The sequence below is a fragment of the Nonomuraea sp. KM88 genome, from assembly GCF_052245635.1.
GTDB lineage: Bacteria > Actinomycetota > Actinomycetes > Streptosporangiales > Streptosporangiaceae > Nonomuraea.
The window spans coordinates 1-849132 of record NZ_JBQQCC010000002.1 but is presented as its reverse complement, the minus strand read 5'-3'; the positions used below and the strand labels follow the sequence as shown (position 1 = coordinate 849132).

General features: G+C 71.2%; 782 protein-coding genes, 4 tRNA genes, 1 other RNA gene, 6 pseudogenes and 1 riboswitch. Of the genes and pseudogenes, 348 read left to right on the top strand and 445 right to left on the bottom strand.

The window, feature by feature from the left end; all coding sequences use genetic code 11:
- A pseudogene (locus tag ACTWPV_RS09670) lies at positions 1-108 on the top strand (IS5/IS1182 family transposase); the annotation flags it as partial.
- A 15-nt stretch (positions 109-123) separates the two neighbouring features.
- On the opposite strand, the gene ACTWPV_RS09665 reads toward ACTWPV_RS09670, so the two are convergent.
- Complete coding sequence (locus ACTWPV_RS09665; RefSeq protein ID WP_443151444.1) at positions 124-1890, bottom strand: thiamine pyrophosphate-dependent enzyme; 1767 nt, start codon at positions 1888-1890, stop codon at positions 124-126.
- An 87-nt stretch (positions 1891-1977) separates the two neighbouring features.
- On the opposite strand from ACTWPV_RS09665, the gene ACTWPV_RS09660 reads away from it, so the two are divergent.
- On the top strand, positions 1978-2871 hold the full coding sequence (locus tag ACTWPV_RS09660; RefSeq protein WP_443151443.1) for an SDR family oxidoreductase: 894 nt from the start codon (positions 1978-1980) through the stop codon (positions 2869-2871).
- Between the two features lie 71 nt (positions 2872-2942).
- Positions 2943-4361 (top strand): NAD(P)/FAD-dependent oxidoreductase, encoded by a 1419-nt coding sequence (locus ACTWPV_RS09655; protein ID WP_347644350.1) that lies wholly within the window; start codon positions 2943-2945, stop codon positions 4359-4361.
- Positions 4362-4382: 21 nt separating this feature from the next.
- Here the strand turns inward: ACTWPV_RS09655 and ligD (ACTWPV_RS09650) are convergent, their stop codons facing one another.
- The 3 genes from ligD (ACTWPV_RS09650) to ACTWPV_RS09640 all read right to left on the bottom strand — a co-directional run bounded on the left by ligD (ACTWPV_RS09650) (position 4383) and on the right by ACTWPV_RS09640 (position 7572).
- Positions 4383-5576: a non-homologous end-joining DNA ligase gene (gene ligD / locus ACTWPV_RS09650; RefSeq protein ID WP_443151442.1), complete on the bottom strand. Its 1194-nt coding sequence runs from the start codon at positions 5574-5576 to the stop codon at positions 4383-4385.
- A gap of 132 nt (positions 5577-5708) precedes the next feature.
- The gene (locus tag ACTWPV_RS09645; protein WP_443151441.1) at positions 5709-7007 is read right to left on the bottom strand and encodes a glycosyltransferase; all 1299 of its coding nucleotides are present in this window, start codon (positions 7005-7007) and stop codon (positions 5709-5711) included.
- A complete protein-coding gene (locus ACTWPV_RS09640; RefSeq protein ID WP_443151440.1) occupies positions 7000-7572 on the bottom strand; it encodes a TetR/AcrR family transcriptional regulator in 573 nt (190 codons plus the stop codon). The genes ACTWPV_RS09645 and ACTWPV_RS09640 overlap by 8 nt, the downstream gene beginning before the upstream one ends.
- Before the next feature lie 168 nt (positions 7573-7740).
- Between ACTWPV_RS09640 and ACTWPV_RS09635 the strand changes: the two genes are divergently transcribed.
- The gene (locus tag ACTWPV_RS09635) at positions 7741-8160 is read left to right on the top strand and encodes a RidA family protein (protein WP_443151439.1); all 420 of its coding nucleotides are present in this window, start codon (positions 7741-7743) and stop codon (positions 8158-8160) included.
- A 68-nt stretch (positions 8161-8228) separates the two neighbouring features.
- The gene (locus ACTWPV_RS09630) at positions 8229-8807 is read left to right on the top strand and encodes a TOPRIM nucleotidyl transferase/hydrolase domain-containing protein (RefSeq protein WP_443151438.1); all 579 of its coding nucleotides are present in this window, start codon (positions 8229-8231) and stop codon (positions 8805-8807) included.
- Between the two features lie 22 nt (positions 8808-8829).
- On the opposite strand, the gene ACTWPV_RS09625 is transcribed toward ACTWPV_RS09630, so the two are convergent.
- A complete protein-coding gene (locus ACTWPV_RS09625) occupies positions 8830-9579 on the bottom strand; it encodes a crotonase/enoyl-CoA hydratase family protein (RefSeq protein WP_443151437.1) in 750 nt (249 codons plus the stop codon).
- A 380-nt stretch (positions 9580-9959) separates the two neighbouring features.
- Here ACTWPV_RS09625 and ACTWPV_RS09620 point away from each other — a divergent pair, with 380 nt between their 5' ends.
- Positions 9960-10628 carry a hypothetical protein gene (locus ACTWPV_RS09620; RefSeq protein ID WP_443151436.1) on the top strand — a complete coding sequence of 223 codons (669 nt, stop codon included), beginning with the start codon at positions 9960-9962 and terminating at the stop codon, positions 10626-10628.
- An 85-nt stretch (positions 10629-10713) separates the two neighbouring features.
- On the opposite strand, the gene ACTWPV_RS09615 is transcribed toward ACTWPV_RS09620, so the two are convergent.
- A complete protein-coding gene (locus tag ACTWPV_RS09615) occupies positions 10714-11082 on the bottom strand; it encodes a TetR/AcrR family transcriptional regulator C-terminal domain-containing protein (RefSeq protein WP_443151435.1) in 369 nt (122 codons plus the stop codon).
- Here ACTWPV_RS09615 and ACTWPV_RS09610 point away from each other — a divergent pair.
- Complete coding sequence (locus ACTWPV_RS09610) at positions 11048-12574, top strand: AAA family ATPase (RefSeq protein ID WP_443151434.1); 1527 nt, start codon at positions 11048-11050, stop codon at positions 12572-12574. The two genes, ACTWPV_RS09615 and ACTWPV_RS09610, sit on opposite strands and share 35 nt — an antisense overlap.
- 27 nt (positions 12575-12601) lie before the next feature.
- Here ACTWPV_RS09610 and ACTWPV_RS09605 read toward each other — a convergent pair whose 3' ends face one another.
- Positions 12602-12973 carry a DUF5997 family protein gene (locus ACTWPV_RS09605; RefSeq protein WP_347644048.1) on the bottom strand — a complete coding sequence of 124 codons (372 nt, stop codon included), beginning with the start codon at positions 12971-12973 and terminating at the stop codon, positions 12602-12604.
- Positions 12974-13028: 55 nt separating this feature from the next.
- On the opposite strand from ACTWPV_RS09605, the gene ACTWPV_RS09600 reads away from it, so the two are divergent.
- A complete protein-coding gene (locus tag ACTWPV_RS09600) occupies positions 13029-13847 on the top strand; it encodes a LysR family substrate-binding domain-containing protein (protein ID WP_443151433.1) in 819 nt (272 codons plus the stop codon).
- A gap of 109 nt (positions 13848-13956) precedes the next feature.
- On the opposite strand, the gene ACTWPV_RS09595 is transcribed toward ACTWPV_RS09600, so the two are convergent.
- Positions 13957-14706 (bottom strand): SDR family NAD(P)-dependent oxidoreductase, encoded by a 750-nt coding sequence (locus ACTWPV_RS09595; RefSeq protein ID WP_443151432.1) that lies wholly within the window; start codon positions 14704-14706, stop codon positions 13957-13959.
- Positions 14707-14761: 55 nt separating this feature from the next.
- Between ACTWPV_RS09595 and ACTWPV_RS09590 the strand changes: the two genes are divergently transcribed.
- Both ACTWPV_RS09590 and ACTWPV_RS09585 read left to right on the top strand, forming a co-directional pair.
- Positions 14762-15388, top strand: coding sequence for a TetR/AcrR family transcriptional regulator (locus ACTWPV_RS09590; protein ID WP_347644051.1), 627 nt, complete (start codon positions 14762-14764; stop codon positions 15386-15388).
- A gap of 86 nt (positions 15389-15474) precedes the next feature.
- Entirely contained in the window at positions 15475-17073 is a 1599-nt protein-coding gene (locus tag ACTWPV_RS09585; RefSeq protein WP_443151431.1) for an ATP-binding protein, read from the top strand.
- A 75-nt stretch (positions 17074-17148) separates the two neighbouring features.
- On the opposite strand, the gene ACTWPV_RS09580 is transcribed toward ACTWPV_RS09585, so the two are convergent.
- The gene (locus ACTWPV_RS09580; protein WP_443151430.1) at positions 17149-18816 is read right to left on the bottom strand and encodes an acyl-CoA dehydrogenase family protein; all 1668 of its coding nucleotides are present in this window, start codon (positions 18814-18816) and stop codon (positions 17149-17151) included.
- 30 nt (positions 18817-18846) lie between these two features.
- On the opposite strand from ACTWPV_RS09580, the gene ACTWPV_RS09575 reads away from it, so the two are divergent.
- A complete protein-coding gene (locus ACTWPV_RS09575) occupies positions 18847-19566 on the top strand; it encodes a PaaX family transcriptional regulator C-terminal domain-containing protein (RefSeq protein ID WP_443151429.1) in 720 nt (239 codons plus the stop codon).
- 88 nt (positions 19567-19654) lie between these two features.
- On the opposite strand, the gene ACTWPV_RS09570 is transcribed toward ACTWPV_RS09575, so the two are convergent.
- Positions 19655-20155 carry a protein-tyrosine phosphatase family protein gene (locus tag ACTWPV_RS09570; protein ID WP_443151428.1) on the bottom strand — a complete coding sequence of 167 codons (501 nt, stop codon included), beginning with the start codon at positions 20153-20155 and terminating at the stop codon, positions 19655-19657.
- A 258-nt stretch (positions 20156-20413) separates the two neighbouring features.
- Between ACTWPV_RS09570 and ACTWPV_RS09565 the strand changes: the two genes are divergently transcribed.
- Positions 20414-22780 (top strand): M20/M25/M40 family metallo-hydrolase, encoded by a 2367-nt coding sequence (locus tag ACTWPV_RS09565; RefSeq protein WP_443151427.1) that lies wholly within the window; start codon positions 20414-20416, stop codon positions 22778-22780.
- A gap of 21 nt (positions 22781-22801) precedes the next feature.
- On the opposite strand, the gene ACTWPV_RS09560 is transcribed toward ACTWPV_RS09565, so the two are convergent.
- Complete coding sequence (locus tag ACTWPV_RS09560; RefSeq protein WP_443151426.1) at positions 22802-23815, bottom strand: hypothetical protein; 1014 nt, start codon at positions 23813-23815, stop codon at positions 22802-22804.
- A 77-nt stretch (positions 23816-23892) separates the two neighbouring features.
- Positions 23893-25290: a glutamate--cysteine ligase gene (locus tag ACTWPV_RS09555; RefSeq protein ID WP_443151425.1), complete on the bottom strand. Its 1398-nt coding sequence runs from the start codon at positions 25288-25290 to the stop codon at positions 23893-23895.
- Positions 25291-25313: 23 nt separating this feature from the next.
- Here ACTWPV_RS09555 and ACTWPV_RS09550 point away from each other — a divergent pair, with 23 nt between their 5' ends.
- The 7 genes from ACTWPV_RS09550 to ACTWPV_RS09520 all read left to right on the top strand — a co-directional run bounded on the left by ACTWPV_RS09550 (position 25314) and on the right by ACTWPV_RS09520 (position 31840).
- The gene (locus ACTWPV_RS09550; protein WP_443151424.1) at positions 25314-25895 is read left to right on the top strand and encodes an MmyB family transcriptional regulator; all 582 of its coding nucleotides are present in this window, start codon (positions 25314-25316) and stop codon (positions 25893-25895) included.
- Positions 25847-26026, top strand: a complete 180-nt coding sequence (locus ACTWPV_RS09545; RefSeq protein WP_443151465.1) for an MmyB family transcriptional regulator — start codon at positions 25847-25849, stop codon at positions 26024-26026. Before ACTWPV_RS09550 ends, ACTWPV_RS09545 begins: the two co-directional genes overlap by 49 nt.
- A gap of 1 nt (position 26027) precedes the next feature.
- Entirely contained in the window at positions 26028-27074 is a 1047-nt protein-coding gene (locus ACTWPV_RS09540; RefSeq protein WP_347644059.1) for a zinc-dependent alcohol dehydrogenase family protein, read from the top strand.
- Between the two features lie 28 nt (positions 27075-27102).
- Positions 27103-28071 carry an aldo/keto reductase gene (locus ACTWPV_RS09535; RefSeq protein WP_347644060.1) on the top strand — a complete coding sequence of 323 codons (969 nt, stop codon included), beginning with the start codon at positions 27103-27105 and terminating at the stop codon, positions 28069-28071.
- Between the two features lie 38 nt (positions 28072-28109).
- Positions 28110-29789, top strand: a complete 1680-nt coding sequence (gene polX, locus ACTWPV_RS09530) for a DNA polymerase/3'-5' exonuclease PolX (RefSeq protein ID WP_443151423.1) — start codon at positions 28110-28112, stop codon at positions 29787-29789.
- A gap of 112 nt (positions 29790-29901) precedes the next feature.
- On the top strand, positions 29902-30624 hold the full coding sequence (locus tag ACTWPV_RS09525; RefSeq protein WP_443151422.1) for a hypothetical protein: 723 nt from the start codon (positions 29902-29904) through the stop codon (positions 30622-30624).
- Between the two features lie 169 nt (positions 30625-30793).
- Positions 30794-31840 (top strand): sulfite oxidase, encoded by a 1047-nt coding sequence (locus ACTWPV_RS09520; RefSeq protein WP_443151421.1) that lies wholly within the window; start codon positions 30794-30796, stop codon positions 31838-31840.
- A 65-nt stretch (positions 31841-31905) separates the two neighbouring features.
- Here the strand turns inward: ACTWPV_RS09520 and ACTWPV_RS09515 are convergent, their stop codons facing one another.
- Complete coding sequence (locus ACTWPV_RS09515; protein WP_443151420.1) at positions 31906-32718, bottom strand: alpha/beta fold hydrolase; 813 nt, start codon at positions 32716-32718, stop codon at positions 31906-31908.
- 181 nt (positions 32719-32899) lie between these two features.
- Between ACTWPV_RS09515 and ACTWPV_RS09510 the strand changes: the two genes are divergently transcribed.
- Genes ACTWPV_RS09510 through ACTWPV_RS09500 form a run of 3 tightly spaced genes read left to right on the top strand, consistent with a single transcriptional unit; the run spans position 32900 to position 36293 of the window.
- The gene (locus ACTWPV_RS09510) at positions 32900-33508 is read left to right on the top strand and encodes a TetR/AcrR family transcriptional regulator (protein ID WP_443151419.1); all 609 of its coding nucleotides are present in this window, start codon (positions 32900-32902) and stop codon (positions 33506-33508) included.
- Positions 33505-35073: an MFS transporter gene (locus ACTWPV_RS09505; protein WP_443151418.1), complete on the top strand. Its 1569-nt coding sequence runs from the start codon at positions 33505-33507 to the stop codon at positions 35071-35073. The genes ACTWPV_RS09510 and ACTWPV_RS09505 overlap by 4 nt, the downstream gene beginning before the upstream one ends.
- A 56-nt stretch (positions 35074-35129) precedes the next feature.
- Positions 35130-36293 carry an FAD-dependent oxidoreductase gene (locus tag ACTWPV_RS09500; protein ID WP_443151417.1) on the top strand — a complete coding sequence of 388 codons (1164 nt, stop codon included), beginning with the start codon at positions 35130-35132 and terminating at the stop codon, positions 36291-36293.
- 181 nt (positions 36294-36474) lie between these two features.
- On the opposite strand, the gene ACTWPV_RS09495 is transcribed toward ACTWPV_RS09500, so the two are convergent.
- Positions 36475-36918 carry a helix-turn-helix domain-containing protein gene (locus tag ACTWPV_RS09495; protein ID WP_347644068.1) on the bottom strand — a complete coding sequence of 148 codons (444 nt, stop codon included), beginning with the start codon at positions 36916-36918 and terminating at the stop codon, positions 36475-36477.
- A gap of 142 nt (positions 36919-37060) precedes the next feature.
- Here ACTWPV_RS09495 and ACTWPV_RS09490 point away from each other — a divergent pair.
- Positions 37061-37393, top strand: a pseudogene (locus ACTWPV_RS09490) (STAS domain-containing protein); the annotation flags it as partial.
- Positions 37394-37635: 242 nt separating this feature from the next.
- On the opposite strand, the gene ACTWPV_RS09485 reads toward ACTWPV_RS09490, so the two are convergent.
- A complete protein-coding gene (locus ACTWPV_RS09485; RefSeq protein WP_443151416.1) occupies positions 37636-38565 on the bottom strand; it encodes an aldo/keto reductase in 930 nt (309 codons plus the stop codon).
- A 57-nt stretch (positions 38566-38622) separates the two neighbouring features.
- Positions 38623-39549, bottom strand: coding sequence for a polyprenyl synthetase family protein (locus tag ACTWPV_RS09480; RefSeq protein ID WP_443151415.1), 927 nt, complete (start codon positions 39547-39549; stop codon positions 38623-38625).
- A gap of 583 nt (positions 39550-40132) precedes the next feature.
- Here ACTWPV_RS09480 and ACTWPV_RS09475 point away from each other — a divergent pair.
- Together ACTWPV_RS09475 and ACTWPV_RS09470 are read left to right on the top strand one after the other, a co-directional pair.
- Complete coding sequence (locus ACTWPV_RS09475; protein WP_443151414.1) at positions 40133-41485, top strand: cytochrome P450; 1353 nt, start codon at positions 40133-40135, stop codon at positions 41483-41485.
- Positions 41482-43017 (top strand): prenyltransferase/squalene oxidase repeat-containing protein, encoded by a 1536-nt coding sequence (locus ACTWPV_RS09470; protein WP_443151413.1) that lies wholly within the window; start codon positions 41482-41484, stop codon positions 43015-43017. The genes ACTWPV_RS09475 and ACTWPV_RS09470 overlap by 4 nt, the downstream gene beginning before the upstream one ends.
- Positions 43018-43184: 167 nt before the next feature.
- Here ACTWPV_RS09470 and ACTWPV_RS09465 read toward each other — a convergent pair whose 3' ends face one another.
- Positions 43185-44066: a terpene synthase family protein gene (locus ACTWPV_RS09465; protein WP_443151412.1), complete on the bottom strand. Its 882-nt coding sequence runs from the start codon at positions 44064-44066 to the stop codon at positions 43185-43187.
- A gap of 542 nt (positions 44067-44608) precedes the next feature.
- On the opposite strand from ACTWPV_RS09465, the gene ACTWPV_RS09460 reads away from it, so the two are divergent.
- Genes ACTWPV_RS09460 through ACTWPV_RS09445 form a run of 4 tightly spaced genes read left to right on the top strand, consistent with a single transcriptional unit; the run spans position 44609 to position 48369 of the window.
- Positions 44609-46993, top strand: a complete 2385-nt coding sequence (locus tag ACTWPV_RS09460; RefSeq protein ID WP_443151411.1) for a sensor histidine kinase — start codon at positions 44609-44611, stop codon at positions 46991-46993.
- Positions 46990-47409, top strand: a complete 420-nt coding sequence (locus tag ACTWPV_RS09455; protein ID WP_347644075.1) for a roadblock/LC7 domain-containing protein — start codon at positions 46990-46992, stop codon at positions 47407-47409. The genes ACTWPV_RS09460 and ACTWPV_RS09455 overlap by 4 nt, the downstream gene beginning before the upstream one ends.
- A complete protein-coding gene (locus ACTWPV_RS09450; RefSeq protein WP_347644076.1) occupies positions 47406-47801 on the top strand; it encodes a DUF742 domain-containing protein in 396 nt (131 codons plus the stop codon). Before ACTWPV_RS09455 ends, ACTWPV_RS09450 begins: the two co-directional genes overlap by 4 nt.
- Positions 47782-48369 carry a GTP-binding protein gene (locus ACTWPV_RS09445; RefSeq protein ID WP_347644077.1) on the top strand — a complete coding sequence of 196 codons (588 nt, stop codon included), beginning with the start codon at positions 47782-47784 and terminating at the stop codon, positions 48367-48369. Before ACTWPV_RS09450 ends, ACTWPV_RS09445 begins: the two co-directional genes overlap by 20 nt.
- Before the next feature lie 42 nt (positions 48370-48411).
- Here ACTWPV_RS09445 and ACTWPV_RS09440 read toward each other — a convergent pair whose 3' ends face one another.
- The 6 genes from ACTWPV_RS09440 to ACTWPV_RS09415 all read right to left on the bottom strand — a co-directional run bounded on the left by ACTWPV_RS09440 (position 48412) and on the right by ACTWPV_RS09415 (position 53451).
- Complete coding sequence (locus ACTWPV_RS09440; protein ID WP_443151410.1) at positions 48412-49125, bottom strand: DUF6882 domain-containing protein; 714 nt, start codon at positions 49123-49125, stop codon at positions 48412-48414.
- Between the two features lie 10 nt (positions 49126-49135).
- Positions 49136-49336, bottom strand: coding sequence for an ATP-binding protein (locus tag ACTWPV_RS09435; protein ID WP_443151409.1), 201 nt, complete (start codon positions 49334-49336; stop codon positions 49136-49138).
- 199 nt (positions 49337-49535) lie between these two features.
- Positions 49536-49934 carry a tautomerase family protein gene (locus tag ACTWPV_RS09430; RefSeq protein WP_347644080.1) on the bottom strand — a complete coding sequence of 133 codons (399 nt, stop codon included), beginning with the start codon at positions 49932-49934 and terminating at the stop codon, positions 49536-49538.
- 49 nt (positions 49935-49983) lie between these two features.
- A complete protein-coding gene (locus ACTWPV_RS09425; RefSeq protein WP_443151408.1) occupies positions 49984-51333 on the bottom strand; it encodes an amidase in 1350 nt (449 codons plus the stop codon).
- Entirely contained in the window at positions 51330-52535 is a 1206-nt protein-coding gene (locus ACTWPV_RS09420) for a hypothetical protein (protein ID WP_443151407.1), read from the bottom strand. Before ACTWPV_RS09420 ends, ACTWPV_RS09425 begins: the two co-directional genes overlap by 4 nt.
- Positions 52536-52539: 4 nt before the next feature.
- Entirely contained in the window at positions 52540-53451 is a 912-nt protein-coding gene (locus ACTWPV_RS09415) for a nitrilase family protein (protein WP_443151406.1), read from the bottom strand.
- A gap of 190 nt (positions 53452-53641) precedes the next feature.
- Between ACTWPV_RS09415 and ACTWPV_RS09410 the strand changes: the two genes are divergently transcribed.
- Positions 53642-54028, top strand: a complete 387-nt coding sequence (locus tag ACTWPV_RS09410) for a winged helix-turn-helix transcriptional regulator (RefSeq protein ID WP_443151405.1) — start codon at positions 53642-53644, stop codon at positions 54026-54028.
- Between the two features lie 93 nt (positions 54029-54121).
- Here the strand turns inward: ACTWPV_RS09410 and ACTWPV_RS09405 are convergent, their stop codons facing one another.
- The 6 genes from ACTWPV_RS09405 to ACTWPV_RS09380 form a co-directional block, all read right to left on the bottom strand.
- On the bottom strand, positions 54122-56008 hold the full coding sequence (locus tag ACTWPV_RS09405) for a hypothetical protein (protein ID WP_443151404.1): 1887 nt from the start codon (positions 56006-56008) through the stop codon (positions 54122-54124).
- On the bottom strand, positions 56002-58626 hold the full coding sequence (locus ACTWPV_RS09400) for an alpha-mannosidase (protein ID WP_443151403.1): 2625 nt from the start codon (positions 58624-58626) through the stop codon (positions 56002-56004). Before ACTWPV_RS09400 ends, ACTWPV_RS09405 begins: the two co-directional genes overlap by 7 nt.
- A complete protein-coding gene (locus ACTWPV_RS09395; protein ID WP_443151402.1) occupies positions 58611-59357 on the bottom strand; it encodes a D-sedoheptulose-7-phosphate isomerase in 747 nt (248 codons plus the stop codon). Before ACTWPV_RS09395 ends, ACTWPV_RS09400 begins: the two co-directional genes overlap by 16 nt.
- Positions 59350-60318 (bottom strand): ROK family protein, encoded by a 969-nt coding sequence (locus tag ACTWPV_RS09390; RefSeq protein ID WP_347644088.1) that lies wholly within the window; start codon positions 60316-60318, stop codon positions 59350-59352. The genes ACTWPV_RS09395 and ACTWPV_RS09390 overlap by 8 nt, the downstream gene beginning before the upstream one ends.
- A gap of 107 nt (positions 60319-60425) precedes the next feature.
- On the bottom strand, positions 60426-61466 hold the full coding sequence (locus ACTWPV_RS09385; RefSeq protein ID WP_443151401.1) for a LacI family DNA-binding transcriptional regulator: 1041 nt from the start codon (positions 61464-61466) through the stop codon (positions 60426-60428).
- Positions 61466-63334: an MBL fold metallo-hydrolase gene (locus tag ACTWPV_RS09380; protein WP_443151400.1), complete on the bottom strand. Its 1869-nt coding sequence runs from the start codon at positions 63332-63334 to the stop codon at positions 61466-61468. Before ACTWPV_RS09380 ends, ACTWPV_RS09385 begins: the two co-directional genes overlap by 1 nt.
- 32 nt (positions 63335-63366) lie before the next feature.
- Between ACTWPV_RS09380 and ACTWPV_RS09375 the strand changes: the two genes are divergently transcribed.
- Complete coding sequence (locus ACTWPV_RS09375) at positions 63367-65046, top strand: beta-N-acetylglucosaminidase domain-containing protein (RefSeq protein ID WP_443151399.1); 1680 nt, start codon at positions 63367-63369, stop codon at positions 65044-65046.
- A 27-nt stretch (positions 65047-65073) separates the two neighbouring features.
- Here ACTWPV_RS09375 and ACTWPV_RS09370 read toward each other — a convergent pair whose 3' ends face one another.
- From ACTWPV_RS09370 to ACTWPV_RS09315, 12 genes are all read right to left on the bottom strand, one after another.
- On the bottom strand, positions 65074-66588 hold the full coding sequence (locus ACTWPV_RS09370; protein WP_443151398.1) for an FAD-dependent oxidoreductase: 1515 nt from the start codon (positions 66586-66588) through the stop codon (positions 65074-65076).
- On the bottom strand, positions 66585-68297 hold the full coding sequence (locus ACTWPV_RS09365; protein ID WP_443151397.1) for a hypothetical protein: 1713 nt from the start codon (positions 68295-68297) through the stop codon (positions 66585-66587). The genes ACTWPV_RS09370 and ACTWPV_RS09365 overlap by 4 nt, the downstream gene beginning before the upstream one ends.
- A gap of 3 nt (positions 68298-68300) precedes the next feature.
- Entirely contained in the window at positions 68301-69653 is a 1353-nt protein-coding gene (locus ACTWPV_RS09360; protein ID WP_443151396.1) for a GH1 family beta-glucosidase, read from the bottom strand.
- Entirely contained in the window at positions 69650-70477 is an 828-nt protein-coding gene (locus tag ACTWPV_RS09355; protein WP_443151395.1) for a carbohydrate ABC transporter permease, read from the bottom strand. Before ACTWPV_RS09355 ends, ACTWPV_RS09360 begins: the two co-directional genes overlap by 4 nt.
- Positions 70474-71367 carry a carbohydrate ABC transporter permease gene (locus ACTWPV_RS09350; RefSeq protein ID WP_347644096.1) on the bottom strand — a complete coding sequence of 298 codons (894 nt, stop codon included), beginning with the start codon at positions 71365-71367 and terminating at the stop codon, positions 70474-70476. The genes ACTWPV_RS09355 and ACTWPV_RS09350 overlap by 4 nt, the downstream gene beginning before the upstream one ends.
- Before the next feature lie 46 nt (positions 71368-71413).
- On the bottom strand, positions 71414-72805 hold the full coding sequence (locus ACTWPV_RS09345) for an ABC transporter substrate-binding protein (RefSeq protein ID WP_443151394.1): 1392 nt from the start codon (positions 72803-72805) through the stop codon (positions 71414-71416).
- A 272-nt stretch (positions 72806-73077) separates the two neighbouring features.
- On the bottom strand, positions 73078-74676 hold the full coding sequence (locus ACTWPV_RS09340) for a solute symporter family protein (protein WP_347644352.1): 1599 nt from the start codon (positions 74674-74676) through the stop codon (positions 73078-73080).
- A gap of 17 nt (positions 74677-74693) precedes the next feature.
- Complete coding sequence (locus tag ACTWPV_RS09335; RefSeq protein ID WP_443151393.1) at positions 74694-74984, bottom strand: DUF485 domain-containing protein; 291 nt, start codon at positions 74982-74984, stop codon at positions 74694-74696.
- 204 nt (positions 74985-75188) lie between these two features.
- The gene (locus tag ACTWPV_RS09330; RefSeq protein ID WP_443151392.1) at positions 75189-76121 is read right to left on the bottom strand and encodes a carbohydrate ABC transporter permease; all 933 of its coding nucleotides are present in this window, start codon (positions 76119-76121) and stop codon (positions 75189-75191) included.
- Positions 76118-77026 (bottom strand): carbohydrate ABC transporter permease, encoded by a 909-nt coding sequence (locus ACTWPV_RS09325; protein ID WP_443151391.1) that lies wholly within the window; start codon positions 77024-77026, stop codon positions 76118-76120. Before ACTWPV_RS09325 ends, ACTWPV_RS09330 begins: the two co-directional genes overlap by 4 nt.
- A complete protein-coding gene (locus tag ACTWPV_RS09320; RefSeq protein WP_443151390.1) occupies positions 77023-78276 on the bottom strand; it encodes an ABC transporter substrate-binding protein in 1254 nt (417 codons plus the stop codon). The genes ACTWPV_RS09325 and ACTWPV_RS09320 overlap by 4 nt, the downstream gene beginning before the upstream one ends.
- 113 nt (positions 78277-78389) lie before the next feature.
- Complete coding sequence (locus tag ACTWPV_RS09315; protein WP_443151389.1) at positions 78390-79547, bottom strand: trans-sulfuration enzyme family protein; 1158 nt, start codon at positions 79545-79547, stop codon at positions 78390-78392.
- A gap of 11 nt (positions 79548-79558) precedes the next feature.
- On the opposite strand from ACTWPV_RS09315, the gene ACTWPV_RS09310 reads away from it, so the two are divergent.
- The gene (locus ACTWPV_RS09310; RefSeq protein ID WP_347644103.1) at positions 79559-80590 is read left to right on the top strand and encodes a LacI family DNA-binding transcriptional regulator; all 1032 of its coding nucleotides are present in this window, start codon (positions 79559-79561) and stop codon (positions 80588-80590) included.
- Between the two features lie 9 nt (positions 80591-80599).
- Here the strand turns inward: ACTWPV_RS09310 and ACTWPV_RS09305 are convergent, their stop codons facing one another.
- The 6 genes from ACTWPV_RS09305 to ACTWPV_RS09280 are packed head-to-tail and all read right to left on the bottom strand — an operon-like array spanning position 80600 to position 85653.
- Entirely contained in the window at positions 80600-82087 is a 1488-nt protein-coding gene (locus tag ACTWPV_RS09305) for a sodium/solute symporter (protein WP_347644104.1), read from the bottom strand.
- 31 nt (positions 82088-82118) lie between these two features.
- A complete protein-coding gene (locus ACTWPV_RS09300) occupies positions 82119-82547 on the bottom strand; it encodes a hypothetical protein (protein ID WP_347778698.1) in 429 nt (142 codons plus the stop codon).
- Positions 82544-83293, bottom strand: a complete 750-nt coding sequence (locus ACTWPV_RS09295; RefSeq protein ID WP_132514953.1) for a LytR/AlgR family response regulator transcription factor — start codon at positions 83291-83293, stop codon at positions 82544-82546. The genes ACTWPV_RS09300 and ACTWPV_RS09295 overlap by 4 nt, the downstream gene beginning before the upstream one ends.
- Before the next feature lie 33 nt (positions 83294-83326).
- Positions 83327-84508 (bottom strand): sensor histidine kinase, encoded by a 1182-nt coding sequence (locus tag ACTWPV_RS09290; protein ID WP_347778700.1) that lies wholly within the window; start codon positions 84506-84508, stop codon positions 83327-83329.
- 15 nt (positions 84509-84523) lie between these two features.
- Positions 84524-84937: an HIT family protein gene (locus ACTWPV_RS09285; RefSeq protein ID WP_347644107.1), complete on the bottom strand. Its 414-nt coding sequence runs from the start codon at positions 84935-84937 to the stop codon at positions 84524-84526.
- Positions 84934-85653, bottom strand: coding sequence for a DUF1838 family protein (locus ACTWPV_RS09280; RefSeq protein WP_443151388.1), 720 nt, complete (start codon positions 85651-85653; stop codon positions 84934-84936). Before ACTWPV_RS09280 ends, ACTWPV_RS09285 begins: the two co-directional genes overlap by 4 nt.
- 54 nt (positions 85654-85707) lie before the next feature.
- On the opposite strand from ACTWPV_RS09280, the gene ACTWPV_RS09275 reads away from it, so the two are divergent.
- The gene (locus ACTWPV_RS09275) at positions 85708-87255 is read left to right on the top strand and encodes an MFS transporter (protein ID WP_443151387.1); all 1548 of its coding nucleotides are present in this window, start codon (positions 85708-85710) and stop codon (positions 87253-87255) included.
- A gap of 5 nt (positions 87256-87260) precedes the next feature.
- Positions 87261-87857, top strand: coding sequence for a TetR/AcrR family transcriptional regulator (locus ACTWPV_RS09270; protein WP_443151386.1), 597 nt, complete (start codon positions 87261-87263; stop codon positions 87855-87857).
- 3 nt (positions 87858-87860) lie between these two features.
- Here the strand turns inward: ACTWPV_RS09270 and ACTWPV_RS09265 are convergent, their stop codons facing one another.
- From ACTWPV_RS09265 to ACTWPV_RS09255, 3 genes are all read right to left on the bottom strand, one after another.
- Positions 87861-88703, bottom strand: a complete 843-nt coding sequence (locus ACTWPV_RS09265; RefSeq protein WP_443151385.1) for a DUF3618 domain-containing protein — start codon at positions 88701-88703, stop codon at positions 87861-87863.
- Positions 88700-89080 carry a phage holin family protein gene (locus tag ACTWPV_RS09260; RefSeq protein ID WP_347644112.1) on the bottom strand — a complete coding sequence of 127 codons (381 nt, stop codon included), beginning with the start codon at positions 89078-89080 and terminating at the stop codon, positions 88700-88702. The genes ACTWPV_RS09265 and ACTWPV_RS09260 overlap by 4 nt, the downstream gene beginning before the upstream one ends.
- Positions 89081-89156: 76 nt before the next feature.
- On the bottom strand, positions 89157-89324 hold the full coding sequence (locus ACTWPV_RS09255) for a hypothetical protein (protein ID WP_347644113.1): 168 nt from the start codon (positions 89322-89324) through the stop codon (positions 89157-89159).
- 155 nt (positions 89325-89479) lie between these two features.
- Between ACTWPV_RS09255 and ACTWPV_RS09250 the strand changes: the two genes are divergently transcribed.
- Positions 89480-92500 carry a DEAD/DEAH box helicase gene (locus tag ACTWPV_RS09250; RefSeq protein WP_443151384.1) on the top strand — a complete coding sequence of 1007 codons (3021 nt, stop codon included), beginning with the start codon at positions 89480-89482 and terminating at the stop codon, positions 92498-92500.
- A 2-nt stretch (positions 92501-92502) separates the two neighbouring features.
- On the top strand, positions 92503-93303 hold the full coding sequence (locus ACTWPV_RS09245) for an SWIM zinc finger family protein (RefSeq protein WP_443151383.1): 801 nt from the start codon (positions 92503-92505) through the stop codon (positions 93301-93303).
- A gap of 80 nt (positions 93304-93383) precedes the next feature.
- On the opposite strand, the gene ACTWPV_RS09240 is transcribed toward ACTWPV_RS09245, so the two are convergent.
- The 8 genes from ACTWPV_RS09240 to ctaD all read right to left on the bottom strand — a co-directional run bounded on the left by ACTWPV_RS09240 (position 93384) and on the right by ctaD (position 102613).
- Positions 93384-94322, bottom strand: a complete 939-nt coding sequence (locus tag ACTWPV_RS09240) for a diacylglycerol/lipid kinase family protein (protein WP_347644116.1) — start codon at positions 94320-94322, stop codon at positions 93384-93386.
- Positions 94323-94475: 153 nt separating this feature from the next.
- On the bottom strand, positions 94476-97130 hold the full coding sequence (locus ACTWPV_RS09235) for an immune inhibitor A domain-containing protein (protein WP_443151382.1): 2655 nt from the start codon (positions 97128-97130) through the stop codon (positions 94476-94478).
- Positions 97131-97341: 211 nt separating this feature from the next.
- A complete protein-coding gene (frdD, locus tag ACTWPV_RS09230; protein ID WP_347644118.1) occupies positions 97342-97683 on the bottom strand; it encodes a fumarate reductase subunit FrdD in 342 nt (113 codons plus the stop codon).
- The gene (locus tag ACTWPV_RS09225) at positions 97680-98108 is read right to left on the bottom strand and encodes a hypothetical protein (RefSeq protein ID WP_443151381.1); all 429 of its coding nucleotides are present in this window, start codon (positions 98106-98108) and stop codon (positions 97680-97682) included. The genes frdD and ACTWPV_RS09225 overlap by 4 nt, the downstream gene beginning before the upstream one ends.
- Positions 98105-98845 carry a succinate dehydrogenase iron-sulfur subunit gene (sdhB, locus tag ACTWPV_RS09220; protein ID WP_443151380.1) on the bottom strand — a complete coding sequence of 247 codons (741 nt, stop codon included), beginning with the start codon at positions 98843-98845 and terminating at the stop codon, positions 98105-98107. Before sdhB ends, ACTWPV_RS09225 begins: the two co-directional genes overlap by 4 nt.
- Positions 98846-98870: 25 nt before the next feature.
- A complete protein-coding gene (gene frdA, locus ACTWPV_RS09215) occupies positions 98871-100604 on the bottom strand; it encodes a fumarate reductase (quinol) flavoprotein subunit (RefSeq protein ID WP_347644121.1) in 1734 nt (577 codons plus the stop codon).
- Positions 100605-100609: 5 nt separating this feature from the next.
- Entirely contained in the window at positions 100610-100843 is a 234-nt protein-coding gene (locus tag ACTWPV_RS09210; protein WP_347644122.1) for a hypothetical protein, read from the bottom strand.
- Between the two features lie 66 nt (positions 100844-100909).
- Positions 100910-102613 (bottom strand): aa3-type cytochrome oxidase subunit I, encoded by a 1704-nt coding sequence (gene ctaD, locus ACTWPV_RS09205; RefSeq protein ID WP_443151379.1) that lies wholly within the window; start codon positions 102611-102613, stop codon positions 100910-100912.
- A gap of 203 nt (positions 102614-102816) precedes the next feature.
- On the opposite strand from ctaD, the gene ACTWPV_RS09200 reads away from it, so the two are divergent.
- Positions 102817-104022: an aminotransferase class I/II-fold pyridoxal phosphate-dependent enzyme gene (locus tag ACTWPV_RS09200; RefSeq protein ID WP_347644124.1), complete on the top strand. Its 1206-nt coding sequence runs from the start codon at positions 102817-102819 to the stop codon at positions 104020-104022.
- A 1-nt stretch (position 104023) separates the two neighbouring features.
- Here the strand turns inward: ACTWPV_RS09200 and ACTWPV_RS09195 are convergent, their stop codons facing one another.
- On the bottom strand, positions 104024-104575 hold the full coding sequence (locus tag ACTWPV_RS09195; protein WP_132602028.1) for a hypothetical protein: 552 nt from the start codon (positions 104573-104575) through the stop codon (positions 104024-104026).
- Positions 104576-104696: 121 nt separating this feature from the next.
- On the opposite strand from ACTWPV_RS09195, the gene ACTWPV_RS09190 reads away from it, so the two are divergent.
- The 7 genes from ACTWPV_RS09190 to ACTWPV_RS09160 all read left to right on the top strand — a co-directional run bounded on the left by ACTWPV_RS09190 (position 104697) and on the right by ACTWPV_RS09160 (position 115513).
- Positions 104697-106058, top strand: a complete 1362-nt coding sequence (locus ACTWPV_RS09190; RefSeq protein WP_443151378.1) for an FAD-binding oxidoreductase — start codon at positions 104697-104699, stop codon at positions 106056-106058.
- Between the two features lie 178 nt (positions 106059-106236).
- Positions 106237-108735 carry a protein kinase domain-containing protein gene (locus ACTWPV_RS09185; protein ID WP_443151377.1) on the top strand — a complete coding sequence of 833 codons (2499 nt, stop codon included), beginning with the start codon at positions 106237-106239 and terminating at the stop codon, positions 108733-108735.
- An 86-nt stretch (positions 108736-108821) separates the two neighbouring features.
- On the top strand, positions 108822-109463 hold the full coding sequence (locus ACTWPV_RS09180; RefSeq protein WP_443151376.1) for a TetR/AcrR family transcriptional regulator: 642 nt from the start codon (positions 108822-108824) through the stop codon (positions 109461-109463).
- Positions 109460-111049 carry an acyl-CoA carboxylase subunit beta gene (locus tag ACTWPV_RS09175; RefSeq protein ID WP_443151375.1) on the top strand — a complete coding sequence of 530 codons (1590 nt, stop codon included), beginning with the start codon at positions 109460-109462 and terminating at the stop codon, positions 111047-111049. Before ACTWPV_RS09180 ends, ACTWPV_RS09175 begins: the two co-directional genes overlap by 4 nt.
- Positions 111046-112944 (top strand): ATP-binding protein, encoded by a 1899-nt coding sequence (locus ACTWPV_RS09170; RefSeq protein WP_443151374.1) that lies wholly within the window; start codon positions 111046-111048, stop codon positions 112942-112944. The genes ACTWPV_RS09175 and ACTWPV_RS09170 overlap by 4 nt, the downstream gene beginning before the upstream one ends.
- A complete protein-coding gene (locus ACTWPV_RS09165) occupies positions 112941-113711 on the top strand; it encodes an enoyl-CoA hydratase-related protein (protein ID WP_443151373.1) in 771 nt (256 codons plus the stop codon). The genes ACTWPV_RS09170 and ACTWPV_RS09165 overlap by 4 nt, the downstream gene beginning before the upstream one ends.
- A complete protein-coding gene (locus tag ACTWPV_RS09160; protein WP_443151372.1) occupies positions 113708-115513 on the top strand; it encodes an acyclic terpene utilization AtuA family protein in 1806 nt (601 codons plus the stop codon). The genes ACTWPV_RS09165 and ACTWPV_RS09160 overlap by 4 nt, the downstream gene beginning before the upstream one ends.
- On the opposite strand, the gene ACTWPV_RS09155 is transcribed toward ACTWPV_RS09160, so the two are convergent.
- Entirely contained in the window at positions 115469-116458 is a 990-nt protein-coding gene (locus ACTWPV_RS09155; protein WP_443151371.1) for an ROK family protein, read from the bottom strand. The two genes, ACTWPV_RS09160 and ACTWPV_RS09155, sit on opposite strands and share 45 nt — an antisense overlap.
- A gap of 75 nt (positions 116459-116533) precedes the next feature.
- Between ACTWPV_RS09155 and ACTWPV_RS09150 the strand changes: the two genes are divergently transcribed.
- The 5 genes from ACTWPV_RS09150 (at position 116534) to ACTWPV_RS09130 (ending at position 119557) form a co-directional block, all read left to right on the top strand.
- Positions 116534-117334, top strand: coding sequence for a GNAT family N-acetyltransferase (locus ACTWPV_RS09150; protein ID WP_443151370.1), 801 nt, complete (start codon positions 116534-116536; stop codon positions 117332-117334).
- A gap of 480 nt (positions 117335-117814) precedes the next feature.
- On the top strand, positions 117815-117958 hold the full coding sequence (locus ACTWPV_RS09145) for a hypothetical protein (protein ID WP_443151369.1): 144 nt from the start codon (positions 117815-117817) through the stop codon (positions 117956-117958).
- A gap of 93 nt (positions 117959-118051) precedes the next feature.
- Positions 118052-118312: a hypothetical protein gene (locus ACTWPV_RS09140; protein WP_132598580.1), complete on the top strand. Its 261-nt coding sequence runs from the start codon at positions 118052-118054 to the stop codon at positions 118310-118312.
- A gap of 57 nt (positions 118313-118369) precedes the next feature.
- On the top strand, positions 118370-119221 hold the full coding sequence (locus ACTWPV_RS09135; RefSeq protein ID WP_347644135.1) for a helix-turn-helix domain-containing protein: 852 nt from the start codon (positions 118370-118372) through the stop codon (positions 119219-119221).
- A gap of 69 nt (positions 119222-119290) precedes the next feature.
- Complete coding sequence (locus ACTWPV_RS09130; RefSeq protein WP_347620896.1) at positions 119291-119557, top strand: hypothetical protein; 267 nt, start codon at positions 119291-119293, stop codon at positions 119555-119557.
- A gap of 43 nt (positions 119558-119600) precedes the next feature.
- Here the strand turns inward: ACTWPV_RS09130 and ACTWPV_RS09125 are convergent, their stop codons facing one another.
- From ACTWPV_RS09125 to ACTWPV_RS09095, 7 genes are all read right to left on the bottom strand, one after another.
- Entirely contained in the window at positions 119601-120563 is a 963-nt protein-coding gene (locus tag ACTWPV_RS09125) for an ABC transporter substrate-binding protein (RefSeq protein ID WP_443151368.1), read from the bottom strand.
- Positions 120564-120577: 14 nt separating this feature from the next.
- A complete protein-coding gene (locus ACTWPV_RS09120; protein ID WP_443151367.1) occupies positions 120578-121525 on the bottom strand; it encodes an ABC transporter permease in 948 nt (315 codons plus the stop codon).
- Positions 121522-122418: an ATP-binding cassette domain-containing protein gene (locus ACTWPV_RS09115; protein ID WP_443151366.1), complete on the bottom strand. Its 897-nt coding sequence runs from the start codon at positions 122416-122418 to the stop codon at positions 121522-121524. The genes ACTWPV_RS09120 and ACTWPV_RS09115 overlap by 4 nt, the downstream gene beginning before the upstream one ends.
- 216 nt (positions 122419-122634) lie before the next feature.
- Complete coding sequence (locus ACTWPV_RS09110; RefSeq protein ID WP_443151365.1) at positions 122635-123093, bottom strand: hypothetical protein; 459 nt, start codon at positions 123091-123093, stop codon at positions 122635-122637.
- Between the two features lie 170 nt (positions 123094-123263).
- Complete coding sequence (locus tag ACTWPV_RS09105) at positions 123264-124649, bottom strand: HAMP domain-containing sensor histidine kinase (RefSeq protein ID WP_443151364.1); 1386 nt, start codon at positions 124647-124649, stop codon at positions 123264-123266.
- Entirely contained in the window at positions 124646-125347 is a 702-nt protein-coding gene (locus ACTWPV_RS09100; protein ID WP_347644141.1) for a response regulator transcription factor, read from the bottom strand. Before ACTWPV_RS09100 ends, ACTWPV_RS09105 begins: the two co-directional genes overlap by 4 nt.
- 62 nt (positions 125348-125409) lie before the next feature.
- The gene (locus tag ACTWPV_RS09095; RefSeq protein ID WP_443151363.1) at positions 125410-126612 is read right to left on the bottom strand and encodes a cytochrome P450; all 1203 of its coding nucleotides are present in this window, start codon (positions 126610-126612) and stop codon (positions 125410-125412) included.
- A gap of 86 nt (positions 126613-126698) precedes the next feature.
- Between ACTWPV_RS09095 and ACTWPV_RS09090 the strand changes: the two genes are divergently transcribed.
- A complete protein-coding gene (locus ACTWPV_RS09090; RefSeq protein ID WP_443151362.1) occupies positions 126699-127259 on the top strand; it encodes a TetR/AcrR family transcriptional regulator in 561 nt (186 codons plus the stop codon).
- 6 nt (positions 127260-127265) lie between these two features.
- Here ACTWPV_RS09090 and ACTWPV_RS09085 read toward each other — a convergent pair whose 3' ends face one another.
- Positions 127266-128771 (bottom strand): phytoene desaturase family protein, encoded by a 1506-nt coding sequence (locus ACTWPV_RS09085; RefSeq protein ID WP_443151361.1) that lies wholly within the window; start codon positions 128769-128771, stop codon positions 127266-127268.
- Positions 128772-128820: 49 nt separating this feature from the next.
- A complete protein-coding gene (locus tag ACTWPV_RS09080) occupies positions 128821-129711 on the bottom strand; it encodes a LysR substrate-binding domain-containing protein (RefSeq protein ID WP_347644145.1) in 891 nt (296 codons plus the stop codon).
- Between the two features lie 70 nt (positions 129712-129781).
- Here ACTWPV_RS09080 and ACTWPV_RS09075 point away from each other — a divergent pair, with 70 nt between their 5' ends.
- The 4 genes from ACTWPV_RS09075 (at position 129782) to ACTWPV_RS09060 (ending at position 135561) form a co-directional block, all read left to right on the top strand.
- Positions 129782-130897: a YeiH family protein gene (locus tag ACTWPV_RS09075; protein ID WP_443151360.1), complete on the top strand. Its 1116-nt coding sequence runs from the start codon at positions 129782-129784 to the stop codon at positions 130895-130897.
- A gap of 107 nt (positions 130898-131004) precedes the next feature.
- A complete protein-coding gene (locus tag ACTWPV_RS09070; protein ID WP_443151359.1) occupies positions 131005-131931 on the top strand; it encodes a pseudouridine-5'-phosphate glycosidase in 927 nt (308 codons plus the stop codon).
- Positions 131916-132857 carry a carbohydrate kinase family protein gene (locus ACTWPV_RS09065; RefSeq protein WP_443151358.1) on the top strand — a complete coding sequence of 314 codons (942 nt, stop codon included), beginning with the start codon at positions 131916-131918 and terminating at the stop codon, positions 132855-132857. The genes ACTWPV_RS09070 and ACTWPV_RS09065 overlap by 16 nt, the downstream gene beginning before the upstream one ends.
- Positions 132858-132939: 82 nt before the next feature.
- Positions 132940-135561, top strand: a complete 2622-nt coding sequence (locus tag ACTWPV_RS09060; protein ID WP_443151357.1) for a hypothetical protein — start codon at positions 132940-132942, stop codon at positions 135559-135561.
- Positions 135562-135876: 315 nt separating this feature from the next.
- On the opposite strand, the gene ACTWPV_RS09055 is transcribed toward ACTWPV_RS09060, so the two are convergent.
- The 6 genes from ACTWPV_RS09055 to ACTWPV_RS09030 all read right to left on the bottom strand — a co-directional run bounded on the left by ACTWPV_RS09055 (position 135877) and on the right by ACTWPV_RS09030 (position 145379).
- Positions 135877-138975 carry a helix-turn-helix transcriptional regulator gene (locus ACTWPV_RS09055; protein WP_443151356.1) on the bottom strand — a complete coding sequence of 1033 codons (3099 nt, stop codon included), beginning with the start codon at positions 138973-138975 and terminating at the stop codon, positions 135877-135879.
- 126 nt (positions 138976-139101) lie between these two features.
- Entirely contained in the window at positions 139102-139536 is a 435-nt protein-coding gene (locus tag ACTWPV_RS09050; RefSeq protein ID WP_347618320.1) for a GNAT family N-acetyltransferase, read from the bottom strand.
- Positions 139537-139577: 41 nt separating this feature from the next.
- Positions 139578-140714 (bottom strand): acyl-CoA dehydrogenase family protein, encoded by a 1137-nt coding sequence (locus ACTWPV_RS09045; protein WP_347644151.1) that lies wholly within the window; start codon positions 140712-140714, stop codon positions 139578-139580.
- A 2-nt stretch (positions 140715-140716) separates the two neighbouring features.
- Positions 140717-141622 (bottom strand): hydroxymethylglutaryl-CoA lyase, encoded by a 906-nt coding sequence (locus ACTWPV_RS09040; protein WP_443151355.1) that lies wholly within the window; start codon positions 141620-141622, stop codon positions 140717-140719.
- Positions 141622-143748 (bottom strand): acetyl/propionyl/methylcrotonyl-CoA carboxylase subunit alpha, encoded by a 2127-nt coding sequence (locus ACTWPV_RS09035; protein ID WP_443151354.1) that lies wholly within the window; start codon positions 143746-143748, stop codon positions 141622-141624. The genes ACTWPV_RS09040 and ACTWPV_RS09035 overlap by 1 nt, the downstream gene beginning before the upstream one ends.
- Before the next feature lie 62 nt (positions 143749-143810).
- Positions 143811-145379 carry a carboxyl transferase domain-containing protein gene (locus ACTWPV_RS09030; RefSeq protein WP_443151353.1) on the bottom strand — a complete coding sequence of 523 codons (1569 nt, stop codon included), beginning with the start codon at positions 145377-145379 and terminating at the stop codon, positions 143811-143813.
- Between the two features lie 61 nt (positions 145380-145440).
- Here ACTWPV_RS09030 and ACTWPV_RS09025 point away from each other — a divergent pair, with 61 nt between their 5' ends.
- The 5 genes from ACTWPV_RS09025 (at position 145441) to ACTWPV_RS09005 (ending at position 149289) form a co-directional block, all read left to right on the top strand.
- Positions 145441-146037: an SACE_7040 family transcriptional regulator gene (locus tag ACTWPV_RS09025; protein WP_443151352.1), complete on the top strand. Its 597-nt coding sequence runs from the start codon at positions 145441-145443 to the stop codon at positions 146035-146037.
- 246 nt (positions 146038-146283) lie between these two features.
- Positions 146284-146718 carry a PadR family transcriptional regulator gene (locus tag ACTWPV_RS09020; protein ID WP_347644155.1) on the top strand — a complete coding sequence of 145 codons (435 nt, stop codon included), beginning with the start codon at positions 146284-146286 and terminating at the stop codon, positions 146716-146718.
- Positions 146719-147696: an ATP-binding cassette domain-containing protein gene (locus ACTWPV_RS09015; RefSeq protein ID WP_347644156.1), complete on the top strand. Its 978-nt coding sequence runs from the start codon at positions 146719-146721 to the stop codon at positions 147694-147696.
- A 2-nt stretch (positions 147697-147698) separates the two neighbouring features.
- Positions 147699-148553 (top strand): ABC transporter permease, encoded by an 855-nt coding sequence (locus tag ACTWPV_RS09010; protein WP_347644157.1) that lies wholly within the window; start codon positions 147699-147701, stop codon positions 148551-148553.
- Positions 148554-148653: 100 nt separating this feature from the next.
- A complete protein-coding gene (locus ACTWPV_RS09005; RefSeq protein WP_443151351.1) occupies positions 148654-149289 on the top strand; it encodes a hypothetical protein in 636 nt (211 codons plus the stop codon).
- Positions 149290-149340: 51 nt separating this feature from the next.
- Here ACTWPV_RS09005 and ACTWPV_RS09000 read toward each other — a convergent pair whose 3' ends face one another.
- A complete protein-coding gene (locus tag ACTWPV_RS09000; RefSeq protein ID WP_443151350.1) occupies positions 149341-149541 on the bottom strand; it encodes a hypothetical protein in 201 nt (66 codons plus the stop codon).
- 99 nt (positions 149542-149640) lie between these two features.
- Here ACTWPV_RS09000 and ACTWPV_RS08995 point away from each other — a divergent pair.
- The 3 genes and pseudogenes from ACTWPV_RS08995 to ACTWPV_RS08985 form a co-directional block, all read left to right on the top strand.
- A pseudogene (locus ACTWPV_RS08995) lies at positions 149641-150891 on the top strand (IS1380 family transposase); the annotation flags it as partial.
- 535 nt (positions 150892-151426) lie between these two features.
- Positions 151427-152650 (top strand): hypothetical protein, encoded by a 1224-nt coding sequence (locus ACTWPV_RS08990; RefSeq protein ID WP_443151349.1) that lies wholly within the window; start codon positions 151427-151429, stop codon positions 152648-152650.
- Positions 152651-153066: 416 nt separating this feature from the next.
- On the top strand, positions 153067-155286 hold the full coding sequence (locus ACTWPV_RS08985) for a thiamine pyrophosphate-dependent enzyme (protein WP_443151348.1): 2220 nt from the start codon (positions 153067-153069) through the stop codon (positions 155284-155286).
- Positions 155287-155379: 93 nt separating this feature from the next.
- Here the strand turns inward: ACTWPV_RS08985 and ACTWPV_RS08980 are convergent, their stop codons facing one another.
- On the bottom strand, positions 155380-156078 hold the full coding sequence (locus ACTWPV_RS08980) for a M50 family metallopeptidase (protein WP_347644162.1): 699 nt from the start codon (positions 156076-156078) through the stop codon (positions 155380-155382).
- 34 nt (positions 156079-156112) lie between these two features.
- Here ACTWPV_RS08980 and ACTWPV_RS08975 point away from each other — a divergent pair, with 34 nt between their 5' ends.
- The 3 genes from ACTWPV_RS08975 to ACTWPV_RS08965 are packed head-to-tail and all read left to right on the top strand — an operon-like array spanning position 156113 to position 158623.
- The gene (locus ACTWPV_RS08975; RefSeq protein ID WP_443151347.1) at positions 156113-156997 is read left to right on the top strand and encodes an amidohydrolase family protein; all 885 of its coding nucleotides are present in this window, start codon (positions 156113-156115) and stop codon (positions 156995-156997) included.
- A 7-nt stretch (positions 156998-157004) separates the two neighbouring features.
- A complete protein-coding gene (locus ACTWPV_RS08970; RefSeq protein WP_443151346.1) occupies positions 157005-157478 on the top strand; it encodes a nuclear transport factor 2 family protein in 474 nt (157 codons plus the stop codon).
- Between the two features lie 26 nt (positions 157479-157504).
- On the top strand, positions 157505-158623 hold the full coding sequence (locus tag ACTWPV_RS08965) for a magnesium and cobalt transport protein CorA (protein WP_443151345.1): 1119 nt from the start codon (positions 157505-157507) through the stop codon (positions 158621-158623).
- Between the two features lie 18 nt (positions 158624-158641).
- On the opposite strand, the gene ACTWPV_RS08960 is transcribed toward ACTWPV_RS08965, so the two are convergent.
- Positions 158642-158926: a hypothetical protein gene (locus ACTWPV_RS08960; protein ID WP_443151344.1), complete on the bottom strand. Its 285-nt coding sequence runs from the start codon at positions 158924-158926 to the stop codon at positions 158642-158644.
- Positions 158927-159027: 101 nt separating this feature from the next.
- On the opposite strand from ACTWPV_RS08960, the gene ACTWPV_RS08955 reads away from it, so the two are divergent.
- Positions 159028-159180 (top strand): hypothetical protein, encoded by a 153-nt coding sequence (locus tag ACTWPV_RS08955; protein ID WP_443151343.1) that lies wholly within the window; start codon positions 159028-159030, stop codon positions 159178-159180.
- Positions 159177-159428, top strand: coding sequence for a hypothetical protein (locus ACTWPV_RS08950; protein WP_443151342.1), 252 nt, complete (start codon positions 159177-159179; stop codon positions 159426-159428). Before ACTWPV_RS08955 ends, ACTWPV_RS08950 begins: the two co-directional genes overlap by 4 nt.
- Before the next feature lie 193 nt (positions 159429-159621).
- Here ACTWPV_RS08950 and ACTWPV_RS08945 read toward each other — a convergent pair whose 3' ends face one another.
- The 3 genes from ACTWPV_RS08945 to ACTWPV_RS08935 form a co-directional block, all read right to left on the bottom strand.
- Positions 159622-160416 carry a Clp protease N-terminal domain-containing protein gene (locus tag ACTWPV_RS08945; RefSeq protein ID WP_443151341.1) on the bottom strand — a complete coding sequence of 265 codons (795 nt, stop codon included), beginning with the start codon at positions 160414-160416 and terminating at the stop codon, positions 159622-159624.
- A gap of 493 nt (positions 160417-160909) precedes the next feature.
- Positions 160910-161362: a hypothetical protein gene (locus ACTWPV_RS08940; protein ID WP_443151340.1), complete on the bottom strand. Its 453-nt coding sequence runs from the start codon at positions 161360-161362 to the stop codon at positions 160910-160912.
- Positions 161359-161730 carry a hypothetical protein gene (locus ACTWPV_RS08935; RefSeq protein WP_443151339.1) on the bottom strand — a complete coding sequence of 124 codons (372 nt, stop codon included), beginning with the start codon at positions 161728-161730 and terminating at the stop codon, positions 161359-161361. The genes ACTWPV_RS08940 and ACTWPV_RS08935 overlap by 4 nt, the downstream gene beginning before the upstream one ends.
- A 49-nt stretch (positions 161731-161779) precedes the next feature.
- Between ACTWPV_RS08935 and ACTWPV_RS08930 the strand changes: the two genes are divergently transcribed.
- Positions 161780-161995: a hypothetical protein gene (locus ACTWPV_RS08930; protein ID WP_443151338.1), complete on the top strand. Its 216-nt coding sequence runs from the start codon at positions 161780-161782 to the stop codon at positions 161993-161995.
- A gap of 111 nt (positions 161996-162106) precedes the next feature.
- On the opposite strand, the gene ACTWPV_RS08925 is transcribed toward ACTWPV_RS08930, so the two are convergent.
- The 4 genes and pseudogenes from ACTWPV_RS08925 to ACTWPV_RS08910 all read right to left on the bottom strand — a co-directional run.
- Positions 162107-162757, bottom strand: coding sequence for a hypothetical protein (locus ACTWPV_RS08925; protein WP_443151337.1), 651 nt, complete (start codon positions 162755-162757; stop codon positions 162107-162109).
- Positions 162757-163101, bottom strand: coding sequence for a hypothetical protein (locus ACTWPV_RS08920; RefSeq protein WP_443151336.1), 345 nt, complete (start codon positions 163099-163101; stop codon positions 162757-162759). The genes ACTWPV_RS08925 and ACTWPV_RS08920 overlap by 1 nt, the downstream gene beginning before the upstream one ends.
- On the bottom strand, positions 163098-163559 hold the full coding sequence (locus ACTWPV_RS08915; RefSeq protein ID WP_443151466.1) for a TetR/AcrR family transcriptional regulator: 462 nt from the start codon (positions 163557-163559) through the stop codon (positions 163098-163100). Before ACTWPV_RS08915 ends, ACTWPV_RS08920 begins: the two co-directional genes overlap by 4 nt.
- Before the next feature lie 40 nt (positions 163560-163599).
- A pseudogene (locus tag ACTWPV_RS08910) lies at positions 163600-163734 on the bottom strand (hypothetical protein); the annotation flags it as partial.
- 1051 nt (positions 163735-164785) lie between these two features.
- On the opposite strand from ACTWPV_RS08910, the gene ACTWPV_RS08905 reads away from it, so the two are divergent.
- From ACTWPV_RS08905 to ACTWPV_RS08895, 3 genes are all read left to right on the top strand, one after another.
- Positions 164786-164947: a hypothetical protein gene (locus ACTWPV_RS08905; RefSeq protein ID WP_443151335.1), complete on the top strand. Its 162-nt coding sequence runs from the start codon at positions 164786-164788 to the stop codon at positions 164945-164947.
- An 82-nt stretch (positions 164948-165029) separates the two neighbouring features.
- Complete coding sequence (locus ACTWPV_RS08900; RefSeq protein WP_443151334.1) at positions 165030-165236, top strand: hypothetical protein; 207 nt, start codon at positions 165030-165032, stop codon at positions 165234-165236.
- Between the two features lie 201 nt (positions 165237-165437).
- Entirely contained in the window at positions 165438-165881 is a 444-nt protein-coding gene (locus tag ACTWPV_RS08895; protein WP_443151333.1) for a hypothetical protein, read from the top strand.
- A 46-nt stretch (positions 165882-165927) separates the two neighbouring features.
- Here ACTWPV_RS08895 and ACTWPV_RS08890 read toward each other — a convergent pair whose 3' ends face one another.
- The 5 genes from ACTWPV_RS08890 to ACTWPV_RS08870 all read right to left on the bottom strand — a co-directional run bounded on the left by ACTWPV_RS08890 (position 165928) and on the right by ACTWPV_RS08870 (position 170556).
- Positions 165928-166092, bottom strand: coding sequence for a hypothetical protein (locus ACTWPV_RS08890; protein ID WP_443151332.1), 165 nt, complete (start codon positions 166090-166092; stop codon positions 165928-165930).
- A gap of 200 nt (positions 166093-166292) precedes the next feature.
- Complete coding sequence (locus ACTWPV_RS08885; RefSeq protein WP_443151331.1) at positions 166293-167852, bottom strand: heparinase II/III domain-containing protein; 1560 nt, start codon at positions 167850-167852, stop codon at positions 166293-166295.
- Between the two features lie 66 nt (positions 167853-167918).
- Complete coding sequence (locus ACTWPV_RS08880) at positions 167919-168701, bottom strand: hypothetical protein (protein WP_443151330.1); 783 nt, start codon at positions 168699-168701, stop codon at positions 167919-167921.
- Positions 168694-169272, bottom strand: a complete 579-nt coding sequence (locus ACTWPV_RS08875; RefSeq protein ID WP_443151329.1) for an RNA polymerase sigma factor — start codon at positions 169270-169272, stop codon at positions 168694-168696. Before ACTWPV_RS08875 ends, ACTWPV_RS08880 begins: the two co-directional genes overlap by 8 nt.
- Positions 169273-169533: 261 nt before the next feature.
- Positions 169534-170556, bottom strand: a complete 1023-nt coding sequence (locus ACTWPV_RS08870) for an AAA family ATPase (RefSeq protein WP_443151328.1) — start codon at positions 170554-170556, stop codon at positions 169534-169536.
- Positions 170557-170897: 341 nt separating this feature from the next.
- Between ACTWPV_RS08870 and ACTWPV_RS08865 the strand changes: the two genes are divergently transcribed.
- The 3 genes from ACTWPV_RS08865 to ACTWPV_RS08855 are packed head-to-tail and all read left to right on the top strand — an operon-like array spanning position 170898 to position 176793.
- On the top strand, positions 170898-172097 hold the full coding sequence (locus ACTWPV_RS08865; protein ID WP_443151327.1) for a hypothetical protein: 1200 nt from the start codon (positions 170898-170900) through the stop codon (positions 172095-172097).
- A complete protein-coding gene (locus tag ACTWPV_RS08860; RefSeq protein WP_443151326.1) occupies positions 172094-173440 on the top strand; it encodes a hypothetical protein in 1347 nt (448 codons plus the stop codon). The genes ACTWPV_RS08865 and ACTWPV_RS08860 overlap by 4 nt, the downstream gene beginning before the upstream one ends.
- A gap of 2 nt (positions 173441-173442) precedes the next feature.
- Complete coding sequence (locus tag ACTWPV_RS08855; protein WP_443151325.1) at positions 173443-176793, top strand: chromosome partitioning protein ParA; 3351 nt, start codon at positions 173443-173445, stop codon at positions 176791-176793.
- A 20-nt stretch (positions 176794-176813) separates the two neighbouring features.
- Here ACTWPV_RS08855 and ACTWPV_RS08850 read toward each other — a convergent pair whose 3' ends face one another.
- Entirely contained in the window at positions 176814-177821 is a 1008-nt protein-coding gene (locus tag ACTWPV_RS08850; protein WP_443151324.1) for a hypothetical protein, read from the bottom strand.
- Between the two features lie 463 nt (positions 177822-178284).
- Here ACTWPV_RS08850 and ACTWPV_RS08845 point away from each other — a divergent pair, with 463 nt between their 5' ends.
- Positions 178285-178494 (top strand): hypothetical protein, encoded by a 210-nt coding sequence (locus tag ACTWPV_RS08845; protein ID WP_443151323.1) that lies wholly within the window; start codon positions 178285-178287, stop codon positions 178492-178494.
- A gap of 33 nt (positions 178495-178527) precedes the next feature.
- On the opposite strand, the gene ACTWPV_RS08840 is transcribed toward ACTWPV_RS08845, so the two are convergent.
- From ACTWPV_RS08840 to ACTWPV_RS08825, 4 genes are all read right to left on the bottom strand, one after another.
- Positions 178528-179592 carry a hypothetical protein gene (locus ACTWPV_RS08840; protein ID WP_443151322.1) on the bottom strand — a complete coding sequence of 355 codons (1065 nt, stop codon included), beginning with the start codon at positions 179590-179592 and terminating at the stop codon, positions 178528-178530.
- Complete coding sequence (locus ACTWPV_RS08835) at positions 179576-179893, bottom strand: hypothetical protein (RefSeq protein ID WP_443151321.1); 318 nt, start codon at positions 179891-179893, stop codon at positions 179576-179578. The genes ACTWPV_RS08840 and ACTWPV_RS08835 overlap by 17 nt, the downstream gene beginning before the upstream one ends.
- On the bottom strand, positions 179883-180260 hold the full coding sequence (locus ACTWPV_RS08830; RefSeq protein ID WP_443151320.1) for a hypothetical protein: 378 nt from the start codon (positions 180258-180260) through the stop codon (positions 179883-179885). Before ACTWPV_RS08830 ends, ACTWPV_RS08835 begins: the two co-directional genes overlap by 11 nt.
- A 91-nt stretch (positions 180261-180351) precedes the next feature.
- Positions 180352-181635 (bottom strand): citrate/2-methylcitrate synthase, encoded by a 1284-nt coding sequence (locus ACTWPV_RS08825; RefSeq protein WP_443151319.1) that lies wholly within the window; start codon positions 181633-181635, stop codon positions 180352-180354.
- 53 nt (positions 181636-181688) lie between these two features.
- Here ACTWPV_RS08825 and ACTWPV_RS08820 point away from each other — a divergent pair, with 53 nt between their 5' ends.
- The gene (locus ACTWPV_RS08820) at positions 181689-182909 is read left to right on the top strand and encodes a LeuA family protein (RefSeq protein WP_443151318.1); all 1221 of its coding nucleotides are present in this window, start codon (positions 181689-181691) and stop codon (positions 182907-182909) included.
- Between the two features lie 169 nt (positions 182910-183078).
- On the opposite strand, the gene ACTWPV_RS08815 is transcribed toward ACTWPV_RS08820, so the two are convergent.
- Positions 183079-184365 carry an MFS transporter gene (locus ACTWPV_RS08815; RefSeq protein ID WP_443151317.1) on the bottom strand — a complete coding sequence of 429 codons (1287 nt, stop codon included), beginning with the start codon at positions 184363-184365 and terminating at the stop codon, positions 183079-183081.
- Between the two features lie 114 nt (positions 184366-184479).
- Here ACTWPV_RS08815 and ACTWPV_RS08810 point away from each other — a divergent pair, with 114 nt between their 5' ends.
- Entirely contained in the window at positions 184480-185112 is a 633-nt protein-coding gene (locus ACTWPV_RS08810) for an HAD family hydrolase (RefSeq protein ID WP_347644186.1), read from the top strand.
- A 24-nt stretch (positions 185113-185136) separates the two neighbouring features.
- Here the strand turns inward: ACTWPV_RS08810 and ACTWPV_RS08805 are convergent, their stop codons facing one another.
- Positions 185137-185850, bottom strand: coding sequence for a GntR family transcriptional regulator (locus tag ACTWPV_RS08805; RefSeq protein WP_347644187.1), 714 nt, complete (start codon positions 185848-185850; stop codon positions 185137-185139).
- Between the two features lie 202 nt (positions 185851-186052).
- On the opposite strand from ACTWPV_RS08805, the gene ACTWPV_RS08800 reads away from it, so the two are divergent.
- The 6 genes from ACTWPV_RS08800 to ACTWPV_RS08775 are packed head-to-tail and all read left to right on the top strand — an operon-like array spanning position 186053 to position 192556.
- Positions 186053-187078 (top strand): autoinducer 2 ABC transporter substrate-binding protein, encoded by a 1026-nt coding sequence (locus ACTWPV_RS08800; protein ID WP_443151316.1) that lies wholly within the window; start codon positions 186053-186055, stop codon positions 187076-187078.
- A 7-nt stretch (positions 187079-187085) separates the two neighbouring features.
- Entirely contained in the window at positions 187086-188582 is a 1497-nt protein-coding gene (locus tag ACTWPV_RS08795; protein WP_443151315.1) for a sugar ABC transporter ATP-binding protein, read from the top strand.
- Positions 188579-189571 (top strand): ABC transporter permease, encoded by a 993-nt coding sequence (locus tag ACTWPV_RS08790; RefSeq protein WP_443151314.1) that lies wholly within the window; start codon positions 188579-188581, stop codon positions 189569-189571. The genes ACTWPV_RS08795 and ACTWPV_RS08790 overlap by 4 nt, the downstream gene beginning before the upstream one ends.
- 38 nt (positions 189572-189609) lie before the next feature.
- Positions 189610-190551 carry an ABC transporter permease gene (locus ACTWPV_RS08785; protein ID WP_443151313.1) on the top strand — a complete coding sequence of 314 codons (942 nt, stop codon included), beginning with the start codon at positions 189610-189612 and terminating at the stop codon, positions 190549-190551.
- Complete coding sequence (locus ACTWPV_RS08780; protein WP_443151312.1) at positions 190548-191510, top strand: carbohydrate kinase family protein; 963 nt, start codon at positions 190548-190550, stop codon at positions 191508-191510. The genes ACTWPV_RS08785 and ACTWPV_RS08780 overlap by 4 nt, the downstream gene beginning before the upstream one ends.
- A complete protein-coding gene (locus tag ACTWPV_RS08775; RefSeq protein WP_347644193.1) occupies positions 191507-192556 on the top strand; it encodes an ADP-ribosylglycohydrolase family protein in 1050 nt (349 codons plus the stop codon). Before ACTWPV_RS08780 ends, ACTWPV_RS08775 begins: the two co-directional genes overlap by 4 nt.
- A gap of 66 nt (positions 192557-192622) precedes the next feature.
- On the opposite strand, the gene ACTWPV_RS08770 is transcribed toward ACTWPV_RS08775, so the two are convergent.
- Together ACTWPV_RS08770 and ACTWPV_RS08765 are read right to left on the bottom strand one after the other, a co-directional pair.
- A complete protein-coding gene (locus ACTWPV_RS08770; RefSeq protein ID WP_443151311.1) occupies positions 192623-196525 on the bottom strand; it encodes an AAA family ATPase in 3903 nt (1300 codons plus the stop codon).
- Positions 196526-197635, bottom strand: a complete 1110-nt coding sequence (locus ACTWPV_RS08765) for an exonuclease SbcCD subunit D (protein ID WP_443151310.1) — start codon at positions 197633-197635, stop codon at positions 196526-196528.
- A gap of 107 nt (positions 197636-197742) precedes the next feature.
- On the opposite strand from ACTWPV_RS08765, the gene ACTWPV_RS08760 reads away from it, so the two are divergent.
- Positions 197743-199236, top strand: coding sequence for a prolyl oligopeptidase family serine peptidase (locus ACTWPV_RS08760; RefSeq protein WP_347644196.1), 1494 nt, complete (start codon positions 197743-197745; stop codon positions 199234-199236).
- On the opposite strand, the gene ACTWPV_RS08755 is transcribed toward ACTWPV_RS08760, so the two are convergent.
- A complete protein-coding gene (locus tag ACTWPV_RS08755) occupies positions 199209-200138 on the bottom strand; it encodes an alpha/beta hydrolase (protein ID WP_347644197.1) in 930 nt (309 codons plus the stop codon). The two genes, ACTWPV_RS08760 and ACTWPV_RS08755, sit on opposite strands and share 28 nt — an antisense overlap.
- Before the next feature lies 1 nt (position 200139).
- Positions 200140-201009: an enoyl-CoA hydratase-related protein gene (locus ACTWPV_RS08750; RefSeq protein ID WP_443151309.1), complete on the bottom strand. Its 870-nt coding sequence runs from the start codon at positions 201007-201009 to the stop codon at positions 200140-200142.
- Positions 201010-201247: 238 nt separating this feature from the next.
- On the opposite strand from ACTWPV_RS08750, the gene ACTWPV_RS08745 reads away from it, so the two are divergent.
- Positions 201248-202723, top strand: a complete 1476-nt coding sequence (locus tag ACTWPV_RS08745) for an LCP family protein (RefSeq protein ID WP_443151308.1) — start codon at positions 201248-201250, stop codon at positions 202721-202723.
- Positions 202724-202749: 26 nt separating this feature from the next.
- Here the strand turns inward: ACTWPV_RS08745 and ACTWPV_RS08740 are convergent, their stop codons facing one another.
- From ACTWPV_RS08740 to ACTWPV_RS08725, 4 genes are read right to left on the bottom strand one after another with little or no spacing between them, the layout of a single operon-like run.
- Positions 202750-203697 (bottom strand): asparaginase, encoded by a 948-nt coding sequence (locus tag ACTWPV_RS08740; protein ID WP_347644200.1) that lies wholly within the window; start codon positions 203695-203697, stop codon positions 202750-202752.
- Positions 203690-204511: an amino acid ABC transporter permease gene (locus tag ACTWPV_RS08735; RefSeq protein WP_347644201.1), complete on the bottom strand. Its 822-nt coding sequence runs from the start codon at positions 204509-204511 to the stop codon at positions 203690-203692. Before ACTWPV_RS08735 ends, ACTWPV_RS08740 begins: the two co-directional genes overlap by 8 nt.
- A 31-nt stretch (positions 204512-204542) precedes the next feature.
- Complete coding sequence (locus ACTWPV_RS08730) at positions 204543-205187, bottom strand: amino acid ABC transporter permease (RefSeq protein ID WP_347644202.1); 645 nt, start codon at positions 205185-205187, stop codon at positions 204543-204545.
- Entirely contained in the window at positions 205187-206095 is a 909-nt protein-coding gene (locus tag ACTWPV_RS08725; protein WP_347772836.1) for a glutamate ABC transporter substrate-binding protein, read from the bottom strand. Before ACTWPV_RS08725 ends, ACTWPV_RS08730 begins: the two co-directional genes overlap by 1 nt.
- A gap of 108 nt (positions 206096-206203) precedes the next feature.
- On the opposite strand from ACTWPV_RS08725, the gene ACTWPV_RS08720 reads away from it, so the two are divergent.
- Positions 206204-207340: an ROK family transcriptional regulator gene (locus ACTWPV_RS08720; RefSeq protein ID WP_347644204.1), complete on the top strand. Its 1137-nt coding sequence runs from the start codon at positions 206204-206206 to the stop codon at positions 207338-207340.
- Positions 207341-207355: 15 nt separating this feature from the next.
- Here the strand turns inward: ACTWPV_RS08720 and ACTWPV_RS08715 are convergent, their stop codons facing one another.
- The 9 genes from ACTWPV_RS08715 to ACTWPV_RS08675 form a co-directional block, all read right to left on the bottom strand.
- Positions 207356-209416 carry an ATP-binding protein gene (locus tag ACTWPV_RS08715; RefSeq protein ID WP_443151307.1) on the bottom strand — a complete coding sequence of 687 codons (2061 nt, stop codon included), beginning with the start codon at positions 209414-209416 and terminating at the stop codon, positions 207356-207358.
- Positions 209413-211737 carry an ATP-binding protein gene (locus ACTWPV_RS08710; RefSeq protein ID WP_347644206.1) on the bottom strand — a complete coding sequence of 775 codons (2325 nt, stop codon included), beginning with the start codon at positions 211735-211737 and terminating at the stop codon, positions 209413-209415. The genes ACTWPV_RS08715 and ACTWPV_RS08710 overlap by 4 nt, the downstream gene beginning before the upstream one ends.
- Before the next feature lie 166 nt (positions 211738-211903).
- Entirely contained in the window at positions 211904-212908 is a 1005-nt protein-coding gene (locus ACTWPV_RS08705; RefSeq protein ID WP_347644207.1) for an enolase C-terminal domain-like protein, read from the bottom strand.
- A 98-nt stretch (positions 212909-213006) separates the two neighbouring features.
- Positions 213007-214392: an MFS transporter gene (locus tag ACTWPV_RS08700; protein ID WP_347644208.1), complete on the bottom strand. Its 1386-nt coding sequence runs from the start codon at positions 214390-214392 to the stop codon at positions 213007-213009.
- A gap of 141 nt (positions 214393-214533) precedes the next feature.
- Complete coding sequence (locus ACTWPV_RS08695; protein WP_347644354.1) at positions 214534-215694, bottom strand: VWA domain-containing protein; 1161 nt, start codon at positions 215692-215694, stop codon at positions 214534-214536.
- Positions 215691-218039, bottom strand: coding sequence for a DUF5682 family protein (locus tag ACTWPV_RS08690; protein WP_443151306.1), 2349 nt, complete (start codon positions 218037-218039; stop codon positions 215691-215693). Before ACTWPV_RS08690 ends, ACTWPV_RS08695 begins: the two co-directional genes overlap by 4 nt.
- Entirely contained in the window at positions 218036-219100 is a 1065-nt protein-coding gene (locus ACTWPV_RS08685) for an ATP-binding protein (RefSeq protein ID WP_347644210.1), read from the bottom strand. The genes ACTWPV_RS08690 and ACTWPV_RS08685 overlap by 4 nt, the downstream gene beginning before the upstream one ends.
- Positions 219097-220470 carry a DUF5691 domain-containing protein gene (locus ACTWPV_RS08680; RefSeq protein ID WP_347644211.1) on the bottom strand — a complete coding sequence of 458 codons (1374 nt, stop codon included), beginning with the start codon at positions 220468-220470 and terminating at the stop codon, positions 219097-219099. The genes ACTWPV_RS08685 and ACTWPV_RS08680 overlap by 4 nt, the downstream gene beginning before the upstream one ends.
- Entirely contained in the window at positions 220467-221933 is a 1467-nt protein-coding gene (locus ACTWPV_RS08675; protein WP_443151305.1) for an SWIM zinc finger family protein, read from the bottom strand. The genes ACTWPV_RS08680 and ACTWPV_RS08675 overlap by 4 nt, the downstream gene beginning before the upstream one ends.
- 132 nt (positions 221934-222065) lie before the next feature.
- Between ACTWPV_RS08675 and ACTWPV_RS08670 the strand changes: the two genes are divergently transcribed.
- From ACTWPV_RS08670 to ACTWPV_RS08660, 3 genes are all read left to right on the top strand, one after another.
- Positions 222066-222611, top strand: a complete 546-nt coding sequence (locus ACTWPV_RS08670) for a cupin domain-containing protein (RefSeq protein ID WP_443151304.1) — start codon at positions 222066-222068, stop codon at positions 222609-222611.
- Between the two features lie 76 nt (positions 222612-222687).
- Positions 222688-223566 (top strand): aminoglycoside phosphotransferase family protein, encoded by an 879-nt coding sequence (locus ACTWPV_RS08665; RefSeq protein WP_443151303.1) that lies wholly within the window; start codon positions 222688-222690, stop codon positions 223564-223566.
- A 71-nt stretch (positions 223567-223637) separates the two neighbouring features.
- Positions 223638-225176 (top strand): aldehyde dehydrogenase family protein, encoded by a 1539-nt coding sequence (locus ACTWPV_RS08660; protein WP_347644216.1) that lies wholly within the window; start codon positions 223638-223640, stop codon positions 225174-225176.
- Between the two features lie 52 nt (positions 225177-225228).
- Here ACTWPV_RS08660 and glnII read toward each other — a convergent pair whose 3' ends face one another.
- Both glnII and ACTWPV_RS08650 read right to left on the bottom strand, forming a co-directional pair.
- Positions 225229-226248 (bottom strand): glutamine synthetase, encoded by a 1020-nt coding sequence (gene glnII / locus ACTWPV_RS08655; protein ID WP_347644217.1) that lies wholly within the window; start codon positions 226246-226248, stop codon positions 225229-225231.
- A gap of 121 nt (positions 226249-226369) precedes the next feature.
- Positions 226370-226846, bottom strand: a complete 477-nt coding sequence (locus ACTWPV_RS08650; protein WP_443151302.1) for a hypothetical protein — start codon at positions 226844-226846, stop codon at positions 226370-226372.
- Positions 226847-227013: 167 nt separating this feature from the next.
- Here ACTWPV_RS08650 and ACTWPV_RS08645 point away from each other — a divergent pair, with 167 nt between their 5' ends.
- Together ACTWPV_RS08645 and ACTWPV_RS08640 are read left to right on the top strand one after the other, a co-directional pair.
- The gene (locus tag ACTWPV_RS08645) at positions 227014-228186 is read left to right on the top strand and encodes a TerC family protein (RefSeq protein ID WP_443151301.1); all 1173 of its coding nucleotides are present in this window, start codon (positions 227014-227016) and stop codon (positions 228184-228186) included.
- 151 nt (positions 228187-228337) lie between these two features.
- A complete protein-coding gene (locus ACTWPV_RS08640; protein ID WP_347644220.1) occupies positions 228338-228673 on the top strand; it encodes a carboxymuconolactone decarboxylase family protein in 336 nt (111 codons plus the stop codon).
- Here ACTWPV_RS08640 and ACTWPV_RS08635 read toward each other — a convergent pair.
- Entirely contained in the window at positions 228633-229787 is a 1155-nt protein-coding gene (locus ACTWPV_RS08635) for a PQQ-dependent sugar dehydrogenase (protein WP_443151300.1), read from the bottom strand. The two genes, ACTWPV_RS08640 and ACTWPV_RS08635, sit on opposite strands and share 41 nt — an antisense overlap.
- 34 nt (positions 229788-229821) lie before the next feature.
- Here ACTWPV_RS08635 and ACTWPV_RS08630 point away from each other — a divergent pair, with 34 nt between their 5' ends.
- On the top strand, positions 229822-230571 hold the full coding sequence (locus tag ACTWPV_RS08630; protein ID WP_347644222.1) for an SDR family NAD(P)-dependent oxidoreductase: 750 nt from the start codon (positions 229822-229824) through the stop codon (positions 230569-230571).
- A 142-nt stretch (positions 230572-230713) separates the two neighbouring features.
- Here ACTWPV_RS08630 and ACTWPV_RS08625 read toward each other — a convergent pair whose 3' ends face one another.
- Positions 230714-231928, bottom strand: a complete 1215-nt coding sequence (locus ACTWPV_RS08625; protein WP_443151299.1) for an ABC transporter ATP-binding protein — start codon at positions 231926-231928, stop codon at positions 230714-230716.
- 179 nt (positions 231929-232107) lie between these two features.
- Between ACTWPV_RS08625 and ACTWPV_RS08620 the strand changes: the two genes are divergently transcribed.
- A complete protein-coding gene (locus tag ACTWPV_RS08620) occupies positions 232108-233166 on the top strand; it encodes a LacI family DNA-binding transcriptional regulator (protein WP_347644224.1) in 1059 nt (352 codons plus the stop codon).
- Positions 233167-233204: 38 nt separating this feature from the next.
- Here the strand turns inward: ACTWPV_RS08620 and ACTWPV_RS08615 are convergent, their stop codons facing one another.
- Both ACTWPV_RS08615 and ACTWPV_RS08610 read right to left on the bottom strand, forming a co-directional pair.
- On the bottom strand, positions 233205-234338 hold the full coding sequence (locus ACTWPV_RS08615; protein ID WP_443151298.1) for a hypothetical protein: 1134 nt from the start codon (positions 234336-234338) through the stop codon (positions 233205-233207).
- Between the two features lie 185 nt (positions 234339-234523).
- Entirely contained in the window at positions 234524-235009 is a 486-nt protein-coding gene (locus tag ACTWPV_RS08610) for a glutathione peroxidase (RefSeq protein WP_347644226.1), read from the bottom strand.
- Positions 235010-235480: 471 nt separating this feature from the next.
- On the opposite strand from ACTWPV_RS08610, the gene ACTWPV_RS08605 reads away from it, so the two are divergent.
- Positions 235481-236035 (top strand): transglycosylase SLT domain-containing protein, encoded by a 555-nt coding sequence (locus ACTWPV_RS08605; protein ID WP_443151297.1) that lies wholly within the window; start codon positions 235481-235483, stop codon positions 236033-236035.
- Positions 236036-236057: 22 nt separating this feature from the next.
- Here the strand turns inward: ACTWPV_RS08605 and ACTWPV_RS08600 are convergent, their stop codons facing one another.
- Entirely contained in the window at positions 236058-236471 is a 414-nt protein-coding gene (locus ACTWPV_RS08600) for a TetR/AcrR family transcriptional regulator C-terminal domain-containing protein (protein ID WP_443151296.1), read from the bottom strand.
- 307 nt (positions 236472-236778) lie between these two features.
- Positions 236779-237258, bottom strand: coding sequence for a nucleoside deaminase (locus ACTWPV_RS08595; RefSeq protein ID WP_347644229.1), 480 nt, complete (start codon positions 237256-237258; stop codon positions 236779-236781).
- A gap of 169 nt (positions 237259-237427) precedes the next feature.
- On the opposite strand from ACTWPV_RS08595, the gene ACTWPV_RS08590 reads away from it, so the two are divergent.
- The gene (locus ACTWPV_RS08590) at positions 237428-239212 is read left to right on the top strand and encodes an ABC transporter ATP-binding protein (RefSeq protein ID WP_443151295.1); all 1785 of its coding nucleotides are present in this window, start codon (positions 237428-237430) and stop codon (positions 239210-239212) included.
- Positions 239209-241068, top strand: a complete 1860-nt coding sequence (locus ACTWPV_RS08585; protein WP_443151294.1) for an ABC transporter ATP-binding protein — start codon at positions 239209-239211, stop codon at positions 241066-241068. Before ACTWPV_RS08590 ends, ACTWPV_RS08585 begins: the two co-directional genes overlap by 4 nt.
- Here the strand turns inward: ACTWPV_RS08585 and ACTWPV_RS08580 are convergent.
- From ACTWPV_RS08580 to ACTWPV_RS08555, 6 genes are all read right to left on the bottom strand, one after another.
- Positions 241065-241487, bottom strand: a complete 423-nt coding sequence (locus ACTWPV_RS08580; protein WP_347644232.1) for a hypothetical protein — start codon at positions 241485-241487, stop codon at positions 241065-241067. The two genes, ACTWPV_RS08585 and ACTWPV_RS08580, sit on opposite strands and share 4 nt — an antisense overlap.
- A gap of 112 nt (positions 241488-241599) precedes the next feature.
- On the bottom strand, positions 241600-241911 hold the full coding sequence (locus tag ACTWPV_RS08575; RefSeq protein ID WP_347644233.1) for a hypothetical protein: 312 nt from the start codon (positions 241909-241911) through the stop codon (positions 241600-241602).
- Positions 241912-241980: 69 nt separating this feature from the next.
- The gene (locus ACTWPV_RS08570; protein WP_347644234.1) at positions 241981-242331 is read right to left on the bottom strand and encodes a DUF202 domain-containing protein; all 351 of its coding nucleotides are present in this window, start codon (positions 242329-242331) and stop codon (positions 241981-241983) included.
- Positions 242332-242339: 8 nt separating this feature from the next.
- Positions 242340-242666: a YidH family protein gene (locus tag ACTWPV_RS08565; RefSeq protein ID WP_347644235.1), complete on the bottom strand. Its 327-nt coding sequence runs from the start codon at positions 242664-242666 to the stop codon at positions 242340-242342.
- 64 nt (positions 242667-242730) lie between these two features.
- Complete coding sequence (locus tag ACTWPV_RS08560; protein WP_347644236.1) at positions 242731-243120, bottom strand: hypothetical protein; 390 nt, start codon at positions 243118-243120, stop codon at positions 242731-242733.
- A gap of 160 nt (positions 243121-243280) precedes the next feature.
- Positions 243281-244273 carry an alpha/beta fold hydrolase gene (locus tag ACTWPV_RS08555; protein ID WP_443151293.1) on the bottom strand — a complete coding sequence of 331 codons (993 nt, stop codon included), beginning with the start codon at positions 244271-244273 and terminating at the stop codon, positions 243281-243283.
- 152 nt (positions 244274-244425) lie between these two features.
- On the opposite strand from ACTWPV_RS08555, the gene ACTWPV_RS08550 reads away from it, so the two are divergent.
- The 5 genes from ACTWPV_RS08550 (at position 244426) to ACTWPV_RS08530 (ending at position 249862) form a co-directional block, all read left to right on the top strand.
- Complete coding sequence (locus ACTWPV_RS08550; protein WP_443151292.1) at positions 244426-245013, top strand: ArsR/SmtB family transcription factor; 588 nt, start codon at positions 244426-244428, stop codon at positions 245011-245013.
- Positions 245014-245113: 100 nt separating this feature from the next.
- Positions 245114-246325, top strand: coding sequence for an MFS transporter (locus ACTWPV_RS08545; RefSeq protein ID WP_443151291.1), 1212 nt, complete (start codon positions 245114-245116; stop codon positions 246323-246325).
- A gap of 96 nt (positions 246326-246421) precedes the next feature.
- On the top strand, positions 246422-247330 hold the full coding sequence (gene bla / locus ACTWPV_RS08540) for a class A beta-lactamase (protein WP_443151290.1): 909 nt from the start codon (positions 246422-246424) through the stop codon (positions 247328-247330).
- On the top strand, positions 247330-249450 hold the full coding sequence (locus ACTWPV_RS08535; RefSeq protein ID WP_443151289.1) for a transglycosylase domain-containing protein: 2121 nt from the start codon (positions 247330-247332) through the stop codon (positions 249448-249450). The genes bla and ACTWPV_RS08535 overlap by 1 nt, the downstream gene beginning before the upstream one ends.
- 154 nt (positions 249451-249604) lie before the next feature.
- The gene (locus tag ACTWPV_RS08530) at positions 249605-249862 is read left to right on the top strand and encodes a UBP-type zinc finger domain-containing protein (RefSeq protein WP_347644242.1); all 258 of its coding nucleotides are present in this window, start codon (positions 249605-249607) and stop codon (positions 249860-249862) included.
- On the opposite strand, the gene ACTWPV_RS08525 is transcribed toward ACTWPV_RS08530, so the two are convergent.
- Together ACTWPV_RS08525 and ACTWPV_RS08520 are read right to left on the bottom strand one after the other, a co-directional pair.
- On the bottom strand, positions 249859-251436 hold the full coding sequence (locus ACTWPV_RS08525) for a Na+/H+ antiporter (RefSeq protein ID WP_443151288.1): 1578 nt from the start codon (positions 251434-251436) through the stop codon (positions 249859-249861). The two genes, ACTWPV_RS08530 and ACTWPV_RS08525, sit on opposite strands and share 4 nt — an antisense overlap.
- 195 nt (positions 251437-251631) lie before the next feature.
- Positions 251632-252777 (bottom strand): hypothetical protein, encoded by a 1146-nt coding sequence (locus ACTWPV_RS08520; RefSeq protein WP_443151287.1) that lies wholly within the window; start codon positions 252775-252777, stop codon positions 251632-251634.
- Between the two features lie 230 nt (positions 252778-253007).
- Here ACTWPV_RS08520 and ACTWPV_RS08515 point away from each other — a divergent pair, with 230 nt between their 5' ends.
- Entirely contained in the window at positions 253008-255020 is a 2013-nt protein-coding gene (locus tag ACTWPV_RS08515; RefSeq protein WP_443151286.1) for an ATP-dependent DNA helicase, read from the top strand.
- A 422-nt stretch (positions 255021-255442) separates the two neighbouring features.
- On the opposite strand, the gene ACTWPV_RS08510 is transcribed toward ACTWPV_RS08515, so the two are convergent.
- From ACTWPV_RS08510 to ACTWPV_RS08485, 6 genes are read right to left on the bottom strand one after another with little or no spacing between them, the layout of a single operon-like run.
- Positions 255443-256195: an SGNH/GDSL hydrolase family protein gene (locus ACTWPV_RS08510; protein WP_347644246.1), complete on the bottom strand. Its 753-nt coding sequence runs from the start codon at positions 256193-256195 to the stop codon at positions 255443-255445.
- Positions 256192-256626: a type II 3-dehydroquinate dehydratase gene (gene aroQ, locus ACTWPV_RS08505; RefSeq protein WP_347618235.1), complete on the bottom strand. Its 435-nt coding sequence runs from the start codon at positions 256624-256626 to the stop codon at positions 256192-256194. Before aroQ ends, ACTWPV_RS08510 begins: the two co-directional genes overlap by 4 nt.
- Positions 256623-257693, bottom strand: coding sequence for a 3-dehydroquinate synthase (aroB, locus tag ACTWPV_RS08500; protein ID WP_443151285.1), 1071 nt, complete (start codon positions 257691-257693; stop codon positions 256623-256625). The genes aroQ and aroB overlap by 4 nt, the downstream gene beginning before the upstream one ends.
- Positions 257690-258208 (bottom strand): shikimate kinase, encoded by a 519-nt coding sequence (locus tag ACTWPV_RS08495; RefSeq protein ID WP_443151284.1) that lies wholly within the window; start codon positions 258206-258208, stop codon positions 257690-257692. Before ACTWPV_RS08495 ends, aroB begins: the two co-directional genes overlap by 4 nt.
- A complete protein-coding gene (aroC, locus tag ACTWPV_RS08490; RefSeq protein WP_443151283.1) occupies positions 258205-259386 on the bottom strand; it encodes a chorismate synthase in 1182 nt (393 codons plus the stop codon). The genes ACTWPV_RS08495 and aroC overlap by 4 nt, the downstream gene beginning before the upstream one ends.
- A gap of 46 nt (positions 259387-259432) precedes the next feature.
- Positions 259433-260014, bottom strand: a complete 582-nt coding sequence (locus ACTWPV_RS08485; RefSeq protein ID WP_443151282.1) for a prepilin peptidase — start codon at positions 260012-260014, stop codon at positions 259433-259435.
- 226 nt (positions 260015-260240) lie between these two features.
- On the opposite strand from ACTWPV_RS08485, the gene ACTWPV_RS08480 reads away from it, so the two are divergent.
- Positions 260241-261230, top strand: coding sequence for a hypothetical protein (locus ACTWPV_RS08480; protein WP_443151281.1), 990 nt, complete (start codon positions 260241-260243; stop codon positions 261228-261230).
- A gap of 133 nt (positions 261231-261363) precedes the next feature.
- Here the strand turns inward: ACTWPV_RS08480 and ACTWPV_RS08475 are convergent, their stop codons facing one another.
- Both ACTWPV_RS08475 and ACTWPV_RS08470 read right to left on the bottom strand, forming a co-directional pair.
- Positions 261364-261906 (bottom strand): SseB family protein, encoded by a 543-nt coding sequence (locus tag ACTWPV_RS08475; protein WP_443151280.1) that lies wholly within the window; start codon positions 261904-261906, stop codon positions 261364-261366.
- A gap of 67 nt (positions 261907-261973) precedes the next feature.
- Positions 261974-262303: a PadR family transcriptional regulator gene (locus tag ACTWPV_RS08470; protein ID WP_443151279.1), complete on the bottom strand. Its 330-nt coding sequence runs from the start codon at positions 262301-262303 to the stop codon at positions 261974-261976.
- An 81-nt stretch (positions 262304-262384) separates the two neighbouring features.
- Between ACTWPV_RS08470 and ACTWPV_RS08465 the strand changes: the two genes are divergently transcribed.
- Entirely contained in the window at positions 262385-262975 is a 591-nt protein-coding gene (locus tag ACTWPV_RS08465; protein ID WP_347644252.1) for a nucleotidyltransferase family protein, read from the top strand.
- Positions 262976-263238: 263 nt separating this feature from the next.
- Here the strand turns inward: ACTWPV_RS08465 and ACTWPV_RS08460 are convergent, their stop codons facing one another.
- A complete protein-coding gene (locus ACTWPV_RS08460; protein WP_443151278.1) occupies positions 263239-264330 on the bottom strand; it encodes a ring-opening amidohydrolase in 1092 nt (363 codons plus the stop codon).
- 153 nt (positions 264331-264483) lie between these two features.
- Between ACTWPV_RS08460 and ACTWPV_RS08455 the strand changes: the two genes are divergently transcribed.
- Positions 264484-265182, top strand: coding sequence for an alpha/beta fold hydrolase (locus ACTWPV_RS08455; RefSeq protein ID WP_347644254.1), 699 nt, complete (start codon positions 264484-264486; stop codon positions 265180-265182).
- Between the two features lie 102 nt (positions 265183-265284).
- Positions 265285-266385, top strand: coding sequence for an FUSC family protein (locus tag ACTWPV_RS08450; protein ID WP_347644255.1), 1101 nt, complete (start codon positions 265285-265287; stop codon positions 266383-266385).
- 78 nt (positions 266386-266463) lie between these two features.
- Here ACTWPV_RS08450 and ACTWPV_RS08445 read toward each other — a convergent pair whose 3' ends face one another.
- Complete coding sequence (locus ACTWPV_RS08445; RefSeq protein ID WP_443151277.1) at positions 266464-267630, bottom strand: pyridoxal phosphate-dependent aminotransferase; 1167 nt, start codon at positions 267628-267630, stop codon at positions 266464-266466.
- 25 nt (positions 267631-267655) lie between these two features.
- Here ACTWPV_RS08445 and ACTWPV_RS08440 point away from each other — a divergent pair, with 25 nt between their 5' ends.
- From ACTWPV_RS08440 to ACTWPV_RS08420, 5 genes are read left to right on the top strand one after another with little or no spacing between them, the layout of a single operon-like run.
- Complete coding sequence (locus ACTWPV_RS08440) at positions 267656-269527, top strand: alpha/beta fold hydrolase (RefSeq protein WP_443151276.1); 1872 nt, start codon at positions 267656-267658, stop codon at positions 269525-269527.
- Complete coding sequence (locus ACTWPV_RS08435; protein ID WP_347644259.1) at positions 269524-270441, top strand: DUF418 domain-containing protein; 918 nt, start codon at positions 269524-269526, stop codon at positions 270439-270441. Before ACTWPV_RS08440 ends, ACTWPV_RS08435 begins: the two co-directional genes overlap by 4 nt.
- Positions 270401-271198 (top strand): carbon-nitrogen hydrolase family protein, encoded by a 798-nt coding sequence (locus ACTWPV_RS08430; RefSeq protein ID WP_347644260.1) that lies wholly within the window; start codon positions 270401-270403, stop codon positions 271196-271198. Before ACTWPV_RS08435 ends, ACTWPV_RS08430 begins: the two co-directional genes overlap by 41 nt.
- A 4-nt stretch (positions 271199-271202) precedes the next feature.
- Positions 271203-271649, top strand: coding sequence for a hypothetical protein (locus tag ACTWPV_RS08425; protein WP_347644261.1), 447 nt, complete (start codon positions 271203-271205; stop codon positions 271647-271649).
- Positions 271646-272041, top strand: coding sequence for a hypothetical protein (locus ACTWPV_RS08420; protein WP_347644262.1), 396 nt, complete (start codon positions 271646-271648; stop codon positions 272039-272041). The genes ACTWPV_RS08425 and ACTWPV_RS08420 overlap by 4 nt, the downstream gene beginning before the upstream one ends.
- Before the next feature lie 34 nt (positions 272042-272075).
- Here ACTWPV_RS08420 and ACTWPV_RS08415 read toward each other — a convergent pair whose 3' ends face one another.
- Together ACTWPV_RS08415 and ACTWPV_RS08410 are read right to left on the bottom strand one after the other, a co-directional pair.
- Positions 272076-273608, bottom strand: a complete 1533-nt coding sequence (locus ACTWPV_RS08415) for a carboxyl transferase domain-containing protein (RefSeq protein ID WP_443151275.1) — start codon at positions 273606-273608, stop codon at positions 272076-272078.
- 74 nt (positions 273609-273682) lie between these two features.
- Complete coding sequence (locus ACTWPV_RS08410) at positions 273683-274879, bottom strand: CaiB/BaiF CoA transferase family protein (protein ID WP_443151274.1); 1197 nt, start codon at positions 274877-274879, stop codon at positions 273683-273685.
- 39 nt (positions 274880-274918) lie between these two features.
- On the opposite strand from ACTWPV_RS08410, the gene ACTWPV_RS08405 reads away from it, so the two are divergent.
- Positions 274919-275449: a uridine kinase family protein gene (locus ACTWPV_RS08405; RefSeq protein WP_443151273.1), complete on the top strand. Its 531-nt coding sequence runs from the start codon at positions 274919-274921 to the stop codon at positions 275447-275449.
- Between the two features lie 51 nt (positions 275450-275500).
- Here ACTWPV_RS08405 and ACTWPV_RS08400 read toward each other — a convergent pair whose 3' ends face one another.
- On the bottom strand, positions 275501-276187 hold the full coding sequence (locus ACTWPV_RS08400; protein ID WP_443151272.1) for a histidine phosphatase family protein: 687 nt from the start codon (positions 276185-276187) through the stop codon (positions 275501-275503).
- Between the two features lie 64 nt (positions 276188-276251).
- On the opposite strand from ACTWPV_RS08400, the gene ACTWPV_RS08395 reads away from it, so the two are divergent.
- On the top strand, positions 276252-278210 hold the full coding sequence (locus tag ACTWPV_RS08395; protein ID WP_443151271.1) for a hypothetical protein: 1959 nt from the start codon (positions 276252-276254) through the stop codon (positions 278208-278210).
- Here the strand turns inward: ACTWPV_RS08395 and ACTWPV_RS08390 are convergent.
- From ACTWPV_RS08390 to ACTWPV_RS08375, 4 genes are all read right to left on the bottom strand, one after another.
- On the bottom strand, positions 278195-280195 hold the full coding sequence (locus ACTWPV_RS08390) for an outer membrane protein assembly factor BamB family protein (RefSeq protein ID WP_443151270.1): 2001 nt from the start codon (positions 280193-280195) through the stop codon (positions 278195-278197). The two genes, ACTWPV_RS08395 and ACTWPV_RS08390, sit on opposite strands and share 16 nt — an antisense overlap.
- 75 nt (positions 280196-280270) lie before the next feature.
- Positions 280271-281446 carry a DegT/DnrJ/EryC1/StrS family aminotransferase gene (locus tag ACTWPV_RS08385; RefSeq protein WP_443151269.1) on the bottom strand — a complete coding sequence of 392 codons (1176 nt, stop codon included), beginning with the start codon at positions 281444-281446 and terminating at the stop codon, positions 280271-280273.
- Positions 281443-282225, bottom strand: a complete 783-nt coding sequence (locus tag ACTWPV_RS08380) for an amidohydrolase family protein (protein ID WP_347644270.1) — start codon at positions 282223-282225, stop codon at positions 281443-281445. Before ACTWPV_RS08380 ends, ACTWPV_RS08385 begins: the two co-directional genes overlap by 4 nt.
- Positions 282222-282893, bottom strand: a complete 672-nt coding sequence (locus tag ACTWPV_RS08375) for an amidohydrolase family protein (protein ID WP_347644271.1) — start codon at positions 282891-282893, stop codon at positions 282222-282224. The genes ACTWPV_RS08380 and ACTWPV_RS08375 overlap by 4 nt, the downstream gene beginning before the upstream one ends.
- A gap of 152 nt (positions 282894-283045) precedes the next feature.
- On the opposite strand from ACTWPV_RS08375, the gene ACTWPV_RS08370 reads away from it, so the two are divergent.
- Both ACTWPV_RS08370 and ACTWPV_RS08365 read left to right on the top strand, forming a co-directional pair.
- Entirely contained in the window at positions 283046-283849 is an 804-nt protein-coding gene (locus ACTWPV_RS08370; RefSeq protein WP_443151268.1) for an amidohydrolase family protein, read from the top strand.
- Positions 283846-284562 (top strand): amidohydrolase family protein, encoded by a 717-nt coding sequence (locus ACTWPV_RS08365; RefSeq protein WP_347644273.1) that lies wholly within the window; start codon positions 283846-283848, stop codon positions 284560-284562. Before ACTWPV_RS08370 ends, ACTWPV_RS08365 begins: the two co-directional genes overlap by 4 nt.
- A gap of 28 nt (positions 284563-284590) precedes the next feature.
- On the opposite strand, the gene ACTWPV_RS08360 is transcribed toward ACTWPV_RS08365, so the two are convergent.
- The 6 genes from ACTWPV_RS08360 to ACTWPV_RS08335 all read right to left on the bottom strand — a co-directional run bounded on the left by ACTWPV_RS08360 (position 284591) and on the right by ACTWPV_RS08335 (position 290721).
- On the bottom strand, positions 284591-285520 hold the full coding sequence (locus ACTWPV_RS08360; protein WP_443151267.1) for a dihydrodipicolinate synthase family protein: 930 nt from the start codon (positions 285518-285520) through the stop codon (positions 284591-284593).
- A 31-nt stretch (positions 285521-285551) separates the two neighbouring features.
- On the bottom strand, positions 285552-286505 hold the full coding sequence (locus tag ACTWPV_RS08355; RefSeq protein WP_443151266.1) for a hydroxyacid dehydrogenase: 954 nt from the start codon (positions 286503-286505) through the stop codon (positions 285552-285554).
- A complete protein-coding gene (locus ACTWPV_RS08350; RefSeq protein ID WP_347644276.1) occupies positions 286502-287371 on the bottom strand; it encodes a carbohydrate ABC transporter permease in 870 nt (289 codons plus the stop codon). The genes ACTWPV_RS08355 and ACTWPV_RS08350 overlap by 4 nt, the downstream gene beginning before the upstream one ends.
- Positions 287368-288234: a carbohydrate ABC transporter permease gene (locus ACTWPV_RS08345; RefSeq protein WP_347644277.1), complete on the bottom strand. Its 867-nt coding sequence runs from the start codon at positions 288232-288234 to the stop codon at positions 287368-287370. Before ACTWPV_RS08345 ends, ACTWPV_RS08350 begins: the two co-directional genes overlap by 4 nt.
- Positions 288235-288252: 18 nt before the next feature.
- Complete coding sequence (locus ACTWPV_RS08340) at positions 288253-289497, bottom strand: ABC transporter substrate-binding protein (RefSeq protein ID WP_443151265.1); 1245 nt, start codon at positions 289495-289497, stop codon at positions 288253-288255.
- Positions 289498-289584: 87 nt separating this feature from the next.
- Entirely contained in the window at positions 289585-290721 is a 1137-nt protein-coding gene (locus ACTWPV_RS08335) for a DegT/DnrJ/EryC1/StrS family aminotransferase (RefSeq protein WP_443151264.1), read from the bottom strand.
- Positions 290722-290795: 74 nt separating this feature from the next.
- On the opposite strand from ACTWPV_RS08335, the gene ACTWPV_RS08330 reads away from it, so the two are divergent.
- Positions 290796-292001, top strand: a complete 1206-nt coding sequence (locus ACTWPV_RS08330) for a hypothetical protein (protein WP_347644280.1) — start codon at positions 290796-290798, stop codon at positions 291999-292001.
- An 87-nt stretch (positions 292002-292088) separates the two neighbouring features.
- On the opposite strand, the gene ACTWPV_RS08325 is transcribed toward ACTWPV_RS08330, so the two are convergent.
- The 9 genes from ACTWPV_RS08325 to ACTWPV_RS08285 all read right to left on the bottom strand — a co-directional run bounded on the left by ACTWPV_RS08325 (position 292089) and on the right by ACTWPV_RS08285 (position 302542).
- Complete coding sequence (locus ACTWPV_RS08325) at positions 292089-293144, bottom strand: dihydrodipicolinate synthase family protein (protein ID WP_347644281.1); 1056 nt, start codon at positions 293142-293144, stop codon at positions 292089-292091.
- Between the two features lie 43 nt (positions 293145-293187).
- Entirely contained in the window at positions 293188-294195 is a 1008-nt protein-coding gene (locus ACTWPV_RS08320; RefSeq protein ID WP_443151263.1) for an NAD-dependent epimerase/dehydratase family protein, read from the bottom strand.
- A 76-nt stretch (positions 294196-294271) separates the two neighbouring features.
- Positions 294272-295156, bottom strand: a complete 885-nt coding sequence (locus tag ACTWPV_RS08315) for a Gfo/Idh/MocA family protein (protein ID WP_443151262.1) — start codon at positions 295154-295156, stop codon at positions 294272-294274.
- Between the two features lie 43 nt (positions 295157-295199).
- Complete coding sequence (locus ACTWPV_RS08310; RefSeq protein WP_443151261.1) at positions 295200-296180, bottom strand: hypothetical protein; 981 nt, start codon at positions 296178-296180, stop codon at positions 295200-295202.
- A 411-nt stretch (positions 296181-296591) separates the two neighbouring features.
- The gene (locus ACTWPV_RS08305; protein WP_443151260.1) at positions 296592-296969 is read right to left on the bottom strand and encodes a peptidase inhibitor family I36 protein; all 378 of its coding nucleotides are present in this window, start codon (positions 296967-296969) and stop codon (positions 296592-296594) included.
- 584 nt (positions 296970-297553) lie between these two features.
- A complete protein-coding gene (locus ACTWPV_RS08300; RefSeq protein WP_443151259.1) occupies positions 297554-297832 on the bottom strand; it encodes a hypothetical protein in 279 nt (92 codons plus the stop codon).
- Positions 297833-297956: 124 nt separating this feature from the next.
- Positions 297957-300059 (bottom strand): hydantoinase B/oxoprolinase family protein, encoded by a 2103-nt coding sequence (locus ACTWPV_RS08295; RefSeq protein ID WP_443151258.1) that lies wholly within the window; start codon positions 300057-300059, stop codon positions 297957-297959.
- A 7-nt stretch (positions 300060-300066) separates the two neighbouring features.
- On the bottom strand, positions 300067-302079 hold the full coding sequence (locus ACTWPV_RS08290) for a hydantoinase/oxoprolinase family protein (protein WP_347644288.1): 2013 nt from the start codon (positions 302077-302079) through the stop codon (positions 300067-300069).
- 7 nt (positions 302080-302086) lie between these two features.
- Positions 302087-302542: a hypothetical protein gene (locus tag ACTWPV_RS08285; RefSeq protein ID WP_443151257.1), complete on the bottom strand. Its 456-nt coding sequence runs from the start codon at positions 302540-302542 to the stop codon at positions 302087-302089.
- Between the two features lie 126 nt (positions 302543-302668).
- Here ACTWPV_RS08285 and ACTWPV_RS08280 point away from each other — a divergent pair, with 126 nt between their 5' ends.
- The gene (locus ACTWPV_RS08280) at positions 302669-303286 is read left to right on the top strand and encodes a thymidine kinase (RefSeq protein ID WP_443151256.1); all 618 of its coding nucleotides are present in this window, start codon (positions 302669-302671) and stop codon (positions 303284-303286) included.
- Here ACTWPV_RS08280 and ACTWPV_RS08275 read toward each other — a convergent pair.
- The 3 genes from ACTWPV_RS08275 to ACTWPV_RS08265 form a co-directional block, all read right to left on the bottom strand.
- A complete protein-coding gene (locus ACTWPV_RS08275) occupies positions 303271-303942 on the bottom strand; it encodes a DsbA family oxidoreductase (RefSeq protein ID WP_443151255.1) in 672 nt (223 codons plus the stop codon). The genes ACTWPV_RS08280 and ACTWPV_RS08275 overlap by 16 nt on opposite strands.
- A 63-nt stretch (positions 303943-304005) precedes the next feature.
- The gene (locus ACTWPV_RS08270; RefSeq protein ID WP_443151254.1) at positions 304006-304902 is read right to left on the bottom strand and encodes a hypothetical protein; all 897 of its coding nucleotides are present in this window, start codon (positions 304900-304902) and stop codon (positions 304006-304008) included.
- A gap of 84 nt (positions 304903-304986) precedes the next feature.
- Positions 304987-305757 (bottom strand): SRPBCC family protein, encoded by a 771-nt coding sequence (locus tag ACTWPV_RS08265; protein WP_443151253.1) that lies wholly within the window; start codon positions 305755-305757, stop codon positions 304987-304989.
- Between the two features lie 161 nt (positions 305758-305918).
- Here ACTWPV_RS08265 and ACTWPV_RS08260 point away from each other — a divergent pair, with 161 nt between their 5' ends.
- Positions 305919-307265, top strand: coding sequence for a cytochrome ubiquinol oxidase subunit I (locus ACTWPV_RS08260; protein WP_443151252.1), 1347 nt, complete (start codon positions 305919-305921; stop codon positions 307263-307265).
- An 11-nt stretch (positions 307266-307276) separates the two neighbouring features.
- Positions 307277-308158: a cytochrome d ubiquinol oxidase subunit II gene (gene cydB / locus ACTWPV_RS08255; RefSeq protein ID WP_347644295.1), complete on the top strand. Its 882-nt coding sequence runs from the start codon at positions 307277-307279 to the stop codon at positions 308156-308158.
- Here the strand turns inward: cydB and ACTWPV_RS08250 are convergent.
- Genes ACTWPV_RS08250 through ACTWPV_RS08230 form a run of 5 tightly spaced genes read right to left on the bottom strand, consistent with a single transcriptional unit; the run spans position 308127 to position 312704 of the window.
- Positions 308127-308906: an ABC transporter ATP-binding protein gene (locus ACTWPV_RS08250; RefSeq protein ID WP_347644296.1), complete on the bottom strand. Its 780-nt coding sequence runs from the start codon at positions 308904-308906 to the stop codon at positions 308127-308129. The genes cydB and ACTWPV_RS08250 overlap by 32 nt on opposite strands.
- Positions 308899-309630, bottom strand: coding sequence for an ABC transporter ATP-binding protein (locus ACTWPV_RS08245; RefSeq protein ID WP_443151251.1), 732 nt, complete (start codon positions 309628-309630; stop codon positions 308899-308901). The genes ACTWPV_RS08250 and ACTWPV_RS08245 overlap by 8 nt, the downstream gene beginning before the upstream one ends.
- On the bottom strand, positions 309627-310616 hold the full coding sequence (locus ACTWPV_RS08240; protein ID WP_443151250.1) for a branched-chain amino acid ABC transporter permease: 990 nt from the start codon (positions 310614-310616) through the stop codon (positions 309627-309629). The genes ACTWPV_RS08245 and ACTWPV_RS08240 overlap by 4 nt, the downstream gene beginning before the upstream one ends.
- Positions 310600-311481 (bottom strand): branched-chain amino acid ABC transporter permease, encoded by an 882-nt coding sequence (locus ACTWPV_RS08235; RefSeq protein ID WP_443151249.1) that lies wholly within the window; start codon positions 311479-311481, stop codon positions 310600-310602. The genes ACTWPV_RS08240 and ACTWPV_RS08235 overlap by 17 nt, the downstream gene beginning before the upstream one ends.
- The gene (locus ACTWPV_RS08230) at positions 311475-312704 is read right to left on the bottom strand and encodes an amino acid ABC transporter substrate-binding protein (RefSeq protein ID WP_443151248.1); all 1230 of its coding nucleotides are present in this window, start codon (positions 312702-312704) and stop codon (positions 311475-311477) included. Before ACTWPV_RS08230 ends, ACTWPV_RS08235 begins: the two co-directional genes overlap by 7 nt.
- A gap of 128 nt (positions 312705-312832) precedes the next feature.
- Between ACTWPV_RS08230 and ACTWPV_RS08225 the strand changes: the two genes are divergently transcribed.
- On the top strand, positions 312833-312979 hold the full coding sequence (locus tag ACTWPV_RS08225) for a LacI family DNA-binding transcriptional regulator (RefSeq protein ID WP_443151247.1): 147 nt from the start codon (positions 312833-312835) through the stop codon (positions 312977-312979).
- Here the strand turns inward: ACTWPV_RS08225 and tnpA are convergent.
- Positions 312976-313431 (bottom strand): IS200/IS605 family transposase, encoded by a 456-nt coding sequence (tnpA, locus tag ACTWPV_RS08220; RefSeq protein ID WP_443151246.1) that lies wholly within the window; start codon positions 313429-313431, stop codon positions 312976-312978. The genes ACTWPV_RS08225 and tnpA overlap by 4 nt on opposite strands.
- Before the next feature lie 22 nt (positions 313432-313453).
- Here tnpA and ACTWPV_RS08215 point away from each other — a divergent pair, with 22 nt between their 5' ends.
- Positions 313454-314656 carry an RNA-guided endonuclease InsQ/TnpB family protein gene (locus ACTWPV_RS08215; protein WP_443151245.1) on the top strand — a complete coding sequence of 401 codons (1203 nt, stop codon included), beginning with the start codon at positions 313454-313456 and terminating at the stop codon, positions 314654-314656.
- 314 nt (positions 314657-314970) lie between these two features.
- Here the strand turns inward: ACTWPV_RS08215 and ACTWPV_RS08210 are convergent, their stop codons facing one another.
- From ACTWPV_RS08210 to ACTWPV_RS08170, 9 genes are all read right to left on the bottom strand, one after another.
- A complete protein-coding gene (locus ACTWPV_RS08210) occupies positions 314971-315411 on the bottom strand; it encodes a hypothetical protein (protein ID WP_443151244.1) in 441 nt (146 codons plus the stop codon).
- A 53-nt stretch (positions 315412-315464) separates the two neighbouring features.
- Positions 315465-315869 carry a hypothetical protein gene (locus ACTWPV_RS08205; RefSeq protein WP_347644305.1) on the bottom strand — a complete coding sequence of 135 codons (405 nt, stop codon included), beginning with the start codon at positions 315867-315869 and terminating at the stop codon, positions 315465-315467.
- Between the two features lie 50 nt (positions 315870-315919).
- Positions 315920-316936, bottom strand: a complete 1017-nt coding sequence (locus ACTWPV_RS08200; protein ID WP_347644306.1) for a leucine-rich repeat domain-containing protein — start codon at positions 316934-316936, stop codon at positions 315920-315922.
- Positions 316937-316945: 9 nt separating this feature from the next.
- Positions 316946-319303: an aerobic carbon-monoxide dehydrogenase large subunit gene (gene cutA, locus ACTWPV_RS08195; RefSeq protein ID WP_443151243.1), complete on the bottom strand. Its 2358-nt coding sequence runs from the start codon at positions 319301-319303 to the stop codon at positions 316946-316948.
- Complete coding sequence (locus ACTWPV_RS08190) at positions 319300-319842, bottom strand: (2Fe-2S)-binding protein (RefSeq protein ID WP_443151242.1); 543 nt, start codon at positions 319840-319842, stop codon at positions 319300-319302. The genes cutA and ACTWPV_RS08190 overlap by 4 nt, the downstream gene beginning before the upstream one ends.
- The gene (locus tag ACTWPV_RS08185) at positions 319832-320746 is read right to left on the bottom strand and encodes an FAD binding domain-containing protein (protein ID WP_443151241.1); all 915 of its coding nucleotides are present in this window, start codon (positions 320744-320746) and stop codon (positions 319832-319834) included. Before ACTWPV_RS08185 ends, ACTWPV_RS08190 begins: the two co-directional genes overlap by 11 nt.
- Positions 320743-322155, bottom strand: coding sequence for a uracil-xanthine permease family protein (locus tag ACTWPV_RS08180; protein ID WP_443151240.1), 1413 nt, complete (start codon positions 322153-322155; stop codon positions 320743-320745). Before ACTWPV_RS08180 ends, ACTWPV_RS08185 begins: the two co-directional genes overlap by 4 nt.
- A 227-nt stretch (positions 322156-322382) precedes the next feature.
- Positions 322383-322586 carry an RNA-binding S4 domain-containing protein gene (locus ACTWPV_RS08175; protein ID WP_220446781.1) on the bottom strand — a complete coding sequence of 68 codons (204 nt, stop codon included), beginning with the start codon at positions 322584-322586 and terminating at the stop codon, positions 322383-322385.
- 11 nt (positions 322587-322597) lie between these two features.
- A complete protein-coding gene (locus ACTWPV_RS08170) occupies positions 322598-324202 on the bottom strand; it encodes a PucR family transcriptional regulator ligand-binding domain-containing protein (RefSeq protein WP_443151239.1) in 1605 nt (534 codons plus the stop codon).
- Between the two features lie 131 nt (positions 324203-324333).
- On the opposite strand from ACTWPV_RS08170, the gene ACTWPV_RS08165 reads away from it, so the two are divergent.
- From ACTWPV_RS08165 to ACTWPV_RS08120, 10 genes are all read left to right on the top strand, one after another.
- Positions 324334-325197, top strand: a complete 864-nt coding sequence (locus ACTWPV_RS08165) for a DUF2877 domain-containing protein (RefSeq protein WP_347644313.1) — start codon at positions 324334-324336, stop codon at positions 325195-325197.
- A gap of 20 nt (positions 325198-325217) precedes the next feature.
- Entirely contained in the window at positions 325218-326573 is a 1356-nt protein-coding gene (locus tag ACTWPV_RS08160; RefSeq protein ID WP_443151238.1) for an FdrA family protein, read from the top strand.
- Between the two features lie 49 nt (positions 326574-326622).
- A complete protein-coding gene (locus ACTWPV_RS08155) occupies positions 326623-328014 on the top strand; it encodes a DUF1116 domain-containing protein (protein ID WP_443151237.1) in 1392 nt (463 codons plus the stop codon).
- Between the two features lie 220 nt (positions 328015-328234).
- The gene (locus tag ACTWPV_RS08150) at positions 328235-330592 is read left to right on the top strand and encodes a protein kinase domain-containing protein (RefSeq protein WP_443151236.1); all 2358 of its coding nucleotides are present in this window, start codon (positions 328235-328237) and stop codon (positions 330590-330592) included.
- A gap of 77 nt (positions 330593-330669) precedes the next feature.
- Positions 330670-331242, top strand: a complete 573-nt coding sequence (locus ACTWPV_RS08145; protein ID WP_443151235.1) for a TetR/AcrR family transcriptional regulator — start codon at positions 330670-330672, stop codon at positions 331240-331242.
- Positions 331243-331294: 52 nt separating this feature from the next.
- The gene (locus tag ACTWPV_RS08140) at positions 331295-332491 is read left to right on the top strand and encodes a Cmx/CmrA family chloramphenicol efflux MFS transporter (RefSeq protein ID WP_443151234.1); all 1197 of its coding nucleotides are present in this window, start codon (positions 331295-331297) and stop codon (positions 332489-332491) included.
- Positions 332488-333303 carry an MOSC domain-containing protein gene (locus ACTWPV_RS08135; RefSeq protein WP_443151233.1) on the top strand — a complete coding sequence of 272 codons (816 nt, stop codon included), beginning with the start codon at positions 332488-332490 and terminating at the stop codon, positions 333301-333303. The genes ACTWPV_RS08140 and ACTWPV_RS08135 overlap by 4 nt, the downstream gene beginning before the upstream one ends.
- Positions 333304-333369: 66 nt before the next feature.
- On the top strand, positions 333370-334647 hold the full coding sequence (locus ACTWPV_RS08130; RefSeq protein ID WP_443151232.1) for an MFS transporter: 1278 nt from the start codon (positions 333370-333372) through the stop codon (positions 334645-334647).
- Positions 334648-334715: 68 nt separating this feature from the next.
- On the top strand, positions 334716-335093 hold the full coding sequence (locus ACTWPV_RS08125) for a hypothetical protein (protein ID WP_443151231.1): 378 nt from the start codon (positions 334716-334718) through the stop codon (positions 335091-335093).
- On the top strand, positions 335090-335425 hold the full coding sequence (locus tag ACTWPV_RS08120; RefSeq protein WP_443151230.1) for a transcriptional regulator: 336 nt from the start codon (positions 335090-335092) through the stop codon (positions 335423-335425). The genes ACTWPV_RS08125 and ACTWPV_RS08120 overlap by 4 nt, the downstream gene beginning before the upstream one ends.
- Positions 335426-335498: 73 nt before the next feature.
- Here ACTWPV_RS08120 and ACTWPV_RS08115 read toward each other — a convergent pair whose 3' ends face one another.
- Positions 335499-337067 carry a bifunctional 3'-5' exonuclease/DNA polymerase gene (locus ACTWPV_RS08115; protein ID WP_443151229.1) on the bottom strand — a complete coding sequence of 523 codons (1569 nt, stop codon included), beginning with the start codon at positions 337065-337067 and terminating at the stop codon, positions 335499-335501.
- 54 nt (positions 337068-337121) lie between these two features.
- Positions 337122-338390: a metallophosphoesterase family protein gene (locus ACTWPV_RS08110; RefSeq protein WP_443151464.1), complete on the bottom strand. Its 1269-nt coding sequence runs from the start codon at positions 338388-338390 to the stop codon at positions 337122-337124.
- Between the two features lie 466 nt (positions 338391-338856).
- Between ACTWPV_RS08110 and ACTWPV_RS08105 the strand changes: the two genes are divergently transcribed.
- Complete coding sequence (locus tag ACTWPV_RS08105; RefSeq protein WP_347644326.1) at positions 338857-339147, top strand: tetratricopeptide repeat protein; 291 nt, start codon at positions 338857-338859, stop codon at positions 339145-339147.
- Between the two features lie 64 nt (positions 339148-339211).
- Here the strand turns inward: ACTWPV_RS08105 and ACTWPV_RS08100 are convergent, their stop codons facing one another.
- Positions 339212-340783: an FAD-binding oxidoreductase gene (locus ACTWPV_RS08100; protein ID WP_443151463.1), complete on the bottom strand. Its 1572-nt coding sequence runs from the start codon at positions 340781-340783 to the stop codon at positions 339212-339214.
- A gap of 31 nt (positions 340784-340814) precedes the next feature.
- On the opposite strand from ACTWPV_RS08100, the gene ACTWPV_RS08095 reads away from it, so the two are divergent.
- From ACTWPV_RS08095 to ACTWPV_RS08080, 4 genes are all read left to right on the top strand, one after another.
- Positions 340815-341357 (top strand): TetR/AcrR family transcriptional regulator, encoded by a 543-nt coding sequence (locus ACTWPV_RS08095; RefSeq protein WP_443151228.1) that lies wholly within the window; start codon positions 340815-340817, stop codon positions 341355-341357.
- A gap of 51 nt (positions 341358-341408) precedes the next feature.
- A complete protein-coding gene (locus ACTWPV_RS08090; protein ID WP_443151227.1) occupies positions 341409-342920 on the top strand; it encodes a glycerol-3-phosphate dehydrogenase/oxidase in 1512 nt (503 codons plus the stop codon).
- A 102-nt stretch (positions 342921-343022) separates the two neighbouring features.
- Entirely contained in the window at positions 343023-343892 is an 870-nt protein-coding gene (locus tag ACTWPV_RS08085) for a sucrase ferredoxin (protein WP_347644329.1), read from the top strand.
- Positions 343893-343991: 99 nt separating this feature from the next.
- The gene (locus ACTWPV_RS08080) at positions 343992-344303 is read left to right on the top strand and encodes a WhiB family transcriptional regulator (RefSeq protein ID WP_101784355.1); all 312 of its coding nucleotides are present in this window, start codon (positions 343992-343994) and stop codon (positions 344301-344303) included.
- A gap of 503 nt (positions 344304-344806) precedes the next feature.
- Here the strand turns inward: ACTWPV_RS08080 and ACTWPV_RS08075 are convergent.
- On the bottom strand, positions 344807-345040 hold the full coding sequence (locus ACTWPV_RS08075) for a DUF397 domain-containing protein (protein WP_443151226.1): 234 nt from the start codon (positions 345038-345040) through the stop codon (positions 344807-344809).
- Positions 345041-345175: 135 nt separating this feature from the next.
- A complete protein-coding gene (locus ACTWPV_RS08070) occupies positions 345176-346057 on the bottom strand; it encodes a helix-turn-helix domain-containing protein (RefSeq protein WP_347644331.1) in 882 nt (293 codons plus the stop codon).
- A 128-nt stretch (positions 346058-346185) separates the two neighbouring features.
- Here ACTWPV_RS08070 and ACTWPV_RS08065 point away from each other — a divergent pair, with 128 nt between their 5' ends.
- Positions 346186-346653: an ATP-binding protein gene (locus ACTWPV_RS08065; RefSeq protein WP_443151225.1), complete on the top strand. Its 468-nt coding sequence runs from the start codon at positions 346186-346188 to the stop codon at positions 346651-346653.
- Between the two features lie 63 nt (positions 346654-346716).
- Here ACTWPV_RS08065 and ACTWPV_RS08060 read toward each other — a convergent pair whose 3' ends face one another.
- Both ACTWPV_RS08060 and rsgA read right to left on the bottom strand, forming a co-directional pair.
- Positions 346717-347352: a phosphoribosyltransferase gene (locus ACTWPV_RS08060; RefSeq protein ID WP_347644333.1), complete on the bottom strand. Its 636-nt coding sequence runs from the start codon at positions 347350-347352 to the stop codon at positions 346717-346719.
- A 163-nt stretch (positions 347353-347515) separates the two neighbouring features.
- Positions 347516-348613 carry a ribosome small subunit-dependent GTPase A gene (rsgA, locus tag ACTWPV_RS08055; protein WP_347644334.1) on the bottom strand — a complete coding sequence of 366 codons (1098 nt, stop codon included), beginning with the start codon at positions 348611-348613 and terminating at the stop codon, positions 347516-347518.
- 283 nt (positions 348614-348896) lie between these two features.
- On the opposite strand from rsgA, the gene ACTWPV_RS08050 reads away from it, so the two are divergent.
- Positions 348897-349490: a sigma-70 family RNA polymerase sigma factor gene (locus ACTWPV_RS08050; RefSeq protein WP_443151224.1), complete on the top strand. Its 594-nt coding sequence runs from the start codon at positions 348897-348899 to the stop codon at positions 349488-349490.
- Positions 349487-350215, top strand: a complete 729-nt coding sequence (locus tag ACTWPV_RS08045; protein ID WP_443151223.1) for an anti-sigma factor family protein — start codon at positions 349487-349489, stop codon at positions 350213-350215. Before ACTWPV_RS08050 ends, ACTWPV_RS08045 begins: the two co-directional genes overlap by 4 nt.
- 87 nt (positions 350216-350302) lie before the next feature.
- Here the strand turns inward: ACTWPV_RS08045 and ACTWPV_RS08040 are convergent, their stop codons facing one another.
- From ACTWPV_RS08040 to ACTWPV_RS08010, 7 genes are read right to left on the bottom strand one after another with little or no spacing between them, the layout of a single operon-like run.
- Positions 350303-350575: an oligopeptide/dipeptide ABC transporter ATP-binding protein gene (locus tag ACTWPV_RS08040; RefSeq protein ID WP_443151462.1), complete on the bottom strand. Its 273-nt coding sequence runs from the start codon at positions 350573-350575 to the stop codon at positions 350303-350305.
- A gap of 3 nt (positions 350576-350578) precedes the next feature.
- Positions 350579-351277, bottom strand: a complete 699-nt coding sequence (locus ACTWPV_RS08035; protein WP_443151222.1) for an ATP-binding cassette domain-containing protein — start codon at positions 351275-351277, stop codon at positions 350579-350581.
- Entirely contained in the window at positions 351278-352249 is a 972-nt protein-coding gene (locus ACTWPV_RS08030) for an ABC transporter ATP-binding protein (protein ID WP_347644337.1), read from the bottom strand. It lies immediately after the preceding gene.
- Positions 352246-353493: a threonine synthase gene (locus ACTWPV_RS08025; protein ID WP_443151221.1), complete on the bottom strand. Its 1248-nt coding sequence runs from the start codon at positions 353491-353493 to the stop codon at positions 352246-352248. Before ACTWPV_RS08025 ends, ACTWPV_RS08030 begins: the two co-directional genes overlap by 4 nt.
- Positions 353490-354344: an ABC transporter permease gene (locus ACTWPV_RS08020; protein ID WP_347618152.1), complete on the bottom strand. Its 855-nt coding sequence runs from the start codon at positions 354342-354344 to the stop codon at positions 353490-353492. Before ACTWPV_RS08020 ends, ACTWPV_RS08025 begins: the two co-directional genes overlap by 4 nt.
- Complete coding sequence (locus tag ACTWPV_RS08015; RefSeq protein WP_347644339.1) at positions 354344-355261, bottom strand: ABC transporter permease; 918 nt, start codon at positions 355259-355261, stop codon at positions 354344-354346. Before ACTWPV_RS08015 ends, ACTWPV_RS08020 begins: the two co-directional genes overlap by 1 nt.
- Positions 355258-356811, bottom strand: a complete 1554-nt coding sequence (locus ACTWPV_RS08010) for an ABC transporter substrate-binding protein (protein ID WP_443151220.1) — start codon at positions 356809-356811, stop codon at positions 355258-355260. Before ACTWPV_RS08010 ends, ACTWPV_RS08015 begins: the two co-directional genes overlap by 4 nt.
- A 115-nt stretch (positions 356812-356926) precedes the next feature.
- On the opposite strand from ACTWPV_RS08010, the gene ACTWPV_RS08005 reads away from it, so the two are divergent.
- The 4 genes from ACTWPV_RS08005 (at position 356927) to ACTWPV_RS07990 (ending at position 360360) form a co-directional block, all read left to right on the top strand.
- On the top strand, positions 356927-357664 hold the full coding sequence (locus ACTWPV_RS08005) for an IclR family transcriptional regulator (RefSeq protein ID WP_443151219.1): 738 nt from the start codon (positions 356927-356929) through the stop codon (positions 357662-357664).
- Positions 357661-358674, top strand: a complete 1014-nt coding sequence (locus ACTWPV_RS08000; RefSeq protein WP_443151218.1) for a serine hydrolase domain-containing protein — start codon at positions 357661-357663, stop codon at positions 358672-358674. Before ACTWPV_RS08005 ends, ACTWPV_RS08000 begins: the two co-directional genes overlap by 4 nt.
- Positions 358671-359870, top strand: coding sequence for a hypothetical protein (locus ACTWPV_RS07995; RefSeq protein ID WP_443151217.1), 1200 nt, complete (start codon positions 358671-358673; stop codon positions 359868-359870). The genes ACTWPV_RS08000 and ACTWPV_RS07995 overlap by 4 nt, the downstream gene beginning before the upstream one ends.
- Positions 359871-359967: 97 nt before the next feature.
- Positions 359968-360360: a hypothetical protein gene (locus ACTWPV_RS07990; RefSeq protein ID WP_443151216.1), complete on the top strand. Its 393-nt coding sequence runs from the start codon at positions 359968-359970 to the stop codon at positions 360358-360360.
- Between the two features lie 222 nt (positions 360361-360582).
- Here ACTWPV_RS07990 and glyA read toward each other — a convergent pair whose 3' ends face one another.
- From glyA to ACTWPV_RS07970, 4 genes are all read right to left on the bottom strand, one after another.
- Positions 360583-361857 (bottom strand): serine hydroxymethyltransferase, encoded by a 1275-nt coding sequence (glyA, locus tag ACTWPV_RS07985; RefSeq protein ID WP_443151461.1) that lies wholly within the window; start codon positions 361855-361857, stop codon positions 360583-360585.
- 1 nt (position 361858) lies between these two features.
- Positions 361859-361941, bottom strand: a riboswitch (ZMP/ZTP riboswitch).
- Between the two features lie 175 nt (positions 361942-362116).
- Positions 362117-363055, bottom strand: coding sequence for a YihY/virulence factor BrkB family protein (locus tag ACTWPV_RS07980; RefSeq protein WP_347646736.1), 939 nt, complete (start codon positions 363053-363055; stop codon positions 362117-362119).
- 141 nt (positions 363056-363196) lie between these two features.
- Positions 363197-363571 carry a YccF domain-containing protein gene (locus ACTWPV_RS07975; RefSeq protein WP_443151215.1) on the bottom strand — a complete coding sequence of 125 codons (375 nt, stop codon included), beginning with the start codon at positions 363569-363571 and terminating at the stop codon, positions 363197-363199.
- Between the two features lie 55 nt (positions 363572-363626).
- Positions 363627-364403, bottom strand: a complete 777-nt coding sequence (locus ACTWPV_RS07970) for a TIGR03084 family metal-binding protein (RefSeq protein WP_443151460.1) — start codon at positions 364401-364403, stop codon at positions 363627-363629.
- Between the two features lie 55 nt (positions 364404-364458).
- Between ACTWPV_RS07970 and ACTWPV_RS07965 the strand changes: the two genes are divergently transcribed.
- From ACTWPV_RS07965 to ACTWPV_RS07940, 6 genes are all read left to right on the top strand, one after another.
- Positions 364459-364584 carry a hypothetical protein gene (locus ACTWPV_RS07965; protein ID WP_347646738.1) on the top strand — a complete coding sequence of 42 codons (126 nt, stop codon included), beginning with the start codon at positions 364459-364461 and terminating at the stop codon, positions 364582-364584.
- A gap of 60 nt (positions 364585-364644) precedes the next feature.
- Positions 364645-364728, top strand: coding sequence for a putative leader peptide (locus ACTWPV_RS07960; RefSeq protein WP_354532976.1), 84 nt, complete (start codon positions 364645-364647; stop codon positions 364726-364728).
- Between the two features lie 109 nt (positions 364729-364837).
- Positions 364838-366526, top strand: coding sequence for a nitrite/sulfite reductase (locus tag ACTWPV_RS07955; protein ID WP_443151214.1), 1689 nt, complete (start codon positions 364838-364840; stop codon positions 366524-366526).
- Entirely contained in the window at positions 366523-366693 is a 171-nt protein-coding gene (locus ACTWPV_RS07950; RefSeq protein ID WP_132595212.1) for an Insertion element protein, read from the top strand. The genes ACTWPV_RS07955 and ACTWPV_RS07950 overlap by 4 nt, the downstream gene beginning before the upstream one ends.
- A complete protein-coding gene (locus tag ACTWPV_RS07945) occupies positions 366690-367418 on the top strand; it encodes a phosphoadenylyl-sulfate reductase (protein ID WP_347646740.1) in 729 nt (242 codons plus the stop codon). The genes ACTWPV_RS07950 and ACTWPV_RS07945 overlap by 4 nt, the downstream gene beginning before the upstream one ends.
- Positions 367400-368191, top strand: coding sequence for a sirohydrochlorin chelatase (locus tag ACTWPV_RS07940; RefSeq protein WP_443151213.1), 792 nt, complete (start codon positions 367400-367402; stop codon positions 368189-368191). The genes ACTWPV_RS07945 and ACTWPV_RS07940 overlap by 19 nt, the downstream gene beginning before the upstream one ends.
- A gap of 34 nt (positions 368192-368225) precedes the next feature.
- Here the strand turns inward: ACTWPV_RS07940 and ACTWPV_RS07935 are convergent, their stop codons facing one another.
- The gene (locus ACTWPV_RS07935) at positions 368226-368945 is read right to left on the bottom strand and encodes a DUF1707 SHOCT-like domain-containing protein (protein WP_443151212.1); all 720 of its coding nucleotides are present in this window, start codon (positions 368943-368945) and stop codon (positions 368226-368228) included.
- A gap of 177 nt (positions 368946-369122) precedes the next feature.
- On the opposite strand from ACTWPV_RS07935, the gene ACTWPV_RS07930 reads away from it, so the two are divergent.
- The gene (locus tag ACTWPV_RS07930) at positions 369123-370472 is read left to right on the top strand and encodes an ankyrin repeat domain-containing protein (protein ID WP_443151211.1); all 1350 of its coding nucleotides are present in this window, start codon (positions 369123-369125) and stop codon (positions 370470-370472) included.
- A gap of 6 nt (positions 370473-370478) precedes the next feature.
- On the opposite strand, the gene ACTWPV_RS07925 is transcribed toward ACTWPV_RS07930, so the two are convergent.
- The 4 genes from ACTWPV_RS07925 to ACTWPV_RS07910 form a co-directional block, all read right to left on the bottom strand.
- The gene (locus ACTWPV_RS07925) at positions 370479-371066 is read right to left on the bottom strand and encodes an HD domain-containing protein (RefSeq protein ID WP_347618137.1); all 588 of its coding nucleotides are present in this window, start codon (positions 371064-371066) and stop codon (positions 370479-370481) included.
- Between the two features lie 247 nt (positions 371067-371313).
- Complete coding sequence (locus ACTWPV_RS07920) at positions 371314-371709, bottom strand: hypothetical protein (RefSeq protein ID WP_443151210.1); 396 nt, start codon at positions 371707-371709, stop codon at positions 371314-371316.
- Positions 371710-372011: 302 nt separating this feature from the next.
- Positions 372012-372905, bottom strand: a complete 894-nt coding sequence (locus ACTWPV_RS07915; protein ID WP_443151209.1) for a maleylpyruvate isomerase family mycothiol-dependent enzyme — start codon at positions 372903-372905, stop codon at positions 372012-372014.
- Positions 372905-373462: a sigma-70 family RNA polymerase sigma factor gene (locus ACTWPV_RS07910; protein ID WP_347646746.1), complete on the bottom strand. Its 558-nt coding sequence runs from the start codon at positions 373460-373462 to the stop codon at positions 372905-372907. Before ACTWPV_RS07910 ends, ACTWPV_RS07915 begins: the two co-directional genes overlap by 1 nt.
- 179 nt (positions 373463-373641) lie before the next feature.
- Here ACTWPV_RS07910 and ACTWPV_RS07905 point away from each other — a divergent pair, with 179 nt between their 5' ends.
- From ACTWPV_RS07905 to ACTWPV_RS07885, 5 genes are all read left to right on the top strand, one after another.
- Positions 373642-374067: an OsmC family peroxiredoxin gene (locus ACTWPV_RS07905; RefSeq protein WP_347646747.1), complete on the top strand. Its 426-nt coding sequence runs from the start codon at positions 373642-373644 to the stop codon at positions 374065-374067.
- Between the two features lie 111 nt (positions 374068-374178).
- Positions 374179-376299, top strand: a complete 2121-nt coding sequence (glgX, locus tag ACTWPV_RS07900) for a glycogen debranching protein GlgX (protein WP_443151208.1) — start codon at positions 374179-374181, stop codon at positions 376297-376299.
- Positions 376300-376354: 55 nt separating this feature from the next.
- On the top strand, positions 376355-377086 hold the full coding sequence (locus tag ACTWPV_RS07895; RefSeq protein WP_443151207.1) for a pyrimidine reductase family protein: 732 nt from the start codon (positions 376355-376357) through the stop codon (positions 377084-377086).
- Positions 377070-378278: an ATP-dependent DNA ligase gene (locus tag ACTWPV_RS07890; protein WP_443151206.1), complete on the top strand. Its 1209-nt coding sequence runs from the start codon at positions 377070-377072 to the stop codon at positions 378276-378278. Before ACTWPV_RS07895 ends, ACTWPV_RS07890 begins: the two co-directional genes overlap by 17 nt.
- Before the next feature lie 26 nt (positions 378279-378304).
- Entirely contained in the window at positions 378305-378652 is a 348-nt protein-coding gene (locus ACTWPV_RS07885; RefSeq protein ID WP_347646751.1) for a hypothetical protein, read from the top strand.
- Here the strand turns inward: ACTWPV_RS07885 and pgeF are convergent.
- Positions 378649-379356, bottom strand: a complete 708-nt coding sequence (gene pgeF / locus ACTWPV_RS07880) for a peptidoglycan editing factor PgeF (RefSeq protein WP_347646752.1) — start codon at positions 379354-379356, stop codon at positions 378649-378651. The genes ACTWPV_RS07885 and pgeF overlap by 4 nt on opposite strands.
- A 203-nt stretch (positions 379357-379559) precedes the next feature.
- Between pgeF and ACTWPV_RS07875 the strand changes: the two genes are divergently transcribed.
- Positions 379560-380489 carry a U32 family peptidase gene (locus tag ACTWPV_RS07875; protein WP_443151205.1) on the top strand — a complete coding sequence of 310 codons (930 nt, stop codon included), beginning with the start codon at positions 379560-379562 and terminating at the stop codon, positions 380487-380489.
- 47 nt (positions 380490-380536) lie between these two features.
- Here ACTWPV_RS07875 and ACTWPV_RS07870 read toward each other — a convergent pair whose 3' ends face one another.
- Positions 380537-381607 carry a class I SAM-dependent methyltransferase gene (locus ACTWPV_RS07870; RefSeq protein ID WP_443151204.1) on the bottom strand — a complete coding sequence of 357 codons (1071 nt, stop codon included), beginning with the start codon at positions 381605-381607 and terminating at the stop codon, positions 380537-380539.
- Between the two features lie 140 nt (positions 381608-381747).
- Here ACTWPV_RS07870 and ACTWPV_RS07865 point away from each other — a divergent pair, with 140 nt between their 5' ends.
- The gene (locus ACTWPV_RS07865; protein WP_443151203.1) at positions 381748-383181 is read left to right on the top strand and encodes an aldehyde dehydrogenase family protein; all 1434 of its coding nucleotides are present in this window, start codon (positions 381748-381750) and stop codon (positions 383179-383181) included.
- Positions 383182-383200: 19 nt separating this feature from the next.
- Positions 383201-384076, top strand: coding sequence for a tetratricopeptide repeat protein (locus tag ACTWPV_RS07860; protein ID WP_347646756.1), 876 nt, complete (start codon positions 383201-383203; stop codon positions 384074-384076).
- A 54-nt stretch (positions 384077-384130) separates the two neighbouring features.
- Here the strand turns inward: ACTWPV_RS07860 and ACTWPV_RS07855 are convergent, their stop codons facing one another.
- The 4 genes from ACTWPV_RS07855 to ACTWPV_RS07840 all read right to left on the bottom strand — a co-directional run bounded on the left by ACTWPV_RS07855 (position 384131) and on the right by ACTWPV_RS07840 (position 385754).
- Positions 384131-384529, bottom strand: a complete 399-nt coding sequence (locus tag ACTWPV_RS07855) for a VOC family protein (RefSeq protein ID WP_443151202.1) — start codon at positions 384527-384529, stop codon at positions 384131-384133.
- 78 nt (positions 384530-384607) lie between these two features.
- A complete protein-coding gene (locus ACTWPV_RS07850; RefSeq protein WP_443151201.1) occupies positions 384608-384916 on the bottom strand; it encodes an alpha/beta fold hydrolase in 309 nt (102 codons plus the stop codon).
- Between the two features lie 80 nt (positions 384917-384996).
- Positions 384997-385395 (bottom strand): RNHCP domain-containing protein, encoded by a 399-nt coding sequence (locus ACTWPV_RS07845; protein ID WP_347646759.1) that lies wholly within the window; start codon positions 385393-385395, stop codon positions 384997-384999.
- Entirely contained in the window at positions 385395-385754 is a 360-nt protein-coding gene (locus ACTWPV_RS07840) for an RNHCP domain-containing protein (protein ID WP_443151200.1), read from the bottom strand. Before ACTWPV_RS07840 ends, ACTWPV_RS07845 begins: the two co-directional genes overlap by 1 nt.
- A 292-nt stretch (positions 385755-386046) precedes the next feature.
- On the opposite strand from ACTWPV_RS07840, the gene ACTWPV_RS07835 reads away from it, so the two are divergent.
- Positions 386047-388512, top strand: a complete 2466-nt coding sequence (locus tag ACTWPV_RS07835) for an acyl-CoA dehydrogenase family protein (protein WP_443151199.1) — start codon at positions 386047-386049, stop codon at positions 388510-388512.
- Here the strand turns inward: ACTWPV_RS07835 and ACTWPV_RS07830 are convergent, their stop codons facing one another.
- Entirely contained in the window at positions 388513-389199 is a 687-nt protein-coding gene (locus ACTWPV_RS07830) for a class F sortase (RefSeq protein WP_443151198.1), read from the bottom strand.
- 1 nt (position 389200) lies between these two features.
- A complete protein-coding gene (locus ACTWPV_RS07825; protein WP_443151197.1) occupies positions 389201-389659 on the bottom strand; it encodes a hypothetical protein in 459 nt (152 codons plus the stop codon).
- Between the two features lie 179 nt (positions 389660-389838).
- Between ACTWPV_RS07825 and ACTWPV_RS07820 the strand changes: the two genes are divergently transcribed.
- Positions 389839-390648 (top strand): MBL fold metallo-hydrolase, encoded by an 810-nt coding sequence (locus ACTWPV_RS07820; protein WP_443151196.1) that lies wholly within the window; start codon positions 389839-389841, stop codon positions 390646-390648.
- Between the two features lie 81 nt (positions 390649-390729).
- Here the strand turns inward: ACTWPV_RS07820 and ligD (ACTWPV_RS07815) are convergent, their stop codons facing one another.
- Complete coding sequence (ligD, locus tag ACTWPV_RS07815; RefSeq protein WP_443151195.1) at positions 390730-391737, bottom strand: non-homologous end-joining DNA ligase; 1008 nt, start codon at positions 391735-391737, stop codon at positions 390730-390732.
- A 326-nt stretch (positions 391738-392063) separates the two neighbouring features.
- On the opposite strand from ligD (ACTWPV_RS07815), the gene msrB reads away from it, so the two are divergent.
- On the top strand, positions 392064-392465 hold the full coding sequence (gene msrB, locus ACTWPV_RS07810) for a peptide-methionine (R)-S-oxide reductase MsrB (RefSeq protein WP_443151194.1): 402 nt from the start codon (positions 392064-392066) through the stop codon (positions 392463-392465).
- Positions 392466-392647: 182 nt separating this feature from the next.
- Here msrB and ACTWPV_RS07805 read toward each other — a convergent pair whose 3' ends face one another.
- The 3 genes from ACTWPV_RS07805 to hemG all read right to left on the bottom strand — a co-directional run bounded on the left by ACTWPV_RS07805 (position 392648) and on the right by hemG (position 395805).
- Positions 392648-393589, bottom strand: coding sequence for a hypothetical protein (locus ACTWPV_RS07805; protein WP_443151193.1), 942 nt, complete (start codon positions 393587-393589; stop codon positions 392648-392650).
- 105 nt (positions 393590-393694) lie between these two features.
- The gene (gene hemQ, locus ACTWPV_RS07800; protein WP_443151192.1) at positions 393695-394405 is read right to left on the bottom strand and encodes a hydrogen peroxide-dependent heme synthase; all 711 of its coding nucleotides are present in this window, start codon (positions 394403-394405) and stop codon (positions 393695-393697) included.
- On the bottom strand, positions 394402-395805 hold the full coding sequence (gene hemG / locus ACTWPV_RS07795; RefSeq protein ID WP_443151191.1) for a protoporphyrinogen oxidase: 1404 nt from the start codon (positions 395803-395805) through the stop codon (positions 394402-394404). The genes hemQ and hemG overlap by 4 nt, the downstream gene beginning before the upstream one ends.
- Positions 395806-395956: 151 nt before the next feature.
- Here hemG and ACTWPV_RS07790 point away from each other — a divergent pair, with 151 nt between their 5' ends.
- The gene (locus ACTWPV_RS07790) at positions 395957-396931 is read left to right on the top strand and encodes a DUF4349 domain-containing protein (protein WP_443151190.1); all 975 of its coding nucleotides are present in this window, start codon (positions 395957-395959) and stop codon (positions 396929-396931) included.
- A gap of 32 nt (positions 396932-396963) precedes the next feature.
- Here the strand turns inward: ACTWPV_RS07790 and hemE are convergent, their stop codons facing one another.
- Positions 396964-397992 (bottom strand): uroporphyrinogen decarboxylase, encoded by a 1029-nt coding sequence (hemE, locus tag ACTWPV_RS07785; protein WP_443151189.1) that lies wholly within the window; start codon positions 397990-397992, stop codon positions 396964-396966.
- Positions 397993-398732: 740 nt separating this feature from the next.
- Between hemE and ACTWPV_RS07780 the strand changes: the two genes are divergently transcribed.
- The 5 genes from ACTWPV_RS07780 (at position 398733) to ACTWPV_RS07760 (ending at position 403994) form a co-directional block, all read left to right on the top strand.
- Positions 398733-399314, top strand: coding sequence for a DUF3000 domain-containing protein (locus ACTWPV_RS07780; protein WP_347646772.1), 582 nt, complete (start codon positions 398733-398735; stop codon positions 399312-399314).
- A gap of 111 nt (positions 399315-399425) precedes the next feature.
- Positions 399426-400646, top strand: a complete 1221-nt coding sequence (locus ACTWPV_RS07775) for an HRDC domain-containing protein (protein ID WP_347646773.1) — start codon at positions 399426-399428, stop codon at positions 400644-400646.
- 140 nt (positions 400647-400786) lie between these two features.
- On the top strand, positions 400787-401932 hold the full coding sequence (locus tag ACTWPV_RS07770) for a Gfo/Idh/MocA family protein (protein ID WP_443151188.1): 1146 nt from the start codon (positions 400787-400789) through the stop codon (positions 401930-401932).
- Positions 401929-403095 (top strand): dihydrodipicolinate synthase family protein, encoded by a 1167-nt coding sequence (locus tag ACTWPV_RS07765; protein ID WP_443151187.1) that lies wholly within the window; start codon positions 401929-401931, stop codon positions 403093-403095. Before ACTWPV_RS07770 ends, ACTWPV_RS07765 begins: the two co-directional genes overlap by 4 nt.
- Positions 403092-403994, top strand: coding sequence for a sugar phosphate isomerase/epimerase family protein (locus tag ACTWPV_RS07760; RefSeq protein WP_347646776.1), 903 nt, complete (start codon positions 403092-403094; stop codon positions 403992-403994). Before ACTWPV_RS07765 ends, ACTWPV_RS07760 begins: the two co-directional genes overlap by 4 nt.
- Positions 403995-404056: 62 nt before the next feature.
- Here ACTWPV_RS07760 and ACTWPV_RS07755 read toward each other — a convergent pair whose 3' ends face one another.
- The 6 genes from ACTWPV_RS07755 to ACTWPV_RS07730 form a co-directional block, all read right to left on the bottom strand.
- Positions 404057-406657, bottom strand: coding sequence for a PEP/pyruvate-binding domain-containing protein (locus ACTWPV_RS07755; RefSeq protein ID WP_443151186.1), 2601 nt, complete (start codon positions 406655-406657; stop codon positions 404057-404059).
- Positions 406658-406736: 79 nt separating this feature from the next.
- Positions 406737-407657: an alkaline phosphatase family protein gene (locus tag ACTWPV_RS07750; RefSeq protein WP_443151185.1), complete on the bottom strand. Its 921-nt coding sequence runs from the start codon at positions 407655-407657 to the stop codon at positions 406737-406739.
- A gap of 8 nt (positions 407658-407665) precedes the next feature.
- Complete coding sequence (locus ACTWPV_RS07745; RefSeq protein WP_443151184.1) at positions 407666-408439, bottom strand: sugar phosphate isomerase/epimerase family protein; 774 nt, start codon at positions 408437-408439, stop codon at positions 407666-407668.
- On the bottom strand, positions 408436-409428 hold the full coding sequence (locus ACTWPV_RS07740) for a LacI family DNA-binding transcriptional regulator (protein WP_443151183.1): 993 nt from the start codon (positions 409426-409428) through the stop codon (positions 408436-408438). The genes ACTWPV_RS07745 and ACTWPV_RS07740 overlap by 4 nt, the downstream gene beginning before the upstream one ends.
- A gap of 116 nt (positions 409429-409544) precedes the next feature.
- Positions 409545-410807: a hypothetical protein gene (locus tag ACTWPV_RS07735; protein WP_443151182.1), complete on the bottom strand. Its 1263-nt coding sequence runs from the start codon at positions 410805-410807 to the stop codon at positions 409545-409547.
- A 156-nt stretch (positions 410808-410963) separates the two neighbouring features.
- Positions 410964-411536 carry a TetR/AcrR family transcriptional regulator gene (locus ACTWPV_RS07730; RefSeq protein ID WP_443151181.1) on the bottom strand — a complete coding sequence of 191 codons (573 nt, stop codon included), beginning with the start codon at positions 411534-411536 and terminating at the stop codon, positions 410964-410966.
- A 75-nt stretch (positions 411537-411611) separates the two neighbouring features.
- Here ACTWPV_RS07730 and ACTWPV_RS07725 point away from each other — a divergent pair, with 75 nt between their 5' ends.
- The 5 genes from ACTWPV_RS07725 (at position 411612) to ACTWPV_RS07705 (ending at position 417047) form a co-directional block, all read left to right on the top strand.
- Positions 411612-412343: an SDR family NAD(P)-dependent oxidoreductase gene (locus ACTWPV_RS07725; RefSeq protein WP_443151180.1), complete on the top strand. Its 732-nt coding sequence runs from the start codon at positions 411612-411614 to the stop codon at positions 412341-412343.
- Positions 412344-412513: 170 nt separating this feature from the next.
- Positions 412514-413254 (top strand): hypothetical protein, encoded by a 741-nt coding sequence (locus tag ACTWPV_RS07720; RefSeq protein WP_443151179.1) that lies wholly within the window; start codon positions 412514-412516, stop codon positions 413252-413254.
- A 61-nt stretch (positions 413255-413315) separates the two neighbouring features.
- Positions 413316-414479: a thiolase family protein gene (locus tag ACTWPV_RS07715; protein ID WP_347646992.1), complete on the top strand. Its 1164-nt coding sequence runs from the start codon at positions 413316-413318 to the stop codon at positions 414477-414479.
- Entirely contained in the window at positions 414476-416563 is a 2088-nt protein-coding gene (locus ACTWPV_RS07710) for a 3-hydroxyacyl-CoA dehydrogenase NAD-binding domain-containing protein (protein WP_443151178.1), read from the top strand. Before ACTWPV_RS07715 ends, ACTWPV_RS07710 begins: the two co-directional genes overlap by 4 nt.
- Before the next feature lie 100 nt (positions 416564-416663).
- Positions 416664-417047 carry an SSI family serine proteinase inhibitor gene (locus ACTWPV_RS07705; protein WP_443151177.1) on the top strand — a complete coding sequence of 128 codons (384 nt, stop codon included), beginning with the start codon at positions 416664-416666 and terminating at the stop codon, positions 417045-417047.
- 36 nt (positions 417048-417083) lie between these two features.
- On the opposite strand, the gene ACTWPV_RS07700 is transcribed toward ACTWPV_RS07705, so the two are convergent.
- Both ACTWPV_RS07700 and dxs read right to left on the bottom strand, forming a co-directional pair.
- The gene (locus ACTWPV_RS07700) at positions 417084-418556 is read right to left on the bottom strand and encodes an amino acid permease (RefSeq protein ID WP_443151459.1); all 1473 of its coding nucleotides are present in this window, start codon (positions 418554-418556) and stop codon (positions 417084-417086) included.
- 61 nt (positions 418557-418617) lie between these two features.
- Positions 418618-420549 carry a 1-deoxy-D-xylulose-5-phosphate synthase gene (gene dxs, locus ACTWPV_RS07695; protein ID WP_443151176.1) on the bottom strand — a complete coding sequence of 644 codons (1932 nt, stop codon included), beginning with the start codon at positions 420547-420549 and terminating at the stop codon, positions 418618-418620.
- A 142-nt stretch (positions 420550-420691) separates the two neighbouring features.
- On the opposite strand from dxs, the gene ACTWPV_RS07690 reads away from it, so the two are divergent.
- Both ACTWPV_RS07690 and ACTWPV_RS07685 read left to right on the top strand, forming a co-directional pair.
- Entirely contained in the window at positions 420692-421543 is an 852-nt protein-coding gene (locus ACTWPV_RS07690; RefSeq protein WP_443151175.1) for a neutral zinc metallopeptidase, read from the top strand.
- A 133-nt stretch (positions 421544-421676) separates the two neighbouring features.
- A complete protein-coding gene (locus tag ACTWPV_RS07685) occupies positions 421677-422309 on the top strand; it encodes a neutral zinc metallopeptidase (protein WP_443151174.1) in 633 nt (210 codons plus the stop codon).
- Between the two features lie 21 nt (positions 422310-422330).
- On the opposite strand, the gene ACTWPV_RS07680 is transcribed toward ACTWPV_RS07685, so the two are convergent.
- The 4 genes from ACTWPV_RS07680 to ACTWPV_RS07665 are packed head-to-tail and all read right to left on the bottom strand — an operon-like array spanning position 422331 to position 426762.
- On the bottom strand, positions 422331-423533 hold the full coding sequence (locus ACTWPV_RS07680; protein WP_347646790.1) for an ROK family transcriptional regulator: 1203 nt from the start codon (positions 423531-423533) through the stop codon (positions 422331-422333).
- 35 nt (positions 423534-423568) lie between these two features.
- Positions 423569-424831, bottom strand: coding sequence for a sugar ABC transporter permease (locus tag ACTWPV_RS07675; RefSeq protein ID WP_347646791.1), 1263 nt, complete (start codon positions 424829-424831; stop codon positions 423569-423571).
- Positions 424828-425592 (bottom strand): ATP-binding cassette domain-containing protein, encoded by a 765-nt coding sequence (locus tag ACTWPV_RS07670; protein WP_443151173.1) that lies wholly within the window; start codon positions 425590-425592, stop codon positions 424828-424830. Before ACTWPV_RS07670 ends, ACTWPV_RS07675 begins: the two co-directional genes overlap by 4 nt.
- 57 nt (positions 425593-425649) lie before the next feature.
- Positions 425650-426762, bottom strand: a complete 1113-nt coding sequence (locus ACTWPV_RS07665; protein ID WP_443151172.1) for a sugar ABC transporter substrate-binding protein — start codon at positions 426760-426762, stop codon at positions 425650-425652.
- Between the two features lie 174 nt (positions 426763-426936).
- Here ACTWPV_RS07665 and ACTWPV_RS07660 point away from each other — a divergent pair, with 174 nt between their 5' ends.
- Entirely contained in the window at positions 426937-427482 is a 546-nt protein-coding gene (locus ACTWPV_RS07660) for a GrpB family protein (protein ID WP_443151171.1), read from the top strand.
- Positions 427483-427576: 94 nt separating this feature from the next.
- On the opposite strand, the gene ACTWPV_RS07655 is transcribed toward ACTWPV_RS07660, so the two are convergent.
- Positions 427577-428311: a sulfite exporter TauE/SafE family protein gene (locus tag ACTWPV_RS07655; protein ID WP_443151170.1), complete on the bottom strand. Its 735-nt coding sequence runs from the start codon at positions 428309-428311 to the stop codon at positions 427577-427579.
- Positions 428312-428502: 191 nt separating this feature from the next.
- On the opposite strand from ACTWPV_RS07655, the gene ACTWPV_RS07650 reads away from it, so the two are divergent.
- The 3 genes from ACTWPV_RS07650 to ACTWPV_RS07640 all read left to right on the top strand — a co-directional run bounded on the left by ACTWPV_RS07650 (position 428503) and on the right by ACTWPV_RS07640 (position 429900).
- A complete protein-coding gene (locus ACTWPV_RS07650; RefSeq protein WP_443151169.1) occupies positions 428503-428748 on the top strand; it encodes a hypothetical protein in 246 nt (81 codons plus the stop codon).
- Positions 428714-429043 (top strand): type II toxin-antitoxin system PemK/MazF family toxin, encoded by a 330-nt coding sequence (locus ACTWPV_RS07645; RefSeq protein ID WP_443151168.1) that lies wholly within the window; start codon positions 428714-428716, stop codon positions 429041-429043. The genes ACTWPV_RS07650 and ACTWPV_RS07645 overlap by 35 nt, the downstream gene beginning before the upstream one ends.
- 83 nt (positions 429044-429126) lie before the next feature.
- Complete coding sequence (locus tag ACTWPV_RS07640; protein ID WP_443151167.1) at positions 429127-429900, top strand: neutral zinc metallopeptidase; 774 nt, start codon at positions 429127-429129, stop codon at positions 429898-429900.
- Between the two features lie 308 nt (positions 429901-430208).
- Here the strand turns inward: ACTWPV_RS07640 and acnA are convergent, their stop codons facing one another.
- Together acnA and ACTWPV_RS07630 are read right to left on the bottom strand one after the other, a co-directional pair.
- Positions 430209-432950 carry an aconitate hydratase AcnA gene (acnA, locus tag ACTWPV_RS07635; protein WP_443151166.1) on the bottom strand — a complete coding sequence of 914 codons (2742 nt, stop codon included), beginning with the start codon at positions 432948-432950 and terminating at the stop codon, positions 430209-430211.
- A 320-nt stretch (positions 432951-433270) separates the two neighbouring features.
- On the bottom strand, positions 433271-433999 hold the full coding sequence (locus ACTWPV_RS07630; RefSeq protein WP_347646800.1) for a metal-dependent hydrolase: 729 nt from the start codon (positions 433997-433999) through the stop codon (positions 433271-433273).
- Positions 434000-434310: 311 nt separating this feature from the next.
- Between ACTWPV_RS07630 and ACTWPV_RS07625 the strand changes: the two genes are divergently transcribed.
- The 3 genes from ACTWPV_RS07625 (at position 434311) to ACTWPV_RS07615 (ending at position 436703) form a co-directional block, all read left to right on the top strand.
- Entirely contained in the window at positions 434311-435036 is a 726-nt protein-coding gene (locus ACTWPV_RS07625) for a PadR family transcriptional regulator (protein ID WP_347646801.1), read from the top strand.
- 56 nt (positions 435037-435092) lie between these two features.
- Positions 435093-435569, top strand: coding sequence for a DUF1707 SHOCT-like domain-containing protein (locus ACTWPV_RS07620; RefSeq protein WP_443151165.1), 477 nt, complete (start codon positions 435093-435095; stop codon positions 435567-435569).
- 192 nt (positions 435570-435761) lie between these two features.
- On the top strand, positions 435762-436703 hold the full coding sequence (locus ACTWPV_RS07615; RefSeq protein WP_443151164.1) for an NAD-dependent epimerase/dehydratase family protein: 942 nt from the start codon (positions 435762-435764) through the stop codon (positions 436701-436703).
- A gap of 22 nt (positions 436704-436725) precedes the next feature.
- Here the strand turns inward: ACTWPV_RS07615 and ACTWPV_RS07610 are convergent, their stop codons facing one another.
- The 5 genes from ACTWPV_RS07610 to ACTWPV_RS07590 form a co-directional block, all read right to left on the bottom strand.
- Positions 436726-437613, bottom strand: coding sequence for an ATP-binding cassette domain-containing protein (locus ACTWPV_RS07610; RefSeq protein ID WP_443151163.1), 888 nt, complete (start codon positions 437611-437613; stop codon positions 436726-436728).
- On the bottom strand, positions 437613-438554 hold the full coding sequence (locus ACTWPV_RS07605) for an ABC transporter ATP-binding protein (RefSeq protein ID WP_443151162.1): 942 nt from the start codon (positions 438552-438554) through the stop codon (positions 437613-437615). The genes ACTWPV_RS07610 and ACTWPV_RS07605 overlap by 1 nt, the downstream gene beginning before the upstream one ends.
- Positions 438551-439435 carry an ABC transporter permease gene (locus ACTWPV_RS07600; RefSeq protein ID WP_347646806.1) on the bottom strand — a complete coding sequence of 295 codons (885 nt, stop codon included), beginning with the start codon at positions 439433-439435 and terminating at the stop codon, positions 438551-438553. Before ACTWPV_RS07600 ends, ACTWPV_RS07605 begins: the two co-directional genes overlap by 4 nt.
- Positions 439432-440427 carry an ABC transporter permease gene (locus ACTWPV_RS07595; protein WP_347646807.1) on the bottom strand — a complete coding sequence of 332 codons (996 nt, stop codon included), beginning with the start codon at positions 440425-440427 and terminating at the stop codon, positions 439432-439434. Before ACTWPV_RS07595 ends, ACTWPV_RS07600 begins: the two co-directional genes overlap by 4 nt.
- A gap of 73 nt (positions 440428-440500) precedes the next feature.
- Positions 440501-442258 (bottom strand): ABC transporter substrate-binding protein, encoded by a 1758-nt coding sequence (locus ACTWPV_RS07590; RefSeq protein ID WP_443151161.1) that lies wholly within the window; start codon positions 442256-442258, stop codon positions 440501-440503.
- A gap of 509 nt (positions 442259-442767) precedes the next feature.
- Here ACTWPV_RS07590 and ACTWPV_RS07585 point away from each other — a divergent pair.
- Complete coding sequence (locus ACTWPV_RS07585) at positions 442768-443565, top strand: CAP domain-containing protein (RefSeq protein ID WP_443151160.1); 798 nt, start codon at positions 442768-442770, stop codon at positions 443563-443565.
- A 61-nt stretch (positions 443566-443626) separates the two neighbouring features.
- Here the strand turns inward: ACTWPV_RS07585 and ACTWPV_RS07580 are convergent, their stop codons facing one another.
- From ACTWPV_RS07580 to ACTWPV_RS07565, 4 genes are read right to left on the bottom strand one after another with little or no spacing between them, the layout of a single operon-like run.
- Positions 443627-445027, bottom strand: a complete 1401-nt coding sequence (locus tag ACTWPV_RS07580; RefSeq protein WP_443151159.1) for a sugar porter family MFS transporter — start codon at positions 445025-445027, stop codon at positions 443627-443629.
- Positions 445028-445081: 54 nt separating this feature from the next.
- Positions 445082-447556, bottom strand: a complete 2475-nt coding sequence (locus tag ACTWPV_RS07575; protein WP_443151158.1) for a polynucleotide kinase-phosphatase — start codon at positions 447554-447556, stop codon at positions 445082-445084.
- The gene (locus tag ACTWPV_RS07570) at positions 447540-449126 is read right to left on the bottom strand and encodes a 3' terminal RNA ribose 2'-O-methyltransferase Hen1 (protein ID WP_443151157.1); all 1587 of its coding nucleotides are present in this window, start codon (positions 449124-449126) and stop codon (positions 447540-447542) included. Before ACTWPV_RS07570 ends, ACTWPV_RS07575 begins: the two co-directional genes overlap by 17 nt.
- 42 nt (positions 449127-449168) lie before the next feature.
- Positions 449169-450086: an LLM class F420-dependent oxidoreductase gene (locus ACTWPV_RS07565; RefSeq protein WP_443151156.1), complete on the bottom strand. Its 918-nt coding sequence runs from the start codon at positions 450084-450086 to the stop codon at positions 449169-449171.
- 119 nt (positions 450087-450205) lie between these two features.
- Between ACTWPV_RS07565 and ACTWPV_RS07560 the strand changes: the two genes are divergently transcribed.
- From ACTWPV_RS07560 to ACTWPV_RS07545, 4 genes are read left to right on the top strand one after another with little or no spacing between them, the layout of a single operon-like run.
- Positions 450206-451195, top strand: a complete 990-nt coding sequence (locus ACTWPV_RS07560) for a hypothetical protein (RefSeq protein WP_443151155.1) — start codon at positions 450206-450208, stop codon at positions 451193-451195.
- 51 nt (positions 451196-451246) lie between these two features.
- A complete protein-coding gene (locus ACTWPV_RS07555; protein ID WP_443151154.1) occupies positions 451247-452362 on the top strand; it encodes a sensor histidine kinase in 1116 nt (371 codons plus the stop codon).
- Positions 452359-453465, top strand: a complete 1107-nt coding sequence (locus tag ACTWPV_RS07550; protein ID WP_443151153.1) for a sensor histidine kinase — start codon at positions 452359-452361, stop codon at positions 453463-453465. Before ACTWPV_RS07555 ends, ACTWPV_RS07550 begins: the two co-directional genes overlap by 4 nt.
- Positions 453462-454061: a response regulator transcription factor gene (locus ACTWPV_RS07545; RefSeq protein WP_443151152.1), complete on the top strand. Its 600-nt coding sequence runs from the start codon at positions 453462-453464 to the stop codon at positions 454059-454061. The genes ACTWPV_RS07550 and ACTWPV_RS07545 overlap by 4 nt, the downstream gene beginning before the upstream one ends.
- Before the next feature lie 64 nt (positions 454062-454125).
- Here ACTWPV_RS07545 and ACTWPV_RS07540 read toward each other — a convergent pair whose 3' ends face one another.
- On the bottom strand, positions 454126-455355 hold the full coding sequence (locus ACTWPV_RS07540; protein WP_443151458.1) for a class I SAM-dependent RNA methyltransferase: 1230 nt from the start codon (positions 455353-455355) through the stop codon (positions 454126-454128).
- Between the two features lie 109 nt (positions 455356-455464).
- On the opposite strand from ACTWPV_RS07540, the gene ACTWPV_RS07535 reads away from it, so the two are divergent.
- Positions 455465-457102 (top strand): alpha/beta hydrolase, encoded by a 1638-nt coding sequence (locus ACTWPV_RS07535; protein WP_443151151.1) that lies wholly within the window; start codon positions 455465-455467, stop codon positions 457100-457102.
- On the opposite strand, the gene ACTWPV_RS07530 is transcribed toward ACTWPV_RS07535, so the two are convergent.
- Complete coding sequence (locus tag ACTWPV_RS07530) at positions 457089-459131, bottom strand: APC family permease (RefSeq protein WP_443151150.1); 2043 nt, start codon at positions 459129-459131, stop codon at positions 457089-457091. The two genes, ACTWPV_RS07535 and ACTWPV_RS07530, sit on opposite strands and share 14 nt — an antisense overlap.
- A 102-nt stretch (positions 459132-459233) precedes the next feature.
- Between ACTWPV_RS07530 and ACTWPV_RS07525 the strand changes: the two genes are divergently transcribed.
- Together ACTWPV_RS07525 and ACTWPV_RS07520 are read left to right on the top strand one after the other, a co-directional pair.
- Entirely contained in the window at positions 459234-459899 is a 666-nt protein-coding gene (locus ACTWPV_RS07525) for a potassium channel family protein (protein WP_347646820.1), read from the top strand.
- Positions 459899-460558 (top strand): potassium channel family protein, encoded by a 660-nt coding sequence (locus ACTWPV_RS07520; protein WP_347646821.1) that lies wholly within the window; start codon positions 459899-459901, stop codon positions 460556-460558. Before ACTWPV_RS07525 ends, ACTWPV_RS07520 begins: the two co-directional genes overlap by 1 nt.
- A gap of 46 nt (positions 460559-460604) precedes the next feature.
- Here the strand turns inward: ACTWPV_RS07520 and ACTWPV_RS07515 are convergent, their stop codons facing one another.
- The gene (locus tag ACTWPV_RS07515; RefSeq protein WP_443151149.1) at positions 460605-460832 is read right to left on the bottom strand and encodes a hypothetical protein; all 228 of its coding nucleotides are present in this window, start codon (positions 460830-460832) and stop codon (positions 460605-460607) included.
- A 153-nt stretch (positions 460833-460985) separates the two neighbouring features.
- On the opposite strand from ACTWPV_RS07515, the gene ACTWPV_RS07510 reads away from it, so the two are divergent.
- Entirely contained in the window at positions 460986-462716 is a 1731-nt protein-coding gene (locus ACTWPV_RS07510) for an HAD-IIB family hydrolase (RefSeq protein WP_443151148.1), read from the top strand.
- A 54-nt stretch (positions 462717-462770) separates the two neighbouring features.
- Here ACTWPV_RS07510 and ACTWPV_RS07505 read toward each other — a convergent pair whose 3' ends face one another.
- The 7 genes from ACTWPV_RS07505 to valS all read right to left on the bottom strand — a co-directional run bounded on the left by ACTWPV_RS07505 (position 462771) and on the right by valS (position 469494).
- Positions 462771-463439, bottom strand: a complete 669-nt coding sequence (locus ACTWPV_RS07505) for a DUF3159 domain-containing protein (protein ID WP_347646824.1) — start codon at positions 463437-463439, stop codon at positions 462771-462773.
- A 4-nt stretch (positions 463440-463443) separates the two neighbouring features.
- Entirely contained in the window at positions 463444-463650 is a 207-nt protein-coding gene (locus tag ACTWPV_RS07500; RefSeq protein ID WP_443151147.1) for an OB-fold nucleic acid binding domain-containing protein, read from the bottom strand.
- A 209-nt stretch (positions 463651-463859) separates the two neighbouring features.
- Entirely contained in the window at positions 463860-464498 is a 639-nt protein-coding gene (locus ACTWPV_RS07495; protein WP_443151146.1) for a DUF3710 domain-containing protein, read from the bottom strand.
- Between the two features lie 74 nt (positions 464499-464572).
- On the bottom strand, positions 464573-465025 hold the full coding sequence (dut, locus tag ACTWPV_RS07490) for a dUTP diphosphatase (protein ID WP_347646827.1): 453 nt from the start codon (positions 465023-465025) through the stop codon (positions 464573-464575).
- Complete coding sequence (locus ACTWPV_RS07485) at positions 465022-465273, bottom strand: hypothetical protein (protein WP_347646828.1); 252 nt, start codon at positions 465271-465273, stop codon at positions 465022-465024. Before ACTWPV_RS07485 ends, dut begins: the two co-directional genes overlap by 4 nt.
- Before the next feature lie 216 nt (positions 465274-465489).
- Positions 465490-466803, bottom strand: a complete 1314-nt coding sequence (locus ACTWPV_RS07480) for an AI-2E family transporter (protein ID WP_443151145.1) — start codon at positions 466801-466803, stop codon at positions 465490-465492.
- Positions 466804-467013: 210 nt separating this feature from the next.
- Positions 467014-469494, bottom strand: coding sequence for a valine--tRNA ligase (gene valS / locus ACTWPV_RS07475; RefSeq protein ID WP_443151457.1), 2481 nt, complete (start codon positions 469492-469494; stop codon positions 467014-467016).
- Positions 469495-469601: 107 nt separating this feature from the next.
- On the opposite strand from valS, the gene ACTWPV_RS07470 reads away from it, so the two are divergent.
- Positions 469602-469886, top strand: coding sequence for a DUF4235 domain-containing protein (locus ACTWPV_RS07470; RefSeq protein WP_347618039.1), 285 nt, complete (start codon positions 469602-469604; stop codon positions 469884-469886).
- Here the strand turns inward: ACTWPV_RS07470 and ACTWPV_RS07465 are convergent.
- From ACTWPV_RS07465 to paaN, 6 genes are read right to left on the bottom strand one after another with little or no spacing between them, the layout of a single operon-like run.
- Positions 469819-471252 carry an alpha,alpha-trehalose-phosphate synthase (UDP-forming) gene (locus ACTWPV_RS07465; protein WP_347646830.1) on the bottom strand — a complete coding sequence of 478 codons (1434 nt, stop codon included), beginning with the start codon at positions 471250-471252 and terminating at the stop codon, positions 469819-469821. The genes ACTWPV_RS07470 and ACTWPV_RS07465 overlap by 68 nt on opposite strands.
- A gap of 18 nt (positions 471253-471270) precedes the next feature.
- Complete coding sequence (locus ACTWPV_RS07460) at positions 471271-472854, bottom strand: FAD-dependent oxidoreductase (protein ID WP_443151144.1); 1584 nt, start codon at positions 472852-472854, stop codon at positions 471271-471273.
- Positions 472855-472895: 41 nt separating this feature from the next.
- Entirely contained in the window at positions 472896-473843 is a 948-nt protein-coding gene (locus ACTWPV_RS07455; protein WP_443151143.1) for an MBL fold metallo-hydrolase, read from the bottom strand.
- A 30-nt stretch (positions 473844-473873) separates the two neighbouring features.
- Positions 473874-474686 (bottom strand): 3-hydroxyacyl-CoA dehydrogenase family protein, encoded by an 813-nt coding sequence (locus tag ACTWPV_RS07450; RefSeq protein WP_347646833.1) that lies wholly within the window; start codon positions 474684-474686, stop codon positions 473874-473876.
- Complete coding sequence (locus ACTWPV_RS07445) at positions 474683-475843, bottom strand: thiolase family protein (protein ID WP_443151142.1); 1161 nt, start codon at positions 475841-475843, stop codon at positions 474683-474685. Before ACTWPV_RS07445 ends, ACTWPV_RS07450 begins: the two co-directional genes overlap by 4 nt.
- A 21-nt stretch (positions 475844-475864) precedes the next feature.
- Positions 475865-477511, bottom strand: a complete 1647-nt coding sequence (gene paaN / locus ACTWPV_RS07440; protein ID WP_443151141.1) for a phenylacetic acid degradation protein PaaN — start codon at positions 477509-477511, stop codon at positions 475865-475867.
- A 99-nt stretch (positions 477512-477610) separates the two neighbouring features.
- Between paaN and paaI the strand changes: the two genes are divergently transcribed.
- The 3 genes from paaI to ACTWPV_RS07425 are packed head-to-tail and all read left to right on the top strand — an operon-like array spanning position 477611 to position 479881.
- Entirely contained in the window at positions 477611-477979 is a 369-nt protein-coding gene (gene paaI / locus ACTWPV_RS07435) for a hydroxyphenylacetyl-CoA thioesterase PaaI (protein ID WP_443151456.1), read from the top strand.
- Positions 477976-479280, top strand: a complete 1305-nt coding sequence (gene paaK / locus ACTWPV_RS07430; protein WP_347646836.1) for a phenylacetate--CoA ligase PaaK — start codon at positions 477976-477978, stop codon at positions 479278-479280. Before paaI ends, paaK begins: the two co-directional genes overlap by 4 nt.
- A 4-nt stretch (positions 479281-479284) precedes the next feature.
- The gene (locus tag ACTWPV_RS07425; RefSeq protein WP_443151140.1) at positions 479285-479881 is read left to right on the top strand and encodes a TetR/AcrR family transcriptional regulator; all 597 of its coding nucleotides are present in this window, start codon (positions 479285-479287) and stop codon (positions 479879-479881) included.
- Here the strand turns inward: ACTWPV_RS07425 and ACTWPV_RS07420 are convergent.
- From ACTWPV_RS07420 to ACTWPV_RS07405, 4 genes are all read right to left on the bottom strand, one after another.
- Positions 479870-480712, bottom strand: coding sequence for a hypothetical protein (locus ACTWPV_RS07420; RefSeq protein ID WP_443151139.1), 843 nt, complete (start codon positions 480710-480712; stop codon positions 479870-479872). The genes ACTWPV_RS07425 and ACTWPV_RS07420 overlap by 12 nt on opposite strands.
- Before the next feature lie 16 nt (positions 480713-480728).
- The gene (locus tag ACTWPV_RS07415) at positions 480729-481028 is read right to left on the bottom strand and encodes a DUF4193 domain-containing protein (RefSeq protein ID WP_090929286.1); all 300 of its coding nucleotides are present in this window, start codon (positions 481026-481028) and stop codon (positions 480729-480731) included.
- Between the two features lie 309 nt (positions 481029-481337).
- Complete coding sequence (locus tag ACTWPV_RS07410; RefSeq protein ID WP_443151455.1) at positions 481338-482603, bottom strand: sensor histidine kinase; 1266 nt, start codon at positions 482601-482603, stop codon at positions 481338-481340.
- A 38-nt stretch (positions 482604-482641) separates the two neighbouring features.
- Positions 482642-483295 (bottom strand): response regulator transcription factor, encoded by a 654-nt coding sequence (locus ACTWPV_RS07405; protein WP_347646840.1) that lies wholly within the window; start codon positions 483293-483295, stop codon positions 482642-482644.
- A 234-nt stretch (positions 483296-483529) separates the two neighbouring features.
- Here ACTWPV_RS07405 and ACTWPV_RS07400 point away from each other — a divergent pair, with 234 nt between their 5' ends.
- Complete coding sequence (locus tag ACTWPV_RS07400) at positions 483530-483694, top strand: hypothetical protein (RefSeq protein WP_165974805.1); 165 nt, start codon at positions 483530-483532, stop codon at positions 483692-483694.
- A gap of 72 nt (positions 483695-483766) precedes the next feature.
- Here ACTWPV_RS07400 and ACTWPV_RS07395 read toward each other — a convergent pair whose 3' ends face one another.
- Complete coding sequence (locus ACTWPV_RS07395) at positions 483767-484555, bottom strand: inositol monophosphatase family protein (RefSeq protein ID WP_347646841.1); 789 nt, start codon at positions 484553-484555, stop codon at positions 483767-483769.
- Complete coding sequence (locus tag ACTWPV_RS07390) at positions 484555-486507, bottom strand: prolyl oligopeptidase family serine peptidase (protein WP_443151138.1); 1953 nt, start codon at positions 486505-486507, stop codon at positions 484555-484557. The genes ACTWPV_RS07395 and ACTWPV_RS07390 overlap by 1 nt, the downstream gene beginning before the upstream one ends.
- 248 nt (positions 486508-486755) lie before the next feature.
- Here ACTWPV_RS07390 and ACTWPV_RS07385 point away from each other — a divergent pair, with 248 nt between their 5' ends.
- Entirely contained in the window at positions 486756-487715 is a 960-nt protein-coding gene (locus ACTWPV_RS07385; RefSeq protein ID WP_443151137.1) for a ferrochelatase, read from the top strand.
- On the opposite strand, the gene ACTWPV_RS07380 is transcribed toward ACTWPV_RS07385, so the two are convergent.
- A complete protein-coding gene (locus tag ACTWPV_RS07380; protein WP_443151136.1) occupies positions 487706-488905 on the bottom strand; it encodes a lytic transglycosylase domain-containing protein in 1200 nt (399 codons plus the stop codon). The genes ACTWPV_RS07385 and ACTWPV_RS07380 overlap by 10 nt on opposite strands.
- A gap of 93 nt (positions 488906-488998) precedes the next feature.
- Here ACTWPV_RS07380 and ACTWPV_RS07375 point away from each other — a divergent pair, with 93 nt between their 5' ends.
- From ACTWPV_RS07375 to ACTWPV_RS07365, 3 genes are read left to right on the top strand one after another with little or no spacing between them, the layout of a single operon-like run.
- Positions 488999-490201 (top strand): MFS transporter, encoded by a 1203-nt coding sequence (locus ACTWPV_RS07375; protein WP_347646845.1) that lies wholly within the window; start codon positions 488999-489001, stop codon positions 490199-490201.
- A 55-nt stretch (positions 490202-490256) separates the two neighbouring features.
- Complete coding sequence (locus ACTWPV_RS07370) at positions 490257-490985, top strand: polysaccharide deacetylase family protein (protein ID WP_443151135.1); 729 nt, start codon at positions 490257-490259, stop codon at positions 490983-490985.
- Positions 490986-491028: 43 nt separating this feature from the next.
- Entirely contained in the window at positions 491029-492306 is a 1278-nt protein-coding gene (locus ACTWPV_RS07365) for a D-arabinono-1,4-lactone oxidase (protein WP_443151134.1), read from the top strand.
- Here ACTWPV_RS07365 and ACTWPV_RS07360 read toward each other — a convergent pair.
- Positions 492282-493118, bottom strand: coding sequence for a hypothetical protein (locus ACTWPV_RS07360; protein ID WP_443151133.1), 837 nt, complete (start codon positions 493116-493118; stop codon positions 492282-492284). The genes ACTWPV_RS07365 and ACTWPV_RS07360 overlap by 25 nt on opposite strands.
- 90 nt (positions 493119-493208) lie before the next feature.
- Here ACTWPV_RS07360 and ACTWPV_RS07355 point away from each other — a divergent pair, with 90 nt between their 5' ends.
- Both ACTWPV_RS07355 and sepH read left to right on the top strand, forming a co-directional pair.
- Entirely contained in the window at positions 493209-494168 is a 960-nt protein-coding gene (locus tag ACTWPV_RS07355) for a protease inhibitor I9 family protein (RefSeq protein ID WP_443151132.1), read from the top strand.
- A 160-nt stretch (positions 494169-494328) separates the two neighbouring features.
- The gene (sepH, locus tag ACTWPV_RS07350) at positions 494329-497403 is read left to right on the top strand and encodes a septation protein SepH (RefSeq protein ID WP_443151131.1); all 3075 of its coding nucleotides are present in this window, start codon (positions 494329-494331) and stop codon (positions 497401-497403) included.
- A 49-nt stretch (positions 497404-497452) separates the two neighbouring features.
- Here sepH and ACTWPV_RS07345 read toward each other — a convergent pair whose 3' ends face one another.
- Together ACTWPV_RS07345 and ACTWPV_RS07340 are read right to left on the bottom strand one after the other, a co-directional pair.
- A complete protein-coding gene (locus ACTWPV_RS07345; protein ID WP_443151130.1) occupies positions 497453-499141 on the bottom strand; it encodes a PH domain-containing protein in 1689 nt (562 codons plus the stop codon).
- A gap of 28 nt (positions 499142-499169) precedes the next feature.
- Positions 499170-499691 carry a PH domain-containing protein gene (locus tag ACTWPV_RS07340; RefSeq protein WP_347772295.1) on the bottom strand — a complete coding sequence of 174 codons (522 nt, stop codon included), beginning with the start codon at positions 499689-499691 and terminating at the stop codon, positions 499170-499172.
- Positions 499692-500312: 621 nt separating this feature from the next.
- Between ACTWPV_RS07340 and ACTWPV_RS07335 the strand changes: the two genes are divergently transcribed.
- From ACTWPV_RS07335 to ACTWPV_RS07310, 6 genes are all read left to right on the top strand, one after another.
- Positions 500313-500840 (top strand): YbhB/YbcL family Raf kinase inhibitor-like protein, encoded by a 528-nt coding sequence (locus tag ACTWPV_RS07335; RefSeq protein ID WP_347646853.1) that lies wholly within the window; start codon positions 500313-500315, stop codon positions 500838-500840.
- A 184-nt stretch (positions 500841-501024) separates the two neighbouring features.
- A complete protein-coding gene (locus tag ACTWPV_RS07330) occupies positions 501025-502737 on the top strand; it encodes a hypothetical protein (RefSeq protein ID WP_443151129.1) in 1713 nt (570 codons plus the stop codon).
- A gap of 77 nt (positions 502738-502814) precedes the next feature.
- On the top strand, positions 502815-505055 hold the full coding sequence (locus ACTWPV_RS07325) for a SulP family inorganic anion transporter (RefSeq protein WP_443151128.1): 2241 nt from the start codon (positions 502815-502817) through the stop codon (positions 505053-505055).
- A gap of 4 nt (positions 505056-505059) precedes the next feature.
- Positions 505060-506073, top strand: a complete 1014-nt coding sequence (locus ACTWPV_RS07320; protein ID WP_443151127.1) for an NAD-dependent epimerase/dehydratase family protein — start codon at positions 505060-505062, stop codon at positions 506071-506073.
- 230 nt (positions 506074-506303) lie between these two features.
- Positions 506304-507281, top strand: coding sequence for a serine hydrolase (locus tag ACTWPV_RS07315; protein ID WP_443151126.1), 978 nt, complete (start codon positions 506304-506306; stop codon positions 507279-507281).
- A gap of 137 nt (positions 507282-507418) precedes the next feature.
- Positions 507419-507955 (top strand): nuclear transport factor 2 family protein, encoded by a 537-nt coding sequence (locus ACTWPV_RS07310; RefSeq protein ID WP_443151125.1) that lies wholly within the window; start codon positions 507419-507421, stop codon positions 507953-507955.
- Positions 507956-508041: 86 nt separating this feature from the next.
- Here ACTWPV_RS07310 and rnpB read toward each other — a convergent pair.
- From rnpB to ACTWPV_RS07290, 4 genes are all read right to left on the bottom strand, one after another.
- Positions 508042-508428: RNase P RNA component class A (gene rnpB, locus ACTWPV_RS07305), an RNA gene on the bottom strand.
- Between the two features lie 139 nt (positions 508429-508567).
- Entirely contained in the window at positions 508568-509863 is a 1296-nt protein-coding gene (locus ACTWPV_RS07300) for a bifunctional RNase H/acid phosphatase (protein ID WP_443151124.1), read from the bottom strand.
- A complete protein-coding gene (locus ACTWPV_RS07295) occupies positions 509860-510600 on the bottom strand; it encodes a zinc ribbon domain-containing protein (protein ID WP_443151123.1) in 741 nt (246 codons plus the stop codon). Before ACTWPV_RS07295 ends, ACTWPV_RS07300 begins: the two co-directional genes overlap by 4 nt.
- Before the next feature lie 2 nt (positions 510601-510602).
- A complete protein-coding gene (locus ACTWPV_RS07290; protein WP_347646861.1) occupies positions 510603-511403 on the bottom strand; it encodes a Nif3-like dinuclear metal center hexameric protein in 801 nt (266 codons plus the stop codon).
- A gap of 117 nt (positions 511404-511520) precedes the next feature.
- Between ACTWPV_RS07290 and ACTWPV_RS07285 the strand changes: the two genes are divergently transcribed.
- Positions 511521-512975 (top strand): flavin-containing monooxygenase, encoded by a 1455-nt coding sequence (locus ACTWPV_RS07285; RefSeq protein ID WP_443151122.1) that lies wholly within the window; start codon positions 511521-511523, stop codon positions 512973-512975.
- A 78-nt stretch (positions 512976-513053) separates the two neighbouring features.
- Here the strand turns inward: ACTWPV_RS07285 and ACTWPV_RS07280 are convergent, their stop codons facing one another.
- Positions 513054-513821, bottom strand: a complete 768-nt coding sequence (locus ACTWPV_RS07280; protein WP_443151121.1) for a MerR family transcriptional regulator — start codon at positions 513819-513821, stop codon at positions 513054-513056.
- A gap of 187 nt (positions 513822-514008) precedes the next feature.
- Here ACTWPV_RS07280 and ACTWPV_RS07275 point away from each other — a divergent pair, with 187 nt between their 5' ends.
- From ACTWPV_RS07275 to ACTWPV_RS07250, 6 genes are all read left to right on the top strand, one after another.
- Positions 514009-515037, top strand: a complete 1029-nt coding sequence (locus ACTWPV_RS07275) for a dipeptidase (protein WP_443151120.1) — start codon at positions 514009-514011, stop codon at positions 515035-515037.
- Positions 515034-516095 carry a M20 family metallopeptidase gene (locus tag ACTWPV_RS07270; protein ID WP_443151119.1) on the top strand — a complete coding sequence of 354 codons (1062 nt, stop codon included), beginning with the start codon at positions 515034-515036 and terminating at the stop codon, positions 516093-516095. The genes ACTWPV_RS07275 and ACTWPV_RS07270 overlap by 4 nt, the downstream gene beginning before the upstream one ends.
- Positions 516096-516218: 123 nt before the next feature.
- Entirely contained in the window at positions 516219-516992 is a 774-nt protein-coding gene (locus ACTWPV_RS07265) for a GNAT family N-acetyltransferase (RefSeq protein WP_443151118.1), read from the top strand.
- A 34-nt stretch (positions 516993-517026) separates the two neighbouring features.
- The gene (locus ACTWPV_RS07260) at positions 517027-518460 is read left to right on the top strand and encodes an Nramp family divalent metal transporter (protein ID WP_443151117.1); all 1434 of its coding nucleotides are present in this window, start codon (positions 517027-517029) and stop codon (positions 518458-518460) included.
- Between the two features lie 49 nt (positions 518461-518509).
- Positions 518510-519469 (top strand): helix-turn-helix transcriptional regulator, encoded by a 960-nt coding sequence (locus ACTWPV_RS07255; RefSeq protein ID WP_347646868.1) that lies wholly within the window; start codon positions 518510-518512, stop codon positions 519467-519469.
- 45 nt (positions 519470-519514) lie between these two features.
- Positions 519515-520633: a C45 family autoproteolytic acyltransferase/hydolase gene (locus ACTWPV_RS07250; protein WP_443151116.1), complete on the top strand. Its 1119-nt coding sequence runs from the start codon at positions 519515-519517 to the stop codon at positions 520631-520633.
- Here the strand turns inward: ACTWPV_RS07250 and ACTWPV_RS07245 are convergent.
- The 3 genes from ACTWPV_RS07245 to ACTWPV_RS07235 are packed head-to-tail and all read right to left on the bottom strand — an operon-like array spanning position 520594 to position 524314.
- A complete protein-coding gene (locus ACTWPV_RS07245; protein ID WP_443151115.1) occupies positions 520594-522102 on the bottom strand; it encodes an AMP-binding protein in 1509 nt (502 codons plus the stop codon). The two genes, ACTWPV_RS07250 and ACTWPV_RS07245, sit on opposite strands and share 40 nt — an antisense overlap.
- Complete coding sequence (locus ACTWPV_RS07240; protein ID WP_443151114.1) at positions 522102-523130, bottom strand: acyl-CoA dehydrogenase family protein; 1029 nt, start codon at positions 523128-523130, stop codon at positions 522102-522104. The genes ACTWPV_RS07245 and ACTWPV_RS07240 overlap by 1 nt, the downstream gene beginning before the upstream one ends.
- Entirely contained in the window at positions 523127-524314 is a 1188-nt protein-coding gene (locus ACTWPV_RS07235; protein WP_443151113.1) for an acyl-CoA dehydrogenase family protein, read from the bottom strand. Before ACTWPV_RS07235 ends, ACTWPV_RS07240 begins: the two co-directional genes overlap by 4 nt.
- Before the next feature lie 157 nt (positions 524315-524471).
- On the opposite strand from ACTWPV_RS07235, the gene ACTWPV_RS07230 reads away from it, so the two are divergent.
- The 3 genes from ACTWPV_RS07230 to ACTWPV_RS07220 all read left to right on the top strand — a co-directional run bounded on the left by ACTWPV_RS07230 (position 524472) and on the right by ACTWPV_RS07220 (position 527611).
- Positions 524472-525809: a sensor histidine kinase gene (locus tag ACTWPV_RS07230; protein ID WP_443151112.1), complete on the top strand. Its 1338-nt coding sequence runs from the start codon at positions 524472-524474 to the stop codon at positions 525807-525809.
- A gap of 146 nt (positions 525810-525955) precedes the next feature.
- Complete coding sequence (locus tag ACTWPV_RS07225) at positions 525956-526555, top strand: TetR/AcrR family transcriptional regulator (protein ID WP_443151111.1); 600 nt, start codon at positions 525956-525958, stop codon at positions 526553-526555.
- A 75-nt stretch (positions 526556-526630) separates the two neighbouring features.
- Entirely contained in the window at positions 526631-527611 is a 981-nt protein-coding gene (locus tag ACTWPV_RS07220) for an AurF N-oxygenase family protein (RefSeq protein ID WP_443151110.1), read from the top strand.
- On the opposite strand, the gene ACTWPV_RS07215 is transcribed toward ACTWPV_RS07220, so the two are convergent.
- Positions 527608-528372, bottom strand: a complete 765-nt coding sequence (locus ACTWPV_RS07215) for a class I SAM-dependent methyltransferase (RefSeq protein WP_443151109.1) — start codon at positions 528370-528372, stop codon at positions 527608-527610. The genes ACTWPV_RS07220 and ACTWPV_RS07215 overlap by 4 nt on opposite strands.
- A gap of 48 nt (positions 528373-528420) precedes the next feature.
- Between ACTWPV_RS07215 and ACTWPV_RS07210 the strand changes: the two genes are divergently transcribed.
- Together ACTWPV_RS07210 and ACTWPV_RS07205 are read left to right on the top strand one after the other, a co-directional pair.
- Positions 528421-529170 (top strand): copper resistance CopC family protein, encoded by a 750-nt coding sequence (locus ACTWPV_RS07210; RefSeq protein WP_443151108.1) that lies wholly within the window; start codon positions 528421-528423, stop codon positions 529168-529170.
- Positions 529167-530207, top strand: coding sequence for a copper resistance D family protein (locus ACTWPV_RS07205; protein WP_443151107.1), 1041 nt, complete (start codon positions 529167-529169; stop codon positions 530205-530207). The genes ACTWPV_RS07210 and ACTWPV_RS07205 overlap by 4 nt, the downstream gene beginning before the upstream one ends.
- Before the next feature lie 52 nt (positions 530208-530259).
- Here the strand turns inward: ACTWPV_RS07205 and ACTWPV_RS07200 are convergent, their stop codons facing one another.
- Both ACTWPV_RS07200 and ACTWPV_RS07195 read right to left on the bottom strand, forming a co-directional pair.
- Positions 530260-531444, bottom strand: a complete 1185-nt coding sequence (locus tag ACTWPV_RS07200; protein WP_347646879.1) for a hypothetical protein — start codon at positions 531442-531444, stop codon at positions 530260-530262.
- Between the two features lie 54 nt (positions 531445-531498).
- Entirely contained in the window at positions 531499-532293 is a 795-nt protein-coding gene (locus ACTWPV_RS07195) for a class I SAM-dependent methyltransferase (protein ID WP_443151106.1), read from the bottom strand.
- Positions 532294-532362: 69 nt separating this feature from the next.
- Between ACTWPV_RS07195 and ACTWPV_RS07190 the strand changes: the two genes are divergently transcribed.
- Both ACTWPV_RS07190 and ACTWPV_RS07185 read left to right on the top strand, forming a co-directional pair.
- A complete protein-coding gene (locus ACTWPV_RS07190; protein WP_443151105.1) occupies positions 532363-535026 on the top strand; it encodes a CocE/NonD family hydrolase in 2664 nt (887 codons plus the stop codon).
- Positions 535023-535868 (top strand): ABC transporter permease, encoded by an 846-nt coding sequence (locus ACTWPV_RS07185; protein ID WP_347646882.1) that lies wholly within the window; start codon positions 535023-535025, stop codon positions 535866-535868. Before ACTWPV_RS07190 ends, ACTWPV_RS07185 begins: the two co-directional genes overlap by 4 nt.
- A gap of 26 nt (positions 535869-535894) precedes the next feature.
- Here ACTWPV_RS07185 and glpK read toward each other — a convergent pair whose 3' ends face one another.
- The 3 genes from glpK to ACTWPV_RS07170 all read right to left on the bottom strand — a co-directional run bounded on the left by glpK (position 535895) and on the right by ACTWPV_RS07170 (position 538838).
- Positions 535895-537412 (bottom strand): glycerol kinase GlpK, encoded by a 1518-nt coding sequence (glpK, locus tag ACTWPV_RS07180; RefSeq protein ID WP_443151104.1) that lies wholly within the window; start codon positions 537410-537412, stop codon positions 535895-535897.
- Position 537413: 1 nt separating this feature from the next.
- Positions 537414-538241: an MIP/aquaporin family protein gene (locus ACTWPV_RS07175; RefSeq protein WP_347646884.1), complete on the bottom strand. Its 828-nt coding sequence runs from the start codon at positions 538239-538241 to the stop codon at positions 537414-537416.
- Positions 538242-538379: 138 nt separating this feature from the next.
- Positions 538380-538838 carry a GNAT family N-acetyltransferase gene (locus ACTWPV_RS07170; RefSeq protein WP_443151103.1) on the bottom strand — a complete coding sequence of 153 codons (459 nt, stop codon included), beginning with the start codon at positions 538836-538838 and terminating at the stop codon, positions 538380-538382.
- Between the two features lie 241 nt (positions 538839-539079).
- Here ACTWPV_RS07170 and ACTWPV_RS07165 point away from each other — a divergent pair, with 241 nt between their 5' ends.
- Positions 539080-541200, top strand: coding sequence for an ATP-binding protein (locus ACTWPV_RS07165; protein ID WP_443151102.1), 2121 nt, complete (start codon positions 539080-539082; stop codon positions 541198-541200).
- A 10-nt stretch (positions 541201-541210) separates the two neighbouring features.
- On the opposite strand, the gene ACTWPV_RS07160 is transcribed toward ACTWPV_RS07165, so the two are convergent.
- Positions 541211-542110: a terpene synthase family protein gene (locus tag ACTWPV_RS07160; protein ID WP_443151101.1), complete on the bottom strand. Its 900-nt coding sequence runs from the start codon at positions 542108-542110 to the stop codon at positions 541211-541213.
- Between the two features lie 664 nt (positions 542111-542774).
- Here ACTWPV_RS07160 and ACTWPV_RS07155 point away from each other — a divergent pair.
- Entirely contained in the window at positions 542775-543674 is a 900-nt protein-coding gene (locus ACTWPV_RS07155; protein ID WP_347646888.1) for a proteasome assembly chaperone family protein, read from the top strand.
- Positions 543675-543702: 28 nt separating this feature from the next.
- Positions 543703-544743, top strand: a complete 1041-nt coding sequence (locus ACTWPV_RS07150; RefSeq protein WP_443151100.1) for a Gfo/Idh/MocA family oxidoreductase — start codon at positions 543703-543705, stop codon at positions 544741-544743.
- Positions 544744-544817: 74 nt separating this feature from the next.
- On the opposite strand, the gene ACTWPV_RS07145 is transcribed toward ACTWPV_RS07150, so the two are convergent.
- Positions 544818-545600 (bottom strand): tyrosine-protein phosphatase, encoded by a 783-nt coding sequence (locus ACTWPV_RS07145; protein WP_347646890.1) that lies wholly within the window; start codon positions 545598-545600, stop codon positions 544818-544820.
- Between the two features lie 168 nt (positions 545601-545768).
- Here ACTWPV_RS07145 and ACTWPV_RS07140 point away from each other — a divergent pair, with 168 nt between their 5' ends.
- Positions 545769-546545: a hypothetical protein gene (locus ACTWPV_RS07140; RefSeq protein ID WP_443151099.1), complete on the top strand. Its 777-nt coding sequence runs from the start codon at positions 545769-545771 to the stop codon at positions 546543-546545.
- A gap of 96 nt (positions 546546-546641) precedes the next feature.
- On the opposite strand, the gene ACTWPV_RS07135 is transcribed toward ACTWPV_RS07140, so the two are convergent.
- Positions 546642-548747: a M6 family metalloprotease domain-containing protein gene (locus ACTWPV_RS07135; protein ID WP_443151098.1), complete on the bottom strand. Its 2106-nt coding sequence runs from the start codon at positions 548745-548747 to the stop codon at positions 546642-546644.
- Between the two features lie 158 nt (positions 548748-548905).
- On the opposite strand from ACTWPV_RS07135, the gene ACTWPV_RS07130 reads away from it, so the two are divergent.
- Positions 548906-549934 (top strand): amidohydrolase family protein, encoded by a 1029-nt coding sequence (locus ACTWPV_RS07130; RefSeq protein WP_443151097.1) that lies wholly within the window; start codon positions 548906-548908, stop codon positions 549932-549934.
- Between the two features lie 157 nt (positions 549935-550091).
- On the opposite strand, the gene ACTWPV_RS07125 is transcribed toward ACTWPV_RS07130, so the two are convergent.
- Complete coding sequence (locus ACTWPV_RS07125) at positions 550092-550217, bottom strand: hypothetical protein (RefSeq protein WP_443151096.1); 126 nt, start codon at positions 550215-550217, stop codon at positions 550092-550094.
- Between the two features lie 41 nt (positions 550218-550258).
- Between ACTWPV_RS07125 and ACTWPV_RS07120 the strand changes: the two genes are divergently transcribed.
- The 4 genes from ACTWPV_RS07120 (at position 550259) to ACTWPV_RS07105 (ending at position 552408) form a co-directional block, all read left to right on the top strand.
- Positions 550259-551110: an MFS transporter gene (locus tag ACTWPV_RS07120; protein WP_443151095.1), complete on the top strand. Its 852-nt coding sequence runs from the start codon at positions 550259-550261 to the stop codon at positions 551108-551110.
- Between the two features lie 102 nt (positions 551111-551212).
- Positions 551213-551644, top strand: coding sequence for an Hsp20/alpha crystallin family protein (locus ACTWPV_RS07115; protein WP_443151094.1), 432 nt, complete (start codon positions 551213-551215; stop codon positions 551642-551644).
- A gap of 53 nt (positions 551645-551697) precedes the next feature.
- Positions 551698-552015: a MerR family transcriptional regulator gene (locus tag ACTWPV_RS07110; RefSeq protein ID WP_347646896.1), complete on the top strand. Its 318-nt coding sequence runs from the start codon at positions 551698-551700 to the stop codon at positions 552013-552015.
- Between the two features lie 69 nt (positions 552016-552084).
- Positions 552085-552408 carry a DUF5709 domain-containing protein gene (locus ACTWPV_RS07105; RefSeq protein WP_443151093.1) on the top strand — a complete coding sequence of 108 codons (324 nt, stop codon included), beginning with the start codon at positions 552085-552087 and terminating at the stop codon, positions 552406-552408.
- Between the two features lie 49 nt (positions 552409-552457).
- On the opposite strand, the gene ACTWPV_RS07100 is transcribed toward ACTWPV_RS07105, so the two are convergent.
- The 3 genes from ACTWPV_RS07100 to ppgK form a co-directional block, all read right to left on the bottom strand.
- Positions 552458-553111, bottom strand: coding sequence for an HAD family hydrolase (locus tag ACTWPV_RS07100; protein WP_443151092.1), 654 nt, complete (start codon positions 553109-553111; stop codon positions 552458-552460).
- Entirely contained in the window at positions 553108-557016 is a 3909-nt protein-coding gene (gene hrpA, locus ACTWPV_RS07095; protein ID WP_443151091.1) for an ATP-dependent RNA helicase HrpA, read from the bottom strand. Before hrpA ends, ACTWPV_RS07100 begins: the two co-directional genes overlap by 4 nt.
- A gap of 115 nt (positions 557017-557131) precedes the next feature.
- Positions 557132-557851 carry a polyphosphate--glucose phosphotransferase gene (ppgK, locus tag ACTWPV_RS07090; protein WP_443151090.1) on the bottom strand — a complete coding sequence of 240 codons (720 nt, stop codon included), beginning with the start codon at positions 557849-557851 and terminating at the stop codon, positions 557132-557134.
- 119 nt (positions 557852-557970) lie between these two features.
- Between ppgK and ACTWPV_RS07085 the strand changes: the two genes are divergently transcribed.
- Positions 557971-559092 (top strand): TIGR03118 family protein, encoded by a 1122-nt coding sequence (locus ACTWPV_RS07085; protein WP_347646901.1) that lies wholly within the window; start codon positions 557971-557973, stop codon positions 559090-559092.
- A 67-nt stretch (positions 559093-559159) separates the two neighbouring features.
- On the opposite strand, the gene ACTWPV_RS07080 is transcribed toward ACTWPV_RS07085, so the two are convergent.
- Positions 559160-559738, bottom strand: a complete 579-nt coding sequence (locus ACTWPV_RS07080) for an HAD family hydrolase (protein ID WP_347646902.1) — start codon at positions 559736-559738, stop codon at positions 559160-559162.
- A gap of 128 nt (positions 559739-559866) precedes the next feature.
- On the opposite strand from ACTWPV_RS07080, the gene ACTWPV_RS07075 reads away from it, so the two are divergent.
- On the top strand, positions 559867-560685 hold the full coding sequence (locus tag ACTWPV_RS07075; protein WP_443151089.1) for a DUF4253 domain-containing protein: 819 nt from the start codon (positions 559867-559869) through the stop codon (positions 560683-560685).
- Between the two features lie 221 nt (positions 560686-560906).
- Here the strand turns inward: ACTWPV_RS07075 and ACTWPV_RS07070 are convergent, their stop codons facing one another.
- The gene (locus tag ACTWPV_RS07070; protein WP_132603089.1) at positions 560907-561740 is read right to left on the bottom strand and encodes an SAM-dependent methyltransferase; all 834 of its coding nucleotides are present in this window, start codon (positions 561738-561740) and stop codon (positions 560907-560909) included.
- Between the two features lie 166 nt (positions 561741-561906).
- Complete coding sequence (locus ACTWPV_RS07065) at positions 561907-563178, bottom strand: Scr1 family TA system antitoxin-like transcriptional regulator (protein WP_443151088.1); 1272 nt, start codon at positions 563176-563178, stop codon at positions 561907-561909.
- Between the two features lie 221 nt (positions 563179-563399).
- Here ACTWPV_RS07065 and ACTWPV_RS07060 point away from each other — a divergent pair, with 221 nt between their 5' ends.
- The 5 genes from ACTWPV_RS07060 (at position 563400) to ACTWPV_RS07040 (ending at position 568590) form a co-directional block, all read left to right on the top strand.
- On the top strand, positions 563400-564140 hold the full coding sequence (locus tag ACTWPV_RS07060; RefSeq protein ID WP_443151087.1) for a hypothetical protein: 741 nt from the start codon (positions 563400-563402) through the stop codon (positions 564138-564140).
- Positions 564141-564917: 777 nt separating this feature from the next.
- Positions 564918-565133: a hypothetical protein gene (locus tag ACTWPV_RS07055; protein ID WP_443151086.1), complete on the top strand. Its 216-nt coding sequence runs from the start codon at positions 564918-564920 to the stop codon at positions 565131-565133.
- Positions 565134-565212: 79 nt separating this feature from the next.
- Complete coding sequence (locus ACTWPV_RS07050) at positions 565213-566004, top strand: maleate cis-trans isomerase family protein (protein ID WP_443151085.1); 792 nt, start codon at positions 565213-565215, stop codon at positions 566002-566004.
- The gene (locus ACTWPV_RS07045; protein WP_443151084.1) at positions 566001-567176 is read left to right on the top strand and encodes an FAD-dependent oxidoreductase; all 1176 of its coding nucleotides are present in this window, start codon (positions 566001-566003) and stop codon (positions 567174-567176) included. Before ACTWPV_RS07050 ends, ACTWPV_RS07045 begins: the two co-directional genes overlap by 4 nt.
- A 55-nt stretch (positions 567177-567231) precedes the next feature.
- Entirely contained in the window at positions 567232-568590 is a 1359-nt protein-coding gene (locus ACTWPV_RS07040; protein WP_443151083.1) for an RNA polymerase sigma factor, read from the top strand.
- Between the two features lie 42 nt (positions 568591-568632).
- Here the strand turns inward: ACTWPV_RS07040 and ACTWPV_RS07035 are convergent, their stop codons facing one another.
- Positions 568633-570555 (bottom strand): Xaa-Pro dipeptidyl-peptidase, encoded by a 1923-nt coding sequence (locus ACTWPV_RS07035; RefSeq protein WP_443151082.1) that lies wholly within the window; start codon positions 570553-570555, stop codon positions 568633-568635.
- Between the two features lie 283 nt (positions 570556-570838).
- On the opposite strand from ACTWPV_RS07035, the gene ACTWPV_RS07030 reads away from it, so the two are divergent.
- A complete protein-coding gene (locus tag ACTWPV_RS07030; protein WP_347646911.1) occupies positions 570839-571498 on the top strand; it encodes a FadR/GntR family transcriptional regulator in 660 nt (219 codons plus the stop codon).
- Positions 571499-571517: 19 nt separating this feature from the next.
- Here the strand turns inward: ACTWPV_RS07030 and ACTWPV_RS07025 are convergent, their stop codons facing one another.
- Positions 571518-572162, bottom strand: a complete 645-nt coding sequence (locus tag ACTWPV_RS07025) for a class I SAM-dependent methyltransferase (protein ID WP_443151081.1) — start codon at positions 572160-572162, stop codon at positions 571518-571520.
- Between the two features lie 407 nt (positions 572163-572569).
- Positions 572570-573634, bottom strand: coding sequence for a hypothetical protein (locus ACTWPV_RS07020; protein ID WP_347646913.1), 1065 nt, complete (start codon positions 573632-573634; stop codon positions 572570-572572).
- An 87-nt stretch (positions 573635-573721) separates the two neighbouring features.
- On the opposite strand from ACTWPV_RS07020, the gene ACTWPV_RS07015 reads away from it, so the two are divergent.
- From ACTWPV_RS07015 to ACTWPV_RS07005, 3 genes are read left to right on the top strand one after another with little or no spacing between them, the layout of a single operon-like run.
- A complete protein-coding gene (locus ACTWPV_RS07015) occupies positions 573722-574777 on the top strand; it encodes a sensor histidine kinase (protein ID WP_443151080.1) in 1056 nt (351 codons plus the stop codon).
- Positions 574774-575472, top strand: a complete 699-nt coding sequence (locus ACTWPV_RS07010; RefSeq protein WP_443151079.1) for a response regulator transcription factor — start codon at positions 574774-574776, stop codon at positions 575470-575472. Before ACTWPV_RS07015 ends, ACTWPV_RS07010 begins: the two co-directional genes overlap by 4 nt.
- A 5-nt stretch (positions 575473-575477) precedes the next feature.
- Positions 575478-575693: a CDGSH iron-sulfur domain-containing protein gene (locus ACTWPV_RS07005; RefSeq protein ID WP_443151454.1), complete on the top strand. Its 216-nt coding sequence runs from the start codon at positions 575478-575480 to the stop codon at positions 575691-575693.
- A gap of 974 nt (positions 575694-576667) precedes the next feature.
- Here ACTWPV_RS07005 and ACTWPV_RS07000 read toward each other — a convergent pair.
- From ACTWPV_RS07000 to ACTWPV_RS06975, 6 genes are all read right to left on the bottom strand, one after another.
- The gene (locus ACTWPV_RS07000; RefSeq protein WP_443151078.1) at positions 576668-577657 is read right to left on the bottom strand and encodes an iron-containing redox enzyme family protein; all 990 of its coding nucleotides are present in this window, start codon (positions 577655-577657) and stop codon (positions 576668-576670) included.
- Positions 577658-577722: 65 nt separating this feature from the next.
- The gene (gene nirD, locus ACTWPV_RS06995) at positions 577723-578043 is read right to left on the bottom strand and encodes a nitrite reductase small subunit NirD (protein ID WP_347617946.1); all 321 of its coding nucleotides are present in this window, start codon (positions 578041-578043) and stop codon (positions 577723-577725) included.
- Positions 578040-580472, bottom strand: coding sequence for a nitrite reductase large subunit NirB (gene nirB, locus ACTWPV_RS06990; protein WP_443151077.1), 2433 nt, complete (start codon positions 580470-580472; stop codon positions 578040-578042). The genes nirD and nirB overlap by 4 nt, the downstream gene beginning before the upstream one ends.
- Positions 580469-581863, bottom strand: coding sequence for an FAD-dependent oxidoreductase (locus ACTWPV_RS06985; protein ID WP_443151076.1), 1395 nt, complete (start codon positions 581861-581863; stop codon positions 580469-580471). The genes nirB and ACTWPV_RS06985 overlap by 4 nt, the downstream gene beginning before the upstream one ends.
- The gene (locus tag ACTWPV_RS06980) at positions 581860-583884 is read right to left on the bottom strand and encodes a molybdopterin oxidoreductase family protein (protein ID WP_443151453.1); all 2025 of its coding nucleotides are present in this window, start codon (positions 583882-583884) and stop codon (positions 581860-581862) included. Before ACTWPV_RS06980 ends, ACTWPV_RS06985 begins: the two co-directional genes overlap by 4 nt.
- Before the next feature lies 1 nt (position 583885).
- Positions 583886-585196, bottom strand: a complete 1311-nt coding sequence (locus ACTWPV_RS06975; protein ID WP_443151075.1) for an MFS transporter — start codon at positions 585194-585196, stop codon at positions 583886-583888.
- A gap of 203 nt (positions 585197-585399) precedes the next feature.
- On the opposite strand from ACTWPV_RS06975, the gene ACTWPV_RS06970 reads away from it, so the two are divergent.
- Positions 585400-585687, top strand: coding sequence for a hypothetical protein (locus ACTWPV_RS06970; protein WP_347646923.1), 288 nt, complete (start codon positions 585400-585402; stop codon positions 585685-585687).
- A 148-nt stretch (positions 585688-585835) separates the two neighbouring features.
- Here ACTWPV_RS06970 and ACTWPV_RS06965 read toward each other — a convergent pair whose 3' ends face one another.
- Positions 585836-586312 carry a GNAT family N-acetyltransferase gene (locus tag ACTWPV_RS06965; protein WP_443151074.1) on the bottom strand — a complete coding sequence of 159 codons (477 nt, stop codon included), beginning with the start codon at positions 586310-586312 and terminating at the stop codon, positions 585836-585838.
- A gap of 96 nt (positions 586313-586408) precedes the next feature.
- On the opposite strand from ACTWPV_RS06965, the gene ACTWPV_RS06960 reads away from it, so the two are divergent.
- Entirely contained in the window at positions 586409-587386 is a 978-nt protein-coding gene (locus ACTWPV_RS06960; protein ID WP_443151073.1) for an aldo/keto reductase, read from the top strand.
- 75 nt (positions 587387-587461) lie between these two features.
- Positions 587462-587644 (top strand): hypothetical protein, encoded by a 183-nt coding sequence (locus ACTWPV_RS06955; protein ID WP_443151072.1) that lies wholly within the window; start codon positions 587462-587464, stop codon positions 587642-587644.
- Between the two features lie 152 nt (positions 587645-587796).
- On the opposite strand, the gene ACTWPV_RS06950 is transcribed toward ACTWPV_RS06955, so the two are convergent.
- Together ACTWPV_RS06950 and ACTWPV_RS06945 are read right to left on the bottom strand one after the other, a co-directional pair.
- The gene (locus ACTWPV_RS06950; RefSeq protein ID WP_443151071.1) at positions 587797-588399 is read right to left on the bottom strand and encodes a hypothetical protein; all 603 of its coding nucleotides are present in this window, start codon (positions 588397-588399) and stop codon (positions 587797-587799) included.
- Between the two features lie 242 nt (positions 588400-588641).
- Positions 588642-590873, bottom strand: a complete 2232-nt coding sequence (locus ACTWPV_RS06945; protein WP_443151070.1) for an ATP-binding cassette domain-containing protein — start codon at positions 590871-590873, stop codon at positions 588642-588644.
- 63 nt (positions 590874-590936) lie between these two features.
- On the opposite strand from ACTWPV_RS06945, the gene ACTWPV_RS06940 reads away from it, so the two are divergent.
- The 8 genes from ACTWPV_RS06940 to ACTWPV_RS06905 all read left to right on the top strand — a co-directional run bounded on the left by ACTWPV_RS06940 (position 590937) and on the right by ACTWPV_RS06905 (position 598438).
- Complete coding sequence (locus ACTWPV_RS06940; protein WP_443151069.1) at positions 590937-592034, top strand: helix-turn-helix transcriptional regulator; 1098 nt, start codon at positions 590937-590939, stop codon at positions 592032-592034.
- Positions 592035-592077: 43 nt separating this feature from the next.
- Positions 592078-592803, top strand: a complete 726-nt coding sequence (locus ACTWPV_RS06935; RefSeq protein WP_443151452.1) for an AAA family ATPase — start codon at positions 592078-592080, stop codon at positions 592801-592803.
- 428 nt (positions 592804-593231) lie between these two features.
- Positions 593232-594638: a glycoside hydrolase family 28 protein gene (locus tag ACTWPV_RS06930; RefSeq protein ID WP_443151068.1), complete on the top strand. Its 1407-nt coding sequence runs from the start codon at positions 593232-593234 to the stop codon at positions 594636-594638.
- Positions 594639-594821: 183 nt separating this feature from the next.
- A complete protein-coding gene (locus tag ACTWPV_RS06925; protein WP_443151067.1) occupies positions 594822-595160 on the top strand; it encodes a VOC family protein in 339 nt (112 codons plus the stop codon).
- A 192-nt stretch (positions 595161-595352) separates the two neighbouring features.
- Entirely contained in the window at positions 595353-595880 is a 528-nt protein-coding gene (locus ACTWPV_RS06920; protein ID WP_443151066.1) for a GNAT family N-acetyltransferase, read from the top strand.
- A gap of 109 nt (positions 595881-595989) precedes the next feature.
- Positions 595990-596358 (top strand): amidase domain-containing protein, encoded by a 369-nt coding sequence (locus ACTWPV_RS06915; protein WP_443151065.1) that lies wholly within the window; start codon positions 595990-595992, stop codon positions 596356-596358.
- A gap of 153 nt (positions 596359-596511) precedes the next feature.
- Entirely contained in the window at positions 596512-596958 is a 447-nt protein-coding gene (locus ACTWPV_RS06910) for a hypothetical protein (protein ID WP_443151064.1), read from the top strand.
- Between the two features lie 625 nt (positions 596959-597583).
- Positions 597584-598438: a hypothetical protein gene (locus ACTWPV_RS06905; protein ID WP_443151063.1), complete on the top strand. Its 855-nt coding sequence runs from the start codon at positions 597584-597586 to the stop codon at positions 598436-598438.
- Between the two features lie 340 nt (positions 598439-598778).
- On the opposite strand, the gene ACTWPV_RS06900 is transcribed toward ACTWPV_RS06905, so the two are convergent.
- Entirely contained in the window at positions 598779-599117 is a 339-nt protein-coding gene (locus ACTWPV_RS06900; RefSeq protein WP_443151062.1) for a hypothetical protein, read from the bottom strand.
- 435 nt (positions 599118-599552) lie between these two features.
- Between ACTWPV_RS06900 and ACTWPV_RS06895 the strand changes: the two genes are divergently transcribed.
- A complete protein-coding gene (locus ACTWPV_RS06895) occupies positions 599553-601061 on the top strand; it encodes an alpha/beta fold hydrolase (RefSeq protein WP_443151061.1) in 1509 nt (502 codons plus the stop codon).
- A gap of 129 nt (positions 601062-601190) precedes the next feature.
- On the top strand, positions 601191-601424 hold the full coding sequence (locus ACTWPV_RS06890; RefSeq protein WP_443151060.1) for a hypothetical protein: 234 nt from the start codon (positions 601191-601193) through the stop codon (positions 601422-601424).
- 20 nt (positions 601425-601444) lie between these two features.
- Here the strand turns inward: ACTWPV_RS06890 and ACTWPV_RS06885 are convergent, their stop codons facing one another.
- The 8 genes from ACTWPV_RS06885 to ACTWPV_RS06850 all read right to left on the bottom strand — a co-directional run bounded on the left by ACTWPV_RS06885 (position 601445) and on the right by ACTWPV_RS06850 (position 605280).
- Positions 601445-601753 (bottom strand): hypothetical protein, encoded by a 309-nt coding sequence (locus ACTWPV_RS06885; RefSeq protein WP_443151059.1) that lies wholly within the window; start codon positions 601751-601753, stop codon positions 601445-601447.
- A gap of 272 nt (positions 601754-602025) precedes the next feature.
- Positions 602026-602097 (bottom strand) — tRNA-Val (locus ACTWPV_RS06880).
- Positions 602098-602114: 17 nt separating this feature from the next.
- Positions 602115-603065, bottom strand: a complete 951-nt coding sequence (locus tag ACTWPV_RS06875; RefSeq protein ID WP_443151058.1) for an ROK family protein — start codon at positions 603063-603065, stop codon at positions 602115-602117.
- Positions 603066-603316: 251 nt separating this feature from the next.
- Positions 603317-603628 carry a hypothetical protein gene (locus tag ACTWPV_RS06870; RefSeq protein WP_347646943.1) on the bottom strand — a complete coding sequence of 104 codons (312 nt, stop codon included), beginning with the start codon at positions 603626-603628 and terminating at the stop codon, positions 603317-603319.
- Between the two features lie 14 nt (positions 603629-603642).
- Positions 603643-604098 carry a peroxiredoxin gene (locus tag ACTWPV_RS06865; protein WP_443151057.1) on the bottom strand — a complete coding sequence of 152 codons (456 nt, stop codon included), beginning with the start codon at positions 604096-604098 and terminating at the stop codon, positions 603643-603645.
- 36 nt (positions 604099-604134) lie between these two features.
- A complete protein-coding gene (locus tag ACTWPV_RS06860; RefSeq protein WP_347646945.1) occupies positions 604135-604563 on the bottom strand; it encodes a DUF3052 domain-containing protein in 429 nt (142 codons plus the stop codon).
- Positions 604564-604680: 117 nt separating this feature from the next.
- Positions 604681-605076, bottom strand: a complete 396-nt coding sequence (locus tag ACTWPV_RS06855) for a YjbQ family protein (protein ID WP_443151451.1) — start codon at positions 605074-605076, stop codon at positions 604681-604683.
- Positions 605077-605097: 21 nt separating this feature from the next.
- Positions 605098-605280 carry a DUF1918 domain-containing protein gene (locus ACTWPV_RS06850; protein ID WP_347646947.1) on the bottom strand — a complete coding sequence of 61 codons (183 nt, stop codon included), beginning with the start codon at positions 605278-605280 and terminating at the stop codon, positions 605098-605100.
- Between the two features lie 613 nt (positions 605281-605893).
- Between ACTWPV_RS06850 and aceE the strand changes: the two genes are divergently transcribed.
- From aceE to ACTWPV_RS06835, 3 genes are all read left to right on the top strand, one after another.
- The gene (aceE, locus tag ACTWPV_RS06845; protein ID WP_443151056.1) at positions 605894-608641 is read left to right on the top strand and encodes a pyruvate dehydrogenase (acetyl-transferring), homodimeric type; all 2748 of its coding nucleotides are present in this window, start codon (positions 605894-605896) and stop codon (positions 608639-608641) included.
- Between the two features lie 157 nt (positions 608642-608798).
- Positions 608799-610295 (top strand): alpha/beta hydrolase, encoded by a 1497-nt coding sequence (locus ACTWPV_RS06840; RefSeq protein WP_443151055.1) that lies wholly within the window; start codon positions 608799-608801, stop codon positions 610293-610295.
- A 10-nt stretch (positions 610296-610305) separates the two neighbouring features.
- Entirely contained in the window at positions 610306-611094 is a 789-nt protein-coding gene (locus tag ACTWPV_RS06835) for a maleylpyruvate isomerase family mycothiol-dependent enzyme (RefSeq protein WP_443151054.1), read from the top strand.
- Between the two features lie 135 nt (positions 611095-611229).
- Here ACTWPV_RS06835 and ACTWPV_RS06830 read toward each other — a convergent pair whose 3' ends face one another.
- From ACTWPV_RS06830 to ACTWPV_RS06820, 3 genes are all read right to left on the bottom strand, one after another.
- Positions 611230-611589, bottom strand: coding sequence for a VOC family protein (locus ACTWPV_RS06830; RefSeq protein ID WP_443151053.1), 360 nt, complete (start codon positions 611587-611589; stop codon positions 611230-611232).
- Positions 611590-611677: 88 nt separating this feature from the next.
- A complete protein-coding gene (locus ACTWPV_RS06825; protein WP_347646952.1) occupies positions 611678-612406 on the bottom strand; it encodes a helix-turn-helix transcriptional regulator in 729 nt (242 codons plus the stop codon).
- 115 nt (positions 612407-612521) lie between these two features.
- On the bottom strand, positions 612522-613544 hold the full coding sequence (locus ACTWPV_RS06820; protein ID WP_443151052.1) for a PHP domain-containing protein: 1023 nt from the start codon (positions 613542-613544) through the stop codon (positions 612522-612524).
- Positions 613545-613644: 100 nt separating this feature from the next.
- Here ACTWPV_RS06820 and ACTWPV_RS06815 point away from each other — a divergent pair, with 100 nt between their 5' ends.
- The 9 genes from ACTWPV_RS06815 (at position 613645) to ACTWPV_RS06775 (ending at position 621922) form a co-directional block, all read left to right on the top strand.
- The gene (locus ACTWPV_RS06815; protein WP_443151051.1) at positions 613645-614046 is read left to right on the top strand and encodes a hypothetical protein; all 402 of its coding nucleotides are present in this window, start codon (positions 613645-613647) and stop codon (positions 614044-614046) included.
- Between the two features lie 3 nt (positions 614047-614049).
- The gene (locus ACTWPV_RS06810) at positions 614050-615195 is read left to right on the top strand and encodes a glutathionylspermidine synthase family protein (RefSeq protein WP_443151050.1); all 1146 of its coding nucleotides are present in this window, start codon (positions 614050-614052) and stop codon (positions 615193-615195) included.
- A 73-nt stretch (positions 615196-615268) separates the two neighbouring features.
- Positions 615269-615700 (top strand): DUF350 domain-containing protein, encoded by a 432-nt coding sequence (locus tag ACTWPV_RS06805; RefSeq protein WP_443151049.1) that lies wholly within the window; start codon positions 615269-615271, stop codon positions 615698-615700.
- Positions 615701-615804: 104 nt separating this feature from the next.
- Positions 615805-616929, top strand: coding sequence for a PucR family transcriptional regulator (locus tag ACTWPV_RS06800; protein WP_347646998.1), 1125 nt, complete (start codon positions 615805-615807; stop codon positions 616927-616929).
- 103 nt (positions 616930-617032) lie between these two features.
- A complete protein-coding gene (locus tag ACTWPV_RS06795) occupies positions 617033-617929 on the top strand; it encodes an ACP S-malonyltransferase (RefSeq protein WP_443151048.1) in 897 nt (298 codons plus the stop codon).
- Entirely contained in the window at positions 617926-618882 is a 957-nt protein-coding gene (locus tag ACTWPV_RS06790; protein ID WP_443151047.1) for a beta-ketoacyl-ACP synthase III, read from the top strand. The genes ACTWPV_RS06795 and ACTWPV_RS06790 overlap by 4 nt, the downstream gene beginning before the upstream one ends.
- Before the next feature lie 92 nt (positions 618883-618974).
- Entirely contained in the window at positions 618975-619214 is a 240-nt protein-coding gene (locus tag ACTWPV_RS06785) for an acyl carrier protein (RefSeq protein WP_043614464.1), read from the top strand.
- A 49-nt stretch (positions 619215-619263) separates the two neighbouring features.
- Positions 619264-620496 carry a beta-ketoacyl-ACP synthase II gene (fabF, locus tag ACTWPV_RS06780; protein ID WP_347617907.1) on the top strand — a complete coding sequence of 411 codons (1233 nt, stop codon included), beginning with the start codon at positions 619264-619266 and terminating at the stop codon, positions 620494-620496.
- A gap of 1 nt (position 620497) precedes the next feature.
- A complete protein-coding gene (locus tag ACTWPV_RS06775; RefSeq protein ID WP_347646960.1) occupies positions 620498-621922 on the top strand; it encodes a carboxyl transferase domain-containing protein in 1425 nt (474 codons plus the stop codon).
- Between the two features lie 182 nt (positions 621923-622104).
- Here ACTWPV_RS06775 and ACTWPV_RS06770 read toward each other — a convergent pair whose 3' ends face one another.
- From ACTWPV_RS06770 to ACTWPV_RS06760, 3 genes and pseudogenes are all read right to left on the bottom strand, one after another.
- On the bottom strand, positions 622105-622599 hold the full coding sequence (locus ACTWPV_RS06770; protein ID WP_347646961.1) for a DUF3145 domain-containing protein: 495 nt from the start codon (positions 622597-622599) through the stop codon (positions 622105-622107).
- Positions 622600-622665: 66 nt separating this feature from the next.
- A pseudogene (locus ACTWPV_RS06765) lies at positions 622666-622923 on the bottom strand (hypothetical protein); the annotation flags it as partial.
- A 72-nt stretch (positions 622924-622995) separates the two neighbouring features.
- Positions 622996-623466, bottom strand: coding sequence for a hypothetical protein (locus tag ACTWPV_RS06760; protein ID WP_443151046.1), 471 nt, complete (start codon positions 623464-623466; stop codon positions 622996-622998).
- Between the two features lie 176 nt (positions 623467-623642).
- Here ACTWPV_RS06760 and ACTWPV_RS06755 point away from each other — a divergent pair, with 176 nt between their 5' ends.
- The 4 genes from ACTWPV_RS06755 (at position 623643) to ACTWPV_RS06740 (ending at position 628289) form a co-directional block, all read left to right on the top strand.
- Positions 623643-624656 (top strand): S8 family peptidase, encoded by a 1014-nt coding sequence (locus tag ACTWPV_RS06755; RefSeq protein WP_443151045.1) that lies wholly within the window; start codon positions 623643-623645, stop codon positions 624654-624656.
- Between the two features lie 72 nt (positions 624657-624728).
- Positions 624729-625283 carry an RNA polymerase sigma factor gene (locus ACTWPV_RS06750; RefSeq protein WP_443151044.1) on the top strand — a complete coding sequence of 185 codons (555 nt, stop codon included), beginning with the start codon at positions 624729-624731 and terminating at the stop codon, positions 625281-625283.
- Entirely contained in the window at positions 625280-625726 is a 447-nt protein-coding gene (locus tag ACTWPV_RS06745) for a hypothetical protein (RefSeq protein ID WP_443151043.1), read from the top strand. Before ACTWPV_RS06750 ends, ACTWPV_RS06745 begins: the two co-directional genes overlap by 4 nt.
- A gap of 61 nt (positions 625727-625787) precedes the next feature.
- On the top strand, positions 625788-628289 hold the full coding sequence (locus ACTWPV_RS06740; protein ID WP_443151042.1) for a CHAT domain-containing protein: 2502 nt from the start codon (positions 625788-625790) through the stop codon (positions 628287-628289).
- 198 nt (positions 628290-628487) lie between these two features.
- On the opposite strand, the gene ACTWPV_RS06735 is transcribed toward ACTWPV_RS06740, so the two are convergent.
- The 4 genes from ACTWPV_RS06735 to ACTWPV_RS06720 form a co-directional block, all read right to left on the bottom strand.
- Positions 628488-629309: a sulfurtransferase gene (locus tag ACTWPV_RS06735; RefSeq protein WP_347646967.1), complete on the bottom strand. Its 822-nt coding sequence runs from the start codon at positions 629307-629309 to the stop codon at positions 628488-628490.
- Entirely contained in the window at positions 629306-630412 is a 1107-nt protein-coding gene (locus ACTWPV_RS06730; protein ID WP_443151041.1) for an alkaline phosphatase family protein, read from the bottom strand. The genes ACTWPV_RS06735 and ACTWPV_RS06730 overlap by 4 nt, the downstream gene beginning before the upstream one ends.
- Positions 630413-630761: 349 nt before the next feature.
- Positions 630762-631352 carry a DUF5998 family protein gene (locus ACTWPV_RS06725; protein WP_347646969.1) on the bottom strand — a complete coding sequence of 197 codons (591 nt, stop codon included), beginning with the start codon at positions 631350-631352 and terminating at the stop codon, positions 630762-630764.
- 114 nt (positions 631353-631466) lie between these two features.
- Entirely contained in the window at positions 631467-634472 is a 3006-nt protein-coding gene (locus ACTWPV_RS06720) for a bifunctional acetate--CoA ligase family protein/GNAT family N-acetyltransferase (protein WP_443151040.1), read from the bottom strand.
- A 169-nt stretch (positions 634473-634641) separates the two neighbouring features.
- Between ACTWPV_RS06720 and ACTWPV_RS06715 the strand changes: the two genes are divergently transcribed.
- The gene (locus ACTWPV_RS06715; RefSeq protein WP_443151039.1) at positions 634642-635535 is read left to right on the top strand and encodes a carbohydrate kinase family protein; all 894 of its coding nucleotides are present in this window, start codon (positions 634642-634644) and stop codon (positions 635533-635535) included.
- A 130-nt stretch (positions 635536-635665) separates the two neighbouring features.
- The gene (locus ACTWPV_RS06710) at positions 635666-636106 is read left to right on the top strand and encodes a cytidine deaminase family protein (RefSeq protein WP_443151038.1); all 441 of its coding nucleotides are present in this window, start codon (positions 635666-635668) and stop codon (positions 636104-636106) included.
- A 142-nt stretch (positions 636107-636248) separates the two neighbouring features.
- Here the strand turns inward: ACTWPV_RS06710 and ACTWPV_RS06705 are convergent, their stop codons facing one another.
- Positions 636249-638366, bottom strand: a complete 2118-nt coding sequence (locus ACTWPV_RS06705; RefSeq protein WP_443151037.1) for a RecQ family ATP-dependent DNA helicase — start codon at positions 638364-638366, stop codon at positions 636249-636251.
- A 94-nt stretch (positions 638367-638460) separates the two neighbouring features.
- Positions 638461-639282 carry a TauD/TfdA dioxygenase family protein gene (locus tag ACTWPV_RS06700; RefSeq protein ID WP_347646973.1) on the bottom strand — a complete coding sequence of 274 codons (822 nt, stop codon included), beginning with the start codon at positions 639280-639282 and terminating at the stop codon, positions 638461-638463.
- Between the two features lie 494 nt (positions 639283-639776).
- Here ACTWPV_RS06700 and ACTWPV_RS06695 point away from each other — a divergent pair, with 494 nt between their 5' ends.
- Complete coding sequence (locus tag ACTWPV_RS06695; RefSeq protein ID WP_443151036.1) at positions 639777-642272, top strand: DNA gyrase/topoisomerase IV subunit A; 2496 nt, start codon at positions 639777-639779, stop codon at positions 642270-642272.
- Positions 642273-642718: 446 nt separating this feature from the next.
- Positions 642719-645772, top strand: a complete 3054-nt coding sequence (locus ACTWPV_RS06690; RefSeq protein ID WP_443151035.1) for a glycoside hydrolase family 3 N-terminal domain-containing protein — start codon at positions 642719-642721, stop codon at positions 645770-645772.
- Positions 645773-645935: 163 nt separating this feature from the next.
- On the opposite strand, the gene ACTWPV_RS06685 is transcribed toward ACTWPV_RS06690, so the two are convergent.
- Positions 645936-646307: a VOC family protein gene (locus tag ACTWPV_RS06685; protein ID WP_443151034.1), complete on the bottom strand. Its 372-nt coding sequence runs from the start codon at positions 646305-646307 to the stop codon at positions 645936-645938.
- A 54-nt stretch (positions 646308-646361) separates the two neighbouring features.
- Here ACTWPV_RS06685 and ACTWPV_RS06680 point away from each other — a divergent pair, with 54 nt between their 5' ends.
- Entirely contained in the window at positions 646362-646925 is a 564-nt protein-coding gene (locus ACTWPV_RS06680) for a thioredoxin family protein (RefSeq protein ID WP_443151033.1), read from the top strand.
- 16 nt (positions 646926-646941) lie between these two features.
- Here the strand turns inward: ACTWPV_RS06680 and ACTWPV_RS06675 are convergent, their stop codons facing one another.
- Entirely contained in the window at positions 646942-647193 is a 252-nt protein-coding gene (locus tag ACTWPV_RS06675) for a hypothetical protein (RefSeq protein ID WP_347646978.1), read from the bottom strand.
- A gap of 203 nt (positions 647194-647396) precedes the next feature.
- Between ACTWPV_RS06675 and ACTWPV_RS06670 the strand changes: the two genes are divergently transcribed.
- Positions 647397-647909, top strand: a complete 513-nt coding sequence (locus ACTWPV_RS06670; protein WP_347646979.1) for a beta-class carbonic anhydrase — start codon at positions 647397-647399, stop codon at positions 647907-647909.
- A gap of 733 nt (positions 647910-648642) precedes the next feature.
- On the opposite strand, the gene ACTWPV_RS06665 is transcribed toward ACTWPV_RS06670, so the two are convergent.
- A complete protein-coding gene (locus ACTWPV_RS06665) occupies positions 648643-650733 on the bottom strand; it encodes a DNA gyrase/topoisomerase IV subunit B (RefSeq protein ID WP_443151032.1) in 2091 nt (696 codons plus the stop codon).
- A gap of 224 nt (positions 650734-650957) precedes the next feature.
- Here ACTWPV_RS06665 and ACTWPV_RS06660 point away from each other — a divergent pair, with 224 nt between their 5' ends.
- Positions 650958-651188: a DUF7455 domain-containing protein gene (locus ACTWPV_RS06660; RefSeq protein WP_132342023.1), complete on the top strand. Its 231-nt coding sequence runs from the start codon at positions 650958-650960 to the stop codon at positions 651186-651188.
- Positions 651189-651268: 80 nt separating this feature from the next.
- Here ACTWPV_RS06660 and ACTWPV_RS06655 read toward each other — a convergent pair whose 3' ends face one another.
- A complete protein-coding gene (locus ACTWPV_RS06655; RefSeq protein ID WP_443151031.1) occupies positions 651269-652000 on the bottom strand; it encodes a GNAT family N-acetyltransferase in 732 nt (243 codons plus the stop codon).
- Positions 652001-652412: 412 nt separating this feature from the next.
- On the opposite strand from ACTWPV_RS06655, the gene ACTWPV_RS06650 reads away from it, so the two are divergent.
- Positions 652413-653150 (top strand): YaaA family protein, encoded by a 738-nt coding sequence (locus ACTWPV_RS06650; protein WP_443151030.1) that lies wholly within the window; start codon positions 652413-652415, stop codon positions 653148-653150.
- Between the two features lie 166 nt (positions 653151-653316).
- On the opposite strand, the gene ACTWPV_RS06645 is transcribed toward ACTWPV_RS06650, so the two are convergent.
- The 3 genes from ACTWPV_RS06645 to ACTWPV_RS06635 form a co-directional block, all read right to left on the bottom strand.
- The gene (locus tag ACTWPV_RS06645) at positions 653317-654969 is read right to left on the bottom strand and encodes an RNA polymerase sigma factor (RefSeq protein WP_347646983.1); all 1653 of its coding nucleotides are present in this window, start codon (positions 654967-654969) and stop codon (positions 653317-653319) included.
- Positions 654970-655211: 242 nt separating this feature from the next.
- Positions 655212-657305 carry a SpoIIE family protein phosphatase gene (locus ACTWPV_RS06640; RefSeq protein WP_347646984.1) on the bottom strand — a complete coding sequence of 698 codons (2094 nt, stop codon included), beginning with the start codon at positions 657303-657305 and terminating at the stop codon, positions 655212-655214.
- A 244-nt stretch (positions 657306-657549) separates the two neighbouring features.
- A complete protein-coding gene (locus tag ACTWPV_RS06635) occupies positions 657550-658119 on the bottom strand; it encodes an HhH-GPD-type base excision DNA repair protein (protein ID WP_443151029.1) in 570 nt (189 codons plus the stop codon).
- A 154-nt stretch (positions 658120-658273) separates the two neighbouring features.
- On the opposite strand from ACTWPV_RS06635, the gene ACTWPV_RS06630 reads away from it, so the two are divergent.
- The 6 genes from ACTWPV_RS06630 to ACTWPV_RS06605 all read left to right on the top strand — a co-directional run bounded on the left by ACTWPV_RS06630 (position 658274) and on the right by ACTWPV_RS06605 (position 663387).
- Positions 658274-658498 carry a hypothetical protein gene (locus ACTWPV_RS06630; RefSeq protein ID WP_132597337.1) on the top strand — a complete coding sequence of 75 codons (225 nt, stop codon included), beginning with the start codon at positions 658274-658276 and terminating at the stop codon, positions 658496-658498.
- A 197-nt stretch (positions 658499-658695) separates the two neighbouring features.
- On the top strand, positions 658696-660186 hold the full coding sequence (locus ACTWPV_RS06625; RefSeq protein ID WP_443151450.1) for a hypothetical protein: 1491 nt from the start codon (positions 658696-658698) through the stop codon (positions 660184-660186).
- Between the two features lie 21 nt (positions 660187-660207).
- Positions 660208-660984 (top strand): thioesterase family protein, encoded by a 777-nt coding sequence (locus ACTWPV_RS06620; RefSeq protein ID WP_347646986.1) that lies wholly within the window; start codon positions 660208-660210, stop codon positions 660982-660984.
- 17 nt (positions 660985-661001) lie between these two features.
- On the top strand, positions 661002-661757 hold the full coding sequence (locus ACTWPV_RS06615) for a LamB/YcsF family protein (RefSeq protein ID WP_443151028.1): 756 nt from the start codon (positions 661002-661004) through the stop codon (positions 661755-661757).
- Positions 661754-662383, top strand: a complete 630-nt coding sequence (locus ACTWPV_RS06610) for a 5-oxoprolinase subunit B family protein (RefSeq protein ID WP_347646988.1) — start codon at positions 661754-661756, stop codon at positions 662381-662383. Before ACTWPV_RS06615 ends, ACTWPV_RS06610 begins: the two co-directional genes overlap by 4 nt.
- 83 nt (positions 662384-662466) lie before the next feature.
- On the top strand, positions 662467-663387 hold the full coding sequence (locus tag ACTWPV_RS06605; RefSeq protein ID WP_443151449.1) for a biotin-dependent carboxyltransferase family protein: 921 nt from the start codon (positions 662467-662469) through the stop codon (positions 663385-663387).
- Here ACTWPV_RS06605 and ACTWPV_RS06600 read toward each other — a convergent pair.
- Positions 663365-664195: a PhzF family phenazine biosynthesis protein gene (locus ACTWPV_RS06600; protein WP_443151027.1), complete on the bottom strand. Its 831-nt coding sequence runs from the start codon at positions 664193-664195 to the stop codon at positions 663365-663367. The genes ACTWPV_RS06605 and ACTWPV_RS06600 overlap by 23 nt on opposite strands.
- Positions 664196-664256: 61 nt before the next feature.
- On the opposite strand from ACTWPV_RS06600, the gene sthA reads away from it, so the two are divergent.
- Complete coding sequence (sthA, locus tag ACTWPV_RS06595) at positions 664257-665666, top strand: Si-specific NAD(P)(+) transhydrogenase (RefSeq protein WP_347646990.1); 1410 nt, start codon at positions 664257-664259, stop codon at positions 665664-665666.
- A gap of 6 nt (positions 665667-665672) precedes the next feature.
- Here sthA and ACTWPV_RS06590 read toward each other — a convergent pair whose 3' ends face one another.
- The 7 genes from ACTWPV_RS06590 to ACTWPV_RS06560 all read right to left on the bottom strand — a co-directional run bounded on the left by ACTWPV_RS06590 (position 665673) and on the right by ACTWPV_RS06560 (position 672367).
- On the bottom strand, positions 665673-666200 hold the full coding sequence (locus ACTWPV_RS06590) for an OmpA family protein (RefSeq protein WP_443151026.1): 528 nt from the start codon (positions 666198-666200) through the stop codon (positions 665673-665675).
- Positions 666197-666568, bottom strand: coding sequence for a hypothetical protein (locus ACTWPV_RS06585; protein WP_443151025.1), 372 nt, complete (start codon positions 666566-666568; stop codon positions 666197-666199). Before ACTWPV_RS06585 ends, ACTWPV_RS06590 begins: the two co-directional genes overlap by 4 nt.
- 62 nt (positions 666569-666630) lie before the next feature.
- Complete coding sequence (locus ACTWPV_RS06580) at positions 666631-668214, bottom strand: Coagulation factor 5/8 type domain-containing protein (protein WP_443151024.1); 1584 nt, start codon at positions 668212-668214, stop codon at positions 666631-666633.
- Between the two features lie 84 nt (positions 668215-668298).
- On the bottom strand, positions 668299-669789 hold the full coding sequence (locus tag ACTWPV_RS06575; RefSeq protein ID WP_443151023.1) for a glycoside hydrolase family 76 protein: 1491 nt from the start codon (positions 669787-669789) through the stop codon (positions 668299-668301).
- Between the two features lie 10 nt (positions 669790-669799).
- Positions 669800-671077: an ABC transporter substrate-binding protein gene (locus ACTWPV_RS06570; RefSeq protein WP_443151022.1), complete on the bottom strand. Its 1278-nt coding sequence runs from the start codon at positions 671075-671077 to the stop codon at positions 669800-669802.
- Positions 671078-671114: 37 nt separating this feature from the next.
- Positions 671115-671996, bottom strand: a complete 882-nt coding sequence (locus ACTWPV_RS06565) for a carbohydrate ABC transporter permease (RefSeq protein WP_443151021.1) — start codon at positions 671994-671996, stop codon at positions 671115-671117.
- A gap of 5 nt (positions 671997-672001) precedes the next feature.
- On the bottom strand, positions 672002-672367 hold the full coding sequence (locus ACTWPV_RS06560) for a carbohydrate ABC transporter permease (RefSeq protein WP_443151020.1): 366 nt from the start codon (positions 672365-672367) through the stop codon (positions 672002-672004).
- A 339-nt stretch (positions 672368-672706) separates the two neighbouring features.
- On the opposite strand from ACTWPV_RS06560, the gene ACTWPV_RS06555 reads away from it, so the two are divergent.
- Positions 672707-673846, top strand: coding sequence for a GntR family transcriptional regulator (locus ACTWPV_RS06555; RefSeq protein WP_443151448.1), 1140 nt, complete (start codon positions 672707-672709; stop codon positions 673844-673846).
- Positions 673847-673898: 52 nt separating this feature from the next.
- Positions 673899-674960, top strand: a complete 1062-nt coding sequence (locus ACTWPV_RS06550) for a glycoside hydrolase family 76 protein (protein ID WP_443151019.1) — start codon at positions 673899-673901, stop codon at positions 674958-674960.
- A 52-nt stretch (positions 674961-675012) separates the two neighbouring features.
- Here the strand turns inward: ACTWPV_RS06550 and ACTWPV_RS06545 are convergent, their stop codons facing one another.
- Positions 675013-675687 (bottom strand): DoxX family protein, encoded by a 675-nt coding sequence (locus ACTWPV_RS06545; RefSeq protein WP_347650715.1) that lies wholly within the window; start codon positions 675685-675687, stop codon positions 675013-675015.
- 47 nt (positions 675688-675734) lie between these two features.
- On the bottom strand, positions 675735-677264 hold the full coding sequence (locus tag ACTWPV_RS06540; RefSeq protein WP_347650716.1) for an MFS transporter: 1530 nt from the start codon (positions 677262-677264) through the stop codon (positions 675735-675737).
- Positions 677265-677522: 258 nt separating this feature from the next.
- Between ACTWPV_RS06540 and ACTWPV_RS06535 the strand changes: the two genes are divergently transcribed.
- The 7 genes from ACTWPV_RS06535 (at position 677523) to ACTWPV_RS06505 (ending at position 688341) form a co-directional block, all read left to right on the top strand.
- The gene (locus ACTWPV_RS06535) at positions 677523-679262 is read left to right on the top strand and encodes a hypothetical protein (RefSeq protein WP_347650717.1); all 1740 of its coding nucleotides are present in this window, start codon (positions 677523-677525) and stop codon (positions 679260-679262) included.
- 72 nt (positions 679263-679334) lie between these two features.
- A complete protein-coding gene (locus ACTWPV_RS06530) occupies positions 679335-680231 on the top strand; it encodes a haloalkane dehalogenase (protein ID WP_443151018.1) in 897 nt (298 codons plus the stop codon).
- 64 nt (positions 680232-680295) lie between these two features.
- Entirely contained in the window at positions 680296-682647 is a 2352-nt protein-coding gene (locus tag ACTWPV_RS06525; protein ID WP_443151017.1) for an AAA family ATPase, read from the top strand.
- Between the two features lie 68 nt (positions 682648-682715).
- Complete coding sequence (locus ACTWPV_RS06520; protein WP_443151016.1) at positions 682716-683702, top strand: ABC transporter permease; 987 nt, start codon at positions 682716-682718, stop codon at positions 683700-683702.
- The gene (locus tag ACTWPV_RS06515) at positions 683699-684607 is read left to right on the top strand and encodes an ABC transporter permease (protein WP_443151015.1); all 909 of its coding nucleotides are present in this window, start codon (positions 683699-683701) and stop codon (positions 684605-684607) included. Before ACTWPV_RS06520 ends, ACTWPV_RS06515 begins: the two co-directional genes overlap by 4 nt.
- Positions 684604-686625 (top strand): dipeptide ABC transporter ATP-binding protein, encoded by a 2022-nt coding sequence (locus ACTWPV_RS06510; RefSeq protein WP_443151014.1) that lies wholly within the window; start codon positions 684604-684606, stop codon positions 686623-686625. The genes ACTWPV_RS06515 and ACTWPV_RS06510 overlap by 4 nt, the downstream gene beginning before the upstream one ends.
- A gap of 18 nt (positions 686626-686643) precedes the next feature.
- A complete protein-coding gene (locus ACTWPV_RS06505) occupies positions 686644-688341 on the top strand; it encodes an ABC transporter family substrate-binding protein (protein ID WP_443151013.1) in 1698 nt (565 codons plus the stop codon).
- Positions 688342-688402: 61 nt separating this feature from the next.
- Here ACTWPV_RS06505 and ACTWPV_RS06500 read toward each other — a convergent pair whose 3' ends face one another.
- Together ACTWPV_RS06500 and ACTWPV_RS06495 are read right to left on the bottom strand one after the other, a co-directional pair.
- Entirely contained in the window at positions 688403-688654 is a 252-nt protein-coding gene (locus tag ACTWPV_RS06500) for a hypothetical protein (protein WP_347650725.1), read from the bottom strand.
- A gap of 75 nt (positions 688655-688729) precedes the next feature.
- Positions 688730-689836: an MFS transporter gene (locus tag ACTWPV_RS06495; RefSeq protein WP_347650726.1), complete on the bottom strand. Its 1107-nt coding sequence runs from the start codon at positions 689834-689836 to the stop codon at positions 688730-688732.
- Between the two features lie 71 nt (positions 689837-689907).
- On the opposite strand from ACTWPV_RS06495, the gene ACTWPV_RS06490 reads away from it, so the two are divergent.
- The 3 genes from ACTWPV_RS06490 (at position 689908) to ACTWPV_RS06480 (ending at position 691155) form a co-directional block, all read left to right on the top strand.
- Positions 689908-690357, top strand: coding sequence for a hypothetical protein (locus ACTWPV_RS06490; RefSeq protein WP_443151012.1), 450 nt, complete (start codon positions 689908-689910; stop codon positions 690355-690357).
- A 72-nt stretch (positions 690358-690429) separates the two neighbouring features.
- Positions 690430-690687 carry a carboxymuconolactone decarboxylase family protein gene (locus ACTWPV_RS06485; protein WP_443151011.1) on the top strand — a complete coding sequence of 86 codons (258 nt, stop codon included), beginning with the start codon at positions 690430-690432 and terminating at the stop codon, positions 690685-690687.
- A gap of 300 nt (positions 690688-690987) precedes the next feature.
- Complete coding sequence (locus tag ACTWPV_RS06480; protein ID WP_347617856.1) at positions 690988-691155, top strand: hypothetical protein; 168 nt, start codon at positions 690988-690990, stop codon at positions 691153-691155.
- A gap of 22 nt (positions 691156-691177) precedes the next feature.
- Here ACTWPV_RS06480 and ACTWPV_RS06475 read toward each other — a convergent pair whose 3' ends face one another.
- The 3 genes from ACTWPV_RS06475 to ACTWPV_RS06465 all read right to left on the bottom strand — a co-directional run bounded on the left by ACTWPV_RS06475 (position 691178) and on the right by ACTWPV_RS06465 (position 694515).
- Entirely contained in the window at positions 691178-691798 is a 621-nt protein-coding gene (locus ACTWPV_RS06475) for a pyridoxamine 5'-phosphate oxidase family protein (RefSeq protein ID WP_443151010.1), read from the bottom strand.
- Between the two features lie 351 nt (positions 691799-692149).
- Entirely contained in the window at positions 692150-693244 is a 1095-nt protein-coding gene (locus tag ACTWPV_RS06470) for a PrsW family intramembrane metalloprotease (RefSeq protein WP_443151009.1), read from the bottom strand.
- Between the two features lie 59 nt (positions 693245-693303).
- Positions 693304-694515, bottom strand: coding sequence for an amidohydrolase (locus ACTWPV_RS06465; RefSeq protein WP_443151008.1), 1212 nt, complete (start codon positions 694513-694515; stop codon positions 693304-693306).
- A 37-nt stretch (positions 694516-694552) separates the two neighbouring features.
- On the opposite strand from ACTWPV_RS06465, the gene ACTWPV_RS06460 reads away from it, so the two are divergent.
- Positions 694553-694954, top strand: a complete 402-nt coding sequence (locus ACTWPV_RS06460) for an ester cyclase (RefSeq protein ID WP_347650732.1) — start codon at positions 694553-694555, stop codon at positions 694952-694954.
- Positions 694955-695012: 58 nt separating this feature from the next.
- Positions 695013-695483: a TIGR03618 family F420-dependent PPOX class oxidoreductase gene (locus ACTWPV_RS06455; RefSeq protein WP_347650733.1), complete on the top strand. Its 471-nt coding sequence runs from the start codon at positions 695013-695015 to the stop codon at positions 695481-695483.
- Here the strand turns inward: ACTWPV_RS06455 and ACTWPV_RS06450 are convergent.
- Positions 695434-696792, bottom strand: a complete 1359-nt coding sequence (locus ACTWPV_RS06450; RefSeq protein ID WP_443151007.1) for an MFS transporter — start codon at positions 696790-696792, stop codon at positions 695434-695436. The genes ACTWPV_RS06455 and ACTWPV_RS06450 overlap by 50 nt on opposite strands.
- Before the next feature lie 200 nt (positions 696793-696992).
- On the opposite strand from ACTWPV_RS06450, the gene ACTWPV_RS06445 reads away from it, so the two are divergent.
- Positions 696993-697874, top strand: coding sequence for a glycerophosphodiester phosphodiesterase (locus tag ACTWPV_RS06445; RefSeq protein WP_443151006.1), 882 nt, complete (start codon positions 696993-696995; stop codon positions 697872-697874).
- Positions 697875-697975: 101 nt separating this feature from the next.
- On the opposite strand, the gene ACTWPV_RS06440 is transcribed toward ACTWPV_RS06445, so the two are convergent.
- Complete coding sequence (locus ACTWPV_RS06440; RefSeq protein ID WP_443151005.1) at positions 697976-699043, bottom strand: MalY/PatB family protein; 1068 nt, start codon at positions 699041-699043, stop codon at positions 697976-697978.
- Positions 699044-699157: 114 nt separating this feature from the next.
- Here ACTWPV_RS06440 and ACTWPV_RS06435 point away from each other — a divergent pair, with 114 nt between their 5' ends.
- Positions 699158-700000 (top strand): nucleotidyltransferase domain-containing protein, encoded by an 843-nt coding sequence (locus ACTWPV_RS06435; RefSeq protein ID WP_347617847.1) that lies wholly within the window; start codon positions 699158-699160, stop codon positions 699998-700000.
- 342 nt (positions 700001-700342) lie between these two features.
- On the opposite strand, the gene lexA is transcribed toward ACTWPV_RS06435, so the two are convergent.
- Positions 700343-701053 (bottom strand): transcriptional repressor LexA, encoded by a 711-nt coding sequence (gene lexA / locus ACTWPV_RS06430; RefSeq protein ID WP_347650739.1) that lies wholly within the window; start codon positions 701051-701053, stop codon positions 700343-700345.
- A gap of 966 nt (positions 701054-702019) precedes the next feature.
- Here lexA and ACTWPV_RS06425 point away from each other — a divergent pair.
- From ACTWPV_RS06425 to ACTWPV_RS06415, 3 genes are all read left to right on the top strand, one after another.
- The gene (locus ACTWPV_RS06425) at positions 702020-702439 is read left to right on the top strand and encodes a LysM peptidoglycan-binding domain-containing protein (protein ID WP_443151004.1); all 420 of its coding nucleotides are present in this window, start codon (positions 702020-702022) and stop codon (positions 702437-702439) included.
- A 533-nt stretch (positions 702440-702972) separates the two neighbouring features.
- Complete coding sequence (gene nrdR, locus ACTWPV_RS06420) at positions 702973-703428, top strand: transcriptional regulator NrdR (RefSeq protein WP_347617844.1); 456 nt, start codon at positions 702973-702975, stop codon at positions 703426-703428.
- Positions 703425-706235 carry a vitamin B12-dependent ribonucleotide reductase gene (locus ACTWPV_RS06415; RefSeq protein WP_443151003.1) on the top strand — a complete coding sequence of 937 codons (2811 nt, stop codon included), beginning with the start codon at positions 703425-703427 and terminating at the stop codon, positions 706233-706235. The genes nrdR and ACTWPV_RS06415 overlap by 4 nt, the downstream gene beginning before the upstream one ends.
- A gap of 182 nt (positions 706236-706417) precedes the next feature.
- On the opposite strand, the gene ACTWPV_RS06410 is transcribed toward ACTWPV_RS06415, so the two are convergent.
- Positions 706418-709567 carry a S41 family peptidase gene (locus tag ACTWPV_RS06410; RefSeq protein ID WP_443151002.1) on the bottom strand — a complete coding sequence of 1050 codons (3150 nt, stop codon included), beginning with the start codon at positions 709565-709567 and terminating at the stop codon, positions 706418-706420.
- A gap of 147 nt (positions 709568-709714) precedes the next feature.
- Between ACTWPV_RS06410 and ACTWPV_RS06405 the strand changes: the two genes are divergently transcribed.
- On the top strand, positions 709715-710140 hold the full coding sequence (locus tag ACTWPV_RS06405; RefSeq protein ID WP_347650600.1) for a hypothetical protein: 426 nt from the start codon (positions 709715-709717) through the stop codon (positions 710138-710140).
- Positions 710141-710192: 52 nt separating this feature from the next.
- On the top strand, positions 710193-711161 hold the full coding sequence (locus tag ACTWPV_RS06400; RefSeq protein ID WP_347650599.1) for a TIGR03557 family F420-dependent LLM class oxidoreductase: 969 nt from the start codon (positions 710193-710195) through the stop codon (positions 711159-711161).
- On the opposite strand, the gene leuS is transcribed toward ACTWPV_RS06400, so the two are convergent.
- Positions 711158-713605: a leucine--tRNA ligase gene (gene leuS, locus ACTWPV_RS06395; protein ID WP_443151001.1), complete on the bottom strand. Its 2448-nt coding sequence runs from the start codon at positions 713603-713605 to the stop codon at positions 711158-711160. The genes ACTWPV_RS06400 and leuS overlap by 4 nt on opposite strands.
- Before the next feature lie 465 nt (positions 713606-714070).
- Between leuS and ACTWPV_RS06390 the strand changes: the two genes are divergently transcribed.
- Complete coding sequence (locus ACTWPV_RS06390) at positions 714071-715834, top strand: hypothetical protein (protein WP_443151000.1); 1764 nt, start codon at positions 714071-714073, stop codon at positions 715832-715834.
- Between the two features lie 16 nt (positions 715835-715850).
- Here ACTWPV_RS06390 and ACTWPV_RS06385 read toward each other — a convergent pair whose 3' ends face one another.
- Positions 715851-717092, bottom strand: coding sequence for a cytochrome P450 (locus ACTWPV_RS06385; RefSeq protein ID WP_443150999.1), 1242 nt, complete (start codon positions 717090-717092; stop codon positions 715851-715853).
- Between the two features lie 87 nt (positions 717093-717179).
- The gene (locus tag ACTWPV_RS06380) at positions 717180-718076 is read right to left on the bottom strand and encodes an alpha/beta fold hydrolase (protein WP_443150998.1); all 897 of its coding nucleotides are present in this window, start codon (positions 718074-718076) and stop codon (positions 717180-717182) included.
- Between the two features lie 180 nt (positions 718077-718256).
- On the opposite strand from ACTWPV_RS06380, the gene ACTWPV_RS06375 reads away from it, so the two are divergent.
- Positions 718257-719441, top strand: a complete 1185-nt coding sequence (locus ACTWPV_RS06375; RefSeq protein ID WP_443150997.1) for an RNA-guided endonuclease InsQ/TnpB family protein — start codon at positions 718257-718259, stop codon at positions 719439-719441.
- A 168-nt stretch (positions 719442-719609) separates the two neighbouring features.
- Here ACTWPV_RS06375 and ACTWPV_RS06370 read toward each other — a convergent pair whose 3' ends face one another.
- Positions 719610-721151, bottom strand: a complete 1542-nt coding sequence (locus tag ACTWPV_RS06370; protein ID WP_443150996.1) for a GMC family oxidoreductase — start codon at positions 721149-721151, stop codon at positions 719610-719612.
- Between the two features lie 196 nt (positions 721152-721347).
- Between ACTWPV_RS06370 and ACTWPV_RS06365 the strand changes: the two genes are divergently transcribed.
- The 6 genes from ACTWPV_RS06365 to ACTWPV_RS06340 all read left to right on the top strand — a co-directional run bounded on the left by ACTWPV_RS06365 (position 721348) and on the right by ACTWPV_RS06340 (position 727419).
- Positions 721348-722883, top strand: coding sequence for a long-chain-fatty-acid--CoA ligase (locus ACTWPV_RS06365; protein WP_443150995.1), 1536 nt, complete (start codon positions 721348-721350; stop codon positions 722881-722883).
- Positions 722884-722969: 86 nt separating this feature from the next.
- Positions 722970-723518, top strand: a complete 549-nt coding sequence (locus ACTWPV_RS06360) for an AAA family ATPase (RefSeq protein WP_443150994.1) — start codon at positions 722970-722972, stop codon at positions 723516-723518.
- 35 nt (positions 723519-723553) lie between these two features.
- Positions 723554-724219, top strand: a complete 666-nt coding sequence (locus ACTWPV_RS06355) for an HAD family hydrolase (RefSeq protein WP_443150993.1) — start codon at positions 723554-723556, stop codon at positions 724217-724219.
- 10 nt (positions 724220-724229) lie between these two features.
- Positions 724230-725180 (top strand): phosphotransferase family protein, encoded by a 951-nt coding sequence (locus ACTWPV_RS06350; RefSeq protein WP_443150992.1) that lies wholly within the window; start codon positions 724230-724232, stop codon positions 725178-725180.
- A 154-nt stretch (positions 725181-725334) separates the two neighbouring features.
- Positions 725335-726630 (top strand): extracellular catalytic domain type 1 short-chain-length polyhydroxyalkanoate depolymerase, encoded by a 1296-nt coding sequence (locus tag ACTWPV_RS06345; protein ID WP_347650588.1) that lies wholly within the window; start codon positions 725335-725337, stop codon positions 726628-726630.
- A gap of 147 nt (positions 726631-726777) precedes the next feature.
- Positions 726778-727419: a DUF6069 family protein gene (locus ACTWPV_RS06340; RefSeq protein ID WP_443150991.1), complete on the top strand. Its 642-nt coding sequence runs from the start codon at positions 726778-726780 to the stop codon at positions 727417-727419.
- A 47-nt stretch (positions 727420-727466) separates the two neighbouring features.
- On the opposite strand, the gene ACTWPV_RS06335 is transcribed toward ACTWPV_RS06340, so the two are convergent.
- The 4 genes from ACTWPV_RS06335 to ACTWPV_RS06320 all read right to left on the bottom strand — a co-directional run bounded on the left by ACTWPV_RS06335 (position 727467) and on the right by ACTWPV_RS06320 (position 732729).
- Positions 727467-728726, bottom strand: a complete 1260-nt coding sequence (locus ACTWPV_RS06335; protein ID WP_443150990.1) for a class I SAM-dependent methyltransferase — start codon at positions 728724-728726, stop codon at positions 727467-727469.
- Between the two features lie 7 nt (positions 728727-728733).
- Complete coding sequence (locus tag ACTWPV_RS06330) at positions 728734-730083, bottom strand: FAD-binding oxidoreductase (protein WP_347650611.1); 1350 nt, start codon at positions 730081-730083, stop codon at positions 728734-728736.
- 145 nt (positions 730084-730228) lie between these two features.
- Complete coding sequence (locus ACTWPV_RS06325; RefSeq protein WP_443150989.1) at positions 730229-731197, bottom strand: NAD(P)-dependent oxidoreductase; 969 nt, start codon at positions 731195-731197, stop codon at positions 730229-730231.
- Positions 731194-732729, bottom strand: coding sequence for a serine/threonine-protein kinase (locus ACTWPV_RS06320; protein ID WP_443150988.1), 1536 nt, complete (start codon positions 732727-732729; stop codon positions 731194-731196). The genes ACTWPV_RS06325 and ACTWPV_RS06320 overlap by 4 nt, the downstream gene beginning before the upstream one ends.
- A gap of 253 nt (positions 732730-732982) precedes the next feature.
- Between ACTWPV_RS06320 and ACTWPV_RS06315 the strand changes: the two genes are divergently transcribed.
- Positions 732983-734104 (top strand): CaiB/BaiF CoA transferase family protein, encoded by a 1122-nt coding sequence (locus ACTWPV_RS06315; RefSeq protein ID WP_443150987.1) that lies wholly within the window; start codon positions 732983-732985, stop codon positions 734102-734104.
- Here ACTWPV_RS06315 and ACTWPV_RS06310 read toward each other — a convergent pair.
- Positions 734101-735324 (bottom strand): FAD-dependent monooxygenase, encoded by a 1224-nt coding sequence (locus ACTWPV_RS06310; RefSeq protein WP_443150986.1) that lies wholly within the window; start codon positions 735322-735324, stop codon positions 734101-734103. The genes ACTWPV_RS06315 and ACTWPV_RS06310 overlap by 4 nt on opposite strands.
- An 83-nt stretch (positions 735325-735407) precedes the next feature.
- Here ACTWPV_RS06310 and ACTWPV_RS06305 point away from each other — a divergent pair, with 83 nt between their 5' ends.
- Complete coding sequence (locus ACTWPV_RS06305) at positions 735408-735926, top strand: TetR/AcrR family transcriptional regulator (protein ID WP_443150985.1); 519 nt, start codon at positions 735408-735410, stop codon at positions 735924-735926.
- Between the two features lie 21 nt (positions 735927-735947).
- Here ACTWPV_RS06305 and ACTWPV_RS06300 read toward each other — a convergent pair whose 3' ends face one another.
- Entirely contained in the window at positions 735948-736400 is a 453-nt protein-coding gene (locus ACTWPV_RS06300; RefSeq protein ID WP_347650580.1) for a GyrI-like domain-containing protein, read from the bottom strand.
- Positions 736401-736497: 97 nt separating this feature from the next.
- Here ACTWPV_RS06300 and ACTWPV_RS06295 point away from each other — a divergent pair, with 97 nt between their 5' ends.
- The 4 genes from ACTWPV_RS06295 (at position 736498) to ACTWPV_RS06280 (ending at position 741752) form a co-directional block, all read left to right on the top strand.
- On the top strand, positions 736498-737937 hold the full coding sequence (locus tag ACTWPV_RS06295) for a GuaB1 family IMP dehydrogenase-related protein (protein ID WP_443150984.1): 1440 nt from the start codon (positions 736498-736500) through the stop codon (positions 737935-737937).
- A gap of 119 nt (positions 737938-738056) precedes the next feature.
- Positions 738057-738431, top strand: a complete 375-nt coding sequence (locus ACTWPV_RS06290; protein ID WP_132516184.1) for an FKBP-type peptidyl-prolyl cis-trans isomerase — start codon at positions 738057-738059, stop codon at positions 738429-738431.
- Positions 738432-738700: 269 nt separating this feature from the next.
- Positions 738701-740224, top strand: a complete 1524-nt coding sequence (locus ACTWPV_RS06285; RefSeq protein WP_443150983.1) for an ATP-dependent DNA ligase — start codon at positions 738701-738703, stop codon at positions 740222-740224.
- A gap of 1285 nt (positions 740225-741509) precedes the next feature.
- Positions 741510-741752, top strand: coding sequence for a septal ring lytic transglycosylase RlpA family protein (locus ACTWPV_RS06280; protein WP_443150982.1), 243 nt, complete (start codon positions 741510-741512; stop codon positions 741750-741752).
- A 158-nt stretch (positions 741753-741910) separates the two neighbouring features.
- On the opposite strand, the gene ACTWPV_RS06275 is transcribed toward ACTWPV_RS06280, so the two are convergent.
- The gene (locus ACTWPV_RS06275) at positions 741911-742507 is read right to left on the bottom strand and encodes a DUF1707 and DUF4870 domain-containing protein (protein ID WP_443150981.1); all 597 of its coding nucleotides are present in this window, start codon (positions 742505-742507) and stop codon (positions 741911-741913) included.
- Between the two features lie 136 nt (positions 742508-742643).
- Between ACTWPV_RS06275 and ACTWPV_RS06270 the strand changes: the two genes are divergently transcribed.
- Positions 742644-742988 carry a hypothetical protein gene (locus ACTWPV_RS06270; RefSeq protein ID WP_132641993.1) on the top strand — a complete coding sequence of 115 codons (345 nt, stop codon included), beginning with the start codon at positions 742644-742646 and terminating at the stop codon, positions 742986-742988.
- Positions 742989-743096: 108 nt separating this feature from the next.
- Here the strand turns inward: ACTWPV_RS06270 and ACTWPV_RS06265 are convergent, their stop codons facing one another.
- From ACTWPV_RS06265 to ACTWPV_RS06235, 7 genes are all read right to left on the bottom strand, one after another.
- Positions 743097-744197: a DUF4192 domain-containing protein gene (locus tag ACTWPV_RS06265; protein WP_443150980.1), complete on the bottom strand. Its 1101-nt coding sequence runs from the start codon at positions 744195-744197 to the stop codon at positions 743097-743099.
- A 202-nt stretch (positions 744198-744399) separates the two neighbouring features.
- Positions 744400-744783, bottom strand: coding sequence for a DoxX family protein (locus ACTWPV_RS06260; protein WP_443150979.1), 384 nt, complete (start codon positions 744781-744783; stop codon positions 744400-744402).
- 263 nt (positions 744784-745046) lie between these two features.
- Positions 745047-745799, bottom strand: coding sequence for an EI24 domain-containing protein (locus ACTWPV_RS06255; RefSeq protein WP_443150978.1), 753 nt, complete (start codon positions 745797-745799; stop codon positions 745047-745049).
- 10 nt (positions 745800-745809) lie between these two features.
- Complete coding sequence (locus ACTWPV_RS06250) at positions 745810-746391, bottom strand: Maf family protein (RefSeq protein WP_347650572.1); 582 nt, start codon at positions 746389-746391, stop codon at positions 745810-745812.
- 16 nt (positions 746392-746407) lie between these two features.
- Positions 746408-747028, bottom strand: coding sequence for a DUF937 domain-containing protein (locus tag ACTWPV_RS06245; protein ID WP_443150977.1), 621 nt, complete (start codon positions 747026-747028; stop codon positions 746408-746410).
- Between the two features lie 66 nt (positions 747029-747094).
- On the bottom strand, positions 747095-749041 hold the full coding sequence (gene ftsH, locus ACTWPV_RS06240; protein WP_443150976.1) for an ATP-dependent zinc metalloprotease FtsH: 1947 nt from the start codon (positions 749039-749041) through the stop codon (positions 747095-747097).
- Positions 749042-749079: 38 nt separating this feature from the next.
- Complete coding sequence (locus ACTWPV_RS06235) at positions 749080-749841, bottom strand: hypothetical protein (protein WP_443150975.1); 762 nt, start codon at positions 749839-749841, stop codon at positions 749080-749082.
- 170 nt (positions 749842-750011) lie between these two features.
- On the opposite strand from ACTWPV_RS06235, the gene ACTWPV_RS06230 reads away from it, so the two are divergent.
- Positions 750012-750974, top strand: a complete 963-nt coding sequence (locus ACTWPV_RS06230) for a DUF3616 domain-containing protein (protein ID WP_443150974.1) — start codon at positions 750012-750014, stop codon at positions 750972-750974.
- On the opposite strand, the gene ACTWPV_RS06225 is transcribed toward ACTWPV_RS06230, so the two are convergent.
- Together ACTWPV_RS06225 and ACTWPV_RS06220 are read right to left on the bottom strand one after the other, a co-directional pair.
- Positions 750964-751623 (bottom strand): aminoacyl-tRNA hydrolase, encoded by a 660-nt coding sequence (locus tag ACTWPV_RS06225; RefSeq protein ID WP_443150973.1) that lies wholly within the window; start codon positions 751621-751623, stop codon positions 750964-750966. The two genes, ACTWPV_RS06230 and ACTWPV_RS06225, sit on opposite strands and share 11 nt — an antisense overlap.
- Positions 751624-751636: 13 nt before the next feature.
- The gene (locus ACTWPV_RS06220) at positions 751637-752917 is read right to left on the bottom strand and encodes an MFS transporter (protein WP_443150972.1); all 1281 of its coding nucleotides are present in this window, start codon (positions 752915-752917) and stop codon (positions 751637-751639) included.
- Between the two features lie 71 nt (positions 752918-752988).
- Here ACTWPV_RS06220 and ACTWPV_RS06215 point away from each other — a divergent pair, with 71 nt between their 5' ends.
- Both ACTWPV_RS06215 and ACTWPV_RS06210 read left to right on the top strand, forming a co-directional pair.
- Positions 752989-753951: a GlxA family transcriptional regulator gene (locus ACTWPV_RS06215; RefSeq protein WP_443150971.1), complete on the top strand. Its 963-nt coding sequence runs from the start codon at positions 752989-752991 to the stop codon at positions 753949-753951.
- A gap of 86 nt (positions 753952-754037) precedes the next feature.
- Positions 754038-754859, top strand: coding sequence for an SAM-dependent methyltransferase (locus ACTWPV_RS06210; RefSeq protein ID WP_443150970.1), 822 nt, complete (start codon positions 754038-754040; stop codon positions 754857-754859).
- Positions 754860-754869: 10 nt separating this feature from the next.
- Here ACTWPV_RS06210 and ACTWPV_RS06205 read toward each other — a convergent pair whose 3' ends face one another.
- On the bottom strand, positions 754870-755337 hold the full coding sequence (locus tag ACTWPV_RS06205; RefSeq protein WP_443150969.1) for a hypothetical protein: 468 nt from the start codon (positions 755335-755337) through the stop codon (positions 754870-754872).
- A gap of 38 nt (positions 755338-755375) precedes the next feature.
- Between ACTWPV_RS06205 and ACTWPV_RS06200 the strand changes: the two genes are divergently transcribed.
- On the top strand, positions 755376-755990 hold the full coding sequence (locus ACTWPV_RS06200) for a TetR/AcrR family transcriptional regulator (protein ID WP_443150968.1): 615 nt from the start codon (positions 755376-755378) through the stop codon (positions 755988-755990).
- Here the strand turns inward: ACTWPV_RS06200 and ACTWPV_RS06195 are convergent.
- The 3 genes from ACTWPV_RS06195 to ACTWPV_RS06185 form a co-directional block, all read right to left on the bottom strand.
- The gene (locus ACTWPV_RS06195) at positions 755949-757442 is read right to left on the bottom strand and encodes an FAD-dependent monooxygenase (RefSeq protein ID WP_443150967.1); all 1494 of its coding nucleotides are present in this window, start codon (positions 757440-757442) and stop codon (positions 755949-755951) included. The two genes, ACTWPV_RS06200 and ACTWPV_RS06195, sit on opposite strands and share 42 nt — an antisense overlap.
- A 12-nt stretch (positions 757443-757454) precedes the next feature.
- Positions 757455-758066 carry an acyl-CoA-like ligand-binding transcription factor gene (locus tag ACTWPV_RS06190; protein ID WP_443150966.1) on the bottom strand — a complete coding sequence of 204 codons (612 nt, stop codon included), beginning with the start codon at positions 758064-758066 and terminating at the stop codon, positions 757455-757457.
- Between the two features lie 71 nt (positions 758067-758137).
- A complete protein-coding gene (locus tag ACTWPV_RS06185) occupies positions 758138-758389 on the bottom strand; it encodes a hypothetical protein (protein WP_443150965.1) in 252 nt (83 codons plus the stop codon).
- A gap of 268 nt (positions 758390-758657) precedes the next feature.
- Here ACTWPV_RS06185 and ACTWPV_RS06180 point away from each other — a divergent pair, with 268 nt between their 5' ends.
- The 3 genes and pseudogenes from ACTWPV_RS06180 to ACTWPV_RS06170 form a co-directional block, all read left to right on the top strand.
- Positions 758658-759827: an NAD-dependent epimerase/dehydratase family protein gene (locus tag ACTWPV_RS06180; protein ID WP_347650310.1), complete on the top strand. Its 1170-nt coding sequence runs from the start codon at positions 758658-758660 to the stop codon at positions 759825-759827.
- Positions 759817-760566, top strand: a complete 750-nt coding sequence (locus ACTWPV_RS06175) for a class I SAM-dependent methyltransferase (RefSeq protein WP_443150964.1) — start codon at positions 759817-759819, stop codon at positions 760564-760566. The genes ACTWPV_RS06180 and ACTWPV_RS06175 overlap by 11 nt, the downstream gene beginning before the upstream one ends.
- Positions 760559-760930, top strand: a pseudogene (locus tag ACTWPV_RS06170) (GtrA family protein); the annotation flags it as partial. The gene ACTWPV_RS06175 and the pseudogene ACTWPV_RS06170, both read left to right, overlap by 8 nt.
- Positions 760931-760977: 47 nt before the next feature.
- Here ACTWPV_RS06170 and ACTWPV_RS06165 read toward each other — a convergent pair.
- Positions 760978-761853 carry a glycosyltransferase family 2 protein gene (locus tag ACTWPV_RS06165; RefSeq protein WP_443150963.1) on the bottom strand — a complete coding sequence of 292 codons (876 nt, stop codon included), beginning with the start codon at positions 761851-761853 and terminating at the stop codon, positions 760978-760980.
- Positions 761850-762776, bottom strand: coding sequence for an NAD-dependent epimerase/dehydratase family protein (locus ACTWPV_RS06160; RefSeq protein WP_443150962.1), 927 nt, complete (start codon positions 762774-762776; stop codon positions 761850-761852). The genes ACTWPV_RS06165 and ACTWPV_RS06160 overlap by 4 nt, the downstream gene beginning before the upstream one ends.
- 186 nt (positions 762777-762962) lie before the next feature.
- Between ACTWPV_RS06160 and ACTWPV_RS06155 the strand changes: the two genes are divergently transcribed.
- From ACTWPV_RS06155 to ACTWPV_RS06145, 3 genes are all read left to right on the top strand, one after another.
- Entirely contained in the window at positions 762963-764216 is a 1254-nt protein-coding gene (locus ACTWPV_RS06155; protein WP_443150961.1) for a hypothetical protein, read from the top strand.
- A gap of 127 nt (positions 764217-764343) precedes the next feature.
- The gene (locus tag ACTWPV_RS06150) at positions 764344-764979 is read left to right on the top strand and encodes a hypothetical protein (protein ID WP_443150960.1); all 636 of its coding nucleotides are present in this window, start codon (positions 764344-764346) and stop codon (positions 764977-764979) included.
- 7 nt (positions 764980-764986) lie between these two features.
- Positions 764987-765907, top strand: coding sequence for a substrate-binding periplasmic protein (locus ACTWPV_RS06145; protein WP_443150959.1), 921 nt, complete (start codon positions 764987-764989; stop codon positions 765905-765907).
- Positions 765908-765918: 11 nt separating this feature from the next.
- On the opposite strand, the gene ACTWPV_RS06140 is transcribed toward ACTWPV_RS06145, so the two are convergent.
- Positions 765919-765991, bottom strand: a tRNA-Ala gene (locus ACTWPV_RS06140).
- Positions 765992-766102: 111 nt separating this feature from the next.
- Positions 766103-767584, bottom strand: coding sequence for a YfbK domain-containing protein (locus ACTWPV_RS06135; protein WP_443150958.1), 1482 nt, complete (start codon positions 767582-767584; stop codon positions 766103-766105).
- A gap of 268 nt (positions 767585-767852) precedes the next feature.
- Here ACTWPV_RS06135 and ACTWPV_RS06130 point away from each other — a divergent pair, with 268 nt between their 5' ends.
- Entirely contained in the window at positions 767853-769481 is a 1629-nt protein-coding gene (locus tag ACTWPV_RS06130) for an asparagine synthase-related protein (RefSeq protein WP_443150957.1), read from the top strand.
- On the opposite strand, the gene ACTWPV_RS06125 is transcribed toward ACTWPV_RS06130, so the two are convergent.
- The 4 genes from ACTWPV_RS06125 to ACTWPV_RS06110 all read right to left on the bottom strand — a co-directional run bounded on the left by ACTWPV_RS06125 (position 769450) and on the right by ACTWPV_RS06110 (position 773040).
- Complete coding sequence (locus tag ACTWPV_RS06125; protein WP_443150956.1) at positions 769450-769992, bottom strand: TIGR03086 family metal-binding protein; 543 nt, start codon at positions 769990-769992, stop codon at positions 769450-769452. The genes ACTWPV_RS06130 and ACTWPV_RS06125 overlap by 32 nt on opposite strands.
- 193 nt (positions 769993-770185) lie before the next feature.
- The gene (locus ACTWPV_RS06120; RefSeq protein WP_347650300.1) at positions 770186-771241 is read right to left on the bottom strand and encodes a type III polyketide synthase; all 1056 of its coding nucleotides are present in this window, start codon (positions 771239-771241) and stop codon (positions 770186-770188) included.
- 24 nt (positions 771242-771265) lie between these two features.
- Positions 771266-772357 (bottom strand): 50S ribosomal protein L11 methyltransferase, encoded by a 1092-nt coding sequence (locus ACTWPV_RS06115; RefSeq protein WP_443150955.1) that lies wholly within the window; start codon positions 772355-772357, stop codon positions 771266-771268.
- Complete coding sequence (locus ACTWPV_RS06110; protein WP_443150954.1) at positions 772357-773040, bottom strand: TetR/AcrR family transcriptional regulator; 684 nt, start codon at positions 773038-773040, stop codon at positions 772357-772359. The genes ACTWPV_RS06115 and ACTWPV_RS06110 overlap by 1 nt, the downstream gene beginning before the upstream one ends.
- 22 nt (positions 773041-773062) lie before the next feature.
- Here ACTWPV_RS06110 and ACTWPV_RS06105 point away from each other — a divergent pair, with 22 nt between their 5' ends.
- From ACTWPV_RS06105 to ACTWPV_RS06095, 3 genes are read left to right on the top strand one after another with little or no spacing between them, the layout of a single operon-like run.
- Positions 773063-774388, top strand: coding sequence for an MFS transporter (locus ACTWPV_RS06105; RefSeq protein WP_443150953.1), 1326 nt, complete (start codon positions 773063-773065; stop codon positions 774386-774388).
- Positions 774385-774747: a hemerythrin domain-containing protein gene (locus tag ACTWPV_RS06100; RefSeq protein WP_443150952.1), complete on the top strand. Its 363-nt coding sequence runs from the start codon at positions 774385-774387 to the stop codon at positions 774745-774747. Before ACTWPV_RS06105 ends, ACTWPV_RS06100 begins: the two co-directional genes overlap by 4 nt.
- A 16-nt stretch (positions 774748-774763) precedes the next feature.
- On the top strand, positions 774764-775507 hold the full coding sequence (locus ACTWPV_RS06095; protein WP_443150951.1) for a DUF2071 domain-containing protein: 744 nt from the start codon (positions 774764-774766) through the stop codon (positions 775505-775507).
- Positions 775508-775609: 102 nt separating this feature from the next.
- On the opposite strand, the gene ACTWPV_RS06090 is transcribed toward ACTWPV_RS06095, so the two are convergent.
- From ACTWPV_RS06090 to ACTWPV_RS06025, 14 genes are all read right to left on the bottom strand, one after another.
- Complete coding sequence (locus tag ACTWPV_RS06090) at positions 775610-776002, bottom strand: DUF3224 domain-containing protein (protein ID WP_443150950.1); 393 nt, start codon at positions 776000-776002, stop codon at positions 775610-775612.
- 35 nt (positions 776003-776037) lie between these two features.
- On the bottom strand, positions 776038-776820 hold the full coding sequence (locus tag ACTWPV_RS06085; protein WP_443150949.1) for an LLM class flavin-dependent oxidoreductase: 783 nt from the start codon (positions 776818-776820) through the stop codon (positions 776038-776040).
- Between the two features lie 89 nt (positions 776821-776909).
- Positions 776910-778118, bottom strand: coding sequence for an FAD-binding protein (locus tag ACTWPV_RS06080; RefSeq protein WP_443150948.1), 1209 nt, complete (start codon positions 778116-778118; stop codon positions 776910-776912).
- Positions 778119-778216: 98 nt separating this feature from the next.
- Positions 778217-779671: an L-arabinose isomerase gene (araA, locus tag ACTWPV_RS06075; RefSeq protein WP_443150947.1), complete on the bottom strand. Its 1455-nt coding sequence runs from the start codon at positions 779669-779671 to the stop codon at positions 778217-778219.
- Complete coding sequence (locus tag ACTWPV_RS06070) at positions 779668-780315, bottom strand: L-ribulose-5-phosphate 4-epimerase (RefSeq protein WP_443150946.1); 648 nt, start codon at positions 780313-780315, stop codon at positions 779668-779670. Before ACTWPV_RS06070 ends, araA begins: the two co-directional genes overlap by 4 nt.
- A 320-nt stretch (positions 780316-780635) precedes the next feature.
- A complete protein-coding gene (araB, locus tag ACTWPV_RS06065; RefSeq protein ID WP_443151447.1) occupies positions 780636-782267 on the bottom strand; it encodes a ribulokinase in 1632 nt (543 codons plus the stop codon).
- A gap of 56 nt (positions 782268-782323) precedes the next feature.
- Entirely contained in the window at positions 782324-783373 is a 1050-nt protein-coding gene (locus ACTWPV_RS06060; RefSeq protein ID WP_347650292.1) for a LacI family DNA-binding transcriptional regulator, read from the bottom strand.
- 34 nt (positions 783374-783407) lie between these two features.
- A complete protein-coding gene (gene mmsB, locus ACTWPV_RS06055; protein WP_443150945.1) occupies positions 783408-784667 on the bottom strand; it encodes a multiple monosaccharide ABC transporter permease in 1260 nt (419 codons plus the stop codon).
- A complete protein-coding gene (mmsA, locus tag ACTWPV_RS06050) occupies positions 784664-786202 on the bottom strand; it encodes a multiple monosaccharide ABC transporter ATP-binding protein (protein WP_443150944.1) in 1539 nt (512 codons plus the stop codon). The genes mmsB and mmsA overlap by 4 nt, the downstream gene beginning before the upstream one ends.
- A gap of 61 nt (positions 786203-786263) precedes the next feature.
- Positions 786264-787382, bottom strand: coding sequence for a multiple monosaccharide ABC transporter substrate-binding protein (gene chvE / locus ACTWPV_RS06045; RefSeq protein WP_347650289.1), 1119 nt, complete (start codon positions 787380-787382; stop codon positions 786264-786266).
- 195 nt (positions 787383-787577) lie between these two features.
- Positions 787578-788615, bottom strand: coding sequence for a galactofuranose ABC transporter, permease protein YjfF (gene yjfF, locus ACTWPV_RS06040; protein ID WP_443150943.1), 1038 nt, complete (start codon positions 788613-788615; stop codon positions 787578-787580).
- Entirely contained in the window at positions 788612-789652 is a 1041-nt protein-coding gene (locus tag ACTWPV_RS06035; protein ID WP_443150942.1) for an ABC transporter permease, read from the bottom strand. Before ACTWPV_RS06035 ends, yjfF begins: the two co-directional genes overlap by 4 nt.
- Entirely contained in the window at positions 789649-791160 is a 1512-nt protein-coding gene (locus ACTWPV_RS06030) for a sugar ABC transporter ATP-binding protein (RefSeq protein ID WP_443150941.1), read from the bottom strand. The genes ACTWPV_RS06035 and ACTWPV_RS06030 overlap by 4 nt, the downstream gene beginning before the upstream one ends.
- 55 nt (positions 791161-791215) lie before the next feature.
- The gene (locus tag ACTWPV_RS06025) at positions 791216-792217 is read right to left on the bottom strand and encodes an ABC transporter substrate-binding protein (RefSeq protein ID WP_443150940.1); all 1002 of its coding nucleotides are present in this window, start codon (positions 792215-792217) and stop codon (positions 791216-791218) included.
- Between the two features lie 142 nt (positions 792218-792359).
- Here ACTWPV_RS06025 and ACTWPV_RS06020 point away from each other — a divergent pair, with 142 nt between their 5' ends.
- Positions 792360-792833, top strand: coding sequence for a hypothetical protein (locus ACTWPV_RS06020; RefSeq protein ID WP_443150939.1), 474 nt, complete (start codon positions 792360-792362; stop codon positions 792831-792833).
- A 57-nt stretch (positions 792834-792890) separates the two neighbouring features.
- Here the strand turns inward: ACTWPV_RS06020 and ACTWPV_RS06015 are convergent, their stop codons facing one another.
- Complete coding sequence (locus ACTWPV_RS06015) at positions 792891-793664, bottom strand: metallophosphoesterase (RefSeq protein ID WP_443150938.1); 774 nt, start codon at positions 793662-793664, stop codon at positions 792891-792893.
- A 98-nt stretch (positions 793665-793762) separates the two neighbouring features.
- On the opposite strand from ACTWPV_RS06015, the gene ACTWPV_RS06010 reads away from it, so the two are divergent.
- A complete protein-coding gene (locus ACTWPV_RS06010; protein WP_347650283.1) occupies positions 793763-793969 on the top strand; it encodes a DUF4236 domain-containing protein in 207 nt (68 codons plus the stop codon).
- 201 nt (positions 793970-794170) lie between these two features.
- Here the strand turns inward: ACTWPV_RS06010 and ACTWPV_RS06005 are convergent, their stop codons facing one another.
- From ACTWPV_RS06005 to ACTWPV_RS05990, 4 genes are all read right to left on the bottom strand, one after another.
- Entirely contained in the window at positions 794171-794320 is a 150-nt protein-coding gene (locus ACTWPV_RS06005) for a hypothetical protein (protein WP_443150937.1), read from the bottom strand.
- A gap of 257 nt (positions 794321-794577) precedes the next feature.
- Entirely contained in the window at positions 794578-795408 is an 831-nt protein-coding gene (locus ACTWPV_RS06000) for a maleylpyruvate isomerase family mycothiol-dependent enzyme (protein ID WP_443150936.1), read from the bottom strand.
- 29 nt (positions 795409-795437) lie between these two features.
- On the bottom strand, positions 795438-795872 hold the full coding sequence (locus tag ACTWPV_RS05995) for a GNAT family N-acetyltransferase (RefSeq protein ID WP_347650280.1): 435 nt from the start codon (positions 795870-795872) through the stop codon (positions 795438-795440).
- A gap of 222 nt (positions 795873-796094) precedes the next feature.
- Positions 796095-796167 (bottom strand) — tRNA-Ala (locus tag ACTWPV_RS05990).
- Positions 796168-796242: 75 nt separating this feature from the next.
- Between ACTWPV_RS05990 and ACTWPV_RS05985 the strand changes: the two genes are divergently transcribed.
- Positions 796243-797148 (top strand): RNA polymerase sigma-70 factor, encoded by a 906-nt coding sequence (locus ACTWPV_RS05985; RefSeq protein ID WP_443150935.1) that lies wholly within the window; start codon positions 796243-796245, stop codon positions 797146-797148.
- Between the two features lie 4 nt (positions 797149-797152).
- Here ACTWPV_RS05985 and ACTWPV_RS05980 read toward each other — a convergent pair whose 3' ends face one another.
- The 8 genes from ACTWPV_RS05980 to ACTWPV_RS05945 form a co-directional block, all read right to left on the bottom strand.
- Entirely contained in the window at positions 797153-797683 is a 531-nt protein-coding gene (locus ACTWPV_RS05980) for a Clp protease N-terminal domain-containing protein (protein ID WP_443150934.1), read from the bottom strand.
- Between the two features lie 3 nt (positions 797684-797686).
- On the bottom strand, positions 797687-797902 hold the full coding sequence (locus ACTWPV_RS05975) for a helix-turn-helix domain-containing protein (protein ID WP_347650277.1): 216 nt from the start codon (positions 797900-797902) through the stop codon (positions 797687-797689).
- 68 nt (positions 797903-797970) lie between these two features.
- Entirely contained in the window at positions 797971-798792 is an 822-nt protein-coding gene (locus tag ACTWPV_RS05970) for a metal-dependent hydrolase (RefSeq protein WP_443150933.1), read from the bottom strand.
- On the bottom strand, positions 798789-800021 hold the full coding sequence (locus ACTWPV_RS05965) for a CynX/NimT family MFS transporter (RefSeq protein WP_443150932.1): 1233 nt from the start codon (positions 800019-800021) through the stop codon (positions 798789-798791). Before ACTWPV_RS05965 ends, ACTWPV_RS05970 begins: the two co-directional genes overlap by 4 nt.
- Positions 800022-800160: 139 nt before the next feature.
- Positions 800161-800667 carry an SRPBCC family protein gene (locus tag ACTWPV_RS05960; protein WP_443150931.1) on the bottom strand — a complete coding sequence of 169 codons (507 nt, stop codon included), beginning with the start codon at positions 800665-800667 and terminating at the stop codon, positions 800161-800163.
- 30 nt (positions 800668-800697) lie between these two features.
- Complete coding sequence (locus tag ACTWPV_RS05955) at positions 800698-801075, bottom strand: hypothetical protein (protein WP_443150930.1); 378 nt, start codon at positions 801073-801075, stop codon at positions 800698-800700.
- On the bottom strand, positions 801072-801434 hold the full coding sequence (locus ACTWPV_RS05950) for a hypothetical protein (RefSeq protein ID WP_347650272.1): 363 nt from the start codon (positions 801432-801434) through the stop codon (positions 801072-801074). The genes ACTWPV_RS05955 and ACTWPV_RS05950 overlap by 4 nt, the downstream gene beginning before the upstream one ends.
- An 11-nt stretch (positions 801435-801445) precedes the next feature.
- Positions 801446-802135 (bottom strand): TetR/AcrR family transcriptional regulator C-terminal domain-containing protein, encoded by a 690-nt coding sequence (locus tag ACTWPV_RS05945; protein WP_443150929.1) that lies wholly within the window; start codon positions 802133-802135, stop codon positions 801446-801448.
- A 44-nt stretch (positions 802136-802179) separates the two neighbouring features.
- On the opposite strand from ACTWPV_RS05945, the gene ACTWPV_RS05940 reads away from it, so the two are divergent.
- Both ACTWPV_RS05940 and ACTWPV_RS05935 read left to right on the top strand, forming a co-directional pair.
- Positions 802180-803538, top strand: coding sequence for a DHA2 family efflux MFS transporter permease subunit (locus ACTWPV_RS05940; protein WP_443150928.1), 1359 nt, complete (start codon positions 802180-802182; stop codon positions 803536-803538).
- Entirely contained in the window at positions 803508-804002 is a 495-nt protein-coding gene (locus tag ACTWPV_RS05935) for a DUF523 domain-containing protein (RefSeq protein ID WP_443150927.1), read from the top strand. Before ACTWPV_RS05940 ends, ACTWPV_RS05935 begins: the two co-directional genes overlap by 31 nt.
- Here the strand turns inward: ACTWPV_RS05935 and ACTWPV_RS05930 are convergent.
- Positions 803978-804355, bottom strand: coding sequence for a hypothetical protein (locus ACTWPV_RS05930; protein WP_443150926.1), 378 nt, complete (start codon positions 804353-804355; stop codon positions 803978-803980). The two genes, ACTWPV_RS05935 and ACTWPV_RS05930, sit on opposite strands and share 25 nt — an antisense overlap.
- Positions 804356-804396: 41 nt before the next feature.
- A complete protein-coding gene (locus ACTWPV_RS05925; protein WP_443150925.1) occupies positions 804397-804993 on the bottom strand; it encodes a TetR/AcrR family transcriptional regulator in 597 nt (198 codons plus the stop codon).
- A gap of 136 nt (positions 804994-805129) precedes the next feature.
- Between ACTWPV_RS05925 and ACTWPV_RS05920 the strand changes: the two genes are divergently transcribed.
- The 4 genes from ACTWPV_RS05920 (at position 805130) to ACTWPV_RS05905 (ending at position 808700) form a co-directional block, all read left to right on the top strand.
- The gene (locus ACTWPV_RS05920) at positions 805130-805813 is read left to right on the top strand and encodes a GAP family protein (RefSeq protein WP_443150924.1); all 684 of its coding nucleotides are present in this window, start codon (positions 805130-805132) and stop codon (positions 805811-805813) included.
- Positions 805814-805977: 164 nt separating this feature from the next.
- Positions 805978-807813 carry a Na+/H+ antiporter NhaA gene (nhaA, locus tag ACTWPV_RS05915; RefSeq protein WP_443150923.1) on the top strand — a complete coding sequence of 612 codons (1836 nt, stop codon included), beginning with the start codon at positions 805978-805980 and terminating at the stop codon, positions 807811-807813.
- Complete coding sequence (locus tag ACTWPV_RS05910) at positions 807813-808262, top strand: hypothetical protein (RefSeq protein WP_443150922.1); 450 nt, start codon at positions 807813-807815, stop codon at positions 808260-808262. The genes nhaA and ACTWPV_RS05910 overlap by 1 nt, the downstream gene beginning before the upstream one ends.
- Before the next feature lie 105 nt (positions 808263-808367).
- Positions 808368-808700 carry a hypothetical protein gene (locus ACTWPV_RS05905; RefSeq protein WP_443150921.1) on the top strand — a complete coding sequence of 111 codons (333 nt, stop codon included), beginning with the start codon at positions 808368-808370 and terminating at the stop codon, positions 808698-808700.
- Between the two features lie 42 nt (positions 808701-808742).
- On the opposite strand, the gene ACTWPV_RS05900 is transcribed toward ACTWPV_RS05905, so the two are convergent.
- From ACTWPV_RS05900 to ACTWPV_RS05890, 3 genes are read right to left on the bottom strand one after another with little or no spacing between them, the layout of a single operon-like run.
- Positions 808743-809366 (bottom strand): sigma factor-like helix-turn-helix DNA-binding protein, encoded by a 624-nt coding sequence (locus tag ACTWPV_RS05900; RefSeq protein WP_443150920.1) that lies wholly within the window; start codon positions 809364-809366, stop codon positions 808743-808745.
- Positions 809367-809419: 53 nt separating this feature from the next.
- A complete protein-coding gene (locus ACTWPV_RS05895) occupies positions 809420-809560 on the bottom strand; it encodes a sigma factor (RefSeq protein ID WP_443150919.1) in 141 nt (46 codons plus the stop codon).
- Positions 809557-810468, bottom strand: a complete 912-nt coding sequence (locus tag ACTWPV_RS05890; RefSeq protein WP_443150918.1) for an NAD-dependent epimerase/dehydratase family protein — start codon at positions 810466-810468, stop codon at positions 809557-809559. The genes ACTWPV_RS05895 and ACTWPV_RS05890 overlap by 4 nt, the downstream gene beginning before the upstream one ends.
- A 219-nt stretch (positions 810469-810687) precedes the next feature.
- Here ACTWPV_RS05890 and ACTWPV_RS05885 point away from each other — a divergent pair, with 219 nt between their 5' ends.
- Positions 810688-811224 carry an SDR family NAD(P)-dependent oxidoreductase gene (locus tag ACTWPV_RS05885; RefSeq protein ID WP_443150917.1) on the top strand — a complete coding sequence of 179 codons (537 nt, stop codon included), beginning with the start codon at positions 810688-810690 and terminating at the stop codon, positions 811222-811224.
- Positions 811225-811245: 21 nt separating this feature from the next.
- Positions 811246-811446, top strand: coding sequence for a hypothetical protein (locus tag ACTWPV_RS05880; protein ID WP_443150916.1), 201 nt, complete (start codon positions 811246-811248; stop codon positions 811444-811446).
- A gap of 27 nt (positions 811447-811473) precedes the next feature.
- Here ACTWPV_RS05880 and ACTWPV_RS05875 read toward each other — a convergent pair whose 3' ends face one another.
- From ACTWPV_RS05875 to nadD, 12 genes are all read right to left on the bottom strand, one after another.
- The gene (locus tag ACTWPV_RS05875) at positions 811474-812469 is read right to left on the bottom strand and encodes an ABC transporter ATP-binding protein (protein WP_347650260.1); all 996 of its coding nucleotides are present in this window, start codon (positions 812467-812469) and stop codon (positions 811474-811476) included.
- Positions 812466-813467, bottom strand: a complete 1002-nt coding sequence (locus ACTWPV_RS05870; RefSeq protein WP_443150915.1) for an ABC transporter ATP-binding protein — start codon at positions 813465-813467, stop codon at positions 812466-812468. The genes ACTWPV_RS05875 and ACTWPV_RS05870 overlap by 4 nt, the downstream gene beginning before the upstream one ends.
- Entirely contained in the window at positions 813464-814297 is an 834-nt protein-coding gene (locus ACTWPV_RS05865) for an ABC transporter permease (protein ID WP_132606084.1), read from the bottom strand. Before ACTWPV_RS05865 ends, ACTWPV_RS05870 begins: the two co-directional genes overlap by 4 nt.
- Positions 814294-815274 carry an ABC transporter permease gene (locus ACTWPV_RS05860; protein WP_347650258.1) on the bottom strand — a complete coding sequence of 327 codons (981 nt, stop codon included), beginning with the start codon at positions 815272-815274 and terminating at the stop codon, positions 814294-814296. The genes ACTWPV_RS05865 and ACTWPV_RS05860 overlap by 4 nt, the downstream gene beginning before the upstream one ends.
- Positions 815271-816881, bottom strand: coding sequence for an ABC transporter substrate-binding protein (locus ACTWPV_RS05855; protein ID WP_347650257.1), 1611 nt, complete (start codon positions 816879-816881; stop codon positions 815271-815273). The genes ACTWPV_RS05860 and ACTWPV_RS05855 overlap by 4 nt, the downstream gene beginning before the upstream one ends.
- 11 nt (positions 816882-816892) lie before the next feature.
- The gene (locus ACTWPV_RS05850; protein WP_443150914.1) at positions 816893-817603 is read right to left on the bottom strand and encodes a PIG-L deacetylase family protein; all 711 of its coding nucleotides are present in this window, start codon (positions 817601-817603) and stop codon (positions 816893-816895) included.
- Entirely contained in the window at positions 817600-818535 is a 936-nt protein-coding gene (locus tag ACTWPV_RS05845) for a GNAT family N-acetyltransferase (RefSeq protein ID WP_347650255.1), read from the bottom strand. Before ACTWPV_RS05845 ends, ACTWPV_RS05850 begins: the two co-directional genes overlap by 4 nt.
- 387 nt (positions 818536-818922) lie before the next feature.
- Entirely contained in the window at positions 818923-820251 is a 1329-nt protein-coding gene (locus ACTWPV_RS05840) for a hypothetical protein (RefSeq protein WP_443150913.1), read from the bottom strand.
- A 605-nt stretch (positions 820252-820856) separates the two neighbouring features.
- Positions 820857-820929, bottom strand: a tRNA-Ala gene (locus ACTWPV_RS05835).
- A gap of 121 nt (positions 820930-821050) precedes the next feature.
- Positions 821051-821680, bottom strand: coding sequence for a histidine phosphatase family protein (locus tag ACTWPV_RS05830; protein ID WP_347650253.1), 630 nt, complete (start codon positions 821678-821680; stop codon positions 821051-821053).
- Positions 821677-822072 carry a ribosome silencing factor gene (rsfS, locus tag ACTWPV_RS05825; protein WP_443150912.1) on the bottom strand — a complete coding sequence of 132 codons (396 nt, stop codon included), beginning with the start codon at positions 822070-822072 and terminating at the stop codon, positions 821677-821679. Before rsfS ends, ACTWPV_RS05830 begins: the two co-directional genes overlap by 4 nt.
- Positions 822073-822162: 90 nt before the next feature.
- A complete protein-coding gene (nadD, locus tag ACTWPV_RS05820) occupies positions 822163-822780 on the bottom strand; it encodes a nicotinate-nucleotide adenylyltransferase (RefSeq protein ID WP_347650251.1) in 618 nt (205 codons plus the stop codon).
- An 87-nt stretch (positions 822781-822867) separates the two neighbouring features.
- Between nadD and ACTWPV_RS05815 the strand changes: the two genes are divergently transcribed.
- Positions 822868-823899 (top strand): M48 family metallopeptidase, encoded by a 1032-nt coding sequence (locus ACTWPV_RS05815; RefSeq protein WP_443150911.1) that lies wholly within the window; start codon positions 822868-822870, stop codon positions 823897-823899.
- A gap of 67 nt (positions 823900-823966) precedes the next feature.
- On the opposite strand, the gene ACTWPV_RS05810 is transcribed toward ACTWPV_RS05815, so the two are convergent.
- From ACTWPV_RS05810 to ACTWPV_RS05790, 5 genes are all read right to left on the bottom strand, one after another.
- Positions 823967-826039, bottom strand: coding sequence for a serine/threonine protein kinase (locus ACTWPV_RS05810; RefSeq protein WP_443150910.1), 2073 nt, complete (start codon positions 826037-826039; stop codon positions 823967-823969).
- An 81-nt stretch (positions 826040-826120) separates the two neighbouring features.
- Positions 826121-826309 (bottom strand): hypothetical protein, encoded by a 189-nt coding sequence (locus tag ACTWPV_RS05805; RefSeq protein ID WP_347650248.1) that lies wholly within the window; start codon positions 826307-826309, stop codon positions 826121-826123.
- A 49-nt stretch (positions 826310-826358) separates the two neighbouring features.
- On the bottom strand, positions 826359-827630 hold the full coding sequence (locus ACTWPV_RS05800; RefSeq protein ID WP_443150909.1) for a glutamate-5-semialdehyde dehydrogenase: 1272 nt from the start codon (positions 827628-827630) through the stop codon (positions 826359-826361).
- 84 nt (positions 827631-827714) lie between these two features.
- Positions 827715-828833: a glutamate 5-kinase gene (gene proB, locus ACTWPV_RS05795; protein ID WP_443150908.1), complete on the bottom strand. Its 1119-nt coding sequence runs from the start codon at positions 828831-828833 to the stop codon at positions 827715-827717.
- A 10-nt stretch (positions 828834-828843) separates the two neighbouring features.
- Positions 828844-829443 (bottom strand): TetR family transcriptional regulator, encoded by a 600-nt coding sequence (locus ACTWPV_RS05790; RefSeq protein ID WP_443150907.1) that lies wholly within the window; start codon positions 829441-829443, stop codon positions 828844-828846.
- Positions 829444-829497: 54 nt separating this feature from the next.
- On the opposite strand from ACTWPV_RS05790, the gene ACTWPV_RS05785 reads away from it, so the two are divergent.
- Entirely contained in the window at positions 829498-830268 is a 771-nt protein-coding gene (locus ACTWPV_RS05785) for an SDR family oxidoreductase (RefSeq protein ID WP_443150906.1), read from the top strand.
- Between the two features lie 279 nt (positions 830269-830547).
- Here the strand turns inward: ACTWPV_RS05785 and obgE are convergent, their stop codons facing one another.
- The 15 genes from obgE to ACTWPV_RS05710 form a co-directional block, all read right to left on the bottom strand.
- Positions 830548-831900 carry a GTPase ObgE gene (obgE, locus tag ACTWPV_RS05780; RefSeq protein ID WP_443150905.1) on the bottom strand — a complete coding sequence of 451 codons (1353 nt, stop codon included), beginning with the start codon at positions 831898-831900 and terminating at the stop codon, positions 830548-830550.
- Positions 831901-832083: 183 nt separating this feature from the next.
- Positions 832084-832341, bottom strand: a complete 258-nt coding sequence (rpmA, locus tag ACTWPV_RS05775) for a 50S ribosomal protein L27 (RefSeq protein ID WP_132516546.1) — start codon at positions 832339-832341, stop codon at positions 832084-832086.
- Positions 832342-832356: 15 nt separating this feature from the next.
- Complete coding sequence (gene rplU, locus ACTWPV_RS05770) at positions 832357-832659, bottom strand: 50S ribosomal protein L21 (protein WP_132638318.1); 303 nt, start codon at positions 832657-832659, stop codon at positions 832357-832359.
- 222 nt (positions 832660-832881) lie between these two features.
- The gene (locus tag ACTWPV_RS05765; RefSeq protein ID WP_443150904.1) at positions 832882-835977 is read right to left on the bottom strand and encodes an Rne/Rng family ribonuclease; all 3096 of its coding nucleotides are present in this window, start codon (positions 835975-835977) and stop codon (positions 832882-832884) included.
- A 318-nt stretch (positions 835978-836295) separates the two neighbouring features.
- Entirely contained in the window at positions 836296-837048 is a 753-nt protein-coding gene (locus ACTWPV_RS05760; RefSeq protein WP_347650242.1) for a TIGR03936 family radical SAM-associated protein, read from the bottom strand.
- A gap of 153 nt (positions 837049-837201) precedes the next feature.
- On the bottom strand, positions 837202-839112 hold the full coding sequence (locus ACTWPV_RS05755) for a TIGR03960 family B12-binding radical SAM protein (protein ID WP_347650241.1): 1911 nt from the start codon (positions 839110-839112) through the stop codon (positions 837202-837204).
- A 67-nt stretch (positions 839113-839179) separates the two neighbouring features.
- Complete coding sequence (gene rodA, locus ACTWPV_RS05750) at positions 839180-840346, bottom strand: rod shape-determining protein RodA (protein WP_347650240.1); 1167 nt, start codon at positions 840344-840346, stop codon at positions 839180-839182.
- Positions 840343-842388, bottom strand: coding sequence for a penicillin-binding protein 2 (gene mrdA / locus ACTWPV_RS05745; protein WP_443150903.1), 2046 nt, complete (start codon positions 842386-842388; stop codon positions 840343-840345). The genes rodA and mrdA overlap by 4 nt, the downstream gene beginning before the upstream one ends.
- Positions 842385-842849 (bottom strand): rod shape-determining protein MreD, encoded by a 465-nt coding sequence (mreD, locus tag ACTWPV_RS05740; protein WP_443150902.1) that lies wholly within the window; start codon positions 842847-842849, stop codon positions 842385-842387. Before mreD ends, mrdA begins: the two co-directional genes overlap by 4 nt.
- Positions 842850-842949: 100 nt before the next feature.
- Complete coding sequence (gene mreC, locus ACTWPV_RS05735; protein WP_347650237.1) at positions 842950-843828, bottom strand: rod shape-determining protein MreC; 879 nt, start codon at positions 843826-843828, stop codon at positions 842950-842952.
- Positions 843828-844859, bottom strand: a complete 1032-nt coding sequence (locus ACTWPV_RS05730; RefSeq protein ID WP_347650236.1) for a rod shape-determining protein — start codon at positions 844857-844859, stop codon at positions 843828-843830. Before ACTWPV_RS05730 ends, mreC begins: the two co-directional genes overlap by 1 nt.
- 318 nt (positions 844860-845177) lie before the next feature.
- On the bottom strand, positions 845178-845588 hold the full coding sequence (gene ndk, locus ACTWPV_RS05725) for a nucleoside-diphosphate kinase (RefSeq protein ID WP_020546379.1): 411 nt from the start codon (positions 845586-845588) through the stop codon (positions 845178-845180).
- Between the two features lie 138 nt (positions 845589-845726).
- Positions 845727-847301: a hypothetical protein gene (locus ACTWPV_RS05720; RefSeq protein ID WP_443150901.1), complete on the bottom strand. Its 1575-nt coding sequence runs from the start codon at positions 847299-847301 to the stop codon at positions 845727-845729.
- A gap of 11 nt (positions 847302-847312) precedes the next feature.
- On the bottom strand, positions 847313-847654 hold the full coding sequence (locus tag ACTWPV_RS05715; protein WP_443151446.1) for a DUF4233 domain-containing protein: 342 nt from the start codon (positions 847652-847654) through the stop codon (positions 847313-847315).
- The gene (locus ACTWPV_RS05710) at positions 847654-848943 is read right to left on the bottom strand and encodes a bifunctional folylpolyglutamate synthase/dihydrofolate synthase (RefSeq protein WP_443151445.1); all 1290 of its coding nucleotides are present in this window, start codon (positions 848941-848943) and stop codon (positions 847654-847656) included. The genes ACTWPV_RS05715 and ACTWPV_RS05710 overlap by 1 nt, the downstream gene beginning before the upstream one ends.
- Positions 848944-849132 lie beyond the last annotated feature (189 nt).

Sequence of the window (849132 nt, the reverse complement as noted above, 5' to 3'; positions counted from 1 at the left end):
AACCGGCTGAAGAACTTCCGGGCCGTGGCCACGCGATACGACAAGCGCGCCTACATCTTCCTCGGCACCGTCACCTTGGCCGCCCTCGTCATCTGGCTCCGAACCTGATCCGAGAAACAGCTCCTAGTCCATCAGCTTCTGGATGCGGTCCTTGAACAGGGTCGTGGCGATGGCGGCCTTGTGCGGCTGGCCCTTCAGGAACGCCTGCGCGAAGCTCTTGGCCTGGTCGTAGGAGACCTTGCCGGGCATCGGCGGCTCGTTCTGGTCGACGTCCACGTCCACCAGGGCCGGCCCGTCGTGGGCCAGCGCCTGGCTGACGGCCGACTCCACGTCCCCCGGCTTGGTGACCTTGGCCCCGAATCCGCCGCACGCCCTGGCCCAGGCCGCGAAGTCGGCCTCCGGCTGGTCGTAGCGCACGCCGTGCTCCGGGTAGCCGAGCACCATCTGCTCCCACAGGATCTGGCCGAGCGAGTTGTTGTTGTTGATGACGACCTTGACCGGCAGCCGCTGCTGGACCGCCGTCAGGAACTCGGCCATGAGCATCGAGAAACCCCCGTCGCCGACGTACGCGATGACCTGCCGGTCCGGGAACGCGTGCTGCATGGCGATGGCGTACGGGAGCCCCGGCGCCATGGTGGCCAGCGTGCCCGACAGGTAGAACTCGCGCTCGCCGCGGATCGTCCAGTGCCGGGCCGCCCAGGTGGCGATGGTGCCGCTGTCGCAGGTCAGGATGGCGTCGTCGGCCGCGAGCCGGTCGACGACGGACATCGCGTACTGCGGGGCGATGGGGTCGCGGTCGGGGCTCTGCAGGGCGTCCATGTCGGCCCGCCACTTCGCCATCTTCTTCTGATATTTCGCCAGATGGGCGTTGCCGTCCCGGCGAGACAGCAGCGGCAGCAGCGCCGCCAGCCCTTCCTTCGCGTCGCACACCACCGGCACGTCGGTCGCGATCCGCGCCCCCGCCCTGGTCGGTTCCGCCTCGAACTGCACCACCCGGGTCTTCCCCGGTTCCGGCAGGAACTTCGAGTAGGGGAAGTTCGTGCCCACCATGAACAGCACGTCGGCCTCGTCCATCAGCTCCTCGCTCGGCCGGGTGCCGAGCAGCCCGATCCCGCCCGTCGTGTACGGCGAGTCGTCGGGGATCACCGCCTTGCCGGGCAGCGTCTTGATCACGGGAGCGCCCAGGGCCTCGGCCACGGCCAGCACCTCGTGCCGGGCGTGCAGCGCGCCCTGGCCGACGAGGATGGCGGGCCGCTCGGCCCTGTTGAGCACCTCGGCGGCCCACTCGACGTCCTCCTGCCGCGGGATGCCGGGCGGCTGCAGGTAGACGGGCGAGGTCTGCGGCGTCCTGGCCGGCCCGAGCTGCTCGTACGGGTCCGCCCCCGCCTCCGCCACCTGGATGTCGTTGGGCAGCGTGAGGTGGGAGACCCCGCGCCGGGCGTACGACGTCCGGATCGCGAGGTCCACCAGCGAGGGCAGCTGCGCCGGGTTGGAGATCAACATGTTGTACTCGGCCACGTCCTCGAACAGCTTGTCCAGGTGGACCTCCTGCTGGTAGCCGGTGCCCAGCACGGAGGTCTCCTGCATGCCCGTGATGGCCAGCACGGGCACGTGGTCGAGCTTGGCGTCGTAGAGGCCGTTGAGCAGGTGGATGCCGCCGGGCCCCGACGTGGCCAGGCAGACGCCGATCCGCCCGGTGGCCTTGGCGTAGCCGGTGGCCATGAAGGCGGCGGCCTCCTCGTGGTGGACGAGGACGAAGCGCACCCTGTCGCGGTGGCGCCGCAGCCCTTCCATGATGCCGTTGATGCCGTCGCCGGGCAGGCCGAAGACGGTGTCGACGCCCCACTCCGCGAGCCGTTCGATCAGGGATTCCGCTGCGATTTGAGCCATGCGTCCGGCACTACCCCGCACTGCCGGGCACAGACGCCTTTACGTAGTTCGTTGTCATTTCCAGGCGTTCGCGGGTAGTGGAGCGACATGCGCATTCTGGTCACGGGAGCCACGGGAACGCTGGGCGGCGCGATGCTACCCGCGCTGGTCAGGGCGGGGCACCGGGTGCGGGCGCTGAGCCGGAAGGAGCGGGAGAGCTCCGGGCGCGTCGAGTGGTTCTGGGGCGACCTGGTCTCCGGCAAGGGCGTCGCGGACGCCGTGCACGGCGTGGACGCGATCGCGCACCTCGCCACCAGCGGGCCCAAGGGCCGAGGAGCCGTGGACGTCCCCGGCACCCGGCGGCTGCTCCTCGCCGCCCGCGAGGCGGGGGTGCAGCACCTGCTCTACACCTCGGTCGTCGGGGTGGACCGTGCCGCCATCGGCTTCCTCGGTCGCAAGCTGGAGGCCGAGCGCCTGATCGGGGAGAGCGGGATCGGCTGGACCGTCCTGCGCGCCACGCGGTACCAGCAGTCCCTCGACCAGCGGCTGCGGGCGTACTCGTCGTTTCCCGTGATGCTCGTGGACCGCTCGCTGCCCTGGCAGCCGGTGCACACGGGCGAGGTCGCCGCGCTGGCGGTGGCGCTGCTGGCGGGCGGGCCCGAGGGCAGGGAGTTCGAGTTCGGCGGACCGCAGGTGATGGACACCGAGGAACTGGTGCGCACCTGGCTGCAGGCCAGGAACGTGCACCGCCCGTGCCTGCCCGTGCGCTACCCGGGCAGGCTGTACGCGGCCCAGCGGGACGGCGAGCTCGTCACGGACGGCGACTCCCGGGGTGTCATCACCTGGCACGAGTTTCTCCACCCCGCACCGCCCGCGCTGTCGGACGACTTCGCCACCGAGCACACCACCTCCCCCACCAGCCCGGCGAACCAGCCGGAGAACGACCCTGACCTGCACGTATACGGCGGCGACGAGGGCTACGAGCGGCCGACACGAAGCTAGCCCATTGCCCCGTTCTGTTACACATCGTCCACTTGCTCCGCATATGCCGGTAATAGACAATGTGTTCGGTGATGACCGGCATCCCGCTGACCGAAGACTTCGCCAACGGCGGCGTCTCCTTCTGGTACCGGCAGATCGGCCTGCCCGCACGGCGGCCGGCGCTGCCGGGGCCCCGCGACTACGACGTCGCGATCGTGGGCGGTGGATACACCGGCCTGTGGACCGCGTACTACCTGAAGCAGGCCGACCCCGGCCTGCGCATCGCGATCCTGGAGAAGGAGTTCGCCGGATTCGGCGCGTCGGGACGCAACGGCGGGTGGTTGTCGGCCGAGTTCGCCGGATCCAGGAAGCGGCACGCCAAGGCGCGCGGCCGGCAGGCGATGATCGACCTGCAGCGCGCCATGTTCCGCTCCGTCGACGAGGTCATCGCGGTGGCCCGCGAGGAGGGCATCGACGCCGACATCCACAAGGGCGGGCTGCTCCACGTCGCGACCAACCCCGCCCAGCGGCGCCGGCTCCGCGCCGAGCTGGCCGAGCTGCGCGGATGGGGGTACGGCGAGGCCGACATGCGCCTGCTCGGCCGGGACGAGCAGGCCGAGCGGCTGCAGGCCGCGGGCACGCTGGAGGCCGCGTACTCGCCGCACTGCGCCCGCATCCAGCCCGCCAAGCTGGCCGTCGGCCTGGCCGCCGCGGTCGCCCGGCTCGGCGTGGACCTCTACGAGGACACCACCGTGACCGAGCTGCGGCCCCGGCACGGCGGGGGGAAGGCCACGGCCGTCACCACGCGCGGCGCCGTCACCGCCGACTACGTCATCCGGGCCACCGAGGGCTTCACCGCCGGGCTGGCCGGCCAGCGCCGGCAGTGGCTGCCGATGAACAGCTCCATGATCGTCACCGAGCCGCTGCCCGCCGAGGTGTGGAAGCACCTCGGCTGGGCGGGCAACGAGCTCGTCGGGGACGAGGCCCACGCCTACATCTACGCCCAGCGGACCGCCGACGACCGCATCGCCATCGGCGGCCGGGGCGTCCCCTACAGGTTCGGGTCGCGTACCGACGCCCGGGGCGCCACCCAGCCGCAGACCGTCGCGCTGCTGTGGCGCATGCTGATCAAACTCTTCCCCGCGGCCGCCGACGCGCGGGTCCAGCACGCCTGGTGCGGGGTGCTCGGCGTGCCGCGCGACTGGTGCTCGACGGTGCACCTGGACCACGCCAGCGGGCTCGGCTGGGCGGGCGGCTACGTCGGCAGCGGCGTCACCACGACCAACCTGGCCGGCCGCACCCTGCGCGACCTGGTGCTGCGGCGGGAGACGGAGCTGACGGGGCTGCCGTGGGTGGGACGCCAGGTGCGGCAGTGGGAGCCGGAGCCGCTGCGGTGGGCCGGCGTGCAGCTCATCTACGCCCTCTTCCGCGCCGCCGACCGCCGCGAGAACGAGCGCGGCACCACCACCTCGGTCTATGCCCGCCTCGCCAACCTCATCTCCGGCCGCTGAACCTCCCCACCCTCGCTTCGGTCACCCCGGGGCCGCGCGCCACGGATCGTAGTCGACCTCGAGCGGCTCCTGCCCGGGCCGCTCGCCCTCCGGCACGTGCTGCAGGTTGACCCGGATGCGATACCACACGCTGCTGCGCCCCCGCATGCCGTCGACCAGCACATCGGCGGGCTCCAGCCGGGCCGCGACCCGCGGATGGCGGGACTTCCACCGCTCCAGGCCCGCCAGCGCCTCGTCCTTGTGCTCGGCCCTCGCGATCTCGATGACCGGCTTCGTCTGCCGCCGGCGCCCGCTGCCCTTGGGCGGCTTGGGCGCGGGCCCGAGCTCCTCGGCCAGCTCCAGCAGCCCGTCGAGCGAGCCCGCGTGCAGATCCATGTCCTCCCACGGATCACCCCGCTCGGCCAGCCGCCGCGGCACGGTCTCGACGGTGAACGTCTCAGGACGGCAGCCGGGCACCTCGTCCCACGTCAGCGGCGTGGACACGCGGGCGTCGGGCACGGCGCGCACGGAGTAGGCGGAGGCCACGGTGCGGTCGTAGGCGTTCTGGTTGAAGTCGACGAACACCCCGTGCCGCTCCTCCTTCCACCACCGGCTGGTGGCCAGGTCGGGGGCCCGCCGCTCCACCTCGCGGGCGACCGTCTCCGCCGCCTTACGCACCTGGGCGAACGCCCAGCGCCGCTCGATCCGCGCGTACACGTGGAAGCCCCGCGACCCGGACGTCTTGGGCCATGCCGCCAGCCCGTGATCGGCCAGCACCTCGCGCGCCACCTGCGCGGTCGCCAGCACGTCGGCCCACTCCACCCCCGGCACGGGATCGAGGTCGATGCGCAGCTCGTCGGGCCTGGACAGGTCGTCGGAACGCACCGGATGCGGGTTGAGGTCGACGCACCCGAGATTGACCACCCACACCAGCTGGGCCAGGTCGGTGCACACGACTTCTTCCGCGCTCAGGCCCGAGCGGTATCTCAGCTCCGCCACCTCGATCCAGCCCGGCCGCTTCGCCGGGGCGCGCTTCTGGAAGAACGCCTCCTCCTCGATGCCGCGCACGAACCGCTTGAGCACCATCGGCCGCCCGTGCACGCCCCGCAGCGCCCCCTCGCCCACCGCCTGGTAGTAGCGGATCAGATCGAGCTTGGTGAGGCCGGACTGCGGGAAGACCACCTTGCCGGGGCTGGTGACGCGCACGTCGCGCCCGGCGACCTCGATGTCAGGCATACGGTCACGATACGTGCCGCCCCCGACGTTCCAGCGCCGCGTGGAGGCGCGGCGCATGCCGATGGGCCTGGCGGGATGCGGTCGCCGGTGCCCCGGAGCCGTCTCGGCGACGTCCGTGACGGCCCGGACGGCTCAACCGTGTCGTGCCTGAGGGGCGCCCTCGTCCCGGCCGGTCGCTCGTTCGGCGAGGGCTTCGAGTTCGGCGACCGCCCGGTCGGTGGCCGTCTCGGCGGCGATCTCGGCCGCCAGTCGCCCCGCTTCGCGGCGGTAGGACGGGTCGCGCAGGACGCGGTCGATCGCGCGGGCGATCGTACGAGGGGAGGCGTTCTTGCTCACGGTGACCCCGGCGCCGGCGCGTGCGACGTGCCGGGCCACCTCCGGCTGGTCGCGTCCTTGCGGGATGCAGACCATGGGCACGGCGGCCGCCAGGGACTTGACGGCCGTACCGTGCCCGGCGTGCGTGATCGTCACCGAGGCGTGGCGCAGCGCGACGTTGTGCGGTGCCGACGCGGTGACCAGGACGTTGCCGGGCGCGCGGACCGTCGCCGGGTCCATGGCCGGGCCGGTGGTCAGCAGACCGCGCACCGGCAGCGTGCCGAGGGCTTCGGCGATCCGCTCGAGTTGCGTGCGCTGGTTCATGAACGATGAGCTCAGGCTGGCCAGGACCAGCGGCGCGTCACCGTCCGGCAGCTCCAGTCCCCCGGCCCAGGCCGGGTCGTCGAGCCGTGGGCCGACGTGCCGGATGTGGGCGGGGAAGCGCCTGCCGGGGAAGTCCAGCGTACGCGGGGACAGCACGAGCAGCCGGTCGACCCGGTCGAACGCGTCGATCACCGAGTTCACCGGCGGTAGGCCGTGCGCGGCGCGAGCGGCGTTGAGCGCCGGAAGTCCCTTCGCCCACGGTTGGAGGACCAACCGGGTCAGCACCCGATCGCGTAGGCGTCCCAGCGCGCCCGTGGCGGGAGAGAGCCCCAGGCCGGGCGGCGGCGCCCCCGGAGTGGGAAACGTGTACAGGGTCGTCACCAGCGAGGCCACAGGCAGGCCGGCCGCTTCGCCGGCGATGAACGCGCCGAGCAGCATGTGCTCGGCGACCAGCACATCGGTCGGTCGGGCACGCAACTCGGCCAGCGTGTCCCGGCCGTAGTCGGCTGCGGGGCCGCAGACGATGCGATCTCTCAACCGCGCGAACGCGCCCACCGGGGTGCGGGCCTCGAAGTCCTTGATGACGTCCTTGGCCGGATCGGTGGCGTCACCTTGGGGCGCCGTGGTCCAGGCGATCGGCTCCAGGCCGCCGGCGGCGATCTCCTCGTGCAGCGAGCTGTCCGCCAGCACCCGGACATGGTGACCGCGATCTTGCACCGCGCGGGCGACCGACAGGACGGGCGGCACGGCTCCGCCGCCGGACCAGGTGGCGAACAGGAAGTTCTTACGCATCGTGTCTCTTTCGGGGGTCGATCGAGGTCAGCAGGTCACGCATGGAGCGTTCGGCGTCGTCGCGCGACAGGCCGAGGTCGCGCCGCCACAGCTTCCACAGGTAGACGTCCGTGGCGGCATAGTGCAGGTTCACCGCATGCTCACGGTCGGGTCCGCAGGAGGGCAAACGGTCGGCGAAGACCCGTTCCAGCCAGGCCCGGTGCTGGCGGCGGGCATGGGCGGCCGCCCGGGCGACGGCCGGGACACGGTCGACTTGAGCGGTCCACAGCACGCTGGCGTCGCCGTGGCGTTCGTAGTCGGCGAAGAGCACGGCCACGATCGCCTCGACGTCACCGACCGGCGCCTGACGGGTCAGCTCGGTTCGGGAGGCCATCTGATCGGCGAGGACGTCGGCGAGCCCTTCCTTGCCGCCGAAGCGGTTGACGATCGTCTGCACCGACACGCCCGCCTCGTCGGCGATGTCCTGCAGCGTGACGTCGTCGTACCACCGCTGCATCCACAGCGCGGCCGCCGCCTCCAGCACGCGCGTACGCGTGACCTCCATGGCCGCGGTACGGGAACCCATGCGGTACGGGCGCCTGCTTCCATTTCCCATGGACTCATCCCTATATTCAATTGAGTGATTAGTCAAGCAAAAATCGCCCCTCGCCGGCGAGCGCCTGCCGAGTCCGGGGCCAGCGCGCAACGCGCTAACGTGGGCGAACGTATGCGAACGGGACGGAAGGACGATGTCATGGTTCGGCGCTGGAGCCCGCCCGAGGTCGGGGCGCCGCTGGCGAAATACCACCATCTGGCCGCGGCACCCGCGGACTCGGAGCTGCTCTTCATCGCCGGCCAGGTCGGCACGGACGCGACCGGGACCCTCGTGGGGAGCGACGCGGCGACCCAGACCCGCCAGATCTTCGCCAACATCGAGGCGCTGCTCGCCTCCGCCGGGTCAGGGCCGCGGCACCTCCTCCGCCTGTTCACCATGGTTGCGGGCACGGAGCACCTGGCGGGCTTCCGCTCGACGCTCGACGAGGTGTACGCCGCCTGGTTCCCGGACGGGGACTGGCCCGCCAACTCGTTGATCGTGGCTGCCGCGCTCGCCGCGCCTGACATCGTGGTCGAGGTGGAGGCCGTGGCGGTGGTGCCCGAGCGCCCGGCCGGGTGAAGCCCTTTACACTGTAGATTCGCAATAAAGGGGTCGAACCTCGCCTCGTCCGGTGCCAGGCTGGGCTCGTGAGCGACACGCAGACGGTGGTCCTGGTCGAGGGCCTCAGCGACAAGTCGGCCGTCGAAACGCTGGCCGAGCGCCGGGGCCTGGATCTGGCGGCCGAAGGCATCTCCCTCGTGGCGATGGGCGGCGCCACGAACATCCGGACGTACGCCGGCAGGTTCGGCCCTTCCGGGAGCAACCTCCGGCTGGCCGGTTTGTGCGACGCCGGAGAGGAAGGCGACTACCGGAGGGGCCTTGAGCGCGCCGGCCTCGTCTCCGGCTCCAGCAGGAACGACCTGGAGGCGCTCGGGTTCTTCGTGTGCGTCGCCGACCTGGAGGACGAGCTGATCCGCACCCTCGGCACCGCAGCCGTCGAGCAGGTCGTCGACGCCGAGGGCGAGCTCGGCTCGTTCCGCACCTTGCAGAAGCAGCCCGCGTGGCGCGGCGGCAGCACCCATGACCAGTTGCGCCGCTTCATGGGGTCGGGCAGCGGCCGCAAGATCCGCTATTCCGGCCTCCTCGTCGAGGCCCTCGACCTCGATCGCGTTCCCCGGCCGCTGGACATGCTCCTGACCCACCTGGCGGGCAGCCGAAGTCGGTGATCGCTTGCCGGGTGCGGGCGGCTCAGGGTTCGCCGAAGGCGCCGTGCCGTCCCGCGCCGGCGGCGAAGCGGGCCGCGCCCGCAGCAGCGTCCGGCAGCGAGACCAGCCCGTGCCGCATCTCGTTCCGCATCGCCTCCTCCTCCCCCAGCCCTTCCTGCTCCAGAGCCGACAACCGGTCGCCGCGCAGGCACGCCTGCGGGAACCGGGCGATCTCACGGGCCAGCTCCTCCGCGTGCCGCCGAGCGGTGCCCTCCGGCACGAGCCGGTTGGCCAGCCCCCACGCGTACGCCTCCCGCGCCCCGACCGGCCGCCCGGTGAGAATCATGTCCATCGCCCGGGACGCCCCGACGAGCCGCGGCAACCGCACCGTGCCGCCGTCGACCAGCGGCACGCCCCACCGGCGGCAGAACACCCCGAACACCGCCCCCTCCTCCACCACCCGCAGGTCGCACCAGAGAGCCAGCTCCAGCCCTCCCGCCACCGCGTGCCCCGCGACGGCGGCGATGACCGGCTTCGTCAGCCGCATCCGCGTCGGCCCCATCGGCCCGTCGCCCTCCTCGCCCACCCGGTTGTCCAACGCCTTGAGATCCGCCCCGGCGCAGAACGTGCCGCCCTCCCCCCACAACACCGCCACCGCCGCGTCGGACTCCTCGAAATCACGGAACGCGCCGGCCAGCGCGCCGGCCGTCTCACAGTCGACCGCGTTACGCGCCTGCGGCCTGCTGAGCACCACGGTGGTGACCGATCCCTCACGCTCCACGCGCACCGTCATACGAGCCTCCTTCGCCGAACGCGCCGAGCGTACGCCCACACCGCGGCCTCGGACCAAAGCTGCCACCCGCCACGCGGACACGCTCGCGAAAACCGGACGATCTCCCGCGCCAGATCGTCCGCCTGCCGACCCATCACCCACCCCCTTACATGATTTATATGTACAGAAGGTGATTAATCAGGCTATATGGAGATGGCATCTCTTATAGCCAAATCAATTGAGCACTTGCCCAGTGAAGGCTCGAATGTTAATTTGACGGTCGAATTCCTTCTCAAGGATGGGACGGTGAAGTGCGATGTCCATGCCCTTCGAAAAGCTTATCCAGGACGCCGCCAGCGAGACCGAACTCGTCGAAGCGCTCGCCAGAGCCGGGAAGACCGATGCCTGGGAGATCATGGCAGCACTCACGGAAACGCAGTTCCCCGGACTCGGCATCCTCAACCGGATCCCGGACGCCGCCAAAGAGTTCGACGGCGTACCGGCCGTTCACAAAAGGGGTCTGGGCCCCATCCTCGCGTTGCCATGGACCATTCGTCACTACGCCCCGGCCCCCGAAGAACAGGCCCGGCGACAAGCCCGACTTCACCACCACACTCTCCGCTTTCAGCCTCGTCAGCAAGGGAATAACCCTGCAGCACACTAATCTCGCGGACTGGAAGAAGGTCGGCAACATCGGCTTCACCTTCTACATCATTTCGGTCGGCGGCGAGGTCCCCCATCGCAAATGGCTCGGCGACTGCGCGTGGTACGGCGAATGGAATATCGATGAAATCGACGAATGCTGGGTCTCAGGCGACCTGCTTGGCGGATTGAACACCGCGAACAGCACCGCCGACGCGAGCAAGGTGTTCGCCGACAGAAATACCCGCCACGGCATCTACCGCGGCTCGGGAACGGCCGTCAAGCAGGCCCTCGCCCTGCAACTGGCGCAGACGGCCTCCGGCAAGGACGCCAAGGGAATGGTTGACGCGCTCGACAGCGTGGTCGGTGACACCCTCGAACTCAAGGTCCCGCATTCCCTCGAAATAGCCGACTGGCTGCCAAAGTAGCGGCCGAACGTCCACGTCCACATCGGTGCTTCCCGCGCCCGGAGCACCGACGCTTGGTACACCCGGCGGCCACGACGACGGGCCGTCAACACAACCGGGCCGCCAGCCCGTCGAGAACGACACCGAGCTGCCGCTCGAACCTCTGATCCCCGTCGTCGCGCAGATGTCCGGCGGCCTTGACCAGATCGGCGCCTTCACCCAGCCACGCGTCGCGCTCGGCGAGTGAGTAGCGGTCCGGATCGTCGCCGGCCGGCCGGTTGCGCTCCTGCTCCTCGATCACGAAGCCGACCACGAACGCGGTGATCAGGTCGAGGGCATCGTCCGCCTCGGCCAGTGAGAACCCGGCCGCGGTCAAGCGCCCGAGCCAGGGCTCCTTCTCCTTCACCACCTCGGGCTCGGAGAAGCGGGTGCCGCTGAAGATGCGCGCTCCGTCCCGGTACGCGCGGGTGCTCATCGAGATGGACCGGTACTTCGTGCTGCATGCGCCCCGGCAGACCGGCAAGACCACCGCGCTGGATACCCTGGCGTCCGAGCTGACCGCCGAGGGCGACACCGCGGCCCTGCTGTTCTCCTGCGAGCGTGCCAAGACGGCCGGTGACGACGTCGCCTGGGCGGAGTCGCTGCTGCTGGATTCCCTCCGCGAGGCCGCCGAGCGGACGGGATGGCCGGAGAACCTGCTGCCGCCGGATCCCCGGCCGCAGGTCACGCCGGGCGCCCGGTTCGGCTCGGCCCTGAGCGAGTGGTGCCGCCGCTGCCCGCGCCGGGTGGTGTTGTTCCTCGACGAGATCGACGCCCTGCAGGGCAACAGCCTGGTCAGCATCCTCAGCCAGCTCCGCGACGGCCACAACGCGCGGCACAAGGGGCATCCGTTCCCCGCCTCCGTGGTGTTGTGCGGCCTGCGTGACCTGCGCGACTACAAGGTCGCCTCAGGTGGCGACGCCGGCCGGTCCAACCCGGCCAGCCCGTTCAACATCGTCGCCGAGTCTCTGCGCCTGAGCGACTTCACCGCTGACCAGATCGCCGAGCTCTACGGCCAGCACACCCAGGCCACCGGCCAGGAGTTCACCAAGGACGCGATCGACCGGGTCTTCGAGCTCGCCCAGGGACAACCATGGCTGGTCAACGCCCTCGCCCACGAGATCACCTTCAAGATGGGGGTGACCGGCGCCATCACCGCCGGGCAGGTGGAAGAAGCCAAGGAGCGGCTGATCAGAGCGCGAGCCACCCACCTGGACGCTCTCGTGGCGCGCCTGTACGAACCACGGGTGGAACGGGTGATCGAACCGATCGTGGCGGGAACGTGGCCGGGCACGGACACGTCTTTCGACGATGACGTCTCCTACGTTCACGATCTCGGCCTCATCCGGGGGACCAGGGACCTGGAGATCGCCAATCCGATCTACCGGGAGGTCCTGCTACGGGTCCTGGGTGACCGCACGGAGCGATTCGTCAAGGCCGACCCGCGCAGCTTCGTCCTGCCTGATGGCCGGTTCGACCTGCCGCGCCTGTTGCAGGAGTTCGTCCTGTTCTGGCGCGAGCACGGCGAGGTCCTCATCCAGCAGGAGGGCTATCACGAGGCCGCCTGCCAGATCATCCTCATGGCCTTCCTGCACCGCCTGGTCAACGGCGGAGGCCACCTCGACCGCGAATACGCCGCCGGCACCAAACGCCTCGACGTACTGATCCGCTGGCCCTACACCAGCCCCGAAGGCGAACGGCAGACGCAGCGGGAGGCGATGGAGCTGAAAGTCTGGCGCGCTGGCAAGGACGACCCGAAGCCCGACGGCCTCGCCCAACTCGACCGCTATCTCGACCGCCTCACCCTCACCACCGGCGTGCTGGTCATCTTCGACCGCCGCCCCGAAGCCCCGCCCTGGAAGGAACGAGGCACGTTCGAGCAGGCCATCACACCACCCGGCCGCCACGTCACCGTTCTACGCGCATGACCGGTTGTCCAGGATCCGAGTGGATGACTAGCTCTGTTTGAGGCGTTGCGCTTCTTTGCGGACCTCGGCCTGGACGGAGCGCTCGTGCTCCAGCCACGCGGGGTTCTCCGCCTTGATCGCGTCGATCTCGGCGGTGGTGAGCGGCTCGGTGATCCCGGCTCTGGCCAGGCCGGAGATGGAGACCCCGAGCTTCGCGGCGACGACCTGCTTGGGGTGCGGGCCGTTACGGCGCAGATCGGCCAGCCAGGCGGGCGGGGCCGCCTGCATCGCGTTCAGCTCGCTCCTGGAGACGACGCCTTCCTGGAAGTCGGCGGGTGTGGCCGAGAGGAGGATGCCCAGCTTCTTGGCCGCGGTCGCGGGCTTCATCGTCTGGGTCGTCTTGGGTCTGGGCGAGGTCATGGTGTCCAGGGTAGTCAGTGAACGTTGGTCCTCCTGACGTCGCTACCCTGGCGGAGTGACTCACGAGGAGAGCGGCGACGTCTTCCGGCTGGCGTACGCGCCCGGGGTGACGCCCGCGAAATGGGCCGGCATCTGGGCCGAGCGGATGCCCGGCGTGCCGCTCAGCCTGGTCTCGGTTCCCGCCGCCGACGTGGTGGAGCTGCTGCGCGGCGGAGGCGCCGACGCCGGGTTCGTCCGGCTGCCGGTCGAGCGGGACGGGCTCAGCGTGATTCCCCTCTACGTGGAAACCACGGTGGTTGTGGTGCCGAAAGACCACGCGGTGACCGCGGCCGACGAGGTGACCGTCGCCGATCTGGCGGACGATGAGGTGTTCCACCCGCTGGACGACGTCCTCGACTGGACGGCCCGCCCGGGACTGCCCGCGTTCGAACGCCCGCCCACGACGGCGGACACGATCCGGCTCGTCGCCGCCGGGACGGGGCTCGTCCTGGTCCCCCAGTCGCTGGCGCGACTGCACCACCGTAAGGACCTCACCTACCGGCCGGTGACGGACGCGCCGCAGTCGCAGGTGGCGCTGGCCTGGCCCACCGACCGGACGACCGAGCTGGTGGAGGACTTCATCGGCATCGTACGCGGCCGCACGCCGAACAGCTCGCGCGGCCGCGCCCCCGCGACACCATCGGAGAAGCCCGCCCAGAAGTCAGCCCAGAAGTCAGCCCAGAAGTCAGCGCAGCAGTCGTCGCAGCGACAGGCTCGCAAGCCCCAGGGCGGATCCGGCCGCAGGTCGGCGCCGTCCGCTCGCGGAAGGAGCGGCAAGGACGGCAAGGACGGCAAGGACGGCAAGGGCGGCAACCGGGGCCGCCGGTCCCGCTGACCTGGAGCGCCGAACCGCTGCGACAGACGGATCGACGTCACCGAACGCGCGGGGCCGTCCTGCGGTCGACCGCGCCCACCCGTCGGGCGTCGGAGACCGCGCCCCGCCGCTACCCGCCGCGCCGCGCGTGGTCCGTCATCGATCGGACGAGCTCCTCGAATCGCCGGGCTTCACCCGGATCGGCATCGAGCCTGACGGGCTTTCCCTTCTTGTACGCGGTGAGCCGTCCGGCGGGGGGATCGTCGATGAGCGCGGCGATCGGCGGCACGGCTTCGGCCGCGGGCTGGGCGAACAGCGTGGACGCCGCGCGGACGATGCCTCGTACCGGCTGCTTGAAGGGCCGGTGGAGGCCGGTCGCCACGAAGACCGGGTTGTAGAGCACGTACCGTGTCCGTTCCGAAGCGTAGGCGGCACCCAGGAGCGCGCTGGCTCGGGCGCCCTGGGTGATGGCGGCGAGAGGGCGGTACCTGGTGGTCAGCTGGAGATCGTCCCAGTGGATCCGCCCGGGGCCGGTCCCGCACAGGTTGACGATCACCGGCCTGCCGGCCCGTTCCAGCGAGGTGCGCAGGGCCACGGCCAGGAGCCGGCGGCTGAGCACGTAAAGGGCGAAGGTCGCCTCGAAACCCTCCTCGGTCTCGATCCTCCTCGGGTGGTACCTGAAGGCGCCGAGCACCAGAGCGTCGATCACCGGGTGTTCCGCGCTGACCCGTTCGGCCAGGTCACGGGTCTGCTCGAGCGAGCTGAGGTCGGCGTCGCGGCTGCCCACCGCGATCACCCGGTCGCCGCGCTCGTCGTAGTGGCGGGCGAGGGCCCGGCCGATGCCATGGGTTCCACCCGTGATCAGGATCGTTCGGGACATAAGTTGAGACTCTCCTCAAGTTGAATAGAGCCTCAACTTAGCTAGGCTGGCGGGCATGCGCAAGGACGCCGTACACAACCGCGAGCGACTCCTGGAGGCGGCCCGGCGGCTGTTCGCCGACCGAGGGCTAGACGTGCCGCTCGAAGAGATCGCCCGGACGGCAGGGGTGAGCATCGGAACGCTCTACAACCGCTTCGCCACCCGGGAGGACCTCGTGGAGGCGGTCTTCGAGGACCGGGCGGCCACGGTCGCCGCGATCGCCGAACAGGCCCTGACCGCGGACGACCCATGGGAGGGCTTCGTCGCGTTCCTCACCGGCGTCTGCGAGTTGCAGGCGGCCGACCTCGGCTACAACGACCTCGCCGCACGAGACGGCAAGGGAATCGAGCCGATGGTGCGCATCATCGAACGAGCCCAGGGATCCGGGGCTCTGCGCGGTGACGTGACGCTCGCCGACATGGCCTTCGTGATCTGGGGCGTGGCGGCGACCGTGCGGGCCACGTTCGGGACCGCGCCCGGGGCCTGGCGGCGGCACCTCGCCCTCACCCTCGACGGTCTGCGCTCGACCGCGGCCCACGGGCTACCCGTTCCCCCGATGTCGATCTCCCAGGCGCGGGCGGCGATGAACGAGTGCGGCCAGGCCAGGCTCACACCGCCAGCGAAAGGGACACCAGCTCCTTGAGCTCGAACGGGCGTGATCCGGGCAGGCGCCGACGGTCTCGACGCGGAACCTCACACCAGAACGGCGCATGATGACAGAATGTGAGCATGCGCCCACCCGGAGCGAGATACTTCAACACCACCGGTCCCTGCGGCCCACAGCACCACTACATGCTGTCCCCCGCTCAGCGGCTCCCTCAGGCGCGGGTTCTCATCGACATGGACCGCTACTTCGTGCTGCACGCGCCCCGGCAGACCGGCAAGACCACCACACTGGGCGCCCTGGCGTCCGAGCTGACCGCCGAGGGCGACACCGCGGCCCTGCTGTTCTCCTGCGAACGCGCCAAGGCGGCCGGCGACGACTACGCCGCCGCGGAGTCGCTGCTGCTGGATTCCCTCCGCGAGGCCGCCGAGCGGACGGGATGGCCGGAGGAGCTGCTGCCGCCGGAGCCTTGGCCGCAGGTCACGCCGGGCAGCCGCTTCGGTTCGGCGCTGAGCGAGTGGTGCCGCCGCTGCCCGCGCCGGGTGGTGTTGTGCCTCGACGAGATCGACGCCCTGCAGGGCAACAGCCTGGTCAGCATCCTCAGCCAGCTCCGCGACGGCCACAACGCGCGGCCGAAGGGCCGTCCGTTCCCCGCCTCCGTGGTGTTGTGCGGCCTGCGTGACCTGCGCGACTACAAGGTCGCCTCAGGTGTCGACCCCGAAAGGAGCAATCCGGCCAGCCCGTTCAACATCGTCGCCGAGTCTCTGCGCCTGAGCGACTTCACCACCGACGAGATCGCCGAGCTCTACGGCCAGCACACCCAGGCCACCGGCCAGGAGTTCACCAAGGACGCGATCGACCGGGTCTTCGAGCTCACCCAGGGACAACCATGGCTGGTCAACGCCCTCGCCTTCGACATCATCCTCCAGAGAGGGACGACCGGCGCCGTCACCGCCGAGGAGGTGGAAGAGGCCAAGGAGCGGCTGATCCGCAAGCGGGCCACCCACCTGGACGCCCTGGTGGCCCGGCTGCACGAGCCACGGGTCAAGCGGGTGATGGAGCCCATGGTGGCCGGGGTCCTGCCCGACATCGACTTCACCTTCTCCGACGATCTGTCCTACGTCCGCGACCTGGGCCTGATCAAGCAGAATCCTCCGCTGGAGGTGGCGAACCCGATCTACCGGGAGGTCGTCCTTCGGGTGCTGGGAGCCCCGTCGGAACAGTACGTGATGGCCGATCCGCGCAGCTTCGTCCTGCCGGACGGCCGGTTCGACCTGCCGCGCCTGCTGGAGGAGTTCGTCCTGTTCTGGCGCGAGCACGGCGAGGTCCTCATCCAGCAGGAGGGCTACCACGAAGCCGCCTGCCAGATCATCCTCATGGCCTTCCTGCACCGCCTGGTCAACGGCGGAGGCCACCTCGACCGCGAATACGCCGCCGGCACCAAACGCCTCGACGTACTGATCCGCTGGCCCTACACCAGCCCCGACGGCGAACGGCTCATGCAGCGCGAGGCGATGGAGCTGAAAGTCTGGCGCGCCGGCAAGGACGACCCGCTGCCCGACGGCCTCGCCCAACTCGACCGCTATCTCGACCGCCTCACCCTCACCACCGGCGTGCTGGTCATCTTCGACCGCCGACCCGAAGCCCCGCCATGGAACGAACGAGGCAGTCTCGAACAGGCGACCACACCAGCCGGCCGCCACATCACCCTGCTACGCGCGTGACGAAGGCTAACTCCATGGCGGACACGACACGCATCACCGTGGCTTCGACGCTCATCGGCACCTGACAGTCGAGATTCACCACGTGACGGTTCCCGCGACGAGCTCGCCGAAGTGGCCCGGGTTCGCGGCGGGGCGGTCGAGTCCGCGCAGAGGGCCGTGATCCACGAGGTGCGCCTCGGCGTACGAGCGTGCCACGAGCGCCTTGCGGCCGTCGTCGAGCCCCCAGCGGGCCTGGTCCTCCAGCAGCGCGGCGGCGTAGACGTCGGCCATGAACTGCGCGAGCGGGTAGAGCCGCTCCTCCGCCACCTCGCGGTCCAGTGTGTGCCACGTCTCGATGGCCTTGGCCAGGTCGTCGATGCGGGCCCCGACCAGGCCGGAGGTGGCCAGGGAGCGCAGCCGGTCGAGGAAGGGCAGGTGCGCCTGCTCCTTGAGCATGGCCCGCCGCACGTCGAGGCAGAGGATGTTGTCCCCGCCCTCCCAGATCGGGTTGACCTGCGCGTCGCGCAGCAGCCTGGCGACCGGCCACTGCTCGATGTAGCCGTTGCCGCCGTGCACCTCGATCGCGTCGCCGGCGGCGGTGACGCCGAGCCGGGCGGCGCGCAGCTTGGTGAGGGCGGGCGCGAGGCGCAGCCGGGGGCTGACGTGCGCGTCGAACACCATCGCCTGTGCCGCCTCGACCTCGACGATCAGCTCAGCCAGCTTGCGGCGCATCAGCGGCTGCTCGATGAGAGGGCGCCCGAACGCCTCGCGCGCCCTGGCGTAGCAGATCGACTCGACCAGCGCCCGCCTGGCCACGCCGAGGCCCATCATGGCCACGCCGAGCCTGGAGGCGTTGGTGAGCTTCATCATGGTGCCGAGCCCGGAGCCCGCGCCCGGATCCGATCCGGCCAGCAGGAACGCCTCCGCCGCGGTGAACTCGACCTCGGCCGAGGCTACCGATCTGGTGCCGAGCTTGTCCTTGAGCCGCCGGATCCGCACGCCGTTGCGCGTGCCGTCGCGCCGCTCCCACAACACCAGGAAGGGCGCCACGTCACCGTCGGGGAGCCGGGCGAGCACGACGAACGCGGAGCCGTTGGCGTTGGAGGCGAACCACTTGAGCCCGGACAGGCTCCACGCGTCGCCGGCGGGGAGGGCGGCGGTTTCCAGGGCGGCCAGGTCGGAGCCGCCCGTCCGTTCGGTGAACATCTGAGCGGCCTCGCCGGAGTAGAAGCCGTTGGCGAAGATCTCCCGCACCTTTTCGCGTACGTCCTCGGGCGCGTGCTTCTCGGCCAGGGAGACCACCATGTCGCCGCCCGTGCCAAGCGCGCAGCCCATCCCGATGTCGGCCTGGTCGAGTAGGTACGTCCACGCGGCGGCGAGCGCGGACGGATCGGCTCCATGCGCCCGCGCCTCCTCGGCGAACGACGGCGCGGTGAAGTTGTTCTCCATGAGCGCCTGCCTGGCGGTCAGGAACGACGGCGGCATGACGACCTCGCTGACGTCCCTGCCCCACTTGTCGTACTTCTCCAGCCGCGGCGGGTTGCGGTCGGTCTCCTCGGCGCATTCGGCGACGAGCCCGCCCATCAGCGCCCCGAGCCGGTCGAGGTGCGGCTCCGCCCAGGTGTAGCCGTCGCCCAGGTGCCGCCGCATGAGCAGGCGGAGCGTGGGGTCGCAGGCCCACCAGTTGCGCCCGGCGGCGCCCTGGTAGCGCTCGGTGGCGTAGCGGTCGCTGCCGTCGAACGGCTCGCTGAGATAGCGCCTCATATCCGGAGTGTTACATATACTCGACACGCGATGGAAGAGCGTAACACCCTGAGTGCCAGGTCGGCCGTGCTCAGCGCGCTGCTGGGCAGCCACCCGCCGCGCCTGCCGGCCCGTCACCTGGTGCGCATCGGCGGGCTGTTCGGCATCGCCGAGGGTACCGTGCGGGTGGCCCTGTCGCGCATGGTCGCGGCCGGTGACCTGGTTCAGGAGGACGGCTTCTACACGTTGTCGGAGCGGTTGGTCGAGCGCCAGACCAGGCAGGACGAGAGCCGCGATCCGCACACCAGGCCGTGGGACGGCACGTGGGAGGTGGCCGTCGTCACCGCCGAGCGGCGCGCGCCCGCCGACCGGGCCGCCCTGCGGCACACGATGACCGCGCTGCGACTGGCCGAATTGCGCGAGGGCGCCTGGCTACGGCCGGCCAACCTGGTGCGCGGCGCGTGGCCGGAGATCGTCACCGCGCAGTGCACGCTGATCGACGGCCGCCCGCACGACGACCCCACTCCCCTGCTGTGGGACCTGGACGGCTGGGCGGCCGAGGCCCGCCGGCTGGAGCGCGCGCTGGACCACGCGGACGGCCTGGCCGAGGGGTTCGTCGTGTCGGCCGCGGTGCTGCGCCACCTGATGGCCGATCCGCTGCTGCCGGACGAGCTGCTGCCGCCCGGCTGGCCGGGCGCGGAGCTGCGGGTCCGTTACGACGCCTTCGACCGCAGCTACCGAGAGGTGCTCAACCGGCATCTCAGCGGCTGACCCGCTCGAGGGGCGCCGACGCGGCCGGATCGCTCCACCCTCCTCTCGCCGTCGGCGGGCGACCTGATCCGCGGTGTGCCGAAGGAGGTCAACGGCTGTCGCGGGCCGGCGGGAAGCGCAGTACCCAGCGGCGCTGCCACGGGGTTTCGACGGCCCGGTGGTGGTGGTGCTCGCGCGTCCAGGCGACGGCGTCGGAGTGGTCCAGCCCGGCCAGGACGGCGAGGCAGGCGATGACCGTACCGGTGCGTCCGATGCCGCCTCCGCAGGCGACCTCCACCGCGGCGCCCGTGCGCGCTCGTTCGTGCAGCGCGCGGATCTGCTGTACGGCCAGATCGCGGTCGCGCGGCAGCAGGAAGTCGGGCCACAGGACCCACGCGTGCGGCCACCGCAGCCCGTCCTCGTGGCGCCGGCGGAGCCGGTCGGAGCCGAGGTAGAGGCCGAAATCGGGCACCGGCCCCTCCGGCAGCGGATGGCGCAGGCCACGGCCGCGGATCCAGGAGCCGTCCGGGAGACGGAGGGCGCCTACGAGCGACGGCCCGCCCGGCGTGCCGGCCTGGTCTGCCGCCGGGCTGTTCACAGGGTCTTCCACCTAGGTTCTCCTCATGCCTCTCGCTGGGGCGGCGACGTCCGGCCACCGCCGTGCACGATGGTTCGACGGACACCGCGCCGACCGCTCCTTGCGCGGCGCGCTCTCAGCCGGCCGACGTGTCATGCATCAGAGGGTACGAGTGGTGCGGCAGGCCTGGAATGAGGCACATCGCCGTCTCATAGCTGTGGAAAACCCCAGGTGCGCGCGGGCAGGCGCCTCATTCCGCAGGGCGAGTGACCCGGCTTAGCCTTCCTGGCCATGATCAGTAAGTTGTTCGACGTCCCGCGGCGGCTGCCGGCCGGGACGGCGGCCCTGCTCGCCCTGATGGTGGTGGTCATGGTGTCCGCCATGGCCGACAGCACCATGCAGCCCCTGCCGGCCACCGCCCCGGGCGAGCGGTTCAGCGCCGAGCGAGCGCTGGTTCACCTCAAGAAGTTCGCCGCTGAACCGCGCCCCATCGGCAGCCCGGCGAGCGGCCGCGCCCGGGACTACCTGGCCGGGCAACTGCGCGCGGCAGGGCTGCGGGTCGAGATCCAGCGTTCGGTCGGTGCCCGGACCGCCGCGGGGCTGGCGACGTTCGGCCAGGCCGACAACATCGTGGGCCGGCTCGCGGGAACGGGCTCGACCGGAACCGTGCTCATCGCCGCGCACTACGACTCGGCGGCCATGGGACCGGGCGCCTCCGACGACGGCGCCGCGGTGGCCGCGATGATCGAGACCGTCCGGGCGCTGCGCGACGGTCCCCGGCTGCGCAACGACATCGTGCTGCTCATGTCGGACGGCGAGGAGGACGGCGTGCTCGGCGCCGACGCCTTTGTCCGCGGCCACCCCCTGGGCAAGGCCGGCGGCGTGCTGCTGAACTGGGAGGCCCGCGGTGTCAGCGGCCCCTCGCTGATGTTCGAGACCTCGGCGAACAACGCCCGCCTGGTCGAGACCTTCGTCCGTGCGGTCCCCGCGCCGCGCGGTCACTCCGCCATGGTGGAGCTGTATCGGCTGCTGCCCAACAACACCGACTTCACCCCGCTGACCAAGGCCGGTTTCGCCGGTATGAACTTCGCCTACATCCAGCGTTCCTCGCTCTATCACACCGCGGGCGACTCCATCGCCAACCTCAACCGGGGCAGCCTGCAACATCACGGCACCAACATGCTGGCGCTGGCGCGCGCCCTCGGCGACGCGGACCTGCGGACGCTGGACTCCGACCATGACGTCACCTATTTCCGCGCGCTCGGCACCATGATCACCTATCCAGGTGAGCTCGTCTGGCCGCTGGCGGCGCTGGCCTTCACCGCGGTGGCGGGCCTGGCGCTGCTGGCCCGCGTCAGGCGGCTGCTGAGCCTGCCCCGGCTGATCGCGGCCACGGTCTCGGCCGTGGTGCCGCTGGTGCTGTCGGCCGCCTTGGCGCAGGGACTGTGGGAACTGCTGGTGGCCTGGCGGCCCGCCTACGACCTGATGGGCGGGCTGCTGCACCGTCCGGGGCCGTACCAGGCGGCGATCGCGGTCCTGTGCGCCCTGGCGGTCCTCGGCTGGTACCTGGTGCTGCGGCGCAGGTTCGGTCCGGCGGCGCCGGCGGTCGGGGCGCTGTTCTGGCTCGCCGGGCTGGGTGTGCTGTGCGCGTGGGTCGCTCCCGGGGCGTCCTTCCTGTTCGCCCTGCCGGCGCTGGCGGGCGCGCTCGGCTGGCTGGCCGCGGTACTGCTCCGCACGCCCGCCTGGGCGCGGACCGTCGCGGCGATGCTGGGCCCGATCACGGCCGCGATGTTGCTGCCGTCCCTGGCCGGGGACGTCTTCGACGGGATGGGGCTGGCACTCGGCGGGGCGAGCGCGCTGGTGCTGACGGTGTTCGGGCTGGTCCTGGTGCCGATCGCGGAACTGTTCCTGCCCGATCCCGCCACCCGGCGCGAACGGGCCGCCCTGCTCCTCGTGCCCATGACGGCGCTGCTCCTCACGGCGGGGCTGGTCGCCTCCGGGCTCGTGGTGGACGATTTCGACGCCGACCAGCCCCAGCGCACGCATCTGGCGTACGTCATGGACGCCGGCACCCGCACCGCCCACTGGGTCAGCGCCGACGCGGACCCGGCGCGGTGGACCAGGCGGTACGTGTCCGGCCACGACACCTCCAAGCTGCCCCCCGGATACGCACGAGGCACGCTGTGGACCGGGCGCGCGCCGGCGATCGCCGCCACAGGCCCGCGAGCCGCCGTCCTGGCCCACAGCGAGGACACGCTCAAACTGCACGTGAGAGCGGGGAAGGGCGCGCGCTCGGTGACGCTGCGGCTCGATCGGCCGATCACCCACGCCACCGCGTCAGCCGGCCGGTACGGGTCGGCGAGCGTGCCCGTCACCGGTACGCGAGCCGGAACCTGGCCCTCGGAGATCCGCTTCCGCGGCATCCCTGCCCAGGGAGTCCAGATCACCGTGCGCACACCGGAGGCGGACCGGATCCGCCTCACCGTCATCGGTGAGACCGACGGGTTGACCGCGGTGCCGGGCTTCGTCCCCAGGCCTCCTCACCTGGTCGCGGCCACCAGGGAGGACGGCGATCTCACCGCGGTCACCCGCGGCTACACCCTGACCAGGGACTCCGGGCCCGGGACGGCCCGGAGTCGCCCGGCGGACGAGCTCTGACAGGGGAGCCCGACCGGCATGTCAGAGGCCGACCCCGAAGATCACCCGCTTGTTCGTGTACTCGGTGACGCTCCACAGCCTGCCGTCCTGCACGGTCAGGTCCTCGGGCCCGATCGGGAAGGTTCTGGTCCGCGTCGTCTCGCCGACGTGGACGAGCAGCTTGCCGTTCGCGGTCGAGCCGGCCGACTGGCTCAGGTACCACGTGCCGCCGGACGACAGCGCCCCCTGGATCTTGGGGTGACCCAGCACGAACGCGTCCTGGGGCTCGCCGCCGGCCAGATCCAGGGTCCAGCGCGCGACCCAGCCGCCGGGGTCGTCCCCCCGGAACTCGCCCGTGATCAGCAGCGGGGTGGCCCCGCTGCGGTCGACCGACACGAACGAGAACCGCGGCCCCGCCGCGGCGACCTGCCACAGGTCGGTCTGCGGGATCACGTAGCGGTAGCCGAAGGCGTGGAACTTGCCGTCGTGCCGTCCCACCCGCCCGGGGTCGCCCAGGTCGTTCTGGGCGGTGCGCAGGTCGAGGAGGTTGCGCAGGTCGAAGACCCGCAGGCCCCTGACGGTGTCGGCCACGTAGAGCAGGTCGCCGTGGCAGGCGATGCCGCCCGCGTGGATGTCGATCGGCGCGTAGGAGCCGTCGGGCTCGGCCGTGACCAGCAGCGCGTGCCGGTACTTCAGCGTCTGCGGGCTCAGGAAGCTCACCCTGATGCCCCGCTCGCCGGCCTCCGGCCGGAAGTACCAGCTCACGATGAACACCGGCACGCCGATGGTGCCGGAGTCCGCCCCGCCGGTCAGGCCCTGCGGGTACCAGTCGGGGGTGCGCTGGTCGCCGTCGTCGAAGGCGTACCACTCGGCCGGTTCCGGCTGCATCGACCCCAACGCGCCCGCCGCGCCCTTGCGCACGGCGGTCCTGTTGGCCTGGGCCAGCACCGCCTCCACAGCGGTGGCGCCGATCTCTCCCGCCAGCTTGGCCGCCCCCTCGGGCAGGTCGCCGGTCGCGCGCGACAAGGCATAGGGGGCCTTATCGGTGGGAACCATCCCCTTTGCCGCCATATCTCCCTCACTTTCCCGTCCCTTGACTGGATTTGACGGAGCAGGAAGGGCAGAGGTTGCGCTCAATCCCACAAATGCACGGGCAATCCCGAAAGTGCCAGCTCACGGTAGCTGCGCACGAGCTGCTCCCGGTCGCCGCCGAATCGCGCGAGCGCCTCGCGCTGCCACACCGAGCCCGTACGCCGCAGCCGGGTCCGCTGCGCGATGACGCCCAGCGCCCGGTCGGCGTCGTGCGCCGCCACCCCGGCCGCGAGCAACCCCTCCCGCGCCTCGGGCAGCAGCGAGAGCACCAGCTCCCCCGCCTCGAACTCGGCGTCGCTGCCCGGCCACGAGAGCTTGGCGTCCAGCCCGTGCATGGCCGCGCGGTAGAAGTTCTGGTACGCCTGCGCGAAGCGGTAGCCGGTCAGGTCGCGCTCCGCCTGCGACAACGTCAGGCCCAGGAGGAAGGCCGTGTTCGCGGCCATGTCCGCGCAGGACGGCCCCGCGGGCAGCGCGCGCATCTCGATCCGCAGGTGGCCGCTGTCGGCCGGGTCGTAGACGGGCCGGTTCCACTGCCAGATCGTGCCCTGGTGCAGCCGCAGCTCGGGCACCTCGTGCGGGCGCGGATCCTCGGTGAGGTCGGGCACGATCGGCTCGTAGTCGCGTACGTACCGCTCGAACAGCTCGTGCGCGCCCTCATGCACCCAGTCCGAGCCGAACGTGACCCGCCCGTCCCTGCGCCCGAGCCGCGCCACGTCCCGGTCGTCGGCGGCCTCCTCCATCAGCGCGATGCGGGTCTCCTCCCACAGCTCGCGCCCCAGGAAGAACGGCGAGTTGCCGCAGACGGCCAGCACCGGGCCGATGGCGAGCTGGGCGGCGTTGAACAGCCGGGCGAACCGCTCCGGCGGCGTACGGATGTGCACCTGCCACGAGGTGTTGGCGGCCTCGAGGATCACGTCCTCCACCGACAGCTCCAGGTCCTCGATCTTGACCAGGAACGGTTCGAGCCGCAGCCGGCGAAAGCCCCTGCTCATGGCGCGGTAACGGTTCTGGTCGCTCATCGCGCCCACCGTGAAGTCGTCGGCGCTGAGGGTGGGGAGGATGCCGATGGGCAGGGCGCCACCACCCTCGACGGCGCCGTCCACCTTGCTGATCGTCTCCTGGACCTCGGCGCTCAGCGTCTCGAACGGCGTGCCCGCGAGCGGCGTGGGGGTGAGGTTCACCTCGAGGTTGAAGCGGCCGAGCTCCAGCACGACGCGCTCGTCGCCGAGCGCCTCCCGCACCTGGCTGTTGCGCGGCAGCGGCCTGCCCCGCTCGTCGATGAGGAACAGCTCGAGCTCCGCCCCGATCGTGGCGGGGCCCTGACCGAAGCCGGGGGTGGCCAGCAGCTCACGGAGCACGCCCACCTGCTCCTGGAGGCGTTCGCCGAAACGGACGTACTCCGCTTCGGTGAAGCGCTCCTTATCCAGATCTCGTCCCATCACCCCTAACTGTCCCCCTCGTCATGGTTGACACCTCACCGGGGAAGGAAGCCGTCGTCCTGCTGGTAGGAACCGGTAGGGCCGTCGGCGCCGAGGGTCGCGAGCCGTACGGCGATCACCGCCCCCTGCGCCGGGGTGCGGTAACCGGTGTGCTCGTCGAGGTCGGTGGCGCAGTAACCCGGGTTGGCGAGATTCACCTTGGTCGGCGTCTCCTTCAGCTCCTTGGCGCAGGTCAGGGTGATCAGGTTGAGGGCGCTCTTCGAGGAGTTGCAGGGCGGAAAGGTGTTGGCGTGGATCGGGCTGTCGGGGGTCGCTCGCCATGGACAACGAGCCGAGCTCGCTCGACGCGCAACGTGATCCGCTGGGTCTTCATGTCGCCCGACATCGCCGGGATCCTCGAATGCGAGGATCCCGGCGCCTTCGCCCGCTCCGCGGTCGCCGACCTGCGCGCCGCCGCGGGCCGCTACCCCGGTGACCGCAAACTGCGCGCTGATCACCGAGATGGTGGGCCTCAGTCCCGAGTTCGCCGCCCTGTGGGCTCGCCACGAGTGTCGGGATTCGCAGGGAGCAGCGCAAGCGCATCCACCACCCCCAGGTGGGCGTGATCGACGCGATCTGCCAGGTCATGCCGGTGCCCGACCGCGACGACCTCCGCCTGGTCCTCTACACGACCGCACCGGGCTCGCCCGCACACCGGGCCTTGCGCGAGCTGCGGGAGTTGACCCTAAGCTCGTGAGATGAGAGCGGTTGCCTTTGACCTCTTCGGTGGCGAACTCGACGTTCGCGAGCTGCCCGACCCGTCGCCCGCCCCGCACGGGGCGGTGATCAGGGTCGAGGCGACGGGGTTGTGCCGCTCCGACTGGCACGGCTGGCAGGGCCACGACCCCGACATCACCTCCCTTCCCCACGTGCCGGGCCACGAGCTGGCGGGCGTGGTGGAGGCGGTCGGCTCCGACGTGCGCGGCTGGCTGCCCGGCGCGCGGGTGACCCTGCCGTTCGTCTGCGCCTGCGGCTCGTGCTCGTCCTGTGTCACCGGCGACCAGCAGGTGTGCGAGCGGCAGACGCAGCCGGGCTTCACCCACTGGGGTTCGTACGCCGAGTTCGTGGCGGTCGAGCACGCCGACGTCAACCTCGTCGCGGTGCCCGAGGACATGGCCTACGTCACCGCCGCGGGGCTGGGCTGCCGCTTCGCCACCGCCTTCCGCGCCGTCTCGCAGGTCGGGGAGGTGCGTCCCGGCGAGTGGGTGGCGGTGCACGGCTGCGGCGGCGTGGGGTTGTCGGCCGTCATGATCGCGACGGCGGCCGGGGCGCGCGTGGTGGCCGTGGACATCAGCACCGACGCGCTGCACCTGGCCGAGCAGGCGGGTGCGACGCACTTCGTCAACGGCTCGGCCGGCGACGCGGCGGCCCAGGTCAGGGAGCTGACCAGAGGCGGCGCCCACCTGTCCGTCGACGCGCTGGGCAGCCCTCAGACGTGCCTGGCATCCGTCGAGAGCCTGCGCAGGCGGGGCAGGCACGTCCAGGTGGGGCTGCTGCCCGGAGGGCCGACGCCGGTGCCGATGGACCGTGTGATCGGCCACGAGCTGCGGCTGCTCGGCAGCCACGGCATGGCCGCGCACGCCTACCCGCCGATGCTGGAGATGATCAGGGCCGGCATCCTCCATCCCGACCAGCTGATCACCCGCACGATCGGGCTGGCCGACGCCGGCAAGGCACTGGTCTCGATCGGCTCGGTGCCGGGCGTCACGATGATCGTTCCCAGGGCTCCGCACGGAGCGCCCTGAGCGCCGGCCGGAGTCATAAAATCAGGCCATGGACTACAGACGACTTGGCAACACGGGCCTGAACGTGTCGCGGATCTGCCTCGGCATGATGAGCTACGGCGATCCGGCCCGGCAGAAGTGGGCGCTGCCGCAGCCCGAGGCCGAGCCGATGATCCGCAGGGCCGCCGACGCCGGGGTGAACTTCTTCGACACCGCCGACATCTACAGCCGGGGTGAGAGCGAGGTCGTGACCGGAAACGCGCTGCGCGCGATCTTCCCGCGGCGCGAGGACTATGTGCTGGCCACCAAGGTCTATTTCCCCATGGGCAAGGGGGTCAACGACGGCGGCCTGTCGCGCAAGCACATCCACGCCGCCATCGACGCCTCGCTCTCCCGGCTCGGCACCGACCACGTCGACCTTTACCAGATCCACCGGTGGGACGACGAGACGCCGATCGAGGAGACCATGGAGGCGCTGCACGACGTGGTCAAGGCGGGCAAGGCCCGCTACGTCGGCGCCTCGTCCATGTGGGCCTGGCAGTTCGCCAAGGCGCAGCACGTGGCGGAGGCCCACGGCTGGACGAAATTCGTCTCGATGCAGCCGCACTACAACCTCCTCTACCGCGAGGAGGAGCGCGAGATGGTGCCGCTCTGCGCCGACCAGGGCGTGGGCGTGATCCCGTGGAGCCCGCTCGCGCGCGGCGTGCTCGCCAGGGCGGGCTCCCACGCCACGACGGCCAGGACGGGGTCCGACGCGCGCATCGACCACCTGTACGACCCGGAGAACGACAAGGTCGTGATCGACCGGGTGGCGCAGGTGGCGAGCGACCGCGGCCTGCCGCCCGCCCAGGTGGCCCTGGCCTGGCTGCTGCACCAGCCTGCCGTGACCGCCCCGATCGTGGGCGCCACGAAGGACCGGCACGTCGACGACGCGGTGGCCGCCGTGTCGGTGACGTTGTCGGCCGACGAGCTCGACTTCCTCGCGGCCCCGTACCGGCCGCGTGAGGTGCGCTTCTGAGAGGCGAGATTGTCGGCCCCGGACCCTAGGGTGGTTCCATGCGGGCGAATGAGGATGCGGCGGCGGCGCTGCAGGAATACGCGGAGCTGTTCGCGCTCTGCGGCGGCGACGCCTTCCGGGTGCGGAGTTACCAGAAGGCGGCCAAGGCGATCGCCGGGTTCCCCGAGGACATCTCGGTCACCGACGTGCGCGCCGTTCCCGGGGTGGGCGAGGCGATCGCCAAGAAGATGGAGGAGTTCCTGCGGCGCGGGAGCTTCCGGCAGCTCGACGATCTGCGCGGCCGGGTGCCCGAGGGCGTGCGCAGGCTGACCCGGGTGCCGACGCTGGGGCCGAAGACGGCCATCATGCTGTTCGAGGACTTCGGCATCGACTCGCCCACGGCGCTGAGCGAGGCCATCACCGCCGGCCGGCTCGACGGGGTCAAGGGGCTGGGCCCCAAGACGCTGGCCAATCTCCGCAAGGGCGTCGAGCAGCTCGAGCAGTCGGGCCGCCGGGTGCACATCGGGATCGCCATGTCGCTGGCCGAGCAGGTGATGGCCTCGCTGGAGGCCGAGCGCATCGCCTACGCGGGCTCGCTGCGGCGGATGAAGGACACGATCGGCGACATCGACATCCTCGCCGTCGCGCCCGAGTCCGTCATGGCCGCCTTCCGCGCCCAGCCCTACGTCGCCGAGGTGATCGCGGCGGGCGACAAGAAGACCTCGGTCCGCACCACGTCCGGGGTCCAGGTCGACCTGCGGGTGGTGCCGGCCGGATCGTGGGGCGCGGCGATGCAATACTTCACCGGCTCCAAGGAGCACAACGTCGCCATCAGGGAGATGGCGGTGAAGAAGGGCTGGAAGCTGTCCGAATACGGGCTGTTCGAGGGCGACCGGGTGATCGCCGCCGCGTCCGAGGAGGACATCTACGACGCGCTCGGCATGCAGTTCGTGCCACCGCCGCTGCGGGAGGACGGCGGCGAGGTCAAGGCGGCGCTCCGCGGTGAGCTGCCCACCCTGATCCAGCTCACCGACCTCAAGGGCGACCTGCACACCCACACCGACCTGACCGACGGCATCGCCTCGCTGGACGACATGGTGGCGGCCGGCCGCGCCCGCGGCTACTCCTACTACGCGGTCACCGACCACGCTCCCGACCTGGCGATGCAGCGGATGACCCTGGACAAGGCGCTGGAGCAGCGGGGCCAGGTGGCCGAGTTGCAGCGCCGGCATCCCGGCATGCGGCTGCTGCACGGCACCGAGCTCAACATCGCGCCCGACGGATCGGTCGACTGGCCGGCGGAGGTCCTGCGCGGGTTCGACGTGTGCGTCGCCTCGGTGCACTCCCACTTCGGGATGCCGCGCGAGGAGATGACACGCCGCTTCATCACCGCCTGCGAGAATCCGTACGTCGACATCATCGGCCACCCGACGACCAGGAAGATCGGCAAGCGCCCGCCCGTCGACGCCGACTGGGACGCCGTCTTCCGGGCGGCCGCCCGCACCGGCACCGCCATGGAGATCGACTCCTACCCCGACCGGTCCGACCTGCCGGCCGACCTGGTGCGGCTGGCCAGGCACCATGGGGTCAAGTTCTCGATCGACAGCGACTCGCACGCGATCCCGCACCTCGCCAACCAGCGGTTCGGGGTGGGGATCGCGCAGCGGGCGTGGCTGACCACCGACGATGTCATCAACACCTGGCCCCTCGACCGCCTCCTGTCCTTCCTGGGGCGCTGACCTCCTCCATGGCCGGTCTCCGACCAGGGGTTGACCGACCCCGGGTGGATGTGCGGCGGCCGGGAATGCGGGAGAGTGTCCTCGCCGAGCCGGCCACCCCGAGGAGGACACGATGGGTTCCCCGACAAGGAAGGCGCGCAAGCTGGGGGCGCGCGTTCTCGCCGCTGTCGCCGCGCTGCTCATCGCGGCCGTCGCCGGTGTCGCGCTCGCCTATCCCTCCATGGCCGCGACGACGTGCCCGGGCTGTTACGGCCTGACCGAGGTGGAGGAGGGCATCTACACGGAGCCCGATCTTGAGGACGCCGAGCGGGCCCGGGTGAAGCAGGTGGCCGAGCAGGCACGCCGGCGGGTCAGCGCCTTCTACGGCGCTCCGGTCAGCGCCCCCGACCTGCTCGTCTGCCTGACGGAAGACTGCTATGCGCGCATCGGCGGGGGCAAGGAGCGCGGGGTGGCGGTGCTCAACCGGTCGGTGATGCTCTCGCCCCGCGGGGTGAACGCGGTGATCGCCTCCCACGAGATGGCCCACGTCGAGTTGCACGCCCGGCTCTCCTCCGGAGCCGACATGCCGCAGTGGTTCGACGAGGGCTTGGCCGTGGTGGTCTCCGGCGACGCCCGCTACCTGGTCCCCGCGTCCGCCGGGGACCGCTGCCTGGTCGAGCCCACCGGCGCTCTGCCTGTCACGCTGGAGGAGTGGCTGGCCGCCGCGAGCCGCGACGCCGGCACGTACGCGAAGTCCGCCTGCCAGGTGAGCCGCTGGTTGCGCGACCACGGCGGCCGGGCCGCGTTAGCGACCCTGATCGAGCGTCTCAACGCCGGTGAGCCGTTCCCTGGCTAGCGTGGCCGGGCATGTGCTCCTGCAGGTGGGGGCAGGGGTAACGGTGCTGCACAAGTGGAGCACGTTCCTAACCGGTCGGACACGGATTGCCGCGAGAAGCACCGTCAGGGCACGAGAGGAGATTAAATGGTTTCCAGGTAGGAAATACCGAGTGCTGGAGGTGACGTCCATGAAGCAGGCCACGGCGACGATCGTCAAGCCGCTGCCCGACCATCTGTTCAGGGTGCACGGTGAGAGCGCCGAGATGCGATGGGAAGCCATGTCCGGGGTGGGCTACCACACCCCCAACGACCGGTTCTTCGTGCGCAACCACACCTCCACACCGCTCATCGACGCGACGACCTGGCGCCTGCGCGTCCATGGCGCGGGGGTTCGATGTCCGCGCGAGTTCGGCTACGACGAGCTGCGGGGCATGCGGTCGCGGACGTTCGACGTGGCGATCGAGTGCGCGGGCAACGGCCGGCGGTTCTACGGCACGCAGCAGCACGACGCCGCTCCCGGCACCCAGTGGGGGCTGGGCGCGATCGGGGTCGCGCGCTGGCGGGGCGTGCTGCTGAAAGACCTGCTCAAGGAGGTGGGCGTGCGTCCCGGGGCGGTGGACGTGCTGCCCACCGGCCTCGACGCCCCCTTCGAGCGCTACGGGCACGTGCGCCGCCCGCTGCCGATCGACAAAGCCATGGACGACGTCCTCGTCGCCTACGAGATGAACGGCGTGCCGCTGCCCGCCGACCATGGATTCCCGGCGCGGCTGGTGGTGCCGGGATGGGTGGGCGTGGCGTCCATCAAGTGGCTCGGCGATATAGAGGTTTCGACGAGCGAGCTTCAGACGCCATGGAACACGGTCTTCTATGCCGATGTAACGACAAATCCGGTCAAGAGCGCTTTCGAGCTCGCCTGGAATGCCCGCCTGCCCGTCGGCGGGCCGCACATCCTGCACGGACGGTCATGGTCGGGGCGAGGCCGGATCGTCCGGGTGGAGGTCAGCTTCGACGGCGGAGCGAGCTGGCGCGAGGCCCAGCACCACGGCCGGCACCTGGTCAGCACCTGGCTGCCGTGGCACATCGCGTGGACTCCCCGGCGCACGGGAGCTCACGTGCTCATGGCGCGCGCGACCGACGCGAGCGGCGCCACCCAGCCCTTCGTCACGCCCCACCATCCTTTCGGATATCACTTCGACGCCGTCGTCCGCCATCCCCTTGACGTGGTCACCGGATAGAGGTACTGGATTAATTAACTGCGCCGAATCGCCCCTGAAAGGGCAGGCATGCCCGATATTTATTATTACTGGCCGATCACGCGATCGCGTGGATTTTCGTCCTTCCCCAGAAATCGGGAAACAGCCGCAAGCCATGCCTCCGGCTGGTCTATATGTGCCATATGGCCAGCCTCGTCCAGGACAATCGCATCCGTGCACGGCGTAAGTGCCACCAAAGAGGCGGGAAAGGTCATGTCATATCGTCCATGCAACAAGAACAGCGGGATTCCGGAAAGACGCTCGACCGCGTCAGGATGACGAGCGGAAGGACGGCGGCCCTCCCGCCAGGCCCGCAGATATGTGGCGGTGAACATCACCCGCTCCAGCCGCCTGCGATAGCCGGGTAACGACTGCTCCCGCCAGACGTTGAGCGGCGCGTTCCGGAACGCCTCAGCCCTGACAAGCTCCACGCCGTCCAGGGCCGGATCATCCCAAAGGGAGGGATGGGCAGCGGCGCGGCGCTCATATTCCTCCCATCCGTCGAAGGCGCCGGCGGGCACGGGCAGGACACTGCTTGAGGCGACAATCAGACGCCGGACCAGATGCGGCGCCTGAATGGCCAGGCGCTGGGCGATGAGGCCGCCGTACGAGAAACCGAGCACGTCCACAGCCGGCGATCCGATCAGCTCGATGAGATCGGCCACCATCGCATCAGGGGTGAGCGGCTCAGCGGCAGGAGAGCGACCGCATCCACGGAGGTCGGGAAAGAGCAGGCGCCGATCACCCGCCAGCTCGCGCAGCGGCTCGACCAGGTAGCTGTGGTCCCAGTCAGGCCCGCCATGAACCACCAGGAGCGTGCGATCGGCAGGGCCGTCACACTCTCGAACATGGAGGCGCATACGGGCATGCTAGTCCCCGCCCGGGCAGCCGATCACCCGCGCTTCCCGCGGCCAGGCGATCCGCGGCCGCGACCTTGAACGGCGGCGCCTTCCCCATCCGGGACGAGCGGTCCGGTCAAGGAGGTTCGTCCACCGCTCGCAGGGCGACACGAGCGACCCGAATGAGGCGATGATGTATCGTATGAGACATGAGCGTCTCACACGAGAGTACTGCGCGATGGCGATGAGCCGGGCGCAGATCATGAGTGCGGCGATCCGGCACCTCAACGAGAACCCGCTCGCCTCCATGGCGCAGCTCGCCGAGGCGGCCGGGATCAGCAGGGCCACGCTGCACCGGCAGTTCAGCAGCCGGGAGGAGTTGATGCTCGCCCTCGGCCATCGCGCGCACGAGCAGTGGGAACAGGTGCAGGAGCGCAGCGGCCTGGTCGACGCGACCGCCTCCGGGGATCGCGAGGTGATCGGCAAGGCGCTCGACGCCATGCTGGGCGGGCTGATCGCGGTTGCCGACGCCTACGGGTTCGGCCTGACCGACTACGCCATGCTGGTCGATCCCGAGCTGAAGCGCCGCTCCGACGAGCTGGAGGAGCGCGAGATCGCCTTCTACGCCGCGGCGCAGCGTGCGGGGCTGCTCCGCGCCGACCTGCCCGCCCGATGGATCAGCAGCACGGTGTACGGCCTGCTCGTGGCCGTGCGCGAGAGCCTGCGCCGCGGCGACGTCGCACGCCGGGACGTGCCCCGGCTGCTGCTCACCACGTTCGAGGACGGCGCGGCCCGGCGGGAGGAGCCATGACGGCGACCGCGTCGCCGGTCTCCGCCACGAGGCGCCGGCTGGGCCTGGCCGTGCTCTCCGCCAGCGTGCTGCTCGTGGTCATGGACATGACCGTGCTCAACGTCGCGCTCCCGGCCATGTCCGCGGACCTGCGGCCGGGCTCGATCGACCTGCTGTGGATGGTGGACGCGTACGCGCTGGTGCTCTCGGGGCTGCTGGTCACGGTGAGCGCGCTCGGCGACCGGTGGGGGCGCAAGCGCATGTTGCTGGCCGGGTTCGCGGTGTTCGGGCTGGCCTCGCTGGCGGTGCTGGCCGCGGGCAGCCCGCTGCAGGTGATCGCCGTACGGGCGCTGCTCGGGGTGGGCGGGGCGATGATCATGCCGTCGACGCTGTCGATGATCCGCAGCATGTTCACCGACCCCGCGGAGCGCGCCAGGGCGCTCGGCGTCTGGGCGGCGATGGCCGCGGTCGGGGCGGCGCTGGGGCCGATCCTGGCCGGGTTGTTGCTGGAGCACTTCAGCTGGCATTCGGCGTTCCTGGTGAACGTGCCCGTCATGGCGGTCGCGATCGCGGCCGGGCTGTTCCTGCTGCCGGAGTCCAGGAACCCGGCGCCCGGCCGGTGGGACGCGCTCGCCACGGTCCTGTCGATGGCGGGCATGGTGGCGCTGGTGTTCGCCGTGAAGGACTTCGGCAAGTACGGCCTGGGCTCCCCCGCCGCCCTGGCGGCGACCGCGGTGGCGGCGGTGACGCTGGGCTGGTTCGTGGCACGGTGCCTGCGCAGGCCGGATCCGCTGCTGGAGATCAGGTTGTTCCGCAGCGGCCCGTTCTCGGCCGGAGTGGTGACGGCGCTGACCACGTCGATCGCGATGGCGGCGGTGTTGCTGCTGCTGGCGCAGTGGATGCAGCTCGTCCAGGGCTATTCCCCGCTGGAGACGGGCGTGCGCCTGCTGCCCGCCGCGCTGGCCGCGATCGTCGCCTCGCCGCTGGCTCCCCGGGTGGCGGCCCTGGTCGGCGCGCGGGCGGTGCTGGCGGGCGGGCTGGGCCTCACCGGGCTGGGTTTCCTGCTGCTGTTCGCCGCCCCCGGGCCGCTGACCTACTGGCCGATCGCGGGCGCCCTGGTGCTCATCGGCGTCGGCAACGGCGCCCTCGCGACCGCGTCCTCGGTCATCATGTCGGGCACGCCGGCGGCCAAGGCGGGCAGCGCGGCGGCCATCGAGGAGACCAGTTACGAGGTCGGCGGGGCGCTCGGCGTGGCCGTCCTGGGCAGCGTCGCGGCCGCGGCCTACCGGAGCGGGCTGGCGTACGAGGGCCCCGGCGGGGAGGGCGTACGCGAGTCGCTGGGTGCGGCGCTCGCCGTGGCCCGGAGCCTCGGGGCGGAGGGCGGGCCCCTGGCGGAGCAGGCGCGGGCGGCGTTCACCGAGTCGCTCGTGCCGGCCGGCGGGGCGGGAGCGGTTCTGCTGCTGGCCGGCACGGTCGCGGTGTGGCTGCTCACGCCGGGCCGCCGTCGCCCTGTGGGCTCCTCCGCCGCGCACGATCTCGCGCCGCGCGCGGAAGAGGGGAGGCGCGGCAGCACGCCGAGCGGGTGATGTCACATCGGCGGCGCCTCGTTCCTTCTTATGGGGTGAGAAGGAAGGGGAAAGTGGTGACGAAGAAGATCGTGGTGGTCGGCGGCGGGCTGGCCGGCCTGGTGGCGGCCATCGTCTGCGCGGAGGCGGGTGCGGAGGTGACGCTGCACGAGGCGCACCAGCGGCTCGGCGGGCGGGGGCGGGCGACCGGCGGGCCCTATCTGGCGCATGAGGGTCCTCATGTCTTCTACGCCGACGGCCCGCACTGGACGTGGTTGCGGGAGCGGGGCCTGGTCGGGGCGCTGGGCCGGCCGGCGGTGCGTGATGCCAGGTTGGGGTTCGTACGCGACGGCCGGCTGCGGTCGCTGCCGCCGGCCGGGTTCCTCCGGATGCTGGCGACGGGCCCCCGCACGGCGCCGGTGGACGTGGACTTCCACACGTGGGCCTCCGCCCGGTACGGCGAGGACACGGCCAGGGCTGCCGCCAACGCGATCGGCGTGGTGACGTACGACGCCGACACGGGACGTCTGTCGGCCGCGTTCGTGTGGGAGCTGCTGCGCCGGGTGTTCGCCTTCCGCGTACCGACGGTCCGCTGGGTGGTCGGCGGCTGGCAGTCGGTGATGGACCGGCTCGCCGCCCGCGCCCGCGACCTCGGCGTACACGTCGAGCTCGGCTCCCGCGTGCACGACCTACCGGGGGAGCCCACCATCGTGGCGACGGAACTGTCCTCGGCCCGGAAACTGCTCGGCGACGACGGCCTGCACTGGCGGAGCGGCAACGTCGTGCTGCTCGACCTCGCCGTACGCTCGGCGCGCGGCGATCGCTTCATCTGCTTCGACCTCGACGGCGGCGGCTTCCACGAGAGCTATTCCATGCAAGATCCCACCGCCGCTCCCGGAGGGGAGACCCTGTTCCAGATCGACATGCCGGTCCGGCACGAGGAGACCAGGGCCGAGGCTGCCCGGCGGGTGCGGGCGCTGGCCGACCTGGCGGTGCCCGGCTGGCGCGAGCGCGTCACCTGGCAGCGCTCCGGGACGGCCAGGCACCGTACCGGAGCACTCGACCTGCCCGGTCAGACCTGGCGCGACCGTCCGGCGATCGACCGGGGCCACGGCGTGTTCCTGGCGGGCGACATGGTGGCCGCGCCCGGCATGCGCGGCGAGATCTCCATCAACAGCGCGATCATGGCCGCCGAGGGCGCCCTGCGCGCGCTGCGCGTCTCCGGCCACGCCGCCCGATGACCCGCGACCCTTTCCCCGCCCACCGCGACCTGCTGTTCAGCCTCGCCGACGACATCCCGGGCAGCGCCGGGGACGCCGTGCAGGAGACGTGGCCGCGCCGGCCCTGATCAACTGCCGGGCAGGCCGGGCGGCCATCACCCCGCCGGCCCCGGACAGCCGGCCGGGGCCGGCGGGGTGGGGGTCAGGGGCGGCGCGGCTCCGGGCCGGCTACCTGGTCGGCCACCTCGCCGATGCGCGCCAGGCGGACCAGGGCGGGACGGGAGAGCACCTCCCCGATGTCGTGCAGCGCGATGATCAGCTCCTCGACCCCGTCCAGGGGCGTGTTCCGCTCCCTGTTCAGCAGGATGCCGCGGTATTCCTCGGGAGAGACCGCCCCACCCGGCAGCTCGATCCGGTCGCCGTCGGCGCGGAACAGCGCCGGGACGGAAGTGTCGAGAGCCAGCGCGAGGGCGGTCAGCTCGGCGGCCGTGAACGCCCGCTGCCCGCGCTCGGCCTGGTGGACGGCCTGCCGGCTCCACGGCCTGTCCAGGTAGCGGCCCAGCGCCTCACCCAGCTCGGTCAGCGACATCCGCCGCTCTGCCCGCAGGTGTGCGATCTGCAACCCGATGGCCTCCTCGACGCGCATCCCATCCCCCACTCCTGTCATCGTGCACAATGACGCCGAAAGCTGTTTATTGACGCGGACGCCGCTCACCGCATAATGTCAACGTACAGTTTCCCCCGTCATCACCACGAATGACGCGACTGAGTGAGCTGAGGGGTTCCAGATGCGAGAGATCGAGTTAGAGGTCTTCGGGCCGACCGGCGACTGCGCCGCCGTCAAGGTCGTCGGAGAGATCGACGTCTTCACCGCGCCACGGCTGCGCGAGCAGGTGCTCGACCTCGTGGCCAAGGGGGTCGTCCACCTCGTGGTCGATCTGGGCGGCGTGGAGTTCCTCGACTCGACCGGCCTGGGGGTGCTCGTGGGCGCGCTCAAGCGGCTGCGCTCCCACGAGGGGTCACTCGCCCTCGTGATGGGCACTGACCGGATCGTCCGCATCTTCACGATCACCGGCCTCACCGCCGTGTTCCCGATCCACGACACCGTCCTTGACGCGATCGCGGCCGACGCCCACTGGATGCGCGCGGTGGAGCGCGGGGGCGAGAACGTCGAGGAGTGGTGCCGCCGGCACGGCCTGGCCTGAACACGGGCGCCGCCGTACGCCAGACGAGCGGCGGGCAGCGGGGCGCCCGGCGGGCGCGTGAGACGCGAAGCGTCCAGGCGGCGGGCGCGTGCGCCGTGGGCCGGCCAGGCGGCGGGCGGGCGAGGAGCGGGCGGTCCGGAGCGGATCGTGTTGCGGGGTCAGGGGCGGGAGGCCTCGTCGAGGAGGGCCAGCTCGCCGGCGCTGAGCGTGAGCGACGCGGCCTCCATCAGCGTCTCCAGTTGCCCGACGTCGCGCGCGCTCGCGATCGTCGCCGTGATCGTCGGCTGGGCGGCGACCCAGGCCAGGGCCACCGTGGCCGGCGCGACGTCCCGGTCGGCCGCCACCTTGCCCAGCGCCTCCAGCGTCCTCGGCCCGTGTGCCGTCGCCAGGTACGCGGAGGCCTTCCCCGCCCTGGGGCTGTCGACCTGGACCCCGGACGCGTACTTGCCGGTCAGGAAGCCGCGCGCCAGCCCGGAGTACGGTGTGGTGGCCAGGCCTTCCCTGGTCACCACGTCCCTCAGCTCGCCCTCGTAGGCGCGCTCGACCAGGTTGTACTGCTGTTGGAGGGCCGCGTACCTGGCCAGACCTTCGGCGTCGGAGATCGCGAGCGCCTCGGCGAGCCGGGCCGCCCCGTAGTTGGACGCCCCGACGTGGCGCACCTTGCCCTCCCGGACCAGGGCGTCGAACGCCGCCAGCGACTCCGCCAGCGGCGTGTCCTGGTCGTCCACGTGCGCCCAGTAGAGGTCGATGTAGTCGGTACGGAGCCGCCGCAGCGAGCCCTCGACCGCCGTGCGGATGGTGGCGGGGGCGAGCCCGCGCAGGCCTTCCAGCATGCCGACCTTGGTGGCGAGCACGATGGACTCGCGGTTGCCGCGGGCGGCCAGCCACTCACCGATGATCGTTTCCGAGGTGGACTCGCCAGTCTCCCAGGACGGGTAGACGTCGGCGGTGTCGATGAAGTTCCCGCCGCCCGCGACGTAGGCGTCCAGGATCGCGAACGAGGTCTCCTTGTCGGCCGTCCAGCCGAACACGTTGGCGCCGAGCGACAGCGGGAAAACGGACAGTCCGGTAGTGCCGAGCGATCTCATCCCGTCATTATCCGCACTCGCCCGAGACGGCTCGCCGCGACCCCTGGTCCTGGCCGTTCAGTGGACACGGTTGACCAGGGAGTCGCACACCGCGCGCAGTTCCTCGGCGTCCGGCAGGTGCCGGTCGACCACCTCCAGCGCGGACGACATGTAGCGGTCCGCCAGGGAGCGGGCGGCGTCGCGGCCGCCCGCCTCCTCCACGAGGTCGGCGGCGTGCCGCAGGGAGTCTTCGTCCATGCCTCCCGCCGACAGGAGCGCGGACAACTCGCGGGCGGCCGGGACGTCGGCGGCCAGGGCGGCAAGCACCGGAAACGTTTTCTTCGCACGCCGCAGGTCGCTGTGCACGGGTTTGCCCGTCACGTCAGGGTCACCCCAGATGCCGAGCATGTCGTCCACGATCTGGAACGCCACCCCGAGGTCGCGCCCCATGTCCCACAGGCGGTCCGCGAGCTCGGGCGCGCCACCCAGCGCCACGCCCGTGGCCGCGGCGGCGCCCAGCAGGCCGCCGGTCTTGCCCGCGGCCATGTCGGCGTACTCGGCGACCGTGACCTCGTCCGACCCTCGCCACGGACGGTCCTCGAAGGCCATGTCGGCCGTCTGCCCCTGGACGAGCTCGACCAGCGCCTTCGACAGGTAGGGGATCGCCTCGGACTGCGCGGCGAGCTGGCCGACGGCCAGCGCCAGGAGCGCGTCGCCGGCGAGCAGGGCGGGCCCCACGCCGTACGCCTTCCAGAGCGCCTCGCGGTGCCTGCGCCGCTCGTCGTGGTCGATGATGTCGTCGTGCACCAGCGAGAACGCGTGCACCAGCTCCACCGCCACGGCGCCCGGCAGCGCCGACTCCGCCGTGCCTCCTACGGCCTCGGCGCTGAGCATGGCGACGGCCGGCCGCACGGCCTTGCCACGCTCACCGTTGCCGGGCCTGCCGTCCGCGTCTGACCAGCCCAGAGCGAATCCGGCCATGCCGGCGCCCCACGGATGCAGCACCGAAACGGCCTCCCTGAGAGCCGGCTCGAGTAAGTCCCGGCAGCGGTCCATGGCGCCGCCGCCCAACGGATGGCTGAGATTCAACAGGTACTCCTACCCCGGTACGATCTTGAACCTACATGCATAAGCATGTGATACTCCACTCATCGGTTGACTTTTGTCAGGGAATGTCCATGCCATGAGATGGACACCGTAGGCGATGGAGGAATAACCCGTGGCGATCGACGCCGCCCCACCAGAACGCGTCCGTTCCTCCCACGCTCCTGGCTTCCTGGCTTCGTCCACACGGGCCGGGCAGACCGCCGGATCGCACCACGCGGCGCCGGACGGTCCGCGTGCCGCCACCGCGGGCACCCTTCGGCCCAGACCTCAGCCCGCAGCTCTCAACGCAGCGGGCGATCAACAGAGAACGGGGCGAGCCGTCCTCCTGCCGCGAAGTGACCCTCAAGCCCATGAGCGATAGCCGTCGCAAACGGACTTTCGTCCGAGAACAGCATAAGTCGCTAGATATCTTCACCTGACTCTACGTCCATCGCCATCCCGATCGGGGACCGCCACCATGCCACATGCCACTGGGACATCCGTGATCAGACCCCATGTCGTTCCCTTCTACCGGGCCATCCCCCGGCTAGTGAAAGACCCGATCACCGAGCTGGCCCGCATGGCCACCGACGCCGCCGGGCAGGTCGTCCGGCTCGACCTCGGCCCCTTCCGCCCCTACCTGATTTCGCATCCGGACCACGTCCAGCAAGTGCTCAAGACGGACTGGACCAACTTCGTGCGCGCGGGCATGTTCTGGCAGCCGCTGCAGCGTCTGATCGGTCAGAGCATCATGGGCGAGGGCGAGGCATGGGCATCCGCCCGGAAGATCCTCCAGCCGCTCTTCACCGCTCGCTACACGGCCGCACTCGCTGAGGACATGGCCGACATCATCGCCGAGCGCATCGTCGAGCTCGACGACTTCGCGCGGACGGGCCGCCCGATCGACGTCGAGCACCAGATGACCTCGATCGTCAACCAGGCCGTCATCCAACTGCTGTTCGGCGGCCGGATCACCCGTGACACCGCCGAACGGCTGGCGCCCGAGTTCGCCACGTGCGCCAGCTCGATCGGCTTCCGCATGCTCTTCCCCTCCGCGCCGTACTCGATCAGGGTCCCGGGCGACCGCGCCTTCCTGCGATCCACGAAGAAGATCCACGAGATCGTCGACCCCCTCATCGAGCGGGCGCGGCGCGAGAAAGCCGGGGGCAAGGACGTCGTCTCGGCGCTGCTCACGGCCAGGCTCGGGCAGGGGGGCGATGCCGACGTGCGGCAGATCCGCGACGACCTGGTGAACGTCTACGGCGCCGCTTCGGAGAACACGGCGATGTCGCTGATGTGGCTGTGGACCGTGCTACACGACCACCCGGAGGTGAACGCCCGGCTGCAGGAGGAGGTCGACCGTGTGGTGGGCGGGGGCCCGGTGCGGCCGTCGCACGTCGCCGAGATGCCGTATATCCGTATGGTCCTGCAGGAGGTCGTGCGGATCTATCCGAGCGCCTGGGTCGTCCCTCGCCAGACCGTGGCGGATACGGAGATCGGCGGCGTCCGGATCAAGGCCGGCTCGCAGGTGCTGATCAGCCCATACGCCACCCACCGGCTGGAGGAGTTCTGGCCCCGGCCGACGGAGTTCGATCCCGAGCGCTGGGCCAACGAGAAGACCGGAAGCCGGCACCGCTACTCGTTCATCCCCTTCGGCGCGGGCCCGCACGTCTGCCTCGGACAGCATCTGTTCTACATCGAGGCATCCCTGTTGATCGCCAACCTGTTCACCAGGTACCGGCCGGCGCTGCCCTACCCGCAGAAGCTGACGCCCGTGCTGGGGGCGGCCACCTTGCGGCCCAAGGAGAAGCTCTTCCTCCAGCTACACCCGATCGAACGGAATCTCGCGGCGTGAGCATCGGCGAAGCAGCGGACATCACCACGGAAGCGGGCGACCTCGTCTCGAGCCTCATGCTCAGGCCGTGGGGGCAGGTTTCCCCTTCGGTCTACGAGACCGGGCGGCTGGTCGCCCTCGCCCCCTGGCTGACCGGCCACCTGGAACGCATCGACTACCTGATCAGCACGCAGCGGCAGGACGGCGCCTGGGGCGCCCCCGACGGGTACGGCGTGGTGCCGACCCTGAGCGCCACCGAAGGGATCCTCTCCGCGCTGACGCGCGGGGACCGGCACACGGACCGCGAACGCCTCGCCGACGCGGCGGACCGCGGCCTGGGGGTGCTCGCCACCTGGCTGAGCAGCCCGCTCGAGCTCCCCGACATGCCGGCGATCGAGCACATCGTCCCCTCCCTCGTCGCCCGCATCAACCAGCACATCGAGGGCTTACCGGGCCGGGCGCCGATACCGTTGCCCGATGCCATGAGCTACGACACCCTCCACGCTGTCCGGTCGTGGGTCAGGTCCGGCGCGGAGGTGCCGGAGAAGCTGCTCCACGCCCTGGAGATCGCAGCCGAGGATGCCGCCGAAGCGCCCGGCATCCGGCCCACGCCCATCGGCGGCGTCGGCGCCTCACCCGCGGCGACCGCCGCCTGGTTGGGAGAGCACGGGGGACGCGACGCGCACGAGCCGACCCGCAGGCATCTGGAGGCGGTGGTCCGCTTGCACGGCGGGCCCGTACCCGTCGGATTCCCCATCACCGTGTTCGAACGAGGCTGGGTGCTGAGCTGGCTGCTCCGGGCGGGCGTGCCCGTCGACGTGCCGCCGGAGATGGTGACCGACATCAGGGCGGCCATAGGTCCTGCCGGCACGCCCGCGGGAGCCGGGCTGCCCGCCGACGCCGACACGACATCCGTGGCGCTGTACGCCCTGGCACTGCTCGGCGCGCCGCACGAACCGGACAGCCTGTGGGGGTTCCGCTCCGGCACCCACTTCTCCACCTGGCCCGGTGAGCAGGGCGTGTCGGTCAGCGTCAACGCGCACGTGCTGGACGCCTTCGGTGAGTACGTCCGCCGCCGGCCGGCCGCCACACCGCACTACGACGAGACCATCGCCGAACTCGCCGCCTGGATCCGCGATCGCCAGCAGCCGGACGGGAGCTGGACGGACCGGTGGCACGCGTCGCCGTACTATGCCACCGCAAGCTGCGCGCTGGCGCTCGATGACTTCGGCGGAGACGTCTCGCAGGAGGCGGTGCGCGCGGCGGCCGAGTGGACGCTGAGGACTCAGCGGCCGGACGGCTCCTGGGGCCGCTGGGAGGGCACAGCCGAGGAGACCGCGTACGCTGTGCAGATCCTGCTGCTACCCGGGGATCGTACGGATCCGCGGCGCATGCGTGCGGCGGATCGGGGTCACGAATACCTGGTTCGCTCGACCGGCGACGATCACCCTCCGCTCTGGCACGACAAGGACTTGTACGTTCCGCTCGCCGTGACCCGCGCTGCGATGATCGCCTCGTCGCACCTCATCCGGCAGGCCCGGTACAGCTCCTGATGAGCAGCGAGATCCCGGACGGTGTACGCGTGCGTGTCCCTGGCCGGCTACCGGCCGCCGCCGAAGGACACGCACCCGCGCTGCCGTCCACCACTGCACACGGTCGGCGGGCGGTGCCGCGATCGCGGTCGCGGAGCCGGCCCCTCCGGCCCCGCGACCGCTCGGGCTCAGACGGTCCAGAAATCACTGCCGTTGAAGTAGAAGCCCCAGGTGGCCATCATCTGGTGGCGAAGATCTCCGGCCACGCCGGGACAGGACTGCGCGAGCCGATCCAGCACCAGGTCACATGCCTTGCGCTCTTCGGTGGTCAGTTCCAGCAGAGCGTGCTCGTCGAGCCCCAGCATTCGTGCGTTCAGGTCCGTCCATTGGCGGTCGCGTTCGAAGGTGCGCAGGTCGTTGACCAGTCGCATGACCCGTTGCGTCGCATTGGCGGCGTCGATGATCGCCGGCAGGTGCTCGCGAGTGGCCTCCGGCTCGTCGGTGCTGATCAAACGGGCCACTCCGACACACGTGGAGCCGAAGTTCGCCGCATTACCCAGGTACTCCCCCAGGGTGGGCACGGCGGCGGTCTGCCGGGCCGCGGTCTTCCACTCCCACTCCCGCGCCATCGCATCGAGCATCGCGGCCAACTCGGTGCGCCATGCCGGTCCCAGACGACCGAACGCGGGCGCGTGAGCCAGGTCGTCGCGGATGTGAGCGAGTAGCCGGGCCAGGGGAGTATGCGGGTCGTCGCCGGCGATGACGTCCTTGCACTCCTCGACGATGGCGCGTACCTGGGATCGCTGGGTCGCATCACGGTCGACGGCAGCGTCGAGCGGGAAGATCCACAACGCCAGCCGGGAGGGGCTCCGCAACACGTCCGCACCATGGCGCGGGGTGCCATAGACCATCATGTTCGCTACGTGACCAGGGGTTTCGGCGAACTCACCGGTGTCGAAGAGCTCGGGGTAGCTCGCGGCGGTGTGGCGGAGGTCACGGGCACATCCCGCTGCGCGGGCGGACATCTCACCGGACGAAAGCTCGCCAGGGAGGGACGGCGAGGGGCTCATGACGGCTCCTAACAGGTACTCCCGGCCACAGGGGATACCGGGGGTTCAGCGCTGCGCGTTGTTCGGAATCAGCTCATGATCACACCGCGACCGAGATGACACAACGTGGGCGGCGCCCACGGTACACGCCGGTCCGGCGAGCGGCGGGCCGGGCCCGATCTCCATGGCCATCGTCTGGGGCGTCGATGAACTGGCGAACACGCCTGGTGTCCATGGCGTGCCCCCGCGCCGCCACGGCAGAGGCTGGCGTCGGTGGCGGGAAAGAGGGTTTCTCCGCCCCGCGCCCGGCGACCCGTGAAGGTCAGGCGACGGCTGAGCACTAAATATCTGGAGAGAGGATGGGCCGGTTGTGAAGGATTCCGATTTCTGACCTCTTTTGTTACAACCTTGACTATACATGGAGAAGTTCGGACATATGTGATTAATGTTGCTTGAGAGGTACTTTGCCAGTGCGCTAGAGTTACGCGACCGACACTGCATGCAACCTGCCGCACGCAAGGTGACCGACACAGAGATATGACATTCACAGGGTGGTTACGATAATGCGTTTCCGCAAGACGGGGCTGCGGACCAAGATCACGGCTCTGCTGCTCTCCTTGACGGCCCTGTGGGTCTTCGCTGCATGGGTCACCCTCCGTGAGGGAGTAAACCTCCTGTGGACCTCCCAACTCGACTCCGCGATAGCAGCCCCCAGCGATCCGGTGCTCTTCGGCCTGCAAAAAGAGCGTCGGCTTTCGGCCGTGCGGCTGGGCGAGAAGACCGCCCGGTCCCGCAAAGAGCTCGAAACACAGCGTAAGCAGAACGACCACATCATCGCCGCTTTCCGGGAGTCGGCCAGCGCCGGGCTGGTCAGCTGGGCACTGGACGATGAGGGCGAGAAGCGGCTCGCCCACCTGCTCGGGCAGCTCGACTCGGTCAAGAAGATACGCGAGGCCATCGACGCGGGCAATCTCGGCCGCGTGCAGGCGACGAACGCGTACAACGACGTCATCGACCCCGTCTACGACCTCTACGGCTCGATAGGGACGCTCGACGACAAGGAGATCGCCAAAGACGTCCGCACCCTCGTCGCTCTGAGCCGCGCCGGAGAGCTCCTCACCCGGGAGGACGCACTCCTTGCCGGCGCGCTCGCCGAGAGGCGGCTGACTACCGCCGACCAGGCGCAGTTCGGCCAAGCCGTGGGCGCCTGGCGCACCATCGCCGAACAGGCCGCGACCGACCTGCCCGACTCCGAAAGGGAGGCCTACGACAACCTGATCAAGGGCCGGTCGTTCGTCCAGCTCCAGAGCATGGAAGCACAGGTCATGGAGCATGACCCGACGGCTCTGGACGTACCGTTCACCGATGACCAGTGGAAGTCCGCAACCGAACGCTTCCTGGCCGACTTCAACACCATGGTGCTCAGCGCGGGCGACCGCGTGGTGGACAGGACCGTGCCCGTCGCCGTCAACGTGATCGTCCGCCTGGTCCTCGCCGGCGGTCTCGGACTCATCGCCGTCATCGCCTCGATCGTCCTGTCCATCACCACGGCACGTGACCTGCTTGCACAACTGCAGAAGCTGCGCGACGCCGCTCACGAGCTGTCGGACGACCGGCTGCCCGGCGTCGTCGAGCGCATCGGCCGCGGCGAGGAGGTCGACCTCGCCAAGGAGGTCCCGGCGCTCGACTTCGGTGACGACGAGATCGGCCAGGTGGGCCAGGCGTTCAACACCGTCCAGCGCACCGCGGTCAGCGTCGCCGCCGAGCAGGCGGAGCTGCGCCGCAGCATCCGTGACATCCTGCTCAGCCTGGCCCGCAGGACCCAGGGCCTGGTGCACCGGCAGCTCACCGTGCTCGACGTGATGGAGCGGCGCGAGACCGACCCCGAGGAGCTGAAGGAGCTCTTCCGGCTCGACCACCTCGCCATCCGCATGCGGCGCAACGCGGAAAACCTGATCGTGCTCTCCGGCTCGTCCCCCGCCCGAACGTGGCGGCGCTCCGTCCCGATGGTCGACGTGGTCCGCGGCGCGCTGGCGGAGGTCGAGGACTACACCCGCGTCACGCTCATGCCGATGGGCGACGTCGTGCTCATCGGCCGCGCCGTCGGTGACGTCATCCACCTGCTGGCCGAGGTGATCGAGAACGCCGTGTCGTTCTCGCCCCCCTACACCAGCGTGCAGGTCAGCGGCCAGCTCGTGGCCAACGGCTACGTGATCGAGATCGAGGACCGCGGGCTCGGCATGAAGCCGGAGGACCTGGAGTCCGCCAACGAGCGCATCGCCGACCCGCCCGAGTTCCGCATCACCGGCACCGCCCGGCTGGGCCTCTACGTGGTCAGCCAGCTCGCCAAGCGGCACGACATCCAGGTGGTGCTCAAGGCGTCACCGTACGGCGGGACGACGGTCGTGGTGCTGCTGCCGCAGGAGCTCGTGCAGCTCGACCCCACGCCCGAGCCCCAGCAGAACGGCGGCCGCGAGCGGCTGCCGCGCAGGGCGAGCGCCGTGGCCACCGCGACCAAGCCCGCCGTCGGCGAGAACGTACGCACGCTCAAGTCGGCGCGGCGTTCCTCCGACCAGGGGCCTCCCCTCGCCCCGACGCCGATCCCGACCAGGTCCCCCAACCCGGCTCCGGCCCCCACGCCCGTCCCGACCCCGGTCCCCGAACCGGCGAAGGAAGCGGAGCCACGATCCGAAGAAAAGCCAGCCGAACCGGAGCAGCAATCTGTGGCCGAGTTCACGCCGTCAGGGCTGCCGTTGCGCGTGCCACAGGCCAACCTGGCGCCAGCGCTGCGGGACGACACGCCCACGCAGCCCGACATCGAGGAGGACGATGACGAGCGCTCTCCGGAGGAGATCCGCGCGATGATGGGATCCTTCCAGTCCGGCACCCGTCTCGGCCGCACCGAAGCGGCCAAGATGATGGACGAACAGTCGGGAGGTGAGTCATGACCCCCACTTCGGGCACCGACCTCAACTGGTTGCTCGACGACCTCGTCGGCCGCATCCCTGAGGCCGAGCACGCGATCGTCCTGTCCTCCGACGGCCTGCTGATGGCGTCTTCCGCCGAGTTGCAACGGACCGACGGGGAGCACCTGTCCGCCGTCGCCTCCGGGCTGCAGAGCCTGGCCAAGGGCGTCTCCGACCACATTTCCGGTGGGGCGGTCCGGCAGACGGTCGTGGAGTGGAAGTCCCAGTTCCTCATCGTGACCACAGCCGGGGAGCGCGCCTGCCTGGCCGTGCTGTGCGCGCAGAACGCCGACATCGGTCTCATCGCGTACGAGATGGCGATGCTGGTGGCCCGGGTGGGCCAGTACCTCACCTCCGGCGCCCGCAATGCGGAGGCCATCGCCAGGAGTGACCGGTGAGTGGCCCCATGGGTGGGCCCAGCGCTGACGGGCCCACGGACGAGCACTGGGTGGATCCTGAGATCATCCGCCCGTACGTCGTGACCCGCGGCCGTACGCAGCCGGCGCACGGGAGGTTCGACCTGATCTCCATGGCGCTGGCCGTGGGGCCGACGCCGGGTCCCGACGCCGGGCTCGATCCAGAGCATCTGCGCATCCTGCAGCTCTGCCGTGAGCCCAAGTCCGTCGCCGAGATCGCCGCTTACCTCGATCTGCCGGCCGGCACGATCCGGGTGCTGCTCGGCGACCTGTTCGACCGCGAACTCGTCTCTGCCCAGGAACCACAATCCGAGGTGGACATGCACGACATAAAGATGTACAGGGCGGTGCTCGATGGCCTTCGATCGCTCTGAGCGTCCGCGCCTGCCGACGGCGATCAAGATCCTGGTCGCCGGCGGCTTCGGCGCGGGCAAGACGACGATGGTCGGCGCGGTCTCCGAGACCCGGCCGCTCCGCACCGAGGAGGTGCTGACAGACCGCGGGATCGGCGTCGACGACCTCACCTCCGTCGAGGCCAAACGCACCACCACCGTGGCCATGGACTTCGGCCGGATCACCCTCGGCAACGACTATGTCCTCTACCTGTTCGGGACGCCCGGGCAGGAACGCTTCTGGTTCGTGTGGGACGAACTGGCGGAGGGCTCGCTGGGCGCCGTCATCCTGGCGGACACCCGGCGGCTGGCCGACTGCTTCCCCTCGATCGACTATTTCGAGCGGCGCGGCACGCCCTTCGTGGTGGCGGTCAACTGCTTCGAGGGAGCGCAGAAGTTCGACCTGGACGAGGTGCGGCTGGCCCTCCAGCTCAACCCGTCGGTCCCCATCATCATGTGCGACGCCAGGAAGCGCGAGTCCAGCCGCGAGGTGCTCATCGCCCTGGTCAAGCACTCGGCCCGGCTCCGCGCGGAACCGGTCGGCAGCTAGGAAACCGCGGGCGGCGTCCGGCCGCCCGCGGCGCAGGACGGCTCAGCCGGGCCGGGACATCGTGGCCTTGAGTTCGGCGAGGCGGCCCTGCTCGTCGAAGGCGACCGTCGCCTCGAATCCCGGTCCGGTCAGCCGCGCCTGGCCGCCGGACCAGTCGACGCCCAGCCCTCGCCGCACCGCGTAGCCGTGCAGGGCGCGTCGGCGGTCGGTCAGGGGCAGGCCGGTGATCCCCTCCTGGAGGACCCGCATGACCCGGGCCGGCTCGGGCGGCGGGAGCCGGAACTCCGGGTGCTCGATGAGGAACGCCGCCCGGGTGCCGCCGCCGGCGTCGCCGTTGTAGGAGGTCCAGTGGCCGCTCACGGCCTTGGCGGCCTCCGTGAGGAGCGCTGCGGCGAAGGCCGGATCCTCCGCCGGACCCGGCAGCGCGTCGAACGGCACCTCCGCGGAGGCAAGCTCCGGGATGCCGTGCCGCCGGCCGAAGTCGCGCAGCGCCGCCGAGGACGCCGTCACCTCAGTCGGGTAACCCGACGGGTTGGCCCAGGCCCACAACCACGAGCGCGGGCCGGGGGCGGCGCTGCCGAGCAGGTGGAAGCGGGTGCAGGTGAGGGCGCGGGCACCGGTGAACCCGAAACGCGGCTGCTGCAGGTCGACGTTCCAGCTGTGCTCACCGAGGACTTCCTCCAGATGCAGCTGGTGTTCGAACGAGAACAGCGCGGCGTCGTCGAGGAGATTCGTGAAGGTAGGCGATTCAGACACGACGGGCACCCTAAGGTCTCCGCCGATCGGCGTCGAACCGGGCGGGTCCCCCCAGCCGGACGAACTCGTCGAAGACGTTCTCCCTGTCGGCCTGCGGAATGCCGGTTCCGTCGTCGGCGACCGTCAGTTCGACGGCGTCGCCGTCCCGCCGGATCGCCACCCGTACCGCGTGGCGGGCATGGCGTCGCGCGTTGTCGAGCACGTTGGCCACGTTGACATCGCAACGGGAGGCCCAGACCGTCACCTCGCCGTCGGACCGGAGGTCGATGTCGACGGTGCCGGGCCGCCAGGAGGGAGATCGGTCTGGCGTGGACGAGCTCGGTCTCCCGATCCCGGAGCTCCAGCCGAGGAGCACGACCGGCGACCCCCGCCGGCGTCGGCACGACCACCGTGCGCAAGGTCCTCTGACGTCACGGGCCCCGCTCGTCCCCGGTCCAGTCCGTGTTGAAGCCGGCAAGGTGGGGGTGGTACATCTCGTCGCCAGCGTGCTGGGTGAACTCGACCTTCACCCACAGCGCGTCCAGGTCGAACATCTCGGCGCACGCGTCGATCAGCGACTGCGCCAGCCGGGCACGGGTCTCCACCGGCCGGCCGCCGCGGATGTCGCACATGATGAGGGCCGAGGGCGTGGGCGGCGCGCTCTCGTGGCAGCGCCACACGCCGCCCTCCCCGACGTCGTGCACGGACACGGTCAGCAGGTCCTTGCCGACCTGCATGATCTCGCCGTAGATCTCGCCGAAGCGCTGCGCGAGCCGCTGCTTGGCCGCCGGCGAGGCGGTCAGGGGCAGGTCGATCTGGATGGATGGCATCGGGGTCTCCCTTCACCGGCGTCGCCGCCGCGATGAATCTGTCGGAGGTTCACCGTGGCGCAGCCGCTTCCAGCGCCCGCGCCGCGCAGAACAGAAGGTGCTCGTTCCCCGCGGCGGCGACGAGCTGCACGCCGACCGGGAGCCCGTCGCACCGGCCCGCCGGAATGCTGATCGCCGGTACGCCGGGCATGTTCCACGGGCTGGTGAGCGAGAGCAGCGCCGAGCGCACCTCGAGATCGACGCGGCCGACGCGCACGCTGCGATCGCCGAGAGGAGCGGCCACGATCGGAACCGTCGGAAGAGCGAGCACGTCATAGGTGCGCAGCAGCTCCGCCACGATCGCGCCCAGCTCCTCGCGCGCTCGGCCGGCCGCCTGGTAGCTCGCTTCCGAGACGTTGCCTCCCTTCTCGAGCCGCGCGAGGACCTCGGGATCGATCAGCTCCCGGTCCCGTTCCAGGTGGTGCTGATGCACCTCGTACGCCTCCCTGCCCTGGAGGGTCGAGAACACCTCGAAGAGCGTCTGGTCGCGGTCCCATCCCGGGAATCCGTGGACCGGGCCGGGCGCGAAGCCGGCCCGGATCACAAGATCGCGCGCCAGCTCTTCGACCCGCGGGTCGCACGTCGCGATGTCGCCGGCGCGGATCCAGCCGACCGTGACCGGCCGCGAGTCGCCGGGAAGAGGGGCCATGGGCCGGTCGGTGAGAGCCTGGTAGCCGAGCAGGGCGCCTTCGACGGAGCCGGTGAACAGGCCGACATGATCGAGCGTGGGCGCCAGGTCGTACACCCCCGCGCTGGAGATGGCGTCGTACGCCGGTTTGAACCCGACGATCCCGCACAGGGCGGCCGGCACCCGGACCGAGCCGGCGGTGTCGGTGCCCAGCGACAGGGGGACCATTCCGGCGGCCACCGCCACCGCGCTGCCCCCGCTGCTGCCGCCCGAGATCCGGCCGGGATCGTGCGGGTTCCGCGAGGGCCCGTGCAGCGAGCGGTCACCGGTCGCGCCGTAGGCGAACTCGTGCAGGGTGGTCTTGCCGACGATGACCGCGCCGCGGTCACGGAGCCGGGTGACGACGTCGGCGTCGCGTTCGGCGACGGATCCGAAGGAGGTCGCGGACCCGCAGGTGGTGAGGGTGCCGGCGATGTCGATGAGGTCCTTGACGGCGACGGGGATGCCGTGGAGCGGGCCGCGGTCGAGGCCCGCGGCCAGTTCCTCGTCCGCTCGTCGCGCCGCCTCGTACGCCCCGGTCTCGTCCACGAGGGTGAACGCGTTGAGGCTCGCGTTGTGGTCGTGGATGCCGCGCAGCGCGTTCTCGGCCAGGTGGACGGCTGTGATCTCCCCGCGGCGCAGGGCCAGGCCGAGATCGGTGATCGTGGATGTGGGTCCGGCGGTGTGAGTCATGAGGCGATTCCCGGTATGAAGTGGAGTAGGGGCACGAGCAGTGCGGTGCAGATGCTCATCGAGGCCACGTTCCCGACGAACGGATGGAAGCCCACCGGCAGGCGGCGCGAGATGGCGGCCGCGAGAGGAGGGCCGGCGAGCGCTCCGGCGAGCGCCCCCGCGATGACGGACTGGGGAGTGCCGCCGAAGGTCAGCACGACGGCCGGCGCGACCGACACCACGGGGACGAAGGTCGGGTAGAAACCCAGTTCCCGCCACTGACGCCGCCAGATCAGCACGCCGGCGAGCGCCGTGACGACCTGGCTGGCGAGCACGGCCAGGAACAGGCCGCTCCCGTGGACGAGGGCAGACGGGCTGACCACGTAGGCGATGACCGCGCCGCCGATCATCGCCGCGCTCGCCCATTCGTTGCCGAAGAACTGCGCCTCGCTGAAGTCGGCCAGCGCGCGGCGGAGCACCCACGCGGGGGACGTCACGGTCGTGCCGGTCCCGGCGGGCGGTGCGCTCGGGTGAGCGGCCCGCCAGGCGCCGGGCTCCGGCATCCAGGGCAGACGCCCGCAGATCAGGAAGGCCGCCGCGGCCCCGACCCACATTCCCGTCGTGGCGCCGACGACGGGCGGGAGATTCATGGGTGTGCAGACGAAGTCGATCGCGAGGATCGACCCGGGGGGTGTCAGCAGAGCTCCCGAGATGGCGGCCGTGAGCCAGACCCGGGGTGCGGGCCCGTACAGGACGACCATGGCGGGTGTTGTGGAGACGAGCGTCACGAAGAGGGGTTGCCACAGTCCGGGCTCCAGCGTCCATCCCCAGGCGAGGACGCCGAGGACCAGGCTGGCGAGCGCGCTGCTCACCACCGACGGCCAGATCCCGCTGCCACAGGCCTGGACGAAGCCGGCCCAGCGTCGCGAGCTCTTCTGTGCCACATGAGCGAGCAGACCGCCCAGGAGCAGGCCGGCACTGGCGGAGGCCGCCGCGTAGAACTGCGGCTCGCTCATGGAGGCGATCAGCCAGGAGGCCAGGCCGCGTGCGTCGGTGTAGTCGCCGTACCAGACCTCCCCTGGGGCCTTTCCTGGGGCGAGGCCGGTGCTCGCGGCGACCGTCAGTGCCACGAACGCCACGGCGGCGGCGCAGCCGGCCGCCGTGGCGAAACGCGTGGCCGTGCGCGTCGCGGGAACGCTCCCGCTGTCGTGGGGGGTGGCCATGACGTCACCGGGGCAGCGGAGCGCCGCCACGATAGCCGAGCATCTGGTCGTACAGGTCGGTGCGCCGATCGCGGTGCAGGTCGTTGAGCTGGTTCCAGATCGGGGCGGTCCGCGCCGCGGTGAGATCGACGTCGGCGTAGACGATGGTGTCCTCGTCCGGGCCGGCGATGCGGTCGATGGGCCAGCCGTTCGTGCCCGCGATGAGGGAGTTGCCCATGAATCCGGCTCCGCGCTCCTGGCCGGTCCGGTCGGCGGTCGCGATGAAGACGTTGTTCGCGTGCGCCGCCGTCATCGTCAGGTAGGCGGCCATGCAGACGCCGCTCTCGTCGTACAGCGGCGGCGGGGTCCAGACCCAGCCGGTGGGGACGCAGATGATGTCCGCTCCCATCTGCGACACGATGCGGGCCGTCTCGGGGAACCAGATGTCCCAGCACACCAGCAGCCCGATCCGGCCGATGCGGGTGTCGAACACCGAATATCCTTCGTCGCCGGGCGTGAACCACAACTTCTCGGTGTTCCACAGGTGCGTCTTGCGGTAGCGGCCGATGTACCCTTCGGGGCCGACGAGGACCGCGGTGTCGAACAGCCTGTCGCCGTCCTGCTCGGCGACGCAGGCCACGACGTACACCTCGCGCTCGGCCGCGAACCGGGCGAGCCCCTGCACGGTGGGACCGTCCGGGACCGCCTCGGCGTGCGCGAACGCCTCCTCGCGGGTCTCGAAGACGTAGCCCGTCGTGGCCAGCTCGGGCAGGACGATGAGGCCGGCGCCGGCCTCCGCCGCCGCCGTCAGCCGCTGCTCGACCGCCAATGCGTTGGCCTTCAGGTTCTGGACGCCCACGCGGGGCTCGAACTGCACCACCGCCACCCGGACCGGGCTGACCCTGGTGTCCTTACCGGCGTCCTGCTGTGCCGTCATGACCTCTCCTCGAACGGTGCTTCCAAAGCAGTTTCATTTTGAAACCACTCGTGGCGACCCTAAGGGAGAAAGGTTTAAACTTGCAACCACTTGGGTGAGCATTTTCGGACAGCCGACGGACAGAGGGACGATGCGAGGACGGGGTGTGAGTCATGAGCACGCGGAGTGTCCTGTCGCCAGAACGGTGGACGTGATCGGGGACCGATGGTCGCTGCTCATCATCCGGGACGCCTTCGACGGGATCCGCCGGTTCAGCGAGCTGCAGCGGAACCTGGGGCTGGCCAAGAACATCCTGGCCTCGCGCCTCCGCGAGCTCGTGGCCCAGGACATCTTGACGATGGTCCCGGCGACCGACGGGTCCGCCTACCAGGAATACGCGCTCACCGCGAAGGGCCGCGAGCTGTTCGCCGTCATCGTGGCCCTCAGAAAGTGGGGAGAGACGCACCTTTTCGAGGGGGATGAGCCCCGCTCGGCGCTGCTCGACGTCAAGAACGAGCTGCCCGTCCAGCTCCACGTCACCAACGCCATGGGCAGGCCCATCAGTCCTGACGACGCGTTCGTGCGCAAGGTGTCCTGAACGTCCCGGCCTCGACGAGCTCCGGCCGGTCGCGGGTCCGTTCCGGACGCCGCAGGTCGCCGGACCCCGCGGCCACGGCCGCGAGGTCCGGCGCTACCTGGAGGCGTGATCCGCCACCGGGCGGGCCCGGTCGCGGGCCAGCACCTGCTCGCAGGCCAGCAGCAGCACCCCGGCGCTCCAGGCGTGCGACAACGTCAGGTACATGCCCTTGGGCTGGAAGCAGTCGGTCTGGTAGTAGCGCTCGGTGATCATGCCGCGGTAGGCGTTCAGGTCGCCGTCGGCGGCGGGCAGCAGCTGGCGGAAGCAGGCCAGCGTCTCGTACGCCCGCTCGGCGTAGTAGGGGTCGCCGAGCGCCTCCGACAGGGCGATCAACTCGTCGGTGCACACCAGGCCGTAGGCGTGCAGGTGCTGGTTGGACGGTGAGGCCTGGTCGGCGCCGCGGGTGGCGAAGCCGTACACGCCCAGGGGGGTGCGGGGGCCGAAGCGCACGTTGTAGGAATAGCGGAAGGTGAACGTCCAGTCGGCGGCCCGGCGGGCCAGGTCGAGCCAGCGGGCGGCGCCCGTGGCGCGGTGCAGCGCCATGTACGCGATCACGGCCGCGTAGCCGTCCTCCGACGTCGGCGCCAGGTCGACGTCCTCGGGGGCGCCATAGATGAACTCGTCCTCGACGAAGGCCGCGTAGTAGCCGCCGGCCCGTTCCGCGGCCCGCAGGTACGTCTCGCCGCCCGCCTCGCACAGGGCCGCGATCCAGGTCAGCCCGGACGCGCCCGACCAGGACAGCACCTCGCCGGTGGCCGCGTGGTGCAGGGTGCCGAGGTTGCCGTCGGGCCGCTGGCGGGCCACCATCACGTCGAGGTTGGAGCGGGCCGCCGCCTGCCAGGCCGGGTCGGGCCGGTGGCGCAGCGCCCGCAGCAGGAACAGCGTCGCCTCCCCCAGCGTGCGGGCGTGCAGGGCGTCCTTGGTGTGGCTCCAGCTCTGCGACCAGCCCGAACGGCGGTACCACGTGCCCCAGAACGTGCCGGACGGCGACAGGTTGGCGCAGATGAAGTCGATCACCCGCGAGGCGGCGGCCACGTGCTCGGGCCGGTCGGTCCGCAGGCCGTGCTCCAGCAGCGCGGCCGCCCACGGGATGCCGCTCACCCAGCCGACGTGCATGGCCTGCCGGTCGACCCGCTCGCCGTCGGCGCCGCTGACCTCCCGGTCGAACCCGACCGTCTCCAGCAACACGCCGGGGTCGGGGTCGTAGTGCCAGCGGTGGAGGCCTTCGGCGGCGATGCCGGCCGCCTCCTCCACGTCCTGCCACGGCTCGACGGGCGCGGCGGGCAGGCGCAGCTCGCGGTCCTCGCGCAGCAGCGGCGCGTACGCGTGCCGGTCAGCCGGCAGCGGGCACGTCGCCACGGTCAGCTCGCGCGACTCGCCGGGCTGCCACACGTGCGTGGCGGCCTCGGCGGGCAGCGGCAGCGCCGAACCGTAGTAGGTGATCGGGAACTCCTGGTACGGGAAGAGCAGCGCGATCGTCGCCTCCCCCGCCGCGTGCTCGACGGCCAGGCCGGTGGTGCCGAGCGCCGACTCCTCGTCCGCGATCAGGCAGGCGCCCGCCTCGTCGCCCCACACCATGACGGCGGGGGTGGCCGCCCGGTCCGCGCGGAACCCCCACCGGGCCGAGACCATCTCGTCGGGCCGGTCCGCGCCCACCTCGAAGCGGGGGAACACCCGCCGGCACGCCGCCGGCCGGTTCTCGCCGTAGAACAGGCCGGGAATGAGCCACCACGGCTCGGCGGCGGGCACCCGCCTGCTGACGCGGACGGTGCCGGCGGAGGGCTCGGCACCGTCGTACCGGATGGTCAGGCGCAGCTCGCGGCGGCCGGACGCGCGCCGCTCGCCCCACCGCCCGCTCATGATGTACGGCCCCGCGCCCAGCACCTCGACGGCCACCTCGCCGCCGCCGGGGTCGGCCATCACCAGCGGACCGGTCACCATGACTCCACGGTGAACGCGCCCCTGCGGCTGCCGAGCTCCAGCAGGTCGGTCTCCACGGCGGAGTGCGGATCGTCGAGCGGGATCCTGAACGTACGGATCTGGCTCGGCCCGAAGTCGGCCGTGATCCTGACGCCGGCCAGCGGGATGTCGAGCGTGGCCGCGGCCGCCCGACCGGTGCTCTCCACGGCGCGTACCACCAGATCGCGCGGCGCGTCCTCGTGCAGCTTCACCGCGGTCACCATGACCTGGCCGCCGCCGTCGTCGAGGTAGCCGCGCGCCGGGGGAAGCGGGCCGTCGTGGAAGCTCTCCAGCATCGCCCGCACCGGGGAGCCGAGCACCGCCGCCCGGCGGGTCAGCCCGGCGGCGCGCCAGTCGCCCGCGTGCGGCACCAGCAGGTACGTGAACCGCTGCGTGCCCTGGTCCTGGTACGAGTAGTGGCCGTCGGGGTCGAGCAGCCGGGGGTCGTGCCAGGCGTAGACGGGGCTGCGCACGGCCGTGATGCCGATGCTGTGGTCGCGGCCGGCGCTCGGCGGGGCGACGTCGTAGCCGTGCTTGGCGTTGTTCACCACGGCCAGCCCGGCGCGCGCGCCGTCGACGGCGCCCGACAGGTCCACCCAGGACTGGGCGGGCTCCTCGGCCCCGTCGATCGGCCTGCCGAGATGCGCGAACGGGATCTCGTACGTGGCCGCGGGGCTCTCCAGCGCGACCGGGAAACGCAGCTTCATCAGGTGCGCCCGCTCGCGCCAGTCGAGCGTGACCCGCACCTCGACCGCGTCGTCGTCGCCCGCGCCCAGGGTGAACTCCTCGGTCATCGTCGAGCGGCCCCACGCCCGCTCGACCCGGATGCGGGCGCGCAGCGGGCCGCTCTCGCGCAGCACGATGCCGGTGGTCGCCATCGCCTCGCCAGGCCAGTCGTAGGACACGACGCGGTGTCCCCACGTGTCCGTCGGGTCCGCGCAGATCTGGGTGTGCTCGCCCGCCGCCCCGGCCACCAGGTCCACGCCGGTGCGCTTGTCGAGCAGGCTCGTCAGCCAGCCCGTGGCGGGGTCGAGCTCCAGGCGGAGCACGTCGTTCTCGAGGTGCAGCTCGGAGGCCGACAGCGTGCCGGCCGCGTGCATGCCGGGGCCCTGGCGCAACCGGTAGAGGCGGTAGCCCAGCGGCGGCAGCTCGGCCTGGAACACGGTGGCGCCGCGGCCCTTGTCGTCGGTGGTCGCCACCGACTGGGTGCGCTGGCACGGCACGTCGGCGCCGTCGGCGTCCACGACGTGCACGCCGTTGGGGGCGAGGCCGTACTGCATCTCGACCCGGGTGGTGACCGGCCACGGGTGCGGGTTGAAGACGATCACCGGCTGGGTGCCGGTCTCCTCGGGCACGCGGACGTCGCGGGCGATCACGTTGTGCGCCCTGGTGATGATCCGCTTGGAGATCGCCACGGCCTCGCCGAGCTGGTCGCGGGCGTCGTCGTAGGCGGGTTCGATGGCCGAGCCCGGCAGCACGTCGTGGAACTGGTTGAACAGCACCTGCTTCCACGCGCGTTCGAGGTCGGCGCGGGCGTCGTGGCCGGCGATCGCGGCCCACCGCTCGGCCGACAGCACGGCGGCCTGCGCCCTGCGCTGCCACGCCTTGACGCCGGAGTGGGCGGAGTAGCACCCGGCCGCGTGGTGCTGCAGGTCGTCGCGCCACACCGGCAGGTCGGCCAGGCCCTGCTCTCCGAGGCGCTTGGCCATCTCGTCGAAGTAGCGGCGCGGCGACGACATCGTCAGCTCGCCGAACGTGCCCATCCGGTCGTAGCGGTGGATGGACTCGATGTTGGCCTTGGTGGGCCCGCCGCCGTGGTTGCCGACGCCGTAGAAGATCATCAGGTCGCCGAGCGAGCGGTCGAGCTGGCCGAGCGCCTTCTCGGTCTGCCCCGCGACCTCGCCGGGCGGGCTGCAGTATTCGAACGGGATGCGGTACGCCAGCACGCGGTTGCCGTCGGGCGCCTCCCACCAGAACATCGTGCCGGGCAACTCGCTCTCGTGCGGCCCGGGGCGCAGGAAGCAGTAGGAGTCCATGCCCTGCCCGCGCAGGATGGCGGGCAGCATGGCGTTGTGGCCGAACGGGTCGACGTTCATGCCGACCGACGCGGTGACCCCGAACTTCTCCTTCAGGTAGCGCTGGCCGTACAGACCCTGGCGGACGAACGACTCCCCCGACGGCATGTTGCAGTCGGGCTCCACCCACCAGCCGCCGGTCATCACCCAGCGGCCCTCGGCGACCTTCTCCTGGATCCTGGCGAACAGCTCGGGGTCGGACTCCTCCACCCACGACAGCAGGACGACCTGGTCGCAGGTGAAGACGAAGTCGGGATATTCGTCCATGCGGTGGATCGCCGACCAGAACGTCGCCCGCGCCTCCTGGTAGCCCTCCTGCCACGGCCACAACCACACCGGGTCGAGGTGTGCGTTGCCGATCATGTGCAGGGTGCGGCCGGGGGTGGCGGCCGGTCGCGGCGCGCGGGGCAGGTCGGCGGGCTGCGCGCCCGAGGGGGCGTTCGCCATGGGGGCGGCGGGCGTGCGGTCGGAAGGCGTGGGGGCGGCGGGCGTGGGGTCGGAGGGCCTGGTCATGCGGCGGCCCATGCGTCGACCTTGTCGCTGATCATGTGCAGCATCAGTGTGTGGATCTCCTGGATGCGCGGGGTCTCGGACGAGGGGGCGAGAAGGAGGTGGTCGGCGTGCCTCGCGGCGGCTCCGCCGTCGCCGCCGCCGAAGAGTACCGTGACCGCTCCCCTGCTCTGTGCGGTCGCCAGGGCCTCGACCACGTTGGGCGAGTTTCCGCTGGTGGTGAACGCCGCCACGACGTCTCCGCGCCGGGCGAGGGCCTGGACCTGCCGGGCGAAGACCTCCTCGTAGGCGTAGTCGTTGGCGATGCACGTCATGACCGTGGCGTCGGTCGTGAGCGTCACCGCGGGCAGCGGGCGGCGGTCGCGCTTGTAGTGGCCGACCAGCTCGCCCGTGAGGTGCTGGGCGTCGGCCGCGCTGCCGCCGTTGCCCATCGTGTAGAGGGTGCCGCCGCCGGTGAAGGCCTCGATGAGCAGGTCCGCGACGGCCTCGACGGCCGGGACCAGCTCCGCCATGCGGCGGGCCGCGGCGAGATGGCCTTCGACGTGCCCGGCCAGCACGGGCGGCAGCCCGGCCGCCTCGGCTCCGCCCGTGTCGCGGGACGTCGGGGACGACTCGGGGAACGGTCCGGACGTCTCGGATGACGGTCCGAACGTTCCGGACGTCTCGCGGGACGCTCCGGACGTCTCGGCGGACGGGTCGTGCGGGGTCGGGGTGGAGGGTGCGGTCAGCGGGGGCAGGTCAGGCATCGGTCTTTCCTGTGACGAGGTCGTGTGCGACGGCTCCGGCGCCCACCACGCACACCCCCGCGCCGAGCTGGGCGAGCTCGATGCGGGCTGCGCGGGCCGCGGGAGGCATGGCGTCCCTGGCGACGGCGGCGGCGACGGGGTCGAGGAGCCGGGCGCCGGAACGGGTGACGCCGCCGCCGAGGACGACGAGTTCCGGCTCGAAGGCGTTCACCAGGTCGGTGATCGCGGTGCCGAGCGCCCCGGTGGTCTCGTCCCAGATCTCGTTCGCGAGCGCGTCGCCGGCGGCCGCCGCGAGGGAGACGTCCTCGGCCGTCGGGGACTCGATGGCGGACAGGGACGAGGCCCGCCCGGCGGCGACGGCCTCGCGGGCGCGCTCGGCGATGGAGGTGCCGGACGCGTACGCCTCCAGGCAGCCCAGCCGGCCGCACGAGCACGCGCGGCCGCCGGGCCTGACCATCACGTGGCCCAGCTCACCGCCGTTGCCGGCCGCGCCCCGGTGCAGGCGCCCGCCGATGACGGAGCCGCCGCCCACGCCGGTGGACACGGTGAGGTAGAGCATCGTGGACGTGCCCCGGCCCGCGCCATGACGGAATTCGCCCAGGGCGGCGGCCGTGGCATCGTTCTCAAGCGCGGACGGGACGCCGAACGCCTCCGCCGCCATCGCGCCGATCGGGATGTCGATCCACCCGGGCAGGTGCGGCGGGCACTCCAGCACCCCCGCCGCCGCGTCGAGCGGCCCGCCGCAGGAGATGCCGACGGCCGCCACGTGGGGCGCGCCCGCCTCGGCGATGGCCTTCCTGCCCAGGTCGAAGAGCCTGGACAACACGCGCCGCGGCCCCTCGTCCCTGAGGGTGGGGATGAGCTGCCAGCCGTGGATCCGGCCGTCGCCGGTGACGACGCCGGCGGCGAGCTTGGTGCCGCCGATGTCCAGCGACAGAACGGGGGGAAGATCGTGCTCCATTGGGCCTCCGACGGGAACGGGCGCCGCACACAGGACTGTGACATCGTTCCCACACGGGATCCTAGGGCGACCTTTCCCCACGGGTCAACGCGACATATGCCGAAATGTCAGATCTCGGGGGGTGGTGCGGTGGACTCGCGGCTGATCAGCCGCACGTTGAGCACCGTGGTGACCGAGTCGGCCTCGGGCATCTCGATCCGCTCCGACAACCGGCGTACGGCGGTCGCGCCCAGACCGTACGTGTTCTGCGAGACCGCGCTGACCGTGGGCGAGACCATGCTCATCCAGGGCGCGTCGTCGAAGGCCACGAGGCTGATGTCGCCGGGCACCCGCAGCCCCAGCTCGCCGATCGCCCGCCAGACGCCCTCGGCGAGCACGTTGTTGGCCGCGAAGACGGCCGTGGGCCGGTCGGGCCCGCGCAGCATGCCGAGCGCCCTGCGCCGGGAGTCGGCGACGTCCCAGCCCGACGAGACGACCAGCTCGGGCTCGACCTTGATGTCGCCCGCCGCGAGCGCTTCGAGATAGCCCTGGTAGCGCTCGTAGCCGGTCGTCCAGTCGGTCTCGTCGATGAACAGCGCGATCCTGCGGTGACCCAGCTCCACCAGGTGGGAGGTGGCCGTGCGGGCGCCGACGCGGTTGCCGACCACGACGCCGTCGGTCGAGCCCGCTGCGAACTGCCGGTCGACCTCGACGACCGGGATGCCGTGGGCGCCCAGGTAGGTGGAGACGGCCGAGGAGTTGGGCGTCACGACCACGCCGGCCACCCGGAGCGCCACGAGCGCCTCCGCGGCCTCGCTCTCCGCCTCGGCCGACAGGCTCGTGTCCGCCAGGACCATCGTGTAGCCGCGCTCGCGGGCCTCCCTGCTGGCGCCCGCGGCCAGCTCCGCGTAGAACGGGTTGCGCAGGTCGCTCACCAGGACGCCGACGGACCTGCTCACCTGCTGTTTGAGGGTGCGGGCCATCACGTCGGGCACGTAGCCGAGCTCGGCCGCCGCCCGGAGCACCCGCTCGCGCACGTCGCTGGCCGCGTAGCCGCGACCGGTCAGCGCCCGGGAGACGGTGGAGCGGGAGACGCCGGCGGCCTCCGCGACGTCCTTGATCGTGGGACGCCGGGAACGGCTGGGGGACGGGCGCCGCTCTACGGTCATCAATTCCCTTCCCCGACCACGTCGACCAGCGCCTCGGCGTGTTGCCCGAGGCGCAGATCGCCGATGGTCACATCGACGGCGAGGCGTACGCGGCGCCGCGGCACGGTGTCCGCGCCGAGACGGAAACGCACCTGATCCATACCCCCTCCGTCCAGCCTTAGCGTCGAAGGCCCCGGCTCGCGACGCCAGCCCGGCGGAACGACCGGCTCCACGGTGACCGTCGCCTTGCCCGGCCAGGGGTTGCGCACCGTGGCCGTCAGCGTGATCTCGCCCCCGGCGGGGACGCTCGAATAGTAAGGGGTCAGGCGGCACAGCACCGTGTCGGCACCCACATCGAGCCGGTCGAGCGGGAGCAGGTCGTGGTGGAGCGCGACGAGCTCCTCGCCGCGCTCGGTGAGCATGCGCAGGTAGTCGTCGTCCACCCAGCGGGGCCGCCAGTGGCCGCTGACCATGAGGTCGGGGCGGAGCCGCCGGTAGAGTGCGGCGCTCTTTCGGTAGTCCTCGATCCTGAACCTGTTCTTGTACTGGAAGTTCAGGATCTCCTGGCGTGCCGATTCCCCGGCCCCCGGGACGCCGTTCCCGTCCTGCTGGTCGCCGGTGACCAGCACCCGGTGCCCGTCGACCTCGAAGGCGTACGCCGCGGCGAACAGCGTGTGCCCCGGCAGGTCGTACACCGTGATCTCGTACTCGTGCCACCGCACCGTCTCCCCCAGCCCCAGCACCCGGTCGGCGGGGATCGGGTCGAACCACTGGCACGGCAGGTCGTGGTGGAGCGGCGTGGCCAGGATCGGGGCGATGTGGGACGGCGCCCAGATCTCGGTGCCCTCGACGTCGCGCAGCAGGGGCATGCCCGCCACGTGGTCGTCGTGGTAGTGGGTGGGCAGCGCCACCTCGACGTCGGTCACTCCGTGGAGCTCGCGCAGCGCGGGCAGCGACGCCAGCCACGGCCGGCGGGCCTCACGCGCGGTGCTGTGCACCAGGCCGGTGCACATGTCGTAGCCGAAGTCGAACACCATGGCCGCGCCCGTCTCCGACAGCAGGACGTAGCTGTAGGACTGGCTGCTCCTGTTCATCAGCAGGTGGGGGGTGACCTCGATGAACGGCTCGGCCAGCAGCCCGCGCACGTTCCAGGGGTGCGGGCGGCGGAAGTCGACGTAGCGCTGCATGGCCGTGGACAGCCGCGCGAGCGCGTCCGCGGGGTCGGTCATCGGCTCGCCGTGCGAGGGCAGCAGCACGTCGAGCTCCTCCCGCTGGAGCAGCTCGGAGCTCAGGACGACCATCGCGGGGCCTTCGTTCTCGGTGTAGGACCACTGGGTGGCGGCCAGCGACCAGACCTTTCCCGGCGCGTAGATCAGGTCGCCGGTGAAGGCCGCCTTCGTGCCGCCGGCCTCCACCAGGTAGCTGACGGAGCCCGGGGTGTGACCGGGGGTGGGCAGGACGCGGACGTCCACGCCGCCGTAGCGGGCCGTGCGGTATTCGGGCACCACGCCGTCGACCCGCACCGGCTCCAGCAGGGAGAAGCGGTCGTCGCGCAGGTCGTAGTCGTTGCTGATGCGCCGCCCCTGCCACATGTCGCCGACCTTCTCGAACAGGTCGCGCTCGACCGGCGGCACGTGCACGCCCACGCCCGCCTCCACCGCCCTGGCCAGGCCTTGTGCCTGGTCACGATGGTGGTGTGTCATGAGGACATCGGTGAGCCGGTCGAGGCCGAGCTCTTCCAGGAGGTCGAGCACACGGCCGGAGCCGAAGTCGATGGCGATCCCGGTGCGTTCCGCTCCCGGCTGAGCGGGAGCCGCGATGACATAGACGTGGCAGGTGTCCAAAATTCGGAACACCCCGGGCAAAACTTCGGTCACATCCTCGCTCACGAGGCGAGATTGTATCCGGTATCGTTCCCACAATGCATGCCCTGGACTGGATCGTCCCCCATCCGAAAACGATCAATGTCGGCCGGTCGCACGTGGACCTCAGCGGATGCCGCATCCAGCCCGGCCCCGCCACCGCCACCGCCGCCCTGCGCGCTCTCGGGTCCTCCAACGCACCCGAAGGGCGGGACGCCCCACCGGTGGAGGTGGAGGTGCGGGTGGACGCCGCGGCCGGGCTGCCGCCGGAGGGATACACGCTGAGCGCCGCCCGCGACCGCGTGCTGATCGTCGGCGCGGACCCCGCGGGCGCCTTCTACGGCGCGCAGACGCTGCTCGCCCTGACGGCGGCCCCGGGAGCCCACTGCTCCGAGCATCGGGTGTGCGTGCCGGAGGCCGAGATACGCGACTGGCCCGACCTGCCGCTCCGGGGCACCATCGAGGGTTTCTACGGCACTCCGTGGACCCACGACGCCCGCATGGAACACCTGCGCTTCTCCGGCAGGCACAAGCTCAACGCCTACGTCTACGCCCCCAAGGACGACCCGTTCCACCGGGAGCGGTGGCGGGAGCCGTACCCGGAGGAGGAGCTGGCGAGGCTGGCCGAGCTGGTGGCGGAGGCGGCGGCGCGGCACGTCAGGTTCGTGTTCGCGCTGAGCCCCGGCCTGTCGATGGTCTACAGCGACGCCGGGGAGCGGGCGGCGCTGCGGGCCAAGGCGGAGCAGGTGTGGGAGGTGGGCGTCAGGGAGTTCGCGCTGCTCTTCGACGACATCCCGCCCGAGCTGCGGCACGAGCCCGACAGGGAGGAGTTCGGCACGCGGGAGGGGGCGAGCGCGAGCGCCCACGCGGCCGTCTGCCGCGACTTCGCCACGGGGTTCCTGGCCACGCGCGGGGCCGACCGGCCGCTGACCATGGTGCCCACCGACTACGCCGGCACCGGCGCGACGGCCTACCGCGACCGGCTCGCCGCCGAGCTGCCGCCGGACGTGCTGGTCTGGTGGACCGGGTCCGACATCGTGGTGGGCGAGATCTCCGCGCGCGACATGACCGCCGCCGCGCTCTCCTACGGCCACCGCGTCGCCCTGTGGGACAACTTCCCGGTCAACGACTTCGACTTCGACCGGGTCTTCCTGGGTCCGCTGGTCGGGCGGGCGACGGAGCTGGACGGCGTACCGCTGGAGGGCATCACGGCCAACCCGATGGTGGAGGCGGCGGCGTCGCGGATCGCGCTCACGACCGTGGCCGACTACGCCTGGCATCCGGCGGCCTACGACCCGGCCCGCTCCCACGAGCGCGCGGTGCGGTTGCTGCCGGGCGTCACGGAGCTGCTGCCGCTGGTGGAGGCGTGCTCGTCCTGGCCTCCCGGCGCTGACCAGAGCCCGGTGCTCACGTCCCTGTGCGCGGACGCGCTGAAGGGCGAGCCGTCCGCACGGCTGCGCGCCGAGCTGACCCGGCTGGCCGAGCTGCCGCCGGACGTGCCGGGGCCGATCGCCGCGGAGCTGGCCCGCTGGGTGGCGGCCGCCAAGGACATGGCCGTGGCGGGCCTGACGGCCCTCGACCTGCTCGCCGCCGTCCCGGACGCCCGGCCCGCCCGGGCCGCCGCCGTGGCGCGGGCGCTGGCCAGGGCCGAGGAGCACAAGGCGAACGTCCTGCGCCGGGTCATCCCGCCGTTCGTCCGGGCCGCCCTGGAGCAGGCCGGCCACTCCGCCACGCCCTGACCGCGCCGGCCGCTCAGGGCGGCGCGGTCAGAGGGAGAGCACCTGGCCGGCGGCGGAGAGGTCGTCCTGAAGGGCGGTGACGTCGATGTCCTGCACCGCCTTGCCGCTCCCCGCCGCCTGCGCCGCGGCGAGCCCGGCGGCGTGACCGAGCATCTGGTACTGCACCTCCATCCGGATGGAGGAGAACGCCACGTGCGAAGCCGACAGGCACACCGGCACCACGAGGTTGCCGCATTCCGCGCGCCGGGGCACGATCGCCGCGTACGGGATCTGGTAGGGGGCGACCCCCACCGACAGGTAGCCCTCGGTGACGACCATCGGCACCGGGTCGGGATGCTCGTACACCTGCCGCCAGGTCCGCTGCACTTCGCGGATGTCGAGGTGGTACGAGCCCATCGCGACGGCGTCCGGCTGCGGGCGGCTCCGGACGAGGTCGTGTTCCGTCAGGTGCCTGTCCCCCAGCATCCGCCGCGCCTCCCGCACGTACAGCTGGTGCGGCAGGTGGCCGGTGTCGGCGAACTCGTCGGGCGGCAACCCCCAGCGCCCCAGCTCGGCCCGCACGCTCGCGGGCACCTCGGGGTCGTGGGAGAGGAAGTACAGCAGGTCCTGGGCGTGGTGCAGGTGGTGCAGCCGGATGCGCTCGCGCTCGCCGCGGCCCGCGTCGGGGTAGTCCCAGGCGGAGCGGTCGAGCACGCTGAGAGAGAACGGCCCGAGCGAGTTGCCGTCGCACTTGCCGTTCGGGAGGTTCGGCGCCAGGCCGACGAGGCGTCCGGCGCGGGGCTCGACGCCCTGCTCGCGCCAGTGGCGGAACAACCGCCGTCCGAGCTCCCAGTGCTCCTCGTCGTAGCCGGGCCGCCGCTCGATCGGTATGCGGTCGCCGGCGCTGGTCAGGCAGACGCGGTAGCCGTACGACATGACGCCGCCGTCGCCGGCGCCCACCTCGGCCATGGGCCCGTCGGCGACCTGCGGCAGCAGCGTGCCGTCGGCGCGGAACGGGGAGATCCACGGCGGGAAGTTGTGCATGCCGGGCACGACCTCGCGCCGCCCGGCGAGGGTCTCGCCGTGCAGCGTGCGGTCCTCCCTGCCCACCCGGTACGACACACCCGCGGCGGCCATCAGGTCGCCCTCGTAGCTCGCGTCCACGAAGGCGCCGGCGGTGTAGTCGCCCTGGCGGGTGACGGCGGAGAAGATGCGGTCCCCTGAGGTGACCACCGTGCGGAGCGGGGCGTCGTACACGACCTCCACGCCGGCGCGTTCCAGCCACGCCACGAAGATGCCCTCGGCGACGTGCGGCTCCGGCCCGGCGTAGTGGCCGGGAGCCACGCCGTAGGCGTCGGCGACCGCCTGGCGGAACTCGGCGGCCATCCCGCCGAGCACGCGCGAGTCGCCGATGTCGGTGTAGCCGAGCCCGCCGGAGGTCATGCCGCCGACGTGCCGGCCGGGTTCGAGCAGCACGGTGTCGAGGCCGCGGCGGGCGGCGGCGACGGCGGCGCACACGCCCGCCGACGTGGCGCCGTACACGACCACCTCGGCCTGCCTCATCGCCGCCACCACCGCGCCACCTGGCGCAGGTCGTCGCCGGTGATGGGTTCGCCGGTGTTGTCGATGGACTCCACGTAGTAGAGGGCGGGCACGCCGAGCGACGGTTGTTCCCGCGCGTAGGCGAGCCAGTCGGCCCGGCTCGGCATGGGCCACTGGTCGGTGTCGACGAGGTGCTCCGGCATGGCGTGGACGGCCACCGCGTGGCGGAAGCGGAGCTGGTCGACGGCGGGCACGGGCTCGCCGCGGGCGTCGAGCTCCAGCACGTCGTTGAGCCTGATCATGTCGCTGACGTCCGCGAACGCGGGGTGCGGGGTGTGGGTGATCATCAGGGCGTCGGGCTTGACGCGTTTGGCGGCGGCGTACATGGTGCCGAGCAGTTCGTGCAGGAGGGAGAGCCCCCACGTGGAGCCGTACGCCTTGAGGTGCGATCCGCTGGGGAACCACTGCGTGAAGTCGATCTTGAATCCGTCGGCGTCGAGGTCGCCGAGCAGCCGGCGCATGATCTCGCCGATCCTGCGCCGGTAGGCGGGGTTGGACGGGTCGGCGGCGACGGCGCGGCCCGCGGCGTCGGTCACGCACTCCTCGGCGGGCAGCCCGTCGGGCGACCACGCGCGCCACCACAGCAGCACCCGCTGCCCGCGCGCGTGCCGGTCGGCGATCCACTCGCGCAACCTGGGCCACTTGTCGGGGTCGGGTTCCTGGTTGCCGTAGGTGAGCTGCCACCGGTCGTCGATGACGACGGTGGCGGGCACGACGCCGTGCTCCTCCAGCCTGGCCAGCCACGTGTCGTAGAGGTCCTGCCGGGACAGCTCGACCGGGGAACGTCCGTCGGCCCGGGCGCACTGGGCGCCCCAGCCGCAGAAGATCGTCCCGCTCCACCAGTCGTGCCGCTCCGCGACCGGCCCCCGCGGGGCCAGGCCGTGCTCGACGAGGTCCTCCCGGTGGTGGGAGATGGCCTCCCAGGGGGACGACGCGGCGCGGAACACCACAGCAGGCGACGTCCACGCGCCGCTCACCGCCGTCTGGCACTCGTAGTCCAGCCGCAGCAGCGCGCCGCCGTCGAGCGGCTCGTACCTGAGCTCGGTGAAGGTCAGGTCCGCGATCCCGGCGCGCACCGACGCCCCCAGCCAGGGGCCTTCTGGTACGGAGGTCGCGCCGCCGTCGGGCTCCTCCTTGCTGAAGGCCAGGGCCAGCGGCGGCGGCGAGAAGACGGCGTGCAGGCGGCCCGGCGAGGCGTCGCCGATCACGGTGAGGGCGAGCGGCGCCGACACGGGACGCACCACGTGCACCGGGTGCGTGGGCGTGGGGTTGAAGACGCCGCGCGCGTGCACCGCCGAGCGGAACGTGCCGGCCGCGCGGGTGTTGAGCACGGCCCGCCCGCCGAGCAGCGTCACGTCGCCGATCACGCCGTCGCCCTCGACCCGCACCTCCAGCGCGATCGTCTCGGGGGTGCAGGTGAGGCGGACCGTCTTGGCCTCCCACGCGGTCGAGCGCTGCGGGAAGTCGAAGACCGCCACGTCGCCGCGCTCGGCGAGCACGGGCGGCGATGTCTCGTACGTCTCGTCGCGGTCGCTCCTGGTGGAGACGGAGGCGATGAGGCTGAGCGTCAGCCAGCCTTCCAGCTCGGCGCTGGGGTCGGTGCGCGAGACGGTCAGCCGGTAGTGCCCGCTGTCCAGGTGGTAGGCGGTGTCCGTGGTGGTGATCCGCATGGTCTAGCCGTAAGCCTCGATCCTGGGCAGGGCGGGGGCGGCGCCGCCCCCGGCGATGAGCCGGGCGTAGTAGCGCCCGGAGTCCTTGATCGTCCGGGCGCCGGTCGCGTAGTCGACGTGGACGAGCCCGAACCTGGGCCGGTAGCCCAGCGCCCACTCGAAGTTGTCCATGAGCGACCAGTGGAGGTAGCCGCGCACGTCGGCCCCCGCGTCGATGGCCTCGCCGACGGCCGCCACGTGGTCGCGCAGGAAAACGATCCTGCGGATGTCGTGGACCCGGCCGTCGTGTGCGGGCGTGTCGCCGAAGACGCCGCCGTTCTCGGTGACCATCAGCGGCGTGGCGGGGAAGCGGCGGCTCAGGCCGATCAGCAGGTCGCGCAGCGCCGCCGCGTTGATCTCCCATCCCTCGTCGGTCCTGGCCACGTCGCCGCCGGGCCCGACGACCCGCCAGGGGAACGGGCCGGGCGGCGCGGCGGCCATGACGCGCCTGGTGTAGTAGTTGACGCCGAGGAAGTCGCTGCGCCCGCCGATGGCGGCCTCGTCGTCGTCCTGGATGAAGTCCAGGCCGTGGCCGAGCGCCCGTTCCCAGTGCTCGCGCATGTCGGCGGGGTAGCCGCCGGCGAGCAGCGGGTCGAGGTACCACCGGTTGACGTAGCCGTCGGAGCCGGTGGCGGCGGCCCGGTCGGCCTCGCTGTCGGTGGCCGGGTCGCAGGGGAAGAGGCTGAGCGCCGCGCCGGCCAGCACGCCGGGGTGGGCGTGCAGCACGTCGGCCGCCGCGCCGTGGCCGAGCAGCACGTGGTGACCGGCTCTGACGGCCGTGCCCAGGTCGGCGACGCCGGGGGCGTGCAGGCCGAGCTGGTAGCCGAGCAGCTGGATGATCCACGGCTCGTTCTGGGTGATCCACCAGGTGACGCGGTCGGCCAGCCGCCCGGCGACCGCCTCGGTGTAGGCGGCGAAGGCGGCCACGGTGGCGCGCTCGGCCCAGCCGCCGGTCAGCGCGGCGGGCATGTCCCAGTGGTTGAGCGTGAGCACGGGCTCTGCCCCCGCTTCGAGCAGCGCGTCGGCGAAGCGCTCGTAGTGGTCGAGCGCCTTCGGGTCGGGGCGCACGCCGTCGGGCATGACCCGTGACCAGCCGGTGGAGAAGCGGTAGGCGCGCAGCCCGAGCTCCTTGACCAGCTCGACGTCCTCACGCCAGCGCACGAAAGAGTCGCACGCCCGGGAGCCGTCGCCGCCGCCCTCGACGGCGCCGGGCCGGCGGCAGAACACGTCCCACACCGACTCGCCCCTGCCGTGGTGGCCCTCGATCTGGTACGCGGACGTGCCCGCGCCCCAGAGGAACCCGCCGGGAAAGCTCATCCCTTGCTCCCCGTGGTCGCGATGCCCTTGACGAAGTGTTTCTGGCCGATGAAGAACAGGATGATCATCGGGATAGTGGTGATCACGCTGGCCGTCATGACGATCTCCCAGTGCCAGTCGCCGCCGAACCCGAACTGGTCGAGCAGCGCCTTCAGCCCGCGCGGCACGGTGAACGTGCTGGAGTCGCGCAGGTAGATGAGCGGCCGCATCAGGTCGGTCCAGGCCGCCTGGAACTCGAACAGCAGCGTCACCACGACCGCCGGCTTGCACAGCGGCAGGGCGATCCTGGTGAAGATCTGCCAGTTGTTCGCGCCGTCGATCTTCGCCGCCTCGAACGGCTCGCGCGGCAGCCCGAGGAAGAACTGGCGCAGCAGGAAGATGTAGAAGGCGCTGCCGAACAGGTTCTGGGCCCAGAGCGGCGTCAGCGTGCCGACCATGCCGAGCGAGTTCCAGATGAGGAACACCGGGATCATGGTGACCGCGCCCGGCAACATCATCGTGCCGAGCACGACGCCGAACAGCGCGCCCCTGCCGGGGAAGCGGAAGTAGGCGAAGCCCCACGCCACCATCGCGCTCGTGATCGTCACGGCGACCGCCGCCAGCACGGTCACGAAGAGCGTGTTCGCCATCCACAACGCCAGCGGCGCCTCCTGCCAGACCTGGAGGTAGTTGTCGAAGGTGAACGTCTCGGGGATCAGCCGGTTGTCGAACACCTCGCTGCGCGGCTTGAAGGAAGCGCTGAGCAGCCAGACGAACGGGTAGATGAACGCGATGGCGAACGCGCTCAGCGCGATCCACGTCAGGATCAACCGGGCGCGCCTCACGGGTTCCCCCCTTCGTAGTGGACGAACCGCCTGGTCACCAGGATCTGCACGGCCGTGATCGCCATGATCACGATGAACAGCAGCCAGGCCAGGGCGGAGGCGTAGCCCATGTGCAGGAACTCGAAGGCCTGCTGGAACAGGTAGATGGCGTAGAACAGCGCGGCGTCGTTGCTGTAGGTGGTGTTGCCCGAGCCGAAGAAGGCGGTGTACGCCTCCGTGAACGACTGCAGGGCGTTGATGCTGTCCACGATGAACAGGAAGAACAGGGTGGGACTGATCATCGGCACGGTGATGCGCAGCGTGCGCTTCCACCAGCCGGCCCCGTCGACGACGGCGGAGTCGTACAGCTCCTGGGGGACGCCGCGCAGCGCGGCCAGGATGATGACCACCGACGAGCCGACGGTCCACAGGCTCATCAGCACCAGGCCGGGCTTGACCCAGTCGGGGTCGGTGGTCCACGCGGGCCCGTCGATGCCGAAGATGCCGAGGAAGCCGTTGATCAGGCCGCTCTGCCCGTTGAACAGCATCAGCAGCAGGATGCCGACGGCGACCGGCGGCGTCATCTTGGGCAGGAAGAACGCCGTGCGGAAGAAGCCGGTGGCCTTGGTGGCGCTGTTGAGCAGCAGCGCCAGGCCCAGGGAGACGACCAGCTGGGCCGGGACCGACATCACCATGAAGATGAACGTGTTCCTGAGCGCCAGCCCGACCTTGGGATCCTCGAAGAGGGTCCGGTAGTTGTCGAGCCCGACGAACGACGGGTCGTTGATCACGTCGTAGTCGGTCAGCGACAGGTAGGCGCTGTTGATGACGGGCCACGCGGTGAAGATCAGGAAGCCGAGGATCCACGGGCTGATGAACAGCAGCGCCGCCCGGGTCTCGACGAACCGCATGGACGACCTGATCGAGGGCCGGGAGTGGGAGCGGGAGCGGGGCATCTCAGTTCGTACGCTTCGTCCAGCCGGCCCATGCCTCGTCGAGCGCCTTCTGAGCGTCCTGCTGGGCCTTGTCGAGCGCGGCCTTCGGCTCGTCCTGGCCGTTGAGCACGCGGTTCACGGCGCCCTGCCAGGCGTCCTTGAACTCCTTGTCGGCCGGGTTGGCGGGAAGGCTGAAGGTGTTCTCGTTGGCCTCGTAGACGGCCTTGACGCCCGCGTCCCAGGGCTCGCCGCCCGAGGTGAGCATCTTCTCGATCTCCGCGTCGGCCTTGACGTTGCCGGTGAGCACGCCGGTGAAGGGCTTGCCTTCGGCCTTGCGCTTGTCCAGGCGGGCCTGGGCGGCGGCCTTCCAGGTGTCCACGAGCGTCATGGTCTTGGCGAAGCGGCAGGCGGCGCCGGGGTTCTTGGAGCCCTTGGGGATGGCCCACGACGAGCCGGAGGAGTAGGCCAGGGGCTGGCCCTGCGGAGTGCGGAAGGTGTCGAAGACCAGGGACGCCTTGGGCGAGACGTCGTTGAGGACGTTGACGTACCACTGCTCCATCGCCATGGCGCCCAGCTCGTTCTTGGCGAACTGGTTGCCCTTGCCGAAGAAGTCGGCGGAGTCGCGCGCGGCCTTGACCTTGGCGAAGCCGCCCTGCGCGTCGTAGACGCCGACGGCGAACTCCAGCGCCTTGACCACGGCGGGGTTGTTGAGCTGGGCGGTCCTGCCGTCGGCCGACAGCAGGTCGGCGCCGTTGGCCTTGGCCCACAGCGGCAGGAACTCCGGCAGCTTGCTGTCGTAGCCGATCACCTTGAGCTTGCCGCCGGGTGTCTTGACCAGTTTCTCGGCCGCGGCGGTGATCTTGCTCCAGTCGGAGCCGTTGACGTCCTCGATCGTCAGCCCGGCCTCCTTGAGCAGGTCGCCGTTGGCCATGGTGATCTGGACCTGGTTGAACTCGGGAACGGCCCAGATCTGCTCGCCGAACGTCACCTGACCGAGCGCGTTCTCGTTGTACATCGAGGTGTCGATCGACTCGCCCTTGATGCACTCGGTCAGCGGCATGATCGCGCCGCGTGAGGCGAAGGTGCCGATCTGGTCGCGGTTGGCGTAGATGATGTCCGGCGGGTCGCCGGCGGCGACGGCGGACAGGAACTGCTGGATGTCGAGGTCACCCTCGATCAGCTTGATCTTCGCGCCGCCGAGGGCCTTCTCGGCCAGGTCGACGCGGGTCGTCCCGATCTCGTCGGTCGCGCCGAAGCCCATCACGGAGATGGAGCCGCTGAACGTGGCACCGGGGTTGAACTGGCCGGCCGACGGGGTCGGGGCGGCGCCGCCACCGGTGCCCTTGGCACACGAGGTGAGGGCCAGCGCCAGCGACACCGACACGACGGACCAGCGGACGAGGGGGGATCTCATGGGGTTTTCGCCTCCACACTGAGCAAGCGGGGCATCAGGCATGCTGATGACGGCCACGTGGCGCCAGGCCAGTGTGGCAACGTTCACACATCTGAGAACGTACCCATACCGCTGAAATCCCGTCAACCACTCACATCACTGCGTTTCTGTGTCGTTAGCGACAAGGGCGGGTGTGGGACGCCCGCCCAAATGCCCGCAAACCCCTACGAGACAGCCCGATACAGCACAAAGGGCCCGGCCTGGGGAGGCCGGGCCCGCGGAGGAGAAAGGTGTCAGTGGTCGGCGGCCTTCTCCGAGCCGACGCCGGTGAGGGAGCGGACCTCGATCTCGGCGTACTTGGCGGCGTTGTACTCCTTGCTCATGATCGTGCCCAGCCAGCCGCAGAGGAAGCCGAGCGGGATCGAGACGATGCCCGGGTTGCTCAGCGGGAACCAGGAGAAGTCGGCGTCCTTGAACAGCGCCGCAGGACCCCCGGAGACCACCGGCGAGAAGATCACCAGCACCAGGGCGGACAGCAGGCCGCCGTAGATGGCGCTGACCGCGCCGGAGGTGTTGAACCTCTTCCAGAACAGGCTGTAGAGGATCGCCGGCAGGTTGCCCGAGGCGGCGACGGCGAACGCCAGCGCCACCAGGAAGGCGACGTTCTGGCTCTGCGCCAGGATGCTCAGGCCGATGGCGATGGCGCCGATCACCAGGGCGGAGATCCTGGCCACCACGACCTCCTGCCGCTCGCTGGCCTGGCCGCGCCGGAAGACGTGCGCGTACAGGTCGTGGGCGAAGCTGGAGGAGGAGGCGAGCGTGAGCCCGGCCACCACCGCGAGGATCGTGGCGAAGGCGACGGCGCCGATGAAGGCCAGCAGGATCGTGCCGCCCACCGAGCCGAAGATCTCCTCACCGATCCGCAACGCGAGCAGCGGCGCCGCCGTGTTGCCTCCCGGGTCGCCGGCGACGATCTCCTCCCGGCCGACCAGGGCCGCCGCGCCGAAGCCGAGCACCAGCGTGAGCAGGTAGAACACGCCGATGATGCCGATGCCCCACAGCACGGACTTGCGGGCGTCCTTGGCGGTGGGGACGGTGTAGAAGCGGATGAGGATGTGCGGCAGGCCGGCCGTGCCGAGCACCAGGGCGAGACCGAGGCTGATCAGGTCGATCTTGCCCGCGAGGCCCTGCGCCTCGGTACCGTACTTCAGGCCAGGAACGAGGAAGCTGCCGGTGTTGCCCGACGGGCCGCTCGTCGTGGCCGCCTGGCTCAGCAGCGCCGACAGGTTGAAGCCGAACTTGCCCAGCACCAGCAGCGTCACCAGGGCGGCGCCGGTCATCAGCAGCACGGCCTTGACGATCTGCACCCAGGTGGTGCCCTTCATGCCGCCGAACACCACGTACACGATCATCAGCGCGCCGACGCCGACGATCGTCCAGAGCTTGCCCGCCTCCGACTCGATGCCGAGCAGCAGGCCGACCAGGGCGCCCGCGCCGACCATCTGGGCCAGCAGGTAGAAGATGCTGACGACGATCGTGGACACGCCAGCGGCGGTGCGCACCGGGCGCGGGCTCATCCGGAAGGCGAGCACGTCGGCCATGGTGAACTTGCCGGAGTTGCGCATCAGCTCGGCCACCAGCAGCAGCGCGACCAGCCACGCCACCAGGAACCCGATCGAGTACAGGAACCCGTCGTAGCCCGACAGGGCGATGATGCCGGCGATGCCGAGGAAGGAGGCGGCCGACATGTAGTCGCCGCCGATCGCCAGGCCGTTCTGCGCGCCGCTGAACGACCGGCCGCCCGCGTAGTAGTCGGCGGCCGTCTTGGTCTGCCGGCTCGCCCAGACGGTGATCCCCAGCGTGGCGGCGACGAACGTGAGGAAGAGGATCATCCCCAGGGTGGTCGAGCTCACTTCGACTTCTCCTCAACCTCGTGGCGGAGCTTGTCGGCGATCGGGTCGAGCGACTTCTCCGCGTGCCTGGAGTACGCCCACGCGATGAGGAAGGTGGAGACGAACTGCAGCAGGCCCAGGACGAGCCCCACGTTGATGTCGCCCCACAACTTGATCCCCATGAAGTCGCGCGCCCATCCCGACAGCACCACGTACAGCAGGTACCACGCGAGGAACGCGACGGTCATGGGAAAGGTCCAGCGGCGGAAGCGCCTCTTCAGGTCCTGGAACTCATCGCTCCCCTGCACTTGTTCATAAACCGATGCGTCATGTTCTTTGGTCGTCACGAGCCCTCCACTGTGATGCGGATCACGCCCAACGTAAGAGCGCAACCTACCGGTCGTGGAGATACATGGCCGAGTTGTTCGGCGAGCCGCCGCCGTCCGGCGCTTAGGTGGGAATGGCCTGCGGTGAAAGGTCTGTATGGCGCGGTGAGCGGTTGGCTTTCCCTTTCACCCCTTTACGGCCCCAGCGGTGAGCCCCTCGACGATGTACCGCCGGATCGCGGCGAAGAGCACCAGCGTCGGCAGCACGGAGATCACCGTGGCCGCCGCCATCGAGCCCCAGTCGATGTCGTACTGGGTGATGAAGGAGTTCATGGCGACCGGGATGGTCTTGGCGTCCTCGCTGTCGATGAAGGTGATCGCCAGGAACAGCTCGTTCCAGCACTGCACGAACGCGAAGATGAACGTGGCCGCGATGCCCGGCAGCATGACCGGGATCACCACCCGGACCATCGCCACCAGCCGCGAGGCGCCGTCCACCTGGGCGGCCTCCTCCAGCGCGACCGGCACCCGCTCGTAGAAGCCGCGCATGATGATCGTGGCGAACGGCACCAGCATCGCCACGTACACCAGCATCAGCCCGGACAGCCGGTTGAGCAGGTCGAGATCCGACATGAGCAGGTAGAGCGGCCCGAGCGCGATGAACAACGGGATCATCTGCGTGACGAGGAACGCCAGCATCACCGCTCCCCTGCCGGGAAAGGCGAAGCGGGCCAGCGTGTAGCCGCCCAGCACGCCGACGGCGGTCACCACCCCGGCCGAGACGAGCGAGACGATCAGGCTGTTCATCAGGTAGACGCCGAAGTCGGCGAAGGAGAACAGCTCCTCGTAGTGCTCGAACGTCACCTCGCCCGGCCAGTACTTCAGCGGCATCGAGAAGATCTCGGCCTTGGGCTTGAGCGAGGTGACGAGGATCCAGTAGAGCGGGAACAGGGTGATCAGCAACCAGGCGCCCAGCACGACGGCCTTCACCGCGGTCGCGAGGTGTCTCATCGTGCCGTTCACCGTGCCGTTCACCGTGCCGTTCACCGTGCCGTTCACCGTGCCGTTCACCGTGCCGTTCACCGGGCCGTTCACCGGGCCGTTCACCGGGCCGTTCACCGGGCCTTCTCGAATCGGGTGGCGTTGAGGTAGAAGACGCTGAAGGCGAGCAGCAGGCCGAGCACGAGCAGGCCGACCGCGCCTGCACGGCCGTAGTCGCCGCCGATGACCTGCTGGATGAGGAACGTCGTGATGATGTCGGTGCTGCCCGCGGGGCCGCCGCCGGTCATCGAGTAGATGAGGTCGGGGAAGTTCAGGATCCAGATGATCCGCAGCAGCACGATCAGGGCCAGAGTGGGCCGGATGTGCGGCAGCGTCACGTGCCAGAACTGCCGCAGGCGGGAGGCGCCGTCCACCGACGCCGCCTCGTAGAGCTCGCGGGGCACCGACTGCAGCGCGGCCATGATCATGATGGCGAAGAACGTGACGCCGTACCAGATGTTGGCCACGATCACCGAGGTCATCGCCCAGCCCGGGGTGGCGAGGAAGCCGATGCGCTCGTCGATGAGGCCCGCCTTGAGCAGCAGGTCGTTGATCACGCCGAACTGACCGTTGAACATCCACCGCCACAGCAGCCCGATGAGGAACCCCGACATGGCCCACGGGAAGAACACCCACGCCTGGTAGAGGCCGCGGCCGCGGAAGTGCCTGCGCAGCAGCAGCGCCAGCCCGAAGCCGAGGAAGAACTGGAAGAACAGCGACACGACCACCCACGTGCCGGTGTTGCGCAGCGCCGTCCAGAACCGGTCCTCGGCCAGCACGGCCCGGAAGTTCTCCAGGCCGGCGAACGGGGTCGAGGTCAGGTCGAACAGGTTGTAGCGCTGGAAGGCGATCACCGCGCCGCGGATCATCGGGTAGTACGTGAACAGCGCCACGAACACCACGCCGGGCAGCAGGCACAGCAGGATGAACCGTGCCCTGCGGATCGTGAAGGTGCGTCCCGCGGCGGTGCGTGCCGTGCTCAAGAGACCTTCTTCGCCTGGTCCGTCCAGAAGGCGTCCCACGACTTGAGCACCTCGGCGACCGTCTTCTTGCCGGTGATCAGCGCCTGGATGTCACGGTCGGAGTCGACGGTGAACTGGCTCCAGCCCGGATAGTCCACCGGCCGGATGGTGATGACCTGCTTGGGGTCCTGCTGCGCCTCCAGGTACGCCTTCCACGCGCCCTGCGAGAACTGCGGGTCGTTCTGGGCCTGCTTCGAGATCGGGATGAGCGAGTTGCCCTTGGCGAAGGCGATGCTCTGCTCGGACTCCGACAGGAACTGCACCAGCTTGACCGCCTCCTTCGGGTGCTCGCTGAAGGAGGTCGCGCCCCATCCCGCGTAGCCGACGGGCTGGAAGGCGTAGCCGGTGGGGCCCTTGGGGATGGGGGCGGTGGACCAGGCCGTGACGCCGCTCTCCTCCACCGACTTGATCACCTCCGGGTCCTGGATGAGCATGCCGGTGACGCCCGAGGTGAAGCCCTGCACCATCTCGGGGAAGCCCCACGACACCGAGTCGGGCGGTGAGGTCTCCTTGAAGATCTTGACGAAGAGCTCCAGGGCCTCGGCCGCCTCGGGCGTGGAGAAGATGGTGCTCTTGTCCTTCAGGAAGAAGGACTTCTCGGGGTCGAGCTTCTCGCCGTTGTACGCGCTGATCATCATGACCGCGTAGTCGGCGCCGCCCTTGCCGCCCCTGAACGAGTAGCCGAACCGGTCGCCCGTGGTCATCTTCCTGCCGGCCTCGTAGAGCTCCTGCCACGTGGCCGGCGGCCGGCTCATGCCCCAGTCCGTACGGTAGAACAGCGTGCGCTGGTAGAACCCGTACGGGATGAGGTAGGGCTTGCCGCCGACCTCGACCGCCTTCTTCTGGGCGAGCTCGGTCAGGTCGGACCAGCCGGACCACCCGGTGGTGGGCAGCTCGGCCAGCCAGCCGTTGTTGGAGAACGACTTGGCCGTGTGGTCGCGGACCTCCAGCACGTCCAGGTCCTTCTTGGTCTGGAGGATCTGCAGGATCTTCTGGTCGGCGCTGTCGAGCGGGGGCGAGATCAGCTCCACCTCGATGCCGGGGTTGGCCTCCTCGAAGTCGGCGATCAGCTTCTTGATCAGTTTCGTGCGGTCGGGGCTGGTCAGGCTCTCGATCATGCGCAGCCGTACCTCTCCCGAGGACGAGCCGGAGCCGCAGCCCGCGAGCACCAGCGTGACGGCGACCGCGGCCGCCAGGAGGGGGGTTTTCATGGCAGGTCTCCCGCGTGTTCTAGACAGCGCTGTCAGTCACGCTATGGTCAGCCGCGTTCAGCGGTCAATCGCCGGTGCCCATGTGCCGGCCCATGTGCCGGGCGGGTCCGCCTTCAGGCGAGGGAATCCTCCAGGGCCTGGCCGAGATCCTTGATCAGCTCGTCGGCGGGCTCCAGGCCGACCGAGAGCCGGACGAGCCCGACGGGGATGCCCATGGTGGCGCGTACGCTCTCCTCCGTGGAGAGCGCGGGTGCGTTCACCAGGCTCTCGAAGCCTCCCCACGACACGCCAATCCTGAAATATCGCAATCTATCGAGGAAACCAGCGACCTCCTGAGGCGAGTCCGTGTTCAGCACCAGGCTGAAGAGGCTGGAGAACCCCGACATCTGCCGCAGCGCGATCGCGTGGCCGGGATGCGACGGCAACCCCGGGTGGTTCACCTCCCGCACGGCCGGATGCTCCTCCAGGAAGGCCGCCACCGCCAGCCCTCGCTCCTGGTGCGCCGCCATCCGCACGGGCAGCGTCCGCAGCCCCTTGATCACCTTGGCCGCGTCGTGCGGCGACATGGCGGCGCCGTAAAGCTGGTACTCGGTCAGCGCCAGCGGCCGGATCAGGCGCGACGGCCCCACGACGACGCCGCCCACCAGGTCGCTGTGCCCGCCCGCGTACTTCGACAGCGAGTGCACCACCAGGTCGACGCCCATGGTCAGCGGCTTCTGGAAGATCGGCGTGGACCAGGTGTTGTCCATCACGCTCACCAGCCCCCGCTCCCGCGCCCACCCGGCCACCTCGGCGATGTCGACCACGGCGTAGGCCATGTACGACGGCGACTCGAAGTAGAGTAGGCGCGTGCTCGCCCTGATAGCGCTGTCACACCCCGCGAGGTCGTCCACGTGCGTATGCGTGACCCCGAATTTCTCCAGATAGCGCAGGAACTGAGTCGTCGGCCCGTAGACCGCGCCCAGCACCAGCACGTGGTCGCCCGCCGACACGAGCGACGAGATCGTCGCCGCGATGGCCCCCATGCCCGAGCCGAAACACTTGGCCCGCTCCCCCCGCTCGAGCGCGGCCAGCTTACGCTGAGCGAGATCGACCGTCGGGTTGGTCCCCCGCCAGTAGACGTAGCGCTCGTCCTCGTTCCTGACCGCCTCGCCGAGCTCCTCCGCCGTCGCGAACGCGAACAACGAGTTCTCGAACACCGGCGGGTTGACCGCGCCCAGCATCCACGGCTCGTCCTCACCCAACCGGCCACAGATCCATTCGTCATCCATGGGGGCACACTATGACAGCGAGGGAGCGGACTGAGGAGCCGAGCCCGCGAGCGAACCCGCGCAAGCCGACCATGGCCGACGTGGCCAGGCACGCGGGCGTCAGCCTCAAGACCGTTTCCCGGGTCGTCAACCAGGAGCCGCACGTCAGGGCGTCGCTGCGGCAGCGGGTGCAGACCTCCATCAGCACGCTCGGCTACCGCCGCAACGAGGCCGCCGCCCGCCTGGCCAGGGGCGCGACCATGCTGACGCTCGGGCTGGTGATGGAGAACATCTCCAACGAGTTCTACTCCCGCCTGGCCGCCGCGGTCGAGGCCGCCGCGGCGGAGCACGAGGCGCTGGTGGTGTTCGGCTCGTACGAGGAGAGCCCCGACAAGGAACGCATGCTGATCGAGTCCATGTACACGCGCGGCGTCGACTCCCTCATCGTCGTCCCGTCGGCGGCCGACCACGCCTGGCTGGCCGGGCACGCGAGCCTCACCACGGTCTTCGTCGACCGCGTGCCCTCAGGCCTGGAGGCGGCCGACGTCGTCATGCTCGACGACGTGCGCGGCGGCCGGGCGGCGACCGAGCACCTGCTCGCCGGCGGTCACCGCCGGATCGGCCTGATCTCCGACGACGACGGCCTCAGCTCCGTGCACGACCGCGCGACCGGCTACCGCCAGGCGCTGCGCGCCGCCGGGGTGCGGGCCGACGACGCGCTCGTGGTGCGGGGGGTGTTCGACCCGCGGCGGGTGTCGTACGAGGTCGGCAGGCTCCTCGACCTGGCCGACCCCCCGACGGCCCTGTTCGCCACCAACAACCGGGCCGCGATCGGCATCCTGCACGCGCTGCGCGAGCGGCCCGAGCGGCCCGCGTACGTGGGGTTCGACGACTTCGCGCTGGCCGGCGTCTTCAACCCCGGGGTGACGGTGGTCCGCTACGACGTCACCCGCCTGGCCCGCAGCGCCGTCGAGCTCCTGCTGCACCCGTCCCGGGAGCCCCGCAGGGTGAAGGTGCCGGTGGAACTGGTCGCCAGGGGCTCCGGCGAGCTGCCGCCCCCGTGACGGCCGCCTTCACGACGAGCGGGGCCGCCAGTCGCCGCGGTCGAGGTCGAGGTCCTCGGGCGTGTGCAGCCGGACCATCGTCCTGGCCACGCCGAGCGGCACCCGGTCGGGGGTCAGGAACGACACCGACACCATCACCGCGAACGCGATCGGCACCGTCCACGCCGCCGGCTGGGCCAGCAGCGCCCCCGCCGGCCCTTCGAACGGCCCGGCCGTGATCGTGACGAGCACCGCCGCGCAGGCCAGCCCGCCGCCCACGAACAGCCCGGCAAGCGCCCCCGTGGTGCTCAGCCGCCGCCACCAGATGCCCAGCACGAGCAGCGGGCAGAACGACGAGGCCGCCACCGCGAACGCCAGCCCCACCACGTCCGCCACGGGCAGCGCCCGCGCCCACAACGCCAGGGCCAGCGGCACCGCCACCGCCATCAGCGTGGCGATCCTGAACGAGCGCACCCCGCCCTTGAGCAGGTCCTGCGCGATCACGCCCGCCACGGACACGGTCAGCCCCGACGAGGTGGACAGGAACGCCGCGAACGCCCCCGCCGTGACGAGCGCCGTCAGCAGGTCGCCCAGCGAGCCGCCGATCATGCGGGAGGGCAGGGTGAGCACGACCGCGTCCGTACGCACCAGGTCGGGCGCGTAGATGCGGCCCAGCCACCCGTACACGGCGGGCAGCAGGTAGAACGCGCCCAGCAGCGTCAGCACCACCAGCGTCGTGCGGCGCGCGGCCCGCCCGTCGGGATTGGTGTAGAACCGCACGAGTACGTGCGGCAGCCCCATGGTGCCGAGGAAGGTGGCCAGGATCAGCGAGTACGTCGTGTACACCCCGTACTCCTTGCCGCCGCCCAGCGGCACCTGCCAGGTGGCCGCGTCCAGCGCGGTGACCCCGGGGGCGCCGTCGGCCTTCCACGCCATCAGCAGGAACACCAGCGGCACGGCCAGCGCGGTCAGCTTGAGCCAGTACTGGAACGCCTGCACGAACGTGATCGACCGCATGCCTCCCGACAGCACGTTCACCGCGACGACGCCCGCGACCAGCAGCCCGCCGGCCCACACGGGCGCGCCGGTGATGGTCCGCAACACCAGGCCCGCGCTCTGGAACTGCGGCATCAGGTAGAGCCCGCCGATCAGCACGACGAGCACGCTCGCGGTGCGGCGCACGGTCATCGACTCGAGCCTGGCCTCGGCGAAGTCCGGCAGCGTGTACGCCCCCGAACGCCGCAGCGGCGCCGACACCAGCACCAGCAGCACCAGGTAACCCCCGGTCCAGCCGACGGGCAGCCAGAGCATGTCCACGCCGAAGGACAGGATGAGCCCGGCGATCCCGAGGAAGGAGGCCGCCGACAGGTACTCGCCGCCGATGGCGGAGGCGTTCCAGAGCGGGCTGACCGTACGGGAGGCGACGTAGAAGTCGGAGGTGGTGCGCGAGACCCTGATCCCGAACGCTCCGATGAGGATGGCCGCGACCACGACCACCAGCACCGCCGTCAGGCTCATGGGCCCGGCTCCGTCCCGGGGGCGCCCCGGCTCATCGGCGTTCGACCAGTTCGGCGAAGTGGCGTTCGTTGCGCTCCGCCTGCCGCACGTACAACCAGGCGCCGATGACGAAGGCCGGGTAGATCAGGCCCGCCAGCACCGCCCACGCGAGCGGCACGCCCAGCAGGCGCACCTCGCTCAGGTCGGGGATCAGCAGGAACAGCAGCGGCAACCCGCCGATCACGCAGGCCAGCACCGTGCACACGAACAGCGCCAGCCTGAACTGGGTGCGCAACAGCGAGCGCATGTAGACCTCGCCGAGCCGGGTCTGCTCGTCGATCTCCAGGGTGGCCGGGTAGCGGGGCCGGCGGGCGGCGGCGGTGCGCGGGCTCGTCACGGTGACCCGCCGCGAGATGTTCTCCCGCGACAGGGGCGCCCTGCGGACCGGGCGGGATTCCTGGCGGCGGGGCTCCTGGCTCATTCGGGCCTGCCCTTCCTGGCCCGGCGCACCAGCAGGTCGCGCAGCTCGCGCGTGTGGCGGCGGCTGACCGGGATCTCGGTGTCGCCGACCCTGACCGTGCACTTGCCCGAGTCGATGTGCAGCTCCTCGATGTGCTTGACGGCCACCAGGTGGCTGCGGTGCACCCGCATGAACCCGGCCGAGGCCCACCGTTCCTCCAGGGTGGCCAGCGGGATGCGCACGAGGTGGCTGCCCCCGGCCGTGTGCAGCCGCGCGTAGTCGCCCTGCGCCTCCACGTAGATGACGTCGGCGCTGGACACGAACCGCGTGACCCCGCCCAGCTCGACCGGGATCGTGTCCGACTCGCCGCCCTCCACGGGCACGTCGGCCGAGACCGCCACGCGCCTGATCGCCTCGGCCAGCCGTTCCGGCCGGACGGGCTTGAGCAGGTAGTCCTCCGCCTTGATCTCGAACGCGTCCACCGCGTGCTCCTCGTACGCCGTCACGAACACCACGCGCGGCGGGTTCGCGAACTGCGACAACAACCGCCCGAGCACCACCCCGTCGAGCCCGCGCATCCGGATGTCGAGGAACACCGCGTCGATCGGCCTGCCGTCGGCGATGGCCCGGTCCAGCAGGCGCAGCGCCGCCGCACCGTCCCGCGCGGTCGCCACCTCGCCGATGCGGGGATCGGCGCGGAGGAGGTAGGACAGGTCTTCGAGGGCCGGCAGCTCGTCATCGACCGCGAGGACCCGTAGTTGTGCCATAGACAGTGATAAAACCGACAAGGAAGAGCGAGGTCAACGGGCAGAGACGCCTGGGTGATATTTCGGCAACCTGATGTTGACCTTGGTGCCCGCGCCGTTGCCGGTCTCGACGGCCAGGCCGTACTCGTCTCCGTACACGTGGCGCAGCCGCTCGTCCACGTTCGCCAGCCCGACGCCGCCCTTGGGAGCGATGTCACCTGCGAGGATGCGCCGCAGCCTGTCGGGGTCCATGCCGAGCCCGTCGTCCTCGACGCTGATGCGGCACTCGGCGCCGGCGTCCTCGGCGATGATCGTGATGCGGCCGACGCCGTTGCGGCTCTCCAGGCCGTGCCTGACGGCGTTCTCGACCAGCGGCTGCAGGCACAGGAACGGCACCGCGACCGGCAGCACCTCGGGGGCGATGCGGAGCGTGACCTGGAGCTGGTCACCGAACCTGGCCCGCTCCAGGATCAGGTAGCGGTCGATCGAGCGCAGCTCCTCCGCGAGCGTGGTGAACTCGCCGTGCCGGCGGAAGGAGTAGCGGGTGAAGTCGGCGAACTCCAGCAGCAGTTCCCTGGCCCGTTCGGGGTCGGTGCGGACGAAGGAGGCGATCGTGGTCAGGGAGTTGTAGATGAAGTGCGGGGAGATCTGCGCCCGCAGCGCCCGCACCTCGGCCTCCATGAGCAGCGTGCGCGAGCGGTCCAGCTCGGCCAGCTCCAGCTGCGAGTCGACCCAGCCGGCCACCTCCTGCGCGGCCCTGACCAGCCCGGCCGAGGCGCTCTGCCCGTAGGCGGCCAGCGTGCCGACCACGCGGTCGTCGGTCGTGAGCGGCACGACCACGGCCTGCCTGATCGGGCATTCGAGCAGGTCGCACTCGATGGTCAGCACCTGGGTGCGGCCGTCCTGGAGGGTCGCCGCCGCGTGCTCGAAGGCCGCGTCGGCGTGGTGGTCGTCGCCCGCGCCGTCGTAGACGAGCAGCCGCTCGCCGTCGGTGATCGCGACGGCGGCGGAGCCGAGCAGGGCGCGCAGGTGCCTGGAGGCGCGCTCGGCGCCGTCGGCGGTCAGACCGGCCCGCAGCGGCGGCCCGGCCAGGGAGGCGGTGTGCAGGGTCTCGAACGTGGCCCGCTCCGCAGGGCTGGTGCCCAGCTCTCTGCGGCCCCGCATGACCCGCCACAACACGATCGCGGGCACGCTGACGATCACGGCCACGACGGCGACCCCGACGAGGTATTCCACGCGGCCTGAGCTTACTCAGGCGCGCCGCAGGGCGGCGGCGATCGCGTCGGCGTAGGAGGCGGCCTCCTCCGCGGAGGCGTATTTCGTCCGCGGCCAGAAGAAGCCCCGCAGGCCGTCCTTCCGGTTGCGCGGCACCACGTGCACGTGCAGGTGGGCCACGCTCTGGCTGATGCGGTTGTTCATGGCGACGAACGTCCCGCCGGCCTGGAGCCCTTCCTCCACCGCCCCCGCCACGGCGCGCACCCGTTCGAAGAACGGGCCCACGTCGGCGAGGTCGGTGAGCGTCTCGACGTGGACCCTCGGCACGACCAGCACGTGACCCTTGAAGACGGGGCGCGCGTCGAGGAAGGAGACGGTCACGTCGTCGGAGTGCACGACGTGGGCCGGCCGCTCACCCGCGACGATCTCGCAGAACAGGTCGGCGCTCACCGGCCGGCCCGGTCCGCGAACGCCGTCCAGCTCGTCATGTTGCGGCCCGACCACTCCGCGGGCGCGTGCAGGAACCGCTCGCCCGCCCGCTCGCTCACCTGCTCGCTCAGCCGCCGCGGCGCCTCGGCCACCTTGGCGCCCCTGCAGTGGTAGACCAGCCCGCCTCCGCGCCGCCCCATCGCCATCCAGGGCAGCCACGGCGAGACCCGGCACCACGAGAACACGCACGGCACGCCGGGCGCGCCGGAGTCGAGGTCTTCCGCGGCGGCGAAGAACTGGAACAACTCCATCGCGCGGTACGTGTCGCTCGCGGAGTTGTCCGGATAGTCGGCGACCTTGAGCGGCGAGGGGTAGGCCAGCCGGATGTCGACGTTGTAGACCACCTGGTCGCCGAGGCGCGTCTCCGGCACCGGGTAGCCGCCGAGCCGCTGGTTGACCGGGTCGTTGAAGACGTGCTGCACCTCGACCGACCGCCCGGTCAGCGGGTTGTCCCAGGTGTCGAGCACCTGGCGGGTCTTCGGGTCGAGGTAGAGGGCGGCCTCCCTGGTCAGCAGCTGCCAGCCGCCGTCGGCCCGCACTGCCCTGGCCACGTTGAGCCCCTCGAACCCGAACAGGTGGTGGGGGCCGTCGTCGTCCTGCCACCCGTAGACGTCGCCGGTCCAGTAGGAGATCGTCTCCGCCCCGTCGGCGGACGCGCGCACCCGGATGAAGTCCATGATCTGGAGCCTAGCCCGTCCTTTTTCGCGACATGATGTTGCTATGTTGGGGACATGGTGTCGCTAACAGAGCGGACCCGGCAGAGCTGGCTCCCCCTCTTCGTGCTCGGCGTCGGCATGTCGATGATCATCATCGACGCGACGATCGTGAACGTGGCCGTTCCCGCGATCATGGCCGACGTCGGGCTCGCGGCCACCGACGTCGAGTGGGTGAACTCGATCTACTCGCTGTCGTTCGCCGCCCTGCTCATCCCGCTCAGCCGCATGGGCGACGCCCGCGGCAGGCGCAGGACGTTCGCCATCGGGCTGATCGTGTTCCTGGCCGCCAGCATGCTGGCCGCCGCGGCGGGCAGCGGCGCGCTCCTCATCGGAGCGCGGGTGCTCCAGGGCGTGGGCGCCTCCATGGTGGTGCCGATGACCCTCGCGATCATCAACGCGCTCTACACCGGCCCGCGCAGGACCGTCGCGTTCGCCGTGTGGGGCTCCATCATCGGCGGCATGGCCGCGCTCGGGCCGCTGCTCGGCGGCTGGGTCGTGACCGACTTCGGGTGGCGCTGGGCGTTCTGGGTGAACCTGCCGATCGGCCTGCTGGTCCTGCTCGGCACGGTCAAAGTGCCCGAGTCGAAGGACCCGGGCGCGGGCGGCGCCGACGTGCCAGGCGTGCTGCTGTCGGTGCTCGGCACGTCGGCCCTCGTGTTCGGGCTGATCGAGGGCCAGCGGTACGGCTGGTTCACGCCCACCGGCGATCCGGGCCCCGCCTGGCCGTTCGACGGCCTGTCGCCGATCCCGTTCGCGTTCGGGCTGGCCACGCTCTCCCTCGCCGCGTTCGTCCTGGTCGAGCGGGCCAGGGCCCGGGCCGGCCGCCCGGTCGTCCTGGACCTGTCGCTGTTCGCCATCCCCTCCTTCAGGTACGGCGGCGCGGCCGCGATGATCATCACGCTCGGCGAGTTCGGCCTCATCCTCGTGCTGCCGCTGTTCCTGCAGGCGGCCATCGGGTTCACCGCGTTCACAGCCGGCCTGATCATCGCCTCGCTGGCGGCCGGGACGTTCCTGGCCGGCGGCATCGTGCCGAAACTGCCGCTGACGCCCCGGCTCATCGTCCGGCTGGGGCTCACCCTCGAAGCGGCCGCCGCGATCGCGATCGGCCTGGCCGTCTCCCCTTCCCTCGGCCCGTGGACCCTGGCGCCCTGGCTTGTCACGTACGGCGTCGGCGTGGGGTTCGCCTCCGCGCAGCTGCCGAACGTGATGCTGGCCGACGTGCCCGCCCACCAGTCGGGCGTGGCCTCGGGGCTGCAGAGCACCATCCGCCAGCTCGGCGCCGCCATCGGCATCGCGGTGCTCGGCTCGGTGCTGGTCACCGGGCTCGGCGCGGCCATGGCCGACCGCCTGCCCGACGAGCCCGCGCTCGGGCAGGCCGTACGGGAGAGCGGCGGCGCGGCCATCGCGGGGATCAGGAACCCCGCGCAGCACGCCGCCGCCGTCGCGGCCGCCGCCGACGCCACCCGCCGGGTCACCGTCGTCACCGGGATCGTGCTGTTCGCGGGCGTCGGCGCCACCCTGCTGCTGCCCGATACTGGAGGCAGGCGTCGCAAGGAGGAGTGAGTCCGGTGCCGAGGATCAGCGCGGCGACGGTGGCCGACCATCGGGCGGGCCAGCGCGCGGCCCTGCTGGCGGCCGCCATGGAGATCCTGGTGGCCGAGGGCCCCGCGCGGCTCACCCCGGCGGCCGTCGGCGCGCGCGTTGGGCTGGCCCGCTCCAGCGTCTACCGCTATTTCTCCTCGACCTCCGACATCCTCGCCCAGCTCGTCGAGGACGCCATCCCGCGCTGGACCGCCAGGCTGGAGGACGCGGTCTCCCGGGCGAGCGGCCTGGAGGAGCAGGTGCGGGCGTTCGGGGAGGTGACGATGTCGTTCGTGACGAGCCCCGACTACGCGCTGCTGCGCGCGCTGGCCTCCGTCGACCTGCCGCCCGCGTGCCAGGAACGCCTCGACCGGCTCCACGAGACGATGATCGCGCCACTGCGGGGCGTCCTCGCCGAGGCCGGCCACGAGCAGCCCGACCTGGTCGCCCACCTCGGGTGGAGCATCCTCGGCGAAGCCCAGCGCCGGATCGCCGCGGGCGCCGACCCCCACGCCGACGCCGGCACGATCACCGCGACCACGCTCACCGTCCTGTGCCGGGCCCTGCTCCCTCCCGCACCCTGAACGTCACGCCTTCCTGCCCCACCGGGGCAGGGCCACGCGGTTCCGCGCACGCCGCTCCTTCATCGACCGGAGCCGGGCCGCTCCGTTCCGCGCGCGCCGCCTCATCAGCGCCCAGGGCCGGGCCGCCTGTCTCCGCGCGCGCCGCTTCATCATCATCCGGCGCCACAGGAAACCGATCACGGCGCCGATGGCGGCGACGAGCAGCGCGGGCCGCTTCCGCGCCTGCGTGGCGACGTCCCTGGCCTCAGGAGCGCTCTCGCGCACCTTGCCCGCCACGTCCGAAGCCTTGCCCCTGACCGTCGCGGCCGCACCGGCCGCCCGCCCCTTGGCCGTCTCCGCCGCGTGACCCACCTTGCCTTTGGCCGTCTCAGCCGCGTGACCGGCCCTGCCCCTGGCCGTCTCGGCCGCATGGCCCGCCTTGCCCTTGGCCGCCTGCGCGGCATGGCTCGCCCTGGACCTCACGTCGGCCTTGCCCGCCAGCGCGCTGACGGTTTCGCCCAGATCTCTCCGGGTCTTCTGGATGTCCTTACGCACGTCGTCCCCTTCCTCGTCCCCTTCCCCGTCCCCTTCCTCGGCGTCCGCCCCGCTCTCCCCCTTCAGCGACTCCTCCTCCGTCCGCCGGCTCTCCGTGGCCTCGGACCGCTCGTCGGCGATGGGGGCTTCGGGGATGAAGGTCTCGTGTTCCTCACGGGCGGCCTCGGCGTGCCTCGCGTTCTCCGCCGCGCCCGCCCTCGTCGGGGGGACGTTGATGGACTCGCGCTCCGTCGGCGTGCCCACGGTCGCTCTGCGCGCGCCGACGTCTCCTGCGTGTTGCTCCCCGGTGTATCCGGGATCGGTCTCGCTCATCGCCGAGCCTTCTCCTTGACCATGTCGATGTCGGCCCTGACACTCGCGAAGGTTTCCCCCGGGACCGGCGGGCCGGCTCGTTTCACCTGTTTCCTGCCGGTCAGGCCGAGTACGGCGGCGACGACGAACAGGACCACCGCGACGATCGCGGCGGCCACCCAGCCGGGCAGGACAAGGGCGAGCAGCATGATGACGGCGGCCACGAGGGCGCCGGCGCCGAACAGCGCGGTCACGCCCGCCGCGCCGAACAGCCCCGCGCCGAACCCCGCGTGCCTGCCCTTCTCCCGGAGCTCGATCCTGGCCAGGCGCAGTTCGTCCTTGACCAGCCGGGAGACCTGCTCGGAGAGGTCGTTGACCAGCTTGTGGGTGTCGTTCACGACGATCGCCTCCTCCGCTGCGGAAGGCGACTACCCAGACAACCGGCCTTCTATCACGCGCCGATGGCGCGCGGGACTAGCGCCTGGCGGCCTTGAGGACGAAGCGCAGGACGGACACCACGGGGTCGTTCTTGTCGGCCTCGCACCAGTTGCCCGGCTGCTTCGGCTTGCTCCACGGGGACGGGAGCTCGCACGAGGGAGCCTGCGGCTTGGGACGCTCGCACCACGATCCGGGAGGGTTCATACCTCCATGCTACGCGCGCCTGTCCGCGTCCACGCGGCCGAACCGACGCGTCATGCCGCGCGGGCGGGGCCGCGTACGCGATCCACGGGCGCGGCTCCGTGGCGGGTGCCGCGATGCGGGCGGGCGGCCCACGGCGGCGGCGGTAACCTGCCAGGGTGCGGGTACACGGAGTTTGGGCCGGCGACGGGCTCGCCTTCTGGGCCGAGACCACGACCCAGGACGAGCGCACGAGCCGGGGTGCGGAGCGGGGTGCGGGGCGGGGCGAGGGACGGGGTGCGGGGCGGGAGACGGCGCCGCGTGCGCATCCGCACGCCGCTTCCTGGGCCGTGGTCGCCGCCGCCCTCGGGCTCGACGACCCGCCGTCGCGGACGCTGGCGCTGCTCCTGCCCGGCTCGGCCAGAGAGCCCCTGCCCTCGCCGGAGACCGGGCGGCTGGCGGAGGTGACCCGGCCACGGCTGCGGCTCTGGCAGGTTCCCGCCGTGGTGCCACCCGCCGCCGTGGCCCTGCCGATGCTGGACGGGCACGCGGGCACCGCGACCCTGCGCCACTGGAGCGCCGTCGCCGCCTTCGCCCGCGACCTGGTACGCCGGGGCCGGGTCATCCCCAGGCTCATCCCCGCTCATGGCACGGCTCGGGCGGCGTGGTGGCCGGTGGTGACAGGGGTGGATGCCGGATATTTCCGGGAGCTGGCGCTGGCGATGCCGCCCGCCTGCCGCACCTCCCGTACCGAACGGCCCTCCGCGGACGTCCTGCGCGAGGCGCTCGAAACGTTCACCGACGCGCTGGTCAGACAGACGCTGGCCGAACCTCTCACCACAGTGCCCCTCACCACAGGGCCCCTCACCACAGGGCCGCGCGAGCGCTGGCTGGCCGCGCTGACCGGCGACGATCCGGCCTGTCCCGACGTGCCCGACCTGCGGCAAGAGCTGGAGAAGTGGCACGACGCGGTGACGACCGCCGAGGGCGCGGCGCGGGTGTGCTTCCGCCTCCTGGAGCCCGCCGGCACCCACGCCGGCACTGATGACAGGACCGCCGGAACTGACGGCGAGGCCGATGACAGGGCCGGCGGGTGGCGGGTCGAGCTGGCGTTGCAGGCCGCCGACGACCCCAGCCTGTACGTTCCCGCCGCCCAGGTGTGGCGCGAGGGCGGGCCGGCCGGGTTCCCGGGGAAACCGCAACGGGAGCTGCTGGCCGGGCTGGGGCGGGCGGTCAGGCTCTATCCCGAACTGGACCGAGCCCTGCGCGTCCCCCAGCCGAGGGAGCTGGCCCTGGACACCGCGGGCGCGTTCGCGTTCCTCAGGCAGGCGGCGCCGCTGTTGCAGGCGGCCGGGTTCGGCGTGCAGCTGCCGCGCTGGGCGGGCCGTACGAAGCTGGGGCTGAAGCTCACCACGAGGACGAAGGCGCAGAAGGCGGCCGCGGCCCAGGGGTTCGGGATGCGGGAGCTGGTCGACTTCCGCATCGACCTGGCGGTGGGCGACGAGTCGATCAGCGAGGCGGAGCTGGCCGAGCTGGCCCGGCTCAAGGTGCCGCTGGTCCGGGTGCGCGGCCAGTGGGTGGAGCTGGACGAGCGGCAGCTCAAGGCGGCGCTCAAGGCCGTCGAGGGCGCCCGTACGGGCGAGGCGAGCGCCGCCGACCTGCTGCGTCACGTCGTGCAGGCCGATGACGACGAGCTGCCGCTGCTGGAGGTCGACGCCGACGGCGTGCTCGGCGACCTGCTGTCCGGGCAGGCCGAGCGGCGGCTGACGCCGCTGGCCACGCCGGCGGGACTGGACGCCGCACTCAGGCCCTACCAGGAGCGGGGCCTGGCCTGGCTGAGCTTCCTGTCGGAGCTGGGCCTGGGCGGCGTGCTGGCTGACGACATGGGGCTGGGCAAGACGATCACCACGCTGGCGCTGCTCGTGCACGAGCGGGCCGCTGCCCCGACGCTGCTGGTGTGCCCGATGTCGCTGGTCGGCAACTGGCAGCGGGAGGCGGCCAGGTTCGCACCCGGGCTGCGCGTCCACGTGCACCACGGCAGCGGCCGAGACCCCGCGGAGATCGAGCACGCCGACCTGGTGATCACCACGTACGGCACCGCCCAGCGCGACCTGGAGACGCTCCGGCGCCACGAATGGCGCAGGGTCGTGTGCGACGAGGCGCAAGCGATCAAGAACAGCGGGACGTTGCAGGCCCAGGCCGTACGGTCGATCCCCACGGGCACCCGGCTGGCGCTGACGGGCACCCCGGTCGAGAACCATCTGGCCGAGCTCTGGTCGATCATGGAGTTCGCCAACCCGGGCCTGCTGGGGCCGCGCACACGGTTCAGGACGAGGTTCCAGGAGCCCATCGAGGCGCGGCAGGACGAGCAGGCGGCCAGGGCGCTCAAGCGGGCGACGGGCCCGTTCATCCTCCGCCGCCTCAAAACCGATAAGTCCATCATTTCCGATTTGCCGGAAAAGCTGGAGATCAAGGAGTGGTGCCCGCTCACCACGGAACAGGCCACGCTCTACCAGGCGGTCGTCGACGACATGCTGACCAGGATCGACGACAGTGAGGGCATCGAGCGGCGCGGCCTGGTGTTGTCGGCCATGGCCAGGCTCAAGCAGGTCTGCAACCATCCGGCCCACCTGCTCAAGGACGGCTCCCGCCTGTCGGGCAGGTCGGGCAAGCTGGCCCGGTTGGAGCAGCTGTCCGAAGAAATCCTGGCGGAAGGCGAAAAAGCACTGCTTTTCACGCAGTACGCGGAGTTCGGCACCATGCTCCAGCCGTACCTGGCCCAGCGGCTCGGCATGACCGTCCTCTGGCTGCACGGCGGGCTGCCGAAGAAGACCCGCGACCGCCTGGTCGACCGGTTCCAGAACGACGACGAGCCGATGTTGTTCGTGCTCTCGCTCAAGGCGGCCGGCGTCGGCCTCAACCTCACCGCCGCCAACCACGTCGTCCACGTCGACCGCTGGTGGAACCCGGCCGTCGAGGACCAGGCCACCGACCGCGCGTTCCGCATCGGGCAGCGCAAGAACGTGCAGGTGCGCAAGCTCATCTGCGCGGGCACCCTCGAAGAACGCGTCGACCAGATGATCGAGCGCAAGAAGGCCCTGGCCGAGCGGGTGGTCGGCGCAGGCGAGGACTGGCTCACCGACCTGTCCACCGACGAGCTGCGCGAGGTGTTCCGGCTGACGGCGGAGGGGGTGGGCTGAGCATGGTCACGTTCGAGGACTGGTACGACGGCGCCCAGCCGATCAGGGTCGAGGGCGGCATCAAGGCCCGCACGCGGCGGGGCAGCATCGGCTCCACGTGGTGGTCGCGGCGGTTCATCGACATCCTGGAGCGCGTCTGCGACAAGGGACGGCTCTCGCGCGGCCGCGCCTACGCCCGGCAGGGCCAGGTCCTGTCGATCGACCTGGCGGCCGGGGAGGTGCGGGCCGGCGTGCAGGGCTCGCGGCGCGACCCGTACGACGTCGTGATCAGGATCGAGGCGTACGGCGAGTCGCTCTGGGCCTCCGTCGAGGAGTCGATCGCGGCGCAGGCCGTGCACCGGGCCAAGCTGCTGGCCGGGGAGATGCCGGCCGAGATCGAGGAGGTGTTCGCCGCGCTCGGGATCGACCTGTTCCCGCGTGACCTCGACATGGACTGCTCGTGCCCCGACTGGGGTTTCCCGTGCAAGCACCTGTCGGCGGTGCTCTATCTGCTGGCCGAGTCGTTCGACGACGACCCGTTCCTGGTGCTGGCCTGGCGCGGGCGCACCCGCGAGCAGCTGCTCGGCTCGCTGGCGGACGACGCCGCGGACGCCACGGTGGTCGCCGGGGTGGACGCGCTGCGCGTGGACGACGTGCCGTTCGCCGACCGCCTGGCCGACTTCTACGCGCCCGGCGCGACGGCCCACCGCCCCGAGCGGCGCCCGTCCGCCGCCGCCCCCGACCTCCTCCTGCGCCTCTTCCCGCCACCCGCCGGCCTGGCGGACCCGCTGGAGCCCGCCTACCGGCGCCTGGGCGACGCCTGAAGCCGGGCCGGCGGGGTCAGCTGGCGCGGTCAGGTAGCGCGGCCAGGTAGCGGGGTCGGGTAGCGGGGTCGGGCGCCGGCTCAGTTGTCCTCGAACGAGGACGGCACCATGACGCGCACCCCGTTGGGGACCACCCGCAGCCTGATGGGCGTGCGCAGCCGCACCTCGCCGTCGACGTCGGCGGCCATCGGCGGATCGGTCTCCAGGAGCATCTCGCGGCCCGTCACGAACGGCCCCCCTGCGAGGCTGCGCCAGCGCCCGGTGGTCGCCCTGAGCAGGGTCTCGCCCAGCAGCCGCAGCTTCTTGCCCGACCCGAGCTGGTAGGCCACCAGCATGCCGTTGTCGATGCTGATGTCCCTGGCGACCTGCCAGCCGCCGTGGAAGCGGCCGTTGGCGATGTTGAGCTGGTGGGTGAGGAGCTCGTGCCGCTGCCCCTCGACGGTGATGAAGGCGCGGAACGGCGTGTGGCCCGGCAGGATCGTCAGCGCCGTCAGCGGATAGGCGGGACGCCCCACGATGCGCTTGAGCCACGGCTTGACCTTGCCCGCCACCTCGACCGACACCCCGAAGCTGGCCAGGTTGGCGAACGGCCGGTCGTCGGCCAGGCCGAGATCGATGTCGGCCACCTTGCCCGTGTCGAACACCTTGATCGCCCCGGCCAGGTCGAGGGGGAGGCCGAGGCTGCGGGCGAAGTTGTTGGTGGTGCCCAGCGGCAGCACGCCGAGCGCCACGTCGCGGTGGGCCACGTGCCGCACCGCCGAGGAGAGCGTGCCGTCGCCGCCGCCCACGATGAGCAGGTCAGGCTCGGTGGCCAGGGCGGTGTCGAGCAGCTCGCGCAGCCGCTTGGGGTTGTAGACCGACAGCTCCGCCAGCGGCTCGAACCCGAGGTTGTGGATCTGCTCGATCACCTCGAAATAGTGCCGCCGGCCGCGGCGCGAGCGAGTGTTCACCACGACCGCCACCCGGCGATCTCTCCGGATCGCCTCGGTGTGCTCGTCCTTGGTGCGCAGTTCGGTCATGGTCATCAATCGTAAGTGCACAACCCGCTACCTTCGGCCGCCCGCTGAACACGGGCCGGCCGGAGGGGAGGATCGCGGAAGCCGGCCGCTGGACGCGGCCGGCCGGTTGCGCAGGGCGTGGGGCCGGCCGCTGGGAACGGACGGCCCCGCAGGTCACTTCTTCGGCGGGACCACCCGGACGATGGCGCCCAGGTTGCCCGGCAGCGGGGTGAGCAGCTGGAACTGCACGCCCAGCGCCTTGCCCTCGTCACCGGGGTCGCCGGTGCCGAGCACCGAGCCCGCGGCCACCTGGCCGTACAGCTCGGTGGCGGGGGTGCCGTCCTGGTGCACCACGCGCGTGGTGTACGCCTGGTCGCCCTTCGACGGCACGACCGCTGAGGCGTCGAAGTCGCGGTAGTACAGCCCGTTGTCGATCAGCTCGATGCCCGGGTACCAGGTCTTCGCGTCGGTGAAGGTCTTGACGCCCTTCTGCGCCTTGAAGTCGGTGCAGTACTCGCTGAACGGCTCGTCCGCCGCCTCCAGGCACTCCTTGAACGGGTACGTCTTGCGGAACCCGAACGCGGCGTTCGAGGTCTGGGCGCGGCCCGGGAGGTTCTTGTTGAGTGTCGGGTCCTTCTCGGCCGCGGTGCCCGTGCGGCGCAGCGGCTCGTAGTGGGAGTCCACGACCAGCAGGCTGCCCTTCGGGCCGAGGCTCGGCGGGCCCGTGATGTCGGCGGTCACGTGGTTGTTGACGTACGTCGAGTCGCGGTACCAGACCAGCAGGCCGGGCGCGTTGTACTTGATCTTCTGCACCTTCCACGCCCCGTCACGGGAGTAGTCGGTGTCGTAGGTGTACTGCAGGCCCTTGTCGAACCCGTCGAAGTTGCGCCACTCCGCCAGGTAGAAGCGGGAGACCTCGCGCTCGCCGTTGTTGCGGGTCCAGCCCTGGCCGCTGGTGTTGGTGAACGTGCCACCGGTGGCGTGCCAGCCGTTGTCCCCGCCCTCGACGTCGTCGCTCCACACGGACGTGCCGTCGTTGGTGAGCTCGAAGTCGTCGGCGTGCCAGCCGCGCGGCATGAAGGCCGCGTCGGTGTTGTACGTCAGCCGCAGCTTGATCGTCTGCCCGGCGAACGGCGTCAGGTTGACGTAGTCGTGCCGCCAGCCGTCGGTGTTGCCGGTGATGCCGTACTTCTTGTTGCCGAACGTGGCGAGGTTCTTGTTCGGGTCCGGGTAGTCGTCGGGCGTGGTGATCTCGTTGCCGGCCTCGTCGAAGACCTTCTGCTGGGTCCACGTCGCGCCGCCGTCGGTGGAGACCTCGACGAAGCCGAAGTCCCAGTCGGACTCGATCTCGTAGTTGTTCCACATCCAGAACCGCACGTCGGAGCCCTCGGGGACGGGCACGTCGCGGGTGATGCCGATGTTGGCCCACTCCTGGTCCAGGCCGGTCCACCAGGCGTTCGACCCGCTGTGCGGCTCGATCATCTTCAACGGCGCGGAGGCGAGGTTGACCCGGATGCCGTCCTCGGTCAGCTTGGGCGTGCGGGAGGTCTGGCCGACGGTGACGAGCTTGGAGCGGTCACCGGGGTCGAACACCTTCGGGTTCGCCCAGCCGAGCACCCACTTGTCCCACAGGCCCATGTGGGTGGGCATCGACTGGAAGATCGGGCCGGAGTGGGAACCGCTGGACATCAGGTCCCAGAAGTCCACGGCCGAGCTGCCCGCTCCCGAGGTGTCGTACAGGTCGGGCAGGCCGAGGTCGTGGCCGTACTCGTGGGCGAAGACGCCGACGCCGGAGTCCTCGGGCTGCACGATGTAGTTGGAGATCTTCTTGTCGGTGCCGGGGACGGTGTAGCCGCCGGCGACCGCGCTGGAGTGGGCCCAGATGGCGTAGGTGCCCTCGGCGCCGCCGTCGGACGACTTGTCCTTGCCGGCGTGCACCAGCACCAGGTGGTCGATGACGCCGTCGGGCTCCTGGAAGTTGCCGTCGCCGTCGGCGTCGGAGACGTCCTCCACGTCGTAGTCGGCCCAGGGGAAGTCCGGCTGGGCCTGGACGAGCGCGTTCACCGAGTCGATCGGGAGCTGCTGGGCGCCGAGCTGGTTGTCGGGGTGGCCGGACATGTCCTGGGGAGCGCCGCCGCAGGCCGCGGCGCCGTACCAGGCCTCGGAGTGCGGAACCTTGACCCAGCCGACCGCCTCGCCGGTGACGGAGTAGGCGCCCTTCGACATCTCCTCGTACATCTTCTTCATGGTGAAGCCGGAGATGTCGATGCCGGGCCTGCCGTCGCGGGGGTCCTTCAGGTCGGGGCGCACCCGCTCGGTGATGCCCTTGTCCGTGTAGAGCATCTTGTTGAAGTGCTCGGTGCTGAAGTCCTTGACCCAGAAGGAGTTGTTGTCCTGGTGCGGCAGCGTCGCCGGGTCGGGGATGTTGTTGTGCAGGGGACCGTTCAGGAGCGTTCCCGGCGGCTCGACGACGCAGTCGTCGGGGGCGCTGCCGACCGAGCGCAGCCGGTTGAATCCGGAGAAGTCGTCGTTGGCCTGCTCGTTGAACTCGACGAGGAGCGTCAGGAGCTTGGCCGTACGGGTCTGCTTGGACTTCTTGAAGATCCATTCAGCGGGGTTTCGGCCGGTTCTCATGGCCTCCTTCTCGCGCGCGGCGAGAATGCGGCCGGCCGCGGGGTTACCGCTGCTGAACTTCCTGTCGAACTTCTGCGCCGGGGTGAGCGAGCGCGCCTTCGGATCTTCGAGCTTGGGCTCCTTCGGGTCTTCCGCGACCCTGGGCGGAGCGTAGTTGATGTAGAAGTCCGAGGCTGCGGGCTCGTAAACCGCCACCGACGACGCTTGTGCGGAGGGAGCGGTCAGGGCGGCACCGAGAAGGGCGACCGCGGGAAGCGTTGCTAACAGGCGCTTTGTACGTGGCACCAGGAACCCTTTCTGCCCGGGGTCGCCGGGCGCATGGCCATAGGGTGTGCAATGCCGGACGTTAGAGGGTGACTAAACGGGTCGTAAAGGGAATTGTTGAAACGTGATCAAACTACGACAATCAGGCCATCACCCAAACGGCCACGGCCACGCCCGCCAGCGCCGCCCCGTAGCAGATCACCGCCAGCGCCCGATCGAACCTCGCGATGCCGAACAGCTCTTCACTGGTGAAACGAATGCGGTGGGCCGCGTGAAAAAGACACAGCGTCACGACCACGAGCAGCGCGGCCCGTACGACCACGCCGTCCAGCAGCGCGCGCAGATGATCGACGGCGGGCCAGTCGACGACGCCGAGCGGCATGAGCACCCCGAACAGCAGCACCAGCACCGGCAGCACGAGCGCTGCCACCACGCCCCCGCCGCTGAACAACAACCACAGATACGGTTCGGGCGTGCGCTTCATGGCGACCTCAGGATGAAATAGGCGATCAGCGCGGAGACCAGCACCCAGGCCGAATGGTTGCCGCCCTGGATCATCCAGGCGGGCACCCGCCAGCCGTCCAGCCGGACGACGGTGGCCTTGGGCGCCAGGTTGAGGAACGTGACCGTGTGGAAGGCGGTCGCGGCCAGGGCGACGACGTTGAGCGCGATCATCCAGGGCCGGGAGGCCAGCGCGGCGAAGTCCCGCAACGACCCGCCGAGCACCGCGTCCACGAGCATCAGCGTGAAGACGATCGCCCACGCCACGAAGACGCTGGTCAGCTCCCGCAGCACGAAGAAGGTGTAGCGGCGGCTGCGGGCGAACCACAGCCGGTCGGTCCGCGGCCGGTAGGCGGCCGAGGTGGTGCGTACGGCGGCGCTCGGGGTCACCTTCTCCTTGGAGGTCATCGCCTGCTCCACGGCAGCACCGAGCGCAGGGCGGCGGTCAGCTTGTACCGCTGGATGGCCTCGGCCGGATCCACGTGCTTGGGGCAGACCTGGGTGCACTCGCCGACGAACGTGCAGCCCCACACGGCGTCCTCCAGGTTGAGCACGTCGAACCGGTCCCCCATGTCGCGCGAGTCGAGGTTGTAGCGCTGGGCGAGGGCGATGGCGGCCGGGCCGAGGAAGTCGGGTTCGAGCACGTAGACCGGGCAGGCCGAGTAGCACAGCAGGCAGTTGATGCACATGCTGTACTGCTTGTACGCCTCCAGCTGCTCGGGCGTCTGGGCGTACTCGGTGGTCAGCGGCAGGTCCTCGCCCTCCCTGACCAGCCAGGGCCGCACCGATGACAGCTTGGCCAGGAAGTCGTCGATGTCCACGACCAGGTCCCTGATGACGGGAAACCCCTTCAGCGGCTCGATCCGCACCGGGCCGTCGCCGTACTCGGTGAGGAAGGTGCCGCAGGTCAGCCGGGGCTCGCCGTTGACGGTCATGCCGCACGAGCCGCACACACCCATCCGGCACGACCAGCGGTAGGACAGGCTGCCGTCGAGCTGGTCCTTGATGTAGTTGAGCCCGTCGAGCACGGCCCAGTCGGGCATGAGCGGCACGTCGTATCCCTGGAGCACCGGCTCGTCGTCCTCCCCCGGCCGGTACCGGGACACCTCCATCCGCAGCGTCCTGGTCTGCTTGCCATCAGTCACGCCTGATTCAGACGCGCTCATCGGCTCAGTCACGGCCATACACCCTTTCTCCCGGGGGCCATCGGGTGATCGTCACGGGGAGCAGGCCGACGGACGGCGTGCCGTCGGGGGCGCGGTGCACCAGCGAGTGCGCCAGGAACGCCTCGTCGTCCCTGGCGGGGAAGTCGGTGCGCTGGTGCGCGCCGCGCGACTCCCTCCTGTTCAGCGCGCAGGCGACGATCGTCTGCGCGACCTCCAGCATGGCGTGCAGCTCCTGCAGGTTGATCAGCTCGGTGTTGAACGTCGTGCTCGTGTCGTCGATGCGGGCCTCCTCGGCGCGCTCGCGCAGCTCGGCCAGCGTGTCGGCGGCCTTGGCCAGCGCGTCGCCCGTGCGGTAGATGCCCGCCGCTCCTTCGAGCGTGTGCTGCATCTGCTCGCGCAGGTCGGCGATCCGCTCCCCGTGCCCGCTGCCCCCGCGCGCGCGTTCCAACCGCCGCCGTTCGTCCTCCCCCTGGGCGCGTACGCACGACGGCTCGCCGCTCCTGTGCGACCGGGCGAACCCGGCGGCGGCGACGCCCGCGCGCCGGCCGAAGACGAGGATCTCGGGCAGGGAGTTGGAGCCGAGCCGGTTGGCCCCGTTGATGCTGACGCACGCCGTCTCCCCGGCCGCGTACAGCCCGGCGACGGGGGTGGCGCCGTCGATGTCGGTGTGGACGCCGCCCATCATGTAGTGCACGACCGGGCGCACCGGGATCAGGTCGGTGGCCGGGTCGAGGTTCTGGTAGCTGCGGCACAGCTCGCGGACGAACGGGATGCGGTCGTCGATCTTGCCCGCCCCGAGGTGGCGCAGGTCCAGGTGGACGACCGGGCCGTACGGCGTGTCCACGGTGCGGCCCTTCTCCTGCTCGTGCACGAACGCCTGGGACAGCCGGTCGCGCGGGCCGAGCTCCATGCTGCGCAGCTTCGGCGTGGGCGTGGGGGTGCCGAGGTCGTAGTCCTGCAGGTAGCGGTAGCCGTCCTTGTTGATCAGCCAGCCGCCCTCCGCCCTGGCCGCCTCGGTGATGAGAATGCCGGTGAACGGCAGGCCGGTCGGGTGGTACTGGACGAACTCCATGTCCTTCAGCGGCGCTCCCGCCCGGTAGGCGAGGGTCATGCCGTCGCCGGTCTTGATGGCGGCGTTCGTGGTGAAGGGGAAGGCGCGGCCGCAGCCGCCGGTGGCCAGGATGACGGTCCTGGCGGGGATGGTCTCGATGCGGCCGGTTCTGATCTCGACGGCCACGACGCCGTGGACGCGGCCGTCGTCGACGACGAGCTTGGTGACGAACCACTCGTCGTACCTGATGATGTCCTGATATTTCAGCGTTGTCTGGAAGAGGGTGTGCAGGAGGTGGAAGCCGGTCTTGTCGGCGGCGTACCAGGTGCGCATCTTCTTCATCCCGCCGAACGGGCGCACCGCCACCCGCCCGTCCGGCTCGCGGCTCCACGGGCAGCCCCAGTGCTCCAGCTGCATCAGCTCGCGCGGCGCCTCGTCCACGAACGCCTCGACCGCGTCCTGGTCGGGCAGCCAGTCCCCGCCCGAGATCGTGTCGTAGCAGTGCTCGTCGAGGGTGTCGTCGAGGCCGATCACCCCGGCGGCGCCGCCCTCGGCGGAGACCGTGTGGCTGCGCATCGGATAGACCTTGGACGCGACCGCCACCTTGAGGGCGGGATCCACCTCGGCGACCGCGACCGCCGCCCGCAGGCCCGCTCCGCCTCCTCCGACGATGAGCACGTCGATCATGTACGTCACTTCCCGTGGTCGGGCTGGATCGGGTCCTTCACCCGCTTGCCGTCGTGGCGGATGGCGGACAGGTGGATGCTGCCGTCGTGGTACTCGTGCCGGATCATGCGGCAGCCGCAGTCGAAGAACTGGTCGCGGATCACCAGGCCGTACTCGTCGTCGTCGATGAGGCGTTCACCACCGGACTTCTTCCCGCAGGGAGCCGTCTCGGGGTCGAAGGGGATCTTCGTGCCGGTCATCGCCGATCTCCCTAGATAGGCGAAACGTCACCTCCACACAAGCACCACGTCACGGTTCGGGAAAGGTCAGTCGCTCGTACCCTCGCCGGGCCGGAGCTCGGGGTCCGCCCCGGGGTTCACCTCGGGCGGCACGTTCGTCCGTTCCCGCGGATAGTGCAGGTCGAATGCGGGCCTCTCGGAGCGGATCGGCGGCATGAACGTGAAGTTGTGCCGCGGCGGCGGGCAGCTCGTGGCCCACTCCAGCGAGTTGCCGTAGCCCCAGGGGTCGTCGAGCGTGACCTTGGGCGCGCTCCTCGCGGTCTTGAACACGTTGTAGAGGAACGGCAGCGTCGAGGCGCCGATCAGGAACGCGCCGACGGACGAGACCTCGTTGAGGAAGGTGAAGCCGTCCGCCGCGCTGTAGTCGGCGTACCTCCTGGGCATGCCGATCTGCCCCAGCCAGTGCTGCACGAGGAACGTCATGTGGAAGCCGATGAACAGGGTCCAGAAGTGCAGCTTGCCCAGCTTGTCGTCGAGCATCTTGCCAGTCATCTTCGGCCACCAGAAGTAGAACCCGGCGAACATGGCGAACACCACGGTGCCGAACACCACGTAGTGGAAGTGCGCGACGACGAAGTAGGTGTCGCTGATGTGGAAGTCGAGCGGCGGCGAGGCCAGGATGACCCCCGTCAGGCCGCCCAGGAGGAACGTCACCAGGAAGCCTACCGAGAACAACATCGGCGACTCGAAGCTCAGGTGCCCGCGCCACATCGTGCCGACCCAGTTGAAGAACTTCACGCCCGTCGGCACCGCGATGAGGAACGTCATGAACGAGAAGAACGGCAGCAGCACCTGCCCGGTCGCGAACATGTGGTGCGCCCAGACCGTCATCGACAACCCGGCGATGGCGATCGTGGCGCCGACCAGCCCCAGGTAGCCGAAGACGGGCTTGCGGCTGAAGACCGGGATGACCTCGGTGACGATGCCGAAGAACGGCAGCGCGATGATGTAGACCTCGGGATGGCCGAAGAACCAGAACAGGTGCTGCCAGAGCAGCGGCCCGCCGTTCTCGGCCAGGAAGACCTGCGTGCCCAGCTTGCGATCCGACTCGAGCACGAGCAGCGCGGCGGCCAGCACGGGGAACGCCAGCAGCACCATCATCGAGGTCAGCAGCACGTTCCAGCAGAAGATCGGCATCCGGAACATCGTCATGCCCGGCGCCCGCATGGCGATGATCGTGGTGATGAAGTTGACCGCGCCGAGGATCGTGCCGAGCCCCGACAGAGCCAGTCCCATGATCCACAGATCGCCGCCGACCTGCGGCGAGTAGACGGATGACGACAGCGGCGTGTACCCGAACCACCCGAAGTCGGCCGCCCCGCCGGGGGTGAAGAACCCGGCCAGCACCATCAGCCCGCCGAACAGGAACAACCAGTACGCCACCGCGTTCAGCCGGGGGAAGGCGACGTCGGGCGCGCCGATCTGCAACGGCATGATCACGTTGGTGAACCCGGCGAACAGCGGGGTGGCGAACAGCAGCAGCATGATCGTGCCGTGGATGGTGAACAGCTGGTTGTACTGGTGCTGGCTGACCAGCTGCAGTCCCGGCCCGGCGAGCTCGGCTCGGATGATCATGGCCATGACGCCCGCCACGAGGAAGAACCCGAACGACGTGATCAGGTAGAGGTAGCCGATGACCTTGTGGTCGGTCGTCGACAGCCAGGAGGCGATCACGGTCCCGGTGTGCCGGCGCCTGACCTGTTCGATCGAGGGTTCGCGAACGGTCGTCACGGCCGCTCCCTCCCGTGCGGAGTGCCAACTGCCCCGATCTACCCATTCCACGCCAATGACCGCCGCTCGGGAAGCCGTTCTTTACCCTTTGCGGCAAAGCTTGGACGTTCCGCGACGCGCGAGCGTCCATATCGCGGATCGGTGCCGGTCCACATGGCGGCGTCTTCTATCCTTCGTAACCGAACCGACATGGAGGAGATCTCGTGACCGCTCAGCGTGACTACGCCGCCCTCGTCCAGAGAGGGCTCAAGCTCGACCTCACCAGGGGCAAGCCGTCACCGCGCCAGCTCGATCTCTCCAACGACATGCTCGAACTGCCCACGTCCTACCGCGCGGCCGACGGCACCGACGGCCGCAACTACGGCAACCTGCAGGGCCTGCCCGAGCTGCGCGAGCTGTTCGCCCCGCTGGTGCAGGTGCCCGCCGGTCAGCTCGTCGTGGGCGGCAACGCCAGCCTGGCCCTGATGCACGACACGATCGTGCACGCGCTGCTGACGCCGCTGCCGGGCGCCGCGCGCCGGTGGGTGGAGGAGCCCAAGGTCACGTTCCTGTGCCCGGTGCCGGGATACGACCGGCATTTCACGATCTGTGAGCGGTTCGGGATCACGATGGTGCCCGTCCCGATGAACGCCGGCGGGCCCGACATGGACGTCGTGGAGCGCCTGGTCGCCTCCGACGCCAGCGTCAAGGGCATGTGGTGCGTGCCGAAGTACAGCAACCCGTCCGGCGTCGTCTACAGCGACGAGACCGTGCGCAGGCTGGCCGCCATGCCCGCGGCCGCCCCCGACTTCCGGATCTTCTGGGACAACGCCTACGCGGTGCACCACCTCACCGACACCCCGGCCGAGCTGGCCGACCTGCTCGCGCTCAGCGCCGAACAGGGCAACGCCGACCGCGTGTTCGTCTACGCCTCCACCTCGAAGGTGACGCTGGCGGGCGCGGGCGTGTCGTTCTTCGGCTCCTCACCGGCCAACGTCGAGTGGTTCCTGCACAACACCGCCAAGCAGTCCATCGGCCCCGACAAGCTCAACCAGCTGCGGCACGTGGAGTTCCTCCGCGACGGCGCCGGGGTCGCCGCCCACATGCGCCGCCACGCCGAGCTGATCGGGCCGAAGTTCGAGCTGGTCGACAAGGTGCTGACCGAGCAGCTCGGCGACCTGGCGACCTGGACGAGCCCCAAGGGCGGCTACTTCATCAGCCTGGAGGTTCCGCACGCCGCCGAGGTGGTGGCCAAGGCCAAGGCCGCGGGCATCGCGCTGACCCCCGCGGGCGCCACCCACCCCTACGGCGACGACCCCGGCGACCGCACCATCAGGATCGCGCCGACCTACCCAGAGCTCGACGAGCTGGAGCAGGCCATCAACGGCCTGGCCGTCTGCGTGCGCCTGGTGGCGGAGGAGCGGGGCTGAGTCAGCGGCCCGACCGGAAGCCGAAGATGTACTCGCGCGTCTCGCTCGGATGGAACGAGACGCCGACCCCCGGCTCGAACACGACGTTGTCGCGGGCGCAGTAGCACAGGCCCTCCCACACGGCCATGGCCTTCTCCCTGGCCGGGGCCTCGCTGTCGTCGCGCTTGCGTGCGCCGTACGAACCGAGCACGTTCAGCAGGCCGAGCCCCCAGAACAGGCCCGTCAGGCAGAACGGCGCGAGCAGCACCTCACCCCAGTTGGGGTCCTGGCCCATCGCGATGACCAGCGACATGACGAGGTGGGCCAGGGCTGCCAGGAGCAGCAGGATGTAGCCCTGGTTCCTGGCCCACGGCGTGTAGTGGCGGCTGGGGAACGACAACCAGACCGCGAGCTGCGTGCGGCTCATGACGTGCTTCGAGGCTCCCAGGGTCGCCGCCATCGGCAGATCGGCCACCTCGCGCGCCCCGGGTAACCGCACCCGCCCGATCTTGTACGTGGTCCCCGCGGCGACCGCTCCGGGGACCGCTACGACCTGGTCGGTCTCCGAACACACCGGGCACCTGACTTTCACTCGGGCAGTTTGGCCCTAAGCCACGGCCTGCGCAAACCGCCCGCCGAGCCACCCTCCAGGGCCCCTCTCCGGATAGTGGGGATTTGCCCATAAGGTGCATGGTGTGAGACCGATTGATGCGTTGGTGAGCTCTCTGCCCGAAGGCCGCGTCCTGACCGATCCGGACGTGATCGACTCCTATGCCCGCGACCGGACGTTCCTGGAGCCGGGCAAGCCGGCCGGGGCGGTGCTCGCCGCCTCCCGCGACGACGTGGTCACCACCATGAAGTGGGCCACCGAGCACCGGGTGCCGGTGGTGCCGCGCGGGGCGGGCACCGGCCTGGCGGGCGCCTCCGTGGCCGGCGACGGCTCGGTCATCCTCTCGCTGGCCAGGATGACCGGGATCCGGGAGCTCTCCCCCGCCGACGAGATCGCCGTCGTCGAGCCCGGCGTCATCACCGCCGACCTGGACAAGGCCGCCAGGGAGCACGGCCTGATGTACGCGCCCGACCCGTCGTCGTACGAGATCTCCACGATCGGCGGCAACCTGGCCACCAACGCCGGCGGGCTGCGCTGCGTCAAGTACGGCGTGACCAGGGACTCGGCGCTCGGGCTTGAGGTCGTGCTGGCCGACGGGCGGATCCTCGACACCGGCCGCCGCACGATGAAGGGCGTCACGGGCTACGACCTGACCGGCCTGTTCGTGGGCTCGGAGGGCACCCTGGGCGTGATCACGGCGGCCACGGTGCGGTTGCGCCGCGCTCCCGTCGCGCCACCGGCCACCTTCGCCGCGGAGTTCGGCTCGCTGCGCGACGCGGGCGCCGCCGTGTCGGCGATCATGGCGGCCGGCTGCCAGCCCTCCCTCATGGAGCTGCTCGACCGGGCCACGCTCGAAGCCATCGACGAGTGGCGCAACATCGGCCTCGAGGCGTCGACCCAGGCCATGCTGATCGGCCAGTCGGACGCGACGGACGGCCAGGCGATGGCCGCGCGCATGGAGGAGCTGTGCATGGAGAACGGCGCCTCGTTCGTGGCCGTCTCCTCCAGCCCGCAGGAGGCCGAGGAGCTGATCGGGCTGCGCAGGCTCGCCTACCAGGCCAAGGAGCGGCAGGGCGCGTGCCTGGTCGAGGACGTGTGCGTGCCGCGTTCGGTGTTGCCCGACATGATCACCGCGATCGAGGCCGCGGCGGCCCGGCACGGGGTGCGGATCGCCACGGTCGCGCACGCGGGGGACGGCAACCTGCATCCGGTCTTCATCTTCGAGCACGGCACCATCGAGCCGCCCCCGGAGGTCTGGGCCGCGGCGGACGAGGTGTTCACGCACGCGCTGGAGCTCGGCGGCACCCTGACCGGCGAGCACGGCGTCGGCCTGCTCAAGCAGCGCTGGCTGGCCCTCGAGGCGGGGCCGGTCGCCACGGAGGTGCAGCGGGGCATCAAGGCGGTCTTCGACCCGCTCGGTCTCCTCAACCCGGGCAAAGCCATTTGACAAAAGGTGACCTCGGCTTCACCAAGCCGTGACCTTGGGGTTCGCAGAGCACACTACCTGCGAAGTAACCCTGACTTACTACGTCAAAACGTGAAGGTTCTGCTAGGTCCGGCAGACGCCCCAATGGTCTCGCTGGTAGCGTTTTGCCTCATCTACTGGGTTGTGATGGGGGTCCGACGTGAATCAGTTCCAGCCGCTGGAGGCGGACGATCCGCGGCGGCTGGGGACGTATGACATCGTCGCCCGGCTCGGCGAGGGCGGCCAGGGGATCGTCTATCTTGGCGAGAGCGACTCGGGGGAACAGGTCGCCGTCAAGCTGCTGCACAACGCCCTGGTCGCCGACACGGACGCCAGGACGAGGTTCCTGCGCGAGGTCGCGGTGGCGCAGCGGGTGGCCAGGTTCTGCACCGCCCCCGTGCTCCACGCCGACCTGGAGGGCAGCCGCCCGTACATCGTGAGCGAGTTCGTCCCCGGGCCCTCGCTGCGCGAGCTGGTCATCAACGAGGGGCCGCGGCGGGGTGCGGCACTCGAACGGCTCGCGATCAGCACGGCCACCGCGCTCGCCGCCATCCACCGCGCCGGCATCCTGCACCGCGACTTCAAGCCCGCCAACGTGCTCATGGGCCCCGAGGGGCCCGTCGTGATCGACTTCGGCATCGCCCGCGCGCTCGACTCCCCCGGTGCGACGGCCACGGGCATGGCCATGGGGACACCGTCGTACCTGGCGCCCGAGCAGCTCACCGGCGCGGCCGTGTCGGAGGCCGCGGACGTGTTCGCCTGGGGCGTCACGATGGTGTTCGCGGCGACGGGCAAACCCGCGTTCGGCGCCGACTCCATCCCCGTGGTGATGAACCGCATCCTGAACGAGGAGCCGGAGCTCGGCAGGATGGAGGGCGTGCTCGCCGAGTTGGTGGCCGCCTGCCTGTCCAAGGACCCGGCGCAGCGGCCCTCCGCCGACGAGCTCATCGTCAACCTCACCGGCCAGCCGGCCCCGAAGACCGCCATCGAACCGGTGGGCCGGCAGTTCGGCGCCACCCAGTCCGCTGCGCCGGCGCAGCCGGAGGGCGGCGGTCCCGAAGCCGAGACCGGTCCGGGTGGCGAGGCGGCGCCCTCGGAGGACGTCTACCCCGGCCCCTGGACGCAGCCGACCGGCCCTCACCTCGTGGGCGGCCCGCTCCAGACCGGCCCGCAGCCCGTGGGACCCCCGCAGACCGGCCAGTACGTCACGCCCCCCGCGGCCGCCCAGCACGGCCAGGGCGGCTCCGTCCCGGGCGCCGGCCACAACCCCGGCCTCAGCGGGCCCATCCCGAACGTCCCCGGCCAGGGCAACCCCGGCCAGAGCGGCCCCATGCGCAACCCTGGCCAGAGCGGCCCTGTACCGGGCGCAGGCCACACCCCGGGGCTCGGCGGGACCGTCCCGAACATCCCGGGCCAGGGCAACCCCGGGCAGAGCGGCCCGGTCCCCGGGGCCGGCCACAACCCGGGGCTCAGCGGACCCGTCCCCCATGTCCCGGTCCAGGCGGGCCCCGTCCAGGCGGGTCTGGCGCACAACGCCCCGCACTCCGGCGGCGGTCCCGTTGGACCGCACCATCCGGCCGGATCCCCGGGAGGCCAGCAGCCGGCGATGCCCGGAACGGGAGCCCCTCAGAACGGCCCCCAAGGTCCTCAGGGCTCGCAACACCCGCAGGGTCCTCAAGGCCCGCACGGTACGCCCCAGGGACCGCACGGCTCCCCGTATCCGGGGGCGCCCCAGGGTGGCCCGCAGGGCGCCGGAGCCGGCATGCCGCCGCACGGCCCCGGCATGCCCCCGAGCGGCGGGTTCCAGCAGGGAGCTCCCGGCGGCTCGCCGAGGCCGGGTGACGGCCCGCCCGCCAAGCAGCGCCGCACGCTGACCCTCGCGCTGTCGGGCGCCGCCGCCGCGGCCCTGCTCGTGGTCGTCGGCGCCGTCGTGGTGCAGGCGAACAGCCAGGAAGTCCCGGTCGTGCCGGTGGGCAACCCCTCGACCAGCACCCCGGGTGACGGCTCGGGCGCCGGGCAGCCGGGCAAGCCGCCCGCCTCCGTCACCCCGATGGAGACGGTCCCCGTCCCCACCCTGGACATCGACCCGACGACCAAGAAGCCCAGGAAGCCCAAGAAGACCGTCACCCCGCGGCCGAACCGCTACACCCCGCCGCCGGTCCCGCAGACCCGCAGGCCGCAGCCGACGCCCACGCCGACCAAGAAAAAGAAGAAGACGATGGTCGAGCCCAACGCGGAGCCGACCGCGCGCCCGACCGCGGGCCCCACGCGGACCATCCCGGTCTACAAGCGGCCCAAGCAGGCCGCCGCCCCGAAGAGGGTCGCGCCCAAGAAGAACCCGTACAGCCCGACGAAGGTGTGCGGCTCCGGCTACAAGCTCATCGACTCGCACGACCTGGGCAGCAACGCCACGATCTACCTCGCCTACCACGCGAAGTCGGGCAAGAACTGCGTGGTCACGATGTCGCGCCTGGTCTGGAAGGGCAAGGTGTCGATGAACGCGCTGCTCCAGGTCAAGAAGGGCGGCAAGGCGAGCAACCCCGGCAAGTACACCGCGTACGCGGGCCCGGTCAGGCTGGCGGCGAAGAAGAAGTGCGTGATCTGGGGTGGTTCGTGGGGCTTGCAGAGCTGGAAGTCCGGCTGGAGCCACTGCAGCTGACCAGCGGCCGGCCTCGCTGCGTACGGGCTCACGCGAAGCCGCCGTGCCCGGTGACCTGAGCGCTCTCGTGCGCTAGCGTGGCTGACGTGATCGTCAAGTCTCCGGCGTCCACCTCCAGGGGGAGGCGCACGCGGGCCGCGTTGCTGCAGGCCGGGCGCGAGGCGTTCGAGGAGCACGGATACGACGCCGTGCGGGTCGACGACGTGTGCGTGCGGGCCGGGGTCTCCCACGGCACCTTCTACACGTACTTCGGCTCCAAGGAGGCCTTGTTCGGCGAGGTCGCCGAGGCGGTGGTCGGAGAGATGTTCGCGGCGAGCGTCGTGGGCACGGCCGCCTCCGCCGACCCCTACGCCCGCATCGAGGCGGCCAACCGGCTCTACCTGCGGGCCTGGGCCGCGAACTCGCGGCTGGTGCGGATGTTCGAGCAGGCGGCGACCGGCGACGACCGGTTCGGGCGCCTGCTGCTCGAACTACGCGAGGTGTTCGTGCGCCGGGGCGCCGACGGGCTGCGGCGGCTGCAGGAGCAGGGCCTGGCCGACCCGGCGCTCGACCCCCGGCTGACCGCGGTCATGCTGGGCGGGATGGTCGAGCACTTCGCCCACGTCTGGCTCGACCTGGGCGAGCAGGCCGCGGAGGAGACGGCCGTCGACCATCTGACGCGGTTGTGGGCGCGGGCGATCGGGTTGACGTACACGTCACCTTCGGCGCGCCCGGAGGAGGGCGCATGATCAGGAGCAGGCTCGACCCCGCGAGCGAGGAACATCAGCGGCGCCGCGCGTCGATGCTGGCCAAGCTGGCCGAGCTGGACGCCGAGCACGCCAGGGCGGTGGGCGGGGGCGGCGAGAAGTACGTCGAGCGGCACCGCGCGCGGGGCAAGCTGCTCGCGCGCGAACGCGTCGAGCTGCTGATCGACGCCGACTCCCCCTTCCTGGAGCTGTCGCCGCTGGCCGCGTGGGGCAGCGACTTCCCCGTCGGGGCGAGCATGGTCTCGGGGATCGGCGTGATCGAGGGCGTCGAGTGCGTGATCACGGCGAACGATCCCACCGTCCGCGGCGGCGCCTCCAACCCGTGGACGCTGAAGAAGTCCCTGCGCGCGGCGGACATCGCGCTGCGCAACCGCCTGCCGTACGTGAATCTGGTCGAGAGCGGCGGCGCGGACCTGCCGACGCAGAAGGAGATCTTCATCCCCGGCGGGCAGATCTTCCGTGACCTGACGCGGCTGTCGGCTGCGGGCGTCCCGACCGTCGCGCTCGTCTTCGGCAACTCCACCGCCGGCGGCGCCTACGTGCCCGGGATGAGCGACTACGTGGTGATGGTGCGGGAGCGGGCCAAGGTGTTCCTGGGCGGGCCGCCGCTGGTCAGGATGGCGACCGGCGAGGAGTCCGACGACGAGTCGCTGGGCGGGGCGGAGATGCACGCCAGGGTGAGCGGGCTCGCCGACCACCTGGCGGAGGACGAGCACGACGCGCTGCGCATCGGGCGCTCGATCGTGCGCTCGCTCGGCTGGCGCAAGCGGGGCGCCGTCCCGCTGCCCGCGCGGGAGCCGGCCTATCCGGCGGACGAGCTGCTCGGCATCGTCCCCGAGGACCTGAAGGTGCCGTTCGATCCCCGGGAGGTGATCGCGCGGGTGGTGGACGGCAGCGAGTTCGAGGAGTTCAAACCGGCGTACGGCGTCTCGCTGGTGACGGGCCGGGCGCGGATCCACGGCTATCCGGTCGGCGTGCTGGCCAACGCCCGGGGCGTGCTGTTCAGCGAGGAGTCGCAGAAGGCCACGCAGTTCATCCAGCTGGCCAACCAGGCGCGCACGCCGCTCGTCTTCCTGCAGAACACGACCGGCTACATGGTCGGCAAGGACTACGAGCAGGGCGGCATCATCAAGCACGGCGCGATGATGATCAACGCGGTGTCCAACTCGACCGTTCCCCATCTGACGATCGTCATGGGCGCGTCGTACGGCGCGGGCAACTACGGCATGTGCGGGCGGGCCTACGACCCCCGCTTCCTGTTCAGCTGGCCGAGCGCCAAGTCGGCGGTGATGGGGCCCGCGCAGCTCGCCGGCGTGTTGTCCATCGTGGGCCGGGCGTCGGCGCAGGCGAAGGGGCAGGTCTACGACGAGGAGGCCGACGCGGCGATGCGGGAGATGGTGGAGGCCCAGATCGAGGCCGAGTCGCTGGCGTTCTTCCTGTCGGGGCGCCTCTACGACGACGGGGTCATCGATCCGCGCGACACGCGTACCGTGCTGGGCATGTGCCTGTCGGCGATCAACAGCGCGCCGGTGCCCGAGCCGGCGGGATTCGGGGTGTTCCGCCCGTGATCAGCCGCCTGCTCGTCGCGAACCGGGGCGAGATCGCCCGCCGCGTCTTCCGCACCTGCCGCTCGCTCGGCATCGTCACGGTGGCGGTGCACTCCGACCCCGACGCGAGCGCGCCGCACGTGTCCGAGGCCGATCTCGCGGTACGCCTGCCGGGCGCGCATCCCTCGCAGACGTACCTGGACGCCGGGCTCATCCTGGCCGCGTGCCGCGCCGCCGGGGCGGACGCCGTGCACCCCGGGTACGGCTTCCTGTCGGAGAACGCCGAGTTCGCGCAGGCCGTGCTCGACGCCGGGCTGGTGTGGGTCGGCCCGCCGCCGGCGGCCATCGCGGCCATGGGGTCCAAGATCGCGGCCAAGCGGCTGATGGCGCAGGCCGGGGTGCCGGTGCTGCCGTCGCTCGACCCGGCCGCTCCTGGCGAGTTCCCGCTGCTGGTGAAGGCGTCCGCCGGTGGCGGCGGCCGGGGCATGCGCGTCGTGCGCGAGCCGGGCGAGCTCGCGCGGGAGATCGGGTCGGCGCAGCGGGAGGCGGCGGCGGCCTTCGGCGACGGCGCCGTGTTCGTGGAGCCGCTGCTGGAGGCGGCCCGGCACGTCGAGGTCCAGGTGCTGGCCGACCGGCACGGCACCGTGTGGGCGCTGGGCGAGCGCGAGTGCAGCGTGCAGCGGCGGCACCAGAAGGTCGTCGAGGAGTGCCCCTCGCCCGGGATCTCCGCCGGGCTGAGGGAACGCCTGTTCGAGGCCGCCGTCAGGGCCGCGCGGGCGGTCGGCCACGTCGGAGCCGGGACGGTGGAGTTCCTGGTCAAGGGCGACCGGGTGGCCTTCCTCGAGATGAACACCCGGCTCCAGGTCGAGCACCCCGTGACCGAGCTGGTCCACGGCGTCGATCTCGTCCGGCTCCAGCTGGAGATCGCCGAGGGGGTCGCGCTGCCGGCGAGCCCTCCCGGGCCCGCGGGGCACGCGGTCGAGGCGCGGCTGTACGCGGAGGACGACGCCTACCTCCCGCAGACGGGGGTGTTGCGGCGGTTCGAGGTGCCCGGGGACGTGCGCGTGGACGCGGGCGTCGAGTCGGGATCCGTGGTGTCGCCGCACTACGACGCGATGCTGGCCAAGGTGGTGGCGCACGGCTCGACGCGGGCGCAGGCGGTGCGGCGGCTGGCGACGGCGCTGCGGCGGGCGAAGCTCCACGGGGTCACCACTAATCGCGACTTGCTCGTACGAGTCCTGACAAATCCGGCTTTTCTGGCCGGTGAGACTCATACCGGATTCCTTGACCCAGACGGCCCCGTCCACGGCACCACCGCCCGCCCCCAGCCCGAACCGGCCGGCGAGGCTGCGGGCGAGTTGCCCGCGCTGGCCGCCGCCCTCGCCCTGGCCGCCGCCAACCGGCGCGACGCGCGCGTGCTGGCCGGGCTGCCGAGCGGCTGGCGCAACGTGCGCTCCCAGCCCCGCCGCGCCCGCTTCGCCGAGACCGAGACCGTGTACGACCCGCTCCCCGAGAACGTCACCGTGCTCGGCGCCGGACCGGACACCGTCGTCCTCGAACACGACGGCGTCCGCCACACCTTCGAGGTGGCCCGGTACGACGGCGACCCGAAGGTCTACGTCGACCACGCGGGCGGCTGCGCCGTGCTGACCCCGCTCCCCCGGCTGCCCGAGCCGGTCGAGCACGTCGCGCCGGGGTCCCTGCTGGCCCCCATGCCGGGTAGCGTGCTGCGCGTCGAGGTGGCGGCCGGCGACCGGGTCGCCAAGGGCCAGCCGGTGCTGGTGCTCGAGGCCATGAAGATGGAGCACCGGGTCGCCGCCCCCGTCGACGGCGTGGTGTCCGGCGTACACGTGGAGAAAGGCCGGCAGGTCGAGGCGGGAGCCGTGCTGGCGATCATTCAGGAGGAGAGCACATGACCCTGGTCCACCAGGACCTGGCCGCGGGCGTGGCGACCATCACGCTGGACTCGCCGCCCAACCGCAACGCCCTGTCCGTCCGCCTGCTCGGCGAGTTGAGGGAGCGGCTCGACCGGGCGCTGGCCGAGCCGGCGGCCAGGGTGATCGTGCTGACGGCCACGGGCAAGGTGTTCTGCTCGGGAGCCGACATCAAGGAGCAGCGCGCGGCCGACGGCAAGCCGGACGCGCCGGTGACGGCGTCGTTCCCGGAGATCCTCACCCTCATCTGGGAGAGCCCGAAGCCGGTGATCTGCCGGCTCAACGGCACCGCGCGGGCCGGCGGCCTCGGCCTGGTGGCGGCGTGCGACTTCGCGGTCGCGCCGGTGACGGCGTCGTTCGCGTTCACGGAGGTACGCCTCGGCGTGGTGCCCGCGATGATCTCGGTGCCGGTCCTGCGCAGGCTCGACCCAAGGGCCGCCGCCGAATACTTCCTTACCGGCGAGGTCTTCGACGCCGCCAGGGCCGCGGAGATCGGGCTGATCTCCAAGGCCGTGCCGGAGGAGGAGCTGGACGCGGCGGTCGCCCACTACGCCGACCTGCTGATCAAGGGCGCTCCCGAGGCGCTGGCCCTCACCAAGCAACTGGTCAGGCAGGTGCCGGCGATGTCGTTCCCTGAAGGGCTGCGGCAGATGACGACGCTGTCCGCCGAGCGTTTCACCTCGGAGGAGGGCCAGGAGGGCATCGCCGCCTACATGGAGAAGCGGCCGCCCACCTGGGCCACGCGATGACCCTGCGCATCGCCAACTGCAGCGGCTTCTACGGCGACCGGCTCTCCGCGGCCAGGGAGATGGTCGAGGGCGGGCCGATCGACGTGCTGACCGGCGACTGGCTCGCCGAGCTCACCATGCTGATCCTGGCCGGCAACCGGCTCAAGGGCCGCGCCGGCTACGCGCCGACGTTCCTGCGGCAGCTGGAGGACGTCCTCGGGCCCTGCCTCGACCGGGGCATCAAGATCGTGACGAACGCGGGCGGCCTCGACCCCGCCGGGTGCGCGGAGGCCGTGCACGAGCTGGCCGCCCGCCTCGGCCTGTCCCCCTCGGTCGCCCACGTCACCGGCGACGACCTCACCGGCAAGCCCCTCGACCTCGTCAACGCCGACACCGGCGAGCGCCTCGACGCCACCCCGCTGACGGCGAACGCCTACCTGGGCGGCCGCCCGATCGCCGCCGCCCTGTCGGCGGGCGCGGACGTGGTGGTGACCGGCCGCGTCACCGACGCCGCCCTGGTGACCGGGCCCGGCATCTGGCGGTACGGCTGGGGCCCCGCCGACCTCGACCCGCTGGCGGGATCGGTGGTCGCAGGGCACATCATCGAGTGCGGCTGCCAGGCCACGGGCGGCAACTACCCGTTCTTCCAGGACGTGCCTGATCTGGCCCATTGCGGCTTCCCGCTCGCGGAGCTCCGCCCGGACGGATCCGCCGTGATCACCAAGCATCCCGGCACGGGCGGCCTGGTCTCGGTCGGCACGGTCACCGCCCAGCTGGTGTACGAGGTGGGCGGCCCCCGCTACCTCGGCCCCGACGTGGTGGCCAGGTTCGACACGATCACGCTCGCCGGCGACGGGCCCGACCGGGTGCTGGTCTCCGGGGTCCGGGGCGAGCCGCCGCCCGGCACCCTCAAGGTCGCCGTCAACTACCTGGGCGGCTACCGGAACACCATGACCCTCGTCCTCACGGGGCTCGACATGGAGGCCAAGGCCCGGGTGGCGGAGGAGGCCGTCTGGGCGCGGATCCCGCGCGAGTCGTTCGACGCGGTGGACGTGACGCTCACGGAGTCCGGCCTGCTGCGGATCACGGTCATGGACGCAGACGAACGCACGGCGGGACGGGCCTTCTCCTCGGCCGTGGTCGAGACAGGGCTGGCCGGTTACCCGGGCTTCTACGGCCTCACCCCGCCCGGCAACGCCACGCCGTACGGGGTCTACTGGCCGGTCCTGGTCCCGGCCTCGGGCGTGCGCCCGCAGGTCTTCGTGAACGGCGCGGAGATACCCGTCCCCGCCGTCCCCGCCGGTCCTCGCCCTCCGTCCTCCCTCCCCGCCCCGGCAGCCCCACTCACGTCGGAGCCCTTCGACCCCGCCGCCCCTCAGCAGACCGCGGATCCCGCCTCCGTCCGGGCGCCCGGCGCGGCCCGCTCCGCCCCGGCAGGCGCCGCGCACGAGAAGGGCGCGCACGGCGCGGGCGGCGTCGCGGGTGAGGAGACCGTGTGGATGCCGCTGGGGCGCATCGTGGGGGCCCGTTCCGGCGACAAGGGCGGCAACGCCAACCTGGGAGTCTGGGCCGGGACACCGGACCGCTACGCGTGGCTGGCCGCCACCTTGACCCCTGACCGGCTCAAGCGCCTCCTGCCGCATCTGGCCGCGTACCGCGTCGACCGCTACGAGCTGCCGAACCTCAAGGCGCTCAACTTCGTCATCCACGGGCTCCTGGGCCGGGGTGTGGCGGCGAGCCCGCGCATGGACCCGCAGGCCAAGGCGCTGGGCGAGGAGCTACGCGCCCGGCCTCTGCGCATCCCCACGGCGCTCCTGGACTGAGCCGGCCATCCGCCACCCCAGCAGCCCCGCGCCCAGCATCCCCGCCCGCGCCCCGAGCGCCGACGCCCTGACCTCCGGCGCCCGCCGCTCCGGCACCCCCGGCGACGACCGCGCGTGTGCCGCCGCCTCCTGCGACGTTGACCGCCCGTCGGACGGCAGGGACGGGGACGGCGGACGAGGGGACAGGAGGGTTGACAGGCGGGCCCGGAGGGGGACGATCAGGGCGTCGCCCGCGTGGGAGACCCCGCCGCCGATGACGACGGCCGCCGGATCCAGCAGCCGCGTGTACGTGGCCAGGGCCAGGGCGAGCGCCTCCACGGCCGTGTCCCATACCCGCCCGGCCGCCGCGTCTCCCTCCGAGGCTCGCCGCACCACCTCCTCGGCCCCGCCGGCGCCGTACCGGGCCGCGACCGCGCCGCCCGACGCGTACGCCGCCAGGCAGCCCCGCTGCCCGCACCCGCAGGCCGCCCCGCCGGGCCGTACCGGGATGTGGCCGATCTGCCCGGCCCATCCGGCGGCGCCCCCGTACAGCGACCCGGACAGGACCACCGCGCCCGCGATGCCCGTGCCGATGGGCAGGTAGAGCACGTCGTCCCCGCCCGCCCCGTAGGCCGGCTCCGCCTCCCCGGCCGCGCGGACGTCGTGCCCGAGCGCCACCGGCAGGTCCACGTCCGTGAACGACGACGCGGGCACGTCCCGCCAGCCGAACGCGGCCGAGAAGACGGCCCGTTCCGCCGTGACGAGACCGGGCACCACCAGCCCCACCGCCAGCGGGCGTGTTCCGGGCCGGGGCCGGGCGAGGTCGGCGACGAAGGCGGAGACGGCCGCGATCACGCGCTCAGGGTCGCCGGCGCGCGGGGTGGGCCGCCGCTCGACATGCAGACATGTCCCGTCGCGGGTGACAAGTCCGCCTTTCATGGTGGTGCCGCCAACATCAACCGCCACAACGCACTCCATGCCTTCATCCTGCTGCAGAAACCTTTTGAGATCATGCCCGCCGATGCAGCAGGATGAGGTCTCATGCGCCGCCTCACCATCCATGACCTGGACGACTGCGTCCGCCTGGCCAAAGACCGCGACTGGCCGCCCGAGGAGCACAAGTGGCGCCTGCTGTTCGAGATCGGCGAGCCGTACGGCATCGACGCCCCTGACGGCGACGGCCTGGCCGCGTGCAACGTCCTGACCCCCTACGGCGACGGGCACGCCGTGATCAGCATGGTGCTCACCGCGTCCCGCTACGCCAGGCAGGGCCTCGGCCGCGCGCTCATGCGGCACGTGCTCGACCAGGCCGGCGACCGCACCGTCTTCCTCCACGCCACCGGGCAGGGCCGGCCGCTCTACGAGCAGCTCGGCTTCCGGACGGTCGGCCGGGCGGCCAAGCACACGGGCGTCTTCGCGGGCGAGCCCTCGGGCCTGACCCGTCCTGCCACAGCAGCCGACCTCGACGCCATCCTCGCGCTCGACGCCGAGGTGTTCGGCATGGACAGGTCGGCGGCGCTGCGGCGGATGTTCACGTTCGGCGAGCAGGTCAGGGTGGCGGCCGGCGGTTTCGGCCAGTGCTGGCGCAACGACGACAACACCGTGATCGGCCCGGTCGTGGCCGGCGACGAGGAGACGGCGCGCGCCCTGATCGGCGACCTGGCGCTCGACGCGGGCGGCGAGGTGCGGATGGACTTCGACCTCGCCCACGAGTCCATGATCCGGTGGGCGGGCGAGCACGGCATCGGCGAGCCGTGGGAGGTCGCGTTCATGGTGCGCGGCGACGACCTGCCCGGAGACCGGTCACGCCAGTTCCTCCCCTTCATGCAGGCGCTCGGTTGACCCGGTTCGCGGGGCCCGCATAGGGTCCCCCACCAGAACATCGTTCTGGCCGAAGGGGGCACATGACCTCCACCCACATCGACGCCGGCGCCATCGACCTCGACCGCGACGCTGCACGGCACGCCGGTGCCCGCCCCCGCGCTGGTGGCCGCGGGGACCGCGCGGGAGCCGGTGTTCTACCTCGTGACTCCTCCGCTTCCCGAAGGGAGCGTCCTCTCGCCCCGCTTGCGCGGGAGACGACGGCCAAGCCCTGACCGACGCCCGAAAGCACGAGCACGATCCTGTCCGGAGGTGGCGACAATGTCTGGGGTTCTGCCACTGCACGCTCGGGCTTGGCGGCCCTCTCGCTCCCGATCCCCGTCGCCCGAAGGCAACGCTCCCCCCAGGAGGCTCTGATGGAACCGGTCGACGGGTTCAACCCCTCGACCGGGCTGGCGGAGACGGCCGGCTGCCGGCGATGTGGCCGGCGGGCGACGACACGTGCCGGGACTGCCCGCGTCGCAGGAGATCATCGCCTCCTACGCGGCACTGTCCGAGCGCGACATGTCGGCCATCGACTGGTACGCGGTGACGCTCGGCCTGTTCGAGCGGGCCCAGGAGTTCATGGGCGCCACGCTCAACTGACCAAATATCACGATTTTCGGAGAAACGATCACACATAGACCCCCGAGCCATACAATTGCGCGCAATTGCATCTTTCATCGGGGAAGGATCGTCATGCGTATGCGGTTCCTCGGGTCCACCTCGGAGGCGGGCGCCTGTCCCACCCTGTACGAGACCGACCGCGGCACCATCGTCGTCCAGGGCCTCCAGGTCACCGACGCGGAGGCGCTCGCGGACCTTCGCGACGTGCTCGACGGCGAGGGCGCCGTCGAGGTGCCCCGCGAGCTCATCACCGAAATCGCCCGCCGGGTCCTGACCGACGGTTCGGCAACCGCTTTCCCCACCTGCGGAGGAACACCCACGGCTACCGGCTGATCACAATTGCGCACCCCACTGGCATGATCGACGCAAGCAGGGCTAGCCTCTTGCGGCGTGACGTCCTTTCAGCAGGCGCGGATCGACCTCGGCAGCCATTTACGCCAGCTGCGCGAGGCGGCCCGGCTGTCCGGCAAGGAGCTGGCCGAGCAGCTGCGCTGGCAACCGTCCAAGGTCTCGCGCCTGGAGAACGCCAGGCAGACCGCCACCGAGGACGACGTGGTCGTGTGGGCGCAGGCCGTACGCGCCTCGCCCGACACGACCGACGAGCTGATCCGGCAGGCGATCGCGCTGCTCGAACGGCACGACGACTGGAAGCAGCGCCACCGCAGCGGGCTGGCCGCCCTCCAGGAGGACGTCCGCGACCTGGAGGCGCGCACCAAGCTGTTCCGGGTGTTCGAGCCCGGCATCATCGTGGGCCTGCTGCAGACCTCCGAATACGCCAGGCACGTGTTCCGCAAGGTCAAGCGCCTCTACAGCGCCGCCGACCAGATCGACGCGGCGGTCCGGGTGCGCATGCAGCGCCAGGAGATCCTCTACGACCGCACGAGGACGTTCCGGTTCGTGGTGTCGGAGTCCACGCTCCGCACCCTCCTGGCGCCGCCCGAGGTCATGCGCGGCCAGCTCGACCGCCTGCTGGCCGTCAGCACGCTGCCGAACGTGGAGTTCGGCGTGATCCCCTTCGACGCCGAGTTCCCGTCCAACCCGGTCAACGGGTTCTGGATCTACAACGATTCCATGGTCGGCGTGGCCACCATGACGAAGGACCTCATCCTGCGCGACCCCGACGACATCGCCTTCTACGTCCGGGCGTTCGACGACTTCGCGAAGGTGGCCGAGTTCGAGGAGTCCGGGCGGGAGGTCATCATCAGGATCCTTCACGATTACCGGAAACAAACCGCACATTAACCGCAGCAATTGCTTGCCTCCCGCCCCAAGATCGTGCAATTCTGTCGCGAGACGTTGCGGAGGTGACGCATGATGCTTGATACCGCGCTCTGCCTCGAGCGGTTCGCCTGGCACGCGGGTCGTCACGCGGACCTGTCGGTCCAGAGCCTCGCCCTGTCCAGCGACCCTGCCTACGTGTCGGTCCGCAACCGTTTCTCCGCCACCCTCGCCGAGACCGTGACCTGCTCCGACGAGGGCGCGTTCATCACCTCCTGGGGCTACCGCCTGGGCACCTCGGAAGACGTCGAGTCCGCCGCCGCCCGGCTCGCCTTCCTCCTCGCCGCCCTGCCGGCCTAGGTCAGCCTCCGCTCCCGGCTCCCCTAGGTCCTGCCGGTCCGGGTCAGCACCCCGCCCGGTAGAGGATCTTCTGCACCTCCGGCTGGTCGACGTTCTCCTCCGTGACGATCGTGGCGTCCGTCGGGATCGACGCCGTGACCTGCTGCCCCTTGACCGCGGCGACCGCCTGCTCGACGCCTTTGGCGCCGATGTCGCCGGGCAACTGCGCGATCAGGGCCTGCACGACGCCGTCCTTGAGCTGCTTGACCTGCGCGGGCCCGGCGTCGAACCCCACCATCTTGACCTCGCCCAGCTTGCCCGCCTGCCGCAGCGCCGAGCCCGCACCGGTGGCCGAGTTGAGGTTCGCCGCGAACACCCCGGCCAGGTCGGGATCCTTCGCCAGCGCCGCGTTGACGATCCTGGACGCCTCGCCGACGTCGTTGTGCGAGTACTGCACCCCGAGATGGTCGACGTCCGGGTGGTTCGCCTTGATCTCCTGCTCGAAGCCCCTGATCCGCGCGTCCACGGTGCTGACGCCGGGGTCGGTGGAGATGACCAGCACCTTGCCCTTGCCGCCGATCTGCTCCGACAGCGCCTGGGCCGCCGCCGCGCCGCCCTTGACGTTGTCGGTGCTGATCCGCGACAGGCCGATGCTCTCGTCCTCGACCACCGTGTCCACCAGGATGATCTTGATGCCCTGCTGCTTGGCCTGGGTCAGCGGCGCGATCATCGCCTTGACGTCGGTCGGCGCGATCAGCATGGCGTCCGGCGCGCTCGCGGTCACGGAGTTGACGATCGGCGTCTGGAGCGTCGGATCGAACTTCTGCGGCCCCTGCACGTCGAGCGCTACGCCCAGTTCCTGGGCCTTGGCCTTCGCGCCGCAGGCCATCGTCTCGTAGAACTCCTCACCGGCCAGGCCCTGCACGAGCGTGACCCTGGTCTGGTCGTCGCCGCCCGCCTCGCTCCCCTGCCCGCCGCAGGCGGCGATCATCATCGTCGCCGCGAGCGCGGCCGTGATCTTGCGCATGCTGGTGCCTCCTCCTATCGGTCGCGGGCCCTGCGCCTCCACTGGTCGACGTAGACGGCGGCGACGAGCACCGCGCCCACCACCACCTGCTGCCAGAACGGCCGCACGCCGAGAATCTGGAAGCCGTTCTGCAGCACGACGGGGATGAAGACGCCGATGACCGTGCCGGCCACCGTGCCGACCCCGCCGAACAGGGACGTCCCGCCGATCACCACGGCCGCGATGGCCTGAAGGTTGTCGGTGGAGTGCGCGGACACGCCGGTGATGCCGTACTTGGCCAGCGACAGGCAGCCGGCCAGGCCCGCCAGCAGCCCCGCGAGCCCGTACACCTTGACCAGGTGCGCGCGCACGGCGACGCCGCCACGCCGGGCGGCCTCGACGTTGGAGCCGATCGCGTACGTGTGGCGGCCGAACCGGGTGCAGGCGAGCATGAGGGCCAGGGCCGCGGTGATGGCGGCGCAGATCCACACGATCACCGGCACGCCCAGCCAGCGGGCCAGGCCGAGCCCGAGGTTGAGCTCGGTGGGGGCGCGCAGGTCGACGCCGCCGGTGAGCAGCAGCGCGCCGCCGAGAGACATGCCGAGGGTGCCGAGCGTCACGATGAGCGCGGGGATGCGCCCCATGGCGATCAGCACGCCGTTCAGCACTCCCCAGGCCAGCCCGGCCACGAGGGCGGCCAGGCCGCCGAGCGCGAGCGACCCGGTGGCCTCCATGACCTTGGCCGCGGACACGGCCGAGAACACCAGCACCCCGCCCACCGACAGGTCGATGCCCGCCGTGATGATCACGTACGTCATGCCGGCGGCGAGCAGCAGCAGGATGGCCGCGTCGCTGACCAGGTTGAGCACGTTGAACGAGGTGGGGAACGTGCGCGGCGCGAGCACCGAGAACGTCACCACCAGCCCCGCCAGCACCAGGCCGATCCACACGACCTGCGGGGCACCGAACCGGAGGCGGCTCATCGGCCGTCTTCCTGTCCGTCCGCCCCCGCGCCGCCCCTCCCGGGCCCGTCCCCACCAGCGACGCCCCGCCCGGGCCCGTCCTCCGCTCCGTCCCCACCTGCGGCGTCCTGCCCGGCGTCGTCCGGCCGCCCGTCGGGACCGGCCTGTTCGAGTGCGCCGGTCATGGCGCCGACCAGCTCCTCCATCGAGACGCGCGCGGTGTCGAACCTGGCCACCCTGCGGCCCAGCCGCAACACCTCCACCCGGTCCGACACCGCCATGACGTCCTGCATGTTGTGGCTGATGAGCACGACCGCCACGCCCGCGTCGCGTACGCTCCTGATCAGGTCGAGCACCCGCCGCGTCTGCACCACGCCGAGCGCCGCGGTCGGCTCGTCCATGAACACCGCCCGCCGTGCCCATCCCACCGCCCTGGCCACCGCGACCCCCTGCCGCTGCCCGCCCGACAACGTCGAGACCGGCGCCGTCTCCGACTTCAGCCGTACGCCCAGCCGCTCGCACGCCTCCCGCGTCTCGCGCCGCATGGCGGCGTTGTCCAGCACGCCCAGCATTCCGAGCAGCCCCGGCCTGAGCCGTTCCCTGCCGAGGAAGTAGTTGGCGGACGGGCTGAGCTCCGCGCAGAGCGCGAGGTCCTGGTAGACGGTCTCGATGCCGGCGCCCCTGGCTTCGTCGGCCGATCCGAACGCCACCGGCCGGCCGTCGACCTCGATCGTGCCCGTGTCGGGCCGTTCGACGCCTGACAGGATCTTCGCCAGGGTGGACTTACCCGCGCCGTTGTCGCCGATCAGCGCGACCACCTCGCCCGGTCGCACCGCGAAGTCCGCGCCACGCAGCGCCTCCACGTGGCCGTAGCTCTTCACGATCCCGCGGGCGGCGATCAGCGGTGCGCCCATAGCACCATCAAGGATGCCTCTGACATCGTTGTCAAGACCGAAACCCGATCCTGCGCCAGACCACCCGTTCGCCGCTGAAGGTCACAAGGCCCGAAAATCCGCCGGGCAGGGGGCGCGCAGGGCGTCCGGCGGCCGGGTGCCCGGTCCGGGGGTCCCGCGCACGCGAAGGGCGGGTCCGCAGGGCGTGCGGGCCCGCCCTTCGGGAGGGGCTCGAATTCAGTTCACGTCGAGCTTGCGCCGGATCGCGACGAGGATGTCCATCATCTCGAGCTGCGTCCCCTGCAGCCCGTCGACCTTGCTCTCCAGACTGTCGACCTTGCCCTCCAGCTTGTCGAGCCTGCGGTCGGTCTCCGCGAACTTGGCGTCGACCTTGCTCTCCAGCTTGTCGAGCCTGCGGTCGGTCTCTGCGAACTTGGCGTCGACCTTGGCGTCCAGGGCGTCGACCTTGGTCTCGAGCGACCCCACCCTGCCGTCCAGGGCATCGATCTTGCTGTCCAAGGTGTCGACCTTCGCGTCGAGGGTGGTGACTTTCCCGTCGACGACCTTGACGCGGGAGCCCACGCTGTTGACGCGCTCGGTGAGCTGCTGTCCCAATTCCATGCGATCCGCCCGGATGTTGACGAACTCGGTGGCCAACTCGTTAGCGAGTTTGACAGCCGCGTCCTTGTAGCTCAACTCGATCTCCCCTACCTTTGAAGGTAGGGACCGGGGATGTAATGGCTCTCCGGTCCCGTTCGTTTGCCACGAGAATACCTTGCCGGGCGTCGGCCATGAAAGGGAACCGAAGAAAGTTTCCCCTGGTCAGCGGGCTATTGGCGGCATAAATTCGGACCTATCCGAATAAATTAGCCAGACGTATTCTCCGGGCCATCATTTCGCCCCTCATACGGCCTTGTTGTCGGCCGCGGATCGGGAGTTCCCGGCAGATCCATGGTTGCGATCGCTCCGCCGCCGCGCGCGTTCTCCAGGCGTACCGTTCCTGCTGCCTCCGCGACCGCCTGCGCCACGATCGCCAGGCCCAGCCCCGACCCGGGCAGCCCGCGCGCCGACGGCGAGCGCCAGAAGCGCTCGAACACGTACGGCAGGTCCTCCTCGGGCAGTCCCGGGCCGTGGTCCCGCACGGTCAGCCGGCCACCGCGCAGGCTCACCTCGACCTGGCCCTCCGGGCTGAACTTGGCGGCGTTGTCGATGAGGTTGAGCACGGCACGTTCCAAGGAGGCGGCGGCGCCGACGACGTACCACGGGCTCAGGTCGGTGACGACCTCGGCGCCGCGCAGCCGGGCGCGCTCCACGGCGGCGGTGACGACCTCGTGGAAGGCCAGCTCGACGTGCGGCTCGTGGTGGGCGTCGCCCCTGGCCAGCTGGAGCAGATCGCCCACGAGCGTGGACAGCTCGGCGAACTGCGCCTTCACGTTGACCAGCAGGCGCTCCTTCGCCCCGGGGTCGAGGCTGCGGCCGGTCTGCTCGCTGCGCAGCAGCAGGTCGATGTTGGTGCGCAGGGTGGTGAGAGGGGTGCGCAGCTCGTGGCCGGCGTCGGCGACGAGTTGCTGCTGGCGCTCGCGGGATCCGGCCAGCGCCGCGGTCATGGCGTTGAAGGACGAGCTCAGGCGGGCGATCTCGTCGTTGCCCTTGACGGGGATGCGGGTGCCGAGGTCCTCGGTCTGGGCGATGTGCTCGACCGCCTTGGTGAGGTCTCCGACCGGGCGGAGCCCGGCGCGCGAGATGGCCAGGCCCGCCCACGCGGCGCCGAACACGCCCAGGGCCGCGACGGCCGCCAGCGCGAACGCGGTGTTCCGCAGCGTGCGCCTGGTGTGGTAGAGCGGAGCCGCCTCCAGAACGGCGGTGCCAGGGGAGAAGTTCGAGATCACCACGCGGACCGGCTTGCCGTCGCGGGTCACGCCGTCACGGCAGATCGGCTCGCGGCGGTCGGCCGCCAGGGTCAGGTCCTCCTCCGTCCACAGGATGGGCGCGCCGAGCGAGCACGTGGTGCCGTCCGCGCGCAACAACATCGCCATGCCGGCGTACTCGTCGGACGAGCCCTCAGGAGTGCAGTGGTGGAGGAGGAAGTCCCTGTCCCCTGACTCCTCCGGGTCCATGATGGTCTGGTCGAGCTGCTTGATCAGCTGGTCCTGGACGATGAACCACGACATGCCCGCGCACACCGTGATGGCCAGCGCCACGGCCACCGTGACGAGGAGGGTGAGGCGGGACCTCAGGCTCCCTCGTCTCACGGCGCCGCTCTCAGGACGTATCCCACGCCGCGCACCGTGTGGATCACGCGCGGCTCTCCCCCGGCCTCGGTCTTGCGCCGCAGGTACATCACATAGACGTCGAGCGAGTTGGAGGTCGGCTCGAAGTCGAATCCCCACACCTCGCTCAGGATCTGGTCCCTGGTCAGCACCTGGCGCGGATGTGCGAGGAACAGCTCCATCAGCAGGTATTCGGTCCTGGTCAGGTCGAGCCTGCGCTCGCCGCGGGTGACCTCCCTGGTGGCGGGGTCCATGCGCAGGTCGTCGTACGTGAGCGCGTCGCCGTTCTCGGCCGGTCCGGCGCTGAGCGCGCCTCGCCGCAGCAGCGCGCGTACCCTGGCCAGCAGCTCGTCCAGCTCGAACGGCTTGACGAGGTAGTCGTCGGCGCCCGCGTCGAGCCCGGAGACCCGGTCGCCGACCGCGTCGCGGGCGGTCAGCATGAGGACGGGGATGTGGTTGCCGGACGCCCGCAGCCGGCGGCACGCGGTCAGCCCGTCGAGGCGCGGCATCATGACGTCGAGCAGCACCCCGTCGAACGAGTCGCTCGCCAGGGCCTCCAGCGCCGCGTGCCCGTCACCGGCCGTGACGACCTTGTAGCCCTCGAACTCGAGGCTCGACTGGAGCGCCTCGCGCAACGCGGGCTCGTCGTCCACCACCAGCAACCGTGCGGGCTCACTCATGCTGCAAACGCTAGAGGTTCATCATGAAAAGGTGATGAACGCCCTCGGTTCTTTTCCGTGGATCACCACGCGACGGGCAACGCCTTGAGCCCGAGGATGGGGCTCTCGTGCTTGACGGGCACGTCCTCGTCCGCCACCGTGACCCGCAGCCCGGGCAGCCGCTCGAACAACGTGCGCAGCGCGATCTCCAGCTCGGCCCTGGCCAGGTTCTGGCCGAGGCACTGGTGCACCCCGTAGCCGAAGGCCACGTGGTGCCGGGCGGAGCGGCCGATGTCGAACTCGTCCGGCCGCTCGAAGGCCCGCTCGTCCCGGTTGGCGCAGGCTCCGAGCACGAAGATGCCCTCGCCCTTCCTGACGAGCTGCCCGCCGATGTCCTGGTCCTCGATGGCCACGCGGTCGAACGCCACCCAGTCCACGACCGAGAGGTAACGCAGCAGTTCGTCGACGGCCGCGGGCCACAGGTCCGGGTCCGCGCGCAGCGCGGCGAGCTGGGCCGGGTGGCGCATGAGCGTGAGCGCGGCGAGCGGGATCATGTTGGCGGTGGTCTCGTGGCCGGCGACGAGCAGCAGGAACATCACGCCCACGATCTCGTCGCGGCTGAGCCGCCCGGTGCCGATCAGCCGGCCGAGCAGGTTGTCCTCCGGATCCGCCTCCGCCCTGGTGACCAGCGCGTCGAGGAAGCCCCTGATCTCCATCACCGCGGCGTGACGCGCCTCCTGGTCGACGCCGGCCGAGATCATCCTGCGGGTCCGTGACTGGAAGAACTCGCGGTCGGCGTACGGGACGCCGAGCAGCCGGCAGATGACCAGCGAGGGCAGCGCCAGCCCGAACGCCTCCACCAGCTCGGCCTCCGGCCCCTTGGCGATCATGTCGTCGACGAGTTCGTCGGCGATGTGCTGGATGCCGGGTCGCAGCTCTCTCATCCGCCTGACGGTGAACTCGGGGATGAGCAGCCGGCGGAACCTGCCGTGCTCGGGCGGGTCCAGGTCGATGAAGTGGCCGATGGCGAACTTCGCCATGGCCGCGTCCTGCTCGGGGGTCGACGGCTCCCTGCTCAGCGCGCCGCTCGGGTGGCCGGGGGTGGCGGGGTTGGTGCTGATGCCCGCGCCCGAGAGCACCTGCCGGGCCTCGGCGTGCCGCGTGATCAGCCACGCCTCACCGCGGGGCAGCCTGGCGCGGACGAGCGGGGCCTGCTCGCGCATGCGTTCGTACGCGGGTGGAGGTGCGAACGGGCAGGTGCGCGGGATGGGGAAGTTCTCGGACATAGTCTGCTCCCAACGAGTCCGGCATCATTCATTACTTACGCGAAAGTAAGCAATGAAGTGGCCGGCGGTCAAGTGATGGGAGCGGAATGGCTGGACGGCGGACGGATACGAGAGAGCGGATCCAGCAGGTGGCGCTGGAGCTGTTCGCCGAGCGGGGATACGACAAGACCACGCTCCAGGAGGTCGCCGAGCGGCTGCGGATCACCAGGCCCGCGCTCTACTACCACTTCCGCACCAAGGAGGCGATCCTCGCCGGCGTCGTCGACCGGCTGGTCGACTCGATCGACGAGCTGGTGACCTGGGCCAGGCAGCAGCCCATGACCGCCGAGTCGAAGCAGGAGATCCTGCGGCGGATCGCGGAGTTGCTGGCTGATCAGTGGCGGCCGTTGTTCCAGTTCGCTCAGGTGAACCAGGGGGTGATGCGCGAGCTGCCGGCCGGCGAGTGCATGCGCCAGAGCCTGATCAGCATGCTGTCCCTGCTGGCGCCCCCGGAGGCGAGCCCGGTGCGGCGGTTCGAGGCCAGGCTCGCGGTGATCGCGGTGATCCTGGGCAACGTGCCCTTCCTCGTCGACACGGACCTGTCGGAGGCGGAGCGGGTGGCGGTGGCGCTGGAGGTGGCCACCAAGCTGGTCTCCGAGGACGGTTAGCGGCGATCAGCGGCCGAGCAGGGCCATGGCGGCGTTGTGGCCGCCGATCCCGCTCACGCCGCCGCCCCTGCGGGCGCTCGCGCCGCACACGAGAACGCGCTCGTGCTCGGTCTCCACGCCCCAGCGGCCCTGCTCGGCGTACGGCCAGCTCAGGTCGGCGTGGAAGATGTGGCCGCCCGGAAGCCCCGCGTCCTTCTCGAGGTCGACGGGCGTCTTGGCCTCGACGCACGGGGTGCCGTCGGGGGCCTTGAGCAGGCAGTCCTCCAGGGGTTCTGCCAGGACGGCGTTGACGGACGCGAAGGTGGCCTCCAGCGCCTGCTTCCGGGCCTGATCCGGATTTTTCCGGAAAAGTCGGGCGGGCATGTGCAGCCCGAACAGCGTCATCGTCTCGGCCCTGCCCCTGAGCTCGGGGCCGAGGATGGACGGATCGGTCAGGGAATGGCAGTAGACCTCGGCGGGCGGCAGTTCCGGGATCTCCCCTCGGGCCGCCTCGGCGTAAGCCCCGGCGAGCTGGTCGCGTCCCTCGTTGATGTGGAACGTACCGCTGAAGGCGGCGCGCGGATCCACCTGCGCGTCCTTCAGCCGTGGCAACCGCGACAGCACCATGTTGACCTTCAGCTGCGCTCCCTCGGGCACCTCCGCCGGCCGGCCCATCAGCCGGTCGAGCACGGCGGGCGGCAGGTTGACCAGCACGTGCCCGCCGTTCACCGTGTGCTCGCCGTCCTCCGTCACGAACGCGACCTCCCCGGACGGCGAGATCCCGACGATCTCCGCGCCGGTCCTGATCTCGGCGCCGGCCCGCCTGGCCGCCGCCTCCAGCGCCCCTGAGACCGCGCCCATGCCGCCGACGGGGACGTTCCAGTCGCCGGTGCCGTCGCCGATCACGTGGTAGAGGAAGCACCGGTTGGCCGACAGGTCGGTGGCGGGGTCGGCGAACGTCCCGATGAGCGCGTCGGTGAGCACGACGCCGCGCACGGTGTCGTCGGCGAAACGTTCGTCCACGGTCTCGCCGATCGGCCTGGCGAACAGGTCCCGCCACGCCTGCGCGCCGACCAGCCGCTCGATCTCGGCCGGCGTGCGCAGGGGTTCGAGCAGGGTGGGAGCGAGGGCGCGGGCGACCCGCGCGGTCATGCCGTAGAAGTCCCGCCAGGCCCCGTGGTCGGCCTCCCCTCCGGTGACGGCGCGGAACGAGGCCGCCGTACGTGCTGCGTCCTCGTTGTCGACGAGCAGGCCCGTGCCGCCCCTGGGCGTGTAGGAGGCGTGGCGGCGGCGCCGCAGCTCCAGGTCGAGCCCCAGGTCGCGGACGATCTCGCGGGGCAGGAGGCTGACGAGGTAGGAGTAGCGCGACAGGCGCACGTCCACTCCGGGGAAGGCCCGGGTGGAGACCGCCAGGCCGCCCACGTGGCCGTACCGCTCCAGGACGAGCACCCGCCGTCCCGCCCGGGCCAGGTACGCCGCGGCGACCAGCCCGTTGTGCCCGCCGCCGGCCACGATCACGTCATAAGTGCCCATCCACGCACCATAAGGCGCAAACCACACCATCCGTCAACGCCCGAAACGGTCACGGACGGCTGGCGATGGCGAGCAGGATCGCGGCAGGGCCGGTGAGGGGACGGCCGCGGCGCCATACCGCCCGCAGGCTCCTGACCAGGTTCACCCCAGCCAGCGGCACCTCCACCAGCCGCCCGGTCGCCACGTCGGCCTCCACCGCGTACCCGCTGAGCACCGCGGGCGCCGCTCCCGCCTGCGCGGCTCCCTTGACCGCCGCGTTCGACCCCAGCTCCAGCCGCGGGCTGGCCTGGTGCAGGCCCTTGAACGCCACGTCCAGCGTCTCCCGCGTCCCCGACCCCGGCTCCCGCACCACCAGCGGCGTCGCGGCCAGCTCCACGCCCCGCAGCGCCGTGCGGCGCCGCGCCCACGGATGGCCGGGCGCCACCACGACCACCAGCCTGTCGGTGCCCACGACCCGGCTGTCCAGCCCCTCGGGCACGCTCGGCCCCTCGACGAACCCCAGCTCCACGTCCTCGGCCAGCACCCGCGCCGCGACGTCGGCGGAGTTGACCACGTCGAGCCCGACCGGCACGTCCGGCTCCCGGTTCTGCAGCTCACCGAGCCACCTCGGCACGAGATACTCGGCCACGGTCATGCTGGACGCCACCCGCAGATGCGCCGCCTCTCCGTGCCGTACGGCCTGCACGGCGCGCATCAACTCTTCGGCGGCGGCCAGCACCTGCGCGGCCCAGCCCGCCACCATCCTGCCCTCGGCGGTGAGCGTCGACCCGCGCGGTGTGCGCTCGACCAGCGGCAGGCCCAGGCGGCGTTCGAGGTGGGCGACGCGCTTGCTCGCCGACGGCTGGGCGATGCCCGCGGCCTTGGCCGCCTGCCCGAGGCTGCCCAGCACGCCGACGTCGACCAGCAGCTTCAAGGAGTCGAGATCGGGCAGTGCACTCATAGCCCCAGGCTATGGGCTCCCAGTCAGCTGGCGCCTACCGGCCGTGCCACCCGCTCAAAAGACTGGGATCATGTCCCTCACCGACGGCTCGCCCGCTGCCGCCCGCCACCCATCGGGGCCGCAGCCGCGGGCTCACGACACCGCCACAGCGGGGTCGCGGGCTCGCCGCTCCACCACGCCGGGATCCCGAACCCTCCGCCTCGCCCGGGCGCGGATGCGCCGTACCGGCTCCTTCCTCGCCGCGACCTGGCCGGGTGTCGCCGTGGCCGCGCTCGCGGTGGTGTTCGCGCTGGCCGCCAGCCGGTTCTTCCCGGCGCTCAGTCCCGCGGTGATCGCGGTGGCCTCCGGCGCGGCGCTGGCCAACGTGGCCGGGATCGGCGAACGGTTGAAGCCGGGGCTGGCCTTCGTCTCCAGGCGGGTGTTGCGGGTCGCGGTCGCCCTGCTCGGCCTGCAGATCGCGCTGCCTCAGGTGCTCGCGCTCGGCTGGCAGACGCTCGCCGTCGTGGTGGTGGCCACCGGGGTGACGTTCGCGGTGACGCCGCGGATCGGGCGCAGGCTCGGCCTCACGCCCGGCACGTCGCTCCTCGTCGCGACCGGCGTGTCCATCTGCGGCGCCGCCGCGATCGCCGCCATGCACGAGAGCTCGGACACCTCCGACGATGACGACGCCGCCGGCGCGCTCGGCGTCGTCGTCCTGTACGGCACCGCCGCCATCGCCGCGATCCCCCTCCTGGCCTCCCTCATGGGCCTGTCGCCCGCACAACTCGCGGTGTGGACGGGGGCGGCCGTGCACGAGGTCGCCCAGGTGGCCGCGATCGGCGCCGCCTCGGGAGTCCTGGCCACCGCCGTGACGGTCAAGCTGGGCCGCGTGCTCCTCCTCGCCCCCATGGTGGCCCTGTTCTCCGGCCGCACCGGGGACGCCTCGTCCCGGCCGCCGGTCGTGCCGCTGTTCGTGGTGGCGTTCCTGGCCATGGTCGCCCTGCGCAGCACCGGGCAGGTGCCGGCGGCGGTGACGGACCAGATCCCCCAGGTGACCGGCGTGCTGATGGCGGCCGCCCTGTTCGGCCTGGGCACCGGCATCGACCTGCGAAAACTGGTCAAAGGCGGACGAGTCATGCTGCTCGGAGGCATCGCCACGGCGGTCATCGCCGCCGTCTCACTGGCCGGAGTGGCGCTTCTCGTGTGATCCTCGGATGGACGGCCGCAGCGCCGTGCTCAGCTTGGAACAAATACCGTAAACTACCCAGTTCAGGGTATGCCGGTAAGGATCACTCAGGGAGCACGAAACTCACCATGCGCAGCGCCACCGACTCCGTTCTTCAGCCGTCCAGCGAGGTCGTCGAGGCCCTGGCCGGCGGCGCGCCCGTCGTGGCGCTGGAGTCCACGATCATCTCCCATGGGCTGCCGCAACCGCGCAACCTCGAGGTGGCGCGCGAACTGGAGGGGATCGTCCGCAACGCCGGCGCCGTGCCGGCCACGATCGCCGTGCTCGACGGCGTGCCGCGCATCGGGCTCGACGAGGTGGAGCTGGAGCGCGTCGCGACGGAGTCCGGCCTGCGCAAGCTGGGACAGCGGGATCTGCCCGTGGCGGCGGCGCTGAAGGCGAGCGGCGCGACCACCGTGTCGGCCACGTCGTTCCTCGCCGCCCGCGCCGGGATCCGGATCTTCGCCACCGGAGGCCTGGGCGGCGTGCACCGGGGCTGGACGGACGACCAGGACGAGTCCGCCGACCTCGACACCCTCGCCCGCACGCGCATCACCATCGTCTGCGCCGGCGTCAAGTCGATCCTCGACGTGCCCGCGACGCTCCAGCGCCTGGAGACCAGGGCCGTGACGGTGGCGGGCTACCGTACGGACACCTTCCCCGGCTTCTACCTGCACTCCTCCGGCCAGCCGATCGACTGGCGCATCGAGTCGCCCGCCCAGGCCGCGGCCATCATGCGCGGCCAGGACGCACTCGGCGGCCAGGAGAGCGCGCTGATCGTGGCCAACCCGGTGCCCGAGGACCGCCAGCTCGATCCCGAGCTGCACGACCGCGTGCTCGCCGAGGCGCTGGCCGCCGCCGAGCGCCAGGGGATCAAAGGGCAGGCCATCACCCCGTTCCTGCTCGGCTATCTCGTGGACGGCACCGGCGGCGCCTCCCTGGAGGCCAACCTGGCCGCCGTGCGCGGCAACACCGCACTCGCCGCCCAGATCGCCCTCGCATGGGCGAGACCGTGATGGACAACGCTCTCCTGATCATCGGCGACGTCGTCACCGATGTGGTGGCGTTGCATGGTTCACCGGTCATGACGGGCGCCGACACGGCCGCCGACATCGTGCTCCGTCCCGGAGGTTCGGGCGCGAACACCGCCGCCTGGGCCGCCTGCCTGGGCGCCGACGCGCGGCTGCTGGCCAAGCTGGGTTACGACAGCAGCGAGTGGCACACAACCGAGCTTCTCAAGACGGGCGTACGCCCGCACCTCTCCGTGGACTCCGACCATCCGACCGCGGTCGTGATCGCCATGGTGGACAAGAGCGGTGAGCGCTCGATGCTCACCAACCGCGGCGCCGGCGGCCTGATCTCGGACGCCGACTGGGATCCCGCCCTGCTCGACGGCGTCGGCCGGCTCCATCTGTCGGGATACATCCTCTTCGCGGAAGGCGGGCTGCGGCTGGCCCGACGCGCCATGGCGGAGGCGGCGGCCAGAGGCGTCGCGATCAGCATCGACCCGGCCTCCACGGGGCCGCTGCGCAACTTCGGCGTCGAACGGTTCATCCAGGAAACCGCCCCTGCCAGCCTGATCATCCCGAATCTTGACGAGGCCCTGATTCTCAGTGGTGCCCCAACGGCGGAGCGTGCCGCCGTACTCTTGAGTGAGACGTACGGTACAGCGGTCGTGAAGCTGGGAGCCGAGGGAGCGCTGGCCGCCGTGGACGGTGCAGTGGTCGTGACGGCGGCGGGCGTGCCCGCCGAGGTCGTCGACTCGACCGGGGCAGGTGACGCGTTCGCCGCGGGCTTCCTCGCGGCGGCTTTACATGGTGCCGGGGAAGGGGCCGCTCTGGAGGCCGGTTGCCGCGCGGGGGCCGAATGTGTGGCCCACGTGGGCGGCCGACCACGGTACGGTTTGGATCTGAACCGTCTTTACCCTATTCACACTGATTGATAGCTTGCCGCGTAGGCTGCACCATTAGCCACATCACTACGGGCAGCACCATGCGGCTCACTGGGGAGGATAAGGTCCGCCGATGGATGTCGAGTCATCGATCTGCCTGAGCGACCTAGTCCCTGCGCTGCGCTGGAGCCGTCCGCAGCAGGTGGCCGAGGCGCTCGGCGACCCGCGCCTGCCCGCCGGGTGGTGGTCCTCCATGGCGCTGTCGAAGGCGCTCGGCACGGCGGGCCTCGACTGGATCTGCGAGCGGCTGGCCCGGCTGGCGACCTCCCGCTGGGATCACCTGCCGCTGTGCGACCTGCTGCCCGCGCTGACGGTGCACCACATCGACCCGGCGCTGCCGGGCTGGCCCGAGGCCACCCGGACGGCGATCACCGGCCTCGGCGGCTGGCAGCGGCTGCGCCGGTTGTCCCCCAGCGACCTGAGCACCCCGTCGGCCACGCCTGAAGTGGTGGTCGGTTCGATCTTCCGCGAGATCCTCGGCCGCATCCCGGCCCAGCGCGAGCCGGTGCTCGCGGCACGGGCGAACCATCCGGAGGTGACCCGCCCGCTCCATGTCGGCGCGGCCGCCGGTCTCTCGTCCAGGAGCACCGGCTCCTTCCCCGCCCAGCCGGAGGGCGTACCGCAGCCCCAGGCCGCCGCCCAGCCCGGCACACCACAACCCGCGGGCACCCAGCCCGGAGCACCACAACCCGCGGGCACCCAGCCCGGAGCACCACAACCCGCGGCCGCGCAGTCCGGCGCACCCCAGCAGCCGGGGGCAGGCCCGTCCGGCCAGCCTCAGCCCGCGGGCTCCCAGCCTGCCGGCGCGCAACCCGGCCCGCAGGAGAGCGCCGCTCCCTCGGCGCCCCCTCAGACCGGGATGTTCGTCGCCCAGAGCGCCTCCCAACCCGGCGCCGGCGCGCAGCCGCCGTCCACAGGACCGTTCACCAGTCCGGCCGAGGGGCACTCCCAGCCGCAGACGGGCGCCTTCGCCGTCCAGCCACCGGATCGCAGGCCCGGCCCGCAGAGCGGTTCCTTCCCCGCACAGCAGGAAGGCCGCCAGACCGGCCCGCTTCCCGCACAGCAGGAAGGCCGCCAGACCGGCCCGCTTCCCGCACAGCAGGAAGGCCGCCAGACCGGCCCGCTTCCCGCGCAGCCGGAAGGCCGCCAGCCGGGTTCCACGCCCGCGCAAGGGGAAGGCCGCCAGACAGGGTCGTTCGCCGCGCAACCGGAGAGCGGCCGGCAGAGCCAGACGGGCTCCTTCCCCGCTCAGCCGTCCGACCGCCCGGCCGGCCGGCAGAGCGGCTCCTTCCCCGCGCAACCTGACGGCCGCCAGACGGGGTCGCTCCCGGCCCAGCCTCCGGGCGGCGGCCCGCACCAGGGCCCGGGGGTCGAGGGCCTTCCCCAGCGCCCGGCCCCCGGCGGCCCGTCCGAACGCCTTCCGCAGCGTCCCGGTGTCCTGGCGCCCGTCCGCCAGGACACCGGCTCGCTCCCCGGCATGCCCGGCTCCGGTCCCCAGACCGGCTCGATGCCCGCCGTTCCCGGAACAGGCCCGCACACCGGCTCGATGCCCGCCGTCCCCGGCCCTGACGGCGCCAAGGGCGCGCCCGCCTACGCGGCGCCTGTTCCCGGCGCGCCGCCGTCCGGCGCGGCGCCCACCGACAACGACCACGCGATGGTGCGGGTCGTGGACAGCCTGTTCCGCAGCCTGGACAAGATGGAGCTGGCGGTGGCCGTCCACCGGCTGTTCGCCGAGGACCCGGTCAGCCTGCGTACGCTCGCCCACAAGCTGCTGGTCGACAGGGACGCGCTCTCGCAGGCCCAGCGCACCGCGGAGGAGCGTGTCCTGCACTGGCTGCGCTCCTCCGAGTCCGCGCCCGTCACCGGCCACATGTTCCGGCTGACCGAGTGGCTCGGCGCGGCGGCCACCGAGGACCAGCTCATCGGCGCCGACCCGGCCCACCCGGTGACCGTCCCGTCGCTGCGCACCCCGCTCTGGCGTGTGCTGGTGACGCTGATGCCCGACCGCCGTCTCCAGGACGGCTGGCTGGTGGTGGGTGACATCCACGGTCTCCAGAGCCGTACGCGGCAGCTCCTGGCCTCCAGCCCGCCCGACGCCGACGTCGTGGAGCTGATGGCGGAGCTGGGCATCCGCGCCCACTCGGCCAAGGCCTGGCTAGACGCCCTCCCCGCCGAGACGGTCCCCGACCCGGCCGCGGCGCAGGCCCCCGCCCAGCCTCTGCCCCGCCGCACGCCCGGCGCCAACGGCCACCACCGGGGCGGCCAGCCCATCCCGACGGTGAACGCGAGCTCCATCGACCCTTCCGCCGCCCTGGCCACGTTGTCGGCCCTGTCGGGAAGCCGCTCAGGGAAGTTGCCCGGCGGCCTGGCAGGCGCCCCGTCCACGCCACCCCCGCCACTGCCGGGCCCGTCCTCCGACCCGCGCCGCTGGCAGCGCATCGAAGTCACTCCTGAACACCTCAGGGGCGGCCCGGTGCCGGTGCCTGAAGGGTACGCGGCCCAGCTCGGCATGCGCCCCGGCACGCTGCTGTCGGTGACGGGCCCCGGCGACAACGCCATCGTGCTGGTGTGGCAGGGCCACCAGCCGGTCTTCGACTCCCTGCAACCGGTGCTCATGCGCCTGAACGCCCGGCCCGGTGACCAGGTGTACGTCACCGTGGACGGCTACCGGCTCGAGGCCCAGCTGACCGGCTGACCACACCCCTGCCCGCCACCCGCGAACGCCCGTCACCCCTCGCCGACCGGTCAAGCGCCGTCGCCGAACCCGTGGCATCCACCCAACACCACTGCGGACCCGCCGCCAGGGGAAACTCCTTCGACCCACCCGCGACGACCCGCGAAACGCCTTCTTCGACCGTCGGTGCATGCTCGCAGGGCCGGGCGGTGGCCTGGAGACGCCGGCCGGCCGGTGCGTCCGCTCACTTGCCCGGCGTGGCGTGGCCGGTGGCGCGGAGCCGTGCGAGCCGGCGACGAGCCGTGGCGGGCTGGAGCATCCGGCCCACGGGACGACTCACGTCGGAATGTCGAAGAGGCGGAGGCGGTGGGCCGTGGCCGCGGCCTCGCCCCGCGTGGCGACGCCGAGCTTGGCCAGGATGTTGGAGACGTGCACGCTCACCGTCTTGACCGAGATGAACAGCGCCTGCGCGATCTCCCTGTTGCTGCGGCCGTTGGTCACCTCCTGGAGCACCTCCAGCTCGCGAGCCGTCAGCCCCATCGGGTTTCCCTCGCCCGCCGCGTCCGGCCCCGCGAGCCTGGATCTGCGGCCGAAGGCGTCGACCTGCTCCATCATCGGCCCGGCGCCGAGCCGCTCGGCCAGCTCCCGCGACCGTGCCAGCCGCGCCGCGGCCTCCTGCCGGTCGCCGCACGCGAGCGCGGCCTGGGCCGCGCTCATCAGACACCAGGCCTCGGCGTACGGCTGCCGCAGCCCGGCCCACGCCCGCACCGCCGCGTCCCATGCCTTGAGCTGCCAGGCGGCCGGGTCCTCGGCGACCTCGAGCGGCGTCGCCACGTCCGCCTCCGCCGCGTTCAGCACCGCCGCCTCGTCCGGCACCGTCCCCTTGCCGAGCGGCGCCCTGGACGTCGCCGCATCTCCGTCCGCCCCGGTGGGGAGCCGCTGTTCCCCGGCGAGCACCGCCGCAGCGGCGGGGAAGTGAGGGCCGGTCAGCGCGGCGAACGTGAGCCGGTGCGCCTGCTGGAGCGCCCCGTCGACCTCGAGCTCCTGCGCCAGCGCACGAAGCCGCGGCAGGAAGGGCGCCCCGGGCCGCGCCGGCGCGCCGGAACCTCCGGCGGGAACGGGCGCCGCGACGGAGGCGAAGAGCCGGGCGAAGGCCACCAGCACCGGCCACGAATATCGCGGGCTGGCCAGCAGGTCGCGCTCCTCCAGCGCTCGCCCCGCCGTCTCCACCGCCTCCTCGATCCGCCCGCGCGCCTCGAGCAGCCCTATCTCCCTGCGCAGATGAGGAAGCAGCACCTGGTCCCGGTGGACCCCGCGGGCCAGCACCCTCCGCACCGAGCCCAGCAGCGTCTCGGCCCGGTCGTGCTCGCCCCGCGCCAGCGCGATGTCGGCGGCGAAGCCCTGCAGGCTGGCGCGGTAGGGGGCGGGCGGCGAGAGATCGAGCGCGTGCTCGATCACTTGCAGCGCTTCGTCCCACTGCCCGAGCGACACCAGCGGCTCGGCCAGGTTGATCGACAGGAACGTGCCGGACGTGCGGGCCAGGCCGTAGTGGCCGGCTTCGGCCACGCCCTCGCGGGCGACCCGCGCGGCCCGCTCGTGCCGGCCCGCGCCCTCCAGCGCGTCGGACTCGGAGATCGCGCAGCGCATCAGCGCGTTGTACGCCCCTCCGCCCGACGCGATGGCGCGGGCCTCCCCAAAGGCCCCGAGCTGGTCCTCGATCTCGGAGTAGCCCCAGCGGCCCCAGGCGTAGTCGATCAGGGCGTGGGCCTCGACGTTGGCGTCGCCGACCTCGCGGCTGATCTGCCTGGCGAGCTGGGCGGTGGCCAGACGTTCCGGCAGGTCCTGGGGCCGGTGGAGCATGCGCGAAAGGCTCTCCAGGACCTGGGCGCGCACCTTGCTGGGCTCGTGCGAGGGGACCAGCGCGGCCGCCTGGCGGAGATCGTCGATGTAGCCGGGGCGGCCCAGGTCGTAGCGGGTCAGGCCGCGCTGGCGCAGCGCGTGCGCCGAGTCGATCGGGTCGGTGTCGTGGTCGAGCTCGGCCAGGGCGGCGCCGGCCAGGGCGATGCTGCGCTCGTATTCGCCGGCCAGGTGGGCGACCGTGGCCGTCTGCCGCAGCACGCGGACGCGGACGGCGCCGATGCGCTCGGCCGCGTCGGGCACCTGGTCCCACAGCTCGAGCACCCTGGACAACATCCTGAGCTGCTCGTCGTAGGCGGCGGACTTGCGGGCCGCGGCGGCCGCGTGCCAGGCGCTGACCAGCGCCCACGTGGAGTCGTGGGCGGAGTGCCAGTGGTGGGCCAGCTCGATCGCGCCGCGCGGTGCGGGCAGGATCGACAGGTCGCGCTCCAGTGCCTCGGCGTAGCGGGTGTGCAGGCGGGTGTGCTCGCCAGGGAGGAGGTCGTCGTGGAGCGCCTCGCGGATGAGGGCGTGCCGGAAGGAGTAGCCCTCGCCGTCGACGACCAGGACGTTGCCCGCCACCGCCGGCCGCAGCGCTCCGGAGAGCGCACTCTCGTCAAGCCCCGCGACGGCGCTCAGCAGGTCGTGCTCGATGCGCTGCCCGCCCGCGCTGGCCACCCGCAGCAGCTCCTGCGTCTCGTCGGGCAGCCGCTCGACGCCGGCCAGCAGCAGGTCGCGCAGCGACTCGGGCAGCGCGTGGCCGCCGCTCTCGTCGCTCAGCAGCGCCTCGACGAACAGCGGGTTTCCCTCGCTGCGCGCGTAGATCACGTCCATGTCGGCGGCGGACGGCGCGCGGTCGAGGATGCCGGCCGCCTGCTCGACGGCCTCCTTGCGGGTGAGCCTGCGCAGCTCGATCCGGCTGACCCACTCGACCCTGCTCAGCTCGGCGATGAGCGGGCGCAGCGGGTGGGTGCGGTGCAGCTCGTCGGCGCGGTAGGAGACGACGACGAGCAGCCGGGCCGCGGTGCGCTGGTAGCGGACGAGGAATGACAGCAGGTCGCGGGTGGAGCGGTCGGCCCAGTGCGCGTCCTCCACGACCAGCAGCACGGGACGCTCTTCCGCCAGCCGTTCGAGCAGGCCGAGCACCTGCTCGAACAGGCGCGCCCTGGCCTCCGGCCCGTCCCTGTCCGGCTCGCCGAACTCCGGCAGCAGCCGCGCCAGCCCGCGCGTGGTGCCGCCGGGGACGAGCGCCGCGACTCCGTCACGCCCCAGCTCGCGCACGAGCCCGCGCAGCACGGCGGTGAACGGCGCGAACGGCAGGCCCTCCGTGCCCAGCTCCAGGCACCCGCCGACGAGCACCATGGCGTCGCCGGCCCGGCCGGTGAACTCGTTGATCAGCCGCGTCTTGCCGACGCCGGCCTCGCCGCCGACGAGCACCGTGGCCGACGCCCCGGCCCGCGCCCTGACCAGCGCGTCGCCGAGAACGGCGAGCTCACGGGCACGCCCGACGAACAAGGGGCTCACGGCGTGGATGCTCACGTCCCAAGGATGCCATCCTGCGCCGACAGAACGCGCCCGCGGGTGGCGTGATCCCAGGCTCGGCGCGGGACCTCGCGGACGCGGCTCAGGACCTCGCGGAAGCCCGGGCCCAGCGCGGGACCGGGCTCAGCGCAGGACCTTGCGGAAGAAGGTGGCCGATGCCTCGTAGCCGAGCGCGTGGTAGAACTCCGGCGCCCGCCGGGTCGCCATGGCCACGTAGCCCGCCTCGCGCGAGCGGGCCCACTTCTCGAACTCCTCCAGCAGCGCCCGCCCGATGCCCTGCCGGCGCGAACCGGACCCGACCATGGCCTCCTCGACCCAGGCCACGGGCCCGTTGGCGAACAGCGTGAGGTGCACGAACCCCAGCAGGTAGCCCTGGACCCGCCCGTTCACGACGGCCGCGAGCAGCAGGGCGTCCTTGTTCGCCAGCAGCTCGGGCAGCGCGGAGTCGAAGGCCTCGCGCTCGGGCCTGAAGGTCAGGCCGAACTCACGCGCCAGCGCGAACACCGCGTCCGCGTCGGCCTTCTCCGCCCTCCTGATCAGAAGATCGTCAGCCGTCATGACTGACGACACTAGATCGTCGCACGTTCCTGATGCAAACCTCAGAGATCGCCCAGTCCCAGCCGGCGGGCGATCAGCATGCGCTGCACCTCGCTGGTGCCCTCCCCGATCTCCAGGATCTTGGCGTCGCGGTAGAAGCGCCCGACGGGGAACTCGTTCATGAACCCGTACCCGCCGAAGATCTGCGTCGCGTCGCGCGCGTTGTCCATGGCCGCGTTGGACGAGACCAGCTTGGCGATCGCGGCCTCCTTCTTGAACGGCTCACCGGCCAGCATCTTCTCGGCGGCGTGGTGATAGGCCAGGCGGGCGGTGTGCGCGCGGACCTCCATGTCGGCGATCTTGAACTGGATGGCCTGGTAGTGGCCGATCGGGTGGCCGAACGCCTTCCTGTCCCTGACGTACTTCAGGCACTCGTCGACGCACCCCTGCGCCAGCCCGACGCTGAGCGCGGCGATCGCGATGCGGCCCTCGTCGAGCGTCTGCAGGAACTGGGCGTAGCCACGGCCGCGCTCGCCGAGCAGGTTGGCGGCAGGCACGCGGCAGTCGGTGAACGACAACTCGCGCGTGTCGGAGGCGTTCCAGCCGACCTTGGAGTACTTCTTCGACACCGTGAACCCGGGCGTGCCGCTCGGCACCAGGATCGTGGAGATCTCCCGCTCGCCGGTGAGCGCGGCCACGCCGACGACGCCGGTGATGTCGGTGCCGGCGTTGGTGATGAACGCCTTCGTCCCGTTGATCACCCACGTGTCGCCGTCGAGCACGGCCGTGGTGCGCATGCCGCCGGGCACGTCGGTGCCGCCGCCGGGCTCGGTCAGGCCGAACGCTCCCAGCATCTCGCCGGCGGCCAGCCTGGGCAGCCAGGTCTCGCGCTGTTCCTCGGTGCCGAACCTGAAGATCGGCATGGCGCCCAGCGACACCGCGGCCTCCAGGGTGATGGCCACGCTGGAGTCGACGCGGGCCAGCTCCTCCAGTGCCACGCAGAGCGCGAAGTAGTCGCCGCCCATGCCGGCGTACTCCTCCGGGAACGGCAGTCCGAACAGCCCCATGGCGCCCATCTGCCGCACGATGTCGTACGGGAACTCCTCGCGCTCGTAGTAGTCGCCGATCACCGGCGCGACCACGTCGCGCGCGAACGCCTCGACGGTTTTGCGGAGCTCTTCGTACTCGTCCTTGAGCATGGTCACCCTTTCGAAAGCGCCTGTACGACGCGGGATGGGCTGGGCCGGCCGAGCAGCTCCGCCAGCCAGACGCTGGTGGACACGAGCTTGCCCAGGTCGAGCCCGGTCTCGATGCCGAGTCCCTGCAACATCCACACGAGGTCTTCGGTGGCGAGGTTGCCGGTGGCGGACTCGGCGTAGGGGCAGCCGCCGATGCCTCCGGTCGAGGCGTCGACGGTGGTCACGCCGGCTTCGAGCGCGGCGAGGGTGTTGCTGAGCGCCTGCCCGTACGTGTCGTGGAAGTGCACGGCGAGCCGCTCGGGCGTGCGGAAGGCGTTGATCAGGGCGGTGACGTGGCCGGGCGTGCCGACGCCGATGGTGTCGCCGAGCGACAGCTCGTGGCAGCCGAGCCCGAGCAGCCGCTCCCCGACCGCGACCACCTGCTTGACCGGCGTCGGCCCTTCCCAGGGGTCGCCGAAGCACATCGACACGTAGGCGCGCACCTTCAGCCCGTTGTCGAGCGCCCGGGCCACGACCGGCTCGAACATGTCGAACTGGCTCTCCAGGCTGCGGTTGAGGTTCTTCGCGGCGAACGTCTCGGTGGCGCTGGCGAAGACGGCGATCTCGTCGGCCTGGAGTTCGAGCGCCCGGTCGAGGCCGCGCATGTTGGGGATCAGCACGGGATAGCGCACTCCTGGCTTCCTGTGCAGCCTGCCGAGCAGCTCACCGGCGTCGGCCAGCTGCGGCACCCAGTCCGGGTGCACGAAGCTGGTCGCCTCGATCACCTTGTGCCCCGCGTCGGCGAGGCGGTGGATGAACTCGGCCTTGACCTCGACGGGCACGATGGCGGACTCGTTCTGCAACCCGTCGCGCGGGCCGACCTCGTAGATCGTGACCTGGTGCGGAAGACCTTCCATCGCGTACGGCATCACGCCTCCCTGTCCCCTCCGGACGACGGCGCTCCCTCACGGTCCATGACCTCACTCCGTTCGGCGGGTTCGCGGCGGACCACGGCCAGGACGGCGTCCATGTCGACCGGCTGGCCCGCCTGCACGGCCAGCTCGGACACGGTGCCGTCGTGCGGGGCGGTGACCGTGTGCTCCATCTTCATGGCCTCCACGATGAGCAGCGGCTGGCCCTCGCTGACCCGCTCGCCGGGCTGGGCCTTGACCACCAGCACGGTGCCGGGCATAGGGCTGCGCACCGCGCCGTCGCCGGCGGCCGTGGCGCCCGGCCGGTCTCCCGGGTCGCCGATGAGGTGCCGGGTGAGCGCCCACGAGGCTCCGTCCCTGCCGAGCCAGAGCGTGTCGACGTCGCGCGCGCAGAGATAACGCTCGGTACGGCCGCCGACGGTGACGTGCAGCAGCGCGCCGCCGCGAAGCCCGGAGAGCGCGCCGGCCGGCGTCTCGTCGGTCCGGATGCGCGCCGGCACCGCGTCGCCGTCGATCCGGACCTCGGCCGATTCGCGGGGCAGCCCGCGGACCTGGACCTCGTGCACGCCGTCCCGCGACTCCAGCCGCCAGGTGGTCCAGGCCGGTTCGCCGGTCCGCCATCCGTCCGTGATGTCCCACGGGTCGTCGCCCTGGGGCATGGCGTGGAAGACGAGACCGGCCGCGGCGAGCACCTCGTCGGGCACCTGCGTGGCGGGGACGAGGTCGGGGAGCACGCGCTCGACCAGGCCGGTGTCCAGTTCGCCGGCCGTGACGGCCGGGTGGGCGGCGAGCGCGCGCAGGAACGGGATGTTGGTGACCACGCCGAGCACGGCCGTCCTGGCGAGCGCCCGGTCGAGGACGGCCAGCGCCGTCGCGCGGTCGGGGGCCCAGGCGATGACCTTGGACAACATCGGGTCGAACGAGGTGCCCACGGCCGCTCCTTCGACCAGCCCCGAGTCGACCCGCACGACCGCCCCGCCGCGCGGCGACGCCGTCGCGGTCTCGCCGAGGGCCGGGTCGCCGGGTTCGCGGAGCGCCAGGACGCGGCCGCCGCTGGGCAGGAAGCCGCGGGCCGGGTCCTCGGCGTAGACGCGCGCCTCGACGGCGTGGCCGGTCAGCCGTACGTCGTCCTGCCCGAACGGCATGAGCTCGCCGGCCGCCACCCGCAGCTGCAACTCGACCAGGTCCAGCCCGGTGACCAGCTCGGTCACCGGGTGCTCGACCTGGAGACGGGTGTTCATCTCCATGAAGTGGTAGGCCCCGGTGGTGCCGTCCACGATGAACTCGACCGTGCCCGCCCCGACGTAGCCGACCGCGCGCGCGGCCTCCGCCGCGGCCGCTCCCATGCGGGCACGGGTCTCGGGGCTGACGAAGGGCGAGGGCGCCTCTTCGATGATCTTCTGGTGCCTGCGCTGGAGGCTGCACTCGCGCTCGCCCAGGTGCACGACGTTTCCGTGGGTGTCGGCCATGATCTGGATCTCGATGTGCCGCGGGTTCTCGACGTAGCGCTCGATCAGCAGCGTGCCGTCGCCGAAGGCCGCCAGTGCCGTGCGCCGGGCCGACGCGATCGCCTCGGGCAGCTCGGCCGCCGACCGTACGAGGACCATGCCCTTGCCGCCGCCGCCCGCGGACGGCTTGATCAGGGCGGGGAAGTCGTTCCAGTCCTCCAGGGAGGCGGGCTCGGCCCGGCCGGGCACCACGGGCACGCCCGCGGCCGCCACCGTGGCCTTGGCCCGGATCTTGTCGCCCATCGCGTCGACGGCGTCGGCGGGCGGCCCGACGAACACGAGCCCGGCCTCGGCGCAGCGCCGCGCGAACGCGGCGTTCTCCGCAAGAAATCCATAACCGGGATGTACGGCTTGCGCCCCCGAATCGCGAGCCGCCGCCACAATGGCCTCAATATCAAGATATGTCGGCACCTCAAGGGCGATGTCTGCTTCGAGGGTGTGCTTGGCCCCCGCGTCGGACGGCGCGTACACGGCCACCGACGTGATGCCGAGCCCGCGCAGCGTGCGGGCGATCCGCACGGCGATCTCGCCCCTGTTGGCGATCAGCACGCTCGTGAAGCCCTCCTGCGGGCGCTTCGCCCCCCGCACGCACCCCGGCGGCTCGGTGCTTCGCACGCCTTCTCCGCGCGGGGAACTCGCCTGCCGCCCGGTGCTTCGCACGGTTTCCTTCACCTCGCTCACATCCTGAAGACGCCGTAACCGGCGGGCTCGAGCGGCGCGTTGGCCGCCGCGGACAGCGCCAGGCCCAGGACCGTGCGCGTGTCGACCGGGTCGATCACGCCGTCGTCCCAGAGCCTGGCCGTGGAGTAGTACGGGTTGCCCTGGTGCTCGTACTGGGCCCTGATCGCGTCGGGGTCGGCGTCGCCCACGGTGGTGAGGACGTTCGCGGCCTGCTCGCCGCCCATGACCGAGATGCGGGCGTTCGGCCACATCCACAGGAACCTGGGTGAGTACGCCCGCCCGGCCATGGCGTAGTTGCCCGCCCCGAACGACCCGCCGATCACCACGGTGAACTTGGGCACCCGGGCGCACGAGACGGCCGTGACCATCTTGGCCCCGTGCTTGGCGATGCCGCCCGCTTCGTACGCCTTGCCGACCATGAAGCCGCTGATGTTCTGGAGGAAGACCAGGGGGATCCGCCGCTGGTCGCACAGCTCGATGAAGTGGGCGCCCTTCATGGCGGACTCGCCGAACAGGATGCCGTTGTTGGCCACGATGCCCACCGGATGCCCGTGGAGGTGGGCGAACCCGGTGACGAGGGTCGAGCCGTACTCGGCCTTGAACTCCAGGAAACGCGACCCGTCGACGATCCTGGCGATCACCTCGCGCACGTCGTAGGGCTGGCGGGTGTCGGCGGGCACGATGCCGTACAGGTCGCGCGGGTCGTACCGGGGTGGCTCCGGCTTCGTCGTCGTCCACGGCCGCTCGGCGCGTGGCGCCAGCGTGGAGACGATGTCGCGGACGATGGCCAGCGCGTGCGCGTCGTCCTCTGCGAGGTGGTCGGTGACGCCGCTGACGCGGGCGTGCAGGTCGCCTCCGCCGAGCTCCTCGGCCGTGACCTCCTCGCCGGTGGCGGCCTTCACCAGTGGCGGGCCGCCCAGGAAGATAGTGCCCTGGCCGCGGACGATCACCGCCTCGTCGCTCATCGCGGGCACGTAGGCGCCGCCGGCCGTGCACGAGCCGAGCACGGCGGCGATCTGCGGGATGCCGCGGGCGGACATCGTGGCCTGGTTGTAGAAGATGCGCCCGAAATGCTCGCGGTCGGGGAACACCTCGTCCTGCCGGGGCAGGAACGCCCCGCCTGAGTCGACCAGGTAGACGCAGGGCAGGCGGTTGTGCAGCGCCACCTCCTGCGCGCGCAGGTGCTTCTTGACGGTGACCGGATAGTAGGTGCCGCCCTTGACGGTGGCGTCGTTGGCGACGATCACGCACTCGCGCCCGGAGACCCTGCCGACGCCGGTGATGATGCCCGCCGCCGGCGCCTGGTCGTCGTAAAGGCCGTTCGCGGCCAGGGGCGACAGCTCCAGGAAGCGGGAGCCGGGGTCGAGCAGGCCGTCGACGCGGTCACGCGGCAGCAGCTTGCCCCGCTCGACGTGGCGCCGCCGCGACCGCTCGGGACCGCCGATGGCCGCCGCCGCGAGCCGTTCGAGCAGCTCGGCGGCGAGCCGCTCGTTGTGCTCGGCATGTCGTTTGTACGCCTCCGCGCCGGGCTCGGCCGCCGACTTCAGCACCGGCCACTCGTTCATGAGTCCCCTCCCATGGCTGGGATGTTAGTCATCATTAACCTAATCGTCTAGCATGTGAGACGTGAGCACCGTCTCTCCACCTACCCGCAATCGCGGCAACCGGCGCGCGGAGATCCTGGAGGCGGCGGCCCGGCTGTTCGCCGCTCGCGGCTTCCACGGGGTCTCGATCGAGGACATCGGGGGCGCGGTCGGCATCTCGGGGCCCGCTCTCTACCGGCACTTCAGCGGCAAGGACGCGCTGCTGTCGGAGATGCTGCTCGACGTCAGCTCGCGGCTGCGCGAGTCGGCCGTCGCGGTCGCCACCTCCTCCCCAGGCCCTGCGGAGACGCTGGACGCGCTGCTCAACGTGCAGATCACGTTCGCGATCGAGCAGCCGGCCCTGATCACCGTGCACGACAGGGAGCTGGGCAACGTGCCCGAGCCGGCGCGCCGGCAGATCAGGCGGCTGCAGCGCCTCTACGTCGAGGAGTGGGTGACCGCGCTGGCCGAGCTGCACCCCGCCTGCCCGGCCGCGCGCCTGCGCGCCGCGACGCACGCGGTCTTCGGCCTGCTCAACTCGACGCCGCACAGCGCCGGCGAGCTGCCCGCGCAGGAGATGCGGCCGCTGCTGCACGCGATGGCGAGGTCCGCGATCGAAGCCTCAGTTAGCGCTCGCTAACTTTCTCCGACTTACTGGACATACCCTTGCTCATGCCAACTATCTAGATATATCGTCACGCTATCTCGATAGGTTGGAGGCAGCATGCGCGAGAACGACTTCTGGAATACGCCGCCGCCCGTTCCCCCGCCAGGGGCGCCCGGGCCCGGGGCCTTCCCACCCGGCCCACCGCCACCATCCCCGTCACCGCCACAGCCACCGCCACCGTTCGGCGCGGGGCCTGGGTGGGAGACGCCCCCGCCGAGGGTGCGCAGGGGTGACGTCAGGGCGGCCCTGCTCGCCCTCCTCCACGAAGGGCCGCAGAACGGCTACCAGCTGATCCAGGACATCGAGGAGCGCAGCGGCGGCGTGTGGCGGCCCAGCCCTGGATCGGTCTACCCGGCGCTCCAGCAGCTCGAGGACGAAGGGCTGGTGGTGGCGGACGAAGCGGGCGGGAGCCGTACGTACCGGGTGAGCGAGCAGGGGCGCGCGCAGGCGGCCCGGCACGCCGGCGAGGCGCCGTGGGAGGAGGTCGCCCGCACCGTGCCGACCGGCCACCACGAGCTGCGCCTGCTCTGGGCCCAGCTCAGCGAGGCCTTCTCCCACCTGGCCAGGACGGGCAGCGACCGGCAGGTGGCGGAGGCCAAGAAGCTGATCAAGCAGACCCGCAGGTCCGTCTTCCAGATCCTCGCGGAGGGCTGAATGAACGAGAACGCGGCGGTGGCCGTGCAGGGGCTGCGCAAGTCGTACGGCAAGGTCGACGCCGTCAAAGGCGTGGACTTCGAGGTGCGTCCCGGCGAGGTGTTCGGCTTCCTCGGCCCCAACGGCGCCGGCAAGACCACCACCATCAGCATGCTCTGCACCCTGGTGAACCCGACCGGCGGCGCCGCCACCGTCGCGGGGCACGACGTGGTGCGGGAACGTGACGAGGTGCGCAGGAACATCGGCCTGGTCTTCCAGGACCCCACCCTCGACGGCTACCTGAGCGCCGAGCAGAACCTGCGATTCCACGCCGAACTGTACGGCGTGCCGAAGAGCCTGGTCGGCGACCGGATCCGGCAGGTGATGGAGATGGTCGCGCTGTGGGACCGCAAGGACGCCAAGGTGATGACGTTCTCCGGCGGCATGAAGCGGCGGCTGGAGATCGCCAGAGGGCTGCTGCACTCGCCGCGGGTCCTGTTCCTCGACGAGCCGACCGTCGGCCTCGACCCGCAGACCCGCTCGGCCATCTGGGGCTACATCAACCAGTTACGGCTCATGGAGGACATCACCATCTTCATGACCACGCACTACATGGACGAGGCCGAATACTGCGACAGGATCGCGATCATCGACCATGGCGAGATCGTCGTCATCGACTCGCCCGAGGCGCTCAAGGCCAGCGTCGGCAAGGACCGCGTGCAGATCCAGACCGCCGACGACACCGCAGCGATCGAGGCGCTGCGGGAGCGGTTCGGGCTGGAGGCGGCCGTGCGCGAGGGCGCGGTGACGTTCGCCGTGCCGTCGGGTGAGGAGTTCGTGCCCCGGCTGTTCGCCGAGCTCGGCATGCCGATCCGCTCGGTCAGCGTCTCCCGGCCGTCGCTCGACGACGTGTTCATGTCCTACACCGGCTCCACGATCCGCGACGCCGAGGCCGGCGGCGACACCATGGCGTGGATGCGTGCGATGGCGAGGCGGTAGTCATGGCGGCAGAGACCATCAGTGTCCGGGTGCCGGCCCGCAGCGCCGGTCACGACCTCCGGGCCATCAAGATCGTGCTCCATCGGGAGATGCTGCGCTTCGTCAACGACCGCACCCGCATGTTGTCGATGCTCATGCAGCCCGTGTTGTGGCTGTTCGTCATGGGCACGGGCCTGGGCTCGCTGGTGCAGGGTTCGATCCCCGGGATCGACTACCGCACGTTCATGTTCCCCGGCATGATCTCCATGACCGTGATCATGACGGGCATGTTCTCCGCCGGGTCCATCGTGTGGGACCGCGAGTTCGGGTTCCTCAGGGAGATGCTCGTCGCGCCCGTGTCGCGCGGCGCGATCGTGGTCGGCAAGTGCCTGGGCGGCGCCATCGTGGCCACCGGGCAGGGCGTCGTCATCCTCGCCATGGCGGGGCTGGTGGGCGTGCCCTACTCCCCCTCGCTGTTCCTCACGCTGCTGGCGGAGATGTTCCTGGCGGCGTTCACGATCACGGCCTTCGGGGTGATGCTGGCCGCCCGGATGAAGAACATGCAGTCCTTCTTCGGGCTGATGCAGATGGCGATCATGCCGATGATGTTCCTGTCGGGGGCGATGTTCCCGCTGGCCAACCTGCCTTCGTGGCTGCACGTGCTGACCGTGGTCAACCCGATGACGTACGCGGTGGATCCGATGCGGCAGGCGGTCTTCTCCCATCTGGACGTACCGGCCCAGGTGAACGCGGTGCTGAACCCGGGGGTGACGTGGTTCGGCCAGCAGGTGCCGGTGCTGCTGGAGCTGGGCGTCGTGGCCGCGCTCGGAGCGGCGCTGCTCGGTGTGGGCATCGCCCAGTTCAGGCGGGCCGAATAGGACTGATTTTCGTATCCGACTGCGGTCGATCGCTCACGGAGGGTAGCTTTCCCGATGCGCGCGCGCTTTCCAGCCCCTCCCCCCGAAAGGAGCCCATGCAATGCTGGATCTTTCCGAGCAGGTTCGTGACCTGCAGACCCGGGTCACGGCGCTCGAGCACGGTACATTCAGCGGCATGCCCGGCACCAGCGTCGCCGAACGCTTCAGCTCGCTGCACGACCGTGTGGACGTCGTGGGACAGAACGTCCTCAACAGGCTCGAGAAGTTCCGCGAGGAGGCGAACACCCGCTTCACCCATGTGGACGACCGCCTCAACGACCTCGACGACCAGATTCAGAACGTCAGGACGGAAATGGCGGACAACTTCGCCATCGTGAACTCCAAGGCCGCGCGGATGGAGCTGCAGATCGACAAGATCTACCAGCGGCTCGACTCGCACGAGGCCCGGTTCGACCGTCTCGAGGCGTTCATGGGCAAGCAGGCCCGTGAGATCGACGACCGGTTCAAGGCGGTGGACGAGCAGTTCAGGGCCATGGACGAGCGCTTCACAGCCGTGGACGAGCAGTTCAAGGCCATGGACGAGCGCTTCACAGCCGTGGACGACCGGTTCAAGGCCGTGGACGACCGGTTCGAGGCCGTGGACCGGCGATTCGACGCCGTCGACAGTGACATCGCGGACATCAAGTCCCTTCTTGTCCGCATCGACGCCAAGCTGCCCGGCCAGCAGCCCAACTAGGCCGAGACCGGTGCGGCCCCGGGGCGGTGTGCCCCGGGGCCGCACCCCAGCTCAGGCGGTCACCGTCACACCCGGTCGTAGTCCGAGGCCGCTGGTGTCGCCGTGGGCGTCGTCGTCACCGCGGAAGACGAACCTCCAGTGACCCGACCGCCAGGCTTTGGCCTTGGTGTAGAGGCGGCCGCTGTCGCTGGACCAGGTCGTCTTCACGTACTGCCACGTGCGCGAGCCCAGCGGCTTGAAGTACAGCGACACCCGGCCCTGGTACCCAGGAGCCCTCGTCGTCGATCTGCAGCAGACCCCTGATCACCGTGCACGACATGGACGACATGGACGACATGGACGACAGCTAACCAGGTGCTGTCCGATCTGAGTGTGATGATCGCCGATGGCGGGACGGCGATCCGGCACATCCGCAGCCTGCGGGATCAGGGCGAGTTATTCGGGCCGGTGGCCTCTGCGTCGACCGCGTGGCGGGCGTTGGAGGAGGTGACCGCCCGGCAGCAGGACAAGATTGCCGCTGCTCGGGCGAAGGCCCGGCGGCGGGTATGGGAACTGATCGAGGCACGGCACGGAGGCGTGCCGGCCTCGCGGACCTGCTACGGCGACCTCGGAGAATGGGTCGTGATCCGGCTGGACGCCACGATCCAGGTCTGTCACAGCGACAAGGAAGCGGCAGCCGGGACGTTCAAGGGCAGTTTCGGGCTGTTCCCGCTGACCGCGTGGTGCGGCAACACCGGCGAGTGCCTGGCCATCAAGCTGCGGCCGGGCAACGCGGGCGCCAACACCATCACCGATCACCTCGAGGTGCTGGCGGCCGCGATCGCGCAGATCCCGCCGAAGCATCGCAGGCGGATCCTCATCACCTGCGACGGAGCCGGGGCCACGATCGAGCTGCTGCAGGTCATCACCACGCTGAACACGCGCAGCCGGCAGGCCCACTACTCGGTCGGCTTCGACCTCGACCAGCGGGCCCGCGCCGCGATAGCCGCGCTGCCCGCCGATGCGTGGTCGTGCGTGCTGGATGACACAGGCCAGGCGCGCCCTCTGGACAAGGCGGGCACCGCGGAGCTGACCGGCCTGCTGCGGCACTCGGCCGGCGGTGACAAGCTGGCCACCTGGCCGGCGGGCATGCGGATCCTGGTCCGCCGGGAGAAGCCCGCCCCGGGCGCCCAGCTGACCGACTTCGAAAAGGCGCGCGGCTGGCGCTACCAGCTGATCGCCACCAACACGCCCGCCACGGCGCTGCCGCTGCAGCAGGGCGAGGCGCGCCACCGCGTCCACGCCCGGGTGGAGGACTTCATCCGGTGCGGCAAGAACACCGGGCTGGCCTCCCTGCCCTCCTGGTCACTGGCCATCAACCAGACCTGGTGCCTCGCCGCCGCGATCGGCTGCGACCTGCTCGCCTGGTTGCGCCTGCTGTGCTGCGAGGCCGAACTGGCGATCGCCGAACCCTCCACCCTGCGCTACACGCTGCTGCACACCAGCGCCCGCCTGGTCCGCGGCCAGCGCCGACGCACCATCAAGATCCCCCACACCTGGCCCTGGGCACAGCAGTTGCAACGCCTCATCGCATCCGTCCTGGCGCTGCCCGCTCCCACCTGAGCACCAAACCCGCCCCTGACAGCCCCGATCGGCAAGACCCACCGGTCTGTGGAATCCGGCATCACCGGCGTGACCGCCGGCGCAGCACCCTGCCCAGAAATCCAAACCGAAGATCAACGCATGACGCAGCCGTCACGCTGGGCGAAGCCACCCAACCCCGTGAATCATCGAGGCTAATGTCCGAAATAGTGGGCTTCTTGTCCTTGTGTCTGCGCAGACCGCCATTAGAGGGTTCGGAGGCGATGCAATCGCTGGCTGGTGTCGCCCCTAATCCTGCGGAACGCCACATCTGGGTGACGCGGCTCTGAAATTGCCCGCCTTTCTTCCGCGCGGCGGCGATGGAGGGGGAAGTTCACGGTAATATTCGGACCGCTTTCACCAGCAAGAGCCAGCGCATGACAGGTGATGGCTCCTGCGATCTCATTACCAGTCTCATTGAGGCGCTGCAGCTCGATGTTGTTCGTGTGACAACGCAGAAGTCCCCGACCTTCGAGCTGGAGGGCCGACCTTGCCGAACTCACAGGAGGATTCAACCATGGCAGAGAAATCCTACTCAGAATGGAGAGAGTGGTCCGGAGAGATCCAGCTTGCTCGCACCAGCGATTGGCCTTGGCCCTCGCGTGGCATCAATGTCAACCACTCCGAGCTCGCCGGACTGGCGGCCGACATGCAAAGGTCATCAGACTATTTTTACACCTCCGAGCCGACACCATGGAGCTACCAGACCAGCGTAAACCTCTGGAAAAGCGGCGATACCCCCGGACCGGACTTCGGACACAGCAGCACGTTTCAGTCTCAACTAGAGAATCTAGAATCCTCCCCCTTGGCCAAACAAGCTTATCAGGACTCCCTCTTGCCCGGTTCTTGGCGAACCATTTCAAGAATGCAGCTCGATCTGGCGAAGGTGATCGACGTACTAGCCGAGGCGGGACGGGAATTCCACTGGCAATACAGCAATATCGGCGGCATGCTTGCCACCACTTCAGCCAACTACACTGCCGCCGAAGAAGCATTTATGGAGAATAGAGATCTACTGCTGAACACGACCAGCGGGAGCGGCACCTATACATGCGAGGAAGTTCTGGTCGACCACATGGACGACAACGAGGACGTTTCGCCCAACGACTACTCGGTCATCAAGAAGTTTTTTGATCGGAGCGCTCCGGAAGACTTGATCTTCAATGCAGATGTGCTCCGTAAAGTCGCCAACCAGTTCGAGAAAAAAGTGGATCAGCTCGAGGGTTTCGCTCTCCGCGCGTCCAAGGCGTTGCCGGAGGAGATGGGTGAGCTCATCGGGGAATCCATGCGCAAGTTCCACGGATCCGCGCAAGCGCTGGCTTACGTCGCCGGTAAGACCAGCGACGTGTGCGATTCGTTCGGCATCAGTTTCAAGAATTACAAGCAGAGCTTCGAGAACGTCACGGAGAGCTATGACGTACGTTTCCGGCCGGACGAGCTGTGGGCCGACCTGGCGGGCGATGCCCACGACAAGGCCAGAGATCACCTACGCGAGTTCAACCGGATGGTGTTCTACGAACACGGACGACTGCCGGGCAAGCTGCACATCATCCTGCCACGGCTTCCGGGGATCTACGGAAATACGACGATCGATGCGCTCCGAGAAGGCTGGCTTGATTCGGGGAGGGACCCGATCGAACATTCCTATGAGGTGCTCCGAGATCATGATAGGCGTCCACCGTTCGCGGAGGGGCCTTATTACGAGAGCCCCTACATGTATTGGTCCGACGACGCGGAATGAGATCATCTGGGAGCTCGGCCGTTGTCGGCCCTTCCGGAAGCCCACCTCGCGATGCGTCACGAGCCTGTCGGCTTTTGTGGAGTCCACGGTCCTGGGCGGGCCGTCGCGTGTCGCCGCAGGGACGCCGGTTCCACCGGCCCGGAGCCGGGCTCGTTCCTGGTGTCGTTCGAGGTGAGGGGTCCGGCACTCGGGCGAGGCAGCCGGTCGGCGCGGGCGGGTGGTGGGACCGGCCGCCTCGGTGGCGAACCTGGTCCCGACCGCGGCTTTGGAGACGCCGATCAGGAGGCTGGAGGCGATGCTCACCCTGGCGATGACGGGGCTCGAGGCGCCGTCGATGTGCCGGCCGCCGAAACCGGTCCACGACATGTCGCCGGCGTCCAGCAGACGGCGGCGCCGAACAAAGACATAATCGAGTTGTGGCGCGCGACACAGTTGAGACTCATTTCACCCAGGCCGTGGCGATGCTTGAGGCGGGCCCCGCCCGAGATCCCGCACAGCCGGTCCGCGACGGCGTCGCCCTGACCGGCGAGCGGTGCCGCACCCTGTTCCACCGCCAGCTCGACAGCCGGCTGCTCGACGTCGCGGCCCGCTGGCTGCGCGCGCAGGACGAGGGCTACTACACGATCGGCTCCGCCGGTCACGAGGGCAACGCCGCCGTCGCCGCCGCCCTGCGGCCCGGCGACCCCGCCCTGCTCCACTACCGCTCCGGCGCCTTCTACCTCACCCGGTCGGAGCAGGCCGGGCGGCTGCCCGAGCAGGGCATCCGCGACGTGCTGATGGGCCTGACCGCAGCGGCCGACGAGCCGATCGCGGGCGGCCGGCACAAGGTGTTCGGCCATCCCGACCTGGCCGTCATCCCGCAGACCTCCACGATCGCCAGCCACCTGCCCAGAGCCGTCGGCGTGGCGTTCGCGATCGAGCGGGCGCGGGCCCTCGGCGTCAGGTCCGCATGGCCGGAGGACGCGGTCGCCGTCTGCAGCTTCGGCGACGCCTCGATCAACCACGCCAGCGCCCTGTCCGGCTTCAACACCGCCTCCTACGCGACCTACCAGGGGCAGTCGCTGCCCCTGCTGTTCGTGTGCGAGGACAACGGCATCGGCATCAGCGTCCGCACCCCCAAGGGATGGGTGGAGACGGCCGCGCGGCGCCCGGGCATCGCCTACTTCGCCGCCGACGGATGCGACCTGGCAGAGGCCTACGACGTGGCCGTCCGCGCCGCCGAGCACGTACGCGAGCACCGCTCCCCCGCGTTCCTGCACCTGTCGGCCGTGCGGCTCATGGGGCACGCCGGCTCCGACGTCGAGTCGGCCTACCGTACGCAGCGCGAGATCAAGGCCGACCTCGCGCGCGACCCGCTGCTGCGGACGGCGGCGCTGCTCGTCGAGGCCGGGCTGGAGACCCCTGAAGGGCTGCTCACCACGTACGAGTCCGCCCGCGAGCACGTGCTGCGGATGGCGATGGAGACGACGCGCAGCCCGCGCCTCGGCTCGGCCCGCGAGGTCATGGAGCCGATCGCGCCGCGCGACGCCGAACTGATCGCCAGGATCAGCCCGGTGGCGGCCACCGGCGAGGCCAGGGAGAAGGCGTTCGCCGGTTCGCTGCCGGAGAACGAGCAGCCGCTGACGCTCTGCCAGTCCATCAACCGCACGCTCGCCGACGCGCTGACCGTCTACCCGGAGATGACCGTGCTCGGCGAGGACGTCGCCAAGAAGGGCGGCGTCTACGGCGTGACCAGGGGGTTGCAGAAACGGTTCGGGGCAGGGCGGGTGTTCGACACGCTGCTCGACGAGCAGGCCATCCTGGGGCTGGCGCTCGGCTCCGGCGTGTCGGGGCTGCTGCCGGTGCCCGAGATCCAATACCTCGCCTACCTGCACAACGCGCTCGACCAGATCCGTGGGGAGGCGGCCACGCTGTCGTTCTTCTCGCGCGGCAACTACACCAACCCGATGGTGGTGCGGGTGGCCGGTTACGCCTACCAGAAGGGGTTCGGCGGCCACTTCCACAACGACAACGCGGTGGCCGCGCTGCGCGACATCCCAGGGCTGGTCATCGCCTCACCGTCGCGCCCCGACGACGCCTCGGCCATGCTGCGCACCTGCCTGGCGGCGGCCCGCACGTCCGGGTCGGTCTGCGTCTACCTCGAGCCCATCGCGCTCTACCACACGCGTGACCTGTTCGAGGCGGGCGACGGAGGCTGGCTGGCACCTTACGCGCCGCCCGGTCGCTGGGCCGAGACGCACGTCCCCGTCGGGCGTGCCCGCTCCTACGGCGACGGGCGCGACCTGACGATCGTGACGTTCGGCAACGGGGTGCGCATGAGCCTGCGCGCCGCGGTGCGGCTCACCCAGGAGGGCTACGGCTGCCGCGTGCTCGACCTGCGCTGGCTGGCGCCGCTGCCGATGGACGACCTGCTGCGGGCCGCGGAGCTGACCGGCAACGTGCTGATCGCCGACGAGACCCGCCACTCGGGAGGCGTGTCGGAGGGCGTCGTGGCCGAGCTGCTCGACGCCGGGTTCACCGGGTCGATCGCCCGGGTCACCTCATCCGACAGCTTCATCCCGCTGGGCGGGGCGGCCGACCACGTGCTGCTGTCGGAGGAGGAGATCGAGCAGGCGGCGCGCAAGCTACTCGGTTGAGCGCGCCACCGCGCCCCGCACGGGCTTCGACCAGGCAGCACGGCACTTCCCTGTCATGGAGCTCGCAAGGGAGCTCAGTGGGGATATGTCAGCCTAAAGGGGATTCATGAGGTAGGCGGCGAACGCCACGGACGCGAGTGACACCAGCAGGAAGAAGAACACGTAGAACCCGCCCGGCAGGATCGTCAGCCGGGCGAGCTGGTCGGCGTCGGAGTCACGGGCCTGGCGCCGGTGCCGCTTGCGCTGCAGCTCGATGATCGGGCGGATCCCGCCGAACAGCAGGAACCAGACCGCCACCAGGGCCACGACCTGCTGCACCTCGGCCGGCGCGTACATGATCAGGGCGAACACCGCGCCGCCGGTGGCCAGCAGGATCAGGGCGCCGTACAGGTTGCGGATGAGCAGCAGCATGCAGACCAGGAACAGCAGCACGACCCAGATCAGCAGCGTGATGCGGCCCTGCTCGGTCAGCCACGCCGCGGCCAGGCCCAGCAGCGAAGGCGCGAGATAGCCGGCCAGCGCGGTCAGCACCATGCCGGGACCGGTGGGCCTGCCCCTGGTCAGGGTGACGCCCGAGGTGTCGGAGTGCAGGCGGATGCCTTCGAGCTTGCGGCGGGTGGCCAGCGCCATCAGCGCGTGGCCGCCCTCGTGGGCGATCGTGATCAGGCCTCTGGACAGCTGCCAGGGCAGCCGGAAACCGACGAGCACGAGCGCGGCGAGAGCCGAGACCGCCACGACCCAGGGGTCGGGGTCGGGCTGAACCTCGATCAGGTGGGCCCAGAACTTGTCCATCGAGGGAAAACCCTATCCAGGTAAAGTCCTTCCCGTGGCCACGGAACGACATTCTGACGCGGAGGTGCCGGACTGGTGGCGGGGCCTCGGTTTGCCCGGCCTGATCGACCTGCACGTCCACTTCCTGCCCGACCGCATGCAGCGGCGGGTCTGGCACCACTTCCGCCACGGCGGCCCGCTGGTGGGCGACGGCTGGAAGATCGAGTACGAGTGGCCGGTGGAGGAGCGGCTGGCGCGGCTGAGGGAGATGAGTGTGCGCACGTTCCCCGCCCTGGCCTACGCCCACAAACCGGACATGGCCGCCGATCTCAACAGCTGGACCCTCGACTTCGCCCGCCGTACACCGGAATGTCTCCCGTCGGCGACCTTCTACCCCGAGCCTGGAGTCGTGGACTACGTGCGCCGGGCGCTCACGGACGGCGCCCGGATCTTCAAGGTGCACCTGCAGGTCGGCGGGTTCGACCCGCGGAGCGAGGACCTGGACGAGGTGTGGGGGCTGCTGGCGGAGGCCGGGGTGCCGGTGGTGACGCACGCCAGCTCGGTGCCCGTACCCGGAGGTCACGTCGGCGCCGAGCCGATCGGTCAGGTGCTGCGCCGCCATCCCGGGCTCCGGCTGGTGATCGCGCACCTGGGGATGCCGGAGTACGACCCGTTCTTCGAGCTGGCCGGACGTTACGCACGGGTCGCGCTGGACACCACGATGGCGTTCACCGACTTCGCCGAGCGCGGCATGCCGTTCCCCGCCCGGCTGCGGCCCGCGCTGCTTGATCTCGGGCTCGCGGGGAAGGTGGTGCTCGGCAGCGACTTCCCGACCATCCCGTACTCCTACGCGCACCAGCTCGACGCGCTCGCCCGGCTCGACCTCGGCGACGCCTGGCTCAGGGCCGTGTGCTGGGACAACGGCGCGGACATGATCTGATGGGAAAGTGAACGATCGGCACGTGGCGCTCATCAGCGCCTTCTACGACGCTCTGGGGCGGGCGGACTTCGCGTCCATGGAGAGCTGCTACCACCCCGAGGTCAGTTTCGGCGACCCCATCTTCCAGGAGGTGGAGGGGCGCGAAAGGGTCATGCGGATGTGGCGGCTGCAGCTCGGCGTCCGCGACGGGCTGAAGTCCGCCTATCGTGACGTGACGGCGGACGACCACAGCGGCGCCGCGCACTGGACGGCCCGCTACACCTTCTCGCGCACGGGACGCGAGGTCGTCAACGAGATCGACGCGCTGTTCAGGTTCGAGGACGGCCTGATCATCCGCCACCACGACGAGTTCGACTTCAGGCGCTGGTCGAAGATGGCGCTGGGCAGGCCGCACGGGCTGCTGTTCGGCTGGACGCCGATGTGGCGCAAGTCCATCAGGGACCGGGCGGTGCAGCAGCTCGACGAGTTCAGGCCCGCGTAACCGTCGGGAAGGCCGTTGGGAGGGGCATGGCCAGGGTCAGAGGCTTCAGGCGTGGCACGGACGCGCGCGAGGAGGCGCCCGAGCTCTCCATGGACCCGCGCGCTTCGGAGGAGCCGCCCGACCGGCCGACCGTCATCGACAACGCGATCTACCGCGACGGCGAGCGCGTCGACAATCCGGGCTCGCTCGCCGACGCCTTCGAACGCCTCAAGCAGGAGCCGGGCAGCATGGCCTGGATCGGCCTCTACCGGCCGAAGGAATGGGAGCTGGTCAAGCTCGGCGAGGAGTTCGAGCTGCACGAGCTGGCGCTGGAGGACGCCATCGTCGGCTCCCAGCGGCCCAAGGCCGACCGATACGGCGACACGCTGTTCGTGGTGCTGCGGGCCGCACGCTACCTCGACGACGTGGAGGAGGTCGCGTTCGGGGAGCTGCACTTCTTCGTCGGCCCCAACTTCGTGATCACCGTACGCCACGCGGAGGCCCCCGACCTGCACGGTGTGCGCCGGCGTATGGAGTCCGACCCCGACCTACTGCGGCAGGGCCCGCAGGCCGTGCTCTACGCCATCCTCGACACCATCGTCGACGGCTACGCGCCGGTGGTGGCCGGGCTGCAGAAGGACATCGAGGAGATCGAGGTCCAGGTCTTCGGCGGCGACCCCTCGGTCTCCCGCCGCGTCTACGAGCTGTCAGGCGAGGTGATCGAGTTCCAGCGGGCCACGGCGCCGCTGGTCGGGATGATCCACGGGTTCATCGCGGGAGCGGCGAAATACGGCGTGACCAGCGAGCTCGAGAGCTATCTGCGTGACGTGGCCGACCACGCGATCACGGTGGCGGAGCGCATCTCGTCCTTCCGGCAGACGTTGCAGAACATCCTCATCGTCAACTCGACGCTCGTCACGCAGGCGCAGAACGAGGAGATGGCGAGGATGACGGAGGCGAGCATCAGGCAGGGCGAGGAGGTCAAGAAGATCTCCGCCTGGGCCGCCATCCTCTTCGCGCCCACCCTGGTCGGCACCATTTACGGGATGAACTTCGACGTCATGCCCGAAACCCACTGGGCGTTCGGCTACCCGTTCGCCATCCTGCTCATGGCGGCGGTCTGCCTGGTGCTCTACACCGTCTTCAAACGCCGCGACTGGCTCTGACCGGCAGCTCGATCCCGTTCAGGCCGGGCAACTCCGGACGAGCCTGCGGCAGCGCAGGGTCTCGTCCAGCTGACGGACATGGGTGGTATCCGCCCACGGATTCGGCCGGGCTCGTGCTTGCCGGATCTCGTCGGTGAGCCGGATCGAACTGTGCTGCCCGGTGATGCCTGCGGCTTCCGTGAGCTTGGCCACCGCCTCGGGGACCTCCTTCGCCTGGGCCAAGGCGGAGACATATCGAGCGAGCACGAGCCCATGGCGTCTCTCGTACTTCGGGCCGATGCCCGCCAGAAGCTGCTCGGCCAAGCTGAGCGAGCTACCGCTTCCAGGCCCGGGCGCTGGGACCGGACGGCATCCCGGCCGTCACCGACCCCCGGCAAGCCGCCGATCACCTGGACCTGGCTGCCATGTCCGTCATGGTCCACGGCCTCAGCCGCAATGTCGTCGAGGCGTTCGCCACAGCGCTGGCCGACGCCCACAACGACCACGCTCCGAAGTATTATCAACACGCCTACAGCATGGCCGCGCCCGAGATCCGGCGCCTCATGGAGGAGACATGACGTCCACCGACTGGCCCGTCTACAGCCCCTTCGCCCGCGAGCACTACGGCCGCGGCCTCGCAGAAGGCAGGACCGAGTGCAAGGCGGAAGAAGCAGCCAAGTCGGTGTTGCTCGTGCTGACAGCCCGCAGCCTCGACATCTCAGAGGGCGCCCGCGTCCGGATCCGCTCCTGCACCGACCTGGCCCAGCTCGAAACCTGGGTCACTCGGGCGGCCACCGCCCAAACCCTTCAGGACCTGTTCACCTGAGCACGCCCCGCTTCTCATCTGCTCTGAGTGGAGGCCATCGGCATCCCGGCAGAGTTGTGAGAGTCGCCACCGAATCCCGGGGGGCGGCTCACCATGTTGCCGCGATCACGATGCCGACCACGACCACGGAGACGATGGCGACGCGCAGCGCGGCGAGCGTACGCCTCCGGCCGGTGGTGATCACTTGTGGTCCTCAGGCGTCCGGGCCGAGGCGCTCTTCCAGTCGTTCGAGGCGCTGGACGAACGGCTGGAGCTCCTGACGGATCGCAGCCGCCAGTCTCGCCTGCACGGCGGACTCGCCCGCCGCCTGCCCGGCCGGGGGCGCGGGGGCGTCCTGCTGGGCTTGGGCGCGCAGGTGGACGTATCCCGCGAGGGCCGCCACCACCGCGCGCCGGGTGAGCCGGGGCTCGGCGCCCAGCCCGCGCAAGACCTGGCCGGCGATCCCGTCGGGCTCGGTGACGAGGCCGAGCAGAAGATGCTCACAGCCGACGTAGTTGTGGCCGAGGGAGGTGGCCTCGGTGACGGTGAACTCCAGGGCGTTGGCGGCCTCCGTGCTCAGCGCCAGCGGCGCGGCGCCGTCCGTGGCCGTGGCGGCGCCCTCAGGCCGCCGGGCCGGTCGGTGGCGGGACAGGTCGCGCCCGACCTGCTCTGGGTCGATTTCCATGGCGCGAAGCACATGCAGCGCCAGGTTGGCGCCGTCGGCCAGCATGCCGGCGAGCAGGTGCTCGGTGCCGACGCTGGTGGCCCCGTCGGCTCTGGCCGCCTCCTGGGCCAGCTTGACCGCCACGACACGAGTCCTGGGAGTGAGGTGGGCCAGCGCTCCGGTCGGCTCGTCGAGGTCTTGGGGGACCAGGGCCATCTCCCTGATGGCGGTCACCCGGCGCACCGCCTGCTCCAGGGCGCGCTGGCAGATCGCCGACACCGGGACGCCGGCCTGCTTGACGGCCTCGGCGAGATCGTCAGGGAGGTACACATTGATCTTAGGCATACCCCCACCCTAACCCCAATGGGGTGCCATATGCCAACAGCATAGCCGTGCCCGATATCCGACACCTCATGGAGGAGATCATGACGTCCACCGACTGGCCCGTCTACAGCCCCTTCGCCCGCGAGCACTACGGCCGCGGCCTCGAAGAAGGCCGCATCAAAGCCAGGGCAGAAGGCAGGGCGGAGCAAGCCGCCACGTCAGTGTTGCTCGTACTGGAAGCCCGTGGTTCGACCTCCCGGAAGACGCCCGCGCCCGGATCATCTCCTGCACCGACCTGGCCCAGCTCGAGGTCTGGGTCGAACGCGCGGCCACCACGCAGACCCTTCAGGATCTGTTCACCTGAGCCCCTGTCCCTGAGGCGAAGACCAGTCGTCAGCAGTCCGGCGAACCGGCGTAAGCCGCCGCTCCTACCTGGGGCGGCGGCTTGTCACGTTTGCGATCACAAGAGCGATGACGGCCCGCGTGCCTTGGGGAAGGCGGGCTGGTCGGGGTGTTAGCAGTTGGGGTGGGAACGTGGCTGAGCGAACATTCCTGGCTCGGTCTCGACGAGAATGCCCTGGTTGACCAGGCGCTTGAGCTTGGCGCGGATGTTCTCGGTGTTCTTCTTCACGATGGGAAGGTCCAGCGCCTGGCAGAGGTCACGAGCTCGTAGTGGGCGGCCGAGGTCGGCGAAGGCGTCCAGGACCTGCGGGTAGGCGGGGTGGTCGGGGACCACGGGAGGCGGTGGGACCGGCTCAGGTCCTGGTTCGTCGGCGAGGGACAGCAGGGTCTTACGGGTGATCCGCAAGCGCTCGATCGCTTCGTGCAGTTCGCCGAGGTGCGCGACCATGGCGTCGATCTCCGCCTGGGCCTGCTCGATCTGGCCGGTCAGGGCCCGCTCGCGGGCGTCGACCTTGTTCAACAGCCACGTGCCGGGGTCCGGTTCCTGTGCATCTGGCCTGGTCATGTCGACCGCCACGACGGTGCGGGGGTGCGATTCAGCCGGCGGGACATCACGTCGGTCATCGCCCAGTACACCCGTGATTCGGAGCTGGCCGGCAGGTGTTCATAGTCGCGGACCAGGCGCCGGTGCAGCATCAAGGTGCCGTACGTCTGCTCGACGATCCATCGTTTCGGCTGGGGGACGAACCCGGTGTCGGCGGGGTTGCGTTCGACGATCTCCACGTCGATCCCGAGCCCGGCCCCATGGTCGACGACCGTGTTCTTGAACCCCTGATCGACCAAGGCTTTGGTCACCGTGCCGGAGGCCTGGGCTGCGACCCGGTCCAGCAGAGCGGTCCCGGCGGCGTTCTCGTGCGCGGAGGCGGCCAGCACGGGCGCCGGAGCCGTAGAAGAAGAACCCCAGCACGGCGCCGAACACCAGGTGGGCGAACAGCTCGAACGGCTGGTTGGCGTCGCCCTCGTTGCACCCGACAGCTTCGCCAACCTCACCATCCGCCAAACGCCTCGTAACCACCAAGCCGAGCAGCTTCGCCACGAGTTCGGCGTCATCGGGCACGGTCCCCACGGCGCACGCCTGGCCCAGCAACTACTCGAGCACGTACAGACCTGGGATCACGAATGGCGTTACCGCCGTTGATCTGCCGGCGAATGACCGGGCATCCGCCGGCCTCCTTCCTCCAGCCAATCCGGCTGAACGGGACCGGCATGCGCGACGTCAGCATCCGGGACTACGGAGTCCCCGGCGGCTCTATAGGCGGAGCAGCGTGACGCTCCAGGTGGCTATCCAGATTCCCCAGCCGAACGCGCCGATGAGGCCGGCCTGCCACAGCCGGTTGCCGCCGTCGACGTTGTACGGACTCGCCGAAGCGGCGATGAACAGCACGGCGGCGCTGATGTAGCCGAGCCAGGCGTGCCAGGTGGCGATGACCCCGGCACCGACGCCGGCTGTGGTGAATCCCAGGATCGCGAGCGCCAGGAACACCTGGTTGAACCCCACGAGCACATTGCTCAGGCCCCACAGCCCTCCCATCGCCGTTCGGCCATGCCGGGCGGCAGCGACCATTCCGAACCGGAGTGCCTCCGCACACATGAACACGGCGTTCTGCATGAGCACGCCGGCGAAACCTACGAGGGCCCATGCGGTCGTGCCGGTTCCGCCGCGCCACAGCGTCGAAAGCAGCCCGGCGGCGAAAATCGTGGTGGATACCCACGCGACCGGCACGATCACCGACATTCGCTTGAACGCGCTGCCGAGACGGGCGAAGGAGTCTGTGACCGCGTCCAAGTCCTTGTCCGATGTCGGGAACAGGACGCCGACCCGGACGTACATGTAGTTGAGGACGGCCAGCATTAGCACGAATGTCATGCCGCCCAGCCCCGCCAAGGTGGTAAAGCCCATCAGAGCTCCTCCAGTGTGACCTCATAGGTGATCGGTGTGTTCCGGTGGTCGATTCGGGCGAAAATCCAGAATCGGGTCCGGAACCCCTTGTCGGCCGAGTGGCCGGGCGGTCGAGCTCGACCTCGAACGGACGGACCGATGAGCTTGCCCGTCGGCGTCGAGGGTGCGAGTGCCGCCTCCGGGTCGCGTGCCAGCCGCTTGGCCTTCGCGGCCTTGGGCGGCGTCATGAAGTAGACCTTGCCGTCCTTGATTCGTAAGTTGACCGGCGTGCCCACTCCGCTGCCGTCGTCCCGGTACGTGGTGAGTCGGGCAACGCCGGATGTGTTCAACGATTCAACGCTCATTGCGGTCCTTCCGGGGTCAGCAGTTCCCGGCGGAGCGCCTCGACCCACCAGCGCTCGATGTCGCCGGGCGCCCAGCCGCGCTCGGTGAGCGTGGTGTAGACATCGATGTTGCACAGGGCGGCGTAGATGTCGACGGCGGTCGCCACCTCCAGGCCGGGCCGTAGGATGCCCTCCGGCCATGATGAGAACGCCTGGGTGCGGGTGTCGTCGGCCCGCCGGCGGCCCTGTTCGTAGAAGGTGGCGAGCTCAGGCTCGGTTCTGCCGGCCTCACGGAGGAGGGCGATCACGTCTCCGGCGCGTTCGAAGAGCCGGCGGTCATAGCCGGCCATCGTGGCCAGGTGCTGCCGCGGATCCGTGATGGAGGCGAGTTCGCCGACCATCTGAGGCAGGCCGGCGGAGAGGTCTACGACATCGACCAGGGCCTGGACCAGGCCCGTCTTGCTCCTGAAACGCGGCATAGACGGTTGGCGCCGAAACGCCCGTCTGGCGTGCCACGTCCCGGATGGTGGCCGCCGCCCACCCCCGCGCGAAGAACAGCCGGCGAGCGGAGTCAGCGATCTCGGCCCGGGTCTGCTCCGCTTGCGTCAGTCGCGTCGCCGAGTTGTAGCTCCGCCGTCTTGGCTCATCATCCATGACTTGCTCCTTTCCACTATGCCTATTCAATATAACAGGTGAAAAGTCATTTCGGGCAGGCGTGAGCTTCACTGTTCTGGCCGGCTTCGGGGTATCGCCCTCGTGGTGCCGCTCGGCCTCGCACTCGGCGAACGCTTCGGCCGGCTGCGCCGCCGCAGTGCCGTGCAGACGCAGCCCCCGCTGTGCTGCGGCACCATGCCTCGGCGCGCACCTGGGCATCGGCCAGATCGGCGAAGTCCTCACCGGGGAAGAGGTTCGCGCATGCGCGCCACCATCCGCTCCGCCCGAGGCTTCTCCCTGGGCGAGCGCTCCCGCGCCGGGTAGGTGGTGAAACCGGCAGGTTGGGCCGGACAGTGAGATTGACGCCTTCGGGGTCCACGACGGGAGGTCCCAGCGTGACGGCAACCGTCCTGATGGAGGCAACTCGGTGGGTAACCGCAGCGGTTATCGCGTCGAGCGTGTCCTTGCACCTCGTTGGCGAAGCGATGCCTTGCATCGTTCATGTGGAGCCATTCCAGAGGGATGGCGCCGAGCACGCCGGCGGCTTCGAGTTCGGGAGGCGTATTCGTGGATGGCCGGCTGGTCATCCACGAGGATGTGCCACGTGCAGAAGGAGCGAGCAGCGTGCCAGCCTGGTCGCCACCATCAGCGGTCACGGGTCTCATTCCCGTCCGCGGAATCTCCTTCGCTCTCGCGAAGTCGTCGCTCGGAAAGCGTCCGTCGATAATCTTGGCGCCCAGTACCACAGCGTTCCGGCATCTGCTCCCGCGCGAACAGGGTGTCGGCGCCTCGGGCGATGCAGGACACTCCCGTCATAGGTTCACCCTGCTGCGAGAGGTGGTCGCTGATCGCCGCAGAGATGGGCGAAACCGTCGCAGAGGACAGGTTCATACGGCCAGCTACTCCGATGTGAATCGTCAGCGCCTTCGTCAGTGTTGATCGTCAGCGTGCCGGTGCGAGGGGCCAGCGTCGGCACCAACGGCGGTCTGCCACGATCCGGGTCCAAGATGCGCACCCGCGAGGGCATGGCGCTGCGAAGAAGAACGGCAAGTTGACGGGCAAGCAGCCCAAACTCTCCGAGCCCGCCCGGCGCTCCATCCGCCGGCGATACGCCGAGGGCGAAGTATCCCTGGCCGACCTGGTTGCCGAGTACAGCGTCGGACGCTCCACCATCCACCGCATCATCCACGGCGGTCCAGAGACCTCCAGATAGAGCGATCACACGCCAAAGCCGGACTTCACACTTCACCCAAGATCATTCTCACCGCCTACGGCTGTTCGCCACCACGTTCGCCGTGGCCATGGTGAGCATGCTGTTCGGCTGGATCGGCCAGGAGCTGCGGCTCGACCGATGGATCGTCAACCTGTCGATCTTCGAGCACGTGCCGGAACTTCCCGGCGGGGACATGGCGATCACGCCGCTGATCGTCATGACCGTCGCCGCGGCGGGCCTCACCGCGGTCCGCCTTGCCGGCCTCGAACGACGTGACGTGCCCAGCTGAAACACGGCTCCACACAGTGATGCTGGAGGCGCGGCCCCGAGCGGACCGCTGCGCGACGACTCGGCCGCACTGAGGCGCAGGATGGGCTCGAGCAGGCCGGGGAAGCGCTAGCCGAGATCGTCGCCGCGCGGCCGGATCCGCCGGTGCCGGCCGTCGACCGTCATGCTGATCAGCCCGGCCTCGCGCAGCATCCTCCAGTGATTGGACCGCGTCGACATCGGCACGTCCAAACCGTCAGCGAGGAAGGTCGACGCCCGCGAGCAAGCCCTGACCGGCCAGATCGAGCAGGCCCAGGCGGAGATCGACGCCATGGTCGCGCACCTCGGCGAACTGCACGAAGCGATCGAGCACCTGCGGATCACCCGCAAGACCCTGCTGTCCCTCGCCGACGAACCAGGACCCGAGCCGGCCCCACCGCCTCCCGTGGTCCCCGACCACCCCGCCTACCCGCAGGTCCTGGACGCCTTCGCCGACCTCGGCCGCCCACTACGAACTCGTGACCTCTGCCAGGCGCTGGACCTTCCCATCGTGAAGAAGAACACCGAGAACATCCGCGCCAAGCTCAAGCGCCTGGTCAACCAGGGCATTCTCGTCGAAACCGAGCCAGGAATGTTCGCTCAGCCACGTTCCCACCCCAACTGCTAACACCCCGACCAGCCCGCCTTCCCCAAGGCAAAGGACGAGAGGGACATCAACTCGCGTAACGCCCTCTCAGGCTGTCGTAGCCGTACACGACGATGGAGTGACCGAGGCCCTTGCGCAGGTTTCTGCCCTTGTTCCATGGCAGTTCCGCCGCCCAGACGTCGAGGATCGGTGCCCGGCGCAGGACGCCGACGTCGTACGACACCCGGGACATGGGGTCAGCGGCCTGTTGACGACGTCCGTGACAAGGGAGCATTCATACCCGCGCGACTTCACGTAGGCGTTGAGCGCGGCCATCGAGTTCTTGAACTTCGTGCCGCCGCTCGCGGTCTTCATCCTCTTGGCCAGGGTGGCCTGGCCGACCTAATGCGCCACGCTTCGGCACACCCAGCCAGCCGGTGGGCTGGTGGAGGATCAGCCACGCTGGCTGTACGGCGGCTGGAGGGTGACGGGACCGCCGGGCGTGCGCACGGTCAGCGAGCCGTCGGAGCGCGACAGCGAGGGCTCGGCGACGCCGGGCACGATCACGGTCAGCACGCGGGCAGTCTCGGGAGACAGCACGGTGACGACCTCCGACGTGCGCAGGTAACCGGGCGAGATCAGGCCCGGGCGCACCGCCTGGCCGGCGCCGGGGAACTGCAGCAGCGTCACGTGGAAGTCCCCGTCACCGAGCACGATCGTCCCCTCGCGCCGGGACACGAGCCTGAGGGAGGGGTCGAAGTGCCACAGACTGCGCAGGACGCCCGAAGGCACGGAGTCGTGCACGGCCATCAGGTCCGGGCCGTGGCAGACGAGGACATGCCGGGTCCTGGGCACCCCGTAGGCGTCGTCGGCCAGCTCGAAGGACTGGCGCGACGGCCCGATCGCGGAGCTCACCAGGCGCGTGGCGGTGCCGGGGCGGAAGGTCCCGGAGACGACCGGCACGTTGTGCGCCTCCGGCGAGCGGGTCCACTGCGCGTACCCGGTGTGCTCGTAGGAGTGGAAGCCGGCCTCCACCAGGATCCGCCTGCCGTGGGCGCTGTAGGTGACCCCGAGATGGTCCTCGTGCCCGTGCAGCCGCCGCCCGGGACCGAACCTGATCGAGTAGTGGGCGGAGGCGGGGTCGTCCCACGCGGTCCTGCCGAAGACGTAACCGCCGTCGAACACCCGCACCACCGGCCCTTCGCGGGGGAAGCCGACCGCGCGCACGTCGGCGGGCCCGTCGCCGATCGGGACGAGGCGGCCGTCGGGCTGGGTGGCGTGCGCGACGTACGCCTCCAGCGCCGCCCGCCTGGCGACCAGCCGCGCGGGCGGTTCCGCGCCGCTCTCGCGGATCGCCCGCAGGGCCACGCCGAGCCTGCGGTGCACGTACAGGCCGTAGCGGGGGGCCTGCTCGTGCAGCACGCCCTGCGCGTCGATGGCCAGCTCGGCCGAGGCGGTCATCCTGCGCACGGCGAGGTCCCGCCACCGGGTACGCCCGAGCCGGCAGCCGACGGCCAGCAGCGCGATGTCCTGGTCCAGGCCGTGGTTGTGGCCCTCGCGGTAGAGCGCCGGGTCGGCCAGGAGTTCACCGTGCGCGGCCAGGGAGTCCCACAACCAGCGGGCGCGCACGTGCTCGCTGAGGCACACGAGCACGGGCGCGCGCAGCGCGACCGCGTGCTCGGCCCACGCCCACGGGCTGACGCCCTGGCCGCCGCGCGGGTTCGCGCCGGCCCAGTGGCCGGCCAGGGTGCGGGCGCGGTCGAGGTAGGCGGGCTCCCCCGTCCGCTCGTACTCGGCGACCAGGCGGCCCAGCCAGCGCAGCGTGTGCAGGTTCAGCGCCCACGAGCGGTTGCCGTGCGGGTTCGCGGCCCAGTCGACGTCCGTGCCGAGCTCGACGGCCGGCTGCCCGGCGAACCTGACCAGCCCGCGCATCACCTCCTTCACCTTGATCACGGGAAACGGGTCGCTCAGGCAGATGGCCCTGCCTGACGTGGTGCGGGCACGCCGGAACACGTCGTGGCTCCTGTGAGAGGACGCGCGAGACCCGCGCGCCGCGCCGATGGATGCGGGCGGGGAAGGCTAGGGGAGGTCCGGTCCCCGGTCGGTCCAGCCCGCCCCGAGCACGATCTCGGAGCGCCCGCCGTGGCCGCCGTCCTCGCAGGACAACACCTGCGAGGTGACCGGGTCGATGATCAGGGTCCGCTCGACGCCGGAGGGCAGGTCGAACGAGAACGCCTCGCCGGCGCGCCCCCGCGCGTCCTGCCGCGCGCCCAGGTAGCGGACCTCGGGCAGGTCGGCGAGCGCCCGGTAGGCGGCCGCGCGCACCCCCGGCGTGGACGGCTTGGTCCACAGCAGGCCGCTGAGCGCGTCGGCCAGCAGCCCCTCCGAACCGGCGGGCAGGATCGCGGCGACGCGCGCGCGCAGCGCCGCGGCGTCGGACGGCAGGGCCTGGATCTGCTGGTACGTCAGGTCGCGCCCGGCCATGCTGAACGGCGACCGGCCGGTGACGCGGGTGATCTCGCCCTGCTCGGCGATCCACGCCCGGCCCCGCCTGGTCACCCAGAGCTCGGTCACCCTGGTGCCGCCGTGCAGCTTGCTGACGTGCCAGTAGGTGCCTTCCGACCCGGTGGCCGCCGCCGTGGTGGCCGCCGACAACAGGACCGAGCGGCCGTCGATGTGGCGTTCCGGAAGCCCAGGTATGACGAAGGCGAGCGCGAGGGCCGTCGCGACGGCGGGGACCGCCAGCCATGGCAGCCGGCTGCGCCGCCGCCCCGCCTGCACCCGCCGCCACACCCTGGCCTGGTCGTGCGGCCCCGGACGCGGCTCACCGTACAGGTCGCGCACGCGTGCCAGCTCATCCATGGACGCGCACCTCCCCGAGCAGCGCCCGCAGCTTCTTCCTCGCCCGGTTCAGGCGGGAGCCGACGGTGCCGTACGGGATGCCGAGCGCGGAGGCGATCTCGTCGTGGCTCAGCCCGGCGAGCGCGACCAGCAGCAGCACGTCTCGGTCGCGCCGGTCGAGCTCGGCCAGGGCGGCGGCGAGCTCAGGCCGCAGGCTCTGGGCACTGACCCGGACGGCCACCGAGTCCTCGTGCCCGGGCGTGTCCATGTCGGGGCCGCAGCGGCCGAGGGCGCGCAGGGTGCGGGCCTCGAGGCGGCGGTGCTTGCCGATGAGGTTGGTGGCGATGCCGTACAGCCAGGCGCGCACGCCCGTTCTCGACGGATCGTAACGGTCGCGTTTGCGGAACGCCGTGAGGAACGTCTCGGCGACGATGTCGTCCGCGTGGTCGGCGCCGAGCCGCTGCGCGACGTAGGTGTGGATCTCCGCGAAGTGGGCGTCGAACACCGCCGCGAACGCCTCGGTGCCGTCCAGCACGCCTGGTGGATGTGCGGCCGCCCAGGGCACCGGCTTCACGATCGTCTCCCCCGTCATGTGCACCCTTCCGGTGTGTCAGTCGTCATCTGATATCACCCGACACGCCGTTCTGCTTTCACGGTGGCGCTGTACCGGGGGTCAGGAGGGGGTCAGCGCAGGAGGAGGCGGTCGCGCAGGCGGGTGGTGAGCGGGGTGCCGGCGCGGACGGCTCCGCGGATGGCGTCGCTGCGCTGCCAGGCCGCGGTGGCGGGGTCGGTGACGTCGCCGGGCGCGTACCGAACGCAGGCGGCCCGGCGGCGCGGCAGGCGCTCGCGGCACCTACGCCGCCTGCGGCACCGGCATCCCGGCGAGGATCTCGCCGAGCGCCGCCGCGGTGGTGACCTCGCGCAGCTCCGCCTCGGGCGTGAGGATCAGGCGGTGCGCGAGCACCGGTACGGCCAGTGCTTTGACGTCCTCGGGGACGACGTAGTGGCGTCCGGCGGCGGCGGCCTTGACCCTGGCCGCGCGCAGCAGCGCGAGGCTGCCCCGGGGGCTGGCGCCGAGCCGCAGGTGCGGGCTGGTCCGGGTGGCGGCGCACACCGCCACGATGTAGTCGTAGACGGGGTCGGCCACATGGATGTGCGAGGCGAAGTCGATCATCCCGGACACGTCCGACGCCCGCGCCACCACGGGCAGCCGCTCGACCTGCGGCCCGGTCGGCATGCCCTTGAGCACCTCGACCTCGGAGACGTGGTCGGGGTAGCCGACGGAGATCTTCATCAGGAACCGGTCGAGCTGGGCCTCGGGCAACGGGTACGTGCCGTCCATGTCGACGGGGTTCTGCGTGGCCACCACCAGGAACGGACGGGGCACCGGATGCGGTTCGGCGTCCACCGTGACCCTGCGCTCCTCCATGACCTCCAGCAGCGCGGCCTGGGTCTTCGGCGAGGCCCGGTTGATCTCGTCGGCGAGCACGATGTTCGCGAAGACGGGCCCGTGGTGGAACTCGAACTTCTGGTGCGCCTGGTTGTAGATCGACACACCGGTGATGTCGCTCGGCAGCAGGTCGGGGGTGAACTGGATGCGTCGCCACTCGGCGTCCACGCTGGCGGCGACGCACCGGGCGAGCGTGGTCTTGCCGGTGCCCGGCACGTCCTCGACGAGCAGGTGCCCCTCGGAGAACAGGCAGATCAGGGCCAGCTCGATGGCCTCGTGCTTGCCGCGGATGATGCGCTCGATGTTGGCGGCGAGCAGCTGGAAGCGCTGGGCGAACTGGCCGGCCAGCTGGGCCGGTTGCTGCGGCGGCTGCTGGTACGGCTGCACCGTCTGCCCGAACTGGTCCTGGTGGTTGTACTGGGTCAACTGAGTCCCCTTCTCAGCCGGTGCACTCGTAGAGCGGCGCGGCCGGGAACCCGCCGCGCGGTGTGGCCATCAGAGTCTCCCGAGAGGACCGTCGCCTTCGGGCACCGCGACCGGGCACGTGGCCACCACGGAGGCGATCATCGCCGTGCCCCGATCACCTCGGAGCATGCGCGTCCGCACCGCTAACTCCCCGTATGCACAGTTACAGAGCTTTTGCCCCCGCCTTACCGGGCATCACCTTAGCGCTCAGCCGTCGCTTGCGCGTATGTACTCGCTGGTACGGGCATGGGTTCGCCAGGAGACGGCGGAGAGTGTCGGTGCGAAGCCGTACCTTAGTCCCCGTGCCAGAACAGCCTCTGACCCTCGACGCCGTCCTCACCGACGAGGCGGTCCTGTCGACCTACCGCCGCATGTTCGCCGCGCTGGCCCGCGACAGCGGGGCGGTGGTCGACGATCCGGCCCTGGTCGACATCGCCGAGACGTTGTTCGCCGCGTTCGCCGAGGCGGGCGAGGAGTGGCTGACGCACGAGCAGATGCGCTTCGCCTGCCGGGCCCACCCCACCGACCAGTTCGACAACCGGCTGCGTGTGCTCAAGGGGCTCGGGGCGATCCGCGAGGTGTTTCCCAAGCCCAATCAGCTGCGTTACCGGGCGTCGTTCACCAGCGTGGTCGGGCTGATGTTCATCCGGCGGATGATGGACGACGGCGGCCAGTCGGAGATGCACCGGCTGCTCGCGCTCGAAGACCTCAACGTCGCCGACCCGCGCACCACGATGGAGGAGGCCGGGCAGAGCGCGGTCAACCTGACGCGGGCGTTCCGGCTGTGGGCGCTGGAGCTGATCACTCTCACCATGGGCACCATCGAGGAGCTGCGCGAGCAGGCGCCCAAGCTGTGGGGCACCGAGGAGATCGCGCGGCGCGCGCAGGGGCTGCACGGCACGATCCTGACCCGCTGGCCGCAGCTCGACCGGGTCTGCACCGACCTGCGCGCGGCGATCTACGCCTACAGCGACGCCTCGCGCCGGGCCGCCGGGCGGCTGGCCGACTCCGCGGGCACCACGCGCAACCTGACACTGCTGCCGACCGAGACGTGGCGCACGTTCGCGCAGACCGCCTCCAGGGAGCAGCTGGCGGCGGTGCTCGACGGGGTCGTCTTCGACGCGCCCGCGCCCTGGCACGATCCCGCCGCCATCGCCCGCGCCGTCGACGAGGCGCCGCGGCCCGCGCCCGCCCAGCCCACTCCCCCGCGTTCCAACCTGCCCGATCCGGGGCCCGGCGACGCGCTCGACACCTCGCCCGACGCGGCCACGGAGCGGCTGACGCAGGTCGCCGAGTCGCTGCTGGGCGACGCCTCCCGGGTGGTGCTGGCCGACGTGCTCGGCTCCGACTGGCCGTCGGCGCGCCGCGTGCTCGCCGACCTGACGACGCTCGACCTGCGGCCCGAGCTGCCCTACCGGCTGACGTGGGCCGACGGGCTCACGATCGCCCCGGAGCGCGAGCCCGCCTGGTTGTCCCACGGCTATCTGGAGCGCGCCCGATGACCGAAGACGCGGCGATGGCGCACGCGCGGGCACGGTCCACCGGGCCGCTGTGGCTGAGGGCAGGGGCCGTCCCGCCGCCGGGGATGGCGCGGCTGACGCGCCCCGACTCCACCGGGCAGGCGCTGCCGGTGTGGCCCGACGGGGTGACGCCGTCCCTGCTGGACGAGCACCAGGTCGCTCCCCTGCCCGTGGAGCGCTCCGGCGAGACCCGGCGGGTGCTCGCCGCCGTGCTCAAATGTTGCTGGACCGACCTGTCCGCCGACCCGTGGCCGGGCCGTCCCGCGCCGGTGGAGCTGGTGCTCGACACCTACCGCGCGCTGATCGGCCGCACCGACGACCTGATGCGCAACTGGGCGGTCGGCGCGCTGCGCCGCCTGCACGACTCGGCCTGGATCGTCATGGACGACGGCGTCGTCTGCCCGGGCCCGCGCTGTGCTCTCTGGCCGGTCGAGTCCCATGCCCAGCTGCAGGAGCTGGTCCGGCGGCTGCCCGAGCCCGAGCGCCCCGAGCTGACCGTGGTGGGCGATGCCGACATCGTGGCCGCCGCCTCGGAAAGCGCGCCGGAGCCGGCGGCGGAGCCAGGAGGCCGGGTCGAGGCAGGCGCGGCGGAGTTCGACGACCTGCTGAGCGGCTACGACGAGCGGCGTCGGGCGGAGCTGGTGGCGGCGTTCATGGTGGTGGAGCACGCGGCAGAGCCGGTGCAGGAGGCTCGCTTCGCCGCCCTGCGCGACCCGGCGCTGCGGCACACGCTGGGCGAGATGCTGGCCCGGCGCGGCCGTACACTCGTCCAGCACCGCGAACGCTGGATCTCCGGCTACGACGACGCCTGCGCCGCCGCCCTCACCGTGTCCACCCCGGGCATCGAAATCGGCGTCGGTGGTGCCGGAGCCGTCGAGGTGTCCGCCCACGCCGAGCCGGCGGACCGTGGCGAGGGCGCGCACGCCCGGGGAGACGCGCACCTCGCCGAGGCGGGGGCGCGGCTCGGGGTGAGCGAGCGGGCCGTGCTGACGCTCGTCCTGGTGCACTCCGTGGCGATCCCGAGGGCCGAGGGGCTGCTGCCCGAGGACAGCTGGCTGTCACCGCACCCCACGCCGGTCGACGAACTGCGCCGCCACACCCAGCTGCCGATCGGCGAGCTGGAGGCGGCGTTGCGGGCGCTGCGGCAGGCGGGGCTGCTGGGCCAGGTGAAGGCCGGTGAGGAGGCGGGCGGCTACGTGCCGGGGCCGCAGTTCCACCGGCTCACCCCGGCGGCTCGGCGCCGCCTGCAGGAGGAGCTGATCCTGGCCGCTGGGCCGAGCACCCCGCTCGCGGCGGCCGTACGCGCGCGCAGGTCAGCGCGGTGAAGATGACGGATGGAAGGGTAACGGGGGTACGAGTGTCGCAGGTGGAGAACGTCGTCGGAGACCGCGTACTGATCGCCGTGCAAGCGGTCAACATCTCGCGGCTCTCGACCCATCCGGTGCCCACCGTGCCCGGCACGCTCATCGTCGTGGCCGGCGCCGGGCCCAAAGACTCCAACGGCGCCGGCAAGTCATCGTTCATCGCCTCGATCACGGCGCTGCTCGGTGATGAGCAGTGGCGATTCGCGTCGGGCGCGAAGGCGGTGTCCGAGCTGCTGTTCAACGCCGAGCTGGCCAGCGGCGCCGGGTCCCGCCAGTGGGCGAGCGCCGACCACGGCTACATCGTGGGCGTGTTCGGGCCGCCCGGCATGGACGGCTTCGCACCGGCGGACCACGGCGCCGCTCCCACGGCCCACGCCCCGGAGACCGGGGCGGCGTCCGGCCCTCAGGACGACGCCGCATCCGGCGGCCCGGTCCCCCGCCGTGCCGCATCAGAAGGCCCGGCGTCCGACCTCTCCGTGACCGCGGACGCCGGGTCCGGCAGCTCCGCCTCCGGAGGGGAGGGGGCGTTCGTTCTCGGGGATCCCGGAGCGGGCGCGGAGTTGTTCGAGGTGCCCGATACCTCGGGCGGGGCGCTCACCGTGTGGCTCAAGGTCAACCAGGAGGCGCCGCACCTGGAGATCAGGTGGCGGGAGGGCGTGCACCTGGCGGCGTCCCCGTCGGAGGCCGAGCGGGTGGCCCGCGCCGACGAGATCTGGGCGTCGCTGCCGAAGTCGGCCGGGCGGCGCGACGTCGTGGCCCGCGACTTGACCAAGGTGCTCTACGGCGACCGGGTCAGGTGCGTGTCGTTCCTGTCCACGTCCGTGCGCAGCAAGGTCGCCACCAACCTGCTCTCCCAGCCGCTCAACGAGATCTCCCCCGAGCGCGTCTTCGAAGCCATCGCCGCGCTCACCGGCCTGGACGCCGAGCTGGAGCAGGAGCGGGAGGCCCGGCGCGACGAGCACGCCAGGCGGGTGCGCGCTGCGCGGGCCGCCGATCGGCTGGCCGAGTTCGAGTCGGAGTCGAAGGCGTTGCTGACCACGTTCGACCGGCGCGACCAGGCCAGGGTACGGCTGGCGGACGCGTTGCGGTGCTGGCGGGGCAGGCTGGCGCGCAAGCTGGCCGACGCCGCGGGCAAGGACGACGTCCTGGCCGCCGGCCTCCAGCGGCACGTCGCGGCGGAGGAGGCCGCGGCCGGGTCGATCGCCATGGTCAAGGCGGAGATCACGACCTTGCGGGAGGACACCCTCGACCGGCAGGTCTCCCAGGCGCGCAAGGAGCTGGCGGCGATGCAGGCGCGGGCCGCGAAGCTGGACGCCGACCGCGCGGTGGCGGAGAACTCCGCCGACGAGCTGCGCGGGCTGATCCCGGCGCTGGAGGAGAGCCGCAGGTTCGCGGACGGGCGTGACGTGCCCGCGGCCGAGCGGGAGCTGCGGGAGGCGCGGCTGCGGCTGAACGAGGCGCTCAAGGCGCTCGGGGTGGCCGACCAGGAGGTGTCGTCCGCTCAGGCGGCGCTCGACGATGCCGAGGGCGGACCGGCTGCGGCCCAGCTCAACGCGCTGACGGCGGCGGGGATCGGCGCGACGGGCCTCCTCGACGCCCTCGACGTGGCCGAACAGGCCCGCGACTCCGCGAGCCCCGCCCAGGAGCCCGTCCAGGAGCCCGTCCAGGAGCCCGTCCAGGAGTCCGCACGGCAGAAGGCGCCGGACGACGCCGGAGATCTGGGCGCCGCGCTCAAGGCGCGTTATGGCAAGGCCGGCGGGCAGCAGGACGGGCGGCCGGGGGCGGTCCCGCTGGGCGAGCTGCGGGGGTGGCCGAACGAGCATGCGGTGATCGTGGACGCGGCGCAGCTCGACGCCGCCGCCGCGGCCCTGGCGGAGCTGCCGGGTTCGGTGCTGGTGAGTGCCGCGGGGGTGAGCGTCGTCGGCGCGTTCGACGGGGTGGCGACGGGGCGTGAGGCCCGCATCAAGGCCGCCGAGCAGCGGCTCAACCGGGCGAAGGACGTCCAGGAGACGGCCGCGCAGGCCGTGCACGACGGGGAGGAGTCCGTCGCCGAGGCGCAACGCCGTCTGGAGGGGGCCAGGGCGGGGGTGCGCCTGGACGAGCTGGAGGCGAAGCTGGCCGAGCGCCGGGCCGGGCTCGGCGAGCTCAATTCCGCCATCGAGGAGCTCGCGCCGAAGGTCGCCGAGGCCGAACGCCAGGCGGGGGCGCTGGACTTCCGCGCCCGCACCCGGGACATGGAGATCGAACGCCTCGAGGGTCGGCGGCAGCGGCACGAGGCCGAGCGGGCGCAGGCCCGTGACCAGGCGGCGAAGGTCACCGCCGAACGCGAGTCGCTCAAGCTCGACGCGCTGGCCGCCGACTGGGGCGGCACGGTCGAGACGGCCCGCGAATGGCTGGCGGCGCTGCCGGAGGAGGAGCGGCCCCGTACGACCGAGGAGTGGTGGCGGATCGCCGAACGCCACCTCGACCAGGCGTTGCGCGACACCTTCCCCGAGGACGACGCGGAGGTCCCCGAAGAGCTGCGGTTCCTGCTGGAGGAGCGGGGCGGGAGCACGGCGCGGGAGCAGGCGACGTTCGCGGCGGTGTGCGGGTCGCTGGCCTCCTACCTTCGAGGTCAGGAGGAGTACGAACGCCACCAGCGCCGGCAGATCGAGGCCCAGCTGGTCTCCAGGCAGCGCGACCTGGCGGCGGCGGCCAGGGGCGCCGAGGAGGCGGCGCAGTCCACGGCCGTGCACCGGGCCGCGCTGACGGCCGCGATCAGGGCGCGGCTGACGCGGGTGGCCGAGGAGTTCGAGAAGCTCGACACCTCGTACGGCGGCTACGGCGCGACGCTCGAGTTCCCGGTGCCGCCCGCGCCCGCCGATCCCGAGCAGCGCTGGCAGTGGCGGGTGACGCCGAAGTGGCGGCGCGGCGAGGGGCAGGGGTTCGTGCCCTACAACCGGCGGGCCAACACCGCGCTCATGGACGAGAAGGCGGTCAAGCTGGTGTGCGCGGCGGCCATCGCCTCGTCCGGAGGCGGGCATCTGTGCCTGGTGCTCGACGAGCTGGGGCGCAACCTGGGCAAGGAGCACCGCAGGGAGGCGGTGGCGCTGTTCAGGAGGATCGGGGAGACGTACGGCATCACGGTGATCGGGGCGCTCCAAGACGACATGGAACCGTACGCGATCGACGCCTGCGGCCAGTACATCAAGTTGCGGCGCTCGTCCGACGCGATGCCGTACAACGAGCCGCCGGTGATCGTCGGGCACGACCAGCACGGCGAGCGCGTGCGGGCGCTCGCCGCGTACGTGGACCGCGGTGTCCCGCCGAAGTGAGCGCTGTGCCGACCGGACTGTCAGCCAAGTCGGGAGAACCGGCGCTTCAAGTCGCTCACCTCGCGGCGCAGATTCTGCAGGTCGGACGCGTCCAGCCCGTTCGCCCTGGCGATATCGTCCACCCGGCGGCCGGCGTCGTCCAGATGTCTGCCGCCCAGCCCGAGCTCTGATTCGATTTGTTGCCGCGACGCAGCCTGCTGCCGGAGGCGCTGCTTCATCCATTCGTCAAGATACGGATGGTCCACCAGCGGTTGCCTAGCGAGTTGCCTTCTCCTGTCTTCGCTGATCTCTCCGCGCCCTTGCGCGCCCCTCAGCCTGACATCGAGGGTCATCTTGGCGTCCTGCTCGTGCTTTTGTGCCTGTGCCAATCCTTTTTCGGCGCGGACGATGATGGACCTGGCTTGTCGGATGGACTCCCCGGCACGGGCCTGTGCCTGCATGGCCCTGGACTGCGCCGCCGTGACGGGATGTTGTCCCGTCCCCCGCTGCGTGGCGGACGCGGTCCGGGTGGCCGCCGGCTGCCCGGTGGCCGGCGGCTTGGCGGGCTTTCCCCTGAGCCGCTCGGCGAGCTTGGTGTAGATCCGTCCGATGAACCGGGTGGCGGTGAGCAGCCACTGCTGCATGCGCTGGGCGACCGGCCGCAGCAGCGGCCTGATCAGCGCCCGTCCCTGCGGCGTGAGAGCGGCCAGGCCCGCCATCCCGGCCAGCCCCACGAGGATCCGGCCGGCCCATTTGACCGCGTTCCACGCGACCTGCGCGGCGCCCGCTCCGAGCGAGGCGAGCTGCGCCTGGGCGGTGCTGCGCCGCAGCACGCCCGCCTGCCCCGTCACGTGCTCGGCCAGCGCGTCCGTGGCGGCGCCGGTGTTCGCACCCCCGAGCCGGAACGCGCGCGCGCCGTCGCCGGCGACCGACGCCTGCGCGCGGCCCAGCGACTCCAGAACGCCGGCCTGGCGTTCCAGCTCGGTGGTGTCCGGCGGGCGCGGAACACCCAGCAGGCCGAAACCGGCCTCTTCAAGCCCGGTGGCCATGGTCGGCGCTCACCTCGCCCATCGCCGCCGCCTCCGCCTGTGCGTTCGTCGCCGCCATCAGCACCTGGCCCTGTCCCGTCCCGCCCGCACGGCCGCGACGACGTGACCCGCCAGTTCGTGCGACCCGAGACGCTTCGCCCACGGATCCAGGCCTCAGCCTGGCCAGCACGCCGTCCCCTCCGACGATCGCCCCGACCAGACCAGCGGCGACCTCCCCGGTTCCGGTGTGCGGGTCGTCCTCAGGCACCGCACGCACGTCATCCCTCCAGCGTTGAACGGTTTGACACATCCGAGTCAACAAATTAAACCAGCCCCAAATGCGCATGACTACTCGGCAGCAGGAATATCTCCAGCCCTCACACGATGGCGGCCCCAGTGCCTGCGATCAGGGCGCAGAGCTGACCCAGCCGGTAGGAGACCTCAGAGACCACGGTGAGCGCCGCCATGAAACCCGACACCGATCATGGTGAACGCGAGCATCACGGTGATCGGGGCGCTGCAGGACGACATGGAGCCGTACGCGATCGACGCCTGCGGCCAGTACATCAAGTTGCGCCGCTCGTCCGACGCGATGCCGTACAACGAGCCGCAGGTGATCGTCGGGCACGACCAGCACGGCGAGCGCGTGCGGGCGCTCGCCGCGTACGTGGACCGCGGCGCCGCGGTGGGGTGAGCCCTCCCGTCGTGTGACCGGCGGGCCCGCCAATCACACGATCCGGTACATCTGCTGGATGTCGAACGGGCCGTTGATGTCCATGCGGGTGGTGAACGCGCGGTCGGCCAGCTCGGCGTGCCGGAAGGTCAGCTCGCTCACCTGCTGCCGCATGCCGTTCAGGTCTGAGGCGTCCAGCCGGTTTTTCTCGGCGATCTTGAACCCTTCGTTCACGCGCCGCCGGGCGTCGTCCAGGTGACCGGCGGTGTGCCTGCTGAGTTGCGTCTCGATCTGTTGCAGCCGTTCTCCCTGCTGCCGCAGGTTCCATCTGGACATCTCGTCGAGATACGGGTGGTTCGCCAGCCCTTGTGCGTCGAGCCGGGCCCTGGTGGCGGCGTCGGTCCCGTAGCGGGCGTACGCGGCCCTGAGCGTGTCTCTCGCGTCACGCACATGCCTTTCGACCTGGCTCAGCCGTTCGCCGGCCCGGTCCAGGCTCATGGTGGCCTGGTTCGCCGAGATCCTGGCGCGCGTGGCCTCGGACTGCGCCGCCGTGACGGGATGTTGTCCCGTCCCCCGCTGCGTGGCGGACGCGGTCCGGGTGGCCGCCGGCTGCCCGGTGGCCGGCGGCTTGGCGGGCTTTCCCCTGAGCCGCTCGGCGAGCTTGGTGTAGATCCGTCCGATGAACCGGGTGGCGGTGAGCAGCCACTGCTGCATGCGCTGGGCGACCGGCCGCAGCAGCGGCCTGATCAGCGCCCGTCCCTGCGGCGTGAGAGCGGCCAGGCCCGCCATCCCGGCCAGCCCCACGAGGATCCGGCCGGCCCATTTGACCGCGTTCCACGCGACCTGCGCGGCGCCCGCTCCGAGCGAGGCGAGCTGCGCCTGGGCGGTGCTGCGCCGCAGCACGCCCGCCTGCCCCGTCACGTGCTCGGCCAGCGCGTCCGTGGCGGCGCCGGTGTTCGCACCCCCGAGCCGGAACGCGCGCGCGCCGTCGCCGGCGACCGACGCCTGCGCGCGGCCCAGCGACTCCAGAACGCCGGCCTGGCGTTCCAGCTCGGTGGTGTCCGGCGGGCGCGGAACACCCAGCAGGCCGAAACCGGCCTCTTCAAGCCCGGTGGCCATGGTCGGCGCTCACCTCGCCCATCGCCGCCGCCTCCGCCTGCGCGTTCGTCGCCGCCATCAGCGCCTGGCCCTGTCCCGTCTCGCCCAGCCCGGCGGTCACCTCCGCGGAGCCGCCGAACAGCGCCACCAGGTAGTCCTGGTAGGGGCCGGCGAAGTCGGGGTAGGGCAACGGGCCCGTGCTGCCCGCCACCTGCCCCCGGTAGTCCTCGTGGACCTGCTGCTGCTCGTCCGTCAGCGTACGGAAGTGCCGGGCGGACGCTTCGCGGCCGGCGACGTCCCAGGTGATCTCTTCATCTGTCATCACGGTGCATCTTTCCTGAGGGCGGATCGTCCAGGCGGCGCAACATCTCTTCCAGACTGGACGTCAACCGGGCGAAATCGCTGGCCGCCTGGGCTTCCATGTCGTTGACGCGGCGGATGAACTCCTCCGTGTCCGGGCCGTCCTCCGCGGGCGTGGCGGGCTCGCCGACCCGCGCCAGCCGATCCTGCTGCGCCGCCCGCACGGCGGCGACGATGTGGCCGGCCAGTTCGTGCGACCCGAGGCGCATCGCCCGCGGGTCCAGCTTCAGCCTGGCCAGCAGGCCGTCCTCACCGACGGCCGCCCTGACCTGACCATCGGCCGCCTCCCCCGCTCCGGTGGGCGGATCGTCCTCAGGGGCCGCTCGCACGTCATCACTCCAGTCTCGTTGCTCACCTTTGACACATCTGGTTCATAGGCATTAAACCCGTCCTGATCGCTGCATGACCACCCGACCGACGTCAGGTGATCGGCGGGCCGGTGTAGGAGGCGCGCAGGCGGAGGAGGGTGCCGCGCTCGTACTCCTCAATGGCGTGCGCGAGCCAGCCCGCCGCCCTGGCGACCGCGAAGATCGCCTCGCCCGCGCCGCTCACCATGCCGCTGACGGCGGCCAGGATGGCGAGGGAGAAGTCGATGTTGCGCTCGGGCAGCCGCCTGCGGCGCATCTCGGCCAGCACGGCCTGTCCCGCGGCGATCCGCTCGTGCTCCGGCGCGGCCTCCTTGACCAGGTCCAGCAGGGCGCCGCCGCGGCCGTCGCCGTTGGTGTAGATGCTGTGACCGAAGCCGGGGACACGTTCGCCGCGGCGCAGGCGACCGGTGATCGCGCGCGCGGCCTGGCGTGGCTCGTCGACCTCGGCGAGCAGGCGCTCCGCGCCGTACGAGGCACCGCCGTGCAACGGGCCGCCCAGCACGCCGAGGCCGGTCAGGACCACGGCGTACGGGTCCGCCCGCGCGGAGGCGGCGACCCTGGCGGCCAGCGTGGAGGCGGCCAGTTCGTGGTCGGCGAGCAGCACCAGCGCCGCTTGGAGGGCGCGGAGCAGGCCGGGAGCGGGCGGCGCCGGGCACAGGCGGGACCACAGGCGCTGGGCGATCGACTCGCCCTGGGGCTCGCTGAGCCGCGGCATGGCGTCGACCAGGCCGGCGATCAGGCGGCGGCCCGTGTCGCTCACGGAGGCGGGATCGAGCTGGTGGCGGAGGGGGTCGGAGGCGCCCAGCACGGTGGCGATCACCTGGAGGCGATCGAGCGGCAGCAGGTCCTCCGGCAGCCCTTGCTGGGCGGCGACGGCGGCCCGCAGCGCCTGCGGATCGCACCGCCACACCGCGCCGCCGGAGGGCGCCGCAGGCTCCTCGCCGTGACCGCCGCTTCCCGCAGGGGAGCCGGCGGGTGCGGGCCGCTGGTGCGGGAGGGCGGGGCCGGCGGTCCAGAGCCATGCGGCGACCGTCTCGAAGCCGCTGGTCGCGGCGAGCTCCAGCACGTCGCGCCCCCGGTAGTAGGGCCGGTCGACGCCGAGGGCTGTGACGGCCGACTCGATCACGAGCTCGGGCGGCCGGTTGCGGGGGCGGCCGCGGCGGGCGAGGCGTTCGACCTCCTCGGCGGAGAAGAGGCTGCGCCGCCCGTCGTCGCCGTGCCGCCGGCGCAGCACTCCCCTGCTCACGTACGCGTACAGCGTGGCGGGTTTGACGCCGAGCCGTTCGGCGGCCGTGGCCGCGTCGATCCACTCCATCGCGGGGAAGCCCTCCGGCATGTTGACGAAAATCAATATTGATACACGTTGAGCAACCATGTCAACGTGAGGGCATGCCCAACGTTCATTTCCTTGATGTCACCAACCGGGACGGCGTGCAGACCGCACGCACCGGCCTGTCGAAGTTCGGCAAGACCATGGTCAACTTCTATCTGGCCAGGCTCGGCGTGGCTCAGTCCGAGATCGGTTTCCCGTTCCTCTTCCACGAGGTCCCGTACGTCAGGGCGCAGGTGGCGCTGGCCGAGGCCGGGGCGTTCGGTGAGCTGCGGCTGTCCGGCTGGTGCCGGGGCGTGCCGCAGGACGTGGAGAAGGCGGCGCCGCTCGGGCTGAAGCACTACAACCTGTCCATCTCGACGTCCGACTACATGATCCAGAACAAGTTCCGCGGCCGCCTGGACAGGGAGGCGATCCTCAGGGAGATGGCGGCCGCGGTCCGCGCGGCCAAGGCCGGAGGCGCGCTGACCGTGGGGGTGAACGCCGAGGACGGCTCGCGTACGGACGACGCCTTCCTGCTGGAGTTCGCCCTGGCGGCCAAGGAGGCGGGCGCCGACCGCGTGCGCTACTGCGACACGATCGGCGGTGACACGCCCGGCCGGATCCGCGAGCGCTTCGCCGAGCTGGCCGCGGCGACCGCGATGCCGGTCGAGACCCACTGCCACAACGACCTCGGCATGGCCGTGGCCAACTCGGTCTCGGGCGCTCTGGGCGATCTCGACGCGGGGCAGGACGCGTGGATCAACACGTGCGTGAACGGCGTCGGCGAGCGCTCGGGGAACGCCGACTTGCTCTCCACCATCCTGGCCTTCGAGCACGGCTTCGGGCTCGACGCCGAGATCGGCGACGCGCTCGACCTGTCGTGGGCCCGCAGGTTCGGGTTGTGGGCGAGCTACGCGCTGGGGCAGCCGCTGCCGTACAACCAGGTGGGGGTGGGGCGCAACGCGTTCGCGCACGAGTCGGGCATCCACGCCGACGGCGCGCTGAAGGACCACGGCAACTACGAGCTGTACGACGAGGCGACGCTGGGGCCGTTCCCCGAGGACTGGCACGCGAGGAGCGGGCGGGTGGTGCTGACCGGCGAGTACGGCGGCAAGGCCGGGTTCGGGCACGTCATGGACGGGCTGGGGATCGGGACGCCCGACGAGGAGCTGGCCTTCCGGCTGGTGCAGCTCTGCAACGCGATGACGGGCAGGCCGCTCACGGACGACGAGCTGCGCCTGATCGGGACGTACCCGCGGGAGCTGGCCCTGCTCTTCCCGGGTTACGAGAGCGGTTGAGGCGTTCCGGCCGCGCTGACTTCACGGGCCGGCTTGAAGGAGTCAGCCCGTGAAGTCAGCCCGTGAAGTCAGCCCGTGAAGTCAGCGCGGCCGTGGGCGCCACGGCTCTGTTCGACCGCCGTGTTGATGACCCTCATGTTACCGAGCCCGCCGCCGCGATTTGTTGGTTTCATAGGGATTCGTCGCCCGTCTCGGGCAGGGCGAGCAGGCAGAGCAGGCTCAGCAGCGCCATCGCCGACACGTAGCCGCCGACCGCCAGCGCTCCCATGCCGCCGGCCTGCATGCCGGTGGCGACCAGCGGCGGCACCGCGCCGCCGAGCACACCGCCGAGGCTGTAGGCGACGGACGCGCCGCTGTAGCGGTATTCGGTCCTGAACAGCTCGGGCAGGTACGCCCCCATCGGTCCGAAGATCAATCCCATCAGCGCCAGCGCCCCGGCCAGCGCAAGGCCGGTGAGGAAGACGGACCTGGTCTCCATCAGCGGGAACATCACCAGTCCCCACACGACGGCCACGCCGGTGCCCGCGATCAGGGTGCGGCGCCGGCCCAGCCGGTCGGAGACCATCGCCGAGACCACGGTGCCCGCCGCCATGAACACGACCCCGATCATGGTGAGCGCGAGCATCGTGGTCTTCGGGATCTCCAGCTCGCTGGTCCCGTACGCCAGGCAGTAGGTGGTGGCGGTGTAGAAGAGCGTGTACGCGATGGTCATGGCGCCGGCGCCGAGCAGCACCCGCCGCCACTGGTGCCGCATGAGCCCGGCGAACGGCACCTTGGCGATGCGCCGCTGGTCCATGGCCTTCTGGAAGACGGGCGTCTCGGAGATCTTCAGCCGTACGTAGAGACCGACGATCACGAGCAGCAGGCTCGCCACGAACGGCAGCCGCCACCCCCAGCTCCCGAACGCGTCGTCACTGAGCGTCTCGCCGAGCACGAGGAACAGCCCGTTGGCCACGATGAAGCCGACCGACGGGCCGAGCTGCGGGAACATCGCGTAGAGTCCGCGCTTGCCGGGCGGCGCGTGCTCGGTGGCCAGCAGCGCCGCACCACCCCACTCGCCGCCGAGGCCGATGCCCTGCGTGAACCGCAACAACACCAGCAGCACGGGCGCCATGACGCCGATCGCCGCGTATCCGGGCAGCAGCCCGATCGCCACCGTTGACAGGCCCATCACCAGCAGCGACACGACGAGCATGGACTTGCGGCCGATCCGGTCGCCCCAGTGCCCGAACACCGCCGAGCCGAGCGGGCGCGAGATGAAGGCGACGGCGAACGTCGAGAACGACGCCAGGGTGCCCGCCACCGGGTCGAGGTCGGGGAAGAAGGCGGCGTTCAGCACGAGGGCGGCGGCGGTGCCGTAGATGTAGAAGTCGTAGAACTCGATCGCGGTGCCGATGAGGCTGGCTGCCGCGACCCTTGACCTGCTGGGGGCCACGGTCTGGGGGGATGTCGTCATACGGGTCTCACTATGCGGACGGGCGTCTTGTGAAGCGATACGCGAACGCTATCACCTGGCGCTATGTCACATCAGATAGGTTCGTAGCCGGACCTCCCCGGGAAAGGAGCAGGCTTGGCCATCGACCTGGTCATCTTCGACTGCGACGGCGTGCTCGTGGACAGCGAGCCCATCGCCACGCGCGTGGGCACCGCCGCGCTGCGGCGTCTGGGCTGGACGATCGACGAGGCGGAGTACGCCGAGCGTTTCGTGGGCTGCACCAACGAATACTGGGCCGAGCAGGTCGGCGAGACGCCACCGGGCTGGCGCGAGCAGCTCAACGCCGAGCACAAGGCCGCGATGATGGCGGAGCTGCGGGCCATCGAGGGCATCGAGGCGGCGATCGACCAGCTCACGGTGCCGGCCTGCGTGGCCTCCAACGGCCGGCACACCACGATCCGCCGCAGCCTGGAGCTCACGGGGCTGGCCAAATGGTTCGACGGACGGGTGTTCAGCGCCGAGGACGTGGCGAGGGGCAAGCCGGCGCCCGACCTGTTCCTGCACGCGGCGGACACGATGGGGGTGCCGCCGGAGCGGTGCGTGGTGGTGGAGGACAGCCCGTTCGGGGTGACGGCGGCGATGAGCGCGGGCATGCGCTGCCTGGCCTACGCCGGCGGCTTCACCCCCGCCGGCCGCCTCGCGGGCCTGGGCGCCACGCTCTTCCACGACCCGGCCACCCTGCCGCGACTGATCACGTCGCTCGGCTGAGCAGACGTCACAGGCGCGCCGCCGTCAGGCGCGGAGCTTGACCACGTACCGGTAGCGGTCACCGCGGGCGGCCGACCGGGTGTATTCGACGGGCCTGCCCGCCCGGTCATAGGTCCACCGCCTGATGACGATGATCGGGCTGCCGACCGGGACGTCGAGGACACGGGCCTCGCGCTCGTCGGCGGCCTCGGCGTGGATGCTCTCCGTGGCCTCGGCGACCCTGATGTCGAGGTCTTCCGCGAGTGAGGCGTACAGGGACTGGCGGCGGGTCAGGGCCTCCGGGTCGATCCGCGAGCCGATGCGGTCGGGAAGCCACGAGTCGAGCAGGGCGAAGGGCGAGCCCGAGCCCGTCCGCACCCTGCGGACCAGCCAGGCGACCTCGGAGGGGAGGAACCCGAGGATCTCCAGGGGAGGGCTGGGGTCGAGGCGCACCTCGACCTCGGTGATGCCCGGCTGCAGGCCCAGGTCGCGCAGGAGCACGGTGAAGCTGCGCAGGTTGCCGAGGGAGTGGCTGATGCCGAGGTCGGCGTTGACATAGCTGCCGGATCCGCGGCGCCGGGTGATCAGGTTGGCCGCGGCGAGGTGGTTCAGCGCCACCCGCACGGTGTTGCGGCTGACGCCGTACTCGTCGGTGAGCGCCTCCTCGGACGGCAGGCGCTGCCCCGGTTTGTAGCGGCCTTCGAGGATGTGCGTGCGCAGCGAATCAGCCACGATCTCGTGCGCATGGCGCTTGGTCATGCGGGCCCATCTCCCCTCGCTCGCGAACCCGGCGCAGACCGAAGTACCAGTCAACTAGCTCCATGCACAACATATACCAACAACATCCAGATTTGTACCTACAACTCTTGACACTCGTTGGTACTAATTCTTACGGTGGCCGCGTCGGGCGAATAAGGGGGCGCGCCTACAGACCTGTCCGTTCGTCTCCTCGGGATGCGATATGCGAAACATCAGTGCCGGGCTCGTGGCCATCTGCACGGCCGTCGCCCTGGCGGCCTGTTCGACCGTGGGAGGGCCGGCCGGCCAGAGCGCCGCTCCCAGCACCGGTGACGGCGAGGGGCCCAAGGTGGCCTTCGTCTCCCAGGTGGAGGGCGTACCCTACTTCTCCGCCTTCAAGGAGGGCGCGGAGAAGACGGCGAAGTCGCTCGGCATGTCGTACACCCAGGCGGGGCCCTCCACCGCGGACGCGACCGAGCAGCTGCGCATCTTCAACAGCCTCGTCCAGCAGGGCTACGACGCGATCGCGGTGTCCCCGCTCGACCCCCGGTCGATGAACCCGGCGATCGCGGCCGCGCGGAAGAATGGCATCGTCGTGGTCACCTCCGACGCCGACGCGCCCGACAGCGAACGCCAGGTGTTCGTGCAGCAGGCCTCCGACGCCGCGCTCGGCGCGACCGTGATGGACGAGATCGCCAAGGCCATGGGCGGCACGGGCAAGTACGGCATCGTGTCGGGGGCGGCCGACACGCAGACGTTCAACAGCTGGGTGGCCGAGGCGCGCAAGCGGCAGGAGTCCACCTACTCCGCCATGGAACTGGTGGGCGGCGTGCGCTACACCACCGACACCGCGCAGGCGCTCAAAGAGGCGCAGGACCTGATGACCGCCTACCCCGATCTCAAGGCGATCATCGCGGTGCCGTCGACCGCGGTCCCCGGAGTGGCGCAGGCCGTCCAGAACGCCGGCAAGGCGGGAAAGGTGGCGGTCTCCGGTTTCGGTTCGCCGCGGACGGCGCGCCCGTACGTCGAGTCCGGGGTGATGAGCTCCACCGTGCTCTGGGACGTGCCGAACCTGGGCGTGCTGACCGTCTGGGCGATGAAGCAGCTCATGGACGGCAAGGAGTTCGCCCCGGAGAACACCGTGCCGGGGCTGAAGGACCCCGTCGAGTATTCCGCGGCGACCACGACGCTCGTCATGGGCCCGCCGATGGTCTTCACCAAGGCGAACATCGCCCAGTATGACTACTAGGAGCGACGTGCGGCCCATCCTCTCGGTGTCCGGCCTGTCCAAGAGCTTCGGAGCCACCACCGCACTCGACGACGTCAGCTTCACGCTGGGGGCCGGCGAGCGGCTCGCGGTGCTCGGCGAGAACGGCGCCGGCAAGTCCACCCTCATCAAGATCATCGCTGGCGTGTATCCGCCCGACGGCGGCGAGATGGTTCTCGACGGCGCACCGCACCGGCCAGCCTCCCCGGGGGCCGCGCTGGCCGGCGGCGTCAGCGTCGTCTACCAGGAGCCGTCGTTCTTCCCCCGGCTGTCGGTGCTGGAGAACCTCAACGTCGGCCGCGAGCCCCGCGACCGCGCGGGCCAGGTCGACTGGCGCCGGATGCGCGGGAGGGGCGAGGAGCTGTTCCGGCGGCTCGACGTCCCCGTGGAACTGCTGACCCGGCGCATGGACGCGCTCAGCCTGGCCGAACAGCAGCTGACGCTGATCGCCCGGGCGGTCGACGTCGAAGCCAAGGTGCTGATCCTGGACGAGCCCACCTCGATCCTGACCGACGCCGAGGTCCGCAGGTTGTTCCTCATCGTGCAGCGGCTCTCCGAGGCCGGGGTGGGCGTGTTGTACATCACCCACCGCTTCGAGGAGCTCGAGCACGTCGCGGACCGGTTCATCGTCCTGAAGGACGGCAGGCTCGCCGGCGACCTGCCCGCCTCGGAGGCCGACCACGACAGGATCCTGGAGATGATGTCCGGCCGGCCGGTCAACTCCGCCATCAGCCGCTCACCCGCCCGGCCCGGGCCGGTCATGCTGGAGACCTCGGGGCTCACCGTGCCGGGAGCCGTGTCGGACGTCGACCTGACCGTGCGCGGCGGCGAGGTGGTCGGCCTGTACGGACTCGTCGGAGCCGGGCGTACCGAGCTGGCGCTGACCGTCTTCGGCGTGCTGCGCCCCAGCGCGGGAACCATGCGGGTGGACGGCGAGCCGCACACGCCGCGCGGCCCGCGCGACGCCATGGCCCGCGGCATCGCCTACCTGCCGGAGGACCGCAAGACGCTCGGCATCTTCCCCGGCATGGACACCCTCAGCAACATCACGGCCGTCAAGCTGCCGGACCTGCTGGGCCGGCTCGGCGTCATCCGCCGCGCCGAGGAGCGCGAGCTCGCGACCTCGTGGATCGACCGGCTGCGCATCAAGGCCCCGTCACCCGCCTTCCCCGTCACCGGCCTGTCCGGCGGCCACCAGCAGAAGACGCTGTTCGCCCGGCAGCTCGCCACAGAACCCAAGATCCTCATCCTGGACGAGCCGACCCGGGGCATCGACGTGGCCACCAAGACCGACATCCAGCAGCGCCTCGTCGAGGTGGCCCGCGACGGCACCGCGGTGCTGGTCGTCTCCAGCGACCTGCCGGAGCTCCTCGCCGTCTCCGACCGCGTCTACGTCATGCGGGAGGGCCGCATGGCCGCCGAGCTGAGTAGCGACGACCTGACCGAGGACGCGGTGCTGCGCGCCACGATGGGGGTGAACCGGTGACCACGACCACCGTCCCCTCCGCGTTCGCACCCTCCGCGCGGATGCTGGTCCTCCTGCGCAACGCGCTGCTGCCGATCCTCCTGATCGCGGAAGTGATCTTCTTCACCGTGGCCGCCCCCGGCTTCCTGTCCGCGGCCAACCTCGCCAACGTGGTGATCAACTCGGCCGACCTGGCGCTGCTGGCCGCCGGCGTGACGCTGGTCGTCCTGCTGGCCGGGATCGACGTGTCCGTCGGGCCGATGCTCGGCGTGGTCGCGTGGGTCGGCGCCACGCTCTTCGTCGCCGGCATGCCGCCCCCGCTCGTCGTCGTGATCTCCGTGCTGCTCGGCGGCGCGCTCGGCGCGATCAACGGCGGCCTGGTCGTCGGCGGGCGGATCTCCCCCATCATCACCACGCTGGGCACCGCCGCCATCTTCAAGACCGTGCTGTTCGTCCTCTGGAACAGCACCGACGTCTTCGCCGGCCCCGTCGTGCCCGCGCTCGGCCCGGCCCGCGCCGGCGGAATCCCCCTGGTGGGCCTGGTCGTGCTGGCCGTGTTCGGCGTGCTGGCGTACGTGCTGCGGCACCGGGTGTTCGGCCGGCGGCTGTTCGCCATCGGCAACGACGCGGAGGGCGCGCGGCTGCTCGGCGTACCCGTCGGCCGGACGGCGTTCGCGGCGTACGTGCTCGTGGGCGTCCTCGTCGGCGTCGCGGCGCTCATCTACGTGGGCAGGGTGGGCGTCGTCCAGGCCACGGCCGGCAACGAGCTCACCCTCCCCGCGATCGCCGCCGTGGTCGTCGGCGGCACCAGCATCCTCGGCGGTGAGGGCGGCGTGCTGCGCACCCTCGGCGGCCTGGCCTTCATCGCGCTGCTGCAGAACGGCGTCGTCCTGATGGGCGTGCCGCCCTTGTGGAACGGCGTGCTGGTCGGGGCGGCCGTCGCCCTCGCGGTGGCCTTCGACGTGCTGACCCGGCGCACCCTCGACAAGCGGATCGGAGCGAAGAAATGACAACGGGAGCCCTGCCCCGGCGGTCGATGCGGGACCGCGTGAGCGATCGCAGGGTGTTCCTCGCCGTGCTCATCGTCGCCCTCGGCGCGCTGATGAGCCTGCTGTCGCCGTACTTCCTCGAGGTGGGCAACCTGCTGGCGATGACGCAGTACGGCGCGGTCATCGGCCTGCTGGCCCTCGGCGTGTCGCTGGTCATCCTCGGCGGCCGGGGCGGCATCGACCTGTCCGTCGGGTCCGCGCTGAGCCTGTCGGGCATCTTCATGGGCCTGCTCGCCCAGAACCTCGGGCTCAGCCCGTGGCTGGCCGCGCTGGTGACCGTCGCCTTCGGCGCGCTGCTCGGCTCCGTCAACGGCTTCATGGTCGCCCGGCTGGGCCTGCCCCCGCTGATCGTCACGCTGAGCACGCTCTTCCTGTACGGCGCGCTCGCCCAGGTGCTGACCCACGGAGGCCAGCTCGGCGGGTTCAACCGGGAGGGCTTCGCCGCCCTCGGGCAGACCGCGATCCTCGGCGTGCCCGCGCAGGTGCTCCTGGTGCTGGCGCCCGCGTTCGCCGTGGCCATCTGGGCGCAGAACCGCACCGCCTTCGGCCGGCGGCTGCACCAGATCGGCACCAGCGACCGGGCCGCGGCCCTGGCCGGGGTCGACGTGGACAAGCTCAGGTTCCGGCTGTACTGCCTGTCCGGCGCGCTGGCCGCGCTCGGCGCCGTGGTGACCAACGCGTGGCTGCTCACGGCCCGGCCCAGCGCCGGCCTCGGGATGGAGCTGCAGGCGATCACCATCGCCGTGCTGGGCGGCATCCACATCTTCGGCGGCCGCGGGCACCTCAGCGGCGTCCTGCTGGCGCTCGTCGTCGTGGTGGTGCTGTCCTGGGGGCTGCAGCTGGCCCAGGTCGGCAACTCCGTGCAGACCGGCATCCTCGGCCTGGTCCTGGTCGGCGCCGCCCTGCTGAACAACCTCCTCAGCCGGAGGGCTCCCGGATGACCGCCACGAACCCGCGGCCGCTGGACGTGCTGGCGGTCGGAGACGCCAGCGTCGACTACTTCGTCCGGGTGCCGCACATCGCCACCGCCGACGGCAAGGCGATCGGGCGGCTGCTGAGCATCCAGGGCGGGGGCATGAGCGCCAACCTGGCCGCCGCCGCGCGGTTCGCCGGAGCCCGCAGCGGCCTAGTCACCGCCGTGGGCTCCGACGAGCCCGGCCGCCAGGCGCTGGACCGGCTGGCCGCCCACGGCGTGGACGTCTCCGCGAGCGTCACCGTCGCCGGCGGGCACACCTGGTTCTGCGTGGTCCAGCTCGACGACACCGGCGAGAAGTCCCTCGTCGGAGCGGTGACCGAGGTCAAGATCCCGGCCACGGGACAGGTTTCCGACGACCTGCTCCGTACGGCGCGGGTCGTCGCCCCGCTGGCCGACGACCTGGACTGGGCGATCGACCTCGCCACCCGGGCCCGAGCGAACGGCGCGGCCGTGGCCGTCGACCTCGAACCCGACGCCGTCACCGGGCGCCTGGACAGGACGCTCGACCTCGCCCACGCCAGCGACCTCGTCTTCTGCAACCAGGGCGCGGTCGAGGTGCTGGCCGGCGGCGACCCCGGGCGCTGCGCCGAGCTGCTCATCTCCGCCGGCGCGTCCGTCGTCGTGGTGACCGGCGGGCGCAACGGCGCGGCCTGCCACAGCCGGGAGGAAAGCTGGCACGCGCGCGGGCCGGAGGCCGAGGTCGTCGACACGACCGGCGCCGGAGACGCCCTGGCCGGGGCGTTCACCGGGTCCTGGATCCTCGGGCGCTCCCTCGCCGGCAGCCTGCGCGCCGGCGTCGCCACCGCCTCCCTCTGCGTGGGCCGCCTCGGCTCGCGCGCCTACCTCGACGCCGGCACCGGCCTCGAGACGTCCCTGCGGAACGTCACCCTCGACGCCGCACCCCGTCCACAAGGAATCCGATGACCACACTTCTCGACCGCATCCACGGCAGCCTGGCCGCCGCCTGCATCGCCGACGCCCTCGGCGCGCCCACCGAGGAACGCTCCATCCCGGAGATCCGGGAACTGTTCGGCCGCAGGGTCGAGAGCTTCCACGCGCCGCTGCCCGACGCGCCGTACGCGGTCGGGCGCGGGCCGGCCCAGATCACCGACGACTCCAGCCAGATGTTGCTGCTCGCCGAGGCGTTCGCCGAGCACGACGGGGAGGTCACCCCCGAGGTCATGGCCCGCCTGCTCATCGGCTGGTCCGGCAACCCCTCCTACTATCCCCACTTCGCCGGCCCGACCACGCGCAAGGCCATCGAACGCCTCAAGGCCGGGGACGACCCCTGGGAGGTGGGCAAGGCGGGACGCGTCATGAGCGAGGGCGCCAGCAACGGCGGCGCCATGAGGGTCGCCCCCGCCGGCCTGGTGCACCCCGGTGACGTCGAGGGCGCCGTCCGCGCGGCACACCTGACGTGCGTGCCGAGTCACCACACGAACATCGGCGTCGCCGGAGCCGCGGCCATCGCCGCCGCGACCGCCGCCGCCTGCGTGGACGGCGCCGACCTGTTCCAGGTCGTACGGGCGGCGCGGCGCGGCGCCGAACTCGGCGAGGCCCTCGGCGGCGAGCAGGGCCGGCACGTCCCCGGCCCCTCCGTCGCCCAGCGCATCGACCTCGCCGTCACGCTCGCCGTGCAGTCCCGCGACCTGGACGACGCCATCGAGCGGATCGCCTCCGTCATCGGCACCGGCCTGCCCGCGGCCGAGGCCTGCCCGGCGGCCATCGGCCTGCTGGTGGCGGCCGGCGGCGACCCGTTCCGGACCGCGGTCGCCGCTGCCACCGCGGGCGGCGACTCCGACACGGTCGGCTGCATGGCCGCCGCGGTCGCGGGCGCGCTCAACGGCATCGCCGCGGTGCCCGCCGCGGCGGTCGCCCGGGTGGAGGAGGCCAACGGGCTCGACCTGTCCCGCGTGGCCGCCCGGCTGGCCGCCGTCGCCCGCCCGGTCCCCGTGGGCAGCGGGACATGAGCCCCCGGCGCCGGGCGGGACATCAGACCAGCCCGGCGCCGCCCGGCGCCGGGCTGGGGGACGGTCTCAGCCGGCGCGCACCGGGGCCAGGGTGGATCCGGTGCGGGTCTTGGTGACCTTGAGCTGGGCGGGGATCCGGGACCTGAGCTCGGCGACGTGGCTGACGATGCCCACCGCCCGCCCTCCGTCGCGCAGCCCGTCAAGAATGTCGAGGACGCTGTCGAGGGTGTCCTCGTCGAGGGTGCCGAAGCCCTCGTCCACGAAGAGTATGCCGAGCTCCGCGCCACCGGCCTCCGCCGTGACGACGTCGGCCAGGCCCAGCGCCAGGGCGAGCGAGGTGATGAAGCTCTCGCCCCCGGACAGCGTCGCCGGATCGCGGTCGACGCCGGTCCAGCCGTCGGCCACCCGCAGCCCCAGCCCGCCGCCGGAGCGCGCCCGCGACCCCGCCGTCTTCCGCAGGTCGTGGCGTAGCAGGTAGCGCCCGCCCGACATGTGGTCGAGGCGTTCGTTCGCGGCGTCCACGACCTGCCGCAGCCGCTCGCCCAGCACGAACGACGACAGGCTCATGCTCCACCGGTTGTCGCCGGACGTGCCGCCGGCCAGCGCCGCCAGCCGCTCCGCCAGGCGGTGCCGGTCGGCGGCCGGGCGCCAGCGTTCGAGCCGGCCGGCCAGCTCGCCGTACAGCTCCTCCAGCCGTGCCACCCTCGCCACAGCCCCGTCGCGAACGCTCGACAGCCGCGTGTGCGCCTCCTCCAGGGCGTCGCGCTCCGCCTCGATCGCGGCCAGGTCGGGCGCGGGTTGGGCCGCGGCGGCGACCAGCTCGGGGTCGGCCAGGGTGCTCATGACGGCGGCGTGCTCGTCGTCGAGGCGGCGCAGCAGCTCCGCCTTGCGCTCCCTCTCGGCCGGGCTCCTGGCCGCCGCCTCCGCTTCCGCGACGTCCGCGAACCCGGCCTCGGCCGCCGCCTCTTCCGCCGCCTGCCGGGCCCTGTTCAGCTCGTCATGGGCCGCTGCCGCCGCCTGCGTGGCCTCGCGGGCCTCCCGCAGCAGCTCGGCCTCGTCGCCGAGCCTGGCCAGGCGGGCGGTCAGGGTCGGGTCGCCGCCCCGCGCCGCGTCCAGGCGCGCCCCGAGCCTTCCGGCGTCACCGCTCAGCTCCTCGTGTCTCGTGCGGCAGGCCGCCAGCCTCGCGCCGACCCTGCGGCGCTCCTCCTCCTGGTCCTGCCGTTCACGATGGAGCCGCGCCGCCTCCCCGGCCAGCTCGTCCTCCCGCCCGGCCGACTCCCGCAACCTCCGCAGCTCCTTCTCGGCCTCGGCCAGCACGACCGCGCCATCGACCTCCTGCGCGCCGTGGGAACCCCCGTCGCCCGCCATCTCGCTCGAAGCGGTGTCCTGACCGGTAGGGCGTGGCCCCGCGCCACGGTCGCCTCCCTCGGCACCCGGACGCGCGAGACCACCGGCCGCCGCCGGCGCGGCGGGGCCGTTGTGCGCGGCGCCTGGACGCGGAAGGGCGCCGGCTTGCCCTGGCGGTCCGGCGGCGCCGGTCGTGGCGAGGCCGGACGTGGCGAGGCCGGTCCGGAGGCGGGCGCGTTCGGACCGGAGCTGGGTGAGGTGAGCGCGGTGCGCGGCGAGGGTCTCCGCGATCTCCATGGCCCGGTCCCCGACCTGCTCGCGTTCGGTCTCGACGCGGTCGAGCGCGTCCGCCAGGGCAGGCTCGCGGGCCGCCACCGCCTCCAGACGGGCGACCTCCTCCTCCGCCCGCAGCACCTGCTCCCCGGCCTCCGCCACATCAAGGCCTCCCGTGGCCTCGACCGCGTCGGCGTGCCTGGACTCCAGCGAGGCGAGCGCGCGTTCCGCCGCCTCGCGTTCGGCGAGTGCGGCCTCGTGCTCGGTCTCGGCCGCGTGCTCGTCGTCGGCCGAAGGGGCGCTCGGGGCGGGAGCGGCAGGATCGGGATGGTGGTCGGAGCCGCACACCGCGCACGGCTGCCCGTCGGCCAGGTCGCGGGCCAGCTCCGCCGCCATGCCGTCGATGCGGGCCTGGCGCAGGTCGAGCCACCGTTCGCGCAGCGACTGGGCCTGGTCGACCAGCACCTGATGGGCGGCGACGGCCGCGTCCAGCTCGGCGGCGAGGCTCTCCCGGCGGTGCGCGGCCTCCAGCGCGAGCCTGGCGGCGTCGAGGCTCGCGGCCGCCGCGGGGATGGCCGCCGCCTGCGCGCGTACGTCGGCCAGGGCCGCGTTCGCGTCGGCTATCCGGCCTGGGAGCTCGGCCTGGGCGGCGAACACCTCGGCCTCGCGCTCCGACAGCTCGACCAGCTCGGCCGCCAGCCTGGCCAGCTCGTCGTCGATCTCGATCAGGTGGGCGGCGGCGTCGCGCACGGCCTGCGCCGCCGGGATCCTGGCGGCGTCCGTACGCGCCTCGGCGAGCACGCGCTCGGCCCGCTCGACGAGGCCGGGCAGGACGGCCAGCCGCTCCGCGACGGCCTCGTCGGCCTCGACAAGAGCGGCCAGTTCCCCCTCCACGCGCAGAAGGTCACGCCTGACCACCGACAGCCTGGCCTCTTCCGTGAGCAGCTCCGACAGCCGCGCGATCTCGGCCTGCCGCTCGCGTTCGAGCACCGCCAGCTCGGCGGCCGAAGGGACCGTCGATCCCCCGTGACGCCCCGGGCCCGGGCGAGCGTCCCCACGCCCGTCGGGGGTCGCGACACCCTCGCGCGCCCCGGCCGACGGATCGCTCTCATGCCCTCCGGAAGGTGCGGCGCCGTCGCCCTGGTGCACCGGACGGCTTCCCCGCCCTCCGGAGACCGCGGCGCCGTCCCCTTGGAGTATGGGATCGGGCGGGTGGTTCGCGGGCCGCCCGGAGGAGTGAGCGCCGAGGGCCGGCCGTTCCGTGCCGGGGGCGGGTGGGGTGGTGGTCAGGAGGGGGCGTGCCCGGGCGAGGGCGTCGGCGGCCAGGGTGCGGGCCTTGGTGGCGGCCTCCGCGCGTTGCCTGGCGGCGGTGACGAGCGGGATGACGCGGTCGGCCCTGGCGGCGTCGTCGAGCATGGCCTGCAGGTCGGCTCTCTCGTCGGCGCGCTCGTCGAGGGTGCGGCGGAGGGTGAGCGCCTCGGCGTGGCGGCGCCGGCGGTCGGCCAGGGAGGCGGCCCGTTCGTGCCGGAGGCGGGCGGAGCGCAGCGCCTGGCCGGCTGCGGCCCGCTCCTCGGTGGCGCCGTGCACGACCGCCCGCGCGGCGTCGAGCAGAGCCCCGGCCCAGCGCAACGGGTCGGCCTCCGGCGTGAGCCGCTCCGCGTCCCCGGCTTGGTCGGCGGCGTCGCCGGCGGCCTCCTCGACGCGTTTGATCGCGAAGTCGACCTGCTGCCTCAGCTGCTGGGCCGCGCGCCAGGCCTGTTTGCGGTGCTCGGCCAGCCACGCCTCCGCCTGGGTGAAGATCTTGACGGTGAACAGCCGTTCGAGCAGCTTGGCGCGCTCGTCGCCGCCGGCCCGCAGGAACTTGGCGAACTCCCCCTGCGGCAACATCGCCACTTGGCAGAACTGGTCGGCGTTCATGCCGAGCAGCTCGCCCACCAGGTGCCCCGCCTCGTCGAGCCGGGTGGTCAGCCCCTGCCAGGACGACCCCCGCCGCTCGGAGACGACGACCTTGGCCTTCTCTTCCGTGAACCCGGTGCCGCGCAGCTTGGGCCGCTGCCAGGTGGGTGAGCGCTGGATGCGGAGTAAGCGGCCGCGGATCGTCACCTCGAGCGTGACCTCAGGCCCTGTCGTGCGCGGGGCGTGGTCGCAGCGCAGGCTGCGGGCGCTGTTGCGCTGGCCGGGGACCTGGCCGTAGAGGGCGAAGCAGAGCGCGTCGAGGATCGTGGTCTTGCCCGCCCCCGTGGGCCCGTGGACGAGGAAGAGGCCGGCCTCCGCAAGGGCGTCGAAGTCGACGGTCTCGGTGCCGGGAAAAGACCCGAAGGCCGTGAACGTGAGCCGGTGCGGCCGCATCTATGCCATCGTCTCCTTCACCCTCGATGCCTCGATGGCCTGTCTTAGCAGGGATTCCTCATCAGGCGCCGCAGGCTCGCCGCGCACCTCGCGGACGAAGTCGAGGGCGACCTCTGCCTCGGGCCGCCCGCTCAGGCGCGCGGGCCGGACGGCGGGGAGGGCGCCGTCGGGCTCGAAGGCCAGGGCGAGGGTGTGGGGGAACCGGGCGCGCAGCCGCTCCATCGCGGATTTGGGCCGGACGGCGTCGGTCAGGGTGACGTGGAGCCAGTGGTCCTCGAGACGGGCGTGCAGCGGAGAGGCGAGAATCTCGTCGAGGCGGCCCTTCAGGGTGCCGACGGGACGGGGCACGGGGGCGGCCACGAACTCCGTCTCCCCGCCCAGCGTGACCAGCCAGGAGCCCTTGACGTGGCCGGCCTCCGAGAAGGAGTAGGCCAGCGGCGAGCCCGAATAGCGCACGGTCTCGGACATGCGCTGTCGCCCGTGCAGGTGGCCGAGCGCGACGTAGTCGACCCCGTCGAAGACCGGCAGGGGCACGTGGGCCACCCCGCCCACGCTGATGTCGCGCTCGCTGTCGCTGGCCTGCCCGCCGGTGACGAAGCAGTGCGACAGGACCACGGAGGCGCGGTGGCGGGCGGCGTCGGCCCTGACGCGGGTCATCGCGTGGGTGAGCGCCGCGGTGTGGCTGCGGTCGGGCAACTCCCAGCCGGCCCGGACCAGCTCGGGCTCCAGGTAGGGGATGCCGTAGAAGGCGACGTCGCCGACCAGCACCGGCTCCCACGCCTGGTCGGGGCGCGTGCGCACGTGCACCCCCGCCGTCTCGAACAGCGCCGAGCCGAACCTGAGCCGCAGCGCCGAGTCGTGGTTGCCGCTGATCAGCACCACCCGCGCCCCTGCGGCGCGCAGCCGGGCGAGCACGTCGTCGAGCAGCGCGACCGCGTCGACCGGCGGCAGCGCCCGGTCGTAGACGTCTCCGGCGATCGCCACGACGTCGACCCGCTCGGCCCGCACCGTCTCCACCAGGTGGTCGGCGAACGCCACCTGCGCCGCGAGCAGGCTCTCGCGGTGGAGCGAACGCCCGAGATGCCAGTCGGACGTGTGCAGGATGCGCATGTCGCAGGAAGCTAACAGGTCTCACCGACAAATGCGGGCTCACCCGTCTCAGGAGCCGGGAGTACGCTGGACGATCGGCGGGCAAACCAACGCACATGGGGAGGCCGATGCGCACGGGCCGTGGCACCTTGAGCGTGGCCGCCGGTCTGGTGCTGGTGGCTCTCGCGACGGTCGGATACGTCCTGCCACCCGCATTCGACCCGCCGCCGCTCAAAGCCGATCCAGCTTTCCAGTCGATCCCGGCCCAGCCGGTGGCCGAGCTGGAACCTGTGGCGGCGACCGCCTCCGTCCGCAGGGAGCAGATCTCGGTCGCCGGCGAGGGGCAGCGCCTGGAGGGGACGCTCCGGGTGCCGCTGACGCCTGGGCGGCATCCGGCGATGGTGTTCGTCTCCGGCTCGGGGAACGGGTCGCGGACCGAGTTCACGCCGCAGGCCGAGTTCCTGGCCATGGCGGGCGTGGTGACGATCGCGTTCGACAAGCGCACGATCGGCTACAACTTCCGCGACCGCGACTTCGGGCTGCTCGCCGACGACGCGCTGCGCATGGTGGAGTATCTGCGCACCCTTCCCGAGGTGGATCCTTCGCGCATCGGGCTGTGGGGGGTCAGCGAGGGCGGCTGGGTGGTGCCCGTCGCGGCGGCGAAGAGCAGCGCGGTGAAGTTCCTGGTGATGGTGTCCTCGCCGAACGTCTCCCCGCTGCGCCAGGTCGCGTGGGCGCTGAACGAGCAGCTGCTCAGGCTGCACGCCCCGATCGGCGTACGCGACCTGCTGACCAGGGCGATGGGCGGGGTGGGCTTCGACTTCCTGCGCTACGACGCGATGCCGGCTTTAAGCCAGGTCAAGCAGCCGGTTCTGGCGTTCTACGGCACCACCGACCCCTCGATCCCCTTCGTCGAGTCCACCCAGGCGCTGATCACGGCGATGAAGAAGGCGGGCAACGACGACTACACGATCCGCTTCATGGCGCGCGGCGACCACGCCATGCGGGTCCACGGCGGTGACTTCACCCAGGGCTATCTGGAGACCCTCGCCAACTGGATCATCGGCCTGCCGGGCACCGCGGAGCCGTCGGTGCACATGGCGGGCGCCACCCCGGTCCAGCGGTTCGAGGCCAGCGACGTGCCCGCCGCCCCCTGGTACGCGGGCGGCACGATGCTGGGGCTGACGATCTGCCTGGCCGCCGTCGGCTACGTGGCGGGGCCGGTCGCCGCCATGGTCGTCCGCCTGCGCGGCCGCGCGGGCGTCACCGCCGAGGCCAACGCCCGCCTCTGGCCGCCGCTGCGGCGCAGGCTGAGCAGGATCGCGTGGACGAGCCTCGGCCTGCTGATGTCGGTCGTGGCGTTCATCACGCTGCTGGTGCTGTTCTCGGTGAACCAGGCGGGCGCCTGGCCCGCCGTGCTGGCCGGCTGGCTGGTCGTGCGGGTGCTGGCGGTGTGGATGCTGGTCCAGGAGGTCACGGCGGTGGCGGCGCTCGTGTCGGCGCTGCGCGAGGGCATGCGGCCGAGCCGCTGGCAGCACGTGGCGATCGCGGGCGTGCTGGGCGGCACCGGCCTGCTGATGGTGGCGGCGGCCTACTACGGGCTCTTCTCGTTCCCGTGGTAGACGAAGGCGTTCATCCAGCGGTCGAGCTCGCCGAACACCTGCTTGCGCACCGGTTCGGCCGACAGCACCAGGTCGTGCAGGCCGTCCGCGATGCGTACGCACGTGACGTGCGGCCCGACCGAGGTGGACCAGCGGGCCATGTGCCGGGGGTCGAGCACGATGTCGGCCGCCCGTGCCTCGGGAACGAAGTCGCGTACGCGCAGGCCTGTCGCCGAGGTGAGGACGAGCACCGGCACGTCCACCGACAGGCCGGCGTGCAGCCGCCGCTGGGCCCTGCGGATGGCGGCCAGCCACATGGCGTGCACCGAAAAGCCGCCCAGGGGCTTGAGCTCCAGGTCGTAGTCCCATTCGCCCTGCAGGCTGCGGTGCAGCGTCTGCCCGTAGACGGTGCTGGATCCCAGCGGGATGACCCGGCGGGTGTAGGACAGCGGCGTCTTGAGCAGGTCGGCGGCCAGGCGCAGCGGCGTGGGCACGTTGAGGTCGAAGAACGGGCTGTTGAGCACCAGCCCCTGCACCAGGCCGCGGCCTCGCACCCGGTCGGCCCACAGGGGCACGATCAGGCCTCCGGTGGAGTGGGCGTTGATCGTCAGCTCGTCGTGGTCCTGCCTGATGATGCGGACGGCCTCGTCGATCTCGGGGAAGTAGTCGGTGACGCTCCTGATCAGGCCCCTGGTCTGGTGGGGCAGCAGTGAGCGGCCGTACTTGCGCAGGTCGAGGGCGTAGAAGTCGATGCCGCGGCTCACGTAGTGCTCGGCCAGGTGGTCCTGGAAGAAGTAGTCGGTGAACCCGTGCAGGTAGAGCACGGCCCTGCGGGTGGGGGTCGTGGCTCTCCTGGCGACCAGCGTCGCGACGACCGCGCCCTCGAAGTCGTCGGGCAGGGGCAGCACGGTGATCTCGTACACGCTAGACACCATAGGGATCGTCGGGCCACGACGGCACGCCTGGCGGGAGATCCTGGCTGACCGTCATCGGGAATTCGGCGGGCCGTTTCTTTAGGAAGGCGGTCACCCCTTCGACCGCGTCGGGCGCGCCGCCGAGCTCGGTCATGAGCCGAGAGTCCGCCGCGTGCGCCTCCCACGGGGAGGCCGCCGACAGGCCGGACCACATCAGCCTGCGGACGGCGGCCACGGAGACGGCGGAGGTGTTCGCGGCGATCTCCCGAGCCAGCGCGTACGCCGCGGGCAGCAGCTCGTCCGCCGGGTACACCCGCGAGACCAGCCGCCCTTCGAGCGCCTCGGACGCGGGGAAGATCCGGCCGGTGGCCGCCCACTCCATGGCCTGGGCGATGCCGACGATCCTGGGCAGGAACCAGCTGGACGCGGCCTCGGTGACGATGCCGCGCCGCGCGAACACGAACCCGAACCTGGCCGTGTCCGCGGCGAGACGGACGTCCATGGGCAGCGTCATCGTGACCCCGACGCCCACGGCCGGGCCGTTGATCGCGCCGATGACGGGCTTGAGCGACCTGGCGATCCTGAGCGCGACCGTGCCGCCGCCGTCGCGGGGCGCGCCGTTCACGCGTTCCCGCTCGCCGGGCTCGCCGCGGCGTCCGAACGTGTCGCCGCCGCCGCTCAGGTCGGCTCCCGCACAGAACGCGCGGCCCTCCCCGGTCACCACCACGGCGCGTACGTCGTCGTCCGCGTCGGCCCTGTCGAACGCCTCGATCAGCTCCGCGCGCATGGTGAGGGTGAAGGCGTTGAGGCGTTCCGGGCGGCGCAGCGTCACGGTGGCGACACGATCGGCCACCTGGTATCCGATCTCGGTGAAGACCATGAGTAGAATCATATTCGGTTGCTGATGTTCATCCTCCGATAAGGACACATTTCGCATTCGCTGCGTAGGCTGCCGCCTCGATCAGACCTGAGACGGGCCACGTCAGCGGCCTGCCTCGGGCAGCGAGCTCCGCGTCTTCGGCGAGCCACACCGCCGGGTCCACCACAAGACGCGGCGATCGCGCCTATGGTGGACATCGCGGGGAAACGGGGAAGGCGTGCGGCAGGCGAAGGAACCGATGAACGCCGGAGCGGTCCTGGGCTGGCTGGTGCTGGGTGCGCTCGCACCCGGCGCCGCTCATCTGCGCGCCGGATGGCGCAAGACCGGCCTCGTGCTGCTCTCCTGCTACGCCGCGCTGCTGCTGGGCCTGCTCGCCCTGGGCCTGCTGACCGACAACCTGCTCGGCTCGCTGACCGAGAACTCCTGGCTGACGGCGATCCTCGTCGGCGCGTCCGCGCTGGGCGTGGGGTGGTTCGCCCTCATCGTGCACTCGTTCGTCGTGCTGCGGCCGGGGCGGCTGCCGCAGGCGGGGCAGATCGTCACCGGCACGCTCGCGGGGCTGCTCGCCGTCGTCGTCGTGGTGCCGTTCGGCGTGGTCGCGCAGTTCGTCTGGACCTCGCAGCAGACACTCGACGGCATCTTCCAGCAGCCCCCCGCCGACGACGGGGCCCCGGAAGCGGCCGAGCCGGAGCCGGAGAACCCGTGGGCGGGCCGGCGCCGGGTCAACATCCTGCTCCTCGGCGGCGACGCCGACGACAACCGGGTCGGCGTGCGCACCGACAGCATGAACCTGGCCAGCGTCGACGTGGAGACCGGCAACACCGTGCTGTTCAGCCTGCCGCGCAACCTGGAGGACGTACGCTTCCGTCCAGGCACGCCGATGGCCGAGCGTTTCCCCGGTGGCTTCCGCCTGCCCGCCGACCCGGGCGGCGGCCGGAGCGACCTGCTCAACAGCGTCTGGGAGTACGCCGACTCGCACCCGGAGATCTTCGGCGGCAAGGAGCACCAGGGCGCCCAGGTGCTGATGGACACGATCGGCTACACCCTGGGTGTCAAGGTCGACTGGTACGCCCTGGTCAACATGTGGGGGTTCGCCCGGCTCATCGACGCCATCGGCGGGGTCACGATCACCGTCGAGAAGGACGTCGTGTTCGGCAGGTACAACGAGGGCCTGGTCAAGGCCGGCACGCGCAAGCTCAAGGGCGCCGACGCGATGTGGTACGCCCGCTCGCGCACGTACAGCGACGACTACACGCGGATGCGCCGGCAGCGCTGCGTGCTCGGCGCCATCCTCGACCAGGCCGACCCGGCGACGGTGCTGACCAGGTTCAACAAGATCGCGCTGGCCACCAAAGAGCTGATCAGGACCGACATCCCCCGGCCGATGCTCAAGCACCTGGTCCCGCTCGCGCTGAAGGTCAAGAACGCGAAGGTGTCGAGCGTGCAGTTCGTGCCGCCGCTCATCAACACCGGCTACCCCGACTGGGACAAGATCCGCGACGTCGCCGACAAGGCCATCCGCGACTCGAAGAACACCAAGCCCGCGGTCGCCGCCTCGGCCACCCCGTCGCCGGAGCGGCCCGCGAGGACGGGGAAGGCGGACAAGCCGTCGAAGGTGACCACCGAGCCGCCGGCGAAGAAGACCGGCGACGACCCGGGCGACCCGGCCAAGGGCCTCACGGACGGCTGCGGCTCCTCACTGGCGAACAGCTGACCAGGCGCTCCCCCCGGGGGGCGCGGTCAGGACAGCCTGGTGACGATCCGGCCCACCGGCACGCCGCCGCCCAGCACGTCCACCCGCGCGAACGCGGCCGCCCCGCCGACGTCGCAGCCCATCAGGCGCAGCACCTCTATCGCGATGGCGGTCGTGGCGCGCGGGCTGCCGTCGACGACCTTCACCGCCACCGAGTGCCCCGACTCCAGCGCCACGACCAGCACGCCCTCCGCGCCGCCCTTGGCCAGGGCGCCGGGCAGCGCCCGCATCAGGCCGGTGTTCTGGTGGCCGGTGCCGCCGACGTACTCGGGGTGCTCGCGCATCGCGTCGGCGACCTGGCGCGGCCCGCTGCCCGGCGCGGCGGTCACCAGCCCCCGCACCGCCCGCGCGAGGCCGGTCAGCGTGAGCCCGTACAGCGGCGCCCCGCACCCGTCGATCGCGACGTGCGCGGCCTTCTCCCCCGCCAGTTCCTCGGTGACGGCGCGCACGTGCAGCTGCAGGGGATGCTCGGGAGCCAGGTAGCCGGGCACGTCCCAGCCGGCCGCCACGCAGGCGGCGAGCATGGCGGCGTGCTTGCCCGAGCAGTTCATGCGCTCGCGGGAGACGTCCTGGCCCTGCCTGACCAGCTCGCGCATGGTGGGCTGGTCCTCGGGCCACGACGGAGGGCAGGCCAGCGCCTCGGCGCCGAGGCCGTAGTCGTCGAGCAGCTCGCGGACGAGGCGTACGTGGAAGTCCTCGCCCGTGTGGCTGCCCGCCGCGATGGCGAGCCTCGGCCCCGCCAGGGCGGCGCCCGCCGTCAGGCAGGCCAGCGCCTGGAACGGCTTGGCCGAGGAGCGGGGCAGCACCGGCGCGTCGACCGGGCCGAACGCCACCTCCGTGCGCCCGGAAGGGCCGAGGCCGACGGCGCTGCCGTAGTGCACGCTCTCCACGAACCCCGACCGGATCACTTCGGCGAGCAGGGCGAGTTCAGGCACGTGCGGGTCTCCTTCTGAGCGGGGTGGGCCGGCGGGCCTCCAGCGTGCGGGCCAGCTTGGACAGCGAGGCGTTGACCACCAGGTAGATGAGCGCGACCACGAGGTACGTCTGGATGACCAGGTGGTTGTAGGCGGCCAGGACCTTGCCGCTGTAGAGCAGTTCGCCGTAGCTGACGATGAAGCCCAGCGAGGTGTCCTTGAGCAGGCCGACGGACTGGCTGACGATGGACGGCAGCACCCGCCGGGCGGCCTGGGGCAGCACGATCAGCCGCATCGTCTGGAAGCGGGTGAGCCCGACGGCCAGGCCCGCCTCGGTCTGGCCGCGCTCGATCGCGTTGATGCCGGCGCGGAAGATCTCGGCGAAGGCGGCCGCGTTCGAGACCGTCAGCGGCACGACCAGCTTCCAGAACAGCGGCAGGTCCATGCCGTAGCGCGGCAGGGCGAACAGCACGACGTACACCAGCAGCAGGGCCGGGATCGTCCTGACCACCTCGACGTATCCGGCGGCCGGGAGCCGCACCCACCGGCGCGGCGAGAGCCGGCCCAGCGCCAGCAGCAGGCCGAGCGCCATGGACAGCGCCGCCGAGACGACGGCCGCGAGGAAGGTGGACCACAGGCCGTCCAGGAGGTAACGCCACATGGGCCAGGTCGCGTACGGCTGCCAGCGCGCGGCGTCGAGCTGCCCGTTCGCGGCGAACTGCCGCACGGCCAGGGCGACGAGCGCGACGGCGGCGAGCGTGCCGAGCACGGTCGCGATCCGGATGCGCCTTCTGGCCCTGGGCCCCGGCTCGTCGAAGAGCGCGGTGCTCGTCATCGGAGTGCCCGCCTCGGGAGTGGGTGGAAAGTCATCGGAGGATCACCAGCCTCCGTTCGAGGCGCCCGGTGACGAACCCGGCCACGGCGGCGATCAGGGCGTAGGCCACGCCCGCGCCCACGAAGATGGGGATCGGCTGCGCCTCGACGAGATTGACCCGGTTGGCCGCCGCCGTCAGGTCGACGACGCCGACGGCCGCGGCGAGCGCGGTGTTCATGGTCGTCATGATGAAGATGTTGCCGAGCGGCTGGACGACCGTGCGCAGCGCCTGCGGCAGGATGACGTGCCGCAGCGACTGGCCGAACGTCAGGCCGATCGCCCTGGCCGCCTCGCCCTGGCCCTTCGACACCGAGTTCACCCCCGAGCGCAGGGCCTCGGCGACGTAGGCGCCCTCGTACACCGCGATGACCACGATGGCCGTCTCCAGCAGACCGGCCTGGATGCCGATCTCCGGCAGGCCGAAGAACGCGAGGACGAGCAGCACGAGCAGCGGCAGGTTCTGGAACGCCTCGACGTAGGCCGTGCCGAGGGCGCGCAGCACCCCGACCGGGCTGACGCGCAGGGCGCAGACCAGCACGCCCAGCACCGCCGCGCCCGCGAAGGACCCGGCGGTGAGCTGGAACGTCACGACCAGTCCCTGCCACAGCTCGGGCAGATGATCCAGCAGGACGGACATCAGGACCCCGGCACGGAGCCGATCCGCGGCGGCTGCGGAGCCTCGCCGGTCACGACGGTGCCGATGGACTTCTTCCAGATCTGCTGCCAGACCCCGGTGTCCTGCGTCTTCTTCAGCCAGTCGTTGAGGAACTTCTTGAACGTGTCGTCACCGTGCTTGAGCCCGATGCCGTAGGGGTCCTCGGTGAACGGCTTCGTGACGATCTCGATCGCCGGGTCGGCCTTGGCGTCGGCGATGAGGATCGTCTCGTCCTGCACGTACGCGACGCCGCGGTCCTGCTTGAGCGCCTGGACGCACTCGGGGTCGCTGCCGAACGTGATGATCTCCGCCTGCGGCGCCAGCTTCTTGATCGCGGGAATCGCCGGGGTGTTCGCGCCCGCCAGGACCTTCTTGCCGTTCAGGTCCTCCGGCTTGGCGATGCCCGTCGTGCCCTTCTTCACCGCGATCGTCAGACCGGAGGTGTAGTACGGGCCCGCGAACGAGACCTGCTTCGCGCGTTCCTCGGTGATCGTGTACGTCTGGAAGACGACGTCCACGGTGCCGTTGGCGAGCAGCGCCTCACGGGTCTCCGACGCCGAGTTGACGATCTTCACCTTGGGCTCGCCGAGGATGTAGGTGGCCAGCGCCTTGCCCATCTCCGCGTCGAACCCCTCGACCTCGCCGGTGACGGGGTTCTGCTGGGAGAGCAGGGGCGCGTCCAGCGAGCCGCCCACGAGGAGCTCGCCGCGCTTCTTGATCTTCTCCATGGTCGAGCCGGGCAGGATCTCGGCCGCCGTCGCGACGGGCGCCTTGGCCAGCACGTCGGGGCCGCTGCTCGGGGACTCGCCCGGCACGGCTGGGCTGCTCGACTCACCGCAGGCCGCCAGGGTTAACACCGCGAGGACGGCGGCGGCGACAAACCTCTTCATGAACAGCTCACTTCCTTCGATATCGAAGATAAGCCGGACCGTAGTGGGATATTTCGCACCAAGTCAATACGTTGTCGTCTGAAGTCAACGCATGGTAGGTATTTTCACATGAACCAGCGGCTGCCCGTGCAGGGGGCACAGGGTGACCTGCTGCGACTCGTCGCCACCGGCAAAGCCGAGTCACGCGCGGACCTGGCGCGTTTATCCGGCCTGGCCGCGTCCAGCGTGTCGCTGCGCGTCGAAGAGCTCCTCGACGCCGGCCTGCTGGCCGAGGAGGGCTCCGGCACGTCGCGCGGCGGGCGGCGGCCCCGGCTGCTGCGCCTGTCGGACACGGCCGGCGTGCTCGCGGTCGCCGATCTGGGCGCCCACCACGTGCGCCTCGGCCTGCTCGACCTCAGCGGCGCCCCGATCGTGATCGAGGAACGGCCCTGCGAGATCGCCGACGGTCCCCGGGCCACGCTCGACCGCATCGCCGACGCGTTCGACGCGCTGCTGGCCGAGCACGTGCCCGCGGCGGTGCCGCTGCGCGGGATCGGCACCGGCATCCCCGGCCCCGTGGACCCGCTCACCCTGCGGGTCGTGACGCCCTCGCGCATGCCCGGCTGGAACGACTTCCCCGTGGCCGAGCACCTGGCCACCCGCTACGACCTGCCGATCCTGGTCGAGAACGACGCCAACCTGATGGCCGCGGGCGAGACACGATGCTGGCCGGACCGCCGTAACCTCATGGTCGTCAAGGCAGGCACGGGCATCGGCTGCGGCGTCGTCGTGAACGGCCGCCTGCACAGGGGCCGGGGCGCCGCCGGCGACATCAGCCACGTCCGCGTCCGCTCGGACTCGTCCGTCATCTGCGCCTGCGGCCATCCCGACTGCCTGGAGGCCTACGCCAGCGGCGCCGCCCTGATGGCCGCCCTGTCGGAGGCCGGGATCCCGGTGACCCGCACCGGCGACATCGTGGGCCTGGTCAACGACGCGATCCCCGAGGCGACCAGCCTGGTGCGCAACGCCGGCCGGCGGATCGGCGAGGTCCTCACCGTGCTGGTGAACTTCTTCAACCCGGACGTGGTGGCGGTGGGCGGCAGCCTGTCGGCGGCCGAGCCGCTGATCACCTCGATCCGGGCCGCCGTCTGGGAACGCTGTCTCCCTCTGGCCACCAGGGACCTGGAGGTGGTGCCGGCGCGGGCCGGCCGCGACGCCGCGCTCCTGGGCGCCGGCGCCCTGCTCCTGGAGGCCGCGCTGACCTGACGTGCCACCTGGGCTTCAGCGCGCGACGGCGTAGGTCACGGCGCGGTCCTGGCCGAGCCGCGCCCCCTGGCGGAAGGCCGTCGCGAACGCCCTCCCGCCCAGCGCCCTGCGCGCCCGCTCCCTGCACTGCTCGTGCCATGCCGCGTGATACCACAGCCGTTCTGGCGAGGCTCCCATCGCCTGCCACAGCGCGTGGGCCGCGCCCATCAGCCCGGCGGCCCGCCCGTGCTCCTCGCGGGCGCCCGCGATCCACGCCAGCACCTCCAGGCACTGGGTGAGACACCAGCGGTCGTTGACCTCCCCGGCGAACAGGGCCGCCGACGTCACCAGCGCCTCGGCCCGGCGGCAGTCGCCCAGGTTCCAGCGGGCGACGCCGAGCGCCAGCTGGGCGTACGCGCGGGAGACCCGCGCATGGTGCTTCTCGCAGAGCGTGAGCAGTTCCTCGCCGAACTCGGCGGCGCGCTCGGGGTGGCCGACGGAGCCGTACGCGGAGGCGTAGTAGAGGTTGAGCATGACGCCGTCGAGGTTCTCGCCCGCGCGGTGCAGGGCCAGCGACTCCTGCAGCAGCGAGAGCCCGCGCTCGTGGTCTCCGCTGGAGAACGCCGCGACTCCGGCGGTCCTGATGGCGTACGGCAGGACGGCCTCGTTGCCGGGGCGGCGGGCCAGGTCGAGGCACTCCCCAAGCCTGGGCAGCGCCATCACGAGGTCGCCCTGGCGCAGGGCGAGCATGCTGTCCACCCAGAGCGCCGTCGCGCGGATCCTGCCGCACTCCCGCACCAGGTGCAGGCCGCGTTCGAGCCAGTATCTCCCCTCGATGAGCGATCCGGCCAGGAGCCAGTAGCACCACAACGCCGAGGCGGTGTCCAGCCCCACGCGCGTCAGCTCCGGCGTGCTCAGGCACGCTTCGAGGGCGACCCGCACGTTGGGCAGCTCGACCTGCAGCCGCCGGTAGCGTTCGAGCTGGTCGGGCACCATCCGGTCGATCTGGCTGTCCTCCACCAGCCGCCGGTGGTGATCGACGTAGCGCTCGCGCAGCCGGTCCTTCTCGGACGGCGTCAGCCGCTCGCAGCCGTACGCGCGCAGGCTCTCCAGCATGCGGTATCTGAGCCCGCTCTCCCTGCGCTCGCAGCACAGCACCGACTTGTCCACCAGCCCGGCCAGCAGGTCGAGCACGTCGCCGGCGTCGATCCCGTCGCCGGAGCACACCGACTCGGCGGTGTCCAGATCGGCCCCGGCGGGGAACATCGACAGCCGGGCCCACAGCCGCTGCTCGGCCGCCGAGCACAGCCCGAAGCTCCATTCCGTGGTCGCGCGCACCGAGTGGTGGCGCGGCAGCGTGGCGCAGGTGTCGGCCTCCAGCACGTCGATCGGCTTGTCCAGTTCGCGTATCAGCTGGTCGAGCGGCATCGTGCGGAGCCTGGCCACGGCCAGCTCGATCGCCAGCGGCACCCCCTCCAGGCGCTGGGCCAGCCGGGCCACGCGACACGCGTTGTCCGCGGCGAGGGAGAAGCCGGGCAGGACGTCCGCCATGCGGTCCTCGAGCAGGCGGACGGAGTCGTGGCGGGCGATCTCCCCGAGGGGCCGGCCCGGGTCGGGCACGGCCAGCGGCCGCACGGTCAGCACCTGCTCGCCGTAGACGCCCAGCGTCTGCCTGCTGGTCACGAGGATGCGCAGCCGGGGGGCGACCCGCAGCAGCCGGTCCACGAAGCGGGCGCAGATCGCCCTCAGATGCTCGCAGTTGTCCAGGACGAGCAACATCCGCTTGCCGGACATGCGGTCCACCAGCACGTTCATCGGGTCGGGGCCCGTGTCGCGCAACCCCAGCGCCGAGGCGACGGCCGGCTCCAGCAGCTCGCCGGTCTCCAGCGTGCCCAGCTCGACCACCCCGACGCCGTCGCGGTACGCCCCCTTGACGTGCTCGACGATCTGGAGGGCCAGGCGGGTCTTGCCGACCCCGCCCGCCCCCGTCAACGTGAGCAGCCGTCCGTGGATCAGCGCCTTCCTGGCCATGGCCAGCTCGCGTCTCCGGCCGACGAAGGAGGCTCCGCCGGTCAGCAGGCCGCCGTTGGACTTCATGAGGAACTCCCGGGGTCGCGGTGGTCCTGCTCGCCGACCCAGGCGGCGATCTGGGCCCGTGAGGTGAACCCGAGCTTGTTCAGGATGTGCTCGACATGTCCTTCCGCGGTCCGCTGGGCGATCACCAGCGAGGCGGCGATCGCCTTGTTGCTCATTCCCTGGGCGACGAGCCGGGCGATCTCCGTCTCTCTGCGGGTGAGCGGCGACGAATCGGCCGCCTGCCTGCCCGGCCGCGGGTCCTCATCCATGGCGTACGCGACCCCGGCGGTGGAGCCGAACTCGGTGCCCTTGCGGAAGGCGGTGTCGAAGCGCCGTGCGCCGAGGCGTTCCCGCGTGGACGCCTCGCAGGCGTCGTGGTAGTCGGACAGGTTGCCGAACAGCGGTCCGCCGAACGAGCGCCAGTTCTCCCGCGCGGCCCCGAGCAGGACGGCGGCGCGCTCGGGTTCGTCCTCGGCCGCCATCCACGCCAGGGCCTCGATGCACAGGGCGATGCCCAGGCGGTCGTCGAAGGGCTGCTTGAGCCGGATGGCCAGGCGCTCCATCCCGACCGCCTCCGCGGTGTCCCCCTGCCGCCACTTCTCGATCCCGAACACCCACAGCGTGTACGACCTGAACCAGTGCTCCTGGCGGGCCTCGCACATCTCCAGGCACTCCTTGAAGTGCGTGACGGCCTGTTCGGAATGGTCGAGGAGCGAGTGCGCGGTGGCGAGGTAGATCAGCGCGTTCACCACGCCCGTCTGGTCGTCCTCGTCGCGGCTGCGCTCCACCGCCTCGCCGAGCATCCTCAGGGCGCCGTCGAGGTCACGCTGGAGCAGGGCCGAGAAGCCGGCGACATAGGCGGACCTGGCCAGGATCGACTCCTCGCCGAGCCGCACGACCAGGCTGTGGCATTCGTCCAGCATGGCCGCCGCCACCGCGAAGTCGCTCTGCAGGACGGCCAGCCTGGCGTCGACGACGAGGGCACGGGCACGGGCCGCGCTCGGCTCGTGGTCCGCGGCGAGCAGGCGGTCGAGCCAGCTGCGCCCTTCGCGGAACGAGCCCGACGCGATCCAGTAGAAGCGCAGCGCCATGGCAATGTCCAGGCCGGGTTCCGTCTCGCCCGGCGTCGTGAGGCAGAAGTCCAGGGCCGCGCGGATGTTGCCGTGCTCGGCGCGCAGGCGGGCGAACCAGGTCAGCTGGTCGGGGCCGTACCAGCCCCGCTGCGCCCGGTCGACCAGTTCCCGGCACCAGTCGCGGTGCCGCAGCTTCAGTTCCTGCTCGCCGCCCGATTCCCGCAGCCGGTCGCGGCCGTACTGGCGGATGGTCTCCAGCAGCCGGTACCGCACCGACGAGCCGTGGTCCTCGCGGGCCAGCACCGACTTGCCGACGAGGCCGCTCACCAGGTCGACCATCTCGTCCGGCTCGATGCCGTCGCCGGAGCACACCTGCTCGGCCGCCTCCAGGTCGACGCCTCCCGAGAAGACGGAGAGCCGGGCCCAGAGCAGTTGTTCCTGCTCGGTGCAGAGCCCGTAGCTCCAGTCGATCAGCGCCCGCAGCGTGCGCTGGCGGGGCATGGCGGTCCGCGCGCCCTTGGTGAGCAGCCGGAAGCGGTCGTCCAGCCGGGCCAGCAACTGGTCGACGGAGATCGCCCTCAGCGACACGGCGGCCAGCTCGATCGCGAGCGGGATGCCGTCCAGCCGCCGGCAGATCCGCGCCACGCTGTCGCCGTTGGCGTCGGTGAGCTCGAAGCCGGGGAGCACGGCGTGGGCGCGGTCGACGAACAGCCGCACCGCGTCCGACTGCCGCAGCGACGCGGTGGACGGGCGATCGCTGTCCAGGCCCGGGACCACCAGCGGCGGCACCGGCATCGTCACCTCGCCCATGACACCGAGCGCCTGCCTGCTCGTCGCGAGGATGCTCAGGCGGGGCGCCGCGCGGATCAGCGTGGCCGCCAGGACCGCGCAGTCGTCCAGCAGGTGCTCGCAGTTGTCGAGGACCACGAGCAGGTGTCTGTCCCGCAGGTGGCCGGTGAGCACGTCGATCGGGGAGCGTACGGACCGGTCCTGGATGCCCAGGGCCTCGCTGACCGTCTGGGCGAGCAGCTCGGGGCTCTCCAGCGCGGCCAGCTCGACCAGCCACACACCGTCGGGGAAGGCACGCCGCACGTCGCACGCCACCCGCAGGGCCAGCCGGGACTTGCCGACTCCTCCCACGCCGACGAGCGTCACCAGCCTGGACTCGGACAGGAGCCGTTTCACCTCGGCCGCCTCATGCCGGCGGCCCACGAAGCTGTTCAGCTCCGCCGGCAGCCGGCAGTCGTTCGCGATGTTCGACTCAGCCATGGCCTTGATCACTCCAGCGGCCCAGCACGCGCTGAGCCGTCAGTGTCGGACCTCCCCTAACCCAGGTTAAGCCCTGGCCGTTACACGTGAGCGCGCCGGGCGGACGGGAAACCCCTGCTCAGGGTCGCCGAACGGCGTGCCCGCCGGGGTTCGCGCCGCGTCGCGGTCACGCGTGGAAGGAGTCCTTCGCCAGTTTGCGCAGGCGTGTCTCGTCGATGTCGTGGCCGAGACCCGACTGGGTGTACGGCACGGCGATCACGCCGGCGTTCGCGCCCACGATCGGGGTGACGATCTGGTTCTGCCGCGGCGGCTGCGTCACGTCGCACGGCAGCGTGCACCCGGGCAGGCTCGCCACCGCCACCGTCGCCGCCCTGGCCAGCCCCGCGCCCTGACCGCCCGCGCACTGGATGTCCCAGCCCGCCGCGGCGGCCCGGTCGTGCGCCCGCCTGGCCTCCGACAACGACGGGAACGCGGCGGGCCGCAGCAGCAGGACCCGCGCCGCGCGCAGCGTCAGGTAGTCGTCGAGACCCGCGATCGAGCCGACCTCGACGGCGACCGAGGCGGCCACCTGGTCCTGCAGCAGGGCGTGCGACTGGACGTCGCCGGCGTCGAAGGGCCGCTCGATGACCTCAAGGCCGTAGGAGTCGAGCGCGACGAGCTGGTCCAGGTCGGAGTAGGCGTTGCCGCAGTCGACGGCCAGGGTCAGCGCAGGGTACGCCTGCCGCACCGCGCGTACGGGCTCGACGTCCCATCCGGGCCTGATGTCCAGCGTGACGTGCCCGTAGCCGGCGCAGACCTGCTGGTTGACCCGGGACACGAGGCTCTCGACGGACAGGTCGGGGGCGATGCGCACGGTCGCCATGAGCGAGGTGCGGGTGCCGCCGATCGCCTCGGCGAGCGGCACGCCCCGCATCTTGGTCCACAGGTCCCAGCAGGCCATGTCGACCGCGGAGTCGCCGCTCGGCACGGTGTCGGGATGCTCCCAGTCCACGCCGATGAGCAGGGCCGCCAGCGACTCCTCCAGCCTCGACCAGGTCTTCGGCTGGGGTGAGGTCACCTCGCCCCAGCCGCTCATGCCGCCGTGGTCGGTGAGCTTCACGAGCAGGCTCTCCGACCTCTTGCCGAACGGCAGTGCCAGTCGGAAGACCTCAAGCTCCCGCACTCGCGGCATGTATCCCCCTCACCGGCGAGAGCCCCGCCCCTCCGGCCGCCGCCCCACGGTCGTGCCCGGTCAGCAGCGGGCGGCGGAAGGGGAGATTTCTCGTCGTTCTATGACGCGCTTCCCTCCATAGTGCCTGGTACCGCGGGCTTGGCAAAACGCGGGGCCAGCAGGAAGGCCAGCACCGCCAGCACGATGGTGAAGGTCAGACCGGCGAGATAGTTCTCGGCGGCGGCCGTGAACAGGGCGCCGCTGACCGCGACGGCCACCACGGTGAACACCGACTCGCCGACGCCGACGGCCGCGCTGTTCTGGCCCTCCTCCCCCTCCTCGGACATCTCCAGCACCAGGACGGACACCGTGGGGTGCAGGGCGCCGATGCCGAGGCCGGCGGTGGCCATGGCCACGTAGGCGACCGCGATCGGCACCGAGTCGATCAGCACGAGCGACACCAGGGAGATGCCCAGGGCGATCATGGCGGCGCCGCCGCGGATGGCGGTCATGTCGCTGATCGCGCCGCGGCCCTTGATCCACGAGCCGGCGGACCAGCCGAGCGCGCCGATGGTGAGCACGATGCCGGCCCCGGTCGGGGTCAGGCCGCGCTCGCTGATCAGCATGAGCGGGACGAGCACCTCGGCCGCGGTCAGCGCGCCGAAGGCCAGGCCGCGCAGCACGGGCGCGGTCGGCAGGCCGCGGGCGGCCTTGAGCGATCCGGGAAGCAGCAGCCTGGGCAGCGCCACGACCAGCAGCACGATCCCGATGAGCAGCAGGGGCAGGCCGGCGAGCTTGAGCGCGCTGCCGTACTGGATGAGGGCGGCGGAGACGGCGGTCAGCATGGCCCAGACGAGCTTGCGTCCCAGGCCGGGTGCGGGCCCGGCAACGCCGTCCCGCACCTGACGTCCCGCGGTGCCGCGCCAGAGCAGCAACGCCGCCGGGATGACGATCAGGGAGACGCCGAGGAAGATCCACCGCCAGTCGATGTTCTCGACCACGAACCCGGCGATCGCCGGGCCGACCATCGAGGGCACCACCCAGGCGGCGGAGAACAGGGCGAACACCTTGGGATGCATCGCGCTCGGATAGACCCTGGCAACCAGCACGTAAAGCGCGACTTGGATCAAACCCGCCCCAAGGCCCTGCACGAACCGGCCCGCGACGAACACCTCCATGGTCGGCGCGAACCCGGCCAGCAGCAGCCCGGCCACGAAACTCGTCACGCCGACGGCGATCGGCGGCAACGGCCCGCGCACGTCGCTCCACCGCCCGCCCAGCACCGTCGCGATCACGCTGGCCGCCAGCGTGGCGCTGAAGGCCAGGTTGTACAGGTGCATGCCGCCGAGGTCGCGGGCCACGACAGGCATCGCCGTGGCCACCGCCATCGCCTCGAAGGCCGTCAACATGATCAGCGCGACCAGGCCCACGCTGAGCGCTCGATAGGGCGGGGACACCACGCTCACCGGAGCGGCGGCCGCGGGCCCGTCAACAGTTGTCGTCATGGTGGCAAGCTATGGCGAACCCACAGGTCAGCACATCGGGCGCGGGCCCTAGGCCCTTGGACCTAAGGCACGGTCACGGCATGCGCCCCTCCATCCCGTCGAGCAGGAGATCGAGCCGGTGGCGCCCAAGGGCCGAGGCGCCTAGCCCCTGACCGCGGCGTGCCGCTCGGCCCACCGGGCGATGTCGCGCCGCTCGATCGCCGCCGCCATCAGGTCGGGGAACGCGTCAGGCGTGCACGCGAACGCGGGCACGCCCATCGCGGCCAGCGCGGCGGCGTTCTCGTGGTCGTAGAACGGCGCGCCCTCGTCCGACAGCGCGAGCAGCACGATCACCTGCACCCCGGCCTGCGTCATCGCCGCCACCCTGCGCAGCAGCTCCTGCCTGACGCCTCCCTCGTACAGGTCGCTGATCAGGATGACGATCGAGTCGGCCGGCCTGGTGATGAGGCCCTGGCAGTAGGCGACGGCCCTGTTGATGTCGGTGCCGCCGCCGAGCTGCGTGCCGAACAGCAGCTCCACCGGGTCGTGCAGCTGGTCGGTGAGATCCACCACCGCCGTGTCGAACACCACCAGCGACGTCCTCAACGACCGCATCGACGCCAGCACCGCCCCGAACACGCTCGAATAGACGACCGAGGCCGCCATCGAACCGCTCTGGTCGATGCACAACACCACCTCGCGCTGCACCGACCGCTGCCTGCGGGCATAACCCACCAGGCGTGACGGGACGACGGTGTTCCGCTCGGGCAGATAGTTCCTGAGGTTCGCCCTGATCGTACGGTTCCAGTCGATGTCGGCCACCCGCTTCGGGCGGTGGGTCCTGGCCGAACGGTCGAGGGCGCCCGTCACCGCGGCCCTGGTCTTCTGCGCGAGCCGGCGTTCGAGCTCCGCCACCACCCGGCGGACCAGCGCCCTGGCCGACTCGCGGGCCTGGTCGGGCATGACCTTGTTGAGCGCGAGCAGGGTGCCGACCAGGTGAACGTCGGGCTCCACCGCCTCGAGCATCTCGGGTTCGAGGAGCAGCCGGGTGAGGTCGTGCTTCTCGATCGCGTCCTTCTGCATGACCTGAACGACTGTCGAGGGGAAATAGGTGCGGATGTCGCCCAGCCAGCGGGCCACCCTCGGGGCCGACGCCCCCAGCCCGCCCGCGCGACCGCCCCTCTCGTGAACGGGCTCGTAGACGGCGGCCAGCGCCGCGTCCATCCCCGCGTCGGCGCCCTCCAGTGCGCACCCGGTCCCGTCGGCGTCGCCGCCGCCCAGCACCAGCCGCCACCGGCGCATCCGCTCGTCCGCCGCGCTCATCGCTCCGCCTTCCCACGCCATCGTCCCCAGGGTGCCCGGTCCGCCTGCCCAGGGGCGCTCACCGGCCCGCTGTGCCCGGGATGGGGAGCGCCGAGGATGGAGAGCACGGTCGCGACGGCGGGCGCGGCGCGGCGTTCGTCGACGGCCTGAGCACCCTCTCCCGCCTCACGACCGGCCGAGCGCAGCCGCTCGCCGACCGCCCGCCGCTCCGGCGCGGCGAACGTGCCGAATGTACGGCGCAGCAGCGGCAGCACGTCGGTGAACTGGTCGGGGGACAGCCCGGTGAGCCAGCCGTCCACCAGGCCGAGCAGCAGCGGATCGTGCACCAGCAGCAGCCCTCCCCCGGCCAGGAACCCCTCGACCCACGCCGCCGCCCGCGCCGGCGGCTGGCCCCGCGACATGGCCCTGGACATACGGTCGCCGGCGTCGTCGAGGCCTCCGCAGTCGAGCAGGATCCGGGTGAGCCGGCCCTCGATCAGCCCGTGCAGATCCTGCCTGTCGCTGATGCCCCGCAGTGTGCCCAGCCACTGCCCCCTCGGCATCACCTCCTCCTCGCCCCCATCGGTCACCGGCGCGGCGGGCGTGGCCGGGGTGGGACCGGCCGGCTCGTTGAGGAGGGCGACGGCCGAGTGAACGCCGTCCACGTGCTTGAGCAGCCCCGCCGCCGCCTCGTCGTCCAGCCCCGTGACCGCCACCGGCAACCCCACGCAGATCCGGTCCAGCATCGACCGTACGATCGCCGCCAGCCCCTCCGCCGGGGTGCCGCGCACGTCGCCGTACCGGTGGGCCCTGACCATCGCCGGCAGCGCCGCCATGAGATGCGTGACCTCGGTGTCCAGGGCCGCCTTGGCCGACAGCGCCGCCAGCACCTCGGGCAGCGCCTCCGGGAGTTCGGCCAGCAGGCACAGCTCGACCAGCGACGTCAGATCCGCCAGCGCCACCGGCTCCGCCGCCGCCAGGCCCCTGGCCCGCTGGGTGGCGGCGGTCTCGACGGTGGTGCCGAGGGCGGCGTGTTCGATGAGCGCCAGGTCGTGCTCCGGCCGCCACCGCAGCGTCCAGGTCTCCCTGAACGTGCCCTTCCCCCGCGCCTGCCCAGGCGTCCCCCAGCCGACGCCGAGGACGCGCAGGCGGTGCAGCAGGTGGCTGCGGTCGAGGTCGAGCGGCTTGCGCAGGTCGAGGTCGATCTCCCGGTCGAACGCCTCGGGTTTGAGCCTGAGCCGCCGCTGCTGCTCGCGCAGGTCGCGCTGGATCGGCACCATCGGCGTGCCGTCGCTGACGTGGCCGAGCCGGTCGCCGACGACCATGCGCCGCTGGATCAGCGCCACGGCCAGGTCGTCGCCCTCGCACAGCACGGCCCTGGCCGCCTCGGTGACCTCGCCGAGCCCGGCCAGCGGCCTGCCGCGCAGGGCCGCGAGACCGTGCGCGAGGCGTACGGACTCGATGACGTGCGCGGACGACACCGGCAGGCCCTCGTCGCGCAGCACCCCCGCCGCCCCGGCCAGCCACCGCTCCACGGGCCGGTCGGGCGCGTCGAACAGGTGGTGGTACCAGCCGGGCGACGAGATGCCCGCGCCGTAGCCGCTCCACGAGGCCAGCCGCCCGTACGTCCACGGCACCCACGCCAGCTCCGCCTTCACCTTCGGCAGGCCGCGCAGCAGCGCGTTGTCCGCGCCCGCCGGGGGCAGGGGCTCTGCCAGCGCGGGCACGTGCCAGGCGCCGCAGATCACCGCGATGCGCCCGTAGCCCTTCTTGATCGCCGCGCGGAGGGTTTTGCGCATGTACGCCTCGCGCCGGGCCTCCCGCTCATCCGGCTGGTGGCCCTCGCGCACCGCGGCCATGGCCTCGGCGATCACGGCGAAGGGCGTGTCACCGCGGTGCTCGACGACGTCCTCCCACCAGCGTTCCGGGTCGTCGTGTCCGGCGGCCGCGGCCAGTGCCCCGATGGGATCGGCCCGCAGGCCGGCCACCTGCTCGTCGCCGTCGCCTGCCAGCGAGTGGGCGGCGGGCAGATCGCAGAAGCGCACCGGGACGCCGGCGGACGTGCCGTACACGATGGCCTGCCATTCCGGGGAGAACACCGCGAACGGCCAGAACGCCGCACGGGACGGTTGTCCCGGCACGTGGGCGAGCAGCGCGACGGGCGGCTCCATGCCGGGGGCGAGCGAGACGATCGGGTCGGCCTCCGGCGGGCCCTCGATGAGGATCGCGTCGGGCCGCAGCCGCTCAAGCTCGTCGCGCACGGCCCGCGCCGACCCGGGCCCGTGGTGGCGTACGCCCAGCACGAAGACGTCCGCCCGCCCGGCCCTCGGCACACCCGCCGCGGCGGAGGGTGGGCGGGAGTTCACGAGACCTCGCGGCAGGCGCGGTAGAAGTCGCGCCAGTCCGGCCGCTCGCGTACGACGGTCTCCAGGTATTCGCGCCACACCACCCGGTCCGACACCGGCTCCTGGACCACCGCGCCCACGATCCCGGCCGCCACGTCGGACGGGCGCAGCACGCCGTCGCCGAAGTGCGCCGCCAGCGCGATGCCGCTGGTGAGGACGGAGATCGCCTCAGCCGTGGACAGGGTGCCGCTGGGCGACTTGACCTTGGTGCGGCCGTCTTCGGTGACGCCCGCGCGCAGCTCCCTGAACACCGTCACCACCCGGCGGATCTCCGCCAGTCCGGTCGTCGTCTCCGGCAGCTCCAGTGAGGCGCCGAGCTGGGTGACGCGGCGGGCGACGATGTCCACCTCCTCCTCGGCGGTGGAGGGCACGGGCAGCACCACCGTGTTGAAGCGGCGGCGCAGCGCGCTGGACAGCTCGTTGACGCCCCGGTCACGGTCGTTGGCGGTGGCGATGACGGTGAAGCCGCGTTCGGCCTGGACCTCGCGGTTGAGCTCGGGGATCGGCAGCGTCTTCTCCGACAGCACGGTGATGAGGGCGTCCTGTACGTCGGTCGGCATGCGGGTGAGCTCCTCGACGCGGGCCACGCGGCCCTCGGCCATCGCGCGCATCACCGGCGACGGGGTCAGCGCCTCGATCGACGGCCCCTCGGCCAGCAGCCTCGCGTAGTTCCAGCCGTACCTGATGGCCTCTTCCGCGGTGCCCGCGGTGCCCTGCACGAGCAGCGTCGAGTCGCCGCTGATGGCCGCGGCGAGGTGCTCCGACAACCACGTCTTCGCGGTGCCGGGCACCCCGAGCAGCAGCAGCGCGCGGTCGGTCGCCAGCGTGGCGACGGCCACCTCGACGATGCGCCGCGCGCCGACGTATTTCGGGGTGACGCGCTCGCCGTCGCCCAGGATGTAGGTGGTGACGGCCCACGGGGACAACTTCCAGCCGGGCGGCCTCGGCCGGTCGTCGTCCTTGGCGAGCAGGGCCAGCTCCTCGGAGTACTGGTCTTCCGCGTGCGGGCGCAGAACGGTCATGAGCCCTCCCTCATCGTTGTCTCACTCACGGAAAGCTCCTTGTACATGTCGGCACGGAAACGCAGCAGGGCGGCGACCTGCTGGATGGGCTCCACGGGCGAGTAGCTCTCGGCCAGCGGGAACAGGGCCGGGTCGATGTGCTCTCCCGCCAGCTTGACCAGCTCGCCGAGGTTCCACGGTTGCGTGGTGGCCACCTTCACGATCTTGCGGAGCACGGCCGTGGCCAGTTCGTCGCGCCAGTGGGACGAGACACCGCCCAGCACCATGATCAACTGGCTGTCCAGGTCATGCTTTTTCACGAAACCAGCGGCGAGCTCCTGCTGCTCGTCCGGCGGGAGGCATTCGAGAAGGTCCGCGATCGGGTCCCAGCCGAACATCGCCCGCGCCCAATCCGGCTCCTTCTGCAGCACGGCGGCGCGCACCCAGGCCGTCTTCACCTCGGCGTCCCAGTCGGGGATCGTCATCCGGAGCAGCCGGGCGGGCGGGTGGCCCCAGATCGCCAGCGGGGCGCGGGCGATGACCTGCTGCAGCCACCAGGCCCGCTCCCCGATGCCCCTGGGCGGCTTGGCCCTGACGCCGTCGCGCTCCATCGCCTTGTCGCAGGATCCGGGGGCCTCGACGGTGATGACGTCGCCGGCGATCGTCACGCACGCTCGCGCCCGCTCGGCCATGCGCTGCGACAGGCGCGACCCGGGCAACCGGGTGAGCAGGTTGGCGGCGGCCTGGCGCACCTCCCTGCGGCGGTCGTCGAGCGCCTGCTCGAGGAACGGCTCGTCGTCCATGCTCAGCCCGTCGGCCAGCACCTCCGCGAACTCGGCCCGGTCGTCCGGCGTCTCGCTCTCCCACGTGCTCTCGAGCAGCCGCCGGGCCCGCGCGGGATCGGCCGACCTGACGCGGCGCAGGTGAGCCCGCCGATCGGCGGCGGAGCCCAGCTCCCAGGTCTCGCCGGTGGGCTCCTCCAGGAGGTAGGCCCAGGCGGGATTGAGCCCGGCCAGCCAGCGGCCGCGCTGCCCGGCGAGAACGCCCAGGTGCACCCTGATCGAACGGTCGCGCCGGCCGCGTTCGAGCAGGTCGGGCAGCGCGTACGGGGGCACCCTGCGGCCGGTCGCGGCGGCCGCGGCCAGCCACTCCGCCAGCAGCCGCTCCTGCTCGCCGCCCAGAATCCTCATCAGCCGCCCGGCCGCGCGCCCGCCGACGGCCGGCCGCTCCTCGTCGGGGGCCTGCCCCATGCTTTCAGCGCCCTCTGCGAGCGGCCGGCCCGCCCGCCGCCGCGCCACCTCCACGGCGGCGCTCGCGAGCAGATCTCCCGCGTACGGTCGGCGGTCGGTGCCCACCAGCGCCGCCGACGCCAGCTCCTCCCAGCCCGTCACAGGATCACCGCCCGTCCCTCGCCGTCCCACGTGGTCAGGGGCCGCAGGCCCTGGGGTGTCCACTCGACGGCCACCGTGACCGGGCGCCCGCCGGAAACGGCGATGAGCCGCCAGGGATCGCCGGCCCTGACGTGCAGCGGCAGGCCGCCCAGCCGGGTGCGCCCGGGCACCACGCCGCAGAGGACGAGCGGCCACGACTCCGTCCAGGGATCCCCCGCCAGCACCCTGGCCACCTCGTCCAGCGCCTCTTCCTGCGACACCCCCGGCGGACCGGACAGACCACAGCACCCGGACAACCCAGAAGTGTCGGACGAACCTGGCGGATCGGAGGACTCGGGCAGGGGCGGCGGTCCCGGCACGGCCGCGGAGCGGTCCGAGGGTCCGGGCGCTGGGACGCTGCCGTGGCGGGCGGCGACGAGGGCCCGAAGCGGGGCGGCACCCGGGTAGTAGGCGAGGTCGGCGTCGATCGTGGTGCCCGTGACCAGGGAGGCGTCGAGCGACTGGCCCTGCGGAGCGAACGAGAGGACCAGCGCGGGCCGCCCCGTGCGCCTGCCGCGCAACCAGACCTTGCGTGCCGTCAGCCGATCCTGCACCTCGTCACGCCGGCCGAGAACGTCCCAGTGATCCCGCACGGCGGGTCTCGCCAGCACCTCTTCCCTCGTGACGGGGAACCCGGTGCGGATCAGCACGGTCCGCCCCAGCGCCGGGGGCAGCTCGGCCCGCCGCCGGTAGGCGACGGCCAGCAGGTTGAGCAGCGCGTACTCCTCCAGCAGCCGCCCCGGCCAGCCCTCCTCGGAACGGACCCGGGCCAGCTTGGAGACCATGCCCGCCACTCCGGGCGCCTGGGCGTCGACGAGCCGCTTGGCCAGACCCTCCCAGTCGTGCTCCGCGGCTCCCGCCAGCCCCTGCCGCACCTGGTCGGCCAGCCACCGCTCCAGCTCCGCCAGCCCGGACGCGACCCGCCCATGGCGTACGGACTCCCCGCCCGGACCACGCCCACGCCCGGACGTTTCCTCCCCGGCGGGCCGTCCATCGCCGTCACGCGATCGCGCGGCGCCGTCACCCGGCCGGCGGGCGGCCTCGATCCCGGCCGCCGACCCAGCCGCCGACCCCGCCGCCGACCCGGCCGCCCGCTCGGCGCGTGCCTTCGCCCACTCGCTCACCCACCGCGGCGCCGCCTCCTGGGCGGGGACATCGTCGGCGGACCACAGGAGCAGCAGCCCGAGCGTGTGCTTGCACGGGAACTTACGGCTCGGGCAGCTGCATCGGTAGGCGGGCTCGGTGAGATCGACACAGGCCAGGTAGGGCTCGGCCCCGCTGCCCTTGCACTCGCCGTACAGCATCGTGCCCGTCGTGCCGCGCGACGCCCATCTCCCGGGCGTCGCCAGCCCCTGGGCCGCCTTCCGGGAGGAGGCGTCGGGGGCGAGAGCTAGCACCTGGTCACGGCTCCACCGTTCGATCACCTGCCGCAGACTAGCCAGCCCGACCGACATTTCGCCCCCCGTCCGGGAGATCACCGAAAGCGCCGGCCGGCCGGCGTAGGACAGCCCCGGGCCCGCCCCGGCCAACGTTCGACTGCCCATAAACTTGGCCGGGTGGAGCTACGGATCTACCCCAGCGGCCCGTCCGTCCAGGTGGCTGACGAGGCCGCGGCGCTGGCCAGCCGGCTCGACGGGCAGCTCGTCCTCGGCGGCAACCGCTTCCTGCGCAGGGATGTGACCGGCGCCCCGGTGGCGTTCGTCGAGCGGCCGCCCATCGCCGAGGCCCTCGACCTGCTCCCCCACCCCGAAGGCGGCTGGTTCAGGGAGACGTGGCGGTCGGCGGCGACGTTCCGGCCGGACGGCTACCCGGGGCAGCGGGCCAGCGCCACCGGCATCTACTTCCTGCTCCAGCCGGGCGAGCAGTCGGTCCCCCACGCGGTGAGGTCGGACGAGGTCTGGTTGTGGCATCGTGGCGGGCCGCTGGCCCTGACCGTGGGGGACGACACGATCATGCTCGGGCCCGACGTCGAACGCGGCCAGGTGCCGCAGGCCGTCGTGCCCGGCGGGGTGTGGCAGTCGGCCAGGCCGGCGGGCGACGAACCGGTGCTGGTGAGCTGCGTCGTCTCGCCGGGCTTCGACTTCGCCGACTTCACCGCCTGACCGCGCCCGGCCCGGGCGTTGACGGGCGGCGCCGGAGAACGCTGACATGAGCACGGTCCGAACGAGAAGGGTGCCCATGGACAGGATGCACGACGAGGAGCTCGACATCGACGCCGGGCTCGTCCGCCGGTTGGTGGCCGGCCGGTTCCCGCAGTGGGCGGGCCTGCCGATCGAGCCGTTCCCCTCGGGCGGCACGGTCAACGCGATCTTCCGGCTCGGTGACGACCTGGCCGTACGCCTGCCGCGCGTCCCGTGGGGCGCCGGCGACGTGGCGAAGGAGCACCACTGGCTGCCGCGGCTCGCCCCGCTGCTGCCCGCCGCCGTCCCCACGGTGCTCGGCCTGGGCGAGCCCGCCGAGGGCTTCCCCTGGCCGTGGTACGTCTACCGCTGGCTCGACGGCGCCGGCCCCGACCCGGCCCACCTCGCCGACGCCGAGACGCTGGCCAATGATCTGGCGCGGTTCGTCGCCGCGTTCCAGCGCGTCGATCTGCCGGGCGGGCCGGTCGCCTACCGGGCGGGGCCGCTGTCGACGGTGGACGCCGGGACGCGGACGGCGATCGGCGAGCTGGAAGGGCTGATCGACACCGCCGCGGCGACTGCTGCGTGGGAGGAGGCGCTGCGGGCCCCCGAGTGGGCGGGCCCTCCCGTGTGGACGCACTCCGACCTGATGCCGGCCAACCTGCTGGTCGAGGACGGCCGGCTCGCCGCCGTGCTCGACTTCGCGACCGCGGGCGTGGGTGATCCCGCCTGCGACCTGATCCCGGCCTGGAACCTGCTGCCGCCGGACGCCCGGCGGACCTTCCGCGACGCGCTCGGCGCCGACGACGCGGCCTGGGCGCGCGGGCGCGGCTGGGCGCTGTCCATGGCCCTGATCCAGCTCCCCTACTACCGTCACACCGGTCCCTCGATCGCCGCCGGCGCGCGGCATGTGATCGACGCCGTGCTGACCGGCTGAACGACGCGGTTTTCTTGGGTTTTTTCCGGCGAGATGATTGTCTGTCCGGAGGAACTATGAGGAGGGCACCGGTGAGCCGTCAGATCGTTTCCGTGGTGGGTGGCAAGGAAGCCGCCGTCGCCGGCACGTACACATCGCTGAACCCCGCCCGCACGGGCGAGGTCGTGGCCCGGGTCGGGCTGGCCGACGCGGGCACGTTCGCCGCCGCCTGCCGTACCGCCAAGGAGGCCCAGCGCGAGTGGGCCAGGGTGCCGGCCCCCGTACGCGGCCGGGTGATCGCCTCCATCGGGAGGCTGGTGGAGGCCAACGCCGAGCGGCTGGCCCGGCTGGTGACGGAGGAGATCGGCAAGCCGTACGCCGAGGCGCTGGGCGAGGTCCGGGAGATCGTCGACACCTGCGACTTCTTCCTCGGTGAAGGGCGCAGGCTGTACGGCCAGACGGTCCCGTCGGAGATGCCGGACAAGAACCTGTTCACGTTCCGCAACCCGATCGGCGTGGCGGCGGTCGTCACCGCGGGCAACTTCCCGGTCGCCGTGCCCTCGTGGTATCTGGTGCCGGCCCTGCTCTGCGGCAACGCCGTCGTCTGGAAGCCCGCCGAGTACGCCGCCGCCTCCGCGGAGGCCATGTTCCGGCTGTTCACGGCCTCCGGGCTGCCCGACGGGGTGCTCAACCTCGTGTTCGCCGGCGGCGCCGACACCTTCGACGGCCTGGAGCTGGCCCTCGGCGAGGGCACCGTGCAGAAGGTCGGCTTCACCGGCTCCAGCGAGGTGGGCAGGAAGGTCGGCGAGCTGGCGGGGCGTCACCTGCAGTCGGCCTGCCTGGAGCTGGGCGGCAAGAACCCGATGGTGATCATGCCGGACGCGGACCTGGACCTGGCCGTGGAGGGGGCGCTGTTCTCCGGCTTCGGCACGGCGGGGCAGCGCTGCACCAGCCTCGGCACGGTCATCGTGCACGAGAGCGTGCACGATGAGTTCGTCGAGCGGTTCGCGCGGGCGCTGCACGCGGCCGACATCGGCGACCCGGCGGGCGACGTGCTGGCGGGCCCGCTGCTCGACCAGAAGTTCGCCGACCGGTACGAAGAGTTCCTGACCTGGCTCCAGCCGCACCACGAGGTCGTGTCAGGAAAGGTCGGGCGGATCACGGAGGGCAACCCGCGCGGCGACTTCGACGGCGGCGAGGGCCTCTACTACCACCCGGTCATCGTCGACGGCGTCCAGCCGGGCGACCGGCTGTTCCTGGAGGAGACGTTCGGCCCGATCGTGGGCGTGACGTCGTTCGCCACCCTCGACGAGGCCATCGAGCTGGCCAACCTGCCCGGCTACGGCCTGTCGAGCTCGATCTACACCACGAACGCCAGGCACGCCTTCCGCTTCCGCGAGGGCATCTCGGCCGGCATGGTCAGCGTCAACAACTCGACGTCCGGCGCCGAGGCGCACCTGCCGTTCGGCGGCAACGGCAAGTCCGGCAACGGCAGCCGCCAGTCGGGCATGTGGGTGCTCGACCAGTTCACCCGCTGGCAGTCCATGAACTGGGATCATTCGGGCCGGCTGCAGAAGGCGCAGATGGACGTCGCGGAGATCGAGCCGGATCTGGACTTCCGCCTGCCGTGACAGCCGGCGGGGGCTCCTCGGCGAGGAGCCCCCGGGAGACGCGGCGCCGTCGTCAGACCTGGCCGGCCTTCTCCAGCGCGGCGCAGCAGGTGCCCACCAGCAGGCGGGTGACCACGTACGGGTCGATGTTGGCGTTGGGGCGGCGGTCCTCGATGTAGCCCTTCTTGTCCACCTCGACCTGCCACGGGATGCGGACGGAGGCGCCGCGGTCGGAGACGCCGTAGGTGTACTTGTTCCACGGGGCCGTCTCGTGGTGGCCGGTCAGGCGCAACTCGATGTCGGCGCCGTACTGGGAGACGTGCTCCATCGGCTTGTCGCCCTCGCCGAGCGACTCGCAGGCGGTGATGATGGCGTCGTAGCCCTCGCGCATGGCGCGGGTGGAGAAGTTGGTGTGCGCGCCGGCGCCGTTCCAGTCGCCGCGGGCGGGCTTGGCGTCGAGCGTGGCCTCCACCCCGAACTCCTCGGCCGTCCGGTACAGCAGGTAGCGGGCGACCCACAGGTGGTCGGCGACCTCGACAGGACCGGCCGGGCCGACCTGGAACTCCCACTGGCCCGGCATGACCTCGGCGTTGATGCCGGAGATCTTCAGGCCGGCGGCGAGGCAGCGGTCGAGGTGGAGCTCGACGATCTCGCGGCCGAACACGGCCTCGGCGCCGACACCGCAGTAGTAGTGCCCCTGCGGCGCGGGGAAGCCGCCCTCGGGGAAGCCGAGCGGCCGGCTGCCCTTGAAGAACGTGTACTCCTGCTCGATGCCGAACCAGGAGTCCTGCTCGGCGTACTGCTCGGCGATCGGGCGGAGCAGGGCGCGGGTGTTGCTCGGGTGGGGCTCGCCGTCGGTCTCCTCGACCTCGCACAACACGAGGACGTTGTCGCCGCCGCGCATCGGGTCGGGGCAGGTGAACACCGGGCGGAGCACGCGGTCGGACGCGTGGCCCACGGCCTGGTTCGTGCTGGAGCCGTCGAAGCCCCAGATCGGAGGCTCGACCCCGTCGGACACGATCTTCGTCTTCGAGCGCAGCAGAGCCGTGGGCTCGGTGCCGTCGATCCAGATGTACTCAGCCTTGTAGCTCACGGCGGTCCTTTCGGGTTCTTTCAGCCACGCCGAGTCTTATGGACGACCGTTTCCCATTTTTTGCCCGTATGTGAACGCCGTGTTAATCCGCACAGGTCATGATGCAGGTCACCACGGCGGCTCAGCTCTCCCGCACGGTGCCGTCAGCCTCGACGGTGAGCACAACGTTCGGGCCGCCCTCCCCGCAGCCGGGCCCGTTGGGGAAGCGCCCCTTCGGGGTGACCGTGACGGCGTGCTCGGCCACCGGCTCGGAGCCCGCTCCCTTGAGCGTCAGCCGCACCTCCACCGGCCGTTTCGGCAACCCCTCGACGGTGCCGAAACCGCTCTTGTCCGCCGTCGGGACCGCGGTGACCGAGCAGGTGTCACCGTCGCAGGTCTCCTCTCCTGCCCGCCGGACCGTACGCAGTTCGGCCACGGCCCGCCGGCAGGCGCCGTCCCAGCACACCTCCATCTCGGCGGTGTCCGCCTGGGCGGCGACCGGCGCCCTCACCATCACCGACACGCCGACAGGGGTGCCGATCAGCGTGCACGGCGTCCCCTCCGAGCATCCAGGCGGCAACGCGGCGAACAGGGCGACGATGAGGGCGAGTCGATGCACACCCCTAAGACGTCGCCCGGCCCCCGCGGGTTCGACGCCCGCCCAGGACAGCCTCGCGGCGGGTCCGGCGCCGAGGCTTACCGCCGCCGTGATCGGGTAGCTCATGCCGAGTCGCGAGCCCTACCCCGAGTCGCCCCTCGCGACGGCCGGCAGGGAGGGAGCCCGGAGTGGACGTGCCCGCCGTGGTGTGGTGGCTGACGATCGCGGGGATCGCCGGCCTGCTGCTCTTCGACTTCGTCTTCCACGTACGCAAGGCGCACATCCCCACCCTGCGCGAGGCGTCCTTCTGGTCGGCTCTGTACGTCGGCATCGCCCTGGTGTTCGGCGTGGCCGTGTGGATCTTCGGCGGTTCGGACCCGGGAGCGGAGTATTTCGCCGGATACGTCACGGAAAAGGCGCTGTCGGTCGACAACCTGTTCGTCTTCCTCGTCATCCTGGGCGGCTTCAAGGTGCCGCGGGCGGGCCAGCAGAAGGTGCTGCTGTTCGGCATCGTGTTCTCGCTGATCGCGAGGAGCGGGTTCATCTGGCTCGGGGCGACGCTGATCGACCGGTTCGCATGGGTGTTCTACGTGTTCGGCCTCATCCTGCTGCTGACGGCGGGCAACCTGCTCAAGCCCGAGGGCGGGGACAGCCACACCCCGGACAACTTCATGGTCCGCACCGCCCGCAGGCTGCTGCCGGCGTCCGACACGTACGACGGCGACAAGCTGTTCACCGTCGAGAACGGCCGGCGGGTGATGACGCCCATGCTGCTCGTCATGGTCGCCCTCGGCGGCACCGACATCCTGTTCGCCCTCGACTCCATCCCGGCGATCTTCGGCCTGACCCAGGACGTCTACCTCGTCTTCACCGCCACCGCGTTCTCCCTGATGGGGCTCCGGCAGCTCTACTTCCTGCTCGACGGCCTGCTCGACCGGCTGATCTATCTGTCGTACGGGCTGGCCGTCATCCTCGGCTTCATCGGCGTGAAGCTGATCCTGCACGCCCTGCACGAGAACAACGTGCCGTTCATCAACGACGGTGAGCCGGTGCCGGTGATCGAGATCACCACCGGGCTGTCCCTGCTGGTGATCCTCGGCGTGCTGCTGGTCACCGTGGTGGCCTCGCTGGTCAGCGGCCGGGGGCGGGCGCAGAACGCGGTCTCCGCCGTGCGCCGGCACGCGCAGGAGTATCTGGAGGTGGAGCGCGACCCGGACGTGCGCGACCAGCTCTACCAGCGGCTGCTCGCCGAGGAGGAGCAGCTCAGGCGCCTGCCGGAGAAGCACAGGCGGTGGATCAGGGAGGAGGAGAGTCTCATGACGCTCCTGCGCCGCGCCCACGAGGAGCACGACCGGGCCTGACCGCCCGCGCACGCGCGACGTACGGCTGTCAACCTCTCGGAGGCGACACTCCGTGACGGAACGGGCGTGCAACGTTCATGCAACCCCCATTGGCTCAACTCAAGAGGTAGCGAAAGATGTGAGGATCCCTTGCGACCATCGGGAGCGTACGATGACAGACCCCGCCATGGAGACCGTCGACTCCTTCGGCATGACGGCCGAGCGCCAGTTCGCCGAGGTGTGGTCGAGGACGGCCCTGTCGGACAGGGATCGTCGCCTGCTCCTTCTCGGGCTCCTCGTCGGGCAGGGCTTCGACGAGATGACGGACGTCCAGCTCGACGCGGCCCTGCGCACCGGCGACCTCACCGAGCCCGAGCTGCGCGAGGTGGTCATCTTCGTCACCCACTACGCGGGGTGGATCCGGGGGGCCAGGCTGAACGGCCAGGTCGAGGAGCTGATCGAGCGGGTCAGGCGGGCTCGATCCGGTAGAGCGGGCCCTGGAGGCTGAGCGCGTAGAGCTCGCCGTCGTGCCCCTCGCCGAACGACGACAGCTGCTCGACCTCGCCGACCTCCGCCGCCTCGTCGGGCGCGTCGGCGGGTGCGGCCCTGATCCAGCCGGCGCAGAAGTCGCCGTACACGAAGTGCCCCCGCAGCCAGGGGATCTTCGTACCGCGGTAGACGGGCCCGGCGATCACCGAGCAGTTGCCGTCCTCGCCCAGCGGATAGACGATCACCGGGTCGGTCAGGTCGCCGCCCTTGCCGCCGTGGAAGCGCTCCTTGCCCTCGCGCAGGCTCCAGCCGTAGTTCTCGCCGCCCTTCGAGCCCGCCGGCTGGTGGTCGACCTCCTCCCACTCGTTCTGGCCGACGTCGCCGATCCACAGGTCGCCGGACTCGCGGTCGAAGGAGAACCGCCAGGGGTTGCGCAGCCCGTACGCCCAGATCTCGCCCTTGGCGCCCTTCTTGCCGGCGAACGGGTTGTCCTCGGGGATCGTGTACGGGTCTCCGCGCGGGTCGATGCGCAGGATCTTGCCGAGCAGCGTGCCGAGGTCCTGGCCGTTGCCCTGCGGGTCGCCGGCTCCGCCGCCGTCGCCCAGCGCGATGTAGAGGTGGCCGTCGGGCCCGAAGGCCAACTGGCCGCCGTTGTGGTTGGCGAACGGCTGCTCCTGGGTGAGCACGTCGCGCCTGGCCGTCGCCGTGGAGCCGTCGTAGGCCCATTCGGTGACGTGGGTGTCGCCCTGGGCGTCGGTCCAGTCGAGGTAGAGCCACCGCCCGCTGGGATGGAACGCCACGCCGAGCAGCCCCTGCTCGTTGCCGCCGCTCACCTCGCGGGACAGGTCGATCACCGTGTCGCCGGCGGAGGTGCGCAGCCTGCCGGTCTGCTCGGCGACGTAGAGGCGGTCGTCACCCTCGCGCACGGCGAACGCGACGGGCTTGTCGAACTCGCCGATCTTCGCGAACCGCAGCCGGCCCCGCTCGGCCGGCGTGGCGGCCGGGGACGCCGGCGGGGCGGCGGTCGCGGTGGCCGCAGGGCCGGTCGACCCGGCGGAGGGGCCGGGCGAGGGGGCCTGGCCCGAGCAGGCGGTGACGGCCAGGAGGAGGAGCACGGCCAGGACGGGGCGCACGGCGTCATCCTGCCATGAACGTTAAGGTTCAGCCATGCCTACCGCACTGATCACGGGCGCGACCGCCGGCATCGGCGCCGCCTTCGCCCGGCGCCTGGCCGCCGACGCGTTCTCACTCGTCCTGGTCGCGCGCGACGAGCAGCGGCTCGTCCGGAACGCCGAGCAGCTCAGGCTCCGCTACGGCGTCGACGTCGAGGTGCTGCCCGCCGACCTGGCGAGCGACGAGGGGATCGCCAGGGTCGAGTCCAGGCTCCGCGAGGGGGTCGACCTGCTGGTCAACAACGCCGGCTTCGGCAACGCCGGCAGCTTCCCCGATGCGCCCGTCGAGGACGAGTTGCGCATGCTGCGGGTGCACTGCGAGGCGGTGCTGCGGCTGACGCTGGCCGCGCTGCCCGCGATGAAGAAGCGCGGCAGGGGCGCGATCGTCAACGTGGCGTCCGCGGCGGCGTTCTTCACCCGCGGCACCTACGGAGCGTCCAAGGCGTGGGTGGTCAGCTTCAGCGAGGCGGCCGCGCACCAGGCGGGCCACCCGCGCATCCGGGTCATGGCGCTGTGTCCCGGTTTCGTGCGGACGGAGTTCCACCAGCGCGCCGGGATGGACACCTCGGGCATCCCCGGGCCGCTGTGGCTCAAGGCCGACGACGTGGTCCGCGGCGCGATGCGCGACCTGGCGCTGGGCAGGAGCGTGTCGGTCCCGAGCCTGCGCTACAAGGTCATCGTCGGGGTCGGCCGGTTCGTGCCGCGGAGCCTGCAGGCCATGGTGTCGGCCAGGATCGGCCGCTGACCTTCCGCTCGGCAAGGCCGGGAAGGAGCGAGGAGGGGCGGGAGAGGAAAAGGACGGGCCCCCGCCGCGGGAGGGGGTCGCGGTGGGGGCCCGAGCGGCCGCGAGCGTGCTCACGGCCGGGAACCGGGAGACAGCGGGAGACTCAGCGATTGGCCTCGTGGCCGATGGCCAGGCCGGAGGTCTGGTCGAAGAAGTGCAGGTTGTGCGTGTCGACGACCAGGTCGAGGTTCTGGCCGGAACGCGCGTGGCTGCGGGCGTTGACGCGGGCCGTCCACAGGGACTTGTCGCCCACGAGCGGCAGCGACGCCTCCTCGTCCTCTCCGGAGTCGGCGGCCGCCACCGTGTCCTTGTGCTCGACCGGCGGGGCGTCGATCAGGAACAGCACGTTGATCTCGGAGCCCAGCTCCTCGGTGACCTCCACCTTGACCGGCAGGGTGGCCCAGCCGTTGGCGTGGTTGCCGGCCGACGTGGCGTCCTCGAAGTCGGACGGGCGGATGCCGAGGATGATCTTCTTGCCGACGTACTGGTCGAGGCCCGGCTTGTCGGTGAAGGTCGACTCGGGGATCGACAGCTTGATGTCGGCGAAAGTGACCGCGGCGCCGTCGTCGCCGCGGACGAGCTCGGCGGTGACGAAGTTCATCGCGGGCGAGCCCATGAACCCGGCCACGAACAGGTTGACCGGCTTGTCGAACAGGTTCTGCGGGGTGTCGACCTGCTGGAGGATGCCGTCGCGCAGCACGCAGACCCGGTCGCCGAGGGTCATGGCCTCGACCTGGTCGTGGGTGACGTACACCGTGGTGACGCCGAGGCGCTCGTGCAGCGTGTTGAGCGAGGCGCGCATCGAGACGCGGAGCTTGGCGTCGAGGTTGGACAGCGGCTCGTCCATGAGGAAGGCCTGCGGCTCACGCACGATGGCGCGGCCCATCGCGACACGCTGGCGCTGACCACCGGACAGGGCGGCTGGCTTGCGCTTGAGGTAGCTCTCGAGACCGAGCATCTTGGCCGCCTCGCCGACGCGCTTCTGGATCTCCGGCTTCGGCATCTTGCGGAGCTTGAGGCCGAAGGCGAGGTTCTCCTCGACCGTCATGTGCGGATAGAGCGCGTAGTTCTGGAAGACCATCGCGATGTCGCGGTCCTTGGGCGGCAGGTGGTTGACCACCTTCTCGCCGATCGAGATCTCGCCGCCGCTGATGTCCTCCAGGCCCGCGATCATCCGGAGCGCGGTCGACTTACCGCAACCGGACGGACCGACCAGCACCATGAACTCGCCATCCTTGATCTCAAGGTTGAGCCCGTTCACGGCCTTCACGCCACCGGCGTAGATCTTGTCGACGTTCGTCAGAACGATGGATGCCATGACATTCCTTCGCGCTCCAGGGCTGTGGCCCGGACGTTGGTTCCGTGTGCCCACTCGCGTGGATACGTTTTCAAGCATCTCACCCGAAACGGACATCGGTGTCAAGGGTTGCAGCGTGACCAGCCGTTGCCGAAACGGCGCACTTCCCGATTTTCGGAAACCATGATGGAATCGTTTCCATGGAGAAGCGGGCGACGATCAAGGATGTGGCCGAGGCGGCCGGCGTGGGCGTCGCCACCGTCTCCCGGGTGCTGTCGGGCGGCTCGGCCAGCGCCGGCGCCAGAGAGCGCGTCCTGGCCGCCGCCGCCCAGCTCGACTACCGCCCCAGCGCCCTCGGCCGCAACCTGCGCCAGCGCCGCACGGGCGGCATGGGCCTGCTCGTCCCCGACCTGACCGACACCTTCTACGGGCAGCTGGCGGAAGGCGTGCTGGCCTGCGCCCGCTCGGCGGGCGAGCCCGTCGTCCTGGGCTCGACGGGCGGCGACCCCGAGCAGGAGGCCGACCTGATCGGCATGCTCATCGAACAGAGCGTAGACCGCCTGATAGCCGTCCCGTCAGGAGACGCGGAAACCTGGACCCCGGCGACACGCGCGGGCATGACCGTGATCTTCGCCGACCGGCTTCCCTCCCAGGCGTCCGCCGGCGACGACGGGCCGTCCGCCGTGGGCGACCTCATGGCCCTCGACGGCCTGCCGCCCGCTCCTCCGTCCCGGCCGCTGGACGTCCCCGCCGTGGTGGCCGACGACCGGGCGGGCATCCGTACGGCGGTCCGCTACCTTCGCGGCCTCGGCCACAAGCGCATCGCCTTCCTCGGCGGCCCTGGCCACGAGGGCCGCGCGCACGCCTTCAGGGGGGCCGTGGGCGCTCCGGTGGACGAGGAGCTGATCGTGTTCGGCACCGGCAGCCGCGACTCCGCGTACGCCGCCGCCTCCGGCCTCTACCAGAGCCGCCCCGACCTGTCGGCCGTGGTGGCCGGCGGCAACGTGCTCGGGGAGGCGGCCGTGCTGGCGGCCAGGGAGCTCGACCTGAGAGTGCCGAAAGACGTCTCGCTCGTCATGTACGACGACGTGCCCTGGGCCGAGCTGTGCTCGCCGCCGCTGACGGTGATCGCCCAGCCGGGGCGCGACATGGGCTACCGCGCGGCGGAGCTCGTCCTGCGCGCGGGCACCAGGAGGGCCAGGAGCGTGATCCTGCCCACGGAGCTCATCGTCAGGGGCAGCTGCGGCCCCCGCCGCTGACCGGGGTCTCCCGCCCTCGGTCAGCGGCGGGGGCGAGACTACTTTCCGGGCAGGCCCGTGTAGCGGCGGGGCAGGATCATGACCGGGTTGTCGTCGAGGACCACCTCGGGGGGGCCGAACCGCGCGGCCACCTCCTGGATCTCCGGCTCGTCGAGCAGCAGCAGCCGCCCCTGCTCGATGAGGAGCTCGCCGTCCACCGTGACGGTGGGCCGGTCCATCTGGCAGTCGCAGTGCGCGAAACCCGGGCCCGTCGTGACGGGCTCGCCGCCGGTCAGCCCGTCGATGCCGCAGTAGAAGGCCCCGGCGTGCTTCTCCCGCTCGAACTGGGTCCCCCCGGCGATCCGCACCTTCGGATTCAGCCCGATCAGGCCGTGGCGCATGTAGAAGCCCTCGGGGGCGTAGCGTCGCAGGCTCTCCGCCTCCGCCCCGCCCTCGATCTTGCGGACCAGGTTGCCTTCGAGAGTGAGGCGCACGGGCTCGCCGGGCACGCCGGTGACCGTGCTGTCCTCGATCATGATCACGCCTTCGGTGTCGGTGGGCCAGAAGTTCGCGCCGCCGTACGGGAAGGGCCGCCAGTCGCCGGGCCGCAGCGCGCCCGGGTCGGGGTCGAAGGTCAGGCCGGAGAACGTCACGTCGGTCCCCCGCCCGGACGTCACCCGGATGGACCCGGCCCTCGACAACTGCCGCAGCGCCCGGCGCAGCAGCGCGTAGAACACCTCGGCGGGCAGCCGACCGCCGGTGAGCAGCGCGCCGGCCGTGGCGGTCATGTGCAGCGACAGGAAGCGGGAGGAGCGGGCCTTGATCTGGTCGAAGAACAGCGGCGCGGTGTGCACCTCGCCCCACCAGGTGCCGCTGATCACGACGTCGGCCTCGTGGAACGCGGCCGTCTCGATCTGCAGCGGCGCCCCCCTGTCCCAGCCGCCGGCGCTGAACGGCGGCACCGACAGGATGCGGACGTCGGCCCCGCGGAAGGCCGCGCCGGCGGCGATGGCCTGCACGACGACGGGGTCGACGGTGTGCTCCATGAGCAGCAGCACCCGTTCGCCGGCGGCCAGCCGGACGTATTCGCACAGGTTGCGGACGCCCGGCATCAGCTCGACGATCGAGTACGGGCCCGCGGCGGGTTCGGAGACGTAGCTGGAGGGCGATCCTGCGTACGGATTGATCGTCATCGCGAACTCCCTGCGGAACATCAGGTCGGTGTGCGGAGCCGGTGAAGGAACCAGCCGCAGCTCACCCGATTACTTACCGCAGCAATATGCTCACTACACGTGCAAACGGACTTTCCATCTCGAAGGGCACGTGCGCTGACCTTTCACGGGGTCGATGCCGATCACGACGCGTCCGGCCCCGGCGGCTACACCACCTTCTCGAGTGCCGCGACGAGGGCGGGGTCCTCCGGGTCCGTGCGCGGGCGGAAGCGGCCGACGACCTCGCCCTCCCGGTCCACCAGGAACTTCTCGAAGTTCCACTGGACGTCACCGGCCTCGCCGTCGGCGTCGGGCGTCCGGGTGAGCTCGGCGTAGAGCGGGTGGCGGCCGGGGCCGTTGACGTCGGCCTTGGCCAGCAGCGGGAAGTCGACGCCGTAGGTCGCCGCGCAGAAGTGCCGGATCTCCTCCGCCGTTCCCGGCTCCTGGCCGGCGAACTGGTTGCAGGGCATGCCGATCACCGTGAAGCCGCGCGGTCCGTACTCCTGCTGGAGCTTGACCAGGCCGGCGTACTGCGGGGTGAGGCCGCATCGGGAGGCCACGTTGACGATCAGGGCGGCTTTGCCGGCCGCGAGGTCACCGAGCGTAGTGGGAGCGTCGTCGAGGGTGCGGAGCGGAATGTCGCTGAGACTCATGGCCCTGACCCTACAGAACGCCGCGGGCCGGGACTCTTCGCGCTGCCTGACCCCGTCTCGCTCCCATCGAGCAGAGGTCCGGCACGCCGTGTTCCCGCCCGGAGGGAACGCCCCATCCCACCCTTGTCCCTGAGCCAAACCTCAGGCTTGGCCGCTTTTTCCGGCAAGCCCGCCCCATATGCGCGACGGGGCGGGCAATCCCGGCCCAGCGAGCGAGCCTTTTATCCGCAACAGTGCAACAAACACCTGTCCACGCCGTGTCGCGATGCGCGACCCGCGATTACGGAGCGTAATAGGAATCGTGCTAGGGACACGTCGCGGCGCCTTCCGGGCCGCCCAGCACGATCGGGCGGAGCACCGGAATCCCGGAGGGCCACGCGGACTCTCCGCGTCCGAGCCACGGACGCGGACCGGCACGAGGCGCAGGCAGAAGCGCGCCCGTCCGCACGCGGCCCGACAGGAAGGATCGACTTGGACAGCAAACGCGCGCTCACCACCACTCTCATCTCCGTCACCGCGCTCACCGCGTTCGGTGGCACGCCGGCCCGGGCGGAGACAGCGCCTCCGGCCAAGACCCGGGCCTGGACCGCGCCGGCGCTACCCGGAACCGGGATCTGGACCACGCCGGCGCAGCCCAAGACCCGGCTCTGGACCACGCCGGCGTGGCCGAAGACCCGGGTGTGGACCACGACGGCGCAACCGAAGATCACGGCCGGGAAACCGGCCAGCAGGAACAAGCGGATCGCCCTGGGGCAGGTCGTCCAGCGATCGTGGAACCTCAAGGAGTTCCGCTGCCTGGACAACCTGTGGACCAGGGAGAGCAACTGGAACCACCGGGCCCGCAACCGTTCGTCCGGAGCGTACGGCATCCCGCAGGCGCTGCCCGCGGGCAAGATGCGGGGTGCGGGCCACGACTGGCGGTCCAACCCCGAGACGCAGATCCGGTGGGGCCTGGCATACATCAAGGGGAGGTACGGCCGGCCTTGCGGCGCCTGGGGTCATTTCAGATCGCACAACTGGTACTAGAAGCGGGACGGGCACCCGGGCTTCACCGGGTGCCCTGCCTGCGCCGCGGATGCACCTCCATGGCCCGCAGGAGCAGCTCGACCCCGAACCCGAACTCGGCCTCGTGATCGCACTGGCCGAGCAGCCCCGCCAGCGAGCCCACCTCGGGGAACAGCGCGGCATCGGCCCCGCCGGCCGTGGCCGGCCCGCCCTGGACGGGTGCGAAGGCGGGGGTCACCCCGACCTCCCGCAGCAGCGAGCCGACGACGAACGCGATGAACACGCGCACCATCCGGACCGCGTCCGCGCCGTCGAACCCGGCGCTGCGCAGCGTGGCCAGCGCCCGCTCGACGGGCAGCAGGCCGGCGGTGGTGTGGAGTTGCCGGCTGACCACGAGCATGGTGGAGCGCGGATGGCCGTGCGCGATCTGCCGGAAGGCCCGCGCCTGCGAGCGCACCCTGTCGGTCCAGTGACGCCCCGGGGTCGTCGGTGAACTCGATCTCGCTCAGGACCGCCTCGGCCACCGCGTCGAGCAGGGCGTCCTTGTTGGGCACGTGGTTGTAGAGGGACATCACGCCGACGCCGAGCCCAGCGGCGACGCGCCGCATGGAGACCGCGTCGGCGCCCTCGCGCTCGATCAGGTCGATGGCCGCGGCGACGATGCGGCCCCGCGACAGGGGCCCTTCAGCCGGGGGCGCCCCGGGCTCGGTGGGCATAGTGCATTCTAGGGACGGGGAGGCCGTGGGCCGTGCCGGCGGGGGCGTTCAGGACCTGGCGTGGCAGCGGCGGTGCAGCTCGCGGACCTCGTCGGCGAGCTCGGGCACCGGCCCCTCCACCGTCACCTCCGGCGCGACCTCGTTGACGGGGAGCGTGCGCACGGGCGGCGGGGGCACGTTCAGCTCGCTCAGCCAGCCGGCCAGCTGCTGCGACGACGCGACGTACACGATCCGGCCCAGCCCCACCCAGGCGTGGGCGGCGGCGCACATCGGGCAGTGCTCTCCGGAGGTGTAGACGGTGGCGGCGGCGCGTTCCCGCGGCGTCATGTTCGCCGCCGACCAGCGCGCCAGCTCGAACTCCGGATGGCGGGTGCGGTCGCCCGAGGCCACCCGGTTGTGGTCCTCGGCGAGGACGGCGCCGTCGCCGGAGACGAGGACCGAGCCGAACGGCTCGTCGCCCTCCTCCAGCGCCTGCCTGGCCAGTTCGACGCAGCGGCGCAGGTGAGGCAGTTCCGTACTGTCGATCATGAATCCTCGCAAGGTCGAGCAGCCTCGAGGCACATTCCCCAACAGACCACAACAAAAGTGATGGTCGGCCGGAGCGTGCATGGTCTTTCACGTTTTCCCACGTCAGAAACGTGAACCCCACCTCCAGGCCACAGAAAATCTGTTGATCCCACGTATTAGCCTAGATGGGATGCCTCCCGATACGCACAAACCTCGCCGTCCCCTGCTGTCCACCAACTCCCTGTGGCGGATGAAGTCCTACCTCCGCCCGTACGCCGCCAGACTGGTCTTCATCTGGCTGGCCGCGATCGTCGGCATCGGCGCCGGCCTCGCACTCCCGCTCATCAGCGAGCAGGTCATCGACGGCCCCGTGGCCCACGGTGACTCCGCGGGGCTGCTCCCCCTCGGCCTGCTCGCGGTCGGCGTCGGCGTGGTCGAAGCCCTGCTGATCTTCTTCAGGCGATGGGCCCAGGTCAAACCGGTGCTCGGCCTGGAGACCCGCATCCGCGACGACCTCTACGAGCACCTGCAGCGCCTGCCCATGGGCTTCCACGGCGACTGGCAGTCGGGTCAGCTGTTATCCCGGGCGACCACCGACCTGTCGACGATCCGCCGGTTCCTCGGCTTCGGCATGCTCTTCCTGGTCATGAACATCCTGCAGCTGATCACGGTGACCGTGCTGCTGCTCAACAAGTACTGGCCGCTCGGGTTGCTGGTGCTGGCCTCGGCCGTGCCGATCATCTGGACGTCGCTGCGCTTCGAGAAGCGCTACATCAAGATCTCCCGCCAGGTGCAGGACGAGCAGGGCGACCTCGCCACGCTCGTCGAGGAGTCCGCGCTCGGCATCCGCACGATCAAGGCGTTCGGCCGCCGCCACCACGTCTACGACCGCTACGACGACGCCGCGCTCAAGGTGTACGGCAGCTCGATGGCCAAGGTGCGGCTGTCGGCCCGGTTCTTCTCCTTCCTGGAGATCATCCCCAACATCACGCTGGCCCTCGTCCTGCTGCTCGGGGCGCTGGCCGTCGGCTCGGGGGAGCTGACGCTGGGCGCGCTGGTGGCGTTCACCACGCTGATGTTGCAGCTCGTGTGGCCGATCGCCAGCCTCGGCTACATCCTCGCCATGGCCCAGGAGGCCATGACCTCCGCCGACCGCCTCATGGAGGTCATGGACACCGTCCCGGCCATCGAGGGCGGCACCCAGACCATCGAGCGGCCGCGCGGCCATCTCCGCTTCGAAGGGGTCGGGTTCCGCTTCCCCGACGCCGACGAGCCGGTGCTGCGCGACGTGTGGCTGGAGGTCAAGCCCGGTGAGACGGTCGCCGTCGTGGGCGCGACCGGCGCGGGCAAGACCACGCTGACCGCCCTGGTGCCCCGCCTGCTCGACCCCACCTCGGGCCGCGTCACGATCGACGGGCAGGACGTACGCGACCTCAAGCTGACGACGCTGCGCCAGGTGGTGGCCACCGCGTTCGAGGAGCCGACGCTGTTCTCGATGAGCGTGCGCGAGAACCTCATGCTCGGCCGGCGCGACGCCACCGAGGAAGAGCTCGCCGCGGCCATCCAGACCGCGCAGGCCATGTTCGTCTACGACCTGCCGTGGGGGCTCGACACCCGCATCGGCGAGCAGGGCCTGTCGTTGTCCGGCGGCCAGCGGCAGCGGCTCGCCCTGGCCAGGGCGGTGCTGAGCAGGCCGCGGATCCTGGTCCTCGACGACACCCTGTCCGCGCTCGACGTCGAGACCGAGGCCCTCGTGGAGGAGGCGCTGCGGCACGTGCTGCGCGAGGCGACCGGCATCGTCGTCGCCCACCGCGCCTCCACCGTGCTGCTGGCCGACAAGGTGGCGCTGCTGCGTAACGGCACGATCACACACGTCGGGCAGCACCAGGAACTGCTGGCCGAGGTGCCCGAATACCGCGAGCTGCTCGCCCAGGACGCCGACTTCGACGGCGCGTCGGAAGGGGCTCTGCGATGACCACGACCACCACACCGCCCCCGCCGAACGCGTCCGGCACGGCGTCCTGGCGCGGCGTCGCCTCCGAGGACCAGGACGAGCTGCCGGAGAAGGTCTCCGTCCTGCTGCGGGCGCGCTCCCGGCGGCTGCTGGGCAACCTGCTGCGCCCCTACCGGAAGAAGATCGCGCTGCTGGTCGGGATCATCGTGGTCTCGAACGCGGCCGGCCTGTCGATCCCCTTCCTGGTCTCGATCGGGATCGACTCCGGCATCCCGCCCATCCGTCAGGGGTCCGGCCCCTCCGTGCTGCTGACCGTGGTCGGGGTGATCCTGGCCGCGGCCGTCACGCAGGCGGTCACGCGGCAGGCGTTCCTGCGGCTGTCGGGCCGGATCGGCCAGAGCATCCTTCTGGAGCTGCGCAGGAGGGTGTTCGACCACTTCCAGCGCCTGTCGCTGAGCTTCCACGAGCAGTACACCTCCGGGCGGGTCATCTCGCGGCTGACCTCCGACATCGAGGCCATCGCCGAGCTGCTCCAGTCGGGGTTCGACGCGCTCGTCAAGGCCGTGCTGACCATGGTGGGCACGGCGGTGCTGCTGCTGGTGCTCGACGTGCACCTCGGCCTGGTGGCGCTGGTCCCGCTGCCGCTCCTGCTGCTGTTCACCAAGTGGTTCCGCAGGCAGTCGGCGATCGTCTACCGCCGCACGCGCGAGACGGTCGCGCTGGTGATCGTGCACTTCGTGGAGTCGATGACCGGCATCCGCGCCGTGCAGGCCTTCCGCAGGGAGCCCCGCAACCAGGAGATCTTCCAGCAGCTCAACGACGACTACCGCGGCGCCAACGCCCGCAGCATGCAGCTCGGCGCGACGTTCATGACCGGCATCAAGCTCATCGGCAACATGACGATCGGCGGGGTGCTGCTCTACGGCGGCTGGCTGGCGCTCCACGGCGAGGTCAAGGTCGGCGTGCTGGCGGCGTTCCTGCTGTACCTGCGCCAGTTCTACGAGCCGATGCAGGAGGTCAGCCAGTTCTACAACACACTGCAGTCGGCGGGCGCGGCGCTGGAGAAGTTGTCCGGCGTGCTGGAGGAGGAGCCGTCCGTGCCCGAGCCGCGCGAGCCCGCGGCGCTGCCGCCGGGCGGGGCGCGCGGCAAAGTGCGTTTCGAGGGCGTGAGGTTCGCCTACGTCGAGGAGATGCCGATCCTGCCCCGCCTCGACCTGACGATCCCGGCCGGGCAGAGCGTGGCCCTGGTCGGCGCGACGGGCGCGGGCAAGACGACGCTGGCCAAGCTGATCTCCCGCTTCTACGACCCCACCGAGGGCCGCGTGCTGCTCGACGGCGTCGATCTGCGCACGCTGGACGAGCCCACGCTGCGCCAGGCCGTGGTCATGGTCACGCAGGAGAACTTCCTGTTCAGCGGCACGGTCGCCGACAACATCAGGTTCGGCAGCCCTGACGCGACCGACCGGCAGGTGCGCGAGGCCGCCAAGGCGATCGGCGCGCACGAGTTCATCGCCGGCCTGCCCGACGGCTACGACACCGAGGTGGGCAAGCGGGGCGGCCGCATGTCGGCCGGCCAGCGGCAACTCGTCGCGTTCGCCAGGGCGTTCCTCGCCGATCCCGCGGTGCTCATCCTCGACGAGGCCACCTCCAGCCTCGACGTGCCGAGCGAACGGCTCGTCCAGCGCGCGCTGCGCACGATCCTCGCGGACAGGACCGCGCTGATCATCGCGCACCGGTTGTCGACGGTGGAGATCGCCGACCGGGTGCTGGTGATGGAGCGGGGGAAGGTCGTCGAGGACGGCCCGCCGGCCAGGCTCATCGCCGCCTCCGGGCGGTTCGCGGGCCTGCACCAGGCCTGGCTCGACAGCCTGAGCTAGCCGTGCGGGCGGGCCGCCGCCGCGAAACCGATGTACAGCTCGTACGCGAGGAACGCGACCAGCGGCACGCCCAGCGCGATCAGCAGCCGGCCGGGGAGGCGGGCCCTGTCAGCGGGCGTCTCCCCTGGCCGCGCCGCGGGCACGAACACCGGCTGCGGCGGTTCCTCCGGCACGGCCACCAGCTCGAGATGGCGGGCCAGGTAGCCGGAGGGGAACGACGTCACGTCGTACGCGCCGCAGCCGGGGCAGCACGCCCCCGACCAGGGCGGCGGCACGCGGACTCCGGCACTGAACCAGATCTCGGCCGCGTTGCCGTGGGAGTCGGCGAGGCGTCTGACGACGAACTGCTCCTCCCAGACGTGCAGGCACCGCAGGCATGCGAAAGGCCACGTCTCGCGGGTGTCGAAACCATCGGGCACCAGGACCACCCCCGGCTGCGGATCGGTGTCGGACCCGAGTGTCCGTCCGGTCCCGTACGCCCGACAAGGCCAGCCTTTGTAACACTAAGCGCTATGGAATGCTCGCCAAGAGTCAGGTCAGGCCCCGGCGGCGCCGCTGCACCGGGCTGAGCAGCGGTGTCGCGTCGGGCACGCCGGGCTCAGCCGGCGGGACGAGCTCCGGATGACGCGACAGATAGCCGTCCGGGAACCTGGTGGACTGCTGGCACCCGCAGTGCGGGCAGATCACGCCCGGCCCTGGCGGCAGCACGGGCAGGCCGTCGCGCAGCCACACCTCGGTCTCGTTGCCGTGGCGGTCGTCGATGCGCCTGACCAGATACTGCTCTTCCCAGACATGCCAGCAGCGGCGGCATTCGAAGGGCACGGTCCTGAGTTCTTCGGTCAACGAGGTCACCCCCTCGCTTTCGAGTGTCCGCCCGCCTGGGGGAACATCGCAACCTGGCCCGCGTGCCGGCTACCTGACCGTGAGCACGAAGGCCATGGCGCCCGCGACCAGGCTCAAGGTGCCGAGCCACGCGAAGACGGCGTCCAGCCGGGAGTCCAGGGGCCGGCCGCCGTGCAGGGCGGCCTGCACCCGGCGGAACCGTGCCCTGGTCCTGATCAGCAGCACGGCGCCGCAGAGCGCGGCCAGGGCGAACCCCGTGACGGCGAGGAGGGGCAGGCCGTGCCTGGCGGACAGGCCGGCCGCGCCCAGCCCGCCGGTCGCCAGGGCCACCGCCGTGCGCACCCAGGCCAGCCGGGTGCGTTCGCTCTGCAGCCCTTGGTCCCAGATCTCCTCGTCGGGCGCCTTCGCCTCCTCCCCCACCCGCGGCCTCAGATCGACAGGACGATGAGGACGAGGGCGATCACGGCGACGGCCGCGACACCGTAGCCGAAGACGGCCGCGAGCGCGGGCGGAGGCAGCGGCGCCTGCCGGCGCAGGGCGCGCTGGATGTTGCGCCAGCGCGGGTAGGCCAAGCCCGCGGCCAGGGCGGAGAGCGTGACGAGCATGATGGCCAGGGTGGTACGGATCCAGGGCACGAACATGTCGGCCGGAACCGCCGCCATGGCCACCCCGCCCGCGCTGAGCGCCAGCGCCGTGCTCAGCCAGGTGAGAAAGGTGCGTTCGTTGGCCAAGGTGAAACGCGGGTCGGGTTCCATGACAAAAACGGTAATTCGTCTACTTTTCCCCTAGAGAAGTTGGGATTGCCCTTTCTGTCGGAGGTCAGCCGGTGCAGGCCTTGGCGACCTTCTCCAGGTAGGCGGCCGAGTCGGTGCCGACCTTCTGCGCCGCGTCGACGGCGTCGTTGACGCTGGTGACGGAGATGCCGCTCAGGGTCGCGGCCAGGTCGTCGGTGGCCTCCTTGAGCGTGGTGTTGGCGGCCTTGTCGGCCACGTCGTTGAGCTTGGTCGCGGCGTCGTCGAGCGCCTTGTCCATGGCTTGCGGGTCGTCGGTCAGCTTGGCGATCTGCGCGCCCAGATCAGTGACGATCTTCGGCGCCTCCAGGCACGCCTGGGCCTTGTCGATGGTGTCGTTGACCTCGCCGCACCCGGCGGCGAAAAGGCACACGGCGAAAGCGGCAAGGGGCAGGAACCGGCTCTTGAGGTGGCGCATGTTTCGACCCTACCCAACGAACGGCCACGCGACGTGACCGCTGTTTTTCGGACAGTAGACGCGACCGAAACCTGCGATCGCCCGCACACGGTTCGTCCGGGTGGGGGCTCTCGAGCCGGCCGGCTCCGGTTTCCGGGCCCGCACGCGGAAAGACGGCAGTTCACCTGGTGGGCGGGGTGTGGAGCCGGAGCCAGCCGGTGAGGAGGCGGTTGACCTCGCCGGGGCGCTCCTGCTGGAGCCAGTGGCCGCAGCCGTCGAGGATGTGGGAGGCGATCAGGCCGGGCATCGTCTCGGGGAGCGCCTTGATGACCCCGGCCATCCAGGTGGTGGTGGGGTCGAGCTCGCCTCCGGCGAACAACGCGGGCTGGGTGATCGGGGCGCCGTCCCACGCGGCGAGGTCCTCCCAGTCGCGGTCGACGTTGCGGTAGCGGTTGAGGGCGCCGGTCAGCCCGGTCCGCTCGAACTCGCCGGCGTAGACGTCGAGGTCGGCCTCGGTGAGCCAGGACGGCAGCCCGCCCTTGGGGAAACGGTCGGAGAGCCGGCCGCCTTCGGGAACGGATGAGACGCCCGTCGCGGGCATCGTGCCGGCCGAGAGCGCGGCGTAGATGCCCGCCAGCCAGCCGCGGACGTCGGGTTCGATCTCCGCCTCCGCCCGCCCGGGCCGCTGGAAGTAGCTGACGTAGAACTCCTCCTCCCCGCCGAGGCGGGCGAAGGCGTCGGTGGGCCGGACGGGGCCGCGCGGGGAATAGGGCACGCTGAACAGGGCCACCGCGGTGAACACGTCCGGCCTGAGCAGGGCGCTGTTGGCGGCGATCGGCGACCCCCAGTCGTGGCCCGCGACCACCGCGGACCGCTCGCCGAGCGCGCGCACGACGGCGACGTTGTCGGCGACGTGGTCGAGCATCCGGTACGCGTGCGTCTGCGCGGGCTTGGACGAGCGGCCGTAGCCGCGCACGTCGATGGCCGCCGCGCGGAAGCCCGCCGCGGCGAGGGCGGGAAGCTGGTGCCGCCAGGAATACCACGACTCGGGGAAGCCGTGGACCAGCAGGACCAGGGGGCCCGTGCCCTGTTCCGCCACGTGGATGCGGCCGCCGGGCGTCTCCACCAGCCGGTGCCGCACCTCGGCGGGCGAGAAAGACGGGTGATCGGTCATGCGTCCTCCCAAGGGGTTGCTCTTCGCATCATGCGGGCCCGGGGCGGCGCGCACACATCGCCTTGCCGTTCCGGCAACGGATTCCCGATGCGGGTGCCTGATGCCAAGGATTTCCTTGACATCCCCATCCCCTCGGCTCGAAGATTCCAAGCATGTCTTTGGAATCCTCGCGGCGGCGGCTCGACGACCCGGCCGCCATGCGGGCCTTCGCCCATCCTGTCCGGCTGGCGCTGCACGAGCTGCTGCTGCGGTCGGGCCCCACGACCGCCGCCGACGCCGGGCGCGAGACCGGCGTCAGCCAGGCACTGGCCTCCTACCACCTGCGGCAGCTCGCCAAATACGGCTTCGTGGAGCAGGCCGAGGCCCGCGACGAGCGCGAACGGCCGTGGAAGGTGACCGAGCGCGTCCAGGAGTGGGACGACAGCGCGCCCGGGCTCGAGCACTCGGCCGCCAGGAGCCTGCTGGAGCAGGTCATCGCCGAGCGGGCGCTGGCGCGGCTGGCGGACTGGGGGGAGCGGCGGCAGGAGGAGCCGGAGCCGTGGCGTTCGATCGGCGGGATCGGCAACTTCTACCTCCACGCCACGCCCGACGAGGTAGCCGAGATCGGCGCGGCCATCACGGAGCTGCTGGAGCCGCTGATGGCGCGCGTCGGCGACCCGGCGGCGCAGCCCGACGGCGCCCGGCCCGTGCTCCTGACGCAGGTCGTCGTCCCGCTGCCACCGGCCGGCTCCGATGGCTGAGGCGCCCGCCGGGACACCACCCGGGACACCGGATGAGACACCGCCCGGGAAGCCGCCCGGGAAGCCGCCCGGGGCGCCGGACACCGCGGCATCCGGGGCGGTGTCCGGGGCGCCGGGACCGCTGCGCGGCAACCGCGACTACCGGCGGCTGCTCGCCGCCGGCCTGGTCTCGCAGACCGGCGACTGGGCGATCAGCACCGGCCTGGCCTTCCACGTCTACCAGCTCACCGGCTCGACGCTGTCCACCGCCGTCATGCTGGTGGTCACGCGGCTGCCCGACGTGCTGCTCGGATCGGTGGCCGGGATGCTGGCCGACCGCTGGGACCGCCGGCGGCTGCTGGTCGTCACCGAGCTGCTGCTCGCCCTCGGGCTGCTACCGCTGCTGGCGGTGCACGACCCGGCCCAGATGTGGATCGTGTACGCGGTCGCGCTCTGGACGGGCGTCCTCAGCACGGTGCTCGTCCCCGCGCAGAAGGCGCTGCTCCCGCAGGTCGTGGCGGAGTCCCAGCTCGTCCGTGCCAACGCCCTGCACGGGCAGAGCGGGCAGCTGGCCCGCCTGCTGGGGGCGATGCTGGGCGGCGTCGCCGTCAGCGCGGGCGGACTGCCCGCCGTCGTGCTCGTCGACGTCACCAGCTTCGTCGTCTCCGCGGCCCTGCAGGCGGCGGTACGGGCGCCGGGACGGCCCGCACGGTCGATGTCGGCGGGCGGGCAGTGGATCTCGGGGCTCCGCCTGGCCATGGGGAACGCGGGCGTGCGCGTGCTGGTGGCGTACATGGTGATCACAGGGCTGGGCGAAGGGATCTTCGCCACGCTGGCCGCGCCCTTCGTCGCGGACGTCCTCGGCGGCGGCGGTGACGCGTACGGGCTGTTCCTGTCGGTGCAGGCGGTCGGCGGGCTGCTCGGCGGGCTCGTCGTCGCGGCCCGCCCGGGCAGGGCGGCCCCGCGGGGGTTACTGGGCTGGGGGACGATCGTGTTCGGGGCGGTCGATCTGGCGCTGTTCGCCTACCCCCTCGCCCTGCCGGCATCCGGGCCCGCGCTCTGGCCCGCGCTCGTGCTGATCGTGCTGGCCGGCGTCCCCGCGGCGGCCGCGATGGCGGGCTTCACCACCCTTGCCCAGACCGTCACCACCGACGATCGCCGCGGCGGCGTCATCGGCCTGCTGGGCAGCGCCCAGGCGGCCACGTCGCTGGCCGGCATGGCGGCCGCGGGGGTGCTCGGCGGTGTGCTCGGCATCGTCCCGACCTTGTGCCTGCACGCGCTCGGGCTGGCCATCGCCGGTGCCATGGCGCTGCTGACCTGGCGTCATGCGTGATCCGATATCGATCCCTTCGCGATATCGCTATTAGACATCCGCTGATCGCATCTGCTTTGCTCCTGCCCTCTGGCGGACGACGGCGAAGGATTCGACATGCGACACCTCCGGGCGGCGACGGCGACCACTCTGACGATCACCCTCCTCGGGTGCGGTCTCGTCACCGGCACGGCCTCGGCCACGACGGTCACATCCGGCCAGGCCAGGGCCGCGAAGGAGTTGCGAGCCCTGGAGAGCTCGTTCAAGGGCCGCATCGGCGCGTACGCGATCGACACCGCCACCGGCAGGACGATCGCGTACCGGTCGGGCGAGCGGTTCCCGCTGCTGTCCACGTTCAAGGCGATGGCGTGCGCGGCGGTGCTGCACAAGGCCCGCACCTCCCGGCCGGGGCTGATGAACAAGCGTGTCCGGTGGACGGCCCGCGAGCTGGTGGACTACTCCCCCGTCACGGAGAAGCACGTCAAGGACGGCATGACCGTGGCCGCGCTCTGCGACGCCGCCATCACCAGGAGCGACAACACCGCGGGCAACATGGTGCTGAAGCAGATCGGCGGACCGGCCTGGCTGACCAGATACTTCCGGTCGCTGAAGGACCGCGTCTCACGCCTCGACCGCTGGGAGACCGAGCTCAACGACTGGACGCCCAAGAGCCGGCGCGACACCACCACCCCGTCGGCCATCGCCCGCGACCTGCGCGCCGTCACGTACGGCAAGGCGCTCAACGCCAAGGACCGCGCCCGGCTCAACGCCTGGCTGATCGCCAACAAGACCGGAGACGCCCGCATCCGCGCCGGCCTGCCCAAGACCTGGACGATCGGCGACAAGACCGGCACCAACTCCGACGGGTTCGGCGGCGGTAACGACATCGCCGTCATCTGGCCGGACCAGAAGGCCGCTCCCATCATCATGGCCATCTACACCAACCGCACGCCTGGCCTGGCCGCCGACGACAAGACCATCGCGAAGACCGCCACCATCCTGGCCCGCGGGCTCGGCAGACTCTGATGGCACGCCGGGGGACGCAGATCGTACGCCTCGCCGCCGTGGGAGTGGCGGCGGGCGTGCTGGTCGCGGGAATCGCGCTGCCCGCCGTGGGCGGCGCGGGGTTCGGGTTCGTGGCGGCGGCCGACGGGGTGAACCTCGAGCCCGCCGACCTCGTCGAGCCGCCGCCGGCGGAGGTCACGGTCGTGCAGGACGCCAGGGGGAAGGAGATCGCCCGCTTCTACGAGGAATACCGCGAGGTCGTCGGCTTCGACGAGATCGCCGGCGTGATGAAGACGGCGATCGTCTCGATCGAGGACTACCGCTTCTACGAGCACGGCGCGATCGACGTCGAGGGCACCCTCCGGGCGCTGGCCGCGAACCTGCGGGCGGGCCGGGTCAGCCAGGGCGGGTCGAGCATCACCCAGCAGTACGTCAAGCAGGTGCTGCTCAACTCGGCCGGCAGTGACGAGGAGCGCAACGCGGCGGTGGAGGCCAGCTACGCGCGCAAGCTCAGCGAACTGCGCTACGCCATGGCGGTCGAGGAGAAGTACACCAAGGACCAGATCCTCGAGAAATATCTGAACATCGCGTATTTCGGCGCCGGCGCCTACGGCGTGGAGGCGGCGGCGAAACGTTTCTTCGGCGTCAGGGCCTCCGATCTGACCCTGGCCCAGGCGGCGACGCTGGCCGGGGCCGTGCAGGATCCCAACGCCACCGACCCCAACCTGGGCAGGGCGCAGCGCGAGCGGCTGCGGGCGCGGCGTGACGTCGTGCTGGGCCGGATGGCCGAACTCGGCAAGATCACCCCGGCTGAGGCGGCTGAGGCTGAGGCCACCGGGCTGGGGTACAGGGGCACGAAGCTCCCGGGCGGCTGTGAATCCAGCAAATATCCGTACTTCTGCCTTTATGTCAGGCATGAGATCCTCAGCGACCCCGGCTTCGGCCCGACCGCCCGGGACCGCCTGGCCAGGCTCAACCGCGGCGGCCTGACCATCAGGACCACGATCGACCCGGCCATGCAGGCCGCCGCCGACCGGGCGATCAAGACGTGGGTCAGGCCCTCCGACCGCGCCGTGGCGGCCGAGGCCCTGGTCCAGCCAGGCACCGGCGCGATCAGGGCGATGGCCGCCAGCAGGCGCTACGGCCGCAGCGCGGACCGGAACGAGATCTCGTACAACGTGGTCGCGGACGCCGCGCACGGGGGCGGGGCGGGGTTCCAGGCGGGCTCCACGTTCAAGACATTCACCCTGCTCGCCGCGTTGAAGCAGGGCATGAAGGTGGACGACGGCCTCAAGGCGGGCGCCGGTTACCGCGCGCCGGATCACGCGGCGTTCCGGAACTGCGCGGGCGAGAACGTCGGCGACCCCGCGCACACGGTCACCAACGACGAGGGCTCGCCCGGGTGGAAGACGCTGCGGACCGGCACGTGGGACTCCGTCAACACGTTCTTCATGGAGCTGGAGCAGCGGGTCGGGCTGTGCGCGACGGTCACGATGGCCGAGTCGCTGGGGATCCGCCGCGCGGACGGGAAGAAGCTGCAGGAGTACGAGACGTTCACGCTCGGCATCAACGAGATGGACCCGGTGACGGTGGCGAACGCGTACGCGGCGATCGGGGCGCGCGGCCGCCACTGCGCGCCGATGGCGATCACCCGCATCACCGACCGGGACGGCTCGACCACCCGCTACCGGCCGAAATGCCGCCAGGTGCTCGACCCCGCCGTCGCGGACGCGGCCTCGTCCGTGTTGTCGGGCGTGTTCACCAAGGGCACGATGAGCGGCGTCGGCGGCATCGGCCGTGACGCGGCAGGCAAGACCGGCACCACCGACGACTACGCGGCGGCGTGGTTCGCCGGGTTCACCCCCGACCTGGCGGGCGCGGTGAGCGTCGGCGACCCGCGCGGCTCCCAGCGCCACAAGCTCGTCGGGGTGACGCTGGGCGGCCGGTACCACGGTGCGGTGCAGGGCGCGAGCGTGCCCGGCCCCATCTGGCGGGACACGATGGCGGCGGCGCTGAAGCGCGTGGCGCCGACGCCGTTCACCGCGATGGACACGGCCCGGTTCGGCGGCTGCGACGAGCTCTGCCGTCCCGGGCGGCGTGATGCGGAGAACCCGGAGAGCCCGGGAACACGACTCCCTTGATGGACATGTACGAACCGATACCGGAGAGGATCCGATCGCTCTTCGACCAGGACGTCACGAAAATGGCCGTGGTCACCGAGGTTCCGCCGCCGCGCTGGTGGTCGCCGACCGCCCTCCACGAGCCGAGCCGCACGGCGGGTCATAGGATGGGTGCATGGCCACGTGCGAACACCTTTCCCAGGCCGACGACCCTGCGGCAAGGACCCCGGAGGGTTGCGAGGAGTGCCTGGCCGACGGAGGGCGCTGGGTGCACCTGCGGCGCTGCCTGGAGTGCGGCCACATCGGCTGCTGCGACTCCTCGCCGGCCAAGCACGCCACCGCGCACTTCCACGCCACCAGCCACCCCGTGATGCAGTCCTACGAACCCGGCGAGGCATGGCGCTGGTGCTTCGTGGACAGCCGGATGGGCTAACGCTCCAGCATCGCCTCTTCGAGGTCGAGCTGCCCCATCAGCTCGCGCAGTACCTCGTCCTCGATGCGGCGCTCGTCGCGCAGGCGCACGAACACCCGGCGCTCGGCCTGGAGCATCTCGCGGCGCAGGCGCCGATAGAGAGCGCTGGGAGTCTCCGCGCCGTCCTGGCCGGTGCCGCCGCCCAGCCGCTCCCACGCCGACAACGACCGGCGCCACGACTTCTCCCTGAGCTGGTCGATGACCTGCTTCTGGATCTCGTCCGGCTCGCCCAGCTCGGCGAGCAGCCGATCCAGCTCCGCCAGCCCCTCCTCCAACGCCGCCTGCTGGGCCGCCGCCTCGGCCAGGCGGTCCTCGTAGTCCTCCTGGTCGCTCGACACCCGCAACCGCCTGATCAGCGCGGGGAACGTGGTGCCCTGGATGAGGAGTGTGCCGATCACGGTGGTGAACGTCAGGAACAGCAGCATCGCGCGGTCGCGCTCGGGCACCTCGGGCGGGATGGCGAACGCCGCCGCCAGCGACACCACGCCCCGCATGCCCGCCCACCCCAGCAGCGTCACCTGCCGCCGGGAGGGCGGCCGCTCTTCCCTGTGCAGCAGGTTGACCAGGGACGACACCGCGAACAACCACACGAACCTGCTGGCGATCGTCACCACCAGCACCGCTGCGGCATATCCGGCGACCTGCCACGGGCTGACGCCGGTGAGGCCCTCCACCACGGTCTCCAGCTGCAGCCCGATCAGCGCGAACACGATCGACTCGAGCAGGAAGGCGGTGACCTTCCACACGGCGCCGGACACCAGACGCGTCCCGAACCCGCGCAGGTGCATGCGGTGCCCCAGGTGAAGACCGACGATCACGACCGCGATCACGCCGGAGGCGTCCACTGACTCCGCTGCGAGATAGGCGGCAAACGGGATCAGCAACATCAGCGCGTTCTCGACCATCGAGTCGCGCGTGCGCTCGAACAACCACGAGAGCGCGTACGCCAGCGCCATCCCGATCGCCACGCCGCCCGCCGCGGCGAGCACGAACAGGCCCGCGCCCTCGGCCAGGTCGACCGAAGCGCCAACGGCCGCCCCGATGGCCACCCGGTAGAGCGTCAGCGCGGTGGCGTCGTTGAACAGGCTCTCGCCGACGAGGATCGTCAGCGTCTGGCGCGGCAGGCCCAGCCGCCGGCCGACCGCGACGGCCGCCACCGCGTCGGGCGGGGCGACGATCGCGCCGAAAGCGAACGCCAGCGCCAGCGGCAGGCCCGGCAGCAGGAGGTGGACGACCAGCCCCACCACGACCGCGGTGAACACCACCAGCCCGACCGACAGCAGCCCCACAGGCCGCCTGGCCTCGCGCAGCCGCAGGTAGGAACTGTCGAGTGCGGCGGAGTAGAGCAGCGGCGGCAGGAACACGAACAGCGCCAGCTCCGGGTCCAGCGGCACCGGAGGGACCAGGGGCGACACCAGCAGCCCCGCGGCGACCAGCAGCAGCGGCGCCGGCCAGCCCATACGCCGCGCCACGGCCGCTACTGCGACGGCGCCCCCGGCCACCACCAGCAGTTGCAGGCCCATGGTGGGATTCACCGGCGCCCCCTCCCCTCGGCCCCATCACCCCGCGGTGAGCGTACCCGCGGGAGGGGAGTGGCCTGGCGCACGCCGGCGCGGGGACGGATCCCGCACCAACGAGTCACGCACGAACGGATCCCGCGGGAACGGTTTGCGCGGGGGCACGGACGTGCGGCGGCGGACGCGTCGCGGCGAGGGACCTGCGGGTACCCGTCACCACTCCCTGCGGTCGCTTCTTTCGTGGTAGTCCGGCTGCTCGGGGCGCAGCCGCTCGCCCGTGGAGAACATCGGGTCCCCGACGTACGGGCGGGTCATCTCGGGATCACCCTGTTCCTGGCGGCCGAGGGTCAGCAGCGGGTCCACGGGGTTCTGGTGGGGCGGCACCTGACGCTGCTGCGGGGCCGGGCGGGGCCGGCCGGCTCCCGGGATGCCGTGCATGGGGGTGCCCAGACCGGCCGTGCTCGGCTGGGTCTGCTGAGGCTGCGGTTGTTGCGGCTGGGGCTGCCCGTAGGAGGTGTCGGAGCGGCGTCCGTAAGGGTCGGACGGGTACGGGTCCGACGGATACGGGTCGGGCCGGTGCTGCTGGACAGGCTGGTAGGGGTCGGCGGCCTGCGAGGGGAAGCCCGGCGGGTCGGTGCTGGCCGGCGCCTGACGGCGCTGGTCGCCGGGCATCTGGTAGACCGGTTCGTTCTCGACGTACTGAGGGCCGGTGAAGGGCTCGGCCTGGCCCTGCTGGATGTAGTGCGGGCCGCTCACCGGGTCGGCGGTGTACTGAGGGCCGCTGAAAGGGTCACCGGTGTAGGCCTGCTGCGGGGCGGTCTGGTCGACGTATTGAGGGCCGGTGAAGGGGGTCCGCTCACCGTAGGCGGGGGTGTGCTGCTCTCTGGGGGCCGCGGTCTCGCCATAGGCGGGCGCGTGCTGCTCCCTCGGCGCCGCGATCTCGCCGTACGAGGCCACCAGTTTGTCCTGGGGTGCCGGCGGCGCGCCCCTGGCCACGAGGACGTCGTTGGGCGACAGGGCCGCCGTGGGCCGGTCGTCGGGCTGCGGCTGCTGCGGTGGTTGCTGAGCGTGCTGGGGCGGCCGGTGGTATTGGCCGGTGCCGGGGATGACCTCGGTGCCCGGCTCCTGCGCGGGCACGGCCGGCTGCTCGCCCGTGGCCTCGGCGTAGCCGTCGTCGAGGGTGTCGAGCAGCCGCCCGACGTCCTCCATGGGCATGCGGAAGCTCGCCGTGCACATCTCGCCGCGCCAGAGGCTGAGGACCAGTGTGCCCTCGTGCCAGGTGACGCGGAGACACCGTTCCTGACCTCGCGCATCGAAGAAGACTTCGCCGAACGACGGCAAGGGGACAACTTCCGACATGGAGGACATATTGCTTTAACCAGCCTTTATTCGTCCACTCAACCCCGGAAAACCCTAAGGGACCGGTCTTCCCACCTACACCGGGATTCCTTCTGGTCACGCTCGGTGGAGACTTTCTGGCACCAGCTGGAGTCCCGATCGACCAGTGTGCCATGCGTGCCGTCGCGCCGATTCAGGAATGCCGGGATGCGTCTGGCCGATCACGCCCCGTTCGGCGCGGCGGCCCTGGAATGCAGGTAGCGTTTAGTGCCGTGCCGGACTCCCATCTCCCGTCAGTGGACGAACTGCTCAGCATCGCGGTCAACGCTCTCGGAGGGAGCGAACGGCAGGGCCAGGTCACCATGGTCCAGGCCGTGCGGCAGGCCCTCGACGACAAGACGCACCTGGCGGTCCAGGCGGGCACGGGCACCGGCAAGTCAGTGGCCTACCTCGTGCCCTCGATCCGCCACGCGATGGACAGCGAGAAGCCGGTCGTGATCTCCACGGCAACGATCGCGCTGCAGCGCCAGCTTGTCGACCGCGACCTGCCGAGGCTCTCCGAGGCACTGGGCAAGGAGCTGCCGCACGAGCCGACGTTCGCCATCCTCAAGGGCCGGCGTAACTATCTGTGCCGCTACAAGGCGACGGCGGGCTGGCCCGAGGAGGACGAGCAGGACCAGCTCTTCGACCCGCGCGAGGTGAGCGCCACCGGCCGCATGGTGCAGCGCATCCAGGAGTGGGCCGAGGAGACCGAGACCGGCGACCGCGACGAGCTGGTGCCCGGCGTGAGCGAGCAGGCGTGGCGGCAGTTCTCGGTGAGCGCGCAGGAGTGCCTGGGAGCCACCCGCTGCCCGAGCGGCGCCGAGTGTTTCGCCGAGCTGGCCAGGGCGCGGGCGGGCGAGGTCGACGTGGTCGTGACCAACCACGCGCTGCTCGCCATCGACGCCATGGGCGAGCTGCCGGTGCTGCCCGAGCACGAGGTCGTCGTCGTCGACGAGGCCCACGAGCTCGTCGACCGGGTGACGTCGGTGGTCACCAGCGAGCTGTCCGACACCGCGGTGATGCTGGCGGTCCGCCGGGTCGGCCGGCTGATCGAGCAGCCGATCGCCGACCAGCTCATGGAGGCCGGCGAAGACCTCAAGGCGCTGCTGGCCGCCGCGCCGCCCGGGCGCATCGACGAGCTCCCCCAGGTGCTCGGGCTGACGCTGGCGCTCGTACGCGACACGGCCTGGCGATGCATCACCGCGCTCGGCCCGCGCAACGCCGACAAGGACGACCCCGACAAGGCGGGGCAGCGCAAGGCCGCGTTCACGGCACTCGACGAGGTGCACGACACCGCGGTGCGCATGCTGGAGGCCTACGGACACGCGGCGGAGGCCGACCGGGCGGAGGTGGTCTGGCTCGACGCCGGCACCGACCGCCGGCCGCCGATGTTGCGGGTCGCGCCGCTGAGCGTCAGCGGCATGCTGCGCGACAAGCTGTTCGGGGAGCGCACGGTGGTGCTCACGTCGGCCACGCTCGCGCTCGGCGGCACGTTCGACCCGCTGGCCGCGCAGTGGGGGCTGGGCGAGGGCAGAAGCTGGCAGGGCATCGACGTCGGCTCGCCGTTCGACCATCCGCGCGCGGGCATCCTCTACGTCGCCAAACACCTGCCCCAGCCGGGGCGCGACGGGCTGCCGCAAGCCTACCTCGACGAGATCGCCGAGTTGATCGAGGCGGCCGGGGGCCGCACGCTGGGGTTGTTCTCGTCGATGCGGGCGGCCAAGGCGGCCACCGAGGCGCTGCGCGAGCGGCTGGACGTGCCGCTGCTGTGCCAGGGCGACGACTCGACGATGCTGCTGGTCAAGCAGTTCGCCGAGGACGAGCCGACGTGCCTGTTCGGGACGCTGTCGCTGTGGCAGGGCGTCGACGTGCCCGGCCCGTCGCTACGGCTCGTGATCATCGACCGGGTGCCGTTCCCGCGCCCCGACGACCCGCTGACCTCGGCGCGGCAGCGACACGTGGCGGCCAAGGGCGGCAACGGGTTCATGGCGGTGGCGGCCAACCACGCCGCCCTGCTGCTGGCCCAGGGCGCCGGCCGCCTCCTGCGCGCCCAGGACGACAAGGGTGTGATCGCGGTCCTCGACCCGCGCCTGGCCACGGCCCGCTACAGCGGCTTCCTCCTGGGTTCCCTTCCGCCGTTCTGGCGCACGAACGACCCGGCCATCCCCCGAGCCGCACTCAAACGCCTCGCGGAAACGGCCTCCGAGGCGCGCGACGGTTAACACATGACCGTTTTCGCGTAACGGCCAACGCCGGACCGGCCGCGTGGCGGTCGACACCCGACCGGCCGCGTGGGCGGCTGACAGTTGCCGGTCGCGTGGGCGGCGGGGTCGGCTGCGCGTGCCTGCTGGCCCGGCCATCGACGAAACGGCGTGCCAGAAGCCTTTCGGATGCGCGCCTCCGGTGCCCGACCGCTGCCGGCCGTGCGCACCCTCGGTCACGGGCTTGACCACGGCGAGGGTCAGGAGCGCGCTCCGTAACGGCGGTCCGCCGGTGAAGGGTCAGCGGGCGTTCCCCTGGAAGGCCGTCAGCCACCTGCGGCGGGCGGCTGACCACCGCGAAGCCGTAACCACTCGAAAACCTGCCACGGGTCAACGGACGTTCCCCTGGAAAGCCGTCAGCCATCCCCGGCGGAGCCGTAACACTAAAAAGGAGAGAGATCCGGACGCTTGGGAGAGACCCCGTCGCCGGAGGAGACGCCGCGGAGGCGGCGGGAGACCCAGGGGACGAGGTGTTCGCGCATCCACTGGGCGTCTTCGCGCCGGCGCGCCCGGGGGTCCACCGCCCGCTCCGGCCAGCCCTTGCGCCAGTCGTCGAACGGCACCCCCAGCACGTCGAGCACGCGCGCGGCGACCAGCCGGTGGCCGTCTTCGTTCATGTGCAGGCGGTCGGCGCTCCATGCCCGCCAGTCACGCAGCCCCTGCATCGACCACTGGTCGACGAGCCGGCACCCGTAGAGGTCGGCGATGGAGCGCAGGTGCAGGTAGAAGATGGCGAAGCGGCCGCGCAGGCGCCGCATCACCGGCGTGTCGCGCGGGTCGACCCCGGTGAACAGCAGCACGTCGGCGCCCCCGGCCCGCAGGTCGCGTACGGCTCGCGCGACCTGCTTGGCCATCACGTCGGGGTCGCTGCCGGGCCTGAGCAGGTCGTTGCCGCCGGCGCAGAAGCTGACCAGGTCGGGCGCCATCTCGACGGCCAGCGGCACCTGCTCGGCGACGATCTGTCCGATCAGCTTGCCGCGCACGGCCAGGTTGGCGTAGCGGAAGCCGGGGTTGTCGGTGGCGAGCCGTTCGGCCACCCGGTCAGCCCAGCCACGGTAGTGGCCGTCCGGCCCGGGGTCGTTCAGCCCTTCGGTGAAGCTGTCGCCGAGAGCGACGAAGGACTTGTAATGCCTCATGAGGTCGTCTTCATCTCCGCGATAGCGTGCAGCGCAAGGATGTATGACTGTAGCCCGAAGCCCGCGATCGTGCCCGTCGCCACCCCGGCCACGACGGAGGTATGGCGAAACTCTTCCCTGGCCGCGGGATTGGAGATGTGCACCTCGACGAGCGGCGCGGTGCGCTGGGCGATGGCGTCGCGCAGGGCGTAGGAGTAGTGGGTGAAGGCGGCCGGGTTGAGCACGACGGGGATGCGGCCGTCGCAGGCTTCGTGGATCCAGCCGATCAGCTCGGCCTCGTCGTCGGTCTGGCGCACCTCGACGTGCTCGCCGAGCTTGCGCCCGGTGTCGCGGCAGAGGGTGGCGAGGTCCTCGAACGTCTCGGCGCCGTAGACGTCGGGCTCGCGGACGCCGAGCCGGCCCAGGTTGGGGCCGTTGAGCACGAGGATCATGCGGAGATCTCCTTGTAGGCGGCTTCGAGCAGCTCTTCTGCGGGATCTTCGAGGCGACCGGGTCGCGCCAGGTCGTCGAGCACGACGAAGCGCTGCTTGGCTCCGCGGTTCTTCTTGTCCAGGCGCATGTGGTCGCGCAGCCGGGGCCAGGCGCCGGCGCGGTAGGAGACGGGCAGGCCGACGCTCGTGAGGATCGACCTGGTGCGCTCGACCAGGTCGGCGCGTCCGGACAGGCGCGACAGCTCGGCGGCGTAGACCATCCCGATGGCGACGGCCTCGCCGTGGCGGATGGTGTAGTGCTCTTCGCGTTCGATGGCGTGGGCGAGCGTGTGGCCGTAGTTGAGGACTTCGCGCAGGCCGGACTCGCGCAGGTCGGCGCCGACGACGTCGGCCTTGACCTGGATCTTGCGCTCGATCAGCTCGCGGGTGTGCGGGCCGCCGGGTGTGGTGGCGGCCTCGGGGTCGGCCTCGACGAGCGTGAGGATGTCCGGGTCGGCGATGAAGCCGCCCTTGATGATCTCGGCGAGGCCGGCGACGTAGTCGGCTCTGGGCATGCTGTCGAGCGTCGACAGCTCGCACAACACCCCGGCCGGCGGAAGGAACGTGCCGACGAGGTTTTTGCCCTCGGGCGTGTCGATGCCGTTCTTGCCGCCGACGGCCGCGTCGACCATGGCCAGCAGCGTCGTGGGCACGAGCACGACCTGCACGCCGCGCAGCCACGTGCCCGCCACGAACCCGGCCAGGTCGGTGGTCGCTCCCCCGCCCACGCCGATCACGGCGTCGGAGCGGGTCACGCCGTGCCGGCCGAGCGCGGACCACAGGCGCGCGGCCACGTCGACGGACTTGGCCTGCTCGCCGTCGGGCACGGGCAGGTCGGCCACCTCGTAGCCGCGCTCCGACAGGGTGGCGGTGACCGGCCCGGCGAGATCGGGCAGGCTCTCGGGGCGGATGACCGCGACCGTGCGCACACCCGGTTTGAGCAGCGTCGCCAGCTCGGCCTGCACGCCGGTGCCGACCACGACGTCGTAGGGGCTGTCGCCGCGTACGTGGATGCGCGTCGCGCTCATGCGGGCAGCCCCTTCGCGATCTCGTCGGCCAGCTCGGCCGGCTCGCGTTTGTCGGTGACCACGGTCGTCACGGCCAGCCGCTCGTAGACCGGACGCCGCTCGTCCATCAGCTTCTTCAGCTGGCTGCGCGGGTTGAGCACGAGCAGCGGCCTGGCCGAGCCGAGCCCGACCCGCTGCACGGCGTCGGAGAGCCCCACCTGCAGGTAGACCACGTGGTGGCCGTCGAGCATGGCCTGGGTCTCCTCGTTGAGCACGGCGCCGCCGCCGAGGGACAGGATGCCGTCGTGCTCGGCCAGCGCCCTGCGCACGGCCTGGTGCTCGAGCTCGCGGAAGCGGGCCTCGCCGTCTTCGACGAAGATGTCGGAGACGGGCTTGCCCGCCACGGCCTCGACGTCGGCGTCGGTGTCGCGGAACCCGACACCGAGCCGCTCGGCCAGCAGCCGCCCGATCGTGGTCTTGCCTGACCCGGGAGGGCCGATCAGCACGACGATGCTCGCCGATGGCTGTGCACTCATTTGATCACCATGGAAGAGAGGTAGCCGGACAGGTTGCGCGCGACCTCCTCGACGGAGTCGCCGCCGAACTTCTCGAGCGCCGTGTCGGCCAGCACCAGCGCGACCATCGCCTCGGCGACGATGCCCGCGGCCGGCACGGCGCACACGTCGGAGCGCTCGTGGTGGGCCTTGGCCGCCTCACCGGTCTTGACGTCGATGGTGGCCAGGGCCCTCGGCACCGTGGAGATCGGCTTCATCGCGGCGCTGACGCGCAGGACCTCGCCGTTGGTCATGCCGCCCTCGACGCCCCCCGCGCGGTTGGTGATGCGCCTGACGCCGTCGTCGGCGGTGTATTCGATCTCGTCGTGGGCGCGGGAGCCGGGCCGCATGGCGGTCTCGAAGCCGTCGCCGACCGCGACGCCCTTGATGGCCTGGATGCCCATGAGAGCCGCGGCCAGCCGCGAGTCGAGCCTGCGGTCCCAGTGGGTGTAGCTGCCGAGGCCCGGCGGCAGGCCGTAGGCCAGCACCTCGACGACGCCGCCGAGCGTGTCGCCGTCTTTGTGCGCCCTGTCGATGACGGCGATCATCGCGGCGCTGCCCTCAGGGTCGGCGCACCTGACCGGGTCGTCGTCGATGCGGGCCTGGTCCGCGGGGCCGGGCAGCGTCTCGGCCGGAGTCCTGGCGCCGCCGATGGAGGTGACGTGGCTGACGATGTCGACGCCGAGCGCCTGCTTGAGGAAGCGCCTGGCGACCTCGCCGAGCGCGACGCGGGCCGCGGTCTCGCGGGCGCTGGCCCGGTCGAGCACCTGCCGGGCGTCGTCGAACCCGTATTTCTGCATGCCCGCCAGGTCGGCGTGCCCGGGGCGGGGGCGCGACCTCGGAGCGTTGCGGGCCAGGCCCTCCAGCTCGGCCGGGTCGACCGGGTCGGCCGCCATGACCTTCTCCCACTTGGGCCACTCGGTGTTGCCGATGCGGATGGCGACGGGGCTGCCCATCGTGCGCCCGTGGCGCACTCCGCCCACGATCGTCACCTGGTCCTGCTCGAACTTCATCCGGGCGCCGCGGCCATAACCGAGCCTGCGGCGGCGCAGGGCCTCGTCGATGGCGGCCGTGGTCACCTCGACCCCGGCAGGCAGGCCTTCGAGGACGGCGACGAGTTCGGGCCCGTGGGATTCTCCGGCGGTCAACCAGCGCAACATGACTCCAAGTCTTCCATGTGCGGCCCAGTGGCCGGACCGGCGTTCATCAACCGAGACAGAGCACGCTGAACGCCCCTAGCAGCATGAACGGCCCGAAAGGGAACTCGGTGTGCCGGGTCCCACGCTTCGTCACCAGGAGGGCGACGGCGTACAGCGCGCCCAGCAACTGTCCGGCGAAGGCGGCGACGACCAGCGCCTGCCAGCCCAGCGCCGCGCTCGTCATGCCGATGAGCCCGGCCAGCTTCACGTCCCCCAGACCCATCGCGTACGGCCTGGCGAACCAGAGCAGCCCGTACACGACCGCCAGCGCCGCCCCGCCGGCCAGCGCCGCGGGCAGCTCCCCCGTCGGCACGAGCGCCAGCGCCATGACGGGGTACGCCGGGAGCGTGATCGCGTCGGGCAGCAGGCTCGTACGCCAGTCGACCACGGCCAGAGCCACCCCGATCACGGCGAAGCACGCGTACGGCAGCCCCACCCGCCACGCGACGAGCGCGGTGACGGCGGCGCACACCACCTCGATGGCCGGCGGCCACGGGGGGACGGGGGTGACACCGTCGTCATAGGCGTCGGCCAGCGCCCGGATGGCGCGTCCGCACAGGAGTCCGAGCAGCGCCATGAGTGCGACCACGCACAGACCCTAAACCGCCCGGCCCGCCCCCGCAGGCCGATCGCCCCCAAGCCCCCGCCACGGGGGCCGCGCCGTCTCGCCGCCCCAAGCCCTGGCGCCCAGCCGGGCCGTCGTTGCGCCCCCGCCGGGCGGGGGCGCCTGGCAGGGGCGTTCGAAGGCACGATCCGCCATCGGGGATGGAGCTTCGGCTATTGCGGTCGGCGAGCCGATCACGGACACTTCCCGCGTGGACAGGGATCGGTTCGTCAGAGTCGCGGTCGTCATCGCGACTTTCGTGCTCGCCCCTGTCCTGCTCGAAATGCTGGCCTGGTACATCGAGGGCGAGGAGTACAACGTCTCCCGCGCCATCACCGTCGTCTCCGTGGTGACAGGGCTGGCCCTGATCGCCCTGATCGCGGGCCGGCTGCGCGGGCGGCTGCCGGCCATGCTGGTCACGGCCATGACCGTGACGGCGGCCGGGGGAATCGTGCTGGGGTTCGCGGCCGGGTTCGGGCCGGTTCTGTGGAACGGGCACATGTCCGGCGAGCTGCTCGGCCTGTCGATGATCGGGATCGCCGCGTTCACCCTGCTGACCGGGACGTACCTGCTGGTCCTCTTCCGGCGCGGCCTGTACGTGCCGCACCTGGAGGCGACGGCGGGCCCGTCGCCGACCACGACCAAGCGCAAGGTGATCGGCGAGTCGGAGATCCTGATCCGCACGCAGCCGGACATCAGCGCGGCGATGGAGAAGGCGCTCGGGAGCTGCGTCTCCATGATCGACCAGGAGGATCTGCACTTCGTGGCGTTCTTCGGCCCCGGCGGCTGCGCCTTCTACACCGACGTGCTCGACGACGCCGACCTGCAGCACTTCTTCCACGAGTCGACACCCGAGGAACGCAGGATCTCCTATCTGAAGCTGGGCCGCCAGATCGACTGGATCGGGCAGCGGCTCGACACGCACCTCAGGCTGCTGGAGAGCGGCACGGTGATCAGGACCGTGCTGGACGTCGAGCGCGGCGCGCTGTTCCACTACTGGGTCGACCACGGCCGCTACGTCGTGGGTGTCACGCTCGACCAGCGCAAGGTCGGCGAGGCCGACGACAAGGTGGCGAAGCTCGTCGACATGATCCGCGAGCATTTCACGTTGCCGCCGATCAACCAGCGCAGCCGGCCGGAGCCGGGCGGGAACGTGCGCTCGATCAGGAGGGACCAGGCGTGGCCGGAGTCGGGCTCCTGATCGCCGTCGTGACCGCGCGACCGGTACGCCGTCCCGCATGACACAGTCCGGGTGACGTGCTCTGAGCCGCGTCCGCGTGCAGGACGATGCGTGAAGGAAGGGCGGCCGTCACCTCCGGCGAGGGCCGGGTGGGTCATCGGGTGGCCCTGCGCCCCCACGGGAAGCGGCGGCGCCTGCGGGCGGGCTCCACACGGGCGACGGTGACGCCGCTGAGCTCGCCCACGGTGCCGGACTCGACCGCCGCGAGCGCCGCCAGCACCTCCCCCTCGATCACGAACTGCACAGGACCCGCGACATCCACCACGACCGCCGCCGCCCGCTCCTGCACGGCGGCCTGGCAGACCTGGAGCGCGGTGGCCTGGATGGGCCGGGCGTCCGCACGCCATCTGGCCAGCGCGTCGGCACCGGTGAACGCCAGCACCGCGTGCCTGCCGTCCTGCCCGACGAGCTTGGGCAGGGCCATCTCGCTCTCCTTCTCCTGCCGGAGCCCGTGCGCGCCGACCTCACTTTCGGTCAGCAGGGCGACCACGGGCACGAGCAGCCTGGCGCCGCTCAGCGCGGCCAGCACCTCGGCGTCGCCGGCCGTGCCGGCCTCGAAGGCGGCCAGAGCGGCGGCGACGGCAGGAGCGACGCGGCCGTCGTCGTCAGGGTTCAGAGGCTGCGGGATGCTCGGCACAACCCCCGAGACTACCCGCGCCCGGACCCGGCCCGAAGCCTGGCCCGCAGCGCGCGCACCCCGGCGTTCACGACCCACCTCCGGCTGTGCCCGGCTGGGGCAGCCAGCCGGGCGCCGGCTGTCTGCGTGCGCGGTATGCCCTGGCGACGGCGTCGCGTGCCTGCTCGGCGCCGTCAGCGGTGATCCGGTAGTAGCGGCGGCGCGGGCGTGCCTGCGCCACGTGCGTCTCTGGATCCTCCCACCGGCTCTCCAGCCAGCCGATCTGTTCGAGCCTGGCCAGGATCGGATACACGGTGCCGCTCGGCAACCCCGCCAGCTCGCACAACTCGAGACCGTACCGGTTGCGTTCCGGGTCGATGAGGAGGACGCGGAGCAGAGCCTGGGTCGGCATGGTCATCCGCGGACCATTCTGCATATCTCGAACTCTACATAGTCACCAGATCCGGACCGCCGACATGCGGGTGACATCATGGTGGCGATGCGGATCGCGCGCCTTCCCCTCGACGAGCAACTCGCCGCCATGCCCCGCGTGCTGGGCACCAACCCGGTGCTGACCGCCGTGCTGCATCAGGCCAGGACACTCGACCTGCCCGGCTGGTGGGTCGCGGCGGGCGCGATCGTGCAGACCGTCTGGAACCACGTGACCGGGCGCGACCCGGGCTACGGCATCAAGGACTACGACCTGATCTATTACGACCCGTCCGACCTGTCGTGGGAGGCCGAGAACGAGGTGATCAGGATCGGGCGGCGGGTGTTCGGCGGCGTGCCGGTGGAGATTCGCAACGAGGCCAGGGTGCACATGTGGTACGAAGAACGCTTCGGCGTCCCGTGCCCGCCGTACGACAGCACCGAGGACGCGATCGACTCCTTCCCGGCCACGACGTGCGCGCTGGGCGCGCGGATCACGGCGGCGGGCGAGTGGCGGGTGTACGCGCCCTACGGCGTGTCCGACGCCTTCGGCCTGCGACTGCGTCCCAACCCCAGGCTGGCTCCCAAGCACGTGTACGAAGCCAAGGTGACCCGATGGACCAGGGACTGGCCCGAGCTCACCGCCCTCCCCTGGCCCTGACCACCGCCCACCCGCACCGGCCCGGCATCGGCCGCCCACGCCCCGTCGACCGCCGCACGATCGGTGCCCTGCCGCAACCCCGCGCGTACGGGTGCCCGTGTCACGTCGCGCGATCGGTCACGGGTTTCACCACGGTGAGGGTCAAGAGTGCGCTCCGTGACGGCGGTCCGCCGGTGAAGGGTCAGCGGGCGTTTCCCTGGAAGGCGATCAGCCACCCGCGGCGGGCGGCCGAACCCGGCGAAGCCGTAAGGACTCCTAGAAGATCACCCATGGTCGGCGATGGCGGCGACCGGGCCGCCGCCGGACGGGCCCTGGTGGACGGCGGCGACTGAGACGAACACGGCGGGGTCGCCCGTGACCGAGGCCGCCACCCCGCCCACCGTCGCCTTGATCTGCCGGTGCCAGTGCACGTCGGAGTCGTCCAGCATGATGTTGCGGCGTCCCCGCACCCGCCCTGACGGGTCGGCCTCGCACTTCATGAACACGTTCACCAGCCGCCCGCCGAGGTCGGACGGATGCGGGCGCTCCGGCAGCGCCAGCCCGGAGTCCCTAATGGCCTCCCAGATGCCGTCGGCGTCGAGGGCGTCCTTCATGACGCTGTGGCCGATGCGGTAGCGGCCGCCGATCCCGCGTACGTTCCCGACGAGGACGATCTGCGCCCGGTCCAGTTCCACGCCCGACGAGCACGAGGCCACCGACGAGTAGAGCGACAGGTCCTTGTGGATCTGGTCGGCGCGCGGCATGTCGATCTCGCCGAGGGCGACGGCGATGCCGAGGGCGGTGGTGGAGTTGGACAGGTCCATGGAGGGGCCGGTCTCCTCGATGGCGGTGTCCTGGCCGCGGCTCTTGGCGTCGGTGATGGTGGCGAGGGTGAGCAGCGGCGTCTTGGTCTGTACGTAGTGCACGTCGCGCGGGTCATCGATGCCGGCGATCTTCATGGCCTCGCGCACGCCCGCGGCGACCTTCTCGACCATGGCGGGCCTGCCGATGTCCTCGGGGAGGATCACCTCGCTCATGGCCACGCCCACCGACAGCCGCGGCTCCTCGGACGGGGTCGCGTCGGCCGTGGTGGCGAAGATGGTGGCGTGCGGGCTGAGCACGCCGTCGGTGCCGCCCGACCAGACCAGCGGCACGCTGTCCGGCGCCGGATGCCCGTGCTCGGCGAGCACCTCGCGGAAGGCGCGGTCGGCGAGGATGCGCGTGTAGTCGTTGACGCCGCCGTTGCCCTCGGTCTTGCCGACGACGGCCAGCACCCGGCTCGCCTCGATCACTCCGTCGGCGATGAGCCGTGACAACCCTGAGGCGTCGGTGACGCTCTCGATGGGCACCTTGCGCACTTCTATCGGGTCCGGCATGCGAAGCCCCTTCTTCCAGTACTTTCCCCTGTTCTGGCCCCCTGTCCTGGCGACGCTAGCCGAGCCGGTCAGCGGGGTTCATGGTCAATGTCTGCCCAGGAACGCCGCGGACGATGTCAACGTGCGCTGAGCGGCGGCGGTAGGGTCGCGCCTGTGATTCGCGACGCGCACGTCAACGGGATCAGGCTCGTCTACCGGGAGGAAGGCGATCCTTCCGCGCCCGCGCTCCTGCTGCTCCACGGGCGCACCGCCGACCACAACGACTGGAACGGCATCACCCAGCACTTCGCCGCCCGCCGTCACGTTCTGGCGCTCGATCTGCGCGGGCACGGGGCCAGCGACCGTCCGGGCGAATATCCGCTGCCCGCCATGGCCGAGGACGTCGCCGGGCTGCTCGACCACCTGGGCATCGAACGCGCCACGGTGGTGGGGCACTCGCTCGGCGGCGTGGTGGCCTGTCTTCTGGCCATGAGCCGTCCCGAGCGGGTCGAGCGGCTCGTGCTGGAGGATCCGCCGCAGCCCTACCCGCTGGAGAACCGCGCGCCGCTCGTGGAGGACGGGTCGACGGGGTTCGACTGGCGGATGATGCACGACACCGAGCGGCAACTCGTCGACCCCGACCCGGCCTGGCGGGAGGGGCTGGCGCGGATCACGGCGCCGACGCTGGTGCTGTCGGGCGGGGCGGCGAGCCCGCTGCGCGCGCAGGACGTCGCGGCGCTGATCCCCGGGGCCGAGCTGGTCACGATCGAGGCCGGCCACCTCGTCCACGTCAACGCGCGCCGCGCGTTCCTGCGGGTGGTGGACGACTTCCTGGACGGGTCGCCGGCGGCTGCCGGATCGCCGAACGCCTGAACGGGTCGGCGGCGCCCTCCCGATCGTCGAACCAGCTCCCGACTAAACACACCTGGCCGGGGCAAACGTGACATTGTGCCGGAGATCCGCCAAGGTGGAGTGGTGCGAACGAGGCTCAGCGATCATGTGAAGGAACGGCTGGGCACGTTCGGCCTGATGGCGCCGTCCATCGCACAGTGCGCGGTCGGCGCCGCGCTCGCCTGGCTCGCCGCCATCGAGCTGCTCGGCCACCCGCGGCCGATCTTCGCACCGATCTCCGTGCTCATCTGCGTCGGCGTGGGGCTTGGGCAGCGTCTGCGCCGGGTGATCGAACTGGTCGTCGGGGTCAGCCTCGGCGTCGGCGTGGGCGACCTGCTGGTGGCCTGGATCGGCTCGGGCGCCTGGCAGCTCGCGCTCGTGGTGGGGCTGGCGATGGCCGTGGCGGTGCTGCTCAACAGCGGAGCGCTCTTCGTCGCGCAGGCCGGCTCGTCGGCCGTGCTGGTGGCCACCCTGGTGCCTGGCGAGGACGTGGGCGGCCTGGACCGGATGGCCGACGCGCTCACCGGCGGCATCATCGGGATCGCGGCGGTCGCGCTGCTGCCCGCCAGCCCGTTCATGATCGCCGCGAAACACCTGTCCGGGGTGCTGGACGCGCTGTCGACGGTGCTGGAGCAGGCCGCTGCGGCGATCGAGAAGCGGGACGTGGAGCTGGCCGCCGAGGCGCTGGAGGAGGCCCGCAACACGCAGGGAGCGGTCGAGGAGTTCGAGGCGGCGCTGGAGACGAGCAAGGAGATCGCCATGATCTCGCCGGTGCACTGGCATCGGCGGGCCCGGCTGGCCCGCTACGAGACCGCGGCCATGCCGGTGGACCTCGCGCTGCGGAACGCACGCGTGCTGATCAGGCGCACGCTGGCCTCGCTCGGAGAGGTCAGCCCTCCCCCGGCCGCGCTGGCCGAGGCCATGCGGGAGGTGTCGGAGGCGGCGCTGCTGCTGCAGCTGGAGCTGGGGGCGGGCCGCGAGCCGACGCTGGCGCGGCAGGCCCTGCTCGCCGTCGCGGCCCGGGAACGGCCCCCGCAGCTGGGGTTCTCGGCGCACGTCATCATCGCGCAGCTGCGCTCGGTGGTGGTCGACCTGCTCCAGGCGACCGGGATGGAGAACGAGGAGGCGACGGCCGCGCTGACCCCGCTGGACGAGCCGAGCGGCGGCAACGCCCACCGCAGGTGACCGCCCGCCACGACGGGACGGTGCGGCTGCGCGGCAGGACGCTCTCCGTGCCGACGGGACCGCGCCCGCCGGCACGGGTCAGGCCGACAGGCGCTTGAGCCGGGTCACCGCCTCATCGATGACCTCGTCCTTCTTGCAGAAGGCGAACCGTACGAAGTGCCGCCCGCGTTCGGGATGGTCGTAGAAGACCTGGGTCGGGATCGCCACCACCCCGGCCAGGCCGGGCAGCCGGCGGGTCAGCTCCAGGCCGTCCTCGAAGCCCAGCGGCCGGATGTCGGTCTGCACGAAGTAGGTGCCGGCGGGCTTGAGCACGGAGAAGCCCGCGGCCGTCAGCCCCTCCATGAGCCGGTCGCGCTTGTCCTGGAGACCGGCCCGGAGCGCGGCCACCCACTCCAACTCGTGCCGCAGCGCGTACGCCACCGCCAGCTGCCACGGGGCGCTCGCCGTGAACGTGAGGAACTGCTTGACCGTCTGCACCGCCGTGACCAGGGCGGGCGGCGCGCACACCCAGCCGGTCTTCCAGCCGGTGACCGAGAACGTCTTGCCCGCCGACGAGATCATCACTGTGCGCTCCCGCATGCCGGGCAGCGTGGCGAGGGGGATGTGCTCGACCTCGTCGAAGGAGAGGTGCTCGTAGACCTCGTCCGTGACGGCGATCAGCCCGCGCTCCTGGCACAGCTCCGCGATGACGGTCAGCTCTTCCCTGGTGAACACCGTGCCGGTGGGGTTGTGCGGCGAATTGACCAGGATGGCCCTGGTGCGCGGCGTGACGGCGGCGCGCAGCTCGTCGGGGTCGAACGTGAAGCGGCCCGCCTCCGGCCGCATGGTCACGGCCACCAGCCGGGCCTGGGCCAGCGCGATCGAGGCGGCGTAGGAGTCGTAGTAGGGCTCGAACGCGATCACTTCGTCGCCCGGCTCGCACAGCGCCAGCACGCTCGCCGCGACCGCCTCGGTGGCGCCCACCGTGACGAGGATCTCGCCCGCCGGGTCGTAGGAGAGGTCGTAGTGGGCCGAGCGGTGCTCGGAGATCGCCTGCCGCAGGTCGAGCACGCCGGGTCCCGGCGGGTACTGGTTGGCGCCCGAGCCGATCGCCTCGACCGCGCGGTCGAGCATCGCGGCGGGCCCGTCGGTGTCGGGGAAGCCCTGGCCGAGGTTGATCGACCCGGTCTGCACGGCCAGCGCGCTCATCTCCGCGAAAATCGTCGTGCCGAAGGCGCGCATCCTGGAAACAAGTGGTTCGGTCACGTGCCCACACTATTAGTCTCGTGCCGTGATCTCTCGGGTCGTGCTCGCCCTCGCCCTCACGGCGCCCCCCGCCATGAACACCGCCGCTCCCGCCATGAGCCCCACCGTGAGCCCCACCGTGAGCCCCACCGGCAACCCCGGCGCGCATTCCGGCACGGCCGCGCGGCATCCGTGCCCGGTGGCCATGCCGCCGGGCACGACCTGCGGTTTCCTGGAGGTCCCCGAGCGGAGGGACACGAACGGGCGGACGGTCAAGGTGGCGTACGCCGTGCGCGTGGCGGGCTCCGGTGACCGCGAAGCGGATCCGGTGGTCTTCATGGGCGGCGGGCCGGGGCCGGCCTCGATGGACGCGATGTCCGTGCTGAGCGCGATGTTCCCCGATCGCGACGTGGTGACGGTCGAACAGCGCGGCGGCCGGCACTCCGAGCCGTCGCTGGGCTGCCCGGAGACCGCGCAGGCGCTGCTCGGGCAGCTGCGGCGGCCCGTTGCCGACAGGAGCGCCGACCTGCCCGCCGACGTGCCCGCCGACAAGGCTGCTGACAGGGCCGCCGACGTGGCCGCCGACCTGCCCGCCGACGTGGCCGCCGACATCGTCGCGGCGGCCGTACGGTGCCGCGACCGGCTCCGGGAGGAGGGCGTCGACCTGCGGGGGTACCGCACGCGGGAGATCGCGGCCGACGTGGTCGCCCTGCGCGAGAAGCTGGGGTACGACGCGTGGCACCTGTTCGGGGTCGGCTCTTCGACCAGGGTCATGCTCGGCGTGGCCGCGGCCGACCCGGGCGGCGTGCGGTCGGTGGTGCTGGACTCGTTCCTTCCTCCGGGCGCCCGCCGCTACGACGGCGCCGATCGCGACCTCGGCGGCGCGCTCGCCGCGCTGGGGGTCGGGGAGCGGTTCGCGGCCGTGCGGGCCAGGCTGAACGCCTCGCCGGCGCGGGTGCCCACGACGGATCCGGTGCTCGGCAGGGCGTTCACGGCCCACGTGACCGGTGACGACCTGGCCGCGATCATGTCAGGGGCGCTGCGCGAGGCGGACCTGGCCGCGGTGGCGCCCGCGCTGGTCGGCGGGCTCGCCGAGGGGCGTGACGAGCTGCTGCGGCCGCTGGTGGACGCCGCGGGCGAGCGGCTGGCGGCGCGCGTGTGGGGGCTGTATCACGCGGTGCAGTGCCAGGACGAGGTCCCGTTCAACACCTTCACCCCAGAATCACGACTTTTCACCATAAATGCAGACAAAGCGGTATGCGATGCTTGGCAGGTGCCCAGGTCAGAGCCCGTGAACGCCACCCCCTCGGCTCCCGTCTACGTCCTGGGCGGCCGGTACGACCCCGCCGCCCCCGCGGCGACCGCCAGGTCCGCCGCGCAGGCCCTGCCGGACGCCCGCTTCGAGGAGTTCGCCGGCGCCTCCCACGCCGTCTTCCTCACCAGCGCCTGCGCCCGAGGGAAGATCGCCGCGTTCGTCGCCGGCCCGGCCACGGCGCCGGCCGCTCCCTGCGTGGCCCCCACCGCCGCCACCCGGCCGGGCGACCTGCACGTCACCGCGGCCCCTTACCTGATCTCCCGCTCCCCCTGGCTGGCCGCGCCCTTCGCGGCGTTCGCACTCGCCTCGCTGGTCCAGCTCGTCTCCGGGGCGCTGCGAGGCCGGGCGCCCGCGGCCTTCGCCGGCCTGGCCGGCGTGGCCTTCACCGGGCTCATGGCCCAGTCCGCGCACACCCTGGCCGGCACGAACTGCTCCGCCCTGGCCGTCGGCGTCCCCGGCACCACCGGCCCGTACACGTCGATCGCGGTGGCGTCGGCCGTGCTGACGGCCGCGGCGCTGCTGCGCGACCGCAGGTGGCCCCAGATCGCCGCGACCGCCATCGGCGCCGGATTCCTCATATGGTGGTTCACCTGGTTCCTGTGACGCGCATCCGTGAGCTCGACGCTCTCCGTGGCTTCGCGGTGGGCGGGATCATGCTGGTCAACACCTGGCAGCACACCACGAAGCAGCAGACCGGCGTCGACTGGACCGTCGAGGCGCTGTTCCAGAGCCGGTTCTACCCCATCTTCTCGTTGTTGTTCGGCATCAGCTTCCTGCTGTTCCTGCGCGGCAACAGCCGGTGGGCGCTGCTGAGCAGGCTGTTCTGGCTGTTCTGCTTCGGGCTCGTGCAGCACACCTTCTACGAGGGCGAGGTGCTGACCGACTACGCCTTCTACGGCGCGGTGGTGCTGCTGCCCGCCTCGTTCCTGGCGCCCGGCCTGCCGGTGCTGGTGCTCGGGCTGGCGGTCGTCGGGTGGGGGGTGGCCGTCGGCGGCGGGCCGCTGCTGATCCCCGGCCTGTTCCTGGTCGGCATGGCGCTGTGGCAGTTGCGTCCGCCCAGGTGGCTGCTGCTGCCGTCGTTCGCGGTCGCCGTGGCGGCCACCGCGCTGCTGACGGCCGCGTGGTCGTCCACGAACGCCTGGAGCATCTACAGCGTGGCCGCGCTGGCGGGCGCGGCGGCGTACTCGCTGGGGCTGCTGCTCGCGCTGCGGCCGTGGTCGGGTGCTTTGCTGGAGCCGCTGGGCCGGATGGCGCTGACCAACTACGTCTCGGGCACCGCGATCGTCATGCTGGCGGGCCCGCTGGTCGACGCCGACAGGACCCGCTGGTCGGTGGTGGCTCTGACGGTGGTGACCGTGGCCGCGCAGGTGCTGCTGAGCAGGTGGTGGCTGGCGAGGTTCAGGTACGGCCCGCTCGAATGGATCTGGCGCTGCCTCACGTGGTTTCGGCGGGTCCCCAACCGGCTAGAGTCTGGCCGTGACCAGAATCGCCCTCTGCCAGATCCCGGTCTCTCCTGACCCGCCGGCCAACCTCGAGAGAGCGCGGCAGGCGCTCGCCCGAGCCGAGGGCGCCGACCTCGCGATCTTCCCCGAGGCCACGCTCACCCGCTACGGCAGGCGCATCACGAGCTTGGCCGAGCCCCTCGACGGGCCGTTCGTGTCCGGCCTGGCCGAGGCCGCCAAGGAGCACGGTCTCGCGGTGATCGCCGGCGTGTTCGAGCCGGGCGACCAGCGCGTGCACAACACGGCCGTGGCCATCGACGCCCAGGGCACGGTGCGGGCGGCGTACCGGAAGATCCATCTGTTCGACTCGTTCGGGGCGAAGGAGTCCGACCTGGTCGAACCGGGCGCCGAGCCGGTGGTCGTCGAGCTGGCCGGGGTGCGGGTCGGGCTGATCACCTGCTACGACGTCCGCTTCCCCGAGCTGGCCAGGGCGCTGGTCGACCAGGGCGCCGAGCTGTTCGCGGTGATCGCGGCCTGGGGCTCGGGGCCGCTCAAGGAGGACCACTGGGTGACCCTGGTGAGAGCTCGGGCGCTGGAGAACACCATGTGGACCGCGGCCATCGGCCAGGCGCCCAACCCGGCCGAGGCGTCCGACGGCTACGGTGTGGGCCGCAGCATGCTGGTCGACCCGCTGGGCGTGGTGCGCGCCGACCTCGGCACCGCACCGGGTGTGCAGGTCGTGGAGGTCGACCACGAGCAGACCGCGGCCGCCCGCGCCACCTTGCCGTGCCTGGAACATCGGATGCTCCGGGTTCAACAGATCGTAAAGTAGAAGCGTGAGCGGAACGCAGATGCAGAAGGTTGTCCCGCCGCGTCTGCTCGTGCCATATCTGTCGGGCAAGCGCACGGTCATCTCCGGCTACGTCTACCGGGTGCAGGATTGCGTCAGGTTGGCCACGCCGGAGGCGCTCTACCACGGGCTCGACCTGTCGTTCGATGGATCGGAGCTGTTCGCCGAAGTGCCCGAGATCTATGTCATGCGCTGGTTCGCCCGCGACATCGACACCTACGCGGTGCCGTACGGGCCGCACATGGGCGGCGACTGGAGCGACGCCCCGCCGTTCGCCGGCAACGGGTTCACGACCTCGTCGGAGCACGTGGTGCCGCAGTTCCACACCGTTCCGATGCCGATCCCGGCCGGGGCGGAGATCATCCGCGTCACCGCTGAGGGCGAGCGGACCTTCGCCCACTACGACGGGCTGACCTGGCGGCCCTCCGCATGAGCGACGAGATCGTGCCGATCGCCTCCGGGTTCGTGGCCCGTTTCGGCGAGCGCACCCTGCCCGCCGCCCTCGGCCCCGACAGCGACCAGGTGGTGTTGTTCAGCGAGACGGAGCTGGAGGGGTTCGAGCCGGCCTCCGGCTACTGGCGGCGGGTCGTGCCCAGGGCGCAGCTGGAGTGGCTGGTGCTGATCCGCACGGTGGGAGCGTTCGGCGGCGAGCCGTGCATCGTGCTCGACGAGGACGACGACGGCCTGCACATCGCCTACACCGGGCACAGCGGGATGAAGGCGGAGGCACTGGGCTACTGGATGGTCGACCACGGCGCCTACGAGGTCGTGGTGCCCCGCGAGGAGGTCTTCTCGATCCGCGTCGAGCGCGTCCCGGTGCCGTAAGCGGGAGCCCTGACCGGCCGGGGCCCCGGCGGGGTCACGCCTCCGGGCCACCCGGCGGCTTGACCGGTCCCCAGCCGGCGGGGTTGCCGAGGTTGCGGTAGCGGGCCTGGCGGGCGGCGAGCCGGTCGGCGGGGGCCGCCCGCAGCAGCAGCGCGATCTCGTGCTCAAGCGCCCGCCCCACCCGTTCGCAGAAGTTGCGCGGCTCGTACGCGGCGTCGGGCACCTCGGGGATGACCCGGTCGACGATGCCGTCGCGCCGCAGGTCGGTGGCGCGGATGTGCTGGGCCTGGGCGATCTCGGGGGCGAAGTCGACCGAGCGGTAGAGGATGGCGGAGGCCCCCTCTGGCGGCAGCGGCGACAGCCAGGCGTGCTGCGCGCAGAGCACCCGGTCGGCGGGCAGCAGCGCCAGCGCCGCCCCGCCCGCGCCCTCGCCGAGCAGCAGGCACACGGTGGGCGCGTCGAGCATGACCAGCTCGGCCAGGCAGCGGGCGATCTCGGCCGCCAGGCCGCCTTCCTCTGCCGACTTCGACAGGTCGGCGCCCGCGGTGTCGACGACGGTCACCAGGGGCAGGTCCAGCTCGGCCGCCAGCCGCATGCCGCGCCTGGCCGCGCGGAGCCCGGCCGGGCCCAGCGGCGAGTTGGCGCGCTGGAAGCGCCGGTCCTGGCCGAGCACCACCGCCGGCGCGGTGCCGAACTTGGCCAGCGCCAGCAGCAGCCCCGGTTCGTTCTCGCCCTCGCCGGTGCCGCTGAGCGGGGTCACGTCGGTGGCGGCCAGCTTGAGCAGCGTGCGCACGCCCGGCCGGTCGTCGCGGCGCGAGCGGGTGATCGCCTCCCACGCCTCCACGGGCCGCAGATCCTCCTCGGGGGGATCGCCGGCCACGACGGCGGACCTGTCGGCGGCGAGCACGGCGAGCGCCTTGATCGCGACATCGCGCGCTTCCCCGGCCGACACCACCGCGTCGAGCAGCCCCTTGCGGTGCAGGTTCTCCGACACCTGCACGCCCTCGGGAAAGGGGTAGCCGTGCAGCGACTCGAACACCCTCGGCCCCATGAACCCGATCAGCGCCTCCGGCTCGGCCGCCGCGACGTGCCCCAGCGACGCCCAGGACGCGAAGACCCCGCCGGTCGTCGGATGCCGCAGGTAGACCAGGTAGGGCAGGCCGGCGGCGCGGTGTGCCTGGATCGCGGCGGTGATCTTCACCATCTGCACGAACGCGAGCGCGCCCTCCTGCATCCGCGTGCCGCCCGAGGCCGGCGCGGACAGCAGCGGCAGCCCCTCGCGCGTGGCCCGCTCGACTGCGCTCACGAACCGCTCGGCCGCCGCCACCCCGATCGAGCCCGCCATGAACGAGAACTCGCAGGCCGCGATGGCGACCCTGCGCCCGTCGAGCCGCCCTTCGCCGGTGATCATCGCCTCGTCGTAGCCGGACTTGGCGCGGGCCGCGGCCAGCTCGTCGGCGTAGGAGGAGCCGGGCGGCGCCGGGTCGGCTGGCGGCGCGTCCCACGATGTCCACGAGTCCTTGTCGAGGACCGTGTCGATCAGTGTGCGCGCGTCCGGACGGCTCACTATCACTCCCTAGAAGTCGGACATCCTTGCAATGGTGACGCATGAGAGCGCCGTCCGGTGCCGCGGGTGGCGGATCATTGTTCGCGCGCCTCCAGCCAGGCGAGCACGGCGTCGTTGTCCTGGCCGAGCGCGGGCGGCGCGCTGTGCTCGGCCCCGGTGAGCCCGTCGAAGCGCAGCGGCGGCCCCGGCAGCTCGATCTTCCCGAGCACCGGGTGCTCCACCTCGACGACCAGGCCCTGCGAGCGGGTCTGCTCCCAGGCGTAGACCTCGTCGATCGACCTGATCGCGCCCGCGGGCACACCGGCCTCGGCCAGCCTGGCCAGCCAGTGGGCGCGGTCGTCGGCGGCCAGGGCTCGCTCCATGTCGGCGATCAACTCGTCGCGGTGGGCGAACCGCTCCCTGTTGGTGGCGTAGCGCGGATCGGCGGGGTCGATGCCGAGCAGGGCGGCGACCTTCCTCCACTGGCCGTCGTTGGCCGCGGCGATCTGCAACATGCCGTCGGCGCAGCGGAAGGCGCCGTAGGGGGCGATGGAGGCGTGGTGGTTGCCGCCGGCGCCGGGCACCTTGCCGCCGACCGTCCAGGCGGTGCCGTGGTAGGCGTGCACGCCGGTGACGGCGGCCAGCAGCGACGTGCGCACGACCCGGCCCTTGCCGGTGCGCTCGCGCTCGTAGAGTGCGCCGGCCACGCCGTAGGCGCCGTGGATGCCGGCCAGCAGGTCGGCGATCGACGCGCCGACGCGGTAGGGCTCGTCGGGTGAGGGGCCGGTCAGCGACATCAGGCCGGCCTCGCCCTGGGCGATCTGGTCGTAGCCGGGGCGGCCGCCTTCAGGGCCGTCGTGGCCGAACCCGGTGATGGACAGGATGACGAGGCGCGGGTTGAGCTGGTGGAGGCGCTCGACGGAGAAGCCGAGGCGGTCGAGCACGCCGGTGCGGAAGTTCTCCACGAGGACGTCGCTCTGGCGGACGAGGCGCTCGATGAGCTCCTTGCCCTCCGCGGACTTCATGTCGACGGTGATGGACTGCTTGTTGCGGTTGGCCGCCAGGAAGTAGGTCGAAACGTCGTGATCCGGCCCGGCGAACGGCGGTCCCCAGCCCCGGGACTCGTCACCGCCGTCCGGATGCTCGACCTTGATCACCCTGGCGCCCAGGTCACCCAGCATCTGCGCGGCGTGCGGCCCGGCCAGGGCCCTGGAAAGATCCAGTACGACGATGCCGCCGAGGGGTCCGAGCAAGATCAACCTCCTACGTGCGATCCAGGGGCGAAAGAACATTCTCTCAGGCGAGGGCCCCTTCTCCTCTACCCTGGTCCGATGAATCCGCCGGTCGCTGCCATCGGAAGGCTGCCCCCGTCGTGCGGCCCTGTACGCCTGGTGGCCGTCGACGGGCCCGCGGGGGCGGGCAAGACGACGTTCGCGCGGCGGCTCTCCGCGGATCTCGGGTGCCAGGTGATCCACAGCGACGACTTCCCCGTGCCGTGGGACAGGCCCGGCGGCTGGTTCCACGCGCTGGAGTCGCAGGTGATCGATCCGTTGCGGCACGGCCGTCCGGGACGTTTTCACAGGTATGACTGGGTGCGCGGCGAATACGCCGAACAGGTGACCGTGCCCGTCGCGCCGGCGCTCATCATCGAGGGGGTCGGCACGGCCAGGGCCTCGGTGGCGGAGCTGCTGGCGTACACCGTCTGGGTGGAGGCGCCCGAGGCGGTGCGCCTGGCACGCGTCCTGGAGCGGGACGGCCCCGAGCTGGAGCCGCGGTGGCGGACGTGGTTCGTGGCCGAGCGCGCGTGGTTCGCCGAGGACCGGACGCGGCAACGCGCCGACCTGATCGTCCGGACGGGGTGAGGCCACGGGCCGGGACGGGCGGGCCCGTCGCGGCGGGCGAGCCCCGGGAGGTCAGGGGCCGAGGTGGCCGACGTCGTTGAAGCGGACGAGCTCGAAGCGGCCGCCGCCGGTGCGCCAGACCGACACGGAGGCGTTGAGCACCGGCGCGAACTCCAGCACGGCCGCGAGCTCCGCGTCGGGTCCGCCGGCGATGACGTGGCGCAGCCCCAGCACCACGGAGTCGTGGGCGACGATCAGCACCGGCCGGCCGTCGGCCCGCCGCGGCAGGCCGGCGAGGAGGTCACGCAGCCGGGCCACGACGTCGGCCAGCGACTCGCCCCCAGGCGGGCGGTAGGCCCAGGCGCCCTCCGCCTCCCGCCGCTCCGGCTCGCCGGGGAACCGCTGCCTGACCGCGGCGGGGTTGTAGCGGGCGAACTCGCCCATCTCCTGGTCTCTGAGCCGTTCGTCCACGGTGACGGGGAGCGGGTGGATCCCCCAGGTCGCCCGCGCGATCCGCCACGTGTCGAGGGCGCGCACATAGGGCGAGCACCACACCAGCTCGGGCGCCTCGCCCGCGGGCAGTGCGGCCAGCAGCCGCCCGAGGGCGGCGGCCTGCGCCCTGCCCTGCTCCGTCAGCGTCACCTCGTCGTCGCCCCGCTCGTAGACCAGCGGCGTGTCGCCGGCCCGCCGGTAGGCGAGGTTGGCCTCGCTCTCCCCGTGCCGGACGGCGATGATCACTGAAGGGCCCACGCCCGCCATCTTGCCACGGAGCCATCGGCCAAATTACGGTCGAGACCGTTATTAGATCCCAGGGAGGCCGTACGTGCGTACCATCGTGGCACTGCTTCTTGTCGCCTTATCCCTCTCGTCTCCGGCCCAGGCCGATACCGCGGCAGCCCCTCCGACGGAGTGCGGCTTCCACACCCTCGACCCGCTTCCCCTGACCGGCGCCACCACCGCCGGCACCGCGCTCGACGCCGATCACCCCCAGGGCCCGCGCGTCTACTCCGTCACCTCCAGCGCCTCCGGCCCCGCGCTGCTCGGCATCAGGGACGCCCGCGACGGCCGCCTGATCGACGAGCGGCCGCTGCCGCTGGCGCTCGGCTCCTGGGCCGTCACCGTGGCCCCCGACCACTCGGTCTACGTCGGCAGCTACAACGCCACCGCCGGCGCGATGGGCCGGCTCTTCCGCTACGAGCCGGATTCCGACCGGGTGAGCGAGCTCGGCATCCCCGTCGCGACCGAGACGTTCGTCTGGACCGTCGCCGCCAGCCCCGACGGGTCCGCCGTCTACGGCGGCACCTCGCCCACGGGCAGGCTCTTCCGCCACGACACCGCGAACGGCACCACCACCGACCTGGGCAGCCCCGTCCCCGGCGAGCAGTTCGTCAGAGACCTCGCCGTCGGCCCCGACGGCACCGTGTACGCCGGCGTCGGCGCGGAGAGCATGAAGGTCGCGGTGGTCGGCTCCGGCGGGACGGTCGAGCGCGTCATCGAGCCGCCCGTCGAGGGCGCGGGCTACGCCTACGACGTGGCCGTGACCGGCCGCCACCTGCTGGTGCGCTTCGTCACCTCCGCCGGCGCCGCCCTCATGGGCGTGTACGACCTGCGCGAGAACGTGTGGAAGGACGTGGTGGAGGACGTCGGCAGCCTCACCGTCGGCGGCGGCCGGCTCGGCCACGACCTGTACCTGTTCCAGGGCGGCGAACTCGTCAGGTACGACCTCAAGACCGAGAAGATCACCAAACTCGGTTTCACCGACCACGGCGGGGGCGCCGCCCGCACGCTCGGCTGGCTCGGGCACACCCTCGTCGGCACCAGCTCCACCGGCCGCATCTGGCACTTCGACCGCAGGACCGGCCAGGGCAGGCTGCTCGACGGCACCCTGACCGGCCAGCCCGTCAGCATCCGCTCCCTCGGCGCGGGCCCCGACGGCCACGTCTACGCGGGCGGCTTCTTCACCGGCGGCCTGGCCGCCTACGACCCCGCCACCGGCGAGACGCGCAGCTGGCCCGACGTCGGCCAGAGCGAGGGCATCGTCTCCCACAAGGGCAAGCTCTACCTGGGCGTCTACCCGGGCGCCCGGATCTACGAGTTCGACGGGAGCGCGCCCAGGCTCCTGCTCGACCTCGGCGCCCAGGAGCAGGACCGCCCCTTCGCGATGATCTCCGCGGGCGACTGGCTGGCGTTCGGCACCGTGCCCAAGTCGGGCACGCTCGGCGGCGCGCTCGGCCTGCTCGACCCCGCCACCGGCCGTACGGTGATCAAGAGGAACATCATCCCCGGTCACAGCGTCATCGGCCTGGCCTACCGGGACGGCGTCGTCTACGGCGCCACCTCGGGCTTCGGCGGCACCAGCGCTCCTCAGGGCGAGGGGGTGGCGTTCGCGTACGACATCGCCACCGACTCGCTCAAGTGGCGACGCGTCCCGGTGCCCGGTGACCTGGCTCTCGGCTCGATCACCTTCGACGACGCCGGCCGGTTGTGGGGGCTGACGCCGGACGCGCTGTTCGAGCTGGACCCGGCCACCGGGCGGACCGTCAGGACCGTCAAGCACCAGACCTACCCGTGGGACACCGTCACGCAGGTCTGGCTCGACACCAACCTCGTGTTCCACAAGGGCTTCCTCTGGGGCAAGGTGCAGGGGAAGGCGTACCGGATCGATCCGGGGACGATGGCTTTCACGCTCATCGCCCGCCCGATCTCGAACCTCCTCCTCGGCCCTGACGGGCACCTCTACCTGTCGCGCTTCGAGAACTTCTCCACCTACCGCGTCTGCTGACCCGTGAGCCGGAACAGGCGCGGGCCCTCGGCGAAGTAGACGTCGCCCGACCCGTGCACCGCGAGCTGGTGCACGGGTCCCTGCTTCAGCTGGGTGTGCCGGCCGGTGCGCGGGTCGAGCGAGAAGACGTACTGGCCGGCGTGGGCGCCGTACAGCGTGCGGTCACGCCGGTTGAAGGAGAGCTGCCCGCTCGCGCTCTCGCTGCCCGACAGCGTGACCCGCTGGACCACCTTGCGGGCGGCCGTGTTGACGGCGAACACCTCGCCGCCGGCGATCCCCCACAGCCTGCCTCGATCGTCGAACGCCAGCGCGGGGACGGCCGGCTTGCCCGGCGCGGGGACGATCTCCCACAGCAGCCGGTCGTCCTTCACCGACCAGGCGAAGAGCTTGGCCTCCGGCTGGGTCGGCGGCGTGGCCGACTGGCCGCTGTAGATGGAGGTGCCGCCGTAGAGCACGCCGTCGCGGTAGGCGAGGGAGACGATGCTCTGATCCTTGATCACGTCGCGCTGGGAGTGCTTGAGCTTGCCGGTCTCCGGGTCCCAGACGGCCAGCACGCCGCCCAGGTGGCCGAGGTCGGGCATGGTGCCCGCGGCGAGGTAGCGGCCGGCCGACGCCAGCGCCCGCGGCCTGATCTGCTTGTCCGCGGACAGGTCGAACAGGCGTGCCGGGTTGTCCGCCGGGCCGGGCACGGGGCTCGGCGAGTACTCGGGGCTGTTCCACGGCAGCTTCGGATCGTAGGCGTAGACCCTGGCGTCAGGGTAGGCGCCGACGTAGAGCTTCCCGTCGTGCGTGGCCATGTCCTCGCTCTGCGAGAACGTGTGGAACTCGGCGCGCTCGCCCGTCTTCGGGTCCAGGGCGGCGAAACCGCCGTTGAGGAAACCGCCGGCGTACATGCGGCCGTCGGGGCCTTCCGAGAGCGCGGTCACGTCGATCGGTTCGCCCTTGACCTGCGTCTCCACGAACGACGTCGCGCCGGTCTGCGGGTTGTAGCGGAACATCAGCCCGCGCCAGAGCAGGCCCACGACGCTCTTGCCCGGGTAGTCCGGCAGGCCCAGCTCGGCCCAGCCGATGCCCCGGGTGTTGGCGACGCGGCCCGTGAACGGCATGCCCGTGCCGGTCGTCTCCTTCGTCTTCGGGTCGTAGCGGACGAGTTCGGCGTCCTTGACGAGGTAGACCGCGCCGTCGGCGTCGGGCGGCGAGACGTCCAGGCCGTGGGCGGGGTCGAGGGTGTCGGTCCAGCGGCCGGCGGCGATGTCCCACACGTGCAGCGGGCCGGGGAAGGCGCTGCCGAAGCGGACGTAGAGGTGGCCGGCGGCGACGTCCACGTCGTAGGCCCACTTGCCCGCCGGGTCGAGGCCGTCGGGAAGGGGGAGTTGCCTGGACGTGCCGGAAGCGGCGTCGATCTCGAAGAGCGCGGCCGGGTCCTCGGTGCCGGCGTAGATCTTCCCGCCGGCGTAGGAGACGCTGCGGACGTAGTCGTGTTCGGGCGAGAGCCTGCCGTAGTCGCGTACGCCGGTCTCGGGGTCGTAGGCGAACAGGCGGCCACCGGGGTAGGTGCCGCCGTAGACGGTGGCGCCCTCGCCGGCCGCCACGGCCCAGATGAAGTTCTCCGAGGGCAGGGGCCGGCCGAGGTCCTGCACACCGCCCTGGTCCGTCCAGCGGTAGAGCCGCCCGTCACCGTACGTGCCGGCGTAGACGCTGCCGTCGGCCGTGGCGGTCACGGCCCATGCGCCTTCGGCGCCCGGCAGGTCGTACCTGGCCACCTCGGCCCCGGTGGCCGGGTCGACGGCGTTGAGGTGGGCGGGGCTGCCGGAGGAGGCGCCCCAGAGCACGGTCTCGCCGCCCGGGCCCGGCGCCGCGACGCCGCCGAGCAGCAGCACGTCCTCCAAGGGCACGCCCAGGTCCTCCACCCGGCGCTCCGCCGCGCCCGCGGGGGCGGCCGCGGCCAGTGGCACGAGGACGGCCGCCAGCGCGGCGGTCAGCATTCGTCTAATTAAGGTCATGACCGAAACCTAGAGAGACGCTGTTATGTCGTCAATACCTGGATTACGGATAAGGAACTAATTCACGGTGGCGCTTTCGTGGCCCAGCACCTTCGCGAGGGCCTCGGCGATGTCGGCCGCGGCGGCCGGCGCCTCCATGAGCATCGACTGGCGCACCCACACCACGGTGTCCGACGCCTCGGCGGCGGCGGGGCACGGCTCGGCGCGGGCGCCCTCGCCGGTGAGCGCGGACATGGTGCCGAGCGGCGGGTAGCCGGCGTCCAGCGGCACGCCTTCGGCCGCCATGGCCCCCAGCAGGAACGCGCGGTCCACGCCGGAGTCGAGGCGCACCATGAGGAGGTGGCGCGAGTCGCGGGTGGTGCCCTCCGTCGCGGGCACCACGTCGGCCCCGGGGACGCCGGCCAGCTCGCGCCCGAGAGCGGCGCAGAAGGCGTTCCTGCGGTCGATCTCCTCGTCGAGCCGGTCCAGCCAGGGCAGCAGCAGCGCCGCCTGGAGTTCGGTCAGGCGCAGGTTCCAGCCGACGGACGGGTGACCGTACCACTGCCCGCCCAGCGCGCGCCCGAGATTGCAGACCGACCAGACGCGCTCGTGCACGGCCTCGTCGCGGCAGACGATCAGGCCGCCCTCACCCGCGGTCATCGCCTTGCTCGCCTGGAAGCTGTAGACGCCGGCGTCACCCAGGCCGCCGACCGGACGGTCCTTGTACGTGGCGCCGTGCGCCTGGGCGGCGTCCTCGACGACCGCGAGGCCGTGGCGGGCGGCCAGGTCGTTCAGCGCGTCCATGTCGGCGGGGCTGCCCGCGAGGTGGACGGGCATGATCGCGGCCGTCCTGCCGGTCAGCGCGTCGCGCACCGCGGCCGGGGACAGGTGCAGGTCCACGGGGTCGACGTCGGCGATCACGGGGGTGGCTCCGGCCAGCAGCACCGCGGTGGCCGAGGCCACGAACGTGTACGCCGGCACGATCACCTCGTCCCCCCTGCCGACGCCCAGGCCGCGCAGCGCCGCGAACAGGCCCAGCGTGGCGTTGGCGACGGCGACGCCGTGCCGGACGCCGGAGCGGCGGGCGAACGCGGCGGTCAGGTCCGCGACGACGGAGCCGCCCTGCGTGGCGCCCCAGAGGCCGCTCTCCAGCACCTTCGTGACCAGCTCGCGCTGGGCGGGGTCGGCGGGCGGCGGCCAGGCCGGCCAGGGGGCCGTCCGGACGGGGGCGCCTCCGTGGATGGCGAGCGTCACGCTGGATGTCCCTTCTCAGGCGAACCGGGTGACCCGGGCGAGCCGGGCAGGTCAGGCAGGGGGAGGCCGAGGAGGCGGGCCAGGTTGCCGCCCTGGACGAGAGCGCGGTCGGCGTCGGCGAGCGGGGCCAGCGCGACGCGGCCGTAGCCCGTACGCAGGTCGAGGAAGCACGCGTCCGAGCCGAACAGCACCCGCTCCGGCCCTGCGAGCGCCGCCAGCCTGGCGATCCAGCGACCGGTCATCTTCGAGCCGCACGTCTCCAGGAACACGTTGGGACGGTCGGCCACGAGCCGGGCCGCGCGGCCGAACCCGTACGGCCAGAGCCCCGTGTGCCCCATGAGCAGCGGCACGTGCGGATGGCGTGCGGCGACGGTGGCGAACTGGGCGGGGTCGCTCCATGGCGAGTCGGTCTGGCCGTGCGCGAGAACCGGCAGGCCGCGGCGCCAGACCGGCTCGTACAGGGGGTCGTCGAGGCGGCACTGGTGCACGTCGGGGTGGAGCTTGACGCCCCACACGCCCCGCGCTCCCTCGCCGGGGAGCGGCGTGCGGTGGTGCGGGTTGTAGACCTGCCAGACCCCGAACCTGCCGGGGAAGCGCTCGGCGATCTCCAGGGCGGCGGCGTTGCCGCGCACCGCGTCGGGACCGACGGCGAGCAGGTGGCTGATGCCCATCGCGGTCACGCCGATCCGGTCCATCGCGGCCACGAGGTGCTCGGCGGCGGGATGCGGGATGAGGAAGTCCGGCCAGGTCCCCACGTGGCCGTGGGCGTCGAGGATCACAGCAGCGCCTCCAGCGACCCCGACGCGATCCGTTCGACGTCCTCGGGGGGCAGGTCGAGGTGGTCGAGCAGGAAGCGCGGCCCGCAGTCGTCGGCGACGGGCGCTCCGGTGCCGAACACCAGCCGCTCCGCCCCGAACCGCGCGGCCAGCCATTCGACGCCGCCCTGGGTGTTGACGGTGCCGATCTCGGCCCACACGTTCGGCGCCTCGTCCATCAGCTCGCCCAGCGCGCGCAGCCTGCGGTAGCCGGGGTTGAGCACGAGGAGGCGCTGGCCGGGCAGGCGCTCGGCGAGGTGGCGGAGCTGGGCGGGCGAGGTCTCGTCGAGGTCGATCGCGGCGGTCAGCCCGAGGGCGGGCAGGCAGCGCAGCGTGGCCGGGCCCGTGAGATCGAACCGGTGGCGTTCCGGGCAGAGCCTGACCATCCGCACGCCGGGGGGCGGCTCCTCCGTCTCCCCTGGCACCACGACGGGCACGGGGACGAGCCGGGGATCGCCGAGCGCGAGCAGGGCCTCGTTGCCCGCTCCCGGGTCGGAGTAGAGGCTGAGCGTGTGGGTGACGAGGGCCCGGTCGATGCCCAGCCTGTCCATCTCGCCCCGGGGATCCGACGGCAGGTCGTCGAACGGCACGGGACCGACGAGCCGGTGCGCATCGATCACATATTTCGGCACAGACCGAAACTATCCGGGCGATGGAGCGGCGGTCAAGGGCGGGCGGTACGCGCCCGGCGCGATCGACGACGCTCGCAGAGGCGGAGCAGGCCCTAATTAAGGTCATGACCGTATCTTCAGCACCGCTCCTCGTCAATGACATAATGACCGGCATGTCGATTGAGGACTGGCCCGAAAACGCTGGGTCCGCCACGCCCTTCGACGCGTGGCGGCTGGTCGGCGAGCTGGAGGTGACGCTCGACGTGGACGTGCTGTTCGGCGCATACCCGGACCGCGACGGACCGCCCGGCACGCCCGGCGCCGTGCTGGAGACGCTGGCCGCGCACCGCGTCCGGGCGGCGGCCGTGGCCGGCCTGCGGGCGGCCCTGTTCGACGTGCGCACGGGCAACGACGAGCTGCTGGCCATGGCCGCGCGCCCGGAGATCGTTCCCGTCGGGGCCGTGGACCTGCGCGACCCGATCGGCGCGGCCCGCGAGCTGGAGCGGCTGGCGTCGGCGGGGGTCAGGGCCGTCCGCCTGTTCCCGGACGAGCAGGGGGTCGAAGCGGGCTTCCCGTCCGTCCGGCACGTCGCCCGCCGGGCGGCGCGGCTCGGCCTGGTGGTGCTCACCGGCGGCGACGTGCGCAGGTTCTGGCAGCCCTTCGCGGGGCTCGGGGCCGACGTGGTCTTCCTCGACACGCACTTCTACCACCTGGGCGACTTCCTGGTGGCCGCCTCGGACGAGCCCGGCTTCCACACCTCCACCCGGCTGCTCAACTCCCCCGACGCCCTGGAGACCGTCGCCGCGGAGATCGGGGCCGACCGCCTGCTGTACGGCTCGCGCACCCCCCACTACGAACCCCTCGTCCCCCTCCTCCGCCTGGCCACCAGCGGCCTGGGGCCGGCGGAGACCGCCGCGGTGGCGGGCGGCAACGCGACGAGGCTGCTCGCCGGAACGCCGAGGAGGCCCGCGCTGTGATCATCGACGTGCACGCCCACTGGGGCCCGTGGTTCTTCACCATGGACGTGGCCGGATCCACCCTGGCGACCATGGACCGCTACGGCATCGACCGGGCGATCGTCTCCGCCACCGAGGCCGTGATCTACGACGCTCCGGCGGGCAACCGCGCCCTGGCCGCGTACCTGGAGACCCAGGACCGCCTGCTCGGTTACGTCACGGTCAACCCGCGCCGGCTGCGCGAGGCGGAGGCGGATCTGCGCGCGTACCTCCCGGGCGGCAGGTTCGTCGGCGTCAAGATCCACACCGACTACACGGGCTCGCCGGCCGGCTCGGCGCGGCTGCGCGAGGCGCTGACGCTGGTCGCCGGGACGGGCCGCCCTGCGCTCGTGCACACGTGGGGCACCTCGGTGCTCGACCTGGCCGAGGTCTGCCTGGACATCCCGGATCTGCGCGTGATCGCCGGGCACATGGGTGCGGACGGGTTCCGGCACGCCATCGAGGCGGCGGGCGCCTGCGACCGCCTCTATCTGGAGCCCTGCTGGTCGCACGCCCCGGCGGGCCGCATCGCGGAGGTGGTGGCGGGCGTGGACCCGGCCCAGCTCCTGTTCGGCACGGACGCGACCCTGATCGACCCGTCGTCGGCCTTCGGGGCGGTCGCCGCGGCCGGCCTGTCCGGGCAGACGGCCGAGCGGATCGCCTGGCGCAACGCCGCCGCCCTCTTCCGGCTCTGACACCGTACGGGCTCGGCGGCGCCCTCGCTCAGGCGATCGTCCCGGCCCGTTCCCGCGCCGGCGGCGGGCCGAAGTCCTGGGCCTGCAGTTCCAGGCGCTCGCGCTCCGTCAGGCCGGGGCCGTGAGGGTCGTGGGCGTGGGTGCCGGGGATGCGGCCCTCGGCGGCGGCCAGCCAGAGCATGCGCTGGACGTACCCCTCCATGGGGTCGGTGAAGGTGGCCGCCGCCAGCCGGTCGAGGCGTGCCGATGCCTGCTCGAACGCGCGCAGGCCGGGCTCGCGGAAGGCGCGCATCACCTCGGCCGTCACCTCGACGGCGGCGGCCGCGATGCCCACCAGCGCCGCCTCGGCCCCCCACAGCAGCGAGGGCCCGAACATGCGGTCCTCCCCGGTGATCGCCAGCCGGCCGGCCTCGCGGGCGAGCATGATCGCCCGCTGGCAGCCGATGGCGTCGGACAGCAGCGCGGTCTTGAGCCCCGCCACGCCGGGGTGCCGCAGGATCTCCCGCAGGACGCCCGGCGGGCACGGCCGCGTGTAGAGGTCGAAGGCGACCATCGGCAGGCGGGCGGCCTGCCACATCTCCTCGTGCAACGCGGCCCTGTCGCCCTCCGACGGGAACACGAGCACGCCGTCCGCGCCCAGGCCGGCGGCCACCCGCGCCTGCTCGGCCGGGTCGGAGGTCTCGGGACCGCCGCCCACGCCGACCAGCACCGGGACGTTCAGGGCGGCGGCGCGCTCGATGACGGAGGCGCGGACGCCGGGGGCGAGGAAGGGCCCGCGGCCGGTGTGGGCGAGCACGGCCAGGCCGGTGGCGCCGCCGGCCACCAGGCCGGCGAAATAGCGCGAGACCACGTCAAGGTCGACCTCGCCCGACCCGGTCATGGGGGTCGCGGCGGCGGCGATCAGGGTGCCGCGCAGCCGGTCGCGCAGCGCGGCCGCACGGGGGTCGATAGGGGCCATTCGCACAGCTTAGACCCTCTCTTCGGGAGCGCTAGGCGGTCCAGCGCAGCTGTTCGCGGGTGATCTCGTGCTGGAGCGGCTCGCCGGCGAGGAACCTGGCGATCTCGCCGACCGTCAGCGTTCCCATCCGGTGCCTGGCCTCCTCGGTGCCCGCCGCCTGGTGGGGCGTGAGCAGCACGTTCGGCAGGCCGCGCAGCGGGCTGTCCGCCGGGAGGGGCTCCTCGTCGAAGACGTCGAGTGCCGCGTCGATCCTGCCGCCGCGCAGCTCGTCGAGGAGCGCGGCGGAGTCGACCAGCCACGATCGGGCGGTGTTCACCAGCGCCGCGCCGTCGGGCATGAGCACCAGCTCCCTGCGGCCGATCAGGTGCCGGGTCGCCGGGATGGCGGGGGCGTGCAGGGCCACGACGTCGCTGCGCGTCAGCAGGTCGTCGAGCTCCACCAGCGTGGCGCCCAGCCCGGCCGCCTCACCGGCGGAGACGGTCGGGTCGGCGAGCAGCAGCTCAGCGCCCAGCGCCCGGACCAGGCCCGCGTACGCCCTGCCGGTGCGGGAGGCGCCCACGACGCCGACCACGCTGCCGCGCAGCTCGCGCCGGGGCCTGGCGGCCTGCCTGGTCTCCGCCCAGCCCGACCCGGACCGCAGACCGTGGTCGAAGCGGTGCACCTGGTGCAGCAGGCACAACGTGAACGTGAGCGCCACCTCGCCCACCGCGGGCGCCATCGCCGCTCCGGTCTGGGTCACCCGGATGCCGCGTTCCCAGAGCGCGTCGGAGACCAGGAACCCCACCGCCGCGCCCGTGTGCGCCACGAGCCGCAGCTCCGGCGCGCGGGCCAGCGTCTCCGCGTCCACGCGCGGGGTGTCCCACCCGGTGACCAGCACCCGCGCCCGCTCCAGCGGGCCGATCGGGGCCAGCCGCCGGAGCTGCGCGAAGACGGGCGGCGGGAGGAACATCTCGCGCAGCTCGGGAGCCAGGCTGAGGGCGATCATTTCAGTCCCGTCATCGCGATGCTGTTGACCAGGTAGCGCTGCAGCAGGAAGAACACCAGCAGGCACGGCACCACGGACACCGCGGCCGACGCCATGAGCAGCGACAGCTGCATCTCCTCGGTCCGCAGCGTGGTCAGGCCCACGGTGAGCGTGCGCGTGGCGTCGCTCTGCCCGACGACCAGCGGCCACAGGAAGTCGTTCCAGTGCCACAGGAACACGAACACGCCCAGCGTGGCCAGGATCGGCTTGGTCAGCGGGAGCACGATCGTCCAGTACACCCGCCACTCGGAGGCGCCGTCCACCTTCGCGGCGTCGAACAGCTCGTCCGGCAGGCCCAGGATGAACTGCCGCATCAGGAAGACGGCCTGCGAGTTGGCCAGCGTCGGCACGATCAGCCCCCAGAACGTGTCCACCCCGTCCAGGCTGTTGACCAGCACGAACGTCGGGATGAGCGTGGCCTGGAACGGCACCATCATGGTCGCGAGGAACGTCCAGAACATCGCCTCGCGGCCGGGGAAGCGCTTCTTGGCGAAGGCGTAGCCCGCCATCGACGAGGTGAGCAGGATGATCACCACGGAGACCACGGCGTAGATCAGCGAGTTGATCGTCCAGGTGACGAAGCCGGACGACGACAACACCATCGTGATGTTGTCCAGCGTGAGCGATTCCGGCCACCGCGCGGGCACGGTCGGCCGGCCCGCCGGCGACAGCGCCACGATGAACATCGCCACGAACGGGCTGACGGTCAGCACCGACAGCAGCGCGAGCAGGGCGGCCAGCGGCCACCTGCCCCGCCACCACCGCCTGCGCGCCGCGCCGGGGGTCTCGGCCCGTACGGAGGGACGGGAGGTCGTGGTGGTCGTCATGTGTTCCCCCGGTCCAGGAAGCGGCGCTGGACCAGCGACACGACCAGCACGATCGCGAACAGCACCATGCCCCAGGTGGCGGCGTAGCCGAAGTCGAACGACCGGAAGCCGTGGTCGTAGATGCCGTAGATGAGGGTGTACGTCGCCCTGGCCGGGCCGCCGCCGGTCATCACGTACACCGTGTCGAACGTCTGGAACGCGCTGATCGTCTCGATCACCATGACGAAGAAGATCGCGGGCCTGAGCAGCGGCAGCGTGATCCTGCGGAAGCGCTGCCACGCGCTCGCCCCGTCGATGCTGGCCGCCTCCAGGTAGGAGGACGGGATCGCCTTGAGCCCGGCCAGCAGGATCAGCATCGAGTAGCCGAAGCCCTTCCACACCGCCACGACCGCCAGGGCGGGCAGGACCACCCCCGACTCCTCGAGGAAGGCGACCGGGCCGAGGTCGGCCTTGGCGAGCAGGCCGTTGATCAGGCCGTTGAACTCGTAGATCCAGCGCCAGATGATGCCCGCGAGCACGAAGCTGGTCACGTACGGCAGGAAGAGCATGCCGCGGAACAGGCCGCGCATGAAGACCACCTGGTTGAGCAGCAACGCCGTGCCGAGCGCCACGAGCATGGTGAGCGGCACGTAGACGGCGGAGTACACGAGGGTGACCCGCAGGCTCAGCCAGAAGTTCACGTCGTCGAGCAGCCGGATGTAGTTGTCCGCGCCGATGATGTCCCACTCGCCGCCGATGTTCCAGTTCGTCAGGCTCATTCCCGCCGCGCCCAGCGACGGGAAGATCCGGAAGATCAGGAAGAGCACGAGTACGGGCAGCACGAACAGCAGGCCGGTGACCGGGTCACGCAAGCGTTGACGCACCAGGTGGTTCCTTCCCTCTCAGCCGCCGCTGCCGAGCAGCTGGTTCGCCTCTTCGGCGGCCGCGTCGAGCGCGGTCTTCGCGTCCTCCTTGCCGAGCAGCGCCGCCTGGATGTGCGGGGCGAGCACGCCCATCACCTGCCGGGCCTTCGGGTGGGTGTCGCCGGGGAAGGCGTACTGCAGGGACTTGGCGAACTCCTTGGACGCCTCCGACTGGCCGGGCACGGTCACGTCCGTGCGCGCGGGGAAGAAGCCCGACTCCTTGGCCAGCGCGGCGGAGACCTCCGGCGAGGCCAGGTAGGCGGCGAACTTCTTGGCCGCCTCCTTGTTCTCGGAGTGCTTGGCCACCATCAGGCCTCCGGGGATGCCGAACGCGACCCGCTTCGTGCCTTCGAGGGGCAGGCCGATGCCGACGTTCTCCTCGCCGATGGCGGTGGCGAGCTGGTCGACCTGGCCCGCGGTGGCCGCGTGGTACATGGCGGTCTTGCCGGCTGCCAGCAGGCCGCCCTCGATGTCGTTGCCCTTGCTGGCGGTGTTCGGCGGCAGGCCGCCCGCGGCCTTCAGGTCGAGCAGGAGTTGCAGGCTCGCCACACCCTCAGGGCCGTTGAACGCGACGCTCTTGCCGTCGGCGGCGAAGACGGTGCCGCCGTTGGCCCACAGGATCGGGTAGAAGCTCTGGTTGAGCGTCACCTCGGGCTTGCCCGGGTAGTCGAGGATGGCGACCTTCTTGGCGGCCAGCTTGGGCGCGGCCTCCTTCAGCTCGTCGAGCGTCTCCGGCACCTTGTCCACGCCCGCCTCGGAGAACAGCTTCTTGTTGTAGATGGGCGCGGTGATCGTCTGGTAGATGGGGACGCCGTAGAGCTTCCCGCCGACGGTGAGGGCGGTCAGCGAGTTGGGCAGGTAGGAGGCCTTGGCCGGGGCGACGATGTCGTCGACCGGCTCGATCGTGCCCTGCTGGGCGTACTGCGGGATCTGGTCGGGGCCGAGCACGACCAGGTCGAAGCCTTTCTTCGAGACGAGCGCCGTGGTGACCTTCTCCTGACGGCCCTCCCAGGGCTGCAGGTCGATCTTGATGTCGGTCGTGGGGTTGGCGGCCTCGAAGTCCTTCTCGACCTTGCCCCAGAACGCCTGGCTCTTCGCCTGGTCCCCGATGACGGGGTACATCCACAGGGTCACGGAGCTCTTGTCCGAGCCGCCGCTTGATCCGCACCCGGCGGCCGCCAGGCTCAGGGCGGCCGCGAGGCCGACTGCCGCTGCCTTCTTCATCGGCGGCTTCCTTTCGCTTAATACCGGTCCTGACCGAAACCTAGTGAGCGGGACTTGGCCTGGTCAATGCCTGAGATATGAACGTGACTAGCCCCGAGCCCGAAATTTCGTTATTTCCTGGGCGATCAGCTCGACGTGCTCCGACGTGTAGTTCTCGTTCCAGTCGACGACGAGCAGCGTACGGTCCACCATGCGCTCGGCCTGCGGGCAGGGGTTCGGAGAGTAGCCGTCGAGCGGGAAGCGGGCGGTCCCGTAGACCGCCGCCCGCCACACCGGCGCCCTGTTCAGCGGCTCCGCGAGGTATCCGGCGCGCGCCGGGATCCCGGCCGCCGCCAGGTGCGCCGCCAGCTCGGGAGCGTCGCCGTCCGGGCACACGATCGGGAAGAGCCACCACGCGTGGCCCTGCGGGCGCGGCAGCCGTACCCCCGGCAGGTCCTTGAGGGCCTCGATCAGCCGCAGGGCCGTACGGCGGCGCGCGGCGACCACGCCGGGAAGCTTGGCGAGCTGGGCGCGGGCCACCGCGGCCTGGAGCTCGGTCATGCGGTAGTTGAGCCCGAAGGAGGCGTGCGAGCGCCCGGCCGCGCGGTCCCAGCCCTTGTCGGAGAAGAGCCGCATCCGCCTGGCCAGCTCGTCGTCGCCGGTGATCGCCAGCCCGCCGTCGCCGCACGTGATGTGCTTCCACTGCTGCAGGCTGAGGCACGCCACGTGACCCGTCGTCCCCGCGAGCCCGCCGCCGGGCAGCTCGGCCAGCCAGGCCTGCGCGCAGTCCTCGATCAGCACCAGGCCGTGCTCGTCGGCGAGCGCGCGCAACTCGTGGATCCTGGCCGGCGCCCCGAACAGGTGCACCGCCATGATCGCCTTCGTCCGCGGGCCGATGAGCCGGGCCACCGCGCCGGGATCGAGATTTCCGTCGGACGGATCCACGTCGGCGAAGACAGGAACGGCGTTCTGCGCCAGGATGGGGGCCACGGTTCCGAAGTCCGTGATCGGTGTCGTGATGATCTCGTCCCCCGGGTCCGGCGCGGCCGCCACGACCGACAGATGGAGGGCCGCGGTGCCGGAACTGCACGCGATCGCATGGCGGGAGCCGTACGCCTGCGCGATCTCGCCTTCCAGCGCCCGCGCCTCGGTCCCCCAGACGGAGCTGAGCATGCCCGAACGGATCACCCGCTCGACGGCGGCCACCTCCTCGTCGCCGAGGGTGCGGCCGTCTGCTTCTGCCATGGACGGGAACTTCACCTGGCACCTCACCAGTTATGATTGCGGTCTTGACCGAAATGAGCGAGAGGGAGGCGTGCGTGGGAATCGTCATCGGAGTCGTCGGCCCGCACGATCTGGTCGACGACGTCGCGGCCGTCTGCGAGGAGCAGCCGGGCGTGAGCACCCTGCGCCTCGACTACGACCATGAGTCGCAGGCCCCCGCGATCGTCGAGGCCCACGCCACCTCCGTCGAGGGCTGGCTGTTCACCGGCATCGTCCCCTACATGCTCTCCCGCGACGCCGAGGCCCTCACCCGTCCCGCCGCGTTCGTCGACTACTCCGGCGCGACGCTGCTCAACGCCCTCGTACGCCTCCAGCACCAGGGCGAGGACGTCACCATGTTGTCGATCGACACGTTGTCGGCCGCCGACGTCGACGCCACATTCACCGAGGCCGGACTGCCGACCGGCGAGCTGCGCACGCACTCCTACCGGCCCGGGATGACCTCCCAGAAGGCGATCGCCTTCCACCGCAGGAGTCCCGCGCACACGGTGATCACCTGCCTGAGCTCCGTGTACGAAGCGCTGCGCGACGAGCGCCACGTGCTGCGCCTGGTGCCGTCCGTGCACTCCGTACGGGTGGCGCTGCGCCAGCTCGTGCTGACCGCCGAGGGGCAGGTGCAGGAGGACGCCCAGATCGCGCTCGGGCTCATCGAGGTGGCCAACGAGGAGGGGCTGCTGCGCGAGGCCACGGCCCTGGGCGGCACGCTGGCCGCCTTCCGCGGCGGCACGCACCTGCTGGTCACGACCCGCGGCCCGCTGCACGACGCCACGGGCGGCTTCACCGGGCTGCCCATGCTGGCCCGGCTGGCCGGCCAGAACGACGCGGTCCGCGTCGGCTTCGGCCTGGGACGCAGCGCCGCGGAGGCGGAGAGCCTGGCGCGCCGCGCGCTGGCCAAGGCCCGCAGGATCGGCCCGGTCGCCGCGGTGCTGTCGTTGCGAGCGGACGCCGACATCGTCCTGGAGTCGGTGACCACCACGCCCGCGGGCCGGCAGAGCCTGTCGGTCATCGCCCGCCGGGTCGGGCTGTCGGTGCCCACGCTGGAGAAACTCCTGGAGGCGCGGGCCGCCGCGGGCGACGAACCCCTGACGACGCGGGAGATCGCCGACCGGCTGGCCGTCCAGCAGCGCACGGCCCGGCGCATGCTGCACCGCCTGGAGCTGGCCGGGCTCGCCGAGCGCACCGGCAACCTCACCAGCGGATCCAGCGGCCGCCCGCTGACCCTCTACCGCCTGACGCTCTAGCGCCCCGCGGCCGCCTGCCGCCCGGCGCTCCGGCGCCCTGCCCCCGTTCACCGCCGGACGCGCCGGCACTCCGCCCCCGCCCATCGCTCAGGCGAGCCAGCGAGAGAGGTTCTCCGCGACGAACTCGTCGTCGCGCAGCTCCGGATAGGCGGCCAGCACCCGGTCGATCTCGGCGAGCTGGCCGGGCGACAGGTCCTCCGCCGGGTCCAGGCACCAGCGGCCCTCCAGCAGGCCCTGCCGGCGCAGCACCTCGTGGATGCCGGGGATGCAGCCGTGGAAGGCGTTCGCGGAGTCGAAGATGGCGGCGTTCGCATCGGTCAGGTGCCCGTCGAGGGTGAGCAGCCGGCGCACGGCCGCGTCGTCGCCTGAACGCGCCGCCCTGGCCTGTTCCAGCAGCTCCACGGCCCGCCGTACCCACACCGCCCACTGGCCGAGCAGCCCGCCGACGAACTCGACGTCCACCTCCCGCCCGTCCACGACCACGCGGTGCGAGGTGATCAGGTCGGTCAGGATGTGGTCGTCGTTGCCGGTGTAGAGGGCGACCTCGCCGGCCCGGCCCGCGCGCACCACGCCGTGCAGCACGTCGAGGGTGCGGTAGCGGTCGAACGGCGCCGCCTTGATGCCGGCCACGGCCTCGATCTGCGCCAGCCTCGTCCAGAACTCCCTGGACAGGTGGCGGCCGCCGACCGCGGGCTGCAGGTAGAAGCCGATCACCGGCAGCACCTCGCCCACCGCCCGCGCCCGCTCGATCAGGCCGTCCTCGTCCAGCTCCCGGTACGGGCTGAGCAGCACCATGTGGTAGCCGAGCGACCTGGCCAGCTCGGCCTCCGCCACCGCCTGCGCGGTCGGCCCGGTGGCGCCGGCCACGAGCACCACCTCGTGCGCGTACTCGCCCGCCACCGTGGCGGCCAGTTCGAGCACCGGAGCCAGCAGCCCGGTGCCGTGGATGGCGAACTGCGTGGTGTGCACGCCCACCGCCAGCCCGCCCGCGCCCGCCTCGACGTAGTAGCGGGTGAGCGCCCGCTGGCGGCGCTCGTCCAGCTTCCTGTCCGAGGTCAGCGCGAGCGGGTGCGCCGGGATCACCAGGCCGCGCCTGAACAGGTCGCGCACGGACGCGTGCGCCTCTGGAGCCGTGCCGAGCACGTGAGTCCCCCCAAGTGATAGGTGCGGTGATGTGAGCTGTGGATCAGAAACGCCCGTCACGGCGCTCGAACTTGGTGGGCTTGCCGAGCAGCGGCCCGCCGTCCGCGACCCAGCGCGCCGTGTGCTCGATGAGCTCGGCGGGGGTCAGCTCCGGGTAGCCGAACAGCCGGTGGCAGCGGCCCGCGTTCGACAGCAGCGCCGTGGGGGCCTCCTCGCCGGTGAGGACCGGCTCCTTGCCGAGCGCCTCGCCCAGCGCCAGCGCGGCCTGCCGCACCGAGATCAGCTCGGGACCGGTCACGTTGAGCACGTACGGCGGCGCGTCGGCCAGCAGCAGCGACCGCAGCGTCACCTCGTTGGCGTAGCCCTGCCAGACCACGTTCACCTGGCCGGTCATGAGATCGACGGGCTCGCCCGCCAGGATCTTCTGCGCCAGGTCGACCAGGACGCCGTAGCGCAGCTCGACGGCGTAGTTGAGCCGGAGCAGCGCCACGCGGGTGCCGTAGGTCTCGGAGAAGTGCGTCAGCACCCGCTCCCTGCCCAGGCAGCTCATCGCGTAGTCGCCGACGGGCCCGGTCGGCGAGTCCTCGGTGCTGCCGCCGCCGGCCACGGGGACGAGCGGGTAGACGTTGCCGGTGGACAGGGCGGCGATCCTGCTCTCCCTGAACCGGTCGGCGACCCGGCCGGGCAGGTAGGTGTTGGTGAACCAGGCGGCGTGGGCGCGCCCCTGCGTGCCGAACTTGGCGCCGACCAGGAAGACCACGTTGGGCGCTTCCGGCAGGTCGCGCAGCGCCCGCTCGTCGGACACGTCGGCGCTCACCACCGTCGCGCCGTCCGCCCTGAGGGCGTCCGCCAGGCCCGGCTCGCCGAACCGGGACACCGCGATGATCCGCCGATCGCCGCGGGTGGCGTTGAGGGCCAGCCGCACCAGGCTCGGGCCCAGCTTGCCGCCCGCGCCCAGGATCATGATGTCGCCGGGCAGCCTGCCCAGATCGTCGACGAGCCCGGCGCCGGGCCGCGCCAGCCGCTCCTCGAGTTCCGCCGTCGTCCGCACGAACGTCCTCCATCCGCTATTTACGGTCCAGACCGTAACTGCGCGAGAGTCGTGCTGTCAACGCCGGGACGGCTCCCTACGCGCTCTCCCTCGCCGAGACGAGCACGTCGAGGACGGCCCTGGTCTGCTCCCACGGCACCGGGCTGGGCGCGCCTCCCACCATGGTGAGGAACGCGTCGATGGTGCCTTCGTAGCCGAGGCCCCTCATCGGGTCGTCGCCGCCCTCGATGAGCACGGTCTCGGTGGAGTCGCGTCCGTGCAGCGTGACCGCGTAGGACTCCGTCTCGGAGACGCCGAGCACCTCGACCGTGCCGAGCACGCCGCCGCCCCACCGCAGGGCCATCACCCCGGTGTCCTCCGAACGGAGCGCACCGTAATGCCGCGTGGACCGGGCGGCCCCGGCCAGCCGCACGTCCGGGCCCAGCAGGGCCACGAGCAGCTCCACCCCGTGAATCCCCATGGTCACCATCGTGCCGCCGCCCTCGCCCGGCGTGTCCTGCCAGGCGTTGTAGCCGGACGCCCAGAGGCCCACGTCATGGCGCACGGTGGCACGCACGGCTAGCAGCTCGTCCGGGACGGCCCGCAGCCCCGCGAAGGCGGGCGCGAACCGCAGCACCGACGTCGACATCACCCGCTCGTGGATCGGCAGCCGGTCGAGCGCGTCGAGCTGGCCCCTGGTCGCGGCGGCCGGCTTGTTCACGAAACACGCCGCGCCCGTCTCCAGCACCCGGGCCAGCGCCGCGGGCACCTGCGGGTTGGGCACGGTCAGCACCACGCCGTCGGGCTCGTGTCCCAGCGCCCCGGCCAGGCTCTCCGCCACCTTCGCGGCCGGATGCTCGTCGGTGAAACGCCGCAACCGCTCGGGATCGGGCTCCCACACCACCAGCTCGGCATGCCGGGTCAGGGTGCGGGCGTCGGTGTACGGGTGGCTGGTGGCGAGCCCGGCGAGAGCAATACGCACGATCGTCCCCTTTTCCACGGATTACTGATGGAAATGGAGACCATCATGGCAGCTGCGGCACGGGGACCAGGACGGCGCCCGAGAGGGCGCCCAGCCTGCCGGCGGCGGTCGCTCCGCATCTGGCGGGAAAGAGTCCGGGCGTGTAGGCGTACAGCGACGACCACATGCCGAAGAAGCAGAACTGCGTCGCCGGGCCGGTGATGATCCGTTCGATGTCGCCGGCCGCCTGGCCGTAGAAGAACGCGGTGAGCGCGGAGAGCACGGTGTAGCCCGATAGTGGTGCCCCGGCCGGGCGTTGGTTCTGATCAGCCAGGATGCGGCGGGCGGTGTCAAGCTGCCGGTCTTTGGCTGCCTGTAGCGTGCGGAACTGTGCAGGGTGCGCGCGAATGGCGGCATCCTGAAGGCGCTTCTCCGCGGCGGACCAGACGGAGATCATGTCGCTCTTCGCCTTGCATCGCACGTCCGTCTGTGCCGCGCGACGCTCTTCCTGGGTCGGCTCGTCATGGTCCCACCGCTGGTCGCCGGCGGCGGCCAGCGGATCGGGGTAATGCAGGCCATCGTCGCGCATGCAGGCACTCCACACCTGGAAGGCCCGGACGACCTGGGAGTCGCGCTTGGACTGCGCGAAGGTATCGAAAATCAGCTTGTTGAACAACTTCGCGTCGACGGGCGGAACTCCTTGCTGAATACGGTCGCGGGCATGTTTGAGACAGCCGTCCGCCTTACCGTACGCGGCATGCCGTTCCGTGGCTGAGAGGTGTTCCATGCGGAGCTCATGCACCGCGCTGCGCCGCGCCACCGAAGGGAGGGCCGGGGCGGGGTGATAGCCGAACAGGCGGGCTACCTCGGGTTCGATAACGCCGTAACGGCGGCGGTTGGGCGGCTCTATCTCATCCTCCACAGCTGGAGGTAGCACCTGCCACTTCATGCCACGGGCCCGCATACAGTCATGGATGAAAAGGTCCTCGGCGCTTTTGAGTAGCGACATGTCCTTCGGGGAGAAGTTGTAGCGGTCGAATGGCACTGACAGCCTGCGAGCCTCCAGCCCGATCGGAACCGGTGCAGAGAGGACCTTTGGCTCTGCCGGCGACGAGCAAGCCGTCATACCGGATAGCAGGACCGCACTCACAACCCGCAAACGCACACCCACGCTGTTTCTCCGGTGACCCATGATGTTGGCCGTCGATGCCATCCGGCATCTGACGTAAGGAGGTATTGCCAGGCAACTTCACAATCGAGCGGTGCGGCGCGGCAGTCCTCAGCACGGTGGCCAGGAGCTCGACGGCCGACACGAGTTGCCGGCCGTCGAACTATTATCGAGTATTAAACAGAGATCGCTGATCTGAACCTCGCAAAATTGATCGCAGCAGGTCGCAGGCTTGCGGAGATCCAGATCGCGTGTTTCTTAAGACCAGGTAGGCCTATTGAGGTCCCCCTATCGAGGTCCCCCTATCGAGGTGACCCTGTCGTTCCAGCCGTTGTTACTCAGGGTAGAGTCTTCCGAACCGTTTAGCGCCACGTAGCCCTTAGTTCCGGTGCAATTTCTACCGTCGAAGAACCATACGTTTTCTCCGCCTGCGTTCTTCATTGAGCTTACTTCGTTGTTGATTGCTCCCAGATTGCGGCACCAAGAATAAACGTCTTCTTGATTGACTTGCATGTCTACACGATACCCTTCGAAGTTTGTGTGCTCCCAAAGGCAGATATAACCGGGTTTACAGTAGATGATGGCGGCCTGGGCAGTGGCGCTACTTCCCAGTAGGCCGGCCGCGGCGAGCGCGACGCTGGCCGCGCACCTTGCGATTCGCTTCATGGAGTCCCCTTCTTTGACTCGGCTCCGACCGGGAGCGCGAGTGATGAACACGAGACCGTATAGTCCGGTCGGGCCAACCCGCGGTACTCCGCGCACGAGGCGGGATGAGGAAGAGCACCGGAACCTGATCTTGCGTTGGCCCCAGCAGGCTGACATGCGCCGCATCACGGCGAATCAGTCATTTGACCGGTGTGCCAGCAAGAAGGCTCGGGATAGGCGTACTGAAGCGGGACTCGCTCACGTTGCCGCCGGCGGGCACGCCTGCCCGCTGCGCTTCCACTGCATCGGCTGCGGCCTCCCGCATCGACGTGTCCTACGTGCCCGACCTGGGATCGAGTTGAAGATGTCGCGCAGGTCGGTGAGATGGGTACTCCGGTGGGGCGGCGGTCGAGCCGGGCCTGCCTCCACGCGGTGAGTCGGGTTCGATTCGTCACACGAAACAGACATGAGGCGAGCCTGCCCGGCTCCGCATAAGCGCAGATACTCACACGAAGCATGCAAATCACCCAACGATTGGCGGCGTCGGGCCGCTGGCTGTGCAGCCGGCCCGGCTCTTCGGTGCGGGGCGGGTCATCGCCACCGTGTCAACCGCCGGCAAGCGGGCCCTCGCGCCGGCCACGGCTCGGCGTCGACCCCGGCCCGATCCGCCGAGTGATCACCGGTGGCCCGATGGACGGCCCTTGCTTCCAGGCGAGATCGGCGTCGATCCCGGAGGGCGACTTCACGACCGGCTCCGCCGTCAGCAACGCGGCGAAGGACACCCGGCTGATCACGCAGGCGGGAGAGGAGAGGCGGCCGGCGTGCGGCTCGACGTGGTGGCGGCGGCGGGCGAGCGGCTGCGCCGCGCCGAGGCCCAGAGGCACGGTGACGAGGCATGTCGGCCACCTACTTCGCCAGCTTCGACACGCCCTGACCGAACCAGCGCTGACCGAACCCGCGCTGACCGAACCCGCGGCTCGCCACGCGTCCCGGGTCGGGGGGCACCTGTCAGGGCTCTCCGACCGGGCCTTCGCCGGGCGAGCCGCCGTCGGCCGGGTCATCGCCGGGAGCGCCCCTGTCGGGCGGGCCGTCGGGCGGGCCGTCGGGCGAGCTGTCGGGCGGGCTGTCGGGCGGGCCGTCGGGCGGGCTGTCGGGCGGGCCGTCATGGGACCGGCCGCTCTCAGGCGGGCCGCCGTGCGACGGGCCGCTGTCAGGCGCGCCGTCATGGGGCGGGCCGCTGTCGGGAGGGCCGCTGTCGGGAGGGCCGCTGTCGAGAGGGCTTCTGAGCTCGTCGACGTCCGCGAAGGGCCGGCCGGCGAGTTTCGCGTACCCCGGCCCGCGGTCGAAGAACCGTCCGGCCGGAGGCCGCAGCCGGGCCCTCAGCTCGGCGGTGCCCTGCTCGTCGATACGATCGCCGTCGAGCACCACGCCGTAGTCGCCCAGCGCGCCGGCGATCGACACCTTCCCGTCGCGCACGTCCGCGGCCACCGCCCGGGGGTCGCGATCGTAGGGTGAGCCCCATCCGCCGCCCCCGGTGGTGCGGATCCTGATCAGCTCTCCCGCCTGCACCGGGTGGTCGTCGACCAGTCCCTCCATCTCCTTGCCCGCGATCTCCACGCGGAACGGCCGCCCGGCCAGGCCGCCGTTGACGCCCCAGCAGGACAGGATCGAGCGGTCGGCGATGGACATGTACGACGCGTCCCTGAGCATCCTGATGTGCTTGTCGTAGCCGAGACCGCCCCTGAACATGCCCGGCCCGCCCGAGTCGCAGGCCAGCGCCAGGCGCTCCACCCGGAACGGCCAGCGGGCCTCGGCGAACTCCACGGGGATGTTGCGCGAGTCGGGCACCACGTGGATGGTGTCCTCGCCGTCGGCGTACCAGCGCCCACCGGAGCCGCCGCCCAGCACCTCCCGCATCAGGTACGGCTCGCCGTCGGCGCCGGTGCCGTGGACGCCGGTGTAGCGGATGGTCTCCTGGTCGGCCGGCATGCGCCCGCCCGTGGCCTTGGCGAGCACGCCCGCCAGCACGCCGAGCAGCCGCAGGATGACGAACGTGCGGGCGTTGGTGGGAGCGGGGAAGACCGGGGTGAGCAGGCTGCCCTTCTCCGGGAAGATCATGTTGATGAGGGGGACGACGCCCTCGTTGACGTCGAGCTCGGCCATGCGCTCCGGCGTGTCGGCCAGGTTGCGCAGCACCGGGGCCAGCCACTTCTTCATGAACACGCCGTCGGCGTAGTCGCCCGCGTGGTTGATCGGCCCCTTGGCCTGCGGCGACGTGCCGGTGAAGTCGATGGTCAGCGGCGCCTGGCCGCCCGCGTGTCCGAGGGCGGAGTGGTCGACGGTGAGGGTGATGCGCTGGGCGTGCAGGCGCGGCTCGTCCACGCCGTCGTGCTCGGCGTAGTCCTCCCACACGTACGTGCCCTCGGGGATCTTGGCGAGCAGTTCCCTGCGGAACGTCTCGGTGGTCTTGCCGATGATCGCGTCGAAGCTCTCCTCGACGGCCTGCCTGCCGTACCGGTCGAACAGCTCCGCCAGCCGCCGCGCCCCCATGAGGCAGGCCGAGCACTCGGCGTCGAGGTCGCCGGCGAGGGAGTCGGGCATGCGGGAGTTGCGGGTCATGATGCGCAGCGCGGCCTCGTTGGGCACGCCCTCGTCCCACAGTTTGATGGGCGGCACCATCAGGCCCTCTTCGTAGACCGACCGGGCGTGCGAGGGCATGGACCCGGGCACGGATCCGCCGATGTCGTCGTGGTGGCCGAACGCCTGCACGAACGCCACCACCTCCCCCTCGTGGAACACCGGCACGGTGACGCACAGGTCGGGCAGGTGGCCGATGCCGCCTTCCGAGAGGTAGACGTCGTTGTGGAAGTAGACGTCGCCGGGCTTCATCGTCTCGACGGGGAAGTCGCGCACGACCGGCTGCACCAGCGCGCTGTAGGAGCGGCCGGTCAGCTTGCGCATGCGCACGTCGTGGATGCCGGCGCGGAAGTCGTGGGCGTCGCGGATCATCGGCGAGCGGGCCGTGCGCGCGATGGCCGTCTCGACCTCCTTCTCGACGGACGCGAGGGTCCCCTCGACGATCTCCACCAGAATGGGGTCAGCCGTGTTCATCGGTCGTTCACCGTTCCTCGTCCACTGCGGATATCTCCACGTTGCCGAAGTCGTCCACCGTCGCGGTGAAGCCCGGGTGGATGGGGATCGTGGAGCCGTACTCCTCGATCACCGCCGGGCCCGTGACCGTGGCGCCGGGGCCGAGCGCGGAGCGCTGGTGGATGGGGGTGTCGCGGGTCTCGTCGAAGTGCACGGGACGCACCGAGGTGGCGCCCTCGCCCGCCTTGTCCAGGCGGGGGATGACCGGACGGCTGATGGGGCCGATGCCGGACACGCGCAGGTTGACCCATTCGACGCCGTGGCGGGGGTCGTCGCGGTAGGCGTAGCCGTACAGCTTCTCGTGGGCGGCGTGGAAACGGTCGACGACCTCGGCCTGCCAGGCCTCGTCGATCTCGCCCGCGGGAGCGGCCACCCGCACCTCGTACGCCTGCCCGTAGTAGCGCAGGTCGGCGCTGCGCACGTAGACCGGGTCGTCGAAGCCCTCGCGGTCCAGCGCCTCGCCCGCCTGATGTTCCAGGTCGTGGAAGATCTCGACCGCCTTGCCGAGTTCGAGGTCGCGGGTGACGTACGTACGGACGTAGTCGTTCTTGACGTCGACCGTGAGCAGCCCGAACGCCGACACGTTGCCGGGGTCGCGCGGGACGACCACGGACGGCAGGCCGAGGATGTCGATCAGCCGGCAGGCCAGCAGCGGCCCCGACCCGCCGAACGTCACCAGCGGGAAGTCCCGCACGTCCAGCCCGCGCTTGACGGTGAGCTGCCGGATCGCGTTGCTCTGGTTGAACGCGCTGATCTCCAGGATGCCCGTCGCCGTGCGCTCGGGGGTCAGGCCGAGCTTGCCGGCCAGCGCCTGGATGCCCGCGCGGGCGGCTCCGGCGTCCAGCGGGATCTCCCCGCCCAGCAGGTGCGGCGGGATGCGTCCGAGGAACACGTGCGCGTCGGTGACCGTCACCTCCGTGCCGCCCTTGCCGTAGCAGAGCGGGCCCGGGTCGGCGCCGGCGGACTTCGGCCCGACCTTGAGCGTGCCCTCGGGCGAGATCCACGCGATCGAGCCGCCGCCCGCGCCGACGGTGACGATGTCGATCATCGGGATCTTGCACGGGTAGCGGCCGACGGACCCCTCCGTGGTGATGGACGGCTCACCGTCGACCACCACGGCCACGTCGGTGGAGGTGCCGCCGCCGTCCAGCGTGATCACCGACCGGCGGCCCGCCGTGGACGCGATGAGCGCCGCGCCGAGCGCGCCCGCCGCGGGCCCCGACAGCACCGTGGTGATCGGCTGGTTGACGACCTCGCGGGCCGACAGGATGCCGCCGTTCGACTTCATCACGGAGAACGGCGTGCCGAGCCGGTTGGACAGGCCGGCGATGTAGCCGCGCATCGCCGGTTTGACGGCGGCGTCCACGAGGGTGGTCACCGAGCGCTCGTACTCGCGGTATTCGCGCAGCACGTCGCTCGACAAGGAGATCACCGCCTCCGGGTGCTCGCGCCACAGCACCTCGCGCATGCGCCGCTCGTGCTCGGGGTTGGCGTACGCGTGCAGGAAGCACACCCCGATGGCGGTGATGCCCCTGGCCTTGAACCAGCGGGCCACCTCGACGGCCTGCTCCTCGGAGAACGGCCACACCTCCTCGCCCAGGTGGTCGAGCCGCCCGCCGACGGTCCTGACCTGGTGCACGGGCACGATCCTCGGCGGCTTGACCCAGAAGTAGGAGTTGCCGTAGCCGTCGGGCACGCTCTGCCTGGCGATCTCCAGAATGAATTCGAAGCCCTCGGTCGTGATGAACCCGAGGTCGGCGATGCGGTCTTCGAGCAGCTGGTTCGTCGCCACCGTGGTGCCGTGCACGATCGAGCCGATGTCGAGCTCACCCAGCTTCTCGATGCCCGAGACGAACCCGTCCGCCGGGTTCGCGGGGGTCGAGGGGGTCTTGGTGGTGAGGATCTCACCGGTCTGCTCGTCCACCGCCACGACGTCGGTGAAGGTGCCTCCGGTGTCCACTCCGATACGGACGCTACGCATGGCTCCTCTAGCTTCGGCGACGGCCGAGAACTTCGTCGATGACCCGGGGCGCGTTGTCTGTGCCGACGTACGCGGCCAGCCTCACCACCATCTCCTGGGAGCGGGAGAGCTCTGCCTCCACCCTGGCCTTGCCGGACTGACCGGCCTGCACCCCAAAATACGCTCCGATGATGGTGCCGATCACACCGGCCACGCCCGCGAACAGCACGGCGAACTCCCGGGTGGCGAACACGGCGGCGCCGAAGGCGACCAGGACGGCGACGATCCCGGTGACGACGACGAGGAATCCGTAGCGCCATCGGGTCGCCTCGGCCTGGGCGGCCGTGATGTCGTCCTGAGACATCATCGCGTCGAGTGCCGGAGGGCTGGACGGCCCGCTGGACGGCCCGCTGGACAGCCCGCTGGACGGCCCCCCGGACGGCGGGGTCGAGGGCGGGTTGGACGGCGAATTATCGGTGACCACACTTCCTCCTGTAACTCCAGGGGAGAAATGTCCCATGAGGTCATGGAACAAGCCAAGCCACTAAGCTGGCGGCCTGTGACTGAAGTGTCTGCCTTGTCTGCGGTGCCGTCTGGTGTCAGGGATGCCGTGCTGAAGTTCTACTTCGGCCCCATGGACTGCGGGAAGTCCACGCTCGCCCTCCAGATGAACTACAACCACGGCCGGCAAGGGCGGCGCGGCCTGGTGCTGACCAAGCACGACCGCTCCGGCGGCCCCAAGGTCACCAGCCGGATAGGGCTCGGTCTCGAGGCGATCGAGGTGGAGGACGATCTCGACCTCGTCCGGCTGGTGACCGCGCACGACAGGATCGACTACCTGATCTGCGACGAGGCCTGCTTCTACACGGTCGAGCAGATCGAGCAGCTCGCCGACCTGGTGGACGAGCACGGCGTCGACGTGTACGCGTTCGGGCTGGCCTCCGACTTCCGTTCGGTGATGTTCCCTGCCGCCCAGCGGCTGTTCGAGCTGGCCGACGAGGTGTGCCGGCTGCAGGTCGAGGTGCTGTGCTGGTGCGGCCGGCCCGGGCAGCTGAACGCCAGGGTCGTGGGCGGGGCGATGGCGCGTACGGGCGAGCAGGTCGTGATCGGCGACACCGACGCCGCACGCGTGCGCTACCAGGTGCTCTGCCGCAGGCACCACCGCTCCGGCCGGCTCGGCGAGGGCTCGGCGGACGCCGGTCACGAGCCCGTTCAGACGGCGCAGTAGCCGTCGTCGTCGCAACCGTCGGCGGGGGCGGCGAGCTGGGTGATCGGCGCCTGCCCCGTGCGCTCGGCCACCTCGTCGATCGCGGCCGCGAAGGTCTCCTCCGGCTGCGCGCCCGACACCGCGAACTTGCCTTCGAACAGGAACAGCGGCACCCCCGTGATCCCGAGCTCGCGTGCCCTGGCGAGCTGCCCGCGCACCTCCTCGGCGCCCTTCCCGTCGTCGTGCACCCCGGCCTCGGCCGCCAGCTCGCCGAGAACGCCGGCGTCGCCGACGTTCCTGCCCTCGGTGAAGTACGCGCGGAACAGCCGCTCGGCCATCTCCGTGCCGAACCCCTGCCGCGTGGCCACCTCGATCAGCCGGTGCGCCTCGAACGTGTTGGCGGCGACGGCCTTGTCATAGTCGAGCCGCAGGCCGTCGCCGGCGGCGGTGGTGACGACGCGCTCGGTCATCTGGCGGGCGTTCGCCCCGAACTTCCGCTCGAGCGCGGGAAGGGCGGGCTCGCCCTGCGCGGAGGCGCCGGGGTCGAGCTGGAACGGGCGCATCGTCACCTCGAGGGTGCCGCCCCGGGCCCGGAACCGCTCAGCCGCCCGAGCGAACCTGACATGCCCGATGTAACACCAGGGGCACACGACATCGGAGAAAATCTCGACCTTCATGTACCGATGCAACCTTCCGCCCCGCGCGCTGATTCCTCCCGCGCCGCCCCCGTCCGGGGCGGATCAGCCCGCGGCGAGCTCCTCCAGCCGGTACGGCAGGTAGGCCGAGTCGTCCACCAGCGCCGACGCGCCGCGCCACCACCCGAACCACTCGCCGCTGCGCCACATCCAGTCGACCCGCTCGATGGCGGCCACGACGTCCCCCACGGTCTCCCACCGCTCGCCCAGCTGCTCGCGGGTGGCTCCGTGGCGCACGGCCCAGTCGCGGAGCACGCCCGAGGCCGCCGCGGGGACCTCGCGCGCGTAGGGGTCGGGGCGTTCCCCCGGCAGCCGGTGCGGCCCGAGCCCGGCCGCCACGCCCCAGCTCCACTGCGCCTCGGCGGGCCGCGAGTAACGCAGCGACTGGAAGTCCAGATTGGATCCGAGGTCGTCGTCGGTCCGGCGCGTGACGACCGCGTCGAGCCGCCCGCCGGCGTCGAAGTGGACCACGAGCCGCTGCCCCGGCCTGACCCCCGGCGGCAGGCGGAAACGGTCTTCCGCCTGCCAGGAGTTGAGATCGACCTGGGCGACCGGCCGGCCCCACAGCTGCTCGGCGGCGTCGTCGGCGATCCAGGCCGCCAGCATCTCCAGCGCGGTCAGATCGGTCCACGGCTCGATCGCGACGGCCGTGCGCACCACCTCGTCGGGAGGGGGCAGCTTGCCGCCCCTGGCCCGCGTCCACCACTCCGCGCCCAGCTCGCGGGTGCCGACCAGCAGTGCGGCGATGGCGGCCAGCTCGGCGGAGCGTCTCGTGAGCGAGGCCCCGAGCGCCAGCTCCAGCGTGCGATCGGTCCGCTCGTCGCCGAGCACGGGGCGTACGCCGTCAATGAGGGTCGGGGCCGTCGGGCGCTCCTCGCCGAGCAGGTTGCGTACGACTCGTCTGGCCTCGGTCCTCGCGTCTTCAGCGTGTGCCTGCCGCATACAGCCACGCTACGCCGGGAGATCCTTTTCCGCGAGAGCCCCGGCCACGCCGCCACGCCCCTCACCACCTGTTTCCGCCCGCCGTCAGGGGTCTCGGCGCCGGGAGCCGCGGCCGAGCAGCCAGCCCACCACGACACCGCCGACCGCCACGCCCGCGCCCATGCCGAACGACGCCAGCATCACCCATGGCCGCGTCTCCGCGCGCGCCTTGGCGGGCCGCTGGTGAACGGCCCCGGCCGGCCGGGCGCCACCCACGGGCGCGGCGGCTCCGGACGCGGTGACGCCCTGCCCACCCGGACCGCCGGAAGCCGGGCCGGCGGGAGCCTCCGCGGCCAGGCCGCCGGGGGCCGGGCCGGAGAGAGCCAGGTCTCCGGAGGTCGGAGCCGCCGCACCTGAGATGGTGGCGGGCGTTTCCGCCGGTGCGAGCAGGTGCTCCTCGACGGCCGAGAAGAACTCGCCCGCCGTCCGCCTGGCCACCGAGCCGAGCATGCGCTGCCCGACTCCGCCGATCATCCCGCCGATCACGGCGTCGGCGTCGTAGTCGACGCGGGTGCCGCCGTCGATCTCGGTCAGCCGTACCACGACGGTGGCGTCGACCGTCCCCGGCGCGCCCTGCCCGCGGGCCCTGAGCGTGAAGCACTCGGGCGCGAGCGGGTCGGTCAGCGCCACCTCCCCCTGGTAGACCCCCTTGATGGAGGCGACACCCGCGTTGACCGTCATCCGGTACGTGTCGTGTCCCGACTCCTCCAGGCGTTCGCACCCCGGGATGGTGCGCACCAGCACCGCCGGATCCTGGAGCGCCGTCCACACCTGATCTCTCTGAACGCCGATCACGGCGCTGCCACCCACCTTCATGGAGCAACTTTAGGCGGCCGCGTGCTGGCCGATAAGGGCAACACCTGCCAGACGGGGAGAGGGACTGTGACCAAGGTCGCACCCCATTGCTCTACAGCTTGTAGTACTACTGCAAGTAGATGTACTACAGCTTGTAGAGCTCACGGGAGTCGACGCAGACGATGGACGCACTTGACCTCGCACGGTGGCAATTCGGGGTGACCACCGTGTACCACTTCCTGTTCGTGCCGCTGACCATCGGTCTGGGCGTCTTCGTGGCGGGCCTGCAGACGGCCTGGCACCGCACGGGCAAGGAGCACTACCTGCGGCTCACGAAGTTCTTCGGCAAGCTCTTCCTCATCAACTTCGCCATGGGCGTGGTCACCGGCATCGTGCAGGAGTTCCAGTTCGGGATGAACTGGAGTGAATACTCCACGTTCGTCGGCGACGTCTTCGGGGCGCCCCTGGCGATGGAGGCGCTGCTGGCCTTCTTCATGGAGTCGACGTTCCTGGGATTGTGGATCTTCGGCTGGGACCGGCTGCCGAAGAGGGCGCACCTGGCGTGCATCTGGGCGGCCGCCATCGGCTCCAACCTGTCGGCCTACTTCATCCTGGCCGCCAACGCCTGGATGAAGCACCCCGTCGGCTACGAGGTCGTCGGCGGCAAGGCCAGGATGACCGACCTGTGGGCGGTGCTGACCAACCCCACGGCGCTGGCCCAGGTGCCCCACGTGATCGGGGCGGCGTTCGTCGTGGCGGGCGGCTTCGTGCTGGCCGTGAGCGGATACTGGCTGCTGAGGACGCGCGCCGGCATGTGGCGCGGCGCCGCCAGGGGCGCGCTCATCATGACGGCGATCGCGGGGGCCGTCGTCGCGGGCACGGGCGACACGTCCGCCAGGCTGATGCACGAGCAGCAGCCCATGAAGCTGGCCTCCGCCGAAGGGCTGGAGCGCGACACCGCCGGCGCGGCGTTCAGCGTCGCCCCGGGCATCGAGATCCCCGCCGTCCTGAGCTTCCTGGCCACCCACGACGCGGGCGCCACCGTCCAGGGCACCGAGGACCTGCAGCGGCGCTTCGAGCAGGAGTTCGGCCCCGGGGACTACCGGCCGGACCAGGCGGTCGTGTTCTGGTCGTTCCGGGTGATGATCGTGTTCGGGATGGCCACGGTGGGCCTGTCGGTGCTCGGCCTCTGGCTGACCCGCGGAAGGCGTGACATGCCGAGATGGCTGGCGCGGGCGTTCCTGCTGGCCCTGCCGCTGCCGCTGGCCGCGGTCACCGCCGGGTGGCTGCTCAGCGAGATCGGCCGCCAGCCGTGGACGGTCGCGGGCGAGCTGCTGACGGCCGCCAGCGTGTCGCCCGGCGTGAGCCTGGCCGAGGTGGCCACCTCGCTGACCGTCTTCACGCTGCTGTACGGCGCGCTCGCCGTCGCCGAGGTCGTGCTCCTCGTCCGGCACGTCCGCGGGGGCGCCGAGGAGGAGTGGCGGCCCGCGGCCGCGACCGAGCAGCTCGAACCGTCGCTGATGTACTGAGGGAGCGGACAGTGATCGATCTGTGGTTCGTCATCATCGCCTTCCTGTGGACCGGCTACTTCGTGCTGGAGGGCTTCGACTTCGGCGTCGGGATGCTGGCGCCGCTCGTGAGCGGGAACGCCGAGGAGCGGCGCCAGAGCCTGCGGACCATCGGCCCGGTGTGGGACGGCAACGAGGTGTGGCTGATCACCGCGGTCGGCGCCATGTTCGCCGCGTTCCCCGCCTGGTACGCGGGCATGTTCAGCTCCTTCTACCTGCCGGTCGCGCTCGTCCTGGTCGGGCTGATCGTGCGCGGGGTCGGCCTGGAGTGGCGCGGCAAGGTCGCCTCCCCGCGCTGGTGCGACGCGGGCATCGTGGCGGGCAGCGCGCTCCCGGCGTTCCTCTGGGGCGCGATCTTCGCCGGCCTGCTGTTCGGCCGCCCGCTCGCCGCCCTGCTCGGCGGCGCGTTCACGCTGGCGGTGTGCGTCCTGCACGGCGCCGTCTTCCTGGCGCTGAAGACCACCGGCCCGGTACGCCGCCGCGCCCGGGTCGCGGCGATGGCCGCCAGCGCCGTGGCCGTCCCCGTGGCCGTGTTCGCCCTGTCGGGCCTGGGCACGCCGCCCGCGCTGGCCGCCATGGCGGCGCTGGCCGCGGCCACGGCGCTGATCTGGCGCCGCAGGGAGGGCTGGGCGTTCGCGGCCACGGCGGGCGCCATCATGCTGACCACGCTGGCCGTCTTCGTGGAGCTGCACGCGCGGCCGCTGCCCGGGCTGACGCTGGCCGAGGCCGCCTCCGGCCCCTACACGCTGACGATGCTGAGCTGGATCGGGCTGCTCACGCTGCCGTTCGTGCTGGTCTACCAGGGGTGGACGTACTGGGTGTTCAGGAAGCGGGTCCGGGTGGGCGCGGCGTAGCCGCATCCCCGGCCGTGTGGTCAGACGGCGCTCCGCCGAGGTAGAGGCGGCCGAGCCGCGGGTCGGCCGCCAGCTCGCGCGCCGGGCCGGAGATGTGCACCTGGCCGAGGTCGAGCACGCAGCCGACGTCGGCCGTCTCCAGCGCCCTGCGCGCGTTCTGCTCCACCAGCAGCACCGCCACACCGGCCCCGCGCATGAGGTCGATCTGGTCGAACACGACCTGCGTGTTGCGCGGGTCGAGCCCCATCGACGGCTCGTCGAGCAGCACCACGGCCGGCTCCAGCATGAGGGCGCGGGCGAACTCGACCTGTTTCTGCTGGCCGCCCGACAGCAGCCCGGCCACGCTCCCCCACCGCTCGGCCACGACGGGGAACAACTCCTTGACCGCCTCGATCCTCGCGTTCAGCACGGCCTGGTCGCGGACGGTGTAGCCGCCGAGCCGCACGTTCTCCGCCACCGTCATCTCCCGGAACACGCTGTGCCCCTGCGGCACGTGGGCCAGCCCGCGGCCGAGCAGCCGCTGCGGCGACAGGCCCGCCACGTCCTCCCCCGCCAGCAGCACCCGGCCCGACCTGGGTGCGAGCAGGCCGCTGGCGACCTTGAGCACGGTGGACTTGCCCGCGCCGTTGGGGCCGACGAGGCAGACGACCTCGCCGGAGCGCACGGTGACGGACAGGCCGCGCAGCACCGGCGCCGCCCTGCCGTACCCGGCCACGACGTTCTCCAGCGACAGCAGGACCTCAGACACCGAGATACGCCTCCAGCACGCGAGGGTCGTCCCTGATCGCCGAGGGAGGCCCGGCGGCGATGGGCGCGCCGCGGTCGAAGACCATCACGTGGTCGCACATGCCCATCACCATGTCCATGTTGTGCTCCACGACGAGGAAGGTGCGCCCCTCGGCGTTCAGCTCGCGTACGAGGGTGACGATGCGGTCGATCAGCGCCGGGTTGACGCCGCCGGCGGGCTCGTCGAGCAGCACCAGGTCCGGCTCGGCCATGAGCACGGCGGCGAGTTCGAGCAGCTTCTGCTGGCCATAGGACAGGTCACGGGCCTCGGCGTGCTCCAGGTGCTCGATGCCCATGCGGTGCAGCCAGCGGCGTGCGCGCTCGGCCTCGCCCTTGTCGTGCAGGCCGGCCAGCAGCTCCCGCAGGCGGGTACGGCGGACGGCGACCAGCATGTTCTCCAGCACGGTCAGGCGCGGGAAGACCCGGCAGAGCTGGAAGGTGCGGCCGATGCCCGCGTGCGCGATCCGGTGCGGCGCGTGGCGGGTGATGTCGCGCTCGCGATAGAGCACCCGCCCCGAGTCGGGCCTGATCATGCCGGTGATCAGGTTGAAGAACGTGGTCTTGCCCGAGCCGTTGGGCCCGATGAGGCCGTTGACCTGCCCTTCGCGCAGCTCGACGGTGGCGCCGTGCACCGCGGGCACGCCGCCGAACGCCTTCGTGAGGCCTTCCGTGCGCAGCGAGGTCATCGGGCCGCCCCCTCCAGCCGATGCCCGGCGCTCTCCTCCGGGATGGACGGCCCCGGGCCTGTCCTGGTGAGCCTGGACAGGATGCCCTCCGGCATGAACAGCACGACCAGGACGAGCAGCACACCCGTCGCGGCCAGGTGGACCTGCGTCTCGCCGAGCGCGATCAGGAAGTACTCGCCGGCGGGCGCCACGATGAGCGCGCCGAGCAGCGGGCCGAACACGTGCCGGACCCCGCCGAGCAGGCTCATGAGCACCATGTACGAGCCGATCAGGATGGAGAACATGAAGATCGGGTCGAGGCTGCCGAACCACAGCGCGTACAGGCCGCCGGCCAGCGCCACGAACAGGGCCGACAGGGCGAAGGCCGCCACCTTGTACGCCGCCGTCGGCACGCCGAGCGACTCGGCCTTGTCCTCGTCCTCCCTGATCGCCCGCAGGCCGGCGCCGAAGCGGGAGCGGGAGACGTACCACCAGGACAGCAGCGCGAGCCCGAGCAGCACGAGGAACAGGTAGAAGAAGACCATGTGCGTCTGTCCCCGGTGCAGGCCGGGGAACGGCGAGGGCACCTGCAGGCCGGTGGAGCCGCCGGTCAGCGAGCGCCAGCCCTGCACGACGAGGTTCATCATCGACACGAGCGCGATCGACACGATCACGAACGACGCGCCCCGCACCCGTACGGCCGCGACGCCGACGCCCACGGCGAACACGGTGACCAGCAGCGCCGAGACCGGCAGGGCCAGCGCCCACGGCACGTCCAGCCGGGTCACGAGCAGCCCGGTGCCGTACGCGCCGAGCCCGAAGAAGGCCGAGTGGCCGAGCGAGACGTAGCCGGTGAAACCGCCCAGGAGGTTCCAGGAGGTGGCCATGGCGGCGTACATGACGGTCAGCGCGCCCGCGTACACGAGGTAGTAGTTGGGCACCAGCCAGGGGTAGGCGATCGCCAGGGCGGCGACCAGCAGCGGGAGGCCTCTAGAAGCGGTGCGCAAGGCGGCCTCCGAAGAACCCCTGCGGGCGGGCGAGCAGGGTCAGGAAGAGGAAGACGTAGAACATCATCGTCGCCCAGGTGGCGTCCACGGTGACGAGCACGATGCCCTCGACGACGCCGAGCAGGACGGCCGCCAGCGCCGCGCCGGCCACGCTGCCGAGCCCGCCGACCACGATGATCGCCATCAGCTTGCCGATCCACACCCAGTGGGAGGCGGGGAAGAACGGCGTGATCAGGGCCAGCACGGTGCCGCCGACGGCCGCCGTGGCCAGGCCGAGGCCGAACCCGTAGCCGGCGACCCGCTCGGTCGGGATCCCGACCAGCCTGGCCGCCTCCCGGTGCTGGATGGTGGCCCGCAGCGCCTGCCCGAACCTGCTCCTGACCAGCACGGCGAAGAGCACGCCGAGGGTGAGCGCGGCGACCGCGAAGGCGATGATCTTGTCGTACGGAAGGTGCACGCCGCCGATGGTCAGCGACCTGGTCGCGTACTCCATGCTGACCGACTTGTAGGAGCCCGTGTAGAACGTCCCGAGCAGCCCCTCGATCGTCAGCGCGAGCCCGAACGTCAGCAGCACCGACATCATCGCCACGTTCTCCGGCGCCAGCCGCGCGACGAGCAGCCGCTGCACCGCAACGCCCAGCAGGAAGAAGACCGGCACGGTGACCGGCAACGCCAGGAACGGGTCCACCCCGAGCGCCGTGTGCACCGTGTACGTCAGGTAGGCGGCCAGGAACAGGAACGCCGGGTGGGCCACCATGACCACCCGCATCACGCCGAAGTACAGCGACAGGCCGGAGGCGAGCAGCGCGTAGAGCCCGCCCGTCAGCACGCCCAGGGCCAGCCCCTGCAGGAGCAGGCTCACCATTCCTGCTTCGGGTAGACGAGGTCGGCGGTCTTCGCCTGCTCGGGAAGCACGATCTCGATCTTGCCGTTCACGTACTGCTGGATCATGTGCGCCTGCTCGGGCCGGCCCTTGTCGTCGAAGGACAGCGGGCCCACGACGGTGTCGAACGTGCCCTGCCTGATGTGCTCGGTCAGCTTGTCCTGGCACTCCTTGCTCGGGTCGGCGCACCGGGCCGCGTTCACGGCGGCCTCGATGATCTGGCCGACCGTGTAGCCGTTGGCCGCGTCCTCGTTGGCCGCGCCGCCGAACATCTCCTTGTACCGCCTGACCATCTCCTCGTTGCCGGTGAACGTCGAGGCGGCCGACCACCCGACGGGCGAGACGATGTGCTCGGCCGCCCCCTTCACCGCGGCGGGGAACTCGGCCAGCGTCGGCCCCGTCGAGAACGCCGCCAGCTTGGGCTGCACCTTCAGCTCCTGCAGCGCGCGCACCAGGCCCACGGAGTCCTCGAACTGCGTGCCCCCGACGACGAGATCCGGCTTCGCCGCGGCGATCTTGGCGGCGATGGGCGAGAAGTCGGTGGTCTCCGGCGGGTAGACCTCGTCCACGACCGTCCTGATCCCGGCCGCGGCCAGCCTGTCGCGCAGCCCGTACGCGGTGCCCTGGGCGAACGGGTCGTCCAGGCTCGCGTACGCCGCCGTCCTGGGCCGCTGGTCGGCCGGCAGATTGATGAGGTAGTCGGCCAGGTAGTCGTAGTGGTCGTCGGCGATCGCGGGGGCCGCGTAGAAGAGCCGCTCGAAGCCCTGCTCGAAGACCTCCTTCGCGGCCCCGGCCGGCTCCACGAACACCATGCCGTACGACTCGGCGACCTTCGCCGCGGGGATCACCAGCCGTGAGGAGAACGGCCCGAACACCAGGTCCACCTTGTCCTGCGTGATGAGGGACTCGTAGTCGGAGCTGACCCTGTTGGGGTCGGAGGCGTCGTCGCGGAAGATCAGCTCGACCTTCCTGCCCAGCAGGCCGCCCTTGGCGTTCACCCGGTCCGCCCAGACCTGGTAACCCTCCTGGATGCCCTTGCCCGGCTCGGAGAAGTCGCCGGTGAGCGGGAGCGAGATGCCGATCTTGACCGGCCCCTGCCGTTGACCGGGTGACGGGGCGGCGCCGGGTTCGTCGGTCTTCGCACAGGCGGTCAGCGCCAGACCGCACATCGAGATGATCACTAGGCCGCTGGAAAGTCTTGCCATCGAGGAGACTCCCGTCAGGAGAGGCGCCGCGAAAGCGCTTTCGTAAGCGCTTTCGGTCACGATCACACGGGATCCAGCTCCGGACAAGGGGGTCGTCCGCATGCCAGAGCGACCTTACGCGCGTCGACGTGGCCAGGGCCGCGGGGGTGTCGCCGGCGACGGCCTCCCACGCCACGACGGGCAGCTCTGGGGTGAGCGCCAAGCCCGCCGCCCACGTCCAGGCGGTCACCTCGCGGATCGGCTACCAGAAGCGTCGGCAGTGCTCCGGCTTTTAGACCGGAGGTGAAGCCGGCCAGTCCGCGCAACTGGGCAAGAACAGCCGGTTCTGCTGCTCGATGTAATGGCGCAGGACGCTGATCGGAGCACCGCCCACCGATCCGGCGAAGGAGGAGCCGGACCAGAGCTTGTTCGCCTGGTAATAGTGGGCGGCGAGTTCGGGGAATTCCTGGCGCATCCGCCCGGAGGAGACCCCTTTGAGGGAGTTGACCAGTTTCGAGAGGGCGATCTTGGGTGGGAATTTCACGAGCAGGTGAACGTGGTTGTTCTCGCCGTTGAACTCGGCCAGATCAGTGTCGAAGTCGGTGCAGACCGATCTCATGATCTCTTCCAGGGGAATCAGATGAGCGCCGGTGAACACCCGATGCCGGAATTTCGTCACGAAAAGCAAATGAGCGTGCAGGGCGCAAACACAGTGGAGGCCCGTTCTGATATCGCTGTGCTCGGCCATAAACCAACTGTATTCTGGGCGGGTGCAGTTGCGGTACTCCTTCCGGATCGACCCGACGCCGGGCCAGCGGGTCGCGCTGGCCAAGGCGTTCGGGTGCGCAAGGGTGGTCTTCAACGACGCGCTCGCGCTGCGTCGCCAGGCCTACCGGGAAGGCTTGCCGTTCGTCGCCGACGCCGAACTGTCCCGCAAAATGATCACTGAGGCGAAGAAACGCCCAGAACGAGTCTGGCTGGGTGAGGTGTCCGCAGTGGTCCTGCAGCAGGCACTGGCCGACTGCACCACCGCGTTCCGGAACTTCTTCGCCTCGGTCACGGGGAAACGTAAGGGCCCGAAGATCGCGCCGCCCCGGTTCCGGTCCCGCAAGGACAACCGGCAGGCGATCCGGTTCACCAAGAACGCCCGCTTCTCCATCACCGGGCAGGGCAAGCTGCGCCTGCCGAAGATCGGCCAGGTGGCGGTGCGCTGGTCACGGGAACTGCCCGCCGAGCCGTCATCGGTCACGATCGTCAAGGATGCAGCCGGACGATACTTCGCCTCGTTCGTGGTCGAGGTGCGCGAGCAGTCGCTCCCGGCCACCGACGCCGAGACCGGGATTGATCTCGGGCTCGGTCATTTCGCGGTCTTGGCCGACGGCCGGAAGATCGACGCGCCGAAGTTCCTGCGCCGGGCGGAGAGGAAGCTCAAGCGCCTGCAGAAAGACCTCTCCCGCACCCAGAAGGGATCAGCCAACCGGGCCAAGGCCCGGACCAAGGTCGCCCGCCAGCACGCCAAGGTCAGCGACGCGCGCCGCGAGTTCCACCACCAGCTCTCCACAAAGATCATCCGCGAAAACCAAGCGGTGTACGTGGAGAACCTGGCGGTCAACGGACTGGCGCGCACGAGGCTGGCCACAAGCATTCACGACGCGGGCTGGTCAGCCTTCATCGCCATGCTGGAATACAAGGCGAAACTGTACGGCAGGACCTTCGCCAGGGTCAGCCGCTGGTTTCCCTCTTCCAAGCGCTGCTCGGCCTGCGGGCAGGTCCGGGCCCAGAGCTTGCCGCTTTCGGCCCGGGAGTGGACCTGCCCGTGCGGCGCGCACCACGACCGGGACGTCAACGCCGCGAACAACATTCTCGCCGCCGGACGGGCGGAGAGGCTAAACGCCTGTGGAGGGCCGGTAAGACCAGGCGCAAGTCCGGCACAGCCCGACGAAGCAGGAAGCCCAGGAAGTGCCGCCGCGTGAACGGCGGCACAGGCCAGAATCTCCGGTCTTCAGGCCGGGGGAGCACGTCAAGTCCCCAACAGCCACGCGGGAAAGGAAGGGCCGGGGCGCGGGCCTTGACCGGCGGGCAGGCGTCCACGAGGTCGGCGACCCCTGTTCCGGAGAGATCGCCAGGGCCTCCTGCACGAGACGAAGCGCCGCGGCTACCTGGCGCTGATCAGCCAGGATCAGCGCGACCCGCGGGCCGAGCTGGCCAGGATCCGCGCGTTGCGCGCACACCGCGTGACCCTGCTCGTCCTGGCCGGCCCCGGGTAGGGAACTGCCTGTGAGCGGGACTATTCGACGACCCGCATCGCGCCGCTCCCGGCGTCCGTCATGTGCAGCTCGCCGCCGAGCCGCTCGCCCAGCAGGTCGAGCACCTTGCGGCTGGACGTGACGGTCCACAGGTCGCCCGCGAGGTGCGGCGTGCCCGCGGGGGCGGCGCCCATCCAGGCGTCCTTGCCCGCCCGCGTGGTGAACGTCGTCACGACGAACTCGCCGTCAGGGGTGGTGCAGTGTCCTGAGCGGACGCCGGCGCCGTCGGCCCGCAGGCGCGGCTCGCACCCGACCCTGGCGGACAGTTGCTCGACGGTGAGGGGGGCGGCCCCGGCCCGCGCGCCGGCCGCGAGGTAGCCGCCGCTCCCATCGCCCGCGGAGCAGGCCGCGACCAGCCCTGCCAGCAGCGCGAGCGCGGCGAGGCTCCGAGGAGCCGTCATGTGCAGAGGTACGCGTTCCACGGGATCAGCTCCACGGGTCAGCACGACGGGTCAGCACGACGGGGCCGGCGCGGTCAGGTGGCCGGCGTGGGCGTCTGCGAGACCCGGTGGTCGGTCAGGTGCAGGTCTCCGTCGAGCCGCTCCTGGATCGACTCCAGCACCTCGAGCGGGCCCAGGACGGTCCAGCGGGGGCCGACGAGGTGGGGGTTGTACTCGGGCGCCTGATCCATCCACGCGTCCTTGAGCGCCTCGGTCCTGAACGTGTTGACGAAGAACCTGCCGTCGGAGGTCTTGCAGAACCCGGTGCGCAGGTCGTCTCCTTCGACCTGCATCTTCGGCTTGCAGCCGACCTTCTCGGAGAGTTGCTCGACGGTCAGCGGGGCCGCGGGCTGCCCGCTCGCGCCTGCTGCGACGTAGTCGCTCCAGCCCTCTGAGGAGCATCCGGCGACCAGCCCGGCCAGCAGCGCGAAAGCGGCCAAGCGTGGAAAAGTCGTCATGTGCGGAGGTACGCAGGACCCGGCGCCTCGGTTCAGCGCAGAATCACGCACCCGCGCGCGGCGAGCCGGCGCAGCACCTCCGGCTCGCCGTCGAGCTTGTTCCACCGCAGGTCGAGCTTGTCCAGCGGGGGCAGCCGGTCCGGCAGCTCGCGCAGCCGGTTGTTGCGCAGGTCGAGATGCCTGAGACCGGACGGCAACGCGTCGGGCAACGCGCCGAGCAGGTTGTCGCGCAGGTCGAGCACGCGCAACTCCTCCAGCTCGGCGATGGCGGCGGGCAACCGGGTCAGCCGGTTGCCCTGGAGGTGCAGCTCACGCAGCCGGGTCAGCCCGCCGACCGTCTCGGGCAGCGACTCCAGGCGATTGTCGTAGAGCCGCAGCTCCACCAGCGCGGCCATCCGTCCCAGCGCCTCCGGCAGGCGGGTGAGCCGGTTGGCGGTCAGGTTGAGGTAGGCGAGACGGTCGAGCCGCCCGAGCGCCGCGGGCACCTCGGTGAACAGGTTGTCGCTCAGGTAGAGGTAGTCGGTGAGCGCCAGGTCGCCGAGCTCTGGCGGGACGGAGGTGAGCCGGTTGTGCCCGAGGTCGAGCATGCGCAGTCGGGCCAGCCCGCCGACGGCCGCGGGAACTTCGGTCAGCTCGTTCTCGGCCAGGTTGAGCGACTCCAGCCGGGTCAGCTCCCACAACGAGGCCGGCACCTCGGTCAACGCGTTCCTGCCCGCCGCCAGGTGCCGCAGCCGCCTGCCGAGCCGCTCGGGCAGCGCGCGGACGCGGTTGCCGTACAGGGAGAGCGACTCGAGGCCCGGCGGGCAGGCCGGGACGGCCGTCAGCGCGTTGCCGTCCAGGTGCAGCGCGCGCAGCGCGGCCAGCCCCGACAGGTCGGGCAGGGCGCGCAGGCGGTTGCCGTCGAGCCTGAGCTCCTCCAGCGAGCCGAGCCCGGCCACCCACCCGGGCACCTCGGTGATCGCGTTCCAGGCCAGGTCGATCAGGCGGACGCCGTCGGGAACATCAGGGAAGGAGGTCAGGCCCGCTCCGGGGGCACGCAGATCCGGCACGAGACCGGATCATCCCACGGCGGAGCGGAGCTCGAAGAGCTCGGACGGGGAGATGGGCATACGGTCGACGTCGATGCCCTCGGCGTCCTCCACCGCCGAGGCGATGACCGCGGAGACGGGGATCACGCCGGCCTCGCCCGCGCCCTTGATGCCGAGGGGGTTCAGCGGCGAGGGCGTCTCCAGGTGGGCGGTCTCGACGTGCGGGATCTCGGTGGCGTACGGCATGAGGAAGTCCATGAAGGAGGCGTTCACCAGCTGGCCGTGCGGGTCGTACACCATGCGCTCGTAGAGCGCCCCGCCGATGCCCTGCGCCACCCCGCCGTGGATCTGCCCTTCGACGATCATGGGGTTGATCAGCCGGCCGCAGTCGTGCACGACGGCGTAGCGCACCACCTTGATCTCGGCGGTGTCGGGGTCGGTCTCGACGATGGCGGCGTGCATGCCCGACGCGAACGTGGATCTGATCGGCGAGTAGTAGTCGCGCCCCTCCAGACCGGGCTCCTCCCCCTCCGCGACCGGCGGCCGGTCAGGGGAGGCCGCACCGGAGAACTGGGTCGCCTTGGCCGCCTCGTCGTCGAAGGCGTACCTCAGCGGGTTGGCCAGCACGGCCACCGTGGACAGCGGGATCGACGCCGACGGGGATCCCGCCACGTGCACCATGCCGTCGTCGATCGCCAGGTCCGCCGGGTCGGCCTCCAGCGCGTCGGCCGCGATGCGCAGCGCCTTCTCGCGTACTTTCCTGCAGGCCAGCGCGATGGCGTTGCCGCTCATGACGGCCGCGCGCGAGGCGAACGTGCCGACCGCGTAGCCGAACCTTCTGGTGTCGCCGGTGACCACGCTGATCCGCTCGATCGGCACGCCCAGCTCGGTGGCGGCGATCTGGGCGAACACCGTCTCGTGCCCCTGGCCCTGCGAGGTGAGCCCGGTGGAGACGTGCACCCGGCCGTCGGAGGTGACCTGCACGTGCCCGCCCTCGTAGGGGCCGACGCCGGTGCCCTCGACGTAGCAGCCGATGCCGATGCCGCGCCCGGGACGCCTCTCGTGCTCGTCCCAGCCGATCAGCTCCTTGATCATGCGGAGCATCTCCGGATAGTTCCCGCTGTCGTAGATCAGCGGGCGGCCGTCCTGGAAGGTCATGCCCTGGTCGTACGGGAACTCCTCCGGCCCGATGAAGTTGACCGCCCGCACCTCCGTGCGGTCCTTGCCCAGATGGCGGGCGATCTTGTCCATGGTCCGCTCCATGCAGAACACGGCCTGCGGCCTGCCCGCCCCCCGGTAGGGGGTGACCTGCACGGTGTTGGTGTAGACGGAGGCGAACTCGACGCGGTAGGCCCCGATCTTGTACGGCCCCGGCAACTGGGTGGACGTCACGATCGGCACGATGATCCCGTAGGGCGTGTAGGCGCCGTGGTCGTGCCGGATCGTCACGTCCAGCCCCAGGACGCGGCCGTCGCCGTCGAAGCCGACCCGCACGTGCTGGATCTGCGCGCGCTCGTGGGCGGAGGAGATGAAGTGTTCCCTGCGGTCCTCGGCCCACTTGACCTCGCGCCCGAGCGTCATGGCGGCCCACGGCACGAGGATCTCCTCGGGCCACGGGTGCACGATCTTCACGCCGAAGCCGCCGCCGACGTCCGGCGCGATCACCTCGACGTGCGGCAGCGGCAGGCCGAGCGTGGCGGCGACGGCCATGCGGACGCTGGTGGAGGTCTGGGTGCTGGAGTAGACGCGCAGGTCCCTGCCGTCCCAGCGGGCGTAGACGCCGCGTCCCTCCAGGGGCATGCTGGCGCTGCGCTCGATGTCGAGCCGGAAGGAGAGCGTGTGCGGCGCGGCCTCGATCACCTCACCGGCGCCGCGGCCGTCGGCCGCCGCGACCTCCTGCACGAGGTGGGCGCCGACGTTGCCGGGCACGTCCTCGTGCACGAGCGCGGCCCCCTGCACGGCCTCCTCAAGGCCGACGACCGCCTTGAGCGGCTCGTAGTCCACCTCGATGAGCGCGCAGGCGTCCTCGGCGGCATACCTGTCGCTCGCCACGACCATGACGACCGGCTCGCCGACGTGCCTGACCACGTCCCGGGCCAGCGGGTAGGCGGTGCGGCCGTGGGTGAGTGCGGGATGCGGGATCAGCAGCGGGAGCGCCCTGCCCACCCGCTCGGGCAGGTCCTCCCAGGTGTAGATCGCGACGAGCCCCGGCACGTCGAGTGCGCCCGTCACGTCGATGTCGCGGATGCGGGCGTGGGCGTGCGGCGAGCGGACGAAGGCGGCGGCGAGCGCGTCGCGGCCGAGGTCGTCGAGGTAGCGCCCCTGCCCGGTGAGCAGCCTGGGGTCCTCGCGCCGCTGCACGGGCTCCCCGAACAACCTCGTCGTCATGTCTCCTCCGCCAGCAGTTCGGCGGCCCGGTGGACGGCCTTGACGATGTTCTGGTAGCCGGTGCACCGGCACAGGTTGCCCGAGACGCCCTCGACGATCTCGTCGTCCGACGGCGCCGGATTGTCCCTGAGGAACGCGGTGACCGTACACAGGAATCCCGGCGTGCAGAACCCGCACTGCAGGCCGTGGCACTCGGCGAACGCCCGCTGCACCGGCGACAGCGCTGTGTTCACTGCCTCCACTTCGTGGAGGCGGCTCGGTCGCTCAAATCCGCCGCCTTCCCTCGTCGCTCCCTCGCGTGCCAGGCCCTCGACGGTGGTGATCTCCTGCCCGTCGACCGTGACCGCGAACGTGAGGCACGAGCGCACCGGCCGGCCGTCGAGCAGCACCGTGCAGCAGCCGCAGACGCCGTGCTCGCAGCCCACGTGGGTGCCGGTCAGGCCGAGGTCGTGGCGCAGGCAGTCGGACAACAACCGGCGGGCGGGCACCTTCACCCGCCTGGTCGCGCCGTTCACGACGAGCGTGATCTCATGCTCCACGGGCTGCCGCCCCTTCCCCGGCCGCGCTCCGCAGCGCCCGCTCGGCGAGCACGCCCACCAGGTGCCGCCGGTAGGCGGCCGAGGCGTGCACGTCGCTCTCCGGCTCGGTCTCCTCCTGCACGGCCCGCGCCGCCTCCGCCCAGCCGCCGGCCGCGCCCCCGGACGCTCCCGTCATGTCCACTTCCCCGAACGCCCCGGTCACATCCGCTCCCCCGCATGCCCCGGTCACGTCCACGACGACGGGCACGGGCCCGACGCCGACGCACGCGACCCTGGCGGCGGTGACGCGCGCGTCGCCGTCCACCGTGACCACGGCGCAGACCCCGGCCAGCGCGTAGTCGCCGTGCCTGCGGGCCACCTCCTCGAAGGCGGTGCCGGTGCCCGGGCCCAGCGCGGGGAAGTACGCCGACACGGCCAGCTCGCCCGGCCGGACCGCCGACTCCAGAGGTCCGACGAAGAACTCCCGCGCCGGCACCTCCCGCTCCACGGCCCGGCCCTCCCAGCGGGCCAGCCGGATCGTGCCGTCCAGCACCGCCAGCACGGCCGGCAGCTCGGCGGCCGGGTCGGCGTGCACGAGGCTGCCCACCACCGTGCCCCGGTTGCGGATCGCCGGGTGGGCGACCAGCTTCAGCGCCCGTGTGAGCAGCGGGTGCGCGCCCGCGTGCTCGGCATCGGAGTGCCTGACCAGCGCGCCCACCCTGACGCCCGCCGGGGTCGCGTCGATCGTGGACAGGGAGCCGATCCGGTTGATGTCGACGAGGTGCTCGGGTGCGGCCAGCCGCATGTTCATCAGGGGGATCAGGCTCTGCCCGCCGGCCAGCACCTTGCCGCGCACCTGCGCGAGCGTGCGCAGCGCAGCGCCGACGTCACGGGGCGCGTGGTACGCGAACGGCGGCGGCTTCACGCGGGCTCGCTCCCGGCCGGCCCGGGGCCGCGCCCGGCGATGGCCCTGAGCAAGTGGTAGCCGCCCAGCACCACGATGGTGCCGAGCGCGATGCCCTCCAAGGTGAAGTCGCCCCCGATGAAGTGCTGCACAGGTCCGATGGCCAGGATGATGCCCGCCCCGGTCGGAACCATGTTCACGGGATCGGCGAAATCCACCCGGTTCTCGATCCAGATCTTCGCGCCGAGCAGCCCGATCATGCCGTAGAGGATCACGGTGACGCCGCCGAGCACGCCTCCGGGGGTGGCCGCGACCAGCGCGCCGAACTTGGGGCACAGGCCGAACAGGATCGCGATGACCCCGGCGATGTAGTAGGCGGCCGTGGAGTAGACCTTGGTGGCCGCCATGACGCCGATGTTCTCGGCGTACGTCGTGGTGGGCGAGCCGCCGACCGAGCTGGCGAGCGCGGTGGTGAGGCCGTCGGCCGCCACGGCGCGGCCCACGTACGGGTCGACGTCGGTGCCCGTCATCTCGCCGACCGCCTTGACGTGGCCGATGTTCTCGGCGATGAGCGCGATGAGCGCGGGCAGCACGAGCAGCACGGCGGAGGTCTTGAAGTCGGGCCCGTGGAACTCCGGCAACCCGATCCATTCCGCCTGCGCCACCGGCTCGAAGTCCACCCGGTCGTGCGGGAACGCCGTCGCCACGCAGTACGGGCCCTCGGGCTGGCAGGCGGCCCCGGAGGCGTCCCGCAGGTTCGCGCCGGGCAGCACCGACGTGACCGGCCCGGCCACCCTGTCCAGCACCCAGGACAGGACGAACCCGGCGACGAGCCCGACGAGCACGCCGATCCGCCCGATGAACCCCTTGAACGCCACGATCACCACGAACGTGATCAGCATCGTGACGAGGGCGACCCAGTGGTCCTGCGGCCAGTACGTGTCCGCCACCACGAACGCCAGCCCGAACCCGATCAGCATCACCACCGCGCCCGTGACCACGGGCGGGAAGACCCGGTGGATGATCTGCACGCCGAGGAAGTGGATGGCCAGCCCGGCCAGCGCCAGCACGAGGCCGGCGACCAGGATGGCGCCGGTCACGATCGCGTCCGCTCCCGCGGTGTCGCCTCCCGCCGCCGCCCTGATGGCGAACACGCCGCCGACGAAGGAGGCGCTGGTGCCGAGATAGCTCGGCACCTTGCCCTTCACGATCAGCAGGAACAGGATCGTCGAGACCCCCGACATCATCACGGCGATGTTCGGGTCGAGCCCCATCACCAGGGGGAAGACGAACGTGGCACCGAACATGGCGATCACGTGCTGCGCCCCGAACCCCACCATCCGGGGCCAGCTCAGCCGCTCGTCGGGCCTGACCACCTCTCCCGGGGCCAGATGCTTGCCGTCACCGTGCTTGGTCCATCCCAAAACCATGAGAGCCCCTCTTGTACCGGGCGTTGCGCTGGGCCGGCGACACGCTTTTCCGTTGCGGGCACATTAGGCCCGCCGGATCACTCCTACACGGGCATGATCTGCCAAATCTACGCTGGGAACCAGAGAAAAGCTCTCGCTCTCCGCAGTTGGGCGCCTTCCGTCAGTTCCAGCACGGAGGACGGCGGTGGTGCCGATGATCCAGCGGTGACTTCAGGTGAACCTTCGGGCTATTCGACCCGGATCGAGAACCCCTCACCGCTGACCACCTGGCCCGACCGGATCTTGGCCCGCTTCCGCAGCTCGACCTCGCCGTCCACGAGCACCATGCCCTCGGCGACGAGTTGCTTGGCCATGCCGCCCGTCTCCGTGATGCCGCAGTATTTCAGCAGGTCGCACAGCGGGATGAAGTCGGAGCGCAGTTCGAAGTCCACAGGCCCCAAGCCTAGATGCCGCGCATGCGCAGCACGTGCAGGGCGAGGGTGAGGTTGAGCCGCAGGTGCGGGTCGTCGGTGAAGCCGCCGAGCAGCCGCTCCAGTTTCCCGATCCGGTAGCGCAGCGTGTTGTAGTGGAAGTGCAGCCGTCTGGCCGTCTCCGCCACGTTCAGGTTGGTCTCCAGAAGGGCCTGGAGGGTGCGCCGCAGGTCGGCGTTCTCGGCGTCGTCGTCGGTGGCCAGCGGCCCGAGCGTCTCGCGGACGAACGCGTGCAGCTCGTCGGTGTCGTTCACCAGCGACAGCAGCCGGTAGACGCCGAGCTGGTCGAAGTGGGCCACCGCGCCGGGCCCGTGCAGCTGCCGCCCGACCCTGGCGGCCTTCAGCGCCTGCGCGTAGGCCTCGGGCAGCGTCTCCGCCCCCGGGCTCGGCCGGGACGTGCCGGTCGAGAACGTCGCGGGCGGCGCGTCGGGGAAGGCGCAGGCGGCGTCCTTGGCCATCCTGGCGACGTCGGCGGAGGCGTCGACCACGGCCACCACCTCGTGCGAGAACCCCGCCACCGCCCCCCGCGGGTCGTGCCGCCTGACCGCGGCCGTCCAGCAGGCCATCAGCCGGTCCTGGGCGCTGCGCTCGTCGCCGTCGGGGTCGAGCTCGGCCACCAGCACGGTGACGGGCCGCGACAGGTCCCATCCGAACGCCCTGGCCCTGGCCGTGACCCGCTCGACCGTGCCGGCCCGTCCGGTGAGCACGTCGCGCAGGAAGTCGGCCCGGTATTTGCTCTCGACGGCGTTGACCGCCTCCTGGCGGGTGACGACGAGCGCGGCGACGGTGGCGGCGCGTTCGAGGATGCCGATGTCGCTGTCCCTGATGCCCGCGGACGGGCTGTAGGCGACGATCCTGCCGTGGTGGTGCCCTCCCGCCAGCACCGGCACCGAGGCGAACGACCGCTTGCGTGCCCCGTCGGCCCCGGCCGCCGGAGGCCCCTCGCGGGTGACCGACTCGCACAGGACGGTCACGTGTCCCGCGGGTCCCGCGGCGGCCAGCACGCGGCCCGAACCGTCGACCGCGGCCACCGACACGTCGAGCAGGTGCGCCACCTCGGCGGTGACCTCGTTGAGCCCGCCTCCGGCCAGCACCACCTGCACCAGCGCCCGGTGCGCCTCCTCGGCGCGGGCGAGCACGGCTGCCTGGCGGTTGAGGATGTCGGTGAGCACCTGGTTCAGGATGTCGTCGAAGCCGACGTCGTTCGGCAGCTGGATGAGCGGGAAGCCGAGCCGGTCGGCCTGCTCGGCCATCTCGGCGGGCAGCTCGTCGACGTAGCGGCCCAGCTTGATCGCCAGGGCGGACAGCCCGCGCTCGTCCAGGTCGGCCACCAGCCTGCCGAGCGACTGCGGCGTGTTGCGCAGCGGGTAGCCGGTGGTGAGCAGCAGCTCGTGCGGCTTGACCCAGGCCAGGATGTCGGGCACCTCCATGACGTTGAGCCGCTGCACAATGCGGCCCAGCCCGCTCTCCCCCGCGATCAGCCTGGCGTCGGCGAGGGTGGACACGCCGAGCACCTCTCCGACGGACACGCCATGGGTGATCGTTCCGGTGCTCGCCGGACGGACGGAGGGCTCCATAGAGGTGATTGTGACCCCGGGAACCGTCTGTCAGGAAGAGCCAACCTTCCCGCTCACTGTTGGCAAATTTACCCGTACGGAGGGTTCCCGGCCCGTTCTACGGTCAGGACCAGGGTCGGTTGGGAGGTCTGGTGACGGTCAGTACTCACGCGAGACGTACCCGCGTCCACGTCACGGGAGCGGCCAGCACGGCGGTACGTCCCGTCCTGGAGTCGTCCCGCCGCCCGGCGCGCGTGCTCGCCGCGTTTCCCAGCGGGATCTACCTGGAGGTCAGGACCGATCTTGAGCCTTCGGTGATCGCGGTCATCACCGGCGAGGCGATCCGGTTGCCCAACTCCGTGTTGCTGTCCGGCCCGCTCCCGAAGGTCACGGTGGGTGACGACGCTTCGGTGGGCGACCGTTCGATCGAGCTGGGCCCGCTCAACCTGACCGTCCGGCGCTGGTGGGATCCCTCGCCGCCGCTGGGCACGGTCGACCGGGCGAGCCTCGTGCGCGCCGCCGCCCGCCTGACCGACCCGCCCGAGCCGGGCCTGGCCGGCAACGCCGCGGTCGACATGCTGGCGGGCGGGTGCGCCAAGGGCTGGCTGCTGGGGGCGGTGACGGCGGCCGAGCAGCTGGTGGGGCTGGGGCCGGGGCTCACGCCGAGCGGCGACGACGTTCTGGCCGGGCTGCTGGTGACCCTGCGGCACGTGGGCGCGGCGGCCGGCGTGGATCGGGCGGTCTGGCTGGCCGGCTGGCTCGGCGCGACGGTCACCTTCGACGCCCGTACGCGGACGACGCCCATCTCGGCCACGCTGCTGCACTGCGCGGCCAGGGGCGCGGCCAGCCCCGAGGTGATCGGGGTGCTGCGCGGCATCGCCGGCACGCAGGCGCTCGACCCCGCGCTGCGCCGGCTGCACCGGCTCGGCCACACCTCGGGGGCCGACCTGGCGCAGGGCGTCGCCATCGGGGTGAACGCGGTCCTCGCCCTGGCCGACCAGGAACCGGAGCAGTGAGTGAGCCAGTGAGCAAGCCCGTGAGTGACGCTGTGAGCGAGATGGTGCTGGTACGGCGGGGGACTTATCACGACTCGGTGACGCTCATGCGGGTCAGCCGGGCACTGTCCGACATGCCGGGTGTAAGGGCCGCCATGGTCGCCATGGCCACCGATCTCAACGTCTCCATCCTGCGCGAGCTGGGGTTCACGGTCCCGGAGACCGATCCGGGCGACCTGCTGATCGCCGTACGCGCGAGCGACACCGAGGCCGCCGTCGAGGAGGCCGACCGGCAGCTGACCACCTTCCAGCGAACGGATCCGGCACCGGAGCACCAACCGCCGCTGACCACCCGCTCGGCCGCGCGGAACCCGGCTGACCTGGTTCTCGTCTCCACGCCCGGGGAGCACGCCTTCGCCGAGGCACTGGACGCCGTCGAGGCGGGCCTGCCCGTCATGATCTTCAGCGACGGCGTGCCCGTGTGGCAGGAACGCCTGCTGAAGGAGCGGGCGGAGACCAGGGACGTCCTCGTGATGGGCCCCGACTGCGGCACGGCGGTGATCGGCGGCGTCGGCCTGGGCTTCGCGAACGTCCTGCGCCCCGGCCCCGTGGGCGTGGTGGCGGCCTCGGGCACCGGCGCGCAGCAGGTGACGTCCCTGCTCGACTGGGCGGGCACGGGCGTCAGCCACGTGCTCGGCGTGGGCGGCAGGGACCTGTCGGCCGAGGTGGGCGGCCTGTCGGCGCTGCGGGCCCTGCGCATGCTGGACGACGACCCGGCCACCGAGCTGATCGTGCTCATCTCCAAGCCGCCGTCGCCGGAGGTGGCCCGGGCCGTGGAGGAGTCGGTGGGCCGGCTGCGCACGCCGGTCGTACGCGCGATGCTCCAGGAGGGCGCGCCCGACCTCACGGAGGCGACGGAGCAGGTGCTGCGCGCGCTCGGCAGGCCCGTACCCGAGTGGCCGTCCTGGCCGTCGTGGCCGGGCGGCCGCCCGGCCGGCAAGGCGATCAAGGGCGTCTACGCCGGCGGCACGCTCAGCGCGGAGGCCGCGATGGTCGCCGGCTCCGGCGGCATCGTCGACTACGGCGACGACGCCTACACCAGGGGACGCGCCCACCCCATGATCGACCCGGCGCTCCGCGTCGAGGCGCTCGCCTGCACCGAGGACACCGACGTGGTGCTCATGGACGTCGTGCTCGGCCACGGCGCCGACCCCGATCCGGCCGCCTCGCTCGCGCACGCCGTCGCCCGCGCCCCCGCCACCGTCGTCATCGCCCTCATCGGCACGGAGGGCGACCCCCAGGACCTGCACCGCCAGGCCACCGCCTTCCGCGAGGCGGGCGCGGCCGTGTTCACCTCCAACGCCCAGGCCGCCCGGCACGCCAGGAGCCTGCTGTGACCCCCTTCACCTCCGACGCCCAGGCCCCCCAGCACGCCAGGAGCCTGCTGTGACCCTGCTCTCCGCACCGCCCCGCGTCGTCACGGTCGGCGCCGGCCTGCTCGACGACGCGCTCAGGGCCCAGGCCGTGCCGACGGTCCCCGTGGCGTGGCGGCCGCCGCTGCCCGGCACGGCCGAGGCGCTGGCCAGAGTCCTCGCCGACCCGCGCAGGCAGGCCGCCAACGAGCTGGCCGTCAGCCGGCTGACCTCCGCCCGCCCGCACCTGGTGGGCGTGCGGCGCGCCTCGGAGCTGCTGGCGGAGGGGACGTTCCTGCACGCGGGCCCGCCCATCACGTGGGAGCGCGCGTCCGGCCCGATGCGCGGCGCCCTCATCGGCGCGATGCTGCTGGAGGGCCTGGCGGGCGACGAGCACGAGGCCGGGCGCACGCTCGCCGAGGGCGGCGTCACGCTGCGCCCGTGCCACGAGCACGCCACCGTGGGCCCGATGGCGGGCGTGGTGAGCCCGTCCATGTGGGTGTTCGAGGTGCGCGACAAGGAGCACGGCGGCACCGCCTACTGCTCGCTCAACGAGGGCCTGGGCAAGGTGCTCCGCTACGGCGCGTACGGGCCGGAGGTGCTGGAGCGGCTGCGCTGGATGGACGGGGTGCTCGGCCCCGCCCTGGCCGCGGCGCTGGAGCGCACCGGCCCGATCGACCTGCGTTCGCTGATCGCGCAGGCGCTGCAGATGGGCGACGAGCTGCACAACCGCAACCGCGCCGCCACCTCGCTGCTGCTGCGCGAGCTGGCGCCCGCCGTGGTCGAGGCCGCCCCCGGGGCCGCCGCGCAGGTGCTGCGCTTCATCAACGGCAACGACCACTTCTTCCTCAACGCCGGCATGGCCGCGGCCAAGGTCAGCACGGACGCGGCCCGCGACGTGCCGGGTTCGTCGCTGGTGGTCGCGATGGCGCGCAACGGCACCGACTTCGGCGTGCAGGTCTCGGGGCTGGGCGGACGCTGGTTCACCGGCCCGGCCGGCGTGCCCGACGGGCTCTATCTCGGCGCGTACGGCCCTGGCGACGCCAACCCGGACATCGGCGACTCCACCATCACGGAGACCTCCGGCCTGGGCGGCTTCGCGATGGCGGCCTCCCCCGCCATCGTGCGTTTCGTCGGCGGCGAGGTCTCCGACGCCGTCAGGGCCACCCGTTCGATGTACGAGATCACGCTGGCCGAGCATCCCGCCTACCAGATCCCGGGCCTCGGTTTCCGCGGCACTCCCGCCGGCATCGACGTCGCCCTGGTGGCCAGGACGGGGTTGCTGCCCGTCGTCAACACCGGCATCGCGGGACGCGTGGCCGGCACGGGGCAGGTCGGCGCGGGCCTGGTCAGGCCGCCCGCCGAGGCGTTCGCCGGCGCGTTGCTGGCGTTGGCACGCTCGGTAAGTGACCCATTTGAAAAGTGAAATAGCCGCACGTCAGCACTATTGTCAAGCAATGTCAGCTTCCCTTGCGGTTATAGCGCCGATATCGTAACGAACCTCAGGCCAGCAAGAAAACCGCCGCGGCCCTGTCGCCGCACCTGGTCAAAGCCCATTGCGGCAGCCGTCAGGCGGATTTCTCAGTGGCAATCTGCAAGTAGCGTGAGAACGCACGTGACGGATGAGGCGAGATGGGGGCGGGAACATGGCAGCCGACCGCTTGCTCAGCGGCCCCGGCGCGGAGGGAGGCCCCCCGAGCGGCACTCCGCAGAGCCAGGGCCGCCTGATCGGCCGGCGCTACCGGCTGATGTCGCCGGTCGGCAGGGGCGGCATGGGCATGGTGTGGCAGGCCCACGACGTCCTGCTCGACCGGGACGTCGCGGTCAAGGAGCTGATCCTGCCGTACGGCCTCGACCACGCGGGCAAGCAGGTGGCGCACCGGCGCATGCTGCGCGAGGCCAGGTCGGCCGCGCGGCTGACGCACCCCGGCATCGTGACCGTGCACGACGTCGTCGAGGAGGACGGCCGCCCCTGGATCGTGATGGAACTGGTCCGCGCGTGGTCCCTGGAGCAGGCCGTACGCCAGAGCGGGCCGCTGCCGGTGATCCAGGCGGCCGAGATCGGCATCAGGGTGCTCGACGCGATCCGGCACGCCCACGCCGCCGGCATCATGCACCGCGACATCAAGCCCGGCAACGTCCTGCTGACCTCGGACCGGGTGGTGCTGACCGACTTCGGCATCGCGGCCATCGAGGGCGACGTGACGATCACGCAGACCGGGCTGCTCATGGGGTCGCCCGCGTACATCCCGCCGGAGCGCCTGTCCGGCCAGCCGATCACGCACGCGGCCGACCTGTGGTCGTTCGGGGCCACGCTGTACGCCGCCGTCGAGGGGCGGCCGCCGTACGAAGGGCCCGACCCGATCGCCGTGCTCGGCGCGGTCCTCACCCAGGACCCGATCAGGCCGCAGCGGGCCGGGGCGCTGATGCCGGTGATCGAGGGCCTGCTGCGCAAGAGCCCGGCGGAACGGCTGACCTCCGCCCAGGTCATCGAGATGCTGGAGACGGTGCTGGGCGCGCACGGCTCCGCCAGGCCGCGCCCGCAGGAGACCCCGCCTGGGACGCTGCCGGGGACCCCGCCTGGAACGCTTCCCAGCCAGGCCGACCCGACGCCGGCCGTGCTGCTGCCGCCGCTGGAACACCCCTCGGGGCCGATGCCGTCGCGGATCGTGGAGACGCCCTCGGGGCCGGTGCGCGTGCCGTACGACCCGATGAGCAGCCCGTCGGGCGGCTACTCGATGCCCTATGACGGGATGACGAGCCCGTCGGGCAGCCACAACACCGACCGGTTACCGCCGGCGCAGGGGTTCGAGGCGTTCGGCGGCCCGTCGGGGGCACAGCGGCCGGGCAGCGGCCCGCCCTCCCCCGGCGGCCCGCTCTCGCCTGACGGCGGCCCTTCCCTGGGCGGCCCCTCGTCCTCGGGCGGCTTCCCCGTGGCCGGCGCCCCGCCCTCGCTCGACCCTTCTTCCCCGCTGGGCGGCCCCTCGTCCTCGGGCGGCTTCCCCGTGATCGGCGCCCCGCCCTCGCTCGACGGCTCGCACGCGCCCGGCGGCCCCTCCTCGCTCGGTGGGCCGCCTGCACAGAGTGGCGCGTCCTCGCCCGGCGGACCGGACCCCTTCGGGACGTACCCGTCCGTGGACGACTCCGCCGACGGCATGGACGCGTCCTCAGGGCCGCGGCCCCGGCCGATCCTGCCGCTGACGTCCGACAGCCGTACGTCCGGCGCCACCCCGTGGCCGCTGGCCTCCCCCGCCGACCTGCACGAGCAGTCACGCGGCCTGTCGCACGACGTCGGCCGCAGCCGCCTGGCCACGCTGCCCGGCCCCTCCCCGCGCACCGGCACGAGCAGGCGCAGGAGCGAGGACGGCGGCGGCGGCGCGTGGATACGCGACGGCCGGCCGACGCCGCTCACGTTCATCAGCGCGATCGTGGCGGTGGCCGTCGTCGCGGGCGCCGTGATGATCGTCCTGTCCGGCGGATCATCGCAGGAGCCGGCCGCGGTCACCGCCACGACCGCGTCCCCCACCGCCACGACGAGCGCTCCGGCCGCGGGGGGCGAGCCGTCCCCGGTGCCGGAGGGCTACGAGGAGCACACCGCCGCCGGGTTCGCGGCCGGCGTGCCGGAGGGCTGGAAGCCGGCGAAGGCCGACGGCAGGACCACGTTCGACGGGCCGGAGGACTCCGGCATGCGGATCGTGGTGGAGCGGGTGACGCCGCAGGCCGACGGCGGGTTGTCCCGGCTGAGCAGGGAGGAGTCCGAGGGCGGCAGGGAGAGCTACATCCAGGTGCAGTTGCGGGCCGTGTCCTACCGGGGATGGAAGGCCACCGACTGGGAGTACACCTACACCACCGCCAACGGCGTCCCCATGCACGCGCTGACCCGATACGTCACGATCGACGACACGACCGGGTTCATGATCACGTTCGACCTGCCCGAGCTGAAGTGGGACGACCAGGCCGGCACGCGCAAGGTGTTCCTCGACACGTTCCGGCGAAGCACCTGACCTCGGCGCGACGGCGGGTTTCACCGTGAAGCCCCGGATATTGCACTGGCCGTTCCAAAACTGGTAGCGTGCCGGGCATGGCGCGACCGAGGACGTTCGAGGAGGACCGTGCGGTCGAGGCGGCCATGCGCGCGTTCTGGGGCGCGGGCTACGAGAACACCTCGACGCAGGCCCTGTGCGCGGCCACCGGCCTCGGGCGCAGCAGCATCTACAACACCTTCGCGAGCAAACACGATCTGTTCCAGAAGGCGCTGCGCCACTACATGGACGGGCGCAACGCCAGGCTCGCCGAGCTGATGGACTCCGACCTGCCCGCCAGGGAGAAGGTCGGCACCGTGCTGGGGTGGGCGGTCGAGCCCGATCCCGAGGAGCCGGCCGGCTGCCTGGTGGTCAACTCGCAGGTCGAGATGGCCCGTCACGACCCGGCGGTCGCCGAGTTGCTGCGGCTGGACTACGACAAGCGGGTGCGGATGATCCGCGCGGCGATCGAGGCCGGCATCTCCCGGGGCGAGATCGACGCGGGCAAGGACGCGCTCGCCCTGGCGCACTTCGTCGTCGCCACGGTCAGCGGCCTGCGCGTGGCCGCCTGCGGGGGCGCCGGCCGCGAGACCCTCGCGTCCGTCGCACGAACCGCGCTGGACGCGTTCTGACTTTTTCGCGCCCTAATTTTGTACTGATCATTCTAAAATTGGAGGAATCGCCATGCCCCTGGCGGTCTACATACTGGGCCTGTCGATATTCGCGCAGGGCACGTCGGAGCTCATGCTGGCCGGGCTGCTCCCGGAGATGGCCCGCGACCTGCACGTGTCCGTCCCCGAGGCAGGGCTGCTGATCTCGGCGTTCGCCATCGGGATGCTGGTCGGCGCTCCCGTGCTGGCCATCGCCACGCTGCGCTGGCCACCCCGTACGGCGCTGCTGACGTTCATGCTGGTCTTCGCCCTCACGCACGTCGTTGGCGCGATGACGGCCGACTACGCCGTCGTGTTCGCCACCCGCGTGGCCGGCGCCTTCGTGTACGCCGGTTTCTGGGCCGTGGCGGCGAGCACCGCGATCGGCCTCGTGCCCGCGAACGCCCGCGGCAGGGCGATGAGCATCCTGGCGGGCGGGCTGACGGTCGCCACCATCATCGGCTTGTCCTCGGGCACCGTCATCGGCCAGCATCTCGGCTGGCGGGCCGCGTTCTGGGCGGTGGCCGGGCTGTCGGCGCTCGCCGCGGTGGGCGTGTTCGCCACCATCCCCGGCGGCCGTCCCGAGGCCGGGGCTCGGCCCCGCGTGCAGGATGAGCTGCGCGCCATGCTGAACCCGCCGCTCTGGCTCGCCTACGGCACGATCGCGCTGACCACGGCGGCCCTGCTGGCCTCCTTCAGCTACCTGAGCGTCCTGCTGACAGGCACCACGGGCCTGGCGCCCGCCTGGATTCCCGCCGTCCTGGCCCTGTACGGGGTCGGCGCGCTGATCGGCATCACGATCGGCGGCAGGACCGCCGACGCGCGGCCGTTCCTCGTCCTGTTCACCGGGGTCACGGGCCTCATCGCGACCTCCGCCGCGCTGGCCGCGTCCGCGGCCGTGCCCGTCCTCGCCATCGTGCTGGTCTTCCTGCTCGGCGCGTTCGGATTCGGCACCAACCCGGCGCTGAACGCCCGCCCCTTCGCCCTCGCCAAGGCCGCCCCCACGCTGACCGCCGCGATGAACGTCTCCTCCTTCAACGTCGGCATCACCGTGGGCCCCTGGCTGGGCGGGCTGTCCATCGGCGCGGGATTCGGCTACCCGTCCGTCGCCTGGATCGGCGCCGCCATCGGGGTGGCCGCGCTCGGCGCGGTCGCGCTGGCCGCGTACCAGCACCGCAGGAGAGCGTCCCCGCAGGCCGCGCCGATCAGTGAGATACGGTCTGCCGTATGAAGCTGGGGAACATCCGCTTTTATCCCATCAAATCGACCAGCGGTCATGACGTCGATGAGGCTGAGGTGCAGCCGTGGGGTCTGGCAGGCGACCGGCGCTATCTCGTCACCGACCGCAACGGCGACCTCCTCACCGCGCGCGAGGAGCCGGCGCTGCTGGCCTGCGTGGCCGAGCTCGACGGCGACACCCTCACGCTGACCGGCCCGCACGCCGCCCCGCTGCCGGTCGTCCCGGCCACCACGATGTCCACGGTGAAGGTGGGACGCACCCCGGTGGAGCTCACCGACTGCGGCGACGCCGCGGCGCGGTGGTTGTCGGAGCTCGCCGGGCAGCCCGTCCGGCTCAAGTGGCTCGACGACCCGACCCGCCGCCCGGTCAATCCGGCGTACGGGCGCCCGGAGGACCGCGTGAGCCTGGCGGACGCCTTTCCCCTGCTGCTCACCACCAGCGCCTCGCTCGCCCAGCTCAACGACTGGATCGCGGAGACGGCGCTCGAACACGGCGAGGAGCCGCCCGCGCCGCTGCCCATGCGCCGGTTCCGGCCGAACGTGGTGATCGACGGGGTCGACACCCCCTTCGCCGAGGACGGGTGGAAGCGGCTGCGCATCGGGGACGTCGGCTTCCGGGTCACCAAGGGCTGCGACCGCTGCGTGCTGACCACGATCGACACCGCCACGTACACCAAGGGCAAGGAGCCCCTCAGGACGCTGGCCAGGCACCGCAAGTGGGACGGCAAGGTCTGGTTCGGGATCAATCTGATCCCTGACGGGCCCGGACGCATCGTTGTGGGCGATGCCGTCACGATCCTCTGAATATCGCGGAAATAAGAATTCTGTCGTCTTTGTGGCGGTGTTGGGGGGTTATGTCAGACTTCACTGGTGACCAGTGCCCCCATCCAGCCCGCGACGCTGCCCTCTGACCGGATCCCGAGCATTCAGCGTCGCACCCTGGCCGTTCTCTCCGCGACGCAGATCGTGGGCGGCGTGGGCGTGGCGGTCGGGCTGGCGCTCAGCTCGGTGGTCGTGGACGAGCTGTCGGGATCCACGGTGATCAGCGGCTTCGCCGGCACGGCCACCGTGGCCGGCGCGGCACTGCTGGCCCTGCCCACGGCCAGGGCATCGGGCAGCGGCGGGCGGCGTGCCGGCCTGTCGCTCGCCTATCTGGCGGCCCTGGCCGGCTGCGCGATCTCCGTGGCCGCCATCACCCTGGGCTCGTGGCCGCTGCTGCTGGTGGGGCTGGTGCTGGTGGGCGGCGGCAGCGCCGGCAGCCTGGCGGCGCGCTACTCCGCCACCGACCTTTCCCCGAAGGGCCGCTCCGCCCGGCACCTGTCGCTGGTCGTCTGGGCCTCCACCATCGGCTCCGTGGCCGGTCCGAACCTGGCCGAGCCCGCCGACGAGATCGGCATGCGACTGGGGATGGCGGCGAAGGCGGGGCCGTTCGCGTTCGCCGCGCTGGCGTTCGCCCTGGCCCTGCTCATCATCCTCGGGTTGCTCCGGCCCGACCCGCTCAAGCTGGCGCGCGGCCTGCTGGACGACACGCAGGACAAGCCCGCGCCCGGCCGCAACCGGACCATCAGGACGGCCTGGGAGACGCTGCGTACGACCCCGATGGCCCGCACGGCGCTGATCATGATCGCGATCAGCCACACCGCGATGGTGTCGGTCATGTCGATGACCCCGGTCAAGCTCCACCACGACGGCTCCAACCTGGACGTCATCGGCCTCGTGATCAGCCTGCACATCGCCGGCATGTACGTGCTGTCGCCGGTCGTCGGCTGGCTGGCCGACAGGGCGGGCAAGCTGCCGGTGCTGGTGCTCGGCATGGCCCTGCTGCTGTGCGCGGCCACGCTGGCGGGCACGGCTGGGCACCGGGTGTGGCAGGTGACGGCGGCGCTGGTGCTGCTCGGACTGGGCTGGTCGTGCGGCCTGGTGTCGGGCTCCGCCCTGGTCACGGAGTCCGTCCCGCTCTCCCGCCGCCCCGCCGTGCAGGGCCTGTCGGACCTGCTCATGAACGTCTGCGGCGCCACGGGCACGATCGTCGCCGGGGCGATCGTGGGGATGCTCGGCTACGGCCTGCTCGGCCTGGTCGTCGGCGTCATGGTCGCCCTGGCCGGCTGCTGGCTCGTCACCGTCTGGCGCCGCACCCCCACGGGCTAGCGCCGCAAAGGCGGCACCCGCCCGCGGTCGACACCGCTCGCGGCGCGCTGCGCCTCGCCCGGGACGCGATGGGAGCAGCCCGCGCCCGACCTGCGGCCCCCGCCTGGTACGCACCGGCGCACGGGTTGCTGTTCGCCGCCGCATTCGGGCTGCTGCTCGGCCCGTGGACCGATCAGGTTCCGTTCCTGGCCGCCGGCCTGCTCGCCATGCCGGCGTTCCTGGGCGTGCACGCGGCGGTGGTCAGTCGTGGAGGGGTCATCACCATGCCCGGCGGCACGATCGGACAGCGGGTGCTGCGCCAGCTGATCCCGGCCGCCGCGTTCGGCTTCGGCTGGCTGTCGGCCATCCCGTTCGGACAGACCGGAGGCGCCCTTGCCTCCGCCGTACTGGGCGGTGCGGCGCTCTGGGCGGTCACCGTCCGGGAAGAAGGCGAGGCCCGGCCATGAGAGCCGAACACGATCCGCCGCCGGCGCTGGACGAGTCGATCCAGCACCCCACGCGGCTGGCTGTCATGGCCTTCCTGTCGGGGTGCCTGGAGGCCGGGTTCGCTGCGGTCCGTGACTACGCCCGGATCTCCGACGCCAGTGTCAGCCGGATCGTCTCCGCCCTCCAGGACGCCGGCTATGTCAAGGTGCGCAAGGGCTGTGTCGGCAAGCGTCCCCGCGCCTGGCTCTCCCTCTCCCCCGAAGGTCGCCAGGCTCTCGCCGGCCACCTGGACGCGCTCCAGAGCATCGCCGAAACGGCGAGGCGGACCGCCGCCGGCCCGACGCCGGATTGACGATCCCGTAGGCCGGGCCAGCAGTGCGGGGACAGCCGCCCCGCGCAGGAGATCGGCGGTGCCGTGCGGTTGTCTATTTGGCGTCGGCGTAGGAGGTGACCGCCACGGCCTCCATGGGGAAGCGCACCGGCGTCTGCCCGAACAGCAGCCTGCTCGCCTCGGCCGCCGCCGCGGACACCGCCGCCATCACCTCGTCGGCCTGCTCCAGCGGGCAGTGCACCATCACCTCGTCGTGCTGGAAGAACACCAGCCGGGCCGGCTCGGGCAGCAGCCCCCGCAGCACCGCCATCAGCGCCAGCGCCCACTCGGCGGCCGTGCCCTGCACCACGAAGTTACGCGTGAACCGCCCTCGGTCCCTGGCCGCCCGCCCGCCCTCGGGCCCCGACACCAGCTCCTTCCACCGCGCCGACGGGGGCGGGCAGGTGCGCCCGAGCCAGGAGCGCACGAGCCGCCCCTCCTCGCCCGCCTTCGCCGCGTCTTCGACGAACTGGTAGGCCTTGGGGAAGCGCTGCCGCATCACCGTCAGCAGCTTGGACGCGTCGCCGCTGGTGCCGCCGTACATGGCCGACAGCATCGCGATCTTGGCGTTGGCCCGCTCGCCACCGAACGACTGCGCCAGCGCCGCGTAGAGGTCGATCTCCCCCGCCGCCCTGGCCAGCCCTCCGTCGCCGGCCATCGCCGCCAGCACCCGCGGCTCCAGCTGGGCCGCATCGGCGACGATCAGGCTCCACCCCTCGTCGGCCACCACCACCCGCCGCATCACCTTGGGGATCTGCAGCGCCCCGCCGCCGCTGGTGGCCCACCGCCCGGAGACCACCCCGCCCACCACGTATTCCGGGCGGAAGCGGCCGTCGCGCACCCACTGGTCGGCCCACGCCCACCCGTGGGCGCTGAACAGCCTGGCCAGCTCCTTGTAGGCCAGCAGCGGCGCCACGGCGGGGTGGTCGACGCGTTTCAGCTCCCACGACCTGGTCGTCTTGAGCGTCACCCCGGCGCCCTTGAACGCCCTGACCAGTTGCTGCACCGAGTCGGGGTTGACCGGATGGCCGAACGCCGCCGCCACCTCAGAGGCCAGTGCCTGCAGCTTGGCCGGCCGCATGCCGTGCACGGGCCGCGGGCCGAGCAGCTCGGTCAGCAGCTCGTCGTGCACGTCCGCGCGCCAGGGCATGCCGTCGTGCGCCATCTCGGCCGCGATGAGCGCCCCCGCGGACTCCGCGGCGACCAGCAGCCGGAACCTTCCGGGCTCGGGCAGCGCCGCGACGCGCCCGAGCTGGCCGGCCAGCACCTCCGCCACCGCCTCCGCTCCGAGCGGCTCGGGCGCGAAGAGCGTGCCGGGCGCGCTCGGCTCGTCATCGGGCACCGCCAGCCCGTGGAGCCTGGCGTGCGCGGCCCTGGCGGATCGGGCCTCGCCGTGGCGGCCCTCGTGCGCCAGCAGCAGCCCTTCGGTGAGCGCGATGTCATGGCAGCGCGCGACCCGCACACCGGCTGCCACCAGGGGCGTGTAGTCCTCCCTGGCGTCGGCCCAGACCCAGCGCGGGCGCTCGGCCGCCTCGAGCTCGGCGACGGCCCGCGCCAGATCGGCGGGACGGCGAGGGGAGCCACCGACCGGGAGCAGCGTCTCTCCCGCGACCACGACATGCACGTGGTCAAGAGTGCCAAACGCCTCCGACAAAGCCGGGAACGGGCCGGGAACGGCTCACGCGAGGCTGATGCGCACCTCGTCCTCCAGAGGCGGATCCAGCTCCTGCTCCAGGCACCCGGTGGCGGCGAAGCAGCGCAGGGTCAGCTCGTCGGGCGTGACCGTGACGTGCATCAGCTGCTTGAAGAAGGGCGGGGTGTCCCAGTCGGACAGCTCGGACAGGTAGCGGTGGAACACCTTGTCGACGGGCAGCCTGAACGGCCACGGCCAGGCCCCGAGCAGCCGCGCCGCCCACCGCATCCTGCGGGTGATCGCGACGGTGCCCTCCGGGGTCCTGACCGGCCGGTTCTTGACGTGCTCCGACATGACGCACGCGGCCTCCGCGGGCGTGAGGTAGAGCCACTTCATCCGCAGCCTGGTGGCGTAGAGCTGGCTGTAGAACGACAGCGAGTCGCCGCGCAGCGGGTAGCACCTGAAGTCGTCCTCGTGCACGCCGGCCACGTCGACCCGCTCGATGGTGTGCGTCGCGTGCATGAACGCGCCGCCGCCCCCTGACACGACGTACTGGATCACCCGGTCCCCCACCTTGACCGGATAGCGCTGGTAGTTGTGCACGTCGCCGCCGATGACCGCGACGTACCGGTGTGCGGGGTCGCGCACGATGTCGTCGATCGTGCCGCCTTCCTCCAGCGGTGACGGCTTGTAGGCGTTGGCGGTGTAGATAGGCTTGCCCGTCACGAGGATCTTGGGCCGGGGGTCTGCCGAGACCCGCCGCAGCCACGCCGTCTGCCCCTTGTCGATGTTGTTCCTGATGCCGGTGTCGACGCCGACGATGAGCAGGTGGTCGCTCTCGATCGCCCAGTACGGCCCCGGCTGCGTCGCCTGCTGGGCCGGCCTGCCCCTGAGCTGCCGCGCCTCGGCCAGCCGTTCCTCGTCGATCGGCTCCGGCTTGCGCCACAGCAGTCCGCGGATCCCGCGGTCGGGTTTCGGCTTGAGCTCGGCGTCGCAGAAGACCCGCATGAACCCGCCGAGTCCGTCGTACCAGTCGTGGTTGCCGGGGATGGCGTAAATAGGGGCGTCATAGTCCTTGTACGGACGGAAGAACTTGTCGTCGTACTCGTTGCCCGATCCGGTCGGATAGACCACATCGCTCGCGATGACCGCGAACGACGTGCCCTGCCCGAGTTTTAACATCCCCGGAACAACGGCGTACTGAGAAGCATCTCCCTCCCCCGTATCACCAAGCAGCAGAAAACTGAAATTCCCCGCTACAGGTGCCTTGATGCGAAATTCCGGATCAATCCCGCGCGCTTCCTGACCCGCCACCCACCGCGCCCGCACCTGCCCGGACGGATCGCCGAACAGCCCCGCGAGCACCTCGTTACGCGAGCGCCACAACGTCCGCGGATTGAGCCAGCTGAACCCCCGCCTGTCCGGTCTGAGCTGCGAGAACGTCCCCACCTGCGGGCACGCCCATCCGGCGCCCGCCTCCGACACCCGCGAGGAAAGTTGCTTTGCGCGTTCGGCCGCGACATCCACCATGACCACATTTCTACCGCGATCTACCGATCACGCATCCTGAACGCTCCGTGCAGACAGGGACGCGGAGGGTGCACCATGGTGTACCCTCACCCCCCAAGCAAGCGGTTGGGACCGCCGAGGGGAGGCTCCCATGACCCGTAACGGCCCTGATGACGCGACCCGCAGAGGCACATCCGAAGTGGACGCCATTGAGGGTTTACTGGCTTATGCCCAGACTCACCCCCGGTGGGGTCGGTCGGCGTTCAAGAGCATGAGCGAAGCCATCGCCAGGAGCCGGGTTCTGTTCGGGGAGTCGCCGGAGGAATACTCGGGCCTGCTGGCCCGGTGCCTGGTCGCGGGAGCGAGGCTGCTGCTCCGGCGGGGGCGGCCCGCGGAGGCGCTGCCGCTGGCCGAGGAGGCGGTGGCGCTCACCCGTTCGGCGGGCGGCGCCCCGCTGGTGGCTTCGCTGTACCGGCTCGCCGCCGTGCTGGAGGCCCTCCACCGCTACAGCGAGGCCGCGGCGCTCGTGGCCGAGGCCGACCGGCTCCTCCGGCCCGACTGACGCCACCGCCGGTGCCCGCCCCGGCGTGCGCGGCCGGGACCGGCGCCGCGGCCCGAAGGGCACGTCACGCCGGTTCGACCGGCGGGACGAGCACGCCGGGGTTGAGGATGCCCGCGGGATCCAGCCGGCTCTTGACCGCGTCCAGGACGCTCACACCGACCGGACCCAGCTCGGCCGCGTACGCGTCGCGATGGTCGCGGCCGACCCCGTGGTGGTGCGTGATGGTGCCGCCCGCCTCGACGATGGCCGCGTTCACCTCCGTCTTGGCCCGCTCCCACTGGGCGACCGGGTCGTCGTCCTGCGGGGTCACGACGGTGAAGTACAGCGAGGCGCCGGTCTCGTACGCGTGGGAGACGTGACACATGACGAGCGGCGAGCCGAGCGCCCCGAGCAGCGCGAGCCGCACCGCGTCGTAGAGGCGCGGCAGGTTCGCCCAGAACCCGGCCGTCTCCAGCGTCTCGACGGTGGCGCCGGCCGCGAGCAGCGAGTCGCGCAGATACGGCGCCGAGAACCGGCCGCGCTCCCACGCCTCGCCGGGACCCGCGCCGAGCGGTTCGCCGCCCAGCCGCGCCAGCACGGCGGAGACGGCCTGCCGCCGCCCGGACTCCGCGGCGCCCTCGTGACCCGCGATCAGCAGGCAGCCGGAGCCGCCCGAGCCGATGGCGTCCGGCTCGGCCAGGCCGACCATGGTCTCGGTCTCGTCGGACAGCCGCAGCACGGCCGGCATGAGCCCCTCCTGCGCCAGCGCCCGCACGGCGGCGGAGCCGGCCGCGAACGACGCGAACCGCCACCCCTCGTAGCGGCGCTCGGCGGGCGCGCGGCGCACCCGCAGGCGCAGCGACGTGATGACGCCGAAAGCGCCTTCCGAGCCGAGGACGAGTTGCCGCAGGTCGGGCCCTGCCGCCGATCTGGGGGCGCGGCCGACGTCCAGGGTGCCCGCCGGGGTGGCGAGGGTGAGGCCCATCACCATGTCGTCGAAGCGCCCGTATCCGGCGGAGGCCTGGCCGCTGGATCGGGCGGCCGCGAAGCCGCCGAGCGTGGCGTACTCGAAGGACTGGGGGAAGTGCCCGAGCGTCAGCCCGTGTTCGGCGAGCAGCCGCTCGGCCTCGGCGGCCCGCACGCCCGGCTCGAACTCGGCCACCATCGACTCCGTGTCGACCGACCGCAGCCGGTCGAGCCTGGCCAGGTCGAGCGCGACGACTCCGGCGAATCCGGCGCGGGCGGCCGCGAGCCCGCCCACGACCGAGGTGCCGCCGCCGAAGGGCACGACCGCGATCCGCTCGGCCGAGCACAGCCGCAGCAGCTCGGCCACCTCCTCGTGCGAGCCGGGCAGCACCACGGCGTCGGGCGCGTCGGAGCCGTCGCCCGCGCGCATCCGCAACAGGTCGGGGGTGGACTTTCCGCGTGTGTGCCGCACGCGGGCCTCGTGCGTGGTCAGGACGTGCTCGGCGCCGGCCACCCCGGCCAGCGCCTCGACCAACGGCCCCGGCAGGGCGACCGGCGGGACCCGCACCGCCTCCAGCGCGGCGGCGGGGACGGCGGGCGCGCGCACGCCGAGCAGGTCGTGCAGGAGCGTGCGGATCTGCTCGGGCAGCTCCCGGGCGCGGGCGGGATCGCCCCATCCCGACCACGACATGGGTTCTCCAGGCATGGGTACACTGTGACACATGACGTCGATTCGTCACAATGACGGGGTGCTGGACGCCGCCCGCGACTGCGTGCTGGCCTACGGAGTGCGCAGGACGACCCTCACGGACGTGGCGCGCAGGGCCGGGGTGTCACGGATGACGCTCTACCGCCGCTGGCCCGACGTGCGCACGCTGGTCGCCGACGTGATGACCAGGGAGTGGGTGCGGGTGATCGCGGAGCTGGACATGTCCGATCCGGTCCGCGCGGTCGTCGCCGGTGTCAGAGGGCTGCGCGCGCACCCCTTGTGGCGCAAGATCGTGGAGGCGGACCCCGAGTTGCTCCTCCCCTACCTGCTCGACCGGCGTGGGGCGACCCACGAGGCCGTGCTCGAGGTGCTGGAGCGGGGCTTCGGCGATCCGCGCAGGGCCAGAGCCGTGCTGCTGGTGGCCCAGTCGTTCCTGCTGTCCGCTCCGACCATGCTCGGCCCCGTGACCGCGGACGACCTCGACGACGAACTCACCGCGTTGCTGGAGGGATACCTTGACCGACGAGAGAGCCGCGACCGCCGAGAGAGCCGCTGACCGCGCCGCCGCCGCGGCCCTCACCCCGCGCGCGCGAAGGAGGGCGGGCTGATGGGCACGCCCGCCCCGGGGAGTTCGCTGAACGCCCCCAGACGGGCCCGCGAGCTGCGCCGGACGGCCGAGGAACGGGTGGACGTGCTGGTGGTGGGGCTCGGCGCGACCGGCGCGGGCGCCGCGCTCGACGCCGCGTCCCGAGGGCTGAGCGTGGCCGCGATCGACGCCCACGACCTGGCGTTCGGCACGTCCAGGTGGAGCTCGAAGCTCGTCCACGGCGGGCTGCGCTACCTCGCCAGGGGACAGGTCGACGTGGCTTACGAGAGCGCGGCCGAGCGCGGCATCCTGCTCCGCACCACAGCTCCGCACCTGGTCAAGGCGCACCCGTACGTGCTGCCGCTGACGCCCGCGGTCTCGCGGCGGCAGGCGGCCATGGTGGCGGCCGGCTACCGGATGGGCGACGCGCTGCGGTGCGCCGCCCGCACGCCGCGCCGCCTGCTGCCAGGTCCCACGCGGCTCACGGCCGCCCGCACCCGCACCCTGGCGCCCGTGCTCAGCGGCGACGGCCTGCGCGGCGCGCTGCTGTCGTGGGACGGGCGGCTCCTCGACGACGCGCGACTGGTGGTCGCGATCGCCAGGACCGCCGCCGCCCGCGGGGCCCGCGTGCTGACCCGCTGCCGCGCGCTGCGGCTCTCGGAAGCGGGCGCGGACGTACGCGACGAGCTGACGGGCGAGGAGTTCACCATCCGGGCCGCAGCGGTGATCAACGCGACGGGAGCGTGGGCCGGATCGCTGGATCCGCAGGTGAGGCTGCGCCCGTCACGCGGCACCCACCTCGTTCTCTCCTCCGGCACGCTGCCCGGGCTGATCGCGGGCCTGCACGTGCCCGTCCCGGGAGAGAACAACCGGTTCGCGCTCGTGCTCCCCCAGCACGACGGCCGCGTGTACGTCGGGCTCACGGACGAGCCGGTGGACGGGCCGGTGCCGGACGTCCCCGAGGCGCCGGAGGAGGACGTCAGAACGCTCCTGGAGGTGCTGAACGGCGTTCTTGAGGCCCCGGTGACCAGAGAGGCGGTTGCGGGCGCGTACGCGGGCCTCAGGCCTCTCCTGGCGGCCGACGGGCGGACGGCCGACCTGTCCCGGAGGCACGCCGTCCTGTCGGGTGGGGGCGTCGTCACGGTCGTCGGGGGCAAGCTGACGACATATCGCCGCATGGCCGAGGACGCGGTGGATCGGGCGGTCTCGGACAGGAGGCTGCCGGGCGGCCGGAGCCGTACGAAGAAGATCCCGCTCGTGGGGGCGGGCCCGCAGCCGTCCGGGGTGCCGATGCGGCTGGCCGAGCGGTACGGCGCCGAGGCGCAGGCCGTGCACGAGCTCGTCAAGGCGCACCCCGAGGAGGTCGGGCTCGGCATCACCAGGGGCGAGCTGCTGTGGTCGGTCCTGCACGAGGGCGCGCTCGACGAGGGCGACCTGCTGGACCGGCGGACCAGGATCGGCCTGGTCGAGCGGGACAGGGAGCGCGCACTGCCCGCGACACGGGACGTACTGCGCGGAACACCCCCCGCCTGATGGCACCAACCCGTTAGATTAGGCTTACCTAATCTGGTCAGGGAAGGGGTACGGGCGTTGGCGACGGGCTGCGAGCATCCCATCGGGTGCCACACGGGCGAGGTGCCCACACTGGCGAGCGCGACCGTGGGAGCCAGGCTCTGGCTGCTCATCGAATACACCGGCGCCTGGCCCTCGCGCCTGGAAAACTTCGAACTTCCTCAAGAAATCTCCGAACTCGTCCGCCGGGCGCTCGAACGCGGTATCAGGCCCCAGCTGATTCGCCGTCCCGGAAAGCGGACCCGCCAGCGGGAGCAGGGAATCCGTGTGCTACTGGGTCACGCGGCCGGCGATCGCCCATGGCTCGCCGGGGGCGTCGTCGCAGGTCCCGACGATCTTGACCTGGACGCTTTCGTGGCCGGAGCAGTCCCGGAGTCCTGCATACTTGAAGACGAGCCGGTATTTCTGGTCTGCACGCACGCCAAGCGCAATGTGTGCTGCGCCCGCATTGGATTGCCCCTCGCTCGGTCACTGGCCGAATCTTTGCCGGACAGAGTGTGGGAAACGTCACACGTTGGCGGCGATCGCTACGCCGCCAACCTCGTGTGCTTGCCACACGGAATTTTCTACGGCAGCATGTCTCAGGCTGCTGCACTGGCAGCGGCTAACGCGTACCGGTCGGGCGAGATCATTCTCGACCGCTACCGGGGACGCGCAGGCATCCCTGAGCCATTGCAAGCCGTGGAACACTTCGCCCGAGCCCATACGGGAGAGCGTTCCGTCGGCGCGGTGGCCGTGGAATCCTCCAGGTCGGACGGCGACGTCACCAAAGCCATCGTGCGCTGCGGCGACGTCCGGTTCCAGGTTGTGATCGAGCCATCGGCGTTCACCGCGCCGTGTGGTACGGCTTGCGCCGAGACGATCACCACCTACCGGCTGGTTTCGCTGGACAGGCTCACGCCTGTGCGGTACGCCACGCCCGCTCTCGCCTGACCAGGGAACATCACGGCCCGACCTTGCGTTGGAACAGTGACGCCATAAGCGTCCAATGCGGCTCAATTCCGAAATACCTCTCACGAAGGTGGTTTTCTCATGTCTCAGGTACGTCGGCAGCTCGCCCGCCCGCGCCCCAGCTGGGGTTGGCAGGATGATGCCGCGTGCCGGGGTGAGGACCTCGTGCTCTTCTTCGGCCCCGACGGGGAGCGGCAGCCCGAGCGTGACGTACGTGAGCGGAAGGCGAAGGCGATCTGCGCCCAGTGCCCCGTCCGCACCGAGTGCCTTGACTACGCGCTGTCCCGGCCCGAGAAGTACGGCACGTGGGGCGGTCTCAACGAGGACGAGCGCGCCAGCGAGCGTCGCCGTCGTATGCGCCGCGCGGCCAGCGCCGGCATCTCCGCCGCCTGACACACACCCGGCTGCGTCACCAGCCCGCGTGATCATGCAGTTGTCCCGATGAACCAGGGCCTGGCCCTCCACGTCCAGGCCCTGGCGAACCCGGTCGGGACAACTGCCTGATCAGGCACCCTCACCTGGCACCATCCACGGTTTCACCCAGCGGTCCGGCCGGGCGACATCCCGGCCGGGACCCGCGGCGATCACGCCCGCACCGGCGGCTTCGCCGGGCCCCAGGGCGGTCCACTTCTCCGCACCGGCGATGTTTTCCCGCCGGTCTCACACGCCGGCGACGTTCCACAGGCGCGGCTGCACACGCCCGCGCCGGTCCGCACGGCGATCCGGCGGTCCCGCACCCGCCTCCACCGGCCTACGGCCTCTCCCAGCCGGCGATCGGGACCGGCCCGCTTGCGCGGCCCTCTCGAAGGGGCGCCTCTGGCGCGCCCACGGTCGAGTGACCGAAATGCATCGCCGGGCAGACCGTAACCCGGCCTGCCCGGCGACGAACACCCGCCTCAGACGATCAGGTCGTCGAATTCCCCGTCCTTCGCTGCGAGCACGAACGCGGTGATCTCAGCCTGCGTGTAGACGAGCGCGGGGCCGTCGGGAAAACGTGAGTTGCGCATCGCTATCTCCCCCGTGGGCAGGCCGGCGACCTCGACGCAGTTGCCGTTGGGGTTGCTCTGCTTGCTCTTGCGCCAGGCGACGGGAAGGCGGCCGGCGGGCGTTCCGTTGCGGAACTCGTGCATGGAGGCGGCTCCTCGCGATCTTACGGATGCACGTGCATCCGCGCTTGCGAGTTGACAATACGACAGCACGCCGCGGCCCATATACCGGACGACCAAAAATCCTGGTATGCCGTGGATCACAGGGATATCAGCAGCTCAGCTGGAAATAAGCCGCTCCAGGAAGCGCCGGGTCGCCTTGGGCTCCTCGGCCTGGATGCTGAGCCGATCCATGACCTCCATGTAGTGGTCGGAATCAGCGGGCTTGTCCAGGTAGAGGGCGCTGGTGAGCTGCTCCATGTACACCACGTCGGGCAACTCGCGCTCGGGGAAGCGCAGGATGCTGAAGGGACCGCCGGCCGCCGCGTGCCCGCCGCGGTCGAACGGCATGATCTGCACGGTGACGTTGCGTTCGGCCGTGATGTCGAGGAGGAAGGCGATCTGCTCCCGCATCGTCTCGGGCCCGCCCAGCGTGCGCCGCACGACGGCCTCGTCGATCACCGCCCAGAGCGTCAGGCCGCTGTCCAGCCGCCTCTGCCTGGCCATGCGCAGCGCCACCCGGCGGTCGAGCTCCGACCGCGCGGCCTTCTCGTGGGCCAGTTCGATGACCGCTCTGGCGTAGGCGGAGGTCTGGAGCAGCCCGGGGACGAACTGGTTCTCGTAGGTACGGATGCTGGAGGCGGCGCCCTCCAGGCCGATGTAGACCTCGAACCACGACGGCAGCAGGTCGCCGTACTTGTGCCACCAGCCGGGGGCGTTGGCCTGCTTGGCCAGGGCGAGCAGCGGCTCGCGCTCGGAGGGGTCGGTGACGCCGTAGAGGGTGAGCAGATCGGCCACGTCGCGCTGCTTGAAGCTGACCTGGCCGAGCTCCAGCCGGCTGATCTTGGCGTGAGATGCGCGAATCGAGTACCCCGCGTCCTCGCGCGAGATACCCTTCTCCGTGCGGAGCCTGCGGAGTTGGGTGCCGAGCAGGATTCGCAGCACCGTCGGGCTTCCGGGGGCATGGCTGAGCAGCCTTCCCTCCGCGCTCTGTGCGCTCACGCACCACTCCTAGATCATCTGCACGTGCAGATGCGATTCGCATCTGTAAACTACGAAAAGTCTTGCATCGGTAAGCACTCCCCGTAAAGATGGGCATTGGATCACCAGACCGCGCTTCGGGGGCCTGAATGACGACTTTCGACGCTCGGCCGCAAGCCGCCATCGGTTCCCGGCCTCCCGGATGGCTCTCGTCCGTCCTGGTGGACGGTCATGCCGGTGAGTGCGACGCCGTCTTCCCCTTCCACCAGCGCCTCGAGCCTTCGTGCGTGGCGACCGCCCGGCGGTTCGTCGGCCAGACGCTCACCGCGTGGGACGTGACGGAGGTGGCCTTCGACGCGCAGCTCGTGGTCTCGGAGCTGGTGACCAACGCCATGCGGCACGGCGGCGGGGTGGCTCAGCTGCGCCTGCTGTCTCACGGCGCGGAGCTCGCCTGCGTGGTGGCCGACCACAGCCACACCGTGCCGGTGGCCGCCGCGCCCGACGTGTTCTCGGAGTTCGGGCGAGGGCTGCGGCTGGTGGACGCCCTCTGCTCCACCTGGGGCTGGCTCTCCCCCAGTGGCTCGCGCAAGCTCGTCTGGGCCGTCCTCGCCGGCTGACCCGGCCGCGTGCGGACTCGATGCCCTCGCCGACCGGCCGCGCCGCTCATCGGCGTACGTCATTCACCGCGATCCCGCCTCCCGGAGCAGCTCGAGCACGTCGTCGTCACTGAGCTGGTCGAAGCGCTCGTACCACTGGCCGACCGCCCTGAAGTCGACCGGCGTCAGCAGCACGACCACCTCGTCGGCCTCCTCCCGCAGGGACGTGACGGTGTCGCGCGCCCCGACCGGCACGGCCAGCGTCACCTTGTCGGGCTTGGCCGTGCTGACCGCCCTGAGCGCGGCCCGCGCGGTGCCGCCGGTCGCCAGGCCGTCGTCCACCACGATCACCTCGCGTCCCTCCAGCGAGGGCAGCGGGCGGTCACCCCGGTAGACGCTCACCCGGCGGGCCAGCTCGCGCCGCTCCTGCTCGACCACGTCCGCGACGGACTCGGGGGTCAGGCCGAGCCGGTGCAGCAACGCCAGGTCGAACACCGGCTCGCCACCCTCGGCCACCGCGCCGACGCCCAGCTCGGGCTGCCCCGGATAGCCGATCTTCCTGGTCACGAGCACGTCGAGCCTGGCGCCGAGCCGGCGTGCGATGGGCTCGGCCACCGCCACCCCGCCGCGCGGCAGCGCGAGCACCACGGGGTCGTGGGCGTCCCGCAGCCCTTCGGCGAGCAGCGCACCGGCCTCTGCCCGGTCTGCGAAAAGCATCATGACTTCTGCCTACCCGCCGACGCCGTCTCCTCGCCTCCGCACGCCCGCCCCGGAGCGACGAACGGCCGCCCCGGCAGGGACCGGCGGCACGAGGGCGCGCGAGCCGGCCTGGCGAGGCCGCACGGGCCCGCGAGGCCGGCCGGGTGGCGGCGCCGGCGGAGGGTCAGGGACGGTTGCGCCCCGAGCGGCGCATCTCCTTCGTGATGACCTTCCACTTGTTCTGCTGCTCCTTACGGAGCCGCGCGTCGGTCCTGGCCGCCATCCACGCCGCCTCCCGCTGCAGCTTGCGCCAGCTCTCCAGGCGCCGCTCCGGCAGCTCTCCGCTGTCCAGGGCGGCCAGCACCGCGCACCCGGGCTCTCCGGCATGGCCGCAGTCGCTGAACCTGCACCGCTCCGCGAGCGCCTCGATGTCGGCGAAGACGAGGTCGACGCCCTCGCCGATGTCGTAGAGGCCGATCCTGCGGATGCCCGGCGTGTCGATGATCAGCCCGCCGCCGGGCAGCGGGATCAGCTCTCTGTGCACCGTGGTGTGCCGGCCGCGCCCGTCGGCGGCGCGCACCTGCTGGGTCTCCATGACGGGCTCCCCCGCCAGGGCGTTGACCAGGGTGGACTTGCCGGCGCCCGACGGGCCGAGGATGACGGCCGTACGGGAGCCCTCTAGGTAGTCGCCGGCCAGCCGCACCCCGTCGCCGCTCAACGAGGAGACGGCGTGCACGTCGACGCCGGGCGCGGCCACCCGCACGTCGGCGAGCAGCTGGTCGAGACCGTGCTCGAACAGGTCGGACTTGGTGATGAGCACCACCGGCGTGCCTCCTGACTCCCAGGCCAGGGCGGCGAGCCGCTCGATGCGGCCCAGGTCGGCGAAGTCGGTGGAGTGCATGGACGGCTCGGCGACGAAGACGACGTCGACGTTGGCCGCGAGCACCTGGCCCTGGCCGTCGCCTGACAGGCCGCCGACCGAGGTGCGGCTGACGCCTCCCCGGATGAACGCGGTCGTCCTCGGCAGGACCTCGTCGAGCTCATAGCGGCCCTCGTCGAGCCAGGACAGCGCGACCCAGTCGCCCACGCACGGCAGCGCCACCGGGTCGGCGGCGGCCGCCCTGCGCACGTGAGCGGCGTATCTGGCGTGATGCTGGCCGTCGGCCGCGATCACCTCGGCGGCGCCGCGATCGACGCGGGCGACGCGGGCGGGAACGGTGCCGGCGGGCAGCTCGGCGGCGCGCTGATCGCTCCAGCCGAGCAGGGAAAGATCGTATGACAACGCAGTGAACCTTTGATGCGAGAAGGAGCCGGGCAGCTCAGACGAGGGCCCGGAGGTGGACGGACGGCATGTCGACCAGAACGACCCGCATAGTCCTCACCTCCCCGATCGGTTGCCTGTGCGACTTTACGCACACAGCACCTACGTGCGCAATCACATTAAGTATCGCGATCTGTTGAACCGTGCCTGGGCGACCGGCCGTACCACCTGCCGACGGACGCGTGAAAGGGGAATGATGCGGATCAGCACGTATCCCCCGCCCTCGGCCGAGGGAGCCCTCCCGATGGGCAGGCCGCGCTTACGACACTGGCTCCGGCGGGTACGACCGGATGACGCGGTGCGCGACGGCGCGGTGCCGGACGACGAGGTGCCGGACGACGAGGTGGTCGTGTCCGCGCTCTACCGGGAGTATCACCGGCCGCTGCTGGCCTTCGTGATCAGGCTCACGGCCGGCGATCGGCAGTGGGCGGAAGACGTGGTGCAGGAGACCATGATCCGTGCCTGGCGCAGTGCGGAGCGGCTCGACCCTGACGCGGTCTCGCTCATGCCCTGGCTCGCCACGGTCGCCAGACGTATCGTGATCGACGACCGGCGGCGCAGGGACGCCCGCCCGCAGGAGTCGGGCGACGGTCAGCTGGAGAGCATGTCCGTGCCCGACGGGATGGAGGGACTGCTGCACCAGGTGGTCGTGACAGAGGCGCTGAAGGCGCTGTCGCCGGCACATCGCGAGATCCTCAACGAGACGATCCTGCGGGATCGCTCGGTCAACGACGCCGCGCGGTCGCTCGGCATCCCCGTGGGCACCGTGAAGTCCCGCGTCTACTACGCCGTCCGCGCGCTGCGGATCGCGCTGGAGGAGCGGGGGGTGACGGCATGACCTCCCGCGTCGAGCACACCGACGTCGGCGCCTACGCCCTCGGCCTCCTGGAGGAGGACGACCGCTTCGCCTTCGAGGCCCACCTGCTCGGCTGCCCCGCCTGCCGGTCCGAGCTGGCCGACCTGGCCGGCGTGGCGAGCGTGCTGCACGGCATCGGCCCTCTTCCCGAGGACCCCCGCCCGCCGTCCACCGGCGACCTCACCGGGCAGGGCGACGTGGTCGGCCGCCTCCGGCGCAGGAAGGCGGCTCACCGGCGGCAGCGCAGGGGGACGTTCGCGGTCGGGATGGCGGCGGCCGTCACGCTGGTCGCCGGCGGGCTGACCATCGGCACGCAGCTCAGCGCGGGCGAGCCACCGGTCGCGCAGGGTGAGGCGGAGAACATGGGCCCGGCCGAGCAGTTCTTCGCCGGCGGCACCCCCATCGAGGGCGAAGGCGTCGACGGGGTGACCGGCGGGCTGGTCGTGGAGTCCAAGGCCTGGGGCACCCACGCCGCGCTCAAGCTGGCCGGGGTCAGAGGACCGCTGGAATGCGAGCTGGTCTCGGTCGGGAAGAAGGGAGAGCGGCGGGTGATGACCGGATGGTCCGTACCTCCAGCCGGGTACGGAGTTCCGGGCTCGCCCGACCCCCTCTACATGCACGGCGGCAGTGCCACGCCGCTGAAGGACGTCGACCGCTTCGAGGTGGTCACCTCGACCGGCAGGAAACTGCTCACCATCGAGGCCTGACCGCCGCCGTAGCGGGCGGGGCACTCCGGCCCGTCCCGCCCGCCCGGCGCCCCGCCGCACCCCGAGCCCGTGCGGCGGGGCGCCGCGTCATGTCAGGGCGGCCACGTCCGACACCGGGAACAAGCAGGCCGCGGTGTGACCAGGGCTCTCCTGGGGCGCCAGCGGCGGGCGGGTGGCCGAGCATTCCGCGCGGGCGGCCGGGCAGCGGGTGTGGAAGCTGCAGCCGGACGGCGGATCGGCGGGCGACGGCGGGTCGCCCTTGAGCACGATGCGCCGCCGCGTCCGCTCCACCTTCGGGTCGGCCACGGGCGCGGCCGACAGCAGGCTGTGCGTGTACGGGTGGCGCGGCGCCGTGAACAGCGTCTACGTGCCGGCCAGCTCGACGATCCTGCCGAGGTTCATGACGGCGACGCGGGTGGCGATCTGCCGCATGATCGACAGGTCGTGGGAGACGAACAGGTACGTCAAACCGCGCTCGGCCTGCAGCCGCTTCATCAGGTTGACGATCTGGGCCTGGATGGAGACGTCGAGCGCGCTGACCGGCTCGTCGCAGATGACCAGTTTCGGCTCCAGCGCCAGGGCTCGGGCGATGCCGATCCGCTGCCGCTGGCCGCCGGAGAACTCGTGCGGGAAACGGTCCTGGCTGCCCGCCTCCAGCCCGACGGCGTCGAGCAGGTCGGCGACGCGCTGCCGGGCGGCGGCCGAGCGGCGGCGCACCCGGCCGTGGGTGACCAGCGGCTCGGCGACGATCTCGCCGACGCGCATGCGGGGGTTGAGGCTGGCGTACGGGTCCTGCAGCACGACCTGCATGTCCTCGCGCACCGCCAGCAGCTCCTTCTGGCGCAGGCCGAGGAGTTCCCTGCCGTCGAACCAGATCTCGCCACCGCTGGCCTCGACCAGCCGCAGGATGAGCCGGGTCAGCGTGGTCTTGCCGCAGCCGGACTCGCCCACCAGGCCAAGTGTCTCGCCCGGGTGCACGTCGAAGGACACGTCGTCCACGGCGACCACCTTCGAGCTGAACTCCTTGCGCACGCCGCGCAGCGACAACAGCGGATCGGCCATCTACGGGCTCCCTTCGAGCAGGCAGGCGGCGCTGTGCCCCGGCGCGCGCTCCAGCAGCGGCGGCACCTGGGTGGCGCACTCGGGCACGGCCAGCGCGCAGCGGGGGTGGAAGGCGCATCCCCCGGGCGGCGCGAACAGGTTGGGCGGGCTGCCCGGGATCGGGTCGAGCGCCGCGCCGCCCGGCACGTCCGAGCGGGGCATGGAGCGCAACAACGCCTTCGTGTACGGCATGCGCGGCGTGTCGAAGACGTCGTCCACTGCGGCCAGCTCGACCGGGCGGCCGCCGTACATGACCAGGACCTGGTCCGCGGAGCGGGCCACCACGCCGAGGTCGTGCGTGATGAGCACGATGGCCATGCCGAACCGTTCCTGCAGCGCCGCGAGCAGCTCCATGATCTGGGCCTGGACGGTCACGTCGAGCGCGGTCGTCGGCTCGTCGGCGATGAGGATCCTGGGACGGCAGGCGAGCGCGATCGCGATCATGACGCGCTGGCGCATGCCGCCGGAGAACTGGTGCGGATATTCCCCGGCCCGCTGCTCGGGGTGGGGGATGCCAACCTCGCGCAGCGCCGCCACGGCCTGGGCCCGGGCCTCGGACCTGGACAGGCCCTGGTGCAGGCGGAGCGACTCGGCGATCTGTGCGCCCACGGTCTTGAGCGGGTTGAGACTGGTCATGGGGTCCTGGAACACCATGGCGATCTCGTTGCCGCGGATCCTGCGCATCTCCCGCTCGGGCAGCTTGAGCAGGTCACGGCCGCCCGCGAGGATCTCGCCGCCGGTGTAGTGGCAGGGAGGCGTGGGGTGCAGGCGCAGGATCGACAGGGCGGTCGCGGTCTTGCCGCTGCCCGACTCGCCGACCACGGCCAGCGTCTGTCCGGCCTCGACCGACAACGACACCCCGTTGACCGGTTTGACCGTGCCCGCGTCCAGGCGGAACTCGACGTGCAGGTCGTTGATCTCCAGCAGGCTCACTCGATGCCTCCCCGGAAGATCCGCAGCAGCTCTGCGGGGTCGGCCTGAACCGTCCCCTGAGGCGGGCGCGCGGCCTGGGCCAGGGCGCTGGGCTGCTTGAGCGCGCCCCCGGTGACGACGCTGACCACGGTGTCGCTCTCGGACACCCAGCCCTGGGCGCGGGCACGCAGCAGCGCGGCGGTGGAGGCCGCCGCGGACGGCTCGGCCGAGATGCCCTCCTCGCCGAGCAGCCGCATCGCCTCGAACAGGTCGTTGTCGTCGACGGCGACGACCCGGCCGCCGGAGTCGTAGACGGCGCGCAGCACCCGCGAGCCGCCCTGGATGGGGGCGTCGCCGGCGATGCTCTGGGCGACGGTCTTGTTCGCGTCGCCGTGGCGGCCCGCCACCGTCCTGCCCTCGGCGAAGGCGCGGACGAGCGGCGCGGAGGCGGCCGGCTGCACGCCCACCATCTTCGGCAGCCGGTCGATGAGCCCGAGCCGCTTCAGCTCCCGGAAGCCCTTCCAGGCGCCGTAGAGCCCGCCGCCGGTGCCGACCGGGTGCACCATGACGTCGGGCGCGCGCCAGCCGAGCGCCTCGCAGATCTCGTACGCGTACGTCTTCATGCCCTCGTGCCGCACGGGGTTGATGAAGTTGACGAAGCAGTAGAACCCGGCCTCCGACAGGGCGCTCACCCCGGCGAAGATCTCCAGGCTGGAGCGGTAGCGCAGGCGCAGCACGCGGGCCCCGCTGAGGCTGATGGCCGCGATCTTGGATTCGTTGGCGACGTCCTCGACCAGGACCGTGGCCTCGATGCCGGCCCTGGCCGCGTAGGCGGCGAACGAGGCGCCGGCGTTGCCCGAGCTGTAGGTGAACGCCTGCGTCACGCCCAGCGCCCTGGCGAAGCCGGTGGCGACGGAGAACCCGCGGTCCTTGAAGCTGCCGGTGGGCATGAGCGTGTCGTTCTTGACCAGCAGGCCGGGCAGGCCGATGTGGCGGCCCAGCCTCCTGGTGCGCATCAGCGGGGTGTCGCCCTCGCCGAGGTGGAGGGGTTCGGCGTGCTCGGGCAGCGGGAGCAGATCCGACCAGCGCCACAACCCCAGGTGGCGGCGGCTCGCCGCGCTGTCCAGGATGTCCTGCGGCTCGGCGGGGCCGAGGTCGTACTCGATCTCGAGCAGGCCGCCGCACGCCTCGCAGAGCAGGGCGGGGGTCTTCAGCGGGAAGGTGGCGTGGCAGTCGTCGCACCTGTAGTGCGTGGCGAGGTTCATCGGGTGTAGGCCTTCGGGTCGGCGACGTCGCGGAGGAGGTCGCCGGTGACGTTGATCGCGAGTGTTGTCATCATGATGGCAGCGCCGCTGAAGACCGCGATCCACCAGGCGCTGCGCAGATAGAGCTGGCCGTCGGCGAGCAGGCTGCCCCACGTGGGCACGCTGGGTGGCACGCCGAGCCCCAGATAGCTGAGCGACGCCTCCGCGACGATCATCGCCGCCACCTGAAGGGTGCCGATGGTGGCCAGCGGGGCGACGATGTTGGGGACGAGGTGGCGGACCATGATCTGCGGCCCGGTGTCGCCGATGGCCCTGGCGGCGGTGACGAACTCGCGTTCACGCAGGGAGAGCACTTCGGCGCGGACCACGCGGGCGTACGACACCCAGCCGGTCAGGCCGAGCACGAGGATCATGAAGAACAGGCTCGGGCCGAGCACCGCGATGATGGCCAGCGCCAGCAGGATCGACGGGAACGCGAGCTGCACGTCGGCCAGGCGCATGAACACCTGCTCGCGCCAGCCCCTGTAGTAGCCGCTGATCACCCCGATCACGGCGCCGACCAGGCCGGACAGCACGGTGGCCGCGAGGCCGACGAGGAGCGAGACGCGGGTGCCGTACATGATGCGGCTGAGCACGTCGCGGCCCAGCTTGTCGGTGCCCAGCAGATAGCCGGGCTCGCTGCCGCTCATCCAGAACGGCGGGCGCAGCTTCAGCTCGAGGTTCTGCAGGTTCGGGTCGTGCGGGGAGATCAGCGGCGCGAACAGGCCGACGAACACGACGAGGACGATGACGCCCACGGCGACCTTGGCGGCGTGGTTGCGGCGCAGCGCGCGCAGGACTGCGGTCGGCATCAGCTCAACCTCACCCGGGGATCCAGCAGGGCGTACGACAGGTCCACGATCAGGTTCACGACGACGAACACGGCCGCCAGGAACAGCACCGTGGCCTGCATCAGCGGATAGTCGCGGTACGTGATCGCCTCCACGGTCAGCCGCCCGATCCCCGGCCAGGAGAACACCTGCTCGGTGAGGATCGCGCCGCCGAGCAGGCTGCCGACCTCCAGGCCGACGACGGTGACGACCGGCAGCGACGCGTTGCGCAGGCCGTGCGAGGTGACGGTCATGAACCCGGACAGGCCCTTGGCCCTGGCGGTGCGGATGTAGTCCTCGCCGAGCACGTCGATCAGCGAGGAACGCAGCAGCCTGGCGATCATGGCGGCGGAGTAGAGGCCGAGGGTGATCGCGGGCAGCACCAGGTGGGCGGGCGAGCCGGTGCCCGAGGCGGGCAGCCACTGGAGGTTGACCGCGAAGATGAGGATGAGCAGGATGCCCACCCAGAACGCGGGAGTGGACTGGCCGACCAGCACCGAGGCCATGACGGAGGTGTCGGTCGCGCTGCCCCGCCTGACGGCCGCGACGATCCCGGCCGGGATCGACACGACCAGGGTGAACGCCAGGGCGGCCAGGGCCAGGTCGACCGTGAGCGGCAGCCGTTCCATGATGACCTCGAACGCGGGGCGGTGGAAGAACACCGACTGGCCGAAGTCGAGGCTGAGCAGGCCCGTCATGTAGGAGGCGTACTGCTCGGGCAGCGGCCGGTCGAGGCCGAGGCTCGCCCGCAGCGTGGCCTCCTGCTCGGCGGTGGCCTCCGGGGGCAACATCTGCTGCACGGGGTCGCCGGCCAGCCGGACGATGAAGAACGAGACGGTGGCCACGCAGAACAGCACGAGCAGGGTGTGGCCGATCCGCCGCAGGACGAATCCGGTCATGAGGTCGCGAGCTTGGCGTTCGCCATCGCGAGGGTGCCGTTGGCGTTGCTCTCCCACTGCACCTTGTCGCTGACCGCGTACAGGATGCTCGCCTGGTAGAGGTAGAGGAACGGCGACTCCTCGATCAGCATCTCCTGCAGCTCGGTGAACGCCTCCTGGCGGACCTCCGGATCGACCGACTGCTCTTCCTTGTCGACGAGCGCGTCGGCCTTCGGGTTGTTCCAGCGGCTCTGGCGCCGGTCGTGCCGGACGAACGACTGCAGGTTGCTGGAGGCGTCCATGGTCCAGCCGGAGTTGCCGACGAAGTACATCTCGCCGAGCGCCTTGCGATTGTCCGACACCAGGCGGCCCTTGAACGTGGCCGGGTCGAGCAGCGACACCTCGGCCTTGACGCCGACCTCGGCCAGCTGCCCCGAGATGGCCTGGGCGATGTCCTTGTCGGCCGTGGAGGACGAGAGCTTGAGCGCGAACCCGTCCGGGTGCCCGGCCGCGGCGAGCAGGCTCTTGGCCTTGGCCACGTCGTGCTGGTACGGCTGGATCGCGGGGTCGAAGCCGAACGCCTGCTTGGGGATGAAGGTCGGGGTGCGTTCCGCTGCGCCGTTGAGCACCGACGAGATGAGGGTGTCCACGTCGAGCGCGTGGTTGAGCGCCTGGCGCACCCGCTTGTCCTTCAGCGGGCCCTCTTCGGTGTCGAGCGAGACGAAGAACGTGCGCACGCCCGGCCTGGTGACGACCTTGAAGCCGGGGGCGTCGCCGAGCTGCTGCGCGGCGTCGGGGGTCAGGCCGGTCACGATGTCCACCTCGCCCGACTGGAGCGCGGCCAGCGACGACGACGGGTCCGGCATGATCTTGAAGACGAGCTGCTCGACGGCGGGCTTGCCGTTCCAGTGGTCCGGGTTGGCCTTGAGCGTGATCTGGCTGTCGCGCTGCCACCGCTCGAACGTGAACGGGCCGGTGCCGATCGGGTGCTCGGCGAAGGCCTTCTCCCCCTTCTCCTTGATGTGCTTCGGCGGCACGATCACGCCGCCGAACAACGACAGCTTGGCCGGCAGGATCGGGTCCGGCTCCTTGGTGACCAGGTCGACCGTGTGCGGGTCGATCACCTTCGCGCCGGTGACCAGGCGCAGCTCGACGATGGGCGACTGGGTGTCCGGGTTGATGAGGCGTTCGATGCTGTACGCGACGGCGGCGGCGTCGCAGGGCTCGCCGTTGTGGAAGGTGACGTTCTTGCGCAGGTGGAAGCGCCAGGTCTTGTCGTCCTTGGACTCCCAGCGTTCGGCCAGGCCGCCGACGAGCTTGTCGTCGGTGTCCCGGACGGTGAGCGTGTCGAAGACGTTGATCAGCACGTTCATGGAGGGCAGGTCGCCCTGCTTCTGCGGGTCGAGGGTGGTGGCGTCGGAGGCGAGCGAGACCCGCAGGGCGGTCCCGGCACTTCCCTGTCCGCCGCCGGAGGGCTTCGTGCTGGCGCAGGCCCCGAGGGAAACCGTCGCCGCGGCCAGGCCGCCGATCTTGAACAGGTCCCGGCGGGCCAGCAACGCACGGTCGAACATAAGCCCCCGCCTCCCTTTCTTGCGTTTCACATGGTGAAATGGCGTATCACGTGGTTGAATATGACCCGTTTCGGTTATGTCCGTCAACCCTTTTGGGACAGTCACCATGAACTCGGTGGAGAAGACGCTCGTCGTCTTAGGAGCCCTGGCCGGCCACGATCAACCCCGCCGCCTGGCGGACATCGCCCAGCGGACCGGCATCAACAAGACGACCGTGCACCGGATCCTGCAGATCTTCATCGCCCAGGGGTACGCCGTCTCGCACGGCGACGGCACGTACGCGTCGGGGCCCGCCATCCTCGCGCTGGCCGGGGCGGCGCTCACCGACAGGGACATGACGACCCTCGTCCGGCCGATCCTGGAGAACCTGCAGCGCAACACCTCGCACACCGTGCACTTCGCGATCCGCAGCGGCTCGTCGGCCGTCTACCTCGCCAAGGTCGAGTCGCAGCAGCCGTACCGGATGGCCTCGCGGGTCGGGACGCAGATCCCGCTGCACTGCACCGCGATCGGCAAGGCGATCCTCGCCCACCTGCCGGAGGAGGAGGTGCGCGCGGTGCTGGCGGCGACCGCGCCGCTGATCAGCAACACGCCCGCCACCATCACGGACCCGGATCTGCTCGTGGCCGAGCTGGAGGCGGTGCGGCAGCGCGGGTACGCGGTCGACGACGAGGAGAACGAGCCGAACGTGCGATGCGTCGGAGCGGTGGTGCACGACGCGGCGGGGACGGCGGTGGGCGCGGTCAGCGTGGCGGGGCTGACGCTCAATCTGGACGAGGACGACGTGCCGCTGCTCGGCCCGCTGGTGGTGGCCGCCGCCCGGGTCTCCGCGGCGCTGGGGAGGAACGTATGACAGCCGGCCGCATTCTGGCCAGGGCCCGCGACAAGGGAGAGTTCTCGGGCGCGGCCTGGGCCTACGGCACGTCCGCCGGGCCGGTCGGGCGAGACACGCTCGGCACGCTGCGCTGGGACGGCGTCCCGGTGGGCGACGACACGCTGTGGGACCTCGCCTCGCTCACCAAGCCGATCGTCGGGCTCGCGGTGATGGCGCTGGTGGAGTCGGGCGAGCTCACCCTGGACGACACCGTCGAGTCCCACCTGCCCCGTTACGCCGGCACCGACAAGGCCGGCGTCACCGTGTTCGAGCTGCTCACCCACACCTCGCGCATCCCCGGCCAGCAGCCGCTCTACCGCCGCTGCCCCACCCGGGAGGACCTGCTCGACGCGCTCGCCGGCCTGCCGCTGCGGGAGCGGCAGGGCGTCGAGTACAGCTCCCAGGGCTTCATGATCCTCGCACTGGTCGCGGAGAGCGCCGCCGGGGTCCCGCTCGACCAGCTCGTACGCGAACGCGTCACCGCTCCCCTGAGCATGGACGACACCCGCTTCCTGCTTCCCGAGCACGATCGGGCCCGGGCGGCGGCCACCGAGGACTGCCCGTGGCGGGGCCGCGTCGTGCAGGGCACCGTGCACGACGAGAACGCCGAGGTGCTCGGAGGCGTCGCCGGCCACGCGGGCATGTTCGGCACCCTGGACGACCTGGCCAGGCTGGGCCAGGCGCTGTGCGGGGGCGGCGCCGGCGTCATCGCGCCGCGCACGCTGGCCGTCATGACCGGCACCAGGACCGGCGGCCGGGCACTGGCCTGGCAGGGCCACGAACCCCGTCTGGGCAGCGGCGGCGACCTGCTCACCGCGTCGGCGTACGGGCACGACGGGTTCACGGGGACGAGCCTGTGGGTGGATCCCGAGCTGGACTTCTACGCCGTGCTGCTGACCAACCGCGTGCACCCGAGCCGGGCGTCGGACGGGATCGCCCGCATCCGCCGCACCTTCCACAACGCCGCCGTCACGAGGGCGCTGCCATGAGCGGCGACGTACGCCTTCCCGCCACCCTCGACACGCCGCTGCGCGTGCTCGGGCCGCCGCCCTCCGCCGGCGGGACCGGCCGCCTGCCTTCGGTGGACGGCCGCGCCCGCCTGACGCTCGCGGACGGGCGGGCCCGCCTGACCCGGCCGGAGCACGAGGAGGGGGCGGCCGCGCCCCCGGGCGGCGGGACGGCAACCGCTGCGGGCCCCGAGCTCGAGGGCGAACTCTGCATCGGCCCCGGCTGGGTGGACCTGCACGCCCACGTCTACGACGCGATGACGCAGATCAGCGTGCCGCCCGACCGGGCCGGCCTGGACGCGGGCGTGCACGTGCTCGCCGACGCGGGCAGCGCGGGACAGGCCACCATCGACGGGCTCGTCCGCTACGTCATCCCGGCGGCCAGGACGCAGGTGCGCGCCTGGCTCAACATCGGCTCCCACGGCCTGGTCCACCTGCGCGAGACCGCCGACCCGGCGTTCATCGACGTGGACGCCACGCTCGCCGCCATCGACCGGCACCGCGACGTCGTGTGCGGGGTGAAGGTGCGCTCCAGCGGCGCGATCGTCGGCGCGATGGGCCTGCAGCCGCTCCAGCTCGGCCGCCTGGTGGCCAGGGAGGCGGGCCTGCCGCTGCTGGTGCACGTGGGCGAGGCCCCGCCGCTGATCGGCGACGTGCTCGACCTCCTGGACGCCGGAGACGTCGTCACCCACTGCTACCACGGCAAGACCGGCGCCCCGTGGCTCCCCGGCGGCGCCCCGGCCCCGGCCCTGGACCGCGCCCTCGATCGCGGCGTGCTGCTGGACGTGGGGCACGGCGCGGCCAGCTTCAGCTTCGACGTGGCCACCCGCGCGCTGGCGGCCGGCTTCCCGCCGCACACGATCAGCACCGACCTCCACGTACGCAACATCGCCGGCCCGGTGCACGACCTGGCCACCACGCTCACCAAGCTGCTGCACTGCGGCATGGGGCTGGAGCCGGCGATCGAGGCGGTCACGGCCACGCCACGCCGGATCCTGCGCATGGACCAGCCCTGGCTCGGGGACGACGGCACGATCCGCCACGCCACGATCTTCCGCCTGGCCGCGGCCGCTCCCCCGGGCCGCGCCTACGTGGACGCGCGCGGCGGCACCGCGCGCCCGGACCGCCACGTGATCCCGGTCGCCACCGTCAGGGAGGGCGTCCTGGCCGAGCTGTGACGACACCGGCGTCCCCGCCGGGACGGGTCCCGGCGGGGAGCTGAGACGGTGAGCGCGTTCCCGAAGCGTCATGGGGAGGGGCTCGATGGATGCTCAGATGTCGGAACGCATGCCGACGAGCGTGGTGCTCGCGCTCGTGGGGGTCTGGTTTCAGGTCGTCGCCGGGGTGTTCGGCGCCTTCGTGACGTTGTCGCTGCTCGGCGACCGGCTCGACCACGGCCAGGACGTGCGGAACCCGGGCCTGGTGCGCGGCCTCGTCATCTTCTCCCTCGTCGTGACGGCCGTGCTCGCCGTCGCGGGGGTTCTCGCGCCCAAGCGGTTCCGCTGGACCCGCATCGTCATCCTGGCCGCGGAGGCCGTGGCCGTGCTGGACTCCCTGATCGGGCTGGTCGGCGGAGGCGGGATGCTCATGCTCGTCAAGCTCGTGCTCGCCCTCACGATCGGCGCGGTGCTGCTGACCGACAAGGGGCTCGAGTGGTTCGTGCGGTGAACCGGCGCCCTCTGACCACGGTCATGGTCAGGAGAGCGCCGTCGCGGCGGCCCGCCACGTGCGGGTCAGCGGGCGTCACCCTGGAGGCCCTCGCGAGGTGCGGCGGAAGGCGTGCCGCCGGCACCGCCGTAACGGAAGGATCTTCGCGAACCGGAGGCGGGCGCGCGGGACGCCCGCCTGGCTCCGCCGCGGCTCCAGGAGCCGGTCGGGCGGAGCTCGCTTCTAGAGACCGGGCGCGGGGAACTGCGCGGTGAGCTCGCTCACCTCGTGGTGGACGCGCGTGATGACGTCGTCGGCGTCGCCCTTGGCGAGGGCGGTGACGACCTCGTCCATCCAGGCGCCGATCTGGCGCATCTCCGCCTCACCCATGCCGCGCGAGGTGACCGACGGCGTGCCGATGCGGATGCCCGACGGGTCGAACGGCTTGCGCGTGTCGAACGGCACCGTGTTGTAGTTGGTCTCCAGCCCCGCGCGGTCGAGCGCCTGCGCGGCCGGCTTGCCGCCGATGCCCTTGGGCGTGAGGTCGAGCAGGATCAGGTGGTTGTCGGTGCCGCCGGAGACGAGGTCGAACCCGCGCGAGGCGAGCTCGTCGGCCAGGGTCTTGGCGTTGGCGACGACCTGGTGGGCGTAGTCGCGGAAGGCCGGCTGGGCGGCCTCGTGCAGCGCGACGGCGATGGCGGCCGTGGTGTGGTTGTGCGGGCCGCCCTGCAGGCCGGGGAAGACGGCCTTGTTGAGCGCCTTGGCGTGCTCTTCCGAGTCGGCCATGAGCATGGCGCCGCGCGGGCCGCGCAGCGTCTTGTGCGTGGTCGTGGAGATCACGTCGGCGTGGCCCGCCGGCGACGGGTGCGCGCCGCCCGCGACCAGGCCCGCGATGTGGGCGATGTCGGCGGCCAGCACGGCGCCGACCTCACGGGCGATCGAGGCGAAACCCTCGAAGTCGATCGTGCGCGGGATCGCGGTGCCGCCGCAGAAGATGAGCTTCGGACGGTGCTCCAGGGCGAGCTGGCGCACCTCGTCGAGGTCGATGCGGCCGGTGTCCTTGCGCACGCCGTAGCGGACCGGGTTGAACCACTTGCCGGTGGCCGAGACGGACCAGCCGTGGGTGAGGTGGCCGCCGAACGGCAGGCCCATGCCCATCACGGTGTCGCCGGGCTGCAGGAACGCCATGTAGACGGCGAGGTTGGCGGGCGAGCCGGAGTAGGGCTGGACGTTGGCGTGGCCGACGCCGAAGACCGCCTTGGCGCGCTCGATGGCGAGGGTCTCGATCTGGTCGATGACCTGCTGGCCCTCGTAGTAGCGCTTGCCCGCGTAGCCTTCGCTGTACTTGTTCGTCAGGACGGTGCCGGTGGCCTCGAGCACGGCCTTGGACACGTAGTTTTCGGACGCGATGAGCTTGACGGTGTCGGCCTGCCGCCGCTCCTCCGCCTGGATGAGCTCGGCGAGCTGCGGGTCGACGCTAGAGAGAGAACTCATGATTCTCCTGTCATCGTTGACAATCTGCGAAGACCCAGGCGCACGGCCTCCGCTCCTTTCGCTCCCCGGTGGTCGTTCCCACCCAATGCGCCAGTCGCGTCTCGTCTAGACGATAGCGGATGCGGCGGGCTCTCACTTCTGCGTGATCTTCACGTTCCTGAACAGGCCGAGCGTCAGGAGGTCCAGGTCGGCAGCCTTGATCGTCTTCCGGACGCCGCGGAAGACGGCGAACAACCGTTTCGACTCGCCGGCACGGATCTGGTCGCCCGCGCCCCAGGTCGGATCACGCGTTGTTCGTCCGGCCCATGCCCGGCCAGAGCCGGTCGACTTCGGCGTTCAGGATGGCTCCGATGAGCACGGCCAGCGCGGTGATGTACAACCACAGCAGCAGGGCGATGGGCGCGGCCAGGGAGCCGTAGACGGAGACGGGCGAGAACCACGCGGCCAGCACGGCCCTCAGCACCGCCGCGCAGACGATCCACAGGAACAACGCCAGGATGGCGCCGGGCAGCTCGCGGTACCACTTCGTGCGCACCGGGACGCTCACGTGGTAGAGCACGGTCAGGAACAGCACCGAGCCGACGATCACGACCGGCCAGTAGAGCACGTCGATGAGGATGCCGTATTCGCCGGGCAGCGTGTCCCTGAGCAGGGTGGGGCCGACGACCAGGATCGGCATGACGATGATGCCGATGACCAGGCCGATGACGTAGAGGCCGAACGACATCAGCCTGGTGCGGATGATGCCGCGCTCCTCTCCCAGCCCGTAGGCGACGGAGATGAGGTCGACGTAGACGTAGAGGGCCCTGGAGCCGGACCACAGGGACACCAGGAAACCCAGCGAGATGATCGACACCTTGCCGGCGTCGTCGCTGAGCACGTCGGTGATGAGCGGGTTGACGACCTTGGTGACGGCGTCGTCGGTGAACAGCAGGCCGGCCTGGGCGATCACCCAGGCCTTGACCTGGCCGACCACTCCCGGCCCCAGCCAGGTGCCGAGCTTGCCGATGACGCCGATCAGGCCCAGCACGAAAGGCGGCAGCGACAGCAGCGCGAAGAAGGCCGCCTCACCCGCGAGGCCGGTCACCCGGTAGTTGACCCCGGCGTTGGTCGACGCACGGACGATCGCCCACGACTTGGTGTCGAGCACCCAGCTCAGCCTGGCCCGGGCGTTGGAGGCGAGCCCCCTTTTCGGCCGGGAAGGCGCTTCGGTGGACGTCATGGCACCCAACGGTATTCGCAGTTACTCTTCGGCACAGCCTAGCCAATGGTCACTGCCCATCGGCCCGCCGCCCTACCAGAGTGCCTGGTCGAAACCGTGGTGGCGGTTGCCCCCATTAGACGCCGCGCACCCCGCCCGTGGCTAGTCGTTGTCGACGATGCGCGCACCCAGCGGGAGGAGGGAGACGGGGATCATCTTGATGTTCGCCACGCCCATCGGGATGCCGATGATGGAGATGAACAGCGGGATCGAGGTGATGACGTGGCCGATGGCCAGCCAGATCCCCGCGACGACGCACCAGATGATGTTGCCGAGCAACGAGAACACCCCCGCGTCGGGGTCGCGCACGACGGTCCTGCCGAACGGCCACAGCGCGTACGCGGCGATCCTGAACGAGGCGATGCCGAACGGAATCGTGATGATCAGGATGCAGCAGATGATCCCGGCCAGTGCGTAGCCCATGGCCAGCCAGATTCCGGCGAAAACGAGCCAGATGACGTTCAAGAGTGTGCGCATACTCACAGCATGTCACTGGTCCTGCCGTTCGCGTCATCCGGCATCGACCCTGAGATCACCCCGAGACGGGCGCGCGGCCCCTTCCTGGAGGCCCCGCGAACGCCTGCGCGATCTCCATCCACTCCCTCGCCGGGCTCCCCGCCGTCTCCAGCGCGGTGTCCGACAGGTGGATGCGCTGGGTGACGGCCAGGCAGAAGTCGAGCACCGGCCCGCGTACGACGCTCTCCGCGTCGCCGGGACCCGCCGTCCACGTGGCGCCGTCCGGCATGGTGAGCTCCGCGCGCACCGGCTCGGCGGGCACGGGGAGGCCGCGTACGGCGAAGCTGTACGGCCTGGCCATGAAGCCGATCGAGGCCACGTGCCTGAGCCGGGCCGTGGGCGGCCTGGTGACGCCGAGCGCGTCGGCCACGTCCTGGCCGTGGGCCCACGTCTCCATCAGCCGCGCGGTGACGAACGAGGCCGCCGACATGTCGGGCCCGTACCACGGCACCCGGTCGCGGGCGCCGAGCGTGGTGAACACCTCGACGCTGCGGGCCCGCGCCGTACGGAACCAGGCGAGCAGGTCGGCGGGAGTCCTCCCGCGCGCCCGCAGCACCAGGTCGTCGACCCATCCGTCGACCGGGCCGGGGCCCGCGAGGGAGGCGCGGTGGCCGTCGGGGTCGGTGACCGCCCGGGCGGCCGCGTCGTCGAACCAGGCCAGGTGGCTCACCTGGTCGCGGATCGCCCACCCCTCGGCGGGCGTGGGGCGTTCCCAGCCGTCGTCGCTCAGGGGCCGCAGCAGCGCCTCGAAGGACGCGGTCTCGGCACGCAGGTCGTCGAGCAACTCGGCCATGAGGTTCACGCGCGCCAGCCTAACCGGAACAACCTTCTAGGAGAATAATGCAGGTGTGATCTGCGAGAGCTGCAAGGACAAGCGCCACGACGACTGCCGCGGCGGCTCGTGGTGCGACTGCCAGCACCAGACCGCAGAGCAGGCCAGGGAATCGGAGCTGGACTGGCCGCGCCAGGGCTGAACGATCCCACACTCTGGACCCCTTCTTGGACATCCCGGACGGCCGGGGTATCTTCGTTGTATGCCAGCGGACCCCATGCTCGTCGGTCGACGCCACGTCGACCTGCTGCGTGTCCGCAGTGCCATCTGTTGCGACGCCCGCTAACCGCCATCTTTCTTTTGCCGCTGAGCGCGTCGCATTCCCTCCTGCATTCCTGCCCTCGATGACGAGGCGGGAGGACCATAGCGCGCGCCCATGATCCGAAGGACGCGCAATGAGCACTCCTGCCAGCCGCACTCCCGCCAGCCGCCATCACCGGCGCCCGCGCGGCGAAGGCCAGTGGGCTCTCGGTTACCGCGAGCCGCTCAACAAGAACGAAGAGAACAAGAAGAACGACGACGGCCTCAACGTCCGCCAGCGCATCATCGACATCTACTCCAAGCGGGGCTTCGACTCCATCGACCCGGCCGACCTGCGCGGACGCATGCGCTGGTACGGCCTCTACACCCAGCGCAGGCCCGGCATCGACGGCGGCAAGACGGCGATCCTCGAGCCCGAGGAGCTCGACGACCGCTACTTCATGATGCGCGTGCGCATCGACGGCGGGCAGCTCGACCTGGCCCAGCTGCGCACGATCGCCGACATCGCCAACGAATATGCCCGCGGCACCGCCGACCTGACCGACCGCCAGAACATCCAGCTCCACTGGATCGAGATCGAGTCGGTGCCGGACATCTGGGAGCGCCTGGAGGCCGTGGGCCTGTCCACCACGGAGGCCTGCGGCGACACCCCGCGCGTGATCCTCGGGTGCCCGCTGGCCGGCATCGACACCGACGAGGTGCTGGACGCCACGGAGCAGATCCGTGAGCTGAAGGAGCGGGTCATCGGCAACCCGGCCTACTCCAACCTGCCGCGCAAGTTCAAGACGGCGCTGAGCGGCTGCCCCGCCCACTGCACGGTCCACGAGATCAACGACGTGGCGTTCGTCGGGGTGGTCAACGAGCGCGGCGAGGCCGGCTACGACCTGTGGGTCGGCGGCGGCCTGTCGACCAACCCGATGCTGGCCAAGCGGCTGGGCGTGTTCGTCCGGCCCGACCAGGTGGGCGACGTGCACGAGGGCGTCACCGGGATCTTCCGCGACTACGGCTACCGGCGGCTGCGGCACAGGGCGAGGCTCAAGTTCCTGGTCAACGACTGGGGCGTGGAGAAGTTCCGTGAGGTGCTCGAGCAGGAATACCTCAAGGAGCCGCTGCTCGACGGGCCCGCCCCCGAGCCGCCCCGCGGCAGCCGGCGCGACCACGTCGGCGTCTTCCCGCAGAAGGACGGCGCCTTCTACGTCGGCTTCGCCCCCAAGGTGGGCCGGGTCGACGGCGACAAGCTCCATCAGATCGCCGACATCGCCGAGCGGCACGGCTCCGGCAGGGTCCGCACGACGATCGAGCAGAAGATGGTCATCCTCGACGTCGCACCCGACCAGGTCGACTCCCTCGTGGCCGAGCTGGAGGCCGCCGACCTGCGGGTCAGGCCGTCCACGTTCCGCCGCCAGACGATGGCCTGCACCGGCATCGAGTTCTGCAAGCTGGCCATCGTCGAGACCAAGTCGGCGGCGGCCGGCCTGATCGACGAGCTGGAGCGCCGGTTGCCGTCGTTCGACGAGCCGCTGACCATCAACGTCAACGGCTGCCCCAACGCGTGCGCCCGCACCCAGACCGCCGACATCGGCCTGAAGGGCCAGCTCGTGGTCGACGAGAACGGCGAGCAGGTCGAGGGCTTCCAGATCCACCTGGGCGGCTCGCTGGGCGTCAACTCCGGCTTCGGCCGCAAGGTCAGGGGACTGAAGACCACCGCCAAGGCGCTGCCCGACTACGTCGCGCGGGTCGTGTCCCACTACGACGACCAGAAGAAGGAAGGCGAGTCGTTCGCCGACTGGGTGCAGCGAGCGGACGAGGCCGACCTGAAATGACCACACGAGCGGTTCCCTTCCACTGCCCCTACTGCGGCGACGAGGACCTCGAACCCTACGAGGGCGAGCTCGACGACGCCGGGCACGGCACGGGCGGCAGCTGGTACTGCCGCGCCTGCGCTCGTGCTTTCAAGCTGAAGTTTCTCGGGATCGGAGTGAGGATATGACGCTGGTCGACCTCGAGGTCGTCTTAAGAGATCAACGTGGCTCGCTCGACCTGCCGGACATCGTCGAGTCGGCCGCGACCGCTCTGGAGGGCGCCCCCGCGCGCGAGATCATCCGTTGGGCGGCGGCGACCTTCGGCGAGCGTTTGTGCCTGACCTCCTCCATGAGCGACGCGCTGCTCATCGATCTGGTGAGCCGGGTCAAACCCGGCGTTGACGTGTTGTTCATCGACACCGGCTACCACTTCGCCGAGACGATCGGCACGCGGGACGCCGTGCGGCAGGTCTATGACGTCAATGTGATCGACATCAAGCCGTCGCGGACGGTCGATGAGCAGGATCGCGACCTCGGCCCGCGCCTGTTCGGCCGCAACCCCGACCTCTGCTGCTACCTGCGCAAGGTGGAGCCGCTCAACCGGGCGCTGGAGCCGTACCTCGCGTGGATCTCCGGCATCCGCCGCGACGAGTCGCCGAGCCGGACGAACACCAGGGTCGTCGAGTGGGACGCCAAGCGGCAGATGGTCAAGGTCAATCCGATCGCCGCCTGGACGCAGGATGACGTCGACAACTACATCGCCGACAACGGGGTGCTGATCAACCCGTTGCACTACGACAACTACCCCTCGATCGGCTGCGCGCCCTGCACGCGGCAGGTCGCGGATGGTGAGGATCCGCGCAGCGGTCGCTGGGCGGGCCTGGGGAAGGTCGAATGCGGCATTCACCTGTGATCCCCGACAGGGGCTCCGTCCCGTTGGCAGGCGGGACGGCCCCCGGCCGCGTGCCACTGGTGGCGGTGGCGCACGGGTCACGCGACCCGCGCGCCGCCGCCACCGTGGCCGCGCTGCTCGACAGGGTGCGCCTGGAACGCCCCGACGTGCCCGTACGCGTGGCCTATCTCGACCACTGCGCTCCCGCGCTCGGGCAGGCGCTGACCGGGCTCGACGAGGCCGTGGTGCTGCCGCTGCTGCTCACCGAGGCGTACCACAGCCGGGTCGATCTGCCCGCGGCGCTCAACGAGGTCAGGGCGCGCCATCCGCGCCTGCGCGTGCACTACGGCACCACGCTCGGTCCGCACCCGCTGCTGCGGACCGCGCTGGAGCGGCGGCTGGCCGGGGCGGGCGTGCCCGCGGGCGACCCGGACACGGCGGTGGTGCTGGTGTCGGCCGGTTCGAGCGACGCCAGGGCCAACGCGGTGGTCTCGGGCATGGCCCGGCGGTGGCGGCGCTCCGGCTGGTGGTCGGTGTCGGCCGCCTACGCCTCCGCGGCCGACCCGTCGCCTGCCGAGGCGGTCTCCGCGCTGCTGCGCTCCGGCGCGCCGCGGGTCGCCGTCGCCCCCTATCTGCTGGCTCCCGGCTACTTCGCCGACAAGGTGCGGCAGGCCACGCTGGAGGCCGGCGCCGAGGTCGTGGCCGACGTGCTCGGGCCCGCTCCCGAGCTGGTCGGCGTGCTGCTGGAACGGTACGAAGCGGCCCAGCGGCGTCCGGTGCCCATCGCCGGCTGAGCAGCCCGGCTGAGCAGCCGGTCGAGCAGCGGGGTCAGTAGCCCCGGCCGAGGTCGCGGTTCATGTCGCGCACCTGCCGGTTCAGCTCGCGGGTCTCGTGGCGGAGCTGCCTGCCCAACTCGCGCCAGTCCTCTCCGTGCAACATCCGCCAGTGCTCCCGCCAGGCCGACAGCTTGCGCTTGATCGGCTTCGCGCGCGAGTCGCCGACCACCTTGACGTCGCCCATCACGGCGTACGCCTGCACGCGCACGACGGGCACGTTCGCTCCCTGGGCGCCCTCCAGGACGTCCACCTTCTTGTCGCCCATGATGGCCACGCCGTCGAGGTCCACGTTCACCCCGTCCGGCACGATGATCTTCACGTCGCCCATCACGGAGACGGCCATGATGTCGACCGAGTTCGTACGCACCTCCGCCTCGCGCAGGTCGAGCACCACGTCCCCCATCACGGCGACCGCGCCGAGCTCCTGGTCGATCCGCCAGGTGCCGCGCCGCTTGGAGTCGCCCATGATGCCCACGAACCAGCGCCGCTTGCGTCCCGTCGGGGCCGGCGACGCGGGCGCGGGCGCGCCGCCCGCGGGCAGGTCCTGGGTGAGCAGGGCCAGCTCCGCGTGCGTGGCCGCGGTGTACGCGGCCTCCGTGCGGTCGGTCAGCTCGGCGAGCGTGAGCCTGCCCTCCACCGAGGCGATACGGAGTTGTTCGACGACGGCCTCGCGCTCGGCGTCCGACGCGCGGACCTCACCCGGATCAGTCATACTCGCAACATATCGCGACTTGTCCACCGTCGCGCTCTCCGGGAGGAAACTGTCTCGCCTCTGACCATGCACGTTGCCCTGGAGTCCGTACCTCCGGAGGCCGGGACGCGTACCACGCCATGACACGGGGCCCTGGCATGGTCCGGGGCGCGGCCGGACCAGGCTAGGGTCCCTGTCATGCATGAGGAACAGCTCTACCGCGCGGCGTTGAACGGCGATTCCGAGACCGTGGGCAAGCTGCTGGCCGGCGGCGCCGACCCCAACACGCCCAGCGAGGGCGAGGAGGAGGGCCTGCCGCTGTGCGCGGCCGCGGCCTGGGATCGCGCCGAGGTGGCCACGACGCTGCTGACGGCCGGGGCCGAGGTCGACGGCAGGGAGACCGGCGGCTGGACGGCGCTGCTGTGGGCCGCCGCCAACGGGCATGCCGCCACCGCCCGGGTGCTGATCGAGGCTGGCGCCGCGGTCGACGCGACCAACGACGACGGCGACACCCCGCTGTCGCTGGCCGCCAGGCGCGGCGCGCTGGGCGTGGTGCAGGTCCTGCTGGCGGCGGACGCCGACGCCGAGAAGTACGACGGCGACGGCGACACGCCGCTCGACATCGCGGCCGACTGGGTGGGCGTGCACCTGGAGAGCGCCCTGCTCGACCAGATCGAGCAGGAGGGCTGGGAGCACACCGTGACCCGCCAGCACACCAGGGACGGCACCGAGCTGGTCACCGTGACCGGCCGCTCGCCCGACGGCACTCAGACGGAGCAGGTGCAGGCGCAGCGCGGGCACGCGGCCGTCGCGACCCTGCTGGAGGAGGCGACGGGCGTCCACGAGCCGGTCGACCGGCTCGTGGCGCGGGCCGTGGCGCACCGCGACCTCGACGACGACGCCGAGACGTGGTGGATCGTCGCCGACTCGCTGGCCAAGCGCGGCGACGAGGAGACCTACGAGGCGCTGTCCCGGCTGTGCGTGAGCGAGGACGCCAGGGAGCGCGAGTTCGGCGTGGACGCCATCGCCCAGTTCGGCGTCACCGAGGACGAGAAGCCCTACGCCGACAGGACGCTGCCGCTGCTGGAGAAGATGGTGACCACGGAGGGCAACCCGCAGGTGCTGCGCTCGGTCCTGGCCGCGCTCGGCCACCAGGGCGATCCGAGGGCGCTGCCGTACGTGCTGGACATCCTCGGGCGTCCCGGGCACACGCGGACGATCACCGACGCGATCGCGCTGGCCGACCTGCTGCCGCCGGACCACGAGGAGGGTCTCGCGCTGCTCATCGAGATGACCCAGGACGACGACCCGGGCATCCGCGACTGGGCCACGGCCGGGCTCGCGGGCCTGTCGGCCGACACGCCCGCCATCCGGGAGGCGCTGGCGGCCCGGCTCACCGACACGAACCTGCGTGCGGTGGCCGAGGCCACGCGCGGGCTCGCGACCCGCGGCGACGAGCGGGCGGCGCAGGGGGCGGAGCGGGTGCTGGCCGAGAGCGACGACGAATACGCCAGAGACCTCGTCACCGAGCCGCCGGCAGCCGGGTGAGCGCGGTCAGTCGCCGTTGAGCACGCGGGTCACCCATTCCAGGGTCCCGGTGCTCAATGCCTCCTCCGCCAGGCGCTTCCCCGTCGTGGTCTTGATCGCCGCGAGCGAGCTGTCGATCCAGCCCTGCACGTTCTGGTGCCCCTGCTCCCGATATTCGACCGCCTGGATGAGGCACTCCAGTTTGTCGGCGTCGCGTGCGCAGACGGCCTCGAGGCTCGCCTTCTCCTCGTACTCGGCGACCGCGTCGCCCACCATGTCCGCCACCTCCGCCGACACGCCCCGCACCTGGTCGGCGGTGACGTCCTCGTTGGAGGCCGCCTTGAGGTAGCGCTTGCCGATGTAGGGGATGTCGGTGATGCGGGTCTCCTGCGTGTCATGGAACAGGCTCATGAACGCGGCCCGCTCCGGATTCGCGCCCTCCAGTTTGGCGATCATGCCCGCGATGACGGCGGCGCGGAACGAGTGCTCGGCGATGCTCTCGGGGTCGCGTACGCCCGCGACCAGCCACCCGGTCCTCTTGTAGCGCTTGAGCAGCCCGAACTCGTACAGCAGCCCGGCCAGGCCCGTCACGTCTCCCATCACGTCGTCAGTCATGTGGCCCCCTCTCGTCGTGCGCGGCGGGCCCGGCCGGCCAGCAGGCCTGGATCTGAGCCGTCCGCCAAGGATTAATCAGGATGATGGAGTCCGACCAGATTCGCAACAACCTCTGGCCATATTTCACCCCACGCCCGCATTATCCGCACTTTTCATTGAATAAATAGACGAATGCCGCGGCTGGCCATCCGGCCACGGCATTCGTCCTTTCCTTCGGAGGCGGTGAAGATACCGCCCACCGCGGGCGCTACTGGTCGACCGGCCACCAGTCGAAGAAGTCGAACCCGCCCTCGTTGTCGTCGTAGCGGGGCCTGTCCGTCTTCGTAGGCGTCGGGGACGGTGTAGGCGTCGGCGTCACCACGACGATCCGCGGCCGGACCGGCCGGTCGTCATGGTGGCGCTTGTGACGGAACTTGCGATGGTGGTGGTGATGATCGTCGTGGTGGTGGTGATGGCGACCGCCCCACCAGGGGCCCCTGGGCCAGCGGTTGCAGTGACGCTTGCACCCGAGCACCGGCTTCTCTCCCGCGACGGCCCCGACCCCGGCCGAGGCGACGGCAGCGCCTGCGCTCGCGCCGGCGATCCCCTGACTCACGGGAAGGAGCATGACGCCGGCGGCCGCGCCGGCCAGAGCCACTGACATGATGCGCCTTTTTCTCGGCGCGCTCGGTTGCCGACTTTCTGTATTCTCGTGCATTCTTTTCCGTCCATGGGTAGTTCGACCCAGAAAATCCGGTACCCATCATGATCGAGTGCCCGGACAGAGGCAGACTTACCCAGGAACGGATTCTCGTTTAACCCCATGAACCCAAACAACGCGTCAAATCAAAGGACTCCGGAGGAGAGATCGTTCAACAAGGTTTTCGCCGTTGTTTGCCCGCCGGTGGGCATGGCACGAGGATGATCTCCTGAGCCCCACGGCCGCGTCCGCCGGGACCAGCCCGGCTACGGGCCGGACAGAGCGGGTGCGGCGGTCAGGACGTCCCTGGCCAGGGCGAGGTCACCGCCCAGCTCCGCCGGGAAGGCGGCCGGGTCTCCCCTGCCCCCGAGCAGGAAGCAGAACGCCACCACGTCCGCCGTGATGCTGACGTCGGGAGTGCCCGGGGCCGTCTCCTCCACGCCCAGGGGGATGCGCCACTCGCCGCCGCCGTCGCCCGTCAAGGTGAGGTGCAGGGTGTGTCCCGCGCCGCCGTCCGTCCCCGAGAGGAGCATCGTCCAGGGCAGCAGGCGGGCGCACAGGTCGGCGGTCGGGTGGATGTGCTCCGCGATCGGGTCGGGCAGGCGGACCCCGGCCGTCGCCGCGGCGTCGGCGGTGTGGATCCAGGTCTCCAGGCTCCGGCCGAGGATGTGGTCGCCCAGCCCTGTCTCCAGGCCGTCGAGCGTGGCCGCCGTCGCGGGATCCAGGCCCGCCAGGTGCCGGCAGAGCGCGTCCGCCTGGGCGCGCCAGTCCCTGCGCGTCTGCTCGGGGCTGCGTGACCGCTCGTAGGCCTGCAGATCACGCGTACGGGCCGGCGCGTCGGCCGTGCCGATGGGCGGTCCGAGCACGGGAGCGCCGACGGAGGCGGCCAGCAGACCGTCCTTGGCGGCCAGGTGGGCGACGAGTTCCTGCAGGGTCCAGCCCTCGACGATCACGCGCGACCAGTCGTCGCCGGCCGCCTCGGCCAGCAGGGCGTCCATGGCGGCGACCCGGCCCGCGTACGGCTCCGCCCAGGCCGCGGTGGGCGCCGCGGGCCTGCGCCGGGCCCTCGCGCCGGCCAGGAGTTGGGGACGCAACGAGTGGGCCGGCACCGCCGGGTCCGCCATCAGCGCGTCCAGGTAAAGACGCTCGACGGGGTCCATCACACCTCTTCCTCCGCGAGCGCGTCCGCCAGGCGCCGTAACGCCAGCCGGATGCGCGATTTCGCCGTGCCCTCGGGCATGCCGAGCTCCTCGCCGACCTGCCGGTAGGTCCTGCCGCCGAAATAGGCGAGCTCGAGTGCCTCCCGCAGGCTGCCGGGTAACGACGTCACGGCCTGCCGCACCCGCTCGGCCTCGTCGGCGGCGAGCACGGTGTCCTCCGGCCTGGCGGGCTCGCGTTCGAACAACCGCGGCCCCAGCGCCGACACCCGGCGCCGTTCCTCCGCGCGCACGTGATCGACCGCGCGCCGGTGCGCGATCGTGGCCAGCCAGGCACGCAGGGGCCCGCGCTCCGGATCGTAGGCCAGCGGACGTTCCCAGAAGACCAGGAACACCTCCTGCGTGATGTCCTCGGCGATCACCCGATCCCTGGTGACCCGGAGGGAGAGACCGAAGATCAGCGAGGAGAGCCGGTCGTAGATCTCCCCCAGAGCGGACTCGTCTCCGCCGACCACCCGCTGGTGCAGCACGCGGTCGTCGTACGGTGCCTCCACTGGCACCACACTCCCGTTTAAATCCGGATCAAGGCGGCACGTGCGCCGCGACCCGAGCATGTCACTATTCGCGAGAAATGTAGAGCTGGATGACCAGCGAATGTCCCCCGTGCCGGTGCGCGCCTCCTCGGGGCTCGATCCGGCGCGCGGTAGCTTCGGAGATCCACGACGGAGGGAGCACCACCATGGCCACCACGCGCACCGCCACCACCCAGTGGGAGGGCGCTCTGCTCGACGGCTCGGGCAGCGTCTCGCTCGACTCGTCGGGCGCCGGCGCCTTCGAGATCTCCTGGCCGTCCAGGGCCGAGGCGGCGGGCGGCAAGACGTCTCCCGAGGAGCTCATCGCGGCCGCCCACTCGTCCTGCTTCTCGATGGCGCTCTCCCACGGGCTGGCCGGCGCCGGCACGCCCCCCACGTCGCTGCGGACCAGCGCCGACGTGACGTTCCAGCCCGGCGAGGGCATCACGGGCATCGTGCTCACGGTGAAGGGGCACGTCCCCGGCATCACGGCCGAGCAGTTCCAGCAGGCCGCCGAGACGGCCAAGGCCGGCTGCCCGGTCAGCAAGGCCCTGGCGGGCACCACCATCTCGCTCAACGCCGAGCTCCTCTAGCCTCCGCCCCGGGTCGGCCTGGCCGCGCCCACGCGCGCGGCCGGCCCGGTACGAAGGGCGATCGGCTCAGTGCAGGACCAAAACCGCTTCAACGTGCGACAATCAGTTCACATGCGCGAGGTCTGGCCGGGCGAGCCCTATCCACTCGGCGCCACCTGGGACGGCGTTGGCACCAGCTTTTCGCTGTTCTCAGAGGTCGCCGACCGGGTCGAGCTATGCCTTTTTCACGACGACGGCACCGAGGAGCGGGTCGACCTGCCCGAGGTCGACGGGTTCGTCTGGCATGGCTACCTGCCGGGCGTCCAGCCGGGGCAGCGCTACGGCTACCGCGTGCACGGGCCGTACGAACCGTCGCAGGGCCACCGGTGCAACCCCGCCAAGCTGCTGCTCGACCCCTACGCCAAGGCCATCGACGGCGAGCTGACCTGGAACCAGGCGCTGTTCCCCTACTACTTCACCGATCCCTCCCGGCGCAACTCCGAGGACAGCGGCCCCTACCTCCCGAAGAACGTCGTGATCAACCCGTTCTTCGAGTGGGGCAACGACCGGCCGCCGCGCACGCCGTACCACGAGACCGTGATCTACGAAGCCCACGTGCGGGGGCTCACCATGCGGCACCCCGGCGTGCCGCCGGACCTGCGGGGCACGTACGCGGCTGTGGGGCATCCGGCGGTCATCGAGCACCTGCTGTCGATCGGGGTGACGGCGGTCGAGCTGATGCCCGTGCACCACTACATCCCCGAGCACTTCCTGGTGGCGCGCGGGCTGACGAACTACTGGGGCTACAACACCATGGCCTACCTCGCGCCGCACGGCCGCTACTCCGGTGGCGGCACGCGCGGGGAGCAGGTGCTGGAGTTCAAGGCGATGGTGCGGGCGCTGCACGAGGCGGGCATCGAGGTCATTCTCGACGTGGTCTACAACCACACCGCCGAGGGCGACCACATGGGCCCCACCCTGGGGTTCAGGGGCATCGACAACGCCGCCTACTACCGGCTGCACGACGGTGACCGGCGCTACTACCTCGACTACACCGGCTGCGGAAACTCCCTCAACGTGCGCTCGCCGCACGCCCTGCAGCTGATCATGGACTCCCTGCGCTACTGGGTGCTGGAGATGCACGTCGACGGGTTCCGCTTCGACCTGGCCTCCGCGCTGGCCAGGGAACTGCACGACGTCGACCGGCTGAGCGCGTTCTTCGACCTGATCCAGCAGGATCCGGTGATCTCGCAGGTCAAGCTGATCGCCGAGCCGTGGGACGTGGGGCCGGGGGGCTACCAGGTCGGGAACTTCCCGCCGCTGTGGACGGAGTGGAACGGCAAATACCGCGACATCGTGCGGGATTTCTGGAGGGGCACACATTCCGCGCTGCCGGAGTTCGCCTCCCGGCTGACCGGCTCCGCCGACCTCTACGAGTCCTCCGGCCGCCGCCCGGTCGCCTCGATCAACTTCGTCACGTGCCACGACGGCTTCACCCTCACCGACCTGGTCTCGTACGACCACAAGCACAACGCCGACAACGGCGAGGACAACCGCGACGGCACCAACGACAACCGCTCGTGGAACTGCGGGGCGGAGGGGCCGGTCGAGGATCCGGGGATCGTCACGCTCCGCCGCCGCCAGCGGCGCAACTTCCTGGCCACCCTGTTCCTGTCGCAGGGCGTGCCGATGTTGTCCCACGGCGACGAGATCGGCCGCACCCAGCGCGGCAACAACAACGCCTACTGCCAGGACAACGAGCTGGCCTGGGTCGACTGGTCGATGTTGCAGACCGAGCACGAGCTGCTCGACTTCGTCAGGGCGCTGTCCAAGCTGCGCCGCGAGCACCCGGTCTTCCAGCGCCGCAGGTTCTTCCACGGCCGCCACCCCGACAACGGCAAGCGCGACCTGGTCTGGCTCACCCCCGGCGGCCGCGAGATGACGGCGGGCGACTGGCACATCAGCTACGCCAAGTCGCTGATGGTCTATCTCAACGGCGAGGCGATCACCGAGCCCGGGCCGCGCGGCGAGCGGATCGTGGACGACTCGTTCCTGCTGCTGATCAACGCCCACCACGAGAACATGTCGTTCACGCTGCCCGGCGAGGAGTTCGGCGGCGGATGGCTGCCGGTGCTCGACACCAACCACGACACGGTGGAGGACACGTTCGCCGACGAGTGGCGGGCCGGCGACCTGGTGGCGGTCACGGCACGCTCGCTCCAGGTGCTCCGCCAGCCGCGCCGGCACGCCTGACGAGGGCGGAAACCTCCGCGAGCCGATTGTCGGTGGGGTGTGCCAAGGTAGAGGAGTGCGGCGCATCTATCCCGACATACAGGACAACCCGGACATCGCGCAGGCGTACGCCTACCCCGGTGACCGGCCGTGGCTGCGCGTCAACATGGTCGCCAGCACCGACGGCGCGGCCTGGCTGAAGGGCCGCTCACGGGGGTTGTCGAGCAAGGGCGACCGGCAGATCTTCCAGACCCTGCGCGGGCTGGCCGACGTGATCGTCGCGGGCGCCGCGACCGTCCGCACCGAAGGCTACGGCCCGGTGCCGCCGCGCGACTGGTGGGCCGAGCTCCGCGAGGGCCGGCCCGAGGTGCCGCCGATCGCCGTCATCACCCGCGGCCTCGGCTTCGACCTCGACGCCGAGTTGTTCACCGACGCGCCCAGCCGGACGATCGTGATCACCTGCGAGGCCGCGCCCCGCGAGCGGCGCAAGGCGGCGGCCCGGCACTGCGACCTCGTCATCGCCGGCGACGACGAGGTCGACCTGCCACTGGCCATGGCCGAGCTGCACCAGCTCGGGCTGACCAGGATCCTGTGCGAGGGCGGCCCCCGCGTCAACGCCCAGCTCTCGGCCTGCCGGCTGATCGACGAGCTGTGCCTGTCGATCAGCCCGATGCTGGTCGGAGGCGGCGCGGCCCGCATACTCAACGGCGAGCCCGCGGAGGTTTCCCTCGATCTCAGCCAGGTGCTGGAGGAGGAGGGCGTTCTCTTCTGCACGTACACGAGGAGCACTGATGAGCGAGCCCACTGAGCCGATCACCGGGCCGACCACCGGGCCGACCACCGGGCCGACCACCGGGCCGGCCACCGGCGCCGGCGTGGCCGAGGAGCCGGAGCCGGTGCCCAACCTGCCGGTGCGCCCGCCGGTGCCGCCGATGCTGGCCAAGCCGGTCAAGACCATGCCGAAGCAGGACGGCACGCTGTTCTACGAGCCGAAGTGGGACGGCTTCCGCTGCATCATCTTCCGCGACGGCGACGAGGTCTATCTGGGCAGCCGCAAGGAGCGGCCGTTCACCCGCTACTTTCCCGAGCTGGTCGAGGCGGCCAGGGCCGAGCTGCCCGACCGGTGCGTGGTCGACGGCGAGATCGTCCTGCCGATGGGCTCCCAGCTCGACTTCGACGCGCTGCAGCAGCGCATCCATCCCGCCAAGTCGCGGGTGACGATGTTGTCGGAGCGCACGCCGGCCCAGTTCGTCGCGTTCGACCTGCTGGCCCTGGGCGACGAGTCGCTGATGGAGGCGCCGTTCTCCGAGCGCCGCGCCCGGCTGGAGGGCCTCTTCCCCGCGAAGGGCGGATCGATCCGGCTGACCCCCGTCACGACGAGCGACGAGCAGGCGCACGAGTGGTTCGAGACGTTCGAGGGCGCGGGTCTCGACGGCATCATCGTCAAGCCGGGTGACCAGCCCTACATCCCCGACAAGCGCACGATGTTCAAGGTCAAGCACGAGCGCACGGCCGACGTCGTCATCTGCGGCTACCGCGAGCACAAGTCGGGTCCGATCGTGGGCTCGCTGCTGCTCGGCCTCTACGCCGCGGACGGCCGGCTGCACCACGTGGGCGTGGCGGCGTCGTTCCCCATGGCGCGCAGGGCCGAGCTGGTCGAGGAGCTCAAACCGTACATCGCGGAGTTGAGCGAGCATCCGTGGGGCCACTGGGCCGAGCAGGCGGCGGCCAACGCCGGCCAGCCGGCCGCCGGGCCCGCGACGGGCGGGCAGCGGGTGCCCGGCGCGGTGTCGCGGTGGAACGCCAAGAAGGATCTGTCCTTCATCCCGTTGCGACCGGAGCTGGTGATCGAGGTGGCCTACGACCAGATGGAGGGCGACCGGTTCCGGCACACCGCGCAGTGGCGGCGGTGGCGGCCCGATCGCACGCCCGATTCGTGCACGTACGAGCAGCTTGAGCGTCCAGTTAGTTACAACCTTGACGCTATCCTTGCCCGCTAATCGAATATCCCGTTATATCTCGATACATGACTACTGGCGATGAGCTGAAGGCAGCCGTGTCCGCCCGCCGCGATCTCGGGCCTGACTTCGAAGACGCCGTCGTGGAGTCGTTCCTCGACAAGATGGGCCAGGAGATCGACCGGAGGGTGGACGAGCGCCTGGCCGCGTCGCCGCAGGGCCGGCAGCCGGCCCCCGCCTCGGGCCCCAGCGACGCGCAGCGGCTGGCCCTGGCGATCGTCTCGCTCAGCCTGGGCACGCTGCTCACCCTCGTGTTCGTGCTGCTCGGAGACGCCCGCGCGTCCTATCTGATCCCGGTCTGGCTCGGCATCATCATCGTGAACGCGCTCTTCAACGGCTCCCGCAAGAAGGGCTAGGCCAGCCAGATGAGCCCGGCGAACCTGCCACCGGGCGCCTCCCGGCGGTGGGAATAGAGCTCCTCCGACTCGATCGTGCAGCGCGCGTCATGGCGCACGTCCGCCACCCCCGCCGCCCGCAGCTGGGCCTCGATCCCGGCGCGCAGGTCGAGCGCGGGCGTCTGCCACGACGTCGTCGACCACGTCTGCGGCACCTTCCCCGCCACCCGCTCGCGCAGCTCGGCCGGCACCTCGTAGCAGCGGCCGCAGGCGCCCGGCCCGACCAGCGCGACCATCCGCGCCGGGTCGGCGCCCTTGCCCGCCATCGCCTCCACCAGGGCGGTCGCGATGCCCGCCTCGGTGCCCGGGCGGCCCGAATGCGCGGCGCCGACCAGCCGCGCCACCGGGTCGGCCACCAGCACCGCCGGGCAGTCCGCCCCGAGCGAGGCCAGCGCCAGCCCCGGCTCGGTGGTGAACACCCCGTCGAGCGCGGGCGGCTCGTCGCCGAACGGCTCGCTCACGAAGGCGACGTCGGTGCCGTGAACCTGGCGCATGAAGACCACGGCGCGCACCCGCAGCTCGGCCGCCAGGGCCGCGCGGTTGGCCCGCACGGCCGCCGGATCGTCGCCGACCATCCCGCCGAGATTGCGCGAACCGTAGGGCGGGGCGCTGACCCCTCCGTGCCGATCGGTGACGGCGACATGCACTCCAGGGGCCAGCAGCATGCCTCGATCTTAGAGGCAGGGCCGGGCGGCGGGACGCTCCGGCCGCCCGCGCGGCAGGTGAGCTACCGTGGCAGCGCGTACGGACCTGGGATTCCCCCCGGCACGGCGCACCGGCCGCCCGTGCGTGGGCGGCCGGCCACATGGACCCGCGGACCGGCCAGGCGGCACCGGCCGGGCGCGGAGCTACGCGGGAGGAGACCCCGATGACCAGCCTCGCCGACCTGCACGCGCTGATGGCCGGGCTCGGGCACCCGGTGGTGCGGGCCGCCGTCCCCTCGGCGGCCCGGTTCGCGGACGGCGCCCCCTACCGCTTCGAGATCCCCAGCGTCGAGGGGCCTGAGGTGCTGGAGGCGGTCGTCGCGGAGGCCGACAGGCTCGGCGTGCCGGTCGCCAGGACCTCGCAGGGCAGCGGCGTGATGATGCTGACCGACGCCGAGATCGCGCGGATGGCGCGGATCGGCGCCGAGCGCGGCATGGAGGTGAACCTGTTCCTCGGCCCGAGGGCCGCCTGGGACACGGGCGGGCAGGCCAAGCTGACGCAGGCCGTGAGCGCGGCGGCGCGCGGGAACGCCATGGTGGCGGCGTGCGTGGCCGACGCATTGCGGGCCTGCTCGCACGGCATCCGCAGCCTGCTCGTCGGCGACCTGGGCGTGCTGGAGGTGCTGCGGGAGCTCAAGGAGGACGGCACGCTGCCGGCCGCTCTGGTGCTGAAGACGTCCGTGCTGATGCCGCTCACCAACGCGCCCACCGCGGCGGTCTACGAGCGCCTGGGCGCGACCACGGTCAACGTCGGCACCGACCTGACCGTGCCGCACCTGGCCGAGATCAGGGCCGCCACCCGGCTGCCGATCGACCTCTACCTGGAGGTGCCCGACGACCAGGGCGGGTTCGTACGCTTCTACGAGGCGGTCGAGATCGTACGCGCCGCGGCCCCTGTCTATCTCAAGATGGGGCTGCGGAACGCACCGAACATCTACCCGTCGGGCGGGCACCTCGGCGTGGTGCCGAAGGAGCTGGGCCGCGAGCGGGTGCGCCGGGCGGCGCTGGTGCGGCAGCTGATCGAGCAGCTCGACCCCGAGCTGCAGCGGCCGGCCGGCGGGCCCGCGGCCGACCTGGGCGTGCCGGTGATCTGAGCGGCCCCAGGGCGGCACGTCCCGAGCCGATGCCGTGCGGCGGCGGTTCAGTCGAACCGGTGGACCGTGAGCGGGCCGCCGCCCCAGCGGCCGATCGCCTCCTCGTCGGCGAAGGCCAGCACGCGCATCATGTTGCCGCCGTCGCTGAGCTCCACGTTGCGGCGCAGCCGCCGGCGCAGGTCCTCCGGCAGGGCGGTGGTGCCCGCCTCGATCGTGTCGCCGTAGTGCGGGGCGAAGGCGACGCCCGCGAAGCCGGTGCGGCGCAGCAGCGTGGGCACGGTCTCGGAGGAGTAGAACATCAGGTGGTTCTTGGTGAAGCCGCTCCACCCGTTCCCGTACGCCTTGAGCAGCAGCGACCGGGCGTTGACGGTCAGGATGAGCAGCACCCCGCCGGGTGCGAGCAGGCTGCGGAACTTCGCGAAGTCGTCCAGCGGCCTGGGCAGGTGCGCGAGCACCGACCAGAGGGTGATCACGTCGAACCCGCCTGCGGCGATCTCCGGCACGTCCTCGGGCGCGCCGTGGAAGGTTCTCGCCTTGCTGAGCCGCTCGTTCGCCTGGGCGACGGACTCGGGCGACAGGTCCACCCCGAAGGCCTCGAACCCGCGCTGCTCGGCCAGTTCGAGGAACAGGCCGACCCCCGAGCCGAAGTCGAGCAGCCGCCGCTCCTTGCCCTCGTCGAAGACCGGCGAGAACGCCTTCATGGTCAGGTCGTAGCGGCGCTGCCGGTTGGCGGCGTACTTACCGGTCAGGAACGAGTTGTAGCCGGTGGCGTACAGGTCGCCGAGGCGTTCGGGGCGGACGTTCGGGTTGCGGTAGAGGAAGCCGCAGCAGGGGCAGCGGACGACGTGATAGCGCCAGCCGTTGCCTCCGGTGGGCTCGAAGAGCGGTTGCTGGCGGGACTCGCCGCACATCATGCAGGTCAGGAATTCCTCGATCTCGCCCAGCGGCCTGCTGCGCTCATAGTCGGCCAGCGGCATGATCGGGGCGTTCCTGATCAGCCGCTTCCACTGCACCTCCCTGATCAGCCGCTCACCGGGCCGGACGTAGACCCGCTGGCCCCAGGGAACGCGGTTGTACCGTTTGCCGTACATCAGTCGGCCTAGCAATCTTTTTGTCATCTCCACCACCCTGCGGGCGTTCTGCCCTGACGGAGACGACCTAATGCGTCCAGGTTCGAGCGCTTTACGTGATCTTTGGCGTACGTGCCTTCCGTCCGTCGCGCTGGCCTCCCTATCCAAGCAAGCATATGCTTGGTCACGTGGCTGACTATCGGAATCTCATCGGGGGCGAGCTGGTGGCCGCCACCCGGACGATCGACTCGGTCAACCCGGCCACCGGCGAGGTGTGGGCCCGCATCCCGGCCGGCGGCGCCGCCGAGGCGCAGGCCGCCGTGGCGGCGGCCGAGCAGGCGTTGCCCGCCTGGTCGAGCCTGCCCGCCGCGGCCAGGGCACACGTCCTGCGCAAGGTCTCCGAGTTGTTCGGCCGCCACGCCGGGGATCTGGCCCGGCTGGAGACCCGCGACAACGGCAGGATCCTGCGCGACACCCTCAAACGGGACCTGCCGGGCATGGCGTACCTGTGGCAGCTCGCCGCCGGGAAGTGCCTCGACGCGGTCAAGGGCGACACCGTCCTTCTCGGCCCCGACACGCTCGGGCTGACCCGGCGCGAACCCTACGGCGTGGTGGTCTGCATCATCCCGTGGAACTCCCCCATCTCGACCTTCTCGGCCAAGGCCGCCTACGCGCTGGCCGCCGGCAACACGGTCATCGTCAAACCCGCGGAGCAGGCGAGCGCCTCCGTGCTGCGACTCGGCGAGCTGCTCGCGGACGTGTTCCCGCCCGGCGTGCTGAACATCGTCAGCGGCCTGGGCGAGGACGTCGGAGACGCCCTGGTGCGCCACCGCGGCGTCGGCAAGGTCAGCCTCACCGGATCGACCGCGACCGGCCAGGCGATCACGCGCGCCTCCGCCGACGCGCTGAAGCCGATGACGTTCGAGCTGGGCGGGAAGTCGCCCAACATCGTCTTCCCCGACGCCGACCTGGACGCGGCCGCCCAGGGCGTGACCGTGAACTCCGTGTACACCGGCAACGCCGGCCAGGTGTGCGTGGCCGGCTCGCGCATCCTCGTCCACCACTCGATCTGGGACGAGATGCTCGGCCGCATCAAGCACATCTGCGCGGGCCTCGTCCTGGACGACCCGCTCGACCTGCGGACCACGATGGGGCCGATCGTCTCCGCCGGCCAGTACGAGCGCGTGACGTCGTACCTCGAACTGGCCGAGAAGGAGGGCGCCGAACGCGTCTTCGGCGGCCGGACCGGCGCCGACGTGGTGCCAGGCCTGCCCGGCGGCTACTGGGTCGAGCCCACCCTCTACACCACCACGGACAACGCGCTGCGCGTCTGCCAGGAGGAGATCTTCGGGCCGGTGGCGGTGGCCATCCCGTTCGGGTCGGACGAGGAGGCGCTGGCCATCGCGAACGACTCGCCGTACGGGCTGGCGGCCGGCGTGTGGACGCGCGACCTCGGCCGCGCGCACCGCTTCGTGCGCGATCTGCGCAGCGGCACGGTGTGGGTGAACACCTTCCGCCAGATGCCGCCGGGGCTCCCGTTCGGCGGCGTGAAGGACAGCGGGTACGGCCACGACTCGGTGCTCGAGTTCACCCGCGAGAAGGCGGCCATTATCCAGATCTAGTCGGATAGATTTACCTCCCATGAGCGAGGGGATCAAGGAAGAGTCCGGGCTGTCGGAGGCGGCCGCCCAGTCGCGCGCGTCGGTGCTGCGCAGCCGCGCGGAATCGTACATCGCCCTGTCGCGGCACGACGCCGCGATCGCGGACCTGACCGAGGCGATCACGCTGGCGCCGGACAACGCCCGCGCCTGGCGGCTGCGCGGCGAGAGCCACCGCATCATCGAACGGTACGACGCCGCGCTGGAGGACTTCGACGAGGCGCTGAAGCTGGAGCCGGACAGCGCGTACGCCCTCGGCTCGCGGGGCCAGACCTACGCCGCGCTCGACCGCCTGGACGACGCCATGGCCGACTTCGAGCACGCGCTCACCCTCTCCCCCGGCTCGTTGTGGATCCTGGAGGCGAAGGCGGACGCTCTAGTGGGCCTGGACCGGATCGACGAGGCCCTGGCCGAGCACGCGAAGATCATCGCCTTGGACGAGGACCTGGCCTACTCCTGGGTGGCCCGCGGCGACCTGTACCAGCGGATCAACCTGTACGCCGAGGCCATCGACGACTACACGAAGGCGCTGGAGGCCGACCCCGAGTACGTGCGCGCGCTGAGCAGGAGGGGCGAGGCGTACCGCATGACCGACCGGTACGACGAGGCGCTGGCCGACCTCAACCGCGCGCTGGAGCTGGACCCGGAGAACGACCGCGCCTACGGCAGCCGGGGCGCCGTGCTGAGCGAGATGGGCGACGACGAGGCGGCGTTGAAGGACCTGAACCGGGCGATCGAGCTGGACGCCGACTACATCTGGGCGTACCGGGTGCGGGGCGAGATCCTGCAGGAGCTGGACCGCCACGAGGAGGCGGTGGCCGACTTCTCCCAGGCCCTGCACCTGGAATTCGGCGACTGAGTTCGGCGACTCAGTTCGGCGACTGAGGCCGGCGGCTTCGGCGACCGGACCTGGTCAGCGGGGGTCGCGGCGCAGGGGATGGCCGGGCGGCACCTGCACCAGCACGATGCGATGACCGTCGGGGTCGGCGATCCACGTCTCGATGAGCCCCCACGGCTCGGTGCGGGCCTCGCGCAGGACGGTCACTCCCGCCCGCCGCAACCGCTCCTCCTCGGCCGCCACGTCGCGCACCTGCAACCAGAGCGACATCCCCGCGCCCCCGCCGCCGCCCCCACTGCCACTGCCACTGCCGGACAGCTCCAGGAACCCCTGGCCGAGGAAGAACACGACACCCGGATGGTCGGGCGGGCCGAACTCGCGGTAGACGGCCAGCCCGAGCGTCTCGGCGTAGAAGCGGCGGCTGCGGTCGAGATCGTTCGGCCGCAGCAGGATCCGGCTGCTCAGCACCTCCATGCCCCTGCCTCTACCCGCCCTCACCGCCGGAAGCCCTGTCTCCGGGTAGCCCGGCTTGCCGGGGGAGCCGCGCCGGGGTCACGCGGCGTGCGCGGCCGGCCATTCCAGGGCGGCCTCGCCGGTGCGCAGGGCGGAGATGTGACCTTCACCGGAAAGCAGCCAGAGCTCCACCGCCGGCCCTGACACGTCGACCACGGCCCCGACCCGATCGGGCAGCATGGCCGCGCAGGCCAGAGCGTGCGAGCCGCCCCCGGAATGGCCCATCACCGCGAACCTGCCGATGCCCAGCTCGTCGGCGACCGGCCCATCGCCGGCCGCTGCCGGGCCCGTGTCATACACGTGGAGGGTGCGGCCGTCGCCGAGGTTCAGATCGTGTTCGCTGACCACGCGGGAAGCCTGATGCCACGGGCCGGCAGGACGCGGGGGCCTCCGTAGGGCGAGGTACGGAGGCCCTGGTCGCGGACCCGTCAGAGGGCCAGCAGGGCGCTGACCGGCAGGCGGGTGTCGTACAGCGGGCGGATGGCGATGCGCAGCAGCGCCAGCGCGTTGTCGTCGCCCGCGATGCGGTTGGCGCTGAGCTCGCCGCAGGACTGGCAGTGATGGATGATCAGCCACTCCCCGTCCTGGCGGACGCTGACGCTCAGCGCCGCCATCCGGCCCCGGCAGGCGGCCCGCCTGTCGCCGGGGACCCGGTGGTCGACGTGCAGGCTGGTCAGGCAGTGCGGGCAGTGGTTGCGGTGCGCGGTGCCCGGCGCGATCACCGGCACGTCGAGGCGGCACCCGACGCAGCGGAACGCGTCGCCGGGTGCCCGATGGTGTGCCTTGCGCCGTTGCGGCCGTTCACGCTCCGTTCTCCTGCGCGGCATCAGAGGTCGCCGAACGCTTCGAGCGGGAACGGCGGCTGCGCCAGCGGGCGTACGGCCATGCGCATGAGGATGAGCTGGTTGTCGTCCCCGCAGATGGGGTTGGACGTCAGCTCACCGCACCTGGTGCAGCGGTGGATGAGCATCCAGTCGCCGGTGCGCAGGACGGCGATCGAGATCGGGATCATCCGCGACCCGCACTCCGACGGGCCGCCTTCCACGTGGTCGAGCACGTGCTGCGAGTGCAGGCAGCTCGGGCAGTGGTTGCGCCGGGTGCCGTCGGGCGCGTTCGCGGCCACGGTCAGGCCGCAGCGCACGCATGGGAACGTCTCAGTGGTCGTGATGAAACGATGGGTGGACAACCTGGGAACTCCTTGCCGAATGGATCACGAAAGAGCAGCAAGGTGCGCCAAGCGGGCCTCGCGGGCACGCTGGATACGGCAGGCGGTCCGGCAGGTCAGAGCAGACCTCAGAAGCAGGAGCAGCCCGTGGTACGGCGAGGCGCGCGTGGCGCGACGGCAGGCATTCATCCCCCCGCTTCCTGGGCACGGCGGCCCACAGACGTCACTGTCAGGACAGCAGCGAGAGTAACGGTCGGGGCCCGGCGGCCGCGAATGGTTTTCGCCGGCCGAATAACGTTCTAGATTCGTGCGCATGGGCATCGGGCTGACCGAGGAACACCAGGCGCTCGCCGACTCCGTACGAGGGTTCGCCGGGCGGTCGTCCGGCCACGCCGCGCTGGCCGGTCAGGGCCTGCTGGGCCTGCTGGGCCTGCACCTGCCCGAGGAGGTGGGCGGACAGGGATACGGGCTGCTGGAGTTGTGCGTCGCCCTCGAAGCGCTGGGCGAGCAGCGGGTCACCGGCGCCTACCTGCCGACGGTCGTGGTGTCGGCGGCGCTCGCCTGGGCGGGCGCCGGCGGGCACGGCGAAGGACAGGACCTGCTCCGGGCACTCGCCGACGGCTCCTCGACCGCCACCGTCGTGCTCCCCGCCCTGCCCCCCATTTCAGGGCCCCCCATTTCAGGGCCCCCCATCACACCGCCCTCCACCACACCGCCCGCAGCCGTCTCACCCACCCGGCCGGCCGCCGCCGCGGCGCCTGACCGACCGGCCGCGGGGCCGACCGCAGGGCCGACCACGGGGCCGACCACGGGGCCGGCCGCCGGCAGTGGCCTTCTCGCGCTGGGGCCGGCGACGGCCGACCTTTTCCTCGTCCCGGCCGGCGGAGGCACATGGGCGGTGCTGGATCGCGCCGGCGTCGTCGCCGAGCCCGTGGACGGGGTGGATCTCGACAGGAAGCACTGTTCCGTCACCGTGCGGGCCGCACCCGCCGGCCGTACGGTCGACAGCCCGGTCCCCTCCGTCCCGACGGCGAACGACCGGCCGGCGGGCCGTTCCATGCCCGCGGACCGGATGGCTGCCGGGCGGCTGCTGGACGGCGTACCGGTACGGGAGATCGCGGCGGTGCTGCTCGGGGCCGACGCGTGCGGCGTCGCCGCGTGGGCGGTCACGACGGCGGCCGAGCACGCCAAGGTGCGCGAGCAGTTCGGGCGGCCCATCGGGCAGTTCCAAGGAGTCAAACACCGGGTGGCCGCCGCCCTGGTGGCTCTGGAGCAGGCCCGTGCCGCCGTGTGGGATGCCGCCAGAGCCATGGACGGCGCCCGGACCATGGACGGCGCGGCCCGCAGTGACACGAACCGCGACGACGCGAGCAGGGCCGACGCGAGCAACGCTGACGCGAGTAGGGCCGACGCGAGCAGGGACGGTGGGGTGCCTGCCCTTGGGGGCGAGGTCAGGCTGGCGGTAGGGGTGGCGGCCGTGCTCGGGCCGGATGCGGCGGTACGGTGCACGGCGGACACGATCCAGGTGCTGGGCGGCATCGGCTACACCTTCGAGCACGACGCGCACCGCTACTACCGCCGAGCCCTGTCCGGCCGGATGCTGGCGGGAGATCCCGGGCCGTGGGCCGAGGAGGTGGCCGGGCTCGCGGTGTCGGGGGCACGTCGCCGGATGGAGCCGGACCTGCCCGAGGAGGCCGCCGCCGTCAGGGACACCATCAGGGCGCAGGCCCGGTCGCTGCGCGCGGCGAGCCCGGCGGAACGGCGCGACCGGCTCGCGCGAGAAGGCTGGATGATGCCGCACCTCCCCCGGCCGTGGGGCAGGGACGCCACACCGCTCGAACAGGTGATCATCCACCAGGAGTTCCGCGACCTCGGGCGGCCGAACCTGGGCATCGCCGCCTGGGCGGTCCCTTCCGTCGTCCGGTACGGCAGCCGCGAGCAGCAGGAACGTTTCCTGCCGGGCACGTTCGCCGGAGAGATCGTGTGGTGCCAGCTCTTCAGCGAGCCGGGCGCGGGATCCGACCTGGCCGGGCTGTCCACGAAGGCCGCCCGGGTGGAGGGCGGCTGGGCGCTGACCGGTCAGAAGATCTGGACGTCCCTCGCGCAGCACGCCCACTGGGGCATCTGCCTGGCCCGGACTTCTCCCGATAAATCAAAACATGACGGCATCACGTACTTTCTGGTGGACATGGCTTCGCCGGGCATCACCGTACGACCGCTCAAGGAGATCAACGGGGCGGAGGTCTTCAACGAGGTCTTCCTCGACGGCGTGTTCGTACCGGACGACCTTGTCGTCGGCGAGGTGGACGCGGGCTGGCGGGTGGCCCGCGACACGCTCTCCCACGAACGCGTCGCGCTGGGCGACTCGTGGGGCCCGGGTTCCCAGCACACCGACATGGCCGAGCTCATCACGAGGCTGCCCCCGCTCCGGCAGTCGCAGCGGGAGCAGGCCGGCCGGCTGTGGGCGGAGGGTCAGGCCATCTCGGCGCTCGGCCTGCGCGCCACCCTCCAGAAGTTGTCCGCCGCCGGCCGCGACCGGGCCGGATCGAGCCGCCGCGTGCCCGGCGGGGATCCGGCGACCGCGTCCAGCGTGCGCAAGCTGCTCGGCATGCGGCACGCGCAGGCGATCTCGGAGTTCTGCTGGTCGCTGGCCCCGGCGGACCGGCACTGGAACCGCATGATCCTCACCACCCGCGCGTTCACGATCGGCGGCGGCACGACGGAGGTGCAGCTCAACATCGTCGCCGAGCGCGCGCTCGGCCTGCCGCGCGACCCGTGATCAGCTTCCGGGATAGTACGGCGCCGCCAGGTGCGCGTACACGATCGTGTTGTCCTCATAGCTGTGCGCCCGCCGGTCGAACGCCCCGCCACAGGTCACCAGCCGCAACCCCGGGTAGGAGAGCCTGGCGTAGACCTTCTTCGCGGGGAAGCGGCGCTTCGGGGTGTGCTCGACCTTGTCGACGACGAAGACGGCCACCGAGCGGTCGGCGCGCAGCACCTGCACCTGGTCGCCGCGCTTGACCTTCTTCAGGCTCGCGAAGACGGCGGGGCCGGTCCTGGTGTCCAGGTGGCCGGTGATCACGGCTGCGCCGCGCTGGCCGGGGACGGGCCCGTAGCGGTACCAGCCGGCCCGGTTCGGCGGGTCGAACGGCGGGTTCTCGATGGCGCCGCCGGCGTCCAGGCCCAGCTCCATGAGCGGGGCTGCCACACCGATGGACGGGATGTAGACGGCCGTGGGCCGGGCGGCCCGCATGGGCTCGGCCACCTCGGACAGCGGCACGTCCTTGAGGAGCACGCCGCTGGTGGGTGCCGGCGACTCGTGACGTATGGCGGCGGGCTCCGGCCGGCCGCCCACGATGCCGCTGAGCCCGAGCCCGATCAGCAGCACTCCGGCCAGCGACACGACCGTCGCGACCAGCACGATCGACCGCTGTCCCGGCGCGCGGCCCTCCGCGGGTCCGGCCACCCTAGGCGACACCCCTGCGGCGCCGGATGGCGAGCCCGGCCAGCCCGGCCCCGGCCAGCAGCGCCGTCCCGCCCAGGGCGAACGGCCACACCGGCCCGCCCGGCGCGAGCGCGCCGCCACCGGTCTCCGGATGCCCCTCGGGAACCCGGTGCTCGTGTTCGGCGGCCGGACGCCAGGGGTCGCCGGACTCCACCGTTCCCGACCAGGAATCGGCCGGTTTCGGCTCGTGCGACCAGGACTCCTCGGACCCGTGCTCGTCCGGCCCCGGCTCGGGCACGGGATCGCCGGAGGGCTCGTCGCAGAGGATCGGCAGCGGGAGGAGGCAGGTGGGCAGCTCGACCGGCAGCAGATCGTCGGACGAGGCGGAGGCGGAGGCAGGGCTGAGGCCTGCTGCCAGGCTCGCGCCCGCGATCGCGAAGGCGGCCATCGCGCCGGCCACGAGACGTCGCGCTCTTGCCATGTGAAGGCTCCAAGATCGGTTGGACGTCCCCCGATGCACAAGAGAGCCTTGCGAACTATTAGATCGGGAGTCAAGTTATGTGATCGAAGTGAAACCGACCGGACACGGAGGGTTTGGGATCTTTCTGAGGTGGCAGGAGACAAGGCCGTAAAGGGGATGAAGGTCAGGGGTGAGCCGCCGTGAAGGGCAGCCTGCAGTTCATCGGCAACGCGACCGTGCTGATCCGCTACAACGGCTTCACGCTGCTGACGGATCCCAACTTCCTGCACCGGGGACAGCTCGCCTACCTCGGCTACGGTCTGGCCTCGCGCCGCCTCACCGACCCCGCCGTCGAGATCGAGGATCTGCCGCCGCTCGACGCGGTGGTGCTGTCCCACATGCACGGCGACCACTGGGACCGGGTGGCACGCAAGGGCCTGGACAAGGCGACGCCGATCATCACGACGACCGCGGCGGCCGGTCGGCTGCGTCGCGGCGGCTTCCGCGCGAGCGTGGGGCTGGAGCAGTGGCAGCAGCACGAGCTGCACGGCCCCGGCGGCCTGGTGAAGATCACCGCCCTGCCGGCCAGACACGCGCCGGGCCCGGCCGAGGCGCTGCTGCCGCCGGTGATCGGCACGATGCTGGAGTTCTGCAACCGGGACGAGCGGGTGGAGCTGACCATGCACATCAGCGGCGACACCCTGCTCGACCGCCGCCTCGACGCCATCCCGCGCCGCTTCCCCGACATCGACCTGGCCGTGGTGCACCTGGGCGGCACGAAGCTGCTCGGCACGATGCTGGTCACCATGGACGGCGAGCAGGGTGCCGCCTGGGTGGACCTGATCCGTCCGCACACCGTCGTGCCCGTGCACTACGACGACTACACCGTGTTCAGCTCGCCGCTGGACGACTTCCGCCACCACATCGAGCAGGCCGGACTGTCCGGCAAGGTCGTCTACCTGGAGAGGGGCGAGGTGCGCGAGCTGATCCCGCACCACCTCGTACGCTGATCGGTCACGACACACCGGCCGGGCGCCGCAGCCGGCCGACGTTCCCCTCCACGAGCCGGCCGCACGGCCTGGGCGCGTGCTCTATTCCTCCTTGCCGGACCTGGCCCGGCTCGGCTGCACCCGCATCGGCTCGCCGGGCATCTTGGGGTAGTTGGGCGGGTAGGGCATGTCGCCGCGGTCGTCCTGGGCGTAGAGGTCGAGCAGGGGCGCGAGGGAGTAGGCGCGGTCGTCGATGCCCGCGTGCACGTCGCCCAGTTCGGCGAAGCGGGCGGGCACCGTGCGGATGTCGAAGTCGCGCGGGTCGGCGTCGGCCAGCTCGTCCCAGGTGAGCGGCGTCGAGACGGGCGCGTGCGGCTGGGCCCTGACGGAGTAGGCGCTGGCCACCGTGCGGTCTCTGGCGTTCTGGTTGTAGTCGATGAACACCCGCTCGCCGCGCTCCTCCTTCCACCACGCCGTGGTCACCAGGCCGGGATCACGCTCCTCCACGGCCCTGGCCAGGGCGATGCCGGCGTGGCGCACCTGGATGAAGTCCCAGCGCGGCTCGATGCGCACGGCGATGTGGGCGCCGCGGTTGCCCGACGTCTTGACGAACCCGTCCATCCCCAGGTCGGCCAGCACCTCGCGGGTGAGGAGCGCGGCCTCGCGTGCCGCGTCGAACTCCAGCCCGGGCTGTGGGTCGAGGTCGATGCGCAGCTCGTCGGGGTGTTCGGTGTCGGCGGCGCGCACCTGCCACGGGTGGAAGTCGATGGTGCCGAGGTTGGCGCAGTAGGCGATGGCGGCCACCTCGGTGACCCGCAGCGACTGCGCCGTGCGCCCGCTCGGGAACGTCACCGTGACTGGCTGGAGCCAGTCGGGATGCCGGGGCGGCATGCGCTTCTGGTAGATCGCGTCGGTCTGCACGCCGTCGGGGTGGCGCTTCAGGTTGGTGGGCCGGTCCTGAAGCGCCCGCAGCGCTCCCTCCCCGACGCTCACGTAATATTCCACCAGCTCCCGCTTGGTGGCGCCGATCCCAGGAAAATAGACCTTGTCGGGGTTGGTGACCTTGACGGTCCGCTCCCCCACCTCGAGTTCTATGTACGGCGATGCCATGCCACAGAACCTACTCCCCTCCTCCGACAAGGCGGGGTGGGCCCGTCCCGGAGCCTCCTCGGTGGCGGGACCGAGGGCTCGACGGGACGGGCCGCCAGACCGTCCGCCGCCGTTCCGGGCGCTGGCGCGCCACCCGGCCGGCCGTGGCGATCCCCCGGCGGCGCCAGCACGGGCGTGGGCTGTGCCGCTCGGTGGGATCCGCGGACGATCTCACCCCTTGGCAGGAGGCGATGAACACCCCCTTGCCGACAAAGACGCGAATTCGCACCAGAAAGGATGCTTCCCCGGCGGAGATCTCTTTTTGCCGGAAGTCGTACTCTGGAGACATGGACAAGGTCGTCAAGAGCGAGGCCGAGTGGCGGGCCCAGTTGTCCCCCGAGGAGTACCAGGTCCTCAGGGAGTCCGGCACCGAGCGCCCGTTCACGGGGGAGTACGTCGACACCAAGGCCGAAGGGGTCTACTCGTGCCGCGCCTGCGGCGCCGAGCTCTTCCGGTCCGACACGAAGTTCGAGTCGCACTGCGGCTGGCCGAGCTTCTTCGAACCGTCCGCCTCCGAGGCGGTGAAGCTCATCGAGGACCGCAGCCTCGGGATGGTGCGCACAGAGGTGCGCTGCGCCCGGTGCGACTCGCACCTGGGGCACGTGTTCCACGGCGAGGGCTATGCGACGCCGACCGATGACCGGTACTGCATCAACTCGATCTCCCTTACCCTTGAACCCAAGGGGTGATCACATAACGACAGCGCGTGCTGATCGCCCGCACCGGGTAGGAGAATCGTGTGCGTGGTGTCCATCTTCGCCACCGCTGGGTGACGATCGAGACCATAGGACGCGTGGTGACGCAGCGGTGCGAGCGGTGCGCCAAGACGCGGGTGCGCGTGCGCTAGACCGGGCGCCGGCCCGCGCCCGGCTCAGCCCGGTGCCGGATGCGTGACCCGGCAGCTGGTGTCGGACGGCCCCAGGATGTTGGCCAGCACCGGGTTGCCGTTCTCTCCGAATTCCGCCTGCACGAACACCACGGGACGGGCCACCCCGCGGGCGCGCAGGTAGTCGAGGCCGCGTTCGCAGAGCGTCAGTGCGGTGGCGGAGTTGCCGGCTGACTCCGGCAGATCCGTGTAGATCCGCAGATATCCGCCGACCGTGCGGATGTCCTTGAGCCGCTTCAGCGCCTTGTCGCCGGCTCCCCAGCGCGTACGGAAGAACTCCGCCGCCTCGCGGTCCGTGTGCCGCGACGGCCCGTCGGCCCGGTAACCGGCGACGTCACCGGGGTCGGGACCGCCCGCCGGCAGGTCATCCGGGTCGGTCGCGCCCGACACCAGCCCGGGCTCGGCCCCAGAGCTCGCGCCGGTCGCGCCCGCCTCCCGCGCCGGCCCTCCGCCGGTGGTTCTGGGCGGCGCGGGCCTGCGCACCTCGCGCGCCCTGGCCCGCGCACCGGCGTCCGCCCTCTCCTCCGCGCCGGCCCTGCCGGGCGACTCCGGCGAGCCGTTCACGCGCGCGCCGCCGCTGGGCAGGGCCGGCCCGGCTCCCGCCGCGGCGGGACGCCCGTCGGTGGTGGCGGCGGTCAGCACGCCGCCGACGGTCCCGTTGACGCCGAGCACCGCCGCCGCCCCGGCCAGCGCGATCGCACCCACCAGCAGCCCGCGCCTGCGGGTGCCGCGCCGTCCGCGCAGCCCTCGCCGGCGGGCCGCCGCCCGCCCGCGAACCCGCCGCGCGCGCCCCAGCGCATGACCAACCGCCGCATGACGACCGGTCGCGCGCCGGCCGGGCCTGCCCGACTCGTCCACCCCGCCTCCCTGCCCGGACCCGTACGGGCCCGCGGTTGGAACGTGCCAGCCCTGTACGGGACCGCGCACGCCCGACGAACTAGGGATTTCCCTGATTGTGACAAGGCGGGCCGATCAAAACAGTTGGATCGCCGACTCGGGTCTTGATCTTTTGCAGCGGGACGGCGGCGCGCGTCAGGGGAGGGCGGCGACGAGTTCCTGCACCGGCTTGCGGGCGCCGGTGTAGAAGGGGATCTCGACCCGGGTGTGCCGGCGGGCCTGCGCGCCGCGCAGCGTCCGCATCAGGTCGACGATCCTGTGCAGCTCGTCGGCCTCGAACGCCAGCATCCACTCGTAGTCGTTGAGCGAGAAGCACGCCACCGTGTTGGCCCGCACGTCGGGGTAGTCGCGCGCCATCCTGCCGTGCTCGGCCAGCATCGCCCGGCGCTCGGAGTCTTCGAGGAGGTACCACTCGTAGGAGCGGACGAACGGGTAGACGCTCACGTAGGCGCGCGGCTCCTCCTCGGCGAGGAAGGCCGGGATGTGCGACTTGTTGAACTCGGCCGGCCGGTGCAGCGCCATCGCCGACCAGACGGGCCTGCTGTGCCGGCCCAGCGTGGTGCGGCGGAACCGGGCGTAGACGTCCTGGAGGTCCTCGGGCGTGGGCGCGTGCCACCAGAACATGTAGTCGGCGTCGGCCCTGAACCCCGCCACGTCGTAGACCCCCCTGGTCACGACGTCCTTCCCGGCTGCCTGGTCGAGCAGCTCGGTGACCTCCCGCGCGAGGCCGTCGCGGTCGCTCGGGCACGGTTCGGCCGCCTGGAAGACCGACCACATCGTGTAACGGATCACCTGGTTGAGATCGCGGGCCTTGAGCCGCGCGGCGCCCTCTGTCATGGTGTTCATTCTCCTCGTAGCGACAGGTGGTCCAGAATCTGGGCGGCCGCCGTACGCGCGGCGCCGATGCATGCCGGGATGCCGATGCCGTCGTAGGCCGCGCCGCACACGGCCAGCCCCGGCTGCCCGGCCACCGCGGAACGCACCTTGGCCACCCGGTCGAGGTGGCCCACGTTGTACTGCGGCAGCGCCCCGCCCCAGCGCGTCACCCGGCTGTCCACGGGCAGCCCGCGCACGCCCATCACCTCGCCCATCTCGGCCATGGCCAGCGACACCAGCTCGGCGTCCTCGCGGTGAAGCAGGTGCTCCTCGCCGATCCTGCCGATCGAGCAGCGCAGGATCACCAGGTCTCTGGCCAGGTGAGGCCACTTCACCGAGCTGAACGTGACCGCCTTGACCGGCCGGCCCTCCGCGGGCGGCACCAGATAGCCGCTGACGGCGGGCGGCTCGGGAAAGGCGTCGACCGGGTAGGCGAGCGTGACGATGGCCATGCTGGCGTAGTCGATCCTGGCCAGCTCGGTCGCCGCCTTGGGCGCCTCGTCCTTGAGCAGCCGGCTCGCGGCGGGCCCGGGCACGGCCACGATCACCGCGTCCGCCTCGATGGTCTCGGGCCTCGGCACGGGGCCCGTCACGAGCCGCCAGCCGTGCTCTGTCCTGTGCAGCTCGCGGGCGGTCACTCCGGTCCTGACGTCGGCGCCGGACGCCTTGGCGACCGCCTCGGGCAGGCCGCCGACACCGTTCTTGAGCGAGGTGAAGACGGGCCCCGCGTCCTTCGGCGCGTCCTCGACGAGCTGCCGGGCCGCGGACAGCAGCGAGCGCTCAGAGCGTGCCACGGCCGCCACGCGCGGCATCGTGGCCTCCAGCGACAACATGTCGGAACGGCCCGCGTAGACGCCGCCGAGCAGCGGCTCGACCAGCCGCTCCACGACCTCCGAACCCATCCTGGCGCGGATGTAGGCGGCCACCGACACGTCGGTGCGCACCAGGGTGGGCGGCAGGAACTGGTCGAGCGGCACGCGCAGCAGCCCGCCGGGCGAGACGATGCCGGACCTCGCCAGCTCGGTCAGGTCGGACGGCACGCCCATGACCTGGCCCTTCGGCAGGTGACGGAGCGTGCCCCTGGTGTAGACGGCCGAACGCGTCGTGCCGGGGAACACCAGCTCCTCCCCTAGCCCGACCGCCCTGGCCAGCTCGGCGCCCTCGGGCCGGCGGGCCAGCATGGCCTCCGCTCCCGCGTCGACGCTCACCCCGGCGACCTCCGAGGCGTACAGCTTGCCGCCGATGCGCGGTGAACCCTCGAGGACCGTCACCTTCACCCGCTCGCCCGCGCCCTGGCGGAGGTGCCACGCGGCGGCCAGACCGGAGATCCCGCCGCCGACCACCACCACGTGCGCCCGATTCCCTTCCACGCCTCCCGACGCTACCGCCTCACAACGCCGCCCACCCGCCCGGGTCGCCCACCTGACCGAGCCCGCCTCCACGCAGTGGAGGCCATGAGCTCGATGCCGGACCGTGATTTGCGCCGTCAAACCGGGGTGATCCGGAAGCCGTCATAAGGGCATGAGACGAATGCGGTACGGCATCGCGTTATCGGCGGCCTGCGCCGTCACGCTCCTGGGAGGCTGCGCCGGCGGCGGCCGCCTGTCGGCCGGCGAGCCGGCCATGGACACCACGCAGGCGCGGTCCGAGCAGTACGGCGTCGGGCAGCCCAGGACCGAGGCGCAGTCCACCGAACAGCCCCGCGCGAAGGCGGACGGGGGCGGCGGGGACGGCGTCGTCTCCGGCGTCAAGGTGACCCGGCAGGAGCGGCAGGTCATCTACACCGGGAGCATGACCGTGCGCGCTGAGCGGGTCTCCACCGCCGTGCAGCAGGCCAAGCAGATCGTCACCGCGGCCGGCGGCCACCTGTCCAGGGAGGAGAGCAACTCGGCCGGCGCCACCAAGGACTCGGCCACGCTGGAGTTCAAGATCCCGCCGGCGAGGTACGCCGAGGTGACCGGCCGGCTCGGCAAGGACCTGGGCAGGCAGCTGTCCATGAACCAGGCCACCCAGGACGTCACGCTCCAGGTGGCTGACGTGGAGAGCCGGCTCAAGTCGGCGGAGCAGTCGCTGGAGTCGCTGCGTACGCTGCTGAAGAAGGCCGAGACGATCGGCCAGGTGCTGCAGGTCGAGCGGGAGATCTCCGATCGCGAGGCGGACCTGGAGTCGCTGCAGGCCCAGCAGAAGGAGCTGGCCGCGCAGGTCGCGATGGCGACGTTGACGCTCCGGCTGGTGGGGCCGGTGGCCACGGTGACCGACCCCGACGAGGAGCCGGCGGGCTTCTTCGGCGGGCTGAAGGCCGGGTGGGGCGCGCTGGTGTCGTTCGTGAAGGTGGCGCTCACGATGCTCGGTGCGGTGCTGCCGTGGGTGGTCGTCTCGCTGCCGCTGCTCGCCCTGGTGATCTATCTGGTACGCCGTGACCGCGCCGCCCGTTCCCTGGTCGCGTCTGCTCCCCCGGGCCGGAAACCGGGCGGCCCGGGCCCCACAACCGTCTGAGCACCGGCACAGGGCGATGCGCGGGCCAGGGGTCAGGCCGGGGCGCCGGCTTCGTGGACGAGGTCGGTCAGGCGCTTGAGCTGGTCGGGGTCGGTCGAGGGCAGGACGCCGTGGCCGAGGTTGAAGACGTGCCCCTCGGCCGCCCGGCCGCGCCGCAGCACGTCGCGGGCCCTGCGTTCGGCCACGTCCCACGGCGCCAGCAGGACGGCCGGGTCGAGGTTGCCCTGCAGCGCCTTACCGGGGCCGACCCGGCGGGCCGCCTCGTCGAGCGGCACCCTCCAGTCGACCCCGACCACGTCGGCGCCCGCCTCGCCCAGCACGCCCAGCAGCTCGCCCGTGCCCACACCGAAGTGGATGCGCGGCACGTCCTGGACGCCTTCGAGGATGCGCCGGGTGTGGGGCAGGACGAACTCGCGGTAGTCGTCCGGCGCCACCGCCCCCACCCAGGAGTCGAAGAGCTGCACGGCGGAGGCGCCGGCCGCGACCTGGATGCGCAGGTGTTCCAGGACGATGGCGGACAGGCGCTCCATGAGGGCGTGCCACAGCTCGGGCGCGCCGTACATCATGGCTTTGGTCCTGTCGTGGTTCTTCGACGGGCCGCCCTCGATCAGGTAGGAGCCGAGGGTGAACGGCGCGCCCGCGAAGCCGATCAGCGGCGTGCCGCCCAGCTCTCCGGTGAGCGCCTGGATGGCCTCGGTGACGTACGGCACGTCGCCGGGCTCCAGCGGGCGCAGCGCGTCGAGGCCCTTGGCGTCGCGGATCGGGTCGGCCACGACCGGGCCGACGCCCGGCTTGATGTCGAGGTCGATGCCGACGGCCTTGAGGGGGACGACGATGTCGCTGAAGAAGATGGCCGCGTCCACGCCGTAACGGCGGACCGGCTGCATGGTGATCTCGACGATCAGCTCGGGCGTCGCGCACGCGGTGAGCATGGGCACGCCCTCGCGGACCTTGAGGTATTCCGGCAGCGAGCGCCCGGCCTGGCGCATGTACCAGACCGGGGTGTGCGGAACGGGCTGGCGGCGGCAGGCACGCAGGAACGCTGAGTCGGCGAGGTTCACCCCACAAGCGTGCCACGCCGGGGCACCGGTCCCGCCAGCGGACGGGGTCCTGCGGCGGGCCATGGCCGCAGGCGGGGCCGCGTCATGTGACGGAGGCGGACAGGCGTCCGGGGCGGAAGCGGATCCGTGCCGGGCGAGGGAGGCGGAACGGTGTCCGGCGGCGGATTCCGCGGCGACACGAAGTGGCCGTGTCGGGAAAAACATCCATTGGACCTAGCAAATCATGATCAGATGGCCGGATGAAGGTTTACCCGTCTGCTCGGCGTCGGCGTCCCACACGGGTCGAACACACCCCATGCCCGCCCAGAGAGCCGGTCTCGACTGAGTTAAATGTTCGCCAAGCAACCGCGCGGCATCGATTCAGCGACCACTTTCGGGACACGCCGAGCGCGTTGCGGGGAATTGTCATCGGCTCATGCCAACGTCGGAGCCACAACCCGAAGAAAGGCCCCGCTTCGATGACTCGTGCGATGCCCGCGTTGTGGAGTTTCCCAGAGCGCCGCAGTGAGTGTTGCCCGTCCTGTGCCGGTGTGCGCCCGTTCGAGCAGCCTCCGTGTGCCGACGGGCACGAGCAGGGCGAGTGCCCCGAGTGGGCCTGCGCCGAGTGCGGCCACGCGATCCTTCTCGGCTCCGCCGAGTCCACCCGGCCCGTTCGCCAGCTCGTTACGGCGGCGGCTTGATCACCAAAGATGAGCACCCCCGTGGTCCCCTTCCGTCCGTCTTCGTCCTACGCTTCGGCTATGACACTCGGTGACCAGCCACCGCCTCCCGCCGAGTTCACCCGTGCGGCGGAGAGTCTGCGGTTGTCCGAGGTCCGGCCGGAGATCGAGCTCGAGGACCTGCCCGCGCCGCAGCGGCTGGCACCCTATTCCGCCGCCATCGGCGCGTCCGTCTACCGCGACGACGACGAGCTCGCGGTCGGCCGGCTGATCCTCCTCTACGACCCCGACGGCCAGCGCGGCTGGGAGGGCCCGTTCCGCCTGGTCGCCTACGTCAGGGCCGACATGGAGCCCGAGATCACCTCCGACCCGCTGCTCGGGCCAGTGGCCTGGAGCTGGCTGACCGAGGCCCTCGACGCGCACCAGGCCGGCTATTCCGCCGCCGGCGGCACGGTGACGAGAGCCGTGTCCGAGGGGTTCGGCAACAAGGCCGACGACCCGGTCACGACCGAGCTCGAGCTGCGGGCGTCCTGGTCTCCCGCCCAGGAGGATCTCTCCGGCCATGTCGCCGCCTGGTGTGACCTGATGTGCCTGGCTGCGGGGATGCCGCCGCTCCCGCCCGACGTGGCCGCGCTGCCCCGCCGACATGACGACCAGACGTGATGCGTACTCCGACGCCGATCCGCCCGGGTACGCGCCACGTTTCCCTGTCTCGCTACGCTGGAATGCGTTTCCTCTCCGGCTGTGGGTCGGAGTAGCCACGGAAAAGGTCGAATGACAGAAGAACGCACAGTCGAGCCGCTGCTCGAACCCCGCGAGGGCATCCCGCCGGTCATCGCGGACGCGGCAGGGCTGGCCACGGTCGTGGCGCGGTTCGCCGCGGGAGGCGGCCCCGTCGCCGTCGACGCCGAGCGGGCCTCCGGCTACCGCTACGGCAACCGCGCCTACCTGGTGCAGCTGCGCAGGGCCGGCGCCGGCTCCGCGCTGATCGACCCGGTCGGCTGCCCCGATCTTTCCGCCCTCGACCAGGCCGTGGCCGACGCGGAGATCGTGCTGCACGCCGCCTCCCAGGACCTGCCGTGCCTCATGGAGCTGGGGTTCAGGCCGCGGGAGATGTTCGACACCGAGCTGGCCGGGCGGCTGCTCGGCTACGAGCGGGTGGGCCTCGGCACGATGGTCGAGACCGTGCTCGGGCTGCGGCTGGAGAAGGGCCACTCGGCGGCCGACTGGTCCACCAGGCCGTTGCCGGAAGACTGGCTGCGCTACGCCGCGCTCGACGTGGAGGTGCTGGTCGAGCTCCGCGACGTGCTCCACGAGCAGCTGGCGGAGAGCGGGAAGCTGGAGTGGGCGCGCGAGGAGTTCGCCGCCGTGCTCAACACCCCGCCGCCGGTGCCGCGGTCCGACCCGTGGCGCCGCACGTCGGGCATCCACAAGGTGCGCAACGTACGCGCGCTGGCCATCGTGCGCGAGTTGTGGACCATGCGCGATCGCATCGCGCGCGAGGCCGACCTGGCGCCCGGCAGGGTGCTGCCCGATACCGCCATCGTCACCGCGGCGCTCGAAGGGCCCCGTACCAAGAAGGCATTGACCGAAATTTCGGCATTCACCGGGCGAAGCGCGCGACGGCACATGAGCGACTGGCTCGCCGCGGTGGCCAGGGCCCGCGCGCTGCCCGACAGCCAGCTCCCCCAGCCGAGCACACCAGGCGACGGGCCGCCACCGCCCAACCGGTGGGCCGACCGTGACCCGGCCGCCGCCAAGCGGCTGGCGGCGGCACGGGCGGTGGTGTCCGCGCTGGCCGACGAGTTCCACATGCCGACGGAGAACCTGCTGCAACCCGACGCCGTCCGCAGACTGACCTGGGAGCCGCCGGCCGAGATCACCGACGAGAGCGTGACCGCGCGGTTGCGCGAGCTCGGGGCTCGCGAGTGGCAGCTGTCGCTCGCCGCCCACCCCATCGCCAAGGCGCTGGCCAGGCTGGAGCCGCGCGGCTAGCGCCGAGCACGGCGGCCTCCGCGCGGGGCCGCCACCCGGTGTGCGGGCCTCCTGACGGCCCGCGCCACTTGACGCCCTGGGCCGCACGGCCGTACGGTTCGGGAAAGCGCTTTCCATCCGTTTGTCCTGAAGGGATCTTCATGAGCGTGCGCACCATAGGCGTCGTGATGAACGGCGTCACCGGACGGATGGGCTATCGCCAGCATTTGGTCCGTTCCGTTCTGGCCATCAACGAGCAGGGCGGCGTCGCGCTCTCGGACGGCGGAAAGGTCAAGCTCAAGCCCATCCTGGTCGGACGTAATGCCGACAAACTTGCAGATATTGCTACTAAGCACGACATTTCGGATTTCACTACAGAACTGGACGCGGCCCTCGCCGACGACGGCAACCTCATTTACTTCGACGCCCAGGTCACCAGCGCGCGCGTCAAATCCGTGCTCAAGGCCATCGAGGCGGGCAAGCACATCTACGCGGAGAAGCCGACGGCCGAGTCCACGCAGGAGGCGGTCGCGCTGGCCGAGGCCGCCGCGGCCAAGGGCGTCAAGAACGGCGTCGTGCAGGACAAGCTGTTCCTCCCCGGCCTGCTCAAGCTGAAGCGGCTGATCGACGGCGGCTTCTTCGGCCGGATCCTGTCGGTGCGCGGCGAGTTCGGCTACTGGGTGTTCGAGGGCGACTGGCAGGAGGCGCAGCGGCCGTCGTGGAACTACCGGGCCGAGGACGGCGGCGGCATCGTGCTCGACATGTTCCCGCACTGGCACTACGTCATGGAGAACCTGTTCGGCAGGGTCCAGTCGGTCTACGCCAGGGCGGTGACGCACATCCCCGCCCGCGTGGACGAGCAGGGCGCCACGTACCAGGCCACCGCGGACGACGCCGCGTACGGGATCTTCGAGCTTGAAGGCGGCGTCATCGCGCAGATCAACTCCTCGTGGGCAGTCCGGGTGAACCGGGACGAACTAGTGGAGTTCCAGGTGGACGGCACGCACGGCAGCGCCGTGGCGGGCCTGCGCAACTGCCGCGTGCAGCACCGCTCCGCCACCCCCAAGCCCGTCTGGAACCCCGACCTGCCGGCCACGGCGCGCTTCCGCGACGGCTGGCAGGAGGTGCCGGACAACGCCGAGTTCGACAACGGGTTCAAGGTCCAGTGGGAGGCGTTCGTCCGGCACGTGGTGGAGGACGCGCCCTTCCCCAACGACTTCGCCTCGGGCGCCCGCGGCGTGCAGCTCGCCGAGCTGGGGCTGCGTTCCCACGCCGAGGGCCGCAGGATCGAGGTGCCGCAGCCGTGAGGATCGACCTGCCCGGCACCGGGGCGTACACGCTGAACGAGCGGACGGCCTGGCCGGTGCCGGACGCCCCGGCCACCAGCCGCGTCGTGTACGCCGCCGCACACGTGGTGGCCGACCCACTGGGCGACAACACGCCCGGCTCCCCCGCGGCCGTCGACTGGGACGCCACCTTGCGTTTCCGCCGCCACCTGTGGTCGTACGGCCTGCGCGTCGCGGACGCCATGGACACCGCCCAGCGCAACATGGGCCTGGACTGGGCCGCGACCAAGGAGCTCATCCGGCGCAGCGCGGCCGAGGCGCGTACGGTCGGCGACCCCGCGACGCTGGTCTCCTGCGGCGCGGGCACCGACCACGCGCCCCGGGCCGCCGACCTGAACACGATCACGGCCGCGTACGCCGAGCAGATCGAGACCGTGCAGTCCGCCGGCGCCGGCGTCATCATCATGGCCTCCCGCCAGCTCGCGAGAGCCGCGACCGGCCCCAAGGACTACCACCAGGTGTACGGCAAGCTGTTCGGCCTGGTGGACCGGCCGGTGATCCTGCACTGGCTGGGCGAGATGTTCGACCCGCACCTGGCCGGCTACTGGGGCGCCCCTGACGTGGCGGCGGCGACCGAGTCGTTCCTGGAGCTCGTCCACGCCCACGCGCCCATGGTGGACGGGGTGAAGGTGTCGCTGCTGGACGAGGAGCACGAGGTGGGGCTGCGCGCCGCGCTCCCCGACGGGGTCAAGCTCTACACCGGCGACGACTTCAACTACCCGTCGCTGATCAGGTCGGGCTCGCACGCGCTGCTCGGCATCTTCGACGCCATCGCCCCGGCGGCGGCCGCCGCGCTGCGGGTGCTCGACGCGGCCGAGGCCGCCGGCGACGACGCGGGCCGCGACCGGCTGCTGGCGTCGTACGACGAGATCCTGGCCCCGACCGTCCCCCTGTCCAGGAAGATCTTCGAGACGCCGACGTACCACTACAAGACCGGCATCGTCTTCCTGGCCTGGCTGAACGGTCACCAGGACGCGTTCGCCATGGTGAACGGCGCCCAGTCGGCCCGCTCGCTGCTCCACCTGTCGGAGGTGTTCCGCCTGGCCGACCAGGCCGGGCTGCTGGCCGACCAGGAGCTCGCCGTGCGCCGCATGAAGGCGCTGCTGGCGGTGAACGGGCTGTGAGCCTCTCACTCAACCAGCGGACGACGCAGCGCTGGACCGTGGCCGAAGCCGTGGACGGATGCGTACGGCACGGCCTGGAGGCTGTCGGGCTGTGGCGGGAGAACGTCGCCGAGCAGGGCCTCGCGGAGAGCGTGAAGCTGGTACGGGCGGCCGGGCTGCGCGTGTCGTCGTTGTGCCGGGGCGGCTTCATGACGGCCGGCGGGCTGCCGGGCGACGAGGGCCGCCGTGCCTTCGCCCGCGCGCTCGACGACAACCGGCGGGCCATCGACGAGGCGGCGGAACTGGGGGCGGCCTGCCTGGTGATGGTGGTGGGCGGCCTGCCGGGGGTGACACCGGGCGAGCCGTTGCCACCCGGCCGCGCGGGCGCGCGCGGTGTGGCGGCGGGCGGGTTCTCGCGGGATCTGGCCGGGGCGCGGGAGCGGGTGGCCGAGGCGCTGGCGGAGCTGGCCCCCTACGCCGGGGAGCGGGGGGTCAAGCTGGCTCTCGAGCCCCTCCACCCCGTCTACTGTCCCGACCGGGCCGTCCTGTCCACTCTCGGTCAGGCGCTCGACCTGAGCCTGGCCTACCCGGAGGAGCAGGTCGGCGTGGTGGTGGACACCTTCCACGTCTGGTGGGACCCGAGGTTGTTCGACGACATCGCCCGCGCGGGCCGCAGGATCGTGTCGTACCAGGTGTGCGACTACCTGCACCCGCTGCCCGCGGACGTGCTGCTCGGCCGGGGCATGATGGGCGACGGCGTGATCGACTTCCCGCCGATCACGCGGGCCGTCCTGGCCGCCGGATACACCGGCGACGTCGAGGTGGAGATCTTCAACGCCGACATCTGGGCCGCGGACCCCGACGAGGTGGTGGCCACGATGAAGGCCCGCTACGAGGACGTGGTGCAGGCCACCGGCTGAGCCGTGGGGGGGCGTGCCGCTCCTCGCGGGGGGACGGCACGGCTCCCGCTCGTACGGAGGCGTCAGGACGAGAGCGTCACGGTGCCCGCGGCGCCGTTCACGGTGATCTTCTGGCCGGTGGTGACGCGGTGGGTGGCGTCGGCGACGCCGACAACGGCCGGGATGCCGTATTCCCTGGCCACCACCGCGCCGTGCGACATCGAGCCGCCCATCTCCATGACGAGCCCGCTCGCCGTCAGGAACAGCGGCGTCCAGCCGGGGTCCGTCGAGGGGCAGACCAGGATCTCGCCCGGCTCCAGGTGCGCGCCGATCGGGTCCATCACCACCCTCGCCACGCCCGTGACGGTGCCCGCCGACGCGGCCGTGCCGGTCAGCGCGCCGCTGGACGCGGCGGGGGTGGCGAGCGCCTCGGGCTCGGTGCCGTCGGAGAGCAGCACCCTGGGCACGTGCCTGCGGCGCGACTCCCGTTCGTACGCCTCCCGCCGCTCCGCCACGAGCCCGCGCAGGTCGCCGCCGCCCAGAGCGGTCCTGGCCTCTCTCAGGTCGAGGAAGAACACGTCCCGCGCCGCGTCCAGCACCCCGAGGCCGACCAGGTGCTCCCCCACCTGCAGCAGGCTTTGCCGCACCCCGGCGAGGATCTTGACCACGTAGAACTTGGGCAGCTCGCGCAGCCCCGCGTACATGCGCGTGCGCCCGAGCGCGAACCGCACCACGGCGGCCCGCCACCGGCCCTTGCGTCCGGCCTCGGCGGCCACCCGGGCGATCTCCGCCTGCGCCTCCCGCGCGCCCTTGGCGAACAGGGCGGCGGGCGCGAGGGCGGTGTCGCCGTCCATGCGCAGGTAGTTGGCGACCACGCCGAGGATGTGCGCGGGCTCCTCCGACCAGCGGGGGACGCCGAGGTCGATCTCGGCGACGCCGCGATGGCCGTACGTGTCCAGGAATCTGGTGATCTCTCGCTGGGCGATGGGCGGGAGCGTCCCCGCTCGGTAGCGGCGGACCAGTTCCTCCACCGGCTCCGTCACGAACGGCTCGGGCTCGACGCGGGTGGACAGGTCCCACAGTTCCAGGTCCATCTCCGTGGTCGGGTTGTGCGGAACGCTGCGCAGGATGTCCTGCATGTCGCCGATCGGCACGCCGGAGAGCCTGGACGACAACGCGAACAGGCCGTAGCCCGTGATCGCGATCGGCATGATCGAGACGATGAGGGAGAACGCGCGGGAGAGCACGCGCTGGGCGTGGTCGAGGCGCTGCTCGGGGGTGGCCTCCGACGGCGGCGGCAGGCGCCGGTCGATCGCCTCGCCCACGCGGGCGGCGTACGCCAGGGCCCCGCCCGGCCTGGTCAGCGCGAGCAGCACCCGCGAGGGGGCGTGGACGCGGCGGGCGAAGCGGCGCAGGCCGCGGATCACCGGGCGGCGGGAGGTGTACGCCAGCGACAGCCGGGGATCCGTCACCAGCTGCTCGATAACCGGTCCTGTGCGCGCCTCGCCGAGTTGCAGCACGCGCGGCATGATGGCGCGGCCGGCCCTGCTGCGTACGGCGGTGGTGATGTCCATCCACAACCGCTGCCCCGACTCGGTCATCAGCGGAGGGCCGCCGAGGGGGTCGGCGGAGCCGTAGCCGAACAGCCCGGCCGCTCCCGAGGCGACCAGCTTGAGTGCCGACCGTCCCATGGGCGTGATCGGCCCCATGACGCCCTGGGCGACGTTGAAGGAGAAGTACGCCCGCAGCCCCGGTCCGGGGTTGTCCGGCAGCGGGTAGAGCGTGGTGATCGGGCGCGCCTGGGTGAGCCAGAGCCCGCCGTCGTGGCCGATGGCCCACTCGGTGTCCTGGGGGGCGCCGTAGTGGTCCTCGACGCGCGTGCCCAGCTCGGCCAGGGCGAGCACCTCGGCGTCGGTCAGGCAGAGTTCTCTCCCGCGTTCTCCGTCCGGAGCGTCGCCGGTGGTCTCGACGCGTTCGGTGCCGCCCCCGGGCAGCGCGCGGACGGCCAGCCGCTTGTCGCCCGCGCGGCGGTCGAGGATCTCGCCCCCGTGGACGACGAAGCGGTCGGGGTTCACGGCGCCGGAGACGACGGCCTCGCCGAGCCCGGGGGCCGCGTCGATGACGGACTCGCGCCGCCGGCCCGTCACCGGGTTGGCGGTGAACATGACGCCGGAAACGCGCGCGTCCACCATGGTCTGGACGACCACGGCGAGCCGCACGGCGGCGTGGTCGATGCCGTTCGACTCGCGGTAGGCGACGGCGCGGTCGGTCCAGAGCGAGGCCCAGCAGCGGCGTACGGCGTCGACCACCGCGTCCGCGCCCACCACGTTGAGGAAGGTGTCCTGCTGCCCGGCGAAGCTGGCGAACGGCAGGTCCTCGGCCGTGGCGGAGGAGCGCACGGCCACCGGCACGTCGTCGCCGAGCGCGGCGTACGCCTTCACGATCGTCTCGCGCACGGCGCCGGGCACCGGGGCTCGCAGCAGGTGGCTCCTGGCGCGCTCGGCGAGCCCGTCGCCGCTGGTCTCCAGGCCCTCGGCGACCTGGCGGTAGGCCTGCGTGGTCAGCACCCAGCCGGGTGGTACGGGCAGCCCCGCCCGGGTCAGCTCGCCGAGGTTGGCGGCCTTTCCGCCCACCACGGCGAGCATTCCCGCGTCGATCTCGGAGAAGTCGAGTGCCGTGTTCATCAGCTTCATCCCTGCCCTTCAGCATCCTGACACGAGTGTCACGCTTTCCCGGCAGAAATTCAACACTTGATGAAAGGCGTCACAATTCCAGCGGCTCACCGTCCAGGTTCCACGCGGAATCGACGGCCACGCCGAGCGAGGCGAGCACCGTAGGAGCCACGTCCACCAGCCGGGGACCGGCCAGGCCACGATGGGCAAGGCGCTCCCCCAGCCGGTTGGCGATCACGAACACCCTGCGTTCCTCCTCCGAGACACCGCCGTGACCGCCCTCGTCCACGTGACCGTGGTCAGTGGTGACGAGCACGGTCCAGCGCTCGCGCGCGTACGAGGGCCGGGCGCGGACGGTGTCGAGCAGGCGCCCCAGGTAGGCGTCCTGGACCTGGAGGGCGGCGGTGTACTCGGGACAGTGCGGGCCGAGATCGTGGGCCACGTCGTCGGTGTCGCCGAGGTAGACGAACACGGCGTCAGGGTCGGTCTCCGCCAGGTGCCGCTCGGCCGCGGCGGCGACCTGCCCGTCGGCCTCGGCCCAGCCGATCGCGTAGCCGTCGAGCACGAACCGGTGGTCGACCGCCGGGCCGAACGCGCCGTGCTCGGCGAGTGCCGCCCAGGAGAAGAAGGCAGCGGTGTCCAGCTCGGGGCGGGCCTTCTTCGCACGAGTCAGGAAGTCCGGAAATTTCCGGAATTGTGGTGCGGTGAAGCTGTTGTCTACGACGCCGTGCTTGTCGGGCCAGGCCCCGGTGGCGATGGACGACCAGCCGGGCCCCGAGTCCGTACGCGACCTGATCACCCGGTCGCCGGCCGCCGGCTCGGGGGCCTTGGGCACGACCTCGCCGGGCGACTCCGTACGCGGCGTGCCGGCCTCACCGTAGGGGAGCATGCTGGTGCCGTACGCGCCGGAGGCCATCAGCCCGGCCAGCACCGGCGCGCCCACGGCCTGGAGCCGGTCGAAGCGCAGGCCGTCCATCCCGACGACAAGCACTTTGTTCTGAGAAGGGGACATCCCCCCATCTAAGCGGTGAAACGTCGCACCCAGTCGGCCGCGCCCGGCAGGATCTCCTCGACCGGAGCCACCTGCGGATACCACGTGCGCTCCCACTCCAGCGACACCCAGCCGCCGTAGCCCGCGCCGCGCAGCAGCCCGCCGGCCTCGTCGAGCGGCACGGACCCGGTCCACAGGGGCACCGGCGTGGTGTCGCGGGCCGAGACCGCGTCCTTGAGCTGGACGTACGCGAGGTGGGGCCCGAACGCGGCGAGCGAGTCGGCCGGCGGCTCGCCGTTGCGCCAGGGGTGCAGCAGGTCCCACAGCGCGCCGGTGGTCCCGGGGCAGCCCGTCTCGGCGAGCAGGGCGGCCACGGCGGCGCCGGTGGCCATGTCATCGTGCGTCTCGACGAGTACGCGGCAGCCGAGGGCGCCCGCCGTACCGGAGACCGCTTGGAGCCTGCGGGCGCCGACGGCCGGATCGTCGCCACGAGGGAAGACGCGCACGCCGGGAGCGCCCACGTCGGCGGCGAGCCGCAGGTCGGCGAGGAGCGCCGCGACGACGGGTTCGTCCGGACCCGGCTCACAAACACCGACATAGCCAGCAAGGGCCGAGATTTCCAGGCCCGCCCGCTCCACCCGCTCCCGCACCGACCGCCGCTCCGCGGCGTCCAGGCCGGCGTGCACGCCGGTCTCGGGGTGCAGCCGCAACTCGAGCCCCTGGCAGCCGCCTCCGGCCGCGATCTCGATCGCCCTGTCGAGCCCTTCGCCGGGCATGCCCAGCGTGCTGACCGCCAGCCTCACGTCATCCTCCGCACGCTCTCCCGCAGCACGACCTCGCCCGCGACCTGCTCGACCACGACCGGATCTCCTTCACCCAGCGCCAGCTCCAGCGCCCGTGCCCCCATGTCCTTCAGCGGCAGGCGCACGGTCGTCAGAGCGGGCACGTGATCACGCAGCGTGACGATGTCGTCGAACCCGGCCACAGAGACGTCGTCTGGCACCCGGACGCCGCGCTCCCGATAGGCCGCGAGCGCCCCGACCGCCATCACGTCGTTGACCGCGAACACGCAGGTCACGTCGCCTGCCTGCGAGGCCGCGGCGTAGCCGCCGTCGCGGTCGAACGGCCCGTGGATCACCTGCGGCGCGGGCAGCCCCAGCTCCTCCAGCGCCTCGACGAACCCGGCACAGCGGTCGGCCGCCGTCACCAGGTGCGGGGGCCCTGCCAGCACCGCGAACCGCTTGTGCCCCAGCTCGGCCAGGGCCCGGGCCAGCTCGGCCGCGCCCCGCCGGTTGGCCGGCGCGACCGTGTCGACGCCGAGCAGGTCCTGGCCCACGCAGGCCGCCCGCCCGCCGCCCGCCTGGTATCGGGCCAGCTCGTCGCGCAGGCGTCCGGTGACGGCCGGGTCGGCCACGCGCGAGCCGACGAGCAGGACCGCCCTGACGCGCTGGGCGTTGAGCGTCGCCACGTAGGCGATCTCCTGCTCGGGATCACGATGCGTGGTGCCCACCATGACGAGCAGGCCTTCGGTGGCCGCAGCCCGCATGGCACCGTCGGCCAGGGCCGCGAAATAGGGGTCGGTCAGGTCGTGGACGACGATGCCGATGACGTTGCTCGCGCCGCGGGCCAGCGTCTGGGCCGCGATGTTGGCGCGGTAGCCCAGCTCGTCGGCCGCCTGCTCGACCCGCGCCCGCAGGGCCGCGCCGACCTGGCGGGTGCTGCCGTTGAGCACCCGCGAGGCGGTCGCCAGCGAGACGCCCGCCTGCTTGGCGACGTCTTCAAGCGTGACCACGAGACCTCCCAGGAAAGCGGTTTCCAAGTCTGCCAGACCAGGACCTGGATCCGCATCCTACGGGTGGACCGCGGTCGGCGGCCCACCCGGAGAGTGGTCTGTCCTGCGCCCGGGCCCTAGGCCCAGGGGAACAGGATGTCGAGAAGCCCCTTACGCTCCTCCTCGGTAGGCTCGGGCTCGGGCACCGGGGCCTGCGTCGGCTGCGTCGCGGGAGGCTGATCCTGCGACTCCTGACTGGTGGTCCTCGGCTCCCTGTTGTTCACCCGCGTCTCGCTCGAGACGTCGGTGTCCCGCATCTCGTCCTGCGGGGCCCGGGTGTTTCTTGGGCTGGCCTTGGTGGTCGGGTCGCCGATGTCGCGCGTGGGCGACGGGCGGCTCTGCGGCTCACGCGTGGGCTGGGTCTGCTCCTGCTGGCGCTCCGGGCGCGCCCGATCCGAGTCGGTGGGCTCGTCGGCGGCCGGGTCGGAGGGCTCGGTGTCGGTCTCCTCCTCCACCGGCGTCTGCTCCTCCTCCGAGGGGACGGCCGAGTCGGAGGGCGCGGTCACCTCGCCGGCGCTGGCACACCTGCCGCCCGCGCACGGGTCGTCGGAGGACGTACCGGTGACCATCCAGCCCACACCGACGCCGACCAGCACCACCGCGGCGGCCGCCACCAGCAGGACCCGCGTGCGGTGCCGCACCTCGCCCTCGCCGCCGCCGGCGTCGTCGTCACCGCCGCGGGAGGAACGCCTCTCGCCGGATTCGTCGGTCCAGCCGGAGCCGAGGAAGCCGCGCTTGGGCTTGTCGTCGTCGCGGTCGTCCGTCTCGTAGCCCCGGTCGAGCGGGAGGTAGGAGGGCTCGTCGTCGGCGTGACGGGAGCCACCGGGCTCGCGGAGCACCTCGTGCGGGCCGCTGGGCCCGCCGAAGTCGTGCGGGCCACTCGGACCACCGAAATCATGCGAGCCGCTCGGGCCGCCGAAATCATGCGGACCGCTCGGGCCGGCGAACTCGTGCCCGCTGGAGCCGCTCAACACGTCACGGTGGGAGTCGCTCCCGCCGCCCAGCACGTCATGGGGATCGCCGCCACCCAGCACGTCACGCGGGCCGCTCCCCCCGTCGAGCACGTCATGCGAGCCGCCGGCGTCGTACGCCGAGGTCGTCCCGCCGAGCACGTCGTGATGACCGGGGTCGTCAAGGACGTCACGCCGCTCTATCAACTGGGGCTCGCCGCCCTTTTCCAGCGGAAGGATGTAGGTCTCGTTGCCGACCACCTGGATGGCGGGTTGCTCGTCGGTGTCTTCAGTGCTCCACCGCGGGGACAGCACATCACCCGTCATCTCCGGGTTCAGCGGCCTGCCCTGCCCATCCTCGTATGGCCTGTCGTTCTCGTCGCGCGCCACGATGGAACCTCTCTCATACGAATACGACCCGCCCTTTCCTAGCAGACACGACCATCACTTGTCCGGAAATTTCACATGTTTCCCTAAAAACACGCTGTGTAACATGCGTCCCAGAGCCCGCGCACGGGTGGACAACCAACCCCTCCAGGGAGCGCGTCAGCGGGCCAGACCGGACACGAGTTCGTCGAGCGCCGACGTGATCCGCTCGACGCTCACCCCGCACCTCCTGAGCCGGTGGGCGAGCAACTCGGCGGACAGCGGCGCCAGCAGCACGTCGGCCAGACCGTGGGCCTCGGCCTCCGGGCGCATCCGGCCGATCAGCATGACCAGATGGCCGTGGTAGGCGTCGTACGCGCCGCCGAAGCGGGCCAGCGGGCTCGCCGTCTCGGCCATGAGCAGCAGGTCGAGCTGCTCGACCGTCCGGTCCGCCAGTGCCCGCAGGAACGCCCTGACGCGCTCGGCCGGCTCGGCCCCTGGACCGAGCGGCGGCGGGCCCTCGAGGAACGCCGCCTGGAACGCCTTCTCGCGCCGGTCGATGAGCGCGTACGCGAGCCCTGACCGGTCACCGAAGCGCCGGTAAAGCGTGCCGACACCCACTCCGGCCGCCGCCGCCACCTCCGCCATGGACAGGCCCTCCACCCCGTGCGCGGCCACGATGCGCTCAGCCGCGGAGAGGATCTTCGCGCGGTTGCGGGCCGCGTCACTGCGCTCGCGTCTCACGATCACCATCCTTGCACCGCTTGCATCCGGAATCCATTCCGCTTAATGTCTGAAGCGGAACGAATTCCGCTTGAAGGAGGAGTCATGGAACACAAGGTCGCCCTCGTCACCGGCGGCAGCAGGGGCATCGGCGCAGCCATCGCGCGGCGCCTGGCCGGCGACGGCTTCGACGTCGCCATCACCTACCGAAGCGCGAGCGACCGGGCCGCCGCCGTGCTCAAGGAGGTCGAGGCGGCCGGCGTGCGCGGGCTCGCCCTGCGCGCCGAGGCCGCCGACCCGCGGGAGCTGGTCGAGGCGGTAGAGCGGACGGTGCGCGAGCTGGGCCGGCTCGACGTGGTGGTGGGCAGCGCCGGCATCGCACCGTACGGGCCGCTGGAGGAGGTGACGCTCGCCCAGCTGGACGAGGTGCTGGCCGTGCACACGCGCGCGTCGTTCGTGCTGGCGCAGGCGGCGGCCCGGCGCCTGCCGGACGGCGGCCGCATCGTCTTCATCGGCAGCAGCCTGGCCGAGCGGGTACCGTACGCGGGCTGGACGGCGTACGCCATGAGCAAGTCCGCGCTGGCCGGGCTCGTCAAGGGCCTGGCCAGAGACCTCGGCCCGCGCCGCATCACCGCGAACGTCGTGCAGCCCGGCTCCACCGACACCGAGATGAACCCCGCGGACAGCCCGGAGGCCGACGAGGAACGCGGCTACACGGCGCTCGGCGTGTACTGCTCGCCCGACGACATCGCCGCCACCGTCGCCCACCTCGCCGGCGACGGCGGGCGTGCCATCACGGGCGCCGCCATCCCCGTGGACGCCGGCGTCACGGCCTGACGCGGCAGCGGCTCGCCCCCGGAGCCCCGACCGCTGCCACTGCACGCTCGAGCCTTGACGGCCCTCCGCTCCCGAGTCACCCATCGCCTGAAGGCGACGGTCCCCTCAGGATGCTGTGATTGACGCGAATCACGGGCGTCACTACGCGGGGTGACGCCATCATGACGGTCATGCTGTTGACCGAGATGGCGTCCCCTCCAGGCGCCGAGCAGGTAGCCGGGCTGCGGGCCCGCGCCAGGGCCGCCCGCCACCGCGCCTTCGTCGCGCTGTCCGCCTCGATCGCGGTGCTGACCACCGCCCAGTTGCTCGCCGACCGGGCGCCGACCAGGGAGCAGACGGTGCCGCTCGCGGTGTTGTCCCTGGTGGCCCTCGCGGCGGCGCTGCCCGCGATGACCGCCACCCAGTACGTCTGGGGCGTGCGGGCCCGCCTGGTCCGGTGGCGCGAGCAGGAGTTGTACGGCGCCGCGCGCTCGGGCGGGACACGACCGTTCAGCCGGCTCGCCGTCGCCGCGGGCTGGGCCGTGACGCTGCTCCTCGGCGGCACCACGCCGGCCTTCTTCGACCAGGCCGCCCTGTACGCCGTCGCGGACGACCTGAGCTGGGCAGTCGAGGCGCTGGCGGTGACGAGTTGCGGGGCGGGGGTGCTGTTCCTGCTGTGGTGGTCCCGTGACGCGCTGGTGCTGCTGGCGCGCGCCAGGCGATCGGGCTCCTCCCCCGGCGATCCGTGGGATCCGGGTCAGGGCACGCGCCGGCGCGCGGCAGCGCTCCGGACGCGCGTGCTCTGGGCGGGCGCGGCCGTGGCGGTGGCCGCCCTGCTCGCGGCCCGCGCCCATCTCTGGGAGCCGGCGACGGCGGCGGTGTACGCGCTGCTGACGGCCGCCCTCGTCCTCGGAGTAGTTACCGACGAGTAGCATAGGCGCGGAACCCATTCAGCCAACGAGGAGCGAATCCGTGCCTTCCTCTCGTGACGTCGTGTTCGTCGACGGCGTGCGCACGCCCTTCGGCCGGTCGGGCCCGAAAGGGCTGTACGCGGAGACCCGCGCCGACGACCTGGTCGTCCGCGTCATCCGCGAGCTCATCAGGCGCAACCCCGGCCTGCCGCCCGAGCGCGTCGACGAGGTCGCCATCGCCGCGACCACGCAGATCGGCGACCAGGGCCTGACCATCGGCCGCTCGGCGGCGGTGCTGGCGGGGCTGCCGAAGACCGTGCCCGGCTACGCGATCGACCGCATGTGCGCGGGCGCGATGACCGCGGTCACCACGGTCGCGGGCGGCATCGCGTTCGGCGCGTACGACGTCGCCATCGCCGGCGGCGTCGAGCACATGGGCCGCCACCCGATGGGCGAGGGCGTCGACCCGAACCCGCGCTTCCTGTCGGAGAAGCTGGTCGACCCGAGCGCCCTGGTGATGGGCATGACCGCGGAGAACCTGCACGACCGCTATCCGTCGATCACCAAGGAGCGCGCCGACGCGTACGCGGTGTTGTCGCAGGAGCGGGCGGCCAAGGCCTACGCCGACGGCAGGATCCAGCCCGACCTGGTGCCGGCCGCGACCAGGACGGCGGAGAAGGGCTGGGGCCTGGCGGTCGAGGACGAGGCACCCAGGCCGGGCACGACCATGGAGGGCCTGAGCACGCTCAGGACGCCGTTCCGTCCGCACGGCAACGTCACGGCGGGCAACTCCTCCGGCGTCAACGACGGCGCCACCGGCTGCGTCGTGGCCGCCAGGGAGGCCGCGGACGAGCTGGGGCTGGCGCCGAGGATGCGGCTCGTGTCGTACGCGTTCGCGGGCGTGGACCCCGAGGTCATGGGCGTGGGGCCGATCCCGTCCACGGAGCGGGCGCTGCGCCTGGCCGGCCTGGACATCTCCGACATCGGGCTGTTCGAGATCAACGAGGCGTTCGCCGTGCAGGTGCTGGCGTTCCTCGAGCACTTCGGCATCGCCGACGACGACCCCCGCGTGAACCCCTACGGCGGCGCCATCGCCTACGGCCACCCGCTGGCCTCCTCGGGCGTGCGGCTGATGACGCAGCTCGCGCGGCAGTTCGGCGAACGTCCTGACGTGCGTTACGGCATCACCACGATGTGCGTCGGCCTGGGCATGGGCGGCACTGTGATCTGGGAGAACCTGGCATGAGCGAGCTGGAGAACTGGCGTGCACTGCTGAGCGAGCGCGCCGCCGACGAGGTCGTCACCAAGGCACTGGTACGCGACGTGCGCCTGCCCGGCGGCGCGGGCACCATGGCGCTGATCACCCTGGACAACGGCTTCGACCACACCAGGCCGAACACGTTCGGCCCGCACGGCCTGTTCGCGCTGAACGGCGCCCTGTCGGAGATCGCCGAGCGCACCGACCTGGCCGCGGTGGGCGTGACGGGCAAGCCGTTCATCTTCGCCGTCGGCGCCGACCTGAAGGGCGCGGCGGCGCTGGCCACCCGCGAGGAGGCGCTGGCCGTCGCCGCGCTCGGCCACCACGTGTTCCGCCGGCTCGGCGAGCTGCCGATCCCGTCGTTCGCGTTCGTGAACGGCGCCGCCATGGGAGGTGGGCTCGAGGTCGCGCTGCACTGCACGTACCGGACGATCTCCTCGGGCGTGACCGCGGTGGCGCTGCCGGAGTGTTTCCTCGGCCTGGTACCCGGCTGGGGCGGCACGCAACTGCTGCCGCGCCTGATCGGCCCGGCGAACGCGGTCAAGCTGATCATCGAGAACCCGCTGGCGCAGAACCGCCTGACCAGGGGCAGGGAGGCGTACGAGCTGGGCGTCGCCGACGCCGTGTTCGAGCCGGCCGACTTCCTGGAGGAGTCGCTGCGCTGGGCCGCCCGGGTGATCAACGGCGAGGTGGTCGTGGAGCGGCCCCAGCACGACGGCTGGGACAAGGCGGTCGGCGACGCGCGGTTCCTGGTCGACATGAAGCTGCGCGGCGCCTCCCCCGCCCCCTACCGGGCGCTCGACCTGATCGCGCGGGCCCGCACGGCCACCCGCGACGAGGGGTTCGCCGCCGAGGACGAGGCGCTGGCCGACCTGCTGACGGGCGACGAGCTGCGGGCCGGGCTCTACGCGTTCGACCTGGTGCAGCGGCGCGCCAAGCAGCCGGCGGGCGCGCCGGACCCCTCCCTGGCCCGCAAGGTCACCAAGGTCGGCATCGTCGGCGCGGGCCTGATGGCCTCGCAGATGGCGCTGCTGTTCGCACGCCGGCTCGAGGTGCCGGTCGTGCTGACCGACCTCGACCAGGCCAGGCTCGACAAGGGCGTGGCGTACGTACGGGACGAGATCGGCAAGCTGCTGGCCAGGGGCCGCGTCTCGCAGGACCAGGCCAACCGGCTCACGTCGCTGGTGACCGGCTCGCCGGCCAAGGACGCCTTCGCCGACGCCGACTTCGTGATCGAGGCCGTCTTCGAGGACCTGGCGGTCAAGAAGCAGGTCCTCGCCGAGGTGGAGGCGGTGGTCCCGGCCGAATGCGTGCTGGCCACGAACACCTCCTCGCTGTCGCTGACCGCGATGGCCGCCGACCTCGCGCACCCCGAGCGGCTGGTCGGGTTCCACTTCTTCAACCCGGTCGCGGTCATGCCGCTGCTGGAGATCGTCAGGGGCGCCGCCACGGACGACGCCACGCTGGCCACGGCGTTCGCGGTGGGCAGGACGCTGAAGAAGTCGTCGGTTCTCGTCAAGGACGCTCCGGCGTTCGTGGTCAACCGGCTGCTGACCCGCTTCATGGGCGAGGTCGTGGCGGCCGTGGACGAGGGCACGCCGCTGGAGACGGCCGAGCACGCGCTCGACGGGCTGGGCCTGCCGATGACGCCGTTCGCGCTGCTGCAGCTGGTCGGGCCCGCCGTCGGCCTGCACGTGGCGGAGACGCTGCACGAGGCGTTCCCCGAACGGTTCGGCGTCTCGGCGAACCTGGCCAAGCTGGTCGCCGCCGGCAAGCCGGGCGTCTACCTGCCGGACCTCACGCTCGACGAGGAGGCGGTGGCGCTCTTCGCGGGCGGCTCCCAGGCGTCCACCGCCGAGCAGGTGCGCGAGCGGGTGCTGGGGGCGCTGGCCGAGGAGATCCGGATCATGCTGGACGAGGGCGTCGTCGCGGCGGCCCAGGACATCGACCTGTGCATGATCCTCGGCGCCGGCTGGCCGTTCCATCTGGGCGGCATCACGCCGTACCTGGACAGGTCCGGCATCGCGCAGCCCTGCTTCCTCGCCCCGGGCGTGGCCTCGATGCCCGCGTGAGCTCACGCGTGATTTTGCGGGAGCCCGCTCGGCGGGCCTCCGCGCGCCGGACCCTCCTCCGCCGTAGCGTTTGGTGCCGTCCTACGAACGGAGAGTAACCATGTTGAGAGCAGCCGGCACCATCGCGCTCTGCGGAGTCCTCCTGGCGGGCGCGTCGTCGCCCGCCGTGGCGGCGCGCGACCCCAAGGTGCAGCTCAAGATCGTCAATTCGGTCAAGGGCGGAGCCACGAAGACCGCCTGGCTCCACTGCGCGCCCACCGGGGGCTCCCACCCCGACGCCCGCACGGCCTGCCGCCAGCTGCGCCGGGTCGGGGGCGACCCGGCCAAGCTCAACGTCTCGCCAAACGCCGCGTGCACGAAGGAGTTCCAGCCGCACGTGATCGCGGTCGTCGGCCGGTGGTACGGCAAGACGGTGAAGTGGGGGAAGGTCTACGCCAACGGCTGCCAGGCCAAGGCCGCGACCGGGGCCGTGGCCGCGCTCTGACCCAGGCATGGGGGTGGCCCGCGCCCCACCCCCCGCTCAGCGGCCGCGCTTCTGCCACGGCATCGCCGTCCTGCTGTGCCAGTAGCCGTAGGTGAAGTAGAGCACGATGCCGATCAGCATCCAGATGACGAACCGCAGCCACGTCTGCACCGGCAGGTTGAGCATCAGGTAGACGCAGGCCAGCACCGACAGGATCGGCAGGACCGGCACCAGCGGCGCCCTGAAGGCCCGCGGCAGGTCCGGCCTGGTGCGCCTGAGCACTATCACGCCGATCGACACCACGACGAACGCGAAGAGCGTGCCGATGTTCACCAGCTCGGCCAGCTCGCCGAACGACACGAACCCGGCCAGCGCCATCGTCACCAGCCCGATAAGGATCGTGAGCCGGACCGGCGTGCCGAACTGCGGATTGACCTTGGCCATCGTGCGCGGCAGCAGCCCGTCGCGGGACATCGCGAACAGCACCCGGGTCTGGCCAAGAAGCAGCACGAGGACCACGGTCGTCAGGCCGGCCAGCGCGCCCACGCTGATGATCCCGGCCAGCCAGGGGTGGCCGACCGCGATGAAGGCGTCCGACAGCGGCGCCGACGTGCTCAGCTCGCTGTAGCGCTGCATGCCGACGACGACGAGGGAGACGGCGACGTACAGGATCGTGCAGATCGCCAGCGAGCCGATGATGCCGCGCGGCACGTCGCGCTGCGGCGTGACGGTCTCCTCCGCGGCGGTGGCCACGATGTCGAATCCGATGAACGCGAAGAACACGATCGCCGCGGCCGAGAAGACGCCGATCACGCCGAACGCGACCGGCGTGATGCCGAACATCACCTGGATGAGCGGCGCTTTCAGCCCTTCCACGCGCGGCGTGGCCACCGGGTCGGGGATGAACGGCGTGTAGTTGGCCCCCTTGACGAAGAACAGCCCGGCCACGATGACCAGCAGCACCACGGCGACCTTCGTGATCACGAGGATGAGGTTGACCCGCGAGGACAGCTTGATGCCGACCGCCAGGATCGTCGTGAGGACGGCGACGATGACGACGGCGGGCACGTTGATCACGGGGTCGTCGCCGGCGATCGTGGCGGGCAGCTCGAGGCCGGCGGACGCCAGCATCGAGGCGAAATAGCCCGACCAGCCCACCGACACCACGGCGGCGGCCAGCGCCAGCTCCAGGACCAGGTCCCAGCCGATCACCCAGGCGGGGAACTCCCCCAGGGTGGCGAAGGAGAAGGTGTAGGCGGAGCCGGCCACCGGGATCGTGGAGGCGAACTCGGCGTAGCACAACGCCGCCAGGGTGCACACGACGGCGGCGACGACGAAGGAGATCGCCACCGCCGGGCCGGCCAGTTCCTTGGCGACCTGTCCCGTGAGCACGAAGATCCCCGTACCGACGATCACGCCGATGCCGAAGACCGTCAGGTCCGTGGCGGTCAGGCGCTTGCGCAACTGGTGCTCGGGGGCCTCGGTGTCGCGGATCGACTGCTCGACGCTCTTCGTGCGAAAGATGTCCACGCTCAGCGATCTGCCCACGCCCTCGGCTGTCATGCGCCGCCGAGGTCAGCCCCCGAGGTGCTCAGTGGCGGGCGGGCTCGGCGGCCTGGGCGCGCCTGGCGACCGCCTCGGTGATCTGGCGGGCGAGGTCTTGACCGGTGAGGCCGATCCGGCCGAGGATCGCGGCCCGCTTGGCGTGGTCGAGGAACTCCTGCGGGATGCCGAAGGTGCGGACGGGCACGTCGACGTCGGCATCGCGCAGGAGCCGGGCCACGGCGTCACCCACCGCGCCCACCCGGCCGTTGTCCTCGACGACGGCCACCAGTTTGTGCTCCTTCGCCGCGGGGACGAGCGCCTCGTCGAGAGGCTTGACCCAGCGGGGGTCCACCACGGTCGTCGCGATGCCCTGGGCGTCGAGCAGGACCGCCGCGTCCATGCAGACCTGCGCCATCGGGCCCACGCCGACCAGCAGCACGTCGGGCCCGGCCGCGGCATCGCCCTCCGGGTCGCCCTTCGGGGCGCGCAGCACGTCCATCTCGCCCAGCCGGCCCACCGCGTCGAGCGCCTCGGCGACCGGGCCCTTGGGGAAACGCAGCACGGTCGGGCCGTCGGAGACCTCCACGGCCTCGCGCAGCAGCTCGGTCAGCCGGTCGCCGTCGCGCGGCACCGCGACCCTGAGCCCGGGCACCACCTGGAGGATGGACAGGTCCCACATGCCGTTGTGGCTGGCGCCGTCGTCGCCCGTGACGCCCGCCCGGTCGAGCACGACGGTGACCGGGAGCCGGTGCAGGGCGACGTCCATGAGGAGCTGGTCGAACGCGCGGTTGAGGAAGGTGGCGTAGACGGCCACCACCGGGTGCATGCCGCCGAGGGCGAGCCCTGCGGCGCTGGTGAGCGCGTGCTGCTCGGCGATGCCGACGTCGTAGATGCGGTCGGGGTAGGCCTCGGCGAACGCGTTGAGGCCCGTCGGGTGGAGCATGGCCGCGGTGATCGCGACCAGGTCGTCGCGCTCCTTGCCGAGCCGGACGAGTTCCTCGCTGAACACGTTGGTCCAGATGCGGCCCTTGGGCTTCTCCGCGCCGGTGAGCCGGTCGAAGGCGCCGGGCGAGTGGAACTGGTCCTCGTCGTGGTCTTCCGCGGGCGCGTAGCCGCGGCCCTTCTGGGTGAGCGCGTGCACGATGACCGGGCCGCGGAAGCCGCGGGCCTTGCGCAGGGCGGCCTCCATGGCCTGCTCGTCGTGGCCGTCGATGGGCCCGACGTATTTCAGGCCGAGGTCCTCGAACATCACCTGCGGCGCGATGACGTCCTTGACGCCCTTCTTGAAGCCGTGGAGCGCGTCGTAGAGGACGGGAACGTTGCCGATCTTGTCTTTGACGTATTCGAGGACGTCCTCGTAGTGGCGGTTGACGCGCAGCGAGGACAGGTGGGAGGCCAGGCCGCCGATGGTGGGCGAGTAGGAGCGGCCGTTGTCGTTGACCACGATGACGACGGGCAGGTCCTTGGCGCCGGCGATGTTGTTGAGCGCCTCCCAGGCCATGCCGCCGGTCAGCGCGCCGTCTCCGATCACCGCCACGACCGTGCGGTCGCGCTCGCCGCGCAGCTTGAACGCCTTGGCCAGGCCGTCGGCGTAGGACAGCGCGGTCGAGGCGTGGGAGTTCTCGACGAAGTCGTGGTCGGACTCGGCCCTGCTCGGATAGCCCGACAGGCCGCCCTCCTGCTTGAGCGCGTCGAACCCGGACGCGCGGCCGGTGAGGAGCTTGTGCACGTACGCCTGGTGGCCGGTGTCCCAGACGACGGGGTCGTCCGGCGAGTCGAAGACCCGGTGCACGGCGATGGTCAGCTCGACCACGCCGAGGTTGGGGCCGAGGTGGCCGCCGTACTTCGCGCATGAGTCGACGAGCAGGTCACGGATCTCTCCCGCGAGCCGCGGCAACTCCTCCACAGTGAGCCGTTTGACGTCCTGCGGTCCCTTTACCGAGCCCAGCAACCCGCTCACGGATCCGACTCCCCTCATGCTCTTGTCCGCCGATTCCCCGAGTGTAGTTCGCGGACGCCTCACTGACTCCATCGAGTCAAACCCACCCCGGTATGTCCGATCTTGACCTACTCTTTCGGTACCTATGAACTCCGTCCCCAAAACTAAACTCGCAGCACTTGTGGCGGCCGCGCTCGCTCTTGCCCTGGCAGCCGCCGGTCTGGTGCTCGTTCTGGTGGACGTGACCATGACGGAGGACGGGTTACGCAACGGGGCCCAGCAGCTCGCCGCCCCGCCGTCCCGGGCCCCGGACCGGGAGGGAGGGGCACCCGACCTCGACCGGGCGTCGGCGACGCGGAATCCGCTCTACAGGACCGGGCGGCTCACCGACGTGAACTGCCGGCCCGGCAGCCTGCCTGCCAGGAGCATCACCGCGTACCGGCGCTTTCTGACCCGCGTGACCGCGTGCCTGAACCGGGTGTGGGGCGCGCAGTTCCGCAAGGCGGAGATGACCTTCACCAAACCGCGTCTGCGCATCATCACCCGGAAAGTCAAGACGCCCTGCGGGGTGTGGAACGCCGGCGCCGACGGCGTCTACTGCTCCACCGACCGCACCATGTACCTGATGATCACCAAGGACCAGCTGCGCAACCCGTTCCCGCTCGGGATCACCCGGTTGATCGCCCACGAGTACGGCCACCACGTCCAGCAGATCTCCGGCATCTGGACCTACTACTGGACGGCCAGGACCCTGGCGGGCAAGGCCGGACGGCTGCAGCTCTCGCGCAAGTCCGAACTCCAGGCGGAGTGCTTCTCCGCCGCCTTCATGAGCACGATGCGGGGCTCGGACCTGGTCTCCGACGCCGACTGGGCCTACACCGTGGAGTGGTTCAGGAAGAACGGCGCCAAGGGCTGGCCCCAGAACGACCACGGCAGGGGGCCCACGCAGGCGGCCTGGATGTCCCGCGGGTTCGAACGCGGCACGCCCGGCGCGTGCAACACCTGGGCCTCCGCGTCACGTAACGTACGATGATCTATGATCCGCCATCGTGCGCTTATCCCACTTAGCGGTAGCCATGTGCATGGTCGCGGCCCTGCTCCTTCCGAGCCCCGCCGGCGCGGCGCGACGAACCGCGCACGCCGGGCTCTCCGGCCAGATGAGCGGAATGACGATGCCGCTGGAGTGCGACGTCCCGGCGATCCGGCCGGGCAGCGTGGCCTCGCTCAGGTCGTTCCACCGCGCGATGGCCGACTGCGCCGACCGGTTCTGGGCCGTCACGTTCGCCGTGGCCGGCCTGGCCTACACCCCGCCCACGGTCACGATCACGACGGGAACCGGCTCGGTGTGCGGCAAGATCACCGGTAACGGGGCGCAGTACTGCCCCGAGCAGCGGACGATCGCCGTCCGGATCATGCCGCACGAGCTGCGTGACCCGTTCAGGATGAACATCGCCCACTCCATCGCCCACGAGTGGGGACACCACGTGCAGCAGCTCACCGGCGTGCTCGGCGCGCACGAGGCGCTCTACCAGCCAGCCTCGGCGAGCGCGCGGACGTTGCTGAGCCACCGGCTGGAGATGCAGGCCGAGTGTTACGCGGGCGTCTTCTACAGCGCCGCGCTGGACTCGATCGACCCCGGCATCGAGTGGAAGACGTGGACCGAGGCGGTGAGCGCAGCGGACGAGAGCGAGACCCACGGCAAACCGGGCAACCTGGCGCTCTGGCAGGACCGCGGCTTCCGCGGCGGGGCGACCGGCTTCTGCGACACCTGGACGGCGGGCGACTCCCAGGTCACCTGAACCTGCGGCCCGCGGCGGTCCTCAGGCGTTGGCGCGGGCCAGCACCTCCAGCGGGTCGGACAGGACGTGGGCGAAGGCGAGCTCGGCCGCCCCCACCAGGGTGGCGGCGTCGCCCAGAGCCGACGTGCGCAGCCGCAGCCGATCACGCTGCGGCGCCATCGCGTGCAGCGTCAGCTGCGTGCGCACCTGCGCCGCCGAGCCGAGATAGATCTCCCGCAACATCCCGCCGAAGATCACCATTTCTGGGTTGAAGATGTTCACCAGATTCGCGACGCCGAGACCGAGCCATTCGCCGACCCGCTTCAGGCCCTCCTGCGCCCCGATGTCGCCCCGGTCGGCGGCGTCCACCACCGCCCTGACCGCGTCCCTGCCCTGCTGCGCGCCGAACCGGCCGGCCGACTCCAGCAGCGCCCGCTCTCCCACCTCCGCCTCCAGGCAACCGCTGGAGCCGCAGCCGCAGGCGCGACCGCCCGGGTTGACGACCATGTGGCCGACCTCCCCGCCGTAGCCGTCGTGGCCGCCCAGCAGATGGCCGCCCGCGATGATCCCGCCGCCGATGCCGACGTCGCCGTGCAGGTAGATCAGGTCCTTGACGGCCTCGCCGACCCCGCGGCTGTGCTCGGCGAGGGCGCCCAGGTTGGCGTCGTTGCCCACACTGACCGGCAATCCCAGGCCCAGCCTGCGGCCCAGCTCCTCGCCGAACGGCACCTCCCCGTCCATGAGGTTGGGGCCGAACGTGACCACGCCGTCGGCCTTGCGCACGCCGCCGGACACGGCCGCCGCCGCTCCGACGCACACGGTGTCGGCCCTGGTCTTGCGCCGCATCTGCCGGGCGAACCCGGACAACGTCGCGGCCAGCTCGTCCAGCTTGAACCGGCCGCGGTCGCGCGGCACCTCCCTGCGGTCGAGGATGACCCCGCCCAGCCCGACGCGGGCCGCCGCGAGCCGGTCGGGGCCCACGTCGAAGGCGAACACGTAGACCCGCGCCGACTCGGGCCGCACGACGAGCGAGGGCCGCCCGGCACGGCCCGTCTCGCGCGGCAGCTCCTCGCGTACCAGCCCGGCGGCGGTGAGGTCGGAGGTCAGAGCCATGATGGTGCTCCGGTTGAGCCCCATCCTCGAGGTGAGTTCGGCGCGCGAGATCGGCCCGCCCAGATGAACATGCCGGAGCAGCGCGCCGAGATTGTGGCGTCTGATGTCCTCTTGAGAGGGTCCGGCACGCATGGTCTGGGGTTCCTTCAGGGGCTGCGAGTCGCTGATCACCTTAAACCAGCGGCGGCCGCCCGCTTGCGCGCCATGGCGTCGACACCCGCGGCGAGCAGCAGGACGGACCCGGTGACCAGGTATTTGACACTGGCTCCATACCCCATCAGGCCCATGCCGTTCTCGATCACGGCCACCACGGCGCCGCCCATCACGGCGTCCAGCACCCTGCCCTTGCCTCCGAACAGGCTCGTGCCGCCGATGACGGCCGCGCCGACGGCGTACAGCAGGACGGAGCTGCCGCCCGTGTTCGGGTCGACGGAGCTGGCCCTGGACGCGGCCACGATCCCGCCGATCGCCGCCATCGAGGAGCAGATCACGAATGCGCTGATCTTGAGCCGGTCGACCGGGATGCCCGCTCTCCTCGCGGCCTCCGCGTTGCCGCCGACCGCGTACAGGTGCCGGCCGAACGCGGTGCGGCGCAGCACCACGGTCCAGACGACCAGCAGCACCAGGATGAGCGGCACCACGATCGGCACGCCCGTGAGCGAGACGAGTTCGGGGTTGCGGCTGCGCTCCAGGTTGAGCGCGAAGACCGCGAGCCCGGCGAACAGCGCCAGCATGCCCACGCGGAACGCGACCAACGACATCGGGTCGGCGGTCAGGCCGCGCTTGGCACGGGTCCTGGCCCGCCTGAGCTGCACGCCCGCGAAGACCGCCACACAGAACGCGTAGAGCGCCCAGCCCAGCCACGGCGGCAGGTTCCTGTTCGCGATGGCGACGATCACGCCGTCCCTGATGGAGATGTTCGTGCCCTCGTCGACCAGCACCAGGACCAGGCCCTGGAAGGCGAGGAACGCCGCCAGCGTCACCACGAACGACGGTATGCCCACCTTGGCGACCAGGGTGCCGAGCACCATGCCGATGAGCACGCCGGTGACGATGGCGGCCACCACGCACACGTACCAGGGCAGGCCCGCGCTGGTCAGCGTGACGGCGAGCACCGCCGCGCACACACCGCTGGCGAAACCGGCCGACAGGTCGATCTCGCCGAGCAGCAGCACGAACACCAGCCCCATCGCGATCAGCGTGATCGCGGCGCCCTGGGTGAACAGGTTGGCGAAGTTGATCGCGGTGACGAACGAGGGCCGCGCGACCGCGAAGACCGCGCAGAGCACCACCAGGCCGAGCACGGCCGGCAGCGCGCCCATGTCACCGCCCCGCACCCGCTGGACGTAGGCGAGGAAACTGTTGCCGATCGACGGTGACTGCGACGCCGCGACGATCGCCTCGCCGGGTAGTTCCTTGACCTTGTTCATGGCGTGACCCCGTTCTTGAGGCCGAGATCGCCGCTGCGGCCGGAGGTGATCAGTTCGACGACCTGGGCGTGCGTCACGTCGGCGGTCTTGACCTGGGCGGCCATCCTGCCGAGGTAGAGCGCCGCGATCCGGTCGGAGACGGCGAACACGTCGTTCATGTTGTGCGAGATGAGCACGACGGCCAGCCCGGTGTCGGCCAGCCTGCGCACCAGTTCGAGCACCTGCGCGGTCTGGGCCACGCCCAGGGCCGCGGTCGGCTCGTCGAGGATGACGACCTTGCTGTTCCACAGCACGGCCTTGGCGATGGCCACGGTCTGCCGCTGCCCGCCGGACAGGCTGGAGACCTGCTGCCTGATGGACTTCACCGTGCGCACGGACAGGCTGCTGAGGGTGCGCTCGGCCAGTTCCTCCATGCTGTCCTCGTCGAGCAGGGGGCCGCGCCTGCGCTCCCTGCCGAGGAACATGTTCTGGACGATGTCGAGGTTGTCGCACAGGGCGAGGTCCTGGTACACGATCTCGATGCCCAGCTCGCCCGCGTCGCGCGGGCTGTGGACATGGACCGGGCGGCCGTCGAAGCGGATCTCGCCGTCGTCGATCGGGTAGATCCCGCCGACGCACTTGACGAGCGTCGACTTGCCGGCGCCGTTGTCGCCCACCAGCGCCGTGACCTCGCCGGCGTACGCCGAGAGCTCGACCTCGTGCAGGACCTTCACCGGGCCGAAGCTCTTGTCTATCCCGCGCACTTCAAGGAGGGGGGTCATGGGGCTCCCTAAGGGAGGGTACGGCCGCGCTCGTGACACGGGCCGTACCCCTTGTTCTTATTCGATTCCTGCCTCGGTGCACTTCTCGGCGAAGTCACCCGTGCACAGCTCCTCCTTGGTCACGAAGCCGTCGGCCACCACGTCCTTGACGTTGTCGAAATAGATGGCCTGCGGCTCCATGAGCTCGGCGGGCACGTCCTGGCCGCTCTCCGGGTCCTTGACGCTGCTGCTCGCCGTGGGCTTCTCGCCCTTGGCCAGCGCCACCGCGAGCTTGGCCGCGGCGTCGGCCTCCTTCTTGACGGCCTTGTAGACGGTCATGCACTGGTCGCCGGCGAGGATGTTCTGCAGGCCCTGGACGGTGGCGTCCTGGCCGGTGACCGGCACCTTGCCGTTGAGGTTGTTCTTCTTCAGCACGGTGATGGCGGCGTTGCCGAGGCCGTCGTTGGCGGCCAGGACTCCGGCGATCTTCGGCTGCTGGGTCAGCATCTGCTCGAAGATCGTCCCGGCCTGGGTGTTGTCCCATTCGGGCACCGACTGCTCCGGTCCCTTGACGTACTCGCCGGCGTCGAACTTGGGCTTGAGCACCCCGTCGTACCCGGCCTTGAACAGGGTGGCGTTGTTGTCCGTCGGCGAGCCGTTGAGGTAGGCGACGATCGGCTTGTCCGCCTTCTTGTCGGTCAGGCACTTGGCCAGGCCCTCGCCCTGGAGCTGGCCCACCTTGGTGTTGTCGAAGCTGACGTAGTACGCGGCGCCGCCGCCGAGCGTCAGCCGGTCGTAGTCGATGGTGGCCACGCCCTGCGACCTGGCCTTCTCGATGACCTGCTTGCCGGTGCCGCTGTCCAGATTGACGATCATCAGGACGGTGGCGCCGTTGGTGATCATCTGGTCGGCGATGGTCTGGAACGCCGTCTTGTCGTTCTGGGCGTTCTGGATGTCGTACTGGACGCCGGCGGCTTTGAACGCCTCTTCGAGGTACTTACGGTCCGCCGTCTCCCACCGGGCCGAGGACTTGCTGTCCGGCAGGATGACGCCGATCTTGCCCGCGGGCGCCGCTGAGGCGGTGGCGGAGGCCGTCGTCGACGTGGTCTGACCGCTTTCGCCCCCGCAGGCGGTGAGACCGAGAGCGAGCGCGGCTGCCGCGGCGGTCAGGCTGAGGATCCCCTTGCGCATGGTGCAGGGTCCTTTCTTCCGGAGGGGCCCGGATGAATGTTGTTTGCGGCAACGTATTCCGGGATCGCCTGCATGGGAAGACCCAGTGGCGCGGTAGTTTGTTGTTTCTAGTAACAATCAGGAAACACGGAGGCCTCGACGCGCGCCGGGGGCGGGATCGGCGACAATCAGGACATGGCAGATCCGGTCGAGATCGTCGACCACGACCCGGGCTGGCCCGCCGACTTCGCCGCGCTCGGCCGGACGATGCGCGCGGCGCTCGGCTCCGTCGCGGTGCGGATCGACCACATCGGCTCGACGTCGGTGCCCGGCCTGGCCGCCAAGCCCGTGATCGACGTGCAGATCGCGGTGCGCTCACTCGAACCGCTCGCGGCGTTCAAGCGTCCGCTGGAGCTCGTCGGCCTGGTCCACCGGGCGGGCAACCCCGAGCTGACCAAACGCTACTTCCGCGAGGCGCCAGGCCATCGCAGGACCCACGTCCACGTGCGCGAGCACGGCAGCTTCTCCCAGCAACTGCCGCTGCTGTTCCGCGACTACCTGCGCGCCCATCCCGCCGCCGCGAGCGAGTTCGCCGAGGCCAAACGGCGGTGCGCCGACCGGTTCCGGGACGCGCGGGAGGAGTACGTCGCGGCCAAGGAGCCGTACGTGTGGGACATCGTGCGACGCGCCGACGCCTGGGCCCAGCGCACCGGCTGGCGCCCCGGCCCGAGCGACGCCTGAACCGCCACAGCGACCAACCTGAGCCGTCGCACCGTCACGACGACCCGCCTGAGCCGCGCCATCGCCACAGCGACCAACCCGGGCCGTCGCGTCGTCACGGCGGCCCGATGACGACGTTCTGCACGATCAGGGCGAGCGCCGAGGCGGTCGCCACCACCAGCACGGCCGTCCGGGCCCTGCCGCCGTCGAGGTAGCGCCGCAGCGGCCCCGACGCCAGGAACCCGAGGGCCATGGGCACGACCAGCGTCGCCCCCGCCGCCACTGCCTGCACGGGCAGTTCGCCCACCAGTGCCAGGATCCCCAGCGACTGCAGCGCGCTCAGGCAGAAGAACATCGCGAGCGTCGCCCTGATCTGCGGACCCTTGGCGCTCTGGTACACCAGCGCGATGGGCGGCCCGCCGATGCCCGTCGCGGTGCCGGTGATGCCGGAGACGAAACCGGCGGAGGTGAGCGTCGCGCCGGTGCGCGGCACGCTCATCGCCCTGGCGGTCAGCAGCACGGCGATCACCACCATGCCCGCCACGAAGACGCTCCTGGCGTAGATGGATGTGTAGACAACAATAACTGCACCAATGACACTGCCCGGCAGTCTGCCCAGCAGTGCGAACCCCACTCCGCGCCACTCCACCCGCCGCCACTCCGAGGCCAGCGTGAACAGCGGCATCGCCAGGTTGACCATCTGCACGGCGCCCGGCATCAGGCCGGGCTCGATCATCGTCAGCACGGGCACGGCCACCAGCCCCAGCCCGAAACCCACCCCACCCTGCACGATCGCGCCCGCAAAAACCGCCAGACCACCCACGATGAGCAGCAATGCCGTATCAGTCATGCAGGAGAGTCAACCAGCTTTACTCTCTGTTGCCATTCCTGATGCCAGAGTGACCGTCGAGATGTAGCCTTGCCTACAGACGCCGACGTAGTGTCAGGAGTATGGCCATGAAGCCAAAGGCAACGACTATTCGCGTCAGCGTCAGAACCCGAGACAGGATCGCCGCACTCGCAAAGAAGGCAGGTGAACCCATGACCGCGATCATCGACCAGGCCATCCGGGAGATGGAGAAGAAATACCGCTGGCAGCGCGTCGCGGAGCAGATAGAGCAGACCAGACGAGAGGACCCGCAAGCTTGGGCCGACTATCTCGCTGAATCCGAGCTGGTCCAAGGCCCACGACCACGCTCCACCCGCATCGCGCCGGAGTGGGAGGGGCTCATCACATTCCCCGAGGAGAGAGATGAGGGTGATCCAGGGCGAGATCTGGCTCGCTAACCTGGGCGAACCGACCGGCCGCGAACAGGGCTACCGTCGCCCTGTGCTGGTCGTCAGCAACGATGGATTCAACGCCGCGACCGCAGTCAAAATCATCGTGCCGCTGACCACCACCGAGCGGGGATGGGACAACCACATCCCCATCAGTTGTGACGGCACCGGCCTGGAGAAGCCCAGCTGGGCCATGGTCGAGCACGTCCGCAGTGTGTCACCGCAGCGGTTCACGATGCGGATCGGCATCGCTCCTGACGAGGTCGTGCGCGAAGTCACAGACTGGATCAATGACATGATTTAGAAGATTCGCCGCCCGGCGAAAAGGCGCTTCGCCGGATGGCTCTCTCATCGTGTCACACTTTGCAGATCAATAAGCTGGCGATCGTGCGATCCCTCCCGTTGACGCGTGTCCTGACCCTCGCCGCGGTTCTGGCGTCCGTCTGCCTGACCGCCCCGCCCGCGCAGGCGGCGCCCGTACGCAGCCCGTTCTCCAAGAAGGTGGGCAAGCTGGCCGCGACCTCATGCCCCGAGACGCCGATCGTCTCCGGCGGCGTTCCGCGCACCCGGGAGTACCTCCAGACGGTCGTGAAATGTCTGGACAAGTCGTGGGGTGCGTATGTTGAGCGGGCAGGGCGTACGTTCCGCAAGCCCGTCGTCCGCTACTTCGAGGAGCCGGCGAGCACCGTGTGCGGGATGCGCTGGCCCGCGTACGCCGACGCCTTCTACTGCACCGAGCGCTCCACCGTGGTCTTCCCGCTGACCGGCCGGTGGATCGAGAACAGGACCGACCTCTTCCCGTTCAAGGTGGCCGCCCATGAGTACGGTCACCACCTGCAGAGCCTGCTCGGCATCCGCCGCTCCTACGAGGCCAGGGCACGCGCCGACCGTACCCACGCGGACCGGTTGAAGCGCCGCTACGAACTCCAGGCCGACTGCCTGTCCGGAGTGTTCCTGGGTAGCGTCTGGCGCTCCCTGGCCCGCTCCGAGCTCGACTGGGCGGCGCTGCTGGACGCGACCCGGGCAAGCGGTGACGACGATGACGGCCACCGCACCCACGGCAAGGGGTCCAGCCGGGCCTACTGGCTCAAACGCGGCTACGGCGCCGTCTCCCCCGCCGCCTGCGGCACCTGGTCGGCACCCGCCGTTAAAGTCGCCTGACCGCAAGCCTCTTGACCTGACCGGTGAGCTGACCGGTGAAGCGGTGAGGTGACCTGCGCGGTGAGACGGCGGCGGGTGCGTCGCGGGCCCGCGACGCAGACACGAACCACTGGCCGCCGGCTCCGTGATCGGTGGCGAAGGCCGCCAGGGAAGCGAGGAGCCGCCCGGCGGAGGGTGTCCGCCGGGCGGCTCTCAGTGTGTCGGGTGGTTCCCCCGAAACGAGCGCGTGAGGATCACGCCCAACCCCGGCGACGAGCCGGGCTCCGTCGCTCCCGGCCTGCTCATGACCGGCCGGGAGCTCGGGAAGTTCACTTGGCGAGCAACGACCGCAGAACGTACTGCATGATGCCGCCGTGCCGGTAGTAGTCGGCCTCGCCGGGCGTGTCGATGCGCACCACAGCGTCGAACTCGACGTCGCCCGCCCTGACGTGCACCGTCTGCGGGATGCCGCCCTTGTTGAGCTCTTCGACTCCCGTGATGTCGAACGTCTCCTCGCCCGTCAGGCCGAGGGCCGCCGCCGAGGCGCCCTCCGGGAACTGCAGCGGGAGCACGCCCATGCCGATCAGGTTGGAGCGGTGGATGCGCTCGTACGACTCGGCGATGACCGCGCGGACGCCCAGCAGCGCCGTGCCCTTGGCCGCCCAGTCACGCGAGGATCCGGAGCCGTACTCCTTGCCCGCCAGCACCACCAGCGGCGTGCCCGCGGCGGCGTAGTTGACCGAGGCGTCGTAGATGAACGACACCGGGCCGTCGGACTGGGTGAAGTCGCGGGTGTAGCCGCCCTCGGTGCCGGGGGCGATCTGGTTGCGCAGGCGGATGTTGGCGAACGTGCCCCTGATCATCACCTCGTGGTTGCCACGACGCGAGCCGTAGGAGTTGAAGTCCTTCACCTCGACCCCGTTGGCCTTCAGGTACTGGGCGGCGGGGGTGCCCACCTTGATCGAGCCGGCGGGCGAGATGTGGTCGGTGGTGACCGAGTCGCCGACCTTGACCAGCACGCGGGCGCCGGCGATGTCGGTCACCGGCTCCGGCTTCTCCGGCATGCCGTCGAAGTAGGGGGCCTTGCGGACGTAGGTCGAGTCGGAGTCCCACTCGAAGGTGTCGCCGGTCGGGATGGGCAGTGAGCGCCAGTGGTCGTCGCCCTTGAAGACGTCGGCGTAGTCGCGCTCGAACATGTCGCGCCCGATCGAGGAGTTGACCACGGCCGCGATCTCCTCCGGCGCGGGCCAGATGTCGCGCAGGTAGACCGGCTCGCCGTCGCTGCCGACGCCGAGCGGCTCGGTCGCGAGGTCGAGGTCCATGGTGCCGGCCAGCGCGTACGCGACCACCAGCGGCGGCGAGGCCAGGTAGTTCATCTTGACGTCGGGGTTGATCCGGCCCTCGAAGTTGCGGTTGCCCGACAGCACGGCGGTGACGGCCAGGTCGTTGGCCTGGACGGCCTCGGAGATCTCCGGCAGGAGCGGCCCCGAGTTGCCGATGCAGGTGGTGCAGCCGTAGCCGACGAGGTTGAAGCCGATCTTGTCGAGGTACGGCTGGAGCCCGGAGCGCTCGAAGTAGCCGGTGACGACCTGCGACCCGGGGGCCAGCGAGGTCTTGACCCACGGCTTACGGGTCAGGCCCTTCTCCACGGCGTTGCGGGCCAGCAGCGCCGCGCCGAGCATGACGTACGGGTTGGAGGTGTTCGTGCACGAGGTGATCGCGGCGATCGAGACGATGCCGTGGTCGATCTCGAACGAGGTGCCGTCGGCCAGCGTGACGGGCACCGGCTTGTGCGGCCGCCCGCCGTCGGCCGTGGAGTTGGAGGCGGGCGAGTCGGAGGCCGGGAAGGACTCCTTCGACGCCTCGTCGACGCCGTCCTCCACGTAGTTCTGGACGTCGTAACGCCAGGTGTCCTTGGCCGCCGACAGGGCGATGCGGTCCTGCGGGCGCTTGGGGCCGGCGATGGACGGCACGACCGTGGCGAGGTCGAGCTCGATGTACTCGGAGAACTCCGGCTCGGGCGCGGCCGGGTCGAGCCAGAGGCCCTGGGCCTTGGCGTACGCCTCGACGAGGGCGATCTGCTCCTCGGAGCGCCCGGTCAGGCGGAGGTAGTCGACGGTCTGGCCGTCGATCGGGAAGATCGCGCAGGTGGAGCCGAACTCGGGGCTCATGTTGCCGATCGTGGCCCGGTCGGCCAGCGGCACGGACGCTACGCCCTCGCCGTAGAACTCGACGAACTTGCCGACCACGCCGTGCTTGCGCAGTATCTCGGTGATCGTCAGGACCAGGTCGGTGGCCGTGGCCCCGGCGGGCAGCTTGCCGTTGAGCTTGAAGCCGACCACGCGCGGGATGAGCATGGAGATCGGCTGGCCGAGCATCGCGGCCTCGGCCTCGATGCCGCCGACGCCCCAGCCGAGCACGCCGATGCCGTTCTCCATCGTGGTGTGGGAGTCGGTGCCGACGCAGGTGTCGGGGTAGGCCCTGTTGATGTCGCCGTCGGAGCGGGTCATGACCACGCGGGCCAGGTGCTCGATGTTGACCTGGTGGACGATGCCGGTGCCGGGCGGCACCACCTTGAACTCGTCGAAGGCGGTCTGGCCCCAGCGCAGGAACTGGTAGCGCTCGTGGTTGCGCTCGTATTCGCGCTCCACGTTGCGCTGGAAGGCGTCGGGGTGGCCGAAGTAGTCGACGATGACCGAGTGGTCGATGACCATCTCGGCGGGCGCGAGCGGGTTGATCCTGGCCGGGTCGCCGCCGAGGTCGCGCACGGCCTCGCGCATCGTGGCCAGGTCGACCACGCAGGGCACGCCCGTGAAGTCCTGCATGATGACGCGCGCGGGCGTGAACTGGATCTCCACGCTCGGCGCCGCCTTCGGGTCCCATCCTCCGAGCGCCCGGATGTGGTCGGCGGTGATGTTCGCGCCGTCCTCGGTGCGGAGGAGGTTTTCCAGCAGGATCTTCAGGCTGTACGGGAGGCGCGCGGCGCCTTCGACGGCGTCCAGCCGGAAGATCTCATATGACGCGTCGCCGACGCGTAGCGTGTCACGGCTGCCGAAGCTGTTCGCGGACACGGTGGTTCGCCTCCTCCATCAGACATCTTTCAGGCTTGCGGGTGGCTCCCCGCTCCTCACGCGCTTCGCGGCTCCCGTGGTGCCGGGTCTCCACTCCGCTCGCTGCGTCGGGTTCACTCCTGCTCATGGGTCGTTCACCCTCCTCACTCGCTTCGCGGGGTCCCTCCTTCGTCGGGCCCCCACTCCGCTCGCCGCGTCGGGTTCACTCCCCAAATCCTGCCGCACGCGCGAACAAGTAAGCACGTTAGGTGAACCTAATTCGCATCCGCGCAGCAGGTGTCTCGACATCAAGATATCGGGAAAAGTATCTCGACATCAAGTTAAACGGGCGCCAGGCGCCAGTACAGCAGCCCGACGATGGCCACGGACAGGATCGGCGCGAGGATCTTCTGCTCGAACTTCCTGCCCGTCTTGATGCCGATTTTCCACGGCAGGACGAACTTCGCCCCCAAGGGCCACAACACGGGGCAACCGCGTTCGGTCATGCAGTCGCCGACGACGTGGATGAAACTTCCGACCCCCACGGCCAGCCCGAGCCAGGCGTAGCCCACCTCGAGGGAGAGGAAGACGGCGTAGAGCCCGGCGGTCATGCCGATGTTGATCATGATTGAACCGAGCTTGTTCCCCGGTATGCCGACGCCGATGGCGCGCAACGCCAGGCCGATGAGCAGCACGACCATGACGTCGCGCCCGATCGGATAGGTGTTGGCCAGCCAGTGCGCCCCGAACCCGATGGCCACGGCGAAGACGAGCGAGTGGGTGGCGCCGCGGTGGCCGCCGCCGAGCCAGGACACGAGCTTGCTGAGCGCCCACGTGACCGGCCCGAACGTCTGCGCGATCGTCGCGTGTGGATGGTCGAGGTCGGGCAGCATCGCGGCGCCCGCGCAGATGATGGCGCCGGCGATCAACTCGGCGGGACTGAGCGCGGCGGCCATGATCCCGGTTTCCACGAACCGGGTGGACTCGTTCACCAGCGGCAGTGCGGCAAGGGGCGGCGCCAGCCCCAGCCAGGCGATGGCCCCGGTCATCGCATGCGTGTGCCCCATCATGATCCGGACTGTACGGCAAAGAGGTTCTTTGCGCGGCGAGGCATGCCGGGGCGAACGGGCTGTGCAGGCCGGCGACATCGCGCCGAACACCCGCAAACGCAGACGAGGTCGTCTCCGCGGCGACAGCACCCCCCAGCCCTGCCGACGCGGAACGACCTCGTCTGATGGGAACAACGCCCGGCTCCCCCGAGCTGTTCCCGGATTCCGCAACTTTTTCGTGATCTGGATCACACCTTTTCGTGACTTGCGAAACGACATTTCATCGATATATCTTTGACGCATCGAGAACAGATCGCGATATAGGGGGAAAAATGAGTTCAGCACAGGCAGCAGGCGCGCCCTGGCCCGGCGCCCGCGAATACAAGCGAGCGGCCCGCGAGGCCTTCCGGGCCATGAGCGACGCGTTCGAGCAGATGGGCGGCCACCACCATCGCGGCGGCCCGCACGAGCACCGCCACCGCGGCAGGAGAGGCGGACCCGGATTCCCGTTCGACTTCGGGCGCGGCCCGTGGGGCGGTCCCGGCGGCCCCGGCGGCCCGTGGGGCGGCGGGCACCGCGGCTGGGGCGGCAGAGGCCGCAAGGCCAAGCGGGGCGACGTACGCGCCGCGATCCTGGCCCTGCTCTCCGAGGAGCCGCGCAACGGCTACCAGATCATCCAGGAGATCGCCGAGCGCAGCGAGGGCGGCTGGAAACCCAGCCCCGGCGCGGTCTATCCGGCGTTGCAGCAGCTCACCGACGAGGGTCTGGTGATCTCGGAGGAGCACGAGGGCCGCAAGGCCTACCGTCTCACCCAGGAAGGCAGCGCGTACGTCGAGACGCACGCCGACGAGGTCAGGGCCCCTTGGGACGAGATGCGCCCGGACATCGACGACAACACCGCCGATCTCTGGCATATCGCTCGGCAGTCGGCCTTCGCCATGATGCAGATTCTGCAGACCGGAAGCGACGCGCAGGTCCGCGAAGCGCGTAAGACTCTAGTGGAGACCCGGCGCAAGCTGTATCAGATCCTGGCCGACGACGAGCCGGGCGAGGAGTGACCCCACTGATGGCCGGTGCACGCGATGGCCGGTTCGGAGGAAGCGAGGAGCCGCACATGGACCGCAACGACCTCCGCATCGGCGACGCCGAGCGCGAGCAGACGATGGCCGCCCTGCGCGAGCACTTCGCCCAGGGCCGCCTGACCCACGAGGAGCTCGAAGAGCGCCTCGACCGGACGCTGGCCGCCAAGACGGCCCGCGACCTGGCGAGCATCACGGCCGACCTCCCCGGCCCCGGCTACCGCACGCCGGCGCCGCAGCCCGACATGGGCGACTGGCGGGCGGCGATGCACGCGCACCGGCAGCAGATGCAGGAGATGCGCCACGCGCACCGCGACATGCGCCACGCCTGGCGCCACCACCACCCGCGGCGGCGGCACGGCGGCCCGCACCCGATCGTGCCCCTGCTGTTCGTGGCCATGATGCTCGGGCTGTTCTTCGGCGGGTTCGGCGTCTTCAAGGTGCTGCTCGCGGTGTGGGTCGTGGCCGTGGTCGCCAGCATGGTGCGCCGCCGGATCCACCACCGCCGCTGACCGGCCGCCCGCCTCCCCGTCCCCGTCCTGGCGGTCACGCGCACGGGCGGCACCGCTCCGCGGCCGTTGACAAACGGAACGCTGATCCGTATCTTTCGGAACAGTGCTCCGTTTCGCGCGGAGCCCGCCGCAGCGTGAGCGTTCCCCCGCGTGCGCGGCGCGACCCGGAAACATTCGGACGGGAGATTCAGCATGATCTTGGTCACCGGCGGTCTCGGTTTCATCGGCTCTCACACCGTTCAGGCGCTCCTCGACACAGGTGAGGAGTGCGTGCTGCTCCAGCGCCGCAAGGCCGCGGCACCGGCCTACCTCGCCGGCGCGAAGGTGGCGATGGAGCAGGCCGACATCACCGACCTGCCCGCCCTGCTCGACGTCGGCGAACGCCACAAGGTGACCGGCATCGTGCACCTCGCCGGGTCCATGCCCTGGCCCCCCGACGCCGACCGGCCCGTCGAAGCAGCGCGTAGGGCGATCGGCGGCCTGCTCAACGTCGTGCAGGCCGCGCAGGAGTGGGGGGTGAAGCGTGTCGGCGTCGCGAGCACGATCGGCGTCTACTCCGGCCTGACCGGCGCACTCCGCGAGGACATGCCCCTGCCCATGGCGTCCTTCCACCTGATCCCGACCTTCAAGAAGATCGGTGAGCTGCTCAACGAGCACCTGGCCGGCGCCACCGGCGTCGAGGTCGTCAACTACCGCATCTCGGCCACCTGGGGACCACGTGACCCCCACGGCGCGCTGTTCTTCGCCGCCCCCGAGCTGGTCCATGCCGCCGCCCGCGGGACCGAGCCGGACCTGTCGACCCTCGCCGCGCCGCCGTACGCCGAGGACTCGATCGACCTGTGCTACGTGAAGGACACCGCCCGCGCCATCGCGCTCCTCCAGCTCGCCGACCGGCTCAGCCACCGCACCTACAACGTCGCGTCCGGGCGCGCGACGTCCAACGCCGAGGTCATCGCGGCGATCAGGAAGGTGGTCCCCGACGCCCGGATCGACCTGCCCACCGGCGGAACCGACGGGCAGACCCACCTCGACATCACCCGGCTCCGGCAGGACACCGGCTACGCGCCCGCCTACGACCCCGAGCGCGCCGCCGCCGACTACCTCACCTGGCTGCGCGCGGGCAACGAGCTCTGAGCGCCGCCCCGCGCTCCTCGGCTCAGCCTCCTAGGGGGCAGGTGTCCAGCCGGGCGCACGCCACGAAGTGCCCCGGCTCGGCCTCGATCAAGGCGCCGGCGGCGCCGCGCTCGTGGTACACGCAGGAGTCCACGGGTGTGGCGTCGTCCCAGGCCTGGTTCATGCGTGGCACGGCCGACAGCAGCTCGCGCGTGTACGGGTGCAGCGGATCCCCGAAGACGCGGCCGGTCAGCCCCATCTCCACGACGCTCCCCTGGCGCAACACCACGGTGCGCTCGGCGAGGTAGGTGCCGAGCGACAGGTCGTGGGTGATGTAGAGCACGCCCAGCCCTCTGGCCTTCAGCTCGGCCAGCAGGTTGAGCACGTCGATGCGGGTGGAGGCGTCGAGCATGCTGGTGATCTCGTCGGCGACCAGCAGCTTGATGTCCAGCAGCAGCGCGCGGGCGATGAGCAGGCGCTGCAGCTGGCCGCCGCTGAGCTGGTGGGGATACTTGCCGAGCACCTGGCCGGGGTTGAGCCGCACGTCGCGCAGCGCCACCTCGACGCGCTCCGCCCACTCGGCCTGGGGGACGGCCGGGTAGTACGCCTCCTTGATCATGTTGTAGACGCGGTCGGCCTTGAACACCGGGTTGAACGAGCTGAACGGGTCCTGGAAGATGCCCTGGATGTGGCGGTAGTACTCCTTGCCCGCCCGGACGGGCCGCCCGTCGAAGGTGATCGAGCCGCGGGTGACCGGGTTCAGCCCGAGGATCATCCGCCCGATCGTGCTCTTGCCGCTGCCGCTCTCCCCGATCAGCGAGACGACCTCGCCGGGGACGACCTCGAAGCTCACCTCCCGCACGGCCGTGACGCTCTTGCCGCCGAAGGCGCCGATCCTGAATTCCTTGGTGACGTCGTCGAGTCTGAGCATCAGGCCTTCCAGCAAGCGACGTGGTGGTCGGGGGCGAGCTCGGCCACCGGCGGGTCCTGCGCGCACTCGTCCCCCGCGATCGGGCAGCGGGCGCGGAAGCGGCAGCCGGTGGGCGGGTCGAGCAGCGAGGGCGGGCTTCCGGGGATGCCCTCGAGCCGGCGGTCGGCGTAGCGCACGCCGACCTCGGGCAGGGAGTCGAGCAGCAGCTTCGTGTACGGGTGGCGGGGCGCCTTGACGATCACGTCGGCCGGGGCCTTCTCGGCGAGCCGGCCCGCGTACATGACCATGATCGTGTCGGCGATGTGGTGGGTGAGCGCGATGTCGTGCGTGACGAAGATCATGCTCTTGACGTAGCCGCTCTCGCGGAAGCCGAGCAGAGCGCGGGCGACGGCCTTCTGCGTGGAGACGTCGAGCGCCGAGGTGACCTCGTCGGCGATCAGCAGCGACGGGTCGAGCAGCGTGGAGATCACCATCACCATGCGCTGCTTCATGCCGCCCGACAGCTCGATCGGGTAGCGGTCGAGCACCTCGCGGGGCAGGCCGACCTGGTCCAGCCGGCGCTCCAGCTCGGCGGTGTCCACCGCCGAGCCCCTGGATCTGAGCAGTTCGGTGACCATCTTGCGCAGTCTGCGGGTCGGGTTGAGCGCGCTCATGGCGTACTGCGGGATGAGGGAGACCTCGCGGAAGCGGAAGTCGTTCATCGCGCGGTCGTCGCCGATCGGCAGCTCCTGGCCGTCGAGCACGACCGTGCCGCCGACGTGGCGCATGCGGCCGTCCATGCGGATGAGGCTCTTGCCCAGGGTGCTCTTGCCGCAGCCGGACTCGCCGACCAGGCCGAGGATCTCGCCGTCGCCGAGCTCGAAGGTCATGCCGTCGAGCGCGCGCACCTCGCCCTTGAGCGTCCTGTAGTACACCCGGAGCTCGCTGACCTGCAGACTCATGTCTCCCTCAGTTTCGGGTTGAAGACCTCGTCGAGCCCGACGTTGGCGACGTAGAGGGCGCCCACGATCGCCGTGATGCCGGCGCCCGGCGGCACGAACCACCACCACATGCCGAGCTGGAGCGCGCTCCACTGGTTGGCGTTCTGCAACATCAGGCCGAGCGAGACGCCCTCGGTCGGGCCGAGGCCGATGAAGTCGAGCGAGGAGGCGATGAGGATCGCGCCGCCGAACAGCAGGATGAACGTCATGAACAGGTAGGAGCTCATGTTCGGCGCGATCTCCCTGGAGATGATCCGCCAGGTGCCGGCTCCGCTCATCCGCGCCAGGTCCACGAACTCCCGGGTACGCAGCGAGAACGTCTGCGCCCTGATCGCCCGCGCCGCCCACGGCCACTGCGTCAGCCCGATGAACAGGCCCTGCACCGCCACGCTCCTGATGCCCAGGTAGGCGTTGATGATCAGCAGCACGGCCAACGTGGGGATGACCAGGATGACGTTGGTCAGCATGTTGAGCACCTCGTCGACCACGCCGCCCCGGTAGCCGGCCACGAACCCCACGAGCATGCCGATGACCGCCGCGATGCCGCCGCCGATGACGCCCACGAGGAAGGTGGCGCGCAGGCCGTGCACGAACTGGAGGAAGATGTCCTGGCCGAACGTGGTGGTGCCGAGCCAGTGCTCGGCCGAGGGCGGGCTCATGGGGCGGGTGCCGTAGTCGTTGGGCGTGCCGCTCACCAGCAGCGGCCCCACCATGCCCAGCACGAGCAGGACGACCACGATGCCGAACCCGGCCATCAGCTTGCCGTTGCGCACGGCGAAGTGCAGCGCCTCGCGGCGCACCCCCTCCCGCTCGCGGGGCTCGGTCTCCTGGAGTGTCGTCATGCCTGCGCACCCGCCATTCCCGCCCTGGTCCGCGGATCGACCACGACATAGACGATGTCGATGATGAAGTTGGCGATCAGCACTCCGAGCACGATGAACAGGAACGTGCCCTGGAGCAGGAAGAAGTCCTGGTTCTGGATCGCCTTGAGGATCAGGCTGCCCAGGCCCGGGTAGGCAAAGACGATCTCGGTGACGAGCGCTCCCGCCACGAGCACGCCCAGTTGCAGGGCCAGGCCGGTGATCTGGGGCAGGACGGCGTTGCGGAAGGCGTACCTGCGGATGAGCCGGGCGGGCGCGCCGAGCGCCGACAGGTAGTTGGAGTAGTCGGACTCCAGCTCATAGATGATCATGTTGCGCATGCCGATCGCCCAGCCGCCCAGCGCCACCAGGAACAACGACAGGAACGGCAGCGTCCAGTGGTGCAGCAGGTCCAGCACGAACGTCCACGACCAGTTGGGCCGCATCGAGAAGCTGTAGCCGCCCGCGACGGGGAAGAGGCCCGCGATCACGCCGAGCGCCCAGGCCAGCAGCACCGCCAGCCACATGTACGGCATGGCCGTCAGCACGTAGCCGACGGGCAGCACGGTGTTGTCGAGCAGCTTGCGCCGGGCGGCGTAGGCGCCGAACCGGTTGCCCACCACCCAGCTCAGCAGCACCGACGGGATGATCAGGCCCAGCGTGTACGGCACCGCTCCGTTGATCACGGTGCTGACCGGCGTCGGGAACAACCAGATGCTGATCCCGAAGTCACCCTGGAACATCGCACCCCAGAAGTTCACGTACTGCTGCCAGAGCGGCTGGTCGAAGCCGAAGAGGTCGTTGTAGTAGGCCCGCATCGCCTCGACGGCCTCGGGCTGGGCGACGTTCGCCCGCGCCACCATGCCGGCCACCGGGTCGCCCGGCATGAAGCGCGGGATCAGCCAGTTGACCGTGACGGCGACGAAGAAGGTCAGTCCGTAGATGAGCAGTTTCCTGCTGAAGTAGCGACGCACGCGTGTTCTCCGAGAGGGCCCTCCGGCCCCGGCGGCCCGAGCCGCGCGGGGCGGAGGGGTGAACGGTCAGAGGTCAGGAGCCGGCCGGCTGGAGCTGGGCGAGCGTCTCGAAGCCGCCCAGCTCGAACCAGTTGCGCCACATGACGGCGCCCGTCTTGGGTGCGCTGCCCTCCGCGGCCGGCCAGTTCTTCCACGTGCTGGTGCTGTGCTGCGCCCACAGGCCGTTGTACCAGAGCGGGATGACCGGCATGTCGTCGAAGTGGATCTGCTGGAGCTGCGAGGTGATCTTCTGCATGCCGGCGATGTCGTCGGTCCTGACCTGGTCGAGCTGCTGCACGAGGTCCCAGGCCTTCTCGTTCTCGTAGCGGGCGAAGTTGACCGTGTTCTGCTGCTTCCTGACCGGCAGCTGGAACATGTACTCGTAGTAGGTGTACGGCGAGTTGGACAGCTGGCGCTCGTTGTTGATGAGCAGGTCGAAGTCGCCCTCGGTGCGCTTCTCCACCAGAGCGTTGAAGTCGGGGAAGTCGGGCGTGATCTGGATGCCGGCGGCCTTGGCGCTGGTCGCGATCGACCGGGCCGACTCCATCCAGTCGGTCCAGCCCGACGGCACGATGAGCGTCAGGCTGATCTTGGAGCCGTCCTTGTTCTCCACGAACCCGTCGCCGTCGCCGTCCTTGTAGCCGGCGTCGGCCAGCAGCTTCTTCGCCTTGCCCGTGTCGAAGGCGAAGCCGGACGCGGACACCACGTTCTTGTCCACGAACGTGTCCCACTGCGGGAGCAGGCCCGTCGGGCTGGCCGCCTTGACGAGGTTGCCGTACACGCTCTCGACGATCTTCTTGACGTCGATCGACGAGGCCAGCGCCTTGCGGAAGGCGGGGTCGTCCATCGGCTTCTTCGTGGTGTTGGGCACCAGCCAGGCGGTGTTGGCCGACAACATGTACGGCGGCTCTTTGTAGTAGGTGGTCAGGCCGAAGTTGCCCTGCACCAGGTTGGCCACGCCGGGCAGGAAGTTGTTGCTGAGGTCGAGGCCCTTCTGCAGCAGCATGCCCATCGCGACCTCGTTGCTCGGCGTGGCGATGTCGACGATGTAGCGGGGCTTGGGCTCCATGTCGAGCGCCGTCTTGCCCCACCAGTCGTCACGCCGCTGCAGGACCACGCGGTCCTGGTCCTTGCTCATGAACGTGTACGCGCCCGTGGAGACCGGGTTGTCGTTGGTCCCGTCGAGCACCTCCTTCTCCGAGCGGTCCTTCCAGACGTGCTCGGGGACGATCGCCCGGCTGTAGAGCATGTAGTCCCACTGCTGGTAGTTGGCCTCGGAGAAGGTGAACGTCACGGTCTGGTCGTCGGTCGCCTCGACCTTCTCCAGCCACTCCCAGAGGTTGTGGAACGGGATCGTCTCCATCTTGCCGAGCTCGAAGGTGTAGACGACGTCCTTGGCGGCGAACGGCTGGCCGTCGGACCACTTGACGCCCTGGCGGAGCTTGAGCACGTAGGTGGTGTCATCGGTCCACGAGCCGCTCTCGGCCAGCCACGGGACGAGCTTGGCCGCGTTGGTGTCGTAGTGGAACAGCGTCTCGTACACCAGGCCCTTGGTGCCCACGGCGGAGTCCCACTCCCGGATGGGGTTGTAGTTGAGCGGCGGGCCCCACTGGGTGCCGGTGGTGTACAGGGTCTCGTTGCGCGGCAGCTGGTTGGGGTCGGCGCTGGCGGCGCCGGGCTGGCCCTGCGCCTGTGACGCCGGCGGGTTCGGCGTGGTTCCGCCGCCGGTGCAGGCCGTGGCCAGCAGGCCCGCCGCCACGACCGGGATGAGGATCCGAGCCCGGATACGCATCTCTTCTCTCCTTCCTCCGCGCCAGGCGCGAAGGTTCGCATGTCTGCTAGACAACCCCGATGAGCGGCTTCGAACGGGCCCGCATGCGCTTGGGAGCGCTCCCATCAGGATGGCGAGCACACTCCCCCGTCCGCTGGCCGGTGAGCGATCACTTCTTCAGTAGTCGTAGGCCGGCGACGGCCTGCTGAACCGGATAAGTACCGCGAACGTAAATTCCTGGTGACGCGTACGTCAAGGGCCGTGACGCTTTCGAGACGTCGTCCTGCAAACGCTCTCACTGCGGACCTGCCACGCGCCGAGGCATGAAACGACCACATCGGTGGGTACGGCCTAACCGGTTCAATCAGCGACCCGGCACGGGCGGCGGCGGGGAGCCCGCCTTGATCGCGACGTCGCCTCTGGAGCCACTCTGGTTTACCGGCTTTTATCGCGATTCGATGACAAATCGATAGCTTTCCCGACAGAATGCGGTCCCAACCAGCGTCTATCGCAACTGGAGGCACACCCTTATGCGTAGACCCCTTGGGGTACTCGCCGGACTCGTGACCGTGGCGGCGCTGGGCGCGCCGCTCGGCACGGCGCAGGCCGCCACCACATCCGAGGCCGCGTGCCGGGTGAGCGTGGCCAAGCCCCGGCTCAACGACGAGGCACAGAAGATCAGGTCATTCGCCGTCCGCCGCGGGTGCTTCGGCCCCGCGCTCCTCCGCATCCGCATCAAGCGCGCCGTGGAGGGACGGGACCCGGTCGTCAAGAGCGGCGCGACCAGGAACGGCCGCATCACCCTGAAGATCGACTGCCGGCCGGGTACCTATTACGCGTTCGCCACCGACTACCGCGGCCACACCGTCACGTCCAAGGCCGCCAAGCTGACGTGCGAGCCGGGCGACGCCGCTCGTCCTCCCTCCTCGGGCGGGGCGGGCACGGCCGTGGAGAACGAGGTCGTCAAGCTGACCAACGCCGAACGCGCCAAGAAGGGCTGCGGGCCGCTCAAGCACGACAGGAAACTCCGCGCCGCCGCAGTCGGCCACTCCTCCGACATGGCGGAGCAGAACAAGATGGCGCACAAGCTCCCCGGCCGCCCCGACCTCCGGCAGCGCATCGAGGCGGCCGGCCTCACCGGGTTCCGGGCATGGGGAGAGAACGTCGCCTGGGGCCAGCCCTCCGCGGCCTCCGTGGTGCGGGCCTGGATGAACAGCTCCGGCCACCGGGCCAACATCTTGAACTGCCGCTACAACCTCATCGGTGTCGGCGCGAAGAAGGACGGCCAGGGCCGGATCTACTGGACCCAGGACTTCGTCACGAAGTGATCACCTCCGGGACGCACGGGCGACGGTGGCCGGGGCGTACGCCCCGGCCACCCCGGCCCTCTCAGCCCATCTCCTCAAGCTTGCGCCCCTTGGTCTCCCTGACCCACTTGGCGACGAACAGGAAGGAAAGGACGGCGAAGCCCGCGTACGCGGCGTACGTGAGCGACAGGTTCCACTCCGACAGCGCCGGGAACGACACCGTGATCAGCCAGTTGGCGATCCACTGCGCCCCCGCTGCGACGCCCAGAGCGGCGGCGCGGAGGCGGTTGGGGAACATCTCGCCGAGCAGCACCCAGACCACCACACCCCAGGACAGCGCGAAGAACAACACGAACACGTTCGCCGCCACGAGCGCGATCGCCCCTTGCGGGTTGGGCAGGGACACCGTCCCCTCCACCATCCGCGCCGCGCTGAACGCCCACGCCGCGGTGGCCAGCGAGATCGCCATCCCGGCCGACCCGATCATGAGCAGCGGCCGCCGGCCGATCTTGTCCACCAGCGAGATGGCGATGAACGTGCCGATGATGTTGATGATCGAGCTGGAGAAGCTGATCAGCAACGAGTCGGCCTGGTTGATGCCGACCGACTGCCACAACACGGACGAGTAGTAGAAGATCACATTGATGCCGACGAGTTGCTGGAAGGCCGACAGGACGATGCCGATCCAGACGATCGGCAGCAACCCGAGCGCGGGGCCGCGCAGGTCCTTCAGCCCCGGCACCTTCTCGGTGCGCAGCACGTGCTGGATCTCCGCCACCCGTGCGTCGAGGTCGATGTCCTCGCCCTCGACCTCGGCCAGCACCTCGCGGGCCTTCCTGCTCCGCCCCGACATGATCAGGTAACGCGGGGACTCCGGGATGACCGAGGCGAACAGCAGATAGAGCAGGGCGGGCACGACGCACGCCCCGAGCATCCACTGCCAGGCCTGCAGCGGCCCCAGGTGATAGTTGACGTTGCCACCGGCGATGCTGGCGATCACATAGTTGACCAGCTGGGAGACCGCGATGCCGAGCACGATGGCCAGCTGCTGGAACGAGCCCAGCCGCCCCCGGTAGGCGGGCGGCGCCACCTCGGCGATGTAGGCGGGCCCGAGCACCGACGCCATGCCGATGGCGAAACCCGCGACCACCCGCCAGAACCCCAGATCCCAGACGGCGAACGGCAACATCTGCCCGATCGAGCTGACCGCGAACAGCGCCGCCGCCACCTGCATGGACCGGGTGCGGCCCAGCCGGTCGGCCAGCCGGCCGCCCATCCAGGCTCCCAGGGCGGACCCGAGCAGCGCGATCGCCACCACGAACCCGATCACCACCGGCCCCACGCGGAAGTGGTTCTGGATCCCGACGACCGCGCCGTTGATGACGGAGCTGTCGTAGCCGAACAGGAACCCGCCGACAGCCGCCGCCGCCGTGATGAACACGACGTGACTCAAGTGCTCTTGATGGGTGTGCTGAGTAGCCATGCAGGTCCTTCCCCCAGGCCGGGGAACTACCCGCGGATCACGCACGTATGCCCGTCACAGGCGGGGGTCGACCGGCTCCGACTCGAGGGCCAGCACCGCGAAGACCGGCTCGTGGACGCGCCATCCCGGCTCGCCGTCGGCCAGCCGCGACAGCGCCTCCAGCCCCAGCGCGTACTCGCGCAGCGCCAGCGAGCGCTTCTTGCCGAGGAAGCGCCTGCGCAGCACGTCGAGCGACTCGGTGTAGTCGGGGCCGTAGATGATCCGCAGGTATTCGCGCCCCCGCACCTTGACCCCCGGCTGCACGCGGCCCGGCGCGTAGGCGGCCGGCTTGACCACCATGCCCTCGCCGCCCGCCGCCGTCATCGACTCCCACCAGGCGGTGGCCGCGGCCCTGGACCCGGGCGAGCCGAGCGTCACGAAGACGTGCTCGGTCCTGGCGATCAGCGGGGATTCCAGCAGCCCCAACGTGGACAGGTGCCAGGCGTGCGGCTCCAGCGCCGTGGCCCTCCCCTCGCAGGCCAGGATCTGGAACGGCGCCACCCGGATCCCCTCCAGCCCGTCGACGGGCCAGCAGTACCGCGCGTACGCGTCGCGGAACAGGGCGGCGTTGCCGGAGCGGCGCCGGGTGCGGCCGAGCAGCTCGCCGACCTCCAGCCCGCGACCGGCCGCCGCCTCCAAGGCCGCGATCGCCTCGGGCAGCGCGGCGCGGGCGGCCGCCCCGACGGAGGCGTACTGCGACCTGATCAGCTCGCCCGCCTTCGCCGACCAGGGCAGCAGCTCGCAGTCGAGCACCACCCAGTCGGAGCCCAGCTCCGCCCAGAGCGGCTCGCAGGCCTCGCGCAGCCGTGCCACCAGGGGCGCGGTGTCGGCGAAGAACGGCCGCCCGGTGCGCGTGAACACCGCGCCCGCGCCGCCGTCGCTCACGCCGAACCGGGCGGCGGCCACCTCCGGCGTCCTGGCCAGCACGGCGACGGCCCGCGAGCCCATGTGCTTCTCCTCGCACACCACCTCGCGCACCCCGGCGGCGGCGAACTCCTCGAACGCCTCGTGCGGGTGCTCCAGGTAGCCGTCGAGCGTGGAGGTCTCCGGCGGCGCCATGGTGGGCGGCAGGTAGACCAGCCAGCGCGGATCGACCGCGAACCGGCTCATGACCTCCAGCGCGGCGGCCGCGTTCTCCTCCATGACCTTGACGCGGGCGCCGAACCTGGTCTCGACGTGCCGGGTGCCGATCACATCGTTGATGTCGAGCATGCCGGGATCGCGCACCTGGGCGGCGCCGAGCGGCTTCGCCGGCTCGTACCACACCTTCTCGGCGGGAACCTGGACGAGCTCGCGCTCCGGATAGCGCAGCGCGGTCAGGTGGCCGCCGAACACGCAGCCCGTGTCGAGGCAGATCGTGTTGTTCACCCACTCGGGGGCGACCGTGGGCGTGTGACCGTAGACGACCGTGGCCCGGCCCCGGTACTCGTCGGCCCACGGGTAGCGGACCGGCAGGCCGTACTCGTCGGTCTCGCCGGTCGTGTCGCCGTACAGGGCGAACGCGCGCACCCGGCCCGAGGCGCGGCCGTGGTAGGCCTCCTTCAGCCCCGCGTGCGCGACGACGAGCCGGCCGCCGTCGAGGCGGTAGTGGCTGAGCAGGCCGTCCATGAACGTCCTGGCCCGCTCGGCGAACCCGGGCGGCTGCGCCGCGAGCTGGTCGAGCGACTCCTGCAGGCCGTGCGCGACCCTGACCTTGCGTCCGTTGAGCGCGCGCACCAGCTTCTGCTCGTGGTTGCCCATCACGCAGACCGCCGTGCCGGCCTCGACCATGTCCATGACCAGGCGCAGCACGCCCGGCGTGTCGGGCCCGCGGTCCACCAGGTCGCCGACGAACACCGCGGTACGGCCCTCCGGGTGCGTGTGCCCCCGCGGGCCGCGCTGCCAGCCGAGCTTCCCGAGCAGGGTCTCCAGCTCCGAACGGCAGCCGTGGACGTCGCCGATGATGTCGAACGGCCCGGTCAGCTCCGTCTTGTCCGACCACGCCTTCTCGTAGCCGACCGTGGCGGCGTCGATCTCGTCCAGGCCCCGCAGCACGTGGACCTTCCTGAAGCCGTCGCGCGAGATCTTGCCGAGGGAGCGGCGCAGGTCCTTGCGCTGCCTGATCACCACGCCGGGGCCGAAGTCGCGGTCGGGGCGGGCGGCGTTGCGCTCGATCGCCACCTCCTCCGGCACGTCGAGCACGATCGCGTCGGCCAGCACGTCGTGCTTCCTGGCGAGGTCGATGAGGCTCTTGCGGGCGGCGTACTGGACGTTGGTGGCGTCGACGACGGTGAGCAGCCCCCTGGCCAGGCGCACGCCGACGATGTGGTGCAGCAGGTCGAACGCCGCCGGCGTGGCCGACTGGTCGTTCTCGTCGTCGGAGACCAGGCCCCGGCAGAAGTCGGAGGAGATGACCTGCGTGGGCCCGAAGTGCCGGGCCGCGAACGTGGACTTGCCGCTGCCGGAGACGCCGACGAGCACCACGAGGGAGAGCTCAGGAACGCTGATCACGGGTGAACACTCCCATCTGGGTGGGCGGGCCGACCTCGGGGTCGTCGTCGCCGACCGGTTCGAACGCCACCTGGTAGCCGTGCTGCCCGGCCACCCGGGTGGCCCAGGCGGCGAACTCGGCGCGGGTCCACTCGAAACGGTGGTCGGGGTGGCGCAGCCCGGTCAGGAACTCGTAGCGGACGTTGTGCTCGATGTTGGGCGTGGTGACGAGCACGTGCCCGGGTCTGGCGTGGGCGAACACGACGCGTTCGAGCGCGGCCAGCCGGGGCGGGTCGACGTGCTCGATCACCTCCATGAGCACGGCGGCGTCGTAGCCGGACAGCCGCTTGTCCGTGTAGGTGAGCGCGCCCTGGAACAGGGTGAGCCGGGCCCGCTTGGTGTCCGGCATGCGGTCGAGACGCAGCTTGCGGGCGGCGATGGTGAGGGCCATCGACGAGACGTCCATGCCGCCGACCCTGGCGAACCGGGGCCTGGCGAGCAGCGCGCCGACCAGCTCGCCCTGACCGCACCCGAGGTCGATCACGCTGGCCGCGCCGAGCTGTTCCAGCTTGGCGAGCACGGTCTCGCGCCGCCGCACGCTGAGCGACCTGCCCTTGGGCGCGCCACCGCCCGCGCCCTCGCGCGCCTCGGCGTCCTGGGCTGCGGCGTCCTGGGCTGCGGCGTCCTGGGCTGCGGCGTTCCGTGCCGGTTCGAGGTCTGTCGGTGGTTCTGCGGTTTCGCCGGTCGTGGCGCCGGCCCTCGTGGCCTCCGGCTCTGCGGTCTCCGCCTCCGTGGCGGCCTCGTCGGCGGGCGCGTCCTCCTCGACCGCGGGCTCCAGCTGCTCCTCGGTCTCGTCGCCCAGCTCCGCCAGGCGCGCCAGCGCGGTGCGGGCCAGCTTCGAGCGCCGCCCCAGGTAGCGCCGGGTGATCAGGCCGCGCTCCGGGTGGCCGTGCAGCCATCCCTCCCCCGCCCTGATGAGCTTGTCGACCTCGTCGGGCGCGATCCAGTAGTGCTTGCCGTCGTCGAGCACCGGCAGCAGCACGTACAGGTGGTTGAGGGCGTCAGCCAGGCGGGCGGACCCGCTCAGGGTGAGCCGGACGTAGCGCGACTCCCCCCACTCAGGGAAGCCGTCGTCGAGCACGATCGGCTGCGCGGCCACCTCCCAGCCGAGCGGCTCGAACAGCCGCCGCGCCAGGTCGGGCCCGCCCCGGCAGGGCAGCGCGGGCAGCCGCAGCTCCAGCGGCAGCGGCGTGCCCGGCAGCTCGGGCCTGGCCCTGCACCGGCCGGCCCGCGCGGTGCGGAACACGTCGGCCAGCGCCACGGCCAGCAGCGAGGAGGCGGCGTAGGGGCGGTCGTTGACGTACTGCGACAGGCTGAAGTCGGGCGAGCCCTTGCCACGCGACCTGACCAGCGCGATCGGGTCGACTTCGAGCATGAGCGCCGCCGTGCAGCGCTCGTCGCCGGCCTCGGGGTAGAACACCGTGGCCGTGCCGAACGACTGGCCGAACTCCTGCACACGCTCGGGATGCTTGTGCAGGAGAAAGCCGAGATCGGTGGCGGGCCGCGCGGTGGTCGTGATCGTCAACAGCACCCGCACAAGTGTGCCGTAACCACGCCAAGCGCCGCCAATCGATTACGCCACGTGCGGAAGCACCTCGGCGGCGATCAGCTCCAGGTGTTCCAGGTCGGCCAGGTCGAGGATCTGCAGGTAGACATGCTCCGCGCCGAGCTCGGCGAGCTCGGCGAGCTTCTCGGTCACCTCGGCGGGGGTGCCGGCCAGGCCCCGCTCGCGCAGGGTGTCCGGGTTCTCGCCGACGGCCGCCGCACGCCGCTCGACCTCCGCCCGGTCGGCTCCCACGACCGTGGTGTGCGCCGTCGACAGCAGCACGGTGCGCCCGGTGCTCTCGCACGCCGCGCGCACCCGGCCGAAGGCCTCCCCGATCTCCGGCAGGGTGCGGAACGGCACGTTGTACTCGTCCGCGTACGTCGCCGCCAGCCGGGGCGTGCGCTTCGCGCCGAACCCGCCGATGATGACCGGCGGCCTGGGCCGCTGGACGGGCTTGGGCAGGGCGGGCGAGTCGGCGAGCCGGTAGTAGCTGCCCTCGAAGGAGTAGCCCTTCTCCGCCGTCCACAGGCCCGTGATGATCTCGAGCTGCTCCTCGAAGCGCGCGAAACGCTCGCCCGTCGGCGGGAAGGGGATTCCGTACGCGGCGTGCTCTCCGTCGTACCAGCCTGTGCCGAAGCCCAGCTCGGCCCGGCCGCCGCTCATCTGGTCGACCTGGGCCACGCTGATCGCCAGCGGCCCCGGCAGCCGGAACGTGGCCGGGCTCACCAGCGTGCCCAGCCGGATCCTTGAGGTCTCCCTGGCCAGGCCGGCAAGCGTGATCCAGGCGTCGGTCGAGCCGGGGCCCGGGTCGCCGGCGCCGATGCGCTGGTAGTGGTCAGACCGGAAGAAAGCGTCGAAACCCAGGCGTTCGGCAGCCTGTGCGACGGAGAGCAGGTCGTCATATGTCGCGCCCTGCTGGGGCTCAGTGAAGATCCGCAGCTTCATGCCCACATTATCCGCACACAACGGACGCGAACCTGCAAAGGGCCGCGCCGTGCCGCCCGCGGTTGGTAGCGTGCACCAGCCAGCGCTGTACGTAGCCGACCGAACACACGGGGTGGCCTATGCCGCGGCACACCAGGGAGCCCGGCCTGCTCCCACGTCCTCTGGCGATCCTGGGCGCGCTCGCGCTCGTCGCGGGCACCGGCACGGCGATCCGCCTGCTCCCGGCGGACGGCCGGCCTGCGCCGGCGGCGCCCCCACCGCTCGCGCGGCCCTCGCCTTCGCTCTCGCCCGTGGTCTCCGAGGAGCCTCCGCCGACGGCGTACGTGACGTTCGTCGACTCCGCCCGCGAGCCCGCGTTCGACCTCCCCGCGCGGTACCGCCGCACCGGCGTCCGCCGATACGCGCTCGGCCACCTCGTCGCGGGTGGCGACGGCTGCGTGCCGGCCTGGACGGGCTCCCCCGCTCCCGGCGAGCCGATCGGCCGGCTCAGGGCGCTGGGCGGCGACGCCGTACTCGTGTTCGGCGGGCGGGGCGGGCGCGCGCTGGCCACGACGTGCACCCGGCCCGGCGAGCTCGCCACCGCCTACCGCCGGATCGTCGGAGCCTACGGCGCCACCGCCATCGACTTCGAGGTCCGCGACAGCGCCGACAGGACCGCCGTGCTGCGCAGGGCGCGCGCCATCCACGCCCTGCAGCAGGAGCGCGACCTGCGCGTGAGCTTCACCCTGCCGTTGAGACCCGGCGGGCTGAGCCCGGCCGACGCGGCGATGTTGCGGACCACCCGCCGGGCGGGCGCGGACATCGAGACCGTCAACCTGCTGGCCACTCTCGGGCCGCGCACGGCACACCGCAGCCGGCTGGGCAGGGTGGCGACGGCCGTGCGGGCGGCCCGCGCCCAGGTCGCGCGGGCGCAGGGCCTGGACGATCCCGAAGAGGCGTGGGAGCGCATCGCGCTGACCCCGGTGCTGGCCGGCGGCTCCGACCTGGGCGCATCGGACGCGCGCACGCTGGCCGCGTACGCCACCCGCCACCGGCTGGCCTGGCTGTCGCTGCGTGGAGCCGATCCACCGCAGGGCGTCTCACGGATTCTCTGGCGGACGCTGTCCTGAATATAGGATTCCGGGGAGCGGCGAGGTTTCTGTCGGCATGGGGAGGGCGTGATGGTGGCACGTCCCGACACGGCCAGAAAGCTCCTCATCTACTGGATGGACGCCGCGACGGCCCTCATGGCCCTGATGTTCGCCGGGGTCACCGTCGCGGAGATGGCGGCCGGCACGATCTCCGCACCCCGCACGGCGGCCGTCCTCGCGTGCCTGCTCGGCTTCTTCGGGCTCTACCCCTTCCTCCTCAGGCAGGCCTTCGACCACCAGCCGAAGCCCACGCCGAAACTCGCGCTCGCGGCGGTCCTGGCGGCGGGCGTGCTGCTGCTCATGCCGCACAGCGGCAACATCGCCGGCCTGCGCTGGGAGAGCATCCCTCTGTGGTTGTCGGCCGCCGCCCTCTACCTGTCGCTGCGGGCGACGGCCTGCCTGACCGCGGTCACGATCGCCCTGTCCACCGTGTTCGTCGTCCGCGTGAGCGGCCAGACGTGGCCGAGCGTCCTGCTCAGCGAGTCGGCCGCGGCCGTCGTCATGATCGGAGCCATGCTGCTGTGGCGCTGGCTCTGGTGGATGATCAGGGACGCGCACAAGAGCCGGGAGGCGAAGGCCAGATTGGCCGTCGCGGAGGAGCGGCTGCGCTTCGCCCGTGACCTGCACGACCTGCTCGGCCACAGCCTCGCGGTGATCACGCTGAAGAGCGAGCTGGCCGCCAAGCTGGCCACCAAGGACACCGCGAGGGCGGCCGCCGAGATGGCCGCCGTACGCGAGCTGGCCGGCGAGTCGCTGACCGAGGTGCAGCAGGCCGTTCACGGCTACCAGATGCTCGACCTGGAGGAGGAGCTCGACGGCGTACGCGTCGCGCTGGAGGCCACGGGCGCCCGCTGCGTGATCGAGGCCAGGGCCGACGGGCTGCCGCCGGAGTCGCGGACGCTGCTGGCGTGGGCGGTGCGCGAGGGCGGCACCAACGTGCTCAAGCACAGCAGGGCCACCCGCTGCGCCATCACCATCGACGGGGGCGTGCTCGAAATGGTCAACGACGGCGTGAACGGGCAGCCGGGCACGCCCGGCAACGGCCTGCGCGGGCTGTCGGAGCGGCTGGTCGCGGCGGGCGGCTCGTTCTCCGCGGCGCCCACCAGGTCGGGCGAGTTCCTGCTGCGCGCGGCGGTGCCGCCGTGAGGCTGATCTCCCGCGTACGGAACGCGACGAAGTTCGACAAGGCCCGCTGGCTGATCGTCTGGTCCGCGGACCTTCTCCTGCTGCTGTCCGCCGTCGGATTCTTCGACCTGTACGTCCGCTGGCAGCTGGGCATGCCCTGGCCGGTGGTCGCGACCGCCGCGGCGTTGCTGCTGGTCTTCGCCGTGCTGAGCACGCGGCCGTTCAGGATCGCCGTCAGGGGCGGGAAACGGCCCACGGCGATCCTCGCGGTCACCGGGGTGATCGTCCTCCTCCTGGCCGTGTTCCCGCTCATCTGGGTGATCCCGGTGTGGCTGGGGCTGATCACGGCGTTCGCCCGGAGAACGACCGTCATCGCCCTGTCGGTCGCGTCGATCGTGGTCATCAACGTGTACGTGACGCTGGTCAGCTCCTTCGCTCCCGAGCTGGTGCTCGTACAGACGGTGATGACCACCATCACCGTCGGCGCGGTGTGGGCCAACCTGCGGCTCTGGCACCTGACCAAGGAGGCGCACGAAGGGCAGGAGGCGCTGTCCAGGCTGGCGGTGTCGGAGGAGCGGCTGCGCTTCGCCCGCGACCTCCACGACCTGCTCGGCCAGAGCCTCACCGACATCGCGTCCAGGACCGCCCGCGCCGAGCAGACCCTGCGCTCCGGGCAGGAGGCGGCGGCGGCCGAGATGTTCGAGGTGCGTGACCTGGCCAGGCAGTCGCTGCGCGAGGTGCGCAACGTCGTCCAGAACTACCGGGCGATCGATCTCGACGAGGTCCTCGCCAGCGTCCGGGCGGTGCTGGAGGCGGCGAACGTACGCTGCACCGTGCGCGCGGAGACCGCCTCGCTGTCGCCCGAGACGCGCACGCTGCTGGCCACGGTCGTGCGCGAGGGCGCGACGAACGTGCTCAAGCACAGCAAGGCCGAACGCTGCACGATCACGATCCAGGACGGAGTGCTGGAGATGTCCAACGACGGGGTGAACGGGCCGGTGGGCGAGCACGCGCCGAACGGCCTGGCGGGGCTGGCCCAGCGCGTGCGTGCGGCGGGCGGCATCCTGGAGGCCGAGCCGACCCGCGAGGGCCGCTACCTCCTGCGCGCGGCGGTGCCCGCATGACCACACGCGTGTTGCTCGCCGACGACGAGCACCTCGTCAGGGGCGCCATCGCGGCCCTGCTCGACCTGGAGGACGGCATCGAGGTCGTGGCCCAGGTGGGCCGGGGCGACGAGGTCCTGCCCGCGGTGGCCGAGCACCGGCCCGACGTGGCCGTCCTCGACATCGAGATGCCGGGCATGGACGGCCTGAGCGCGGCCGAGCAGATCAGCTCCCAATGCAAGATCGTCATCCTGACCAGCCTGGGCCGTCCCGGCTACCTGCGCCGGGCCATGGCGGCGGGCGTGAGCGGCTTCCTCGGCAAGGACGCCTCCGCGGAGGAGCTGGCGATGGCCATCCGCAAGGTCCAGTCGGGCGGGCGCTACCTCGACGCCGAACTGGCCGCCGCGGCGATGGCCGCCGGCGACAGCCCGCTGACCGAGCGCGAGCGCGACGCGCTCCGCCTGGCCGGCGACGGGGCCACGATCTCGAGGATCGCCGGAGAGCTGCACCTGACCGAGGGCACCGTACGCAACTATCTGTCCAGCGCCATGACCAAGCTCAACGCGCAGAATCGCCTGGAGGCCATCCGCACGGCGCAGCGCATGGGCTGGCTCTGAGGTCCGCCCGCCACGGCACCACCCGGCCCGCGCACACCACCCGGTCTGCGCAGGGCCGCCCGGTCTACGCCCGGACGAGCAGCGCGACGCACTCCACGTGATGGGTCATCGGGAACGCGTCGAACGCCCGCAGCTCCGACAGGGTGTAGCCGCGCTCCGCCAGCCAGGCCAGGTCGCGGGCGAGGGTGGCCGGGTCGCACGACACGTACACGATCCGCAGGGCGTCCAGCGACGCGATGCGCGTCACCACCTCGCGCCCCAGCCCCGCCCTCGGCGGGTCGACCACGACGAGGTCGGCCCGCTCGATCTGGTGCCGGTCGAGGGCGTCCTCGACGCGCCCCCTCTCCACCCGCGCCTGCGGCAGGTCGCGGAGGTTGGCGCGGGCGTCACGGACCGCGGACTCCTCCGACTCCACCCCGAACACCGCGCCCTCGGGCCCCACGGCCTCCGCCAGGCCGGCCGCGAACAGGCCCACGCCGCAGTAGAGGTCGAGCGCCCACTCCCCCGGTTCGGGGGCGGCGTACGCCAGCACGGCGTCCAGCAGCGTCTCGGCGGCCCCGGGGTGCACCTGCCAGAAGCCGCTGCCCGCCACCCGGAACCGGCGCTCGCCCGCCCGCTCGTGCAGCACGCCTGAACCGCGCCGCGGCACCGTGCGGCCCTTGCCCTGGTCGAGCAGGACGGAGGCGGGCGCTTCGAGGTCGGGCACCGTGACGCTGCGCCGGGGCCTGGGCGTGACGACCACGGCCCGGTCGCCGCCGGACGAGGCGATGACCTCGATGCTCGACGCGCCAGGCCAGGTGTGCTCCTCTGCGGCGACCGCCTCGACCTCGGGGTGGGCGATCAGGCAGGCGTCGACGACCTCGATCTGGTGGGAGCGGTGGCGGCGGAAGCCCAGCTCGCCGGAGGGCAGCGCGGCGAACTGCACCCGCGTGCGCCAGCCGAGACCGTCTTCGGCCCCCGGCACCTCCTCCACCACGACCTCGCGCCGGATGCCCGCCAGCCGCTCCAGTTGCTCGGTCACGACCTGCGCCTTGAGCCGCCGCTGCGCCTCGGGCGTGGCGTGCTGCCAGTCGCAGCCGCCGCAGCGCCCCGGACCGGCGTAGGGGCAGGGCGGGACGACGCGGTCGGGCGACGGCTCGAGGATCTCCACGGCGTCGGCCCGCAGGAACCGGGTGGTCTCCTCGGTGACGTCGGCGATCACCCGCTCGCCGGGCAAGGCGTGGCGGACGAAGACCACGCGCCCTTCGTGGCGTGCCACGCACCAGCCGCCATGGGCGACCGGACCTACCGTCAACTCGAGAGATGCCTGTTCCACACCGACACCCTATGTGCGCGGGCGCGGCGGGCTGTCACGGGCGGGGGAGGCGCCGTCCGCTACGGGCGGGCCGTTACCCTAGGTGATCGTGAACGAGGGGCGGGTGGTGCGGCGGCGGCTCGGATTCGGGGGGACGCTGCTGGCCGTGCTGTTCGCCTGCGCCTCGCTGACGCCGTCGTTGCTGCCCCGCACGTGGCTCCTGCAGGGGGTCATGGGCGCCGTCACCGGGATCATCGGCTACGCGGCAGGAGCGGCGCTGGGCGCGCTGGCGCGTTCGGTGATCCGCTACCGGCCGTCCGAGCGGGCACGGTGGATCGCCTGGCAGGTCCTGATCGCGGGCTGCGCCGCGGTGGGCGCGATCACGCTCTGGTACAGCTACGACTGGCAGCGCGACCTGCGGGCCCTCATGGGCATGGACACGCGGATCACCTGGTTCCCTCCGGTGATCCTCGCCGTGGCCCTCGGCCTGTTCGCCGTGATCCTGTTCCTGTGCAGGCTGGTACGCCTGGGCGGCCGCAAGCTGATCGGCTGGCTGGACCGGTACGTGCCGTCGTTCGCGGGGCACGCCATCGGCGTGCTGGTCATCGCCGTCCTGGTGGGGGTGCTGGCGAACGACGTGCTGTTCTCCGGGTTCGTGGCCAGGGTGAGCGACGTCTCGTCGGTCGCCAACAAGGGCACCAATCCGGGCGTGCGCCCGCCCGTGTCGCGTTCCCTGTCGGGCGGCCCGGGCTCGCTGGTGAGCTGGGAGTCGCTGGGCAGGGAGGGCCGCAGTTTCGCCGGCAGCGCCGTCACCCCCTCCCTGCTGACCGCCTTCTCCGGCCGTCCGGCCGCCGAGCCCATCAGGGTGTACGTCGGCCTCGAAGCCGCGGCCACCCCCGAGGCGCAGGCGGCGCTGGCCGTGCGCGAGCTGGAGCGCACCGGCGCGTTCGACCGGTCGATCATCGCCGTGCTCGGCACGACCGGCACCGGCTGGGTGGACGAGCACGTCGCCGACGCGCTCGAGTACATGTACAACGGCCGCTCCGCCATGGTCGCGGTGCAGTACTCCTACCTCCCGAGCTGGGTGTCGTTCCTGGTCGACAGGGGCAGGGCGGCGGCCGCGGGCAAGGCGTTGTTCGAGGCGGTGCAGGCCCGGCTGGCCCTGCTGCCGCCCGACGACCGGCCGCGGCTGGTGGTGTCGGGGGAGAGCCTGGGCTCGTACGAGCTGGAGCGGGCGTTCAGCGACCTGGACGACATGGCGGCCAGGACGGACGGTGCGCTGTTCGTCGGGCCGCCGAACGCCGACCCGATCTGGCGGCGGCTCACCGAGGGCCGCGAGCCCGGCAGCCCCGTGTGGCGGCCGGTCTACGACGGCGGCAGGACGGCCAGGTTCGCCCAGCGCCCCGCCGACCTGAGCCGCCCGCCCGGCCCGTGGCCGCACCCTCGCGTGGTCTACCTGCAGAACGCCTCCGACCCGGTGGTGTGGTGGACGCCGGAGCTGATCTACCGCAGGCCGGCCTGGCTGGAGGAGCCGCGGGCGCCGGGCATGAACCCGCAGATGAACTGGTTCCCGCTGGTGACGTTCTGGCAGGTGCTGGTGGACATGACGGCCGCGCTGTCGGTGCCGCCCGGGCACGGGCACCGCTACAACTCCGACATCGTGGACGGGTGGACCGCCGTGGCCCCGCCGCCGGGTTGGAGCGCCGACGACACCGGCAGGCTGCGCGCGCTGATCAGCGGGAACTGACCCGCCCTTCGTCGTCGCTCTGCTGCGCGGGACGCCGTACCGCGCCGGGCGCGAACGGCTCGGGCCTGCCCTTGAGCCGGTCGGAGGAGTGCAGCTGCCAGGGCACGCTGGTCACCATGACTCCCGGTTTGAACAGCAGGCGCGCCTTCAGCCGGAGCGCGCTCTGGTTGTGCAGCAGGTGCTCCCACCAGTGGCCGACCACGTATTCGGGGATGAACACGGTCACCACGTCGCGCGGTGAGCGCCTGCGCAGCGTCTTGACGTAGTCGAGGACGGGCTGGGTGATCTCGCGGTAGGGCGAGTCGAGCATCTTGAGCGGCACCGGGATGCCGAGGCGCTCCCACTCCTCCTGCAGCCTGCGCGCGTCCTCCCCTTCGACGCCCACGGTGACGGCCTCCAGCGTGGACGGCCGGGTGACGCGGGCGTACGCGAGGGCGCGCATGGTCGGCTTGTGGATCTTCGAGACCAGTACGATCGCGTGGTTGCGCGCGGGCAGCATGGCCGGCTCGTAGTCCTCGGAGATCTCCAGCTCGGCCGCCACGTTGTCGTAGTGGCGCCTGATGCCTTTCATCATGAGGAACAGGATCGGCATCACGATCACCACGATCCACGCCCCGACCAGGAACTTCGTCAGCAGCACCACGATGAGCACCAGCCCCGTCATGATCGCCCCGAAGAAGTTGATCGCGCGGGAGCGGTACATCTGGTGCCGGATCCTGGGCTCGGTCTCGGTCTTCAGATGGCGGGTCCAGTGGATGACCATGCCGGTCTGGCTCAGCGTGAACGAGACGAAGACCCCGACGATGTAGAGGTTGAGCAGGCGGCTGACGTCCGCGTCGAACCCCCAGAGGAGCAGGCACGCGCCGAGCGCCAGAATGACGATGCCGTTGGAGAAGGCCAGCCGGTCGCCGCGGGTGTGCAGCTGGCGCGGCAGGTAGCGGTCCTGGGCCAGGATCGAGCCGAGCACGGGGAAGCCGTTGAAGGCCGTGTTGGCGGCCAGGAAGAGGATCAGCGCCGTCACCGCCGAGACGACGATGAACGGCATCGACCCGCCCCCGAACACCGCGTCGGCCACCTGGGAGATGATCGGCTGCTGGTAGTAGCCAGGGCCGACGGGGGTGCCGTCCGGCCTGAGCAGGTCCTCGGCGACCACCGACGGCTCGGCCACCTTCACCCCTGACGCGAGGCCGAGGGCGATGATGCCGCTGAACATGCTGATCGCCACCAGCCCCATCATCAGCAGCGTGGTGGCGGCGTTCTTGCTCTTGGGCTTCCTGAACGCGGGCACGCCGTTGCTGATGGCCTCGACGCCGGTCAGGGCCGCGCAGCCGGAGGAGAACGCGCGCAGGATCAGGAACGCCGCGGCGAAGGCCGTGAGGTTGGTCTGCTCGGGCTCGATGGTGAAGTGGGCGCTGGGCGCCTGGATCTGCTCGTCCAGGATCAGCAGCCGGAACCCGCCCCAGGCGATCAGCCCCAGGACGGCGACCATGAACGCGTACGTCGGGACGGCGAACGCGGCGCCCGACTCGCGGATGCCGCGCAGGTTGACCACGGTCAGCAGGACGACGATGACGACGGCGACGGCGGTCTTGTGCTGGCCGACGAACGGGATCGTGGCGCCGACGTAGTCGACGCCGTTGGCGACGGACACCGCGACGGTCAGCACGTAGTCGACCATGAGAGCGCTGGCCACGGTGAGCCCGGCGTTGCTGCCGAGGTTGGTGGTCGCGATCTCGTAGTCGCCGCCGCCGCTGGGGTAGGCGTGCACGTTCTGCCGGTACGACGCCACGACCGTGAGCATGACGACCACGACGGCGAGCGCCACCCACGGGCTGTAGGCGTAGAAGGAGGCTCCCGCGAGCGAGAGGATGACGAGGATCTCCTGGGGCGCGTACGCCACGGACGAGAGGGCGTCACTCGCGAAGACGGGCAGGGCGATGCGTTTACGCAGGAGCTGCTCGTGGAGCTGCCCGCTACGCAAGGCACGTCCCACGAGCACGCGTTTGACGAGATCCGTCACCTTCGACACGTAACGAGATGCTAGTCCTCTGCCAGGGCGATCGAACGCGGCAGCCCCCATCGGGCCATACTGGTGTCGAGCAACCTGCCGACCGCGAACATGCGGGGGGAAATGCATATTGTGATCATGGGATGTGGCCGGGTGGGTTCGACCCTCGCGCACATCCTCGAAGACGGCGGTCATTCCGTCGCCATCATCGACCGCGACCCGCAGGCGTTCCGGCGGCTGCGGGCCGGGTTCCGCGGGCGGCGGGTGACGGGTGTGGGCTTCGATCGCGACGTGCTCACCGAGGCGGGCGTCGAGTCCGCGACCGCGTTCGTGGCGGTCTCCAGCGGCGACAACTCCAACATCATCTCCGCCCGCGTGGCGCGTGAGACGTTCGGTGTCGACAACGTGGTGGCCCGCATCTACGACCCCCGCCGGGCCGAAGTCTACCAGCGGCTGGGCATCCCGACGGTGGCGACCGTACGCTGGACCGCCGACCAGATCATGCGCCGCATCCTCCCCGAGGGCGCCGAGCCGCTCTGGCGCGACCCCACCGGCACCGTCGTCCTGGCCGAGACGGCCGCGCACCCGGCCTGGATCGGCACCCGCGTCGTCGAGCTCGAGGAGCGGGCGCGGGCTCGCGTCGCCTTCATCAACCGCATGGGCGAGGCCGTGACCATCGGGCCCGACACGGTGGTGCAGGAGGGCGACGTGCTGCACGTCATCGCCGCCGAGAGCGACATGGACCGGATCAACAAGGTGCTGGCCGCGGCACCGGAAGAGGAAGACTGATGCGCGTCGCCATCGCCGGAGCGGGCGCCGTGGGCCGCTCCATCGCGGCCGAGCTCCTGGAGAACGGCCACGACGTGCTGCTCATCGACGTCGACCCCGGCGCCATCAAGATCGACAGCGTGCCGCGCGCGGAGTGGCTGCTCGCCGACGCCTGCGAGATCGCCTCCCTCGACGAGGCCGGGCTCAACAACTGCCACGTCGTGGTGGCCTCCACCGGCGACGACAAGGTCAACCTGGTGGTGTCGCTGCTGGCCAAGACCGAATACGGCGTGCCGCGCGTGGTCGCCCGCATCAACCACCCCAACAACGAGTGGCTGTTCAACGAGTCGTGGGGCGTCGACGTGGCCGTCTCGACCCCGCGCCTGCTGAGCGCGCTGGTGGAGGAGGCGGTGAGCGTCGGTGATCTGGTGCGCCTGATGACGTTCCGCCAGGGGCAGGCCAACCTGGTCGAGCTCACCCTCGCCGACGACGCCCCCGTTGTGGGCCATCGGGCCGGCTCGGTGCCGTGGCCCGTGGACGCCGCCCTGGTGGCGATCCTGCGCGAGGGGAGGGTGCTCGTCCCCACGGCCGACGATCCGCTGGAGGCGGGCGACGAGTTGCTCTTCGTGGCCAACCAGGAGGTCGAGCAGGAGCTGGCCCACCTGCTGTCGCAGCACTGACGGAAGGCCCCCTCGCGAGCGGCGTGCTAGGGGGTCGCGCCGCCTTTCAGGACTCCCAGACGAACTCGTTGAACCGGTTGGGGTCGTCCTTGTCGGCGCAGAATCTGTGGCTACGCGGCGACTGGTAGGGAATGTCGACGTATGTCTCGCTGCTGACGTTCTTGCCGCAGGTCAGGTTCTGCGGGTCGGTGTCGTCATCGGCGATGGCGGGCACGGCCGCGAGCAGCAGGGCCGTGGTGGTCAGGGCAAGGGCGGCGACAACGCTTCTGAGCATGATGGCTCCCGTACGAGTGAGCGGGCAGTTCCACCGGCTTTCTTACCCTCCGTAGCGGATCGCGTACTTAAGGGTTACTTCCCGAGGTCTTTAACGTCTGCGACTTTCGGCGCCCCGGCTGGATGTCCCGCGATCGGCGGGTAGGGGGAGCCCATGCGCCACAACGTGCTGGCTTGTGACTATGACGGGACCCTGGCCCGCGCGGGCCACGTGACCGAGACGACGATCGAGGCGCTGGAACGGCTCTCCCGCGCCGGCATCAAACTCGTGCTGGTCACCGGGCGCGAGCTCGACGACCTGCTCACCGTGTTCCCGCACCCCGGCCTGTTCGACCTGATCGTCGCCGAGAACGGCGGCCTGCTGTACGACCCGGGGCAGCGCACCCGCGACGCCCTGGCCACGCCTCCGCCCGCCGCGCTGGCCGACCGGCTGCGCGGCGAAGGGGTCAGCCCGCTCGGCGTGGGGCAGGTGGTGGTCGCCACGCGCGAACCGCACGACGTGCGCGTCCTGGCGGCCATCCGGGACCTCGGGCTGGAGCTGCAGGTGATCTACAACAAGGGCGCCGTCATGGTGCTGCCGCCGGGCGTGAACAAGGCGAGCGGCCTGGCCGCCGCCCTCGACCGGCTGTCGCTGTCGGCGCACAGCTCGGTCGCGATCGGCGACGGGGAGAACGACCACGCGTTCCTGACCGCCGCCGAGTGCGGCGCCGCCGTCGCCAACGCGCTGCCCGCGCTCAGGGACTCGTGCGACCTGCCCCTGGCGGGTGAGGCCGGCGACGGGGTGGCCGAACTGGCCGGGATGATGCTCTCGGGCGACCTGGACGCGGTGGACGTGCCGCGCCGTCACGTCCTGCTTGGCCATCGCGGCAACGAGGAGGTGCGGCTGCGACCGTACGGCTCCGGGCTCCTGGTGGCGGGCCCCTCGGGCAGCGGCAAGTCCACGGTGACGACGGCGCTGCTGGAGCGGCTCGTCGGCGACGGCTACCAGTGCGTGATCGTGGACCCTGAGGGCGACTACGCCGACTACCCGGGTATCACCGTGCTCGGCGACCCGGACCGGGTGCCCGGCGTGGAGGAGGTCGCGCACGTGCTGGAGCAGCCGCGGCAGAGCGTCGTGGTCAACCTGATCGGCCTGCAGCTGCGCGACCGCCCCACGTACTTCGCCGAGCTGCTGCCCCGGCTGACCGGCGTGCGCGCCAAGCTCGGCCACCCGCACTGGGTGGTCGTCGACGAGGCCCACCACCTGCTGCCCGCCGAGGTGCGGCGGGTGCCGCTGGGCGAGGCCGCCGACCTCGGATCGTTGCTGATGATCACCGTGCATCCCGAGGCGGTGAGCACCGAGGCGCTGCGCCTGGTGACGACCACGATCGCGGTGGGCAAAAAGCCCGAAAGCACGCTCGCCGCATTCGCCGGCGCCCTCGCCCAGGAGACGCCCTCACTCGACCCGGTCGCCGATGGCGACATCGCGCTGTGGCAGCGCGGGGACGAGACGGCCCGGCACCTCACCCTCACGCCCGCGACCGTCGAACGCACCCGGCACCGCCGCAAGTACGCGGCGGGCACCATGGCCAAGGACAAGAGCTTCTACTTCACCGGACCCGGCGAGCGGCTGCGGTTGCGGGCGCGCAACCTGCACACCTTCGTCGAGCTGGCCGAGGGCGTGGACGACGACACCTGGCTGCACCACCTGCACAGGGGCGACTACTCACAGTGGATCCGCGACTGCCTCGGGGACGCCGGCCTCGCCGACGAGGTGGCGGAGCTGGAGCGGGCGGACGAGCCGCAGCCCGCGGAGAGCAGGCAGCGGGTGGCAGACCTCATCGGCAGGCGCTACACCCTTCCCGCCGAGCCCACCGCCTTCGACCCGGACCACGACGACCGCTGAGCCCTCTGCCGCCGCAGGACGCGCAAGGGCGGGGCGGGCGTCGTCGCGGAACGGTCAGACCGGCGCGGCCGGATTGGCGGGGGTGCGACCGCGGCCGAGCACCCACAACATCGCGGCGAACGCGGCCACCTGGAGCGGCCAGCCCATCACGATCTTGGCGAATCCGAGCGCCGCCACCGCCTGGTCGCCGCCTCCGAACAGGTAGACGGGCCCCTGCACGGCCACCCGCACCGCGCACGGCAACAGGAGCAGCCACGTCAGCCGGGTGCAGAGCCGCACGATGCCCTGGTCCTTGTGCCAGGCCGTCGGATCGCCCGTGACCGAGCCGATCAGGAATCCGACGACCGGCCAGCGCGTGACGATCGACACCAGCATGGCGAGCATGTAGGCGGCGTTCCAGAGGATGCCGGGCAGGAAATAGTCTTTCGCGTCGCCCGTGCGGCTGGCGAAGAACGCGCCGATCGCGATGCCGATCAGGCTGTTGATCACGAACTGCGGCGTGGACCGCTGCACGATCCTGACCGCCAGCAGCACCACCGACAGGGCGACGCTGATGATCAACGACAGCTTCAGGTCCTCTGTGGTGATCCAGGACACCGTGAAGGCGATCGTGGGGACCGCCGCCTCGATGATGCCGCGCACGCCGCCGAAGGCCTTGGCGAGCTGGGCCCGCACCGCCGCCTCAACCGTGTCGTGGGCGGCCTCTTCTGCCTCGGCACTCACTCGATCAACTCCCTGGGCGCAGCTCGTAACGCGGATTGAACATCACCTTGCGCCCGTCCTGCATGCTGACCAGGCCCTCGGCCTTGACCGTGCGGCCGGGCTCGATGCCCACGATCTTGCGTCGGCCGAGCCAGACCAGGTCGATCACGTCTGACCCGTCATAGAGCTCGGCCTCAAGCGCGGGAGCACCACCCCTCGGGCGCAATGTCACTGTACGTAGCGTACCCGCCACGCAGAAGCGCCGGCGCCCGCCACACGAGGCGATCGGGGTGGCGCCGACCTCATCGGCGTCTTCCCTCAGCTCCTGGGCCTCGATCTCGGACTGGGAAGATGCCAGCCGACTCAAGAACCCGCGCAATCCCCTGCGTTTCTGGGGCTCTGCCGTACTCATGATGGAGCCAGCCTATGTGATGTCAGCCGTCAGCGAATCTCACTGATCTCCGGCCCTCTCCTGAACGGGTTGAACCCCTGCTGCTCCTGCTGCTGCTCGGCTCCCGGCTCGTTGGGGCGGCGCAGCGGGATCGGCTCCTCGCGCGCCATCGGCTCGTCGCCCCGCACCACCACGACGTCCTTGATGAAGTCGATGTACGCCGTCGCGACCGTCTCGTCGACGGCCGCCTTGCCGGAGATCACCGCGAGCAGGAACCAGCGCGGCCCGTCGATGCCGAGGTAGCGGGCGGGCCTGCTGTTGCCGTCGGCCTTCATCTCGCCGGTCAACTCGCTGCCGAACGGGCCCTCCCGCTCCTCCAGGTGCTTGGCCTGTGCCAGGATCTTGGCCTTGACCTCGTCCCACAACCCCGAGCTGCGCGGCGCGGCCAGGGCCTGCAACTGCAGCGAGCTGTCTTCGTACAGAGCCACGACGCCGACGTGCTGGTCGCCGACCGACGCCAGCCGTACGTCGAAGTCGGGATTGTGCGGCAGCCGCAGGCCGCCGAGGTCGATCCTGTCGGTGCCGGGGTGGGGCTCGTCGGCGTCCCACGGGCCGGACTCTCGGGTGGGCGCGGCAGACTCCTGCTCGATCGCCTGTTCCGGCTGCTCACGACGACGACGTCGGAACACGTTCCTCACTCTCCTTGCTCACCGGGCCGCCTGGCGGCCCGCCATGTCGAAGGGCCGCGGGCGCGGCCCGCTGGTCAGCGTCCTGTAGATCCGAATCCGTTGGCGCCGCGCACCGAACCGGGCAGGCGCTGGACCTCGTAGAAGGCCGCGCGCTCCACCCGCTGGACCACGAGCTGCGCCATCCGGTCGCCCCGCCGGAGGCGGAACGGTTCCTTGGCGTCGGTGTTGATCAGCGTCACCCTGATCTCGCCGCGGTATCCGGCGTCGACCGTGCCGGGCGCGTTGACCAGGGTGACACCGTGCCGGGATGCCAGCCCCGACCTCGGGTGCACGAACGCGGCGTAGCCGTCGGGAAGGGCGATCGCCACTCCCGTGCCGACGACGGTCCGCTCGCCGGGCATCAGCTCGACGTCCTCGACCGCGTAGAGGTCGGCGCCCGCGTCACCGGGGTGGGCGTAGGACGGCATCGGCAGCTCGGCGTCGAGCCGCTGGATGAGGACCTCGGGGCCCGCACCTGCGTTGGTCAAGGGTTCACCTCGTAGTCGTGTTCGGCGGCGATGCCTGACCGATCGCCGTGCTTGGCGAAGTGTTCCATGTTCACCTCGATGCACGGGGCCGCCGCGCGGACGGCGACCGAGCCGCCGATGGCGCCGATTCGCCCCTCAGCCTCAAGGTACGCCTTCCGGCCCGCGTTGCCGTTGCACCAGGCACGCAGGTGGAGTGTCGTGCCCACGGGGACGGGGAGGCGCGGGCCGGTCACGGAGGAACGCGTCACGGGTGACGAGGTTACTCCGTGTCCGCGCACCCGCCGTCCGTCTTCCCCCTCCCACCTCCCACCGGCCCCTCGACCGCACGCCTTCCCGGCCAGCTGACCACGCACCTTCCAGCCCCACTCACCCCGTTTCGCCACCCGCCCAGCCCGGCCGCCCGTCGTCGCCGCACTGTTCACACGACGCGGCGGCGTGCCCGAGCTTCTCGGCGGTCAAGCGGCCTATGGACGTGGATCGGCGTCGTCCCCGCCCTGCTCGGGACCGTCACCCCGCGGACTGGCGGCGGTGCGATCCTGCGGAGCGGCGGCCTCGGAGCGCGCCTCCGTGCCGTCCGTGTGCTCACCGGCGTCGCCGTCCCTGGGCCGGGGGACGTCTCCGGTCTCACCCGAGCCGGCGGCCGGACGAGGGCCGGGGATGTCACCGGGCGTGGCCGGCTCGGGTCCGGCCGGGGCGGGGGACGTGTGGTCCGGTGGTGGCAGAGCGGGACGGCTCGAACGCAGCTCCGGGAGCGCCCGGTAGATCACCGCCGCCACCGGCACCGCCACGGCGGCCCCCGCGATGCCCGCGAGGATGCCCCCGACGGCCAGCACCAGGATGATGGCGAGCGGGTGGAAGTTGAGTGCCCGGCCCACGATCAGCGGCTGGAGCACGTGGTTCTCGAGCTGCTGCTCGATGACGAGGATGCCGAGGAAGATCAGCGCGAAGATGAGACCCTTGGCGCCCAGCGTGACGAGCGTGGCGACGGTGCCCGCGAAGAAGATGCCGACGATGGGGATGAAACTGGCGAAGAAGATCAGCACGGCAAGCGGCGCCCACAGCGGCACCCCCATGCCGGCCAGCACGAACCCCATGATCAGGCCGTGTACGGCGGCCACGGCCACGGTGCCCTGAACGTAGTGGGAGAGCGTGGTCCACGCGGCCCGCCCCGCACGGTCGACGCGCGGAGCCACGCCGCCGAACGCCTTGAGGAACCACGCCCAGATGCGGTCGCCGTCCTTGAGCAGGAAGAACGTCACGAAGAGCAGCAGCACGATGGACGCGAGCACCTCGAAGGCCACCGCGCCGGCCGACAGGACGGTGCCGGTGATGGCCGTGCGCTGCGCGTTGACCATGTCGACGACCTCGTCGACGTAGCCGATGATCTGCGCCTCTTCCAGCTGCAGCGGGCCGCTGATCAGCCATTCCTGCACGGACCTGGCGGTCTCCTGGACCTGCCGGACGAGGTTGGGGAACTCCTCGCTGGCCCGCGCCCCGACGAGCCAGCCGGTGCCGGCCAGCACGGCCAGCGCCACCAGCATGGTGAGCCAGGTGGCGTAGATGGGCCGCATGCCGGCGCGGCGCAGGGCGTTGGTCAACGGGAACAGCAGCGCGGTCAGCAGCAGCGCGATCGCCACGGGCAGCGCCACGAACGTGAGCCCGGCGATGACCTGGACGAAGTAGTAGACGACCACGCCGACGAGGATCAGGCACCCGCACCATGCGGCCATCTTGGCCAGGACGGGCGGCACGAGATTGGTTGGGCGGTCGGGAAGCACGGTTCAAGACTGGCACGTCCCGGCGGCGGATGCGCGCGGTTATCACCCCGGCGTGATCGCCCGCGGGCTGCCCTGACGCCGTCGTGCCCGGCGCGCGCCGCTGGTCGTGCCCGGCCGGCGCCGGAACTCGCTCTTCTTCGCCCTGCACAAGGACGTCAGCAGGGGCCGCTGACGCCGGGCGCCCGCCATGGGGCGCCCGGCGTGCGGACGTCAGCCGAGATGGACCTCGACTCGCAGCGCGTCACCGTGCTCCAGGACGAACTCCTCGACGTTGCCCGCCGCGCACAGGTCGTCCTGGGCCTGCCGCACGAGCGCGGTCTCAGGGCCCGTGACGGTCAGCCTGCTGACCTCGGCCCGCATCGACAGCCTGGCCTCCGACTTGGCCTTGCGCACCCGCCCGAGCACCTCTGAGGCCACGGCCAGCACCGCCGGGTCACCGTCGCCGCGTTCAGCCTGGGGCCACGGCGCGCGGTGGACCGAGCCCTCGCGCCACCACGACCACACCTCCTCGGTCACGAAGGGGAGGAACGGCGCGAACAGCCGCAGCAGCACGTCGAGGGCCTGCCGCAGCGCCGCGTGCGCGGAGGCCGCGGCGGGGCCGGACTCGTAGGCGCGGGCCTTGACCAGCTCGAGGTAGTCGTCGCAGAACGCCCAGAAGAAGCGCTCGACGGCCTCCAGCGCCCTGGTGTGGTCGTAGGCGGCGAGCCCTTCCCCCGCCTCGCGTACGGCGTCGGAGAGGGCCGCCAGCATCGACAGGTCGAGCGGCTCGGTGACGTCGCCCTCGCTGCCGGCCAGCCCGAGCACGAACTTCGAGGCGTTGAGGATCTTGATCGCCAGCCGCCGGCCGATCTTGAGCTGCCCGGCGTCGAAGGCGGTGTCGACGCCGTAGCGCCCGTTGGCCGCCCAGTAGCGCACGGCGTCGGAGCCGTGCTTGTCCAGCAGGTCGAGCGGGGTGACGACGGCGTTGCCCTTGGACTTGGACATCTTCTTGCGGTCGGGGTCGAGGATCCACCCCGAGATCGCCACGTCGCTCCACGGCAGCCCGCCGAACTCGTAGTGCGACCTGACCACGGTCGAGAACAGCCAGGTGCGGATGATCTCGTGCGCCTGCGGCCGCAGGTCGGCCGGGAAGACCCGCCTGAACAGGTCGTCGTCGCTCTCCCAGCGGCCGGCGATCTGCGGTGTCAGCGACGAGGTGGCCCAGGTGTCCATGACGTCGGGGTCGGCCACGAATCCGCCGGGCGCGCCGCGCCGGTCCTCGGTGTAGCCGGGCGGAACGTCGGAGGACGGGTCGACCGGCAGGGCGTCCTCGGCCGGCAGGATCGGCGCGTCGTGGACGGGCTGCCCGGACTCGTCGACCGGATACCAGACCGGGAAGGGCACGCCGAAGAAGCGCTGGCGGGAGATCAGCCAGTCGCTGGTGAGGCCCTGCACCCAGTTGTCGTAGCGCACGCGCATGTGCGGCGGGTGCCACGCCAGCTCGCCGCCCCGCTGCAGCAGCCGCTCGCGCAGCTCCTCGTCGCGGCCGCCGTTGCGGATGTACCACTGACGGGTGGTGACGATCTCCAGCGGCCTGTCGCCGCGCTCGTAGAACTTCACCGTGCGCTGCACAGGACGGGGCTCGCCCTCCAGGTCGCCGGACTCGCGCAGCAGCTCCACGATGCGCTCGCGCGCGCTGTGGACGGTCTTGCCCGCCAGCTCTTTGTACGGCTCGGCGTCGACGCCCTCGGGCGGCTCCGGCAGCAGCCGGCCGTCCCAGCCGATGACCGGCCGGGTCGGCAGCCGCAGCTCGCGCCACCAGGTCACGTCGGTGACGTCGCCGAACGTGCAGATCATCGCGATGCCGGTGCCCTTGTCGGGCTCGGCCAGGCGGTGTGCCAGCACCGGCACCTCGACGCCGAACAGCGGCGTCAGCACCGACGTGCCGAACAGCGGCTGGTAACGCTCGTCGTCGGGGTGCGCGACCAGCGCCACGCACGCCGGGATCAGCTCGGGCCTGGTCGTCTCGATCCAGACCGGACCCCGCTCGCCGTAGAAGGAGATCCGGTGAAAGGCGCCGGGCCATTCGCGGTCTTCCAGCTCGGCCTGCGCGACGGCGGTGCGGAAGGTGACGTCCCACAGCGTGGGCGCCTCGGCGAGGTAGGCCTCGCCGCGCCTCAGGTTGCGCAGGAACGCCCGCTGGGAGACCGCCCGGGACTCGTCGCTGATCGTGGTGTAGAGCAGCGACCAGTCGACCGACAGGCCGACCCGCCGCCACACCTCCTCGAACGCCCGCTCGTCGAGTGCGGTCAGCTTGTGGCACAGCTCCACGAAGTTGCGCCGCGAGACGGGGAGTTCGCGCTTGCCCGGCTTGTCCGGCGGGACGAAGTCAGGGTCGTAGGGCAGCGACGGGTCGCAGCGCACGCCGTAGACGTTCTGCACCCGGCGCTCGGTGGGCAGGCCGTTGTCGTCCCAGCCGATGGGGTAGAACACCGATTTTCCGGTCATCCGCTGGTAGCGGGCCATGATGTCGGCGTGGGTGTAGGAGAAGACGTGCCCGATGTGCAGCGAGCCCGACACGGTCGGCGGCGGCGTGTCGATGGAGTAGACCCGCTCGCGCGGCACGGACCTGTCGAAGCGGTAGGTGCCCTCAGCGTCCCAGCGAGCTACCCATACCTGCTCCAAGCCATCGAGAGTCGGCTTTTCCGGCATGGAGGCATGGCCTGGTCGCTGTTGAGTCATGCCTCCTTATGCTACGGCTTCGGCGCACGGCAAGCGGTACAGACTAGTGTTCGTTACCAACGGGAAGGGAGATCGGTATGGCGGAGGACAAGCCAGACGTGGCCTGGCGGGTCATCGGCGGCTTGGTGGGGCTCGTGACGGCCTGGGCGGCCAGGAAGCTCCTCGGGTTCGTCTGGGTGAAGGCGACCGGCAAGGAGCCTCCTGTCGACACCGACTCACCCGAGGTCAGCCTGGGCGAGGCCATCGGCTACGCCGTCCTGATGGGCGTCGGCATGTCCGTGGCCCAGATCGTGGTCAACCGGACCGCCAAGAAGCGTTACGACGCGTGGAAGGCTGTGAAGCAGGTGACTCCAGGGCATTGAGAAACTCGTTCGCCCAGCGGTCCACGTCGTAGGTGGCCACCCGGCGGCGCATGGTGCGCATCCGCCGGGCCAGCTCGTGCGGCGTGGCCCGCATCGCCGCCATCATCTGGCGCTTGACGTCCTCCACGTCGTACGGGTTGACCAGGTACGCCTGGCGCAGCTCGTCCGCCGCCCCGGTGAACTCGCTGAGCACCAGCGCGCCGTTCAGGTCGTGGTGGCAGGAGACGTACTCCTTGGCCACCAGGTTCATCCCGTCACGCAGCGGGGTGACGACCATGACGTCGGCGGCGAGATAGAGCGCGGCCAGTTCCTCCTGGTCGTACGACTGGTGGAAATACTGCACGGGCTGGTAGCCGAGCTGCGCGTGCTCGCCGTTGATCCGGCCCACCTGCAGTTCGATGTCGTCACGCAGGCGCCGATATTCCTCCACCCGTTCCCTGCTCGGCGTGGCGATCTGCACGAACACCGCCTCGTTCGGCCGCAGCCGCCCGTCCTTGAGCAGCTCGCCGAACGCTTCCAGCCGCTGTCCGATGCCCTTGGTGTAGTCGAGGCGGTCGACGCCGAGCAGCACGTGCTCGGGGTCGCCCAGCTCGACCCTGATCTCCTTGGCCCGCGCCGCGATGTGCGGCTCGCGCACGAGCGAGTCGAGGTGCGCGAAGTCCACGGAGATCGGGAACGCCTGGGTGGTCACGATGCGGTCGTCGAGGAAGATCTCGTTCCCCTTGTACGGCAGCCCGAGCAGCCGCCGGCACAACCTGCGGAAGTTGGAGGCGCCACCGGGCAGCTGGAAGCCCACCAGATCGGCCCCGAGCAGCCCTTCGACCAGTTCCTTGCGCCACGGCAGCCGCCAGAACAGCTCCGTCGGCGGGAACGGGATGTGCAGGAAGAACCCGATCCGCAGGTCGGGCCGCAGTCTGCGGAGCATCGCGGGCACCAGTTGCAACTGGTAGTCCTGCACCCACACGACCGCGCCCTGCTCGGCGGCGTCGGCGGCAGCGGCGGCGAACCGCTCGTTGACCGAGCGGTAGGCCTCCCACATCTCCCGGTGGTAGACCGGCGGCGCCACGACGTCGTGGTACAGCGGCCACAGGGTGGCGTTGGAGAAGCCCTCGTAGTACAGCTCGACTTCGCTGGCGGACAGCGGGATCGGGACGAGGTTCATGCCGTCCTGCTCGAACGGCTCCAGCTTCTCGTCGGGCGCCCCGTGCCAGCCGGCCCAGGCTCCGTGGCGGCGTTTCATCACCGGTGCGATCGCGGTGACGAGCCCGCCAGGACTCCTGCGCCACGAGGCCGTTCCGTCAGGCTCGATCGTGCGGTCCACCGGCAACCGGTTCGCGACGATCAGAAACGAGCTACGGCCAGTCACGCAGTCCTCCTCTAGGGGTCAAATGTCGGGAAAGTCGCCAAGAGCGCGACTCAGAGCGACCGCCACCGACTCCGGACCCGCATGGGGGATGATCGCGGCGATGTGGGAATCGGGCCTGATGAGCCATGCCTCATCGGGCCCGGCGCCGAGCTTCTCGGCGAGCGAGCCTGTCCCGTCCATCTCCGCGAACCCACGTACGGCGTGCGGTGCCTTAATGACCTTGCCCATAACCTGCACAAACAAACGCGAATCGCACATTTCACCCAGGAGGAGCAGGAATCCGTCCCGGCAGAACTCCCGCAGCCTGCCCGCCGGCAACGGCACGTCAGGAAGAATCACCCCTGGCGCGGGCACGCAGCGTGAACCCTTGGGCGGCCTGCCGGGAAACGGCCTGGCCGAATCCGGCGTCGTGAGCGGCGAATCCACGTACCAGAAGGGCTCCGCGAACCGGCCCGAGTCGATCTCCGCGACGAGCCCGCCCTCCAGCGCGGCCCGCCGGCGCATCCGCTCCTCCACGGTCCTGGGCGCGATGAACCGCATGGTGGCGGCGGTCACCTCCAGGTTCTCCAGCGCGGCCGCGTGCCGCTCGGTGTGGTACGTCTCCAGCAGCTCCTCCCCTGCCCAGCCGTTGAGCACGAACGCCAGTTTCCAGGCCGCGTTCTCGGCGTCGGGAACGCCGGAGTTGAGCCCGCGCGCCCCGAACGGCGCCACCAGGTGGGCGCAGTCGCCCGCCAGCAGCACGCGGCCCGCGCGCATGCGGGAGGCCAGCCGCGAGTGGAAGCGGTACGTGCTGTGCCACAACAACTCGTACGGCCGGTCCCCCACGACCTTCCTGATGTTCCGCGCCCTGTCCTCGTCCGTCGGGATGAAGTCGGGCGCGATCTGCCAGTCGATCCTGAACGTCCCGCCGGGGCACGGATGGATCAGCACCTGCCGGCCCGGGTTCCACGCGGGGTCGAAGTAGAAGCGGCGCTCGTTCTCCCAGCCGGGCAGGTCGGCCCTGATGTCGCAGATCAGGAACTGGTCGTCGTACGTCTCCCCGTCGAACGTGACCCCGAGCGCCTCGCGTACCCGCTGCGCCCTGGCGCCCGCGCAGGCCACCGCGTAGGGCGCGCGCAGCAGCCGTCCTCCGCAGTGCACGGTGACGCCGCAGGCGTCCTGGGTGATGCCGGTGACCTCGTGGTTCCAGCGCACCTCGATGAGCGGCTGCGCGGCCACCGCCGCGTCGAGGATCTGCTCGGTGCGGGTCTGGGAGATGTTCACGCAGGCCGGCAGCGGGCCCTCGCGCTCGAACGACCACGAGAACAGCTCGCGGCCCCGGTAGTAGGTGCGGGCGGTGGTCCAGGCCAGGCCCTCCTCGGCCACCCGGCCCGCGCCGGCGGCGCACCAGATGTCCAGCACGTCGCGCTGCTGGCAGATCGACTTCGATCCGCCCCGCCCCCGCTCCGCGCGCTGGTCGAGCACGAGCACCCGGACACCCCAGCGGGCCAGCAGCAGCGCGGCGCTCAGCCCGACCGGACCCGCCCCGATGACGATCACCTGCGGGGCCGCTTCGACCTGCGGGGACGCCCCGCATACCCCGGACAGAGGAAGAGATCCCACGACCTGCGGGGCCGCTTCGCGTCCCCGCGACCTTCCGGCGTTCATGACTGGAGCTCGTCCCAGACCTCGCGGTCGCGCTCGGCGGTCCACACGCGCGGGCGCTCGACGCCGTGCAGCTCGTCCCAGAGCCTGGAGACGTTGAACGGCAGGCAGTGCTCGAAGATCGGCCAGGAGCCGTAGCGGGGCTCCAGGGCCCGATAAGCACGCTCGAACGCCTCCTTCAGCGTGCCCGCCGCGCTCACCTCGCGCAGCATGACGGCGAGGAAGTCGCGCGTCTGGCCGACGGCCGCCTCGACCTCCCCCGCGCCGCGCGCCACCGCTCCCCTGCCTCCGACCAGCGTCTCGGCCCCGAACGACGCCACGCGGTCGAGGGTGGACGACGCCCAGTCGCGGTGGAAGGCGTCGCCGGTGTAGAGGGCCGCCTGCGACTCGACCAGGTCGCCCGCGAACAGGATGCGCTGCCGGGGCAGCCACGCCACCAGGTCTCCCTCGGTGTGGCCGCGGCCGCAGTAGTGCAGCACCAGGTCGCCGCGGTCGCCGCCCAGGTCGATGGTGAACCTGTCGCTGAACGTCGCCGTCGGCCAGGTCAGCCCCGGGATCGAGGCCGGCTCCTTGAACAGGCGGGGCATCCTGGCGTACTCGCTGGCCCAGTCCTGCTCGCCGCGCTCGGCGATCAGCTCGCGGGTCTTCTCGTGCGTCACGATCACGTCGGCGCCGAACGCGGAGGCGCCCAGCACCCTCACCGCGTGGTAGTGCGACAGCACCAGGTAGCGGATCGGCTTGTCCGTGTGCTCGCGCAGCCTGGCCAGCCACGCGCGGGCCGCCACCGGCGTCGCGAGGGCCTCGAAGCAGACCAGGAAGTCCTCTCCCTCGACGGCGCCCACGTTGGGGTCGCCCTCGGCCGTGAGCGCGTAGACGCCCTCGGCCAGGGTCTCCAGGGACTGCCGCTTCTCACCGAGATCCGCCGACGAGGCGAACGGCTTGGCCATCGCGCACCCTCCTCACTCTCCGCGATCACATCACCACTGGTAGAAGCCCTTCCCGGTCTTGCGGCCCAGCTCACCGGCGGCCACCTTCTCCCGCAGCAGCGCGGGCGGCTCGAAGCGGGGTCCGAGCCGGGCGTGCAGATAGCCGGCGATGGCCAGCCGCACGTCCAGGCCCACCAGGTCGCTCAGCCTGAGCGGCCCCATCGGATGGCCGTAGCCGAGCGTCATCGCGGTGTCGATGTCCTCGGCCGAGGCGACGCCCTCCTCCACCATGCGGATGGCCTCCAGCCCGAGCAGCACCCCCAGCCTGCTGGTGGCGAACCCCGGCGAGTCGTTGACCACCACGCCGGTCTTGCCGATGCGCTCGACGTGCCCCCTCGCCCGGCCGAGCACGGCGGCCGGGGTGGATCCGGTGACGACGATCTCGACCAGCCGCTGGACCGGGACGGGGTTGAAGAAGTGCAGGCCGATCAGGCGTTCGGGGCGGTCGAGGGCGGCGGCGAGCTCGGCGATGGACAGCGAGCTGGTGTTGGTGGCCAGCACGGCGTCGTCCCCGGCCTTGGCCTCGGCCTCGGCCAGCACCTCGACCTTGAGCGCCGCGTCCTCGGGCACCGCCTCGATCACCAGGTCGGCGTCCGCGGGCACCTCGGCCATGGCCAGGCGGGCCAGCGCCTCGTCCTTGTCCTCCACCGAACCCTTGGACTCGGCGATGGCCAGGCCCTCGGCGATGCGCCGCCTGGCCGCCTCGGCCTGCGGCTCCCGTACGGTGACGTGGTCGCCCGCGGCCAGGAAGACCTGCGCGATGCCCGCGCCCATCCGCCCGCCGCCGATCACGGCCACGTTCACGGGGCCTCCACCAGCATCGCGACGCCCTGGCCCACGCCCACGCAGAGGCTGGCCAGCCCGCGCCGGCCGGACTCGCGCTCCATCCGGCCGAGCAGCGTGACGACCAGGCGGGCGCCCGAGCAGCCCAGAGGATGGCCGAGCGCGATGGCGCCGCCGTCGGCGTTGACCGTCTCGGGGTCCAGGCCGAGCCGGCGGACGCAGGCGAGCAGTTGCGGCGCGAACGCCTCGTTGATCTCGACGGTGTCGGCGGACTCCCAGCCGGCGCGGGCCAGGGCCTTCTTCGTCGACGGGACCGGGCCCAGCCCCATCAGGTGTGGCTCCACGCCCGCGGACGCGCCGGCGACGATCCTCGCCCGCGGCGTCAGTCCGTGCCGGCGTACGGCCTCCTCGCCGGCGACCACCACGGCCGCCGCGCCGTCGGAGAGCGGGGACGACGAGCCCGCCGTGACGACGCCGCCCGCACGGAAGATCGTCCTGAGTTTCGCCAGGCGCTCCATCGAGGTGTCGGGGCGCGGGCCCTCGTCGGCGGTGACCTCGCCGACGGGGACGAGGTCGGCGGCGAAGCGGCCCTCCTTGGCTGCCGCCACCGCCCGGGTGTGGCTGCGCAGCGCCCAGGCGTCGGACTCCTCCCTCGTGATGCCGTCGAGCGCGGCCACCTCCTCGGCGGTCTCGCCCATCGACATCGTGACGCGCGTGTCGAAGTGCGGGTTGGCGAAGCGCCACCCGAGCGAGGTGTCGGCCACCTCGCCCGGTTTCGCCCAGGGGGTGCCCGGCTTGGCCATCACCCAGGGAGCCCGGGTCATGGACTCGACACCGCCGGCCACCACGAGGTCCGCCTCGCCCGCGCGCACGGCCTGCGCGGCCGAGACGATCGCGGTCAGGCCGCTGGCGCAGAGCCGGTTGACGGTGTACGCGGGCGTCGTCGCGGGCAGCCCGGCCAGCAGGGTGGCCATGCGGGCGACGTTCCTGTTGTCCTCGCCCGCCTGGTTGGCGGCGCCCAGGATCACCTCGTCGAACGCCTCGGGATCGGCGCCGCTGCGGCGCACCGCCTCGCCGACGACCAGCGCCGCCAGGTCGTCGGGGCGGACGCCGGCCAACGCGCCGCCGTACCTTCCCATGGGGGTGCGCACGCCGCCGACCAGGTACACCTCAGTCATGTCACTCCTCGCGCACGGGGATTATGCCGGTCGCCTGGATTGCACCACATGGAAGCGGCCCGCGACGTAACCGGGGTCGGTGAGCGAGGCCGTGGCCGCCGGGTTGGCGCCGCTGCCGTGGTAGTCGCTGAACGCGGCCGACTGGTTGACGAAGACGCCGCCGGTCAGGTTGCACGACAGGTTGACGCCGGCGTCGAGGGCCGCGCGCTCGGCCTGGTCGAGCACGTCGGAGGAGGTGGAGTAGGCGGAGGCGGTGAGCGCGCCGCGGGCCTTGATCGTGCGGCGCAGCACGTCGAGGCTCTCCCGCGTCGAGCCCGTGGGGATGACGAACGAGACGGGGCCGAAGTGCTCGTGCCCGTAGACGTCCGGCCGATCGGGATCGACCCGGACGATCACCGGCGTCCTGATCACGGCGTCGGGGAACGCGGGATGCGCGGGCGTCCGCGACTCCAGCACCACCTCGCCGAGCGACGGCGCCGCCTCCACCCTGGCCAGCACGTCGGGGTTGACGAGCGCGCCGGTCAGCTCGACCGCGCGGGCGTCGTCGCCGAGCAGCCTCCCGACGGCGGCGGCAAGCCCGGCGGCGACCTCGTCGAAGCTCTTGTGCCCCTCGTCGGTCTCGATGCCTCCCGAGGGGACGAGAATGTTCTGGGGCGCCGTGCACATCTGGCCGCTGTAGAGCGACAACGAGAACGCCAGGTTGCCCAGCATGCCCTTCCAGGAATCGGTGGAGTCGATGACCACCGTGTTGACCCCGGCCTTCTCCGTGTGCACGAGCGCCTGCGTGGCGTTCCGCTCCAGCCAGTCGCCGAACTCCGTCGACCCGGTGAAGTCCACGATGCGGATGTCGGGGTGCGTCGCCAGCGTCCTGGCCAGGCCGTTGCCCTCCTCGGCGGCCAGCGTGACGAGCGCGGGGTCGTACCCGGCCTCGGCCAGCACCTCGCGGGCGATCTGGACCGTGATCGCGAGCGGCAGCACGGCGCGCGGGTGCGGCTTGACGATCACCGGATTGCCGGTGGCGAGCGAGGCGAACAGCCCCGGGTAGGCGTTCCACGTCGGGAACGTGTTGCAGCCGATCACGAGCGCGACGCCCCTGGGCACGACGGTGAAGCGCTTCTCCATCACCAGCGGCTCGCCCTTGGCGGGCTTCTCCCAGCGGGCGGCGGCGGCCGAGGAGGTCATGGCGGCGTAGGCGTAGGCGACGGCCTCAAGCGCGCGGTCCTGCGCGTGCGGCCCGCCCGCCTGGAAGGCCATCACGAACGCCTGCCCGGTGGTGTGCTGCACCGCGTTGGCCAGCTCGAACCCGCGCTTGTTGATCCGGTCGACGATCTCGACGCAGGCCAGCGCACGCGCCTCGGGCCCGGCGTCGCGCCAGGCGGGCAGCGCCGCCTTCGCGGCCTCGATCAGATCGCCGGCGACCGGCTCCGGGTAGGTGACGCCGAGGTCGATCCCGTACGGCGAACGTTCCGCGCCGATCCAGGCCCCGGTGCCCGGCTGGTCGAGGGGGAAGGGTTTGCCGAGGTACGACTCGAAGGCCTCCTTGCCGTGCTCGGCCGCGCCCTCGCCGTAGACGCGCGGACTGGGCGACTCGGGATAGGCACTCCAGTAACCGCGTCCGGCGATCGCGGAAAGGGCTTTCTCCAGGGTCTCGCGGTGCTGTTCGAACATGGTGCTCACCCTCTTGACAGCGATCGTCCGGACGGTGAAGTGTTTACCGAACATTCGGTCAGTTGACAAGGGAGACCTGCGTTGGAGAGCGCGCGTCGCATGATGGAGGCCGACACCGCCTCCGCCGCCCTGGGCATCGAGCTGATGGAGCTGGGCGAGGGACGCGCGGTGTGCCGCATGACCGTGACCGGCCAGATGATCAACGGGCACGACCTGTGCCACGGCGGATACGTGTTCCTGCTCGCCGACACGGCGTTCGCCTGCGCGTGCAACAGCCACGGCCCGGTGACGGTGGCGGCGGGCGCGGAGATCACGTTCGTCTCCCCCGCCCGCGCGGGCGACGAGCTGGTGGCCGCGGCCGCGGAACGCACCCGCTACGGCCGCAGCGGCATCTACGACATCACCGTGAGCAGGCCGGACGGTCAGGTGGTCGCGGAGTTCCGCGGCCGGAGCCGGGAGTTGACGTGAGACGAGGAGATCCCCCCGGCCAGGACGAGCTCGACCCTGTCGAGCGGGTCTCGCGCGACGAGCTCATGGCGCTCCAGCTCGAACGGCTGCGCGGCGCCCTCCACCACGCCTACCGCAACGTCCCCCTCTACCGGAGGAAGTTCGACGAGGCGGGCGTGCACCCCGACGACTGCGTGGAGCTCGCCGACCTGGCCCGGTTCCCCTTCACCACGAAGCAGGACCTGCGCGACTGCTACCCGTTCGGCATGTTCGCCGTGCCGCGGGAGCAGGTGGTCAGGATCCACGCCTCCAGCGGCACCACCGGCCGGCCGACCGTGGTGGGCTACACCAGGAACGACATCGACGTGTGGGCCGAGGTCATGGCCCGTTCGATCCGCGCCTCCGGCGGGCGGCCCGGCGACATCGTGCACGTGGCCTACGGGTACGGCCTGTTCACCGGAGGCCTGGGCGCGCACTACGGCGCCGAGCGGCTGGGCTGCACCGTGGTGCCGGTCTCCGGCGGGATGACGGCGCGGCAGGTCCAGCTCATCACCGACTTCCGGCCCGGCATCGTCATGGTCACGCCGTCGTACATGCTGGCCCTGCTGGACGAGTTCGAGGCACGAGGGCTGGACCCGCGCGAGTCCTCCCTGCGGATCGGGATCTTCGGCGCCGAGCCGTGGACCGAGCGGATGCGCGAGGAGATCGAGGACCGCTTCGACCTGCACGCCGTCGACATCTACGGGCTGTCGGAGGTGATGGGGCCCGGCGTGGCCAACGAGTGCGTGGAGAGCAAGGACGGCCTGCACGTCTGGGAGGACCACTTCTACCCCGAGACGGTCGATCCCCTCACCGGCGAGCAGGCCGAGTCGGGCGAGCTGGTCCTCACCAGCCTGACCAAGGAGGCCATGCCCGTCATCCGCTACCGCACCCGGGACCTGACCAGGCTGCTGCCGGGCACCGCCCGGCCGGCCTTCCGCCGCATGGAGAAGGTGACCGGACGCACCGACGACCTGATCATCCTGCGGGGCGTGAACGTGTTCCCCACCCAGATCGAGGAGTTGGTGCTGCGCACGCCCGGCCTGTCCCCGCACTTCCAGCTCCACCTGACCCGCCCGGGACGGCTCGACGTGATGACGGTCAGGGTCGAGGCCCGCCCCGGTTTCGCGGGCGGGCCGGAGGCGGGCGAGGCGCTGCGCCACCTGGTCAAGGCGACCGTTGGCGTGAGCGTGGAGGTCGAGGTGGTGGACCCTGAGACGCTGGAGCGGTCGGCCGGCAAACTCAAACGCGTCATCGACCAGCGGATAACCAGCGATAATTAACGACATGGCCATCCCGACCCCCACCCGCCAGCGCCGGCGGGGGCACGACCCCGAGTCCGTGCTCTCCATCGCCGTGAGCGTCTTCAACGAGCGCGGCTACGACGGGACGAGCATGGAAGATCTGGCCAGAGCGCTCGGCGTCACCAAGTCGGCCATCTATTACCACGTGCCCGGCAAGGAGCAGCTGCTCGGCCGGGCTCTCGACCGGGCGCTCGACGGGCTGTCCGAGATGGTCGCCGACGAGCGGGCCACCTCCGGTCCCGCGATCGAGCGCCTGGAGTGGGTCGTGCGGCAGAGCGTGCGCATCCTGGTTGACCGGCTGCCCTACGTGACGCTACTGCTGAGGGTGCGCGGCAACAGCCGGACGGAGCAGGTGGCGCTGGAGCGGCGGCGGGAGTTCGACGCCTTCATCAGCCGCCTGGTCAAGGAGGCGGCGGCGGAGGGGAGCATCAGGCCGGACCTGGATCCGGGGCTCGTGACGCGGCTGTTGTTCGGGACGGTCAACTCGATCGCCGACTGGTATCAGCCGTCGCGCGGGGCCTCGTCGGACGACGTGGCCGACGCCCTGCTCACGATGGCGTTCACCGGGTTAAGGGTCTAGCTCGTCGCGCTTGCCGTGGCTGAGCTCGCGGGGCTTGCGGAGCTCGGGCTGCTCGCCTGCGGGTAACGTCCGCTTGACGCGCAGGTCGTCGCGTACGGCCTGGCCGAGTTTCTTGGTCGCCATCCGGTTGAGCGCGCCGCCGGCGACCGCTCCGGTGAGGAACGGGCCCAGCGTGGTCAGGTGGCGGCCGAGCGTGCGGAGCAGGCGGTTGCGCAGGGCGGTCTTCGTGGCGGCGCCGAGGGCGATCGAGACGGAGGCGGGAGTGAGGGGGTCGATGCCACGCTGCTTGGCCCAGGCGGCCGTGAAGGCGACCGCGCGCTGTGCTCCTGTCCCCTGGACGTGAACGCCGTAGACCTCGTGCAGCTCGGCCAGGAGCTTGACCTCGACGGCGGCGACGACGATGGTCTCGGCCACGAGTTGGGCGGGGGCGGAGAGCAGGAGAGGTGGTGCTGCGAACTCGGCCGCCGCGAGCGCCCCGCCGATGGCGCCGACGGTCATCGTGGCCTTCTGGGCGGTGCGTACGAGGTCGTCGGCGAGTTCCTCGCCGGTGAGGCCGTGGTGGTGGTCGGAGAGGGTGTGCAGGTCTCTGATCGGGATGCGGGGCGCGATGTTGAGGAAGACGTCCGCCAGCCAGCGGCCACGGCCCGCGCCGGTCACGCGTGCCCGCTTCGCCCCGGAGGACAGGGCCTGGGCTAGACGGCCGAGCAACCTGCGCCGCTCGGCCGGCTCGAGCTCACCCGGCCTGGTGAGCTTGCCTACGAGCTCGCCGACCTCGCGATCGGGGTCGGCGATCTCGTTGCCCTCATGATGTTCTCTCTCGGTCTCGGCCACGCGATGCCTCCTCTGACTAGGCGGCGCACTCCCGGCAGACCTGCTGGCCGTTCCTCTCGGAGGCCAGCTGGCTTCGGTGGTGCACCAGGAAGCAGCGCGAGCAGGTGAACTCGTCCGCCTGGCGGGGGATCACCCTCAGGGACAGCTCTTCGTTCGACAGGTCGGCACCGGGCAGTTCCAGCGACTCGGCCAGGTCGGTCTCGTCGATGTCGATGCTGCCGGACGACTTGTCGGTGCGCCGCGCCTGGAGCTCCTGGAGGCTGTCCTCCCCCAGGTCGTCGTCTGTCTTGCGCGGGCTGTCGTAGTCGGTAGCCATTGTGCTTACTCCATCCCCCTCATCCATATGTCTTCGCGCTCGTCGCGCGTCTTCTAACGTCCGGGAGGCCCGTCTTGTGCCCGTTCCGCCGGAGAGATTTCCCATCGGTACCCCGAGGAAACGGACAACGAACCTCCCAACACGTCAGGGCCTGCTGCCGAGGGCAATGGTTAGCCAAATATGGCGAAACCCACAGCCTTGGCGTCATGCACCACCGTGTTCGACGGCACATCCAACCACATGTGCGGCACCAATGAGACGCCCCCCGCTCCTCAACACGCGCACGAACGCGACGCGGCGACGCGCGGGTCAGCGTCTCGGAAGCCGAATGGTCACGACCAGCCCTCCACCATCACGAGGCACGGCGGTCACGTTTCCGCCGTGGGCCTGTACGACCGCACGGACGATGGACAGCCCGAGACCCGATCCCTTGGCCGAATCCACCCGGTCGGAGTGGAGCCTCCTGAACGGCTCGAACAGGCTGTTCACCTCGTACGCCGGGACGTGCTGTCCCGTGTTGGCCACCTGAACAACCAAGCCACCGTCCGCCATTCCCGTCCGGATCCATACTTTTCCGTTTTCGGGAATGTTGTACTTCACGGCGTTCTCGAGCAGGTTGCTGACGGAGCGTTCCAGCAGCACCGGGTCGCCTATGGTAGGCGCGCTGACCAGTTCGGTCGTTACGGTGACCCCGTGTTCCTGGGCGAAGGGCACGACCTGTTCCACGGCCGTCTGAGCGACTTCCTGAACGTCCAGCGGTTTGCGCACCGCGAGCTCCCGCTCGCTCCTGGCGAGCAGCAGGAGGCCTTCGATGAGCTTCTCGTTACGCGCGTTGACTTCGAGGAGGGTACGGCCGAGCGCTTTGAGGTCCTCCGACGCCTCGGGATCCGACAGGGCGATCTCCAGGACCGTCCGGTTGATCGTGAGGGGCGTGCGCAGTTCGTGGGAGGCGTTGGCCACGAATCTGCGCTGGGTGTCGAAGGCGATGTTGAGCCTGGTGAGCATGGCGTCGAAGGTGTCGGCCAGCTCCTTCAGCTCGTCGTTGGGGCCCTCCAGGGCGATGCGCTGGTGGGCCAGGGTGCTCTCGGAGAGCTTGCGCGCCGTGCCGGTCATCTGCGCCACCGGCCGCAGCGCCCGGTCGGCGACGAAATAGCCGATGATGAGCGCGAGGATGCCGACGCCGAGCAGCGCGAGGAAGGCGCTGCCGAACAGGGCGTCGCGGGCGTCCTGCACCGCCTGCCGCTGTGACTCCTGCCACGCGGCGTCGAGCTGGGCGTTCTGGACGGGATTGAGCCCCCATTCGATGGAGGGCCAGGCGTAGTCGATCGCCGAGCCGACGATGACATAGACCGAGAGCAGCAGCACGGCGGCGGCCACGAAGACGAGCGCGCCGTAGGTGAGCGTCAGCCGCCACCGGATGCTGACCCTGCCCGGCAGGTCCCTCATCCGCTCCATCGGCGTGCGCTGCACCGGTCTCTGCGCCGGCGGGGGCGGGCCGTCCCAGGACGGCGGCCCGCTGGGCGGCGGCGCCTCCTGCACGCGTGTCGCCTTCCTGGCGGAGTGCGGGCTGATCATCGGATGCGTCGGCCCCGCCTGCCGCTCTGGCCGTTCAGTCACAACTTGTACCCCACCCCTGGGACGGTCTCGATCACCTGAGGCTCGCCCAGCTTCTTCCTCAACGTCATCATGGTCACGCGGACCACGTTGGTGAATGGGTCGATGTTCTCGTCCCATGCCTTGTCCAGCAGGTCCTCCTGGCTGACCACGGCGCCCTCGGCGCGCATCAGCTCCTCGAGGACCGCGAACTCCTTCTTGGTCAGCACGATCTCCTTGCCGTCGCGCTGCACGAGCCGCTTGCCCGGGTCGAGCCGGATCCCGGCCCGATCGAGGACGGGCGGCAGCGCGGGCGCGGAGCGGCGGCCGAGCGCGCGCACCCTGGCGACCAGCTCGACGAACACGAACGGCTTGGCGAGGTAGTCGTCGGCCCCCAGGCCGAGCCCCTCCACCTTGTCGTCCACGTCGCCCGACGCGGTCAGCATGAGGATGCGCGAGGCGCTCCGCTGCTCCACCAGCCGCCGGCACACCTCGTCACCGTGCACGACCGGCAGGTCACGGTCGAGCACGATCACGTCGTAGTCGATGTACGAGGTGCGTTCCAGCGCGCCCCCGCCGTCATAGGCCACGTCCACCGCCATGGCCTCGCGCCTGAGCCCTGTCGCGATCGCGTCGGCGAGCACGCGCTCGTCCTCAACCACCAGCACCCGCACGCCTGGCACACCTCTTTCCGGATCCGGTCCCACATTCTGTCCACAGCGTCGATAAGCGCACGGTAAGGCATGTCAAGGGGTTGGTGACGCCAGGGTGAGGCAGAGCACGGCGAAATTCATGTTTCGGGGGAGGATGACCCGGGGTATGCCTGCGGGACACCCATCGCCCGGACATCAACCGGCAATGGGCGTGCGTCGCTCCCACACGAGTCGAACCCCTAGAGAGTAGGTGAGATGGGCGAGTTCACGACCACGATCGAACACCGCCTCGACCAGGCTTACAAGGGCCTCCGTGAGGCCCGCAGCGTCGGCGACGACTACCTCGCCGACACGCTCACCGCCGAGATCGAGGATCTGCGCCGGCTGGCCGACGATCATGGCATTCCCTTGCCCCGTTGACCCGATCGAAAACGGCCGGAGCCTTTCGCTCCGGCCGTTTCGTCGTTCCCTGGCCCGTCCCGCCCCGGTCGTTCAGGCATCCCGCTCGGGGTCGAGCGGCGCGAGCAGGTCGTGCAACTCCTCGAACAGGCCGGGCGCGGCGCACAGCGCGAAGTCCGGGCTCACGGGCCTGCCGTGCAGCCCGCCGAGCCTGGCCCCCGACTCCGTCGCCACCAGGCCGGCCGCGGCGAAGTCCCAGTGGTTGATGCCGCGCTCGTAGTACGCGTCGAGGCGGCCGGCGGCCAGCGAGCACAGGTCGATCGCGCACGAGCCGCCGCGCCTGATGTCACGCACGCGCGGCAGCACCGCGGCCACCACCTCGCCCTGGACGGCGCGCCTGCTCACCGAGTAGCCGAAGCCGGTCGCCACCAGCGCCTGCGCGAGCGGGACCCCCGTGGTGCAGCGCAGCCGCTCGCCGCCGAGCCAGGCGCCCTCGCCGAGCGCGGCGGTGTAGACCTCGCCGCGCTGCGCCGCGTTGACGACCCCGGCCACGACCTGGCCGTTGACCTCGACGGCGATCGACACCGCCCAGTCGGGCAGCCCGTACAGGAAGTTGACGGTGCCGTCGATCGGGTCGACGATCCAGCGCACGTCGGACTCCCCGGGCGCCTCGCCGCCCTCCTCCCCCAGAATGCGGTCGTCCGGCCTGGCGGCCAGGACACGCTCGCGGATGAGCTCTTCCGAGGCCTTGTCCAGGATGGTGACGACATCGGTGGGGCTGGACTTGGTCTCGATCTCTCCGGACATGGTGGGCCGTTTGGCGAGGAGCATGTCGCCCGCCTCGCGGGCGATGTCCTCGGCCAGCCGCAGGAAGTCGGTCATCAGGCCACCGAGTCCGGACGCTTCCACTCCTGTCCCAGCACGTGCTGGGACAGGAAGGCGAGCACCGTCTCGTACCAGGCGACGGCGTTGCCCGGCTTGAGGATCCAGTGGTTCTCGTCGGGGAAGTACAGGAACTTCGCGTCCACCTCCGTACGCCGCAGGTCCCACCAGAGCCGCAGGCCCTCTCCGATGGGCACGCGGTAGTCCTTGTCGCCGTGGATGACGAGCAGCGGAGTGGTGATCTTGTCGAGCGAGTTGTGCGGCGACAGCAGCGAGTAACGCTCGGAGCCGGGCTCGCCGAACTCGCGCTGCCAGTACATGGCGGCGTCGGTGGTGCCGGCGAACTGGTCGAGGTTCCAGAGGGAGGCGTGGGTGACGATGGCCTGGTAGCGGTCGCTGTGGCCGGCCAGCCAGTTGGCCATGTAGCCGCCGTACGAGCCGCCCATCGCGCCGACGCGCTCGGCGTCGATGTCGTCCCTGGCCAGGGCCACGTCGACGATCGCGTCGAGGTCGGCCTGGGTGCGCGGTCCCCAGTTGCCCCAGCCGCGGTCGATCATCTCCTGGCCGTAGCCGGTGGACAGACACGGGTCCGGCATGAGGACGGCGTATCCGTGCGCGGCCATGATCCACGCCTGCCAGCGCCACTGCCAGTCGTTCCAGGAGGCGACCGGGCCGCCGTGGATCCACAGCAGGAACGGCGCGGGCGCGTCGGCCGAGGCGCCCTCCGGCAGCACGAGCCAGCCGCGGATCGTGGTGCCGTCGTCGGCGGTGGCGGAGATCTCGGTCAGCGTGCCGGGCACCTCGGGGCGCGGCGCGGGCGAGGGCAGGTCGGCGATCTCGCCGGTGGCCACGTCGATCCTGGCAGGGCCGGGCGCGATGCCGACGCCGCTGCGCAGCGCGTAGAGGGCGTGGCCGTCGGCGGAGACGGTCAGATTCGAGTAGGAGGCGTCGTCCTCGGTCAGCCTGACCACGGCACCGGGCTCGGCCGCGGGGACGCGGAAGACCGGCCGGCGTCCTTGGTGGTCGGCGGCGAGGTAGACGGCCGAGGAGTCGGGCGCCCACTCGACGGCCGAGGGGAACAGGTCGGGCGCGTACGCGCGGCCCTGCCCGGTGGCGAGGTCGGCGATCCACAACTCGCTGCGCGCCGAGACCTCCAGGCCGGTGAACCGCTCGCGGGAGCAGGCGATCCGGCGGCCGTCGGGCGAGATCGCGAGCGGGCCGGCGAAGTCGTGACGGTCCTCGCTGACCAGCACCCGCCGCTCACCCGTGGCGACATCGATGGCCACGAGGTCGGTGCGCCACTCCCCCTTCGGCAGGTAGGTGCGCCAGGTGGAGATCACGGTGGCGCCGTCGGGGGTCAGCTCGAAGCCGCACTCGCGCAGCGCCTCGCCCGCGTCGGGGGTCAGGTCGCGTACGTCCTCCAGCCGGTCGTCGCCGAGCCGGGCCGCGAACAGGCGCGTGCGCCCGGGGCCGAGGTCGTGGTCCCAGTAACGGACCGGGTAGCTCTCGAACAGGACGGCGCTGATCCCGGCGTCCTTGCGGGCCTTGCGCCGCTCCTCCTCGGTGGCCGCCTCGCCGTCCAGCACGTCGGCGGCGAACACGACGACGTCGCCCGCCGTGCGCACCGCGCCGATGCCGCCGGGCCGGGTGGCGACCTGGCGGGCCTCGCCGCCCGCGCGGGGCAGCAGCCACAACGAGGCGAGCTCGTCGGTGGAGTCCTTGACAGTGGGGTCGGGGCGGGCCGAGGTGAACAGCACGTCGCCCGCGTCGGTGAAGACGGCACCGGACTCGCCCTTCGCGGAGCGGGTCAGGCGGTGCGGCTCCCCGTCGACGGGGATCGCCCAGAGCGCGGTGCCGTACGACTTGCCGTCGGCGTTCAGGGACTGGACCGCGGAGATCAGCCTGGAGCCGTCGGGCGAGAGCCGCAGCGAGAGAACCCGAGGGATAGCCACATAGTCACGTATGTCGTTAAATGCGCTCACCCGATCGAACCTACCTGTCCATGGCCTCACCGCGTGAGGCGGCTCGCTCGCCGATGTCCGTTTCTATGGCCTCACTGCGTGAGGCGGCTCGGTCGCTGATATCCGTTGCCTTCCTCGTCGCTCTGGTCGCTGCGCTCCCGCCGCTCCTCAGTCCAGGCAACGGCGCTCCCTCGCGGGCTGGCGAGGGAGCCGGCGGCATCTCCTCATAAGGTTGTCTCGTGGGAGACTACGACGCCCTGCTGGTCCTGTCGTTCGGCGGTCCAGAAGGTCCTGACGACGTGCTGCCGTTCCTGGAGAACGTGGTGCGCGGGCGCGGCGTGCCGCGCGAGCGGCTGCTCGAGGTGGCCGAGCACTACCAGAGCTTCGGCGGCATCAGCCCGATCAACCAGCAGAACCGCGACCTGGTCGAGGCGCTGCGCCCGGTCGCCGGCGTGCCGGTCTACTGGGGCAACCGCAACTGGCGCCCCTTCGGCGAGGACGTCGTGCGGCAGATGAAGGCCGACGGGGTCGAGAAGGCGGCGGTCTTCGCCACGTCGGCGTTCGCGGGTTATTCAAGCTGCCGCCAATACTACGAGGACATCGCCAGGATCTCCGTCGACGGCGGCCCCGAGCTGGTCAAGATGCGCCACTACGGCGAGCACCCGGGGTTCGTGGCCGCGATGGCCGACCACACGCGCGCGGCGCTGGAGCGGCTCGGGCTCCGCGGCCACGACGAGGCCAGGCTGGTGTTCACCGCCCACAGCATCCCGGTCTCGATGGCCGAGACCGCCGGCCCGTCCGGCGGCCTGTACGAAGCACAGCTGCGCAGGAGCGCCGAGCTGGTCAGCCAGGCGCTCGGCCGCACCCAGCCGTGGGACCTGGTGTGGCAGTCGCGCAGCGGCCCGCCGCAGGTGCCGTGGCTGGAGCCGGACGTCTGCGACTTCCTGCGCAAGACCGACGCGCCGGCCGTGGTGCTCGTGCCGATCGGGTTCGTCTCCGACCACATGGAGGTCGTCTACGACCTCGACACGGAGGCCAGGCAGGTGGCCGCCGAGCGGGGCCTGCCGATGGAGCGGGCGGCGACGGCCGGCACGCATCCGCGGTTCGTACGGATGGTGCGCGAGCTGATGGACGAGCCGGAGCCGCAGCCCTGTCCCCTGACCTGCTGCCCGCCGCCCCGCCGCAGACCTCAGGCGTAGGTGCGGGCGTAGGCCTCGGCGATGCCCATGACCTTGTTCACGTAGTCCCACGAGTGGTTGTAGAACCAGATCGCCTTGCGCAACTTCTCGCCGCCCTTGCCCGCCCCGTTGGCGCACAGGTAGTTGGCGGCGCCGGGCACGGCGTCGTACGGGCTCCAGATGTCGGCCTTTCCGTCGCCGTCGCCGTCGACGCCGTAGTGCTTCCAGGTGGCTGGCATGAACTGCATGGGCCCGAGCGCGCCCGCGCTCGACGGGCCGTTGTTGCGGCCGTGGCTGCTCTCCACCTGGCCGATCGCGGCCAGCACCGTCCAGGACAGGCCGGGGCAGCGGGTGGCGGAGGCCTTGTAGAGCTCGAGGTAGCTTCCGGGCCTGCCCACGTTGACGCTCTTCGGCTGCTGCTGCTCGGGGGCCCGCTTCTTCGCGGTGCGGTCGGCGGCGTCGAGCAGGACGATCTGGGCGTCCTTGCCGAGCAGCCTGCGCACGCCCGACTCGCTGATCTTGCCCGGCTTGCCGTGCAGCAGCACGGCCACGCCGGGCGCGAATCCCAGCGACCTGCCCAGATCGGCGCTCACCAGCCCGTCCACGCCCTTGAGCCCGAGCGTGGCCGAGGCGGCGACGCGCAGCCTCGGGCCGCCGTCCACCTGGTACATGGCGCCGAGGACCATCCCGTACTTGCGCATCGTGCCGGCGTCGGCCACCAGCTCTCCCCTGGTCAGCGCGCTCCAGACGCCCGGCTGGTCGGCGACGGGCTCCGGCGTCCACGAGCGGAAGTGGGAGGGGTCGACGGCGAGCAGGTTCAGCCCGGTGCCCGACACCTTGACCGCGCCCGCGTCCACCACGATCACCTTCTGCACGTGCGCGAGCTCGCCGAGGCGGAACCGCGTCTGCTTGGGCACGGCGGCCGGGGTGATCGCCAGCACGCGCGGCGGGGTAGGCGTGACGCTCGGGCCTCCCTCGCCGAAGTCCTTGACCGGCTCGGCCGAGGGCACGATCTGGTCGAGGCGGGGCGTGGGCGAGGATGTGGGGCGGGGCTGCTGCGGGCGCGGGCCGCGTACCGGCTCGCCGGCCGGACCACTGGTGCTGACCAGGTCGTCGCCGAGGATCACCACGACTCCACCGGCCGCGACGGTGACCACGAGCAGGGCGATGACCATGAGCATGACCGCGCGGAACGAGGGAAGACCGGACACTCGGCACACGTTAACCCACCCGCCGGAAATATCACTTGCCGTCCGGACACTCGGTGCGCAATGGTTAGGTCCTTGAAGTAAGGGGGAAACGGCGTGGTCGGGCCTTACAGGGGATTGTTCGAGAGGCCCGGCACCGCAGGGTTCGTGCTGGCGGGGTTCGTCGGGCGGATGCCGATGTCGATGCTCGGCATCGGGGTCGTGCTGCTGGTCCAGACCCTGACAGGCTCGTACGCCGTCGCGGGTGCCGTGGCCGCCACCACCAACGTGTCGTTCGCGATCGCCGCCCCGCTGTCCGGCCGCCTCGTCGACAGGTTCGGCCAGAACCGGGTGATCCCGCCGTTCGCCCTCGTCAACGCCCTCGCGCTGGCCGGCCTCATGGTGTGCGCCGGTTACGGGCTGCCCCACTGGACCCTCTACGTCACGGGCCTGCTGGTCGGGGCCACCTCGCTGTCCATCGGCTCGATGGTGCGGGCCCGCTGGTCGTTGATCCACGGCGGCTCCGGCAAGCTGCACACCGCGTTCGCGTTCGAGTCCGTCGTCGACGAGGTCACGTTCGTCACGGGTCCCGTGCTCGTCACGATGCTCGCCACGGGCGTCAACCCGTTCGCCGGGCTGACCGTGGCCCTGCTCTGCATGCTCTTCGGCTGCCTGGCGCTGGCGGCGCAGCGGCACACCCAGCCGCCCGTGCAGCGGCTCGCGTCATCGTCGGGCACGCCCATCCTGATCCCCGGCATCGCCCTGCTGTCCTGCGTCTACCTGGGGATGGGCGCGGTGTTCGGGTCGGTCGACCTGGTCACGGTGGCCTTCGCGGAGGAGCACGGGGTGAAGGCGGCCGCGGGGTTCCTGGTCGGGGCGTTCGCGGGCGGGTCGATGGTGTCGGCGCTCTGGTTCGGGTCGCGCAGCTGGAGGATCTCGCTGCGCGGACGGTTCGTGAGCGCCCTCGGGCTGCTGGTGCTGGGCCTGACACCGATCATGTTCATCGGCAACGCGTGGATCATGGGGGTCGCGCTGTTCCTGGCCGGCTTCGCCATCTCGCCGACGATCATCACTGGTTTCTCGCTCACCCAACGGCTGGTGCCTCCGTCGCTGCTCACCGAGGGTATGGCGTGGGTCTCGACCTCCATCGGGTTCGGCGTGGCGGTCGGCGCGTGGGCGGGCGGGCGGCTCACCGAGGCGTACGGCGCGTCCAACGCCTACGGCTTCGCCCTGGGGGCGGCGGCTCTGGCCGCGCTCGTGGGAATGGGAGGTTCGGGTCTGCTGAGAATTCCCGAGGCTCCTTCACCCGCGAAGAGCTGATCCGCTACCGTCGGGACATCCCTCGCAACACCCATCACACTGGAAGCTACGAGTTATGTCCCGACAAATCAGTTCACTGCTAGCTATCGCGGTTGTCTGCGTCACCCTCGCACCGACGCCCGCACTGGCCCAGGCCCCCAAGAAGGAGGTCGACTGCTCGCAGGTCAAGTGCGTCGCCCTGACCTTCGACGACGGACCGGGCAAGTACGCGGGCAAGCTGCTCGACACGCTCAAGAAGTACGACGCGAAGGCGACGTTCTTCCTTGAGGGCCAATACGTGAAGAGCCGCCCGTCCTACGTCAAGCGCATGGTCGCCGAGGGCCACGAGCTCGGCAACCACAGCTACACCCACCCCGACTTCCGCAAGGTCGAGAAGTGGGACGTCAGGGCCGAGATCAAGAAGACCCAGGAGGCGGTGAAGAAGGCGGCGGGCGTCGAGCCCAAGCTGCTGCGGCCGCCGTACGGCATGGTCGACCTGACGGTCTCCGACGTGGCCGTCGAGTTCGGCATGCCGATCATCCTGTGGACCGGCGGCAACGAGGACTGGAGCTCCAAGAACGCGACCGCCATCAAGAAGAAGTCGATGGAGGTGGCCAAGCCGGGCAGCATCGTCCTCATGCACGACTGGGTGAAGCAGACCGTCGACTCGATGCCGGCGATCGTCAAGTCGCTGCAGAAGAAGGGCTACCATCTCGTGACGGTGTCCGAGGTGCTCAAGGGCCAGGACGTGAAGCTCGAGTCCGGCGACGTCTTCCCCGTCCCCGCGGGCTGGGAGAACAAGTGAGCCCCGCCCGCGACTGACCCGGCGAGACGGTGAAGGGGTGCTCGTGACCTTCGTGAACTGGGCGCGCAACCAGTCGGGCACCCCCGCGGAAGTGCGTACGCCGGCCTCCGTCGCGGACGTCGTACGCGCGGTGCGTGACGCCGCCGCCTCCGGGCGGCGGGTCCGCATGGTCGGCACGGGCCACTCCTTCACCGGAGTGGCCCTCACCGACGGCATCATGCTGCGCCCGGCCGCGCTGACCGGGATCAGGTCATGCGCGGGCGACCGCGTCACCGTGCTGGCGGGCACGCCGCTGCGGGTGCTGAACGAACTCCTCGACGAACGCGGCCTCGCCCTCGCGAACATGGGCGACATCACCGAGCAGACCGTCGCGGGCGCCATCCAGACCGGCACCCACGGCACGGGACGTGACAGCGGCGGGCTCGCCGACCAGGTCGCCGAGCTGGAGCTGGTGCTCGCCGACGGCTCGGTCGCGACCGTCTCGCCCGGCGACGACCTGTTCGACGCCGCCCGGGTGGGGCTGGGCGCCCTCGGGGTGCTGACCGCCGTGACGTTCCGGGTGGAGCCCGCGTTCCTGCTGCGCCACCGGCGGCGCAAGCTACCGCTCAGCGAGATCCTCGGCTCGCTCGACGCGCTCACCTCCGCGAACGAGCACCTCGACTTCTTCTGGCTGCCGCACACCGACGCCTGCCTGGTCAAGACGGGCAACAGGGACGCGGGCCCGGCTCGGCCGCCCGGCGCCGTCAGGTGGTGGCTGGACAACGTGTTCCTGGAGAACACCGTCTTCGGCGCGGCCTGCGCGCTCGGGGCCCGTGTCCCCCGTCTCATCCCGCGCATCAACGAGGTCAGCGCGGCCGTCCTGGGCGACTCGGAGTCGGTGGACACGTCGTACAAGATCTTCACCGCGCGGCGCGACGTGCGCTTCCTCGAGATGGAGTACGCGGTGCCCCGCGAGCGCCTGGCCCAGGCCCTGCGCGAGACGCGTGACCTCGTCGAACGCATGGACTGGAAGATCACCTTCCCGGTGGAGGTGCGGGTCACGCCGCCCAGCGACGCCTGGCTGTCCACCGCGTACGGCCGCCCGTCGGCGTACGTCGCCTGCCACGTCTACCGTCCGACGCCCAACCCGGCGTACTTCGCGGGCGTCGAGGAGATCATGACCCGGCTGGACGGCCGGCCGCACTGGGGCAAGCTGCACACCAGGGACGCCGCCTCCCTGGCCGGGGCCTACCCCCGCTTCGCGGACTTCCAGGCGCTGCGCGACCGGCTCGACCCGCGGCGCCTGTTCGGCAACGCCTACTTGGACGTCGTGCTCGGATAGCCGGAGGGCGTGTCCACCTGGTCGGCCTGATCGGGGCGTTCCGGGCCCTCTTCCAGCGCCGGCGGGGTCAGCGGCGGCTCGTCGGACGGCGCCTCCACGCCGGGCTGGTCGTCCACCGCGGGCGGCGTGGTGGTGGAGGCCGTGGGGGACGGCTTCACCGTGACCGTCTTCGTGGGCTCGGGCCGCCGGGACGGGGTTCTCGTGGGTGTCCGCGTGGGCGTCGGCGTGGCGGGCTCGCGGGTCACCCTGCTGCGCTGGTACGCGGGCTCCCGGGTGGGCCGGTCCTCCTCCTCTCGCTGGTCGATCGGCGCGTGGCGTTCGTCCGCGCCCTTCGGGTGCTTGCCCGTGACCTGTTCGTGCACCGTCTGACGGGTCACCGCCTGATAGACCAGGATGCCGCCCATGCTGAGGGCGAACACCACGGCCGAGGCCGCCCCTAACCGCGTCCACGACGGCAGGCGCCAGACCGGTCCGACGGCCGGCATGACGAGCGTGGACCCCTCGTCGCCCGCCTCTTGCGCGGGCTCGTGCCCGGCGGGCCCGTCTCCTGCGGGCTCGCCCTCGACCTTCCGCCCGACCAGCGTGCGCTGCCTGACCCGGTCTGACGTACGCGCGAGATAGTGCGTGTAGACGGCGCCCGCGATCGTGCTGGCCACGCTGACGACCGCGGCGCCGATCACTGTCCCTGCGACGCCGAGATAGGAGGCGGCCACGGCCGCGGTCACCGCGGCCAGGGCGCTCCCCATGATCTGTGGGACGGTCAGCTCAAAAGTCCGCTGCTCGCCGCTCATCCCCCGGATCAGTCCCCTCATGTTGTTGTTCGGTAAAAACTTTCCCGGGAATAGACGCGACGGCGTGTCCCGATGTTCTTGTGACGTGCGCGACAGGCACCCTCGTAGCTCGTGCCCCGACGACTCGGCCTGCCCTCCGTTTACTTCGCCGCGGCTGTGGCCACGGCCGCCGCGACCGCCATCCCGCTGGCCATGACGCCCGCCTCGGGAACCGCCCTGCGCCCCGCCGTGACCGAACCCGTCCGGCCCTACATCGTCACCGCCCGCGGCCGAGGCGCCGCCCGCGCCCTCGTCGGCGAGGCGCGGTGGCGGGTGCGCCGCTACTACACCGCGGCGCTGCCGGGATTCGCCACGTTCCTCACCGCCGCCGAACTGGCCGTGCTCCGGGCCGACCCGCGGGTACGCGCGATCGAGGCCGACCGGCAGATCCATCCCATGACGAGCAGGAGAGCCGAGCCCCCGCCGGCCGGCCCGGCAGTCGCAGCGGCCACCGGCGCGGGCACCACCGTGTACGTCGTGGACAGCGGCCTCGACCCCGGACGGCCCGAGTTCGGCGACCGGACCTGGCGGGCCTTCGACGCCACCGGCGGCACCGGGCACGACTGCGCCGGCAACGGCACGCGCACCGCGGGCCGCGTCCACGCCGTCGCCCCCAGGGCCCGCATCGCCTCCGTACGCGTGCTCGGCTGCGGCGGCTCTGGCACGCTGGCCGACGCTCTGGCGGGGCTCGACTGGATCCGCAGGCACGCGCGCGGGCCCTCCGTCGCGAACCTGTCCATCGACGGCGCCGACTCCCCCGCTCTCCGCGCCGCCGTACGCGCTCTGGTGCGATCGGGCGTGTTCGTCGTCGGAACAGGTCATTCCCGGACCTGTCAGGTCACCAAGGCCGGAGTCGCGTACTCCGCCTACGCTCCGTACATCGCCGGAGCCGCCGCCCGGCACCTGCACGTCCATCCGGCCGCCCACCCGTCCGTTGTGACCTCTTGGCTCAAGTGCGCTCCGGCGCGCGGCGAGATTCGCCAGAATCCCTCGAGGGCCTCTAACCTCCTCATGCGCGACGGCGGGTTCTAGAGGGATGGATTCCACGAATGTGACCGGCGTCACATCGCCTCGGGACTATCCCAGGAAGGCGATGTTCGGACATGCCGGGTACGGTGCTGGCAGGCAACCGGCACACGCGAGAGACTCAAGGGTCCGGGGGAAGAATGGCGACGCTGACGAAAGGACTCGCATGCAGGAGCTCCGACTCGTCGCGGTGAGTGAGGACGGCACCTATCTCGTGCTGGCTACTGCCGGGCGGGGTACGCGCTTCACGCTTCCCGTGGACGACCGGCTCCGTGCTGCCGTCCGCGGCAACTTCTCCCGTCTCGGCCAGTACGAGATCGAAGTGGAGAGTCCGTTGCGCCCCAAGGAGATCCAGGCCCGCATCCGCGCCGGAGAGACGGCGGAGGAGATAGCCGCGACCGCCGGGATCCCGGTCGAGCGAGTCCGCTGGTTCGAGGGGCCGGTGCTGCAGGAGCGCGAATACGTCGCCCAGCAGGCGCAGCGGGTGTCCGTGCGCATGCCCGGCGAGTCCTCGCCCGGCCCGACCCTCGGCGATCTCGTCGCCGAGCGCCTGACCAGGCGCGGCGTGCCCACCGACGAGATCGACTGGGATTCCGCCAAGCGCGACGACGGCCTGTGGCGGGTCAAGCTCGGCTACGTGTGGAACGGTCACACCCGTCACGCCGAATGGCTCTTCGACCCGCGCAAGCGCCACGTGACCCCCCACGACGACGAGGCCCTGCGCCTGTCATCCGCCGACTTCGACCCCGAGCCAACCGTGGTCGAGGACACCACGGTGACGCCGTTCGCACCGCGGGTGGCCAAGCTGCAGCCGGTGCCGCCACTGTCCTCCGACGCGCTGCCGTTCCCCCCGGTGTCGCGGCGCGAGCCGGAGGAGCCCGCGGTCGGCTACAACCCGCCGCCGAGGTCGTCCGAGACGGCGTACGCGCGGCCTTCGGAGCCGCAGTCCCGCGAGACGCCTTCCCGTGGCACGACGTCGCGCGATGCCGCGTCCCGTGAGACGACCTCGCGCGACGCCGCGTCCCGTGAGGCGCCCCCCCGCGGGATGCCCTTCGACCGGGCCGCTCCTCCGCGCGAGCCTGCCCCGGTGTGGGAGCCGTCCGACACCCACGGCTCCTCCTCCCGTCACGATCCGCCGGGCGGGACGGCCCATCGCCACGAACCGGCCCACGACCCCGGCCACCGCCAGACCCCGCCCTCGCGCGAGCCCGCCTTCGGCCACGACCCCGCCGGGCAGGCGAGCCCTCGGCGGGAGCCGTCGCCCGAGCCCGGCCATCCTCCGTTGCGGGACCCAGGCCACCGTCAGGAGCCTCCGTCTCGGGAGTCCTTCCGTCCTGAGCCTCCCGCTCGCGAGACCGGCCACACCCGCCCCGGCGACACCTCCTCCCGCCGCGGCGGGTCTTCGACGTGGCTGCCCGACTTCGGCCCCGGGCGCGCGGGCGAGCGTGACACCGACGCCATCTACGCGCCCGCTTCCGCCACGCCACCACCGGCGTCCCCGCACCCGGAGGTCGCCGAAGAGGCGACGACCCAGCCGGTCTCCCAGGACGAGCCCGCCACCCAGCCGACCTGGGAGGCGCAACCGTCTGCCCAGCCGGTTGCGGAGACCCGGCCCTCCGCGGAGACGGTTGCCTCCGTCGAGGCCGAGCCCTCCCCGGAGCGGAGTGCCCGGCCAGAAGCGGCCCCGCAGCCCACCCAGGAAGCGTTCCCGCAGGCCGCCCAGGAAGCGGCGGTTCAGCCGGCGGAGACGGCGACGCCGGTTCAGGAGGCGGAGACGGCGTCTCCTGCCGGGCCCGGCGAGACGACGCTTGCCGAACAGCCCGCAGCGGCCCAGGACGGGGCCGTCACGCACGTCCCTGCGCCAGAGCGGGCCGCCGAACCGGCATCCCCGCCGACCAGCGCACCGACTCCGGGTTCGGCCACCGCACCGAGTTCGGCCACGGCACCGGCCACCGCGCCGGCCGCCACGACGGAGCCGGGCACCGCACCGGCCGCCACCGTGGAGTCCGGCGCCACGCCTTCACCGGCCGCCGGCTCCGACAAGTCGGCCGCCACAGAGGAAACCGTCCAGCCGAGCACCGTGGCGGCAACGGCCACAGCACCGTCCGTCGCCGCCGAGGAGGCTCCCGCACCTGCCGAAACGGCACCGTCCGGCACGGACACGACGTCCGCACCGACCGCCACGGACACGACCAACCTGACGGACCCGGCGGACCCGACGGCCGCCACGGACACGACGATCCCGGCCGACCCGACGACCCCGACGAGCCCGGCGGACCCGGCCGACCCGACGATCCCGGCAGGCCCGGCCGCGGCGACCGCCGCCGCGGACAGGGCGACCGCCGCGGACAGGGCGACCGCCGCGGACAGGGCGACCGCCGCGGACGCCGCGGAGCCTGCCGAAACCCCGGCTGAAACACCCAGCGGCTCGGACGCGACGCCCACCGACGCCGCGAAGGCCGCGACGGAGACCGAGACGTCCCGCACCGCGGAGGCTGAGACACCAGGCACCACGGAAGCCGGGACGCGCGCCACCACGATGGCTGAGACGCCGCGCGTCGCGGAAGCCGAGACGCCTGACACCACGGAAGCCACGACCTCCGGCGCCACCGCTGCCACAACATCGAACGCCGACACGACCGCGACGCCCGGCACGACCGACATCACGACCTCGGATGCCCAAGGGCCGGCGGTCGCCGAGACCGAGACGCCCGGCAGCGGAGACGCCGAGCCCACCACCACCGAGCCCACCACCACCGAAGCCACCGAAGCCACCGGCGCCAAGGCCGCCGACCCGCAGAGCGGCACCCGGCCGGAGACCCAGGCCGGCACTGAGGCAAGGGCCCAGGCCGACGCCCAGGCGGAGGTCGAGGAATCGGGGTCGGCGGATGCTCGCTCGTCGAGTGCTCAGCCCGCCGCCCCTGAGACCGGGACCGCGACCGAGGCCGAGGCCCGGACCGAGGAAGCCGAGGGAAGGACGGACGAGGCCGAGGAGGCCGCCAGGGAGGCGAAGCCTCCGGCGCCCAAGCCGAAACCCGCTCCGAGCCCCAAGCCGAAGCCGTCGGTGCCGGCGGCCCGCGCGGGCAAGGACACCGACAAGGGCAAGGACGAGCCGGCCGTGCCGGTACCGTCCCCGCCCCCGGCTCCGGCCGCCCGCCCGGCGCGTAAGGGCTCCAGGGGCCGCAGGGCTTCGGTCCCGAGCTGGGACGAGATCATGTTCGGCGCCCGCCGCCAGGACTGATCAGGCCGCGCGCGGGTGGGCACGCCGGCGGTCAGCGAGCAGGTGGCGGTCAGCGGGTGGGTGGGGGTGGTGGTGGTTCGAGGAAGGGCGCGAGCCATTCCGGCGTGACCTCGGCGGGGAAACCGGCCCCTTGCGCCTCCGACACGTCGAGCGCCGAGTAACCGCCCTTGCCCGCTCCCACCCCGGCGATCAGTGTGAGGACACCGGCTCGCCGCTGGAACCACGTCTGGCGCAGCCGCCAGCCCACCACCGCCCGGCGTTCGACCACGGCCTGGGAGCGCCGCAGCGATCCTGAACGCACCGACAGGCGCGCCCCGTCGTAGCCGTGCCCGAGCGACGCGTACCGGTCGAGCCCGAGGGGAACCCCCGCGGCGGCCAGCAGCAACGCCAGCACCAGAAGGATCTGCCACACCACCGAGCCGGTCGCCCAGATGCCTGCGAGGCTCACCGCCACCAGCAGGAGCCAGGGGGCGACGGCGCGGAAGAGGCGCCGCCGGCGGGCCACGGGCGGGTGGGGGCGCAGCCGGGCGCGGAAGGGGCCGATCGCGTCGCCGGTCACCTGGAAGGCCACGGCGCGGGGAACGTCGGGCAGGAGCTGCCCGCGGGTCTCCGAGTCGCCGAGCCCGGTCACGATGGCCCAGGCGCGTACGACGCGGGCCCACCGCTCGGCGAGGCCGTCGACGATCTCGTAGCCGCGTACGCGCGCCGACTCCAGCGACACGCTCCGCCGGTTGATCAGCCCTCGCTCGGCCACGAGGTGGCGACCGCGCCGTTTGAGGGAGAAGTTCCAGTTGAAGACGGCGTACATCAGCCCGCCCACGAACGGCATCGCCAGCACCAGCAGCAGCGCCGCGACGAGCAGCAGGTAGGGGCGTTGCCAGAACCACTCCCCGACGGTCAGGGCGGCGTCCCGGCCGAATCCCAGGTCGTCCCCCCACTGGAACACCAGCCCCACCGCACCGCCGAGGAGCGCGAAGGGCGTGAGCAGGTACGCGCCGGACAGCGGCCCGTACAGCAGCCACCTGCGCGGGATGCGGATGATCTCCTGTTCGGCCTGCTCCGCCTCCTGGACGCCGGGCTCGTGGCCGACGGGACGGGCCGCGCGGCGAAGGAGAACCGCTTTGAGCCGTTCGGCCTCCGCCAGGGAGACTCCGTTGAGCTCGGCCTCCTCGTCGCCGCCGCTCGCCCCTGTGTCGATCTTCAGTACGGACAGGCCGAGCAGTCGGTGCATGGGCGGTGTGGACACGTCGACGCCGCGGATCCGCTCCAGCGGGATGGTACGGACGGACCGGCTGATCAATGCACGTTTCGTTTCCAGGCGGTCACCGACGATCTCGTACGTGAAGGTGGCCCACCTGATGATCGCGAACACCACGGTGCCGACCACGCCCATGGCCGCCCATCCGTACGAGCGGGCCGAGAAGCCGCCCACGAACAGGACGCCGACCAGGGGGAGCAGGAGGGAGGGCAGCATGCGCACCGGATCGATGAGCAGCACCTTGGGGCTCAGCCGCAGCGGCGCGCGGGCCGGGGGCCGAGGACCGCCGCCAGAGGCCGCGGGAGGACCGTCTTCCGGGTGCGGCCCCTCGGCCCAGGGCCGGGAGGACGCCGGTCGGGGGTGGACGCCTCCTTCGGGCGCGGGCCGGCCCTGCGCGTCCGGCGCTGTGGCCTCGTCCGGCGGAGGCGGGCCGCCGGGCGAGGGCTCGGGACCGTCGTGAGGCGCGCCGTGGCCGGTCATCGCATCTCCTCTGGCCGTCCGGGCACGGTCATGTGGCGTCGTCCCTGAGCTGCTCCGCCCGGTGCGCGAGCTGCTCCGCGAGCCCGGCCGCCACGCCGTAGTCGAGACCCTTGATCGTCGAGGAGCCGGCATGGGACGCGGTGCGGATCTCCAGCGTGGCCAGACCGAGCATCCGCTCCAGCCACCCTTGCCCCTTGTCGACCGTCTGGATGCGGCTCACGGGCACGAACACCCACTCCCTGGTCAGGAAACCCGACCTGGCGTAGACGACGTCGCCTGAGAGCTCCCAGCGGTGCACGGCGTACCGTACGAACGGCTCGGCCACCAGGAACGGCAGGAGCAGCACCACCACCGCGGCGGGCAGCAGCCAGGAGTTGTCGGCGTACCAGCCGGGGACCCACCACCACTGGCTGCCGTCGAGCCACCCGGACACCAGGAGCGAGCCGCCGAGGAAGAACACGAACGCGATCAACGACTCGAACAGCCACAGGCGGATGGCCTTGGGCGAAACGCGATTCGCCGGATCGCGGATCGGGCCTGATGAGGTCACAAGACCAGCTTAGGGCGCGAATCAGGCATGGAGATCGGCTCGCGGGCGGTAAAGATCGACCGGCTGTCCCGGCGTGTCTGCCGACGGCCTTCATGGGCAGGTGCCATGCTCGGTGGCGGCCGGCCGCAGGCTGTCGAGCCTGGCCACGTCGGCGGCGCCACGTACGTGCCAGCCAGGTCCGGCGAGCGCAGGACCGCACCTCAGCGCGAGCGCCCTCACGCACGTGGCGGCCGCCGTTCGCGCCCGCACCGCGACGCCTGATCGCCCTTCTCTTTACCGTCAGGAACGATCTGGCGCACCTGATTTTTCCACGTGGGCGGCAACCGGCACGATGTCCGTCTTGTCGGATCACCGTACGAGATCGCACCCCAAGTCCCGTCACAGTGAACCAGCAGGCCAGAAAGGGTCCCGCAGGGTAGCCCGATTCGCTTCCCTCCAGAAGTGGAGGGGCGTCCTTGTGTCCAACCTCACGGCCGGGATGCCGTGATTCTGACCGGTTTCGGATCCTTTACCGGCCACCGACCATCGGGAAACGGTCTGCACACCGCCGAGACCCGCGTAGCATCGTCCGTCATGGGGCTGTGTAACACGGCGACACGCGTGCGCCGCATCGTTGTCAGTGTGACAGCGGTGACCGTCGCGTTCGCGCTGTCGGGCTGCAGCAGCCTCATCGGCAGATCACAGGCCGAGGACATCGCGGAGGTCAATGTCTCGAGCCCGGAGTTGCGCGAGGGCGAGCCGCTGCCGCGCGATTACTCCTGCAAGGGCACCCAGGGCAGCCCGCCGCTGCGCTGGTCGAGCCAGCCGCTGTCCAAGGCGAAGTCGATCGCGATCGTGGTCGACAGCCATACATCATCGACGTCCACCGTGCACTGGGTGCTCTACAACATCCCGGCGACCACGACGGAGCTGGGCCCCAACGCCGCCGAAGAGCCCCCGGAAGGGGTCGGGCAGGCGCCCTTGCCGAGTGGGAAGGCGGGCTACGATCCCCCCTGCGATGCGGGCAGCTACCGCTTCACCGTCTACACGCTGAACGGCAAGGTCAAAAGGCGGGAGGGAGCCCCTCCCCTCGACCTTCCCGAGATCTTGAAGCAGATCGCGGACCAGACCATAGCCCGGGGGCGGCTCACCGCGGTCGACCTTCAGTAAGGGGTCGAACACGACGTGTAGCACTGATGTACCAATTCTTCACGTAGGGTGTGACAACGCTCATAGTGGTCCGACAGAATCAGATCCAATCGTTAGGCACTGGTGATCAAAGGGGGCAGATCGCGTCGATGGCCGCGCGATCTCATCGGTGCCAAAGGGAGGCCATGGCTTTGAGGGTGGTGCAATGATCGCGGTCGTAGTGAGCTTGGTCGCTGTCGTGCTCCTCGTGCTCGTCGTCGTGGCACTGGGCATGCGTTCGATGAACCGCCGGGAGAGCTCGCTTCCTCCGGAACGGCTGAAGGAGATGGCCGAGAAGGAGGAGTCGACCCACGCTCGGTCCACGGACGAGTTCGCCGCGCACGAACCGCGGATGAACAACTTCAGCCCCGACTTCAGCCCGATCGACCAGCCGAAGGCGCCGAAACCGGTGCGCACCGGTCAGCGTGGCCGGCGTGGCGTCGACGAATGGGGCAACCCGACCTCCGACGACGAGGACGAGGAGTTCTGGGCCAACATCCGCAGCGACGCGGAGGAGGGCGGCTTCGGCGCGGGTGGCACCGTGGCGGCCAGGAAGGGCGCCTCCCGCCCCGTCGAACGCGAGCGTCCCACCGAGCACCCCACCGGGCATCCAGCTGAGCATCCGACCGGGCGTTCCACCGGGCGCCGGGCAGAGCGCCGCGCCGAGCGTCCGGCCGCGTCCGGGGGCGAGCGTCCCGCGGAGCGGCAGGCGAGCCGGCCCGCCGAGCGCCGCTCGGAGCGTCCAGGCAAGCGCGCCGCCAAGCCGCGGCCCGTGGCGGCCTCCGTCGACCCCGACGCGACCACCGTCCAGGGCCCGCTGCCGCAGCGCCAGCCGGCCGCCTCCAACCACTCCTCCCATCACCCCTCCGGCCTCGCCGACCTGGTCGAACCGGCCAAGCCCGCCGTCCCTGCGCAGTCCGAGCTGGCAGACCAGCGCACCGTGACCTTCTCGGCGCCTCCAGGCGACGTGATGAGCATCCTCGCCCCGGGCGCCCAGCCGGTGCCTCCCCCCGCCCGGCCCGCCGACCCCGCTCCCTCCACGTCCCCGGTCCCGGTGTCGTCCAACACCACCTATCCGGCGCCCACCACCAGCGGCCCGTTCCCCGCGACCGGCGGCAACGGCTCACTCTCCACCAACAGCGGCGGCTCCCTGGGCAGCGGCTCGTTCCCCGCGACCCCGGCCGGTGGCAGCGGCTCGTTCCCCGCCGTCAGCCCCACCTCGAGCGGCAACTTCCCGGCCGCGCAGCCCACCCCCATCCACGGCGCGCCGACGAGCGACCCGTTCCCCGCCTACAACGGCGTGGCCGACCCGCTCGACACCACCTGGACCAACCCGCCCGCGTCCGGCCCGTCGTCCGGCCCGTCGTCCGGCCCGTCGTCGGGCTCGTGGCCGGCGTCCACGCCCGACGTCCTCGACGGCCCCTCCCCGGCGACCTCGTTCGGCGCTGTCGGCTCGTGGCCGGCGTTCGATCAGCCCGCCGAGCGTGCCGCCTACCCCGCCTCCTACGAAGTGAGCGCGGGCTGGGCCGTGGCCGACGACTCCGCCCCCCTCACCGGTCCCTCCCCCGCCACCGGCACCCCGACGGCGCCCGGCAGGACGGTCTCGGCCTACGACGACGTGCTCGCCGCTCCCACGCCGACACCCGCCCCTGCTCCGCAGCCGTCCTCGTTCGCGTACGAGACGGGCGACATCACCACGAGCCCCGCCGCAGGGGCATGGCCGGAGCCTCCGGCGGGCGGCGCCGCCGGCTCCGACACCACGTGGCAGGCGTTCGGCGGCGACGCGCAAGCGCGACCCCAGGCCACCCCGGGCAACGGCCGAGGCAGCCACCGCAGGAAGAGCCCGGAACAGGACTACCCGCACGACTATTACCGGTGATGGCAGCCCTCATTAATGGGTAAAACCCACGTGAGACACGCCTAAAGCGCGGTCGACGGAGCAATAGGGTTTGCTCCATGATCCGCGACACGCACCGTATCCGGCTGAGCACGCTCCGGCATGACGCGCCGGCGTCGCTCGTGGTCTTCCTCGTCGCGGTGCCCCTCTCGCTGGGCATCGCGATGGCCTCCGGAGCCCCCCTGGTCTCCGGGCTGATCGCCGCCGTGGTGGGCGGGATCGTGGGAGGCACACTGGGCGGCTCCTCCGTACAGGTCAGCGGGCCCGCCGCCGGCCTGTCCCTGGTGGTCCTCGATCTCGTGCACACGTACGGATGGCGGGCCACCTGCATGATCACCCTGCTGGCGGGCGCCGTCCAGCTCGTGCTCGGCATCTTCAAGGCGGCCAGGGCCGCGCTGGCGGTGTCGCCGGCCGTCATCCACGGCATGCTGGCGGCGGTCGGCGTGATCATCGCCCTCGCCCAGCTCCACGTGGTGCTGGGCGGCACGTCACAGAGCTCGGCCGTGGCCAACATCATCGAGTTGCCCGGCCAGATCGCCGACCTGCACGGGCACAAGGTGGCGGTCGGCCTGCTCACCATCACGGTGCTGGCGTTGTGGACCCGTCTGCCGGGGCCGGTCAAGGCGGTCCCCGCGCCGTTGGCCGCGCTGCTCGCGGCGGCGGGCACCGCCTGGGCCTTCGGCTGGGACGTCACCCGCGTCGACCTGTCCGAGAGCGTCGGCGAGTGGGCCTTCCCCGTGCTGCCGCAGGGCGACTGGCACCTGGTCGTGGCGGCGGTGCTGCTGGTGGCGCTGCTGGCCGGCTGCGAGTCGCTGCTGTGCTCCGTCGCGGCCGACAAGATGCACGGAGGCAAGCGCGCCGACCTCGACCAGGAGCTGACCGGCCAGGGCGTGGCCAACATGGTCACGGGCGCGCTCGGCGGCCTGCCCGTCGCCGGGGTGATCGTGCGCAGCACCACCAACGTGCGGGCGGGCGCGCGTACTCGCTGCTCGACAATCCTGCACGGGGTGTGGGTGCTCGTCTTCGCGCTCGGGTTCGGCTGGTCGATCCGGTTGATCCCGCTGGAGGCGCTGGCGGCGCTGCTGGTGTTCATCGGCGTGCAGATGGTGAACCTCGGTCACATCAAGAAGGTGCACGGCCACGGCGAGGTGCCGGTCTACCTCGTGACCATGGTCGCGGTGATCCTGCTCGGCCTGGCCGAGGGCGTGCTGGCAGGGCTCGCGCTGGCCGCGCTGCTAGCGCTGCGCCGGCTGACATGGGTCACCGTGCTCAAGCGCGAGGATCGCCCGGGGCGGCTGCACGTGACGATCTCGGGCTCGCTCACGTTCCTCGGCGTCCCCAGGCTGACGCACGAGCTGCGGGCGATCCCCGCGGGCACGGACGTCGACCTCGACCTGAACATCGACTTCATGGACAACGGAGCCTTCGAGGCCATCCACTCCTGGCGGCTCGACCACGAGCGCATGGGCGGCACGGTCCACATCGACGAGCTGCACGACGAGTGGTACGCGCTGGCGGCCAGCGGCGCGCGGATGTTCCCCGTCAAGTCGCCCCCCAAGGCGCCTGACCGGTGGTGGCTGCCATGGGCGCACCGGAGCCGTCCCGGGCTGCCCACCGTGTCGCCGGCCGACGCGTCCGAACCGTCGGAGTGCCGGCTCACGGAGGGCGCGCGCGAGTACCACCGGCGTACGGCTCCGCTGGTGCGGCCCATCTTCACCGAGCTGGCCCGCAAGCAGCAGCCGTCGCACCTGTTCATCACGTGCGCCGACTCCAGAATCGTGCCCTCGCTGATCACAGCGAGCGGCCCAGGAGACCTGTTCACGGTGCGCAACATCGGCAACCTGGTGCCGCGCAGGGGCACGGAGCCGCACGACGACTCGGTGGTGGCCGCCATCGAGTACGCCACGCAGGTGCTGGGAGTGCACACGATCACGGTGTGCGGCCATTCGGGCTGCGGCGCGATGGCGGGACTGCTGAGCGGCGGCGTGCAGGCGGGCAGCCTGCCCGGGCTGCGCAGGTGGCTGCGGCACGGCAACCACAGCCTGGCCGCGTTCATCGAACGAGAGGGAGACCGGCTGCACAGCGGGGCGCTGGACGTCTTGTGCCGGGTCAACGTGCAGCAGCAGCTGGAGAACCTGCGGACGTACCGGAAGGTCGACGAGCAGGTGCGGGCCGGGAAACTGGAACTGGTGGGGCTCTTCTTCGACATCGGCTCGGCCAGGGTGCACATGGTGCCGCCGCTGCGTGCTGCGCTCTCCGTGAAGACGTCCGGCGACGTGGTGATGGCGCGCGAAGATTGACCCCATGAAACTTCTGGTTTTGGGTGGTTCGAAGTTCCTCGGGCGCGCCGTCGTGGAGGCGGCGCTGGCCCGTGGACATCAGGTCACGACGTTCAACAGAGGCCGCAGCGGGGCCGACGTGCCCGGCGTCGAGGCCGTGCACGGCGACAGGGAGGTGGGCGCCGACCTCGAACGGCTGACGAGCGGACGGTCGTGGGACGCCGTCATCGACACGTCCGGCTACGTGCCGCGGGTCGTGGGCGAGTCGGTCCGGGCGCTGTCGGGACGGGCGGGGACCTACGTGTTCGTGTCCACGATCTCGGCCGCCGAGGGCTTTCCCGCAGGGCCGGCCGAAGACTCCGCGAGATGGCCGTGCGAGCCCGGCGCCGGGCCCGACGACGGCGAGTACGGCGAGCTGAAGGCGGGCTGCGAGCGGGCGGTCGAGCAGGGCTTCGACGGCGCCGTGCTGATCATCAGGCCGGGTCTGATCCTGGGGCCGCACGAAGACGTGGCCAGGCTGCCGTGGTGGCTGACCAGGGTCTCGCACGGCGGGCGGGTCCTCGCCCCCGGCGACCCCGGGTCGCCGATGCAGCTGGTGGACGCTCGCGACGTGGCGGCGTTCACCCTCGACCGGGCCGAGGCCGGCGCGCCGGCTCTGTTCACGGTGACGGGGCCGGCGGGCAACACCACCTTCGGCGAGTGGCTGGGGTTGTGCAAGGAGGCGACGGGGTCCGACGCGGAGTTCGTCTGGGTGGACAGCGAATTCCTGGTGGAGCAGGAGGCGGGGGTGTTCGTGGAGCTCCCGCTGTGGGTCGGGCCGCCGTCGCCGGAGACGAGCCACTTCTGGACCGTGCCGACGGCCAAGGCGGAGGCGGCCGGGCTGCGTACGCGTCCCGTGGCCGAGACCGTGCGGGACACGTGGGCGTGGTTGCGCGAGATCCCCGAGGACCAGCGCACCTACGGCAAGATGACCCCGCACGGGATGGCGCCGGAGAAGGAGGCCGCCATCCTCGCCGCGTGGGCGGCCCGTTCTGCGTGATCCCGCGCTGACGGGGCGGCCTGCCGGGGTCAGGGGTCGCGGTGCCGGCGAGGTACGCACCGGGCCTTGCGGCACCGGCCCTGGCTCCCCGGACGGGAGGTTCCCTGCCTGTCAGGCTGTGACCGGATCGCAAACGCGGTGGAAACACCTGCTCCGGGACGCTGCCTCTCATGGTTCTCCGCGCTTCCCCTTCCCCACCGTCGTTTCCGCCGGTTCTCGCGTAGGCAGCCGTGCCCGCGAAGCCAGGGGCGTCGCCGCGCCGCCGCGTCCTCCCCCTCCTCGCCGCGCTCGCCCTGCCGGCCGTGCTCACGGCGAGCGGCGTACGCGCCACGCCCGTCACCCTCACGCCCGCCTCCGTAACGGTGGGGTCGCCGCCTGCCGAAGCTCCGCAGCAGAACCCCCCGGAAAGAGAACCTCCGGACAGGGACCGCCCGGAGAGCGAAGCGCCGGACAGGGAACCATCGCCGACGTCCAACCGGAAGCCGCTCACCAGGTCGCTGGACCGTTACCTGGACGACGTCTCGGGTGAGCTCGCGGTGTCCGTACTGGATCTTCCGACCGGCCTGTCCTACTCCTACAACCGGGGGCTCAGGGCGGCCGCGGCCAGCATCGTCAAGGTGGACATCGTGATCGCGCTCCTCCTCAAGGCCCAGCGCCAGGGACGCGGCCTGACGGCCTGGGAGCGGCGCACGGCGGCTCAGGCCATCAAGGTCAGCGACAACGCCGCCGCGTCCGCGCTCTGGGCGGCCATCGGCGGGTCGTCCGGGCTGGCCGCCGCCAACAAGGAACTCGGCCTGCGCCACACCCGTCCCGGTCCTGGCGGCGCATGGGGCTCGACCACGACCAGCGCCGCCGACCAGGTCCGGCTGCTCAAGGCGCTCTCGTCCACCACCAGCCCCTTGTCCGCTAAACACCGCCGCTACGTGCTGGGCCTGATGCGGAACGTGGTTCCGCATCAGGCGTGGGGCGTCAGCGCGGCCGGGCGCGGCGAGGCCGACGTCGCGCTGAAGAACGGCTGGCTGCCCAGGCAACGGGACGGAGGGCGGTGGACGGTCAACAGCATCGGCAGGGTGCGGGATCGCGGTCACACCTTTCTCATCGCGGTCATCTCCCGGCGTAACAGCTCGATGGGGGTGGGGATCAAGGCGATCGAGCGGGTGAGCAGGCTCTTCTCCCAGGCCCTCGCCAGAGCCTCCGCCCGACGGTGACGTCACGCCTCACGGGCCTGCCATGATCGCCGAACTTCCGGCGGGCAACCCGATGTCGTCAGCTCGGACACCACCGCTCTCGCCGCGTCGTCCGATCACCGCCAGCGCGTCTCTTCACCCTCCGTGACACTGGAGTCATGAGCACGGCGAACACGACCGAGAGGCAGACTGACCGCTCCCCCTCGGAGGACCGATCGCAGGACGCCTGGGCGGTCATGGAGAACTTCTACCGGGCCGAGGCCGCGTACGTCGCCGCGGGCGGGTTCGGCACCGCCCGTTATGACGAGGTAGCCGCGTATCTGGACCCCGACGTCGTCCTGTACCAGGCTCCCGGCCTGCCCTTCACGGGGACCGGCACGTGGCGAGGACATGACGGGATGGAGCGGTTCCTGGCCGCTTTCAGCGAGACCTGGGCATCCATGGAGTTCCTGGAGCAGGAACACTGGGGCGACAGGGACACGGTGGTGGTGCGAAACCGCGTACGGTTCCGCTCTCGCGCGACCGGCCAGGAGATCGACACGCAGATCATGCAGCTGATCCGGGTACGGCACGGGCGCATGCTCGAATGCCGGCCGTTCTACTGGGATCCCGCCGCCATCGCCGCCGCGACCACGCCTGTCCGGCACCCGGGGCCCGAGCACGCCTCGAACGCCGGCAGCACTGCCCACCCCTGACCTGTACGGCCAACCTCGTCCCGGACTCCGAGAGCTCCTTGACGTCGCTCCCACCATGGTCCGGCCCCTGGTCACGAGGGCGGAGAGTGACGAGCCGGCCTGTAGGCCGGGTTCTGTCCTTCGTGCGAAGGGGCGGCCATCCATCTAGGACCGCCGTTGCCGGCGGCCTCAAGCGGTCTACCCGCGCGGCTCGGGCGGACAGCCCTCGAACGTCGCGCGCGGGCGCTCCGGGGAGCGCCCTTCTTGACCTTGCTCCGGGTGGGGTTTACCGAGCCGCCCACGTCACCGTGGGCGCTGGTGGTCTCTTACACCACCCTTTCACCCTTACCTCCCGTCTGACCGGGAGGCGGTCTGCTTTCTGTGGCACTTTCCCGCGGGTCACCCCGGGTCGGCGTTACCGACCACCCTGCCCTGTGGAGCCCGGACCTTCCTCGGCGGGCCCGAAAGCCCGACGCGGCCGCCCGGCCGACTCGTCGGAATGAGGTTACCAAATCTCCCGCGTTCCCAGCCCCGTCGCGAGATCGTCCCGGTGGAACGAGGCTGGTCGTCGCCCGTGCGGAGGTGACGTGCCGTGCCGGGCGTTCTGGCGGCATCCGGCCCGGCACGCGCTCATCAGCGCAGGTGGGAGATGTCGTTGAACGACTTCACCACGGCGGGCCCGTCCGCGTAGTAGTCGATGAGCGACAGGCAGGCCAGGTCGAGATGCATGCGGTAGAGGGACTCCAGCGGGGCCATGAGGGCGAGTCGCAGGAGCATCTTGATCGGGGTGACGTGCGAGACCGCCAGCACGGTCTTGCCTTCGTACCGTTCGACCAGGCGTTCACCCGCCGCCTGCACGCGGAGCGCGGCCACGGCGAAGCTCTCGCCGCCGGGCGGGGCGACCGTGGGGTCGGCGAGCCAGGCGGCCAGCTCGGCGGGCCAGCGGCGCTGCACCTCGGTGAACGTGTGCCCCTCCCAGACGCCGAAATCGGCTTCCCTGAGGTCTTCGTCCACCTCGACATCGCGGCCGGTGCGCTGGGCGACCACCTCCGCGGTCTGCCTGGCGCGCTTGAGCGGGGAGGTGACGATCACGTCCAGCCGGTACGGCTCGCGCGACAGCCGGTCGGCCGCCGCCGACGCCTGGGCCAGGCCGTTGGGTGTGAGCTCGGCGTCGCCGCGGCCTGAGAACCTGCGCTCCAGGGACATTTCGGTCTCGCCGTGCCGGAGGAGGAGCAGCGAGGTCGCCACCTTGGTGGACGAGACCCAACCGGCGTTCTTGCCGAGCCGCTGGGCGGTGGCGATGGAGGCAGTGGGGGCCGACATTTCGGAGATGTCGCTGACGTCGAGGAGATCCGTCTGCCTCGCCACCGGCGGCGCCGAGGCCCGAGCCCGCGAGCCCGCCTTCCGGCTCGCGTCGGAAGGATCTCCCGCGTCCGTCAGGTCCGCGCCGCCCGGCTCCCGCCACCCGGAGGACGGCTCCGGTGGGGTGGTGCCGCCCGCCTTCCAGGTCAGGCCCTTGGCTGCGGCGTCCATGGCCTCGTTGGCCAGGCGGTCGGCGTGTTTGTTGCGTTCGCGGGGGATCCAGGTCCACTCCGACACCCGCAGCCGCCTGACCAGCGCCCCCGCCTCAAGGGCCAGCGGGCGCAGCCCTTCGTTCTTGATCTTCCAGCGGCCCGCCATCTGCTCGATGACCAGCTTCGAGTCCATGCGCACGGCCACCGAGGCCCCGTCGCCGGCCAGCTCCAGCACCGCCGTGAGCCCGGCGATCAATCCGCGGTATTCGGCGACGTTGTTGGTGGCGACGCCGATCGCTTCTGCCGCCTCCGCCAGCACCTGGCCGTCGGAGGCGTCCTTGACGACCGCGCCGTAGCCCGCCGGTCCCGGGTTGCCGCGCGAGCCGCCGTCGGCCTCGACGATGTAGGACGTCACAGGCCGGACTCTGGTGTGCGGACGAGGATGCGGCGGCACTCGTCGCAGCGGATCACCTCGTCGTGCGGGGCGGCCTTGATGCTGTTCATCTCGGCGATGGACAGGGCTACCTTGCATCCCTGGCACCGGCCGCCGCGCAGCATGGCCGCGCCCACGGAGTATTGGTCCTTCAGCTTCTCGTAGAGGGCCAGCAGGTCGGCGGGGATCTCGCCGGAGACGGCGGCGCGGCGGCCCTGGACCTCGGCCGCCTCCTTGTCGATCTCACCGAGCGCGCTGTCGCGGCGGCCCTCGGCGGCAGAGAGCTCGGCGGCGACCTCGTCGCGCTGCCTCACCAGGTCGGCGACCTTGGTGTCGGCGGCCTCCTTGCGCTCCATGATCTCCAGCACGATCTCCTCGAGGTCACCCTGGCGCTTCTGCAGCGAGGCGATCTCGGACTGGAGGCCGGCCAGATCGCGCGGCGAGGAGACGGCGCCGGAGTCGAGACGCTTCTGGTCGCGCTCGGCACGCGTGCGCACGGCGTCGACGTCGGCCTCCGCCTTGGTCTGCTCGCGGGTCAGGTCGCCCGCCTCGGTCTCGGCCTCGATCACCTGGGTCGAGAGCCGGGCGTACAGCTTGGAACGCTCGTCGATCTCGGCAAGCTCGGGCAGGGTGCGTCGGCGGTGCGCCAGCCGGTCGATCACGGAGTCGAGCTCTGCCAGGTCGAGCAGTCGCTTCTGGGCCTCAGGGGCTGCTTTCATGATCAATATCCTCTTGTCCAAGCATCGGTGACCGTGGCGGAGACACGTGTTTCAACGGTAACGCCACTCGCGTGCAGGATGGACGCCGCGCTGTCGAGCCAGGGCCACTCGGTAGCCCAGTGCGCGGCGTCGATGAGCGCGGGGCCGCCCGTCTCCATGAACTCGCTGGCCGGATGGTGGCGTAGATCCGCCGTCAGGAACACGTCGACGCCCGCGGCCCTCGCCGCGCCGAGGAGGGAGTCGCCCGCTCCCCCGCTGACCGCCACGCGCTTGACCCGGCGCGACGGATCGCCCGCGACCCGGATCCCCCACGACGTGCGCGGCAGGCCCTTGGCCGCCCCCGCCGCGAAGTCCTCCAGCGTCGTCTCCTCCGCCGTCTCGCCGATGCGGCCCAGCCCGCGCCAGGGGTCGTCGGGGAACGGCTGGAGCGGCACCAGGTCGCCGGTGAGCCCGACGGCTCTGGCCAGAGCGTCGGACACGCCGGGGTTGGCGACGTCGGCGTTGGTGTGCGCGGTGTAGAGGGCGATGTCGTTCTTGATCAGGGTGTGGATCAGGCGGCCCTTCGGCGTGGTCGTGGCCACGCTGGTGGTGCCGCGCAGGTAGAGCGGGTGGTGGGTGACGATCAGGTCGGCCTGCCACTCCAAGGCCTCCTCGGCCACGGCGGCGACGGGATCGACCGCGAGCAGCACCCGCCGCACCGGCTGGGCCGGGTCGCCGCTGACCAGCCCCACCGCGTCCCAGGATTCGGCTCGGGCGGGCGGGTAGGCCGCCTCGAGCACCTCGATCACGTTCGTCAACGTCACAGCAGCCACCTGCGCAGACTACCGGTGACCGGCGGGGTGGCAGCGCACGTGACAAGGGCTGTTGCGGGAACGCAGGCCGGGCGTAATGTAAGTGAATCCTGACCTGCGGAGGACGGCATGGCACCAAGCGTCGCGATCATAGGGGCGGGCTTCGGCGGACTGTGCATGGCCATCCAGCTCGAACGGGCCGGCATCCGCTCCTACACGGTCTTCGAAAAGGCCGCCGGCCTGGGCGGCACCTGGCGGGACAACACCTATCCGGGTGCGGGCTGCGACATCCCCTCGCACCTGTATTCGTACTCGTTCGAGAAGTACGCGAGCTGGACCCGCCGCTACCCCGAACAACCCGAAATCCTCGCCTATTTAGAGCATTGCGCCGATAAATACGACGTCAGGCGAAAAATCCGCTTCAACAGCGAGGTCCGCAGAGCCACCTTCGACGACGCGAGATGGCAGGTCACCACGGCCCTCCCGGAGGGCGGCGAGCACACCGAGGCGTTCGACGTGGTCGTCGTCAGCGTCGGCCAGCTCAACCGCCCGCGCTTGCCCGGCCTTCCCGGCATGGCGGACTTCGAAGGTGTCTCCTTCCACTCCGCCCGCTGGAACCACGACCACGATCTCACCGGCCGGCGGGTCGCGGTCATCGGCAACGGCTCGTCGGCCGCCCAGCTCATCCCGCGCGTGGCCGAGCAGGCCGAGCACCTCGACGTCTTCCAGCGCACCCCCAACTGGGTGATCCCCAAGCCGGACGCCGCGTTCGGCCCGCCTGCCCGGCTGGCCTTCCGCCTGGTCCCGGGCCTGCAGCGGGCCTACCGCGAGTGGATCTACCGCTACGCCGAGGCCACCCTCTACCCGGCGCTCGCCCAGGGCTGGAGCGCCGACCTGCTCAGGAAGCGGGCGCTGCGCCACCTGCGCGACCAGGTGCCCGACCCGGCGCTGCGCGCCAAGCTGACCCCCGCCTACCCTGCCGGCTGCAAGCGGGTGATCATCGACAGCTCCTTCTATCCGGCGCTGACCAGGCCGAACGTCGACGTGGTGACGGACACGATCGTCCGGGTCACGCCGAAGGGCGTCGAGACCGCCGAGGGTCTGCGCGAGGCCGACACCATCGTCTACGCCACCGGCTTCGCAAGCACCGAATTCCTCGCGCCGATGGAGATCAGCGGGCGCGACGGGCGTTCGCTGGAGGAGCAGTGGAAGAACGGCGCAGAAGCGTATCTGGGCATCTCCGTGCCGAACTTCCCGAACATGTTCCTCCTGTACGGCCCCAACACCAATCTCGGGCACAACTCCATCGTCTTCATGCTCGAGTGCCAGGTGGAGCACATCATGGCCTGCCTGGCGCACCTCTCGCTGAACGGCCCGATCGAGGTGCGGCCCGAGGCGATGGCCGCGTGGCGGGGGCGGCTCGACGCGGCGATGGAGCGGATGGTGTGGGGCGGCGGCTGCCAGAGCTGGTACAAAACCGCTGAAGGCCGCGTCACGAACAACTGGCCCGGCCCCACAACGCTCTACCGCAGGCTGACGGCGAGACCCCCGATCCCCGCCTACCGGCCCGCCGGATCGCCCTAGGGCCACGCGCCGTCACCGGCCTGCGCCTGCCCGCCGGCCAGGTGCGGCCTCCTGCCCCCGGAAATCGCGATCACACGTTCAGCTCAGCCGGGCGTGCGCGTAGGCGATCATGGCGTCGCGCATGTACTCGGCCAGGCCTTCGGCGACCTGCTCGTAGTTCGTCCGGAACTGCTCCTCCTGAGCCTGCATCCGGGCGAGATGGAGATACTGCGCCTTGGTCGGCGCCCAGGACTCGTTCAGATGCCGGTAGTGGAGGTCGAGCTCGGCGAAGACCTGCGGAGCGTCGACGGAGGCGCCGGCGAGCATGTGCTCGGCCATCCGTATCATCCCCGCGGTCGCCTCCCGCTGCATCTGCTCCAGTTCCTGTGGAGTGCGACCGGCCAGCACCTCCTGCTGCCCGCTCCGCTGCCAGTGCTCCTGCCACCGCTCGCGGGCGTCGGCCTCGTAGCGTGCGCTGTCGAAACCCTCGAACAGGTTCTCCGGTCTGCTGATCTTGGACATGGTCGTCTTCCCTTCGTTCTCCTGCAGTTCGGCGATGGTGCGCTCGACCATGCGGGCGACCTCGTTCAGCCGGTCACGCTCCGTCAGCAGCCGCTGGTGGTGCTCCCGCAGCGCTGCGACGGGGTCGGTGTGCCGCTCGACGATCTCCTTGATCTCGGGCAGGCCGAGGCCCAGCTCACGCAGTACCAGGACCTGCTGCAAGCGCAGCAGTTGGCTCTCCTCGTAGTAGCGGTAGCCGTTCGCGCCGACGTGTGCGGGCGGCAGCAGCCCGATCTCGTCGTAGTGGCGCAGCGTCCGGGACGTCACTCCCGACATCCGGGCCACCTGTGCGATCGACCATGCCATGACCGGCCCACCCGTCCTCACCCATCGCCGAGCCGGTGCTTTCCCGGCTCGTTCACCACGGTAGAAGTTGACGTAACGAGAAGGTCAAGAAGCGGGCCTGCGCATGATGGTGACGCACGAACGACGAGCTCGCCGTTCGGACACTGGCACATTGGAGCGGCCCGGCTCGCACGATAGCGTCCGGAATATGACGTCTTCCCTGCACCAGCGCGCTGTCGTGGCCGACACGCACAACGACCTGCTCATGGCCGTCGCGGCCCGCCCGCCCGAGCAGTGGGCGGCCTTCTTCCGCGAGAGGTGGTTGCCGCAGCTGATCGAGGGCGGTGTCAACCTGCAGATCCTGCCGGTCTTCATCGAGGACGACTACCGTCCTGAGGGCGCGCTGCGCCAGACGTTGCGGATGATCGAGTGTGCGCACGTGCTGGCCGAGGGCAACCAACAGCATGTACGGATATGTCGTGACGCTGCCGAGATCGACCGGGCGCTCGACGACGGCACGATCGCCCTCGTGCTCGCGCTGGAGAGCATGCCCGGCCTCGACGCCGACGTCGAGCTGATCTCGACCATGCACCGCCTGGGCGTGCGGGTGGCCTCGATCGCGCACTTCGGCCGCACGCCCCTGGCCGACGGCAGCGGCGAGGACGCCACCGGCAGCGGGCTGACCTCCCACGGCGTCGCCGCCCTGCGCGAGATGGAGCGGCTCGGCATGGTCTTCGACGTCTCCCATCTCGGGGCCTCCGGCGTCGCGCACGTGCTGGAGCTGGCCACCAAGCCCCTGCTCGCCACCCATTCGTCCGCCCGCGCCCTGCGCGACCACCACCGCAACCTCACCGACGACCAGCTCCGCGCCGTGGCCGCCACCGGCGGCGTGATCTGCGTCAACTTCTTCGCGCCCTTCCTGGCGGAACGCCCCGGGGACATGACGCTCGACCGCCTGCTCGACCACGTCGAGCACATCGCGGCGGTCGCCGGCGTCGACCACGTCGGCCTCGGCCCCGACTTCATCCACGAGGTCATGTCCGACCTGACGCGGCCGTGCTGCGAGGGCCTCAACTACCGCGGCGTCGACCCCAAGTCCGCGATCCCCGGTCTGGAGGGGCCGTCGGGGCTGCCCATGGTCACCGAGGGCCTGCTCGCCCGCGGCCTGCCGGAGAAGGACGTCACGAAGATCATCGGTGGCAACGTGCACCGGTTCCTCGGGGAGTTGCTGGCATGATCGCGGACCTCGAGGAGCTCGTCCTGTGCGAGTCGTTCTCCAGCGACCTGGCCGCCGTCGCCCGCAGCGCCGAGGTCGTGGCCGCCATGGGGACCCGCCACCTCGGCGCCGAGCCGGAGTTCCTGGTCATCGACGGCGTCACACACCTGCGCTGGACGTTCGGCACCCCCAAGGTGCTGCTCCTTGGCCACCACGACACCGTCTGGCCGATCGGCTCGCTCGCCACCCACCCGTGGTCGGTGGTGGACGGCGTGGCACGCGGGCCCGGGGTGTTCGACATGAAGGCGGGGCTGGTGCAGACGTTCCACGCGCTGGCCGGGCTCGGCTCGCTCGACGGCGTCACGCTGCTGGTCACCGGGGACGAGGAGGTCGGCTCGCTCACCTCGTCCCGGCTGATCGAGGAGACCGCGCGCGGCCTGGCCGCCACCTTCGTCATGGAAGCCAGCGCCGACGGAGGGGCGCTGAAGACCGCCCGTAAGGGCACCTCGCTCTACACCGTGCACGTGCACGGCAGGGCGGCGCACGCCGGGCTGGAGCCGGAGAAGGGGGCGAACGCCGGAATCGAGCTCGCCCACCAGATCCTGGCCGTCGCCGGTATGGGCGCGGGCGCCACCACGGTCACGCCGACGGTGCTGTCGGGCGGCACGTCACTCAACACCGTCCCGGCGCAGGCCTCCGTCGGGGTGGACGTACGGGTGGCCGAGGTCGCCGAGCAGGAGCGGGTCGACGCCGCCGTACGCGCGCTCGCGCCGGCCGTGCCCGGCACCCGCCTGGAGATCCTCGGCGGGCCCAACCGGCCACCTCTCGAGAGCGCGATGTCGGCCTCGCTCTACGCGCTGGCCCAGAAGCTGGCGGCGGACCTCGGGGTGGGCCCGCTGAGCTCGGCGTCGGTGGGCGGCGCCTCCGACGGCAACTTCACGGCGGGGGTGGGCTGTCCCACGCTCGACGGGCTGGGCGCGGTGGGCGGCGGGGCGCACGCCGACCACGAGCACGTCGTCGTCACCGAGATGCCCCGGCGTGCCGCGCTGCTGCGGGCGCTGATCGAGGCGGTCCGCTAGCCCGCGGCCCCGCCAGCAGCTCGACGCCTCGGCGCCCGGCGATGGACCCCGGCTTGCCGCGGTGCGGGGGCGTCGTGGCTGAATGGGGAGGTGACCGGACACGGCGAGGCGAGGACCGGCGTGGTGATCAGGGAGCTGCGCGAGGTCCCGGAGTTCGAGCAGGTCTACGCGCTCTTCGAGGGCATCTGGCACCCCGGGCCGCGTAACGTGCCCATGCCCGTGGAGCTGATGATCGGCTTCGCGCACACCGGCAACTACGTGGCCGGGGCGTTCGAGGGAGAGCGGCTGGTGGGCGCCTCCGTGGGGTTCCGCGGCGGTGGGCGGTCGCTGCACTCGCACGTCACCGGCGCCGCCGTGCCGGGCCGGGGCATCGGCTACGCGCTCAAGACCCACCAGCGGGAATGGTGCAGGAGGAACGGTCTCGACACGATCACCTGGACGTTCGATCCGCTCGTACGGCGAAATGCACGCTTCAACCTGCTAAAGCTAGGTGCGCTGCCCGAAAAGTATTTGCCTGACTTTTACGGGAAAATGGCTGACGCCATCAACGAGGGGGACGCCTCCGACCGTGTGCTGGCCGTCTGGCGCATACGAGAATCCGTCACCGCCTCCCCCATACCCGGTCTCGCGAACCTCCCCGTGTTGCTGGAGGCGGGCGATGACGGGTGGCCCGTCGTCAGGAAGGCCGAGGGGGACGTCGTTCTGGTGGGCACACCACCCGACATCGAACGGTTGCGACGGGAGGATGCGGCGGCGGCACGGACCTGGCGGGCGGCCATGCGCGAGGTGCTCGGCGGGCTGATGGAGGCAGGCGGGCATGTCGTGACATTGACGAATCATGGAAAGTATGTGGTGACTGTTCGTCGGCTATTCCACCGGGGTTTCGCCGCTCTGTAATGTGGCACGTAAGCACGCCGAAAAGGAGATCCGCATGACGGAATTCACCCCCACCGTTCCTGCGCGAGTCCTACCACCCGTCACCGTCCGCGACCTGCCCGAGCCTCCCCGAGCGACCTGGCGTTTCATCGGCCCGGGACTGGTCGGCGCCGGAGTCGGGCTGGCATCGGGCGAGTTCATCCTCTGGCCGTACATCGCCTCCCAGGTCGGGCTCGTCTTCATCTGGGGAGCGGCCATCGGGATCATCACGCAGTGGTTCCTGAACATGGAGATCGAGCGCTACACCCTGGCCACCGGCGAGACCGCGCTGACCGGATTCAGCCGGATGTGGAAACACTGGGGCCTGGTGTTCGTGCTGATGACGCTCGCCTCGAACCTCTGGCCGGGCTGGGTCACCACGTCCGCGACCATGGTGACCTATCTGACCGGAGCCGGCGAGGGCTCCGTACGCTGGATCGCCATCGGCATGCTGCTCCTGATCGCCTTCGGGCTGACGCTGGCCCCGGTGATCTACATCGCGCTCGAACGGGTGATCTTCGTGAAGGTCGCCCTGGTGGCGATCCTGATCGTGGTGGCGATCGTGGTCGCGATCACCGCCGACAGCTGGCTGCAGCTGGGCAAGGGCCTGACCGTCGGCGCCCAGTTCCCGGTGCCCCCGCTCGACTTCGCCGTCCTGATGGGCGCCATCGCCTACGCCGGCGCCGGCGGCGGCCAGAACCTGTGCCAGAGCAACTGGATCCGCGACAAGGGCTTCGGCATGGGCCTCTACGTGCCCCGCCTGGTCAGCCCGGTCACCGGGCAGGAGGAGGCGGCCGCGTCGACGGGCTTCCAGTTCGCGCCCACCAAGGAGAACCTCGCGCGGTGGCAGCGGTGGTGGCGGTTCGCCAACCTCGAGCAGGCGTGGACGTTCGGCCTGGTGACGTTCGTGACGATCGCGCTCATGTCGATGCTGGCCTACTCCACCGTCTTCGGGCGGTCGGGCCTGGAGAACAGCATCGAGTTCCTGCGCGTCGAGGGTCAGGTGCTGCAGGAGACCGTGGGCACCTGGTTCGGCGTGCTGTTCTGGGTGATCGGGGCGCTGGCCCTGTTCGCGGCGGCGATGGGAATTGTCGACTACACCTCGCGGCTGGCGTCCGACACGCTCAAGACCGTCTACCTGAAAAAGTCGTCCATCTCGGAGAACAAGGTCTACTTCATCACCGTCTGGGCGATCGCGCTGATCGGCACCGTCATCCTGCTGCTGGGCTTCGACCAGCCGCTCATTCTGCTGGTGTTCTCGGCCTGCTTCGCCGCCGTGATGATGTTCGTCTACTCCATCCTGCTGATCGTGCTCAACCGGCGGGCGCTGCCCGACGCCATCAAGGTCCGCTCCTACCGGCTGGGGGCGCTGATCTGGTCGGTCGCCTTCTTCGGGACGCTGACCGTGCTGGTCGTCATCCAGCAGGCGCAGAAGATCTTCGGCGGTTAGGGAGCCATCGCGGAAGCGCGCCTTCCGCGATGGCGGGCACACTGGGCGCATGCTGGAAACCTCGGCGCGGCTGCTGAGGCTCCTGTCCCTGCTCCAGGCGCACAAGGAGTGGTCGGGCCCCGAGTTGTCCGCCAGGCTCGGGGTCTCGACCAGAACGATCCGCAACGACATCGAGCGCCTGCGCACGCTCGGCTACCCGGTGCACGCCAGGCCCGGGGTGGCCGGCGGCTACCGGCTGGGCGCGGGGGCCGCGCTGCCGCCGCTGCTGCTCGACGACGACGAGGCCGTGGCCGTCGCGGTGGGGCTCGGCAGGGCGGCCGGCGGCGGCGTGGAGGGCATCGAGGAGAGCTCGGTGCGCGCCCTCGCCAAGCTGGAGCAGGTGCTGCCGTCCCGGCTGCGCCGCCGGGTCGGCACCCTCAACGCCTACACCGTGCAGATTCCCGGCGTCACGCGGGCGATGGTCTCCCCCGAGGTGCTCACCACGATCGCCGGCGCGGCCCGCGACCACGAGCGGCTGCGTTTCGACTACACCGGGCACGACGGCTCCTCCAGCGTGCGCGACGTGGAGCCGCACCGCCTGGTGCACCGGCGGGGCCGCTGGTATCTCGTGGCCTACGACGTCGAGCGGCAGGACTGGCGTACGTTCCGGGTCGACCGGATGCGCCCGCGCACGCCAGGCGGGCCCCGGTTCACCCCGCGCGAGATGCCGGAGGGCGGCGATGTGGCGGCGTACGTGGAGAAGGGCGTCAGCACGGCCATGGCGCGCTTCCGCGCGACGGTGCTGCTGCACGCGCCCGCCGGGCAGATCGAGGCCATGCGGCTTGGCGTGGAGGTCGAGCCGGTCGGCGAGACGACCTGCAGGGTCGAGTTGCGCGGCGACGACCCGCAGGGGATGGCGGCGTGGATCGGGTTCCTCGGGGTGGACTTCGAGGTGCTCGACCCGCCCGAGCTGGCCGAGCAGGTGCTGCGGTTGTCCGAGCGCTACGGGCGGGCCGTCAGCGGTCGGTAAGGTCGCGGTCAGCGGGCCGTCAGAAGGCGCGGCGAGGCTGCCGTCATGAAGAACTTGACGCAGGTCGCGGGCGGCGCCGGCGACTTCCAGCTGGTCCGCCACCTCACACTCACAGGCAGCCAGTTCGAGATGGGCATGGCCCTCACCGAGGAGGCCCGCAGGCTCGGCTGGTCCCCCACGCCGGCCGCGCCGGAGGTCAACCGGGCCCGCAGGATCTGGTTCGAGCGGCACTGGCCGCAGCACAACGCCCGCATGGACGGCGCCGCGGCCGCCCTCGGCCTCGACCCCGACCAGGACGAGCTGGCCCTCGACGGCCTCGACGTGGTCCCCGCGGGCTCCGGCTGCTCGGCCCTGTGGGTACCGCCGCAGGCATCCACCGACGGTCACGGCCGGGTGGGCCGCAACTACGACTTCTTCCGCCTCACCACCAGCGAGGTCATGGGCTCGGCGCCGGAGCCCGGCGAGCTGCCCATGGCCTCGCGCCCCTACGTGATCACCACGATCCCCGACGAAGGGCTGTCCTCGACCGTCATCACCATGTCGGACCTCGACGGCTGCATGGACGCCATCAATTCGGCGGGGCTCGCGGTCATGCTGCTGATCGCCGACTTCGAGAGCGCCGAGCCGCCGGAGCACGTCTCGCCGCAGGTCGGGGTGGGCAGCGTGCAGCTGCCCCGGTTCCTGGTCGACACCTGCGAGAACGCCGACCAGGCCAAGCAGGCGCTGCTGCTGGCCAAGCAGTACGACCACGGCACGCCCCTGCACTACCTGGTGGCCGACGCCCACGGGCAGGCGTTCGTGTGGGAGCGGGGCCTGGACGGCAGGGAGCACATCATCGAGTTCGGCGACGGGCCGCTCTGCGTCACCAACCACCTGCTGCACCGCAACCCCGACCCGATGAACCTGCCCGGCGACACCGAGGCCAGCTTCGGCACGTACGAGCGGCTGCGCACGTTGTACGAGCGCAGCAAGGGCGTCACCCTGTCACCGCAGGATCTGCGCGACAGCCTGCGGGCGGTCCGGCCGGCCGAGGATCCGGCCGTGCCGTTCCGCACGTTGTGGAGCACCGTCTTCGACACCGCGGACCGGACGTTGTCGACCCGCTTCTACCTGGGCGACGGCCGCTATTCGGAGGAGCTGGTGTTCCCCGCCGCGGCGAGGTAGGCCTCGCGCACCTTCGACCGCGACAACTTCCCCGTGGGAGTGCGCGGCAGCTCGGAACGGTATTCGATCACCTTCGGATGCTTGAACCTGGCGATGCGCGGCCCGCAGTGCGCCAGCAGCTCGGCGGTGAGCCCGGGGCCGGGCGTGGCCCCGTCGGACGGCTGGACCAGGGCCACCACGCTGTGACCCCACTCCTCGTCGGGCACCCCGATGACGGCCACGTCGGCCACCGCCGGATGGTCGAGCAGGGCGGCCTCGATCTCGGCGGGGTAGATGTTCACCCCGCCGGAGACGATCAGGTCGGTACGCCGGTCGCACAGGAACAGGTAGCCGTCGTCGTCCATGAACCCGATGTCGCCCGGCGCGTACCACTCCCCCAGCATGCTGGCGGCCGTCTTCGCCGGGTCCTTGCGGTATTCGAAGGAACCCATGGCGGACTTGACGTAGACCAGGCCCGGCTCGCCCGGCGGCAGCTCCACGCCCTTGTCGTCAAAGATCTTGGCTTCGAACGTGGGCGCGGGCCGGCCCACGGTGCCCGGCCTGGCCAGCCAGTCGTGCGGTTTGACGGAGAAGGCGATCGTGGACTCCGTGGAGCCGTAGTACTCGTAGAGCACCGGCCCCCACCAGTCCATGATCTGCTGCTTGACCGCGACGGGGCAGGCGGCGGCGGTGTGGATGACCTGGCGCAGGCTCGACAGGTCATAGCGGCCCCTGACCTCCTCGGGCAGGCGCAGCATGCGGTGGAACATGGTCGGCACCATCATCGCGTTGGAGACCCGGTGCCGGTCGATGAGCTCGAGGATGACCTCGGGGTCGAACTTGGGCGCGATCACCAGGGTGTGCCCGAGGTGCAGCGCGAACTGCGTGTGCGCGCACGGCGCGGAGTGGTACATCGGCGAGGTCACGAGATGGGTCTCCGCGCCCGGCCGGAGGTCGACGACCTCGCCGAGGAACCACACGTACAGCGGCACGATGGCCTCCGGCTCGGCGCCGGGCAGCGGCCGCTGCACGCCCTTGGGGACGCCGGTGGTGCCGGACGTGTACCACATCACCGCCCCGGCGGTCCGCTCAGCGGGCGCGCCGGCCGGCTGCCCTTCGGCCAGTCCCGCCGTGCCGATCTCCCCGCCGGGCACGGCGTGCGCGGGCCCGGTGACGACCACCTTGGCGTCGCAGTCGGCCAGGATGTACGCCACCTCGGACGCGGTCAGATGCCAGTTGATCGGCACGTAGTAGAGCCCGATCTGCCAGGTGGCCATGACCATGACGACCTGGTCGATCCCGTTGGGCAGCACGCCCGCGACCACGTCGCCGGCGCGCAGGCCGCGGGCCCGCAGCCCGTGGGACACCTGGTTGACCAGGGCGAGCAGCTCGCCGTACGACGTGCGGGCGCCGTCGGCGTCGATCAGCGCCAGGCGGCCGGGGTCGGCGGCGGCGATGGTGTAGAAGCCGGGCATCGTGCTGACGTCCATCACAACTCCAGCAGTGCGGCGAGGCGGGCACGGTGGATGCGCGGGGGCCCCATCAGCACTTCGTCCGCCTTGGCCCGTTTGTAGAACAGGTGGGCGTCGTGCTCCCAGGTGTAGCCGATGCCGCCGTGCAGCAGCAGGTGGTCGCGGGCCACCTCGAAGCAGGCGCGGCCGACGTACGCCTGGGCGAGGGCGGCGGCCTCCGGCAGCTCGTCCGGCGACTCGTCGGCCGCCCAGGCGGCGTAGCGGACGATGGACTCGGCCTGTTCGAGCTTGGCGTGCATGTCGGCGAGCTTGTGCTTGACCCCTTGGTAGGAGCCGATGTAGCGGCCGAAGGCGACGCGGACCTTGGCGTAGGCGACGATGTTGTCCAGCGCGGCCCGCATCACGCCCAGCTGCTCGGCCGCCAGCGCCACGCACAGCAGATCGCCGACGTCCGGGCGCGGCCCCAGCACCCGCGCGGGCGCGCCGTCCAGCTCCACGCGGGCCTGGCCGCGGGTGAGGTCGAGCGTGTCCAGCGGGGTCCTGGTCACGCCGGGCCCCGCCAGGTCGACGGCGACGAGGACCACGCCGTCCCCGCCCTGCGCGGGCGCCACCAGCACGCCGGCCTCCATGCCGCTGATCACCTGCGCCAGCGTGCCGCGCACCGCCGAACCGTCGTAGGCCAGGACGGCCTCGCCGGCCGGCTCTGCGAGCGCCGCCAGGACGCGGCCTTCGGCGATGCCGGTCAGCAGCTCCTTGTCGGGCACCCGCGCCAGCGCGACGGTGGTGAAGGCCGTGGCCAGGAACGGCCCCGGCAGCAGGGCCGCGCCCGTCTCCTCCAGCACGACGGCCAGCTCGGTCATGCCGGCGCCCGCGCCGCCGTACTCCTCGGGGACGATCAGCCCGGACAGGCCGAGCTCGCCGTTGAGCCGGGCGTACACCTGCGGGTCGTAACCCTCGCGGACCTTGGGCAGCGGGGACGCGGCGCGCAGGAAGGCGCGTACGGCCTCGCGCAGCTGCTGTTGCTCCTCGCTGAGTACGAGTTTCACGCCTGGGTCCCCACCTTCAGATCCTTGAACGGCACGGTCTTGTCCACGCGGGGCTCGGGCGGCAGGCCGAGCACGCGCTCGCCGACGATGTTGCGCATGATCTCGTTCGTGCCGCCGCCCAGCGCCATGCCCGGGGCCATCGAGATCGCCTGCGCCAGCGGGTGGCCGGCCAGCGCGGCCTCGGGGCCGACCAGCTGCGTGGCGAGGTCGGCCTGGAACATCGTCAGCTCCGCGAGCAGCAGCTTGGCCGCGCTGCCCCGCGCCCCGGGGAAGATGCCGGCCCTGGTCTCCTGGGCCAGCCGCTGGTTGAACAGCGCCAGCGCGCGGGTGCGGATGTGCAGCTCGACGAGCTGGTCGCGGACCAGCGGGTCACCGGTGTCGACGGACCGGCGCAGCGCCTCGACCGAGGCGGGGTGGTCGCGCCGGCCACCCATGCCGACGCCCGCCGAGATCGACAGCCGCTCGTGCAGCAGCGTCGTGACGGCCACGCTCCAGCCGTCGTTGACCTCGCCCACGCGGTGCTCGTCGGGGATGGTCACGTCGTCGAAGAAGATCTCGTTGAAGTTGGCCCTGCCCGACATGTCCTTCAGCGGCCTGACCGTCACGCCCGGGTGGTGCATGTCGACCACGAACATGGTCAGGCCCCGGTGCTTGGGCACGTCGACGTCGGTGCGGGCCAGCAGCAGGCCCCAGTCGGCGTGGTGGGCGACCGAGGTCCAGACCTTCTGCCCGTTGACGATCCACTGGTCACCGCGGGCTCCGTCGCGCACCGCCCTGGTCTGCAGGCTGGCCACGTCGCTGCCGGCGCCGGGCTCGGAGAAGAGCTGGCACCAGATCTCCTCGCCGCGCAGCAGGGGCCGGACGAAGCGCTCGCGCTGCGCGTCGGTGCCCCGGTCGACCAGGGTCGGGCCGGTCATGCCGAGGCCGATCGAGAAGACGTAGGTGGGGAGGGCGTAGTCGCGCGCCTCCTCGGCGAACGCGCGCTCCTCCGCCTGGGTCAGCCCCTGGCCGCCCCACCGGCGCGGCCACGTGATGCCGGAGTAGCCGGCGTCGTGAAGCCTGGCCATGAAGTCCTTGGCCCGGGTGACCGCGTCCGTTTCCTGAGAGTCGTCCTGCGCGTCGTTGTGGGGGGCGTTCTCCTGCAGCCACGCCCTGGCGGCACGCCGGTAGTCAGCGAGGTTCACATCGACTCCTTGGCATCAGTGTTCACTTACTCTAGCCAGGGCGCCGGAGCCCGTACAGAGCAATGCTCTGGACGGGCGCAACTCGAATCAACGGCGGAATCTCCGTAAATTAGAGTAGGAGGCACTTGGTGTGATCACCTGACTACGGGGGGAAGGTGTGATCGCACGGCTGGGCCGTTCCATACGCGCGCGGCTGGCATTGTTCGCCAGTGTCGCCATGGCCCTGCTCTGCCTGACGACGAGTTCCGCGCTGCTGTGGATGGTCTACAACACGACCGTCGACATCCACACCCAGGACGCGGCCGGCACCACCCTGACGGTGGCCCACCTGGTCAGGGAATCCGAGCTGGCGCTCCTGGCACATCTCGACGTGCGAGGCGTCCAGGTCGTCGACCCGCACGGGCAGGTGGTGTCCGCCACGTCCGATCTGGCGGGCGGGCCGCGGCTCACCACCGCGGCACCTCCGCCGGGCACCATGAACCGCGTCGTCCACGCCTGCGACCTGCCGTACCTCTCCGGCGGCTGCCACATCGTGGCGATCTACCGCGTGTACCAGCCGGACGGCGACTGGCTTGTCTACGCCTTCCGCCACCGTCCACCCTGGTACGCCTCGCCCGGCGCGATCGCCTTCCTCATCCTCGCTTCCGGGGCACTGGTCGTGCTGACCTCGTACGGCGTCTCGCACGTGGTGGCCAAGACGCTCGCACCCGTCAACCGCATCACGGGCAAGCTGGCCGAGATCACCGCCGGCGGCGGGGGGATGCGCGTTCCCGTGCCCGAGAACGCCGACGAGATCCGGGCGCTCGCGGAGACCGCGAACCGCACGCTCGCGCGGCTGGAGGACGCGATGGAGCAGCAGCGCAGGTTCGCCTCCGACGCCTCGCACGATCTGCGCAGCCCGATCACGGCGATGCGCGCCGAGGTCGAGGAGGCCCTGCTCGCCCCCGGCGAGTCCGACTGGCAGGAGGTCGGCGGCAAGCTGCTCACCAGCCTCGACCGGCTGCAGAACATTGTCACCGACCTGCTCACGCTGGCCAAGCTCGACGCGGGCGCCCCCGCCCGGCTCGGACCGGTCGACCTGAGCGAACTGGTCACGGCCGAGGTCGCCAGGCCGCGCACGAAGGACGTCCGGGTCTCGGTGCAACCCGGCGTGGTCGTGACGGGCGACCGGCTGAGGCTGGCCCGCCTGCTGACCAACCTCCTGGACAACGCCGAGCGCCACGCGGAGCGTGCGGTCGCCGTGATCGTGCGCCGCGACGGCGAGGCCGTGCTGGAGGTGCTCGATGACGGGGCGGGCATCGCGCCCGAGCACCGCGAGATGGTCTTCAGGCGCTTCACCCGGCTGGACGCCTCGCGCAGCCGCGACGCGGGCGGGACGGGGCTCGGCCTGCCGATCGCCCGCGAGATCGCGCGCACGCACGGCGGCACGCTGAGGATCGAGGATTCCCACACCGGTGCCCGATTCGTCCTACGGATGCCGGTAAGGGAGGAGTAAAGGTGGGTAGTAATGGTTTTCGACCCCCTGCCTAAAACGCCCGGAGATCCACCAGTACCATGATCACCGCGAGATGACAGAACAGACGGCGCGCGCCCAGTTTGTCCAATAAAAACCCTTATAGCGAGAAATTAGAGTTACCTGCTGTGGCATCAGGTTTGAGCCGATTACGGCGCGAGGATCTTCTGAAGACGGCCTGCGAGGTGATCGCCGAACAGGGGTTCGGGCATACCAGGACCATCGACATCGCCAGGGCCGCCGGCGTCAGCCAGGCGCTGCTCTTCTACCACTTCGAGACCAAGGACCAGCTGTTCGCGCAGGCCTTCACCTACGTGGCCCGCCTGCACCTCGACGCGCTGAACGACATCGGGCGATCCCCCGGCACGCCGCTCGAACGGCTGCGCACCCTCCTGCGGCTCTGCTCCCCCGCGGTCCCCACCGAGGGCTGGAGGTTGTGGATCGACGCGTGGTCCGAGGCGATGCGCAGCTCCCAGCTGGAGGACATCTCGCGCCGCATCGACGCCCAGGGCCGGCTCCTCCTTCGCGAGATCATCGAGGCCGGCGTGGCATCCGGCGAGTTCACGTGCGCCGACCCCGAAGGGGCGACGTGGCGGATCCTGGCGCTGGTCGACGGGCTCGCGGTCCAGATGCACGTGCACCCCAGGGCCCTGTCGCGGCGCCGGGCCGGCACGCTCATCCGCACGGCCGCCGCCAACGAGATCGGAGTCGCCCCGGAAAAGCTGTGACGAAACCTGCGGTCCTCACCTTCCCGCGCTATTGGATGCTTCGTACAATAACGGGCGAGGAGAGGAGCGCACGCGATGACACAGGCACCGAGCTCTACCGCCGCCAGGGAACGCGACGAGCAGGTCGCGAACAGGAAGGCCTACGAAGCGGTCATCGAACGCCTCTCGAAGGCGTCGGTCGACAAGCACTGGGAGCCCTATCGAGACATTCCCTGGGACGACCCCGAGTTCCTGGTGGACCCGGCCGACCCGCGCTGGGAGCTGCCCACGGTCGACAAGCTGGGCGGCCACCCGTGGTACCGCGGCCTGCCCCCGGAGACGCGGGCGGCGATCGGGCTGTGGCGGGTGGCCACCGCCATGAAGATCGGCCTGCAGTTCGAGAACCTGCTCAAGCGCGGGCTGCTCAACTACGCCTACCGGCTGCCGAACGGCGCCCCCGAGTTCCGGTACGTCTACCACGAGACCATCGAAGAGGGACATCACGGGATGATGTTCCAGGAGTTCGTGAACCGTACAAAGCTGCCCGTGCGTGGCATGCCCGGCCCGCTCTCGGCGATCGCGCAGGCGGCGCCCCTCATCCCGCTGATCTCGACCGAGCTGTTCTTCGTGTTCGTGCTGGGCGGCGAGGACCCGATCGACCACGTGCAGCGCAAGGTGCTCAAGGACGACAGGGCGCACCATCCGCTCGAAGAGACGATCATGCGGATCCACATCGCGGAAGAGGCCAGGCACATCTCCTTCGCCCGCCACTACCTGCGCAACCGGGTGCCGCGGATGCCGGCGCACCGGCGGCTCCTGCTCGGCATCGCCTCCCCGATCATCCTCGGCGTGATGGCCCGCATCATGCTGGCGCCCCCCGGAGCGCTCATCAGGCACTTCAAGATCCCCCTCAGCGTCGTGTCGGAGATCTACCTGCGCAACCCGGCGGCCAGGCAGGAGATCCGCGACTCCATCGGCAAGACGCGGGAGCTGTGCGCCGAGATCGGCCTGGTCAACCCGCTGACCCGGCGGATCTGGCGGCTCATGGGCATCTGGGCGGAGCCAGGGCGCGCCTAGGCGGGCGGCCGCCTGGCGACCAGGACCTCGGTCACCGTCACCTGCACCCACGTGCCCCGCGGGTTGTGCGCGAGCAGGGCGCGCCTGGCCGACCGGGTGAAGGACTCCACCCGGTCGCCGAGCCTGGCAGGAGAGGTGTAGGAGTAGGACAGCTGCAGGCCGATCACCGCCTCCAGGTCGTACACCTGGCGGTGTTCGTACGCGGTCGCGTCGAGGTCGCTGAACGGCGAGGCGGCGAGCACGTCGTCGTGGTGCTCCCCCGTGGCCTGGTAGGAGTTGGTGGCCGTGAAGGTGTTGACGCCGAACTCGTCGCGCACCCGCCGCATGGCCGGCTCCCACGGCAGCTCCTCACCCGCGCGGGACGGTCCGACGAGCGCCACGACGCCGTGCGGAGGCAGCAGCCCGTCCAGCTCCAGCAGCACCGCGCGGCGGTCCATCCAGTGGAACGACCTGCCCATGACGACATGGTCGAACCCGGGCAACTCCCGCAACCGCGTCGAATCACCGCTCAACCAGCGGATGTTGCCCGCCCCCGCCGCCAGCCGGCGGCCCTCCGCCAGCATCTCCGCGTCGGGATCGACGGCCAGGACCCCCCGCACGCGCCGCGCGAGGGGGATCGCCACCGTGCCGGGACCGCAGCCGAGGTCCAGCACCGTGCAGTCGTCACCGAACGTCATCGCCAGGTGCTCGATGGCCGGCTCGCCGTGACCGGCCCGGTATCTGGCGTAGTAGGGAGCCGCGCCGCCGAACAGGTCCGCCATGGATGGGACCATATACAGGTTCGAGACGCGACGATGGAAGGTTTCCCTGTGAGGCGGCTACTCACGGTCCTGTTGCTCGCCTTCGCGGCGGCCGGGATCGCCCTCTCCCCAGCCGAGGCGCACAACGTGCTGATCGGCAGCGACCCCAAGGACGGAGCCACGCTGACGTCCTCCCCCGCGCGGGTGACCCTGGTGTTCGACCAGCCGGTACGCCAGGGATACGCGCAGGTGGGCGTCACCGGGGCCGACGGGTCGGCCTGGGCCGACGGGGCCGCCGAGATCGCCGCCGAACGGGTGTCGGTCAAGGTCAAGCCGCTGGCGGCGGGCGGCTCGTACGTCGTGGGCTACCGCATCCTGTCGGCCGACGGGCACCCGGTCACCGGGAAGATCGGCTTCAGCCTGGCCGCGGACGCCACCGCCGACCAGGGCACGAACGCCGACCCCGCCGAAGCCGCGGCCGACCCCGACCCCGCCGAAGCCGCGGCCGACCCTGCTGCCGCCGAGGCCGCGGCCGACCCTGCTGCCGCCGAGGCCGCGGCCAACGGCGGGGCCGGGATGGCCGTGGTGTGGATCGTGGGGGCGCTGCTGCTCCTCGCCCTGGGCACCGCCGTGGCCCTCCGCCGCGCGAAACCCGCCCAGGAGACCGCCCTGACCAGCCCGCCCGCCACCGCCACGCCCGGCACTCCCACCGATCCCGCACCCGCCACCGGCACCACGCCCGACCCCGCGCCCGGCGCCACCACGGGTCCCGCGGGCGGCGGGGTGGCGGGTTCCGCGGCCGAGGAGACGAAGGCGTGACCGTCACCGCTCCCCCTGCTCCCCCTCTCTCCGGGCGACGTGTCGGCGGACGGCTCGTCGCCGGCGCGTTCCCCGTGTGCGCCGTCGTCGCCGCCGTGGCCGCCAGCTCGTTCGCCCAGCAGGAGGCCGTGCCCGGCATCCCCATGCCGGGGCCGCTGGTGTCGGTCGGGCTGCCCGTCGTGCGGGCCCTGCTCGACGTGTCCGCCGTCGCCCTGGTGGGGCTCAGCCTGGTGGCCAAGCTGCTCGGGTTCGACCGGCCCGAGTACACCGAGCCGGTGATGGTCCGCGTCCGGCCCCTTGCGGTGATCGCGGCCTGGGCGTGGGCGATCTGCGCGCTGCTCACGATCGTGTTCCAGGCGGCCGAGCTCAACCCAGGGGCCGTGCCGACGTTCGGGATGATCGCGGACTATGTCGGGACCGTCGGCACGGGCCAGGGGCTGCTGTTCAGCGCGGCGTGCGCGCTGGCGGCGGCGGGCATCGGGCTGATGGCGGTGCGCTTCGGCGAGAAGGTGCCGGCGGAGCTGCGCGTGATCGTCGCGCTCTTCGGGCTGCTCCCCATCCCGGTCACCGGGCACGCGGTCAACTCCGTCTGGCACGACCCGATCATGATCTCGATGGAGATCCACGTGATGGGGGCGGCGGCGTGGGCGGGCGGGCTGCTGGTGACCGCGATCTTCGTCGCGCCCCACCCGGGCCTGCTGGCCATGGCGCTGCCCAAGTTCTCCAGGATCGCCTCGGTGTGCCTCCTCACGGTGGCGCTGTCCGGGCTGATCACAGGGCTCGGCACGATGGCGCTCACCCCCGGGGTGACACTGCCCGACGCGCTCCTGACCAGCGACTACGGGCTCCTGGTCGTGGCCAAGGCGACGCTGGTGACCCTGCTGTTGCCGCTGGCGGCGCACATCCGCTTCCGCCTGCTGCCCGCCGTCCGCAAGGGCCGGGCCACCGCCCTCGTGGGATGGGCGGCGGCCGAGGTCGGCGTGATGGGGCTGGCGTACGGCGTGGCGGTGGCGATCACCCGCGCCTCGATCGTCTGACGGCCGCGCCGAGGCGCCCCCGGGCCACGGGAACGGGTGGGGCCGGCCGGTGCTACGGGGTGGCGGGCGCGATCACGGGCGCGGTGGCCGTGGCCGGTCGCGGGCGGCGCCTGCCGGCGACCCACTCCACCGCCAGCCAGGCGGCCAGCAGGCCGAGCCCGGCCCAGACGGCCGACGACATGACCGGCGGGGGCGCGCCGAGCAGCCCCTCCTGGCCCTTGAGCAGGTCGTACACGCCGCCCATGACCGCGTTCTGGGCCGTCAGCGCGGCGTACGCGCCGGCCGTCGCACCCGCGGCCCCCAGCAGGGCGCGTACGGCGGGGATCCGTACCAGGAACGCGACGTCCACCAGCAGCCCGGCGGCCACCAGGAAGAACGGCACCGCCGACGGCGGGAACCCGGTGTACGTCAGCAGCGGCCAGATCAGCGTGCGGACCCCCACGTAAGAGGCCGCCACCAGCGTGGCCGCGCCGAACCTGCCGATCAGCATCCTGGCCACCACCAGCACCGCCACGCCGACGACCACCGCGTAGACGGGGTAGAGGAAGTCGGGCACGGGCAGCGCGAACCCGGTCATCATCGTACGGTCGATCGGCCGCCCCATCTGGTCGGCCGCGAACTGCAGCAGGATCGGCTCGGCGTAGACGACGCCGTTGTCCCAGGCGCCGATCGACAGGATGCCGTATTCCTGGTGCTGCTCGGGGAAGTGCACGTTCTCCAGGAAGAACGCGAGGAACGCGCCGAGCACGACCACCCGCTCCCTGCCGGGCGGCGCGCCCATGAACCAGCCCCTGACCACGCCCGCGATCATGAAGAACGTTCCAAGGTAGAGCATGATGTGCGACGGGCTCCACGAGGTGATGTCGAGCCCGTTGACGCGGTGGTTGATCAGGTCGAGCGGGACCGCGACGAGGAAGATCCCGGTGCCCCACTGGATCAGCCGCAGCGCGGCCTTGTCGACGCCGTAGCCGGTGTAGCCGTGGATGACGGTCAGGGCCAGGGCGAGTGCCGTGCCCGCGGAGTTGAGCAGGTGGGGCGGGGCGAGGTCGTCACGCAGCCACTTGAAGTGCCACGAGACGTCCCACGCCGAGCCGAGCAGCTTGAGCGTGAACGCCACCAGCCATCCGAAATAGAGCACCCTGAACAGGTCGTGCGGCGTCTCGCGCCCCGCCTGGCCTCTGGTCCAGTAGGGCAAGGCCCACTCGGCGGCCTTCTTGATCGATGCTGGAGACTTCACGGAAGAGAATCTTACGGTCACCCCTCCAGGACGTCGGCCGGGAGTGGGTGCCGGTCACCCGCCGGCCGAGGCGCGCAGGGAGTACATGAGGGGGAGCTTGGGGGCGCCGCCGGGGACACGGTAGCGGCCGTCGGCGACCTCCAGCGTGGCGAAGCGCTGGAAGAGGGTGAAGTCGTGCTCGTGGAGGAACTCCACCCGCAACCCCGCCGCGCCCACCGCGCTGACGACCTCGCCGAGGCCGTGCAGGAACTGCACGGACGTCTGGTGTTCGAGGGCCTCCCCGCCGGTGTAGGTGTGCGGCTCGACCCAGACCTGCGGCTCGCGGTCGAAGTAGTCGTGCGTGACGGTGGTGCCCGTGGCCTCGTCCAGGATGTCGGGGAAGGGATGGAACTCGGCGAGATAGAGGAAGCCGCCCGGCTTGAGCAGCGCGGCGACCGTCCGCGCCCACCGCGTCAGGTCGGGCAGCCAGACCAGCGCCCCCACGCCGGTGTAGACGATGTCGTACGCTGCCCGGCCCAGCGCCTCGGCCGCGTCGTACACGTCGGCCGTGACGAACCTCGCCGGCAGGCCGCACGCGGCGGCGATGGTCTCCGCCTGGGCGACGGCGGCGCCGGAGAAGTCGAGACCGGTCACCTCCGCCCCGAGCCGGGCCCAGGCGAGGGTGTCGAGGCCGATGTGGCACTGGAGGTGGGCCAGGCGGCGGCCGGACACGTCGCCGACCTCCTCCAGCTCGAACGGCCGCAGCGGGCTCCGGCCCGCGACGAAGCCGTCGACGTCGTAGAAGTCGCTGCCGACATGGATGGGCACGCGGGAGTTCCAGTTGGCCCTGTTGATCTCCAGATAGTCCATGGTGTCAGAGCCTAGGCACGGGCGGCGCGTCTCAGCGATCTCTCAGGTGCGGTCAGTAGGCTCACCGCCATGAAGCGTGTGGCCGCGTCGGCGGCGGCGCTCGCCCTCCTCACCGTGACGACGTGGCTGGTGTGGCCGTCGGGTGCCGAGGTGCGGGGACAGGATCAGACCATCACCGTCGTGGACGGGCCGGCCGGCGATCAGCGGGTCGAGCTCGACACGACGTTCTTCCCGCCGCCGGGCGGAGGGAAGGCGCCTGCCGTGCTGCTCGGCCACGGTTTCGGCGGCAGCAAGCAGAGCGTCAGGGACGAGGCGATCCGCATCGCCCAGGACGGCTACGCCGTGCTGACCTGGTCGGCGCGCGGGTTCGGCCGCTCGACGGGCGAGATCGCGCTCAACTCGCCCGACTACGAGGTCAAGGACGTCAAGCAGCTCATCGACTGGCTGGCCAAGCGTCCCGAGGTCCTGCTCGACGGCTCCGATGACCCGCGCGTGGGCATCGCGGGCGGCTCGTACGGCGGCGCCATCGCGCTGATGACGGCGGCGCATGACCAGCGTGTCGACGCCATCGTCCCGCGGATCACCTGGTCGGACCTGGCCGACGCGCTCTTCCCCAACACGGCTGCCCCGCTCTCCGCGGTCGGCGACGCCGGCCAGAGCTCCGCCGCGGGCAGCCTGCCCGAGGCGGAGAACGGCGTGTTCAAGCGCATGTGGGCGGGCATCTTCTTCGGCCAGGGCGTCTCGCTCGACAGCCTCGCGCTGCGGGGACGGCCCGAGGCCGCCCGGCCGCTCACGCCGGAGCAGGCCAGGTGCGGCAGGTTCCGTCCCGAGATCTGCGCCGTCTACGAAGAGGTCGCCAAGACGGGCAGGCCCACCCAGCAGGCCGTCGACCTGCTGCGCAAGTCGAGCCCGATCACCGTGGCGGGCCAGATCAAGGCGCCGACCCTGCTCATCCAGGGCCAGCGCGACTCGCTGTTCCCGCTCAGCCACGCCGACGCCAACGCCAGGGCCATCGCCGCCGGGGGCACGCCCGTCAGCCTGGCCTGGTTCGACGGCGGGCACGACGGCGGCGACGGCGAGAGCGACTGGGTGTTCGAGCAGTCGTCGGCCTGGTTCGCCCGCTATCTGAAGGGCGAGGGTGACGGGGAGACGGCGCCGCCGGTCAGCGCGTTCACGGTGACCCGCGACGGCGGTCGCGACCCCGGCACCCGCCAGCGCATCCGCCTGCACCCCGAGACCGGCTCCTACCCGGGCCTCGGAGGCACCGCCACCAGCACCGTCGAGCTGGCGGGCCCCGCCCAGAACATCGCCAACCCGCCCGGCGGCGCGCCCGCCTCGATCTCGTCGGTGCCCGGCATCGGCGGCCTGCTCGGCGGCCAGAACAGCCCCGGCGTCGCGATCGACATGCCGGGCCAGAGCGCCGCGTTCGAGTCCCGCCCGCTCACCGCCCCGCTGCAGCTCACCGGCAGCTCGACGGCCACGATCAGGGTGTCGGGTCAGGGCGGGACCGAGGCCACCCTGTTCGCCAAGCTCTACGACGTGGCCGACAGCATGCAGCCGCCCACCCTGCCCGCCGGGCTGGTGGCGCCGATCCGGGTGGCCATCCCCGAGGGCGCGACCAGCGCGGAGGCCACGATCACGCTGCCCGCCGTCGACCACGCCTTCGCCGCCGGCCACCGGCTGCGGCTGGTGCTGACGACGACGGACATGGGGTTCGCGACGCCCGCCGAGCCCGCCACGTACCAGGTCTCGCTCGTCTCCCCCACGCTGACCGTCCCGACGGTCGGCACGCTTGCCGCCGCCCCTGGCGGGGTGGCGTGGTGGGTGTGGGCGATGCCGCTGGCCGCCGTGGTGGTCGCGGCCGCGCTGCTGGTGACCGGCCGCGCCCGGGACCGCCGCCGTACGGGCACCCGACCCGGCCCCGAACCCGCCGCCCCCCTCACCGCCGACGGGACCGCAGCCGAGGCGCCCGCGCCCGATCCGGCCGTGCCGCTGGAGATCAGCGGGCTGGCCAAGGCCTACAGGAACGGCGAGCTCGCCGTCGACAACCTGTCGTTCCGCGTCGAGCAGGGCCAGGTGCTGGGCCTGCTCGGGCCGAACGGCGCCGGAAAGACGACCACCATGCGGATGATGATGGGCCTCATCCAGCCCGACGGCGGCGAGATCCGCATCTTCGGCGAACGGGTGACGCCGGGCGCCCCCGTGCTGTCCAGGCTCGGGTCGTTCGTCGAAGGGCCGGGATTCCTTCCGCACCTGTCAGGCCGGGACAACATCGAGCTCTACTGGGCCGCCACCGGACGGCCCGTCGCCGACGCCCATTTCGACGAGGCGCTGGAGATCGCCGGCCTCGGCAAGGCCCTCGAACGTGCCGTACGCACCTACTCCCAGGGCATGCGCCAGCGGCTCGCCATCGCCCAGGCCATGCTCGGGCTGCCCGACCTGCTCGTGCTCGACGAGCCCACGAACGGGCTCGACCCGCCCCAGATCCGGGAGATGCGCGAGGTGCTCAAGCGCTACGCGCGCGACGGCCGTACCGTGATCGTCTCGAGCCACCTGCTGGCCGAGGTCGAGCAGACCTGCAGCCACGTCGTGGTCATGCACCGCGGCAAGCTGGTCTCCGCCGGCCCGGTGTCGCTGCTGCTCAGCTCGGCTCCCCGGGCGGCCCGTGCCGGCAACGGGAACGGCACGCGCCTGGAAGACGTGTTCCTCGACCTCATCGGAGACAAGGCATGACCGCCGCGCCTGGCTACGCGCCCCGCCGTACGCTGCCGCTGCGGGTGGAGATCGTCCGGCAGTTCAAGCGGCGCCGCACGATCGCGATGTTCGGGCTGCTGCTGGCGCTGCCGTGGATCCTCGTGATCGCGTTCCAGTTCGGGCCGCAGGGCGGCGACCGTGACCAGTCGCTGCGCATCTCCGACCTGGCGACGGAGAGCGGCCTCAACTTCGCCGCCTTCGCGCTGTCCGTGTCGGCCAGCTTCCTGCTGGTGGTCGCGGTGGCGCTGTTCTGCGGCGACACCGTGGCCAGCGAGGCCAACTGGTCCTCCCTGCGCTACCTGCTGGCCGCGCCGGTGCCCCGCGACCGGCTGCTGCGGCAGAAGCTGATCGTGGCGCTGGGCTACTCGGCGGCGGCCGTGATCTGCCTGCCCGTGATGGCGCTGGTGGCGGGCACGCTGGCGTTCGGCTGGAACGACATCCAGGTGCCCGGCACGGGCGAGACCATCCCGGCGCTCGACGTGTTGCCGCGTTTCGGCATCGTGATCGCGTACGCGCTGGTCAGCCAGCTCGTCGTGGCCGCCCTGGCCTTCCTCGTCTCCACCATGACCGACTCCCCGCTCGGAGCGGTCGGCGGGGCGGTCGGCCTGTGGATCGTCTGCACCATCCTGCAGGCCGTCGAGGCGCTGGGCGTGCTGCGCGAGTTCCTGCCGACGTTCTGGAACAACGCCTGGCTCGACGCGCTCGCGCCCGAGCTCGAATGGAGCGGCATGATCAAGGGCGCCTCGGTGTCGATCACGTACGCGGCGATCCTCATCGCCGTGGCCTTCCGCCGGTTCCGCCGCAAGGACGTCGTCAGCTGAGCGTCAGCCGGTCGCGGGCTCGGGCGTCAGCCGGTCTCCGCCCAGTCGAACGCCTTGGTCACGGCCTTCTTCCAGCCCGCGTACCCCTTCTCGCGCTTCTCCTCGCTCCAGCCGGGCTCCCAGCGGCGGTCCTCCGCCCAGTGGGCGCGCAGCTCGTCGGTGTCCTGCCAGAAGCCCACCGCGAGCCCCGCGGCGTAGGCGGCGCCGAGCGCGGTGGTCTCGGCGACGACCGGCCGGCTGACCGGCACGCCGAGGATGTCCGACTGGAGCTGCATGCACAGGTCGTTGGCCGTTACGCCGCCGTCCACCCGCAGCACGTCGAGGACCACGCCGGAGTCCTGCTGCATGGCCTCCACCACGTCCCTGCTCTGGTAGCAGATGGCCTCCAGCGTGGCGCGGGCGAGGTGGGCGTCGGTGTTGAAGCGCGACATGCCGACGATGGCGCCGCGGGCGTCGGCCCGCCAGTAGGGGGCGAACAGGCCGGAGAAGGCGGGCACGAAGTACATGCCTCCCGAGTCGTCCACCTGCCCGGCCAGGGTCTCGCTCTGCGGCGCGGAGGTGATGATGTGCAGCTGGTCGCGCAGCCACTGCACCGCCGAGCCCGTCACGGCGATCGAGCCTTCGAGCGCGAACACGGCGGGCTGGTCGCCGAACTTGTAGGCGACCGTGGTGAGCAGCCCGCTCTGCGAGCGCACTCGTTCGGTGCCGGTGTTGAGCAGCAGGAAGTTGCCGGTGCCGTAGGTGTTCTTGGCCTCGCCCGGTGAGAAGCAGACCTGCCCGACGGTGGCGGCCTGCTGGTCGCCCAGGATCGCGGCGATCGGCACCTCCCCCGCGGCCGGTCCGAACGGGGTCGTGACGCCGTAGGCGGCGGGATCGGACGACGGCCGGATCTCCGGCAACATCTGGCGCGGGATGCCGAAGAAGGACAGGAGCTCGTCGTCCCAGTCGAGGGTGTCCAGGTCCATGAGCATCGTACGGCTGGCGTTGGTCACGTCGGTGGCGTGCACGCCGCCGTCGACGCCCCCGGTCAGGTTCCACAGCGTCCAGGTGTCGGTGGTGCCGAAGACGGCCTCACCCCGGTCGACCGCCTCGCGGACGCCGTCCACGTTCTCCAGGATCCACTGGATCTTGCCGCCGGAGAAGTACGCGTCCGGGTGCAGCCCCGTCCGGTCGCGGATGACCTGGCCGCGGCCGTCGCGCTCCAGCGCGGCGGCGATCTTGTCGGTGCGCGTGTCCTGCCAGACGATCGCGTTGTGGTAGGGACGGCCGGTGCGCCGGTTCCACACGACCGTGGTCTCGCGCTGGTTCGTGATGCCGATCGCGGCGAGGTCGGTGGGCTGCAGCCCGGCGCGCTGAAGGGTGCTCTGGATGACGGCCGCGGTCCGCGTCCTGATCTCGATGGGGTTGTGCTCGACCCAGCCCGCCCTGGGCAGGATCTGCTCGTGTTCGAGCTGGAACTTGGCGACCTCGCCACCGTCGTGATCGAAGACCATGAAGCGGGTGCTCGTCGTGCCCTGGTCCACCGCGCCGACGAAATCGGGCATGTCATTCTCCTTCGCGTTTGTCAGGGTCCGCCGGTCTGACGATGTCACGATCTTCGGGCCTCGGCAGGAACCTGGAGATGAGCGCCTGGTAGAGCCCCGCGCCGATGAGGCCGCCGATCAGGGGGCCGACGATGGGCACCCAGAAGTAGAGATTGCCGTACTGATCTCGCCACGCGTCGTGGTATCCGGTGAGCCAGCTCGCCAGGCGCGGCCCGAAGTCGCGCGCGGGGTTGATCGCGTAACCGGCGTTGGTGCCGAACGCCATGCCGATCGCGACGACGATCAGGCCGATGACGAAGGGCCCCATGTTGGCGTCGGGCGCCATGTTTCTCGTGTCGATCAGCGCGAAGACGAGGAAGAGCAGGATCGCGGTGCCGATGACCTGGTCGCGGAACCCGCCCCACAAGCCCACCGGCAGGGTGCCGTTGCCCGGCAGGGTCGAGAAGACGATCTGGGTCTTGAGCGTGTGCCCCGGGTCCGCCATCGCCAGGATCTCGGTGAAGTTCCAGCGCACGATCAGGGCGGCGACGAAGGCCCCTACGGTCTGCGCCAGGACGTACGGCAGGACCTTCCACCACGGAAAGCCCTGGAAGGCGGCGAACCCCAGCGTGACCGCGGGGTTGATGTGCGCGCCCGAGGTCCTGGCCGCGGTGTAGACGCCGAGCACCACCCCGAGCCCCCAGGCCCAGGCGATGCTGTCGTGATCGCCGACCTCCGCGGCGACGACCGAGGCGACCACGCCGCAGCCGAACAGAATGAGCACCGCTGTCCCGGCGAACTCGGCGAGCAGCTCGCCGGCCAGCCCTCTGCGGTCGAGACGCCCGGCCACGGCCATCCCCTTCCTCTCGCGTACCCGTTGTGTGCCATTCCCGTAATCAGGCAATGCATACGGGCTGTATATGACACATAACATTAAGTGAGGAACGGGCGGCGGCCTGGATGGACGCGCGGTGGGCGCCGTCTCGGATCAGAGCGTGCGTACGAAGGTGACCAGGCTCGTGCCCGGGCCGTTGTAGCCGGGGACGGGATCGCCGGCCTCGAAGCCCATCCGGCGGTGGAAGGCGATGGAGCGCTCGTTGACCGGCGCGGTGATGGCCCTGACGACGTGCCGGCCGTGGCCGCGGGCGATGCCGAAGAAGCGTTCGTACATCGAGCGGGCGACCCCGCTCTTTCTGGCGCCGGGCGCGACGCCGACGAAGTGGATGTACGCCTCACCGGGCTGCGACGGCGAGACGAAGCCGATCAGGAACCCCGCCATGTCTCCGGGGCCCTCGGGGCCCTCGGCGATCAGGCTCGTCCCGTGGAAATGGTCGAGGAACAACCTGGGCAACGAGGGCAGGACGGGCCGCCCCCACCAGTCATCGACGACGGCCGCGATGGCGTCGTAGTCGCCGGGGGTCGCGGCGCGCAGCGCGTGTCCTGTCATGTGCTGATCCGGAGGCTAGCCCCAGTGCGGCGGCCTGTTGTCGAGATAGAACGCGTCGGGGTCGTCGGAGCGCCACTCGCCCCAGCCCTCGTCCGTGTCGTCCGCCGTCTGCTCAGGTAGGAAATCTTTCACGCCCAACATGCTACCTAGGCATACAAACCCTTACCCGGCGTGTCCACCGGCTCCAGGACAGGCCGCAGGCACGGCGGTACGATGCCAGTGCAGGTGTCGCCTACCCCCCGTGAGGCTGCCCATGGCCACCCCGACAGGATGGCGGCGAGAAGGCAATCTGCCGGCGGAGCTCACCAGCTTCATCGGCCGCACGCGCCTGCTTGCCAACCTCAAACGGCACCTCGCCGAGTCGCGCCTGGTGACCGTCACGGGCATCGGGGGTGTCGGCAAGTCGCGCACGGTGCTGCGGCTGGCGCACCAGGTGCGCGCCCACTATCCCGACGGAGTGTGGTTCGCCGACCTGGCCAGGCTGCAGGACGCGGGCATGGTCAAGCACACGATCTCCTCCGCCCTCGGCATCGCCGACCAGTCCTCGCGGGCGGAGTCGGAGTCGCTGTCGGAATGGGTGGGCGAGCGCGACATGCTGCTCATCATCGACACGTGCGAGCATCTGGTGCAGGGGTGCGCCGAGCTGGTGCACGAGCTGCTGGAGGCCGCTCCCAACCTGAAGGTGCTGGCCACCAGCCGGCAGTCGCTGCACCTGCCGTACGAGCACGTGGTGCCCGTGCCGCCGCTTCAGGTGCCCGGCGACGACCCGGCCGAGAGCCTGTTCACCAACGAGTCGGTGCAGCTGTTCGCGGTCAGGGCCGGGGCCAGCGTGCCCGACTTCCAGCTCGACGAGGACAACATCGAAGCCGTGGCCGAGCTCTGCCGGCGGCTCGACGGCATCCCGCTGGCCATCGAGCTGGCCGCGGTGCGGCTGCGCGCCCTCTCGGTGAAGCAGATCCTCGGCCTGCTGACCGACCGCTTCAGCCTGCTGGCCGGGGCGAGCCGCACGGCCCTGCCCCGCCACCAGACCCTGCGGGCGGCCATCGGCTGGAGCCACGAGCTGTGCGAGCCGGCCGAGCGCCTGCTGTGGGCGCGGCTGTCGGTCTTCGCCGGCGACTTCGAGCTCGACGCGGCCCGGTTCGTCTGCTCCGACGAGCGGCTGCCGTCGGAGGACATCACGGACCTGGTCACCGGGCTGGTCGAGAAGTCGATCCTGCTGATCAGGAGCAACCACGCCGGCGTCCGCTACAAGCTGATCGACACCCTGGCCGAATACGGCGAGGAATGGCTCGACAAACTCGGGCAGGCCGAACAGATGCGGCAACGCCATCTCGACTACTACCTGAGCCTGGCCCAGCGCGGCGAGGACGCCTGGTCAGGGCCACGGCAGATCTACTGGTTCGTCCGCATGCGCCAGGAGCACGACAACGTCAGGGTGGCCCTGGAATACGCGCTCAAGACCCCGGGCAAGGAGCCGCTGGCGCTGGTCCTGCTGTCGTCGTTGTGGTTCATGTGGGTCTGCTGCGGGTTCGCCCGCGAAGGGCGCCTGTATTTGGAGCGGGCACTCGAGGCCAACCCCAGCCCCAGCAAGGAACGGTGCAAGGCACTCTGGGTGCTCTCGTACGTGCGCAATTCCCAGGGCGACAGCGTCGGCGGACAGTCGGCCGCGGAGACGTGCAGCACCGAGGCCATCCGGGTGGGCGACTCCAGAGCGGTGATCCTGGCCTCCAAGATGCAGGGCACCGCGGCGATGCTCCAGGGCGACATGCCGAAAGCCAGCGCGCTCCTGGGCGTGGCGATCGAGTTCAACACCGACAACAAGGAGCTCAACCCGGGCCTGCTGCCCGCCATCGTCGAGTTGTCCATCGTCCTGACCGCGCAGGGCGAGTTCTACGAGGCCGAGTCCCTGCTGCAGGACTGCCTGCAGGTCTGCAAGGAGCGCGGGGAGCTCTGGGTGAGCTCTCATGCGCAGTGGGCGCTGGCGGGCGCCAGGCTCGCCAGCAACCGCCCTCAGGAGGCCCTGCACAATGTGAGAGAAGGGCTGCGCATCAAGCTGCACTTCCACGACACCCTCGGCACTCTGCTGGCTCTGGAGTCATCGGCGCGGATCTTCGTGGCCCTCGACCGGTTGCCGCTGGCCGCACACCTGCTGGGTGCGCTGCAGCAGAACTGGAGGTCGGCCGGACTACCACAGTTGGGCGCACCGTTCTTGTCCGCTGACCACAACGCGTGCGTCAGGGAGTGCTCACGCCGTATGGGTGAGCTCGCCTACAAGAACGCCTTCGAAGAGGGCGCCCGACTCGACCTCGATGAGGCAGCATCAATGGCGCTGGGCGAGTTGGTCGCCCTCGAGGAAGGCTGACGTCGTTGGCTCAGACGGCCTGAGGCCAGCGGGTGTCGTCTGGCCAGGCGTTCACGAACCGTGCGCTGCCGAACGAGAACTCGATGTGGCCGCGGACCCAGTGTTCGAGACCGCGCACGTAGTCGAGCACTGGCCGCGGAGCCCACCTCTCCAGCGCCATCCGCCGGTCGACGAACGCCGCGACGGCCTCGTCGTGCATCCGGGCGACCTCCAGCAGCGCGTCCTGAAGGTGGAGCGACTTGTGGGCGGCCAGGACGGTCACGAGGTTGTGCCGCGCCTTGTCGGCGCGGTGTTCCTTGGCATAGGACAGCAGGTCGTTGTCCCAGCCGACGAGGTCGCAGGCCAAGTCCGAGAGCGCGCGCACGTCGGGGTGGTACCAGTCCTCGGTCTCGATCCGATAGCCGCCCCCGATGTCGATGAGCGCGAAGCAGGTGTACGTGGCACCGGTGGTACGGCGCATCAGGAGGTAATCCGCGGGGGTCGGGATCAGATCGGCTTCGCGGTTCGCAGCCTCCCAGATCTGGGCGAACAGGTATTCCTTCACCGCGCTCCGCCACCGTTCCACCTGTTCCGGAGTGGCCATGGCGGAGATCCGGTCCAGGAGTTCTCTGAGGGCGAGGCCGAACGGCTCGCCGGGCTCCGGCGTACGGTCCTCGTCGAGGCTCTCCAAGAGCGACGGCAGCGCGCGGGCTACGGCTGCGGCCCGATGCCCCGTGAGCTCGCTCTCGCAGAACCCGTCGTCGAAGGCCCAGAGCCAGAAGTACCAGTCGGTGACCAACCGGAGACTCTCGCGCGGCACCGTGGGGTTGGTCCGCGCGGGGAGAAGGCCGAGTTCGGAGCGTCTGAAGTGCTCGGCGGTCTCGGCGTTGGGGAGCATGTTGGAGGCGACCACCCATGCATGGCTCTCCAAGCCGATCTCCGCCACATGCACGTTGATCTCACTGGGGAACGGACATGGCAACGGGGGGATGTGGAGGGGTCGCCTGCTGGAGGAATGCGCAGAAGTATCCACGCCATCCAGCATGACGATGGACTACTGAAAAGGCCACAGTTAGTAACGTTCGGACCTTTTCTGCATATTTCATGCTATGTCCCGCTTTGCTAAAACCAGCGAAGACCCTGTTCATTCGCGAAGATCCATGCGGTGTCCAGCGCGCGGGGTTGACCAGCACGCGGATCGGCGCCCGTGTCGCGGAGCGCTCTGACCACGGCCGATTCCCTCATCTCATACGGCGCCCGCGAGCGGTGTCCGGCCGCGATCATTGGTGTGGTCGCTGTCGGCGCCTCTTCTGACGAGCATCGCGACGGTCTGGGCGTGACCGTAATAAGCCGTCGGCATCAGGAAAGTGTCACCTTTGCCGTTGGTCAGGTCGACCGGTGCCCCAGCCTCTACGTTCGCGCGCAGGGGCTGCGTGTCGCACGCCCTGGCCAGGTCGAACAGCTTCGTGGCGGACGCCTGGACCTTCGGATCCCCGTCCGTGCATGCCTTTCTGCCTCGATAGGGTGCCGTGCGCGGAATCGTTCTGTCCCGCCGTAGGTTCTGGAGAGAGTACCTAGGGAAAGGCTGTCCAACCGTGTTCGACCCGAAGGATCTCTACAAGCTCGCAGACGACGCGCCCGAGCTGCCCGATCCGGTGTTGCTGTACCACTTCGACGGTTTCGTCGACGCTGGCGGTGCCGGACGTCTCGCGCTGGGCCACCTGCTGGCCGAGCTGGAGCACCGGGTCGTGGCGACGTTCGACGTCGACCGTCTGCTCGACTACCGGTCGCGGCGGCCCATCATGACCTTCGACACCGACCGCTGGGTCGAGTGCGAGAACCCCGAGCTGGCCGTTCATGCGGCGAAAGACTCGACGGGGACGCAGTTCCTGGTGATGAGCGGGCCCGAGCCCGACAGGGAGTGGGAGCTCTTCACCAAGGCGGTGGGGGACCTGGTGGCGCGGCTGAAGGTGAGCAAGCTGGTGACCATGCACGGCATCCCGATGGCGGTTCCGCACACACGCCCGCTGGGCGTCACGATGCATGCCAGCCGCCCCGAGCTGATCAACGCGCAGACGAGCGCGTTCGGGCGCGTCCAGGTGCCCGGCAGCGTCGCCGCGCTGCTGGAGCTGCGGCTGGGCGCGCAGGGCAACGACGCGCTGGGCTACGCGGTGCACGTGCCGCACTATCTGGCGCAGGCCGAATATCCGACCGCCGCCGTCGCCGCGCTGGAAGCCGTGACGAAGGGGACGGGGCTGGTGTTCCCGACGGAGTCGCTGCGCGAGGCGGCCCGCCGTACGAACACCGAGATCGAGGAGCAGATCCAGGCCTCGGCCGAGCTGTCCACCGCCATCAAGGGCCTGGAGCAGCAGTACGACGCGTTCTCGGAGGGCACCGAGCGGGAGAACCTCATGGCCGAGACGACGCCCATGCCCACGGGTGACGAGCTCGCCGCCCAGTTCGAGCGTTTCCTGGCCGAGCGCGACGACGAGTGACCCGCGCCCGCGGCGATACGGTGGGACGATGAGCGACATCCGGGTCGGGCTGGTCGGCTACGGCACCGCCGGGGCCTTCTTCCACGCCCCGCTGATCCACGCCACCCCTGGCCTGGCACTGGCGGCCGTCGTCACGCGAAACCCCGGCCGGCAGGCGGAGGTGGCCGCGAAGTACGGCGCGACGGGCGTGAACGACGTGGACGCGTTGTGGGAGCGGTGCGATCTGGTGGTGGTCGCCTCCCCCAACAGGACCCACGTGTCCGCGGCCACCGCCGCGCTCGCCCACGGCCTGCCCGTCGTCGTCGACAAGCCGCTGGCCAGGACCGCCGAGGAAGGGCGGGAGCTGGTGCGCCTGGCCAGGGAGCGCGGCCTCATGCTGACCGTGTTCCACAACCGCCGCTGGGACGGCGACTACCGCACCGTACGCCGGCTGGCCGGCGAGGGACGGCTGGGCGAGGTGCTGCGGTTCGAGTCGAGGTTCGAGCGGTGGCGGCCGGAGCCCAAGGGCGGCTGGCGGGAGTCCGGCGGGCCCGACGAGGTGGGCGGCCTCCTCTACGACCTGGGCAGCCACCTCGTCGACCAGGCCCTGCAGCTGCTCGGCCCGGCCACGCAGGTCTACTGCGAGAGCGACGTCCGGCGCGCCGGGGTGGCCGCCGACGACGACACGTTCGTGGCGCTGGCGCATGCCGGAGGGGCCCGCTCGCACCTCTGGATGAGCTCGATGGCCGCCATGTCGGGGCCCCGGTTCCGGGTGCTGGGTTCGGCGGGCGCCTTCGTCAAGTACGGGATGGACGTCCAGGAGGAGCGGCTGCGGGCCGGCGCCGCGCCCGGCACGCCCGGATTCGGGGACGACGAGGAGTCACGCTGGGGCCGGCTCGGCACCGAGCACGACCGCCGCACCGTGCTGACCGAGCCGGGCGCCTACCTCGACTTCTACCGAGGTGTGGAGGCGGCGCTGCGCGAGGGCGCGGCGCCGCCCGTCGATCCGGAGAGCGCGGTCGACACGCTGGCCGTCATCGAGGCGGCCCGCCTGTCGGTCACGCGGGGGATCGTCGTCCACCTGAGCTGACGGCCGGGGTACGTCGTCCCCTGGGCCGGCGGGCGCAGGGGATCGTCCATCTGTGCCTGCGGCGGCCGGCGCCGTCAGTCGCGCAGGCGGGAGCGCATGGCCTCGGTGTCGGCGCCGGTCCAGCCGTGCCCGGCCAGCCACTCGAGCGGCCCGCCGAAACGGTCGTCGAGCACGCCGAGGAACTGCTCGATGTACCCGGCCCGCGGCATGTGGTCGTCGGCGGGGCGCGAGTCGAGGTCGCCACGGTAGGTGTCGCTGCCGCGCAGCCGTTTGAGTATGAGCTCAAGCCGCTCCCCCGTGGCCACGTAGTCCTCGACGATCGCCTCCCTGGTCGCCCCGGCCACCTCCAGGGCGAGCGCCGACAGCACGCCGGTGCGGTCCTTGCCCGCCGCGCAGTGCACCAGCGACGCGCCGTCGTCGAGCGCCATCGCGCGCAGCGCGTCGACCACGGCGTCCGGCCGGTCGCGCAGGTAGCCGAAGTAGAAGCCGGTCACCCGCAACTCCTCGTCCAGGCCGCGCTCCGCCCACGGCAGCACCCGCTCCCCGTCGATGGCGTCGGCCTCGACGTCGGTGTGCCGGCCTCCCTCGGCGAACAGGGTCAGATGGTGGTGCCGCACCTCGCGCACCCGCGTCAGCGGCCCGGGGCCCTCCAGCGAAACCTCCGCGTTCGAGCGGAGATCGACTACGTGCCGCAGGCCCAGCTCGCCCACGAGCAGCGTCACGTCGCCGGGCGTGAGCCCCTGCAGGTTGTCGGCACGGAAGATTCGCCCGCGGCGGGTGCGCCCGCCGTCGCGGGTGGGCAGTCCGCCCAGGTCACGCGCGTTGACCGCGCCTTCCAGGTCTATCCACCTCGTCATCTCGTCCATTATCGCGACCCTATATGTCCACCATGGTGAGCAGAATCGCCGTTCATAACGCAGCATGAACATATGGATCCACGAGCTCTGCCTCCACGGCTGGTGATCGATCCAACGCTGCCCCCGGCGATCTCGAGCGAGCTGCGGTCGAGCCCGCACCTTCTCCGGATGGCTCGATCCGGCCGGCAGCTGGACACCACGCGCCATCCCGCCCTGATCTTCCTGCTGCCCGGCCTCCTGCTGCTGCTCTCCCTGCTGACCAGGTCTCCGTTGTTGTTCCTGGCAGGCTCCGGCGTGGGGATGATCGTGTTGTTCCGCTGGATGGCGCAGGACACCTCCAACAGGTCGGCGCGGCGGAAGCTCCGTGTCGCCCAGAGCCACGCCGACCACTACGTCCTGCCGGAGGACCTCGACTATCCGTGCCAGATGCTGCTGCGCAGGGCGCAGCACGCCGCCGAGTCCGTCCTCAACTCGCGGGTCCACGCGGCGGGTCTGATCGACACGGTCGACAACCAGGTGTCGCTTCCGGAGGAGGTCTGGCAGATCGCGCATCGGCTGCGGCGGCTGTCGTCCATGCACGCCGAGCAGGGCAGGATCATCCCCCGCGAGCTGCCGTCGGGCATGGAGGACGCGTTCAAGCCCTACACCAAGGCGCTCGACGCCGCGTGGACGTCGCTGTCACGGCGCGTACGCCACCTGGAGAAGTACGCCAAGCAGGTGCGCAAGGCCGACAAGGCCTACTCCGCCCATCGGCGGCTGGAGGCCCTGGCCGCCAGGACCCACGAATACCAGGCGCTGATCGCCGACACCGTGCGCGACGAGATGGCGCACGAACGCATCAGGGAGCTGACCGACCATGCGGCGCACGTGCGCAAGATGTTCGAGGAGAGCATCCTGCAGGCGAGGCAGGCGGCCGGCGAGCTGATCAGGAGCCCGCTCGCCTGAGCCGGGCCGGGGGCGGGCGGTGCGGGTTCGAGCGGGCTCCCTCGCGGGTGCTTCAGGCCGATGGGGTACGGCGTCCGGCCGTACCCCATCGTGGTTCTAGAGGCCGATCACGTGGCAGGTGGCCGTCACCGTCTTGCCGGGATCGCTCTCCGAGGTGGCGGTGAGCTTGACCTTGGCCAGCCGGGCGCCGCCGGAGTCGCGCGCCGCGTTCACGGTGACGAGCTCGTGCTTGCCGAACCCGACGGAGGCCAGGGCGTTCGGCAGCTGGACGGTCCAGCCCTTGCCCTGCACCTCGGCCTTGAGCCGGTAGACGTCGGCGTTCAGGTAGGCGCTGACGTCCTCGGGGTGCTGTCCCTGCGCCGGGGCGGCCCTGCCGGTGTTGAACAGCGGGAACGTGCAGGTGGACAGGTTCTTGCCGCTGGGCACGCCGGCCGCGGGCAGCACCTTGACGCCGCGCCGCTGCGGCCCCGGGCCGTCGAGCGAGCGGATCGCGACCGTGTACGACAGGGTGCCGTCGCGGCCGCGCTTGCGGTCGGTGACGTAGAAGTGCAGGCGGTTGGCCTCGTCGACGTACTCGTACTCGCTGCCGGAGTCGGTGCCGGCGTGGAAGAGGGCGTCGGAGAGCTGGCGGTAGTCGCCGATCGTGATGGGCACCTTGGTCCCATCGGGCATGACGTAGTCGGTCATGCCGATGTCCTGCGGGTTGGCGTCGATCACCCACTCGAACGGCGCCCGGTCCTCGTTCTTGGTCTTGGCCAGCAGAACGCCGGAGTCGGGGGTGAACGAGTCGGAGCCCATGCGGTCCACGACCTCGACCGTGTAGTTCTGGTAGCCGCCGCCGTCGCAGAGCGGGTCGGTGCGCGCGTCGCAGGCCGGGCTCTTGTCGCCGGTGTCGAAGGAGAGGTTGACGCCCGACAGCTCCTTCTTGCCCGGCTGGATTGCGCGCGCCAGGATCTCGACGGTGACCAGGCCTGACTCGTCGAGCGCCTCGCGTGACAGGCGCAGCACGTTCCGCTCGTCGACCATTTCCAGCTTGATCTTGTTGCGGAGCATGTGCTGGGCGCCCATGGACGCGCCGGCGGTCGGCGGGATGAGCCAGCGGGAGTGCGGGCCGCCGGGCCCGTTGAAGCTGCCGCGGCTGAGCATCTCCCACACGCCTGTGTACGCCCTGCGCGGCGGCACGCCGTACGGGTTGTTGTAGTTGTCGGCGATGCCCATGATGTGGCTGAGCTCGTGGGCGTAGACGGCCATGCCGGAGCTCTCGGCCTGCACCGAGTCGATGCCGAAGCGGGCGTTGGGCCAGAAGGTGGAGCCGGCCTGCCACGAGGTCCAGTCGACGTAGCGGGTGTCGACCCAGTTGGGCAGCGCGGCGTCCGGCGGACCCCACTCGTCGGGCACGTCCTCCTTTGTCGGGAATTTCATCATCCCGAATTCCTGCCAGGTGGACGACTCGTCCTGGCCGGCGCTCAGGTAGAAGACGAAGTCGAACTGCTCGGCCACCTCCTGGCCGACGTCGGCGAGCCAGGCGGCGTTGCCCTCGGTGCGCAGGTTCCTGTCGCACGAGTCGCCCGCGGGGCACCCGTTGCCGCCCTGGAACTCCATGGCGTACTCGTGGTCCTTGCCCGCCATCATGTAGGGCCCGAACCCGGTGAGCTCCACGCCGTACCTGCCGCCCGAGTCCTCCATCCAGTACTCGTGGATGGTGTGTCCCCTGTTGAGCTTGTCGGGGGTGTTGAGGAAGTCCCGGTAGAACGTGGCCACCTCGTCACGGGGGACGTCGTGGGCCTCGGCGCTCGGGTTCCCGAAGATCGTCGAGCCTTGGGGCTGCGTCGCCACGAACGGCTGGTTGGGGTAGTCGAGCAGCACGAGCGCGCCCTTGAAGGTGCGCTTCGACCCCTTGACGGAGGGGTCGGCCCAGTTGGTGCCGGGCGGCTTCTTGTAGTCCGCCCACGTCATGTGGTCGGGGTTCTTCCAGTTCTGCGGGTCGATGGGCTTGAGGCCGCCGGGGAGGCGGGTGCGCAGGGCCTGGGCGTCGTCGGGTGCGTCGACCTGCCAGGGCTGCGTCTGCGGCCAGTGGTCCTGCCGCCAGGGATGCTCGGGATCGGTGGGGGGCGCTGCGGAAGCAGGGGTCGCCATGAGGCTCACCGGGATCATCACGATGACCGCGGGTAAACCCTTCAGCAGCTTCTTCAGGGCGTTCACGGATTGACGGTATAGAGGTAATTGTCGGAGATCAACGATCAGACGGTGGGAAGCAGGACAACTTCGCCGGCTTAGCGATTCGCCCGGTTCGTCCCGATTGCGGGCATATCCTGCCTTCACGTTTAATGCCTAGAGGGGAAGTCTCGACGGGAGTCCTGATGCCGTCTGCGAAGCTTGCCGGTCCAGCTCCGGGCAGGCGCCCGCCCGGGCCCGTCATCCTCCATTCCGCCCCGCTCGTCGTGCCCGTCTGCACCGTCCCCATCCGCGGCGGCGCCGTGGCGATCGGGGGCGAGCGGGTGCTCGCGGTCGGCCCGCGAGCGGAACTGCTCCCCGCGTACCCCTCCGCGCAGGAGCTCCGGTGGCCGGGGATGATCGTGGCGGGGCTGGTCGACGCGTGCGCCGCCGCACCGGCGCCCGCCCCGGGAGTGACCGCACGGGGTGGCGTGCTCTCCGACCTGGCCGACGGTCCGGCTCTCCCCGGCATCTCGTACGTCGAGGTGACCAGCGCCGGCGAGGAGGAGTGGGAGGAACACAACCGGGACGCCGTCATCACCGCCATCCGCGAGGCGGAGCGGCCCCGCGTGGTGGGGATCGCCGCCCACGCGCGCGACCCGCACGTGCTGGAGGACGTGGCCCTGCTGGCCAGGACGTTCGGGCTGCGGCTGATGGTCCGCCTGGACCGCCACTCCCCCGTGGAGCTGGATGAGACCGGGGTGCTCGGCCCGCTGTGCCACGTCGCGAGCGGCAGGTCGCTGGACCCGGGCGAGCGCAAGCTGCTGCGGCTGCGCAGGACCGCCGTGGCGCTCTGCCCGCCTGAGCCGTCACAGGCGCAGGACGCGCTGGCCCTGCTGGACGAGGGCAACACCGTCGCCTTCGGCAGCCGCGGCCCGGCCGGCACGCCACCGACCGGCCCGCTGGGGCTGGCCGGGGCGATCAGGCGCCGCGCGCGGGAGCTGAGGCTGCGGCCCAGGGAACTCGACCGCCGGCTGGTCGAGGCCGCCACGCTGGGCGGCGCCAGAGCGCTGGGCATGGACCGCGGCAGGGGCAGGATCGGGTCGCTGGCCGCCGGCACCCGTGCCGACTTCGCCGTCTTCGACGCCCGCGGACGTTATCCGTACGCGGCACTGCTCTCCCAGCCGCCCTGCCTCGCCACCGTCGTCGGCGGCGTGCTCACCCGCGAGAGCTGACGCGCTGCCAGCGCCTCACCCCGTGTCCTGCCTCACATTCCGGGCTGATCGGAATCCGCTTCCTCGAGAGCCGTGTTTGATCCCCCGGTGCATCGTCAAGGCAAGGATCGGTTGTGTCTCCCTCCTCCCCCACGTTCAGGGCTCTGCGTCATCACAACTACCGGCTCTGGGCGGGAGCCGACATCGTCTCCGTGACCGGCACGTGGATGCAGGTGCTCGGCGTCAACTGGCTCGTCCTCACGCTGACGGGCTCGGCGACGAGCGTCGGGCTGAGCCTCGTCATGCAGGCGCTGCCGACCCTGCTGCAGCCGTTTCGGCGCCCAGGTGGTGCCGCCGGCCGACCTGCCGAACGCGATGGCGCTCGGCTCGATCCTCAGCTCCGCCGGCCGCATCCTGGGCATGAGCCTGGCGGGCGCGCTGCTCCCGTTCACCGGCAACGGGGGGCTCTTCGTGATCAATGCGGCCAGCTTCTTCGTGGTGATCGCGGCGGTGGCGGCCATGCGCCGCGCGGAGCTGCACCCGCTGGCCACCGCCGAGCGGCAGCCCGGCGCCGTACGCGACGGCCTGCGGTACGTGCTGCGCACGCCGTGGTTGCTCGTGGTGCTGGCGCTCTGGTTCGTCTCGGGCAGCGTCGGCCGTAACTTCCAGGTCACCATGGCCGCCATGAGCGCCGGCCCTCTGGACGCGGGTGCCGGCGGCTACGGGCTGCTGTCCACCGTGTTCGCCGTCGGAACGGTGCTCGGCGGGTTCCTGGCCGCCTCCCGGCCTCACCTGACGATCCGGCTGCTGCTGCTCACGGCGTTCGTGACCGGGGTCGCCCAGGCGGTGAGCGGGCTGATGCCGGGGTTGTGGACGTTCGCGGCCCTGATGTTGCCGATCGCGGCGGGAGCGGTGACCGTCGACACCACCGTCTCGGCACGGGCGCAGCTCGACAGCCCGGAGCCGATGCGCGGCCGGATCATCGCGGCGCTGTCCATCGTCAGCGCCGGGGCGGGCGCGCTCGGCGGGCCGCTGCTGGGCTGGCTCAGCGACGCCATGGGACCCAGGGCCGCCCTGGAGATCGGCGGGGTGGCCTGCGTGGCGGCGGCCCTGCTCGCGGCGGTGGTGCTGGCCCGGCTGTCAGGCAGGACGATCAGGCAGGCCGCCAGGCTGAGGCCACGTCTGGAGAACGCCTGACCGTCCACGGAAACACCACTTGCCTGTAGCCGTTGATGGAGCTAACCTGTAAATGCACTTGGAGGTTAGCTCCATCAGGAGAAGCAGCAAGGAGGTTAGAAAGTGCTCTTGACCTCAATTGACCCGTTCATCCAGGAGTTCGAGCGGCAGTTCAGCCGCCTGGCACGCCAGACCTTCGACAACGGCAGCGCCGTGATGCCCATGGACGGGCTGCGCCGCGACGACGACGTGCTGCTCCGCTTCGACCTCCCCGGCATCGACCCCGACTCCATCGAGGTCACGGTCGACCGCGGCGTGCTGAGCGTGAGCGCCCGCCGCGAGGAGGAGGTCGCGGACAACGAGCGGCTGTTCGTCCGCGAGCGCCCGATGGGTGCCTTCACCCGCCGGATCTACCTGTCCGAGCACCTCGACAGCGAGCAGATCGACGCGGGTTACGCCAACGGCGTGCTCACCGTCCGCATCCCGGTGCTCGAGCGGGCCCGGCCGCGCAAGGTGGAGATCCGGCGAGGCGAGACCAGGGCCATCAAGGCCTGACGCGCGGTCCGGGGGCGGGCTCCCCGGCCCGCTCCCGGATCACGAGGAGAGCCATGACGCCAGAACTCCCCCTTGACGACGAACACGCGCCTCTCTACTCCCTCGGCCAGGTGGCGGAGATGCTGCAGGTCCAGCACGCCTTCCTGCGGCGGCTCGACCAGCACGACGTCATCAGCCCGAGCCGTTCGAACGGCGGGCAGCGGCGCTATTCCCGCCGCGACATCCTCATCGTCCGGCACGTCACCCGCATGACGGAAGAAGGCATGACGCTCATCGCCATCCGCCGGATCCTGCAGCTCGAACGCGAGCTCGCCGACGTGCGCAGGGAGCTCGACGAGGCCCGCGCCCGGCTGGACGGCGAGCGGCAGTGACCCGGTGATCCGCCCTCCCGCCGGTCCGGAAAGGAGGATTCCGGACCGCTCGCTGGGTAGGGGGCCGGTATGACCGAACAACCTCCGGACCGATACGGCTACGCCGATGAGCAGGAGATCGAGGTCGCAGAGTGGACCGACGACCTCGGCCTCCACCACGAGGTCGCCGAGGACGACCCCCGGCACCGGGACACGCTCGACGAGCGGCTGCGGCGGGAGGCGCCGTCCCGGCTCCACGAGTCCCGGCCCAAGCACCGGCTGACCCAGCCGGACGAAGGGCTCGAACCTGACACGGACGACGAGGAACTCGGTGTGGACCAGTGCGGCGACACGGATGACCTCTCGGCGGAGGAGCGGGCCGTACGCATCGACCCCGACGAGAACCTCACGTGAAGGGCGCCGGCGGCGTCGGGAGAAGTGCCGCCGCACGTCCGCCGGACCTTCAGGCGAGACCGTCGAGTGCGGGCAGCAGGGCGTGCAGGTCGTCGGCGATCACGTCGGCCGCACCGGCCTCAGGTCGCTCGGCGTGCAGGTAGCCCCATGGGCCCCGCTTCAGCAGCGCGGTCCGCATGCCGGCCGCCCTGGCAGGCAGCACGTCGTTGTCGAGCCGGTCGCCCACGTAGAGGATCTCGGCGGGCTCGTGGCCCGCGACGGCCGCGACCTTGGCGAAGAATCCGGGCTCGGGCTTGGAGACGCCCCACCCGTCGGAGGTGTGCACGGAATCGGCCGGCAGGTCCATGGCGACGAGCGCGTCGTAGGCCCGCTCCGGCTGGTTACCCGCGATGATCACCTGGTACCCGGCCGCCCGGATGGCCGCCAGAGCGTCGCGCACGTCGGGATAGAGGTCGCCGGCGTCGAAGGTGTTGCGCATGCCGTGGGGGTCGTCGCGCTCCCACTCGGCTTCCTCCCTGGCGAGGTCGACGCCGGGGCGTACGAGCTCGAAGGCGTCACTGTGCGCACGGTCCAGCGCGGCCATCCCGCCGAGCGCTCCCATCAGCGTGAACGCGCTCACGCCGAGCCGCTCGGCCCAGCGCGACCAGATGCGCGTCTCGCTGATCAGCGTCTCACCGACGTCGAACACCACAGTCCTGATCATCGATCTCCCTGTTTCACCGCTGTGAGCTTCTCCATCGCCTTGGCGATGCGCTTCTCCGACACCGGGGTCGGGGTGCCGAGCGTCTGGGCGAAGAAGCTCACCCGCAGTTCCTCGATCATCCACCCGATCTCCACCACGTCAGGGTCTCCGCGCCGGGCCGGATGGAGCTTCTGCCGCAGGTCGTGATAGTCGTCCTCGACCTTGTGCACCCGATCCATCCACTCCCGGTCACGCCACGGATCCTCGGGGAGCTTCGTGAGCCGGCGGTCGATCGCGCGGAGATAGCGCAGGACGTCAGGCAGCCGCCGGTAGCCCGTGGCGGTGACGAACCCCGGACGGACGAGCCTGCCGAGCTGTTCGCGCACGTCGTCGGTCGCCGCGCTCGGCTGCAGCGCGTCGAGCCGGGTGCCCGCCGCGTGCCAGACGCCCAGGATCTGCTCCACCTTCCCCAGCACATCGGCCGACGTGTCGTAGAGGTGAGCCCGCACGTGCTGGTAGAGGCGGTCGAAGGCCACCGGGTCCCAGGCCGGTCCGCCCGCGTCGAGCATGAGCCTGTCGACGGCCGCGTCGACCACGTCGTCGAACAACGCCACCGCCCCGCCGTGCGGGCTGCGCGACAGGGCCAGCTTCGCCTGGTTGGACAGGCCGCCGAGCAGCGACCTGGCCGGGTTGGTGACGTTGAGCAGGAGCAGGCGGCGCACCCCGGGCCAGTGGGAGCGGCGCTGCTCCACCTCCGTCTCGAAGATCTTGATGGAGACGGAGTCGCCCGCGTCGACCAACGCCGGATAACCCTTCATCCGGCCCTGCTCGAACACCCTGGGCAACGTCCCGAAGCTCCAGGTGTGCAGGCCCGTCTGCTCCAGGTCGTCGCCCGCCTCCGAGAGCGTCTGGCGCAGGCGCGGCGCGAGGCGGCGCTTCAGCGCGTCGAGGTCTTTGTCCTCGGCGACCGTGCGCCTGCGCTCGTCGATCACCCGGTAGGTGATGCGCAGATGGGCGGGCACCTGGTCGAGCTGCCAGGCCTCGCGCGGCACCCGGACGCCGGTCAGGCGCAGCAACTCGCGCTCCACGGCCTCCAGCAGCGGCTCGCCGCCCGGCTTGACGCCCTCCAGCACCTGCCTGGCGAAGTTGGGGGCGGGCACGAAGTTGCGACGCAGATTCTTCGGCAACGACCTGATCAGCGCGGTGATCAGATCTTCGCGCAGGCCGGGGATCTGCCAGTCGAAGCCGTCGGAGCTGACCTGGTTGAGCACCTGGAGCGGCACGTGCACGGTCACGCCGTCGGCGCCGTCCTCATCCGGGCCCGGCACGAACCGATAGGTCAGCTTCATGCGCTGGCCGAGCTGGCGCCAGGTGTCGGGATAGTCGCGGGTGCTGACGTCGGCGCCCTCGTTGACCAGCATCTCCGGCGAGAACGTGAGCAGGTCGGGCTGCTCGTGCCTGGCCTTCTTCCACCAGGAGTCGAAGTGGCGGGCCGACACGACGTCAGCGGGCACCCGCTGGTCGTAGAAGTCGAACAGCGCCTCGTCGTCCACCAGGATGTCGCGGCGTCTGGCGCGGTTCTCCAGCTCCTCGACCTCTCCGAGCAGCCGGCGGTTGTCCTTCAGGAAACGATGGTGGGTGTCCCAGTCGCCCTCGACGAGCGCGTGCCTGATGAAGAGCTCGCGCGACAGGTCGGGGTCGATGCGGCCGTAGTTGACCTTGCGGCCGACGACCAGCGGCACACCGTAGAGCGTGACCTTCTCCAGGGCGATGACGGCGCCCTGGTTCTTCTCCCAGTGGGGCTCGGAGTAGGTGCGCTTGACGAGGTGCTGGGCGAGCGGCTCGACCCAGCCCGGCTCGATCTTGGCGTTGACGCGCGCCCACAGGCGGGAGGTCTCGACCAGCTCGGCCGACATGAGCCACTGCGGCTGCTTCTTGGCCAGTGCCGACCCGGGGAAGATGGCGAAGCGGGCGTTGCGGGCGCCGAGGTATTCCTGGATCGGCCTGCGGCCGTCCTGGCCGCGCTTCTCCATGACGTCCTTGACGCCGATGTGCGACAGGAGCCCGACGAGCAGCGACGCGTGCACCTGCTGGGGGTCGGCGGCCCGGCTGCCGGGCTGGGCGCCGAGCGCCTGGCGGAGCTGGCTGTAGATGTCCTGCCACTCGCGCACGCGCAGGTAGTTGAGGAACTCCGCCTTGCACAACCGCCGGAAGGCGCTGGACGACAGCTCCTTCTGCTTGTCGCGCAGGTAGTGCCAGAGGTTGAGGTAGGCCATGAAGTCCGACTCGGAGTCGGCGAAGCGGCGGTGCTTCTCGTCGGCCTGCTGCTGCTTGTCGGAGGGCCGCTCGCGCGGGTCCTGGATCGACAGGGCGGCGGCGATCACCATGACCTCGCGCAGGCAGCCGTTCTTCTCCGCCTCCAGCACCATGCGGCCCAGCCGGGGGTCGACGGGCAGGCCGGCCAGCTTGCGACCGACGGGCGTGAGCTTGCCGTGGGCGTCGAACGCGCCCAGCTCGTGCAGCAGGTTGACGCCGTCCTTCACCTGGCGGCGGTCGGGCGGCTCGACAAAGGGGAACGCCTCGATGTCGCCCAGCCCGATCGAGGTCATCTGCAGGATGACCGAGGCGAGGTTGGTCCGCAGGATCTCGGGGTCGGTGAACTCGGGCCGGTCGAGGAAGTCGTCCTCCTCGTAGAGGCGGACGCAGATGCCGTCGGAGGTGCGGCCCGAGCGGCCCTTGCGCTGGTTGGCGCTGGCCTGCGAGATGGCCTCGATCGGCAGGCGCTGCACCTTGGTGCGGTGGCTGTAGCGGGAGATGCGGGCGTAGCCGGGGTCGACGACGTATTTGATGCCGGGGACCGTGAGCGAGGTCTCCGCCACGTTGGTGGCCAGCACGACGCGGCGGCCGGTGTGGCGCTGGAAGACACGATGCTGCTCGGCGGCGCTCAGCCGGGCGTAGAGCGGCAGGATCTCCGTGCCCGTGAACTCCGCCTTGGCCAGGGCGTCGGCGGCGTCACGGATCTCCCGCTCGCCCGACAGGAACACCAGGATGTCGCCGGGGCCCTCGCCGGTCAGCTCTCTGCAGGCGTCGACGATGCCCTGCGTCTGGTCGTCGTCATCGTCGAGCGGGCGGTAGCGCACCTCGACCGGGTAGGTGCGGCCGGAGACCTCGATGATCGGCGCGTCGTCGAAGTGCCGGGAGAACCGCTGGGGGTCGATCGTCGCGCTGGTGATGACGACCTTGAGGTCGGGGCGCTCGGGCAGCAGCTGTTTCAGGTAGCCGAGGATGAAGTCGATGTTGAGGCTGCGTTCGTGGGCCTCGTCGATGATGAGGGTGTCGTACTGGTCGAGCATGCGGTCGTGCTGCAGCTCGGCCAGCAGGATGCCGTCGGTCATCAGCTTGACCAGGGTGCGGTCGCCGGCCTGGTCGGTGAAGCGGACTTTGTAGCCGACCACGTCGCCGAGCTTCTGGCCGTCGCCGGCGCCGAGCTCCTCGGCGATGCGTTCGGCGACCGTGCGGGCGGCGATGCGGCGGGGCTGGGTGTGGCCGATCAGCCCGCGCACGCCCCGCCCCAGCTCGAGACAGATCTTGGGGATCTGGGTGGTCTTGCCGGAGCCGGTCTCCCCCGCGATGATCACGACCTGGTGGTCGCGGATGGCCGCGAGGATGTCGTCCTTGCGCTGGGAGACAGGCAGGTTCTCCGGATAGGTGACCTTCGGTACGGCGTCGCGGCGGCGTACCAGCCGCTGCTCGGCTCGCTCCACGTCGGAGAGGATCTCCGCGACGATCTTGTCGCGGGCCTCTCGCGAGCGCACCCGGCGCATGCCGTCGAGCCTGCGCCGCAACCGCCGCTGATCGCGGGGCATGAGGTCGGGCAGGCGGGACTGGAGGTCGGCGAGTGGAGAGGACAACGAAGACGTTCCCATACTGCTGTCGAGGATATTCGAGCCCCGCGTCCCCGGAGCCAACCGCCCATGGTGCCCGACCGCGCCGGGCCGCGCATCCCAATATCCCGGCGCCTCGCGATCGTGGACCGTGCGGTCAGCGGGACGCGGCGGCGCGGGCGGCTCCGACGATGCCCGCCTCGTTGCGGAGGGCGGCGGGCACCACGGGGGTGTCGAGGTGGATGTGCGGAAGGAACTTGTCGGCCTTCTTGCTCACTCCCCCGCCGATCACGATCAGCGAGGGCGTGAACAGCATCTCGACGTGCCGGAGATATTCCTCCACCCGCCCCGCCCACGCCTTCCAGCTGAGGTCCCGTTCCTCCCTGACCCGCGCCGACGCCCGGTGCTCGGCGTCCTTGCCGCGCAGCCGCAGGTGCCCGAACTCGGTGTTGCGGACGAGCCGCCCGTCGGTGAACAGCGCGCTGCCGATGCCCGTCCCGAAGGTCAGCACGAGCACGGTCCCCCGCTGTCCCTTGCCCTTGCCGAACGTCATCTCCGCCATGCCCGCCGCGTCGGCGTCGTTCAGCACGGTGGCCCCGCCGAAGAGCGCGGCCGCGTCGACCCCTTCCCACGAAGGGTCGACGTTGGCGGCCGTCAGGACGACGCCGTCCACGACCACGCCGGGAAAGGTGATGCCGACGGGGCCGCTCCAGCCGAAATGCTTGATGATCGACGCGACCGCCTCGGCCACCTCGTCGGGCTTGGAGGGCTGCGGCGTCGGAATGCGCAGGCGCTCCTCCGTCAGTTTGCCGGCTTTCGTGTCGACGGGCGCGCCCTTGATTCCCGAACCGCCGATATCGATGCCCAACACGTTCATGCTTTTCCTCTCCCCGCGCGATGCGGGAAAACTCCCGCGCCGCCATTTCCGGACCTGACTGAACCCGCTCCCCGCCCCCCGCGTATCTCGCGTCACAAGCGCTAACTAGGAGGCAACGGATGCGGCCACGCATCATCACACTCTGCGCTGTTGCGGTCGTTCTGGGAGCGACTCTCACCACTCCCGCACACGCCACCACCAGGACGCGTTTCGACGTCATCAACCTTGTGTCGGACGTCAAGGGCAAAGCCCCTGTCACCGACCCCAAGGTCGTCAACCCGTGGGGCCTGGCCATGGGCAAGACTCTGTGGGTGTCCAACACCGGCACCGGCAGCGCCACCGTCTATTCCGGCACGGGCAAGAAGGAGAAGACCGAGGTGGCCATTCCGGGCGGAGCCCCGACGGGCCAGGTGTTCAACCCCGGCGACGGCTTCACCGTGAAGGGCAGGCCGGCCACGTTCATCTTCTCCAGCCCGAGCGGCGCCATCACGGGCTGGAACGCGGAGGCCGACCCGGGCAACGCGATCATCGCGGCCTTCACCCGCGGCGCCGACTACAAGGGGCTGGAGCTGGTCGAGACCGACGACGGCGCCTTCCTGCTGGCCGCCGACTTCGCCGGCGGGCGCATCCACGCCTTCGACGAGGACTTCGAGCGCATCCGGCTGTCGCGCTGGCAGTTCAGGGACAAGGCGATCCCCTCGACCTACAAGCCCTACAACGTCGCCGTCGTCAACGGCAACGTCTGGGTGGCCTACGCCCTGCGCGACAAGACCACGGGCAAGCCGGTGTTCGGCGACGGGAAGGGCTTCGTGAGCCGCTTCGACGGCAACGGGCGCCTCACCGGGCGCATCTCCAGGGTCGGGCTCAACGCCCCCTGGGGGCTGACCGCCGCGCCGAAGGGCTGGGGACAGTACGCCGGAGCGCTGCTAGTCGGCAACTTCGGCGACGGGACCGTACACGCCTACAAGCGCGGCCGTCACCTGGGCTCCCTTCGCCTGGCGAACGGCAAGCCGATCGTGCTGCCCGGCCTGTGGGACCTCGAGCCCGGCACCGCGGCCACCGGCGGCGAGAAGGCTCTGTGGTTCTCCGCCGGCATCGACGGGGCCAAGCACGGCCTGATCGGCGTGATCGCGCCGCAGGGCACGAAGGTGTCCTCGTCGGCTCCCTCGGGCGGCCCGTCGAAGGGCTCGTCGGGCAAGCCCTCCACCCCGTCCTCCAAGAGCCCGTACGGCGGGTACTGACCGGGCGCTCCCTCTCCCGCCCCCGCCCGGCCGGTCGCGTGGCTCGCCCGGCCTGGGTGGGGGCGCCTCAGCCCAGCACCGCCGCGAGGTCCTGGTACGTGCGGTAGTGCACGGCGGTCATGCCGAGCGCCCTGGCGGCCTCCACGTTCTGCAGCCGGTCGTCGACGAACAGGCAGCGCGCGGGCTCGGCGCCGGCGCGCTCCGCGGCGATCTCGTAGATCCGCCGGTCGGGTTTGGCCACGCCGACCCTGGCGCTGCTCACCACGTCGTCGGCGAAGCCGGTGAGCCCCAGCAGGTCGAGGTGGTGTTCCAGGGTGTCCATGGCGTTGGTCACGATGATCAGGGGCACCTCCTGCCGCGCCCTGGACAGCAGCGCCCTGACCTCCTCGTCCACCCAGAAGCGGATCTTCATAAACTCGCCGACGGCCTGGCGGGCCCGCTCGTCGCCGCCGAGCGCCACGGCGATCGACTCCGCCCACTGCGTCTCGGTGACGTGGCCGAGCGTCGGCGGCATGATCAGCTCGGGGTCGAAGGCCGTCTTCATCAGGGGCAGGCCGTAACGGGCTTCGATGTCGGCCTGGGCGGCGTGGTCGAAGTGGCGCAGCACGCCGTCGAGGTCGGACAGAACAGCGGCGAAGGGGATCACAGTCCCTCATTGTGCCGCGTTCGCCACCCTGGCCAGTAGCCATGACTTTTCCGGCGCCGCCGAAGGTGCTCAGGTAACGGTCGGGACTACCATCTCCGAGACAGGATTCGGTATCGGAACGGTAGGGCATGGACGATCACCGGCTGCCACGCGAGCTGTGCAGGCTGTTCGCCGACGGCGGCGGGGGACGACGGCTGCCGGCCGGGCTGCCGCCGGGCGAGGTGGTCTGGCCCGACCCCGGCTACACCCGGCAGGGCGAGGCCGCGCGACCGGCGTTCTGGATGAGCGACGAACCGGCGGTGGGCGAGGACTGGGCGCTGTTGCGCGCCTGGCACGCGCACAGCGGCCTGTGGCCGGTGTTGCTGGACGAGTCGGCGCAGCCGTGGGCGGTCGGGCAGGTCGTGCCGGACGATCCCCGCCAGATCGATCACTTCACCGCCGAGGGGTTCATGACCGAGGTGTGGGAGGAGTGGGTGGCGCAGATGCCGAAGGACGCGCTGGCCGAGCTGGAGCCGTACGGCGCCATCTGCCCCGGTCCCGCCGCGCCCGGCGTGCTGAAGGCCGAGCCGGAGGCGGTCGCCGACTGGCTGGCGGGCGAGCTGGCGGCCAAGGAAATGCCGCTCGGCCTGGTCGCCGCCGGCCGGGGAGCGGACGCGCTGGCGGTCATGGGCTGGCAGGGCGCGCTGCACCACAACGAGTGGATGGTCCCGCTGGCTGCCGTCGTGCGCAGCTGGGAGGACCGGTTCGGGGCGCGCGTGGTCAGCGTCGGGTTCAACACGCTCGACCTGAGCGTGGCGGCGCCGCCGGACGACCCGGAGCACGCCTTACACGTGGCGGCGGAGCACTGGGCCTTCTGCCCGGACAACGTCGTCCAGGGGCCGGGCGACCTCCTGGGCTATGCCGAGCAGATCATGGGCCGGCACGCGTGGTCCTTCTGGTGGGACTGAACCGGCGTCACGGTCGTCCCCGGGCCGCGCGCCCAACCCGCGTCACGGTCGTCCCCGAGCGGGCGGCGGCCCCCTCGATCGGCATGGCGGCGCGGCCCGTGCCGGCGCCCTTCGTGCCCTCAGCGCGCCCGTCCGGCGCCGGTCCTCCCAAGGGCCCGGCCGGCGAAGAAGCCGGGCCCTGTACGGCCGCCCCCGAGCCGTAGCCGTCTCCACGGCCGGGCTCACGGGATGCGCGCCACAGCGCCGTAGGTGCCGGACGAACTCGGTTGGTCGACGCAGGCGCTCTCGTGGCCGTCCGGCCGCCATTCCGGGACCCACACCAGCCCCGGATCTACCAGCACCAGGCCTTCGAGCAGCGCCTCAACCTCCTCCCTCGTGCGAATCGCGTGCCCGGGCAGCGTCATCGCCAACAGGTCGTGTATGGCGGGCAGCAGCTCCGGGGGGATCGCGTCGAACGTGGTCTGCAGCAGCGACAGGTAGCTCCGTTCCGGAACGGCCTGCCGGATCCGCTTGATCACGTAGTGGAAGAACTCGTCGTCGTTCAGGCTGTGGGTCGACAGCAGCAGCACGGCCATGGGCCGGTCCCAGTCGAGGAACGTCTGCAGGACCCTGTCATCGAGGATGTCGTCGATCTCGCGCACGTCGCCCTCTACAACGCGTACGAGGTCGGTGACGGGCTCGATGGTCGCCCTCGCTCCGGCGAGCACCATCGGGTCGTTCTCGACGTACACCACACGCGGCGCCGAGCCGTCCAGGGCATCGCGGGCGATGTCGTGCAGTTGCCTGCCGGGCGGCAAGCCGCTGGGGACACCACTCCCGACGATCACGAACTGGTCCACACCCACGCTCGCCAGATGACGGACCACACGGCACAGATAGTGGAGCACGGCCCGTGCGGCCGTCGTCGTGATCGGGGCTGCCTGGTCGTACCGGCGTACCGCGTCGCGGTCCGCCACGAAGTTGTTCTTTCCACCTGCTGCGGCGTCGAGAATACGGGTGATCCTTGCTTGGGTCAGCTCCAGCTTCGCCAGGTTTCGGATGGCACGCTGACGCATTGAGTGTTGCCCCTTTCCCCTCGCCCACTATCTCGGGAAAAGCTGTCCTTTCGGACCCCACTCGATGACCCACACCATATGATCCTCGCTACGGAGCAGATGACAACACGAAAAGCCATTAGTTTTCGGTATATATGCGTTACCCCGCCTCGCGCATAATGATCATTTACGCGGGAAAGAGATCGTTTCCCAGCGAACGCGAAAGTCGTTCGCGATGGGAATTGAGCACCTCGACGGTCTCTTCGCGGGTGGTCGTCGTCACCGACAGCTTGGTGAAGGCCTGGTGGTACGTCTCGACCGCCCCGCCCTCGGTGACCAGCTCGTCGGACTCGATGCCGTGGGCGCACGCGACGTCGGCCTCGAACTCCTCGGCGAAGCGCCAGATGGTGAACGGTCCGGTGCGCGGCACGTAGGCCGGGTCGTCCATCGGCACGACGTGCAGCGAGACGTTGGGCCGCTTGGCGTGGTCGAGCAGCACGTCGAGCTGGCGGAGCTGGACGTGCGGCCCGGCGATGGAGCGGGCCAGCACGCTCTCGTCGATGACCGCCCACAACACGGTGCCGCTCTCGCCGGCCATGGCCTCCTGGCGGGCCAGCACGAGGGCGAGCGCCTCGTCGACCGTCCGCTGCCCGAGGATCGCCGGCCCCGTCGCGGCGATCGCGGCCCTGGCGTAGTCGTCGGCCATCAGCAGCGGCGGGACGAACTGGTTGTGGTAGGTGTGGATGACCGTGGCTTGCTGTTCGAGCGCGTAGGCGGCGGCCAGCCAGACGGGCACCGAGTGCGCGTCGTACCAGGCGGTTCCGCGCTCGCCCCTGGCCAGCGACATCATGTAGTCGCGGACGGGCGGGGCGGTGACGCCGTAGACGGTGAGCAGGCGCTCGGCCGTGATGGGCGCGGGCGCGATGCGGCCCTCCTCGATGGCGGGGATCGCGGCCGCGCCCTTGCCGAGCGCGGTCTCCACCTGCTCGACGGAGAGCCTGGCGGCCTGGCGCAGGGCGTGCAGCCGCCTGCCGAGCGCCCTGCGCTGCGGATCGCTCAGGGGCGCCGCCGCGTCGGGGATGCCGGCGGCGGGCACGGGCTCGTCGGGCAGGCCCTCGGCCTTGCGGGCGAGCTCGACCACGCCGTGCAGGACGGCGAGGGAGCCCTCGGACAGGCCCGAGACGGACCGGCCGATGGTGGCGGCCCGCAACTGGAGCTCCTCCGCGCTGCCCGACTCGAGGTAGTCGTCGCCGACCAGCCAGCCGACGCTCACCTGCAGGCAGGAGGCCAGCGCCCTGAGCACCTGGAGCGTGGGGTTGGTCTGCTTGCCCGTGCGCAACTGGCTGACATAGGCACGCGTGATCGGGATGCCCGCCTCCGTCAGAGTGGAGGCGACCTGCGCGCCGGTGAAGCCGCGCTTGGTCAGCGCGAGATCGAGCCGTTCGGCGAAGTTCGCCACGGCACACCTCCTACCGCCCGTGAACGCATCCAGCGTAAGGGACGCGTGCTTCCCTGTCCCCTGCCATGTGGGCAAGCTCTGCCCAGCGGGGAGGTATCAACATATGCGCAAACTGTCAGTTGACATACCCCCCTTCGTCAGCAGACTATCGCAGCGTATGGAAAGTGAGACTTAACAGCCAGGGCTTCTGGAGAGAGTCCTCGACGAGGAGGTGGCCGGACGTGACCATGGATTCCTCGGGCAGTTCCTGGTTCCAGGAGGATCCGGCCCCGAGCAGGCAGGAGCAGGTGGTCCAGCGCATCTGCACGCGCGTCGCCGGTTCCGGCGTGCACGTCGCGAGCCTGCCGCTCGGCGGCGTCCAGGTCTGGCTCGACAGTCCCCGTCACCGCTGGCGCTTCTACCACCGGATGGCCCGCGAGCTGCGGCTGGCCGGCTGGCACACGGAGACGGGCCCTGATCGGCTGCTGTTGCTCGGGTGGAGTGCGGTCTGCCTGAGCCACCGGGCCAGGATGCTGAGGGCGGCCCTGGCGGGACGGCTGGCCGACTTCGACAGGACGGCGTTCACCGCCGTCATGATCGCCACCCGGCTCGGTCACGAGGGATTCCCGGCCGGCGAGCTTCCCGGCGAGGTGGAGGCCCGTTGCGGCGACGCCCTGCGCTGGCCCGCCCGGCTGGCCGATCTCGACGGTCTCGAACGCGGCTCGTCGCTGGAACCGCTGCGGCTCAGGCTGGCCCAGGTGGCCGGGCTGGAGGCCAAGGTGGCCCGGCGCTGCGGCGAGCATCTCGCGCTCGCCTCGAAGGTCGCGCGTACGGTGGCCGGCGGTGCGGCGCCGGCCAGGTCACACGTACGGGAGTCAGGTGACTCCGGCTCCTCCACGGCGGGCCTGACGGAGCGCATGGTCGGCGTCAGCGTCCCCAACAGCGTCCCTGATGGGGCCCTGAGCGCGGGAACGGCCCGATGAGGCGAGCCGTTCCTTCCGGCGGGCCGGGCGCGGCAGCGCTCGGCACGCCCCGTCACTGCCAGGACGCGGCGACGGTCGTCGCGGCCGCGTCCCGGCAGGCCTCGACCGGCGGGCGGCCGGTCAGAGGCACATGTGCGCCGGCCCCGGCGCTTCCTCGCCCCTCCGGCATCGTGCGGCACGTGCCCGACCTAGTCGGCGCGGTGCTGTTGACCAGCGCGGTAGCGGCTGGCGTGCTGGTCAAATCGAGGGGTTGCGCCTGGGGTCGGTATACGTCGCTCCCGCCGGACCAGGCGGGCGCGTTCGCGGTGCCGCGCGCGGGGTCACCCACGACCCTGCGCCGGGGCCGCGCGAACGCGGCAGGCCTGCCGGCGAGGGCGGCGACCCCGGTCGCCGGGCCCCGCCGGCGAGCCTCCGCGCTCGCCGCCACCGGCACGGAGGCGGTGCGGGGTGGGGAGATCGGCGTGACGGGCGCCACGGTACTGATCGACCGGCCGTTTCTGAGGCCGGCGCCCAGGCACGCCTCCGTGCGGGTGGCCGTTTCACCGGCCGCCGTCCTGCTCGCCGCCACGGCGCTGGTGCGGGTCGCCGTGGCTTCGGGCCGTGAGACCGAACCTCGATCTCCACGCGCGGTGGAAGAGGGGCCGGCGATCAGCCGCCGGCTCCTCACCCGGTCGCGCGCCGAGCGAGGACGGAGCGCCGGCCGGCGGCCCTACCGCCGCCGATGTTCCCGGCATGTCCCTTCACAGGGTCATCGACCCGCGACCGACAGGAGCGATCATGCTCACCGATGAACTGCGCAGGCCGCAGCCGCACGAGGTGCACGCCCGGGGCGTACGGCCCGGCGCGCCGCCGCCGTCCTGGGGCGAGGACCAGGACGGCGTTCCGGCACCGTCGGAACCGGCGCGCAGCGTGCACCGGCTGCGCCGCATCCGGCAGGTGTCCGTCCAGGCCATCACCGAGATCGACCAGGCGCTGAGGCACCGCGCCCAGTGACCTTCCCGCCTTCCCCTCGCAGGAGGAACCCCATGCGCACCGTCCTCACCCCCCGACCCGCACGTCGCGGGGGGGTGCAGTGAGCCGCGGCAGGGTCGGGGTGATCGTGGCGCCCGCGAACCCCTCCGCGGAGCCCGAGCTGACCCGCCTGCTCGGGTCGCGTGCCGACATGCACGTCACCCGCTTCCCCGTACACCATCCGATCCCGGCGGCCCGGCACCCGCTTTCCGCGGGGCGCCCGGGACCCGCCCTGGCCGAGCGGCTGGAGGGCTACAACGAAGCCCTGCCCGCCATGGTGCACGCCTTCGACGGCCTGCCGCTGAGCGCGATGGTCATGGCCTGCAGCGAGCCGCGCTACCTGCTCGACCCCGACCGGGACCGCGAGCAGTGCGCCGAGCTGACGGCCAGGACGGGAGTGCCGTTCGCCTCCGCCACGCTGGCGGCGCGGGAGGCGATGGAGCACCTCATGGTGAGCGACATCGTCCTGGTCTCGCCGTACCAGCCGTGGCTGACGGAGCTGGCCGAGCGGTTCTGGAAGAAGGCCGGGCTCACCGTCACCCGGGTGGTGCAGGTCCGCGCGGCGGGCGGCTACTCGCCGTACACCGTGACACCGGCCGAGCTGATCAGGCAGGTCGAGCTGGCGGATCTGCCCGGTGACGCCGCGCTGCTGTTCACCGGCTCGGGAACGGCCACGCTGCCCGTGCTGGGGCCGCTCAGCACCGGCAACGACCGCGTCCTGCTGACCTCCAACCTCTGCACGGCCTGGTGGGCGCTGTCGCGGGCCATCGGCCGGCCGGTGACGCTCAGCCGCGTGCCCTACCGCCGCCACATGGCCGCCTCGAACGGGGCGCGCGTGGGAGGCATGGCATGAACGGCGTCATCGTGGTCGGCGCGGGCCCCGCCGGGCTGACCGCGGCCCTGTCGCTGGCCCGGGCGGGCATCCCGGTCACCGTGCTGGAGGGCCAGAACGAGCTCAGCAGGCAACCGCGGGCGTGCACCTTCCATCCGGCCACGCTCGACCTGCTCGACGGGCTCGGCGTGGCCTCCCGGCTGGTCGCCGAGGGCCGCGTCGTCGACCGCGTGCAGTGGCGCGACCGGTCCGGGATCGTGCTGGCTGAAATGGGCATGAACCGGCTGGACGGCCTGACCAGGCACCCCTTCAGGATCCACGCCGACCAGGCTTCGCTGACCCGGTTGCTGCTCTCCGCACTCAGCGTCCACCCGGACGTGGACGTGAGGTTCGGCACCCACGTGGACGGTGTGGCGGAGGGCGGAACAGGGATCCGGGTCCGCGTCGGCCACACCTGGGCGCGGGCCCGGTACATGATCGCCGCCGACGGCGCGCACAGCACGGTGCGCAGCTCGCTGGGGCTGCCGTTCCCCCGGTCCACCTATCCGACGCAGGCGCTGCGGGTGTTCACCGACTCGCCGCTCGACCGGCTGCTGCCGAGCCTGGCGCCGCTGACGTACGTGCGCGATGTGCAGCAGTCGTGCACCCTGCTCGGGCTGCCCGACCACTGGCGGATCATCTTCAAGATCCCCTGTGACACGCACGAGCCGCTGTCGCAGGCCAACCTGGGCCTGCTGGTCCGGCGGGCGCTGCCGGGCGCCGGCGAGCCCATCCGCGTGACGGGCGCCGACCGGTTCGCCCTGTCGCGGGGGGTGCTGACCTCGTACCGGTGCGGGCGGGTGTTGTTCGTGGGCGACTCCGCGCACCTGACCTCGACGGTCGGCGGGCTCAACATGAACGCGGGCATCCACGACGCCGTCGAGCTCGGCCAGGTGATCGCGGCGGTGATCGGCGGCTTCGCCCAGCCCGCCGCGCTGGAGGCGTGGGCGTGGCGGCGGCGCTCGGTGCTGCTGCAGCGGGTGGTCCCCCGCGGGCAGACCCGGCCGGCGGGCGTGCGGGAGCACGACAGCGCCAGGCTCGAGGCGGCCATGGCGGGGCTGCGGGCCATCGCCGGCGACCCCGAGGCGACCCGCGCCTACCTGGCGCAGGCCTCGCTGCTGGACACGGTCCCCAACTCCGCCGGGAGGACATGAGCGGGCCCCTGCGACCTCGTGCTCCCGCGTACCGACCGAGGAGGTGTGACACCGGATGTGGCGAACCCTGTCTGACGACGCGCGCCAGGCCGTTCGCGACCTGTGCGACAAGCACGGAGCCCGTCTCTACGACTACTGCCGCACCGAGCTCGCCGCGGGCGACGCCGAGCAGGCGGTCGCGGGCGCGGCGCTGACGGCGCACCTGTACGCGGACCGCGTGGGCGATCCCGGCCTGCGCCGCCCCTGGTTGTACGCGGTGGCCCGCGCGCACCGCGCGGTGGTCGCCAAGCCGGCCAGCATCGGCTCGTGGTCGCGTCCCGGCCGCATGTCCGAGCTGCTGCCCGAGGCGCTGCTCTCCCTGGAACGGCCGCAGCGCGAGCTGCTGGACCTGTCCGTACGGCACGGCCTGTCGGACACCGAGCTGGCCGTGCTCTTCGAGATGGGCCAGAGTGAGGTGCGCGCCACCGTCACCGAGGCCGCGGCCGGCCTGGAGGAGTGGTTCGCCGCGATCATCGCCGCGCGCGCTCCCGACGGCTGCCCCGATCTGACGTCACGGGTGGCGGACTGGGTCAGCGCGCCCGGCCGCCGCGCCAGGGCCAGGATCGGCCGCCACATCCAGTCCTGTGCGACCTGCCGGGCCGCGCCCAGGACCGTGACGGCGGCGGCGCTGCTGCGCCGCCTGCCGATCGCGGCACTGCCCGGCACACTTCCCAGCCGGCTGGCGTCGGCGCAGCCACTGCCTGGCGAGGGGCCCATCTGGCGGGCGGACGGCTTTCCTGTGCAGGCCCGCACACTGGTGGAGTCCGGCTCCGCGCCGCCTCCCCCGGTCGCCGACGCCACGCCATCCGTCCCAGTCGCCGACCCCACGACGGCGACTTCGGGAAAGCCCTGGTCGGCGGCGGGCGCGGCCGCCGCCGACCAGGAGCCTCCCGCCGCGCCCGCCGTGCGTGGGCGGCACCCGTTCACGCCGCCGAGCCGCACGCGGGCCTTCCGCGGCGGCGCGGGCGACGACAAGCTCGTCTACAGCGCCGTCATCAGGGGCGACAGCAACGGGTCGTCGCACGGCGACGGCACGATCGTCAGGTACGGCGGGATCCCCTTGAACGGCGCCGTGCACGGCCCCATGAACGGACGCGCGAACGGTCACGCGAACGGTCATGCGAACGGCTTCGGCGGCGGACCTGGCGGGGACGGCGCCCAGGAGTTCTGGCGGGACCGGCCTGAGGACGACGATCCCGATGCGGGCGCGCCGGTCAGGACCGTGGTCAGGCTCGCGCTGCTCCTCGGAGTCGGACTGCTGGCGGCGGGGCTGGTCTGGGCGCTCATGAACGCGGGCGGGCAGCAGGCGGTGATCACCAAGGCCGCCGCGCAGTCGGACGTACGGCTCGCTCAGCCGCACGGCCCAGGGACGTAGGGGGCCTTGGGCTCCCGGCGGAGCCCAAGGCCGCTCGGGTGTCTAGAAGAAGTGGAACCCGGGCTCGGGCTCCGGCAGGTCCACCCCCTCGGGACCGCGGAACCTGGCGGTGTCCTTCGGCACGTCGGTCAGCGGCGTCCCGAGCACGAACGGCACGACGACGCGGCTGCCCGCCAGGTCGACGGTGACGTTGGCTCCGGTGCCGGTCTCCCCGCTGAAGGTCGCGTCGGTGCCGGCGATCACCAGGCCGATCCTGTGCCCCTTCCTGAACGTGTAGTCCTGCGGCAGGGTCAGCCACTTCACCGTGCCGTACTCGCCGGTGGGCAGCGGCTTGGCGTGGCTGAGCGAGTGGCGGTTCTGCACGTCGATCCAGCCGCGGGCGACGATCTCGAGCGGCCGGGTGGCCACGTTGGTGACGACCTTGCGGTAGCAGGCGTCGTCGGCCTCGGTGCTCTCGCCGTGGCAGTCCTCCTCGGTGAGCGTGGTGATGCCCTGGCCGCGCATCCAGTCGACGCGGGTCGCCTCGCCGAAGTCGACGAGCAGGGCGGTCAGGTTGGAGGTGGGCTTGTCCAGCTTGACCCGCAGGTCGGCGGTGGGCGTGCCGGACAGGCGCAGGTCGAGCGGGAGCGGGCCGCTGGTGAACGCCACCCGCCCCGGGTTCGCCGTGCCGATCCCGGCCACCATGTCGTTCTCGCTCATGGCGACGTCGGTGAAGGAGGCGGTGCTCTTCCTGGGGGCGGGCTTGAGCCCGAGCGTGCCGTCGGGCGCGGGCCGTAGCGACGCCTTGACCGCGAACGGCGCCGGCCAGTCGCGCTGGGTGATCCACCGCGCCGGGCCGATCTCGACGTCGGCGCGGGGCTCGCGGGTGATGCCGTTGCGGACGCCGTGCAGCCAGTGGTCGAACCAGCGGTGCAGCGTCTCCACCCACAGGGTCCTGCGGCCCTCGAAGTCGAACGGGTCCACGTGCTGGGTCTGGCCGACCCAGATCTTGCGCGGCACGTTCCTGTCGGCCAGCGCCTTCCACCAGGCGGAGAAGTTGTCGGGTTTGACGTTGAGGTCGTTGACCGTGTGGACGACGAAGACGCTGGCCCTGACCTTGGAGACGTCGCCGAGCAGGCCGTCGATGTAGTCGCGCTCGGCCCAGAACCGGTTGTGGTTGCCGGTGTCGTCGCCGTCCTCGGCGTCCATCCGGTCGCGGACGGCCTGGCACTTGGCGGCGGGGTCGGTGTCGATGTAGCCGGCCAGCCACGAGGCGTAGTCGTAGTTGTAGATGACGCCGTTGGAGCGCTGGTACTTGTACCAGGAGCTGATCGCCGAGATGGGCACGATCGTCTCCAGGCCCTTCACGCCGGTGGCCGCGACGGCGTTGGCGAGGGTGCCGTCGTACGACTTGCCGATCATGGCGGACTTGCCCGTCGTCCAGTCGGCCACGGCCGGGGTTCCGTCGGCCCTGAACGCCTTGGCGCGGCCGTTCAGCCAGTCGATGACGGCCTTGCCGCCGAGCACGTCGGCTCTGCCGCCGATGTCGGGGCAGCCCTCGGACCGGGTGGTGCCCAGCATGTCGACGTTGAGGACGGCGTAGCCGCGGGGGACGAAGTAGTTGTCGTAGAAGAGCGGAAATTTGACGACATTTCCGGCTTCGTCGTATTCCTTGCGCTCTCCCTCGTTGCCACGGCCGGAATTGTCGTAGTACGGGCTCTCGTCGATGATCACCGGCACCTTGAGCCCGGGGCCGGACTCCTTGGGCCTGATGATGTCCACACGAACCTTGTCGAGGGCGCCGTCCTGGTCGCTGTCGACGGTGGACTCGACGTACACGTGCTCGCGGACGGCGTCCGCATAGGAGAAGACCGGTTGCGTGCGACCGTTCTCGACGGTGATCGCAGGGGCGGCGGCCGCCTGGGCCGGGGTCGCGATCGCCAGGGTGAGGGCGACGGCGACGAGGGCCGGGCGTAATTGTGACACGCGTGACCTCCGGGATAATTGACCCAAATACCCTGCAATCTCGCAGATGACTGAGAACCTGACAAGATTCCAGATCTGGATGCCGGGGACCGCGTTCGAGGCCGGGTTGGGAGCGGAGTCCGGCGGCAGCCTGCCGGGCGGCGCGATCGAGCGGCCCCGCCGCAGGACGGACCCGCCGCCCGATAGCGATCACATCGTTATCCGCCCGCGCGACGCCACGTCACCAGGCCCCGCCCGCGCAACGTCTAGGGTGGATGGTCAACAGCCGGTGAGGAGAAGGTGCATGCGAAACGTCGCTCGGACCTCGCTCGTGGACTCCGCCATCGACGAGCTGCGCCGCGAGATCGCCAGCGGGGTGTGGCCGGTCGGCACCAAGATCCCGTCCGAGAGCCAGCTCGCCCAGAGCCTGGGCATGAGCAGGCTGTCCGTACGCGAGGCGGTGCGCGTGCTGGCGCACGCGGGACTGCTGCACACCCGGCAGGGTGACGGCACCTACGTGACCGCGACCGACGAGTCCAAGATCGCCCTGCGCCGCCGGCTCGACACCGCCGCCGCCATGGACATCATCGACGTGCGCCGCGGGCTCGACCTCGTGGCCGCCAGGCTCGCGGCCGGCCGGCGCACCGAGCAGGACCTCGCCGCGATGCGCGAGGCGCTGGCCCGCAGAGACGCGGCCGGCAAGGAGGGCGACCTCGACGGGTTCGCCGACGCCGACGTCGACTTCCACCTGCGGGTGGCCGACGCCGCGCACAACGCGCTGCTCGGCGACCTCTACCGCAGCATGGGCGACGCGCTGCGCGACAGCGTCAGAGACCAGGAGCAGGCGGCGCTCGACCCCGACAGCTCCCATGCCGACCTGCTGCAGGCGATCGCCGACGGCGACGCGGCGCGCGCGGTCGCGGTCTGCGTCGCCATCCTCGACCGGCAGGAACGCGGCCTCTAGCACCTTCCGGCGGCAGGAGTCACGCGTCCGGCTTGCGCGCGCGCCCGAGAATGTGCGGCAGCGACGGAGTGGAGGGCACCGGCTTGTGCGAGAAGCGCGCGTGCTCCTCGATCACCAGCCCGCTCTCCCTGATGGCCCGCGCGGTGTCGCGGTTGGGGCGGCACCCGCCGGCCACCACCCGCCACAGCGGCGTGACGAGGTCCTGCAGCACGCCCAGCACCGTGCCGCGCGAGCGCACGTGCTCGTAGAACCGCAACTCCCCGCCCGGCCTGAGCACCCTGCACACCTCGGCCAGCGCGGCCGCCTCGTCGGGCACCGAGCACAACACCAGCGACACCACGGCCGCGTCGAACCCGCCGTCTTCGACGGGCAGCGCCCCGGCGTGCCCGGCCACCACGCGCACGGGCACCGTCACCCCACCCGCGGCCCGCTCCGCCGCCGACCGCAGCACGTCCTCCGGCTCGACCGCGACCACCTCGCGCACCTCGGGAGGGTAGTGGCGAAAGTTCATCCCGTTGCCCGCGCCGATCTCCACCACCCGCCCGGCCAGCCCGGCCAACAGCCGCTGCCGGTGCTCGGCCGTGCCCGACCGCTCCGACTCGGCGCTCATCCGTTCGTACGCGCGCGCGAACCGCGGACGCTGGAATTTCGACAGATCCCGCATAGCCCTCACGCTAGGTCCCGGACGCGCCGCTGACGCGTCCCGAACGAGCGAACACGCTCCGTATCGGCCCGTGGCACGCCACCCAGGCTCGCCGCATTCGCGCGGGGGCCGGTGCCGGGTTCACAGCCAGCACAAACGCCACCCGGCCAGAAATCGATTGATGACCACCGCGCCACATCCGGGACTCACTCACCGTAACGCTTCACAGATACTCATGAGACCGTTCAGAGCCGCGATCGTTGCCACTCCGTAACCAGCGCCCGGGGCGCCGCCTATAGCGTCCCTTCAGTGCCGTTATCAGAGGTGAACCCCGGGCCCCTTCCGCAGCGCGAGGACGCCGAGCGCTGCGACCACATGGAGTCAGGACGGCGTTGCGTGCTTCCGGCCATGCACCGGAGCCCGCACGTCTACGCGCCCGTGGGCGCCGCCGTGTAGCCGCCGGGCCTGCGCCGCAGCCAGTACGCGAGCACGGCCGCGCCGAGCAGCACCCCCCACAGCGGATACGGCCACAGCAGCAGCGCCCAGAGTTCCCCGCGTTCGACGGCGTTGACCGCCAGCCCCGGCGACGCCAGGCAGCAGGCGCCCGCAACCGCTCCCCCGACGGCGACGGGGAGCCGCACGGGCACGGGACGCCCGCGCAGCAGGGGGATCCAGCGCGGGAACACCTCGCCCCATCTGCTGATCAGGCCCAGCGTGAGCACGGCTGCCCCCACGGCCGCGAAGGCGAGCATCAGTCCCTGCAGCCTGAGCGGCAGGTCGATCGGCCCGGAGATGTCCGTCGGCCACGGCGTCAGCCAGGTCAACCGGTAGAGGGCGTAGGGCAGCGGGCACAGAGCCGCCCCGATGGTGGCCGCCCTGCCCCACCGCCGCGCCCGCACCGGCCCGGCCCAGCGGGGCAGCGCTCCGCCGAACAGGCGGAAGGTGATCCACACCCAGGCGGCGAAGGCCGCCATGTCGGCGAGCGTCCAGGCGATGCGGCCCGCGTACGAGCGCAGCCCGGCCGTGACGTTGCCCGCGTACGCCAACAGGGCGGCGCCGAGGAACGCGGCCACGGCGGCGCCGGCCACGACCAGAGCGGCGAGGGCGACGTAGCCCCAGATCCTGCCGCGGGCGCAGGCCCTGACAGCGGGCACGACGACGGCCGCGGCGAGCACCACCGGCAGGGACAGCCCTGTCACGTAGCCCAGGACCGACATGACGCCGGCGTCGGACATCACGACGCCGAAGAACAGCACCTGGACGATCGCGCCCGCCTTGACCAGCGGGGTCGGCCGGCCGGAAAGCAGCGCGACGGCCAGTCCCGCGAGACCGGCGGCGACCGTCATCGCGCCACCCGCCTCGTGCTCGAACAGGTGCGAGAGCGAGACCGTGACGCGGTCGCGAGCGCCGAAGGGGTACGACGCCGGAGTCGTCCACCACAGCGCGCCGACGGCCGTCACGGCCAGTGACAGCAGTACTCCGAGTGGTTTCATGGCAGATCACGCTAGGAAGCCGGGCCGGCCGCCGCCTCCCCCACGTGAGGGAGGTGCGCGCGCGGCCCGTCGGCTAGCTTCTGACCTGTGACCATTCACTGGAGGGCGGTGCTCTACCAGCTGCTGGGGGCGGCGCTGCTGACCCCGGTGGCGGCGGTCCTGGCGCTGCTCGTGGTGACGGAGATGTCGCTGTCGCGGGTGCTGCTGCTGTGGGTGCTCTGCCTGCCCGCGTCGGGTCTGGTGGCCTGCGTGCCGCTGGTGGGGAGGCTGGAGGTTGTCGCGCTGCGGGAGTTGCTCGGCGTGGCGGTTCCCGAGCATCCGGACCGCGTCTACCTGGGAGTTCTGACCGCCCTGCACCTGTTCGTGGGGGCCACGCTGAGCGCGGGCGCGCTGGCGCTGGCGCCCGGTGTCCCCGCGGTGCTCTCGCCCGGCCGCTGGCGGGCGGATCCCGGCGCGGTGGCGCAGGTCCTGCTCCTGATCGTCGTGGTGCTGGCGGTGATGGCGGGCGCGGGGCTCGGGCAGCAGCGGGCCGCCCGCAGGCTGCTGCACGCGGACCCGTCGCGGATGATCGAGGAGCTCGGCCGCCGCCAGAGCCTGGCCCTGGAGTTGCACGACTCGGTGGGGCACGCGCTGAGCGTCGTCCTGGTGCAGGCCATGGCGGCCCAGGCGGCGCTGCGGCGGCAGGACACGGTCCTGGTGGCGGAGCAGTCGCTCGGGCACCTGATGGGCGCGGCCCGCGACGCCCAGCAGGAGCTCGACGTGCTGCTTCGCGTGCTCGACGAGGGCAGCGAGGCCCGCACGCCCGCGCTGGACTCCCTGGACGCTCTCGTCGACGGGCTGGCCGTCGAGCTGCGGGCCGACCCCGTGGACCGGGTGCCGGAGGCGACGTCGCGGACGGCGTACGCGATCGCCAGGGAGGCCGTCACCAACGCGCTCAGGCACGGGCGCGGGCCGGTCAGGATGGACCTGGCGGTCGGTGCGGACGTCGTCCTCACCGTGGAGAACGAGGTCGCCGGGCGCTCCCCGTCGGGGGCCGGGCGCGGGCTGGTGGGCATGCGGATGCGGGCGCGTCTGGCCGGCGGGACGTTCGAGCAGGAGGAGGTGGACGGCACGTGGCGGATCACGGCGACGCTTCCCCGGTGAGCGGCCCCCAGCCGAGCGGGCCCGAGATCAGGCACGTGATCAGGCCCGTGATCAGGGTCGTGCTGGCCGACGACGAGCCGCTCATCCGATCGGGCTGGGCCACCGTGCTCTCCGTGCACGACGACATCGAGGTGGTCGCCGAGGCGGCCGACGGCCACGCCGCCGTCGAGCACGGCCGGACGGCCGACGTGGTGCTCATGGACATCCGCATGCCCGGCATGGACGGCCTGCGCGCCACCGACGAGCTGGCCCGCAACGCGCCCGGCACGCGGGTCATCGTGGTCACGACGTTCGAGAACGACCAGCTGGTCTGGGCCGCCCTGCGCGCGGGGGCGGCCGGCTACGTGCTCAAGCGCTCTCCCGCCTCCGACCTCGTCACCGCCATCCGGGTGGTCCACGGCCGGGACGCCGTGCTGTTCCCCGACGCCCTGCGGCGGCTGGCCGCCCCGCGCCGGGACGCGCCGCACGTGCCCGGCCTCACCCCGAGAGAGCTCGACGTCGTACGCCTGCTGGCCAGAGGGCTGAACAACGCCGAGATCGCCGCCACCCTGTACGTCACCAGGGAGACGGTCAAGACGCACGTCGGGAACGTCCTGGACAAGCTCGGCGCCCGGGACCGCACGCAGGCCGTCGTCCGCGCGTACGAGCTGGGAATCGTGCTCGCGGGTGAGAGCGCTCAGCCCTGGGGCAGGTGACGGGCATGCGAGACCCGGTCACGGTGACCACCTGCGCCGACGGTCCCCTGCTCATCAGGGGCGACTTCGAGCTGCTCACCCAGGACGGCGAGCACATCGACGCCGGCCGGGCGACCGTCGCTCTGTGCCGGTGCGGCCTGTCCTCGGTCAAGCCGTTCTGCGACGGCTCGCACAAGGCCGGCGGGTTCCGTGCCGCGAGCGAGCCGGACCCGCCGCCGTAGCGCGCGCACCGAGTGGGCGGAGCGCCGGATCCGGCCGCCCGCGTACGGCACGCCGCCGGTCAGCGCCGCCCCGAGCGCCAGCCAGCTGCACGCGGCCCGCTCCAGCACCCAGACGGGCGCCGGCAGCGCCGCCGACGCGGGGAACACCCGCCGCCCGCCCGCCCGCCGCCGTCCCGCCTCGGCCAGTCCCACGGCCAGCACAGTCAGCACAGTCAGCGCGGCCGGCACAGTCGGCCCGGCCGGCGCCGGCAGCCCACGTGGCCGCCGGACGGCCAGGGCCGCCAGCGCGGGCAACATCGGCAGGAACGCGGCCATCCGCACCGGTTGTGCCAGGTCGTCGTAGGCCTGCCGGACGCGCTGCGACCAGAACCTGCGCGCGTTACACGGGAGGCGCCGGACGTACAGGCCGGGCGCGTGCAGCTCGCGGCCGCCGTGGGCGCGCACGGTGCGGATCAGCTCCAGGTTCTCGAACAGGACGTCGCCGTCGTAACCGCCCATGCGCACGAAGAAGCCGCGCCGCACGCCGAAGGTGCCCGGGTAGTCGGCGCCGAAGGCGCGGTTGAGCAGCGTACGGGCGGTGTCCCAGCGGGCGTGCCAGGGCAGCGGGTCGAAGTAGTTCTGCGGCCTCACCAGGTCGGCGCGGGCCAGCAGGTCGTGGACCGCGGTCAGGGCGGGGAGGTCGTAGCGCACGTCGTCGTCGGCGATCACCACGCGGTCGCCCGTGGCCAGCAGCAGCCCGGTCGTGACGCCCGCGACCTTGCCGTTGGCGTAGCGCAGGCCGGCCGCCGGTCGCGCGTGCCGGACCAGGCCGCGCCACCGGGCGGCGTGGCGGGCGAAGAGATCGTCGCGGCTGCCGTCCACGACGATCACCCGCGCGTGCCGGGAGAGCCGGGCCAGGTAGCCGGTCAGCTCACCGAGCCCCTGGTCGTCGTCCCAGCGCAGCGGGAGCACGTAGTCGAGGTCGAGCGCGGTGCTCACGCCGGGACCCGCTCGTCGAGCAGCGAGCCGGCCCCGCGCCGCCAGCGGCCCATGACGTGCTCGGCCCACCGCCGTTCGAGCTCCAGCGCGCACGCGGCCCCGTACAGGATGTCGCCCGCCAGCTCGGGGTGGGCGTCCGCGAAGCCGCCGCACATGTCGTGGGCCGCGATCTGCTCGTGCACGGCGTCGGCCTGCACGTGCTCGTCGTAGAAGCGGGCGGTCTCCTGGCCGGCGCCGAGCCGGCGCAGGCCCGTGGCGCAGCGGCGGCTGGCCGGCGACGAGGTCATCTCGATCGCCGCCAGGTGGCCGAGCAGCGCCCCGCGCAACCTCCTGTGCAGCCCGAACAGCGACATCACGTTGGACAGGGCCAGCGTCACGCCGGGGACGCGGTGCAGGTAGGCGCCGTAGGAGTCGTCGAGGCCGAGGCCCCGCAGGGTGGCGCGGAACAGTTCGGCGTGCATGCGCTCGCGCCTGCCGCCGCCGTACTCGTCGGCCTGGATCTCCACCAGGGCCGCCTTGGGCCCGCCGCTGAGCCGCGGGATGCCCCAGGTGTGCGGGTCGGCCTCCTTCAGGTGGTAGATCGACCTGTGGACGACGAACTCGCGGAAGGTCGGAAGGTCCGCGTCGCGCTGCAGGAACGCGGCCACCGACGGCCCGCCGTCAGAGGAGGTCAGCGCGGTCAGCGCCTGGCGCACCTCGCGCGGCGGAACCGGCGCAGGGCCCGGCACGGCGGCTCGCAGCGCCTCCTCGAACCGCCGCTCCAGCCCTGCCCTGAACCCCAGCAGCCCCGGGTCCCACTCCCACCGGTCGTCGACCTCGTCGAACCCCTGGTAGTGGAGTTCGTAGCAGGCGAACAGGGCGAGCTGGAGATCGTCGTCGTCCAGCCCGCCGGTCGCGCGCGCGTCAGGGAACGGCGCCCCGGGCGGGCCGGCGAGCCGGTCGAACAGCAGCGACGTGATCAGGCCACGCGCAGGCGGCAGCCGCATCAGGCACCCCCGCATCCCCCGTTACTCCCGCGGTTCAAGCAGGTGGCTGCCCGTGACCGGGCCCCCTAAACGCTGACCTCCACGCACCCGCCGGCCACCCGTACGGGATAGACCGGCACCGTCACCGCGTCCTCGTCCAGGCAGCGCCCCGACACCAGGCTGAACACCTGCTTGTGCAGCGGCGAGGCGACGGTCGGCTCGCCCTTCCTGGTGCCGACGATGCCGCGGGAGAGCACGTACGCCCCGCTGAACGGGTCGCGGTTGGCCAGCGCGTGCAGGGCGCCGTCGTAGGTGCGGAAGACGGCCACCTGCACGTCACCGACCAGGGCGCAGACGCCGCGTTCCGGCAGCAGGGCGTCGAAGTCGCAGACCGGCGTCCAGCTCATCGCGCCATCACCGGCCTGATCTGGCCGCGCTCGCTGCCGAACACGATCGAGGGGTCGGGGACGCCGGGCGCGTTGACGAAGCTGACGAACCTGCTGAGCTTGTCCGGGTCGTCCAGCGTGGCCTGCCACTCGTCGGCGTACGTGGCGATGTGGTGCTCCATCTGCGCGTCGAGGTCGGCGCAGAGGCCGAGCGAGTCTTCCATGATCACCTCACGGAGGTAGTCGAGACCGCCGTCCAGCGACTCGATCCAGGCGGCGGTGCGTTGCAGCCGGTCGGCGGTGCGGATGTAGAACATGAGGTAACGGTCGATGGTCCTGATCAGCTCGTCGGTGCTCAGGTCCTTGGCGAGCAGGTCGGCGTGGCGGGGCCGGAAGCCGCCGTTGCCGCCGACGTAGAGGTTCCAGCCCTGCTCGGTGGCGATGACGCCGAAGTCCTTCGACCTGGCCTCGGCGCATTCGCGGGCGCAGCCGGAGACGGCTGACTTGATCTTGTGCGGGGAGCGCAGCCCGCGGTAGCGCAGCTCCAGGGCGATGGCCATGCCGACGGAGTCCTGCACGCCGTAGCGGCACCAGGTCGAGCCCACGCACGACTTCACGGTGCGCAGCGCCTTGCCGTACGCGTGGCCCGACTCGAACCCGGCGTCGACCAGCCGCCGCCAGATCTCCGGCAGCTGCTCGACCCTGGCTCCGAACAGGTCGATGCGCTGCCCGCCGGTGATCTTGGTGTAGAGGCCGAAGTCGCGGGCCACCTCGCCGATGACGATCAGCTTGTCCGGCGTGATCTCACCGCCCGGGATGCGCGGCACGACCGAGTACGTGCCGTTCTTCTGGATGTTGGCGAGGAAGGCGTCGTTGGTGTCCTGCAGGGTGGCCCGCTCGCCCTCCAGGACGTGCCCGTTGTGCAGCGAGGCGAGGATCGAGGCCACGGCCGGCTTGCAGATGTCGCAGCCCCTGCCCTGCCCGTGCTCGGTGATGAGCTGGGAGAACGTGCTGACCTCGCGCACCCGTACGATGTCGAACAGCTCGGCCCGCGAATACGTGAAGTGCTCGCACAGGCTCTTGCTGACCTCGACGCCCGACTTCTCCAGCAGCTGCTTGAGCATCGGCACGCAGCTGCCGCAGGTCGTGCCGGCCCGGGTGCACGCCTTGACGCCGGCCACGTCGGCGGCGCCGCCCTCGGCGATGGCGGTGCGGACGTCGCCCGCGCACACGTTGTTGCACGAGCAGACCTGCGCGTCGTCGGGCAGGTCCAGGTTCGCCGCCCCCGACCCGGTGAACAGCAGGTCGGACGGCGAGGCGGGCAGCGGCTTGCCGACGAACGGCCGCAGCGTCGTGTACGGCGAGGCGTCGCCCACGCAGATGCCGCCGAGCAGCGTCCGGGCGTCGTCGCTGATGAACAGCTTCTTGTAGACGCCGGCCACCGGGTCCATGTAGGTGACGTCGAGGGCGCCGTCCATCGCCCCGAACTGCGCCACCTCGACGCCCAGCAGCTTGAGCCTGGTCGACAGGTCGGCGCCCTCGAACGCCGCCCGGCCGCCCATGATCTGCTCGGCCGCCACCTCAGCCATCGTGTTGCACGGCCCGACGAGCCCGTAGATCATGCCCCCGGCCAGGGCGCATTCGCCGACGGCGTAGATGGAGGGGTCGGAGGTGCGCATCGCGGAGTCGACCACGATGCCGCCGCGCTCGCCCACGGCCAGCCCGGCCGACCTGGCCAGCTCGTCGCGCGGCCTGATGCCCGCGGAGAACACCACGATCTGCGCGTCCACCAGCGTTCCGTCGGGCTTGCGCAGCCCGGTGACCCGGCCCTCGCCGTCGGTGACGATCTCCTGGACGCCCGCGCCGGCGTGCACGCTCAGCCCGAGCTGCTCGATGTGGGACTTCAGTACCGAGCCGCCGCCCTCGTCCACCTGCCGGGGCATCAGCCAGGGGCTCATCTCGACGATGTGCGCCTTCAGCCCGAGCGCCCGCAGCGCGTCGGCGGCCTCCAGCCCGAGCAGGCCGCCGCCGACCACGACGCCCTCCGCGGCGTCCTTGGCGGCCACCCTGATGGCGTCGAGGTCCTCGATGGTGCGGTAGACGAAGGCGTGCCCGGCCCTCGGCACCGGCGGCACGAACGGCGCCGATCCCGTGGCCAGCACGAGCACGTCGTACGGCTCGGCGCCGCCGTCCTCGGTGACGACGTGCCCGGCCTGCCGGTCGATCGCGGTGACACGGGTGTTCAGCCTGGTCACGACCCCGCCGGGAACGGGATAGGTGAGGTCCTCCGCGGTGGTGCCCGACAGGTATGAGGTCAGCGCCACCCGGTCGTAGGCCGGGCGCGGCTCCTCCCCGATCACGGTGATCCGGCCGTCGAAGCCCTTGGCCGCGAGCGTCTCCACGAACCGGTGCGCGGCCGGCCCGTACCCCACGACGACGATCCTGTTCATACCGAAACCCCTTCCTGCTCGCACAGCCAGCCGACGATGCCCTCCACGGCGTCGCGGCAGGTGCCGCACCCGGTCGTGGCCCGGGTCGCGGCCGCCACCGCGGCCACGTCCCGCGCTCCCGCCTCCCAGCACGCCCTGATCTCGCCCTTCGTCACGTTGTTGCACTGGCAGACCCTGGCCGCGTCCGGCATCAGCGTCGGGCTGTCGGCGACCGGCGTCGCCGCCGCCCCCGGGAACAGCAGGCCGGCCCGGTCGCCGGGCAGCGGCCCGCCGCGGTCGAAGAGCTGGGTGAGCGTGCCGACGACGTCGCTCTCGCCCAGCAGGATCGCGCCGACCAGCCGGCCGTCACGGATGACGAGCTTGCGGTAGGTGCCGCGGGCCCGGTGGCTGAACCGCACCACCTCGGCGTGCTCCTCGCCGAGCTGGGTCTCGCCCATCGCGGCCAGCTCGACGCTCCTCGCCTTGAGGCGGGTGACCAGCCGGGAACCGCGGTAGCGGGCCTTGCCGCCGGTGATGACGTCCGCGGCCACGGCGGCCTGCTCCCATGCGGGCGCGACCAGGCCGTAGACGGTGCCGTCATGCTCGGCGCACTCGCCGATGGCGAAGATCGACGGGTCGTCCGTGCGCAGCTCGTCGTCCACCACCACACCGCGCCGCACCCGCAGGCCCGCCTCCGCGGCCGGCCCGGTCACCGGGCGCACGCCGCAGGCCAGCACGACCAGGTCGGCCGCGACCAGCTCGCCGCCGGCCAGCAGGACGCCGTCCTCGCGCACCGCCTCGGCGCTGACCCCGGTGCGGATCTCCACGCCCAGCCCGGCCAGCGTCTCGCCGAGCACCTCACCGGCCTCCACGTCGAGCTGGCGCTCCATGAGGTGCCCGGCCAGGTGCAGCAGCGTCACCGGCAGGCCCCGCCCGGCCAGGCCGCGGGCGGCCTCGACGCCGAGCAGGCCGCCGCCGACGACCACGGCCCTGCGGGCGTGCCCGGCGGCGGCCATGATGCGCTCGCAGTCGCCGAGCGTGCGGAACGGGATGGCCCGCTCCACGCCGGGGACGGGCGGCACGACGGCGTCGCTGCCGGTGGCGAGGACCAGCACGTCGTACGGCTCGCGCCGCCCGCCGTCCGTCACGACGTACCCGGCCTGCCGGTCGATGCGGGTGACCGTGCTGCCGAAGACCGCCTCCACGTCGTGCGCGTCGTACCAGGAGGAGTCCACCAGCCGCACCTGTTCCGGGCGCGAGCTGCCGGCCAGCACGTTGGACAGCAGCACCCGGTTGTACGGCCGGCACGACTCCGCGCCGAAAACGGTGATCTGCATGTGGGGGTCTCGGGCGCGCACCTCGCTGACCAGCCGCGACCCGGCCATCCCGTTGCCCACGACGACGAGTCTCATGAGTCCCTCTCCACTCTGACCGCGCAGACCTTGAACTCCGGCATCCCGGACACCGGATCGAGGGCCGGGTTGGTCAGCCGGTTGGCGCCCTCCCAGTGGAAGGGCATGAACACGGTGTCGCTCCTGATGGCCTCGCTGATCCTGGCCACGGCCTTGGTCTCGCCCCGGCGGCTGCTGATCCGCACGACGTCCCCCTGCGCGATGCCGAGCTGCTCGGCCAGGTCGGGATGGAGCTCGGCGAACGGCTCGGGAGCGGCCTGCACGAGCGGCGCGATCCTGCGCGTCTGCGCGCCGCTCTGGTACTGGGCCAGCACCCGGCCGGTGGTCAGGTAGACGGGATGGTCCTCGTCGGTCTCCTCGGCCGGCGGCCGGTGCTGGACGGGCACGAACCTGGCCCGGCCGTCCGGCGTGGCGAAGGAGTCGAGGAACGGCCTCGGCGTGCCCGGATGCCCCTCCGACGGGCACGGCCAGAACACGCCCGTCTCGGCGGCGATGCGCTCGTAGGTGATGCCGGAGTAGTCGGCGAGCCCGCCCGCGCTGGCCCGGCGCAGCTCGTCGAACACGGCGGCCGGCTCGCTGTCGAAGCGGTGGCCCAGCCGCGCGGCCAGCCCGGCGATGACGTCCAGGTCGCTCCGGACGCCCGCGGGCGGGTCGACGGCGCGGCGGCGCAGCAGCACGCGGCCTTCGAGGTTCGTCATGGTGCCGCTCTCCTCGGCCCACTGCGTGACCGGGAACACCACGTCCGCCAGCACCGCCGTCTCGGACATGACGACGTCGCAGACCACGAGCAGGTCGAGCGCGCCGATGCGCTCGGCCACGCGCTCGGCGGCGGGCGCCGAGATGACCGGGTTGGAGCCGAACAGCAGCAGCGCGCGCGGCCCTTCCGGTGTGCCGAGCGCGTCCAGCAGCTCGTACGCCGGCCGTCCCGGCCCGGGAAGGTCGCCGGGGCGCACCCCCCACACGGCGGCGACGTGCTCGCGGGCGGCCGGGTCGTCGATCCTGCGGTAACCGGGGAGCTGGTCGGCCTTCTGCCCGTGCTCCCGCCCGCCCTGCCCGTTGCCCTGCCCGGTCACGCACCCGTACCCGGAGCCGTACGTGCCGGGCAGGCCCAGCGCCAGCGCCAGGTTGATGAACGCGCTCACCGTGTCGGTGCCCTTGGCGTGCTGCTCGGCGCCGCGCCCGGTCAGGACGTAGGCGTTGCCGGCGGCCGCCAGCGCCCTGACCGCCTGCCGCATCTGGTGAACCGGCACCCCGGTGATCCGCTCGACCCGCTCGGGCCACCAGCCGGCCAGCGACGTGCGCACCTCCTCGAACCCCGCGGTCCGCGCGGCGACGTACGTCTCGTCCACGAGCTCGTCGGCGATGGCCAGGTGCGACATCCCCAGGGCGAGCGCCAGGTCGGTGCCGGGCGCGGGCTGCAGGTGCAGCCAGGCCTCCTTGGCGGTCCTGGTCCGCCGCGGGTCGATGACGATCAGCCGCGGCCCTGACAGGTGCCGCAGGAACGGCGGCATGGTCTCGGCCACGTTCACCCCGGCCAGCAGCACCACGTCGGCCCCGGCCAGGTCGGTGATCGGGAACGGCATCCCCCGGTCCATGCCGAACGCCCTCGTCGAGGCGGCCGCCGCCGAGGACATGCAGAAGCGGCCGTTGTAGTCGATCTGGCTGGTGCCGAGCGCGACCCTGGCGAACTTGCCCAGCGAGTACGCCTTCTCGTTGGTCAGGCCGCCGCCGCCGAACACGGCCACGGCGTCGGGGCCGTGTTCGGCACGCAGGGCGGACAGCCGCGCGGCCACGTAGTCGAGCGCGGTCTCCCATGCGACGGGCTCGCCGTACAGGAGCGGGGCGGTCAGGCGCTCGCCGTTGGTGAGCAGCTCGCCCGCCGTCCACCCCTTCTGGCACAGCGCCCCCGAGGCGTTGGCCGGGATGTCGGTCCTGGGGGTGATGGCCAGGCCTCCGCCCGTTCCTGGGCCGATTGCCATGCCGCACTGCAACGCGCAGTACGGGCAGTGCGTCCTCGTCACGTCAGACCCGGGCATGGGCGAGGCTCGCGATCACGGAGACGCCGACCTTGCGCGTGTAGCACCACCAGGTCAGCGCGGCGCAGGACACGTAGAAGGCGCCGAAGGCGAGGAACGCGGGGCCGGGCGTGCCGGCCGCGGCGAACGACATCCCGAACGCCCGGTTGATCAGGAACCCGCCGAGCGCTCCGACGGCCGAGATGATGCCGATGGCGGCGGAGGCCTGGCGCTTGCCGTACAGCAGGGCCTGCTCGCTCTCGCCGCGCTCGGCCACGGCCTTGGCCTGGAAGATGGCCGGGATCATGCGGTACGTGGAGCCGTTGCCGATGCCGGAGGTGAGGAACAACGTCTGGAAGGCCAGGAAGAACAGCCAGAAGTCGCCGGAGGTGCCGGCCAGCCACACCAGCAGCACGCCGCCGCCCATCGCGGCGAAGTTCCACAACGTGACGGGCGCGCCGCCGAACCGGTCGGCCAGCCAGCCGCCCGCCGGCCTGACCAGCGAGCCGATCAGCGGCCCGATGAAGGCCACCGCGGCGTACGGGGCGCCGGCGAACAGGTTCGCGCTCAGCAGCGGGAAGGCCGTGGCGTAGCCGATGAACGAGCCGAAGGTGCCGATGTACAGGAACGACATGATCCAGGTCTGGGCTCTGCCGGCGACGGCGAGCTGCTCGCGGGGCTCGGCCCTGGCACTGGTGAGGTTGTCCATGAAGAACCAGGCGCAGGCGGCCGACACGACGATGAGCGGGATCCAGAACCACCCGGCGGCGGCCAGCCCGAGCGAGCCGATCACCAGCGGCATGACGAGCTGGACCGAGCTGACGCCGATGTTGCCCCCCGCCGCGTTCAGCCCGAGCGCGACGCCCTGCTTGTCGCGGGGAAAGAAGTAGGTGATGTTGGCCATGCTGGAGGCGAAGTTCCCGCCGCCGAACCCGGCAAGCGCCGCGATCACCAGGAAGAGCCAGTACGGCGTGCCCGGGTCGTTGACCGCCACGCCGAGCAGCGCGGCGGGGATGAGCAGCAGCAGGGCGCTGACCACGGTGAAGGTGCGCCCGCCGAACCTCGCGGGGCCGAACGTGTAGGGGACGCGCAACACCGAGCCGATCAGGTTGGGCAGCGCCACCAGCCAGAACAGCTGGTCGGTGGAGAACTCGTACGACCCCATCCGCGTGGCGACGATGCTCCACAACGTCCACACGGTGAAGCCGAGATGCTCGGCGACGATCGAGAAGATCAGGTTGCGCCGCGCGACCCGCCTGCCTGATCTTGCCCAGAAGGCTGGGTCATCGGGGTGCCAGTCGGCGATCCAGCGCGCCATCGACCTCTCCTACGCTCGGCGTCCGGGATCTCCAAGCTAGGAAGGGCGCGTTACGCACGTTGACGGTCCGTCGCCGTGCATGCGTTACGGGTGATTCACCTCGGTAACAAGCCACGCACATGTGTCACGGCGGAAACATGCTGGAAATGATCGCTTATCACGTGCCCCTCCGGGTAACAGCACTCCAGCAAGGGGGGAGAAACATGATCAAGAAGCTTCACCATATGGGGATCAAGTCGGGCCACATGTACACCGCGGGGATGGCGTCGATCGCCGTCTCCTTCGCGGCCTGGCTCATGTCGAAGAAGATGGAGGCGGCGGGCATCGACAGGGCCGACCGCTGGGGCATCTTCATCGGCGAGTGGGCACCGTCGTTCTTCGCGCTGGGGGTGGCGCTCCGCATCGAGGAGACCCACCGCGAGCTCGAAGGGCCGGAGTCCGAGATGTACGAGCAGGCGGAGACTCGCGCCAGGACCCACGCCGGCGTGTGACGCGGAGGTCACGCAGGTCACATCACGTCCTGTGATCTGCGTGGCCGCGCGCCCCGGCCGGCCGAGCCGGTCACAGAGCCCGATCACCAGAGCCGCTCACCGGGACGAATCAGCAGAGCCGATCAGCAGGGCCGATCATGAGGGCCGATCATGAGGGCCGGTCGGCCAGGCGCCGCAGCGGAGCGTCGCTCAGGCGGTAGTGCGGCCACTCCTCCTGGCGCACCGCGCCGAGGTTCTCGTAGAAGCCGATGGCCGGCTCGTTCCAGTCGAGCACCGCCCATTCGAGCCGCTCGTATCCGCGTTCCGCGCAGATCCCGGCCAGCTCGCCCATCAGCGCCCGGCCGTAGCCGCCGCCGCGGTGCTCGGGGCGTACGTACAGGTCCTCCATGTAGATGCCGTGCACGCCCTTCCACGTCGAGAAGGTCAGGAACCACAGGGCGAACCCGGCCACGTCGCCGTCGTGCTCGGCGATGTGGGCGAACACGGCGGGCGCGGCGCCGAACAGCGCCGTACGCAACTGCTCCTCGGTCACCCGCACCTCGTGCTCGGCCTTCTCGTACGTGGCCAGTTCGCGGATCAGCATGGCGATGACGGGCACGTCAGAGGGCGTGGCGGGGCGAATCATGGCATTCAGCGTAGCGGGGGGCATGGGCGTCCCGTCCCGCCGGGTGGCCGCCATACGGGACACTGGATCCCAGGCATCCGTAACGGAGGACGGTTCATGGAACACCGCGTGTTGGGACGTACCGGTCGGCAGGTCGGCGTGGTCGGCCTCGGCGCATGGCAGCTCGGCGCCGACTGGGGCGAGGTCAGCGAGGAGGAGGCCCGCGCGACCCTGGAGGCGGCCGTGGACAGCGGGGTGACCTTCATCGACACCGCGGACGTCTACGGCGACGGGCGCAGTGAGCAGATCATCGGCCGCTTCGTCAAGGATCGTCCTGGCCTGACCGTGGCCACCAAGATGGGGCGGCGGGTGGAGCAGATCCCCGCCAACTACGTGATGTCCAACTTCCGCGCCTGGAACGAACGCTCCCGCCGCAACCTCGGCGTCGACACGCTCGACCTGGTGCAGCTGCACTGCCCGCCGACGCCCGTCTACTCGGCGGACGCCGTGTTCGACGCCCTCGACACGCTGGTGGCCGAGAAGAAGATCGCCGCGTACGGCGTGAGCGTGGAGACGTGCGAGGAAGCGCTGACCGCGATCGCCAGGCCGGGCGTGGCGACGGTGCAGATCATCCTCAACGCCTTCCGGCTCAAGCCCCTGGAACGGGTCCTGCCCGCCGCCCGCGCGGCCGGAGTGGGGATCATCGCCCGTGTCCCGCTGGCCAGCGGCCTGCTGTCGGGCCGCTACGACGAGCACACCACCTTCTCCCCGGACGACCATCGCGCGTTCAACCGGCACGGGGAGGCGTTCGACGTCGGCGAGACCTTCTCGGGCGTCGACTTCGCCACCGGCCTGGAGGCGGTCCGCCTCCTGGCTCCGCTGCTGCCGCCGGGCGCGAGCATGGCCCAGTTCGCGCTCCGCTGGATCCTCGACCAGGAGGGCGTCTCGGTGGTCATCCCCGGCGCCCGCAACCCGGCCCAGGCCACCGCGAACGCCGCCGCCGCGGACCTGCCCCCGCTGGACGCCGCGACCCTGGCGGCCGTCCGCGCCGTCTACGACGACCTGATCCGCCCTCAGGTGCACCACCGCTGGTAGGACATCCGGTCCCGTCCCTGCCTGAACCCGCGCGCCCGGAAACTGTCGGTCCCGTCGGGCAGAATCGTCGGCATCATGACTCCTTTCAACGCCGTGCGATCGCCTGCGGGTGACATCGTGGTCTTCTATGTCGGCGCCGAGCCGCGCCTGACGGCCGAGCAGGCCCTCGCCTTCGCCGACCAGCTCCGTGCCCTGGCCGCCGAGCCCGATCCGGCGCCGTCCGGCGCCCCCGTCCGGCAGCACCACGTGGCCGCATGACGTCCCGGTTTCACGCGAATGCGTCCGCAACGCCCATGACGTTGCGGACGATTCACCGCGGCGATTAGCGAACGCGACCGGTTGGCCGCTTGCTCTTCATAACCGATAAGAGCGCTTTCCAGATCCTCGGCAACCGCCGACGGACAGGCTTCCTAACTTTTGCTCCAGGGGTCCGGACTTTCCGGAAGTTCATCGTCCCGGTTATCTTCGGGCTGGACCGGACTCCGTACCGGATCGGAATGAGTGACCTGCCCGGAGACCCGACCAGATTCCCTGACATGATCAGCGAGATCGCGGAACAATTGCCGATTTTCCCTTTGGACGGCGTCCTGAGCCGCGGCCAGCCGGTCCCCCAGCTCCTCCTGAGCGGCCGCCATCTGCTTCGCCAGCTCTTCCTGAGCGACCGCCATCTGCCGCGACTGTTCCTTCTGGGCGATCGCCACCTGCTCCGCCTGGATCTCGTATGCGCGCTCCATACGCCTGCCGCCCTCGTCGAGGAGCGCGGCGAACCGCTCGTAATCGAAGCCGGGTGTTGGCTCCGGTTCCGGTAGCTTCACCACCTCGTCCAGCAGTGAAGACAGAAGCGCACCGCACTGCTCGAGGCTGTCGTGATAGCCGTTGGCGAGGCTGGTCACTCTCTCGTCCCAACTGCCGTCACCGAAGTGACTTTGCAGCTCTTGCGCCCTCCGCACGCAAGCTTCGAGGGCTTGAATTTCTGATTGAATCCTGTCTTTACTCTCCTCGCGATTGGGCATGGACTTCCTTCCCCCTGTGTCCAGGAATCAATGACCGGAGGCCGACCTCCCCACTATCGACGCAGACCGGGGCTTTCGAAAGCCTTGCTCCCGATATTTTCCAGGAGTTAGCTTGGCTGGTTCATCAGGAGCCACACACCGCCCCAGGATCAACTTGCGCCGAAATAACGGGCGGCGTACATCCCGCCTTCCTGCGGCGATCCCCTGAATTTGTGGGTGCACTTTCCGGAGATAGGGAATGTTCAGCCGAGGGCGCGGCCGGTGGGGGTGGTCCGGTCGGTGTGGTCGGCGACGCGGCCTTCGAAGAGGACGGTCCCGCCGTGCCTGCCGGGTCCCGGGCCGAGATCGATGAGCCAGTCGGCCTGGCGGATGACGTCGAGGTTGTGCTCGATGACGACGACGGTGTGGCCGTGTTCGACGAGGTCGCCGAGGACGTGCAGGAGCGTGTCGATGTCGTCCATGTGCAATCCGGTGGTGGGCTCGTCGAGCACGTAGACGGTGGGCTGCCCGGCTTCGCGGAGCTCCTTCGCGATCTTGACGCGCTGGCACTCCCCTCCTGACAGCGTGCTCAGCGACTGTCCCAGGCGCAGGTATCCCAGTCCGACGGCGGAGAGCTGCCGCAGGGCGCGGGCGATGCCCTGGTCGGGCAGCCGGGCGTCGGCCTGGTCGACGGTGAGGTCGTCGACGTCGGCGATCGACAGTCCGTTCACGGTGTGGGCGAGGACCTCCGGGGTGAAGCGCCGGCCGTGACAGGTCCGGCAGCCGACCTCCTGGCCGTCCATGAAGGCGAGGTCGGTGTAGATGACGCCGAGCCCGCCGCAGTCGGGACAGGCGCCCTCGGAGTTGGCGCTGAACAGGGCGGCGGGGACGCCGTTGTGCCTGGCGAACAGCTTGCGGATGGCGGGTGCGACGCCGGTGTAGGTGATCGGGGTGGAGCGGCGGTTGGTGCTGACCGGCTTCTGGTCGATCACGACCGCGTCGTGCTGGGCCACCAGTTCCCCGGCGAGGCTGGACTTGCCCGAACCCGCGACGCCGGTGAGCACGGTGAGCACACCCGTGGGGAACCGCACGGTGAGGTTGCGCAGGTTGTTGCGGTTGGCGTCCGCGACGGTGAAGGAGCCCGTGGCGGGGCGGGGGGCGCGCTTGATCGGCTGCTGCCTGGCCAGGGCGCGGCCGGTCGGCGAGCCGCTCTCCCTGAGCCGGGCGTAGGTGCCCTGGAACACGAGCCGCCCGCCCCCGTCGCCGGCACCGGGTCCGAGCTCGATGACCTGGTCCGCGTGGGCCATGACGGCGGGGTCGTGCTCGACGACGAGGACGGTGTTGCCGCTGTCGCGGAGCCGTTCCAGGATTCTGATCATCGACTCCACGTCGGTGGGGTGCAGTCCCACGCTCGGTTCGTCGACGACGTAGGTCATCTCGGTGAGGCTGGATCCGAGGTGCCTGACCATCTTGATGCGCTGCGACTCCCCGCCGGAGAGGGTCGTGGTCGCCCGGGAGAGCGTGAGGTAGCCGAGCCCGATCCTGATCATCCCCTCCAGCCGGGCGGTCAGTGCCTCCACGGCGGGCGCGACGCGGGCGGAGTCGATCGTACGGACGAGTCCGGCCAGTTTCGTGATCTCCATCCGGGCCATCTCACCGATCGTGTGACCGAGCACCGTGGCCGTCCGCGCGGCCTTGCCGAGCCGGTCGCCGCCGCACTCCGGGCAGGTCTCGGCGCGGGTGAAGCGGCGGATGGTCTCCTGTTTGCGCTCCGACAGGTTGTCGGACGTGTGCAGGTAGATCCGCTCGAACCGCTCGACGACGCCCTCGTAGCCTTTGGGGGGCTTGCGTCCTAGCTGCGCCGCTGCCTGACCGCCGTACAGCAGAGCCTCGCGTTCGGACGGGGTCCACCGGCGGAGCGGGGTGCCGGGGTCGAAGGATCCGATGTCGGCGTACTGGGCGTACCAGTAGCCGCCGTTGCCGAAGCCGGGCAGCAGGATCGCGCCCTCGGCGAGCGATCTGTCCAGGTCCAGGATACGTTCGACGGCGGTGACCACCACCTCCCCGAGGCCGGAGCAGGCGGGGCACATGCCGGCGGGCTCGTTGAAGGAGAAGTGGCTCGACTCGCCCACGTAGGGGTGGCTGAGGCGGGAGAACAGCAACCGCAGGTAGGTCCAGGCGTCGGTGATCGTGCCGACGGTCGAGCGCGCGTTGCCGCCGATCCGGCGCTGGTCGACGACGATCACGGGAGTCAACCCCTCGATGTGCTCGACGTCGGGGCGCGTCCACTTCGGCAACCGGTTACGCGCGAACGGCGGGAACGTCTCGTTGATCTGGTAGCCGGCCTCGGCGGCGATCGTGTCGAACACCAGCGACGACTTGCCGGAACCTGACACCCCCGCGAAGACGACCAGCCGGTTACGCGGAACGTCGACGTCCACGTCGGCCAGGTTGTTGGTCCGGGCCCGGCGGATGATGATGCTGCGCTCACTCATGTCGGAGAGGCTACGAGCAGATGTGGCCACATTCTGACCGCAACCGGTGGAAGAATTCAGGCTATGGCGGACGTCACCCAACGCATGCTGGCCCTGCTGTCGACGTTGCAGACGGGCCGTTCGTTCACCGGCGATGAACTGGCCCGGCGGCTGAGCGTCAGCCCGCGTACCCTGCGCCGGGACATCGACCGGCTCCGCGGATACGGCTATCCCGTCGACACCCAGCCCGGCCCCGGCGGCTACTACCGGCTCGCCTCCGGCCGTACGATGCCGCCGCTCGTCCTGGACGACGACGAGGCGGTGGCCACCCTGCTGGCGCTGGCCTCCCTCGCCGCCGTCGAGCCATCCACCGGGCCATCCACCGGGCCATCCACCGGGCCATCCACCGGGCCATCCACCGGGCCATCCACCGAGGAAGGGATCGACGCCGCCGCGACCCGCGCGTACGGCAAGCTCGACCAGTTTCTCCCCGCCCGGTTGCGCCCTCATGTCGCCTCCATCCGCTCCAGTCTGGAGGCGAGCCCTCAACGCGCGCCGAGCGTCGCGGCCCGGCAGCTGGGCCTCGTCGGCGAAGCCATCGCGCACCGCGAGACGATGTCGTTCACCTACACCGACGCCCGCGGCGAACGCACGGAACGGCGTGTCGAGCCCTACCGGCAGGTTCACCACCTGCTGCGCTGGTATCTGCTGGCCTGGGACGTCGACCGTGCCGACTGGCGCGTGTTCCGCCTCGACCGGGTCACCGGCCCGTCCAGGACCGGCCGCCGCTACACGCCGCGCCCGCTGCCGGCCGAGTCAGCGTCGGAATATCTGCGTCGAGGGCTCAACAGGAACAAGGAACGCGTCAGCGTCCTGGTCGAGGCGCCGGCGGCGGACGTCGTCGACGCCCTGAAGTTCCAGGACGCCGAGATCCACTCCGTGGACGACACGCACACCCGGGTCAGCCTCGCGCTGGACTCCTGGCAGTGGCTGGTCCTCAACCTCGCGTTCCTGGAGGCCGGCTTCGAGATCGACGCGGCGCCGCACCTCCTGGAGGCCTGCCGCACCTTCGGCGAACGGCTCCTCGCCGCGGCACCTGCCGGTCAGAGCGAGTCGCCCATGGTCGATGACCACGGACGTGCCGGAAGCCGCACGCGGCGCTCGGGCCCGTTAGCGTGGTGAGCCCAGCGACCCCGGAAGTGAGTGACCAGGAGGAGATGCGGTGATGCTGCTCACCCGGCTGAGCGTGCGCGGTCCGCTGACCGGCTGGCCCGCCGGTCTGCCGCCCGTCCGCCACCTAGGCGAGCATGGCCTGGAGCTCTCCGCACCGGTCACCTTCCTGGTGGGCGAGAACGGCTCGGGGAAGTCCACGATCATCGAGGCGATCGCCGACGCGTGCAAGGTCAACTCCGAAGGCGGCAAAGCCGGCACCCGTTACGCCAACACCGGCCCCGCCACCGAGCTCGGCGAGGCGCTCGACGCGTCGTTCACCGCCGAAGGGCTGCGGCTCACGCGCGGGCCCCGCCTCAAGCGCCGCTCGTTCTTCTTCCGCGCCGAGACCTTGATCAACCTCGGCCGCGCCGTCTCCGGCCTGCCCGGCTACTGGACGGAGCACCCCGACCAGCAGTCCCACGGCGAAGGCTTTCTCACCGTGCTGGAAAGCATGGTGGCGGGCCCCGGGATCTACCTTATGGACGAGCCTGAGGCGGCCCTGTCGTTCATGTCGTGCCTGCGGCTCATGGGCCTGATGGACCGCGCCGCGGCCAAGGGCGCGCAGATCATCTGCTCCACCCACTCACCGATCCTCAGCGGGCTGCCCGGCGCGCAGATCCTCGAACTCAGCGACGACGGCATCCATCCGGTGGAGTGGGACAAGCTTCAGGTCGTCGACCATTTCCGCCGTTTTCTCGGCAAGCCGGACTTCTATCTCCGGTACGTCCTGGACGACTGATCGGTCGGAGCCGGGCGGGTGCCGGCTCGCGGGAGCCGTCACCCTGGGCCGCCCCGCCGAGCGTCGACGATGACCCGGACCGGCCGGGGCACGCCTCGTACACCACTCTCCGTGCAGGTCCCAGCCCTCGGCAGGACGGGCGATAGCCGCGCCCGGCGTCAGGTACGCGCGGTCGAGTTCGTACCTCGCCCGCGTGCCGTCCTCCGCCGCGGGAGCGCCGACCTCCCGCGGCGGTGCCACGGGCCGCCTGTCGACCAGCTCCTGCCGGAGACAGCGCCGCCCTTCCACCATGCCCCGACCGTGGCAGGGCTCGCGTTCATGCAAACGGTTGCAGCCCTGATCCTGGACTGATGTGGCCCACACCCCTAGATCACTGCAACGGGTTGGCCTAGCATCCGGGGTGTCCCGAGCAGGCAGGGAGCCGCCCCATGTTGAGCCGCCGCAACGCCATGCGCGCCATGGCGATGTCCGCCCTCGCCGTCCCGATCCTCGACGCGCGCGCCGTACACGCCACGCCCGATCCGTGGGCGCGGGCGAACCACATCGTGGCCAGGGTGCGCGGGCCGAGATTCCCGCGGCGCCGGTTCGACATCCGGGCCTTCGGCGCGACCGGCGACGGGGTGACGGACTGCACGAAAGCCATCCGCTCCGCGATCAGGGCCTGCCACGCGGCGGGCGGCGGGCACGTGGACGTGCCGGAAGGGCGGTTCCTGACCGGCGCGATCCACCTGCTGAGCAACGTCGACCTGCACGTCACCGCGGGCGCCAGGCTGCTGTTCAGCACCGACCCGAAGGCGTACCTTCCGCTGGTGCTGACCAGGTTCGAGGGCGTCGAACTCTACAACTACTCCCCGCTGATCTACGCCTACGGCCAGCGGAACATCGCGGTGACCGGGTCAGGCGTGCTCGACGGGCAGGCCGACCACGATCACTGGTGGCCGTGGAAGGGGTCGGGCGACGACGGCTGGGAGCCGGGCGAGCCCCAACAGGCCGAGGCCAGGGCCGCGCTGTTCGCCCAGGCCGAGCAGGGCGTGCCGGTCACGCGGCGGAGATACGGCGAGGGCGGCTACCTGCGTCCGTCCTTCGTCCAGCCCTACCGGTGCGACAACGTGCTCGTCGAGGGCGTCACCATCGTCAACTCACCGATGTGGGAGATCCACCCCACGCTCTCGCAGAACGTTCTCGTGCAGGACGTCACGGTCGAGTCGCACGGCCCGAACAACGACGGTTGCAACCCCGAGTCGAGCCGGATGGTGGTGATCCGCAGCTGCACGTTCGACACCGGCGACGACTGCATCGCGATCAAGTCGGGACGCAACGCGGACGGCCGCCGCGTGAACGTGCCCAGCGAGCAGATCGTCGTCGAGAACTGCACCTTCCGCGACGGTCACGGCGGCATGACGATCGGCAGCGAGATGTCCGGCGGCGTACGCGAGGTCTTCATCAGGGACTGCGCGATGTCCAGCCCCAACCTCGACATCGCCCTGCGCTTCAAGACGAACTCCGTACGCGGCGGGTTCATCGAGGGCTTCCACGCCAGGGACCTCGAGATCGGCCAGGTGGGCGGCTCGGTCATCGACATCAACTTCAACTACGAAGAGGGACCCGGCCACGGATTCAACCCCGAGGTGGGCGGGATCGACGTGCGGGACGTGACCGTACGGACCGCCAACCGGGCACTCAACCTGCGCGGTTACGCCGACGCCCCGATCCGCGGGGTCACGCTGACCGACGTGGACTTCGGCGCCACCGCGACGCCGATCGTCGTCGAGCACGTCGAGGACCTGGTGCTCAAGAACGTCACCGCCAACGGCGAGCCGCTGACCGTGCCCTGACCGCGAGGGCCGCACCGGCGAATGCCCCGCATCGTGGAAAGCAGTGCCTCAGCGCCCGCCCCGGCCTCGGGCTGATGGCATCCGGCGTCGCGTCGACGATCGTCGCGCTCGGCGTGACGGCCCACGGTCACCTCCCACGGGCCAGGCCCGGCCCGATGAGTTCCGGTCACGGGAGTGGTCCACGTGGACCTGTACAGCGTCATGCCGGTGAGCGACCGTACGAAGTCGCTGGAATGGTTCGGGGTGTTCTTCGGCCGCCCCGCGGACGAGGTCATCGGCGAGGAATACCTGTGGCAGGTCGGCGAGAACGCGTGGGTCGTCGTCGACGACCGGGGCGCTGGAGCCGAGCGGGTGGGAAGAGCCATGATCACGCTCGGGGTGACCGGTCTCGACGACATCCTGGCCCGCCTCGCCACCCACGGCATCAGCCACGAACCGGTGGAGACCTACGGCAACGGCGTGCGCCATGTCGTCGTGCTGGACCCGGACGGAAACAGCCTGTCACTCGCCGAGGCGCCCTGATCGGGTGAAACCGCCCGCCGCGCTCCATGCCAGGTATGCCGGTACGGGTTTCTTCTGTTACCACCGCGACCGTCCTGACACCGCGACGAGCTACTGGAGGACCGCTGGTCCTCCACGCGCCCGTGCGGCGACGACGTCGCTGGGACCGATACCCGCTTGGCACCACCCACCCGCACGGGCATCATGGTCGCCATGCCGGAGTTCATCGAGCCGATCGGCAAGATGCTGACGTCGTTCCTGGCCGCGGTGGCGGAGTTCCGCGCCGACCCTGACTATCCGGTTCCCTGGTTCGTCGACGATGTCGACCCGCAGGCTCTGGTGGACCCGGCGGCCTTCGAGGCGTACACCGCGCGCTTGGTCGACGAGCGGAACTCATCGGGGGTGCGCCCCGGATTCGTACCGATGACCACCCTGTGGTGGGTCAACCGCGAGCAATTCCTCGGCAGATTGGCCATCCGTCACCGGCTCACCCCGGCGCTGGAGATGTTCGGCGGCCACATCGGCTATGACGTCCGCCCTGGCGCACGTCGCCAGGGTCACGCGACGGCCATGCTCGCCGCAGCGCTGCCGATCGCCCGGTCTCTAGGCATCTCTCAGGCTTTGGTCATGTGCGACAAGACCAATATCGCCTCGCAACGGGTCATCGAGGCCAACGGCGGACAACTGCTCGACATCACCGCGCAAAAGCGTCGCTACTGGGTCCCGACCACGAAATTTTGATCCTTGCCACCGCCCCGAAAGGCACAGGGCTCGGCTTTGAGCGGTTCACTTCGCAGCTCCCACGGCATGGGAACTCGGCGCCGCCGACGGTTACGCGGAACCCCGCGCCGTGACCGGCCCTGGGCCGCAGCGCGGCGCGGGGCGCCGTCGCTTGAGTCAAAAGAGAGCAATTCGACAGGTCACTCGCTCCTTACCACCGCAGAGTCCGTGCACCAACTTCCTGTCACAAATCCTCAAAACCGGCGACTGGCAAGAACCCGGTGCATGGCCAGGAGAAGATCCCACAAGCCCCAAGGAATGGTTCTACGGGGACCTGGTGGCGACCACAACTTATACGTGGGCAGCCGCACATAACTGGATTCAGTTCGCCAGGGAGCGGTCCGGACGCGTCACTGGATTAACGAATGCCTGGCACATGGGCATAGCGGACGTTCTTCAAATCGACAGTGACAGCAATGGCAATATCAGCCACTCATGAATGTTACCGACATCGGCATAGGCGGCGATGGCGTGGACGAGCTGTATATGACTTATAACAGCGCGGACACCAAGGACAGGCCGCTTAGCAGCATTATCGCTGCTTACGGAGACGGCACGATGTACTACGCCCATCGGACGTAGAGTCCGAGATATGGACAAGCACAACAAGGGCATCCGGTTGAGGATCGCCTCGGTCCTCATCGGATGCTTGGCCTTGATCGGCTGTACCCCCCAGTCCGAGAGTGGCGCCTCCAGCCCTCGAATCGCCGTTGATCAATACATCCACGCGCTGAATCTCTCCGACGATCAGGCCATCGCGCGGCTTGCACCTCCAGGCAACGACGCATCCACTGATATACGGCAACGCGTCCACACCTACGGCGGCCGGAACATCCGGATCACGTCAATCGACATCCGGAGTGAGATCACGCCGAAGGCGGCCAAGGCTCAGGTGGTGGGAGTAGGTGCGAATGGCGCCTACCGCGAGACGCTGTACCTGTCCAGAGAAGGTGAACGCTGGTTCATCACGCTGGGAAGGAATCCCACTCTGCCCTCGAACCAGACGACAGCATCGATTGAACGCCCCACCAACTCCTAGTGAGTTGCGCTTTCCGCGGGACCTGCCGGCTCAGCATGATTCGGTCTTGCCACGGCAAGAATAGGCCACCCTGGGTTGAGGCGGTCACACCATTATGCGGAGGCATTCCATCGCCGGCCCTCATGAGTAGCTGTCGATGCGTTCGACGCCGGAGCGTCCGGCGATGGTGTGGCGGTTGCCGGTGCTGGCGGCGGCGATGGCTCCGCGTAGGGCAGTGCTCATGACGGCGGCGGACGATCAGATCATCCCGCGCGACCCCTAAGCACAGGACGGCGGAAGCCGACCGGAAGATCGCCGATGCGACGAACACCAAGATCACAAAGGCGGCTGAGAACGAGATCCCCGCACCACCTGATGGCACGAAGCCCAAGATCGGCCAGTCGAGGAGCCAACCTGCACCTTCCCAAGGTCGTCCCCATCAACGCGGAAGCAGTCAGCCGAAGCTAATGGCACGCGAATGGCACACCCATACGGACACATGTCTTCCCACCTGGTGTCGGGGCTCATCGCCGCCGAGAACCGAGGACCATCCGTTCGGGTGGCTCCCACGAGGCATCCATGGACGGCCTTTCTCCGGAGAGCGTGAAACCGTGAACCACTGATCGTTTCCGCCCGTCCTAGATGCATGAAAGGCATCTGGCGCTTAGCCGTGCTCGTGATGCTCGCCGCCTGTGGGCCGGCGCCTGCGGCCACCGTCCCCACAATCCAGTACCAGGCCGACGGTACCGTGCTCGCCGACCAACAGCACGGCCCTCAACTCTGCGCCATCGTTGCTCAGTCCCTGCCACCTCAATGCGGCGGGCCCGACATCATCGGATGGGACTGGAACGCGGTTGAGCACTCTGCCCGGAACGGCGTGCGCTGGGGCAGTTACCACGTAGTCGGCACCTGGGACGGTAAGAGGTTGAGGCTCACCGAGCCGCCACGCCCCGCCGAGCACCACGATGCCCCGCGTAGCCGATCCGACCTCACCACACCCTGCCCCAAGCCAACAGGCGGCTGGCGCCCCGTCGCCCCCGCGAAGGCGACTCAGGAGGCGATGGCGGACGCGATCGCCAAGGCTCAGAAGCTTCCCGGGTACGCGGGCAGTTGGCTGGACCAGAGCTACCTCGAGGAGATCGAGGGCTATGACTCCCGTGACCGTAGATCTGTGGAGCGACACGCCAACGACCCCAAGCGACTGGTGCTGAACCTGCGGTTCACCGGTGACCCGAGCACCCGGGAGTCCGCGATCCGTGAGGTCTGGGGCGGTGCGCTGTGCCTGAGCCGTGCTCAGCGCACAGAGACGGAGTTGCGGGCGCTCCAAGAGAGAGCGCAGCAGGAGATACGGGGCACGTACTCGGCCTCGGTGGACGAGTGGGAAGGACACGTCAAGATCGCGGTCTGGGTGGTCACGCTGGAGCTGCAGCGCGAGGTCGATGCGAAGTACGGGCAGGGCTTGGTGGTCCTGGAGGGCTTCCTCAAGCAGGTGGGGTCTTGACGTACCGCGGCGTGGGCGCCCTGGCCCTGGTCCGCTTGGCTTGTCCTGGTCAAAAGCCACGGTGGCCGGGGAGCCAAGTACGTGTGATCGCAGGGTGAGACGAGAGGCGCGGTGATCCACGAGGCGGGAATCGTTCTCGCAGCCTCCAGCGCCATCACGGTCGTCGCCGCACTCATGCTTGCGGACGGATCAACGTGGCCCGCTGCGCTCCTCACGGGGGCTCGGTGCTGGCGGCGCTGTCTTGTGGAGGGCTGCTCAGCTGGTTCGGACTAAACCCTAGAACGACGAAGGGCCCGAACCTCCCTGATGCCGGGGTTCGAGCCCTTGCTGTTTGCCTCGTCTACAACACTGCCCGACGGCACGCCTCCGCAGCTTCCCCCTCGCGCATGCCGCCCGGGGTCAAGCGCTCGAGGTCGATGATGCAGCTGACGTGGTTTCCGATCTGGCCCTCGTTCAGCTCGGTCCGCCGGCAGACGTCCTTGTGGGCCTGCCTGACGATGTAGCCCTTCACGAACAGATACGACTCACAGTCGTACCGGTCAGCCTGTGCGGGCGCCGTGGCAGCCACGCTGAATCCAGCACCAGCGAGTAGGCCGATGGCGGTGAGTGTGATCTTCTGGAGCGTTCGTGGCATGGTCTTGCCCTCCGGTCTTGAGGTGCATGCGAACACATGATCCATAGTTTGCGTTGGATGCCTCCCAGGGCCAGGCCATCGACCGGACATTGACCGGACTAAAGTCGCCGAGCACGTCTACGTACGACCTGCGCTTCTGATCGACCGCGGCCAGTTCGCGATTCATCCCGCGCCTATCCCGGATCTTGAGTCTCGGCCTTGTCCTGGTGTCCAAGGGGTATGTCGAACCGTTCGCCTTCCTCGTTGCACCGGGAGAACCATGGCTTGACCTCGACCGACAAGCCGAGCCGACGGCGCGCGCTGCCTTTTCTGGAAACAGCGAGGAAACGGCCGCTGTGGCCGGATAGTACGAACGTCGAAACCGGTGTGCCGCGGGACCTCTGGTCCGGCCAGGTCGCTCTCGTTCCCCGTGGAAGGAATCAACCAATGAATCGTGCGGCTACGGCCCGTTCGGCCGGTCTCCTTTCAGGAGCGTTGCTGATGAGTTCTCTCGTCGTCGCTACGCCCGTCTCGGCGGCCATCGGCGAGGTGGAAGGCGCGGCCAGGGCGCCTGCCATCGAGTGGCAGGAGTGCCCGGAATACTCCGACGAGGACCTGCGCCGGTTGGGCGTGTCGGAGGAGAATCTCGAGGAGTACAGGCAGCTGCTCGGCCGTACCGAGTGCGGGACGATCAGCGTTCCCCTGGACTATGACGACCCGGCGGGCAAGCAGATCAGCATCGCCCTGACCAGGTTGAAGGCGGCTGACCAGAAACACCGTCGGGGCAGCCTGGCGTTCAACCCCGGGGGCCCCGGCGGGTCCGGCTATCTGATGCCCCACCGGATCGTCACGAATGGGGCGGAGCTGGACGAGCGCTACGACCTGATCGGAATCGACCCGCGAGGCGTCGGCTCCAGTACGAAAGTCGCGTGCCCCGAAGGTCATTGGAGCGAACGCCCGCCGGGCCCAGTCACCGAGGAACACGCCAGGAAGGCCTACGCCGAGACGGTCAAGATAAACCGGCAGTGCGCCCAGTCGAATCCCGAATTCCTCGAACAGGTCACGGCCGCGAACGTGGCCCGTGACATCGACAGGATCCGCGCCGCGCTTGGCGAGCCGAAGATCAGCTTCCTCGCCGGCTCCTGGGGCTCCTGGCTCGGCGCAGTGCTGGGCAGCCTCTTCCCCGGCAAGGTGGACCGGATGTGGCTGGACAGCGTCGCCTCACCCGACCACAGGAGGGACACCGGGGTGGAGGCCGGGGCCAAGGCCGCTCACCGCAACTTCCAGCGGATGGCCGCGTGGATCGCGGAGCGCGACGACACCTACGGGTTCGGCACGACCACGAAGGACGTGGTGGCGGCGCTTGAGGACATGCAAAAGGCGTACGACGCCGATCCGCTGAGATTCACCGACATCGGGCTCACCGTGGACGGGACGCTGATCGCCGAGGCCGCGGTCCGGCCCAGTACACAGTGGCCAAGGGCCGCCCAGGTGCTCAAGGAACTGGTCGACGCCGAGGGCCCGACCGCGCCGCCAGCGGTCAAGAAGATGTTCGGCCCCCAGCAGGACGGCAGGGAGCTCACGGCGAACCTGGCGTTCCAATGCAACGAGGAGATGGGCGAGCGCACGTTCGAGTCGTGGTGGAACGCCTATCAGAAGCGTGTGCAGCGTTACCCGGTGACCGGGCGGACGGTGGCGGCGACTCCCTACGTCGCGCCGTGCGCGGGGTGGCCGTTGTCGGTACAGAAGACGGACCTGCGGCCCTTCGGCGGCTCGCTGATGCTCTCCGGCCACCTCCACGAGAGCATGTCGCCGTACGAGGCCACGCCCGCCATGCGCGAGGCCATCGGCGGGACCGTGGTGACCATCGACGACGATGTGCACGGCTCCGCCTTCCAGGCGCCCGGCTGCATCGAGAAGCTGGTCGACTACTTCGAGACCGGGAAGCGCACCACCACCTGCTCAGGGATGCCGCTGCCGGAATCAGCCGAGACCCGCAACCGCGTCTGACCCCCGCAACCGATCAAGGTACGGTGGACACCCGCTCCCCACAGGTGTCCGCTGCATCAGCCCTCATCGTGACCTCGGCCCGCGCCGCCGCCAGGGCCACGTGCCAGTACCAGGCGCGGCCTGGGTGGTGTGGGTGCGGGGTCACCAGCAGACAGCGCTCGACCACGCCAGCAAGCGCCGCTGCTGTACGAGAAGGGCGAAGACCGGATCGGCCAGGCCCGCGCGCTGGACAACCTCGGCTGGCTCCACACCCAGCTGGGCGACCATGACGGAGCCCTCGTTCACCCCGCGGTCGCGCTGGATCTGCAGCGGGAGATCGGCGATCGTCGGGGTGAGGCCGCGACCTGGCAGGCGGTTCTGTGACGCTGGGTGATGCGTGCTGATCAGGCATCAAGTGCGACGGGCGGCGTCCACAGGTTGCCGGTGAAGGCGCGGAGGATCGCCTCCAAGGCGCTCAGCCCGTGATTGCGGGCGCTGTCGAGATAGGAGCGGACGGTCAGCCAGTGCGCGGCGCCATCTTCGGATTGATGGCAGCCGGAGATCTTCATCTGGGTCTTGACCGGGCGCAGCGCGCGGATCACGGTGATGCTGTCGGCGACCAGGGCGGCGGCCTCGGACAGGACGGACGACACCCAGCCGGGCAAGGCCCGGGCACCGGTGACATCGGCGATCAGCTGAGCGCAGCGCTCCACCGGAACATGCTGTCTACCGTCGCTTCCAACCGGGCGATCGTCTCCCGTTGGGCCTCGACCGTCTCCATCTGCCGGACCACGAGCGAGGCCAACTCGTCGTATGACGGGCGGTCCGGGGTCCTCGGCACCCGACGATCATCCCATCCCTCGGATGCCGCTCACGTCAGCATGATCACGCACTTCTGAATGCTCACTCTTCAGGCGCGCTCGTCCGCGTGAGCTAATGGCACGACAGCCCCGTAGCATGATCGCTGCGGGCTTCTTGATGCAGGTGGGCGGTACTGGGTTCGAACCAGTGACCCCTCGCTTGTAAGGCGAGTGCTCTACCGCTGAGCTAACCGCCCCTGATCGGCACTACACCTTACGACACCATCGGCGCCGATCGCACATCCGCCGTCCACCCTGGTCCCAGCTCAGGACGACTTGCCGCGCGCCAGCCGAGCAGGGCCGCCCCCAGCATCCCCGCGTCCACTCCGAGCGCCGCCGGGACCAGGGGTGGGGCGTCGCGGAAGGCCAGGCGCTTGACGAGACGGGTGCGTACCGGGTCGAAGAGGGCGGGGCCCGCTTCCGCCAGGCCGCCGCCGAGGACGATCAGTGAGGGGTCCAGCAGGAGTGTGTACGTGGCCAGCGCCAGCGACAGGGCTTCCACGGCCTCGTCCCAGACCTCGATGGCGATCGGGTCGTCGGAGGAGACGACCTGCTCGGCCTTGACGTTTTCCACGCCCGCCCGCTCGCCGTAGCGGCGCCCCACCGAGGCGGCCGAGGCGTACGTCTCCAGGCAGCCGAACTGGCCGCACGCGCACTCTTCGCCGTCCGGGAAGACCGGGGTGTGGCCGATCTCGCCGGCCCAGCCGGCGGAGCCGCCGTACGGTTCGCCGTGAATGATCGAGGCGCCGGCGATGCCCGTGCCGATGGGCAGGAAGAGGAAGTCGGCAACGCCCTGGCCCGCGCCGAGGATGCTTTCCGCGAGGCCGCCCGTGCGTACGTCGTGCCCGAGCATGACCGGGATGTCCAGGGCGGTGAAGTCCGTGGCGGGAACGTCGCGCCAGCCCAGGTTGGCGGCGTAGACGGCGGAGTTGTCGGACACCAGGCCGGGAACGGCCAGACCGACACCTGCCGGGTCGCCGTCGCCCGAGCCGGCGAGGTGACCGATGAAGCCGGAGATGGCGGCCACGACCGCCTCCGGGCCCTCAGCCCGCGGGGTCGGGCGCCGCTCGCTCAGCAGCACCGCGCCGGACTCGCTGACCAGGCCGCCCTTCATGGACGTGCCACCGACGTCGAGCGCTACGACGAACGAACTCTTTGCGGACACGAGAGGAGACGATAGCGCAGCTCATCACATGTCCGGAAAGGCGCTGTTGAAGCACTGAACGTAGCGGGCGCGCGCAGACGGTCGTTCCCGCGGGCCGGTGCTCCATGCAGTGGCCCGGACGGAACCCTCCGACCGTGCACGCCAGACTCCCGCGACACGCGCCGGAAGGGCCCAGGCGTACGTCTGAGGGCCTGTCCACCAACAAGGGGAAAACCATCCGGCATCGAACCGTCCGGCCGCCCAGAAGCGGCTCAGGCGCGCCCGAGGACCCTGTTGAGCGCCGCCTCCACCTCCGCTGAGAGCCCCGGCGGCGGCGCCACCGATACCGTCAGCGCATCGGAGCGGGCCATCCGCACGGCCCCGCACGATCGGCACTCCACCTCGCCCAACCGGCAGATCAGCGCCGCGGACCCGCAGGTGGAGCACGCGTCCAGGTCGTGGTCGTGCAGCCGTTGACAGTCCGGGCAGATCAGCACCTGGGACTCGTTGCGCACCCCGCGCTGCCACGGGCTGGCGCCGCGCACCGGGTCGGTCTGCCGGGCCCCGCAGCGGTAGCAGGGCATCGTTGCCTCCGAAGTCAAGAGATGTCGGCGAGTGCCTTCACGTAGTCGGCGACGTCACGTGCGGTGGAGGTCGGATTGACCACCTTCCACCGGATCAAGCCCTCGCCGTCGATGATGAAGGTCCCCCGTAGCGCGAGCCCCTTCGCCTCATCGAAGACACCGTACGCCCGCGCGACCTGTCCGTGTGGCCAGAAATCGGAGAGGAGCGGGAAGGTGTAACCCTCACGATCCGCCCACGCGCGGTGGGTGAACATGGAGTCGACCGAGACGGTCAGCAGGTGTGCCCCGTCGAGCGGGGTGTCGCGCAGCGCGGACAGCTCGCCGTAGCAGATCCCGCTGAAGGCGAGCGGGTAGAAGACCAGCACGACATTGGCGCCCCGGGACTGGGACAGGCGCACCGGCGTGCCGTGCTGGTCCTGCAGCTCGAAATCAGGAGCCTGGGCGCCGACCTCGGCAGGATGTGCGTTCACGGGAACCATCCTGCCGCACGGCGGGCGCTCGAGCTCCTACCGTCGGCCCTTGGGCGTCACGAGCCTCGTGCCTGACCAGTCGGGGGCTGCGGAGATGCTGCTGGTCTGCGAGAGACCCGCGGTCGTGGCATCCTCCCCGATGTCGCTCGGCTCCACGTGGCCATCGCGCCCGGCCTTGGGAGTCAGCAGCCAGATCTGGCCGCCCTCGGCGAGTGATCGCATGGCGTTGGTCAGTGCGTCGAAGAGGTCTCCGTCGCCGTCGCGCCACCACAGCAGCGCCACGTCGACGACGTCGTCACTCTCCTCGTCCAGCAGCTCGTTGCCGGTCAGGTCTTCGATGGAGTCGCGAAGCTCGTCATCGACGTCCTCGTCCCAACCGATCTCCTGCACCACCTGACCCGGCTTGAGGCCGAGTCGTTCGGCCAGGCCGCGCTCGCCCTGCGCCTGACCCGCGGTCGCGCTCACGTTTATCCCTCCTGCTTGAGTGGCCCCGCTTATGCGGTTTATCGCTTCGGCACAGTCCACACGCTGTGACCCTCAGTCGTCAACGGTCGCCACGGGTACGGCCGTGGTCGGTCAGAATCAATCAGACAAAAACGACAGCCGAACCTGGCGTTGCGGGTTGTCGACGTTCAGGTCGACCAGGGCCACGGACTGCCAGGTGCCCAGCGCCATTCTCCCGCCCAGCACGGGGATCGTGGCATAGGGCGGGATCAGCGCGGGCATGACGTGTGACCTTCCGTGCCCGGGCGAACCGTGCGCGTGACGCCACCGGTCGTCGGGCGGCAGCAGGTCGCGCAGCGCGGCGAGCAGGTCGTCGTCGCTGCGTGACCCCAGCTCGAGCAGGGCGACCCCGGCCGTGGCGTGCGGCACGAAAATGTGCAGCAGCCCGTCGTCACCCTGCGCGCGTACAAAGTCGGCGCATTCGGCCGTGATGTCGCGCACCGTCTCCCGTGAACCGGTGGCCACAGAGATGATTTGAGATTTCACAAGAAAATCTTACTTACGGACAACGACCGCATCAGGACCGGGAAAGACCAGCCCTGTGTGCCCGTCGTCGAACCGCACCATGTAGGGAGGCCCGCCGTCCGGGCCTTGGACCTCCACGATTACTCCGACCCGGTCCCTTTCGCCAACGATATTTCCGTGCATCAGGAGCCGGTCGCCTGCCGTCGCCTTCATACCTCCAGCCTGATACTCCGAAAGCCTCAAGAGAAGACCGGATCTGGAGACAAGGGATTTTTTGCGCCCAGAGCGATGACAAGCCGAAATATGACCAAAATGTTACGCAGCTCGGACCATGGGCGCCCGGCGCCGCCGACCGGGCGGCGCACTCCCTCTCCGACGATTCACCTGTGAGCGAACACCTGACTCCCGAGGGCAGGACCTGAAGATCACCGGTACGGGAGACGTCCACGCGCGCGCCTCTAATAGAGGAGAGCCCGACGCCCACCCTCTGTCCGTGGGCGGCGCCGGACGGGGGCTAGACTCGCGCGGCACAGCGCCAGGCGCGTACGCCCGCCTCTTCAGGGCAGGTTCACGTACGGCGAGCCCCCGGGACCGATCCAGGCCATATGGGCGAAATTTCGTCCGTTTTCCGGTCTTGTTAAATTGCTCCCGGGATGTAACCTGTGGCGAGATTCGTCCTACCATCGGTGGTCTAGGCCATCGGCACCCCTCCTGCCAGCAGGGACACCCTGGTTACCGGCGAGTAGAGATGCGTTTTCTACGTCTAGCGACCAGGATGGAAGGCGACCCAGACCAGTCATCAGTCCACCTCGGAAGGCGAGACCCAGTGGCTTCCGGACGCCAGCGATTCTCGATCATCAGCGACGGCCTACCCAGCCAGCTGCCTGATGTCGATCCCAGTGAGACCAACGAGTGGCTCGAGTCTCTCGACAACGTCGTCAAGACCGAAGGCCGCACCAGAGCCCGCTACCTGATGCTCCGCATGCTCGAACGGGCCCGTGAGCACCAGGTCGGCGTGCCGGGCTTGCGCAGCACCGACTACATCAACACGATCCCGCCGGAGCGCGAGCCCTGGTTCCCGGGTGACGAGCACGTCGAGCGCCGCATCCGCGCCTACATCCGCTGGAACGCGGCCATCATGGTGTCGAGGGCCAACGCCCGCACCAACGTGGGCGGCCACATCGCCACCTACGCCTCGGCCGCGTCGCTCTACGAAGTGGGCTTCAACCACTTCTTCCGCGGCAAGGACCACGGCGAGTCGGGCGACCAGGTCTTCTTCCAGGGGCACGCCGCACCGGGCATCTACGCCCGCGCCTTCCTCGAAGGCCGGCTCAACGAGAGCCAGCTCGACGCGTTCCGCCAGGAGCTGTCGCACGGCTTCCACGGCCTGCCCTCCTATCCCCACCCGCGGCTGATGCCCGACTTCTGGGAGTTCCCGACGGTCTCCATGGGCCTGGGCCCGATCGGCGCGATCTACCAGGCGCGCTTCAACCGCTACCTGCTCAACCGGCAGATCAAGGACACCAGCCGCAGCCACGTGTGGGCGTTCCTGGGCGACGGCGAGATGGACGAGCCCGAGTCGCTCGGCGCCATCGGCGTGGCGGCGCGCGAGGAGCTCGACAACCTCACGTTCGTGATCAACTGCAACCTGCAGCGGCTCGACGGCCCGGTGCGCGGCAACGGCAAGATCATCCAGGAGCTGGAGTCCTACTTCCGCGGCGCCGGCTGGAACGTCATCAAGGTCGTGTGGGGCCGCGACTGGGACCCGTTGCTGGCGGCCGACGTCGACGGCGTGCTGGTCAACCAGATGAACACGACGCCCGACGGCCAGTTCCAGACCTACTCCGTCGAGTCGGGCGCCTACATCCGCGAGCACTTCTTCGGCTCCGACCCGCGCCTGCGCAAGATGGCCGAGCACCTGACCGACGACGACATCCGCAAGCTGTCGCGCGGCGGCCACGACTACCGCAAGGTCTACGCCGCGTTCAAGGCGGCCCGCGAGCACGTCGGCCAGCCGACGGTGATCCTCGCCCAGACCATCAAGGGCTGGACGCTGGGCAAGGACTTCGAGGCCCGCAACGCCACCCACCAGATGAAGAAGCTCACCAAGGCCGAGCTCAAGGAGTTCCGCGACCGGCTCTACCTGCCGATCCCCGACTCCGCGCTCGAGGGCGAGCTGCCCCCCTACTTCCACCCGGGCGAGAACGACCCCGAGATCCAGTACATGATGGAGCGCCGCGCCGCGCTCGGCGGCGTGCTGCCCAAACGGGTCGTCCGCGCCAAGCCGGTCAAGCTGCCCGGCGACGACGTCTACAACGCCTTCGGCAAGGGTTCCGGCAAGCAGCAGGTCGCCACCACGATGGCGTTCGTACGGCTGCTGAAGGACCTGATGCGCGACAAGGAGATCGGCCACAGGTTCGTGCCGGTCATCCCGGACGAGGCCCGCACGTTCGGCCTCGACGCCATGTTCCCGACGGCGAAGATCTACTCGCCGCACGGCCAGACCTACGAGGCCGTCGACAGGGAGCTGCTGCTGTCCTACAAGGAGGCGGTGCAGGGGCAGATCCTGCACGAGGGCATCAGCGAGTCGGGGTCGATGGCCTCGACCATCGCCGCCGGCACGTCGTACGCCACGCACGGCGAGCACATGATCCCGATCTACATCTTCTACTCGATGTTCGGGTTCCAGCGCACCGGCGACCAGATGTGGGCCCTGGGCGACCAGATGGGCCGCGGCTTCCTGCTCGGCGCCACCGCGGGCCGCACCACGCTCAACGGCGAGGGCCTGCAGCACGAGGACGGCCACACCCCGCTCATCGGCTCGACCAACCCGGCCGCGGTCATCTACGACCCGTCCTGGGCGTTCGAGGTGGCCCACATCGTCAAGGACGGCCTCAGGAGGATGTACGGCGACCAGCCGGAGGACATCTTCTACTACCTGACCGTCTACAACGAGCCCTACCTGCAGCCGGCGCAGCCCCCGCACATCGACGTGCAGGGCCTGCTCAAGGGCCTCTACAAGTTCGCCGAGGGGCCGCAGACGCAGGGGCCGAAGGCCAACATCCTGTCCTCGGGCGTCGCCGGCCCGTGGGCGATGGAGGCGCAGCGGCTGCTGGCCGAGGACTGGGGCGTGTCGGCCGACGTGTGGTCGGCGACGTCGTGGACCGAGCTGCGCCGCGAGGCCCTCGCCTGCGAGGAGCACAACCTCCTCAACCCCGACGCCGAGCGGCGCGTCCCCTACGTGACGCAGGTGTTGTCGCAGGCCCGAGGGCCGTTCGTGGGCGTCAGCGACTACATGAAGGCCGTACAGGACCAGATCGCGCAGTGGGTGCCGGGTGACTGGTCCTCGCTGGGCACCGACGGGTTCGGCCTGTCCGACACCCGTTCGGCGCTGCGCCGCCACTTCCACGTGGACGCGGCGTCGATCACGCTGGCCGTGCTGTCCAGCCTGGTCAAGCAGGGTGAGCTCGGCGGCGAGGTGCTGCGCGAGGCCATCGCCCGCTACCACCTGAAGAACGGCGTCACCGAGGCGGGCGGCGCCGAGAGCAACGACACGCAGTCGATGGGCGTCTGACCCGTCCCGACGGCGGCGCTCCCGCGAGGTCCTCGTGGGAGCGCCGCCGTCGCGGCGCGACCCGGGTGGATACGCGCCGCCTCACCCGGGTTTGGTGCACGGTCACGTATTGTGGGCACTACTTCCCCCTTGAGAGACGAGGGGAAGTTCCATCGATATGCGACGTGTCCTAGCCGCCGCCCTGCTCGTGACCGCAGCCGGCTGCTCCACCGCACCAGCCGAGCCCGCCACGGACGCTCCCGGCGAGACCGCCACGATCGACTGGGGGCCGTGCACCGACATCGAGCGTCCCGATGGTGAGCCTCCCGCGCGCCAGGACCCCTCAGTGCGGTGCGGCACGCTCGCCGTGCCGCTCGACTACGACAAACCCGACGGCGAGCAGCTCGACCTGGCGCTCATCAAGCTGCCCGCCACCGGCAAGGACAAGCGGCTCGGATCCGTGGTGTTCAACTTCGGCGGCCCGGGCGCTTCCGGCGTCGACACGCTCGACCAGGCGGCCAAGGCGCTCACCACGCTGCGGGCCCGCTACGACCTGATCAGCTTCGACCCGCGCGGCGTCGACCGCAGCTCGGGCGTGCGCTGCGGCGACGCCTCCGAGCTGGAGGCGTACACTTCGCTGAACACGCTGCCCCCCAACGAGGAGACGCACCGGCGCACCACGGCGGCCAACAAGAGGTTCGCCGAGCTCTGCGAGCGCGACTCCGGCAAGATCCTGCCCCACGTCGGCACCGTGAACGCCAGCCGCGACATGGACCGCATCCGCGCCGCCGTGGGCGACTCCAAGCTCAACTACGTCGGCATGTCGTACGGCACGCAGCTCGGCGCCGTCTACGCCACCGAGTTCCCCCACAACGTGGGCCGGATGGTGCTCGACGCGCCGCTCGACCCGACGGTCTCGTTCGAGCAGCGCACGCTCGCCCAGACGCGCGGCTTCCAGCGGGCGTACGAGAGCTTCCTGCGCTCGTGCGTCAAGAGCACGTGCGCGCTCGGCAAGGACGAGGCCACCGCCAACCGCAACGTCGAGAACCTGTTGAGGCAGCTGACCACCAAGCCGCTCAACGTTCACGGCCGCACGCTGACGCAGGGGCTGGCCTCCACCGCCGTGGCCGCCGCCCTCTACTCCGAGCTGACCTGGCCGTTCCTGGAGCAGTCGCTCAGCGAAGGGCTCAAAGGCAACGGCGAGGCGCTGCTCTACCTCGCCGACAACTACACCGGGCGCAGGGACGACGGCACCTACTCCACGCAGATGACCAGCTTCCCCGCCATCACCTGCGCCGACACCGCGGAGCGCCCCAGCAAGGCCGACCTGCGGCGCACCGAGGCGGCGGCGCTGAAGATCTCGCCGCTGTTCGGCAGCGAGGGCTCGGGCGGGTTGTGCCGGGTCTGGCCGATCAAGGGCAGCAACCAGGCGCGGCACGTGGACGCCACCGGGTCCGCGCCGATCGTGGTGGTGGGCGGCAAGGGCGACCCGGCCACGCCGTACCAGTGGGCACCCAAGCTGACGGCCCAGCTCAGGACGGCCACGCTGGTGACGTACGAGGGCGAGGGGCACGGGGCGTACCTGTCGGGCAGCAAGTGCGTGCGCGGGCTCGTGGACGCGTACCTGCTCGACGGCAAGGTGCCCGAGAAGGGCGCCAGTTGCCCGGCGGCCTAGGCTGGGCCAGGTGACGCAGAACAACGCTCGGAGCACGGGCCAGGAGACGGAGAACAAGTCGCGTAACGCGCGCATCGCGGGGATAGAGACCGAGGCCGCGCGCCTTGCCGCCCTGGCCGGCGACCTGTCGGTGGCGGTGCCGACGTGTCCGGAATGGACGCTCGCGGAGCTGATCACTCATGTCGGCCGGACCCATCGCTGGGCGGTCCACGTGCTGCGCAACCAGGTGCAAGAGAAGATCTGGTCGCGGCAGGTGCCGAGCGGGCTGGCCGAGGGGCGGAGCGGCGACCCCGGCTGGCTGATGGCGGGGGCCGCCGAGCTGCTGGACACGCTGCGCACCACCGATCCGGAGCTGGAGGTGTGGACCTGGGGCCCGGACCGGCGGGCCGCGTGGTGGACACGCCGGATGCTCTTCGAGCTGGTGGTCCACCGGGTCGACGCCGAGCTCGCACTCGGCCTCGACCCGGTCGTCCCGGCGGAGACCGCCATCGACGGCGTCGAGGAATTCCTGCACAACCTGCCGCACGCCGCCTGGGTCACCCGGTCGCTGGCCGGGCTCGGTGTGGAGAGGGCCACGATCCACCTCCACGCGAGCGACGGCGAGGGCGAGTGGACCATCACGCAGGGCCCCGCCGGGAAGATCACCTGGGCGCGCGGCCACGCCAAGGGCGACACCGCCGTCCAGGGCCCGGTCTCGGATCTGCTGCTCATGCTCTATGGCAGGCGCTCACCCGTCGACCTGACCGTGCACGGCGACCGCGACCTCCTCGGCCGCTGGCTGTCCGCCGTCGACTTCTGACGATCGCCCTGGACGCGCCGCCGCTCGGCGATCGGCGGCGTGTCCAGGGCGTCATGGTGAACCGCTCCGCGCGGAGCGGCCCGGGCGGGGGCCGGTGGTCGCGGGGAAGGCGCTCCCCCGGCCCGAGCCCGGTGATCACCTGCGGTGGAAGACCCCGAAGACGCTGCCGGACACGTCGCTCACGTAGGCGAAATCGGTGCCGGCACCGTCGTCGATCACCTTCATCAGCACCTTGCCGCCGAGCGACTCACTCCTGGCGCAGGTCTCCTCGACGTCGGCCACCTGTACGTGGAAGATCGCGTGGTTGGGGAACTCGCCCTTGGTGTTGAACAGCCCGCCCATCGGCTGCTCGCCGCCCGGCCGGCTGATCGTGCGGTAGTCGATCGGGCCGCCCTCTCCGGTGAAGGCCCAGCCGAACAGGCCGCCGTAAAACCTCTCGGCGCTCTCCGGGTCGTCGCTCGCGACCTCGAACCACGTCACCGTGTTGTCCATCATCGTCTCCTCAGTTCTCGAACAGGACAACGATCTAACGGCGGAGCGACAACCCTATGTCGGTGTTTCCTCTTGATTTTCGAGCACGAGTTCAGTCGAGGGTGGTGCCGTGGACGACCATCTCAGGCACGTCCGTGGCGAACCCCTCGAGCGGGCGCTCGGGGCAGCGCTCGCCGGTGACGGTGGCGGAGGCGATGCGGTCGAGGCGGAAGACGCGTACGTCGTCGCGGAGCCGGCACCACGCCACGAGATACCAGAAACCGCCACGCCCGCCCAGGAACACCCCCGGCTCGACGTCGCGCGAGGTCAGCGCGCCCTTGGCGTCGGCGTAGTCGAGCCTGAGCACGCGGCGGCGCAGCAGCGCCTCCTCGATGGCCCGGGAGATGCCCTCGGCGCCCAGGGGCTGGATGCCGGCGGCGGGCTGGTCGGGCGGCTGGACGAGCTGCACCCGCCGGGCCAGCTCTCTGGCGAGCTCGCCCTCGGGCCCCGGCATCGCGGCCACCACCTTGCGTAACGCGCTGCGGGCCTGACGGCCGAAGGGCTGGTCGCCGGCCTGGCTGAGCGCCACCGCGATCGCCACCGCCTCGGCCGGGCTGAAGTTGAGCGGGGGAAGGGACATCTTCTTGTCGATGGCGTAACCGCCCTTGCGGCCCGGCTGGGCGTAGATCGGGACGCCGGACTCCTGCAGCGCGGTGATGTCGCGCTCGATCGTGCGCACGCTCACCTCGAACCGCCCGGCGAGCTCGCGGGCGGAGCGGCAGCGCGGCGCGATGGCGCGCAGGTCTTCGACGAGCGCGTAGAGCCGGTCGGTACGGTTCACATCCGCGACGCTACGCCGCGCCACCGACAACCGCGGGGCTCCGCGGCGCCCGGCAACCCCTGCCTCACCGCAGGACTACAAAGATCTGACGATCGGAGGGAGGGTGCCCGGAGCGTCAGGCCCGGGTCCAGTCGAGGAGCCTGTCCAGGGACCAGGCGTTGACGAGGCGCTCCGCCTCGATGCCGCACATGGCTGCCCGCTCGCAGCCGTACCGCTGCCAGTCGAGCTGTCCCGGGGCGTGCGCGTCGGAGTCGATCGCGAAGACGCACCCCATCTCGTACGCCAGCCGCATCAGCCGCTTGGGCGGGTCGAGCCGGTCGGGCCGCGAGTTGATCTCGACCGCCACCCCGAACCGCCGGCACGCCTCGAACACCAGCTCCGCCTCGAACTCCGACTCCGGCCTGCGCTCCCCGCGCCGCCCGCCGGCCCGCACCACCCGGCCGGTGCAGTGCCCCAGCACGTCCACGAGAGGGTCGGCGATGGCGGTGACCATCCTGCGGGTCATGTCCGCGCGGTCCATGCGGAGCTTGGAGTGCACGCTGGCCACCACCACGTCGAGCCGTTCGAGCAGCTCCCGCTCCTGGTCGAGCGAGCCGTCCGGGTTGATGTCCACCTCGATGCCGGTCAGGACCCTGAACGGGGCCAGGCGCTCGTTCAGCTCGGCCACCACGCCCAGCTGGCGCTCCAGGCGCTCGGCCGAGAGGCCCTTGGCCACCGTCAGGCGGGGCGAGTGGTCGGTCAGCGCAAGATATTCGTGGCCGAGCCCGGCGGCGGTCTCGGCCATCTCCTCGATCGGCGACCCGCCGTCCGACCAGTCGGAGTGGCTGTGCAGGTCACCTTTCAGCGCCGTGCGCAGCGCGGCCGTCTCGGCGTCGAGCTCGACGTCCTCCGTGGCGTGCAACCTTCGCAGGTAGGTCGGAACCTGGCCATCGAGACTTTCGTTGACCACAAGAGCGGTGACCTTGCCGATGCCCGGCAGGTCGCCGAGCCCATCGGTGCGGGCCAGCCGCACGAGCTCGTCCTCGGGGAGGTCGGCGACGACCGCGGCGGCGCGGCGGAATGCCCGTACACGGTAGGTGGGCTCGCCTGCGCGCTCCAGCAGGAAGGCGATCTCGCGCAGGGCCATGACCGGATCCATACACCCTCCATAGCCGAAATAAATCTAGATGCACTAATTACTCATTGAACACGGACGGACGCCGCCGCTAGAGTAATCGGCCCATGAAAGCAGGAGCTTGATGGCACCACCGCCGCCCACCCACCACTCGCCTCCGCGGCCTCCGCGCAAGGCGTCGAAAGCCATCCCTCTCACGATCCTCGGCGTCCTGTCCGTCATGCTGGTCGGCTACTGCGCGGCCGTGCAGGACGACGAGGAGGTCACCGCCGACTGCGTCATGCGGCTCGACGACGGCAGCTACCAGATCGTCGACGACGACTTCTGCGACGATGACGACGACGGCGGCACGCACTACTACGGCGGATCGCGCGGGGCCTACCTCTGGTACTACGGCGGCACCCGGGTCGGCAACCGCGTGCGCGGCGGCACCACCTACCGGCCGTCCAACGTCGACATCAACACCCGTAACGGCAAATCCATCCAGCGAGGCGGCTTCGGCAGCAAGTGGGGCGGCGGGGGCTGACAGGTGCGGCGCGAGCACGGCACTCCCAGGCCAGGCTGGGAAGAGACGATCGAGAGCCAGGGCCTGGCTTACCACAAGGCCGCGCACCCGTCGGGGCTGAGCCGCCCCTACTGGGACGAGTCCGTCCACTACGTCTTCTCGATGGACGAGGTCGAGGAGCTGGAGGAGCAGGTCGAGGAGCTGCACGCCATGTGCCTGAGCGCTGTCGAGCACGTGGTCTCGGCAGGCCGCTTCGCCGACTTCGCCATCCCCGAATGGGCGTGGGAGGACGTCGCGCGCTCGTGGGAGCGCCGCGACCCCCACCTGTACGCCCGCTTCGACCTGCGCTACGACGGCACGGGCCCGGCCAGGCTGCTGGAGTACAACGCCGACACGCCCACCTCCCTGGTGGAGTCGTCGGTGATCCAGTGGTTCTGGCTGCAGGACGCGCACCCCGGCGGCGACCAGTGGAACTCCGTGCACGAGCGGCTCATCGAGCGCTGGACGCGGCTGGGGCTGCCGCCCGGTCCCACGCACTTCGCGTTCACCAACATGGACGAGACGGGTGAGGAGGCCATGACCGTGGCCTACCTGCAGGAGACCGCCGAGCAGGCGGGCCTGCAGACCGTCTCCGTGGCCATGGAGGACATCGGCTGGGACTCCCTCAACCGCCGCTTCGTCGACGTCGAGGAGCGGATGATCCGCTCGGCGTTCAAGCTCTACCCGTGGGAGTGGATGCTGGCCGAGGAGTTCGGGCGGCACGCCGTACGCCACGCCACCTGGATCGAGCCGCTGTGGAAGACCCTGCTGTCCAACAAGGCGCTGCTGGCGCTGCTGTGGGAGCTCCATCCCGGCCATCCCAACCTCATGCCCGCCTACCTCGACGGCCCTCGTGACCTCACCTCCTACATCGCCAAGCCGCTGCTCGGCAGGGAGGGAGCCTCCATGCGCATCATCACCCCCGAGGGCACCCAGGAGACCCCCGGCGTCTACGGCCGCGAGGGGTACGTCTTCCAGGGCTTCGAGGCGCTGCCCGCCTTCGAGGGACAGCGGCCGGTGCTCGGCGCCTGGGTGGTCGCCGACGAGGCCGCGGGGCTGGGCATCAGGGAGACCACCGGCCTCATCACCGACGACACCTCATCGTTCGTCCCGCACCGCATCGCTGACTGACGTGTTCCCCGACCGACACCTGCCCGCCCCAGCTCCGGGCGGACACGCTCCCCGTGATTGGAACTGAACTGACGTGACTCTTCTCGAAATCCTCGCCCGCGGCTCAGGCGCCGTCGCCGCGTACGCCGCCGTCGGCGTGATCCTGATGATCGTCGGGTTCTACGTGATCGACTGGGCCACGCCCGGCAAGCTGAGCGAGGTCATCCGCTCCGAGCGCAACCCCAACGCCACCCTGCTGGCCACCTCGGCCATGGCCGCCATCGGGCTCATCGTGGCCGCCTCGATCTGGTCGTCGGGCGGCCGGCTCACCGAGGGCCTCGCGGGCACGGCGGTGTTCGGGCTGGTCGGCATCGTGGTGCAGACGGTGGCCATGCTGATCTTCGACCGGGTGGTCGGCATCTCCGTACGCGAGCTCGTCAAGGAGCCCGACCTGCAGCCGGGCGCGCGGCTGCTCGCGGTGACCCACGTCGCGATCGGGCTCATCACCGCCGTCGCCGTCATCTGACGGAGGGGACGAGCCGCCGTTCCGGTCAGCCGAGGAGACCTGGCACTCTAGGAGACGTGACAGAGCGGACCCGGGAGGACACGACACGCAGGCTCGAGCGGGCCATGGGCTCGCTCGGCACGGCGGCGATGGCGCGCATGGACGAGCAACTGCCGTGGTTCCGGGCGCTCAGCGCCGAGGACCGGTCGTGGGTGGGGCTCGTGGCGCAGGCCGGCATCGCCGCGTTCGTCGAGTGGTTCTCGACCGCCGGTGAGGGGCGGCGCACGCCCAGCATCGAGTTCTTCGGCACGGCGCCGCGCGAGCTCAAACGGTCGATCTCGCTCCAGCAGACCGTCGACATCGTCAGGGTCGTGGTCGAGGTGGTCGAGGCGCAGACCCACGAGCTGGCCGCGCCCGGCGGCGAGGACGAGCTCCAGCAGGCCATGCTGCGCTACACCCGCGACGTCGCCTTCGCCGCCGCCCACGTCTACGCCCGCGAGGCCGAGGCCAGGGGGTCGTGGGACGCCAGGCTCGAGGCCCTGATCGTGGACGCCCTGGTGCGCGGCGAGGTGGACGACGGCCTGCACTCCTGGGCCGCAGCCCTGGGCTGGACCTCCTCTCCCGTCGTCGTCATCGCCGGGCACGCACCCGAGGGCGACCCGCGCGCGGTCATCGACGGCCTGCGGGAGAAGGGCCGCCGCATCGGCATGGACCTGCTGGCGGGGGTCCAGGCCGACCGGCTGATCGTGATCGTGGGCGGCGCGGGCAGCGTCAACGACGCGGCCAAGCAGGTCGTGGCCCGTTTCGGCGTCGGCCCCATCGTCATCGGCCCCGAGGTGGCCGACCTGCACGCCGCCGCCAACTCGGCCAGGGCGGCGCTGGCCGGGCTGAAGGCGTCGTCGGGGTGGCCCGACGCGCCGAGGCCCGTACACGCCGAGGACCTGCTGGCCGAGCGGGCGCTCGACGGCGACCTCGACGCCAGGGGGCAGCTCATCGAGAGCGTCTACCTGCCGCTCGCGGGCACCCCGCTGCTCGACACGCTGGCCACCTACCTGGAGCAGGGCACCTCGCTGGAGGCCACGGCCCGGCTGCTGTTCGTCCATCCCAACACCGTGCGCTACCGCCTCAAGAAGATCACCGAGCTGACGGGCTACCAGCCCACCGAGGGCAGGTCCGCCTTCACCCTCCAGGTGGGGCTCATCCTCGGGAGGCTCGCGGAGAGTGCAGCGAGCTGGCGCGCTCTAACGTAACCGCGCCGAAATCCCCACTGTAGGGTTCCTACAAATCACCCTGGACAAAGTTCGTACGGATCTCCATCCGCGTGTCGGACTTCTACAGGGCATGGTGGATTTTGTGCTTGTACTCGTCGCTCCGGGCCAAGGTGCCCAAACGCCAGGATTCCTGGCTCCATGGCTTGAGTTGCCCGGTCTGGCCGACAGGCTCGGCTCGTGGTCCGAGGTCGCCGGGGTCGATCTGATCGCCCAGGGCACGACCGCCGGCGCCGACGAGATCCGCGACACCGCCGTCGCCCAGCCGCTGCTCGTGGCCGCCGCGCTGGCCTCCGCCGAGGCGCTCGGCGCGGCCCCCGACGTCGTGGCCGGGCACAGCGTCGGCGAGTTCGCCGCAGCCGCGCTGGCCGGGGTGCTCACCCCCGAGCAGGCGCTCTCCTTGATCCGCGACCGCGCCCAGGCCATGGCCAAGGCCGCCGCCATCACCGAGACCGGCATGACGGCCGTGCTCGGCGGCGTCGAGGAGGAGGTGCTCGCCGCGATCGACAGGCACGGGCTCACCGCCGCCAACATCAACGGCGCCGGGCAGATCGTGGCCGGCGGCACCCTCGAGCAGCTGGCCGCGTTCAAGGCCGACCCGCCCGCCCGCGCCCGGCTCATCTCGCTCTCCGTGGCAGGCGCCTTCCACACCGCCCACATGGCCACGGCGGTCGAGAGCCTGCGCGAGGCCGCCAGGAACGTCACGCCCGCCGACCCGAGGGTCACGCTGCTGTCCAACTTCGACGGCCGGCCGGTCGCCACCGGCGCCGAGTTCGTCGAGCGGCTGGTCCAGCAGGTCAGCAGCCCGGTCCGATGGGGCGCCTGCATGGAGACCATGTCCGGTCTCGGCGTCACCGGGATCATCGAGCTGCTGCCCGGTGGCACGCTGACCGGTCTGGCCAAGCGCGCCCTGCGCGGCGTGCGGACCGTCGCGCTGAAGACCCCAGACGACCTCGACGCGGCCAGGGAGCTGATCCCGTGAAGATTCCCGACATCGCCGCCGGCGCCAAGGTGCTCGCCTTCGGCCACTACCAGCCCGCCAACGTGGTCACCAACGACGACCTGGCGAAGACCATGGAGACCAACGACGAGTGGATCCTGTCCCGGGTCGGCATCAAGGAGCGCAGGGTCGCGCCCGACGGTGAGTCGCTGGAGGACATGGCCGCCATCGCCGGCGGCAAGGCACTGGCCGCCAGCGGGCTGTCGCCGGAGGACATCGACCTCGTCATCGTCGCCACGTGCACGCTCGAGACCCAGATCCCCAACGCCTCCGCCATCGTCGCCCACCGCCTGGGCATCGAGGCGCCCGGGGCGTTCGACGTCAACGCCGCCTGCGCGGGCTTCTGCTACGCCCTCGGCACCGCCAGCGCCGCGGTGCGCGGGGGATCGGCCAGGAACGTGCTGGTCATCGGCGCGGAGAAGCTGTCGCAGTGGATCGACTGGACCGACAGGTCCACCGCGGTGATCTTCGCCGACGGCGCGGGGGCCGCGGTGGTGGCCCCGTCGGAGACGCCCGGCATCGGCCCCGTGGTGTGGGGCAGCGCCGGCGACAAGTCCGACGCGATCATCATCAAGGACCGCGCCGACTACCTCCGGCAGGAGGGCCAGACGGTGTTCCGCTGGGCCACCACCGCGCTGCATCCGGTGGCGCTCGAGGCCTGCTCGCGGGCGGGTGTCGACCCGTCCGAGCTGGCCGCGTTCGTACCCCACCAGGCCAACCTGCGCATCATCGAGGCCATCGCCCGTAAGCTGGGCGCCGACCAGGCCGTCATCGCGCGCGACATCGTCACCTCGGGCAACACCTCGGCCGCCTCCATCCCGCTCGCGCTCTCGCGCATGGTGGAGCGCGGCGAGGTCCGCACGGGCGATCTCGCGCTGGTGCTCGGCTTCGGCGCCGGCCTGACCTACGCGGGCCAAGTGATCGAGATTCCGTAGGATCGGGCACGGTCCGCGCCGTGCCCGCCCGAAGAAAGACTGGTGCGGCGCAACCGCACAGATTCCCAGGAAACCAAAGGAGAAATAGCGACATGGCTGCCACCGAGCAGGACATCCTCGAGGGCCTTGGCAAGATCATCAACGAGATCACCGGCATTCCGGCGTCCGAGGTGACCCCCGAGAAGAGCTTCGTGGACGACCTCGACATCGACTCCCTGTCCATGGTCGAGATCGCCGTGGCCGCCCAGGACGAGTTCGGCGTCGAGATCCCCGACGACCAGCTCAAGAACCTGAAGACGGTCAAGGACGTCCTCACCTTCATCCAGAACTGAGCCGCAACACCCGATCCGACCAGTACTGATCAGCAAGGGAGCGCGAAACGTGAGTGCGAACCGGGTACGTGTCGTCGTCACCGGGCTCGGCGCGACGACGCCCGTCGGTGGGGACGTCACCTCGACCTGGACGGCGCTCCTCGCCGGTCAGTCGGGTGTCGAGGCTCTCACCACGGACTGGATCGACACCGTCCCCGTGAAGTTCGCGGGGACGGCCGCGGTCGACCCCACCGAGGTGCTGCCGCGGCCCGAGGCCCGCCGCCTCGACCGCAGCGAGCAGTTCGCGATGGTCGCCGCCAGGGAGGCCTGGCAGGACGCCGGCTCTCCCGAGGTGCCGCCGGAGCGGCTCGGCGTCGTGGTCTCCAGCGGCATCGGCGGCATCAACACCACGCTGAGCGCCTACGACACCTACCGCGAGCGTGGCTGGAACCGGCTGTCGCCGTTCACCGTGCCGATGCTCATGCCCAACGGCCCGGCCGCCTGGATCGGGCTCGACCTGGGCGCCCAGGCGGGTGTGCACGCCACGGTGTCGGCGTGCGCGTCCGGCGCCGAGGCCATCGGCCACGCGATGGACATGATCAGGGTGGGCCGCGCCGACGTGGTGGTCGCCGGCGGCACCGAGGCCGCCATCCACGGCCTCAACATCGCCGCCTTCGCGGCCGCGCGGGCCATGTCCACCCGCAACGACGACCCCGCGGGCGCGTCCAGGCCGTGGGACCGCGGCCGCGACGGGTTCGTGCTCGGCGAAGGCGCCGGCATCGTGGTGCTGGAGTCCGAGGAGCACGCCAGGGCGCGGGGCGCGCGCATCTACGCCTACTGCTCCGGCGTCGGCTACTCCGCCGACGCGCACCACATCACGCAGCCCGAGCCTGACGGCCGGGGCATCATCATGGCGATGACGCAGGCTCTCACCGACGCCGGCGTCACCGGCCACGACGTCAAGCACGTCAACGCGCACGCCACCTCGACGCCCGCGGGCGACGTCGGCGAGGTGCAGGCCGTGGCCAAGGCCATCGGCACCCACCCGCTGGTGACGTCGACCAAGTCCATGACCGGGCACCTGCTCGGCGGCGCGGGCGGCATCGAGTCGGTCTTCACGATCAAGGCGCTGCAGGAGCGGATCGTTCCCGCCACCATCAACATCGACGATCTCGACGACGGCATCGAGGTCGACGTCGTCCACGGCAAGAACCGCACGCTGCCCGACGGCGACGTGGCCGCGGTCAACAACTCGTTCGGATTCGGCGGGCACAACGTGACCGTCGTGTTTAAGGGGGCATAAAGTGACCGTCCTCGACAACCGGGTGGTGACGCCCGGCTCCGATCAGGAGCCTGCCGATCCCCGCGATCCCATCGTCCGCCTGACCGCGCTGCTCGACGAGGGCTCGCTGCGGCTCATCACCCCGGAAGACAAGAGCGGCATGCTGGCCGCGATGGGGCGCGTCGAGGGTGTTCCCGTCGTCGCGTTCTGCAGTGACGCCCGCTTTCAGGGCGGCGCCATGGGCAGCGAGGGGTGCGAGCACATCGTGCACGCCTACGACGTGGCCGTCCGCGAGCGGGTGCCGGTCATCGGCATCTGGCACTGCGGCGGCGCGCGGATCCCCGACGGTGTCGAGTCGCTGCACGCCGTCGGCCGGGTCTTCGCCGCCATGACCAAGGCGTCCGGCGTGGTGCCGCAGATCTCCGTGGTCGTCGGCCCCGCCGCCGGCGGCGCCGCCTACGGTCCCGCGCTCACCGACCTGGTCATCCTGGCCGACTCCGGCCGCATCTTCGTGACGGGCCCCGACGTGGTCCGCAGCGTCACCGGCGAAGACGTCGACAGCGCCGCCCTGGGCGGCACCGAGCCGCACAGCAAGCGCAGCGGCGTGGCGCACATCGTCACCAAGACCGAGACCGACGCCTACGTCAAGGCGCGCCAGCTCGCCACGCTCCTCGGCCACCAGGGCCGGATGCGGTCGGGAGAAATCGAGGAAGTTGACTTCTCCACGCTGCTGCCCGACTCCCCGCGCCGTGCCTACGACGTCAAGCCGCTGGTCAACGGCCTGCTCGACGAGCCCGGCCTGGAGCTTCACCCCAAGTGGGCACCGAACATCGTCACGTCGCTGGGCCGCCTCGGTGGCCGGACGGTCGGTGTGATCGCCAACAACCCGATGCGGCTCGGCGGCTGCCTCGACGCCACGTCCGCCGAGAAAGCCGCCCGCTTCGTACGTATGTGTGACGCTTTCGGGGTGCCGTTGGTTGTCCTCGTGGACGTTCCCGGTTACCTGCCGGGCGTCGGGCAGGAGCACGACGGCGTGGTGCGCCGGGGAGCCAAGCTGCTGCACGCGTTCGCCGAGGCGTCGGTTCCGCGGGTCACGCTGATCACGCGTAAGGCGTACGGCGGGGCGTACATCGCGATGAACTCCCGCGCCCTGGGCGCCACCAAGGTCTTCGCCTGGCCCACCACCGAGGTCGCCGTCATGGGGGCCGTCGCGGCGGTGCGCGTCATCAAGCGGCGCGAGCTGGCGGCCGTGCCCGAGCAGGACCGGGCCGAGCTGGAGGAGCGCCTGGCGGAGGAGCACTCGAAGCTCGCCGGCGGCCTGACCAGAGCGCAGGAGCTGGGCGTCATCGACGAGGTGATCAAGCCGGAGGAGACCCGCGGCGCGATCGCCAAACTGCTCGCCCAGGCGACCCCCGCCCGGGGCGCGCACGGCAACATCCCCCTGTAACAGCCGACGACGCCGTCCGGCATCGCATCGGCATGCCGGGCCGCCTCGGCTCGCCCTCGGCGACGGCTCGCCGTCAGGCTCAACGGTAAGGCCCCGCACCGGTTCGGTGCGGGGCCTTGCCGTTGCCGGGCAGGGGAGCCCGGCCGCGAGGGCTGCTCGTGCCGAGCGGGTGTACGGCGAGGTCAGACGGCGGCGTGCAGCCAGCGGACCGGCGCGCCGTCCCCGGCATAGCGGAACGGCTCCAGCTCCTCGTCCCACGGCTTGCCGAGCATCCTGTCCAGCTCGTCCTCCAGCACGCACCGGCCCTGAGCGGCCATCATCATCGCGGTGCGCAGCCGGTCTTCGGGGATCATGATGTCGCCGGCCGCGCCGATGACCGCCGTGAAGGCGCCGAGCGTCGGCGTGTAGGCGTGCCGGGACCCGTCGACACCCGGGGAAGCGTCCTCGGTGATCTCGAATCTGAGCCGCTGCCAGCCCATGAGCGAAGAGGCGATGGCCGCGGCGACGCCCGGCCGGCCCTCCCATTCCGCCTGCGCGCGCACGACGTTGGGCGCGGCGGGTTGCGGAGTCCACGTCAGATCTACGGGCACGCCGAGGACACCCGCGACTGCCCATTCGATGTGTGGGCACAGCGCGGGCTGAGCCGAGTGGACGTAAAGGACGCCACGAGCAGACACCGGACCTCCCGTTCGGTACGAGGTGCGCCTTCCCCAACGGCCTCGTCCCGGGATGATCACAAGTGACTAGGGAGAGACTACCGTCGGTCGCCATCCGGCACCAGTGGGGGGCCATACCAACTTGGTGCGGGAGTCGTACGTGACAGCGGGGCAGCGGAGGAAAGATACCGCCTCGTGACTCCTCCGTTCCCTGAAGGGAGCGGCTTCTCGCCAAGCCGCTTCCGCAGCGTCGCGAAGGGCAAGGCCTGCCCTCCGGATGTCGATGGCCGCGTTGACGTCGGCGTGCGCGGTATGACCGCATGCCGTACAGGCGAACCCGGCTTGGGTGACGCGGTTCTCCTTCGCGCCGTGGCCACAGCGGGCGCGGGTGGGAGGTGCCGGCGGGGTGCACCGCGATCAGGCGTCGGCCAGACGGCCGGCGGTGGCGGCGAGGTGGCGGGGGCCGGCCACCCGGCCGCCGCCGGAGGTGGTGACGAGCGAGGCCACCCCCATGTCGGTCCCGGCCGGCACGCCGGTGGCGGGCAGCGGTTCGGCGGGCACGTCGTCGCACGGCAGGACCGCGAACCGGCGGGAGCCCTCGCGCGTGACGCTGATCGTCTTCACCTGGCCGCGCACGGGCCGGTGCCGGTGGACGCGGACGTGCCCGACACTCTGGAGCCGCACGTAGGTCGCGGTGGTGTGGCCGGGCTGGGAGTCCCACCGGCAGCCGTCGCCGTCCTTCGGCCACTCGACCGTGTCGAACCGGCCGCGCCCCTTGAAACGCGGGAAACCCGGCGTGCGTCCGGCCCTGACGCGGTCGAAGAACGCGCCGAACGCCTTGTCGAGCCGTCGCAGGGTGGCCTGCTGGGAGGAGAACGACCTGCGCACACCCACCTCCCATCACGTGTAACGACAACACCACGGTTTCGGCCGGCGCCGACAAATCCGGGAAGGACATCCGTGATGCGTAGAACTGGCAGGTCGGGGCACGATCGGGCCTTGACGGCCCTCCCGTACCCGACCCACCCGTCGCCTGATGGCGGCGGTCGCCTCCGGAGACTCTGATGGACATGCAACCTGCCGGCGAGGCGTTCATCCGGCCAGGTCAGATGCTGACCGACCGGTCGGCGCTGTCCGCCGCGTCGCGCTGGACCTCCGCGGTCTCGGAGGCGGACGGGGTCTGCGTCGTCCACCTGTCTCCCGGCGCGGACCCCTGCGAGGTCACCGCCGAGCTCCGCGACCAGGGCGTGCGGGCCTCGCCGAACCACGTGTTCCGCGGCCAGCCGCTGTTCTTCGGCGGACCCGCGTCACGGCCCTTTCCCGTGCCGCCCATCCGCTACAAGCCGGGCCGTACGCGCTCGGACGTGGTCATCGGCCTGCTCGACACCGGCGTCGCCGAGCACCCGTGGTGGTCCGGCAGCGACTGGTACGAGCGGCTCGGCCCCGACGACGCCGACGCGGCGGAGGGCGCGCAGGCGGGGCACGGCACGTTCATCGCGGGCCTGCTGGCACGCCGGGCGCCGGGCGCGGCGCTGCGGGTGCACCGGGTGCTGGACGGCGACGGCCTCGGCGACGAGGCGACCGTCGTACGCGCGCTGCACCGCATGCGCGAGCGCCCTCCCGACGTGCTCAACCTGTCCTTCGGCGGTCACACCTTCGACGACCGGCCGCCGCCCCTGCTGTCCGACGCCCTCGCCGCGCTGAGCGACACGGTGACCGTGGCCTGCGCCGGCAACACCGCCTCCGACCGGCCGTTCTGGCCCGCTGCGCTGGGGTGCGCCGTGGGCGTGGCGGCCGTGGACGCCTCGCAGGAGCACCGGGCCGTCTACTCGGGCCATGGCACCTGGGTGGACGCCTGCGCCCGCGGCGACTGGCTGACCAGCAGCTTCCTGCGGGGCGGCGAGTTCGAGGGCTTCGCGTCGTGGAGCGGCACGTCGTTCGCCACCGCGCTGGTGGCGGGCGCCATCGCGGACGCGGCCAGGGACGAGCCGGCGAAGGAGGTGGTCAGGCGGCTCCTCGGCACCGAGGCGGCCCGGCAAATTCCGGATCTGGGAGTTCTCGTACCGGCGAGTCTGTAGAGTTTACGCTCAGTCCTCACGCAATCACGAAGAGGCATGACCGCCTCGGCGTGCCGCACGGAAGGAGGCCGCATGCCCGATCCACGTGAGCCGGCGGAGCTGGTCACAGCGGCGGCCGACGGCGACCGGACGGCGTGGGACGAGCTCGAGGCCAGATACGGGCCGCGGATGTGGGCGGTGGCCAGGGCGTCCGGGCTCAGCCCCGCCGACGCGGCCGACGCGGTCCAGGGATCCTGGCTGCGGCTGCTCCAGCACCTCCACACGCTCAGGGATCCGGCGAAGGTCGGCGGCTGGCTCATGACCACCGTGCGCCGCGAGGCTCACGCGTTCCTCCGCAAGCGTCATGACGTCACCCCCTTCGACCACGACATCCTCGCCCTCGATGCCGTCGACGATCCCGACCCCGCCTCCGCCGTGCTGGAGGCCGACGGCAGGCGACTGCTCTGGAAGCAGGTCTCCGCCCTGCACGAGCCCTGCCGCACGCTCATCCAGCTGGTCGCCATCGATCTGGGCAACCGGCAGATGGCCGCGCGGCTGGGCATGCCCGTGGGCAGCGTGGGCCCGACCAAGGCCCGCTGCCTGGAGAAACTGCGCACCCTGATCTCATCACAGGAGACGGCGCAATGATCAACGACGAGTACTTCCTGGCGGCCCTCCGGCTGGCCGCGGGAAGCGACCCCATCCCGAGCCAGGTGTCCGCCGCCGCACGCGACATCTACGGGCTGCGGGTCCCCCGCGCGGTGACCGCCACGCCCGCCGCACGCGCCGCGGGCCCCGACGTGCGCGACCCGGACGGCTGCCACCTGGTGCGCTTCGTCGCCGACGGCCTCACCTTCGACCTGGAGGTGACGGTGGGCGACGGGCTCATCGACGTCGCGGGCCAGGTGTGCCCCCACCCGGGCGAAGACGCCGTCATCGACGTGAAGACCCCGCACCTCACACTGACCAGACACCTCGCCCACAACGGCAACTTCGCCGCGACGGGCCTGCCTCCTGGCTGGCTCAGCGTGGTGTGCCACCGACCCGGACGTGCCCCCGTACAAACCAGATGGGTGCGCATCCGGCCCTGACCCCAACCATCAGCCGGCAAGGGGAGCCGCGCCCCCGCCCGGCGCCAGACCAAGGCCTGCCATGAGTGCATACCCGGACTCATCAGGCGACCTCGATCCGCTCGTCAGGGCGGCCGAGGCCGCGATGCTGCGTTCCCTGGTGGATCCCGGCCACGCCCTGCGCGCGGGCCGCCTCGTGCTGGCGGCTGCCCGCCGTGTCGGCTCCGCCGAGGCCGCGGTCATGTCGCTCAGGGCGATGGCGCTGGCCGCCCGCGAGCTCGGCGACCTGGAAGCGGCCGAGCAGCACCTCCGCGAAGGCCTCGGCACCCCCGGCGCGCCGCAGGAGCGGCTCGCGCAGGTGCGGCTCTCCCTCGTCACCGTGCGCACCGAACGCGGGCACCCCCTGCAGGCACTGCGCGTGGCCGCCCTGGCCTGGGCCTATCTGCGCCCGCTCGACCGCGCCAAACTCGACACGCAGCGCGCGGTCGCCCTGGCCCACCTCGGCCGCCACCAGGAGGCCATCGCCTCCTGTGACCGTGCGCTACGCGCCCTGGTGACCGCGCCCGGCACCATCGACGACCGCAGGTTCCTGGCGGGCGGCCTGCTCAACCGCGGGCTCATCCACTCCTACCGCGGCGACTGGGACGCCGCGATGCGCGACCTGACCGCGTGCCTGAAGATCGCCCAACACGCCGGGCTGCTGCACCTGTCCCGCCTGTCCGCCGCGAACCTGCCGTTCCTCGCGGTACGCCGGGGCGACATCGCCGGGGCGTTCAAGCACTACCGGGACGCCGAGGACACCCTGTTCGGCTTCCCCGAGCGGCTGGCCACGATGCGGGCGGACTTCGCCGGCGCCCTGCTGGCCGCCCACCTGCCCGGCGAGGCCAGGGCGATGCTGAGCCTTGCCGTACCCGACCTCGAAGCGTCGGGCGCCCAGGTGGCGCTGGCCGAGGCGCGGCTGAAACTGGCCCAGGTGGAGCTGCTCACCGGCGACCCGCACCAGGCCAGGCAGGTGGCCGAACAGGCCGCCGCCGAGCTGGCCGCCCAGGAACGGACCCGCTGGCTGCCACTGGCGCAGGAGGTCGTGCTGCGGTCACGGCTCGCGCTCGAACCCGTCACCCCAGACCTCGTCGGGGAGCTGATCGCGTGCGCCGACGAGTTGGAGAACGGCTTCGCCCCGCAGGCAGGGGCGGCGCTGCGGCTCGTGGCGGCCGAGGCGGCACTCGCCGTGGACGACCACCCGACCGCCTCCGCGCAGCTCGCCCGGCTCACCCGGTACGCCGAACGGGGCGAACGATGGGTCCCGGCCGGCACCCGGCTCACCCCGCTGGGCTCGGAGCCGCAGTCCAGGCAGCGCGCCTCGCACATCCCGGGACCGGTGCGCCAGCACGCGCTCGCGCTCGAAGCCGCGCTGCAGGAGGACAACACCGGCGCCTTCCGCGCGGTCCAGGACGGGCTGTCGGAGGTCAGCGAGCAGGTCGAGACGTTCGACGATCCGTCGCTGCGCGCCCACGCGGCCAGGGCCGGGGAGCGGCTGGCGGCCTTCGGGCTGGGGCTGGCGGTGCGCAACGGCGGCGTCGAGGAGGTGTTCGAGTGGAGCGAGCGCTGGCGGGCCGTCACCGCCCCCGCGCACGCCGGCTCGCCCGCCGATCCCGAGCGGGTGAGGGCGGAGCTGGGAGGGGGAACCCTGGTGGAGTACGTGACCCACGAGGAGTCGCTGCTGGCCGTACTGATCTCCGAGCGACGGGTGCTGCTTCGACGGCTGGCCGACGTGCGGCAGGTCAAGGAGGCGATCGTCCGGCTGCGCTACTCGCTGCGCCGCCAGGCCGGCCCCGGCGACGTCGAAGCCGCTGCCGTCGACGTCGAACGGCTGGTGCTGCGGCCGCTCCTCGCCGAGCTGGGCAACGGGCCGCTCGTGGCGGTGCCCGTGGGCGCGCTGCACACGCTGCCGTGGGGCGCGCTGCCGTGCCTGCGGGAGCGCCCGGTGAGCGTGGCCGCCAGCGCGGCCGCCTGGGTGCAGGCACTCGATCGGGTACGCCGCGACGGGCCCCCGGTGGTCGTGGCCGCCGCCGGGCCCGCGCTGGCGCACGCGCACGCCGAAGTGGCGCACGTCCTGTCCTGCCACCCGGGGGGACGCGAGTCGCCCGCGCGCACGGCCGACGTCCTGAAGGCACTCGAAGTCGCGGACGTGCTGCACCTCGCGGCGCACGGGGTGTTCCACTCGCGCAGCCCGCTGGTGTCCGGGATCACGCTGGAGGACGGGCCGCTCATGGCGTACGACCTGCTGGAGGCGCCCCGGTCGGCGGAGCTCGTGGTGCTCTCCGCGTGCAATTCGGGAATGTCGCGGGCACCCGTGGACGGGGCGCCGCTCGGCCTGCCGGGGGCGTTCCTGGCCAAGGGGTCGTCGTGTGTGGTGGCGGGGCTCGTACCGGTGCGGGACGAGGCGGCGCGGGCCGTCATGGGAGTGTTCCACGAGCTCGTGGCGGCGGGCCGGCCACCGGACGCGGCTCTGGCGTGCGCCGCTGCCAAGACGGGCGAGCACGCCTTCGTCTGCTTCGGCGCGGGCGACCGGGCGCTGTACTGACGGCGCGTCGCACGCCCGGCGCCTCCACGGCGACGTGCTTCGCCGCGGCCTCGTACCGGTCTGGTCCCCGGGTGGCTGCGTGGTGGTGCGGCCGCGCGGCCACGCACCGATGCGGCCCGTTGCCGAGCCGCGGTGGGCGTGCGTGGTCGTGCGGTCCTCGGCCCGCGCGGCGCACCGTGGTGAGGTGGCGCTGGGTGGTCAGCCGGTCGCCACGGGTCTTGACGGGTCGGCGACCCACCCGGACCAGGAACCGACGTAGAGTGCGGCCCTGGGCAGGCCCGCCACTTCCAGCGCCAGCACCTCATGGGCGGCCGTCACGCCGGATCCGCAGTAGGCGCCCGTCTCCACCCTTTCGCTGACCCCGAGACCGGCGAAGCGGGCCCGCAGCGTGTCAGGGGCGAGAAACCTGCCGTCCGGCCCGACGTTCCCGGTCGTGGGCGCGTTGACAGCTCCAGGGATGTGACCCGCCACGGGATCGACCGGCTCTGCCTCGCCCCGGTAACGCTCGGCAGTTCGGGCGTCCAGCAGCACGCCGTGACCGGCCAGCGCGGCCGCCTCGTCGGCCGTGAGCATCGGCATCCCGCCCGGCCGCGCGGTGAAGTCGCCGTGGGCGAGCGGGTCCGGGGCCTCCTTCGTGACCGGCAGCCCGGCCCCGGCCCACGCGGCGAGCCCGCCGTCGAGCACGCGGACGTCCTGGTGGCCGAAGTAGCGCAGCGCCCACCAGCCCCTGGCCGCCACCGTGGCGCCCACGTCGTCATAGACCACGACCGGCCGGCGGTCGGACACGCCGAGGCGGCGCATGGCGTCCTGGAACGCGCCGGGATCCGGCAACGGGTGCCGGCCGGCGTCGCCGGGAGGCCCGGCGAGGTCGGTGTCGAGGTCGCAGTAGACGGCGCCCGGGATGTGCCCTTCGCGGTAAAGCTCCACCCCCGGCGGGCCACCGAGCCGCCAGCGGACGTCGAGCACCGTCACGCCGTCGAGCGCGGCGAGATCGGCGGGTGTGATGAGCGGGCTCGTCACGTGCGTACCTCCAGGAGCGGGACGTTCTGCTCGGCCGCCGTCAGCGAACCGTGGTAGCCGGTGAAGACGGCCTCGACCGGATGGTTCGTCGGGGCGGTGATGGCCAGGTCGGTGTAGGGGACGGCCACGACGTCGCCGATGCGCTCCAGCCAGGCGTCACGCACGCGGGGCCCGAACCAGCCCGACTCGACCGCCTCCTCCCTGGAGGCTACCCAGGCCTTCCCCGCGAAGACCCCGCGCCACGCCTCCAGCACCTGATCGCCCGCACCCGGCTCGGCATAGACGTGCCTGGCCCTGGCCTCGCCACCGAGCAGCGCCACTCCCCGCGTCAGCTCGGGGACGCTCTCGGCATCGACCTTCTCGCCGACGTTGACCATGCCGTGGTCGGCGGTGACGTAGAGGGCGGACCCGGGCGGCAGCCCCTCGGCGATCCGCTGGGCCATGCCGTCGACCACGCCGAGCTGCCGCAGCCACTCCTCGCTGCCCCAACCCGTCATGTGGCCGGCCGTGTCGAGGTCTCCGTAGTAGACGGTGACGTGGGCGGGGCGCCGCCGCATCGCCTCGTGCACGCGGGCGACGCGCTCGTCGGCGGTCTCGGCGGCCACGTAGCGCACGCCACGGTAGACGGCCCTGGTCAGGCCCGTGCCCTCGAACTGCGCGGGCGCGACATAAACGGAGTCGATGCCGGCCAGAGTGGCGCGCTCGTAGACGGTCTCGGCGGGCTGCCACTCGTCCGGGTCCATCACGTGGCCGCCGGGCAGCGTCCAGCGCAGGCAGTTGAACAGGTGACCGGCGCCCGGCACGGCCAGCATCAACCCGAGCATGCCGTGCTCGCCCGGCGTCAGGCCCGTGCCCAGCGAGCACAGGCTCGTCACGGTCGTGGCGGGAAAACCCGCGTTGAGCGTCCTGCTCCGCAGGCCGGCCAGGAACGGGGCGGCGTCGGCGTGGGCGCGCAGCAACTCGGCTCCCAGACCGTCCACCAGGAACAGGCAGACGCGCTCGGCGGGCTCTATGGCGAGCGCGTTGGGCGCGCGCATGCCCAATGCGGCCAGCAACGAATCCGGCAGATCCGTCAGCGCCCCTCCGCCATACCCCGGCACCATGCGCACAGCCTAACCGCCGCTCGCTGTCTGCCGGCCGGCGCTGGAACTGGCTTGCATCCGTTACGGCAAAGCCGGCCTGCCCGCACGCGCCGACGTTGCTTCACGTCCGTCATGGCCGGTCGTGAAGGCTCACGCGGTGCTCGCCGTGACGAGCGTCTTCTGGGCCGTGTTCTACGCCGAGCCGTCTACCGGTGATTCCAGTCTCTCGCTTTGCAGGCCGGGGTTTCCCTGGCGGGCGGTGTCGCCTGGTGGGCGTCTTCCGGCGGTGTTCAGCCGGGATCCGGGGGTGTGGGGTGAAAGGGGCGGGCGCGCCGGCGTCGAGGGTGGGCCGGTGCGGGGCCGGGAGAGGTCAGGCGGTGGCGTGGGCCGTGGCTTCGGAGAGGGACTTCGCGAACGCCAGGACGTGGTTGACCGCCTCGGGCCCGTCGGCCGCCTCGCTGACCCGGAGCGAGAGGTCGTCGGCGGTGATGGCGCCGGTGTAGCCGTGGTCGGCCTCGCAGTTTTCGTCGCCGCAGGTGGCCGGCTCCAGATCGACGTGGGAGATGGCGCCCCAGCCGATCGTGAGGGTCACTTCCGTGGGCGGGACACCGGGCGCGTAGGCGGCGGGGTCGGGCACCACCCGGGTGACGGCGACCGACTGGACGCGGCTCAGGCGCACGGCCTCCGTGGTGGTGGAGGCGTGGGACGCGGAGACACCCTCCACCGCCGGGTGCTCGTCGGTGTGGCAGACCAGCAGCCGCGTCGTCGTCAGCACCAGGACCGTGACGTGCCTGCGCACCTCCATGGCAGGATCGAAGGTCGCCTCGTGGTGCACCACGAACGCGGTCACGACCTCCTTGCCCAGCGCGGATTCGACCGCGTCGGTGACGAGGTCGGGATAATAGCCGCTGCGCTCGATCGCTTCGCGCAGGCCCGCGGCGGAGACTCGGGTTTCCCTCATGGGTCCATCCTGCCAGGACCGGGCAGTGCACTCACCCGCCGGATATAACGCTCTATAACGGTCTGTGTACACGTAACACCGAGCACTCTGTTCCCTGCATTCGCTCAAGGCGCATCAGGAGAGCCGGCGCGGGCCACCGTCCAGACGCGGGCCCGCCGGCGTGCGCAGGGTGGCGCGGGCGCCGAGGATCATGACATCCGACTCCCCCACGAGCACCTGGTCGAGGTCCAGCCGGGCCAGCTCCGGCAGGTCACCGGCCAGGCGGCCGACGCGTACGAGCAAATCCTCCAGGGCGCCGACGGCCACGGGCGGGTAGCCGTACTCGCCGAACAGGAGCGGAGCCGCGCGTACGGAGCGCACCAGGGCGGCGGCGTCCTCGCCGGTCAGCGGCGCCAGGCGGAAACCCTGGTCCTGCAGCAGCCGGGCGGTCACCTCGCCCAGCCCGAATGACACGACCGGCCCGAAGGCGGGGTCCTCGATGACGCCCACGACGGTCGGCACGGCGGGCTGCGGAGCCATCCGCTGGACCGCGAGCTCCGCTCCTTCGCCCAGTTGCACGGCGAACTCCGTGTAGGCGTTGCGGACCATCTCCGGCCCCGTCAACCCCAGGCGCACCGTCCCGGCTCTGCGTGAGGCGCCCGGGTCGGCGACCTTGACCACCACGGGCCAGCCCAGCTGCTCGGCCGCCGCCACCGCCTCATCGGCGGAACGCACCAGCTCGGCCCGCCACACGGTCAGGCCGTAGCAGGACAGAAGTTCGGTGGGGTCGATCTCGACCGGCGGCCCCGGCTCAGCGAACACACCCGACGAGCCGAGCCGCCCGGCGTCCGGCCCTCCGCCCGGCGTCCCGGACGGCATTCCGGACTGTGTCCCAGCTGGCATTCCGGACTGTGTCCCAGCCGGTGTCCCCGTTGAGGTCCCAGCCGGTGTCTCGGCCGGCGCTCCGGACGCCGCACCGGCCGACGTGGCGGCCATCTCACCCGGCGGCTCACCGGACGACGTGACGGCGGCCTCACCGGACGAGCCACCGGACGGCCCGGTGGTCGCCGTACCTGGCGATCCGTCGGGCGATGCGGCGACCGCCTCTCCCCGCGAGGCACCAGTGGTCCTCTCGTCCGCTGCCGCGATGGGGGCCGTGTCTCGCGATGTGGTCGCCTCTCCGGCGAGGGCGGCGGCCAGGGCGGTTCGGGCCAGGGATCGGGCGCGGGTGGTGTCGATGCCGTCGAGTTCCGGTGGCGGCACCGCCGGATGCGCCCGCCACCTCGCGTACCGCACCACGTGCGCCAGCGCCCTCACCGCCTCCTCGGGCGCCGCGTAAGAGGGGATGGAGCACCTCCCGGGCGTCGCGGAGCCGGTCCCGACACGCAGCGCCGGATGCATGCCCAGATGACCGTGGAACGTGGTCACCACCGGCTTGGCGACGTCCTTGGAGACGCGCAGCAGCTCGGCGGCCACCTCGTCGGACGCGCCGGGGATGGGCGGCATGTGGATCACGACGGCGGCGTCGACGTCGGTGGAGGACAACTCGCCGGCCAGCGCCGTACCGAACTCCGAGGGGCCCGCGCCGGGACCGAGGTTGACCGGCGGGCGGGGCTCGAGGCCCGCGGCGAGGCAGGCGTCGGCGGCGAGCAGGCCGAGCGCGTCGGAGTTGGTCACGAGCGCGACTTTGGGCCCGGCGGGCAGCGGCTGGTACGCCAGCACCTGCCCCACGTCGAACAGCTGGATGAGATCGTCCACCCTGATGAGGCCCGCCTGCTCGAACAGGGAGCTGATCGCCGAGTCGGGCAGCCCGAGCTCTTCCGCCGAGTGCCCCGCGGGGGTGCCGCCGCTCTTGACCACCACGATGGGTTTGCGGCGGGCGATGCGCCGGGCCAGCCGGGTGAACTTGCGCGGATTGCCGAGCGACTCAAGGTAGAGCAGGATCACATCGGTGGAGTCGTCTTCCTCCCAATACTGCAGCAGGTCGTTGCCGGACACGTCGGCCCGGTTGCCCGCGGAGACGAACGACGAGATGCCCATGCCACGCTGCGCCACCCGCTGGAGCAGCGCGGTGCCGAGCGCGCCCGACTGGCTGAAGAACCCCACCTTGCCCCGGCCGGGCACGGTGGGGGCGAGGGTGGCGTTGAGCTTGACGGCCGGGTCGGTGTTGGCGATGCCGAGGCAGTTGGGGCCGACGACGCGCAGGCCGTAGGAGCGGGCGATCCTGGCGAGCTCGTCCTGCCTGGCCCGGCCCCGCGCGCCCGTCTCGCCGAACCCCGACGAGACCACGACCAGCCCGTGCACGCCCTTCTCCGCGCACTCCTTGACCACGTCGAGCACGCTCTCGGCAGGCACGGCCACCACGGCCAGGTCGACCTCGTCGTCGATCGCCGTCACGCTCGGATAGGCGCGTACGCCGTGCACGGCACGCACCTCGCGGTGCACGGGGTAGACGGGGCCGGTGAAGCCGGCGGCCAGCAGGTTGCGCAGGACGCTCTGACCGACGCCTCCGGGCTCGCGCGAGGCTCCGATGACCGCGACGGAGCCGGGGGTGAGCAGCCGGGCGATGGACCTGGCCTCGGCGCGGTGCTCGCGGGCGGCCCTCACCTCGGCTGAGGTGTCGGTGGGGGTGAGGTCGAGCGTCATGCGTACGACGCCGTCGGCGAACTGGCTCTGGGCCGTGTAGCCCGCCTGCCGCAGCAGGCCCGTCATCCGCATGTTGGCGGGCAGGACGTCGGCGACGAAGCGCTCGATGCCGCGCTCGCGGGCCGTGGCCGCCAGGTGCTCCAGGAGCACGGAGGCCACTCCCCTGCCCTGGTGCGCGTCCTCGACGAGGAAGGCGACCTCGGCCTCGCCGGGACCGGTGCGGTCGTAGCGGATCACGGCGACCATCTCGTCGCCGATGGTGGCGATCAGCGCGACCCTGGTGACGTAGTCGACGTTCGTGAAGCGGGCGACTTCCTTGTCGGACAGCCGCGGCCGGGGCCCGAAGAAGCGAAAATAGATCGACTCGTCGGACAGACGGGAGTAGAAGGAACGGAGACGATCGGCGTCGGCGGGCCTGATCGGCCGGACGTGTGCGGTGCCGCCGTCGGCCAGGACGACATCCGCCTCCCAGTGAGCCGGATACTGTTCCTCCACAGTCCTGAGCGTAAACCCGCGTCCCACATGCCAAGACCCGGGGCCCCAGTTGGGCAACGCTTGTGCATCGACTGCTGCCCTGTGTGATGGGTCCGTCCCACGAGCAGCCCGGAAGCTGTTAGTTTTGCCGTGGCCAGGCTCGTTCCGAAGGCAGCAAGGTGGTGACATCATGACGCGGGTCGTCGTGGTGGGCGATCTCATGACCGACGCGGTCGCGCGCGCCCGTTATGCGCTCGCCAGGGCGAGCGACACCCCGGCGATCGTGACGATGCACGGCGGGGGCTCGGGGGCGAACATCGCCTCGTGGCTGGCCGTCGAGGGCGCCGAGGTGGCCTACATCGGCCGCAGGGGCGCCGACATCACGGGGCGCAACCGCGACATGGAGCTGATGGGCTACGGCGTCGACGCCCGGCTCGTCATGGACCCTGAGCGGCCCACCGGCACCTGCGTGGTGCTCGTGACGCACAAGGGCGAGCGCACCATGTTGTCCGACCCTGGCGCCAACGCGGCGCTGTCGCCGGAAGACCTGCCGCGCGATCTGTTCGGCCAGGGCACCCACCTGCATCTCTCCGGCTACACGCTGATCAACGAGGGTTCGCGCGACGCCGGTCTCGCGGCGCTCGACATGGCCAGGCGCACCGGCATGTCGATCTCGGTCGACTGCGCCTCGTCCGCGCCGCTGGAGCGCACGGGCGCCGAGCCGTTCCTCGAGTGGACCAACGGCGCCAAGCTGCTGTTCGCCAACATCGACCAGGCCAAGGTCCTGACGGGCCGCGACGAGCCCGAGGCCGCCGCCAAGGTGCTGACCGCGTGGTTCCCGCAGGTCGTGATCAAGATGAGCGCCGAGGGCGCGCTGTGGTATACCAACGGCCGCCCCGATCCGGTCAGGGTCGCCGCCGAGCCGGTCGACAAGATCGTCGACGGCACCGGTGCGGGTGACGCGTTCTCCGCCGGGTTCCTGCCGCCGTGGCTTGAAGGCAAGCCGCCTGCGGACGCGCTGGCGTCGGGGTGCCGCCTGGCGGCCAAGGCCATCATGCACCTGGGTGCGCGTCCCCCGTTCTAGTGCCCGACCAGCACGTTCACGCGACGCCGGACGCCCCAGGACGAACACGGGCGGGCCGGCGGATCGGGGCAACCGAAGCCGACCGGAAACGGCCTGCCGTTCTCGACCCGTCGAGCGTATGAAGGCAGAGATGACGACCGCAGAGCTCGACCACGTCGACCGTGAACTGATCCGGGCCGCGGCACAGGTCGCGGCCACCCGTTGCCGGGGCGACAACCACACCATGGCGGCCGCGGCCCGCGGCCACGACGGCCGGATCGTCACGGCGGTGAACGCATACCACTTCACCGGCGGCCCCTGCGCGGAGCTGGTCCTCATCGGCGCGGCCGCCACGCAGGGCGTCTACGAGCTGGACATCATCGTCGCGGTGGGCGACCGCGACCGGGGCGTCGTGCCGCCGTGCGGCCGTTGCCGCCAGGTCCTGCTCGACTACTTCCCCGCCCTCAAGGTCATCGTCGGCGCACGCGACGGACTCCGTACGGTCTCCATCGCCGATCTGCTTCCCGACAGCTATGTCTGGGCGGACCGCCGGCTCGACGCCGAGGTGGACGCACCTCCTGGCACGCGCTGATCACAGGGTTGCCTGACGCCGCGCCGGCCCGAGCGCTCAGCCCGGTCCATGGGCGACTACGAACCGGTCACGATGGGTCTCACCTGACCGGACGCGCCGGTCAGGACGCGCCGGTCAGGACGCGCCGGTCAGGACGTGCCGGTCAGGACGTGGTGGCCAGGGCGAGCGGGAGCACGGCGGGCGCCCCGGCGTGGCGCACCATGGCCGCGCCCAGCGTCATCGTCCACCCCGTGTCGACACGGTCGTCGATGAGCAGGACCGGGCCGCCGCACTGCGCGATCGCGGCGCCCACGTCCTTCGGCATGGCGAGCGTGCCCCTGATCGCCTGCACCCGTTTGGCGCTGTTGAACTGCTGCCCGGGCGAGCCCGCGCGGTAGCCCAGCTCCCCCAGGTAGGACAGCCGCCCGATCTGGGCCAGCCGTTCGGCGAACGTGCGCACCAGCTTGGGCCGCGTCGCGGACGGCACGCTGACCACGGCCACCGGGCGCTCTCGCCAGTCCCACGCGGACAACACCTTCACCACGGCCGCGAACATGTCGTCGGCCATCGGCCCGTCGCCGGCGCTGAACATCTCGCGCAGCCGGTTGCCCCACCCGATGTCGGTCAGCCGCCCCAGCGCCCTGCCGGGCTCGGCGCCCAGTTCGGGCTTGATCCGGCCGGACAGGTCGGGCAGCCCGGTGGGCCACTGCCTGCGGGCATCGATCTCGACACCGGGCCTGCTCAGGCGCTCGCGGGCGCCCTCGACGGCCTGCGCGCCGATCTCCGTCGAGCGGTGCGTGCCGGTGCAGTTGTCGCAGCGGCCGCACGGCGTGGCGGTCTCGTCGTCGAGGTGCCCGCGCAGGAACCGCTCCCGGCACTCGGAGGTGGTCAGGTAGCTGAGCATGGCGTCCTGCTCGGCCTTGCGTTCCTCGGCGATGCGGGCGTACCGCTCGGTGTCGTAGGCCCACGGCTGCCCGGTGGCCTCCCAGCCGCCCTTGACCCGGCGGACCGCGCCGTCGACGTCGAGGACCTTGAGCATCATCTCCAGCCGGCCCCGGCTCAGGTCGACGGCCGTTTCGAGCGCGGGGGTGGACATGACGCCACGCTCCTCGAGGGTCTGGAGCGTGGTGCGTACGACGGGCTCGGGCGGGAAGGCCAGCGAGGCGAAATAGGCCCAGATGTCGCGGTCTTCCGTGCCGGGCAGCAGGATCACCTCGGCCCGTTCGACGCCGCGCCCGGCCCGGCCGACCTGCTGGTAGTAGGCGACGGGCGACTGCGGAGCCCCCACGTGCACCACGAACCCGAGATCGGGTTTGTCGAACCCCATCCCGAGCGCGCTCGTCGCCACCAGCGCCTTGATCTGGTTGCGGAGCAGCGCCTCCTCGGCCGCCAGCCGCTCGGCCGGTTCGGTCTGGCCGGAGTAGGCAGCCACCTCGAGCCCCTGCTCGCGCAGGTAGCCGGCGATCTCGTGGGCGGCAGCCACGGTGAGGGTGTAGACGATGCCGGAGCCGGGCAGCTCGCGCAGCGTCTGGGCCAGCCAGGCCAGCCGCTGCTCGGCGGAGGGCAGGCGGACGACGCTCAGGTGCAGGCTCTCGCGTTCGAGCGGCCCGCGCAGGACGAGCGTGTCGTCGCCGCCCTCGGGCCGGAGCTCGGGAGGAAGGCTCAACTGCTCGGCCACGTCGCGGGTGACGCGGGCGTTGGCGGTGGCCGTGGTGGCGAGCACGGGGATGCCCGGCGGCAGGTCCCCGAACAATGTGGCCAGCCTGCGGTAGTCGGGCCTGAAGTCGTGGCCCCAGTCGGAGATGCAGTGGGCCTCGTCGACCACGACCAGCCCGGCGCTCTCGGCCAGCTCGGGCAGGACGTTGTCGCGGAAGTCGGGGTTGTTGAGCCGCTCGGGACTGACCAGCAGCACGTCGACCATGCCGTCGGCGACCTGACCGTAGATCTCCTCCCACGCCTCGGGGTTCGCGGAGTTGATCGTGACGGCCCTGATGCCGGCCCGCTCGGCGGCGGCGATCTGGTTGCGCATGAGGGCCAGCAGCGGGGAGACGATGACGGTGGGGCCCTCGCCGAGCTCGCGCAGGAGCGCGGTTGCCACGAAATAGACGGCCGACTTGCCCCAGCCGGTGCGCTGCACGACGAGCACCCTGCGGCGGTCGATCACGAGCGCCTCTATGGCGGCCCACTGGTCGTCGCGGAGCACGGCGTGCTCGCCCGCCAGCGCCCGCAGCCGCGTCTCGGCCTCTTCCCGTAGCATCCCGACATCGGGGGCGTCAATCATGCCTCCCTTGTTACCAGCTCTCCCGGGCGCCGTGGTGAGCGAGGCCCGCAAAACGAGCATCTTTTACGGCATGCGCGGGCTGGTGCCGTGAGGGCTACGCGTCGGCGTGCTCCGGGAAGGCGTTGATGGTGACGCGGTGCATCCGGCGGCGTTCGGTGTAGTCGGCGACCGCGTAGTGCTGGGTGGGGCGGTTGTCCCAGAAGGCCAGCGTCCCGGGCCGCCACCGCAGCCGGAGCTGGAACTCGGGCGAGCGGATGTGGTCGATCAGGAAGGGCAGGAGCGCCTCGTTCTCCCGGTCGCTCAGCCCCACCAGGCGGGTCGTCGACGCGCGGTTGACGAAGAGGGCCTTGCGGCCGGTCTCGGCGTGCACGCGGACGACCGGGCGTTCGATCGGCGGCCACTTCGCCTGGATCTCGGCCAGGTCGAACGGGTGCCCCTTCGAGATGGCCTTCTTCATCGACATCGTGATGTCGTGCACGGCGGTCAGCTCGTCGCACAACCGCTGCAGCGACGGCGAGAGCGTCTCGTAGGCCAGGTACGTGTTGGCCCAGCACGTGTCGCCGCCCACGCTGGGCAACTGGACGCAGCGCAGCAGCGAGCCCATCGGCGGAGTGGGTTCGAAGGTGTTGTCGCTGTGCCACTCGTCGCCGCCTTCGCCCTTGGGCGAGGTCTGGTCGAGCACGTGGATGGGGCTGCCGGCGTCCTTCTTGAAGGCGGGATGGTTGAGCGTGCCGAAGTTGAGGGCGAACTGCAGGTGCTGCTCGTCGTCGATGTTCTGGTCGCGGAAGAACAGGACGAGATGCTTGAGCCAGCCCTCGCGCAGGGTCGTGACCTCTTCCGGGGAGAGCGGCTTGCGCAGATCGACCCCGGTGACCTCGGCGCCGATGTGCTTCGTCACGGGATGGAACTCGATCATGACGCCTCCGGAGACGACGGGACCCTCGTGTCCGGAACGTAACACCCAAGCAATTGCTTGGTCAAGAATGGCAGGACATCGAACATGTTTACGAGAAGTGGCGGGGGATCGCGTATCATCTTGACGCCGGCGACGCGCACACCGCACACTCCCCGGCAACCAGATCATCACCGAGGAGGCGTCTTGACGGCAGCGGCCCTCGCCCGCGCGGCCCCGCGGGCGGCCGGCGAAGGCATGAGCAACGCCATGGATACGTCACAGCGCGCCTGGCTCGTGCCATCATCTCCAGGGGAGAAAACGTCACACCCGCACCGGTCTCGTGCCCGCGCGCGCCTTCGGCCGCCGTCGCGCCGCGACCGGGAGAGCTTACGTCGACGCCCCACCCGCCGACCTGACGCCGCTCTGCCGGGCTGACGGTTACGGTTACCGCACAAGGACAGAAGGAGGATGCGCTTCCCCTCGGCGCGACGACCGAGGCAGCCGCGCAGCACAAGATGGCCCGACGCACGACTGCACCCCCACCTGAGGACTTCGAGGAGCGGATCGTCGACATCGACGTCTCCTCCGAGATGCGCACGAGCTACCTCGAATACGCCTACTCGGTGATCTACCAGCGCGCCCTGCCTGACGCCCGTGACGGCCTCAAGCCGGTGCAGCGGCGCATCCTCTACTCGATGAGCGAGATGGGCCTGCGCCCCGAGCGCGGCCACGTCAAGTCCTCGCGCGTCGTCGGCGACGTCATGGGCAAGCTGCATCCCCACGGCGACAGCGCCATCTACGACGCGCTCGTCCGGCTGGCGCAGCCGTTCTCCATGCGCCTGCCGCTCGTCGACGGCCACGGCAACTTCGGCTCCCCCGACGACTCACCCGCCGCCATGCGTTACACCGAGGCCAGGCTGGCCCCGGCGGCGATGCTCATGGTCGAGTCGCTCGACGAGGACACCGTCGACTTCAAGCCCAACTACGACGGCCAGGAGACCGAGCCCACGGTCATGCCGTCGGCTTTCCCCAACCTGCTGGTCAACGGCACGAGCGGCATCGCGGTCGGCATGGCCACCAACATGGCGCCGCACAACCTCACCGAGGTCGTGGCCGCCGCCCGCCACCTGATCAAGAAGCCGGAGGCGACGCTCGACGAGCTGATGAAGTTCGTGCCGGGGCCCGACCTGCCGACCGGCGGCTCGATCATCGGGCTGCAGGGGGTGCGCGACGCGTACGAGACGGGGCGTGGCACGTTCCGCATGCGCGCCACGTGCACGGTCGAGCAGATCACCCCGCGCCGCAAGGGCATCATCGTCACCGAGCTCCCCTACAACGTCGGCCCCGAACGCGTGGTCACCAAGATCAAAGAGCTGGTGACCAGTAAGAAGCTGCAGGGCATCGCCGACCTCAAAGACCTCACCGACCGGCACAAGGGCCTGCGCCTGGTCATCGAGATCAAAAACGGGTTCATCCCCGAGGCCGTGCTGGAGGAGCTCTACCGGCTCACGCCGATGGAGGAGACCTTCGGCATCAACAACGTCGCCCTCGTCGACGGCGAGCCCCGCACGCTCGGGCTGCGCGAGATGCTCCAAGTCTATGTCGACCACCGGCTCGAGGTCGTGCGCCGCAGGTCGGAGTTCCGGCGCCGTAAGCGCGAGGAGCGCCTGCACCTGGTCGACGGCCTCGTCATCGCGCTGCTCAACATCGACGAGGTCATCCAGGTCATCCGTTCCTCCGACGACTCGGCCCAGGCGCGCACCCGCCTGATGGACGTCTTCGAGCTGTCCGAGGTCCAGGCCGCCTACATCCTCGACACACCCCTGCGCCGGCTGACCAGATACGACAAGCTGGAGCTCGACCGCGAGAAGCAGACCCTCAGCGACGAGATCGCCGCGCTGACCGAGATCCTCTCCTCCCCGGCCAAGCTCCGCCAGGTGGTCTCGGGCGAGCTGGCCGACGTGGCCAAGCGCTACGGCACGCCGCGCCGGACCGTCCTGCTGGAGGCGCCGGGCGTCGCCCGCACCCCCATCCAGTCGCTCCAGGTGGCCGACGACCCGTGCCTGGCGCTGCTGTCCTCGACCGGCCTGCTGGCCCGCACCTCCGACGCCTCGCCGCTGGCGGGCGAGGGCGACCGCACCGCGCACGACGTGCTCGTCTCCGTCGTCCGCACCTCCGTACGCGGTGAGGTGGGCGTGGTCACGTCGCACGGCCGGCTGATCCGCGTCCAGGTCGTCGACCTGCCGACACTGCCGCCCTCGGCCAACCCGCCGTCGTTGTCGGGCGGCCATCCCGTCTCCGAATACGTCTCGCTAGAGCCCGACGAGAAGGTCGTCGGCCTCGGCTCCCTCGACCCCGACAGCCCCGGCCTGGCCCTGGGCACGGCGCAGGGCGTGGTCAAACGGGTGGTGCCCGACTACCCCGCCAACCGCGACGACTTCGAGGTCATCACCCTGAAAGAGGGCGACCGCGTGGTGGGCGCCGTCGAGCTGGTGTCGGAGAGCCACGACCTGGTGTTCATCTCCTCCGACGCCCAGCTCCTGCGCTACTCCGCCACGCTGGTGCGCCCGCAGGGGCGTCCCGCGGGGGGCGTGGCGGGCATCCGCCTCGACGGTGACGCGCGGGCGATCTGGTTCGGCGCAGTCGACCCCGAGCGGCCCGGCCACGTGGTCACGATCGCCGGCTCCTCCACGGCGCTGCCCGGCACGCAGGTGGGCGGCGGCAAGGTGTCCGACTACGCGGAGTTCCCGGCGAAGGGCCGGGCCACGGGCGGCGTCCGGGCTCAGCGGTTCCTGAAGGGCGAGGACGAGCTCCTGCTGGCCTGGGCCGGCCCCGCTCCGGCCAAGGCGGTCTCCACGGTGGGCAAGCCGGTGCCGCTGCCGGAGGAGCTCGGCCGGCGCGACGGCTCGGGCGTCCGCCTCACCCACACGATCGGCGCCATCGGCGGCGCCATCGCCGCCGATCCCGCCGCCCTGCCCTCCGCCGACGGCGAAACACCACTGGAGGAGTGACCGGGGCGCACGTTCACCGGCTCCGCCTGCGGTGGAAAGTGTCCCGGCACCGGCGACTCCGCACCTTGCGACGGAGTCGTCGAGGTGCCGGCTCGCGCGCTTGGACGGGAGCGGCCACGCCGCACACCTCCACCCAACGCCCCTTGACGCCCCGACGGCACCGCATGCCTGAGGTCCCCGCGCGTCGCCGGAACGGCTCTGCCGCGGCGACTGCGCAGGCGTGGACGTGGGGAACCAGCAGGCGGTTGAGGTCCCGGCGATCACCCACGTGCCGGTGGCGCGGGGCTGGTCGGCGCGTGTGACGGCGTCGCCGGGTCCGGTCGCGTGCAGCGCCCGGCCCCGGTGGGCACGTCCGCGTCCTGACGGGTCGGGCGGGCTGATGTTATGAAACGCGCCTTACCTCCGATGGCCTGGGAGAGCGCTCTCTCCCCTCGACTGGAGGTACCGTGTTCCCATCCAGACCACCCTTATGGGCGGCGGCCCTGGCCCTGGCCGGCTCCCTGATCGTCGCCCCACACGCCGCGGCAGCCGCCGAACCGCTCACGGTCACCGACTTCGAGTCGGACGGCGTGCCCGCCGGCGTGTACGCCTGGGGCAACGACGCGGCCTCGACCCCGGCGCTCACCGTCGGGCCCGACTCCACCCTGCCGGAGGCGCCCTCCACGAACCGGGTGCTCACCTCGGTCTACGACGTGAGCCAGTGGGGCGGCTGGTCCCACGACCTGCCCGCCATCCAGGACTGGTCAGCGTACGAGGGGTTCTCCTTCTGGGTGGACGGCACCGGCTCGGGCCAGAAGATCTTCTTCGAGCTCAAGGACGGCGGCGGCGGTCCTGGCAACTCCGAGCTGTTCGAGTCGTCGTTCACCGATGACACGGCGGGCTGGCGGCAGGTGAGGGTGCCGTTCGGGAGCTTCACCCGCCGCGCCGACTACCAGCCCGGCGGAGCCCCGACCGACGGCGAGCTGGACCTGGTCGCCATGTGGGGTTACGGGATGCGCCTGCCCACCGCGCAGGGCACCCTGCGGTGGGACGAGGTGCAGGTGTACGGGACCGCTCCCCCGCGCCCGGTGCGGCTGTCCACGGACCGGCCCGTCTACCCGGTGGACGAGAAGGACAAGGTACGGGTCAGCGTCACGGTCACCACGGCCACCGGTGAGCCGCTCCCCTCCGACCTGGCCGTGGACTACAGGACAGGTACGGGCACCGCGACCCCCGGCGACGACTACACGCCGGCCGAGGGCACGCTGGCGTTCCCCGCGGGCACCGCCTCCGGTTCGGCGCGCACGTTCACCGTCGAGATCAGGAAGGACCGGCAGAGCGAGGTCGCGGAGACCATCCCGATCGAGCTGTCGGGCACGGGCATGCGGCCTCCGGCCGAGCCGCCGGTCATCGTCATCAACGCGCACGACCTGCCGTACCTGAACGCCCGCGAACCCGTCAAGGACCGCGTCTCCGACCTGCTGGGCAGGATGACGCTGGAGGAGAAGGTCGGCCAGATGACGCAGGCCGAGCGCGGCGCGCTGGCCAAGCAGAGCGACATCGCCACGTACCGGCTCGGCTCGCTCCTGTCCGGCGGCGGGTCGGCGCCCGCCAGGAACACGCCGGAGGGGTGGGCCGACATGGTCGACGCCTTCCAGCTCCAGGCCCGGCAGACCCGCCTGCAGGTGCCGCTGATCTACGGCGTCGACGCGGTGCACGGGCACAACAACGTGGTCGGCGCGACGATCTTCCCCCACAACATCGGCCTGGGCGCCGCCCGCGACGCCGACCTCGCCGAGCAGGCGAGCAAGATCACTGCCAGGGAGGTCAGGGCCACCGGCATCCCGTGGAACTTCGCCCCGTGCCTGTGCGTCGCGCGCGACGACCGGTGGGGACGGACGTACGAGTCGTTCGGCGAGGACCCCGCGCTGGTGACGCGGATGGCCACCGTCATCGACGGGCTGCAGGACAACGGGGTGCTGGCCACCGCCAAGCACTACGCCGGCGACGGCGGCACCGCGTACGGCTCGTCCTCCACCGGCGACTACACCATCGACCAGGGCGTCACCCTGACGAGTCGCGAGGAACTGGCGGCGATCCATCTGGCGCCGTTCCAGGAGGCGGTCAAGCGCGGCGTCGCCACCGTGATGCCGTCGTTCTCCAGCGTGGACTTCGGCGACGGGCCGCTCAAGATGCACGCCCACGACGAGCTGATCAACGGCACGCTCAAGGGCGAGCTCGGGTTCAAGGGTTTCGTGATCAGCGACTGGCAGGCCATCGACCAGATCCCCGGCGACTACCCGAGCGACGTGCGCACGTCGGTCAACGCGGGGCTCGACATGATCATGGTCCCGTACGCCTATCCCGAGTTCACCGCAGCGCTCAAGGCCGAGGTCGAGGCCGGTCGGGTGCCGATCGCGCGAGTGGACGCCGCGGTCGCCAGGATCCTGACGCAGAAGTTCCGGCTGGGGCTGTTCGAACGCCCGTACGCCGACCGCTCCCGCCTCGGCGACGTCGGCTCGGCGGCGCACCGCGCGGTCGCCCGCACGGCCGCGGCCAGATCGCAGGTGCTGCTGAAGAACGAGGGCGGCCTGCTGCCGCTGCGGCGCGGCGTCAAGGTGTACGTGGCCGGCTCGAACGCCGACGACATCGGCAACCAGTCGGGCGGCTGGACGATCAGCTGGCAGGGTTCGTCCGGTCCGATCACCACCGGCACCACGATCCTGCAGGCCGTCCGGTCGCGTGCCGGATCCGTGACGTACTCGCGGGACGCCTCAGCCGGCCTGGCGGGGCACGACGTGGGCGTCGTGGTGGTGGGCGAGACCCCGTACGCCGAGGGCCAGGGCGACGTGGGACGCGCGGGCCGCACGCTCGGCCTCTCCCCCTCCGACCGGGCCGCCGTCGACCGGGTGTGCGGGGCGATGAAGTGCGCCGTCCTGGTGGTCTCCGGGCGTCCGATGCTGCTCGGCGACCTGTCGGGCGTCGAATCCGTGGTCGCCTCGTGGCTGCCGGGGACCGAGGGCGACGGCGTGGCCGACACCCTGTTCGGTGCGGTGCCGTACACGGGGCGGCTGCCCTTCACCTGGTTCCGCTCGGTGGAGCAACTGCCGATCAACGTGGGCGACGCCGCCTACGATCCGCTGTTCCCGTACGGGTGGGGGTTGCGCACCGACCGCGCCCGCGAGCGGCTCAAGGGTGTACGACACGAACTCGCCCACGGCGACAGCCGGTCCAAGACGGCGGCCCTGCTGCTGGCGCCCGCCCTGTCAGGCCGCCACTGGCACGCCGACGGCTCCGTCCGTGACACGCGCGTGGTCCTGGGCGCGCTCGAAGCGGCCGCGGCGCTGCTCGAACGTTCGCGGAGCGTCTCGTACGCCACGGCGGACACGCTCGTCTCGGTCGCCAGGGACGTCGCGCAGCGCGCCGGCAAGCGGCCAGACCTGCACGCCGCGGCCGACCACGAACTGGCGGCGGGCGCGTACAGGAAGGCGGTGGACCTGCTGGCCCGGTCGATCCGCTGACGCGGTGAGCATGAACGTCGTCTCCAGGCGCATCGCCCGGCGGTGATGGGGACTGGCCCCGGTGTGGGCGGGGTCAGTCCCCAACCCGGTCCCGGCGGCCCGGTCCGGTCCGGGGAGCAGTCCCCAGGGCCCGGGCCGGGGTCGCTGGACCGGGAGCCCGCGTTCAGCTGGCGCAGAGGCAGAACGGGTGCCCGGCCGGGTCGAGGAACACCCGGAATGCGCCGTCCTCGCTCGGCTGGTGCTCGTGTTTGCGCGCCCCGATCTTGACCGCCTGCGCCTCGGCCTCGTCCAGGTCGTCCACGGTGAGATCGAGGTGGAGCTGCTGGGGGTGCTGCGGGTCGGGCCAGGCCGGCGGCCGGTGGTCGGGGGCGAGCTGGAAGGCCAGCCGTCCGGACGACCCGCCGTCGGAGACCACCACCCAGTCCTCCTCGACGGACGTGACCGGCCACCCGAGGAGGTGCGAGTAGAACTCCGCGAGTCCTTCGGGGCCGGGGCAGTCCAACACGATGCTCCGGAACCTCGCGATGCCGCTCATCGATTCACCTTCCCGGCCTGTTTTACCTGGCCGATCGGAGACAAGAATGTTGCCATGGCTGCCAACTCGTTCATGGTCCCGCTCGGCACTCCCGCGCCGGACTTCGACCTGACCGCCATCGACGGCGGGAGCGTCTCGCTGGAGGACCTCAGAGGCTCTCCCGCCACACTGGTGATCTTCCTGTCCAACCACTGCCCCTACGTACGGCATATCGAGGACGGCATCGGAGCCCTGGCCGCCGGCTACGGCGCGAGACTGTCGGTCGTCGCCATCTCCAGCAACGACAGCGTGAACTACCCGGATGACGAACCGGCACACCTGGCGGAGCAGGCCGAGCGAGCCGGATTCACGTTCCCGTACTTGCTGGACGAGACGCAGGAGGTGGCCAAGGCCTACCGGGCGGCGTGCACGCCCGATTTCTTCCTGTACGACGCTCAGATGCGGCTCGCCTACCGGGGAGAGTTCGACGGCTCGCGGCCGGGCAACGCGGAACCGGTGACCGGCGCGTCCCTGCGGGCGGCCATCGACGCCGTGCTGGCGGGCAACCCGGTGCCGGAAGAACAACACCCGTCACTCGGGTGCGGCATCAAGTGGAAGCCGGGCAACGCACCCGCCTGATCGCCCGCGTGTCCCCTCAACCGGAGGCCGCGATGGCGGACGGGATCGCGAGCAGCAGTTCGTGCGGTTCGCCGCCCTCCCAGCGCCGGATCAGCCGGGTGCCCGCCTCCCCCGGGTCGAAGCCCTCGCAGCCCAGCGGCCCGTAGCAACCCGCCTCATCCAACATGATGATCAGCGGATCGTCGTCGGGGAGACCGGCCGCGTAGGCGGCGGTGTCGAGGAGCGCCAGCGCGCTCCTGGCGTTACGGCCACCGTCGTTCGACTCCACGCGGTCGAGGCGACGCCAGGCTTGAACGCGGAGAAACGCGGCAAGGGATTCGGACCTACTCACGAGCAACCTTCTTCGATCCCGTACATACGGCTACGACATCATCACGCAGAGCGATGGGTATTCGTGGGAGGTTTGCCAAGTCGGGCCATTCGTGACCCCCGGAGAGCATGAAATTCGGCGGGTGAGGGATATTTGTGGTCATGACAGCGTTCGACGACCTGTACGCCGCCAACGCGACGTTCGCCAAGGAGTTCGAGAACTCCACCCTCACCGGCCGGGCGGCCCGCGGGCTGGCCGTGGTGACCTGCATGGACTCCCGCATCGACCCGCTCGGGCTGCTGGGTCTCAAACCGGGCGACGCCAAGATCCTCCGCAACGCGGGCGCCCGGGTGACGGACGACGTACTGCGGACCCTGGTGCTGGCCGTCTACCTGCTGGGCGTCGATCGGGTGCTGGTGATGCCGCACACGGACTGCGGCATGTCCAAGGTGACGGACTCCGACGTGCACGCGCTCACCAGCGGGCAGGGAGTCGACACCCGCAGCCTCGAGTTTCACACCGTGCCCGACCAGGACGAGGCGCTGCGCCACGACCTCATGCGGATCCGCAGCACCCCCTTCCTGCCGAAGGACCTGCCGGTGACGGGCGCCATCTACGACGTCCACACCGGCCGGCTGACCCCGGCCCCGAGACAGGTGTCCGACGCGGCCTGACGTCCCGTCGGAGACGACCTGCCCGGCTCCCGGGTCTGCGCGGTGAACGCACGCACCGGCCGCCGAACCGCACGCTCGACCGACCGCCGAGACCTCCTCCGGCGGATCAACCGCCCGGAGGAGCGGCGTCGCGGACTCATGCCGCGGAGGAGTCGGCGTGCTGGAGGACCGCCAGGGCCTACCGCCAGGCGGGACAAGCAGGGGGCCAGAGGGCGGAGGCGAAACGCCGCCACATCGCCCGGCGCGACCGCGACACCGGCGACCCTCGCCTACACCGGATCGTGAAGAAGGCGAACGTGGCCTGACGCCGCCCGTAGCCTGCGGCGCCCCGCCGCCGCCGGGTCGCGCTGTCCGCCCGCACGGCGATCGCCCTCCGTCCCGCCGGCTTGATCTGCTCGACCACTTCATCGGCACGCTGCTGGTTGTGCTGCAATGTCAGCGCGGCATCGGCACCTGCTTGGGCCAGGCGCTCGGTACGCGGGCCCGCAGGAGCCTTGAGCCGGCCCTCCATCGCCCGCGCACGCCTCTCTGCAGCCCCAACGGCCCCTGTCGCCACGCCACCGTCGAAACGACCTTGGGGGGCTCAGAGGGGGATCGTTTCGCCCTTCAGGGGCCTCTCCAGCGCCGCACACCGCAGGGCCAGACATCTCCCGGGCATGCCTGGAAGACTCAGAAGGCTGAGCCCTGTGCGTCGCCGCGGAGGTGCTCCGGCGATAGGCGGGGCCAGAGAGCGTCAGGCGTCGATGTGGTCGCGATCCACCTCGGCGGCGCTGTTGACGATGAACTCGCGGCGCGGCGCCACGTCGCTGCCCATCAGCAGGCTGAAGATGCCCTCGGCGCCCTCGGCATCCTCGATGCGGACCCGCCGCAGGATGCGGTGGCGGGGATCCATCGTCGTCTCGGCCAGTTGGTCGGCGTCCATCTCGCCCAGGCCCTTGTAACGCTGCACCGGATCCTTCCAGCGCTTGCCGCGCCGCTCCAGATCGCGCAGCACCTTCTGCAACTCTCCGTCGGAGTAGCAGTAGATGTATTTCTCCTTGCCCCGGCCGGGGTTGGTCAGCTCGATGCGGTGCAGCGGCGGCACCGCGGCGAACACGCGCCCCGCCTCCACCATGGGCCGCATGTAGCGGTGGAAGAGGGTCAGCAGCAGGCAACGGATGTGGGCGCCGTCGACGTCGGCGTCGGCCATGAGGATGACCTTGCCGTAGCGGGCCGCCTCGATGTCGAACGAGCGCCCCGAGCCGGCCCCGACCACCTGGATGATGGCGGCGCACTCCGCGTTCTTGAGCATGTCGCTCACGGACGCCTTCTGCACGTTGAGGATCTTGCCCCTGATCGGCAGCAGCGCCTGGAACTCCGAGTCGCGGGCCAGCTTGGCCGTGCCCAGCGCCGAGTCGCCCTCGACGATGAACAACTCGCTGCGGTCGACGTCGTCGCTGCGGCAGTCGACCAGCTTCGCCGGGAGCGCGGAGCTTTCCAGCGCGCTCTTGCGCCGCTGGTTGTCGCGGTGCTCGCGGGCCGCGATGCGGGCCTTGGCCGCCGCGACGATCTTCTCCAGGACGGCCCTGAGAGGCTGCTTGTAGCCGCGCGGCGGGTTGGCGAACAGCTCTTTGAGCTCGCGGGAGACCACGTGGGAGACGATGCGGGTGGCCGCGGAGGTGCCGAGCACCTCCTTGGTCTGGCCCTCGAACTGGGGCTCGGGGACGCGCACGGTGACCACGCCGGTCAGGCCCTCGGAGATGTCGTCCTTGGTCACCGGATCGTCGCCGTTTTTCAGCAGGCGGGTCTCGCGCAGCACCTCGTTGACGGTGCGCACCAGCCCGCGCTCGAAACCGGTCAGGTGGGTGCCGCCCTTGGGCGTGGCGATGACGTTGACGAACGAGCGCACGGTCGACTCGTAGCCCTTGCCCCAGCGGACCGCCACGTCGACGAGGAGCTCGCGCTCCATCTGCGTGGGCGTCATGTGGCCCTGGTCGTCGAGGACCGGCACGGTCTCGTGGAAGTGGCCGGCGCCCTGCAGGCGCAGCACGTCGCAGACGGCCTCGTCGCGGGCCAGGAACTCGGTGAACTCGGAGATGCCGCCGTCGAAGCGGAACTCCTCCTCGATGCACTCCTCGTGCCTACTGTCATAGACCGCCAGGGTCAGCCCCGGCACCAGGAACGCGGTCTGGCGCAGCCGCACGTGGATCTCGTCGAGCGAGACCTCGGCGTCGGGCAGGAAGATCTGCTTGTCGGCCCAGAAGCGCACGCGCGTGCCGGTGACGTTCTTCGGCAGCTTGTCGCCGACGCGCAGCCCGGACTTCTTCTTGAACTTGGCCGTCGGCCCCTCACCGTCGAAGATGCCGGTGACGCCGCGGCGGAAGCTGATCTCGTGCACCCGGCCGTGGAGGTCGACCTCCACGTCGAGCCGTGAGGACAGGGCGTTGACCACGGAGGCGCCGACGCCGTGCAGACCGCCGGACGCGGCGTAGGCGCCGCCGCCGAACTTGCCGCCCGCGTGCAGTTTGGTATAGACCAGCTCCACTCCGGCCAGGCCGCTCTTGGGCTCGACGTCCACCGGGATGCCGCGGCCGTTGTCGCGCACCTCGATGGAGCCGTCGGCGTGGAGCTCGACCTCGATGCGGTCGCAGTGGCCCGCGAGCGCCTCGTCGACCCCGTTGTCCACGATCTCCCAGAGGCAGTGCATGAGCCCGCGGCTGTCGGTGGACCCGATATACATGCCGGGCCGCTTGCGAACGGCCTCGAGGCCCTCAAGCACCGACAGGTGACGAGCCGTGTAACCCGCCTCCACTAGCGTCACTCCAGCTCCCCTGGGTCTAGGCATCGAACACGTGTGCGTAGCTTACCGTTCTTCCCACACGCGCGCGTACAAGCTTGCCATGGAGCCGCGTTTCCTGTTACCAAGCGCCTGATCATCATTACTTCCGGACACATTCTGCTCTGGGCGTAGAGAGGGGGCGGTTGGGAACGTCCACGTCCGGTTAGATGTTGTTCCAAGTGACTGACGCCAGATCCTCGCTTCGGCGGGGGTGACCCGAAAGGCGATACGTGACTGGAGCTCTCGCCCCCGTTAAGCCGCTGACGGCCCTCGACCGCTGCGACCGCTGCGGTGCCCAGGCCTACATTCGCGCGACCCTGCCTGTGGGTGGGGAGCTGCTGTTCTGCGCCCATCATGGGCGTCAGCACATCGCAGCGCTGCGCGAAAAGGGCGCCGACATCCTGGACGAGTCGGCTCGCCTCAGCGAAACCCCAACTGTTGCCCCCAACGACGAGCGCTGACCGGCGCTGGTCGTGATGAGATAACCACATAGCGCGTAACAGCGCGGCCGCCGCTGACCCCTTCCAAGCAGGTGCGCCCGTCACCCGGCCGGTGCATCCGCTGCCCGGACCGGCACGCCGGCCACACGGTAGTGATAGCTTCCCGCGATCTCGAACCCTTCGCCCCGGTAGAGGGCCTGTGCTCCCTCGTTCCTGGCGGTGGTGACCAGGTAGGCGGAGCGCGCGCCCGCGTGCCCGACCAGCGCCCGCAGCACCGCGCGCGCCAGCCCTCGCCGGCGGGCGCCGGGCAACGTGGCCATGCAGTAGACCCCCAGCATGTCTTTCTGCGGCACACCCCTCCCGACGGACAACGCCACACCATCCTCCTCGTACGCCGCATACCAGGCCGGCACTCCGGTGCAGATGCGCTCGGCGTCCTCGACGCCGGCCCCGTAGCGCCCGTCCACGGCCCACCACGTCTCCAGCCAGCCCCGCCACGGCCGATCCTGGATCCTGACCTTGTATCCGGGCGCGTTCCCCGGCGCGCCGGCCATGATCACCGTCGGATCGACCAGGTCGTACCCCCTCCGCTCAAGCTCCTCGTCCAGGCCGGGCGCGGCGTTGAGCCCCAGCGAGAAGACGCAGCGCTGCCCGCGCGTGTCGTAGAACGCCTCCGCGGCCTCGATGGCGCCGCCGAGATCGGCAGGGGCGTGCAGCGGCAGCACGGAGTTGGCCCGCTTGGTCACGCCACCGGCGTAACGCAGCACCCATCCGTCATGTACGCGCTGCTCGTAGGCAGGCCAGGCCTCATGCACCAGCACGTCGAAGTCCATCCGCGCAGCCTAACCACCTCGCCCACCACCCCGACGAACCACCCGGCACCCCCGAAACCACGCCCTCCCACACAAATTAGGCCAACTCGGCATTCCGCACCCACGACACGTGCCATCCCGACGAACGGCCATCCCGAGAACGGCCATCCAGGCTGGCGGGCATTCCCCCAGGGGAGAAGGCACGAACAGGGGACGGAACGAGGGCAGGAGCCAACGGACGAGGTCTCAGGACGGCCCCGCGATCGGACGATGGCCATCGATTCGGCGAAGCGGACGGCCCAGGAGGCGCCGTCGCGGCGCTCAGCCGTCTCCACCTGGTGAGCGTCTCCCTGGACAGAGCCCGGCCCCGGTCGGCGGCTGGGGCCCACTTGGCCTGCCGTGAAGAATGATGAGCAACCCCTAGGCTGGGGCTGTGCTGATTCTGTTGCCGCCGTCGGAGGGGAAGGCGGCGGAAGGCAGCGGCCCGCCCGTCGGCGAGCTGTCGTTCCCCGCCCTGGACAGATCCCGCAAGCGGGTGATGAGCGCGCTCGTGCGGGCGTCCAGGCGCCGTGACGCCATCGACGTGCTCGGCCTGACGCCAGGCCTGGCGGGAGAGCTGGCCAGGAACGTCGCACTGAAGACGGCTCCCACGCTGCCCGCCGCCGACCTCTACACCGGCGTGCTCTACGACAACCTCGGGCTGCGCACCTTGGGCGGCGAGGCCCGCAGCCGGGCCGAGGAGTCGCTGCTGATCTTCTCCGGCCTCTGGGGTGTGGTGCGGATCACCGACCGGATCCCGCCCTACCGCCTGTCGATGGGCGTCAACCTCCCTCCGCTCGGAGGGCTGGGGGCGTTCTGGCGGCCGCAGGTCTCGAAGGTGCTGGACGGCATCCCGGGGCTGGTGGTGGATCTCCGCTCGGCCACCTACGCGAGCGCCTGGCTGCCTGGGGAGCGTTCGGCGACGGTCCGGGTGTTCAGGGACGGCAAGGTGGTCAGTCACATGGCCAAGGCCACCCGAGGCGAGATCGCCCGAGCCCTCCTGCGGCAGGACACCACGCCCACGAGCCCCGATGAACTGGTCAAGGTGCTCGACGCGCTGGGCTACCGCGTCGAAGCGACAGCGCCCACGCGCGCCGGCCGCTCATGGACCCTCGACGTGCACGTCTCCTAGCCACCGCTCCCGGCGCTCGACGTGCACGTCTCGTATCACAGATGCTCGACGTGCACGTCTCGACAGCAGCTGCTCACGACGCTCGGCCTGCGCGTGTCTCATGACCTACAGACGCCGCCGCCCCGCTCGGACGGGTCCGGGCGGGGCGGCGGGGTGATGCGGTCGATCAGTCCAGGTAGTCGCGCAGGACCTGGGAGCGTGACGGGTGGCGCAGCTTGGACATGGTCTTCGACTCGATCTGGCGGATGCGCTCACGGGTGACCCCGTAAACCTTGCCGATCTCGTCGAGCGTCTTCGGCTGGCCGTCGGTGAGCCCGAAGCGCATCGAGACGACGCCCGCCTCCCGCTCCGACAACGTGTCGAGCACGGAGTGCAGCTGCTCCTGGAGCAACGTGAAGCTGACGGCGTCGGCAGGGACGATGGCCTCGGAGTCTTCGATGAGGTCACCGAACTCGCTGTCGCCCTCCTCGCCCAGCGGGGTGTGGAGGGAGATGGGCTCGCGGCCGTATTTCTGGACCTCGACGACCTTCTCGGGCGTCATGTCGAGCTCGCGGGCCAGCTCTTCCGGCGTGGGCTCGCGGCCGAGGTCCTGCAGCATCTGCCGCTGGACGCGGGCCAGCTTGTTGATCACTTCGACCATGTGGACCGGGATGCGGATGGTCCGCGCCTGGTCGGCCATGGCACGCGTGATCGCCTGCCGGATCCACCACGTGGCGTAGGTGGAGAACTTGTAGCCCTTGGTGTAGTCGAACTTCTCGACGGCCCTGATCAGGCCCAGGTTGCCTTCCTGGATCAGGTCGAGGAACAACATGCCGCGGCCGGTGTAGCGCTTGGCCAGCGAGACCACGAGCCGGAGGTTGGCCTCCAGCAGGTGGTTCTTCGCACGGCGGCCGTCTTCGGCGATCCACTCGAGCTCGGCTTTGACATCGACCGGGAGCCCTTCGGTCTCGCCGCCGCCGAGCTGCTCCTCGGCGAACAGTCCCGCCTCGATGCGCTTGGCCAGCTCGACCTCCTGCTCGGCGTTGAGCAGGGGGACCTTGCCGATCTGCTTGAGGTAGTCCTTCACCGGGTCGGCGGTGGCGCCGGCGGCGGCGACCTGCGCCACCGGGGCGTCATCGTCGTCGTCGGAGAGGATGAGGACCTCTTCCTCGGTCTTCTCCACGGTGACCTCGGCGGCCTTGGGCTCCTCGGTCTCGTCGTCGCTGTCGGAGTCACCCTCCGACTCGGAGTCGCCCTCGGCGACGATCTCCTCGTCGTCGACTTCGATGTCTTCGAGGTCTTCCAGCTCCACGTCGCCGTCGAGCTCGATGTCCTCGTCGTCTCCGTCGGCGCGCGGGGCCTCGGGTGCCTTGGGCTTGGTCTCGGCAGGCCCAGCGTTCTTCGGCTCGGCCTTCTTGGCGGCGGCGGCGGCCGCGGCCTTCTTCGCCGCCGGAGCGGCCTTCTTGGCAGGGGCCGCCTTCTTGGCGGCCGGCTCGGCTTCAGCGGTGCCCACGACCGCGGTCACGGTCTCGGGCTGCTGCTCTTTGGCGGCCGCCGCCGTCTTGGTCTTGACGGGGGCGGCGGTGCGGCGCTTTGCTGGACCACGAGACTTCTTCGGCGCAGCCGAATCCGCGGCGGTCACCACCACGGTCACGCCCTCTTTGCTGAGGTTCCGCAAGAACGCGGCGGCGTGCGACATGGGGATGTCCGCCTCCTCGAAGGCCTGACGGACATCCTCAGACTCGAGGAAACCCTGCGAGCGCCCACGCTCGAGCAGTCGCTGAATGACGGGCTCGTTCAGCTCTTGTGGCTTCGAGCGAGTCGAACTTGCAGGCGACACGAACACCTCTCGAACGAACGCGTGGCGACAATGGACCCAGATGCCCGCTGGGGGGCTGTTGCCTCTCTCGGAGATCGGTGAGGCCGTGCGGACCGCGACGGACCTGCACAGCATTGTGGCACGACCCCGCACTCCATACGGCCACCTCCCGGCGGTTGACCTCCACCCTAGGCCGACCGAGACAGTAGTGCGTACGTAAGCGGGGCACCGATACCCGAAAGCAACCGTTATGACTGTTTCATTCAGTCACTCTTCGTGGCTGGTGGCACGTGAATTGCTAGCGCGGTAACGTCATCATCTTGCTCATATCCAGACAACATCCGGTCAACCAGGAAGTCCAGCAACATGTGAGGACTACTCACAACTTCAGGCGGCGCTTCGGTCACAACACTGCAAATCTCTGCGAGACCGGCATCCAGCCCGCGCTTCCTGTTCTCCACGAGCCCGTCGGAGTAGAGCACGGCTGTATGGCCGGGCGGCACCACGAACCGGAACTGCCTGCGGCTGGTCGGCCAGCCTAGCGGAGTGCCGGGCTCCGCGTCGCACAGGATCGCCGTGCCCTGGGGCGAAACCAGCACGGGCGGCGGATGTCCGGCCACGGCCAGCGTGCCCTCACCGGTGACGGGCTCGACGACCATGTAGGCCAGGGTCGTGACCTGCTCTTCCTCTTCCGTGGCCTCGAAGACCCGGTCGAGCCCGGTGAGCACGGCCGCGGGCGGCGGGTTGGTCAGCGCCAGGGCCCGCATGGCGTTGCGGATGCGGCCCATGCCGGCGGCGGCCTTGACGCCCTTGCCCATGACGTCGCCCACGACAGCCGCGACACGCCCGTCCTGCAGGACGAAGGCGTCGTACCAGTCGCCGCCGACCTGGACGTGGCGGCTGCCCGAACGGAAGCGCTGAGCCAGCACGAGGCCCTTGACCACCGGCAGGCGGTCGGGCAGCAGGCTGCGCTGCAGCGTCTCGGCGGTGCGGTGCTCACGCTCGAACAGCGTGGCCCGCTCGACCGCCAGGGCGCACTGGCCGGCCAGCGCCTCCAGGAAGACGCCGTCCTCCTGGGAGATCTTCTGGGGCCGGGTGAAGGAGAATCGGAGCGCTCCCAAAGCCCGTCCGGCGGCCAGCAGCGGCAACCCCACCCACGCGCGCTCGTCGCTGTTGGCGAGGTAGTTGCCCAGGACGTCCTCGTCGCCACCCGCCTCCAGCAGCTGGGCCTTCAGCGACTCGGGAGACTCGGCGAAGACCGGCCTGCGGCTGTTGACCGCCATGGTCATCACGCTGGAGCTGGACAGCGGGATCTCCTCGCCGGAGGGACCGGACGCCTCGGGGATGCCCTCGCCGTTGATCAGCTTGAGCGCGGCCCTGTCGGTGTCGAGCAGCGCCACCGCCGAGCGGTCGGCGGCCAGGGCGGTGCGGCCCACGTCGATGATGACCTGGACCACCTGCTCGACCGTCAGCGCCTCCGCGAGCATGGCGGTGGCGCCCTGCAGCCGGGCGGTGCGCAGGGCGGCGGCGCCGAGCTGGTCGGTCAGCCTGCCGCGCATCTCCTCGGCCTCGCGCTGCGGGGTCACGTCGGTGTTGGCGCCGACCCACTCGACGACGCGGCCGTGGCGGATGATCGGCACGGCCCGCACCTCGAAGTGGCGGTAGCCGCTGGCACGGGTGCGCACGCGGTAGTTCCACTCGAACATGGTGCGCCCGCGCAGCGCCTCCCTCCAGGCCTCCTCGGTCTGCTGGCTCTCCTCCGGGTGCACGACGTCCAGCCAGCCGTTGGCGAGGTATTCCTCCAGGCCCTGGCCGGTGATGGCGCGCCACTGCGGCGCGTCCTCGACGACCGCGCCCGTGGGCGAGGTGATCCAAACCAGCTGCGACTGCGCCTCGACCAGCGAGCGGTAGCGCTCCTCGCTGCGGCGCAGCGCCTCCTCGGTCTGGCGGCTCTCGGTCACGTCGAGCCCGATCAGCGCGATCGCCCGCAGCTCGCCGGCGTCGTCGTGGACCGGCGAGAACGACAACGACCAGTGCCGGGTGTCGCCCTCCGCCGACCGCACGCGCACGCGGCCCTCGGTGACGGGCGCGTCGCTCTCGATGACGGCCTGCACGGCGTGCGTGATGAGCTGGCTCAGGTCGGCGGCCAGCACCTCGACGGGCTGGCGGCCCGCCATGCGCTCCGCGGGCACGCCGACGACGTCGCTGAAGACGTCGTTGACCCGCTGGACGCGGCCGTCGGCGTCGAAGAACGCGAAGGCGAACTCCGCCTCCGACAACATGCCCTTGAAGAGGGCGGAGTCTGAGATGTCCACATCCGACTCCCGGGGACGGGGAACGGAGGTCTCGGCGCTCATGGTCCGCACCTCCGTCGCGTGCCAGGGTCTCCCACGCGGCACATCTCCATAATCGTGTATCGGCGTAGCGCAGCTCCGGGCGACCGGATCCTGCAGTACATCATCGGCGATGGGCACGCGCGGACGGAAGCCCCCGCCGGTGCCCGGTCGCCTCTAGGGTCTACGCATCCTGTCAAAGTCGCTCCACTTTGCGCAGCAAGATCAGGTTACCGCGCCCGATTGCCGGGACGCTTGCCCGCCACGGTCATCGGGCCTTGGCCGCGCGCTTGGCCTCTTGCTTGGCGGCGCGCACCCGGCTCAGACTGTCGGCGTCGACCACGTCGGCGACCGATCTGTGTGCACCCTCCTCGCCGTAGAGCCCGGCTGCCTCTCGCCAGCCTGACGGCTGGACCCCCAGCTGCTTTCCCAGCAATGCCAAGAAGATCTGGGCCTTCTGCTTGCCGTATCCCGGAAGGGCGTTCAGTCGTTTGAACAAGTCCTTGCCGTCGGCGGCCTCGGCCCAGATCCGCTCGGGCCTGCCGTCGTAGTGTTCCACCAGGTAGGCCGCCAGCTGCTGGACGCGGCCCGCCATCGCCTTGGGATAGCGGTGCACGGCCGGCGGCTGGGCCAGCAGCGCGGCGAACTCCTCCGGGTCGTAGGAGGCGAGCTCCTCGGCGGTGAGGTCGTGACCCAGCCGCTGCGAGATGGTGTGAGGCCCCGTGAACGCCCACTCCATGGGGACCTGCTGGTCGAGCAGCATGCCGACGAGCAGGGCGAGCGGGCTGCGGCCGAGGAGCTCGTCTGCCTCGCTCCGCTGGGCGAGCTGGATGCGCATGGAGACAGCTTCGCATGAAAGGGCACCGGGTGAAGTGAACACAGGCGTCGTGGAGGCTTGACACCCGTCCGAGAAAGGGTGGAATGAGAGCGCAAGTCGCCCTGCAGACGTTCCTAGGGGTTTGCCCTTAGGTCTCCAGAGGAATCTCACTCCTATGCTCGCTCTGGCCACACGGTTCCTGCGCGAACCGGTCAGTCTCAGGCTGGCCGAAGAGTTCCTGACCGTACCCGTGGACACGATCGACCGCTGCGTGGCGGACGTGTGCGCGTGTGCGCAGCATCTGGGCGTCACCGCGACCCCGGAGATCGTCGAACGCATCGCCCGCGAGCACCTACTCGCGATCGTGAACTCCGCGCCTCCGCCGCGGAGCTCCCGTTGACGTGACGTCGCGAGCGTCCCGCGGCGTGTTCCCGCAGGACGCCGGACGCGGGTCACGGCTGATCCTGTCGATAACATCGGGGTCACCGGGCCGTGTTCTCCGCACCGTTCGTGCCTGGAATACGAGAGAGTGAGGGCGTGCGCCGACACCGACGAGATCCCCGGGAGAGCACTCCGCCCGACGACGTGTTCAAGGAGATGGTGCAGGCGGCTCGAGAGCTGCTCGCCGTACGCACTCCTCTGGACGCGGAGTTGATGGTCTCCGACATGATCGGGGCGTGGTGGGGCCGGCGGGTCCGGGGCGGCGACGTGGAGCAGGTCCTCGGCGAAGGGCTGGTCGACTACGCGGCCAAGGCCGGCACGCCGGCCTCGTTGACCCTGCTGATGTGCCTGGCCTACCTGGGCACGGCCCGCCAGGGCGCCAAGGCCGAGGGCGCGGCGCTCGCGATGATGGAGTCGGGGGTGGCCAGGCCGGGCTGGGCCGACCGGGTGGGCGCGGTGAAACCGGCCGGCTGCTACGTCTCCCGCGACGCCTACGGCGACCAGGACACGGTGATCTGCACGTTCTCCTACCGGTGGAACGACGGCGAGCCCCCCGCCGACCGCCACGCGCTCGTCATGGTCGTCGACTACAACATGAGCGGCATGACCCGCGACGCCTGGGTCTCCTCCCAGGTCGACAAGCTGCTCGAGCAGGCCAGGGCCGAGGCGGCGGGCAACCCGATGCTGCTGTTCGAGGAGATCCAGCCGGAGCAGGCCAGGGCGCTGCTCGAGTCGGCGATGAAGGCCACGAAGGAGCCCAAGACCCCGCCGCCGGTGAGCGACAGCTACAGCGCCTACCACGCGTTCGCCAGGGCCAGGCTGAAGGCGCTGCCGCCCGGGCGCAAGCGGCCGGCGCCGCTGCACATCGAGGCCCCCTACAGCAGGGAGCGGCGGGCCATGCTGGCGGCGGAGTTCCTGGCCTCCGACGCGGCCGAGCACCTGTCCGACCCCTCGGCCGCGTCCCGCTGCGCCGACCACATCATCGACTACGGCTGCGAGCAGGACTTCAACCGGCCGCTGCGGGTCAGCCCCACCAAGTGCGAGACGTTCCTGCTCGACTGGCTGCCGCGCAAGGTGATGCTGAGCGTGGCCGAGCAGGAGGCGATGCCGCACGTGCTGGCCGCGTGGGTGCGCTTCGCCGCCCACCGCACGGGGCTGCCCGAGCAAGGGCTGAAGGCCACGCTCGACGCGGTGTGGGAGGCCATCGGCAAGTTCCCCGAGGCCTACCGGGATCCGACCTCGTTCGGCCTCGACCGGCCGCTGCTGGAGCGCCTGCTGCCGGACGGCGACCTGTCAGCCCTGGCCAGGCGGGTCTTCGCCTTCCCCTTCCTGCAGGGCACGCACAACGGCGTCGACCTCGACCACCTCAACCCCGCCGACGAGGCCGACCGTCGCACGCTGCTCGAGATCGACCACGGCGGCGTGATCGACCAGGAGCACCTGGCCTGGCACGAGGAGATCGCCACCCGGCTGTGGGAGGGCGACCCGCCGCAGTTGTGGGAGGCCGCGCAGCGCCTGCTCGATCTCGGGCACGACCGCCACGACGTGCTCCACGTGCTGATCGAGATCGCCGAGCGGATCGGCGACGACCCGGAGGAGCTCGCCGCGGCTCTCGACGACATCGCCGACATTCCCGACGGGATCTAGCACGCCATAGAATTTCGTTCTATGGCGATGTACAGCCGCGTCGGCGAAGGCCGTTACCGCGCGTCCGAGCACACCCAGGGCCCGTGGGATCCCGGCTCGCAGCACATGGGTCCCGTCACCGCCCTGCTCGTGCACGAGCTGGCCCGCACGGCGCCGCGGCCCGGCCTCCAGCTGTCCAGGCTGGTCGTCGACGTGTTCGCGCCCGTGCCCGTGGCCGAGTTGCGGGTCGAGACCGACGTCGCCCGTGACGGCAAGCGTGTGCAGTGCCTGTCGGCGAGCGTCCACTCCGGCGGCCGCGAGTTCGCCAGGGCGAGTGCCTGGCGCATCCGCGAGGCCGGCACACCCGCCACCCCGGCGCAGAAGCCGCCCGCGCCGGTCCCGCCCCGTTCCGAGGAGCACGCGCGCTCGTGGCTGGGCTCCGGCTTCGGGTACGGCAGGGCGCTCGACTGGCGTTTCGTCACCGGCAGCCCCATGGCGCCCGGCCCCGCCACGGTCTGGGGCAGGCTCGGCATGCCGCTGGTCGAGGGCGAGGAGATCACCCCGCTGGAGCGCCTGGCGGTGTTCGCCGACAGCGGCAACGGCGTCAGCCTCGCCGTCGACTTCGCGACGCACCTCTTCGTGAACGTGGACCTGACGATCTCCTTGTTCCGGTCGCCCGAAACGGAGTGGATCTGTATGGAGGCGGCGACCGTGCTCGGCCCAGCCGGCCGCGGGCTGACCCGTTCGACCCTGTATGACGAGAATGGCGAGGTGGGGACGGCCACTCAGACTCTGTTCGTCGCACCGCGCCGGCCGTGAAGCGCCATGATGGTGCCATGGTGATCGACCTCAACGCGGATCTCGGCGAGGGCTACGGCATCTGGCGGCTCGGCGACGACACGGCGCTGCTCGACATCGTCACGAGCGCCAACGTCGCCTGCGGTTTCCACGCCGGCGACCCGGTGACGATCCGGCGCACGTGCGCGGCGGCCGTCGACCGCGGCGTGGCGATCGGGGCGCAGGTGTCCTACCGCGACCTTGCGCATTTCGGGCGCAGGGAGATGGAGCTCGAGCCGGAGGAGCTCTGCGCCGAAGTGCTCTACCAGCTCGCGGCCGTCGACGGCATCGCCAGGGCGATGGGCGGCCGGGTGTCCTACATCAAGCCCCACGGCGCCCTCTACAACCGGATCTGCCGCGACAAGGTGCAGGCAGGCGCGGTGATCGACGCGGTCGCCGACTACGATCCCTCGCTGCCGGTGCTCACGCTGCCCGGCTCGGTCGTGCACGAGGCGGCGGCCGCCGCCGGCGTGCCGACGGTGAACGAGGCGTTCGCCGACCGCGCCTACACCCCCGCCGGGATGCTGGTCTCGCGCAGGGAGCCGGGCGCGGTCATCCACGACGTCGCCGTGGTGGCGGCCCGTGCCCGCCAGATGGCCGTGGAGGGCTCCGTGACGGCCTCCGACGGGAGTTCCGTCCCGCTGACCGCCCGTTCCATCTGCGTCCATGGAGACACGCCTGACGCGGTCACGCTGGCGCAGGGGGTCCGCGACGCGCTGCTGGCGGCCGGGGTCGTCCTGCAGGCGTTCACGTGATCCGCAGGGCCGGGGAGCACGGGCTGCTCGTCGAGACGGGCTCGCTCGAGCTGTCGCACCGGCTGGACGCGGCGCTGCGGGCGGACCGGCCCGCCGGGGTGGCGGAGATCGTGCCGGGGCCCGCGACCGTGCTCGTGGTGGCGCCCGGGGCGGATCAGGCGTGGTTGCGCGATCGGCTGGCGGCGCTCGTCGCCGACGAGCGCGGCAGGGCCGGCGCCGGGTCGGCCGAGGGGCCCGTCGTGACGATTCCCGTGACCTATGACGGCGCGGATCTCGATTCGGTGGCGGCGCTGGCCGGCATCTCCGCGGACGAGGTCATCGCCCGGCATTCCGGGCGCGAGCTGGTCGTGGGGTGGCTGGGGTTCGCCCCGGGGTTCGCCTACCTCACCGGGCTCGATCCGGTGCTGGAGTCGCCCAGGCTCGACACGCCGCGCACGTCGGTGCCCGCCGGGTCCGTGGCGATCGCGGGCCCCTACTCCGCGGTCTATCCGACCGCCTCGCCCGGCGGGTGGCGGCTGCTCGGGCGCACGTCCGTGCGGGTGTGGGACGTCACGGCCGACCCTCCGTCGCTGTTCAGGCCGGGCATGCGCGTGCGGTTCGTACGCGAGGGAGCGCCGCCGTCATGAAAGGCGGGCTACCAGGGCTGCTGAGGAAGAGGGTGGCAGATGGCGACCGAGCCCGCCGGACGGAGTGAGGCCACGGGCACGTGATGATCGAGGTGCTGGCGCCCGGTCCGTACGCGACCGTGCAGGATCTCGGGCGGCCCGGCTACGCCCACCTCGGCGTGCCCCGTTCGGGGGCGGCCGACGCGCCGAGCCTGCGGCTGGCCAACCGGCTCGTGGGCAACGCGGAAGGGCTGGCGGGGATCGAGCTGACGTTCGGCGGGGCCTGGTTGCGCTTCCACGACGGCGGGTGGGCGGCGCTGACCGGCGCCCCGGTGGCGGTGGCGGTCGCCCCCGGCGGGGAGGGCACGGGTCCGCTCGAGGCCGCCAGGAAGGCGGGCGCGCGGGCAGGCATGGGTGTGCCGTTCTGGGTGCCCGCGGGGGCGGAGCTGCGTCTGGGGACGCCTGCCTGGGGGTTGCGCACCTACCTGGCCGTGCGCGGAGGGATCGCGGCCGAACCGGTGCTCGGCAGCCGGTCCACCGACTCGCTGTCGGGGCTCGGCCCCGAGCCGCTGCGGGCGGGCGCGCTGCTGCCGGTCGGCCCGCCGCGGGGTGACACCGCGGCGGGCACCGTGACCGGTATCGTCGCCGACCTCGCCCCCCTGCCGGGGCCCCGGCCCGCCGTGCTGCGCGTCCTGCCGGGGCCGCGCGACGACTGGTTCACGCCGGACGCGGCGGAGGCGCTGGGCGCGGGGCCGTACGTGGTGAGCCAGGACAGCAACCGCGTCGGCGTGCGCCTGAGCGGGCCCGAGCTGGTGCGGACCAAGGAGGGGGAGCTGCCGAGCGAGGGAATGGTGGCCGGGGCCGTGCAGGTGCCTCCGAGCGGGCAGCCGATCGTCTTCCTCGCCGACCATCCACCGACGGGGGGCTACCCGGTGATCGCCGTCGTGACGGCCGCGGACCTGCCGGTGGCCGCGCAGCTGAGGCCGGGTGACGAGGTCAGGTTCACAGGACGACCCGCCCGCTGACGCAGGTGACGACCGAGCCGCCCACCCAGACCTCGCCCTGCTCGCCGGTGGAGACGTGCACGCGTCCCGCTCGCCCGAGCGCGGTGCCCTGGCTGGCCACGTACGGCGCCGTGGCCCGGCCGGTCCGGAGCAGCCACTGTGCCAGCGACGCGTTCAGGCTGCCCGTCACGGGGTCCTCGACGAAGGCGTCCTGTGCGGGGGTGAAGGCCCGGACCTCGAAGGCGCACGGCGCGCCCTCCGGGTACGGTCCCACCACGCCCACGTCGTGCGGGACCGGTCCGGGGCTGAGCGCGAGCACCGCGTCGGCGTCGGCGAGCAGCACCGCCACCCAGCCGGGGCCGTTGTCGGCCCACTCGACGTCGACCATGTCGTCCCGCGAGATCCGCAGGCTCTCGGCGATCCGCTCGACGAGCTCGTCCTCGACGGGTCCCGAGCGCAGCAGCGGCGGCGCCTGGAACGCGAGCCCGGCGTCCGTCCCGCGCAACCGGATGAGCCCCGCCGCGCACTCCTGCGTGATCTCCCCGCCCTCGCGCGGCACTCCCCCGGCCTCGAGCCAGGCGTGGCAGGTGCCCAGCGTCGGGTGCCCGGCGAAGGGCAGTTCCCTGTCCGGGGTGAAGATCCGCACCCGGTAGTCGGCCTCCGGCGTGGCCGGCGGCAGCAGGAACGTGGTCTCCGACAGGTTGGTCCACGCGGCGAACCGCTGCATCTCCTCGGTGCTCAGGCCTTCGCCGTCGAGCACCACGGCCAGCGGGTTGCCGCGATAGGGGACGGCGGTGAAGACGTCCACCTGGCTGAATGCGCGCGTCACATGACGGAGTCTTGCAGGAGAGGGCTTTCCCCGTCGCCGTGCCACCCCCAGACTGGTCGGTGTGGCGGATTTCGATGTGGTGGTCCTGGGTTCCGGTCCGGGCGGGCAGAAGGCCGCGATCGCGGCGGCGAAACTAGGCAAGAACGTAGCGATAGTCGAGAAGCGGCACATGATCGGCGGCGTGTGCATCAACACCGGCACGATCCCGTCGAAGACCCTGCGCGAGGCCGTGCTCTATCTCACGGGCCTCAACCAGCGGGAGTTGTACGGCGCCAGCTACCGCGTCAAGGAAGAGATCACCGTAGCCGACCTCGGCATGCGCACGCAGCACGTGATCGGCAGGGAGATCCAGGTCATCCGCAGCCAGCTGGCCCGTAACAAGGTGGCGGTGCTGCAGGGCACGGGCCGGTTCCTGGACGCGCACACGATCGGCGTCGTCCACGAGGAGGGCAAGGAGACGAAGGTCACCGCCGAGAAGATCGTGATCGCCACGGGCACGTCGCCGGCGCGGCCGGCGAGCGTCGAGTTCGACGACAGGACGGTCATCGACTCCGACGCCATCCTGCACCTCGACCGCGTGCCGGAGACGCTCGTCGTGGTGGGCGCCGGGGTGATCGGCATCGAGTACGCCTCCATGTTCGCCGCGCTCGGCACGAAGGTGACGGTGATCGAGCGGCGCGAGCGCATGCTGGAGTTCTGCGACCTGGAGATCGTGGAGGCGCTGAAATACCATCTGCGCGACCTGGCGGTGACTTTCAGGTTCGGCGAGAACGTCGCCGCCGTCGAACGCCGCCCCGGCGGTGCGCTGACCCTGCTGGAGAGCGGCAAGAAGATCCCGGCCGACTGCGTCATGTACTCCGCGGGCCGGCAGGGCAAGACGGCCGAGCTGTGCCTGGAGGCCGCGGGCCTGGCCGCCGACGACCGCGGCCGGATCTCCGTGGACGGCGACTACGCCACTGAGGTGCCGCACATCTACGCGGTCGGCGACGTGATCGGTTTCCCCGCGCTGGCGGCCACGTCCATGGAGCAGGGCCGGCTGGCCGCCCAGCACGCGTGCGGCGAGCCGGTCGGCGACATGGACGACCTGCCGCCCATCGGGATCTACACGATTCCGGAGATCAGCTTCGTCGGGAGGTCGGAGGACGAGCTGACCCGCGACAAGGTGCCGTTCGAGGTGGGCATCTCCCGCTACCGCGAGCTGGCCAGGGGCCAGATCATCGGCGACTCGTACGGCATGCTCAAGCTGCTCGTGTCGCCGGAGGACCGGCGGCTGCTCGGCGTGCACGTGTTCGGCACGGGGGCGACGGAGCTGGTGCACATCGGGCAGACGGTCATGGGCTGCGGCGGCACGGTCGACTACCTGGTCAACGCCGTGTTCAACTATCCGACGCTGGCCGAGTCGTACAAGGTGGCGGCGCTGGACGCGATGAACAAGATGCGGGTGGTGGCCCGGCTGACGGCGGGGATGTGAGCCGGGTCAGCGGGTGAAGCTGATCTCCACCCTGCGGTTCCTGGCGCGGCCCTTGGGGTTGTCGCCCCCGTCGGGCAGGACGTTGGGCGCGACGGGGTCTTCCTCGCCGTGGCCGGCCACGGCGAAGTCGGTGTCCGGGACGAGCTCGCCGAGCGCGTCGCGCACCGCGTCCGCCCGTTCGCGCGACAACTCCAGGTTGTAGGAGTCGGAGCCCTTGGTGTCGGTGTAGCCGTCGATCTTCACCGGCTTGCCCGCCGCCTCGGCCTTGAGCAGCTCGGCGGCCTGCGCGAGCCGGCTCTTGGCCTTGCCGGTCAGCGTGGCCTTGTCGAAGGCGGACAGCACGTCGGCGGCCACCGTGATCGTGCGTTCCCTGCCGCTGGTCTCGTTGGTCACCGACTCGTCGAGGTTGGAGATCCGCTCGGAGATGTCGAGGATCTTGCCGCTGATGTCGAGCACCGGCGCGGTGGCCGGCTCCCCTCCTTCCACGGGCACCTGGACGGGCTGCGAGGGCGAGGTGGTGGGCGTGAGCGTCACGAGCAACGACAGGACGAGCGCGCTAGCTGATCGTCCACGGTCGGCCTGGGCGAGGGGACGGCCGAGAAGGCGTTGTTCACCTGCCACCCGAGCGGGTCTCCGCCCTCCTTCGTCACCGTGACGGTGAAGGTGAGGTTGACGAACCGCTCCCTGCGGATCAGCTGGACGATCTCCACCTTGAACGTGTGGCCGTCGAACGTCCCTTCCCGGCCGGCCAGGACCTGGTCAGGAGGGATGGTGGCCGGTGTGGTGGCCGGTGTGGTGGCCGGTGTGGTCGCCTGCTTGACCGGCTCGGACCTGGAGGGCGCGTCCTCCTCCGTGGATCGCGGCGAGGATGGCTGGCCGAGCTGGCATCCTGTGACGAGCACGGTGGCGAGCACGGAAGTGAGAACTTTCGTCAGCCTGATGCGGCCGGAATTATACCGATATTTCAGGTCGATGATCGAGAGGAACTCGCCGCCTCCCACATCCGCAGGTACGCCTCGGCGCCCGCCGCCATGTCCCGCACGATCTCGTCGCCGGCGATGATCCGCATGTCCTCGATCCAGTCGGGTACCAGGCCGTAGTTGGCGACCCCGTCGGTGTTGACATCCCACACCCGCTCGCCGGTGCGCAACCGGTCAAGGCGCTCGCCGCCGTCGAAGGTCGCGAACGGGTACGTCACGGGGTTACCGGAGTTGCCGGCCCTCGGCCCGGGCAGCCTCCCCATCCCGTTGACGTCCAGGCCGTAGCCGTAACCGGCGATCCGGTGCTCCCGCCGGAGCGGCTCGGTGCGGGCCCACTCGGCGACGAAGTGCTCGGCGTCGTGCCCGTACTGGGTGATCATGCCGCCGAGTGCGTAGACGCGCCCGAAGAAGTGCGGGTCGGTCCAGCTGTGGGAGGAGATCACGCCCGGGTACCGGGCGGCTTCGAGGAGGTCGAGCGTGCGTTCCGCGGCCTTCACACTCATGTGATCGATCTCGACCAGCATGCCGCGTTCGATCATGCCCTTGACCATGTACTCGCCGAGCTCGGTCAGGCCCCTCGTGTTGCAGTGCGGCGCCGGCGGATAGAGCGGGAGCGAGACGCCGGGCGGGAGCAGGCCGGCGATCGGATCGGGCAGGACGCCGCCCGGGTCGATCGGGTTGTCGTGCGCCGGGCCGGTGCAGGTGCGGGCCTGCCAGAACGACCCGCCGCTGAGCAGGTTGCCCAGGTTGACGATCGCGCCCTGCGTGCCGGAGTCGAAGCGCACGCCGCACAGCGCGTTGTCGTACTTGTGGCATACGAACATGCTGCGCACGCCGAGCGCGTGCATCTCGTCGAGCCCTCGGTCGATCTGTCCCCTGGTGCAGCGGGGGATGCCGAGCAGCGTGCGGCAGCCGAACGGCTCGGAGGTCTCGACGCCCAGGACGACCGCGAGCTTGCCGGCCTGGACGACCTGCCTGGCCTCGGCCGGGTCGCGCACGATGCGGAACCAGCCCTGCCCGGGGCCTCCGTGCTCGGCGTCGATGTGGTCCTGCAGCTCGCGGGCCCGCTCGGCCTGCCGCCTGATCGAGGCCATCTCGTCGCAGGCGTTCCGCTTCAGCGGGTAGATGACGCAGAGTTGCCGGTTGGCGACCAGGTGGTTGACCATGACGCGGAGCCCGCCCCGCCAGGCGCGTTCCACCCACGTGTAGTACGCCTGCTGGTGGGTCAGGGAGTCGTGCGCCGGCCAGTCGCGGAACGTGGGCCAGCCGACCGGGTCGTGGGTCCCGGTCGGCGACCCGGTGCGGGTGAGGTTCTCGTACCAGGCGAGCTCGCCGTTCGGGTGGTGGTCGGCGCAGTCGGTCAGGGCCTTCTCTACGCCCTGCGCGTGGAACGGCCGCCCGCACATCAGCAGGCCGCCGAACGCCTCGTAGGAGAACAGGTGGCTGTGGGCGTCGACGAACCCGCGGACCTCGGCCTCCGCCGCGGCGGGGCTGGTCCGCGGGATCGTCAGCGTGCCGGTCACGAGGAGCAGCACGGCGATGGCTGCGAGGGCTGAGCGGCGGGACATCACACCTCGCCAGGCTGGGGGGTCGCTGCCCTCCCAGCATCCGCCGCCGTCACCGCCCCCGCAAGGCCCAAACATGAGCGGGTCTCATGTGCCTAGGGTGATCGCGTCGAGGTTGAGGTAGTTGCCGGCCCCCAGCTCCATCCGGATCGTGTTGTGCCCGCGCGCCAGCCTGACCCCGTCGAGCACAGCGGTGCCCCACTGGCCCCAGCCCTGCGTGGCGGGGAAGCGCAGGTCGCCGGCCTGGGCGCCGTTCACCAGGACGCGGCGCCCCGCGGCGCCCGCCCCGGCGGCGTAGCGGAAGCGCAGCTGGTGGCGCCCGGCGCGGCCCACGTTCACGTGAATGGTCAGCGCCTGGTCCGCGGCGTTCCAGCCGGCGAGATAGCCCCTGCCGGTGAAGCCCGGCTGGCTGCTCTCCCCTCCGATGCCCTCGGAGCGCGCGTTCTCGGCCTCGTACACGCCGTTCTCCGGCTGGAGCCCGCCGTTGCCGTCGGGCTTGACGAGCTGGAGCATGCTGACGGGGGCCGCCGCCGTCAGGCTCTGCAAGAACGTGTCAGGCGCGGGCGCGGACCAGTCGGGGCCCATCAGGCCGTCGGAAGGACGCCGGTGCTGCCACGCCTGGGTGGCGTTGCGCTGCAGGAACGGCAGATACCTCGTCTGGCCGTGCCGGGTGACCAGCACGTTGAGATAGCGGACCAGCAGCGCCTTGAAGCCGCCACCGTCGTTGACGCCCTCGTGCAGCAGGGTGCCGCCGTTGGTGAGGTTGGCGGTGGCCCAGTCGGCGGCGGCGCGGGCGTCGGCGAGGTAGGAGGCCTCGCCCGTCGCCTCGTGGAGCGCGGCGGCGGCGCCGATGTAGGTGCCGAAGTTGTAGGTGAAGTCCCACTTGACGAGCGTGCCGTCGGCTTCGAAGTGGTCGTGGACGTGCCCGTCCTCCTGCAGGTTCTCCTTGACCCAGGCGAACAGGCCCCGCGCCCGCGACAGGTAGGAGGCCTCGCCCGTCGCGGCGTGCAGCTTCGTGGCCGTGATCGCCGCGGGGGCGTTGGTGGCGACGTTCTTCTGGTCGCGCACGTCGTTGCGCCACCAGATGCCGCCGCCGTGGGTGTCGTCGCGCTCGGCCCAGATCCGGTCGAACAGCTCCTTCGACCGGTTCAGGTACGTCTCGTCCCCCGTCAGCTCGTACGCCCGGGCGCTCGCCAGCGCCCACCACCCGAGGTCGTCGTTGAAGTCGTTGGCGAAGTCCGGGTAGTAGGCGACGAAGCCGGCGTACACGTCGTCGACCATCCGGCGGTACTCCGGGCTGCGGGTGCGCTCGTAGGCGTCCATCACCAGCTCCCACAGCTGCGCCTCCCACCAGAAGTCGGTGTAGAGCCCGTCCTCCGGCCCGTGGGCGTGCTCGTGCACGCGGTGGTCGCTGTTGGTGTAGAAGTACTTCTTCTCCGGGTCCCAGAAGGCGTCGACGAAGGCCGACATGGCGGCGTCGGCGTCCCGGGGGACGGTGGCGTGCGCCGGCTGGGCGGCGAGGCCGGCCTGCAGCAGGGCGAATAACGCCACGCAGGCGGCGGTCATGCGCGCTTTCACGATGCTCTCCTCAGTCGAGGTTGTTCTGGGTCAGGACGCGGTCCCCCTGCTCCTGGGCCTTGGCCAGGGACTGCTGGGCGGTGGCCTTGCCGCCGAGGAACAGCTGCAGGTTGGGGATGAGGGCGTCGTCCTCCATCGGCGGGTAGCCGGCGCAGGCCGGCCGGACCTTGGCGTACTCGAGCGTGTCGAGGATCGGCTTCCAGAACGGGTCGCCGGTGAAGAAGGGATCCTTCGCGGCCTCCACGTTGCCGGGGATGTTCAGGCTGGTCCTGGCCCACTTCAGCGCGTTGTCCTTCTCGGCCGTCCACCACTTGACGAACTCCCAGGCGGCGTCCTTCTGCTTGGCCGCGCGCGGGATCACCAGGCCGAACCCGCCCATGAGGCTGGCCTGGTCACCCTGCGGCCCCGCCGGCGGCGGCACGATGCCGAAGTCGAGGTCCTTGCCGTACTTGCGGTAGGTGGTGATGTTCCACGGGCCCGTGAAGATCATGGAGACCTTGCCGGTGGCGAACGCGTCGGTGCCTTCTCCCAGGCCGGTCTCGAACCCGGTCTGGTAGACGCCGCCCTTGATCATGCGGCTCCATAGGTCGAGCACCTGCGCGCCCTGCGGGCTGTTGAAGGTCGTGCGGGAGCAGTCGTCGGTGACCATCTGGCCGCCGGCCTGGCGCAGGTACATGCTGAACAGGCCCGCGTCGTCCATCGACAGCCCGGCGCGGACGAGCTTGCCGCCCTCCCGCCTGGTCAGCTTGATCGCCGCCTGCTCCAGTTCGGCCCAGGTCCGCGGCGGCTCCACCCCGGCCTCCTTCAGGTGGGCCTTGTTGTAGAACAGGGCCCGCGCGTCGACGGTCAGCGGCAGGCCGTACACCTTGCCGTCGTGGGTCAGCTCGCGCACCGCCTCGCCGTAGAACCGCTCGCGCTCGACACCGTCCTTCTTCATCCGCTCGTCGAGCGGCTCCAGCACGTTCTTGGGCGCGTACGTGGCCGTGCGCCAGCGGTCCCAGAACATGACGTCGGGCGCCTGGCCGGAGGTGGAGGCGGTGAGGAACTTGGTGAGCATGTCCTCCTGCACGACGTACTCGACCTGGATGCCGGGGTGGGTCTTGTTGAAGGCGTCGGTCATCGTCCTGAACTGCTGTTCGCCTTCGCCCGACCAGTCGCCCCAGAAGGTCAGCTCGACCACCCCGCCGGAGCCGGAGGAGTCGTCGGAGGACGGGGCGCAGCCGGTGGAGATCACGGTCAGGAGGGCGACGGTGGTGACGGCCGGCCGCCCGGGCAGAGTCCAGCGCATCGGCGGCTCTTTCCTTTCTCGGAGATCACAAGGGGTGTCACTTCGAGCCCGTGCCGGTGAAGGCCAGGCCGCGGGTGAGGTAGCGCTGTCCGAAGGCGAACAGCAGGAGTGTGGGCACCATGGCGACGATGGATCCGGCCATGAGCGGCCCGTAGTCGGTCTTCTGGTTGAAGGAGAAGGCGGCCAGGCTCATCTGGATCGTCATCATGTCGGGGTCGTTGAGCACGATCAGCGGCCACAGGAAGCCGTTCCATCCGGCGACGAACGTGAACACCGACAGCGTGGCCAGCGCCGGACGGCACAGCGGCAGGTAGATGCTCCAGAAGATGCGGAACTCGCGGCACCCGTCGACGCGTGCCGCCTCGCCCAGGTCCTTGGGCAGCGCCAGGAAGAACTGCCGCATCATGAACACCGCGAACGCCCCGACCGCGCCGGGCAGGATGACCGCCCAGTACGTGTTGAGCAGCCCGGCCCCGCCCTGGCCGGCGAGGTCGTTGCCGCCTGCCAGCGGCATGCTCCTGACGATGATGAACGACGGCACCAGCGTCACGACGGGCGGCACCATCATCGACGCCAGCAGCAGCCGGTTGCCGCGGAAGGCCAGCCGGGCGAAGCCGTAGCCCGCCAGCGCCCCGAGCAGCACATTGGTCGCCACGCCCGCGACGGCCAGCAGCATGGAGTTGGCGAAGTGCCGGGCGAACGGGACGGTGGTGAACGCCGACCAGTAGTGCTCGAAGGTGATCGAGCCGGGCAGCCACTTGACGGGCAGCGCGATGATGTCCACGTCCGGCTTGAGCGACGTGCTCAGCGACCACAGGAACGGCAGCAGCATGAACAGCCCCACCACGGTCAGGACGCCGTAGAAGGCCGTGCGGCCGAGCGCGAGGCGGATCGTTCTGGTGGTCCTGCTGGTGGTCATAAGCATCACTCCGGCACCTGGTCGCGGTTGACCCGCATGTTGATCACCGTGACGGCGACGATGATAATGATGAAGAGGGTGAAGGCCTGGGCCGAGGCGTAGCCCATCTGCAGCCGGTTGAAGCCGGTCTCGTAGATCTGGTAGACGGGCGTCAGCGTCGTGTTGCCGGGACCGCCTTTGGTCATCACGTACGCCTGGTCGAAGTGCTGGAACGCACCGATCAGCGACAGGGTCGTGACGAAGAACGTCGTCGTGCGCAGCGAGGGCCAGGTGATGTGCAGGAAGGACCGCCAGCGGCCGGCCCCGTCGAGGGCGGCGGCCTCGTACAGGTGGGCGGGGACGTTCTGCAGGCCGGCCAGGTAGATGAGCATGTTGGGAGCCGCCGGCTGAGCGCCAGCGCCAGCACCAGCGAGAGGGCGATCATGGCGGGCACGAACATGGCGCAGTAGTAGAGGATGTTCTTCAGCGTGGTGAAGAACGTGTCGTCCTCCAGGAGGCGGGCGTAGTTGGCCAGGCCGGCCCAGGACGGAGGCGTGAGCACGTCGTACGCGGTGAAGCTGAGGCCGAAGGCGCCGACCACGGCAGCACGGTGAAGACGAGGAACAACACCATCGCCGGCGCGGTGAACACCATCCCGGCGCGTGCCTGGTGGCGGCCCAGTGCCGAACGTTCGGGTGGCCGGCGGTGGGGAGCAGGCGGCGGGCCCGCGGATGTCCGGCCCTGTGGCGAGCGTCCTGGTCACGCGGTCTCCTTCGGGACTTCCCGGAGATGTCACTTGTGGGCTCTACGAGCGGATCATCGATTACGTGCTGGACGAGATCAGGCGGGGCGCCCTGGTCCCGGGAGACCGTGTCTCCTCCGAGATGGAGCTGGCCGAGCAGTTCGAGGTCAGCCGCATCACCTCGAAGCGCGCCCTGGAGCTCCTCAGGCAGGCGGGCGTCGTCGAGCGGATCCGCGGCAAGGGCTCGTTCGTCGCCGGGCGAGCTGCCCGACCTCGACCGGCTCGCGATCCCGGCCCAGGGAGCCACGGCCGAGCGCGCGGCACCGGGCGAGCGGGCTCCCGGCGCGATCGCGCTGATCTATCCCGACGCGTCGGAGGCGTACGGTCTCGAACTGCTCGCCGCCGTGGAGGAGCGCGCGATCGCGTCCATGGTGGATGGCGGCCTCGTCGACGGCCTGATCGTCTTCCCCGTCCACGGCGAGTACTACAACGCCCGCCTGCTGCGGACCATCCTCGCCGGCTACCCGCTTGTGCTGGTCGACCGCTATCTGGCGGGCATCCAGGCCTGCGCCGTCCACACCGACAACGTGGCGGCCGCCCGCACCCTCACGGACCGCCTGCTCGATCTGGGGCACCGGCACATCGGGTTCGTCTCGCCCCGCCGGAGAACACCTCGAGCATCGAGGAGCGGCTGGAGGGGTTCCGCACCGCCCTGGCGAGGCGCGGCCTGCCGCTCAGCCACCAGCACCTGCTGACCGGCCTGTCCAGCACCCTGCCCGGCGCCTTCAGCGCGGAGAACGTGCGGGCCGACGTGGAGCGGGTCCGCGCCTTCCAGGAGCGCGAACCCGAGGTCACCGCGTTCGTGGTCTGCGAGTACAACCTGGCGCGCGTGATGGACCGGGCCGTGGCGGCCCCGCCCGGCCGCGCCAGGCCCCTCATCGCCTGCTTCGACTCCGCCGGCGACCCCGTCGCCGGGCCCGCCTTCCTGCACGTGCGCCAGGACCAGCGCGAGATGGGCAGGCGCGCGGTCGACCTGCTGCTCGCCCAGACGCGCGGCGAACCCGTGCCCTCGCGATCCATCGTCCCCTTCACGATCGTCGAGGCCCACGACCAGCGCGAGCCGCGCTAGAAGCGGCCCTCTGACTCAAGGACCACCCGCAACGACGAACGGAGAACGCCTGGTGTCGCCCGAGCCCGATCCCCGCACCCTCTGGAACGACCGCGCCGACGTGGCGCAGCGCAGCCTGGATCACTATTTCGCCGCCCCCGGCCGCCAGCTGTACGACAACTGGCACCCGCTGGGTCCCGGCGACAACGACGTCTTCAACTACTGGTGGCTGGCGCACGCCCTGGACGCGCGGGTGGACGCGTACGAGCGGACCTCGGACCCGTCGTGGCTGGACCGGGCCAGGGAGATCCACGACAACATCCTCGAGCACAACGACGGGTCGCTGTTCAACGACTACTTCGACGACATGCTCTGGTCCGGCCTGGCGATCCTGCGGCTGGCCGACGCCCGCGGTGACGACGGGCTGCGCGCCGAGGCGGCCGCGATCTGGCGGCACGTGCTGGACAACGGCTGGAACGAGCACGAAGGGGGCGGCATCGCCTGGCGGGTCCCCCAGCCGTACTACAAGAACACCCCCGCCAACGGTCCCTTCGTGCTGCTCTCCGCCCGCCTGCACCGGCACACGGGCGACCCCGCGCAGCTGGACTGGGGGCGGCGGGCGATGGACTGGCTCGAGCGCGTGCTGGTGCGGGAGGACGGGTTCGTCCACGACGGCATCAACCGGCAGCAGGACCACGCCATCGACGAGCAGTGGCGCTTCACGTACAACCAGGGTCTGTACATCGGGGCCTGCGTGGAGCTGGCCGGCACTCTCGGGGATGACGACTACCTGCGGCGGGCCACCAGGACGGCGCGCACGGCCCTCGCGGAGCTGGCCCCGGCCGGGGTCTTCGCCGACGAGGGCGGCGGCGGTGACGAAGGGCTGTTCAAGGGTGTCTTCTACCGGTACGCCCGCCTCCTGGTGGACGCGGCCGACGTGCCGGACCTGCGGGACTTCATGCTGGCCAGCACCGAGCGGGTGTGGCGGTCGTGCGCCCGCGACGGCACGATCCTGGCCGGGCCGGTGTGGACGCGCGCGGCGGACGGCAAGGTGCCCCTGTCGGCGCAGCTGAGCGCCGTCATGGCCACCGAGGCCTGCGCCGCCCTCGTCTCCTCCCCCGTCGCCCCCGCCTGACCGGGCGGCGAGCCGTTCCCCGTCCCCGCGGGACCGAGCCGGCGGGGAGGGGTCAGTCGGAGGTGGTGGTGCGGCGGCCCCGGGCCGGGGGTTTCTTGCGGCCGGCCACCAGCGTGTCGCCCGGCGTCGGCGCCGGGTCCTCGCCGCTCTTCTGCTCACCGGAGCGCGGACGCGGGTGCGGCGCCGTGTCCTCCGTGGCCTGGGCGTCGGGCGCGGGTTCGGATTTGCCCGTCTTGGTGGGCTTATCCCTGGCATCTGGCTTGTCTGGCTTGGTGTCGGGTTCGCGGAGTGAGGCGATGACGTTGTCCGCCTCCCTGTCGGCGGCGAACTCGTCCGCCGCCTCCGACTCCCGCCGCCGGATCACCACCATGTGGTCCACCGAGGCCCGTCCCGCCCCCACCACGGCCAGCAGCAGGGACGCCGCGCCGAGGAGGATCAGCTCATTGAGGCTGATGGGGTTGAGCGGCGGCGCGACCAGGAAGACGGCGAGCGCCTCGGCGAAGAGGATCAGCCCGGTGACGGAGACCGCCAGCCCGGCGATCAGTAAGGCGCCGCCGATGAGCTCGGCCAGCATCGTGATCGGAGCCCAGGCGCCGGGGGCGGGGGCGCCCTGTTCCAGGAACTTCTCCCCGGTGATCTTCAGCCCGTCTTCCAGCTTGGCCCAGCCGTTGGCGAAGAAGATACCGCCCACGCCGATGCGGGCGACTAAAGCGGCAAGATCGCTCAAGGCCTGTCTCACGGTAATTGTCTGCCCTGATCGGGACATGGCACACCTCAATCACGGCTGAGCAACGTGGCCACCGCGACGGCGGTCAGGCTCAGCAGAACGACGCTCACGACCACGGTCGTGTGCAGGGCGTTGACGAAGGCCCACCGGGCGGCGTCGAGCAGCGCGCCACCGGCTCGGCCGCCGACCTCGTCCGCGACGTGCGCGGCCGAGGCGAGCGACTGCCTGGCCTTGTCCATGCCGCCCGCGGACACTCCGGGCACGGCGGGCAAGCCGGGGGCGTACACGATGGCGGTGATCGTGCCGAGCACGGCCACGCCCAGGCCGGCCCCCAGCTCGTAGGCGGTCTCCTCGATGGCCGCGGCCCCACCCGCCTGGGACTCGGTCGCCGACGACATGATCGTGTCGGAGGCGGCCAGGAGCGCCACCTGCACTCCGAAGCCGATGCCGACGAAGCAGATCGCCAGCATCACGGGATGGCCCTCGACCCCCCAGCTCAGTGTGGGCGTCAGCGCCAGCGCGACGAGGCCGAGACCGCCGCTCATCGTGGCCCGCATGCCGATCCTCGGCAGGATGTGGGCGGCGGCGAGCCCGCCGGAGATGGCGGAGATGACCAGCGGCAACATCCGGACCGCGGCGCGCAGCGGGCTGTCGCCGAGCACGAGCTGAAGGTATTGGGCGAGCATGAGCTGGAGCCCGACCAGCGCGAACACGCCGAGCAGCACGCCCGCGACCCCGGTGGCGAACTCGCGCCGCCGGAACAGTCCGATCTCCAGCAGCGGCGTCGGCAGCCGCGTCTGCCGCCGGACGAAGGCGGCCAGCAGCCCGAGCCCGGTCAGGAACACCAGCACGGACGCCCACAACGGCATCAGGCTGCCCGAGCCCGCCTCCTTCAGCCCGAACGCCAGCGCCAGGATCCCGAGCACGGAGAGCACGGCGCTCATCGCGTCCCACGGCCGGTCCTTGTGCTCGCGCGAGTCCGGCAGCAGCCGGACGGCGGCGGGCAGCAGCACCAGCAGGATCGGCACGTTGATCAGGAAGACCGCGCCCCACCAGACGCCGACGAGCACGCCGCCGACGAGCGGCCCGACGGCCGCGCCCGCGGCGGCGACCGCGCTCCAGACGCCCAGCGCGATGGCCCGCTCGCGCCGGTCGGTGAACACCTGGCGGATCAGCGACAGCGTGGCCGGCATGATCATCGCGCCGCCGACGCCGAGCAGCGCCCTGGCCAGGATGAGGGTCAGCGGCGTCGGGGCGAACGCCGCGCCCGCCGAGGCCAGGCCGAACAGCGCGAAGCCGCACAGGACCATGCGTTTGCGACCGTACTTGTCACCCAGCGTGCCGAACATGATCAGCAGGGGCGCGACCACCAGCGAGTAGATGTCGATGATCCACAGCAGCTGCACGGCGGAGGGTTCGAGCGCGGCCGTGAGCGCGGGCACCGCGATGTGCAGGACCGTGGCGTCCACGGTGATCAGCAGCAGGCTCAGGCACAGGAGCACGAGGATGGACCAGCGGTGGTCCCGGTGCTCCCGGTCCGCAGTCCGTACGAAAAGTGCGGCCTGTGTGACGGTCATGGGCCTCCTTGCAGGCCGATCCGTGTCCAGGGCCCGCACGTGCTCTCGGGTCGGCGCGTGGGATTGCGGCTCGGCACTCGCTCCTTCCGAGGCCTCGCGCCCGGCTCCTCCGCTCCGGCTTGCGTGGCAGCTTAGGCCATGTCAGGCACTTGTCGTAGCGGTATCGCCTGATCCAGGGTCACACACGAACCTCTCTAGAGAGATACAGCCATATGTCGGTATCTATCCAACGATCGTTCGCGAAGCGATCATGGGACCGTGGGGACCGATCAACATGGCAGAAAAGGCAATCTTCCCGACCGGTCCTCCCGCGAGTGGTGCGCCGAGGCCCTGGCCAGGCTGAACGCCGGCCGTCCCGACTCCGCGCTCGACGCCGCCCGGAGGGCGTCCGGCCTTGATCCGTCCGCCGAGTGGGCGCACCGGCTCATCAGCCTCGCCCACGAGCGGCTGGGCCGCGACGCCGATGCCGTGCCCGCCGCGGAGCGGGCCGTCGAGCTCGCCCGCGGCTCCTGGCCGGCCCGCCTGCGCCTGGCCTCGATCCTGCGCCGCGTGCCCGGCCGCTGGGGCGACGCGGCCGAGCACGCCACGCTGGCGGCGAAGTTCGCGCCCGAGGAGGCCGGCCCGAGGGTCCTGCTGGGCGATCTGGCCCTGCTGCGCGGCGATCACGCCGCCGCCGAGCGGTCCTACCGCGCCGCGCTCGCCACCGAGCCCGGCCACCCGCAGGCCCGCGTGAACCTCGGCCTGTCGCTGCTGCGCTGGGACCGCCCCCGCCCGCACCACGATCCCGCATGGCCGGTGCACCCGCGCGACACCGGCAGGGCGAGGCGGGCCCTGGAGGTCTGGTCCCGCCAGGCACGCCTGCTGGTCGCCCTGGCCACGGTCGCGATAGCCGCGGCCGCGCTGCTGACCGGCTGGGGCGCGCAGGCAGAGCTCGGCGGCTTCGCGGTGCTGGCCCTGCTGGTGCCGCTCACGGTCAGGCAGGCCAGGCGGGTGGGTCTGTGGCGGTACGTGCGGCCGATGCTCTGCCGGGACCCCTGGCTCGGCGCGCACCTCGTCTCGGCGGCGGTGTCGGTGGCGGCGTTCGCCGCCTGGCTGCTGCTGGCGGCCATGCCGGCGCTGCCGGCCGCGTTCGACCCCGTCTGGGCCGGTCTGGCGGGCATCGCGGTGCTGGGCTGGCCGGCGCTGGCCGCCGTACGCGCCCTGGCCGAGGCATGGCGTGGCCGCCCGCTGCGGGCGCTGGCCGCGTCGGCGCGGGCCCAGGAGAGCGAGCGCACCGCCAGGCGGAACACCGGCGTGACGCTCTGGATCCTGCTCGTCAGGACCTGGACGGTGCTCGTTCCGCTGCTCGGCGGGGCCCTCGCCGTGGAGCCCACGGCCGCGCTGGCGGCGGTCGCGGTGCCGTACCCGATGGTGCGCGGATACCTGCGCGCCCGGCACCGCGGAGACAGGTGGCTGCTCATCGCGACGGGCCTCGTCGTGCTGTCCGCCGTGGCGAGCGCGGCGGGCGGGCTGCTCGGGTCGGCGTGGGCGTGGCGGACCGGGCTCGGCGGCCTGGGCGTGGCGATGGGCGTGTTCCTGGCCCGCGCGGCGCGCGCGTGGTGGCGCGGCGGCGCCGGCCCGTGGCGGGCCTCCCTCCTGATGTGCGACCTGCCCATGGGCGCCGAACCGTCCGTCCCGCTCGACCCGGAGGTGCGCCGGACCTTCTCGTACGCCCGCAGCATCGTCCTGTCGTACGCCGACTCCCTCGGTCCCCGGGTCGCGGGCGCGGTGGCGTCCGTCACCTCGTCGGGCGAGCTGCGGCTGATCGCGGAGACGGAGGCCTGGGACGCCATCGAGGCCGACCCCAGGGTGGCGGTGTTCGCCACGGACCCGTTGCAGCGGCGCTTCTGGGTGGAGGTGCGCGGCATCGCCCAGGCCGACTCGGACGTCCTGCGCATCACGCCCAAGGAGGTGTTCCTGGGCGAGTTTCCCGGCCGCCACCAGCGCCGCCGGACCTGAGCGTGACCGCACGCCGATGGCACGCCGGCGGGACAGGGCGCGGCCCGCCGATCCCGCGTAGAATATTGTTCTATGGACGTCCTGCGCACGCCTGAAGAGCGCTTCGCCGGCCTGCCCGGCTTCCCCTACGAACCCCGCTACGCCGACGTCGCCGACGGCCTGCGCATGGCCTACGTCGAGGCGGGCCCCGCCGACGGCGAGCCCGTCGTGCTGCTGCACGGAGAGCCGACCTGGTCGTTCCTCTACCGGCACGTCATGCCGGAGCTGGCCGCGGCCGGGCTGCGCGCGATCGCCGTCGACCTCGTCGGATTCGGCCGCTCCGACAAGCCGGCCGACCTCGCCGCCCACACGTACGCCAGGCACGTGGAGTGGACCCGCGCCCTGCTGTTCGACGCGCTCGGCCTGAGCGGCGTCACCGTCGTCGGCCAGGACTGGGGCGGGCTGATCGGGCTGCGCGTCGCCGCCGAACACCCCGAGCGCGTCGCCAGGATCGTGGCAGCCAACACGGGCTTGCCGACCGGTGACATTCCCATGCCCGAGGTGTGGCACCAGTTCAAGGCCACCGTGCTCAGGGCCCCGGTCCTGGACATCGCCCGGCTCGTGCAGGCGGGCTGCAGGACGCGGCTGGCCGGGGAGGTTCGCGCGGCCTACGACGCGCCGTTCCCCGGCGAGGCGTACAAAGCGGGGCCGCGGGCCATGCCCGGCCTCGTGCCGATCACGCCCGACAACCCCGCTGCGCCTGCCAACCGCGCTGCCTGGCAGGTTCTCACCACCCTCGACCGGCCGTTCCTGGTGGCGTTCTCGGACGGCGATCCGATCACCGGCGGCATGGCGCCGATTCTGCTCAAATCGATCTCCGGCACCTCCGGCCTGCGGCATCCCGTGATCGAGGGCGCCGGCCACTTCCTCCAGGAGGACGCGGGCACCGAACTCGGCCGCCACGTCGCCGCTTTCGTGACCTCCACCTAGCGTGTCAGGACCGCCCAATCGCCCGTCCGGTGCGGTATAACCGGGGGCGGACCGGGGAGGCGTGATGCGTGAGTCCGACAGGGCCCAGGCGGCGGGGCGGGCCGCGGCGCGGGATCTGTTCGAGAAGGTGCGGCAGCGTTACTACCAGATTCCCCCCGCCGTGCGCCGGGTGCTCTACGTGGTCGTGCTGGTCGCCGCCATGGGCGTGGGCGCCGCACTCGGCTGGGACCTGCTGCGCACCTTCCCGCTCGTCCTCATGGCGCTCGCGTTCGTCGCGCTGACCATGCGCTTCCCGCGCGCCGCCGCCACCGCCCTGGTGGTCGCGGGCTGGGTCGTGCTGGCGCTGCCCCTCTTCTCCGGGCTGTTCCCGGCCGGCTCGGGCTCGGTGCACCTCATGGTCGGGCTGGCGCTGCCCGTGGCGGCCGGCGCCCATCTGATCCGCTGGGTGACGCCGTGGGTGAGCACGCTGGTGGCGCTCGCCCCCGCGGGCCTGCTCGCCGTCCCGCTCTCCTTCGCCTCCGAGAGCGTCGCCGTCTGGGTCGCGTACGCCGCCGCCCTCGCGGTGCTGATCCACCGCTTCCTGCTGGCCCGCAAGGCCAAGGCCGAGCGCGCGGCGGCCGAGGAGCAGCAGGTCCGGGTCAGGGTCCGCGAGGGGAGGCCGGAGTCGCCACAGGACAGATCCGCCGCGCCGCCGCAGATCTCCGTCGAAGAGGCGCTGGGCGAGCTGGAGAGCATGGTCGGCCTGTCGCCGGTCAAGGAGCAGGTGCGCTCGATCGCCGCCTCCATCGAGGCGTCCAGGCTGCGGGCCGAGGCCGGCTACACGACCGGCCGGCCCACCAGGCACTTCGTCTTCGTCGGCCCGCCCGGCACCGGCAAGACCAGCGTGGCCCGCGCGCTGGCCAAGATCTTCTACGCGTTCGGCCTGCTGGAGACCCCCTACGTCGTCGAGGCGCAGCGGGCCGACCTGGTGGGCGAGTTCCTCGGCGCCACCGCGATCAAGACCAACGAGCTGGTCGATCGCGCGCTGGGCGGCGTGTTGTTCATCGACGAGGCGTACGGGCTGGTCAACTCCTCCGACGGGCAGCCCGACAGGTTCGGCGCGGAGGCGGTGCAGACCCTGCTCAAGCGGGCGGAGGACGACCGCGACCGGCTGATCATCATCCTGGCCGGCTACGAGCAGGAGATGGGCTCGTTCCTGTCCAGCAACCCCGGCCTGGCCAGCAGGTTCGCCACGCGTGTGCGCTTCCCCGGCTACTCCCCCGCCGAGCTCGTCGAGGTCACCGAGCTGCTGCAGAAGCGCAGGGGCGACACGATGGGCGACGACACCAAGCGGGTGCTGCTCGGCCTCTTCGACGACGTGCACCGGCGCGGCCTGGTCGACGAGCTGGGCAACGCCAGGTTCGCGCGCAGCCTGGTGGAGGCCGCCGCGCAGGCCCGCGACGTGCGCGTGGTGGGCGCCGGCGGCACTCCGAGCACGCACGACCTCGTCACCACCACGACGCCCGACGTCACCAAGGCGTTCGAGGAGCTGACCGCGCGGTTCCGCGGCTACGTGGCCACGCCCACGCTGGAGGAGGCGCTGGCCGACCTCGACAGGATGGCCGGCCTGGAGCCCGTCAAACGGCAGGTGCACGCCATCGCCGCGCAGCTCCAGGTGGCCAGGATGCGGCAGGAGCGCGGGCTGCCCACCCCGCCGCAGATGCGGCACTTCGTGTTCGCCGGCCCGCCCGGCACCGGCAAGACCACGGTCGCCAGGGTCCTGGGCCGGGTGTTCGCCGCGCTCGGCCTGCTGGCCAGGCCCGACGTCGTCGAGGCGCACCGGGCCGACCTGGTCGGCCAGCACCTCGGCGCCACCGCCATCAAGACCAACGAGCTGGTCGACCGGGCGCTGGGCGGGGTGCTCTTCATCGACGAGGCCTACAGCCTGGTCAATCCCGGCTACCAGGGCGGCGACGCGTTCGGCGCCGAGGCCGTGCAGACCCTGCTCAAGCGCGCCGAGGACGACCGCGACCGGCTCGTGATCGTGCTGGCCGGCTACCAGCGCGAGATGGACTCCTTCCTGGCCACCAACCCCGGCCTGGCCAGCCGGTTCAACCAGCGGGTGGCCTTCCCCAGCTACTCCCCCTCCGAGCTGTCCGAGATCGCCGTGCTGCTCGCGGAGCGGTCCGGCGACTCGTTCGACGAGGAGGCGCTGCGCCGGCTCGACGAGGTGTTCGCCTGGGTGTGCGAGGAGCGGCTGATCGACGGGCTCGGCAACGGCCGCTTCGCCCGGTCGCTGTTCGAGCGCGCCGCCATGCGCCGCGACGTCAGGCTGGCCGCGCACGCCTCGCGTGGCGGTTCGGCCAGCTCCGCCGACCTGACGACGATCACGAGCGAGGACGTCCGCACCGCCGTGGACGAACTTTCCGGCCGGTAATCCACCACGACGCTCACCCTGTGTAGCAAGATGAGCACGACGGGTGGCTCGGCGTCGAAGGGGGAGCGATGGCGGGGTTCCTTGCCCGCAGGTTGCTCAACTACGCCGTGCTCGTCGTGGTGGCCGCCAGTCTCGCCTACCTTCTGGCGGCCACGGCCCTCGACCCCCGCTCCAACTACGCCGACCGCACGCCGAAGCCGCCGGCCGCCGTGGTCGACGCCCAGCTGACCGCGCTCAACCTCAACGACAGGACTCCCCTGCTGCAGCGCTACGCCACGTGGGCGGCGGGCGTGCTGCACGGCGACTTCGGCAGGTCCGTCGGAGGCACGCCGGTCAACGACGACCTCAAACGCCGCATGGGCGTGACCTTCCGGCTGGTCGTGCTGGGGCTGGCGTGCGGGAGCCTGCTGGGCGTGCTGGCCGGCGCGCTGGCCGCGGCCCGGCAGTACGGATGGTTCGACCGCATCTCGACCGGCCTGTCGTTCGTGGTGCTCGCCGTGCCGGTGGTGGTGCTGGCCAACATCCTGATCCTGGGGGCCACGTGGGCCAACGAACACGTCTTCGGCCGCCAGGTGTTCCTGGTCAGCGGCGAATACAGCGACGGCCTCGACACCGGGTTCTGGGGTCACGCGCTCGACCGGCTGCAACACCTGATCCTGCCGACCGTCTCGCTGTCGGTGGGGCTCATCGCCGTCTTCAGCCGCTACCAGCGCAACATGATGCTCGACGTGCTGGGCGCCGACTACGTGCGCACCGCCATGGCCAAAGGGCTGAGCAGAAGGAGGGCGCTCATCCGCCACGCGCTGCGGACCGCGCTCATCCCCGTGGCGACCTACTTCGCGTTCACGTTCGGGACGCTGCTGACGGGGGCCACGTTCACCGAGAAGATCTTCGGCTGGCACGGCCTGGGCGAGCAGCTGATCAACTCGATCTTCCGCAACGACGTCAACACCGTCGCCGCCATCTCCCTCCTGGCGGCCGTCGCCGTGTTGTGCGCCTCGCTGGCCGCCGACCTGCTGCACGCCGCGCTCGACCCGAGGGTGCGGGCACGATGACGCTGTCCGAGGAGGAGCTGGCCGAGGAGCTTCGCGACGGCGTCATGGCGGGCGCGCCGTCCAGGACGCGCCTGATCGCCGAACGGTTCTTCCGCTCAAAGCAGGGGCGGCTCGGGTTCGCGGTGCTCGCGCTGATGTTCCTGCTGGCTTTCGCGGGGCCTCTGGTCAGCCCGTGGAGCTACCTCGACAAGGACTTCACCGCGTTCCTGCAGCCGCCGTCGCCCGACCACTGGTTCGGAACGCTCCAGACGGGCGCCGACGTCTTCGCGGTGACGCTGCGCGGCATGCAGAAGTCGCTGGTCGTGGGGCTGCTCGCGGCGCTGGTGTCCACGGCGTTGGCGGCCGTGGTCGGGGCGTTCGCGGGCTATTTCCTGGGATGGACCGACCGGACGCTGACCTGGGTGAGCGACCTGCTGCTTGTGCTGCCCGCGTTCCTCGTCCTGGCGATCATGTCGCCGCTGTTCGGGTCCGGCCGGTGGCCGCTGTTCGTGATCACGCTGGCGCTGTTCCTGTGGATGGTGACCTCGAAGGTCGTCCGCGGGATGACGATCTCGACGAAGGAGCGGGAGTTCATCCAGGCCGCCCGCTACATGGGCGTGTCTCCCGTGCGAATCATCTTCCGCCACGTGATCCCCAACCTGTCGTCCCTGCTCATCGTGGACGCCACGCTCAACGTCAGCACCGCGATCCTCACCGAGACCTCGCTGTCGTACTTCGGGTTCGGCATCCAGCCGCCGGACGTCTCGCTCGGGACGCTCATCGCCGACGGCTCGCGCACGGCCGTCTACGCGCCGTGGACGTTCTGGTTCGTCGCGGGCCTGCTGGTGGTCACCGTCCTCGCGGTCAACCTCGTCGGCGACGCCCTGCGCGACGCGTTCGACCCCTCGTCGAAGAGGGCGCGATGAGCCCGGTGCTCGACGTGCGCGACCTCAGCGTGTCGTTCGGCGGCGTGCCCGCCGTGCGCGAGGTGAGCTGGGCCGTACGCCGCGGCGAGGTCCTCGGCATCGTCGGCGAGTCGGGATCGGGCAAGTCGGTCACCTCGGCGGCCGTCATGGGGCTGCTGCCCCCGGGCGCGCGCGTCACCGGGTCCGTACGCCTGCACGGCAGGGAGCTGATCGGCGCACCCGCGCGGGAGCTGACCTCCTGCCGCGGCAAGGCCATGTCGATGGTGTTCCAGGACCCGCTGTCCGCGCTGACGCCCGTCTACCGGGTGGGCGACCAGATCGCCGAGGCCGTGCGCGTGCACCAGCGGGTCGGCAAGGAGACGGCCATGGTCAGGGCCGTGCAGTTGCTGGACCTCGTCGGCATCCCGCACCCCTCGGAGCGGGCGCTGGCCTTCCCGCACGAGTTCTCCGGCGGGATGCGGCAGCGCGTGATGATCGCGATGGCCATCGCCAACGACCCCGATGTGATCATCTGCGACGAGCCGACCACCGCGCTCGACGTGACCGTCCAGGCGCAGGTGCTGGAGGTGCTCAAGAAGGCGCAGCAGAAGACCGGCGCCGCCATCATCATGATCACCCACGATCTCGGAGTGGTGGCCGGCTTCGCCGACCGGGTGCTGGTGATGTACGCCGGCAGGCCGGTCGAGGTGGGCGGCGTGGACGACGTCTACTACCGGACGCGGATGCCGTACACGGTGGGGTTGCTCGGCTCGATCCCGCGCGTCGACGAGGGCGGGCGGCGGCCGCTGACGCCGATCGAGGGCAGCCCGCCGTCGCCGGCCGCGCTGCCGCCCGGGTGCCCGTTCGCGCCGCGCTGCCCGATGCGGATCGACGCGTGCGAGGAGCGCGAGCCGCCGCTGTTCGAGGTGGGAGACGGGCACCGCGCCGCGTGCATCCGCTGGAAGGAGGTGGCCCCGTACGACGCGGGCGCGCCGGAGGCCCCCCGCGCCGCGCCGCGACGGCCGCGGCGGCCGCGGCGCGCGGTGCTGGAGGTGCGCGGCCTGGTCAAGGACTATCCGCTGCTCAAGGGGGCGCTGTTCAGGCGCAGGATCGGCACCGTGCACGCGGTGGCCGGGATCGACTTCGACCTGCGCCAGGGCGAGACGCTGGGGCTGGTCGGCGAGTCGGGCAGCGGCAAGACCACCACGCTGACACAGATCCTCGAGCTGGCCCCGCCGCAGCGGGGCAGCATCACCGTGCTCGGCCACGACACCGCCCGGCTCGACGCCGCGCGGCGCACCGAGATCCGGCGCGACATGCAGGTCGTCTTCCAGGATCCGCTGGCCTCGCTCGACCCGCGCATGACGGTGCACGACATCCTGGCCGAGCCGCTGCGCACCCACGGGCAGCGGCGTCCAGGACGGCGGATCGCCGAGTTGCTCGCGCTGGTCGGCCTCGACCCCTCGCACGCCGCCCGCTACCCGCAGGACTTCTCCGGCGGGCAGCGGCAGCGCATCGCCATCGCCCGCGCGCTCGCGCTGGAGCCCCGGCTGCTGGTGCTGGACGAGCCGGTCTCTGCCCTCGACGTGTCGATCCAGGCCGGCGTGATCAACCTGCTCGGCTCGCTCAGGGCCAGGCTCGGCCTGTCCTACCTGTTCGTGGCGCACGACCTGGCCGTGGTGCGCCACATCGCCGACCGGGTGGCCGTGATGTACCTCGGCAGGATCGCCGAGATCGGGCAGGTGGACGCCGTCTACCGGGCTCCGATGCATCCGTACACGCAGGCCCTGCTGTCGGCGATCCCGCTGCCCGATCCGGTGCGTGAGCGGGCGCGGGACCGGATCCTGCTCGAAGGCGACCTGCCCAGCCCGGCCGACCCTCCGACGGGCTGCCGCTTCCGCACCAGATGCCCGAAGTTCCGCGCGGAGCTCACCGGGGACGAGCGCAGGCTCTGCGTGGACGTCGAGCCCGAGGTACGCCCGCTGGGCGCGGACCAGGGCGCGGCCTGCCACTACGCCGAGCGGCGCGACGTCGTATGACCAGGAGGTAATCGCTCGATGAAAGCATCACGTCTTGTCATGGCCGTCACCGTGACAGGCTCGCTCCTGCTGGCTGCCTGCGGCGGCGGGGGCGGCTCGGGAGGCGGCGGCACGGCGGGGGACGACCGTGCGCCGAAGGCCTACGACGTCAACCCGCAGCCGCGCGACAAGGTCGAGGACGGCGGCACGCTGCGGTGGGGCATCAACGAGTTCCCCGCGCAGTGGAACAGGAACCACGTCGACGGCAACCTGGCGATGGCCGCCGTGGTCAGCAACGCGCTGCTGCCCTCGCCGTTCCTGTCGGACGAGAAGGCGGAGATCACGGTCAACGACAACTACGTGATCGACGCGAGGGTGACCGAGCGGCGGCCCCAGCAGGTGGTCACGTACACGCTGAACCCCAAGGCCAGATGGTCCGACGGGCGGCCGATCACGTGGGCCGACTACCGGGCGCAGTGGCGGGCGCTGAACGGGCGCGACCCTGACTTCCGCATCGCCTCGTCCACCGGCTATCAGGACATCGGGCAGGTGGCGCGGGGCAAGAACGACTTCGAGGTGGTGGTGACGTTCGACCGGCCCTTCGGGGACTGGCAGTCGCTCTTCTCGCCGTTGCTGCCCGCCGCCGCCAACCGCACGCCCGAGTCCTTCAACAACGCCTGGCTGAACAAGATCCCGGTGTCGGCCGGTCCGTTCAAGTTCGGCGGATTCGACCAGACGGCCAAGACGATCACGCTGGTACGGGACGAGACCTGGTGGGGTGACCGGGCCAAGCTCGACAAGATCATCTACCGGGCGTCGGAGCAGGACGCGCTGATCGGCGCGTTCGGCAACGGCGAGCTCGACGTCGTCGACCTCGGCCCGTCCGCCCCGGATCTCGCCCGCGCCAGGGCCGCCCAGGGCGCGCAGGTGCGGCAGGCGGCCGGCCCCGACTTCCGGCACTTCACCTTCAACGGGTCGAGCGAGCTGCTCAAGGACCGCGATGTGCGGCTGGCCGTGCAGCTCGGCATCGACCGCCAGGCCATCGCCCGGTCCGACCTGCAGGGGCTGGACTGGCCGATCGCGCTGCTGAACAACCACTTCTTCATGAACACGCAGGAGGGCTACCAGGACAACGCCGGCGCCCTGGGCGTCTACAACCCGGAGCGGGCCAAGAAGCTGCTGGACGCGGCCGGCTGGAAGCTCGCGGGCGCGGGCGGCACGGTCAGGCAGAAGGACGGCAAGCCCCTCGACCTGCGCTTCGTGGTGCCGTCGGGGGTGCAGCTCAGCAAGTCGGAGGGCGAGCTGGCGCAGAGCATGCTGGCACAGATCGGCGTGAAACTGACCATCAAGGCCGTGCCCAGCGACGACTTCTTCAGCAAGTACGTGATCCCCGGGAACTTCGACATCACGCCGTTCGCCTACATCGGCACACCGTTCCCGGTCTCGAGCAGCTACGGCATCTACGCGAACGCGCCCGACGGGAAGACCTGGAACGCGAACTTCGGGCGCGTCGGTTCGGCGGCGGTCGACGAGGCCATGAGCCGGGCCGCCCAGAGCCTGGACCCGGTGCAGGCCCGCAAGGAGACCAACAAGGCGGACCGGCTGATCTGGGAGCTGGTGACCGTGCTGCCGCTCTACCAGCGGCCGCAGATCGTCGCGACCAGGGAGACGCTGGCCAACGTGGGGGCGCGCGGCTTCTACGACCTCCGCTACGAGGACATCGGTTTCATGCGCTGACGCGCCCGGCCGGCCGCTCGCCCCGCCCCCGCGCCGCCGGTGGCGGTGGCGGCGGCCGCCGTCAGGTGGACGCGCCGGCCGTGACGCGGTCGACGAGGCCCTTGGTCCCCTCCTCCCGAGCGCAATGGGCGCAGCAGTACCAGTGCTCGCCCGACTGGACGCCGTGCCCGATAACCTTCGTACCGCAGTGCTCGCAGATGGGCGCCATCGCCTCGATCGCGCACTGGAAGCAGTCGAAGGTGTGCACGGCCCCTTGCGCGCGCACCTCGAACGCCATGTCGTAGTCGTTGCCGCAGGTCTCGCAGACAGCCATGATGATCCCCTTTGCACTGGATCCGCAGTTCGTGGGTCTCCTTTCCCCAAACAGCGGCCGTATTCCGGCCGTCCGTCACGGCCCGCGCACCACGAAGCGGCCTATCAGCGGCAGGCCGAGCAGCCCGAGAGCCGCCAGCGCGGCGGGCAGGCCGAGCCAGCCGCTGAGCCCGGCGACCAGCAGAGGGCTGGCCACGAACCCGGTGTACGAGATCGTCGACACCCACCACACCAGGGTCCCGCCGGCGTCGTCGGCGGCGGCCCGGCTGAGCAGGGCGGGCACCATGGGGCCGAGCGCCAGCCCGGCCAGCGCGAACCCGGCCATGGAGACCGGCACGCTGCCGCCCAGGCCGGCCAGCACGATGCCCGCGCCGCCGCCCGCCCCCGCCACCAGGTACAGCGCCCTGAGCGGCGTCCTTGGCAGCGCCTGCACGATGAGCCGCCCGGCCGTCAACGCCCCCATGTAGACCGCGGGCGCGGCGCTGGCCGTCAGCGGGGACGCCCCGCGGTGCTCCTCCAGCAGCAGCACCGACCATTGCTCGACCGAGTTCTCGATGGTCAGCACGCAGGCGGCGAGCGCTCCGAGCAGCGCCGCGGCCCCCACGAGGCTGCGCCGGTCGATCTCGGAGGAGGTGACCGGCAGACCGCGCCCCAGCGGCAGCGCGAGCAGCGTCAGCGAGGCGGCGATCACGATCAGGCCGATCGCCACGAGCACCGCACCGGCGCTGAGACCGAGCGAGCGGGCCAGCCCGGTGGCCGGCGCGGCGGCGATGACCGCGACGGGGAAGGCGGCGTGCACGGGCTGGAAGAGCCGGCGCCCGCTCTCACGCTCGGCCCGCCCCGTGGCCAGGTTGAGCGCGATGTCGAGCGCGCCGCTCGCCGCGCCGACCAGCAGGAGCGCGAGAGCCAGCTGCCAGGCCGTGCCCGCCAGCCCGATGCCCGCCACGCTCAGCGCGAACAGCACGGTGAACCCCAGCAGAGCCGCCCGCTCGCGCCCGCGCGCGAGCCTGCCGGCCAGCGCCATCGCGGGCAGCGCCCCCACCGGTACGGCGCTCAGCGCCAGCCCCAGGTCGCTCGCCGACAACCCCAGCTCGAGCTTGACGGCGGGCAGCAGGACCGACCACGAACCCCAGAACACACCCCACACCGCGCAGACCGCGATCAGCGGCATGATGACCAGCACCCCTTGAAATTTTGGTCAAGTCACAGTAAAGATCGACGATGTCCTTATTACCGCCTGCCGAAAGGACACACGTGCTCATCCGCACGGTCATCGCGACCGCCCTGGCCGCCACCGGAATCGCCGCCCTCCCCTCCGCCGCTTACGCCGGATCGGCCGCCTACACCCCCGAGCGCGTCTGCGGCCCCGGCTTCCACCGGGTCAAGGACGGCCACCGCGCGATGAAGACCCGCGCTGGAGCGGTGTTCGGGCACGTTTATCTGATGTATAGCAAGCGCAGCGGCAAGAACTGCGTCGCCGCGATCAAGACGGCGTTCAAGGGCGCCCGCACGGTGACCGGCGCCCACCTCGAGGTCCGGGGCGGCGGCCGGAGCGAGGACGTGCAGAAATACCGCTACTACGCCGAGACGGGCCACATCGACGGCGCCTGGAAGTGCGTGCGCTACTCCGGCTGGACCCGCGACTCCAGCAACCGCGTCGAGGCCTGGGGCGGACGCGCGGCTTGGGGCAACTGCAAAGGCTAGACCCGCCACCGTGTTCTGCGCGGTCTTCTGCGCGGCGGAGCAGCTCCTGCACGACAGCGAGCAGCTGCCTTCGTGCTGGTCAGGCTGCGTGCCGGCCAGGTCACCAGCTGCGGGTACTGTGTGGAGATGCACGGCCGCGACCTGAGGAAGGCCGGCGAAAGCGACGAGCGTCCATGGCCGGTGGCGGCCTGGCGCCAGGCCATCGGCTGCACCCCGGCGGAGCGCGCCGCGCTCGGGCCGGCGAAAGGCGGGCGCCTGAGACCGGATCGGGGTCGCCGCGCGGTTCACACCAAGCACCCGAGACACCTTCTCTGTCGGGAAATGCATTGAGCCGATCAGTGAGCCCCGGTTAGGTTGGCGCGCATGGCGGGTGACGAGCGCCCGGCATGCCGCCGTCAAGCGGCGCGGCGCATCGTCGCAGGAGACAGGGCACGCGTTCAGAAAGGGGGACGACCGTGAAACGCGTGAGAGTCGTGAAGTCGACCGCCAAACGGCGCCCGCGGCCGGCGGTGGAGCTGGACCTGCGCTCGCCTGCGGGTCGCACGCTTCCCTACTGAGCTGCTCCTTACGCCGAATTTACGGGGGTTTCTGTAGACACAGAAATAACAAGGACATCACGGGGGGCTCACGATGACGAGGCTGGTGGTGGTGCCGCCACACATCGCCAGGCACAAGGTCCGCTATATCCGCACAGCGGACCGCCGCAAGCCGCCCGCCGACCCCAAAGTGATCGACCTGCGGGCCTACACCGGCAGAAACGTGATCCGTTTCCCCGGCGGCCCCACCTCCGCCGCCTGACGGCCCTCCCGCGGCTCCGGCGTCAGCGGTACAACTTCTCGGCGTAGGCCTTGCCGTAGTAGGTCTCCAGCTCTTCCACGCTCTCCTCGACCACCTGCACCTCCTTGACCAGCCTGGCGTGCGAGGGCAGGACGTCGGGGCGCCAGGTGTCGGGCTTCCACAGCGCGGAGCGCAGGAACGACTTGGCGCAGTGGAAGAAGATCTGCTCGATCTCCACCACGAGCGCGAGGTGCGGCCGGTGACCCTTGACGATCAGTTCGTCGAAGAAGGGGGCATCGCGTACGAGCCTGGCCCGGCCGTTGATGCGCAGGGTCTCGTTGCGGCCGGGAATGAGGAAGATCAACCCCACATTCGGATTCTTCAGGACGTTGAGGAATCCGTCCGCCCGGCGATTCCCCGGTCGGTCCGGGATCGCGATCGTGGTGTCGTCGATGACATGCACGAACCCGGCGGGGTCCCCCTTGGGCGAGACGTCGCAGGCGCCCTTGTCGTCCGACGTGGCGACCAGGCAGAACGGCGAGGCCGCCAGCCAGTCGCGGTCGCGCTGGTGGAGGCGCACGCGCTCCTTGTTCGCGGCCCTCGGCATCACCTCGCCGAGGAGCTCGCGCAACTCGTCCTCGGACCCGATCTCCGCCCAGCTCATCTGATCTCCCTTCGAGGGTTTCCCCAATTTTGTCAGGGAATCGGGCCGAGCATCCTGTGAGCTTGCCCGCAGTACGAGCTCCGCGCCCGGGCTCGAACGGGCGGGCCGGGGCCGGCCGTGGTGGGACAGGAGGGCGGCCCCGGCGCGGTGCCGTTACTCGACGCGCAACGTGGTCCAGTGGGACGGCTTGCCTTCGTACATCGCGTCGTTGCAGTTGCAGTTGCCGCAGCCAGGGATCATGTCCGGTCCTTTCCTCGCCTTGCCGGATGAGGTCTCGTACCCGGCGTGACGGACGCGTACGCTGGCGTGCCTGCCAGAGTTCCGGACCCCGCGGGCCACATCACCACACCGCTACCAGCGCCGGGCGTGCGCCATCGCCGTCAAGTACGCGTCGCGCTCGGCCGCGAACCGGGCGGGGTCGATGCCCTGCCGCTCGGCCCGCAGGTGCAGCATGGTCAGCTCGGTCGCCGCCTGCTGGTAGTCGCTCATGGCCCGGCCGAGCCCCGCCTTCCTGGCCCACTTGCGCGCCTGCTTACGGCCGGGCAGCGTGCTGAGCATCCTGACGTCGGCCTCGGTGACCAGCCCGGTCGGCGCGTAGCCGGGCAGGTAGGCGCCCATCCTGGCGACGAGGTGACGGCGCTCGGCGACGGTCACGGCGATCAGGGCGACCAGCGCCACCATGATCACCAGGTAGGCCAGGCCCAGCCAGGCCAGCGATCCCGTGGTGGCGGCGCCGTTCCAGAGTGCGTGCAGGAAGACGGCGGCCAGGTAACCCAGCGGGATCGCAGCGTACCTTCCCGCGGTGCGCCGGGTGAGCGCGTACGCGACCCCCACACCGATCATGGAGGTGTAGACCGGGTGGCCGAGCGGGTCGATCAGGCCCCGCACGACGAACAACTGCACCGCACCGCCGGCGCCGTCCTCCGCGAACGCCAGCAGGTAGTAGCCGACGTTCTCCACGGCGGCGAAGCCGAGGCCGGCCATGGAGGCGTACACGATGCCGTCGGTCAGGCCGTCGATCTCCCTGCGCCTGCGCAGGAGCAGGAGCAGCGCCGAGCCCTTGAGCGCCTCCTCGATCACCGGGGCGAGCACGACGGCGCCCACGTCGTCGACGACCGCGGCGCCGAACCCGGCCCGGACGAACAGCTGCTGCCCCACGACCGTCAGCGCGATGCCCAGCACGATCGCCAGCCCCGCGCCCCACGCGAACGCGAACGCGAGGCTGAGCTTGGGCTCGGGCTCCAGCCGGTCGAGGGAGAGCACCGCGGCGAGCAGCACCGGCAGCGGCGCCACGGCCAGCAGCGCGGCCAGGCCGAAGCCGACGGGACCGCCCGACACCAGCATGACCGCCAGCACCAGCAGCGCCAGCACGCCAGAGACGACCAGGCCGATCAGCAGGGCCTTGCTGGGGCGCTGGGAGAGAATGCTCTGGGGCGGAGCTGTCATCGTGCTGCCTCACTTCCCGTTCGGTCCGCCCACTATGCGGGCCGCGCATCTACAGGCGCTTAACGGTCACTTGATTCGCGGTAATAGGGGTCGGCCACGACGGGCTCGCCGTCGGTGTACGAATACACCTCCCGGCCGGAGATGAACACCCTCCGCGCCCGGCTCATGACGTCCAGCGGGTCGCCGGACCAGATGACCACGTCGCCGTCGAGCCCGGGGCGCAGGGAGCCGACCCGGTCGTCGAGGCCCATGATCCTGGCCGGGTTCACGGTGATCGACCGCAGCGCCTCGGCCGGGTCCATCCCCTCCTTGACCGCGAGCGTGGCCTGGTGGACGAGGAAGTGGATGGGCACGACGGGGTGGTCGGTGGTGATGGCCACCTCTACGCCCGCCCGTGCCAGGATGCCGGGGTTGCGCAGCGAGCGCTGCCGCAGCTCGACCTTCGACCGGCTGGTGAACAGCGGGCCGATGATGACCGGAACGTTCCTGGCTGCGAGGGTGTCGGCCAGCAGGTGACCTTCGGTGCCATGATTGATCACCACCCGGTAGCCGAACTCCGCCGCCAGCCTGAGCGCCGTGGCGATGTCGTCGGCCCTGTGCGTGTGCTGGCACCACGGCAGCTCGCCGTCCAGCACGCGGACGAGGATCTCCAGCGTGCCGTCGCGGTCGAACGGCTTGCCCTCCGCCTGCGCGGCCGCCCGCCTGGCCCGGTAGTCCTGCGCCTTCATGAACGCGTCGCGGATCACCGCGGCCACGCCCTGCCGGGTGGAGGGCAGCTTCTTCTGGTCGCCGTACACGCGTTTGGGGTTCTCGCCCAGGGCGCTCTTGACGCTCACCGGCTCCCTGATCAGCATCTCGTCCGCGCTTCTGCCCCAGCACTTCACGGCGACCGTCTGCCCGCCGATCGGGTTGCCGGAGCCCGGCTTGATCACTGCCGTGGTCACGCCGCCCGACAGCGCGTCGGCGAAGCCCAGGTCGGCGGGGTTGATGGCGTCGAGGGCACGCAGGCGGGCGCCGTTCGGGTCGGTCATCTCGTTGGTGTCCTGACCGGCCCAGCCCTCCGCCTCCTCGTGCACGCCCAGGTGGCCGTGGGCCTCGACGAAGCCGGGCAGCACCCACCCGCCGCCCGCGTCCACCACGGAAGCCCTCTCCGGCACGGCCACGTCCCGGCCCACCGCGGTGATCTTCCCGTCCTCGATGAGCACGGTGCCGCCGTCGATGGGGTCTCCGTCGACCGGAACGACAAATCCGCTGATGATAGCGAGTTTCATGACCCGTAACTTACAGGTGGGCGGGTAGGGGCTCTGAATGACGATCTCCCACCTGTACAGGCGATGGCTGCTCGAGATGTGGAACGGCGACTTCGAGCTCGCCCACGAACTGGTCACCCCCGGCTTCACCGGGCACTGGCCAGGCATGGAGGTGTCGGGGCCGGGCGAGCTCATCGAGGTGCTCAGGCAGGGTTACGCCCCCTTCGACGACGTCGCGGTCACGCTCGACGTCGGCCCGATCCCGGACGGCGACCTGGTGGCGGCCAGGTGGACGTTCACCGGCGCCTACCGGGGCGGTCTCCCCGGCGCGACCGTGGCCGAGGGGACCAGGGTGGCCTTCAGCGGGCACGACATCCTGCGGGCCGAGGGCGACAGGTTCGCCGAATACTGGGTGATCTCGGACGCCCAGACCTTCAGCAGGGAACTGGGGATAGGCTGACATATCTCTCTATGTCGGTGCACCCTAGGTCGTGCACGCGGTACGTACAGGATGGTGCATGTCACAGGAGTACGCGCCCGAGGCGGGCCCGCCACCCCGCTCGCTGAGTGACGGCGAGCTGTCCCAGCTGCTGAGCGGTCAGCGATTCGGGGCGCTGGCCACCAACAAGAGCAGCGGCCACCCGCACATGTCCACCGTCCAGTACACGTGGGATCCCCAGCAGCGCGTCGTGCGCATCTCCACCATGGGCGAGCGGCTCAAGGTCAGGCACCTCCACAAGGACCCGCGCGGCGCCCTCTACGTGGCCAGCGACGACTTCGCCTCCTACGCCGTGGCCGAGGGCGAGGCGGAGCTGTCGCCGGTGACCACCGATCCGGGCGACGAGGTGGGACTGGAGCTCCTGGCCATGCAGCAGCACGTCGGCGACCCCACCACCTTCCTGCGCCGGATGGCCGATGACCGGCGGCTGGTGATCAGGCTCAGGGTGTCGCAACTGTACGGGACCGCTCTGGCCACGCCCGCCGGATAGCGCGGCGCCGGTTGTAGGCCACCGACGCGATCACGACCAGGACGAGGGCCAGGTCGACGGCCGCCGACCAGCGCATGGCCGCGACGTGGCGCCCGCCCTCCGCGACGGCGAAGAAGAGCGCGCCGATCACGGCCACGCCGCCCGCGCCCGCGAACTGCTGGGCGGTGCTCAGCGCTCCCGACCCGATGCCGGCCTGGTGGGGCTCGACCTCGACCAGCGCCGCCCCGATGAGTTGCGGCAGCACCAGGCCGTTGCCGGCGCCGACGAGCATGAGCGCGACCAGCACGTACGGCAGCCCCTGACCGGCCGCCACCAGGAGCAGGACCAGCCCGAGCACGACCACCAGTCCGCCCGCGATGACGACGATCAGCCCGCGCCTCCTGACCAGCCGGACCCCGAGCAACGAGGTGAGCGTGAACATCGCGCCCATCGGCGCGAATGCCAGGCCCGCCTCGAACGCCGTGAGCCCCAGCCCGGTCTGGAGCAGCAACGTCAGCGTGAACATGAACGAGGCGAAGTACGCCATGAAGGCGACGATCGACCCGACGCCCGCCAGGTAGGAATGGACCCTGAGCAGGGCCAGGTCGAGCACCGGCTGCCCGCCACGCGCTCCGAGCGCCCGCAACCAGCGCCAGGTCAGCGCGAACACCGGGACGCTCGCCACCATGCACGCCCACGTCCAGAGGGGCCAGCCCAGGCTGTTGCCGAGGCCCATGGACACCAGCAGCAACGCCACCCCGGCCGCCAGCCCGGCCGCGCCCGGCACGTCGAGCCGGGATCGGCGTTGCGTCTCCACCTCCGGGAGCAGCCGCCAGGCCAGCGGCACGACGACCAGTCCGACGGGCAGGTTGATGAGGAAGACCGCCCGCCAGCCGAGCCCGAGCACGTCGGCCGTCAGCAGCAGGCCGCCCAGCACCTGGCCGGCGATCGAGCCGAGGCCGCCCGTCGCGCCGTACCAGCCGATGGCGCGTGCCCGCTCGCCCGGCGGATAGACGGCGGAGATCGTGGCCAGCACCTGCGGCACCATGGCGGCGCCCGCCAGCCCCTGCAGCAGGCGGGCGGCGACGAGCTGGGCCGAGGTCTGCGCGACCCCGGCCAGCACCGACGCCACCGTGAACGCGGCCACTCCCCAGACGAACACGCGCCGGTAGCCGTACCGGTCGCCGAGCCGCCCGCCGGTGATCATTCCGGCGGCGTACGTGAAGGCGTAGCCGGCCACGATCAGCTCCAGGGCCGCGGGGCCGGCGTGCAGGTCACGTTCGAGGGAAGGGGCGGCGACGTTCACCACGAAGAAGTCGAACTGCGCCATGAACCAAGCCGAGAGAAGAACGGCCAACGCCCCGCGATAATGCACATTTCAGATTAAAGGGTCATGAACGTCGACGCTGCGGCAGGCCCGCGTGTCGGATGCTCACCACCAGGGCACCGCAGGGCTACTCTGCACTCAACTGCAAGTCATGCGATCTTGTGACTGTCGAGTCGTAGGCCTCTCCCCAGCAGAGGAGACCCATGTCCAGACGACTCGCCCTCATCATCGCGACCACCCTCGCCGCCCTGACCGCGCTCACCGGGACCGCGCCCGCAACCACCGGCCGGCCGGTGGCCGACGTCGCCCACCGAAGCGCCTCCGCGTACACCGGCCGGCCGGTCGCCAACGTCGCCCACCGGGGCGCGTCCGCGTACGCCCCCGAGAACACGATCGCCGCCTTCGAGCTCGCGGACGAGCAGCGGGCCGACATGTTCGAGCTGGACGTCCAGGAGACCAAGGACCACCGGCTGGTCCTCATGCACGACACCACCCTGACCCGCACCACCGACGCCGAGGAGGTCTTCCCCGGCCTGTCGCCGTGGAACGTCGGCGACCTCACCTACTCCCAGATCCGCGACCTCGACGCCGGCTCGTGGCTCTCCGGCGAGCACGCGGGCGAGCCGGTGCCCACGCTCGGCGAGGCGCTGCGGGCGATGAGCGGCTCGGGCATGGGCCTCCTCCTCGAGGTCAAGGCCCCCGACCGGTACCCGGGCATCGAGGCCCGCATCGCCGCCGAGCTGCGGCGCAACCCCCGCTGGCTGGCACCGGGTCGGCTGGTCGTGCAGTCGTTCGACTGGGATTCGATGCGGACGTTCCACCGGCTCATGCCCGGCGTGCCGATCGGGCTGCTCGGCACGCCGGCGACCGCGGAACTGCCCTCGCTGGCCACGTTCGCCGACCAGATCAACCCGCCGTACACCACGCTCACGTCCGCGTACGTCCGGCGCGTGCACGGGCTCGGCATGGAGGTCCTCACCTACACGGTCGACGACCCGGACGACATGCGCCGGATGATCTCGTACGGGGTGGACGGCATCATCACCAACAGACCCGACGTGCTGCGCGACCTGACCGACGCCTGACCTCCAGGCGACCCCCTTCCCACCGCCGGCCTCCCGGCCCTACCTTCCGTGCCCGACCGCCTGTCCCCTGACCGGCCCCGGAGCTGGTGGCCGTGCCGTGGTCAACCCGGATGGGCCCCGGCCAGGCGGTCGAGGATCTCGGCGAGGATGGGCTCGGTGGTGGCGAAGTTGAGCCGTACGTGGCCTGCGCCGCCGGGGCCGAAGTCCGCGCCTTCGTTCAGCCGTACGCCGGCCTCGCGCTCGAAGACCTCGGCCAGGCCCGGCCTGCCGACGCGCAGCCAGGCCAGGTACGTCGCCTCCGGCACCCGGTAGCCGAACGTCTCCGGCAGGCGGGCCGCGATCGTGTGCCGGTTGCGGTCGAGCAGGGCGAGGGTCCGTTCCAGCCAGGCGTCCCCGTGCCGCCACGCCGCGACCGTGGCCTCGACGCCGAACACGTTCGCGGAGCCGTACACGAAGGGCGGCTGCGCTTCCAGCGCCTTGCGGGCGCCCGGGTGACCGAGGTGGGCGACAGAGCAGCGGATGCCGCCCAGGTTGAACGCCTTCGTCGCGGACGTCAGCGTGACGGTGCGGTCGGGGAGGATCGTGGCGAACGGGATGTGGCGGTACGGCTCGTACACGAGGTCGGCATGGATCTCGTCGGCGAGGACCAGCAGATCGTGGCGCTCGGCGTGCTCGGCCAGCTCGGTCAGCTCCGCGCGGGTGAAGGCCCTGCCGGTCGGATTGTGCGGGTTGACCAGGAGGAGCACCCGGCAGCCCGTCAGGTCGGGCACCTCGAAGCGCCACGAGTCGCCGTCGGGTTCCATCTGGATGGGGCGGAGGGGGCGTTCCATGAGGTCCAGCGTCGACAGGAACGGGTGGTAGGCGGGGGTGTGCAAGGCGACGCCGTCGCCCGGCTCGGTGCAGGTGTGGAGGAACACCTGGAGCGCCTGGTTGAGGTCGTTGAACGAGCGTACGAGCGCGGGGTCGGCCGCCCAGCCGTACCTGACAGCCATGCGCTCGGCGAAGGCCTCGGCCAGCGGCCCCGCGGAGGGATCGGTCAGCCAGGCCGGATAGCCGAGGTCGCCGCCTGCCCGGCGCCGCAGCGCCTCGATCACCTCGGGTGCGGTGGGAAGATCCATGTCGGCGATCCAGGCGGGGATCACGTTCGGCTCGACCGCTGCCCATTTCAAACCGTCGTGTGTGGCTTTGACCCCTTCAGGGGTATATGCGTAATCCACCCACCCATTTTAGGATTCTCGAATGTTGATGAGGTGCTGCCGCCGGTTGTGGCAGGCTGGGCGGCCATGATGCCCCACTCGAAGATCGATGCCATTGTCGAGACCTACCTGTCGATCGCCGACATGGAGGCGCCCGGCTTGGTGGAGGGGCTTTACCTCGAGGGCTCGGCGGCCCTGGGCGACTACCGGCCGAGCACGAGCGACGTGGACTTCATCGCCGTCACGGCCGCCGCCCCGCCCGAAGACGTGCTGGAGCGCATCCACACCCGGCTCGGCGCCCACCCCTTCGACGGTGTGTACCTGACCTGGGACGACCTGCGCCGCGGCCCCGACGGCCTGGGCACCCGTCCGCAGGCGCAGCACGGCAGGCTCAACCGCCGGGGCGCGCTCAACCCGATCACCTGGCACACGCTGGCGCAACACGGGCTGACCTGCCGCGGGCCCAAACCGGACGAGTTCGAGATCTGGAACGATCCTGACGCGCTGGCCGCCTGGACCGACGACAACCTCGACCGCTACTGGCGACGGCTGGTGAGCCGGGCCTCCCGGCTGGCCACGCCCTGGGGCCTGATCTGCCTGGGCGGATACGGCACACTGTGGGTCGTCACGGGCGTCGCACGCCTGCACTACACGCTCGCGACCGGCGACATCACCTCCAAGACAGAGGCCGGGCGGTACGCGTTGGAGGCGTTCCCCGAGCGCTGGCACCGCGTGGTGAACGAGGCGCTGCGCGTACGCGAGGAGGATACCGCGGCACCGACGCTCGGCAGCCTGACCTCGGGGCTGGGTGACCATTTCGGCGCTCCCCGGCAGTCGCTCTACGGCTCTCCGTTCGAGCGCAGGAAGGACGTGCTGGGCTTCGCCGGGCAGGCGATCACGTCCGCGCACGCGTTGTACGCCGCCCGCTGACCGGCATCGCTGCACACGACCCGCAGGCGCTCGTCGCGGCGTTGGCGCCGGTCACGCCCGGGATCGCGAAAGGCCCCGACCGCGTGTCCCCGGAAACGACGCGATCGCGTACGCGTGCGCACGGGCAGTCCCGTGAACGTGCGCACCGGGGGTTTCGCCCGCCGGCCGGGGACTGCGGCGGGGGTGGAACGCCCGCGCTGAGGACTCTTCGAGGACGGGCCGGCGAGATGGCGACAAGCCCGGGAATGATGGGCCGTGTCGTCCCCCGTGGCATGTGTGCTGGTGGCGCGCGCCGTCATCGCGGCGCGTGCGGTTGGACGCGCGCCTGGTCACCCCGGCGGGCTAGAGCCGCCGGAGAACCGCCACGACCTTGCCCAGGACGCTGGCCTCGTCACCGGGAATGGGCTCGTAGTTGGGGTTGTGGGGGACGAGCCAGACATGGCCGTCCTTGCGCTTGAAGGTCTTGACCGTGGCCTCGCCTTCGATCATCGCGGCCACGATGTCGCCGCTCTCCGCCACCGGCTGCTGGCGGACGACCACCCAGTCGCCGTCGGCGATGGCCGCGTCGATCATCGAGTCACCGGTGACCTGGAGGAGGAAGAGGGTGCCCTCACCGACGAGCTGCTTGGGCAGGGCGAAGACGTCTTCGACGCTCTCCTCGGCCAGGATCGGCCCACCGGCGGCGATGCGCCCGACGAGCGGCACGTAGGCGGCCGTGGGGCGGCTCACCGTGGACTCGACGTCGGGGGCGGCGTCAGGATCGACCCACATCACGGGCTCACCGGGCAGCCGCACCTCGAGCGCGCGGGGCCGGTGCGGGTCACGCCTCAGATAGCCCTTGCGCTGCAACGCCGTCAACTGGTGGGACACGCTGGAGGTGCTGGTCAGCTGCACCGCCTCGCCGATCTCGCGCATGGAGGGCGGATAGCCGCGCTGTTGCACCGAGTCGCGGATCACTTCCAGGATCTTGCGCTGCCTGGGGGTCAGGCCCAGGGAATCTCGCCGTCGCACCGCGAGGTCGCTGACCCCGTTCGTGTCATCCCGCTCGGTCATGCTCTTCCTCCTCGCCTGGCGGCCCGCCTCACCGGCGAACCTCCCAGTCCGTGGTCTTGATGTCGCACACAGCGACCGTATCTCTGTTGAAGATCATCTTCAAACAATTGTTCGAGTCTTCCTCGAAAATATCGCGTGCGTGGTGTACAACATCGTACGGGAGTTCGATCGACATCGTGTTCGATTTGCTGATCTTTATTTGGCCTTTTCCTCGGGCCACACGGCAGGAGGTCATCCATGCGAACACCCACAAACATGGACACGACCAGCGAAGACGCCAAACAGCTCACCCTCATCGCCGATGCCACGCAGAGCAAGGATCGACGGGGAGACAATACGCGTACACAGCCCGTCGCCAGCGGTAATTCCGGCAAGAGGTTGGGGTCCCGTTCGAATAGCGAAGGAAGATCCCATTTGCGCCTCGTCCCGCCGCCCCGCACGGGCGGAGCGACCGACGACACCGTGCCGCCGGTCCGGTCCGCCGCCGACGGCGACCCGACCGTCTCCACCCGAAGACGCGCCGCGAACGCGGGCGCGGGAGCCGGCGGCAGGGAGAAGCGGGCCTCAACCGCGGCCTCGCGACGGATGGGGGCCACGAGCCGGTATGGGCCGAGAGGCTTGAACACGACAGGGGCCGAGCCCCCGGCAGGAGCCGGCCCTCTCACCGACGCGGAAACCCGGGCCCAAACGCACCCCAGGGCCGAAACCCGGAGGCTCGGGCCCCGGACCACCCAGACGAGAAGCCGGAGGACCCCTGCCGGGGCAGCCCAGACCGAAACCCGGAAGACCGCGCCCGGGACACCCCGGGCCGGGAGCCGGAGGAGCGGGCCCGGGACGACGCGAAACGGCGGCCGGAGAGCCCAGAGCGAGGCGGGAGGGGCCTCGACGAGGGCCGATATCGGGGCGAAGGGCGAGGCCCGGACGCGGAGGGAGACCGGAGCGAAGAGGAAGGCGGGGGCCGGAAAGTTGATCGCGCGGCTGCGGAGTCGCCGAGCGGCGGAACGGCGGCAGCGGCGGCAGCGGCGGCAGCGGCAGCCGGCCCCCGCCACGTTGCGCCGCCGGACCACCCCGCCGCTACGGCTGACCAGGCGCGGGCGGGTCGTGCTGGTGGTGGCGGCCGCGCTGCTGTCCCTGGGCGGGTTCTGGCTCGGTACGCGCACCGCCGGGCACGCCGCCGTCCACGTCATGATGCCGGCCCACGCGGGGTTGCCGTGGGTCGAGGTCCGTGAGGGAGACACACTGCGGGTGATCGCCGACGCCCTCTCCCGTGGCGGGGATCCCGCAGTCCTGGTGGAGGAGATCAAGCGGCTGAACGGCCTGCCCGATTCCCTCATCCGCCCCGGCAGCCGTCTCTACCTCCCGAAAGACGAGGCCACCTTACGCTGACCGCTGCCGGCCAGCTCTCCCGCCGCCCTCGTTCGGCCGGCTCACCTGCCGTCCACGCCCGGTGAGCTCACCACCGTCCCGCCGCGACCCGCGGACGGCGGCTGGTCGCCGGGAGCCCGCCGCACGGCGCCGCGGAGGCAAGGGCCCGGGCGGAGGCGACATGGGCGCGCAAGCAGGGGGCGTGGTGGTCGAAGTGACCTCCGGTAGCGTTGTGAGGATCGTTCGCCGAAGAGGCCGCGCACAACTCTTGTGACACGCTCAACTGGGCGAACGCCCCTCGCGAAGGCACGACACGCCCGGGACAGAAGAGGATGGCGGGCTGATCAGCGACTTCGGTGCGATGGAGTGGCTCAACTTGCGTTCATGGTCGCACGCTTCTACGGTTGGACCACAACATCTAGTAGTTACACCGATGTAGGTTCACCACACCTTGTGGTTATGCCACCGTTCCGTGGTCAGCCATGGAGCGTGCGCGAGCGTCCCCTCGTGCGGGTTCGGATTCGTGGTGAAGCAGGGGCCTTGGAGGCGAAAGAGTGCACTGCCCGTTCTGTCGCCACCCTGACACCAGGGTCATCGACAGCCGTTCGACGGACGACGGTGCGGCCATCAGGCGCCGGCGCACCTGTCCCGAGTGCGGGCGCAGGTTCACCACGCAGGAGACCGTACTGCTCATGGTGAGCAAGCGCAGCGGAGTGACGGAACCGTTCTCGCGGGAGAAGGTCGTCGCAGGCGTGCGGCGCGCCTGCCAGGGCAGACCCGTCAGCGAGGACTCGCTGGCGCAGCTCGGGCAGCGGGTGGAGGAGGCCATCAGGGCCAAGGGCGCGGCGGAGATCCCCTCCAACGAGGTGGGCCTGGCGATCCTCGGCCCGCTGCGGGAGCTCGACGAGGTGGCCTATTTGCGTTTCGCATCGGTGTATCGCGGTTTCGAGAGCCTGGCGGACTTCGAAGCCGAGATCTCACAGTTGAAGGCGGAGAAGGGGGAGTCATGACGGAGACGGCCAGCGGTTCAGTGGCGCGCGGGGGCAAGCGTCCGCGTAAGGGACTGAAGATGAAGCGCATCTTCACCAAGCCCGGTGTGCACCCGTATGACGAGATCCAGTGGGAGCGCCGCGACGTCGTCATGACCAACTGGCGCGACGGCTCGGTCAACTTCGAGCAGCGGGGTGTCGAATTCCCCGCGTTCTGGTCGGTCAACGCGGCCAACATCGTGACCACGAAATACTTCCGCGGCGCGGTGGGCACCCCGCAGCGCGAGTGGAGCCTGAAGCAGTTGATCGACCGGGTCGTCGGCGTCTACACGAGGACGGGCATCGAGCACGGCTACTTCGCCGGTGACGAGGACGCCGAGATCTTCGACCACGAGCTGAAGCACGCGCTCGCCCACCAGGTGTTCGCGTTCAACTCGCCGGTCTGGTTCAACGTCGGCACCCAGTCGCCGCAGCAAGTGTCGGCGTGTTTCATCCTCTCCGTGGACGACCAGATGGAGTCGATCCTGGAGTGGTACAAAGAAGAGGGCGTGATCTTCAAGGGCGGTTCGGGCTCCGGGGTCAACCTGTCCCGCATCCGTTCCTCCAAGGAGCTGCTCTCCAGCGGCGGCACGGCCAGCGGCCCGGTGTCGTTCATGCGCGGCGCCGACGCGTCCGCGGGGACGATCAAGTCCGGCGGCGCGACCCGCAGGGCCGCCAAGATGGTGGTGCTCGACGTCGACCACCCCGACATCGAGGAGTTCATCGAGACCAAGGCGCGCGAGGAGGACAAAGTCCGCGCGCTGCGCGACGCCGGGTTCGACATGGACCTGGGCGGCAAGGACATCGTCTCCGTGCAGTACCAGAACGCCAACAACTCGGTGCGCGTCTCCGACGAGTTCATGCGGGCGGTGGAGAAGGGCGGCGACTTCGGCCTGCGCGCCCGCCTGACCGGTGAGGTCATCGAGAAGGTCGACGCCAGAGGCCTCTTCCGCAAGATGGCCAAGGCCGCCTGGGAGTGCGCCGACCCCGGCCTGCAGTACGACGACACGATCAACGACTGGCACACCACCCCGGAAACCGGACGTATCACGGCAAGTAATCCCTGCTCGGAATACGTGCATCTGGACAACTCGTCCTGCAATCTGGCCAGCATCAACCTGCTGAAGTTCCTGAAGGACGACAACTCCTTCAACGTCGCCGACTTCGTCAAGCTGACCGAGCTGATCATCACCGCGATGGACATCTCGATCTCGTTCGCCGACTTCCCGACCGAGAAGATCGGCGAGACCACCCGCGCCTACCGGCAGCTCGGCATCGGCTACGCCAACCTGGGCGCGCTGCTGATGGCCACCGGGCACGCCTACGACTCCGACGGCGGCCGGGCGGTGGCCGGGGCGATCACGTCGCTGATGACCGGCGTGTCCTACCGGCGCAGCGCCGAACTGGCGGGCGTGGTGGGGCCGTACGACGGATATGCCAGGAACGCCGAGCCGCACAAGCGGGTCATGCGCAAGCACGCGGCGGCCAACGACGACCTGCGCACGGTGGGCTCCATGGACGCGAAGATCCACTCCGAGGCTTCGCGCCAGTGGTCGGAGTGCCTCAAGCTGGGCGAGAAGCACGGCTACCGCAACGCCCAGGCCAGTCTGCTCGCCCCCACCGGCACCATCGGCCTCATGATGGACTGCGACACGACGGGCATCGAGCCGGACCTGGCGCTGGTCAAGTTCAAGAAGCTGGTCGGCGGCGGTTCCATGCAGATCGTCAACCAGACGATCCCGCGGGCGCTCAAGCAGCTCGGCTACCAGCAGGAGCAGATCGAGGCCATCGTCGAGCACATCGCCGAGCACAGTCACGTCGTCGACGCGCCCGGCCTGCGACGGGAGCACTACGAGGTGTTCGACTGCGCGATGGGCGAGCGGGCGATCGCGCCCATGGGTCACGTGCGGATGATGGCGGCCACGCAGCCGTTCCTGTCCGGCGCCATCTCGAAGACGGTCAACCTGCCCGAGTCGGCCACGATCGACGACATCGAGCAGGTCTACGCCGAGGGCTGGCGCCTCGGCCTCAAGGCCCTGGCCGTCTACCGCGACAACTGCAAGGTCGGCCAGCCGCTGTCGGCGGGCAACGGCTCCAAGAAGGAGGAGCCGCAGGCGGAGCCCGAGGTCAAGGTCGTCGAGGTCAACCGGCCGACCCGCCGGCGCATGCCCAACCAGCGGCCGAGCATGACCACCCGGTTCACCGTGGGCGGCGCCAAGGGCTACATGACCGCCTCCTCCTACCCTGACGACGGGCTCGGCGAGGTCTTCCTCAAGATGTCCAAGCAGGGTTCGACGCTGGCGGGCGTCATGGACGCGTTCTCCGTGGCGATCTCCATCGGGCTCCAGTACGGAGTGCCGCTGGAGACGTACATGAGCAAGTTCGTGAACATGCGGTTCGAGCCGGCCGGCATGACGGACGACCCGGACATCCGGATGGCCACGTCGGTGATGGACTACATCTTCCGCCGCCTGGCGCTCGACCACCTGCCCTATGAGGAGCGGGCGGCCCTGGGCATCTTCTCGGCGGCCGAGCGGGCGGCGCAGCAGCGGGGCGAGGACCCCGCGGCGCTCCAGGAGCCGGTCGACCGCGAGGCGCTGGCCCAGTCGGCGCCCATCGAGACCAGGACCCAGCCCAAGGCGGAGCAGCCGGTCGCCGAGCTGACGCTGGAGAGCCACCAGCGCTTCACCGCGGACGCGCCGCTCTGCATGACCTGCGGCACCAAGATGCGCCCGGCCGGCAGCTGCTACGTCTGCGAGGGCTGCGGCTCGACCAGCGGCTGCAGCTGACCCGCGTCGGCCGGCGCGGGACCACGGCCGCGGCTGCGTCCCGCGCGGCCGGAGCCGAGCCCGACACCGCCCGACCGGGCGAGGCCCGGGGCGGTGCGGGCCGGGCGCGCTCGGCGGGTGGGCGTTGGGATTGATCACCGGTGGGGAGGGGCCGTACGGCCCCTCCCCACCGGTGTGCACGGTCAGCGGGCGGGAGGCAGGCTGGGGGGCGTGGCGGGCGGGTTCTCCTCCAGGGCGGCCATGGCCAGCTCGATGGCCTTGTCGAGCTGCGGGTCACGCCCCGCGACCCGGTCCTGCGGCGTGATCACCACTTCGACGTCGGGGTCGACCCCGTAGTTCTCCACCCCCCACCCAGGGCCTTCGATCCAGAACGCGTAGCGCGGCTGCGTCACGCGGGTCCCGTCGACGAGCGTGTAGCGCGAGTCGATCCCGATCACGCCGCCCCACGTCCGCGTGCCCACGAGCGGCCCGATCCCGCGGTTCTTGACCCCCGCGCTCACGATGTCCCCGTCGGAGCCGGCGAACTCGTCGGTGACGGTCACGATCGGCCCGCGCGGCGAGTCCTCCGGGTAGCGCATCGGCTCGTACCCGCGGACCAGCGACCACGCGGTGACCTTCCTGGACAGCTTCTCCAGCACCAGCTCCGACAGGTGCCCGCCGCTGTTCTCGCGGACGTCCACGATGAGCCCGTCACGGGCCATCTCGGTACGCAGGTCGCGGTGGAACTGCGCCCACCCCGAGGCCACCATGTCGGGCACGTGCAGGTAGCCGAGCCGGCCGCCCGAAGCCTGCCTGACGTGGGCGCGGCGGTCCTCCACCCAGTCGTGGTAGCGCAGCTGCGTCTCGTCGGCGATGGGGTTCACCACGACGCGGCGCGGCTCGCCCCCTGAGGCGGGGCGGATGGTCAGCTCGGTGGGCCGGTCGGCAGTGCCGGCCAGCAGGGCGAGCGGCCCGCGTACCGGGTCGACGGGGCGGCCGCCGACGGCGGTGATCGCGTCGCCGGGGCGGACGCCGACGCCCGGGGCGAGCAGCGGCGAGCGGGCGGCGGGGTCGGACGACTCGCCGGGCAGGACGCGGGTGACCCGCCACACGCCGTCGCCGTCCCTGGCCAGGTCGGCGCCGAGCAGTCCCTGGCGGCGGCGGGGGTCGTGGCCGCCGGCGTTGGCCACGGCGTAGGCGTGCGAGGTGCCCAGCTCGCCCTGGGCCTCCCAGAGCAGGTCGATCAGCTCGGAGTGGCAGCCGATGCGGTCGACCAGCGGCTCGTAGCGGTCGAGTACGGCCTGCCAGTCGACGCCGTTCATGTCCTCGCGCCAGAAGTGGTCGCGCATGAGCCGACCGGCCTCGCGGAAGCCCTGCCGCCATTCGGCGACCGGGTCGATCTGGACGGTGACGCGGTCGAGGTCGATGGTGACGACCTCGTCCCCCTCGGAGGCGGAGCGGGTCTGCAGGCCGTCCTTGCCGTTGGTGACGAGCCTGGCGCCGTCGCCGCTGACCTCGAACGAGCGCACCTCCTTGCCCAGCTCGGCCTTGGCGCGCTTCTTGAGGTCGTACCGTTCGAGCACGGTGTCGTTCTCGGACTCGGTGCCGTCGCCCAGGCGGCCGGTGAGGGGGTGGCGCAGCCAGAGGAGGGCGTCCTTGGCGGTGCGCAGGTTGCTGTAGAGCCCCGAGGGCACCGGCACCGGCACCACGCGGGAGGCGATGCCGTCGGGGTCCACCTCGGTGCACGGCGGCGCGTCGTCCTTCGCCCCGTCGTCCTTGGCGGCCTTGTCGTCCTCGCCGTTGAATCCGCGGCCCTGCAGCGAGGGGTCGAACGGCGACGGGGTGCCGGCCTGCAGCGGCACGAGGTAGGGGCGGCAGCCTTGGGGAAACGACAGGTCGAAGCTGTGGGTGTCGTAGACGGGGTCGAACGTCCGGATCGACAGGAACGCCAGGTGTTTGCCGTCCTTGGTGAAGACGGGGCCGTAGTCGGCGAACCGCATCGGGGTCACGTCGATGACGGAGGTCCCGTCGACGCGTCCGATCTTGATCTGTGACAGCGGCTCGTGGTCCGGATGCACCCAGGCCAGCCAGCTCGAGTCGGGCGAGAACGTCAGGCCGCTGACGTCTCCCTGCGTGGTGCGGTCGAGCTCGCGGAGGTTCCCGGTTTCGAGGTCGGCGACCAGCAGCCGCCCGTCGTGGGTGGCCACCGCCACGTGCTTGCCGTCGGGGGCGGCCTCCAGGTCGAGCACGCGGCCGAGCTGACCGGTGGCCAGCGTCCTGATCTCGCCTCCTGGCGTGCCGACCTCCAGCCCGTCCTCGCCGCTCGCGTCGGACACCCACACGGCCCGCCCGCCGGAGTCCAGGGCCTGCGGGAGGCGTACGCGGACGCCGGGCTGCGCGCGGAGCACGCCGGCGGGGCCGTCGCGGTGGGTCACCCAGTGGGCGGTGCCGCGGATCTCCACGGCGCTGGCCCGCCCGCTCGCGTCGGGCGAGAACGAGCCCGCCCGCAGGGGCGCCGGCCGCCGGGCCCGTCCTGGCCGCGGCCCGCCCAGCCGCACGTCCAACCGGTACGGCTCGGCGTCCAGGCTCTCCAGCAGCCACAGGTCGCCGGCGTGGCTGTAGATCACCCGCTCGCCGTCACCGGCGGCGTGGCGGGCGTAGAACTCCTCGTGGGAGCTGTGCTTGCGCAGGTCGGAGCCGTCGGGGCGAGCGGAGTAGAGGTTGCCGGCGCCGTCGATGTCGGCCAGGAACACGATCCTGTCGCCCACCCAGCCGGCCGACCAGTACTGTGCCGCGCTGTCGGCGAACAGCCTGGTGAACGCTCCGTCGCCGTCGGCGTCGACCCAGATCTTGCCGGCGGTGCCGCCTCGGTACCGCTTCCACTGCGAGGGCTCTCGCCACATCGGCGACACGGTCGCCACCTGGACGCCGTTGACCGCGACGTCGCTCAGCCACCCGTACGGCAGGCGTGTGGCCGGTCCCCCGTCGAGCGGCACCGCGTAGGCCCAGTTCCTGCTGGTCTCGCTCTGCCCGGCCGCGCTGACCGCGAGCACGTCGCCCTCGGGGGTCCATCCGCGTACGCCGGTCGCCGTGTTGCCCCAGTGGGTCAGCCGTTCGCCCTCCGGGCCGTCGATCTCGGCCGCGAACACCTCCGGAGCGCCCTCCTTGCCGCTGGTCCACGCGATGCGGCTGCCGTCGGGCGAGAATCTCGGATGCGACACCGATACGCGGTCCGCGGTGAAGCGCCAGGCTCTGCCTCCTGTCAGGGGAGCCAGCCAGACGTCGTCGTCGGCGACGAAGGTCACCATGTCACCGTGCAGGTGCGGGTGTCTGAGGTATGCGCCATTTGTCACAGATGCACACTAATGCGCGAGACCAAGGCCAGCCCAAGAATTCTCTCCCCAGCGAACTGACCCTGTCCTCGGAACGGCCAAGTCCGGGATGCGCCGGACATGCAGGGGAATGGTACGAATTCCGGCTTCTGCATCCTGTGAGGCACCATGAAGATCCTCGCCCGCCCGCACCAGCTCCCGCCCCGGCTGGCCGCCGCGGCCGTCATCCTCAACTCCGGGCTCAGCAAGTCAGGCGCAGGCGAGGACACCGCCGCGAGCCTGCACGGCATGGCCTCGGGCACCTATCCGTTCCTGCACAGGATGAGCCCGCTCACCTTCACCAGGCTGCTCTCCAAGGCGGAGATCACCCTCGGCGTGGCCCTGCTGGTGCCGCTGGTGCCTTCACTCCTGGCGGGGGCCGCGCTGACGGGCTTCGCGGCGGGCCTGCTCGGCCTGTATCTCAAGACGCCCGGCCTGCGGCAGGATGGCAGCCTGCGGCCCTCCGAGCAGGGCGTCGCGATCGCCAAGGACGTCTGGTTGCTGGGCATCGGCCTGGGCCTGGTGGCCGAGGAGATGCGCGACCGCTGCCGTTGACGATCTCCGGTTCCTGGACGCTAATCCCGGCTGACAGGGGTAGCCGGGACGCATGGTACACATCGGCTACACCCTGATGTCCGAACAGACCCCAGCCCGCGAGCTGGTCGACTACGCCGCGGCGGCCGAGCGGATCGGCTTCGACTACGCGGTCATCTCCGACCACTACTTCCCGTGGCTGGAGGAGATGGGGCACTCGCCCTACTGCTGGTCGGTGCTCGGCGCCGCAGCCCAGGTCACCGAGCGGCTCCCGCTCATGACCTACGTGACGTGCCCCATCATGCGCTACCACCCGGCCGTGGTCGCGCAGAAGGCGGCCACGATGGGCGTGCTGAGCGGGGGCCGGTTCACCCTGGGGCTCGGGGCGGGCGAGAACCTCAACGAGCACGTCATCGGCGAGGGCTGGCCGCCGGTCGACACCAGGCACCGCATGTTCGCCGAGGCCGTACAGATCATCAGGGAGCTCTTCAGCGGCGAGTACGTCACCCGCCAGGGCGAGTTCTACGACGTCGACTCCGCCAAGCTCTACGACCTGCCGGAGCGGCCGGTGCCGATCGGCATCGCCGCCTCCGGCGGGCAGTCCGCCGAGCTCGCCGCCGAGTACGGCGACGTGCTCGTGGTCAACGAGCCGCTGCCGGAGGTGGTGCAGCAGTTCCACGCGGCGGGCGGCCACGGCAGGCCCGTCTACGGCCAGCTCGCCCTCTCCTACGACACCGACGTCGAGGCCGCCAAGGAGCGCGCGCACACGTTGTGGCGCTGGGCGGCCACCGGCGGCTGGAAGGTCATGGCCGAGCTGCCCGCGCCGGTGAACTTCGCCGCCGCCGCCGGCACCGTGCGCCCGGAGGACGTGGCCCAGAGCGTGCCCTGCGGCGACGACGTGGACGCGGTCGTGCAGGCCGCGAGGAAGTACGTCGACGCGGGATACACCCACATCGCGCTCGTCCAGATCGGGCACGACCGGCAGCAGCCCTTCTTCGACTGGGCGGAGAAGGAACTGCTGCCGGCCCTGCGCTCCCTCTAAGGGACGATGTTGACCAGCTTGGGCGCCCGGACGATCACCTTGCGGGGCGCGTTCTGCAGGTAGGTGGCGACCTTCTCCGAGGCCAGGGCCAGCGCCCGCAGGTCGTCCTCGCTGATGCCGGGCGGGACCTCCAGGCGGTCGCGGACCTTGCCCGCCACCTGCACCACGCAGGTGACCGACTCCTGCACCAGCAGCTGCGGCTCGGCCACCGGCCAGCCGGCGAAGGTGACGGGACCGGTGCGGCCCAGCCGCTCCCAGCCCTCCTCGGCGGTGTAGGGGGCCACCAGCGACAGCATGACGGCCAGCGTCTCGGCGGCCTCGCGCACCGCCGGGTCGGCCGGGCCGGGGCCGGAGTCGACGGCCTTGCGCGTGGCGGAGGTCAGCTCCATCATGCGCGCCACCGCCACGTTGAAGCGGTAGGACTCGACCAGCCTGGTGACCTCGTCGATCGTGCGGTGCGTGACCTTGCGCAGCTCCACGTCGCCGCCCTCGAACGCGACGCCGGGCTCGCTGGTCACCTCGGACATCACGCGCAGCACGCGGGCCAGGAACTTCTGCGAGGCGGCCGGTGAGAGGTCGGCCCAGTCGATGTCGTCCTCAGGCGGACCGGCGAAGATCATCGTCAGGCGCACGGCGTCGACGCCGAAGTCGTCGATCTGCTGGCCCAGGTCCACGCCGTTGCCCAGGGACTTCGACATGGACTTGCCGCCGTTGATCACCTGACCCTGGTTGAGCATGCGGACGAACGGCTCGGTGAAGTCGACCATGCCCATGTCGTGCAGGACCTTGGTGAAGAACCGCGAATACAGCAGGTGCAGCACCGCGTGCTCGATGCCGCCGACATACTGGTCGATCGGGCCCCACTTGCGCACCTGCTCGGGGTCGAACGGGCCGTCGGTGTAGCCCGGCGAGCAGTAACGCAGGAAATACCACGACGAGTCGACGAAGGTGTCCATCGTGTCGGTGTCGCGCTGGGCGGGACCGGAGCACTTGGGGCACTCGACGTTGACCCACTCCGTCGCGCTGGCCAGCGGGGAGACGCCCTTGGGCGCCAGCGCCTCGCCCCGCATGTCGGGCAGCGTGACCGGCAGTTGCTCGTCGGGGACGGGCACCTCGCCGCAGTCGGGGCAGTGGATGATCGGGATCGGCGTGCCCCAGAACCGCTGCCGGGACAGCAGCCAGTCGCGCAGCCGGTAGTTGACCGCGCCCGTGCCCCTGCCGTCACGCTCCAGGACCTCGATGATCCTGGCGATGGCCTCGGTCTTGCTCAGGCCGTCGAGCGGCCCTGAGTTGACCAGCGTGCCCTCGCCGGGCGTGGCCTCGCCGGTCTCGCCCGGGTCGGCCAGGCCGGTGTGCACGACGACCTTCACCGGCAGCCCGAACTTCACCGCGAAGTCCAGGTCGCGCTGGTCGTGGGCGGGCACGGCCATGATGGCGCCGTGGCCGTAGTCGGACAGCACGTAGTCGGCCGCCCAGACGGGGATGCGCTCGCCGTTGACCGGGTTGATCGCGTAGCGGCCCAGGAAGACGCCCGTCTTCTCCTTGTCGGTGGCCAGCCGCTCGATGTCGCTCAGCTTGGCGACCTCGGCGCGGTAGGCCTCGAAGCGGGCGCGGTGCTGGTCGGTGACGATCTCGTCGGCCAGCGCGGCGTCGGCGGCGACCACGAAGAACGTGGCGCCGAACAGGGTGTCGGGCCGCGTGGTGTAGACGTGGACCGGCTCGTCGCGGCCCTCGATCTCGAACAGCACGTCGGCGCCCTCGGAGCGGCCGATCCAGTTGCGCTGCATGGTCAGCAGCCGCTCGGGCCAGGTGTCCAGCTGGTCCATGTCGTCCAGCAGCCGCTGCGCGTAGTCAGTGATCTTGAAGTACCACTGCGTCAGCTCGCGGCGGATCACGTCGGCGCCGCAGCGCTCGCACTTGCCGGCCACGACCTGCTCGTTGGCCAGCACGGTCTGGTCGTTGGGGCACCAGTTGACCAGGCCGCCCTTGCGGTAGGCCAGGCCGCGCTCGAAGAACCGGTTGAACAGCCACTGGTTCCACCGGTAGTAGTCGGGGTCGCTGGTGTGCAGGCGACGCGACCAGTCAAAGGAGACGGCGTAGCGCCGGAACGAGGTGGCCTGCGTCTCGATGTTGGCGTAGGTCCACTCGGCCGGGTGGGCGTTGCGCCTGATCGCGGCGTTCTCGGCGGGCAGTCCGAAGGAGTCCCAGCCGATCGGGTGCAGGACGTTGTAGCCCTGCTGCATCCAGAAGCGCGCGATGACATCGCCGATGGCGAAGACCTCACCGTGGCCCATGTGCAGGTCGCCCGACGGGTAGGGGAACATGTCGAGCATGTAGCGCCGCTCGCGGGGGTCGGCCGGGTCTTCGCTCGCCCGGTAGGGGTCCTGCTCCTCCCATCGCTGCTGCCACTTGGCCTGCAGCGCCTGCGGATCGTACTCACTCACGGCTACTGTCCTTTGAATTGACTCGGACCCATAAGAAAACCCCCCGTGCACACAACGAGGGGTGGAGCCGCGACGGCGAGATCTTCAGGGCCGTCGCGGCCCGATAAGAAGCAGGGTCGCGGAACGCATGTGTCAAGCCTAGCGCACGTCTTCGGCTGAATGCAGATACTCGATCGAGGCCGGCGGGCACAATAGATCCTTCAGGTCCAGCGAGACCTGATGGTGATGTATCCGTTGTGACCTCATTCGTCCCAGAAGAATAGCCTTGTCGCCGTGGTGTACCCAGCTGAGCCTGATCGTCCGGAAGCCGACCTGCCGCTCCAGGATCCGCCGACCGATCCTGACGGCTTCGCTCGTTTCGCTGCGGAACCGCCTGCATCTCCTGGAAAATCCCATGAGATCATGCCTCGGACGTCAAATCCGGATATAAGGGCGAATCCGGACACTACATCGGGAGGGCCGGCCATGGCAGCGGATGATTCCGGATCACACCTGCCGTCCTGGCCCGACGCGCCGCGACGCGACGGATCCGGCACGCGGTCGTCCGGCTCGCACGCCGCCGACGTTCCCACAGCGTGGCCCGAGGCACCGGTGCCCGCCCACGGCGACCCCGCCTGGCCGGAGCCGCCGCGCAAGGACGACTCCTGGCCCGAGCCGCCCCGCCGCTCACGCCACGCGGCCTCCCCGCAGGACACGACCGGCCCGTCCTGGCCCGAGCCGCCCCGGAGCACCGCCCCTGGCGCCTCCTCCTGGCCGGACCTCCCACCGCAGGACCGCGCGGGGCCCTCCGCATGGCCGCCCGGCTCCGCGCAGAACCCCGCCGCTCCCTCCTCCCGGCCCGACGCACCACACCAGGACGTGCCGGTCTCGTGGCCCGAGACGTCCTCCGAGGTGCCCATGTCCTGGCCGGAGGCGTCCCCCCAGAGCACGGCCGGACCACCGCAGGCCGCCCCGGGCCCCTCCTCGCGGCTGGACCGGCCACCACAGGGCGGCACGAAGGCGCCCCAGCACCCCGAGCAGCCTCAGGTCCCCGACCCCGTGCCCGCGTGGGCGCAGCCGCCGGCCCCGGCTCCCGGCGCGTGGCCGGACGAACCGGCGCCACGGGGCAAGCGCCACGCGGCCGAGTCGCCGGAGCCCACGCCCTCGCACCGCCAGTCCGCCCCGAACAACACCCCGCCGCACGACGGCCCGTCCACAGCCCACCCTCCCCCGTCCTCCGTCCCCGCCTCCGAGCGGACGATCACGTACGCCAGACACTCCGAGAACCTGCGAGACGATCGCGCGGTGCCCTCCTCCCCCATGGACTCCCCCCACACTGACACGCCCCCCGGCGAGGACCACGCCTCCCGCCCCGGCTCGAACCTCAACCGTGATCCCTCCGACCCCGACCGCCGCTTCGTGACGGCGGGCCAGATCAGCGGGTCGCGCACCCCGCCGCCCGAGCGCCAGCAGGAGCTCTGGAACACCGTCTTCGGCGACAACTACCAGGCCATGGGCGGACAGGACGCCCTGGAGGAGGAACCGGGCAAACCTGTCTGGATGTACGCCCTCGGCAGTTCGGTGGCGGTCGCCCTGGTGATCGCGCTGATCTGGGCGTTCCTCGCGGGACCGCTCGCGAGCGAGGACCCGGCGAGCTCCAACGTCGCGGCGCAGCCGTCCGCCTCGAAGAAGCCGCGCGCCACCAAGACCTCGTCGTCGATCGGCCCGCTGCCGAAATACTCCGGCAAGCCCTCCCCCGTCATCGGCAGGATCCCGGACGCGCCGGCCCGCATCTCGGTCCCGCGCCTCGGCGGTGACTGGCGGCTGGACCAGCGCGCCACGGTCAAGGCCACGTACGGCTTCGACACCCGGCAGTACGTCCAGGTCGCGCCCGAGCGCTACGCGCAGCTGATGACGGCACCGCTGTCGCAGCGGCTGGCCTCGTACTACGAGCCGGACGACCTGGAGCCGGCCATCAAGCAGGTCGTGCTCTCCGCCCGCAGGAGCTACTTCCCCAAGGACAACAAGGTCCGCAAGATCGCCCAGCAGGCGATCAAGGTGGGCGACTCCACGGGACGGCTGATCGCGTACTCGCTGACGTCGCAGACCGAGAAGGCCACGATCGTGACGATGGCCGTCAACACCGGCGGCAACGTCCCGGCCATCGTCTACATGTCGATCCCGGCCGAGAGCAAGCGGCTCCTGCCCGACGTCCGCACGGTCATGAACCAGATCAGGTTGGCCTCCTGACCCGGGGCGTCGACGGCTAGAAGGCGCACTCCATGTGCTTGATGCCGTTGATGAAGCTGGAGTGCAGGCGGTCCGGCTTGCCGCCCTCGATGTGCGGGACGCGGCGCAGCAGCTCGCGGAACATCACCGTGATCTCCCGCCTGGCCAGGTGGGCGCCGAGGCAGAAGTGCGGGCCCGGGCCGCCGAAGCCGACGTGCGGGTTGGGGTCGCGGGTGATGTCGAAGCCCAGCGGGTCGGCGAACACGTCCTCGTCCCGGTTGGCCGCCCAGTAGAACAGGACCGCCTTCTCGCCCTTGCGGTAGAGGTGGCCGTTCATCTCGTGGTCGCGGGTGACCTTGCGGCGCATGAAGTTCACCGGGGAGGCCAGGCGCACGATCTCCTCCACGGCTCCCGGCGCGCGCCCGTCGATGTCGTCCAGCCAGAGCGCGCGCTGGCCGGGGTTCGTGGTGAGCAGGCGCAGGCCGTACGAGATGGCGTTCCTGGTGGTCTCGTTGCCGGCCACGACCAGCAGGATGAAGAACGAGCCCAGCTCCTGCATCGTCAGCCGCTCACCGTCGATGTTCGCGTTGACCAGGGATGACGTCAGGTCGTTGGTGGGGTGGTCGGCGCGGTGGGCGGCCAGGTCCTGGACCAGCTGCTGCAGCTCCATGCCGGCGGTGAGCAGGCGGTCGGCGATCTGGGTGAGGTCGCCGCCGGTGTATTCGGGGTCGAAGCCGCCGAGGATGATGTTGGAGCGGTCGAAGACGAACCGGTAGTCGTGCTCGGGAATGCCCATCATGTCGCAGATGATCTTCAGGGGCAGGCGCGCGGCGACCTCGGTGACGAAGTCGCAGCCGGACCCCTTGGCGATGAGGTCGCCGACGATGGCGCCCGCCGCCGCCTCGACGTCCGCCTCGAACTGCTTGATCATCTTGGGCGTGAACGCGCGCGAGACGATCCTGCGGAGCCTCGCGTGCCGGGGGTCGTCCATGTTGATCATCGAGCCGAAATACTCGGTGAACTCGGCGGGCATGTCGGGAATGTTCGTCGCGCCGCCCTGACCGGAGCTGAAGACCTCGGGATTGCGGCTGGCCTCGAGGATGTCGGCGTGCTTGACCAGCGCGTGGTAGCCGGGCCCCTTGGGCGCGAAGGAGAGCTCCATCTCCTCGAAGAAGGCGGGCGTCTCGCGCGAGCGCAGCCGCTCGAACGCCCTCTCTCGCTCGTCCATGGGCCTGGCCCAGAACTCGGGGTCCGACAGATCGAAGTCGAGGACGCTCATGTGGCCATCATTCGGAAAGCGGCCACTTACGTCAATGGTCCGGACGTACACCGTACGTATCTGCCGGGCATCCGGGGTGGCAGGTGCTCAGAAAGGCCCGGAGCCGGGGTTGAAGCCCATCGGGCGGATCTGGGTCAGCTCGGCCGAGGACGCCGGGCCGAGCCAGTCGAGGATGAGCCGGTTGACCTCGACGGGCCGTTCGAGATGGAGGAAGTGCCCGGCCCCCGCCACCTGCCGCACCCGCGAGCCCTCCGGCAGGAGGCCGGGCGCGTCGCGCGTCAGCTCGGCGCTCAGGCAACCGTCCTGGGCGCCGTGCAGGTAGAGGACGGGCCCCGTCACCTTGGACTCGACCTCCGGATAGCGGCCGGAGGGCGGCGTGGTGCCGAGCATCGAGCGGTAGTAGCCGATGGCCGCGCTGAGGTTGGCGGGCGCGCCGATGCTGCGCCGGACGAACTCGAGGTCCTGGCGCGCGTCGTAGCCGGGCGACCAGTCGCGCCAGAGGTTGTCGAAGAAGCCGGGCCTGGAGGCGGCGGCCTCGGCCATGCCGGTCTGGAAGAGGAAGACGTAGAACGAGCGCTTGAGCTGGTCGTAGTCGAGGAAGCTCGAGCCGAGCACGCCGGGCGGCGGCACGGCGAGTGCCACGGCCCTGCGGAAGCGGCCGGCGGTGAGGTAGACGGGGAAGGCGCCCCAGTCGTGGCCGACGACGACCGCGTCGGCGTCGCCGCCGAGTTCCTCGTGCAGGGCGCGCACGTCGGCGACCAGCGCGGCCTGCTCGTACGCGCCGTCGGCGGGCACCTCGGTGGGTGCGTAACCGCGCATGAACGGCGCGACCGCGCGGTAGCCGCGCTCGGCCAGCGCAGGCATCAGGTGGCGCCAGGTGTGGGCGGTGTCGGGGAAGCCGTGCAGGCACAGCGCCAGCGGCCCCTCCCCCATCGTCAGGTACGCGAACTCCACCCCGTTGGCGTGGACATTCCTGATCTCCATCAGATCCTCCCGAGGGGACCGTCGTCTTGAGTCGACGGGTGAATCGGGAGCGGGAGGGCCGTCAAGGCCCGAGTGTGCCCTGACCTGTCACATCTGCGCATCACGGATGTCCTTCCTGATTTTGTCGGCGCCAGCCAGTATCGTGGTGATGCCGTTACCGAACGTGATGGGAGGTGGGGTGTGCGCAGGTCGTTCCGATTCCTGCTGCGCCCCACCGCCCGGCAGGCGGCGGCGCTGGCGGCGTGCCTGGAGGACCACCGCCAGCTCTACAACGCCGCTCTGGAGCACCGCCGCACCGCCTACGCCAAGGCGGGCGTGAGCGTCCGGTACGGCGAGCAGTCGGCCGAGCTGAAACACATCCGCGCCGACGACCCGGACGGGCAGGCGCGTTGGTCGTTCTCCTCCCAGCAGGCCACCCTGCGACGGCTCGACAAGGCGTTCGCCGCGTTCTTCAAGCGGGTCCGCGCGGGTCGCACCCCGGGCTTCCCGCGGTTCAAGGGGCGCGGCCGGTTCGACACGGTCGAATGGCCCAAGGACGGCGACGGCTGCCGGTGGGACTCCCAGCCCGGCCACCCCACCACGACCTACGTGCGCCTCCAGGGGGTCGGGCACGTCCGCGTCCACCGGCACCGGCCCGTGCGCGGCCAGGTGAAGACGATCAGCGTCAAGCGCGAGGGCTCGCGCTGGTTCGTGGTCCTGTCGTGCGACGACGTGCCCGCCGAGCCGCTGCCCGCCACCGGCGCGGTCGCCGGGATCGACATGGGCGTGGCGTCCCTCGTCACCACCTCCGACGGACAGCATCTGAGCAACCCCCGCCCCCTGGCCGCCTCCGCTGACCGGCTGGCCGCCGCGCAGCGGGCTCTGGCCCGCAAGAAGCGGGGCTCCAAGCGGCGGCGTAAGGCGGTGGCCCGCGTGGCCGCGCTGCACACCAGGGTGCGCAGGCAACGTCTGGACGGCGCGCACAAGGCCGCGCTCGCCCTGGTCCGCACCTATGACGTGATCGTGCACGAGGACCTGCGGATCGCGAACATGACCCGCTCGGCGTCCGGCACGACCGAAGCTCCCGGCCGCAACGTCGCGGCCAAGTCCGGCCTCAACCGGAGCATCCTGGACGCTGGCTGGGGGGTGTTCCTGACGATCCTCGCGCACAAGGCTGAAAGCGCCGGTCGCAAGCTGATCGCGGTGAACCCCGCCGCCACCTCCCGCACCTGCGCCCGCTGCGGGCACAACGCGAAGGAAAACCGCGTCACCCAGGCCGACTTCGCCTGCACGGCGTGCGGACATACCGCACACGCCGACGTCAACGCGGCGGTCAACATCCTCAGGGCAGGGCTTGCCCTTCGCGAACCTGCGGAAGCGGCTTAGCGAGAAGCCGCCTCCTTCAGGGGGCGGAGGAGTCACGACTGCGAAACCTAGCATTATTCGGCCCGCCGCCGGAGCACCCGCCGCGAACGCGGTCGCGCTCCCACCAGGCCTGCGTGCCCGGATCACCGGCGTCGAGGACGATCCTGCGGGCGAGGTGGCGCGCCTACGTCATCCCGCGTTCCTGATCAGGTCGGCCGCCTTCTCCCCGATCATGACGGCCGGGGCGTGGGTGTGGCCACGGTTCAGTGTCGGCATGATCGACGCGTCCACGACCCTGAGCCCTTCGACGCCGCGCACCCGCAGCTCGGGGTCCACGACGGAGGCGTCGTCGACCCCCATGCGGCAGGTTCCGACGGGGTGGTAGAGGGTCTCGGCGCGCTCGCGCACCCACTGCGCGAGCTCCTCGTCGCTCTCCGGCCCCCAGTACGGCGCCATCGGGCCACCCGCGTACGGCTTCATGGCGGCGGTGGCGAACACCTGCTTGGCCGCCTTCAGCCCCGCCACCAGGCGCCGGAGGTCGGCCTCCGCGGTCAGGTAGGCGGGGTCGATCACCACGTCCCTTCCGCTCAGCCCGACCCTGCCGCGGCTGTCCGGCTGCAGCAGCACCACCCCGACGGTGAGCCCGTGGCCGGCCGGTTTGGACAGGCCGTGGTCGACGAACGGCACGGGCGCGTAGACCAACTCGATGTCGGGCGCGGGTTCCTCGTCCGAGGTCCTGATGAACGCCACGGCCTCTCCGACGTTCGTGGTGAGCATGCCGGTGCGCAGGACGAGATAGCGCAGCAGGTTGCCGATCGACTCGGCCCTGGACAGCGTCACCGGCTGCCGGCACTCGACGAACACGCCGGTGGAGAGGTGGTCCTGCAGGTTACTGCCGACCTCGGGCAGCGCGCGCACGACGGGCACTCCGGCGTCGCGGAGCTCCTCCGGCGCGCCCACGCCGGAGCGCATGAGCAGGTGGGGTGAGCCGATCGTGCCGGCGGACAGGATGACCTCGCGCCTGGCCCCGATCCGCCCGCCGCCGTACTCGACGCCGGCGGCCCGGCGTCCGTCGAACAGCACCCGCTCGACGGAGACCCCGGTGATCACATGGAGGTTGGGCCGCTTCGTCGCCGGGTGCAGGTAGGCGTCGGCCGCGCTCCACCTGCGGCCCCTGCGCTGGGTGACGGGGGTGGGGCTGTAGCCCTCGTTGGAGCGCCCGTTCAGCTCGCCGAGCCGGGACAACCCCAGCTCGTCGCAGGCCTGGAGGAACGCGGCGGTGGTGACGTTGGGGCTGCGCAGCTCGGAGACGTACAGAGGGCCCGAGGTTCCGTAGACGCCGCCCTCGTTGCTGCCGACGCGGCGCTCGGCCCTGGTGAAGTACGGCAGCACGTCGTCGTAGGTCCAGCCGGGCACGCCCCACTGGTCGTAGTCGCGCTGGCAGCCGCGCACCCACATCTGGGCGTTCATGGAGGACGAGCCGCCGATCACTCTGCCCCTGGGCCAGTAGAGCTCGCGGCCGGACAGCTCGCCCTGCTTGGCGGTGGTGAAGTTCCAGTCGTCGCCGGTCTTGAACAGCTTGGAGAAGCCCGCGGGCATCCGGATCTCGAGCTTGTCGTCCCGCCCGCCCGCCTCGACCAGCGCCACCGACACATCCGGATCCTCCGAGAGGCGGCCGGCCAGCACGCAGCCCGCCGACCCCGCCCCGACGATCACATAGTCGTACTCCATGCCCCTCCTTGGGGAGTGTTTGCTTACTGCTTACTCCAGGCGCGGGGGCACGTCCATATCCCGAGGTGACCCCCGGAACCTGCGGCGGGCCGCGTCCGGGGCGCCGCAGCGGGAGAAATCACGATTTTGCCCTACCGGCCGGTATGTTGCCCCTGCGAAGATGGCGCCGAAGCCTGCTGAGAGGGAGGAAGGCGTCATGCTCAATCTGTCGGTCGTCCTGGAGGACAGCGCCAGGAACACCCCCGACGGCACCGCGATCGTCTTCGGCGACATGCGGCTGCCGTACTCCATGATCGACACTGTCGCCAACCAGGTGGCCAACCTGCTGGTGTCGCGCGGGATCGGCAAGGGCGACAAGGTCGCGCTGGCGTGCCCGAACCTGCCGTACTTCCCGTTCGTCTACTTCGGCATCCTGAAGGCCGGCGCCACGGTCGTGCCGCTGAACGTGCTGCTGCAGTCCCGCGAGATCGCCTACCACCTCGACGACAGCGACGCCAAGGCCCTGTTCTGCTTCGAGGGCACGCCCGAGCTGCCGCTGGGTGAGCGCGGGAAGGCCGGGTTCGAGGCGGCCACCGGCTGCGAGCACTTCTTCGTCCTCCCCGCCACGCCGCTGGCGACCGAGTCGGAGCACGGCGAGTCGATCTGGGCCGCGCTCGGCGGGATGGCGGGCGAGTTCGCGACCCTGCAGACCGCGGCCGACGACACCGCGGTGATCCTCTACACCTCGGGCACCACGGGCCAGCCGAAGGGCGCCGAGCTCAGCCACCAGAACATGCTGATGAACGCCATGGTCAGCGACACGATGTTCCCCGACAGCGAGGGCGGCGACGTCTATCTGGCGGTGCTGCCGCTCTTCCACTCCTTCGGCCAGACCGTCGTCATGAACACGGGTTTCCTGCGCGGCTCGGCGATCGTGCTGATGCCGCGCTTCGACCCCGGCGAGGCGCTCGCGCTCATGACGAAGGAGAACGTCACGTTCTTCGCCGGGGTGCCCACGATGTACTGGGGTCTGCTCTCCAAGATCCACGCGGACGGTGTGGAGGTGCCGCGCTCCCTGCGCGTGGCCGTGGCGGGCGGCGCCTCCTCGCCGGTCGAGGTGCTCAAGGACTTCGAGCAGACGTTCGGGGTCGGCATCCTGGAGGGGTACGGGCTGTCGGAGACCTCGCCGGTGGCCAGCTTCAACCAGCCCGGCCGGCCCGCCAAGCCGGGCACCGTGGGCACGCCGATCTGGGGCGTGGAGATGAAGCTGGTCGACGGCGACTGGAAGACCGTCGAAGGGGAGGGCCCCGGCGAGATCGCCATCCGCGGCCACAACATCATGAAGGGCTACTACGGGCGCCCAGAGGCGACCGCGGAGGTCATGCGCGACGGCTGGTTCAGGACGGGCGACATCGCGACCCGCGACGCCGACGGCTACTATGCCATCATCGACCGCTCCAAGGACATGATCATCAGGGGCGGGTTCAACGTCTACCCGCGCGAGCTCGAAGAGGTGCTGATCACCCACGAGGCCGTCTCGCTCGCCGCCGTGGTCGGGGTCGCCCACGACTCCCACGGCGAGGAGATCAAGGCGTACGTCATCCGCACCCCCGGCGCCACGATCACCGAGGACGAGCTGATCGCCTGGTGCAAGGAGAACATGGCGGCCTACAAATATCCGCGCATCATCGAGTTCCGCGACGAGCTGCCGATGACGGCCACGGGCAAGATCCTCAAGCGGGAGCTGCGCTAGGCGCGACGTGCCGGGCGCGTGCCTCCCGCGCCCGGCCCTCACCGGCGGCCTTCCTGCCACCACCGAGAGAAGGGGAACGCTGCCGCATGCCCGAACACCACGACCGCTACATCGTCATCACCGGAGGACCAGGCTCGGGGAAGAGCACGCTGGTCGAGCACCTGGGCGCCCAGGGGTTCGCCACGCGGCCCGAGGCCGGGCGGGCGATCATCAAGGACCAGGTGGCGATCTCCGGGCGCGCGCTGCCCTGGGTGGATCCGGAGTTGTTCGCGGAGCTGATGGTGTCGTGGGACCTTCGCTCCCACCGCACGGCCGCGGGGCGGGGACCGGTGGTGTTCGATCGGGGGCTCGTCGACACCATCGGCTACCTGCGGATGCTGGGGCGTCCGGTGCCGCCGCACCTGATCACCGCGGCCGAGACGTTCCGCTACCACCGGCGCGTGTTCGCCGCCCCGCCGTGGCCGGAGATCTACGAGCAGGACAGCGAGCGCAAGCAGAGCCTCGATGAGGCCGAGCGGACCTATGAGGCCGTCGTCCGGGCCTACGCCGACCACGGGTACGACGTGGTGGCGCTGCCCAGGGCGCCGGTCGAGGAGCGGGCCGCGTTCGTCGCCGGCGCGGCGCCCCTCTCGTGAAGCCGCCCGCGTTCCCGTCACGACAAGGAGACCCGATGCTGGCGCTCTTCGACCTGGACAACACGTTGATCGACCGGCTGGACGCGTTCCGGCGGTGGACCGCCGAGTTCGCCTCCGAGCGAGGGCTGGGCGAGGGCGCGGCCTCCTGGATGGTGGAGCTGGACGCGAACGGCTCCGTGCCGATGGAGACGTTCTTCGAGCTCGTACGCGAGCGTTTCCGGCTGCCCGAGCCGGCCGGGGAGTTGTGGCGGGCCTACCGGGCACGGTTGCCGCAGCTGGTGTCGTGCCGGGCCGAGGTCCTGGCAGGGCTCGACCGGTTGCGCGCGGCCGGCTGGGCGGTGGGCGTCGTGACGAACGGGAGGGCCGACAACCAGACGGGCAAGCTCGAAAGCACGGGGCTGGCCTCCCGGCTGGACGGGTGGGCGATCTCAGGCGCGGAGGGCGTGAGCAAGCCCGACGTGCGGCTGTTCGAGATCGGCATCCGGCGGTGCGGGGCGTCTCCGGCGGCCGGCGGCTGGATGGTGGGCGACGATCTCACGAACGACGTCGGCGGCGGGCGGGGGGCGGGCCTGCGGACGATCTGGGTCGACCGGGGCACGGTGGCGGAGCCGTCCGGGGGCGGAGCCGACCATGTCGTCACGGACGTCGTCGCCGCCATCGACTGGCTTGTTGACGGGAAATCGCCTGGTTCGTACCGATAGCGTGGGTCGCGTGCGAGATCGGCCGGAGGACTTCCACGAAGGGCTGCTGCGTCCCGCGCTGCGCGCGTGGGACGTGCGGGCCACCACGCTCGACTACGCGCCCGTCGGGTTCGGCGACTATCACTGGGTCGCGGGCGACGGGGGCGGGCGGCGGTGGTTCGTCACGGTCGCCGACGTGCGGCGCCGGACGTTCGACGGGCTGGGGCTGGCCATGGACACCGCGGCGGCCCTGCGGGAGGAGGCGGGGCTCGGTTTCGTGGTGGCCCCGCTGCGCGCCTCGGACGGCACGACGCTGCGCCGGCTCGACCGGCACCGCTACGCCATGAGCGTCTTCCCTTACGCCGCGGGCACCGCGGGGCATTTCGGCGACGAGCTGTCGCCCTCCGATCGCGGCGCCGTCATCGACCTGCTGGCCGGGTTGCACGCGACACCGCCTCCGCTGTCGGCTCCGCCGCGACCGCCGGAGCTGGCCGGCCGGGCCGTCCTGGAATCGTGCCTGGGCGAGCCGGACCGTCCCTGGCTCGGCGGCCCGTTCTCCGAGCCCGCCGGGGAGCTGATCGCGGAGCATGCGGGCACGCTGCGCCGGAGGCTCGCGGAGCTCGACCGGTTGGCGGGCGTCCTCGGCGAGCCGGTGGTGACCCATGGCGAGCCGCATCCGGGCAACCTGCTGTGCGCGGACGGCCAGTGGTCCCTGGTCGACTGGGACACGGTCGGCCTGGCTCCGCCCGAGCGCGACCTCTGGCTGGTGGCCGTGGAGCCGGGCGACCTCGCCCGGTACGCCAAGGCCACGGGCCGCACGCCCGACCCGCGGGCGCTGGCGTTCTACCGGCTGCGGTGGGCCCTCGACGACGTGGCCGAGTTCGTGGAGTGGCTGCGCTCGCCGCACGGGCGCACGCCGGACGCCGAACAGGCCTGGACGTCGCTGGCCGGCACTCTCGAGGAGCTGCGCGCGACGTCCTGACGGTAGCCGAAAGTTTCAGGCCGGCGCCGCCCTCCGCCGGCCCTTCCCGGCAGCTCAGCACGTGTCGGCCGCGCGGGTCCGTACCGGGAAGATTGCCAGATTGAAAGTTTCTCTTCACACTCGCAATGTTTCAGCCGCGTGGGAGAGGAACTTGATGAACCTGAGATCCCGGATAGCAGGCGCCGTGACGGCCGCCGCGGCCCTCGTCGTCGCCGGCCTGATCACGGCGGCCCCGGCGTCCTCCGCACAGCTGACGGAGGTGACCGGCTTCGGCGCCAACCCCAGCAACCTGCGCATGCACCTGTACGTCCCCGACGGCGTGCCCGCCCGCCCGGCGGTCCTGGTGGCCGTGCACTACTGCACCGGGTCCGGCCCCGCCTTCCACTCCGGCACGGAGTTCGCCTCGCTGGCCGACCGGCACAAGTTCGTGGTCATCTACCCGTCGGCGACCAGGAGCGGCTCCTGCTTCGACGTCTCCTCGCCGCAGGCGCTGCGGCACGACGGAGGCAGTGACCCGGTCGGGATCGTCTCCATGGTCAGGTACGTCCAGCAGCGCCACGGCGCCGACCCCGACCGCACCTACGTCACCGGGGCGTCGTCCGGCGGCATGATGACCAACGTCCTGCTCGGCGACTACCCCGACGTGTTCAAGGCCGGGGCGGCGTTCATGGGGGTGCCGTTCGGCTGCTTCGCCACCACCGACGGCTCCAGCTGGAACAGCGCCTGCGCCAACGGGCAGATCAGCAGGACGCCGCAGCAGTGGGGCGACCTGGTGCGCGCCGCCTATCCCGGCTACAGCGGCCCCAGGCCGCGCATGCAGATCTGGCACGGCACCGAGGACGGCACGCTGCGCTACCCGAACTTCCAGGAGCAGATCAAGCAGTGGACCGACGTCCACGGCCTGAGCCAGACGCCCAGCCTCACCGACCGGCCGCAGCCCAGCTGGACCAGGACCAGGTACGGAGGCACCGGGACCACCCCGCCCGTCGAGGCGATCAGCATCCAGGGCGTCGGCCACAGCCTGCCCCAGAGCGGGATGGCCGCCGCGGTCATCGACTTCTTCGGCCTGTCGGGCGACGGCGGCCCAACCACCTCACCGACCACCTCGCCGACCGTCACGCCGGATCCGGAGGGCGCCTGCCGGGTCACGTACACCATGAACAGCTGGAACACCGGCTTCACGGCGGCCGTCACGATCACCAACACGGGCTCGTCCCAGGTCGGCTCGTGGGCCCTCGCCTTCACGCTTCCCCCGGGCCAGACGGTCACCTCCGCGTGGAACGCCACCGTCTCGCCGGCCGGCGGCCAGGTCACGGCCACGAACGCCCCCTACAACGGCACGATCGCCCCGGGCGCGTCGGCGACGTTCGGCTTCCAGGCCACCCACGGCGGCGACACCGCGGAGCCGGACTCCTTCACCCTCAACGGCGCGGATTGCACGACCTCCTGACGGGAGAGCGGCTCCACCCGCACGCCATCGGCAGCCGTCCGGCCGCCTGAAGGGGCGATCAGGGTGGGCCGGCTCCCCTGGCGGCTCTTGACGGCGCGTGTAAGGTTTCCGAAGTGCTTGATCGGCATCCGCGACAAAGGTGAGCTCATGTCATACCCCTCGCACGATCGCTACGATCGCCGCCCTGGCTCGGCCGGACCACGGGTCAACCCGGCGCGAGTGTGGGGAGGAGGGGTCGCCGCAGCCGTCGTGGCCGCGCTGGTCGCGGTGGTCGGCGTGATGATCAGCAAGAGCCTGCTCGGCATCCGCGTGATCGCCCCCGACGGCGATCCCGTCCACGGCAGCGCGGCGATCACGGGCTACGCGATCTCGGCCGCCGCCGCCGCGCTCGTGGCCACGCTGCTGCTCTTCGTCCTCATGCTCTCCACGCCCGAGCCGGCCAGGTTCTTCAGCTGGATCGCCGGGCTCTTCGCCGTCATCATCACGATCCTGCCGTTCATGCACTCCGCCGATCTCCTGGAGCAGATCGCCACGGCCGCCATCAACCTCGTCATCGGCATCGCCATCGCCTCGTTGCTGACGTCGATCGGGCGCACGGCCCTGGAGGAGGCGCCGGAGCCCGAGCCGCACCCGTACGAGCAGCGGGGCTACGATCCGCGCGGCTACGAACAGCCCCGCGGCTACGACCGGCCGCACTACGAGCAGCCCCGCCACGACCCGCGAGGTTACGAGCAGCGCGGTTACGAACAGCGCGGCTACGAGCGCCGCGACCACGATCCGTACGACTGACGGAGCCCGTCACGCGGGAGGACCGGCGGGCCCTCCCGCGCGGGCCGTCACGGCCAGTCGACCGCCGGCCGCAGCGGCACCCCCGACCGGCCGTTCCGGTCGAGTTTGACGCCCAGCACCTGGTGGAGCTGCACCTTGTTACGCTCGAAGCCCACGATGCAACCCGCCATGTACAGGGCCCACACCCGGGCCGTGCCCATGCCGACCTCCTGGACCGCGTCGTCCCAGTTGGCGTCGAGGTTGTCGCACCAGTGCCGCAGGGTCTTCGCGTAGTGTTCCCTGAGGTTCTCCTCGTGGCGGATCTCGAAGCCGAGGTCCTCCATCTGTCTGATCAGCAGGCCCACCGACTCCAGCTCGCCGTCGGGGAAGACGTAGCGGTTGATGAAGCCGCCCTTGTTGAAGGTCTTCTCCTTGCCGGTCGGCCGGGTGATGCAGTGGTTGAGCAGGCGCCCGCCGGGCTTCAGCTTCCCGTTCAGGAAGGAGAAGTAGGCCTGCAGGTTGGCCTTGCCGATGTGCTCCGTCAGGCCGATCGAGCTGACCGCGTCGAAGCCGCTCTCCTGGACGTCGCGGTAGTCCATGAAGCGGATCTCCGCCAGGTCCTCGAGGCCGGCGTCGGCGATGGCCTTCTGCCCCCACTCCGCCTGCTGCTTGCTCAGCGTCACGCCCAGGGCCTTGACGCCGTAGTGCTGGGCGGCGTGGATGACCATGCCGCCCCAGCCGCAGCCCACGTCGAGCAGGCGCATCCCCGGCTCCAGCCCGAGCTTGCGGGCCACCAGGTCGAACTTGGCGAACTGGGCCTCCTCGAGCGTGGAGCCCTCGGAGGGGAAGACGGCGCACGTGTAGGCCATGGACGGGCCCAGCACCCACGCGTAGAAGCGGTTGGAGACGTCGTAGTGGTGGTGGATGGCCTCGGCGTCGCGCTGCTTGGCGTGGCGGGAGCCGAGCCTGGCCAGGGCGCTCTGGCGCATCTCCTGCGGGGGCGGCGGCACGCGCATGAGCAGCGGCTTCATGCCGAGAGCCCGGACGGCAGCGAGCTTCTCCGACGTCGTGAGATCGTTGGTGGTGATGTTCCACATGCGGTCGAGCAGGGTGTAGAGGTCTCCCTGCACGTCGATGTGCCCGGAGACGAACGCCCGGGCCAGGCCCAGCTCTCCGGGAGCCTGGGCGAGGTAGGCCACCGCGATCGGGGACTTCACCTCGATGGCCAGGTCTGCCCCGTCCGGCCCGGCCTTGCTCCCGTCGTAGGCCGTGAACGCGACGTTCGCGTCCGTGCCGACGATCTTCTCGAAGATGGTTGCCAGCGCCATCCGTGTTTCACCTTCCCCGTACACACTTTTCGTACAGGTCCAGCAGGCGACCGTTCGGGTCGTATTCCCGCTTGACCGGCCGGTAGGCCTCGCCGTTGTACAGCTGCCAGAACTGCTCCGGGGCGTAATAGGAGGTCGAGTAGAGCGACTTGTGCCCGTCGAGCTCGTGGACCGACCGCTCGATGAGCCGGTTGTAGTAGCCGTCGAACTGCCCCCGCGGCAGCGGCACCATGCCCCAGAATCCGAAGTTGACGTACAGCTTGCCCGGCTCCAGCGGATAGAGCGGCCAGCGGGAGCCGGCGCGGAGCGGGCACATCCACACAGGTGTCATGCCCACCTTGTCGTGGAAGAAGTCAAGGAACTCGGCGCCGCGCTCGACCGGGACCTCGACGTCCTGGATCACCGACTCCTGCACGGGCTGGTCGCGCCACCGGTCGACACGGGCGGTCAGGCCGTACTTCCGGTCGAGCGCCACCAGCTTGCGGTAGACGTCGGAGCGCATGTAGCGGCGCGGCATGAGCGAGCGGATCATCGGCTGCTGCACGCCGAAGGCCCGCGAGCACCAGAACCAGTCGGTGTCCCAGCGCCACAGGTAGTCGCGGACGGTCAGCCAGTCGCGGCTGCGCTGCCGGATCGACTGGTAGTAGATGCGCATCCCGGTGTAGTCGGACACGTAGGGGGCACGATCGGCGAACCGGCCGAGCGTCAGGTACATCTCCCCCGGCGTGAAGAAGACGCCGTCCACGAAGTCGACGTTCTCGCCGTCGTGGACCATGCTGTCGCAGATCTCCTGCATGGCCAGCATGCACTTGCCCGCGTCGGTGAACCTGACGTGCGTGAGATGCACGTACGGCCGCACCTTGCGGAGCTTGATCCGGATGCGCAGCGCGTAGCCCAGCGTGCCGTACGAGTTGGGGAACGCGCGGAAGAGCTCGCGGTGTTCGTTGTCCTCGCGGGCCACGACGACGCGCCCGTCACCGGTGAGGATCTCGAGTTCCTCGACCGACTCGTGCGGCAGGCCGTCGCGGAAGCTGGTGGACTCGATGCCGAGCCCCGTCACGGCGCCGCCCAGCGTGATGGTCTTGAGCTGCGGGACGACGTAGGGCATGAGCCCGTGCGGCAGCGTGGCGTCGACCAGGTGTTCGTACGTGGTCATGCCCTGGACCTCGGCCGTCATGGTCTCCGGGTCGACGCTGATGACCTCGTCGAGATCGCGGGCCGAGAGCTTGGCCGTGCGGCCCTGGTCGCGGAACCTGAAGAGGTTGGACGTCGATTTGGCCAGCCGGGGCGCGGCCCCGCCCGGGATCTCGGCGTAGGACCGCCGGATCTGCTCTACTGCCCGCTGGTGTGTCGACATCGTCGTCGTCACGGAAGCACCCCCTTGAGCCGGTAGAGATCGCCGGTAAGACGTTATCTCTCGCGGGCGGCCCGAACCAGACCGGGGTCGTTAAAGACACGAAAACTGTTTATCGTGCCAGGTGAACCTCCTGCGTGGTAGGCGATTACGTAAACTTTCTGGAGATCAGCGGCGCGACACCGTTCAGCACGGCGTCCACCTTTCTGCCCTCGACCGCCGCGGCCAGGTTGTCCAGGGTGGCCGTGAGAAGGCGGCCGGTGGCCTCGGGAGTGACGCCCGCGACGTGCGGGGAGAGCAGCACGTCCGGCAGGTGGCGCAGCGGATCGCCGGGTGGCAGGGGCTCCACGTCGAAGACGTCGAGTGCCGCTCCGCCCAGGTGCCCGGAGCGCAGCGCCTCAGCGAGCGAACCCTGGTCCACGACTCCGCCCCTGGCCGCGTTGATCAGCAGGGCGCCCCGCTTCATGCGTGCCGGATCGACGAGGCCACGGGTCTCGTCCGACAGCGCGATGACGACGACCACGACGTCGGCGGTGGCCACGAGCGCGTCCAGGGCCTCGAAGCCGGGGTCGGGGCGCGGCGTGCGGGTCCAGTAGGACACCTCGCAGCCGAGCGCGCGGAACAACGTGACGCACTCCGCGCCGATCGGTCCGTAGCCGACCACGCCGACGCGGCGGCCGCGCACTTCCTGGGGCTGCAGGCCCTGCTGCGGCCACTCGCCCGCGCGCACGGCCGCGTCGGCGGCGGCCAGCTTGCGCGACAGCGACAGCGTGGCGGCCAGGCACCACTCCGCCACCGCGACGGCGCTGACGCCGGGGGTGTTGGCCAGGGGCACCCCGGCCGCGGCCAGGGCGTCGAGGTCGTGGCCGTCGACGCCCACGGACGGCTGCTGCACGAACGCCAGCCGGGGCGCGGCGCCGACCGCCTCGGCGTCCAGCGCGAGCGTGCCCGTCCAGTCGCCGAGCACGATCTCCGCTTCCGGGAGCGCCGCCAGGAGCGCTTCGCGCTCGCGAGCCGCGGGAACGCGCACGGCCACCCGGTCGCCGAGCGGCGCGAGCAGGCGGCGCATCACCTCTTCTGGGAGCGGCGGCAGAGCGAGCAGGTTCCAGGGTTTCATGCGCCTACGGTAAAGCTGCTGATCACCTGCCGCATCAGCTCCCTGTTGCGGCGCCACTGCCCCTCGGTGACCGTCCAGGACAGGATGTAGGCGGTGTCGCCGATCGCGACCGCCCTGCGCACCTCGCGGTAGCGGACGCCCGGCCGCACCCAGCGCGCGTCGCCCGCCTCGCCGGCCGTCCAGGAGAACTCCCACTCCACGGCCTTGACGCCCTGGTGGGTGACCCTCCTGAGACCGCGGTCGACGACGTTGACGGCGTTCTGCTTGAACGTCTCCTCGGAGTCGCGGATGATCTGGTGCGGGTCGAGCTTGGCGTAGACGGCCTCGACCCCGAGGTGCGCGCTCCTGTCCCTGCGGGTCCACTCGGTGTACGCCTCGGCGAGCGCGCCCCGCCAGCCCGTCGGCCGCATGATCGACCAGCCGTCCCGCGACTTCCACGCCCGCACGATCGGGACGGCCCTGGTCGCGCTCGGCGTGGGCGTCGGCGAGGCGCTCGGCCGCGTCGCCGTGGCGACCGGCGTGAGCGGGCTGCTCACCGCGGCCGGACGCGTCGTGGTGCGCGGCGTGCCCTCCGCGGGGGCGGCGAACTCGAGGTAGGCCACCGTGCCGCCCGCGATGACCAGAACCGCCGCGGCGCCGGCCGCGAGCAGGGCCCGGCCGCGGCGCCTGCCCGGCTTCCTCTCCTCGACGTGCTGGTCGTCGTGCGTGGGCCGGTTCGCGATGATGGCCGCGAACAACCGGTCGGCCTCCTCCGCGTCGATCCGGTCCTCGGGCTCCTTCTGCAGCAGGCCGCGCAGCACCTCGTGCAGGGCCGGCGGGATCCTGCGGTAGTCGGGCTCCTCGTTGAGCAGCGCGTTGAGCGTCGCCATGGGCTCACCGCGCTCGAACGGCGAGCGCCCCACCATGCAGGCGTACAGCGTGGCCCCCAGCGACCACAGGTCGGAGGCTGGTCCGGCGTCGGCGGCGCGGACCCGCTCAGGAGCGAGGAAGCTCGGCGACCCGGTGACCATGCCGGTCTGGGTGAGCGACGCGTCGCCCTCGGCGGTGGCGATGCCGAAGTCGGTGAGCACGGCGCGGCCGTCGTCGGCCAGCAGGATGTTGCTGGGTTTGACGTCACGGTGCAGGATGCCGGCCTCGTGCGCGGCCTTCAGCGCCGACAGCACCTGCCGTCCGACGCCCGCCGCCTCGCGCACGGGCAGGGCGCCGGTGGTGAGCACGACCTCCTCGAGCGACGGGTGCCGCACGAGCTCCATCACGATCCACGGCCGGCCACCGTCCTCGGCCACGTCATAGATCGCGACCACGGACGGATGGTTGAGCTGGGCCGCGGTGCGCGCCTCGCGGGCCGTACGCAGGAGCTGCCGCTCCTGGTCGGCGGGCGAGAAGCCCTCGGGCAGCAGCAATTCCTTGACGGCCACCTGCCGATTGAGCAAGGTGTCGCGGCCTTCCCAGACCACGCCCATCCCCCCGCGGCCCAGTTCGCGCAGCAACTGGTAGCGACCTGCGATGAGGTGGTTGCTCTCCGAAACCATGTCCTACCCCTGTAGCGGCGAGCGCCTGCCACGGGACGACCGCTGGACGCGGGAGTCCGTGGAGACGCGTACGCCTTCTGCAGACGGCCGTCGTACGCGACCGCCTGTAGACCATCCGAACAGTGGGCAAGTTTCCCATACCTCCCCCAACTTCGCGGGAAGGTCGCGAAGGTCGCGAGGCTCGGATGGGCGGCTTGCCACAGGCGACCGAAGGTTGTTCTACTGGAGCTGGGCTCACACCGAGGAGACGTACATGCCTGATGATCGCCGTGGCCCGCTGGCCGGAGTGCGCGTGCTGGAACTCGCCGGACTCGCTCCAGGGCCGTTCGCCGGGATGATGCTAGCCGATCACGGCGCGGAAGTCCTGCGTGTGGACCGTGTCAAGGCGGTTTCCGACCGGCCGCGCACCGACGTCATGGACCGCGGCAAGCACACGGTCGGGCTGGATCTGAAGACCCCGGAGGGCGTGTCGGCGTTCAAGGAGCTGGCCCGGCACGCCGACGTGGTGATCGAGGTGTTCCGGCCCGGAGTGGCCGAGCGGCTCGGCATCGGGCCGGACGACCTGCACGCCGTGAACGAGCGGCTGATCTACGGCCGGATGACCGGCTGGGGGCAGGACGGGCCGCTCGCCCCCACCGCCGGGCACGACATCGACTACGTCGCCGTTTCCGGCGTCCTGTCGATGCTGGGCCGCGAAGGTGACAAGCCGACGCCGCCGATCAACATCCTCGGCGACTTCGCCGGCGGCGGGCTCATGCTCGCGTACGGCGTGCTGCTCGCCCTGTTCGAACGGGAGCGCACCGGCAGGGGCAGGGTGGTCGACGCGGCCATGGTCGACGGCGCGGCCATCCTGTTCTCCATGTTCTACCAGGCCGTGCAGAGCGGCCTCTGGGGGCCGCGCGGCACGAACCTGCTGGACACCGCCGCCCCGCAGTACGACACCTACGAGACGGCCGACGGCGGGTACGTCGCCGTGGGGGCGCTGGAGCCGCAGTTCTGGGAGGCGATGGTGACCCTGATGGGCCTGACCGACCTGCCCGACAGGAACGACAGGGCGCAGTGGCCGGCGCTGAGGGCCCGCCTGGCGGCGGAGTTCAGGACGCGGACGCGGGCCGAGTGGGAGGCACTCTTCGAGGGTTCGGACGCGTGCGTCTCCCCCGTGCTGTCCATGGCGGAGGCCGCCGCGCACCCGCACAACGTCGCCAGAGGCTCGTTCGTCGAGGTCGGCGGCGTGACCCATCCCGTGCCCGCGCCCCGCCTGCTGGGCGTGCCCGCCCAGGACCTGTCACCCGCCACCCGCCAGGCCGACCTGTCGGGCTGGGGCCTGTCGCCGGAGGAGGCGGAGAAGCTGCGCGCCCAGGGAGTGCTCGCCTAGCGTGCCGTCGCCACGGCGTGGGCCGAATAGTCCTTCAGCGTGATCGAGTCGTGCAGGCGCACCCCCTTGGCAGCGCCGATCTTGCTCGCCGCCCTGGTCACGGCGGCCGGCAGGTGATCGATCAGCCGCGCGGCCTGGACCAGCGTCCACACCTCGAACCGGCTGCCGGGCACCAGGCGCCTGGCCGCGGCGACGGCGAAGGCCCGGCTGCGGCGCACGTACGCGCCGATCTCCGCCTCGTAGGCGGGGAAGGCCCGCGTGTGGTCGCCGCCGTGGGCGGCCAGCTCGCCCGCCAGGATGTACGCCCCCACAACCGCGAGGCTCGTGCTGCCCCCGACGGCCGGGCCCGGGCAGTAGCCTGCGTCCCCGACCAGCGTCACCCGGCCCCGTGACCAGGTGTCCAGGCGGAGCTGGGTGATCGAGTCGAAGTAGAAGGCCGGCGTACGGTCCAGCTCCTCCATGAGCCGCGGCACCTCCCATCCCGCGTCGGCGAAGTGCTCTCGCAGGCATTCCTTCTGGCGGGCGACGTCCCTGTAGTGGTAGTCGAGCGGCTCCGGGGTCCTGAACAGGAACACGGCCCGCGCGTCGGCCATGTGCGCCGCGCCGTAGAGCGCCGCCATCCTGCCGGCCCCCGTCACGCCCTCCATCCGGCCGTCGAGCCCCAGGTGGTTGGGCACCGAGGCGACGGCCAGGTAGGCGCCGATCCACGAGGTGAAGCGCGACTCGGGGCCGAAGACCAGGCGGCGGACGTTCGAGTGCAGGCCGTCGGCGCCGATCACCAGGTCGTACGCGCCTGTCCTGCCGCTGTCGAAGACCACCTCCCCGCCGTCGGAGATCGAGGCGATGGAGTCGCCGAAGACGTAGCCGGCGTCGTGCCGGGTGGCGTCGTAGAAGATCTCGCTCAGGTCGTCGCGCATGATCTCGACGTGCCGGTCGGAGACCGCCGCCATGAGGCGGCGCACCTCCACGTTCACGGGGCGCGCGTGCCCCTCCCGGTAGATCGTGAGCACATCCGTGCCGGTCCTCCTGTCCAGGACCTGACGCAGCACGCCCATCTGCTCGACGATGTCCATGGCCGGCCTGAACAGGTCGATGGCGTGGCCGCCCGTCTTCCGCAGCGCGGAAGCGCGTTCCACGACGGTGACCTCGAAGCCGTACCTGCTGAGCCAGTACGCCAGCGCCGGTCCCGCCACGCTCGCCCCCGAGATGAGGATTCGCACCGCACTCTCCTTACTTAACGGATGGTAAGTGCGACGCTAGCACGGCCCCTTACTTAACGATAGGTAAGGGATAGCCTTGGCTCATGCCCAGTGACACCAAGGCCCGCATCCAGGCGGTCGCCCGCGAACTGTTCGCCGAGCAGGGCGTGCGCAACACCAGCCTGCGCCAGATCTCAGACCGGCTGGGCATCACCAAGCCCGCGCTCTATTACCACTTCGCCTCGCGCGACGACCTCGTGCGCAGCATCGTCCAGCCGCTGATCGACGACCACGACAGATTCGTGACGGCACGAGCGCCCGGCGACCCGCGCGAGCTGCTGGATGACTATTTCGAGATGATCTGGCGGCATCGCCAGGTGCTCGTCATGGTGCTCACCGACCTGGCCACGCTGGGCCAGCTCGACCTGACCGACCGCTTGTTCGACTGGCGGCGCCGGCTCGTAGGCCTGCTGCTCGGCGCCGACGTCACGCAGGAGCAGCGCATCCGGGCCACGGTGGCGCTCGGCGGCATGTCCGACTGCACGGTCGAATACGCCGACCGGCCGATCGAAGAGGTCAAGCCGACGGCCGTCAAGGCGGCGGCCGCCGCGCTCGGCCTCTGATCCACCCGTGTCCGGCCCTCGCTAGAGGGCGATGAACAGGTCGGCGCCGTCGCGGTGGTGCACCTCCAGATCCGTGGTGAACGCGCGCGCCGGCGAACCGCCCGACTCGGTGTAGTGCCACACCTGCTGCCACGCCTCCACGAGGGCCTGCGGCATCGAGCCGCGGGCCTCCAGCTTCAGCGACTTGGCCGCCGGCACCCGGACGGCCACCATGCCCTCGGGCAACCGCGGCACGGTGCGCACGCCGATGCCGACGATCTGCGTGAAAGCCCCGTTGTGGTCGCTCTCGTAGTCCGTCAGGACGGCGTAGAGGTTCTCGTCCACGCGTCCCGGCACGTGCGCGAAAGCCCCCGGCGCACCCGCTCGCTTCCAGAGCGCGGGCAGCTTGGCGCGCTCCGGATCCTTCTCGTCGGCGTTCGTGGTACGTACGGCGAAGCCGACCACGGTCAGCTCGGCCCGTTCGGTGACGTCCACAGGCCCTCCCTCCCCCAAAAGTGTCCCGGCCGATCATAAGCCCCCGAGAAAGGGGGAAACCCTTGGCACACCCTGTCACCACATAAGATGGATGAACGTGAAATTTCTCAATGACCTCGAGCCTCCGTACGATCTGACCTACAGCGACGTCTTCATGGTCCCGTCGCGGTCCTCGATCGGCTCGCGGCTCGCGGTCGACCTCTCGTCCAACGACGGCACCGGCACCACCATCCCCCTCGTCGTGGCCAACATGACCGCGGTCGCCGGCAGGCGCATGGCCGAGACCGTGGCGCGGCGCGGCGGCATCACCGTGATCCCGCAGGACATCCCGCTGGACGTCGTGGCCAACGTGGTCGACTGGGTCAAGAAACGCGACCTCGTGCACGACACGCCGCTCACCCTCACCCCGCACGACACGGTCGGCGAGGCGCTGCAACTGCTGCCCAAGCGGGCGCACAACGCCGTCATCGTGGTCGACTGGGACAACCAGCCCGTCGGCGTCGTGACCGAGGCCGACTGCGAGGGCGTGGACATGTACACCCAGCTCTCCGAGGTCATGTCGAGCGAGCTGCTGACGCTGCCCGCCGGGCTCGACCCGCGCACGGCCTTCGACCGGCTGCACGAGGGCCGCCACCGGCTCGCGCCCATCGTCGACGCCGCCGGGCGGCTGGTCGGCATCCTCACCCGCATGGGCGCGCTGCGCGCCACCCTCTACCAGCCCGCCGTCGACCCCCAGGGCCGGCTGCTCATCGCGGCCGCCGTCGGCGTGAACGGCGACGTGGCCGCCAGGGCCGCGGAACTGCTCGACGCCGGAATCGACTGCCTGGTCGTGGACACCGCCCACGGCCACCAGGACAAGATGATCTCCGCGCTCCGCGCCGTCAAGGCGCTCGACGCCCCCGTCCCCGTCGCGGCCGGCAACGTGGTGACCGCCGAGGGGGTACGCGATCTCGTCGCCGCCGGGGCCGACATCGTCAAGGTCGGGGTGGGCCCCGGCGCCATGTGCACCACGCGGATGATGACCGGGGTCGGCCGGCCGCAGTTCTCGGCCGTCGTCGAGTGCGCGGCCGAGGCCCGGCGGCTGGGGCGGCACGCGTGGGCGGACGGTGGCGTGCGGCACCCGCGCGACGTCGCCCTGGCGCTGGCCGCCGGCGCCTCCAACGTGATGATCGGGTCCTGGTTCGCGGGCACGTACGAGTCGCCGGGAGACACCCGTACGGACGCCAACGGGCGCAAGTACAAGGAGAACTTCGGCATGGCCTCCGCGCGGGCCGTGCGGCTCAGGACGGCCGACGACTCGGCGTTCGAGCGGGCCAGGAAGGCCGTGTTCGAGGAGGGCATCTCGACGTCCCGGATGTACCTGGATCCGAAACGGCCCAGCGTGGAGGACCAGATCGACGCCATCGTGGCCGGGCTGCGCTCGTCGTGCACGTACGCGGGGGCCTCCAACCTGGAGGAGTTCCACCGGCAGGCGGTCGTCGGCGTCCAGAGCTCGTCCGGCTACGCCGAAGGCATGCCCCTGCACCAGAGCTGGTGACCGCGCGTCCCCGGAACAGCGGTCGGCCCGGGTCGGGAATCGGCGGAGTCACGAACGACGACGATGTCCCGAGCGCATAGAGTCGTCGGGTCAGTTCTCATCGTCAACAGGAGCACTACGTGGCACTCGAGAAGCCCGAGATCGACTTTCCCGGAGGCAACCCGCCCGCCGACCTGGAGATCGTCGACCTGACCGTCGGCGACGGCCAGGAGGCCAAGCCCGGCCACAACGTACGCGTCCACTACGTGGGCGTCGCGTTCTCGACCGGGGAGGAGTTCGACGCGTCGTGGAACCGCGGCGAGGCGTTCGAGTTCCCCCTCGGCGGCGGGCGGGTCATCGCCGGCTGGGACCAGGGCGTCGCGGGCATGAAGGTCGGCGGCCGGCGCAAGCTGGTCATCCCGCCGCACCTCGGCTACGGAAGCCGCGGAGCGGGCGCCCGCATCAAGCCGAACGAGACGCTCATCTTCGTCGTCGACCTGCTCGGCGTCAGCTAGCGTCTCCCTCCTTCCTGGAGGGCCTGCCCGGTCACCCGGTCGAAGCCGGTCCCGAAGGCCACCTTCCGACACCACCAGCGGAGCCATCCTTCGGGCCCGGCGCGCAAGCCACCACCTGGCCGGGGTTGCGGAAGCCGCCACAGGCCCGGCGCTCGGCGGAGCGGTTCTCCTGCGCCCGAGCGCTCGCGTCGGTCGCGCACCGGGCGAATCACTGAGAATGCTTGCACCCGGTGGACGGAAATGTCGGCCACGTGAGGCACCATGAACGTGTGCTTCTGATCGACGTGGTCCGGGTGTCCGAGGCGGTGACGCGCACGTCCGCCAGGCTGGGCAAGATCGGTCATCTGGCGGAGCTGCTGGGCCGGGTCGGCCCCGGCGAAGCCGAGATCGCCATCTCCTATCTCTCGGGCGAGCTGCCCCAGCGGCAGGTGGGCGTCGGCTGGCGCACGCTGGAGGATCTCCCCCAGCCCAAACTGGCCGCCACCGCCACGCTGACCGCCGTCGACGCGTTGCTGAGCACGATCAAGGCGGTGTCCGGGCAGGGCTCGCAAACGGCGCGCAAGACGCTGGTGGCGCAGCTGTTCGCGGGGCTGACCAGCCAGGAGCAGCAGTTCATGAGCCGGCTGCTCCACGGCGAGCTGCGGCAGGGCGCGCTCGACGGCGTGATGATCGAGGCGGTGGCCAAGGCGTCCGGCGCTCCCGCGAGCGACGTGCGCCGCGCGCTCACGCTGCGCGGTTCGCTGCCCGCCGTCGGAGCTGCCGCGCTGGCCGGCGGGGTGGCGGCGTTGCACGCGTTCCGGCTGGAGGTGGGGCGGGCGGTCTCGCCCATGCTGGCGGGCAGCGCGCCCAACGTGGCGGCCGCGCTCAAGAAGGCGGGCACGCCCGCGGCGCTGGAGTGGAAGCTCGACGGGGTCAGGGTGCAGGCCCACCGCGCGGGCTCGGAGGTCAAGGTCTTCACCCGCACGCTCGACGACATCACGCCGCAGGTTCCCGAGCTGGTCGAGGCCGTGCTCGCGATGCCCGCGGACGATCTGGTGCTCGACGGCGAGGTGATCGCCCTGCGCCCCGACGGGCGGCCGCACCCGTTCCAGGTGACGGCGAGCCGGGTGTCCAGCAAGACCGACGTCGCGCGGCTGCGCGAGCGGACGCCGCTCAGCGTGTTCTTCTTCGACGCGCTGCGGGTCGACGGCGCCGACCTGCTCGACCAGCCCTACGCCCGGCGCCAGGAGGCGCTGACCCGCCTGGTCCCCCAGGGTCTGCTGACCCCGCGGCTGATCGCGGACGAGGTGACGGAGGCCGAGCAGTTCTTCACCGACGTGGTGAAGGCCGGCCACGAGGGCCTGGTGGTCAAGTCCCTGGCCTCCCCCTACGCGGCGGGCCGCCGTGGCGCCGGCTGGATCAAGGTCAAGCCGCGTCACACGCTCGACCTGGTCGTGCTGGCGGCCGAGTGGGGTCACGGGCGGCGCCAGGGCAAGCTGTCCAATCTCCACCTGGGGGCCAGAGACCCCGATGGCGGGTTCGTGATGCTCGGCAAGACCTTCAAAGGCATGACGGACGAGTTGCTCGCCTGGCAGACCGAGCGTTTCCTCGAGCTCGCCGAAGGCCCCACCGACGGCTGGACGGTCAGGGTGCGACCTGAGGTGGTCGTGGAGATCGCCTTCGACGGGGTGCAGCGTTCACCCCGCTACCCGGGCGGCATGGCCCTGCGCTTCGCCCGCGTCCTGCGCTACCGCCCCGACAAGCGGGTCGAGGACGCCGACACGGTGGAGACCGTACGCGCGCTGATGTTGTGATCCACACGGCCTCGCCGCCCACCGGCGACGGGCCATGGAGGGCGTCGGTACGAGCGCGCCCCTCGGGCACGGACCGGCACGCCCCGCTCGCGGCCGCGGGACGCGCTCTGCGCGGATGGAAGCGTCGCGGAGTCTTCCGGCCCGCCAGTCGCGGCCGGCGTCGCGAAAGACGGATGTTGCCTCGCTCCCCTCCGCCCTGCCCGACCGCGCCGCTCCCCTCCGCCGGCCGCGCCCCTGCCCCGCGGTCCCGTCCGCCTCGGGCACCGGATCGTCCGGCCCGATCATGCCACACCGCCTCCGGCGCGAGCGGCGTCCTCGATGACGTACACGTGCCGCTCCTCGGCCGGCTGCCACACCGCTGGGGCGAGCCCGTGAGATGAGTCACTTAATGTCCCATTAAGTTGTCTTTACTCGCCGTTTGTCGCATATGTTCGTCCTCGTCGCGCGGGACCCCCAGCCCGCCCGCGGATCGGCCGCCGTACGCCCTCGCCCCCTCGCGCCCGGCCCTTCCTAGCCCTATCCCCTATGTAGGACCCGTGGTTTACGTTGGGCCAGCATTCCCGCAAGCCGTCTCCGCATGACCGCAAGCTCTCTCCCGCCAAGCGGTGGACCGCCGTCGCAGCCGGCGCCGCCGTCGTCTGCGCCGCCTCGACGACCGCGTGGGCCGCCTTCGGCGACGACGACCCCTTCCGGCGCTCGATGGGCGCTCCCGGCCAGGCCAGCACCCCCGGCGAAGCCGCCCGCCGGAACAGCCCGCAACCGTCCCCCTCTCCAGGACCCCGGCGGCCCACCCGAAGACGACGACATCCCCTGAGTCCGGTGGTAACACCGGCTCCCAGGGGTCCGGGTCGGTGACGGCGACCCCCGGCCCTGGCGCGCGGCGTCCGGGCGCGAAGATGGAGTCCCAGGGGACCGGGGCGAAGGCTGAATCCCGGGGACCGGGAGCGAAGACCGAATCCCAGGCGACGGCGAAGCCCGGATCACCCGAGCCGAAGACGCGTTCCTCGAAGCCCAAGCTCCGTGTGCTGTCGTCCGGCAGGTGCGGCGCTTCCTACTGTGACTCCTCCGCTCCCTGAAGGAAGCGGCTTCTCGCCCCGCTTACGCGGGAGACGACGGCCAAGCCCTGACCGATGCCCGAAAGCACAAGCACCATCCTATCCGCAGGAGGCGAAGGTGTCCGAGGTTCCGCCACAGAACGCCCGGGCCTTGGCGGCCCTCCCGCTCCCGATTCCCCCATTGCCTGCAGGCGACGGTCCCCTCAGGAGGCTCTAATGGCGACCCCCAGATGACGGCCAGCGGCGAGCGTTTCAACCCCTCGGCGATGACCGCCGCGCACAAGACCCTCCCGTTGGGCAGCAAGGTCCGCGTGACCAACCCGGCCAGCGGAGAGACGGTCACGGTTCGCATCAACGACCGCGGCCCGTACATCGGCGGCCGCTGCCTCGACCTGTCCAGAGCCGCCTTCGCCGCCGTCGGCAACACCAGTGCCGGTGTGATGAAGGTCAAGTATCAGGTGCTGGCCCGCTGACCCTGGCCACAGCCGGCCAGCGGAAGAACGGCGGTCGGCCGTGCACCGGACGGTTGGGGAGCTCGGGAGCGGGCGTGTGCGGGGAAGGACGCGACGCGCCCCGCGGAGGTCAGGGCCTCGGCGGGGCGTACGCGAAAGAAGCGGGACGAAACGTCGTGTCACTTCACCAGGCGGAGCGTCATCGGGTAGCGGAAGTTGCCCTCCGTCAGGGCCGAGACGCCGCCGACGATCGCGAGGACCACCGCCACGACCCAGATGATCGGCACCAGCACGACGCCGATGATGGTGAAGGGCAGCAAGATCGACGCTCCTACGAGCGTGATCTGGAAGTTGAGCGCCTCCAGCGCCTGCCGGCGGATGTAGGGGGAGGTCTTGCCCCCGGTGAGCAGCAGGATCAGCGGAGCCACGATCGGTACGCCGAGCAGCAGCACCATGTGGCCGAGCGCGGCGCCGAGGCGTTCGTTGCTCTCCGGCGCGCGCTCGTGGCGGACTTCGGCCGCGGAAGGAGGGGCGAGCTGGGGCACGGCCTGGGTGCCGTAGATCTCGGTCATGATGGGCATCAGGTCACCGTGCGTGCGCGCCGTCATCGCGCGCTCCAGCCGGTCGTCGAACTCGAGCTTGTCGAAGCGGCCCTCAGCGTAGGCGGCCTTGACGTGCTCCACCACGTGCTCTCGGTCCTGGTGGGTGACGCGCAGTTGAGCTGGCGGCACCTGTCCCGGCCCAGGGGTTGTCGGTACCCCAGCCATCATCGCCATGCCTCTCCTCGGTGAGAATCGAACGGTCTCCCCCCATACTGCGTCTTCGAAGGCCCGGGTGCTATCCGGAGAATCCCCGATCCGTCCCTTAGATCATCCCCCGGCGCGGAGCCCTCAGATCGTATAAAAAGGATTCATGAGATGGCGCGACCGCTACGGCCTGCGTCGGCTGCGCGGCCCCAAAGTCGCAAAGTTCGACCGAGAGGCGACAGACGCCGACATCGAAGCGCTCATCGCCTTTGCCCGTTCGCGGCGTGGCGTCGAGTTCTACGTCGAGCCAGAGACTTTCGCCACCGACACGACCGCTGTGGCGGTGGCCGACGACGGCGAGTGGACCAGGCGGAGGGTCGGCTCACCGGCCGTCATCCGCAAGGTCGCTCGCAATCTTGCCCTGCCGGTGTACGACGTTCAGCTCACCGGATATCCGCGGCGGATGCGCGATTACAACGAGCGCCGCCGCCGCGAGGAGGACACCCTCTAACCCGGACACCCGGAATTCGGATATTCCCCCGTGCGATTTGCCAGACGGCCGAGGGTCATATCCCTTCACCGCGCACGGCCCTCAAGAGTATGGACCATGGTAAGACGGCTATTCGAGAGGTGGCGGCGGTGCCTCGTCGTCGAGCAGGTTGACCAGGGGCAGCAACCACACCGCGTGGACGGGGCCCATGGCGGCGTCGAGCTCGGCCGGGGTGGGGAGACGGTCTCGCAGGACGCTCGGTGAGAGCAGGTTCTGCAGGGCGTGCATGAGGAGATTGGCCATCGAGTAGCCGGGGTCGACGGTCAGGGCGCGCTCGAGGGCGATGGTGGCCTGGACGTTGTTTCCCGCCCGCCAGGCCGCCATGGCCAGGAGGGAGGCGGCCGGTGGCGTGAAGCGGGGCTCCAGCCTGCGCGTCAGATCCTTCCACAGGGACGCGTGGGATTCGTCCATGAGGGTCCAGGCCTCATCGCGGACGCGGATGACCGCCAGGTCCAGGCCGAGCCTGGCGGCCTCGGCGTCGTCGAGGCGGCCGCCCCCTGCGTGGGTCCGCACCGCCGACCGGACCCTGGCCAGGCCCTCCGAGACGAACTGCCGGGCGTGGGCGTCGAGGTCGGGAGTGGCGGTGAGCCCGGCCCTGACCTCCGCGACGGCGTCGGACGTGGCCCGCCGCATCGCCATGCGCACCGGACCCGTGACAGGGGCCAGCGTGTGCTCCAGCGCCTCGCGGTCGGGCAGGGCCACCAGGCCCCGGACCGTCGCCTCCGCGGCGATCCGGCTGGTGGACGGGTCGTAGGGGGTGCCGTCCGCAGGGCAACATCTGGGGACGTCGCAGACGTAGGACCAGTAGCGGCCCTCATGGGCGCGTAGTGCCTCCCCCACGCGGACGCCGGCCCGTGGAGCCAGCCGCCTGACCTCGTCGACCGCGGGGGTGACCACCTGGCCGGGACCGTAGCCCACGATCACGATCTCCGTGACGCTCTCCCGCTGCAGGAGGGGGGCCAGCGGGTCGAGGGTGCCGGGCTCCAGCGGGAGACCCCATCGGGCCACGACCTTGGTCGTGCCGTGGTCGATGCCGATCACCACGAGGGAGGTCTTCGGGTGGAAACCCACCAGGTAGGGGACGGCTGCGAGGACGTCGGAGGGGCCGGCCAGGGTGAGGCGGGGCTCGTCGGTGAAGGCGGGAGCGGGGGTGGAGCTGTCGGTCGTCATGGGCCCCAAGGGTGCCGAGGGCGGGCGGGGGCCGGAAGAACCGAAAGTCGTTCTGGGGATGGAGCGAGGGGGCGGGCTGAGGCTGTGGACAACCCGGCAGCCGGCACATCTCCACCCTGCTGCCGGGGTCAGACATCCCGGCTCCAGGGATGTCTAATGGGAGCTACCGAGTCTGCCCGATCAACCGACCCGGTAGCTCCCATTAGCCGGCGAAGGGCTCGACGGCGAGGCGGCCCCAGGCGACGAAGGCCGCGAGCGCCAGGTAGACCGCGTTCAGCGCCACGAGCGGGTATTCGCCGCGGCGGCCGTGGGTGATCCCCGCGCCGATCATCAACAGGATCCAGCAGACGGCGGTCACCGGCACCATCACCGGGGCGATGCCGAGCGCGGCGGGCAGGATGAAGCCCGCCGCGGCCAGGACCTCCAGGATGCCCAGGGTCTTGACGAAGCCGGCGCTCACCTCCCCGGTCCATCCCCCGCCATGGGTCGCGGCCAGCTTTGCCTGAGGGACGAAGGTCTTGGTGAAGCCGCCGAGCAAGGCCACGGCTGCCAGCAGTCCGGCGGCGATCCACAAGGTGAGGTTCATCAGCTACTCCTGAAACGAAAGGGCGTGCACCTCCCATGACGAGAAGCCACCTCGGGCTGTGACATCGGCGAGGCCGCAGGTCAGCCGGGGGGCTGAGGACGTGGCGCACCTCACGCGCTCGCGAACCCCGCATCGGGGCGACCGGCGTCTCCTGGCGGCCACCCGACAGTCACGCGACGGCGGCGCACTCGATCAGCCGACGAGCTCGGCGAGGTCCTGATGCTCCACGTGGGGAGAGGTGAGCCCGGGCCCCGCGAAGCACCTCAGGGCGCCGGGTCGGGGGTGGAGGCCGGGGCCAGGCGGGTGCGTACGAGGAGGGCGGCGCCGGCCACGGCGGCGGGCATGGCGATGACCGCCACGAACGGGATGAGGAAGAGCAGGAACACGGCCACTCCGAACCCCAGCGTGCCGGCCTTGTTGGCGCGGAGGAGGGCGAAGCGTTCCTTGCGGGCCATGCCGCGCCGTTCCAGGGCCAGGGTGGTGAGCTCCACTGTCATGAAAAATCCGGAAACGGCTGCTCCCAGCACCGGCACCACCGTCTGCCCCACCACGGGTACGAACCCGAGCGCGAACAGCGGAACCGTGAAGAGCAGCACGTAGAACAGTGTGACCAGGCTGTCGCGGATGGACCGCGGCAGAGTGCGCCACCAGGGCTGCTCGTCCTCCGTCTCCAGCACGTCGACCGCCGCCGACAACTTCTCGTAGAACGGATCACCGATCGCCAGCGTGAGCGCGGCGAAGGTCAGCACCGCCAGCGCCAGACCGCCCAGGAACAGGGCGACGCCCACGAGCGCGCGGAACGCCTCCCGCCAGCTCCACGAGTCGGCGAACGGCGTCAGGAACGCGGCCAGATCGGTCGCGTTGGTGCCGAGGAAGATCAGCGCGACCACGTAGACGGCGAACGCGATGAGCGCCGGGATGAGCCCGAACAGCCACCAGCGCCCGTTGCGAGAGACCCAGCCGAACCCCTGGAGGAAGAAGCACACGCCGGAGAAGAAGTCACGCACTGATCGCATGTCCGGCAGGCTAGCGCCAGAAAGCCGTCACCGCGTAGCCGAGCTCCGCGAACAGGTCGCGAAGGAGCGGCAGCGAGATGCCGAGCACGTTGCCGTGGTCGCCCTCGATCCCTTCGACGAACCATCCGCCGCGCCCTTCGATGCTGAAGGCTCCGGCCAGGGAGAGCGGCTCGCCCGTGTCGACGTAGGCGGCGATCTCCTCGGGCGAGGGCCGGCCGAAGTGCACCACGGTGGTGGCGGTCTCCGCCGCCTGCCGGCCGGCGACGACGTCGATGACGCAGTGGCCCGTGACGAGCCGCCCCGTGCGGCCCCGCAGCAGCCGCCACCGCTCCAGGGCCTCCTCGGGCGTGGCCGGCTTGCCGTAGGGGCGGCCGTCGAGCTCGAGGATCGAGTCGCAGCCGATGACCAGCCCTTCGTCCAGCCCGCTCGCGACCGCCTCGGCCTTGGCCTTGGCCAGCACCAGGCTGAGCGCCGCCGGTGAGTAGGCCGAATAGGCCTCCTCGTCGACGCCGCTGACGATGACCTTGGGGTCGAGGCCCGCGCTGCGCAGAAGAGCCAGGCGGGCGGAGGAGGCTGAGGCCAGAACGATCACTCGCACAGCCTACCGGTCACCAGTCGGGGGTCGCCGTGCCCGGTGTGATCTCACGGCTGCCCGCGCTCCTGCGGCCGCGGGTGAGGGCCGCCGTGTCGTACGGGCTGGTCCGCTGCGCGGGCGTGCCGCCGAAGATGCCGTCGAGCAGGGTCGTCACCAGGTCGCCCAGCTTCGCGGGAAGGGTGGACCGTTCGTGGTCGAGCTCGTCGGCCAGGGCGCGCGCGTCCAGGTGACGCCCGGCGGCGCGGTCGGCGAGCAGCGACATGATCATGGGGGCGACCAGCGGCAGCAGCTTCATCATGGCCCCGGGGTTCACCGCGGCGAGCTGCGACAGCCCGGCCGCCGCCCGCTCGGTGCCCTGGCCGCCGAACACGTGGCCGAGGATGTTGTGGCCGTCGCGGGTCAGCGAGGCCACGTCGCCGTTGAACGGGTCGGTGTCCTTATGGTCGTCCAGCGCGCTGAGCAGGGCGTCGGCACCGTCAAGGTGCTCGGCGTCGCGGGCCATGCCACCGATGATCGTGCCCGCGACGGCCTGGGTCACGATGCGGGCCGTGGCCGGGTCGGTGCCGAGCATCCCGGCGACCTGTTCCAGCCCTGAGTCTCCGAGCTCGGCGAGAAGCTCGTCAGTCAGTGTCACGACAAGTCCCCCGATCGTTGTCGGAACATCTGCCCCGACCACAATCGGCGTCAACGTCCGGATTGCCTAATTCTCGGAAAATTCCCTCGGCCGGCTCCCGGCGGTGTCCGCGGACCGGCTCAGCAGGCCCGCGGCGGCGTACGCACCGGCCTCGTCGAGGGTTTCGTGCTCCAGCAGCGCCTCCACGATCGCGTCGAGCTTGTCGCGGTTGTCGCTGAGCACCTGGACCGCGCGCTCGTAGCACTCGTCCACGATGCGCCGCGCCTCCTCGTCGACCATGGCGAGCGTGACAGGCGAGGCCTGGGGCTGCTGGCCGTCGTTGGGCAGGATGGTCAGCGGGCCGATCTTCTCCGACATGCCCCAGCGGCCGACCATGCCGCGGGCGATCATCGTGACCTGCTCGAGGTCGTTCTCGGCGCCGGTGGTGATGACGCCGAACACGACCTGCTCGGCCGCCATGCCGCCGAGCGCGCCGGTGATGCGCCCGCGCAGATATTGCTCGTCGTAGGCGTAGCGGTCGCTGTCCGGGGTGGACAGCGTGACGCCGAGCGCCCGGCCGCGCGGGATGATGGAGATCTTCCTGACCGGGTCGGCGCCCGGCTGGAGCATCCCGAGCAGCGCGTGCCCGGCCTCGTGGAAGGCGGTCCTGGTGCGCTCGTCCTCCGGCATGACGATGCTGCGGGCCGCGCCAAGCTGCAGTTTCTCCAGCGCGTCGGTGAAGTCGGCCGTCGAGACCTTCTCCTTGCCGCGCTTGGCGGCAAGGAGGGCCGCCTCGTTGACGAGGTTGGCCAGGTCGGCGCCGGTCATGCCGGGGGTGGTCTTGGCGAGCTGGTCGAGGCCGACCTCGGGGTCGAGCGGCACGCCCCTCGTGTGCACCGCCAGGATCGCGGTGCGGCCGGCCGCGTCGGGCAGGCCCACCTGCACCGTACGGTCGAAGCGCCCAGGACGCAGCAGCGCCGGGTCGAGGACTTCGGGGCGGTTGGTGGCCCCGATGACGATCACGCCCTCGGCCCCGGAGAAGCCGTCCATCTCGGTGAGGATCTGGTTGAGCGTCTGCTCGCGCTCGTCGTGCCCGCCGACGCCGCCGGCGCCGCCCCTGGCCCTGCCGATGGCGTCGATCTCGTCGATGAACACGATCGACGGCGCCACCTTCCGCGCCTCCTCGAACAGGTCGCGCACGCGCGAGGCGCCCACGCCGACGATCATCTCGATGAACTCGGAGGCGCTGGCCGAGAAGTAGGGCACCTTGGCCTCGCCCGCGACCGCCCTGGCCAGCAGCGTCTTGCCGGTTCCCGGCGGGCCCGCGAGCAGCACGCCTTTGGGCAGCTTCGCGCCCAGCCTGCGGTATTTGTCGGGGTCTTTGAGGTAGTCGACGATCTCGACGAGCTCGTTCTCGACCTCGTCGATGCCGGCGACGTCGTCGAACGTGACGCGCACCTGCCCGGCCTCGACCGGCTTGGCCGCCTTCGACTTGCCGAGCCCGCCCAGGCCGCCGCCGCCCATCATGCTGGCGCCCCGCCGCATGACCCAGATCCACAGGCCCGCCAGCAGCAGCACGGGCAGCAGCGAGAACAGCAGGTTGGAGAAGAACCCGCGCGTGATCGGCTTGGAGGTGATCTCGACCTGCCCGTTGGCCAGCTGCTGGTCGAGCTGGTCGGTGTTGGCGAAGGCCGGGATCTCGGTGGCGAACTTGGTGTAGGACTCGTTGCTCTCGGGGTTCTTCGCCGCCGATCTGAGGTCGCCCTCGACCGAAAGGCCCTCGGCGTAGATGTCCTTGACGTTCTTCGCGTTCACCTGCTTGGTGAACTCGGTGTACGAGATCGTCTCGACCGAGCCGCTGTCGACGAACGACGAGACCACGAAGAAGGCCGCGTACACGATCAGAAGGGTGACGGCGAACCGCCACCAGTTGATCTTGGGTCGCCCTCCGGGTGTGCCGGGCAGGCCTTCCGAGCGCCAGGGCGGCTTGCCCTTGCCCTTGTCGGATGGCTGCGGCGCTCCAGAGCGTTCCACGGCGTCACTCCCCCATATCGCCGCATTCAATGATCTTTCTAGCCTAGGACACGTACCCCTGCGGCCACGCGGCCGACATCGGGCCAGTGCTTGCGCTGCGTGTCAGGCACTGTGACGAACGCCAGGCCGGGCTTGCTCATTCCCCCGTCCATGACGACGACGGCCGCCCGGGAGGAGTGTTTTCCGTACTTCACCCGATAAATCAGCATCCATCCGCGCTTGACCGGTTGCGCGGCCAGCCAGGTGATCCGGGAGCCCTTGGGGTGGTGGTTGAGCGTCCAGCGGGCGGCCAGCAGCGCCGTGTCGCGCCGCGACTTCTGCTCCATGATCGGGAGCGGGCAGGTCACGAGGACCCCGCGCAGGCTCGTGCCGCGCTGCCTGGGCAGCACCTGCTTGGTGGTGTACGGCGCCGGATTGTGCGCCTTCCACGGCCGGCCCAGCCTCGGCACGGCCAGCCCGGTGCGCCGGTCCTTGAGGACCCGCCTGGCGGGCGGGCGCACCTTGACCCTCCTGACCTTGGAGGTCAGCTTGGGGACGCGCGGGTCGGCGTACAGCGCCTCCATGGCCGTGTAGCCGGGCGCGAGCGAGGCGCCGGGAGTGGGTGACGCCTTCGCCGCCTCGACGGGCTCGCCGGCCGCGCGGGAAGGTGCGGGGCCGGACGAGGACGGTGCGGCCGGCGGCGCGGTTACCGGCCCCGCCGCGACCTCGTCCGGCCCTGACGGGAGCACCACCACGACCAGCGCCACGGCGACGGCCACGACGGCGGCGGCCACGGCGAGCCCCCGGTACACCACCCGCATGCGGAGATCACCGATGCGGGAGCGTTTGGGCGGAGAAGCAGGGACCCAAGGTCTGGAAGCGGTTCTCACGCGGGAACCCTTGATCTCATCTTCCCCATCGAGCACGAGCGGAGCGTACGACATATCCCGCCATGGCGTCCTCGAAGCGACCGAAGTGCAATCATGGCGTCGTGGAACAGGTGGAGCTGCGCTTCGATCAAGCCTCCAGAGCAGCCCAAACCCATACAAACCTCTCAGCGATCAGGCCGAGCGCGACCGGCCTCTGGATCGCCGGCGACGAGACCGCGACGTTCGAGCACCTGGCGTGGACGGGCGACCACTTCGGCGCCCAGCGCACGTTCGAGCTGGCGGACCACGTCGACCTCCCGGCCGGCCCCGTCGACGAAGCCGACATCGAGGGCCTCGCCCGCGCCGACGGCCACCTCTGGCTGGCCGGCTCGCACAGCCTCAAGCGCAAGAAGGTCAAGTCGAAGGACCCCGCCAAGGCCGCCGACCGGCTGGCCACGGTGGTCAGGGAGGAGAACCGCTTCATCCTCGTACGCCTACCGCTCCTCGACGAGCGGACCCCTGGTCAGGGGGCGATCCTGTCCGGCGGGCAGGGCCTCACCACGCACCTGCGTGACGACCGGCACCTCGGGGCGTTCCTCGATCTGCCCGGCAAGGACAACGGGTTCGACGTCGAAGGCATCGCCGTCGTGTCCGAGCAGGTCTACCTGGGGCTGCGCGGCCCCGTGCTGCGCGGCTGGGCGGTCGTGCTGGAGCTGCGGCTGGACGACGCGGGCGGCGGGCGGCTGCGGTTGCGCGAGCCGTACCGCAAGCACTTCCTGGACTTGGACGGGCTGGGCGTGCGGGACCTGTGCCCCGACGGCGACTCGCTGCTGGTGCTCGCCGGGCCCACCATGAGCCTCGACGGGCCCGTACGGGTGGTCCGCTGGCGGCCGGGCCGGCGCAGGGACGTCGTTCCGGCCGGCGAGCTGGAGACGGTGCTGGAGTTGAAGTACGGCGCCGGCTGCGACCACCCAGAAGGGCTGGCGCTGCTGGCCGGTGGCCGGCTCATGGTCGTCTACGACAGCCCGTCGCCCGCGCGCGTCACCCCGGCCGGCGGCGTGCTGGCCGACGTGTTCACCCTCTGAAGACGCGCCCGGCGAGCCAGGGCGCGTCCGCGACGAACGTGCACGAACCCGGCTCGATCTCGGTGAACCCGGCGTCGCGCACGACGGGCAGCCCGGCGGCCGCCCTGGCGTCGAAGTCGTCCTGCGCGCGGGCCCGGCGCACCGACACCGCCATCCCGCGCTCCCGCCAGGCGGCACGCTCGCCGGCGTCGCTGGCCCACCACGCGAGCTGGGCGGCGTGCCCGGCCTGCGCCATGGCCTTGCCCGCGGACATCTCCAGCCTGGGGTTCTCCCACAGGATCGGGGGCTCGGCGGGAGGCGGCTCGGCCGTGTCGGCCAGTTCGGTGCCCGACACCTGCAGCCGCGCGAGGTCTCGCGGCCAGTCGTCGAGCGGCACCGGCGGATGCACGCGCACCTCTGCCGTGCGGTGCCCGATCGTGCGCCCCGGCAGCGCGAGTGCCCGCCGCCACTCGGCGCCCCGCGCCCGGCGCACGACCTTGCGGATCTTGCCGGTGGACTGCCAGGCGTGCAGTTCGGCGGCCCACTCGCCCGGATCGGCCAGCAGGCTCAGCACGGCCATGGCGGCGGCTTCCAGGGCGTCGGTGCGCTCGGGGGGCGCCGCCCGCTCGATCCTGACGACCAGCGGCAGGACGTACAGCTCGGTGTTCATCGCTCTCCGAGGTTCATCGCTCGCTCGGGTTCGTCGCCTCCCTAGCATGCCCGATCGCCAGGGACATGCCGGCGGCCACCAGGCAGAGGGCGCCGGCGGCGTACCAGGCGAGGTCGTAGGCGCCCAGGTGGTCGCGGGTGAGGCCGGCTCCGAACGCGGCGATCGCGGCCCCGACCTGGTGCGCGCCGAACACCCAGCCGAACACGACGGCTCCGTCGGCTCCGTAGACGCGCCGGCACAGGGCGACCGTGGGCGGCACGGTCGCCACCCAGTCCAGGCCGTAGAAGACGATGAAGATCAGCATGCTCGGCTCGGTCGTGGCCGCGAACAGGCCGGGCAGCACCATCAGGGAGAGCCCGCGCAGCCCGTAGTAGACGCCGAGCAGCATCTTCGGGTCGATCTTGTCGCTCAGCCAGCCGGACGCGACCGTGCCCACGACGTCGAAGATCCCGATGACCGCCAGGAGGCCCGCGGCGACGGGCTCGGCCATGCCGTGGTCGTGCGCGGCGGGGATGAAGTGGGTGCTGACCAGGCCGTTCGTGCTGGCTCCGCAGATCGCGAAACCGCCCGCCAGCATCCAGAACGGCCGGGTCCGCGCCGCCGCGGCGAGCACGGTGACGGCCCTGAGGGTGGCGTTGGCCGTGCTGGGCGCCGTACGCACCGCACCGGGCCGCGCGCCCAGCGCCGTGGTGCCCACGTCCTCGGGCCGGTCGCGCAGCAGCCACCACACGAACGGCACCACGGCCAGCGCCGCCACGGCCACGGTCAGCGAGGCGAAGCGCCATCCCGAGCCCTGCGCGAGATGCGCGAGCACGGGCAGGAAGACGAGTTGCCCGGTGGCGCCGCTCGCCGTCAGCACGCCGGTGACCAGTCCGCGGTGGCGGACGAACCAGCGGTCCACCACCGTCGCGGCGAACACGAGCGCCATCGACCCCGTGCCGAGCCCGACCAGTACGCCCCAGAGCAGCAGGAGGTGCCAGCTCGCCGTCATCAGCACGGTGAGCCCGCTGCCGCAGGCGATCAGCAGCAGCGCCACGGCGACCACGCGGCGCATGCCGAAGCGGTCCATCAGGGCGGCGGCGAAGGGCGCGGTCAGGCCGTAGAGCACCAGGTTGATCGAGACGGCCAGCGAGATCGTGCCGGCCGACCAGCCGAACTCCTCCCGCAACGGGGTGATCAGCACACCGGGGGTGGCGCGGAACCCGGCCGCGCCCAGGATCGTCACGAAGGCCACGGCCGCGACGTACCAGGCCCGGTGCAGCCCGCGACGGGTGGGGGTGGTGCTCAAGGTCATGCGCCCATCCTGGTCGAACTCCCCAGGTGGTCACGAGTGGCCCAAAAGCCAATATCTGCAAGAATCCGGCCATGACCCATAGGATCGCGGTCGTGGTGCTGGACCGATTCGCCCCGCTCGACCTCGGCGTGCCCGGCCAGGTGTTCGGGAGCGCCCGCGACGCGCACGGCGAACGGCTCTACGAGGTGGTGACCTGCTCCGAGGGCCGCATGCCGGTGCGCTGCTCGGCCGGCTACACCGTGCAGCCCGACCACGACCTCGACGTGCTCGGCACGGCCGGCACGGTTCTGGTGCCGGGCATCCACGGAGGCCGGGCACTGGTGGAGGGCACGATCTCGGAGGGGTTGTCGGCGGCCCTGCGCGCCGCCCGGCAGGGGCCGACCCGCACGATGTCGATCTGCACGGGCGCGTTCGTGCTGGCGGCCGCGGGGCTGCTCGACGGGCGGCGGGCCACCACGCACTGGCTGGAGGCGGCGCGCTTCGGCGCGCTGTTCCCGCAGGTGAAGCTCGATCCCGACGTGCTCTACGTGGACGACGGCGACCTGCTGACCTCGGCCGGGGTGGCGGCGGGGATGGACCTGTGCCTGCACGTGATCAGGCGCGACCACGGCAGCGAGGTGGCCAACCGCGCCGCCCGCCGCTGCGTCATGCCGCCCTGGCGGGAGGGGGGCCAGGCTCAGTACATCGACCGGCCGCTTCCGGACGGCGACGGCGACGGCACGGCGGCCACCCGCGCCTGGATGCTGGCTCACCTCGACGCCCCGCTCGATCTCAACGTGCTGGCCGCGCACGCGAGTATGAGCGTGCGCACGTTCACCCGGCGCTTCCGCGAGGAGAGCGGCATGAGCCCGGCCAAGTGGCTCAACCGGCAGCGCATGCAGCACGCCAGGCATCTGCTGGAGACGACGGAGCTGGGGGTGGAGGAGGTGGCCAGGCGGGCCGGCTTCGGCACGGCGGTGTCGCTGCGCCAGCACCTGCGCGCGGCCGTGGGTGTGGCTCCGCTGGCCTACCGGCGTACCTTCCGGCGCATCTGATCGGCCGCTCGCCGCAGGGCTCCGGGATCCCGGCCTTTCCCCGCCTAGAATCGGCTCAAAAGATCTACGTCCCGAAGGGTCGTGACATGGCCGAGGTTGACCGCTTATCTTCAGAGATCAACCCTCACGTCCCCAGCGTCGCCCGCATGTACGACTACTATCTCGGCGGCCGCGACAACTTCCCCGCCGATCGCGAGGCGGCCGAGAAGATGATCGAGATCGGCCGCCGGATGGGCAACGACACCCGGCAGATCGCGCTGGCCAACCGCGCCTTCCTGCGCCAGGCCGTGCGCGTGGCCGCCGAGGCCGGCGTGCGCCAGTTCGTCGACATCGGCGCCGGGCTGCCCACCCAGGACAACGTGCACCAGGTGGCCCACCGGCACGCCCCCGGCTCCCGCGTCGTCTACGTCGACAACGACCCGATCGTGTTGTCCCACGCCCGCGCGCTGCTGGCCAGGGACCCCGACGTCGTCGCGGTGGAGGGCGATCTCAGGGACCCCGACGCCATCCTGGACGACCCGCGCGTCACCGGGCGCATCGACATGTCGGAGCCGTACGCGGTCCTGCTCGTCGCGGTGCTGCACTTCGTGCCCGACGACGACGAGGCCGCCGGGATCGTGGCCCGCGTCAGGGAGCGGCTGCGGCCCGGCGGCCATCTGGTGCTCTCGCACCTGTACGCGGGCAACGCCGCGGCCGACGTGACCGACGCCGGCCGGTCGGTCTACCGAGGCACCACCTCCGGCGGCCTGGCCGGCCGCGACCGCGGCCAGATCGCCGCCTATTTCGACGGTCTCGATCTGATCGGCCCCGGTGTCGTCCCGGTCGCCGACTGGACGCCCGACGCCTCCCCCGACGGCACGTACGACTACGTCAGGCCGGGCATCCTCGCCGGCGTCGGCCGCGCCTGAGCCGGGCCGCTCAGCGCTGCTCCTGCGCGTACGGCACGCCCGCGCTCCGCGACCTGAGCAGGATCACCAGCGCCTCGCCGAGCAGGCCGACGCCGATCGACATCGGCATGGACCTGGCCTCGGCGTTCATCCCGGACGCCACCGCCAGCGCGCCCACGCCGAAGCCGGCCACCAGCGTCAGCGCCCACACCACCAGGGTCTTGCCCGTGTAGCGCTGCCACAGGACGCCGCCCTTGGGGAACACCTCGGTGGTGGCGGCGCGCATGGCCCCGAAGGCGACGCCGAGCAGGGTCGTGACGGCGAGCCACAGGAGGTCCGTCGCCGACAGGTCGATCGCGCGCAGCCCGTGGATCCCGATCCCCACCATGATGACCGGCGGCACGTAGACGTCCTTGGCGACGAGCGGATGGCCGGCCATCCGCCTGGCCACGACATAGACGACAAGACCGATGAGCAGGCCGATTCTTAGCACATCCATGCCAAATAAATTAGCAGGGCCGTGCTATAAAGGGGAACATGCCGAAAGTCGTGGATCCGTCCGCCCGCCGGGACGAAGTGGTGGAGGCGGTGTTCCGCGTCGTGCGGCGCGCGGGCTTCGAGCAGGCCTCGCTGCGCAACGTGGCAGAGGAGGCAGGGCTGGCCATCGGCTCGGTCCGGCACTATTTCGACGGCCACACCGACCTGATGACGTTCGCGATGCGCGCCTCGATCGACCGGGTGAGCAAGCGGCTCATGGAGCGCCTCGGCCCGCTGCTGGCCGCGACCGGCCGCGACGAGCGGGCGGCCAACGTGGAGCTGATGTTGTCGGAGCTGCTGCCGCTGGACGAGGCCCGGCGCGACGAGGCGGCCGTCTGGCTGGCGTTCACGACGGCGGCCCGCACCCGGCCCGAGCTCCAGCCGCTGGCGCTGGAGGCGTACGACGGCACGCGCAGGCTCGTCAGGCGGATCGTCGACGGCGTCGCCCGGCACCGGCCGCCGGGCATGGACGCCGCGGTGGAGACCGAGCGGCTGGCCGGGCTGATCGACGGGCTCACCCTGGCGGGCGTGCTCCACCCCGAGCGGATGACGCCCGAGCTGATGCGCGACGCGCTACGCCGCCACCTCCAGGCTCTCGCCGAACCACGTCCTTAGCGCCTCGTCCAGCGACTCGCCGGGCGTGCCGGCCCAGGCCACGTAGCCGTCGGGACGTACGAGCACGGCGTCGGGGCCCTCGCCGGCCACCACGTCGACCCGCCCGTGACGCACCCGCAGCCGCCCTTCCGGGTCGAGCAGGACCGGTCTGGCACGGGCGGCGGGCCCGGCGGGCAGGTCGGGCAGGAAGCGTCCGAGCAGCGGATGCGGCGGCGCGGGCATCGGATAGACCACGTCGGAGCCGGCCAGCAGGGAGGCGATGCGGCGCCGGGCCGCCTCGTCGTCCAGCAACTCGCCGAACACCGCGCGCAGCGCCGTGACCTCGGCGCCGGGAGCGGCCAGCGCGAGCTGCGCCCGCGTGTGCAGGGCGACCCGCTCGGCGGCCGGGCGGCGCTCGGCCTCGTAGCTGTCGAGCAGCCGCGGCGGCGCCCATCCGCGCACCTCGGCCGCGAGCTTCCAGGCGAGGTTCACGCAATCCTGCAGGCCCAGGTTGAGCCCGGGCGCGCCCATGGCCGAGTGGACGTGCGCGGCGTCGCCCGCCACGAACACCCTGCCCGCGCGGTAACGCTCGGCCACCCGCGTGTGGCGCCCGTTCAGCCGCCTGAGCAGGTGAGGGCCCGCGCCACCGGGGCCGGCCAGCGGCACGTCGGCCCCCGTCACGCGGGCGAGGCTCGCCCGCAGCTCCTCGACGGTCATGGGCACGTCGTCGCCGGGCGCGCCGGACTCCCACTCCATGGCGCTGATCAGCAGCGTCCCCGGACCCACCGGCATGATCGCGTACGCGCCGCGCTCGGTGCGGTGCCAGGCGTAGAGCCCGAAGGTGCCCGCGCCCGGCACGTTCAGCTCGGCCCGCTCCATCCGCAACACCGCCCCAGGAACGCTGACATGGGCGGCGCGGCTCACGACGTCGGCCGTGACCATCCCGGGGAAGCCGATGCCGGCGAGCTTGCGCACCGTGCTGTGCGCGCCGTCGCAGCCGACCAGATGGCGGGTGCGCACGACGTAGGGGCCCGCGGGCCCTTCGAGGCGCACCGTGACGCCCGCGGCATCCTGGTCGAAGCCGGTCAGCTCGTGCCCGCGCCGGATCTCCGCGCCCAGCTCGAGCGCCCGCTTCTCGAACAGCTCCTCAAGTTCGGGTTGCTTGATCCCCATCCCGTGGAGCGGGTTGTCGTCGAGCCCTGACAGGTCCAGCGGCAGCGCGCCGAACACGAACGTGCTTACCGGCGCCTCCTCGGCGGCGAGGCCACGCCGGCGCAGCAACCGCACGACCTGACCGACGATGCCGTTGGCCTTGGGCTGGTCGCTGCGGTGCGGCAGGCGTTCGACGACGAGCGGCCGGACCCCGGCCAGGCTCAGCTCGCAGGCCAGCATCAGCCCGTTGGGGCCGCCGCCGACGATGACGATGTCGCTGTCGCTGTCGGTGTCGGTGGGGGACTCGATGTCACTGTCCATGTCACGGGCTCCTCAGGTGGACGGGTCGGGAAGCCCGGCCGCCAGCGCGCGGAGGGCGTCGCGCAGCAGGGGTGCGAGCGGGATCGGCGGGTCGGCGCGCAGCCAGTGGCCGACTGCCGCCTGGACGGCCGCGGTCGCGGCGCCGGCGACGAGGTGGGGGTAGAGGTCACGGGAGCCGTCGGTGCCGGCGCGCTCGGCGATGGCCGCGGCCAGGGCGCCGTCGGCGGCGAAGGCCACCCGCAGCGACTCGGCCCGCAGCGCGGGCTCCCTGGACAACATCCGGATGCTCGCCAGCAGCTCCGGAGGCGGCGGCGAGTGCGCGTCGCCCGCGTGCTGCTCCCACGGCTCCACCATGGCCTCCGTCAGCGCCTCCCACAGGGGCTCTCCGGGCGGCCGCGCGCGCAGCACCGCCACCGACCGCTCGATCCGGTCGGTGTGGCGGGCGGCGATCGCTTCGTGCTTGCCTGCGAAGTAGTTGTTGAACGTCCGGGGCGAGACGCCGGCCTCGGCGGCGATGTCGTCGACGCGAACGCCCTCCAGCCCGCGCTCCAGCGCGAGCCGGAGCGCGGCCGCCATCAGCGCCTCACGTGTGGCACGCTTTTTCCGCTCCCTCAACCCGCCCATGAGAGCAGCTTAGACAAATGTGCGGAATGCGCAATTTTTCGGTTCACGCAAAATTCAAGGAGAGACGAGTCTCACAACAGCGGATCCGTGACGGGGACCGCGCTGTAGTCCTCTCCCGCGACCGGGCGGATCTCGCCCCAGTGCACCCATCGGGCCCTGCGCCCGCGCGACTGCGGGGGCTCCAGCAGGAACCCCCAGCGCGCACCCCTGGCGTCGTCACCCCAGGCCAGCAGATAGCGCCTCTCACCAGCACGGATCGTCGCGGCGTGCTCCACGATGGGCGGCCTCCAGAGCTCGGGCAGTTCTTCTGGGGTGAGATCCATGGAGGCCATTATACGAACTCGTGTTCTATAAGCCTAGGAGCCGGCTCCCCGCCTTCAGCACAACGTCCCTCCAGAACCCGGTACGGTGCGCAGAACACGTAACATCGTCGGACCATCAAAGTCAGCCTGAGAAGTCATGCTCAATTAATGAGAACCCGTTTAGCGTGTGGTAAGGCTGGTTAGCTGCAAGCTGCGGACACCCCGTAGGCGACACACCGACGCAGGGCCGCGGGATGCGGATGCGTCTACAACAAGTCAGGATGGATTTATGCGGATCTTGGTCCTCGGCGGCGACGGATACCTCGGATGGCCGACGGCTCTCCACCTGTCGCAATGCGGTCACGAGGTGGCGGTCGCCGACAACTTCGTACGTCGTCAGTACGACCTGGAGCTCGGCGTGGACAGCCTCGTTCCGATCGAGTCGCTGCACACCCGCGTCACGGCGTGGCAGGAGCGGACCGGCAAGACCATCGACATGTTCATCGGCGACCTCACCGACGCCGACTTCACGTACGCCATGATCCGCGACTTCCGCCCCGACGCCGTGGTCCACTTCGCCGAGCAGCGGGCCGCCCCCTACTCGATGATCGACCGCAAGCACGCGGTCTACACGCAGACCAACAACGTCGTCGGCACGCTCAACCTGCTCTACGCGATCGCCGAGATCGACCCGGAGATCCACCTGGTCAAGCTCGGCACGATGGGCGAATACGGCACGCCCAACATCGACATCGAGGAGGGCTGGCTGGACCTGGAGCACAAGGGCCGCAAGGACCGTGTGCTCTACCCCAAGCGGCCCGGCTCGTTCTACCACCTGTCCAAGGTGCACGACAGCCACAACATGGAGTTCGCCTGCCGCATCTGGGGCCTGCGCGCCACCGACCTCAACCAGGGCGTGGTCTACGGCCAGGAGACGCCCGAGACCACGCTCGACGACCGGCTGGCCACCCGGTTCGACTACGACGCCGTCTTCGGCACCGTGCTCAACCGGTTCGTCATCCAGGCGGTGCTCGGCCACCCCCTGACGGTCTACGGCTCCGGCACCCAGACCCGCGGCATCATCGACATCCGCGACACGGTCCGCTGCATCCAGCTCGCCTGCGAGAACCCCGCCGATCGCGGCGAGTTCCGGGTGTTCAACCAGATGACCGAGTCCATGTCGGTCAGAGACATCGCCGCCACGATCTCCGAGTCCTTCCCCGGCGAGGTGACCATCGACAACCTCGACAACCCCCGCGTCGAGAAGGAGGAGCACTACTACAAGGTGACCCACACGGGCCTGGTGGAGCTCGGCCTGGTTCCGCACCTGCTGTCCGACACGCTCATCACGTCGCTGTTCGACGTGGCCAAGCGCCATGTCGACCGGGTCCGCGAGGAAGCGCTCATGCCGGTCGTCAACTGGCGCAGCCCGGGGGCGGAGCGGACCAGTGAGCGCTGACGAGGGAGCCTTCGCCCGCGCCACCGGCCGTACGGCGGAGCGCGAGGACGGCGGCCCCGACAAGCCCCGTTACCGCCGCTACCAGTACGACCTGATCGCCCCCCATTGCGGGCGCAGCGTGCTGGAGGTCGGCGCCGGGCTGGGCGAGTTCGCCGCGCAGTTCACGGGCCTCGACCGGCTGGTCGTCACCGACGTCGACCCCGACGCGGTGGCGCTGCTGAAAGAGCGTTTCGCCCGCTCCGCCGAGGTCGAGGCCATGCAGTTCGACCTCTCCTCCGGCGCGCAGCTGGAACGGCCGGTCGAGACGGTGATCGCCATCAACGTGCTCGAGCACTTCGAGGACGACGCCGCGATCCTCACCCGGCTGGCCGGGTCGGTCGCGCCCGGCGGCACGATCGTGCTCTGGGTGCCCGCCTACATGAGCCTGTACGGCGAGTTCGACCGCAAGGTCGGCCACTTCCGCCGCTACACGCCCGCCACCCTGCGCGACGCGGCCCGCCGCGCCGGGCTGGGCGTGACGCTGGCCAGGCCGGTCAACCTGCTGGGCGGGCTCGCCTGGTGGGCCGCGGTGCGCATGGGCAAGGCGGGCTCGCCCAAGGCGGGCGCCGTCGGCCTCTACGACAAGGTCATCGTGCCGGTCACCCGGGTGCTCGACCGGGTGCTGCCGATCCCCTTCGGCCAGTCGGTGCTCGGCGTGCTCCGCGTGCCGCACGACGGGGAGCGCACCGGCCGTGATTGACCTCCGCCGCTTCCTCCGTGGCGCGCTGCCACGCATCTTCACGCGCTACACGCTCGGCTCCGTCGTCGCGGCCGTGGTGAGCGAGGTGACGCTGCTGGTGGCCTACGGTCAGGAGCTGCTGGGAGCCCAGGCGGCCGCGGTGGCCGCCTGGGCCCTGGGCGCGGTGACCAACTACGTGCTCGCCCGCCGGTGGGCGTGGCGGCGCAGGGGGCGCCCCAGGGTGCTGCGCGAGTTGCTGCCGTTCTGGCTGACGTCGGTGACGGGGCTGCTGCTCACCACCTGGGCGACCGGGGTCGCCCACGATGTGGGGCCCCGGCTGTTCGCCACCGACGGAGCACGCGTGCTGTTCGTGGGCGCGGTCTTCCTCGGGGTCTACGGCGTCCTGTTCCTGGCGAAGTTCTGCTTCTTCCACTACTTCGTCTTCGCCGACCCCCGAGCGGGCTCCGCAGGCGAGGCGGACGAAGAAGGCGAGGCGGACGCGGACGGCGCTGAGGCCCCTGACGGCGCGGTGCCGCGGCGCTCCCGGAGCCAGGTGCCCAGCACCACGCGCAAATAGCGGTAGCCGTAGACCAGGTTGCCGCCCTTCTTGGTCGTGCCGGCGACCCGCAACCGCATCGTCGCCGGCACCTCCAGCACCTTGTAACCCCGCGAGATGACGCCGATGAGCAGCTCGGACGACTGGTACTGAGGCTGCTTCAGCGTGACGGCCCCGGTGACCTCGGCGCGCATCGCGCGCATGCCGAAGGAGGTGTCGGTGATGCGCTGCCCGGTCAGCAGGCTGATCATCCTTGCGAAGACGTGCACGCCCAGGCGGCGCACGCGGTCGTAGGTCTCCTGGCGCCCCAGCACCCGCGAGCCGGTGACGAAGTCGGCCTCCCCCCTCAGCACGGGAGACAGGATGCGCTCGATGTCGGCCGGGTCGTACTGCCCGTCGGCGTCGGTGGTCACGATGTAACGGGCGCCGCCCGCCCTGGCGATGCGGTAGCCGAGCCGCAGGGCCGCACCCTGCCCGCGGTTGACGGGGACGTCACAGACCAGCGCGCCGGCCTTGCGGGCCACGGCCGCCGTGTCGTCGGATGCGCCGTCGACGACCACGACGGTCGCCGTCTCGTGCCCGGCGATGACGGCCGGGATCGCGCTGACCACGTCGCCGATGCCGCGTTCTTCGTTGTAGGCGGCGACGACGATCGCGATGGGAGGAAGGTCGCCGCCGTGCTCGGCGGTGAACTCCGCCATCGCGGCGGCGTCGATCCGCGCGTCGGTCTTCGCCATGTGATCGGCGGTCATGCCAGGCCCTCCACACCACCCGGCACGAAGTCCGGCCACACGGTCGGCAGGCCGGTGGTCAGATCGTGCCGCGGTTCGTACCCGAGTGTCTTGGCCAGCGACGTGTCGAGCACGACCGCCGGCATCTCTCCTTGCTTGGCGGCGACGTGCTCGACCGGGATCGGCGCCCCGGTGACCGCGCGGGCCGCCTCGATCAGCTCGTTCACGCTCACCGAGCGCCCCGAGCCGACCACCAGAGGGCCGTTGTGGCCCGTGTGCCAGGCCACCTGGACGGCCTGGACGATGTCGTCCACGTGGACGTAGTCGCGCAGCTGGGTGCCGTCGCCATAGACCTGGACGCCGGTGTTGTCGGCGGCGGCGCGCATCAGCCGGGGCACGAAGCTGTCCTTGTGCCGCATCCCCTGGCCGTAGACGTTGGCGAAACGCAGCGCGCAGGTCTGCATGCCGTAAACGCCGGAGTAGGCGCTCAGCAACATCTCGGCCGCGGCCTTGGTCGCGCCGTAGGGGGTGAGGGGGCGCAGCGCCAGCCATTCGGTGATGGGCGCGCTGCCCACGTCGCCCGTCACGGCGTTGGTGGACGCGAAGGTGAATCTGGGCACCTCGCGCTCGCGGGCGAGTTCGAGCAGCCCCGCGGTCGCCGCGACATTCACCTCATAGGTTCCGGCGGGGTCCTCGACCGAGCGCAACACCGACGTGACCGCCGCGAGGTGCACGACGCCGTCGAGCCCCGCGGACACGGCCTCACCGCAGACCGCAGGGTCGCGCAGATCTCCCACCACAGATCGCACCGCGGGGTCGGGATGGGCGTTCAGATCGGCCACCACGACCTCGGCACCTTCTGCGAGCAGAGCCGCGACCAGGCGCCTGCCGATGAAGCCTGACCCTCCCGTGACCAGCACACGAGCTCCGGCGAACTCCGACATTCGCCGCTCCTTTCGCTTGACGTTCTGGAGACCCTACCGGCGCAAGCTGTAGATTCGCTCAATCCGGCTGCCCACGTTCGGGGTGTTCAGACGCGTCACACGGAGCCGTCGCGCACATAACCTAGGCTACGGTTTTCCTCATCCTGATCGTGACAGCCGAGATCGGAGCAACCCCATGGAGTGCCGGTGACCCCCGAAGTGATGTTGGGGCCGCCGTTGGCCGTCGGTTTCGCTCTGGCGGTGCTCGCCCAGCGCAAGGGCTGGGCGCCGCCGTTGTGGGCGGCGCTCTGCGCCGGAGCGGTGCTGCGCGTGCTCACCATGCTGCTGGCTCCCCACACGGCCGTGCAGCCCTACGACTTCGAGCACGACTTCCGCGACGCCGCCAACGCGGTGCTCGACGGGGTCAACCCGACGATGCACCTGCGTGAGGGGGGCTGGCATTTCCTGCCGCTGCTCGCCTACGTGCTGGCCGGGCAGCAGGAGCTGGGAGAGACGCTGGGCCTGTCGTGGGCCGTCGCCGGCCGGATCGTCCCGGTCGTCGCCGACCTCGCACTCATCCCCCTCATCAGCAGGCTCGCCGCCGAGCGCGGTGCGCTGCGCGGCTTCCAGTACGCGTGCCTGCCCGTCGGCGTCCTGGTGAGCGGGCTGCACGGGCAGTTCCCGCCGATCACGCTGCTGTTCGGCGTGGCCGCGCTCCTGGCCGCCCGCAGGGGCCGCGTCCAGCTCGCGGGGCTGCTCATCGGCCTGTCGGTGTCGTGCACCCACTGGTCGCTGCTGCTGGTGCCGGGCGTGGTGCTGGCGGTGCCCGGGCTGCGCCGGCGGGTCACGGTGCTCGTCTGGACCGCGGTGGCGCCCCTCGCCATGCTGGCCAGCAGCACGGTCTTCCTCGACACCGCGGTCACCGAGCTGCCCGCCCTGGTGCGCGCCATCATGTCGACCCGCCCGGTGGTCGGCGACTGGGGCTGGACGGCCGTGGCGACCGGCGGCGAGCAGATCGTCTCGCCCGCCTTCGGCCGGGTCGGCCTGGTCATCCTGGCCGCCGCGCTCCTGGCCGCGCTCTGGTGGTGGCGGCGGGCCGAGCCTGAGGTGCTGACCCTCGCCCTGCTCCTGGTCTTCCTCATCGTGACCTACCGCCTGGGCGCCCAGTATCTGCTCTGGCCGCTGCCCTATCTCCTCGTGCGGCCGCCGCGCGGAACCTGGGGCGCCATCACGCTCACGAGCCTGTGGGTGACGGTCGGCTACCTGCACCTGCTCTACTTCATGGCGGGGCTGGAGTGGGGGGCGGCCCACCGGCTGTGGGTGCTCTCGTCGCTCGCCGTCATCGCCGCGCTGGTGTACACCCTGCCCTGGCGTGAGCGGGGCTTGCCCGCGACCGGTCCGGCGGCCGGCGTGCAGGGGCTTTCGGACGGTCATGAGCCGGCGGCGAACGGCCGCCGGTGACGCCCGGACCGGTCAGCATTCACACAGTTTGCGCGCACCGGAACCGTGCATAATGCGGCTCCTTTTTGAATCACGAAGTTGCCGGGCGTTCCGCGCGGCGTGACGGATCAGGGTTTAGCATCTCTGCATGGACGCCCACCCACCCGCCGAAGGTGGCGTAAAGCGAAAAGATGCCTTCATCGTCGGAGTGGTTCATCTCCTTGCGATTCTCCTCGGCATAGCGGCAGGCCCAGGCTGGCTGGATCTGGACCTGGCCGCTCTGTTCGTCGGATACGCCGCACTGGCCGCCGCCGTGCTCGTCATTATTCGTAAACCGTTGCTGGATCCGCCTCCCGCGACCCTGGCCATCGTGATCTTCACTGTCGTCACCCCGGCCCTGGCCGGTCTGACAGCCCACGGGATCGTCCAGGCCGTCACCGGCGCGCAGGGCCACGCCGTGGCCGTGAACTGGTCCCCCAACCCCCTTGACGCCGGTCGCACGGCCGAGGCGGAGGTTCGCTTCGAACCTGGATATACGCGGCTGCGTGTTCCCGTGTCGTACACAGACCCCGCGAAGGGGTTGGGGTCCTGCCCGCACAACCGGGTCGATGTCCTGATGGACGGCCGTCAGCCGAACGAGAAGAAGGAGGACTTCGGCAATGGGGATTTCGCCGAGTTCGAGATAGCCGAGAACACGAGCCGGGTCACCGTGTCCATGGAGCTGATCTCCACACAGAACTGCTCGATATCCATCAACACGAAAAACGTCACACTCCATCGGTGAGGTCCAGATGAAGTCCGGTAAGCCCTCACGGAGGGTCAGCATTCTCGCGGCGGCGCTTCTCCTCGTGACCGCCTGCGGGGCTGCGGCGCCTCCTCCGCCCCTGGACGCCGACATCGTCTCGGTGGGCGTCAAACTGTACCCAGGTCTGTCTCCGGTGAACAGCCACCTTCCGGTGGGCTTCGAGGCACAGGCTCGGAGCAAGATACTGAAGCACGCGGGCGTCCGGGAGTCGGCACCCACTCCTGTATGGACGAGCAACTGGGAGACCGCGCTGAGCAACGGGAAAGTCCACATGGTGATGGGGATGATCTCCGACAGCGACCTCAGGGCGGTCAAGTTCCGGCTTGCCCGCTCCTATCTGCGGACCGACATCGGGCTGCTGACCCTTGCCGACGCCGAACCGGTCCACAAGGTCCCCGACCTCGCCGGCAAGACCATATGCACGGTGGAGGGCACCACGGCCGACGAAACAATGAAGGTGCTGCAGAACTCCACCGGCCTGCATCTCACCTCCGTCTCGACCCCGGAAACGTGCATCGAGAAGGTCAGGAACAAGGAGGCCTTCGCCTACAGCACAGACCGGATCATCCTCATGGGATTCACCACCCAGAGTGAGAACGTCAGCAGGGAGACGGGAAAATCCCTCTTCCGGGTGCCCGACCTGCCGTTAGGAAGGCAGCAGCACATCTCGATAGCGCTGCACAAAGATCATGGCGAAGCGTGCCGGCGCCTGGTGAGCGCCATCGACACATATGTCAGGAGCAACGACTGGCTCGCCGACCTGCGAGGCCAGCTCATCAATGAATATCTGAGACTGGCGCCCGGCAACCCTCATCTGACCGACGAACAGATCAGGGAAAAGTTCGAGCCGAAGACGATCAACGCCGACCGTTGCGCCGACGGGAACACGCTCGCAGCCCCCGCCTAGGACGATGTGGGTGGAGCTATGGGGATTCGAACCCCAGACCTCCTCCATGCCATGGAGGCGCGCTACCAACTGCGCCATAGCCCCTTGTCGCGTGTACGAGTGTAGCCGACTTCCCGACCGCCCAAGCACGCATACATCCGGCAGAACCGGGGCCGGCTCGGCGCGCGCCCGTGACGCCGAACCGGCCCCGGGTGGTCAGCCGACCGACCTGGCCTTCTCGATGAGCGTGGCGAGCTCCGCCACCATCGGGTCCTCGGAGTCGGTGGCCAGCCGGGAGGCGTGCTCCCCGAGCGTGGACAGGTCCAGGCCGAACGCCTTCTTGTCCCGCAGGTAGCCGGCGAACGCGGCGACGACCACGTCCACCTGGAGCCGGACCGGCGCCTCTTCCCACACGGACCCGGCCAGGTCGTTCGCCCGCAACGACGCGCTCTCCTCGGACGCGGCCCTGGTGTCGGGGTCCTGCCAGCGCACGGTGGCCTGGGCGAGCTGACCCTTGGCGCCGGGCTTGAGCCGCAGCGCGTACAGCGCGGTGACGGAGTGGCCCGGTCCGATCTCGCCGCCGTCGCGGGTGTCGTCGCGGAACTCGTCGGCGTCCAGCGCGCGGTTCTCGTACCCGACGAGCCGGTAGCTCTCCACCACGGACGGGTTGAACACGACCTGCGCCTTGGCGTCGCGCGCCCGCAGCTCGATGGTGGCGGGCAGCTGCGTGGTGAAGATCTTGTCGGCCTCCTCCTGGGAGCTGACGTAGACGGCCATGCCGTCGCCGTTGTCGGCGAGCTGCTCCATGAGCTCGTCCCCGTAGTCCCTGCCGACGCCGACGGTGAGCAGCGTGACCTGCTTGCCCGCGTGTTCCTCGACCCGGTCGAGGATGGCCCGCCACTCGGTGCTGCCCTGGTTGGCCAGGCCGTCGGAGAGCAGGATGACCCGGTTCGTGGCGGCGGTCCTGAACGCCTTGGACGCCTCCTCGTAGCCGGCGACCAGGCCGCTCTCCAGGTTGGTGCCGCCGTCGACGGCCAGCTGGTCCACGGCCTCGCGCAGCTCCTCCCTGGCGGTCAGCGGGGTCATCGAGGCCAGCACGGTGGCCTCGTCGCTGAACGCCACGATCGACACCTGGTCGCCGGGCGCGAGCTGGTCGAGCAGCTTGTTCAGGGCCGACTTGACGAGGTCGAGCCTGCCCGGTTCGGCCATCGAGCCGGACACGTCGACGACGAACGTGAGGTTGGCGGGCCGCCGCTGGGCGGCGTCGGTGCCGCGTGTCTGCAGTCCCACGCGCATGACCGCCTCGTCGCGGGACGGCAGCTTCGCGCCGTCCACGTGCACGGTGAAACCGTCGCCTGACGGCTGCGCGTAGTCCTGCCTGAACGCGTTGACCCACTCCTCGGGACGGATCTCGGCGGGCGCGGGCCAGCGGCCCTCCTGGAGGGTACGGCGGGCGTAGCCGTACGACGCGGTGTCCACGTCCAGGGCGAACGTGGAGATCTGCGCCGTGGTGGTGTCCTTGTCGCCGTCCTCCTCGGCGTTCGCCGTCTGTGTCGCCGACGGGGCCGGCCGCCGGTCGGCACTGCCCACCGGTTGCGCCGCCCGTTCCCCGTCCGCCGAGCCGCCTGGGCCACCGCAGGCGGCGAGCGTCAGTACGGTCACCAGCCCGACGCCGGCCACCAAGGGACGAAACTTCATCACTTCCACCTCCGCCCCGTACGACGGAATCGATCCAGCAGTGGCCGGGCCAGTGACGTAAGCGAGCGCAAACCGCGACCGTCGCGTGATCAGTTGTGACAAATGGTGCATTTGAGGTAGGCATGACGCCGTGCGCGTGTATCTGGCTCTGGCCGCGAAGCGACATGACATTTCCGCTGATGTCCTGAGCAGGGTCCGGACCGTTGTCGAAACGGCCTTTCCGGTGCCCGCCGACGTCATCCGCGCACGGGAATGGCACGGCAGAGGCGTGTCGCTGCTCGCGTGGACGAACGAACCCGACGACACGCGGCAGCCGCCGCTGATCTCCCAGCACGACGGCCGGGTCATCGGGCTGAACGGCCACCTGGCCGATCCGGCCGACGTGACCAGGCTGCCCGGCGACGGCGTGGGCGGCTGCTTCTCCGCGTGGATCGCCCGCGACGGCGAGCTGACCGCGAGCACCGCCGTCAACCGGGTGTGCCCCGTCTTCTACGCCGAGACGCCCGACCTGCACGTCGTCGGCAGCCGCGCCCTGCTCGTGCACCTGGCCGCCCAGCCGGTCGACCGGATCGAACACGACGTGCTCGCCCTGCAGTCCATGATCAGGCAGGGGTTCTTCCTGTCGGACGAGACGCCGTACAAGGGGGTGACGGCGCTGCGGCCGAACGCGCGGCTCGACGTCCGGGACGGGCGGCGCACCATCGCCGAGGCCCCGCTGCCGGAGGCGGCGCCGGCGCCCGCGTCGGCGCGGGGCAAGCGGGCGGCGATCGGCGAGCTGGCGGAGGCGCTGCTGGCCACCGTCGCGCCGCTGCGCGACCTGGCCGAGCCGGTCAACCTGGCGCTGACCGGCGGGCGCGACACCCGGATCCTTGCGGCGCTGCTGCACGCGGCGCGGGTGCCGTTCCGGGTGACGACGAACGGGCTCGACACCCACCCCGACGTGATCATCGCGCGGCAGATCGCGGCCCGGCTGAAGGTCGAGCACACCGTCATCGCCCCCCAGCAGACCGCCCAGAAGGACGCCGTGCTGGTGGAGCACCCGCTGAGCCGGGCCTGGGAGACGCTGCGCACGTGCGAGGGCATGACCTCGGCGTACGAGTCGATCGTCAGCTACCTGCCGTATTCCGGCAGGCCCACCATGTCAGGGCAGAGCGGGGAGACGCTGCGCGCGGGCAGCCTGAACCTGCTCCAGACCGACCTCGGCGACAGGGCGCTGCAGCGGCGCATCACCACCACCTTCGCCAAGGACGAGAAGATGTTCACGGCGGAGGCCAACGAGCACGCGCGCGAGCTGGCCAGGCCGTGGCTGGCCCGGCCCGACCGGCTGGAGGCCCTCGACCACATCTACATCTGGTACAAGGTGGGCCGCTGGCAGGCCAGTGCCCGCGCGGGGTCGCTGCGGCGCGGCGACCCGGTGCGGCCGTTCCTGGACAACCGGGTGGTGGGCGCGGCGCTGAGCTTGGACCAGAACTGGCGCCTGTCCGAAGAAGTGATCTATGACCTCATCCTGCGATTCGCCCCTCAGCTGCGCGATGTGCCGATCGAGGGGAAACCGTGGCGGTTCGCGGAGGGGATGACCAAGCGGTGGCCCTGGTCCCGCCTGCCCGCCGGGCACATGCCCACCGCGAAGACCGGCGGCGGGTGGAGCTGGCGCACCAGCCCCGGACCCGCACTGACGGACATCCTGCGCACGCAGGTCCTCGGCAACCTGGACGCCCTGACCTCCGTCGTGAACCCCGACGAGGTGCGCGCGCTCTTCGCCGACCCCGTGGTCAGGAAACCGGCCCAGGCCTGGCACCTCTACACCGTCAGCACCCTGCTCACCGGCCTCTATCCCGGCAAGGAGCCCGAAGGGCTGGAGCAGATCACGGTTTCCAGGCCGGATCCCGCCCGATGACTCCGAGGAGACGGTCGAACGCGGGCGCGCTCTCCGGCACCGGCACCTCCTCACCGAACACACCGCGCTCGCGGCCCGTCGGCGCCATCTGCCGGGAGAAGCCCAGCAGCGCGGCCGCCGTCTCCCCCTCCACCTCATAGGTCCTGCCCGTCGCGCGGGCGAGATCCCACCCGTGGGCCACCAGGTCGGTCAGCGCCATGGTGGCCAGGGCGCTCTTCGGCAGGCCCATGCCCTGGCTGACGCCCTCCCACGACTCCGGTCGCTCCCAGACGGCCAGCATGCGCTCGACCCGCTCGGGGAAGTCACCGGTGTGCTCCTTCTGCGGGGGGAACTCGCCGTCCTGTGCCAGCGACTCGAACAGGGTGGCGACCCACTCCAGGTGGTTGATCAGCGCTTTCACGTCGTAGTCGGCGCAGGGCGTGGGGAGCGCGAACTCGTCCTCGCCGATCTCGGTGACCAGCTTCGACGTGCGCTCGGCCGCGCCACGCAGCATGGTCAGCGTCTCGTTCATCGGATACCTCCAGAAACCCCCGCCTTGCGGGCGGAGGAGAAGTCGAACTCCTGCGGGGCAGGACAGGGGCAGGCGATTGGCCGCCAGACGGACCACGATATCGAACATTCATCCTAGTCCGCCCGGCCCCCGGCAAGGCCCTGCGGGAGCGCGCCCGCGCACCACGACCAGGCGATCGGCAGCGGATACGCGATCACCAGTGCAGCAGGAGCAACTCGGCGGAGAACCCCGGGCCCAGCGCCATGAGCACGGCGGGCGTGCCGGGCCGGCCGCGAGTCTCCTGGAGGACGTGGAGCACCGACACCGACGACAGGTTGCCGTGCTCGCGCAACGACCGCCACGTCACGTCGAGCGCCCTGGGCGGCAGGCCGAGGGTTTGCACGATCTTGTCGATGACCCTCGGACCGCCCGGGTGGCAGACCCAGGTGGCGACCTGCTCGGGGGTCAGGCCGTAGTCGGCGAGGAAGGCCTTGATGTCGGCGGCCAGCACCTGCTCGACGAACCCCGTCAGCTCGGGGTCCAGCACGATCCGGAAACCGTGGTCGCCGACCGTCCAGCCCATGAGGTGCTCGGTGCCGGGATAGAGCCTGCTGCGGGTGGCGACGACCTCGGGGCCCTGCCCGCGCCCCGTCGCCACGACGGCCGCCGCTCCGTCGCCGAAGAGGCCGCTCGCGACCAGGTTCGCGATCGAGGTGTCGTCGCGCTGGATCGTCAGCGAGCACAACTCCACGCACACCAGCATCGCGACGTGGTCGGGCCAGCCGCGCAGGTAGTCGTACAGGCGGGACAGGCCGGACGCGCCCGCCGCGCAGCCGAGCCCGAACACCGGCGTCCGCTTGACGTCCGGCCGCAGTCCCGCCCGCTGGGCCAGCTTCGCGTCGAGCGAAGGGGTGGCCAGGCCGGTGGTCGAGCAGAACAGCAGGTGGTCGATCTTCTCAGGGCGCAGGTCGGCCTTCTTCAGCGCGGCCCGCATCGCCTGCTCGCCGAGATCGAGGGCGGCCTCGACGTACGCGTCGTTCGCGCGGGAGAAGGAGTCGAGCTTGGGATAGTCGGCCAGCGCGAGCGCGAGATTGCGGCCCTCCACACCGGTCGCGGCGTGGAAGCGCCGCAGCAGCTCCTCATCGCACTCCGTCAGCCGGGAGAACGCCTCGGTGATCTCCGCCTGCTCATAGCGGTGATCAGGGAAAACGGTCTGTACCCCCGAAATATGCATGGATATCTCCTGCCGCTGAACAGCCCTGGCTAACATGCCGGCCCGCTCCCGCCGCCTCCTTCAGGTCAGCGGGGTCAGCCGCCACAAAGAGGTCACCTCGGCGGCGCGGGCCGCGTGCAGCGGGTCGTCCTCGTCCATCGGGCGGTCGTGCCGCGGCGCGACGTCCATGCGGTCCACCACGCGCAGACCCGCCTCCTCGATCCAGGCCAGCAGGGCGGCGCGCGTGCGCAGGCCCAGGTGCTCGGCGAGGTCGGACAGGACGAGCCAGCCCTCGCCCGCCGGCTCCAGATGCCCGGCCAGGCCGTCGAGGAACCCGCGCACCATCCGCCCGCCGGGGTCGTAGACGGCGTGGTCGAGCGGGGAGACCGGCTTGGCGGGCAACCACGGCGGGTTGCAGACGACGAGCGGGGCGCGTCCGGGCGGGAACAGGTCGGTGCGCACGATCTCCACCTGCTCGGCCAGGCCCAGCCGGGCGATGTTCGCGGCGGCGCACGCGACGGCCCGCTCGTCGAGGTCGGTGGCGACGACGCGGCGGACGCCGCGCCTGGCCAGCACGGCCGCCAGCACGCCCGTGCCCGTGCCGACGTCGAACGCCAGCCGGTCGCCGGGCAGCGGCGCCTCGGCAATGAGATCGACATATTCGCCCCTGATCGGGGAGAAGACGCCGTGATGGGGGTGGATGCGTGCGCCGAGCGCCGGAACGTACACGCCCTTCTTGCGCCATTCGTGGGCGCCGATCACGCCGAGCAGCTCGCGCAGCTGGCCGACCGCGGGAGAAGCGTCTGCGCCGTACGCCTCGGTGCACGCCTCCCGCACGTCGGGCGCCCGGCGCAGTGGCACCACGTGGCCGGCGGCGTACGGGATGAGCACCATGCCGAGCGTGCGGGCCCGCTGGGACTGCGCCTGGCGGTAGCGGTGGAAGCCGCTGCCGGGCGCGGCCGGCTTGCAGCGGCGGCCCATGGCGCGCAGGAGCTGCCGGGCGTTCTGGAAGTCGCCCTGCCACAGCAGCGCGGTGCCCTCGCAGGCCAGCCGGTAGGCGGTGTCGGCCTTCATGCGGTCGTCGGCGACCACCACGCGCGCCGGCGGCGGCGCGCCCAGCGCCGTGCGCCACGGCGCCGATCGTTCCTGCCCCGCCTCACTCCAGTTGATCATCAGAACCCGACCGTCTCACGGACCGCGCCCGCGCGGCCACCGTTTCCGTGCAGGAGCCCTCTCACCAGCGCGCGCACCCCCTGCTCGTACGTGTCGCGCGCGGTCAGCTCGGCCCACCTCCCCCCCACCTCGCCGAGCCGCGGGAACTCCCGAGCGTCCAGCTCGGCGAACACGCGGTCCCTGTACGTCATGTTCCCATCTTCGCGCCTCCTGCCCGCCGCCGCCCGCGCGGCGATCTCGCCCGCGGTGTAGTGCCAGATGATCCGGTAGGCGTCCACGGCCTGCTCGATCGTCAGCCCCGCGCTCATGGCCGCGTCGATGATCTGCTCCGGGTACCACAACGCTCTGACCGAGAGCAGGTCGTCGGCCCGGATCACCTCGACGACCCACGGCCACCCCGCCAGCCCTTCCCGCAGGGCCAGGGCGGCGGCCACGATCCGGTCGCGCGGGTCGCGGGGCAGCTCCGGCCTGGCCATTCCCGCGGCGTAGTCGTCGAGCAGCAGCAGGAGCAGCTCGTCCTTGTCGCGTACGTGGTGGTAGAGCGCCATCGGCGTGCTGCCCACCTCGCGGGCGAGCCTGCGCATGGTCAGGCCGGCCACGCCGTCCTCTTCGATGACGCGGTGGGCGGCGGTCACGATCTCCGCCCTGGAGATCCTCGGCGGTCGTCCGGTACGGGAGGGCATCCTGCCATGCTACTTTTTATACGTGTATAAAAACTCAGCGGTCGTAGGCGTGCTGGCCTTCGCGGTGGCCGTCGGGACCCTGCAGATGACCGTGGTGGTGCCGCTGCTGCCGCTGCTGGGGCGGCGGCTCGGCGAGCCGCTCACCTCCGTCTCGTGGCTGCTCACGGCTGGGCTGCTGTCGGGCGCGGTGGCGATCCCGCTGCTGTCGAGGCTCGGCGACATGTACGGCAGGCGCACCGTTTCGCTGGCCGCGCTCGCGCTGCTCGTGGCCGGCTCCGCGCTCAGCGCCGCGTCGACCGCGCTCGTCCCGATCATGGCCGGCCGGATCCTGCAAGGGGCCGCCGCGCCGCTGCTCCCGCTGGCCATGGGCCTGGTCAGACAGGCGCTGCCCGGTGATCGGCTGCCGGCGGCGATCGGCGTGCTCAGCGCGACCATCGGGGTCGGGAGCGGCGGCGGCATGATCCTCGCCGGGCTGGTCGACGGCGATCACCGGGCCGTGTTCTGGATGCTGACCGGGCTGGGCGTGCTGAGCTTCGTCCTCGTGGCGGCGGTCGTGCGCGAGCCGCCGCCGGCCCGCGGGCCCGGACGCCCCGACCTGGCCGGGGCCGCGCTGGTCTCGATGTGGCTGGTGTGCCTGCTGCTCGCGCTCAGCAAAGGGGGCGCCTGGGGGTGGACGTCGCCGGCGACGCTGGGACTGCTGGTCGCGGCCGTGGTGGTGGCGGCCGTCTGGGTCGTCACCGCCCGCCGTACGACGGCTCCGCTGATCGAGATCCCCATGCTCCTGCACCGGGGGACGGTGGGAGCGACGGTGGCGTCGTTCCTGCTCGGGTTCGCGCTGTTCGGGGCCATCACGACGGTGTCGGCGGTCGCTCAGGGCCCGCTGGGTGCCTCGGTACTGCAGGTGGGGGTCTACCTGCTGCCCACGACCGTGCTGATGCTCGTGGTCTCCGTGCTGGCCGGACGGCTCATGCGCCGCTTCCCCGCGTCCACGCTGGTGGCCGCGGGGTCCGCGCTGGTGACGGTGGCCGCGTTGTGGCTGGTGCTCTCCAGGGACACGGGCGCCGACCTGTACGGCGCCGCGGCAGTGCTGGGCCTGGGGATCGGGCTCGGCTACGCCGCGCTCGGCACGATGGCCGTCGAACACGTCGAGCCCGCCAAGACCGCGGCGGCCGGAGGAGTGAACGCGCTGGTCAGGGTCGTGGGCAGCAGCCTGGCCGGCGCGGTGGGGGCGGCGGTCCTGTCGAGCGGGGGCGCCGGATGGAGCTTCGGCATCGCAGCGGGCGCGGCCCTGCTCGCCACACTCTTCGCCACCATTTACGGCAATTGTCCGCGAAAGGAACTGGCATGACGGATCAACAGCGACTGGTCGCCTGGGGCGACGAGCTGATCAAGCTGCACGACGGCTTCCGGCGCGACCTGGCGGACCTCCGCCGGTCGCCGCGCGGGACGGACCTGCGTACGCACTGCCTGGCGTTCTGCGACGCGCTCCACCTCCACCACGCGGAGGAGGACCGCCGGCTCTTCCCGCACCTCGGCGGCGAGCACCCCGAGCTGGCCGAGGTGTTCGCATGCCGGGGCGGCCACGTCGCCGCCGCCTCCCGACGCTCCCGCGAGACCAGATCGCAGGGCCGGATCTCCGTTCGCCTGCGCCGCTTCTTGAGAAAATCGGCGGGATGTCCCGGCTTCTCGCGGTCCGGCAACCAATGATCGTACTCTTCGGGGCATGAGCTTCACCGGCACGCCCCGGCCGCGCCCGCGCTGGCACCACGCGCAGACCGAGCTCGACGACTTCGCGATCATCAGCTATTCCGTGGACGCCGGCGCGCTGGCGCGGCATCTGCCTGACGGCTTCGAACCGATGAAGACGGCCTTCGCCGACGGCCCCGGCGCCCTCGTCTCGGCCGTGGCCTTCCGCGACCGCGACTTCCACTTCCGCTTCCTGCCGCCGGCCGCCATCAGCTGCGGGCAGATCAACTACCGCACCTACGTCACCGCGTACGGCAAGCCGGGCGTCTGGTTCTTCGGCACCAGCCTCGACCACCCGGTGGTCGCCGTCCCGCAGCACGTGTGGGGCATGCCGTGGCGCCGCGATCGCATCCGCATCGAGGCCGACTGGGTCGCCGCCCCCGCCCGCTGGCGGCTGGAGGCGGGAGGCGCCCACTGCGAGGCCGCCGAGTCACCGGAGCCGCCCGCCACGCTCGACGGCTTCGATGGAGAGTCCGACTGGCTGGAGCGCCTGACCCACCCCACCCAGGGCTGGTATCTGCGCAGGGACGGGAGGATCGGCGCCTACAGCATCTGGCACCCGGTCATGCGGCCCCGCCACCTCTCCGCCACCTCGGCGAGGTTCCCGGTCTTCGAACGCCTCGGCCTGATCACCCCCGGCACACGTCCCCACTCGGTCCTGGCCCAGCCCCATCTGCACTTCGACATCCACACCCCGCCCCGCCGCCTCCGCCTCCGGTGAACCGGGCGATCAGGAGCCCGGCTCGCGCGGTCGTCCCTCTCCCCCGCCCGGACGGCGCCGGGCGAGCCGCGTCCAGACGGCAACCAGGATGCGCAGGGCGGATCAGAGCCGGTAGTCGAAGGTGTAGGAGTGGCCGCCGTCGGGGGCGATGACGATGGCCATCTCACCCCGGAGGCCGCGCAACTCCCCCGTCGCCGAATCGGGCACGACCGTGATGCGCAGCGACTGCTCGCCCGCGTCGCTGACGGCGTCGTGCTGGACGACGAAAGTGCCCGAGCGCCCGTGCAGGGTGCCCTCGATGCGTTCCAGCGCCACGTACGAACGCGAGTCCTCCACGGCGGTGGTGGCCACCATCATGGTGACCACGCTGGTGCCGATCAGGTCTCCGTGGAAGGTCTTGGCCAGGGTCACGAGCCCGAGCGAGACGCCGTCGCGCTCGTCGAAGGGGGGCTCGGCGTCCCAGCCGGCGGTGTCGAAGGTTCCCTTTGCGGTCATGGGCTCAGCGTGCCGCACATACCTGCCAGGTCCCGTCAGGTACCGGCGAGCCTTTCGACCACGGGCGCGAAGGCGTCCATGCACTGGGCGTTCACCGTCACGTACGAGATGCCGAGCCTGTCGCGGCGGCGCCGCAGGACGTCGGCCATCTCGTCGACCGTGCCGGTGAGGATCCCGCTGCCGGTGCGCCCGAAACGGCCGAGCAGCCGGCCGGGCGGCTCGCCGCCGGCGACCGCGAGGTTCATGCTGAGCTCCAGGTCGTCGTAGCGGTCGCCGGCCAGCTCGTACAGCTCGTCCAGCTTCGCCGCCACCTGCTCCTCCGGGTGGTGCGGCGGCACGCCGATCGCGACCGTGTCGGCCTTCCTGGCGGCCAGCCTGAGCAGCTTCGTCCCGGCCGCGGCCACCAGGACGCGCACGTTCTTGACCGCGTCGATGGTCCTGGAGATCCGCTCGATGCGCTGGCCCGGCGTGCCGAACCTGACGCCGAGCGCGGCCGCGTCCTGCTCGGCGCCCGGCCGGCCGGCCCCGAGACCCAGCTCGAACCGGCCGCCGGTGAGCGTGTGCAGGGTCGCGGCCTCCCACGCGACGGCCTCCGGCGTCCGGTACGGGGCGCTCACGACGTACGTGCCGACGCGCAGGGTCGTCGTGGCCGTGGCGGCGACGGCGGCGGCGGTGAAGGGCGAGAGCGTGGCGATCGTGTCGGGCACCAGCAGCGTGGCGAAGCCCAGGCGCTCCGCCCGGCGGGCCAGGCCGGTCCACGAGGCGGCGTCGGGCGCTTGTCCGGCGACCGCGCCGAAGCGGAACGGGAGATGGTTCATGGTCCAACGATCGAGGACGCCCGTGCCCGGCGCATCGTCCCCCGGACCCGTGATCCGCTACATCAGGGGGCGCAAGCCCCGGCGGCTTCCTACTCCCGCAGCAGTATCCGGGTGAAGTCGTTGGCGAACTTGCCCTGCGGGTCGAGCCGCCCCACCAGCGAGCGGAAGCCGTCCGGGCAGGACGGCCACGCGGTGAACAACTTGCCCCAGTGGGGCCGCGGCTCGAACGGCGCCAGCGTCTCCTCCACCAGCTTCAGCACCGGCAGCACCGCGGCGACGTCGCGCACCCAGGTGAAGTGGATGCCCACGCTGTCACGGCCGTGGAACGGGCTGAGCCACAGGTCGTCGGCGGCGACCGTGCGCACCTCCGAGATGTGCAGGACGGGCCGGATCCGGTCGCCGATCGCGAACAGCTCGCGCAGCGCCTTGACCGCGTGTTCCCTGGGAAGCAGCAGCTCCGACTGCAGCTCGTCGCCGGCGCCGCTCGGCTCGTGGTCGGCGCGGAAGTGCGGCAGCCGGTCGTGCCACGGGCCGGGCACTCCGAGCTGGGTCGTGCAGTTGTCGGCCGGCATGGACGGCAGCGGGTGGCGGGGGCCGTCAGCCGGGCGGGTGGCGTACCAGTCGGGGCTGGTCAGCTCGTCGGCGCGTTTCAGCCAGACGCGGGTGTCGCGCCAGTCGGTGAAGAGGCTGACGCTGTAGCCGCTCGCCATGATCTCGTCGAAGTCGCCGAGCGCGTCCGCGGGCAGCCCTTCGCGGACGTACTGGCGCAGCTCGAAGGCGGGCACGAGGTCGAGCGTCAGCGACGTGACGACGCCGAGCGCGCCGAGCGCCATCACCGCGCCGGGGAAGCCGGCGTCGCCGCGGGAGAGCGTCAGCACCGAGCCGTCGGCGGTGACGAGGTCGAGCGAGGACACGGCGGCGGCCAAACCGGGGATGCCCTCCCCCGAGCCGTGGGTGCCGGTCGCGACGGAGCCCGCGACCGAGATGTGCGGCAGCGAGGCCATGTTCGCCAGCGCGAACCCGGCCTGGTGCAGCACGGGCGCGAGCCGCGCGTACGTCATGCGTGCCGGAACCCTGGCCTGGGCCGCCGCGCTGTCGATCTCCACGGCCTCGGGCATGCGGTCGAGGACCACGAGGTCGCCGGTGGCGTCGGCGACCTCGTTGAAGGAATGAGCGCTGCCCAGCGCCCGCACCCGGTCGCTGGCGGCGACGAGCCGCTGGAGCTCGTCGAGGGAGGTGGGATGGTGCACGTCTCGAGCGCGGAATGCGGTGTTGCCCGCCCAGTTGGTCAGCGTCACGGCCCTCACCTTGCCACAGTCGTCCTCTGTCGATCCTGCCGGGGTTCGCCCCGCCCCGGCGGGCGGCGGCGCCGAGGAGGCCGCCGCCCGCCGGCCGGTCAGAAGCCCTGGGCCAGGCGGTAGTACGCCTGGTTCCAGCGCAGCTCCTTGGCGAACCGCTCGGTGGTCGTCCCGGCATCGATGATCACGAGCTCGACGCCGAGCATGTCGGCCAGATCGGTCAGCTCGTCCCGGCCGACGGCCGTGGACAACACCGTGTGGTGGGGCGCGCCCGCGGTGAGCCACGACTCCGTGGACGTGCGCAGGTCGGGATGAGGGCGCCACACCGCGCGGGCCACGGGCAGCTTGGGCAGCGGCTCGGGCGGGGCCACGACGTCGATCTCGTTGGCCACCAGCCGGAACCTGTCACCCATGTCCGCCAGGCCGACCACGATGCCGGGGCCGGGCTCGGCGTCGAAGACGAGCCTGACCGGGTCCTGCCTGCCGCCGATGCTCAGCGGGTGGATCTCGCAGGACGGGGTGCCGGCGGCGATGGACGGGCAGACCTCCAGCATGTGCGCGCCCAGGATGAGCTCCTGGCCGGGCGTCAGATGGTAGGTGTAGTCCTCCATGAACGAGGTGCCTCCGGGCGCCATGGCCTTGAGGGTACGCAGCAGCACCGACGTCTTCCAGTCGCCCTCGCCGCCGAAGCCGTAACCGTCGGCCATCAGCCGCTGCACGGCCAGGCCGGGCAGCTGGCGCAGGCCGCCGAGGTCCTCGAAGTTGGTGGTGAACGCCTTGAAGCCGCCGGTTTCGAGGAAGCCGCGCAGGCCCAGCTCGATCCTGGCCGCGTAACGCAGCGACTCGTGCCGCTCGCCGAGCAGCTCGGGGGCGACGGTGTACTGCTCGGCGTACTCCTTGACCAGCGCCGTCACGTCGGCGTCGGCGGCGGCGTCCACGGCCTCGACCAGGTCGTTGACGCCGTAGGTGTTGACGGACACGCCGAAGCGCAGCTGCGCCTCGACCTTGTCGCCCTCGGTGACGGCCACGTCGCGCATGTTGTCGCCGAAGCGCGCCAGCTTCAGCGTGCGCACCTCGGCCAGGCCGCGGGCGGCGCGGACCCAGGTGAGGATGCGCCCAGCCACGGCCGGGTCGCTGACGTGCCCGGCCACGGTCTTGCGCGGGACGCCCAGGCGGGTCTGCACGTGGCCGAACTCGCGGTCGCCGTGGGCGGCCTGGTTCAGGTTCATGAAATCCATGTCGATGGAGCTCCACGGCAGCTCCACGTTGGCCTGCGTGTGCAGGTGCAGCAGCGGCTTGCGCAGCGCGTCGAGCCCGGTGATCCACATCTTGGCCGGCGAGAACGTGTGCATCCACGCGATCACGCCCCCGCACGAGTCGTCGGCGTTGGCCTCGAGCATGATGCGCCGGATCGCCGCCGCGTCCGTGAGCACGGGCTTCCACTCCACCGGCATGGGCAGCTGCTCGGCGATCCGCCGGGACTGCTCGGCCACCTGGCGCAGCGTGTCGTCGCCGTAAAGTCCCTGGCTGCCGGTCAGAAACCAGATGTTCAACGCGGGCTCCTCTGTCCGTAGACGTTCTGGTAGCGGTCATAGAGGCGGTCGATGTCGTCCTGCGGAATGGGCAGCGGCTCGCCGAGCTGCCTGGCCACGTGGACGGTGCGGGCCACGTCCTCGCACATCACCGCCGCCTTCACGGCGGCCTTGGGATCCTTGCCGATGCTGAACACCCCGTGGTTCTGCATGAGCACGGCCTTCGAACGGTGTCCCTTGAGCGTCTCCACGATGCCCTTGCCGATCGAGTCGTCGCCGATCAGGGCGAACGGGCCCAGCGGGATCTCGCCGCCGAACTCGTCGGCCATCGCGGTCAGCACGCAGGGGATGGCCTCGCCGCGGGCGGCCCACGCCGAGGCGTAGGTGGAGTGGGTGTGCACGACGCCGCCCACGTCGGGCATGTTGCGGTAGACGTACGCGTGCGCGGCGGTGTCGCTGGACGGCGAGTGCGCGCCTTCGACGAGATTGCCGTCGAGGTCGCACACGACCATGTTCTCCGCGGTCAGCTCGTCGTAGGAGACGCCGGACGGCTTGATGACGAACAGGTCCTCGCCGGGGATCCGCCCCGAGACGTTGCCGGCTGTCCAGACGACCAGCCCGTAGCGGACCAACTCGGCATGCAGGCCGGCCACCGTCCTGCTCATGGCCTCACTCCGTTCGCCGGCTCGGTCGCCAGACGCCGCCGCCCTCCCCCGCTCAGGTCGCTGCGCTCCCGCCGCTCCTCCGGGCGACGGCACTCCCACTCCGCTCATGGCCTCACTCCGTTCGGCGGCTCGGTCGCCAGACGCCGCCGCCCTCCCCCGCTCAGGTCGCTGCGCTCCCGCCGCTCCTCCGGACGACGGCACTCCCACTCCGCTCATGGCCTCACTCCGTTCGGCGGCTCGGTCGCCAGACGCCGCCGCCCTCCCCCGCTCAGGTCGCTGCGCTCCCGCCGCTCCTCCGGACGACGGCACTCCCTCGCGGGTCATGGGTGGGCCTCGTTCCTGATGGTGCGCAGGGTGTGCAGCATGTGTCCGTCTCCGAAGAAGTCGTGGAGCTTGCGGTATTCGGCGTAGAGCCGGTCGTAGGCGTCGGCGCGGGCCTGGTCGGGCACGTACGCGGCCTCGGTGCGCTTGCCCATGGCCGCGGCCGCCTCCCCGATCGAGGGGTAGGCTCCGGCCGCGACGGCGGCGTGGATGGCCGAGCCGAGCGCGGGCCCCTGGTCGGAGCCGATGGCCGACAGGGGGCGGCGCAGCACGTCGGCGTAGACCTGCATGAGGAAGGGATTCTTCAGCAGGCCGCCGGCGACGACGAACTCCTCGACCGGCACGCCGGCCTTCTCGAACGTCTCCACGATCATGCGGGCGCCGTACGCGGTGGCCTCGATGAGCGCGCGGTAGACGTCCTCCGGCCTGGTGGCCAGCGTCTGGCCGACGATCACCCCGGAGAGGTTGTGGTCCACGAGGACCGAGCGGTTGCCGCCGAACCAGTCGAGCGCCACCAGCCCGTGCTGCCCCACGGCCTGCTTCTCGGCCAGCGACGTGAGCTGCTCGTGCCCGTCCGCGCCGAAGGAGTCGACGAACCAGGCGAAGATGTCGCCGACGGCGGACTGCCCGGCCTCGTAGCCCCACAGGCCGGGCACGATGCCGTCCTGGACGACGCCGCACATGCCGGGCACCTCGGCGAGCTGGTCGCTGGGCATGATGTGGCAGGTAGAGGTGCCCATGATGGCCACCATCTGGCCGGGCCGCACGGCGTCCGCGGCGGCGGCGGTGACGTGGGCGTCCACGTTGCCGACGGCGACGGCCACGCCCTCGGTCAGCCCGGTCCATCCGGCGGCCCGCGCGGTCAGCCGGCCGGCGAGGCCGCCGAGCGGGGCGAGCGTGACGCCGCCGGCCCCATCTCCGATCTGGTCGCCAACCTGGCCGGTGGCGAGCTTGGCGGCGAACCCGGCGAATCCGGGGTTGAGCGCGGCGAGGAACTCCTCCGACGGGTAGTGGCCGTCCTGGAAGACGCCCTTGTAACCGGCGGTGCAGATGTTGCGGCTCTCGACGCCGGTGAGCTGCCAGATGATCCAGTCGGCGGCCTCGATCCAGCGCTCGGCTCTGGCGTACACGTCGGGGGCCTCTTCGAGGACCTGCAGGCCCTTGGCGAGCTGCCACTCGGAGGAGATCTTGCCGCCGTAGCGGGGCAGCCAGCTCTCGCCCCGGCGCGCGGCCAGGTCGTTGATCCGGTCGGCGTGGGGTTGCGCGGCGTGGTGCTTCCAGAGCTTGGGCCAGGCGTGCGGCTCGCCGGGCGTCTCGAAGCACAGCGGCGTGCCGTCGGCGGTGGCGGGCAGCACGGTGCAGGCGGTGAAGTCGGTGCCGATGCCGATCACCTGCTCGGGCGCGACGCCCGCGGCGGCGACCGCCTCGGGCACGGCGGTCCTGAGCACGTCGATCCAGTCCTGCGGCGACTGCAGCGCCCAGTCGGGGCCGAGCCGTACGCCGGAGCCGGGCAGTTCCGTCTCGATGACGCGATGGGCGTACTCGTGAACGGCGCTGCCCAGCTCGGCGCCGTCGTGCACGCGAACGACCACGGCACGCCCTGAGAGGGTGCCGAAGTCCACTCCGACCACGTAGGTGTTAGCGTTCACATTGGACTCCAGGGGTTATCCGGGGGCATCCCCATCATCTACCGAGTTGGGGCGGTGCTCGACCTGACGACGAAGGCGGGCCGCACGACCAGGCGCTCGTACGCGGCGGGCCTCCCGTCGATGGACCCGCCGATCGGCCCGCCGGCCTGCCCGTCGATCTGCCTGAGCAGCACCTCGATGCAGTGCCTGCCCACCACGTCGAAGTCCTGCCTGACCGTGGTGAGCGGCGGCGAGAAGAACGCCGACTCGGGGATGTCGTCGAAGCCCACCACGCTGATCTGGTCGGGGACGCGCACCCCCGCCTCACTGAGGGCGCGCAGCACGCCGAGCGCCATCTGGTCGTTGGCCGCGAAGACGGCGGTGACGCCGCCCATCCGCGCCAGGCTCTTGCCCGCCTCGTAGCCGGCGCGCGGGCTCCAGTCGCCGGCCAGCGGCTCGGGCACGTCCCGGCCGGCCTCCTCGAGCACGGCGCGCCAGCCCTGCATCCGGCCCTCGGTCTCCAGCCAGTCGGACGGGCCGCTGACGTGCCACACGGTCTCGTGGCCCAGCTGGAGCAGGTGGCGCGTGGCGAGCCTGGCGCCCTCGATCTGGTCGATGCACACCACGGAGACGTCCGCGCTGTGCGTGCCCTCGACCGCCACGGCCGGCATCCCGGACGGCAGGTTCTCCAGGGCACGCGCGGCCGAGCGCTGCGGGGCGACCACCACCACGCCGTCGACACCCTGCTCGGCGAGGTAGTCGATGGCGTCGCGGACGCCGGCCGCGTCGATCGACTTCAGGCTGACGATGCTGACGAAGTAGCCGGCGCTCCTGGCCGCCTGCTCGATGCCGTAGATCGTGCTGGCCGGGCCGTACAGCGTGGTGTCGAAGCTCACCACGCCGAGCGTCCTCGACCGCTTGGTGACCAGGGCGCGGGCGACCAGGTTGCGCCGGTAGCCCAGCCGGGTGATCGCCTCCTCCACCCGGGCGCGGGTGTCGGCCCGGACGTTCGGGTGGTCGTTGAGCACCCGGGAGACCGTCTGGTGCGAGACGCCCGCCTCTTTGGCCACGTCAGCCATGACCGGCAGACGGCGCTTGGGGGTCGTCACGGTCTCTCCTTTCACTCGGCCGGGCAGGTCGCTGCTAGCGCGCGGCGCCCGCCCTGCGCTTGGTCCACACGTCGAAGGCCACCGCGGCGAGGAGGACGGCGCCCTTGACGAGCATGACCCGCTCGCTCGGCGAGCCGATCAGGGACATGCCGTTGTTGATGACAGCCATGATCAGTCCGCCGGTGATCGCGCCGACGATCTTACCGACGCCGCCCTGGACGGCCGCACCCCCGATGAACGCCGCCGCGATGGCGTCCAGCTCGAAGGCGTTGCCCGCCGTGGGGCCCGCCTGGTTGAGCCGGCCGGCGAAGATGATGCCGGCGATGGCCGACAGCACGCCCATGTTCACGAAGATCCAGAAGACCACCGACTTGACGCGTACGCCGGACATGACCGCCGCCTGGAGGTTGCCGCCGATCGCGTAGATCTGCCGGCCGAACACGGTCCTGCCGGCCATCAGCGAGTACGCCAGCACGAGCACGGCCAGCAGGACCAGCACCCACGGGAGGTTGTTGAACCGGGCCAGTTGCACCACGAGGAAGAGGATCAGCGCGGCGCCGGCCGCCATCTTCACCACGAACAGCGCCATCGGGTCGACCACCTGCCCGTACCCCTGGCGGGCGGTGCGCGAGCGCCACTGGGCGGCGACCATGCCGGCGACGGCGAAGAGGCCGACCAGCAGGCTGAACAGGTCGGCGCCGTCGAGCGGGCCGAGGCCGATGTTGCCGAGATAGCCGCTGGTGAAGCCGTTGGCGAGCGTGCGGACCTGGTCGGGGAACGGGCCGATGCCCTGGTTGCCGAGCACGGTCAGCGTCAGCGCCCGGAACAGCAGCATGCCGGCCAGCGTCACGATGAACGCCGGGATGCCGAAGTAGGCGATCCAGTAGCCCTGCCACGCCCCGATGAGGGCTCCGGCCACCAGCGTGATGAGCAGGGCCAGCGGCCACGGCACGCTCATGTTGACCATGAGCACCGCGGCCAGCCCGCCCGTGACGGCGACCACCGAGCCGACGGACAGGTCGATGTGCCCGGCGATGATGACGAGGATCATCCCGATCGCGAGGATCAGCACGTAGGAGTTCTGGACGATGATGTTCGAGATGTTCTGCGGCGTGAGCAGGGCTCCGTCGGTCAGCACCGAGAACAGCGCGACGATCAGCGCGAAGGCGATGTAGATGCCGCTCGATCGCAGGTTGAGCGACAGTCCGCCGAGCGACACCCGGCCCGGCTGCCGTGGCGATCCTCCGTCGCCCTTGGCGCCGACCTCCACGTCGGCGGGCGTGATGCTGCTCATGTGAGCTGCTCCTGTCCCTTGGTCATGAGGTGCATGAGGCGTTCCTGCGTGGCGTCCCGGCGCGGCACCTCACCCGTGACGCGCCCCTCGGAGAGCGTGTAGATGCGGTCGCACAGGCCCAGCAGCTCAGGCAGCTCGGAGGAGATCACGAGCACGGCCTTGCCCTGGTCGGCCAGGCGGTTGATGATCGTGTAGATCTCGTACTTGGCGCCGACGTCGATGCCGCGGGTGGGCTCGTCGAGGATGAGCACGTCGGGCTCGGTGAGGATCCACTTGGAGAGCACGACCTTCTGCTGGTTGCCGCCGCTCAGCTGGCCGACGATGCTCGACACGCTGGGCGCCTTGATGTTCATGCTCTTGTGGAACTCCTCGGCGACGCGATATTCCTCCATCTCGTCGACCCAGCCGCGCTTCGACATCCCGCGCAGCCCGGCGGCGCTGATGTTGCGCTTGACGTCCTCGATGAGGTTGAGCCCGTACCTCTTGCGGTCCTCCGTGGCGTAGGCGATGCCGTGCCTGATGGCGTCCTGGACGTTGCGGATCTCGACCGGCTTGCCGTCCTTGAAGATCTTGCCGGTGATGTGCACGCCGTACGTCCGCCCGAAGACGCTCATCGCGAGCTCCGTGCGGCCGGCGCCCATCAGCCCGGCCAGGCCGACGATCTCGCCGCGGCGCAGCGCGAGCGCAGCGCCGTCGACCACCTTCCTGTCGGGCTGGTTGGGGCTGTACACCGTCCAGTCCTCGATGCGCAGCACCTCGTCGCCGATCACCGGCTCGTGCGGCGGGAACCGGTTGTCGAGCGCGCGGCCGACCATGCCGGAGATGATGCGGTCCTCCGTGACCTGGTCGGTGGCCATGTCCAGGGTCTCGATGGTGCGGCCGTCGCGGATGATCGTGACGGAGTCGGCGATCGCGGTCACCTCGTTGAGCTTGTGCGAGATGATCACGCAGGTGATGCCCTCGTCGCGCAGGCCGCGCAGCAGGTCGAGCAGGTGCGCGGAGTCGTCGTCGTTGAGCGCGGCGGTGGGCTCGTCGAGGATGAGCAGTCTCACCTCCTTCGCCAGTGCCTTGGCGATCTCCACGAGCTGCTGCTTGCCCACGCCGATGTCGGCGATCGCCGTGGTCGGGTTCTCCCGCAGCCCGACCCGCTTCATCAGCGTGGCGGCCTCGTAGTTGGTGCGGTTCCAGTCGATGAGCCCGCGCCTCGCGCGCTCGTTGCCGAGGAAGATGTTCTCGGCGATCGACAGTTGCGGGCTCAGCGCCAGCTCCTGGTGGATGATGACGATGCCGGCGCGCTCGCTGTCGCGGATGCTCCCGAACTCGCACCGCCGGCCCTCGAAGGTGATCTCGCCCTCGTAGCCGCCGTGCGGGTAGACGCCCGACAGCACCTTCATCAGCGTCGACTTGCCGGCGCCGTTCTCACCGCAGATGGCGTGGATCTCGCCCCGCCGGACGGACAGATTGACGTCCTGCAGCGCCTTGACGCCGGGGAACGTCTTGGTGATCCCGCTCATCCGCAAGATTTGCTCGGTCATTACGCCCCTCGCTCGCAGGCGGGCAGGCCCGGGGACCTCGCCGGCCCCCGGGCGGCCGGCCCTACTTGAGCTGGTCCTCGGTGTAGTAGTTGCCGCCGATGATGACGTCCTTGTAGTTGCTCTTGTCCACGATCACCGGTTCGAGCAGGTACGAGGGGACGACCTTGTTGCCGTTGTCGTAGTCCTCGGTGTTGTTCACCTCGGGCTTGCCGCCCTTGAGCACGGCGTCGGCCATCTTCACGGTCTGCTCGGCAAGCTCGCGGGTGTCCTTGAAGATGGTGGAGTACTGCTCGTCGGCGATGATCGACTTGACCGAGGCGAGCTCGGCGTCCTGGCCGGTCACGATCGGGTACGCCTGGCCGCTGCGGCCGTAGCCGGAGCTCTTGAGCGCCGACAGGATGCCGATGGACAGGCCGTCGTACGGCGAGAGCACGCCGTCGACCTTGGCGCCGCCGGTGTAGGTCTTGGTGAGGATGTCCTCCATGCGCTTCTGCGCGGTGGCCGGGTCCCAGCGCAGGATCGCGGCGGTCTTGAAGTCGGTCTGGCCGCTCTTCACCACGAGCGTGCCGTCGTCGATCTTCGGCTGGAGCACGGACATGGCGCCGTTCCAGAAGAACGTGGCGTTGTTGTCGTCGGGCGAGCCGCCGAACAGCTCGACGTTGAACGGGCCCTTCTCGCCGTCCTCGACGCCGAGGCCCTTCAGCAGCGAGGTCGCCTGCTGCACGCCCACCTTGTAGTTGTCGAACGTGGCGTAGTAGTCGACGTTGGGGCTGTTGCGGATCAACCGGTCGTAAGCGATGACCGGGATCTTGTTGTCGGCGGCCTGCTGGAGCTGCGACGTGATCGCGGTGCCGTCGATCGAGGCGATGATCAGCAGCTTGGCGCCCTTGGTGATCTGGTTCTCGATCTGGTTGGCCTGCGTGGGGATGTCGTTCTCCGCGTACTGCAGGTCGACCTTGTAGCCCAGCTTCTCGAGCTGCTCCTTGACGTTGTCACCGTCGTGGATCCAGCGCTCCGACGACTTGGTGGGCATCGTGACGCCGACCAGGGCGCCGGCGTTGCCGGCCGCGGCGGAGGCGGATGCCTCGGCGTCGATCGTCTTCGTGCTCGAACCGCAGGCCGTCATGGTCACGGCGAGCGCGATGGCGGACACCACGCCCCCGATTCGTCCCAACCTCATGTCATCTCCTTGCGAAGGGGGTCGCGGCAGCGCTGGACGTGGCGGCTGCCGATAGAGCGGTGATTCCCATCACAGAACGTGACGAATAACAACAAATTCCGCGTTCACCACCGCCCGATTGTTATCGTTAACAAAGCCCTTGTCAACGGTCGCCCATAACTGACAGGTAACTTTCCCGAAACGTCTCCTCGCAGGTCAACGGCTTGAGCGGGCCGAGAACACCCGCTGCAACAGGATGAAGACGAACAACAGCAGGCCGATGAAGATCTTCGTCCACCACGAGGAGAGCGTGCCCTCGAAACTGATGATCGTCTGGATCAGACCGAGCACGAGCACGCCGAGCACGGTGCCGAGCAGGAAACCGCTGCCGCCGGTCAGCAGCGTGCCTCCGATGACCACCGCCGCGATCGCGTCCAGCTCCATGCCCACGGCGTGCAGACCGTAGCCGGAGAGCATGTAGAACGACAGCAACACCCCGCCGAGCGCCGAGCAGAAGCCGCTGATCGTGTAGACCGCGATCTTCGTCCGGCCCACGGGCAGGCCCATCAGCATCGCCGACTGCTCGCTGCCGCCGGTGGCGTAGACCGAGCGGCCCAGCCGGGTGTAGTGCAGCACGTACGCCGCCACGACCACCACCACCAGAGCGATGACCACGCTGGGTGAGATCCACAGATCGGCGAACAGGTCGATCCTGGTCTGCGCGAACGCCGTGAACGTCGCGTCCTCGATCGGGATCGAGTCGGTCCCGATCGTGTAGCACAACCCACGGGCCAGGAACATGCCCGCCAGCGTCACGATGAACGGCTGGATGTCGAAGGCGTGCACGATCGCGCCCATCACCAGCCCCAGCCCCGACCCGATCGCCAGCACCAGCGGGATCACCACGTACGGCGGCCATCCCGGCCCCGCCATCAGGCTGGCCGCGATCATCGTCGACAGCGCCACCACCGAGCCCACCGACAGGTCGATGCCCCCCGTCAGGATCACGAACGTCATCCCCACCGCCACGACCAGCAGGAACGCGTTGTCGATGAAGACGTTGAGCACCACCTGCCCGCTGGTGAACCCCTCGTAGCGGATCCCGCCCGCCACGAACATGGCCGCGAACAGGCAGCCGGTCACCAGCACCGGCAGGTACTTCGCGGGCACGGCCCGGCCCAGCGTCATCGTGCTCATGCTCATCGCCTCACTCCGTCCGGCGGGCTCGGCCGCCATGCGCCGCCACCAGCTCATGACCTCACTCCGTCCGGCGGCGCTCCCTCGCGCACCGGCGCCGGCGCCTTGGCCACGGCACCGGGCGGGGCGGTCCTGCCCCGCCCGCCGAACACCTTCGCGCGGAAGGACGGCGACTGGATGAGGCAGACCGCCGTCACGACCAGCGCCTTGAACAGCAGCGTCGTCTCCGGCGGCACGCCGATCGAGTAGACGGTCGTGGTCAGGGTCTGGATGATGAGCGCGCCCAGCACGGTGCCGCCCAGCGAGAACCGGCCGCCGGCCAGCGACGTGCCGCCGATCACGACGGCCAGGATGGCGTCCAGCTCGATCCACAAGCCGGCGTTGTTGCCGTCGGCGCTGGAGACGTTCGAGCTGATCATCAAGCCGGCCACGCCGGCGCACAGCGCGGCGAACGCGTACACCATGAGGATGATCCCGCGCGACCTGATACCGGCCAGCCGGCTCGCCTCGGCGTTGCCGCCGACCGACTCGATCAACATCCCCAGCGCCAGCCGCCGGGTCAGGAACGCGGTGATCCCCAGCACGGCGAGCACGATCAGGACGCCGAACGGCACGGTCAGCCAGTAGCCGCCGCCGATCACCTTGTACGCCTCGCTGTTGACGGTGATGATCTGCCCGCCGGTGATGAGCTGGGCCAGGCCGCGCCCGGCCACCATGAGAATGAGCGTGGCGATGATCGGCTGGATGCCGATGCCCGCGACGAGGAACCCGTTCCACGCTCCCAGTGCCAGGCAGAGCCCGAGCGCCAGCGCCACCGCCGTGAACGCGCCGGCGTCCTGGCTGATCTGCAGGCACGCCAGCGCGCCCGAGATCGCCACCACGGAGCCCACCGACAGGTCGATGCCGCCGGTGGCGATGACGAGCGTCATGCCGAGCGCGACCAGGATCAGCGGAGCCCCGAACCGCAGGATGTCGATCAGGCTGCCGTACAGGTGACCGTCCCTGACCTGGATCGACAGGAAGCTCGGGGTGAAGAGCACATTGAGCGCCAGCAGCAGCACGAGGACCGCCACCGGCCAGAGCAGCCGTCTCATGAGTCCCGGCCTCCGCTCGCGATCGTCTCCATGAGCAGGTCCGTGGTCAGCTCGTCGCCGTTGGGCAGCTCCGCCACCAGCCGCCGATCGCGCAACACCTCGACCTTGTGGCTGAGCCGCAGCACCTCCTCCAGCTCGGCCGAGATGAACAGCACCGCCACGCCGCCGTCGGACAGCTCCGCCACCAGCCGCTGGATCTCGGCCTTCGCGCCGACGTCGATGCCCCGGGTGGGCTCGTCGAGGATGAGCAGGCGCGGCTCCAGGATGAGCCACCTGGCCAGCACCACCTTCTGCTGGTTGCCGCCGCTGAGGTCGCGGACGAGGTGCTCGGGGTTGGGCGGGCTGATCCGCAGCGCCTTGACGTACCTGCCGACCAGTTCGTCCTGCTGCTCTCTCGGCACCGGTCTCGTCCAGCCCCGGGTGGCCTGGAGGGCCAGGATGATGTTCTCGCGCACGGTCAGGTCGGGGATGAGCCCGTCCTCCTTGCGGTTCTCCGAGCAGAACGCGATCTTGTGATGCATGGCCGCGCGCGGCGTGCGCAAGGACGCCGGCGATCCGCCGACCGCGATCTCGCCCGTGCCCGCGTGGTCCGCGCCGAACAACAACCGCGCGATCTCCGTACGGCCGGAGCCGAGCAGCCCGGCCAGGCCCACGACCTCGCCCTCGTGGATGGTGAGCGAGAACGGCTCGATGGCGCCCGCCCTGCCGAGCTCGCGCGCCTCGACCAGCGGGCGGTCGAAGACCCTGGCCTCGCCGTGCAGGCGTTCGAGCGCGTCCAGTTCCTGGCCGATCATCTTGGCGACGAGGTGCACCTGGCTGAGCTCGCTGGTCAGGTATTCGCCGACGAGCCGGCCGTTGCGGAGGATCGTCATACGATCCGAAATTTCGTAGATCTGGTCGAGAAAGTGGGAGACGAAGAGGATAGCGATGCCCTCCTCCTTGAGCCGCCTCATCACCATGAACAACTGCTCGACCTCGCCCGCGTCCAGGCTGGACGTGGGCTCGTCGAGGATCAGCACCCTCGCGTCGACGTCGAGCGCCCGCGCGATCGCCACCATCTGCTGGATCGCCAGCGAGTACGACGACAGCGGCGCCGACACGTCCAGGCTCAGCTCCAGCCGCGACAGCAGTTCGGCGGCCCTGGCCCGCATCCGCTTCCAGTCGATACGGCCCAGGCGGCGCGGCTCCCTGCCGATGAGGATGTTCTCGGCGACCGAGAGGTTCGTGCAGAGGTTGACCTCCTGGTAGACCGTGCTGATGCCGGCCTGCCGCGCCTCCAGGGGACTGCCGAACGCCACGGCGGCGCCGTCCAGTTCGATGGTGCCCGCGTCGGCGGGGTAGACGCCGGTGAGCACCTTGATCAGGGTGGACTTGCCCGCGCCGTTCTCTCCCATGAGCGCGTGCACCTCTCCGGGTGACAGTCGCAGGTCCACGCCGTCCAGGGCTTTCACGCCGGGAAACTGTTTGCCGATCCCGCTCATCGTCAGGACCGGCGCGGGTACGGCCATACGCCTTTCCCCTTCGCAAGTGACGGCCGGGGCCGGGGCGGCCCCGGCCGGGCGGTCAGTACTGGCGGGTGGACAGGACCTGCTTGGCCTGCTCCTGGGTGAACGTCGTCTCCTCGGTCACCACGCGGGTGGGCACCTGCTCGCCCTTGACGACCTTCTTGGCCAGGTCCATCAGCTGCGGGCCGAGCAGCGGGGAGCACTCGACGATGAAGTTGATCTTCCCGTCGGCGAGCGCCTGCATGCCGTCCTTGACGGCGTCCACAGTGATGATCTTGATGTCCTGGCCGGGCGTCTTGCCCGCGCCCTCGATCGCCTCGATCGCCCCGAGGCCCATGTCGTCGTTGTGCGCGTAGAGCACGTCGATGTCCGGGTTCGACTTCAGGAAGGCCTCCATGACCTCCTTGCCCTTGGCCCTGGTGAAGTCACCGGTCTGGGAGGCGATGATCTTGAACTTCGGGTCGGCCCCGATGACCTCGGCGAACCCGGCCTTGCGGTCGTTCGCCGGCGCCGAGCCGGTCGTGCCCTGCAACTCGACGATGTTCACCGTCTCGGTGGCGTCCTTGTACTCCTCCACCAGCCACTGACCGGCCTTCTTGCCCTCCTCGATGAAGTCCGAGCCGAGGAAGGTCTTGTACAGGGTCGTGTCCTTGGAGTCCACGGCGCGGTCGGTCAGGATGACCGGGATCTTCGCGTTCTGGGCTTCCTTGAGCACCGTGTCCCAGCCCGACTCCACCACCGGCGAGAAGGCGATGACATCCACCCTCTGCTGGACGAAGGAGCGGATGGCCTTGATCTGGTTCTCCTGCTTCTGCTGGGCGTCGGAGAACTTGAGCGTGATGCCCGCCTCCTTGGCGGACTCCTGGACGGACTTGGTGTTCGCGGTGCGCCATCCGCTCTCCGCTCCCACCTGGGAGAAGCCCATGGTGATCGAGCTGTCCGCGCCACCCGAGCCGTCCGCGCCGTCCGTGCCGGCACTGCCGCTGCCGCCACTGCCGCACGCCGCCACCGACATCGCGGTGAGCCCGGCGAGCACCAGCGCCGAGATCCTCTTTAACACGTGGGGGGTCCCTTCCTATGTGAGCGCTAACATACTGAGGTGGACGCCAGCGCCTCCTACCTTCCTGCCGGCCACCTTCTCCTGCTCGACACATCACGAGCGGCGGCCGGAAGCCGCGCTCCTTTTCGGTATGGCCCCGACTGTGAACGTTAACAAAGGGTCTCGTCAAGGGCTCGCCGGATTACGGTCAGGTCACGCGAACCGCCATGTACACCCTGCGGCACTGTCCACCACGTCGGCGCAGCGCGCCCTCGCCGTCCCGACCGCATACGTCACCATCAACTACTCAAATGCCCACGTCACCTACTTCTGGACCCCCAGAACCGAGGCAGGCGCTCAAGCGGCGCGGCTTTTCGTCCATTCCCGTGAACAGTGCGGCGATGCGTTCTGCACCATCCAGGAAGGAACCCCGGGGCGCTACCACATCTGGCGATTCAGCGGGTGCGGACGTTTCACGCTGCAAAACTTCAAAGGAGAATGGGACACACATAATCACGGATCGCTGACCGTGAACCTCCGCAACCAGCAAAGAGAGATCATCGCAAGGTACGCGGGCGGCAGGAGCACCAACGTGGTCTGGGACCCGTACTGGCATGTGTCGACCTGCAACCGGTGACGCGGGACACAGAGCCTCAGCGCGTCACCCACCCCTGACGTGACCCGCGCGGTGCGGCTAGGGGACGAGGCGGTAGTGGGTGGTCATCCGGCCCTCGCCGTCGAGCACGTGGAACGCGAGCGCCGGCGGCAGGTCGTAGTCGATGCAGGTGTCGAACGTCGTGCCGCCCTCCCACGGAAGCCGCACCGTGGACACGACCCCGGGAGCGACCAGCAGCGGGCGTCCGGCGAACGTGGTGGCGGCCGGCATGTGCGCATGGCCGACCAGCACGGCCGGCACGTCCGCACGGCCGGTGAGCACCTCCTCCAGCCGCTCCGGCCGGTGCAGCCTGATCCCGTCCAGCGGCGGGCTCTGCAGCGTCACCGGCGGATGGTGGAAGGCCACGAACACCGGGCGGTCGGCGCCGTCCAGCACTCCTTCGAGCCAGGCGATCGTCTCGTCCTCCAGCCGCCCGGCGTTCTCGCCGGGGATGGACGAGTCGCACATGGCGTAGATCGCGCGGCCCGTGCGGAGCACCTGGTTGACGGGCCCAGGCCGGGATCCGTCGCCGGCGCGGACCATTGGGTGCCGCTCACCGAGCAGGACCCGGCGGAACTCCCCCCGCACGTCGTGATTGCCGGGCCCGGCCAGTACGGGGTGACGCGAGGTGAGCACCTTCCCGGCCTGCTCGTACTCCTCGGCCAGCCCGTGATCGGCGATGTCGCCGGTCACCAGCACCGCGTCGAGGTCGTACGGCAGCGCGTCCAGGTAGCGCATCACCCTGTCGGCGCGCGCGACGGCGTCGGGGGTGGCGCCGATGTGGATGTCGCTCAGGTGGGCGATCACGATCATGAGCGCGGATCCTTACGATGGTCACGGCCCGGCGGGAGGAACCCCGCGCGCGGCCCGGTCGTTCTTCCGGATGAGCGTACGAAGCAGGAGGAGGGGCATTGGGCTGGCACTACAGAAAGTCGATCAAGGTGGGGCCGTTCCGGATCAACCTGTCGCGGCACGGCGTCGGCCACAGTTTCGGCAACCGGCGTTTCCGGGTCACGACCGGCCCCGACGGCCGCCGCCACGTGTCCGTGCACCTGCCGGGCGGCTTCCACATAGGCAAGACGCTGGGGTCGCGGAGACATCACCACCGGCACTACTGAATCGTATCCCGCTCCCCCGCGCCCGGGCCGGGGTCGACGCCTCCGGCCCGAACGCCTGGCTCGCCTCACTCATGCGCGCACTCGGGCGAGGTCGTTCGCCGTAGCGCTCGACGAGATCCGCGCCGATCCTGGCCGGCTCGGCCCTGACCGGCGCCGGGCCCGCCCTCCCGGCGAGCTCTCCTCGCCCTCGCAGTGGCGCCCCTAGTGGTCACGCAGGATGGGCGCGAACCTCTCGGCGACCAGCACCGTCGCCGACGTCTGCGAGCGCCGCTGCTCCATCTCCGCGACGACCCGCTCCCACGCCCGCGCCAGCTCGAAGCCCTCCGGCCGTTCTAAGGGCAGGTCCGTCACGGTGGCGGAGACGATCCGGTCCCCCCCGGAACGTACGCTGACCCCCGCTCGGTCCCGGCCGCCACGTACCAGATGCCGTCCTTGTCCACGAGCCCTCAGGGATCGGCCAGCCGCTGCGTGCGCTCGCCGGCGCGGCGCTCGTACACCGGCCTGACGCCGCGGGCCTGCATGAGGAGCAGGGCGGCGACAAGTCGGTCGGCTCGCATGACGTGCGGTCTGAAGTGCTCAGCCGGTGCGCACTTTGACCGGGGAAGCGCTCAGGCGACGATGGCCAGCAGCGTGGCGACCGACGCGGCGAGCGCCGGGTCACCCGTCATGTCGGCGCGCTCGCGGGCCTGATCGGGGGTGACGCCCCTGGTGGCCAGGCGCCAGAAGGTGTCCTGGTCCATCGAGACGCGGGCGGCGGGCTCCGCACCGGCCTGGGACATCCTCCACCGGCCCGCGCCTCTGGTGGCGGACCACCGGCCGCCGGCGGGCCCGGTCACCTCCAGCACGACCGTGGTCCCCTCCGGGCGCTCCTCCGAGCGGAGTGTGTACGGCAGGGCCCGGGCGAAGACGTCCAGCACCGGCCCCATCAGGGCGGGCTCGTCGGCCCCGGGAGCGGAGACGGCGTCGCGCACCTGCTGCTGGTGCACCCAGAACTCGGTGTACTCGCGCCCGATGTCGAGCCACGCCGGGCTGCCGACGTCCGTGGCGGCCCAGGACACGTCCAGGTCGGCGGGCCCGCCCAGGTCGCGGGCCGCCCACAGGTCGTCGAGCTGGCCGCCGAGCCGGCCGAGCAGGTCGATCATCACCTGCGGGCTGATCTGGCGCAGCGCCTCGGCGAACTGGCCGTTGACGCGGGCCAGGTAGGCGGGCAGCGTCTCGTCGTCGGCGAAGACGGCACGGCCGTAGCCGTCGCGGCTGCCCGACAGCCGCCGCATGTAGTCGTTCAGCACGTGGGCGACGACGTCGTGGACGTCCCATCCGGGGCATACCGTCGGCCTCGACCAGTCCTCCGGCGCGAGCCCGCCGAGGAGGTCCAGCAGGGCCCGCCGCTCGCGCGGGAACAGCGGGCGTACGTCGATGGCAGGGCCGAAGATCGTCATATCGCCAACATTACGCAACCGGCGGAAAGTCAGCCTTCTCCGACTCTCAGCCCGAACGCCGACAACTTCTGCTCGTGGTGCTCGATGAGGCCGAGGCGCCGGTAGAAGGCGTGGTTGGCCACCCCTTCCGGCGTGGACTCGTGATCGGTGGTCAGCATGAAGTAGCGGCAGTGCGCGTAACGTTCCTTCAGGTGCTCCAGCAGCCGCCGCCCGATGCCCCGGCCGTGAAACTCCTTGTCGACCAGCAACTCCTGGACGTAGCAGATCATCTCGTCGTCCGACACCGTCCGCGCCAGCCCGAGAAGCCGCCCCTCCTCGTCCCTGGCGGTGATGACCAGGTGCGAGTTCGCCAGGCTCCGGCAGACTTTGGCGATGTCACGTGTCCACGGCCCCCAGCCGACCGAGTCGTAGAGTGCGAAAACCTCGGCTTCGTCGAACGACCGCTCCGGAGCGATGACCACCACTGATGAGACTCCCTGCCCTCTGGGTCAGAAAGGATATCTCCGATGGTGCGGGGACCGCGGACAGGCCCCCTGGCGACGAGGCCCGCGGGCAACCCCGGCGGCCCTGACGGCGGGGCCCGGAGGCTTCGCCGGCCGTCCCGGGCCTCGCGAACGGCGGCAGGCCTCGTCCGGAAACGGAACCGGCCCCCGTCATCAGACGAAGGCCGGAGCTGAACGATGTTGTGGAGCTATGGGGATTCGAACCCCAGACCTCCTCCATGCCATGGAGGCGCGCTACCAACTGCGCCATAGCCCCTTGCGATCACCAAGTGTATAGGAGATCCGGAGCCCTCGTGTCACACCGGGGCACTCGTGATACGTCTTAGACGTCATGTCGACGTTTGAGGAGCACAGAAGCCTGCTGGCCGGGGTCGCGTACCGGATCCTCGGCAGCGTCGCCGACGCCGAGGACGTCGTCCAGGAGGCGTGGCTGCGCTGGTCAAGGGTGGACGAGGCGGGCGTCGACGACGCCAAGGCCTATCTGGTCAGGGTGACGTCGCGGCTGGCCGTCGACCGGCTGCGGTGGGCGAAGTCGCGGCGCGAGTCGTACGTCGGGCCGTGGCTGCCCGAGCCGATCAGCACCGCCCCGGACGCCGCCGAGCACGCCGAGCTGGCCGAATCCGTGGAGATGGCGCTGCTCGTGGTTCTGGAGACGCTGTCGCCGCTCGAGCGGGCCGTGTTCGTGTTGCGGGAGGCGTTCGACCTGCCGTTCGCCGAGATCGCGGAGATCATCGCACGCAGCGAGCCGGCCACCAGGCAGCTCGCCCGGCGGGCGCGCGAGCACGTACGCGAGAAGCGGCCGCGGTTCGACGTGGACCGTGAGCAGCGCAGGCGGATGACGCAGCGGTTCGTCAGCGCCGCGGCGGAGGGAGACCTGGACACGCTGATCGCGATGTTCGCCGACGAGATCACGATGGTCACCGACGGCGGCGGCAAGGCCAGGGCCGCGCTGCGGACCATCACGGGGGCGGAGAACGTCGGCCGCTTCCTGCTGTCGATCAGCCGCCCCGTGAACTTCGCCCGCTTCCTGGCCTCGGTAGGCGTGGCGCGGTCGGAGGGGATCTCGTTCGGCTCCGCGGTGCTGAACAACGCCCCGGCGATCGTGCTCTCGGCGGCCGGGCGGGTGGTGTCGGTCATCTCGCTGGAGGTCTCGGAGGGGAGGATCAGCACGATCTACCTCATCGCCAACCCGGACAAGATCGCTCATCTGGAGCCGGCTGGGAGCGAGGCCGGCTGACCGGTCAGGCGGCGCGGCGGGTGGGGATGCCCGCCTCCCGTACGAGCGCCGGCAGGTCCACGCCCGCGCCCGCGAGGATCGCGGCGGCGCCGTTGGCGGGGTCGGCGAGCAGGCCCCACAGCAGCCGCTCCCCCGTGACCGGCCCCGGCCGCCACGCCGCCACCTCGATGACCTTCCTGGCGTGCATGGCCAGCGGGAGCTGCCCGAGCGGCCCGTACAGGGTGACGCGCAGCGGGCGGACCCGCGAGCGGCGCAGGCTCCACAGGCCGGGTTCGTCCGTGCCCGCCCTGGTGCGGCGGTGCACCGCGTCGAGGTCGATGCCGATCGTGGCCAGCAGCGCCCGCGGGTCGCCCGCGCCGACGCGCTCGCGCACGTCGGCGGCGCGGGCGGTGAACGACGCGAGCGCGAACGGGCGTACCTCGGCCAGTCCCAGCAGCAGCTGGTCGGCGCCGAGCGTGGGCCGCCCGGCGTCGAGCGCGAGGATCCCCGCCCGCACCACGGCCCTGCGCGCGTCTTCGGTGAACCTGGCGAACACGTCTTACCTCCTCGTCCTGCGGGCGTGCTTGCGGTGGACGGTCTGCCGCCGCACTCCCAGCGCGTCGGCGATCCGCTCCCAGGACCAACCTTGGGCGCGGGCGCTGGAGACGTGCGCCGCCTCCAGTTCCTCCAGCAGGGCCCTGAGAGCGGCCACCGCCGCCAGCCCCACTTCGGGGTCGCGGCCGGCGGCCCTTCCGGCCACTTCGGTGACGTCCATGGCGTCAGCATATGCTGACAAGCGCCCGCGTGTCAGCATATGCTGACGACGCATCGGTGTGGGCCTGGCTAGGCGCAGGTGGTGCGCATGGTCAGGGCCGCCTCTTCCAGCGTGAACGCGACCTCGACCCGCCCCAGCTCCGCCGTGGTGCTCACGTGCGTGCCGCCGCACGGGATGGACGCCTCGCCCTCAGGCAGCGAGCACCGCCACGTGCGCCGGGCCGTCAGCTCCGGCCCCGGCACGTCGACGGCGACCGGCGCCCCGGCCTCCACCCAGGCGGCGAGCTGCTCGTTCACGCGCCAGGTGAGCTGCGCCAGGTCCAGCCCTTCCGCGGAGAAACCCTTCTTCCGCAACGACTTGCCCAGACGGTAGACGTCCACGCTGCCGCGGGGCACGATCCGCGACGAGGCGATCGCCGCCTGGTCGAAGTCGGGCCGCCCGAGGCCGTCGAGCGCCGGCTCCTTACGCCAGCGGTCGGCCAGCACCGCGTTGAGGGCGAGCGCGGCCAGGTGGCAGGCGGTGTGGCCGGCCGAGAGCCCCGCACGGAAGCCGGCGTCCACCTCCAGCTCCACCTCGGCCCCCACGGGCAACGGCGACTCGGTGAGGTGCAGGACCAGCCACTCCCACCCCTCGGCGCCGCGCCGCACCGGGATGTCCTCGCCGGCGAACACCTCACCGGTGCTCGACTGGGCCCCTGTCACGCAGTCGAGAACCGGCAGGCCCGCGAGCGTGCCCCGGTCGGCGGGCTGGTCGGGCCAGGCGTGGTCGAGGGGGTGGAAGGGCGTCTCGACGACGACCAGGCCGTGCCGGTCCCCCACCGGCACGGCCCCCTCGATCGTCGAACGGCCGCTGACCCGGCCGGACGGGAAGGTGACGACAGTGGATCTCATCCGCCGATCTTCCCAGCCGTGGCGGGCGGCCGCTCGTCCTCCAGGTAGCGGTCGCGGCCCGCGTACAGGCCGGTGCAGAGCTGCGCCACGAGAACCAGGAAGATCATCGTGTACGGCAGCGCCCACCCGCCGGTGGCCTCGCGCAGCACGCCGACCAGCAGCGGTCCCGCACCCGAGATGAGGTAGCCGGCGCTCTGCCCGAAGGCCGACAACCCGGCCGTGGCCTCCGGCGTGCGGGTGCGCAGCGCCAGCATCATCAGCGCCAGCGGGAACGAGCCCATGCCCACGGCCACCAGCACGATCCAGGCCGGCGCCATGGACGCGGGCCCGAACCACAACCCGAGGAACCCCGCCGCGTAGAACGCCACGAGCCCCACCACGACGGGTCGCTGGTCGCGGAAGCGGGAGGCGACCATGGGCGTGGCGATGGAGACCGGGATGTTCAGCGCGGTGAACACCCCCAGGATCAGCCCGGCCTGCGACGTGGTGTAGCCGCCGTCGACGAGGATGGTGGGAAGCCAGCCGAACATGATGTACGCGATCATCGCCTGGGTGCCGAAATAGATCGCCACCGTCCACGCCAGCCGGCTCCTGACCATCCGGCGGATGCCCGCGTCCCCGGCGCCCGCGTCCCGCTCCGGTTCGCTGCGCAGCAGCGCGAGCCATGGAACAGCGGCCACGGCGGCCAGGGCCGCCCACACGCCGAGCGCGATGTGCCAGTCGCCTGACGCGCGTTCGATCGGCACGGTCGCGGCGGCGGCGAGCATGGTGCCGGCGGCCAGGGCCGTGGTGTAGACGGTGGTCATGATCCCGGTGCGGGCCGGGAAGTGCCGCTTGATCAGCGTCGGGATGAGCACGTTGCCGACGGCTCCGCCGGACAGCGCGACCGCGCTGCTCAGCAGGAATATCTCGGCGGAGCCCACCATTGACCTGATGAGCATGCCCACGCCGAGCGTGACGAGGGCGAGCAGCAGCAACCGGTGCTCGCCCACGCGCCTGGCGAGCGTGGGGGTGATCGCGCCGACGCTGGCGAAGGCCAGCACGGGCAGCGTCGTGAGCACGCCGGTGCCGACGCTCGTCATGCCGAGCGCGCCGGCGAGCTGGTCGAGCAGCGGCCCCACGCTGGTGACGGCGGTGCGCAGGTTGAGCGCGGCGAGCACGATCCCCAGCACGAGGAGCCACGCGAGAGGGCTGGTACGGCCTCTGGACTCCCGGGCGAGCACGCTCATACGCCGGAGGTCCTCCGTTCATCAAATCATGGGACGAATAATCAGCCTAACAGGAGTTAAAGGCCGCTTTATTCCTGACCCATGACAAGCCCCCGAGCCTCGCGGGGCCCGGGGGCGATGCCGGTGGACGATGCTCCGGTCAGAGAAGGGGACGCGGCGGCCCCTCGGGGGGCTGGCCGTGCGGCGGCACCGGCCCGGGAGGCGGGAGCGTGCCCCCGGGAGGCGCCCCGCCGCCGCCGACAGTGCCGGGCGGCACGGACTGCTCCCCGCCGTACGTCGAGCCGCGCTGGTGCGGCCCCGGCACGTCGCCGCGCCAGCCGCCCGTCTCGCGGCCTCGCGACTCGATGAACTCCTTGAAGCGGTTGAGGTCGTTCGTGACGCGCATGCGGACGATCTGCAGCCAGTCGCCGGCGGTCTCGACGAGGCCCTCGGGGTCGTACTCCATCTGGAGCGTGACCTTGGTCCTCGCGTCGTCGACGCGGTGGAAGGTCACCACGCCCGCCTGGTGCGGCTTGTCGACCGAGCGCCAGGCGACGCGCTCGTCGGGGTGCTGCTCGGTGATCTCGGCCTCGAACTCGCGCCTGACCCCGGCGATCTCCACCACCCACGCCGTGCGCGTGTCGCCGATCTGCTTGACCGACTCCACGCCCTGGCGATAACGCCGCCGGGGCCGCCGTCACCGACGGCGCAGCAGCCAGTAGAGGCCCACCAGCGGCAACACGAGCGGGATGAACAGGTAACCCCGGCCGTACGCCGACCAGACCGTCTCGTCGGGGAACGCCGACGGATCCACCAGGCTGGCGGTGCCGATGATCAGCACGCCGGCCAGCTCGATGCCGAGCGCGGCCAGCGCCAGGCCGCGCGCTCCCCGCGCGAGCGCCACGGTGAGCACGATGTAGACGAGCGCCGCGAAGGCCGACAGCGAGTAGGCCAGCGGCGCCTCGGAGAACCGGCCGGCGATCTGCACGGCCGCCCGCGCGCCCGCGGCCAGCGAGAACAGCCCGTAGACGGCGATCAGGGCGCGCCCGGGCCCGGAGCCGACGGTGGCGCTCACGCCACGCCCTGCCAGATCTGCAGCAGCCGCCCGTTCATCACCGCGATCGCGAACCCGGCCACGACCAGGATGGCCGGCCCCCACCTGCTCCGCTCGGCCAGCGCCAGGAACACCCCGGCGGGCGGGATCAGCACCCCGCCGCCGATGTAGCCGAACAGCGTCACCTTGTCGCCGGGCCCCGCTCCGCCGGCCACCGCCGCGATCACGAGGCCGGCCTGGACGAGCAGGGCCACCTCGAGCAGGGCGAACCCGGACAGCAGCACCATGCCCATCGGCCGGTTGCGGATCGCGACGACCAGGCTCACGAGCATGAGCAGCAGGGAGCCGGCGATGACGATCGTGGAGACGACGGTGTTCATCGCAGGTAAGGCTATCGCCCGTGCAGGCCGGCCTCGATTCCGTCCAGCACCCAGGAGAGCCCGCGCTCGAAGTTGTCGTCGTCGCCCCGCACGCCCTCCTCGATCATCGGCGCCAGCCGGGGGAACTCGCCGCCGTCGATCAGCTCCCTGATGTACGGCTCGGCGGCGGCGGCCCGCTCGGCGTCGTTGATGCCCTGCCGCCTGGGCGCGCGGCGGTCGGTCGCCTCCCTGATCACGAACCCGGTCATGTAGTCGGCGAACGCGGCCAGGATCCGCCAGGCCGTCAGCCGGTCGATCCCGAGCCCGTCGAACACGGACAACTTCTGCTCCACGTGACGCAGCCCGTTGGGCCCGACCTCGATCCGCTGCGAGATCAGCTCGACCCGCCACGGATGGCGCAACACCATCTCGCGCTCGCGCCGGGCGAGCAGCAGCAGCGCCTCCCGCCAGTCGTCCGGCAGCGGCTCGTCGACGAGGACCTCGGCGGCGATCGCGTCGTGCATCAGCGCGAGCAGGTCCTCCTTGCGCTCGATGTACGAGTAGAGCGTCATGGCGCGCGCGCCGAGCTCGGCGGCGACGCGCCGGATGGAGACCGCGGCCAGCCCTTCCGCGTCGGCGATCGCGACGGCGGCGGTCACGATCGCCTCCCTGCTCAGCGCGGGACGGCGGGGCGGCTCGGGGCGGGACCAGAGGGAACTCACAAGCCTGATTCTAGACACCGTACGGAATTGATACGCTGTACGGCATGCGATACGCCGTACGAAACCCCCTCCGCGCCACCGGCCTGGTCGTGCTCATGGGCGTCATCATGACGATGCTCGACACCACGATCGTCAACGTCGCGCTCGGCGCCCTGGCCCGCGACTTCCACACGACGCTCGCCACCATGCAGTGGGCGGTCACCGGCTACCTGCTGGCGTTGTCGATGACGGTCCCCGTCACCGGCTGGGCGGTCGGCAGGTTCGGCGGCAGGAACGTCTGGCTGCTCTCGCTCGTGCTGTTCGTGACGGGATCCGCGCTCAGCGCCGCCGCCTGGTCGGTCGGCAGCCTGGTCGCCTTCCGCGCGGTGCAGGGGCTGGGCGGTGGCCTGCTCCTGCCGGTGGGCCAGGCGCTGCTGGCCCAGGCGGCCGGGCGGGAGCGGATGGGCCGCGCGATGGCCATGATCTCGGTCCCGGCGATGCTCGCGCCCGTGCTGGGGCCGCCGCTCGGCGGAGTGATCGTGGAGGGTCTCGGCTGGCGCTGGCTGTTCCTGATCAACGTGCCGGTCTGCGCGGTCGCGCTGGTGGCCGCGTACGTGCTGCTGCCCCGCGAGCCGGGCGCGAGCCCGCGCAGCCTCGACGTGGTGGGCCTCGCACTGCTCTCGCCGGGCCTGGCCGCACTGGTCCACGGGCTGTCCGAGGTGGGCAACGGCTCGTCGCCCGCGCACCCCGCGCTCTGGATCGGCGTGGCGCTGGTCGCCGCGTTCGTGCTGCGCTCGCTGCGGGCCTCAGGGGCGCTGCTGGACCTGCGGCTGCTCGCCGACCGATCGTTCGCCGCGGCGGTGTGCGCGCTGGTGTGCTACTCGGCGGCCCTGTTCGGCTTCACCGTGCTCGTACCCCTCCACAGCCAGCTCGCCGAGGGCGGCAGCGCCCTGCAGGCGGGCCTGCTGCTGGCTCCGATGGGCGTCGGCGCGGCGCTCACGATGCCGCTGGCGGGCAAGCTCACCGACAGCCGGGGTCCGCGTGGAGCGGGCGCCGCGGGCGTCGTCGTGGCGGTGACGGGCATCATGGCGTTCGTCCTGCTCGACGCGGGCCCGGTGGCGATGTTCTGGCTGGGGCTCGGGCACGGGCTGGTGTCCACGTCGGTGATGGCCGCCGCGTTCAGGACGCTGGAGCAGGCCGCCATCCCGGCCGCGACCACGCTCAGCACGATCGCGGTACGCCTCGCCGCGCCGTTCGGCGTCGCGGTGCTCACCGTGGTGCTGCAGTCGTCCACCAGGGGCGGCACGGCCCAGCCGTTCGCGCACGCGTTCTGGGTGACCACCGCGCTGGCCGCCGTCTCGCTGGTGCCGATCGCGCTCATAGGATCGAAGTCGTGGAAAGAATCCTCGTCAGCGCCTGCCTGATGGGGCGCAGGGTGCGCTACGACGGCGGCGCGAAGACCAGCTCCGACGCCTTGCTCGCAACATGGCGGGCGGAGGGGCGGCTGGTGCCGTTCTGCCCAGAGGTCGAGGGCGGGCTGCCGGTCCCGCGCCCGGCCGCCGAGATCGAGGGCGGCGCGGGCGGCGCGGCCGTGCTCTCGAGCGCCGCGCGCGTGCTGGCGGCCGACGGCTCCGACGTGACGGCCGCGTTCCTGTCAGGCGCGCGGTCGGCGCTCGCGCTGGCGCGCTCGTCCCGGATCCGGATGGCGGTGCTCAAGGAAGGCAGCCCCTCGTGCGGCGGGCTGTCCGTCTACGACGGCACCTTCGAGGGGCGCCGCACGCCGGGTCAGGGCGTCACGACGGCGTTGCTCGAGCTCGACGGCATCCGCGTGTTCGGCGAGGACCGGCTCGACGAGGCCGCCGCCTACCTGCGCACGCTGGAGAAGTAAAAGGCTCCGGCGAGGCCCGCGGCGAGCACGGCCGCCATCGAGCCGTGATACCACGTGAGCAGCGCCGAGCCGGCCCCGCCGAGCGCCGTGGCCAGGATGCCCAGCACCACCCCGCCCAGCGCCGCCGCGTGACTGTAGATCAGCCCGTTCCAGGCCCAGGCGCGCCCGGCCAGCGCGCCGCGGGCGCCGGCGAGCACGGCGGCCACGCACAGCGTCTCGACGACCGCGGCCGGGATGATCACGGGCTCGCCCATCAGGCCGGGCACGACACCCCAGTGCGGCAGCGCGAACGACAGGAAGACCAGCGCGTAGCAGGCGGACAGCCAGCCCAGCGCCCTGCGGAGAGCGTCCATGCGGTCCACGCTCGCACCGGTCGCACGCCGTGTCGTCGTCCCTAAGGAGACGGCTCGGATACGCCGCCGGAGGTAGGGAGCAGCCGTCTCACCAGGCGGATCACCTCGTCGATCGTCAACCTGGCGTCCTCGCCGCTCTCGCACGCGGCCACCTCGCGGCCCGCTTCGCCCATCATGGTCGTGAGCAGCACGACGAGTACGTGGCTCTCGCGCGTGTCCGCCAGGCCGAGCAGGCGCTTGTTGCCGCCGATCCAGTCGCGGCCGCGCTGCCGGCGCAGCGTGACGAACTCGGCGGGGCCGTCGTTCTCCAGGAACAACCTGGCCACCTCGCGGTGCTCCCACGAGCCTTCCAGGTAGGCGCGGGCGCCGGCGAGGAACCGTTCGGCGGCGCCGTCCGCGGCCCTGGCCGCCTTGGAGGTGCGCTCCTCCTGCCCGCGCACGAACTGCTCCCACAACGCCAGGAACAGGCCGGGCTTGCCGCCGAAGTGGTGGTAGAGGCTGCCGACGCTGATGCCGGACGCCTCGACGATGTCGGCGACGGTCGCCTCGGCGTACCCCTTGGCCAGGAAGACCTCGCGGGCGGCGCGCAGCAGCGTGTCGCGGGTGCCGCTCGACCGGCCCCACCGTCGGCTCTTCATCGGATCTCCTTCGCCGGTGCCGGGCGGTAGCGACGGCCCACAGTACCGCCGGGCGGGCGGGTGAGCAGAAGGATGTACGCCGGCTTCGCTCCGTCGGAGGAGGCGGCGCCCGGCCGCGCCCGCGAGGATCGACGATATGACGATCGGCCTGCTGCTCACCCTCGCCGCCCTCGCGGTCGTCGACAGCACCAGCTTCGGCACCCTCGGCATCCCCGTCTACCTGCTGCTGTCCTCGGGCAGGTCGCGGGTGTCGGGGCTGCTGATCTATCTGGCCACCGTGGCGGGCTTCTATTTCCTGGTGGGGGTCGCGCTCATGCTGGGGTTGTCCACGGCGATGGACGCCTTCGGCGACGTGCTGCGCAGCGGCCCCGCCTCCTGGGTGCAGCTCGCGCTGGGCGCCGGCTTGTTCGCGCTCAGCTTCAGGTTCGACCCGAAGCGGCGCGCGAGGCTCGGCAAGCCGGAGCGCCGGTTCGAGCCGCGGGTGGGCGGGCCGCGCACGATGGTGTTGCTGGGGCTGACGGCCGGAGTGCTCGAGTTGGCCACGATGGTGCCGTACCTTGCCGCGATCGGCGTCATGACGACCTCCGGGCTGGCGGCCGGGCAGTGGGTGCCGCTGCTGGCGGCGTACGTGGGGGTGATGATCGCGCCACCGCTGGCGCTCATGGGCCTGCGCGGCGTCGCGGGTGCGTGGCTGGAGCCGAAGCTGGAGCGGCTGCGCGCGTGGCTGGCCAGGCATGCGGCCTCGGCCCTGAGCTGGGGGCTGGCGATCGTCGGGTTCCTGCTGGCGCGGGACGCGGCGGTGGTCCTGTTCTTCCGGTGAGCGCGGCCGCGTGGGCCCCGCGGCCCAGTCGGACGGCCCAGTCGGATGGCCCGCCGGACAGCCCGCCGATCCGCCGCACGGCCCGCCGGCAGGGTCCGGGGCCGGGCAGCTCGAAGGCGGTTTTCCAGGCACCTTTAGGATCGGACACCTGGAGGTGAACTGTCATGTTGCGGGCGTTTCTGAGGACGGAAGCGGGCAGCACGACCGTGCTGCTCGCCGCCACCGTGCTCGCCCTGCTGTGGGCGAACTCGCCGTGGGGCGACACGTACGAGGCCTTCTGGCACATACCGACAGGCATCTCCTTCGATGACGCGCTGTTCTCCCTCGACCTGCGGCACTGGGTCAACGACGGCCTGATGGCGGTCTTCTTCTTCCTCATCGGCCTCGAGGTGTCGTACGAAGTGCGGCTCGGGCAGCTGCGCGACCGCCGGCTGCTCGCCGTGCCGGCCGTGGCGGCGCTGGGCGGCATCCTCGTCCCGGCCGGGATCTACCTTTTGCTGAACTTCGGCGGGCCAGGAGCCGTCGGCTGGGGCGTGCCGATCGCCACCGACACCGCGTTCGTGCTGGGCGTGCTCGCCGTCGTGGGGGCCCGCTGCCCCGATCCGCTCCGGGCGTTCCTGATGACGCTGGCCATCGTGGACGACGTGCTGGCGATCCTGGTCATCGCGCTGTTCTACACGGACAGCCTGTCCGTTCCCGCGCTCCTCACCGCGTTCGGGCTGCTCGCCGCCATCCTGACCCTGCGCAAGCTGAAGATCTGGCGGGCTCCCGCGTACATCGTGCTGGGCTTCGGGCTCTGGGTGGCCACGCTGGAGAGCGGGATCCATCCCACGCTGGTCGGCATCGCGCTCGGCGTCCTGGTCTTCGTCTACGCGCCGACCGACCAGAAGCTGCTGCTCGCCGGCGAGGCCGTGCACTCGTTCACCAGCTCGCCGAGCGCGCAGGCCGCCAGGGAGGCCACGGTGCGGGTGCAGCGGGCCGTCTCCGTCAACGAGCGGCTGCGGCTGCGGTTGCAGCCGTGGAGCTCGTACGTGATCGTGCCGGTGTTCGCGCTGGCCAACGCCGGGGTGGTCCTGGACGGCGAGGCCCTGCGGGCCGCCGTCACCTCGCCCGTGTCGATCGGTGTGGCGCTGGGGCTGCTGCTGGGCAAGTTCGTCGGCATCTCGCTGGGCACGTGGGTGCCGCTGCGGTTCGGGTGGGGCAGCCTGCCGGGCAACCTGGTCTGGGGGCAGTTGTTCGGCGGCGCGGCGGTCTCCGGGATCGGTTTCACCGTCTCCCTGTTCATCGTGGACCTGGCCTTCGACGACCAGCCGGGCATCCAGTCGCAGGCGAAGATCGGGATTCTGGCGGGGTCCCTGCTGTCCGCGGCGTTGGGATGGTTGATCTTCAAGCTGGCGTGGGACCGCGGCGGGGTGTGCGCGCCGCCCGACGCGGAGCCCGAGGAGGAGTTGCCCGAGCTGCTCTCGGTGCCGGTGGGGCCCGGCGACCACGTGCGCGGGCCGGCGAAGGCCAGGGTGACGATCGTGGAGTACGGCGACTTCGAGTGCCCCTACTGCGGACGGCTCCACCCGGTGCTGGACGAGCTGCTCAGGAAGAACCCGGACGTGCGCGTGGTGTTCCGGCACTTCCCGCTACGCACGCTGCATCCGCGGGCCGCCTCCGCGGCGGTCGTGGCCGAGTCCGCGGACGACGCCGGACGGTTCTGGGAGATGCACGACATCCTCTTCGACAACCAGCGGTTCCTCACGGACGCGGACCTCGAGCACTACGCCGCCCAGATCGACGTCGAGCCCTGGACGGACGTCTCCCGCCACACCGCCAGGATCGCCATCGACGAGAGTTCGGGCCGCGACAGCGGCGTGCGCGGCACCCCCACCCTCTTCCTCAACGGCGTGCGCTATCAGGGCGCCCTGGATCTCGGCTCCATCGGCAAGGCGGTGGACGAAGCCCGCCGATCCACTACCGTCGTTGAGACCCCGCAACCCCCGGAGAAGGCCTAATGCTCAATGTGATCACGATCATCTTCCCCCTCGTCATGGTCGTCGTGCTGGTGGGCGGCGTCATCGTGACCGCCATGAACCGCCGCGCCCATGGCCGCGGCGCGACGCTGGGCATGGCGGGCTGCGCCGTGCTGCTCGTGGGGGTGCTGGTCAACGTCGTCCTCGGGTTCATCGCCACCTCGTTGTACGACGCCCTGGGCGCGGGCGGCGCCGCCATGCTCATCGGCGCCCTCGGCATGCTCTTCAACGCGACCGGCACGGGCCTGCTGATCGCGGGCGTGATCGCCCGGCGCGACCCGCAGCAGCCGCACCACCCGCAGCCCGGCCAGGCGCAGGGCTGGCAGCAGCAGCCGATCCAGCACCAGCAGCCCCATCCGCAGCAGACTTACCCCCAGCAGCCCCCGCAGCAGGGCTGGCAGCAGCCGCCCTACGGCGGCGGCCAGGGTTAGCGGCCGCCGGCCGCTCTGTCGCACGGCTTCCGTCGTGTCATGTAGACGGAATATCCCCCGGAAGTGTGACAATGTGGGCCTTACTCACAAGCGCGTGGGGGGATCATGACGCGAGAGCAGCCAGACGGGCAGGAACCTGATCCCAACCGGACGATCAGGCATCGCTTCCCGCACCCGGTCCCGCCGCCCGGCCCGCCCTCGCAGGGCCCGCCGGAGTCGCCGTACACGCAGCGCCTGCCCTACACCCCTGACATGCTGCCCGACGTTCCCGTCTACGAAGCCAGGCCGCCCAGGTCCGGCTGGTGGTGGGTGATCGTGGCCGGCGGGCTGGTGCTGCTGATCGCGGCGGTGGCCGTGGCGGCGGTGTTGTGGGTGCGGAGCGACGCCGGCGCCGGGCCGCGGGCCCTCCAGCCGGAGACCGCCGTCACGCGCGCGTGAGGTCCATGACCGGGTCGTCTCCCAGGTCGGCCCGGGTCGGTGTCAGGCAGGGCTGCTCCATCCGGGCCCGCGCGCCTGGTTCACCTCGCGCACGACCTCCCAGGCGTCCGCCACCGGGCCCAGGTGCCGCAGCTTTTCGGGGTTGAGCACGGCGCGGATCGTCTGGACCTGCCCGTCGAGGATGTCGAGCGCCAAGGTGTTGACGATCTTGCCGTCCCGGTCACGGAAGATCGCGCCCGGCTGGCCGTTCATCTCGTGCGGCTCCAAGACGCCGCCGATCCGTGCGAACGGCGTAGCGATGCCGCCCAGCATCCGGGCCACGCTCCCGGCGTTGAAGACGCCGTCTCCCCACAGCGGCGCCTTGCTGCCGCTGTCGCCGACCATCCGTACGTCGCCGGCGAGCAGCACGCGCAGCCCTTCCACGTCTCCTTCTCTGAAGGCGTGGAAGAAACGCCCGGCGAGTTCGTCACGCTTGCGGCGATCCGCCTCGAACCGGGCGCGCCCGTCGTCCATGTGGCGGCGCGCCCGGACGGCGAGCTGGCGGCACGCCGCCTCCGAGCGCCCCACCGCGGAGGCGACCTCACCGAAGCCGAACCCGAACACCTCGCGCAGCACGAAAACCGCGCGCTCCAGCGGGCTGAGCCGTTCCAGCAGCAGGGCGGCCATCGACAAGGAGTCGGCCAGCTCCGCCGACCGCGCCGGGTCCGCGTACGGGTCGGTCAGCAGCGGCTCGGGGAACCACGCGCCCGCAGCCAGGTCTCCTGGACCGCGTCCTCTGCCTCGCTCACGCTCCCGAGAATCCGGTAGGCGATCGAGAACAGCAGCGGCCGCAGCTCCTCGAACTCCTCGGCCCGGTTCACGTCAGCTCCTCCTTGAAACCCTGCCGCCAGGAGGGGTGGCGCAGCCGCCAGCCGAGCTCCCGTTTGGCCTTGGCGTTGGAGAAGCCGCGTCCCTCGGTCATCATGGTGACCGCCGTCTTCCCTGCCAGCGGCCGGGCCAGCCATGCGGGGATCCGCATCGGCGGCTTCGCGCCCGCGCACGCCGCCAGATGGGGCAGCCACTCGCCGGCCGGGGCGGGCTCGTCGTCAACGATGTTGAACACGCCTCTGGCCTGGTGCTCCACGGCCAGGACGGTGGCGGTCGCGGCGTCGTCGAGATGCACCCACGAGCTGTGGCCGCCGCCGTCGCCGATGACCGGGTACTGCCGCTTGCGCACCAGTTCGACCTGGTCGTCGGTGGCTCCCGGCCCGTAGAACGCGCCGTAGCGCAGGACCGCGCCGCCCGCCCTGACGACCACCTCCTCGAGGTGGCGAATCGCGTGCGCCCCCTGGCCTGTGCTCGTAGGGTCCAGCGGGTCCTCTTCCACCTTCACCCATCCGCCTGTACGGATGCCGTTCCAGGCGCCGTAGCTCTGGGCGACGAAATGGGTCACGCCGGCCGCTTCCGCGGCGGTCAGCAGGTGGTCCGTCCCTTCGACGCGTAGCCGGTTGGTGGTGGCGAACCAGCGGTCGAAGTGCTTGATATCAGGTTTGCCGGAGATGGCGGTCATCTGGTGCACCATCGTGTCCGGCCTGGCCCGTGCCACCGCCTCCCCCACTGCTATCGCGTCCAGGCCGTCCATCACGACCCCGTCGGCGCCCAGTCCCTCCAGCAGGCCCAGCTTGTCCGCGTTCGTCGTCGTCGCCGTCACCTGATGGCCACGCGCGACCAGTTGCGGCACCAGCCGCCGCCCGAGCACCCCGGTACCGCCCGCCACGAATACCCGCATGAATCCTCATCCGTCCCGACGTGTATGTCTTTCACCCGGGACGAGACAGCCGGGTCGTTCCGTGACATGGAAGGAGAGAGCTCCGGGAAAGACCTCGTGGCTCCGTCCGGATCCCGGGGAGAGACCGGCTCAAACCGGCCGTCCCGTTTTCCGTGTCACAGAACGGCCGGGCTGTCTCGTCCCGGGACGGACCGACTCACGCGAGACAGGAGCTCGGCCATGAACGACAACCAGAAACTGGCTTTGATCACCGGGGCGAACAAGGGAATCGGCCGGGCGACCGCCGACCAGCTCGCCGCGCTGGGCATGACGGTTCTGATCGGCGCGAGGGACGCGCGGCGCGGTGAGGAGAGCGCGGCTGCGGTGCGGGCGGAGGGCGGCGACGCGTACGCGGTCGTCCTGGACGTCACCGACCCGGCCACCGTCCAGGAGGCCGCGAGATGGATCGGGGACAACCACGGCCACCTCGACGTGCTGGTCAACAACGCCGGCATCACCGGCTCGGGCCAGGTCTCGCCCGCCGACGCCGTCGACCGGATCCCCACCAGCGTGGACCTGGACATGGTCCGGGCGGTGTTCGAGACCAACGTCTTCGGAGTGATCGCGGTGACCAACGCCATGCTGCCCCTGCTGCGGCGCTCACCGGCGCCGCGCATCGTCAACGTCAGCAGCGACGCCGGGTCGCTGGCCCTCAACAGCGACCCGGCGGGCCCGATGACAGGGCTGCCGGCGTCGGCCGCGTACTCGCCGTCCTAGACCGCGCTGAACGCGCTGACCGTGCAGTACGCCAACGAACTTCGCAAGGACGGCATCCTGGTCAACGCCGCCGCCCCCGGCTACGTCGCCACGGACAGCAACGACCACAACGGGTTCCCCACCCCCGCGCAGGGCGCCACGGTCCTGGTACGCCTGGCCACGCTCGGCGCGGACGGGCCGACCGCCGGGTTCTTCAGCGCGGACGGCCCCGTGCCCTGGTAGCAGTGCTCTGGCAGCCCCGGTAGGACATCACCGCGCCACGGGCTCCGGCGTCTCCGCCTGCCAGCAGTGCGTCCAGCGGCCCTCCCCCAGTTCCGTACGTCCCGGCGCCTCGCTCGAGCACACGGGCAGCGCCACCGGGCAGCGCGGATGGAAACGGCACCCGCCGGGCGGGGCGATGAGGCTGGGCGGCTCGCCGTGCCGGGTCGCGTCGGGCGGGGTCACCCGGTCGGGGTCGGGCGCCGACTCCAGCAGCAGCCGCGTGTACGGGTGCCGGGGCGACTGGGTGACCGCCTCGCTGGGCCCGCTCTCGATGAGCCGGCCCGCGTACATCACGGTGATGTCCTCGGCGAAGTAGCGCGCGCTGGCGATGTCGTGCGTGATGTACAGCAGCGCCAGCCCGCTCTCCTTGGCCAGTTCCTCCAGCAGCCGCAGCACGCCGAGCCTGATCGACACGTCCAGCATCGACACGGGCTCGTCGGCGATCAGCGCGACGGGCTGGACGGCCAGCGCCCGTGCGATGGCCACCCGCTGCCGCTGCCCGCCGGACAGCTCGTGGGGCAGCTTGTCCATGAACTGCTCCACCGGCGTGAGGCTGACGCGTTCGAGCAGTTCGGCGACCATCTTGCGCTCCTGCTCGTCCGAGCGGGCGTGCCCGTGGATGCGCAGCGGCCTGGCCAGGTGGTAGCGCACCCGGTGGAAGGGGTTCAGCGAGGAGAACGGGTCCTGGAAGATGAGCTGCACCTGGCGCCGGTAGTCGCGGAACGCCGCCCCGCGATGCGCGCGCACCGGCTCGCCGCGCAGCAGCAGCTCGCCCGACGTGGCCGGATAGACCTGCGCGAGCAGCCGGGCCACCGTGCTCTTGCCGCAACCGCTCTCTCCCACGAGCGCCGACACGGAGCCGGCGCGCAGGGCGATCGACACGTCCTCCACGGCACGCACGGGCGGCCGCCTCCCGAACCGTTCCCTCGGCCCGCGGGCCGAGGTGAAGTGCTTGGTGAGGTTACGGCCCTCAAGAACGATCATGATGCTTCCTCCACACCGCGGCCGCCGTTCAGCAGGCACGCCACCTCGCCGTCCGCCCCGCCCGAACCACCGGTCAGCAGGGGCAGCCGCGTGGAGCACTCCTCCATGGCCCTCCCGCAGCGCGGGTGGAAGGCGCAGCCGGGCGGCAGCGAACGCAGGTCGGGTGGGGTGCCGGGGATGCCGAGCAGCTCCTCGCGGGGCCCGTGCAGGCGAGGGAACGAGCGGAGCAGGCCCAGCGTGTACGGGTGCCGCGGCGCCCTGTGCAGCGCCGCGGCGGTGCCGGTCTCGACGACGCGGCCCGCGTACATGATGGCGATCCTGTCGGAGATCTCCATGAGCAGCGACAGGTCGTGCGTGATGAACACGACCGCGAAGCCGTACTCCTCCCTGAGTGCCCTGATCTCGTGGAGGATGTCGCGCTGCACCACCACGTCGAGCGCCGTCGTCGGCTCGTCCATGATGATGACCTCGGGGTTGAGGGCGAGCGCGATCGCGATGGCGGCGCGCTGCCGCATGCCGCCCGACAGTTCGTGCGGGTAGGACCGCCGCCGGTCGGCGCTGATGCCGACGCGCTGCAGCAGTTCGACGGCCCGCTCCGTCCGGTCGTTGCGGGGCATCTTGGGGGCGTGGATGCGCAGGACGTCGTCGATCTGGGCGCCGACCGTGCTGACCGGGTTGAGCGAGTTCATGGCGCTCTGGAAGACGACGGCCAGTTCCTTCCAGCGGAAGGCGCGCAACTCGTCCCGCTTGAGGGCGAGCACGTCCACGGCGGTGCCGTCCTGGCGGTGGTAGACCACCGAGCCGGAGGTGATCGCGGCGGGCGGGCGCAGCAGCCGGGCGACGGCGTTGGCCAGCGTGGACTTGCCGCTGCCGCTCTCCCCCGCGAGGCCGAGGATCTCGCCCCGCCGCAGATCGAGCGAGACGTCGGCGACGGCGTGCACGGCGCCGGTCTGCGACAGGTAGTCGACGCCGAGGTCGCGGATCTCCAGGACGTTCATGTACGGGCCTTCCGGACCTTGACCTTGACCGTGCGCAGGCGGGGGTTCGCGATCTCGTCGATGCCGAAGTTCACCAGCGCGAGGCCGGTGCCGATGAGCGCGATGCACAATCCCGGCGGGATGAACCACCACCATGCCCCGATGAGCAGCGCCTGCCCGTTCTGGGCGAAGTAGAGCATGCTGCCCCAGCTGACCGTGGACAGGTCGGCCAGGCCCAGGAACGACAGACCGGCCTCGGCCAGGATCGCGGCGACCACGGTGGCCAGGAAGCTGGTGGCGATGACGGGCAGCAGCACGGGCATGATCTCGAAGAAGATGATCCGCAGCGGCCCTTCGCCGCTGGCCCTGGCGGCCTGGACGAAGTCGCGCCGCCGCACCGAGAGGGTCTGGGCGCGCAGGACGCGGGCGCCCCACGCCCAGCCGGTGACCGCGATCACCACCGCCACGGAGCCGACGCCGCGCTGCGGCAGGTAGCCGGCCAGCACGATGATCAGCGGGAGAGCGGGCAGCACCAGGAAGATGTTGGTGAGCACGGACAGCACCTCGTCCACCGCGCCGCCGAAATAGCCGCCGACGAGGCCGACCAGGATCGCGAGCAGGTTGGCGATGACGGCCGACAGCACGCCGACGCCCATCGAGATGCGGGCCCCGTACACGATCTGGGTGAGGATGTCCTGGCCGGTCTGCGTGGTGCCGAGCCAGTGCTCCGCCGACGGGCCCTGGAGCCCGTCCTCGCTGGTGGCCGCGGGGTCGGCGCCGATGAGCAGCGGCCCGACCAGGGCCATCAGCGCGAAGAAGACGAGGATGCCGAAGCCGATCTTGATCTTCATTCGGACTCCTGCCTGGTTCGCGGGTCGAGCACGACGTACGCCAGGTCGGCCAGGAAGTTGGCGACGAGCACGGCCAAAGAGATGACGAGGAAGATGCCCTGCATGAGCGGGAAGTCCTCGTTCTCCACGCCCTTGAGGAGCATCGACCCGATGCCCGGATACGAGAAGACGATCTCCGTCAGCACCGAGCCGCCCACCACGAAGCCGAGCGAGAGAGCGAAGCTGGTGATGTTGGGCAGGATCGCGTTGCGGGCCGCGTACGCCCACATGACCCGCCGCGAGGTCAGCCCTTTCGCCTCGGCCATGACCACGTAGTCCTCGCCCAGCGTCGTCACCATGACGTTGCGCATGCCGAGGATGCGGTCGGCCATCGACGCGATCACGATCGTGACGGCGGGCAGCGCCGCGTGGTAGAGCACGCTCGCCGCGAACTCGCCGGTCATGCCGGGCATCACGTCCAGCCCGTACGCCCTCGACACGGGGAACCACTGCAGGGTCACGCCGAAGACGAACACGAGCGCCAGCGCCACCCAGAAGTACGGGACCGCGTGCATGAACGTGGCCGCGGGCAGCACCCCGTCGAGCCAGGTGCCGCGCTTCCACGCCATGAGCACGCCCAGCGAGGTGCCGATGAGGTAGCTGATCAGGGTGGCCACGCCGACGAGCCCGACCGTCCACGGCAGGCTGTCGGCGATGACCGTGGACACCTCGGTGGGGAAGAAGGTGATCGAGCGGCCCAGCTCGCCGCGCGCGAGGTTGCCCAGGTAGTCGAGGTACTGCTGCCAGAGGTTCGCGTCGCTGATGCCGAACGCGCGGCGCATCGCGTCGATGGCCTCCGGTTCGACGTTGCCCTTCATCCTGGCCACGAGCAGTTCCACCGGATCCCCCGGCATGAGCCGGGGGATCAGGAAGTTGAGCGTGATGGCGGCCCAGGCCGTCAGGAGGTAGAAGCCGAGCCGCCGAGCCAGGAACCTCACTTGGCGGCCGGCTTCAGATGCAGCAGCACCACGGCGGCGTCGGGCGAGGTGTAGGGCGACGGCATCGCGTACGGGTCCTGCTCGGACGGCCAGCCGACGTACTTGTTCGTGCGGTACTGCGCCCATGACGGGCTGTAGAACAGCGGCAGCGTGGGCAGCTTCTCCACCATGATCTTGCCGAGCCCCTGCGTGGCCTTCTGCTGCTCGGCCTCGTCCTCGGTGGCGGCGTAGTCCTCGATCAGGCGGTCGGTCTCGGAGTCCTTCCAGCGCTGGTAGTTGCCGGTCGCCGACTCGCCGACGGGCTCGGCCAGGCCGCCGAAGAGCATCGAGCGCATCTGGTAGTAGGGGGTCGGCCCGGACGCGGTGGCCCTGATCGACAGCTCGTAGTTGCCCTTGCCGACCTTGGACACCCAGTCCTGGAACGCCACGCCCCTGGTGTCGACGGTGATGCCGATCTTGGCGAGGTCCTCCCGGATGAGCTGGGCGGCGTTGACCCAGTCGGTGAACGGTGAGGGCACCAGCAGCGTGAACTTCAGCTTGGCCGGATCGACGCCCTTCAGCAGTTCCTTGGCCTTGGCCAGGTCCACCTTGAACGCGGCGTCCTTGTACTCGGGCGGCACGTACGCCTCCCCGCCCGGCATCGGCACGCCGGTCGGATGCGCGACCTTGGTGTAGCCGCGCTCGGCCACCCGGACGATCTTGTCACGGTCGATGGCGAGGCTGATGGCCTGGCGCACCTCCGGCTTGGACAGGATCGGATGGGTCAGGTTGGGCAGCAGCGTCACCACGCCCTCGGGCGGGAAGAAGAACTTGTTCTGCTCCGGCTTGCCCTGCACGTAGATCTTCTGGATGTCCGGCACGAACGCGCCCGCCCAGTCGACCTCGCCCTGCTGGAGCGCCGTCTGGACGGCGTTGGCGGTGTACGCGGGGAAGCGCAGCACCGGCACCTCGGGCTTGCCCGGCTGCCAGTAGGACGGGTTCTTGACCATCTCGTACAGCTGGGCCGAGAACTTCGACAGCGTGTAGGGGCCGGTGCCGACCGGCTTGGAGTTGGTGAAGGTGACCGGGTCCTTCTGCTTCTCCCACAGGTGCTTGGGCACGATCGGCGAGTTGCCGGCGATGTTGAACAGCTTGGCGTAGGAGGTGTTCTCGAAGTCGATCCGCACCTTGTCCGGCGCCAGCGCCTCGGCGCCGGTGATCTCCAGCGCGTTCCTGTTGAGCTCCGGGTTGTCCTTGAGCATCTGGAACGTGAAGGCGACGTCGTCGGCGGTGAACGGCTTCCCGTCGGACCACTTCACGCCCTGGCGAAGGGTGAAGGTGAGGGATTTGCCCTTGTCAGACCATTCGTGCTTCAGCGCCAGCCACGGCGTGATCTCGCCGGGCTTGAGCTTGTTGAAGTACATGAGGGTCTCGTGGATCATCCCGCTCGTCCCGAAGTTCACGCCTTCGAGGTGGTACGGGTTGAAGTCCTCCTGGAACGTGCCCGCGTCCACGGCGTGGATGATCAGCGGCGGGGCGTTCTCACCTTCACCGCTCCCGCCGGAGCCTCCGCCGCCGGAACAGCCGGCGAGGGTGAGGGCGGCGAGCACCGCCAGCAGACGTTTCACGGGGGGCCTGATCATTGGGGGGCTGCCTTTCCGAAATACTTCGTCCGGAGGACGCGCGAGCCCTTCGGGGCGGCGAACGCCTGCGCGCGGCCGTATCCGGCTGGTGCACCGCGCACGACGGTCAGCGCGCGGTAGTAGTCGACGTAGGGGAAGCCGTAGGTCTCGCCCCTGGCGTAGGCGTAGCCGGTGATGGCCTGTGACCAGATCCCGTACGCCTCCTCGCTGAGCTCGACGAACACGTCGGGGGCGTAACCCTCGGCGTCCTCCCAGTTGTCGGCGTAGTAGAGCTCGCTCGCCCAGTAGGCGGGCTGCTCGCGTTCGAGGGTCTTCAGCCCGCCGTAGAAGCGGGCGTCCTCGACGATGCGGTGGGTGCGAGCGTGATCCTTGTGGATGGACGCGCCCCAATGGGTCAGGATGACGTCCGGCCGCAGCTCCCTGATCTGGTCGCCGACGCGCATCTTGACCTCGTCGTCCTCGGGGAGCAGGCCGTCCTCGTAGTCGAGGAAGCGCACGCCGGCGCCGATCCGCTCGGCGAACGTCTCGGCCTCCTCGCGCTTCTGCTTGGCGTAGTCGGCCACGGACATGCGGGGATGGCCGCGCTCGCCGAGCGTCAGGTGCAGCAGCGTCGCGCGGTCGCCGCGCAGGACGTGCTGGGCGAGCACGGCGCCCGCGGTCAGGTCGAGGTCGCCCGCGTGGGCGCCGATGGCCAGAACGTGCGTCATGCTTCTCGCCTCATCACGTGGAACCGCCTGGTGATCTCATAACCGGCCTTGGTGTAGAGGTGGCCGGCGGGGCTGGTCTCGCCGGTCCACAGGAACCACGACGAGTGGAGCCCTTCGGCCCGCATCATCGTCATGGTGAGATGGAGCAGGATCTTGCCGAGGCCGGTGCCGCGCTGCCCCGGGTCGACGCCGAAGGGGCCGAACCGCTCGGGGATGCCGCGGTAGGCCGCGTAGAGGGCGAAGCCCACGATCCCGTCCTTCTTCGCGATCACGATGCGATCGGGGTCGCGGTGGTGGCGGATCGCCTCGCCCCAGTCGGGGTTGAAGGCGTCGGCCGCGAAACGGATCAGCTCCGGCAGCTCGCCCACGGCGGGGTTGCGGAAGACGTACCCCTCGCTCTCGCGCCTGGCGCGCAGCTCGTGCACGTCCTCCGGCGTCACGTAGCCGACGAGCGTGCGGTCCATCGCGACCGGCGAGTACAACGTACGGAAGCCCAGCGACTCCAGCAGCCGGAAGCCGGCGGGATAGAGCTCCGGGTCGGCGCCCGGCAGCACGTAGTTCGGCGTATAGGACGAAAAATCCACCCGCGTTCGGCCGGCGCCCTCCAGAAACGCCAGCGCCTCCCCCACCAGCCGCCGCCCCAGCCCGCCGCCGCGATGCTCCGGCGCGACGAAGAAGAACGGGATCCAGCCGGTCTCCGGCTCCAGATCGGTGCCGGGGGCAAGGGGCGTCAGCCTGCGGACGGCGTACGCGCAGCCCACCACCTGCCCGTCCACCACGGCCACCCGCAGGCCCTCGGGGTCGAAGTTCGGGTCGAGCAGCACGCAGTCCCGCAACCATCCGGAGGTGGTGGGATCTCCTGGCATGCTCCTGTTCCAGGCGTCCACCAGGGAGCGTTCGTCGCCGGGCGCGAACGCGCGGACAGTCACCATGGGGGTCCTTTCACGCTGCTGCTGTCCCGCCACAGCTTTCCCAGTGTTAACCGCCCAGGTCAAGCGATGTAGGAAGAAATTTTCCATCTCGCAGTAAATGTGGAAAATTAGTTTCGCGTGCGGTAACTATGGACGGTTGCCCATTCGCCCTGCTTGTCCCAGCCCTCACCCGCCCGGGTGACCGGACCGCGCACCGGTTCCAGGCGCCGCGCCCGCGTGAGGAATGCGTGCTGGAGGGGCCGCGCCCCTCCAGCACGCTCCCCCGCCGGGCGGGCAACCCCCTGTCCGCCCGGCGAGCTCGTGACCTCGGCGGTCAGCCCCGGGCGCCCCCGAACGGGCGCCCGGGCCGCCGCCCGCCCGCGGCGCCGGACCCCTCCGCGCCGCCGGTCATTTCAGTCCGGCGAGGAACGTCTTCGCCACTTGCGTCACGGCGGACTTGGCGACCGCGGGCTCGAAGACCGGCTTCTCGTAGTCATCGGCCTCGACGATGCCGCCGCCGGCCGTCGTGCCCCTGAAGGAGAACTCGACCGTACGCTCGCCGGACAGAACCTTGATCAGCAACTCCTGCCGGGGTTCTTCGTCCTGCTCGCCCGGCGTGGTGGTCGAGGACACCACGGCGAACGCCTTCTCCCCGAGCCCCGGGAGCTCCTCCCTGGGCCCGTACGTGGTGTGGCTCACGCTGTTGCCGATGCCGCCCTTGGCGCGGTAGCGGTCGTACTTCCTGGCATCACGATCGAACTGGAAGTCCGACCCGCTGCTGCCGTCCTTCCCCCAGTCGACGACGTGGACGCGCAGACTTCCGCCCCTGGTGGTGTACTCCTGGCCCGGCTCGTGCTTCACCGCCTCCTGGATGGCCCAGGTGCAGGTGGTCTGCTTGATGCGCCCGTCGTTGTCGCCCACGGACGGCCCCGTGACGGCGGGGAAGAACGCCGACTGCACGTCCGCGACGCTGAGGATCCCGCAGGGCCCGCCGACCTTGACCTTCGAGGCGTCCTTGGCCATCTCCGCGGTGATGCGCTCGGCGACCTTGCCGGCCGCGGCGCGCACCTCGTCGCCCGACGGGTACTTCCGGCCGGAGCGGTTGCTGCCGCCGTACCGGACCTTGATCAGCCACGGCCCCTGCCGGACGTACACCTCGGCGGACAGGCCGCTGTGCCCGATCGAGCTCTGGCTGTACGAGGCGTCCCCGTGGTCCAGCTTGATGGTCTCGCCAAACGACGAGCCGGAGGTCTTCCCGTCGATCCGCTGCCCGTCCCGTACGTTGACGCGCCCTTCGTGCGTCTTCCTGTCCCGCTCGAAGCGGTCCTTGGCGTACGCGATCGCGTTCCGGGTGTCGGAGCTCCTGGCCTGGACGGAGATGTTCAGGCTGCGATGGCCGATGACGCCGCCGCCGACGTCCATCTTGTTGTTTCGCCACCCGCAGCTCGCCTGCTTGTCGTCCTCCGCGGCGGCCCCGGTGGACGCGTCCCTCCCGCCGTACTTGCCGTCGGTGACGAGGCTCTTGCGCAGGGCGTCCGGGATGGCGTCGCAGAGCTGGGACCCGGTGATCGGCCGCAACTTCACCGCCTCGGCGGCCGGGGTCGCCGAGGGCGTCCGCACCAGTCTGGGCCGCTTGCCGGACGGGTCGGGCGGCGGCCCTGGTCCGTCGCTGAACTGCTGGATGAGCAGCCACCCTCCGGCCGCCCCGCCGATCAGGACGACGGCGAGCACGGCCACGATGGCGATCAGCGGCCCCTTCCCACCGCCGTTGCGCCGAGGAGGCCGCCCCGGACCGCCCGGCCACGGCCCTCCAGGACCGCTCTGACCTGGCCCGCCCGGCCAGGGACCTCCACGACCGCTCTGACCCGGCCCGCCGGGACCGCCCGGCCTCGGACCCTGCCCTCCGGGCCCCATCGGCGGGAAGCCACCGCCCTGTTGCCCCGGCATCCCCTGCGCGCCAGGCCCGTACGGCGGCCCTGAGGGGCCGTGCCCCGGAGACGGCGGGAATGGGATGGACATCAGCGACCCTTCACAGCAGAGCGGCAGAACCTTGACCGGGTGGCCACACCAGCCGAAAGGCCGTGTCCGACGGAGCACGAGGGGTGCCTGCCGTCCTTCGGCGGCCAGGCATGCGTCCGCCCCCGCGCTTGAACCGTGGCCGGGTCCGAGCCTACGGACGGCCCGCACGCGGGCGTGTCAGGCGAACACCCGACAACCCGGTCACGGTTCGGTCGAGCCGGGTGCACGCGCGACCTCCGTCGCCGGATCGGCGCCCCGGCCGCACATACGAACAACGGCGGAGCCCCTGAAGGACACCGCCGCTCTCATGCCAACCCCGCGGGTGGAGCTATGGGGATTCGAACCCCAGACCTCCTCCATGCCATGGAGGCGCGCTACCAACTGCGCCATAGCCCCTGATCACCGCTCCGAGCACACCCGTTGCGGCGCTCGGAGAGCATATAGCCATCCGCCGCGATTCTCCTAATCGCGCGGGCACACCGGAGCGCTGCCGTACGGCCCCCGAGCCGTACGGACCTCAGGCCACGGCCTCCGGCCGATCGTCACTGTTGACCGGCTCCGGCAGGGTGCCCGCGTTGTGTTCCAGCAGCCGCCAGCCCTTGCGCCCTTCCTGCAGCACGGACCAGGAGCAGTTGCCCAGCCCGCCGAGCGCCGGCCACAGCTCCTCCGGCAGCCCGAGCAGCTCGCAGATCCCGAGCCGCAGCGCGGCCCCGTGCGAGGCCACGACGAGCAGCCCGTCGTCGTCGAGGCGGCCGGCCCACTTGCGCATCGCGGCCGCCACCCGGGCGGCCACGTCACCGACGGGTTCTCCGTCCGGCGCCTCCCAGGCGGCGTACTCGTCGGGCCAGCGCGCGGCGATCTCCTCGCGCGTCAGCCCTTCCCATTGACCACCGCCGCGCTCGCGGAAGTCCTTGTCGACCGCCACGTCGAGCCCGACGACCCGCCCGAGCGCCAGCGCGGTGTCGTTGGCCCGCTGGAGGTCGGAGGAGACGATCAGGGTCGGACGCAGCGATGCCAGCAGCGACGCGGCCCTGGCCGCCTGCGCCATGCCGGTCTCGTCGAGAGGGATGTCGGAGTGGCCCTGGAAGCGCCGCTCGACGTTCCACAACGTCTGCCCGTGACGCAGACACACGATCCTTTTACTCAACTGCGGGCCCGCTGCAGATTGGCCTGCATGACGCTCTCCGGCAGCGTGATGGCCGGGCAGTCCTTCCAGAGGCGCTCGAGCGCGTAGAACGTACGGTCTTCCTCGTGCTGGACGTGCACGACGATGTCGATGTAGTCGAGCAGCACCCAGCGGCCCTCGCGCTCGCCCTCTCGGCGCACGGCCTTGGCGTCGGCCTCGGTGCGCAGCCGCTCTTCGATCTCGTCGACGATGGCGCGTACCTGACGGTCGTTGGTGGCGGAGCAGAGCAGGAAGGCGTCGGTGATGACGAGCTGTTCGCTCACGTCGTATGCGAGGATGTCATCGGCCAGCTTGTCGGCCGCGGCCTCCGCGGCGATGCGCACGAGCTGGACGGATCTGTCAGATGCGGTCACGATGCGGGTCTGTCCTCCTGTGTCGGCAGCAAGCCTTATGTTGAGCGTACCCTTCCGGGCCGAAACCCCTCACCCACAGCGTGACGACCTTCAGCCGGTGGCGTGATAGAGCCCGCGCTTGTTGATGTACTGCACGATCCCGTCAGGCACCAGATACCAGATCGGTTCGCCCTTGGCGACCCGCTGGCGGCACTCCGACGACGAGATGGCCAGCGCGGGGATCTCCAGCAGCGTCACCTTGCCGTCGGGCAGGCCGGGGTCGTGCAGCGTGTGGCCGGGGCGCGTGCAGCCGACGAAGTGGGCCAGCTCGAACAACTCGCCGGCGTCCTGCCAGCCGAGGATGGCGCCGAGGGCGTCGGCGCCGGTGATGAAGAAAAGGTCGGTCTGCGGACCATAAACGTCCGATACATCACGCAATGTGTCGATAGTGAAGGTAGGGCCAGGGCGATCCACATCCACCCTGCTCACGGAGAAGCGGGGGTTCGACGCCGTCGCGATGACCGTCATCAGATAGCGGTCCTCCGCCGCCGAGACCTCACGCTCGGACTTCTGGTACGGCCGTCCGGTCGGTACGAAGACGACCTCGTCGAGATGGAAATGGTGGGCCGCTTCGCTGGCCGCGACAAGGTGTCCATGATGGATGGGATCGAACGTCCCGCCCATCACACCTACTCGCCGCTTCCCCTGGATACCAGGCGCGTTCATCATGAATCGGACCTTACGCGGACGACCTACGACAACATGATGGCACCCCCCTGAGTGATGTCCGCGCATCGCTTCGGTTGCGGACGTAGCATGCCGGGCATGACGACCACCCCGGACCGCAACCGCGTCCAACTGCCCGGCATATCGTCCCGAGCCTACGAACACCCCGCAGACCGGTCCGCCCTGGTCGCTCTGCGTAAGTTGAGTGGGTTCGACACAGTTCTCAAGCAGATGTCCGGCCTCGTCAGCGAGCGCCGGTTGCGCCTGATGTATCTTGCGTCGGCCGTACGCGTGAGCGAGACCCAGTTCCGCTCGCTCTACGACATGGGCCGCGACGCCGCCTACACCCTCGACCTGCACCGGATCCCCGAGATCTACGTCCAGCAGGACCCGCAGGTCCAGGCCAAGGCCATCGGCTTCGACGACCCGTTCATCGTCGTGACCACCGGCCTGCTCAACCTCATGAACGAGGAGGAGCAGCGCTTCGTCATCGGCCACGAGACCTCGCACATCCTGTCGGGGCACGCGGTCTACCGGACGATGCTCGACATCCTCACCCGCCTCGCCACCCGCGTCGCCTGGATCCCGCTCGGCTACATCGGCCTGCGCGCGATCGTCGCGGGTCTGGAGGAGTGGTACCGCAAGTCCGAGCTGTCCTCCGACCGCGGCGGCCTGCTCACGGGACAGAACCCCGAGGCGGCCAAGCGCGCGCTGATGAAGCTCGCCGGCGGCGACTACACCCACGAGATGAACATCGAGGCGTTCCTCGCGCAGTACCAGGAATACGACACCGCGGGCGACCTTCGCGACGGCTTCCTCAAGGTGCTCAACCTGCTCGGCACCACCCACCCCTTCGCGGTGGTGCGCGTGGCGGAGCTGGACAAGTGGCAGCGCAGCGGCGAGTACGACCGGATCATCGGCGGCGACTACCCGCGCAGGGAAGACGACGCCAACGCCCGGGTGACCGACGAGATGAAGGCCGCGGCCGAGTCCTACCGCGCCTCATGGCAGCAGTCGCAGGACCCGTTCATCGGCGTCCTGCGCGACGTGGCCGAGGGCGCCGTCAACGCCGGCGAGCGCATCTTCAACCGCTTTTCCCGCCGCGACGGCGGCCAGGGCTGACGGGAGCGCCGCACGCGGCCGATCAGCGTGATCCACCGCGTGATCCGCCGCGCACGGCGACGGCGGATCAGAGCAGCAGGGCGATGGCGCGCACGGCGGCCGCGCACAGGGCGACGAACCCGCCCAGCACGGCCAGTGCGCGCAGCCCTTCCCTGCGCAGATCGGGCAGGCGCTGGCCGATGCGCTCGATCTCGCGCCCGGCGAATCCACCGCACAACATGCCGAACACCACGCCGGCCACGGTCACCGGCGCCGGCTGCTGCCACCAGTCAGCGTCGATCTGACCCCCGCCGGTCGCCCAGAGCGCCCCGCCCGACGCCACCGCGACGGGCACGCCGGGCCACACGGCGGCCGTCGTCGCCGCCGCCGCGAGCGCGAGCGGGAAGAGCAGCACGCGCAGGGCCACGCGCGTGGCCCGTGAGCTGCGGTTCCTGACCAGCCAGTGGCTCATCCAGAGGGTCCTGGTCAGCACCACGAGCACCGTCGTGATGGCGATGGAGGCGATCGGCCAGATCACCGAGGTCACCACGCACGGCACCGCCAGCGCGGCGAGCAGCAGCAGGGCGCCGTTGCCCGCGGGCAGCGTGGTGGACGATTCGGAACGCAGGCCCGTCTTCCGCTTGTCCTGCGGTTTGGTCGCGGCCCTCGCGCGTACGGCCGCCGTCGTCCGCTGACGTGGCGCGGTCACCTTGGCGCGCGGCCCCGTGACCTTGCCGTCGACGCTCGCTCGGCTCCGCGGCGCGGGCACCTTCCCTTCGGCCTGGAGACGGCTCCGCGCCGCAGCAACCCCGTCCGTGCGGTTCCGTGCGGCGGCTCCATCCGTGCCCGCCCGGTTCCGTGCGGGCCCGTCCGTACTCGTCCTGTTCCGCGCGGCCCCATCGGCACCCGCCCGGCTCCGCGCGGATCCATCCGTACTCGCTCTGTTCCGTGCAGCCCCGTCCTCGCCGGTCCTGCTCCGCGCGGAACCGTCCGTACTCGCCCGGCTCCGCGCCGCGGCCCCGTCCGTGCCCGCGCGGCCACGAACAGAGGCACCGTCAGCGCCTGTCCGGCCGCGCGCGGCGGAACCGTCCGGGTTCGCGCGGTTGCGCGCCGCGGGACCGTCCCCGGCCGCCCGGCTCCGGACCGCCGCGCCGTCCGCGTTGCCACGGCTGCGCGCCGCCGCGCCCTTGCCGTCGGCGCTCGTACGGCCCCGCGGCGCGGGCACCTTGCCGTCCGCACCCGTGCCACCGGCCCGTCCGCGCGCCGAGTCCTCCGTCGTGCGGCTGCGTACGGTCGTGCCCTTGCCGGCCTCCTCGGCCGCCTCGACGGCCCGCCCACCGCTCGCCGCAGGCTCTGGATCGGCCCCGCTCGCCGCCCTGGCCAGCCGCGACAGCCGATCGGCCAGCAACGCCGCCGTGGGCCGCTTGCCCGGCTCCCTGTTGAGCGCCGCCCGCAGCAGGGGCAGCAGCTGCACGGGCACGCCCTTGAGGTCGGCCTGCCCGTTCAGCACCGCGTACATCTGCGCCTCGGCCGTGCCCCGCCCGAACGTCGGCCGCCCGGTCGCCGCGAACGCCACCGTGGCCGCCCACGCGTGCACGTCGGCGGGCGAGTCGACGTGCTCGTCGGCGAAGATCTCCGGCGCGGTGTAGCCGGGCGTGCCGAGGAACGTGCCCGTCATGGTGAGCCGGGTCGCGTCGAGCACCTGGGCGATGCCGAAGTCGATCAGGACCGGCCCGCCGGCGCCCATGATGATGTTGCCAGGCTTGAGATCGCGGTGGACGACTCCGGCCGCGTGGATGATCGCCAGCGCCGCCGCGATGCCCTGGGCGAGGTCGACCAGGTCGGCGTCGTCGAGCGGGCCGTTCTGGCGTACACGGTCGAGCAGCGTGGCGCCCTCGATGTGCTCCATGACCAGGTAGGGGCGCGCGCAGCCCAGGTCCGCGTCGAGGACCTTGGCAACGTAGGGGCTCTCGACCCTGCGCAGCGCGCGGACCTCGCGCTCCAGCCTGATGCGCGAGGTCTCGTCCTCGGCAAGGTCGTGCAGGACCTTCAGTGCGACGTGCTCGCCACGACGGGTCGAGGCGAGATAGACCTCTCCCATGCCGCCGCGGCCGAGCCGCTCGACCAGGGTGTACGGCCCCACCTTGCCGAGCTTGCTCACCGTCCCTCCCCGCCCGGCGCGCCCATAAGGGACACAACCCTAGCGCCGTGACGCGAGTCACCGCGTGAGGCACGCCGAAGGTTAATGGCGCGCGTGAGTGGCCGGCCCGCCGGACAACATGCTGTCGAGCTCGGCTGTGGGCGCCTCGGACAGCCGCCTGCGATTGTTCCTGCGCCAGTTGACCCGGCCACGGCTCTCCAGCCGGAGCAGCAGCCGGTCGGCGCCGAACAACACCGCGGCCATGAGGGCGAGGGCGACGACAATTTCCATGTCCCCAGTCAAGCCGCGTGGTCAGGCGCCGGCCATGCCGACACGCCGGTTAACCGGCCACCACCGTACCCTCCGACGTGCGCAAATGCCCCTCACCGGTGTAGATCCACTTGGTGGACGTCAGCTCGGGCAACCCCATCGGGCCGCGCGCGTGCAGCTTCTGTGTGGAGATGCCGATCTCCGCCCCGAAGCCGAACTCGCCTCCGTCGGTGAACCTCGTCGAGGCGTTGACCGCCACGGCCGCCGAGTCGACGAGCGCGACGAACCTGCGGGCGGCCCCCTGCGACCTGGTGACGATGGCGTCGGTGTGGCCGGAGCCGTAGCGCCTGATGTGGGCCACCGCCTCCTCCAGCGAGCCGACGACGGCGGCGGCGATGTCGAGCGAGAGGTATTCGGCGCGGAAGTCGTCATCCGTGGCCGGCACGACCTCGCCGTACGCGGCGATCCTCGCATCACCGTGGACGGTCACGCCCGCCTCGGCCAGGGCCCGCAGCGCCCGGGGCACGAACGCGTCGGCCACGTCGGCGTGCACCAGGAACGTCTCCGCCGCGTTGCACACCGAGGGCCGCTGCGCCTTGGCGTTGACCAAAATCTGCACGGCCAGGTCGACGTCGGCGTCGGCGTCGACGTAGACGGAGCAGTTGCCGACGCCGGTCTCGATCACCGGGACGGTGGACTCCTCGACCACCGAGTTGATCAGCGACGCTCCGCCGCGCGGGATCAGCACGTCGACCAGGCCGCGGGCGCGCATGAGCTCCTTGACCGAGTCGCGGGTCAGCCCGGGGACGAGCTGCACGGCCCCGGCCGGGACCTCGGTGCCGGCCAGGGCGTCCTGCATGACCCGCACCAGGGCGGCGTTGGAGGAGTGGGCGCTGGACGAGCCCCTGAGCAGCACCGCGTTGCCGCTCTTGAGGCAGAGGGCGGCGGCGTCGACGGTGACGTTGGGCCGGCCTTCGTAGATGATGCCGATCACCCCCAGCGGCACCCTGAGCTGGCGCAACTCGAGGCCGTTGGGCAGCGTGGCGCCGCGCACGACCTCGCCGACCGGGTCGGGCAGGTCGGCGACCTGGCGCACGGCCTCGGCGATGGCCGCGATCCTGGCCTCGTCGAGCCGCAGCCGGTCGATCATCGCCTCGGCCGTGCCCTGGGACCTGGCCTGCTCGACGTCCTTGGCGTTGGCCTCGAGGATCGGCGCCGCGTGCGCGACCAGCGCGTCGGCGACGGCGCGCAGCGCCCGGTCCTTCGGCGCCCGAGGCTGCGGGGCCAGCTCGGCGGCGGCCTCTCGCGCCGCATGGGCGACCTTCAGGAACTCTGTGCTCATGGCTCCGCTCCGCTCCGCTGCCCGGGGCGCCCGGCGCCCCGTCCGTCCTTCGTCACCGGGGCCCGTCGGTCGGGCATCCGGCTCTCAACTGTGCGCTTCCAGTATGACGATGTCGTCACGGTGGATCAGCTCGCGCTCGTATTCCGGACCCAGCGTGCTCGCCAGCTCCCACGTGGAGCGCCCGAGCAGGCCGGGGATCTCGGCAGCGTCGAAGTTGACCAGGCCGCGTGCCACCACGAGACCTTTCGGCTCGCACAGGTCGACGGGGTCGCCGGCGGCGAACTCGCCCTCCACCGACGTCACCCCTGCCGGCAGCAGCGACTTGCGCCGGCCCACGATGGCGTCGACCGCGCCCTGGTCGAGGTGGAGCCGGCCGCGCCCGGTGGTGGCGTGCGCGAGCCACAGCAGGCGCGTGCCGGGATGGCGGCCGCCGGGGTGGAAGTAGGTGCCGACGTCCGCTCCGCTCAGCGCCTGGGCCGCGTGAGCGGCCGCGGTGAGCACCACGGGCACTCCGGCCCCGGTGGCGATCCTGGCCGCCTGCACCTTGGTCACCATGCCGCCGGTGCCCACGGCCGCGCCGTTCCTGCCGAGCTCGACCCCGATCAGGTCGCCGGCGCCGCGGATCTCCGTCAGCCGGCGCGAGCCGCTGCGGCTCGGCGGGCCGTCGTAGAGCGCGTCGACGTCCGACAGCAGCACCAGGGCGTCGGCGTGGATCAGGTGCGCCACCAGCGCCGCCAGCCGGTCGTTGTCGCCGAAGCGGATCTCGTCGGTGGCCACCGTGTCGTTCTCGTTGACGATGGGCACGATGCCCAGCTCGAGCAGCCGGTTGAGAGTGCGCTGGGCGTTGGCGTGGTGGGCGCGGCGCATCATGTCGTCGGCGGTGAGCAGCACCTGGCCGACGCGCAGGGAGTAGCGGGCGAAGGAGGAGGTGTAGCGGGCGACGAGCACACCCTGCCCGACGGACGCGGCCGCCTGCTGGGTGGCCAGGTCACGTGGTCGCGCGGTCAGCCCCAGCGGGCCGAGGCCCGCCGCGATCGCTCCCGAGGAGACCAGGACGATCTGCGTTCCGGCCAGGCGCCGCGCCGCCAGCACATCCACCAGCGCGTCGACCCGGTCGACGTCGATCATGCCCTGGGGGGTGGTGAGCGAGGAGGAGCCGACCTTGACCACGACCTTGGACGCCGAGCTGAGCTGTTCCCGCACGTCTGGCAGCTTATCGGCTGCTGGAACGTGCGACGCGCCCGGCCGCCGCGCGCATGGCGGCGGTGACCTCCTCCGGCGTGTCACCCCGGCGCAGCGCGTACGCGGCCGCCGAGCTCACCGCACCCATCATCGCCCCCACCATCGCGCCGACGACCACTTCGTCGTCTTCCTCCGGATAGCTACGGCACAACGCGTCGACGATGCGCCGCTGCGCGTCCAGCAGCCGCCGCATCATCCGGGCCTGCAGGTCGGGGACGGTCAGCGTCAGCTCCACCCGGACGTCGGCCATCCCGGTGGCCAGGTCAGAGCCGGCGACCTCGCTGATCATGCGCTCGACCGCCGTGGCGAGCACGTCGGGCAGCGGCTCGTCCGGCCTCCGCCCCTCGATGGTCCGTACGGCCAGCTCGACCCGCGTGCCGGCGTCGGGCAGGACGACGTCCTCCTTCGTGGGGAAGTGCAGGAAGAACGTCCTGGTCGACACGTCGGCCGCGGCCGCGATCTGGGCGACGGTCGTCGCCTCGTAGCCCTGCCGCCGGAACAGCTCCACCGCCGCCGCTATCAGCGCCTCGCGCGTACGCCGCTTCTTCCGCTCCCTCAGCCCGTCCGCCATGACGCCACATTACTACATTGACTGTATCTCTTCATTCGATGTAGTAATTTGTCCATGGGAATCCGTACTTGCGTCGTCACCGGGGCCGCGTCGGGCATCGGCGCCGCCACCGCAGATCACCTGGAGAAGGGCGGCGACCGGGTGATCCGCTGCGACGTGCGCGACGCCGAGGTGACCGCCGACCTGACCACCCCGGAGGGCCGCGAACAGCTCGCCTCAGGGGTGGCGGCGGCCTCGGACGGCCGGGTCGACGGCCTGATCGCCGTGGCCGGCAGCGCCGCCCCGTCGCCGCTCACCGCGCGGCTCAACTTCTTCGGCACGATCGCGACCCTGGAGCGCCTCCGGCCCCTTCTGGCCGCATCGGACCGGCCCAGGGCGGTCGCCGTCTCCTCGCTGAGCGCGATCGTGGCCGCCGACGACTCCATCGTCGACGCGTGCCTGTCCATGGACGAGGAGGCCACCGTGGCCGCCGTCACGACCGCCGTCGAGGCCGGCCGGGGCCGCATCGTCTACCCGTCCACCAAGCTGGCGCTCAACCGCTGGCTCCGCCGGGCCGCCGTCAGCCCTTCCTGGGCAGAGGCCGGCATTCCGCTCAATGCGGTCGCACCGGGTGTGGTGGACACGGAGTCGGCGAGGACGATGTTCCTGGACGATCCGGCCACCCGCGCGCTCGTCTCCTCCACGATGCCCCAGCCCCTCGGATTCCCCGGGCCCGTCTCCGCGATCGTGTCCCTGCTCGCCTGGACGGTCAGCCCGGACAACGCGTTCATGACCGGCCAGATCCTCTACGCCGACGGCGGCGCCGAAGCCACCCTCCGCCCTTGACCGGGCAGGGGCGGCCTCGAGCCGCCCCTCGTCGTGACCGTCGCACGCCGGACGCCATCACGCCGTGCCCCCGGCGGACAAGCCCTCGGAGCCAGACACAAGCCCCAGCGGGACGGGAACAACCGCAACCCGCCACACTGATCCACCACGGGACCCCTGACACCTGGCACGGACCAGGCTCCCCGCCCACGAGCGTCCCGAAGGCACCAGCCGCCCGCCGCCACCGCCCTGCGCGGGCACCCGCCCGGCAGGGACGGATCGGGCACACCAGAAGAGGGCCTACCCGAGGCGGCCGTCGGAGCCCCTCGGACCCTGCCGTACCGACTCGGCGTGGAGCGTGGGCTGCCAGTCGAAGACGTAGCCGCCCTCCATGGGCCCGATGACCACCTCGACCCCCGCACGGGCGCCGGCCTTCGCCAGTTCCTCCTCCACCCCGAGCCGTTCGAGCCGGTCGGCGAGATAACCCACGGCCTCGTCGTTGCTGAAGTCGGTCTGCCTGATCCACCGCTCCGGCTTCTCGCCGGTGACCTGGAACAGGTTGTCGTTGACCCGTCGCACCCGGAAGCCGGCGTCCCCGAGTTGCCTGGGCCGGATCACCAGCCGCGTGGGCTCCTCGACCGGCTTGGCGGCCCTGGCGGCGGCCACCCACTCGCCCATGGCGTACGTGAGCTCGCGCAGCCCGTCGTGCGTGGCGGCCGAGATCGTGAAGACCCGCAGCCCTCGCGCCTCGAACTCCGGCGCGACCATCTCGGCCAGTTCCCTGGCGTCGGGCACGTCGGCCTTGTTGAGGACGACCAGCCGCGGCCGGCCATCGAGCTTGCCGTACGCCCGCAACTCCGCTTCGATCACTTCGTAGTCGGTGATCGGATCGCGCCCCGGCTCCATGGTGGCGCAGTCGATGACGTGCACGAGCATGTCGCACCGCTCGACGTGGCGCAGGAACTCGTGCCCGAGGCCCTTGCCCTGCGACGCCCCGGGAATCAGCCCCGGCACGTCGGCGACGGTGAACACGGTGTCGCCGGCCGTCACCACGCCCAGGTTGGGGACGAGCGTGGTGAACGGGTAGTCGGCGATCTTGGGCTTGGCCGCGCTCAGCGCGGCGATCAGCGACGACTTCCCGGCGCTGGGGAACCCGACCAGCGCCACGTCGGCGACGCTCTTGAGCTCCAGCATGACGTCGAGCTCGTCGCCCGGCTCGCCGAGCAGCGCGAACCCGGGCGCCTTGCGCCGGGTGGTGGCCAGCGCCGCGTTGCCCAGCCCGCCGTGCCCGCCCTGGGCGATCACGTAGCGCGTGCCGACCCCCACGAGGTCGACCAGCACCTCGCCCGTGGCGCTGTCCCTCACCACCGTGCCGTTGGGCACGGGCAGGACCACCTCGTCGCCGTTGGCGCCGTCACGGTTGGACCCCTGCCCCTGCTTGCCGTTGCCGGCCTTGCGGTGCGGGCGGTAGTGGTAGTCGAGCAGGGTCGCGGTGTTGGGATCGACCTCGAGGACGACGTCGCCACCCCGCCCGCCGTTGCCCCCGTCGGGGCCGCCGAGCGGCTTGAACTTCTCCCGGTGGATGGAGGCGCACCCGTTCCCCCCGTCACCGGCCTTGATGTGCAGGACCACCTGGTCCACGAAGTCCGGCATCAAGCACCCTCTCCATCACCCCGGCAGGGGCATCTCCACTGCGTCAACGAGCCCGGCGGCAGTCCTCACGCCGGGCGGTCGCCTCTTCAACAAGCGCGGGGCCGCAGAACATCCCCGCAAAACGCCAAGGGGTGGATCGACACTCGATCGATCCACCCCTTGGCTGCGAAACCCGGGAGGAAACTACTCCGTGACGGGAACGATGCTGACGGCCCGGCGCCCGCGCTTGACACCGAACTGCACGTGACCGGCGGCCAGCGCGAACAGCGTGTCGTCGCCGCCACGCCCCACGTTGTCGCCGGGGTGGAAGTGGGTGCCACGCTGGCGGACGATGATCTCGCCCGCGTTGACCAGCTGGCCGCCGAAGCGCTTGACGCCCAGGCGCTGAGCGTTGGAGTCACGGCCGTTCCGGGTGGACGACGCGCCCTTCTTGTGTGCCATCTCTCAAACTCCCGATCAGGCCTGGTCGATGCCGGTGATCTTCACCTGGGTGTACCGCTGGCGGTGACCCTGGCGCTTCTTGTAACCGGTCTTGTTCTTGTACTTGAGAATGCGGATCTTGGGGCCCTTGGTCTCGCCGAGGATCTCGGCGTTGACCGTGAACTTGCCCGCCTCCGTGGTCACATCGCCGTCGTTGACGACGAGCACCGTCGGCAGCGAAACCGAAGAGCCGACCTCGCCGGCGACCTTGTCCACCTCGAGGACGTCACCGACGGAGACCTTCTGCTGCCTGCCGCCGCAACGAACGATCGCGTACACCGCGGAACCCTTCTACTGACTCACTGTTGCACTGCGAACCCCGGCCACCCCGCGCGGGAATGGCCGCTGACTCCGAATGCTGCGCCTGTCATTCGGCCTGTCAAAACCGACGAACCGAGTAAGCGCGCCAACAGGGCACGTCACCTGACGCACCGGTTCACCAGGGTACCGGATTAACGGCGCCCTAGGCGAACCGGACGGAACGTCGGAAGTCTGCCGAAGCTACTCGGCTGACTTGGCTCGGCGGGAGCGTCTCCGCCCCCTGCCGGAAGTCTGGCTGGCTTGGTCGTCCTCAGCGGGGACTTCTTCAAGCGCACCGGTCACAGTATCACGGTTGCCGGAGACCTTCGCCGCGGAAACCTTGTCGGCGACCGCCTTCTCCACGGCCATCTTGCCCTGCGTGCCGCGCGGTTCCGGCTTGGCCTCGACCGGCTCCGTGGAGATGATCAGGCCGCGCCCGTTGCAACAGTCGCAGACCGTCGAGAACGCCTCCAGCAGGCCCTGACCGACCCGCTTACGGGTCATCTGGACCAACCCCAGCGAGGTCACCTCGGCCACCTGGTGCTTGGTCCTGTCGCGGGCCAGGCACTCCAGCATGCGCCGCAGCACCAGGTCGCGGTTGGACTCGAGCACCATGTCGATGAAGTCGATGACGATGATGCCGCCGATGTCGCGGAGCCTGAGCTGGCGGACGATCTCCTCGGCCGCCTCCAGGTTGTTGCGCGTGACGGTCTCCTCGAGGTTGCCGCCCTGGCCGGTGAACTTGCCGGTGTTGACGTCGACGACCGTCATCGCCTCGGTGCGGTCGATCACCAGGGAGCCGCCGCTCGGCAGCCACACCTTGCGCTCCAGCGCCTTGGCGAGCTGCTCGTCGATCCGGTACGACTCGAACACGTCACCCTGACCGGCGTCCCACTTCGACAGGCGCTCGCCCAGATGCGGCGCGACGTACTTCACGTACTCGTCGACGGTGTCCCAGGCGTCGTCGCCCTGCACGACCAGCGAGGTGAAGTCCTCGTTGAACACGTCACGCACGACCCTGATCGTCAGGTCGGGCTCGGCGGACAGCAGCTCGGGCGGGCTGGCCGACTTCGCCTTCTTCTGGATGTTCTCCCACTGCGCGGACAGGCGGGCCACGTCGCGGGCCAGCTCCTCCTCCGAGGCGCCCTCGGCGGCGGTGCGCACGATCACGCCGGCGTTCTCCGGCATGACCTTCTTCAGGATGCTCTTGAGCCGTGCGCGCTCCTTGTCGGGCAGCTTGCGGCTGATGCCGGTCATCGACCCGTCTGGGACGTAGACCAGATAGCGGCCTGGCAGGCTGATCTGCGACGTGAGCCGCGCACCCTTGTGCCCGATCGGGTCCTTCGTGACCTGGACGAGCACCGACTGGCCCGACTTCAGCGCCGACTCGATGCGCTTCGGCTGGCCTTCGAGACCGGCCGTGTCGAAGTTCACCTCACCGGCGTACAGGACGGCGTTCCTGCCCTTGCCGATGTCCACGAACGCCGCCTCCATCGAGGGCAGCACGTTCTGGACCTTGCCGAGGTAGACGTTGCCGACGTAGGACTGGCTGGCCTCGCGGTTGACGTAGTGCTCGACGAGCACGCCGTCCTCCAGCACCGCGATCTGGGTGCGGTCGCCCTGCCTGCGCACCACCATCATGCGGTCGACGGACTCGCGGCGGGCCAGGAACTCCGACTCCGTGATGATCGGCGGGCGCCTGCGCCCGAGCTCGCGCCCCTCGCGGCGGCGCTGCTTCTTCGCCTCGAGCCTGGTCGAGCCGCGCACGCTCTGCACGCCGTCAGTGGCGGTGTCGAGCCCGGCCGAACGTCCCGAGCGCGGCGCGCGGATGCGCACCACCGTGTTCGGGGGGTCGTCGCCGGCCGGCTCCACGCCCTCATCCGTGCCACGGCGCCGGCGCCGGCGGCGGCGGCGCGAGCTGGAGGTCTCCTCTTCCTGAGACTCCTCGCTCTGCCCCTCGTCGGAGTCCTCTTCCTGCTCGTCGGAGTCCTCGGACTCGTCGCGCTCGCGTGACTTGCCACGGCCCCTGCCGCCGCGACGGCGGCGACGGCGACGGCCGCCGCCCTCCTCTTCCTGCTCGTCGGAGGTGTCGGTGTCGGGCTCGTCCTCGTTCGCGGTCTCGTCGACCGGCTCCTCCGCCTCCTCCGGCTCGGCGACCGGCTGCGGAGGCTCGGCTCGCCTGGTGACGGCCGGCTTGGCCTTGCTGGGATCGGGCGCCTGGAACAACGGCGCGAAGATGGCCGCAGGCCGCTGGAAGGCGGCGCCCGGCTCGTCCTGCCTGCGCGCGGTCAGCCCGAACGGGTCGGCGAGCAGGCTCGGACGGTCGACGTCCTCGTCGAGGTCCTCCCCCGCGGGCTCGTCGTCGAGCGGCTCGTCCTCGGGCAGGATCTCGATGATGTCCTCGTCGTCCCCCGTGCCGTCCTGCGCGCCGGCGGCCGCGAAAGGCGCCACGTCCGCGCCGGAGGGCGGCACCTCGACGTCCCCCCCGGAACGCTCGGCCTCGAATGCCGTGGCCGACGGGCCCTCGGCCTCGGACACCGTCCCCGCACCGGCCCGTGCGTCCGCCGGGACCGCCGTCCGCGCGCCGGCCTGCGAGACCTCGGCCTCGCCGGCCGCCACGGCGGCGACGTCAGCGGCCAGGTCCTCGGTGTCACGGCCGCCGGCACCCTCCTCCGTGCCGAACGGGGCTGCGGCCTCGGCACCGCCTGTGGGCGCGCCCACAGCGACCGCGCCACCGGCGGGCGTCACGCCGTCCGGCTCTTCGGCGACCGCGCCGGACTCGGGCTCAACCTTCTTGCGGGTCCTGCGCCGCTTCGCCGGGGCCTCCTCGGCGGGCGCCGCGCTCTCGGGGAGCGCTCCCGCCTCTTCGGCCTCCGCCTCCGCGGCCTTCTTCGTGGTACGCCGGCGCGTCGTCGTGGCCGTGGACCGTGTCCGCGTGGCCCTCTTGGGCTTCTCGGCCGCCGGCGCACCCTCGACCGTGCCGGCGTCAGCGGCACCGGCGGCGCTCATCCCTCCACCGTTCGCGTCGGGAGCTCCGGCAACCGTGCCACCGGCCGCGGCCTCAACGACCGTGCCGCCGGCGCCTGCGGCCTCGCCAGTGTCGCCGGCGCTTCGAACCCCGTCGGCCGTGTCGCCGTTGCTCGGAGCGCCGGCCGTGTCAGCGCCGCCGGCCGTGCCGGGACGATCGGCGCTCGCGGGCGCGGCCCTCGTGGCGGCGGTCTCCGCGACGATCTCGGGTGCGGGCTCACCGGCGGCACGCTGCACGGCGTTGATCTGCACCGGCTGCACCTCAGCCACCGACGGCGCCGCCTGCGCGGCTGCGACGGTGACCGGGACTGAGGCAGGCTCGTCGGGCTCCGGCGGCGGACCCGCGGGCCGGCTGGCGGAACGGCGACGCCTGGTCACCTCGGGCTGTTCAATTGTCTCCCCGTCAGGGCCATTGGCCCCGGCGTTGGGCTCGTTGTCGAGCATGCGGGCGCTCTCCCGTCAGCTCCCGGGCGCGTCGCCGCGCCGCGCAGGAGCCCTCGTGTCTCGTTGTCCGCCGGCTCCCCCGATGAGGAGGCGCCGGCGCCAAGTCCTGTCAACGGTCGTGCCCGGCTCGCGCAGGGCACTTCCTTAACCGGCGACGTGCTCACCCGCCGGTCCCGCCTCGCCGCCGCGCGTCGTGTCGCGGTCCAGGTCGAGCGGGTCGGCAAGCGCACCGGTGCTGGCGTCGAGCGGCCCCTGCGCCAGCCTGGTCACCTCGGGGGGAACCGGCGGCGCGAAGTCGGCCACAAGGCGCAGCCCTGTGAGCACATCGTCGGGTCGAACGGCAGGCGTCATGTGCCGAACAACCATGCGCAGTATGACACACGGTTGTCCATGCACCTGAGCTGCGGTTCTGTCTGTTCCCTCGGACACCACGAGCCTCAGGACGGCCTCCCGCGCGTCGAAGCGGCGGGGGCCCTTCTTGGTGAGGCGCTCGACGTCCACCGTGCTTGCCGCGAGAAACTTCTCCACCGCCACCTCGGCGAGCTCGCGGTCGGCACCGGGCAGCCGCACCTCCCAGTCGGAGACCTCCAAGCGGTCGGCCAGACCACCAGGCCCCGCCTCCACAACGTCGAGCACGTCGAGCCCGGGCGGCAACGACCCGTCGAGGCCGGACTTGACCTGCTCCGGAACGCACGGCGTGGTAACACCGATCTCGAGGTATTCGGCTTCGCTGGCGACGCCGGTCGGCGCCGCGCCCGCGTAGGAGATCTTCGGGTGAGGCGAGAAGCCCGCGCTGTAGGCCACCGGAATGCCGGCACGGCGGACCGCTCTTTCGACGGCCCGCGAGATGTCGCGGTGGCTGGTGAAGCGCAGGCGACCGCGCTTGGCGTAACGCACACGCAGGCGCTGCACCGTGGGCGCGGGCGGAGGCCCTTCGGGAACAGGTTTCAGAGCTTGTCGTCCTTCCCTTGTAAGAGTTCCTTCCACTCAGGATAAGCCGCGCCGGCGTGTGTACGTGTACGCCGTGACACGGCTCGCCCACTGAGCGCGCTAGACCACCGTCAGAGGAAGGAGTTTTCGCCCGGTAGGGCCGATCTGAATTTCCGTCCCCATGGTGGGACAGACTCCGCAGTCGTAGCACGGGGTCCAGCGGCAGTCTTCGACCTCACCGCCGGTAACGGCCTCCTGCCAGTCCTGCCAGAGCCATTCGCGGTCGAGCCCGGCGTCGAGATGGTCCCACGGGAGGATTTCGTTCTCTTCTCGCTCGCGCGTGGTGTACCAGGCGACGTCGACGCCGGCCTGCTCGGCCGCCGCCATCCAGCGCTCGTAGGAGAAGTGCTCGCTCCAGCCGTCGAACCTGCCGCCGCTCTCCCAGACCGCGCGGATCACGGCGCCAACGCGGCGGTCGCCGCGCGAGAGCAGGCCCTCGACGATCGAGGGTTTGCCGTCGTGGTAGCGGAAACCGATGGCCTTGCCGTACTGCTTGTCGCCCCTGAGCGAGTCGCGCAGCGCCTTGAGCCGCCGATCGACGGTCTCGTGGTCGGCCTGGGCGGCCCACTGGAACGGCGTGTGCGGCTTGGGCACGAAACCGCCGATGGAGACCGTGCAGCGGATGTCCCGGCTGCCGGTGATGTCGCGGCCCGCCTTGATGACCTTCTTGGCCAGGTCGGCGATGCCGAGCACGTCTTCGTCCTGCTCGGTGGGCAGCCCGCACATGAAGTAGAGCTTGACCTGCCGCCACCCCTGTGAGTAGGCCGTGGTGACCGTGCGGATCAGATCTTCCTCGGTGACCATCTTGTTGATCACCTTGCGCATGCGCTCGGAGCCGCCCTCGGGCGCGAACGTCAGGCCCGAGCGCCTGCCGTTCCTGGAGAACTCGTTGGCCAGATCGATGTTGAACGCGTCGACCCTGGTCGAGGGCAGCGACAGCGAGGTGTTGGTGCCTTCGTAGCGGTCGGCCAGGCCTTTGGCGACGTCGGCGATCTCGGAGTGGTCGGCCGACGACAACGACAGCAGGCCGACCTCGTTGAAGCCGGACTCCTTGACGCCGTTCTCGACCATGGCGCCGATCGTGGTGATCGAACGCTCGCGCACCGGCCGGGTGATCATGCCCGCCTGGCAGAACCGGCAACCGCGCGTGCAGCCGCGGAAGATCTCCACGCTGAACCGCTCGTGCACCGTCTCCGCCAGCGGAACCAGCGGCTTCTTCGGGTAGGGCCACTCGTCGAGGTCCATCACGGTGTGCTTGTGCACCCGCCACGGCACGTCGGCCTTGTTGGGCGCGACCCGCTTGATGCGGCCGTCAGGGTGGTAGTCGACGTCATAGAACTTGGGCACGTAGACGCCACCCGACTCGGCGAGCCGCATCAGCAACTCGTCACGGCCGCCGGGGCGGCCCTCCGCCTTCCACTCGCGGACGACCTCGGAGATGGCGATGGAGATCTGCTCCCCGTCGCCGAGCACGGCCGCGTCGAGGAAGTCGGCGATCGGCTCCGGGTTGAAGGCAGCGTGGCCCCCCGCGAGCACGATCGGGTCGTCGTCGCCCCTGTCGGCCGCCGTCAGCGGGATGCCGGCCAGGTCGAGCGCAGTCAGCATGTTGGTGTAGCCGAGCTCGGTCGAGAACGACACCCCGAGCACGTCGAAGGCGCGCACCGGCCGGTGCGCGTCGACGGTGAACTGCGGGATGCCCTCGGCGCGCATGAGCGCCTCGAGGTCGGGCCAGACCGCGTAGGTGCGCTCGGCCAGCGTGCCCGGCAGCTCGTTGAGGATCTCGTAGAGGATCGCCACGCCCTGGTTGGGCAGGCCCACCTCGTAGGCGTCGGGATACATCAGCGCCCACCGCACCTCGGCGGAGTCCCAGTCCTTGACGGTCGAGTTGAGCTCGCCCCCGACATACTGGATCGGCTTCTGCACCTTCGGCAGCAACGCTTCCAGGCGGTGGAAAATCGACTCGACAGGCATACCGTCAAGGGTAGCGGCGTTCAGACGGTGACAGGTCCCGGGCCGATGCTCCGCCCTCCAGGGGCCTTCAGGTGAACGAATGACCGCGCACCCTGATGGCCTGCAACAACCCGACCGCGATGAGATTGGCGAACGTGGCCGTGCCGCCGTACGAGACGAACGGCAGCGGCAACCCGGTGATCGGCATGATTCCGATCGTCATCCCCACGTTGATGAACATCTGGAACGCGAACCAGCACACGATCGTCCCCGCGACCAGCGTCCCGAATCGGTCCTCGCACTGCCTGGCGATCTTCAGCCCGCGCAGCAGCACCACACCGAGCAGCAGCACCACGGTGACGGACCCGAGGAAGCCGAACTCCTCCCCCGCCACCGTGAAGATGAAGTCGGTGTGCTGCTCGGGCACGAACCGCCCGGTCGTCTGCCCGCCGCCCAGCAGGCCCTTGCCCAGCAGCTGTCCCGAGCCGATCGCGATCAGCGACTGCGTGCTGTTGTAGCCCACGCCCCGCGGATCCACGCTGGGATCGACGAACGCGGTGAACCGCGCCACCTGGTACGGCTCCAGCAACTGGAAGTAGAACACCGCGAACACGCCGGCGCCCGCCACCATCGTCAGCGCCGCGATCCACCGTTTTCGCACCCCCGCGATGATCAGCCCGGACGCCGCGATCACCGCCAGCACCATCGCCGTGCCGAGGTCGGGCTGGAGCATCACCAACCCGATCGTGAGCGCCGCGGCGAGCAGCGCCAGCACGACGTCGAACCCACGCGGCCGGTCGGACCCCTCCGCCGGCTGCGCCAGCAGCATCGCCGTGATCAGCAGCAGGCCCACCTTGGCGAACTCCGACGGTTGCACCGCGAACCCGCCGCCGAGCAGGATCCACGAGTGCGAGCCGTTGATCGTCGCGCCCAGCGGGGTGATCACCAGGCCCAGTCCCACCAGGGACATCAGGAACACCAGCGGCGCGTACGCCCGCATCGCCCGGTGGTCGACGGAAGCCACGATGCCGCACAACACCACGCCCAGCGCCTGGTTGAGCAGGTGCTTCTTGACCAATCCCGTCGCCCCCGGCGCCCAGGTGCGGGTGGACGACCACACCAGCAGTGTGCCGATCACGCACAGCCCGGCCACCGCGACCAGCATGAGCCCGTCGAAGCGCCGCACGGCCGAGTTCTCGCCTGCCACCCGCCGCAGCAGCGAGGGGCGCCGGACGGCGGCCGTGCGGCCCGTCATCCCCTTGCCACCGTTCCGTCAGGCGCGAACGTCGGCAGCCGCGTCGTCAACCGCCCGCCGGGCACCGCCGGGGGCCGCTTGATGCCGTAGATGCCCTCGTAGATCTCGCGCGCGGCCGGCGCCGCCGCCGAGCCGCCCATCCCGCCCTGAGAGATCATGACGACCACGATGTACTGAGGGTTCTGGGTGGGTGCGAACGAGGCGAACCACGCGGTGTCCTTCTTGCCCCAGACCTCGGCAGTTCCGGTTTTGCCGCCGATGCGTACCTTGTTCATCGGGAATCCGGCGAAGGCGCCCGCGGCGGTGCCGTCGGAGGGCACCTGGCTGAGCGCGTTCTTGATGTAGCGCCGCTCCTTCTCGCTGAGCGGCAGCTTGCCCACCACCGGCACGTCGATGGTCTTGACCACCTTGCCGTCGGGCCTCACCTGCGCCCAACCGATGCGCGGACTGCGCACCTTTCCGTCGGTCACCAGCGCCATGTACGCCCTGGCCAGCTGGAGCGGCGTCACCAGCACATCGCCCTGGCCGATGGAGAAGTTGGCCGCGTCACCCGGACGCAGCAGGAACCCCTCGGTGCAGTTCTCCAGCGCGAGACGCTTCAGGAACTCCGCCCGCGCACGGTCCTTGACCTCCGGATAGCCCTTACGCGACCGCTCGCAGTTGACCGCGCTGGTGCGGTTCCACAGGTCCTTCTTCCACGCCCGGTCGGGGATGCGCCCCGACGACTCGCCCGGCAGGTCGATGCCCGTCGGCTCGCCGAAGCCGAAGGACCTCGCCACGTTGGCGAACACCTCCTTCGGCGTCTTCTTCGGGTTGCGGCCGCCGTCTTTCATGTACTGCTCGAACGCGGCCTGGTAGAAGATCGTGTCGCATGATTTGACCAGCGCCATGTGCAGGTCGAGCGTGCCCAGAGGGATGCCGCGGAAGTTGTTGAACGCCCGTCCGCCCACCATGACGGAGCCGGGGCAGCTGTATTTGCCGTTGAGCGGGTAGCCGGCCCGCAGCATGGAGGTCACCGACGAGACCTTGAACGTCGAACCCGGCGCGAACTGGCCGTTGATCGCCCGCGACACGAGCGGCTTGCCGGACTTCTCCGACATCAGCCACTGGTACCCGCGCGCCGAGATCCCGCCCGCCCAGATCGCCGGATCGTAGCCGGGGGCGGTGGCCAGCGCCACGACCCTCCCGGTGCGGGCGTCGAGCACCACCCCGGCCCCGCCGTCGGCCGCCGGCGCCGACTTCATGGCCCGCGCCAGTGCCTTCTCCACCACGTTCTGGACGCGCGAGTCGATGCTGGTGACCAGGTGGTCGCCCGGAATGGGAGTGGTCTGCTCCTCGACGCCGAGCGCCTTGCCCATCCGGTCGACCTGCACCCTGCGCAGCCCCGCCTTGCCGCGCAGCGCCTCGTCGTAGACGTATTCGAGCCCGTCACGCCCGACGAGGTCCACTCCCGAGAAGCTGGCCTTGAGCCCTTCGCGCTTCTCCAGCTCCGCCTCGGTGACCGGCTGGAGGTAACCGAGCATCTGAGCGCCCGCCCTGCCTCCCGGGTATTGCCTGACTGAGTGGATCTCCGCCGTGACCCCGGGAAACTCCTCCTGCCGCTCGAGGATCTGCAGCGCCTCACGGGTGTCGACCTTCTCGTCCAGCGGAACCGGCTGGTACGGCGAGCCCGTCCAGCACGGCTTGGCGATCCCGGGCCCGCACGGCGTGATGCGCTGCTGCAGGTGCGCCACCGGCCTGTCGAGCACCGCGGACAACTTGCGCAGCACCTTCACGCCGCCGTCGGGCATCCTCGAGAGCCGCGTACGGTCCACGGACACGACCAGCGCGGTCTTGTTGCGCACCAGCGGCCGGCCGGACGAGTCGAGGATCTGCCCGCGCACGGCCGGCACGATCACGGTGCGTGTCCGGGTCTCCGTCGCCCGCGTCACGAACTCCTGCCCGCGCACCACCTGCACCTGCCACAACCGCATGGCCAGCACGACGAGCAGCGTCAACACGAGAACGTGCAGCACCAGCAGCCGCGCCCGCATCCTCATCATGTCGAGAACCTCGCCCGCCCGGCACGCGTGGTCAGCCAGATCACGATCGGCGAGACCAGCAACGTGTAGACGACGGTGACGGGCACCTGCTCGGTCAGCGTGGACATCGTCACCCGGGAATCGGAGATCAGCCCGCCCACGCCGGCCGCCAGCAGCGGCGCCATCAGCACGCACAGCACGACGGTCGTCACCGGCCCGCCCGCGCCGTGCCCTGCGACGTAGCCGACGAGCGCGAGGACGAACGCGTACTGGCCGAGCAGGTGCGCGGTCGGCGGTATGACGTCGACCAGCAGCCCGGCGAAGAACCCGACCATCGCGCCCGACGCGGCCCCACGCGACAGAGCCGTCCCGATCAGGGCGAGCAGCACCAGGTCAGGCGCGCCCCCGCCGGGCAGCGGCAGCCGGTTGACCAGCATGACCTGCGCCAGCAGCGCGATCACCACGGACAACCCCCCGATCACCGCGACCCCTCCCCATCGACGACCGCACCGGACCGGGCGTACGCCCTGGCCGACGACGCCCCTTCCTGCCTCAGAGCCGTCATCCCTCCCGGCGCCCGGATCACCGCGCCTTCTCCTTGGGGGGCAGCACCGCGTCGCGCGGGTCACGCTTGGGCGCCCCCACCACCACACCGACCACGTCGAGAGCCGTCAGATCCGCGTACGGCCTGGCGTAGGCGATGCGCGTCAGCTCTCCAGGCGTCGACTCCACCCTCTCGATCACCCCGACGGGCACGCCGGGCACGTACGGCCTCCCGTGCTGCGATCCGAAGCTCACGATCCGCCCGCCCCTGGTCAGCGGTGCGGTCGAGTCGAGGAGCCGGAACTGCACGAGCCGCCCGTGCTCGCCCACCCCATGCACGACGCCGATCTCTTTGGCCCCTTCCAGCCGCGCCCCCACGGCCGAGGCGGGATCGCTGAGCAGCACCACCGTCGAGCTGTGCGCCGACGCGCGGATGACCCTCCCGACCAGCCCTTCACCGTTGAGTACGGTCATCTCCGTACGCACGCCGTCGCTGGTGCCGGCGTCGATCTGCACGGCGTCCTCGAACCCGGGCGCTCCCCGCCGGGCGACGACGTTGGCCGGCACCACCTTGTATCCGCCAGCACCGGCAAGGCCGAGCAGATCCTTGAGCTCCTTGGCCCGGTCGGAGTCGAGTTTGCCGACCAGCATCCCCGCCCGCAGCTTGGCGTTCTCCGCCTTGAGGGCGTCGATGCGCTCCTGAGCGCCTGGTGCGGCCACCAGCGCCTGCACGAACCCGCCGATGGGGCGTACGACGCCGCCGCCGAGTTGCTCCACCGTGCCGAACACATAGGCGCCGGCCGCTCGCAGCGGCTGCAGCGGCGAGTTGTCGCCCGTGCGATGGTCGATGGTCAGGATGACCAGCGCCGCCGCCAGCAGCGCTCCCAGGATCAGCCGGGCACGGTTGGAGTCTCTCATCAGTGTCGCGACTCCGGAACCAGGACCTGCTGGAGCGCCTCGAACTCCTCCGCACACTTGCCTGAGCCGATGGCAACCGAGTCGAGCGCGTTGTCGACGAGGTGGACGGGCATGCCCGTCTCGACCTTGACCCGCTCGTCCAGCCCTTTGAGCAGGGCGCCACCGCCGGTGAGCGCGATGCCGCGGTCCATGATGTCTCCGGACAGCTCGGGCGGGCACTTGTCGAGCGTGGTCTTGACCGCGTCGACGATCGCGTTGACCGGCTCCTCGGTGGCCTTCCTGATCTCCTCGCTCGACACGATGATGGTCTTGGGCAGCCCGCTGACCAGATCGCGGCCGCGGATCTCCGCGTGCGACTCCTCGCCGTTGGGGCAGGCCGAGCCGATCGCCATCTTGATCTCCTCGGCCGTGCGCTCGCCGAGCATCAGCGAGTATTCCTTCTTGGCGAACGAGATCACCGCCTGGTCGAGCTCGTCGCCGCCGATCCGGATCGACTGGCTGGTGACCACGCCGCCCATCGAGATGATCGCCACCTCGGTCGTGCCCCCGCCGACGTCGACCACCATGTTTCCGGTGGGTTCGTGCACCGGCAGCCCGGCACCGATGGCGGCCGCCATGGGCTCCTCGATGATGTAGACCTTCCTGGCGCCCGCCTGGTATCCCGCCTCCTTCACCGCACGTTGCTCGACGCTGGTGATGCCGCTGGGCACGGCGATGATGATGCGCGGCTTGGCGAGGTGGCGGCGTCGATGCACTCTTTGGATGAAATATCGCAACATCCGCTCAGTGACGTCGAAGTCGGCGATCACACCATCCTTGAGCGGGCGAACGGCGACGATGTTGCCAGGCGTACGGCCGATCATCCGCTTGGCCTCGATGCCGACCGCCACGATCTTGCCGGTGGCGGTGTTGATCGCTACGACTGACGGCTCGTTTAGCACGATGCCCCGGCCCCGCACGTACACCAACGTGTTTGCGGTGCCCAGGTCGACCGCCATGTCGCGGCCGAGAAACGCGAGCTTGCTGCCCATGGGGAACGGAGCCCTCCGTAACGTCCAATGCGAATGACTACGGATCGAATTCGAATCGTAACGTGACGTACCCACCGATGGGCGCAATGAGCCCCCGCGCCCCTCAAAAATCTCCAGCCCCTACCTCAACCGCAATTTTGCCCGGATTGCACCACAACATCCGACCGGCCGCGGGGACATCTCAACACCCAACCGCAGGCAAGACTATGGGAACGCTCCGACAAAACTCTGCTCGCGCCCCCGTCAAGAAACCGTCGAAAAGACCACGTGCCCGCGCAGCCAAAAGCTACGCGGGCACGGCAGGAAAGGGGGAGACGGCTAGAAACGGTCGGGGAAGAAGATCTTGATCTCCCTGGCGGCCGACTCGGGCGAGTCCGAGCCGTGGACGACGTTCTCCCCGATCTCGAGGGCGTGGTCGCCCCGGATCGTGCCGGGGGCCGACTTGACCGGGTCAGTGGCGCCGGCCAGCGCGCGGAAGGCCTCGACCGCGCGCGGACCCTCGAGCACCATGGCGACGAGCGGCCCGGAGGTGATGAACTCGACGAGCTCGCCGAAGAACGGCCGCTCGGAGTGCTCGGCGTAGTGAGCCTTCGCGGTGTCGGCGTCGAGGGTGCGCAGGTCCATTGCCACGACCTTGAGGCCCTTGCGCTCCACGCGGGCGATCACGTCACCGATGAGGCCGCGCTTGACCCCGTCGGGCTTGATCAGGACAAGAGTGCGCTCGGACACTTGATGTTCTCCTTCGAACAGAGTGGGACGCGGCGACAGGCACCGGACCTGGCCCGGTGAACGCTCCGCGGGGCACGGGCCCACGCGTCGCCATGACAGGGCCCTCAGCTTACCGTCCCGTGCCGCACCCTCGTTTCGCTACGCGGAGGCGGTGTCCTCGGGCGAATGCGCCTGTGGCGGCACCGCCGGCGGCTCGGGCCGCCGTTCGTCACCCCACCGCGGCCGGCCCCTGTCGAAGGCCGACTCGCGGGGCGTGCCGGCTCGAGCACCCCCATCGGCGGGCCCTCCGGCGCAGGGTCGCTCCGCCGCGGGGGCGTCCGTCCTCTCGTGCGGGGGCGGCGCCTCCTCCTTCACCTGCCGCCGGGCCATCACCGAGGTGAGCGCGATCACCACGACCAGCAGGAAGCCGCCGATCAACGCCCACCAATGGAGGGCCCCGACGAAGCGGTCGACCAGTTCCTGGGCGGAGCGCACCCCGTCGAGCATCGTCATCTGCACCCCGGTGCCCAGCAGGAAACCCGCCAGCACCCCGGCGCAGCACAACGACAGCCCGTAGACCGCCGCCCCGAATCCCACCTCCTGCGACGCCGCCGTCAGCGCCACCGCCGCCCCTGCGGCGAGCAGGGTGAACGGCACCACCAACACCAGCCCGTCAGCGGCGGGCACGACCAGCCGGACCGAGCACAAGCCCGCGACCATGGCCAGCAGCCCCAGAGGCACCAGCCACCGCGCGGCGATCCCGGCGAACAGCCGCACGGCCACAGCCGCCGCGCCGGCGAGCAGCCCGGCCAACCCGAACGGAACCCACAACCCGCGCAGCCCCGGCCCGCCGAGCCCGCCCATCTCCATGAGCGTGACCTGTGCCGCGCTCGGCAGGAGCACCACGCCCACCGCCACCATCGAGTACGATAGCGTACGGTTCGGCGGCGGCCCGAATGAGGCCAGCACCAGCAACCCGACGACGGCCAGGCCGGCCAGCGCGATGACCGGCGCCGCCCGCCAGCCTTCGTTCGCGGTGCTGATCGCCATGATGGCGATGCCCGCCGCCGGCGCGACGGCCAGCAGCAGCCTGCCGCGGTCCTCTTCGTCGGCCGCCTGCGTGGACGACCGGCCGAGCACCATCCATCCGACGAGGTGGACGGCGGCCAGAGCGAGCGCCACACCCGTCACCAACGGGTAGGGCTGCAACGTCACCTTCCAGCTGCTCACCGCGTCGAGCGGCCAGAGCGCCAGCGCCTGGGCCGCGAGCAGGCTCAGACCGAACGTGCCCACCCACAGGGCGCGCAGCACCCGAGCCCGATCCCAGACGGCGGCGAGCGTGGCGGGCAGGATCAGGCCCGCGCCGATGCCACGCACCACGCGCACCGCTCCGACCAGCAGCTCAGACCCGGCGTAGCCGCCCGCGGCGTCGGATAGCGCCACCAGCGTCAACCCGGCGAGCAAGAGGTGCGCGGCCTTCACCCGGCGCAACGCCACAGAGGCGAGCGGCACGGTGAGCATCAGCGCGGGCAGGGCGAGCCCGTGAGTGCGCACGAGCCCGATCTGGTCGATGTCGCCGGGCAGCAGCTTGGCGACGACGGAGAGCGTGTTGGGGATCGCGACGATCGCCAGCGGCAGCGCGGCCACGACGAGGAGCCCGAGCACGGCATCGAGCAGCCATGGAAGCCTGGGGCCAGCCGGGTGCGGCGACCGATGGATCGGGGGGACGGCCATGTAGGCCGACTTTAGCGGGTAGTAGCGCCTTCGACACGGCGAGCGACGATAATCGCTGTGATCCACAGTGCGGCGAAGATCGCCCCGAGGAAGAACATCGCCGGCACGAGGAAGCCCGCGCAGATGGCCAGCACCTGGACGACGCTCCCGAGAACGTAGCCGAAGGGCTTTTTGAGCAGGCCCGCGGCGACCACGCACAACACGGCCAGGCCGATGCCGACGGTGACCGCGAGCCACGGCTCAACCCCGACGACGCTGATCGCCACGGGTGTGATCAGCCCGGCGACGATCGCCTCCATGCCGAGCACGCTGGCGCCGAGCCGCCGCATCCCTGGGGTGACCTCGAAGTTCATCACGAACCATCCGCCTTCAGCAGCAGCCGCGCATCCCCCGCAGTGACCACGGACCCGGTGATGAGCACGCCCGTGCCGCTGAACTCTCCCTCGGCGTCGGCGATGCCGATGCCCTGGTCGATGGCGTCATCGAGGCGGTCGACGACGTGCACGCGCTCCTCCCCGAAGACCGGCGCCGCCATGGCCCCCAGCTCCTGCGGCGTCATCGACCGAGGAGAGGAGTTGCGCGTGACGATGATCTCGTCGAGCACGGGCTCAAGCAACTCCAGCAAGGCGTCGACGTCCTTGTCGCGCATGACCGCGACCACGCCGACGACCTTCGCGAAGTCGAACGCCTCGTGCAGCCCCTCCAACGTCGCCTGCATACCGGCGGGGTTGTGAGCGGCGTCGACCACGACCGCCGGCGTGCGCCGCACGACCTCCATCCGCCCCGGCGAGGCGACCTCGGAGAACGCCTGGCGCACGAGGTCGACGTCGAGCGGGTCGTCGCCGCCGGTCAGCGCCTCGACGGCGGCCAGCGCGCAGACGGCGTTGCCGGCCTGATGGGCGCCGTGAAGCGGTAGGTAGACCTCGTCGTAGACGCCCTTGAGCCCGCGCAGCGTGAGCAGTTGCCCTCCGAGCGCCACCTCGCGGTTGAGCACCCCGAACTCGAGCCCCTCCCGCGCCACGACGGCGCCGACGTCGGCCGCGTGTCTCATGAGCACCTCGGCGGCCGGCAGCTCCTGCTGGGCGAGCACGGCGGTGGAGCCGGCCTTGATGATGCCCGCCTTCTCCGCGGCGATGCTGGGGATGTCGGGCCCGAGCCGATCGGTGTGGTCGAGCGAGATGGGCGTGATCACCGACACGGTGCCGTCCGCGACGTTGGTGGCGTCCCAGGAGCCGCCCATCCCGGCCTCGACGACCGCGACATCGATCGGGGTGTCGGCGAACGCCGCGAACGCCATCGCCGTCAGCAACTCGAAGAACTGGATGCGCCGCCCCTGCGTGTCGGTCAGTTCGACATACGGGATGATCTCCTCGTAAACCTCGGCGAACCGTTCCTCACTCAGCGGCGCACCGTCAACGGTGATCCGCTCGCGCATCGACACCAGGTGCGGGCTGGTGAACCGCCCCACTCTGAGGTTGCGCTCCCTGAGGAGCGCCTCTGCCAGCCGCGCCGTGCTCGTCTTGCCGTTGGTGCCGGCAATGTGCATGACGGGGTACGCCCGCTGCGGGGAGCCGAGCACGTCAAGAAGGGCCGCGATCCTGTCGAGCGTCGGCTCGAAATCCCACTCGACGCCACGCTCCATGATCGCGCGTTCTACCGCACGATAATCCACACCCCAACCCTACTGACCGCCCCCACCGCTCACGACGCGGCCTGGCCGCGGAGGTGGCCCAACACAAAAAGAGGGGGTCCCGACGCGCTTGGCGTCGGAACCCCCTCCACAAAGATTGTCCGGCGGTGACCTACTCTCCCACACCCTCCCGAGTGCAGT

Excerpts from the sequence above, each read along its gene's own strand:
- ACTWPV_RS06305 (WP_443150985.1), top strand. The coding sequence starts at position 735,408 with ATGCCCAGTGACACCAAGGCCCGCATCCAGGCGGTCGCCCGCGAACTG.
- rpmA (WP_132516546.1), bottom strand. The coding sequence starts at position 832,341 with ATGGCACACAAGAAGGGCGCGTCGTCCACCCGGAACGGCCGTGACTCC.
- ACTWPV_RS07045 (WP_443151084.1), top strand. The coding sequence starts at position 566,001 with ATGAACGGCGTCATCGTGGTCGGCGCGGGCCCCGCCGGGCTGACCGCG.
- ACTWPV_RS07250 (WP_443151116.1), top strand. The coding sequence starts at position 519,515 with ATGAAGAACTTGACGCAGGTCGCGGGCGGCGCCGGCGACTTCCAGCTG.
- ACTWPV_RS06405 (WP_347650600.1), top strand. The coding sequence starts at position 709,715 with ATGAAGATCCTCGCCCGCCCGCACCAGCTCCCGCCCCGGCTGGCCGCC.
- ACTWPV_RS05910 (WP_443150922.1), top strand. The coding sequence starts at position 807,813 with ATGCTCAATGTGATCACGATCATCTTCCCCCTCGTCATGGTCGTCGTG.
- ACTWPV_RS08270 (WP_443151254.1), bottom strand. The coding sequence starts at position 304,902 with ATGCGGCAGGCACACGCTGAAGACGCGAGGACCGAGGCCAGACGAGTC.
- ACTWPV_RS06705 (WP_443151037.1), bottom strand. The coding sequence starts at position 638,366 with ATGATTGACGCCCCCGATGTCGGGATGCTACGGGAAGAGGCCGAGACG.
- ACTWPV_RS07510 (WP_443151148.1), top strand. The coding sequence starts at position 460,986 with ATGCGCCACAACGTGCTGGCTTGTGACTATGACGGGACCCTGGCCCGC.
- ACTWPV_RS08780 (WP_443151312.1), top strand. The coding sequence starts at position 190,548 with ATGACCGCCACGAACCCGCGGCCGCTGGACGTGCTGGCGGTCGGAGAC.
- ACTWPV_RS06625 (WP_443151450.1), top strand. The coding sequence starts at position 658,696 with ATGGTGCAGGCGGCTCGAGAGCTGCTCGCCGTACGCACTCCTCTGGAC.
- ACTWPV_RS05730 (WP_347650236.1), bottom strand. The coding sequence starts at position 844,859 with ATGGGCAGCAAGCTCGCGTTTCTCGGCCGCGACATGGCGGTCGACCTG.
- ACTWPV_RS06090 (WP_443150950.1), bottom strand. The coding sequence starts at position 776,002 with ATGACCGCAAAGGGAACCTTCGACACCGCCGGCTGGGACGCCGAGCCC.
- ACTWPV_RS07270 (WP_443151119.1), top strand. The coding sequence starts at position 515,034 with ATGATCGCGGACCTCGAGGAGCTCGTCCTGTGCGAGTCGTTCTCCAGC.
- ACTWPV_RS09300 (WP_347778698.1), bottom strand. The coding sequence starts at position 82,547 with ATGAGCCAGGAGCCCCGCCGCCAGGAATCCCGCCCGGTCCGCAGGGCG.
- ACTWPV_RS06850 (WP_347646947.1), bottom strand. The coding sequence starts at position 605,280 with ATGAAGGCGACGGCAGGCGACCGGCTCCTGATGCACGGAAATATCGTT.
- ACTWPV_RS09400 (WP_443151403.1), bottom strand. The coding sequence starts at position 58,626 with ATGGGCCGCCGCATGACCAGGCCCTCCGACCCCACGCCCGCCGCCCCC.
- nhaA (WP_443150923.1), top strand. The coding sequence starts at position 805,978 with ATGTTGCGGGCGTTTCTGAGGACGGAAGCGGGCAGCACGACCGTGCTG.
- ACTWPV_RS06125 (WP_443150956.1), bottom strand. The coding sequence starts at position 769,992 with ATGAACGAGACGCTGACCATGCTGCGTGGCGCGGCCGAGCGCACGTCG.
- ACTWPV_RS07730 (WP_443151181.1), bottom strand. The coding sequence starts at position 411,536 with ATGGTGATCGTGAGACGCGAGCGCAGTGACGCGGCCCGCAACCGCGCG.
- ACTWPV_RS09595 (WP_443151432.1), bottom strand. The coding sequence starts at position 14,706 with ATGTCCCGAACGATCCTGATCACGGGTGGAACCCATGGCATCGGCCGG.
- ACTWPV_RS07215 (WP_443151109.1), bottom strand. The coding sequence starts at position 528,372 with ATGGCGGACCTGTTCGGCGGCGCGGCTCCCTACTACGCCAGATACCGG.
- ACTWPV_RS08625 (WP_443151299.1), bottom strand. The coding sequence starts at position 231,928 with ATGGCATCCATCGTTCTGACGAACGTCGACAAGATCTACGCCGGTGGC.
- ACTWPV_RS05805 (WP_347650248.1), bottom strand. The coding sequence starts at position 826,309 with ATGGAAATTGTCGTCGCCCTCGCCCTCATGGCCGCGGTGTTGTTCGGC.
- ACTWPV_RS06210 (WP_443150970.1), top strand. The coding sequence starts at position 754,038 with ATGGCCGAGGTTGACCGCTTATCTTCAGAGATCAACCCTCACGTCCCC.
- ACTWPV_RS07070 (WP_132603089.1), bottom strand. The coding sequence starts at position 561,740 with ATGCGTCAGCGTGCCATCCGAAACCTGGCGAAGCTGGAGCTGACCCAA.
- ACTWPV_RS09350 (WP_347644096.1), bottom strand. The coding sequence starts at position 71,367 with ATGCGGTTCGTCGAGACCCGGGCGGCGCTGCTGTTCATCAGCCCGTGG.
- ACTWPV_RS06630 (WP_132597337.1), top strand. The coding sequence starts at position 658,274 with ATGCTCGCTCTGGCCACACGGTTCCTGCGCGAACCGGTCAGTCTCAGG.
- ACTWPV_RS05885 (WP_443150917.1), top strand. The coding sequence starts at position 810,688 with ATGAACGACAACCAGAAACTGGCTTTGATCACCGGGGCGAACAAGGGA.
- frdA (WP_347644121.1), bottom strand. The coding sequence starts at position 100,604 with ATGATCGACGTGCTCATCGTCGGAGGAGGCGGAGCGGGCCTGCGGGCG.
- ACTWPV_RS08305 (WP_443151260.1), bottom strand. The coding sequence starts at position 296,969 with ATGAAGCGAATCGCAAGGTGCGCGGCCAGCGTCGCGCTCGCCGCGGCC.
- ACTWPV_RS08420 (WP_347644262.1), top strand. The coding sequence starts at position 271,646 with ATGAGCGACGAGATCGTGCCGATCGCCTCCGGGTTCGTGGCCCGTTTC.
- ACTWPV_RS08370 (WP_443151268.1), top strand. The coding sequence starts at position 283,046 with ATGTCGATTGAGGACTGGCCCGAAAACGCTGGGTCCGCCACGCCCTTC.
- ACTWPV_RS08815 (WP_443151317.1), bottom strand. The coding sequence starts at position 184,365 with ATGACGACATCCCCCCAGACCGTGGCCCCCAGCAGGTCAAGGGTCGCG.
- ACTWPV_RS09610 (WP_443151434.1), top strand. The coding sequence starts at position 11,048 with ATGCGCGCTCCGTCCCGGTACGCGCGGGTGCTCATCGAGATGGACCGG.
- ACTWPV_RS09520 (WP_443151421.1), top strand. The coding sequence starts at position 30,794 with ATGAAGCAGGCCACGGCGACGATCGTCAAGCCGCTGCCCGACCATCTG.
- ACTWPV_RS08275 (WP_443151255.1), bottom strand. The coding sequence starts at position 303,942 with ATGAAGGTCGAGATTTTCTCCGATGTCGTGTGCCCCTGGTGTTACATC.
- ACTWPV_RS07875 (WP_443151205.1), top strand. The coding sequence starts at position 379,560 with ATGACCAGCCTCGCCGACCTGCACGCGCTGATGGCCGGGCTCGGGCAC.
- ACTWPV_RS06465 (WP_443151008.1), bottom strand. The coding sequence starts at position 694,515 with ATGAAACTCGCTATCATCAGCGGATTTGTCGTTCCGGTCGACGGAGAC.
- ACTWPV_RS09590 (WP_347644051.1), top strand. The coding sequence starts at position 14,762 with ATGCGCAAGGACGCCGTACACAACCGCGAGCGACTCCTGGAGGCGGCC.
- ACTWPV_RS06380 (WP_443150998.1), bottom strand. The coding sequence starts at position 718,076 with ATGGAGATCAGGAATGTCCACGCCAACGGGGTGGAGTTCGCGTACCTG.
- ACTWPV_RS08530 (WP_347644242.1), top strand. The coding sequence starts at position 249,605 with ATGGCCACGTGCGAACACCTTTCCCAGGCCGACGACCCTGCGGCAAGG.
- ACTWPV_RS08765 (WP_443151310.1), bottom strand. The coding sequence starts at position 197,635 with ATGCGCATCCTGCACACGTCCGACTGGCATCTCGGGCGTTCGCTCCAC.
- ACTWPV_RS09275 (WP_443151387.1), top strand. The coding sequence starts at position 85,708 with ATGGTGTCGCTAACAGAGCGGACCCGGCAGAGCTGGCTCCCCCTCTTC.
- ACTWPV_RS08800 (WP_443151316.1), top strand. The coding sequence starts at position 186,053 with ATGCGAAACATCAGTGCCGGGCTCGTGGCCATCTGCACGGCCGTCGCC.
- ACTWPV_RS08265 (WP_443151253.1), bottom strand. The coding sequence starts at position 305,757 with ATGAAGGTGGGTGGCAGCGCCGTGATCGGCGTTCAGAGAGATCAGGTG.
- ACTWPV_RS09030 (WP_443151353.1), bottom strand. The coding sequence starts at position 145,379 with ATGAACGAGTGGCCGGTGCTGAAGTCGGCGGCCGAGCCCGGCGCGGAG.
- ACTWPV_RS09385 (WP_443151401.1), bottom strand. The coding sequence starts at position 61,466 with ATGACCGTAGAGCGGCGCCCGTCCCCCAGCCGTTCCCGGCGTCCCACG.
- ACTWPV_RS09485 (WP_443151416.1), bottom strand. The coding sequence starts at position 38,565 with ATGAGATCGCTCGGCACTACCGGACTGTCCGTTTTCCCGCTGTCGCTC.
- ACTWPV_RS06830 (WP_443151053.1), bottom strand. The coding sequence starts at position 611,589 with ATGATGGACAACACGGTGACGTGGTTCGAGGTCGCGAGCGACGACCCG.
- ACTWPV_RS08585 (WP_443151294.1), top strand. The coding sequence starts at position 239,209 with ATGACCACGACCACCACACCGCCCCCGCCGAACGCGTCCGGCACGGCG.
- ACTWPV_RS08140 (WP_443151234.1), top strand. The coding sequence starts at position 331,295 with ATGCCCCTGGCGGTCTACATACTGGGCCTGTCGATATTCGCGCAGGGC.
- ACTWPV_RS06580 (WP_443151024.1), bottom strand. The coding sequence starts at position 668,214 with ATGTCCCGCCGCTCAGCCCTCGCAGCCATCGCCGTGCTGCTCCTCGTG.
- ACTWPV_RS06605 (WP_443151449.1), top strand. The coding sequence starts at position 662,467 with ATGATCGAGGTGCTGGCGCCCGGTCCGTACGCGACCGTGCAGGATCTC.
- ACTWPV_RS06190 (WP_443150966.1), bottom strand. The coding sequence starts at position 758,066 with ATGGGCGGGTTGAGGGAGCGGAAAAAGCGTGCCACACGTGAGGCGCTG.
- ACTWPV_RS07320 (WP_443151127.1), top strand. The coding sequence starts at position 505,060 with ATGAAACTTCTGGTTTTGGGTGGTTCGAAGTTCCTCGGGCGCGCCGTC.
- ACTWPV_RS08955 (WP_443151343.1), top strand. The coding sequence starts at position 159,028 with ATGTCCGTCATGGTCCACGGCCTCAGCCGCAATGTCGTCGAGGCGTTC.
- ACTWPV_RS09510 (WP_443151419.1), top strand. The coding sequence starts at position 32,900 with ATGAGACATGAGCGTCTCACACGAGAGTACTGCGCGATGGCGATGAGC.
- ACTWPV_RS06325 (WP_443150989.1), bottom strand. The coding sequence starts at position 731,197 with ATGAAACCCTGGAACCTGCTCGCTCTGCCGCCGCTCCCAGAAGAGGTG.
- ACTWPV_RS09445 (WP_347644077.1), top strand. The coding sequence starts at position 47,782 with ATGGCCTTCGATCGCTCTGAGCGTCCGCGCCTGCCGACGGCGATCAAG.
- aroB (WP_443151285.1), bottom strand. The coding sequence starts at position 257,693 with ATGAGCGCGACGCGCATCCACGTACGCGGCGACAGCCCCTACGACGTC.
- ACTWPV_RS09460 (WP_443151411.1), top strand. The coding sequence starts at position 44,609 with ATGCGTTTCCGCAAGACGGGGCTGCGGACCAAGATCACGGCTCTGCTG.
- ACTWPV_RS06665 (WP_443151032.1), bottom strand. The coding sequence starts at position 650,733 with ATGCCTAGACCCAGGGGAGCTGGAGTGACGCTAGTGGAGGCGGGTTAC.
- ACTWPV_RS09620 (WP_443151436.1), top strand. The coding sequence starts at position 9,960 with ATGCCTGGGAGATCATGGCAGCACTCACGGAAACGCAGTTCCCCGGAC.
- ACTWPV_RS06320 (WP_443150988.1), bottom strand. The coding sequence starts at position 732,729 with ATGGTTTCGGAGAGCAACCACCTCATCGCAGGTCGCTACCAGTTGCTG.
- ACTWPV_RS06530 (WP_443151018.1), top strand. The coding sequence starts at position 679,335 with ATGGACGTCCTGCGCACGCCTGAAGAGCGCTTCGCCGGCCTGCCCGGC.
- ACTWPV_RS08750 (WP_443151309.1), bottom strand. The coding sequence starts at position 201,009 with ATGGTCTTCACCGAGATCGGATACCAGGTGGCCGATCGTGTCGCCACC.
- ACTWPV_RS07625 (WP_347646801.1), top strand. The coding sequence starts at position 434,311 with ATGAGTTCAGCACAGGCAGCAGGCGCGCCCTGGCCCGGCGCCCGCGAA.
- ACTWPV_RS08825 (WP_443151319.1), bottom strand. The coding sequence starts at position 181,635 with ATGCCGGAGGGCTTCCCCGCGATGGAGTGGATCGACGCGGCCACGGCC.
- ACTWPV_RS07950 (WP_132595212.1), top strand. The coding sequence starts at position 366,523 with ATGACCACACGAGCGGTTCCCTTCCACTGCCCCTACTGCGGCGACGAG.
- ACTWPV_RS09515 (WP_443151420.1), bottom strand. The coding sequence starts at position 32,718 with ATGCGCCTCCATGTTCGAGAGTGTGACGGCCCTGCCGATCGCACGCTC.
- ACTWPV_RS07255 (WP_347646868.1), top strand. The coding sequence starts at position 518,510 with ATGCTGGAAACCTCGGCGCGGCTGCTGAGGCTCCTGTCCCTGCTCCAG.
- ACTWPV_RS05920 (WP_443150924.1), top strand. The coding sequence starts at position 805,130 with ATGACGATCGGCCTGCTGCTCACCCTCGCCGCCCTCGCGGTCGTCGAC.
- ACTWPV_RS07600 (WP_347646806.1), bottom strand. The coding sequence starts at position 439,435 with ATGACGACACTCCAGGAGACCGAGCCCCGCGAGCGGGAGGGGGTGCGC.
- ACTWPV_RS06525 (WP_443151017.1), top strand. The coding sequence starts at position 680,296 with ATGCGTGAGTCCGACAGGGCCCAGGCGGCGGGGCGGGCCGCGGCGCGG.
- ACTWPV_RS08715 (WP_443151307.1), bottom strand. The coding sequence starts at position 209,416 with ATGAAGTCCAACGGCGGCCTGCTGACCGGCGGAGCCTCCTTCGTCGGC.
- ACTWPV_RS07470 (WP_347618039.1), top strand. The coding sequence starts at position 469,602 with ATGGCGGAGGACAAGCCAGACGTGGCCTGGCGGGTCATCGGCGGCTTG.
- ACTWPV_RS09370 (WP_443151398.1), bottom strand. The coding sequence starts at position 66,588 with ATGAGGCAGGCCGAGGTGGTCGTGTACGGCGCCACGTCGGCGGGCGTG.
- ACTWPV_RS06840 (WP_443151055.1), top strand. The coding sequence starts at position 608,799 with ATGCGACGTGTCCTAGCCGCCGCCCTGCTCGTGACCGCAGCCGGCTGC.
- ACTWPV_RS09095 (WP_443151363.1), bottom strand. The coding sequence starts at position 126,612 with ATGTCCGAGAACTTCCCCATCCCGCGCACCTGCCCGTTCGCACCTCCA.
- ACTWPV_RS06365 (WP_443150995.1), top strand. The coding sequence starts at position 721,348 with ATGCTCAATCTGTCGGTCGTCCTGGAGGACAGCGCCAGGAACACCCCC.
- ACTWPV_RS08595 (WP_347644229.1), bottom strand. The coding sequence starts at position 237,258 with ATGATCGACAGTACGGAACTGCCTCACCTGCGCCGCTGCGTCGAACTG.
- ACTWPV_RS06540 (WP_347650716.1), bottom strand. The coding sequence starts at position 677,264 with ATGACCGTCACACAGGCCGCACTTTTCGTACGGACTGCGGACCGGGAG.
- ACTWPV_RS05800 (WP_443150909.1), bottom strand. The coding sequence starts at position 827,630 with ATGAGCACAGAGTTCCTGAAGGTCGCCCATGCGGCGCGAGAGGCCGCC.
- ACTWPV_RS06160 (WP_443150962.1), bottom strand. The coding sequence starts at position 762,776 with ATGTCGGAGTTCGCCGGAGCTCGTGTGCTGGTCACGGGAGGGTCAGGC.
- ACTWPV_RS06165 (WP_443150963.1), bottom strand. The coding sequence starts at position 761,853 with ATGACCGCCGATCACATGGCGAAGACCGACGCGCGGATCGACGCCGCC.
- mmsA (WP_443150944.1), bottom strand. The coding sequence starts at position 786,202 with ATGACCGAGCAAATCTTGCGGATGAGCGGGATCACCAAGACGTTCCCC.
- nadD (WP_347650251.1), bottom strand. The coding sequence starts at position 822,780 with ATGATGAACGCGCCTGGTATCCAGGGGAAGCGGCGAGTAGGTGTGATG.
- ACTWPV_RS07170 (WP_443151103.1), bottom strand. The coding sequence starts at position 538,838 with ATGACAGGACACGCGCTGCGCGCCGCGACCCCCGGCGACTACGACGCC.
- ACTWPV_RS07125 (WP_443151096.1), bottom strand. The coding sequence starts at position 550,217 with ATGACGAGGCTCAGCCCGACGCTCGTCGCCGAGCCCGTCAGCGTGAGG.
- dxs (WP_443151176.1), bottom strand. The coding sequence starts at position 420,549 with ATGAGGGGAGTCGGATCCGTGAGCGGGTTGCTGGGCTCGGTAAAGGGA.
- ACTWPV_RS07970 (WP_443151460.1), bottom strand. The coding sequence starts at position 364,403 with ATGGCCGAGTTGCTCGACGACCTGCGTGCCGAGACCGCGTCCTTCGAG.
- ACTWPV_RS07515 (WP_443151149.1), bottom strand. The coding sequence starts at position 460,832 with ATGCTCAGAAGCGTTGTCGCCGCCCTTGCCCTGACCACCACGGCCCTG.
- ACTWPV_RS09070 (WP_443151359.1), top strand. The coding sequence starts at position 131,005 with ATGCGCAGCGCCACCGACTCCGTTCTTCAGCCGTCCAGCGAGGTCGTC.
- ACTWPV_RS09305 (WP_347644104.1), bottom strand. The coding sequence starts at position 82,087 with ATGAGCCTGACGGCGGTGCTGGTGGTCGTGGTCGCGGCCATCCTCATC.
- ACTWPV_RS07920 (WP_443151210.1), bottom strand. The coding sequence starts at position 371,709 with ATGTCAGTGGCTCTGGCCGGCGCGGCCGCCGGCGTCATGCTCCTTCCC.
- glpK (WP_443151104.1), bottom strand. The coding sequence starts at position 537,412 with ATGCCCGATTTCGTCGGCGCGGTGGACCAGGGCACGACGAGCACCCGC.
- ACTWPV_RS06520 (WP_443151016.1), top strand. The coding sequence starts at position 682,716 with ATGGCGGGGTTCCTTGCCCGCAGGTTGCTCAACTACGCCGTGCTCGTC.
- ACTWPV_RS09615 (WP_443151435.1), bottom strand. The coding sequence starts at position 11,082 with ATGAGCACCCGCGCGTACCGGGACGGAGCGCGCATCTTCAGCGGCACC.
- ACTWPV_RS06345 (WP_347650588.1), top strand. The coding sequence starts at position 725,335 with ATGAACCTGAGATCCCGGATAGCAGGCGCCGTGACGGCCGCCGCGGCC.
- ACTWPV_RS09015 (WP_347644156.1), top strand. The coding sequence starts at position 146,719 with ATGAACGAGAACGCGGCGGTGGCCGTGCAGGGGCTGCGCAAGTCGTAC.
- ACTWPV_RS08630 (WP_347644222.1), top strand. The coding sequence starts at position 229,822 with ATGCCTACCGCACTGATCACGGGCGCGACCGCCGGCATCGGCGCCGCC.
- ACTWPV_RS09495 (WP_347644068.1), bottom strand. The coding sequence starts at position 36,918 with ATGCGCGTCGAGGAGGCCATCGGGTTGCAGATCGCACACCTGCGGGCA.
- ACTWPV_RS09430 (WP_347644080.1), bottom strand. The coding sequence starts at position 49,934 with ATGCCATCCATCCAGATCGACCTGCCCCTGACCGCCTCGCCGGCGGCC.
- ACTWPV_RS07425 (WP_443151140.1), top strand. The coding sequence starts at position 479,285 with ATGGCCATCCCGACCCCCACCCGCCAGCGCCGGCGGGGGCACGACCCC.
- ACTWPV_RS08775 (WP_347644193.1), top strand. The coding sequence starts at position 191,507 with ATGACCACACTTCTCGACCGCATCCACGGCAGCCTGGCCGCCGCCTGC.
- obgE (WP_443150905.1), bottom strand. The coding sequence starts at position 831,900 with ATGCCGGACTTCGTGGACCAGGTGGTCCTGCACATCAAGGCCGGTGAC.
- ACTWPV_RS07285 (WP_443151122.1), top strand. The coding sequence starts at position 511,521 with ATGGCACCAAGCGTCGCGATCATAGGGGCGGGCTTCGGCGGACTGTGC.
- ACTWPV_RS09150 (WP_443151370.1), top strand. The coding sequence starts at position 116,534 with ATGCGCCGCCTCACCATCCATGACCTGGACGACTGCGTCCGCCTGGCC.
- ACTWPV_RS06800 (WP_347646998.1), top strand. The coding sequence starts at position 615,805 with ATGGGCTCGCTCGGCACGGCGGCGATGGCGCGCATGGACGAGCAACTG.
- ACTWPV_RS05720 (WP_443150901.1), bottom strand. The coding sequence starts at position 847,301 with ATGGCCGTCCCCCCGATCCATCGGTCGCCGCACCCGGCTGGCCCCAGG.
- ACTWPV_RS09115 (WP_443151366.1), bottom strand. The coding sequence starts at position 122,418 with ATGGGCGCACCGCTGATCGCCGCCCGCGGGATCGTGAAGAGCTACGGC.
- ACTWPV_RS07140 (WP_443151099.1), top strand. The coding sequence starts at position 545,769 with ATGGCTCGATCCGGCCGGCAGCTGGACACCACGCGCCATCCCGCCCTG.
- ACTWPV_RS08700 (WP_347644208.1), bottom strand. The coding sequence starts at position 214,392 with ATGACGACAACTGTTGACGGGCCCGCGGCCGCCGCTCCGGTGAGCGTG.
- ACTWPV_RS08685 (WP_347644210.1), bottom strand. The coding sequence starts at position 219,100 with ATGACCGTTCTGCGCCCGCACGCGGAAGACCAGTACTCCGAGGAGCTG.
- ACTWPV_RS07190 (WP_443151105.1), top strand. The coding sequence starts at position 532,363 with ATGAAGCGTGTGGCCGCGTCGGCGGCGGCGCTCGCCCTCCTCACCGTG.
- ACTWPV_RS07685 (WP_443151174.1), top strand. The coding sequence starts at position 421,677 with ATGACGATGCCGCTGGAGTGCGACGTCCCGGCGATCCGGCCGGGCAGC.
- ACTWPV_RS06000 (WP_443150936.1), bottom strand. The coding sequence starts at position 795,408 with ATGACGATCTTCGGCCCTGCCATCGACGTACGCCCGCTGTTCCCGCGC.
- ACTWPV_RS08025 (WP_443151221.1), bottom strand. The coding sequence starts at position 353,493 with ATGAACCTCGCCACGCACTACAGGTGCGACGACTGCCACGCCACCTTC.
- ACTWPV_RS08565 (WP_347644235.1), bottom strand. The coding sequence starts at position 242,666 with ATGGAACCCGACCCGCGTTTCACCTTGGCCAACGAACGCACCTTTCTC.
- ACTWPV_RS06475 (WP_443151010.1), bottom strand. The coding sequence starts at position 691,798 with ATGAGCTGGGCGGAGATCGGGTCCGAGGACGAGTTGCGCGAGCTCCTC.
- ACTWPV_RS07075 (WP_443151089.1), top strand. The coding sequence starts at position 559,867 with ATGGACGATCACCGGCTGCCACGCGAGCTGTGCAGGCTGTTCGCCGAC.
- ACTWPV_RS07650 (WP_443151169.1), top strand. The coding sequence starts at position 428,503 with ATGACCGCGATCATCGACCAGGCCATCCGGGAGATGGAGAAGAAATAC.
- ACTWPV_RS09090 (WP_443151362.1), top strand. The coding sequence starts at position 126,699 with ATGGCTGGACGGCGGACGGATACGAGAGAGCGGATCCAGCAGGTGGCG.
- ACTWPV_RS05850 (WP_443150914.1), bottom strand. The coding sequence starts at position 817,603 with ATGACGCACGTTCTGGCCATCGGCGCCCACGCGGGCGACCTCGACCTG.
- ACTWPV_RS06920 (WP_443151066.1), top strand. The coding sequence starts at position 595,353 with ATGCCGGAGTTCATCGAGCCGATCGGCAAGATGCTGACGTCGTTCCTG.
- ACTWPV_RS07000 (WP_443151078.1), bottom strand. The coding sequence starts at position 577,657 with ATGCGGCTGCCGCCTGCGCGTGGCCTGATCACGTCGCTGCTGTTCGAC.
- ACTWPV_RS05845 (WP_347650255.1), bottom strand. The coding sequence starts at position 818,535 with ATGGTGACTGTCCGCGCGTTCGCGCCCGGCGACGAACGCTCCCTGGTG.
- ACTWPV_RS08535 (WP_443151289.1), top strand. The coding sequence starts at position 247,330 with ATGGCACGCCGGGGGACGCAGATCGTACGCCTCGCCGCCGTGGGAGTG.
- ACTWPV_RS06710 (WP_443151038.1), top strand. The coding sequence starts at position 635,666 with ATGACGACCGCAGAGCTCGACCACGTCGACCGTGAACTGATCCGGGCC.
- ACTWPV_RS09565 (WP_443151427.1), top strand. The coding sequence starts at position 20,414 with ATGATCAGTAAGTTGTTCGACGTCCCGCGGCGGCTGCCGGCCGGGACG.
- ACTWPV_RS06960 (WP_443151073.1), top strand. The coding sequence starts at position 586,409 with ATGGAACACCGCGTGTTGGGACGTACCGGTCGGCAGGTCGGCGTGGTC.
- ACTWPV_RS08875 (WP_443151329.1), bottom strand. The coding sequence starts at position 169,272 with ATGACGGGGGAGACGATCGTGAAGCCGGTGCCCTGGGCGGCCGCACAT.
- ACTWPV_RS07345 (WP_443151130.1), bottom strand. The coding sequence starts at position 499,141 with ATGACCGGCCACGGCGCGCCTCACGACGGTCCCGAGCCCTCGCCCGGC.
- ACTWPV_RS06085 (WP_443150949.1), bottom strand. The coding sequence starts at position 776,820 with ATGAACCATCTCCCGTTCCGCTTCGGCGCGGTCGCCGGACAAGCGCCC.
- ACTWPV_RS06205 (WP_443150969.1), bottom strand. The coding sequence starts at position 755,337 with ATGGATGTGCTAAGAATCGGCCTGCTCATCGGTCTTGTCGTCTATGTC.
- ACTWPV_RS08550 (WP_443151292.1), top strand. The coding sequence starts at position 244,426 with ATGTCTTTGGAATCCTCGCGGCGGCGGCTCGACGACCCGGCCGCCATG.
- ACTWPV_RS08065 (WP_443151225.1), top strand. The coding sequence starts at position 346,186 with ATGACGACTTTCGACGCTCGGCCGCAAGCCGCCATCGGTTCCCGGCCT.
- ACTWPV_RS06685 (WP_443151034.1), bottom strand. The coding sequence starts at position 646,307 with ATGAGCGGCATCGCGAGGTTCCGGAGCATCGTGTTGGACTGCCCCGGC.
- ACTWPV_RS08355 (WP_443151266.1), bottom strand. The coding sequence starts at position 286,505 with ATGATCGCCCTCAGCCTGGCTCCCGAGCTGCGCGAGATGTTCCTCCCG.
- ACTWPV_RS08805 (WP_347644187.1), bottom strand. The coding sequence starts at position 185,850 with ATGACCAAGCGCCATGCGCACGAGATCGTGGCTGATTCGCTGCGCACG.
- ACTWPV_RS08720 (WP_347644204.1), top strand. The coding sequence starts at position 206,204 with ATGAACCAGCGGCTGCCCGTGCAGGGGGCACAGGGTGACCTGCTGCGA.
- ACTWPV_RS07630 (WP_347646800.1), bottom strand. The coding sequence starts at position 433,999 with ATGATGGGGCACACGCATGCGATGACCGGGGCCATCGCCTGGCTGGGG.
- ACTWPV_RS09280 (WP_443151388.1), bottom strand. The coding sequence starts at position 85,653 with ATGGACTTCATCCGGGTGCGCGCGTCCGCCGACGGGGCGGAGACGATC.
- ACTWPV_RS07260 (WP_443151117.1), top strand. The coding sequence starts at position 517,027 with ATGACGGAATTCACCCCCACCGTTCCTGCGCGAGTCCTACCACCCGTC.
- ACTWPV_RS07195 (WP_443151106.1), bottom strand. The coding sequence starts at position 532,293 with ATGGACTATCTGGAGATCAACAGGGCCAACTGGAACTCCCGCGTGCCC.
- ACTWPV_RS06385 (WP_443150999.1), bottom strand. The coding sequence starts at position 717,092 with ATGAGCGTCCTCGACTTCGATCTGTCGGACCCCGAGTTCTGGGCCAGG.
- ACTWPV_RS06930 (WP_443151068.1), top strand. The coding sequence starts at position 593,232 with ATGTTGAGCCGCCGCAACGCCATGCGCGCCATGGCGATGTCCGCCCTC.
- ACTWPV_RS08730 (WP_347644202.1), bottom strand. The coding sequence starts at position 205,187 with ATGTCCGTCCTGCTGGATCATCTGCCCGAGCTGTGGCAGGGACTGGTC.
- ACTWPV_RS06730 (WP_443151041.1), bottom strand. The coding sequence starts at position 630,412 with ATGGTGCCGGGGTATGGCGGAGGGGCGCTGACGGATCTGCCGGATTCG.
- ACTWPV_RS09040 (WP_443151355.1), bottom strand. The coding sequence starts at position 141,622 with ATGCCGTACGCGATGGAAGGTCTTCCGCACCAGGTCACGATCTACGAG.
- glgX (WP_443151208.1), top strand. The coding sequence starts at position 374,179 with ATGCGCGAGGTCTGGCCGGGCGAGCCCTATCCACTCGGCGCCACCTGG.
- ACTWPV_RS06435 (WP_347617847.1), top strand. The coding sequence starts at position 699,158 with ATGATGCCCCACTCGAAGATCGATGCCATTGTCGAGACCTACCTGTCG.
- ACTWPV_RS05940 (WP_443150928.1), top strand. The coding sequence starts at position 802,180 with ATGCGATACGCCGTACGAAACCCCCTCCGCGCCACCGGCCTGGTCGTG.
- ACTWPV_RS09345 (WP_443151394.1), bottom strand. The coding sequence starts at position 72,805 with ATGAGATCCCCCCTCGTCCGCTGGTCCGTCGTGTCGGTGTCGCTGGCG.
- ACTWPV_RS09560 (WP_443151426.1), bottom strand. The coding sequence starts at position 23,815 with ATGGTTCCCACCGATAAGGCCCCCTATGCCTTGTCGCGCGCGACCGGC.
- ACTWPV_RS09640 (WP_443151440.1), bottom strand. The coding sequence starts at position 7,572 with ATGGGTTCCCGTACCGCGGCCATGGAGGTCACGCGTACGCGCGTGCTG.
- ACTWPV_RS07705 (WP_443151177.1), top strand. The coding sequence starts at position 416,664 with ATGTTGAGAGCAGCCGGCACCATCGCGCTCTGCGGAGTCCTCCTGGCG.
- ACTWPV_RS06900 (WP_443151062.1), bottom strand. The coding sequence starts at position 599,117 with ATGGATCATGTGTTCGCATGCACCTCAAGACCGGAGGGCAAGACCATG.
- ACTWPV_RS05755 (WP_347650241.1), bottom strand. The coding sequence starts at position 839,112 with ATGCCTGTCGAGTCGATTTTCCACCGCCTGGAAGCGTTGCTGCCGAAG.
- ACTWPV_RS09525 (WP_443151422.1), top strand. The coding sequence starts at position 29,902 with ATGGGTTCCCCGACAAGGAAGGCGCGCAAGCTGGGGGCGCGCGTTCTC.
- ACTWPV_RS05785 (WP_443150906.1), top strand. The coding sequence starts at position 829,498 with ATGGGAATCCGTACTTGCGTCGTCACCGGGGCCGCGTCGGGCATCGGC.
- ACTWPV_RS06935 (WP_443151452.1), top strand. The coding sequence starts at position 592,078 with ATGCTGCTCACCCGGCTGAGCGTGCGCGGTCCGCTGACCGGCTGGCCC.
- ACTWPV_RS06255 (WP_443150978.1), bottom strand. The coding sequence starts at position 745,799 with ATGCGATCAGTGCGTGACTTCTTCTCCGGCGTGTGCTTCTTCCTCCAG.
- ACTWPV_RS08000 (WP_443151218.1), top strand. The coding sequence starts at position 357,661 with ATGACAGCCGGCCGCATTCTGGCCAGGGCCCGCGACAAGGGAGAGTTC.
- ACTWPV_RS08405 (WP_443151273.1), top strand. The coding sequence starts at position 274,919 with ATGAATCCGCCGGTCGCTGCCATCGGAAGGCTGCCCCCGTCGTGCGGC.
- ACTWPV_RS08560 (WP_347644236.1), bottom strand. The coding sequence starts at position 243,120 with ATGCGCCACCTCAAGAGCCGGTTCCTGCCCCTTGCCGCTTTCGCCGTG.
- ACTWPV_RS07325 (WP_443151128.1), top strand. The coding sequence starts at position 502,815 with ATGATCCGCGACACGCACCGTATCCGGCTGAGCACGCTCCGGCATGAC.
- ACTWPV_RS08520 (WP_443151287.1), bottom strand. The coding sequence starts at position 252,777 with ATGTCGGAAGTTGTCCCCTTGCCGTCGTTCGGCGAAGTCTTCTTCGAT.
- ACTWPV_RS08855 (WP_443151325.1), top strand. The coding sequence starts at position 173,443 with ATGACGGATGGAAGGGTAACGGGGGTACGAGTGTCGCAGGTGGAGAAC.
- ACTWPV_RS06015 (WP_443150938.1), bottom strand. The coding sequence starts at position 793,664 with ATGATCGTGATCGCCCACCTGAGCGACATCCACATCGGCGCCACCCCC.
- ACTWPV_RS07410 (WP_443151455.1), bottom strand. The coding sequence starts at position 482,603 with ATGATCAGCCCGCACTCCGCCAGGAAGGCGACACGCGTGCAGGAGGCG.
- tnpA (WP_443151246.1), bottom strand. The coding sequence starts at position 313,431 with ATGGCCGAGCACAGCGATATCAGAACGGGCCTCCACTGTGTTTGCGCC.
- ACTWPV_RS06480 (WP_347617856.1), top strand. The coding sequence starts at position 690,988 with ATGACGAGGCTGGTGGTGGTGCCGCCACACATCGCCAGGCACAAGGTC.
- ACTWPV_RS06565 (WP_443151021.1), bottom strand. The coding sequence starts at position 671,996 with ATGACCACCAGCAGGACCACCAGAACGATCCGCCTCGCGCTCGGCCGC.
- ACTWPV_RS06360 (WP_443150994.1), top strand. The coding sequence starts at position 722,970 with ATGCCCGAACACCACGACCGCTACATCGTCATCACCGGAGGACCAGGC.
- ACTWPV_RS06460 (WP_347650732.1), top strand. The coding sequence starts at position 694,553 with ATGACGATCTCCCACCTGTACAGGCGATGGCTGCTCGAGATGTGGAAC.
- ACTWPV_RS05985 (WP_443150935.1), top strand. The coding sequence starts at position 796,243 with ATGTCGACGTTTGAGGAGCACAGAAGCCTGCTGGCCGGGGTCGCGTAC.
- ACTWPV_RS08230 (WP_443151248.1), bottom strand. The coding sequence starts at position 312,704 with ATGGCAAGACTTTCCAGCGGCCTAGTGATCATCTCGATGTGCGGTCTG.
- sepH (WP_443151131.1), top strand. The coding sequence starts at position 494,329 with ATGCAGGAGCTCCGACTCGTCGCGGTGAGTGAGGACGGCACCTATCTC.
- ACTWPV_RS08090 (WP_443151227.1), top strand. The coding sequence starts at position 341,409 with ATGGGCACGCCCGCCCCGGGGAGTTCGCTGAACGCCCCCAGACGGGCC.
- ACTWPV_RS06635 (WP_443151029.1), bottom strand. The coding sequence starts at position 658,119 with ATGCGCATCCAGCTCGCCCAGCGGAGCGAGGCAGACGAGCTCCTCGGC.
- ACTWPV_RS05900 (WP_443150920.1), bottom strand. The coding sequence starts at position 809,366 with ATGGCCGCCCTGCTGCTGGAACGGCTCAGCCCGCTGGAGCGCGCGGTT.
- ACTWPV_RS08945 (WP_443151341.1), bottom strand. The coding sequence starts at position 160,416 with ATGCCTAAGATCAATGTGTACCTCCCTGACGATCTCGCCGAGGCCGTC.
- ACTWPV_RS06500 (WP_347650725.1), bottom strand. The coding sequence starts at position 688,654 with ATGGCTGTCTGCGAGACCTGCGGCAACGACTACGACATGGCGTTCGAG.
- ACTWPV_RS06510 (WP_443151014.1), top strand. The coding sequence starts at position 684,604 with ATGAGCCCGGTGCTCGACGTGCGCGACCTCAGCGTGTCGTTCGGCGGC.
- ACTWPV_RS09415 (WP_443151406.1), bottom strand. The coding sequence starts at position 53,451 with ATGACGGCACAGCAGGACGCCGGTAAGGACACCAGGGTCAGCCCGGTC.
- ACTWPV_RS08295 (WP_443151258.1), bottom strand. The coding sequence starts at position 300,059 with ATGAACACGGCTGACCCCATTCTGGTGGAGATCGTCGAGGGGACCCTC.
- ACTWPV_RS08495 (WP_443151284.1), bottom strand. The coding sequence starts at position 258,208 with ATGAGTGCACAGCCATCGGCGAGCATCGTCGTGCTGATCGGCCCTCCC.
- ACTWPV_RS09010 (WP_347644157.1), top strand. The coding sequence starts at position 147,699 with ATGGCGGCAGAGACCATCAGTGTCCGGGTGCCGGCCCGCAGCGCCGGT.
- ACTWPV_RS09045 (WP_347644151.1), bottom strand. The coding sequence starts at position 140,714 with ATGCTCAAGGACGAGTACGAAGAGCTCCGCAAAACCGTCGAGGCGTTC.
- ACTWPV_RS07885 (WP_347646751.1), top strand. The coding sequence starts at position 378,305 with ATGACTACTGGCGATGAGCTGAAGGCAGCCGTGTCCGCCCGCCGCGAT.
- ACTWPV_RS08965 (WP_443151345.1), top strand. The coding sequence starts at position 157,505 with ATGGCCAGGGTCAGAGGCTTCAGGCGTGGCACGGACGCGCGCGAGGAG.
- ACTWPV_RS09005 (WP_443151351.1), top strand. The coding sequence starts at position 148,654 with ATGCTGGATCTTTCCGAGCAGGTTCGTGACCTGCAGACCCGGGTCACG.
- ACTWPV_RS08245 (WP_443151251.1), bottom strand. The coding sequence starts at position 309,630 with ATGACCTCGCTGCGCACGGAAGGCCTCACGAAGGCGTTCGGCGGCGTG.
- ACTWPV_RS07935 (WP_443151212.1), bottom strand. The coding sequence starts at position 368,945 with ATGACTGATCCGGGTGAGGTCCGCGCGTCGGACGCCGAGCGCGAGGCC.
- ACTWPV_RS06965 (WP_443151074.1), bottom strand. The coding sequence starts at position 586,312 with ATGATTCGCCCCGCCACGCCCTCTGACGTGCCCGTCATCGCCATGCTG.
- ACTWPV_RS09505 (WP_443151418.1), top strand. The coding sequence starts at position 33,505 with ATGACGGCGACCGCGTCGCCGGTCTCCGCCACGAGGCGCCGGCTGGGC.
- ACTWPV_RS09390 (WP_347644088.1), bottom strand. The coding sequence starts at position 60,318 with ATGGAGCACGATCTTCCCCCCGTTCTGTCGCTGGACATCGGCGGCACC.
- ACTWPV_RS09085 (WP_443151361.1), bottom strand. The coding sequence starts at position 128,771 with ATGGGCACTTATGACGTGATCGTGGCCGGCGGCGGGCACAACGGGCTG.
- ACTWPV_RS08100 (WP_443151463.1), bottom strand. The coding sequence starts at position 340,783 with ATGTCGTGGTCGGGATGGGGCGATCCCGCCCGCGCCCGGGAGCTGCCC.
- ACTWPV_RS05715 (WP_443151446.1), bottom strand. The coding sequence starts at position 847,654 with ATGAACTTCGAGGTCACCCCAGGGATGCGGCGGCTCGGCGCCAGCGTG.
- ACTWPV_RS09160 (WP_443151372.1), top strand. The coding sequence starts at position 113,708 with ATGACCCTGCGCATCGCCAACTGCAGCGGCTTCTACGGCGACCGGCTC.
- ACTWPV_RS09575 (WP_443151429.1), top strand. The coding sequence starts at position 18,847 with ATGGAAGAGCGTAACACCCTGAGTGCCAGGTCGGCCGTGCTCAGCGCG.
- ACTWPV_RS06670 (WP_347646979.1), top strand. The coding sequence starts at position 647,397 with ATGACAGCGTTCGACGACCTGTACGCCGCCAACGCGACGTTCGCCAAG.
- ACTWPV_RS09585 (WP_443151431.1), top strand. The coding sequence starts at position 15,475 with ATGCGCCCACCCGGAGCGAGATACTTCAACACCACCGGTCCCTGCGGC.
- ACTWPV_RS07445 (WP_443151142.1), bottom strand. The coding sequence starts at position 475,843 with ATGACTGAGGTGTACCTGGTCGGCGGCGTGCGCACCCCCATGGGAAGG.
- ACTWPV_RS07980 (WP_347646736.1), bottom strand. The coding sequence starts at position 363,055 with ATGACGTCCACCGAAGCGCCTTCCCGGCCGAAAAGGGGGCTCGCCTCC.
- ACTWPV_RS06940 (WP_443151069.1), top strand. The coding sequence starts at position 590,937 with ATGGCGGACGTCACCCAACGCATGCTGGCCCTGCTGTCGACGTTGCAG.
- ACTWPV_RS07915 (WP_443151209.1), bottom strand. The coding sequence starts at position 372,905 with ATGGACCCCGTCGAGCGTCTTTACCTGGACGCGCTGATGGCGGACCCG.
- ACTWPV_RS05950 (WP_347650272.1), bottom strand. The coding sequence starts at position 801,434 with ATGAACACCGTCGTCTCCACGATCGTCATCGCCGGCTCCCTGCTGCTC.
- ACTWPV_RS09080 (WP_347644145.1), bottom strand. The coding sequence starts at position 129,711 with ATGAGTGCACTGCCCGATCTCGACTCCTTGAAGCTGCTGGTCGACGTC.
- ACTWPV_RS07680 (WP_347646790.1), bottom strand. The coding sequence starts at position 423,533 with ATGCGTGCCGGACCCTCTCAAGAGGACATCAGACGCCACAATCTCGGC.
- ACTWPV_RS07855 (WP_443151202.1), bottom strand. The coding sequence starts at position 384,529 with ATGGAGGTGCTGAGCAGCCGGATCCTGCTGCGGCCGAACGATCTCGAC.
- ACTWPV_RS05790 (WP_443150907.1), bottom strand. The coding sequence starts at position 829,443 with ATGGCGGACGGGCTGAGGGAGCGGAAGAAGCGGCGTACGCGCGAGGCG.
- ACTWPV_RS07905 (WP_347646747.1), top strand. The coding sequence starts at position 373,642 with ATGGCCACCACGCGCACCGCCACCACCCAGTGGGAGGGCGCTCTGCTC.
- ACTWPV_RS09125 (WP_443151368.1), bottom strand. The coding sequence starts at position 120,563 with ATGCGCAAGATCACGGCCGCGCTCGCGGCGACGATGATGATCGCCGCC.
- ACTWPV_RS07005 (WP_443151454.1), top strand. The coding sequence starts at position 575,478 with ATGCGAGACCCGGTCACGGTGACCACCTGCGCCGACGGTCCCCTGCTC.
- ACTWPV_RS06220 (WP_443150972.1), bottom strand. The coding sequence starts at position 752,917 with ATGACCTTGAGCACCACCCCCACCCGTCGCGGGCTGCACCGGGCCTGG.
- ACTWPV_RS06215 (WP_443150971.1), top strand. The coding sequence starts at position 752,989 with ATGACCCATAGGATCGCGGTCGTGGTGCTGGACCGATTCGCCCCGCTC.
- ACTWPV_RS06200 (WP_443150968.1), top strand. The coding sequence starts at position 755,376 with ATGCCGAAAGTCGTGGATCCGTCCGCCCGCCGGGACGAAGTGGTGGAG.
- ACTWPV_RS06450 (WP_443151007.1), bottom strand. The coding sequence starts at position 696,792 with ATGGCGCAGTTCGACTTCTTCGTGGTGAACGTCGCCGCCCCTTCCCTC.
- ACTWPV_RS08105 (WP_347644326.1), top strand. The coding sequence starts at position 338,857 with ATGAGCGAAGCCATCGCCAGGAGCCGGGTTCTGTTCGGGGAGTCGCCG.
- ACTWPV_RS05710 (WP_443151445.1), bottom strand. The coding sequence starts at position 848,943 with ATGGAGCGTGGCGTCGAGTGGGATTTCGAGCCGACGCTCGACAGGATC.
- ACTWPV_RS07655 (WP_443151170.1), bottom strand. The coding sequence starts at position 428,311 with ATGACTGATACGGCATTGCTGCTCATCGTGGGTGGTCTGGCGGTTTTT.
- ACTWPV_RS06315 (WP_443150987.1), top strand. The coding sequence starts at position 732,983 with ATGCCTGATGATCGCCGTGGCCCGCTGGCCGGAGTGCGCGTGCTGGAA.
- ACTWPV_RS07415 (WP_090929286.1), bottom strand. The coding sequence starts at position 481,028 with ATGGCTACCGACTACGACAGCCCGCGCAAGACAGACGACGACCTGGGG.
- ACTWPV_RS09580 (WP_443151430.1), bottom strand. The coding sequence starts at position 18,816 with ATGAGGCGCTATCTCAGCGAGCCGTTCGACGGCAGCGACCGCTACGCC.
- ACTWPV_RS06470 (WP_443151009.1), bottom strand. The coding sequence starts at position 693,244 with ATGACAGCTCCGCCCCAGAGCATTCTCTCCCAGCGCCCCAGCAAGGCC.
- mmsB (WP_443150945.1), bottom strand. The coding sequence starts at position 784,667 with ATGAGCAGCATCACGCCCGCCGACGTGGAGGTCGGCGCCAAGGGCGAC.
- ACTWPV_RS08350 (WP_347644276.1), bottom strand. The coding sequence starts at position 287,371 with ATGACGACCACCACGACCTCCCGTCCCTCCGTACGGGCCGAGACCCCC.
- aroQ (WP_347618235.1), bottom strand. The coding sequence starts at position 256,626 with ATGATCCTCGTGCTCAACGGCCCCAACCTGGGCCGGCTCGGCGTCCGC.
- cutA (WP_443151243.1), bottom strand. The coding sequence starts at position 319,303 with ATGACGACGAGGTTGTTCGGGGAGCCCGTGCAGCGGCGCGAGGACCCC.
- ACTWPV_RS06370 (WP_443150996.1), bottom strand. The coding sequence starts at position 721,151 with ATGGAGTACGACTATGTGATCGTCGGGGCGGGGTCGGCGGGCTGCGTG.
- ACTWPV_RS09555 (WP_443151425.1), bottom strand. The coding sequence starts at position 25,290 with ATGGGACGAGATCTGGATAAGGAGCGCTTCACCGAAGCGGAGTACGTC.
- ACTWPV_RS08460 (WP_443151278.1), bottom strand. The coding sequence starts at position 264,330 with ATGCCGGACCCGATAGAAGTGCGCAAGGTGCCCATCGAGAGCGTCACC.
- ACTWPV_RS07280 (WP_443151121.1), bottom strand. The coding sequence starts at position 513,821 with ATGGCATGGTCGATCGCACAGGTGGCCCGGATGTCGGGAGTGACGTCC.
- ACTWPV_RS07750 (WP_443151185.1), bottom strand. The coding sequence starts at position 407,657 with ATGTCCCCTTCTCAGAACAAAGTGCTTGTCGTCGGGATGGACGGCCTG.
- ACTWPV_RS06260 (WP_443150979.1), bottom strand. The coding sequence starts at position 744,783 with ATGAACCTCACCTTGTGGATCGCCGCCGGACTGCTGGCAGCCGTGGCC.
- ACTWPV_RS07770 (WP_443151188.1), top strand. The coding sequence starts at position 400,787 with ATGAGCGTGCGCACCATAGGCGTCGTGATGAACGGCGTCACCGGACGG.
- ACTWPV_RS09660 (WP_443151443.1), top strand. The coding sequence starts at position 1,978 with ATGCGCATTCTGGTCACGGGAGCCACGGGAACGCTGGGCGGCGCGATG.
- ACTWPV_RS08590 (WP_443151295.1), top strand. The coding sequence starts at position 237,428 with ATGCCTCCCGATACGCACAAACCTCGCCGTCCCCTGCTGTCCACCAAC.
- paaN (WP_443151141.1), bottom strand. The coding sequence starts at position 477,511 with ATGTTCGAACAGCACCGCGAGACCCTGGAGAAAGCCCTTTCCGCGATC.
- ACTWPV_RS09425 (WP_443151408.1), bottom strand. The coding sequence starts at position 51,333 with ATGACTCACACCGCCGGACCCACATCCACGATCACCGATCTCGGCCTG.
- ACTWPV_RS07580 (WP_443151159.1), bottom strand. The coding sequence starts at position 445,027 with ATGGCTACTCAGCACACCCATCAAGAGCACTTGAGTCACGTCGTGTTC.
- ACTWPV_RS05925 (WP_443150925.1), bottom strand. The coding sequence starts at position 804,993 with ATGAAGAGCCGACGGTGGGGCCGGTCGAGCGGCACCCGCGACACGCTG.
- ACTWPV_RS08860 (WP_443151326.1), top strand. The coding sequence starts at position 172,094 with ATGACCGAAGACGCGGCGATGGCGCACGCGCGGGCACGGTCCACCGGG.
- ACTWPV_RS08735 (WP_347644201.1), bottom strand. The coding sequence starts at position 204,511 with ATGACGAGCACCGCGCTCTTCGACGAGCCGGGGCCCAGGGCCAGAAGG.
- ACTWPV_RS07130 (WP_443151097.1), top strand. The coding sequence starts at position 548,906 with ATGCCGTCTGCGAAGCTTGCCGGTCCAGCTCCGGGCAGGCGCCCGCCC.
- ACTWPV_RS06330 (WP_347650611.1), bottom strand. The coding sequence starts at position 730,083 with ATGTCGACACACCAGCGGGCAGTAGAGCAGATCCGGCGGTCCTACGCC.
- ACTWPV_RS09120 (WP_443151367.1), bottom strand. The coding sequence starts at position 121,525 with ATGAGCCGCCTCCGGTTCGGTGCCCCGCAGGTCGTGTGGATCGGCCTG.
- ACTWPV_RS06030 (WP_443150941.1), bottom strand. The coding sequence starts at position 791,160 with ATGGCCGTACCCGCGCCGGTCCTGACGATGAGCGGGATCGGCAAACAG.
- ACTWPV_RS08170 (WP_443151239.1), bottom strand. The coding sequence starts at position 324,202 with ATGGAGCCCTCCGTCCGTCCGGCGAGCACCGGAACGATCACCCATGGC.
- ACTWPV_RS08925 (WP_443151337.1), bottom strand. The coding sequence starts at position 162,757 with ATGGGCTTTACCACCTTGGCGGGGCTGGGCGGCATGACATTCGTGCTA.
- ACTWPV_RS09605 (WP_347644048.1), bottom strand. The coding sequence starts at position 12,973 with ATGACCTCGCCCAGACCCAAGACGACCCAGACGATGAAGCCCGCGACC.
- ACTWPV_RS06415 (WP_443151003.1), top strand. The coding sequence starts at position 703,425 with ATGACGGAGACGGCCAGCGGTTCAGTGGCGCGCGGGGGCAAGCGTCCG.
- ACTWPV_RS06745 (WP_443151043.1), top strand. The coding sequence starts at position 625,280 with ATGATCAACGACGAGTACTTCCTGGCGGCCCTCCGGCTGGCCGCGGGA.
- ACTWPV_RS08880 (WP_443151330.1), bottom strand. The coding sequence starts at position 168,701 with ATGGATGAGCTGGCACGCGTGCGCGACCTGTACGGTGAGCCGCGTCCG.
- ligD (WP_443151442.1), bottom strand. The coding sequence starts at position 5,576 with ATGCCTGACATCGAGGTCGCCGGGCGCGACGTGCGCGTCACCAGCCCC.
- ACTWPV_RS09405 (WP_443151404.1), bottom strand. The coding sequence starts at position 56,008 with ATGGTGACCGGTCCGCTGGTGATGGCCGACCCCGGCGGCGGCGAGGTG.
- ACTWPV_RS07975 (WP_443151215.1), bottom strand. The coding sequence starts at position 363,571 with ATGCGCACACTCTTGAACGTCATCTGGCTCGTTTTCGCCGGAATCTGG.
- ACTWPV_RS08640 (WP_347644220.1), top strand. The coding sequence starts at position 228,338 with ATGACAGACCCCGCCATGGAGACCGTCGACTCCTTCGGCATGACGGCC.
- ACTWPV_RS06185 (WP_443150965.1), bottom strand. The coding sequence starts at position 758,389 with ATGGATCTCACCCCAGAAGAACTGCCCGAGCTCTGGAGGCCGCCCATC.
- ACTWPV_RS07310 (WP_443151125.1), top strand. The coding sequence starts at position 507,419 with ATGAGCACGGCGAACACGACCGAGAGGCAGACTGACCGCTCCCCCTCG.
- ACTWPV_RS06455 (WP_347650733.1), top strand. The coding sequence starts at position 695,013 with ATGTCACAGGAGTACGCGCCCGAGGCGGGCCCGCCACCCCGCTCGCTG.
- ACTWPV_RS08770 (WP_443151311.1), bottom strand. The coding sequence starts at position 196,525 with ATGCGGCCGCACCGGCTCACGTTCACGGCCTTCGGGTCTTTTCCCGGC.
- ACTWPV_RS09050 (WP_347618320.1), bottom strand. The coding sequence starts at position 139,536 with ATGACGGCTGACGATCTTCTGATCAGGAGGGCGGAGAAGGCCGACGCG.
- ACTWPV_RS07675 (WP_347646791.1), bottom strand. The coding sequence starts at position 424,831 with ATGAACAAGGTCAAGGAACTACCCGGCGAGGCGATCGTCGCGGCGTCG.
- ACTWPV_RS07925 (WP_347618137.1), bottom strand. The coding sequence starts at position 371,066 with ATGACTGACGACGTGATGGGAGACGTGACGGGCCTGGCCGGGCTGCTG.
- yjfF (WP_443150943.1), bottom strand. The coding sequence starts at position 788,615 with ATGAGCTGGTGGCGGCGCATGGCGGCCGAGCCCGCCGGACGGAGTGAG.
- msrB (WP_443151194.1), top strand. The coding sequence starts at position 392,064 with ATGGACAAGGTCGTCAAGAGCGAGGCCGAGTGGCGGGCCCAGTTGTCC.
- ACTWPV_RS07020 (WP_347646913.1), bottom strand. The coding sequence starts at position 573,634 with ATGAAACCACTCGGAGTACTGCTGTCACTGGCCGTGACGGCCGTCGGC.
- ACTWPV_RS09295 (WP_132514953.1), bottom strand. The coding sequence starts at position 83,293 with ATGGCACAACTACGGGTCCTCGCGGTCGATGACGAGCTGCCGGCCCTC.
- ACTWPV_RS09540 (WP_347644059.1), top strand. The coding sequence starts at position 26,028 with ATGAGAGCGGTTGCCTTTGACCTCTTCGGTGGCGAACTCGACGTTCGC.
- ACTWPV_RS06110 (WP_443150954.1), bottom strand. The coding sequence starts at position 773,040 with ATGCCCTCCCGTACCGGACGACCGCCGAGGATCTCCAGGGCGGAGATC.
- ACTWPV_RS06815 (WP_443151051.1), top strand. The coding sequence starts at position 613,645 with ATGGCACCACCGCCGCCCACCCACCACTCGCCTCCGCGGCCTCCGCGC.
- ACTWPV_RS07145 (WP_347646890.1), bottom strand. The coding sequence starts at position 545,600 with ATGACGAGGTGGATAGACCTGGAAGGCGCGGTCAACGCGCGTGACCTG.
- ACTWPV_RS09360 (WP_443151396.1), bottom strand. The coding sequence starts at position 69,653 with ATGAGCTTTCCCGGCGGGTTCCTCTGGGGCGCGGGCACGTCCGCGTAC.
- ACTWPV_RS09455 (WP_347644075.1), top strand. The coding sequence starts at position 46,990 with ATGACCCCCACTTCGGGCACCGACCTCAACTGGTTGCTCGACGACCTC.
- ACTWPV_RS08695 (WP_347644354.1), bottom strand. The coding sequence starts at position 215,694 with ATGAGCGCGGCGGACGAGCGGATGCGCCGGTGGCGGCTGGTGCTGGGC.
- ACTWPV_RS06700 (WP_347646973.1), bottom strand. The coding sequence starts at position 639,282 with ATGATCGAGTTCCATCCCGTGACGAAGCACATCGGCGCCGAGGTCACC.
- paaI (WP_443151456.1), top strand. The coding sequence starts at position 477,611 with ATGATGGAGGCCGACACCGCCTCCGCCGCCCTGGGCATCGAGCTGATG.
- ACTWPV_RS06070 (WP_443150946.1), bottom strand. The coding sequence starts at position 780,315 with ATGAGCAGGACGGTGGCCGGCCTGCATGCCGAGTTGGTCCGCTACGGG.
- valS (WP_443151457.1), bottom strand. The coding sequence starts at position 469,494 with ATGCCGGAAAAGCCGACTCTCGATGGCTTGGAGCAGGTATGGGTAGCT.
- ACTWPV_RS06985 (WP_443151076.1), bottom strand. The coding sequence starts at position 581,863 with ATGAGACTCGTCGTCGTGGGCAACGGGATGGCCGGGTCGCGGCTGGTC.
- mreC (WP_347650237.1), bottom strand. The coding sequence starts at position 843,828 with ATGAGAGACTCCAACCGTGCCCGGCTGATCCTGGGAGCGCTGCTGGCG.
- ACTWPV_RS06725 (WP_347646969.1), bottom strand. The coding sequence starts at position 631,352 with ATGAGGGAAACCCGAGTCTCCGCCGCGGGCCTGCGCGAAGCGATCGAG.
- ACTWPV_RS05870 (WP_443150915.1), bottom strand. The coding sequence starts at position 813,467 with ATGAACGTCCTGGAGATCCGCGACCTCGGCGTCGACTACCTGTCGCAG.
- bla (WP_443151290.1), top strand. The coding sequence starts at position 246,422 with ATGCGACACCTCCGGGCGGCGACGGCGACCACTCTGACGATCACCCTC.
- ACTWPV_RS08235 (WP_443151249.1), bottom strand. The coding sequence starts at position 311,481 with ATGGTGAGCCTGCTCCTGCAGGGGCTGGCCCTGGGCGTGCTGACGGGC.
- ACTWPV_RS09310 (WP_347644103.1), top strand. The coding sequence starts at position 79,559 with ATGACAGCGAGGGAGCGGACTGAGGAGCCGAGCCCGCGAGCGAACCCG.
- ACTWPV_RS09375 (WP_443151399.1), top strand. The coding sequence starts at position 63,367 with ATGCATGCCCTGGACTGGATCGTCCCCCATCCGAAAACGATCAATGTC.
- ACTWPV_RS08075 (WP_443151226.1), bottom strand. The coding sequence starts at position 345,040 with ATGCACGAGTTCCGCAACGGAACGCCCGCCGGCCGCCTTCCCGTCGCC.
- ACTWPV_RS07945 (WP_347646740.1), top strand. The coding sequence starts at position 366,690 with ATGACGCTGGTCGACCTCGAGGTCGTCTTAAGAGATCAACGTGGCTCG.
- ACTWPV_RS08045 (WP_443151223.1), top strand. The coding sequence starts at position 349,487 with ATGACCTCCCGCGTCGAGCACACCGACGTCGGCGCCTACGCCCTCGGC.
- ACTWPV_RS06115 (WP_443150955.1), bottom strand. The coding sequence starts at position 772,357 with ATGATCAACTGGAGTGAGGCGGGGCAGGAACGATCGGCGCCGTGGCGC.
- ACTWPV_RS07755 (WP_443151186.1), bottom strand. The coding sequence starts at position 406,657 with ATGAACACGGCACTCGACTTCTCCGAGATCGACGCGGGAATGCTCGCC.
- ACTWPV_RS06100 (WP_443150952.1), top strand. The coding sequence starts at position 774,385 with ATGACGGATCAACAGCGACTGGTCGCCTGGGGCGACGAGCTGATCAAG.
- ACTWPV_RS06695 (WP_443151036.1), top strand. The coding sequence starts at position 639,777 with ATGGCCCGACGCACGACTGCACCCCCACCTGAGGACTTCGAGGAGCGG.
- ACTWPV_RS06950 (WP_443151071.1), bottom strand. The coding sequence starts at position 588,399 with ATGCCCAATCGCGAGGAGAGTAAAGACAGGATTCAATCAGAAATTCAA.
- ACTWPV_RS05890 (WP_443150918.1), bottom strand. The coding sequence starts at position 810,468 with ATGCGGGTATTCGTGGCGGGCGGTACCGGGGTGCTCGGGCGGCGGCTG.
- ACTWPV_RS07995 (WP_443151217.1), top strand. The coding sequence starts at position 358,671 with ATGAGCGGCGACGTACGCCTTCCCGCCACCCTCGACACGCCGCTGCGC.
- ACTWPV_RS08820 (WP_443151318.1), top strand. The coding sequence starts at position 181,689 with ATGCCCAACGTTCATTTCCTTGATGTCACCAACCGGGACGGCGTGCAG.
- ACTWPV_RS07665 (WP_443151172.1), bottom strand. The coding sequence starts at position 426,762 with ATGCGCAAGGGGATCCTCAGCCTGACCGCCGCGGCAGCCGCGCTCGCT.
- hrpA (WP_443151091.1), bottom strand. The coding sequence starts at position 557,016 with ATGGGAACGTCTTCGTTGTCCTCTCCACTCGCCGACCTCCAGTCCCGC.
- ACTWPV_RS08145 (WP_443151235.1), top strand. The coding sequence starts at position 330,670 with ATGGCGCGACCGAGGACGTTCGAGGAGGACCGTGCGGTCGAGGCGGCC.
- ACTWPV_RS08180 (WP_443151240.1), bottom strand. The coding sequence starts at position 322,155 with ATGGTTTTGGGATGGACCAAGCACGGTGACGGCAAGCATCTGGCCCCG.
- ACTWPV_RS08290 (WP_347644288.1), bottom strand. The coding sequence starts at position 302,079 with ATGCGTAGCGTCCGTATCGGAGTGGACACCGGAGGCACCTTCACCGAC.
- ACTWPV_RS06515 (WP_443151015.1), top strand. The coding sequence starts at position 683,699 with ATGACGCTGTCCGAGGAGGAGCTGGCCGAGGAGCTTCGCGACGGCGTC.
- ACTWPV_RS08850 (WP_443151324.1), bottom strand. The coding sequence starts at position 177,821 with ATGGCCACCGGGCTTGAAGAGGCCGGTTTCGGCCTGCTGGGTGTTCCG.
- ACTWPV_RS09175 (WP_443151375.1), top strand. The coding sequence starts at position 109,460 with ATGATCAGGAGCAGGCTCGACCCCGCGAGCGAGGAACATCAGCGGCGC.
- ACTWPV_RS09420 (WP_443151407.1), bottom strand. The coding sequence starts at position 52,535 with ATGGCCACCCCCCACGACAGCGGGAGCGTTCCCGCGACGCGCACGGCC.
- ACTWPV_RS06620 (WP_347646986.1), top strand. The coding sequence starts at position 660,208 with ATGGCGATGTACAGCCGCGTCGGCGAAGGCCGTTACCGCGCGTCCGAG.
- ACTWPV_RS06120 (WP_347650300.1), bottom strand. The coding sequence starts at position 771,241 with ATGTTAGCCAGGGCTGTTCAGCGGCAGGAGATATCCATGCATATTTCG.
- ACTWPV_RS08725 (WP_347772836.1), bottom strand. The coding sequence starts at position 206,095 with ATGAAGAGGTTTGTCGCCGCCGCCGTCCTCGCGGTGTTAACCCTGGCG.
- ACTWPV_RS06895 (WP_443151061.1), top strand. The coding sequence starts at position 599,553 with ATGAGTTCTCTCGTCGTCGCTACGCCCGTCTCGGCGGCCATCGGCGAG.
- ACTWPV_RS09100 (WP_347644141.1), bottom strand. The coding sequence starts at position 125,347 with ATGAGTGAGCCCGCACGGTTGCTGGTGGTGGACGACGAGCCCGCGTTG.
- ACTWPV_RS07245 (WP_443151115.1), bottom strand. The coding sequence starts at position 522,102 with ATGGACGTCAGCACGATGCCCGGCTTCTACACCATCGCCGCCGCCGAC.
- ACTWPV_RS06445 (WP_443151006.1), top strand. The coding sequence starts at position 696,993 with ATGTCCAGACGACTCGCCCTCATCATCGCGACCACCCTCGCCGCCCTG.
- ACTWPV_RS07100 (WP_443151092.1), bottom strand. The coding sequence starts at position 553,111 with ATGATCAGGACTGTGGTGTTCGACGTCGGTGAGACGCTGATCAGCGAG.
- ACTWPV_RS08940 (WP_443151340.1), bottom strand. The coding sequence starts at position 161,362 with ATGACCAGGCCAGATGCACAGGAACCGGACCCCGGCACGTGGCTGTTG.
- ACTWPV_RS08010 (WP_443151220.1), bottom strand. The coding sequence starts at position 356,811 with ATGTTCGACCGTGCGTTGCTGGCCCGCCGGGACCTGTTCAAGATCGGC.
- ACTWPV_RS07030 (WP_347646911.1), top strand. The coding sequence starts at position 570,839 with ATGCGAAACGTCGCTCGGACCTCGCTCGTGGACTCCGCCATCGACGAG.
- ACTWPV_RS06715 (WP_443151039.1), top strand. The coding sequence starts at position 634,642 with ATGACGCGGGTCGTCGTGGTGGGCGATCTCATGACCGACGCGGTCGCG.
- ACTWPV_RS09340 (WP_347644352.1), bottom strand. The coding sequence starts at position 74,676 with ATGATCCTCTTCCTCACGTTCGTCGCCGCCACGCTGGGGATCACCGTC.
- ACTWPV_RS07085 (WP_347646901.1), top strand. The coding sequence starts at position 557,971 with ATGCGGCCACGCATCATCACACTCTGCGCTGTTGCGGTCGTTCTGGGA.
- ACTWPV_RS08135 (WP_443151233.1), top strand. The coding sequence starts at position 332,488 with ATGAAGCTGGGGAACATCCGCTTTTATCCCATCAAATCGACCAGCGGT.
- ACTWPV_RS07930 (WP_443151211.1), top strand. The coding sequence starts at position 369,123 with ATGCATGAGGAACAGCTCTACCGCGCGGCGTTGAACGGCGATTCCGAG.
- ACTWPV_RS06035 (WP_443150942.1), bottom strand. The coding sequence starts at position 789,652 with ATGAGACGGCTGCTCTGGCCGGTGGCGGTCCTCGTGCTGCTGCTGGCG.
- ACTWPV_RS08980 (WP_347644162.1), bottom strand. The coding sequence starts at position 156,078 with ATGGACAAGTTCTGGGCCCACCTGATCGAGGTTCAGCCCGACCCCGAC.
- ACTWPV_RS07860 (WP_347646756.1), top strand. The coding sequence starts at position 383,201 with ATGAGCGAGGGGATCAAGGAAGAGTCCGGGCTGTCGGAGGCGGCCGCC.
- ACTWPV_RS06180 (WP_347650310.1), top strand. The coding sequence starts at position 758,658 with ATGCGGATCTTGGTCCTCGGCGGCGACGGATACCTCGGATGGCCGACG.
- ACTWPV_RS06680 (WP_443151033.1), top strand. The coding sequence starts at position 646,362 with ATGGCTGCCAACTCGTTCATGGTCCCGCTCGGCACTCCCGCGCCGGAC.
- ACTWPV_RS09635 (WP_443151439.1), top strand. The coding sequence starts at position 7,741 with ATGGTTCGGCGCTGGAGCCCGCCCGAGGTCGGGGCGCCGCTGGCGAAA.
- ACTWPV_RS07610 (WP_443151163.1), bottom strand. The coding sequence starts at position 437,613 with ATGCTCAGACTCGACGACGTCACCAAGGAATTCAGGATCGGCGCCTTC.
- ACTWPV_RS06750 (WP_443151044.1), top strand. The coding sequence starts at position 624,729 with ATGCCCGATCCACGTGAGCCGGCGGAGCTGGTCACAGCGGCGGCCGAC.
- ACTWPV_RS08150 (WP_443151236.1), top strand. The coding sequence starts at position 328,235 with ATGGCAGCCGACCGCTTGCTCAGCGGCCCCGGCGCGGAGGGAGGCCCC.
- ACTWPV_RS06785 (WP_043614464.1), top strand. The coding sequence starts at position 618,975 with ATGGCTGCCACCGAGCAGGACATCCTCGAGGGCCTTGGCAAGATCATC.
- ACTWPV_RS07845 (WP_347646759.1), bottom strand. The coding sequence starts at position 385,395 with ATGCCGCGCAGGAGAACGGAGCGTGAACGGCCGCAACGGCGCAAGGCA.
- ACTWPV_RS07110 (WP_347646896.1), top strand. The coding sequence starts at position 551,698 with ATGACGCCAGAACTCCCCCTTGACGACGAACACGCGCCTCTCTACTCC.
- ACTWPV_RS07775 (WP_347646773.1), top strand. The coding sequence starts at position 399,426 with ATGACAGAAGAACGCACAGTCGAGCCGCTGCTCGAACCCCGCGAGGGC.
- chvE (WP_347650289.1), bottom strand. The coding sequence starts at position 787,382 with ATGAGGTTGGGACGAATCGGGGGCGTGGTGTCCGCCATCGCGCTCGCC.
- ACTWPV_RS08095 (WP_443151228.1), top strand. The coding sequence starts at position 340,815 with ATGACGTCGATTCGTCACAATGACGGGGTGCTGGACGCCGCCCGCGAC.
- ACTWPV_RS09240 (WP_347644116.1), bottom strand. The coding sequence starts at position 94,322 with ATGACCGAACTGCGCACCAAGGACGAGCACACCGAGGCGATCCGGAGA.
- ACTWPV_RS08120 (WP_443151230.1), top strand. The coding sequence starts at position 335,090 with ATGAGAGCCGAACACGATCCGCCGCCGGCGCTGGACGAGTCGATCCAG.
- ACTWPV_RS05965 (WP_443150932.1), bottom strand. The coding sequence starts at position 800,021 with ATGAGCGTGCTCGCCCGGGAGTCCAGAGGCCGTACCAGCCCTCTCGCG.
- ACTWPV_RS08835 (WP_443151321.1), bottom strand. The coding sequence starts at position 179,893 with ATGACAGATGAAGAGATCACCTGGGACGTCGCCGGCCGCGAAGCGTCC.
- rodA (WP_347650240.1), bottom strand. The coding sequence starts at position 840,346 with ATGACGGGCCGCACGGCCGCCGTCCGGCGCCCCTCGCTGCTGCGGCGG.
- ACTWPV_RS09165 (WP_443151373.1), top strand. The coding sequence starts at position 112,941 with ATGACCCTGGTCCACCAGGACCTGGCCGCGGGCGTGGCGACCATCACG.
- ACTWPV_RS07025 (WP_443151081.1), bottom strand. The coding sequence starts at position 572,162 with ATGCGGGATCTGTCGAAATTCCAGCGTCCGCGGTTCGCGCGCGCGTAC.
- ACTWPV_RS07605 (WP_443151162.1), bottom strand. The coding sequence starts at position 438,554 with ATGAGTCTGCAGGTCAGCGAGCTCCGGGTGTACTACAGGACGCTCAAG.
- ACTWPV_RS06945 (WP_443151070.1), bottom strand. The coding sequence starts at position 590,873 with ATGAGTGAGCGCAGCATCATCATCCGCCGGGCCCGGACCAACAACCTG.
- ACTWPV_RS05865 (WP_132606084.1), bottom strand. The coding sequence starts at position 814,297 with ATGAAGATCAAGATCGGCTTCGGCATCCTCGTCTTCTTCGCGCTGATG.
- ACTWPV_RS07825 (WP_443151197.1), bottom strand. The coding sequence starts at position 389,659 with ATGGCAAGAGCGCGACGTCTCGTGGCCGGCGCGATGGCCGCCTTCGCG.
- ACTWPV_RS05930 (WP_443150926.1), bottom strand. The coding sequence starts at position 804,355 with ATGGACGCTCTCCGCAGGGCGCTGGGCTGGCTGTCCGCCTGCTACGCG.
- lexA (WP_347650739.1), bottom strand. The coding sequence starts at position 701,053 with ATGACCGAGCGGGATGACACGAACGGGGTCAGCGACCTCGCGGTGCGA.
- ACTWPV_RS07455 (WP_443151143.1), bottom strand. The coding sequence starts at position 473,843 with ATGGCCAAGCCGTTCGCCTCGTCGGCGGATCTCGGTGAGAAGCGGCAG.
- ACTWPV_RS08710 (WP_347644206.1), bottom strand. The coding sequence starts at position 211,737 with ATGGCTGAGTCGAACATCGCGAACGACTGCCGGCTGCCGGCGGAGCTG.
- ACTWPV_RS08510 (WP_347644246.1), bottom strand. The coding sequence starts at position 256,195 with ATGAGGCATTACAAGTCCTTCGTCGCTCTCGGCGACAGCTTCACCGAA.
- ACTWPV_RS06755 (WP_443151045.1), top strand. The coding sequence starts at position 623,643 with ATGGACATGCAACCTGCCGGCGAGGCGTTCATCCGGCCAGGTCAGATG.
- ACTWPV_RS08465 (WP_347644252.1), top strand. The coding sequence starts at position 262,385 with ATGCGGATCGCGCGCCTTCCCCTCGACGAGCAACTCGCCGCCATGCCC.
- ACTWPV_RS08665 (WP_443151303.1), top strand. The coding sequence starts at position 222,688 with ATGGACAGGATGCACGACGAGGAGCTCGACATCGACGCCGGGCTCGTC.
- ACTWPV_RS08020 (WP_347618152.1), bottom strand. The coding sequence starts at position 354,344 with ATGCCGACCGCAGTCCTGCGCGCGCTGCGCCGCAACCACGCCGCCAAG.
- ACTWPV_RS07660 (WP_443151171.1), top strand. The coding sequence starts at position 426,937 with ATGGCAGATCCGGTCGAGATCGTCGACCACGACCCGGGCTGGCCCGCC.
- mrdA (WP_443150903.1), bottom strand. The coding sequence starts at position 842,388 with ATGATGAGGATGCGGGCGCGGCTGCTGGTGCTGCACGTTCTCGTGTTG.
- ACTWPV_RS09665 (WP_443151444.1), bottom strand. The coding sequence starts at position 1,890 with ATGGCTCAAATCGCAGCGGAATCCCTGATCGAACGGCTCGCGGAGTGG.
- ACTWPV_RS07960 (WP_354532976.1), top strand. The coding sequence starts at position 364,645 with ATGCCAGCGGACCCCATGCTCGTCGGTCGACGCCACGTCGACCTGCTG.
- ACTWPV_RS08615 (WP_443151298.1), bottom strand. The coding sequence starts at position 234,338 with ATGACGATCAATCCGTACGCAGGATCGCCCTCCAGCTACGTCTCCGAA.
- ACTWPV_RS06870 (WP_347646943.1), bottom strand. The coding sequence starts at position 603,628 with ATGCCCTGCTACCGCTGCGGGGCCCGGCAGACCGACCCGGTGCGCGGC.
- ACTWPV_RS07890 (WP_443151206.1), top strand. The coding sequence starts at position 377,070 with ATGAGCGAGCCCACTGAGCCGATCACCGGGCCGACCACCGGGCCGACC.
- ACTWPV_RS08470 (WP_443151279.1), bottom strand. The coding sequence starts at position 262,303 with ATGACCATGCCGACCCAGGCTCTGCTCCGCGTCCTCCTCATCGACCCG.
- ACTWPV_RS08035 (WP_443151222.1), bottom strand. The coding sequence starts at position 351,277 with ATGGCCGATCCGCTGTTGTCGCTGCGCGGCGTGCGCAAGGAGTTCAGC.
- ACTWPV_RS06355 (WP_443150993.1), top strand. The coding sequence starts at position 723,554 with ATGCTGGCGCTCTTCGACCTGGACAACACGTTGATCGACCGGCTGGAC.
- ACTWPV_RS09255 (WP_347644113.1), bottom strand. The coding sequence starts at position 89,324 with ATGAACCCTCCCGGATCGTGGTGCGAGCGTCCCAAGCCGCAGGCTCCC.
- ACTWPV_RS06235 (WP_443150975.1), bottom strand. The coding sequence starts at position 749,841 with ATGCGGGTGGTGTACCGGGGGCTCGCCGTGGCCGCCGCCGTCGTGGCC.
- ACTWPV_RS07725 (WP_443151180.1), top strand. The coding sequence starts at position 411,612 with ATGGAACACAAGGTCGCCCTCGTCACCGGCGGCAGCAGGGGCATCGGC.
- ACTWPV_RS06505 (WP_443151013.1), top strand. The coding sequence starts at position 686,644 with ATGAAAGCATCACGTCTTGTCATGGCCGTCACCGTGACAGGCTCGCTC.
- ACTWPV_RS07990 (WP_443151216.1), top strand. The coding sequence starts at position 359,968 with ATGTCGGAACGCATGCCGACGAGCGTGGTGCTCGCGCTCGTGGGGGTC.
- ACTWPV_RS06135 (WP_443150958.1), bottom strand. The coding sequence starts at position 767,584 with ATGAAGTTTCGTCCCTTGGTGGCCGGCGTCGGGCTGGTGACCGTACTG.
- aroC (WP_443151283.1), bottom strand. The coding sequence starts at position 259,386 with ATGTTGCGCTGGTTGACCGCCGGAGAATCCCACGGGCCCGAACTCGTC.
- nirB (WP_443151077.1), bottom strand. The coding sequence starts at position 580,472 with ATGAACAGGATCGTCGTCGTGGGGTACGGGCCGGCCGCGCACCGGTTC.
- ACTWPV_RS06340 (WP_443150991.1), top strand. The coding sequence starts at position 726,778 with ATGTCATACCCCTCGCACGATCGCTACGATCGCCGCCCTGGCTCGGCC.
- ACTWPV_RS09140 (WP_132598580.1), top strand. The coding sequence starts at position 118,052 with ATGCGTATGCGGTTCCTCGGGTCCACCTCGGAGGCGGGCGCCTGTCCC.
- ACTWPV_RS07220 (WP_443151110.1), top strand. The coding sequence starts at position 526,631 with ATGACACAGGCACCGAGCTCTACCGCCGCCAGGGAACGCGACGAGCAG.
- ACTWPV_RS06195 (WP_443150967.1), bottom strand. The coding sequence starts at position 757,442 with ATGGACAGTGACATCGAGTCCCCCACCGACACCGACAGCGACAGCGAC.
- ACTWPV_RS08360 (WP_443151267.1), bottom strand. The coding sequence starts at position 285,520 with ATGGCCCCTATCGACCCCCGTGCGGCCGCGCTGCGCGACCGGCTGCGC.
- ACTWPV_RS06560 (WP_443151020.1), bottom strand. The coding sequence starts at position 672,367 with ATGCTCATCTACCTGGCCGGCCTGCAGAACGTCCCCGCCCACCTGTAC.
- ACTWPV_RS07105 (WP_443151093.1), top strand. The coding sequence starts at position 552,085 with ATGACCGAACAACCTCCGGACCGATACGGCTACGCCGATGAGCAGGAG.
- ACTWPV_RS05975 (WP_347650277.1), bottom strand. The coding sequence starts at position 797,902 with ATGGACGTCACCGAAGTGGCCGGAAGGGCCGCCGGCCGCGACCCCGAA.
- ACTWPV_RS07275 (WP_443151120.1), top strand. The coding sequence starts at position 514,009 with ATGACGTCTTCCCTGCACCAGCGCGCTGTCGTGGCCGACACGCACAAC.
- ACTWPV_RS08620 (WP_347644224.1), top strand. The coding sequence starts at position 232,108 with ATGGAGAAGCGGGCGACGATCAAGGATGTGGCCGAGGCGGCCGGCGTG.
- ACTWPV_RS08080 (WP_101784355.1), top strand. The coding sequence starts at position 343,992 with ATGTCTCAGGTACGTCGGCAGCTCGCCCGCCCGCGCCCCAGCTGGGGT.
- ACTWPV_RS06145 (WP_443150959.1), top strand. The coding sequence starts at position 764,987 with ATGAAGTCCGGTAAGCCCTCACGGAGGGTCAGCATTCTCGCGGCGGCG.
- ACTWPV_RS09065 (WP_443151358.1), top strand. The coding sequence starts at position 131,916 with ATGGGCGAGACCGTGATGGACAACGCTCTCCTGATCATCGGCGACGTC.
- ACTWPV_RS07940 (WP_443151213.1), top strand. The coding sequence starts at position 367,400 with ATGCGGCATTCACCTGTGATCCCCGACAGGGGCTCCGTCCCGTTGGCA.
- ACTWPV_RS09210 (WP_347644122.1), bottom strand. The coding sequence starts at position 100,843 with ATGACCGGCACGAAGATCCCCTTCGACCCCGAGACGGCTCCCTGCGGG.
- ACTWPV_RS08260 (WP_443151252.1), top strand. The coding sequence starts at position 305,919 with ATGGACGCACTTGACCTCGCACGGTGGCAATTCGGGGTGACCACCGTG.
- ACTWPV_RS07055 (WP_443151086.1), top strand. The coding sequence starts at position 564,918 with ATGCTCACCGATGAACTGCGCAGGCCGCAGCCGCACGAGGTGCACGCC.
- ACTWPV_RS06910 (WP_443151064.1), top strand. The coding sequence starts at position 596,512 with ATGGACAAGCACAACAAGGGCATCCGGTTGAGGATCGCCTCGGTCCTC.
- ACTWPV_RS07555 (WP_443151154.1), top strand. The coding sequence starts at position 451,247 with ATGGTGGCACGTCCCGACACGGCCAGAAAGCTCCTCATCTACTGGATG.
- ACTWPV_RS06400 (WP_347650599.1), top strand. The coding sequence starts at position 710,193 with ATGGTACACATCGGCTACACCCTGATGTCCGAACAGACCCCAGCCCGC.
- ACTWPV_RS08890 (WP_443151332.1), bottom strand. The coding sequence starts at position 166,092 with ATGTCCCGGGTGTCGTACGACGTCGGCGTCCTGCGCCGGGCACCGATC.
- ppgK (WP_443151090.1), bottom strand. The coding sequence starts at position 557,851 with ATGAACGTGTTGGGCATCGATATCGGCGGTTCGGGAATCAAGGGCGCG.
- ACTWPV_RS09655 (WP_347644350.1), top strand. The coding sequence starts at position 2,943 with ATGACCGGCATCCCGCTGACCGAAGACTTCGCCAACGGCGGCGTCTCC.
- ACTWPV_RS08915 (WP_443151466.1), bottom strand. The coding sequence starts at position 163,559 with ATGCCGCGTTTCAGGAGCAAGACGGGCCTGGTCCAGGCCCTGGTCGAT.
- ACTWPV_RS07330 (WP_443151129.1), top strand. The coding sequence starts at position 501,025 with ATGATCGCGGTCGTAGTGAGCTTGGTCGCTGTCGTGCTCCTCGTGCTC.
- ACTWPV_RS06905 (WP_443151063.1), top strand. The coding sequence starts at position 597,584 with ATGAAAGGCATCTGGCGCTTAGCCGTGCTCGTGATGCTCGCCGCCTGT.
- ACTWPV_RS05875 (WP_347650260.1), bottom strand. The coding sequence starts at position 812,469 with ATGATCGTTCTTGAGGGCCGTAACCTCACCAAGCACTTCACCTCGGCC.
- ACTWPV_RS08845 (WP_443151323.1), top strand. The coding sequence starts at position 178,285 with ATGGTGAACGCGAGCATCACGGTGATCGGGGCGCTGCAGGACGACATG.
- ACTWPV_RS07395 (WP_347646841.1), bottom strand. The coding sequence starts at position 484,555 with ATGACCGACTTCCTGCGGCTGGCCGAGGACATCGCCCGCGAGGCGGGC.
- ACTWPV_RS09365 (WP_443151397.1), bottom strand. The coding sequence starts at position 68,297 with ATGCGGATCACCACCACGGACACCGCCTACCACCTGGACAGCGGGCAC.
- ACTWPV_RS09315 (WP_443151389.1), bottom strand. The coding sequence starts at position 79,547 with ATGGATGACGAATGGATCTGTGGCCGGTTGGGTGAGGACGAGCCGTGG.
- ACTWPV_RS08515 (WP_443151286.1), top strand. The coding sequence starts at position 253,008 with ATGCAGGTAGCGTTTAGTGCCGTGCCGGACTCCCATCTCCCGTCAGTG.
- ACTWPV_RS07400 (WP_165974805.1), top strand. The coding sequence starts at position 483,530 with ATGGGCGAGTTCACGACCACGATCGAACACCGCCTCGACCAGGCTTAC.
- ACTWPV_RS09320 (WP_443151390.1), bottom strand. The coding sequence starts at position 78,276 with ATGAAAACCCCCCTCCTGGCGGCCGCGGTCGCCGTCACGCTGGTGCTC.
- ACTWPV_RS09465 (WP_443151412.1), bottom strand. The coding sequence starts at position 44,066 with ATGAGCCCCTCGCCGTCCCTCCCTGGCGAGCTTTCGTCCGGTGAGATG.
- ACTWPV_RS08015 (WP_347644339.1), bottom strand. The coding sequence starts at position 355,261 with ATGACCGGATTCGTCCTGCGGCGGATCGGCCACACCCTGCTCGTGCTG.
- ACTWPV_RS08555 (WP_443151293.1), bottom strand. The coding sequence starts at position 244,273 with ATGACCGATCACCCGTCTTTCTCGCCCGCCGAGGTGCGGCACCGGCTG.
- ACTWPV_RS06655 (WP_443151031.1), bottom strand. The coding sequence starts at position 652,000 with ATGGACTTCGACGTGCTGGTGCATGAGGCCTGGCCTGCCTACGAGCAG.
- ACTWPV_RS09265 (WP_443151385.1), bottom strand. The coding sequence starts at position 88,703 with ATGAGCGAGACCGATCCCGGATACACCGGGGAGCAACACGCAGGAGAC.
- ACTWPV_RS07710 (WP_443151178.1), top strand. The coding sequence starts at position 414,476 with ATGAGCGAGCTGGAGAACTGGCGTGCACTGCTGAGCGAGCGCGCCGCC.
- ACTWPV_RS08390 (WP_443151270.1), bottom strand. The coding sequence starts at position 280,195 with ATGCTGACCGCCGCGCTGGCGGCCGTCCTCGTGCCACTGGCCGCGGCC.
- ACTWPV_RS06390 (WP_443151000.1), top strand. The coding sequence starts at position 714,071 with ATGGCAGCGGATGATTCCGGATCACACCTGCCGTCCTGGCCCGACGCG.
- ACTWPV_RS08950 (WP_443151342.1), top strand. The coding sequence starts at position 159,177 with ATGACGTCCACCGACTGGCCCGTCTACAGCCCCTTCGCCCGCGAGCAC.
- ACTWPV_RS05970 (WP_443150933.1), bottom strand. The coding sequence starts at position 798,792 with ATGAGATCCACTGTCGTCACCTTCCCGTCCGGCCGGGTCAGCGGCCGT.
- ACTWPV_RS07360 (WP_443151133.1), bottom strand. The coding sequence starts at position 493,118 with ATGAGGGGACTGATCCGGGGGATGAGCGGCGAGCAGCGGACTTTTGAG.
- ACTWPV_RS08400 (WP_443151272.1), bottom strand. The coding sequence starts at position 276,187 with ATGGCGGGCGTGGGCCCTTCAGTGATCATCGCCGTCCGGCACGGGGAG.
- ACTWPV_RS07520 (WP_347646821.1), top strand. The coding sequence starts at position 459,899 with ATGCGCGTCGCCATCGCCGGAGCGGGCGCCGTGGGCCGCTCCATCGCG.
- ACTWPV_RS09060 (WP_443151357.1), top strand. The coding sequence starts at position 132,940 with ATGGATGTCGAGTCATCGATCTGCCTGAGCGACCTAGTCCCTGCGCTG.
- ACTWPV_RS08705 (WP_347644207.1), bottom strand. The coding sequence starts at position 212,908 with ATGCCGCGAGTGCGGGAGCTTGAGGTCTTCCGACTGGCACTGCCGTTC.
- ACTWPV_RS08050 (WP_443151224.1), top strand. The coding sequence starts at position 348,897 with ATGGGCAGGCCGCGCTTACGACACTGGCTCCGGCGGGTACGACCGGAT.
- ACTWPV_RS07295 (WP_443151123.1), bottom strand. The coding sequence starts at position 510,600 with ATGAAAGCAGCCCCTGAGGCCCAGAAGCGACTGCTCGACCTGGCAGAG.
- ACTWPV_RS07585 (WP_443151160.1), top strand. The coding sequence starts at position 442,768 with ATGCGTAGACCCCTTGGGGTACTCGCCGGACTCGTGACCGTGGCGGCG.
- polX (WP_443151423.1), top strand. The coding sequence starts at position 28,110 with ATGCGGGCGAATGAGGATGCGGCGGCGGCGCTGCAGGAATACGCGGAG.
- ACTWPV_RS06150 (WP_443150960.1), top strand. The coding sequence starts at position 764,344 with ATGGACGCCCACCCACCCGCCGAAGGTGGCGTAAAGCGAAAAGATGCC.
- ACTWPV_RS08760 (WP_347644196.1), top strand. The coding sequence starts at position 197,743 with ATGCGCACGGGCCGTGGCACCTTGAGCGTGGCCGCCGGTCTGGTGCTG.
- ACTWPV_RS08920 (WP_443151336.1), bottom strand. The coding sequence starts at position 163,101 with ATGAGCGTTGAATCGTTGAACACATCCGGCGTTGCCCGACTCACCACG.
- hemQ (WP_443151192.1), bottom strand. The coding sequence starts at position 394,405 with ATGAACACCATGACAGAGGGCGCCGCGCGGCTCAAGGCCCGCGATCTC.
- ACTWPV_RS08060 (WP_347644333.1), bottom strand. The coding sequence starts at position 347,352 with ATGATGCTTTTCGCAGACCGGGCAGAGGCCGGTGCGCTGCTCGCCGAA.
- ACTWPV_RS06615 (WP_443151028.1), top strand. The coding sequence starts at position 661,002 with ATGGTGATCGACCTCAACGCGGATCTCGGCGAGGGCTACGGCATCTGG.
- ACTWPV_RS06225 (WP_443150973.1), bottom strand. The coding sequence starts at position 751,623 with ATGAACACCGAGCTGTACGTCCTGCCGCTGGTCGTCAGGATCGAGCGG.
- ACTWPV_RS05905 (WP_443150921.1), top strand. The coding sequence starts at position 808,368 with ATGACGCGAGAGCAGCCAGACGGGCAGGAACCTGATCCCAACCGGACG.
- ACTWPV_RS09550 (WP_443151424.1), top strand. The coding sequence starts at position 25,314 with ATGGTTGACACCTCACCGGGGAAGGAAGCCGTCGTCCTGCTGGTAGGA.
- ACTWPV_RS08840 (WP_443151322.1), bottom strand. The coding sequence starts at position 179,592 with ATGGCCACCGGGCTTGAAGAGGCCGGTTTCGGCCTGCTGGGTGTTCCG.
- ACTWPV_RS07040 (WP_443151083.1), top strand. The coding sequence starts at position 567,232 with ATGTGGCGAACCCTGTCTGACGACGCGCGCCAGGCCGTTCGCGACCTG.
- ACTWPV_RS09395 (WP_443151402.1), bottom strand. The coding sequence starts at position 59,357 with ATGCCTGACCTGCCCCCGCTGACCGCACCCTCCACCCCGACCCCGCAC.
- ACTWPV_RS06265 (WP_443150980.1), bottom strand. The coding sequence starts at position 744,197 with ATGACGACCGACAGCTCCACCCCCGCTCCCGCCTTCACCGACGAGCCC.
- ACTWPV_RS06640 (WP_347646984.1), bottom strand. The coding sequence starts at position 657,305 with ATGAGCGCCGAGACCTCCGTTCCCCGTCCCCGGGAGTCGGATGTGGAC.
- ACTWPV_RS07835 (WP_443151199.1), top strand. The coding sequence starts at position 386,047 with ATGGGCATCGGGCTGACCGAGGAACACCAGGCGCTCGCCGACTCCGTA.
- ACTWPV_RS06555 (WP_443151448.1), top strand. The coding sequence starts at position 672,707 with ATGTCCGGCCCTGTGGCGAGCGTCCTGGTCACGCGGTCTCCTTCGGGA.
- ACTWPV_RS09625 (WP_443151437.1), bottom strand. The coding sequence starts at position 9,579 with ATGACGGTGCGCGTGGAGCGTGAGGGATCGGTCACCACCGTGGTGCTC.
- ACTWPV_RS06740 (WP_443151042.1), top strand. The coding sequence starts at position 625,788 with ATGAGTGCATACCCGGACTCATCAGGCGACCTCGATCCGCTCGTCAGG.
- ACTWPV_RS07560 (WP_443151155.1), top strand. The coding sequence starts at position 450,206 with ATGCCGCGGCACACCAGGGAGCCCGGCCTGCTCCCACGTCCTCTGGCG.
- ACTWPV_RS08125 (WP_443151231.1), top strand. The coding sequence starts at position 334,716 with ATGGGAGCAGCCCGCGCCCGACCTGCGGCCCCCGCCTGGTACGCACCG.
- ACTWPV_RS07185 (WP_347646882.1), top strand. The coding sequence starts at position 535,023 with ATGACCGCCGCGCCTGGCTACGCGCCCCGCCGTACGCTGCCGCTGCGG.
- ACTWPV_RS07615 (WP_443151164.1), top strand. The coding sequence starts at position 435,762 with ATGATCTTGGTCACCGGCGGTCTCGGTTTCATCGGCTCTCACACCGTT.
- ACTWPV_RS07620 (WP_443151165.1), top strand. The coding sequence starts at position 435,093 with ATGGACCGCAACGACCTCCGCATCGGCGACGCCGAGCGCGAGCAGACG.
- ACTWPV_RS07545 (WP_443151152.1), top strand. The coding sequence starts at position 453,462 with ATGACCACACGCGTGTTGCTCGCCGACGACGAGCACCTCGTCAGGGGC.
- ACTWPV_RS06095 (WP_443150951.1), top strand. The coding sequence starts at position 774,764 with ATGAGCTTCACCGGCACGCCCCGGCCGCGCCCGCGCTGGCACCACGCG.
- ACTWPV_RS09245 (WP_443151383.1), top strand. The coding sequence starts at position 92,503 with ATGGTCACGTTCGAGGACTGGTACGACGGCGCCCAGCCGATCAGGGTC.
- ACTWPV_RS06570 (WP_443151022.1), bottom strand. The coding sequence starts at position 671,077 with ATGCGCTGGACTCTGCCCGGGCGGCCGGCCGTCACCACCGTCGCCCTC.
- frdD (WP_347644118.1), bottom strand. The coding sequence starts at position 97,683 with ATGAAGCGCACGCCCGAACCGTATCTGTGGTTGTTGTTCAGCGGCGGG.
- ACTWPV_RS08335 (WP_443151264.1), bottom strand. The coding sequence starts at position 290,721 with ATGGCAGAAGCAGACGGCCGCACCCTCGGCGACGAGGAGGTGGCCGCC.
- ACTWPV_RS06820 (WP_443151052.1), bottom strand. The coding sequence starts at position 613,544 with ATGGATCCGGTCATGGCCCTGCGCGAGATCGCCTTCCTGCTGGAGCGC.
- nirD (WP_347617946.1), bottom strand. The coding sequence starts at position 578,043 with ATGAGCTGGACGCCGGTCTGCGACTTCGACGCCCTGCTGCCGGAACGC.
- ACTWPV_RS07150 (WP_443151100.1), top strand. The coding sequence starts at position 543,703 with ATGAGCGACATCCGGGTCGGGCTGGTCGGCTACGGCACCGCCGGGGCC.
- ACTWPV_RS07670 (WP_443151173.1), bottom strand. The coding sequence starts at position 425,592 with ATGACCCCCCTCCTTGAAGTGCGCGGGATAGACAAGAGCTTCGGCCCG.
- ACTWPV_RS06335 (WP_443150990.1), bottom strand. The coding sequence starts at position 728,726 with ATGGCGCTGGCAACCATCTTCGAGAAGATCGTCGGCACGGACGCGAAC.
- ACTWPV_RS08990 (WP_443151349.1), top strand. The coding sequence starts at position 151,427 with ATGGCAGAGAAATCCTACTCAGAATGGAGAGAGTGGTCCGGAGAGATC.
- ACTWPV_RS07955 (WP_443151214.1), top strand. The coding sequence starts at position 364,838 with ATGAGCACTCCTGCCAGCCGCACTCCCGCCAGCCGCCATCACCGGCGC.
- ACTWPV_RS09535 (WP_347644060.1), top strand. The coding sequence starts at position 27,103 with ATGGACTACAGACGACTTGGCAACACGGGCCTGAACGTGTCGCGGATC.
- ACTWPV_RS07370 (WP_443151135.1), top strand. The coding sequence starts at position 490,257 with ATGTCCCGACAAATCAGTTCACTGCTAGCTATCGCGGTTGTCTGCGTC.
- ACTWPV_RS08340 (WP_443151265.1), bottom strand. The coding sequence starts at position 289,497 with ATGAAGAAGGCAGCGGCAGTCGGCCTCGCGGCCGCCCTGAGCCTGGCG.
- ACTWPV_RS06270 (WP_132641993.1), top strand. The coding sequence starts at position 742,644 with ATGAGATGGCGCGACCGCTACGGCCTGCGTCGGCTGCGCGGCCCCAAA.
- ACTWPV_RS08410 (WP_443151274.1), bottom strand. The coding sequence starts at position 274,879 with ATGTTCTTTCGCCCCTGGATCGCACGTAGGAGGTTGATCTTGCTCGGA.
- ACTWPV_RS06970 (WP_347646923.1), top strand. The coding sequence starts at position 585,400 with ATGATCAAGAAGCTTCACCATATGGGGATCAAGTCGGGCCACATGTAC.
- ACTWPV_RS06955 (WP_443151072.1), top strand. The coding sequence starts at position 587,462 with ATGACTCCTTTCAACGCCGTGCGATCGCCTGCGGGTGACATCGTGGTC.
- ACTWPV_RS07565 (WP_443151156.1), bottom strand. The coding sequence starts at position 450,086 with ATGAAGCTGCGGATCTTCACTGAGCCCCAGCAGGGCGCGACATATGAC.
- ACTWPV_RS09130 (WP_347620896.1), top strand. The coding sequence starts at position 119,291 with ATGATGCTTGATACCGCGCTCTGCCTCGAGCGGTTCGCCTGGCACGCG.
- ACTWPV_RS09645 (WP_443151441.1), bottom strand. The coding sequence starts at position 7,007 with ATGCGTAAGAACTTCCTGTTCGCCACCTGGTCCGGCGGCGGAGCCGTG.
- ACTWPV_RS07870 (WP_443151204.1), bottom strand. The coding sequence starts at position 381,607 with ATGACAAAAAGATTGCTAGGCCGACTGATGTACGGCAAACGGTACAAC.
- ACTWPV_RS09225 (WP_443151381.1), bottom strand. The coding sequence starts at position 98,108 with ATGACCTCCAAGGAGAAGGTGACCCCGAGCGCCGCCGTACGCACCACC.
- ACTWPV_RS07590 (WP_443151161.1), bottom strand. The coding sequence starts at position 442,258 with ATGCGTATCCGGGCTCGGATCCTCATCCCGGTCGTGGCGGCGGGCCTG.
- ACTWPV_RS07645 (WP_443151168.1), top strand. The coding sequence starts at position 428,714 with ATGAGGGTGATCCAGGGCGAGATCTGGCTCGCTAACCTGGGCGAACCG.
- ACTWPV_RS07525 (WP_347646820.1), top strand. The coding sequence starts at position 459,234 with ATGCATATTGTGATCATGGGATGTGGCCGGGTGGGTTCGACCCTCGCG.
- ACTWPV_RS09075 (WP_443151360.1), top strand. The coding sequence starts at position 129,782 with ATGTCCCTCACCGACGGCTCGCCCGCTGCCGCCCGCCACCCATCGGGG.
- ACTWPV_RS06975 (WP_443151075.1), bottom strand. The coding sequence starts at position 585,196 with ATGGCGCGCTGGATCGCCGACTGGCACCCCGATGACCCAGCCTTCTGG.
- ACTWPV_RS05815 (WP_443150911.1), top strand. The coding sequence starts at position 822,868 with ATGCCGGGCATGACGACCACCCCGGACCGCAACCGCGTCCAACTGCCC.
- ACTWPV_RS06275 (WP_443150981.1), bottom strand. The coding sequence starts at position 742,507 with ATGGCGATGATGGCTGGGGTACCGACAACCCCTGGGCCGGGACAGGTG.
- ACTWPV_RS07780 (WP_347646772.1), top strand. The coding sequence starts at position 398,733 with ATGACACTCGGTGACCAGCCACCGCCTCCCGCCGAGTTCACCCGTGCG.
- ACTWPV_RS08745 (WP_443151308.1), top strand. The coding sequence starts at position 201,248 with ATGAACGCCGGAGCGGTCCTGGGCTGGCTGGTGCTGGGTGCGCTCGCA.
- pgeF (WP_347646752.1), bottom strand. The coding sequence starts at position 379,356 with ATGCTGCTGGCCCCTGGAGTGCATGTCGCCGTCACCGATCGGCACGGA.
- ACTWPV_RS06280 (WP_443150982.1), top strand. The coding sequence starts at position 741,510 with ATGACGGCCAGCGGCGAGCGTTTCAACCCCTCGGCGATGACCGCCGCG.
- ACTWPV_RS08610 (WP_347644226.1), bottom strand. The coding sequence starts at position 235,009 with ATGAGTCTCAGCGACATTCCGCTCCGCACCCTCGACGACGCTCCCACT.
- ACTWPV_RS07720 (WP_443151179.1), top strand. The coding sequence starts at position 412,514 with ATGCTGTTGACCGAGATGGCGTCCCCTCCAGGCGCCGAGCAGGTAGCC.
- ligD (WP_443151195.1), bottom strand. The coding sequence starts at position 391,737 with ATGGCATCGCCGTACATAGAACTCGAGGTGGGGGAGCGGACCGTCAAG.
- ACTWPV_RS07790 (WP_443151190.1), top strand. The coding sequence starts at position 395,957 with ATGAGACGAATGCGGTACGGCATCGCGTTATCGGCGGCCTGCGCCGTC.